General features: G+C 68.2%; 821 protein-coding genes, 13 tRNA genes, 1 other RNA gene, 108 pseudogenes and 1 riboswitch (2 of these 944 only partly in view). Of the genes and pseudogenes, 422 read left to right on the forward strand and 521 right to left on the reverse strand.

Annotation, left to right across the window (positions count from 1 at the left end; all coding sequences use genetic code 11):
• Positions 1 to 845, forward strand: partial view of an SGNH/GDSL hydrolase family protein gene (locus O159_RS13890; RefSeq protein ID WP_236609549.1) — the 3' portion only. 244 nt of this gene lie to the left of the window's left edge; the window shows 845 of its 1,089 coding nt (coding positions 245-1,089); the start codon falls outside the window, past its left edge; the stop codon is at positions 843 to 845.
• Positions 846 to 1,063: 218 nt separating this feature from the next.
• On the opposite strand, the gene O159_RS05410 is transcribed toward O159_RS13890, so the two are convergent.
• The 13 genes from O159_RS05410 to O159_RS05475 all read right to left on the reverse strand — a co-directional run bounded on the left by O159_RS05410 (position 1,064) and on the right by O159_RS05475 (position 10,304).
• Positions 1,064 to 1,411 carry a hypothetical protein gene (locus O159_RS05410; protein ID WP_021754741.1) on the reverse strand — a complete coding sequence of 116 codons (348 nt, stop codon included), beginning with the start codon at positions 1,409 to 1,411 and terminating at the stop codon, positions 1,064 to 1,066.
• Positions 1,408 to 1,857, reverse strand: coding sequence for a DUF2746 domain-containing protein (locus tag O159_RS13190; RefSeq protein WP_021754742.1), 450 nt, complete (start codon positions 1,855 to 1,857; stop codon positions 1,408 to 1,410). The genes O159_RS05410 and O159_RS13190 overlap by 4 nt, the downstream gene beginning before the upstream one ends.
• Before the next feature lie 34 nt (positions 1,858 to 1,891).
• The gene (locus tag O159_RS13195; protein ID WP_021754743.1) at positions 1,892 to 2,764 is read right to left on the reverse strand and encodes a glycoside hydrolase family 25 protein; all 873 of its coding nucleotides are present in this window, start codon (positions 2,762 to 2,764) and stop codon (positions 1,892 to 1,894) included.
• A gap of 323 nt (positions 2,765 to 3,087) precedes the next feature.
• A complete protein-coding gene (locus O159_RS05430) occupies positions 3,088 to 4,284 on the reverse strand; it encodes a hypothetical protein (RefSeq protein ID WP_021754744.1) in 1,197 nt (398 codons plus the stop codon).
• A 4-nt stretch (positions 4,285 to 4,288) separates the two neighbouring features.
• Positions 4,289 to 5,461, reverse strand: a complete 1,173-nt coding sequence (locus O159_RS13200) for a hypothetical protein (RefSeq protein ID WP_021754745.1) — start codon at positions 5,459 to 5,461, stop codon at positions 4,289 to 4,291.
• Positions 5,462 to 5,464: 3 nt separating this feature from the next.
• A complete protein-coding gene (locus tag O159_RS05445; RefSeq protein ID WP_021756002.1) occupies positions 5,465 to 6,091 on the reverse strand; it encodes a phage tail family protein in 627 nt (208 codons plus the stop codon).
• Positions 6,088 to 6,327, reverse strand: coding sequence for a hypothetical protein (locus O159_RS05450; protein WP_043993548.1), 240 nt, complete (start codon positions 6,325 to 6,327; stop codon positions 6,088 to 6,090). Before O159_RS05450 ends, O159_RS05445 begins: the two co-directional genes overlap by 4 nt.
• On the reverse strand, positions 6,315 to 7,718 hold the full coding sequence (locus tag O159_RS13205) for a phage tail tape measure protein (RefSeq protein ID WP_021754746.1): 1,404 nt from the start codon (positions 7,716 to 7,718) through the stop codon (positions 6,315 to 6,317). Before O159_RS13205 ends, O159_RS05450 begins: the two co-directional genes overlap by 13 nt.
• A gap of 152 nt (positions 7,719 to 7,870) precedes the next feature.
• Entirely contained in the window at positions 7,871 to 8,170 is a 300-nt protein-coding gene (locus O159_RS05460) for a hypothetical protein (protein ID WP_021754747.1), read from the reverse strand.
• Complete coding sequence (locus O159_RS05465) at positions 8,171 to 8,629, reverse strand: hypothetical protein (protein ID WP_021754748.1); 459 nt, start codon at positions 8,627 to 8,629, stop codon at positions 8,171 to 8,173.
• 9 nt (positions 8,630 to 8,638) lie between these two features.
• Positions 8,639 to 9,637 (reverse strand): phage tail tube protein, encoded by a 999-nt coding sequence (locus O159_RS05470; protein ID WP_144267575.1) that lies wholly within the window; start codon positions 9,635 to 9,637, stop codon positions 8,639 to 8,641.
• The gene (locus O159_RS14985; protein WP_169725666.1) at positions 9,634 to 9,810 is read right to left on the reverse strand and encodes a hypothetical protein; all 177 of its coding nucleotides are present in this window, start codon (positions 9,808 to 9,810) and stop codon (positions 9,634 to 9,636) included. The genes O159_RS05470 and O159_RS14985 overlap by 4 nt, the downstream gene beginning before the upstream one ends.
• A 29-nt stretch (positions 9,811 to 9,839) precedes the next feature.
• Positions 9,840 to 10,304 (reverse strand): hypothetical protein, encoded by a 465-nt coding sequence (locus tag O159_RS05475; protein WP_021754750.1) that lies wholly within the window; start codon positions 10,302 to 10,304, stop codon positions 9,840 to 9,842.
• A 407-nt stretch (positions 10,305 to 10,711) separates the two neighbouring features.
• Between O159_RS05475 and O159_RS05480 the strand changes: the two genes are divergently transcribed.
• The 16 genes from O159_RS05480 to trpA all read left to right on the forward strand — a co-directional run bounded on the left by O159_RS05480 (position 10,712) and on the right by trpA (position 24,880).
• A complete protein-coding gene (locus O159_RS05480) occupies positions 10,712 to 11,395 on the forward strand; it encodes a GH25 family lysozyme (protein ID WP_236609559.1) in 684 nt (227 codons plus the stop codon).
• A 554-nt stretch (positions 11,396 to 11,949) separates the two neighbouring features.
• Positions 11,950 to 12,792, forward strand: coding sequence for a hypothetical protein (locus O159_RS05485; protein ID WP_021754408.1), 843 nt, complete (start codon positions 11,950 to 11,952; stop codon positions 12,790 to 12,792).
• A gap of 1 nt (position 12,793) precedes the next feature.
• The gene (locus O159_RS05490; protein ID WP_021754410.1) at positions 12,794 to 13,942 is read left to right on the forward strand and encodes a site-specific integrase; all 1,149 of its coding nucleotides are present in this window, start codon (positions 12,794 to 12,796) and stop codon (positions 13,940 to 13,942) included.
• A 127-nt stretch (positions 13,943 to 14,069) separates the two neighbouring features.
• A complete protein-coding gene (gene fmt / locus O159_RS05495) occupies positions 14,070 to 14,978 on the forward strand; it encodes a methionyl-tRNA formyltransferase (protein WP_021754751.1) in 909 nt (302 codons plus the stop codon).
• The gene (locus O159_RS05500; protein WP_043994062.1) at positions 14,975 to 16,372 is read left to right on the forward strand and encodes an RsmB/NOP family class I SAM-dependent RNA methyltransferase; all 1,398 of its coding nucleotides are present in this window, start codon (positions 14,975 to 14,977) and stop codon (positions 16,370 to 16,372) included. The genes fmt and O159_RS05500 overlap by 4 nt, the downstream gene beginning before the upstream one ends.
• A 135-nt stretch (positions 16,373 to 16,507) precedes the next feature.
• Positions 16,508 to 17,170: a ribulose-phosphate 3-epimerase gene (gene rpe, locus O159_RS05505; protein WP_021754753.1), complete on the forward strand. Its 663-nt coding sequence runs from the start codon at positions 16,508 to 16,510 to the stop codon at positions 17,168 to 17,170.
• A 2-nt stretch (positions 17,171 to 17,172) separates the two neighbouring features.
• Positions 17,173 to 17,436, forward strand: coding sequence for a phosphoribosyl-ATP diphosphatase (locus tag O159_RS05510; RefSeq protein WP_021754754.1), 264 nt, complete (start codon positions 17,173 to 17,175; stop codon positions 17,434 to 17,436).
• Between the two features lie 48 nt (positions 17,437 to 17,484).
• Complete coding sequence (gene hisG, locus O159_RS05515; protein WP_021754755.1) at positions 17,485 to 18,324, forward strand: ATP phosphoribosyltransferase; 840 nt, start codon at positions 17,485 to 17,487, stop codon at positions 18,322 to 18,324.
• Positions 18,324 to 19,088, forward strand: coding sequence for an imidazole glycerol phosphate synthase subunit HisF (gene hisF / locus O159_RS05520; protein WP_021754756.1), 765 nt, complete (start codon positions 18,324 to 18,326; stop codon positions 19,086 to 19,088). Before hisG ends, hisF begins: the two co-directional genes overlap by 1 nt.
• On the forward strand, positions 19,085 to 19,462 hold the full coding sequence (hisI, locus tag O159_RS05525; protein ID WP_021754757.1) for a phosphoribosyl-AMP cyclohydrolase: 378 nt from the start codon (positions 19,085 to 19,087) through the stop codon (positions 19,460 to 19,462). Before hisF ends, hisI begins: the two co-directional genes overlap by 4 nt.
• A gap of 47 nt (positions 19,463 to 19,509) precedes the next feature.
• Positions 19,510 to 21,054: an anthranilate synthase component I gene (locus O159_RS05530; RefSeq protein WP_021754758.1), complete on the forward strand. Its 1,545-nt coding sequence runs from the start codon at positions 19,510 to 19,512 to the stop codon at positions 21,052 to 21,054.
• Positions 21,044 to 21,742, forward strand: a complete 699-nt coding sequence (locus O159_RS05535; protein ID WP_021754759.1) for a Trp biosynthesis-associated membrane protein — start codon at positions 21,044 to 21,046, stop codon at positions 21,740 to 21,742. The genes O159_RS05530 and O159_RS05535 overlap by 11 nt, the downstream gene beginning before the upstream one ends.
• A 97-nt stretch (positions 21,743 to 21,839) precedes the next feature.
• Positions 21,840 to 22,100 carry a DUF6704 family protein gene (locus O159_RS05540; protein ID WP_021754760.1) on the forward strand — a complete coding sequence of 87 codons (261 nt, stop codon included), beginning with the start codon at positions 21,840 to 21,842 and terminating at the stop codon, positions 22,098 to 22,100.
• 16 nt (positions 22,101 to 22,116) lie between these two features.
• Positions 22,117 to 22,887 carry an indole-3-glycerol phosphate synthase TrpC gene (gene trpC, locus O159_RS05545; protein ID WP_043994064.1) on the forward strand — a complete coding sequence of 257 codons (771 nt, stop codon included), beginning with the start codon at positions 22,117 to 22,119 and terminating at the stop codon, positions 22,885 to 22,887.
• Positions 22,887 to 24,098 carry a tryptophan synthase subunit beta gene (gene trpB / locus O159_RS05550; protein WP_021754762.1) on the forward strand — a complete coding sequence of 404 codons (1,212 nt, stop codon included), beginning with the start codon at positions 22,887 to 22,889 and terminating at the stop codon, positions 24,096 to 24,098. The genes trpC and trpB overlap by 1 nt, the downstream gene beginning before the upstream one ends.
• Complete coding sequence (gene trpA / locus O159_RS05555) at positions 24,095 to 24,880, forward strand: tryptophan synthase subunit alpha (RefSeq protein ID WP_021754763.1); 786 nt, start codon at positions 24,095 to 24,097, stop codon at positions 24,878 to 24,880. Before trpB ends, trpA begins: the two co-directional genes overlap by 4 nt.
• Before the next feature lie 121 nt (positions 24,881 to 25,001).
• On the opposite strand, the pseudogene O159_RS13895 reads toward trpA, so the two are convergent.
• Positions 25,002 to 25,860: pseudogene (locus O159_RS13895) on the reverse strand (IS5 family transposase).
• Positions 25,861 to 25,904: 44 nt separating this feature from the next.
• Between O159_RS13895 and O159_RS05565 the strand changes: the two are divergent.
• From O159_RS05565 to pyk, 5 genes and pseudogenes are all read left to right on the forward strand, one after another.
• A pseudogene (locus tag O159_RS05565) lies at positions 25,905 to 26,903 on the forward strand (IS481 family transposase).
• 82 nt (positions 26,904 to 26,985) lie between these two features.
• Positions 26,986 to 27,978 (forward strand): prolipoprotein diacylglyceryl transferase, encoded by a 993-nt coding sequence (lgt, locus tag O159_RS05570; protein ID WP_407929757.1) that lies wholly within the window; start codon positions 26,986 to 26,988, stop codon positions 27,976 to 27,978.
• A gap of 155 nt (positions 27,979 to 28,133) precedes the next feature.
• Entirely contained in the window at positions 28,134 to 32,711 is a 4,578-nt protein-coding gene (gene gltB / locus O159_RS05575; RefSeq protein ID WP_021754766.1) for a glutamate synthase large subunit, read from the forward strand.
• A 42-nt stretch (positions 32,712 to 32,753) separates the two neighbouring features.
• The gene (locus tag O159_RS05580) at positions 32,754 to 34,211 is read left to right on the forward strand and encodes a glutamate synthase subunit beta (protein ID WP_021754768.1); all 1,458 of its coding nucleotides are present in this window, start codon (positions 32,754 to 32,756) and stop codon (positions 34,209 to 34,211) included.
• 63 nt (positions 34,212 to 34,274) lie between these two features.
• Positions 34,275 to 35,690: a pyruvate kinase gene (gene pyk / locus O159_RS05585; protein ID WP_043994068.1), complete on the forward strand. Its 1,416-nt coding sequence runs from the start codon at positions 34,275 to 34,277 to the stop codon at positions 35,688 to 35,690.
• A 93-nt stretch (positions 35,691 to 35,783) separates the two neighbouring features.
• Here pyk and O159_RS05590 read toward each other — a convergent pair whose 3' ends face one another.
• The 4 genes from O159_RS05590 to O159_RS05605 form a co-directional block, all read right to left on the reverse strand.
• Positions 35,784 to 36,530, reverse strand: coding sequence for an EamA family transporter (locus O159_RS05590; protein WP_021754771.1), 747 nt, complete (start codon positions 36,528 to 36,530; stop codon positions 35,784 to 35,786).
• A gap of 3 nt (positions 36,531 to 36,533) precedes the next feature.
• On the reverse strand, positions 36,534 to 37,124 hold the full coding sequence (locus O159_RS13900; protein ID WP_021754772.1) for a GNAT family N-acetyltransferase: 591 nt from the start codon (positions 37,122 to 37,124) through the stop codon (positions 36,534 to 36,536).
• 44 nt (positions 37,125 to 37,168) lie between these two features.
• On the reverse strand, positions 37,169 to 37,948 hold the full coding sequence (locus O159_RS05600) for an SGNH/GDSL hydrolase family protein (RefSeq protein ID WP_021754773.1): 780 nt from the start codon (positions 37,946 to 37,948) through the stop codon (positions 37,169 to 37,171).
• A 134-nt stretch (positions 37,949 to 38,082) separates the two neighbouring features.
• Positions 38,083 to 38,880, reverse strand: a complete 798-nt coding sequence (locus O159_RS05605; protein WP_021754774.1) for a hypothetical protein — start codon at positions 38,878 to 38,880, stop codon at positions 38,083 to 38,085.
• 436 nt (positions 38,881 to 39,316) lie between these two features.
• Between O159_RS05605 and O159_RS15210 the strand changes: the two genes are divergently transcribed.
• The 3 genes and pseudogenes from O159_RS15210 to O159_RS05615 all read left to right on the forward strand — a co-directional run bounded on the left by O159_RS15210 (position 39,317) and on the right by O159_RS05615 (position 40,657).
• Positions 39,317 to 39,571 (forward strand): hypothetical protein, encoded by a 255-nt coding sequence (locus O159_RS15210; RefSeq protein ID WP_201766212.1) that lies wholly within the window; start codon positions 39,317 to 39,319, stop codon positions 39,569 to 39,571.
• Positions 39,498 to 40,064 (forward strand): annotated as a pseudogene (locus O159_RS15215) (IS30 family transposase); the annotation flags it as partial. The gene O159_RS15210 and the pseudogene O159_RS15215, both read left to right, overlap by 74 nt.
• A gap of 110 nt (positions 40,065 to 40,174) precedes the next feature.
• Positions 40,175 to 40,657, forward strand: coding sequence for an FBP domain-containing protein (locus O159_RS05615; RefSeq protein WP_021754776.1), 483 nt, complete (start codon positions 40,175 to 40,177; stop codon positions 40,655 to 40,657).
• Between the two features lie 113 nt (positions 40,658 to 40,770).
• On the opposite strand, the gene O159_RS05620 is transcribed toward O159_RS05615, so the two are convergent.
• Positions 40,771 to 40,854, reverse strand: a tRNA-Leu gene (locus O159_RS05620).
• A 38-nt stretch (positions 40,855 to 40,892) separates the two neighbouring features.
• Here O159_RS05620 and O159_RS05625 point away from each other — a divergent pair.
• Complete coding sequence (locus O159_RS05625) at positions 40,893 to 41,498, forward strand: ANTAR domain-containing response regulator (protein WP_021754777.1); 606 nt, start codon at positions 40,893 to 40,895, stop codon at positions 41,496 to 41,498.
• A 69-nt stretch (positions 41,499 to 41,567) separates the two neighbouring features.
• Here O159_RS05625 and O159_RS05630 read toward each other — a convergent pair whose 3' ends face one another.
• Positions 41,568 to 41,972: a hotdog fold thioesterase gene (locus O159_RS05630; protein WP_021754778.1), complete on the reverse strand. Its 405-nt coding sequence runs from the start codon at positions 41,970 to 41,972 to the stop codon at positions 41,568 to 41,570.
• A gap of 67 nt (positions 41,973 to 42,039) precedes the next feature.
• Here O159_RS05630 and polA point away from each other — a divergent pair, with 67 nt between their 5' ends.
• The 15 genes from polA to O159_RS05710 all read left to right on the forward strand — a co-directional run bounded on the left by polA (position 42,040) and on the right by O159_RS05710 (position 63,481).
• Complete coding sequence (gene polA, locus O159_RS05635; protein ID WP_043993551.1) at positions 42,040 to 44,730, forward strand: DNA polymerase I; 2,691 nt, start codon at positions 42,040 to 42,042, stop codon at positions 44,728 to 44,730.
• Positions 44,731 to 44,769: 39 nt separating this feature from the next.
• Positions 44,770 to 46,443 (forward strand): DUF885 domain-containing protein, encoded by a 1,674-nt coding sequence (locus O159_RS05640; RefSeq protein ID WP_021754780.1) that lies wholly within the window; start codon positions 44,770 to 44,772, stop codon positions 46,441 to 46,443.
• A gap of 255 nt (positions 46,444 to 46,698) precedes the next feature.
• Positions 46,699 to 48,141: a 30S ribosomal protein S1 gene (rpsA, locus tag O159_RS05645; protein WP_021754781.1), complete on the forward strand. Its 1,443-nt coding sequence runs from the start codon at positions 46,699 to 46,701 to the stop codon at positions 48,139 to 48,141.
• Between the two features lie 63 nt (positions 48,142 to 48,204).
• Positions 48,205 to 48,801 carry a dephospho-CoA kinase gene (coaE, locus tag O159_RS05650; protein WP_021754782.1) on the forward strand — a complete coding sequence of 199 codons (597 nt, stop codon included), beginning with the start codon at positions 48,205 to 48,207 and terminating at the stop codon, positions 48,799 to 48,801.
• Between the two features lie 77 nt (positions 48,802 to 48,878).
• Positions 48,879 to 50,945, forward strand: coding sequence for an excinuclease ABC subunit UvrB (gene uvrB / locus O159_RS05655; RefSeq protein ID WP_021754783.1), 2,067 nt, complete (start codon positions 48,879 to 48,881; stop codon positions 50,943 to 50,945).
• A gap of 1,068 nt (positions 50,946 to 52,013) precedes the next feature.
• Positions 52,014 to 54,920: an excinuclease ABC subunit UvrA gene (gene uvrA / locus O159_RS05665; RefSeq protein ID WP_021754785.1), complete on the forward strand. Its 2,907-nt coding sequence runs from the start codon at positions 52,014 to 52,016 to the stop codon at positions 54,918 to 54,920.
• 10 nt (positions 54,921 to 54,930) lie between these two features.
• The gene (gene uvrC, locus O159_RS05670; protein WP_021754786.1) at positions 54,931 to 56,901 is read left to right on the forward strand and encodes an excinuclease ABC subunit UvrC; all 1,971 of its coding nucleotides are present in this window, start codon (positions 54,931 to 54,933) and stop codon (positions 56,899 to 56,901) included.
• An 86-nt stretch (positions 56,902 to 56,987) separates the two neighbouring features.
• The gene (gene rapZ, locus O159_RS05675; RefSeq protein ID WP_021754787.1) at positions 56,988 to 57,875 is read left to right on the forward strand and encodes an RNase adapter RapZ; all 888 of its coding nucleotides are present in this window, start codon (positions 56,988 to 56,990) and stop codon (positions 57,873 to 57,875) included.
• Positions 57,876 to 57,932: 57 nt separating this feature from the next.
• Positions 57,933 to 58,916 carry a DNA-binding protein WhiA gene (whiA, locus tag O159_RS05680; RefSeq protein ID WP_021754788.1) on the forward strand — a complete coding sequence of 328 codons (984 nt, stop codon included), beginning with the start codon at positions 57,933 to 57,935 and terminating at the stop codon, positions 58,914 to 58,916.
• 79 nt (positions 58,917 to 58,995) lie between these two features.
• Positions 58,996 to 59,622: a superoxide dismutase gene (locus tag O159_RS05685; protein WP_021754789.1), complete on the forward strand. Its 627-nt coding sequence runs from the start codon at positions 58,996 to 58,998 to the stop codon at positions 59,620 to 59,622.
• Positions 59,623 to 59,724: 102 nt separating this feature from the next.
• On the forward strand, positions 59,725 to 60,735 hold the full coding sequence (gap, locus tag O159_RS05690) for a type I glyceraldehyde-3-phosphate dehydrogenase (protein WP_021754790.1): 1,011 nt from the start codon (positions 59,725 to 59,727) through the stop codon (positions 60,733 to 60,735).
• A 16-nt stretch (positions 60,736 to 60,751) separates the two neighbouring features.
• Complete coding sequence (locus O159_RS05695) at positions 60,752 to 61,969, forward strand: phosphoglycerate kinase (protein WP_021754791.1); 1,218 nt, start codon at positions 60,752 to 60,754, stop codon at positions 61,967 to 61,969.
• Positions 61,957 to 62,769 carry a triose-phosphate isomerase gene (gene tpiA / locus O159_RS05700; RefSeq protein ID WP_043993554.1) on the forward strand — a complete coding sequence of 271 codons (813 nt, stop codon included), beginning with the start codon at positions 61,957 to 61,959 and terminating at the stop codon, positions 62,767 to 62,769. The genes O159_RS05695 and tpiA overlap by 13 nt, the downstream gene beginning before the upstream one ends.
• Positions 62,770 to 62,837: 68 nt before the next feature.
• Positions 62,838 to 63,083, forward strand: a complete 246-nt coding sequence (secG, locus tag O159_RS05705) for a preprotein translocase subunit SecG (RefSeq protein WP_011185999.1) — start codon at positions 62,838 to 62,840, stop codon at positions 63,081 to 63,083.
• Between the two features lie 32 nt (positions 63,084 to 63,115).
• Positions 63,116 to 63,481 carry an RNA polymerase-binding protein RbpA gene (locus tag O159_RS05710; RefSeq protein WP_021754793.1) on the forward strand — a complete coding sequence of 122 codons (366 nt, stop codon included), beginning with the start codon at positions 63,116 to 63,118 and terminating at the stop codon, positions 63,479 to 63,481.
• Between the two features lie 76 nt (positions 63,482 to 63,557).
• Here O159_RS05710 and pgl read toward each other — a convergent pair whose 3' ends face one another.
• The 6 genes from pgl to tkt are packed head-to-tail and all read right to left on the reverse strand — an operon-like array spanning position 63,558 to position 71,732.
• Positions 63,558 to 64,328, reverse strand: a complete 771-nt coding sequence (gene pgl, locus O159_RS05715) for a 6-phosphogluconolactonase (protein WP_021754794.1) — start codon at positions 64,326 to 64,328, stop codon at positions 63,558 to 63,560.
• Positions 64,325 to 65,287, reverse strand: coding sequence for a glucose-6-phosphate dehydrogenase assembly protein OpcA (locus O159_RS05720; RefSeq protein WP_043993556.1), 963 nt, complete (start codon positions 65,285 to 65,287; stop codon positions 64,325 to 64,327). The genes pgl and O159_RS05720 overlap by 4 nt, the downstream gene beginning before the upstream one ends.
• A complete protein-coding gene (gene zwf / locus O159_RS05725) occupies positions 65,284 to 66,825 on the reverse strand; it encodes a glucose-6-phosphate dehydrogenase (RefSeq protein WP_043993557.1) in 1,542 nt (513 codons plus the stop codon). The genes O159_RS05720 and zwf overlap by 4 nt, the downstream gene beginning before the upstream one ends.
• A gap of 26 nt (positions 66,826 to 66,851) precedes the next feature.
• On the reverse strand, positions 66,852 to 68,462 hold the full coding sequence (locus O159_RS05730; protein WP_021754797.1) for a glucose-6-phosphate isomerase: 1,611 nt from the start codon (positions 68,460 to 68,462) through the stop codon (positions 66,852 to 66,854).
• The gene (gene tal, locus O159_RS05735) at positions 68,459 to 69,604 is read right to left on the reverse strand and encodes a transaldolase (RefSeq protein WP_021754799.1); all 1,146 of its coding nucleotides are present in this window, start codon (positions 69,602 to 69,604) and stop codon (positions 68,459 to 68,461) included. The genes O159_RS05730 and tal overlap by 4 nt, the downstream gene beginning before the upstream one ends.
• A gap of 34 nt (positions 69,605 to 69,638) precedes the next feature.
• The gene (tkt, locus tag O159_RS05740) at positions 69,639 to 71,732 is read right to left on the reverse strand and encodes a transketolase (RefSeq protein WP_021754801.1); all 2,094 of its coding nucleotides are present in this window, start codon (positions 71,730 to 71,732) and stop codon (positions 69,639 to 69,641) included.
• Positions 71,733 to 72,027: 295 nt separating this feature from the next.
• Here tkt and O159_RS05745 point away from each other — a divergent pair, with 295 nt between their 5' ends.
• Together O159_RS05745 and O159_RS05750 are read left to right on the forward strand one after the other, a co-directional pair.
• Positions 72,028 to 72,951 carry a heme o synthase gene (locus tag O159_RS05745; RefSeq protein ID WP_021754803.1) on the forward strand — a complete coding sequence of 308 codons (924 nt, stop codon included), beginning with the start codon at positions 72,028 to 72,030 and terminating at the stop codon, positions 72,949 to 72,951.
• 1 nt (position 72,952) lies between these two features.
• Entirely contained in the window at positions 72,953 to 73,486 is a 534-nt protein-coding gene (locus O159_RS05750) for a GNAT family N-acetyltransferase (RefSeq protein ID WP_021754804.1), read from the forward strand.
• Positions 73,487 to 73,718: 232 nt separating this feature from the next.
• Here the strand turns inward: O159_RS05750 and O159_RS05755 are convergent, their stop codons facing one another.
• Positions 73,719 to 74,645: a COX15/CtaA family protein gene (locus O159_RS05755; RefSeq protein ID WP_021754805.1), complete on the reverse strand. Its 927-nt coding sequence runs from the start codon at positions 74,643 to 74,645 to the stop codon at positions 73,719 to 73,721.
• A 295-nt stretch (positions 74,646 to 74,940) separates the two neighbouring features.
• On the opposite strand from O159_RS05755, the gene sufB reads away from it, so the two are divergent.
• From sufB to abc-f, 6 genes are all read left to right on the forward strand, one after another.
• Positions 74,941 to 76,359, forward strand: coding sequence for a Fe-S cluster assembly protein SufB (gene sufB / locus O159_RS05760; protein WP_021754806.1), 1,419 nt, complete (start codon positions 74,941 to 74,943; stop codon positions 76,357 to 76,359).
• A gap of 43 nt (positions 76,360 to 76,402) precedes the next feature.
• Entirely contained in the window at positions 76,403 to 77,587 is a 1,185-nt protein-coding gene (gene sufD / locus O159_RS05765; RefSeq protein WP_021754807.1) for a Fe-S cluster assembly protein SufD, read from the forward strand.
• Positions 77,587 to 77,916: a non-heme iron oxygenase ferredoxin subunit gene (locus O159_RS05770; RefSeq protein WP_021754808.1), complete on the forward strand. Its 330-nt coding sequence runs from the start codon at positions 77,587 to 77,589 to the stop codon at positions 77,914 to 77,916. The genes sufD and O159_RS05770 overlap by 1 nt, the downstream gene beginning before the upstream one ends.
• A 2-nt stretch (positions 77,917 to 77,918) precedes the next feature.
• Entirely contained in the window at positions 77,919 to 78,713 is a 795-nt protein-coding gene (sufC, locus tag O159_RS05775; protein ID WP_021754809.1) for a Fe-S cluster assembly ATPase SufC, read from the forward strand.
• Between the two features lie 9 nt (positions 78,714 to 78,722).
• On the forward strand, positions 78,723 to 79,052 hold the full coding sequence (locus tag O159_RS05780) for a metal-sulfur cluster assembly factor (RefSeq protein ID WP_021754810.1): 330 nt from the start codon (positions 78,723 to 78,725) through the stop codon (positions 79,050 to 79,052).
• Between the two features lie 107 nt (positions 79,053 to 79,159).
• Entirely contained in the window at positions 79,160 to 80,758 is a 1,599-nt protein-coding gene (gene abc-f / locus O159_RS05785) for a ribosomal protection-like ABC-F family protein (RefSeq protein WP_021754811.1), read from the forward strand.
• Positions 80,759 to 80,772: 14 nt separating this feature from the next.
• Here abc-f and O159_RS05790 read toward each other — a convergent pair whose 3' ends face one another.
• The 3 genes from O159_RS05790 to O159_RS05800 are packed head-to-tail and all read right to left on the reverse strand — an operon-like array spanning position 80,773 to position 82,177.
• Entirely contained in the window at positions 80,773 to 81,642 is an 870-nt protein-coding gene (locus O159_RS05790; RefSeq protein WP_021754812.1) for an SURF1 family cytochrome oxidase biogenesis protein, read from the reverse strand.
• Positions 81,639 to 81,875 carry a hypothetical protein gene (locus tag O159_RS05795; protein WP_021754813.1) on the reverse strand — a complete coding sequence of 79 codons (237 nt, stop codon included), beginning with the start codon at positions 81,873 to 81,875 and terminating at the stop codon, positions 81,639 to 81,641. Before O159_RS05795 ends, O159_RS05790 begins: the two co-directional genes overlap by 4 nt.
• The gene (locus O159_RS05800) at positions 81,872 to 82,177 is read right to left on the reverse strand and encodes a DUF3099 domain-containing protein (protein WP_021754814.1); all 306 of its coding nucleotides are present in this window, start codon (positions 82,175 to 82,177) and stop codon (positions 81,872 to 81,874) included. Before O159_RS05800 ends, O159_RS05795 begins: the two co-directional genes overlap by 4 nt.
• A 78-nt stretch (positions 82,178 to 82,255) precedes the next feature.
• Here O159_RS05800 and fabG point away from each other — a divergent pair, with 78 nt between their 5' ends.
• Entirely contained in the window at positions 82,256 to 82,966 is a 711-nt protein-coding gene (fabG, locus tag O159_RS05805; protein WP_021754815.1) for a 3-oxoacyl-ACP reductase FabG, read from the forward strand.
• A gap of 101 nt (positions 82,967 to 83,067) precedes the next feature.
• A complete protein-coding gene (locus tag O159_RS05810) occupies positions 83,068 to 84,039 on the forward strand; it encodes an IS481 family transposase (RefSeq protein ID WP_043993559.1) in 972 nt (323 codons plus the stop codon).
• 141 nt (positions 84,040 to 84,180) lie between these two features.
• Here O159_RS05810 and serB read toward each other — a convergent pair whose 3' ends face one another.
• Together serB and O159_RS05820 are read right to left on the reverse strand one after the other, a co-directional pair.
• Positions 84,181 to 84,879, reverse strand: coding sequence for a phosphoserine phosphatase SerB (gene serB, locus O159_RS05815; protein WP_236609550.1), 699 nt, complete (start codon positions 84,877 to 84,879; stop codon positions 84,181 to 84,183).
• On the reverse strand, positions 84,866 to 86,110 hold the full coding sequence (locus O159_RS05820; protein ID WP_021754818.1) for a glucose-1-phosphate adenylyltransferase: 1,245 nt from the start codon (positions 86,108 to 86,110) through the stop codon (positions 84,866 to 84,868). The genes serB and O159_RS05820 overlap by 14 nt, the downstream gene beginning before the upstream one ends.
• A gap of 45 nt (positions 86,111 to 86,155) precedes the next feature.
• Here O159_RS05820 and glgA point away from each other — a divergent pair, with 45 nt between their 5' ends.
• The 3 genes from glgA to O159_RS05835 all read left to right on the forward strand — a co-directional run bounded on the left by glgA (position 86,156) and on the right by O159_RS05835 (position 88,542).
• Positions 86,156 to 87,337: a glycogen synthase gene (gene glgA, locus O159_RS05825; protein WP_021754819.1), complete on the forward strand. Its 1,182-nt coding sequence runs from the start codon at positions 86,156 to 86,158 to the stop codon at positions 87,335 to 87,337.
• Positions 87,338 to 87,369: 32 nt separating this feature from the next.
• Entirely contained in the window at positions 87,370 to 88,170 is an 801-nt protein-coding gene (locus O159_RS05830; protein ID WP_021754820.1) for an ABC transporter ATP-binding protein, read from the forward strand.
• Positions 88,171 to 88,290: 120 nt separating this feature from the next.
• Positions 88,291 to 88,542 carry a type B 50S ribosomal protein L31 gene (locus tag O159_RS05835; RefSeq protein ID WP_021754821.1) on the forward strand — a complete coding sequence of 84 codons (252 nt, stop codon included), beginning with the start codon at positions 88,291 to 88,293 and terminating at the stop codon, positions 88,540 to 88,542.
• Positions 88,543 to 88,595: 53 nt separating this feature from the next.
• Here the strand turns inward: O159_RS05835 and O159_RS05840 are convergent, their stop codons facing one another.
• The 3 genes from O159_RS05840 to treS form a co-directional block, all read right to left on the reverse strand.
• Entirely contained in the window at positions 88,596 to 88,922 is a 327-nt protein-coding gene (locus O159_RS05840) for a DUF4190 domain-containing protein (RefSeq protein ID WP_021754822.1), read from the reverse strand.
• Between the two features lie 60 nt (positions 88,923 to 88,982).
• A complete protein-coding gene (locus tag O159_RS05845; protein ID WP_043994080.1) occupies positions 88,983 to 89,666 on the reverse strand; it encodes a 3'-5' exonuclease in 684 nt (227 codons plus the stop codon).
• 61 nt (positions 89,667 to 89,727) lie between these two features.
• On the reverse strand, positions 89,728 to 91,437 hold the full coding sequence (gene treS / locus O159_RS05850) for a maltose alpha-D-glucosyltransferase (protein ID WP_021754824.1): 1,710 nt from the start codon (positions 91,435 to 91,437) through the stop codon (positions 89,728 to 89,730).
• Between the two features lie 103 nt (positions 91,438 to 91,540).
• Between treS and O159_RS05855 the strand changes: the two genes are divergently transcribed.
• Together O159_RS05855 and O159_RS05860 are read left to right on the forward strand one after the other, a co-directional pair.
• Complete coding sequence (locus tag O159_RS05855) at positions 91,541 to 92,482, forward strand: alpha/beta fold hydrolase (RefSeq protein ID WP_021754825.1); 942 nt, start codon at positions 91,541 to 91,543, stop codon at positions 92,480 to 92,482.
• A complete protein-coding gene (locus O159_RS05860; RefSeq protein WP_021754826.1) occupies positions 92,479 to 93,561 on the forward strand; it encodes a glycosyltransferase family 4 protein in 1,083 nt (360 codons plus the stop codon). The genes O159_RS05855 and O159_RS05860 overlap by 4 nt, the downstream gene beginning before the upstream one ends.
• A gap of 37 nt (positions 93,562 to 93,598) precedes the next feature.
• Here the strand turns inward: O159_RS05860 and O159_RS05865 are convergent, their stop codons facing one another.
• Both O159_RS05865 and O159_RS05870 read right to left on the reverse strand, forming a co-directional pair.
• Positions 93,599 to 94,180 carry a histidine phosphatase family protein gene (locus O159_RS05865; protein ID WP_021754827.1) on the reverse strand — a complete coding sequence of 194 codons (582 nt, stop codon included), beginning with the start codon at positions 94,178 to 94,180 and terminating at the stop codon, positions 93,599 to 93,601.
• A 63-nt stretch (positions 94,181 to 94,243) separates the two neighbouring features.
• Positions 94,244 to 95,107 (reverse strand): Sir2 family NAD-dependent protein deacetylase, encoded by an 864-nt coding sequence (locus O159_RS05870; RefSeq protein ID WP_021754828.1) that lies wholly within the window; start codon positions 95,105 to 95,107, stop codon positions 94,244 to 94,246.
• Between the two features lie 77 nt (positions 95,108 to 95,184).
• On the opposite strand from O159_RS05870, the gene O159_RS05875 reads away from it, so the two are divergent.
• From O159_RS05875 to O159_RS05885, 3 genes and pseudogenes are all read left to right on the forward strand, one after another.
• Positions 95,185 to 96,018, forward strand: coding sequence for a TrmH family RNA methyltransferase (locus O159_RS05875; protein ID WP_021754829.1), 834 nt, complete (start codon positions 95,185 to 95,187; stop codon positions 96,016 to 96,018).
• Positions 96,019 to 96,028: 10 nt separating this feature from the next.
• Entirely contained in the window at positions 96,029 to 97,288 is a 1,260-nt protein-coding gene (locus tag O159_RS05880; protein WP_021754830.1) for a D-alanyl-D-alanine carboxypeptidase family protein, read from the forward strand.
• A gap of 31 nt (positions 97,289 to 97,319) precedes the next feature.
• Positions 97,320 to 99,692: pseudogene (locus O159_RS05885) on the forward strand (ATP-binding cassette domain-containing protein).
• A 355-nt stretch (positions 99,693 to 100,047) separates the two neighbouring features.
• On the opposite strand, the gene O159_RS05890 reads toward O159_RS05885, so the two are convergent.
• A complete protein-coding gene (locus O159_RS05890) occupies positions 100,048 to 100,833 on the reverse strand; it encodes an SGNH/GDSL hydrolase family protein (protein WP_021754833.1) in 786 nt (261 codons plus the stop codon).
• A 71-nt stretch (positions 100,834 to 100,904) separates the two neighbouring features.
• Here O159_RS05890 and O159_RS05895 point away from each other — a divergent pair, with 71 nt between their 5' ends.
• The gene (locus O159_RS05895) at positions 100,905 to 102,725 is read left to right on the forward strand and encodes a DEAD/DEAH box helicase (protein ID WP_043994083.1); all 1,821 of its coding nucleotides are present in this window, start codon (positions 100,905 to 100,907) and stop codon (positions 102,723 to 102,725) included.
• A 47-nt stretch (positions 102,726 to 102,772) separates the two neighbouring features.
• Here the strand turns inward: O159_RS05895 and gdhA are convergent, their stop codons facing one another.
• Both gdhA and O159_RS05905 read right to left on the reverse strand, forming a co-directional pair.
• Positions 102,773 to 104,119: an NADP-specific glutamate dehydrogenase gene (gene gdhA, locus O159_RS05900; RefSeq protein ID WP_043993561.1), complete on the reverse strand. Its 1,347-nt coding sequence runs from the start codon at positions 104,117 to 104,119 to the stop codon at positions 102,773 to 102,775.
• Positions 104,120 to 104,152: 33 nt separating this feature from the next.
• The gene (locus O159_RS05905; protein ID WP_021754837.1) at positions 104,153 to 104,806 is read right to left on the reverse strand and encodes a TetR/AcrR family transcriptional regulator; all 654 of its coding nucleotides are present in this window, start codon (positions 104,804 to 104,806) and stop codon (positions 104,153 to 104,155) included.
• A gap of 109 nt (positions 104,807 to 104,915) precedes the next feature.
• On the opposite strand from O159_RS05905, the gene O159_RS05910 reads away from it, so the two are divergent.
• From O159_RS05910 to O159_RS13215, 4 genes are all read left to right on the forward strand, one after another.
• Positions 104,916 to 105,875 (forward strand): alpha/beta hydrolase, encoded by a 960-nt coding sequence (locus tag O159_RS05910; protein ID WP_021754839.1) that lies wholly within the window; start codon positions 104,916 to 104,918, stop codon positions 105,873 to 105,875.
• A 130-nt stretch (positions 105,876 to 106,005) separates the two neighbouring features.
• Complete coding sequence (locus O159_RS05915; RefSeq protein WP_043993562.1) at positions 106,006 to 106,653, forward strand: VIT1/CCC1 transporter family protein; 648 nt, start codon at positions 106,006 to 106,008, stop codon at positions 106,651 to 106,653.
• 7 nt (positions 106,654 to 106,660) lie between these two features.
• The gene (locus tag O159_RS05920) at positions 106,661 to 107,440 is read left to right on the forward strand and encodes an AMP nucleosidase (protein WP_021754841.1); all 780 of its coding nucleotides are present in this window, start codon (positions 106,661 to 106,663) and stop codon (positions 107,438 to 107,440) included.
• A gap of 288 nt (positions 107,441 to 107,728) precedes the next feature.
• Complete coding sequence (locus tag O159_RS13215) at positions 107,729 to 109,390, forward strand: hypothetical protein (protein WP_144267577.1); 1,662 nt, start codon at positions 107,729 to 107,731, stop codon at positions 109,388 to 109,390.
• 196 nt (positions 109,391 to 109,586) lie between these two features.
• Here the strand turns inward: O159_RS13215 and O159_RS05930 are convergent, their stop codons facing one another.
• Positions 109,587 to 110,999, reverse strand: coding sequence for an aspartate aminotransferase family protein (locus O159_RS05930; protein ID WP_021754844.1), 1,413 nt, complete (start codon positions 110,997 to 110,999; stop codon positions 109,587 to 109,589).
• 2 nt (positions 111,000 to 111,001) lie between these two features.
• The gene (locus O159_RS05935; protein ID WP_021754845.1) at positions 111,002 to 111,484 is read right to left on the reverse strand and encodes an Lrp/AsnC family transcriptional regulator; all 483 of its coding nucleotides are present in this window, start codon (positions 111,482 to 111,484) and stop codon (positions 111,002 to 111,004) included.
• A gap of 89 nt (positions 111,485 to 111,573) precedes the next feature.
• On the opposite strand from O159_RS05935, the gene O159_RS05940 reads away from it, so the two are divergent.
• The 15 genes and pseudogenes from O159_RS05940 to O159_RS06010 all read left to right on the forward strand — a co-directional run bounded on the left by O159_RS05940 (position 111,574) and on the right by O159_RS06010 (position 134,033).
• Positions 111,574 to 113,004, forward strand: a complete 1,431-nt coding sequence (locus O159_RS05940) for an aminobutyraldehyde dehydrogenase (RefSeq protein WP_021754846.1) — start codon at positions 111,574 to 111,576, stop codon at positions 113,002 to 113,004.
• 75 nt (positions 113,005 to 113,079) lie between these two features.
• A pseudogene (locus tag O159_RS05945) lies at positions 113,080 to 114,515 on the forward strand (gamma-aminobutyraldehyde dehydrogenase).
• Between the two features lie 670 nt (positions 114,516 to 115,185).
• The gene (locus O159_RS15650) at positions 115,186 to 115,722 is read left to right on the forward strand and encodes an FHA domain-containing protein (protein ID WP_236609568.1); all 537 of its coding nucleotides are present in this window, start codon (positions 115,186 to 115,188) and stop codon (positions 115,720 to 115,722) included.
• A 32-nt stretch (positions 115,723 to 115,754) separates the two neighbouring features.
• Complete coding sequence (locus O159_RS05955; protein ID WP_236609551.1) at positions 115,755 to 116,537, forward strand: PP2C family protein-serine/threonine phosphatase; 783 nt, start codon at positions 115,755 to 115,757, stop codon at positions 116,535 to 116,537.
• Positions 116,538 to 116,767: 230 nt separating this feature from the next.
• Positions 116,768 to 118,135 carry a serine/threonine-protein kinase gene (locus tag O159_RS05960; RefSeq protein ID WP_407929758.1) on the forward strand — a complete coding sequence of 456 codons (1,368 nt, stop codon included), beginning with the start codon at positions 116,768 to 116,770 and terminating at the stop codon, positions 118,133 to 118,135.
• Positions 118,108 to 124,047: an Ig-like domain-containing protein gene (locus O159_RS05965; RefSeq protein WP_021754850.1), complete on the forward strand. Its 5,940-nt coding sequence runs from the start codon at positions 118,108 to 118,110 to the stop codon at positions 124,045 to 124,047. The genes O159_RS05960 and O159_RS05965 overlap by 28 nt, the downstream gene beginning before the upstream one ends.
• A 95-nt stretch (positions 124,048 to 124,142) precedes the next feature.
• Entirely contained in the window at positions 124,143 to 125,114 is a 972-nt protein-coding gene (locus O159_RS05970; protein WP_021754851.1) for an AAA family ATPase, read from the forward strand.
• A complete protein-coding gene (locus O159_RS05975) occupies positions 125,111 to 126,451 on the forward strand; it encodes a DUF58 domain-containing protein (RefSeq protein WP_021754852.1) in 1,341 nt (446 codons plus the stop codon). Before O159_RS05970 ends, O159_RS05975 begins: the two co-directional genes overlap by 4 nt.
• Positions 126,448 to 128,757, forward strand: a complete 2,310-nt coding sequence (locus O159_RS05980) for a transglutaminase TgpA family protein (protein ID WP_021754853.1) — start codon at positions 126,448 to 126,450, stop codon at positions 128,755 to 128,757. The genes O159_RS05975 and O159_RS05980 overlap by 4 nt, the downstream gene beginning before the upstream one ends.
• Entirely contained in the window at positions 128,754 to 129,335 is a 582-nt protein-coding gene (locus O159_RS05985; protein ID WP_043993565.1) for an FHA domain-containing protein, read from the forward strand. Before O159_RS05980 ends, O159_RS05985 begins: the two co-directional genes overlap by 4 nt.
• A gap of 717 nt (positions 129,336 to 130,052) precedes the next feature.
• Positions 130,053 to 130,421: a DNA cytosine methyltransferase gene (locus tag O159_RS13910; RefSeq protein ID WP_043993566.1), complete on the forward strand. Its 369-nt coding sequence runs from the start codon at positions 130,053 to 130,055 to the stop codon at positions 130,419 to 130,421.
• Positions 130,394 to 131,183 (forward strand): annotated as a pseudogene (locus O159_RS13915) (IS5 family transposase). Before O159_RS13910 ends, O159_RS13915 begins: the two are co-directional and overlap by 28 nt.
• 52 nt (positions 131,184 to 131,235) lie before the next feature.
• Positions 131,236 to 132,916, forward strand: a pseudogene (gene istA, locus O159_RS14465) (IS21 family transposase).
• Positions 132,913 to 133,701: an IS21-like element ISLxc1 family helper ATPase IstB gene (istB, locus tag O159_RS06005; protein ID WP_021753875.1), complete on the forward strand. Its 789-nt coding sequence runs from the start codon at positions 132,913 to 132,915 to the stop codon at positions 133,699 to 133,701. Before istA (O159_RS14465) ends, istB (O159_RS06005) begins: the two are co-directional and overlap by 4 nt.
• A 77-nt stretch (positions 133,702 to 133,778) precedes the next feature.
• Positions 133,779 to 134,033 (forward strand): apolipoprotein N-acyltransferase, encoded by a 255-nt coding sequence (locus O159_RS06010; RefSeq protein ID WP_021754856.1) that lies wholly within the window; start codon positions 133,779 to 133,781, stop codon positions 134,031 to 134,033.
• Positions 134,034 to 134,059: 26 nt separating this feature from the next.
• Here the strand turns inward: O159_RS06010 and O159_RS06015 are convergent, their stop codons facing one another.
• From O159_RS06015 to O159_RS06025, 3 genes are all read right to left on the reverse strand, one after another.
• On the reverse strand, positions 134,060 to 134,431 hold the full coding sequence (locus tag O159_RS06015; RefSeq protein WP_043993568.1) for an RNA polymerase-binding protein RbpA: 372 nt from the start codon (positions 134,429 to 134,431) through the stop codon (positions 134,060 to 134,062).
• Between the two features lie 442 nt (positions 134,432 to 134,873).
• A complete protein-coding gene (locus O159_RS06020; RefSeq protein ID WP_021754858.1) occupies positions 134,874 to 135,824 on the reverse strand; it encodes an SPFH domain-containing protein in 951 nt (316 codons plus the stop codon).
• Positions 135,821 to 136,327, reverse strand: coding sequence for an NfeD family protein (locus tag O159_RS06025; protein WP_021754859.1), 507 nt, complete (start codon positions 136,325 to 136,327; stop codon positions 135,821 to 135,823). Before O159_RS06025 ends, O159_RS06020 begins: the two co-directional genes overlap by 4 nt.
• A 103-nt stretch (positions 136,328 to 136,430) precedes the next feature.
• Here O159_RS06025 and O159_RS06030 point away from each other — a divergent pair, with 103 nt between their 5' ends.
• The gene (locus O159_RS06030; protein WP_021754860.1) at positions 136,431 to 137,201 is read left to right on the forward strand and encodes an SDR family oxidoreductase; all 771 of its coding nucleotides are present in this window, start codon (positions 136,431 to 136,433) and stop codon (positions 137,199 to 137,201) included.
• A 786-nt stretch (positions 137,202 to 137,987) separates the two neighbouring features.
• Entirely contained in the window at positions 137,988 to 139,193 is a 1,206-nt protein-coding gene (locus O159_RS16515; RefSeq protein WP_021754862.1) for an alpha/beta hydrolase family protein, read from the forward strand.
• Here O159_RS16515 and O159_RS06040 read toward each other — a convergent pair.
• Positions 139,144 to 140,046, reverse strand: a complete 903-nt coding sequence (locus O159_RS06040; protein WP_021754863.1) for a hypothetical protein — start codon at positions 140,044 to 140,046, stop codon at positions 139,144 to 139,146. The genes O159_RS16515 and O159_RS06040 overlap by 50 nt on opposite strands.
• Positions 140,047 to 140,696: 650 nt before the next feature.
• Here O159_RS06040 and O159_RS16785 point away from each other — a divergent pair.
• The 5 genes and pseudogenes from O159_RS16785 to O159_RS06065 form a co-directional block, all read left to right on the forward strand.
• Positions 140,697 to 140,951 (forward strand): annotated as a pseudogene (locus O159_RS16785) (scabin-related ADP-ribosyltransferase); the annotation flags it as partial.
• Between the two features lie 32 nt (positions 140,952 to 140,983).
• Positions 140,984 to 141,976, forward strand: coding sequence for a hypothetical protein (locus O159_RS15655; RefSeq protein WP_021754865.1), 993 nt, complete (start codon positions 140,984 to 140,986; stop codon positions 141,974 to 141,976).
• Between the two features lie 694 nt (positions 141,977 to 142,670).
• Positions 142,671 to 144,263, forward strand: coding sequence for a hypothetical protein (locus O159_RS06055; protein WP_021754867.1), 1,593 nt, complete (start codon positions 142,671 to 142,673; stop codon positions 144,261 to 144,263).
• Positions 144,264 to 144,656: 393 nt separating this feature from the next.
• Positions 144,657 to 145,259: an SGNH/GDSL hydrolase family protein gene (locus tag O159_RS06060; protein WP_021754868.1), complete on the forward strand. Its 603-nt coding sequence runs from the start codon at positions 144,657 to 144,659 to the stop codon at positions 145,257 to 145,259.
• A gap of 163 nt (positions 145,260 to 145,422) precedes the next feature.
• Positions 145,423 to 145,800 (forward strand): annotated as a pseudogene (locus O159_RS06065) (IS3 family transposase); the annotation flags it as partial.
• Between the two features lie 441 nt (positions 145,801 to 146,241).
• Here the strand turns inward: O159_RS06065 and O159_RS06070 are convergent.
• Positions 146,242 to 146,664 carry an Hsp20/alpha crystallin family protein gene (locus O159_RS06070; protein WP_021754870.1) on the reverse strand — a complete coding sequence of 141 codons (423 nt, stop codon included), beginning with the start codon at positions 146,662 to 146,664 and terminating at the stop codon, positions 146,242 to 146,244.
• Between the two features lie 351 nt (positions 146,665 to 147,015).
• On the opposite strand from O159_RS06070, the pseudogene O159_RS13940 reads away from it, so the two are divergent.
• Positions 147,016 to 147,231: pseudogene (locus O159_RS13940) on the forward strand (transposase); the annotation flags it as partial.
• Between the two features lie 172 nt (positions 147,232 to 147,403).
• Here the strand turns inward: O159_RS13940 and O159_RS06075 are convergent.
• A complete protein-coding gene (locus O159_RS06075; protein WP_021754872.1) occupies positions 147,404 to 147,892 on the reverse strand; it encodes a PIN domain-containing protein in 489 nt (162 codons plus the stop codon).
• Positions 147,885 to 148,154 carry a hypothetical protein gene (locus O159_RS06080; protein ID WP_021754873.1) on the reverse strand — a complete coding sequence of 90 codons (270 nt, stop codon included), beginning with the start codon at positions 148,152 to 148,154 and terminating at the stop codon, positions 147,885 to 147,887. Before O159_RS06080 ends, O159_RS06075 begins: the two co-directional genes overlap by 8 nt.
• 387 nt (positions 148,155 to 148,541) lie before the next feature.
• On the opposite strand from O159_RS06080, the gene O159_RS06085 reads away from it, so the two are divergent.
• On the forward strand, positions 148,542 to 150,131 hold the full coding sequence (locus O159_RS06085; RefSeq protein ID WP_081689832.1) for an amidase domain-containing protein: 1,590 nt from the start codon (positions 148,542 to 148,544) through the stop codon (positions 150,129 to 150,131).
• Between the two features lie 456 nt (positions 150,132 to 150,587).
• On the opposite strand, the gene O159_RS06090 is transcribed toward O159_RS06085, so the two are convergent.
• From O159_RS06090 to O159_RS06105, 4 genes are all read right to left on the reverse strand, one after another.
• Entirely contained in the window at positions 150,588 to 150,866 is a 279-nt protein-coding gene (locus O159_RS06090) for a type II toxin-antitoxin system RelE family toxin (RefSeq protein WP_021754876.1), read from the reverse strand.
• Complete coding sequence (locus O159_RS06095; protein ID WP_021754877.1) at positions 150,863 to 151,132, reverse strand: type II toxin-antitoxin system Phd/YefM family antitoxin; 270 nt, start codon at positions 151,130 to 151,132, stop codon at positions 150,863 to 150,865. The genes O159_RS06090 and O159_RS06095 overlap by 4 nt, the downstream gene beginning before the upstream one ends.
• Before the next feature lie 142 nt (positions 151,133 to 151,274).
• On the reverse strand, positions 151,275 to 151,850 hold the full coding sequence (locus tag O159_RS13225) for an RES domain-containing protein (protein ID WP_021754878.1): 576 nt from the start codon (positions 151,848 to 151,850) through the stop codon (positions 151,275 to 151,277).
• Positions 151,851 to 151,852: 2 nt separating this feature from the next.
• Positions 151,853 to 152,206, reverse strand: coding sequence for an antitoxin Xre/MbcA/ParS toxin-binding domain-containing protein (locus O159_RS06105; RefSeq protein WP_021754879.1), 354 nt, complete (start codon positions 152,204 to 152,206; stop codon positions 151,853 to 151,855).
• Positions 152,207 to 152,340: 134 nt separating this feature from the next.
• Here O159_RS06105 and O159_RS06110 point away from each other — a divergent pair, with 134 nt between their 5' ends.
• From O159_RS06110 to O159_RS06120, 3 genes are all read left to right on the forward strand, one after another.
• Complete coding sequence (locus O159_RS06110) at positions 152,341 to 153,024, forward strand: N-6 DNA methylase (protein WP_081689834.1); 684 nt, start codon at positions 152,341 to 152,343, stop codon at positions 153,022 to 153,024.
• Positions 153,021 to 153,593: a hypothetical protein gene (locus O159_RS06115; protein WP_021754881.1), complete on the forward strand. Its 573-nt coding sequence runs from the start codon at positions 153,021 to 153,023 to the stop codon at positions 153,591 to 153,593. The genes O159_RS06110 and O159_RS06115 overlap by 4 nt, the downstream gene beginning before the upstream one ends.
• A gap of 147 nt (positions 153,594 to 153,740) precedes the next feature.
• A complete protein-coding gene (locus O159_RS06120) occupies positions 153,741 to 154,169 on the forward strand; it encodes a restriction endonuclease subunit S (RefSeq protein WP_021754882.1) in 429 nt (142 codons plus the stop codon).
• 95 nt (positions 154,170 to 154,264) lie between these two features.
• Here O159_RS06120 and O159_RS13950 read toward each other — a convergent pair.
• Together O159_RS13950 and O159_RS06130 are read right to left on the reverse strand one after the other, a co-directional pair.
• Positions 154,265 to 155,124, reverse strand: a pseudogene (locus tag O159_RS13950) (IS5 family transposase).
• A complete protein-coding gene (locus tag O159_RS06130) occupies positions 155,108 to 155,836 on the reverse strand; it encodes a hypothetical protein (protein ID WP_021754883.1) in 729 nt (242 codons plus the stop codon). Before O159_RS06130 ends, O159_RS13950 begins: the two are co-directional and overlap by 17 nt.
• A gap of 211 nt (positions 155,837 to 156,047) precedes the next feature.
• On the opposite strand from O159_RS06130, the gene O159_RS06135 reads away from it, so the two are divergent.
• Complete coding sequence (locus O159_RS06135) at positions 156,048 to 156,293, forward strand: PLDc N-terminal domain-containing protein (RefSeq protein ID WP_021754884.1); 246 nt, start codon at positions 156,048 to 156,050, stop codon at positions 156,291 to 156,293.
• 392 nt (positions 156,294 to 156,685) lie between these two features.
• Positions 156,686 to 158,167, forward strand: coding sequence for a hypothetical protein (locus O159_RS06140; protein ID WP_144267579.1), 1,482 nt, complete (start codon positions 156,686 to 156,688; stop codon positions 158,165 to 158,167).
• Positions 158,168 to 158,282: 115 nt separating this feature from the next.
• On the opposite strand, the gene O159_RS06145 is transcribed toward O159_RS06140, so the two are convergent.
• The 7 genes and pseudogenes from O159_RS06145 to O159_RS06165 form a co-directional block, all read right to left on the reverse strand.
• Complete coding sequence (locus tag O159_RS06145) at positions 158,283 to 158,951, reverse strand: PIN domain-containing protein (RefSeq protein WP_081689835.1); 669 nt, start codon at positions 158,949 to 158,951, stop codon at positions 158,283 to 158,285.
• Between the two features lie 3 nt (positions 158,952 to 158,954).
• Positions 158,955 to 159,539, reverse strand: coding sequence for a helix-turn-helix domain-containing protein (locus O159_RS06150; RefSeq protein WP_021754887.1), 585 nt, complete (start codon positions 159,537 to 159,539; stop codon positions 158,955 to 158,957).
• 62 nt (positions 159,540 to 159,601) lie between these two features.
• On the reverse strand, positions 159,602 to 159,766 hold the full coding sequence (locus O159_RS14995; protein WP_169725668.1) for a hypothetical protein: 165 nt from the start codon (positions 159,764 to 159,766) through the stop codon (positions 159,602 to 159,604).
• Between the two features lie 82 nt (positions 159,767 to 159,848).
• Positions 159,849 to 160,502 (reverse strand): annotated as a pseudogene (locus O159_RS13230) (transposase); the annotation flags it as partial.
• 109 nt (positions 160,503 to 160,611) lie between these two features.
• On the reverse strand, positions 160,612 to 161,109 hold the full coding sequence (locus O159_RS06160) for an amidase domain-containing protein (RefSeq protein WP_169725669.1): 498 nt from the start codon (positions 161,107 to 161,109) through the stop codon (positions 160,612 to 160,614).
• Positions 161,037 to 161,537 (reverse strand): IPT/TIG domain-containing protein, encoded by a 501-nt coding sequence (locus O159_RS16790; RefSeq protein ID WP_081689836.1) that lies wholly within the window; start codon positions 161,535 to 161,537, stop codon positions 161,037 to 161,039. Before O159_RS16790 ends, O159_RS06160 begins: the two co-directional genes overlap by 73 nt.
• Positions 161,538 to 161,944: 407 nt before the next feature.
• Positions 161,945 to 162,364 (reverse strand): VOC family protein, encoded by a 420-nt coding sequence (locus O159_RS06165; RefSeq protein ID WP_021754890.1) that lies wholly within the window; start codon positions 162,362 to 162,364, stop codon positions 161,945 to 161,947.
• Positions 162,365 to 162,527: 163 nt separating this feature from the next.
• On the opposite strand from O159_RS06165, the gene O159_RS06170 reads away from it, so the two are divergent.
• Positions 162,528 to 162,600: transfer RNA gene (locus O159_RS06170), tRNA-Val, on the forward strand.
• A gap of 17 nt (positions 162,601 to 162,617) precedes the next feature.
• Here the strand turns inward: O159_RS06170 and O159_RS13235 are convergent.
• Positions 162,618 to 163,092: pseudogene (locus tag O159_RS13235) on the reverse strand (peroxiredoxin).
• Between the two features lie 211 nt (positions 163,093 to 163,303).
• On the opposite strand from O159_RS13235, the gene aceE reads away from it, so the two are divergent.
• The 6 genes from aceE (at position 163,304) to O159_RS06205 (ending at position 170,915) form a co-directional block, all read left to right on the forward strand.
• Positions 163,304 to 166,030 carry a pyruvate dehydrogenase (acetyl-transferring), homodimeric type gene (gene aceE, locus O159_RS06180; protein WP_021754892.1) on the forward strand — a complete coding sequence of 909 codons (2,727 nt, stop codon included), beginning with the start codon at positions 163,304 to 163,306 and terminating at the stop codon, positions 166,028 to 166,030.
• 10 nt (positions 166,031 to 166,040) lie between these two features.
• The gene (locus O159_RS06185) at positions 166,041 to 167,249 is read left to right on the forward strand and encodes a PucR family transcriptional regulator (RefSeq protein ID WP_021754893.1); all 1,209 of its coding nucleotides are present in this window, start codon (positions 166,041 to 166,043) and stop codon (positions 167,247 to 167,249) included.
• An 85-nt stretch (positions 167,250 to 167,334) separates the two neighbouring features.
• Positions 167,335 to 168,255: an ACP S-malonyltransferase gene (locus O159_RS06190; protein ID WP_021754894.1), complete on the forward strand. Its 921-nt coding sequence runs from the start codon at positions 167,335 to 167,337 to the stop codon at positions 168,253 to 168,255.
• 11 nt (positions 168,256 to 168,266) lie between these two features.
• Positions 168,267 to 169,277 carry a beta-ketoacyl-ACP synthase III gene (locus O159_RS06195; protein WP_021754895.1) on the forward strand — a complete coding sequence of 337 codons (1,011 nt, stop codon included), beginning with the start codon at positions 168,267 to 168,269 and terminating at the stop codon, positions 169,275 to 169,277.
• Between the two features lie 42 nt (positions 169,278 to 169,319).
• On the forward strand, positions 169,320 to 169,571 hold the full coding sequence (locus O159_RS06200; RefSeq protein ID WP_043993575.1) for an acyl carrier protein: 252 nt from the start codon (positions 169,320 to 169,322) through the stop codon (positions 169,569 to 169,571).
• Between the two features lie 108 nt (positions 169,572 to 169,679).
• Positions 169,680 to 170,915 carry a beta-ketoacyl-[acyl-carrier-protein] synthase family protein gene (locus O159_RS06205; RefSeq protein WP_021754897.1) on the forward strand — a complete coding sequence of 412 codons (1,236 nt, stop codon included), beginning with the start codon at positions 169,680 to 169,682 and terminating at the stop codon, positions 170,913 to 170,915.
• A gap of 134 nt (positions 170,916 to 171,049) precedes the next feature.
• On the opposite strand, the gene O159_RS06210 is transcribed toward O159_RS06205, so the two are convergent.
• A complete protein-coding gene (locus O159_RS06210) occupies positions 171,050 to 171,553 on the reverse strand; it encodes a DUF3145 domain-containing protein (protein WP_043993577.1) in 504 nt (167 codons plus the stop codon).
• Between the two features lie 162 nt (positions 171,554 to 171,715).
• Here O159_RS06210 and O159_RS06215 point away from each other — a divergent pair, with 162 nt between their 5' ends.
• Positions 171,716 to 172,309, forward strand: a complete 594-nt coding sequence (locus tag O159_RS06215) for a PadR family transcriptional regulator (protein WP_021754899.1) — start codon at positions 171,716 to 171,718, stop codon at positions 172,307 to 172,309.
• A 9-nt stretch (positions 172,310 to 172,318) separates the two neighbouring features.
• Here the strand turns inward: O159_RS06215 and O159_RS06220 are convergent, their stop codons facing one another.
• The 3 genes and pseudogenes from O159_RS06220 to O159_RS06230 form a co-directional block, all read right to left on the reverse strand.
• Positions 172,319 to 173,164 carry a DUF1684 domain-containing protein gene (locus O159_RS06220; protein ID WP_021754900.1) on the reverse strand — a complete coding sequence of 282 codons (846 nt, stop codon included), beginning with the start codon at positions 173,162 to 173,164 and terminating at the stop codon, positions 172,319 to 172,321.
• Between the two features lie 68 nt (positions 173,165 to 173,232).
• Positions 173,233 to 174,898, reverse strand: a pseudogene (locus tag O159_RS06225) (bifunctional 3'-5' exonuclease/DNA polymerase).
• 117 nt (positions 174,899 to 175,015) lie between these two features.
• Positions 175,016 to 175,474 (reverse strand): NUDIX domain-containing protein, encoded by a 459-nt coding sequence (locus O159_RS06230; protein WP_021754901.1) that lies wholly within the window; start codon positions 175,472 to 175,474, stop codon positions 175,016 to 175,018.
• Between the two features lie 76 nt (positions 175,475 to 175,550).
• Here O159_RS06230 and O159_RS06235 point away from each other — a divergent pair.
• Positions 175,551 to 176,025: pseudogene (locus O159_RS06235) on the forward strand (NUDIX domain-containing protein).
• A 122-nt stretch (positions 176,026 to 176,147) separates the two neighbouring features.
• Here the strand turns inward: O159_RS06235 and O159_RS06240 are convergent.
• From O159_RS06240 to O159_RS06255, 4 genes are all read right to left on the reverse strand, one after another.
• A complete protein-coding gene (locus O159_RS06240; RefSeq protein WP_021754903.1) occupies positions 176,148 to 176,933 on the reverse strand; it encodes an alpha/beta fold hydrolase in 786 nt (261 codons plus the stop codon).
• Positions 176,934 to 177,179: 246 nt separating this feature from the next.
• Positions 177,180 to 177,253, reverse strand: a tRNA-Ile gene (locus tag O159_RS06245).
• A gap of 18 nt (positions 177,254 to 177,271) precedes the next feature.
• On the reverse strand, positions 177,272 to 178,453 hold the full coding sequence (locus O159_RS06250) for a glycosyltransferase (RefSeq protein WP_021754904.1): 1,182 nt from the start codon (positions 178,451 to 178,453) through the stop codon (positions 177,272 to 177,274).
• 141 nt (positions 178,454 to 178,594) lie between these two features.
• Positions 178,595 to 179,548 carry a DMT family transporter gene (locus O159_RS06255; protein ID WP_043993581.1) on the reverse strand — a complete coding sequence of 318 codons (954 nt, stop codon included), beginning with the start codon at positions 179,546 to 179,548 and terminating at the stop codon, positions 178,595 to 178,597.
• 48 nt (positions 179,549 to 179,596) lie between these two features.
• Between O159_RS06255 and def (O159_RS06260) the strand changes: the two genes are divergently transcribed.
• A complete protein-coding gene (def, locus tag O159_RS06260; RefSeq protein ID WP_021754906.1) occupies positions 179,597 to 180,163 on the forward strand; it encodes a peptide deformylase in 567 nt (188 codons plus the stop codon).
• An 18-nt stretch (positions 180,164 to 180,181) separates the two neighbouring features.
• Here def (O159_RS06260) and O159_RS06265 read toward each other — a convergent pair whose 3' ends face one another.
• From O159_RS06265 to dusB, 15 genes and pseudogenes are all read right to left on the reverse strand, one after another.
• On the reverse strand, positions 180,182 to 181,054 hold the full coding sequence (locus O159_RS06265; RefSeq protein WP_021754907.1) for a sensor histidine kinase: 873 nt from the start codon (positions 181,052 to 181,054) through the stop codon (positions 180,182 to 180,184).
• Between the two features lie 304 nt (positions 181,055 to 181,358).
• Positions 181,359 to 181,431 (reverse strand) — tRNA-Asn (locus O159_RS06270).
• A 37-nt stretch (positions 181,432 to 181,468) separates the two neighbouring features.
• Entirely contained in the window at positions 181,469 to 182,089 is a 621-nt protein-coding gene (locus O159_RS06275; protein ID WP_456237221.1) for an NAD(P)-dependent oxidoreductase, read from the reverse strand.
• 97 nt (positions 182,090 to 182,186) lie between these two features.
• Positions 182,187 to 182,279 (reverse strand): annotated as a pseudogene (locus O159_RS16985) (IS5/IS1182 family transposase); the annotation flags it as partial.
• 52 nt (positions 182,280 to 182,331) lie between these two features.
• Positions 182,332 to 183,273 (reverse strand): annotated as a pseudogene (locus tag O159_RS06280) (IS30-like element ISLxc3 family transposase); the annotation flags it as partial.
• 411 nt (positions 183,274 to 183,684) lie between these two features.
• Positions 183,685 to 184,023 (reverse strand): Rossmann-fold NAD(P)-binding domain-containing protein, encoded by a 339-nt coding sequence (locus O159_RS06285; RefSeq protein ID WP_236609553.1) that lies wholly within the window; start codon positions 184,021 to 184,023, stop codon positions 183,685 to 183,687.
• 30 nt (positions 184,024 to 184,053) lie between these two features.
• Positions 184,054 to 184,899 (reverse strand): ATP-binding cassette domain-containing protein, encoded by an 846-nt coding sequence (locus O159_RS06290; protein WP_021754911.1) that lies wholly within the window; start codon positions 184,897 to 184,899, stop codon positions 184,054 to 184,056.
• A 9-nt stretch (positions 184,900 to 184,908) separates the two neighbouring features.
• Positions 184,909 to 186,597, reverse strand: a complete 1,689-nt coding sequence (locus tag O159_RS06295) for a dipeptide ABC transporter ATP-binding protein (RefSeq protein WP_021754912.1) — start codon at positions 186,595 to 186,597, stop codon at positions 184,909 to 184,911.
• Positions 186,594 to 187,649, reverse strand: coding sequence for an ABC transporter permease (locus O159_RS06300; RefSeq protein ID WP_021754913.1), 1,056 nt, complete (start codon positions 187,647 to 187,649; stop codon positions 186,594 to 186,596). The genes O159_RS06295 and O159_RS06300 overlap by 4 nt, the downstream gene beginning before the upstream one ends.
• A gap of 1 nt (position 187,650) precedes the next feature.
• On the reverse strand, positions 187,651 to 188,748 hold the full coding sequence (locus O159_RS06305; RefSeq protein WP_021754914.1) for an ABC transporter permease: 1,098 nt from the start codon (positions 188,746 to 188,748) through the stop codon (positions 187,651 to 187,653).
• Positions 188,749 to 188,841: 93 nt separating this feature from the next.
• Positions 188,842 to 190,452 (reverse strand): ABC transporter substrate-binding protein, encoded by a 1,611-nt coding sequence (locus O159_RS06310; protein WP_021754915.1) that lies wholly within the window; start codon positions 190,450 to 190,452, stop codon positions 188,842 to 188,844.
• Between the two features lie 202 nt (positions 190,453 to 190,654).
• Positions 190,655 to 192,517 (reverse strand): DNA primase, encoded by a 1,863-nt coding sequence (gene dnaG, locus O159_RS06315; RefSeq protein ID WP_021754916.1) that lies wholly within the window; start codon positions 192,515 to 192,517, stop codon positions 190,655 to 190,657.
• A 28-nt stretch (positions 192,518 to 192,545) separates the two neighbouring features.
• A complete protein-coding gene (locus O159_RS14480; RefSeq protein ID WP_144267581.1) occupies positions 192,546 to 193,391 on the reverse strand; it encodes a DUF4282 domain-containing protein in 846 nt (281 codons plus the stop codon).
• A gap of 79 nt (positions 193,392 to 193,470) precedes the next feature.
• Positions 193,471 to 194,757, reverse strand: a complete 1,287-nt coding sequence (locus O159_RS06325) for a deoxyguanosinetriphosphate triphosphohydrolase (protein WP_021754920.1) — start codon at positions 194,755 to 194,757, stop codon at positions 193,471 to 193,473.
• Positions 194,747 to 195,973 (reverse strand): tRNA dihydrouridine synthase DusB, encoded by a 1,227-nt coding sequence (dusB, locus tag O159_RS06330; RefSeq protein ID WP_021754922.1) that lies wholly within the window; start codon positions 195,971 to 195,973, stop codon positions 194,747 to 194,749. The genes O159_RS06325 and dusB overlap by 11 nt, the downstream gene beginning before the upstream one ends.
• 33 nt (positions 195,974 to 196,006) lie before the next feature.
• Between dusB and O159_RS06335 the strand changes: the two genes are divergently transcribed.
• Positions 196,007 to 196,540, forward strand: a complete 534-nt coding sequence (locus O159_RS06335) for an aminoacyl-tRNA deacylase (protein WP_021754923.1) — start codon at positions 196,007 to 196,009, stop codon at positions 196,538 to 196,540.
• An 85-nt stretch (positions 196,541 to 196,625) separates the two neighbouring features.
• On the opposite strand, the gene O159_RS06340 is transcribed toward O159_RS06335, so the two are convergent.
• The 3 genes from O159_RS06340 to recO are packed head-to-tail and all read right to left on the reverse strand — an operon-like array spanning position 196,626 to position 198,894.
• Positions 196,626 to 197,297, reverse strand: coding sequence for a DsbA family oxidoreductase (locus O159_RS06340; protein WP_021754924.1), 672 nt, complete (start codon positions 197,295 to 197,297; stop codon positions 196,626 to 196,628).
• 29 nt (positions 197,298 to 197,326) lie between these two features.
• Complete coding sequence (locus O159_RS06345; RefSeq protein WP_021754925.1) at positions 197,327 to 198,133, reverse strand: isoprenyl transferase; 807 nt, start codon at positions 198,131 to 198,133, stop codon at positions 197,327 to 197,329.
• On the reverse strand, positions 198,130 to 198,894 hold the full coding sequence (gene recO, locus O159_RS06350; protein ID WP_021754926.1) for a DNA repair protein RecO: 765 nt from the start codon (positions 198,892 to 198,894) through the stop codon (positions 198,130 to 198,132). The genes O159_RS06345 and recO overlap by 4 nt, the downstream gene beginning before the upstream one ends.
• A gap of 32 nt (positions 198,895 to 198,926) precedes the next feature.
• Between recO and O159_RS06355 the strand changes: the two genes are divergently transcribed.
• Entirely contained in the window at positions 198,927 to 199,685 is a 759-nt protein-coding gene (locus O159_RS06355; RefSeq protein WP_021754927.1) for a trimeric intracellular cation channel family protein, read from the forward strand.
• Positions 199,686 to 199,950: 265 nt separating this feature from the next.
• Here the strand turns inward: O159_RS06355 and leuA are convergent, their stop codons facing one another.
• The 6 genes from leuA to O159_RS06380 all read right to left on the reverse strand — a co-directional run bounded on the left by leuA (position 199,951) and on the right by O159_RS06380 (position 207,993).
• The gene (gene leuA, locus O159_RS06360) at positions 199,951 to 201,723 is read right to left on the reverse strand and encodes a 2-isopropylmalate synthase (protein ID WP_021754928.1); all 1,773 of its coding nucleotides are present in this window, start codon (positions 201,721 to 201,723) and stop codon (positions 199,951 to 199,953) included.
• 138 nt (positions 201,724 to 201,861) lie between these two features.
• A complete protein-coding gene (locus tag O159_RS06365; protein WP_021754929.1) occupies positions 201,862 to 204,408 on the reverse strand; it encodes a bifunctional lysylphosphatidylglycerol flippase/synthetase MprF in 2,547 nt (848 codons plus the stop codon).
• Entirely contained in the window at positions 204,405 to 205,763 is a 1,359-nt protein-coding gene (locus O159_RS06370; protein WP_236609448.1) for an alpha/beta hydrolase, read from the reverse strand. Before O159_RS06370 ends, O159_RS06365 begins: the two co-directional genes overlap by 4 nt.
• 54 nt (positions 205,764 to 205,817) lie before the next feature.
• Positions 205,818 to 206,324, reverse strand: coding sequence for an ABC transporter permease (locus O159_RS15660; RefSeq protein ID WP_236609569.1), 507 nt, complete (start codon positions 206,322 to 206,324; stop codon positions 205,818 to 205,820).
• 2 nt (positions 206,325 to 206,326) lie between these two features.
• A complete protein-coding gene (locus O159_RS15665; RefSeq protein ID WP_236609449.1) occupies positions 206,327 to 207,265 on the reverse strand; it encodes an ABC transporter permease in 939 nt (312 codons plus the stop codon).
• Positions 207,262 to 207,993 (reverse strand): ABC transporter ATP-binding protein, encoded by a 732-nt coding sequence (locus tag O159_RS06380; protein ID WP_021754931.1) that lies wholly within the window; start codon positions 207,991 to 207,993, stop codon positions 207,262 to 207,264. The genes O159_RS15665 and O159_RS06380 overlap by 4 nt, the downstream gene beginning before the upstream one ends.
• 486 nt (positions 207,994 to 208,479) lie before the next feature.
• Between O159_RS06380 and O159_RS06385 the strand changes: the two are divergent.
• Positions 208,480 to 209,421, forward strand: a pseudogene (locus O159_RS06385) (IS30-like element ISLxc3 family transposase); the annotation flags it as partial.
• A gap of 52 nt (positions 209,422 to 209,473) precedes the next feature.
• Positions 209,474 to 209,566 (forward strand): annotated as a pseudogene (locus tag O159_RS16990) (IS5/IS1182 family transposase); the annotation flags it as partial.
• A 37-nt stretch (positions 209,567 to 209,603) separates the two neighbouring features.
• On the opposite strand, the pseudogene O159_RS06390 reads toward O159_RS16990, so the two are convergent.
• The 12 genes and pseudogenes from O159_RS06390 to hrcA all read right to left on the reverse strand — a co-directional run bounded on the left by O159_RS06390 (position 209,604) and on the right by hrcA (position 221,114).
• Positions 209,604 to 210,219, reverse strand: a pseudogene (locus O159_RS06390) (response regulator).
• Positions 210,220 to 210,278: 59 nt separating this feature from the next.
• On the reverse strand, positions 210,279 to 210,878 hold the full coding sequence (locus O159_RS15670; RefSeq protein WP_021754933.1) for a sensor histidine kinase: 600 nt from the start codon (positions 210,876 to 210,878) through the stop codon (positions 210,279 to 210,281).
• Positions 210,879 to 211,056: 178 nt separating this feature from the next.
• Positions 211,057 to 211,410 (reverse strand): annotated as a pseudogene (locus O159_RS16995) (DUF7134 domain-containing protein); the annotation flags it as partial.
• Between the two features lie 844 nt (positions 211,411 to 212,254).
• Entirely contained in the window at positions 212,255 to 213,808 is a 1,554-nt protein-coding gene (locus O159_RS06400) for an RICIN domain-containing protein (RefSeq protein ID WP_021754936.1), read from the reverse strand.
• 191 nt (positions 213,809 to 213,999) lie between these two features.
• The gene (era, locus tag O159_RS06405) at positions 214,000 to 214,893 is read right to left on the reverse strand and encodes a GTPase Era (RefSeq protein ID WP_021754937.1); all 894 of its coding nucleotides are present in this window, start codon (positions 214,891 to 214,893) and stop codon (positions 214,000 to 214,002) included.
• Positions 214,890 to 216,239 carry a hemolysin family protein gene (locus O159_RS06410; protein WP_021754938.1) on the reverse strand — a complete coding sequence of 450 codons (1,350 nt, stop codon included), beginning with the start codon at positions 216,237 to 216,239 and terminating at the stop codon, positions 214,890 to 214,892. Before O159_RS06410 ends, era begins: the two co-directional genes overlap by 4 nt.
• Before the next feature lie 9 nt (positions 216,240 to 216,248).
• Complete coding sequence (gene ybeY / locus O159_RS06415) at positions 216,249 to 216,710, reverse strand: rRNA maturation RNase YbeY (protein ID WP_021754939.1); 462 nt, start codon at positions 216,708 to 216,710, stop codon at positions 216,249 to 216,251.
• A complete protein-coding gene (locus O159_RS06420) occupies positions 216,707 to 217,810 on the reverse strand; it encodes a PhoH family protein (RefSeq protein ID WP_021754940.1) in 1,104 nt (367 codons plus the stop codon). The genes ybeY and O159_RS06420 overlap by 4 nt, the downstream gene beginning before the upstream one ends.
• Positions 217,797 to 218,165 carry a histidine triad nucleotide-binding protein gene (locus tag O159_RS06425; RefSeq protein ID WP_021754941.1) on the reverse strand — a complete coding sequence of 123 codons (369 nt, stop codon included), beginning with the start codon at positions 218,163 to 218,165 and terminating at the stop codon, positions 217,797 to 217,799. The genes O159_RS06420 and O159_RS06425 overlap by 14 nt, the downstream gene beginning before the upstream one ends.
• 14 nt (positions 218,166 to 218,179) lie before the next feature.
• Entirely contained in the window at positions 218,180 to 218,905 is a 726-nt protein-coding gene (locus tag O159_RS06430; protein WP_021754942.1) for a 16S rRNA (uracil(1498)-N(3))-methyltransferase, read from the reverse strand.
• A 1-nt stretch (position 218,906) separates the two neighbouring features.
• Positions 218,907 to 220,025 carry a molecular chaperone DnaJ gene (dnaJ, locus tag O159_RS06435; protein ID WP_021754943.1) on the reverse strand — a complete coding sequence of 373 codons (1,119 nt, stop codon included), beginning with the start codon at positions 220,023 to 220,025 and terminating at the stop codon, positions 218,907 to 218,909.
• 69 nt (positions 220,026 to 220,094) lie between these two features.
• Positions 220,095 to 221,114: a heat-inducible transcriptional repressor HrcA gene (gene hrcA, locus O159_RS06440; RefSeq protein ID WP_021754944.1), complete on the reverse strand. Its 1,020-nt coding sequence runs from the start codon at positions 221,112 to 221,114 to the stop codon at positions 220,095 to 220,097.
• Positions 221,115 to 221,354: 240 nt separating this feature from the next.
• Here hrcA and O159_RS06445 point away from each other — a divergent pair, with 240 nt between their 5' ends.
• Complete coding sequence (locus O159_RS06445) at positions 221,355 to 221,732, forward strand: DUF4870 domain-containing protein (RefSeq protein WP_021754945.1); 378 nt, start codon at positions 221,355 to 221,357, stop codon at positions 221,730 to 221,732.
• 12 nt (positions 221,733 to 221,744) lie between these two features.
• Here the strand turns inward: O159_RS06445 and hemW are convergent, their stop codons facing one another.
• The 4 genes from hemW to O159_RS16520 form a co-directional block, all read right to left on the reverse strand.
• Positions 221,745 to 222,986 carry a radical SAM family heme chaperone HemW gene (gene hemW, locus O159_RS06450; protein WP_021754946.1) on the reverse strand — a complete coding sequence of 414 codons (1,242 nt, stop codon included), beginning with the start codon at positions 222,984 to 222,986 and terminating at the stop codon, positions 221,745 to 221,747.
• Positions 222,986 to 223,633: a DUF1990 family protein gene (locus O159_RS06455; RefSeq protein ID WP_021754947.1), complete on the reverse strand. Its 648-nt coding sequence runs from the start codon at positions 223,631 to 223,633 to the stop codon at positions 222,986 to 222,988. The genes hemW and O159_RS06455 overlap by 1 nt, the downstream gene beginning before the upstream one ends.
• A 118-nt stretch (positions 223,634 to 223,751) precedes the next feature.
• On the reverse strand, positions 223,752 to 225,602 hold the full coding sequence (gene lepA / locus O159_RS06460; RefSeq protein ID WP_043993585.1) for a translation elongation factor 4: 1,851 nt from the start codon (positions 225,600 to 225,602) through the stop codon (positions 223,752 to 223,754).
• Positions 225,603 to 225,680: 78 nt separating this feature from the next.
• Positions 225,681 to 225,896, reverse strand: coding sequence for an amidohydrolase family protein (locus tag O159_RS16520; protein ID WP_021754950.1), 216 nt, complete (start codon positions 225,894 to 225,896; stop codon positions 225,681 to 225,683).
• A 189-nt stretch (positions 225,897 to 226,085) separates the two neighbouring features.
• Between O159_RS16520 and O159_RS06470 the strand changes: the two genes are divergently transcribed.
• Together O159_RS06470 and rpsT are read left to right on the forward strand one after the other, a co-directional pair.
• Complete coding sequence (locus O159_RS06470) at positions 226,086 to 226,973, forward strand: NAD-dependent epimerase/dehydratase family protein (protein WP_021754951.1); 888 nt, start codon at positions 226,086 to 226,088, stop codon at positions 226,971 to 226,973.
• Positions 226,974 to 227,115: 142 nt separating this feature from the next.
• The gene (gene rpsT / locus O159_RS06475; RefSeq protein ID WP_021754952.1) at positions 227,116 to 227,376 is read left to right on the forward strand and encodes a 30S ribosomal protein S20; all 261 of its coding nucleotides are present in this window, start codon (positions 227,116 to 227,118) and stop codon (positions 227,374 to 227,376) included.
• Between the two features lie 121 nt (positions 227,377 to 227,497).
• On the opposite strand, the gene holA is transcribed toward rpsT, so the two are convergent.
• Together holA and O159_RS15685 are read right to left on the reverse strand one after the other, a co-directional pair.
• Positions 227,498 to 228,538: a DNA polymerase III subunit delta gene (gene holA / locus O159_RS06480; RefSeq protein ID WP_043993587.1), complete on the reverse strand. Its 1,041-nt coding sequence runs from the start codon at positions 228,536 to 228,538 to the stop codon at positions 227,498 to 227,500.
• Between the two features lie 599 nt (positions 228,539 to 229,137).
• A pseudogene (locus O159_RS15685) lies at positions 229,138 to 230,946 on the reverse strand (ComEC/Rec2 family competence protein); the annotation flags it as partial.
• A gap of 146 nt (positions 230,947 to 231,092) precedes the next feature.
• Between O159_RS15685 and O159_RS13245 the strand changes: the two are divergent.
• Positions 231,093 to 232,224: pseudogene (locus tag O159_RS13245) on the forward strand (IS30 family transposase).
• 69 nt (positions 232,225 to 232,293) lie between these two features.
• Here the strand turns inward: O159_RS13245 and O159_RS15690 are convergent.
• The 4 genes and pseudogenes from O159_RS15690 to O159_RS06505 all read right to left on the reverse strand — a co-directional run.
• Positions 232,294 to 232,500 (reverse strand): annotated as a pseudogene (locus O159_RS15690) (hypothetical protein); the annotation flags it as partial.
• Positions 232,501 to 232,543: 43 nt separating this feature from the next.
• Positions 232,544 to 232,606, reverse strand: a pseudogene (locus O159_RS15695) (hypothetical protein); the annotation flags it as partial.
• A gap of 352 nt (positions 232,607 to 232,958) precedes the next feature.
• On the reverse strand, positions 232,959 to 235,553 hold the full coding sequence (gene leuS / locus O159_RS06500; RefSeq protein WP_021754955.1) for a leucine--tRNA ligase: 2,595 nt from the start codon (positions 235,551 to 235,553) through the stop codon (positions 232,959 to 232,961).
• A gap of 88 nt (positions 235,554 to 235,641) precedes the next feature.
• Positions 235,642 to 237,099, reverse strand: a complete 1,458-nt coding sequence (locus tag O159_RS06505) for an anthranilate synthase component I family protein (RefSeq protein ID WP_043993592.1) — start codon at positions 237,097 to 237,099, stop codon at positions 235,642 to 235,644.
• Between the two features lie 17 nt (positions 237,100 to 237,116).
• Between O159_RS06505 and O159_RS06510 the strand changes: the two genes are divergently transcribed.
• Positions 237,117 to 237,911, forward strand: coding sequence for an aminotransferase class IV (locus tag O159_RS06510; RefSeq protein ID WP_021754957.1), 795 nt, complete (start codon positions 237,117 to 237,119; stop codon positions 237,909 to 237,911).
• Positions 237,912 to 238,234: 323 nt separating this feature from the next.
• On the opposite strand, the gene cydC is transcribed toward O159_RS06510, so the two are convergent.
• Genes cydC through O159_RS06530 form a run of 4 tightly spaced genes read right to left on the reverse strand, consistent with a single transcriptional unit; the run spans position 238,235 to position 244,021 of the window.
• A complete protein-coding gene (gene cydC / locus O159_RS06515) occupies positions 238,235 to 239,962 on the reverse strand; it encodes a thiol reductant ABC exporter subunit CydC (protein WP_021754958.1) in 1,728 nt (575 codons plus the stop codon).
• Positions 239,949 to 241,574 (reverse strand): thiol reductant ABC exporter subunit CydD, encoded by a 1,626-nt coding sequence (cydD, locus tag O159_RS06520; RefSeq protein ID WP_021754959.1) that lies wholly within the window; start codon positions 241,572 to 241,574, stop codon positions 239,949 to 239,951. The genes cydC and cydD overlap by 14 nt, the downstream gene beginning before the upstream one ends.
• Before the next feature lies 1 nt (position 241,575).
• Complete coding sequence (gene cydB, locus O159_RS06525) at positions 241,576 to 242,595, reverse strand: cytochrome d ubiquinol oxidase subunit II (RefSeq protein ID WP_021754960.1); 1,020 nt, start codon at positions 242,593 to 242,595, stop codon at positions 241,576 to 241,578.
• A gap of 13 nt (positions 242,596 to 242,608) precedes the next feature.
• A complete protein-coding gene (locus O159_RS06530; protein ID WP_021754961.1) occupies positions 242,609 to 244,021 on the reverse strand; it encodes a cytochrome ubiquinol oxidase subunit I in 1,413 nt (470 codons plus the stop codon).
• Positions 244,022 to 244,118: 97 nt separating this feature from the next.
• Here O159_RS06530 and O159_RS06535 point away from each other — a divergent pair, with 97 nt between their 5' ends.
• The gene (locus tag O159_RS06535) at positions 244,119 to 244,484 is read left to right on the forward strand and encodes a BlaI/MecI/CopY family transcriptional regulator (protein WP_043993595.1); all 366 of its coding nucleotides are present in this window, start codon (positions 244,119 to 244,121) and stop codon (positions 244,482 to 244,484) included.
• Between the two features lie 4 nt (positions 244,485 to 244,488).
• On the forward strand, positions 244,489 to 245,430 hold the full coding sequence (locus tag O159_RS06540) for a M56 family metallopeptidase (protein WP_021754963.1): 942 nt from the start codon (positions 244,489 to 244,491) through the stop codon (positions 245,428 to 245,430).
• Between the two features lie 106 nt (positions 245,431 to 245,536).
• Here the strand turns inward: O159_RS06540 and O159_RS06545 are convergent, their stop codons facing one another.
• Positions 245,537 to 245,836 carry a glycine betaine ABC transporter substrate-binding protein gene (locus O159_RS06545; protein WP_021754964.1) on the reverse strand — a complete coding sequence of 100 codons (300 nt, stop codon included), beginning with the start codon at positions 245,834 to 245,836 and terminating at the stop codon, positions 245,537 to 245,539.
• 65 nt (positions 245,837 to 245,901) lie between these two features.
• Here O159_RS06545 and O159_RS13970 point away from each other — a divergent pair.
• Positions 245,902 to 246,760: pseudogene (locus O159_RS13970) on the forward strand (IS5 family transposase).
• On the opposite strand, the gene O159_RS06555 reads toward O159_RS13970, so the two are convergent.
• From O159_RS06555 to O159_RS06575, 5 genes and pseudogenes are all read right to left on the reverse strand, one after another.
• On the reverse strand, positions 246,754 to 247,362 hold the full coding sequence (locus O159_RS06555; RefSeq protein WP_021754965.1) for an ABC transporter substrate-binding protein: 609 nt from the start codon (positions 247,360 to 247,362) through the stop codon (positions 246,754 to 246,756). The pseudogene O159_RS13970 and the gene O159_RS06555 overlap by 7 nt on opposite strands.
• Positions 247,363 to 247,397: 35 nt before the next feature.
• Positions 247,398 to 248,138, reverse strand: a pseudogene (locus tag O159_RS16795) (ABC transporter permease).
• A complete protein-coding gene (locus O159_RS06565) occupies positions 248,135 to 248,824 on the reverse strand; it encodes an ABC transporter permease (protein WP_021754966.1) in 690 nt (229 codons plus the stop codon). The pseudogene O159_RS16795 and the gene O159_RS06565 overlap by 4 nt, the downstream one beginning before the upstream one ends.
• Positions 248,821 to 249,711: pseudogene (locus O159_RS06570) on the reverse strand (ABC transporter ATP-binding protein). Before O159_RS06570 ends, O159_RS06565 begins: the two are co-directional and overlap by 4 nt.
• A gap of 188 nt (positions 249,712 to 249,899) precedes the next feature.
• The gene (locus tag O159_RS06575; protein WP_021754968.1) at positions 249,900 to 250,556 is read right to left on the reverse strand and encodes a TetR/AcrR family transcriptional regulator; all 657 of its coding nucleotides are present in this window, start codon (positions 250,554 to 250,556) and stop codon (positions 249,900 to 249,902) included.
• Positions 250,557 to 250,780: 224 nt separating this feature from the next.
• Here O159_RS06575 and O159_RS06580 point away from each other — a divergent pair, with 224 nt between their 5' ends.
• On the forward strand, positions 250,781 to 251,845 hold the full coding sequence (locus tag O159_RS06580; protein ID WP_021754969.1) for an App1 family protein: 1,065 nt from the start codon (positions 250,781 to 250,783) through the stop codon (positions 251,843 to 251,845).
• A 124-nt stretch (positions 251,846 to 251,969) separates the two neighbouring features.
• The gene (locus tag O159_RS06585; protein WP_021754970.1) at positions 251,970 to 253,037 is read left to right on the forward strand and encodes an FUSC family protein; all 1,068 of its coding nucleotides are present in this window, start codon (positions 251,970 to 251,972) and stop codon (positions 253,035 to 253,037) included.
• On the opposite strand, the gene O159_RS06590 is transcribed toward O159_RS06585, so the two are convergent.
• From O159_RS06590 to O159_RS06610, 5 genes are all read right to left on the reverse strand, one after another.
• Positions 253,018 to 254,832: a proline--tRNA ligase gene (locus O159_RS06590; protein WP_043994113.1), complete on the reverse strand. Its 1,815-nt coding sequence runs from the start codon at positions 254,830 to 254,832 to the stop codon at positions 253,018 to 253,020. The two genes, O159_RS06585 and O159_RS06590, sit on opposite strands and share 20 nt — an antisense overlap.
• Positions 254,833 to 254,916: 84 nt before the next feature.
• On the reverse strand, positions 254,917 to 256,065 hold the full coding sequence (ispG, locus tag O159_RS06595; RefSeq protein WP_201766254.1) for a flavodoxin-dependent (E)-4-hydroxy-3-methylbut-2-enyl-diphosphate synthase: 1,149 nt from the start codon (positions 256,063 to 256,065) through the stop codon (positions 254,917 to 254,919).
• A gap of 71 nt (positions 256,066 to 256,136) precedes the next feature.
• Positions 256,137 to 257,468, reverse strand: coding sequence for a M50 family metallopeptidase (locus O159_RS06600; RefSeq protein WP_201766208.1), 1,332 nt, complete (start codon positions 257,466 to 257,468; stop codon positions 256,137 to 256,139).
• Between the two features lie 74 nt (positions 257,469 to 257,542).
• Entirely contained in the window at positions 257,543 to 258,622 is a 1,080-nt protein-coding gene (locus O159_RS06605) for a 1-deoxy-D-xylulose-5-phosphate reductoisomerase (protein WP_201766255.1), read from the reverse strand.
• A gap of 5 nt (positions 258,623 to 258,627) precedes the next feature.
• Positions 258,628 to 259,593, reverse strand: coding sequence for an FKBP-type peptidyl-prolyl cis-trans isomerase (locus O159_RS06610; RefSeq protein ID WP_021754975.1), 966 nt, complete (start codon positions 259,591 to 259,593; stop codon positions 258,628 to 258,630).
• A gap of 65 nt (positions 259,594 to 259,658) precedes the next feature.
• On the opposite strand from O159_RS06610, the gene O159_RS06615 reads away from it, so the two are divergent.
• The 3 genes from O159_RS06615 to O159_RS06625 are packed head-to-tail and all read left to right on the forward strand — an operon-like array spanning position 259,659 to position 262,663.
• On the forward strand, positions 259,659 to 261,005 hold the full coding sequence (locus O159_RS06615) for an aminotransferase class III-fold pyridoxal phosphate-dependent enzyme (RefSeq protein ID WP_081689837.1): 1,347 nt from the start codon (positions 259,659 to 259,661) through the stop codon (positions 261,003 to 261,005).
• Positions 260,962 to 261,879, forward strand: coding sequence for a hypothetical protein (locus O159_RS06620; protein ID WP_021754977.1), 918 nt, complete (start codon positions 260,962 to 260,964; stop codon positions 261,877 to 261,879). The genes O159_RS06615 and O159_RS06620 overlap by 44 nt, the downstream gene beginning before the upstream one ends.
• Before the next feature lie 46 nt (positions 261,880 to 261,925).
• Positions 261,926 to 262,663 (forward strand): lysophospholipid acyltransferase family protein, encoded by a 738-nt coding sequence (locus O159_RS06625; protein ID WP_021754978.1) that lies wholly within the window; start codon positions 261,926 to 261,928, stop codon positions 262,661 to 262,663.
• Positions 262,664 to 262,670: 7 nt separating this feature from the next.
• Here O159_RS06625 and O159_RS06630 read toward each other — a convergent pair whose 3' ends face one another.
• The gene (locus O159_RS06630) at positions 262,671 to 263,144 is read right to left on the reverse strand and encodes an OsmC family protein (protein WP_021754979.1); all 474 of its coding nucleotides are present in this window, start codon (positions 263,142 to 263,144) and stop codon (positions 262,671 to 262,673) included.
• A 39-nt stretch (positions 263,145 to 263,183) separates the two neighbouring features.
• Between O159_RS06630 and gabT the strand changes: the two genes are divergently transcribed.
• The 3 genes and pseudogenes from gabT to O159_RS06645 all read left to right on the forward strand — a co-directional run.
• Positions 263,184 to 264,539, forward strand: coding sequence for a 4-aminobutyrate--2-oxoglutarate transaminase (gabT, locus tag O159_RS06635; protein ID WP_021754980.1), 1,356 nt, complete (start codon positions 263,184 to 263,186; stop codon positions 264,537 to 264,539).
• Entirely contained in the window at positions 264,536 to 265,588 is a 1,053-nt protein-coding gene (locus O159_RS06640; RefSeq protein WP_021754981.1) for an asparaginase, read from the forward strand. The genes gabT and O159_RS06640 overlap by 4 nt, the downstream gene beginning before the upstream one ends.
• A 192-nt stretch (positions 265,589 to 265,780) precedes the next feature.
• Positions 265,781 to 266,299: pseudogene (locus tag O159_RS06645) on the forward strand (alanine dehydrogenase); the annotation flags it as partial.
• A 38-nt stretch (positions 266,300 to 266,337) separates the two neighbouring features.
• Here O159_RS06645 and istB (O159_RS06650) read toward each other — a convergent pair.
• From istB (O159_RS06650) to O159_RS06710, 13 genes and pseudogenes are all read right to left on the reverse strand, one after another.
• Positions 266,338 to 267,126, reverse strand: coding sequence for an IS21-like element ISLxc1 family helper ATPase IstB (istB, locus tag O159_RS06650; RefSeq protein ID WP_021753875.1), 789 nt, complete (start codon positions 267,124 to 267,126; stop codon positions 266,338 to 266,340).
• Positions 267,123 to 268,803, reverse strand: a pseudogene (istA, locus tag O159_RS14490) (IS21 family transposase). The gene istB (O159_RS06650) and the pseudogene istA (O159_RS14490) overlap by 4 nt, the downstream one beginning before the upstream one ends.
• Positions 268,804 to 268,855: 52 nt before the next feature.
• Positions 268,856 to 269,714 (reverse strand): annotated as a pseudogene (locus tag O159_RS13985) (IS5 family transposase).
• Between the two features lie 99 nt (positions 269,715 to 269,813).
• Complete coding sequence (locus O159_RS15700) at positions 269,814 to 269,981, reverse strand: hypothetical protein (RefSeq protein WP_330216814.1); 168 nt, start codon at positions 269,979 to 269,981, stop codon at positions 269,814 to 269,816.
• A gap of 174 nt (positions 269,982 to 270,155) precedes the next feature.
• On the reverse strand, positions 270,156 to 270,836 hold the full coding sequence (locus tag O159_RS06665) for a hypothetical protein (RefSeq protein WP_052323481.1): 681 nt from the start codon (positions 270,834 to 270,836) through the stop codon (positions 270,156 to 270,158).
• Positions 270,837 to 270,873: 37 nt separating this feature from the next.
• Positions 270,874 to 273,309: a DEAD/DEAH box helicase gene (locus tag O159_RS06670; protein ID WP_021754984.1), complete on the reverse strand. Its 2,436-nt coding sequence runs from the start codon at positions 273,307 to 273,309 to the stop codon at positions 270,874 to 270,876.
• A 61-nt stretch (positions 273,310 to 273,370) separates the two neighbouring features.
• Positions 273,371 to 274,123 (reverse strand): twin-arginine translocase subunit TatC, encoded by a 753-nt coding sequence (tatC, locus tag O159_RS06675; protein WP_043994114.1) that lies wholly within the window; start codon positions 274,121 to 274,123, stop codon positions 273,371 to 273,373.
• A 43-nt stretch (positions 274,124 to 274,166) separates the two neighbouring features.
• A complete protein-coding gene (tatA, locus tag O159_RS06680) occupies positions 274,167 to 274,397 on the reverse strand; it encodes a Sec-independent protein translocase subunit TatA (protein ID WP_043993598.1) in 231 nt (76 codons plus the stop codon).
• A 362-nt stretch (positions 274,398 to 274,759) separates the two neighbouring features.
• A complete protein-coding gene (locus tag O159_RS06690; protein WP_043993600.1) occupies positions 274,760 to 275,734 on the reverse strand; it encodes a helix-turn-helix transcriptional regulator in 975 nt (324 codons plus the stop codon).
• Positions 275,727 to 276,749 (reverse strand): helix-turn-helix transcriptional regulator, encoded by a 1,023-nt coding sequence (locus O159_RS06695; RefSeq protein ID WP_021754989.1) that lies wholly within the window; start codon positions 276,747 to 276,749, stop codon positions 275,727 to 275,729. The genes O159_RS06690 and O159_RS06695 overlap by 8 nt, the downstream gene beginning before the upstream one ends.
• A gap of 43 nt (positions 276,750 to 276,792) precedes the next feature.
• Positions 276,793 to 277,725, reverse strand: coding sequence for an FKBP-type peptidyl-prolyl cis-trans isomerase (locus O159_RS06700; protein WP_043994116.1), 933 nt, complete (start codon positions 277,723 to 277,725; stop codon positions 276,793 to 276,795).
• A gap of 64 nt (positions 277,726 to 277,789) precedes the next feature.
• A complete protein-coding gene (locus O159_RS06705) occupies positions 277,790 to 278,809 on the reverse strand; it encodes a tRNA (adenine-N1)-methyltransferase (RefSeq protein WP_021754991.1) in 1,020 nt (339 codons plus the stop codon).
• Positions 278,806 to 279,471 carry an HAD family hydrolase gene (locus O159_RS06710; RefSeq protein WP_081689941.1) on the reverse strand — a complete coding sequence of 222 codons (666 nt, stop codon included), beginning with the start codon at positions 279,469 to 279,471 and terminating at the stop codon, positions 278,806 to 278,808. Before O159_RS06710 ends, O159_RS06705 begins: the two co-directional genes overlap by 4 nt.
• A 112-nt stretch (positions 279,472 to 279,583) precedes the next feature.
• Here O159_RS06710 and O159_RS06715 point away from each other — a divergent pair, with 112 nt between their 5' ends.
• Positions 279,584 to 280,504: a PAC2 family protein gene (locus O159_RS06715; protein ID WP_021754993.1), complete on the forward strand. Its 921-nt coding sequence runs from the start codon at positions 279,584 to 279,586 to the stop codon at positions 280,502 to 280,504.
• Between the two features lie 156 nt (positions 280,505 to 280,660).
• Here O159_RS06715 and O159_RS06720 read toward each other — a convergent pair.
• Together O159_RS06720 and O159_RS06725 are read right to left on the reverse strand one after the other, a co-directional pair.
• A pseudogene (locus O159_RS06720) lies at positions 280,661 to 281,525 on the reverse strand (undecaprenyl-diphosphate phosphatase).
• An 8-nt stretch (positions 281,526 to 281,533) separates the two neighbouring features.
• The gene (locus tag O159_RS06725) at positions 281,534 to 282,859 is read right to left on the reverse strand and encodes a M20/M25/M40 family metallo-hydrolase (protein ID WP_021754996.1); all 1,326 of its coding nucleotides are present in this window, start codon (positions 282,857 to 282,859) and stop codon (positions 281,534 to 281,536) included.
• A 120-nt stretch (positions 282,860 to 282,979) separates the two neighbouring features.
• Between O159_RS06725 and O159_RS06730 the strand changes: the two genes are divergently transcribed.
• A tRNA-Leu gene (locus tag O159_RS06730) sits at positions 282,980 to 283,064 on the forward strand.
• Between the two features lie 138 nt (positions 283,065 to 283,202).
• Positions 283,203 to 284,288 (forward strand): VIT1/CCC1 transporter family protein, encoded by a 1,086-nt coding sequence (locus O159_RS06735; RefSeq protein ID WP_021754997.1) that lies wholly within the window; start codon positions 283,203 to 283,205, stop codon positions 284,286 to 284,288.
• 252 nt (positions 284,289 to 284,540) lie between these two features.
• Here O159_RS06735 and O159_RS06740 read toward each other — a convergent pair whose 3' ends face one another.
• Together O159_RS06740 and O159_RS15000 are read right to left on the reverse strand one after the other, a co-directional pair.
• Positions 284,541 to 285,956 carry an MBL fold metallo-hydrolase gene (locus tag O159_RS06740; RefSeq protein WP_021754998.1) on the reverse strand — a complete coding sequence of 472 codons (1,416 nt, stop codon included), beginning with the start codon at positions 285,954 to 285,956 and terminating at the stop codon, positions 284,541 to 284,543.
• Positions 285,946 to 286,122 carry a hypothetical protein gene (locus O159_RS15000; RefSeq protein ID WP_169725671.1) on the reverse strand — a complete coding sequence of 59 codons (177 nt, stop codon included), beginning with the start codon at positions 286,120 to 286,122 and terminating at the stop codon, positions 285,946 to 285,948. The genes O159_RS06740 and O159_RS15000 overlap by 11 nt, the downstream gene beginning before the upstream one ends.
• A 349-nt stretch (positions 286,123 to 286,471) precedes the next feature.
• Between O159_RS15000 and O159_RS06750 the strand changes: the two genes are divergently transcribed.
• Positions 286,472 to 286,768, forward strand: coding sequence for a metal-sensitive transcriptional regulator (locus O159_RS06750; protein ID WP_021755000.1), 297 nt, complete (start codon positions 286,472 to 286,474; stop codon positions 286,766 to 286,768).
• A gap of 124 nt (positions 286,769 to 286,892) precedes the next feature.
• Positions 286,893 to 287,729, forward strand: a complete 837-nt coding sequence (locus tag O159_RS06755; RefSeq protein ID WP_021755001.1) for a DUF3097 domain-containing protein — start codon at positions 286,893 to 286,895, stop codon at positions 287,727 to 287,729.
• A gap of 90 nt (positions 287,730 to 287,819) precedes the next feature.
• On the opposite strand, the gene O159_RS06760 is transcribed toward O159_RS06755, so the two are convergent.
• The gene (locus O159_RS06760; RefSeq protein WP_021755002.1) at positions 287,820 to 288,371 is read right to left on the reverse strand and encodes a YceI family protein; all 552 of its coding nucleotides are present in this window, start codon (positions 288,369 to 288,371) and stop codon (positions 287,820 to 287,822) included.
• A 150-nt stretch (positions 288,372 to 288,521) separates the two neighbouring features.
• On the opposite strand from O159_RS06760, the pseudogene O159_RS13995 reads away from it, so the two are divergent.
• Positions 288,522 to 289,115 (forward strand): annotated as a pseudogene (locus O159_RS13995) (UbiA family prenyltransferase); the annotation flags it as partial.
• 165 nt (positions 289,116 to 289,280) lie between these two features.
• Here the strand turns inward: O159_RS13995 and O159_RS06775 are convergent.
• The 12 genes and pseudogenes from O159_RS06775 to rplU form a co-directional block, all read right to left on the reverse strand.
• Complete coding sequence (locus tag O159_RS06775) at positions 289,281 to 290,573, reverse strand: LCP family protein (protein ID WP_021755005.1); 1,293 nt, start codon at positions 290,571 to 290,573, stop codon at positions 289,281 to 289,283.
• 372 nt (positions 290,574 to 290,945) lie between these two features.
• Positions 290,946 to 291,021, reverse strand: a tRNA-Ala gene (locus O159_RS06780).
• Between the two features lie 107 nt (positions 291,022 to 291,128).
• Positions 291,129 to 291,374: a TFIIB-type zinc ribbon-containing protein gene (locus O159_RS06785; RefSeq protein WP_021755006.1), complete on the reverse strand. Its 246-nt coding sequence runs from the start codon at positions 291,372 to 291,374 to the stop codon at positions 291,129 to 291,131.
• 61 nt (positions 291,375 to 291,435) lie between these two features.
• A complete protein-coding gene (gene rsfS / locus O159_RS06790) occupies positions 291,436 to 291,807 on the reverse strand; it encodes a ribosome silencing factor (RefSeq protein WP_021755007.1) in 372 nt (123 codons plus the stop codon).
• Between the two features lie 46 nt (positions 291,808 to 291,853).
• A complete protein-coding gene (locus O159_RS06795) occupies positions 291,854 to 293,167 on the reverse strand; it encodes a hypothetical protein (RefSeq protein WP_021755008.1) in 1,314 nt (437 codons plus the stop codon).
• Positions 293,164 to 293,766, reverse strand: a complete 603-nt coding sequence (nadD, locus tag O159_RS06800; protein ID WP_021755009.1) for a nicotinate-nucleotide adenylyltransferase — start codon at positions 293,764 to 293,766, stop codon at positions 293,164 to 293,166. Before nadD ends, O159_RS06795 begins: the two co-directional genes overlap by 4 nt.
• A gap of 11 nt (positions 293,767 to 293,777) precedes the next feature.
• The gene (locus tag O159_RS06805) at positions 293,778 to 294,014 is read right to left on the reverse strand and encodes a hypothetical protein (RefSeq protein WP_021755010.1); all 237 of its coding nucleotides are present in this window, start codon (positions 294,012 to 294,014) and stop codon (positions 293,778 to 293,780) included.
• A gap of 58 nt (positions 294,015 to 294,072) precedes the next feature.
• Positions 294,073 to 295,279 (reverse strand): annotated as a pseudogene (locus O159_RS06810) (glutamate-5-semialdehyde dehydrogenase).
• Between the two features lie 10 nt (positions 295,280 to 295,289).
• Positions 295,290 to 296,103, reverse strand: a pseudogene (gene proB / locus O159_RS06815) (glutamate 5-kinase).
• Entirely contained in the window at positions 296,100 to 297,644 is a 1,545-nt protein-coding gene (gene obgE / locus O159_RS06820; protein ID WP_021755015.1) for a GTPase ObgE, read from the reverse strand. Before obgE ends, proB begins: the two are co-directional and overlap by 4 nt.
• An 87-nt stretch (positions 297,645 to 297,731) precedes the next feature.
• Positions 297,732 to 297,989: a 50S ribosomal protein L27 gene (gene rpmA, locus O159_RS06825; protein WP_021755017.1), complete on the reverse strand. Its 258-nt coding sequence runs from the start codon at positions 297,987 to 297,989 to the stop codon at positions 297,732 to 297,734.
• 28 nt (positions 297,990 to 298,017) lie between these two features.
• On the reverse strand, positions 298,018 to 298,326 hold the full coding sequence (gene rplU, locus O159_RS06830) for a 50S ribosomal protein L21 (RefSeq protein ID WP_043994123.1): 309 nt from the start codon (positions 298,324 to 298,326) through the stop codon (positions 298,018 to 298,020).
• A gap of 254 nt (positions 298,327 to 298,580) precedes the next feature.
• On the opposite strand from rplU, the pseudogene O159_RS06835 reads away from it, so the two are divergent.
• Positions 298,581 to 298,890: pseudogene (locus tag O159_RS06835) on the forward strand (DUF4031 domain-containing protein).
• Here the strand turns inward: O159_RS06835 and O159_RS06840 are convergent.
• Positions 298,841 to 301,321, reverse strand: coding sequence for an Rne/Rng family ribonuclease (locus tag O159_RS06840; protein WP_021755022.1), 2,481 nt, complete (start codon positions 301,319 to 301,321; stop codon positions 298,841 to 298,843). The pseudogene O159_RS06835 and the gene O159_RS06840 overlap by 50 nt on opposite strands.
• A gap of 322 nt (positions 301,322 to 301,643) precedes the next feature.
• On the opposite strand from O159_RS06840, the gene O159_RS06845 reads away from it, so the two are divergent.
• On the forward strand, positions 301,644 to 302,261 hold the full coding sequence (locus O159_RS06845) for a vitamin K epoxide reductase family protein (protein WP_021755023.1): 618 nt from the start codon (positions 301,644 to 301,646) through the stop codon (positions 302,259 to 302,261).
• A 169-nt stretch (positions 302,262 to 302,430) separates the two neighbouring features.
• Here the strand turns inward: O159_RS06845 and ndk are convergent, their stop codons facing one another.
• The 5 genes from ndk to O159_RS06870 all read right to left on the reverse strand — a co-directional run bounded on the left by ndk (position 302,431) and on the right by O159_RS06870 (position 308,751).
• Positions 302,431 to 302,853, reverse strand: a complete 423-nt coding sequence (gene ndk / locus O159_RS06850; RefSeq protein ID WP_021755024.1) for a nucleoside-diphosphate kinase — start codon at positions 302,851 to 302,853, stop codon at positions 302,431 to 302,433.
• Entirely contained in the window at positions 302,850 to 303,239 is a 390-nt protein-coding gene (locus O159_RS06855) for a DUF4233 domain-containing protein (protein WP_021755025.1), read from the reverse strand. The genes ndk and O159_RS06855 overlap by 4 nt, the downstream gene beginning before the upstream one ends.
• Positions 303,236 to 304,603, reverse strand: a complete 1,368-nt coding sequence (locus O159_RS06860; RefSeq protein WP_021755026.1) for a bifunctional folylpolyglutamate synthase/dihydrofolate synthase — start codon at positions 304,601 to 304,603, stop codon at positions 303,236 to 303,238. The genes O159_RS06855 and O159_RS06860 overlap by 4 nt, the downstream gene beginning before the upstream one ends.
• Positions 304,600 to 307,890, reverse strand: coding sequence for an isoleucine--tRNA ligase (gene ileS / locus O159_RS06865; RefSeq protein ID WP_043993603.1), 3,291 nt, complete (start codon positions 307,888 to 307,890; stop codon positions 304,600 to 304,602). Before ileS ends, O159_RS06860 begins: the two co-directional genes overlap by 4 nt.
• A gap of 246 nt (positions 307,891 to 308,136) precedes the next feature.
• A complete protein-coding gene (locus tag O159_RS06870) occupies positions 308,137 to 308,751 on the reverse strand; it encodes a TetR/AcrR family transcriptional regulator (RefSeq protein ID WP_021755028.1) in 615 nt (204 codons plus the stop codon).
• A gap of 86 nt (positions 308,752 to 308,837) precedes the next feature.
• Between O159_RS06870 and O159_RS06875 the strand changes: the two genes are divergently transcribed.
• The 5 genes from O159_RS06875 (at position 308,838) to O159_RS06895 (ending at position 314,125) form a co-directional block, all read left to right on the forward strand.
• The gene (locus O159_RS06875) at positions 308,838 to 310,157 is read left to right on the forward strand and encodes an MFS transporter (RefSeq protein ID WP_021755029.1); all 1,320 of its coding nucleotides are present in this window, start codon (positions 308,838 to 308,840) and stop codon (positions 310,155 to 310,157) included.
• A gap of 105 nt (positions 310,158 to 310,262) precedes the next feature.
• On the forward strand, positions 310,263 to 312,878 hold the full coding sequence (gene valS, locus O159_RS06880; protein ID WP_021755030.1) for a valine--tRNA ligase: 2,616 nt from the start codon (positions 310,263 to 310,265) through the stop codon (positions 312,876 to 312,878).
• A complete protein-coding gene (locus O159_RS06885; RefSeq protein WP_043993605.1) occupies positions 312,875 to 313,321 on the forward strand; it encodes a GNAT family N-acetyltransferase in 447 nt (148 codons plus the stop codon). The genes valS and O159_RS06885 overlap by 4 nt, the downstream gene beginning before the upstream one ends.
• Before the next feature lie 67 nt (positions 313,322 to 313,388).
• A complete protein-coding gene (locus O159_RS06890) occupies positions 313,389 to 313,859 on the forward strand; it encodes a GNAT family N-acetyltransferase (RefSeq protein WP_021755032.1) in 471 nt (156 codons plus the stop codon).
• Positions 313,859 to 314,125: a hypothetical protein gene (locus tag O159_RS06895; protein WP_021755033.1), complete on the forward strand. Its 267-nt coding sequence runs from the start codon at positions 313,859 to 313,861 to the stop codon at positions 314,123 to 314,125. The genes O159_RS06890 and O159_RS06895 overlap by 1 nt, the downstream gene beginning before the upstream one ends.
• A 16-nt stretch (positions 314,126 to 314,141) precedes the next feature.
• On the opposite strand, the gene O159_RS06900 is transcribed toward O159_RS06895, so the two are convergent.
• Both O159_RS06900 and O159_RS06905 read right to left on the reverse strand, forming a co-directional pair.
• Entirely contained in the window at positions 314,142 to 314,339 is a 198-nt protein-coding gene (locus O159_RS06900) for a hypothetical protein (RefSeq protein ID WP_021755034.1), read from the reverse strand.
• Positions 314,336 to 314,965 carry an ArsR/SmtB family transcription factor gene (locus O159_RS06905; protein ID WP_021755035.1) on the reverse strand — a complete coding sequence of 210 codons (630 nt, stop codon included), beginning with the start codon at positions 314,963 to 314,965 and terminating at the stop codon, positions 314,336 to 314,338. The genes O159_RS06900 and O159_RS06905 overlap by 4 nt, the downstream gene beginning before the upstream one ends.
• A 134-nt stretch (positions 314,966 to 315,099) precedes the next feature.
• Between O159_RS06905 and O159_RS06910 the strand changes: the two genes are divergently transcribed.
• Entirely contained in the window at positions 315,100 to 317,133 is a 2,034-nt protein-coding gene (locus O159_RS06910; RefSeq protein ID WP_021755036.1) for a M3 family metallopeptidase, read from the forward strand.
• A 108-nt stretch (positions 317,134 to 317,241) separates the two neighbouring features.
• Here O159_RS06910 and clpX read toward each other — a convergent pair whose 3' ends face one another.
• From clpX to O159_RS06940, 6 genes are all read right to left on the reverse strand, one after another.
• Positions 317,242 to 318,516: an ATP-dependent Clp protease ATP-binding subunit ClpX gene (gene clpX / locus O159_RS06915; protein WP_021755037.1), complete on the reverse strand. Its 1,275-nt coding sequence runs from the start codon at positions 318,514 to 318,516 to the stop codon at positions 317,242 to 317,244.
• Positions 318,517 to 318,676: 160 nt separating this feature from the next.
• Complete coding sequence (locus O159_RS06920) at positions 318,677 to 319,375, reverse strand: ATP-dependent Clp protease proteolytic subunit (protein ID WP_043993607.1); 699 nt, start codon at positions 319,373 to 319,375, stop codon at positions 318,677 to 318,679.
• Between the two features lie 29 nt (positions 319,376 to 319,404).
• Entirely contained in the window at positions 319,405 to 319,998 is a 594-nt protein-coding gene (locus O159_RS06925; RefSeq protein ID WP_021755039.1) for an ATP-dependent Clp protease proteolytic subunit, read from the reverse strand.
• Positions 319,999 to 320,107: 109 nt separating this feature from the next.
• A complete protein-coding gene (locus tag O159_RS06930) occupies positions 320,108 to 320,503 on the reverse strand; it encodes a tetratricopeptide repeat protein (protein WP_021755040.1) in 396 nt (131 codons plus the stop codon).
• 83 nt (positions 320,504 to 320,586) lie between these two features.
• A complete protein-coding gene (gene tig, locus O159_RS06935) occupies positions 320,587 to 321,984 on the reverse strand; it encodes a trigger factor (RefSeq protein WP_021755041.1) in 1,398 nt (465 codons plus the stop codon).
• A gap of 60 nt (positions 321,985 to 322,044) precedes the next feature.
• Positions 322,045 to 322,119: transfer RNA gene (locus tag O159_RS06940), tRNA-Pro, on the reverse strand.
• Positions 322,120 to 322,219: 100 nt separating this feature from the next.
• Between O159_RS06940 and O159_RS06945 the strand changes: the two genes are divergently transcribed.
• A tRNA-Gly gene (locus tag O159_RS06945) sits at positions 322,220 to 322,290 on the forward strand.
• 249 nt (positions 322,291 to 322,539) lie between these two features.
• On the opposite strand, the gene O159_RS06950 is transcribed toward O159_RS06945, so the two are convergent.
• Both O159_RS06950 and O159_RS06955 read right to left on the reverse strand, forming a co-directional pair.
• Entirely contained in the window at positions 322,540 to 323,979 is a 1,440-nt protein-coding gene (locus O159_RS06950; protein WP_021755042.1) for an MFS transporter, read from the reverse strand.
• A gap of 195 nt (positions 323,980 to 324,174) precedes the next feature.
• Positions 324,175 to 324,387: an antitoxin gene (locus O159_RS06955; RefSeq protein ID WP_021755043.1), complete on the reverse strand. Its 213-nt coding sequence runs from the start codon at positions 324,385 to 324,387 to the stop codon at positions 324,175 to 324,177.
• A 236-nt stretch (positions 324,388 to 324,623) separates the two neighbouring features.
• Between O159_RS06955 and O159_RS06960 the strand changes: the two are divergent.
• A pseudogene (locus O159_RS06960) lies at positions 324,624 to 325,664 on the forward strand (IS481 family transposase).
• 34 nt (positions 325,665 to 325,698) lie between these two features.
• Positions 325,699 to 326,181, forward strand: coding sequence for a Dps family protein (locus O159_RS06965; protein WP_021755045.1), 483 nt, complete (start codon positions 325,699 to 325,701; stop codon positions 326,179 to 326,181).
• 123 nt (positions 326,182 to 326,304) lie between these two features.
• Here O159_RS06965 and O159_RS06970 read toward each other — a convergent pair whose 3' ends face one another.
• Together O159_RS06970 and O159_RS06975 are read right to left on the reverse strand one after the other, a co-directional pair.
• Positions 326,305 to 327,297, reverse strand: a complete 993-nt coding sequence (locus O159_RS06970) for an Fpg/Nei family DNA glycosylase (protein ID WP_021755046.1) — start codon at positions 327,295 to 327,297, stop codon at positions 326,305 to 326,307.
• Complete coding sequence (locus O159_RS06975; protein WP_021755047.1) at positions 327,297 to 327,785, reverse strand: ribose-5-phosphate isomerase; 489 nt, start codon at positions 327,783 to 327,785, stop codon at positions 327,297 to 327,299. Before O159_RS06975 ends, O159_RS06970 begins: the two co-directional genes overlap by 1 nt.
• 108 nt (positions 327,786 to 327,893) lie before the next feature.
• Here O159_RS06975 and pepN point away from each other — a divergent pair, with 108 nt between their 5' ends.
• From pepN to O159_RS07010, 7 genes are all read left to right on the forward strand, one after another.
• Positions 327,894 to 330,437 carry an aminopeptidase N gene (pepN, locus tag O159_RS06980; RefSeq protein ID WP_021755048.1) on the forward strand — a complete coding sequence of 848 codons (2,544 nt, stop codon included), beginning with the start codon at positions 327,894 to 327,896 and terminating at the stop codon, positions 330,435 to 330,437.
• 112 nt (positions 330,438 to 330,549) lie between these two features.
• Positions 330,550 to 331,437: an ATP-binding cassette domain-containing protein gene (locus tag O159_RS06985; RefSeq protein WP_021755050.1), complete on the forward strand. Its 888-nt coding sequence runs from the start codon at positions 330,550 to 330,552 to the stop codon at positions 331,435 to 331,437.
• Positions 331,438 to 331,457: 20 nt separating this feature from the next.
• Complete coding sequence (locus O159_RS06990) at positions 331,458 to 332,291, forward strand: ABC transporter permease (RefSeq protein ID WP_021755053.1); 834 nt, start codon at positions 331,458 to 331,460, stop codon at positions 332,289 to 332,291.
• Between the two features lie 65 nt (positions 332,292 to 332,356).
• Positions 332,357 to 333,562: a sensor histidine kinase gene (locus O159_RS06995; RefSeq protein WP_021755055.1), complete on the forward strand. Its 1,206-nt coding sequence runs from the start codon at positions 332,357 to 332,359 to the stop codon at positions 333,560 to 333,562.
• Positions 333,559 to 334,233, forward strand: a complete 675-nt coding sequence (locus O159_RS07000; RefSeq protein ID WP_021755057.1) for a response regulator — start codon at positions 333,559 to 333,561, stop codon at positions 334,231 to 334,233. Before O159_RS06995 ends, O159_RS07000 begins: the two co-directional genes overlap by 4 nt.
• 44 nt (positions 334,234 to 334,277) lie before the next feature.
• Complete coding sequence (locus O159_RS07005) at positions 334,278 to 335,450, forward strand: mechanosensitive ion channel family protein (RefSeq protein WP_021755059.1); 1,173 nt, start codon at positions 334,278 to 334,280, stop codon at positions 335,448 to 335,450.
• Between the two features lies 1 nt (position 335,451).
• Complete coding sequence (locus tag O159_RS07010; RefSeq protein WP_021755061.1) at positions 335,452 to 335,859, forward strand: globin; 408 nt, start codon at positions 335,452 to 335,454, stop codon at positions 335,857 to 335,859.
• A gap of 112 nt (positions 335,860 to 335,971) precedes the next feature.
• On the opposite strand, the gene O159_RS07015 is transcribed toward O159_RS07010, so the two are convergent.
• Positions 335,972 to 336,664 carry a hypothetical protein gene (locus O159_RS07015; protein WP_021755062.1) on the reverse strand — a complete coding sequence of 231 codons (693 nt, stop codon included), beginning with the start codon at positions 336,662 to 336,664 and terminating at the stop codon, positions 335,972 to 335,974.
• Positions 336,665 to 336,703: 39 nt separating this feature from the next.
• Here O159_RS07015 and O159_RS07020 point away from each other — a divergent pair, with 39 nt between their 5' ends.
• Positions 336,704 to 337,570, forward strand: a complete 867-nt coding sequence (locus O159_RS07020; protein WP_021755063.1) for an acyl-CoA thioesterase — start codon at positions 336,704 to 336,706, stop codon at positions 337,568 to 337,570.
• 3 nt (positions 337,571 to 337,573) lie between these two features.
• On the opposite strand, the gene O159_RS07025 is transcribed toward O159_RS07020, so the two are convergent.
• Together O159_RS07025 and O159_RS07030 are read right to left on the reverse strand one after the other, a co-directional pair.
• Positions 337,574 to 338,398, reverse strand: a complete 825-nt coding sequence (locus tag O159_RS07025) for an anti-sigma factor family protein (protein WP_021755064.1) — start codon at positions 338,396 to 338,398, stop codon at positions 337,574 to 337,576.
• On the reverse strand, positions 338,395 to 338,907 hold the full coding sequence (locus O159_RS07030; RefSeq protein ID WP_021755065.1) for a sigma-70 family RNA polymerase sigma factor: 513 nt from the start codon (positions 338,905 to 338,907) through the stop codon (positions 338,395 to 338,397). The genes O159_RS07025 and O159_RS07030 overlap by 4 nt, the downstream gene beginning before the upstream one ends.
• A 126-nt stretch (positions 338,908 to 339,033) precedes the next feature.
• On the opposite strand from O159_RS07030, the gene O159_RS07035 reads away from it, so the two are divergent.
• Positions 339,034 to 339,504, forward strand: a complete 471-nt coding sequence (locus O159_RS07035) for a QcrA and Rieske domain-containing protein (protein WP_021755066.1) — start codon at positions 339,034 to 339,036, stop codon at positions 339,502 to 339,504.
• Between the two features lie 15 nt (positions 339,505 to 339,519).
• Entirely contained in the window at positions 339,520 to 340,029 is a 510-nt protein-coding gene (locus O159_RS07040; protein WP_021755067.1) for a DUF2231 domain-containing protein, read from the forward strand.
• A gap of 22 nt (positions 340,030 to 340,051) precedes the next feature.
• On the opposite strand, the pseudogene O159_RS07045 reads toward O159_RS07040, so the two are convergent.
• The 5 genes and pseudogenes from O159_RS07045 to O159_RS07065 all read right to left on the reverse strand — a co-directional run bounded on the left by O159_RS07045 (position 340,052) and on the right by O159_RS07065 (position 344,495).
• Positions 340,052 to 340,538: pseudogene (locus tag O159_RS07045) on the reverse strand (acyl-CoA thioesterase).
• 10 nt (positions 340,539 to 340,548) lie between these two features.
• A complete protein-coding gene (gene ettA, locus O159_RS07050; protein WP_021755069.1) occupies positions 340,549 to 342,231 on the reverse strand; it encodes an energy-dependent translational throttle protein EttA in 1,683 nt (560 codons plus the stop codon).
• Between the two features lie 129 nt (positions 342,232 to 342,360).
• On the reverse strand, positions 342,361 to 342,861 hold the full coding sequence (locus tag O159_RS07055; protein ID WP_021755070.1) for a DUF6993 domain-containing protein: 501 nt from the start codon (positions 342,859 to 342,861) through the stop codon (positions 342,361 to 342,363).
• Positions 342,862 to 342,871: 10 nt separating this feature from the next.
• The gene (locus O159_RS07060) at positions 342,872 to 343,312 is read right to left on the reverse strand and encodes a single-stranded DNA-binding protein (protein ID WP_021755071.1); all 441 of its coding nucleotides are present in this window, start codon (positions 343,310 to 343,312) and stop codon (positions 342,872 to 342,874) included.
• 184 nt (positions 343,313 to 343,496) lie between these two features.
• Entirely contained in the window at positions 343,497 to 344,495 is a 999-nt protein-coding gene (locus O159_RS07065) for a glycosyltransferase family 2 protein (RefSeq protein ID WP_021755072.1), read from the reverse strand.
• 156 nt (positions 344,496 to 344,651) lie between these two features.
• On the opposite strand from O159_RS07065, the gene O159_RS07070 reads away from it, so the two are divergent.
• Positions 344,652 to 345,299 (forward strand): hypothetical protein, encoded by a 648-nt coding sequence (locus O159_RS07070; RefSeq protein ID WP_021755073.1) that lies wholly within the window; start codon positions 344,652 to 344,654, stop codon positions 345,297 to 345,299.
• 20 nt (positions 345,300 to 345,319) lie between these two features.
• Here the strand turns inward: O159_RS07070 and nadE are convergent, their stop codons facing one another.
• Together nadE and O159_RS07080 are read right to left on the reverse strand one after the other, a co-directional pair.
• The gene (gene nadE, locus O159_RS07075; RefSeq protein WP_021755074.1) at positions 345,320 to 346,159 is read right to left on the reverse strand and encodes an ammonia-dependent NAD(+) synthetase; all 840 of its coding nucleotides are present in this window, start codon (positions 346,157 to 346,159) and stop codon (positions 345,320 to 345,322) included.
• Between the two features lie 38 nt (positions 346,160 to 346,197).
• Positions 346,198 to 347,052, reverse strand: a complete 855-nt coding sequence (locus O159_RS07080; protein WP_043993612.1) for a LysR substrate-binding domain-containing protein — start codon at positions 347,050 to 347,052, stop codon at positions 346,198 to 346,200.
• A 174-nt stretch (positions 347,053 to 347,226) separates the two neighbouring features.
• Here O159_RS07080 and O159_RS07085 point away from each other — a divergent pair, with 174 nt between their 5' ends.
• The 3 genes from O159_RS07085 to O159_RS14495 all read left to right on the forward strand — a co-directional run bounded on the left by O159_RS07085 (position 347,227) and on the right by O159_RS14495 (position 349,102).
• On the forward strand, positions 347,227 to 348,531 hold the full coding sequence (locus O159_RS07085) for an MFS transporter (protein WP_043993614.1): 1,305 nt from the start codon (positions 347,227 to 347,229) through the stop codon (positions 348,529 to 348,531).
• A 45-nt stretch (positions 348,532 to 348,576) separates the two neighbouring features.
• A tRNA-Arg gene (locus O159_RS07090) sits at positions 348,577 to 348,649 on the forward strand.
• Between the two features lie 171 nt (positions 348,650 to 348,820).
• The gene (locus tag O159_RS14495) at positions 348,821 to 349,102 is read left to right on the forward strand and encodes a hypothetical protein (RefSeq protein ID WP_144267585.1); all 282 of its coding nucleotides are present in this window, start codon (positions 348,821 to 348,823) and stop codon (positions 349,100 to 349,102) included.
• 1,204 nt (positions 349,103 to 350,306) lie between these two features.
• On the opposite strand, the gene O159_RS07095 is transcribed toward O159_RS14495, so the two are convergent.
• The 3 genes from O159_RS07095 to O159_RS07105 form a co-directional block, all read right to left on the reverse strand.
• Entirely contained in the window at positions 350,307 to 350,975 is a 669-nt protein-coding gene (locus tag O159_RS07095; protein ID WP_021755078.1) for an RES family NAD+ phosphorylase, read from the reverse strand.
• Positions 350,965 to 351,342, reverse strand: coding sequence for a hypothetical protein (locus tag O159_RS07100; protein ID WP_043993615.1), 378 nt, complete (start codon positions 351,340 to 351,342; stop codon positions 350,965 to 350,967). The genes O159_RS07095 and O159_RS07100 overlap by 11 nt, the downstream gene beginning before the upstream one ends.
• Positions 351,343 to 351,781: 439 nt before the next feature.
• Entirely contained in the window at positions 351,782 to 352,585 is an 804-nt protein-coding gene (locus tag O159_RS07105; RefSeq protein ID WP_021755080.1) for a hypothetical protein, read from the reverse strand.
• Between the two features lie 183 nt (positions 352,586 to 352,768).
• Here O159_RS07105 and O159_RS07110 point away from each other — a divergent pair.
• Positions 352,769 to 353,767, forward strand: a pseudogene (locus O159_RS07110) (IS481 family transposase).
• Here O159_RS07110 and O159_RS07115 read toward each other — a convergent pair.
• The 5 genes from O159_RS07115 to O159_RS07135 all read right to left on the reverse strand — a co-directional run bounded on the left by O159_RS07115 (position 353,764) and on the right by O159_RS07135 (position 359,571).
• A complete protein-coding gene (locus tag O159_RS07115) occupies positions 353,764 to 354,480 on the reverse strand; it encodes a type 1 glutamine amidotransferase (protein WP_021755081.1) in 717 nt (238 codons plus the stop codon). The pseudogene O159_RS07110 and the gene O159_RS07115 sit on opposite strands and share 4 nt — an antisense overlap.
• Positions 354,477 to 355,751 carry a MurT ligase domain-containing protein gene (locus O159_RS07120; RefSeq protein WP_021755082.1) on the reverse strand — a complete coding sequence of 425 codons (1,275 nt, stop codon included), beginning with the start codon at positions 355,749 to 355,751 and terminating at the stop codon, positions 354,477 to 354,479. The genes O159_RS07115 and O159_RS07120 overlap by 4 nt, the downstream gene beginning before the upstream one ends.
• A 4-nt stretch (positions 355,752 to 355,755) precedes the next feature.
• Positions 355,756 to 357,093: an RNA polymerase sigma factor gene (locus O159_RS07125; RefSeq protein WP_043993618.1), complete on the reverse strand. Its 1,338-nt coding sequence runs from the start codon at positions 357,091 to 357,093 to the stop codon at positions 355,756 to 355,758.
• A 146-nt stretch (positions 357,094 to 357,239) separates the two neighbouring features.
• Entirely contained in the window at positions 357,240 to 358,616 is a 1,377-nt protein-coding gene (locus O159_RS07130; RefSeq protein WP_021755084.1) for an MFS transporter, read from the reverse strand.
• A 37-nt stretch (positions 358,617 to 358,653) separates the two neighbouring features.
• A complete protein-coding gene (locus tag O159_RS07135) occupies positions 358,654 to 359,571 on the reverse strand; it encodes a proteasome assembly chaperone family protein (RefSeq protein WP_021755085.1) in 918 nt (305 codons plus the stop codon).
• Between the two features lie 103 nt (positions 359,572 to 359,674).
• Here O159_RS07135 and O159_RS07140 point away from each other — a divergent pair, with 103 nt between their 5' ends.
• The 3 genes from O159_RS07140 (at position 359,675) to sucB (ending at position 364,200) form a co-directional block, all read left to right on the forward strand.
• Positions 359,675 to 361,165 (forward strand): leucyl aminopeptidase, encoded by a 1,491-nt coding sequence (locus tag O159_RS07140; protein WP_021755086.1) that lies wholly within the window; start codon positions 359,675 to 359,677, stop codon positions 361,163 to 361,165.
• 104 nt (positions 361,166 to 361,269) lie between these two features.
• Positions 361,270 to 362,643, forward strand: a complete 1,374-nt coding sequence (lpdA, locus tag O159_RS07145; protein WP_043993620.1) for a dihydrolipoyl dehydrogenase — start codon at positions 361,270 to 361,272, stop codon at positions 362,641 to 362,643.
• Positions 362,644 to 362,730: 87 nt separating this feature from the next.
• Positions 362,731 to 364,200: a 2-oxoglutarate dehydrogenase, E2 component, dihydrolipoamide succinyltransferase gene (sucB, locus tag O159_RS07150; protein ID WP_021755088.1), complete on the forward strand. Its 1,470-nt coding sequence runs from the start codon at positions 362,731 to 362,733 to the stop codon at positions 364,198 to 364,200.
• Positions 364,201 to 364,362: 162 nt separating this feature from the next.
• On the opposite strand, the gene O159_RS07155 is transcribed toward sucB, so the two are convergent.
• Positions 364,363 to 364,803 (reverse strand): hypothetical protein, encoded by a 441-nt coding sequence (locus O159_RS07155; protein ID WP_144267587.1) that lies wholly within the window; start codon positions 364,801 to 364,803, stop codon positions 364,363 to 364,365.
• Entirely contained in the window at positions 364,794 to 365,621 is an 828-nt protein-coding gene (locus O159_RS07160; RefSeq protein ID WP_043993624.1) for a hypothetical protein, read from the reverse strand. Before O159_RS07160 ends, O159_RS07155 begins: the two co-directional genes overlap by 10 nt.
• A 141-nt stretch (positions 365,622 to 365,762) precedes the next feature.
• On the opposite strand from O159_RS07160, the gene lipB reads away from it, so the two are divergent.
• From lipB to O159_RS07175, 3 genes are all read left to right on the forward strand, one after another.
• Positions 365,763 to 366,437 (forward strand): lipoyl(octanoyl) transferase LipB, encoded by a 675-nt coding sequence (gene lipB, locus O159_RS07165; RefSeq protein ID WP_021755090.1) that lies wholly within the window; start codon positions 365,763 to 365,765, stop codon positions 366,435 to 366,437.
• On the forward strand, positions 366,434 to 367,423 hold the full coding sequence (gene lipA, locus O159_RS07170; RefSeq protein WP_021755091.1) for a lipoyl synthase: 990 nt from the start codon (positions 366,434 to 366,436) through the stop codon (positions 367,421 to 367,423). Before lipB ends, lipA begins: the two co-directional genes overlap by 4 nt.
• Positions 367,424 to 367,509: 86 nt before the next feature.
• A complete protein-coding gene (locus O159_RS07175; RefSeq protein ID WP_021755092.1) occupies positions 367,510 to 368,208 on the forward strand; it encodes a DUF4191 domain-containing protein in 699 nt (232 codons plus the stop codon).
• Between the two features lie 90 nt (positions 368,209 to 368,298).
• Here O159_RS07175 and O159_RS07180 read toward each other — a convergent pair whose 3' ends face one another.
• The gene (locus tag O159_RS07180; protein ID WP_021755093.1) at positions 368,299 to 368,724 is read right to left on the reverse strand and encodes an RDD family protein; all 426 of its coding nucleotides are present in this window, start codon (positions 368,722 to 368,724) and stop codon (positions 368,299 to 368,301) included.
• Between the two features lie 448 nt (positions 368,725 to 369,172).
• On the opposite strand from O159_RS07180, the gene glnA reads away from it, so the two are divergent.
• Complete coding sequence (glnA, locus tag O159_RS07185) at positions 369,173 to 370,597, forward strand: type I glutamate--ammonia ligase (RefSeq protein WP_043993627.1); 1,425 nt, start codon at positions 369,173 to 369,175, stop codon at positions 370,595 to 370,597.
• 277 nt (positions 370,598 to 370,874) lie between these two features.
• Positions 370,875 to 372,312, forward strand: a pseudogene (locus O159_RS07190) (dicarboxylate/amino acid:cation symporter).
• Positions 372,313 to 372,366: 54 nt separating this feature from the next.
• On the opposite strand, the gene O159_RS07195 reads toward O159_RS07190, so the two are convergent.
• Both O159_RS07195 and O159_RS07200 read right to left on the reverse strand, forming a co-directional pair.
• The gene (locus tag O159_RS07195; protein ID WP_021755097.1) at positions 372,367 to 375,390 is read right to left on the reverse strand and encodes a bifunctional [glutamine synthetase] adenylyltransferase/[glutamine synthetase]-adenylyl-L-tyrosine phosphorylase; all 3,024 of its coding nucleotides are present in this window, start codon (positions 375,388 to 375,390) and stop codon (positions 372,367 to 372,369) included.
• A 39-nt stretch (positions 375,391 to 375,429) separates the two neighbouring features.
• On the reverse strand, positions 375,430 to 376,767 hold the full coding sequence (locus tag O159_RS07200; RefSeq protein ID WP_021755098.1) for a glutamine synthetase family protein: 1,338 nt from the start codon (positions 376,765 to 376,767) through the stop codon (positions 375,430 to 375,432).
• Positions 376,768 to 376,814: 47 nt separating this feature from the next.
• On the opposite strand from O159_RS07200, the gene panB reads away from it, so the two are divergent.
• Positions 376,815 to 377,666, forward strand: coding sequence for a 3-methyl-2-oxobutanoate hydroxymethyltransferase (panB, locus tag O159_RS07205; protein WP_043993629.1), 852 nt, complete (start codon positions 376,815 to 376,817; stop codon positions 377,664 to 377,666).
• A 220-nt stretch (positions 377,667 to 377,886) separates the two neighbouring features.
• A complete protein-coding gene (locus tag O159_RS07210) occupies positions 377,887 to 378,429 on the forward strand; it encodes a hypothetical protein (protein ID WP_021755100.1) in 543 nt (180 codons plus the stop codon).
• 75 nt (positions 378,430 to 378,504) lie between these two features.
• On the opposite strand, the gene O159_RS07215 is transcribed toward O159_RS07210, so the two are convergent.
• On the reverse strand, positions 378,505 to 378,717 hold the full coding sequence (locus O159_RS07215; protein ID WP_021755101.1) for a hypothetical protein: 213 nt from the start codon (positions 378,715 to 378,717) through the stop codon (positions 378,505 to 378,507).
• Between the two features lie 12 nt (positions 378,718 to 378,729).
• Between O159_RS07215 and map the strand changes: the two genes are divergently transcribed.
• Together map and ppgK are read left to right on the forward strand one after the other, a co-directional pair.
• The gene (gene map, locus O159_RS07220) at positions 378,730 to 379,596 is read left to right on the forward strand and encodes a type I methionyl aminopeptidase (RefSeq protein ID WP_021755102.1); all 867 of its coding nucleotides are present in this window, start codon (positions 378,730 to 378,732) and stop codon (positions 379,594 to 379,596) included.
• An 88-nt stretch (positions 379,597 to 379,684) separates the two neighbouring features.
• Entirely contained in the window at positions 379,685 to 380,437 is a 753-nt protein-coding gene (ppgK, locus tag O159_RS07225) for a polyphosphate--glucose phosphotransferase (protein ID WP_021755103.1), read from the forward strand.
• 73 nt (positions 380,438 to 380,510) lie between these two features.
• On the opposite strand, the gene rnpB is transcribed toward ppgK, so the two are convergent.
• The 3 genes from rnpB to O159_RS07235 form a co-directional block, all read right to left on the reverse strand.
• Positions 380,511 to 380,878: RNase P RNA component class A (rnpB, locus tag O159_RS13530), an RNA gene on the reverse strand.
• 63 nt (positions 380,879 to 380,941) lie between these two features.
• Positions 380,942 to 381,676, reverse strand: coding sequence for a zinc ribbon domain-containing protein (locus O159_RS07230; protein ID WP_021755104.1), 735 nt, complete (start codon positions 381,674 to 381,676; stop codon positions 380,942 to 380,944).
• Positions 381,677 to 381,704: 28 nt separating this feature from the next.
• Entirely contained in the window at positions 381,705 to 382,532 is an 828-nt protein-coding gene (locus O159_RS07235; protein WP_021755105.1) for a Nif3-like dinuclear metal center hexameric protein, read from the reverse strand.
• Positions 382,533 to 382,670: 138 nt separating this feature from the next.
• Between O159_RS07235 and O159_RS07240 the strand changes: the two genes are divergently transcribed.
• On the forward strand, positions 382,671 to 383,480 hold the full coding sequence (locus O159_RS07240; RefSeq protein WP_021755106.1) for a thymidylate synthase: 810 nt from the start codon (positions 382,671 to 382,673) through the stop codon (positions 383,478 to 383,480).
• The gene (locus O159_RS07245) at positions 383,477 to 383,956 is read left to right on the forward strand and encodes a dihydrofolate reductase (RefSeq protein WP_021755107.1); all 480 of its coding nucleotides are present in this window, start codon (positions 383,477 to 383,479) and stop codon (positions 383,954 to 383,956) included. The genes O159_RS07240 and O159_RS07245 overlap by 4 nt, the downstream gene beginning before the upstream one ends.
• Here O159_RS07245 and O159_RS07250 read toward each other — a convergent pair.
• Entirely contained in the window at positions 383,949 to 384,554 is a 606-nt protein-coding gene (locus tag O159_RS07250) for a DUF1345 domain-containing protein (protein WP_021755108.1), read from the reverse strand. The genes O159_RS07245 and O159_RS07250 overlap by 8 nt on opposite strands.
• 101 nt (positions 384,555 to 384,655) lie before the next feature.
• Between O159_RS07250 and O159_RS07255 the strand changes: the two genes are divergently transcribed.
• Positions 384,656 to 385,945, forward strand: coding sequence for an aminotransferase class I/II-fold pyridoxal phosphate-dependent enzyme (locus O159_RS07255; RefSeq protein WP_021755109.1), 1,290 nt, complete (start codon positions 384,656 to 384,658; stop codon positions 385,943 to 385,945).
• A gap of 145 nt (positions 385,946 to 386,090) precedes the next feature.
• Here O159_RS07255 and dhaM read toward each other — a convergent pair whose 3' ends face one another.
• The 4 genes from dhaM to trpD are packed head-to-tail and all read right to left on the reverse strand — an operon-like array spanning position 386,091 to position 389,555.
• Entirely contained in the window at positions 386,091 to 386,798 is a 708-nt protein-coding gene (gene dhaM, locus O159_RS07260; protein ID WP_021755110.1) for a dihydroxyacetone kinase phosphoryl donor subunit DhaM, read from the reverse strand.
• On the reverse strand, positions 386,798 to 387,430 hold the full coding sequence (gene dhaL, locus O159_RS07265) for a dihydroxyacetone kinase subunit DhaL (protein WP_021755111.1): 633 nt from the start codon (positions 387,428 to 387,430) through the stop codon (positions 386,798 to 386,800). Before dhaL ends, dhaM begins: the two co-directional genes overlap by 1 nt.
• A gap of 33 nt (positions 387,431 to 387,463) precedes the next feature.
• Complete coding sequence (gene dhaK, locus O159_RS07270) at positions 387,464 to 388,465, reverse strand: dihydroxyacetone kinase subunit DhaK (protein WP_021755112.1); 1,002 nt, start codon at positions 388,463 to 388,465, stop codon at positions 387,464 to 387,466.
• A 31-nt stretch (positions 388,466 to 388,496) separates the two neighbouring features.
• Positions 388,497 to 389,555: an anthranilate phosphoribosyltransferase gene (trpD, locus tag O159_RS07275; RefSeq protein ID WP_021755113.1), complete on the reverse strand. Its 1,059-nt coding sequence runs from the start codon at positions 389,553 to 389,555 to the stop codon at positions 388,497 to 388,499.
• A gap of 132 nt (positions 389,556 to 389,687) precedes the next feature.
• Here trpD and ctaE point away from each other — a divergent pair, with 132 nt between their 5' ends.
• The 4 genes from ctaE to qcrB are packed head-to-tail and all read left to right on the forward strand — an operon-like array spanning position 389,688 to position 393,931.
• On the forward strand, positions 389,688 to 390,332 hold the full coding sequence (ctaE, locus tag O159_RS07280) for an aa3-type cytochrome oxidase subunit III (protein WP_021755114.1): 645 nt from the start codon (positions 389,688 to 389,690) through the stop codon (positions 390,330 to 390,332).
• Between the two features lie 23 nt (positions 390,333 to 390,355).
• A complete protein-coding gene (gene qcrC / locus O159_RS07285; RefSeq protein WP_021755115.1) occupies positions 390,356 to 391,192 on the forward strand; it encodes a cytochrome bc1 complex diheme cytochrome c subunit in 837 nt (278 codons plus the stop codon).
• Between the two features lie 49 nt (positions 391,193 to 391,241).
• Positions 391,242 to 392,315 carry a cytochrome bc1 complex Rieske iron-sulfur subunit gene (gene qcrA, locus O159_RS07290; RefSeq protein ID WP_021755116.1) on the forward strand — a complete coding sequence of 358 codons (1,074 nt, stop codon included), beginning with the start codon at positions 391,242 to 391,244 and terminating at the stop codon, positions 392,313 to 392,315.
• Positions 392,312 to 393,931 (forward strand): cytochrome bc1 complex cytochrome b subunit, encoded by a 1,620-nt coding sequence (gene qcrB / locus O159_RS07295; RefSeq protein WP_021755118.1) that lies wholly within the window; start codon positions 392,312 to 392,314, stop codon positions 393,929 to 393,931. Before qcrA ends, qcrB begins: the two co-directional genes overlap by 4 nt.
• On the opposite strand, the gene O159_RS16800 is transcribed toward qcrB, so the two are convergent.
• Positions 393,922 to 394,269 carry a hypothetical protein gene (locus O159_RS16800; protein ID WP_021755119.1) on the reverse strand — a complete coding sequence of 116 codons (348 nt, stop codon included), beginning with the start codon at positions 394,267 to 394,269 and terminating at the stop codon, positions 393,922 to 393,924. The two genes, qcrB and O159_RS16800, sit on opposite strands and share 10 nt — an antisense overlap.
• Positions 394,270 to 394,278: 9 nt before the next feature.
• On the opposite strand from O159_RS16800, the gene O159_RS07300 reads away from it, so the two are divergent.
• A complete protein-coding gene (locus O159_RS07300) occupies positions 394,279 to 394,776 on the forward strand; it encodes a class I SAM-dependent methyltransferase (RefSeq protein WP_021755120.1) in 498 nt (165 codons plus the stop codon).
• A gap of 144 nt (positions 394,777 to 394,920) precedes the next feature.
• On the opposite strand, the gene O159_RS07305 is transcribed toward O159_RS07300, so the two are convergent.
• The 5 genes from O159_RS07305 to O159_RS07325 all read right to left on the reverse strand — a co-directional run bounded on the left by O159_RS07305 (position 394,921) and on the right by O159_RS07325 (position 399,999).
• Positions 394,921 to 395,343, reverse strand: coding sequence for a cytochrome c oxidase subunit 4 (locus tag O159_RS07305; protein WP_021755121.1), 423 nt, complete (start codon positions 395,341 to 395,343; stop codon positions 394,921 to 394,923).
• 4 nt (positions 395,344 to 395,347) lie between these two features.
• The gene (ctaD, locus tag O159_RS07310) at positions 395,348 to 397,096 is read right to left on the reverse strand and encodes an aa3-type cytochrome oxidase subunit I (protein ID WP_043993633.1); all 1,749 of its coding nucleotides are present in this window, start codon (positions 397,094 to 397,096) and stop codon (positions 395,348 to 395,350) included.
• Positions 397,097 to 397,104: 8 nt separating this feature from the next.
• On the reverse strand, positions 397,105 to 397,998 hold the full coding sequence (gene ctaC / locus O159_RS07315) for an aa3-type cytochrome oxidase subunit II (RefSeq protein ID WP_043993634.1): 894 nt from the start codon (positions 397,996 to 397,998) through the stop codon (positions 397,105 to 397,107).
• Between the two features lie 146 nt (positions 397,999 to 398,144).
• Complete coding sequence (gene erpA / locus O159_RS07320) at positions 398,145 to 398,501, reverse strand: iron-sulfur cluster insertion protein ErpA (protein WP_021755124.1); 357 nt, start codon at positions 398,499 to 398,501, stop codon at positions 398,145 to 398,147.
• A gap of 76 nt (positions 398,502 to 398,577) precedes the next feature.
• Complete coding sequence (locus tag O159_RS07325) at positions 398,578 to 399,999, reverse strand: dipeptidase (protein ID WP_021755125.1); 1,422 nt, start codon at positions 399,997 to 399,999, stop codon at positions 398,578 to 398,580.
• Between the two features lie 43 nt (positions 400,000 to 400,042).
• Here O159_RS07325 and O159_RS07330 point away from each other — a divergent pair, with 43 nt between their 5' ends.
• Positions 400,043 to 400,639: a DUF3043 domain-containing protein gene (locus O159_RS07330; RefSeq protein ID WP_021755126.1), complete on the forward strand. Its 597-nt coding sequence runs from the start codon at positions 400,043 to 400,045 to the stop codon at positions 400,637 to 400,639.
• 1 nt (position 400,640) lies between these two features.
• Complete coding sequence (locus O159_RS07335) at positions 400,641 to 401,519, forward strand: ribonuclease HI family protein (protein WP_021755127.1); 879 nt, start codon at positions 400,641 to 400,643, stop codon at positions 401,517 to 401,519.
• Between the two features lie 129 nt (positions 401,520 to 401,648).
• Here the strand turns inward: O159_RS07335 and O159_RS07340 are convergent, their stop codons facing one another.
• Genes O159_RS07340 through hisD form a run of 3 tightly spaced genes read right to left on the reverse strand, consistent with a single transcriptional unit; the run spans position 401,649 to position 404,534 of the window.
• On the reverse strand, positions 401,649 to 402,680 hold the full coding sequence (locus tag O159_RS07340) for a quinone-dependent dihydroorotate dehydrogenase (protein ID WP_021755128.1): 1,032 nt from the start codon (positions 402,678 to 402,680) through the stop codon (positions 401,649 to 401,651).
• Positions 402,681 to 402,706: 26 nt separating this feature from the next.
• Positions 402,707 to 403,180 (reverse strand): transcriptional regulator NrdR, encoded by a 474-nt coding sequence (gene nrdR, locus O159_RS07345; RefSeq protein WP_021755129.1) that lies wholly within the window; start codon positions 403,178 to 403,180, stop codon positions 402,707 to 402,709.
• 52 nt (positions 403,181 to 403,232) lie between these two features.
• On the reverse strand, positions 403,233 to 404,534 hold the full coding sequence (hisD, locus tag O159_RS07350) for a histidinol dehydrogenase (RefSeq protein ID WP_021755130.1): 1,302 nt from the start codon (positions 404,532 to 404,534) through the stop codon (positions 403,233 to 403,235).
• Positions 404,535 to 404,596: 62 nt separating this feature from the next.
• Between hisD and O159_RS07355 the strand changes: the two genes are divergently transcribed.
• Complete coding sequence (locus tag O159_RS07355) at positions 404,597 to 405,112, forward strand: flavin reductase family protein (protein WP_021755131.1); 516 nt, start codon at positions 404,597 to 404,599, stop codon at positions 405,110 to 405,112.
• A gap of 24 nt (positions 405,113 to 405,136) precedes the next feature.
• Here the strand turns inward: O159_RS07355 and dnaE are convergent, their stop codons facing one another.
• From dnaE to O159_RS07460, 21 genes and pseudogenes are all read right to left on the reverse strand, one after another.
• A complete protein-coding gene (gene dnaE, locus O159_RS07360) occupies positions 405,137 to 408,652 on the reverse strand; it encodes a DNA polymerase III subunit alpha (RefSeq protein WP_021755132.1) in 3,516 nt (1,171 codons plus the stop codon).
• A 233-nt stretch (positions 408,653 to 408,885) separates the two neighbouring features.
• Positions 408,886 to 409,806: an RluA family pseudouridine synthase gene (locus tag O159_RS07365; RefSeq protein WP_021755133.1), complete on the reverse strand. Its 921-nt coding sequence runs from the start codon at positions 409,804 to 409,806 to the stop codon at positions 408,886 to 408,888.
• Positions 409,806 to 410,357 carry a signal peptidase II gene (gene lspA / locus O159_RS07370; RefSeq protein ID WP_021755134.1) on the reverse strand — a complete coding sequence of 184 codons (552 nt, stop codon included), beginning with the start codon at positions 410,355 to 410,357 and terminating at the stop codon, positions 409,806 to 409,808. Before lspA ends, O159_RS07365 begins: the two co-directional genes overlap by 1 nt.
• A 31-nt stretch (positions 410,358 to 410,388) precedes the next feature.
• Positions 410,389 to 411,195: a DivIVA domain-containing protein gene (locus tag O159_RS07375; protein ID WP_021755135.1), complete on the reverse strand. Its 807-nt coding sequence runs from the start codon at positions 411,193 to 411,195 to the stop codon at positions 410,389 to 410,391.
• Positions 411,196 to 411,343: 148 nt separating this feature from the next.
• A complete protein-coding gene (locus tag O159_RS07380; protein ID WP_021755136.1) occupies positions 411,344 to 411,640 on the reverse strand; it encodes a YggT family protein in 297 nt (98 codons plus the stop codon).
• An 84-nt stretch (positions 411,641 to 411,724) separates the two neighbouring features.
• Complete coding sequence (locus tag O159_RS07385) at positions 411,725 to 412,231, reverse strand: cell division protein SepF (RefSeq protein ID WP_021755137.1); 507 nt, start codon at positions 412,229 to 412,231, stop codon at positions 411,725 to 411,727.
• Between the two features lie 64 nt (positions 412,232 to 412,295).
• Positions 412,296 to 413,000 carry a YggS family pyridoxal phosphate-dependent enzyme gene (locus O159_RS07390; protein WP_021755138.1) on the reverse strand — a complete coding sequence of 235 codons (705 nt, stop codon included), beginning with the start codon at positions 412,998 to 413,000 and terminating at the stop codon, positions 412,296 to 412,298.
• Positions 412,966 to 414,141 carry a cell division protein FtsZ gene (ftsZ, locus tag O159_RS07395; protein WP_021755139.1) on the reverse strand — a complete coding sequence of 392 codons (1,176 nt, stop codon included), beginning with the start codon at positions 414,139 to 414,141 and terminating at the stop codon, positions 412,966 to 412,968. The genes O159_RS07390 and ftsZ overlap by 35 nt, the downstream gene beginning before the upstream one ends.
• 155 nt (positions 414,142 to 414,296) lie before the next feature.
• Positions 414,297 to 415,256 carry an FtsQ-type POTRA domain-containing protein gene (locus O159_RS07400; protein ID WP_236609452.1) on the reverse strand — a complete coding sequence of 320 codons (960 nt, stop codon included), beginning with the start codon at positions 415,254 to 415,256 and terminating at the stop codon, positions 414,297 to 414,299.
• A gap of 3 nt (positions 415,257 to 415,259) precedes the next feature.
• A complete protein-coding gene (gene murC / locus O159_RS07405; protein WP_021755141.1) occupies positions 415,260 to 416,672 on the reverse strand; it encodes a UDP-N-acetylmuramate--L-alanine ligase in 1,413 nt (470 codons plus the stop codon).
• Positions 416,673 to 416,713: 41 nt separating this feature from the next.
• On the reverse strand, positions 416,714 to 417,790 hold the full coding sequence (locus tag O159_RS07410; protein ID WP_043993635.1) for a UDP-N-acetylglucosamine--N-acetylmuramyl-(pentapeptide) pyrophosphoryl-undecaprenol N-acetylglucosamine transferase: 1,077 nt from the start codon (positions 417,788 to 417,790) through the stop codon (positions 416,714 to 416,716).
• A gap of 156 nt (positions 417,791 to 417,946) precedes the next feature.
• A pseudogene (locus O159_RS07415) lies at positions 417,947 to 419,071 on the reverse strand (peptidoglycan glycosyltransferase FtsW); the annotation flags it as partial.
• On the reverse strand, positions 418,971 to 420,524 hold the full coding sequence (murD, locus tag O159_RS07420) for a UDP-N-acetylmuramoyl-L-alanine--D-glutamate ligase (RefSeq protein ID WP_021755143.1): 1,554 nt from the start codon (positions 420,522 to 420,524) through the stop codon (positions 418,971 to 418,973). The pseudogene O159_RS07415 and the gene murD, both read right to left, overlap by 101 nt.
• A complete protein-coding gene (mraY, locus tag O159_RS07425) occupies positions 420,521 to 421,636 on the reverse strand; it encodes a phospho-N-acetylmuramoyl-pentapeptide-transferase (protein ID WP_021755144.1) in 1,116 nt (371 codons plus the stop codon). Before mraY ends, murD begins: the two co-directional genes overlap by 4 nt.
• Positions 421,633 to 423,060: a UDP-N-acetylmuramoyl-tripeptide--D-alanyl-D-alanine ligase gene (locus tag O159_RS07430; protein ID WP_021755145.1), complete on the reverse strand. Its 1,428-nt coding sequence runs from the start codon at positions 423,058 to 423,060 to the stop codon at positions 421,633 to 421,635. The genes mraY and O159_RS07430 overlap by 4 nt, the downstream gene beginning before the upstream one ends.
• Complete coding sequence (locus O159_RS07435) at positions 423,061 to 424,605, reverse strand: Mur ligase family protein (protein ID WP_021755146.1); 1,545 nt, start codon at positions 424,603 to 424,605, stop codon at positions 423,061 to 423,063. It lies immediately after the preceding gene.
• Positions 424,606 to 424,616: 11 nt separating this feature from the next.
• Entirely contained in the window at positions 424,617 to 426,359 is a 1,743-nt protein-coding gene (locus O159_RS07440; RefSeq protein WP_043994131.1) for a peptidoglycan D,D-transpeptidase FtsI family protein, read from the reverse strand.
• Positions 426,360 to 426,382: 23 nt separating this feature from the next.
• Positions 426,383 to 427,066, reverse strand: a complete 684-nt coding sequence (locus tag O159_RS07445) for a hypothetical protein (protein WP_021755148.1) — start codon at positions 427,064 to 427,066, stop codon at positions 426,383 to 426,385.
• Complete coding sequence (gene rsmH, locus O159_RS07450) at positions 427,063 to 428,040, reverse strand: 16S rRNA (cytosine(1402)-N(4))-methyltransferase RsmH (protein ID WP_021755149.1); 978 nt, start codon at positions 428,038 to 428,040, stop codon at positions 427,063 to 427,065. The genes O159_RS07445 and rsmH overlap by 4 nt, the downstream gene beginning before the upstream one ends.
• Positions 428,041 to 428,142: 102 nt before the next feature.
• Entirely contained in the window at positions 428,143 to 428,574 is a 432-nt protein-coding gene (mraZ, locus tag O159_RS07455) for a division/cell wall cluster transcriptional repressor MraZ (RefSeq protein ID WP_021755150.1), read from the reverse strand.
• A gap of 314 nt (positions 428,575 to 428,888) precedes the next feature.
• Positions 428,889 to 429,266: a DUF3040 domain-containing protein gene (locus O159_RS07460; RefSeq protein ID WP_021755151.1), complete on the reverse strand. Its 378-nt coding sequence runs from the start codon at positions 429,264 to 429,266 to the stop codon at positions 428,889 to 428,891.
• A gap of 80 nt (positions 429,267 to 429,346) precedes the next feature.
• Between O159_RS07460 and O159_RS07465 the strand changes: the two genes are divergently transcribed.
• On the forward strand, positions 429,347 to 430,465 hold the full coding sequence (locus O159_RS07465) for a polyprenyl synthetase family protein (protein ID WP_021755152.1): 1,119 nt from the start codon (positions 429,347 to 429,349) through the stop codon (positions 430,463 to 430,465).
• Between the two features lie 12 nt (positions 430,466 to 430,477).
• Here the strand turns inward: O159_RS07465 and O159_RS07470 are convergent, their stop codons facing one another.
• Positions 430,478 to 430,819, reverse strand: a complete 342-nt coding sequence (locus O159_RS07470) for an Rv2175c family DNA-binding protein (RefSeq protein ID WP_021755153.1) — start codon at positions 430,817 to 430,819, stop codon at positions 430,478 to 430,480.
• 149 nt (positions 430,820 to 430,968) lie between these two features.
• Between O159_RS07470 and O159_RS07475 the strand changes: the two genes are divergently transcribed.
• Together O159_RS07475 and pknB are read left to right on the forward strand one after the other, a co-directional pair.
• Entirely contained in the window at positions 430,969 to 432,090 is a 1,122-nt protein-coding gene (locus O159_RS07475; RefSeq protein ID WP_021755154.1) for a lytic transglycosylase, read from the forward strand.
• 85 nt (positions 432,091 to 432,175) lie between these two features.
• Positions 432,176 to 434,077, forward strand: a complete 1,902-nt coding sequence (pknB, locus tag O159_RS07480; RefSeq protein ID WP_021755155.1) for a Stk1 family PASTA domain-containing Ser/Thr kinase — start codon at positions 432,176 to 432,178, stop codon at positions 434,075 to 434,077.
• Positions 434,078 to 434,248: 171 nt separating this feature from the next.
• Here the strand turns inward: pknB and O159_RS07485 are convergent, their stop codons facing one another.
• The 3 genes from O159_RS07485 to O159_RS07495 all read right to left on the reverse strand — a co-directional run bounded on the left by O159_RS07485 (position 434,249) and on the right by O159_RS07495 (position 437,398).
• Complete coding sequence (locus O159_RS07485) at positions 434,249 to 435,574, reverse strand: class II 3-deoxy-7-phosphoheptulonate synthase (protein ID WP_043994135.1); 1,326 nt, start codon at positions 435,572 to 435,574, stop codon at positions 434,249 to 434,251.
• A gap of 141 nt (positions 435,575 to 435,715) precedes the next feature.
• A complete protein-coding gene (locus tag O159_RS07490; protein WP_021755157.1) occupies positions 435,716 to 436,405 on the reverse strand; it encodes a lysophospholipid acyltransferase family protein in 690 nt (229 codons plus the stop codon).
• A gap of 42 nt (positions 436,406 to 436,447) precedes the next feature.
• On the reverse strand, positions 436,448 to 437,398 hold the full coding sequence (locus tag O159_RS07495; protein WP_021755158.1) for an ROK family glucokinase: 951 nt from the start codon (positions 437,396 to 437,398) through the stop codon (positions 436,448 to 436,450).
• 167 nt (positions 437,399 to 437,565) lie between these two features.
• Between O159_RS07495 and O159_RS07500 the strand changes: the two genes are divergently transcribed.
• Positions 437,566 to 439,392, forward strand: a complete 1,827-nt coding sequence (locus tag O159_RS07500; RefSeq protein ID WP_021755160.1) for an AMP-dependent synthetase/ligase — start codon at positions 437,566 to 437,568, stop codon at positions 439,390 to 439,392.
• Between the two features lie 144 nt (positions 439,393 to 439,536).
• Here O159_RS07500 and def (O159_RS07505) read toward each other — a convergent pair whose 3' ends face one another.
• The 3 genes from def (O159_RS07505) to O159_RS07515 are packed head-to-tail and all read right to left on the reverse strand — an operon-like array spanning position 439,537 to position 444,852.
• Positions 439,537 to 440,028: a peptide deformylase gene (def, locus tag O159_RS07505; RefSeq protein WP_021755162.1), complete on the reverse strand. Its 492-nt coding sequence runs from the start codon at positions 440,026 to 440,028 to the stop codon at positions 439,537 to 439,539.
• 50 nt (positions 440,029 to 440,078) lie between these two features.
• On the reverse strand, positions 440,079 to 441,389 hold the full coding sequence (locus O159_RS07510; RefSeq protein WP_021755164.1) for a MinD/ParA family ATP-binding protein: 1,311 nt from the start codon (positions 441,387 to 441,389) through the stop codon (positions 440,079 to 440,081).
• Positions 441,390 to 441,447: 58 nt separating this feature from the next.
• A complete protein-coding gene (locus O159_RS07515) occupies positions 441,448 to 444,852 on the reverse strand; it encodes a pyruvate carboxylase (protein ID WP_021755165.1) in 3,405 nt (1,134 codons plus the stop codon).
• 80 nt (positions 444,853 to 444,932) lie between these two features.
• Between O159_RS07515 and O159_RS07520 the strand changes: the two genes are divergently transcribed.
• From O159_RS07520 to O159_RS07525, 3 genes are all read left to right on the forward strand, one after another.
• A complete protein-coding gene (locus tag O159_RS07520; protein WP_043994137.1) occupies positions 444,933 to 445,742 on the forward strand; it encodes a ParA family protein in 810 nt (269 codons plus the stop codon).
• Between the two features lie 624 nt (positions 445,743 to 446,366).
• Positions 446,367 to 446,648 (forward strand): tyrosine-type recombinase/integrase, encoded by a 282-nt coding sequence (locus tag O159_RS16805; protein ID WP_407929765.1) that lies wholly within the window; start codon positions 446,367 to 446,369, stop codon positions 446,646 to 446,648.
• Positions 446,536 to 447,483, forward strand: coding sequence for a tyrosine-type recombinase/integrase (locus O159_RS07525; protein WP_081689840.1), 948 nt, complete (start codon positions 446,536 to 446,538; stop codon positions 447,481 to 447,483). The genes O159_RS16805 and O159_RS07525 overlap by 113 nt, the downstream gene beginning before the upstream one ends.
• A gap of 89 nt (positions 447,484 to 447,572) precedes the next feature.
• On the opposite strand, the gene O159_RS07530 is transcribed toward O159_RS07525, so the two are convergent.
• Positions 447,573 to 448,067 carry a helix-turn-helix domain-containing protein gene (locus tag O159_RS07530; protein WP_021755168.1) on the reverse strand — a complete coding sequence of 165 codons (495 nt, stop codon included), beginning with the start codon at positions 448,065 to 448,067 and terminating at the stop codon, positions 447,573 to 447,575.
• A 77-nt stretch (positions 448,068 to 448,144) separates the two neighbouring features.
• On the opposite strand from O159_RS07530, the gene O159_RS07535 reads away from it, so the two are divergent.
• From O159_RS07535 to O159_RS07545, 3 genes are read left to right on the forward strand one after another with little or no spacing between them, the layout of a single operon-like run.
• A complete protein-coding gene (locus O159_RS07535; protein ID WP_021755169.1) occupies positions 448,145 to 448,405 on the forward strand; it encodes a helix-turn-helix domain-containing protein in 261 nt (86 codons plus the stop codon).
• A 33-nt stretch (positions 448,406 to 448,438) separates the two neighbouring features.
• Positions 448,439 to 449,215: a phage antirepressor N-terminal domain-containing protein gene (locus tag O159_RS07540; RefSeq protein ID WP_021755170.1), complete on the forward strand. Its 777-nt coding sequence runs from the start codon at positions 448,439 to 448,441 to the stop codon at positions 449,213 to 449,215.
• Positions 449,212 to 449,427, forward strand: a complete 216-nt coding sequence (locus tag O159_RS07545; protein ID WP_021755171.1) for a hypothetical protein — start codon at positions 449,212 to 449,214, stop codon at positions 449,425 to 449,427. The genes O159_RS07540 and O159_RS07545 overlap by 4 nt, the downstream gene beginning before the upstream one ends.
• A 119-nt stretch (positions 449,428 to 449,546) precedes the next feature.
• On the opposite strand, the gene O159_RS14005 is transcribed toward O159_RS07545, so the two are convergent.
• Entirely contained in the window at positions 449,547 to 449,795 is a 249-nt protein-coding gene (locus O159_RS14005; RefSeq protein WP_081689841.1) for a helix-turn-helix domain-containing protein, read from the reverse strand.
• Positions 449,796 to 449,889: 94 nt separating this feature from the next.
• Here O159_RS14005 and O159_RS07550 point away from each other — a divergent pair, with 94 nt between their 5' ends.
• Together O159_RS07550 and O159_RS07555 are read left to right on the forward strand one after the other, a co-directional pair.
• Positions 449,890 to 450,123, forward strand: a complete 234-nt coding sequence (locus O159_RS07550; protein WP_043993636.1) for a helix-turn-helix domain-containing protein — start codon at positions 449,890 to 449,892, stop codon at positions 450,121 to 450,123.
• Positions 450,124 to 450,526: 403 nt separating this feature from the next.
• Positions 450,527 to 450,805 (forward strand): hypothetical protein, encoded by a 279-nt coding sequence (locus O159_RS07555; protein ID WP_144267589.1) that lies wholly within the window; start codon positions 450,527 to 450,529, stop codon positions 450,803 to 450,805.
• 135 nt (positions 450,806 to 450,940) lie between these two features.
• Here O159_RS07555 and O159_RS07560 read toward each other — a convergent pair whose 3' ends face one another.
• Positions 450,941 to 451,300, reverse strand: a complete 360-nt coding sequence (locus tag O159_RS07560; RefSeq protein ID WP_043993638.1) for a hypothetical protein — start codon at positions 451,298 to 451,300, stop codon at positions 450,941 to 450,943.
• 163 nt (positions 451,301 to 451,463) lie between these two features.
• Between O159_RS07560 and O159_RS07565 the strand changes: the two genes are divergently transcribed.
• Positions 451,464 to 451,814 (forward strand): hypothetical protein, encoded by a 351-nt coding sequence (locus tag O159_RS07565; RefSeq protein ID WP_021755173.1) that lies wholly within the window; start codon positions 451,464 to 451,466, stop codon positions 451,812 to 451,814.
• Between the two features lie 14 nt (positions 451,815 to 451,828).
• Here O159_RS07565 and O159_RS07570 read toward each other — a convergent pair whose 3' ends face one another.
• A complete protein-coding gene (locus O159_RS07570; protein WP_144267592.1) occupies positions 451,829 to 452,122 on the reverse strand; it encodes a hypothetical protein in 294 nt (97 codons plus the stop codon).
• Positions 452,123 to 452,199: 77 nt separating this feature from the next.
• Between O159_RS07570 and O159_RS07575 the strand changes: the two genes are divergently transcribed.
• Positions 452,200 to 452,472 carry a hypothetical protein gene (locus O159_RS07575; protein WP_021755175.1) on the forward strand — a complete coding sequence of 91 codons (273 nt, stop codon included), beginning with the start codon at positions 452,200 to 452,202 and terminating at the stop codon, positions 452,470 to 452,472.
• Between the two features lie 14 nt (positions 452,473 to 452,486).
• On the opposite strand, the gene O159_RS07580 is transcribed toward O159_RS07575, so the two are convergent.
• Positions 452,487 to 453,104: a hypothetical protein gene (locus O159_RS07580; RefSeq protein WP_021755176.1), complete on the reverse strand. Its 618-nt coding sequence runs from the start codon at positions 453,102 to 453,104 to the stop codon at positions 452,487 to 452,489.
• Positions 453,105 to 453,268: 164 nt separating this feature from the next.
• On the opposite strand from O159_RS07580, the gene O159_RS07585 reads away from it, so the two are divergent.
• From O159_RS07585 to O159_RS07745, 34 genes are all read left to right on the forward strand, one after another.
• Positions 453,269 to 453,985: a phage antirepressor KilAC domain-containing protein gene (locus O159_RS07585; protein ID WP_081689842.1), complete on the forward strand. Its 717-nt coding sequence runs from the start codon at positions 453,269 to 453,271 to the stop codon at positions 453,983 to 453,985.
• A 148-nt stretch (positions 453,986 to 454,133) separates the two neighbouring features.
• Complete coding sequence (locus O159_RS16255; RefSeq protein ID WP_269078334.1) at positions 454,134 to 454,268, forward strand: hypothetical protein; 135 nt, start codon at positions 454,134 to 454,136, stop codon at positions 454,266 to 454,268.
• Positions 454,269 to 454,381: 113 nt separating this feature from the next.
• Positions 454,382 to 454,696, forward strand: coding sequence for a hypothetical protein (locus O159_RS07590; protein WP_021755178.1), 315 nt, complete (start codon positions 454,382 to 454,384; stop codon positions 454,694 to 454,696).
• 199 nt (positions 454,697 to 454,895) lie between these two features.
• Positions 454,896 to 455,087, forward strand: coding sequence for a hypothetical protein (locus tag O159_RS15005; protein WP_021755180.1), 192 nt, complete (start codon positions 454,896 to 454,898; stop codon positions 455,085 to 455,087).
• Between the two features lie 100 nt (positions 455,088 to 455,187).
• Positions 455,188 to 455,469, forward strand: a complete 282-nt coding sequence (locus tag O159_RS07600; RefSeq protein ID WP_144267594.1) for a hypothetical protein — start codon at positions 455,188 to 455,190, stop codon at positions 455,467 to 455,469.
• On the forward strand, positions 455,466 to 455,741 hold the full coding sequence (locus O159_RS07605; protein WP_021755182.1) for a hypothetical protein: 276 nt from the start codon (positions 455,466 to 455,468) through the stop codon (positions 455,739 to 455,741). The genes O159_RS07600 and O159_RS07605 overlap by 4 nt, the downstream gene beginning before the upstream one ends.
• A 273-nt stretch (positions 455,742 to 456,014) precedes the next feature.
• Positions 456,015 to 456,614: a PDDEXK family nuclease gene (locus O159_RS13250; protein ID WP_021755183.1), complete on the forward strand. Its 600-nt coding sequence runs from the start codon at positions 456,015 to 456,017 to the stop codon at positions 456,612 to 456,614.
• On the forward strand, positions 456,611 to 457,492 hold the full coding sequence (locus tag O159_RS07615) for a hypothetical protein (RefSeq protein WP_021755184.1): 882 nt from the start codon (positions 456,611 to 456,613) through the stop codon (positions 457,490 to 457,492). Before O159_RS13250 ends, O159_RS07615 begins: the two co-directional genes overlap by 4 nt.
• Complete coding sequence (locus tag O159_RS07620; RefSeq protein ID WP_021755185.1) at positions 457,489 to 457,878, forward strand: hypothetical protein; 390 nt, start codon at positions 457,489 to 457,491, stop codon at positions 457,876 to 457,878. Before O159_RS07615 ends, O159_RS07620 begins: the two co-directional genes overlap by 4 nt.
• A 25-nt stretch (positions 457,879 to 457,903) precedes the next feature.
• Positions 457,904 to 458,350: a hypothetical protein gene (locus tag O159_RS07625; protein WP_021755186.1), complete on the forward strand. Its 447-nt coding sequence runs from the start codon at positions 457,904 to 457,906 to the stop codon at positions 458,348 to 458,350.
• On the forward strand, positions 458,347 to 458,670 hold the full coding sequence (locus O159_RS07630) for a hypothetical protein (protein ID WP_021755187.1): 324 nt from the start codon (positions 458,347 to 458,349) through the stop codon (positions 458,668 to 458,670). Before O159_RS07625 ends, O159_RS07630 begins: the two co-directional genes overlap by 4 nt.
• Positions 458,667 to 459,083: a hypothetical protein gene (locus O159_RS07635; RefSeq protein ID WP_021755188.1), complete on the forward strand. Its 417-nt coding sequence runs from the start codon at positions 458,667 to 458,669 to the stop codon at positions 459,081 to 459,083. The genes O159_RS07630 and O159_RS07635 overlap by 4 nt, the downstream gene beginning before the upstream one ends.
• Positions 459,083 to 459,853: a hypothetical protein gene (locus O159_RS13255; RefSeq protein ID WP_021755189.1), complete on the forward strand. Its 771-nt coding sequence runs from the start codon at positions 459,083 to 459,085 to the stop codon at positions 459,851 to 459,853. Before O159_RS07635 ends, O159_RS13255 begins: the two co-directional genes overlap by 1 nt.
• Positions 459,850 to 460,218 carry a hypothetical protein gene (locus O159_RS07645; protein ID WP_021755190.1) on the forward strand — a complete coding sequence of 123 codons (369 nt, stop codon included), beginning with the start codon at positions 459,850 to 459,852 and terminating at the stop codon, positions 460,216 to 460,218. Before O159_RS13255 ends, O159_RS07645 begins: the two co-directional genes overlap by 4 nt.
• On the forward strand, positions 460,215 to 460,550 hold the full coding sequence (locus O159_RS14500) for a hypothetical protein (protein ID WP_021755191.1): 336 nt from the start codon (positions 460,215 to 460,217) through the stop codon (positions 460,548 to 460,550). Before O159_RS07645 ends, O159_RS14500 begins: the two co-directional genes overlap by 4 nt.
• An 11-nt stretch (positions 460,551 to 460,561) precedes the next feature.
• On the forward strand, positions 460,562 to 460,990 hold the full coding sequence (locus O159_RS07655; protein WP_021755193.1) for a hypothetical protein: 429 nt from the start codon (positions 460,562 to 460,564) through the stop codon (positions 460,988 to 460,990).
• A gap of 52 nt (positions 460,991 to 461,042) precedes the next feature.
• Positions 461,043 to 461,708, forward strand: coding sequence for a hypothetical protein (locus O159_RS07660; protein ID WP_021755195.1), 666 nt, complete (start codon positions 461,043 to 461,045; stop codon positions 461,706 to 461,708).
• Positions 461,709 to 461,719: 11 nt separating this feature from the next.
• Positions 461,720 to 461,968, forward strand: a complete 249-nt coding sequence (locus O159_RS07665; RefSeq protein WP_021755197.1) for a hypothetical protein — start codon at positions 461,720 to 461,722, stop codon at positions 461,966 to 461,968.
• Between the two features lie 131 nt (positions 461,969 to 462,099).
• On the forward strand, positions 462,100 to 462,294 hold the full coding sequence (locus tag O159_RS07670; protein WP_021755198.1) for a hypothetical protein: 195 nt from the start codon (positions 462,100 to 462,102) through the stop codon (positions 462,292 to 462,294).
• 807 nt (positions 462,295 to 463,101) lie between these two features.
• Positions 463,102 to 463,290, forward strand: coding sequence for an HNH endonuclease (locus tag O159_RS16810; RefSeq protein WP_407929749.1), 189 nt, complete (start codon positions 463,102 to 463,104; stop codon positions 463,288 to 463,290).
• 227 nt (positions 463,291 to 463,517) lie between these two features.
• A complete protein-coding gene (locus tag O159_RS07680) occupies positions 463,518 to 464,057 on the forward strand; it encodes a hypothetical protein (RefSeq protein ID WP_021755199.1) in 540 nt (179 codons plus the stop codon).
• A gap of 64 nt (positions 464,058 to 464,121) precedes the next feature.
• Positions 464,122 to 465,747: a hypothetical protein gene (locus O159_RS07685; RefSeq protein WP_201766211.1), complete on the forward strand. Its 1,626-nt coding sequence runs from the start codon at positions 464,122 to 464,124 to the stop codon at positions 465,745 to 465,747.
• A gap of 22 nt (positions 465,748 to 465,769) precedes the next feature.
• Positions 465,770 to 467,218, forward strand: coding sequence for a phage portal protein (locus O159_RS07690; RefSeq protein ID WP_021755201.1), 1,449 nt, complete (start codon positions 465,770 to 465,772; stop codon positions 467,216 to 467,218).
• Positions 467,215 to 468,384 (forward strand): hypothetical protein, encoded by a 1,170-nt coding sequence (locus O159_RS07695; protein WP_021755202.1) that lies wholly within the window; start codon positions 467,215 to 467,217, stop codon positions 468,382 to 468,384. Before O159_RS07690 ends, O159_RS07695 begins: the two co-directional genes overlap by 4 nt.
• A gap of 71 nt (positions 468,385 to 468,455) precedes the next feature.
• Positions 468,456 to 468,950 (forward strand): capsid assembly scaffolding protein Gp46 family protein, encoded by a 495-nt coding sequence (locus O159_RS07700; RefSeq protein ID WP_021755203.1) that lies wholly within the window; start codon positions 468,456 to 468,458, stop codon positions 468,948 to 468,950.
• Positions 468,951 to 468,973: 23 nt separating this feature from the next.
• Positions 468,974 to 470,203, forward strand: coding sequence for a phage major capsid protein (locus O159_RS15230; RefSeq protein ID WP_021755204.1), 1,230 nt, complete (start codon positions 468,974 to 468,976; stop codon positions 470,201 to 470,203).
• A gap of 68 nt (positions 470,204 to 470,271) precedes the next feature.
• Positions 470,272 to 470,697 (forward strand): hypothetical protein, encoded by a 426-nt coding sequence (locus tag O159_RS07710; protein ID WP_021755205.1) that lies wholly within the window; start codon positions 470,272 to 470,274, stop codon positions 470,695 to 470,697.
• A complete protein-coding gene (locus O159_RS07715) occupies positions 470,694 to 471,095 on the forward strand; it encodes a DUF6093 family protein (protein ID WP_021755206.1) in 402 nt (133 codons plus the stop codon). The genes O159_RS07710 and O159_RS07715 overlap by 4 nt, the downstream gene beginning before the upstream one ends.
• Complete coding sequence (locus O159_RS07720; protein ID WP_021755207.1) at positions 471,092 to 471,514, forward strand: hypothetical protein; 423 nt, start codon at positions 471,092 to 471,094, stop codon at positions 471,512 to 471,514. Before O159_RS07715 ends, O159_RS07720 begins: the two co-directional genes overlap by 4 nt.
• An 11-nt stretch (positions 471,515 to 471,525) precedes the next feature.
• A complete protein-coding gene (locus O159_RS07725; protein ID WP_021755209.1) occupies positions 471,526 to 471,933 on the forward strand; it encodes a hypothetical protein in 408 nt (135 codons plus the stop codon).
• Positions 471,934 to 471,946: 13 nt separating this feature from the next.
• Positions 471,947 to 472,177, forward strand: coding sequence for a hypothetical protein (locus O159_RS07730; protein WP_021755212.1), 231 nt, complete (start codon positions 471,947 to 471,949; stop codon positions 472,175 to 472,177).
• A complete protein-coding gene (locus O159_RS07735; RefSeq protein WP_021755215.1) occupies positions 472,177 to 472,686 on the forward strand; it encodes a phage tail tube protein in 510 nt (169 codons plus the stop codon). Before O159_RS07730 ends, O159_RS07735 begins: the two co-directional genes overlap by 1 nt.
• Positions 472,687 to 472,775: 89 nt before the next feature.
• Positions 472,776 to 473,189 carry a hypothetical protein gene (locus O159_RS07740; protein ID WP_021755217.1) on the forward strand — a complete coding sequence of 138 codons (414 nt, stop codon included), beginning with the start codon at positions 472,776 to 472,778 and terminating at the stop codon, positions 473,187 to 473,189.
• Between the two features lie 38 nt (positions 473,190 to 473,227).
• Complete coding sequence (locus O159_RS07745; protein WP_021755219.1) at positions 473,228 to 473,557, forward strand: hypothetical protein; 330 nt, start codon at positions 473,228 to 473,230, stop codon at positions 473,555 to 473,557.
• On the opposite strand, the gene O159_RS14515 is transcribed toward O159_RS07745, so the two are convergent.
• Together O159_RS14515 and O159_RS14520 are read right to left on the reverse strand one after the other, a co-directional pair.
• Positions 473,554 to 473,751 carry a hypothetical protein gene (locus O159_RS14515; RefSeq protein ID WP_021755221.1) on the reverse strand — a complete coding sequence of 66 codons (198 nt, stop codon included), beginning with the start codon at positions 473,749 to 473,751 and terminating at the stop codon, positions 473,554 to 473,556. The two genes, O159_RS07745 and O159_RS14515, sit on opposite strands and share 4 nt — an antisense overlap.
• Complete coding sequence (locus O159_RS14520; protein WP_144267596.1) at positions 473,748 to 473,993, reverse strand: hypothetical protein; 246 nt, start codon at positions 473,991 to 473,993, stop codon at positions 473,748 to 473,750. The genes O159_RS14515 and O159_RS14520 overlap by 4 nt, the downstream gene beginning before the upstream one ends.
• A gap of 56 nt (positions 473,994 to 474,049) precedes the next feature.
• Between O159_RS14520 and O159_RS13265 the strand changes: the two genes are divergently transcribed.
• The 13 genes from O159_RS13265 to O159_RS07810 all read left to right on the forward strand — a co-directional run bounded on the left by O159_RS13265 (position 474,050) and on the right by O159_RS07810 (position 486,409).
• On the forward strand, positions 474,050 to 476,890 hold the full coding sequence (locus tag O159_RS13265; protein ID WP_021755223.1) for a phage tail tape measure protein: 2,841 nt from the start codon (positions 474,050 to 474,052) through the stop codon (positions 476,888 to 476,890).
• Positions 476,890 to 477,732 carry a hypothetical protein gene (locus O159_RS07755; protein WP_021755226.1) on the forward strand — a complete coding sequence of 281 codons (843 nt, stop codon included), beginning with the start codon at positions 476,890 to 476,892 and terminating at the stop codon, positions 477,730 to 477,732. Before O159_RS13265 ends, O159_RS07755 begins: the two co-directional genes overlap by 1 nt.
• Positions 477,729 to 478,889 carry a hypothetical protein gene (locus O159_RS07760; protein ID WP_021755228.1) on the forward strand — a complete coding sequence of 387 codons (1,161 nt, stop codon included), beginning with the start codon at positions 477,729 to 477,731 and terminating at the stop codon, positions 478,887 to 478,889. Before O159_RS07755 ends, O159_RS07760 begins: the two co-directional genes overlap by 4 nt.
• Positions 478,886 to 479,773: a hypothetical protein gene (locus O159_RS07765; RefSeq protein WP_021755231.1), complete on the forward strand. Its 888-nt coding sequence runs from the start codon at positions 478,886 to 478,888 to the stop codon at positions 479,771 to 479,773. Before O159_RS07760 ends, O159_RS07765 begins: the two co-directional genes overlap by 4 nt.
• Positions 479,774 to 479,786: 13 nt before the next feature.
• Positions 479,787 to 480,407 (forward strand): hypothetical protein, encoded by a 621-nt coding sequence (locus tag O159_RS07770; protein ID WP_144267598.1) that lies wholly within the window; start codon positions 479,787 to 479,789, stop codon positions 480,405 to 480,407.
• 2 nt (positions 480,408 to 480,409) lie between these two features.
• Complete coding sequence (locus O159_RS07775; protein ID WP_021755233.1) at positions 480,410 to 481,354, forward strand: glycoside hydrolase family 25 protein; 945 nt, start codon at positions 480,410 to 480,412, stop codon at positions 481,352 to 481,354.
• A gap of 34 nt (positions 481,355 to 481,388) precedes the next feature.
• Positions 481,389 to 481,838 (forward strand): DUF2746 domain-containing protein, encoded by a 450-nt coding sequence (locus O159_RS07780; RefSeq protein WP_021754742.1) that lies wholly within the window; start codon positions 481,389 to 481,391, stop codon positions 481,836 to 481,838.
• On the forward strand, positions 481,835 to 482,206 hold the full coding sequence (locus tag O159_RS07785; protein WP_021755235.1) for a hypothetical protein: 372 nt from the start codon (positions 481,835 to 481,837) through the stop codon (positions 482,204 to 482,206). Before O159_RS07780 ends, O159_RS07785 begins: the two co-directional genes overlap by 4 nt.
• Before the next feature lie 183 nt (positions 482,207 to 482,389).
• Positions 482,390 to 483,313: a hypothetical protein gene (locus O159_RS07790; RefSeq protein ID WP_021755236.1), complete on the forward strand. Its 924-nt coding sequence runs from the start codon at positions 482,390 to 482,392 to the stop codon at positions 483,311 to 483,313.
• Between the two features lie 93 nt (positions 483,314 to 483,406).
• A complete protein-coding gene (locus tag O159_RS07795; protein ID WP_144267600.1) occupies positions 483,407 to 483,886 on the forward strand; it encodes a hypothetical protein in 480 nt (159 codons plus the stop codon).
• A 269-nt stretch (positions 483,887 to 484,155) separates the two neighbouring features.
• The gene (locus tag O159_RS13270; RefSeq protein WP_021755238.1) at positions 484,156 to 485,073 is read left to right on the forward strand and encodes a hypothetical protein; all 918 of its coding nucleotides are present in this window, start codon (positions 484,156 to 484,158) and stop codon (positions 485,071 to 485,073) included.
• Positions 485,074 to 485,834: 761 nt separating this feature from the next.
• Positions 485,835 to 486,140 carry a HigA family addiction module antitoxin gene (locus O159_RS14015; RefSeq protein WP_081689844.1) on the forward strand — a complete coding sequence of 102 codons (306 nt, stop codon included), beginning with the start codon at positions 485,835 to 485,837 and terminating at the stop codon, positions 486,138 to 486,140.
• Complete coding sequence (locus O159_RS07810) at positions 486,140 to 486,409, forward strand: hypothetical protein (protein WP_043993640.1); 270 nt, start codon at positions 486,140 to 486,142, stop codon at positions 486,407 to 486,409. Before O159_RS14015 ends, O159_RS07810 begins: the two co-directional genes overlap by 1 nt.
• Positions 486,410 to 486,658: 249 nt before the next feature.
• On the opposite strand, the gene O159_RS14525 is transcribed toward O159_RS07810, so the two are convergent.
• The gene (locus O159_RS14525) at positions 486,659 to 487,579 is read right to left on the reverse strand and encodes a chymotrypsin family serine protease (RefSeq protein ID WP_144267602.1); all 921 of its coding nucleotides are present in this window, start codon (positions 487,577 to 487,579) and stop codon (positions 486,659 to 486,661) included.
• A gap of 34 nt (positions 487,580 to 487,613) precedes the next feature.
• The gene (locus O159_RS13275; protein ID WP_144267604.1) at positions 487,614 to 488,213 is read right to left on the reverse strand and encodes a hypothetical protein; all 600 of its coding nucleotides are present in this window, start codon (positions 488,211 to 488,213) and stop codon (positions 487,614 to 487,616) included.
• 269 nt (positions 488,214 to 488,482) lie between these two features.
• On the opposite strand from O159_RS13275, the pseudogene O159_RS16815 reads away from it, so the two are divergent.
• Positions 488,483 to 488,629, forward strand: a pseudogene (locus tag O159_RS16815) (IS3-like element ISMyma3 family transposase); the annotation flags it as partial.
• On the opposite strand, the gene O159_RS07820 reads toward O159_RS16815, so the two are convergent.
• The 6 genes from O159_RS07820 to O159_RS07845 all read right to left on the reverse strand — a co-directional run bounded on the left by O159_RS07820 (position 488,590) and on the right by O159_RS07845 (position 493,296).
• Positions 488,590 to 489,822: a DNA cytosine methyltransferase gene (locus O159_RS07820; RefSeq protein WP_021755242.1), complete on the reverse strand. Its 1,233-nt coding sequence runs from the start codon at positions 489,820 to 489,822 to the stop codon at positions 488,590 to 488,592. The pseudogene O159_RS16815 and the gene O159_RS07820 overlap by 40 nt on opposite strands.
• Before the next feature lie 332 nt (positions 489,823 to 490,154).
• Complete coding sequence (locus tag O159_RS07825) at positions 490,155 to 490,706, reverse strand: MerR family transcriptional regulator (RefSeq protein ID WP_021755243.1); 552 nt, start codon at positions 490,704 to 490,706, stop codon at positions 490,155 to 490,157.
• A gap of 127 nt (positions 490,707 to 490,833) precedes the next feature.
• Positions 490,834 to 491,526 (reverse strand): transcriptional regulator FtsR, encoded by a 693-nt coding sequence (gene ftsR, locus O159_RS07830; RefSeq protein ID WP_021755244.1) that lies wholly within the window; start codon positions 491,524 to 491,526, stop codon positions 490,834 to 490,836.
• Complete coding sequence (locus O159_RS07835; protein ID WP_021755245.1) at positions 491,526 to 492,041, reverse strand: FHA domain-containing protein; 516 nt, start codon at positions 492,039 to 492,041, stop codon at positions 491,526 to 491,528. The genes ftsR and O159_RS07835 overlap by 1 nt, the downstream gene beginning before the upstream one ends.
• The gene (locus O159_RS07840) at positions 492,034 to 492,663 is read right to left on the reverse strand and encodes a CDP-alcohol phosphatidyltransferase family protein (RefSeq protein WP_021755246.1); all 630 of its coding nucleotides are present in this window, start codon (positions 492,661 to 492,663) and stop codon (positions 492,034 to 492,036) included. The genes O159_RS07835 and O159_RS07840 overlap by 8 nt, the downstream gene beginning before the upstream one ends.
• Before the next feature lie 9 nt (positions 492,664 to 492,672).
• Positions 492,673 to 493,296 (reverse strand): hypothetical protein, encoded by a 624-nt coding sequence (locus O159_RS07845; RefSeq protein WP_021755247.1) that lies wholly within the window; start codon positions 493,294 to 493,296, stop codon positions 492,673 to 492,675.
• Positions 493,297 to 493,365: 69 nt separating this feature from the next.
• On the opposite strand from O159_RS07845, the gene O159_RS07850 reads away from it, so the two are divergent.
• Both O159_RS07850 and O159_RS07855 read left to right on the forward strand, forming a co-directional pair.
• Complete coding sequence (locus O159_RS07850; protein WP_021755248.1) at positions 493,366 to 493,842, forward strand: hypothetical protein; 477 nt, start codon at positions 493,366 to 493,368, stop codon at positions 493,840 to 493,842.
• A 1-nt stretch (position 493,843) separates the two neighbouring features.
• Positions 493,844 to 494,215 carry an RNA-binding S4 domain-containing protein gene (locus tag O159_RS07855; RefSeq protein WP_021755249.1) on the forward strand — a complete coding sequence of 124 codons (372 nt, stop codon included), beginning with the start codon at positions 493,844 to 493,846 and terminating at the stop codon, positions 494,213 to 494,215.
• A gap of 90 nt (positions 494,216 to 494,305) precedes the next feature.
• On the opposite strand, the gene O159_RS07860 is transcribed toward O159_RS07855, so the two are convergent.
• Positions 494,306 to 494,695: a VOC family protein gene (locus tag O159_RS07860; RefSeq protein WP_021755250.1), complete on the reverse strand. Its 390-nt coding sequence runs from the start codon at positions 494,693 to 494,695 to the stop codon at positions 494,306 to 494,308.
• Positions 494,696 to 494,893: 198 nt separating this feature from the next.
• Between O159_RS07860 and O159_RS07865 the strand changes: the two are divergent.
• Positions 494,894 to 496,595, forward strand: a pseudogene (locus O159_RS07865) (thiamine pyrophosphate-binding protein).
• On the opposite strand, the gene O159_RS07870 reads toward O159_RS07865, so the two are convergent.
• The 9 genes from O159_RS07870 to O159_RS07910 form a co-directional block, all read right to left on the reverse strand.
• Entirely contained in the window at positions 496,592 to 497,536 is a 945-nt protein-coding gene (locus O159_RS07870; protein WP_043994157.1) for a J domain-containing protein, read from the reverse strand. The pseudogene O159_RS07865 and the gene O159_RS07870 sit on opposite strands and share 4 nt — an antisense overlap.
• A 394-nt stretch (positions 497,537 to 497,930) precedes the next feature.
• On the reverse strand, positions 497,931 to 500,411 hold the full coding sequence (locus tag O159_RS07875) for a discoidin domain-containing protein (RefSeq protein WP_021755254.1): 2,481 nt from the start codon (positions 500,409 to 500,411) through the stop codon (positions 497,931 to 497,933).
• A gap of 74 nt (positions 500,412 to 500,485) precedes the next feature.
• Positions 500,486 to 501,628, reverse strand: a complete 1,143-nt coding sequence (locus O159_RS07880) for an ROK family transcriptional regulator (RefSeq protein ID WP_021755255.1) — start codon at positions 501,626 to 501,628, stop codon at positions 500,486 to 500,488.
• 72 nt (positions 501,629 to 501,700) lie between these two features.
• Positions 501,701 to 502,582, reverse strand: a complete 882-nt coding sequence (locus tag O159_RS07885; protein ID WP_021755256.1) for a prenyltransferase — start codon at positions 502,580 to 502,582, stop codon at positions 501,701 to 501,703.
• Positions 502,579 to 502,902, reverse strand: a complete 324-nt coding sequence (locus tag O159_RS07890; protein WP_021755257.1) for a lycopene cyclase domain-containing protein — start codon at positions 502,900 to 502,902, stop codon at positions 502,579 to 502,581. The genes O159_RS07885 and O159_RS07890 overlap by 4 nt, the downstream gene beginning before the upstream one ends.
• On the reverse strand, positions 502,899 to 503,222 hold the full coding sequence (locus tag O159_RS07895; RefSeq protein WP_021755258.1) for a lycopene cyclase domain-containing protein: 324 nt from the start codon (positions 503,220 to 503,222) through the stop codon (positions 502,899 to 502,901). The genes O159_RS07890 and O159_RS07895 overlap by 4 nt, the downstream gene beginning before the upstream one ends.
• Positions 503,219 to 504,808, reverse strand: coding sequence for a phytoene desaturase family protein (gene crtI, locus O159_RS07900; protein WP_021755259.1), 1,590 nt, complete (start codon positions 504,806 to 504,808; stop codon positions 503,219 to 503,221). The genes O159_RS07895 and crtI overlap by 4 nt, the downstream gene beginning before the upstream one ends.
• The gene (locus O159_RS07905; protein WP_021755261.1) at positions 504,805 to 505,701 is read right to left on the reverse strand and encodes a phytoene/squalene synthase family protein; all 897 of its coding nucleotides are present in this window, start codon (positions 505,699 to 505,701) and stop codon (positions 504,805 to 504,807) included. Before O159_RS07905 ends, crtI begins: the two co-directional genes overlap by 4 nt.
• Positions 505,698 to 506,813, reverse strand: coding sequence for a polyprenyl synthetase family protein (locus O159_RS07910; RefSeq protein ID WP_021755262.1), 1,116 nt, complete (start codon positions 506,811 to 506,813; stop codon positions 505,698 to 505,700). The genes O159_RS07905 and O159_RS07910 overlap by 4 nt, the downstream gene beginning before the upstream one ends.
• Positions 506,814 to 507,131: 318 nt before the next feature.
• Between O159_RS07910 and O159_RS15720 the strand changes: the two are divergent.
• A pseudogene (locus O159_RS15720) lies at positions 507,132 to 507,215 on the forward strand (MarR family winged helix-turn-helix transcriptional regulator); the annotation flags it as partial.
• Positions 507,216 to 507,359: 144 nt separating this feature from the next.
• Here O159_RS15720 and O159_RS07920 read toward each other — a convergent pair.
• On the reverse strand, positions 507,360 to 508,850 hold the full coding sequence (locus O159_RS07920; protein WP_021755264.1) for an SDR family oxidoreductase: 1,491 nt from the start codon (positions 508,848 to 508,850) through the stop codon (positions 507,360 to 507,362).
• Between the two features lie 116 nt (positions 508,851 to 508,966).
• Here O159_RS07920 and O159_RS07925 point away from each other — a divergent pair, with 116 nt between their 5' ends.
• Positions 508,967 to 509,308 carry a DUF7882 family protein gene (locus O159_RS07925; RefSeq protein ID WP_021755265.1) on the forward strand — a complete coding sequence of 114 codons (342 nt, stop codon included), beginning with the start codon at positions 508,967 to 508,969 and terminating at the stop codon, positions 509,306 to 509,308.
• A 324-nt stretch (positions 509,309 to 509,632) separates the two neighbouring features.
• On the opposite strand, the gene O159_RS07930 is transcribed toward O159_RS07925, so the two are convergent.
• The 3 genes and pseudogenes from O159_RS07930 to ku form a co-directional block, all read right to left on the reverse strand.
• The gene (locus O159_RS07930; protein WP_043993642.1) at positions 509,633 to 510,544 is read right to left on the reverse strand and encodes a sigma-70 family RNA polymerase sigma factor; all 912 of its coding nucleotides are present in this window, start codon (positions 510,542 to 510,544) and stop codon (positions 509,633 to 509,635) included.
• Positions 510,545 to 510,724: 180 nt separating this feature from the next.
• Positions 510,725 to 511,045, reverse strand: coding sequence for an inosine-5-monophosphate dehydrogenase (locus tag O159_RS07935; protein ID WP_021755267.1), 321 nt, complete (start codon positions 511,043 to 511,045; stop codon positions 510,725 to 510,727).
• Positions 511,042 to 511,927 (reverse strand): annotated as a pseudogene (gene ku, locus O159_RS07940) (non-homologous end joining protein Ku). The gene O159_RS07935 and the pseudogene ku overlap by 4 nt, the downstream one beginning before the upstream one ends.
• 63 nt (positions 511,928 to 511,990) lie before the next feature.
• Here ku and O159_RS07945 point away from each other — a divergent pair.
• The 4 genes and pseudogenes from O159_RS07945 (at position 511,991) to O159_RS07955 (ending at position 516,338) form a co-directional block, all read left to right on the forward strand.
• A pseudogene (locus tag O159_RS07945) lies at positions 511,991 to 514,356 on the forward strand (ATP-dependent DNA ligase).
• A 170-nt stretch (positions 514,357 to 514,526) separates the two neighbouring features.
• Entirely contained in the window at positions 514,527 to 514,970 is a 444-nt protein-coding gene (locus O159_RS07950; protein WP_021755269.1) for a hypothetical protein, read from the forward strand.
• 145 nt (positions 514,971 to 515,115) lie between these two features.
• A pseudogene (locus tag O159_RS16540) lies at positions 515,116 to 515,430 on the forward strand (MFS transporter); the annotation flags it as partial.
• A gap of 77 nt (positions 515,431 to 515,507) precedes the next feature.
• A complete protein-coding gene (locus tag O159_RS07955) occupies positions 515,508 to 516,338 on the forward strand; it encodes an MFS transporter (RefSeq protein ID WP_330216815.1) in 831 nt (276 codons plus the stop codon).
• A 51-nt stretch (positions 516,339 to 516,389) separates the two neighbouring features.
• Here O159_RS07955 and O159_RS07960 read toward each other — a convergent pair whose 3' ends face one another.
• From O159_RS07960 to O159_RS08015, 12 genes are all read right to left on the reverse strand, one after another.
• Complete coding sequence (locus tag O159_RS07960; RefSeq protein ID WP_201766258.1) at positions 516,390 to 516,989, reverse strand: methionine ABC transporter permease; 600 nt, start codon at positions 516,987 to 516,989, stop codon at positions 516,390 to 516,392.
• Positions 516,990 to 517,048: 59 nt separating this feature from the next.
• Positions 517,049 to 518,071 (reverse strand): methionine ABC transporter ATP-binding protein, encoded by a 1,023-nt coding sequence (locus tag O159_RS07965; RefSeq protein WP_021755272.1) that lies wholly within the window; start codon positions 518,069 to 518,071, stop codon positions 517,049 to 517,051.
• Positions 518,072 to 518,075: 4 nt separating this feature from the next.
• On the reverse strand, positions 518,076 to 519,032 hold the full coding sequence (locus O159_RS07970) for a MetQ/NlpA family ABC transporter substrate-binding protein (protein WP_021755273.1): 957 nt from the start codon (positions 519,030 to 519,032) through the stop codon (positions 518,076 to 518,078).
• 121 nt (positions 519,033 to 519,153) lie between these two features.
• Positions 519,154 to 522,657, reverse strand: a complete 3,504-nt coding sequence (locus O159_RS07975) for a TM0106 family RecB-like putative nuclease (protein WP_021755274.1) — start codon at positions 522,655 to 522,657, stop codon at positions 519,154 to 519,156.
• Positions 522,658 to 522,732: 75 nt separating this feature from the next.
• Positions 522,733 to 523,299: an HhH-GPD-type base excision DNA repair protein gene (locus O159_RS07980; RefSeq protein ID WP_021755275.1), complete on the reverse strand. Its 567-nt coding sequence runs from the start codon at positions 523,297 to 523,299 to the stop codon at positions 522,733 to 522,735.
• Between the two features lie 27 nt (positions 523,300 to 523,326).
• Positions 523,327 to 523,533, reverse strand: coding sequence for an SCO4848 family membrane protein (locus O159_RS07985; RefSeq protein ID WP_021755276.1), 207 nt, complete (start codon positions 523,531 to 523,533; stop codon positions 523,327 to 523,329).
• 46 nt (positions 523,534 to 523,579) lie between these two features.
• Positions 523,580 to 524,437 (reverse strand): SseB family protein, encoded by an 858-nt coding sequence (locus O159_RS07990; protein ID WP_021755277.1) that lies wholly within the window; start codon positions 524,435 to 524,437, stop codon positions 523,580 to 523,582.
• The gene (gene priA / locus O159_RS07995; protein WP_021755279.1) at positions 524,421 to 525,167 is read right to left on the reverse strand and encodes a bifunctional 1-(5-phosphoribosyl)-5-((5-phosphoribosylamino)methylideneamino)imidazole-4-carboxamide isomerase/phosphoribosylanthranilate isomerase PriA; all 747 of its coding nucleotides are present in this window, start codon (positions 525,165 to 525,167) and stop codon (positions 524,421 to 524,423) included. The genes O159_RS07990 and priA overlap by 17 nt, the downstream gene beginning before the upstream one ends.
• A 46-nt stretch (positions 525,168 to 525,213) precedes the next feature.
• On the reverse strand, positions 525,214 to 525,846 hold the full coding sequence (hisH, locus tag O159_RS08000) for an imidazole glycerol phosphate synthase subunit HisH (RefSeq protein WP_021755280.1): 633 nt from the start codon (positions 525,844 to 525,846) through the stop codon (positions 525,214 to 525,216).
• Positions 525,843 to 526,445: an imidazoleglycerol-phosphate dehydratase HisB gene (hisB, locus tag O159_RS08005; protein ID WP_021755281.1), complete on the reverse strand. Its 603-nt coding sequence runs from the start codon at positions 526,443 to 526,445 to the stop codon at positions 525,843 to 525,845. Before hisB ends, hisH begins: the two co-directional genes overlap by 4 nt.
• Entirely contained in the window at positions 526,442 to 527,557 is a 1,116-nt protein-coding gene (locus O159_RS08010) for a histidinol-phosphate transaminase (protein ID WP_021755282.1), read from the reverse strand. The genes hisB and O159_RS08010 overlap by 4 nt, the downstream gene beginning before the upstream one ends.
• 273 nt (positions 527,558 to 527,830) lie before the next feature.
• Positions 527,831 to 528,277, reverse strand: coding sequence for a LysM peptidoglycan-binding domain-containing protein (locus tag O159_RS08015; RefSeq protein ID WP_081689846.1), 447 nt, complete (start codon positions 528,275 to 528,277; stop codon positions 527,831 to 527,833).
• Positions 528,278 to 528,526: 249 nt separating this feature from the next.
• Here O159_RS08015 and lexA point away from each other — a divergent pair, with 249 nt between their 5' ends.
• Positions 528,527 to 529,201 (forward strand): transcriptional repressor LexA, encoded by a 675-nt coding sequence (gene lexA / locus O159_RS08020; protein ID WP_021755284.1) that lies wholly within the window; start codon positions 528,527 to 528,529, stop codon positions 529,199 to 529,201.
• A gap of 295 nt (positions 529,202 to 529,496) precedes the next feature.
• Here the strand turns inward: lexA and metE are convergent, their stop codons facing one another.
• The 5 genes from metE to O159_RS08045 all read right to left on the reverse strand — a co-directional run bounded on the left by metE (position 529,497) and on the right by O159_RS08045 (position 534,516).
• Positions 529,497 to 531,848, reverse strand: a complete 2,352-nt coding sequence (gene metE / locus O159_RS08025; protein WP_021755285.1) for a 5-methyltetrahydropteroyltriglutamate--homocysteine S-methyltransferase — start codon at positions 531,846 to 531,848, stop codon at positions 529,497 to 529,499.
• A complete protein-coding gene (locus O159_RS08030) occupies positions 531,845 to 532,801 on the reverse strand; it encodes a methylenetetrahydrofolate reductase (protein ID WP_021755286.1) in 957 nt (318 codons plus the stop codon). Before O159_RS08030 ends, metE begins: the two co-directional genes overlap by 4 nt.
• Positions 532,802 to 533,035: 234 nt before the next feature.
• Positions 533,036 to 533,455, reverse strand: a complete 420-nt coding sequence (locus O159_RS08035) for an endonuclease/exonuclease/phosphatase family protein (RefSeq protein ID WP_021755287.1) — start codon at positions 533,453 to 533,455, stop codon at positions 533,036 to 533,038.
• An 18-nt stretch (positions 533,456 to 533,473) separates the two neighbouring features.
• Complete coding sequence (locus O159_RS08040; RefSeq protein WP_144267606.1) at positions 533,474 to 534,007, reverse strand: hypothetical protein; 534 nt, start codon at positions 534,005 to 534,007, stop codon at positions 533,474 to 533,476.
• A 5-nt stretch (positions 534,008 to 534,012) separates the two neighbouring features.
• Positions 534,013 to 534,516, reverse strand: coding sequence for a hypothetical protein (locus O159_RS08045; RefSeq protein ID WP_021755289.1), 504 nt, complete (start codon positions 534,514 to 534,516; stop codon positions 534,013 to 534,015).
• A 254-nt stretch (positions 534,517 to 534,770) separates the two neighbouring features.
• On the opposite strand from O159_RS08045, the gene O159_RS15235 reads away from it, so the two are divergent.
• Together O159_RS15235 and O159_RS08050 are read left to right on the forward strand one after the other, a co-directional pair.
• On the forward strand, positions 534,771 to 535,025 hold the full coding sequence (locus O159_RS15235; RefSeq protein ID WP_201766212.1) for a hypothetical protein: 255 nt from the start codon (positions 534,771 to 534,773) through the stop codon (positions 535,023 to 535,025).
• Entirely contained in the window at positions 534,976 to 535,530 is a 555-nt protein-coding gene (locus O159_RS08050) for an IS30 family transposase (RefSeq protein WP_021753972.1), read from the forward strand. The genes O159_RS15235 and O159_RS08050 overlap by 50 nt, the downstream gene beginning before the upstream one ends.
• A gap of 125 nt (positions 535,531 to 535,655) precedes the next feature.
• Here O159_RS08050 and O159_RS08055 read toward each other — a convergent pair whose 3' ends face one another.
• The 12 genes and pseudogenes from O159_RS08055 to O159_RS08110 form a co-directional block, all read right to left on the reverse strand.
• Positions 535,656 to 536,789 carry a branched-chain amino acid aminotransferase gene (locus tag O159_RS08055; protein WP_021755290.1) on the reverse strand — a complete coding sequence of 378 codons (1,134 nt, stop codon included), beginning with the start codon at positions 536,787 to 536,789 and terminating at the stop codon, positions 535,656 to 535,658.
• Between the two features lie 22 nt (positions 536,790 to 536,811).
• Positions 536,812 to 537,885: a 3-isopropylmalate dehydrogenase gene (locus O159_RS08060; RefSeq protein ID WP_021755291.1), complete on the reverse strand. Its 1,074-nt coding sequence runs from the start codon at positions 537,883 to 537,885 to the stop codon at positions 536,812 to 536,814.
• Positions 537,886 to 538,212: 327 nt separating this feature from the next.
• Positions 538,213 to 539,805, reverse strand: a complete 1,593-nt coding sequence (gene serA, locus O159_RS08065) for a phosphoglycerate dehydrogenase (RefSeq protein ID WP_021755292.1) — start codon at positions 539,803 to 539,805, stop codon at positions 538,213 to 538,215.
• A gap of 111 nt (positions 539,806 to 539,916) precedes the next feature.
• Positions 539,917 to 540,655: pseudogene (locus O159_RS08070) on the reverse strand (copper homeostasis protein CutC).
• Positions 540,656 to 540,782: 127 nt separating this feature from the next.
• Positions 540,783 to 541,811, reverse strand: coding sequence for a ketol-acid reductoisomerase (gene ilvC / locus O159_RS08075; RefSeq protein ID WP_021755294.1), 1,029 nt, complete (start codon positions 541,809 to 541,811; stop codon positions 540,783 to 540,785).
• A 63-nt stretch (positions 541,812 to 541,874) separates the two neighbouring features.
• Entirely contained in the window at positions 541,875 to 542,384 is a 510-nt protein-coding gene (ilvN, locus tag O159_RS08080; protein WP_021755295.1) for an acetolactate synthase small subunit, read from the reverse strand.
• A 3-nt stretch (positions 542,385 to 542,387) separates the two neighbouring features.
• Complete coding sequence (locus O159_RS08085) at positions 542,388 to 544,208, reverse strand: acetolactate synthase large subunit (protein ID WP_021755296.1); 1,821 nt, start codon at positions 544,206 to 544,208, stop codon at positions 542,388 to 542,390.
• 56 nt (positions 544,209 to 544,264) lie between these two features.
• On the reverse strand, positions 544,265 to 545,959 hold the full coding sequence (gene ilvD, locus O159_RS08090; protein ID WP_021755297.1) for a dihydroxy-acid dehydratase: 1,695 nt from the start codon (positions 545,957 to 545,959) through the stop codon (positions 544,265 to 544,267).
• A 98-nt stretch (positions 545,960 to 546,057) separates the two neighbouring features.
• On the reverse strand, positions 546,058 to 546,861 hold the full coding sequence (gene otsB, locus O159_RS08095; RefSeq protein ID WP_021755298.1) for a trehalose-phosphatase: 804 nt from the start codon (positions 546,859 to 546,861) through the stop codon (positions 546,058 to 546,060).
• 44 nt (positions 546,862 to 546,905) lie between these two features.
• Positions 546,906 to 548,384, reverse strand: coding sequence for an alpha,alpha-trehalose-phosphate synthase (UDP-forming) (gene otsA / locus O159_RS08100; RefSeq protein WP_021755299.1), 1,479 nt, complete (start codon positions 548,382 to 548,384; stop codon positions 546,906 to 546,908).
• Positions 548,385 to 548,702: 318 nt separating this feature from the next.
• Positions 548,703 to 549,572 (reverse strand): SGNH/GDSL hydrolase family protein, encoded by an 870-nt coding sequence (locus O159_RS08105; protein WP_021755300.1) that lies wholly within the window; start codon positions 549,570 to 549,572, stop codon positions 548,703 to 548,705.
• Positions 549,573 to 549,727: 155 nt separating this feature from the next.
• The gene (locus O159_RS08110) at positions 549,728 to 550,882 is read right to left on the reverse strand and encodes an SLC13 family permease (RefSeq protein ID WP_021755301.1); all 1,155 of its coding nucleotides are present in this window, start codon (positions 550,880 to 550,882) and stop codon (positions 549,728 to 549,730) included.
• Between the two features lie 95 nt (positions 550,883 to 550,977).
• On the opposite strand from O159_RS08110, the gene O159_RS08115 reads away from it, so the two are divergent.
• Positions 550,978 to 551,166, forward strand: coding sequence for a hypothetical protein (locus O159_RS08115; protein ID WP_021755303.1), 189 nt, complete (start codon positions 550,978 to 550,980; stop codon positions 551,164 to 551,166).
• A gap of 105 nt (positions 551,167 to 551,271) precedes the next feature.
• The gene (locus O159_RS08120; RefSeq protein WP_043993647.1) at positions 551,272 to 551,706 is read left to right on the forward strand and encodes an SOS response-associated peptidase family protein; all 435 of its coding nucleotides are present in this window, start codon (positions 551,272 to 551,274) and stop codon (positions 551,704 to 551,706) included.
• Between the two features lie 31 nt (positions 551,707 to 551,737).
• Here the strand turns inward: O159_RS08120 and O159_RS16820 are convergent.
• Positions 551,738 to 553,115, reverse strand: a pseudogene (locus O159_RS16820) (glucose-6-phosphate dehydrogenase).
• 29 nt (positions 553,116 to 553,144) lie between these two features.
• Between O159_RS16820 and O159_RS08130 the strand changes: the two are divergent.
• The 11 genes from O159_RS08130 to O159_RS08175 all read left to right on the forward strand — a co-directional run bounded on the left by O159_RS08130 (position 553,145) and on the right by O159_RS08175 (position 564,383).
• Positions 553,145 to 554,920: a glycoside hydrolase family 15 protein gene (locus O159_RS08130; protein ID WP_021755305.1), complete on the forward strand. Its 1,776-nt coding sequence runs from the start codon at positions 553,145 to 553,147 to the stop codon at positions 554,918 to 554,920.
• Positions 554,920 to 555,213: an ATP-dependent Clp protease adapter ClpS gene (gene clpS / locus O159_RS08135; protein WP_021755306.1), complete on the forward strand. Its 294-nt coding sequence runs from the start codon at positions 554,920 to 554,922 to the stop codon at positions 555,211 to 555,213. Before O159_RS08130 ends, clpS begins: the two co-directional genes overlap by 1 nt.
• Entirely contained in the window at positions 555,210 to 555,713 is a 504-nt protein-coding gene (locus O159_RS08140; protein ID WP_021755307.1) for a DUF2017 family protein, read from the forward strand. Before clpS ends, O159_RS08140 begins: the two co-directional genes overlap by 4 nt.
• Before the next feature lie 367 nt (positions 555,714 to 556,080).
• On the forward strand, positions 556,081 to 558,096 hold the full coding sequence (locus O159_RS08145; protein ID WP_021755308.1) for a hypothetical protein: 2,016 nt from the start codon (positions 556,081 to 556,083) through the stop codon (positions 558,094 to 558,096).
• Positions 558,093 to 559,115: a LacI family DNA-binding transcriptional regulator gene (locus tag O159_RS08150; protein ID WP_021755309.1), complete on the forward strand. Its 1,023-nt coding sequence runs from the start codon at positions 558,093 to 558,095 to the stop codon at positions 559,113 to 559,115. Before O159_RS08145 ends, O159_RS08150 begins: the two co-directional genes overlap by 4 nt.
• Positions 559,116 to 559,449: 334 nt before the next feature.
• The gene (locus tag O159_RS08155) at positions 559,450 to 560,442 is read left to right on the forward strand and encodes an extracellular solute-binding protein (RefSeq protein ID WP_330216845.1); all 993 of its coding nucleotides are present in this window, start codon (positions 559,450 to 559,452) and stop codon (positions 560,440 to 560,442) included.
• The gene (locus O159_RS08160) at positions 560,442 to 561,398 is read left to right on the forward strand and encodes a carbohydrate ABC transporter permease (RefSeq protein WP_021755311.1); all 957 of its coding nucleotides are present in this window, start codon (positions 560,442 to 560,444) and stop codon (positions 561,396 to 561,398) included. The genes O159_RS08155 and O159_RS08160 overlap by 1 nt, the downstream gene beginning before the upstream one ends.
• Positions 561,398 to 562,282 carry a carbohydrate ABC transporter permease gene (locus tag O159_RS08165; RefSeq protein WP_021755312.1) on the forward strand — a complete coding sequence of 295 codons (885 nt, stop codon included), beginning with the start codon at positions 561,398 to 561,400 and terminating at the stop codon, positions 562,280 to 562,282. The genes O159_RS08160 and O159_RS08165 overlap by 1 nt, the downstream gene beginning before the upstream one ends.
• A 27-nt stretch (positions 562,283 to 562,309) precedes the next feature.
• A complete protein-coding gene (locus O159_RS15740) occupies positions 562,310 to 562,672 on the forward strand; it encodes a hypothetical protein (protein ID WP_021755313.1) in 363 nt (120 codons plus the stop codon).
• Positions 562,669 to 562,938 carry a glycoside hydrolase family protein gene (locus O159_RS15745; RefSeq protein ID WP_021755314.1) on the forward strand — a complete coding sequence of 90 codons (270 nt, stop codon included), beginning with the start codon at positions 562,669 to 562,671 and terminating at the stop codon, positions 562,936 to 562,938. Before O159_RS15740 ends, O159_RS15745 begins: the two co-directional genes overlap by 4 nt.
• A 416-nt stretch (positions 562,939 to 563,354) precedes the next feature.
• Positions 563,355 to 564,383 carry a glycoside hydrolase family 130 protein gene (locus tag O159_RS08175; protein ID WP_043993649.1) on the forward strand — a complete coding sequence of 343 codons (1,029 nt, stop codon included), beginning with the start codon at positions 563,355 to 563,357 and terminating at the stop codon, positions 564,381 to 564,383.
• 54 nt (positions 564,384 to 564,437) lie between these two features.
• Here the strand turns inward: O159_RS08175 and O159_RS08180 are convergent, their stop codons facing one another.
• From O159_RS08180 to O159_RS08200, 5 genes are read right to left on the reverse strand one after another with little or no spacing between them, the layout of a single operon-like run.
• A complete protein-coding gene (locus O159_RS08180; RefSeq protein ID WP_043994164.1) occupies positions 564,438 to 565,457 on the reverse strand; it encodes a Gfo/Idh/MocA family protein in 1,020 nt (339 codons plus the stop codon).
• 17 nt (positions 565,458 to 565,474) lie between these two features.
• Positions 565,475 to 566,482 (reverse strand): Gfo/Idh/MocA family protein, encoded by a 1,008-nt coding sequence (locus O159_RS08185; protein ID WP_021755317.1) that lies wholly within the window; start codon positions 566,480 to 566,482, stop codon positions 565,475 to 565,477.
• A gap of 23 nt (positions 566,483 to 566,505) precedes the next feature.
• Positions 566,506 to 567,333, reverse strand: a complete 828-nt coding sequence (locus tag O159_RS08190; protein WP_021755318.1) for a carbohydrate ABC transporter permease — start codon at positions 567,331 to 567,333, stop codon at positions 566,506 to 566,508.
• The gene (locus O159_RS08195) at positions 567,326 to 567,580 is read right to left on the reverse strand and encodes a Gfo/Idh/MocA family oxidoreductase (protein ID WP_144267608.1); all 255 of its coding nucleotides are present in this window, start codon (positions 567,578 to 567,580) and stop codon (positions 567,326 to 567,328) included. The genes O159_RS08190 and O159_RS08195 overlap by 8 nt, the downstream gene beginning before the upstream one ends.
• A complete protein-coding gene (locus tag O159_RS08200; RefSeq protein WP_169725674.1) occupies positions 567,577 to 568,803 on the reverse strand; it encodes an ROK family transcriptional regulator in 1,227 nt (408 codons plus the stop codon). Before O159_RS08200 ends, O159_RS08195 begins: the two co-directional genes overlap by 4 nt.
• A gap of 416 nt (positions 568,804 to 569,219) precedes the next feature.
• Here O159_RS08200 and O159_RS16265 point away from each other — a divergent pair.
• The 5 genes and pseudogenes from O159_RS16265 to O159_RS08215 all read left to right on the forward strand — a co-directional run.
• Positions 569,220 to 569,399 (forward strand): annotated as a pseudogene (locus O159_RS16265) (AI-2E family transporter); the annotation flags it as partial.
• Positions 569,400 to 569,601: 202 nt separating this feature from the next.
• Entirely contained in the window at positions 569,602 to 570,024 is a 423-nt protein-coding gene (locus O159_RS16270) for an AI-2E family transporter (protein ID WP_269078337.1), read from the forward strand.
• On the forward strand, positions 570,024 to 570,185 hold the full coding sequence (locus tag O159_RS15750) for a hypothetical protein (RefSeq protein ID WP_236609453.1): 162 nt from the start codon (positions 570,024 to 570,026) through the stop codon (positions 570,183 to 570,185). Before O159_RS16270 ends, O159_RS15750 begins: the two co-directional genes overlap by 1 nt.
• Before the next feature lie 184 nt (positions 570,186 to 570,369).
• Positions 570,370 to 570,948 carry a hypothetical protein gene (locus tag O159_RS08210; RefSeq protein WP_021755322.1) on the forward strand — a complete coding sequence of 193 codons (579 nt, stop codon included), beginning with the start codon at positions 570,370 to 570,372 and terminating at the stop codon, positions 570,946 to 570,948.
• Between the two features lie 156 nt (positions 570,949 to 571,104).
• Entirely contained in the window at positions 571,105 to 571,380 is a 276-nt protein-coding gene (locus tag O159_RS08215) for a hypothetical protein (RefSeq protein ID WP_021755323.1), read from the forward strand.
• Between the two features lie 430 nt (positions 571,381 to 571,810).
• Here O159_RS08215 and O159_RS16275 read toward each other — a convergent pair whose 3' ends face one another.
• The 4 genes and pseudogenes from O159_RS16275 to O159_RS13280 form a co-directional block, all read right to left on the reverse strand.
• On the reverse strand, positions 571,811 to 573,517 hold the full coding sequence (locus O159_RS16275; protein ID WP_144267610.1) for an ABC transporter ATP-binding protein/permease: 1,707 nt from the start codon (positions 573,515 to 573,517) through the stop codon (positions 571,811 to 571,813).
• A 62-nt stretch (positions 573,518 to 573,579) separates the two neighbouring features.
• Positions 573,580 to 573,807, reverse strand: a pseudogene (locus tag O159_RS16825) (ATP-binding cassette domain-containing protein); the annotation flags it as partial.
• A 258-nt stretch (positions 573,808 to 574,065) separates the two neighbouring features.
• On the reverse strand, positions 574,066 to 574,941 hold the full coding sequence (locus tag O159_RS14050) for a peptidoglycan-binding domain-containing protein (RefSeq protein WP_144267612.1): 876 nt from the start codon (positions 574,939 to 574,941) through the stop codon (positions 574,066 to 574,068).
• 7 nt (positions 574,942 to 574,948) lie between these two features.
• Entirely contained in the window at positions 574,949 to 575,668 is a 720-nt protein-coding gene (locus O159_RS13280) for a hypothetical protein (RefSeq protein WP_021755324.1), read from the reverse strand.
• A 184-nt stretch (positions 575,669 to 575,852) separates the two neighbouring features.
• On the opposite strand from O159_RS13280, the pseudogene O159_RS08225 reads away from it, so the two are divergent.
• Positions 575,853 to 576,851 (forward strand): annotated as a pseudogene (locus tag O159_RS08225) (IS481 family transposase).
• A 102-nt stretch (positions 576,852 to 576,953) separates the two neighbouring features.
• Here O159_RS08225 and O159_RS08230 read toward each other — a convergent pair.
• The 4 genes from O159_RS08230 to O159_RS08245 all read right to left on the reverse strand — a co-directional run bounded on the left by O159_RS08230 (position 576,954) and on the right by O159_RS08245 (position 580,749).
• Entirely contained in the window at positions 576,954 to 577,373 is a 420-nt protein-coding gene (locus tag O159_RS08230; RefSeq protein WP_021755325.1) for an ABC transporter permease, read from the reverse strand.
• Positions 577,370 to 578,662, reverse strand: a complete 1,293-nt coding sequence (locus O159_RS08235) for a quaternary amine ABC transporter ATP-binding protein (RefSeq protein ID WP_021755326.1) — start codon at positions 578,660 to 578,662, stop codon at positions 577,370 to 577,372. The genes O159_RS08230 and O159_RS08235 overlap by 4 nt, the downstream gene beginning before the upstream one ends.
• Positions 578,663 to 579,031: 369 nt before the next feature.
• The gene (gene sufU / locus O159_RS08240) at positions 579,032 to 579,472 is read right to left on the reverse strand and encodes a Fe-S cluster assembly sulfur transfer protein SufU (RefSeq protein WP_021755327.1); all 441 of its coding nucleotides are present in this window, start codon (positions 579,470 to 579,472) and stop codon (positions 579,032 to 579,034) included.
• A complete protein-coding gene (locus tag O159_RS08245; RefSeq protein WP_021755328.1) occupies positions 579,469 to 580,749 on the reverse strand; it encodes a SufS family cysteine desulfurase in 1,281 nt (426 codons plus the stop codon). Before O159_RS08245 ends, sufU begins: the two co-directional genes overlap by 4 nt.
• Positions 580,750 to 580,906: 157 nt before the next feature.
• On the opposite strand from O159_RS08245, the gene O159_RS08250 reads away from it, so the two are divergent.
• The 7 genes and pseudogenes from O159_RS08250 to O159_RS16830 all read left to right on the forward strand — a co-directional run.
• A complete protein-coding gene (locus O159_RS08250) occupies positions 580,907 to 581,104 on the forward strand; it encodes a hypothetical protein (RefSeq protein WP_021755331.1) in 198 nt (65 codons plus the stop codon).
• 52 nt (positions 581,105 to 581,156) lie between these two features.
• Positions 581,157 to 581,942: a hypothetical protein gene (locus tag O159_RS15765; RefSeq protein ID WP_236609454.1), complete on the forward strand. Its 786-nt coding sequence runs from the start codon at positions 581,157 to 581,159 to the stop codon at positions 581,940 to 581,942.
• 16 nt (positions 581,943 to 581,958) lie between these two features.
• Positions 581,959 to 582,312 (forward strand): carboxypeptidase-like regulatory domain-containing protein, encoded by a 354-nt coding sequence (locus tag O159_RS15770; protein WP_052323488.1) that lies wholly within the window; start codon positions 581,959 to 581,961, stop codon positions 582,310 to 582,312.
• A 73-nt stretch (positions 582,313 to 582,385) separates the two neighbouring features.
• Positions 582,386 to 582,589: a carboxypeptidase-like regulatory domain-containing protein gene (locus O159_RS15775; RefSeq protein ID WP_236609455.1), complete on the forward strand. Its 204-nt coding sequence runs from the start codon at positions 582,386 to 582,388 to the stop codon at positions 582,587 to 582,589.
• Positions 582,590 to 583,000: 411 nt separating this feature from the next.
• Positions 583,001 to 583,942 (forward strand): annotated as a pseudogene (locus tag O159_RS08260) (IS30-like element ISLxc3 family transposase); the annotation flags it as partial.
• Between the two features lie 52 nt (positions 583,943 to 583,994).
• Positions 583,995 to 584,090, forward strand: a pseudogene (locus O159_RS17000) (IS5/IS1182 family transposase); the annotation flags it as partial.
• 27 nt (positions 584,091 to 584,117) lie between these two features.
• A pseudogene (locus tag O159_RS16830) lies at positions 584,118 to 584,381 on the forward strand (carboxypeptidase regulatory-like domain-containing protein); the annotation flags it as partial.
• A gap of 450 nt (positions 584,382 to 584,831) precedes the next feature.
• Here O159_RS16830 and O159_RS16280 read toward each other — a convergent pair.
• Both O159_RS16280 and O159_RS16285 read right to left on the reverse strand, forming a co-directional pair.
• Positions 584,832 to 585,146, reverse strand: a complete 315-nt coding sequence (locus O159_RS16280) for a carbonic anhydrase family protein (RefSeq protein ID WP_021755332.1) — start codon at positions 585,144 to 585,146, stop codon at positions 584,832 to 584,834.
• Positions 585,110 to 585,625 carry a carbonic anhydrase family protein gene (locus O159_RS16285; protein WP_021755333.1) on the reverse strand — a complete coding sequence of 172 codons (516 nt, stop codon included), beginning with the start codon at positions 585,623 to 585,625 and terminating at the stop codon, positions 585,110 to 585,112. Before O159_RS16285 ends, O159_RS16280 begins: the two co-directional genes overlap by 37 nt.
• 542 nt (positions 585,626 to 586,167) lie before the next feature.
• On the opposite strand from O159_RS16285, the gene O159_RS08270 reads away from it, so the two are divergent.
• Entirely contained in the window at positions 586,168 to 587,310 is a 1,143-nt protein-coding gene (locus O159_RS08270) for a hypothetical protein (protein WP_021755334.1), read from the forward strand.
• A gap of 92 nt (positions 587,311 to 587,402) precedes the next feature.
• On the opposite strand, the gene O159_RS08275 is transcribed toward O159_RS08270, so the two are convergent.
• The 5 genes and pseudogenes from O159_RS08275 to O159_RS14540 form a co-directional block, all read right to left on the reverse strand.
• Positions 587,403 to 587,711, reverse strand: coding sequence for a hypothetical protein (locus O159_RS08275; RefSeq protein WP_169725676.1), 309 nt, complete (start codon positions 587,709 to 587,711; stop codon positions 587,403 to 587,405).
• Positions 587,712 to 587,926: 215 nt separating this feature from the next.
• Positions 587,927 to 588,103 (reverse strand): hypothetical protein, encoded by a 177-nt coding sequence (locus O159_RS15020; RefSeq protein ID WP_169725677.1) that lies wholly within the window; start codon positions 588,101 to 588,103, stop codon positions 587,927 to 587,929.
• A 920-nt stretch (positions 588,104 to 589,023) separates the two neighbouring features.
• Positions 589,024 to 589,281: pseudogene (locus O159_RS14535) on the reverse strand (transposase); the annotation flags it as partial.
• 41 nt (positions 589,282 to 589,322) lie between these two features.
• Positions 589,323 to 589,571: a hypothetical protein gene (locus O159_RS08280; RefSeq protein WP_021755336.1), complete on the reverse strand. Its 249-nt coding sequence runs from the start codon at positions 589,569 to 589,571 to the stop codon at positions 589,323 to 589,325.
• Between the two features lie 72 nt (positions 589,572 to 589,643).
• Positions 589,644 to 589,988 (reverse strand): hypothetical protein, encoded by a 345-nt coding sequence (locus tag O159_RS14540; protein WP_144267616.1) that lies wholly within the window; start codon positions 589,986 to 589,988, stop codon positions 589,644 to 589,646.
• A gap of 234 nt (positions 589,989 to 590,222) precedes the next feature.
• Here O159_RS14540 and O159_RS16835 point away from each other — a divergent pair.
• Positions 590,223 to 590,426, forward strand: a pseudogene (locus O159_RS16835) (transposase); the annotation flags it as partial.
• A 244-nt stretch (positions 590,427 to 590,670) separates the two neighbouring features.
• On the opposite strand, the gene O159_RS08290 reads toward O159_RS16835, so the two are convergent.
• The 6 genes and pseudogenes from O159_RS08290 to O159_RS08305 form a co-directional block, all read right to left on the reverse strand.
• A complete protein-coding gene (locus O159_RS08290; protein ID WP_021755338.1) occupies positions 590,671 to 590,856 on the reverse strand; it encodes a hypothetical protein in 186 nt (61 codons plus the stop codon).
• Between the two features lie 55 nt (positions 590,857 to 590,911).
• A complete protein-coding gene (locus O159_RS15790) occupies positions 590,912 to 591,262 on the reverse strand; it encodes a hypothetical protein (protein WP_236609456.1) in 351 nt (116 codons plus the stop codon).
• Positions 591,263 to 591,340: pseudogene (locus O159_RS16565) on the reverse strand (Fic family protein); the annotation flags it as partial.
• Positions 591,341 to 591,343: 3 nt separating this feature from the next.
• Positions 591,344 to 591,703, reverse strand: coding sequence for a Fic/DOC family protein (locus tag O159_RS15800; RefSeq protein ID WP_052323492.1), 360 nt, complete (start codon positions 591,701 to 591,703; stop codon positions 591,344 to 591,346).
• The gene (locus tag O159_RS08300) at positions 591,690 to 591,884 is read right to left on the reverse strand and encodes an antitoxin VbhA family protein (protein WP_043994173.1); all 195 of its coding nucleotides are present in this window, start codon (positions 591,882 to 591,884) and stop codon (positions 591,690 to 591,692) included. The genes O159_RS15800 and O159_RS08300 overlap by 14 nt, the downstream gene beginning before the upstream one ends.
• A gap of 148 nt (positions 591,885 to 592,032) precedes the next feature.
• Positions 592,033 to 592,488 (reverse strand): DUF6782 family putative metallopeptidase, encoded by a 456-nt coding sequence (locus O159_RS08305; protein WP_021755339.1) that lies wholly within the window; start codon positions 592,486 to 592,488, stop codon positions 592,033 to 592,035.
• A gap of 105 nt (positions 592,489 to 592,593) precedes the next feature.
• Between O159_RS08305 and O159_RS14545 the strand changes: the two genes are divergently transcribed.
• Together O159_RS14545 and O159_RS14070 are read left to right on the forward strand one after the other, a co-directional pair.
• A complete protein-coding gene (locus O159_RS14545) occupies positions 592,594 to 592,875 on the forward strand; it encodes a hypothetical protein (protein WP_201766276.1) in 282 nt (93 codons plus the stop codon).
• Positions 592,778 to 593,017, forward strand: a complete 240-nt coding sequence (locus O159_RS14070; RefSeq protein WP_081689851.1) for a hypothetical protein — start codon at positions 592,778 to 592,780, stop codon at positions 593,015 to 593,017. Before O159_RS14545 ends, O159_RS14070 begins: the two co-directional genes overlap by 98 nt.
• A 200-nt stretch (positions 593,018 to 593,217) precedes the next feature.
• Here the strand turns inward: O159_RS14070 and O159_RS16290 are convergent, their stop codons facing one another.
• Complete coding sequence (locus tag O159_RS16290; protein WP_269078338.1) at positions 593,218 to 593,343, reverse strand: hypothetical protein; 126 nt, start codon at positions 593,341 to 593,343, stop codon at positions 593,218 to 593,220.
• 301 nt (positions 593,344 to 593,644) lie between these two features.
• Between O159_RS16290 and O159_RS14550 the strand changes: the two genes are divergently transcribed.
• The 4 genes and pseudogenes from O159_RS14550 to O159_RS08330 form a co-directional block, all read left to right on the forward strand.
• A complete protein-coding gene (locus O159_RS14550) occupies positions 593,645 to 594,130 on the forward strand; it encodes a hypothetical protein (RefSeq protein WP_144267618.1) in 486 nt (161 codons plus the stop codon).
• A 27-nt stretch (positions 594,131 to 594,157) separates the two neighbouring features.
• Positions 594,158 to 594,400, forward strand: a complete 243-nt coding sequence (locus tag O159_RS08320; RefSeq protein ID WP_021755342.1) for a hypothetical protein — start codon at positions 594,158 to 594,160, stop codon at positions 594,398 to 594,400.
• 139 nt (positions 594,401 to 594,539) lie between these two features.
• Positions 594,540 to 594,947, forward strand: a complete 408-nt coding sequence (locus tag O159_RS08325; RefSeq protein WP_021755343.1) for a hypothetical protein — start codon at positions 594,540 to 594,542, stop codon at positions 594,945 to 594,947.
• Positions 594,948 to 594,996: 49 nt separating this feature from the next.
• Positions 594,997 to 595,443, forward strand: a pseudogene (locus tag O159_RS08330) (IS30 family transposase); the annotation flags it as partial.
• On the opposite strand, the gene O159_RS16570 reads toward O159_RS08330, so the two are convergent.
• The 7 genes from O159_RS16570 to O159_RS08365 all read right to left on the reverse strand — a co-directional run bounded on the left by O159_RS16570 (position 595,347) and on the right by O159_RS08365 (position 601,206).
• Positions 595,347 to 596,510 (reverse strand): tyrosine-type recombinase/integrase, encoded by a 1,164-nt coding sequence (locus O159_RS16570; protein ID WP_021755345.1) that lies wholly within the window; start codon positions 596,508 to 596,510, stop codon positions 595,347 to 595,349. The pseudogene O159_RS08330 and the gene O159_RS16570 overlap by 97 nt on opposite strands.
• A complete protein-coding gene (locus O159_RS08340) occupies positions 596,503 to 596,703 on the reverse strand; it encodes a helix-turn-helix domain-containing protein (protein WP_021755346.1) in 201 nt (66 codons plus the stop codon). Before O159_RS08340 ends, O159_RS16570 begins: the two co-directional genes overlap by 8 nt.
• Positions 596,704 to 596,893: 190 nt before the next feature.
• Positions 596,894 to 596,965: transfer RNA gene (locus tag O159_RS08345), tRNA-Gln, on the reverse strand.
• 97 nt (positions 596,966 to 597,062) lie between these two features.
• Positions 597,063 to 598,004, reverse strand: coding sequence for an NAD(P)/FAD-dependent oxidoreductase (locus O159_RS08350; RefSeq protein WP_021755347.1), 942 nt, complete (start codon positions 598,002 to 598,004; stop codon positions 597,063 to 597,065).
• A gap of 4 nt (positions 598,005 to 598,008) precedes the next feature.
• Positions 598,009 to 599,523 (reverse strand): glutamate--tRNA ligase, encoded by a 1,515-nt coding sequence (gene gltX / locus O159_RS08355; protein ID WP_021755348.1) that lies wholly within the window; start codon positions 599,521 to 599,523, stop codon positions 598,009 to 598,011.
• A 28-nt stretch (positions 599,524 to 599,551) separates the two neighbouring features.
• Entirely contained in the window at positions 599,552 to 600,337 is a 786-nt protein-coding gene (locus O159_RS08360) for a fumarylacetoacetate hydrolase family protein (RefSeq protein ID WP_021755349.1), read from the reverse strand.
• Positions 600,334 to 601,206, reverse strand: coding sequence for a ketopantoate reductase family protein (locus O159_RS08365; protein ID WP_021755350.1), 873 nt, complete (start codon positions 601,204 to 601,206; stop codon positions 600,334 to 600,336). Before O159_RS08365 ends, O159_RS08360 begins: the two co-directional genes overlap by 4 nt.
• A gap of 208 nt (positions 601,207 to 601,414) precedes the next feature.
• On the opposite strand from O159_RS08365, the gene O159_RS15245 reads away from it, so the two are divergent.
• From O159_RS15245 to O159_RS14555, 3 genes and pseudogenes are all read left to right on the forward strand, one after another.
• Positions 601,415 to 601,669 (forward strand): hypothetical protein, encoded by a 255-nt coding sequence (locus O159_RS15245; protein WP_201766212.1) that lies wholly within the window; start codon positions 601,415 to 601,417, stop codon positions 601,667 to 601,669.
• Positions 601,596 to 602,162: pseudogene (locus tag O159_RS15250) on the forward strand (IS30 family transposase); the annotation flags it as partial. The gene O159_RS15245 and the pseudogene O159_RS15250, both read left to right, overlap by 74 nt.
• Positions 602,163 to 602,349: 187 nt before the next feature.
• Entirely contained in the window at positions 602,350 to 603,291 is a 942-nt protein-coding gene (locus O159_RS14555; RefSeq protein WP_144267620.1) for a hypothetical protein, read from the forward strand.
• Positions 603,292 to 603,453: 162 nt separating this feature from the next.
• Here O159_RS14555 and hflX read toward each other — a convergent pair whose 3' ends face one another.
• The gene (gene hflX / locus O159_RS08375; protein ID WP_021755352.1) at positions 603,454 to 604,965 is read right to left on the reverse strand and encodes a GTPase HflX; all 1,512 of its coding nucleotides are present in this window, start codon (positions 604,963 to 604,965) and stop codon (positions 603,454 to 603,456) included.
• A 64-nt stretch (positions 604,966 to 605,029) separates the two neighbouring features.
• Here hflX and O159_RS08380 point away from each other — a divergent pair.
• A pseudogene (locus tag O159_RS08380) lies at positions 605,030 to 605,604 on the forward strand (class I SAM-dependent methyltransferase); the annotation flags it as partial.
• 55 nt (positions 605,605 to 605,659) lie between these two features.
• Here O159_RS08380 and dapF read toward each other — a convergent pair.
• From dapF to dapA, 14 genes and pseudogenes are all read right to left on the reverse strand, one after another.
• Positions 605,660 to 606,538, reverse strand: a complete 879-nt coding sequence (gene dapF, locus O159_RS08385; protein WP_043993656.1) for a diaminopimelate epimerase — start codon at positions 606,536 to 606,538, stop codon at positions 605,660 to 605,662.
• Between the two features lie 2 nt (positions 606,539 to 606,540).
• Positions 606,541 to 607,470 carry a tRNA (adenosine(37)-N6)-dimethylallyltransferase MiaA gene (gene miaA / locus O159_RS08390; protein WP_043994178.1) on the reverse strand — a complete coding sequence of 310 codons (930 nt, stop codon included), beginning with the start codon at positions 607,468 to 607,470 and terminating at the stop codon, positions 606,541 to 606,543.
• Complete coding sequence (gene miaB / locus O159_RS08395) at positions 607,467 to 609,068, reverse strand: tRNA (N6-isopentenyl adenosine(37)-C2)-methylthiotransferase MiaB (RefSeq protein ID WP_043994179.1); 1,602 nt, start codon at positions 609,066 to 609,068, stop codon at positions 607,467 to 607,469. Before miaB ends, miaA begins: the two co-directional genes overlap by 4 nt.
• 75 nt (positions 609,069 to 609,143) lie before the next feature.
• Positions 609,144 to 609,302 carry a regulatory protein RecX gene (locus O159_RS14080; RefSeq protein WP_081689852.1) on the reverse strand — a complete coding sequence of 53 codons (159 nt, stop codon included), beginning with the start codon at positions 609,300 to 609,302 and terminating at the stop codon, positions 609,144 to 609,146.
• Between the two features lie 20 nt (positions 609,303 to 609,322).
• Positions 609,323 to 610,321: pseudogene (locus O159_RS08400) on the reverse strand (IS481 family transposase).
• Between the two features lie 79 nt (positions 610,322 to 610,400).
• Positions 610,401 to 610,937 carry a regulatory protein RecX gene (locus O159_RS15810; protein WP_021755357.1) on the reverse strand — a complete coding sequence of 179 codons (537 nt, stop codon included), beginning with the start codon at positions 610,935 to 610,937 and terminating at the stop codon, positions 610,401 to 610,403.
• A gap of 193 nt (positions 610,938 to 611,130) precedes the next feature.
• Positions 611,131 to 612,204: a recombinase RecA gene (recA, locus tag O159_RS08410; RefSeq protein ID WP_021755358.1), complete on the reverse strand. Its 1,074-nt coding sequence runs from the start codon at positions 612,202 to 612,204 to the stop codon at positions 611,131 to 611,133.
• A gap of 168 nt (positions 612,205 to 612,372) precedes the next feature.
• Entirely contained in the window at positions 612,373 to 612,597 is a 225-nt protein-coding gene (locus O159_RS08415; protein ID WP_021755360.1) for a DUF3046 domain-containing protein, read from the reverse strand.
• Positions 612,598 to 612,666: 69 nt separating this feature from the next.
• Positions 612,667 to 612,978, reverse strand: a complete 312-nt coding sequence (locus tag O159_RS08420) for a helix-turn-helix domain-containing protein (RefSeq protein WP_021755361.1) — start codon at positions 612,976 to 612,978, stop codon at positions 612,667 to 612,669.
• Between the two features lie 146 nt (positions 612,979 to 613,124).
• Complete coding sequence (locus O159_RS08425; RefSeq protein WP_021755362.1) at positions 613,125 to 613,649, reverse strand: CinA family protein; 525 nt, start codon at positions 613,647 to 613,649, stop codon at positions 613,125 to 613,127.
• Positions 613,636 to 614,253, reverse strand: coding sequence for a CDP-diacylglycerol--glycerol-3-phosphate 3-phosphatidyltransferase (pgsA, locus tag O159_RS08430; protein ID WP_043993658.1), 618 nt, complete (start codon positions 614,251 to 614,253; stop codon positions 613,636 to 613,638). Before pgsA ends, O159_RS08425 begins: the two co-directional genes overlap by 14 nt.
• A 7-nt stretch (positions 614,254 to 614,260) precedes the next feature.
• A complete protein-coding gene (locus O159_RS08435; RefSeq protein ID WP_021755364.1) occupies positions 614,261 to 617,044 on the reverse strand; it encodes a DNA translocase FtsK in 2,784 nt (927 codons plus the stop codon).
• A 325-nt stretch (positions 617,045 to 617,369) separates the two neighbouring features.
• Positions 617,370 to 619,046, reverse strand: coding sequence for a ribonuclease J (locus tag O159_RS08440; protein WP_021755365.1), 1,677 nt, complete (start codon positions 619,044 to 619,046; stop codon positions 617,370 to 617,372).
• A 68-nt stretch (positions 619,047 to 619,114) separates the two neighbouring features.
• Positions 619,115 to 620,095, reverse strand: a complete 981-nt coding sequence (dapA, locus tag O159_RS08445) for a 4-hydroxy-tetrahydrodipicolinate synthase (protein ID WP_043994182.1) — start codon at positions 620,093 to 620,095, stop codon at positions 619,115 to 619,117.
• Between the two features lie 213 nt (positions 620,096 to 620,308).
• On the opposite strand from dapA, the gene O159_RS08450 reads away from it, so the two are divergent.
• Both O159_RS08450 and O159_RS08455 read left to right on the forward strand, forming a co-directional pair.
• On the forward strand, positions 620,309 to 620,734 hold the full coding sequence (locus tag O159_RS08450) for an OsmC family peroxiredoxin (RefSeq protein ID WP_021755367.1): 426 nt from the start codon (positions 620,309 to 620,311) through the stop codon (positions 620,732 to 620,734).
• Between the two features lie 20 nt (positions 620,735 to 620,754).
• Positions 620,755 to 621,654, forward strand: a complete 900-nt coding sequence (locus O159_RS08455; RefSeq protein ID WP_021755368.1) for a TIGR01777 family oxidoreductase — start codon at positions 620,755 to 620,757, stop codon at positions 621,652 to 621,654.
• 13 nt (positions 621,655 to 621,667) lie between these two features.
• On the opposite strand, the gene O159_RS08460 is transcribed toward O159_RS08455, so the two are convergent.
• Together O159_RS08460 and dapB are read right to left on the reverse strand one after the other, a co-directional pair.
• Positions 621,668 to 622,099: a hypothetical protein gene (locus O159_RS08460; RefSeq protein ID WP_201766261.1), complete on the reverse strand. Its 432-nt coding sequence runs from the start codon at positions 622,097 to 622,099 to the stop codon at positions 621,668 to 621,670.
• 36 nt (positions 622,100 to 622,135) lie between these two features.
• Complete coding sequence (gene dapB / locus O159_RS08465) at positions 622,136 to 622,915, reverse strand: 4-hydroxy-tetrahydrodipicolinate reductase (RefSeq protein ID WP_043993659.1); 780 nt, start codon at positions 622,913 to 622,915, stop codon at positions 622,136 to 622,138.
• Between the two features lie 50 nt (positions 622,916 to 622,965).
• Here dapB and O159_RS08470 point away from each other — a divergent pair, with 50 nt between their 5' ends.
• Positions 622,966 to 623,460, forward strand: a complete 495-nt coding sequence (locus tag O159_RS08470) for a GNAT family N-acetyltransferase (RefSeq protein WP_021755371.1) — start codon at positions 622,966 to 622,968, stop codon at positions 623,458 to 623,460.
• Positions 623,461 to 623,552: 92 nt separating this feature from the next.
• Here O159_RS08470 and O159_RS08475 read toward each other — a convergent pair whose 3' ends face one another.
• Both O159_RS08475 and O159_RS08480 read right to left on the reverse strand, forming a co-directional pair.
• Positions 623,553 to 624,155, reverse strand: coding sequence for a histidine phosphatase family protein (locus O159_RS08475; RefSeq protein ID WP_021755372.1), 603 nt, complete (start codon positions 624,153 to 624,155; stop codon positions 623,553 to 623,555).
• Between the two features lie 47 nt (positions 624,156 to 624,202).
• Positions 624,203 to 625,552, reverse strand: a complete 1,350-nt coding sequence (locus O159_RS08480; RefSeq protein ID WP_021755373.1) for a M16 family metallopeptidase — start codon at positions 625,550 to 625,552, stop codon at positions 624,203 to 624,205.
• 183 nt (positions 625,553 to 625,735) lie between these two features.
• On the opposite strand from O159_RS08480, the gene O159_RS08485 reads away from it, so the two are divergent.
• On the forward strand, positions 625,736 to 626,320 hold the full coding sequence (locus O159_RS08485) for a TetR/AcrR family transcriptional regulator (protein WP_021755374.1): 585 nt from the start codon (positions 625,736 to 625,738) through the stop codon (positions 626,318 to 626,320).
• Positions 626,321 to 626,323: 3 nt separating this feature from the next.
• Here O159_RS08485 and O159_RS08490 read toward each other — a convergent pair whose 3' ends face one another.
• Positions 626,324 to 627,538, reverse strand: a complete 1,215-nt coding sequence (locus tag O159_RS08490; protein WP_021755375.1) for an aldo/keto reductase — start codon at positions 627,536 to 627,538, stop codon at positions 626,324 to 626,326.
• A gap of 563 nt (positions 627,539 to 628,101) precedes the next feature.
• Between O159_RS08490 and O159_RS16295 the strand changes: the two genes are divergently transcribed.
• The 3 genes and pseudogenes from O159_RS16295 to O159_RS08500 all read left to right on the forward strand — a co-directional run bounded on the left by O159_RS16295 (position 628,102) and on the right by O159_RS08500 (position 630,549).
• Positions 628,102 to 628,479, forward strand: a complete 378-nt coding sequence (locus tag O159_RS16295) for a penicillin acylase family protein (protein WP_021755376.1) — start codon at positions 628,102 to 628,104, stop codon at positions 628,477 to 628,479.
• Positions 628,410 to 628,583, forward strand: a pseudogene (locus O159_RS16300) (penicillin acylase family protein); the annotation flags it as partial. The gene O159_RS16295 and the pseudogene O159_RS16300, both read left to right, overlap by 70 nt.
• 7 nt (positions 628,584 to 628,590) lie before the next feature.
• Positions 628,591 to 630,549: pseudogene (locus tag O159_RS08500) on the forward strand (penicillin acylase family protein).
• 72 nt (positions 630,550 to 630,621) lie between these two features.
• Here O159_RS08500 and O159_RS08505 read toward each other — a convergent pair.
• The 4 genes from O159_RS08505 to O159_RS08520 all read right to left on the reverse strand — a co-directional run bounded on the left by O159_RS08505 (position 630,622) and on the right by O159_RS08520 (position 633,988).
• The gene (locus O159_RS08505) at positions 630,622 to 631,959 is read right to left on the reverse strand and encodes a citrate synthase (protein ID WP_021755379.1); all 1,338 of its coding nucleotides are present in this window, start codon (positions 631,957 to 631,959) and stop codon (positions 630,622 to 630,624) included.
• A gap of 127 nt (positions 631,960 to 632,086) precedes the next feature.
• Positions 632,087 to 633,205: a succinyldiaminopimelate transaminase gene (dapC, locus tag O159_RS08510; protein WP_021755380.1), complete on the reverse strand. Its 1,119-nt coding sequence runs from the start codon at positions 633,203 to 633,205 to the stop codon at positions 632,087 to 632,089.
• 1 nt (position 633,206) lies between these two features.
• A complete protein-coding gene (gene fdxA, locus O159_RS08515) occupies positions 633,207 to 633,527 on the reverse strand; it encodes a ferredoxin (RefSeq protein ID WP_021755381.1) in 321 nt (106 codons plus the stop codon).
• Between the two features lie 86 nt (positions 633,528 to 633,613).
• Positions 633,614 to 633,988 (reverse strand): hypothetical protein, encoded by a 375-nt coding sequence (locus O159_RS08520; RefSeq protein ID WP_021755382.1) that lies wholly within the window; start codon positions 633,986 to 633,988, stop codon positions 633,614 to 633,616.
• A 123-nt stretch (positions 633,989 to 634,111) separates the two neighbouring features.
• Between O159_RS08520 and efeU the strand changes: the two genes are divergently transcribed.
• The 3 genes from efeU to efeB are packed head-to-tail and all read left to right on the forward strand — an operon-like array spanning position 634,112 to position 637,537.
• A complete protein-coding gene (gene efeU, locus O159_RS08525; protein WP_021755383.1) occupies positions 634,112 to 634,978 on the forward strand; it encodes an iron uptake transporter permease EfeU in 867 nt (288 codons plus the stop codon).
• Between the two features lie 47 nt (positions 634,979 to 635,025).
• Positions 635,026 to 636,231: an iron uptake system protein EfeO gene (gene efeO, locus O159_RS08530; RefSeq protein ID WP_021755384.1), complete on the forward strand. Its 1,206-nt coding sequence runs from the start codon at positions 635,026 to 635,028 to the stop codon at positions 636,229 to 636,231.
• A gap of 7 nt (positions 636,232 to 636,238) precedes the next feature.
• Positions 636,239 to 637,537 (forward strand): iron uptake transporter deferrochelatase/peroxidase subunit, encoded by a 1,299-nt coding sequence (efeB, locus tag O159_RS08535; protein WP_021755385.1) that lies wholly within the window; start codon positions 636,239 to 636,241, stop codon positions 637,535 to 637,537.
• A gap of 35 nt (positions 637,538 to 637,572) precedes the next feature.
• Here the strand turns inward: efeB and typA are convergent, their stop codons facing one another.
• The 6 genes and pseudogenes from typA to O159_RS16580 form a co-directional block, all read right to left on the reverse strand.
• A complete protein-coding gene (typA, locus tag O159_RS08540) occupies positions 637,573 to 639,489 on the reverse strand; it encodes a translational GTPase TypA (RefSeq protein WP_021755386.1) in 1,917 nt (638 codons plus the stop codon).
• A 48-nt stretch (positions 639,490 to 639,537) separates the two neighbouring features.
• A complete protein-coding gene (locus O159_RS08545) occupies positions 639,538 to 641,193 on the reverse strand; it encodes a dipeptide ABC transporter ATP-binding protein (protein ID WP_021755387.1) in 1,656 nt (551 codons plus the stop codon).
• Positions 641,190 to 642,125 carry an ABC transporter permease gene (locus tag O159_RS08550; RefSeq protein WP_021755388.1) on the reverse strand — a complete coding sequence of 312 codons (936 nt, stop codon included), beginning with the start codon at positions 642,123 to 642,125 and terminating at the stop codon, positions 641,190 to 641,192. The genes O159_RS08545 and O159_RS08550 overlap by 4 nt, the downstream gene beginning before the upstream one ends.
• A complete protein-coding gene (locus O159_RS08555) occupies positions 642,115 to 643,044 on the reverse strand; it encodes an ABC transporter permease (protein WP_021755390.1) in 930 nt (309 codons plus the stop codon). The genes O159_RS08550 and O159_RS08555 overlap by 11 nt, the downstream gene beginning before the upstream one ends.
• A gap of 62 nt (positions 643,045 to 643,106) precedes the next feature.
• A complete protein-coding gene (locus O159_RS16575; RefSeq protein ID WP_021755392.1) occupies positions 643,107 to 643,655 on the reverse strand; it encodes an ABC transporter substrate-binding protein in 549 nt (182 codons plus the stop codon).
• Between the two features lie 109 nt (positions 643,656 to 643,764).
• Positions 643,765 to 644,364: pseudogene (locus O159_RS16580) on the reverse strand (ABC transporter substrate-binding protein); the annotation flags it as partial.
• A 13-nt stretch (positions 644,365 to 644,377) separates the two neighbouring features.
• Here O159_RS16580 and O159_RS16585 point away from each other — a divergent pair.
• Positions 644,378 to 644,713: a hypothetical protein gene (locus O159_RS16585; protein WP_330216817.1), complete on the forward strand. Its 336-nt coding sequence runs from the start codon at positions 644,378 to 644,380 to the stop codon at positions 644,711 to 644,713.
• Between the two features lie 161 nt (positions 644,714 to 644,874).
• Positions 644,875 to 645,201 (forward strand): TetR family transcriptional regulator, encoded by a 327-nt coding sequence (locus O159_RS08565; protein WP_021755395.1) that lies wholly within the window; start codon positions 644,875 to 644,877, stop codon positions 645,199 to 645,201.
• Positions 645,202 to 645,210: 9 nt separating this feature from the next.
• Here the strand turns inward: O159_RS08565 and O159_RS14085 are convergent.
• Positions 645,211 to 646,069, reverse strand: a pseudogene (locus O159_RS14085) (IS5 family transposase).
• A gap of 40 nt (positions 646,070 to 646,109) precedes the next feature.
• Positions 646,110 to 647,969: a dipeptide ABC transporter ATP-binding protein gene (locus O159_RS08575; RefSeq protein ID WP_021755396.1), complete on the reverse strand. Its 1,860-nt coding sequence runs from the start codon at positions 647,967 to 647,969 to the stop codon at positions 646,110 to 646,112.
• Between the two features lie 68 nt (positions 647,970 to 648,037).
• Between O159_RS08575 and O159_RS08580 the strand changes: the two genes are divergently transcribed.
• Positions 648,038 to 648,664: a PH domain-containing protein gene (locus tag O159_RS08580; protein WP_021755397.1), complete on the forward strand. Its 627-nt coding sequence runs from the start codon at positions 648,038 to 648,040 to the stop codon at positions 648,662 to 648,664.
• A 47-nt stretch (positions 648,665 to 648,711) separates the two neighbouring features.
• Here O159_RS08580 and O159_RS08585 read toward each other — a convergent pair whose 3' ends face one another.
• From O159_RS08585 to O159_RS08595, 3 genes are all read right to left on the reverse strand, one after another.
• Positions 648,712 to 649,722, reverse strand: a complete 1,011-nt coding sequence (locus tag O159_RS08585; RefSeq protein WP_021755398.1) for an ABC transporter permease — start codon at positions 649,720 to 649,722, stop codon at positions 648,712 to 648,714.
• Positions 649,722 to 651,254: an ABC transporter permease gene (locus O159_RS08590; protein ID WP_021755399.1), complete on the reverse strand. Its 1,533-nt coding sequence runs from the start codon at positions 651,252 to 651,254 to the stop codon at positions 649,722 to 649,724. The genes O159_RS08585 and O159_RS08590 overlap by 1 nt, the downstream gene beginning before the upstream one ends.
• Before the next feature lie 192 nt (positions 651,255 to 651,446).
• Positions 651,447 to 653,231 (reverse strand): ABC transporter family substrate-binding protein, encoded by a 1,785-nt coding sequence (locus tag O159_RS08595; protein ID WP_021755400.1) that lies wholly within the window; start codon positions 653,229 to 653,231, stop codon positions 651,447 to 651,449.
• A gap of 287 nt (positions 653,232 to 653,518) precedes the next feature.
• On the opposite strand from O159_RS08595, the pseudogene O159_RS08600 reads away from it, so the two are divergent.
• A pseudogene (locus O159_RS08600) lies at positions 653,519 to 654,302 on the forward strand (CPBP family intramembrane glutamic endopeptidase).
• A gap of 80 nt (positions 654,303 to 654,382) precedes the next feature.
• Here O159_RS08600 and gcvP read toward each other — a convergent pair.
• From gcvP to gcvT, 3 genes are read right to left on the reverse strand one after another with little or no spacing between them, the layout of a single operon-like run.
• Complete coding sequence (gcvP, locus tag O159_RS08605; protein ID WP_021755401.1) at positions 654,383 to 657,280, reverse strand: aminomethyl-transferring glycine dehydrogenase; 2,898 nt, start codon at positions 657,278 to 657,280, stop codon at positions 654,383 to 654,385.
• A gap of 45 nt (positions 657,281 to 657,325) precedes the next feature.
• Positions 657,326 to 657,706: a glycine cleavage system protein GcvH gene (gene gcvH, locus O159_RS08610; protein ID WP_021755402.1), complete on the reverse strand. Its 381-nt coding sequence runs from the start codon at positions 657,704 to 657,706 to the stop codon at positions 657,326 to 657,328.
• A 2-nt stretch (positions 657,707 to 657,708) separates the two neighbouring features.
• Complete coding sequence (gene gcvT, locus O159_RS08615) at positions 657,709 to 658,890, reverse strand: glycine cleavage system aminomethyltransferase GcvT (protein ID WP_021755403.1); 1,182 nt, start codon at positions 658,888 to 658,890, stop codon at positions 657,709 to 657,711.
• Between the two features lie 182 nt (positions 658,891 to 659,072).
• A riboswitch (glycine riboswitch) is annotated at positions 659,073 to 659,171 on the reverse strand.
• A gap of 195 nt (positions 659,172 to 659,366) precedes the next feature.
• On the opposite strand from gcvT, the gene O159_RS08620 reads away from it, so the two are divergent.
• From O159_RS08620 to O159_RS08655, 8 genes are all read left to right on the forward strand, one after another.
• Positions 659,367 to 660,104, forward strand: a complete 738-nt coding sequence (locus O159_RS08620) for an NUDIX hydrolase (protein ID WP_021755404.1) — start codon at positions 659,367 to 659,369, stop codon at positions 660,102 to 660,104.
• The gene (nadA, locus tag O159_RS08625) at positions 660,101 to 661,396 is read left to right on the forward strand and encodes a quinolinate synthase NadA (RefSeq protein ID WP_021755405.1); all 1,296 of its coding nucleotides are present in this window, start codon (positions 660,101 to 660,103) and stop codon (positions 661,394 to 661,396) included. Before O159_RS08620 ends, nadA begins: the two co-directional genes overlap by 4 nt.
• Before the next feature lies 1 nt (position 661,397).
• Positions 661,398 to 662,942 (forward strand): L-aspartate oxidase, encoded by a 1,545-nt coding sequence (gene nadB, locus O159_RS08630; protein ID WP_021755406.1) that lies wholly within the window; start codon positions 661,398 to 661,400, stop codon positions 662,940 to 662,942.
• Positions 662,936 to 663,796: a carboxylating nicotinate-nucleotide diphosphorylase gene (gene nadC, locus O159_RS08635; RefSeq protein WP_021755407.1), complete on the forward strand. Its 861-nt coding sequence runs from the start codon at positions 662,936 to 662,938 to the stop codon at positions 663,794 to 663,796. The genes nadB and nadC overlap by 7 nt, the downstream gene beginning before the upstream one ends.
• Positions 663,793 to 664,938, forward strand: a complete 1,146-nt coding sequence (locus tag O159_RS08640; RefSeq protein WP_021755408.1) for a cysteine desulfurase family protein — start codon at positions 663,793 to 663,795, stop codon at positions 664,936 to 664,938. Before nadC ends, O159_RS08640 begins: the two co-directional genes overlap by 4 nt.
• Before the next feature lie 64 nt (positions 664,939 to 665,002).
• The gene (locus tag O159_RS08645) at positions 665,003 to 666,583 is read left to right on the forward strand and encodes a DHA2 family efflux MFS transporter permease subunit (RefSeq protein ID WP_021755409.1); all 1,581 of its coding nucleotides are present in this window, start codon (positions 665,003 to 665,005) and stop codon (positions 666,581 to 666,583) included.
• A complete protein-coding gene (locus O159_RS08650; protein WP_021755410.1) occupies positions 666,580 to 667,629 on the forward strand; it encodes an NYN domain-containing protein in 1,050 nt (349 codons plus the stop codon). Before O159_RS08645 ends, O159_RS08650 begins: the two co-directional genes overlap by 4 nt.
• A gap of 129 nt (positions 667,630 to 667,758) precedes the next feature.
• Positions 667,759 to 668,004 (forward strand): hypothetical protein, encoded by a 246-nt coding sequence (locus O159_RS08655; protein ID WP_021755411.1) that lies wholly within the window; start codon positions 667,759 to 667,761, stop codon positions 668,002 to 668,004.
• Positions 668,005 to 668,044: 40 nt separating this feature from the next.
• Here O159_RS08655 and O159_RS08660 read toward each other — a convergent pair whose 3' ends face one another.
• From O159_RS08660 to O159_RS08670, 3 genes are all read right to left on the reverse strand, one after another.
• The gene (locus O159_RS08660) at positions 668,045 to 668,608 is read right to left on the reverse strand and encodes a GNAT family N-acetyltransferase (protein WP_021755412.1); all 564 of its coding nucleotides are present in this window, start codon (positions 668,606 to 668,608) and stop codon (positions 668,045 to 668,047) included.
• Positions 668,609 to 668,744: 136 nt separating this feature from the next.
• Positions 668,745 to 669,818 carry a redox-regulated ATPase YchF gene (gene ychF, locus O159_RS08665; RefSeq protein ID WP_021755413.1) on the reverse strand — a complete coding sequence of 358 codons (1,074 nt, stop codon included), beginning with the start codon at positions 669,816 to 669,818 and terminating at the stop codon, positions 668,745 to 668,747.
• Between the two features lie 99 nt (positions 669,819 to 669,917).
• Positions 669,918 to 670,541, reverse strand: a complete 624-nt coding sequence (locus tag O159_RS08670) for a GyrI-like domain-containing protein (protein ID WP_021755414.1) — start codon at positions 670,539 to 670,541, stop codon at positions 669,918 to 669,920.
• Between the two features lie 77 nt (positions 670,542 to 670,618).
• Here O159_RS08670 and O159_RS08675 point away from each other — a divergent pair.
• Positions 670,619 to 671,199 (forward strand): annotated as a pseudogene (locus O159_RS08675) (exonuclease domain-containing protein).
• Here the strand turns inward: O159_RS08675 and O159_RS08680 are convergent.
• Positions 671,196 to 672,194, reverse strand: a pseudogene (locus tag O159_RS08680) (IS481 family transposase). The pseudogenes O159_RS08675 and O159_RS08680 sit on opposite strands and share 4 nt — an antisense overlap.
• A 210-nt stretch (positions 672,195 to 672,404) precedes the next feature.
• Here O159_RS08680 and O159_RS08685 point away from each other — a divergent pair.
• Positions 672,405 to 673,829: a sugar porter family MFS transporter gene (locus O159_RS08685; RefSeq protein WP_021755417.1), complete on the forward strand. Its 1,425-nt coding sequence runs from the start codon at positions 672,405 to 672,407 to the stop codon at positions 673,827 to 673,829.
• A gap of 49 nt (positions 673,830 to 673,878) precedes the next feature.
• The gene (gene rmuC, locus O159_RS08690; protein ID WP_021755418.1) at positions 673,879 to 675,285 is read left to right on the forward strand and encodes a DNA recombination protein RmuC; all 1,407 of its coding nucleotides are present in this window, start codon (positions 673,879 to 673,881) and stop codon (positions 675,283 to 675,285) included.
• Positions 675,286 to 675,456: 171 nt separating this feature from the next.
• Here the strand turns inward: rmuC and glpX are convergent, their stop codons facing one another.
• Positions 675,457 to 676,458, reverse strand: coding sequence for a class II fructose-bisphosphatase (glpX, locus tag O159_RS08695; protein WP_043994193.1), 1,002 nt, complete (start codon positions 676,456 to 676,458; stop codon positions 675,457 to 675,459).
• Between the two features lie 200 nt (positions 676,459 to 676,658).
• Between glpX and fbaA the strand changes: the two genes are divergently transcribed.
• Both fbaA and O159_RS08705 read left to right on the forward strand, forming a co-directional pair.
• Entirely contained in the window at positions 676,659 to 677,684 is a 1,026-nt protein-coding gene (fbaA, locus tag O159_RS08700) for a class II fructose-bisphosphate aldolase (protein WP_021755421.1), read from the forward strand.
• Between the two features lie 31 nt (positions 677,685 to 677,715).
• Entirely contained in the window at positions 677,716 to 678,360 is a 645-nt protein-coding gene (locus O159_RS08705; RefSeq protein WP_021755422.1) for a DUF6264 family protein, read from the forward strand.
• 85 nt (positions 678,361 to 678,445) lie between these two features.
• On the opposite strand, the gene O159_RS08710 is transcribed toward O159_RS08705, so the two are convergent.
• On the reverse strand, positions 678,446 to 679,315 hold the full coding sequence (locus tag O159_RS08710; RefSeq protein ID WP_021755423.1) for an SDR family oxidoreductase: 870 nt from the start codon (positions 679,313 to 679,315) through the stop codon (positions 678,446 to 678,448).
• 94 nt (positions 679,316 to 679,409) lie between these two features.
• Here O159_RS08710 and O159_RS08715 point away from each other — a divergent pair, with 94 nt between their 5' ends.
• Positions 679,410 to 679,862: a winged helix-turn-helix transcriptional regulator gene (locus tag O159_RS08715; protein WP_021755424.1), complete on the forward strand. Its 453-nt coding sequence runs from the start codon at positions 679,410 to 679,412 to the stop codon at positions 679,860 to 679,862.
• 743 nt (positions 679,863 to 680,605) lie between these two features.
• Positions 680,606 to 680,782: pseudogene (locus tag O159_RS16840) on the forward strand (hypothetical protein); the annotation flags it as partial.
• Here the strand turns inward: O159_RS16840 and O159_RS15030 are convergent.
• Positions 680,729 to 681,133: a hypothetical protein gene (locus tag O159_RS15030; protein ID WP_043993660.1), complete on the reverse strand. Its 405-nt coding sequence runs from the start codon at positions 681,131 to 681,133 to the stop codon at positions 680,729 to 680,731. The pseudogene O159_RS16840 and the gene O159_RS15030 overlap by 54 nt on opposite strands.
• Positions 681,134 to 681,328: 195 nt before the next feature.
• Between O159_RS15030 and O159_RS15035 the strand changes: the two genes are divergently transcribed.
• Complete coding sequence (locus tag O159_RS15035; protein ID WP_169725678.1) at positions 681,329 to 682,567, forward strand: MFS transporter; 1,239 nt, start codon at positions 681,329 to 681,331, stop codon at positions 682,565 to 682,567.
• A 116-nt stretch (positions 682,568 to 682,683) separates the two neighbouring features.
• Here O159_RS15035 and O159_RS08730 read toward each other — a convergent pair whose 3' ends face one another.
• Complete coding sequence (locus tag O159_RS08730; RefSeq protein ID WP_043994196.1) at positions 682,684 to 683,727, reverse strand: 4-hydroxy-3-methylbut-2-enyl diphosphate reductase; 1,044 nt, start codon at positions 683,725 to 683,727, stop codon at positions 682,684 to 682,686.
• 76 nt (positions 683,728 to 683,803) lie between these two features.
• Here O159_RS08730 and xseA point away from each other — a divergent pair, with 76 nt between their 5' ends.
• Genes xseA through O159_RS08755 form a run of 5 tightly spaced genes read left to right on the forward strand, consistent with a single transcriptional unit; the run spans position 683,804 to position 688,124 of the window.
• Positions 683,804 to 685,096, forward strand: coding sequence for an exodeoxyribonuclease VII large subunit (gene xseA, locus O159_RS08735; RefSeq protein ID WP_021755428.1), 1,293 nt, complete (start codon positions 683,804 to 683,806; stop codon positions 685,094 to 685,096).
• 1 nt (position 685,097) lies between these two features.
• Positions 685,098 to 685,358: an exodeoxyribonuclease VII small subunit gene (locus O159_RS08740; protein ID WP_021755429.1), complete on the forward strand. Its 261-nt coding sequence runs from the start codon at positions 685,098 to 685,100 to the stop codon at positions 685,356 to 685,358.
• Positions 685,355 to 686,011, forward strand: a complete 657-nt coding sequence (locus O159_RS08745; protein WP_021755430.1) for a DUF4245 domain-containing protein — start codon at positions 685,355 to 685,357, stop codon at positions 686,009 to 686,011. Before O159_RS08740 ends, O159_RS08745 begins: the two co-directional genes overlap by 4 nt.
• Positions 686,011 to 686,679, forward strand: a complete 669-nt coding sequence (locus tag O159_RS08750) for a carbonic anhydrase (RefSeq protein ID WP_021755431.1) — start codon at positions 686,011 to 686,013, stop codon at positions 686,677 to 686,679. Before O159_RS08745 ends, O159_RS08750 begins: the two co-directional genes overlap by 1 nt.
• A 38-nt stretch (positions 686,680 to 686,717) precedes the next feature.
• A complete protein-coding gene (locus O159_RS08755) occupies positions 686,718 to 688,124 on the forward strand; it encodes a class II fumarate hydratase (protein ID WP_081689855.1) in 1,407 nt (468 codons plus the stop codon).
• A 681-nt stretch (positions 688,125 to 688,805) separates the two neighbouring features.
• Here O159_RS08755 and O159_RS08760 read toward each other — a convergent pair.
• The 5 genes and pseudogenes from O159_RS08760 to O159_RS08780 all read right to left on the reverse strand — a co-directional run bounded on the left by O159_RS08760 (position 688,806) and on the right by O159_RS08780 (position 694,440).
• Positions 688,806 to 689,804, reverse strand: a pseudogene (locus O159_RS08760) (IS481 family transposase).
• Positions 689,805 to 689,826: 22 nt separating this feature from the next.
• Positions 689,827 to 690,685 (reverse strand): annotated as a pseudogene (locus tag O159_RS14095) (IS5 family transposase).
• A gap of 208 nt (positions 690,686 to 690,893) precedes the next feature.
• Complete coding sequence (locus tag O159_RS08770) at positions 690,894 to 692,192, reverse strand: PhoH family protein (RefSeq protein ID WP_043994202.1); 1,299 nt, start codon at positions 692,190 to 692,192, stop codon at positions 690,894 to 690,896.
• Positions 692,193 to 692,454: 262 nt separating this feature from the next.
• Entirely contained in the window at positions 692,455 to 693,576 is a 1,122-nt protein-coding gene (locus O159_RS08775; RefSeq protein ID WP_021755435.1) for an aminotransferase class V-fold PLP-dependent enzyme, read from the reverse strand.
• 69 nt (positions 693,577 to 693,645) lie between these two features.
• Positions 693,646 to 694,440 carry an isoprenyl transferase gene (locus O159_RS08780; protein WP_043993662.1) on the reverse strand — a complete coding sequence of 265 codons (795 nt, stop codon included), beginning with the start codon at positions 694,438 to 694,440 and terminating at the stop codon, positions 693,646 to 693,648.
• Positions 694,441 to 694,512: 72 nt separating this feature from the next.
• On the opposite strand from O159_RS08780, the gene trhA reads away from it, so the two are divergent.
• The gene (gene trhA / locus O159_RS08785) at positions 694,513 to 695,316 is read left to right on the forward strand and encodes a PAQR family membrane homeostasis protein TrhA (protein ID WP_021755437.1); all 804 of its coding nucleotides are present in this window, start codon (positions 694,513 to 694,515) and stop codon (positions 695,314 to 695,316) included.
• A gap of 13 nt (positions 695,317 to 695,329) precedes the next feature.
• Here the strand turns inward: trhA and O159_RS08790 are convergent, their stop codons facing one another.
• The gene (locus O159_RS08790; protein ID WP_021755438.1) at positions 695,330 to 695,593 is read right to left on the reverse strand and encodes a hypothetical protein; all 264 of its coding nucleotides are present in this window, start codon (positions 695,591 to 695,593) and stop codon (positions 695,330 to 695,332) included.
• Positions 695,594 to 695,722: 129 nt separating this feature from the next.
• Here O159_RS08790 and O159_RS08795 point away from each other — a divergent pair, with 129 nt between their 5' ends.
• Complete coding sequence (locus O159_RS08795) at positions 695,723 to 696,232, forward strand: DUF4307 domain-containing protein (RefSeq protein ID WP_081689856.1); 510 nt, start codon at positions 695,723 to 695,725, stop codon at positions 696,230 to 696,232.
• Positions 696,233 to 696,339: 107 nt separating this feature from the next.
• Positions 696,340 to 696,831 carry a transcription elongation factor GreA gene (gene greA, locus O159_RS08800; RefSeq protein ID WP_021755440.1) on the forward strand — a complete coding sequence of 164 codons (492 nt, stop codon included), beginning with the start codon at positions 696,340 to 696,342 and terminating at the stop codon, positions 696,829 to 696,831.
• A gap of 71 nt (positions 696,832 to 696,902) precedes the next feature.
• Here the strand turns inward: greA and ilvA are convergent, their stop codons facing one another.
• Both ilvA and O159_RS08810 read right to left on the reverse strand, forming a co-directional pair.
• The gene (gene ilvA, locus O159_RS08805) at positions 696,903 to 698,162 is read right to left on the reverse strand and encodes a threonine ammonia-lyase (protein WP_043993663.1); all 1,260 of its coding nucleotides are present in this window, start codon (positions 698,160 to 698,162) and stop codon (positions 696,903 to 696,905) included.
• A 44-nt stretch (positions 698,163 to 698,206) separates the two neighbouring features.
• Positions 698,207 to 699,448, reverse strand: a complete 1,242-nt coding sequence (locus O159_RS08810) for an AI-2E family transporter (protein ID WP_021755442.1) — start codon at positions 699,446 to 699,448, stop codon at positions 698,207 to 698,209.
• A 236-nt stretch (positions 699,449 to 699,684) separates the two neighbouring features.
• On the opposite strand from O159_RS08810, the gene O159_RS08815 reads away from it, so the two are divergent.
• Together O159_RS08815 and O159_RS08820 are read left to right on the forward strand one after the other, a co-directional pair.
• A complete protein-coding gene (locus O159_RS08815) occupies positions 699,685 to 701,025 on the forward strand; it encodes a peptidoglycan glycosyltransferase FtsW (protein ID WP_144267624.1) in 1,341 nt (446 codons plus the stop codon).
• Positions 701,026 to 701,034: 9 nt separating this feature from the next.
• Entirely contained in the window at positions 701,035 to 702,246 is a 1,212-nt protein-coding gene (locus O159_RS08820; RefSeq protein WP_021755444.1) for a winged helix-turn-helix domain-containing protein, read from the forward strand.
• A gap of 139 nt (positions 702,247 to 702,385) precedes the next feature.
• Here O159_RS08820 and O159_RS08825 read toward each other — a convergent pair.
• A pseudogene (locus tag O159_RS08825) lies at positions 702,386 to 703,269 on the reverse strand (M48 family metalloprotease).
• 123 nt (positions 703,270 to 703,392) lie between these two features.
• On the opposite strand from O159_RS08825, the pseudogene O159_RS08830 reads away from it, so the two are divergent.
• A pseudogene (locus O159_RS08830) lies at positions 703,393 to 704,391 on the forward strand (IS481 family transposase).
• On the opposite strand, the gene O159_RS16845 reads toward O159_RS08830, so the two are convergent.
• From O159_RS16845 to O159_RS08840, 4 genes are all read right to left on the reverse strand, one after another.
• On the reverse strand, positions 704,388 to 704,540 hold the full coding sequence (locus tag O159_RS16845; RefSeq protein WP_407929750.1) for a ParB family protein: 153 nt from the start codon (positions 704,538 to 704,540) through the stop codon (positions 704,388 to 704,390). The pseudogene O159_RS08830 and the gene O159_RS16845 overlap by 4 nt on opposite strands.
• Positions 704,541 to 704,923: 383 nt before the next feature.
• The gene (locus tag O159_RS14100) at positions 704,924 to 706,507 is read right to left on the reverse strand and encodes a cellulase family glycosylhydrolase (protein WP_081689947.1); all 1,584 of its coding nucleotides are present in this window, start codon (positions 706,505 to 706,507) and stop codon (positions 704,924 to 704,926) included.
• 1,342 nt (positions 706,508 to 707,849) lie between these two features.
• A complete protein-coding gene (locus O159_RS08835) occupies positions 707,850 to 708,053 on the reverse strand; it encodes a type II toxin-antitoxin system RelE family toxin (RefSeq protein WP_021755447.1) in 204 nt (67 codons plus the stop codon).
• Positions 708,050 to 708,325 carry a type II toxin-antitoxin system Phd/YefM family antitoxin gene (locus O159_RS08840; protein WP_011186918.1) on the reverse strand — a complete coding sequence of 92 codons (276 nt, stop codon included), beginning with the start codon at positions 708,323 to 708,325 and terminating at the stop codon, positions 708,050 to 708,052. The genes O159_RS08835 and O159_RS08840 overlap by 4 nt, the downstream gene beginning before the upstream one ends.
• Before the next feature lie 78 nt (positions 708,326 to 708,403).
• Here O159_RS08840 and O159_RS14105 point away from each other — a divergent pair.
• The 3 genes and pseudogenes from O159_RS14105 to O159_RS14570 all read left to right on the forward strand — a co-directional run.
• A pseudogene (locus O159_RS14105) lies at positions 708,404 to 708,716 on the forward strand (transposase); the annotation flags it as partial.
• Between the two features lie 207 nt (positions 708,717 to 708,923).
• A complete protein-coding gene (locus O159_RS08850; RefSeq protein WP_021755450.1) occupies positions 708,924 to 709,232 on the forward strand; it encodes a hypothetical protein in 309 nt (102 codons plus the stop codon).
• A 104-nt stretch (positions 709,233 to 709,336) separates the two neighbouring features.
• Positions 709,337 to 709,585, forward strand: a complete 249-nt coding sequence (locus O159_RS14570; RefSeq protein WP_021755452.1) for a hypothetical protein — start codon at positions 709,337 to 709,339, stop codon at positions 709,583 to 709,585.
• Here the strand turns inward: O159_RS14570 and O159_RS08855 are convergent.
• A complete protein-coding gene (locus O159_RS08855; RefSeq protein ID WP_021755454.1) occupies positions 709,582 to 709,830 on the reverse strand; it encodes a hypothetical protein in 249 nt (82 codons plus the stop codon). The two genes, O159_RS14570 and O159_RS08855, sit on opposite strands and share 4 nt — an antisense overlap.
• A gap of 138 nt (positions 709,831 to 709,968) precedes the next feature.
• On the opposite strand from O159_RS08855, the gene O159_RS14575 reads away from it, so the two are divergent.
• Positions 709,969 to 711,855: a tape measure protein gene (locus O159_RS14575; RefSeq protein ID WP_021755456.1), complete on the forward strand. Its 1,887-nt coding sequence runs from the start codon at positions 709,969 to 709,971 to the stop codon at positions 711,853 to 711,855.
• On the opposite strand, the pseudogene O159_RS14110 reads toward O159_RS14575, so the two are convergent.
• Positions 711,836 to 712,694, reverse strand: a pseudogene (locus O159_RS14110) (IS5 family transposase). The gene O159_RS14575 and the pseudogene O159_RS14110 overlap by 20 nt on opposite strands.
• Before the next feature lie 569 nt (positions 712,695 to 713,263).
• Here O159_RS14110 and O159_RS14580 point away from each other — a divergent pair.
• The 4 genes from O159_RS14580 to O159_RS08890 all read left to right on the forward strand — a co-directional run bounded on the left by O159_RS14580 (position 713,264) and on the right by O159_RS08890 (position 716,811).
• Positions 713,264 to 713,929: a hypothetical protein gene (locus O159_RS14580; RefSeq protein ID WP_144267626.1), complete on the forward strand. Its 666-nt coding sequence runs from the start codon at positions 713,264 to 713,266 to the stop codon at positions 713,927 to 713,929.
• Between the two features lie 1,157 nt (positions 713,930 to 715,086).
• The gene (locus O159_RS08880; RefSeq protein ID WP_021755458.1) at positions 715,087 to 715,434 is read left to right on the forward strand and encodes a DUF3800 domain-containing protein; all 348 of its coding nucleotides are present in this window, start codon (positions 715,087 to 715,089) and stop codon (positions 715,432 to 715,434) included.
• Between the two features lie 557 nt (positions 715,435 to 715,991).
• Positions 715,992 to 716,150, forward strand: coding sequence for a DUF5993 family protein (locus O159_RS15040; protein ID WP_169725680.1), 159 nt, complete (start codon positions 715,992 to 715,994; stop codon positions 716,148 to 716,150).
• A gap of 13 nt (positions 716,151 to 716,163) precedes the next feature.
• Complete coding sequence (locus tag O159_RS08890) at positions 716,164 to 716,811, forward strand: disulfide bond formation protein B (RefSeq protein ID WP_201766214.1); 648 nt, start codon at positions 716,164 to 716,166, stop codon at positions 716,809 to 716,811.
• A 582-nt stretch (positions 716,812 to 717,393) separates the two neighbouring features.
• Here O159_RS08890 and O159_RS08895 read toward each other — a convergent pair.
• Positions 717,394 to 717,885: an aldolase/citrate lyase family protein gene (locus O159_RS08895; RefSeq protein ID WP_081689858.1), complete on the reverse strand. Its 492-nt coding sequence runs from the start codon at positions 717,883 to 717,885 to the stop codon at positions 717,394 to 717,396.
• Positions 717,886 to 718,006: 121 nt separating this feature from the next.
• Between O159_RS08895 and O159_RS08900 the strand changes: the two are divergent.
• Positions 718,007 to 718,987: pseudogene (locus O159_RS08900) on the forward strand (IS481 family transposase); the annotation flags it as partial.
• Positions 718,988 to 719,148: 161 nt separating this feature from the next.
• On the opposite strand, the gene O159_RS16860 reads toward O159_RS08900, so the two are convergent.
• The 3 genes from O159_RS16860 to O159_RS15255 are packed head-to-tail and all read right to left on the reverse strand — an operon-like array spanning position 719,149 to position 720,853.
• A complete protein-coding gene (locus O159_RS16860) occupies positions 719,149 to 719,301 on the reverse strand; it encodes an aldolase/citrate lyase family protein (RefSeq protein ID WP_201766215.1) in 153 nt (50 codons plus the stop codon).
• Positions 719,298 to 720,485 carry a CaiB/BaiF CoA transferase family protein gene (locus O159_RS08905; protein WP_043994214.1) on the reverse strand — a complete coding sequence of 396 codons (1,188 nt, stop codon included), beginning with the start codon at positions 720,483 to 720,485 and terminating at the stop codon, positions 719,298 to 719,300. The genes O159_RS16860 and O159_RS08905 overlap by 4 nt, the downstream gene beginning before the upstream one ends.
• On the reverse strand, positions 720,482 to 720,853 hold the full coding sequence (locus O159_RS15255; RefSeq protein ID WP_201766262.1) for an SUMF1/EgtB/PvdO family nonheme iron enzyme: 372 nt from the start codon (positions 720,851 to 720,853) through the stop codon (positions 720,482 to 720,484). The genes O159_RS08905 and O159_RS15255 overlap by 4 nt, the downstream gene beginning before the upstream one ends.
• A gap of 1,494 nt (positions 720,854 to 722,347) precedes the next feature.
• Between O159_RS15255 and O159_RS08910 the strand changes: the two genes are divergently transcribed.
• Entirely contained in the window at positions 722,348 to 722,542 is a 195-nt protein-coding gene (locus O159_RS08910) for a hypothetical protein (RefSeq protein ID WP_021755466.1), read from the forward strand.
• Positions 722,543 to 722,794: 252 nt separating this feature from the next.
• Here O159_RS08910 and O159_RS08915 read toward each other — a convergent pair whose 3' ends face one another.
• From O159_RS08915 to O159_RS08970, 13 genes and pseudogenes are all read right to left on the reverse strand, one after another.
• Positions 722,795 to 724,216 (reverse strand): NAD(P)/FAD-dependent oxidoreductase, encoded by a 1,422-nt coding sequence (locus tag O159_RS08915; protein WP_021755467.1) that lies wholly within the window; start codon positions 724,214 to 724,216, stop codon positions 722,795 to 722,797.
• A gap of 38 nt (positions 724,217 to 724,254) precedes the next feature.
• A complete protein-coding gene (locus tag O159_RS08920; protein WP_021755469.1) occupies positions 724,255 to 725,535 on the reverse strand; it encodes a S8 family serine peptidase in 1,281 nt (426 codons plus the stop codon).
• The gene (locus O159_RS08925) at positions 725,514 to 726,026 is read right to left on the reverse strand and encodes a DUF501 domain-containing protein (RefSeq protein WP_021755471.1); all 513 of its coding nucleotides are present in this window, start codon (positions 726,024 to 726,026) and stop codon (positions 725,514 to 725,516) included. The genes O159_RS08920 and O159_RS08925 overlap by 22 nt, the downstream gene beginning before the upstream one ends.
• On the reverse strand, positions 726,026 to 726,544 hold the full coding sequence (locus tag O159_RS08930) for an FtsB family cell division protein (RefSeq protein WP_021755473.1): 519 nt from the start codon (positions 726,542 to 726,544) through the stop codon (positions 726,026 to 726,028). The genes O159_RS08925 and O159_RS08930 overlap by 1 nt, the downstream gene beginning before the upstream one ends.
• Before the next feature lie 111 nt (positions 726,545 to 726,655).
• Positions 726,656 to 726,898, reverse strand: a complete 243-nt coding sequence (locus O159_RS08935) for a hypothetical protein (protein ID WP_021755475.1) — start codon at positions 726,896 to 726,898, stop codon at positions 726,656 to 726,658.
• Between the two features lie 136 nt (positions 726,899 to 727,034).
• Complete coding sequence (eno, locus tag O159_RS08940; RefSeq protein WP_021755478.1) at positions 727,035 to 728,315, reverse strand: phosphopyruvate hydratase; 1,281 nt, start codon at positions 728,313 to 728,315, stop codon at positions 727,035 to 727,037.
• 309 nt (positions 728,316 to 728,624) lie between these two features.
• On the reverse strand, positions 728,625 to 729,920 hold the full coding sequence (hisS, locus tag O159_RS08945; protein WP_021755480.1) for a histidine--tRNA ligase: 1,296 nt from the start codon (positions 729,918 to 729,920) through the stop codon (positions 728,625 to 728,627).
• 61 nt (positions 729,921 to 729,981) lie between these two features.
• Positions 729,982 to 730,789, reverse strand: a pseudogene (locus O159_RS08950) (ABC transporter ATP-binding protein).
• Positions 730,786 to 731,535, reverse strand: coding sequence for an iron chelate uptake ABC transporter family permease subunit (locus tag O159_RS08955; RefSeq protein WP_236609458.1), 750 nt, complete (start codon positions 731,533 to 731,535; stop codon positions 730,786 to 730,788). The pseudogene O159_RS08950 and the gene O159_RS08955 overlap by 4 nt, the downstream one beginning before the upstream one ends.
• A 44-nt stretch (positions 731,536 to 731,579) precedes the next feature.
• Positions 731,580 to 731,819, reverse strand: a pseudogene (locus O159_RS16590) (hypothetical protein); the annotation flags it as partial.
• Positions 731,816 to 732,878 (reverse strand): annotated as a pseudogene (locus O159_RS16865) (FecCD family ABC transporter permease). The pseudogenes O159_RS16590 and O159_RS16865, both read right to left, overlap by 4 nt.
• Before the next feature lie 7 nt (positions 732,879 to 732,885).
• Complete coding sequence (locus O159_RS08965; RefSeq protein WP_043993668.1) at positions 732,886 to 733,941, reverse strand: iron-siderophore ABC transporter substrate-binding protein; 1,056 nt, start codon at positions 733,939 to 733,941, stop codon at positions 732,886 to 732,888.
• A 67-nt stretch (positions 733,942 to 734,008) separates the two neighbouring features.
• Positions 734,009 to 734,656 (reverse strand): MazG family protein, encoded by a 648-nt coding sequence (locus tag O159_RS08970; RefSeq protein ID WP_021755484.1) that lies wholly within the window; start codon positions 734,654 to 734,656, stop codon positions 734,009 to 734,011.
• A gap of 155 nt (positions 734,657 to 734,811) precedes the next feature.
• On the opposite strand from O159_RS08970, the gene nhaA reads away from it, so the two are divergent.
• Positions 734,812 to 735,951: a Na+/H+ antiporter NhaA gene (gene nhaA / locus O159_RS08975; protein WP_021755485.1), complete on the forward strand. Its 1,140-nt coding sequence runs from the start codon at positions 734,812 to 734,814 to the stop codon at positions 735,949 to 735,951.
• 107 nt (positions 735,952 to 736,058) lie between these two features.
• Here the strand turns inward: nhaA and mfd are convergent, their stop codons facing one another.
• From mfd to O159_RS09035, 13 genes and pseudogenes are all read right to left on the reverse strand, one after another.
• On the reverse strand, positions 736,059 to 739,670 hold the full coding sequence (gene mfd / locus O159_RS08980) for a transcription-repair coupling factor (protein WP_021755486.1): 3,612 nt from the start codon (positions 739,668 to 739,670) through the stop codon (positions 736,059 to 736,061).
• A gap of 35 nt (positions 739,671 to 739,705) precedes the next feature.
• Positions 739,706 to 740,290, reverse strand: a complete 585-nt coding sequence (gene pth, locus O159_RS08985; RefSeq protein WP_021755487.1) for an aminoacyl-tRNA hydrolase — start codon at positions 740,288 to 740,290, stop codon at positions 739,706 to 739,708.
• 8 nt (positions 740,291 to 740,298) lie between these two features.
• The gene (locus tag O159_RS08990; protein ID WP_043994215.1) at positions 740,299 to 740,901 is read right to left on the reverse strand and encodes a 50S ribosomal protein L25/general stress protein Ctc; all 603 of its coding nucleotides are present in this window, start codon (positions 740,899 to 740,901) and stop codon (positions 740,299 to 740,301) included.
• Between the two features lie 168 nt (positions 740,902 to 741,069).
• A pseudogene (locus tag O159_RS08995) lies at positions 741,070 to 741,555 on the reverse strand (gluconokinase).
• 22 nt (positions 741,556 to 741,577) lie between these two features.
• A pseudogene (gene manD, locus O159_RS09000) lies at positions 741,578 to 742,829 on the reverse strand (D-mannonate dehydratase ManD).
• Positions 742,830 to 743,084: 255 nt separating this feature from the next.
• Positions 743,085 to 743,606 (reverse strand): annotated as a pseudogene (locus O159_RS15820) (mannitol dehydrogenase family protein); the annotation flags it as partial.
• Positions 743,489 to 743,920, reverse strand: a pseudogene (locus O159_RS16870) (mannitol dehydrogenase family protein); the annotation flags it as partial. The pseudogenes O159_RS15820 and O159_RS16870, both read right to left, overlap by 118 nt.
• A 164-nt stretch (positions 743,921 to 744,084) precedes the next feature.
• Positions 744,085 to 744,948, reverse strand: coding sequence for a sugar phosphate isomerase/epimerase family protein (locus O159_RS09010; RefSeq protein WP_021755493.1), 864 nt, complete (start codon positions 744,946 to 744,948; stop codon positions 744,085 to 744,087).
• Positions 744,945 to 746,076, reverse strand: a pseudogene (locus O159_RS09015) (Gfo/Idh/MocA family protein). The gene O159_RS09010 and the pseudogene O159_RS09015 overlap by 4 nt, the downstream one beginning before the upstream one ends.
• Positions 746,073 to 746,917 (reverse strand): annotated as a pseudogene (locus O159_RS09020) (sugar phosphate isomerase/epimerase family protein). The pseudogenes O159_RS09015 and O159_RS09020 overlap by 4 nt, the downstream one beginning before the upstream one ends.
• A 28-nt stretch (positions 746,918 to 746,945) precedes the next feature.
• Positions 746,946 to 747,817 (reverse strand): annotated as a pseudogene (locus O159_RS09025) (carbohydrate ABC transporter permease).
• Positions 747,814 to 748,776 carry a carbohydrate ABC transporter permease gene (locus O159_RS09030; protein WP_021755497.1) on the reverse strand — a complete coding sequence of 321 codons (963 nt, stop codon included), beginning with the start codon at positions 748,774 to 748,776 and terminating at the stop codon, positions 747,814 to 747,816. The pseudogene O159_RS09025 and the gene O159_RS09030 overlap by 4 nt, the downstream one beginning before the upstream one ends.
• 1 nt (position 748,777) lies before the next feature.
• Positions 748,778 to 750,055, reverse strand: a pseudogene (locus O159_RS09035) (ABC transporter substrate-binding protein).
• Positions 750,056 to 750,195: 140 nt separating this feature from the next.
• Here O159_RS09035 and O159_RS09040 point away from each other — a divergent pair.
• The 5 genes and pseudogenes from O159_RS09040 to O159_RS09055 all read left to right on the forward strand — a co-directional run bounded on the left by O159_RS09040 (position 750,196) and on the right by O159_RS09055 (position 755,060).
• Positions 750,196 to 751,201 (forward strand): annotated as a pseudogene (locus tag O159_RS09040) (LacI family DNA-binding transcriptional regulator).
• Positions 751,198 to 752,602 (forward strand): annotated as a pseudogene (gene uxaC, locus O159_RS09045) (glucuronate isomerase). The pseudogenes O159_RS09040 and uxaC overlap by 4 nt, the downstream one beginning before the upstream one ends.
• A 191-nt stretch (positions 752,603 to 752,793) precedes the next feature.
• Entirely contained in the window at positions 752,794 to 753,021 is a 228-nt protein-coding gene (locus tag O159_RS14590) for a hypothetical protein (RefSeq protein WP_021755501.1), read from the forward strand.
• A 79-nt stretch (positions 753,022 to 753,100) separates the two neighbouring features.
• The gene (gndA, locus tag O159_RS09050) at positions 753,101 to 754,561 is read left to right on the forward strand and encodes an NADP-dependent phosphogluconate dehydrogenase (protein WP_021755502.1); all 1,461 of its coding nucleotides are present in this window, start codon (positions 753,101 to 753,103) and stop codon (positions 754,559 to 754,561) included.
• A gap of 151 nt (positions 754,562 to 754,712) precedes the next feature.
• The gene (locus O159_RS09055; RefSeq protein WP_021755503.1) at positions 754,713 to 755,060 is read left to right on the forward strand and encodes a hypothetical protein; all 348 of its coding nucleotides are present in this window, start codon (positions 754,713 to 754,715) and stop codon (positions 755,058 to 755,060) included.
• A 15-nt stretch (positions 755,061 to 755,075) separates the two neighbouring features.
• On the opposite strand, the gene O159_RS09060 is transcribed toward O159_RS09055, so the two are convergent.
• Both O159_RS09060 and O159_RS09065 read right to left on the reverse strand, forming a co-directional pair.
• Positions 755,076 to 755,609, reverse strand: coding sequence for a GNAT family N-acetyltransferase (locus O159_RS09060; protein WP_021755504.1), 534 nt, complete (start codon positions 755,607 to 755,609; stop codon positions 755,076 to 755,078).
• Between the two features lie 130 nt (positions 755,610 to 755,739).
• Complete coding sequence (locus O159_RS09065) at positions 755,740 to 756,156, reverse strand: extracellular solute-binding protein (protein WP_081689859.1); 417 nt, start codon at positions 756,154 to 756,156, stop codon at positions 755,740 to 755,742.
• A gap of 56 nt (positions 756,157 to 756,212) precedes the next feature.
• On the opposite strand from O159_RS09065, the pseudogene O159_RS14125 reads away from it, so the two are divergent.
• The 8 genes and pseudogenes from O159_RS14125 (at position 756,213) to O159_RS09095 (ending at position 762,801) form a co-directional block, all read left to right on the forward strand.
• Positions 756,213 to 757,071 (forward strand): annotated as a pseudogene (locus tag O159_RS14125) (IS5 family transposase).
• A 628-nt stretch (positions 757,072 to 757,699) separates the two neighbouring features.
• Positions 757,700 to 758,641: a protease pro-enzyme activation domain-containing protein gene (locus O159_RS15835; RefSeq protein WP_236609459.1), complete on the forward strand. Its 942-nt coding sequence runs from the start codon at positions 757,700 to 757,702 to the stop codon at positions 758,639 to 758,641.
• Entirely contained in the window at positions 758,596 to 759,453 is an 858-nt protein-coding gene (locus tag O159_RS15840; RefSeq protein ID WP_236609460.1) for a S8 family serine peptidase, read from the forward strand. The genes O159_RS15835 and O159_RS15840 overlap by 46 nt, the downstream gene beginning before the upstream one ends.
• Positions 759,450 to 760,148 carry a hypothetical protein gene (locus tag O159_RS09080; RefSeq protein WP_144267628.1) on the forward strand — a complete coding sequence of 233 codons (699 nt, stop codon included), beginning with the start codon at positions 759,450 to 759,452 and terminating at the stop codon, positions 760,146 to 760,148. The genes O159_RS15840 and O159_RS09080 overlap by 4 nt, the downstream gene beginning before the upstream one ends.
• Complete coding sequence (locus O159_RS09085) at positions 760,145 to 761,476, forward strand: hypothetical protein (RefSeq protein ID WP_144267630.1); 1,332 nt, start codon at positions 760,145 to 760,147, stop codon at positions 761,474 to 761,476. The genes O159_RS09080 and O159_RS09085 overlap by 4 nt, the downstream gene beginning before the upstream one ends.
• A gap of 216 nt (positions 761,477 to 761,692) precedes the next feature.
• Positions 761,693 to 761,815 carry a hypothetical protein gene (locus tag O159_RS16315; RefSeq protein ID WP_269078344.1) on the forward strand — a complete coding sequence of 41 codons (123 nt, stop codon included), beginning with the start codon at positions 761,693 to 761,695 and terminating at the stop codon, positions 761,813 to 761,815.
• A 124-nt stretch (positions 761,816 to 761,939) separates the two neighbouring features.
• Positions 761,940 to 762,188, forward strand: coding sequence for a methylated-DNA--[protein]-cysteine S-methyltransferase (locus O159_RS15845; RefSeq protein ID WP_236609461.1), 249 nt, complete (start codon positions 761,940 to 761,942; stop codon positions 762,186 to 762,188).
• Positions 762,185 to 762,801, forward strand: a pseudogene (locus O159_RS09095) (DNA-3-methyladenine glycosylase I). Before O159_RS15845 ends, O159_RS09095 begins: the two are co-directional and overlap by 4 nt.
• Positions 762,802 to 762,820: 19 nt before the next feature.
• Here O159_RS09095 and yaaA read toward each other — a convergent pair.
• The 13 genes from yaaA to O159_RS09160 all read right to left on the reverse strand — a co-directional run bounded on the left by yaaA (position 762,821) and on the right by O159_RS09160 (position 773,644).
• A complete protein-coding gene (gene yaaA, locus O159_RS09100) occupies positions 762,821 to 763,615 on the reverse strand; it encodes a peroxide stress protein YaaA (protein ID WP_021755506.1) in 795 nt (264 codons plus the stop codon).
• A 1-nt stretch (position 763,616) separates the two neighbouring features.
• Positions 763,617 to 764,174 (reverse strand): AAA family ATPase, encoded by a 558-nt coding sequence (locus O159_RS09105; protein WP_021755507.1) that lies wholly within the window; start codon positions 764,172 to 764,174, stop codon positions 763,617 to 763,619.
• Between the two features lies 1 nt (position 764,175).
• Positions 764,176 to 764,451: a F0F1 ATP synthase subunit epsilon gene (locus O159_RS09110; protein ID WP_021755508.1), complete on the reverse strand. Its 276-nt coding sequence runs from the start codon at positions 764,449 to 764,451 to the stop codon at positions 764,176 to 764,178.
• 2 nt (positions 764,452 to 764,453) lie between these two features.
• A complete protein-coding gene (atpD, locus tag O159_RS09115) occupies positions 764,454 to 765,917 on the reverse strand; it encodes a F0F1 ATP synthase subunit beta (protein WP_021755509.1) in 1,464 nt (487 codons plus the stop codon).
• 37 nt (positions 765,918 to 765,954) lie between these two features.
• Positions 765,955 to 766,854 (reverse strand): F0F1 ATP synthase subunit gamma, encoded by a 900-nt coding sequence (locus O159_RS09120; RefSeq protein ID WP_021755510.1) that lies wholly within the window; start codon positions 766,852 to 766,854, stop codon positions 765,955 to 765,957.
• A 26-nt stretch (positions 766,855 to 766,880) separates the two neighbouring features.
• The gene (atpA, locus tag O159_RS09125) at positions 766,881 to 768,536 is read right to left on the reverse strand and encodes a F0F1 ATP synthase subunit alpha (protein ID WP_021755511.1); all 1,656 of its coding nucleotides are present in this window, start codon (positions 768,534 to 768,536) and stop codon (positions 766,881 to 766,883) included.
• Between the two features lie 26 nt (positions 768,537 to 768,562).
• On the reverse strand, positions 768,563 to 769,354 hold the full coding sequence (locus tag O159_RS09130; RefSeq protein WP_021755512.1) for a F0F1 ATP synthase subunit delta: 792 nt from the start codon (positions 769,352 to 769,354) through the stop codon (positions 768,563 to 768,565).
• The gene (locus tag O159_RS09135; protein WP_021755513.1) at positions 769,354 to 769,908 is read right to left on the reverse strand and encodes a F0F1 ATP synthase subunit B; all 555 of its coding nucleotides are present in this window, start codon (positions 769,906 to 769,908) and stop codon (positions 769,354 to 769,356) included. Before O159_RS09135 ends, O159_RS09130 begins: the two co-directional genes overlap by 1 nt.
• A 32-nt stretch (positions 769,909 to 769,940) precedes the next feature.
• Positions 769,941 to 770,162, reverse strand: a complete 222-nt coding sequence (gene atpE, locus O159_RS09140; protein WP_018190348.1) for an ATP synthase F0 subunit C — start codon at positions 770,160 to 770,162, stop codon at positions 769,941 to 769,943.
• Between the two features lie 51 nt (positions 770,163 to 770,213).
• Positions 770,214 to 771,011: a F0F1 ATP synthase subunit A gene (gene atpB, locus O159_RS09145; RefSeq protein ID WP_021755514.1), complete on the reverse strand. Its 798-nt coding sequence runs from the start codon at positions 771,009 to 771,011 to the stop codon at positions 770,214 to 770,216.
• Between the two features lie 170 nt (positions 771,012 to 771,181).
• Positions 771,182 to 771,676 (reverse strand): hypothetical protein, encoded by a 495-nt coding sequence (locus O159_RS09150; protein ID WP_021755515.1) that lies wholly within the window; start codon positions 771,674 to 771,676, stop codon positions 771,182 to 771,184.
• A complete protein-coding gene (locus O159_RS09155; RefSeq protein ID WP_021755516.1) occupies positions 771,673 to 772,941 on the reverse strand; it encodes an MraY family glycosyltransferase in 1,269 nt (422 codons plus the stop codon). The genes O159_RS09150 and O159_RS09155 overlap by 4 nt, the downstream gene beginning before the upstream one ends.
• 4 nt (positions 772,942 to 772,945) lie before the next feature.
• Positions 772,946 to 773,644 (reverse strand): L-threonylcarbamoyladenylate synthase, encoded by a 699-nt coding sequence (locus O159_RS09160; RefSeq protein ID WP_021755517.1) that lies wholly within the window; start codon positions 773,642 to 773,644, stop codon positions 772,946 to 772,948.
• Positions 773,645 to 773,722: 78 nt separating this feature from the next.
• Between O159_RS09160 and O159_RS09165 the strand changes: the two genes are divergently transcribed.
• A complete protein-coding gene (locus tag O159_RS09165) occupies positions 773,723 to 774,355 on the forward strand; it encodes an HAD-IA family hydrolase (protein WP_043994221.1) in 633 nt (210 codons plus the stop codon).
• Between the two features lie 17 nt (positions 774,356 to 774,372).
• Here O159_RS09165 and prmC read toward each other — a convergent pair whose 3' ends face one another.
• A complete protein-coding gene (prmC, locus tag O159_RS09170; protein ID WP_021755519.1) occupies positions 774,373 to 775,251 on the reverse strand; it encodes a peptide chain release factor N(5)-glutamine methyltransferase in 879 nt (292 codons plus the stop codon).
• A 63-nt stretch (positions 775,252 to 775,314) separates the two neighbouring features.
• Between prmC and cysK the strand changes: the two are divergent.
• Together cysK and epsC are read left to right on the forward strand one after the other, a co-directional pair.
• Positions 775,315 to 776,245, forward strand: a pseudogene (gene cysK, locus O159_RS09175) (cysteine synthase A).
• Between the two features lie 3 nt (positions 776,246 to 776,248).
• Positions 776,249 to 776,803 carry a serine O-acetyltransferase EpsC gene (gene epsC / locus O159_RS09180; RefSeq protein ID WP_043993672.1) on the forward strand — a complete coding sequence of 185 codons (555 nt, stop codon included), beginning with the start codon at positions 776,249 to 776,251 and terminating at the stop codon, positions 776,801 to 776,803.
• An 83-nt stretch (positions 776,804 to 776,886) separates the two neighbouring features.
• Here the strand turns inward: epsC and prfA are convergent, their stop codons facing one another.
• The 8 genes from prfA to argS all read right to left on the reverse strand — a co-directional run bounded on the left by prfA (position 776,887) and on the right by argS (position 787,880).
• Positions 776,887 to 777,963 (reverse strand): peptide chain release factor 1, encoded by a 1,077-nt coding sequence (gene prfA / locus O159_RS09185; protein WP_021755522.1) that lies wholly within the window; start codon positions 777,961 to 777,963, stop codon positions 776,887 to 776,889.
• A gap of 89 nt (positions 777,964 to 778,052) precedes the next feature.
• Positions 778,053 to 780,197, reverse strand: a complete 2,145-nt coding sequence (gene rho / locus O159_RS09190; RefSeq protein WP_456237219.1) for a transcription termination factor Rho — start codon at positions 780,195 to 780,197, stop codon at positions 778,053 to 778,055.
• 188 nt (positions 780,198 to 780,385) lie between these two features.
• A complete protein-coding gene (thrB, locus tag O159_RS09195; protein WP_021755524.1) occupies positions 780,386 to 781,378 on the reverse strand; it encodes a homoserine kinase in 993 nt (330 codons plus the stop codon).
• Complete coding sequence (gene thrC, locus O159_RS09200) at positions 781,378 to 782,490, reverse strand: threonine synthase (RefSeq protein ID WP_021755525.1); 1,113 nt, start codon at positions 782,488 to 782,490, stop codon at positions 781,378 to 781,380. The genes thrB and thrC overlap by 1 nt, the downstream gene beginning before the upstream one ends.
• Positions 782,490 to 783,845 (reverse strand): homoserine dehydrogenase, encoded by a 1,356-nt coding sequence (locus O159_RS09205; protein ID WP_021755526.1) that lies wholly within the window; start codon positions 783,843 to 783,845, stop codon positions 782,490 to 782,492. Before O159_RS09205 ends, thrC begins: the two co-directional genes overlap by 1 nt.
• Positions 783,842 to 785,251, reverse strand: coding sequence for a diaminopimelate decarboxylase (lysA, locus tag O159_RS09210; RefSeq protein WP_021755527.1), 1,410 nt, complete (start codon positions 785,249 to 785,251; stop codon positions 783,842 to 783,844). The genes O159_RS09205 and lysA overlap by 4 nt, the downstream gene beginning before the upstream one ends.
• 136 nt (positions 785,252 to 785,387) lie before the next feature.
• Positions 785,388 to 786,188, reverse strand: a complete 801-nt coding sequence (locus O159_RS09215; RefSeq protein WP_021755528.1) for an LmeA family phospholipid-binding protein — start codon at positions 786,186 to 786,188, stop codon at positions 785,388 to 785,390.
• Positions 786,189 to 786,191: 3 nt separating this feature from the next.
• Positions 786,192 to 787,880, reverse strand: coding sequence for an arginine--tRNA ligase (gene argS, locus O159_RS09220; protein ID WP_021755529.1), 1,689 nt, complete (start codon positions 787,878 to 787,880; stop codon positions 786,192 to 786,194).
• Between the two features lie 93 nt (positions 787,881 to 787,973).
• On the opposite strand from argS, the gene O159_RS09225 reads away from it, so the two are divergent.
• On the forward strand, positions 787,974 to 788,573 hold the full coding sequence (locus tag O159_RS09225; protein WP_021755530.1) for a hypothetical protein: 600 nt from the start codon (positions 787,974 to 787,976) through the stop codon (positions 788,571 to 788,573).
• A 62-nt stretch (positions 788,574 to 788,635) separates the two neighbouring features.
• A tRNA-Arg gene (locus O159_RS09230) sits at positions 788,636 to 788,708 on the forward strand.
• A 508-nt stretch (positions 788,709 to 789,216) separates the two neighbouring features.
• Here O159_RS09230 and O159_RS09235 read toward each other — a convergent pair.
• From O159_RS09235 to O159_RS09245, 4 genes are all read right to left on the reverse strand, one after another.
• The gene (locus O159_RS09235; RefSeq protein ID WP_052323493.1) at positions 789,217 to 790,362 is read right to left on the reverse strand and encodes an ROK family transcriptional regulator; all 1,146 of its coding nucleotides are present in this window, start codon (positions 790,360 to 790,362) and stop codon (positions 789,217 to 789,219) included.
• Between the two features lie 68 nt (positions 790,363 to 790,430).
• Entirely contained in the window at positions 790,431 to 791,006 is a 576-nt protein-coding gene (locus O159_RS09240) for a carbohydrate ABC transporter permease (protein WP_236609462.1), read from the reverse strand.
• Positions 790,970 to 791,296, reverse strand: coding sequence for an ABC transporter permease family protein (locus tag O159_RS15850; RefSeq protein WP_236609463.1), 327 nt, complete (start codon positions 791,294 to 791,296; stop codon positions 790,970 to 790,972). Before O159_RS15850 ends, O159_RS09240 begins: the two co-directional genes overlap by 37 nt.
• Positions 791,293 to 792,261 carry a carbohydrate ABC transporter permease gene (locus O159_RS09245; protein WP_021755532.1) on the reverse strand — a complete coding sequence of 323 codons (969 nt, stop codon included), beginning with the start codon at positions 792,259 to 792,261 and terminating at the stop codon, positions 791,293 to 791,295. The genes O159_RS15850 and O159_RS09245 overlap by 4 nt, the downstream gene beginning before the upstream one ends.
• A 219-nt stretch (positions 792,262 to 792,480) precedes the next feature.
• On the opposite strand from O159_RS09245, the gene O159_RS09250 reads away from it, so the two are divergent.
• The 6 genes and pseudogenes from O159_RS09250 to O159_RS09265 all read left to right on the forward strand — a co-directional run bounded on the left by O159_RS09250 (position 792,481) and on the right by O159_RS09265 (position 796,888).
• On the forward strand, positions 792,481 to 793,452 hold the full coding sequence (locus O159_RS09250; protein ID WP_021755533.1) for a zinc-dependent alcohol dehydrogenase: 972 nt from the start codon (positions 792,481 to 792,483) through the stop codon (positions 793,450 to 793,452).
• Between the two features lie 14 nt (positions 793,453 to 793,466).
• Complete coding sequence (locus O159_RS09255; protein WP_021755534.1) at positions 793,467 to 794,267, forward strand: sugar phosphate isomerase/epimerase family protein; 801 nt, start codon at positions 793,467 to 793,469, stop codon at positions 794,265 to 794,267.
• Positions 794,264 to 794,713, forward strand: a pseudogene (locus O159_RS16875) (MGH1-like glycoside hydrolase domain-containing protein); the annotation flags it as partial. The gene O159_RS09255 and the pseudogene O159_RS16875, both read left to right, overlap by 4 nt.
• Positions 794,661 to 795,749, forward strand: coding sequence for an MGH1-like glycoside hydrolase domain-containing protein (locus O159_RS15265; RefSeq protein WP_407929767.1), 1,089 nt, complete (start codon positions 794,661 to 794,663; stop codon positions 795,747 to 795,749). The pseudogene O159_RS16875 and the gene O159_RS15265, both read left to right, overlap by 53 nt.
• Positions 795,746 to 795,829, forward strand: a pseudogene (locus O159_RS16600) (hypothetical protein); the annotation flags it as partial. The gene O159_RS15265 and the pseudogene O159_RS16600, both read left to right, overlap by 4 nt.
• A gap of 121 nt (positions 795,830 to 795,950) precedes the next feature.
• Positions 795,951 to 796,888, forward strand: a pseudogene (locus O159_RS09265) (glycerate kinase).
• Positions 796,889 to 797,361: 473 nt separating this feature from the next.
• On the opposite strand, the gene O159_RS15855 reads toward O159_RS09265, so the two are convergent.
• Positions 797,362 to 797,577 carry a hypothetical protein gene (locus tag O159_RS15855; protein WP_021755542.1) on the reverse strand — a complete coding sequence of 72 codons (216 nt, stop codon included), beginning with the start codon at positions 797,575 to 797,577 and terminating at the stop codon, positions 797,362 to 797,364.
• On the opposite strand from O159_RS15855, the gene O159_RS15860 reads away from it, so the two are divergent.
• Together O159_RS15860 and O159_RS15050 are read left to right on the forward strand one after the other, a co-directional pair.
• A complete protein-coding gene (locus tag O159_RS15860; RefSeq protein ID WP_236609464.1) occupies positions 797,552 to 797,839 on the forward strand; it encodes a M23 family metallopeptidase in 288 nt (95 codons plus the stop codon). The genes O159_RS15855 and O159_RS15860 overlap by 26 nt on opposite strands.
• Positions 797,836 to 798,003, forward strand: a complete 168-nt coding sequence (locus O159_RS15050) for a hypothetical protein (RefSeq protein WP_169725682.1) — start codon at positions 797,836 to 797,838, stop codon at positions 798,001 to 798,003. The genes O159_RS15860 and O159_RS15050 overlap by 4 nt, the downstream gene beginning before the upstream one ends.
• A gap of 103 nt (positions 798,004 to 798,106) precedes the next feature.
• Here O159_RS15050 and O159_RS13325 read toward each other — a convergent pair whose 3' ends face one another.
• From O159_RS13325 to O159_RS09290, 4 genes and pseudogenes are all read right to left on the reverse strand, one after another.
• Positions 798,107 to 798,790, reverse strand: a complete 684-nt coding sequence (locus O159_RS13325) for a GntR family transcriptional regulator (protein WP_021755544.1) — start codon at positions 798,788 to 798,790, stop codon at positions 798,107 to 798,109.
• Positions 798,791 to 798,993: 203 nt separating this feature from the next.
• Positions 798,994 to 801,063, reverse strand: a pseudogene (locus tag O159_RS09280) (PTS fructose transporter subunit IIABC).
• A gap of 32 nt (positions 801,064 to 801,095) precedes the next feature.
• Positions 801,096 to 802,042, reverse strand: a pseudogene (locus tag O159_RS09285) (1-phosphofructokinase).
• Positions 802,039 to 802,761 (reverse strand): annotated as a pseudogene (locus O159_RS09290) (DeoR/GlpR family DNA-binding transcription regulator). Before O159_RS09290 ends, O159_RS09285 begins: the two co-directional pseudogenes overlap by 4 nt.
• Before the next feature lie 124 nt (positions 802,762 to 802,885).
• On the opposite strand from O159_RS09290, the gene rlmC reads away from it, so the two are divergent.
• Positions 802,886 to 804,016: a 23S rRNA (uracil(747)-C(5))-methyltransferase RlmC gene (rlmC, locus tag O159_RS09295; protein ID WP_043993675.1), complete on the forward strand. Its 1,131-nt coding sequence runs from the start codon at positions 802,886 to 802,888 to the stop codon at positions 804,014 to 804,016.
• A gap of 10 nt (positions 804,017 to 804,026) precedes the next feature.
• On the opposite strand, the gene msrA is transcribed toward rlmC, so the two are convergent.
• Positions 804,027 to 804,536: a peptide-methionine (S)-S-oxide reductase MsrA gene (gene msrA / locus O159_RS09300; protein ID WP_021755547.1), complete on the reverse strand. Its 510-nt coding sequence runs from the start codon at positions 804,534 to 804,536 to the stop codon at positions 804,027 to 804,029.
• Complete coding sequence (gene msrB / locus O159_RS09305) at positions 804,533 to 805,000, reverse strand: peptide-methionine (R)-S-oxide reductase MsrB (RefSeq protein ID WP_021755548.1); 468 nt, start codon at positions 804,998 to 805,000, stop codon at positions 804,533 to 804,535. The genes msrA and msrB overlap by 4 nt, the downstream gene beginning before the upstream one ends.
• A 250-nt stretch (positions 805,001 to 805,250) precedes the next feature.
• Here msrB and O159_RS09310 point away from each other — a divergent pair, with 250 nt between their 5' ends.
• The gene (locus O159_RS09310; RefSeq protein ID WP_021755549.1) at positions 805,251 to 806,246 is read left to right on the forward strand and encodes an SDR family oxidoreductase; all 996 of its coding nucleotides are present in this window, start codon (positions 805,251 to 805,253) and stop codon (positions 806,244 to 806,246) included.
• Between the two features lie 30 nt (positions 806,247 to 806,276).
• Here O159_RS09310 and O159_RS09315 read toward each other — a convergent pair whose 3' ends face one another.
• The gene (locus O159_RS09315) at positions 806,277 to 807,008 is read right to left on the reverse strand and encodes a gamma-glutamyl-gamma-aminobutyrate hydrolase family protein (RefSeq protein WP_021755550.1); all 732 of its coding nucleotides are present in this window, start codon (positions 807,006 to 807,008) and stop codon (positions 806,277 to 806,279) included.
• A gap of 153 nt (positions 807,009 to 807,161) precedes the next feature.
• Between O159_RS09315 and O159_RS09320 the strand changes: the two genes are divergently transcribed.
• The 14 genes and pseudogenes from O159_RS09320 to O159_RS13335 all read left to right on the forward strand — a co-directional run bounded on the left by O159_RS09320 (position 807,162) and on the right by O159_RS13335 (position 825,413).
• Positions 807,162 to 807,872, forward strand: coding sequence for a TPM domain-containing protein (locus O159_RS09320; protein WP_021755551.1), 711 nt, complete (start codon positions 807,162 to 807,164; stop codon positions 807,870 to 807,872).
• Positions 807,869 to 808,812: pseudogene (locus O159_RS09325) on the forward strand (arginase family protein). The gene O159_RS09320 and the pseudogene O159_RS09325 overlap by 4 nt, the downstream one beginning before the upstream one ends.
• A 39-nt stretch (positions 808,813 to 808,851) precedes the next feature.
• A complete protein-coding gene (locus O159_RS09330; RefSeq protein ID WP_021755554.1) occupies positions 808,852 to 809,637 on the forward strand; it encodes a crotonase/enoyl-CoA hydratase family protein in 786 nt (261 codons plus the stop codon).
• Positions 809,638 to 809,705: 68 nt separating this feature from the next.
• Positions 809,706 to 811,157, forward strand: a pseudogene (locus O159_RS09335) (dihydrolipoyl dehydrogenase family protein).
• A gap of 2 nt (positions 811,158 to 811,159) precedes the next feature.
• Entirely contained in the window at positions 811,160 to 811,525 is a 366-nt protein-coding gene (locus O159_RS09340) for a hypothetical protein (protein WP_021755557.1), read from the forward strand.
• Positions 811,522 to 812,361 carry an SDR family NAD(P)-dependent oxidoreductase gene (locus O159_RS09345; RefSeq protein ID WP_021755558.1) on the forward strand — a complete coding sequence of 280 codons (840 nt, stop codon included), beginning with the start codon at positions 811,522 to 811,524 and terminating at the stop codon, positions 812,359 to 812,361. Before O159_RS09340 ends, O159_RS09345 begins: the two co-directional genes overlap by 4 nt.
• 771 nt (positions 812,362 to 813,132) lie before the next feature.
• Positions 813,133 to 814,632: an alpha/beta hydrolase gene (locus O159_RS13330; protein ID WP_169725683.1), complete on the forward strand. Its 1,500-nt coding sequence runs from the start codon at positions 813,133 to 813,135 to the stop codon at positions 814,630 to 814,632.
• Between the two features lie 86 nt (positions 814,633 to 814,718).
• Positions 814,719 to 815,717 (forward strand): annotated as a pseudogene (locus O159_RS09355) (IS481 family transposase).
• 991 nt (positions 815,718 to 816,708) lie between these two features.
• Positions 816,709 to 819,228, forward strand: a complete 2,520-nt coding sequence (locus O159_RS09360; protein ID WP_021755560.1) for a penicillin-binding protein — start codon at positions 816,709 to 816,711, stop codon at positions 819,226 to 819,228.
• Positions 819,229 to 819,622: 394 nt separating this feature from the next.
• The gene (locus tag O159_RS09365; protein WP_021755561.1) at positions 819,623 to 821,092 is read left to right on the forward strand and encodes a DUF5695 domain-containing protein; all 1,470 of its coding nucleotides are present in this window, start codon (positions 819,623 to 819,625) and stop codon (positions 821,090 to 821,092) included.
• A gap of 15 nt (positions 821,093 to 821,107) precedes the next feature.
• Positions 821,108 to 821,966: pseudogene (locus O159_RS14135) on the forward strand (IS5 family transposase).
• 94 nt (positions 821,967 to 822,060) lie between these two features.
• A complete protein-coding gene (locus tag O159_RS09375; protein ID WP_021755562.1) occupies positions 822,061 to 823,488 on the forward strand; it encodes a DUF5695 domain-containing protein in 1,428 nt (475 codons plus the stop codon).
• Positions 823,489 to 823,563: 75 nt separating this feature from the next.
• Positions 823,564 to 824,580, forward strand: a complete 1,017-nt coding sequence (locus tag O159_RS09380; RefSeq protein WP_021755563.1) for an RCC1 domain-containing protein — start codon at positions 823,564 to 823,566, stop codon at positions 824,578 to 824,580.
• A 302-nt stretch (positions 824,581 to 824,882) separates the two neighbouring features.
• Positions 824,883 to 825,413: a CGNR zinc finger domain-containing protein gene (locus O159_RS13335; RefSeq protein ID WP_144267637.1), complete on the forward strand. Its 531-nt coding sequence runs from the start codon at positions 824,883 to 824,885 to the stop codon at positions 825,411 to 825,413.
• A 62-nt stretch (positions 825,414 to 825,475) separates the two neighbouring features.
• On the opposite strand, the gene O159_RS09390 is transcribed toward O159_RS13335, so the two are convergent.
• The gene (locus tag O159_RS09390) at positions 825,476 to 825,778 is read right to left on the reverse strand and encodes a DUF1905 domain-containing protein (protein ID WP_021755565.1); all 303 of its coding nucleotides are present in this window, start codon (positions 825,776 to 825,778) and stop codon (positions 825,476 to 825,478) included.
• A 195-nt stretch (positions 825,779 to 825,973) separates the two neighbouring features.
• Here O159_RS09390 and O159_RS09395 point away from each other — a divergent pair, with 195 nt between their 5' ends.
• The 3 genes from O159_RS09395 (at position 825,974) to O159_RS09405 (ending at position 827,865) form a co-directional block, all read left to right on the forward strand.
• Positions 825,974 to 826,372 (forward strand): DUF7144 family membrane protein, encoded by a 399-nt coding sequence (locus O159_RS09395; protein WP_021755566.1) that lies wholly within the window; start codon positions 825,974 to 825,976, stop codon positions 826,370 to 826,372.
• A 188-nt stretch (positions 826,373 to 826,560) separates the two neighbouring features.
• Entirely contained in the window at positions 826,561 to 827,067 is a 507-nt protein-coding gene (locus O159_RS09400; protein ID WP_236609465.1) for a hypothetical protein, read from the forward strand.
• Positions 827,068 to 827,337: 270 nt separating this feature from the next.
• On the forward strand, positions 827,338 to 827,865 hold the full coding sequence (locus tag O159_RS09405; protein WP_021755568.1) for a hypothetical protein: 528 nt from the start codon (positions 827,338 to 827,340) through the stop codon (positions 827,863 to 827,865).
• 117 nt (positions 827,866 to 827,982) lie between these two features.
• Here the strand turns inward: O159_RS09405 and O159_RS09410 are convergent, their stop codons facing one another.
• Complete coding sequence (locus O159_RS09410) at positions 827,983 to 828,654, reverse strand: endonuclease/exonuclease/phosphatase family protein (protein ID WP_021755569.1); 672 nt, start codon at positions 828,652 to 828,654, stop codon at positions 827,983 to 827,985.
• Positions 828,655 to 828,798: 144 nt separating this feature from the next.
• Between O159_RS09410 and ligD the strand changes: the two genes are divergently transcribed.
• Positions 828,799 to 829,818: a non-homologous end-joining DNA ligase gene (gene ligD, locus O159_RS09415; RefSeq protein WP_021755570.1), complete on the forward strand. Its 1,020-nt coding sequence runs from the start codon at positions 828,799 to 828,801 to the stop codon at positions 829,816 to 829,818.
• A 63-nt stretch (positions 829,819 to 829,881) separates the two neighbouring features.
• Here ligD and O159_RS09420 read toward each other — a convergent pair.
• Positions 829,882 to 830,953: pseudogene (locus O159_RS09420) on the reverse strand (ATP-dependent DNA ligase).
• Positions 830,954 to 831,153: 200 nt separating this feature from the next.
• Between O159_RS09420 and O159_RS09425 the strand changes: the two are divergent.
• Positions 831,154 to 831,600, forward strand: a complete 447-nt coding sequence (locus tag O159_RS09425) for an SIP domain-containing protein (protein ID WP_021755574.1) — start codon at positions 831,154 to 831,156, stop codon at positions 831,598 to 831,600.
• A gap of 252 nt (positions 831,601 to 831,852) precedes the next feature.
• On the opposite strand, the gene O159_RS09430 is transcribed toward O159_RS09425, so the two are convergent.
• Both O159_RS09430 and O159_RS09435 read right to left on the reverse strand, forming a co-directional pair.
• A complete protein-coding gene (locus O159_RS09430; protein WP_021755575.1) occupies positions 831,853 to 832,383 on the reverse strand; it encodes a hypothetical protein in 531 nt (176 codons plus the stop codon).
• A gap of 106 nt (positions 832,384 to 832,489) precedes the next feature.
• Positions 832,490 to 833,215 (reverse strand): annotated as a pseudogene (locus tag O159_RS09435) (helix-turn-helix domain-containing protein).
• Between the two features lie 193 nt (positions 833,216 to 833,408).
• Here O159_RS09435 and O159_RS09440 point away from each other — a divergent pair.
• The gene (locus O159_RS09440; RefSeq protein ID WP_144267641.1) at positions 833,409 to 833,849 is read left to right on the forward strand and encodes a hypothetical protein; all 441 of its coding nucleotides are present in this window, start codon (positions 833,409 to 833,411) and stop codon (positions 833,847 to 833,849) included.
• Positions 833,850 to 834,068: 219 nt separating this feature from the next.
• Here O159_RS09440 and O159_RS09445 read toward each other — a convergent pair.
• From O159_RS09445 to galU, 4 genes are all read right to left on the reverse strand, one after another.
• Positions 834,069 to 834,141 (reverse strand) — tRNA-Ala (locus O159_RS09445).
• Between the two features lie 57 nt (positions 834,142 to 834,198).
• On the reverse strand, positions 834,199 to 835,257 hold the full coding sequence (locus O159_RS09450) for a hypothetical protein (protein WP_021755578.1): 1,059 nt from the start codon (positions 835,255 to 835,257) through the stop codon (positions 834,199 to 834,201).
• Between the two features lie 82 nt (positions 835,258 to 835,339).
• Positions 835,340 to 836,002 (reverse strand): GNAT family N-acetyltransferase, encoded by a 663-nt coding sequence (locus O159_RS09455; protein ID WP_021755579.1) that lies wholly within the window; start codon positions 836,000 to 836,002, stop codon positions 835,340 to 835,342.
• 22 nt (positions 836,003 to 836,024) lie between these two features.
• Positions 836,025 to 836,996 (reverse strand): UTP--glucose-1-phosphate uridylyltransferase GalU, encoded by a 972-nt coding sequence (gene galU, locus O159_RS09460; RefSeq protein WP_021755580.1) that lies wholly within the window; start codon positions 836,994 to 836,996, stop codon positions 836,025 to 836,027.
• Positions 836,997 to 837,055: 59 nt separating this feature from the next.
• Between galU and O159_RS09465 the strand changes: the two genes are divergently transcribed.
• The 3 genes from O159_RS09465 to mscL are packed head-to-tail and all read left to right on the forward strand — an operon-like array spanning position 837,056 to position 838,417.
• The gene (locus tag O159_RS09465) at positions 837,056 to 837,640 is read left to right on the forward strand and encodes a 5-formyltetrahydrofolate cyclo-ligase (protein ID WP_021755581.1); all 585 of its coding nucleotides are present in this window, start codon (positions 837,056 to 837,058) and stop codon (positions 837,638 to 837,640) included.
• Between the two features lie 19 nt (positions 837,641 to 837,659).
• Positions 837,660 to 837,941 (forward strand): FmdB family zinc ribbon protein, encoded by a 282-nt coding sequence (locus tag O159_RS09470; RefSeq protein ID WP_021755582.1) that lies wholly within the window; start codon positions 837,660 to 837,662, stop codon positions 837,939 to 837,941.
• A gap of 38 nt (positions 837,942 to 837,979) precedes the next feature.
• Entirely contained in the window at positions 837,980 to 838,417 is a 438-nt protein-coding gene (mscL, locus tag O159_RS09475) for a large conductance mechanosensitive channel protein MscL (protein ID WP_021755583.1), read from the forward strand.
• A gap of 20 nt (positions 838,418 to 838,437) precedes the next feature.
• Here mscL and O159_RS09480 read toward each other — a convergent pair whose 3' ends face one another.
• Entirely contained in the window at positions 838,438 to 838,623 is a 186-nt protein-coding gene (locus O159_RS09480) for a hypothetical protein (RefSeq protein WP_021755584.1), read from the reverse strand.
• A 42-nt stretch (positions 838,624 to 838,665) separates the two neighbouring features.
• Positions 838,666 to 842,421, reverse strand: coding sequence for an ATP-binding protein (locus O159_RS09485; RefSeq protein WP_021755585.1), 3,756 nt, complete (start codon positions 842,419 to 842,421; stop codon positions 838,666 to 838,668).
• Between the two features lie 437 nt (positions 842,422 to 842,858).
• On the opposite strand from O159_RS09485, the gene O159_RS09490 reads away from it, so the two are divergent.
• The 5 genes from O159_RS09490 to O159_RS09510 all read left to right on the forward strand — a co-directional run bounded on the left by O159_RS09490 (position 842,859) and on the right by O159_RS09510 (position 846,961).
• Complete coding sequence (locus O159_RS09490; RefSeq protein WP_021755586.1) at positions 842,859 to 843,431, forward strand: C40 family peptidase; 573 nt, start codon at positions 842,859 to 842,861, stop codon at positions 843,429 to 843,431.
• Positions 843,432 to 843,477: 46 nt separating this feature from the next.
• Entirely contained in the window at positions 843,478 to 844,029 is a 552-nt protein-coding gene (locus O159_RS09495; protein WP_021755587.1) for an isochorismatase family protein, read from the forward strand.
• Between the two features lie 397 nt (positions 844,030 to 844,426).
• Positions 844,427 to 845,329 (forward strand): DsbA family protein, encoded by a 903-nt coding sequence (locus O159_RS09500; protein WP_021755588.1) that lies wholly within the window; start codon positions 844,427 to 844,429, stop codon positions 845,327 to 845,329.
• A gap of 493 nt (positions 845,330 to 845,822) precedes the next feature.
• Positions 845,823 to 846,284 (forward strand): DUF4822 domain-containing protein, encoded by a 462-nt coding sequence (locus O159_RS09505; RefSeq protein ID WP_021755589.1) that lies wholly within the window; start codon positions 845,823 to 845,825, stop codon positions 846,282 to 846,284.
• Positions 846,285 to 846,334: 50 nt separating this feature from the next.
• Positions 846,335 to 846,961 (forward strand): DUF4822 domain-containing protein, encoded by a 627-nt coding sequence (locus O159_RS09510; protein WP_021755590.1) that lies wholly within the window; start codon positions 846,335 to 846,337, stop codon positions 846,959 to 846,961.
• A gap of 158 nt (positions 846,962 to 847,119) precedes the next feature.
• On the opposite strand, the gene O159_RS09515 is transcribed toward O159_RS09510, so the two are convergent.
• The 3 genes from O159_RS09515 to O159_RS09520 form a co-directional block, all read right to left on the reverse strand.
• On the reverse strand, positions 847,120 to 848,271 hold the full coding sequence (locus tag O159_RS09515) for an MFS transporter (protein WP_021755591.1): 1,152 nt from the start codon (positions 848,269 to 848,271) through the stop codon (positions 847,120 to 847,122).
• Positions 848,268 to 848,486 carry a hypothetical protein gene (locus O159_RS13340; protein ID WP_021755592.1) on the reverse strand — a complete coding sequence of 73 codons (219 nt, stop codon included), beginning with the start codon at positions 848,484 to 848,486 and terminating at the stop codon, positions 848,268 to 848,270. The genes O159_RS09515 and O159_RS13340 overlap by 4 nt, the downstream gene beginning before the upstream one ends.
• 105 nt (positions 848,487 to 848,591) lie before the next feature.
• A complete protein-coding gene (locus O159_RS09520; protein ID WP_021755593.1) occupies positions 848,592 to 849,434 on the reverse strand; it encodes an IclR family transcriptional regulator in 843 nt (280 codons plus the stop codon).
• Between the two features lie 70 nt (positions 849,435 to 849,504).
• Between O159_RS09520 and fae the strand changes: the two genes are divergently transcribed.
• From fae to O159_RS09545, 5 genes are read left to right on the forward strand one after another with little or no spacing between them, the layout of a single operon-like run.
• Entirely contained in the window at positions 849,505 to 850,059 is a 555-nt protein-coding gene (gene fae, locus O159_RS09525) for a formaldehyde-activating enzyme (RefSeq protein WP_269078348.1), read from the forward strand.
• Complete coding sequence (locus O159_RS09530) at positions 850,056 to 851,018, forward strand: NAD(P)-dependent oxidoreductase (protein WP_021755595.1); 963 nt, start codon at positions 850,056 to 850,058, stop codon at positions 851,016 to 851,018. Before fae ends, O159_RS09530 begins: the two co-directional genes overlap by 4 nt.
• On the forward strand, positions 851,015 to 852,499 hold the full coding sequence (locus tag O159_RS09535) for an NAD-dependent succinate-semialdehyde dehydrogenase (protein ID WP_021755596.1): 1,485 nt from the start codon (positions 851,015 to 851,017) through the stop codon (positions 852,497 to 852,499). The genes O159_RS09530 and O159_RS09535 overlap by 4 nt, the downstream gene beginning before the upstream one ends.
• 3 nt (positions 852,500 to 852,502) lie before the next feature.
• Positions 852,503 to 853,279, forward strand: coding sequence for an SDR family oxidoreductase (locus tag O159_RS09540; RefSeq protein WP_021755597.1), 777 nt, complete (start codon positions 852,503 to 852,505; stop codon positions 853,277 to 853,279).
• 35 nt (positions 853,280 to 853,314) lie between these two features.
• Entirely contained in the window at positions 853,315 to 853,833 is a 519-nt protein-coding gene (locus O159_RS09545; RefSeq protein ID WP_021755598.1) for an FAD-binding oxidoreductase, read from the forward strand.
• Here O159_RS09545 and O159_RS09550 read toward each other — a convergent pair.
• The 4 genes and pseudogenes from O159_RS09550 to O159_RS09565 all read right to left on the reverse strand — a co-directional run bounded on the left by O159_RS09550 (position 853,830) and on the right by O159_RS09565 (position 858,013).
• A pseudogene (locus O159_RS09550) lies at positions 853,830 to 854,828 on the reverse strand (IS481 family transposase). The gene O159_RS09545 and the pseudogene O159_RS09550 overlap by 4 nt on opposite strands.
• Positions 854,829 to 854,914: 86 nt before the next feature.
• Positions 854,915 to 855,772 (reverse strand): carbohydrate ABC transporter permease, encoded by an 858-nt coding sequence (locus O159_RS09555; RefSeq protein ID WP_021755599.1) that lies wholly within the window; start codon positions 855,770 to 855,772, stop codon positions 854,915 to 854,917.
• Positions 855,769 to 856,671 (reverse strand): carbohydrate ABC transporter permease, encoded by a 903-nt coding sequence (locus tag O159_RS09560; RefSeq protein ID WP_021755600.1) that lies wholly within the window; start codon positions 856,669 to 856,671, stop codon positions 855,769 to 855,771. Before O159_RS09560 ends, O159_RS09555 begins: the two co-directional genes overlap by 4 nt.
• Before the next feature lie 304 nt (positions 856,672 to 856,975).
• Entirely contained in the window at positions 856,976 to 858,013 is a 1,038-nt protein-coding gene (locus O159_RS09565; RefSeq protein WP_021755601.1) for a LacI family DNA-binding transcriptional regulator, read from the reverse strand.
• Positions 858,014 to 858,369: 356 nt separating this feature from the next.
• Between O159_RS09565 and O159_RS14140 the strand changes: the two genes are divergently transcribed.
• Positions 858,370 to 858,981: a hypothetical protein gene (locus O159_RS14140; protein WP_021755602.1), complete on the forward strand. Its 612-nt coding sequence runs from the start codon at positions 858,370 to 858,372 to the stop codon at positions 858,979 to 858,981.
• On the opposite strand, the gene O159_RS09575 is transcribed toward O159_RS14140, so the two are convergent.
• From O159_RS09575 to O159_RS09640, 14 genes and pseudogenes are all read right to left on the reverse strand, one after another.
• Positions 858,947 to 859,020, reverse strand: a tRNA-Pro gene (locus tag O159_RS09575). The genes O159_RS14140 and O159_RS09575 overlap by 35 nt on opposite strands.
• Positions 859,021 to 859,274: 254 nt before the next feature.
• On the reverse strand, positions 859,275 to 859,721 hold the full coding sequence (locus tag O159_RS09580) for a hypothetical protein (protein WP_021755603.1): 447 nt from the start codon (positions 859,719 to 859,721) through the stop codon (positions 859,275 to 859,277).
• Between the two features lie 45 nt (positions 859,722 to 859,766).
• On the reverse strand, positions 859,767 to 861,272 hold the full coding sequence (gene der / locus O159_RS09585) for a ribosome biogenesis GTPase Der (RefSeq protein WP_021755604.1): 1,506 nt from the start codon (positions 861,270 to 861,272) through the stop codon (positions 859,767 to 859,769).
• Positions 861,265 to 861,948, reverse strand: coding sequence for a (d)CMP kinase (gene cmk, locus O159_RS09590; RefSeq protein WP_021755605.1), 684 nt, complete (start codon positions 861,946 to 861,948; stop codon positions 861,265 to 861,267). Before cmk ends, der begins: the two co-directional genes overlap by 8 nt.
• Positions 861,945 to 863,033 carry a prephenate dehydrogenase gene (locus O159_RS09595; protein WP_021755606.1) on the reverse strand — a complete coding sequence of 363 codons (1,089 nt, stop codon included), beginning with the start codon at positions 863,031 to 863,033 and terminating at the stop codon, positions 861,945 to 861,947. The genes cmk and O159_RS09595 overlap by 4 nt, the downstream gene beginning before the upstream one ends.
• Positions 863,034 to 863,299: 266 nt before the next feature.
• The gene (locus O159_RS09600; RefSeq protein ID WP_021755607.1) at positions 863,300 to 864,049 is read right to left on the reverse strand and encodes a pseudouridine synthase; all 750 of its coding nucleotides are present in this window, start codon (positions 864,047 to 864,049) and stop codon (positions 863,300 to 863,302) included.
• Positions 864,039 to 864,653 (reverse strand): SMC-Scp complex subunit ScpB, encoded by a 615-nt coding sequence (gene scpB, locus O159_RS09605; protein ID WP_021755608.1) that lies wholly within the window; start codon positions 864,651 to 864,653, stop codon positions 864,039 to 864,041. The genes O159_RS09600 and scpB overlap by 11 nt, the downstream gene beginning before the upstream one ends.
• Positions 864,643 to 865,482, reverse strand: a complete 840-nt coding sequence (locus O159_RS09610) for a segregation and condensation protein A (RefSeq protein WP_021755609.1) — start codon at positions 865,480 to 865,482, stop codon at positions 864,643 to 864,645. The genes scpB and O159_RS09610 overlap by 11 nt, the downstream gene beginning before the upstream one ends.
• Entirely contained in the window at positions 865,466 to 866,365 is a 900-nt protein-coding gene (locus tag O159_RS09615; RefSeq protein WP_021755610.1) for a ParA family protein, read from the reverse strand. Before O159_RS09615 ends, O159_RS09610 begins: the two co-directional genes overlap by 17 nt.
• Positions 866,366 to 866,511: 146 nt before the next feature.
• The gene (gene xerD, locus O159_RS09620) at positions 866,512 to 867,417 is read right to left on the reverse strand and encodes a site-specific tyrosine recombinase XerD (protein WP_021755611.1); all 906 of its coding nucleotides are present in this window, start codon (positions 867,415 to 867,417) and stop codon (positions 866,512 to 866,514) included.
• Positions 867,414 to 868,073: an NUDIX domain-containing protein gene (locus O159_RS09625; RefSeq protein ID WP_021755612.1), complete on the reverse strand. Its 660-nt coding sequence runs from the start codon at positions 868,071 to 868,073 to the stop codon at positions 867,414 to 867,416. The genes xerD and O159_RS09625 overlap by 4 nt, the downstream gene beginning before the upstream one ends.
• On the reverse strand, positions 868,070 to 869,815 hold the full coding sequence (locus O159_RS09630) for a CTP synthase (protein ID WP_081689862.1): 1,746 nt from the start codon (positions 869,813 to 869,815) through the stop codon (positions 868,070 to 868,072). The genes O159_RS09625 and O159_RS09630 overlap by 4 nt, the downstream gene beginning before the upstream one ends.
• 68 nt (positions 869,816 to 869,883) lie before the next feature.
• Positions 869,884 to 870,414 carry a hypothetical protein gene (locus tag O159_RS09635; RefSeq protein ID WP_021755575.1) on the reverse strand — a complete coding sequence of 177 codons (531 nt, stop codon included), beginning with the start codon at positions 870,412 to 870,414 and terminating at the stop codon, positions 869,884 to 869,886.
• A 106-nt stretch (positions 870,415 to 870,520) separates the two neighbouring features.
• Positions 870,521 to 871,246 (reverse strand): annotated as a pseudogene (locus tag O159_RS09640) (helix-turn-helix domain-containing protein).
• A gap of 275 nt (positions 871,247 to 871,521) precedes the next feature.
• Between O159_RS09640 and O159_RS09645 the strand changes: the two are divergent.
• The 9 genes and pseudogenes from O159_RS09645 to fliW all read left to right on the forward strand — a co-directional run bounded on the left by O159_RS09645 (position 871,522) and on the right by fliW (position 881,653).
• Positions 871,522 to 872,373 carry a hypothetical protein gene (locus O159_RS09645; RefSeq protein WP_021755615.1) on the forward strand — a complete coding sequence of 284 codons (852 nt, stop codon included), beginning with the start codon at positions 871,522 to 871,524 and terminating at the stop codon, positions 872,371 to 872,373.
• Positions 872,374 to 872,485: 112 nt separating this feature from the next.
• Positions 872,486 to 873,412 (forward strand): NAD kinase, encoded by a 927-nt coding sequence (locus tag O159_RS09650; protein ID WP_021755616.1) that lies wholly within the window; start codon positions 872,486 to 872,488, stop codon positions 873,410 to 873,412.
• Entirely contained in the window at positions 873,405 to 875,144 is a 1,740-nt protein-coding gene (recN, locus tag O159_RS09655; protein WP_021755617.1) for a DNA repair protein RecN, read from the forward strand. Before O159_RS09650 ends, recN begins: the two co-directional genes overlap by 8 nt.
• A gap of 725 nt (positions 875,145 to 875,869) precedes the next feature.
• Positions 875,870 to 877,369: an alpha/beta hydrolase gene (locus O159_RS13345; protein WP_169725683.1), complete on the forward strand. Its 1,500-nt coding sequence runs from the start codon at positions 875,870 to 875,872 to the stop codon at positions 877,367 to 877,369.
• Positions 877,370 to 877,455: 86 nt separating this feature from the next.
• Positions 877,456 to 878,436 (forward strand): annotated as a pseudogene (locus tag O159_RS14145) (IS481 family transposase); the annotation flags it as partial.
• Between the two features lie 224 nt (positions 878,437 to 878,660).
• On the forward strand, positions 878,661 to 878,951 hold the full coding sequence (gene flgN, locus O159_RS14595) for a flagellar export chaperone FlgN (RefSeq protein WP_052323502.1): 291 nt from the start codon (positions 878,661 to 878,663) through the stop codon (positions 878,949 to 878,951).
• 40 nt (positions 878,952 to 878,991) lie between these two features.
• Positions 878,992 to 880,413, forward strand: coding sequence for a flagellar hook-associated protein FlgK (gene flgK, locus O159_RS09675; RefSeq protein WP_021755619.1), 1,422 nt, complete (start codon positions 878,992 to 878,994; stop codon positions 880,411 to 880,413).
• Between the two features lie 2 nt (positions 880,414 to 880,415).
• Positions 880,416 to 881,297, forward strand: coding sequence for a flagellar hook-associated protein FlgL (gene flgL / locus O159_RS09680; protein ID WP_043993679.1), 882 nt, complete (start codon positions 880,416 to 880,418; stop codon positions 881,295 to 881,297).
• An 8-nt stretch (positions 881,298 to 881,305) separates the two neighbouring features.
• Positions 881,306 to 881,653 carry a flagellar assembly protein FliW gene (gene fliW, locus O159_RS09685; RefSeq protein WP_021755622.1) on the forward strand — a complete coding sequence of 116 codons (348 nt, stop codon included), beginning with the start codon at positions 881,306 to 881,308 and terminating at the stop codon, positions 881,651 to 881,653.
• 30 nt (positions 881,654 to 881,683) lie between these two features.
• On the opposite strand, the gene O159_RS09690 is transcribed toward fliW, so the two are convergent.
• The 3 genes from O159_RS09690 to tyrS all read right to left on the reverse strand — a co-directional run bounded on the left by O159_RS09690 (position 881,684) and on the right by tyrS (position 885,120).
• A complete protein-coding gene (locus O159_RS09690) occupies positions 881,684 to 882,457 on the reverse strand; it encodes a TlyA family RNA methyltransferase (protein ID WP_201766263.1) in 774 nt (257 codons plus the stop codon).
• Positions 882,458 to 882,508: 51 nt separating this feature from the next.
• On the reverse strand, positions 882,509 to 883,564 hold the full coding sequence (locus tag O159_RS09695) for a glycosyltransferase family 4 protein (RefSeq protein ID WP_021755626.1): 1,056 nt from the start codon (positions 883,562 to 883,564) through the stop codon (positions 882,509 to 882,511).
• 227 nt (positions 883,565 to 883,791) lie between these two features.
• Positions 883,792 to 885,120, reverse strand: coding sequence for a tyrosine--tRNA ligase (gene tyrS, locus O159_RS09705; RefSeq protein WP_021755628.1), 1,329 nt, complete (start codon positions 885,118 to 885,120; stop codon positions 883,792 to 883,794).
• 131 nt (positions 885,121 to 885,251) lie between these two features.
• Here tyrS and O159_RS09710 point away from each other — a divergent pair, with 131 nt between their 5' ends.
• Together O159_RS09710 and O159_RS09715 are read left to right on the forward strand one after the other, a co-directional pair.
• Positions 885,252 to 885,881: a hypothetical protein gene (locus tag O159_RS09710; RefSeq protein ID WP_021755629.1), complete on the forward strand. Its 630-nt coding sequence runs from the start codon at positions 885,252 to 885,254 to the stop codon at positions 885,879 to 885,881.
• The gene (locus O159_RS09715) at positions 885,878 to 886,474 is read left to right on the forward strand and encodes a hypothetical protein (RefSeq protein WP_021755630.1); all 597 of its coding nucleotides are present in this window, start codon (positions 885,878 to 885,880) and stop codon (positions 886,472 to 886,474) included. The genes O159_RS09710 and O159_RS09715 overlap by 4 nt, the downstream gene beginning before the upstream one ends.
• Before the next feature lie 220 nt (positions 886,475 to 886,694).
• Here the strand turns inward: O159_RS09715 and O159_RS09720 are convergent, their stop codons facing one another.
• The 7 genes from O159_RS09720 to argC all read right to left on the reverse strand — a co-directional run bounded on the left by O159_RS09720 (position 886,695) and on the right by argC (position 894,156).
• Positions 886,695 to 887,324, reverse strand: a complete 630-nt coding sequence (locus O159_RS09720) for a DNA-3-methyladenine glycosylase (protein ID WP_021755631.1) — start codon at positions 887,322 to 887,324, stop codon at positions 886,695 to 886,697.
• A gap of 111 nt (positions 887,325 to 887,435) precedes the next feature.
• Positions 887,436 to 888,884, reverse strand: a complete 1,449-nt coding sequence (gene argH / locus O159_RS09725) for an argininosuccinate lyase (RefSeq protein WP_021755632.1) — start codon at positions 888,882 to 888,884, stop codon at positions 887,436 to 887,438.
• Positions 888,881 to 889,819: an ornithine carbamoyltransferase gene (gene argF, locus O159_RS09730; protein WP_021755633.1), complete on the reverse strand. Its 939-nt coding sequence runs from the start codon at positions 889,817 to 889,819 to the stop codon at positions 888,881 to 888,883. The genes argH and argF overlap by 4 nt, the downstream gene beginning before the upstream one ends.
• Positions 889,820 to 889,840: 21 nt before the next feature.
• Entirely contained in the window at positions 889,841 to 891,052 is a 1,212-nt protein-coding gene (locus tag O159_RS09735) for an acetylornithine transaminase (protein WP_021755634.1), read from the reverse strand.
• Positions 891,049 to 891,960 (reverse strand): acetylglutamate kinase, encoded by a 912-nt coding sequence (argB, locus tag O159_RS09740; protein ID WP_021755635.1) that lies wholly within the window; start codon positions 891,958 to 891,960, stop codon positions 891,049 to 891,051. The genes O159_RS09735 and argB overlap by 4 nt, the downstream gene beginning before the upstream one ends.
• 1 nt (position 891,961) lies before the next feature.
• Positions 891,962 to 893,116, reverse strand: a complete 1,155-nt coding sequence (argJ, locus tag O159_RS09745) for a bifunctional glutamate N-acetyltransferase/amino-acid acetyltransferase ArgJ (RefSeq protein ID WP_021755636.1) — start codon at positions 893,114 to 893,116, stop codon at positions 891,962 to 891,964.
• A complete protein-coding gene (gene argC, locus O159_RS09750) occupies positions 893,113 to 894,156 on the reverse strand; it encodes an N-acetyl-gamma-glutamyl-phosphate reductase (protein WP_021755637.1) in 1,044 nt (347 codons plus the stop codon). The genes argJ and argC overlap by 4 nt, the downstream gene beginning before the upstream one ends.
• A 457-nt stretch (positions 894,157 to 894,613) precedes the next feature.
• Here argC and O159_RS09755 point away from each other — a divergent pair, with 457 nt between their 5' ends.
• Positions 894,614 to 895,708: a hypothetical protein gene (locus O159_RS09755; RefSeq protein WP_021755638.1), complete on the forward strand. Its 1,095-nt coding sequence runs from the start codon at positions 894,614 to 894,616 to the stop codon at positions 895,706 to 895,708.
• 1,491 nt (positions 895,709 to 897,199) lie between these two features.
• Here the strand turns inward: O159_RS09755 and pheT are convergent.
• The 3 genes from pheT to O159_RS09770 all read right to left on the reverse strand — a co-directional run bounded on the left by pheT (position 897,200) and on the right by O159_RS09770 (position 901,677).
• Positions 897,200 to 899,749, reverse strand: a complete 2,550-nt coding sequence (gene pheT / locus O159_RS09760) for a phenylalanine--tRNA ligase subunit beta (protein WP_021755640.1) — start codon at positions 899,747 to 899,749, stop codon at positions 897,200 to 897,202.
• Positions 899,749 to 900,789 carry a phenylalanine--tRNA ligase subunit alpha gene (gene pheS, locus O159_RS09765; RefSeq protein ID WP_021755641.1) on the reverse strand — a complete coding sequence of 347 codons (1,041 nt, stop codon included), beginning with the start codon at positions 900,787 to 900,789 and terminating at the stop codon, positions 899,749 to 899,751. The genes pheT and pheS overlap by 1 nt, the downstream gene beginning before the upstream one ends.
• Before the next feature lie 81 nt (positions 900,790 to 900,870).
• Complete coding sequence (locus tag O159_RS09770) at positions 900,871 to 901,677, reverse strand: TrmH family RNA methyltransferase (protein WP_021755642.1); 807 nt, start codon at positions 901,675 to 901,677, stop codon at positions 900,871 to 900,873.
• Positions 901,678 to 901,820: 143 nt separating this feature from the next.
• Between O159_RS09770 and O159_RS09775 the strand changes: the two genes are divergently transcribed.
• Entirely contained in the window at positions 901,821 to 902,132 is a 312-nt protein-coding gene (locus tag O159_RS09775; protein ID WP_021755643.1) for a hypothetical protein, read from the forward strand.
• Here O159_RS09775 and O159_RS09780 read toward each other — a convergent pair.
• The 3 genes from O159_RS09780 to O159_RS09785 are packed head-to-tail and all read right to left on the reverse strand — an operon-like array spanning position 902,123 to position 903,976.
• Positions 902,123 to 902,875 carry a sensor histidine kinase gene (locus O159_RS09780; protein ID WP_052323504.1) on the reverse strand — a complete coding sequence of 251 codons (753 nt, stop codon included), beginning with the start codon at positions 902,873 to 902,875 and terminating at the stop codon, positions 902,123 to 902,125. The two genes, O159_RS09775 and O159_RS09780, sit on opposite strands and share 10 nt — an antisense overlap.
• Positions 902,876 to 902,885: 10 nt before the next feature.
• Positions 902,886 to 903,314 (reverse strand): HAMP domain-containing protein, encoded by a 429-nt coding sequence (locus O159_RS13360; protein WP_052323506.1) that lies wholly within the window; start codon positions 903,312 to 903,314, stop codon positions 902,886 to 902,888.
• Positions 903,311 to 903,976, reverse strand: a complete 666-nt coding sequence (locus tag O159_RS09785; RefSeq protein WP_021755644.1) for a response regulator transcription factor — start codon at positions 903,974 to 903,976, stop codon at positions 903,311 to 903,313. The genes O159_RS13360 and O159_RS09785 overlap by 4 nt, the downstream gene beginning before the upstream one ends.
• Positions 903,977 to 904,111: 135 nt before the next feature.
• Between O159_RS09785 and O159_RS09790 the strand changes: the two genes are divergently transcribed.
• The 5 genes from O159_RS09790 (at position 904,112) to O159_RS09810 (ending at position 907,866) form a co-directional block, all read left to right on the forward strand.
• On the forward strand, positions 904,112 to 904,756 hold the full coding sequence (locus O159_RS09790) for a hypothetical protein (protein WP_144267643.1): 645 nt from the start codon (positions 904,112 to 904,114) through the stop codon (positions 904,754 to 904,756).
• A 46-nt stretch (positions 904,757 to 904,802) separates the two neighbouring features.
• Complete coding sequence (locus O159_RS09795) at positions 904,803 to 905,126, forward strand: hypothetical protein (protein ID WP_144267645.1); 324 nt, start codon at positions 904,803 to 904,805, stop codon at positions 905,124 to 905,126.
• Between the two features lie 264 nt (positions 905,127 to 905,390).
• Positions 905,391 to 906,185 carry a peptidoglycan-binding domain-containing protein gene (locus O159_RS09800; protein ID WP_021755647.1) on the forward strand — a complete coding sequence of 265 codons (795 nt, stop codon included), beginning with the start codon at positions 905,391 to 905,393 and terminating at the stop codon, positions 906,183 to 906,185.
• Positions 906,182 to 906,811, forward strand: a complete 630-nt coding sequence (locus tag O159_RS09805) for an ATP-binding cassette domain-containing protein (RefSeq protein ID WP_043994248.1) — start codon at positions 906,182 to 906,184, stop codon at positions 906,809 to 906,811. Before O159_RS09800 ends, O159_RS09805 begins: the two co-directional genes overlap by 4 nt.
• On the forward strand, positions 906,808 to 907,866 hold the full coding sequence (locus tag O159_RS09810; protein WP_021755649.1) for a hypothetical protein: 1,059 nt from the start codon (positions 906,808 to 906,810) through the stop codon (positions 907,864 to 907,866). The genes O159_RS09805 and O159_RS09810 overlap by 4 nt, the downstream gene beginning before the upstream one ends.
• A 75-nt stretch (positions 907,867 to 907,941) precedes the next feature.
• Here the strand turns inward: O159_RS09810 and rplT are convergent, their stop codons facing one another.
• The 3 genes in view from rplT to infC are tightly spaced (at most 31 nt apart) and all read right to left on the reverse strand, a layout consistent with a single transcriptional unit that may run on beyond the window.
• Entirely contained in the window at positions 907,942 to 908,334 is a 393-nt protein-coding gene (gene rplT / locus O159_RS09815; protein ID WP_043993682.1) for a 50S ribosomal protein L20, read from the reverse strand.
• Positions 908,335 to 908,365: 31 nt separating this feature from the next.
• Positions 908,366 to 908,560, reverse strand: a complete 195-nt coding sequence (rpmI, locus tag O159_RS09820) for a 50S ribosomal protein L35 (protein WP_021755651.1) — start codon at positions 908,558 to 908,560, stop codon at positions 908,366 to 908,368.
• On the reverse strand, positions 908,560 to 909,189 hold the 3' portion of the coding sequence (infC, locus tag O159_RS09825) for a translation initiation factor IF-3 (RefSeq protein ID WP_144267764.1). 27 nt of this gene lie beyond the right edge of the window; 630 of the gene's 657 nt are visible here — the last part of the coding sequence; its start codon lies off the right edge, out of view — the gene reads right to left on this strand; the stop codon is at positions 908,560 to 908,562. The genes rpmI and infC overlap by 1 nt, the downstream gene beginning before the upstream one ends.

Genomic DNA, 909,189 nt, shown 5'->3' on the forward strand with positions numbered 1-909,189 from the left:
CTTTCACTGCAGCCTACGGTGTTGGCGCGGATGTAGGAGGCCCCGCTGCCGTGTGTGGCCAGTCCGATTCCAGCGTGGGACGTCTGGTAGGCAGCGCAGCCGGTTACTCTGTCACTGATGTTACCTGCATGGGCGCAACGGCCCGAGGCATGGTCAATGGCCAGGACAGGACCGACAGCGATGGCAAAACGATCCACATTCCACCCCAGATTAACGCATTGAACTCCTCCACCGACATGGTTCTTGTCTCCGCTGGAGGCACCGACCTGGGCTTCTCAAGAGTCATTATTTCTTGCCTTGCCGAATCCGGCAAGGGTCCTGTTGCAGAGACGGGTTCGAGGACGTGTCGTCAGGATTACGTGAAGAATGGTCACGACGAATTGGACCGCAGGATCACTGACGTTGTGGGACCGGCCCTCGATGCTCTTTATGGTCAGATCAGCGCGCGTGCGCCGCACGCGCGGAAGTTCGCCTACGACTATCCGGATCTGTTCCCTGACCGGGCGAACACTCCGGCGGCTGGCTGTTACGCGTTCACGACGACCGGGACGGGCGATTTGAAGGAAACCGACATGCCTTTCACGGATGAGGATGTGGTGTATCTTCACCAGGTTCAGGACAAGTTGAACGGTCTCATCAAGAGAGAGGCAGAAAAGTATGGCTTCACCCTCCTTCCTGCAAGCAGCCGCAGCCAGGCACGGACTGCTTGTAGCGCTGCACCCCATTGGGTGAATGGTCTCAACGCCCTCGGCGCGCCAGACCGTAATGGTGAAGCCTTCCACCCCACACGCGTTGGCATCGCCCACTACGTCGATGTTTTCAAATACGCAACAAAGAAAAACTGACGGGTCCATCCCGAGAAGCCGGCCAGCATCGGCATGGCGTACAGCGGGAACCGGCACCGTAAACGATCGGTGATTTCCGGGTGATGATGCAAAGCCCCTGAAGGGGTGTCGCATATTGCGACACCCCTTCTCCCATGCCCGGGCCGCCGGCACACGACAAAAACCCGCCCCGGCCTACCGCCTCAATTGAGGGGTGGGCCGGGGCGTGGTGGTGGGTGTTAGGGGTTGGCGGGTGGGGTGGTTGTGGGGTCCTGCGTCGGGTTGGCGGGGGTTTGCGGGTCGGTCTTTTTGATGGTGCCGAGGCCGATGGTTGTCAGCCACCGGTTGATGGTGGGGATGGCCATGATGCGGGTGAGGGCGGCGGCAATCCCGGTGACGATGCCGGCGAGGCCGACCAGCCACAGGTAGACCTTCGAGGTGAGGGGCAGGCCGAGGGCGTCGATGACCTGCGGGAGGATCACGGCGAAGGTCAGGAAGGCGGGGATCCCTGTCTGGATGATGGTGCGGAGGACCCGTTGGCCGGTGTGAATAATCTCCGGGATCTCGGCGGTGAGGTGCTTGCTCATGATTCTCCTTCGGGGAGGTGTGGTCGGGGGTTGTTCTTCTCGATGTCGGTGAGGCGTTCGCTGAGGCGGTGATCGGTGCGGGTTTGTTCTTGGTCGGCGTCGGCGAGACGGCCGATATCGCGTTGCATGCCCCGTTGGGTGCGTTGCACCTCATCGAGGCGCTCTCCGTGGGTGTCCTGGGTTGCGCGGACGGCTGTGATCTCGCTGATGACCGCTGTGATCTCGCTGATGAGTTCGTTGTGGCGGTGGTCGGATTCGTCGCGGAGGTTGGTGGTGTGGCTGTTCGTGACTTGTTCTTTGACCTCGCGGGTGTCGGATGCGATGTTTTTCACGGCGCGGCGGGTGCGGGCGCCCAGCACGATCGAGATCACGATCGCGGCCATACCACCGGCCGCGGTCACGGCCGCGGCGATCAACGTCGCCCACCCCATGGGAATGTCGGGCATGGTGTTCCCCTCTCATGGGGTTCGGGAGAGGGTTCTAGGTGGATGCGTGGGCGAACACGTCCTTGATCGCGGTCTCGCACGCGGCCTGGACTTGTTCAGGGGTGAGGGAGAGGCCACTGTTGGCCTGGATGCCGGCCAGCACGGCCGGGACGAGAAGGGCGGACACGGACTTCGCGAGGGCCACGGGGTCGCCGCCCTGTTGTGCGCGGAGGCGTGCGGTGCGGGATGCGAGGATGCCCCATACCGTCCCGTCGCCTTCCGCGTGGACGGGCTCGATGAGGCCGGTGCGGGTCAGGGCTTGGAACTCGTCCGCGGTCAGCCAGTCGAGGGTCCCGTCCGGGTTCAACGTGCCGATCGCGCCGGAGGCGTCGCCCGTTTTGATCAGCTGGATTTTCATGTCCTCCTCCAGAGGGGTTGGGGTTGTGAACGCTGTGGTCAGCGACGTTTGGGCTTTGTTACGGTCGATGGGGGTGGACGTGTACTGCCATACCGTCCAGTCAGGCCACCACCGGATGGGTGGTGGGGACGGGGTGTAGGAGGCGATCCACAAGGGCGCGCCGGCCGCCACGACGGCGGACCAGTCGGCGGCGTCCATGAGCGACTTGTTCAGATACACGCCCGGGACCACCCTGAGACGGGTCTTCACCTGGTTCAGGAAGGCGAGCGCCTGCGCGGGGCTCCACGCCCGGGTGCCTGTGGATGCCTCGTCCTCGATATCGAGCCACAGCGAATCCCCGGCGACGTAGGCGAGGTTGTCGGCGAAGAAGTCCGCGCACACCACTGGGTCGAGGTTCCCGTTGAAGAAGTAATGCCCGACATGCCTCCCCGCGGCCCGCGCGAGCGCGACCTGTGCCCGGTAGCAGGACCCGACGGTGAGTCCAACATTGGCGCGGCTTTGTTGGAGCACACCACTGAGGTTGCTAGGGCGTGGATCCACACTTTCGTCGCGAACGGCGGCACCACGATAGCAGCGCCGGCCGTGATCCAGGAGCGGGGGCCGGCCGTGGCTGTGCCGGTCCAGGAGAACCCCGAATAGTAATTCGCAGCCGTGCGGGTTTTGAGTTTTCCGAGGGGGGCGCCGGAGAGTTGGTCGAGTCGGGCGTTGATGCGTTTGATCTCGCCGAGGATAGAGGCGTTGAACCCGGTCGGGTCGTCCACAGCCATCGGTCACACTCCTTGCATTGCCAGTTTCACTGTTGTTCATGCGTCATCGCCCTCAGCGGCGACGCATCATGTCATGATGTAGCGTCCCGTTGATGAGTCAGGGACCCACATGTGGTTTCGAATGTTGACCGGGCGGCCATGGGTTGTAGATCCTTGCATGCTGAGTTTCACTGTTGTTGATGCGTCGCCGCTGAGGGTGATGATGCGCATGGTGTAGCCGCCGGGTGGGGAGTCGGGGACCCAGATGTGTTCTCGAACGTTGACCGTGCAGAGCTGCCCTAACGTGTAGGTGCCGGCCAGGGGTGGCTGGGACCCATCGACCTCGAGCCCGAACTGGATTATCGGGTTCTGGGCGAGCGCGAGATCCCCGGCGACAGCGGCGTCCAGTGTGCTCTGGACAGTTATGTCTTTGTAGTCTTTCTGCTGCTCCAGGTCGGGCCAGTCGGCGTTGACAAGGGTGTCGTCGCTTGCCGTGGACATGAGCGTGTCCACGTCGGAGCCGGCCCCGTTGCCCCACTGCCGGGTGGCCATTTGGGAGGCGTCTTCCAGGTGGGTGAGTTTCTTCACCGGTGATCCTGGCTGGGTGGCGTCGAAGGCTACCGGGGACGGTGTGATCAGCAAGGGCTGTTCGGTGGTGCCGATGCGCATCAGCCAGTTGATCTGTGACCGGTTGCCGTCTGACCAGACCGGGGTGAAGTCGTGCTCGGGGCCGTTGATCAGACCGGAGAAGTCGATGAGCGCTGACCCGACTGTTTTCAGATTGAACCCGTTGTACGTTTTCACATGGGTGGGGTCGGTGTCGGTTTCGATCGTCGGGTAGATGATCGGCAGTGTGTTTCCGACGACGAAGGTGAGCATGCTGACGCAAATTGACCCGAGCGACATGCCCGTCCACCGCTGCGATTGCGTCGCATACGGGGGGACCCAGTTGATGATTTTCCGCCGGTCGAGGAGGCTGCGGAACCCGGCCGCGTTCAACGTCACCGTTTGCCCGTCGAATGCGCGCGTGGTGATCGGGCCGGCGAACACTGGAACACCGATCGCGTCGTGCGGGTTCTGCCATTCGATCACGAGGGTGGTCCGCCACGGGGTGGTGTTCAAGCGCATCAGGTCCCTGTTCGCCATGGTGAGCGCCCCAGGGGCGAGCTCGACCGTGGCCGTGTCATTACCGAGCAGTTCCCGCTTCCATGACGTGATGTTGCCGTCCAGCGGGGCCAGCATATCCTCGGTGACGGTCTCACACAGGAAAATGGCGTACGACATCGAATCACCCCTTGCCGAGCCCGTAGATCCACAGCTGCCCGGTCATGGTCCCGCTCGTGTTCTGCGAGAGCGCGAATCCATCGTGCGACGCGGCGGTGAGGTACTTTCCCGAGATTTGAGCCGAGTACGGGTAGGACACGGCGGACGCGGCGATGGTCACGTTCGCGGCCAGAGCGGGACCGTAGAGAGTAACCTCGATGTCGGTCAACGTCTGCGTTCCCGCCTCGAGCTCGATAGCTCCAAGGGTGCCCGCGGTGGTGTTGACCACGCGGCCTGTCCCGGTGTCGTAGCCACGGACGGCTTGGTAGTTCGCCGCGGTCGCGTCGGCAGCGCCACCGGCCACCATTTGGAGTGCCGTGTTCGACGCCGCCGATTTGCCCGTGTTCGCGATAATCACCTTGTAGTTGGTAAACACTGACGTGAACACCCCGCTGATGACGAGCTTGGTGACACCCGAGTACGTGACAGCTCCGCGCGCGCTCACGCTCGCCGTTCCGCCCGTGGCGGCCACCGATGTCGGCGTAATGAGGGTGAGGCCCTGCTGCTGCGCCACGGCGGCCGACACCCAGCCGCCGCCGCTCCACACATAGTCGCCGTTGTTCGCGTTGTCGTTGTAGATGGTGGCGTGCTGACCAGCGGTCCCGGTCACCGTGCTCAGCAGGGCGTAGGTCGCAGCGATGATGTCAACGGGCGCGAATGTCGTTGGCGAGCGAAGGGTGAGTGTGCAGGCGGCGGCGCTGGCGGCGTTCGTCGGCACGGTGATGTCGGCGTAACGGAGATACCCGGCGGGTACAGCCGGCGCGACACCGGGCGCCCCGGCGGTCCCGGCGATGAGGGAGAACGACGCGCGCGCGTCGGCGTCGCCGTTCTCCGGGTTGTTCTGCTTCGCGACGATCAGGTCAATCCGGGAACCGGTCGCGGGTCCGGCGGCAGGGGTGAGCACGGTCTGGTCGATGGCGGAGACGAACGATGCCGCCGCGTTCGTCGGATCCGGCAATTGCAGCACAGCGGGCGCGATCGTGAACGCCATCGTCGACGCTGACTGGCTGACCGTCCCGCCCTGGACCAGTTGGGGGGTCGCACCGATGATGCCAGAGAGCGCCAGGCGGGCATCGATCGGTGCCGTGCCGGCACCACTGCTGGTGGGGGCGACGAACAGTCCACTGCGTGCGGTCACGGCTTACCTCCAGAGGTCGGCGATGGTGATCGCCGCGACACCAGCCGCGGCGGAGAAGAAGACAGAACTGGTGGACGTGACCGCGGAGAACTGGCGCGAGCTCAGCCTGGTGGTCCGGTCGACACCGCCGGTGAGGGTCGCGTAACCGGTTCTGTAGTCGATGGTCAACGTTTGGCCGGCGGGCACCGTGTCCGTGTAGGTGACCGTGTTCCCGTCGATGACGATCGAGAACCCCGACACCGGACCAGTCACCACCACATACGGGAACGCGGGGGTGTTCCCCGCGTTCGTGAGCGTGACCGCCCCCGAGGAGAGGTCCGTCACACCGAAGTCGAGGACGGTGGGCACCGCCTGGAACAGCGGGAACGTCATACCGGACGCGCTCGCACCCGACGCCGCGAGTTGCAGGATGCGGGGAGGCGACTGCCAGGCGGGGTCCGGGCATCGGAACTGCACCGCACCGCTGGCCGATCCGGCATACCATTCCAGGCCGAGAGGGAATGAACGCTTGGCGACCTTCGCAGGGATGCCCTGCGCGACCATGCCGGGCAGTTTCACCCACAACGGCCCCGCCGTCGCCTGCGGCGAAAGCACGCCCCGCAGCGCCGACAATGCGTCCGTGAGGGTCACAGCTGGGTGGCATGCACATTCATCGGCAGGGTCGGCGTCAGAACACCCGCGAAGTCCGGACCCGACCATGAACCATCCGCCCAGACACGCTGCTGGTCCATGGTCTTGATCGCGGCCATATCGAAGAAGTCACACCCCGGCGGAAGGTCATAGGCGGTGCCCGGCCTCATCAGGAAGCCGTTGAACTCGACCTGATAATCGGCGAGGGTGTTCACCGGCCCAGTCAGGTAGCCCATCGCAGCATCCACCCCAGTTCGTTCGCGATCTCCGCCGGCGACTGGTTCGCCTGCGCGATGAACGTGCCAATATGCATGCCGCCGGCGGACGGTTGGGTGCCATTCGGGAACACCTGCGCAGCAGTCGGGACGTACATAAGCTCGGGACCCTGCTCACCCACGACGGCGAGACCACCCTGCTGCACATATCCGCCGGTCGCGAGGTGCGGAAGGTGAACGTCGGGGATCTTCCCGATATGGATACCGACTGCCCCGCCAACCGAGTTCACCGCACCGGTGATCCCGTTGATCAGATGAATGACATTGTTGATACCGCCGGCGATCCAATCGGCGATGCCATTCCACACATTCTTCACAATCCCGAGCGCACCGTTCCAAATACCCGACCAGACATCCCCGATCCACTTGCCGAAACCGGAGATGCTGCCGGTGATCCAGCCGATGAAGCCATTCCACACCGTCGAGATGAAACCAGTGACCTGGCTCCAATGGGTGGCAAGCAGAACAACAACCGCGATCAGGGCGACGATGCCGGCGATGATCCAGGTGACAGGGGATGCCCAGATGGCGGTGTTCGCGGCGACCTGCGCGATCGTATAGACGACGACGGCCGCGGTGATCAAACCGATGGCAATCAGAACCGCGTTCATGGCGCCGGGGGTCTTGTTCAACCAGTTGACGACTTTCACGCCGGCGTCGGTCACGTGTTCGAGCGCGGGCATAAGCCCCTGCCCAACCTTCTCCTGAATGTCCTTGAACCCGGCGGCGAGGATCTTCGCCTTCCCGGCGGCGGTGCCGCCCATCGTCTCGGCGGCGCCCTCGACCTTGCCTTTGAGCCCCTCAACGACCTCAGCATAGTTGCCCGCTTTGGTCCCTGTGTCCTTGAAGGCGATGCCGACCTGCGCGAGCGCCCGCCCTTTGCCCAGCAGCGCCTTGCCCAGCGATTCCGCGGCGGACACCGTGTCGGTTCCGGTCTTGGAGGCATAGTCCGCGACCAGCGGCGTCAACTCTTCAAGCTGTTTCCCCGTTACCCCATACATGGCCAATTTCGATTGCGCCGTCGCGAGTTCATTGTGATCGTATCCGGTCTTCTCCTGGATCGTGTCGTTGAGTTCCTGCAGCTTCTCGATCGACACGTCGGCGATCGCGGGGAACTTCTTGTACGCCTCCTGCAGCTCAGGCTGGCTCTTCTGCGCCTCCTCATACGCCTCCACCGACTTCGACGCGAAATCCGTCGCCGCCATGGCCGCGCCAGCGAGGGCGAGGCCGCCGGCGACCTTCAACTTGTCGAGTTTGCCGTGGACACCCTCCAGCTTCGACTCGACCTTCTCCATCGCCTCGGAAACCTGCTCCTTACCGACGATGAGGAACTCAAGAACATTCGTCGACACGGTGTTCTCCTACATGGTTTTCATGGCTTCTTCACGGCGGTCGAGGTAGTCGCAGAGCGCGGTAAACTCGCCCATGCTGAGGAGATCGATCTCCCACGGTCGGATGTGCAGCACCTCAGCGAACCCGCCGAGATAGTGGGCACGCTTGCGCCCTAACCCTCCACCGCGGGCACCGTAGGGTTTTCCGGTGGCGTCCCGTCATCCTTTTCGAGGTCGATCTCAATGTCCGTGATGGCGCGGTCGTCGAAGTCGGAGAACGCGACGCCCGGGTGGTGGCGTTTCCACGTCACCCAGATCAGCGCCTGGATCGACGTCAGCGACTTTGACTTGATCGCCTCGGCGAACTCCTTACCGGTGACCTTCTCGATCGCGCGCCCCTCAGCGAACGTGAGCTTGTCGACGTCGATGACGGACTGCTCGCCGTCGACGGCGACCTTGATGATGTTGGCCATTTACCCTTTTCCAATCGTCTCGAGGTATGCGGAGAGTTCGTTATCCACGGTGGCTTTAATGGCTGATGCTTCGGCGTTGATCGTGTCCGAGAAGAACCCGGGTGCGATCTGCTGCTCGTACCAGTAGTTCCGATTCCCATACAGTGGGTGCCGCAGTCGGCCCCGGTCGATCGCTTCGAGGTCATGGCCGCGTTTGCTGTCGCGGATGATGACCTGCTGGCGGTCGGTGCGGAAGTCGGTGATCAGAGCGGGCATGACGCCCGCCCATTTCGCCAGACCACCCTTCTGTGGGAGGCGTTCTCGGGCGGCGTCGCGGATCTTTCGCCGTGTCGGTTTGGTCGCGTTCGTCAACGCCTTCCGCAGCTCTTTCCGGACACCCCCGGTGCGGGCTGTGCGCAGCTTGTCGACCTCCTTGCCGAAGTCACCGCGGAGCATGGCCACATCGAGCACCCCGGGCATGAGCGCCTCCTACAGGGTGGTGTCGGCGGACTGGGTGAAGATCGTCGGCAGGTTGGCGCCGTCGAACAGGGCGGTGAACGGGAACGACCCGGACACCACATCCGGCCCTTGCAGCGTCGGCGTGTCCCCATCGAGGAAGCACTGCGGCAGCGTGATGCGGAACGTGTCGAAGTTGCCCGAGGCGCCGATCTGCAGCCCGTCTGCCTCAAGTACCAAGGAGAACGGCGCGTCGGACGCGAACCGGTCCGCCCAGATCGTCTTGTCGATGAAGTCCGCTTCGATGGTGCCGGTGATCTTTGTCATCGCGTTCAACAGTGGCTGCGCCTTCAACCCCTGGCCGCCGAGATAGTAGCGGGCGGCATTCTGGGGGCGCTCGATCTTGATCGTGACCTTCTTCACACCGGACACGGCCACCTCGGACCCGAACATACCGACCTTGACACTGGTGTCGGTGCCGACGAACGGGCGCATGGTGGTGACGTACGACGCCGCGGCGAGGGTCTGGCTCTCGATGACATCTTGTGTGTCGAGAGTGAAGGTGGAGGTGACTTCTTTGCCGGGCTCGAACGTGAACGTGGCGTCGGTGACTTTCGCGCCGAGGAAGGTGTACGGGCGCACCGTCCCGGTCGCATCCGGGATGCCCGCCTGCACGGTCAGGGATTTGTCCACCGTGTCCGCGAGGGCATGCGTCTGCGTGTACGCCGCAGTCGAGCCGACCTGAATCGGGGTGACGGTGGTTCCCATCAGTGCCTGCAGCAGTAATCCCATGCCCCGGTTGGTGACATCGAGGTCGAAGGTGCCCTTACCGCCGCGGGTGGTGACGACACGGCCCGCGCCGAGGTCCATCAACCGGCCAGCGCCCAGCCAGGACTGCCCGATCGTGTTCTTCACCTTCGTCAGCTGCGCCTTCGAGATGGGAAGGAACCTGGTCGGCGTCTGAAAGGTGCCGTACGTGCCTTCGGGGGCGATACCGACCTGCCCCGCAAGTCCGGTTCCGGTGCTCATCATTTACCGCCCTTCTTCGCCACGGAGGCGGTCTCCTGGGATGCGCCGCGGGCGACGATCTCCCACACCTCGTACTGTCCGTCGTATCCGTCGACCCGCTCATCGGGCACGTCGGCAACCTCGTCCACATCGATGACCCGGTTCAGCTCCGGCACATTCCGAGGTTCACCAGACACATTTCTCACCTGCCCCATGCTGGGCCTCCTTAGCTGATTCGGGACCTGACGGTCACATCGAACGGGAGGAACGCGATCGCGCCGTTCTCGTCCTGTAGTTGATGCAGGGACATACTGGTGACCCCTTGCACATAGAGCACCCCGCTCACGCCGTAGCTGGGATTGTCCTGGATCGCTGTGGTAACCGTGCCGAGCATGTTGAACACGCTGTCGCGGGCGGTCTTGGCAACGCCGTCACCGTTCCAGGACACGGCCACGCAATGCACGACGACCGTCTCGTCGCGGACCGCATGCCCCAGCCATGGCCACGACTGCTGCGATGTCGCCGATTCGGTGATCGAGTCGCCATCCGGGTCAGCGACGCCGACGAGGACATAATCGGTGAGGGTGTTATCGGTGACACCGGTCCCGTCGAACACATTCGAGTCCCCGAGCGCCGTCCCGAACGATGCGATCAACGCGTCGATGACGACGGGGATCGTTGAGGCAGTCATGCGATCCCCGGGGTCCGATAGGACGCGGCGATCTCCTCGACACGATGCGGCCACGCATACACGAGCTGTGGGGACCACACCCGGTATTGACACTCGGCCGGCGCCGGTGGCATTGTCATAGCTCTCCATAGATACACCGATTTTCTTTGAAAACGAGGTTATTCTTAATGAACGTTCAAAAGATGATGCGAGGACGTCGAGCTCATTCGGTGCGTGTCGGTATGGTCTCGGCCGTGATGGCCGCGATCCTGGCGGTGGGGCTCGGTGGTTCTTTGTCCGCCGCGGCGGCGGAGCCGGACAGGGGCGGTGGCGATCCCACCCAAGACCACGCTGGTAGCACGCTCGCTCGCGATGTAAGCTCCCAAGAGTTGCGGCAACGACCGCGGCCAATTCCGCCTTTGGATTATGTGCGTGGCGATGATGTGAGCGGCTGGCAGACCGACGTCAACTGGAGCGATGCGGCGTCGAAGGGTGCCCGTTTCGTTTACATCAAAGCGACCGAGGACGACGACTACGTGAGCTCCCAGTACGAGAAGCAGTGGAAGGGAGCCCAAAATGCCGGGTTTTATCGCGGGTCGTACCACTTCGGACGGCCGTTCTGGTCGGACGGCACTTCGCAGGCGAAGCACTTTATGAACACCATCCACAACTGGGAGCCCACTCAGCGTATCCTGCCTCCCATGCTTGACCTGGAGCACCGTTGCGACGACCTGACGAAGCCGTGGGCAATCAAGAAATGTAAGGCGATGACCCCGGCGGACATCGTCAAGTGGATACACGATTTTGTCTCCGTGGTGGAGAAGAGGACGGGTGGTGTGAAGCCGGTCATCTACACCAACCCGTCCTGGTGGAAGGAGTACACTGGCAACACCACGGACTTCGCCTCCTACCCGCTGTTCATCGCCAACTGGGTCTCGGACGTATCGGACGGCCCCGGCGCATTGCCCGGTGGGTGGAAACACTGGACGCTGTGGCAGCACTGGGACAACACGAGCCCCTACGCGGGCCCAGGCGGCCTCCTGCCCGGGGACCAGGACTTCTTCCACGGCACCAAGCTGGCGCTCAAGCGATTCTCCAATAACGTTCATTAGGTGGCCATCTCTTCCAGCATTGTCAAGCCCGGTGTCCACTGATCACAGTCAGCGCCACGAGCCTCCTCTCGGAGGAGACACTGGAATTGCACTTGGTCGGCCGATGAAACCGGCCCACCAAGTCTGAATTCCAGCAAATGGCCTGCATACCTCTTCAAGGTGTGCAGGCCATTTGGGTTTCGTGTCCGCCATGGAACCTCTGCGATCGGGGCAGTGTCGTCACGCGCGTAACGCCAAGAACATAGCGCCCATCGCTCAGCTGGCGCACTACAGGCGGTCGTCGCATGACGGAGCGCCCCTACGCATCCCCGCCTACTGACCAACGACCATCAACGCGGACAACGACCGGCCAACTCTTCTTACATGCCCTGATCAACAAGATTCCCGCCAACCACGCCGTCACCGAAATGGGATTCCCCGCTGGTTGGAACACCCCAGAGATTTGGTCGTGAATCGCGCCACTGTGAGACAGACCCTCCCCATTGCTGAGGCCAGCGCAGAACACAAAACCTGCCACGTTCTGGGCGCTTCTACTCATCGCCATCTGCTTCACAATGAAGCTCGACCCCGTCTACCTGCGCCTGGACCCCTTGATCGGCGGACATAACTACCTCACGCTGGTCTCCAACCTCGTGCTCCTGGCAGGGATCTTCGTCCTCACGAGCGGGATCGCCCGCGCCGTCGCAGAAGAGACCACAACCCCAACGTGGATCGTCATCTGCATGATCCTCTCGGGCGTCATCCTTACCGTTCTATTCCTCCTGCTCACTCCGCAACCAACAACGACAACGTTCAACATCAGTTACCGAAACCAGCCGCTCACGCTCGTCCATACCTCGTTTCTGGCCCTGGTCATGGCACTCGCGTTCTCAGGAACCGCTATCGTCTGTCTCCGCGAGTTCTCCTCGCTCACCGCCCTCACGTCCCGCATCGGTGTCGCGTTCATCGTTGCCGGATGTGTCTCGGTCGTCGTCTTGACCGTATCGACCTTCTTCCTCAACTTCGGGATGTTCTTCAACGCATCCAGTGCCGTGAAATTCGGAAACATCGTGTATAACTTCACGCGCCCGCTGTCCATCGTCCTTCTCGCCATCGGTATGGCGCTCCCGCCTGCTGCCGCCTGGCCCTCTAACCAAAATGCTGACCGTGTGATCCACCGCAACATCGAATCACTCAAGCCCATCCATGAACGGCTCGAAACTGCCCCGATCCCCGACGACGCAACCTCGCGTCAAAGACTCACTCGCATGATCGTGGACATCAACGACAAAATCCTTCGCCACGGGCAAGAAGCAGTCCTGCAAAACGAATCCCCCAGAGTCCTCGAACAGGCCGAAACCGCCCTTCTCACCCAAACCCGTCACACCGCCTACCCCCACAACACCAAGGACTCTTGAGGTGGCGGGCACCATCACCTCCTACGATACGGTGGCGGGCAGGCGTTACCGTGTGCGGTATCGGAAGCCCGACAAGTCGCAGACCGACAAACGCGGCTTCCGCACGAAAAAGGAGGCCGAGCTGTTCCTTGCCTCGGTCACCGTCTCCAAAGCCACAGGCGACTACATTGACCCGGCGCTGGCTCGAGTCACGGTCGCGGATCTCGCTGAGACGTGGCTGGCTGGGAAGCGACCGCCGACACTGAAGCCGTCATCCTTCAAGCCTCTCCTCACGTCGTGGAACGTCCATGTAGAGCCGACGTGGGGACACCGCGAGATCCGCTCGATTCTCCCTTCGGAGGTTCAGGGATGGGTCACACGGCTCGGTCAGCCCGTCATCTCCGGTGGTGGAGATAAGTCCGCCACGGTTGTGCTGCGCGCACTCGGAGTGCTGGCCGGCATTCTCGATATGGCCATCGCCGACCGCCGCATCTCTCGGAACCCGGCCAGGTCTCTCACGAACCTTCCACGGAAGTCCCGGAAGGTCGGCCGCGCCTACCTCACCCACGACCAGTTGCAGACCCTTGCCGAGAAGTCCGCCCATCCGGCGCTCGTGCTCACGCTCGGCTATTGTGGCCTCTGCTGGGGCGAAGCGACCGCTCTTCGGGTCCGTAACGTCAACCAGCTACGTCGCCGCCTACACATCGAGGAGAATGCTGTGCTCGTCGGCTCGGATATCCACGTAGGCACTCCGAAGACGTGGGAGCAGCGCTCCGTCCCGTTTCCGGCCTTCCTCTCGCCCATGCTCGCTGAACTCTGTCAGGGCAAGGGGCCAAATGATCTCGTCTTCGGAAAGGGGCGCACCCACATGAAGCGCGGGGACTATATTACTGGCTGGTTCGCGACGGCCGTGAGACGTGTTCAAAGCCTCGATGAGACGATGCCGCGGGTCACCCCTCACGATCTGCGGCACACAGCCGCATCCTTCGCCGTCAGCGCCGGAGCGAACGTGAAAGCGGTCCAAAAGATGCTTGGCCACGCATCCGCGTCGATGACACTGGACACCTACACGGACCTCTTCGACGACGACCTCGACTCAGTATCGAACCGGATGGAGAAGGCAGTGCGTCTAGCGAGTGTGGGCAAAACGTGGGCAAAGCGCCTCGCTTAGCATTCACCAATGCCTCTTCCCCCTGGAAATAACGCAGTGAAAAGGTTCGCTTCATCGGTTCCCACGGAGGGCCTCTGACCCTCGCGGGTAGACTCGGAGGCCGACCAGACCGAAAGAACCTTCGCCCATGCGCCTCGTCTTCGCCGGCACACCCGCCGCCGCCGTCCCCTCCCTGACCGCTCTCGCCGCCCGCTTCGAGGTCGCGGCCGCGATCACCCGGGAGGACGCTCCGCTCGGACGCAAGCGCATCCTGACCCCCTCTCCGGTCGCTGTCGCGGCCGAGGAGTTGGGACTTCCGGTGATCCACGCCAACCGGCTCCGCGAGGAGGCGACCGAGCGGGTCCGCGCGCTGCGGCCCGATCTCGGCGTCGTGGTCGCCTACGGCGGGCTTGTCCGCGAGCCCCTTCTCTCGCTGCCGCGCCGGGGCTGGGTGAACCTGCACTTCTCGCTGCTGCCGCGCTGGCGCGGTGCCGCTCCGGTGCAGCACGCGCTGATCGCGGGCGATCGCGAGACCGGGGCGGCGGTCTTCCAGCTGGTTCCCGAACTGGATGCCGGCGATGTGTTCGGCGAACTGCGCCGTCCCATCCGCCCCGACGAGACGGCGGGCGAGCTGCTCGAGGATCTCGCGCGCTCGGGCGCCCGGCTGCTGGCTGACACCGTCGCCGCGCTGGCGGATGGCACCGCCGTGGCGACCCCGCAGTCCGGAGAGCCTGTTCCGGCGCCCAAACTCGGGATCGCGGACGCGAAGCTCGATCTCACGCGCCCGGCCGATGAGGTCTATGCGCGTTTCCGCGGGGTGACCCCGGAACCGGGCGCGTGGGCTCTGCTCGACGGCGAGCGGTTCAAGATCCACTCGGTGCGCCCGACGGCCGCCGGTGTGCTCCCGCCCGGAGCGGTCCTGGCCGACGGCAGACGCATCCTGGCCGGCACCGGGAGCCGCCCGCTCGAACTCGTGACCGTGCAGCCCGCCGGCAAACGAGTCATGGCTGCCGCCGACTGGTGGCGGGGCGCCGGGGGAGAGGCGGCGCTCTCGTGAGCGGCGGCTCCTCCTCCGCCCAGCGCTCGCACGCCCAGCCCGCGCGCCGGGTCGCGCTCGACGTCATCCTCGCCGTCCGCGAGTCGGACGCCTACGCGAACCTGCTTCTCCCCGGGCGCATCGCCCGCGCCGGGCTCTCGGCCGCCGACGCGGCGCTGGCGACCGAGCTGACCTACGGGACGTTGCGCATGCAGGGATACTACGACCGGGTGATCGCTCGGGCGGCGGGCCGTCCGGTCGAGCGCATCGACCCGCCGGTCCTCGATGTCCTCCGTCTCGGCGCGCACCAGCTGCTCTCGACCCGCGTCGCTCCGCACGCGGCCGTCAACGAGTCCGTCGCGCTGGCCCGGCAGGTCGGCAGCCGCAGCGCCACCGGCTTTGTCAACGGTGTCCTCCGCGAGATCGGCCGGCACGCCCCCGCGCAGTGGCGGCGGCTCGTCCTCGCTGGTGCGAAGAGCGAGGACGATCGGCTTGCCGCTTCCACCTCGCATCCTGTCTGGATCGTCCGCGCGCTGCGTCGTGCGCTGGAGGCCGAGGGCCGCGGCGACGAGCTCGAAGCGCTGCTCGATGCCGACAACGCGGCGCCGCGCGTCAACCTGATCGCACTCCCCGGACTCGCGGACGCTCCCGGGGACGCCCGGCCCGACCGCTTCTCCCCGCCCGGTTTCACGACCGGCGGCGGCGATCCGCAGCGGCTCGTGGCCGAGACCGGGGGCCGCGTCCGCGTGCAGGACGAGGGCTCCCAGCTCGCCGCGCTCGCCCTCACCCGCTCGCGCCCGATCGCGCCGGGGGAGCGCTGGCTCGACCTCTGCGCCGGGCCGGGGGGCAAGGCGGCGCTGCTCGCCGCCGAAGCCCTGGCCGGCGGCGCCACCCTTGTCGCCAACGAACTGGTCCCGGCGCGGGCGGAGCTGGTGCGCCGCGCTCTCGCCGCTGTGCCGCTCGATGTCCCGGTCTGGGAGCGCGACGGCCTTACGATCGGTGAGACGGAGCCCGCGGCATTCGACCGCATCCTCCTCGACGCCCCCTGCACCGGTCTCGGCGCCCTTCGCCGCCGCCCCGAAGCGCGCTGGCGGAAGACCCCGCGCGATGTGGCCCAGCTAGCGGATCTGCAGGCTGGTCTCCTCGATTCGGCGGTTGCCGCGCTCAAACCGGGCGGGCTGCTGGCTTATGTCACCTGCTCGCCGCACATCGCCGAGACCCGCAGCGTCGTCACGGACGCGCTGCGCCGCCACGAGGGGGCGCTGCGGCCGGCGCGCACGGCGGAAGCGGTGCAGGCGTTCGCGAGGGAGCCGCTCGACCTCGCCGGGGACCCCGCTCTCGTGCAGCTGTGGCCGCACCGGCAGCTGACGGACGCGATGTTCATCGCGCTGCTGACGAAGGCGGAAGCGGGCTGAGTCCGAGCCGGGGCCCGGTGCGGGCGCGGCGCACGCTCGCATCGGGGGAAGCGCCGATGCCCGAGACGCTGTGGTGTACGCGAAGCGGGCGGGAGCCGATCGCCCGGCGTTCCTCCCCTCCCGTAGGCTGAGCCTATGGCAGCGCGTATCAACCCGAGCATCCTGGCGGCGGATTTCGTGAACCTGGAGCGCGACCTCGGCCGCATCGCGTCGGCCGATCTTGTCCATGTCGATGTGATGGACAGCCATTTCGTGCCGAACCTGACCTTCGGCCCGCAGATGGTGGGGCGCATCCAGGAGGTCAGCAGCATCCCCCTCGACGTGCATCTGATGATCGACGACCCCGATCGCTGGGCGCCCGGCTATGCGGAGCTCGGAGCCCACTCGGTCACCTTCCACGCGGAGGCGGCGGCCGACCCGGTCGCGCTCGCGCGGCGGCTACGGGCCCTCGGCGCCCGCGCCGGCATCGCGCTCAAGCCTGGCACCGCGGTCGATGGCTATCTGGATCGTCTGCCCGAGTTCGACCAGGTGCTGGTCATGACGGTGGAGCCCGGCTTCGGCGGGCAGCCGTTCATGCCGGAGACGATGCCGAAGCTGCGCCGTTTGCGGGAGACCGTGGAAGCCCGCGGGTTGGAGGTGTGGCTCGAAGTCGACGGCGGCATCACCGAGGAGACGATCGCTGTCGCCGCCGAAGCCGGCGCGGACACCTTCGTCGCCGGCTCCTCGGTCTTCCGCGGGGAGCCCGCGGAGCGGATCGAAGCGCTGCGCGCGGCCGTGCGCGGGCACAGTACGCTGTAACGGTGAAAACCTTCGACGACCTCTTCGCCGAACTCAGCGAGAAGGCCGCGACCCGACCGGAGGGCTCCGGGACGGTGCGCGAGCTGGACGCGGGTGTGCATGCCATCGGAAAGAAGATCGTGGAGGAGGCAGCCGAGGTATGGATGGCCGCCGAGCATGAGAGCGACGAGGCTTTCGCCGAGGAGGCTGCGCAGCTGCTCTACCACCTGCAGGTGATGATGCTCGCGAAGGGACTGACCCTGGCCGATGTGTACCGACATCTGTGATGCGCTCTCGCGTCCCTTCGTCCGTCACCTCACGAAAGCCCTGAACCTATGCTCAAGATCGCTGTCCCCAACAAGGGGTCCCTCTCCGAGACCGCGGCGCAGATGCTGCACGAGGCCGGCTATGCCGGTCGCCGCGACCCCAAGGAGCTGATCGTCTCCGACGCCCGTAACGGCGTCGAGTTCTTCTACCTGCGCCCCCGCGACATCGCCACCTACGTCGGCTCGGGGGCCTTGGACGTCGGCATCACAGGGCGGGACCTCCTGCTCGACTCCGGCTCGGCGGCCGCGGAGATCGCCGCGCTCGGCTTCGCCGCTTCCACCTTCCGCTTCGCCGGGCCGTCCGGGCAGTACGCCGCCCTCGCCGCCCTCGACGGCAAGCGCGTGGCCACAAGCTATCCCGGTCTTGTGGGGCAGTTCCTCGCGGGCGAAGGCGTCGACGCCGCCCTCATCAAGCTGGACGGCGCCGTCGAGTCCGCGGTCCGCCTCGGTGTCGCCGACGCCGTCGCCGACGTGGTCGAGACCGGCTCAACGCTGCGCAAGCAGGGGCTGGAGATCTTCGGCCCGGTGATCCTGGAGTCGGAGGCCGTGCTCATCTCCTCGCCCTCGCCGGCGGCGGGAGCCGGAACGCTGCTGCGCCGCCTGCAGGGGGTGATGGTCGCACGCCAGTACGTGCTGGTGGACTACAACCTCCCGGTCTCTCTGCTGGAGGAGGCCGTCGCGCTCACGCCGGGGGTGGAGTCGCCGACGGTCTCGCCGCTGGGGGAGCCGGACTGGGTGGCCGTCCGCGTCATGATCAGAAGCGATCAGACCAATCAGGTCATGGATGCGCTCTACGAGCTCGGCGCGCGCGCCATCCTCGTCACCTCCATTCACGCCGCGAGGATCTGATGGGCGTCGCCGTGCGGGTCATCCCGTGTCTGGACGTCGCGGCCGGACGAGTGGTGAAAGGCGTTAACTTCCAGAACCTGCGCGACCAGGGCGATCCCGTCGAGCTCGCCCGCCGCTATGCGGATCAGGGCGCCGACGAGCTGACCTTCCTGGACGTGACGGCGACGGTGGACGACCGCTCCACCACCTACGACGTGGTGCGCGCGACCGCCGGACAGGTTTTCATCCCTTTGACTGTCGGGGGCGGCGTGCGCAGCGCGGAGGATGTCGCGCGGCTGCTCGGCAGCGGTGCGGACAAGGTGGGCGTCAACTCCGCGGCGATCGCCCGGCCCGGGCTGGTCGCCGAGATCGCCGACCGCTTCGGCGCTCAGGTGCTGTTGCTCTCCCTCGATGTCAAGCGTTCGGCGGCAACGGACTCCGGCTTCGCCGTCACGACCCACGGCGGCCGCACCGAGACCGGCCTCGACGCGCTGGAGTGGGCGGTGCGCGCGATCGAACTGGGTGCGGGAGAGCTGCTCGTCAACTCGATCGACGCCGATGGCACGAAGGAGGGCTTCGACCTGGAGCTCATCCGCGAGATGCGCGCCCTCAGCACCGTGCCGGTGATCGCCTCGGGCGGTGCGGGGAGAACCGCCGATTTCCCTCCAGCCCTTCACGCCGGGGCGGACGCTGTGCTCGCCGCGAGCGTGTTCCACTCCGGTGAGCTGACGATCGGCGATGTGAAGACAGCACTGGCCACGGCCGGAATGGAGGTCCGCCCATGACCGGGCTCGATGAGGCGCTGACGCGCATCCGCTTCACCGACGCCGGGCTCGTTCCGGCGATCGTGCAGCAGTGGGACACCCGCGACGTGCTCATGATGGGGTGGATGGACGCCGAGGCCTTCCGCCGCACGATGACCGAGGGACGTGTGACGTTCTGGTCGCGCTTCCGCCAGGAGTACTGGCGCAAGGGCGACAGCTCTGGGAACATTCAGTTCGTCCGGGGCGTTGCGCTCGACTGCGACGGCGACACGCTGCTGGTGACGGTCGATCAGGTCGGCGCTGCGTGCCACACCGGAACGTACACCTGTTTCGATGCCGACCCGCTCGCGCCAGTGCTCGGCGAGCGTCCCGAATCCGCCGCCGGCGGGCGGTGAGCGGCCAGGAGGTCGCGGCACACACGACAACACGACACGGAGGAGCTGTGATCGCCACATCCAGCGGCACTACCAGCCGCGAGAAGTTCGACGCACTGACCGGCGCACACCGGGTGATCCCCATCGTGCGCGAACTGTTCGCCGACGGGGAGACGCCGGTCGGCATCTACCGCAAGCTCGCCGCCGGCCGCCCGGGCACCTTCCTGCTGGAATCCGCCGAGCAGGGCGGCATCTGGTCGCAATTCTCGTTCGTCGGGGCTGCCTCGTTCGGCGTCCTGACCCAGGAGGGGGAGGAGGTCCGCTGGCTCGACTACGGCCTCTCCGCCGAGCGCGCCCTCGGCCCCGACGCATCCGGCCGTCCGCTCGACGCCCTCGCGGCTCTGCACCGGCGCTGGCAGTCGCCGCGCATCCCCGGCCTGCCCCCGCTCAGCGGGGGTCTCGTGGGCTTCATCGGCTGGGAGGCGATCCGCCAGATCGAGCGGCTGCCCGACCAGCCCCCGGCGGACTACGACATCCCGGGCCAGGCCCTCGCCTTCGTGGCCGACCTTGTGGCGATCGACCACCGCTCCGGCACGGTGTTGCTGATCGCGAACGTGCTGGCCGACGGTGTGGACGACCCCGACGCGCTCTGGGCGGATGGGCAGTCCCGGCTCGATCGGATGCAGGGCGAGCTGGCGCAGCCGGCGGAGGCGTGGCTCGCCGAGATGGATCCCGCTGTGCCCGCGCATCCCCCCGTCTCGCGCACGGCCAAGCCTGACTTCCTCGCGGCGGTCGAGACCGCCAAGGAGAGGATCGTCGCCGGGGACATCTTCCAAGTGGTCATCTCGCAGCGCTTCGAGCTGGCGTGCGAGGCCGGCGCCCTCGACGTCTACCGTGTGCTCCGGGCGCTCAACCCCAGCCCGTACATGTACCTGCTGGCTCTGGAACGGCCCGACGGCGGTGTGTACGAGATCGTCGGATCGTCCCCGGAGGCGCTGGTCAAGGTGCGCGAGGGACGCGCGTTCACGCACCCCATCGCCGGTTCCCGCCCGCGCGGGGCCACGCCGGAGGAGGATCTCGACCTCGAGGCGTCCCTCCTCGCCGACGACAAGGAGCGCGCCGAGCACCTCATGCTCGTCGATCTGGCCCGTAACGACCTGCTCAAGGTCTGCGCGGCCGGCAGCGTCGAGGTGACGGAGTTCATGCGCGTCGAGCGGTTCAGCCACATCATGCACATCGTCTCCTCCGTCGAAGGCGATCTCCTGCCGGACGCCAGCGCGCTCGACGTCTTCCGCGCCACCTTCCCGGCGGGGACCCTCTCCGGCGCGCCCAAGCCGATGGCCCTGCGGATCATCGACGAGCTGGAGCCCGCGCAGCGCGGTGTCTATGGGGGAGTGGTCGGCTATTTCGACTTCGCCGCCGACGCCGATCTCGCGATCGCGATCCGCACGGCGACGATCATGGACGGTGTGGCGCGCGTGCAGGCCGGCGGCGGGCTGGTCGCCGACTCCGTTCCGGAGTCGGAGTTCGAGGAGTCGCAGAACAAAGCGGCCGCGCCGCTGCGGGCGGTGGCCGTCGCCAACGCCCTGAGACGGGTGCAGGGTGCGGACTGAGAACCGCCGGGTCAAGCACCTGACGCTCCTCGCCCTCGTAGCGGGGGGCGCGCTCGCGCTGCTCTCCGCGACGCAGATCTGGTTCAGCGTCCGGTTGACGGACACGGCCGACCACCACGGTGTCGTGACCGTCGCTGGCTCGGCCGCGGCTCCCGCGCTCACGGCGCTCTCGTTCGCTGGACTTGCTCTGACCGCTGCGCTCGCGATCGCGGGGCCGGCGTTCCGCATCGTCCTCTCCTTGCTCGGCATCCTCCTCGGCGGCTCGATCGTCTTCTCCTCCCTGTCGGCGCTGGGCGACTTGGCGCGTGCGGTCGGGCCGGCCATCACCGCTGCGACCGGGATTGCCGGGGAGGCGTCCGTACGCGCGCTCGTGGACGGCCTCGACGCCCTGTTCTGGCCGTGGCTCGCCGTCGCCGGGGGCGTCCTGATCGCTCTGGCGAGCGCGACCGCGATCGTGTCCCTTCGGGTGTGGCCGGGTCCGTCGCGCAAATACCAGACCCGCTTCGCGGGCGAGGACGGCCGCCCGGCCGAGGACGTGCTCGCCGAGGAGGCGGCCCGAGTGCAGGAGGCTGGGGACCCCGCCCCCGGCGCCGAAGCGGCTCTCCCCGCCGAGCCGGCGATCCTGGATCGCGACACCGCGATCGACAGCTGGGACGAGCTGAGCCGCGGCGACGACCCGACGCGCTGATGACCACGCGCTGACGACCACGCGCTGACCACCCACTAGACTGGGCAGCGATCCACCCACTGTGCGCGCCCGCGCGCACCCGACGTGCAGGAGTCCCATGAGCACCGAGTCAGTCGAGAACGTGTCGACGGCCCAGGGGCCGGTCGAGCCCGGCCACGGCCACTCCCCGGCGGCCTGGACGGCCGTGGTCATCATGCTCGTCGCCTTCGCCATCGGCGCGGTCGCGTTCTTCTTCGACCTCCCCGCGATCGTCTGGGCCTCCGCCGGTCTCGCCGTGGTCGGGCTGCTCGTCGGCTGGATCATGAAGCGTGCGGGCTACGGAGTGGGCGGGGCCAAGTACCAGCCGAAAGGCCACTGACCCCGTGCCCGTCGACCTGCTCGCCGATCTCACCGCCGGCGCGTTGGAGGATGCGGCCCGGCGCCGGGCGGAGCGCCCCCTGAGCGCTGTGGAGGCCGCGGCCGCCGCGCAGACCCCGGCGCTCGACGCGCTCGACGCGCTCGCCCCGGCGGACCGTGTGAAGGTCATCGCCGAGGTCAAGCGCGCGAGCCCGTCTCGCGGCGACCTCGCCGAGATCCCCGATCCCGCCGCTCTGGCGCGCCTCTACGAGACCGGCGGCGCCAGCGCGATCAGCGTCCTCACCGAGGAGCGTCGCTTCCGCGGCTCACTGGCGGATCTGGAGTCCGTGCGCGCGGCCGTGTCGCTCCCGGTCCTCCGCAAGGAGTTCATCGCGGACCCGTACCAGGTGTTCGAGGCGCGCGCCGCGGGCGCAGACCTCGTGCTCCTCATCGTCGCCGCGCTGGAGCAGCGGCAGCTGACCGAACTGCACGACCTGATCCTCGAGCTGGGCATGACTGCGCTCGTGGAGGCCCACACGGCCGACGAGCTGAGCCGCGCGTTCGACACCGGCGCGACGCTCGTGGGCGTGAACGCGCGCGATCTCTCCACGTTCGAGCTTGACCGCGATCTGTTCGGGCGTCTGGCCGGGCGGTACCCGTCCGATGTCATCCGTGTGGCGGAGTCGGCTGTGAAGTCGGCCGCCGATGTCGCCCACTACCGGGCGGCGGGTGCGGATGTCGTTCTCGTCGGCGAGGCGCTCGTCACGAGCGACCCCGTCGCGACGCTCGCCGAATTCCGAGGAGTCTGATGTCCCTCCGCAGCGAAGAAGGTCCCTACTTCGGCGACTTCGGCGGCCGGTTCGTCCCAGAGTCGCTGGTCGCCGCCCTCGATGAGCTGTCGGTGGCGTGGGAAGCCGCGAAGGCCGACCCCGCCTTCCACGCCGAGCTCGACGGACTGCACCGCTCCTACACCGGGCGGCCGTCGATCGTCACCGAGGTCCCGCGGTTCGCGGAGCACGGGGGAGGCGCCCGTCTCATCCTCAAGCGGGAGGATCTCAACCACACCGGCTCGCACAAGATCAACAATGTGCTGGGCCAGGCCATCCTGACCAAACGCATCGGCAAGACCCGCGTCATCGCGGAGACGGGCGCGGGCCAGCACGGCGTCGCCACCGCGACCGCCGCGGCGCTCTTCGGCCTCAGCTGCACCGTCTACATGGGCGAGGTCGACACCGAGCGCCAGGCGCTGAACGTCGCCCGCATGCGCTTGCTCGGGGCCGAGGTCGTCGCGGTCAAGACGGGCTCCCGCACGCTCAAGGACGCGATCAACGACGCGATGCGCGACTGGGTGACGAATGTCGAGACGACCAACTACCTCTTCGGAACCGTCGCGGGACCGCACCCCTTCCCGGCGATGGTTCGCGATCTGCAGAGGATCATCGGCGAGGAGGCGCGCGAACAGGTGCTCGCGCTCACCGGCCGGCTGCCCGATGCGGTCGCTGCCTGCGTCGGCGGCGGCTCGAACGCGATGGGGATCTTCCATGCCTTCCTCGACGACGAGGAGGTGCGCCTGGTCGGTTTCGAGGCCGGCGGCGAGGGCGCGCAGACGCCGCGTCACGCCGCGACCATCACCAAGGGACGCCCCGGCGTCCTCCACGGCGCGCGCAGCCTGCTCTTGCAGGATGAGGACGGGCAGACCATCGAGTCGCATTCGATCTCGGCGGGGCTCGACTACCCGGGCGTCGGACCGGAGCACGCTTGGCTCGCGGCGATCGGGCGGGCGCAGTACCGCCCGGTGTCCGATGCCGAGGCGATGGAGGCGCTGCGCCTCCTCAGCCGCACCGAGGGCATCATCCCGGCCATCGAGTCCGCGCACGCCCTCGCCGGCGCGCTCGACCTCGGCCGCGAGCTGGGACCGGAGGGAGTCGTTCTGGTCAACCTCTCGGGCCGCGGCGACAAGGACATGGAGACCGCCGGACGTTATTTCGGCCTCATCGACGAAGGGGCTGTGCAGTCGTGAGCCGTGTGGAAGACACCATCGCCCACCGCAAGGAGGAGGCCGCGGGCGCGCTGATCGGCTACCTCCCCGCGGGTTTCCCCGATCTGCGCACAAGCGTCGACGCTGCGGTCGCGCTGGCGGAGAATGGCGTCGATGTCATCGAGCTCGGCCTCCCGTACTCGGACCCCGTGATGGACGGTGCGGTCATCCAGGCCGCCACACAGCGTGCGCTCGCGAACGGCTTCCACTTGCGCGATGGCTTCGCGGCCGTGCGCGAGATCACCAGCCGTGTGGATGCGCCTGTCCTGGTCATGACCTACTGGAACCTGGTGATGCAGTACGGCGTCGACCGCTTCGTCGACGAGCTGGCCGCCGCCGGGGGAGCCGGGCTCATCACCCCCGATCTCATCCCCGACGAGGGCGCCGACTGGCTCGCCGCCTCCGAGCGCACCGGCCTCGACCGGGTGTTCCTCGCCGCCCCGTCCTCCACCGATGCCCGCCTGCGGCAAACCGTCGAGAAGAGCCGCGGTTTCGTCTACGCCGTCTCCACGATGGGCATCACGGGCGCCCGGGCCCATGTGGACGTCGCGGCCCGCACACTCGTCGGTCGCCTGCGCGAGGCCGGTGCGCTGAGCGCATGCGTCGGACTCGGCATCTCCTCCGCCGCGCAGGTGGCGGAAGTGCTCGGCTACGCCGACGGGGCGATCGTCGGCTCGGCGCTCGTCAAAGCGCTGGCGGACGGGGGCGTCGCAGCGACGGGCCGGATCGCCGCCGAACTGGCTCGCGGCGCTGTGTGCGGCTGAGGCCGATCTAGCTGTGCTGCTCAGGGACGTTGGTTGAGGTGTGACGCGATAGATGGGTGAGGACCTCCCGGTCGAGAGTGGGGCTGTCTAGTTCCCCGCACTCGATGACTTAGAGATGGTTTCAGTAGTCGTTTTTGGTGAGTTTGCGGGCGCTGGTGATCGCGATTGCTAGAGCGACGAGCGCCGTGATCGTTGAGGCGGTGCGGTCGTAGCGAGTGGCGAGTTTCCGGAAGGCGAGGATCCAGGCCATGGTGCGTTCGACTACCCAACAGTGTTTACCCAGTCACTGTTTGGAGTCGACTCCGATTCGTGCGATGCGTGCCTTGATCCCACGACAACGCAGGTAACAGCGGACGCGGCGGTTGTCGTAAGCCTTATCGGCGTGGAAGATAACCGGGCGGCGTCTGGGCCGACCGCGGCCGACGCCCTTGATCGCGGTGATGTTGTCTAACACAGGTTCCACGAGCATGGAGTCGTGTCGGTTGGCGCCGGAGATCTCCACATGCAGCGGGAGTCCGTTGCGGTCGGTCAGGACATGGTACTTGGTGCCCCGTTTCCCACGATCCGTGGGGTTAGGTCCAGTGAGATCGCCCCCCTTTTCGCCCGGACACTTACGGAGTCCAGGCAGGTTCTTGACCAGTCGATCATGCCAGCCTGGCCGAGTTCGTCGAGCATGATCTTCCGCAGTGCATCCCACGCGCCCGCTTCGGACCATTCACGCAGACGCCGCCAACAAGTGACCCCGGACCCATACCCCAACTCGGGCGGGAGCTTCTCCACGGGATCCCCGTCAGCAGCACGAACACGATCCCAGCGAACACCTTCCGGTCAGGAACCCGAGGCTGCCCAGCCCGCCCATTGACCACAGGCGGCCGAGGCGGAATCAACGGCTCCAGCCGCTCCCACAACATATCCGTAATGAACCGATCCTCAGCAAGCGTCGACACTCGACCAGCATCCCCGCTAACCAGCCACAACAACCACCGCCACGCCGACTACTGAAACCACCTCTTAGGAGGTCCTCGTGACCCACGCTAATGCTGCTTTGACTCCTCGCGAATGCCTCCGCCTGGCCCGCCAAGTCGTCGACGACGGCTGGTCCGTTGCTGCGGCGGCGACCTACTTCCGAGTGTCCTGACGCACCGCGGACCGATGGGCTCGTCGTTACGTGGAGATGGGCGAGGCGGGAATGCTGGACCGTTCGTCACGGCCGCATCACAGCCCGAACAAGACCCCGCGAAGACTGGTCCGCAAGGTCGTGCATCTGCGGTGGAAGAAGCGGCTGGGACCAGTCGGTATCGGCGCCCAGCTCGGCATGCCCGCCTCGACCGTTCACACGGTCCTCTCCCGGTGCCGGATCAATCGGCTCAGCCACGTCGACGTCCGCACCGGCGAACCCGCCCGCCGCTACGAGCACGAGCATCCCGGATCGATGATCCACGTCGACATCAAGAAACTCGGCAACATCCCCGACGGTGGCGGCTGGCGCTACGTCGGACGTCTCCAGGGAGAGCGGAACAAGGCCATCACCGCGAAGCGGACCGGGAAACACGGGATCACCGGCGACATGATCACCGGCACAGCGTTCGTTCATACCGTCATCGACGATCACTCCCGTGTCGCTTACGCCGAGATCCACGACGACGAAACCGCCGCCACTGCAATCGCTGTTCTGCGTCGAGCGGTCGGCTGGTTCGCCAGCCGTGGCGTCACCGTCGAACAGGTGCTCTCCGACAACGGCTCCGCATACCGCTCATACGCCTGGCGCGACGCTTGCGCCGAGCTCAGCATCCAACCGAAACGCACCCGGCCCTACCATCCGCAGACGAACGGCAAGATCGAACGCTTCCACCGCACCCTCGCCGACGGCTGGGCATACGCCCGGCACTACAACTCCGAATCAGCCCGCCGCAACGCACTCCCGGCCTGGCTGCACTCCTACAATCACCACAGGCCCCACACCGCCATCGGCAGCCAGCCACCCATCAGCAGATTGACCAACGTCCCTGAGAAACACACCTAGACTAGGGTGGCCGCGCGCGACTTCGCGCGCCCCCCACGATCGAAAGGTGAGTCATCGCGTGGTTGCGACGGTGAGCAGCTGGATGGCCAGCATCCCGAGCCCGGGCCCCGAGTGGGCGCAGATCCATCTGCCCTTCTGGCCGTTCCGGATACAGACGTACGCCCTCATCATCCTGACCGGGATCGTGGTGGCGGCGATGTGGACCTCGCGCCGCCTCACCAAGCGCGGCGCTGAGCCGGGTGTCGTGCTGGACGTGCTGCTGTGGACCGTTCCGCTCGGCATCATCGGAGCACGGCTCTACCACGTGGTGACGCACCCGGCTGACTTCTTCTACCCCGGCGCCAACGTCTGGAACCCGTTCCAGCCGGGTGCGATCTGGAACATCTGGGAGGGCGGCAACGCCATCTTCGGCGCGCTGATCGGCGGGGCGGTGGGCGTCGGGATCGGCTGCCGCTGGACCGGGCTGCGGTTCTGGACGTTCGCCGACGCGCTCGCGCCGGCGCTGCTCCTCGCTCAGGCCATCGGCCGGCTCGGCAACTACGTCAACCAGGAGCTGTTCGGCCTGCCGACCGCTCTCCCGTGGGGGCTGGAGATCGACTCCGGCAACAAAGCCATTCCGGTCGGTCTGCCGGACGGGACGCTGTTCCAGCCGCTTTTCCTCTACGAGATCGTCTGGAACGTCATCGGGGTGTTCGTGATCCTCTGGCTGGAGCGCAGGTTCCGACTTCAATGGGGCAGGGTGCTCGCCGTCTATCTGATCTGGTACGGCCTCGGTCGCTCCTACCTCGAGTCGATCCGCATCGACCCGAGCGAGTTCAGCTTCCTCGGCATCCCCAGCAATGTGTGGGCCGCTTTCGCCGCCGTCGTGCTCGGTGCGATCATCCTCTTCCTCCAAGCGCGGCGCCACACCGGACTCGAGCCGGGCCCCTACCTGCCGGGCCGTGAGTGGGTCTCTCCGCAGGCTGAGGTAGAATCGGGCAAGACGGACCCGGAAGAAACGCTCCATGGCGACGATCACGAAGAACACACCGGAACCGATAAGCCCCAGGCCACAAGCCTCTCCGGCTCGAACTGACACCCGTCGAGGCGGTCCCACCAGAGGCACCGGCCGCGCGAGGACTTCTGAGCCGCACACAGCCCGGAGCGACGGCGAAAACCGTCCCGTGACGGGCCGATGGCGTCCCCGCACCCCAGATCCCACGTCTACGACACTGTGAGGATGGTCGAACTATGGCGCTCACGCCTCCCCATCACCGGTTCGGCGCCCTTCCCGGAAAGCAGGGCCTCTACGACCCCGCCCACGAGAAGGACGCCTGCGGTCTCGCGATGGTCGCGACCCTGCGCGGCACGGCCGGGCACGACATCGTCGTCGCCGCGCTCGAAGCGCTCCGCCACCTCGAGCACCGCGGCGCGGTCGGCTCCGACGCCGGAACCGGCGACGGGGCCGGAATCGTCACACAGGTGCCGGACGCCTTCTTGCGCGCCGTGTCGGGCTTCGCGCTCCCCGGCGCAGGGCAGTACGCCGCGGGCAACGCTTTCCTGCCCGTCGCCACGGAGGAGCGCGAGCGCGTCAAAGCCGCCGTCGAGGCCATCGCCGCCGAGCAGGACTTGACCGTCCTCGGCTGGCGGCCGGTCCCGACCCGCCCCGACGAGCTCGGCGCTCTGGCACGCGCCGCGATGCCGGTCATCGAGCAGCTCTTCGTGTCGAGCGCCCGGACGGCCGAGGACGGCGGTCCGGTCGCCGGGATCGCGCTCGACCGTCAGACGTTCTTCCTCCGCAAGCGCGCCGAGCGCGAGCTCGACCTCTACTTCTCGTCGCTGTCGAGCCGCACATTCGTCTACAAGGGCATGGTCACCACTCTGCAGCTGGAGCCCTTCTACCCTGACCTCTCCGATCAGCGCTTCGCCTCCAAGCTGGCGCTCGTTCACTCGCGGTACTCGACCAACACCTTCCCCTCCTGGTCGCTCGCGCAGCCGTTCCGCATGATCGCGCACAACGGCGAGATCAACACCGTCCAGGGCAACCGCAACTGGATGCGCGCCCGCCAATCGCAGCTCGAGAGCGAGCTGCTCGGCGAGCTGGGCCCGGTGCTCCCGATCGTGACGCCCGGCGCCTCGGACTCGGCCTCCTTCGACGAGGTCGTGGAGCTGCTCTCGCTCACCGGCCGCTCGCTGCCGCACTCGGTGATGATGATGGTTCCGGAAGCATGGGAGAACCAGACCGAAATCGACCCCGTCCGGCGCGATTTCTACGAATACCACTCGATGCTCATGGAGCCGTGGGACGGCCCCGCCGCAATCGTGTTCACCGACGGCTCGCTCGTCGGCGCGACGCTCGACCGCAACGGCCTGCGCCCTGGCCGCTACGTCATCACGAACGACGGCCTCGTCGTGCTGGCCTCCGAGATCGGTGTGCTCGACATCGAGCCCGGCCGCGTCGTCCGCAAGGGCCGGCTGCGTCCGGGCCGGATGTTCCTGGTCGACACGGTCGCCGGCCGTCTCATTGAGGACGGGGAGATCAAATCGGAGCTCGCCGCCGGCGCGCCCTACGGCGAATGGCTGAAGCAGGGCCGCATCCACCTGAAGGATCTGCCGGAGCGCGAGCACATCGTCCACACCCCGGCCTCCATCACCCGCCGACAGCGCACGTTCGGCTACACGGAAGAGGAGGTCCGCGTCCTGCTCAAGCCGATGGCGGCGACGGGCGCCGAACCGCTCGGCGCGATGGGCTCCGACACGCCGGTCGCGGTGCTCTCCGAGCGTCCGCGCCTGCTCTTCGACTACTTCGCGCAGCAGTTCGCGCAGGTCACGAACCCCCCGCTCGACTCCATCCGCGAGGAGGTCGTCACCTCGCTCGCGCTCGGCGTCGGCCCGGAGCGGAACCTGCTCACCGCGGGTCCGGAGCACGCTCGGCAGGTCGTCCTCGACTTCCCGGTGATCGACAACGACGAACTCGCGAAGATCCAGCACATCGACCCGCGCCCGGGCAGCCGGCTGACGACGACCGTCCGCGGTCTCTACCGCTTCGACGCCGGCGAGGACGCGATGCAGCGACGCCTCGCCGAGATGTGCGCCGAAGTGGACGAGGCCATCGAGTCCGGCGCCCAGTTCATCGTGCTGAGCGATCGCGACTCCACCAAAGACCTCGCGCCCATCCCGTCGCTGCTCATGCTCGCTGCGGTTCACCACCACCTGATCCGTGCCGAGAACCGGATGAAGGTCGGCCTGATCGTCGAGGCTGGAGACGTGCGCGAGGTTCACCACGTCGCGCTGCTCATCGGCTACGGCGCTTCGGCCGTCAACCCGTATCTCGCGATGGAGACCTGCGAAGAGCTGGTCCGCAGCGGGATGATCACCGGAGTGACTCCGGAGAAGGCCGTCGGCAATGTGATCAAGGCGCTCGGCAAGGGCGTCCTCAAGATCATGTCGAAGATGGGCATCTCCACCGTCTCCTCCTACGCCGGCGCTCAGGCGTTCGAGGCCGTCGGCCTCAGCCAGGATTTCGTGGGCGAGTACTTCACCGGCACCACGAGCAAGCTCGGCGGTGTGGGCATCGAGGTGATCGCCGCCGAGAACCTCGCCCGTCACGTCGCCGCCTATCCGGCCGAGGGCGCGATCGTCGCCCACGAGCGGCTGGCGACCGGCGGCGAGTACCAGTGGCGTCGTGACGGCGCGCCCCACCTCTTCAACCCGGAGACGGTGTTCCGCCTCCAGCACTCCACGCGCACGCGCCGCTACGACATCTTCCGCGAGTACACCACGCTCGTGGACGACCAGTCCGAGACCCTGATGACCCTGCGCGGGATGTTCAAGCTGAAGTCCGGCGAGCGCCCGGCGGTGCCGATCGACGAGGTCGAACCGGTGGAGTCGATCGTCAAGCGTTTCTCCACCGGCGCGATGAGCTACGGCTCGATCTCCCGGGAGGCGCACGAGACCCTCGCGATCGCGATGAACCGGCTCGGCGCGAAGTCCAACACCGGTGAGGGCGGCGAGGATCTCGAGCGCCTGCTCGACCCCGAGCGGCGCAGCGCGATCAAGCAGGTCGCTTCCGGGCGCTTCGGCGTCACGTCGATGTACCTGACACACGCCGACGACATCCAGATCAAACTCGCGCAGGGTGCGAAACCGGGCGAGGGCGGCCAGCTGCCACCGGCGAAGGTCTACCCGTGGGTGGCTCGCACCCGGCACGCGACCGCGGGCGTCGGTCTCATCTCGCCGCCGCCGCACCACGACATCTACTCGATCGAGGACCTCAAGCAGCTCATCTTCGATCTGAAGCGCGCGAACCCGCGGGCCCGCGTCCACGTCAAGCTCGTCTCCGAGTCGGGCATCGGCGCGGTCGCGGCCGGGACGGCGAAGGCCCTGGCAGACGTCATCCTGGTCTCCGGGCACGACGGCGGCACGGGCGCGTCCCCGGTCAACTCGCTCAAGCACGCGGGCACGCCGTGGGAGCTGGGGCTTGCGGAGACCCAGCAGACCCTGATGCTCAACGGGATGCGGGACCGCGTCGTCGTGCAGGTCGACGGCCAGCTGAAGACCGGCCGGGACGTCATCGTCGGCGCCTTGCTCGGAGCAGAGGAGTTCGGCTTCGCGACCGCGCCGCTGGTGGTCTCGGGCTGCGTCATGATGCGCGTGTGCCACCTCGACACCTGCCCGGTCGGCGTCGCGACGCAGAATCCCGAGCTGCGCGCCCGGTTCTCCGGCAAACCGGAGTTCGTGGTGACGTTCTTCGAGTTCATCGCCCAGGAGGTGCGCGAGTACCTCGCGGAACTCGGGTTCCGCAGCCTCGATGAGGCGGTCGGTCACGCTGAGCTGCTCGACGTCGACCGCGCCGTCGAGCACTGGAAGGCGTCGGGGATGGACCTCGCGCCCATCCTGCGCGGCCCCGAGCTCCCGGCGGACGCCCCCCGCAAGCACGGCCGCGACCAGGACCACGAGCTGGCGGAGCACTTCGACAATCCGCTGATCGAGGCGGCACAGCAGGTGCTCGGGAACGGTGGCAGGCTGGAGCTGAGCCTGCCCATCCGCAACACCGAGCGCGCCGTCGGCACGATGCTCGGCCACGAGATGACCGTCCGCCACGGCGAGAACGGTCTGCCGACCGGCTCGATCGACATCACGCTGACCGGTTCGGCAGGCCAGTCGCTCGGCGCGTTCCTGCCGGCCGGCATCACGTTGCGCCTGGAGGGCGACTCCAACGACTACGTCGGCAAGGGCCTCTCGGGCGGCCAGATCGTCGTCCGCCCGCCGCGCGGCAGTGTGTTCCCCGCGGAGCGCAATGTGATCGCGGGCAATGTGATCGGCTACGGAGCGACCCAGGGGAGCCTCTTCATCCGCGGCATCGTCGGCGAGCGGTTCCTCGTGCGCAACTCGGGTGCGACGGCCGTAGTCGAGGGCGTCGGCGATCACGCGCTGGAGTACATGACGGGCGGCCTGGCGGTCATCCTCGGCGGCACCGGCCGGAACCTCGGCGCGGGCATGTCCGGTGGCACGGCGTATGTGTACGACCTCGCGCCCGCCCGGGTCAACCGGGAGGCTCTCGCGAGCGGCGAGCTCGAGCTGCTGCCGCTCGGCAGCGCCGATGTCGAGATCGTCCGCGACCTGCTGGAGAAGCACCGGGCCGAGACCGGCTCGGCGCTCGCCGACCGGCTGCTGGCCGACTTCGACGCGACTGTCGTGCGGTTCGTCAAAGTGCTGCCGCGCGACTACGCGGCTGTGCTGCAGATGCGTCAGGAAGCTGTGGACGAAGGGCTCGACCCCGACGGCGATGTCGTCTGGAACCGGATTCTGGAGGTGACCGGCGGATGACACTGCCTGACCGTGTGGTTTCCGTCGAAGAAGAGGTGAGTGGTGGCTGACCCCAAAGGTTTCTTGAAGACGACCGAGCGAGAGCTGCCGAAGCGCCGCCCCGTCCCGGTCCGGCTGATGGACTGGAAAGAGGTCTACGAGGCCGGGGACCCGGCCCAGCTGCGCCGCCAGGCCGGGCGCTGCATGGACTGCGGCATCCCGTTCTGCCACCAGGGCTGTCCGCTCGGGAACCTCATCCCGGAGTGGAACGACCTCATGTGGCGCGGGGAGGGCCGCCAGGCCGTCGAGCGTCTGCACGCGACCAACAACTTCCCGGAGTTCACCGGGCGGCTGTGCCCGGCCCCGTGCGAGTCCTCGTGCGTGCTGGGCATCAACCAGCCCGCCGTGACCATCAAGCAGGTCGAGGTGTCGATCATCGATCAGGCTTGGCAGCACGGCTGGGTGCAGCCGCACCCGCCGGAGCGCCTCACGGGCAAGACCGTCGCGGTCGTCGGCTCCGGGCCCGCGGGTCTGGCCGCCGCCCAGCAGCTCACGCGCGCCGGGCACACGGTCGCCGTGTACGAGCGGGACGACCGGATCGGCGGTCTGCTGCGCTACGGCATCCCGGACTTTAAGATGGAGAAGAAGCATCTGGAGGCGCGCATCGGCCAGATGACCGCCGAGGGCACGCGCTTCCGCGCCGGGGTGACGATCGGCGTCGATATCGGCTGGGACGATCTGCGGGCGCGTTACGACGCGGTCGTGGTCGCCACCGGTGCGATGGTGCCGCGGGATCTGCCCATCCCGGGCCGCGACCTCGCGGGCGTCCACTTCGCGATGGAGTACCTCGTCCAGCAGAACCGGGCGGGCGCCGGAGACCAGGTCGCCGCCCAGATCACCGCGGACGGCAAGCGCGTCGTCGTTCTCGGCGGCGGCGACACCGGTGCGGACTGCATCGGCACCGCCCACCGCCAGGGCGCTGCGAGCGTGACCACCCTCGCCATCGGCAAACAGCCGCCGGGCGAGCGCCCGGATCACCAGCCCTGGCCGGTGACCCCGGTGCTGTTCGAAGTCCAGTCGGCGCACGAGGAGGGCGGTCAGCGCGAGTACCTCGTCTCGACCATCGAGTTCCTCGCGAATGAGCACGGCGAGGTGCGCGCGGTGCGGGTGGCCGAGACGGAGTATCTCGATGGCCGCCGCGTGCCGAAGACCGGCACCGAGCGGGAGATCCCCGCGGATCTCGTCCTCCTCGCTCTGGGCTTCACCGGTCCGGAGCAGGACGGACTCTCCTCCCAGCTGAACCTGCCGTTCGATGAGCGGGGCAACCTCGAGCGCGACGGCGACTACCAGACCAGCGAGGCTGGCGTGTTCGTCGCCGGGGACGCCGGCCGTGGCCAGTCGCTCATCGTCTGGGCCATCGCCGAGGGCCGTGCAGCGGCCGCCGCCGTGGACCGGTATCTTGAAGGGGAGACACAACTGCCGGCGCCGGTCCGCCCCACGGACCGCGGCATCCTGGTCTGAGGCATCCCCCCGAACACGAGAACGCGCCCGCGAGTGCGCGAGAATCACGGAGCACTGAAGAGCATGAGAAGGGCGAAAATCGTCGCGACCCTCGGGCCGGCGACCTCCAGCTACGACAACATCCGCGCCATCATCGACGCGGGCGTCGACGTGGCCCGGATGAATCTCAGCCACGGCAGCTACGAGGTGCATGAGGGGGTCTACGCCAACGTTCGGAAGGCTGCCGAGGACGCCGGCAAACCGGTCGCGGTCCTGGTCGACCTCCAGGGGCCGAAGATCCGCCTCGGCAAGTTCGAGGCCGGTCCCTACGAGCTCGCCGAGGGCGATGTCTTCAAGATCACCACCGAGGACATCATCGGCACCAAGGAGATCTCCTCCACCACGTTCAAGGGGCTTCCCCAGGATGTGAAGCCGGGTGACTTCCTGCTGATCGACGACGGCAAGGTGCGTGTGCGCGTGCTGGAGACCGACGGCACCGTCGTGACCACGGAGGTCGTCGTTGCCGGTCCTGTGTCCAACAACAAGGGCATCAACCTGCCGGGCGTGGCGGTCAACGTGCCCGCGCTGTCCGAGAAGGACGAGGCCGACCTCCGCTGGGGCCTGAACCTGGGCGCCGATCTCATCGCCCTCTCATTCGTGCGCAACGCGGTGGACATCGAGCGCGTACACGAGATCATGGCCGAAGAGGGCCGTAAGGTCCCCGTCATCGCCAAAATCGAGAAGCCGCAGGCCGTTGACGCGCTGGAGGGCATCATCGAGGCGTTCGACGGCATCATGGTCGCTCGTGGCGACCTGGGCGTCGAACTGCCGCTGGAGGCGGTGCCGATCGTGCAGAAGCGCGCGGTCGAGCTCGCCCGCCGTGCGGCCAAGCCGGTCATCGTCGCCACGCAGATGCTGGAGTCGATGATCTCCAGCCCGGTTCCGACCCGCGCCGAGACCTCCGACGTCGCGAACGCCGTCCTCGACGGTGCGGACGCGGTCATGCTCTCGGGGGAGACCAGCGTCGGCGAATACCCGAAGATCACCGTTCAGACGATGGCGAAGATCGTGAAGTCCACCGAAGAGCACGGTCTCGACCGGATCGCCCCGCTCGGAACCAAGCCACGCACGCAGTCCGGCGCGATCACCCTGGCCGCGACCGATGTGGCGGACTTCGTCGAGGCCAAGTACCTCTGCGTGTTCACGGAGTCCGGCGAGTCGGCCCGTCGCATGGCGCGTCTGCGCAGCAAGATCCGGATCCTCGCCTTCACGCCGGAGGAGTCGACCTGTCGCAAGATGGCGCTCTATTGGGGTGTGGAGTCCTTCGTGGTCGACCGGGTCACCCACACCGACCAGATGGTCGCGCAGGTGGACGAGGCGCTGAAGTCCACGGGCCGTGCGGAGAACGGCGACAAGGTGGTCATCATCTCCGGCTCTCCTCCCGGGATTCCCGGCACCACCAACGACATCCGCGTACACCGGGTCGGCGACGTCCTGTAGCCAGACGGGAGCGAGGGACCTGCGCTTCTGGGCCGCTCCCGGCGGTGGACCGCTCCCTCGGCGCGGGCGCGGAGTTCCGTCCCGGCCCTGCGCTCAGGGGATGGAATCGGCCGTCGACTCGAGTTCGGAGCGGGGCCGTTCGCGCTGCGTCGCGAGTGTGACAGCAGCGGCGGCGCACACGATCAGGACGCCGGTGAGCTGGACAGCTGTGAAACGTTCGTCCAGCACGTAGACGCCGAACACCGTCGCGATGACCGGGCCGAGGCTTGTGATCACCGCGTACAAACGGGGTGTGATCCGCCGCAGGATGAACGTGTCGAGGCTATAGGGCACCGCCGAGTAGAGGATGCCGGCGGCCAGCAGCAGACCCGCGACCCGCACGTCGATGCGCGAGGAGTCCAGTGCGACCAGGGCGAGGGGCACGGTCAGGACAGTGGCCACCACGCTCGCGACGCTGAGCCCCTCCAAGCCCGGAAGTCGCATCGCCACCTGCCGGGTCAGCAGGATGTAGGCGGCCCAGGATGCGGCGGCGGTCAGCGCGAGCACGACGCCGAGCGGATCGACGGCGCCCTCCGTTCCGGTCAGCAGGACGACGTCGGCAGCGGCGGCGAGGGCGCAGCCCACATCCAGCGGGCGGCGCGAACCGAACAGAGCCAGCGCGAACGGGCCGAGGAACTCGATGGTGGCGGCGATGCCGAGCCCCAGCCGACCGACGGCCTCGTAGAAACTGAGGTTCATCGAGGCCAGCACGACGCCGAGTGTGAGCGCCGGCCAGAGCCGTCGCCAGGTGAGTTCCGCGCGCTTCGGCCGGTAGAACGGCAAAACGGCGACGGCGGTCACGACCTAGCGCACGGCCACCACCAGGGGGGAGCCGACGATCGGGATGAGGAGCCCGGCGACCGAGGAGCCGAAATTGATGCTGACCTCGGTGGCGACCTGGGTGCCGACCCCGGCGATCACCCGGCTGCGTTGCGAACTCACTCCACCGATCTTAGTTCCCGCCGCATGATCGCCCGTGTCGCATTGGGCCGGCGAACCACCTCGAACCCCGCCGAGCGGAACAGCGACACGCTGCCGGTGTTCGGGCTGCACGACGAAACAGGTCACCACCCACGGGTCTTCCGGGTCGCCGTCGCGCCGCCGGGTGAGGGACGAACGCTGCAGGGCGGGAAAGGCCGAGAACGGCTCCACCGCCGCCCAGCCGACGGGTTCGCCGCCGAGACGCGCGAGGACACCGGGTGAGCCGGCTTCCAGGGAGGCGTGCAGCCGCTCGGCTTTCTGCTCGGGGCTCTCGCTCTCCCACTCGGTGCGGGAGATCTTGAACCATTGGCACCAGCAACCCGCGGCGTCGCCCCTCTCGCCGAACACGCTTTTCAGCGTGCCCCAGGAATCCCCGCCCACCGACTCGACAATCACGTCCGTTTTGTCAGTCATGGGCCGAACCTAGCGCTTCTCGCTTTCGCTGGCGATACCCGCCCTCAGAGCGGCCGCGCGCCGGTCGGGTCCACGGGGAGGAGCGTCGCGATCTTCGCGGCGCGGCCGTCGCCCGAGGAGCGCCCGGTGAGGCGCCGGCCGATCCAGGGCAGAACATAGCGGCGGTAGTAGTCGGCGGTGCGGCGGGCGTGTTCGCCCACCCGGTCCGCGGCCACCTCGGCGACGCCCCACTCCGCGGGAACCGGGACGCCGAACGCGGTCAGAACGGCACACGCGACCCGGGCGTGCCCCAGCGCGTTCAGGTGCAGGCGGTCCTCCGACCAGTAGCGGAGGTCTTCGAGGGTCTCGTCTGCCCAGTTGTCCACGAAGGTGACGCCCTCCCGTGGGAGCTGGGCGCGCACGGCGTCCGCGAGCTGATCTCCCCGCTTGCGCATGAGACGGCCGAGCGGAAGATGACGGCTGGGGTTCGCGCCGCTGAGGAGCAGCATATGGCTGCCGGATGCGGTCACCCGCTCGGCGATCTCCAGCAGCGTCGCGGCCACCGATGCGATCGACACGCTGGGACGCATGATGTCGTCCCCGCCGCCATTGAGGCTCACGAGTCCGAGACGCTGCGCGAGCGCAGGTTCCACCTGCTCGGCGGCGATCGGGCCGATCTTCCGGCCGCGCACCGCGAGATTCGCGTAGCGGACGGGCTCGGGCGAAGCCTGGGTCAGGCCGAGGGCGACGAAGTCCGCCCAGCCGCGTACGCGGCCGCCGGGCAGCTCGTCGCCGACCCCCTCGGTGAAGGAGTCGCCGAGGGCGATGTAACTCTCGAACAGCACACCGCTACGCTACCTCCCGCGGGTGCCCCACCGGACTGCCGGCGGGGCACCCCTCCCGCGAAGTCCCCGCGCCGACGGGCCGGGGCCCGACCCGTCGGCGTGGCTGAAGGACCCGGTGGGCGGGACGGCCTGCGCTATCGGTTCAGCAGATTTTTCCAGGAGAGCAGGTGCTCCACAGCGACCCCGCTGTAGCCGCTCAGCTCGGAGAACCGGGAGCGCACGATCGTCGCCTGTCCTTCCAGGGCCGCTGCGGAGTCATCGCCGAAGGTCGCATTCGCACTGCCGGCCACTTCGGGAGTGTCCGTCTCCACCCCGATCGTGAACGGGATGTGGGCCGCGCTGGCCGCAGCAGCGGCGGGGCGGGCGAGGGTGACGATGCCGTCCTCTCCCTCAGCGTGGTCGATGAATGCGACGATCGCGACAGAGCGGAGGTGGGAGAGCAGGTCGCCGAACAGCGTCCCACCGCTGGGTGCGGGTTTCGCCGCGAGCCACCAGGGCAGGTCGGCGCCGATCGGGACCTTTTCGGCCGCTTGAGCGGCCGCGTCGTACATGTTGTTGAGGTTGCCGGCGATGCCCGGCAGCTGGTTGTCGGTGGCGTTCACCCACGGTTCGACATCGAATTGCACGGCGTCGAAGGGGGCGGCGGTGAGGGCCGATTGTGTCCAGGCGGCGGCGAGCTCCGGTTGGCTGGCCCACGATGCGTCGCCGCCGAGGGCGGCCACCGTGGTGACGCCCGCGCCGTGCAACGCCTTCACCGCGGAGCGGAGCCAGGCGCTGAACGGGCCCTGGTCGGCTGCCCACGGCACGGAGAAGTATACCGTTTTCAGCTGGTGGGCGGAGGCGAAGGCCGACAGAGCGCTCGGCTGGAACGCGGGCTGACCCATCCCACGCTCATCGACCGCCTTGTCGATGGGGTTGCCCCAGGCCCACATGGCTGTGATGGCGGAGCCGGCGGTGCCGTCTGTGCGGCTGGGGCGGTGGCAGTGGCGGGAGCGCTACCGATGAGGAGGGCCGCGAGGACGAATCCGGAGAGCGCAGCGGCGAAGAGAGCGAAGCGGTTGTTCTGGACACGGTTGTACTGGACAGACACGACACACCCTTTTCCTGAGATCGTTTTATGGATACGAAGTGCTGCAGATTCGGGTGTGCAGCGGTGCAAGTATGTCAGGATAAAGCTCGGACATCCAATTTGTATTTCCACATGTGTTCCGGTGCCGCGCAAAGAGGCCGGGCGGGTTCTAACAGTGGTCGCAACACCGGCTAGTTTCGGGAGTTGTTATGACACTTGTAAGGACGTCGCAGAAGATGACCGGGCCGGCACCGATGTCGGCCGAGCGTGCATGATATATCGAGTTGTGGCGGCAGGGAATGAACACCTCCGAGATCTGCCGGATGCTCGGGATTCGCCGCAAGCTGGGCAACAACTGGCGGAACGGGTGGAAACATCGCGACCTGGTCACGGGCAAAGTGCGTTACTATCCGCCGATCGATGAGGTTCCGGTGGTGACGACAGTCTCGGCCCGGTTCTTATCGGAGGACGAGCGGGTAACGCGACAGACGCAAAGCACCCCGCGTGATCGCCCGGCGCAGGATCCGATTCAACGCTGCGCTCACGATCCATGACCGTCCGTTCGCGCCCACGGACCGCAGCGTCCCCGGAGCCTGGGAAGGCGACCTCATCATGGGGCTCGGCAACCGTTCGGCGATTGCCACACTCGTCGAGCGAACGACCCGGTTCACTCTCCTGTTGCCTGTTGACGCTGTCAACAGATCCGAGAGCCTCCGCGATCAGCTCGTCCCTGCTCTCGCGGCGCTCCCGCCCGAACTACGCCGCTCAATCACCTGGGACCAGGGCTGGGAAATGGCGAGACATGAAGAGATCAGCCGCGCAACAGGAACGAGAATCTACTCCTGCGACCCGCACTCGCCCTGGCAGCGCGGCAGCAACGAGAACACGAATCGGCTCTTGCGGGACTACTTCCCCAAACGCACCGACCTCAGAACACACACCCCGAAAGAGCTCGCCCTCGTCGCCGCCGAACTCAACAACCGACCCCGCAAAATCCTCGGCTGGAAGACCCCGAACACCCTCTTCAAGTGTTGCGACCACTGTTAGAACCCACCCCATGAGCCGGTCCCCGCCGTCCCGCCTCCGCCCGCGCGTCGAGGCCGGGAACATGTGCGAGCATGGGGCGCGAGCGCAATCTATTCGGTGGAGGTGTGCCCATGCAGAGCCTGGATTCGTTCGTCAACTGCTCCGCTTCCGAAGCCGCCGATCTCCCGCTGCCGCCCGGTGTACACGAGATCCATTGGGAGCGCCGCGAGTACCTCGGCTGGCGCGACCCCAAGCTGCCCCAGCGCGGCTACGTCGTCATCCCGGTCGCCGGGCGGCCGGTGGGCCTTCTGCTGCGCGCCTCGGAGGCGTCCCTGCGCTCCCATAGCCCGGCGATGTGCGGCTGGTGCCAGGACGTCCACTATGTCCGCGATGTCTTTTTCTGGTCTGCTCGCCGGGTCGGCCGGGCCGGCCGCAGCGGCGACACGGTCGGCGCTTTCGTCTGCGGAGCGTTCGAGTGCTGCGAGAACGTCCGCCGCACTCCGCCGCCGCAGTTCGTCGGCTTCGATATCGAGCGCGCAACGGACGAGCGGATCGCTGGACTCGCCGAGCGAGCGCGACGCTTCGCCGCCATCGTCGTCGGCGCGCGGCTCTGATCCTCGGACGCGACCGGCTCTGACCTGTCGCTCTTCATCCTTCGAGACTCCGCGTTCTGCGCCCGCTCTCCGCGTCGAGGCCCACCCGGTGGAACGGGTAGGCCTCCCGGTTGTGCCGCTGGTGGGATTCGAACCCACACGCCCGTGAAGGACAAAGCATTTTGAGTGCTCCGCGTCTGCCGTTCCGCCACAGCGGCGCACAACAACACAGAAACAATACCGTAGGCTTCTCTGCGTGACTGACCAGGAAACCACCCCCACCGCACCCCGCCGCGTTGTCGTCGCGGAAGATGAGTCGCTCATCCGCCTCGACATCGTGGAGATCCTGAGCGACAACGGTTTCGAGGTCGTCGGGGAAGCCGGTGACGGCGAGACCGCTGTCGCGCTGGCGACCGGGCTCCGCCCTGATCTGGTGATCATGGATGTCAAGATGCCTCAGCTGGATGGGATCTCCGCCGCCGAGCGTCTGTCCAAGGACCACATCGCTCCCGTCGTGCTGCTGACAGCGTTCAGCCAGAAGGAACTCGTCGAGCGTGCCAGCGAAGCCGGCGCGCTCGCCTATGTCGTCAAACCGTTCACCCCGAACGACCTTCTGCCCGCCATCGAGATCGCCCTCGCGCGCCATCAGCAGATCCTCGCCCTCGAAGCGGAGGTCACTGATATGGTGCAGCGATTCGAGACCCGCAAGCTCGTGGACCGCGCCAAAGGCCTCCTCAACGAGAAGATGGCCCTCTCCGAGCCTGACGCCTTCCGCTGGATACAGAAAGCCTCTATGGACCGCCGTCTTACCATGCACGACGTCGCCCAGGCCATCATCGAGCAGCTCGGCCCCAAGAAATAGCCAACGATTCCTCCGTTGTTCCGGCGACACGTCGCTCGCGGCCCGGGACAACGGAGAATCGAGGGCGATTCAGCGCTCTTTGATCAGGTTCGTGATGCGGATTGTGGAGCAGTGGCGGCCCTGGTCGTCGGTGACGGCGATCTCGTGCGTCGTGAGCGTGCGGCCGAGATGGATGGGCGTGCAGACGCCCGTGACGTAGCCGGAGGTCGCGGAGCGCGTGTGCGAGGCGTTGATCTCGATGCCGACGGCCAGCCGGCCCTCCCCGGCGTGGAGATTCGCCGACATGGAGCCGAGCGACTCGCCGAGGACCATATACGCGCCGCCGTGCAGCAGATCGGCGGGCTGCGTGTTGCCGGCGACCGGCATCCGCGCCACCGCCCGCTCGATGGTGAACTCGAGCATCTCGATGGCCATCTTCTCGGCCAGCGCGCCGAGCCCCCTCCGCTGAACGTACGCGAGCGCATCCTCGGTCATGTATCGGCCTTTCTCGCCATCGTCGGTTGGCGCCTGGAGTGTCACCGGCGGCTTGTAGGCTGGTCCGGTGTCAGACTCCGAAAAGCCTACCCTTCTCGTGATCGACGGCCATTCACTGGCGTTCCGGGCCTTCTACGCCCTGCCGGTGGACAGCTTCGTCAATCGGGAGGGGCAGCACACGAATGCCATCCACGGCTTCATCGCGATGCTGATCAATCTGCTGCAGCAGCAGAAGCCGACCCACCTCGCGGTGGCGTTCGACGTCTCCCGCGCCTCGTTCCGCACGCGCGAATACCCCGAGTACAAGGGCACCCGTGGCGAGACCCCGCCCGAGTTCGCCGGCCAGGTTCCGCTCCTCGAAGAGGCTCTGCACGCGATGAACATCCAGACCATCGCCAAAGAGGACTACGAGGCCGACGACATCCTGGCCACCCTGGCGCGCCGCGGCGTCGAGGAGGGCTATCGCGTGCTCCTGGTCTCGGGCGACCGGGACACCATCCAGCTCGTCACCGACGAGGTCACGCTGCTCTACCCGAATGTCCGCGGCGTCTCCGAGCTGAAGGTCTACGATCCGGTCGCCGTGCGCGAGCGCTACGGCGTCGAGCCGCACCAGTACCCCGAGATCGCGGCGCTGGTCGGTGAGACCAGCGACAACCTGATCGGGATCGACAAGGTCGGCGAGAAGACCGCTGTCAAATGGGTGCAGCGGTACGGCACGGTCGAGAACATCGTCGCGCACGCCGGCGAGATCGCAGGCGTGGTCGGCCAGAACCTCCGCGACCAGCAGGAGAACGCCCTCCGCAACCGCCGCCTCAACAAGCTCCTGGACGATGTGGAGCTGCCCGTCGGCCCGTCGGCCCTCGCTCGGCGGCCCCTGGACGAGAACGCCGTGCGCGACATCTTCGCGCGCCTGCAGTTCAAAACGCTGCTCGACCGTTTGCTGAAGACCGCCGCCGAGGACGGGATGCTCGAGGGAGCGGCCGCCCTCTCCGGCACCGGCGACGCGGGTGCGGCGACGACGGCCCCGCCTGTTCGTGTGTTCGTGGGCGAGGAGCTCGCGCACTGGCTGTCGGCGGCTTCCGCGGAGGGCGGGTCCGTCGCCGTCCAGCTGGAGGTCGGCCCGGCGGGGAAGCACGGTCCTTCGCTGGTCGGCTTCGGGCTCGCCACCGCCACCGCCACTGTCTACGTGCCCTGGGATGACGCGAGCCACGACGCCGCAGCGCTCACGGAGTGGCTCGCGAGCCCGGCCCGGAAGTGCTTCTTCCACGCCAAACCCCAGCTCAAGACCCTCCTCCGCGCCGGTTTCGCCGTGGACGGCCTCGCCTTCGACACTCGCATCGCCTCCTGGCTCGTGAAACCGGGATCGGCGCCGCAGTCACTCGCCGAGCAAGTGTGGGAGGTGCTTGGCGAGACGCTGCCGGTGTCCGACCCGAACCAGCTCGTCCCGCTCGCCGACGCGGTGAGCCCTGCGACCGAAGCCTGGTTCGTCCGGCGCGTCGCAGACGGCCAGGCCACTACCCTGGACGAGCGCACTCGCGCGGTTCTCGACGAGATCGAGCTGCCCCTGGTCGCCGTGCTCGCCGAGATGGAGCTGGACGGCGTCGCGATCGACGCGGCGGCGCTCACCCGCCTGCGCGATCGGCTGACGGGCAAAGCCAGCGATCTCGCGGCCCGAGCGTACGCCGAGATCGGGCACGAGATCAACCTCGGCTCGCCCAAACAGCTCCAGCAGGTGCTGTTCGAGGAGCTCGGGATGCCGAAGACCCGCTCGATGAAGACCGGCTATTCGACGGACGCGGCCTCCCTCACCGATCTGCAGGAGAAAAGCCCGCACCCCTTCCTCGGCCTGCTTCTCCAGCATCGCGACGCCACCAAGCTGAAGCAGATCGTGGAGACGCTGGAGCGCTCGGTCACCGGCGACGGCCGCATCCACACCACGTACGATCAGACCGGCACCTCGACCGGTCGGATCTCCTCCAACGACCCGAATCTGCAGAACATCCCGATCCGCACCGAGGAAGGCCGCGAGATCCGCTCGTCGTTCGTCTCGGGCGGCGAGTACGAGACACTGCTGACGGCGGACTACTCGCAGATCGAGATGCGCATCATGGCGCACCTCTCGGAGGACCCTGGCCTCATCGAAGCGTTCAACGCCGGTGAAGACCTGCACCGCTTCGTCGGTTCCCGCGTTTTCGGGGTTCCGCCCGAGGAGGTCACCCCGCTCATGCGGACCAAGGTCAAAGCGATGTCCTACGGCCTCGCCTACGGGCTCAGCGCTTTCGGGCTCTCCAAGCAGCTTCGCATCGAAACGTCCGAGGCGCGAGAGCTGATGACCGGCTACTTCGAGCGGTTCGGAGCCGTGCGCGACTACCTCCGCAACGTGGTCGAGCAGGCGCGCGTCGACGGCTTCACCGAGACGATCTTCGGCCGCCGCCGTCCGTTCGCCGATCTCACCTCGACCAACCGCGTTTTGCGTGAGAACGCCGAGCGTCAGGCCCTCAACGCGCCTATCCAAGGTTCGGCGGCCGACATCATGAAGCTCGCCATGCTCGGGATCGCCGGCGACATGAGTGACCAGCGGCTCGGCTCGCGGATGCTCCTCCAAGTCCACGACGAGCTGATCTTCGAAGTCGCGCCGGGCGAAGGGGATGCTCTGGAAGCGATCGTCCGCGCCCGGATGGCCGGCGCCGCCGATCTCCATGTGCCCCTCGACGTCCAGATCGGGCGCGGCTCGACCTGGGACTCCGCCGCCCACTGAGCCGCTCGCACTCGCCCGGCGGTCGTTTAGGCTCGGAGCATGACCAACGCAGACAAGCGCGAGCCCACGCCGGTCGACGCGATCGCGGAGGAGTGGGTCGACACCCAATTGGAGCTGTTCCCCGAGTATCACGTCTGGCTCGGCCAGTCTGGCCGCGAGGGCGAATACGGCGACTACTCACCCGCCGGAGCGGAGCGGGCCACCGCGAAGGTCAAGGAGACTCTCGCCCGCATCCAGGCCGCGGAGCCCGTCGACGAGGTCGACCGGATCACCAAGCTCGATCTGACCCGCGACCTGCAACTGCGGATCGAGAAGAACGAGGCGGGCTTCGCTCAGCGCGACCTCAACGTCATCGCGTCGCCGGCTCAGGAGCTGCGCGACATCTTCGATCTCGTGCCGACGGAAACCGAGGAGGACTGGGCCAGCGTCGCCAAGCGCTTGCACAATCTGCCGGCGGCGATGGACGGCTACATCCAGACCCTCCGCAGCGGGATCGCCGCGGGCAATGTCCCGGCCATCCGCCAGGTGCGCGAGGTTCTGACCCAGGCCAACAAACAGGTCGCGACCAGCGGATTCTTCTTCGCGTTCACCGGCGCGGCGAAGGCCGGCGACGCGGAGCTCCCCGCATCGCTGAAGGCCGAGCTGGCCGCCGGTGCGGAGGAGTCCGCCGCCGCTTACGCCGCTCTGTGCTCCTTCCTCCGCGATGAGCTCGCCCCGCACGCCCCGGAGAAGGACGCCGTGGGCCGCGAACTCTACGCGCTCGCATCCCGCGACTTCCTGGGAGCGACGGTCGACCTCGACGAGACCTACGAGTGGGGCATCGAGGAGCTCGCGCGCATGGTGGCCGAGCAAGAGTCCATTGCGAACGAGATCAAGCCTGGCGCGTCCGTGCTCGAGGCGATCGCCTTCCTCGACGGCGATGCGAGCCGCAAGCTGCACGGCACGGACGCGCTCCGGACGTGGATGCAGGAGACCAGCGACCGCGCGATCGAGGAGCTCGGCTCGTCCCACTTCGACATCCCGGCGGAGATCCGCCGTCTCGAGTGCATGATCGCCCCCACGCAGGAGGGCGGGATCTACTACACCGGCCCGAGCGACGATTTCGCGCGCGCTGGGCGGATGTGGTGGAGCGTCCCCGAGGGCGTCACCGAGTTCGACACCTGGCGCGAGCTGACGACCGTCTACCACGAGGGCGTTCCTGGCCACCACCTCCAGATCGCCCAGGCGACCTGGAACAAGGCGCAGCTGAACTCCTGGCGCCGCATCGCGGGAACCTCCGGTCACGCCGAGGGGTGGGCGCTGTACGCGGAACGCCTCATGGAGCAGCTCGGCTACCTCGACGACCCGGCCGACCGGCTCGGGATGCTCGACGGCCAGCGGATGCGCGCCGCCCGCGTCGTGCTCGACATCGGCGTCCACCTCGAGAAGCAGCTCCCGGACGGCTCCCGTGCCTGGACCGGCGAGGACGCGTTCGCGTTCCTCGGCCGGAATGTGAACATGAACGCGGGGTTTGTGCGCTTCGAGGTGAACCGCTACCTCGGCTGGCCGGGTCAGGCGCCGTCGTACAAGATCGGTCAGCGCATCTGGGAGCAGCTGCGCGACGAGTGTGCCCGCCGCGACGGCGCCGCGTTCGACATCAAGGCGTTCCACAAGAAGGCACTGGACATCGGCGGCGTCGGCCTGGACACGCTGACCTCGGCACTCCTGGATTGACGCTTCCGGGGCGACCTCGCTGTTCCGCGCTCGGGGCGGGCGCCAGCGCTTCGGCGGGGCACGCCTGCGCGACGTGCTCCCCGAGCGGGAACCGGCGCTCCGTGACCTCGCGGGTGCCCAGCTTGCCGCATCCTGCGCCGCCTGGGTAGACTGGATTGTCACTCATGTGACCTTTCTATCCGCCGCCGTTCGCGGAAGACCACACAGTGTGTTCGCGTCCGGCCCGAATTCTGTCCATTATGGAGCATTCACTACATGACAACCGCAACGACCGACAAGGCGCCGAAGCAGGTCGCCGTCAACGACATCGGGTCCGCCGAGGACTTTCTTGCCGCGGTCGAAAAGACACTGAAGTTCTTCAACGACGGCGACCTCATCGAGGGCACCGTCGTCAAGATCGACCGGGACGAGGTGCTCCTCGACGTCGGTTACAAGACCGAGGGCGTCATCCCCTCGCGTGAGCTTTCCATCAAGCATGACATCGACCCCACCGAGGTCGTCGACGTTGGCGACACCGTCGAGGCGCTCGTTCTCCAGAAAGAGGACAAAGAAGGCCGCCTCATCCTGTCCAAGAAGCGCGCGCAGTACGAGCGCGCGTGGGGCGATGTGGAGAAGATCAAGGAGGCCGACGGCGTTGTCACCGGCACCGTGATCGAGGTCGTCAAGGGCGGGCTCATCGTCGACATCGGCCTGCGCGGCTTCCTGCCGGCGTCGCTCATAGAGCTGCGCCGCGTCCGCGATCTGACTCCGTACCTGGGCCAGGAGATCGAGGCCAAGATCCTCGAACTCGACAAGAACCGCAACAACGTGGTCCTGTCGCGTCGGGTTCTGCTCGAGCAGACCCAGTCCGAGTCGCGCACCACGTTCCTCAACAACCTGCACAAGGGTCAGGTCCGCAAGGGCGTCGTCTCCTCGATCGTCAACTTCGGCGCGTTCGTCGACCTGGGCGGCGTGGACGGGCTCGTACACGTCTCCGAGCTGTCCTGGAAGCACATCGAGCACGCCTCCGAGGTCGTCGAGGTCGGCCAGGAGGTCACCGTCGAGATCCTCGAGGTCGACCTGGACCGCGAGCGCGTCTCGCTGTCCCTGAAAGCGACTCAAGAAGACCCGTGGCAGGTCTTCGCCCGCACCCACGCGATCGGTCAGGTCGCACCGGGCAAGGTCACCAAGCTGGTTCCGTTCGGCGCCTTCGTCCGCGTCGCGGACGGCATCGAAGGTCTGGTCCACATCTCGGAGCTCTCCGGCAAGCACGTCGAACTCGCCGAGCAGGTCGTGTCGGTCGGCGAAGAGGTCTTCGTCAAGGTCATCGACATCGACCTGGAGCGCCGCCGCATCTCGCTCAGCCTCAAGCAGGCGAACGAGGGCGTCGACCCCGAAGGCGCCGAGTTCGACCCGGCCCTCTACGGCATGGTCACCGAGTACGACGAGCAGGGGAACTACAAGTACCCCGATGGCTTTGACGCGGAGACCAACGAGTGGAAAGACGGGTTCGACACCCAGCGCGAGGAGTGGGAGCAGCAGTACGCCGCGGCCCAGGCTCGCTGGGAGGCGCACAAGCGCCAGGTGGCGAAGGGGCTCGAAGAGGCCTCAGCCGACGCCGGCAGCGCCTCCTACTCGAGCGAGACCGGTGCCGGTGGCACCCTCGCCGACGACGAGTCCCTCGCGGCTCTGCGCGAGAAGCTCAGCTCCAGCAACTGAGTACGTCTCTCGCCGTGGGCGGGCGGGCGGTGTGTCCTCTGCCTCGCCGCGTAGGCTGGCGGGGTGCAGCTGATCGGACTCACGGGCGGGATCGCCTCTGGAAAATCGACCATCGCCTCCCGTCTCGCCGAACTCGGCGCTGTCGTGGTGGACGCCGACCGCATCGCCCGCGAGATCGTGGAGCCCGGAACCCCTGCTCTCGCCGAGATCCGCCGTGCGTTCGGGGACGGGGTGATCGCCCCCGATGGCGGCCTCGACCGGCCCGCGCTGGGCTCGATCGTGTTCGGCGACCCGGCGGCGTTGCAGATTCTCAACGGCATCACGCACCCCGCCGTGCTGCGCGAATCCACGGCGCGCTTCGAGGCCGCCGCCGCGGCCGATCCCGACGCCATCGTGGTGTACGACGTGCCGCTGCTGGTCGAGTCGGCCAACCGGTACCCGTTCGATCTCGTCGTGGTGGCCCACGCCGATGCCGCCACGCGCGCGCGCCGCCTGGTCGAGCTGCGGGGGATGGACGCCGCCGAGGCCGAACGCCGGATCGGCTCGCAGGCCTCCGATGCGGAGCGTCTGTCCGCGGCTGACCATGTGATCCACACGGGTGGGACGCTGGAGGAGACCCGACGGCAGGTCGACGCCCTGTGGGGGCGCCTGCGCGGCTGAGGCGGTCGCGCACGGCGCCCGTTCCGCTCTGAGCGCACGGTGGCCGCGATGTCGGCGGTCCTTCCTAGACTGGGATCATGGAACCCACCCGTGTCGTCCGTCCGTTCGAGGTCGTCAGCGAGTATCAGCCGAGCGGCGATCAGCCACAGGCGATCGCAGAGCTCGCGGGCCGTATCACCGCGGGGGAGACGGACGTGGTGCTGCTGGGGGCCACCGGCACCGGCAAATCGGCGACGACGGCGTGGCTCGTGGAGGCGGTGCAGCGGCCGACCCTCGTGCTCGCCCACAACAAGACGCTCGCCGCTCAGCTCGCGAACGAGTTCCGCGAGCTGCTGCCGAACAACGCCGTCGAGTATTTCGTGTCGTACTACGACTACTACCAGCCCGAGGCGTATGTCCCGCAGACGGACACCTTCATCGAGAAGGACTCCTCGATCAACGCGGAGGTGGAGCGGCTGCGGCACTCCACCACCAACTCGCTGCTGAGCCGCCGGGATGTCGTGGTGGTCTCCACCGTCTCCTGCATCTACGGCCTCGGCGCGGCGGAGGAATACCTCGAGGCGATGGTCGCTCTGCAGGTGGGTCAGAACGTCGGCCGCGATCAGCTCATCCGCCGGTTCGTCGCTATGCAGTACGAGCGCAACGACGTCGATTTCTCGCGGGGGAAGTTCCGTGTGCGCGGCGACACGATCGAGATCATCCCGGTCTACGAGGAGCACGCTGTGCGCATCGAGCTGTTCGGAGACGAGATCGAGGCGCTCTACTCGCTGCACCCGCTCACCGGCGAGGTCCTGGCCCGGATGGATGCCGTGTCCGTGTTCCCGGCGACCCACTACGCCGCGAGTCCCGCGACCATGCAGCGAGCGATCGGCACCATTCAGACCGAACTGCACGACCGTCTGGTGGAGCTGGAGCGCGAGGGCAAGCTGCTGGAGGCGCAGCGCCTCCGGATGCGCACCCAGTTCGACCTCGAGATGATGGAGCAGATCGGTTTCTGCTCGGGCATCGAGAACTACTCGCGCCACATCGACGGCCGTGCGCCGGGGGAGGCCCCGCACTGCCTCCTGGACTACTTCCCCGACGACTTCCTCGTCGTGATCGATGAGTCGCACGTCACCGTTCCGCAGATCGGCGCGATGTACGAGGGCGACGCTTCCCGCAAGCGCACACTCGTGGAGCACGGCTTCCGGCTTCCGAGCGCGATGGACAACCGGCCGCTGCGCTGGAACGAGTTCAAGGAGCGCGTCGGGCAGACCGTCTACCTCTCGGCCACCCCCGGCCAGTACGAGCTGGGCATCGCCGACGGCGTCGTGGAGCAGATCATCCGTCCGACCGGGCTGGTCGACCCGCAGATCGTCGTCAAGCCGACCAAGGGACAGATCGACGATCTGCTCGAAGCGATCCGGGCGCGGGCGGAGCGCGACGAGCGCGTGCTCGTCACCACGCTGACGAAGAAGATGACCGAGGAGCTCACCGACTTCCTCGCCGAGGCCGGGGTCAAGGTCCGCTACTTGCACGCGGACGTCGACACGCTCCGCCGGGTCGAGCTCCTCACCGAACTGCGCTCGGGTGTGTTCGACGTCCTCGTCGGCATCAACCTCCTGCGCGAGGGACTCGACCTGCCGGAGGTGTCGCTCGTCGCGATCCTGGACGCGGACAAAGAGGGCTTCCTCCGCTCGTCGACGTCGCTCATCCAGACCATCGGCCGCGCCGCCCGGAACGTCTCCGGTGAGGTCCACATGTATGCCGACGTTCTCACCGACTCGATGAAGAAGGCCATCGAAGAGACCAGCCGCCGTCGCGACCTGCAGGTGGAGTACAACCGCGTCAACGGCATCGACCCCCAACCGCTCCGCAAACGCATCGCCGACATCACCGACATCCTCGCCCGCGAGGAGGCCGACACCGCCTCGATCCTCGCCGGACGGGACCAGAAGCGGAAGAGCCCCACCCCCTCTCTCCGGTCTGGCGGGATCGCGGCGCAGGGTGCGGCCGAACTCGAGTCGCTGATCGCCGACCTCAACGCTCAGATGCTCGCCGCCGCGGGCGAGCTGAAGTTCGAGCTGGCGGCGCGACTGCGCGATGAACTGTCGGACCTCAAGCGCGACCTGCGGCAGATGGAGAAGGCCGGCCACCTGGGCTGACTCCGCCACGGTCACCGCGTGGCGCGCGACGGCCGACTGACGCCGAGGGGGTCGACGGTTGCCGGCACTGTGCCATCGTCGAGGATGCAGGGTCGCGACATCCTCGGTCGATCCCGGCCCATCCCGGCCGCGGAGCGGCGAATCTCCTTCGCCGAGGCTCGATCAGGCTGGGCCGCACGCTTTCAGCAGCGGTCCGAACCCCGTATCGCGCGGCTATCGCTCGGTTTCGGTGTCGAGGTGCGCGAAGGGGCGGTCGTGGAGGTGGCGCATATCGCATGATGAGGCCGGCTGCGATGAGGGCGCAGCCGAGGGGGATCGCGATGAATCGGATGGCGCTGGTCAGAATGCTGATGACGCCGAACAGGGCCTGTCCGGAGGGCTCGTTGAAGATGACCATGTTCGAGATGATGTCGCCACTGAGGATGAGGATGACCGCGCCGACGGACGTGATGACGATCCCGGCCTGGAGGGTGTGTTTCGGGGTCCGCTGAGTCATTCGTGGTCTCCTCGTTCGTGTGTCGATCCGTATATCCTCGCGCAGTATTCTCGGATCACGCGGGCGTGGGCGGTGACCATCGCATCGAAGGTCTCCGCCGAGACCCTCTCGGCTTTCAACTCGTCTCCCACGCGTTGGACGATGCCGAGGATGCCCGGGTACGCGTTCCGGCTCCCCTCGGTGAGAGCGGGACCTCGGCGGGTTCGAACACGGAGGCGTGGATCGCGCTGGTGACATAAGCGCTGCACATTCCCAGTGCCTCGTGCTCCGGGCTCAGAGAGAGACACGGTCGCCGTCGCCTGTTGTGACCGATACGCCCGTCCGGTTCTCGGGCAGAGGAGTCCGATGGCGGCGCAGAGCGCCGATCGGAGGCGTCGGTGATCGTCTCTGGCCGGCCGGGGAGAGAATGTCGGAGGTTGCCCGTACGCTCGCCCTGTCATCACAGCGTGCGCCGAACCCGATAGGATCGAACAAAACTTCGAACGGTCTGCCGGGCTCGAGCAGCTGCACGTGGGTGCGCGCTGGGCGAACAACGGTCGCAGTCCCAGGGGAATAAGCGGAGAATGGAACGAGTGAGCACTCAGGGTACCGGCAACATCGGCAAGGTCACGGGTTCGCATCTCAGTGTGCGCGGCGCGCGGGTACACAACCTGAACAATGTGGACCTGGAGATCCCGCGCGATTCGATGGTCGTGTTCACGGGCCTCTCCGGGTCGGGGAAGTCCTCGCTGGCGTTCGACACGATCTTCGCGGAGGGTCAGCGGCGGTACGTCGAGTCGCTGTCCGCGTACGCCCGGCAGTTCCTCGGCCAGGTGGACCGTCCGGATGTGGATTTCATCGAGGGGCTCAGCCCGGCGGTGTCGATCGACCAGAAATCCACGAACCGCAACCCGCGCTCGACGGTCGGGACGATCACCGAGATCTACGACTACATGCGGCTGCTCTGGGCGCGTATCGGCGTGCCGCACTGCCCGGTCTGCGGCGAGAGGATCCAGCGGCAGACCGTTCAGCAGATCGCCGATCAGCTGATGGAGGTGGAGCCCGGCACCCGCTATATGGTGGTCAGCCCGGTCGTCTCCCAGAAGAAGGGCGAGTTCGTCGATCTCTTCAAGGAGCTGGCGGCCAGCGGCTACTCGCGAGCGCTGGTGGACGGCGAGCCTGTGCAGCTGAGCGACCCGCCCACTCTCAAAAAGCAGTACAAACACGACATCTCGGTCGTGGTGGACCGTCTGGTGGCAGGCCCTGACATCCTGGGACGGCTCACCGACTCGCTGGAGACCGCGCTGCGGCTGACGGATGGGCTGGTGCAGGTCAACTTCGTCGACCGCGAGGGCCCGGAGGCGTGGCAGAGCTTCTCCGAAAAGCTCTCCTGCCCGAACGGCCACCCCCTCCAGCTGACCGAGATCGAGCCGCGGACCTTCTCGTTCAACGCGCCGTTCGGCGCGTGCCCGGAGTGCTCGGGCCTCGGCACCCGGATGTCGGTGGACGACGAGCTGCTCCTCGGCGACGAGAACCTGAGCATCGCCGAGGGTGTCATCGTCCCCTGGACGACGCAGGGCAAGGGCCTCTTCAGCTACTACGAGAAGCTGCTCGACGGCCTGGCGCGTGACCTCGGGTTCTCGCTCACGACGCCGTGGAGAAGACTGCCGCAGAGCGTGCGGGACGCCGTGCTGCACGGCGACAACTTCGACGTCAAGGTGCGGTGGAAGAACCGCTACGGTCGCGAGATGTCCTACACCTCGGGCTTCGAGGGCGTGGTGCCCTATATCGAGCGCCAGTACCTGCAGGCCGAGACGGACACGCAGCGCGCCCGGTGGGCCGAGTATCTGCGCGAGGTGCCGTGCCCCGTCTGCAAGGGGAAGCGCCTGAAGCCGGAAGTGCTCGCCGTGCTCATCCACGGCAGCTCCATCGCCGACGCGGCCGAGCTGAGCCTCGGCGACGCGCGCGGCTTCATGGAGAAGCTGCACCTGACCGAGCGGGAACAGAAGATCGGCGCCCAGGTGCTGCGAGAGATCAAGATCCGGCTCGACTTCCTCATCCAGGTCGGTCTCAGCTACCTCGACCTCGCACGGGCGGCGGCGACGCTCTCCGGCGGCGAGGCGCAGCGCATCCGCTTGGCGACGCAGATCGGCTCCGGACTGACGGGCGTGCTCTACGTGCTCGACGAGCCGAGCATCGGGCTGCACCAGCGCGACAACCGCCGGCTCATCGACACGCTCGTCGCCCTGCGCGACCTCGGCAACACGCTCATCGTGGTCGAGCACGACGAGGACACGATCCGCACTGCGGACTGGATCGTGGACATCGGCCCCGGCGCGGGCGTGAACGGCGGGCACGTCGTCCACTCGGGCTCCTATGCCGATCTCGTGGAGAACACCGCTTCGCTGACCGGGGACTACCTCTCCGGGCGTCGCGAGATCCCCGTCCCGCCGAAGCGCCGCACGATCGACAAGAAGCGGATGCTGAAGGTCGTGGACGCCACGGCCAACAACCTCCAGAAGGTGACCGTCGACTTCCCCCTCGGGGTGTTCGTCGCGGTGACCGGCGTCTCCGGCTCGGGCAAATCGTCGCTCGTGAACGACATCCTGTACCGCGTGCTGGCGAACAAGCTCAACGGCGCACGCAAGCTGCCGGGGAAGCACCGCACGGTCACCGGGCTCGACAACCTCGACAAAGTCGTCCACGTCGACCAGGCTCCGATCGGCCGCACCCCGCGCTCGAACCCGGCGACCTACACCGGGGTGTTCGATCGCATCCGGAACCTCTTCGCGGAGACGCCGGAGGCGAAGACGCGTGGGTACCTGGCCGGCCGGTTCAGCTTCAACGTCAAGGGCGGCCGCTGCGAGGCCTGCTCGGGCGACGGCACGATCAAGATCGAGATGAACTTCCTGCCCGATGTCTACGTGGCGTGCGAGGTGTGCGGGGGAGCGCGCTACAACCGCGACACCCTCTCGGTCCACTACAAGGGCAAGAGCATCGCCGAGGTGCTCGACATGCCCATCAGTGAGGCGGCCGAGTTCTTCGAGCCGATCTCGGCCATCCACCGCTATCTCAAGACGCTGGTGGAGGTCGGGCTCGGCTATGTGCGACTCGGCCAGAGCGCGACCACGCTCTCCGGCGGCGAGGCGCAGCGCGTCAAACTCGCGACCGAGCTGCAGCGCCGGTCGAACGGCCGCAGCGTCTACGTCCTCGACGAGCCGACGACGGGGCTGCACTTCGAGGATGTCCGCAAGCTCCTGCTGGTGCTGAACGGTCTGCTCGACAAGGGCAACACCGTGATCACCATCGAGCACAACCTCGACGTCATCAAATCGGCCGATTGGATCATCGACATGGGTCCCGAGGGCGGCACGGGCGGCGGCACGGTCGTCGCGACCGGGACGCCCGAGCAGGTCGCGGAGGCGCTGGGCAGCCACACCGGGCACTTCCTCAAGGAGATCCTGCAGGGCGAGACGTCGGCCGCGCAGGGCGCCGCTTAGGACTCCCGCCGTGGCAGACACCGTCAGCTACCGGCCCAAGGCCGGCGAGATCCCGACCCAGCCGGGCGTGTACCGCTTCCGTGACAAGACGCGCCGCGTGCTCTACGTCGGCAAGGCGAAGAATCTGCGCGCGCGGCTGAGCAACTACTTCCAGCCCCTGCGCAGCCTGCACGAGCGCACCCGGCGCATGGTCACGACCGCCGCGAGCGTCGAGTGGACCGTCGTGGGCAGCGAGTTCGAGGCGTTGCAGCTGGAGTACACCTGGATCAAGGAGTACAACCCGCCGTTCAACGTGCAGTTCCGGGACGACAAATCGTATCCGTATCTGGCGGTGACGCTCGGCGAGCGCATCCCACGGGTCATGGTGACGCGCAACCGGAACACGAAGGGCGCGCGCTACTTCGGCCCGTACATGAAGGTGTGGGCCATCCGCGATACGGTGGACCTCATGCTCAAGGCGTTCCCGGTCCGCAGCTGCTCGGACGGCGTGTACCGCCGAGCGGAGCTCACCGGCCGGCCCTGCCTGCTCGGAGACATCGGCAAGTGTGCCGGCCCCTGCGTGGGCCGGGTGACGCCCCCGGAGCATCGGAGGCTGGCCGAGGACTTCGTCTCCTTCATGGCGGGCGACGACAGCGCATACATCCGCGACCTGACGGAGAAGATGAAGCAGGCAGCGGGCACGATGGACTACGAGGCGGCCGCGCGGCATCGCGACGCGATCCAGGCGTTGGAGGCCGCGATGGGCAAAAGCGCCGTCGTGCTCCAGGACAACGTCGACCTCGACGCTTTCGGCATCGCCCACGACGAGCTCGCCGCGGCCGTGCAGCAGTTCATCGTCCGTGGCGGGCGCATCCGCGGTGTGCGCAGCTGGGTGGTCGACAAGGAACTGGATGTCGAACTCGGCGAGCTGATCGAGACCGTCATGCAGAACGCCTACGAGGGGGCGGATGCGCCGCCGCGGGAGATCCTGGTGCCGGTTCTCCCGGACGATGCCGCCGAGCTGGGGCAGTGGCTCACCGCCCGCCGGCACGAGAACAGCGGCGGCGGTGTCAGCGACCCGTCGGCGACCCGCGGCCGGCTGAGCGGGCGGGTCGAGCTCAAGGTGGCCCAGCGCGGCGACAAGGCCGCCCTCGCGCAGACCGCGGAGATGAACGCGAAGAACGCTCTTGTCCTCTACAAGACCCGCCGCAGCTCCGACTTCGTCGCGCGGTCGAAGGCGCTCAGCGACATCCAGGACGCCCTCGGGATGGAGGACGCTCCGCTCCGCATAGAGTGCTACGACGTCTCCCACCTGAGCGGAACGAACATCGTGGCGTCGATGGTCGTGTTCGAGGACGGGCTCCCGCGCAAAGATCAGTACCGCCGGTTCAGCATCCCCGAGTCGGCCGACGACACCGAATCCATCTACCAGGTGATCTCCCGGCGGCTGGCGTACCTGCGCGAGGAGCCGTCCGTCGAGGTGCTCCCCCCGGAGAACGGCGACGACCCGGGGACCGGCGTGGACGCGGAGGCCGCCGAGGCCGCGGAGAGGCGTCGCAAGAAGTTCGCGTACCCGCCGAACCTCCTCATCGTCGACGGCGGCCAGCCGCAGGTGGCCGCCGCCCGCCGGGCGCTGGAGGAGTCCGGTGTGTCCGGCGTCCAGCTGGCCGGGATCGCCAAACGCCTGGAGGAGGTCTGGCTGCCCGGCTCGGACTTCCCCGTCATCCTGCCCCGCAACAGCGACGCGCTGTTCCTCATCCAGCGCATCCGCGACGAAGCGCACCGGTTCGCGATCGCCTACCAGCGCGCCCGGCGGAAGCGCGATATCACGACCGTGCTGGGGGAGATCCCGGGGCTCGGCCCCGCGCGCGTGAAGGAGCTGCTGAAGCATTTCGGTTCGGTCGCACAGCTGAGGCGGGCGGCGCCCGAGGAGATCGCCGAGGTGCGCGGGGTCGGCCCCAGGCTCGCGGCGGCGGTGTTCGAGCGGCTCGCGGACCGCTGAGGTCACCGCCGGGAGCGCGAATGGACATCGTGGCCGCCGCGTTCACTCAGTAGGCTGGGGGCCAGACCCGCGAAGAAGGAGCATCCGTGACGAGCGACGTCGAGACCACCGCCGAGCAGCAAGAAGTGCTGATCGTCACCGGAATGTCGGGGGCGGGCCGCTCCACGGTCGCCAACGCCCTGGAGGACCTCGACTGGTACGTGGTCGACAATCTGCCGCCGCAGATGCTCCGTCCGCTCATCGAACTGGCCAACCGGGCCGAGTCGGGACTGCCGCGCATCGCGGCCGTGGTGGATGTCCGCGGCCGCAACTTCTTCGCCGACCTGCAGGAGATGATCCAGTCCCTGCGCGAGGGCACGAAGGTGCGCGTCCTGTTCCTGGAGGCTGCGGACGCCACCCTGGTCCGGCGCTTCGAGCAGGTGCGCCGGCCGCACCCGCTGCAGGGCAACGGCACGCTCCTCGACGGCATCACCGCCGAACGCGCCCGGCTGCGGGAGATCCGCGAGTCCAGCGACATCATCGTGGACACGAGCGACCTCAACATCCACCAGCTCGCCACCAGCATCACCGACACCTTCGCGGACGAGAACACCGCAGGCGTCCAGGTCACCGTCATGAGCTTCGGCTTCAAGTACGGTCTCCCCGCGGACGCCGACCTCGTCGCCGACGCCCGGTTTCTGCCGAACCCGTTCTGGAAGCCGGAGCTCCGGCCGCACACGGGGCTCGACGAGGTCGTCCGGGACGACGTCTTGCAGCAGACCGGCGCCGAGGAGTTCATCGAGGGCTACCTCGCGGCGTTGCGGCCGATCTTCGTCGGATATCAGCGGGAGAACAAGCGGCACGCCACGATCGCGGTAGGCTGCACGGGAGGGAAGCACCGTTCGGTCGCGATTGCGGAAGAGCTCGCTGCACGGTTGAGAATCCTTCCCGGTCTCGCGGTGAGCACCAAACACCGTGATCTGGGCCGTGAATGACGTCGGCCGCCTCCCCCACGGCGTGACCCGCGCCGTCTCCACAGAAAAGGAATCCGATTGGCTCTCACCGCCGACGTCAAAGACGAGCTCACGAAGGTCGAGGTCAGCAAGACGACCGTCCGGGCCGCTGAGCTGGCCACCATCCTCAGGTTCTCCGGCGGCCTGCACCTGATTGGCGGCCGGATCGCGGTCGAGAGCGAGCTCGACACCCCCGAGCTGGCGCGCCGCGTGCGCAAGGACCTCGCGGAGCTCTACGGCGTTCGCAGCGATGTCTCGGTGATCTCGGCTTCCTGTGTGCGCCGCGCCAGCCAGTACCTCGTCCGCGTGCTCGACGGGGGCGAGACGCTCGCCCGGCAGACCGGTCTGCTCGACGCGCGCCGCCGGCCGATCCGGGGTCTCCCGAACCGCCTGACCACCGGCTCCCGCGAGGAGCTGGCCGCCGTATGGCGTGGTGCTTTCCTCGCGAGCGGCTCGCTGACCGACCCGGGCCGTTCCGCAGCGCTGGAGGTCACCTGCCCGGGCAACGAAGCCGCGATGGCGCTCGTGGGCGCCGCCGGCCGGATCGGCGTGGCGGCCAAGGCCCGGGAGGTCCGTGGCGTGCATCGCGTCGTCATCCGCGACGGCGAGGCGATCAGTGCGATGCTCGTCCAGATGGGCGCGGCGCAGACGGTCTCCAACTGGGAGGAGCTGCGCCAGCGCCGCGAGGTGCGCGCGACGGCGAACCGTCTGGTCAACTTCGACGACGCCAACCTCCGCCGTTCGGCGCAGGCCGCCGTCGCTGCCTGCGCGCGAGTGGAGCGGGCGCTGGAGATCCTCGGCGACGACATCCCGGAGCACTTGCAGTATGCCGGACGGCTGCGCCTCGCCCATCGCGACGCGAGCCTGGACGAACTCGGTCACTACGCCGATCCGCCCATGACCAAGGACGCTGTGGCCGGCCGTATCCGCCGTCTCCTGGCGATGGCCGACAAGCGCGCGTCGGATCTGGGCGTCCCCAGCACGGAGGCCAGCCTTCCCGCGGACTTCGACGACGAGGTGTAGCCTCCGGGAAGCAACCCGCGGCGGCCGGCGTTGCTCTCACTAGACTGACAACGTCGCTCGAATCAATTGGAGATGAGTAATGGCTGACTACACGCTCGCCGATCTTCCCTATGACTATTCGGCCCTCGAGCCGAACATCAGCGGTCGGATCATGGAACTGCACCATGACAAGCATCACAAGACCTATGTCGACGGTGCGAACACCGCCCTCGTCAAGCTCGCCGAGGCCCGCGATGCGGACGACCTCACCTCCGTGAACAAACTGCAGAAAGACCTCGCCTTCAATCTGGCCGGTCACGTCAACCACACGGTTTTCTGGAACAACCTCTCGCCGGAAGGCGGGGACAAACCGGAGGGCGAGCTCGCGGCGGCGATCGATGAGTTCTTCGGATCGTTCGACAAGTTCCGCGCACACTTCACCGCTTCCGCCCTCGGCATCCAGGGCTCCGGCTGGTCGATCCTCGCCTGGGACTCGCTGGGCCAGAAGCTCATCATCGAGCAGCTGTACGACCACCAGGCCAACCTCGCGGCGGCGACCATCCCGCTGCTCCTGATCGACATGTGGGAGCACGCCTTCTACCTCGACTATGTCAATGTGAAGGCGGATTACGTCAAAGTGTTCTGGAACATCGTCAACTGGGCCGATGTCGGCCAGCGCTTCGCCCGGGCGCGTCAGAGCACCTCGGGTCTGCTGGTACTCTCATAGCTGAGAGGCGTCCCGGGAGGGTCCCTCCCGGGACGCTGTCGTCCGCCCACCACACAACACATCGCGCCTCCGGCGCCCCTTTCAAGCAAACGGGAGACATCTGTGTCCGTCAAGATCGGTATCAACGGGTTCGGTCGCATCGGTCGTAACTACCTTCGCGCGGCCCTCGCCAAGGGCAGCGGTGTCGAGATCGTCGCGGTGAACGACCTCACCGACAACAAGACGCTCGCCCACCTGCTCACGTACGACTCCACCACCGGCCCCCTGGACGCCACGGTCGAGCTCGACGGCGACAGCATCGTCGTGAACGGCAAGCCGATCACGGTCCTCGAGGAGCGTGACCCGGCCAACCTCGGCTGGGGCGACCTCGGCGTCGACATCGTCGTCGAGTCGACCGGCCGCTTCACCAAGGCCGCCGACGCCAGGAAGCACCTCGAGGCCGGCGCCAAGAAGGTCATCATCTCGGCCCCCGCCAGCGGTGAGGACGGCACATTCGTCCTCGGTGTGAATGAGCAGGGCTACGACCCGGCGAACCACCACATCATCTCGAACGCTTCGTGTACCACGAACTGCCTCGCGCCGCTCGCGAAGGTGTTCAACGACACTTTCGGCATCGAGCGCGGCTTCATGATGACGGCCCACGCGTACACGGCGGACCAGAACCTTCAGGACGGCCCGCACAGCGACCTGCGTCGCGCTCGTGCCGCGGCGGTGAACATCGTTCCGGCGTCGACGGGCGCGGCCAAGGCCATCGGACTGGTGCTTCCGGACCTCCAGGGCAAGCTGAGCGGCTCCTCCTACCGCGTCCCGGTCCCCGTCGGCTCCATCGTCGACCTCACGCTCATCACGGGCCGTGACGACCTGACGGTCCAGGAGATCAACGCGGCCTACGCCGCGGCGGCCGCCGAAGGCCGGCTCGCCGGCATCCTCCAGTACACGGAGGACCCGATCGTCTCCAGCGACATCCAGGGCAACCCGCACTCCTCGATCTTCGACTCCGAGCTGACGAACGTCAGCGGCAACCTGGTCAAGGTCTCGAGCTGGTACGACAACGAGTGGGGCTACTCCAACCGTCTCGTCGACCTGACCGAGTACGTCGCCGAGCGTCTCTAAGCCCGGGAACCGTATCGTGGCGCTCCGCACCCTCGATTCACTCGGTTCGTTCGCGGGAAAGCGCGTCGTCGTCCGGTGCGATCTGAACGTCCCCCTGAAGGACGGGAAGATCACGGACGACGGCCGCGTGCGAGCCTCCGTGCCCACCCTCGACGCCCTGATCAACCAGGGCGCGAAGGTGGTCGTCCTCTCGCATCTGGGCCGTCCCGAGGGCGCCCCGGATGCGAAGTACAGCCTGGCCCCGGTGGCTCAGCGGCTCTCCGAACTTCTCGGCAAGCCGGTGACCTTCGCCCGTGACACCGTGGGCGGCGGCGCCGAGGAGGCCGTAGCCCGCCTTGAGGACGGCGATGTCGCTCTCCTGGAGAACCTCCGCTTCAACCCGGGTGAGACCAGCGAAGACGAGTCCGAGCGCGTGGCCTTCGCGGCCAAGCTCGCGGCCTTCGGCGACGCTTTCGTCTCCGACGGCTTCGGCGTCGTCCACCGCAAGCAGGCGAGCGTCTACGAGCTGGCCAAGGCGCTCCCGAGCGCCGCGGGCACGCTCATCGCGACCGAGCTCGACGTGCTCGACCGTCTCACCGAGAATCCCGAGCGGCCCTACGCGGTCGTGCTCGGCGGCTCGAAGGTGTCGGACAAACTCGGCGTCATCGGCCACTTGCTGCCGCGCGTCGACTCGCTGCTCATCGGCGGCGGGATGCTGTTCACCTTCCTCGCCGCGCTCGGCCACAGGGTCGGCTCCAGCCTCCTCGAGGCGGACCAGATCGACACCGTCAAGGGCTACCTGGAGCAGGCGGAGCAACGGGGCGTGGAGATCGTGCTGCCGCGGGATGTCGTGGTCGCCTCCGCCTTCGGCGCGGACGCGGAGCACAGTGTTCGTCCCGTCGACGGCATCGAGGACACCGACTGGGGCGCCTCCGGTCTCGGCCTGGACATCGGGCCGGAGACCGCGGAGGTGTTCTCGGAGTACATCCGCGCCGCGCGCATGGTGTTCTGGAACGGCCCGATGGGCGTGTTCGAGCTGGCCCCGTTCGCGGCCGGCACCAAGGCCGTGGCCCAGGCGCTCACCGAGGTCGACGGTCTCGGCGTCGTCGGGGGCGGCGACTCGGCCGCGGCGGTTCGTTCGCTCGGCTTCTCGGACGACCAGTTCGGCCACATTTCTACCGGTGGCGGTGCGAGCCTCGAATTCCTCGAGGGCAAGCGCCTGCCGGGTCTGGAGGTTTTGGGATGGCAGCAGTGAGCGATGTCGTGACATCGAGTGTGCGGCGTGTGCCGCTCATCGCCGGCAACTGGAAGATGAATCTCGACCACCTCCAGTCCATCGCGGTCGTGCAGAAGCTCGCTTGGACGCTCAAGGACGCCGGTCACGACTTCGGCGCGGTCGAGGTGGCGGTCTTCCCGCCGTTCACCGATCTGCGCAGCGTGCAGACGCTGGTCGCGGCCGACAAACTCCCGATCGCGTTCGGCGGCCAGGACGTCTCCGAGCACGACTCGGGCGCCTACACCGGCGAGATCGCCGCGTCGTTCCTCGCGGCGCTGGAGACCCGCTATGTGATCATCGGCCACTCGGAGCGGCGCACGCTGCACGACGAGACGGACGAGCAGGTCGCGGCGAAGACCGCGCAAGCGGTCAAGAACGGCATCGCGCCGATCGTCTGCGTCGGTGAGACGGCCGAAGACCTGGAGAAGCACGGCGCGAGCGCCGTTCCGGTCGCCCAGCTGCGCGCGGCCCTCGCAGGCATCGACTCGGCGGCTGACTTCGTCGTCGCGTACGAGCCTGTCTGGGCCATCGGCTCGGGCCAGGCGGCGACGCCGGAACAGGCCGAGCAGGTCGCCGCGGCGCTCCGCGCTGTGATCGCGGAGGCACTGGGCGATGAGGTCGCGGCGAAGACACGCATCCTCTACGGCGGTTCGGTGAAGTCGGGCAACATCGCCGGCTTCATGCGCGAGCCGAACGTGGACGGTGCCCTCGTCGGCGGTGCGAGCCTCGACGTCGCCGAGTTCGCGGCGATCATCCGGTACCAGAAGCACGTGGTCTGACGCGGCCGACCAGTTATACTGGTCCTTGGTTTTCGTCGGGAACGGTCCGGCGCAGTGAAAGGGAAAGCGTGCAGATTCTCCAGGTCGTACTGCAGGTGCTGCTGGGGATCACCAGTCTCCTGCTGACGCTGCTCATCCTGTTGCACAAGGGCCGTGGCGGCGGTCTCTCCGACATGTTCGGCGGTGGCGTCACCTCCAACCTCGGTGCGTCGGGGGTCGCGGAACGGAACCTCAACCGGATCACCGTCATCCTGGGCCTCATCTGGATCGTGTGCATCGTGGTCCTCGGTCTCATCACCAAGTTCAGCGCCTGACGGCGCGCACCCTTTTCACCAGAGGAGTATCAGTGGCATCCGGAGGAAGCGCCATTCGCGGTTCGCGTGTCGGTGCGGGGCCGATGGGGGAGCAGGACCGCGGTTTCCACGCGGACCGCATCGCTATCTCGTATTGGGACGCGCTCGGAAACGAGACCGTGCGCTATTTCGCGGCGAACCTGCCAGACGAAGAGATTCCGGAGGTCATCGATTCGCCGTCCACCGGTCTGCCGGCCGGTCGCGACAAGGAGAACCCGCCGTCGGTCGCCAAAGCCGAGCCGTACAAGACGCACCTCGCCTATGTGAAGGAGCGTCGTTCGGAGGAAGAAGCGGAACAGCTTCTGGAAGACGCGCTGAACCAGCTTCGCGCCCGCCGTGGGAAGCTCACCAGCACCTGACACTGCGCGGCACCACGAAGCCCCCGCCGGTCTGGCAGAACGAACAGACCGGCGGGGGCTTCTCTCGCAGCGCGGGCTAGTAGCTCGGTGTGATGAGGTTCTCGGGGACGTCCACGGCGGCATCCAGGTCCACGAAGAACACGGTGCGTTTGCGGCCCTTGGCACCCGCGACCGGCACCTCGGTGTAGCTCGCACCCGCGAGGGCGAGGCCGAGGGCGCTCGCTTTGTCACTGCCGGCGAGCACCAGCCAGATCCGGTCCGAAGCGTTGAGCACCGGACGGGTCAGGCTGAGGCGCCGCGGCGGCGGCTTGGGCGCCTCGCGCTCGGCGATCACCGTTGCCTCCGTCTCGCGGATGCCGGGGCGGTCGGGGAACAGCGAGGCGATGTGGCCGTCGGGCCCGACACCGAGGAAGGTGATGTCGAACCTCGGGAAGAGCTCGCCTTCGGGAGCGAAGGCCTCCAGCTCGGTCGCGAACACGCGCACGGCCTCGTCGATGTCCGGGATGTCGTCCTCGGCCGGGAACGGGTGGATGTTCTCCGCTGGAACGTCCAGGTGGTCGAGGAGCGCCTCGCGCGCCTGACGCTCGTTCCGATCCCGGCTCGCGCGCTCGACGAAGCGTTCGTCGCCCCACCAGAAATGCACCTTCGACCAGTCGATCGTGTCGCGGGCGGGGGAGGCGTTCACCGCCTCGAGCACCGCGATGCCCATCGCGCCGCCGGTGAGAGCGATATTGGCCTCGTTCCGATCGTCCAGGATGTCGATCGTCTTCGTGAGGAACCGCGCCGCCACCGAGGCCGTCAGGGCCTCCTTGTCGGGGTGGACAAGCACCCGTCGTTCGTTCGTCATGCTGTCGTGCCCACTCCTTCGTCCGAGGTCTCGAGAAGACCGAGACCCTTCGTGATCACCTCGCCGTAGAGGTCGTCCGGGTCCAGCCTACGCAGTTCTTCCGCGAGACAGTCCCGGAGGCTGCGGCGCGGCAGCGCGAGGTCGTGGCTGGGCTGACCGGGCTGGGAGAGACGCGCCACGTTCGGCGCCTCGCGCTCCAGCTCGATCGTGCCGGACGACCGCTCCATCTGGACACCGTGGATGCCGCCGGAGCCGACCGCGCGCGAAGCCAGATCGTACTGCACCGGAATCCGCAGTTGCAAGCGCAACCAGGCGGCGAGGAGGAGAGTGGAGGGGGAGTCGGCCGCCCCGGCCACCTCGACGCCCCGGATGGGCTCGTAGGGCGGCTGGTCGAGAACGGCGGCCAGCTGGGCCCGCCACAGCGTGAGACGGGTCCAGGCGAAGTCGGTGTCGCCCGGCGCATAGGTCTCGGCCAGCCCGGTGAGCGCCTCCTGCGGGTTCGGCTGCGCGGAGGCGTCCGTGATCCGGCGGGTGGCGATGCGGCCGAGAGGCGAGCGCGAGACCTTCGCGGGTGCGATGCCGGGCCACCAGACGACGACCGGGGCGTCCGGGAGGAGCAGGCCGGTGACCAGTCCCTCCTCGTCGCTTGCGGTCTCGCCGTAGGCGCGCAGCACGATGACCTCGCTCGCACCGGCGTCGCCGCCGACGCGGATCTGGGCGTCCAGCCGGCCATCGTCGTTCGCCGAGCGCTCCTCTTCGGTCGAGACCACGATGACGCGCATCGGGTGTTCGCGGGAGGCGTCGTTGGCGGCCTCGATGGCCTCCTCCTCCTGGCCCAGATGGGTGGCGATGATCAGGGTCAGGACCCGCCCGAGGGCGACGGCGCCGCCCTCTTCGCGGATCTTGACCAGTGTCTTCGAGATGTTGCTGGTGGTGGTGTCGGGAAGATCGACGATCACGGACGTCTCCAAACGCGGCCGTCGCGAGCGAGCAGCTCGTCGGCCGACTTCGGGCCCCAGGTTCCGGGGCGGTACTGCTCGGGCTGGCCCTGGGCGGCCCAGAACTCTTCGATCGGGTCGAGGATCTTCCAGGAGAGCTCGACCTCCTCGTGGCGGGGGAAGAGCGGCGGATCGCCGAGCAGCACATCGAGGATGAGCCGCTCGTAGGCCTCGGGGCTCGCTTCGGTGAAGGCGTGGCCGTAGCCGAAGTCCATGCTGACATCGCGCACCTGCATCCCGGCGCCGGGCACCTTGGAGCCGAAGCGGATCGTGACGCCCTCGTCCGGCTGGACGCGGATCACGAGTGCGTTCTGGCCGAGTGCGCTGGTCTGCGACTCCGCGAAGAGCTGCTGCGGAGCGCGTTTGAACACGACGGCGATCTCGGTGACACGGCGGCCGAGGCGTTTCCCGGCGCGCAGGTAGAACGGGACGCCCGCCCAGCGCCGGGTGCCGATGTCGAGCTTGATGGCTGCGTAGGTCTCGGTGGCGGAGCGCGGGTTCATCCCGTCCTCCTCCAGGAATCCGACGACCTTCTCACCCCCCTGCCAGCCGCTGGAGTACTGCCCGCGAGCGGTCGCCTTCTCCAGGTCTTCCGGCAGGCGGACGGCGGCGAGCACCTTCTCTTTCTCGGACCGGAGGTCTGTCGCGTTGAACGAGATGGGCTCTTCCATCGCGGTGAGCGCGAGCAGCTGCAGCAGGTGGTTCTGGATGACGTCCCGGGCCGCGCCGATGCCGTCGTAGTAGCCGGCCCGGCCGCCGACGCCGATGTCCTCCGCCATCGTGATCTGGACGTGGTCGACGTAGTTGGCGTTCCAGATCGGCTCGTACAGCTCGTTCGCGAAGCGCAGCGCCAGGATGTTCTGAACCGTCTCTTTGCCGAGGTAGTGGTCGATGCGGAACACCGAATCCGGCGGGAAGACGGACTCGACGACGTGGTTCAGTTCGCGCGCTGTCGTCAGGTCGGAGCCGAACGGTTTCTCGATGACGACGCGACGCCATCCCGTGCCGGACTGGTCGGCGAGCCCCGAGGTGCGCAACCGCTCGGTGACGAGCGGGAACGCCTTCGGCGGGATCGAGAGGTAGAACGCGTGGTTGCCCATCGTGCCACGCTCTTCGTCCAGCGACTCGACGGTCTCCTTGAGGCGCCGGAACGCCTCGGCGTCGTCGAACTCGCCGGGGACGAAGCGGATGCCCTGGGCGAGCTTCTTCCAGACGTCGTCGTCGAACGGGGTTCTCGCGTACTGCTTGACCGCGTCGTAGACGACCTTCTCGAAGTCCTGATCCTCCCAGTCGCGCCGGGCGAACCCGACGAGCGAGAATCCGGGAGGCAGCAGACCGCGGTTCGCGAGATCGTACACGGCCGGCATCAGCTTCTTGCGCGACAGGTCGCCTGTGACACCGAAGATGATGAGACTGCTCGGACCAGCGATGCGGTTCAGCCGTCGATCGGAGGGGAGCCGGAGCGGATTGAACTCTGGGGTGATGTCCACCGGTGGCAAAAGTGTGATCTCCTTAGATCGACGGCTCAGTTGGCGGCCTCGAACAGCGAGACGACATCCGCCTCGGGGTTCGTGAGCGTCAGGGTCAGCACCGGGCGGCCGTGCTCGCCGAGGACGCTGGCGTCGCCCGCCGCCTGGGCCTGGATGAGCTGGCCGAAGGTGAACGGACGGTCTGGGATCTCCAGATCCTCGGGGGCTGCGGCGGTGATCTGAAGGAACACGCCGACGGCGGGGCCGCCCTTGTGGAACTGACCGGTCGAGTGCAGGAATCGAGGCCCCCAGCCGAAGGTGACCGGGCGCTCGGCCTTGGCGGCGAGCAGGTCGCGCACGCCCGCGAGCTGCGGGAGCGCGATCCGGTCGACGTAGGCCTGCACCGCGATGTAACCGTCGGGGCCGAGCTGCGCGAGGAGCGCGTTCACGGCGGCGTCCAGGGTCGAGGCACCTCCCAGGAAGTCTCCGGTGGTCCGCACCTCGATCCCGCCCGCGGTGAACGCGGGGGCGACCGGCTCGGGACGGTTGTCGAGCAGTGCGCGGGCGGCCACTTTGGCGGCCTCCACATCCGGCTGGTCGAAGGGGTTGATCCCGAGCAAGCGGCCGGCGACGGCGGTGGCGTACTCCCAGACGATGAGCTGCGCGCCAAGGCTGCCGGAGACGAGGATCTCGCCCTCGTGCCGGTCGGCCGGCAACAGATGGTGCGCTTCCGCGTTGGCGACGAGACGGACGATCTGCAGATCGGCGGGCCTGGCCTCCAGCTCGGGGGCGAGTCTGTCGAGGACGACGGGCAGCAGGCCGGTGCCTTCCTTGCCGGTGGACTCGGCGATCAGCTGTTCCGCCCAGTCGGCGAAGCCGACGATGTGGGTGCCGTCGGCGACAATTCCGATTTTGTCGCGCAGCGGGGTCGTTCCGGCGATCGCCGCCCCGAGCACAAGGCCCGGGTTCGCGTCGTTGTCGACAGCGAGCTCGATGAGCGTCGCCTCCGCCTCGTCCAGCAGCTCGGAGACATCCACTCCGGCGAGGCCGGAGGGGACCAGCCCGAAGGCTGTCAGCGCGGAGTAGCGGCCGCCGACGTCGGGGTCGGCGTTGAAGACGCGGTAGCCCGCCTCGCGCGCCGACGCGTCGAGCGGGGAGCCCGGGTCGGTGACGACGACGATGCGCTCGCGCGGGTCGATGCCGGCCTCCCGGAACCACTTCTCGTAGACGCGGCGCTGGCTGTCCGTCTCCAGGGTCGAACCCGATTTGGAGGAGATGACCACAGCCGTCTTCGCGAGGCGGTCGCGGAGGGCCGCGAGCACCTGTCCGGGCGCGGTGGAGTCGAGCACGGTCAGTTCGGCCTCGGCCGTGCGGGTGATGACCTCCGGCGCGAGCGAGGAGCCGCCCATGCCGCCGAGGACGATGTGGTTCACCCCCTTGGCGTGCAGCTCTTCGCGCAGAGCCACGATCTCGTCCACGAGCGGGCGGGAGATCGCGACGGCCTCCGTCCAGCCGAGGCGCTTGGCGGCCTCGGACTCGGCGGCGGGCCCCCACAGGGCGGGGTTCTGCGCGGTGATGCCGGACGCGACGCGGTCGGCGACGAGCTGCAGGACGATGGTCTCGACCGCCTGTGCGGCGGGGCCGGTGACATGGATGCGGAAGGTCACTGCGCTGCCTCCGAGCTCTGCGCTTCCGTCAGCGCTTTTCGCACGGTCTCCACGAGTTCGCCCCACGACACGATGAACTTGTCCACACCTTCGCGTTCGAGGGTGGCGGTCACGTCGTCATAGTCGACGCCGAGGGCCGCCAGCGCGTCCAGGACGCCCTGCGCCCTGGCGTACTCGCCGGTGACGGTGTCGCCGGCGAGCTGTGCGTGGTCGAAGGTCGCGTCGAGCGTCTTCTCCGGCATGGTGTTGACGGTGTTCGGCGCGACGAGCTCGGTCACGTAGAGGGTGTCGGGCAGGCTCGGGTCCTTGACGCCGGTGGACGCCCAGAGCGGGCGCTGCTCGTTCGCGCCGGCGGCGACGAGCGCCTTGGCGCGGTCGCTCGCGAATGCCTCCTCATAGACCTTGTAAGCGAGGCGGGCGTTCGCGATGCCGGCCTTGCTCTTGAGGGCGAGCGCCTCGCCGGTTCCGATGGTCGTGAGCCGCTTGTCGATCTCGGTGTCGACGCGCGAGACGAAGAACGAAGCGACCGACTGGATGCCGGAGAGGTCGATGCCTGCGGCCTTGGCCTTCTCGAGCCCGGTGAGGTAGGCGTCGATGACGCCGCGGTAGCGCTCCAGGCTGAAGATGAGCGTCACATTGACGCTGATGCCGGCTGCGATGGTCTCGGCGATGGCTTCGAGGCCCTCGACCGTCGCGGGGATCTTGATGAGCACGTTCGGGCGGTCGACCTTCGCAGCGAGGCGCTTCGCTTCGGCGATGGTCGCGGCGGCGTCGTGGGCGAGGCCCGGCTCCACCTCGATCGAGACCCGGCCGTCGACGCCGTCGGTGGCCGTGTACACATCGTGGAAGATGTCGCTTGCGTCGGCGACGTCGTCGGTCGTGATCTCGAAGATCGCGTCCTCGACGCTGACGCCGGTGGCCGCGAGACCGCGCAGCTGCTCGTCGTAGGCTGCGCCCTGGGCGAGAGCGGCGGCGAAGATCGTCGGGTTCGTGGTCACGCCGACGACGTTCTTCTCGGCGATGAGCCTGTGCAGGCCGCCGGTCGCGATCCGCTCGCGCGAGAGGTCGTCGAGCCAGATGCTGACCCCGGCGGCGGAGAGGGCGGCCGTCGGGGAGACAGCGGTGGAGGATGCGTCTGTCATTGTCTTCTTTTCTTCTCTTCCTTCGTGCCCGCGCTCACAGCGACGCGAGCGATTCCTTCGCGGCGGCGACGGCGTGCTCGGTGGTCATTCCGAACTCGCGGAACAGCGTCTTGTAGTCCGCCGAAGCGCCGAAGTGCTCGATCGAGACACTGCGGCCGTGGTCGCCGACGATCTTGTCCCAGGTCAAGGCGAGTCCGGCCTCGATGGACACACGGGCTTTGAGGGCGGCGGGCAGGACCTTCTCCCGATAGGCGGCGTCCTGCTCGGCGAACCACTCGAGGCACGGGGCGGAGACGACGCGGGCGTTGATCCCTTCGCCGCGCAGCACGTCCCGGGCCTCGAGCGCGATCTGCACCTCGGAGCCGGTGGCGATGAACAGCACGTCCGGCGTGCCGCCCGGCGCCTCGGCCAGGATGTAGGCGCCTTTGGCGACATTCTCGGCGGAGGCCAGGGTGTCGCCCGCCGCTTCGCCGTCGCCGCGCTCGAACACCGGGATGTTCTGGCGGGTCAGCGCGATTCCGGCCGGGCCGTTCCGGCGGGTGAGGATGGTCTTCCAGGCGTGGGCGACCTCGTTCGCATCGCCAGGGCGCACGACATCCAGCTGCGGGATCGCTCGCAGCGTGGAGAGCTGCTCGATCGGCTGGTGCGTCGGGCCGTCCTCGCCGAGAGCCACGGAGTCGTGCGTCCAGACGAAGATCGACGGAACCCGCATCAGCGCTGCGAGGCGCACCGCGGGGCGCATGTAGTCGCTGAAGATCAGGAACGTCCCGCCGAAGGCCCGGGTGTGTCCGTGCAGTGCAATGCCGTTGATGATCGCTGCCATCGCGTGCTCGCGGATGCCGAAGTGCAGCACCCGGCCGTAGGGGTTCCCGGTCCACTCGTGGGTCGAGTGCTCCACCGGAACGAAGGACGCGGCGCCCTCGATGGTCGTGTTGTTCGACTCGGCGAGGTCGGCCGATCCGCCCCACAGCTCCGGCATGACCGGAGCGATGGCGTTGATGACCTTGCCGCTGGCGGCGCGGGTCGACATGTCCTTGCCGGCCTCGAACACGGGCAGCGCGTCCGCGATGCCCTCGGGCGCGGCGCCGGAGAGCAGGCGGTCGAGGAGCTGCTTGCGCTCCGGGTTCGCGGCGGCCCAGGCATCGAAGCCCTTCTGCCACTCGGCGCGCTGCGCGGCGCCGCGCTCGACGGCCTTGCGGGTGTGCTCGATGACCTCGTCGGCGACCTCGAAGGTCTGCTCGGGGTCGAAGCCGAGCACCTCCTTGACCGCGCGCAGCTCGTCGGCGCCCAGGGCGGAGCCGTGGATCTTGCCGGTGTTCTGCTTCTTCGGCGACGGCCAGCCGATGATGGTCTTAAGGATGATGAGCGAGGGCTTGTCGGTCACGCCCTGCGCGGCGACGATCGCGTCGTTGAGCGCCTGGACGTCCTCGGTGTAGACGCCGGTCTTCTTCCAGTCGACGACCTGCACATGCCAGTGGTAGGCCTCGTAGCGCGCCTGGACGTCCTCGGTGAAGGCGATGTCGGTGTCGTCTTCGATCGAGATCTGGTTGCTGTCGTAGATCGCGATCAGATTGCCGAGCTGCTGGTGGCCGGCGAGGCTGGAGGCCTCCGAACTCACGCCCTCCTGCAGGTCGCCGTCGCCGGCGATCACGTAGACGAAATGGTCGAACGGGCTGGTGCCCGGCGCGGCCTCCGGGTCGAACAGGCCGCGCTCGTAGCGGGCGGCGTAGGCGAAGCCGACCGAGGAGGAGATGCCCTGGCCGAGCGGGCCGGTGGTGATCTCCACCCCGTCGGTGTGCCCGTACTCGGGGTGCCCCGGCGTCAGCGAGCCCCAGGTGCGGAGCGCCTCGAGGTCTCCCAGCTCGAGTCCGTAGCCGCCGAGGTAGAGCTGGATGTACTGCGTCAGCGAGCTATGGCCGGCCGAGAGGATGAAGCGGTCCCGGCCCAGCCAGTGCTGGTCGCGGGGGTCGCGGCGCATCACCTTCTGGAAGAGCAGATAGGCAGCGGGGGCGAGGCTCATAGCGGTGCCGGGATGTCCGTTGCCCACCTTCTCCACCGCGTCGGCCGCCAGAACGCGGGCTGTGTCTACCGCCTTGTTGTCAATGGGATCCCACTGCAGAGCTGCCACTGGAGAACTGACCCTTCGTCGAGGTGGTGAGGGGTGTCGAGCGCTGCCCGCCACCGGTTGGAAGTAGTGCGCGCCGCGGATGTCATTCGGCGCCGGTCCCCGTTTTCATCACATTGCGGAGAAAAGAACAGGGTTCGGCTGGCGAGCATTCCCAAGTATAGGTAACACACCAGACAAGGACTCTTCCCGGTGGTTCGCAAGCGGAGGCCCGGGGCGGCAGAGCGCTGCCCCGGAACCGGCGTGCCGTAGACTTGCGCAGGGGTATAACACATCATCGAAATCTTTCCGAGGAGCAATGGACGTCGCCGTAGAGAGCCGTGTCGAACCGGTCGGACGCATCGGCGTCTCCCGCAAGGTCAAGGCGTATATCTCCCTGACCAAGCCCCGCGTGGTCGAGCTGTTGCTGGTGACGACCGTGCCGACCATGATCCTCGCGGCGGGAGGCATCCCGAACCTCTGGCTGGTGCTGGCCACCGTCGTCGGCGGCTATATGTCGGCGGGATCGGCCGGCGCGTTCAACTGCTATATCGACCGCGACATCGACCGTGTGATGCGGCGCACGAAGAACCGGCCGCTCGTCACCGGCGAGCTGAGCGACCGCGAGGCCCTCGTCTTCGCCTGGGCGCTCGGTCTGGCATCGGTGCTCGTGCTCGGCTTCTTCACGAACTGGCTCGCCGCAGGCCTCTCAGTGGCGGCCATCCTGATCTACGTGGTGTTCTACACGCTGATCCTCAAGCGCCGCACCACCCAGAACATCGTGTGGGGCGGTGTGGCCGGTTGTATGCCGGTGCTCATCGGCTGGGCGGCGGTCACGAACACGCTCGGCTGGGCGCCCGTCATCCTGTTCGGCGTTATCTTCCTGTGGACCCCGCCACACTACTGGCCGCTGTCGATGAAGTACCGCGAGGACTACAAGGACGCCGGGGTCCCGATGCTGGCGGTGGTCCGTGGACGCGCCGTGGTCGGTCTCCAGGTCGTGCTGTACGCGTGGGCGATGGTGGCGTGCTCGCTCCTGCTCATCCCGGTCGCGCACATGGGTGTGCTCTACGCGGCGATGGCGCTCGTCGCCGGCGGCTGGTTCCTCTACGAGTCGCACCGCCTCTACAACCTCGCGATCCGTCACGCGACGGTGTCGCCGATGCGCGTCTTCCACGGCTCCATCGCCTACCTGACGCTGATCTTCCTGGCCGTCGCGATCGACCCGCTGCTCCCGTTCTGAGGTGCGGACGCTGAGGACCGCGCGGCTCGTCCTCGACGAACCGCGCGAGGTGGACATCGTCGCGGTCTTCGAGGCGTGCCAGGACGCGCAGACGCAGCGCTGGGTGCCGCTGCCGCGTCCCTACACGCGCGCCAGCGCCGAGTTCTTCGTGCGCAGCTACTGCCCGCACGGAGCCGCCAGCGGTCAGTATCTCGTGCGCGCACTGCGCGAGGCGGAGGCGCTGCCGCTGGTCGGCGTGGTCGAGGTGCGCCGCGACGAGGCCCCGGGGTCGGCCTCCATCGGCTGCTGGCTGGCACCGGACGCCCGTGGCCGTGGGCTCATGCGCGAGGCCCTCGCCGCCGTCTGCGACAATGCGCTCGCCCCCGCTCCGGACGGTCTCGGCTACACCCGTCTGCACTGGGGCCACCTCATCGGAAACGACCGCAGCCGCAGCCTCGCCGAATCCCTTGGATTCGACTTCTCCGCCTCCGAGCGTCAGCGCGTCGCCATCGACGACGAGGCCCGCGAACTCCTCATCGGCGTCCGCACCGCCTGACCCCCACGCTCGCACCCTTCGCGCAAACGGAGGACATCCCGTTCCCTCCCGCCCGGATCTCCTCCGTTTCCTGCGACACACCGTGCTTCGGCACCGGATCTCCTCCCTTTCCGGCGCTGTCGCAAAGGGAGGAGAAGGGGCCGGGAAGCTCGGTGTGTCGCAGGAAACGGAGGAGATCCGGGCGGGAGGAGTGCGGATGTCCTCCGTTTGCGCGGGGCCACGGGGCGGCTCGTCAGGCGGCCGTGCTGGCGGTGTCCGTCCGGGGCTCGGCGGGGGCTTTCAGTGTGAGGACCACGGCGGTCATGGCGGCGGCGAGAGCCGCCGCCAGCATCATGTGGACACCGACGAGGATGCCCGGCAGGCCGGTGTTCGCCTGGACGAGCCCGACAGCGATCTGGAGCGCTTCGACCGCGAGCAGCCACATCGCGCACCGGCGCACCGGCGCCGCGCGGCGGCCCAGCGACCCGACCACGAGCACCAGCGTCAGGGCCAGCGTCGCATACGCCGGGAGGGCGTGGACGTGCTGCAGGATCTCCGGGTTCAATCCGTTGCGCGGCGCGTCGGCGTCCCCCGCGTGCGGTCCCGAGCCCGTGGTGAGGATGCCGGCCAGGATCGTGACGGCGACGGCGGCGCTGGTGAGGTGCGCGACGCCGGCGAACCATCCCGGCACCGCCCGTGCGCGTGGGCCGGGCGCGGTGCGCAGTCTCAGCAGGAACGTCATGCACAGCGCGACCAGGACGATCGAGACGACGAAGTGCAGGCCGACCACGTACGGGTTCAGCTTCGTGAGCACGCTGAGGCCGCCGATCACGGCCTGCGCCGGGATGCCGAGACCGGCCAGCAGCGTCAGCCAGAACAGGTCCTTCCGCTCCCTGCGCAGTCGCAGGACGGCGATGAAAGCCACGATGGCGATCAGTCCGAGCGCGATGCCCAGCACCCGGTTGCCGAACTCGATGATCCCGTGGATGCCCATCTCGGGCGTGTTCACGAGCGAGTCCGCCGTACACTTCGGCCAGGTCGGGCAGCCGAGGCCGCTCGAGGTGAGCCGGACGAGTCCGCCGGTGCCGACCAGCACGATCTGGCCGATCAGGTAGATCCACGCGATGACCGTGAGCCGGGCATCCACGCGGTCCGGCAGCCAAGCGATGATTCGGTTCATATGAGTGATCCCTCGGTGTCTCTTTCGCTCGATACTCGGGTAACGCGCAGGCGCGTCACTCCTCTTGCCGGCCCGCACCTGTAGAATCGGTGGGTTCGAGAACCGCGCTGTGCTTGCGCGTGTCAGCGGGCGCCGCTCGCGCCCGCGGTCAGGGCGCTGTCGCCCGTGTCCTCGATCAGTTTAGGTACGCACACCAGCCACCCGCACAATCAGGACGCTCCCAGCCGGTTCGCCGCGCCGGGGGGAATGAGCCGGACTGATAGCCGGTTACGGATGGAAGGAAAACGAGGTAGATATGTCAGACATCCTGATCGACCGGCCGGAACTCAACTCCCTGGGGCAGTACGAGTTCGGCTGGGCGGACTCCGACGCGGCGGGTGTCTCCGCCCGTCGAGGGCTCAGCCCCGAGGTGGTGAAAGACATCTCGTCCCTCAAGAACGAGCCCGAGTGGATGCTGCAGCGCCGCCTCAAGGCCCTCCAGCTCTTCGAGCGCAAGCCGATGCCCACCTGGGGCGCGGACCTGTCGGAGATCGACTTCGACAACATCAAGTACTTCGTCCGCTCCACCGAGAAGCAGGCCCAGAGCTGGGAGGACCTGCCGGAGGACATCCGCAACACCTACGAGAAGCTCGGCATCCCGGAGGCGGAGCGCCAGCGTCTCGTCGCCGGCGTCGCCGCTCAGTATGAGTCGGAGGTCGTCTACCACCAGATCCGCGAGGACCTGGAGCAGCAGGGCGTCATCTTCCTCGACACCGACACCGCGCTCAAGGAGCACCCCGAGTTCTTCGAGGAGTACTTCGGCACCGTGATCCCCGCCGGCGACAACAAGTTCGCCGCGCTGAACACCGCTGTCTGGTCCGGAGGCTCGTTCGTGTACGTGCCCAAGGGCGTCCACGTCGAGATCCCGCTCCAGGCCTACTTCCGCATCAACACGGAGAACATGGGCCAGTTCGAGCGCACGCTGATCATCGCCGACGAGGGCAGCTACGTCCACTACATCGAGGGCTGCACGGCGCCGATCTACAAGTCCGACTCGCTGCACTCCGCGGTGGTCGAGATCATCGTCAAGAAGAACGCCCGGGTGCGATACACGACCATCCAGAACTGGTCCACCAACGTCTACAATCTCGTCACCAAGCGGGCGCAGGCGGGCGAGGGCGCGACGATGGAGTGGATCGACGGCAACATCGGCTCCAAGGTGACGATGAAGTACCCGTCCATCTACCTGATGGGCGAGCACGCCAAGGGAGAGACCCTCTCCGTGGCGTTCGCCGGCCCCGGTCAGCACCAGGACGCCGGCGCGAAGATGATCCACATGGCGCCGTACACGCAGTCCTCGATCGTCTCGAAGTCGATCGCCCGCGGCGGCGGCCGTGCGGGCTACCGCGGCGAGATCCGCGTGGACGCCAACGCGCACCACGCCGCGAACACCGTGCGCTGCGATGCGCTGCTGGTGGACACGATCTCGCGCTCCGACACCTACCCCGCGATCGACATCCGCGTGGACGATGTGCAGCTCGGACACGAGGCCACGGTCTCGCGCGTGAGCGAGGAGCAGCTCTTCTATCTGATGTCCCGTGGACTCCCGGAGGACGAGGCGATGGCCATGATCGTCCGCGGCTTCATCGAGCCGATCGCCCGTGAGCTCCCGATGGAATACGCACTCGAACTCAACAAGCTCATCGAGATGGGCATGGAAGGCTCTGTCGGATGATCCTCTCTCCTCGTACCTCCCCGAAAGGAAATGTGGGCTGACCATGACGTCCGCAAGCACACCGACGCAGACCACCGCGCCGGCCCCACCGGCGCATCTGCGCGCGCCCGTCCCGGTTCAGACCCGTTCGGAGCGTTTCACCTCCACGGAGGTGGCCGACTTCCCCGAGGTCACCGGCCGCGAAGTCATGTGGAAGCACACCCCTGTCGCGCGCCTGACCGAACTGCTCGCCGGCGAGCTCGATGGCGCTCCGTACCTCTACGACGTGACGACGGCCCCGCGGGTGACCACCGCCTGGATCGGCCGCGACGATGCCCGCATCGGCGCCGCCGGCGCTCCGGAGGACCGCGCCTCGGCCACCGCCTGGACCGGCTTCGAGCGGGCGCTGCTCGTCTCGATCGCCGGGGACGACGCCAAGGAGGTCACCCTCACCCGGTCGGCCCTCGGCGGCGCGGCGCGCGCCGCGCACACCGTCGTGGAGGTCGCCGACGGCGCCCGTGCCACGCTCATCCTGCAGAACAGCGGTCCCGCGCACCTCAGTGAGAACGTCGAGTTCCTCGTCGGGAAGGACGCCGACCTCACCGTCGTGTCCGTCCAGGAGTGGGACGCCGATGCGCTTCACCTGGCCGCGCACTTCGCTGAGCTCGCGGAGGGCGGGCGTCTCAAACACGTCGCCGTCACGCTCGGCGGCAGCGTCGTCCGGCTGAACCCATCGGCGCACCTCGCCGGCGCTCGTTCGGAGGCTGAGCTCCTCGGCGCGTACTTCGCCGACGCGAGCCAGCACCTCGAGCAGCAGGTGTACGTCCACCACGACGGCGCGGAGACCCGCAGCCGGGTCACCTACAAGGGCGCGCTGCAGGGGGAGGGCGCACGCACGGTCTGGATCGGCGACGTGCTGATCGGCCCGAAAGCGGTCGGCACTGACACGTACGAGCAGAACCGGAACCTCGTCCTGACGGACGGCGCCCGCGCCGACTCCATCCCGAACCTGGAGATCGAGACCGGCGACATCGTCGGCGCCGGGCACGCCAGCGCCACCGGGCGCTTCGACGACGAGCAGCTGTTCTATCTGCAGTCCCGCGGCATTCCGGAGGAGGAGGCGCGCCGCCTGGTCGTGCGCGGGTTCCTCTTCGAGATCGTGCAGCAGATCGGCTCGCCCGCGCTGCAGGAGCGTCTGCAGACCGCGATCGAAGCCGAGCTCGCCCTCTCCGTCACGGCGGCGAGCTGATGGCCGGCACCCGCGTGCTCCCGGCGGCGGAGCTGGTCGAGAACCAGCCGACGCGGGTGGTGGTGGACGGCGTCCCCATCGCACTCGTCAAGGACTCCGCCGGCGACATCCACGCCATCGGCGACACCTGCACGCACGGCGAGATCTCGCTGTCCGAAGGCTTCGTCGAAGGCGAGACGCTCGAGTGCTGGGCCCACGGGTCCCCGTTCTCGCTGATCACCGGCAAACCCCTCAACCTCCCGGCGTACGAGCCGGTCCCTGTCTTCCCGGTCGAGGTCATCGACGGAGACGTCTACATCGACCCGACCATCACGAAAGAGATCCAGTAAGCATGTCAGTCCTCGAGATCCGCGACCTGCACGTCACCGTCGAGACGGACCAGGGCGTGAAGCCCATCCTGAACGGTGTCGACCTGACCATCCGCGAGGGGGAGATCCACGCCATCATGGGCCCGAACGGCTCTGGGAAATCCACCCTGGCGTACACCATCGCCGGTCACCCGAAGTACACCGTCACCCAGGGCAGCATCACCCTCGACGGCGAGGATGTGCTCGCCATGAGCGTGGACGAGCGCGCCCGCGCCGGCCTCTTCCTCGCGATGCAGTACCCGGTGGAGATCCCCGGGGTGACCAACACGAATTTCCTCCGCACCGCCAAGACCGCCGTCGATGGCCAGGCCCCCGCCATCCGCACCTGGGTGAAGGACATCCGCGAGAGCATGGCGAACCTCCGGATGGACTCGTCGTTCGCGGAGCGCAACGTCAACGAGGGCTTCTCGGGCGGCGAGAAGAAGCGCAACGAAATCCTGCAGCTTGAACTGCTGAAGCCGACGTTCGCCGTGCTGGACGAGACCGACTCCGGGCTCGACGTGGACGCGCTGAAGGTCGTGTCGGAGGGCGTCAACCGGGCCAAGGCCAACACCGGTCTCGGCATTCTGCTGATCACGCACTACACGCGCATCCTGCGCTACATCCAACCGGACTTCGTGCATGTCTTCGTCGCGGGCAAGGTGGCGGAGGAGGGCGGCCCGGAACTCGCGGAGCGCCTGGAGGAGGAAGGCTACGACCGTTTCGTCGACGCCCCCGAGTCCGCGTCCGGCGTCTCCAGCGAACGGGCCGGGGCGTAGGCTGATCGTATGCCCAGCACGCTGAGCCCGGCGCTCTTCGACCAGGTCGAGGAGACGCTCAAGAATGTCATGGACCCCGAGCTCGGGATCAACGTGGTCGACCTCGGCCTGATCTACGATCTGGGCTGGGACGACGAGAACAACGCGCTCATCATCTCCATGACGCTGACCAGTGCCGGCTGCCCGCTCACCGATGTGCTCGAGGAGCAGACCGCCGAGAGCCTCGACGGTATCGTCGAAGCCTTCCGTATCAACTGGGTGTGGATGCCCCCCTGGGGTCCCGAGCGCATCACCGACGACGGCCGCGACATGATGCGCGCCCTCGGCTTCGCGATCTGACCACCACCTTTCCAGCCATCCGTTCCTCGCTTCTTCCGGCTCGCTCCCGGCGTTTCGCCTGAAAAAGCGAGGAACGGATGGCTGCTTCACGAACGAATGGATGAACTGTGCTGAGTGTGCAGGGGCTTGAGCTGCGTGTGGGGGCGCGATTGCTGATGGAGGACGTCAGCTTCCGCGTCGCCGCGGGCGACAAGATCGGGCTCGTCGGGCGCAACGGCGCCGGGAAGACGACCCTGACCAAAGTGCTCGCCGGCGATCTGCTGCCGACCGCCGGCTCCGTCGACCGCAGCGGCGAGCTGGGCTACCTGCCGCAGGACCCGCGTTCGGGGAACCTGGACGATCTCGCCCGCACGCGCATCCTGGACGCCCGCGGGCTCGGCTCCATCGTGCTCGGGATGCAGCAGGCGACGCTCGACATGGCCAGCGAGGAGACCGCCGTGTCGACCGCCGCGATGAAGACGTACGGCCGACTGGAGGAGCGCTTCCACATGCTCGGCGGCTATGCGGCAGAGGCGGAGGCAGCCTCCATCGCCAGCAACCTCAACCTGCCCGACCGCATCCTGGATCAGCCGCTGAAGACGCTGTCGGGCGGACAGCGGCGGCGCATCGAGCTGGCGCGCATCCTGTTCTCCGATGCCCGCACAATGATCCTCGACGAGCCGACCAACCACCTCGATGCCGACTCCATCGTCTGGCTGCGGGAGTTTCTGAAGGGCTACTCCGGCGGGTTCATCGTCATCTCGCACGATGTGGATCTGGTGGGGGAGACCGTCAATCGCGTCTTCTACCTGGATGCGAACCGGCAGGTCATCGACATCTACAACATGGGCTGGAAGAACTATCAGCGCCAGCGCGCGGCCGACGAGGAACGCCGCAAGAAGGAGCGCGCGAACGCGGAGAAGAAGGCGAGCGCCCTCCAGTCGCAGGCCGCCAGGTTCGGCGCGAAGGCCACGAAGGCCGCCGCCGCGCACCAGATGGTCGCGCGGGCTGAGAAGCTGCTGGCCGGACTCGATGAGGTCCGCCAGACGGACCGGGTGGCGAAACTGCGTTTCCCCACCCCGGCCCCGTGCGGCAAGACACCGCTGCAAGCCAGCGACCTGTCGAAGAGCTACGGCTCGCTGGAGATCTTCACCGCGGTGGACCTCGCGATCGACCGCGGTTCGAAGGTCGTGGTGCTCGGCCTCAACGGCGCTGGGAAGACGACCCTGCTTCGGATGCTCGCCGGCGTCGACAAGCCCGACACCGGCTCGATCGAGCCCGGTCACGGGCTCCGCATCGGCTACTACGCCCAGGAGCACGAGACCATCGACGTCGAGCGCAGTGTGCTTCAGAACATGGTGTCGTCCTCACCGGCGCTCACCGAGACCGAGGTGCGGAAGGTTCTCGGATCGTTCCTCTTCACCGGGGACGACGCGCACAAACGGGCCGGGGTGCTCTCGGGCGGGGAGAAGACCCGTCTCGCGCTGGCGATGATCGTGGTCTCGGGGGCGAACGTCCTGCTGCTGGACGAACCGACCAACAACCTCGACCCGGCCAGCCGTGACGAGATCCTGGATGCGCTCGCGCACTACGAGGGCGCGGTGATCCTGGTCAGCCACGATGAAGGGGCGGTGGAGGCGCTAAACCCGGAGCGGGTGCTGATCCTGCCGGACGGCGTCGAGGATCATTGGAACAAGGACTACTTAGAGCTCATTTCTCTGGCGTAGCCGCCGGGTGGCCCCTACGGCGCCGCGTCGAGCAGCTCGTCCTCGACATCCGCGTCGCTGCGCCTCGCGCGCCGCTTCCGCTCGCGTTCGGCCGCCCGGGCACGTTCCGCCGGGTCGTGCTCGTTGCGTTTGCGGTATTCGGCGCGCAGTGCGTACCCCAGACCGAAGAACCCGATCAGGGCGAAGATGATCCACTGGATCATGTACGACCAGTGCAGACCTTCGTCGCGGGTCGGCGGGGCGGTGACCGTCGGAGCCGGTGAGTCGGTGGGCTGCGGGCGCTGTGAGTCGAGGAGCCCGTAAGCCCCGGTGTAGACATCCGCGTCGCCGAGCTTCTGCCGCACGACCGAGAGCTGGATGGTGCCCACCTGCATTCCGGTGGCGGTGCGTCCGGGGATGGCGGGCTCGCTGGCTTTCAGACGTGTGACCACGGTCACCGTGCCCGACGGCGCGGCGGGCACCCGGTCGGGGTCGTCGGTGCTGGCGCCGGTCGGGACCCAGCCACGGTCGACGATGAACAGCGCCCCGTCGGCGGTGCGCAGCGGCGTGAGCACCTCGAAACCGGGGCTGCCGTTGAACGGGCGGTTGCGGACCAGGAGTTCCTTGTCCTTCTCGTAGACGCCCGTCACCGTCACCCGTCTCCATTCCTGCCGGGGCGAGTAGGCGTCGAGGGAGGGCAGTGCGTCCGTGAGAGCAGTGGGCTCGGAGTCGAAGTTCGCCGCGATGAGCGCATTCGCCGTCGCGGCCTCCTTGCTGCGTGCGAGCTGCCAGGTGGAGAGGAAACCGCAAGCGATCGCGAAGAGGACGGCGAACGCGATGTAGCCCAGCCAGCGCCGCGAGAATGCGAACCGCCAGCCGGACTGCTCCGCGGGCTCCCGGGTCACGCCCCGCTCCTCTCCGGTTCTCCGCCAGCGGTGAGCGCGACGACGGCGAGCGGGAAGCCGCGCGCCGCTAGGAACTCGCGCAGGAAGCCGATGTGCTCGGCGCACGCCAGCCACACCTTCACCCGCTCAGCGGTGTGGATCGCCGGGTTCCTCCACTCGATCCGCCACGACGCCCGTTCGCCGCAGCCGGCGCGCGAACAGCTCATCGGCTCCGGTTCGCCCTGTCCGATCACTGCTCCTCCCGCCGTTCGCTGCGCGGCCCGGTGGGCGGGGGCGCCACCGGCAGGATAGCGCCAGGACGCTGCACGTCCCCCTTGCGCGGGTCCGCCGACACGGTCGCGAGCACGACCGCGAAGTACGGCAGGAAGATCGCGCCGAGGATCGGCACGGCGGCCCACCAGCCCGGTGCGAGGACGGCGGCGAACACGCAGACGATGCGGACCCCCATAGCCACCGTATACTTGATCATCCGGTGCTTTCGTTCCTCGTCTGGCGCGACGGGGAGGTTCGTGAGGGCGGGGCGTGTCGGCTTCATGGGCGTTCACTCCAGCGTACGTCCATTCGCCGGGAGAGGCCCGACCGGGGCCGATATTCATCGAAAGGACCCGCATCTATGATCATCCCACGCACTGTCCTCGTCACCGGCGGCAACCGCGGCATAGGCTACGCCATCGCGGAGGAGTTCGTCGCGCAGGGGCACCGCGTCGCGGTCACCGCTCGCTCGGGCGAAGGCCCCGCCGGTTCGCTGACGGTGCGCGCCGATGTGACGGACAGCGTGGCCGTGGACGCCGCGTTCGCCGAGGTCGAGGAGAAGCTCGGCCCGGTGGAGGTCATCATCGCGAACGCGGGGATCACCCGCGACACCCTCCTCATGCGGATGTCGGACGAGGACTTCGACAGCGTGGTCGACACGAACCTCGGCGGCGCGTTCCGGGTGGTGAAGCGCGCCTCCAAGGGGATGCTGAAGGCCCGCTGGGGCCGCGTCGTGCTCATCTCCAGCGTGGTCGGTCTGTACGGCTCCGCCGGTCAGGTGAACTACGCCGCCAGCAAGGCAGGCCTCGTCGGCATGGCCCGTTCGCTCACGCGCGAGCTCGGAGCCCGCGGGATCACCGCAAACGTCGTCGCCCCCGGTTTCATCGAGACCGATATGACCGCCGAGCTGCCCGAAGCGCAGCAGGCTGAGTACAAGCGGAGCATCCCGGCCGGCCGGTTCGCGTCGCCGAAGGAGGTCGCTCGCGTGGTGGCCTGGATCGCCGGAGACGACGCGGCTTATGTCTCCGGCACGGTCATCCCCGTGGATGGCGGCCTGGGCATGGGCCACTAGCTGTACTCGGCCATGACGTTGGTGACACTTCGGGGCTTGTGACGTAGCGAGACCTCCTGGCTTGATGGAGCTGTCTAGTTCTTCATCAATTCGGAGCTCTCGTGCTCCACGCTAATGCCCGTTTGACGACCCATGGAAGGGCTCTGCTGGTCCGCCGAGTGATCTTCGAGGGTCGTCCCGTCGCCCACGTCGCCAAAGAACTCGGCGTCTCACGGCAATGCGCTCATCGGTGGGTGCGCCGGTTTCGGGTGGAGGGCGTGGCCGGTCTTGCTGACCGGTCGAGTAGCCCAAAACACTCGCCGACGAAGACGACGCCGGCTCGGGAGGCGCTCGTGCTTGAGGCACGGACGCGGCTGCAATTCGGTCCCGCGAGGCTCGCGCTTGAGACCGGTGTCCCCGCCCGGACCATCTCCCGGGTCCTGGTGCGACACCAGATCCCCCCGTTGGCTTGGCTGGATCCAGTGACCGGCGCATCGATTAGAGCGTCTCGGTCGACAACGAATCGCTATGAACGCGAGAAACCGGGCGAGCTGATCCATGTCGATGTGAAGAAACTCGGCCGTATCCCCGATGGCGGCGGATGGCGCCTGATCGGCCGTGATGCCGCCTCGACCGCATCGGCTCGAAACAATCGGCTCGGTTTCGACTACGTCCACGCCGCCGTCGATGACCACACCCGTCTCGCCTATGTTGAGATCCACCCCGACGAGAAGGGGGCCACCGCGGCCGGATTCTTGACCCGTGCTGCCGCCTACTTCAAACGGCACGGCATCGAGACGATCGAGCGAGTCATCTCCGACAACGCATACGCCTATCGGAAATCAGCCGCGTTCCCGGCCGCCGTTGCGGCGCTCGGAGCGAAGCAGAAGTTCATCAAGCCGCACTGCACCTGGCAGAACGGCAAAGTCGAACGCTTCAACCGGACCCTTGCAACGGAATGGGCTTACCGGCAACCCTTCAACTCGAACCAGGCCCGCCACGAAGCTCTTGCGCCCTGGATCGAGCACTACAACACTGGTCGCATCCACTCGAGCCACGGGCTCACACCCGCAGCCCGAGTGTCACCAACGTGACGGCTCAATACAACTAGCCGCTCCCCCTGCCCACTTCCCTTCTCCGCACAATCCCCTCTCCGGAAAGGGAGGAGATGTGGGGATGGTGGGGTGGGATCTCCTCCGTTTCCGGTGGGGGAGGGGCGGGGCGGGAGACAGGGGTCAGCCGCGGAGGCCGAGGAGGGGGAGGACCTGGGCGAGGTCCTGGTGCTGGATGACGAGGTCGGCCTCGGCCCGGACGCGGGGTTTGGCGTTGAAAGCGATGGCGAGCCCGGCTTCGCCCATCATGCGGAGGTCGTTGGCGCCGTCGCCGATCGCGATGGTCTGGCGGAGGGGGATGCCGGCGTCCGCGGCCCAGTGCCGCAGGGCTCGGGCCTTGGCCTCGGCGTCCACCACCGGTCCCTCGACCTCGCCGGTGAGGACGCCGTCGGCGACGCGGAGGCGGTTGGCCCGCCAGTGGTCGAGGCCGAGGCGTTCACCGAGGGGGTCGAGCACCTCGTTGAACCCGCCGGAGACGACGGCGACCCGGCCCCCGGCGGCCCGGACGCCCGCGATGAGCTCGGGGACGCCGTCCGTCACCTGGATACGATCGCCCACCCGCTCGAAGACCTCGACGGGAAGGCCCGCCAGGGTGTACACGCGCTCGCGCAGGCTCTCCTCGAAGTCGAGTTCGCCCCGCATGGCGCGCTCGGTGATCTCGGCCACGTCGCTCCGCGCCCCGGCCTCTTCGGCCAGAAGCTCGATCACCTCGTCGTGGAGGAGGGTCGAGTCCGCGTCGAGGACGACGAGGAAGCGGGCGTGCCGGTGGTGGATGGTGCTGTTCTCGCTCGCCAAATGCTCTTTCCTGTTAGGGAACGACATGCACTCCCTTGCCGACGACGGTGATTCCGGACTCGGTGACGGTGAAGCCGCGCGCGCGGTCCCTGTCGGGGTCCACGCCGATGCTCGCTCCCGCCGTCACGACGACGTCCTTGTCCAGGATGGCACGTCCGACGAACGCGTTCGGCTCGATGAGGGCGCGCTCGAACACGACCGAGTCGATGACTTTGGCCCCGGAGTCCACGGTGGCCCACGGGCCGAGCACGCTGCGCTCGAGGTGCGCGCCGGAGATGACCGACCCGAGCGAGACGATGGAGTCGATGGTCGTGCCGAGCGCGCCGCGTCCGTCGCGCACGATCTTGGCGGGCGGGGAGTTGAGCACCTGGCTGAAGGTCGGCCACTGGCGGTTGTACAGGTTGAACACCGGGAGCGTGGAGATGAGGTCCTGGTGCGCTTCGAAGAACGAGTCGATCGTCCCGACATCCCGCCAGTAGTAGCGGTCGCGGTCGGTGGAGCCGGGCACGTCGTTGTTGGTGAAGTCGTAGACGCCGGCCTCGCCACGGGCCACGAAGTCCGGGATGATGTCGCCGCCCATATCGTGATTCGAGTCGGGACGGTCGGCGTCGCGCCGGACGGCCGCGATGAGCGCGTCGGCGGTGAAAACGTAATTGCCCATGGAGGCGAGCACCTCGCCGGGGGAGTCCGGGAGGGCGACCGGGTCGGACGGCTTCTCGCGGAAGGCGGCGATGCGCTCCGGGCTGGCCGGGTCCACCTCGATGACCCCGAACTGGTCGGCGAGGGAGACCGGCTGGCGGATGGCGGCGACGGTGACGGCGGAGCCGGAGTCGAGGTGAGACCGGATCATCTGGCCGAAGTCCATCCGGTAGACGTGGTCGGCGCCGACCACGACGACGATGTCCGGCTTCTCGTCGCGAAGCAGGTTGAGGCTCTGCAGGATGGCGTCGGCCGATCCGGAGAACCAGCGCTTTCCGAGGCGCTGCTGGGCGGGGACGGAGGCGATGTAGGAGTTCAGCATCCCGTCGGGCCGCCAGGTCTGCGAGATGTGGCGGTCGAGGCTGTGCGATTTGTACTGGGTGAGGACGACGATCTGGCGCAGCTGCGAGTTGATGAGGTTCGAGAGCGCGAAGTCGATCAGGCGGTATTGCCCGCCGAACGGAACCGCCGGTTTCGCCCGGTCTGTGGTGAGCGGCATCAGCCGCTTGCCTTCGCCACCCGCGAGGACGATTCCGAAGATCTTGTTGCCTGCTCCCATTCCACCACAGTAGAGGCATCCCCAGGGCTGTACTAGCGTTCTCGCATGCGCGTCGATCTTCTCACCCGTGAGTACCCGCCTGCTGTCTACGGTGGCGCGGGGGTGCATGTGACCGAACTCGTTCGGGCTCTCCGGAACGGGACCGAGGTGTTCGTGCGGTGCTTCGGAGAGCCCCGCGAGGAGCCCGGCACCGTCGCCTACCGGGCGCCGGGGGAACTCGCCGGCGCGAATGGGGCGATCGCCACTCTGGGGGTGGATCTGCAGATGGCGCAGGACTGCGGCGGCGCCGACATCGTCCACTCGCACACCTGGTACGCCAACGCGGGCGGCCACCTGGCCAAGCTGCTGCACGACGTTCCGCACGTCGTCACCGCGCACAGCCTGGAGCCGCTCCGCCCGTGGAAGGCTGAGCAGCTCGGCGGCGGCTACGCCGTCTCCGGCTGGATCGAGAAGACCGCGTTCGAGGCGGCCGACACGGTCATCGCCGTGAGCGACGGGATGCGGCGCGACATCCTCGCTTCCTACCCAGCGCTCGATCCGTCGAAGGTGACTGTCGTCTACAACGGCATCGACCTCGAACGCTGGCGTCCGCTGGACGACGGCGAGAGGGTACGGGCGCTCGGGATCGACCCCGGGCGCCCCGCAGTGATCTTCGTCGGCCGCATCACGCGCCAGAAGGGCCTGCCGTATCTGCTCCGCGCTGCGAGGATGCTCCCGGAGGAGGTGCAGCTCATCCTGTGCGCCGGCGCCCCGGACACGCCGGAGATCCTCGCGGAGGTGAGCGGGCTCGTCGGGCGGCTGCAGGAGGAGCGGGACGGCGTGGTCTGGATCGATCGGCTGCTCCCGAACGATCAGCTGCGAGCGGCGCTCACAGCGTCCACCGTCTTCGTCTGCCCGTCGGTCTACGAGCCGCTCGGGATCGTGAACCTGGAGGCGATGGCGTGCGGCCTCCCGGTCGTCGGGACCGCCACGGGCGGTATCCCCGAGGTGATCGTGGACGGTGTCACCGGCAGGCTGGTGCCGATCGACCAAATGCAGGACGGCAGCGGAACGCCGCTCGACCCCGAGGCGTTCGTCCGCAATCTCGCCGCGGCGCTGACGGAAGTCGTCGGCGACCGGGAGCGTGCGGCGCGGATGGGGGCGGCCGGGCGGGTGCGGGCGGAGGCGGAGTTCAGCTGGACCGCCATCGCAGAGCAGACCCGGCTCGTCTACCGCTCGCTGGTCTGAGCGCGACCTGGACGGCGACTAGGCTAGAAGTCATGGCCGACAGCGTTCTCCGACTCCATGATGTGTCCGTGACCAGGGAGGGCGCTGTCGTCCTCGACGGAGTCGAGTGGACGGTCGAGCCGGACGAGCGCTGGGTGGTCCTCGGCCGCAACGGCGCCGGCAAGACCACGCTCCTTCAGATCGCCGGCGCCGTCCTGCAGCCCTCCGCGGGCACCGCCGAGGTGCTGGGCGAGCGACTCGGGGGCAGCGATCTCGCTGAGTTGCGCCCGCTGCTCGGGTTCGCCTCCAGTGCCCTGGCCCGTCGCATCCCACGGGACGAGAAGGTGGTGGATGTGGTGATGACCGCCGCCTATGCGGTCACCGGCCGCTGGAACGAGCAGTATGAGGACATCGATGAACGCCGCGCCCGCCGCGTGCTCGGCGAGTGGAATCTGGAGCAGCTGGCGGACCGTGCTTTCGGCAGCCTGAGCGACGGCGAGCAGAAGCGCGTGCAGATCGCGCGCGCAGTGATGACCGATCCCGAGATGCTCCTGCTCGACGAGCCCGCCGCGAGCCTCGACCTCGGTGGCCGCGAAGAGCTGCTTCAGCTGCTCGGCGGCTACGCCAGCGATCCCGCATCGCCCGCGATCGTGATGGTCACCCACCACGTCGAGGAGATCCCGCTCGGCTTCAACCGTGCGCTGCTGCTCACAGACGGCAGGATCGCCGCGCAGGGCCCGCTGGAGGAGGTCATCACGAGCGAGTCGCTGAGCGCGGCGTTCGATGTCGACATCGAGCTGACCGAGGCCGATGGCCGTTACGCGGCTCGGGCGCGTCCGGTCTCCGCGGACTGACCGATCTGCTAAACTCATCAGCTGGCCCCCTCGCCTCGCGGGCTGTCGTGGGCCCTCCGTTTTCCGTCCTCGCGCATCGAGCGTGCATACGACCGACTACTACGCAACAAGGAAGTCCTCATGAAGACTGGCATCCACCCCGACTACGCCCCCGTGGTTTTCCGCGACCTGGCCTCGGGCGCGACCTTCCTCACCCGTTCGACCGTCTCCAGCCAGAAGACGATCGAGTGGGAGGACGGCAACACCTACCCGGTCATCGACGTCGAGATCTCCTCCGAGTCGCACCTGTTCTACACCGGTAAGCAGCGCATCCTCGACTCCGCCGGCCGGGTCGAGAAATTCAACACCCGCTACAAGAACTTCGGCAAATAAGCAGCCGCGAAAAGGCCCCCGTCCACGGACGGGGGCCTTTTCGCGGAGCGGGCTCAGCGGATGTGATAGCTCGCCGCAGCGATCCCGGCCGCGACGATGGCGATGAACAGCACGACGAGCGCGAACTCGGCCAGGCCGATGACGATCGCGGCGATCGCCAGTCCGCGGCCCTGCTCACCGGTGCGCTTGATCTGCGAGAGCGCCACGAACCCGAGAATGACGCCGATGGCGCTCGTGAAGAAGGCGAGCACGAAGGCGATGATCGCGAGGGGGCTGTAGCCAGGAGCCGGGGGCGCGTAGCCGTACAGCGGCGGCTGAGCCTGGTTCTGCACTGCCTGGTTCTGCGGCGGCTGGGCCTGAGGGTTCAGCGGATCGCTCATGGGATTCATGACTATCTGTCGTGCGGATTCGGGGTAAGTGCCCCGGCGAGATGCTCCCGTTCAGCGCAGCGGCCAGTCTCCCGACGCGGTGAAGTCCGGATCGCGCACCCGGCGCATGTACTCCTGAAAATCCGCCGCCTGCTCCCGGCACCAGCCGATCTGCTTCCGGTGCAGCTCGGCCGCGTCGATCGCCAGATGCTCGGTGTGCCGCCGTACGAGCGCCTGTGCCAGGCGGCCGGCCGCGATGGCGTCCGCTCCCGCGTCGTGGGCGTCGGTGAGGACGATGCCGTAGTGGTCCGCGGTGACGGTGAGAGTGCGCTTGCCGGGCCGGAACTTGTCGACGGCGCGGTCGATGACCAGCGGGTCGATGATGGGGCCGGGGGAGTCGAGCGGCTCGATTCCGTGACGCCGGGCCTCGCGGTCGAGGAGACTGAAATCGTAGGGTGCGTTGTAGGCGACGACGGGGACGCCGCGGGCGAAGAGCCGGCGCAGCTGATCCACGATCGCCGCGATGCCGCCAGCGGCGTCCATTCCCTTCTCACGCGCCAGCTCGGTGCTGATGCCGTGGACGGCGGATGCCTCGGCGGGGATCTCCACCCCGGGGTCGAGCAGCCAGTAGCGGCCGTGGACGATCTCGCCGTGCTCATCGAGCAGACCGATGTGCGCCGTGACGACGCGCGCGGTCTCCACGTCCACGCCCGTGGTCTCCAGATCGAACACACCGAGTTCGTGGTCCCAGCTCATGCGCCGATGGTACGGCGAAGAGCGGATGCCGTCCGCGCGCCACACCGGGCTCCGGCCACGTTCACTCGCGGCGCGGCTCGATGTGCAGCCAGTAGAAGCTCTGGGTTCCGAGGGTGAGGGTGAAGCGGCCGTCTTCGGCGACGGTCGGGAACTCCGCGCCGCCGAACAGGTCGTACAATGTCCGCCCGGCGAACTCCGGCGCCTCGAGGGTCACGGAGACCGGATTGTGCGCGAACGAGAACACGCACAGCACATCCTCCGGCTGGTCGCCGAAGTGGCTGCCGCTGCCCTCGTACGTCCGCACGAAGGCCAGCACCGACTCGTGGTTGGTCGGCAGCACACGCATCTCGCCCAGGCCGAAGACGGGGTGCGCTTTCCGCACATGGATGACATTGCGTATCCAGTGCAGCAGCGAGCGCGACTGCGCGAGCTGCGCCTCCACATTCACCTGGTTGTAGTGATAGACGAGCGACTGGACGACCGGGAGGAAGAGCTTGCCCGGGTCGGCGCTGGAGAAACCGGCGTTGCGGTCGGGGGTCCACTGCATCGGCGTGCGCGAGCTGTCGCGATCGGGCAGCCAGATGTTGTCGCCCATCCCGATCTCGTCGCCGTAGTAAAGGAACGGGCTGCCGGCGAGGGAGAAGAGGAGGGCGTGGGCGAGTTCGAGCTCGGCGCGCGAGTTGTCCAGGAGCGGCGCGAGCCTCCGGCGGATGCCGATGTTGGCGCGCATGCGCGGGTCGTAGGCGTACCAGCCGTACATGGCCTGGCGGTACTCCTCGCTCACCATTTCCAGCGTCAGCTCGTCGTGGTTGCGCAGGAACACGCCCCAGGCGGACCCGTCGGGCACATCCGTGGTCTCGGAGAGGACGTGGATGAGCTCGGAGGCCTGCTGCGAGCGGAGCGCGTAGAAGATGCGCGGCATGACCGGGAAGTCGAAGGCCATGTGACACTCCGGCTCCTCCTCCGTGCCGAAGAAGGCGGCGACCTCCCGCGGCCACTGGTTGGCCTCGGCGACCATCATCCGGCCCGGGTACTCTCGATCGACCATCTCGCGGAGCCTCTTGATGAACTCGTGAGTGGGCGGCTCGCCCTCGCCGTTGCCCTCGTCCGACTCGTAGAGGTAGGGGATGGCGTCGAGCCGGAAGCCGTCGACGCCGAGGTCGAGCCAGAACCGGACGATGTCGAACATCGCGTCGTGTACGGCGGGGTTCTCGAAGTTGAGGTCCGGCTGGTGCGAGAAGAACCGGTGGAAGTAGTACTGGCGACGGGCCTCGTCGAAGGCCCAGTTGGAGTCCTCGGTGTCCACGAAGATGATGCGGATGTCCGGGTACTTGTCGTCGGTCTCGTTCCAGACATAGAAATCGCCGAAGGGCCCCTCCGGGTCGGAGCGCGACTGCTGGAACCACTCGTGCTGGTCGGAGGTGTGGTTCATCGGCAGGTCGATGATGATCCGCATGTTGCGCTCGTGCGCCTTGGTGACCAGATCGCGGAACTCGTCGATGGTGCCGAACTCGGGCAGGATCGCGCGGAAGTCGCTCACGTCGTAGCCGCCGTCGCGCAGGGGGGACTGGAAGAACGGCGGCAGCCAGAGCGCGTCGATGCCGAGCCATTTCAGGTAGTCGAGTTTGGAGGTCAGGCCCGCGAGATCCCCGGAGCCGTCGCCGTTGCTGTCGACGAAGGAGCGGACCATCACCTCGTAGAAGACGGATCGGCGATACCACTGCGGGTCGAGGGTGAGCCCGGGGAGCGTGATGGGTGCGGTGAAACTCACGGTTCTCCTTCCGGTGTCGAGGCGCCCGGTGCCAGCGACGACACCCAGAGAAGTCTAGGTGTACCCGGCGGTCACCTGCTCGCTCCTGCCTAGGATGGACCCGATGACCTCTTCGACCACAGACGCAGCTTCACCCTACGCCGCAGCGCTCGCTGCGCTGCCCGTCCGCCGCGAAGAGGTTCCGCTGCTCGGCGGGCTCACGCGGTACTGGGACTACGGGGACCCGGACGCCCGCACCACCCTGGTGCTCTTCCACGGCTTCCGCGGCGATCATCACGGCCTGGAGCCCATCGTCGCCCAGTTGCACGGAGTGCGCCTCCTCTCGCCGGACCTGCCCGGCTTCGGGGAATCGACTCCGCTCACGGAGGCGGCCCACGACATCGCGGGATACGGCCGCTGGCTGCGCGCGTTCCTCGCAGAGCTCGACCTGGACGGGCGCGTCGTGCTGCTCGGGCACTCGTTCGGCTCGATCATCGTCTCCGGGACGTTGGCGGAGCCCGGAGGCTGGCGACCGGACGCGGTGGTGCTGGTCAACCCGATCGGCCAGCCGGCCCTGCGCGGTCCGCGCGGCATCCTGACGCGGCTCGCGATCGTCTACTACGGGCTCGCGGCGGCGCTGCCCGAGCGGCTCGGTTTCGCGCTGCTGCGGAACCGGATCATCGTGCGGGCGATGAGCGTCGCCATGACGAAGACCAAGGACAAAGCGCTGCGGCGCTGGGTCCACAGGCAGCACGACCGCTACTTCTCGGCCTTCGGCGACCGGCGTGTGATGCTGGAAGCGTTCACCGCATCGGTCTCGCACGATGTGAGCGAGTACGCGGCGCGCATTTCGGAGCGGACGCTGCTCGTGGCGGCGGTCGACGACGACATCACGCCCATCGAAGCCGAGCGGCGGCTGCGGACGCTGTTCCCGGATGCCCGGCTGGTGGAGATCGCGGACGTGGGTCACCTCATCCACTACGAGAAGCCGGTCGAGGCGGCGAGGGCGATCGGGGCCTTCCTCGCCGAATGGAGCGGCCCGGCCGAGGGGAAGAGCCTCCCGTGAGAATCCTCTTCGATTGCCGCTACACGCGCATCGGCCGGCACGATGGCATCAGCCGGTTCACGGCGGGGCTCGTGACCGCTCTCGCGAAGCGGCACCCCGTCACGATGCTCATCAGCGATCACCGCCAGCTGGAGATGCTGCCCGCACTGCCGTGGGAGCTCATCGGCTCGCCGACCGGTCTGGGCGAGCCGTGGGTGGCACGCCGGGTCAACAAGCTGAAGCCCGATGTGGTGTTCTCACCGATGCAGACGATGGGCGGATTCGGGCGGCGATACCGGCTGGTGCTGACCGTTCACGATCTGATCTACTATCGGCACCCCGCACCACCGCGCGATCTGCCCGGATTCGTCCGGGTGCTGTGGCGTCTCTACCATCTGTCGTGGTGGCCGCAGCGCCTGCTGCTGAACCGGGCGGACGCGGTGGTCACGGTGTCGGAGACCACCAGGGAGCTGGTGGCTGAGCACCGGCTGACGAAGCGACCGGTCTCCGTCGTCACCAATGCGGCCGAGATGCCCACGATCCCCGGAAGGCGAGCCCTCCGCACGGCGCCGGAGACGAAGCGGCTCGTCTACATGGGGTCCTTCATGCCCTACAAGAACGTCGACACGCTCGTCCGTGCGGCCGCGCTGCTGCCCGACCACGAACTCCACCTCATGAGCAAGGTCACCGACGCGGAGGTCTCGCGGCTGAGCGCCCTCGCGCCGGGCGCGCGGCTGGTCTTCCACGACGGGGCGAGCGATGAGGAGTACGCGGAGACGCTGGCGAGCGCGACCGCGCTGGTGACGGCTTCTCGCGACGAGGGCTTCGGCATCCCGCTGGTGGAGTCGATGACGCTCGGGACGCCGGTCGTCGTCAGCGACATCCCGATCTTCCGCGAGATCGGCGGGACGGCGGCCCTGTACTTCTCTCCGGACTCGCCCGAGGAGCTGGCCGAACGCGTGCGGCGCTTCGAGGAGCCCGGCGTGTGGGCATCGCGCTCGGCGGCGGCGCGGCAGGACGCGGCGCGGTTCACTTGGGAGGCGTCGGCCGAGCGTCTGCTGACCGTGCTGACCGCGACGGCCGCCCGCGCGAGACGGTAGGACGAGGCGCAGGCGGCGAGCCCGGCCAGCACCAGCTTCACATCGCCGACGCTGTGAACAGATCGCGGTCTTCCAGGCCGAGGTTGAAGCGATCCAGGGTCAGCGTCCCGTCCTCGTACACGAAACGATGCACCGAACCGTTCGCGATGAACTCGCCCGGGCCGGGGACGGCATGGTCGGTGAGGTGGTGGGCCAGCGAGCCGATGACGCCGCCGTGGCTGACCACCAGGATGCTCTCGCCCGGGTGCCGTTCGCCGAGCTGGAGCAGCGCCGGCAGCGTTCGCGCCACGACCTCCTCGCGGGTTTCCCGGCCCGGCACCGGCGCGTCCTCCGGCCAGCGCTCAAGAATCTGCTCGCCGGTGAGACCCTCGGCCTCGCCGTAGTCGCGTTCGACGACCGCCGGGAGCGGCAGCGGGTCGCCGAGGCCGAGATGCCCGGCGATGATCCGCCCGGTCTCGTAGGCGCGGCTGAGCGGGCTCGCGTACAGGGCGTGGAAGCGGCCGCCGGCGAGGGCGCGGCCCGTTGCATCGGCCTGGCCGCGGCCGGTCTCGTTGAGCGGGATGTCGCTCGCGCCCGCTGTGCTTGGCGAGGTTCCAATCGGTCTGACCGTGCCGGACAAGGGAGATGAGCGTCACGCGCGTCCTTTCGTTCGAGGACGCGCCGCGCGTCCGCCGAGCGAAGGCTACACCAGCCGGCGGAAGAGCTGGGTCAGCGTCTCCGTGGTCCCCGCGTTCAGCTTGACGGTCGCGCGCGCGTCTCCCTTCGTCTGGCCGCGGTTGACGATGACGATCGGGAGCCGTCTGCGCCGCGCCTCCTCCAGGAGCCGGATGCCGGAGTTCACCGCCAGCGACGAGCCCGCGATGACGAGAGCGTCGGCCGAGCGGACGAGGGCGCTCGCCTCCCGGTACTTCTCGGCGGGGATGAACTCGCCGAAGAAGACCACATCGGGTTTCAGTCGCCCGCCGCAGACCGTGCAGTCCGGGACGACGAACGCGTCGATGTCCGTCACGATCGCGTTGCCATCGGGTGCGAACTCGACCGCGCCTTCGGCGTCCAGCCACGGGTTCGCCGCGTCGATGCCCGCGGTGACCGCCTCGCGCGCGAACAGCTGGCCGCAGACGAGGCAGAGGACCCGGTCCACCGAGCCGTGCAGATCGACCACGCGCCGGCTGCCCGCCTGCTTGTGCAGTCCGTCCACATTCTGCGTCACGACGCCGGTGGCCGCGCCGCCGTCCTCGAGCGCCGCCAGGGCGCGGTGTCCGTCGTTGGGGCGAGCGGCGGAGAAACGGCGGTAGCGGAGGTGGCTTCCGACCCAGTAGCGCTTGCGATGGCGATCGTCGGCGAGGAACTGCTGGAACGTTATCGGCGCGCGCTTCGGCGCTCCCTCGCCGCGATAGTCCGGGATGCCGGAGTCGGTCGAGACACCGGCGCCGGTCAGCACGGCGAACCGGCGGTCGCTCAGCACCTCGACCGTCTGGTCGAGGCCGCGCGCGAACTCGGGTGAGAGTTCGGCCGACAGCGTGCTGCCCGATGGCTCCGTGCTCACAGAAACCTCCTGGATCCCTGCCGAGTTTAACCGGCGCAGTTTTCGGATTTGTTTCCGCGTCCTGGCAATCTGGACGGGTGCAGATCCACCGTGTCACCGACCTCCATGCCGACGGCTTGGCCGACTACTATCGCCTGACCGATGTGGCCCTCCGTCGGGTCAGCGAACCCGAGGGCGGTCTCTACATCGCCGAATCGACGAAAGTCATCGCCCGCGCCCTGGCCGCCGGCCACCGCCCGCGCTCGGTTCTGCTCCAGGAGCGGTGGCTGCCCGATGTGGAGCCGCTGCTCGCGCCGTTTCCGGAGGTGCCGGTCTTCGTGGGCGAGGCGGCGGCGCTGCAGACACTCACCGGCTACCACCTCCACCGCGGGGCGCTGGCGGCCATGCACCGTCCGGCCTTGCCGGACCCGGTGGGGCTGCTGAGGGACGCGCGGCGGATCGTGGTGCTGGAGGACATCGTCGACCACACGAACGTCGGGGCGATCTTCCGCAGTGTCGCAGGGCTCGGAGCCGATGCTGTGCTCGTCAGCCCGCGCTGCGCCGATCCGCTCTATCGGCGGAGTGTGCGGGTCAGCATGGGCACGGTGCTGCAAGTTCCGTGGACGCGCATCCCCGAGTGGGACGAAGCGGCGCCGCTCCTGCGCGACGCCGGTTTCGAGATCGCGGCGCTGGCGCTGGCGGACGAGGCCGTCGCACTGGACGAGTACGCCGCGGTCCCTCCCGAACGGGTGGCGATGGTGCTGGGCTCGGAGGGCGACGGGTTGAGCCGGAGAGCGCTGGCCGCGGCGGATCGCCTCGTCGCCATCCCGATGCTGCACGGGGTGGATTCGCTCAATGTGGCCTCGGCCAGCGCGGTGGCGCTGTGGGCGCTGCGGGCGCGTTCTCAGGATCGCGGAGCCGACGGCGCCTAGAATCGCCACAATGTCTCCGCAAGTCCCCGTCGATCCATCGCGCCGCTCGACCCGCCGGCAGATCTACCGTCGCCGGCGGATCGCTGTGTTCGGCGGCGGGGGCGCTCTGCTGTCTGTGCTCCTGTACCTGTTCGGCTCCCTGATCGCCCCGGTGCCGGCGACGGCCGCGGTGGTCGAGCCCCAGCAGGCGCTCACGGAGCCCGCGGCGCAGCTGGTGTGGCCGGGGTACGGGTCGGCGGCGATCGCCGCGCCGGGCTATCCCGGGGCGACCGCATCCGACGGCAGCGACGCGAGCCTGCCGATCGCGAGCATCACCAAGACGATCACGGCGCTGGTCGTGCTCGAGAAGAGGCCGCTCGGCGGCAGCGAGCAGGGGCCGGAGATCTCCTTCACGCAGAAGGACGTCGACATCTGGAACCAGGTCGTCGGTGAGGGCGGCTCCTGGGCGCCGGTCAAGGCGGGGACCTCGATGACGGAGAAAGAGGCCCTCACCGCGATGCTTCTGCCGTCGGCCAACAACTATGCGATCTCGCTCGCGAACTGGGCTTTCGGTTCGACCGGGGCGTATGTCTCGGCGGCCAACGACTGGCTCGGAAAGGAGGGCTTCTCCGGCACGAAGATCACCAGCCCAGACGGGCTGGACCCGGGCAACGTCAGCACCACGAAAGATCTCATCGGCATCGGGAAGCTCGTCCTCGACTCGCCCGCGCTGTCCTCGATCGTCTCGCAGAAGACGGCGACGCTGCCGGGCGCCGGCGACCAGGACAACACGAATTCGCTGCTTGGCATCGAGGGCGTCGACGGTATCAAGACCGGCAGTACGGACGAGGCGGGGTTCTGCCTGCTGTTCTCGGCGGAGGTGCCGGTCGGCATGGTCACGGTACGTGTGCTCGGCGCGGTGCTCGGCGCGGACAGCCGCGACACCCTGTGGGCGGGCGTCGAGGGACTGCTGCGGAGCATGCGGGACGGTTTTCACGAGGTGGAGGCGGTGAGGGCCGGACAGGTGTTCGGTTCGTACGACACGCCGTGGGGGGCGGGCTCCGATTTGGTCGCGACATCCGGGAAGACATTCGTCGTCTGGTCGGACACGCTAGTCCGGGTCCACCTGGAGACGCGGCCGCTGCGGTCCGGCTCCCGGGGCGACCTCCTCGGCCGGGTGACTTTCACGTTCAGCGGCAAGAGCGAGACCGTCGAGCTCGCGCTGGCGAGGGATGTGCCCGGTCCCGGCTTCGGCTGGCGGATCGCCCATCCCGGCGGGTTCGGCGCATGAGGGACAGTGCCCCGGCGACAGTGAGGACAGGATGACCGCCATACCGGACAGCCACGATCGGATCCGCGTCCACGGCGCGCGAGCGAACAACCTGAAAGACGTGAGCGTCGAGCTCCCGAAGCGCCGGCTCACGGTCTTCACCGGGGTTTCCGGCTCCGGCAAGAGCTCGCTCGTGTTCGGCACGATCGCCGCCGAGTCGCAGCGGCTCATCAACGAGACGTACAGCTCTTTCGTCCAGGGCTTCATGCCCTCCCTCGCGCGCCCCGATGTGGACGTGCTGGAAGGGCTCACCACGGCCATCCTCGTCGACCAGGAGCGGATGGGCGCGAACTCGCGCTCGACCGTCGGGACCGTGACGGACGCGAACGCGATGCTCCGCATCCTGTTCAGCCGGCTCGGATCGCCGCAGATCGGGTCGCCCCAGGCGTTCTCGTTCAACATCCCGACGGTGACGGGCAAGGGCGCCATCACGATCGAGCGCGCCGGCACGGTCGGAAAGCCCGGCAAGACGGTCGAGCGGCGCACGTTCAGCCAGACGGGCGGCATGTGCCCGCGCTGCGAGGGGATGGGCTCGGTCACCGACATCGATCTGACTCAGATCTACGACGAGACCAAGTCCCTCGCCCAGGGCGCGATCACGGTGCCCGGGTACACCGCGGAGGGCTGGTCGGTGCGGATGTTCAGCGAGTCCGGGTTCCTCGACCCCGAGAAGCGGATCGCCGATTACAGCGAGGAGGAGCGAGCGGACTTCCTGTACAAGGAGCCGGTCAAAGTCAAGATCAGCGGTATCAACATGACCTATGAGGGTCTGGTGCCGCGCGTGCAGAAGTCGATGCTGTCGAAGGACCCCGAGGCGATGCAGCCGCATATCCGCGCATTCGTGGAGCGGGCCGTCACCTACACCGCCTGCCCGGACTGCGGCGGGACGCGGCTCAACGAGGGCGCGCGGTCGTCCACGATCGCCGGGATCAGCATCGCCGACGCCTGCGCCATGCAGATCAGCGACCTCGCGCAGTGGATGCGGGACCTCGACGAGGAGAGTGTGGCTCCACTGCTGGCGAACCTGCGCGGAACGCTGGACTCCTTCGTGGAGATCGGGCTCGGCTATCTCTCCCTCGATCGGCCCTCGGGCACGCTCTCCGGCGGGGAGGCACAGCGCGCGAAGATGATCCGTCACCTGGGGTCGTCGCTCACGGATGTCACCTATGTCTTCGACGAGCCGACGATCGGGCTGCACCCGCACGACATCCAGCGCATGAACGCTCTGTTGCAGCAGCTGCGCGACAAGGGCAATACCGTGCTCGTCGTGGAGCACAAACCGGAGGCGATCGCGATCGCCGACCACATCGTGGACATCGCGGACCGGGCGCGGGCGCCGCCGGGGGCACCGTCGTCTTCGAGGGGACGGTCGACGGGCTGCGCGCGAGCGGCACGCTCACCGGCCGGCACTTGGACGATCGTACCCGGGTGAAGGAGACGGTGCGGAAGCCGACAGGGACGCTGCAGGTGCGCGGCGCCGCATCGCACAACCTGAAGGACGTGGATGTCGACATTCCGCTCGGCGCTCTCGTGGTGGTCACCGGTGTCGCGGGCTCCGGCAAGAGCTCGCTCATCCACGGCTCGGTCGCTCCGCGCGAGGGCGTGGTCTCCATCGACCAGGCCGGCATCAAGGGATCGCGGCGGAGCAATCCGGCGACCTACACCGGACTGCTGGAACCGATCCGGAAGGCGTTCGCGAAAGAGAACGGCGTGAAGCCCGCGCTGTTCTCGGCGAATTCGGAGGGCGCCTGCCCGAATTGCAACGGCGCCGGTGTCGTCTACACGGACCTCGGCGTCATGGCGGGCGTCTCCACCGTCTGCGAGGTCTGCGAGGGCAAGCGCTTCGAGCAGTCGGTGCTCGACTACAGGCTCGGGGGCAAGGACATCAGCGAAGTTCTCGGGATGTCCGTGCGTGACGCCGAAGCGGTTCTTCGGAGACGGGGAGGCCCGGCTTCCGGCCGCGCACGCCATCCTGGACCGGCTGGTGGATGTCGGCCTCGGCTACCTCACCATCGGTCAGCCCCTCACGACCCTGTCGGGAGGGGAGCGGCAGCGGCTGAAGCTGGCGACGCACCTGGCGGAGAAGGGCGGCGTGTACGTCCTGGACGAGCCGACGACCGGGCTGCACCTGGCGGATGTCGAACAGCTGCTCGGCCTGCTCGACCGGTTGGTCGAGTCCGGCAAGTCGGTGATCGTGATCGAGCACCACCAGGCTGTGATGGCGCACGCCGACTGGATCATCGATCTGGGTCCGGGGGCGGGGCATGACGGCGGCCGCGTCGTGTTCGAGGGGACGCCCGCGGAGCTGGCCGCGGCGCGCTCGACGCTGACCGGCGAGCATCTGGCCGCGTACATCCGGCCATAGACCTCCCCTTCCTCCTCTCCCTTCCCCCTCCCGCCCCCCGTAGGGCCTGACGGCCGCGGGGAATGGAGGAGTTCTCGCCGGTATCCGCGCGAATCTCCTCCCTTTCCGGACATTCGGTGCTTCCCATCCCCGGTTCTCCTCCGTTTCCGTCACTCCTCCGTTTGCGACGGGACGGAGGGCATCGAGCATCCGTGCCGGCACGGACGCAACGGACGCAGCTGCCGGGGCGGCCAGCGTCCGTGGCGCGGGAACAGCCCCCTCGCAGGATTTCTCCCCAGACGAATGGTGAGCCCACCGCGGCTGCTGCGGTGCTCGCGCGCAGCGATCTGGTCCTCACTTGTCGGGAAGGCACACCCTAGCGATCGAGCTGGTAAGGTCCGGCGTCGGGCCGCTTCGGGAGCGTATGGTCGCCGGAGGACTGGTGCCGGATGCGGCGGATGACCCACGGCACGAGGTACTCGCGCGCCCACGAGAGGTCCTCGGAGCGCGCCTGCCGCCAGGTACGCGGGGGAAGGGGCTCGGGCTCGAGCGGTTGCAGCCCGTTCGGCACGTTGAGGGCCGCCAGCACCATTCGGGCGACGGTGTGGTGACCGAGCGGGGCGAGGTGGATGCGGTCGGCGGCCCACATCCGCTGATCCTGGATCTCGGTCAGCGACCACTGATCCGCGACGATGCAGTCGTGCTTCGCGGCGATGGCGCGGATGTTCTCGTTGTAGATGGCGACTTTGCCCCGGATGCCGCGGAACACCGGCGAGAATCCGACGTCCACGCCGGTGAACACGACGATCGTGGCGCCGTCTGCGCTGAGCCGGGAGACGGCCTCCTCGAACAGCGCGGCGATCTGGTCGGGATCGGTGCCGGGGCGGATCACATCGTTGCCGCCTGCGGAGAGGGTGACGAGATCCGGGCAGAGGGCCAGCGCGGGTTCGACCTGGTCGGCCAGGATCTGCTTGATGAGCTTGCCGCGGACGGCCAGGTTCGCGTAGGCGAAGTCGTCGGTCTGGCTGCTCAGCACCTCGGCGACCCGATCGGCCCAGCCGCGGTGGCCGCCCGGGCTGCCCGGCTCCGGATCGCCGATGCCCTCCGTGAAGGAATCGCCGAGCGCGACGTAGCGGGACCAGGGGTGCTGAGCTTCGACCATGCCTCCATTTTCGCATCGAGAGAGGATGTCGGACCGACCCGGTAGATTGGATTCACGTGGAGACGACAGCACTGCCAGACGATGAGCCGCGCACAGCAGACAGCGTACCCTCCGCCGTCCGCGTCGGCAGTTTCGCCGCCGAGCATCTCTCGCCCTCGTTTCCGGAACGCGCCGCCTGGGGGACCGCGGGCAAGCTGCGCGCCTGGCAGGCCGAGGCGCTCGACGCCTACTTCGCGACGGAACCGCGGGATTTCCTCGCGGCGGCGACACCGGGCGCGGGCAAGACCACGTTCGCGCTTCGGCTGGCGACCGAACTGCTCTCGCGGCGGACGGTCGAGCGGGTCACGGTCGTCGCGCCGACCGAGCACCTGAAACGGCAGTGGGCGGAGGCAGCTTCGCGGGTGGGGCTGCATCTCGATCCCGAGTTCAGGAACGCCGATGGGCGGCCCGCGCGTCACTACAAAGGCATCGCGGTCACCTATGCGCAGATTGCGATGCGGCCGAGCCTGCACAAGGACATCACCGAGGGCGACCGCACGCTGGTCATCTTGGACGAGGTGCATCACGGCGGCGACGCCCTGAGCTGGGGCGACGGCATCCGGGACGCCTTCGAGCGGGCCACGCGGCGGCTGTCGCTGACCGGCACCCCTTTCCGGTCAGACACGGCGCCCATCCCGTTCGTGACCTACCTGCCCGATCGGCAGGGCATCCGCACTTCGCTCACCGACTACAGCTACGGCTACGGCCGCGCGCTGGAGGACGGCGTGGTGCGGCCGGTCATGTTCATGGTCTACGCCGGCCAGATGCGCTGGCGGACCAAGGCTGGCGATGAGATGGAGGCGCGCCTCGGCGAGGGGAACACGAAGGACATCACCGCGCAGGCGTGGCGGACGGCGCTCGACCCGCGCGGAGAGTGGATACCGGCCGTGCTGGCGGCGGCGAATCGGCGGCTGACCGAGGTGCGCGCCTCCATCCCGGACGCCGGTGGACTCGTCATCGCGACCGACCACTATGCGGCGCGGGCGTACGCGGAGCTGCTCGAGCAGATCAGCGGAGAGCGGGCCACCGTCGTGCTCTCCGACGAGAAGGAGGCGAGCGACCGGATCGACGAGTTCGCTCGGTCCGATGCCCGCTGGATGGTCGCGGTGCGGATGGTCTCGGAGGGGGTGGACGTGCCGCGGCTCGCGGTTGGGGTGTACGCGACCAGCGCCTCCACCCCGCTGTTCTTCGCGCAGGCCATCGGGCGTTTCGTTCGCGCGCGCCGCCGCGGCGAGACGGCATCGGTGTTCCTCCCGGACGTTCCGGCCCTGATGGCGCTCGCGAGAGCGCTGGAGCTGGAGCGCGACCATGCGCTCGATCGTCCGAGCGAGGAGGGCGGCGAGGGCGACTTCTGGAACCCCGAGGACGCGATGATCGCCGAGGCCAACCGCCAGGAGCGGGCGTCTGAGGCGCTGACGGAGCTGTTCGAGTTCGAAGCGCTCGGCTCGGAGGCGAACTTCGACCGTGTGGTCTACGACGGCCGCGAGTTCGGCGGGTATGCGGTGCCGGGGACGGATGAGGAGCTCGATTTCATCGGCTTGCCCGGCCTTCTGGAGCCTGACCAGGTGCATGAGCTCCTCCTGCAACGGCAGCAGCGCCAGGCGCGGCGGCACGCGGCGCGGCCCGAGGCGGCGGACGGACACCCGCCCGCGCCCCTCCACCGCACGCTGAAGGAGCAGCGGCAGCTGCTGAACAGCCTGGTGGGTCTCTACTCGAAGAACTCGGGGGAGGCCCACGGCCTCATCCACGCCGAGCTGCGGCGAGTGTGCGGTGGGCCCGCGGTGGCGCAGGCGAGTGTGACGCAGTTGCAGGCACGGATCGACTACCTGCGCAAGCGGCTCGGCCGCCCCTAACCGGAGGCGGTCCCGGCGGAGCGGACCTTTCTCCTGTCGCTGCGCGGCTAGATGACCCCCAGGGCGAGCATGGCGTCGGCGACGCGGACGAAGCCGGCGATGTTCGCACCGAGCACGTAGTCGCCGGGGGCGCCGTACTCCTCGGCGGTCTCCGCGCAGCTGTCGTGGATGTTCGCCATGATGTCCGCCAGACGTCCCTCGGCGTAGTCGAAGCTCCAGGTGTCGCGCGAGGCGTTCTGCTGCATCTCCAGCGCGGAGGTGGCGACACCGCCCGCGTTGGCCGCTTTGCCGGGCGCGAAGAGCACACCGGCGGTGCGCAGCAGGTGGACGGCCTCTGGAGTACAGGGCATATTCGCGCCCTCGACGACCGCGAGGACGCCGTTCTGGGCAAGGGTGGCCGCCGCGGTCGCATCGAGTTCGTTCTGGGTCGCGGCGGGGAGGGCGATGTCGATCGGCGTCTGGGCGGCGATGGCCCAGATGTCGCCGTTGGCTCGGTACTCGGCCGAGGCGCCGCGGCGGGCGGCGTAGTCCGAGAGCCGGCCGCGCTCGTTCTCTTTGATCTGGCGGAGCAGGTCGAGGCCGTCGCGGTCGTAGACGACGCCGGAGGAGTCCGAGCAGGCGACGACGGTCCCGCCGAGCTGGTTGACCTTCTCGATCGCGTAGAGCGCGACGTTGCCGGAGCCCGAGACGAGGACGCGCGCGCCGGCGAAGTCCCGGCCGCGTGTGGCCAGCATCCGCTCGGCGAAGAAGACACTGCCATAATCGGTGGCCTCGGTGCGGACGAGGAAGCCTCCCCAGCCGATGCCCTTGCCGGTCAGCACGCTGGACTCGTAGCGGTTGGTGATGCGTTTGTACTGGCCGAAGAGATACCCGATTTCGCGGCCGCCCACACCGATGTCGCCGGCGGGCACGTCCGTGTACTCGCCCAGGTGGCGGTACAGCTCGGTCATGAACGACTGGCAGAAGCGCATGACCTCGCCGTCGGAGCGTCCCTTCGGATCGAAATCGCTGCCGCCTTTGCCACCGCCGATCGGCAGGCCGGTGAGCGCGTTCTTGAAAATCTGCTCGAACCCGAGGAACTTGACGGTGCCGAGCGTGACGCTCGGGTGGAAGCGCAGGCCGCCCTTGAACGGGCCGAGCGCCGAGTTGAACTCGACGCGGAATCCGCGGTTGACGCGGACGTTGCCCTCGTCGTCGGTCCACGGCACCCGGAAGATGAGCTGGCGCTCCGGCACGGTCAGCCGTTTCAGGACGGCGGCCTGGGCGTAGCGCGGCTGAGCGGCGATGACGGGGCCCAGGGAGCCGAAGACTTCCCGCGTGGCCTGGTGGAACTCGGGTTCGCCCGCATTCCGGCGAAGGACGTCGTCCAGGAGGGTGGAGAGCACAGGAGTCACGCTCGGCCTTTCTTCAACACAAGATGTGTGAGTCTACTCTCCTGTTTCTGATGTATTACGCCGGGGTACCGGGGGAGCTTCGGCGTGTACGCCGGCTTTCGTCGCGGAGGGCCACGGCGCGGAAGAACCGGTCGCAGCCAGGGCGACGTGGATGAGGGTCTGCGCTGCGGCGCGGGCGTGGGCGGCTGCGTCCGGGGCGCCCGCGATAGCCGCGGTGGTCTGCGCGCCTTCGGCGAGGATCGCTAGCTGCGGGCCGAGCGGCGGCGGACCGCCTGCCTCGGCCACCAGCTGGTCCACGAAGCGCTGGAAGCCTCTCTTGTGCTCCCGCACCACCTCGGCCACCCGCGGGTTCGCCGCTCCGAGCTCCCCGAACGCGTTGATGAACCCGCAGCCACGGAAGTCGGCCTCCTCGAACCAGTCGGCGAGGTAGTCGTAGACCGCCAGAAGCCGCGTTCGGGGGTCTGGGACCGCGCGGGTGCGCCCGGTCACCCCGGCGGTCCACGTTTCATGTCGTCTGGTCAGAACCGCGATCACCAGGTCCGCTTTCGAGGGGAACTGCGTGTACAGCGAACGCAGTGACACACCGGCCGCGTCTCGCACCGCGTCCATGCCGACCTGAGTGAAACCGCGGCCATAGAACAGGTCGTCCGCGGCCGCAATGATTCGCTCTCGGATCTCTTCTCTCATGCGAGCATTTTAACTTGCGCTGAGAACGATCGTTCTTGTCTGTGGGAGACACGCGCACGAGAACGATCGTTCTCATCTGTGGTTTCTTTATGGAATAAGGAGTCGGATCATGGCTGGCAATCCCCTGAAAATCGTCCTGGAGCCCGCGGCGCAGGCGTTCGTCGACGCGACGAGCGAGCCGCCGTTCCTGTATCAGCTGTCACCGCATGACGGCCGGAAGACCGTCGACGGTCTGCAGAATGAGCCGATCGTCAAGCCCGAGATCGACGAGGAGTGGATCGAGGTGCCCGGGGGACCGTCGGGGACGGTGCGGGTGCGCATCGTCAAACCGAAGGGCGACAGCGGAAGCCTGCCGGCGATCCTGTACGTGCATGGTGCGGGCTGGGTGTTCGGCAACGCGCACACCCACGATCGCCTCGTCCGCGACCTCGCCGTGGAGACGGGCGCCGCGGTGGTGTTCCCCGAGTACGACCGTTCTCCGGAGGTTCGCTATCCGCATGCGATCGAGCAGGTGTACGCGGTCGCAGAGTGGATCGGCCGCGAGGCGGCGTCGGCGGGGCTGGACGGCTCCCGGATCGCGGTGGCCGGCGACTCGGTCGGTGGCAATATGTCTGCCGCGGTGACCCTCCTGGCCAAGGAACGCGGTGACGTCTCCTTCGCCGCTCAGGTGCTGTTCTATCCGGTGACCGACGCATCCTTCGACACCGGCTCCTACCGCGAGTTCGCCGAAGGCTACTTCCTCATCCGCGAGGGCATGATGTGGTTCTGGGACCAGTACACCCAAGACGAGGCCCAGCGTGCCGAGATCACCGCATCGCCTTTGCGCGCCAGCGTCGAGCAACTCGCCGGGCTGCCGCGGGCGCTGGTGATCACGGGAGAAGCGGATGTGCTCCGCGATGAGGGCGAGGCGTACGCGGCCAAGCTGCGCCAAGCCGGTGTGCCGGTCACCGCGGTGCGCTATCAGGGCATCGTGCATGACTTCGTGATGCTCAACGCGCTGCACGACACCGAGGCCGCCGAAGCGGCGATCGCCCAGGCCGCCGCCTTCCTGTCCAGCGCGCTCACCTGATCCGATGCCCCTGCTTTGCTGGCGTTGACCGCATCCGCTTCCTAGGCTGGGCTCATGACGTCGGAGACGGTGGGCGGGGGGCACCCGGGGGGAGCCGCACCGGGAGGGGCTCGCACAGCGGCTCAACGGGTTGCGGGCGGGAGTGCTCGGGGCGAACGATGGGATCGTGTCGGTGGCGGCGGGCGTGGTCGGTGTCGCTGGTGCGACGACGGCGCTGGCCGCCATCGCCAAGGCCGGTCTGGCAGCGCTCGTCGGCGGTGCGGTCTCGATGGCCCTCGGCGAGTATGTGTCCGTGAGCAGCCAGCGGGACAGCCAGCACGCGCTCATCGCCGCGGAACGACGGGAGCTGGCGGAGTCGCCGGAAGAGGAGCTCGCGGAGCTGACGGGGCTGTACGAGGAGAGAGGGCTACGGCCGGAGACGGCCCGGCAGGTCGCACAGGAGCTGACCGAGCACGACGCGCTGGCGGCCCACTTGTCGGCAGAGCTCGGGATCGATCAGGACGATGTGGCCAGCCCGTGGCGCGCCGCGCTGGCCTCGGCGGTAGCCTTCACGATCGGCGGCGTCCTGCCGCTGGCCACCATTCTTCTCCCGGCGGGCGTCCGCATCCCGGTGACGTTCGCGATCGTGCTGGCCGCTCTGGGCGTCACCGGGTACGTCGCCGCGTGGATCGGCGGCAGCGCGCGCGGACGGGCGGTGCTGCGGGTCATCGTCGGAGGCGCGATCGTGCTGGTCGCGACGTTCGCGATCGGTGCGTTGCTCGGAACGCAGAACGGCTAGGAGGGCTATGAAGGAGAAGTCGGAGATCGTCCGCGACTGGTTGCCACGGTACACGGGGACGCCGCTGGAGGGGTTCGGGGACCACATCCTCCTGACGAACTTCGGCGACTACGTGCATCGCTTCGCCGAGGTGTACGGCGCCGAGGTCCGGGGTGAGGAGCGCTCGATGCCGAATGCGACCGCCGACGACATCACCATCATCAACTTCGGCATGGGCAGCCCCAACGCCGCGACGATCATGGACCTGCTGAGTGCGGTGTCGCCGAAGGCGGTGCTCTTCCTCGGCAAGTGCGGCGGTGTGAAGAAGAAGAACCAGCTGGGGGATCTGGTGCTGCCGATCGCCGCCATCCGCGGTGAGGGCACCTCCAACGACTATCTGCCGCCGGAGGTGCCCGCACTGCCGGCCTTCCAGCTCCAGCGCGGTGTCTCCACGACGATCCGCGACTTCGGACAGGACTACTGGACCGGCACCGTGTACACGACGAACCGGCGGGTGTGGGAGCACGACGAGGCGTTCAAGACCTACTTGCGACAGACGCGCTGCATGGCTGTGGACATGGAGACCGCCACGGTGTTCGCGGCCGGTTTCGCCAATCGCATCCCGAGTGGCGCGTTGCTCTTGGTCTCCGACCAGCCGATGATCCCGGAGGGGGTGAAGACCGCCGAGAGCGACCGCGGGGTGACCAGGCAGTTCGTGGAGCGGCACGTCCGGATCGGAGTGGAAGCGCTGCGCCTCGTGCGGCGGAACGGGCGGAGTGTTCGTCATCTGCGCTTCGAGGACTCCTGATCTCCCGGAGACGGCCGCTCTTCCGGGCATGAGTGCATTGATTTTATTCTTTGTGTGTACGTGATGCCATAGGCTTATGTCAGATGTCTTATGTGACATCATTAATCATTGGCTTACTGGAGTATCATGAAACACCTCTCACGGCCGGGGAAGAGGGCCATGAGCGCTGCCCTCGCGGCCGCGACCATCGCGGGTCTCGCCCTCCTCGCCCCGCCGGCGCAAGCCGCGCCCGCGCCGGACCCGAGTTCGCTCGGCACCGACTTCTGACTCGGGTTCAACTCGACGATCTTGTCCGAGCCGACTCTGACGGTGACGGTGACGGGCGATCCGGGCACCGCCGGCACGGTCGAGATCCCCGGAATGGGCTTCGAGCAGGAGTACACCATCGGTGCCGACAGCGTGGCCCTCGTCACTCTCCCCACCGACTCGCAGATGACGACGCCGGCGGGAGCGGGCGGCGCTCAGAGCAAGGCCGTCCACGTCACCGCGGACCGTCTGGTGACGGTCTACGGGATGAACCGCAAGAGCACGTCGACGGACGGCTACCTCGGGTTGCCGGTGACCGCTGTCGGGACTCGCTACCGCATCGCCGACTACGGTTCCCTGGGCGGCGGTTTCCTCTTGATCGTCCCGGTGGAAAGCGGGACGACGACCGCCCACATCGAGCCGCCCGCCGCCCTCAACATCGCTCCATTCGACGTCACGATCGCCCAGGGCGACGTCTACCAGTACGAGGCGGGAGCGGGCATCTCCCTGACCGGCGCCGTCGTGACGACCGACAAGCCGGCCTCTGTGTACGGCGGCAACCGCTGCGCGAACGTGCCGAGCTATGTGTACGCGTGCGACCATCTGGTCGAGCAGCTCCAGCCGACCGCGTCGTGGGGGAACACCTTCGTGACCTACCCGCTGGCCACCCGGACGAAGGGCGACACCTTCCGTGTGGTCGCGGACGTCGACGGCACCACGGTGAGCATCGCTGCGAACGGCGCCATGGAAACGGTCTCGTTGGCGGCGGGCGAATACCACGAGTGGATCGGCGCTGCTCCGCAGACCGTGACGGGCGACAAACCGATCCAGGTCATGCAGTACAGCAACGGATCGCAGTTCGACGGAGTCGTGTCCGACCCGTTCATGGCCATCGTGCCCTCGGTCGAGCAGGGGTTCACCTCCTCGACCATCGCACCGCCGAGCAGCGGGTTCGAGAACTATGTGAACCTCACCGCGAGGACGCTCGACACCGCCGGTGTGCTCTTCGATGGAGCCCCGGTGGAAGCGAGCCTCTGGCAGGTCATTCCCGGCTCCAACTACTCTGCCGCGGTCATCGCCCTCGGCAGTGCTGACGCCGTCCACACCCTGACCTCGAGCGGGCCGGTGATGACACTCGTCTACGGCTGGGCCGACTACGACTCCTACGGATACCCCGGCGGATTCCGGGTGGCGAAGATCGCCACGGCGACAGCGCTGAAGCTCGATCCCTCCCCGGTGGTCGGCCCGGTCGGTTCCGAGCTCTGCACGGTGGCGACGCTGACGGATGGCAGTGGGACCGGCATCGCCGGGGCACGGATCGATGTGGTCAGCGACGGGGTGGCGCAGGGCTCCAGCAGCGTGGTCACGGATGCGAGCGGCACCGCTCAGATCTGCCTGACCGACGACGAGGGTGACTCGAGCGTCGCCGGGCTCACCGTGAACGGGACCTTCCAGTGGCAGCCGCCCGGTGCGATCATCGTCCCGCCGACTCCGGGTGGGAACCAGCCCGGCGTGACATCGCCGGACCAGACAGCACCCTCCGGCGACGGCATGGCGATCGCCGTGGAGAACGACACGGATCGGCTCGCCTCGACCGGAAGCGACGCGCAGCCTGCGCTCATTTTCGGTGGCGTTGCGGTGCTCGCGCTGCTCGCTGGCTCCGTCGCCCTCGTGCTGGGCCGGACCCGGCGCGCCCAGTCCTGAGCCCGCCCGGTGTCGCGCCCGTTTCGACGGGCGCGACACCCCGGTTCAACGCGACACCCCGGTTCTAGGAAGGGTCGAGAAAAAGAGGCGGTGAGGGACGAGACGCCCCTCATCGCTGGGAAAAGAAGGAGATGCGCCAGATTCTCCTCCGTTTCCACCGCTCCTCTTGAGGGAACGGACCTGCTCTATCGGGGGCTCACAGGCGGTTGCCTGCCTCGGTCAGCACCGACTCCAGGATCTGCCGGATCTCCACGAACTCGTCCGGCCCGGTGGTGAGCGGCGGGGCGAGCTGCACGACGGGGTCGCCCCGGTCGTCGGCGCGGCAGTACAGGCCGGCGTCGAAAAGGGCCTTCGAGAGGAATCCGCGGAGCAGACGCTCCGATTCGTCGTCGTCGAAGGTCTCTTTGGTGGCTTTGTCCTTCACCAGCTCGATGCCGAAAAAGTAGCCGTCGCCGCGCACATCGCCGACGAGGGGGAGGGCGAGCAGCTTCTCGAGTTCGGCGCGGAACAGCGGCGAGTTCTCGCGGACGCGCTCGTTGAGACGCTCCTCCTCGAAGATGGCGAGGTTCTCCAGCGCCACGGCTGAGGACACCGGGTGCCCGCCGAATGTGTAGCCGTGGTAGAACGACGTGCTCCCGTGCTTGAACGGTTCGTAGATCTTGTCGCTGACGATCGTCGCGCCAATGGGGGAGTAGCCCGAGGTCATGCCCTTCGCGCAGGTGATCATGTCCGGTACATAGCCGTACTCGTCGCAGGCGAACATGTGGCCGATGCGGCCGAAGGCGCAGATGACCTCGTCGCTGACGAGCAGGACGTCGTACTTGTCGCAAATCTCGCGTACGCGCTGGAAGTATCCGGGAGGCGGCGGGAAGCATCCTCCTGAATTCTGCACCGGCTCGAGGAAGATCGCGGCGACGGTCTCGGGCCCCTCGAACTGGATCATCTCCTCGATGCGGTTGGCCGCCCAAACGCCGAAGGTTTCGATGTCGTCGGCCGGCGCGCCCATCTCGCCCGCGCGGTAGAAGTTCGTGTTCGGCACCCGGAAGCCGCCCGGTGTCAGCGGTTCGAACATCTCCTTCATGGTCGGGATCCCGGTGATCGCCAGCGCTCCCTGCGGTGTGCCGTGGTAGGCGACCGCGCGTGAGAGCACCTTGTGTTTGGTGGGACGGCCCTGGAGCTTCCAGTAGTACTTGGCGAGCTTGAAGGCGGTCTCGACCGCCTCGCCGCCGCCGGTGGAGAAGAAGACGCGGCCCAGGTCTCCGGGCGCGTAGCTCGCGAGCCGGTCGGCGAGCTCGATCGCGTTGGGGTGCGCATAGGACCAGATCGGGAAGAAAGCGAGCTGTTCGGCCTGTTTCGCGGCGACCTCCGCGAGGCGTTTGCGGCCGTGGCCTGCGTTGACGACGAACAGGCCGGAGAGGGCATCGAGGTAGCGCTTCCCCCGGCTGTCCCAGATGTGGTGGCCCCCGCCCCGGGTGATGATGGGGACGCCGTGGCCGTCCTCCATCACCGACTGGCGGGCGAAGTGCATCCAGAGGTGGTCCTTGGCCTTGGCCTGGAGTGCCGCCTCGTCGAAGAGGGGCGGCTCGCCGGATGTTTCTGCGGTTGTCATGGTTATCGTATTCCCCAGTTGTAGAACTGCTTGTGGAGTTTGAGATAGACGAACGTCTCGGTGGACAGCACGCCCTCGAGCGCCCGGATCTCGGAGTTGAGCGTGTCGATCAGGTCGAGGTCGTTTTCGCACACGACTTCGGCCAGGATGTCGAAGGTCCCCGCTGTGAGCACGACGTAGTCGACCGCGGGCATCGCCGCCAGCTTGTCGGCCACGAGCCGGGTGTCCCCGGTGACGCGGAGGCCGATCATCGCCTGGCGATAGAAGCCCAGCTGCATCGGGTCCGTCACGGCCACGATCTGCATCACGCCCGACTCGGTCAGCTTCTGAACGCGCTGACGGACCGCCGCCTCGCTGAGGCCGACCGCCTTGCCGATCTCCGCATACGATCTGCGGCCGTCCACCTGGAGCTGCTCGATGATCGCCTTGGAGACGTCATCGATACCGGCGACTTTCGCACCGTTCGTTGCCCGAGGGGTGTTCATAGAGCGATTCTGTCAGCCGCTGGGCGCACTGGCAAGCGAATCCGTACAATATTGCTCTATTGGCTGACGGAATCAGTAGACTCTCGGCTATGATCCAACTGCAGAACTTCGTGAACGGCAGGCGCAGCGGCGCTCGTGGCGATGAGAGCATCGCCCTGATCGATCCGGCGACCGAGGAGGAGTACGCGACCGCCGCGGTCTCCACTGCGCAGGATGTCGCCGATGCCTACGAGACGGCCGCGGCCGCCTTCGAGAAGTGGGGTCAGACCACGCCGTCCGAGCGCTCGCTCGCCCTCTTCCGCATCGCGGACGCGATGGAGGCGCGCGCGGAGGAGTTCGCCGACGCCGAGTCGCAGGACACCGGCAAGCCCCGGGGAACGCTCGTGGACGACGAGATCCTGCTCTCCGTCGATCAGATCCGCTTCTTCGCGGGCGCCGCCCGGAACCTCGAAGGCCGCTCGGCCGGCGAGTACCTGAAGGGCCACACCTCCTTCGTCCGGCGCGAGCCGATCGGCGTCGTCGGCCAGGTGACGCCGTGGAACTACCCGCTCAACATGGCGGTCTGGAAGGTCGCGCCGGCACTGGCGGCGGGCAACACGACCGTGCTGAAGCCTTCGGACACGACGCCGCTCTCGACGCTTCTGCTGGCGGAGGTCGCGAGCGAGTTCCTGCCGGCGGGCGTGCTGAACGTCATCCTGGGCGATCGGACGACGGGCACGGCGATGACCGGGCACCCGATCCCTCAGCTCATCTCGATCACGGGATCGGTGCGCGCGGGCAGTGAGGTGGCTCGGGCGGCGTCGTACGACCTGAAGCGCGTCCACCTCGAGCTCGGCGGCAAGGCGCCGGTGATCGTGTTCGACGATGCCGACATCCCGAAGGCCGTCGCGGGGATCGTGGCGGCTGGGTACTTCAACGCCGGCCAGGACTGCACCGCCGCGACCCGCCTCCTGGTGCAGGACGGCATCCACGACGAGTTCGTCGCCGCGCTGGCCGAGTACGCGCGCGCTAACGCCGTGACCGGGGGCCCGCACGAGGACGGCGTGCTCTACGGCCCGCTGAACAACGCGAGCCAGCTGGCACAGGTCAGCGGCTTCGTCGACCGGCTGCCCGACCACGCGAACATCGAGCTGGGCGGTCGCCGGCAGGGCGATCGCGGCTACTTCTGGGAGGCGACGATCGTCTCCGGACTGCGGCAGGACGACGAGGCGGTGCAGAACGAGATCTTCGGACCGGTGCAGACTGTGCAGAAGTTCGCCGGAGAAGCCGAAGCGATGGCTTCGGCGAACGGTGTGCAGTACGGTCTCGCCGCTTCGGTATGGACGAAGGACCACGGTCGGGCCATGCGCTTCGCTAAGGGCCTGGACGCCGGGTGCGTGTGGATCAACACCCACATCCCGATCGTCGCTGAGATGCCGCACGGCGGTTTCAAGCACTCCGGTTACGGCAAGGACCTCTCGGCGTACGGTTTCGAGGACTACACCCGGATCAAGCACGTCATGTCGTACATCGGCGAGTGAGGCGAGCGGCTGGGCGCGGGGCGGAGCTAAGGTCATCGGAGACCAGGCCGTCAGAGGGCAGAGGAGAGGATCGCCATGAGCGCTCGTGAACTGAGGAACTTCGTCGGCGGCGACTACGTCGACTCCACCGCGACGGAGCGGCTCGACATCGTCGACCCGGCCACCGAGGAGGTGTTCGCCACGGCTCCGATCTCCACGGAACGGGATGTCGCGCTCGCCTACCGGACCGCCGCCGACGCCTTCGAGACCTGGGGCGAGACCACTCCCGGTGAGCGCCAGCTGGCGCTGCTGCGTTTCGCCGACGCGCTCGAAGCCCGCGCCGAGGAGCTCGCCGATGTCGAGGTCAGGGACACGGGGAAGCCCCGCGCCGGCATCGTCGCCGACGAGGTGGAGGTCATGATCGACCAGGTGCGGTTCTTCGCCGCTGCCGCCCGGAACCTCGAAGGCCGCTCGGCCGGCGAGTACCTGAAAGACCACACCTCCTTCATCCGCCGCGAGCCGATCGGCGTCATCGGCCAGGTAACCCCGTGGAACTACCCGATGATGATGGCGATCTGGAAGCTCGCACCGGCGCTGGCCGCGGGCAACGCCGTCGTCCTGAAACCGAGCGACTCGACCCCGTCGTCCTCGCTGCTGCTCGCCGAGATCGCGAGTGAGTTCCTCCCCGCGGCCACGGTCAACGTCGTGACCGGCAACCGGGAGACCGGGCGGGCGCTCGTCGCCGACCCGACTCCGCAGATGGTGTCGATCACCGGCTCGGTCCGCGCGGGTGTGGAGGTCGCCGGCTCCGCCGCGCTCGACCTCAAGCGCGTCCATCTGGAACTCGGCGGCAAAGCGCCGGTCGTGGTCTTCGACGACGCCGACATCGAGCAGGCTGTCGAAGGAATCAGCGCCGCCGGGTTCTACAATGCCGGCCAGGATTGCACGGCAGCGACCCGTCTGCTGGTGCAGGAGGGAATTCACGATGAGTTCGTTGCCGCCCTCGTGGAGTATTCGCGCGACAACGCCAAGACGGGCGCGCCGCTGGAGGAGGGCATCCTGTTGGGGCGCTCTCCGGTGCCGACCAGCTGGCCCGCGTCCAGGGCTTCATCGAGCGCCTGCCCGACCACGCGCAGCTCGCGCTCGGCGGGCATCGGCAGGGCGACCGCGGCTACTTCCACCAGGCGACGATCGTCTCCGGGCTGCGCCAGGAGGATGAGGCCGTGCAGAATGAGATCTTCGGACCGGTCATCACAGCGCAGACATTCTCCGACGAATCGGACGCGCTGCGTCGCGCGAACGGTGTGCCGTACGGCCTCGCCTCCTCGGTGTGGACGCAGAACCACGGGACGGCCATGCGGATGGCCAAGCGCCTCGATTTCGGATCCGTGTGGATCAACACCCATCTCCCGCTCGTCGCCGAGATGCCGCACGGCGGTTTCAAGCACTCGGGCTATGGCAAGGACCTCTCGGCGTACGGTTTCGAGGACTACACTCGGGTCAAGCACGTCATGTCGTACATCGGGGAGTAGTCCCGATCCGATCGCCTGGAGGACCGCCCCGGTGACGCCCGGTTTCACACGGTACGCCCCGGCCGCCGGCCCCTCGCGCTGGCTCTTCGTCGCCGGTCGCCGGTTCGTCGCGTGCGTCGAGAGCGCGATCGCCGACAGCATCCTGGACGCGGTCTGGTGGCTGGCCGACTCCGAGCTCGCGACGATCGAATCGGTCGTCGGGGCCTTCCCGCTGGCCGGGCCGGGCAGCGTCCGCTCGTTCGCGGTCGCTGACCTGGGCGAGCCGAACGCGGCGGGTGAGATCACGGTGACCGCCGTCGTGCGCGGTTCGGCGGCGATCGACGTGTTCTCGGTCGGAGGGGCGCGGCGTTTCGGGGCGGGTGGCGTCCAACCCTGGGTGCTGGCGGAGTTCCGTTCGGTGTCTGGGCTCGTGCTCGGCGGGAACGATCTGCCGACCGGCCCGGTCGCGCGACTCGGCATCGGCTCGCTCCCCCTCGGGCTCGGTGTGGTGGACGGGGAGCTGCTGACCTGGTCGCTGTCTCCGATCGAGCGGGTCGAACGCAGCGCACCGCGGCCGGAGCCCGTCAGCGAGGACGCCACGGCGGGCGGCGGGGAGACGATCATCCCGGCTCCGTCGCAGGGTTCGAGCCTGTTCGCTCACACGACACCCCCGGCCGAAGCGGGTGCGCGGATGAGCGCAGACGGGTCCCTGGCGGCCAAAGCGCATCCCGTCGCCCACGAGCTGCCCGGCACGGTGGACATCGAGGCGCCCGCCCGAACGCTCGGCGATGCCGCGTACCCGCCGCTGCCGGACGAGTTCGCACCGACCGCGCCTGTGCGGCTGCCTCCCGCTCCGGCCTCCTACGCCATCAGGATCGGATCGGGGGACGACATTCCCCTGGACGTTCCGGTCCTGCTGGGCCGGCGTCCCGCTGTCCGGCGTTTCGACTCCGGCGTCGCACCACGGCTCCTGTCGGTCCCCTCGCCCACCCAGGAGGTCTCCGCGACCCACCTGAGGATCGAGCAGTCGGGGGACGCCGCGGTCGTGACCGACCTGCGATCCACCAACGGGACCGTCGTTCTCCGGCCCGGCGCGCAGGCGGTCCGGCTGCGGCCGGGAGAGTCGGCGGTCGTCTTGGCGGGCACGGTCGTGGAGATCGGCGACGGTAATATCATCGAGATCATCGCCACCCCGATCGGCGACCGCCGAGAAGAAGGACGCGAGTGACCCAGATCGGTCGCAGCAACAGGCGACACAGTGTGGCTGTCCCCGGCGATTCGTGTGCGCGCATTACGCTCGCGTGGGCGGCGTTGAGCGACCGCGGCTATCGTCGCAGTGTCAACGAGGACAGCCTGCTGGCCCGTTCGCCGATCTTCGCCGTCGCCGACGGGATGGGCGGCCATACAGCGGGAGACTTCGCGAGCGCCGCCGTGGTCACCCGCCTCGCCGAACAGGTGCGCGCCGATTTCGTCACCCAGTCCTCTCTCACGGGCGCGCTTCGCAGCGCTGTGGAGGACATCGGACGCGGCGTGGGAAAGACCGATCTGGGAACCGGGACGACCGTCACCGGCATTGCGCTCACCATGCAGAACGGCTCGCCATACTGGCTGGTCTTCAACATCGGCGACTCTCGCGTCTACAACTTCTCGGACAGCGCTCTCGAACAGCTCACGGTCGACCACTCGGTCGTCCAGGAGCTGCTGGACGCCGGAGCCATCACGCCCAAGGAGGCGGAGGTCCACCCGCACAGCAATGTCATCACACGGGCGGTCGGCTTCAACGAGGACCCCGTCCCCGATTTCTTCCTGTTCCCGATCGTGGCGGGTTCCCGCCTGCTGGTCTGCTCCGACGGGCTCACCAAAGAGCTGACCGAGCAGGGCATCCGCTGGTTACTCTCCGCGGGCAGCTCACCGCTCGACGCCGCCCAGCAGCTGATGGATGCCGCCCTCGGCAACGGCGGCCGCGACAATGTCACCGTCGTGGTGGTCGATGTGCTCGCGACACCCGAGGACAGCGCGGACCATCCAGCCCCCCGTCACTGAAGGCCCGGGGCCTTCTCCGTCCGTATCGCCACTCGATTCGATGTCCCCCGACTTGGGGGTAGGCGATATGCTCATCTCGTCTGAATCCGACTGGTCGAAGCGCGGGAGAGCCCGCCTACAATTGGAAAACCGCTTTGCACCTTTGACGTGTTATTCCCCGACGACCGGAGAGGAGCCATGTGGCCCGGCGCTTGCCTTCCCAGCCGCCGAATCTTCCTGGCTTCTCGTTCGTGAGAGTACTCGGTTCCGGTGGCTTCGCCGATGTGTTCCTGTACGAGCAGAACCTGCCTCGGCGTCAGGTCGCGGTGAAAGTCATGCTGGCCGAGGTGGTGACGAGTCAGGTCAAGCAGATGTTCCAGGCCGAGGCGAATCTCATGGCCAAGCTGAGCACGCATCCCTCGATCCTCACGGTCTATCAGGCGAGCGTCTCGGCGGACGGGCGCCCGTATCTCGTCGTCGAGCTGTGCTCCGCGGAGATCGGGCAGCGCTACCGCACGGACCCGCTTCCGGTGACCGAGGCACTGGCTGTCGGCGTGCGGATCGCGAGCGCTGTGGAGACCACCCACCGTGCGGGTGTGCTGCACCGGGACATCAAGCCGTCGAATATCCTGAGCACCGCCTACGGGCATCCGGTGCTGAGCGACTTCGGGATCGCGGCGACGCTGACGGAATCAGCTGTCTCCGGGGCGCTCGGCCTGTCTATTCCGTGGTCGGCTCCCGAGGTTCTGCTCGACGAGACGAGCGGGACGATCGCGAGCGAGGTGTGGTCGCTCGGCGCGACGATATACTCGCTGATCGCCGGCCGGTCGCCGTTCGAGCTGACGGATAAGGACAACACCTCTGCCGAGCTGATCCAGCGCATCACGAAGGGACAGCCACAGCCGATCGACCGGCCGGACATGCCTCCACAGCTGGAGCAGGTGCTGCTGCGCGCGATGGCGAAGAGACCGGCTCAGCGGCAGCGGAGCGCGCTCGAGTTCGCGCGTGAGCTGCAGATGGTCGAGGCGGAGCTCGGGCTGCTGCCGACGCCGATCGAGGTCGCGATGGACGATTGGGCGCTCGCCACCGCCGACGACCCCGAGGACCGCACCCGTGTCAAAGGTATGATGGCGACCGAAACCGGGACGGCCCGGCGACGCCGGAGCGTTCCGGGCGTGGCCGCCGTCCGGATGCCGGTTCTGGTTCCCCGGCAGCGGGGAACCGCGTCGAGCGGGTTGCGGGCGGCGCCGGCGTGGCCCTCCCGAGCACTGGTCGCGGCCCTTGTCGTCTGCTCGGCGCTGGCCGTCGGGCTGGCCATCGTCGCCGGCGTCGTGATCATTCGAGCGGGAGCGTCCGAAAGCGTCCCGACGGTCCACGACCTGAGCGGACGGGTCTCCGGCGGGATGATCGTGTTCGCGTGGAGCGACCCGGGCCTCCAGGACGGCGATGTCTACGAGGTGGCTGTGGACGGCCATCCGCCGAGCAGCCAGCACATCATGGAGTTCCGCGTGGATGCCCCAGCGGGTGAGACCGTGTGCGTCACCGTGAGGGTGAACCGCGATGGCCGCACGGGCCAGCCGAGCGGGGAGAAGTGCGTGCAGCGGACGGACTCGCCGTGATCCGCGCCTGGCTCACGGCGCACAAGTCCCTCGCGGCGACAGTCGTGAGCGGGGCCGCGATCACAGCCCTCGTGACGACCCTCGCGGTGGTCTCGGGCGGGTACAGCGCCCAGCGTCTCCAGATCGGCGACGCTTCGGTGTGGGTCGCGAGCGATGCGAAGAAGTCGCTGGGGCGGGCCAACACCGAGATCGGCCGGCTCAACTCGATCGTCTCGGGCGCCGGTGAGGCGCTGGATGTGGTGCAGAACGGGGAGAATGTGCTTCTGCTCGACCGTGAGGCGAACACCGTTGCGGTCGTCGATCCGGCGACGGCGGAGGCCGGCGAGCCCGTCGCTCTCCCACCGCGCTCGCCGCAGGTGCTCGTCGCCGGGGGCAGAGTCGCTCTGCTCTCGCAGGCGACGGGGCAGCTGTGGCTGACCAGCGTCGGTCAGCTGTCGACATTCGCTCCGGGCTCCGCGGCGACGATGGATCTCGGTGGGCGTGCGATCGCCGTGATGGACCCCGCGGGTGTACTCTACACCTACCAGCCCGGCGCCCGGACTGTCACCCGTGTCGATCTCGGCGGCGATCAGCCCGCGACGACGATCGGAGTGCCCGCCTCCGGGGACGGCGCGAATGCCCAGCTCACCACGGCCGGCGGGCAGTGGGCGGTGTTCGACCCGGACGCCCGGGCTTTGTGGCTGCCGGGGCGCAAAGTGGAACTCGCCTCGCTGCTCGGCGACAGCAGCGGCGCCGTGGTGCAGCAGCCGTCGGGCGAGAGCACAGCGGTGTGGATCGCGAGCTCCGGCGGTCTGCTCCGGGTTCCGCTCGACGGTTCGGCGCCCCGGCGGGTGCTCACGGCGGTGTCCGGAACGCCGGTTGCGCCGGCCGTGTCGCACGGCTGCGCGTACGCGGCTTGGGGGAGCGGCACGGTGTTCCGTTCCTGCTCGGACGACGGCCCGGGGCAGCGCTCGACGATCGAGCGGCCTCCGGGTGGGGGCGCGCTCGTCTTCCGCGCGAACTGGGGCCGGCTGCTCCTGAACGACACCCGCTCCGGCGTCGCCTGGGCGGTCCAGAACGGGAACGCGCGCATCGACAACTGGGACGAACTGGTCTCGCAGAAGAATACGAAGGAGCTCGTCGACCAGACCCGGCAGGACACGACGCCGCACTATGAGAAGCGGGAGCAGCCCCCGGTCGCGGTGGCCGATCGTTTCGGGGCCCGCCCGGGCCGCGTCACACCGCTCCCGGTGCTCCTCAACGACTACGACCCCAACGGCGATGTTCTGACGATCGACTCCGTCACGGCCGTTCCCGAGTCGCAGGGAACGCTGGAGCTGACCAACGCGGACCAGCAGGTGCAGATCGCGCTGTCGGCCACCGCATCCGGCTCGATCGCCTTCGACTACACGATCTCCGACGGACGGGGCGGCACCGCGACCGCCCACGTCATCGTCACCGTCCGGGGCCCTGCCGACAACTCGCCTCCGCTGTGCGTGCGGACCGCGAAGGCTGTGGTGCAGGCCGGCGGTCGGGTCGCCACCCCGGTGCTCGGCGACTGCTACGACCCCGACGGCGACTCCTTCTTCCTCGCCGGGGCGACGGTGCCGGAGCCGGACACGGTGACGTTCACTCCGCAGGGGCAGGTCGCTTTCTCCGACCACGGTCTCGGCGGCGGAGTCAAGGACGTCTCCCTCGTGCTCTCGGACGGCCGTGCGGAGGGCAGCGGCCAGCTCGCTGTGACCGTGCAGCCGCCGGGCCAGGTGCCGATCATCGCCGACCCGTTCGCCGTGGTGACCTCCCAGAGTCAGGAGGTCATGGTCCGGCCCCTCGACCACGTCCGCGGCGGCAACGGGACGGTCCGCCTGAGCACTGTGCCCAGCAAAGCGGACGCGACGATCACGCCCGACTACCAGGGCGGCACGTTCCGCTTCGCGTCTGACCAGCCGGGGGCCCACACCATCGAGTACTCGGTGACGGACGGCACCGAGACCGCGACCGGTGTGATCCGCATCGAGGTCCGGCCGTCCCTCGGAGCGAAGACCGCGCCGATCGCTGTGCCGCACACGGCGTTCATTCGCGAGCAGTCTGCCCAGGACGTCGATGTTCTCTCCACCGACATCGACCCCTCCAGCGGGGTGCTGCTCGTCACGAGTGTGTCCGGCCCTCTTCCGTCGACCGGCATCCGCGTCCAGGTGCTCCAGCAGCGCACCCTGCGGGTGACGCTCACCCGCGCCCTCGCGCAGCCGGTGGACTTCCACTACCGGCTCTCCAACGGCCTCGCCGACGCCGAAGGCACGGTCACCGTCGTCCAGCTGCCGGCGCTGACTGTGCGTCAGCCGCCTCTCGCTGCGCCCGACTCTGTCGCGGTGCGCGTGGACGATGTGGTCGACATCCCCGTGCTCGCGAACGACGTCCAGCCCGATGGCGGCAAGCTGACCCTCGACCCGGCGCTCGCGACGCCGCTGCCCTCCGGCGCGGGACTGCTCTTCGCCAGCGGCGATCATCTGCGCTACTTGGCCCCGTCGAAACCGGGCAACTACACCGCTGTCTACCGCGTCACCGGCGAGGACGGACAGTGGGCGACGGCAGAGGTCGGCATCGCGGTGCGGGAACGCGATGAGTCGGCGAACAATCCCCCGGTTCCGAAGACGGTCACGGCGCGCGTGCTCGCCGGTGACACCGTGCGGATCGCCATCCCCCTGTCGGGAATCGACCCGGACGGCGACTCCGTCCAGTTCGTCGGGCAGGAGACGAACCCGCAGAAGGGCGCGGTGATCGCTTCCGGGCCGGATTGGCTCGATTTCCGGGCCGGCGATTACGCTGCGGGGACGGACTCGTTCACGTATGCGGTGGTGGACGCGCTGGGCGCCCGGGCGACCGGCGCTGTCCGTGTCGGCATCGCGCCGCGGGCCGGGGGCGCGCACAACCCCGTCGCCGTCGAGGACGACGTGACGACGCGGCCGGGAAAGACCCTGAGCGTCCAGGTGCTCGGGAACGACAGCGACCCGGACGGGAGCCCGCTGTCCGTCACGGCGGTGACCTCGCTCGACAAGAGGGCCAGGGCGCAGACCCGGGGCGACATCGTCGTGGTGGCCGTGCCCCGGGAGGCGGGCGCGTACGGGTTCCTGTACACGATCCAGAACGACCGCGGTGGGACGAGCCAGGCCTTTCTGCGCGTGATGGCGGACAAGAACGCCCCTCCCGCGCGGCCGATCGTCACCGATACGACGCTCGAACTCTCGGACATCCTGGGGAAGGACCGGGTATCGGTCAACGTCCTGTCGAACGTGTTCTTCGCGGACGGCCCGGTCAGCTCGCTGAAGCTTTCGATCGTTCCGGGGTACGGCACGAGCGCCGAGACCACGGGGGCCGGCCGCATCCGGGTGACGATCCGCGCCAAGAGCCAGGTCATCCCGTTCAGCGTGGCGAACCCCGAGGACGGATCGTACTCGGCTTATGGCTTCGTGCATGTCCCCGGCTACGACGACGCGCTGCCGCAGCTGAGGCGCGGTGCCCCCGACCTCTCGGTGGTGAGCGAGAAGACGCTCACCATCCACCTGAACGACGAGATCGTCGCGGTCGGCGGAAGGACGGTGAGACTGACCGACGCGGCGACGGTCAGGGTGACGCATTCCAAAGGCGCCGACCCCGTGGTGAACAGCGACACGTTGCAGTTCACCTCGGCGAACCGCTACTTCGGCCCAGCGTCGATCTCCTTCCAGGTCACGGACGGATCGAGTGCCACCGATCCGAAGGGGAACGTCACGACGATCGTGCTGCCGATCGATGTGACCCCGCGCGAGAACCAGCCCCCTATGTTCACGGGCGCGCTCATCGACTTCGAGCCGGGGCAGTCCAAGACGATCGACCTCACGAAGCTCACGAGCTATCCCTACGCCAAGGACCTGACAGAGCTCACTTACAGCGTCCAGGAGCCGCGTCCGGCGGGAGTGTCGCTGTCGCTCTCCGGTCAGAAGCTGACGATTGGAGTGGCTGCGGGGGTGGAGAAAGGCACCAAACCCGACATTCTGATCGGGGTGAAGGACGCGGTGAAGACCGGCCAGCCCGGCCGCATCGAGCTCACCGTGGTGCCCTCGACGCGCCCGCTCGCGAGTCCCCAGCCCGATCGGGTGATCGCCCCGCGCGGTCAGACCACGACCGTCGACGTCCTGGCGAACGACGCCGCGACGAACCCGTTCCCGAACCAGGCGCTGCGCACGATCGCCGTGCGAGGCCTGGGCGGGAGCCTTCCGGCCGGGGTGACCGTGACACCGAGCGCAGACAGCTCCGTGCTCGCGGTCGCGGTCGCGAGCACGGCTGCCCCGGTGGACACCACGCTCCAGTACGAGGTCATGGACGCCACGGGAGACCCTGAGCGTTACACCTGGGGCTCCGTCGTCATCTCGGTGCAGGATCGGCCCTCACCGGTCTCGAACGTCCGGGTCGCCGCCATCGGGGATCGCAGCCTCACCCTGAGCTGGATTCCGGGTTCTTTCAACAACGCGCCTATCACGGGGTTCGAGGTGACCCAGACGCGGGCCGCCACGGGAGCCATCGTGTCGACCACCAGCTGTCCCACCACCGTGTGCGTCATCCCCACGCCGGGCAATGGACCAGACGACGCCGTCACGCTCAGCGTCCGGGCCAGGAACGCCCTCGGTCTCTCCGATCCCACAGCCTACGTCGAGCCGGTCTGGTCGGATGTGGTCCCGAACGCGCCGACCGGCCTCTCCGCCTCGCCGCTCGACCACGGTCTGCGGATCAGCTGGACGAAGCCGGCCGATGCCCCCGGGGCTAGCCCGATCACCTCGTACGCCGTGACCGTCGGCGGCCTCATGAGTACGGTCCAGGTCTCCGGCGCGGATGCCGTCGGCTCCCCGTACTCCCTCAATGTCACCGATCCGGGAATCGCGAACGGCGCCGCGCTCCCGTTCAGCGTGGCGTCGCGGAACGGGTTCTACCGGGGCCGCACGATCTCCAACCAGAGCACGGGCAGCGCTGTGCCCGCGGGGGCGCCGGCGCTGACCGGAGTCGCACCCGTCGCGACACCGGACACAACCGATGGCACGAGCGCGACGCTGACCTGGTCGTCGGTCTTCGGCCAGAACGGCAGAGCCATCGGCGCCTACTACGCCGGGGTGTTCCAGGACGGTGCGCCGCCGAACTGCTCGGTGACCGGTGTGCAGACGGGCAATCCGGTGCTCCACACCGATCCCGTGTCGGGATCGTTCCAGCGTGTCACCGGTGCGTACGCCACCTTCACCGGACTGCTCCCCAACCACTCGTACAGCTTCGTCGTCTACGCCGACAACGGTCAGGGGTGTACGGCCTCGGCCGTGGTCAGAGCCACGCAGCGTCAGCAGCCGGGAAGCGTGAGCAGCCTCCAGATCCTCGGTCCAGCGCAGAACGGCGCCACGAACACCTGGGACTACTCCGCTTCGGTCGGCTACGCGCCGGGCAGCGGCTCGAACCCGACTGTCTCCTACCAGCTGCTCAGTGGCGGTGCGGTGGTCGACAGCGGGACGCTGAACGGAACGAAAGGGGTTCTCTCGGGGACGAACGGCCAGCACTACGGGATGGACCTCACGGTGCGGATCACGAGCGTCTGCGAGACCTCACCGGACGGTTCGCAGCTGTGTACTCCCCAGAGCGCGTCCCACAGCATGGGGACAGCGGTCAGCGCGGCGATCGACAATCCGCGCTACGCCCCGGAGAGCCGGACATTCACCTGGACGGGCTGGCCGACCGGAAGCGGCTACGACCGCGTCGAGTACAGCTGCGACGGGAGCACCCAGCGGGAGATGCCGGCTCCCGGACAGGTCGCTGCCTGTACGGTCCCTCCGGGCGTCGAACTCCCGGCGCTCACGATCATCGTCTCCGCCAACGGCGGCACCTATCGGTACACCACTCCCGCATCGAGCATGCAATGATCGCGACAGGGCATAATAATAATAATAGTGAAGCTTATAACGGCGGCTCTGTTAACCCCGACGACCCGCTCCTCACCTCCGAGAGAGGCCACCCCATGACCATGACCTCCGAGCAAGCCAGCTGGTTCGCAGGCGTGTTCGAGCAGCTTGTGCAGAACATCGATCGCGTGCTGCTCGGCAAGACCCACGTCATCCGCCTGGCGGTCACCGCGCTGCTCAGCGAGGGCCATCTGCTGTTGGAGGACTTTCCGGGAACGGGCAAGACATCGCTCGCCCGGGCGATGGCCGAGAGCCTGCGGGGCACGACCAATCGCGTGCAGTTCACCCCCGACCTGCTGCCCGGCGACATCACAGGCGTCAACGTCTTCGACCAGCGGACCGGGACTTTCGAGTTCCACCGTGGGCCGATCTTCGCGAACGTCGTGCTGGCGGACGAGATCAACCGGGCCTCGCCGAAGACGCAGTCGGCGCTGCTGGAGGTCATGGAGGAACAGCAGGTCACAGTGGACGGCGTGCGCCATCCCGTCGAAGCGCCGTTCATCGTCATCGCCACGCAGAACCCGATCGAACAGGCGGGAACCTACCGGCTGCCCGAAGCTCAGCTGGACCGGTTTCTGCTGAAGGCCTCGATCGGCTACCCGGACCACGAAGCCATGCTGCGCATCCTCGAGGGCGCGGGTCGGCGGGTGCACGAGATCGTCGTGCCGGAAGTGATCTCGGCGGCCACCGTCGCGAAGATGGCCGGGATGGCGCGGAGAGTGCATGTGGACGCGACCATCAATGACTACGTCTCCCGGCTCGTGGACGCCAGCCGGAACGCCGACGAGATCCGGCTCGGTGTCAGTGTGCGCGGAGCCCTCGCGCTCATCCGAGCGGCGAAGACCTTCGCTGCCGCGTCCGGCCGCTACTATGTGACGCCGGACGATGTGAAGGCCCTGGCCGAACCCGTGCTCGCACACCGCCTGGTGCTCGACCCGGAGGCCGAGTTCGACGGTGTCACCGCCTCCAGCGTCGTCGGCCAGTTCCTGATCGAGGTGCCGCCGCCGAGCGGTCGGGCCGCCGTGTGAGCGCCACGGCCGGCCGCACCCAGGCGACACTCACGAACGCACGGGCCCGCATCGTCGGCGAGCGCGAAGGTGTGCTCGCCGACGTCATCGTCGGGGTGGTGCGGACCGGTTCGGCGGCCGGCCACGGAATCGCCGCCGCCGGGCGGATCGGCGGTGTGGTGACGCCGCTCGGCTGGTCGCTGGTCGCCCTGGCGGCGCTGGCGCTCCTCTCCGGCTACCTGTTTGGCTGGGTGGAGGCGGTGGCCGCGGGCTGGACAGCGGTCGCTCTCGTGACCACCGCTTGTCTCTCCCTCGCCGGCCGGATCGCGTCTGACGTCTCCCTGCGGTTGCCCGCCGACCGCGTCGTCGTGGGGGACCGGCCACCGGTGGAGGTCACCGTGCGGAACCCGGTGCGCCGCCGGCTGCACGGTCTGCGCCTCGAGGTGTCGGTCGGCCCGGGGCTGACGGAGTTCGCCGCGCCAGCGCTGGCGGCGGGGGAGGTGTACTCGGAGGTCTTCGTCGTCCCCACGACCCGCCGCGGGATCGTCCCGATCGGCCCAGTGCGGACCGTGCGCGCCGACCCGGCCGGGCTGCTCCGGCGCGAACTGGTGTGGGCGGACTCGCTCGATCTCTTCGTGCATCCGCGCATCGTCGCCATCCCGAGCATGAGCACCGGGTTCGTGCGCGACCTGGAAGGAGCGCCGACCCGCGACCTGACGGCCAGCCATATCGCCTTCCACGCTCTGCGGGAGTACCTGCCGGGGGATGAGCGCCGCACCATCCACTGGAAGAGCACGGCCAAGACCGGCAACTATATGGTCCGTCAGTTCGAGGAGACCCGGCGCAGCCACCTGCTGGTGGCGCTGAGCCTGTCGGCGGCCGACTACGCGAGCGAGGAGGAGTTCGAGCTCGCCGTGAGCGCCACCGGCTCGCTCGGCGTGCGGGCCATGCTCGATTCGCGGACGGTCTCGGTCGTCGCGAGCGCAGAGACGCCCGACTTCGCGAAGCGGATGCTGGTCGGCGCCCGCCGCATCAGCACGGTCGGGCGCGGCCCCCTGCTGGACGATCTCGCGGGCGTGGAGCCGACCGAGTTCGCGCTGCGCCTGCCCGGGCTTGCTCAGGTCGCCGCCGAGGACACCGCCGGGGCCTCCCTCGTCTTCCTCCTCTGCGGTTCCACGCTCGGCGCTGCGCAGTTGCGTGCTGCCGCGGCCCACTTTCCGCCCGGGATGGAGGTGGTGGCGATCGTCTGCGGTGCGGGCACGGTCCCCTCGCTGCGGCGCGTGGCCGATCTCAGCATCCTCAGGATCGGCTACCTGGAGGATCTCCAGCGCAGTCTCGCGAAACGGCTCGCGACGTGAGCGCCCCGCGCGCGATCGGGCGTGCGGCCGCTGTCGACACCGTCTTCGCGCTGGCGGCGGTGAGTCTCGCCGCGTGGTCGTTCTGGCCGGTGTACCAGTCGGCTGCGTTCGTGGCCATGCTGGTCGTCACCGTGGCCCTGGGGGGTGCGGTCGCGGGCGCGGGTGCGGCGTTCCGGATTCCGAGCATCGCGCTGGCAGGGCTCATCGTGGGGGTCTTCCTCGCCGTGGGCGTCCCGCTCGCCGTCCCCGCGGAAGCGACCGCCGAGGGGACGCTGCCGACCCTCCCCGGATTCCTGGACCTGGTGCGGGGAACCTGGCTGAGCTGGAAGCAGCTCGTCACCATTTCGCTCCCGGTCGGCTCTTACCAGGCTCTGCTCGTGCCCGCGTTCATCCTCGTGCTGCTGGGGAGCGCGGTGACGCTGACGATCGCGCTGCGATCGAAGACGCCGGAGCTGGCGGCGCTCCCGCCGGTCGTGGTCCTGATCGGCGGCATTGCGCTCGGCTCTGCGGCCGAGCCGGTCCCGCTCTGGCTCGTCCTCGCGCTGTTCGGGGTGCTGCTCGCCTGGCACATCGCCATCCGGCTCCGCCGCCGCGCCGCGGTGGTCGGCACGCTGCGCGAGCAGAGCGGGCTCACGGTGGAGCCACCGCGCGAGCGGCGCTCGACGGCGGCCCTCACCGTGACAGGGGCCGCCGTCATGCTCGGCGGCGCGGCCGTCATCGGCGTGGCCGCGACAGCGCTTCTCCCCCCGCAGGCCGAGCGGCAGGTCGTCCGCAGCTTCACGGAGCAGCCCTTCGACCCGCGGGCGTACCCGAGTCCGCTGAGCGGTTTCCGCTCTTATCTGGAGCCGGCGAAGGTCCGTGCGCCGATGCTGAGCGTGACCGGGCTCCCCGCCGACCGGCGGCTGCGCATCGCAACGCTCGACACCTACGACGGCGTCGTGTACTCGGTGGACAGCGGCGGGGCGACGAGCGCCTCCGGGTCCTTCGCGCGCGTCCCGTACCGGCTGGACCAGTCCGGTGTGAACGGAACCGCCGCGACGATCACGGTGACGGTGCGCGGTTACCGCGGCCCGTGGGTCCCGGGAACCGGGCAGCTGGAGCAGATCACCTTCCTCGGCCAGGACGCGAACCGGCTCTCTGGCGCGTTCTCTTACAACGCTGTGACCGGGACCGGCGCATCCACCGTGGTGCTCCGCAGCGGCGACACATACCGGGCTGACTCCGTCGAAAAGCCCCTGCTGACGGCGACCCAGCTGGAGAGGGCGCAGCCAGGGCCGGACAGCGTGCCACGCCCGGCCGTGGTGCCCGACCAACTGCACGCACTCCTTCAGAAGTACACCGCCGGCGTGTCCGGCGCCGGGCCGGGACTCGCCGCCGCTCTGCGCGGTATCGCACGGGACGGCTATTTCTCGCACGGCATCGGCGCCAGCGAGCCCGCGAGCCGCTCCGGTCACGGCGTGGACCGGATCGCGGAGCTGCTGACCGACATCCCGATGCTGGGCGACCAGGAGCAGTACTCGGTGACGGCGGCGCTCCTGGCCCGGCAGCTGGGCTTCCCCGCCCGCGTCGTCGTCGGTTTCGTGGCCCCCGAGGGCTCGGGCGACGCGGTCACCCTCACCGGGTCCGACATCTCCGCGTGGATCGAAGTGCAGACAGCGGAGGGCTGGGTGAGCGTGGATCCCACCCCGCCCGTCCGCCCCGTCCCGCAGAAGGAGCCCGATCGGCCCACCGAGATCTCCCGCCCGCAGACGAATGTGCAGCCGCCGGTGGACGAGAACCCGCAGCAGAACGACGACCCGCCTCAGGCGCAGGTCGACCCGAGCCCCCCGCCGCCGAACCCGTCGCTGGAGGCGCTGCTCGGCAGCCTGACGATCGCCGGCTGGTCGCTGCTCGCGGTGGCCGTCTTCGTCGCACCGTTCCTCGCCGTGATCGCGGCCAAGTGGCGGCGGCGGGCGCTCCGCCGGCGGGCTCCGACAGCGGCCGGGCGGATCGTCGGCGGATGGCGCGAATTCGCGGACGCTGCTGTGGACCACGGCTATGACCGGCTGCCGTCGGCCACCCGTGTCGAATTCGCGACGGCGGTCGGCGGCTTCCGGGCTGCCGCTCTCGCGAACGTCGCCGACCGCGCGGTGTTCAGTCCGCTCCCGCCGACTCCGCAGGAGGTGGACAGCGTCTGGAAGGCCGTCGACGACCTCCGGCGACAGCTGAAGAAGCGCGACACGCGCTGGAAGCGGCTGCTAGCGGCGATCTCGCTGCGCTCCCTCGGCTACCGTGGAAGGAGCGCAGAGAGGAAGAGCGGGCGATGACGTGCCGGGTGTGTGAAGTGGGGCTCACCGAGGGGACGCTGTTCTGCGGCAATTGCGGGAGCTCGGTCACCGCGTCGCGCCTGCGTGCCCCGCAGGTCGCGGACCCGCGCCCCTCGGACACCTCGATCGTGCAGCCTCTTCCGAAGCCAGCCGTCGCCGGTCCGTTTCCCCGTCCTGAGCCCGGCGACGATGGCCTCCCTCCGACCGAGGCCATGCCCGTTGTCCTGGTGGAGGAAGCCCCACCGGCCGTGGCCCTCCCGTACACGCTCAGCTTCTCGACCGGAGAGAGCGTCGTCGTGCGGGGCAGCGGGCTCCTGGGCCGCCGCCCCATCGCGCAGCCCGGTGAGCAGGTCGATCAGCTCGTCATCCTCTCGGACCCGACGCGCAGCGTCTCCAAAACCCATCTCCAGTTCGGTCTCGAGGGCGCCGACCTCTGGATCTGCGATCGCTACTCCGGCAATGGCACCGTCGCCCGTCCCCTCGGCTCCGTCGCACGTCAGTGCGAAGCCGGCCGTCGCTACCGCGTCACCCGCGGCACCCGCGTCGACATCGGCGACCAGTGGTTCGACGTGAGCTGATCCCTCACCTCAGCTTGTCTCCGTCCAAAAGGGAGGAGATTTGCTGCCCCCCTCGCCGAATCTCCTCCGTTTCCTGCCTTCCAGCTCGATTTCGGCCGATTCTCCTCCGTTTCCGACCCCGGGAGACGGTGAGCGGTTTAGTTCCCTTTATTGGCAAGGAATTGATGGGTGTAGTCCCCACATTACTACCCACATAGCCCGGTGAAGCTTTCCCCGAGGTGGCAGCCTTGTCGGGTGTGGGCAGGGGGTGTTTGTGGGCAGAGTGTGGGCAGGGGTGGTGGGGTTTGTTGGTCGGTGGGGTTCCTCTTCTGTTAGTCGGTGGGGTTCCTCTTCTGTTAGGGGTGATGATTCTCACCTCTTTGTGCGATGAGTGGAGCGCAAAGACCCGTTCCCCGAGCAGTCTCCGTATGGTGTGCGCGCCCTGAAGGGCTAGGGGGCGGGTCGCTTTCATGCCTGGGGAAACTCCCAGAGGCTACCCTTCGGGTATCGTGTGCGACCTTATGACGCGCGCGAAGTGGACCGGAGCACTTGTCCGGCCCAAAGCCAAAAGCGGGCAGTCTCGGGCTGATCTGACAGGCCTCTCATGATCGGGGACGCGGCGAAGGATAGTCTGGAACGGGTCATCGACAAGGCCACTGGGGCGAGCATCGATCAAAACTAGGTCACGCACGGCGCGTCGTTTGGTCGAACATCGATCGAAAAGATGCGGTTGGAGGCATGCCCATCGACGCATCGCGTCCCCTTGCAGTAGACCTCTTCGCTGGAGCCGGAGGGCTGTCGCTCGGCCTCGAGCAGGCCGGCTACGAAGTCGCCGCCGCTGTCGAGTACGATCCCGTTCATGCGGCCGTCCATGAGTTTAACTTTCCCCAGGGCAAGACATTCTGCGCAGACGTGTCGAAGATCTCGGGTGCAGAGATCCGCAAGCGCAGCGAGATCGGTGATCGCGAGATTCACCTCGTCGCCGGTGGGCCGCCATGTCAGGGTATCTCGATGATCGGCCGTCTCGACAGGTGTCGCCGCGGGCTCCGGCGCCGGCTGAGGATCGGTTCATTACGGATATGTTGTGGGAGCGGCTGGAGCCGTTGATTCCGCCTCGGCCGCCTGTGGTCAATGGGCGGGCTGGGCAGCCTCGGGTTCCTGACCGGAAGGTGTTCGCTGGGATCGTGTTCGTGCTGCTGACGGGGATCCCGTGGAGAAGCTCCCGCCCGAGTTGGGGTATGGGTCCGGGGTCACTTGTTGGCGGCGTCTGCGTGAATGGTCCGAAGCGGGCGCGTGGGATGCACTGCGGAAGATCATGCTCGACGAACTCGGCCAGGCTGGCATGATCGACTGGTCAAGAACCTGCCTGGACTCCGTAAGTGTCCGGGCGAAAAGGGGGGCGATCTCACTGGACCTAACCCCACGGATCGTGGGAAACGGGGCACCAAGTACCATGTCCTGACCGACCGCAACGGACTCCCGCTGCATGTGGAGATCTCCGGCGCCAACCGACACGACTCCATGCTCGTGGAACCTGTGTTAGACAACATCACCGCGATCAAGGGCGTCGGCCGCGGTCGGCCCAGACGCCGCCCGGTTATCTTCCACGCCGATAAGGCTTACGACAACCGCCGCGTCCGCTGTTACCTGCGTTGTCGTGGGATCAAGGCACGCATCGCACGAATCGGAGTCGACTCCAAACAGTGACTGGGTAAACACTGTTGGGTAGTCGAACGCACCATGGCCTGGATCCTCGCCTTCCGGAAACTCGCCACTCGCTACGACCGCACCGCCTCAACGATCACGGCGCTCGTCGCTCTAGCAATCGCGATCACCAGCGCCCGCAAACTCACCAAAAACGACTACTGAAACCATCTCTAAGTGGCCCCACCTGAGTGTGGTTCCCGTCTGTTACTTCAGGATGGGAGGGCCCGGGTTGGGGTCGAGGTTGGATCAGTTCGCTGCGATCAGGAGAGATGCCCGGGTGGAGGGTCTCTCTATTCGTGAGCTTGCTGTTCGTCATGGTGTTCACCGGCGGACGGTTCGTCAGGCTTTGGAGTCAGCGACGCCACCGTCGCGGAAGCCGAGAGTTCAGTCGTCGCCGAAGCTGGATCTGGTTCGCGAGCTGATCGACGCGATTCTGCGTCAGGATCTCGGGGCGCCGAAGAAGCAGAAGCAGACGGCGACACGGATCTGGAAACGTCTCCTCGATGAGCACCAGGTCGATGTCTCCTACGGCACGGTCCGTGACTATGTGCGCTCCCGGCGCCCGCAGATCGACGCGGAGGCTGGTCGTCTGCCGGAGGTGTTCGTCCCGCAGGAGCATGCTCCGGGGGCGGAGGCGGAGGTCGATTTCGGTGAGGTCTGGGTGATCCTGGCCGGGGTGAAGACCAAGTGCCACATGTTCACTTTTCGGCTCTCGTACTCGGGGAAGGCGATTCACCGGGTCTACTCGACGCAGTCGCAAGAGGCGTTCCTGGAAGGCCACATCGACGCGTTCGAGGAGATTGGCGGGATGCCGACCCTTCACATCAAATACGACAACTTGGCCGCCGCGGTGAAGTCCGTGGTCAACGGCAAGGACCGCAAACGGGTCGAGAATGACCGTTGGGTCCTGTTCCGTTCCCACTACGGATTCGACGCGTTCTACTGCCAGCCCGGCATTGACGGTGCGCACGAGAAGGGCGGCGTTGAGGGCGAGGTCGGCCGGTTCCGCCGCACGTGGCTCTCACCCATGCCCGAAGTCGACTCCCTCGCGCAACTGAACGCGATGATCCGCCGCTGGGATGCCCGTGACGAGCAGCGCCGGATCGCGCAGCGCCGAACCAAGGTCGAGGACGACTTCGCTACAGAACGCCCGCTCCTTCGGCCGCTGCCGGCGGAGCGATTTGATCCGGGACTGGTGCTGCATCCTCGGGTCGACCGGTCCGGGCTGATCACGGTCCGGATGGCGAAATACTCTGTCCCTGCCCGGCTCATCGGCCGTGAAGTCCGCGTCTCTCCGCGCTTCCGAGGTCGTCGTCTTCGACGGGCGCGTTGAAGTCGCCCGGCACGAACGCGTGGTCGCCCGCGGAGGCGAGTCGATCCAGCTGGATCACTACCTCGAGGTCCTCCGGCACAAGCCCGGCGCGTTCCCCGGCTCGACAGCACTTGCACGCGCCCGGGAGGCGGGAACCTTCACCGCCGCCCATGAAGCGTTCTGGCAGGAGGCAAGGAAAGTCAATGGCGACACGGCCGGCACCAGAGAGCTCGTCGACGTGCTCCTGCTCCATCGCAGCATGCGCGCAGCCGACGTGATCGCCGGGATCCGCGCGGCACTCTCGGTCGGGGCCATCTCCGCTGACGTCGTCGCGGTTGAAGCACGACTGTACGCAGGTGGGGCCATCCAACACCGACAGCCCGTTGAACAACGCCCCGATCGCGAGCGACGAGTTGTCAGTCTCACCCAGCGCCGGCTCCGGGATCCGCAGGCTGTCATCGCCGGCCTGCCACAGGACAAACGCCCGCTCCCGACCGTCACCCAATACGACGAACTCCTCCAGCGCCGCCCCGTCTTCACCGACCCCACCACCGATGAGAGAGAAGGAACCACCGACACATGAGCCCAACCACCACGAACATCACCACCACCCTCCGCCGGCAACGCGGGATGACCCAGGAAGCCGCCGCGGCCGCCGTCGACCAAGCCTGCAGACGCCTGCGACTACCGACCATTCGCGCCGTGATGGACGAAGCGATCCGGGTCGCCGAGCACGAGCAGCTGTCCTACCAAGGCTTCCTCGCCGAAGTGCTGTTGGCCGAGTGCGACGACCGCGACCGCCGCTCCACCGTCCGCCGCGTCGCCTCCGCCGGCTTCCCACGTCAGAAATGGCTCGGCGACTTCGACTTCGACACCAACCCGAACATCAACGCGGCGACCATCCACACGCTCGCCACCGGCGACTGGGTCAGACGCGGCGACCCGCTCTGCCTCATCGGGGACTCCGGCACCGGCAAGAGCCACCTCCTCATCGGCCTCGGCACCGCCGCAGCCGAGAAGGGCTACCGAGTCAAATACACCCTCGCGACCAAGCTCGTGAACGAACTCGTCGAAGCAGCAGATGAGAAGCAGTTGGCCCGCACGATCGCTCGCTACGGCCGCGTCGATCTGCTCTGCATCGACGAGCTCGGCTACATGGAACTCGACCGACGCGGCGCCGAGCTCCTCTTCCAAGTCCTCACCGAACGCGAAGAGAAGAACTCCGTCGCGATCGCATCCAACCAGTCATTCTCGGGATGGACGGACACCTTCACCGACCCCAGGCTCTGCGCTGCCATCATCGAGACCGGCACCACCTCCTACCGCCTCCAACACACCCGCAACACCGCACTCGCTGGGGCCAACTAACTTCGACAACCCGGTCCCCGCCAGCCTTGACATAGTCAATCGCCCGGCTCCGCGCCATCGAGTCCGGCCGGTCGCTCGTGAACATCTCGACCGTCGGCAGCAGCCAGATCATCGGCCCCGATGGCCACACGATCAGCGAGATTCCGCCGTTCGAGGCCGGGCATATGGTGGCGGATGTGCCGCTCGGCACCACGACGACCCCCGCGACGCTGCTGAGCAGGGGGATCGAGCTCCTCGTGGCGGGGCTCGGGCTGTTCGGGCTTCTGGTGGCGTTCGGCGGCCGGAGGAACACGCCGCCGGATGCGAGGAGGCCGCTCCCGCCGATGCGGTGAGAGCGGCCTTTCGGGAATCCTCGGCGTCAGGCGCTGTGCTTGTGCTCCCCGGTGCCACGGCGGGAGCGCAGGTAGTGCAGGCGCTCCTCCAGCAGTTCCTCCAGCTCCGCGCGCGTGCGGCGCTCCAAGAGCATGTCCCAGTGGCTGCGGGGAACCTTGGTGTCCGAGTGGTCGATCTCGACGGGCTTGTCGTCGACCAGGCGCAGCGCCTCGTGGCCGCAGTGGCGGCACTCCCAGGCGTCGGGGGCCTCGGCCTCGGCCGCGAACACGACCTCGGTCTCTTTGCCGCAGGACGGGCACAGGTAGGTGTAACGGGACCGCGGAGAGTAAACGACGCCTGCTTCGCTCTGTAGGCTCTGGGCGCCAAGTCTCATTCCGCGCAGACTGCGATCAGCCATTGTGTGGTCTCCTCTTCGCGCGAATCTTCACATTTATAAACCACCAAGCTGGGTGTTCTCTTTCCGTGGCGGAACTCCCCTTCAATGGGGTCACAGCCATCCCGGTGGTTCAGCGGCGGATTCGCGCTTCGAACAGAGAGCTGAGGACACCGCAGCGCTCGGTGACGATTCTGTCGGCTCCCCGTCCACCAAGCGGGTCATGGCTTCGGGCTTGTTTGCCGTCCAGGCAAAAACTCAGCGCCAATAGCGTTTTATGGCGCTGATTTATTGTTGAGAGGCTGGCAATCGCCGCGACACCGTCCGCGGAGGTGTGGACGACGGTCTCCCGCTGGGTCGCTTCTCTGCTCGACGCGTGGAGGAAGGCGAGCGTCGTGTTCTCGGGCGCTTCGAGTGCGAGGTCGCGGTGCGCGATGACACGCGGGTCGCGGCCCCGCGAGGAACGTCACGGGACGGTCGTGCCCGGGGGTGTCGCCGCTCCCGCGGAGGCCTCGCCTCCCGGCTTCGGCGCGAACGCCGTCCCGATGCCTTTGAGGGCCTCGGTGAGTTCGCTGGGGATGATCCACAGCTTGTTCGCCTGCCCCTCGGCGAGCTTCGGAAGCGTCTGCAGGTACTGATAAGCCAGCAGCAGGTTGTCCGGGTTGCCTTCGTGGATGGCCCCGAACACGGTCTCGATGGCCTTGGCCTCGCCCTCGGCGCGCAGCACGGCGGCTTTGGCATCGCCTTCCGCCTTCAGGATCGCCGCCTGCCGCAGACCCTCCGCGTTGAGGATCTCGGACTGCTTCGTGCCTTCAGCGGTCAGGATGAGCGCGCGGCGGTCGCGCTCGGCGCGCATCTGCTTCTCCATCGAGTCCTGGATGGACAGTGGCGGCTCGATCGCTTTGAGCTCCACGCGTGCGACGCGGATGCCCCATTTTCCGGTGGCCTCGTCGAGCACGACGCGCAGCTGGCCGTTGATGTTGTCCCGGCTGGTCAGAGCCTCCTCCAGGTTGAGGCCACCCACCACGTTGCGCAGGGTGGTGGTCGTGAGCTGCTCGACCGCGCCGAGATAGTTGGCGATCTCATAGGTCGCCGCTCGTGCGTCATTGACCTGGAAGTAGACGACGGTGTCGATCGAGACGACGAGGTTGTCCTCGGTGATGACCGGCTGCGGCGGGAACGAGACGACCTGCTCGCGCATGTCGATCAGCGAACGCACTTTGTCGATGAACGGAACGACCACGTTGAGGCCCGGGGTAAGCGTCCTGTGGTACCGGCCCAGCCGCTCCACCACACCCGCCCGCGCCTGCGGGATGATGCGGATCGCGCGGAAAAGCGTGACCAGCACGAAGATCGCGATCACCACCACGATGACCGAGACCACGACGGTCACAGTGAGTCTGGTGGCGTTTGTCACGGCGCGCTCCTTTCGGTGGGGTCGTCGGCTCCCGCCGACGCCGGTGCGGGCGCGACCACGGCGGTGGCGCCCTCGATTCTGACGACCAGGACCTGCTCGCCGGGCAGGAGGCCGGGGGCATCGGGGCGCACGGCCTCGGCGGCGAGCCGTGCCGTCCACGTCTCGCCGACCGCGAGTTTGACCTGGCCGGCGGTGGGCGAGACCGTCGAGACGACCGTGGCCGCCATGCCGATGAGCGCCTCCACGTTGCTCCTGGCCGGGTCGCCGCCGCGCTTCAGGCGGTGCAGCAGCGGCGGGCGCAGGAAGAAGATCAGCAGCACCGAGAGGCCGGCCGCGATGATCAGTTGCAGCCACCAGGGTGCGCCGGACAGGCCGGAGACGAGCCCGCCGAGACTGCCGACGGCGATCATCAGGAAGACGAAGTCCAGTGTCAGCATCTCGATGATGATGAAGACGAGAATCAGGACGAGCCAGGCGATCCAAGCGAAGGATGCGATGTCCACAGCGACCCTTTCTCTTTCGCATGACGCTATCAGTTTTCGGCCCGGGCAGCCGAACCCGCTTGGTAGTCTCGGGGAGCAGTCGTTTCCTGTAGATGGAGTTCTCGTGCCCAATCCCCTCGCCGCCGGCAGCCTCGCCGGCAAGCGCGCCCTCGTCACCGGTTCCTCGCGCGGAATCGGCGCCGACACCGTTCAGTACCTTGCCGAGGCCGGCGCCTCCGTGGTCGTCAACTACCGCAACAAGAGGGCTCGCGCGGTCAAGCTGGCCGAGGCGCTGCGCGAGCGGGGGACGTCGGCGCTGACGGTCGGGGCCGACCTCACCGACCCGGCCTCGGTCGCCGCGATGTTCGCCGCCGTGGCGGGGGAGTGGGGCGGCCTGGACATCCTGGTCCTCAACGCCTCGGGTGGCATGGAGTCCGGGATGGCAGAGGATTACGCGATGCGCCTGAACCGCGACGCCCAGGTCGGCGTCCTGAACGCAGCGCTCCCGCTGCTCGGCCCGGGCTCGCGCGTCGTCTTCGTGACGAGCCACCAGGCGCACTTCATCCGGACCACCCCGACGATGCCCGAGTACGAGGCGGTCGCGCTGAGCAAGCGGGCGGGCGAGGACGCGCTCCGTGCGCTGCTGCCGGAGCTGACCGCGAAGGGGGTCGAGTTCGTCGTCGTCTCCGGGGACATGATCGAGGGCACGATCACCGCGACGCTCCTCAACCGCCTGAACCCTGGCGCGATCGACGCCCGGAAGGAGGCCGCCGGCAAGCTCTACAATGTCAGCGAGTTCGCCGCCGAGGTGGCCGCGGCCGTCGTCGAACCGGTGCCGGCCGACCACACCCGCCTGGTCGGCGACGTTTCGAGCTTCGAGCCGATCGCCGGATGAGACCGGCGGACCTCGGCCTCCTGACCAGCGTCTCCGCGCCGACCGTTCACCCGGGAGGGGAGCGCGCGGTGGTGTCGGTGACGCATCCTTCGCTCGAAGCGGCCGCCGAGGTCGGCCAGCTCTGGACCATCCCGCTCGCCGGTCACGCGGCTCCGCGCCGTCTGACGCGCGGATTCCGCGACAGCGCCCCGCGGTTCTCGCCGGACGGTCGGCTGCTCGCGTTCCTGCGAGCGGGCCCGAACGCCGCGTCGCAGCTGCACGTCGTGGATGCCGCCGGAGGAGAGCCCGTGGCGGTCACCAACCGCAGACTGGGCGTCTCCGAGTTCGCCTGGGCGCCGGACGACTGTACCCTCACGTTCGTGAGCCGCCAGCCCGAGCAGGGCCGCTATGGCCCCGTGGAGGGGATCGGCCCGGACGCGGAACCGGCCCGGCGCATCGTCACGCAGAACTACCAGGCCAACGGTCTCGGCTACACGAACGACCGCCGTGCGCACGTCTTCGTGGTCGAGGTCCCGGATGTGTGGGCCGAGCCGGGCGTGCCGCCCGCGCCGGAGCCGGACGGTTCCGCCGCTCCGCCGCTCGCTGTTCCGGAGGCACGGCAGCTGACCGACGGGGAGTGGGACGATACGACGATCGCCTTCTCGCCGGACGGGTCAAGGCTGGCTTTCGTCTCGGCACGGCACGACACGCGTGATCGCGATCTGCGCTCGAACGTCTTCCTCGTCCCGGCGGACGGCTCGGGCGAGTCTGTCGACGCGACCGGCGCGCACGGGGGACTTCTCGGTCGTGGCGGTCGCGTTCGGGCTGAACGGCACCCTCTTCTTCTCAGCGCAGGAGGTGGGGGAGAGCGGCCGCGACTTCGTCGCCCGCAACACCGCCCTGTACGCCGTGAATGCCCCCGGGACGCCGCCGCGCCTCCTCACCGATCCCGAGACGGTGGACCTCGCCGAGTCGGACATCGTGCCCTTCCGGGACGACCATGTCCTCGTGCGCGACCGTCGCCGCGGCGCTCTCGTGCTGACCGCAGTCTCGGCCGCGGGGAGAGCCGAGCGTCTCACCGATGGGGTCACGGTGGTCGGCGGTGCGGGGACGGCGGGTGAGACGATCGTCGTGAGCGTCTCCGATGCGCGCACAGCGGGGGAGGTGGCCGTGCTCGGCGCGGACGGATCGCGCCGGCTGACGGACTTCTCCCGCGAGCTGCGGGCCGCCGGTGTGATCGTGCCGCGTGAGCTGACGGTCGCCGGGCGGGACGGGTATCCCATCCACGGCTGGGTGGTCGTTCCCGAGGGGGCCGGGCCGCATCCGGTGCTCCTGAACATCCACGGCGGCCCGTTCGCCTCCTATGGACCAGCGCTGTTCGACGAGGCGCAGGTGTACGCCTCCGCGGGCTATGCCGTCGCGATGTGCAACCCCCGCGGCTCGGCCGGTTACGGGCAGGCCCACGGGCGCGTCATCCGCCAGCGCATGGGTACCGTCGATCGCATCGACGTGCTCGATTTCCTCGACGGCGCTGTGGCCGCTGTCCCCGGTCTCGACGCCGACCGTGCCGGAGTGATGGGCGGGTCTTACGGCGGTTACCTCACAGCCTGGACGATCGCACACGACCACCGTTTCGCCGCGGCGATCGTGGAGCGCGGCTACCTCGACCCTGAGGGGTTCGTCGGCACCAGCGACATCGGCAGCTTCTTCAGCGACGAGTACATCGGCACCGATCCCGACCGCATCCGCTCCCAGAGCCCGCAGGCCGTGGTCGCCCGAGTGAAGACGCCCACGCTCGTGATGCACTCCTCGGCGGACCTGCGCTGCCCGCTGGGGCAGGCCGAACGCTACTACGCCGCCCTCAAGCGCAACGGTGTGGACGCGGAGCTGGTGATCTTCCCGGGAGAGGACCACGAACTCAGCCGCAGCGGCTGGCCACGGCCGCGGCGCGAACGCTTCGAGATCATCCTGGAGTGGTGGGGGCGACACCTGCCCGTGGGGGAGCGCGGCTGAGGGCGCTATGCCCGCTGAGGCTGGGCGGTGAGGCGTCGCGCCATGCGAGCGGCCGCTGTCGCGCTGCCGCCGACGAGCGCTTCCAGCGGCCCTCCAGGGCGGCGTTGAGGAGGATGTGCAGGCAATAGACGGTCAACGGCGCCGCACCCGCGGCGAGCACCGGCCGCAGCGCCCACGGCGTCCGGGGGAGAGCCCAGCAGGCGAGGAGGCAGAGGCCGAGGACCGTCCCGGCGATGCCGACACCTCGCGCGATATCGAGCACAGTGCCGCTGTGCGGTGCGTCCAGGAGCAGACTGCTCCACGGACCTGAGGGGCCGCCGGACTGGGAGCCGAGAACGATGTCGTCGATAGTGAGGCCGGGGACGCAGACGCTCTCGAAACCGAGCGCCTGAAGCTGCTGCGTGCGGGCGAAACCGTGATAGACGCACCACGAAACGGCGGTCGAAAGGGTCGCGAGAACGGCCCCGCCGCTGGCCAGGATGGTGGCGAAACGCTTTCCCTGTCCCGCTGCCACGGCCGAGAGGAGCGCGCGTCCGATGAGCATGCCCACAAGGAGATAGACCAGCCAGGTGCCCACCGGGTAGGCGCCGGTGAGAAGGATGTCCCGAACGGCTTCGACCGGATGGGCGGCGACGTCGAAGAGGCTCATCGTGCCGCGCTCCGGATCCGCCGCCCCTTGCCCCATCGACGGCGAGCTGGCCTGTTGGGGCTGTTGTCTCACCAGCCAGTTCAGCGGCGGGACGATCATTGTGAGCAGCCCCGCGACCAGAGCGACGACCCAGCCCCGAACGCGCAGGAACGGCACGGTCAGCCACATCGCGACCCCGAGATACACCAGGACGATCCCCGCCATCTGCGGATGGTATCGCCAACACGAGCCCGATCAGGATGAGGATTCCCCCGCGAGCGAGCAGGGCGATCCGCGCAGCGAGGATCTCTCCCGCTTCCCGATGCTTCCGAGAGGCGAGGACAACACTCACCCCGCACAGGACAGCGAACAGCGTCGAGGGGTTGCCGTTGACGACCGCCTGGAAAGGCGGCACATTCGCGACATGCGCGAACACCATTCCGACGACCGCGAGGAACCGAGCCAGATCCACTCCGACGAGCCGCGCTGGTCTCTGCGTGCCTGCCTCGCGCTGCCGGACATCCTTCCCGTCCACTGTCGCCGGGGCGTTCTCTGCTGAGCTCACTGTCGCCTCCTCTGAGCGCTCGCGTGTCTGTTCCTGGGCGCCCTGCGTCCAGGAGAGCATCGCCGGTGTTACCAGAGCGTTAAGGCGGGGCCGACAGCGGTGGGCCGGAGCTGAGGCGATCACTGCTGAAAGCGGCGGTCACATCGGCATCCTGCCCCAGACGGCACTCAGATCGCTTTCCGTCCCCACTCTGCCGGCGAATCCGTTGGCAGCGTCGGGTCTCATTACCCGATCGGAGGAGAGCATGATGCGGTGGTCTGGGCGGCAGCGGCAGGGAATGGGCGGCACGCGGGTGGCCGTGGTCACCGTGATGCTCGGGGCGCTGCTCGGCGGCCTCGTCACGTCTTCCGGCGGGAGCGGGGCCTCGGCTGCGCCGACCGTTCCCCAATGGGTCTACCGGGTCGACGATCGCAGTCCCGAGGAGATCTTCGAGGAAGGGTTCTCGGTGGGGCACAGCCCGACAGGCGAGTTCAACACCAATCTGCTGGATCATGCTCATTTCAGCACAGACTTCGGGACGGTGCCGCCGTCGGCGTTCGTCTCGGCGACGAGCGATCCCTTCTATGCGTATTACAGCAAAGGCGTCGGCATCAAACAGTGGCTGTACAAGATCAAGACGGGGCCGAACACACACTCGCTGGACCTCTCTCTCTGGATCATGCGATCGCCAACAGCCCGCATCCCGACATCCGGGAGAGGGCGACCTCGGCCAAAGAAGTCGTCGGCGACCAGTCCGAATGGTTCTCGGTCGGCGGCATCGACAGCGACCGGATTCTGTGGGGCATGTCGATGGAGAAGTACTACGACGAGTTTCCCCTGCTGGAAGAGGATTTCCCCACGGAAGACGAATGGCTGGAGCATCTGGGAAGCGACGACGACAAAGAGTTCAACGACAACTTCGACGATCCCGATGGCATCGCTTCGAGCGAACCGTACTCGGTCACGGAGGTGTCTTTCGGTCAGGGGGTCAGCTGCGCTCCTGTCCTCGCCCGCTCGGCGCCCCTTGCCGCCCGCTCGGCGCTGGCGACGGGAGCGTGCGGGCGTGCCCCCGCCAGCGAGGCCGAACTCTCTGAGATGCATCGGCAGAATCTGAGCGAAGGCTCCGCGGACGTCCGTTTCGTCGTGCGCGACGAGCAGGTGGTGGATGCGGCCGGGCAGCTTCTGACGCCCCTGCCCTCCGCCAATAAGCTGCTGGCGGAGTTCCGGGCCGAACAGGGCGCCGCCGGACTGCGTGAGCTGGCGCCCGCGCTCGACAAAGCGCTCGGAGTGGATCTCGCCCTCGTCGAGAAGATGTCGTCGCACCAGCAGACGGTGCTCAAATCGCTGAAGGCCGTGGGTAAACAAGCTTCGCGCGCCTCGGAGCTCCTGCCGTATGTGGCGATCGCCGCGAACGGCTATGTGCTGTCGGAGGACATCGCCTCGGGAAACTGGGTGGACGCCGGATTCGACGGGGCAGCGCTCGGGCTGATCGCCGCCGGCTCGGCGCAGCCGGAGCTGCTGGTGGTCACCGAGCCGGTTCTTCTCGTCCTCATCGCGGCGCAATGGGTGGTCGACAAATACCGGGCGGACCACGCCCCGCCCCCGTCCTGAACGCGTGGCAGCGAGCGAACGCGCAGCGTGACTTCCCAGCTCTGGCAGAAGCTGCCCTCCACACTCGCACAGCTCCGCCTGGATGCGACCAAGGAGCAGATCGTCAGCGCGACGGAGACCGTGATGCGCGAGCGGATCGTTCCGTCGATGAGGGCGCGGATCGCTGCGGACAAGCTGGCTCTGAAGAAGATGCACTCCGCGTACATGCGCGAAGCCCACCGCCTCGCGGTCAAGGCGGCAGGCGGGGTGTTCAGCGGCCCGGCCTGGGAGAAGGTCCGTCCCCATCACGACAGGATGCTCCGGATCGTCACCCAGGCGTTTCGTGCCCAGTGGGATACGCGGCAGGCCGCCTACACGAAGGCTCTGGGCGAGCAGATCCAGGCTGTCGCCGATCGGTTCGCCGCGGACTTCGTCCCGGGAAGCGCGGCGTTCGAGCACATCCGGTCGATGTTCGATGCGTCCGTGGCCTCGCCCGCGGTGCAGTCTGCCGAATCGCTGATGAATCAGTACTCCCGCTACCAGAACGCACCGATCGTCTATCCCGATCGAAACGACCTGGCATTCCGGAACCAGCTCCAGCAGGAGAAGCTCGCCGCCTACCGAGGGGAGTTCACCCGGATCGGGGCATCGGTCGATGTCGTCGTCCCCCGTGACGATGCGGAGAAAAGATCCGCGGCGAAGCATCTCCGGGGCGATGACGATCACGGCTCCCGGCGGGGCCACGATCGAGAGCGTCCGAACCACTCTGCAGAAACAACCGGCGATCGCCGTCTCGTCCGACAGGAAGACAGCGACAGTGGGGGCGAGCGCCGAGCCGACGGCTTTCGGGGGATCGGGCGCGGGTGTGCTGGTCCGTTTCAAGAGCCCTCGTGCCGCTGTTCGCGGGTCCACGATCGGCGGCGGGAGCTTCATTATCCAGAGCGCTGGCGCGGTCGCGGCCCGCGGCGGCATCGACATCGTCGTGCGGGACACGATCCCGGCTGCACACGGCGTCACCGAGCCCGGAAGCGTCACCGAGGAGGTGTCTCTCTACGGTCCTCGTGCGACCGCTTCCGGAACGATGACAGTCACCGCCCCGACCGGCACCCGCATCGACTCCGTCCGCGTGAGCGACCGCACGGCCGCACGCCTCAGCGCCGACCGGCGCTCGGCGACGATCGACGGTGCGTTCGGTGGCGGCAAAGCAAGCGTCATGGCCCGGTTCCGCGTGGACGACTCCTCGAAACGGGATGCGCTCCTCGCGGATGGGCGCGTCGTCATCGCCGCCGGGGGAGTTCCTCTCGCGTCCGGCCAGATCATCGTCAGCACTTACCCGGTGACCGTCTCGCAGCAGTCCATCCCCTCGCTCCGCATCGGCCAGACTGGATCGGCGACGATCCGGATCGAGAACCATGCGCAGTCCTGGGCCTTCGGTATCGATTTCGAGATCACGGCCCCGTCGAACACGGTCTTCGCGAGCCCGGACCTCGCCTGGCGGCACAGAGACAACCCCGGCGGCACGAACACCGGAAAGCTGTCGGCAGACAAGCGGACGCTGACATACTCCAGCTCCGGGTTCGCGGTCGGCGCCCGCAACTGGGTCGACCTCACAACGACGCTCACAGCGCAGAGCAGCGGTGACGGTCTGGTCGCGGACGGGGCCTTCCGCATCGCGCCCGGCAGGATCGTGCCGGACGGAGGGACCACGGCTCTGGCGTACAAAGCTGTCATCGCGGAGCTGCCGCACGCCCGGGGACAAGTGGGACCCGGCGGGACCTTCTCGTCCGTCGTCTACGATGCCGCGACCGCAGTGACCGGGACGATGACCCTCGATGCGCCCCGCGGCATGACCTTCAGGAGCGTGCAGGCGGGCTATGCGACCGTCGCCTACAGCGACGACCGTCGGCAGGCGACCCTCTCGCGCAACACTTTCGGCGGACGCGGATACCGTTTGTCGATCACCGTGGCCCTCGACGCCAACGCACGTCCGACCCGCACTTACAGCGGTCAGCTGACCATCACCGACCGCGGCGCGACGGTCGCGGTCGGCACGTTCGATGTCCTCACGACCATCGAGGGATGCCTCGACCAGGGCACCTACTGGGTGCCTCTCGGTCTGTTCACGACATTCCGCGTGGCCCATGTCCGAAACTCCTGCCGTGCCGACATTGCTGTCAGGGTGCCGTTCAGCGGCGGACCGGACAGCGGCTGGAAGATCATCGGGCACAGACAGGAGACCGAGTTCTGGTCGACGCCCTGGGCGGCGCCACAGGACCTCATCGTCGGAACGATCAGGCCGAACCCGTGAGGTGTCCCGGACCCTGCCATCGGAGTCTGCGCGACGAGGACGCGGCGCTGCCTGGGGCGATCGCAACGACGGCTTTGATGAGGGCGCCGCTCCGGGGCGCAGCGACGGTTTTCCGGACCCGGCGTTGTAGGGCGGGGATCGGTCGCGATGGCGGGCTCACAGGCAGTGGCATTCCTCGCATCCGGCCTCTTGCGTTGGCTGTGACCAGGGGAGTATTTTGCGGCGCATGTTATCAAAACAATCTACCAAGTGTCTCATCGGCGCCGTTTTCGGTGTCTCTCTTGTCGTCGGAGGAGCAGTTCCGGGCGCAAGCGCCGCCCGTCTGGGGCCTGGATGCCGGGTACTTCGTCACCGATGTCAGATGTCAGCTGCAGGGGCGCGACCGCCAACGATATGATCGTCGGCCAAGTGGTCGAGGCGAGTGATGGGACGAAGACCCGCCTCGCTCCCCAGATCGACGCGTTGAACAGTTCAACGGATGTGGTTCTCGTCTCCGCGGGAGGAAACGACCTGGGCTTCGCCGCGATCCTGTTCAAATGTCTCGCTCTCGCCGCCCAGGGCCCGGTCCCCTCCGGCTCCGCGACATGTTCTCAAGACTTCGTCAAGGATGGCAGCGACCAGCTGGCCTCTCAGCTCACTGAGACGGTGAAGCCCGCTTTGGACGCCCTGTACGAGCAGATCAGCGAGCGTGCGCCGCACGCGAAGAAGTTCGCCTTCACCTACCCGCATCTGCTGCCGGACCCGGCTACCACCCCCAAGGAAGGCTGCTTCCGGTTCACGACGAAGGATGGCTCCGTCGTTGTTCCTTTCACAGATGTGGATGTCGCATATCTCCATCAGATCCAGGAACAACTCAATGCTCTGATTCGCGATGAATCGGTGAAATATGGTTTCACAGTGGCGGATGCCAGCGCTCGGAGCGAGGCACGCACGGCGTGCAGCATTGCTGCGACACTGGGTGAACGGATTCGACGCTCTGGGCGCGATCGACCGTGACGGCGAGGCCTTCCACCCGACGAGTCTGGGGATTTCGCACTACGTCAATGTCTTCAAATACGTGACGGCAAGAAAATAGCTTCCTGAGGAGGGAGGGGGTGGCGATTCTCGGGTTCTAGCGGTCGTTGCAACACCTGGGTTTTTGGGAGTTGCAACGGCCGTGTCCCACCTGGTCGTGAACGCGATCGATAACGCTGCCGCTCTGCGCGGGAACGTCGCCGGTTGCATCATGCGCTCAGACCGCGGATCGCAATTTCGCTCCCGCAAAGCAATTCGCGCTCTCGCTCGCCATCACATGGTCGGATCGATGGGCAGAGTCGGCGCTACGGGCGACAACGCCGCTATGGAGTCGTTCTTCTCACTCCTGCAGAAGAACGTCCTCAACCGGTGCTCCTGGACCACACGCGACGAACTTCGTATCGCGATCGTGACCTGGATAGAGCGGACCTACCACCGCCGACGCCGGCAAGACCGTCTCGGCCGATTGACCCCGATCGAGTTCAAGACCATGATGACCAAGACCCTGGCCCTCACGGCCTGACTAACCCCTGCTACCTAACCGTGCAGCAAACCCCATCCCCCGGTGGGTGGAAACACTGGATGCTGTGGCAGCACTGGGACAACACGAGCCCCTACGTGGGGCCGGGCACCCTCCTGCCCGGGGACCAAGACTTCTTTCACGGCACCAGGCTGGCGCTCAAGCGATTCTCCAATAACGTTCATCGCTGACCTTGCTGTGGCGGAGGAGTTCGGGGAACGGGCACATAGGGATGGCCTGCACACCTTCGGGTGTGCAGGCCATCCCTAGCGCTTCATGCCGCTTGTGCGGGTGGGCCTCCGTGGCGATTGAAAGGCCACCCGGACAAGGACGGATGAGTGGGTTCCCTGGGCCCGAATCGGAGCGGGATTCGCGGCAGTCGGATCCTCAAGTGATCCGGCACCCGGCTGGTCTTGCGGTGAGGGTCCGGGCTGATGATCGTGGTCATGCGCCGACCTCCTTCCGCCCTCGCGCCGAGCCGATCTGGATCTTCCGCGGCTTGGCACGCTCAGCCATCGGCACGATGACCGAGAGAACACCGTGCTCATAATTCGCCGTGATCTTCTCCACATCAACCCCATCACCGAGAGTGAACTGGCGCATGTACGAGCCGTACGGTCGCTCGTGCGCAAGCCACTTGACGTTCTCACTCGACGGCGCGAGACGCTCCGCCCGAATCGTGAGCAACTGACCATCAACATCAAGGTCAACGGAATCAGGATCGATACCGGGAAGATCAGCACTGAGAACGTACTGGTCACCTTCGCGGAAGAGGTCGACCGGCATCACCCGGGGCGACCGAGCCGTGTCGAACACGCTGGACGCGAAGCGGTCGAGCTGGCTCAGAACATCGAACGAATTTGACATGATCTATCTCCTTTCGCGATGCGAACGAAGGGTCACGCGGGGGCCGCCTGACCCGAACACCATATTAGCACTCACCCAAGGAGAATGCTAATAGGGAACAACTTCTTATCCGGTCACCACGAACTGGAAGCAGGTCCTCGTCGACTGACCCCGAGCAGGACAATTCAGAGGCTGACGCCCATTCAGATCAAGAGCACCTGGGGTGGTGTCCCGGTGCGGGATTACAGGTAGTACCAGGTGACCCTCGCCGTGATTCCCCGAACCCGTACTACGATTCGGCCGTGATGGTGATGACCGGGTTTCCCTGCTGTTTGCCGGCGACGTAGAAACACTTGATGTACGCGAAGCCGTCTCGTCTGCGACGGCCTGAAAGGGCTACCGGCGTCGGTGGGGAACGTGTGGCCGGAAACGATCGTGCAGACCTGCATCATCCACCTGCGCTGCGGCCGCTTCAACTACGTTGCCCGGCAAGACTGGGACGCCCTCAAACGTGATTTGCGGCCGATCTATCAGGCAGTGAACGCTGTCGCGGCCGCCGAGGCCCTGGACCAGCTCGAGGAGACGTGGTGATTTGCCTTGGGTTTCATTCTGTTCTTTTCTTTTGGTTCAGGCCAGACCCTCACCCACCGTTATCACGGAAGTCCCAATGAGCGCGACGAGCTCCCGCTGACCCCGGTGCCCGCTATGAGCTACCATGGCCCTATCGGCGACCAGACGCCTGCTGAGGATTAGCGAGCAGTCACCGGCCGCGGCGGGTCTGCACCGTGCATTGCACAAAGTCGCGCGGCCGCATGATCGCGATCCTGTTGTGCCACGGGCTCAATGACGTCAGATCGGTGTCGTTGCTCACGACGATCGTCGCGTCGACGTCGACCGCGAGATCCAGGATGAGGTTGTCTTCGTGGTCGGATACGTCGAAGACCTTGCGCGGTGGATCCACGATCGCTCCGCCCGAGGTCTCGACGACGTCGACGAGCGTCGCGAGGTACCGCTTGATCAGATCGGGGGAGAGGCCCAGCTCGGCGAGCACCCTGGTTGTGTTCTCGAGGATGTGGGGCGAGAGGTATAGCTGGAAGTCGTCCGTGTCGAACGCGATCGACAAGCAGTCAGCATCTGGATTGCTGGATGCCGACGGAACCTGCGCGATGTAGGGGAACTCGGAATCGTCAGTGACGAGGACGTTCACCAGCACGTTGACGTCATAGACGACCGGAGCCTGTTCAGGCACTGTGAGCCGGACGAGAGTCGGCCAGAACGCGCTTCACCAGCGCATCCACCTCGTCACGAGAAACCACGCGGCCACCAAGCTCCTCGCGCGCCTCAGCCTGCAGCCTACTCATCCGCTCCGCGAACAGCTCGTGCCGCATCCGCTGCATTGCCACACGCAGAAACTCTGAGCGATTGCCGTGACCGAAGTGATCGACGAGCTCCTTGAGCCCCGCCTCGTCTTCCTCCGCCACTGCGAATCCGACCGTTTTAGCCGTCATCACGCTTCCCTCCACCGTATGTAATGCGCATGCAATTCTAGCAGATCGCGCCCGCGGGTACTGTCCGTTTAACGGTGTGTGGGGGCTGGCGGTTTCATCAGTGAGTGGTTCTCTCGAACCGGCCCGCGAAAGTGATCGCGAACGCGTTGAGGGCGGGCTTCCACCTGATCACCCAGCGTGCCTTGCCGCCGCCGGTGGGGCCGATTGACCCCGATCGAGTTCGAGACCATCATGACCAAGACCGTCGCCCTCACGGCCTGACTACCCACTGTCACCTATCCGTGCAGCAGACCCGGTAACCAGACACACCCTTCAACGCATACTTGTATTGTTTGGGGTGTTCTCGTCCTTTTTTTGGGGGGTGGGAAGCGAATGAAATAAGGAGTTGTTATGAAATCATTTGTTGCTGCTGGGCTTGTGGTGCTGCTCGGTACGGGGGTGGTTCTTGGAGCCGCGGCGCCGAGTATGGCGGCCACGACTAGTCCCGTTGATCCTGTCGTGACTGCTCTTTCGAAGGCGGTCGGGGATGTGATGGGTGGTGAGCAGATCACGATCAGCGGTGAGAACCTGCAGAACGCCACTCAGGTTTGCTTTGGTCTGGGCTGTGTTCCGGTCACCTCGGCCACGTCCACCACCGTAGAGGTGACAACACCTGCGCATTATGGGTATCAAGGCGGTCAAGCACAGGCGGTTGTCCCCGACTATCAGGAAGACACCGTCACTGTCACCGTGAAACTGAGTGATGAGGAAAAAGCCAGCGCGCCACAGCCGTACCGATATGAAGCGCTCACTCGCACTGGACGGGAAATGTCCTACGTGCTGGCGCACTGGGACAAGTATGACAATGCCCGCTACGCTGATTTCAACCCGGTCGGTGGGGACTGCGCAAATTTCGCCTCCGCGGGACTGGCTGAGTGGTTCGGACGGGACCGAACCCGCATGGACTGGTACAACCAGTACGGCAGCTGGCAAGCGTCACGCCCGAATATCAACCTCTGGACAGACCCCTACGGCTACACAAACCCTGACGACAAGTGGGTCACCCCGTCCTGGGCATACGTGCCGTCCTTCTCCAACTGGCTGAACGACCAGAAGGAGCAGTTCGGAATCACCCGCACCGACCTGAGCAATCACCCCGCCACCTGGTCGAACGTCAGAGTCGGCGACATCGTCACCATGACCTGGAACGACAGCAGTCTGAAAGCCAACGCCGAGGGCGGCCAGGGGCTCAAGCCCAGGACCATACCCCTCACCGCCACGGGGGTAGGCACCGATCTGGGTGGGGATCACTCCATGATTGTCAGCCACATCACCACGGTCAACGGTCAGCTTGATGTCCAGCTCGCCGGGCACAACAACGACCGCAACTACCTTTCCCTCACCGCTATTTACAATAACGACCCGAAGATGACGGGTAGCATCTGGCATCTTCCTAAGAACACACTCACGAATCAGCCCCGAATCGTTTCGGTGGCCCGAGGGTCTGACGGGACGATCACGATCACGGGCTGGTCGTCACCCGGCGCTCGCATGAAGACGACGAATGATCCGGACTACGGATGGTTCGACCCGGAAGGCGGGATCACATACGCCGCCGCGGATGGCTCCTTCACCGTTGTCACAAAGCGGACCGTCAACGGTGCGGCTGTGGTCAAGTCTTTTGACCCGAATACAGGGCAAGCGATCAGCGAATCCGACCTTCCCATCATCCCTCAGACGCATGTGGACTCCGCTGTGCGGGGAACCGACGGAACGATCACGATCACAGGCTGGGCTCTGCCCGGCGCTCGCATGAAGACGACGAACGATCCGCACCAGGGATGGTTCGACCCGGAAGGCGGGAAGACGTACGCCAACGCGGACGGCTCCTTCACCGTTGTCACAAAACGGACCATCAACCGGCAGACTGCGGTCAAGTCCTACGACCCGAACACGGGCCAAGCGATCAGCGATTCCAACTACATTCCCGTAACCTCCTAAATGGCTGAAGAAGTGAAAGGGGCGCGAAGAAGGAACTGGTGACCTCCGCTTTAACGACGAATGCTCCCCTCACCCGACTCAAAAGCCGAGATGAGGGGAGCATCCACGCGGAGCTGTGGTCAGCCACTCCTCGATGTCGACACGTCCACACCGATGGGGGAGGCCATCGTCGGCATCATGGCCGTTCTCGCCACCGGAAGCCGACGCCTTGCTCGCGCATCTGCCGCGCCAGGTTCCGCAAATCGTGTTCCAGGTCCTCGAGCTCTCGCCGACGCCGCGCGGATCCGGCATAGCGCAACACTCGCTCCAACCCCGTCGGCGGAGGCACGGTCAACTGCATGTGTGCCTTCAGAGCGGACAGGTATGCGTTCGCAAGCTCAATCCGATCAGACTGCGCGCTGCTCGATGTCGACATGTCGTTGAGCCTACGGGCGTGAGCGCGCGCTGCAGGGCCGGTCAGAAGGGTCGGTATGCATCCGCTCGATGCGCGATGCGCATCACCTGCACCACACGCTTGTCCTCATCGATGCGAACCAGCACACGGTAGGCGATCCCGACGTAACCAGACCGCATGCTATCCAGCTCAGCACCCAGAGGCTTGGTCACCCGCATCGGATTCTCGGTCAGCGGACCATCCAAGAACCGCAAAACAGCATCCGCCATCTTCTCCGGCAGTCGGCTCAGCGCGCGCATCGCCGAGCCCGAGACCTCAATGCGATAACTCTGGTCGCTCACCGATTCGCCAGCTGCGCGCGAACCTCATCCAACGACAACATCCGACCCGCAGCGACATCCTCCTCCGCCTCGGCCATCTCCGCAGCATGAGCTGGATCCGACAACCAAGCCAACATCTCCTGCAGCGAGTCGAGATCCTCAGGTGAAATCAGCACCGCGGCCGGCTTCCCGTGCCGCGTAATCACCACCGCATCATGCGTGGCCTCAACACCCTCGACCAGATTCGAGAGCTTGTCCTTCGCTTCACTCACCGACATTGTCTGCATGCTACGATCATGCCATACTTTCGGGTCATTTATTAGCCAGAAAAGTAGCCGATAATCTACCTTATGTCAGTTTGATAACCGGCTAAAAGGAAACCCGGATCACGCGTATTTCTGTTCCGGTGTCGGTACGACGCTGTCGACATCAGGAAGCATCGCCGTCGCGGACCGCGCGTAGGTGACGCTGTTGCCGCGGGTCGGATGGGAGCGACGCCCAGAGCGTCTGGGCGGTCGGAACTGGCCTCTCGTCGATACTCAGACGCTCTGTGAAAAGTGCCAGAGTCGCTCCGGCGCCTTCGGCCGCGGGAGCGAGGATTCCGTGTCGGTTTAATTGGTGGGCAGCTGCCGCGACCGCTTGGCACGCGTCGTATTCGCCGACTGTTGAGTGGAGGTCGGCTGTTGTCAGCCCCACGGTCGCCGCTGTCTTGTCATCAGTGAGGTCGAGCACCCGAGTGACCTTCACCGGCACCGTGTAGAGGATCCTCGGTCGGATGTTCGCCGCCGGGATGCCTTGGTCTTCGACAAGGTGCCGGTAGGCCTCGATCACGGTGCCGCTCTCCGGCCGCGCGAGGTAGATCACCCGGAAGTTCGCTCCCCAGCGGTCGTCCGTGCCGCCGGTGAACGCGTCACGGTTGGGCGCGGCGTGTCGGTAGAACGCGTCGCGGATCTCGACAGTCTTCGCCGAGGCCACGCGTTCCAGTACCGATCGCAGCGAGTCCATTGCTACCTCTTCGGACCACCGGCGAGATTTTCGACCAGCGAGAGGACGTCATGGAAGTGACCGGACTGGAGGGCGTCGAGTGGCCGCTGATGCTGCAGGGCCCGCTGAGGTCGGTGGAGCCAGATCTCGATGCCTTCCCGGTCGAAGACATCTGCCAGTTCGGTCACCACATATTGCAGCTCGAGCAGTCGGTCGCGTTGGCGGCCGTCCGGGTTCGCCGTGCCGGCGGCCCAGTTTTGTACCGCACGGAGCTTCACCCCCGTCACGTCGGCGATCTCCGCCAGCGTCAATGCCTGCCGGGTGTCTTCGACCATCTGTCGATACACCGGTGAGGTTGGAGCCGCGAGGTTGCTCATCAGGGGTCCCTTCTCACTCCAGCGCCATCGGCGCCGGTTGAACCCATCATACTCACCAGCGTTCGCTGATGCATATCGAAATGCATGCTAGAGTGCGTACCTATAGACCTGCCGCGTAGCCTGGAGGGTGACTGATGGCTCTGCTTATCCGCGCTAGTCGCAACGACCACACCGTTGTGGAGCATTTCCTCACGCCCTCAACAGCAGGGGCGTTCGCGACGAGACGCACGATGATCGACGCGGTCGTTGCCGATGCGGTCGTTGCCGTGCAGCGACCTCAGCTTCGGCGGATCACAACCGACGCCGGCACACCCTATCTGATCGATCCGCTCACGCCCCTCCTACAGTCTCTTCAGGGCGACACCGACAGCTGGGCGAGGCTGCCCTTTGCCCGGCCGGAGCCGGTGACCGTCGATCAACTGATGCCTCCGGACTTGTTCTTCGGCACCACCATCGCGACCTGCATCATCGTGCTGAAGAAGTCGAAGAAGACGAACGACGTGCTCTTCATCGACGCGTCCGCCGAGTTCACCCGCGTCGGGAACAAGAACAAGCTGACGCCCGAGAACCAGCAGAAGATCCTCGACGCGTTCGAGAACCGCACGGATGCCGACCACTTCGCCCATGCCGTGTCGAGCACCGAGATCGCGGAGAACGGTTACAACATCTCCGTGTCCTCCTATGTCGAGCAGGAAGACACCCGCGAGACGGTGGACATCACCGCGCTGAACGCCGAGATCACCCGCATCGTTGCCCAACAGGCCGAACTGCGCACTGCCATCGATGAGATTGTCGAAGATCTGGAGCGCACGTCATGAGCGACGACGGCAGCTCTCCGTTTCACGTTGTCTGGGACCCGACGCCCGACGCCTTTGGCGTCCCGCAGACGATCTTCGGCCGGCGCGATGAAGAGTTCTACGGCGCGATCGGGCGCATCGCGGGCTTGTCGGCCTTGATCGAGTATCAGGCCCTCACGATCTACCAGACCATGAAAAACGCGGCTCAGACAACGGATACGCAACTGTCGGCGAGCCAGCTGCTAGAGAAGGCATTCAAAGAGTTCAAAGAGTTGGCGCCCGTAGGCGACGATGCAGACAGACACGTCCTGTTCCAGTACTACAGCGACGTCAAAACCATTCTCCGCGCGCGCAACGACTACATCCATAACCTCTGGCCAGCTCAGCCCGGAGAGGCGTTGTTCGGATGGCGACCGAACCCCGACAAGACGAACCGCGCGGACCAGCCGACCACCACCACCCAGACCAGCATGGATGAGCTCAGAGCGTTCATCCTGCAACTTGTAGAGCTCGTCAGGCGGCGCGACACCACTTACGTCGCGGCGTGCGCCCTGCAAGACGTCAGGATCAGAGGCGGAGTCACTTCATGAGCCGGATCGATCAGCTGATCGCGGAACTCGCTCCTAACGGAGTCCAGTTCGCGACGCTTGGCGACGTCGGACAATTCATCCGCGGTAATGGGTTGCAGAAATCCGATCTTACGGAGCAAGGCACTCCAGCCTATTCACTATGGTCAGGTGCACACCTATTACGGCATCTGGACGACCACCACAAAGTCGTTTACAAACCCTTCACTGGCAGCAAAGATACGGCGAGCGGCACCTGGGGATCTGATCGTCGCCACGACGAGTGAGGATGACGCGGCCCTCGCAAAAGCCACGGCGTGGCTTGGTGACTGCGACGTTGCCGTGAGCGGCGACGCGTACATCTATCGCCACACGCTCGATCCTCGGTACGTTGCCTACTTCTTCCAGTCTGAGCAGTTCCAGGATCAGAAGGTTCGACACATTACTGGTACGAAGGTCCGCCGCATCTCAGGTGAATCGCTCGGGAAGATCCGAATCCCCGTCCCGCCTCTCGCTGTTCAGCGTGAGATCGCGAGAATCTTGGATCAGTTCACTCAGCTGGAGGCTCGTCGGCAGCAGTATGCCTTCTATCGGAACTAGCTTCTGACCTTCTCCGAAGCCGGGGTACGGAGGGTTTCGATGGGTGAAGCTGGTGCATTCTTCGGCGGGCTCACTGGCAAGGCTTAGAGATGGTTTCAGTAGTCGTTTTTGGTGAGTTTGCGGGCGCTGGTGATCGCGATTGCTAGAGCGACGAGCGCCGTGATCGTTGAGGCGGTGCGGTCGTAGCGAGTGGCGAGTTTCCGGAAGGCGAGGATCCAGGCCATGGTGCGTTCGACTACCCAACAGTGTTTACCCAGTCACTGTTTGGAGTCGACTCCGATTCGTGCGATGCGTGCCTTGATCCCACGACAACGCAGGTAACAGCGGACGCGGCGGTTGTCGTAAGCCTTATCGGCGTGGAAGATAACCGGGCGGCGTCTGGGCCGACCGCGGCCGACGCCCTTGATCGCGGTGATGTTGTCTAACACAGGTTCCACGAGCATGGAGTCGTGTCGGTTGGCGCCGGAGATCTCCACATGCAGCGGGAGTCCGTTGCGGTCGGTCAGGACATGGTACTTGGTGCCCCGTTTCCCACGATCCGTGGGGTTAGGTCCAGTGAGATCGCCCCCCCTTTTCGCCCGGACACTTACGGAGTCCAGGCAGGTTCTTGACCAGTCGATCATGCCAGCCTGGCCGAGTTCGTCGAGCATGATCTTCCGCAGTGCATCCCACGCGCCCGCTTCGGACCATTCACGCAGACGCCGCCAACAAGTGACCCCGGACCCATACCCCAACTCGGGCGGGAGCTTCTCCACGGGATCCCCGTCAGCAGCACGAACACGATCCCAGCGAACACCTTCCGGTCAGGAACCCGAGGCTGCCCAGCCCGCCCATTGACCACAGGCGGCCGAGGCGGAATCAACGGCTCCAGCCGCTCCCACAACATATCCGTAATGAACCGATCCTCAGCAAGCGTCGACACTCGACCAGCATCCCCGCTAACCAGCCACAACAACCACCGCCACGCCGACTACTGAAACCACCTCTAAGCCGACGGTCGCGCCGGCGCCGGAGATGGTGCCGTTAGTATGGACGGTCGCGGTCATCGACCAGGACGTGGTGATCCACGCGGGCTGGTTGACGTTCCAGCCACAATAGAGGTTGCGGGAGGTGGTCGAACCGGTGTCGTTCTTGCTGACGTTGCTGATGGTCCAGCCGGTCACGACGTAGTTCGTGAAGCAGGTCTGCGAGCCGTTATAGCCTGAGTATCTCTGGGTGACCCAGACCCGGGATCCGTTGTAATAGAACGTGCCTTTCTGCGTCTGCGTGTATGCGACGCCGGTCACGAACTGCGACCAGTGGTTCGACGAGACCGCGCGTGCGGCGGTCGGCGAAGCTGTGGCCAGGATCTCCGACTTCTGGGCCGCCGACAGACCGGGATCGGCGAGGACCTGCGCGCGCGTCGAGGTCTGCGGCGTCCCAAGGCTTACCCCCGTCTTGAACGTGCAGTCGGCGAGAGCCTTTCCGGCGGCCACACAGTTCGGGTCGACGATGGAGTTCGTGCTCGACTGGCCGGCACTGATCGTGGCGAGCCCGGCCGTGTCCGTGGCCGCCGCCTGTGCGGGCATCGCCGCCCCGACAACGAAGAGTACAGCGCTTGCAGCGGCCGCGATCGCCCCCAGGAGCGAGCGGGTCCTGAGTGGCGAGTGGGTCCTGAGTGATTTCATCCCCTGTTTCCTTCCCCGAACATGATTGGAATCGAGACTCCAGAAGGGAGGTCTCTATAAGAAGATGTCCGGCACAACCTGTCCGGTTCCCACCAATTATTCGGCGCGCCAAAGCTCTAGGTGAAGTCGTTTTTCCCGTGCTATCGTCGCCGGGCATAGGCCATCGCGAACGGCGGATAGCCGCTCGTACGAGACATGAAGGAGGGATCCCATGAAAACCCCTGACATCCTCGGTTCGGTCCTGATCATCGTCGGGTTCGCTGCGCTGGCGGCCTGGCTGGTCTTCATCGTGATCGCTGCCGTCCAGATCATCCGTTCCTCGGAGATGGGTTACTGGACCAAGCTCATCTGGGTCGCAGCGCTCGTGATCTTCCCCCTGCTCGGCGTTATCGCCTGGTACGCGTTCGGCGACCGGACTCGGCGGATCCAGAATACGGTCACTGCCCACCTTCGCTGAGTCGCTCAGCCCTTCGTGTTACCCTCTGTCCGTTCAGACAGGGGTCTCGCGGGTGGACGACGAACGAGCTGATGCCGCCCTCTGGTTGGAAGCGACCACTGGCACCGAGCGTTCATTCGACGTCTTGTTCGACCGCTACCGGACCAGGCCGATTCAACTACAACCTGCCACCTACCCGTACAGCAGACCCAGGCGTGGATCCCCCCGAGGTCGCTCATCCTTGAGTTCCTTCCCATGTAGTAGGTTCGGGACCGGAGTCTAGCCGCGCTTAGCCAAGACGGGCGCCAGGGCAGTTGCGTCACGATGCGGATCGAAACGAACGTGGAACTTTGGATATGAAGAGTAGATCAAGCGCACTGTATGAACTGGCGGGGCTGTTATTCATAGTATTGGTGTCGATCACTGTGACTGCTCACGTTGCGCAGTCCGGTGGCCGAGGGGAAATGATGTTCCTCGATGGCGATTCGATGATTGTCCCCATGTTCACGCAGTCGCTTCTCCATGGGACTGCCACAGATTGGGCAATGTCGACGACCTTCTTCATTCCTGAGATAGGACTGTACCTGCTCTTGTCCTTACTGGGGATGGATTTGATTCAACTTCAATTCCTCGCTGGCGTTCTGAATCTTGTGATGCTTTACGTGTCGTTGCGCCTTGTCGCACGATGGACTGTTACGGGAAATAGGCGGAGTCTCGTAGGGGCAATTGCTCCATTCTTGGCCTATTGTGTCCTGATTTTGTGGGAGGGAGCTGGGGATCGGAACAGTCTTGAACTTGCTTCCCTTCTCGCTCTTACGAGTTACTATTCCGGTACAGTGTTTGCCGCTATTCTTACCGTTGGGCTCGCGCAGAAGCTATTCGACTCGCCCTTGATGCGAAAGCGGGACCTTGGACTGCTTGTCGCTATTGCGCTGGTCTCAACCTTGTCAAATCCGATCTACGTCGCGTGGGTCACATTGCCACTTGCGATAGTTGTTGGCATTGTTACGCTCGGCCGGTCACGCATCAGGCGTGGGGGGGTCGTTCTCGGTGGGCTGATCGTGGTGACAGCTGTAGGCTATCTCGCTCGCCTTCCTCTAGGGCATTGGATCGCCGCGGCCGGCGATAGCTACCTCAAACCAACCATGGCCAACGAGTCCCTGAGCTATTATTCGCAACTCTTGGGGCATCGTGCAGCAACCGTGGGGGGTATCAATTCCATCGTATTTGTCGCCGCAATAATGATTCTCGGAATACTGCTTTCTGTCACCGAGTTCCGGCGGGCGACTAGTCGAGCGGATGTGCTAGCGATCTACTCCTGGTTAACTCCACTCATAACCACGTTCGGATTCATTCTACTCGGTAGCGATGCCGCCCGATATTTGCAGCCGTGGGTTTTCGCGCCCGTGCTATCACTAATTGTCTTGGCTGGTCGAATCGAGGCTCCCCGCATAACCCAGAAGCGGTGGACTGTTCTCATTGGTGCGACCGTCGCACTTGTGTCCTCTTTGGTCTTTGCGATCGCATCCTTTCCAATGGCCTCTCGGTCGATCAGGGCTGCCGAAGATTCTCTGGCTTGCACTGTAAATTGGATCAACAAATCGGGAAAGGTTGGAGCTGGTCAATTCTGGAGCATTCGAGCGGTGAAGGCTAATCTAAACGACCCGAGCCAGCTCGTTCAGGTTGACTACAGAATGAACGGATATGCCTGGCTAGTGGATCGAAAGGACTATGAACACTCTGCTGCGTCCTTTTTGCTTACCGATTCGCAAACCTACCCATTCGAGTTGCCCGCGCAGGTTCGCGACCGGGAACCCACTACCGTCGATTGCGGTCGGTTCCAGATCGCAGACTACGGCACGTCGAGGATTCCAATTGGACCAACCTGGCCCTAGAGGCTAGCGACGACGAAGGGACCCAGAGCACGGCTGTCTACTTGCTTCTCGTGAGGTGGCCCCTCCTGTAGCTGGATGCATCGACCCGCTTGCCTCGCGTGGGCCGGGCTTGCAACTAAAGGTCAGATAAGCAAAGAGTCTCTTGTCTCGGGCCTTCACACCCACCACCATCCCGGGCGGCGGGGCGACGCTGCAGGAGGTTCAGATCGCGTCGGGGATGCTCGCCATCGCGTCTTCGAGTTTGTAGCAGGCGGTCAGGGTGTCTTTGAGCTCCGCCACGGTTCTGCCGGGCTGTTCGCGTCGTCCGCTGCGTACAGGAGATCTGCTGCAGTGCGCGCAACGCGGCCGGCGGGTCGAGGGTAACGGTGTCAGCGGTGAACCGTTCCGGACTGATGATCTCGATCCCGGCAGGGATTTGCTTTGCCGGGAAGTCTTTGAAGTTAAAAGTGACGATCGCGCCAGCGCCGCCGAGGACGGCCGCGGCGAGGACATGCTCGTCGTCGGGATCCGGCAACCCGAAGCTACCTTCTAGAGGCTCAAATCCGGTCACGATCGCGTCCGGGAATGCCCGCACCATCTCCACCCTCAGGAAGGACGCTCTCGCAGCGGCATCGACCTCGAGTGCGCCGCGGCGGACGAGTTTTGCCGCCTCGTTGTCTTCCACCTCATCCAAGAGAACATCGCTCCAGAGCGGCCGGTAAAGGCCCTCGATGGCTAGCGAGAGGAGGAAGTCGCGCTGCAGGCTCGGCCACAACACACAAGCATCCAGAACAGCAGCGAACACGCGTCAGCTCGCAGCACTCGCCGAGCGCCGGCGTTCAGCGACACGGTGCCGTGATTCACGCAACTGAGCGAGGACCTCATCCAGGTCTTCGTCATCTTCAACGCTTGTCACGGCGATTGCCTCATACTGCGCCTGACGGCGACGCTCAGCATACTCAAGTACATCGCCCAGAGCAACCCGCCGGTGGGCGGTGCCATTGCGTTCGAACGGGATCTCACCCTTATCGAGTAGCTTGACCAACGTGGGCCGGCTGATACCCAGAAGATCGGCTGCCTGCTGCGTCGTCAGCACCCTCGACTGCGGTTGAATCGTGACCGCCTGCCCCAGACGCATCGCCTCCACCACCCGCTGGAGCACCCGATAGACCGCTGCAGGCACCTCCGTGCGATCATCCAGGTCAGCACCAACCAGGTAGTACCGCGGCCGATCACTCATCTCCCGATCAAACAGCTCATGCAGCCGCTGCAGCTCACCCTCATCACCGGGTAGATATGTCTGACCCATCGTCATCGCGCCCATGATCGCCTCCTTCGAAAGAAGCGAAGCAGCTTTCGTTTCATTCGAATAAAGGTGGAGGCGGACTTGCATCAAACGCTCAATTCCACGCTCAAAACTCCCGCGAAAACAACGCTGATAAAATCTCCCTTATGTCAGTTTGAGGATGGCATGTTCTCATTGGACGCGAATCCGACACCACCATTGCCGCCGACCACCGGGGTCAGCCCAACCTTCCAGCCGAGAAATGCACAACCTTGCACAACGCGGAAGTCCGGCTGGCCGGACTGATCGCCCTGACGCCCGGCGACACGGCTCACCCGTACAATTTCTACGCAAGCGCCACCGCATCGACAAGCACCGAGAATCTGCAATCAGCAGCCGCTGAGCTCAACTCCGCGACCGCTGACATTCGTGCCGCCCAGAAGCGAACTTCGTCTCGGTCGCCACTCGCATCCCAACGTCGTCCGGGAACTGACGGATCAGGGCTCGAGTGATCTGCTCGGGAGACCACCGCAACGCCAGCTTCGACTCAACGAAAGCACGCAACCGCAGCTCTGTCACCAGTCTTCGCGGCTTTGGCCGTGGGCGACGCTTCGCCGAGTAGCGATGTGCTGCGAAGGGGTGATAGATCCCGGTCGAGGACCGGTTCCGGGAGATTTCCCGACTGATCGTGGATGGCGACCGCCGCAGCTGGGCGGCGATGCTCCGCAGTGACAACCCATCGCGGAGGAGATCCCGGATCTGCTCACGTTCCTCCAGCGAAAGGAACCGCGGATCGAGCTTCCTCTCCAGCTGAAAGATCGCCGCCGGCGAGATTGTCTCGGTGCCGTCAAGAAACGTCGTCATACCTGTTTTGTAATCGACGACCCGACCATCTGGGTAATAGCGGCGATGAGCGGTCTTCCGGACACCGTTATCCCAATCCCGTGCCGTGCGGATGTTCACCCCGACGGCAGCCGCTGCTTCGCGACGCGAGATGCCATCGCGTCGCAACTGGAAGTAGCGTTCCTTTCCTGGATGCGGACCAGTCCCGGTTTTCCCCTGGCTGCGCAGGCCGGCCTTCCATACCCACGTCCCGCAGGTCGCCGGGTTGAACCCCAACTCACGCGCCGCGATCGTGATGCTCCCACACGCCTCGAACAACGCGAAGAACGCGTCCTTATCAGCCTGCGTGAAACAGCGTCGATCCCTCGAATAGCTCCTTAAACGGGCCACGGTCGTTACAACTCCCAGAAAGTCCAGGTGTTGCAACGACCGTTAGAACCCAAGTGGTGGTCTTGAGGCCCTCGTCGTTCCAGGTCATTGTGATGACGTCGCCGACCTTGACGTCTGACCAGGTGGCGGGGTCATTCTTCAGATCGGTGCGGGTGATGCCCGTGTCCTTCTGCGTGTTCAGCCAAGTCGAGAAAGCCGGAACGTATGCCCAAGACGGGGTGACCCACTGGTTGGCGGGGTCGAGTTTGCCGTAGGGGTCGTTGTAGGGGTTCGCGCCCGGGTGTTTCGCCACCCAGGCCGCAAAGGAGTTGTACCAGTCCGGGCGGATGCTTTTCGAGCCGAACCATTCGGCCAGTCCTGCGGAGACGAAGTTCATGCAGTCCCCGCCCACCGGGCTGAAGTCGCCGTAGCGGGCGCTGTCGTACTTCTCCCAGTGCGCGAGCACAGAGGACATTTCCCGTCCGGTGGGGTGAGCGCTTCATACCGGTATCGCTGGAGGGCGATGACCGTCTCCCTCTGGCCCCGTTTGAAGGTGACGGTGACGGTGCCTTTCTGGTAGTCCGGGACAACCGCTTGCGCCTGACCGCCTTGATACCCGTAGTGCGGTGGCGTTGTCACTGTCACTTTCTTGGGCGTGGCCGAGGTGACAGGAACGCATCCCTGCCCGAAGCAGACCTCGGTGGCGTTCTGCAGGTGCCTACCCGTGATCGCGATGTGCTCTCCGCCCATTACATCTCCGACCGTTTTGGACAGGCCGGACACGGTGGGATTCGCGCCGGATTCCGTCGGCGCCGCCACGCTTGGCGCGGCGGCGCCGAGGATCGCTCCCGCACTGAGGAGAACCGCGACGCTGGCAGCAACAACCGATCTCATAACCGCTCCTTGTTCGTTTGCTTTCGTCCCAGACCGACGGGGACGATCCAATTAATATTGGTATACGTTGTGAGTGGGCTGGCGGCGGGCTGAAGCTCTTCGCATGCCGTCACCGGGCGTCGCTGGTCGCGACGACACGCTCCGCTCGCACCTGTTCGCTGCTGCTCCCGAGGCGGAAAAACGCAGCAGGACCAGGTTTTCGCCTGCCCCGCATCGACGGGAAAGCCGTACGTCGCCAGCCTGTGCCGCCGAGTGGCGACACGCGGAACTCCGCACCGGGTTCGGCGGTCCTCCCCCGCCGAGCGCGCCCCACCCCATGAGAACGATGGAACGATGCCGAGGGTCCCGTCCGCCTCCGACAGTGCGAGGCGGACCTACGCCGCCTGAGGCGCGAGCGCGAACGTGGCTCAGACCTGCGGCGAACTCGCGATGTTCACCAGCCACTGGATTCCGAACCGGTCGGCGAGCATCCCGAAGCTGTCGCCCCACGGCGCCGTCGAGAGCGGTTCGAACACCGTTCCGCCCTCGGCGAGCTTGGTGTAGTAGCCGGCGAGCTGGTCGTGGTCGTCGCCGCTGAGCGACACCGAGATCTGCGATCCCTCCCTCAGCTCCATGTGCGAGGGGACATCGGCGGCCATGATTGTGAAACCGGCGTCCGTGGTGAGCTGCCCGTGCATGACGAGGTCCGCATCGGCCGGGTCCTGACTCATCCCGACCTCACCGAATGTGCTGGTCTGCAGAGCCCCACCGAAGACGGACTGGTAGAAGTCGAGCGCATCCCGGGCCTGGGCGCGAAAGTTGAGGTAGGGGTTCAGGATGGACGGCATGAGAAGGTCTCCTTCGTCGTTTTCTCGGCCCGCGTGTCCGGTCTCGCCCAGCGTAGCCCCGGAACGGCGACCGCGGGAGAGGCCGGCCGCCGCGCTGGGGCCGGCGGTCGGAGTGCCATCGTCGCTCGCACAGCATCGAGTTCGGTAGGCTGAGCGAGATGACGGGCCTTTAGCTCAGCTGGTAGAGCGCCACGTTTACACCGTGGATGTCGTCGGTTCGAACCCGGCAGGGCCCACTGTGCGCCGCTCGCTGTCAGCCGACGTGCGCGGGCAGGGGGTCCAGGGCCGCGCGGTAGGCCTCGATCGAACGCGCTTGGCCGGGGGCGGTGATGAAGGGAGGAGCGGATGATGCCGCTCTCGTCGATGACGAAGGTCGCGCGGTTCGCGAAGCCTTTCTCCGCCAAGAAGACGCCGTACTCCTTGGCGATGCCGCCGTGTGGCCAGAAGTCGGCGAGGAGGGTGAAGCCGTAGCCTTCGTGCTCCGCCCACGCGCGCAGAGTGAACTTGGAGTCGACCGAGACGGCGAGGAGCTCGACGCGGTGGTCCTCGAAGAGGGCGAGGTTGTCGCGCAGCTCGCACAGCTCTCCGGTGCAGGTTCCTGAGAACGCGAGGGGGAAGAAGACGATCGCGACCGCCTTTCTGCCCCGGAAGTCGCTGAGGCGGACGGCCTGGCCGTGCTGGTTCGGCAGTTCGAAGTCGGGAGCCTGGGTGTCGTTCTCCAGAGCCATATCGTGCAGCTGTCCTTTCAGTCCCGCGGCGTACGGTCTCCTGCGGGAACACGAGCACATAGCATAAACCCCATTCCATGCCCGCCAACACAGCGACGGTCACCGTCCGCTTCGAGATGCGGCTAGGCTGAGCGATGGTGCCCGATTTGTCGCAATCCGACAGAGGATGCGCGCCTTCCACGATCCATCCGACACAAGAAAGAGGTCGAGGGTGACTGTAAACGACCAGGACCCGTACTCGATGAATAACATCGATTCGGACCCGGAGGAGACCGCCGAATGGCGCGAATCCCTCGATGCACTGGTTGCGGCACACGGCCATGAGCGGGCTCGCGAGATCATGCTCAGCCTGCTGAAACGCTCGAAGGAACTGCACCTCGGCGTGCCGATGGTGCCGACCACCGACTACATCAACACCATCTCCCCGGAGAACGAGCCGGACTTCCCCGGCGACGAGGAGATCGAGCGCCGGTATCGGGCCTGGATGCGCTGGAACGCGGCGGTCCTCGTTCACCGTGCGCAGCGCCCCGGCATCGCCGTCGGCGGCCACATCTCCACTTACGCGTCGAGCGCGGCGCTGTACGAAGTGGGCTTCAACCATTTCTTCCGCGGCCAGGACCACCTGGGCGGCGGCGACCAGATCTTCATCCAGGGCCACGCCTCCCCCGGCGCCTACGCCCGGGCGTTCCTCGAGGGCCGGCTCAGCGCCGACCAGCTCGACGGCTTCCGGCAGGAGAAGTCCCACGCCGGCGGCGGCCTCTCCTCGTACCCGCACCCGCGGCTCATGCCGGAGTTCTGGCAGTTCCCGACCGTGTCGATGGGCCTCGGGCCGATCAACGCGATCTACCAGGCGCAGCTCAACAAGTACCTCACCAACCGCGGCATCAAGGACGCCTCCGACCAGCATGTCTGGGCGTTCCTCGGCGACGGCGAGATGGACGAGGTGGAGTCGCGCGGACAGCTGCAGGTGGCGGCGAACGAGAAGCTCGACAATCTGACTTTCGTCATCAACGCCAACCTCCAGCGCCTCGACGGCCCGGTGCGCGGCAACGGCAAGATCATCCAGGAGCTGGAGAGCTACTTCCGCGGCGCGGGCTGGAACGTCATCAAGGTCATCTGGGGCCGCGAGTGGGACGACCTGCTCGCCCGCGACGCCGATGGCGCGCTGGTGAACCTCATGAACCAGACGCCGGACGGCGACTACCAGACCTACAAGACCGAGAACGGCGCGTACGTGCGCGAGAACTTCTTCGGTCGTGATCCGCGCACCCTCAAGCTCGTCGAGGACTACACCGACGACCAGGTGTGGGGCCTCAAGCGCGGCGGCCACGACTACCGCAAGGTCTACGCGGCCTTCAAAGCGGCCGTCGAGCACAAGGGCCAGCCCACCGTCATCATCGCGAAGACCATCAAGGGCTACGGCCTCGGTCCGAGCTTCGAGGGCCGCAACGCGACCCACCAGATGAAGAAGATGACGCTGGACAACCTGAAGACGTTCCGCGACGCCATGCGCATCCCGATCTCGGACGCGCAGCTCGAGGAGAACCCGTACCTGCCGCCGTACTACAACCCGGGACCGCAGGACGAGGCCATCCAGTACCTGCACGACCGCCGTCGCGCGCTGGGCGGCTACCTGCCCGAGCGCCGCACGAAGTACACGCAGCTGAACCTACCGGAAGACTCCGCCTACGCGATCGCCAAGAAGGGCTCCGGCACACAGGAGATCGCCACGACAATGGCGTTCGTCCGCCTGCTCAAGGACCTGCTGCGCTCGAAGGACTTCGGCCACCGCATCGTCCCGATCATCCCGGACGAGGCCCGCACCTTCGGCATGGACGCGTTCTTCCCGAATGCGAAGATCTACAACCCGAACGGCCAGCACTACACCTCGGTCGACCGCGAGCTGCTGCTGGCGTACAAGGAGAGCCCGCAGGGCCAGATCCTCCACGTCGGCATCAACGAGGCCGGTGCGCTGGCCGCGTTCACCAACGTGGGAACGTCGTACTCGACGCAGGGCGAGCCGCTCATCCCGGTCTACGTCTTCTACTCGATGTTCGGGTTCCAGCGCACGGGCGACGCGATCTGGGCGGCGGGCGACCAGATGGCGCGCGGCTTCATGATCGGCGCGACCGCCGGCCGCACCACGCTGACCGGCGAGGGTCTGCAGCACGCCGACGGCCACTCCCTCGTGCTCTCGAACACGAACCCCGCCGTCGTCTCCTACGATCCCGCTTACGGCTATGAGATCGGCCACATCGTCCGCTCGGGCCTCGAACGGATGTACGGCGAGTCCCACCCCGAACCGAACATCATGTACTACCTGACGGTCTACAACGAGCCGATCGTCCAGCCCGCCGAGCCGGAGAACGTCGATGTGGACGGCATCGTCCGCGGCATCCACAAGCTCAGCGACGGCGAGGGCGGCGGCCCCAAGGCCCAGCTGCTCGCATCGGGCGTCTCGGTGCCGTGGGCTCTGGAGGCCCAGCACCTGCTTCAGCAGGACTGGGGTGTGTCCGCCGATGTGTGGAGCGTTACGTCGTGGGGCGAACTGCGCCGCGACGGTCTCAAAGCGGAGGAGCACAACTTCCTCCACCCGCAGCAGGAGAAGCAGGTGCCTTACCTCACCCGCAAGCTTGAGGGCGCCGAGGGCCCGTTCGTCGCGGTCACCGACTATATGCACGCTGTCCCCGACCAGATCCGCCCGTTCATCCCCGGCGAGTACGCGACGCTGGGAGCCGACGGCTTCGGCTTCTCGGACACCCGCGCCGCCGCCCGCCGGTTCTTCAAGATCGACGGCCCCTCGCTCGTCGTCCGCACTCTGGAGCTGCTCGCGGCCCAGGGGAAGGTGGACCCGAACGCGCCGGCCTGGGCGATCGAGAAATACCTCCTGCACGATGTGAACGCGGGCACCACCGGCACCGCGGGCGGCGACGCCTGACTCCGGGCCCGTGCCGACGACACCGGAGAGGACCACGTCCGAGACCCTTGCGTGGCTGCGCAAGATCTCAGGCGAACTCGCCACGACGACACTGAAGCGCCTGGAGGACACGCTCCCCTGGTACCGGGACATGCCCCCCGGCCGCCGCAGCGCGGTCGGCCTGGTGGCTCAGGCCGGCATCTCCTCGTTCATCTCGTGGTTCGACGACCCGCGTTCGACGCCGTGGATCGCGGCCGACGTCTTCGGGGCGGCTCCTCGCGAGCTGCTCCGGAGCGTCAGCCTGCAGCAGACGCTCCAGCTGATCAAGATCACCGTCGAGGTGGTCGAGGAGCGCGTCAAGAGTTCCAACGATGGACCGTTGAAGGACTCGATCCTGCTCTACTCGCGCGAGATCGCCTTCGCCGCCGCGGACGTCTACGCTCGCGCCGCCGAGGCCAGAGGGCTGTGGGACGCACGTCTGGAGGCGCTCGTCGTCGACAGTATCCTCACCGGTGAGTACGACGATGAGCTGCCCAGCCGCATCGCCGCGCTCGGCTGGCACGGTCACGGCGAGGTGAGCGTCCTCGTCGGCACCGCACCGAAGCTGCTGGATGTCGACCAGCTGCGGCGAACGGCCCGGCACATGTCCGCCGACGTGCTGATCGGGGTGCAGGGCAGCCGGCTCGTGCTCGTCATCGGCCGCGCCTGGCCGAGCGACAGCACTCCGGAGGACGCCATCGGCACCGCGCCCACGGTCTCCTTCATGGACATCGCGCAGCAGCTGGAGCCGGGCTTCGGCTCTGGGCACCTCGTCCTCGGCCACGAAGTCCCGAGCTTGGTGGACGCCTCCAAGAGCGCGAAGGCCGCCCTCGCCGGCTTCGCTGTGGCCAAGGCCTGGCGCAACTGCCCCCGCCCGGTGCATGCCGACGATCTGCTCCCCGAGCGCGCGTTCGCCGGCGACGGCCTTGCCCGCGCGACGCTCATCAACCGTGTCTACCGGCCGCTGCAGAGCTATTCGACCGAACTGCTCACCACACTGTGGTGTTACCTTGACAACGGCCGGTCGCTGGAGGCGACGGCGCGGGAGCTGTTCGTGCATCCGAACACCGTGCGCTACCGGTTGAAGCGCGTCTCCGACGTGATCGGCTGGGACGCCACCGGGGCGCGCGAGGCGCTCATCCTGCAGGCCGCGCTCATCGTGGGCTCGATCAACGAGCCGGACGGGCCGCGGCGCGCCTGATTTTGCAGACTCCCACAAAGCCTTCGATAATACTTTGAATTTGTCCCACACATCCGCGCGGCGGAAGATTGGCAGACTGGAACTCGTGATTGTCATCGTGTGCCCGGGGCAGGGCTCTCAGACCCCCGGCTTCCTCGATCCCTGGCTCGCCGAAGCGCCGTTCCGCGATCAGCTCACCGGCATCTCCGACGCGGTGGGGATCGACCTCGTCGCACACGGGACGGTGAGCGACGAGGAGACCATCCGGGACACCGCGGTGGCGCAGCCGCTCATCGTGTCGGCCGGTCTGCTGACGCTCTCGGCGCTGCTGGCCGATGGCCGCCGGGAGAAGATCGGCGGAATCGCGGGCCACTCGGTCGGCGAGCTGACCGCCGCCGCCGGGGCCGGGGTGCTGTCGGAGACCGACGCTGTGGCGTTCGTCCGTGAGCGCGGAGCCGCGATGGCGCGCGCCGCCGCCGAGTCGCCCACCGGCATGAGTGCCATCATCGGAGCCGATGAGGCCGAGCTGTCCGCGAAGCTCGACGAGCTGGGCCTCTCCCCCGCCAACAACAACGGTGCGGGGCAGATCGTGGTCGCCGGAGCGCTGGACGCTCTGGCCGCTCTCGGCGCGGAGCCGCCGGCGCGCGCCCGGGTCATCCCGTTGCGGGTCGCGGGCGCTTTCCACACTCGGTACATGGCCTCCGCTGTTCCCGCGCTGGAGCGGTTCGCGGCGACGCTGACCACGAGTGAACCGACGCTGCGCCTCTGGACCAACAAGGACGGCTCGGAGGTCGCCGACGGCGCCGAGTTCCTCCGGCTGCTGGTCGGACAGGTCTCCTCGCCGGTGCGGTGGGACCTCACCATGCAGGCGTTCCAGGAGGCCGGGGTGACCGGTCTGATCGAGCTGGCCCCGGCCGGTGCGCTCACGGGGCTCGCCAAGCGCGGCCTGAAGGGCGTGCCCACCGTCGCCGTCAAGACGCCGGAGGACCTGCCTGCCGCGTACGACCTCATCGACCAGGCTGCCTAGGAGAGACCCGGATGACCCAGAACCACCCCACCCTGCAGCAGCCGCACGGCCCGCAGTACACCCGCATCCTGTCGATCGGCGCCGCGCGCGGCGACCTCGTGGTTCCGAACGATGACCTCGTTGGCCCCATCGACTCCTCGGACGAGTGGATCCGGCAGCGCACCGGCATCGTCACGCGCACCCGCGCGAGCCGCGGGCTGACCGCCGTCGATCTCGCCACCGAGGCCGCGACCGAGGCCATCGAGAAGTCGGGTGTCGACCCGAAGCTGATCGACGTCGTCATCGTCGCGACGATCTCGAACCCCCAGCAGACGCCGTCGCTGGCCGCTGTGCTCGCCGACCGGGTCGGTGCGAACCCCGCGGCCGCGTACGACATGAACGCGGCCTGCGCCGGATACGCCTACGGCATCGCCCAGGCCGATGCGCTCATCCGCACCGGCGTAGCGCACTATGCGCTGGTGGTCGGCGCTGAGAAGCTCTCGGACATCGTGGACCCCACCGACCGCACCATCTCCTTCCTACTCGGCGATGGTGCGGGCGCCGTCGTCATCGGCCCGAGCGAGTATCCGGGCATCTCCCAGACGATCTGGGGCTCCGATGGGTCGAAGGCCGGAGCGGTCGGGATGGGCAGCACGCTCACCGAGTTCCGCGACGGCGAGAAGCCGTGGCCGACTCTGCGCCAGGACGGGCAGGCTGTGTTCCGGTGGGCCGTCTGGGAGATGGCGAAGGTGGCCAAGCAGGCCCTGGATGCGGCCGGTGTCGCCCCGGAGCAGCTCGCCGCCTTCATCCCGCACCAGGCGAACATGCGCATCGTCGACGAGTTCGCAAAGCAGGTGAAGCTGCCGGAGACGGTCGCCATCGCCCGCGATATCGAGACAACCGGGAACACCTCGGCCGCCTCGATCCCCCTTGCGACCCACCGCCTGCTCCAGGAGAACCCGGAGCTCAGCGGCGGCCTCGCGCTGCAGATCGGATTCGGCGCCGGTCTGGTCTTCGGCGCTCAGGTGGTTGTGCTGCCTTAGACTGTTCCACGGTCAAACGACACCCTCAAGGAGATAAACATCATGGCATTGTCTACCGAAGAAGTTCTTGCCGGCCTGGCCGAACTCATCAAAGACGAGACCGGCATCGCAACGGACACGGTTGAGCTGGACAAATCGTTCACCGATGACCTCGACATCGACTCCATCTCGATGATGACCATCGTGGTCAACGCCGAGGACAAGTTCGACGTCAAGATCCCGGACGAGGAGGTTAAGAACCTCAAGACCGTCGGTGACGCTGTCGAGTTCATCGTCAAGGCGCAGGACGCCTAAGCGCCGCAAGAAGAAACTTCTCTCGTGCGGGCGGCGTGACACCGCTCCGCCCGCGCGGGCGGCGGCGCTTGCGATGCGCCGATGTTCCTACTACACGGAGTTGCCGTTATGACCAAGAAGATCGTGATCACCGGGCTCGGAGCCTCCTCGCCGCTCGGTGGCACCGCTTCGGAGAGCTGGGCCGCGCTGCTGGCCGGCGAGTCCGGAGCCCGCTCGCTCACCCATGACTGGGTCGCCGAGCTGGAGCTGCCGATCACCTTCGCCGCCGAGGCCAAGGTGCGGCCGTCCGCTGTTCTCGAGCGCACGGTCGCGAAGCGGCTGGACCCCTCCAGCCAGTTCGCGCTGGTCTCCGCGATGGAGGCCTGGGCCGATGCGGGCTCCCCCCGGGTGGCCCCGGAGCGCCTCGGCGTCGACTACGCCACGGGCATCGGCGGTGTGTGGACCCTGCTGGACGCCTGGGACACGCTGCGCGAGCGCGGGCCGCGCCGCGTTCTGCCGATGACCGTCCCGATGCTCATGCCGAATGCGGCCGCGGCCGCCGTCTCCATGCACTTCGAGGCGCGCGCGTTCGCCCGCACCGTCGCCTCCGCCTGCGCGTCGAGCACCGAGTCGCTCGTCAACGCGTATGAGCACTTGCAGGCCGGGCTAGCCGATGTCGTGATCGCCGGCGGCAGCGAGTCGGCCATCCACCCGATCACGCTCGCATCGTTCGCGTCCATGCAGGCTCTCTCGCGCCGCAACGACGACCCCGCCACCGCTTCCCGGCCCTACAGCGTCGACCGCGACGGCTTCGTGATGGGCGAGGGCGCGGCGAGCCTCGTGCTCGAGACCGAGGAGCACGCGCTCGCCCGAGGCGCCCGTGTCTACGCGGAAGTCGTCGGCGGCGGTGTGACGGCGGATTCGTACCACATCACCGCGAACGACCCCGAGGGCCGCGGCGCCAGCCGGGCTGTGCGGATGGCGCTGGAGCAGGCGGGCGCCTCGCCCGACGAGGTGACGCACATCAATGCGCACGCGACGAGCACGCCGGTCGGCGACCCGTCGGAGTATGTGGCACTGCGCGAGGTTTTCGGTGACCGTGTCCACCGTATCCCGGTCTCCGCCACCAAAGCGTCGACGGGCCACTTGCTCGGCGGAACCGGTGCGCTGGAAGCTGTTTTCACCGTCCTTGCGCTGCGCGACCGCATCGCTCCGCCGACGATCAACATCACGGAGATGGACCCGGCGATTCCGCTGCAGGTCTCGGGCGAGTGCCATTCCCTCGGCGACGGTCCGCAGCTCGCCATCAGCAACTCGTTCGGCTTCGGCGGCCACAACGCCGTCGTCGCTCTCCGCTCGGTCTGAGCGCACCGGACCCCGCGTCCCGAAGAATCTCCACAAAAGGGAGGAGATGCGCCGCCGGGAGGCCGGGAACGCGAGAGAAGGAGGAGTTCCCGGCGAGCGGGCGGCGTCTGCCGGGCCCGCCACGGGAGTTCGCGTCAGCCCACTTTGTGCAGCCAGATGACGGAGGTAGCGTCGTGCGCGTGCCGGAAGGGTTCTAGCTCGTCGTCCCACGCCTGCCCGAGCGCCAGCCGCAGCTCGCGGTGCAGCTCGAGCGGGTTGCTGCCAGCGATCTCCATCGCAGAGCGCACGCGGTCTTCGGGGATGACGGTGTTGCCCGCCGTGTCGGTCTGAGCGAAGAAGACGCCGAGGTCGGGCGTGTGCATCCAGCGCCCACCGTCGGTGCCGAGACCGGCATCCTCGGTCACCTCGTAGCGGAGGTGTTCCCAGCCGCGTAGTGCCGTCGCGAGACGTGCGCCTGTGCCGGAGGGGCCATCCCAGAAGAACTCGGTCCGCTGGCTGCCTTTCAGCACCGGTTGCTGCTCCCAGGTGAAATTGACGCCACGACCGAGAGCGCGACCCGCCGCCCATTCGATATGGGGGCAGAGCGCGCTTGGTGAGGAATGCACGTAGAGCATTCCTCGGGCTGCGTGAGCCGTCATAATTTCCTCCGTTCGTCGGTGCGTCTTCCCCTACGACCAGGAACGGATGTCATGACAAGTATGAAGTTGGCTAGGGCCATTGTTCCGGAAAACGCCGGCGAGTTACAAGATTGTGTTTCGGCGATTCCACCGACGCTGTGGAAAGTGAATAACATACCGAGTATGTCGGTGCAGTTCGGCTTTCTCGCGATCCTGACCCAGGGACCCGCCTACGGCTCGCAACTCCAGAGCGAGTTCCTCCTCCGCGCGGCTCATCGCCGCCAGCTGAACGCCGGGCAAGTGTACTCGACGCTTGAACGGATGGTCCGCCAGGGTCTCGTCCGGTCGGATGGGGAGACGGAAGACGGTCTTCCGCTCTACGCCCTGACGGACGCGGGCGCCGCCCAAGCCCATATCTGGCTGACCGGAGGTTCCCTCGATGCGCGGCCGGACTGGGAGGAGATGCAGGACCAAGTGCTCATCGCCGCCTCCCTCGCCGGTGCGGAACCAGCGGTCGTGGTGGAGGGCTATCGGGCGGTGTTCGCCGAACGTATCCGCGGACTGAGCCATGACGCCGACTCGCGCGCGCGCCTCGCGGCGAATCGCGCGGCGGAGCTGGGTGCGAAGGCCGCCCTCGCCTGGCTGGACGAGGTAGCTGCCGCGCTGGCCGCGCACCCGGACGCGCTTGTCCAGCCGCGCAGCCCGGAGCGGCCGCGGCGGGGACGTCGGCCCTCCGCCGCCACCACGGAGCGATCGTTCCCGGGAGCTCGGCGGTGAGCGCCCGGATCATCGGTGCAGCAGTTCGCCGGCCTTGTCCAGGACGTTCTTCTCCCCCGCCTCGATCGGCACCGCGAACCGGTTCTGCGCCGGCGGCAGCGGGCAGTTGAAGTTGTAGCTGAACGCGCAGGGCGGCAGCACCGCCAGGTTGAAGTCGAGCGTGACGGTTCCGTCGGAGTTCGGCGCGACGAAGAGGAAACGGCCGACGGCGTACGTGCTGTCGCCATTGGTGCTGTCGGCGAAGACGAGCTGGAGGGCCCGTCCGGCCTGGAAGGCGGCGAGGCTGTAATCGACGCCGTCTTTGGTGAAGGCGATCTCGCCGGGGATCACTATGTCGCGCGTCGCGCCATCGTCTTTGAGGTGCTCGAAGCCGACGATCTTGCCGCCCTCGATCGGGCGGAACGCAGCCTGGACGATCCACTCGGGGTTGAAGGGGAAGGCGTCAATGGAGCCGAAATCCCGGATCGCCTCGGAGTTCGCGTCCCACACCCGCAGCGCATACTCCCCCGTTTCGCTGGCGATCACGAAACCGGTGACCGTGTCGCTGAAGACGACCTCCGAGGGTTTCGGGTCGTCTTTGCCGCGTACGATCGCCGAGCCGTCGACGTGTGTGCCGTCCACTGTGATGCCGTCGGCGGCCGCAGCGGTGACCCTGAGACCTGATTGCCCGGCCGGCAGCGGGGCCCACCGTCCCGGGACTCCCCAGATCGTCTGGTCGCTGCCGGGCTCGCCGGTGATCCACTGCGTGTTCACGAGTGCCAGGCTGCCCTTCGGCGCGACGACGGCCTGCTCGCGGCGCTGGCGGTAGCGGGCCAGGATATCGCGGGGATCGGAAGGGGGGGCCGTGTCTGTCATGGGTCTCCATCCTCGAGCAGATCTCGGAGTGCCACCGCCACCGACACTCGCAGATTGCGGTCGCGGCCTCATCTGGCCTCCGCGTAGTTGTCGACCACGGCCGCGGCGACGGGGAATTCGACGGGGAAACCGCCGAAGAGCAGTGTACCGGCCCGGGCGGCGGCGCTCGACACGGCTTCGCCCACCGCCTCCGTGAGAGCGTCCGGCGTATGAACGATGACTTCGTCGTGCAGGAAGTAGACGAGGTGGGGCGCTTCGGTCAGCGGACGACCCGCCGCGAGCGCGGTCAGGCGGTTCCGCAGCTCGGCCATCCAGCACAGCGCCCACTCGGCCGCGCTCGCCTGCACCACGAAGTTGCGCGTGAAGCGGCCCCAGTCGCGGGCCTGCGCGCGTGCGCGGCGTTCGTCGGCGGGGGTCGACTCGGCCGTGCTGGCAGCCGACTGCGTCTCCTGCCAGGAGCCGCCCGGTCGCGGCGAGCTGCGGCCCAGGCGGGAGGTGACGACCTCCCCTCTCTCCCCCGCCCGCGCGGCTTCTTAGACGAGCCGCACGGCTCGTGGGAAGGCCCGGGCGAGGCGCGGCATCAACCGCCCGCTCTCCCCCGTCGTCGCGCCGTACATCGCGCCGAGCATGGCGACTTTGGCCTGTGTACGCTCCGTCACCGCACCCGCGGAGACGATGCCCGTGTACAGGTCCTGCCCGCGGCCGGCGGCGGCCATCGCCTGATCGTGCGCGAGGCCGGTCAGGATGCGCGGTTCGAGTTGTGCGGCGTCGGCGACGACCAGTTTCCAGCCGGGATCGGCGATCACGGCACCGCGTACGTGCTTCGGCAGTTGGAGGGCGCCGCCACCGCGCGTCGCCCAGCGTCCCGTCACCACCCCGCCCGGAACGTAGTCGGGCCGGAACTGGCCGTTCTGCACCCAGGATTCGAGCCAGGACCAGCCGTTGGCTGTCAGCAGCCTGGAGAGTTTCTTGTAGTGCAGCAGCGGCTCGATGACCGGGTGGTCGAGCTCGCGGAGCTCCCAGGAGCTGGTGGAGCTCACGCGGAGGCCCGCGCGTTGCAGGGCCCGCAGCAGCGCGGGCGGGCTGTCGGGGTTGAGGGTGGGCGAGTCGAGCGCGGCGCGGATCTGCGCGGCCAGGTCCTCGAGCACCACGGGCCCGCCATAGGCGGGGCGGGGTCCGAGCAGCTCGGTCAGAAGGGCGTCGTGCCGCTCAGCGCTGTACGGCAGGCCGGCGAAGCGCATCTCCGCCGCGATCAGTGCGCCGGCGGACTCGGCGGCCAGCAGCAGACGGAGGCGTCCGGGATCGGCGGAGGCGGCCACGGCATCCTGCTGAGCGGCGAACTCGGCAGCGGCGGATGGTGGCTCCCGACGGGTGGGCTGGTCCAGCTCGAAGAGCGCGGTGTGCGCGGCGGACGGCGCCTCTTCGGCCTCGATCGTGGCCTCCCACGGCCCGGGCGGGGCGGTCGCGATCGCCGAGGCCGCGCTCAGTGTACTGTGACGGATGATGACGTGGCTCAGCCGCAGGTCGGCGCACAGCGTTCGACACGAAGGCCGGCGGCGAGCAGCGCGGGGTACCAGGCGCGCGTGTCGCTCCAGACCCAGCGCGGGTGCTCATCTCCCGTTCGTGGAGCCGGACAAACTCTATCAGGCCGCCGGTGTCGAGCCGCTCCGGCGGCCCGTCCTCCGGCATCGCTACGACGGAGCCGTCGGGCGACCGGTCGAGGACGATGTGCATTCCCTCATTCTCACGTGTACCGCCGACATCGGCTGGACCGCCGCCGTTCACCGGAGAAGAGCTCGGCTCACGGCGATGCCGGTCCCGCCGTCCGGGCGAGTCCGCTCTCCTGAGGGCTCAGCCGGTCAGCGCCGTCAGCCGTGCGTGGAGCTCTGGCCACGCTGCGCCGAACCCGGGATGCAAGGGCAGCCCGGCCACCTCGGCGAGCGGCACCCAGCGCAGTTCGATGCTCTCGACGTCCGCCATCCGCGCCTCGAACGGGCGCACGACCTCAGCCGCGACCGTGGTGTACGACCAGAAACCGAGATCCAGCACACGGGTGAACAGCAGCTCAAGGGCATCCGCTGGGACAGCCGCCTCCTCCGCGGCTTCGCGCAGGGCTCCTTCCACGGCGGACTCCCCCTCGTGCCGTGCTCCTCCCGGCAGGCCCCACGTTCCGCCGAAGTGACTCCACTCGGCCCGGTGTTGCAGGAGCACCCCTCGGCGGACGTCGTGGACCAGCAGCCCGGCGGCGCCGAACCGGCCCCAGAACCGCTCGCCGTTCGGGCCTTCCACCCACGCATCGCCGGAGTTCACTTTCCCCACGTTAGTCGGCATAGGGTGTCGGCATGACGATCGAACACCGTCGCCGTCTCCTCGGATGGTCGCGCTGATGGCGGCCCGCAGTGCCGGAATCCTGTTGTACCGTCGCGGCGAGACCGGTGTCGAGGTGTGGATCGCCCACATGGGCGGGCCGTTCTGGGCACACAAGGACGAGGGCGGCTGGAGCATCCCGAAAGGCCTCGTGGACGAGGGTGAGGACGATATGGCGGCGGCCCAGCGGGAGTTCGCCGAGGAGATGGGCTCGCCCGCGCCGGAGGCCGACTACGAACGGCTCGGCGAGTTCACGGCCTCTGGCAAGACGATCGTCGTGTTCGCGGCCGAGGCCGCGTTCGACCCGGCCGAGATCCACAGCGACACATTCGAACTCGAGTGGCCGCCGCACTCGGGCCGTGTCCGGCGGTTCGCCGAGGTGGACGCCGCAGGATGGCACCCTGTCGCAGACGCCCGCCTCAAGCTCACGAAGGGGTCAGCGGCCTCTGCTCGACGCGTTGCTGAGGGCACAGGGAGGCGCGGACCGGCTCTGACGCCGGGGCTCCGGGGAATAGCTATCGCCGATGGCTCGCTGGTGCCGTGGCGGCGAAGAAGCCGGACGCGGTACGCGAGCGCTAGCAACGGCCCTCGATCGCCGCTGATCGGGTGAGCGCCGTCACCTGTTTTCTCCGATGTACTCGCGGATTCTTTCGTTCACCGCCTCAGGATGGGTGACATTCACCGCATGCGTTCCACCAGGGACGACGAATGGTGCGCGCGAACCCGGGAGCTTGTCGGAAAGTTCATACTGGATATCCGGTGCGATGTCGTGGTCCTCTTCGCCGACCACGACCAGCGCCGGACAGGAGATGTCGCCCAGCCGTGGTGTGAGGTCGTCGCGTTCGAGGACGCACTGTGCCGCATTGTCTAACCGCTGCCAAGGCAGCGAACGCCAAAGATCTTGCCACTCTCCCCAGTATTCCCGGTACCCATCGAACAGATTGGCGGCAATCTGATCCAGAAGGTTCGAGGACGGTCCGGACGAACTCCACGCCTTGGAGGTCCTGTAATAGTTCTGAAAGCTCTCGGGGGATGCTGCTCTAGTCTCGGTGGAGATGAGGATCAAGCCTTGCACGCTTTCGGGGTATGCGAGGGCACCACGCAACCCGATGAATCCGCCCTGCGACATCCCCGCCCAGAACGCCTTCTCCACGTCGAGAACCCTCAGGATCTCGTTGGCGTAGCGCGCCAGGTACCAGAAGGTGAATCCCTCACATCCATCATCGGCGGCACCATGACCGAAGGAATCCACCGTGATCCACCGGAACTCTGACAGCCTCTGAACCTGATGGTCGAACATCTTCTGACCCAGGAGAAAGCCGTGGAGCGCGAGGACAGGCGTTCCGGCGCCTCCGTGGTCTGTGTAGGCAAGCCGTCCATAAGGCGTCTGCAGAAAAGACATACTCCCCGCTCCTTCTCAGCTCCGTGAAGTGAGCAGGATAGACCCTTGGAGGGAGAACTGTTAAGGGGGCGTTTTCAGAGCTGCCGGCGCCGGGGCGGGCTTTCACCTTGTTTTGCTGTTCGGACCCCGCTCTTCTGGGGGCCGGTTTTCGTTGGCGCGGCGCCGGTGGGTGTCATTGCGCGCCGATGACGGTCCGAACTCTGGCCTCCCCGTGCATTACGGGACGGTAGGTGCATCACTGGACGGTAGGGCGGACGGGACTTGAACCCGTGACCGGCGGATTATGAGTCCGATGCTCTGACCAGCTGAGCTACCGCCCCGTGCCCGCCGCTTCCGGATCACTCCGTAGCGGGCTCGACGGCCGCCTCCGTCACCGGATCGGCCACCTGCTCTCTACGATACAGGCTTTCGAAGGTGGCGATCGTCGTCTGGATGTCGTGGGAGGCCACGATGCGCAGGGAAGCGTTCTTCAGCGCGTCGAGTTCGTCCTGCGGGAGGGTGAGGACGCTCTTCAGCTTGTCCGCGAGGTCCTGGGCGTCGCCGGGGCGGAAGAGGAAGCCGTTCTCGCCGTCGTGGACGAGGTGGGGCAGCGCCATCGCGTCGGCGGCGACGACGGGAAGCCCGGAGGCCATCGCCTCCATCGTGGCGATGGACTGGAGCTCGGCGATCGAGGGCATCGCGAAGACGGTGGCGCGCGTGTAGGCCGCCCGCAGCTCCTCGTCGGTGACATAACCGAGGAAAGCGACCCGGTCGGCGATGCCGAGGGTCTCCGCGAGGGCCTGCAGGTTCTTGAACTGGTCGCCGCCGCCGACGATCTCGACCTTCGCGTCGAGGGCATCGGGCAGGAGCTTCACCGCTTTGAGCAGCACGTCGATCTGCTTCTCGCCGGTCACCCGGCCGACGAAGAGGATGCGGTTGGCCGTGCGCGATCCGAAATCGGGAGTGTAGTTGTGGGCGTCGATGCCGCAGGAGATCGCGTGGATGCCGCGCAGTCCCGTCGCCTTTTCGAGGAACTCGGCGGCGCGGCGGGTCGGGGTCGTGATCGCCTCCGCGCGGTCGAAGCTCTTGCGGGCGTCTTTCCACGCCAGCGAGACGAAGGTGTGGTGCAGGAACCTCGGCAGACGAGTGAACTCGATGATGTTCTCGGGCATGACGTGGTTGGTGGCGACGATGCGGATACCGCGCTTCTGCGCCTCATAGGCCAGCCCGCGGCCGATGACGATGTGCGATTGCAGATGCACGACATCGGGTTTCACTTCGTCCAGCACGCGCCGCGCATTGGCTTTGCTGGTCCAGGGCAGTGCGAAGCGCAGCCAGTCGTGCGGATACCAGCGCCAGCTGCGCAGCCGATGGGCGGTCAGTTTGCGGCCGAGGTGCTCCTCCACCCAGGTGCCGTGGCGGCGGGAGGCCGCGGGGGCGACGATGTGGACGTCGTGACCGCGCTCGACCAGCCCGGCGGCCAGGCGCTCGGCGAAGCGGGCGGCGCCGTTGACATCCGGGGCAAAGGTGTCGCAGCCCATGACGATGGTCAGCGGTCGGGGGGGCGGTCCGCTCGGTTCAGTCACGGTTTGTGGTCCCTTGGTTCGTGGGCCGGGAAGAGGTCTTCGGCGAGGGCCGGAGCGTTCCGTCCGTCGTGATCCCGGCCGGTTCAACGGTCTATTCTAGGTGGCTTTCCCAGCCCCGGCCGCAGCGGCGTCGGCGATCGGCGCTTCGCCGCCCGATTGCGGGTGGTGCCGCGCGAGCTGGAAGACGCCGAAGATGGCGGCCGCGCCGGTGATCGCGAATCCGAGCATCGCCCACCACGGCGCGCCCGCCGCCTCGTTCAGGACGAGGATGCCGATGGTGACGGCGATCATCGGGTCGATGACGGTGAGGCCGGCGATCACGAGGTCCGGCGGTCCGGAGGAGTAGGCGTTCTGCACGAAGTAGGCCCCGAGCCCCGCAGCCGCGAGCAGCGCGACGATGCAGGCGACGAGCAGCCAGTCCCACTCCCTGTTCGAGATGCGGTCGATGACTACCTTCGCGAGCGTGGCGACGAACCCGTAGAGCACACCGGCGCCCACGATGTACATGATCGCCTTGAACCGGTGCCGCAACAACCAGGACGCGAGCCCGAACAGCAGGAGCACGACGGCCAGGACGATGAGGATGACGGTCAGCGCTTGGCCCGTCACCGGCAGATCCTTCGCGAAGACCGCCGCGATGAGAACGAACGAGCCGACGCCCCCGACGCACAGACCGACGGCGATGATCGACTGCTTGTTGAGTTTCACCCCGCTCACGCGAGCGTTCAGAACGCTGGTGATCACGAGCCCGACCACGCCGAGCGGTTGCACGAGGATGAGCGGTGAGAGCTTGAGGCTGACCAGCTGGAAAACGATGGCGAGTCCCAGCAGCAGCGTCCCGATCACCCAGGAGGGGCGGGCCAGCAGCAGCCCGATCTGTTTGAGAGAGAGACCGTCGCCGGCGTTCTCGGTCTGCGCCTCCACTTTGGCCACACCGTGATGCTGCAATTGCGCGCCGACGGAGAGGAAGCACGCGCCGATGAGCGCGACCGGGATGCCCAGGAGCTGACTGGGCTGATAGGTCAGCTCGAGCGCGTCCATCAGTTCCATACCCACCCCCCCGACACTACCGAACAGCGGGCCGATAGTCTTGCTGACATGGCTGTCCTTCCGATCCGGATCACCGGAGACACTGTTCTCCACACCCGCGCGGACGAGGTGACCGCGTTCGACGACGGACTGCGAACGCTTGTCGCGGAGATGTTCGAGACGATGGACGAGGCCCCCGGCGTCGGCCTGGCCGGTCCCCAGATCGGTGTGCCGCTGCGCCTGTTCGTCTACGGGTGGACGGATAACGACGAGGCACCCCACCGCGGTGTCGCGATCAACCCGGTGCTCTGGCAGAGCCCGCTCGACACCGGCCCGCTGGACGAGGACGCGGAGAGCGAAGGCTGTCTCTCCTTTCCCGGCGAGCGCTTCCCGCTCCGGCGCGCCGAGCGCGTGATTCTGCAGGCGGTGGATCTGGAGGGCGTGCCGTTCGAGGTGCGCGCCGAAGGCTGGCTGGCCCGGATCTTCCAGCACGAGTACGACCACCTCGACGGCGTGCTCTACGTGGATCGCCTCGGCCATCCCTTCGGCAAGCAGGCGCTGAAGACGCAGCGGAAGAACTCGTGGGGCGTCCCCGGACTCAGCTGGCTGCCCGGGCGCGACCACCTGGAGGACTGAGCCGACGGGCCCAGGAGGTCAGCGCAGCCGGACGCCGTGAATTCCGTTGTGGTGCCGCAGCGCCGGGAAGACGACGCACAGTGAGAAGCCGACCCCCGGAACCGTCTTCGCCGTGAGCACACCGCCGAACAGCGACGCCCGCTCTCGCAGCTCGGTCAGGCCGGCGCCCTCGGGCGGCTCGGTGATCGCGTGGAGGTCGTCCTCCATCGTGTAGGCGGTCGCGCGGTCGACGCCGTCACGATCGAGTCCGCTGCGGCGGGCTGCGGCCCGGATGCCGTCGTCGTCCACGCTCACCTGCAGACCATCGCCGGTCCACGCGAACGAGACGGTGGCTTTCGTTCCCGGGCCACCGTGTTTCAGCGCGTTCCCGAGACTGGTCTGCAGTATGCGGAAGATGGCGAGCTCCGCGCCTGGACGCAGCTCGAACGGCTTGCCGCTCTCGGTGAAGCCGACCGCGAGACCGGCGTCGCGCAGGACGCGGAAGAGGCCGCCCGCCGAGTGGAGGTCGGGGCTCGGGAGGGCGGCATTGCGGCCCTCCGCGACGACGTCCTGCAGTCGGCGCAGATCGGCCAGCGCGTCCCGCGCGGCCGTCTCGAGCGCTCCGGCGGAGAGAGAGGTCGCTTCGGGATCGGAGCCGGCGGCGTACCGTAGTCCTTCCGCCTGGCTGGCGAGCCGGCTGACGGCCGCCACAGCGACATCCGCGAGCTCTCCGGCGATGCGGAACCGGCCGTCCTGCTCGGCCAGGTCGAGTTCGCGGTCGATACGGTCCCACTCGGACTCCTCCCGCGTCGCGGCAAGCCGGCGGCGGACGCGCTCGGCGAGCCAGAGGGCGAGGAAGACGATCGTCGCAGCCCCGAGGGCTGCGACGAGGGCGGTCATGGGCGGGGTCATACGGGTCCTTCCGGAGGCCGGCTGCGATTCGCCCGGGCAGGATGCGCAGATCGTCCTACCGCAGGCGCGGCCGCTCCCACGGGGTTCGGCGGGTGAGGTTCAGGGTATGCCCATGCTAGCGCCGGGGACCGTGCTCATCCTGAGCCCGGAGGCACCGCGCGGCTCTTCTTCCGAGGAATGCCGGCTCTTCTCCGAGGAGCATGCGGGGATGTGCGTGCCGACGCAGTGCGGAAAGCGGCTGCACGCCTCTCCCGGCATGGCAAAGGTCCCGGGCCGCTTCGCCGCCCGGGACCTTGCTCTGACGCTCCCCGACTTGGACTCGAACCAAGAACCTGCCGGTTAACAGCCGGCTGCTCTGCCAATTGAGCTATCGAGGAATGCTTGATCAGCGAAGCCACTCTAGCAAGGATTCCGCTACCGGGAGAAATCGGCGGCGCATTCCGCGCGCGTCGCCATCAGTACCCCGCGCCGGGGTCCACCAGGCCGACGAAACGGCCGTCGCCGAGGAACGCCTGGACGTTCACCCGGACCCGCTCGGCGAGCAGCGGAGCGACCATCTGCGGCGTGTCGGCCTGGTGCGGGGTTGACGATGCAGTTCTTCTCCGCCCAGAGCGGGTGGCCGTCCGGCAGCGGCTCTGGGTCGGTGACATCGACCCCGGCTCCGGCGATGGCCCCGGTGCGAAGAGCCGTCACGAGCGCATTGCTGTCGACGAGGCCGCCGCGGGCGATGTTCACGAAGACGGCGGTGCTCTTCATCGCGGCGAACTCCCGGGCGCCGATGAGACGTCGCGTGCTGTCCGTGAGCGCGGCCGCGATGACCACCACATCCGCGGCGGGGAGGACCTCGCCCAGCCGATCGGCGGTGATCGTCGCCGCCGAACCGGGGACGGGCTCGGCGGAGCGCCAGACGATCGTCGCGCGGACTCCGAACGGTTCGAGCAGCCGCAGGAGTTCGCGCGCGATGCCGCCCGCGCCGACGATCACGACATCCAGGCCGTAGAGGGAGGTGCCCTCCTGCACCGTGCCCCAGCTCATCGCTCGAACCCGCCGGGGAAGGACGCGCAGCAGCGCGAGTGCGAGAGCGTGCTCGGCGACGGGCTGGGCGTAGGCCCCTTTCGCGCTCGTCCAGATGGCGGATTCTAGTGGTCGTTGCAACACGACGATTAGCTGGTAGGTAGTTTAGCGAGGCGCTGGGCTGGGGTTTCCCAGCCGAGCGTTTTGCGTGGGCGGGTGTTGAGTTCGTGTGCGACTCGGGCAAGGTCCGCGGGCGAGTGCTGTGAGAGGTCGGTGCCCTTCGGGAAGTACTGCCTCAGCAACCCGTTCGTGTTCTCGTTAGAACCGCGCTGCCAGGGCGAGGCTGGGTCGCAGAAGTAGACGTCCATGTCGGTGGCGATCGTGAACGTCTTGTGGGCGGCCATCTCCGCACCCTGGTCCCAGGTCAGCGACTTCTTCAGTTCGGCCGGCAGGCCGCTCATCGTCCGAATGAGGCCATCGCGGACGGTCTCGGCAGCGTGGTCGGTCGGGAGGTGGACGAGCATCACGAACCTGGTGGTTCGCTCGACGAGGGTGCCGATCGCGCTGGCGTGGTCAGCGCCGATGATGAGATCGCCTTCCCAATGCCCTGGAACAGCACGATCAGCGACCTCAGCGGGGCGCTCGGAGATCATGAGCATCGGGTCGACGAACCGCGAACGACGTGCGTTGGTTCCCCGGTTCGGTCGGCGACGTGCGCGCCCGGTACGCAGCGCTGTCGCGAGATCACGGCGCAGCTGGCCGCGTCCTTGGAGATAGAGCGTCTGGTAGATCGTCTCGGTCGCCACTCGCATCCCAACGTCGTCCGGGAACTGACGGATCAGGGCTCGAGTGATCTGCTCGGGAGACCACCGCAACGCCAGCTTCGACTCAACGAAAGCACGCAACCGCAGCTCTGTCACCAGTCTTCGCGGCTTTGGCCGTGGGCGACGCTTCGCCGAGTAGCGATGTGCTGCGAAGGGGTGATAGATCCCGGTCGAGGACCGGTTCCGGGAGATTTCCCGACTGATCGTGGATGGCGACCGCCGCAGCTGGGCGGCGATGCTCCGCAGTGACAACCCATCGCGGAGGAGATCCCGGATCTGCTCACGTTCCTCCAGCGAAAGGAACCGCGGATCGAGCTTCCTCTCCAGCTGAAAGATCGCCGCCGGCGAGATTGTCTCGGTGCCGTCAAGAAACGTCGTCATACCTGTTTTGTAATCGACGACCCGACCATCTGGGTAATAGCGGCGATGAGCGGTCTTCCGGACACCGTTATCCCAATCCCGTGCCGTGCGGATGTTCACCCCGACGGCAGCCGCTGCTTCGCGACGCGAGATGCCATCGCGTCGCAACTGGAAGTAGCGTTCCTTTCCTGGATGCGGACCAGTCCCGGTTTTCCCCTGGCTGCGCAGGCCGGCCTTCCATACCCACGTCCCGCAGGTCGCCGGGTTGAACCCCAACTCACGCGCCGCGATCGTGATGCTCCCACACGCCTCGAACAACGCGAAGAACGCGTCCTTATCAGCCTGCGTGAAACAGCGTCGATCCCTCGAATAGCTCCTTAAACGGGCCACGGTCGTTACAACTCCCAGAAAGTCCAGGTGTTGCAACGACCGTTAGAACCCAAGGATCAGCCCGGGCCGCTTCTCCTCCACCAGGATGCCGGCGAAGGCATCGACGCCCGCGAACGGCAGCTGCACCCAGCCGATGCCGGGGTGCGCCTCGAGCACCGGCGGGAAGTCCTTCGCATCCCGGTTCGACAGCCACACCACTCCGCGTGTCCGATCGGACAGCGGCTCGACCGTGCCGCCTCCGGCCTCCACCGCGGCGACGAAGGCCGGTTCGGCGACCGGCAGCACCGCGATCGGGCCCGGCTCAGGACGGCGGCCGATTGGAAGGGGGATCGCCTCCACCGCCAGGACGGCGCGGTGCGGGGCGGGGTGCTCGGTGGTCATCGACATTGTCCTTCCGGCGACGGGGCGGGATCAGCTCGCGCGCTGCGGTCGCCGCTCGGTGCGCCGCTGCGTCGGGCCGAGCGCCCTGGCCAGCTTCCGAACGAAGGGATGCGCGGGGTCGGCGAGCACGTGCTCGATCGGGCCGTAGCCGACCGGGCGACCGCCCTGAAGCACGAGGGAGACATCCGTCGCCCGGCGCAGGACGGCGAGGTCGTGGCTGACGATCACGGCGGTGAAGCCGGCGTGCTCGCGCAGCTGGCCGAGCAGGTCGATCACGGCGTCCCGGACGGTCGCGTCGATGCCCGCTGTCGGCTCGTCGGCGACCAGGATGCGCGGCCCCAGCACTAGCGAGCGAGCGAGCGCCACGCGCTGCCGCTGGCCGGAGCTGAGCTCGTAGGGGTACTTCGAGAGCACACTGAGCGGCAAGTGAATCGTGTCGAGCATGGTCGCCGCTCGCTCCCCCGCCGCGCGGCGCGAGAAATGCCTGTCACGCTCGAGGATCGGCAGCGATACGTTGTCCTGCACACTGAGCGACGGCTCCAGGGTGTTCCCGGCGTCCTGCGGCAGGTAGCCGACATGGAAGGTGACTTCCGCGATGTCCCGCTTCTTCGCCTTCCGGAGAGGGTGGCCGAGGACGCTCGCCTGCCCCCCGGTGATCCGGGGTCCGGGATCGGACGGCTTCAGCGGCAGTCCATGGCCGGAGAGCACAGCGGCGAGCGTGCTCTTGCCGGAGCCCGTCTCTCCCAGGACGCCGAGGGACTGACCCGGCTCCAGCCGGAAGTCGACCCCGCGCAGGGCGACGCAGGAGGCGCTGGCGCCCCGCGCCGGGTATTCGACGGACAGGTCGCTGACGACGATGGCGTGTTCGGAGCTCACAGACCGACTTTAGGCGCTCTCGCCGCGCAACGCTTGCAAGGCATCCCGCCGGTCTGCCTGTTCGGCCGGGTCCGGGACGGGGAGGGATGCGAGCAGGCGCTGCGTGTACTCCTCGCGCGGGCTGCCCAGCACCTGGTCGCCGGTCCCCTCCTCGATGAGCCTCCCGCGGTGCAGCACCGCGATCCGGTCGGCGAGCAGGTCGACGACCGCCAGATCGTGACTGATGAACAGGGAGGCGAACCCGAACTCGCGCTGCAGATCGGCGAACAGCTCGAGGACGCGCGCCTGCACCGACACGTCCAGCGCGGAGGTCGGCTCGTCCGCGATCAGGAGCGCCGGCTCCAGCGCGAGCGCACGGGCGAGACTCGCGCGCTGCCGCTGGCCGCCGGAGAGTTCGTGCGGGAACCGGTCGCCGTAGCCGCGTGGCAGCTGCACCGCCTCCAGCAGTTCGTCCACCCGCGCCCGCGCGTCCGCCGGCGACGAAGCCTTGCCGTGGACGACGAGCGGTTCGGCGACGCAGTCCGCGATGCTCAGCAGCGGGTTGAAGCTCGAAGCCGGGTCCTGGAAGACGAAGCCGATATCGCTGCGGACCCGGCGGAACTCCCGTTCCCGGACGCCGTTCAGCTCGATCCCGAGCACCTGCAGCGACCCGCCGGTGACGCGGTTCAGTCCGGCGATGGCGCGCCCGATGGTCGTTTTGCCGGAGCCCGACTCGCCCACCAGTCCGAGCACTTCGCCCGGACGGATTTCGAGGCTCACACCGTCCACCGCCACATATCCGGGTCGGCCGAGCCGCCCCGGGTATTGGACGCGCACGTCGCGCGCCTGCACCACTGGCGCCGCCTCGGGCTGTTCCGCCCGCGCGAGAGCCCGCTCCTGCGTCGCGATGCGGCCCTGCCCGATCGTCGGGACGGCTGCCAGCAGCCGGCGCGTGTAGTCGACCTGTGGAGCGGAGAACAGCGTGTACACATCCGCTTCTTCGACGAGTTCGCCCTGGTACATCACGGCCACCCGGTCGGCGAGGTCGGCCACCACACCCATGTTGTGGGTGATGAGCACGATCGCGACGCCGAATTCGTCGCGGCAGCGGCGGAGCAGGTCGAGGATGTCGGCTTGCACGGTCACATCCAGCGCGGTCGTCGGCTCGTCGGCGACGATCAGCCCCGGGTTCAGGACCAGCGCCATGGCGATGACGATGCGCTGCTTCTGCCCGCCGGAGAACTGGTGCGGGTAGTGCTTGACGCGCGTCTCCGGGTCCGGGATGCCGACGCGGCGCAGGATGTCGACCGCCTTCTGGCGCGCGGCCTTCTTCGACACCTTGCCGTGGGCGCGCAGACCTTCGGCGATCTGCCAGCCCACGGTGTACACGGGGTTCAGCGCGGTGGAGGGCTCCTGGAAGACCATCGCGACGTCCGTGCCGCGCCTCTCCCGCAGCTCCCGCTTGCTCAGCGAGAGGATGTCCGCCTCGCTCTGCCGGTCCCTGCTGCGCAGGATCACCGCGCCCGAAGCCGTCGCCGTCGCCGGAAGCAGGCCGAGGATCGTCTTGGCCGTGACCGTCTTGCCGCTGCCGGACTCGCCGACGATCGCGAGCACCTCGCCTGGAGACACGGACAGCGAGACACCGTCGACAGCCTTCACGGGGCCGGCGTCGGTGGAGAACGTCACTTGCAGATTGTCGATCTGGACGACATCGTTCATGGCTTGACCTCGATTCCGTGCTGGTCGGCGCTCTCCCCGCCGTCGAGTCCGTCGATGCCGCCGGGCGCCGAGAGCGGCCCACCCGGGACGACCGACGTCTCGGTGACTTCGCCCGAGGCCTCCGCCGCCCGCCGGCGCCCGCGCAGGCGCGGGTCGGCCAGATCATTGAGGCTTTCGCCGACCAGGGTGATGCCGAGAACGACCAGCACGATCGCAAGGCCCGGGAAGACCGCCGTCCACCAGATGCCGCTCGTGACATCGGCCACGGCCTTGTTGAGGTCGTAGCCCCATTCGGCGGCCGCGGTCGGTTCGATCCCGAAGCCGAGGAAGCCGAGCGCCGCGAGCGTCAGGATCGCCTCCGAGGAGTTGAGCGTGAAGATCAGCGGCAGGGTGCGCGTCGAGTTCCGCAGGACGTGTCGGAACATGATCCGGCCGTCGCTCGCCCCGATCACCTTGGCCGATTCGACGTACGCCTCGGCCTTGATCCGCACGGCCTCCGCACGGATGACGCGGAAATACTGCGGGATATAGACGACGGTGATCGAGATCGCCGCAGCGAGGATGCCGCCCCACAGGCTGGACTGGCCGCCCGAGATGACGATCGCCATCACGATCGCCAGGAGCAGCGAGGGGAACGCGTAGATCGCGTCCGCGATCACGACGAGCACCCGGTCCACCCAGCCGCCGAAGTATCCCGAGACCAGCCCGAGGACCACACCGGCGAAGATCGACAGGAGCACGGCGATGACGATGACCAGGATGGCCGTCTGGGCGCCCCAGACCACCCGCGAGAACACATCGTATCCGCCGACGGTCGTGCCCCAGATGTGTACGGCGCTCGGCGGCTCCTGCGATCCGAACTGCCGTCCATCGGCTCCCCGCAGCTGGGCGAAGCCGTAGGGGGCGATCACCGGTGCGAAGACGGCGACGACGAGGAAGAGCGCGGTCAGGACGAGACCGGCGACCAGCATCCCGCGCTGGAGTCCCACGGACTGGCGCAGCTGGCGGACGACGGGCAGCCGGCTCCACCGGGAGCGTTTCTGCGCGGCCATCTCAATACCTCACTCTCGGGTCGATGAGCGCCGCGATGATGTCGACGATGAAGTTCGTGACGGCGACGATCACGGCCAGCAGCACCACGAGCCCCTGGACCGCGACGAAGTCGCGCGCCTGGAGGTAGTGCGAGAGCTGGAAGCCGAGCCCTTTCCACTCGAAGGTCGTCTCGGTCAGGATCGCTCCGCCGAGCAGCAACGCGATCTGGAGGCCGATCACTGTGATGATCGGGATGAGCGCCGGACGGTAGGCGTGCTTGCGCACAAGCCGGTACTCCCACACTCCCCGCGAGCGTGCCGCGTCCACGTAGTCGGTGGACAGCGTCCCGATGACGTTCGTGCGCACCAAGCGCAGGAAGATCCCGGCGGTCAGCAGGCCCAGTGTGACGGCGGGGAGGACCGCGTGCAGCAGGACATTGCCCACGACCGCCGGATCGCCGGTCTGGAGAGCGTCGATCAGGTAGATGCCGGTCTTGCTGCCGAGCGTCTGCATCTCGATCTCGGAGCCGGTGGAGGCGCGACCGGCGACCGGGAACCAGTCGAGCCAGATCGAGAAGACGAGTTTCAGCACGAGACCGGCGAAGAAGACCGGTGTGGCGTAGCAGAGGATCGCGAACACACGGAGGGAGGCGTCTCCCCAGCGGTCGCGAAAGGCGGCGGCCAGCAGACCGAGCGGGATGCCGACGATGAAGGCCACGATGAGGGCGTAGAACGCCAGTTCGAGCGTCGCGGCGCCGTAGGTCAGCAGCACCTGCGTGACCGGCAGGCGATCGGTGAACGTCGTGCCGAAGTCTCCGCGCAGCAGCTGCCCGAGGTACTCGACGTACTGGATGAGGAGGGGCCGGTCGTACCCGGCCTGGTGGATGCGCTCCTGCAGCTGTGCGGGTGGCAGCTTGCCACCGAGCGCGGCCGTGAGGGGGTCGCCCGTCGCGCGCATCAGGAAGAAGACGACTGTGACGAGGATGAAGATCGTCGGGACGATGAGGAGCGCGCGGATCAGAATGTAGCGGCCGAGACCGCCTCCCGACCGCTGGCGTCTCCGGGTGCGTTCGGGACCGGGCGCGGTGGGCGCCGCCGGTCCGCTGACCGTCGCTGTCATAGAAGCCAATCGTGGGTGGTTCGTGGAGGGGGTGGCCCCCAGACTGCGGGCCGCCCCCTTGGGGTCCCGGGCCGGCTGCCCGGGGTCAGGGTCTTATTTCGAGAGCGCCGCGTAGCGGAACTTGAACGAGGCGTCGAGCGTTTTGTCGGCACCCTTCACCTTATTGCCCACCACAGCGACCTGGGCGCCCTGCAGCAGCGGCAGGGTGGGGAGGTCGGCGCCGGCTTTGGCCTGGATTTCCTCGATGAGCTTGGTGCGCTCGCCCTTGTCGGTCGTGCCCACCTGCTGAGTGATCAGCTGCTGCACCTCGGGGCTGTCGTAGTGGTTCGCCAGGAAGTTGTCCTTGGTGAAGAACGGCGACAGGTAGTTGTCCGCGTCGGAGTAGTCCGGGAACCAGCCCAGCTGATAGGCCGGGTAGAGGTCCTTCACCCGGTCCTTGGAGTACTGCACCCACTCGGTCGACTGCAGGTTGACGGCGAACAGGCCGCCGTTCTCCAGCTGCTCCTTGACGAGAGCGTATTCGTCGCCGGAAGACGGGCCGTAGTGGTCGGGGTTGTACTGGAGGTTCAGCGCGATCGGCGTGGTGACTCCTGCCGCCTGCAGTGTCGCCTTCGCTTTGTCGAGACTGGGCCCACCGTTGCCGTCGCCGTAGAGATCCTTCAGCACGTTGGTCGCCCCGGTCAGGCCCTCGGGCACGTAGGAGTAGAGCGGGGTGTAGGTGTCCTTGTAGACCTGCTTGGCGATGGTCGGACGGTCGATGAGGTCGGCGGCCGCTTGGCGCACGGCCAGGGCCTTCGCGGCGTCGGCCACCGGCTGGGTCGCACCGTACGGCATCGTGTCGATGTTCCACACGATGTAGCGGGCCTCACCGCCCGGGCCTTTGACGACCTTGACGCTCTTGTTCGAGCTCAGGCTGTCGATGTCGGTCGCCGAGAGGCTCCGGAACGCCACGTCGATGGCGCCCTTCTGAATGTCCAGCTTCAGGTTCGAGGACTCGGCGTAGTACTTGACGTTCACCTTCGAGGTCGCCGGCTTCCCCAGGAGGCCCTGGTAGTCCGGATTCGCCGTGTACGCGATCAGGTTGTTGAAGTCGTAGTTCGCGATGTCGTACTGGCCGGCGAAGGCGTGACCTTTGACGATGGTGTTGTCCGGGGTGACCTTGTCGGCCGAGAAGACCTGCTCGTCCACGATCGGACCGGCCGGGCTCGAAAGCACCTGGGGGAAGGTCTGGTCGTCCGCGACCTTCAGCGTGAACACGACGGTCGTCTTGTCCGGGGCGCTGACGCTGTCCAGATTGCCCAGCAGCGAGGCTGGACCGTTCGGGTCGTTGATCTTCAGCTGACGGTCGAAGGTGAATTTCACGTCGGACGAAGTCAGGTCGTGACCGTTCGCGAATGTCAGGTTCGGCTTCAGCTTGACGGTGTACTCGGTGGGTGAGGTGAAGGAAGCGCTCTCGGCGATGTCCGGCTTCACATCCGGGCTGCCGTACGGCGTGTTCATCAGGAAGGGATAGACCTGGTTCATCACGGCGAACGAGCCGTTATCGTAGGAGCCGGCCGGGTCGATCGACGTGACTTTGTCCGTCGTGCCGACGGTCAGTGTGCCGCCGCCGCTGGCGGAGCAGCCGACGAGCACCAGCGCCGTGGCTGCGAAAGCGGCCGACACGGCCAACAGCCGCCGTCCGCCGTTGTGTGCGGATCTCATATCCGATTACCTCATTCCTGGTGAGTGGGGTCATCGACACGGCAGGACGCACACGAGTACACCATCGCCGAATCGGGTATGCACTGTCCTAGCATGAAAGGTCATCAGACCGCGCCTCTGGAGCCCGATTGAGCCGAGATCTTTACATCCACGCAACAAACGGCGCTGATTCGCGCACAGCGGCCAGGCCCCGCGTCACCGGCTAATCGCTGCGAAGACGCATCCGCTCGCTGTCGATCGACGCCAGGGCGATCTGCAGAGAGCGCCGGTGCTCCGCGTCCTGTGGGTCGGTCCGCGCCAGCCGTGCGGTGAGCACGGCCTTCTCGCGCAACAGATCGCGGTCGATCAGGCCGTCCAGGACAGACCGGGCGTACCGTCCCGGGTCGGACCCCGCGTGCAGGGCTCCGACCGCCAGTGCGTTGACCGTCGGCGCATACGCCGTCGGCACTTCGGCCTGAACGCGGTCCACCCAGCCCGGTTGTCCGAGCGTCGCGAGCTGGCTGGCCATCGCATCGCGGATGACCGCGTGCGTCGGGTTCGCGAAGGGCACCTGCAACGCCCGGGCCGCGCGCTCGCCGCCGACCTCCCCGGGCAGCTGGAGGAGCACCATGAGGCTCTCCCGCTCGGTGCGCTGCGTCGGGTCGGCCGGGGCGGTGTCGGCCACCACGATGGGCTCTGCCGGCGCGGACTCCCGCACGGCCGCCATCCCTGCGCGCTGGTCGCTCTGCTGCTCGCCGCGGCCGGAGCGCTGCGCGGAGCGGACCGCTCGGAGCGCGTCCTGCAGCTCAGCGCCGGACAGCCGGGCGAGTTCCCGCGCGTAGCCGTTCTGCGAAGCGGGGTCGCGGATGGTCGCCACGATCGGCGCGCCCGCTCGGAGGGCGGCCGTCCTCCCCTCGACCGAGTCGAGGTCGTACCGTTCGACAACCTGCCGGATCATGAACTCGAACATGGGTTTCTTGCCGTCGATCATCCGCCGCACAGCGTCGTCGCCTTTCGCGAGCCGCAGATCGCACGGGTCGAGTCCGTCCGGCCCGACTGCGACGTAGGTCTGCGCCGAGAAACGCCGCTCCTCGCCGAATGCCCGCGCGGCGGCCTTCTGCCCGGCAGCGTCCGGGTCGAACGTGAAGATCACCGACCCGCTACTGGAGTCGTCCCCCATCACACGACGGATCGTCTGGATGTGGTCCACACCGAACGCGGTGCCGCAGGTCGCCACCGCCGTCGTGATCCCGGCCAGATGGCAGGCCATCACATCCGTGTACCCCTCGACCACCACGACCTGATCGTCCCGGGCGATGTCCCGTTTGGCGAGATCCAGCCCATACAGCACCTGTGTCTTCTTGTAGACCGGTGTCTCGGGCGTGTTCAGGTACTTCGGGCCATTGTCGTCCTCCAGCAGCCGGCGCGCGCCGAAGCCGATGGTCTGGCCCGTCACATCCCGGATCGGCCAGACCAGACGGCCGCGGAACCGGTCGTAGACACCGCGGTCGCGCTGCGAGACGAGCCCGGCCGCGAGCAGCTCCTCGGGGGTGAAGCCCTTGCCGCGCAGATGGTTCGTCAGCTCGTCCCAGCTCTTCGGCGCGTACCCCACGCCGAAGCGCTGCGCGGCGATCGCATCGAACCCGCGCTCTCCCAGGAACCGGCGGCCCGGGTCAGCCTCCGGCATGCCGAGCATCCCGGCGAAGAACTCTTCGGCGGCTGTGTTGGCGGCCAGGATGCGCGCACGGTTCCCGCTGGACTCGCGCGGTCCGCCGCCGCCCTCCTCATAGTGCAGCTCGAAGCCGATCCGGGCCGCGAGCCGTTCGACCGCTTCCGTGAAGGAGACATGGTCGAGCTTCACGAGGAACTCGTACACATCCCCGCCCTCGCCGCAGCCGAAGCAGTGGTAGCGTCCGACCCCGGGACGCACGTTGAAGCTGGGGCTCCTCTCATCGTGGAACGGGCACAGCCCCTTCAGCGAACCGACACCGCCGGGTTTCAGGCTGACGTAGTCGCCGATGATGTCGGCGATGTTGGTGCGAGCCTTGACCTCTTCGATGTCGCTCTGTCGAATCCGGCCGGCCATAAGACGATCCTAATGAGCCCCGCCGACCTCACTCGCGCGGAGGGCGGTGGTGTGGCCTCGTGTTCTGCGCGATCTCGATGATCGCGCAGAAGACCTCGATCGTCACCCGCAGCAGGAGCACGCTCAGGACGGCCGCGACGAGCGTCACGAGCACACCCAGCAAGAAGACGAAGGCTCCCACCGGCGAGGGGGTTCCGATCGCGATGCCCAGGCTGTTCGAGAACCCGACCACGATCCCGAGGCCGATGAGCACGAGGCCGACCACATAGACCGGGCCGGCGAGCTTGCGGGTGACATAGGACGTGAAGGTGAAATCGAACAGGGACGAGAAGAAGCGCGAATCCTCCAGCCGCTCGGCGAAGTCGTTCACGGTGCGGCCGTAGCCGGGCTGTCCGCCGGCCGATTGCGGCGGATCCGACCGAGCCGCGCCTGCATCGCTGGGAAAGCCGGGGGCGTCAGCGGTGAAAGTGGTGCCGTCGGCGGTCAAAGCAGTCGTCTCGCTGGCGGCGCTTCGGTCTTCCGCCTCCGCCTCCGCCACCGCGGCCCTGCCTGCGGGCGGGGGCGCTGTCGCGAGCATGGCGTCCAGGATCTCTGGGGCCTCGCCGTCGGTGTTCCTCGCCTTCTCCGGCGGCGTCGTGCGCGGCGGACGTTTGCGGGGCGCTGGCGTCCGCTTCGCGGGCATCTCCGTCGCAGGCGTCCCGGCGCCTGCCGCCGGCTTCCCCGCCGGTGCGCTGGTCTTTTCCGTCGGCTTCTTGGCCGGCGTGCGAGGCGTGCGCTTTGCGGGCGCGGGCGCTCCGGTTTCGGCGGCCTCCGTGGCATCGGTCGTGGGGCCGGGCTGGTGATCGTCGTCCAACGGCGGTTGCGGCGTGCTCATTCGTCTCCCTCGATGCGCATGCTCCCAGCATTCTGCACCGGGGGCGAGGTTTCAAGCCTGCGACTCGCGCGTCGCGTTCTCAGCGCTGCGCGAGACGGTCGAACCAGCTCAGAGCGGACTGGTCGGTGAGGCTCGCGACCTGGTCGACCACGACGCGTTTGCGCTCAGCGTCGGTGGCGGCGAGCCGCCAGTCTTCCTGGAATCCGGCGTCGAGGGCTGCCGGGCCCTGAGCGTACAGCAGATCGGCGAGCGTCGACAGGATCTCGCGCTGCTGCGCGTAGATCGGCTGCCGCGTGTTGTGCGACATCACGAACGTCGCCACGATCCCCTTGAGCACCGCGATCTCCGCCCAGATGTCCCTCGGCACCACCACATCGGCCCCGAACCGGAGGAGTTCGGCGCTACCGGCCGCCGCCCTCGTCGCGTGGACGGCGGCGTGGGCGAAGCGTCCGATGAGCTGGCTGGTCAGATTCTTGAGACGCGCCTGCGAGCGGCGGCTGCCATCCCAGCCGTCCAGCCAGATATCGAGGTTGTCGAGCCGGTCGAAGGCGGCGATGAGCTCATCGTGGCTGAACTCCCCGCCGATCCACTCGTACATCGAGCGGACGAGGTCGTCGTGGTCCACTCTGCTGCCGAGCGCGGCGACGTCGATGGAGCCGTTGACCACGGCATCCTCGAAGTCATGCACCGAATATGCGATGTCATCGGAGAGGTCCATGACCTGCGCTTCGATGCACCGTTGCCGGTCGGGAGCGCCGTCGCGCAGCCACGCGAACACCGCGCGATCATCGGTGTAGAAGCCGAACTTGGCGCGCCCGCTCGGGTCTGGCACCGACGAGGTCGCCGGCCACGGATACTTGCAGCTCGCGTCGAGGCTCGCGCGTGTCAGGTTGAGGCCGAAGGGATGGCCGTCCCGGCCGAACATCTTGGGTTCCAGCCGGGTGAGCAGACGCAGGGTTTGGGCGTTGCCTTCGAAACCGCCGATATCCGCCGCCCACGCGTTGAGCGCCCGTTCGCCGTTGTGGCCGAAGGGGGGATGCCCGATGTCGTGTGCGAGACAGGCGGTGTCAACGATATCGGGGTCGAGGCCGAGGCTGGTTGCGAGCTCGCGGCCGACTTGCGCCACTTCAAGCGAGTGCGTGAGCCGGTTCCGGGCGAAGTCGAGACCAGCGGTCGGGCTGAGCACCTGCGTTTTGGCCGCGAGCCGTCGCAGCGCGCTCGAATGCAGCAGCCGGGCGCGATCGCGGGCGAAGTCGCTGCGACGGCTGGAGTGCTGCTCCGGGAGCCAGCGCTCCCGATCGTGCTCGCGGTACCCCGCCGCTGTCTGGGGGGTGGCGCCCGCCACCGCCTCCCGGCTATCCACCACTGTTGTGTGCCTCCGCTTCGGCGATTTCGAACCGGCCTTCGACGTCGAGTTCCCGGCTGTTCAGCCAGCCCTCCGGCAGCGTCGGACGCTTGGGGGATCCGGCGCGCCCACGCTGGCCTTCCGCTGCCTCCCCCGGATACTCCTGGTCTGTGTCCAGCGTCGCGAGAAAGTCATCGAGGTGCGCCAGCGTGTCCACTGTGGCGAGACCGGCTCGCAGGTCGCCGCCGACCGGATAGCCCTTGAAGTACCAGGCGACGTGTTTCCGGATGTCGCGGCAGCCGCGCTCCTCGCTGTCGAAGAACTCGACCAGCAGCTCGGCGAGCCGCCGGAAGGTGGCCGCGACCTCTCCGAGGGTCGGACGCGCCTGTGCCGAGGCCGCTTCGTCCGCGCTCAGCTCGCCGGCCCGGGCTTTGAAAGCGGCAGCCAGGTCTCCGAAGAGCCAGGGCCGGCCGAGGCAGCCGCGGCCGACGACCACGCCGTCGCATCCAGTCTCCTCGACCATGCGGACGGCGTCTGCCGCCGACCAGATATCGCCGTTGCCGAGCACCGGCGTGCCGGCGATCGTCTCCTTGAGCGTGCGGATCGCCGACCAGTCCGCGTGCCCCGAGTAGAACTCGGCCGCTGTGCGGGCGTGCAACGCGATCGAGGCCACGCCCGCGCCCTCGGCCGCCCTCGCCGCTTCGAGATAGGTCAGGTGATCGCTGTCGATGCCCTTGCGCATCTTGACAGTGAGGGGGATGTCCTCCGCGGCTGCGACCGCGCCCTCCACGATCTCGCGGAACAGCCCGAGCTTCCACGGCAGTGCCGCTCCCCCGCCCTTGCGCGTCACCTTGGGGACCGGGCAGCCGAAGTTGAGGTCGATGTGGTCGGCGCGGTCTTCCGCGACCAGCAGCGTGACCGCCTCGCGCACCGTTTTCGGGTCCACCCCGTAGAGCTGGATGCTGCGCGGCGTCTCCGACTCGTGGTGGGCGATCAGCCGCAGCGACTCGGGCGTGCGCTCCACGAGCGCCCGCGAGGTGATCATCTCGCTGACATACAGACCGGCACCGAACTCGCGGCACAGCCGCCGGAACGCGGTGTTCGTTATCCCGGCCATGGGCGCGAGCACGACCGGCACATCGAGCTCGAGCGGGCCGATGGCCAGCTTCGCCGCAGCGCCGGCCGAGGGCGTGTCGCCGCGGAGAGTGGCGCTGGGGGTGAGAGTAGTGGTGGACATCTGTTTCGATTCTCCCAGAAAGCGTGCTGAGCTATGGCCGAGAGCCCGGAATCTGTGGACAACCCGCGGGATGCTGAATCGGTGGAGGAGGCTGCCGCGAGCGAGGGCCGCCGCCGCGTCGAGACCGACGCCGTCGCCCGCGGCGTGCCGATCCGCATCGTCGAGCGTCCCGCCGCCCGGAGCCTCGACGAAGCCGCCAGGCTGCTCGGGCTCCGCCCCGCCGACATCGTGAAGACGCTGGTGGTCAAGCGCAGCGATGGCGCTTTCGTCTTCGCGCTGGTCCCCGGCGGACGGAAGATCTCCTGGCCCAAGCTGCGCGGGCTCCTGGGCGTCAACAAGCTACGGCTGCCGGAGGCCTCCGTCGCCTTGGCCGCGACCGGGTACGAGCGCGGCACCATCACCCCGTTCGGAAGTGTCACCGCGTGGCCGGTCGTCGCGGACGCCAGTATCCGGGGCCGCACCGTGTCGATGGGCGCTGGGGCCCACGGCTATTCGCTCTTCGTGGACTCCGACGCTCTCCTGGCGGCGTTCGACGCGACTGTCACGGACATCACAGACCCGGAGTAGCCCGGAATCTCGCAGCCGTCGCCATCGCAGACGGCAGCGTCTGCGATGCCGAGCGGGATCAGTGGGGCGACCGGCTCCGGCCCGCTCACGCCGTCGCCGCCGTGCGCTCGGTCCAGGCCTGCTCCAGCGCCTGGGCGAACGCCGCGGTGCCCTGCGCTCCCGACACGCCGTACTTTCCGTCGATCACGAAGAACGGCACGCCGGTGATCCCGTACTCTCTCGCGACCGCCTGGTCGACGCGCACCGCCTCCCGGAACTCGCTTGACTCCAGCGCGGCCAGAGCCGCCGCACGGTCGAGCCCGACCTCGGCGGCGAGAGTGGCGAGGTCCTCAGCGCGGCCGACATGACGGCCTTCGACGAAATAAGCGCGGAACAGTCGCTCAACCAGTTCCCGCTGCTTGCCCTGCGCCTTCCCGAAGTGCAGCAGTTCATGCGCCCGGACGGTGTTCGTGTGCTTCAGAGCGTCGAAGTCGTAATCCAGCCCGACCGAGGCCGCGACACCGGTCACCCGCTCCAGCATCTGCTGGACCTGAGCGGCCGGGATGCCTTTGTGACCCGCGAGGAAGTCGGCCTCGCTGCCGTCGAAGTCCACCGGCGTGTCGGGCGAGAGCTCGAAGGAACGGTACTCCACCTCGACTCCGCGGCCCCCGCCCGCAGCGGAGAACAGGTCGCTGCCCGCTTCGAACATCCGCTTGCCGATGTAGCACCACGGGCAGGCGATGTCGGACCAGATCTGGATCTTGAGGGGTTCGCTCACGGACGATGCAACATCCGTGAGCGGTGCGGCTATTCCTTCGTCGGTGTGTCGATCGCACCGCCGAAACGCCGGCTGCGCCTCGCGAACAGCTCGATCGCCTCCCACAGATCGGTGCGGGAGAAGTCCGGCCAGAGTCTGTCGAGGAACACCATCTCGGCGTAGGCGCTCTGCCAGAGCAGGAAGTTGCTCGTCCGCTGCTCCCCCGAACTGCGCACGAAGAGGTCGACATCGGGCGTGTCGGGGAGGTAGAGGTGACGCTGGATGGTCTTCTCCCCCACGGCGGACGGTTTCAGCCGGCCCGCGGCGACCTCCTCGGCGATGGAGCGCACAGCGTCCGCGATCTCGGTCCGGCCCCCGTAGTTGACGCACATGGTCAGCGTCAGGACATCGTTGCTCGCCGTGAGCCGCTCGGCGTACTGCAGCTCTTTGATCACGGACGACCACAGCCGGGGCTTGCGTCCGGCCCAGCGGACGCGCACACCCCACTCGTTCAGCTGGTCGCGGCGGCGGTGCAGCACCTCGCGGTTGAAACCCATGAGAAAGCGGACCTCGTCGGGCGAGCGCTTCCAATTCTCGGTCGAGAACGCGTAGACGCTGAGGTGCTTGACGCCGACCTGGATGGCGCCGGCCACCACGTCCAGCAGCGCTGCCTCTCCGGCGCGGTGCCCCTCGATGCGGGTGAGGCCCTGACGGTTCGCCCAGCGGCCGTTGCCGTCCATCACGATCGCGATGTGCTCGGGGATCGCCGTCCGGGGGAAGGCCGGCGGGTGGATGCCGGTCCAGTCGAGCGGGCGGTACTCGACCGCGTCCTTGTGAGTGTAGGGCCGGGGAGTCATCCGCTCGCCTTCTGGTGGTCCTGATCGGTGCGCTGTTGATCCGTCTGGAGGTGCTGGAGGGAGCGCAGCCCGCGCTCGAGGTGCCACTGCGTGTACGCCGCGACGAGTCCGTTCGCCTTCGCGCGGGCAAACTCGCCGGCAGCCTCCGCCGCCTCCCAGTCGCCGGTCAGCAGCGCGCCGAGGAGCGCGATGGTGGCAGCGTCCACCCGCGGCGCCCCCTGGGGCGCGCAGTCCGGGCAGACGACACCGCCGAGCTGCACGACGACCTGCAGATGCGGGCCGGGACGCCCACAGCGCGAGCAGTCCTGAAAGCTCGGCGCCCAGCCCGCGAGCGACAGCGCGCGCAGCAGGTACGAGTCGAGGGTCAGGCCCGGGCCGTGCTCGCCCCGGGACAGAGAGCGCAACGCGCCGACGAGCAGGAGATACTGCTGTAGGGACGCCTCGGCGTCCGTCAGTCGATCGGCGGCCTCCGCCATCGCGTTCGCCGCCGTGTAGCTTGCGTAGTCCTCGGCGATCGCAGCGCCGTACGCCCCGATGCTCTCGGCCTGGGTCACGACATCCAGGGAGCGGCCCTCGTACAGCTGCACATCGGCCACCATGAACGGTTCCAGCCGCGAGCCGAAGCGGGACGCCGTGCGCCGCACACCCTTCGCCACGGCACGGATCTTGCCGTGCTGCCTGCTGAGCATGGTGACGATCCGGTCGGCTTCCCCCAGCTTGTGGGTACGGAGCACGACGGCTTCATCACGGTAGACAGGCACGCATCCAGTATCCCGCGTGATATAAGTGACAGGTGACAACCGACGCCCTTTCGATCCCGCTCTGGGGCGATTTGGTGGCCGTCGGCGTCGGCAGCCTGCAGGGCGCGATGTTCGCCTCCGGCTTCCGCGATCGCCGCATCGACCTGCTCGGCGTGGCCATCATCGGCGTTGCGACCGGTATCGGCGGCGGTCTGCTGCGCGATCTGCTGCTGAACGTGAATCCGGTGGCCCTCCAGTCGAACTGGTACCTGATCGCCACTGTCGTCTCGGCGTTGGCCGGGATGCTGCTGGTTCGGCTCTTCCGCCGCCTCGATCCGGTCATCACCTTCCTCGACGCGCTCACCATCGGCCTCTTCGGCGCAATCGGCGCGACGAAGGCGCTCTCGCTCGGGCTGCCGAAGGTGCCGGCTGCGTTCGTCGGCGTGGTCTCGGCGGTCGGCGGCAGCATCCTGCGCGATGTGCTGCTGAACCTCCCGATCGCTCTCATGCACGTCGGATCACTCTACGCGGTCGCGGCCGGCGCCGGCACGGTGGTGCTCGTCGTGCTGGTCGACCTGGCGGTGCCGCCGAGTATCGCCGCGCTCGTGTGCGTCGTCGTGACCCTCGTCATCCGGCTGCTGGCTGTGAGATTCGGCTGGAGTCTGCCCGAACAGCGCGAACTTGGCCGAATCCAGCCGCCGCGGTGGATGGCCTTCGGCCGCCGCCCGAGCGCCCAGCGCACCCTCGACCGGACCGACACCGGCGCTATCCCCCGCTACCGCATCGAGAAGCCTGACCACCTCGCAGACTGACCCCGCCTCCCCGGCCCGTGGCTCCGTGGTTCTGTGGGAAAGGGAGGACTTTCCGCCCATCTCGTCCGTGTACTCCGCCCTTCCCTGCCCGACGCTCTCATCGGGCCCGGATCTCCTCCGTTCCCGACGCGATCGGAAAGGGAGGAGATCGGCGTGGGAAATGCGGGGATGTGGGGAAAGGGAGGAGTTTGCGGCCGGTGGGGCTGGAAACTCCTCCCTTTCCCACAGAACCACGGAGCCACGCGGCGGGGATGGGGCGGCGGGCTCAGGCTCCGACGAGCTCAGCCGGGGCGCAGGACGAGGCGGCGCGGACAGAGCGGTTCACGGCCGAGATGACGGCCTTGAAGGACGCGGTGGTCGTGTCCGCGTCGATGCCGACGCCCCAGAGACGATGGCCGTCCACATTCACCTCGACATAGGCGGCGGCGGTCGCTGACTCGCTCGCGGAGAGTGCGTGCTGCGAGTAGTCGTAGAGATGCACATTGATGCCGCGGGCGTTCAGGATGTCGAAGAACGCCGCGATCGGTCCGTTGCCTTCGCCGGTGGCCTTCGACACCGTTTCGCCGTCGCGGAGCGTCACGGCGAGAGTGACGTGGTCTCCGTTCTCGTTCGTGGTGGACGTGCTGCCGAGTTCGAAACGGCCCCACTTGGCGTCGGGTTCGGTCTCGGGCGCGGGCAGGTACTCGTCCTGGAAGATCGCCCAGATCTCGTTGCTGGTCACCTCGCCGCCCTCGGCGTCGGTCTTGGCCTGGACGACACCGGAGAACTCGATCTGCAGTTTGCGGGGCAGGTCGAGCGCGTGGTCGTTCTTCAGCAGGTAGGCGACGCCGCCCTTGCCGGACTGCGAGTTCACCCGGATGACGGCTTCGTAGCTCCGGCCGAGGTCCTTGGGGTCGATCGGCAGGTAGGGGACGGCCCAGACCAGGTCGTCCACGTCCACACCCTCCCGCTCGGCCTGGGCGGCCATCGCCTCGAAGCCCTTCTTGATCGCGTCCTGGTGGGAGCCGCTGAAGGCGGTGAAGACCAGATCGCCGCCCCAGGGGCTGCGCTCCCCGACGGGCAGCTGGTTGCAGTGCTCGACGGTGCGCTTGATGTGGTCGATGTCGCTGAGGTCGATCTGCGGGTCGATGCCCTGCGTGAACAGGTTGACGCCCAGTGTGACCAAATCGACGTTGCCGGTGCGCTCGCCGTTGCCGAACAGGCAGCCCTCGATCCGGTCCGCGCCGGCCAGATAGCCGAGTTCGGCGGCGGCGACGGCGGTGCCGCGGTCGTTGTGCGGGTGCAGCGAGAGGATGACGTTCTCGCGGTGGTTCAGGTGGCGCGACATCCACTCGATCGAGTCGGCGTAGACGTTCGGCGTGGCCATTTCGACGGTGGCCGGCAGATTGATGATGACTTTGCGCTCGGGCGTGGGCTCGAAGATCTCCAGCACCTGATTGCAGATGTCGGCGGCGAACTCCAGCTCGGTGCCGGTGTAGCTCTCCGGAGAGTACTCGTAGTAGATCTCCGTGCCGGGGACGAGCGACTCGAATCGGCGGCACAGCCGCGCGCCGGTCAGCGCGATGTCGACGATGCCCTGCCGGTCGGAGCGGAACACCACCTCCCGCTGCAGGACGCTCGTGGAGTTGTACAGGTGAACGATGGCCCGCTTGGCGCCGACGAGCGAGTCGTACGTGCGCTTGATGAGGTGCTCGCGGGCCTGGGTCAGCACCTGGATGGTGACGTCGTCCGGGATCGCGCCCTCCTCGATGAGGCTGTGGACGAAGTCGAAGTCGGTCTGGCTGGCCGAGGGGAAGCCGACCTCGATCTCTTTGTAGCCCATCCGCACCAGCAGATCGAACATGATGCGTTTGCGCTCGGGGCTCATCGGGTCGATGAGCGCCTGGTTCCCGTCGCGCAGATCGACGGCGCACCAGCGCGGGGCGACAGCGATGCGCTTCGCAGGCCAGGTGCGGTCCGGCAGGTCGACGGCGATCTGCTCGTGGAAGGGCCGGTATTTGTGGATTGGCATGGCGCTGGGCGCCTGGGTGTTCTTCATGGTCCGATATCTCTTCGCGGTTTGGTCGGGAGAGCCAACGACGAACTCCGCGACGAGGGAGGCCCGGAACTTAGGACTCGTCGCGGCAGCTAAGGAGAATCAGGCCGTACACGATGTCCAGGGTAACACGCATGCGCGTCAGCTCCGCCCCACCGCAAGCGCGGCCGCCTGCCGGACGGACAGGCCGGGCAGGTAGGCGCGGACGAGGGCGACGCCGATGGTGGGCAAGGCCACCGGGTCGGGATACGCCATGATCAGCGGGTGCAGCTCGGGCTGGAACTTCTGCTTGAACTTGAGCAGGGACCGGAAGCCGTAAACGGGTTCCAGGGAGGTGCTGAGGTAGCTCAGAATGAGGTCCATGCCGCTCTGCCCCTCCGACGCCGCGCCGGCTGTGTGCGCGAGCGGCGCCGCCGACAGGCTCATGAACTCCACGCCGTCGGCCTTCATTTGTGTGGCTGCCTCCGCGATCAGGAACTCCATGACGCCGTTGATGCTGCCCGGGCGACGGCGCATGAAGTCCAGCGTCCAGCCGATCACCCGGCCCTCCTCGTAGCACGGGAGCCAGGAGGTGACGCCCTCGATGCGCCCGTTCTCGTCCACGGCCAGCATGAGGCGGACCGCGGGGTCGCGCAGTTCGTCGAGTCCGCCCAGCGTGAACCCCATCTCGGGCAGATCCTTCTCGGCCACCCACTGCTCGGAGATGTCGGAGAGTTGCACGGCGGCCGTGAGCGGCAGCGCGCCGAAGGTCGTCCACTCCGCCCGGATGCCGGCCCGCTGGGCGCGATTGATGGAGGTGCGCACGTCCTGCCATTTCTTGCCGGTGGTCTCCCACTGCTGTGGACGGATGACGGTCTCCTCGGCGACGGTCATCGTGGACCAGCCGAGACGGTCGAAGAGCGGCTGGTAGTCCGCCTCCACGCTGTAGAAGACCGGTATCCAGCCGCTGTCGTCGCAGAAGCGCGCGAACCGTTGGATCGCCTCGTCGTGAGGCGGGGGCCCGCCGAAGGGCCCACCAGTAGTCAGCGCCACGCGGCCGACCACGCGATAGGCGATCGCCCGGCCGTCGACCGGGTCGAACCAGTAGCTGTTGCCGGGCCAGGTCGCCATGAACGAGATCGCGTCGCCTCCGCCCCGCTCGAGCAGCGCACGCACCCGCGAATGATCGGTGACGCGGCGCAGCCCTGTGCCCCCGCCGAGCATCAGCGGGATGGCGGCGATGATCGCTACGAGCCAGAACACTGTCCCGATGTTGTGGTAGACAGCCGTCGCGAACGGGGTGGTGGGCAGATACTGAACGGGCTCACGACGGAGGAAGGAGACCGGGATGAAGCGTTCCAGCACATCGTCGAAGAGGTCGCCCAGGTCGATCGGGCGGGTGAAGCTGGTGTCTTTTTGCAGCCAGCCGGCCAACACGTAGAACGCCACGAGCCCGGCCCCGGTGAGGACGACCGTGAGCGCGTAGCGGCGCACCGCTCGCGCCGACGGAATCACGGTGAAATGACGGCGGAACAGGATCAGGAGGAGGGCCATTGCCGCCGGCACCAGGGAGGAGAGCGCCAGGATGGCGGTGACCTCCCAATACCGCGGCGTCACGGTCGGGCGGGCGCTGGCGAGCGGCAGGATGCCGAAGTAGAGGGCCGAGAGCACGGCGAGAAGCGTGTTCACGGTCACGGCGAGCCACACCGCGAACCGGCGCCCGCGCAGCAGACCGACGGCCGCGACGAGCAACAGGAGCAACGGGAGCACGGAGAGCAGCACCGGGCCGAGGCCGTTGATGCGCGTCAGGGTGAGGTCTCGCACGCATTCCTTTGTCACGGCGAAGGCCTGGCAGTGCTGCAGCACGCTCCCCGCGGTGGGCACATCGGAGGCGAACAGGAGGCCGATCGGCGAGAGCAGCCCGTAGCGGGACGCCGTGAGCAGGCCGATCACCGGCCCGAGCGCTGAGATGGTCAGCGCGGAGGCGAACAGCACCCGGACCTCGTGGTGCGAGGAGCGTGCCCAGCCGACAGTGCGGGCTTTCGTGTACATCAGCACACCGAGGGCGAGGCCGCTGAGCACCGCGAGGAGCCGGTAGAGGTCGGACGGCAAGCCCGAGTACAGCAGGTACATGATCGCGATCAGCAGAGTGATCACACGGATTCGGCGGCGCCAGAGTGTGCCGGCGAACGCGCTCGCGGCCATGATCGTGCCGCCGAGGGCGGTGAACACGTCCAGCACGACGAGATGATGGACGTTCCGTGCCCACATCTCACCGGTCTGCGAGCCGATCAGCTGCACACCGGTGCCCACCAGGACACCGGACACGGCGGTCGCGAAGAAGGCGACGGCTGTGCGCCAGGTGCCCATCAGACGCTCGGACACTCCGACGAGCAGGACGGTGAGCACCAGGGCAACCACCAGCTCGGACAAGTCGTTCGTGAACAGCACCGCGGTGATCGGCGACCACCAGTGCCCGGCCGCGAGCTGGTCGGCACCGGTGCCGAGCCAGAGGCGCAGCGGCCGGTGCGGGCCGTGCAGCGGGTTGGTCACGAGCGCGAGAAAGAGGATGAGAAGGGTGACACCGGTCGTGAAAGGATGGGTGCCGACGAGGCGTGCGGTTCTCGACAGCCAGGAGCCGAAGCGGGCCGCCGGTTCGGGTTCGACCGGGTGCGGGACGGGCGGCGTCGTGCGCTGCGTCCCGCTCATCCCGCTCCCCCTGTTCTCGCCGTCCCGATCCCCGTGAGCCCCATCTGCCCCGTGATCTTCGGGAATCCGTTGGCGAGGGTGTACCTCACCGTTTTCCAGTCGTGGGCGGTCCCCGGCGAAATCAGCAGTTCGGCATGCATGCCGGCACGCATCGCGTCCTCATGCAGCGTCTTGGCGAACGCTGTGTACTTGGCGTCGTTCTCCCCCGCAGCGAGCACGATCGTCGACTTCTCATAGGGCGTATGCGCCGCCATCATCGCCGCGGGCTGCGCCTTCTTGTAAGCTGCACGGGACCCGCCGAAGCCTTGAGCGATGGTCGCCGCCTCGTCGCCGAGCGTCGGGCCGAGTTCGCTGGAGGAAGCGAGCGCGGAGCCGAACAGCTGCGGATGCCCGGTGGCGAACTGTACGGCGCAGGTCGCTCCCTCCGAGTACCCGAATACGCCCCAAGCCGCGGGATCATTGCTGACGCGCAGATGCGAGGCGATCCAGTTCCTCACATCGGTCAGGAGGTAGGTGGCCGAATTGCCGAACTCGTGGGAGTCGACGCACATCGGATTGCGGCCGGGACCGCCGAGCTGATCAGGGGCGACCACGATCGGCGCGTACCCATTGTGCTCTGCGGCGTAGGCGTCCATGAAGCTTGCGATCCGCCCGGCGGTGAACATGTCGGCGGGCGCCCCCGGCTGGCCGGAGAGCGCGAAGAGAACGGGCAGCGCCGGTGGCTTCGGGCCCAGCGCAACCGGGGGCAGGTAGACGACAGCCTGGCGTGCGGGGAAATGCGACACGGTGGCCGGAATGCGGACCGTGCCGACCTCGCCTTTCGCCCGTGCTTCGGTCTGCTGCGTCGTGCTCGCCCAGTCGGTCCCGGTGACCGTCTCGCCGTATTCGGCGTGCAGGTTCAACGGTCCGTATGGCATGACGCCGAGCACCTCGTTCAGATTGCGGTACGCCCCAAAATCGACGTTGACGCCCGCGCCGGCGGCGGCGAGGAAAACCGGGATGCTCACCGCCGCGATCAGTTTCCGCCACCACCGCGAACGGAACAGGTTCGCGATCGCCAGCCCGACCCCGGCGAACCCCAGCGTCGTCCACACGGTCGTCACGGGAGTGAGTCCGACACTGAAGAGGTCGAGTACTATCAGCCACACCAGGAGCCCGCCGGCGATCCCGGCGACCGCCGCCGCGGCGGCACTCACCAAGAGCGATCGCCCGCTGGGGCGGATGAGCAGATACAGTGCGAGCACGAGAGCGATGACATCCATCGCGATGAGAAACGGCGGCTTGTCGATCCTCAGCGTCATCATCCCGTCCAGGGCGGACTCCTTCTCTTGTGGGCGACGATCAGTATGCTGCACACAGCCTGTGCCTTGCTGAGGCGTGAGGGGCATTCAGCAAATTGGAAGGACCGTCTACTCGATCGCGAGCGCCGCGACCGGAGCGACGCGGGTGGCGCGGCGGGTGGGGGCGATGGATGCCCCGACCGCCAGCAGCGCCGTCGCGAACACCATGAGCGAGAGGAAGGGCCACGGGAGGGACGGCAGGAACAGGCCTCCCCCGAGGATCGTCCCGAGCAGCGACTGCGCGCCGATCCAGCCGTAGAGGGTCCCCAGCAGAAACCCGGTCAGAACGGCCGCGACAGTGAGTTGCACGCTCTCCGCGAGGATCATCCAGCGCACCTGACGCGCGCTCAGTCCGAGGGCCCGGAGCAGACCGAGCTCGCGCCGCCGGTGCAGGACGCTGAGCGACAGGCTGTTTACGACGCCGACCGCGGCGATGATCGCAGAGAACCCGATGAGCGCGCTGAACACCAGCATCGTGACGGTGAGCACGCTCTCAACCCCGTCGTACAAACCCGGGTTCTTGACCGCAGCGTCCCGGATCATCTGAAGCCAGGACTCGGCCGCGACCACGAGCATCGTCACGAGGTCACGAGTGTGACGCCGATGACCAGCCCGATCGCGGTGCGTGAGCTGCGCTCCGGGTTCCGCACGGCGTTCGCCGCGGCGAGGCGTCCGGCAGCGCCGCGGCCGAGCAGCATCCCGACTCCGCGGAGAACAGCGGGCAGGAAGAACGGCGCGGCCAGGATGACGCCGGTGAACGAGAGGAGGCCGCCGGGCAGCGCGACCAGTACGCCGTACGGGCCGAATTCCGCCAGAACCCCGCCACCGGAGCCCGCGAAGACGCCCAGCCCGAGGAGCAGCCCCAAGCCGAGCAGTGCTGCCCCGACCGCGATGAGGAGGAGCGCGATGGCCAGGCGTCCCCGGTTCCGGACAGCGGCGGGCGGGCGCTCCTGGGCCGCCCCGAGAGCCTGGACCGGATTGACGGTCAGCACGCGCCGGCTGCCGACCCAGGAAGCGAGCCAGGTGGTCAGCGCCACCACCGCCATCGGTGCGAGCAGTGATGGCGTCAGCACCGGATAGGACCCCTCCGGCAGGACTCCCGTGAGCGTGCAAAGCCGGACGCCGAGGAGAGCCAGCACGGTCGCCGCCACTCCTCCGGTCAGCGCGCCGACCGTTCCGACGCTCAGGCCCTCGCCGGCGACGGAGCGGCGCTGAGCCCGGGCGCTGGAGCCGATGAGGCGCAGCAGGGCGATCGTGCGCGTGCGTCCGGCAATGATCGTCGCGAAGGTATTGGTGGTCACGATCGCGCCGACATACACGGCGATCGCGAAGAAGATCGCCGCCACGATGGACAGAGCGATCTGCGCGGAAGCCCCGCCGCCGAATCGGGAATGCGCGATGTAGGCGCTCAGCACAGTGATGCATGCGAGCAGCGCCACACCGAATGCGCTGCTGAGGGCGGCGACGAGGACGCTGGCGCGGTGGTCACGGGCGTTGGCGCGGAAGGCGCGGATCACGCGAACGCCTCCATCCCGAGCATGAAGGCCGAGATGTCCTCGGCGCTCGACCGCTCGCGCTCCGCGACGATGCGGCCGTCGGCGAGGAACACGAGGTGGTCTGCGTAGCTCGCGGCGACGGGGTCGTGCGTCACCATCGCGATGCTCTGGCCATAGGTCTGGGCCGCCTCCCGGAGCACGCCGAGCACCTCGCGTCCGGTGCGGGAGTCGAGGTTGCCGGTCGGCTCGTCGGCGAAGACGAGGTCGGGGCGGGTCGCCAGGGCGCGCACGATCGCGACGTGCTGCTGCTGTCCGCCGGAGAGCTCGTGCGGCCGGTGGGTGAGGCGCTCGGCGAGTCCGAGCGTCTCGATGAGCCCATCGATCCACTCCCGCTGCACGGTCGTCGGCTTGCGGCCGTCGATCTCGAACGGGAGCAGGATATTGGCCCGCACATCCAGGGTCGGCACGAGGTTGAAGGACTGGAAGACAAAGCCGACCCGGCGGCGGCGCAGCACCGTCAGCTCGGCGTCCCCGAGCCCGGTGATCTCGGTTTCGCCGAGGAACACCCGGCCGCTCGTCACGCTGTCCAACCCTGCCATGACATGCATGAGCGTGGACTTGCCGGAACCGCTCGGTCCCATGACGGCGGTGAACCGGCCGGCCGGGATGCCGAGCGTCACGCCGTCGAGGGCGTTCACGCGGCCGGCGCCGGCGCCGTAGGTCTTGGTAGCGGACTCGACACGGGCCACAGTTAATGTATTTCATATATACAACCCTAGGAAGCGGGACGGCCCAGCGAATCACGCCGCAGGCTTGGGTTCTAACGGTCGTTGCAACACCTGGACTTTCTGGGAGTTGTAACGACCGTGGCCCGTTTAAGGAGCTATTCGAGGGATCGACGCTGTTTCACGCAGGCTGATAAGGACGCGTTCTTCGCGTTGTTCGAGGCGTGTGGGAGCATCACGATCGCGGCGCGTGAGTTGGGGTTCAACCCGGCGACCTGCGGGACGTGGGTATGGAAGGCCGGCCTGCGCAGCCAGGGGAAAACCGGGACTGGTCCGCATCCAGGAAAGGAACGCTACTTCCAGTTGCGACGCGATGGCATCTCGCGTCGCGAAGCAGCGGCTGCCGTCGGGGTGAACATCCGCACGGCACGGGATTGGGATAACGGTGTCCGGAAGACCGCTCATCGCCGCTATTACCCAGATGGTCGGGTCGTCGATTACAAAACAGGTATGACGACGTTTCTTGACGGCACCGAGACAATCTCGCCGGCGGCGATCTTTCAGCTGGAGAGGAAGCTCGATCCGCGGTTCCTTTCGCTGGAGGAACGTGAGCAGATCCGGGATCTCCTCCGCGATGGGTTGTCACTGCGGAGCATCGCCGCCCAGCTGCGGCGGTCGCCATCCACGATCAGTCGGGAAATCTCCCGGAACCGGTCCTCGACCGGGATCTATCACCCCTTCGCAGCACATCGCTACTCGGCGAAGCGTCGCCCACGGCCAAAGCCGCGAAGACTGGTGACAGAGCTGCGGTTGCGTGCTTTCGTTGAGTCGAAGCTGGCGTTGCGGTGGTCTCCCGAGCAGATCACTCGAGCCCTGATCCGTCAGTTCCCGGACGACGTTGGGATGCGAGTGGCGACCGAGACGATCTACCAGACGCTCTATCTCCAAGGACGCGGCCAGCTGCGCCGTGATCTCGCGACAGCGCTGCGTACCGGGCGCGCACGTCGCCGACCGAACCGGGGAACCAACGCACGTCGTTCGCGGTTCGTCGACCCGATGCTCATGATCTCCGAGCGCCCCGCTGAGGTCGCTGATCGTGCTGTTCCAGGGCATTGGGAAGGCGATCTCATCATCGGCGCTGACCACGCCAGCGCGATCGGCACCCTCGTCGAGCGAACCACCAGGTTCGTGATGCTCGTCCACCTCCCGACCGACCACGCTGCCGAGACCGTCCGCGATGGCCTCATTCGGACGATGAGCGGCCTGCCGGCCGAACTGAAGAAGTCGCTGACCTGGGACCAGGGTGCGGAGATGGCCGCCCACAAGACGTTCACGATCGCCACCGACATGGACGTCTACTTCTGCGACCCAGCCTCGCCCTGGCAGCGCGGTTCTAACGAGAACACGAACGGGTTGCTGAGGCAGTACTTCCCGAAGGGCACCGACCTCTCACAGCACTCGCCCGCGGACCTTGCCCGAGTCGCACACGAACTCAACACCCGCCCACGCAAAACGCTCGGCTGGGAAACCCCAGCCCAGCGCCTCGCTAAACTACCTACCAGCTAATCGTCGTGTTGCAACGACCACTAGAATCCGCCAGACTCATCCCGCGTCCCTCTTGAGGATGACCCCGGCTATTCCGCCCCCCGGTTCAGCCCATGCTCGAAGGCGTACACGACCATATGAACGCGGTCGCGGAGACTCAGTTTGCTCAGGATGCGGCTGATGTGGGTCTTCACGGTGGCTTCGCTGAGGAACTCGCTCCCGGCGATCTCCGCGTTGCTCAGGCCGCGAGCGGCGAGCACGAAGATCTCCCGCTCCCGGGAGGTCAGCGATGCGGACTCGGCCGGCGCCGGCTGCGTCGCACGGCCGGTGGAGAAGCGCTCGAAGAGATCCTGGGTTGCCCCCGCCGCGATGACGGCGTTGCCCGCATGCACGGTGCGGATAGCAGCCAGCAGGAACTCCGGTTCCGCATCCTTCAGGACGAATCCGCTCGCTCCGCCGCGGATGGCGCGCGCGGCCGCTTCGTCCAGGTCGAAGGTGGTGAGCACGACGACGCGGGGCGGCGTCCGGCCGTCGCGAGCGGCCTTGCCCGACGATCTCGCCGGTGGCGGCGATACCGTCCATCACCGGCATGCGGATGTCCATCAGCACCACATCGGGGTTCGTCTCACGCACCAGTTCGACGCCCTCCGCGCCGTTGGCGGCCTCACCGGCGAATTCGAGGTCCTCCTGCGAGCTCACCAGCATCCGGACTCCCGTGCGGAACAGCGCCTGGTCGTCCACCAGGACGACGCGGATCGGCGCGGTCACTCCCGCGCTCCCGGCACCCCGAGGGCAGGCAGGAACGCGGAGACCACGAACACTCCCTCGGCGGCGGAAAGCGTGCCGCCGGCGAGGGAGGCGCGCTCGCGCATCCCGGGCAAGCCGTGCCCAATGTGCGGGAGCGAGCCGGTGATCAAAGGGTCGGCGGGGACGGGCTCCATGGTGTTCCTCACGGTGATGTCGAGACCGGCCTCGCCGCCGGCGCGCACTGTCTTGGCGAGCACGACGGTGGCCGGCTGGGTGGTGTCGCCGTGCCGGAGGGCGTTGGTGAGCGCCTGCTGCACGATGCGGTAGGCGGCGATCTGCTGGGCGGCGCCGAGCCCGTCGAACTCGCCGAGGCGTTCGACGGCGACGGCGAGACCGGCGGCACGGATCTGCTCGACCGTCTGATCGAGGCTCGCGAGCGTCGGCTGGGGGCCCTCCGGCTGCGACTGTCGCAGTTCGGCGAGCAGGACACGCACATCGGCGAGGGCCGAACGGGCCGTCGCGGCGATGGTCGTCAGCGCCTCGTCGACCGCCTCGGGCGCGGTGCGGCGGGCGTAGCGCGCGCCGTCGGCCTGCGCGATGACGACCGCGAGCGACATCGTGCATGTCACGAGCGATGCGCGTGCGCTCCTGTTCGACCGCCACATCCTGTTCGGCCCGGTTCCGCTCGATCTCGGCGGCCATCTGGGCGGACCGCGAGTAGAGGGCGTTGCGCCAGGTGCGCATGAGGAGGCCGAGCACCCAGGAGAGCCCGAGCACGGTCACGCTGACCACGAAGAGGAAAGCGAACTGCAGTGCGAGGCCGGTGAACTGAGACGACAGCAGATCGAAGTAGCCCTGGGAGAGAGCAGCGCTCAGCGACAGGTAGAGCCCCGCGACGAATGCGCCGACGCCGGCCGAGATCAGGCCCGCGTACCGGACGACCCGATCGCCGTAGGCGGCCGTCGCGTAGAGCACGATCAGCACGGCGATGTCGCTGATCAGGATGCTGTGCCCGGTCGTCAGCTGGAGCACTGCCGCCAGCCACGCGATCGCGAGCGCCACGGCCGGCGTCATCCGCCGCAGCGCCACGGCGACCGCGAACACGATCAGGACGAGGACGGTGCTGCGGCCGCCGTCCTCCCACGACATACGCCGATGACAGGTCGAACAGCAGGCAGAACGGGACGAACGCGATCGCTCCGCCGATGTCGAAGGTCAGCTGGCGCCGGGTCAGCCGCCGCACCAGTCCAGCGCTCTGCGGGTCCTCCGCGGTCGGCAGCATCCCACCGGAGGACGCGAGCCACATGAGCACGCTCCGCCCGTGTCCCTCCGCCGTCCGCTGCCGCGACGCCAGGAAGCCGAGCAGCCACCCCGACACGAACACCACCGCAAGCAGCAAGCTCATCAGCACGACCCCGACGCCCTGACTAGGGTAGTACCCGGCGATGACCGGACCGAATCGCGGAAACTTCACCTCCCCGCGCACGCTGAACAGATACGCGACCACCGGCGACCACAGGAGGGCCGACACGAAACCCAGCCAGCGGAGCGCGCGCCCGCCGTGCGACGCGATGCCGAACAGCGCTGCGGTGACCGCCACGGCCGAGATGAGCTGGAAAGCGGCCGGGAGCGACTCCATCTCGGTCAGCTCCGCCAGCAGGCCCAGCCAGACCAGCGCCAGGACCGCCCCCGGCAGCACACGCGAGAGCGGGACACTCGCCGCATAGAGGACCATCGCCAGCGCGGCCGAGAGGTCCAACGGGAGACCGGTGATCAGCCACGCTGCGAACAGCGCGAGCGCGAGCGCAGGCTCGAGCACCCAGCGGTACCGCTCCAGCGCGCTCAGGAGACGGGGTCCGGTCGGCCATCCTCCTACGGTACGGGCCCGGATGCCGTGGGGCGGCATCCGGACCCGCGAATCATCCTCGGGATGTACACCGCGAGCAGCGGGTGCGAGACCTCCAGGCTCTCGGCGAGCTGCTGCCGGAGGGGCTCAGAACCAGAACGTCTGATTCGTCCCGCCTGTGCAGCGATACCCGGCGACGTTCCCGTTCTCCTGGACCGTTGCGCAGACATCGTCCGCCATACGCGTGCGGAGTTCGCCTTCGGGAGTGGTCGTCCATTTCTGATTGATCCCGCCGGTGCAAGCCCAGAGGATGATCGGGGTGCCGTTCGCGCTCGAGGAGCCGCTGAGATCGAGACACTGCTTGTCGTCGCGGCTGCGAATCGTTCCGTCGGGCAGCATCTTCCAGCCCAGGTCGGGAACCGACGACCGGGTCGCCACCGGGGTCTGCGATCTCACGCTCGCGTCCGCCCAGAGATAGGTTCCCGGTCTCCGGGTCATGATCGACTGCGGCTGGACGCTGACGAACTCCTGGTCGGCGTCTCGTGAGCAGGGGGCGGTCACCAGACGAGCGCCGGGGTACGTGCTGTGATCGGACGTGGCCAGGCAGAGTCCGGTTGCCTCGTTCTTGAGATGGCCGTCCACTTGGCTCCAGACCCGGTTCGACGCCGATGAGCACGAGGCGAGAGCGACCCGCTTGCCATGCCAGAACGTCTCGGGCTCTTCGGTGAGGCACCACCGATCGTTCGTGGTGCGGATGGTGCCGTCAGAGCGCAGAAGCCAGTCGTGCGCATCGTCCGACTGGGCGGGTTGCAGGCGGATCGCCGAACTCCAGAAGCTCGCGTCGGGAGTGACCGCGAGTGCGTTCGGTTTCGAAAGAAGCGCAACCGGTTTCAGCTTCGCGTGGCTCGCGAGGAATGCGGAGCCGTCATCGTTGATGCGGAGCACCGCATTGGTGCATGCGAACTTGTACCTGTTCAGGTACGAGTACCGGAAGGATTTCCCATCGACCTGGAAAGGCCCGAAGGTCACATCGCTGTCCTCCAGCTTCGCGCACTGCTCGCCGGGCTCGCTCAGCTGATAGAACCCGACCCACCCCCGCAACGGCAAGAGCCGAGTCCCGCCGTTCGCGAACCGGAGGGTGCCCAGAGCGGTCTCGGTGCCGTCGGAGCCATCGACGACAGACGCGCGCCACCAGCCCGCGCGATCCGCGACGGCAGCGATTTTGAGCGCGTAGGTCCGCCCGGCCTGCCAAGTTTTCCAGATGCGGGCACTCGCCTCGCTCTTCCCGTCCAGCGGGCCGACGCACTGGCCGCCGTCCGTCGCGGAGGGCTCGCATCCCGTCACACCCTGTGTGGAGAAGAGCCAGAGGTTGCGGCCCGACCCGTCTTCGGTGCTCTGGAAGCCGATGCTGCCGAGCTGGTTTCCAACCTGAAACTGATGGCTCCAGAAAGTCTGGGCGTCCTTGGAGGGTTTCAGCCCCACAGTGGTGGTGAACACTGCCGACTGACCGGTCGGATGAGCCGCGGATTCCGTGTAGAGCGCGGGCGTGTCGCTGGCAGCGATGGCTGTTCCCGGAATGAGCGCCGGGGCGGCGATTCCGAGGGAGCCCCCGATGAGGACGAGCGCGAGCGCCGAGGCGGAGCGGCTGCGGCCCCGCCCGCCGTCGCTCCCGGGCGATCCCGAACCGAACTTCTTGAACATGGTCGCACCCCTTCTTCGTGGCAGATTGGCGATTCACGCTAACCGTGAGCGCCGAAGCGGCAGTGCGCGTGTCCGGGGGCGAGGGAGGAGGATCGGCGGGGAAATGAGTGGAAGCCCCCTGCGCTGAGTGCCGGAGTCGCATGACATCGTTCGGGCGGGAGCGACCGGAACCCGACGAGAACCGCAGCCCTCTAGAACCCGAGCCGCCCCAGCTGCTTCGGGTCCCGCTGCCAGTCCTTCGCCACCTTCACCCGGATCGACAGGAAAACGTGCCGCTCGAGCAGCGCCTCGATGGGTTCTCGCGCCGTGGCGCCGACCTCCCGGATTCGGCGGCCACCTTTGCCGATCACGATGGCCTTCTGACTATCACGTTCGACGAAGAGGTTCGCGTAGATCTCGAGGAGGTCTTTGTCGTCGCGTTCGATCAGATCGTCGATGGTCACGGCCAGGGAGTGCGGCAGCTCGTCCTCGGCACCATCGAGCACGGCCTCGCGGATGTATTCGGCGATGCGGTCCTCCACGCCCTCATCGGTGACGGCTTCGTCCGGGTACAGCGGGCCGGGCGAGACCCGCAGCAGTCTCATCAGCTCGGTGGTGAGAGTGTCCAGCTGGATGCCGCGCGCCGCCGAGACCGGCACGATCGCCTCCCACTCCCGCAGCGCCGACACCGCGAGCAACTGCTCGGCCACCTGCGTCTTCCTCGCGGAGTCGATCTTGGTGACGATCGCGACCTTCTTGGCGCGCGGGTAGTCGTCCAGCTGCTCGTTGATGAAGCGGTCGCCCGGGCCGATCCTCTCGTCGGCGGGCACGCAGAAGCCTATGACGTCGACATCCCCGAGCGTCGATTGCACGAGCGTGTTGAGCCGCTCGCCGAGCAGCGTCCGCGGCCGGTGGACGCCGGGGGTGTCGACCAGGACGAGCTGGCCCTCCCTCCGGTGCGCGATCCCGCGGATCGCACGGCGGGTCGTCTGAGGCTTCGAGCTCGTGATGGCGATCTTCTCGCCCACCAGAGCGTTGGTCAATGTCGACTTGCCGACATTCGGCCGACCGACGAACGAGACGAATCCGGCGCGGTAATCGGTCACGGTCGCGGCTCCTTCTGCTGCTTGTTCCTGTCGTTCCTGTGCTTGTCGTTCCTGGCGGCGCGGTCCGGCTTCTCGGCGGGTTCGGGCAGTGCCGCAGTGTCCCGCTCCACCAGCACGCTCGCGACGTGCTTGTGCCGTCCCTCGATGCGATCCACCGTGAAGCGCAGACCGTGCGCGGCCACCGTCGAACCGACCTCTGCGAGCCGGCCGAGGGCCTTGGCGACAAGGCCGCCGACGCTGTCGACATCCTCGTCCTCGATCTCCAGATCGAACAGTTCGCCCAGATCGTCGATCGGCAGGCGTGTCGCGACCCGGTAGCGGCCGTCGCCGACCTCCTGCACGAGGGCGACCTCCTGGTCGTACTCGTCCGAGATGTCTCCGACGAGCTCCTCGATGAGGTCCTCCAGGGTCACCAGTCCGGCAATGCCGCCGTACTCGTCCACGACCATCGCAAGGTGGTTCGACTCGCGCTGCATCTCGCGCAGCAGGGCGTCCGCTTTCTGCGACTCCGGTACGAAGAGGGCCGGCCGCACCAGCTCATCGAGCGCGATCGCGTCCAGACCGAGCATGCTCTCGAAACTGAGCTTCGCCGCATCCTTGAGGTAGAGGATGCCGACCACGTCGTCCGGATCGTCGTCGATGACCGGGATGCGGGAGACGCCTTTAGAGAAGAACAGCCCCATCGCGGTGCCGAGACCGGCGCTCTTGTCGACGGTGATCATGTCCGTGCGCGGGAGCATGACCTCGCGCACGACCGTGTCGCTGAACTCGAAGATCGAGTGGATGAGCTCGCGGTCGTCCTCCTCCAGCACGTCGAACTCGGTCGCCTCGTCCACGATGCTGAGCAGTTGCTCCTCGCTCGTGACCGGAGCCGACCGGGCACGCGACGGCGTCACCCGGTTGCCGAGGGCGACCAGACCGCCCGGTATCGGGCCGAGCACGATGCAGACGATGCGCACCAGCGGCGCGGCGCGGCGCAGCAGCAGCGTCGAGTTCGCCCGTCCCACACTGCGCGGGCTCGCGCCGACGAGGACGAACGAGACGCCCGTCATGATCAGCGCCGACAGGAGGAGCGAGATCCACCACTCCTCGAAGATCTGCTCGAAGGCGAGCGTCACCAGCACCGCGGCGGTCGTCTCGGCGATGATCCGGCTGAAGCTGACAGCGTTGAAGTAGGGGCCCGGGTCTTCCGCGATCGCCGCGAGCGATTTGCTGGCGCGCGAGGTCTCCGCCAGATCGGCGATGTCACCGCGGGACTGCACGGCCAGGGCGGCTTCGACGGCGGCCATCAGACCGCCGAACGCCACCAGGGCGAATGCGACGACGAAGAACAGCGCGGCGAGCATCGCCGCCGCCTAGCGCTGCCGGTCGTAGCGGGCGAAGCCCACCAGGATGTCGCGCTGGATGCTGAACATCTCCCGCTCCTCTGCCGGTTCGGCGTGGTCGAAGCCGAGCAGATGCAGGATGCCGTGCGTCGTCAGGAGCAGCAGCTCGTCCATCAGAGCGTGGCCCGCGGTTTCCGCCTGGATCTGCGCCACCTGCGGGCAGAGCACCACATCGCCCAGCAGACCCGCGGGCGATGGCTCGTCCTCTGTGCCGGGGCGCAGCTCGTCCATCGGGAAGCTGAGCACATCGGTCGGGCCGGGTTCGTCCATCCACTGCACATGCAGCTGCTCCATCGCCGCCTCGTCCACCAGCAGGATCGCCAGCTCGGCGTCCGGGTGGACGTGCATGATGTCGAAGGCGTACCCCGCGAGCCGCTGCAACATCGCCTCGTCCGCAGCGATCGCAGACTCGTTGTTGACTTCGATACTCATTTACTCGGACCCTGTCGTCGCTTGGTGAGGTGGTCGCGCGGCGTCCCGGAACGGCGCTCGGCGCGGGCCGCGAACTCGGCCGCCTGCTCGCGCTCGTGCTGCCGAGCCTGCTGTTTGGCGTCGTATTCGGTGTAGGCGTCCACAATCCGGCCGACGAGGCTGTGGCGCACGACATCGTCGCTGGTCAATTGGGCGAAGTGGATGTCGTCGATCCCTTTCAGCACGCGTGTCACCAGCCGCAGTCCGCTCGCAGCGTTCGGAAGGTCGATCTGGGTGATGTCGCCGGTGACGACCATCCGCGCGTTGAAGCCAAGCCGCGTGAGGAACATCTTCATCTGCTCGAGCGTGGTGTTCTGCGCCTCGTCCAGGATGATGAACGAGTCGTTCAGCGTGCGTCCGCGCATGTAGGCCAGCGGCGCGACCTCGATCGTGCCCGTGGCCAGCAGCTTCGGAACCAGCTCGGGGTCCATCATCTCGTTGAGGGCATCGTAGAGCGGGCGGAGATAGGGGTCGATCTTGTCCGTGAGGGTCCCCGGCAAATAGCCGAGCCGCTCGCCCGCTTCGATGGCCGGCCGCGTCAGGATGATGCGGGTGACCTCTTTGCGCTGAAGCGCCTGCACCGCCTTGGCCATCGCGAGATACGTCTTCCCGGTTCCGGCCGGGCCGATCCCGAACACGATCGTGTTGTGGTCGATCGCGTCCACATACTCGCTCTGCCCGAGCGTCTTGGGGCGGATGCTCTTGCCGCGCGCGGTCAGGATGGCCTGGCCGAGCACGTCCGATGGGCTCAGATTCAGCCCGCTCTGGAGCATCTTCGCAGAGTTCGCGACGTCCGCCGGGCCGATGTCCTGGCCGCCACGCACCAGCTGCAACAGCTCCTCGACCAGGCGCCGGGCCGCTTCGACCTGCGCCGGGTCGCCGGTCAGGGTGATCTCGTTGCCGCGGACGTGAACGCTCACCAGCGGGAACTGCCGTTCCAGCATGGTCAGCAGCCGATCCTGCGGCCCGAGCAGCCGGACCATCTGGATGCCGTCGACGCTCAGATGCGTCTCGGCCGCGCCCTCGGGGCTCAGCGGCGGTGTCGGTTCACTTCTTGGCAAGGCTTCCTTCCTCGAGCCCGCCGGCCGGCGTGCCCAGAACGTGAGCGTGGACGTGGAACACGGTCTGCCCCGCGTTCGCCCCGGTGTTGAAGATCAGGCGGAAGTCGCCGTCCGCGTACACGGCGGCGAGCGATTTGGCGGTGGCGACCAGTTCGGCGAGCAGTCCCGGGTCCCCCGCGGCGAGTTCGACGACGTCGCGATACTGTTCGGTCTTGGGGACGACCAGGAGATGCACGGGCGCCTGCGGGGCGATGTCCTTGAACGCGATCAGCCGCTCGCCGTCGTACACCACGTCGGCCGGGATCTCTCCCGCGATGATGCGAGTGAAGACCGACCTCTCATCCTGCTCCGTCATAGCATCCATCCTATTCACCAGCGCCGGGTGGCCGCGGAGAGCACGGCCAGGGCGGCCGGTCCCGCGGTGGACGTTCGGAGGATGGTGTCGCCGAGGCGGAGGAACTCGGCCCCCGCGGCGCGGAAGACGTCGAGCTCGGCGGGGTCGATGCCGCCCTCGGGGCCCACCACGAGCGCGAGCGGGCGGGCGTCCGGGGTCACATCCGTGAGCCGTTCGCCGGCGGACGGGTCGAGCACCAGGACGCGGTGCGTCACGGCCAGAGCCGCGATCTGCCTCGTGGTCGACAGCTCGCCGACCTCTGGCGTCCAGGCGCGGACGGACTGTTTGCCCGCCTCGCGGACGATCGTCGCCCAGCGCTCCCGGCCCTTCGCGATCTTCGTCCCTTCCCAGCGGGAGACCGACCGGGCGGCTGCCCACGGGATCACCGCATCCGCTCCGAGCTCGGTCGCCGCCTGGATCGCCCGCTCGTCGCGGTCGCCCTTCGCGAGCGCCTGCACGAGGGTGATCGTCGGTTCGTGCCGCTCGACGCGCTCGAGCGCATCGACGTCGATCGTCAGCTCGGAGCCCGTGGCGACGAGCACCTCGCCCGCGGCGATCAGCCCGCGGCCGTTGCCGATCAGGATGCGCTCACCCGGCCGCGTGCGGTTCACCGTGACCGCATGTCTGGCCTCAAGCCCGGTGAGCGTCAGCCGATCGCCGATGGCGGCGTCGAGGTCCTCGCACAGGTAGAGGGAGGCCATGCTAGACGTTCAGGAACCGATCGCGCAGCTTCGCGAACAGCCCCTGCTGGAAACACGCCAACGACGGCTCGCCGGTCTTGTGGCTCTCCGCGAACTTCTTGATCAGCTCCTTCTCCTTGTGGTCGAGTTTGGTCGGGGTGACCACTTGGATGCCGACCCGCAGATCGCCGCGGCCGCTGCCGCGCAGGTGTGTGATGCCGCGGTCCTTCACACTGACGATGTCCGCGCTCTGGGTTCCCGGTTTGAGCTCCAGGCGGATATCGCCGTCGAGCGCCTTCACGGTCGCAGTGGCACCGAGGATGGCGTCCGCCATCGACACTTCCAGCGTGCAGAGCAGATCGTCGCCATCGCGGCTGAAGACGTCATGGTGCTTGACCTTGATCTCCAGGTACAGATCGCCGTTCGGGCCGCCCGCGGGGCCGGCTTCGCCCGAGCCCGGCATGTGAAGGCGCAGGCCCGTGTCCACACCGGCGGGGATGTCCACCGGCACGGTGCGGCGGGCGCGCACCCGGCCCTGGCCCTGGCAGGTGACGCACGGCGTCGCGATGACGGTGCCGTACCCGCGGCAGGAGCCGCAGGGGCTCGACGTCATCACAGTGCCGAGCAGCGACCGGACCGAGCGCTGGATGCTGCCGGTTCCGTGACAGATGTCGCAAGGGACGGGCGCGGTCCCCGGCTGGCAGCAGGAGCCGTCGCAGGTCTCGCAGACGACGGCGGTGTCCACCTCGAGGTCGCGATGGGTGCCGAACACCACCTCGTCGAGGTCCACCTCCACACGCAGCAGGGCGTCCTGACCCCGCTCGCGCCGGGACCTCGGCCCGCGGCTCGCCCCGCCGCCTCCCCCGCCGCCGAAGAACGTCTCGAAGATGTCCCCGAATCCGGAGAAATCGGCCCCGCCGCCTCCGCCGAAGCCGCCCGAGCCGCCACGGTCGTACTGCTGCCGCTGCTGCGGGTCGCTGAGGACGTCGTAGGCGTGTGTGACGAGTTTGAAACGCTCCTGCGCCTCGGCGCTCGGGTTCACGTCCGGGTGCAGCTCGCGCGCGAGGCGGCGATACGCCTTTTTGATCTCGTCGGGTGTGGCGTTGCGCTCAACGCCCAGGACTTCGTAATGGTCGGCCACGTAAGGCTGTTCCTTCTTGTCGGTGCTTGTCGCGTATCGGTGCTTGTCGTCGGTGTTCGCCGGTCCGGCTCAGTCGCCGAGGAGCCAGGAGAGGTAGCGGGCCACGGCGCGCACGGCGGCCATGTTGCCCGAGTAGTCCATGCGGAGCGGGCCGATGAGTCCGACGCGGGCGATGTCCGCTCCCGCCGAACTGTAGCCGCTGGACATGACCGAAGCCTCGGTGAGCCCGAAGCCGGCGTTCTCCCGGCCGATGCTGACCGCGACGCTGTGCTGGTCGTGCGCCATCTCGTCGAAAAGACGCAGCAGGACGACCTGCTCTTCGATCGCCTCCAGCACCGGAGTGATGCTGGAGGGGAAGTCGTCGCCGGTGCGCACCAGGTTCGCCGCGCCCGCTATCATGAGCCGCTCCTGCCGGTTCGCGGCGATCTGATCGAGCAGGGCGCTCGCGACCGGGGCCACAAGCGCCCGTGCCCGGTCTGTGAGCGCGTCCGGAAGCTCGCTCAGCCGGACGGCCGCATCGGCGAGGGACAGCCCGGCCGCCGCACCGTTGATGGAGCCGCGGATCTCGGCGATGTCTGCTTCCGCCAGCTCCTCCGCCAGCTCGATCACGCGCTGTTCCACAGCGCCCGAGTCGGTGATCAGCACACTGAGCAGCCGGCGCGGCGCGAGCGAGACCAGCTCGATGTGCCGGATGCGCGAGCGCGACAGGGAGGGATACTGCACGATCGCGGTCTGATTGGTCAGCTGGGAGAGCAGACGGACGGTGCGCGAGAGGACATCGTCCAGGTCCACCGACTGCCCGAGGAAGGTCTCGATCGCCGTGCGCTGGGCCGGCGAGAGCGGGCGCGCCTCCACGAGATGGTCGACGAAGAGGCGGTAGCCCTTGTCGGTCGGGATGCGGCCGGACGAGGTGTGCGGAGCCGCGATCAGCTCCTCCTCTTCGAGCAAAGCCATGTCGTTGCGGATCGTCGCCGCCGACACCCCGAAGGAGTGCCGTTCGACAATGCTCTTCGAGCCGACGGGCTCGCGGGAAGAGACGTAGTCCTGCACGATCGCGCGCAGCACATCGAGGCTTCGTTCCGAGACCATGCTCCGCCTCCTCGATCGTCTCTTAGCACTCGCTGATCCTGAGTGCCAATCATATCTCCTCGACGTGGGACCGGGCCACGGCCGTGCGGGACGGCGACGAGGCACACACCTCCCCGGTCGGTGCCCGCTCGAGCGAGGGGCCGATTTCTCGCTGCTGTTCTCAGATTCGCCCGAGCCCCCTATGATTGGACCGTCACTCGTCCACCAACCCGGTGGGCATCTAGGTAGGAGGAGAGACCCATGTCCGCAACGTCCCCGCCGCCCGATCAGCCGTACGGAGGCAGCTCGCAGCAGTTGAGCCCAGCCGACGAGAAGCTCTGGGCGACGCTCGTCCACGTCGGCGGCATCCTGTTCAACTGGATCCCCGCGCTGGTCGGCTATCTCGTGCTGAAAGACCGCGGTCCTTTCGTGCGCGCGCACACCGCGACGGCTTTGAACTTCCAGATCACGCTCTTCATCGGCTACCTGGTGGGCTGGATCACCAGCTTCGTGGGTGTCGGGCTGATCATCCTCTTCGCTGTCTGGGTGGTGAACATCGTGCTCAGCATCATGGCGGCGATGAAGGCCAACCAGGGCACCAACTACACGTATCCGATCGCCATCAAGTTCGTCAGCTGACCTTCGCCCGCTTCACTCCTCGGCGAGCAGCCGCCGTACCACGGCGTCCGCCAGCAGCCGCCCCCGCAGAGACAGCGCCGCTGTCCCGGCGAGGGCGGCTTTCGCGTCCACCAGACCATCCGCGATGAGTCCGGCCACGGCGCGGCGGCCGGCCGGCTCCAGCTCGGGGATCGAGATGCCCTCCCGAATGCGCGTGCGGAGCAGCACGCGTTCGACACGCTGAGTCTCGGCGCTCAGAGTCTCCCGTCCCGCCGCGGGCGACTCCCCCGCGAGAACCCGCTGCGCATAGGCGGCGGGGTGCTTCACGTTCCACCAGCGTACTCCGCCGCCGTCGCCGCCGATATGGCTGTGAGCGCCGGGACCGATGCCCCACCAGTCGTGGCCGAGCCAGTAGGCGAGGTTGTGGCGGGAACGGTGGTCGTCGTCCTTCGCCCAGTTGCTGACCTCGTACCAGTCGTAGCCCGCGCCGGTCAGCCGGGTGTCGGCGCGTTCGTACATATCGGCCTGGAGATCGTCGTCCGGCTCCGGGATCTGCCCCGATGCGATCTGCCGGGCGAGCTTGGTGCCCGGTTCGACGATCAGCGAGTATGCGGAGAGGTGGTCGGGCACACAAGAGAGCGCGGTGTCGAGCGAGCGCTCCCAATCGCCGAGCGTCTCCCCCGGTGTGCCGTAGATGAGATCCAGACTGACCTGCAGGCCGGCGTCCCGCGCCCACTGGACCACGAGGGGGATGCGCTCGGGGTCGTGGGTGCGCTCCAGGGTCGCGAGGACGCGCGGGACGGCGGACTGCATCCCGAAGGAGACCCGGGTGAACCCGGCGGCGGCGAGCCGGAACAGACCGGCCGCGTCCACCGAGTCCGGGTTCGCCTCGGTCGTGACTTCCGCGTGCGGTGCGAAGCCCCACTGCTCGCGCACGGCGCCGAGCATCCTGCCGAGAGCCTCCGGCGGGAGCAGTGTGGGGGTGCCGCCGCCGAAGAAGACGGTCGAGACAGGCCGGGCCGGAAGGCCGCTGCGCTCGAGCGCCCGAGCGGCGAACCGCACCTCCGTCGCGGCGTGATCCGCGTAGTCGGTCTGGGCGACACCGCGCAGTTCGGTCGCGGTGTACGTGTTGAAGTCGCAGTAGCCGCAGCGCACGCGGCAGAACGGCACATGCAGGTAGACGCCGAAGTCCCGGTCTGCCGAACCGGCCCCGACGCCGCTGGGGAGCGCCCCGTCCGCCGGCGCCGTCTCCCCGAGCGGAAGCACACCCGGCATCAGCCGGCCCAGGCAGGGAGCAGCGACCGCAGATAGCGGGCGGTGAACCGCCGCTGCATCACCCCGAGCACCGGCGACGCGATCCAGAAGAGCGCGTTCGAGGGCCGTGAGAGCGCGCGCAGCACGAACCAGACCGTTCCATCCTCACGGAACTCCACCAGGAAGAGCTCTTCTCCGCTTTCCGGATGCCCCTTGAGCGTCCCGTACGCGAAACCGCGCCGATTGGGCTCGTCCACCACGGAGACCACCCGCACGGGAGCGGAGAAGCGGAACGGTCCCAACGGGACCCGCAGCACCGCCGACATACCGTTGCGGATGAAGGGCGAGCCGTCGTCGGCGAAGAGATCCTCGCCGGCCCGGCGCTCCCGCATCCCGCGCGGCGAGCCGTCGGGGTTGTATTCGATGCCCTCGTACTGGATGCCGGTGCCTTCGTCGACCTCGGTGATCTGGATGCCGCTGCCCCGTTGCACTCCCCAGGTCATGAGCGCCTGCGCAGCGGACTCGAACCGCTCTTCACCGCTGCCAAGCCGGACTTGCCGCTCCAGCGGTTTGTAGCCCCGCGGCGGGTAGGACATCAGATCCGAGGCCTGAGTCGCGCCGACCGCACCGTACGTGACGGGCTGATCGGAGAGAGGGGAACGCTGCATCGTGTCTATCCTGCGTCAATCGGGCGCGGAGCGCGAATCTGCGGGAAGCGGCGGCACGGCCACGGTGTGGGCGAGCGCTGTTGCCGGCACAGCGCTCCACGAGGCGCCCGGCCTCGGCTCACTTCTTGTCCTTCTTCCCCACTTCCCCCGACAACGCCGCGATGAACGCTTCCTGCGGCACCTCGACGCGGCCGACCATCTTCATCCGTTTCTTGCCCTCTTTCTGCTTCTCGAGCAGCTTGCGCTTGCGGGTGATGTCGCCGCCGTAGCACTTGGCGAGGACGTCCTTCCGGATGGCGCGGATGTTCTCGCGAGCGATGATCCGGGCGCCGATAGCCGCCTGGATCGGGACCTCGAACTGCTGCCGCGGGATCAGCTCGCGCAGGCGGCCGGCCATCATCGTCCCGTAGGCGTAGGCCTTCTCGCGGTGGACGATCGCGCTGAAGGCATCCACTTGCTCGCCCTGGAGGAGGATGTCGACCTTCACGAGGTCCGCCTCGTGCTCGCCGGCGGGCTCGTAGTCGAGCGAGGCGTACCCGGCGGTGCGGCTCTTGAGGTTGTCGAAGAAGTCGAAGACGATTTCGCCGAGGGGCATGGTATAGCGGATCTCGACACGGTCCTCGCCGAGGTACTCCATGCCGAGGAGGGTGCCGCGGCGACTCTGGCAGAGTTCCATGATGACGCCGACGTAGTCTTTCGGCGCCAGGATGGCGGCCTTGACGATCGGCTCTTCCACCCGCTCGATCTTGCCGGTCGGGTACTCGCTCGGGTTGGTGACCGTGATGACCTTCCTGTCTTCGGTGGTCACCTCGTAGATGACGCTCGGCGCGGTGGTGATCAGGTCGAGGCCGAACTCGCGGGAGAGCCGCTCGGTGATGATCTCGAGGTGCAGGAGCCCGAGGAAGCCGCAGCGGAAACCGAACCCGAGCGCGACCGAGGTCTCCGGTTCGTAGACGAGGGCGGCGTCCGAGAGCTTCAGCTTGTCGAGGGCCTCGCGCAGCTCCGGATAGTCGCTGCCGTCGATCGGGTACAGGCCCGAGAAAACCATCGGCTTCGGCTCGGTGTAGCCGGGAAGCGGGTCCGCGGCAGGCTTCGAGGCGGAGGTCACTGTGTCGCCGACCTTCGACTGACGGACGTCCTTCACACCGGTGATCAGATAGCCCACCTCGCCGACGGCGAGGCCCTTGGACGCGGTCGGCTCGGGCGAGGAGACGCCGATCTCCAGGATCTCGTGGGTGGCGCGGGTGGACATCATCTGGATTCGCTCGCGCGGACCCAGACGGCCGTCCACCATCCTGACGTAGGTCACCACGCCGCGGTAGCTGTCGTACACGGAGTCGAAGATCATGGCGCGCGCCGGGGCGTCGGCGGCGCCGACCGGCGCCGGGATCTCCTGGACCACCCGGTCGAGCAACTCGTCCACGCCGGCGCCGGTCTTGCCGGAGACGCGGAGCACGTCGTCGGGTTTGCCGCCGATGAGGCTGGCGAGTTCGGCCGCGTACTTGTCCGGATCGGCGGCGGGAAGATCGATCTTGTTGAGCACCGGGATGACGGTGAGGTCGTTCTCCAGCGCCAGATACAGGTTCGCGAGGGTCTGCGCTTCGATGCCCTGGGCCGCGTCCACGAGCAGGATCGCGCCCTCGCAGGCCGCCAGCGAACGGGACACCTCATAGGTGAAGTCGACATGGCCCGGGGTGTCGATCATATTGAGGGCGTAGGAGTCGCCGTCGAGGCCCCACGGCATCCGGACCGCCTGGCTTTTGATGGTGATGCCGCGCTCGCGCTCGATGTCCATGCGATCCAGGTACTGGGCGCGCATGCCCCGCTCGGTGACGACGCCGGTGATCTGGAGCATGCGGTCGGCCAGCGTCGATTTGCCGTGGTCGATGTGGGCGATGATGCAGAAGTTGCGGATGAGCGCCGGGTCGGTCGCGGCGGGCTCGAGGGCGTTCAAGGCTCGTGGTGACATCGTGCCGCCATTCTCCCATGAACCCGCCGCGCGCGTCTCGCGACCGGAACGATCAGACGAAGCGCTCGGCGCGCTCGGTCACGCTCCGAGGCCGTCCCGCCAGCGGTGGACCTCCCTCCCGTCGACGACCACGAAACTCTGCGCGGGCAGGGACGTCGAGGGGTCGCCGGACCAGACCACGATGTCGCCGTCCAGACCGGGGGGCGCGCCGACGCGGTCGTCCAGTCCGAGGAAGGAGGCGGGGTTCACGGTGAGCGCTTCGAGGGCGGTCCGACGCGGGAGCCCCTCCTGCACCGCGAACGAGGCCCGATGCGCCGGGAAGTCGATGGGACGACCGGACGATGGCCGCGATCGCCCCGCGGACGCCAGCCGCCGCCAGCGTGGCGAGGTTCCCGATCGCCCGGTCCCGCTGCTCCCCTTTGGACCGTGAGGTGAAAAACGGGCCGGGAATGCCCGGCGCCGTCGGCAGCGTTGACCGGTGGCATGAAGATTCTCCTCACCGGCGCGACCGGCTACATCGGCTTCTCCGTCCTCCCCCGCCTTCTCGCGGAAGGCCACTCGGTGACCGCCCTGGTGCGCGACGAGGCGAAGGCCGCTGCGGTGCGCGCGGCGGGCGCGGACGCCATCGTCGGGGACGCGGCCGACGCCGCGCTCGTCGAGGACGCCGCTCGCGCCAGCGACGGCGTCGTCCACCTCGCCTCCGCTAAGGAGGTCGACCCGGTCCTGGTGCCGGCGGCGCTCGCCGGACTCGCCGGCAGCGGGAAGCCCTTCGTTCACACCGGCGGGATCTGGACCTACGGCGACGCCACGGACATCGCCGAAGAGTCCCCGGCCGCGCCGCCCGCGCTGACCGCCTGGCGAGGGGCGATGGAAGCGCTCGTCCTCGGCGCGGACGACGTGCGTGGCATCGTCGTCGTGCCTTCGATCGTCTACGGTCGCGGCGGTGGACTTGCCCGGCTGCTCGCCGACGCCCCCCGTGGGTCCGCCACTGCGCCCGCGCTCCGTCTCATCGGCGACGGCTCCCAGCGCTGGGCGACCGTGCAGGTGGACGACCTCGCGGCGCTCTATGCGCTCGTTCTCGAGAACGGCGAAGCCGGCGAGACCTACATCGGGGCCAGCGGCGCCAACCCGACGGTCCGCGAGCTGGGGATCGCGGCGGCAGACGCGGCGGGACTCGCCGGTCGCGTGGAGGAGGAGAGCGCGGCGGAGACAGCCGAGCGCCTCGGCCCTGCACTCGCCGAGGCGCTGCTGCTCTCGCAGAGCGCTCGCGGCACGAAGGCCAGGATCGCCCTGGGCTGGGAGCCGAACGGACCGTCGCTGGTCGACGAACTCGCTTCCGGTTCGTACGCGCCAGCCGCCGGCCGCGGTTGATCAGGCACATTTGGTCCGCGCATTGGCCGCTGCTAAAGTGATGTGTTGGCTTGCGTGTGGGTCTGTCCGCACGAACGCCGCGAGGCGCCCTCTCTCGCCGAACGGCACATCCGAAATCACTCACGAACGAAAGTAATCATCCGTGGCAAACATCAAGTCGCAGATCAAGCGCAACCGCACCAACAAGAAGGCGCAGGAGCGCAACAAGGCGGTCAAGAGCGAACTCAAAACGGCCGTCCGCGCCACCCGCGAGGCCGTGGCTGCCGGTGACAAAGAGAAGGCGACCTCTGCGTTGCGTCTGGCCTCGAAGAAGATCGACAAAGCGGCCAGCAAGGGCGTCATCCACAAGAACCAGGCGGCGAACCGCAAATCTGCGATCGCCAAGCAGGTCGCCGCTCTCTGACGCGACGACCGCCGCGGGACCTGTCCCGCGCCGCGACGAACCCCCGCTCCCGATCCGGGACCGGGGGTTCGCTGCATCCCGAGGCAGTCGGCTTCGCCGGTGGAAGCCTGCTCGGGCGCCGTCAGAAACGGCCCCGGGAGCTCACGACTCTGATCATCGTCTCCAGGGCGAAGACCGGATCGCGTCCGCCTCCCTTGACGTTGGCATCGGTCTCGGCGAGCACCTCGATGCACCGGCCGAGGCCCTCCTCGCTCCAGCCCTGCAGATCGCGTCTGGCCCGGTCGACCTGCCACGGTGCCAGCCCGAACTGCTGGGCCAGCTGCCCGGAGCCGCCTCGTGCGCCGGCGACCTTGGCCATCGTGCGGATCTTGCTCGCGAAAGCAGCCACCATCGGCACCGGGTCGGCACCGGAGGAGAGCGCGTGCCGCATCGTCACCAATGCCTCTCCGTAGCGCCCGGCAAGAGCGGCGTCGGCGACCTGGAAGGCGTTGGTCTCCATGCGCCCGCCGTAGTACTTGTCGACGGTCGCCTCGACGATCTGCTCGGCGGAGTCGGACAGCAATTGCTGACAGGCGGCGGCGAGCTCGGCCAGATCATCGGCGAACGCCGAGGTGACAGCCCTGAGCGCGCCCGGCGAGATAGGGCGACCCGCCCGCGCGAACTCCGCCTGGGCGAACTCGTACTTCTCCGCACCCTTCTTCAGCTCGGCGCACACCACTTCGATCCCGTTCCCGTTCCCGGTCCGGATCGCGTCCAGCAGCTTCTTGCCTCGTGTACCGCCGGCGTGCCGGAGCACGACGACCGTCCCCTCGGCGGGCTCCTCCAGGTAGGACAGCGCCTCGGAGAGAAAGGCATCGCTGCACTTCTCGACCGCCTCGACCCGGATCAGCCTCGGTTCGCCGAAGAGGGAGGGGCTCGCGAGTGTGAGCAGCTCCCCCGCGGCGTAGTCGGCGGCCGAAACGTCGCTGATCTCCAGGCTGGGATCGGCCGCACGGAGGGCCTCGCGGAGCTGACGCACCGCCCGGTCGGCGAGAAAACTCTCCGTGCCGGATACGAGCACGACGGGAGCCGGCCGGATCTGGCTCCAGGACAGCTGCGGGATCGCGATCGCCGCGGCACGCGATCTGCTCGCGCCGGCTCTGCTCGATGCTCGGGTGGCCACATTCCTCCTTGTCCGTATCTAGGATAGGGGCGACCCCTGGCATCGGCCTCCGCCGGCCGCTCGACCCAGAGAAGGGGCCCGTCGGCTCCCGGCGAGACCAGCAGCATCCCCGACCGGTCGGTGCGCGCCACAGCCGTGCCCGCCACGGTGAGCAGATCGAGGGCGTGCCGGGTGGGATGGCCGTAGCCGTTGTCCGCGCCGACGGAGATCAGACCGAGCCGGGCGGCGAGGAGTTCGTAGAGCCGACGGCTCTGATCGGCCGAACCGTGGTGAGCGACCTTGACGACGTCCACTGGTCGCACCGTCCCCGTGCCGACGAGCCGATTCTGCGCCTCCTCTCCCAGATCGCCGAGGACGAGCGTTCGTAGGCCGTTCCTCTCCGTTTCGAAGACGAGGCTTCCGGCGTTGCCGGAGAACGTCACGCCCGATGTCTCCTCACCCGGTGGCCAGAGCAGTCGCCAACTCAAGCCTCCGAGGCGGCCGAAGAGTCCGGTCCTGCCCCGCTCGATCGCGACGCCCGCCGCAGCGAGCGTGCGGAGCACGGCCTCGTCGGCCGGACGCGTCGGCGGCCCCACAAGCGCGCGGTCGACCCGGCCGACGACTCCGTCGAGACCACCGACGTAGTCGGCGTCGTAGTGGGTCAGCACGAGCAGCGCGATCCTGCCGATGCCGAGCCGGTCGAGGCAGGAGGCGGCCGGCTCAGCGGAGCGACCGACGTCGACCATCGCGACCGAACCGCCGTCGCGGATCACCAGGGCATCCCCTTGCCCGACATCGCACGCAGCGATCTGCCACCCAGGAGGGAGCCCGAGCACCCGGGCGAGCGCGATGCCCCCGATGCCGCCCGTGTAGCCCCCGGCCGCAGCGACCAGGGCGATGACGGCGAGCGTGGCGAGCACACGCGGCAGATGCCTGCGGACGAGCACCAGCCCCACCGCGATCGTCAGGAGCACACAGAGCACGACGCCGACCGCTCCCGCAGGCCACGGGAGTGCCGCGCCGGGCAGACTGCTCGCGAATCGGGCGACAGCGGCGATCCAGGCCGAGGGCAGCCAGGCGAGCCAGACGATCGCCTGGCCTGCGAAGGGGACGAACGGGAGCAGCGCACAGGCCAGACAGCCGAGGACGGTGGCGATCGGCGCGGCCGGCGCCGCCAGCAGGTTCGCCACCACTCCGTAGAGCGGCAATCCGGGGGCGAGCAGCAGCAGGACCGGCTGGCAAGCCGCCTGTGCCGCCACCGGCACAGCGAGCGTGAAAGCGAGGCGGCGCGGCAGCAGGTGGGCCAGCGCCTCACCGAGCGGGCGCGAGAACAGCAGCAGCCCGGTCGTAGCCAGCACCGAGAGCGCGAAGCCATAGTCGCGCGCGAGCCAGGGATCATGCAACAGCAGGACGATCGCCGCCAGCGACAGAGTGGGAAGACCCGCTGCCGGGCGCCCGCGCGCGAGAGCGATCAGGATCACGAGTGCCATCGCCGCGGCCCGCAGAACGCTCGCCCCTGGTCCGACGAGCAGCACGAAGAGGCCGAGCGCTCCGGCCGCGACGACGATGCGCAGACGTCGTCCGAGACCGATCCGGGCGCAAGCCAGGAACGCCAGCCCGGTCACGATGGCGCAGTTCGCCCCCGAGACCGCGGTGAGGTGGCTCAGGGAGCTCGCCTTCATCGCCGCGTCCAGAGAGGAGTCGACGGCCGTCTCGTCCCCGATCGCGAGACCGGGCAGAAGGTCGCCACCGTCTCCCGGCGTTCCGGAGGACGCCCCGGCCAGCCCAGTGCGGAGCGGTCCTGTCCAAGCGAGCCACGGCGGCGGCCCCTCGCCGACGGAGGGTTCGACGTCCGCGAACGCCGAGTAGGCGGTCGCCCTGCCCGGTTCCTCCACGCGAAGCGAGACCTCGGCCGACGCTGTCGCGCCGAGCGTGAGCCGGGTCACCCGGTCCGCAGGGACCGGGGCCACGAGCCGGATCGGAACACCGGCACGCGCTCTCCGCGCGCCGTTCCCGTTGGCGGCCGGCTCCTGTGCCGCACTGGGCATCGCCAGCGTCGTTCCGCGGATGCTCCACCGCGTCTCGCCATCGAAACCGGCGGCGACGCGACGCGGTGTACTCTCGATGCGCATCGCCACCTGTACCCGCTCCCCCGCCGCCGCAGCGGCGGAGAGCGCAGCGTCGACCCGCAAGGGAGCGATGGCGGCGATGACAGCCAGGCCTGCCGCCGCCGTCGCCAACCCGACCGCGACGATCGCGGAGACCCCACAGAGAGGAGACCGATCGAGCAGGAGAGCGGTCAGGAGAACGAGGACTGCTCCGAGAGCGGCCAGCACAGCGGCGAACGGCGCCGCCTGCGGCACCCCGACACCGAGGGCGCAGGCAGCCCAGAGCATCGCGGCGGGGACGGCGAGACGGAGGTCGGGCATCAGCCCCGGGTGGGTTCTAACAGTGGTCGCAACACCGGCTAGTTTCGGGAGTTGTTATGACACTTGTAAGGACGTCGCAGAAGATGACCGGGCCGGCACCGATGTCGGCCGAGCGTGCATGATATATCGAGTTGTGGCGGCAGGGAATGAACACCTCCGAGATCTGCCGGATGCTCGGGATTCGCCGCAAGCTGGGCAACAACTGGCGGAACGGGTGGAAACATCGCGACCTGGTCACGGGCAAAGTGCGTTACTATCCGCCGATCGATGAGGTTCCGGTGGTGACGACGGTCTCGGCCCGGTTCTTATCGGAGGACGAGCGGGTGAGGATCGCCGACCAACTCAGGACGGGCGCGAGCATCCGCAGTATCGCAGCCGACCTGGGACGAGCACCGTCGACAATCAGCCGGGAAGTGCGCCGCAATCGCGGGATCACTGGGGAAGTATCGACCGTTCCATGCGCACCGGCTCGCGAGGAGTCGCCGTGCCCGTGACCGGCCGGGGAAGATCGCCTCCAACCCCCGATTGCAGCAGGAGATCCGTGGGCTGTTGAAGAAGTATTGGAGTCCCGTTCAGATCTGTCAGCACCTGCGTCAGCAGCATCCTGACGATCCGAGCATGCGCGTGGTGCATGAGACGATTTACCGCGACCTCTACGACTACCGCGGCGGCGCACTCCCGCGCGAACTCTGCCGAATGCTGCGCACCAAACGCGACAGACGCAAAGCACCCCGCGTGATCGCCCGGCGCAGGATCCGATTCAACGCTGCGCTCACGATCCATGACCGTCCGTTCGCGCCCACGGACCGCAGCGTCCCCGGAGCCTGGGAAGGCGACCTCATCATGGGGCTCGGCAACCGTTCGGCGATTGCCACACTCGTCGAGCGAACGACCCGGTTCACTCTCCTGTTGCCTGTTGACGCTGTCAACAGATCCGAGAGCCTCCGCGATCAGCTCGTCCCTGCTCTCGCGGCGCTCCCGCCCGAACTACGCCGCTCAATCACCTGGGACCAGGGCTGGGAAATGGCGAGACATGAAGAGATCAGCCGCGCAACAGGAACGAGAATCTACTCCTGCGACCCGCACTCGCCCTGGCAGCGCGGCAGCAACGAGAACACGAATCGGCTCTTGCGGGACTACTTCCCCAAACGCACCGACCTCAGAACACACACCCCGAAAGAGCTCGCCCTCGTCGCCGCCGAACTCAACAACCGACCCCGCAAAATCCTCGGCTGGAAGACCCCGAACACCCTCTTCAAGTGTTGCGACCACTGTTAGAACCCACCCGCGCACCCGGTCTCGGAGACCGTCGAAGACCTTCTGTCCGATCCCGGTCACCTCCATCAGATCGGTGACCGCCGAGAAGCGGCCGTTCGCGGTGCGCCAGTCGAGGATGCGCCGCGCCAGCGCCGGGCCCGATCCTCGGCAGTGTCTCGAGTTGCTCAGCGCTCGCCGTGTTGAGGTCGATGGGTGCGCCGTCCGTTCCGCCCCCTGCGGCTTCTGCCGGGACTGGTGGCGTCTCGCCGACAGCCGGCACATGGAGTTGCTCGCCATCCTTCACGACACGCGCCAGGTTGACGTCGGACGGGTCGGCGCCCTCAGCGAGGCCGCCGGCGGCGCCGACGGCATCCACCACCCGAGCCCCGGGCGGAAGCGTCACCAGCCCGGGCGAGACGACAGCACCGGAGACGTGTACGTAGAGCGTCCCTTCCCCTCCCGGGGCCGCCGGAGGCGATCCGCTCGCCGTCGCCGCCGGCGTCGGAGGAGCACGACGGCCGCGCCCAGGCCCATCCGCAGACGGGGTCTCGTGCCGCTGTCGTGGAGTTCCGCTCGGTGTCGCATCCCCTCACGCTAAGGACACCGCCTCCTCTCCGATCCGCCGGAGCGGAATCGGTGGAGAAGTCATGGCGACGGCTGCGCTGTGGAGAACCGTCGCGGCAGCACCGCCACCATGCGTCGAGCCCGTCGGCGCCGCTCCCAGCGTCCGGCTGAGGAGCGCCACCGTGCCGTTCTCAGCCGCGAGGGCGGGTGGCGATGTTGACCAGTTTCGGCGCGCGCACGATCACGGTGACGATCTCGCGGTCGCCGACACTGCGGAGGACGGCCTCGGAGGAGCGGGCGAGCGCCTCCAGCTCCTCGACGGAGATCTTCGGCGAGACCTCGACGCGGTCACGGACCTTGCCGTCCACCTGGACGATCGCCGTCACCGCATCCTCGATCAGCAGTGTCGGGTCGGGCTTGCGCCACGGGACGAGTGCGACGGAGGGCTCGTAGCCCAGCCGCGCCCACATGTCCTCAGCCGTGTACGGAGCGAACAGGTTCAACGCCATCGCTGTGACCTCCGCCGCCTCCCGCACAGCGGGGTCAGCCGGTCCAGCCCCCCTGTCGATCGTCTTGCGGGTGGCGTTCACCAGCTCCATCAGCCGGGCGACGACGACATTGAACTTGAACGCCTCCACCAGCCCGGGGGCGTCGGCGAGGAAACGATGGGTCACCCGGCGCAGGGCGGGGTCGCCGCTCTTCCAGACCGCATCGGGGGCGCTGGCCACATCGTGGGCGACCCGCCACGCGCGGGCCAGGAACTTGGCGCTGCCTGACGGGGAGACGTCGGCCCAGTCGATGTCGTCCTCCGGGGGACCTGCGAACGACATGGTCAGGCGCACAGCGTCGACGCCGCGCTCGTCCAGCTGATCGGACAGTCTGACCAGATTGCCGCGGGACTTGCTCATGGCGGAACCGTCCATCAACACCATGCCCTGGTTCAGCAGCGCGGTGAAGGGCTCGGTGAAGCTGACGAAGCCCTGATCAAACAGCACCTTTGTGATGAACCGCGAGTACAGCAGATGCAGGATGGCGTGCGTCACACCGCCCACGTACTGATCGACGGGCGCCCACTTCTCCGCTTCGCGCGGGTCGAAGGCCTGGGTGTCGTCGTTCGGGTTCAGGAAGCGCAGAAAGTACCACGAGCTGTCCACGAAGGTGTCCATCGTGTCCGTGTCCCGCTGGGCGGGTCCGCCGCAGGAGGGGCAGGAGACGTTGACCCAGTCGGAGGCTGCGCCCAGCGGGCTCCTCCCCTTCGGCTGCAGGTCCAGTCCCTCGGCCGGTGGCAGCAGCACCGGCAGCTCCGACTCGGGAACGGGGACTTCGCCGCACGCCTCGCAGTGGACGATCGGGATCGGGGTGCCCCAGTACCGCTGGCGCGAGATGAGCCAGTCGCGCAGGCGGAAGTTCTTCGCCGGGGCGCCCAGCCCCGAGCCCTGCAATGCCTCGGTGACGCGACGGATGGCGTTGGATTTGCTCAGGCCGTCGAACGGTCCCGAGTTGATGAGGCGGCCCTCGCCGGTCAGCGCTTGGCCGGTCTCGACCGGGCTCTCCAGCGGTGCGCCCTCGGGCAGGAGGGGCTCGCCCGTCTCCGGGTCGGTCGTGATGACCGGTACGGCGCCGGTCACCGGCTGGGTCGTGTCCACGACAACGCGCACCGGCAGGTCGAAAGCGCGGGCGAAGTCCAGATCGCGCTGATCGTGAGCGGGCACGGCCATGATCGCGCCGTGGCCGTAGTCGCTCAGCACATAGTCGGCGGCCCAGATCGGGATGCTCTCTCCCGTCAGCGGATTGACGGCATGCCGCTCCAGGAAGACGCCGGTCTTCTCGCGCTCGGTGCTCAGGCGGTCCATCTCGGTGGTGCCGCGCACCGCCGCCAGATACTCCTCGAAGCGCTGCTTCACCTCGGGACGGGCGTCCTCGGCCAGCTCCGCCGCGAGGTCGGAGTCTGGGGCGACCACCATGAAAGTGACACCGTACAGCGTGTCCGGCCGGGTCGTGTAGACAGTGACCGGCTCCTGACGACCCTCGATGGCGAACTGGACGTCCGCACCACTCGAGCGGCCGATCCAGTTGCGCTGCATCGAGATCACCTTGGCCGGCCAGGCGCCCTCCAGCTGGTTCAGGTCGTCCAGCAGGCGGTCCGCGTAGTCGGTGATGCGGAAGTACCACTGGGTCAGCTTCTTCTTGGTGACCAGGTTGTCGCAGCGCTCGCAGCGGCCGTTCACGACCTGCTCATTGGCCAGCACGGTCTGGTCGAAGGGGCACCAGTTGACCTGCGACGCTTTCCGGTAGGCCAGGCCCTTCTCGTACAGCTTCAGGAACAGCCACTGGTTCCACTTGTAGTAAGACGGGTCGCAGGTCTGCAGGACGCGATCCCAGTCGAAGCTCGGCGCGTAACGGCGCATCGACGCCTTCTGCTGCGCGATGTTGTCGTAGGTCCAGCCGCGCGGGTCCAGGCCGCGTTTGATCGCGGCGTTCTCCGCGGGCAGCCCGAAGGCGTCCCAGCCGATCGGGTGCAGAACGCTGAAGCCCTGGTGCCGCCAGTAGCGCGCGATCACATCGCCCAGCGCGTACGCCTCGGCGTGGCCCATGTGCAGGTCGCCGGAGGGGTACGGGAACATGTCGAGCACGTACTTGCGGGGACGGTTGTCCTCGGGATCGTCGGTCGCGAACGGCTTGAGCTCCTCCCAGACCGGCAGCCACTTGGCCTGGATCTGCGCGAAGTCGTAGTGTACGGCGGTCTCGCCGGCCGCGGACGTTCCTGTGTCGTGCTGGTGTGCCACTGAACTCTCTCTCGATGGCGACGCGCCCGGATGCCGGATGCGCGCGGCGTGAAGACGTCGGGTGTTTCGGGCCCGAGCTTCCAGCGTACTAAAGGTTCGGCAGCTCCTGTCCTTTCCCGGTGCCGTCCAGGCCGGCCGCACGCAAGAGCGCTGCTGCTTTCACGCCGACCTCCGCGAGCTCTTCGTCGGGCACGGAAAGCGCGGTGATCCCGCCGCCGGAGCCGATGGTGGCGACGGAGCCGCGGAACCGGATGCTGCGGATCACCATCGCGAGCTCGGCCGAACCGTCGGCCGCGAGGGCGCCGAAGCACCCCGCGTACACACCGCGCGGACCCCGCTCGAGGCGGTTCAGGATGCGCATGGCGCTCAGTTTCGGCGCACCGGTCATCGAGCCGGCAGGGAAACAGGCGGCCACAGCGTCCAGCGCGCCCTGGCCGTCGCGGAGGCGTCCCTCGACCGTGCTGACGAGCTGGTGGACCTGGGCGTACGACTCGACGGAGAGAAGGTGCCGCACCTCCACCGAACCGGTCTCGCACACCCGGGCGAGATCGTTCCGCATGAGGTCCACGATCATGATGTTCTCGGCACGCTCCTTCTCGCTGGCTTCGAGTTCGGCTCGCAGGCGACGGTCCTCGGCGGGCGTCGTTCCACGCGGCCGGGTGCCCTTGATCGGCTTGGTTCGCACCCGTCCATCAGGCTCGACCCTGAGAAACTGCTCGGGCGACGAGCTGACGAGGCTCTCTCCGCCGATACGAAGGAAACCCGCGTGGGGCGTGGGGCTTTCCCGGCGCAGACGCAGGTGGACGGCGAGCGGGTCGGCGGACGTCCGGGCTGTCGCGGTGTTCGTCAAGCAGAGCTGGTAGGCGTCCCCGGCGTGGATGGCGGACTGGCAGGCGTCGAGGAGGGCGCGGTAGGCCGCCGGTCCATGCCGCCAGCCGGCTTCGACGGGCGGGTCGCGCAGCGGGTGGGCCGCGAGGTGCCGCGCGGCCGAGCCAGCGGTGGCCGGAGCGGTCAGGGCGGCCGCGGTCGCGCGGAGCCAGGGAGGAGCGGGGGAGGCCTGTGTGGAGCCCGATGCTCCCTCCGCCGATGATCCGCCGCCCGCTGGCCCCGGGCTCGCCCCGCTGTCGCGAGCGTCCACCAGCGTCACCCGCCCGGTCTCGTGATCGAACACGATCAGCCGGTCCGCCCAGACGAACGCCGCGTCCTGTCCCCCGCCCGGCGCGTGCGGGAGCCCGAGTTCCGCCGCGCCCGCCTCGTAGCCGAGCCAGCCGATCCAGCCGATCGGGTAGCCTGCGGTGTCCGCGCGAGCGCTCGCCCGGAGCACCTCGACGATGCTGCCGGCGCGGGTCTGCCCGTCGACGGTCACCGTCCCGTCCGCCACGGATGCCGTCGCGACGCGCGTCCCTGTGCCGATGACGCTCACGCCCGCTGCGGCGTCCGGACCCGAATCAAGCCAGACAGCATCGCCTGAAGGGTAAAGCGCTGCGAAGGCGTCGGCCGGGTCGACAGGGGCGTTGAGATGGTGCATACGGGGTGGGAGGAGCACGGGACTAGCCTAGGCGAATGGCTGCGACCGACACCCTGTTCGATTGGTCCGCTGGCGCGCTGGTGGCGCGTGACCACGGCGACACCGGCGGGAGGGCGCTCCTAGTCGCCGACTCCTTCCTCGTGGCGGAAGGACGGGCTCTCGCGCTCGGCCTGCACCGCGACCGGTTCGCCGGCTCCGCTGCACGGCAGGGCTTCCGCGACGGCGCGGGACTGAACGCCTTCTGGGACGCCGCGGTCGGGATACTGCCCGCGGCAGGCTACTGGTTCCCGCGCTTCGAGCTGGCCCGGGTGGGCGAGGTGCTGCGGCTCCGGTTCCGGTTGCGGCCGTCGCCGCCGCTCGGCGCCGAGCTGGTGGTCGCGACGGCGGCCGGGGACCCCCGCACCGAACCGGATGTCAAAGGGCCCGACATCGAACGGCTCGGCGCGCTGCGACAGGCGGCGCAACGGCGCGGTGCGCAGGAGGCGGTCATCCTGACGGACGGCGCTGTGTGCGACGGGGCGACGACGGCGCTGCTGTGGTGGCGGGAGGGGACGTTGTTCACTCCCCCGTTCTCTCTGGCGCGCGTGGACAGCGTGGCGGCTCGGACCGTCCGCGGCATCGCGGCGGCGATGCGCGTCCCGGTCGACGAAGCGGCCGTGCGCCCGGCGGATCTGGAGGGCGCGGCGCTCTGGGCGGTGAACGCTCTGCACGGCATCCGCGAAGTCACGGCGTGGGTGGACGGGCCGGCTCTCGGACGCGACGCCGAGCGCGCCCTGGCCTGGCGAGCCCGGTTCGCGGCGCTCGCGCGCCCGATCGGCGGCGCGCGCTGACGGCACGTCCGCTGTTCTCCAGCGCGTCTGTTGGTGTACAGCCACACGGTCGCGGCATGCACGGGCCGACGGCCGAGGCTAACGGAGGAGTTTCCCGCAACATCCCCCCGAATCTCCTCCCTTTCCTGACATCCAGCCCTTCCCTCCCCGGTTCTCCTCCGTTTCCAATGGGCGACGGAAAGGGAGGAGAACTGGGGCCGAAAGCGGGGTAAACGCAGGAAACGGAGGAGGAAACGAGGTGTGGACGGCCGGTTCTCCTCCCTTTTCGACGGGACAGAGGGGGTGGACGGGCGGAGGGATGTGGAGGGACAGGGGCTCACCGCCTAGCGGTCGAGCACCACCCCGCCGGCCATCCGCACTCTCCTCGTCACGAGGTCAGCGGGCACCTCGCTGTGCGAGATCAGCAACACGGTCCGGCCGTCCTCCGCGGCCGTGCTCAGGATGTCGTGGACGATCCGCGAGCCGACGGCGGCATCCACATTGGCGGTCGGCTCGTCCACGATCAGCACCGGGAAGTCCGCCAGCAGCGCCCGGGCCAGCGCGATCCGCTGGGCCTGGCCGCCGGAAACGAGCGCGCCGCGCTCCCCCATCGGCGTGTCGAGTCCGCCGCGCTCGCGCGCCCATCCGCCGAGGCGAACCCGTTCCAGCACTTCCAGCAGTTCCTCGTCGCTCGCGGTCTCGCGCGCGAACAGCAGGTTCTGGCGCAGATCGGCGTCGAAGAGGTGGGGACGCTGCTCGCACAGCCCGACAATCGCGCGAACGTCGTCCTGGCGTACCGTGTACACGTCCACGCCGTCGATGGTGTATTCGCCGTCGAGGTCGATGAGGCGGGTGAGCGCGTGCGCGAGCGCGGTCTTGCCCGCGCCGGTCGGCCCGGTCAGTAGCACCCGCTCTCCGGGTTCGAGGGTGAGCTCCACACCGCGGAGCACCGGTGCGGACGCGCCCGGCCAGTGAGCGCTCGCCCGGGAGAGACGCAGCTGCGGGACGCCCGTTCGGACGAGAGACACCGCATCGGCCGCATCGACGGGGATGCCGGCGGGGAGAGCGTCGGGAGCCGTCGCCGCGATGCGCTCAGCGCTTGTGCGGACGCGCCGCCACGCGCCGAGGGCCAGCGGGAGGGCGCCGAACACCTCGAAAACCGCGAGCGGCAGCAGCGCGAGGACAGCGAGCGTCGGCCCGTCGATGTGTCCGGCCGAGAGGGCGGGGACACCGGCTGCGAGTCCGAGCGCGGTCGCCGCACCCGCCAGCAGCGACACCGCGCCCGCCGTCAGGCCGAGCCCGGTCGCGCGACGGCGGACGACACGGGTCAGCGCCGCGCTCGCGATGCTCACCCGTTCCTGCGCGGCCGGCAGCGCCCCATAGGCGATCAGCGTGTCGAGGCTGCGGACGAGATCCAGGACGCTGTCGGCCAGGTTCGCACGGAGCGGGGCGATCCGGCGCTCGGCTCTGCCCGCGGCCCAGCGGTTCACCAGCGCGCCGGCCAGGAAGGCGGCGGCGAGCGTCGCCACCAGCGCGAGCCCGGCCCCGGGGAGCAGCCAGAAGGTGACGGCGACGCTCAGCAGGGCGACCAGTCCGGCCGTGATGAGCGGCTGCACCACACGGAGCGCGTAGTCTTGCAGATCGTCCACATCGTCGGCGAAGCGCGCCAGCAGGTCCCCGCCGCCTGCCCTCCCCAGCCCGTGACCCGCTCTCCCCAGACCATCGGGGGCGAGAGGGACCAGGCGGGCGTACATGTCCGCCCGCACGCCACCGAGCCGGCGGAACGCCGCGTCATGGCCGGCCAGCCGTTCGAGGTAGCGGAAGAACGCGCGCCCGAGCGCGAACGCCCGGACCCCGACCACCGCCGCCGAGAGGTACATCAGGGCCGGCTGCTCGGCGGCGCGGGCGATCAGCCACGCGGAGACGGCGAGGAGGGCGACAGCGCTGCCGCCGCTGAGCGCGCCGAACGCGATCGCCACCGCGAGCCGGCGGCCCGAAGGCAGCGCGAGGCGCAGAATGCGGCGGATGTCCGCTCGGGAGGGTGTGCGCGGCTCCGGGTCAGCGACAGACATCGACGGGCTCCCCCGGTCTCAGCACGAGGTCGGCCGCGTGCGCCAAAGCCGTCCGGTGGCTCACGATGAGCACGGCCACGCCGTCGGCCGCGACCCGGCGCAGCGTGTACACGATGCGCTGCTCGGTGCCGGCGTCGAGCGCGGAGGTCGGCTCGTCCAGCAGCAGCACCGGGAGCGAGCGCGTGTACAACCGGTAGAGGGCGCGGGCGATGGCCACGCGCTGGGCTTGCCCGCCGGAGAGCCCGGCTCCGCCGGGCCCGACGATCAGCTCCGGGTCGAGCTCTTCCGCCGCCGCGTCGGCGAGCGCGCGGGCGATCGCGTCCGGGTCCACCGTCGGCGCTCCGAGCGCGATGTTCTCCGTGATCGTGCCGGCGAAGAGCCCCGGATGCTGACCCGCCCACGCGATGCCATCCCTGCGTCCCGCGGCGTCTGCGCGCCCGGCGGCGGCGATCGAGCCGCTGTGCGGGACGAACCCGAGCGCCGCGGCCAGAAGACTCGACTTGCCCGCGCCGCTCGGTGCGCTCAACACGGCCAGCGCGCCCGGCTGCACGAGGGCGGAGAACGGACCGACGACCGTCCGGCCCTCGTAGGCCACGCTGACCTCACGGAACTCCATACCGGCGACCGGCGAGCCGCACGGCGTTTCGCCGCCGCTCTCCCCCGCCGCGTCGAGGATCTCGAAGGCAATGGAGGCCGCTTCGATCCCCTCTGTCGCCGCATGGTAGCTGGCGCCGACATTCCGCAGCGGCAGGTACGCCTCCGGGGCGAGAAGCAGCACGAAAAGCCCCGCCGAGAGGTCGAGCGAACCGTCGAGGAGCCGCAGGCCGATCGTCACGGCGATGAGGGCAACGGAGAGGCTGGCGGCGAGTTCGAGGACGAATCCCGAGAGGAACGACATCCGCAGAACGCGCATGGTCCGCTCGCGGTACTCGTCCGAGACCGTCAGGATGCGCCCCGTCTGCCTGTGCTGACGGCCGAAGAGTTTGAGGGTCGAGAGCCCTTCGACGACCTCGAGGAATCCGCGGGAGAGCCGTGCCAGGGCATCCCACTGCTTCTTCTGGGCGGCCTGCGTAGCCCAGCCGACGAGCGCCATGAAGATGGGGACGAGCGGGAGCGTGCAGACGAGGAGGATGCCGCTCGTGAGATCTTGCCAGCCGATCGCGAGCGCCAAGGCGGGAGTCGCGATGACGGTGAGGATGAGCTGCGGGAGGTATTTGGCGACGTAGCCGTCGAGCGCCTCCATCCCCCGCCCGGCGATGAGGGCGACATCCGCGCTGTTGCGCCCGGCCAGCCCTCCCGGTCCCTGCTCCCCGACGGCGGTCATGAGCCTGTCTCGCAGCTGTCCGACGACCGTCGCGCCCCCTCGCGAGGAGGCGGCTTCGGACAGCCAGAGCAGGGCGGCGCGGCCGATCACCGCCAGCGCGAGCATCGCGAAGAGCGGGCCGAGCTCCGCGGCCGGCGCTCCCGCGATGGCGCGGACGACGAGCTGGGTGACCAGCCAGGCGAACGCCACGGCGACAATGGTCTGCGCCAGCGCGAGGAGAGCGCCCACGACGAGGGCCGTGCGCGCCGCGGAGGCGTAGCGGAGCAGCCGGGGATCGAGGGGACGCACGCTACACGGCCACCGGTTCCGGCGACTCCTCCGGGATGTGAGCCCGGCTGACGCGCTTGCGGAAGATCCAGTAGGTCCAGCCCTGATAGAGCAGGACGAGCGGCAGCGAGAACGCAGCGACCCACGTCATGACGGTGAGCGTCGCGTCGGTGCTGGAGGCGTTGGCGATCGTGAGGCTGTTCTCCGGGTTCGGCGCCGACGGCAGGACGTTCGGGAACAGCGCGGTGAACAGTGCAGCGACGGCGAGCGCGATCGTCAGCGCCATGAAGGTGAATGACCAGCCTTCGGCCCCGCGGAGCGTGAACAGCCAGGAGACGATGAGGGCGACGGCGGCGAGCGCGGCGACGATCACGAACACCGCCGAGAAGTGGGCGATCGCTGTCCAGAGCAGGAAGGCCGCCGCGACCACGATGGTGAGGGCGCCGGCGGTCACGGCCAGTCTGCGCGCCCGCTCTCGGATGTCGCCCTCGGTCTTCAGCGAGAGGAAGACGACACCGTGCGTGAAGAAGAGCAGCAGGGTGGTCAGGCCGCCGAGCAGCGCGTAGAGGTTGAGGAGGTCGAACAGGGTGCCCGTGTAGTTGTGGCCGGCGTCCAGCGCGACGCCCTGGACGATGTTCGCGAAGGCCACGCCCCAGAGCAGGGCCGGGACGGCCGAGCCGAGGACGATCATCCCGTCGAACCATCTCTTCCAGCGGCTGCCGGGGCGCTGGTGCCGGTACTCGAAGGAGACACCGCGCAGGATGAGCGCGAGCAGGATGAGCAGCAGCGCCAGGTAGAAGCCGCTGAACAGCGATGCGTACCACTCGGGGAAAGCGGCGAACAGAGCCACGCCGGCGACGATGAGCCAGGTCTCGTTCAGGTCCCAGACCGGGCCGATGGTGTTGATCATGACGCGGCGGTCCACCTCGTCGCGGCCGAGGAAGGGCAGCGCCATCCCGACGCCGAAGTCGAAGCCATCGAGCACGAAGTAGCCGACGAAGAAGAACGCGACGATGAGGAACCAGAGAACGGGGAGATCCATTGTGCTTCTTCTCCTAGTAGACCGTCGCGACCGGGACGTGCCGGCCCTCGTCGTCGAGATGGTCCTCGGCGGGGGCGGGTCCCTTCTGGGCCGCGCGTTTGATGAGGGTGAACTCGACCACGGCGAGGACGCCGTAGATCGCGGTGAAGGCCAGAAGCGAGAGGAGGACTTCCAGGCCGGTCATGCCGGGTGAGACCCCGTCCGCCGTCTTCATCAGGCTGAAGACGATCCACGGCTGCCGGCCCATCTCGGTGAAGACCCAGCCGACGACCATCGCCAGGAGGGAGAGCGGCATCGCCCAGATGGCGATCTTCCACTGCCACATGCGCTGCGGCTTCCGGCCCTTCCTGGTCAGCCACAGGCCGGCGACCGCGACCAGCACATGCAGCATCCCGAGGCCGATCATCCAGCGGAACGACCAGTAGGTGATCCAGATGATCGGGGTGTAGTCGCCCGATCCGTAGAGCTGGGCGTACTGCGCCTGCAGATCGTTGATACCTTCGACCGTTCCGTTCAGTGTGTGCGTGGAGAGGAACGACAGCAGGTACGGCACGCGGATGCTGAACAGTTCATGCACTCCGTCCGGTGTCCCGAGCGTGAAGATCGAGAACGAGGCATCCGCTCCGGTGGAAGTCCTGTAGAGCGCCTCCGCCGCCGCCATCTTCATGGGCTGCGTCTGCACCATCGCGAGACCCAGCTGGTCGCCGGAGATCACGGTGCCGATCCCCGCGCCGACCATCAGCCACAGACCGGCTTTGAGCGCCGGCCGCATCGACTCGAGATACTGGTTGCGGGAGAGGTGCCAGGCGGCGACCGAGATGATCAGACCGGCCGAGACCATGAACGCGCCGAAGATGGTGTGCGGGAAAGCCGCGAGGGCGACTTTGTTGGTCAGCACCGCGCCGATGTCCGTCAGCTCCGCCCGGCCGCGGGACTCGTTGAGGTGGTAGCCGACCGGATTCTGCATGAAGGCGTTGGCCGCGATGATGAAATAGGCGGAGAGGATGGTGCCGACGGCGGTCACCCAGACCGTCGCGAGGTGCAGGCCCCTGGGCAGTTTGTCCCAGCCGAAGATCCAGAGGCCGATGAAGGTCGCTTCGAGGAAGAAGGCGAGCAGGCCTTCCAGGGCGAGCGGAGCGCCGAAGATATCGCCGACGAAGCGCGAGTAGTCGGACCAGTTCATCCCGAACTGGAACTCCTGCACGATGCCGGTCACCACGCCCATCGCGAAGTTGATGAGGAAGAGCTTCCCGAAGAAGTGTGTCAGCTGCAGGTAGTGGACTTTGCCCGTGCGATACCAGGCGGTCTGGAACGCGGCAACGACCGTCACGAGGCCGATGGTGAGCGGCACGAACAGGAAATGGTAGATGGTGGTGAGACCGAACTGCCACCGCGAGAGTAAGAGCGGGTCGAGCCATTCGTTCAAGGGGGGCTTCCTTTCAGACGAAATTCTATGATCTGTAGAAATCCGACCTTCTACAGATTGTAGAACACCGTCGACCCTCCGTCGTTACGCTGGGTCTGTGGCAAACCTCGGAGAACTGGAACGGGCCGTCATGGAGGCCCTGTGGAGCAGTGGCGTCCCGGTCACCGCCAACGAATTGCGCGAAAAGCTGGCGGCGAACCGGGAGCGGGGGAAGACCCCGGCGCTCACGACCGTGCTCACGGTCCTCTCGCGTCTGGAGCAGAAGGGCTTCGTGAGGCGGGACCGCCAGGCGCGCCCGCATCTCTACGGCGCGTGCCTGAGCCGGGCCAACCACGTCGCCGATCTGATGCACGAGGTGCTCGAATCCTCATCGGACCGCACCGAGGCGCTCGCCTTCTTCGTGGGATCGGTGGACGAGTCGGAAGCCCAGGTCCTCCGGCGTCTGCTGGCCGCGCGCGGCTGAAGCCGTGAGCGTCGACACCCCGGCTCTCGTCCTCGGCCTCCTCGCCGTGGCGCTCGCCTGGCCGGTGCCGGTCCTCCTGTCGCGAGCGACATGGCCGGCTGCGGCCCCCGTCCTGGCGCTCGCACTCTGGCAGTCGATCGCCCTGGCCGGCGGGATCTCCATGATCGGCTCCCTGCTGGTGGCGGGGCTCGAGCCGTTCGGCGACGACCTGTGGAGCAGGATCGCCCGGGCGGCATCCTGCGCCTTCCAGGGTCCGTTGCCCGCCCGGGTGAGCCTCGCGCACGCTTTCGCGCTGAGCGCGGGCCTGCTGATCACGGCGCACCTGCTGCTGAGCCTCGCCCTCACTGCCGTTCGCAGCCGCCATCAGCGGCACCGGCACCGAGAGCTCCTGAGCCTGCTGAGCTCCCCGCTGCCGGACGCGCCGCACACGCGCATCATCGACCACCCCGCGCCGGCGGCCTACTGCCTGCCCGGTGCGCCCAGCGTCACCGTGCTGTCGGAGGGCATGGTGGCGCTGCTCAGCCCGGAACAGCTCGAAGCGGTGATCGCCCACGAAGAGGCGCACCTGCGCCAGAAGCATTACCTCCTCCTCGACGCGTTCCGCTCCTGGAAGCGCGCCCTCCCCTGGTTCCCCATCGCGACCCGCGCCCAGGACGCGGTGGCCCTGCTGGTGGAGATGCTCGCCGACGACACCGCACGGCGCCACTCCAGCAACGAGGTTGTGGCCGGCGCGATCCGGATCGTCGACGAGACCGGAACCGCAGGGACCGTGCTTGGCGCCCCGAAAGACCCGCGCACGCCCGAACAGCGGCGTTCTGCTCTCGCCGCCCGGGAAGAGCGCCTGATGTCCGGCCGCCGGACGATCGGAACCGGTGTGCGCCTGCTTGTGGTCGCCGCCACTGTCTTGCTGGTCGTCGTGCCGCCGGAGATCGTCCTCGCCAGCTGAGCCGGCCTCCCTCTGCGCACGCGCAGAGCCGCTTCCCCGGCGCGAGGCTCACCGGAGGCGGAGACCCGGTCGCCCGAGCCGCCGCCTCCCGAGTCGGAGCGATCGGCTACTTGATCGGGTGCTCCGACAGCCACTTCTTGGCGACAGCCCTGGGCTGCGTCTTGTTCGCGCCCTGGTTCTCGCCGTTCATCGCGATGAGGTCGTCGGTGGTGAGTTCGGCCGAGACCTTGTTCAGCACCTCCTTGACCGTGGCGGAGGCTTTCTTGGTGCTGATCAGCGGCACGATGTTCTGCGCGGCGATCAGGCTCTTCGGGTCCTTCAAGGTGACGAAGCCGTTGTCTTTGATGGCCGGGGTGGTCGTGTAGATATCGGCCAGCTGGACATCGCCGTTCTTCAGCGCCGCCACCGTGAGCGGGCCGCCGGAGTCGCTGATCGGCTTAGAGGTGGTTTCAGTAGTCGGCGTGGCGGTGGTTGTTGTGGCTGGTTAGCGGGGATGCTGGTCGAGTGTCGACGCTTGCTGAGGATCGGTTCATTACGGATATGTTGTGGGAGCGGCTGGAGCCGTTGATTCCGCCTCGGCCGCCTGTGGTCAATGGGCGGGCTGGGCAGCCTCGGGTTCCTGACCGGAAGGTGTTCGCTGGGATCGTGTTCGTGCTGCTGACGGGGATCCCGTGGAGAAGCTCCCGCCCGAGTTGGGGTATGGGTCCGGGGTCACTTGTTGGCGGCGTCTGCGTGAATGGTCCGAAGCGGGCGCGTGGGATGCACTGCGGAAGATCATGCTCGACGAACTCGGCCAGGCTGGCATGATCGACTGGTCAAGAACCTGCCTGGACTCCGTAAGTGTCCGGGCGAAAAGGGGGGCGATCTCACTGGACCTAACCCCACGGATCGTGGGAAACGGGGCACCAAGTACCATGTCCTGACCGACCGCAACGGACTCCCGCTGCATGTGGAGATCTCCGGCGCCAACCGACACGACTCCATGCTCGTGGAACCTGTGTTAGACAACATCACCGCGATCAAGGGCGTCGGCCGCGGTCGGCCCAGACGCCGCCCGGTTATCTTCCACGCCGATAAGGCTTACGACAACCGCCGCGTCCGCTGTTACCTGCGTTGTCGTGGGATCAAGGCACGCATCGCACGAATCGGAGTCGACTCCAAACAGTGACTGGGTAAACACTGTTGGGTAGTCGAACGCACCATGGCCTGGATCCTCGCCTTCCGGAAACTCGCCACTCGCTACGACCGCACCGCCTCAACGATCACGGCGCTCGTCGCTCTAGCAATCGCGATCACCAGCGCCCGCAAACTCACCAAAAACGACTACTGAAACCATCTCTTAAGGGTCGCGGCGACCCCGTAGACCGATTTGAGACCCGGGATGCCGTAGGGACGCGTCTCGAACTCCGGGTTGGCGCCGACCGCGAGCGGCTCGGTGACCTTCTTCAGATCGTCGAGACTGATCACACCGTACTTGTCCGAGAACTCCTTGGTGACGTTGTAGGAGTCGGCGTCCTGCGCCTTCGCCTGATCGAGCGCCTCGAAGCCCTTCGACAGAGCGTCCTTCAGCGCAGCGTAGACATCGTCGCTCGAGGTCGCCGTGCTGTTCTTGTCGTAGAACTGCAGCAGATTGCCGCTGTACTCCGGGAGAAGGTCGATCGACCCGTCCTGGAGCGCCTTCAGATAGACATCGCGCTGGCCGATGCTCGGCTTGTAGGCGACCTTCACCCCATTGGCCTCGAGAGCCTGACCGTAGATCTGCATGAGGATCTCGGACTCGCCGAATGCCGCCGAGCCGATGGTGACGGCGCCGCTGGAGGAGGAGTCGGAGCTGAACGCCCCGCCGCGCCCGGAGGAGCAGGCGCTGAGCGCGAGGAGCGCGCCGGCAGCGAGCACACCGACCGCCGCGCGGGCTTTCTTGGATGCGAACATGTGATTCCCTCTCTTTCGACGGTGGTGCATATGGTTCAGGGGGTACGGTGCTGCCCTGCGGCGATGCCGAACGCTCGCGCCGGGTCTTTCGCCCGATCGGGCCGGACCTTTCCGGCGGCGACACCCCGCGGGACGACGATTCTCTGGGTGAGGGCGAACAGCCCGTCGACCACGAGGGCGAGCACGACCACGATGATCGAGCCCCCCAGCATCTCGGGATAGTCCTGCACGGCGAGGCCATCGAACAGGAACCGGCCGAGGCCTCCGACAGGCAGGATCGCCGCGACCGTCCAGGTCGCGATCACCTGCAGCGCCCCGGAACGGATACCGCCGAGCACCAGTGGAAGCGAGAGCGGCAGTTCGACCCTGGCGAAGATCTGCCACTCCGTCATACCGACGGCGCGCGGCGTCGATGGTCCGCCGATCCACCGCCTCCAGACCCGAGTAGGCGCCGGCAAGGACCGGCGGGACGGCCAGGACGGTGAGTGCGATCAGCGGCGGCACGATCGAGATGTTGGCCGTGAGCAACGCCAGGTACACGACGAGGCCGAGCGTCGGCAGCGCCCGGAGCGCTCCGGAGAGCCCCACAGCGACTCTCCCCGCAGCCGCCCGGTGTGCCCGATCAGGAAGCCGATGGGCAGCGCGATCACGCCCGCGAGGAGCAGCGTCAGCAGCGAATAGAGGATGTGCTCGCCGGCCCGGGTGGGGATGCCGCCAGGGCCGGCCGCGTTCGCGGGGTCGAGCAGCCAGCCGAAGGCGGCGATGAAATCGGTCATGCGCCGGCCACCGCCTTCATCGCGGACGAGCGGCCCAGACGGCCGCTGCGCCGATCGAACCGCGACCAGGGCAGCAGCAGCCGGCCGAGCAGAACCAGCACGACGTCGAACACCAGCGCGACGACCATGATCGCGACGATCCCGACGAGCACTTCGTCGTTGTACGAACGGTTGAGGCCGTCGGTGAAGAGCTGACCGAGATTCGGGACGCCGAGCAGCGCGCCGACGCTGACGAGGCTGACCGTGGAGACCGACACGACGCGCAAGCCCGCCAGGAGAACCGGTCCGGCGAGCGGGAGCTCCACGGACCAGAACCGGCGCCACGCGGAGAATCCGACCGCCATCGCGGACTGCACGACGTCCCCGGACACGGAGGCGAGCGCGTCGGCGGTCGTGCGCACCGTCAGCGCGACGGCGTAGACGCTCAACGCGACCACCACGTTCAGCGGGGACAGGATCTTGGTGCCGATCAGAGCCGGCATCGCGAAGAAGAGCGGCAGTGAGGGGATGGCGTACAGAAGGCCGCCGATCGTCAACAGCACGGGACGGCTCAGCCGGTAGCGGTTCGCGACCCAGCCGATCGGCAGCGAGAGGAGGAAGCCTGCCGCGATCGGAACGGCGCTGAGCCAGACGTGGGAGAGCGCGAGGTTCCAGACCTGGCCGAGGTTCGGCCACAAGAAGCTCACGTCGGGTCCTCACCCTGCGCCGCGCCCGCGATCGGAACGGCCGCGGCCTTCGCCGCACTCGCGGCGCCCGGCTCGAGGCCGCTCAGCACCCCCGCGGCGCGGCCCTCGCTGTCCACGAGGACGGACCCGGCAGGAGTCTGCTCGATGTGCAGCACGCGTTTGCCGCGGTCGGCGCCGACGAAGGACGTGACGAACTCGTCCGCGGGAGCGGCGAGGATCTCCGCCGGGGCGCCTTTCTGCGCGACGATGCCGCCCTTCCGGAAGATGACGACCTGGTCGCCGAGCCTGAACGCCTCGTCGATGTCGTGCGTGACGAACACGACGGTCTTGCCGAGCTCTCGTTGCAGCCGCAGCAGCTCGTTCTGCAAATCTTCTCGCACGATCGGGTCCACCGCCCCCCGAAGGGCTCGTCCATCAGCAGAATGTTCGGGTCGACGGCGAGCCCGCGAGCGACGCCCACGCGCTGCTGCTGTCCGCCGGAGAGCTGAGCGGGGTACCGGTCGGCGAGCGAACGCTCCAGCCCGACGGTCTCCATCAGTTCCAGCGCCCGGGCGCGCGGACGAACGCTTCTCGCCGCGCAGCAGGGGGACGGTGGCGATGTTGTCCACGACCTTCCGATGCGGCAGCAGGCCGGAATTCTGCATGACGTAGCCGATGCTCCGCCGCAACTGGACCGGCTTCAGCCGGTCCACACCCTCGCCGTCGATCTCGACCGTGCCGCTGGTGGGGTCCACCATCCGGTTGATCATGCGCAGGATCGTGGTCTTACCGCTGCCGGAGGACCCCACCAGCACGGTGATCTGCCGGGACGGGACGACCAGCGAGAAATCATCGACGGCCACGGTCCCGTCGGGGAAACGCTTCGTCACCGAGCGGAACTCGATCATGAGGCCAAAGCTTTCGGTCGGCGGACAAACGTTCGTGTGGCTCTGCAGTACGGGACCATCCACCCCAGCCAAACAGCGTTTCTCCGAATAAGCAATGAATGACAATGAAATATGGCGGAAATCGCCAGCCCCTGCGCTCTCCCCATGAGCGCTGGCCGGCCGGAGTCGCCGGAGCGCAGCGAAAGACGTCAGCCCTCCGTCGAGTAGCGGCGCTCCAGGTACTCGCGGGCGAGCGTCCGCGCCTCGACGATGAGACGCTCGTCGCCGGCGAGATCGTCCTGGAAGGCGCGCGTGACGAGCGCGTCCATCGTCTCCACCACGACCTCCAGGCGGAATTTGAGTTCGTCGCCGGCGGGCAGCCCGTACTTGTCCGAGAGGATCTCGGCGAATTGCGCGGCGAACGAGACCTCCTGGGCCGCTTCCTCGCCCGGCGCGCCCGCGCGCTCGGCGTCGGTGAACCGGATGATGCGGAAGCCCGGCTCGGAACGGAACATTCCGACGAAGGCGTCGATCGCGCACTCCACCGCGTCCCACCAATGCTTCGGACCATCGATGTGAATGCCCTTCACGACCGCGTGGCGGTAGCGCAGGAGCGCACGATCGCGCAGCGCCTGCAAGAGCACGATGCGGTCGGGGAAGTACCGATAGACGGTCCCGATCGACGCGCCGGCGCGCTTGGCGACCATCGCCGTCGTGAGCCGGTCGAAGCCGATCTCATCCACCACATCGGCAGCGGCGTCCAGAAGGGCGTCCACCCGCGCTGCGCTGCGCTCCTGAATCGGCTCTGTGCGAACCAGCGGGGCTCCGACGCTGTTCTGACCGGTGACCAGGTCGTTGATGGGCACGTGTGTAGTCCTTCCTGTCGATCTCGACCAACGGGGATACGGGTCCTCAGCCCGGCGACATCGATCCTGCCGCTCACCGTCGCGATTTTATTCGGGGAAATCTCACTTTCGCTCGGGAAATCGTGAAACCCGCCGCAGACCGCATCCCCCAGATCGGGGGATGCGGCGAGGAATCCCCACACTCCAGGAGAAGTTCCCGCACTCCGTGAGAAACTGGAGCACCTATGTCTCCCACCTCCAGCAAGCGCGTCGGCGTCGAGCCCATCATGCACCGCGCGGCCCGCATCGAGGATGCGTTCCACGAGTTCCGGGCCCGCCGGGCACGGAGGCGCGGCTTCCTCGCCACGGTCGTGCCGTACACGGGCTATGGCTCCCCGGCCTGGGTGCGCATCCTGGGCCGCGTCGTCCTCGCCCAGGAGCCGCGCCCGGGCAGCCAGGCCGAGCGCAAACACCGCAAGCGCGAAGAGTCCATCCGCGGCTGGCGCTCCTTCGTCAGTGTCCCGATCGGGGATGTCCCGGTCACGATCGAGATCGAAGGCGGTCGTCACGAGGTCTCCCCCGACCGCGGTGGCGTGATCGACACCGTCCTCCCGGTGCAGCTGACCCCGGGCTGGCACACCGTGCGGCTCTCCACGCCCGAATCGGGCCGCGTGTTCGAAGCGCCGGTGTACATCGTCGACCCGACGGCCACGTTCGGAATCATCTCCGATGTGGACGACACCGTCATGGTCACGGCGCTCCCCCGGCCGCTGCTGGCCGCCTGGAACACCTTCGTCCTCGACGAGCACGCCCGCGTTCCGACGCCCGGCATGTCGGTGCTGCTGGAACGTCTGGCGGCGGCGCATCCCGGAGCGCCCGTCGTGTACCTCTCGACCGGCGCCTGGAACGTCGCTCCGACGCTGACGCGCTTCCTCTCCCGGAACCTCTTCCCCGCCGGCCCGCTGCTCCTGACCGATTGGGGGCCGACGCACGATCGCTGGTTCCGCAGCGGACGGGACCACAAACGCACCAGCCTCGCCCGGCTCGCCGAGGAGTTCCCCGGGCTCAAGTGGCTTCTGGTCGGGGACGACGGGCAGCACGACGAACAGCTCTACGGTGAGTTCACCTCCGCGCATCCGGACAACGTGGCAGCGGTCGCCATCCGGCAGCTCTCCACGAGCGAAGCCGTGCTCGCCGGCGGACGCTCGAAGGCGGAGAAGCACAGCGAGTTCTCCGGCGCTCCCTGGGTCTACGCTCCCGACGGCGCCGGCCTGAGCGACCAGCTGAAGGAGCTAGGCCTCCTCCCCTAGCACCGCCGGGAAGCAGCCGGGGCCGGCTTCCCACTCCGTTGCCCGGCTCGCAGCAGAACGTGCCCCGCAGGAGAGGCGCACGCCGGTTCCTCGGCTGAGCCCCGCAGACGGCTACCCTGGAACCGTGGCTCCCAAGTTCCCGGTCAAGATCGCGCTTCCGGCAAACATTCGGGCAACCACGAGAATCCCCCTCCTCCAGGTTGTCAAGACCGCCGCCGCGATGATCGTCGCCTGGATCATCGCCCGACTCCTGCTGCCCGGCGAGCTCCCGGTCTTCGCGATGATCGCCGCGCTTCTGGTCGTGCAGCCGAGCGTCAACCAGTCGCTCGGGCGGGCGATCGAACGCTCCCTCGGCGTCATCGTCGGTGTGATGGTCGCTTATCTGATCGGGATCGCCTTCGGCGCCAACAGCTGGATCGTCTTGCTGGCCGTGATCGCCTCCCTCCTGCTGGCGTGGGCGCTGAAGCTGACGCCGGGCAGCGCGAACCAGGTGCCGATCAGCGCGATGCTCGTGCTCTCCCTGGGAGCGACGAATGCCGACTACGCCTGGGCGCGCATCATCGAGACGATCCTCGGTGCGGCGATCGGTGTCATCGTCAACATCGCGGTCGTGCCGCCGGTGCAGACCGGTCCGGCCCGTGCCTCCGTGCTCGGGCTGGGGCGCGAGATCGCGGCCACCCTCGACCGGCTGGCGATCGCGCTCACCTCGCGGCAGACGCCGGGAGAGCGCAACGCCCTCCTCATCGAGGCGCGCCTGCTCCGGCCATTGGAGAAGAAGGCAGAGACGGCTCTGACCACCGCCGGGGAGAGCCTGACGCTGAATCCGCGTCAGACGAAGCACCGTCGGGTGCTCGCGCACGACCAGGCGCTCTTCGAGCGTCTGAAACCGCTCATCACCCGATCGCTCGGGATGACGCGCGCCTTCCACGACCACTACGACGACAGCCTCCTGGAAGAGCCCACCATGTCCGCCATCGCCGAAGAGCTCCGCCGGGCGGCGCACGATCTGAGGCTGCTCGCCCGCGGCCCGGACGCTCCGGCCGAAGACCCGGACGGAGCCACCACGGGCGTCCCCGTGCTGACCGCGCCGCTCGTCGTCAGAACGCCGGACCCGGGGCACTGGGTGCTGCTCGGCTCGCTCATGGAAGACCTGCGCCGCATCCACGCTGAGATCACCGGCGACGACTCCTGAGCCGCCGCCGGGTGTCACGGCTCTGCGACGACGTGGTGAGAGCCGCGACGGCCTCGCTCAGAGAGAGTGTCTTGCGCTCGCCCCCGCGACGGTCCCACAGTTCGACCTCGCCCTGAGCCGCACCGCGGCCGACGACGAGAACACGCGGGACGCCGATCAGCTCGGCGTCGCCGAACTTCACGCCGGGCGAGACCTTGGGGCGGTCGTCATACAGCACGTCCAGCCCCGCGGCCTCCACCTGGGCGACCGCGTCTTCCGCGACGTCGAAAACGAGCTGCTCGCGGCCCGCGGCGACGATGTGGACGTCGAAGGGCGCGATCGCCTCGGGCCAGACCAGACCCTTATAGTCGTTGTTCTCCTCAGCGATGATCGCCAGGATGCGGGTGACGCCGATGCCGTATGACCCCATCGTCACGGTGACCAGTTTGCCGTTCTCGTCCAGAACCGCCAGGCCGAGAGCGTCCGCGTACTTGCGGCCGAGCTGGAACACATGGCCGATCTCCATGCCACGCACGAGCTCGACAGGGCCGGAGCCGTCCGGGGCCGGGTCTCCCGCCTTGACCTCGGCGACCTCCACCGTGCCGTCCCAGCCGAAGTCGCGACCGGCGACCAGTCCGAAGACATGCTTGCCGTGGAGGTTCGCCCCGGTGATCCATCCGGAACCGTCCACCACCCGCGGGTCGACGAGGAACCGGAGGCCGGTTGCGGCCTCCTCGCCCAGGACAGGGCCCCCGTGGGACCAGGGACCGATGTAGCCCTTGACGAGGCCGGGGTGCGCCGCGAAGTCGTCCTCGGTGGCGGCCTCCACCGCGGCCGGAGCGAACGCCACTTCGGCGCGTTTGAGATCCACCTCGCGATCGCCGGGAAGACCGACGACGACCAGCTCGCGCGTGCCGTCGAGGTGTGTGAGCGCCAGCACGACATTCTTGAGCGTGTCGGCGGCTGTCCAGACACGGCCGTCCGGGCGGGGGCTCTTCTCGTTCGCGACAGCCACGAGTGTCTGGATGGTGGGGGTGTCTGGGGTGTCGAGAACCTCCTGCGCCGCCAGGCCCTCGTGCGTGCGGGCGGGCGGCGCGACGGTGGTGAATGCCTCGACGTTCGCCGCGTATCCGCCGGCCGAGCGAACGAAGGTGTCCTCGCCGACGGGAGTCGGGTGCAGGAACTCCTCGCTGCGCGAGCCGCCCATTGCGCCCGCGTCCGCCTGCACGATCACGAAATCGAGCCCGAGCCGCGCGAAGATGCGCTCGTAGGCGTCGCGCTGGGCCTGGTAGCTGACGTCGAGCCCGGCATCCGTCGCGTCGAACGAATACGCATCCTTCATGGTGAACTCGCGGCCGCGCAGGAGACCGGCGCGCGGACGGGCCTCGTCTCGGTACTTGTCCTGGATCTGGAAGATGGTCAGCGGCAAGTCCTTGTACGAGGAGTACAGATCCTTCACCAGCAGTGTGAAGGCCTCCTCGTGCGTCGGCGCCAGGAGGTAATCGGCGTCCTTGCGGTCCTTCAGACGGAACAGCGCATCGCCGTACTCCTCCCAGCGGCCGGTGATCTCGTACGGCTCGCGCGGCAGCAGCGCCGGGAAGTGGACCTCGTGCGCGCCGGCGGCGGCCATCTCCTCGCGGATGATCTGCTCGATCTTCGCCTTCACCCGAAGCCCCAGTGGCAGCCAGGCGAAGACGCCCGGAGCCTGGCGCCGGATGTAGCCGGCGCGGACCAGCAGCCTGTGGCTGGTGACTTCCGCGTCGGCCGGGTCTTCGCGGAGGGTGCGGAGGAAGTAGTTCGTCAGGCGAGTAGGCACCATCCCATGCTAGCGTCGCGATCGCTTCCTAACTTCTTCAGGCGACACGCCGGGGTGAGGCCGGAACAAGTGAGGAAACGACGGTCAGCGGCCGACGGTGACGGTGGGGGGGCCGGAGGGAGAGGCGGTGTCAGCGCCGGCGTCGGCCATGTCTTCGGCGATGCGGTTCGCCTCCGCGATGAGGGTGGCGACGATCTCGGACTCGGGGACAGTCTTGATGACCTCGCCCTTGACGAAAATCTGACCCTTGCCGTTGCCGCTCGCGACGCCGAGGTCGGCCTCCCGAGCCTCGCCCGGGCCGTTCACGACGCAGCCCATGACGGCGACGCGCAGCGGCACGCTCATCCCCTGCAGCCCCTCGGTCACGCTTTCGGCGAGCGAGTACACGTCCACCTGGGCGCGGCCGCAGCTCGGGCACGAGACGATCTCAAGCTTGCGCTCGCGCAGGTTGAGCGACTGCAGGATCTGGAGGCCGACCTTGACCTCCTCCGCGGGCGGAGCGGACAGCGACACGCGGATGGTGTCGCCGATGCCCTCGGCGAGCAGGATGCCGAACGCCGTCGCGGATTTGATGGTGCCCTGGAACGCCGGGCCGGCTTCGGTCACACCGAGGTGCAGGGGCCAATCGCCGCGCTCGGCCAGCTGCAGGTACGCCTTGACCATCACGATCGGGTCATTGTGCTTGACGGAGATCTTGAAGTCGTGGAAGTCGTGCTCCTCGAACAGGCTTGCCTCCCACACCGCCGACTCGACGAGGGCTTCGGCAGTGGGCTTGCCGTACTTCTGCAGCAGGCTCGGCTCGAGCGAGCCCGCGTTCACACCGATGCGGAGCGAGACGCCCGCCGCTTTGGCCGCCGCGGCGATCTTACCTACCTGGTCGTCGAACTTCCGGATGTTGCCCGGGTTCACCCGCACGCCCGCGCAGCCCGCGTCGATCGCAGCGTAGACGTAGTTGGGCTGGAAGTGGATGTCGGCGATGACCGGGATCTGGCTCTTCTTCGCGATGATCGGCAGGGCCTCGGCGTCGTCGCGGCTCGGGACGGCGACGCGGACGATGTCGCAGCCGGAGGCTGTGAGCTCGGCGATCTGCTGCAGGGTCGCGTTGATGTTGGTCGTCGGTGTCGTCGTCATCGACTGGACGCTGACCCGGGCGTCGCCGCCGACCAGGACCTTGCCGACGCGGATCTGGCGGGACGTGCGACGGGGTGCGAGAGTCTCAGGGACCCTGGGCACGCCCAGATTGATTGCTGCCACCCGACAATCCTACGCGCGCTGGTGTCCTCCCGATGTGAACTCTCTGACTGTCAGCCGAACAGATTGACCGGTTTGACGATGTCCGCGTACATGAGCAGGACGGTCATCCCGCCCAGCACGATCGCGACCGCGAAGGTGAGCGGCATCAGCTTGGCCATATCGACCGGCCCCGGGTCGCGCCGGCGGAACGCCTTGGCCCAGGAGCGGCGGAGGCCCTCCCACAACGCGCCCGCGATATGGCCGCCGTCCAGCGGGAGGAGCGGAATGAGGTTGAAGACGAACAGCGCGATGTTGAGAGCGGCCAGCATGCCGATCATCGTATAGATCTTGTCGACGACAGGGACCCCGTTCAGCGCGGTCAGCTCTCCGGCCGCCCGTCCGATCCCCACAACGCTCATCGGGCCATTGGGATCGCGCTCCGCCGAGCCGAAAGCGGCGTTCCAGACAGCGACCATGCGCTCGGGAAGGTTGATCACGACACCGGCGACGGCTCCTGTCTGGGCCCCGACCGCGGGGAGGACGGCCGTGACCGGCTGGCGCACCAGCTCCTGAACCGCACCGATGCCGACGAAGCCGACGGTGAGCGTCTGGACGCTGCCGTCACCGTTCTTGACGATCTGCCCGTTCGCGTCGGTCTTCGCCACGGTGTTGGTCTGCGGGGTGAGGACGACCGTCCGCTGCTCCCCGTCCCGGCTGAGCACCACCGAGAGCGGCCGGCCCGCCGACTCGCGGATGATCTCGGTGGACTGCACCCAGGTGGCGATCTTCTGGCCGTCGATGCTCACGATCGTGTCGCCGGGCCGCAGGCCAGCGGCCGCGGCTGGGCCCTCCGGCGCGTCAGCAGGGCAGCTCTTGGCCGTGCTGGTCGCCGGGAGCACGCACTGGCTCACGGTGCCGACAGTGGTGGAGTTCTGCGGGGCGCCGAAGCCCATCAGCAGCACGCCGAACAGCACGACGGCGATCAGGAGGTTCATGAACGGCCCGCCGAACATGATGACGATCCGCTTCCAGACCGGCAGCCGGTAGAACGTGCGCTCCTCCTCGCCGGTCTTCACCGTCTCAGCGCTCGCGACGCGGGCGTCCTGCACCATCGTCTGCATGAAGCCGGTGGTCGCGTTCCGGCCTGTGCCGCCCTCCTTGCCCGGTGGGAACATCCCGATCATCGAGATGTAGCCGCCCAGAGGGATGGCTTTCACGCCGTACTCCGTCTCCCCCCGCCGGAACGAGAAGAGCGTCTTGCCGAAGCCGATCATGTACTGCGTTACCTTGACTCCGAACAGCTTCGCGGGAACCAGGTGCCCGATCTCGTGCAGCGCGATCGACACGGCGAGGCCGATCAGGACGATGACGACACCGAGGATGAACAGGAGCACGGAATCCACAGGGCAAGGCTAGCCGGGTGCGGCTTGGAACCAGCCTCGAAGCGGATGTGCGCCGTCTCAGGGCCGCTGCCCGGCTATCGGCCCAGCATCCTGTCAGCGGTGGCCCGCGCCCAGCCCTCCGCCTCCGCGAGGCCCTCCCGCGTCAGCTCCGCCTCGGGCTCGTGCGCGTCGACCACGCGCTCCACCGTGTCCACGATGTCGAGATAGCCGATCGCCCCGGCGTGGAAGGCCGCCACCGCCTGTTCGTTGGCCGCGTTGAAGACCGCCGGGTAGGTCCCGCCCGCCGCGCCCACGCGCTTCGCGAGGGCGACGGCCGGGAAGGCTTCGCCGTCCAGGGGTTCGAACGTCCAGGTGTGTGCGCGGGCCCAGTCGAGCGGGAGACCGGCCCCCGGCACGCGGTCCGGCCAGCCGAGGCCGAGGGCGATCGGGAGACGCATGTCGGGCGGCGACGCCTGGGCGATCGTCGAGCCGTCGGTGAACTCGACCATCGAGTGGACGACGGACTGCGGATGCACGGTCACCTCGATGCGGTCGTAGGGCACGCCGAACAGCAGATGCGCCTCGATCACCTCCAGGCCTTTGTTGACGAGCGTCGAGGAGTTGGTCGTCACAACGAGGCCCATGTCCCAGGTGGGATGGGCGAGCGCCTCGGCCGGTGTGACCTGGCGCAGCGACTCGCGCGAGCGGCCGCGGAAGGGGCCGCCGGAGGCCGTCAGCACGAGCCGGCGGACTTCCCCCGTCGCCCCGGAACGCAGCGCCTGCGCGAGCGCGGAGTGTTCCGAGTCGACCGGGACGAGCTGCCCCGGCGCGGCGGCCCGCTTGACGAGTTCGCCGCCGACGATCAGCGACTCCTTGTTGGCGAGGGCCAGCGTCCGGCCTGACTCGAGGGCGGCGAGGGTCGGGCCGAGACCGACCGAACCCGTGATGCCGTTGAGCACGACCTCCGCGTCGACGGAGCGGACGAGCCGCTCCGAGTCCTCGGCGCCCAGCGCGGTCTCCCGCACGCCGAATCGCTCGGCCTGCTCGGCGAGCTGGCCGGCACTGCGGCCGGCCGTCAACCCGACGACCTCGAACCGGTCCAGATGGGCCGCGACGACCTCGAGCGCCTGCGTGCCGATGGAGCCGGTGGAGCCGAGGATGACGACACGGCGCACGGGCATCAGCGGGTCGTTCCGAGGATGTCGACGACGAAGACCATCGTGTCGGTGGCTGTGATCTTCCCAGAGCCCTTCTCCCCGTAGCCGTCCGCGGGCGGGACGATCGCGATGACCTGCGAGCCGACGGTCTGGCCCTCCAGAGCCTTCTGGAATCCCTTCACCACGCCGGTGGTCTTGAACGAGGCCGGCGTGCCGCGGCTCCAGCTGGAATCGAACGTCTCCCCGTTGCGCCACAGCACGCCCTTGTACTGCACGGTCACGGTGTCTCCCGGGAGGACCGTCTCCCCGGAGCCCTGTTTGAGCTGCGCGATGCGGGTCTCGGTGGGCGGATCGGCCTTCGGGACGGTGATCGACGGCTCGCCGTTCTTGGCGAGCTTCACGGTCGGGAAGCCCGCGGGTGGGGTCACCGGCTTGCCGTCGGCGCGGGTCGGCGGGATGCCGATGAGGTCGGCGACGAGGACGACCGGGTCCTTCTCCTTCAGCCCGAGCTGCGAGGAGGCGGTGCCGAAGGCCTCTTCGGCGGTGGTGGTGACGACGGCGCGCGAGCCCACGGTGAGGCATTCGAGCGCGCGGACGAAACCGGGCAGAAGAGCAGAGTCCGTGAGCCGGGCGGTGAGGAGGCTGCCGCCGGCGAAGCCCTCCGGTGCGGCGATCTCCTTGCCGGTGGCGCCGTTGTAGGCGGCGAGGCCGACGGTGGCTGTGGCGCCCGGCGCCGCCTTCGCCCCCTTGCCCTCGATCACGACGCTCCGCTCAGTGCCCGAGACCGTGAGCGGAGTGCTGAAGGCGACCGTCGGCGTCTGGCCGAACTCACCGGTGACCTTCACCGATTTCGAGGCGCTGCCGGCCTTCGTGTTCTGGCAGGAGGCGCTCGCGGAGGTGGCGGACGGGCCCGGCGAGCCCGAGCCGCTGCACGCGGCGAGGCCGGCGACGATCAAGGCTGCGGTGATGACGGAGAGGGTTTTGCGCACGAAGAGCCATACTGCCGTATCTTCCTCGACTCTCGCACAGAGAATCGCTCAGGATCGCACCTACGATGAGACGCATGACTCGCGAGTTCTCCGTGCCCCAGTCCCGCCGCATCGTCACTGAGCTGCCGGGCCCGCGCTCGGTGGAGTTGCAGCGTCGCCGCGAAGCCTCGGTGAGCCGCGGAGCGGGGACGCTGGCGAATATCTACATGGAGTCCGGCTCCGGCGCGATCCTGGTAGATGTGGACGGCAACCGGCTCATCGACCTGGGCTGCGGCATCGGCGTCACGACCATCGGCCACGCACACCCCGCGGTCGCCGCCGCGGCCGCCGAGCAGGCGGCCAAGCTCACTCACACGCTCTTCACCGTCACTCCGTACGAGAACTATGTGCGCGTCGCCGAGAGACTCGCGGAGATCACCCCGGGCGACTTCCAGAAGCGCAGCATCCTGGTCAACTCGGGCGCGGAGGCGGTGGAGAACGCGGTGAAGATCGCTCGCAAGCACACCGGCCGGCGTGCGATCGCGACCCTTGACCACGCCTTCCACGGGCGCACCAACCTGACGATGGCGATGACCTACCGGCCGTGGCCGGAGCGGGCCGGGATGGGCCCGTTCCCCGGCGAGATCTACAGTCTCCCGCTCAGCTACCCGTTCCGCGACCCGGAGGGGATGACCGGGGAGGAGGCCGCGGAGCGGACCATCGACTACATCGGCACACACATCGGCGCGAACGAGCTGGCCGCTCTGTTCGTGGAGCCGATCCAGGGCGACGGCGGCATCGTCATCCCGGCGCCCGGCTACTTCAAGCGCCTCAGCGAGTTCTGCGCCGAGGACGGCATCGTGTTCGTCGCCGACGAGATCCAGGCCGGCATCGGCCGCACCGGCGCGTGGTACTCCATCGAGCACCACGGGGTCGTCCCCGACCTGATCACGACGGCGAAGGGCATCGCGGGCGGCTTCCCGCTCGCGGCCGTCACCGGACGCGCTGAGATCATGGACGCCGTCCAGCCCGGCGGGATCGGCGGCACCTTCGGCGGCAACCCGGTCTCCACTGCGGCCGCCCTCGCCGTCTTCGAGGTCTTCGAGAGAGAGAACCTCCTCGACGAGGCGAAGCGCGTCGAGCGTGCGCTCTGGGCGCGCATCGGCGACTGGGCCGAGCGCTTCCCGGTGGTCGGCGAGGTGCGCGGCAAGGGTGCGATGTTCGGGATCGAGCTTGTCGTGCCCGGCACGAAGAAGCCGAACCCGGAGGCGCTGAGAGCCGTGCTCGCCCACGCGACGAGCAACGGCGTCATCCTGCTCGACGCCGGCAGCTGGGACAGCGTTCTGCGTTTGCTGCCATCGGTCGTGATCAGCGAGGAGCTGATCGACGATGCGGCGAACGTCATCGAAGCGGCGCTCGATCGGCTCAGCTGAGATGCGGCTGGTGTGCCGTCGCCCCCGCTCTGTCGCCGCAGGCGCGCTGGCCGCGGCGGCGCTCGCGCTCTTCAGCGCCCTTCCACTCGCCCCCGCTTCGGCCGCGACCGCACCGTCGTTCGACCCGGGCGACATCATCAGCGACGACAGCTTCTTCAACCCGGACGCGATGACAGCGGCCGAGATCCAGCGGTTCCTCGACCACCTGGACTGCCGGCCCAAGGACGGCTCGCCGTGCCTGGCGGACTACCGGATAGACACCCCCGACACCACAGCGTCGGCCGAGCGCTGCGCCGCGCTGCGAGGCGAGACGAGAGAGCGCGCGAGCAGCGTCGTCGCCCGCGTGGCGAAGGCCTGTACGATCAGCCCGCGCGTGCTGCTGGTGCTGCTCCAGAAGGAGCAGTCGCTGCTCACAGCGCCGAGCGCCTCCGGATACCAGAAGGCCACCGGGTACGCCTGCCCGGACACTGCGGCGTGCGACGACCGCTACTTCGGCTTCTACAACCAGGTGTACCGGGCGGCGTGGCAGTTCCGCGAGTACACCGCGCATCCGGGCGATTGGCGCTACCGGATCGGCCGCAACGATATCCAGTACCATCCGGACCGCTCGTGCGGTTCGCGCGCCGTCCGGATACGCAATCAGGCCACCGCGAACCTGTACAACTACACGCCCTACCAGCCGAACGCCGAGACGCTCGCCCAGCCGAGCGGACCGGCCGGCGACTGCTCGGCCTATGGCAACCTAAACTTCTCGCGCCTCTACAACCGCTGGTTCGGCGACCCCCTCGCCGTGCGCTATCTGGGCTTCGTGGAACCGTGTCTCGTCTACGCGGGCGGAGAGGGCTGTCCGCCGCCGAGCGGGTTCCGGTTCTGAGCGGCGCATACCTCTCGCGGCATGTGTCCGCGATTACGCTCGACGGGTGACCCAGAACGAGCTGCGGCGACCCGGCTTCCTCTATTTCGTCGGCCGGTGGATCGTCGCGCCTCTGGCAAAAATCGTCTATCGCCCGCGCGTGGTCGGACGTCGCAACGTCCCGCGATACGGCAAAGTCATCCTCGCAAGCAACCATCTTTCGTTCATCGACTCTGTCGTCATCCCGATGACGTCGCCGCGGCGCGCGCAATTCCTCGCCAAGTCGCACTACTTCGAGGGCACCGGTCTCCGGGGGCGCGTCAGCCGCGGCTTCTTCACCGCCATCGGCGCGATCGGCGTCGAGCGCGGCGCAGGCCAGGCGGCGCAGGAAGCGCTGGAGCAATCCCGCCGCATCATCGACACCGGCGCTGCCTTCGCGGTCTACCCCGAAGGCACCCGGTCGCTGGACGGCCGGCTCTACAAGGGCCGCACCAGCATCGGCTGGCTCGCGCTGACGACCGGCGCCAGCGTCGTCCCGGTCGGACTGAGCGGCACGGAGCAGATGCAGCCCGTCGGCGCGAAGTTCCCGCGCGTCCGCCGTGTGACCGTGGCGTTCGGCGAGCCGATCGACGTCAGCCGCTACGGATCGGCCGACTCTGGACGCGCACGGCGTCAGGCGACCGATGAGATCATGGCGGCCATCCACGCGCTCACGGGCCAGGAGCTCGCGGGCGTCTACAACGAGTCCCCGCCCGCGACGGCCGTGGAACGCGTCAAACGGGCGCTGCGGCCCGAGCGGCGGTAGCACCCGCTCAGACGAGGAAGAGCGTCTCGGGCTCGTGCCGCACCGGGAAGTTCACGCTCGCCGCGATGAAGCACTTCCCGGCGGTGAGACGGTGCAGGGACAGCGCGAGCTCGGCCTGCGCCGGGTCCGCGATCGTCACCCTCGGGCGCAGGACAGCTTCGGCGACATGACCGCCGCCGTTCCCCGTCTGGACCATCGAGCCCGTCGCCGCGTCCGTGTAGCCGACGACCACCACTCCGGCGCGGGCCGCTTCCGCGAGATAGCTCAGCAGGTGACACTGGCTTAGAGCGGCGAGGAGCAGCTCTTCCGGGTTCCAGCGGTCCGTGTCGCCGAAGAAGGCGCGGTGGGCGGAGCCGTCGAGAGGATGCTTGCCGGTGGCGCTCACCGTGTGGTCGCGGCCGTAGTCTTTGTGGCCACTGGTCCCTGTGCCGCGATTGCCCGTCCACTGGACGTCCACGGCGTATCGGTGCTCGAGCTTCATGGTGACGATTCTTCCACCGCGATTAGACTCGGACTCATCATGACTGAGACCCTGAGCGCGCCCGGCCACTCCGTGGCGCAAGAACGCCGCATCGTCACCGCCATCCCCGGCCCCAAGTCGCAAGAGTTGCACCAGCGCCGTCTCGCGGTGGTGCCGACCGGTGTCTCCTCGGCGCTCCCGGTGTACATCGCCCGCGCGAACGGCGCGGTCCTGGTGGATGTCGACGGCAACCAGTTCGTCGACTTCGGCGCCGGCATCGGCGTGACCACGATCGGTCACACCGACAGCGCGGTCGTCGCTGCCGCCACCGAGCAGGTGCGGGAGGTCATCCACACGCTCTTCACGATCACGCCCTACGAGGAGTACGTGCGTGTCGCGGAGCTGCTCGCCGTGTACACCCCCGGCGACCACGCCAAGAAGACGGTGCTCGTCAACTCCGGCGCGGAAGCCGTCGAGAACGGCGTCAAGATCGCCCGCAAGCACACCGGCCGCCGCGCCGTCGCCGTGCTCGACCACGCTTACCACGGCCGGACGAACCTGACCATGGCGATGAACTACAAGGCCATGCCGTACGCGAGCGGCTTCGGGCCGCTCGCCGGCGACGTCTACCACGCTCCGGGCTCCTACCCCTACCGCGACGGCCTCAGCGGCGCCGAGGCGGCCTCGCGGACGATCGCCTATCTCGAGAAGGTCGTCAGCGCGAGCGACCTGGCCTGTCTCGTCGCCGAGCCGATCCAGGGCGAAGGCGGCTTCATGGTGCCGGCCGACGGCTACCTGCCGGCCCTCCAAAGCTGGTGCGCCGCGAACGGCGTGGTGTTCGTCGCCGATGAGATCCAGAGCGGGATGGCGCGCACCGGCGCCTACTACGCCAGCGAGCACTTCGGGCTCGTCCCCGACCTGGTGCTGAGCGCCAAAGGCATCGCGGGCGGTCTGCCGCTGGCCGCTGTGACCGGCCGCGCCGACATCATGGACTCCGCACAGCCGGGAGGCCTCGGCGGCACCTTCGGCGGCAACCCGGTCGCCGCGGCCGCGGCGATCGCCGTCTTCGACCAGATCGAGAAGAACGGCCTCCTCGCGGAGGGCAAGCGCATCGAGAACGCCCTGAAGCCGGCGCTCACGGCGCTGCAGGCGAAGCACGACATCATCGGCGAGGTGCGCGGCATCGGCGCGATGATCGCGATCGAGCTGGTCAAACCGGGCACGGCGCAGACCACGAAGGAGCCGAACCCGGAGGCGGTCACCGCAGTGGTCGCCTACGCGGCGCAGCACGGGATCTTGTTCCTCACCGCCGGCACCTGGGGCAACGTGCTCCGGTTCCTGCCGAGCCTCGCCGTCTCGGACGAGCTCATCGCGGACGCCGTCTCCGTGATCGACGACGCCCTCGCGACGCTGTGAGCCCGGAGAGCACCCTGCCCCCCGCGGTGTTCCGGGGCGGCGAAGCCGTGGAGCTCGCCGTGGTCGAGCGCAGCGGTTTCGTGGAGTCCCGGCACCTCGGCTCAGCCGTGGTGCTCGGGGCGGAGAGCGGCATCATGCGCTCGCTCGGCGCTCCGGAGCGCCCGGTCTTCCCACGCTCGTCGATGAAGCCGTTCCAGGCCGTCGGGATGATGGGCGCCGGAGCGCCGCTGCAGGGACCGAGCGCCGTTCTCGCGACCGCAAGCCACAGCGGCACCCCCGCGCACCTCTCCGTCGTGCGGGATCTGCTCGCTCAGGCGGAGCTGACTGAAGACGCTCTGCTGTGCCCCGCCGACTGGCCGCTCGACGCGCACGCCCGCGACGAGGCCGTCCGCGCGGGGCTGCCCAAGCAGGCGCTCTTCATGAACTGCTCTGGCAAGCACGCCGCGATGCTGCTCACCTGCCGGGTCAACGACTGGCCGCTCGAGAGCTACCTCGACCCAGAGCATCCGTTGCAGCTCCGCATCCGGGACACGGTCGAGCGGCTCATCGGCGAGAAGATCGCCGCGACCGGAATCGACGGCTGCGGCGCCCCGGTGCATGCGATGTCGCTGGTGGCGCTCGCCCGCGGCATCCAGCGCATCGGCACCGCGTCGGAGGGATCGCCGTTCGCCCTCTTCCGGAATGCCGCGTCGCTGCGCTCAGCCGTGCTCGCCGACGGCTGGGCGATCGACGGGCCGGGGCGCGCGAACACCGTCGTCATCGACGAACTCGGGATCTTCGCGAAAGGGGGCGCCGAGGGTGTGATGGTCATGGTCGCGCCGAACGGCGTCACTGTCGCGCTGAAGATCCTCGACGGGAGCCTGCGCGCGGCCTCCATCGTCGCACTGACGCTCCTGGCCGACGCGGGCGCGATCGAGCGATCGGCGGTCGAGGCGATCGCACCGAAGCTCGATCTCGCCGTGCTCGGCGGCGGGCAGCCGGTGGGCGCGATCCGCGCAGCGATAGAGGAACGCAGCGGGACGGCCATCCGGCAGCGCGCCTCGGCGTGACTGGCCGACGGGCTGATCCCCCCTTCGTCGGGTGCGGCGATTCGCACAGCTCAGCACCCGAGTGACTATGGAAATCGACTCTTCGGAGTGAGTCCGATGACGGAATCAGCATGAAAAAGTTCTGATTCTAGCGAAATCATCTGTCAACCCGACTAGTGTGAGACCGAACATCACGTCGAAGTGAGGAGCACCATGAAGGTCGCGATCCCCCGCGAGATCAAGAACAACGAGTTCCGGGTGGCGATCACCCCGGCCGGTGTGCATGATCTGATCGGCGCCGGGCACGAGGTCTATGTTGAGAGGGGCGCCGGCGCAGGCTCCTCCCTCCCCGACGAGTTCTATGCGGCCTCGGGCGCGACGATCCTGCCGGACGCCGCGGCGACCTGGGCGGCCGGCGACCTCATTCTGAAAGTCAAAGAGCCGGTCGCGAGCGAGTACGGCCACTTCCGCGAGGGCCTGGTGCTGTTCGCCTATCTGCATCTCGCCGCCGAGGAAGCGCTCACCCGCGCGCTCATCGCCTCCGGCATGACCGCCATCGCCTACGAGACCGTGCAGCTGCCGAACTGTTCCCTGCCGTTGCTCGCGCCGATGAGCGAGGTGGCAGGGAGGCTCGCGCCCATCGTGGGGGCGAACACCATGCTCAAGCCGAACGGCGGGCCGGGGCTGCTGATCCCGGGCGTGCCGGGAACGCATCCCGCCGTCGTGACGGTGTGACTATGTCAAGGCTGGCGGGGACCGGGTTGTCGAAGTTAGTTGGCCCCAGCGAGTGCGGTGTTGCGGGTGTGTTGGAGGCGGTAGGAGGTGGTGCCGGTCTCGATGATGGCAGCGCAGAGCCTGGGGTCGGTGAAGGTGTCCGTCCATCCCGAGAATGACTGGTTGGATGCGATCGCGACGGAGTTCTTCTCTTCGCGTTCGGTGAGGACTTGGAAGAGGAGCTCGGCGCCGCGTCGGTCGAGTTCCATGTAGCCGAGCTCGTCGATGCAGAGCAGATCGACGCGGCCGTAGCGAGCGATCGTGCGGGCCAACTGCTTCTCATCTGCTGCTTCGACGAGTTCGTTCACGAGCTTGGTCGCGAGGGTGTATTTGACTCGGTAGCCCTTCTCGGCTGCGGCGGTGCCGAGGCCGATGAGGAGGTGGCTCTTGCCGGTGCCGGAGTCCCCGATGAGGCAGAGCGGGTCGCCGCGTCTGACCCAGTCGCCGGTGGCGAGCGTGTGGATGGTCGCCGCGTTGATGTTCGGGTTGGTGTCGAAGTCGAAGTCGCCGAGCCATTTCTGACGTGGGAAGCCGGCGGAGGCGACGCGGCGGACGGTGGAGCGGCGGTCGCGGTCGTCGCACTCGGCCAACAGCACTTCGGCGAGGAAGCCTTGGTAGGACAGCTGCTCGTGCTCGGCGACCCGGATCGCTTCGTCCATCACGGCGCGAATGGTCGGTAGTCGCAGGCGTCTGCAGGCTTGGTCGACGGCGGCCGCGGCGGCTTCCTGGGTCATCCCGCGTTGCCGGCGGAGGGTGGTGGTGATGTTCGTGGTGGTTGGGCTCATGTGTCGGTGGTTCCTTCTCTCTCATCGGTGGTGGGGTCGGTGAAGACGGGGCGGCGCTGGAGGAGTTCGTCGTATTGGGTGACGGTCGGGAGCGGGCGTTTGTCCTGTGGCAGGCCGGCGATGACAGCCTGCGGATCCCGGAGCCGGCGCTGGGTGAGACTGACAACTCGTCGCTCGCGATCGGGGCGTTGTTCAACGGGCTGTCGGTGTTGGATGGCCCCACCTGCGTACAGTCGTGCTTCAACCGCGACGACGTCAGCGGAGATGGCCCCGACCGAGAGTGCCGCGCGGATCCCGGCGATCACGTCGGCTGCGCGCATGCTGCGATGGAGCAGGAGCACGTCGACGAGCTCTCTGGTGCCGGCCGTGTCGCCATTGACTTTCCTTGCCTCCTGCCAGAACGCTTCATGGGCGGCGGTGAAGGTTCCCGCCTCCCGGGCGCGTGCAAGTGCTGTCGAGCCGGGGAACGCGCCGGGCTTGTGCCGGAGGACCTCGAGGTAGTGATCCAGCTGGATCGACTCGCCTCCGCGGGCGACCACGCGTTCGTGCCGGGCGACTTCAACGCGCCCGTCGAAGACGACGACCTCGGAAGCGCGGAGAGACGCGGACTTCACGGCCGATGAGCCGGGCAGGGACAGAGTATTTCGCCATCCGGACCGTGATCAGCCCGGACCGGTCGACCCGAGGATGCAGCACCAGTCCCGGATCAAATCGCTCCGCCGGCAGCGGCCGAAGGAGCGGGCGTTCTGTAGCGAAGTCGTCCTCGACCTTGGTTCGGCGCTGCGCGATCCGGCGCTGCTCGTCACGGGCATCCCAGCGGCGGATCATCGCGTTCAGTTGCGCGAGGGAGTCGACTTCGGGCATGGGTGAGAGCCACGTGCGGCGGAACCGGCCGACCTCGCCCTCAACGCCGCCCTTCTCGTGCGCACCGTCAATGCCGGGCTGGCAGTAGAACGCGTCGAATCCGTAGTGGGAACGGAACAGGACCCAACGGTCATTCTCGACCCGTTTGCGGTCCTTGCCGTTGACCACGGACTTCACCGCGGCGGCCAAGTTGTCGTATTTGATGTGAAGGGTCGGCATCCCGCCAATCTCCTCGAACGCGTCGATGTGGCCTTCCAGGAACGCCTCTTGCGACTGCGTCGAGTAGACCCGGTGAATCGCCTTCCCCGAGTACGAGAGCCGAAAAGTGAACATGTGGCACTTGGTCTTCACCCCGGCCAGGATCACCCAGACCTCACCGAAATCGACCTCCGCCTCCGCCCCCGGAGCATGCTCCTGCGGGACGAACACCTCCGGCAGACGACCAGCCTCCGCGTCGATCTGCGGGCGCCGGGAGCGCACATAGTCACGGACCGTGCCGTAGGAGACATCGACCTGGTGCTCATCGAGGAGACGTTTCCAGATCCGTGTCGCCGTCTGCTTCTGCTTCTTCGGCGCCCCGAGATCCTGACGCAGAATCGCGTCGATCAGCTCGCGAACCAGATCCAGCTTCGGCGACGACTGAACTCTCGGCTTCCGCGACGGTGGCGTCGCTGACTCCAAAGCCTGACGAACCGTCCGCCGGTGAACACCATGACGAACAGCAAGCTCACGAATAGAGAGACCCTCCACCCGGGCATCTCTCCTGATCGCAGCGAACTGATCCAACCTCGACCCCAACCCGGGCCCTCCCATCCTGAAGTAACAGACGGGAACCACACTCAGGTGGGGCCACTTAGAGATGGTTTCAGTAGTCGTTTTTGGTGAGTTTGCGGGCGCTGGTGATCGCGATTGCTAGAGCGACGAGCGCCGTGATCGTTGAGGCGGTGCGGTCGTAGCGAGTGGCGAGTTTCCGGAAGGCGAGGATCCAGGCCATGGTGCGTTCGACTACCCAACAGTGTTTACCCAGTCACTGTTTGGAGTCGACTCCGATTCGTGCGATGCGTGCCTTGATCCCACGACAACGCAGGTAACAGCGGACGCGGCGGTTGTCGTAAGCCTTATCGGCGTGGAAGATAACCGGGCGGCGTCTGGGCCGACCGCGGCCGACGCCCTTGATCGCGGTGATGTTGTCTAACACAGGTTCCACGAGCATGGAGTCGTGTCGGTTGGCGCCGGAGATCTCCACATGCAGCGGGAGTCCGTTGCGGTCGGTCAGGACATGGTACTTGGTGCCCCGTTTCCCACGATCCGTGGGGTTAGGTCCAGTGAGATCGCCCCCCTTTTCGCCCGGACACTTACGGAGTCCAGGCAGGTTCTTGACCAGTCGATCATGCCAGCCTGGCCGAGTTCGTCGAGCATGATCTTCCGCAGTGCATCCCACGCGCCCGCTTCGGACCATTCACGCAGACGCCGCCAACAAGTGACCCCGGACCCATACCCCAACTCGGGCGGGAGCTTCTCCACGGGATCCCCGTCAGCAGCACGAACACGATCCCAGCGAACACCTTCCGGTCAGGAACCCGAGGCTGCCCAGCCCGCCCATTGACCACAGGCGGCCGAGGCGGAATCAACGGCTCCAGCCGCTCCCACAACATATCCGTAATGAACCGATCCTCAGCAAGCGTCGACACTCGACCAGCATCCCCGCTAACCAGCCACAACAACCACCGCCACGCCGACTACTGAAACCACCTCTTAGCTTCGACACAACCAGCCCGGCAAGTCGCCGCCGGGGCCAGACAACTCCGACAACCCGGAGCCCGCTAACAGTGACACAGACAGGCGATCGCCAGCTGCTGCTGATTCTCGTCGGTCTGGCCGAAATCCGCGTTGTTTGTCTGGGCCAGGATGACCTGCGCGCCGTCCCGCATCATATCGGTCAGCAGCTGGTCGTCGACAATGTCGAAGCAGATCGAGATGCCGGCGCGCACACCGTCGATGTCGACGACATTGGCCTTTGTGCCCGGTGTGTAGTCGCGGGCGATGAGGTCGATGAGCGAGGGCGCGAACAGTCGCCAGAACGCCCGATCGGGGACGTACTCGCCGAAGGGATATCGGATGCTTCTTGTCGTACTGGTCGAAAGCGCCTTTTCCCGCCTCCCACTTCAGCGACGAGGTGAAGTACTCGCCGTCGCGCTCCGTGATGGTGCCGACGACGAACGGGGCGCCGTAACGACGGCTGAGCGCGTCGAGGACGGCGGCCGCATCCGGGTCCCGGGTCGGGTCGGGCAGCGCGGAGCCCTCGGGCCAGAGGACCACATCGACCCGTTCGTCGGGCGAGATCCTCTGAGTCTCCTCGACCTGGTGTCGAACACGGCGCCGACCGGCGCCCTGTCGAAGTACCCCGCGGGGCCATTGCCCTGGACCGCGGCGATGCGGACAGTCCCGTGCGTGGGTGTCGGCCAGGCCGGGATGGCGAACACGAGGGCGACGGCGATGCCGGCCAGAGCCCAGCGCTGGACGCTGCGCACCTCGGCCGCGAATCCCAGCTCGATCAGCAGCGCCACCAGCCACACCATCGCGAATCCGAGACCCGCGATGCCGAGCCAGGCGGCGAGCGGCGCGAGGGGGCTCTCCGACTGCGACTCGGCGACGCGACCCCAGGAGAAGAGGAAGGCCGCCCCGGCGCGACGGCCGCGCAGCGCGAGCAGCACCATCGCGATACCGGCGAAGGTGAGCGGCCACCAGTCGCGATCAGGGAAACCCGCGTCCAGCACCGGTCCCGCAGCGGCGGCAAGGAGGATCGCGAACCAGAGCGGGAGCGGAGTGCGAGGCGGTCGGGTCACGATTCGAGAGCCTAAGGCGTCGCGCTCGGTGCGTCGTTCAGGCAACGGACGAGTACGCCACGATGCCGCGGCGAATGGCGTCCAGCGCCTGCCGTGCGGTGCGTCCCACCTTCCCCTGAGCGACCAGCGAGAGCTGATCGAGCAGATCGATGGTCTGTTTTGTCCAGCGGACGAAGTCGCCCGCGGCCATATCCGCCTCGCGGAGCACGGCGTCCAGCCCCGAGCCCCGAGCCCACTGGTGCATCGCGAGCGCCAGAGCGGTGGAGGGCGGCTCGCTGCCGGGCAGGCGATTCTCCCGTTCCAGATCGTCCAGCCGGGACCACAGGTCGGTCGTTTTGTCGAGCGCGGGGCGGAAAGCCCCCTGTGGCAGCGCCCGGTCGTGCCCCAGCCCGTCGTCGCGGCGGGGCTCGAAGACGAGGGCGCAGGCCATCGCGGCGAGACTCGGAGCGTCCAGCTCCTTCCAGGTGCCGCGGCGCAAGCACTCGGCGACGAGCAGGTCGCGCTCGCCGTAGATGCGCTTCAGAGTGCGGCCGTGGGCCGTCAACTGCGTCGCGCCGTCGTCGACGACGAGATAGCCCAGCTCGTCCAGCACATCCGAGACGCGGTCGAAGACCTTCGCGACGGCGCCGGTGCGGGACTGGATCTGCGCGCTGAGCCGGTCGGTCTCCCGCTTCAGCTTCCACCAGCGCTCGGCCCAGCGGGCATGCTGCTCTCGATCCGGGCAGCGGTGGCACGGGTGCTCGCGCATCCGCTTGCGCAGCTCGGTCAGCTGCCGCTGGCGGCGATCGCGATCGGCACGCGAGGCGTTGTCGAGCCGCTGGCCCTTGCGCTCCAGATCGGTGAGCTCGCGACGGAGACGGGAGTACTCGCGGAAGTCGCCGAGGTGGCAGGTCATCGCCCTCTCGTAGCCGGCGAGCGATTCCTCCTGCTGGCGGACCTTGCGCGCCAGGTCGACCACCGCGCGGTCGGCCTGGAACTGCGCGAACGACGACTCCAGGATCTCCCGGGTGCGCTGCCGTCCGAACTGGTCGATCAGATTGACCGCCATGTTGTACGTCGGCCGGAAACTGGAGTTCAGGGGGTAGCTGCGCCGCGAGGCCAGCGACGCGACCGACTGCGGATCAAGACCGTCCTCCCACTGGATGACGGAGTGCCCTTCCACATCGATGCCACGCCGCCCGGCACGTCCGGTCAGCTGCGTGTACTCCCCCGGTGTGATCGGAACGCGGGATTCGCCGTTGAACTTCTCGAGCTTCTCGAGCACGATGGTCCGCGCCGGCATGTTGATGCCGAGCGCCAGCGTCTCCGTCGCGAACACGACCTTGACCAGCTTGCGGCGGAAGAGCTCTTCCACGACCTCCTTGAACGCCGGCAGCATACCGGCGTGATGGGCGGCGACGCCGCGTTCCAGCCCCTCCAGCCACTCCCAATAGCCAAGCACCGCGAGATCCTCGTCCAGCAGTGTGCGGCAGCGCTCCTCCACGATGGAGCGGATCTCGTCGCGCTCGCGCTGCTCGGTCAGCCGGACGCCAGCCCGCAGAGTCTGCTGTACGGCGGCGTCGCAGCCGTTGCGGCTGAAGAGGAAGAAGATGGCGGGAAGCAGGTTGTGCTCGTCCAGCAGCCGCACGATCTCGGCGCGGTTCATCCGGAACGAGTCCGGCCGTCCCCCGCGCGAATGGCGCCGGCCGACATCGCGCGTCTGCCGGCTGCTGAGCACGCGGCCCCCGGAGCGTGCCATCTGAACGAGCTCCGGGTTCACCCGGTTGGTCGCCGCCAGCCCCGACGAGTCGAACAGGTCGATCAGCTTGGAGCGCATCAGGATGTGCTGCTCCAGCGGCACCGGACGCTCCTCGGAGACGACGACGTCCGTGTCGCCGCGGACCGCCTGCAGCCAGTCGCCGAACTCCTCCGCGTTGGACACCGTCGCGCTGAGCGACACCATCCGCACCGGCGGGGGAAGATGGATGATGACCTCTTCCCACACAGCGCCGCGGAACCGATCAGCGAGGTAATGCACCTCGTCCATCACCACGTACGCCAGATCGCCGAGCAGATCGGAGTCCGCGTAAAGCATGTTGCGCAGCACCTCGGTCGTCATGACGACGATCCGGGCGTGCGAGTTGATGTTCGTGTCGCCGGTGAGCAGACCGACCGACTCGGGACCGTAGGTGTCCTGGAGCTCCTGGAACTTCTGGTTGCTCAGAGCTTTCATCGGAGTGGTGTAGAACACCTTCGCGTTCGCCTCGCGCATGGCGAGGAACACGGCGAACTCCGCGACGATCGTCTTGCCCGCGCCGGTGGGCGCGGCCACGAGCACGCTCCGGCCGTTCTCCAGGGACGTACACGCCTCCCGCTGGAACGGATCAAGGTCGAAGCGGAGCCCCGCCAGGAACGTCTCGAGCAGGGGCTGCCGTGTACGCTGTCGGGAAGCGGCGAAGCGCTCGGCCAGGGAGAGCTGCTGCTGATCGGTCACCGCACCAGCCTATGCTCTGCCCCAGCGCTCACAGCCGTCCCCCGCGGCCGATCGGCCTGGCCTAGACGGGGAGGTCGGCTTCCAACCGCTGGGCGGCTTTGGCGGCCCGGCGATCGTGCAGCCACGACACGCCGTAGGCCCCGAAGTAGAGGAACACCATCGGGATCGCCAGCAGGAACATCGAAAGCACATCGGCCGCGGGCGTCGCGATCGCCGTGAAGAGGACGATCGCGATCATCGCCCAGCGCCACGACGCGATGATCGTTTTGGCGCTCAGCACCCCCACGAAGTTGAGCAGCACCAGGAACACAGGCAGCACGAACGCGACCCCGACGGCGATGACAAGCTTCATGATGAAGTCGAAGTAGGTCTTGGCGCCGATGATCGCCGAGTCCTGCTCCGGGGCGAAGCTCGTCAGCAGGCTCACGATGTGCGGCACCAGCAACCAGCCGACGAAGCCTCCCGCGATGAACAGCGGCACGGCGGTGAAGAAGAACCCAAAGGCGTACTTCAGCTCCCGGCGCGTCAGCGCGGGGACGAAGAACGCCCAGATCTGCCACAGCCAAACGGGACTGGAGATGATGGCGCCGATGGTGATCGCCATCTGCATCTTGAGGTCGAACGCCCCCGTGATGCTGTCGTAGTTGAGCATGGCCTCACGGCCCTGCTGCGCGGCGATGTCGGTGACAGGCCCACGCATCGCGTTCATGATGGGTGAGGCGAGAAACCAGCCGACGACGGCTCCGGCGAACAGAGCGATCGCCGATCGGAAGAGGCGTTTACGAAGCTCGATGAAGTGCTCGGCAAGCGACATCCTGCCTTCGCTGTTCTTGCCTCGCTTCTTCGAGGCCACGGCGTTACTTGGAGTTCTGCTCGGACGAGGTGCCCGTGTCGGTCGTCGGGGCGGTGCCGCCACCTTCGCCCTTCTCCTTATCGCCATCCTTCTTCATCTCGTTGACTTCACCCTTGAAGATCCGCATGGACTGCCCGACGCTCTTGGCCAGAGCGGGAAGCTTCGGCGCGCCGAACAGGAGCAGGATGACTGCGAGAATGATGAGCAGATGCCATCCGGTGAGGCCGCCGAGCATGATCAAGTCCTTTGGGTGAGGTGGGTTTGACGAAACGGGTTCGCGTTAATCAACAGTTTACCGCGCCTAACCCGTGAATCCCTGCGAGATTGCCGAACAAAGGCCCGGTTCGCGAGCGCTTGCGTACGCCGATCGCGAAGCTGCGTGGCGTCCAGGAGCACAGCAGGGTGAAAGGGAGCCTCCCGCACCTCCTGCATACGTCGTGTCAGTATTTCAGTACTCTCAAGGAGGGCCGCCGTCTCCGAGGCGGCGGCCATCAGCTTGCGGAACAGCCACCAGGCGAAGAACGCGAGCATCCCGAGGAGGCCGAGCACAAGCGCGAGCCAGATCAGGAGCCACGACCACCAAACCATGTGGCTATTTTAACGGTATCGACGGGCGCCCGCACGAGCCCATTCCGCGACGACACGACGCGCCTCGGGCGGATCGAGAACGGTGAGCACACCGGAGAGTCCCGCGACCAGCCGCTTGAGGCCGTGGAAGTGGGCGACGCGGACACTCGTGCGCAGCCGCCCGTCGCGCTCCTGGCGAACCGCGTTCTCGGGGATGTAGTCCTCGATCAGGGGCACAGCGGAGGCGGAGACCTCGATCGTGACCAGTGAGTCCTCCGGGGTGCCCTCGAACAGCGTCTCCGGGAGCGTGACATCGCCCGGCCGGTAGGAGATCGGCTCATCGGTGGCCACGAGGTCGTCGATGCGGTCGAGACGGAACGTGCGGATCGCGGTCCGGAGATGGTCCCAGCCGCGCAGATACCAGTCCTGGTCGATGGATTCGACGCGCAGCGGATCGACACGGCGCCGCTTCCGCTCGCCGCGCGAATTCCGGTAGGCGAACTCGAGCTGGGCGCCGGCGACCACCGCATCCCGGATGGTCGCCAGAGCCTCGTCCGACTCCGAGCGGGCGACGGCCACCTGACTGGGGGCCGCAGAGGCTCCTCGGGCCAGCTTCGCCATGAGCGAGCCGATGACATCGCGGTCGGCGTTCTCGGTCAGGGCCGTGAGGTACTGGAGTCCGGCGATGAGCGCGGCGGCCTCCCGGGCGGAGAAGCGCGGCGAGTCGTCGATCGCGACCTGGTGGGTGAGAACGATCTGATCGTTGTCCTCGAAATCGTCCCAGGCGATGTCGAACAGGTCCCCCGGCTGGTAGGCGGTGGTCTCCCCCGGGATGCCGGAGACCGCGATGAGGCGGACGGCGTCGCGCATGCTCTCCTGGTCGACGCCGAAGTGCTGGGCCGCCTCGGCGACGCTCACCCGGTCCCTGTCCATCAGGTAGGGCACGAGTGCGAGCAGGAAGGCCAGTTTGTCCTGCGCCTGCATCGGACGCCTCCACTCAGCCATGCACGCTCCCCTCGTGCGCCGCCGCCGTCGCGCGCAGCCGTCCGAGCACCTTGTCGCGCAGCTCCTCAGGGGCTATCACGTGTACCTCCGGGCCGAAGCTCGCGAGCTGATCGGCGAGGATGTTGATGTCGGAGAAGTTGACCGCAAGCCGGAACGCTTCCCCTGCGCCCGCGATCGGGACCGCATCGCCGGAGCGTTTGCCCAGACGGGTCGCCGCGTCGGTGCCGACTGTGACCTCGACCTCCGCGACATTGGCCGCCCAGATCGCATCCAGCTCCGCGAGCGCCTGCGCGGCGAAGTCGCCCTCCTCCTGCCGGAACCCGCGCGCGGTCAGCTTGACCGGGCCCACGATGCGGGAGAGGAGGAAAGTGCGCGCCTCCCCGGCGTCCTGGTCCATGCCCCGCACATGCCAGCGCCCCTGGTGCTGCACCAGGGCGAGCGGGGCGACAGTGCGCAGCCGGGACGCGCTCTCGCCGGGCTTCAGGTAGGGGAACTGGACGAGGACATGCCGCTCGAGGGCCTGGCTGAGCGGCTCGAACGCACTCTCCCGGGCGCGCAGACGGGGCGCGTAGCCGACGATGGGGTCGTCGGCCTCCACCCCGAGGGAACGCAGCTTCAGGAGCGCACGCCGGGACTCGCCGGAGAGCGAGCCCTCGCGCCAGACCGTGGCCGCGAGGCCGAGCAGGGTGATCTCCTCGGGTGAGAACACGACATCCTGAGGCAGGTCGTAGGCACCCTTCGGAATGCGGTAGCGCAGCAGCTGGTTGTTGCCGGCCGACTCGGGCGACTCCACCGTCTCCAGGGGCACGCCGAGCTCCCGGATGTCGTCCTTGTCGCGCTCGAACTGGCGCTCCAGGGAAGCGTTGCCGCCGTGCGCGTCGAAACGCTGGCGGTAGCCCTGGACGGTGGACAGGATCTCATTCTTGGTCAGCCCGTTCTCGGTCGCGAGCAGCGCCAGGACGAGGCTGAACAGACGCTCCTCGACCGGGACACGCGAGGACGAGGATCGAGACACCCGCTCATTCTAGTCCGCGGACGAGTCCGGGCAGCCGAGGCGGTCAGCGGATGCCGAGGATGTCCACGACCCAGGCCGAAGCGGGGAAGCCGCCGGAGGCGGGCGTCTCGATGACCAGCTGCGAGCCGGTCTTCTGGCCGACCAGTTCCTTCAGCATGCTCTGCGGGAGCACGCTCTGGTTCTGGCTCTGGATGGTGCTCTGGCCGGTCGCCAGACTCGCGAGGTCCGCAATCCCTGCGGTCCACGAACTGGTGACGATCTTCTTGTTCTCCCAGCCGACGACCGTGTAGTTCAGGACGATCTCGCTGTCCTTCTTGACGGTCGCACCGTCACCGGCCTTGAGCAGTTCGCTGCGCACGCTCTGGGGTGCGGAGCCCGAGGACGGGATGGTGATGCCGGGCTGGCCGGTCGGGGCGAGCACCACGGTCGGGAAGCCCGAAGCGGCCGGACGCACCGCGCCGTTGGCGGCCGAGGGGTAGGACTTGACGATGTCGATCACGTAGATCGGCGAGGTCCTCTTGTCCTGCGAGCCGGCGTCCGAGGGCGAGAGCACAATCGCGACGCGAGAGCCGACGGCCGCGCACTGCAGACCCTTGCTGATCGGGTCGGAGCCGAGCGGGAACCACTGTGTGCCGCGGCTCTGCCCGGCGATCTGGCCCGTGACGCCGTTGACCAGAGTGTAGCTCAGCTCGATCGAGTCGCCCTTGTGGACGCGGTCGCCGCTGCCTGCGGTGAGGATGCTGCGCTGCGATGAGGCGGTGTAGATCGGGGACGGCGCCGTCACCGTCGGCGAGCCGCCGAACCTTCCGGTGGCCGAGACCAGGGCGGAGGCCTTGCCCGCGGTCAGCTCGGTGCCGCAATCGGCGTTGGGGTCCGAGGAGCATCCGCTGAGCGCGGCGGCCACTAGGGCGGCGGCCACGAGGGCGGCGGCCAGGACGACGGCGGACGTTCTTCCGAGTGCGGTTGCTCTGCGCACGGGTCCTCTTTCGATCCGATCGGTGGTGAGCGGTCGCGCTGCTTTCGCGGCGGCCTCCCTCATGTTAGTCGACGCCCGGAGCGTCCTCGTTCCGGTCGCGGGCCAGGTCGGCGCTCGCCGCCGCCTCGCGCATCCGCTTGCGGAGGCTCTTCGGGCTGGACTGGCGCTCGCCCAGCGCTCCGGGCGTCCAGGCCTCGACATCCGCGTCCGAGTAGTCGCTCTTGGAGGGACGTCGCTTCAGCTCGGGAAGCACCGTGCCCGGCGCCAGCCGGCGAGCGGTGAGGAGGAAACCGGTGTGCGCGATCATGCGGTGGTCGGGGCGGACGGCCAGCCCTTCGACATGCCAGCCACGAACCATCGTTTCGCTGGACTGGGGATGCGTGTAGTGGCCGGTCGCCCGGATCGCCTCGGCCACGCGCGAGAGCTGGGTCACGGTCGCGATGTAGCAGAGGACGACCCCGCCGGGTTTGAGCGCGGCGGACACCGCCTCCAGCGTCTCCCAGGGCGCGAGCATGTCCAGGACCACGCGGTCGACGGAGCCGGGCTCGACGGTGGCGGGCAGGGCGTCCTGCACATCGCCGACGGCGACGGTCCAGTTCTCCGGATCGCGGCCGAGGAAGGAGGCCGCGTTGTCGCGCGCGACCTCCGCGAACTCCTCGCGGCGCTCGAACGAGAGCAGTCGGCCCTCCGGTCCGATCGCGCGCAGCAGCCACAGCGAGAGGGCGCCGGAGCCCACGCCCGCCTCCACGACCGTGGCGCCGGGAAAGATGTCGGCGAGGGCGAGGATCTGCGCGGCGTCCTTCGGATAGACGATGGCCGCGCCACGGGGCATGGACATCACGAAGTCGTTCAGCAGCGGACGGAGCGCGAGATGTTCGACGCCCACATTGTTGACGACCACCGAACCGTCGTGCTGGCCGATCACAGCGTCGTGCTCGAGCACGCCGCGGTGGCTGTGGAACAGCGCGCCCGGGACGAGGGTGATCGTGTTCATCCGGCCTTTGGGCCCGGTGAGCTGCACACGGTCGCCCGCGCGGAACGGTCCGGAGCTGCGCGGGGCACGCTCGGGGCTGACGCCGGTCACAGGGCCTCCCTCCTGGCCGCGGCGGCCGCGGCGACATCCTCGGCCGAGCGGCCCTCGAGGGTCGGCCACAGCGTGTGTTCCTCCGACTCGGGCAAGGGCACGATGTGGGGCACGCCGATCGCGACGGCGCCCGAGGCGACGGCGGAGGCGAGACCGACCAGCGAATCCTCGATGGCCACAGCCTCGCGCACTTCCACGCCCAGCAGCCGCGCTGCCCGCAGGTACGGCTCGGGATGCGGCTTCGGCTCGTCCACCTCGTCGCCGCTGACGATGGCGTCGAACGCGGCGAACGGGATGCGATCGACGATCTGCTCCGCCATGCTGCGCAGCGACATGGTCACGAGGGCCGTCGGAACGTTCCGCTCGCGCAAGCTCGCGAGGAGCTCGCGGGCTCCCGGACGCCACGGCACGCCATCGGCCGAGAGACGCTCGCACACCCGCCCGGTCAGCCAGGCGACGATCGCATCCGCCTCCATCTCGACGCCGCCGCGGGTGCGGAGGACCTCGGCCGAGTTCCAGAGTCCGAGACCGACCATGAGGAGAGCGTCGTCGTGAGTCCAGACGCCGCCGAACGAGGCCACCAGCTCGCGCTCCGCATCCATCCAGTAGGGTTCGGTGTCGACGAGTGTGCCGTCCATATCCCAGAAGACGGCGGCCGGCATCGCGTGCGGAGTCAGTTGGGTCACGGCAGACAAGTCTATCCCGGCGGCCTCGGGCTTATTCTTGAGGGATGGCGTCCCGACCGGTCGCCGGACGAAAGGACCAGAACGCCCCGTGACTGACGCGAACAGCATCCTCGGAGGGCGCATCCTCGTGGTGGCCTTCGAAGGGTGGAACGACGCTGGCGAGGCCGCCAGCGGGGCCGTCAAGACGCTCAAAGACCAGCTGGATGTCGTCCCGGTCGCCGAGGTCGACCCCGAGCTGTACTTCGACTTCCAGTTCAACCGGCCGGTCGTCGCGGACGACGACGGCCGCCGGCGCCTCATCTGGCCGTCCGCGGAGGTTCTGGGCCCGGCTCGCCCCGGCGACACCGGCGACGCGCTCGCCAGCGACGTGCTTCTCGATGCCACCGGCGCCAACGCGGGCAATATCTTCCTCCTCCTCGGCACCGAGCCTTCGCGCAGCTGGCGCAGCTTCACGGCGGAGATCATGGATGTGGCCCTGGCCTCCGACATCGGCGCCATCGTCTTCCTCGGCGCAATGCTGGCGGACGTGCCGCACACGCGCCCCATCTCCGTCTTCGCTTCGAGCGAGAACGCGGCCGTCCGTGCGGAGCTCGGCATCGAACGCTCTGCGTACGAGGGGCCGGTCGGCATCCTGAGCGCGCTCGCCGAAGGGGCGGAGGAGGTCGGCATTCCGACCATCTCCATTTGGGCGTCCGTTCCGCACTATGTACACAATGCGCCCAGCCCGAAAGCGGTGCTCGCACTCATCGACAAACTCGAAGAGCTGGTGGATGTCACCATCCCGCGTGGCTCGCTGGTGGAGGAGGCCACAGCCTGGGAAGCCGGGATCGACGCGCTGGCTGTGGACGACGACGAGATGGCCGCTTATATCCAGCAGCTGGAGCAGGCACGCGACACCGTGGACTCCCCCGAAGCCAGCGGCGAGGCGATCGCCCAGGAGTTCGAGCGCTACCTCCGCCGCCGCGATGGTCGCGACGGCCGCGCCGGCGACGACCCCCGCCGAGGCTGACCCCGCCTTCTGCTCCTTCGCTCGACCTCTCCTGAAACGGAGGAGTTTCCTACCCAAATGTCCGAAAACTCCTCCCTTTCCTGATTTTCTCCCGCAAGTCGCCCAACATCTCCTCCCTTTTCCGACATCGGAGGAGGCCAAGACCCGGGGCGAAGATCAGGGGGTGAGGACGCCGGTGCTCAGCAGGACGATCAACAGCGCACCGAGGGCGATGCGGTAGACGACGAACGGCAGGAAGCTGCGCCGGGAGATATAGCCCATGAAGAAAGCGATCACCAGCAGGCCGACCACGAAAGCGACCGCGGTCGCCGCAGCGGTCTCGACCGGTCCGAAGACTTCGGGGGTGCAGTGTCCGGCCTTCGCGAGCGCTTCGGCACACGGCTCCTTGAACGCCTTGTAGAGCTGGTACAAGCCGCTGCCGAAGACCGCGGGGATGGCGAGCAGGAATGGAGTACCGGGCGGCGGCGCGACGCTGGTACCCCATGAACAGCCCGGCGGTGATCGTTCCGCCGGAGCGGGACACGCCCGGGATGAGCGCGAGCGCCTGCGCGAAGCCGAAGACGATGCCGTTGCCCCAGGTCAGCTCGCGGAGGCGGCGGGTCTTCGCGCCCACCCCGTCCGCGATGCCCAGCAGGATGCCGAAGACGATGAGCGTGACGGCGACGATCCAGAGCGAGCGGAAAGTGGTCTCGATCGCATTCTGGAACGCCAGGCCGAGGACGACGATCGGAACGCTGCCCAGGATGACCAGCCAGCCCATCCGGGCGTCCGGGTCGCTACGCGGCACCCTGCCGGACAGCGACTGGACCCAGCGCGAGACGATCCGCGCGATGTCGCGCCAGAAGTACAGCAGCACGGCGGCCTCCGTGCCGAGCTGGATGATCGCGGTGAAGCGGGCGCCCGGGTCCCCGCCCGTGCCCAGCAGCTCACCGACGATGCGGATGTGCGCGCTCGAGGAGATGGGCAGGAACTCGGTGAGTCCCTGGACGAGGCCCAGGATGAGGGCGTTGAGGAAGTCCATGCGTCCTTTCAGTAGCTGCGCAGCAGGTCGCGCAGGACGGTTCTCGCGAACACTAGCGCCTCGAGGGGCACACGTTCGTCGACACCGTGGAACAGTGCGGGGAAGTCGAGCTCCTTGGGGAGTCGCAGCGGCGCGAAGCCGTACCCGGTGATCCCGAGCTTGCTGAGCGCTTTGTTGTCCGTGCCGCCGGAGAGAAGGTACGGGAGCACGGGCGCGCCGGGATCGTGGCGTTCGAGCGTCGCGGCGATCGCCTCGACCAGCTCACCGCCGAAGTCCGCTTCCAGCCCGATGTCGCAGTGCAGGACCTGGATCTCCACCTCGTCGCCGACCAGGTCGCGGATCTCGGCGAGCACGCGGTCCTCGTCGCCGGGAAGGGTGCGGATGTCGATCAGCGCCTCCGCGGTGTCCGGGATGACGTTGTGTTTGTAGCCCGCCTTCAGCAGCGACGGGTTGCTCGTCGCGCGCAGGGTGGCCAGGATGAAGCCCGCCGCCGTGCCGGTGCGCAACACGACCTCGTCGGGGCCGACCCGCTGGGGGTCGACGTTCAGGAGGCGGCCCAGCTCCGCGACCAGCCGGGTGGTGGTCGCCGTGAGCTGGAGCGGCCATTCGCGGCGGCCGATGGCGACGACAGCCTCCGCGAGGCGGGTGATCGCATTGTCCCGGATGAGCCGGGAACCGTGTGCGGCGGGGCCCCGGGCGATGAGTTTGATCCAGACCAGAGATTTCTCTCCCGTCTGCAGCAGATAGGCGCGGCGGCCGTCGAGGTCGATCGAGTAGCCGCCGACCTCGCTGATGGCCTCGGTGGCTCCGGCGAACAGTTCGGGGTGGCTGTCCACCAGAAAGTGGGAGCCGCGCCGGCCGCCGTCTTCCTCATCGGCGAAGAAGGCGAGGACGAGGTCGCGTTCCGGCCGCTCCCCTGCGCTCAGGATGTCCCCGACGGCGGTCAGGATCATCGCATCCATGTTCTTCATATCGACGGCTCCACGCCCCCAGAGCATTCCGTCTTCGATCTCGCCCCCGAACGGGTCGACCGTCCAGGTGCGCGGGTCGGCGGGGACGACGTCGAGGTGGCCGTGGACCACCAGCGCGGGCTTGCCGGAGTTCCTGCCCTCGACCCGGGCGACGACGCTCGTTCGGCCGGGCTCCGAGTCGAACAGCTTCGGCGCGAGCCCGAGCGCGCTCAACCGCGCCTCGACGTACTCCGCAGCGGCACTCTCGCCGTTGGACCTTCCCTCTCCGTAGTTGGTGGTGTCGAAACGGATGAGGTCCCGCGCGATGATCGCGGTCTCGTCGAGCTCAGGGGGCGTGGCTGGGTCGGACAGAGCATCGGTCATACGACAACGCTACCGGGACCGCCGCCACGCCCGGGCTGCACGACGGAATGAAGCCGTCGTTCGCATTCGTGCTAAGGTCTTTCTTCGGCAGCCGTAACGATCGGCGGCTGTGTACACCTCGTCCGGGTGGCGGAAATGGCAGACGCGCTAGCTTGAGGTGCTAGTGCCCGTATAGGGCGTGGGGGTTCAAGTCCCCCCTCGGACACCGAAGACGAAGGCCCCGAAGCCGCTCAGCAAGAGCGAGATCCGGAGCCTTCGCCGTGTGCTTTGTGCTTCCCGCCTTGCAGCGCGAACAGCGACGGACCGCGCCCGGCGCCCGCCCGTCGCCTAGGCTTGCACACTGATGAGCACCACATCACGCACCCCCTCCCCCGCCGACCTCAAGCGCTGGCGGCGCTATCTGGCCGACGAGCGGGCGGAAGCCGCCGTCTACCGCGATCTGGCAGGACGCCGGGACGGCGAGGAGCGCGAGATCCTGCTCGCTCTCGCCGACGCCGAGGGCCGCCACGAACAGCACTGGCTGGATCTGCTCGGCGACCAGGCCGGAAAGCCTCTGCGCAGTGACATCCGGACCCGGGCGCTGGGCGTCCTCGCCCGCCGGTTCGGCTCCGTCTTCGTGCTCGCGCTGGCCCAGCGGGCAGAGGCCCGCTCACCGTATGCGACGGACGCAGACGCGACCGCGCAGATGGTGGCCGACGAACAAGTACACGAGGAAGTCGTGCGCGCGCTCGCCGCTCGCGGACGGCAGCGGCTGTCGGGGACATTCCGCGCGGCGGTGTTCGGGGCGAACGACGGTCTCGTCAGCAATCTCGCGCTCGTGCTCGGCGTGGGCGCGAGCGGCGTCGCCACAGAGATCGTGCTGCTCACCGGTGTGTCGGGGCTGCTCGCGGGGGCGCTGTCGATGGGCGCCGGCGAGTACGTGTCGGTGCGCTCGCAGCGCGAACTGCTGGAGGCGTCCACCCCCAATCCAGCGACCCGTTCCGCGCTGCCAGACCTGGATGTGGACGAGAACGAGCTCACGCTCGTCTACCGGGCTCGTGGGATGTCCCCGGAGGAGGCGACCGCGCACGCGCACGAGGTGCTCAGCACCCTCGGGGCCCACTCCTCCCCCATGCCAGGCCCGGGCGGGAAGGACGCGGAGCACGAGGAGATCGGCACCGGCTGGAACGCGGCGCTGTCGAGTTTCTGCTTCTTCGCGTCGGGTGCGCTCGTCCCGATCCTGCCCTACCTCGTCGGGCTCACCGGGACGAGCGCCGTCATCGTCGCCTCGGTGCTCGTCGGGCTGGTTCTGCTGGGGACCGGCGCGATCGTCGGGCTGCTTTCGGGCGCATCCCCCTGGAAGCGCGCGCTGCGCCAGCTCGGCATCGGGTTCGGCGCCGCCGCCGCGACCTACCTTCTCGGCCTGCTCTTCGGCGCGACCGGCGGGTGAGCGCTGCTGACGCGCGCTCCGGCCGGAGGGGCGGGAGCGCGCACTGCTCGCAGTTCGATGCGGTCTCGTGACGGGACCGCAGACCGTCTGAGGGGAGAGCGGGCAAGACGCCGCTGCTTCCGCTAACCGCTCAGCCAGGCGGCGAGCGAGCGCCGGCCGGCTCTCGCGCGGCCGAGCAGGCTGCTGGCGCTGGTCGTTCCAACGACGAAGAAAGAGGCCGCTTGGGGTTCCACGAGGCACCGGGCGGGAAGGTCAGCCGGTGACGGGGGTGTTGCCCAGGATCGCGAGCCAGGCTGCGTAACTGCCGTCGAGTTCGGCGACGTCGTACCCTTCGCGGCGCAGTGCGCTCGCTGCGACGCTGTTGCGCACCCCGCTCTGGCAGTAGGTGACGATCGTTCCGGCGTCGGGGTCGGGGAGGAGGTCGAGGTCCCAGAGCACACGGCCGCCGGAGATCTGCTCGGCGCCGGGCAGGTGGCCGGCGCCGTACTCGGTGCGGTTCCGGACGTCGATGAGCATGGTCCGCTCGAGGTCATCGAGGTCTTCGGGCGCGACCAGGCGGGGCCTCACCAGTTCGAGCCCGTCGAGCGAGACGATATAGCCGCGCATGGTGTCGATGCCGACACGGAGCAGATGGTCCCGGATCTCCGAGGCTTTCTCACGGGAGCCCGCGAGGAGCACGATCGGGCGCTGCTCGGTCTCGGGGTCGACCGCCCAGGCGCCATAGCTGGCCGCCTTGCCTCCGGGGATGTTCAGCGAGGACTCCACAGTGCCGGCATGCACGTCGGCGTTGTGACGGGTGTCGACGAAGAGCAGCGCATCGTCGGCCAGTCCGCGTCGCAGTTCCTCTGCCGTGTACTCGACCAGCTCCCGAACCTCGCCACTCACCGCAGGGCCGGACTTGTTCTGCCGCTTCATTCGGGCGAAGTAGGCGTGTGCGTCGGGCTGGCCGCTGAGCAACTCGTCGACGAAGCCCTGCTCGTCCCCACGCGCGAGGTACCCGCCCCACCAGGAGAATTGGCGCTCATAGCCGACGGTGGACGTGGCGACCGCACCCAGGGCTTTGCCGCATGCCGAACCCGAGCCGTGCGCCGGCAGCACCTGTACGAAGTCGGGCAGGGTGAGGAAGCGGTGGCGCAGGCTCGCGAAGAGGTCTCTCGCTCCCTGAAACCGGGAATCGACGAATCCAGCCACCTCGTCGAGCAGATCGGGACGGCCGAGGTCGCCGACGAAGACGAAGTCTCCGGTGAGCATGAAGCCCGGTTCGTCCGCCTTCGCACCGTCCGTCACGAGGAACGACAGGTGCTCCGGGGTGTGGCCGGGTGTATGCACCGCCTCGATGACGACGTTGCCGAGTTGGATGCGATGCCCGTGCTTCATCTTCGTTGCGCTGTCGAAGTGGCGGCCGTATGTCCAGCCGGGTCCGCCTTCACCAGAGAAGTAGACCGTCGCTCCTGTCTTCGCGGCAAGCTCGCGTGTGCCAGAGAGATAGTCGGCGTGGATGTGAGTCTCGGTCACGCCGACGATGCGCAGGCCGTTCTTCGCAGCGAGACGGAGATAGACGCCGATGTCACGGCGGGGGTCGACAACGATGGCTTTGCCGCCGGCCTGGCAGCCGATGACATAGCTCGCCTGCGCGAGGTCTTCGTCATAAATACGCTCAAGCAGCATTTTCAGTCCCTTCGCGGTGGTGGAGGCTCTGGTGTGAGGCGCGTTCGGGTGTCGGGACGGAAGCCCGACGCTGACCGCAGGACGCCGCCCCGACGGCGACGAGGACGATCCGCTTGCTGTTCACGACCGCAGCGATGCCGCCGGAGCCGAGCTGCGTGGTCGCCATCCGCTCCGCTCCCTCAATCGGACCGGCGACCGAGCAGACGGGAGAAGATCCCGCCGCGATCGGCCGCGGCCGCATCGATCTCGGCCTGGGTGTGCTTGCCGCTGCACCATTGGGAGGCCGGAACGCTCCGCCTGACCGCCTCAATGTGCTGACCGCACCCCGCCCAGGTCGTCTTCCCGCAGGTTCGACACCTCACCGCTTGGCACATGGTTCCGGTCCTTTCTTCCTGTGATCGCCGAATCGCGTCATCAGCCCGGGAGAAAATACTCATGGGGGTATTTTGCGTTGCCACTAACTATACACATGGGGGTATATTCGACGTCAAATCCCCTCAACCGGAAGTGACGCCATGAACGCTGACGCCCGCATCGAATGGATCCCGGCCGCGCACGACGCCGAGGCGAAACGGAGGGTCGCGAACCGCCTGCGTCGGGCCCACGGACAGCTTGCGGCGGTCATCAAAGCGGTCGAGCAGGACGCCCACTGCCGCGATGTCGTGCAGCAGCTCTCGGCGGTCTCGAAAGCACTCGACCGGGCCGGTTTCCTCGTGATCTCGACCGCTCTGAGAGAGTGCCTGAACGATCCCGAGGCAGAGGACGCCACCGACCCGGACGAGCTGGAGAAGCTCTTCCTCACCCTCGCTTAGCCGCGTTTCCCAGCGGACCTCCGGACGGGACGACCGGCGGAGACAGCGGCCGGAGAACCGTGTCGGGCCTCGCCGGTGCGCCTCGGCCGCCGCTCCCACGGCATCCCTTAGCCTCCCTCACGTGATGGACGACCGCTACGGAACCGATGTGCTCGCTGGCGACTGGCGGAACGCCGGGCGCCGCCCCGTGCCCGAAGCGGAGGCTGTGCGCGACCTCGTCGTCGAGGAGGCCGTCAGCGGCTTCTGCGGTGCGATCACCCGGCTCGAAGCGCAGACGGTCGAGCTGGAGGACTACTTCGGGAAGAGACGCGTCTTCCCCCTCGGGGGCTCCTTCCTGATCGACGGGGCGCCGGTGCGGCTGGTCGCCCCGAAGCGCGCGGCCGGCGGACGGACGCGAACCGCGTCCGGCTCGTTTTCGGCCGGCGAGGCGAACGCTCAGGTGGCGCGCGCCTCCCGGATCTTCGTCGAGGGCCGGCACGACGCTGAACTGGTGGAGCGGGTATGGGGCGACGATCTGCGCGTCGAGGGCGTCGTGGTGGAGTACCTGGACGGTGTGGACGATCTGGATGCGATCGTGCGCGATTTCGCACCGGCCCGCGGCCGGCGCATCGGCGTGCTGGTCGACCACCTCGTTCCCGGATCGAAGGAGAGAAGGATCGCCGAGCAGGTCGCGCGGGGGAAGCACGGCGAGCACGTGCTGATCGTCGGGCATCCGTACATCGACATCTGGCAGGCGGTGAAGCCCGAGCGGGTGGGACTGACGGCGTGGCCGAGCGTCCCGCGCTCGATCCCGTGGAAGCACGGGATCTGCCAGACGCTCGGGATGCCGCACGCGACCCAGGCCGACATCGCGCGGGCGTGGAAGCGCATCCTCGGCCGGGTGCGGACGTATGCGGACCTGGAACCGGATCTGCTCGGCCCGGTGGAGCGCCTCATCGACTTCGTGACCGAACCCGCTTAGCCCCTGCGTCGTTCCGAGCGGGATCGGAAAGCGCCCCGGTCCCCGAGCCGTTTTCGGAAGCGGGGACGGGGCGCTTGTCGCGAGGGCCGGTCAGCCTTTCTGCAGCACCGCCTGGAATTCCAGCGCGATCGTCACATCGTCGCCGAGCAGCACGCCGCCCGTCTCCAGTGCCGCGTTGTAGGTGAGGCCGAAGTCCTCGCGGTTGATTGTGGTCTTGGCCGTCGCTCCAGCCTTGTCATTGCCGTACATATCCCGGCCGAAGCCACCGAAGTCGAACTCGAAGGTGACCGGTTTCGTGACGCCCTTGATGGTCAGGTCGCCATCGACCAGGAACTCGCCGTCTTCCTGGCGCACGCCGGTGGAGACGAAGTCGATGGTCGGATGCTCCTCGGCGAGGAAGAAGTCGCCGGTGCGGAGGTGTGCGTCGCGGTCGGCGTTCTTGGTGTTGACGCTGGCGACCCGGGCGTGGGCGGTGACGCTCGACTCGAGCGGATTCTCGGCTGTGACGAAGGTGGCGTCGAAGTCTTCGAAGACGCCCTTCACCTTGCTGATCATGAGGTGGCGGATGCTGAAGCCGACCTCGCTGTGCGCAGGGTCGATGGTCCAGGTGCCGACCTTGTAGCCGGGGATCTCGATGGTCATTCGGTTTCTCCTTGATCGGAAGATATCGCTGAGGAACAGCTGTCAAAGCCCGTGCAACGGCCGACATCGGACGACTATTCCAGAGAATCCGAAAAAGCGCCTCCCGACCCGCTCTCTTTCCCCCGCCGCCCGAAGGCTTACGATGAGCCCATGCCGACCCGGAGCGCGCCCGTCTCGCTGCTCCTGTGCAGCCACCCCGGCCCCGCCCTCGTCGTCACCGTCGTCGCCACCGGGCTCGGACTCGGGCTCGGTTACCCTCCCGGGCGGCTGGCACTGCTCGCTCTCGCCGTCCTGCTCGGACAGCTCTCGATCGGCTGGTCCAACGACTGGATGGATGCCGCCCGCGGCGACATCCCCGTTCCGGTCGTCCGCACGGCCGCGTTCGCCGCCCTGGCGCTCGCGCTCGCCGCCACCGCCCTGCTCGGACCGGGCGCGCTCACCGTCCACACCGTCGCGATCGCGGGCGGCTGGAGCTACAACGCCGGCCTCAAGCGCAGCGCCCTTTCCTTCCTCCCGTTCGCGGTGAGCTTCGGGCTCCTCCCCGCCATCGCCGCACTCGGCCGGGCGACGCCCGTGTGGCCTGCACCGTGGGTGATCGCCGCCGGCGCCCTGCTCGGGGTCGCCGCGCACCTCACGAATGTCCTCCCCGACCTGGCTGACGACGCCCGCACCGGCATCCGGGGCTTCCCGCACCGCATCGGCCCGCTCATGAGCGGCGTCATCGCCTTCGTCTGCCTCATCGCCGCGACGGCGCTCATCGCTGTCGGCCCGGGCCTCCCTGTCCGTCCGCTTCTCACCGTGCTGGCCGGCCGTGGGGCACGGCTCACAATCCTGCCGTTCGACGCTGGTTCGGGTGGCGCTCTCTGGTCGCGCCGACCCGCCGTGGCGTGTGGGCTTTCGCGGGCGGTGTCAGTTGTTGCCTTTCGTGCAGGTCTGCTGTGCCGCGGTCTGCCCGGTGACGTTCGAGGGCAGCTCGACAGACCCTCCGCCGGTCGGCGTCGACATGGCCGGTGGCTCCGTCGCCGACTCGGTGACAGCCGGAGTCGGCGTGGGCGTGGCGTTCGGCTCCTCCGCCGCGCGGCCGGTCGTCCCGGTCAGCTTCACCGAGTGATCCTGCACGAGCGCCTGGTTGACCACCTTCGCGGCCGAACTCTGCGGAACCACCCGGTTCGCGTTGTCCGGATCGGAGACCGTCGGATACTGCAGAAAAACCATGTTCTCAAGACCCGTGTCCTTCAGCGCCAGCGCGATCTGCACCAGGGTCGTCGGGTTCGTCAGCGTCTGCGACGGCGTCACATTCGCGACGACAGCCTTCGCGAGCGCGTACAGCTGCACCGGATTCGACAGCACTCCGCCGCTCACGATCTTCCGCGCGAGCGCCGAGAGAAAGACCTGCTGGTTCGAGATGCGGCCGAGATCGCTGCCGTCGCCGACGCCGTGGCGGCTGCGCAGGAAGGAGAGCGCCTGGTCGCCGACCAGCGTGTTCTCCCCCGCCGGCAGATGCAGCGGTGGGTTCGTGTAGGCGTCGCTCACCGGTGTGGCCAGGCAGACCGCCACCCCACCGACGGCGTTCGACATGGCGCTGACGCCGTTGAAGTTCACCGTCGCCGCGAACGGGATCTGCACACCGGTCAGTTTCTCGACCGTCAGCACCACGCACGGCAGCCCGCCGCGCGAGAGAGCCGTGTTGAACATCGCGGAGGAGGAGGAACGGACTGTTCCACCCCCTTTGAGCGCGGGGCACTCCGGCATGGACACCATCAGGTCACGCGGGAAGCTGACGACCATCATGCTCTTGTGATCCTGAGCGATATGCAGCAGCATCGTCACATCGTTGTTCCCTTGGCCGCTGGACGCGTCCTGCTCAGCGGCATTGTCGTAGACACCGCCGAGTCCGCTCCTGCTGTCCGTGCCCACAAGGAGCAGGTTAACGCCGCCGTCGATGGCGCCGACGTCCGGGACGTCCTGCGGCGCGGCGGTGTGCCCAGGGAGGGCGACCAGCTGGACGCCCTTCTTCACGGAGCGCGACACGTCCCACACCGCATAAGCGGAGACGAACGCCGTGCTGACGAGGGCGACCGCGATCACGCCGGACAGCAGCCTCAGCGCGGAGAGCGCTGCCCGCCGACGCGGCAACCGCCCATGCCGAACAGCAGCCGGACCGCGGGCGACGCGGACATGTCGGGGCGGAAAATCGGTCATGGCTATCCTCATGGGGGTTCACTCGTCGAGGTCGGGCTCGGCAGAATCCTACCGAGCGGGGCATTCACGCGCCGACGAAACGAGCCCCGACACTGAGAACGCTCTCACACGTCGAGCCCTCGTTTCGGATAAACGAGGGAATCATGGCGGAAGCTTCGAGAGTACGTTCCACCCCGGTGCCCCGGTGGCGAAGTCTCTGTTCGGATCAGAAGCGGTCCTACGGGAGCCGCGATGGTCGGGTCTGAGCGCCGATCGGCCGCCTTCGGGGCCAGCGACTGTGCGACCAGGCGTTCTCCACCACAAGCGCCCTCACCGAGAACCTGGACGCGACCTCGGAAATCACCGACGTCTACGAGAGCAGCCTCGACCAAATGGTGGATCTGAGGGGACTCGAACCCCTGACCCCCTGCATGCCATGCAGGTGCGCTACCAGCTGCGCCACAGACCCATGAATTTAGGTTTCCCTGGCTTCCCAGGACAACCCGTTCAGCGTACTACACCCGGGCAGCCCGGCGAAAATCGGTGCGCCATCCCGGGCGTGTACCGCTGGCGGTCTCAGTCGAAGAGCTCGCTGAGCCAGTTCTCGCGACGCTTCTTCTGCGGATACGGGTTGTGCGGGTGCAAGCGCTGCTCATCGTACCGAGCAGGGGTCGGGTCAGCCGCGGGCACTGCGGAACGCTCGATGATCTTGTCGAGCTCGCCGCGATCAAGCCACACGCCGCGACACTCCGGGCAGTAGTCGATCTCGATGCCGGTGCGCTCGCTCATGATGAGGGTGCTGTTGTCGGTGGGACACTTCATAGCTCCATCCAAACCAGCTTTCATGAGAGAACTCTCAGACAAAGCCGGGAACCAGCCGAGATTACTCGGCGTGCTCGGGGACGGCCACAGGGAGAACCGGGCAGTCCTTCCACAGGCGCTCGAGGCCGTAGTACATCCTGTCCTCTTCGTGGAAGACGTGGACGACGAGGTCGCCGAAATCGAGGAGAACCCAGCGTCCCTCGGACTTGCCCTCGCGGCGCAGCGTGCGGATGCCGGCCTCGTTGAGGCGGTCTTCCACTTCGGAGGCGATGGCGATGACCGTGCGCTCGACCCGGCCGCTCACCAGGAGAAAAGCGTCCGTCAGCGGCAACGGGCCCGAGACGTCCAGCGCGACGATGTCCGTCCCGCTCCTCGCGTCGGCGGCGGCCGCCGCGATCTGCAGGATGTCCCTGGCGTGCTGGGTGGCGGTCACGGGTGGCGGTCCTTCGTGCTGGGTCGGCGGGGGTGGTGAGGCGTCATCAGAACATGTTCAGCGCATAAGCGGTGACGAGGAGGCCGATGACACCCACGGCGAGGACGCCCGCGGTGATCATCAGGACGACAGGCAGAGCGTTCCCGCGCTTCTTCGGCGGCGGGATCACGCTCCGCGTGGACGTGTGCGAACTGATCGCACGCGATGCGAGAATAGGAGCGGAATCAGAGGTGTTGAACTCGTTCTCCTCACCATCGAGCAGCCGGTCGATGTCCGAGGAGTCGATGCGGTCGGGCATAGCCCCGGTCGCACCGAGCGCACGCGGCAGATCGATCGAGCCGGTGACGAGGATCTCACCGGTGCTGGTCAGAGGCAGTGTCGCATCCGACTTCGGCAGCGAGGGCAGGATCAGTGCGTTGGTCGTCGTCGCAGCGGCCGAGTGCGCGACGTTGCGCGTGGTGACCGGCTCGTTCTTCTCATCGACCCCGGACCCGGCCGACCAGTGCCCCGTGGGCGGCGTGAAGGGCTGGCGCTCCTCAACGGCTGTTGCGCCGCCATCCCCACTCTCCGGTGCGGTCGGTTTCCCGGGTGAGGGAAATGCCGGTGCGGGAGTCACAAATGCGGGAGTAGCGGGTGCGGGAGCCACCGGGCGGGATGCCCCGGGGTCGGCGGGCGCGCCGAAAGCGGTGAACGGCGAGACCGGCGACGCTGTGACGCCCGTATCCGCTTCCGGTGCCGCGAACGGCCACGCCGCCTTCTGGCCGCTGGGCATCATGCCGCCGGAGGCCGTGGCAGCGGATGGCGGCGCACTCGCTGGCGGCTCTGTGGGACGCACCGCGTCCAGGTCGGAGGTGACAGTCACCGGGAACACCGGGGCGACGCTCGGCGCGGCGCCGGTCGCGTGCTGGTTGGCTTCCTGCGCCTGAAGCATCGCGCGCAGCTCGCGGCGGGTGAGCCGCCGCTCACCCGAGCTGCCGCCCTCGTTCGCTGGCGGTACGACGGGAACCGGCCGGGTGGGCGGCGCGTCCTCTTCTGGGGCGGACGCCTGCCGGAACAGCCCGAAGGTGTTCTCGACCGGTCTCTCCTGCTCCGCGGCGGCCTCAGCGCTGGACAGCAGACTGTCGAAACCGCCCGACGCGAAAGCCGTGGGTGGGATGGTGGGCTGCTCGTCCGCGGCGAAAGGAGCCTCGGCGGACCCGGTCTCGCGCGACTGCGATCTGGCAGCAGCCGAGGACTCCCCCGCCAGGCTCGACGCGCCGGCGCCCGCACGGTGGGTCGCCGTGCGCTCGTTCTCCCGGGCCTGTCGCCGTGTGCGTGGCGGCGCGCCCGAATCTGCCGAGTGATCAGGCCACAAAGTCATGCAACGCTCCGATACAAATGGTGTTTGGAGATGTACTGGACAACCCCGTCGGGGACGAGATACCAGACCGGCAATCCCCTGCTCACCCGATCCCGGCAGCCGGTCGAAGAGATCGCCAGGGCCGGAACTTCCAACAAGTTTACGTCCTGTTGCGGAAGTCCAGAAATACTCAAGTCATGTCCCGGGCGACTCACAGCCACGAAGTGCGCGAGCTTCCACAGTTCCTCGACATCGCGCCAGCTGAGGATCTGCGCGATGGCGTCTGCGCCGGTGATGAAGAACAGTTCGGCCTCGGGCCGCTCCTCGTGGAGGTCGCGCAGAGTGTCGATCGTGTAGGTCGGGCCGGTGCGGTCCACATCCACCCGGCTCACCGTGAAGCGTGGATTCGAGGCGGTGGCGATGACCGTCATCAAGTACCGGTGCTCGGCAGGGGTCACCGCTCCCTTCTGCCAAGGGCGGCCGGTCGGCACGAAGACGACCTCGTCCAAGTCGAAGGACTGGGCCACTTCGCTCGCGGCCACGAGGTGACCGTGATGGATGGGATCGAAGGTGCCACCCATCACACCGATGCGTGGGCGGCTCTTCTCCGTCAGCTCCATGCCGAAGCGGCTCAGTGCCCCTGGGTCGGATGGCCGCTGCCGTGGTGGGCCGCGCCCGGGGCGCCGGCGTGCGCGGCCGCATCCGGGGCTGAGCGGTGGCTGTGGCGATTCGCGACGTCGCGGTAGCTGAGCGTGACGATCAGGAGCGCAGCGAAAATCACGGCCGCGATGACGCCATACACCCAGGTGGGCATCGGCAACTCGACGTGGGCCTCCGCAGCAGCGAGGACGGTTGTCAGGTGAGACATCGGTTGGTGATCCTTTCGAAGCGCGTGGCCCCGGGGCCGTTACGAGTCTAGCGAACGGTCAGCTGCGGACCTGACCGGACCCGCGGACGATCCATTTCGTGCTGGTGAGCTCCGGCAGCCCCATCGGGCCGCGGACGTGAAGCTTCTGGGTGGAGATCCCGGCTTCGGCGCCGAAGCCGAACTCGCCACCGTCGGTGAAGCGCGTGGAGGCGTTGACCATGACGACCGCGGAGTCCACTTCGTTCAGGAAGCGCTCCGCATTGGCGAGGTCGTTCGTCACAATCGCCTCGGTGTGCTGGGTGGAATAGGTGCGGATGTGCTCGGTCGCGTAGTCCGCCGCGGTCACGGGGATCGCGCCCGGCGAGTGCGGCAGAGCGATCTCATCGGCGTGGACGGTGACCCCGGCTTCGGTCAGCGCGCCCAGAACCGGAGGCAGCAACCGCTCCGCGGCCGCCCGATGCACGAGAACCGTCTCCACCGCATTGCACGCGCTGGGACGCTGCGCCTTGGCGTTGCGGACGATGTCGACCGCCCAGTCTTCGCGCGCGCTCTCGTCCAGAACGATGTGGACGACGCCCGCGCCGGTCTCGATGACCGGCACGGCCGACTGGGTGACCACGGTCTGGATGAGGCCGGCGCTGCCGCGTGGAATGAGCACGTCGACGAACCCGCGGGCCTGCATGAGCCCGTTCGCGCCTTCGCCCGAAGTCGTCGATCGTCTGCACCGCGTCCGCAGGGAGTCCCGCGGCGGCCAGAGCCCCCTGGATCACGCCGACGAGAACGCCGTTGGTGGCGATCGCGGCGCTGCCGCCGCGCAGCACCGCCGCATTGCCGCTCTTCAGAGCGAGCGCCGCGATGTCGATGGTCACATTGGGTCTGGCCTCGTAGATCGCGCCCACCACGCCGAACGGGACGCGGATCTGGGCGATCCTCACTCCATTCGGGAGGGCGCTCCCCCGCACCGTCTGGCCGACGGGATCGGTGAGCGCGACGATCTCAAGCACGGCGTCCGCCAGTCCCCGCAGCCGCGCGGGGGTGAGCGTCAGCCGGTCGAGCAGTCCGGCCGAGAGCCCGTTCTCCCGCCCGTTGGCAAGGTCGACCGCGTTGGCCGCCAGGATGCTGTCCGCCGCGGCGAGCACGCCCTCGGCGATAGCGCGCAGGGCGGCATCCTTCTCGGCGGTGGATGCGATGGCCAAAGCGATCGAGGCGCGCTTGGCGGCGGAGAGCCGGTCGGTCAGCGAGACCGCGGTGGAGGTCGGCGACATATGCCTCATCCTAGGACGCCGAAGGGCTTTCCGCGGCCGTCTCCGGCGCCGGCGCGAACCAGGTGCCGACCGGCTCCCCGCGAAGCGCATCCACCACGAGCGAAGTCGCGGTGAGCACCACCGCGGTGCCGTGCTCGGCGGCCTGAGGGGTCGCAGAGACCTTCGTCAGTGCGCCACCGGTGCCGACTCCGGAGGGGCCGGCCGAGCCGATCTCGACACCCTCCAGCTGGTCGCCCCAGCCGACATGCGCGATCCGCTCGGCACCGGATTCCTGCGGGGGCTTGGTGTAGAGCGCGTCCACATCGGAGAGCAGCACCAGCAGATCGGCCTCGACCAGCTTCGCCACGAGCGCGGCGAGGCGGTCGTTGTCGCCGAAGCGGATCTCGTGCGTCGCAACGGTGTCGTTCTCGTTGACGATCGGCAGAATGCGCAGATCGAGCAGCCGCTCCATCGCCCGTTTCGCATTGCTCCGGTGCGTCGGATTCTCCACATCGCCCGCGGTCAGCAGCACCTGACCGGCGACGATGCCGTACCGGTCGAGGCTGTCCTGATAACGGTAGATGAGCACATTCTGCCCGACCGCGGCAGCTGCCTGCTGAGTAGCGAGATCCGTCGGACGCTTCGTGAGGGAGAGGTAAGGGACGCCCGTCGCGATCGCGCCCGAGGAGACGAGGACGACCTGCGAACCGCGGCCATGGGCCTCGGCCAGAGCGTCCACCAACGGGCCGATATGGCCTGCGTTCTCGCCGCTGATGGAATGAGGAGCCCACCTTCACAACGATGCGCCGGGCGGAGGTGATCTGGCCGCGGTCGTCGATGGTCATTCCCTGCCTGTCTCCTCGCTCCCGCCGCGAACGGCCACGTCGTCGTCCTTCCAGAGGCCGGCCTCGCGCTCGCGGAGGAGTTCCGCACGGGCCTCGGCTTTCGCGTCCATGCGATCGAAGTAGTCTTCCCGCCGCTGAGCGCGCGTCGGACGCGCGTTCGCACCGATGCGCGCATCGGTGCCGCGCGGGGAGGAGATCAACTCCGCCGTGGAGGTCAGCGTCGGCTCCCAGTCGAAAACGACGCCGTTCTCGCGTCCGATGACGACCGTCGAACCGGCGACGGCGCCGGAGCGCACCAGCTGATCCTCGACGCCCAGCTTCGCCAGCCGATCGGCGAGGTAGCCGATCGCCTCGTCGTTCTGGAAGTCGGTCTGGGCCACCCAGCGCTCGGGCTTGACGCCCAGAACACGGTAGACCGGGCCGGCCGAACCGCCTTCGACCGTGACGACGAATCCCGAGTCGTCCACGGTCTTCGGGCGCACGACGATGCGCGGACGGGTCTCGTCGAGAACGGCCCGCTCCCTGCGCTCCCGCTCCACGAGCTCCGCGAGGGCGAACGACAGCGGCCTCAGCCCCTCGTGGCTCACCGTGGAGATCTCGAACACGCGGTAGCCGCGCGCTTCCAGGTCTGGGCGCAGGAAATCGGCCAATTCCCGGGCATCCGGCACATCGATCTTGTTGAGTGCGATCAGCTGCGGGCGCTCGAGCAGCGGCAGCTGGCCCTCCGGAACGGGGTAAGCGGCGAGCTCGGCCAGGATGACATCCAGGTCGCTCAGCGGATCGCGGCCCGGCTCGAGGGTCGCGCAGTCGAGGACGTGCAGCAGCGCCGAGCAGCGCTCGACGTGACGCAGGAACTCGAGGCCGAGCCCCTTGCCCTCGCTCGCGCCCTCGATCAGTCCGGGCACATCGGCGACCGTGTAACGAACATCGCCCGCCTGCACGACCCCGAGGTTGGGATGAAGGGTGGTGAACGGATAGTCCGCGATCTTCGGCTTCGCCGCCGAGAGCGCAGCGATCAGGCTCGATTTGCCCGCGGAGGGGTAGCCCACCAGCGCGATGTCCGCGACGGTCTTCAGCTCGAGGAGGACATCGCCCTCCCAGCCCGGAGTGCCGAGCAGCGCGAACCCAGGAGCCTTGCGCTTCGGATTCGACAGCGCCGCATTGCCGAGGCCGCCGACGCCACCGGGCGCGACCACGATGCGCATGCCCGGCTCGGTCAGATCGGCCAGCTCCGCGCCGTCGGACGACTTCACGACCGTGCCGACCGGAACCGGCAGTTCCAGGTCCTCGCCGGTGTGGCCGCTGCGGTGGTCGCCCATCCCGAAGCCACCGTTGCCGCTCGAGCGGTGCGGGTGCCGGTGGTAGCCGAGCAGCGTGGTCACCTGCGGGTCGGCCACGAGTACGATGTCCCCGCCGTTTCCGCCGTTTCCGCCGTCCGGTCCCGCCAACGGCTTGAACTTCTCCCGGCGGACGGAGACGCACCCGTTGCCGCCGTTTCCGGCGCGCAGATGCACCGTCACGCGATCCACGAACGTCGCCATGTGGTGCTCCTCGGTCTGATCGGGGGTGAAACGACGAATGGGCGGGCCGAAGCCCGCCCATCCTCAGGTATGAACCGTGATCGCGGCTCAGGCCTCGACGGCCACGATGTTGACGACCTTGCGGCCGCCCTTGGCGCCGAACTGAACCGAGCCCGCTGCCAGGGCGAACAGGGTGTCGTCGCCGCCGCGGCCGACATTGGCGCCCGGGTGGAAGTGGGTGCCGCGCTGGCGGACCAGGATCTCACCGGCGTTGACGGTCTGGCCGCCGAAGCGCTTCACGCCGAGGCGCTGAGCGTTCGAGTCACGACCGTTACGAGTGGAGCTCGCTCCCTTTTTGTGTGCCATGTCTTTTTCTCCTCGGGAGGTTCTGCGGCTACTTGATGCCGGTGATCTTGACGCGCGTGAGCTCCTGGCGGTGGCCCTGACGCTTCTTGTAGCCCGTCTTGTTCTTGAACTTCTGGATGACGATCTTCGGACCGCGCAGGTCTTCCAGGACCGTGGCCGTGACCGTGACCTTCGAGAGGGACTTCGCGTCCGAGGTGATCTTGTCACCGTCGACAAGCAGCACAGCGGCCAACTCGATGGTGCCGTCCTCGCCGGCCTTCACGCGGTCCATCGTCACGATGGTGCCGACCTCGACCTTCTCCTGCCGGCCACCGGCGCGCACAACTGCGTAAACCACTTTCACGTACCTTTTTCGTCGGGGAGCAGCTCCCGGCGTGACCGCGGACCTGATCCTGCTCTTTCTCGTGTTCAGGAAGTTACTGGCGAGTCGTCCCCGTCGCTTCGGACGCCGGAGGGCTCTCAGAAAACCGTGTGGATGGCCAGGCTTCACCCGACGCACACCAACGGTCAACTTTACCCGACACCACACAACCCGTCAATCTGACGAGGGGGGCCGACACCGCCGATGGGGCCGGTTCCTAGGATCATTCTATGACGGTCCTGATCGATCCCCCCGGCATGGCGCGCGCACGGCATGTTGTGGTCCCACCTGGTCAGCGATTCGTCGATCGACGAACTGCACGCTTTCGCCGCCGCCGCGGGCGTCCCGGCGCGAGCGTTCGACCTCGACCACTACGACATCCCCGACAAGCGCTACGACGAGCTGATCGCGGCGGGAGCGCTTCCCGTGCCCGGGAAGGAACTCGTCTCTCGCCTCATCGCCAGCGCACTGCGGTCGCGGCGGGCGCCGATCAGGGCTGCTGGTCGCCGTCCGCCGCGGCGAGCTCGCCCCCGGCGATGACCTCAGTGGACGCGCGGCGGCTGCGCTTGCGTCCTGTGTCCGGCGCTTTCGGCTGCGGGAACGAGTCGAGGACCGAGTCGAGCAGCAGTTCGGTTTCCACGGCCGACGTCTTCGCGGCGGGAGCGGCGTCCAGCAGGTCGACGCGGTCCGGGCCGTCGGCGGCCCGGGCGTCCCCGGCGGCGGAAGTCCCGATCTCCGCGGTCTTCTGCTCGTCGTGCTGGGCGCTCTTGCCCTTGCGGCGGCGTTTCTTCGGAGCGGGCGTCCCCTGAGCTTCCGCGACGGAGGCAGCGCCCTCCACGGCCTTCGCCCCCTCATCGGCGGCGTGGGCGTGGATGGTGGAGGCCGCGATCTGCGCGAGCGCGTTCTTCGCGTCATCGGTGATGGCATGAGTGCCGGAGCCGCTGTGCGCCGGAGCGGAAGACCCATTGCCGTTGCCACCCCGGCCGCGGCGGCGCTCGCTCTGCGGCTGCTGAGGCTGGCGGCTCTTCACAACCGGATCGTGATGCACGATCACACCGCGGCCGGCGCAGACCTCGCACGCCTCGCTGAAGGTCTCCAGCAGGCCGAGGCCGAGCTTCTTGCGGGTCATCTGCACGAGGCCGAGCGAGGTGACCTCGGCCACCTGGTGCTTCGTGCGGTCGCGGCTCAGGCACTCGATCAGGCGGCGCAGCACGAGGTCGCGGTTCGACTCGAGCACCATGTCGATGAAGTCCACGACGATGATGCCGCCGATGTCGCGCAGCCGGAGCTGGCGCACGATCTCCTCGGCCGCCTCCAGGTTGTTCTTGGTGACGGTCTCTTCGAGGTTGCCGCCCGAGCCGACGAACTTGCCGGTGTTGACGTCCACCACGGTCATCGCCTCGGTGCGGTCGATGACGAGCGAGCCGCCGGAAGGCAGCCAGACCTTGCGCTCCAGCGCCTTCTCGATCTGCTCGGTGATGCGGTGCTCGTCGAACGCATCGCGCTCACCGGTGTAAGCCTCGACGCGGTCGAGCAGATCGGGCGCGACCTGGCGCAGGTAGCTCTCGATCGTCTGGCGCGCGTTGTCCCCGGCGATGACGAGCTTCTGGAAGTCCTCGTTGAAGACATCCCGGATGATCTTGATCAGGAGGTCGGGCTCGCTGTGCAAGAGCGCAGGCGCCTGCTGGGTCTCGTTCTGCCTTGAGATGTCCGCCCACTGCGCGGTGAGGCGGGTCGCATCGAGCGTCAGCTGCTCCTCGGTCGCCCCTTCGGCGGCCGTGCGCACGATCACGCCAGCGCTCTCCGGGAGCACCTCTTTGAGGATCTTCTTGAGACGCGAACGCTCGGTGTCCGGCAGCTTGCGGCTGATGCCGTTCATGGAGCCGTTCGGCACGTAGACGAGGTAGCGGCCCGGCAGCGAGATCTGGCTGGTGAGCCGGGCGCCCTTGTGGCCGACCGGGTCCTTCGTGACCTGGACGAGCACACGGTCTCCGGGCTTCAGCGCCAGCTCGATACGGCGCGGCTGGTTGCCGGTCTCCATCGCATCCCAGTTGACCTCGCCGGAATAGAGCACCGCGTTGCGGCCACGGCCGATGTCGACGAACGCCGCCTCCATGCTCGGCAGCACGTTCTGCACCCGGCCCAGATAGACATTGCCGATCAGCGACGCCTCCTGCGAACGGGCGACGTAATGCTCGACCAGGACCTTATCCTCCAGGACGCCGATCTGGATGCGGCCGTCCTTGGACCGGACGATCATCTGCCGGTCGACGGACTCGCGTCGCGCGAGGAACTCGGCCTCGGTGATCACAGGACGGCGGCGGCCTGCGTCGCGGCCGTCGCGGCGGCGCTGCTTCTTGGCCTCCAGGCGCGTGGAGCCCTTGACCTTCTGCGGCTCGGTGATGAGCTCTGGCTCCCGCGGCGCGCGCACCTTCACGACGGTGCTGGCGGGGTCGTTCGCGTCGGAGCGGCCCGGCTCGCCGGCACGGCGGCGCGAACGGCGGCGGACGGTGGCCGAGGGCTCCTCCTCGCCATCGGGGAGAGGGGGCAGCGGAATGATCTCCGGCGCCTGGAAGAGGAGGGCCGTGGACGGCAAACCCGGAGCGGCCGAGAAGAGCGTCGCATCGGCTTCCGGCTGCCCGCCGTGGGGCTCCGGCAAGGCGGGCGGCTCGTGGGCGGCGACGGGAGCGGACAGGCCAGTGCCCGGTTTCGCCGCGGCTTTCCTGTCCGCGGTCGCCTTCTTCTCTGCCGGGCCGGCCGAGTCCCCGGGAACCGGCAGCGTCTCGGCGTGCCCGGCCGCTGCGGCGGCCTCGGCCGATTCAGCGGTGGTCGCCGTCGTCTCGCCCACGCCCGTGGGGAGAGCGGATCGTCCGGCGCGGCGGTTTCCGAAGATCCCGCGGCGCTTGCGTCCGGTGCCGTCCCCTTCCGTGCTCGTAGCGTTCGTGTTGTCGATATTCTCGTTTTCCACCATTGCTGGTGCACTCCTCGACCGGCGGCGGTCGCCCGCTCGCCGGGTACTCTCCGTCGGGGCGGCGCAGGCGCTCCCCCGTAATCCTTGTCGGACGCGGTCGGCTCGTGGCGCGGCCCGCATCCAGCTCACTGTCTTCGCCGGCCAGCGCGGCCGGCCATTGTCACGGGACGCACCGTGCGTCCGTTCAAGCCTTCAATCGGCGTCTCCCGGTGCTTCCCAGGACGACTACCCAACGATTATCGCACGGCCACGACCCCGACGCCGTTAGCGCCGGACCGCCGGTCTCAGTCGGTCCCTCGATGCGCATGTCATAATCCAACTTGTGTCAGACTCCACTGCGCCGGCGGCCTATCGCCGCCCGACCGCCCTCGCCGTCCTTCTCATCGCAGCCGGAGCCGTCGGCCTCTGGGGAGCCTTCATGCTCATGCTGGACAAGCTGCATCTGCTGGAGAATCCCGACGCGCAGCTCTCCTGCAACCTCAGCGTCTTGATCGGCTGCAGCAAGAACCTGAACGCCTGGCAGGGGTCCCTTCTCGGCTTCCCCAACCCGATCATCGGCCTGGGCGGCTGGACCGCCGTGATCGCAGTCGGAGTCGGCCTCTTCGCCGTGAAGTCGCGCTTCGCCCGCTGGTATTGGCTCACCTTCAACGCGGGCATGGCGCTGGCGCTGGCGCTGGTCGTCTTCCTCATCACCGAGTCGCTGACCACACTCAACGTGCTCTGCCCGTGGTGCATGGTCACCTGGGCCGCGACCATCCCGATCTTCTGGTCGGTGACTCTCTACAATCTCAAGGAGGGCAACATCCCGCTGCCCGAGCGCGGACGCCGAATCTTCGAGATCCTTTACGGTTGGGTGCCGCTCATCACCGTGCTCTCCTACACGGTCGTCGCCTTCCTGGCCCAGATTCAGCTCGACTGGATCAATCGCGCCTTCGTCTAAGCCCGTCCGGAGCCGAGGCGAACCAGGGATGTCCTCCGTTCTCGGCTCCGAGCGGGGCCAAATGCGACGAAGGGAGGAGATTCCGGCCAGATCGGCCGTGATCTCCTCCCTTCGTGCGCGGCCTATGCGGCGCGAGACTGCCGAGGGCGGAGCGGGGAGAGGTAAGGGCTCAGCCGAACCAGAGAGCAAGCTCGCGGGCCGCGGATTCCGGCGAGTCGGAGCCGTGGACGAGGTTCTGCTGCACCGTGAGACCCCAATCGCGAGCGAGGTCGCCGCGGATGGTACCGGGGAGCGCCGTGGTCGGGTCGGTCGCTCCCGCCAAAGAGCGGAAGCCCTCGATGACCCGGTCGCCGGCGAGGCGGATGGCGACGAGGGGGCCCGACTCCATGAACCCCACCAGCGGCTCGTAGAAGGGTTTGCCCTCATGCTCGGCGTAGTGCTTGGCGAGGAGTTCGCGGTCGGCCTGCACCATCCGGATATCGACGAGGGCGTAGCCTTTGGCCTCGATGCGGCGCAGGATCTCGCCGGTGAGGTTGCGGGCGACTCCGTCGGGCTTGACGAGGACGAGGGTCTCTTCGACGGCGGTGGTCATGGGGTCTCCGTTCCAGTTGGTGATCGGTCGAGGCGGGCGGAAACGATCATGCAGTAGGTCCACATGGCCGTGAAGATCGCACCCACGATGAAGAAGGCGGGGACGAGGAAACCGGCGGCGATGACGATCAGCTGGACGAGCCAACCCAGCCACACGCCGACGGAGGCGCGGAGGAGGCCGATCGCGACGATCATGAGCGCGACGACACCGGCTCCCCCGCCGAGGGCGACGGCGGGCGGGAGCGCGCCGAGGCCGGAGACGACGAGCGCGCCCAGGAAGACGATGATCAACTCGAAACCGAGGACGATCGAGCCGAGGCTCTCGCGGAGGGAGCGGCGACGGCGGGCGCGACCAACCGGGGGCTCCTGCTCTCCGGCCGCGCTCACGTGGCGGCCTCCTTCCAGCCCTGCTCCTCGGCGTACGCCATCGCAGCGCCGACGAGAACGATGGAGCCGGTGACCACGACGGCGCGGCGCTCCCGCTCGCCCGCCCACTCGCGGGCCGCTTCCAGCGCGTCGAGCGCGTCGGAGAAGACGATGGCCGCTTCCTCACCGGCCTCGTCGCGCACGATGTCGCCGAGCTCCTCGGCGGGGAGTGCGCGCTCGGAGGCCGGCTCTGTCACGAAGTACTGCATCGCTCGCGGGGTGAGCGCGCGGATGATGCCGCGTGCGTCCTTGTCGCCGAGGCTGCCGACGACGAAGGCGATCTCCTCGAAGTCGAAATACCGCCCGAGCACCTCCGCGAGCGACTCGGCGCCCGCAGGGTTGTGCGCCGCATCGACCAGGATGCTCGGCTCGATGCCGATGAGCTGCAGCCGGCCCGGCGACGTGGCCGTGGCGAAGCCTTCCTCCACCAGCTCGGCCTTGAGCGGCGGTATGCCACGGCCGAGGAACGTCTCGACGGCCGCCACCGCCACCGCCGCGTTCTGAGCCTGGTGGTCTCCGTACAGCGGCAGAAAGACATCCTCGTAGGTCGCAGCGCGCCCGCGCACCGTCACGAGCTGCCCGCCGACGGCGACACGCGTCCTGACGACGTCGAAATCCCGCGGCTGCTGCATGAGGGTGGACTCGGTGAGCTGCGCCGCCTCCTCCAGCTCGGACAACGCTTCGGGAGGCTGCGCCGAGGTCACGACATCCGCCGTCGGCTTGATGATCCCCGATTTCGTGCGGGCGATCTCCCGCACGGTGCTGCCGAGCTGCTTGGTGTGCTCGAGCGAGATCGGGGTGAAGACCGCCACCTGCCCGTCGCCGACGTTGGTGGAGTCCCACTCCCCGCCCATCCCGACTTCGATGATCGCGACATCCACGGGGGCGTCAGCGAATGCCGCGAACGCGAGCGCTGTCAACGCCTCGAAGAAGGTCAGCGGGGCTTTGCCCTGCTGATCCAGTTCCGCGTCCACAAGCTCCAGGAACGGGCGGATGTCCTCCCAGGTGCGCACCAGCGCCTCATCGCCGATCGGCTCGCCGTCGATCACGATGCGCTCATTGAAGCGCACGAGGTGCGGGCTCGTCATCAGTCCGGTGCGCAGACCGTAGGCGCGCAGAATGCTCTCCGTGACGCGGCTGGTCGAGGTCTTCCCGTTGGTGCCGGTGATGTGGATGATCGGGTACGCCCGCTGCGGGTCGCCCAGCAGCTCCACGGCGCGACGGGTCGCATCGAGACGACGCTCGGGGGCCCCCTCGCCGATGCGGGCCAGCAGGGCCTGGTAGACGGCCTCCGCTTCGTCCCTCAGCTCCTCGTCGTCGCTCACTCGTCCGCCTCCTCGATCGTGGTGATGCCCACCGTGAAGTCGCCCGCGTTGGCGAACTGCCCGGCGCCGAACGTCTTCACGAACGCACCGGTCGCCGCCGCGACCTCGACGGTCCGTGCGAGCGTCTCGCTCGCGATGTCGACCTCGGTCGCGAGGCCGAGCGCGCGGGCGTCGTCGCCGTGCTCGAACGAGAGAGTGAGGGCGATGCGGTCGCTGACGTCCAGGCCGGCGGCCTTGCGGGTGTCCTGCACGGCGCGGACGATGTCGCGAGCCAGGCCCTCGGCCTCCAGCTCCGGTGTGAGCGCGGTGTCCAGTTCGAGGTACACGCCGTTCTCGAACCGTGCGGTCGGCGCGGAGATCACGACGGCGAGCTCGTACTCGCCCGGCTCCAGTTCGACGCCGCCGGCGGTCACGACGCCGTCGGCCTCCGACCAGTCACCGCTCTTGGCGGCGCGGATGACCTCTTGGACCCGCTTGCCGATACGGGGGCCGAGCTGGCGGGCGTTGACGGTCAGCGCCCGCTCGACCCCGCTGTGCTCGCCCTCGACCAGGCGGACGGCCTTGACGTTGAGCTCATCGCGCAGGATGGCCTCGAACGGCGCCAGGGCGGCGGCGCCCTCCGCAACGACCGTGAGGGAGGCGAGCGGGAGCCGCACCCGGAGCCCCGCCTGTTTGCGCAGCGACAGCGCTGTGGAGCTGATCGCGCGCACCCGGTCCATCGCCGCCACCAGGGCGTCGTCGGCCGGGAGCTCGGCGGCGTCCGGCCAGTCGGTGAGATGGACGCTGCGCCCGCCGGTCAGATCCTTCCAGATCCGCTCGGTGACCAGCGGCAGCAGCGGTGCGGCCACGCGCGTCAGGGTCTCAAGCACCGTGTACAGCGTGTCGAACGCCTCAGCGCCGGCGCCCTCCCCATCCACACCCGCCCAGAACCGGTCTCGAGAGCGGCGCACATACCAATTGGTGAGCAGATCGGCGAAGTCTCGCAGCTTCGCCGAGGCGAGCGTCGAGTCGAGCGCGTCGAGGTCGACGGTCACAGCCTCCACGAGATCGCGGGTCTTGGCCAGCAGGTAGCGGTCGAGCACAGCGGTGGATGCCGTGGACCGCTTCGCCTCGTACCCCGTCGCATTGGCGTACAGCGAGAAGAAGTACCAGGTGTTCCACAACGGCAGCAGCACCTGACGGACGCCCTCGCGGATGCCCTCTTCGGTCACGACGAGGTTGCCGCCGCGCAGCACCGGGCTCGACATGAGGAACCAGCGCATCGCATCCGATCCGTCGCGATCGAACACATCGTTGACGTCCGGGTAGTTCCGCAGCGACTTCGACATCTTCTGGCCGTCGTTGCCGAGCACGATGCCGTGGCTGATGACGTTCGTGAACGCGGGCCGGTCGAACAGCGCGGTCGAGAGCGCGTGCAGCAGGTAGAACCAGCCGCGCGTCTGCCCGATGTACTCGACGATGAAGTCGGCGGGATTGTGGGCGCCGAACCAGTCGTTGTTCTCGAACGGGTAATGCACCTGGGCGAACGGCATCGACCCGGAGTCGAACCACACGTCCAGCACGTCCGGGATGCGGCGCATGGTCGAGCGCCCGGTCGGGTCGTCCGGGTTCGACCGGGTGAGGTCGTCGACGAACGGCCGGTGGAGGTCCGGCTCGCCGTCGGCGTTCAGCGGCATGCGGCCGAAGTCGCGCTCCAGGTCTGCGAGCGAGCCGTAGACATCCACTCGCGGATAGTCCGGATCGTCGCTCTTCCACACCGGGATGGGCGAGCCGAAGTACCGGTTGCGGCTGATCGACCAGTCGCGGGCGCCCGCCAGCCACTTGCCGAACTGGCCGTCCTTGACGTTCTCGGGCACCCAGGCGATCTCCTGGTTGAGGTCCACCATCCGGTCGCGGAAGTCGGTGACGCGCACGAACCAGCTGGAGACCGCCTTGTAGATGAGCGGGTTCCGGCACCGCCAGCAGTGCGGGTACGAGTGCTCGTAGCTCGCCTGGCGCAGCAGGCGGCCGTCCTCGCGCAGCAGCTTGGTGAGCGGCTTGCCGGCCTCGAAGACCTGCAGGCCCGCGACGTCCTGGACCGCCGGCAGGAACCGGGCGCCGTCGTCCACCGAGATGATGACAGGGATGCCGGCCGCCTCGCAGACGCGCTGGTCGTCCTCGCCGTAGGCCGGGGCCTGGTGGACGATGCCGGTGCCGTCCTCGGTGGTGACGTAGTCGTCGACCAGGATCTGCCACGCGTTCTGCGTGCCCCAGGTCTCGGTGTCGGCGTAGTAGTCCCACAGCCGGTCGTACGTGACGCCCTCGAGCTCGCGGCCGGGGATGGTGCGCGTCACGGCGGCGCGGGCCGCCTCCGGCGAGCCGTAGCCGAGGTCCTTGGCATAGTTGCCGACCAGGTCGATCGCGAGCAGATACTCCCCGCTCAGCACCTCCTCGTCTCCTCGCCCGTGTACGTCGGCCGCGCCGTTCGGACCGGCGGGCACCACGGCGTACTGGATGTCGGGGCCGACCACCAGCGCCATGTTCGTCGGCAGCGTCCAGGGCGTCGTCGTCCACGCGAGCGCCCGCACGCCGGTCAGCCCGAGCGACTCGGCCTTCGCCCCGGTCAGCGGGAAGGTGACCGTGACGGTCTGATCCTGCCGCATCTTGTAGACGTCGTCGTCCATCCGCAGCTCGTGGTTGGACAGCGGCGTCTGATCGCGCCAGCAGTACGGCAGCACACGATAGCCCTCGTAGGCGAGCCCCTTCTCGTGCAGCTGTTTGAACGCCCAGATCACCGACTCCATGTAGGTCGTGTCGAGCGTCTTGTAGCCGTTGTCGAAATCGACCCAGCGCGCCTGGCGGGTGACGTACTGCTGCCACTCGCGCGTGTACCTGAGCTCGGAGTCCTTCGCGGCCTGGTTGAAGGCGGCGAGGCCCATCTCCTCGATCTGGCTCTTGTCGGTGATGCCCAGCTGCCGCTCGGCCTCCAGCTCGGCAGGGAGACCGTGGGTGTCCCAGCCGAAGCGGCGCTCGACCTTCTTGCCACGCATGGTCTGGTAGCGCGGGAAAACGTCTTTGGCGTACCCCGTCAGCAGATGGCCGTAGTGCGGCAGGCCGTTGGCGAAGGGGGGGCCGTCGTAGAAGACCCACTCGGGAGCACCGTCGCGGTTGTCGATGGTGGCGCGGAAAGTGCCGTCCCGGTCCCAGAACGCGAGCACATCCTCCTCGATCTCCGGGAACACCGGCGAGGGGGTCACGGGCTGAGCCTCGGGCTCCTGGCCCTCCGGCGCGGATAAGGGGTACGGCATTTCTCTCCTGGCAGTCGTCGCTGTTGCGCACGAGGACGCCGGTCGCTGTCGCGACCGTCGCGGTACCACCCCGCTTGCCCCCTCCAGCCACGATGCCGGATGAGGCCACTCATTCACCGGCTGTGACGGGCCGCACCCGTTCGGTTCTACTGAGCGGGCCGCCCCGCTGTTCTTCCGAAGACTCGCCGGTGATGGCCGGGTCGATGTCTGTGCCGTCCATTCTAGCCCGTGCCGCGGGGACGGCGGTCAGGCGGAGGGGAGCGCGGTCGAGTAGCCCCGGCACACTGGCTCGACGGCCTCCCGCACCAGCGGCGCCAGCGGCCCTCGGCCGACCCCCGCTCGGGCCCACATCCCCACCGCGGCGACACCCGCGCCCACGACGGCCGCCGCCGCGGTGGGGGGCAGCAGCCCCTCCACGTCATCCCCCGTCCGCGCAGCGATCGCCGCCGCGACCTGTCGCACCACCTCCAGAAAACGCGGCAGCGCAGACGCCTGAAGTTCGGCGTCCGTCCCCATCAATTCGACCTGGGTGACGGCCAGCGGCAACCGGCCAGGGCCGAATCCCTCCGCGAGCCGGAGCACGGCGATCAGCACGGCGTCCATCGGCGGGATGCCCGCGTCCGGCGCGGCGAGCAGCTCCGGCAAGCCCTTGAGCGCCTCGTCGACCTCCAGCCAGAGCAGGTCGCTCTTCGACGCGAAGTAGTTGAAGAAGGTCGCCCGGCTCACACCCGCCCGACGTGCGATGTCGTCCACTGTCGTTCCCGCGTAGGTCTGTTCCAGGAACAGCTCGGCTGCGGCCTCGGCCAGCATCGCGCGCGAGGAGGCGCGCGGACGGCCGGACCCGGAATTCCTGGTGTTCATGCGCTGTCTCCTCCCGCTTGATGCTGTCTCCTCGCGCTTCGCTTATTATGAGACCCGGTTCCGCTATCCCCGCCAGAAAGGCGACTTTGACTTCCACCGCCACCCCCATCGCCGGCGGCGCCGAGCGCCCGGACCTCCCACCGGGAACCGCCCGCCGCGTCACCATCGCGTCCTTCGTCGGCACCGCCCTCGAATCGTACGACTTCTCCCTCTACGCCTTCTTCGCCGCTTTCTTCGCCGGGCCGCTGTTCTTCGCGCCGCTCGGGGCGTTCGGCGGTGTGCTCGCGGGCTTCCTCGCCATCGCGGCGGGGTACGTCATCCGCCCGGTCGGTGCGATCCTCTTCGGCCACCTGGGCGACCGGATCGGGCGGCGGCCGGTTCTGCTGACGACGATCCTGCTGATGGGCGTGAGCACCGGTCTGGTCGGCGTGCTGCCCGCCTATGCGGCCGCGGGATGGTTCGGCGGCGTGACGCTCGTCGTCCTGCGGCTCGTGCAGGGGCTCTCGCTCGGCGGCGAATGGGGCGGCTCCATCCTGCTGGCGACCGAGTACGCGAACCCGAAGCGCCGCGGGTTCTCCGCGGCCCTCCCCCAGCTCGGATCGCCGGTGGGGAGCATCCTGAGCGCTACCGTGTTCATCGTGCTGACGGTCGCGCTGCCGAGCGCCGACCTCGCGGCCTGGGGCTGGCGCATCCCGTTCCTGACGGCGTTCCCGCTGCTCCTCGTCTCCCTCTACCTGCGCTGGTCGCTCGAGGAGACGCCGGTGTTCAAGAAGCTGCTCGAGACCGGCCGGCGCGAGCGCTTCCCGGTGATCGAGGTTTTCCGCAAAGCGCCCGCCGGCTTCGCGCTCGCGGTCGGCGCGGGAGTGCTGGGCATCGGGTCGTACTCGCTCATGAACACCTACATGGTCGACTACGGCACGTCCGTCCTGAGATTCTCCTTCGGGGATCTGCTCATCGCCACCACGATCGGCGGCCTGCTCCAACTGGTCGCCATCCCGCTGTTCGGCCTCTGGGCCACCCGGATCGGCTCAGCGCGCATCGTCGCCATCGGCGCGGCCGGGACGCTGCTCATCGCCTTCCCGATGTACTTCGTGCTCCAATCGGCGACCTTCGGGGTGCTCGTCGGCTCGATGATCGTCGGCGGCGTCCTGCCCACGCTCGCCTGGGCGGGGCTCGGCGGGCTGATGGCTGATCTGTTCCCGAGCGAGGTGCGCTACAGCGCGCTCTCGGTCGCGTACAGCATCGCGGCGCTCCTGACCGCGTTCGTGCCCCCGCTGACACTGCTGCTCGGCAAGGCGACCGGCAACGCGTGGTGGCATCCGGGCATCGTCCTGGCTGTCATGTCGGGGATCTCCCTGCTCTCGGCGTGGGCCGCATCCCGGCGCCAGCCCCTGATCGACGCCTGAGGCCGCCCGCCGCCCCGGGGACGGTGTGCGCTAATCTTGACGACGAACAACGACACTCAGGCACCCCGTGGACACGGTGCCGCACATATCGCGATCGGAGACACCATGAGCGCTGCCAACCCCGTGCCCGAGAAACCCGCACTGGAGGGGTTGGAAGACAAATGGGGCGCCCGCTGGCAGCACAACGGGACCTACCTGTTCGACCGCGCCGCGGCCATCGCCGCCGACCGCGACGCCGTCTACTCGATCGACACCCCGCCGCCCACAGCCTCCGGCTCCCTCCACATCGGCCACGTCTTCAGCTACACGCACACAGACGTCGTGGCGCGGTTCCAGCGGATGCGCGGCAAGCACGTCTTCTATCCGATGGGCTGGGACGACAACGGCCTGCCCACCGAGCGGCGCGTCCAGAACTACTACGGCGTCCGCTGCGACCCGACGCTCCCCTACGATCCCGGATTCGCACCGCCGTTCGAGGGCGGCGACAACAAATCCAGTAAGGCCGCCGACCAGAAGCCGATCTCGCGGCGCAACTTCATCGAGCTGTGCGAGCGGTTGACGGTCGAGGACGAGAAGCAGTTCGAGGCGCTCTGGCGCTCACTCGGGCTCTCCGTGGACTGGTCGCAGACCTACCGGACCATCGGCGAGGAGTCGCTGCGCACCTCGCAGCTGGCCTTCCTGCGCAATGTGAAGCGCGGCGAGGCCTACCAGGCGCTCGCGCCGACGCTGTGGGACGTCACGTTCCGCACCGCCGTCGCGCAGGCCGAGCTGGAGGATCGGGAGCAGCCGAGCGCCTACCACCGCGTCACGTTCCACGGCGCGGACGGACCGGTGTACATCGAGACCACCCGGCCCGAACTGCTGCCGGCCTGCGTGGCGCTTGTGGCGCATCCCGACGACGAGCGGTACCAGCCGCTCTTCGGTCAGACGGTCCGCACACCCGTGTTCGGCGTCGAGGTGCCGGTGGTCGCCCACCACCTCGCCCAGCCGGACAAAGGATCGGGCATCGCCATGATCTGCACCTTCGGCGACATCACCGACGTCACCTGGTGGCGCGAGCTCGACCTGCCGAACCGGGCGATCATCGGCTTCGACGGACGTCTCCTGAGCGAACCGCCGGCGGCGATCGAGAGCGAAGCCGGCCGCGAGGCGTACGCGCAGCTCGCGGGGAAGACGGTGTTCTCGGCCAAGCAGGCCGTCGTCGAGCTGCTGCGCGCTTCGGGCGATCTGATCGGGGACCCGAAGCCCATCCAGCACCCCGTCAAGTTCTTCGAGAAGGGCGACAAACCCCTCGAGATCGTCTCCACCCGGCAGTGGTACGTGAAGAACGGCGCCCGGGACGAGCAGTTGCGCGAACGGCTCATCGAACTCGGCCGCGGTATCGGCTGGCACCCGGACTTCATGCGCGTGCGCTACGAGAACTGGGTGAACGGGCTCACCGGCGACTGGCTCATCTCCCGTCAGCGTTTCTTCGGCGTGCCCATCCCGGTCTGGTACCCGCTCGACGAGAAGGGCGATCCGCTCTTCGATCAGCCCATTCTGCCCGACGAAGAATCCCTCCCGGTCGACCCCTCCTCGGACGCCGCTCCCGGTTTCGACGAGACTCAGCGCGGCCAAGCGGGCGGCTTCGCCGGCGAGCACGATGTGATGGACACCTGGATGACCTCTTCGCTGACTCCGCAGCTCGCCGGCGGCTGGGAGCGGGGCGCGGACGGGGAGCTGTTCGCAGCCGTCTCCCCGTTCGATCTGCGTCCGCAGGGTCAGGACATCATCCGCACCTGGCTGTTCTCCACCCTGCTGCGCTCCCAGCTGGAGCAGGGTGTCGCGCCGTGGAGGAACGCTGCCCTCTCCGGGTTCATCGTGGACCCCGACCGCAAGAAGATGTCGAAGTCGAAAGGCAATGTGGTCACCCCCGCCGACATCCTCGAGCGCCACGGATCGGATGCGGTGCGCTACTGGGCGGCCTCCTCGCGCCTCGGCACGGACGCGGCATTCGACCCGCAGAACCCGACGCAGATCAAGATCGGCCGGCGGCTGGCGATCAAGCTGCTCAACGCGGCCAAGTTCATCCTCGGCTTCGACGCCCCCGCCTCGCTCGACCTCGCTCAGGTCACCGTCCCACTGGACCGCAGCATGCTGCAACACCTCACGGACGCGACCACGGACGCGACCACGGCGCTCGACGCCTACGACCACGCCCGCGCGCTGGAGACGACAGAGACGTTCTTCTGGACATTCTGCGACGATTACCTCGAACTCGTGAAGGAGCGCGCCTACGGCGAGGCTTCCCCCGGACAGTTGTCGGCCGTCGTGGCGCTGCGGACGGCGCTCTCCGCCTTCCTGCGGCTGTTCGCTCCGGTGCTCCCGTTCGCGGCGGAGGAAGCGTGGAGGTGGTGGAACGAAGGCTCCGTCCACCTCGCCGCCTGGCCGGCAGCGGCCGAGACCTCCGTGGGCGGGGAGGACGCCCGCGCCGTCCTCAGCGTGGTCGGCCGGGCTCTGACCGGCATCCGGGGCGCCAAGACCGCCGCCAAGGCCTCGCAGCGCACACCCGTCGACTCGGCCGTCATCACCGGTCCCGCGGGCGACCTCGCCGTCATCGAGTCGGCCGCTGACGACCTCCGCTCGGTGGGCAGAATCGTGGAACTGCGTTTCGCAGCGGGAGAAGACCTGGCGGTCGCGGATATCGTTCTCACGCAGGCACTCGACGAGGAGGAGCGATGACAACAAGTGTCCGGCGCGTGGAGGACAGCGAGTTCTTCGCCTGGCTCGACCTTTACACCGGGTACGGGGAGTTCTACGAGACCCCGATCACCGATGAGAAAGCGCTCCTGGTCTGGAGCTGGATCACCAACGAGGGGAACGCCCTGGAAGCCTACTTCGCGGTGGACCAGAAGGACACTCCGATCGGCCTCGTACACGCCCGCGAATTCGCCCGCCCCCTCGACGGGAGCAGGGGCCTGTACCTCGACGACCTCTTCGTGCGCCCCGGAGCGCGCGGCGCGGGGGCGGGCGCCGCACTGCTGGAACGGTTGCGCGAGACCGCCAGGGAGCGCGGCCTCTCCGTCGTCCGCTGGATCACCGCGAAAGACAATGAGACCGCCCGCGAACTCTACGACAGGGTCGCGGAGAAGACAGAGTGGGTCACCTACGACCTCGTCCCTTGAGACCAGCCGAACAGTGTCCAGAACCCGAACCGAGCGACTCTGCGCGGGGAGGCGAGAGGAGGAATCCATGTCGATCGACGTGCGGCCGATTCGGGAGGGCGATTTCTTCGCCTGGCTCGATCTGTATGCGAAATACGCGGAGTTCTGCGAGAGCGAGCTGACCGATCAGAAGGCGCTGACGCTCTGGTCCTGGCTCACCGACGCCCAGCACGAAGAATCGGGCTACGTCGCCGTGGACGACGGCCGCCTCGTCGGTCTCGCTCATGTCCGCGAGTTCGCCCGCCCGCTGGAGGGCGACCGCGGACTTTTCCTCGACGATCTGTTCGTGCTCGAGACCGAGCGCGGGCACGGCATCGGCCACGACCTCATCCAGGCGATCCGTTCCCTCGCGAAAGAGCGCAGCCTCGGCGCGGTGCAGTGGATCGCCGACCACGACAACGCCCACGCCCAGCGCGTCTACGATTCGGTGGCGAGCCGCACTTCCTGGGTCACCTACGAGATCGACCTGGTCGCCCTGCAGAACGGAGAGAAGAGCTGATGCAGCTGGGAACCCGCTGGACCGTGGGAGAACAGGCTCCTGCCTCCCTGCCCGCTGTCGTCTCCGATGCGGTCGCCGCCGTCGAGCGGGAACTGGCCGCCACCGGCGTGGAGACAGACGGCTGGCGCTGGACACTGACCTGGCTGGAGGGCGAGCCTGTCGTCGAACTCGACGACGGGACAGTCATCCGCTACGACCCCCGAGAGGATTCCGCGGTCATCGCCCAGCCGGCCGAGACCGATCCGGGCGACGCCGAGGAGCGCTGAGGCTCCCGCTGACGCCTCAGCGCGGCAGCTGGGGCAGGATGCTGGCGGCGGTGTCCCGGGTGGTTTCCATAGCGTCCACCCGCTGGTGGTAGGTAGGCGGGCGGGTGCGGTGTCGCGTTCCCCACGCGATGAGCGCGCGACCAAGCGAGAGCGCGGCTCGGTGGCTGAGCGGCGGGCGCAACGGGACCGAGACGGCACCGACCTGGACGCTCACCGGTCTTCGTCTTCCTGCTCGACCAGGGGGAACGCGTTGAATTGGGCCTGGATACGCTTGCGACCGTCCGCGGGCTCGGTCTTCCACTTCTCTTTGAGGCGCTTCATCAGCTTGTTGTGCTCGACGACCAGTTCGCCCAACTGGTCGATCGAGAGTTCGAGGTGGGACGTCGAGAGGAAGAAGGCCGTCATCCACTCGAGGCCGAAGGTGTCGAGGCCACGGCGGACGAAGGCACTCAGCCGGCGCTCGTTGTTCTGCTGCCAGCCGGCCGCCAGCTGCTGGGTGACCTCGCGACCGGCTGGGGTGCGGAGGGCTTCGGCGCCTCCCAGGGAGATGCCGCCCGGGGGCATCTTCCACCAGCGCTCACGGCCTTTGCCGCGCTCGTCGTCTTCCACGATGACCTCATGTTTGGCGAGCTGGCGCAGGTGGTAGCTGGTCGCCCCCGACGACTCCCCCAGCCGCTGCGCCAGCTGGGATGCCGTCGCCGGCCCGAAATCGGAGAGTTCATTGATGATCTCCACCCGCAGCGGGTGAGCGAGAGCGCGCAGCGCTGGCATCCCGAGCGGCTCAGGGTGTGGCTCGCGCTCAGCGGGGTGGGCCCAGGCCGCCTGTTCATCGTCCGACATGACCCCAGAATATAATTGCAAAGATAGTTTTGCAAGCATTTCTTTGCATGTGGCTCTTCCTCCGATCCAGGCGCGGAGAATTCGGGATGGCCCGGCTCCACGGTGCGGGAGACCGATGCCCCTAGGGTGGAGGAATGGCCGATACCTCCAATCCGTTCTTCGCGCCCAGCCCTCTGCCCTACCAGCTGCCGCCCTTCGCCGAGATTCGCGATGAGCACTACCGGCCCGCTTTCGAGCGCGGGTTCGCCGAGCAGCTCGCCGATGTGGCCGCGATCGCCGCCGATCCCGCACCGGCGACCTTCGAGAACACGATGCTGCCGCTGGAACGCTCCGGGCAGACGCTGCTGCGCGTCGCCGACGTGTTCTTCAACAAGTCCTCCGCAGACAGCACGGACTTCACCAACGCGCTGGAGGAGGAGATCGCGCCGCTGCTCTCCGCGCACGAAGACGCCATCCGGCTCAACCCCGAGCTCTCGGCTCGCATCTCAGCGCTCTACGATCAGCGCGATTCGCTCGGGCTCGACGCCGAATCGCGCTACCTCATCGAGCGCTACCACACCGAGTTCCTGCTCGCCGGCGCCGGACTGAACGAGGACGACAAGGAGAAGCTGCGCGACCTCAATCAGCGCCTGTCCATCCTGACCACCCGCTTCGAGAAGAACCTGCTCGCCGACACCAACGAACTCGCGGTCGTCTTCGACACCGCCGCAGAGCTCGACGGGCTCGGCGACGGCGAGCTCTCCGCCGCCGCGGAGGCGGCCCGCGACCGTGGACTCGATGGCAAGTACGTGGTGACGCTGGTGCTCCCGACCGGACACCCGTGGCTCGCGAACCTGAGGAACCGGGCGACCCGGGAGCGGATCATGGCCGCCTCCCGCGCCCGCGCCACCCGCGGCGGGGAGCACGACAACCGCGACCTCATCCTCGAGATCACCCGCCTGCGCGCCGAGCGTGCCCGCCTGCTCGGCTTCGACACGCACGCCGCCCTCGTGACCGCCGACGAGACCGCGAGAAGTCCGGAGGCCGTCGCCGACATGCTCGGTCGCCTGGCGCTCCCGGCCGCCCGCAACGCACACGCCGAACAGGCCGACCTCGCAGAGCAGTCCGGCGGCGAGCCCGTCGCCAGCTGGGACTGGGCATACCTCACCGACAAAGCGCGCCATGCCAGGTACAACGTCGATTTCGCCGCGATGCGCCCCTACTTCGAGGCAGAGCGGGTCCTGCGCGACGGCGTCTTCTTCACCGCGAACCGGCTCTACGGCCTTGGCTTCCAGGAGCGGCCGGATCTCCTGGCCTACCACCCGGAAGCACGCGTCTTCGAGGTTCGCAACGAAGACGGCTCCGGCCTCGGCCTCTACATCCTGGACCTCTACACGCGCGATTCGAAGCGCGGCGGGGCCTGGATGAACCCGCTCATCTCGCAGTCGGGCCTGCTCGGCACCCCGACCGTGGTGGTGAACAACCTCAACGTCCCGAAGCCGGCAGCGGGCGAGCCCACGCTGCTCACCTACGACGAGACCAATACACTCTTCCACGAGTTCGGTCACGCGCTGCACGGTCTGTTCGCGCGTGTCACCTACCCGAAGTTCGCCGGAACGAACGTCTTTCGCGACTTCGTCGAGTTCCCGAGCCAGGTGAACGAGATGTGGATGCTGTGGCCCGAGATCCTGGCCAACTACGCCGTCCACCACCTCACCGGCGAACGGATGCCGCAGGAACTCGTCGACAGACTCCACGCCTCGCAGAGCTTCAACGAAGGCTTCACGACCAGCGAGTACCTCGCCGCCGCCCTGCTCGACCAGGCCTGGCACACGATCACCGCCAGCGACACCGTCGCCGATGTCGCCGCGTTCGAGGCGGACGCCCTGGCGAAAGCGGGTCTCGACAACCCGGCCGTCCCGCCGCGGTACGCCAGCACCTACTTCGCGCACACGTTCTCCGGCGGCTACGACGCCGGATATTACTCCTACATCTGGAGCGAAGTGCTCGACGCCGACACCGTGGAGTGGTTCAAAGAGAACGGCGGCCTGAGCCGGGAGAACGGCGAGCGTTTCCGGCAACGCCTCCTGGGCGTCGGCGGCTCCAAGGACCCATTGGAGGCCTACCGCGATTTCCGCGGCCGGGACGCCGTGATCGAGCCGCTGCTGAAGCGGCGCGGGCTGGGCTGATGAACCGAACGAGAGCGGCCTGCGCTCACGAGAGCAGCCGCCGGGTCCCGCACCGCGGCGGTCCTGCCCGCGTCCTCGTCTCCCGCTCCGCCGCCCAACGAGCCGGCTCTACGCCGACTTCTCCTCGCGGCGCGCGCGGTGCGGCACGATCGTCGGGGCCGCGTTCTCGAGCACAGCCTCCTTCATGACGACGACCCGGGCGACCTCCGAGCTAGACGGGACTTCGAACATGATCGGCCCAAGCACCTCTTCCATGATCGCGCGGAGGCCGCGGGCGCCGGTCTTGCGCAGCACGGCGAGGTCGGCGATGGCCTCCAGAGCCGCGTGGTCGAACTCGAGCTGCACGCCGTCCAGCTCGAACATCCGCTGATACTGGCGGACGAGCGCGTTCTTCGGCTCGGTCAAGATCTGCATCAGCGCATCCTGATCGAGCTGGGTCACGGTGGTCACCACCGGGAGCCGGCCGATGAACTCCGGGATGAGCCCGAACTTGTGTAAGTCCTCGGGCAGCACCTCGCTGAAGAGGTTGATGTCATCGCCCTTCGAGTGCAGCGGGGCACCGAAGCCGATGCCCTTCTTGCCCGCGCGGCTGGAGATGATGTCCTCCAGCCCGGCGAAGGCGCCGGCCACGATGAACAGCACGTTCGTGGTGTCGATCTGGATGAACTCCTGGTGCGGGTGTTTGCGTCCGCCCTGCGGCGGGACCGAGGCGACCGTGCCCTCCAGGATCTTCAGCAGCGCCTGCTGCACGCCCTCGCCCGACACATCCCGTGTGATCGAGGGGTTCTCGGCCTTGCGGGCGATCTTATCGACCTCGTCGATGTAGATGATGCCCGTCTCCGCGCGCTTGACGTCGTAGTCGGCGGCCTGGATGAGCTTCAGCAGGATGTTCTCGACGTCCTCGCCGACGTACCCGGCCTCGGTCAGAGCGGTCGCATCCGCCACCGCGAACGGGACGTTCAGGCGGCGGGCGAGGGTCTGCGCGAGGTAGGTCTTGCCGCAGCCGGTCGGACCGATGAGCAGGATGTTCGACTTCGCGATCTCGACATCGTCGATGGCGTCCGCCGCGGTGATGGCCTGCCGTGCGCGGACGCGCTTGTAGTGGTTGTAGACCGCGACCGCGAGCGAGCGCTTGGCCTGCTCCTGTCCGATGACGTACTCCTCGAGGAAGCCGAAGATCTCCTTCGGCTTCGGCAGGTCGAATTCGCTGGAGGCCTCTTCGCCCACTTCCGCCAGCCGCTCCTCGATGATCTCGTTGCAGAGTTCGACGCACTCATCGCAGATGTACACCCCCGGACCGGCGATCAGCTGCTGCACCTGCTTCTGGCTCTTGCCGCAGAAGGAACACTTGAGCAGATCGGCGCTCTCCCCGATGCGTGCCATCTGTCTCCGCCCTCCTCCGCTTGCGGTTCTCAGGCATGAGCCTAGCCCGTGGCGCGGACATTTGGCTGGCACTTTGCGTGTATTCGCCCCGCGCGCCGTTTCGCCAACAGCAGAACGGGACGGCCCCCGCGGCGGCCGTCCCGTTCTGTCGTTGTTATGCCTATTTCACCAGCGCCGGGAGAGTCTTCCGGCTGGTGAGAACCTGGTCGATCAGGCCGTATTCTTGAGCCTGGGTCGCAGACAGGATGTTGTCACGCTCGATGTCCTTGCCGACCTGCTCAAGCGTACGGTTGGAGTGCTTCACGAGCGTCTCCTCCAACCAGGCGCGCATCCGGTTGATCTCGTCCGACTGGATCTGGATGTCCGATGCCTGCCCGTGACCAGCCTCACCCACGGCGGGCTGGTGGATCAGGATGCGGGCGTTCGGCAGAGCGAGCCGTTTGCCGGGCGCGCCCGCGGCTGTGAGAACGGCGGCTGCCGAGGCGGCTTGACCGAGGACGACGGTCTGGATCTGCGGCCGGACATACTGCATGGTGTCGTAGATCGCCGTCATCGCGGTGAACGAGCCGCCGGGAGAGTTGATGTACATGACGATGTCGCGGTCCGGGTCCTGACTCTCGAGCACGAGCAGCTGGGCCATGATGTCATCCGCCGAAGCGTCGTCCACCTGGACGCCGAGGAAGATGATGCGGTCCTCGAAGAGCTTGGCATACGGATCCTGGCGCTTGTAGCCGTAGGCCGTACGCTCCTCGAAGCTGGGCAGGATGTAGCGGGCTCCGGGAGCCTGCAGGCCACCGAAGGCCTGGCCGCCGCCGTATGATCCACCGGCGGGGGAAGCGCCGAGCATAGGAATGTTCATAGTGATGTCCTTCGTCCTTCGGGCGGTTCCTACTTGCTCGCCGGGGCGGTTCCGCCGCCGCCCGCGATGTCGAGCGCCGACTCGCGGATGTGGTCCACGAAGCCGTACTCCAATGCCTCCTGCGCCGTGAACCACCGGTCCCGGTCACCGTCCGCGTTGACCTGATCGACCGTTTTCCCGGTCGCCTCGGCCGTGATCTCGGCCAGGCGCTTCTTCATGTCCAGGATGAGCTGGGCCTGCGTCCGGATATCGCTCGCCGTGCCTCCGAAACCGCCGTGGGGCTGGTGCAGCAGGACACGGGCGTTCGGAGTGATGTAGCGCTTGCCCTTGGTGCCGGCGGTCAGCAACAGCTGGCCCATCGAAGCCGCCATGCCGATGCCGACAGTGACGATGTCGTTCGGCACGAACTGCATGGTGTCGTAGATCGCCATACCGGCGGTGATCGAACCGCCCGGGGAGTTGATGTAGAGGTAGATGTCCCGCTTCGAATCCTCCGCGGCGAGGAGCAGCAGCTTCGCGGCGATCTCGTTCGCGTTCTCATCCCGCACCTCGGACCCGAGCCAGATGATCCGGTCCTTCAGCAGTCTGTCGAAAACACTGGGCTGGATACCCATGTCGGCCATGTTCGCTCCGTTTCCTTCTGTCGCTTGAAGATGAATCTATCGGAGCGCTTCCGCCATTTCGGCGCTGTTCGCCCTGGGCAGATACAGTGTCGGCGCTGCGACAGCCGCGTTACTGGCCTCTGAGGTCCGCTGCATAGGCGGTGACCGCGCGGTGGTAGAGCGGCAGGTGCGCCGCGAGCGCGCCCAGTGCCTCCCGCACCGCCTCGGCGGGAAGCCCCGCGTCGAACAGTGCGAGCGCGGCGAAGGCGTGCGCCGCGTCCCGGAGCTCGTGCCCGGGATGCTCGTCCAGCAGTTCGCGGAGCAGGACAAGCGCCTCGTCGGGACGCCCAAGGATGCGAAGCGTGCTGGCGAGCTGAATCGTCGCCTGTCCTCGCTGCGGCTCGGGAAGCCCGTTGGCGAGCGCTCGGCGGTAGAGCGGCTCGGCCGCCGCCGCCTCACCCACGAAATCGCGAGCGCCCGCCGCTTCGAAAAGCCCGTGCGGTTCGCTCTCCGGTCGTTCCGCCACGAGGGCGTCGATCGCTGCGAGCGTCTCCGCTTCCGGGTATGCGGAAGCCCGGGCGCCGCAGGCGACGCCCGGCTTCCGGGATGCTACTTGTCCGCTGCCTTCTTCTTGGCCGCGGCCTTCTTCTTGGGCTTCTCTGCGGCGGAGGCTTCCTCCGCCGGCGCATCGGCGCCCTCGGCGGTGGCGTCCTCGTCCGCGGCCTCGTCGTCCGGGAGGGCGACGAACTCGCTCAGGTCCACCTTCTTGCCGTCGGTGTCCACGACCTCGGCCTTGCCGAGGACGATCGCGAGCGCCTTGTTGCGGGCGACCTCGCCGACCATCGACGAGATTTGGCCGTTCTCTCCCAGGATCTTGACGAACTCGTTCGGGTCCATGTTGTACTGCGCGGCGCCCTGCACGAGGTACTGGGTGAGCTCGTCCTGGCTGACCTTCACGTTCTCCTGCTGAGCGATCTCATCGAGGAGGATCTGCGTGCGGAACGTCTTCTCGCTCGACTCGGTCACCTCGGCGCGGTGCCCGTCGTCTTCGAGACGATTCTCCTGCTCCAGGTGGCGGCTCACCTCGTCCTCGACCAGCTGAGCCGGAACCGGGATCTCGACCAGCTCGAGCAGCTTGTCGACCAGCTGATCGCGCGCCGCGGTGCCCTGCCCGAAGGACTTCGCGCGCTCCACCTGGCCGCGCAGGCTCTCGCGCAGCTCCCCGATCGTGTCGAACTCGCTGGAGATCTGGGCGAAGTCGTCGTCCGCCTCCGGCAGCTCGCGCTCCTTGACGGCGTTCAGCGTCACGGTGATCTGCGCGCTCTCGCCCTCGTGGTCGCCGCCCATGAGCGGCGCCTCGAACATGGTGGTCTCCCCCGCCGTCAGCGTGTCGAGCGCCTCGTCGATGCCCTCGATGAGCTCACCCGAGCCGATCTCGTACGAGATGTTCGCGGCCGTGTCGACCTCCTCTCCGCCGATCTCGGCTACCAAGTCGATCTGTGCGAAATCGCCCTTCTTGGCCGGACGCTCGACCGTCACGAGCGTGCCGAACCGGCTGCGGAGCCGGTCCAGCTCCTCCTCGACGTCGTCCGGGGTCACCTGGGCAGCCTCGACGCACAGCGTGATGTCGTCGAACGTGGGCAGCGTGATCTCGGGGCGGACATCCACCTCGATCGTCAGCAGCAGGTCGCCCGAGAAGTCCTTCTCATTCGGCCATTCGGAGATGTCCGCCTCCGGACGGCCGAGGGGGCGCACCTCGTTCTCCTCGACGGCGCGGCGATAGAACCCGTCCAGGCCCTCGTTGACCGCGTGCTCCAGGACGGCCGCCTTGCCGACCCGCTGGTCGATGATGGCCGGGGGCACCTTCCCCTTGCGGAAGCCGGGGATGTTCACCTGCCCGGCGATGTGCTCGTAAGCGTGCTTGATGGACGGCTGCAACTCCTCCGGCGTCACCGAGATGGTGAGCTTGGTGCGGGTGGGGCTGAGCTTCTCGACCGTGGTCTTCACGATGTCTGGGTTCTCCTGAATGTTCGAACGATGGTCTACTCGTAAGGAACGAGGTCCTCGTCGGGGCGACAGGATTCGAACCTGCGACCTCCCGCTCCCAAAGCGGGCGCTCTAGCCAAGCTGAGCTACGCCCCGGCTGAAGCGGTGCGAAAGACCACGCGCCAGTCTACTGCACGCGGAATGGCCCTCGTGATGTACTACGATTGACTCCGCCCGCTCCCATGTGACGGGCAACGGGGATGTAGCTCAATGGTAGAGCCTCAGTCTTCCAAACTGATTACGCGGGTTCGATTCCCGTCATCCCCTCCGTCGGAGAAGGCTGGGTTTCGAGTCCCGCCTGGTCTTCCCTCCCGGTCCGCCCCTCGGAAACGGAGGAGAACCGACTGCTGGCACCCACTTTCCTCCTCCGTTTCCTGCGTTAGCCCCGTTCCCTGCCCGCTTCTCCTCCCTTTCCGCCAGCTGTCGAAAGGAAGAAGATTCGGGGGATGTCCGGGGGAACTCCTCCGCTCCCACAGCCTCTGACAACGCAGGACTCCCCTCCCTCCACCGGGCCGCTTACGCCCGCGGCCTCTCCTTCACCGCAGGCAGCGGCATCGTCCGCGTGTCGATGAGCGGGTCGTGCTCTTGGCGCTCCACAAGCGCTTGCGCCTCCTGCGGAGTCTCGACCGCGGGGACCGACCCCAGGAGGGGGCGCTTGGCGGATTCGGGCATGGCGAGCAGGGCGAGGCCGCCGAGGGCGGAGAAGAACATGATGTAGAAGGCGGGCATGTCGGTGTTGCCTGTGAGCTCGATGAGGGACTGAGAGAAAAAGGGGGTAGTTCCGCCGAAGAGGGAGACGGCGACGTTGTAGGCGATCGCCATGGCTCCGAAACGGGAAGCCGTCGGGAAGAGAGCGGGAAGCGAAGAGGCGGCGATGGCGACATAGAAGCCGACGGGGACGGCGACGAGGGTGAGGGCGAGCATGACGGCCCAGAACTGGCCGATCCGCATGATGGCGAAGGCCGGCAGCATGAGCACGAGAGTGGAGACGACGGCGATGGCGTAGACCGGACAGCGGCCGATGCGGTCGCTCAAAGCGCCGACGAGCGGGAGACAGGCGGACATGACAAGCAGAACAGGGACGGTCGCCACGGCGGAGAGGAGGTTTCCCACACCGACCTCGGTCTGCAGATAGGTCGGCATGTAGCTGGTCAGAGCGTATCCGGCCGTGTTGGTCGCCGCGACCAGGGTGATCGCGATGAGGATCTCCTTCCCGTTGTAGCGGAGGATGCCGAGGATGCCGTGGCGCTCGAAGCGTGCGTCGTCGTGGTGCTGGACGACTCCGGCCTCCTCTTCGAAGGCCGGTGTCTCGGGGATGCGCAAGCGGAAGAAGATCGCGACGGTGCCGAGCGGGATCGCGAGGAGGAAAGGGATGCGCCAGCCGCCGTCGACCATCGCGTGGGGACCCCACACCGACTCAGCGACGACGGTGGTCACCGCGACGGCGGAGGCCCCGGCCGCGAACCCGACATACGAGCCGACATCCAGCCAGGAGGAGAAGAACCCGCGCCGACTGTCCGGGGAGAACTCGGAGACGTAGGTCGTCGCACCGGCGTACTCGCCGCCGGTGGAGAAGCCCTGGATCATCTTGAGAAGGTAGAGCGGGACGACCGCCCACAGCCCGATCACCGCGGAACCGGGCAGCAGGCCGATCAGTGCCGTGGCGGCCGCCATCATCGACATGGTCAAGAACAGGACGCGCTGCCGGCCGATGCGATCACCGAGCGGACCGAGCACGAAGCCGCCCAGCGGTCGCACGAGAAAGCTCACGGAGAACCCGAACAGGGTCACGAGCAACCCGGCTCCGGAGGAGAGGCCGGCTGTGAAGACCGACGCGAGGGTCACAGCGAGGTAACCGTAGATCCCGAAGTCGAACCATTCCATGAAGTTGCCGACGACGGTTCCCCGGATGGCGCGTTTGACGGTGCTCCGCTCGACGACGAGCACGTCGTCCACGCGCAGCCGACGGCGTAGAGGCTGTTCCGGACGCCCCGAAGCGTAGGAGCGAGCCGGTTGGCCGGAAGCGGGGAGGATCTGGGATGTTCCAGGATTCGAGGCCACGGGGACGGGCTCCTTTCGAGTCGGCCCGTCATGGTAGACCGAAATCGGGGAAAGTCCAAGTCGGTGGCCGCCGCCCTCAGCAAGATGGGGCTACTCGTTCCCTAGCTTCTTGTCGATCGCGTCGCGCGCCCCGTCAATCTGCTCCCCGAACGTGCCGCCCGTGATCGTGTTGGCCGCGTCCGCGACACCGTCCAGGATCTTGTCGCTGATGCCCTCGGCCTGCTCGGAGGTCAGGGCGTCTTTCACCTTGTCGCCGTTCAGGAGGTCCTGGGCTTTCTTCGTGATGTCATCGAATGCGCTCATACTCACCATCATCGCTACCGGAACCGTCCGGAGCTAGTCCCGATGCGATCTGGGCCTGGCGACGCGGGCGCGGCGCGCTGAGCGGATCGCTGGCGGAATGTCTGTCCTGCCGACGCTGACTTAGCTGTGCTGCTCAGGGCAGTTGGTTGAGGTGTGACGCGATAGATGGGTGAGGACCTCCCGGTCGAGAGTGGGGCTGTCTAGTTTCCCTGCACTCGATGACTTAGGAGGTCCTCGTGACCCACGCTAATGCTGCTTTGACTCCTCGCGAATGCCTCCGCCTGGCCCGCCAAGTCGTCGACGACGGCTGGTCCGTTGCTGCGGCGGCGACCTACTTCCGAGTGTCCTGACGCACCGCGGACCGATGGGCTCGTCGTTACGTGGAGATGGGCGAGGCGGGAATGCTGGACCGTTCGTCACGGCCGCATCACAGCCCGAACAAGACCCCGCGAAGACTGGTCCGCAAGGTCGTGCATCTGCGGTGGAAGAAGCGGCTGGGACCAGTCGGTATCGGCGCCCAGCTCGGCATGCCCGCCTCGACCGTTCACACGGTCCTCTCCCGGTGCCGGATCAATCGGCCCAGCCACGTCGACGTCCGCACCGGCGAACCCGCCCGCCGCTACGAGCACGAGCATCCCGGATCGATGATCCACGTCGACATCAAGAAACTCGGCAACATCCCCGACGGTGGCGGCTGGCGCTACGTCGGACGTCTCCAGGGAGAGCGGAACAAGGCCATCACCGCGAAGCGGACCGGGAAACACGGGATCACCGGCGACATGATCACCGGCACAGCGTTCGTTCATACCGTCATCGACGATCACTCCCGTGTCGCTTACGCCGAGATCCACGACGACGAAACCGCCGCCACTGCAATCGCTGTTCTGCGTCGAGCGGTCGGCTGGTTCGCCAGCCGTGGCGTCACCGTCGAACAGGTGCTCTCCGACAACGGCTCCGCATACCGCTCATACGCCTGGCGCGACGCTTGCGCCGAGCTCAGCATCCAACCGAAACGCACCCGGCCCTACCATCCGCAGACGAACGGCAAGATCGAACGCTTCCACCGCACCCTCGCCGACGGCTGGGCATACGCCCGGCACTACAACTCCGAATCAGCCCGCCGCAACGCACTCCCGGCCTGGCTGCACTCCTACAATCACCACAGGCCCCACACCGCCATCGGCAGCCAGCCACCCATCAGCAGATTGACCAACGTCCCTGAGAAACACACTTTAGCGCAGGCTCAGCTTCGTTGCGCAATTCCACGGCCCGAGTAGCGTTGAGGCAGACATCAAGAAAGGACGCCCACCCATGACGGACATCGCTGCAACCCAGAGTGTCTCCACCCCGGACGTCGCCGCCGGGGTCGCGCAGTTCCTCACCCCGGTCGTGATCGACCTCACCGCCCTCGTCGTCAACGGCAAACAAGCGCACTGGCATGTGCGCGGCGCGAACTTCATCGGCGTACACGAACTCCTCGACGTGATCGTCGCCCACGCCCAGGAGTGGGCCGATCTCGCCGCCGAGCGGATCGTCGCCCTCGGCCTTCCGGTCGACGCGCGGCTCGCGACGGTCGCGGCCAAGACCTCGACCGGCGAGCTGACCGCGGGGTTCCGGCCCTCGAACGAGACGGTGGCCGAGGTCATCGCGCAGCTCGACGCGGCCCTCGCGAGCGTCAACGCCGCGGTGAAGGAGCTCGACCAGCTCGACCAGACCAGCCAGGATGTCGCGATCGAGATCGCACGCGGCCTCGACAAGGACCGCTGGTTCCTGTTCGCGCACATCAGCGAGTAGAGCGGCGCACGGCCCTCCGCCGGATCGGCTTCGAACGCGTCCCGCACCGGTTACGGCTTCGCCGCCGAGCCGGTGCGGGTCACGTCGAGGCGGCGGTCAAACCCGCGCCGCACGGCCGGCTTCTCACGCCTGGTCCCGCGGGCACCAGTACAGTTTGCGCCCGCCGAGGACCTCCACCACGATATAGGTTCCACACACACGACAGGGCAGGCCCTCGCGCTTGTAGACCCAGTGGCGGTCCTCCCGTTTCGCCATCGCACGGCGGTACGCCTCCTCGTCGAGGCCGTCCATCGTCATCATCTGACCGGTCTCGACACCGATGCGCAGCAGCCGCACCCAGTCGCGCCAGAGCCCCCGGATGGTGTCCTCCGCGACGAGTTTGCCGGGCGTGTGCGGATTCTGGCGGGCCCGGAAGAGGAGTTCGGCTCGGTAAACATTGCCGATCCCGCTGACCACGCTCTGATCCATGAGAAGCAGGGCGATTGCGGTGGGCTTCTTCCTCACCGCAGCGACGAAGGCCTCCTCGGCGGCAGGGCCACTGTCGAGCATCGGGTCCGGTCCGAGTCGGGCGATCACAGCGGCCACCTCTTCCGGGTCGAGCACCGCGCAGACGGTCGGGCCACGGAGGTCGGCCACGGCGCCGGCGGTCATCAGACGCACGCGCACCTGGCCGACGGGCTCCGGCGGAAACGACTCGATGTCCGGCTGCGCTTTCTCGGACTCGGACATCCGGACCCGTGTGCGCCGCGGCGCCCCGATAGAGTGGAGGGAGTTCTCACCGTCCCGGTCGAAGACGGGCCCCGTCTGAGCGGCCGTGCCTCTTTGCTGGGTCTGGCCCATCCGGCCGTTGGCGCTCGCGATCGTCGGGTCGACACCGATGTCGCCCGCGAAGTCCCACGCTCCGTAGATGCCCAGATGCACACGCAGCCACAGCCCGTTGTCGAACTCCAGGAACATCTGCTTGCCCACCGCTTTCGCGGCGATCATCGTGTGGCCGTCGATGCGCTGGGCGTCCTCGGCGAACCGGCCCTGCGGCGAGGACACGGCCACGGGACGCCCGACGAAGGTGGCCGCGAACTGTCGCGCGATCCGATGGACGGAGTGGCCCTCGGGCATCAGCGATCCACGTTCTTGCCGGCGATGTCGCCGGTCGCCTCGAACTCGGCCAGTTGCGCGATGCGGCGAATGTGCCGCTCTTCGAGCGAGAACGGCTCGGCGATGAACAGTTCGATGAAACGCGTCGCCTCCGCCACCGTGTGCTGACGAGCGCCGATCGAGATGACATTGGCGTCATTGTGCTGGCGGGCGAGCAGGGCAGTGCTCTCGTTCCAGACGAGGGCTGCGCGCGCGCCGATGACCTTGTTCGCAGCGATCTGCTCGCCATTGCCGGAGCCGCCGAACACGACGCCGAGGGCCTCGATGCCCGCCTGCTGGTCGGCCACGACCCCCTTGGCCGCATTGATGCAGAACGCCGGGTAGTCGTCGATCGGATCGTACTCGGCCGGACCGTGGTCGATGATCTCGTGTCCGGCCTGCGCCAGGTGCGTCTGGAGGTGCTTGCTGAAATCGAGACCGGCGTGATCGGTGGCGATGTGGATGCGCATGCGCCCAGTCTAGGGAAGGCCGCCGGCGACCCCGGGGCGCCGCTTCACTAAGGTGGACCCGGTGGACACGAACCACACCAGAGCCCCTACCATCCAGAGGAGTCAGCGTTGCCCGGAGAAAACCTCACCCGCATCGAAGCACAGGAGCGCGCGGCGATCGTCAGCACTCACGCCTACGACATCGCCCTCGACCTGACGAGTGGGCCGGAGACGTTCCGGAGCACCACGACCGTCCGTTTCGCCGCAGCTCACGGCTCGTCCACGTTCATCGACGCGATCACCCGCACTGTCCACTCCGTGACACTCAACGGCGTGCGGCTCGACCCGGCCACCGTCTCCGACGGCGTGCGCATCCAGCTCGACGGGCTCCAGGCGGAGAACGTGCTGACGGTGGACGCCGACGCGATCTACACGAACACTGGAGAGGGCCTGCACCGCTTTGTGGACCCGGTCGACGGCGAGGTCTACCTGTACTCCCAGTTCGAGGTCCCGGACTCACGCCGCATGTTCGCTGTGTTCGAGCAGCCCGATCTGAAGGCGGCGTTCACGTTCACGGTGACCGCCCCCTCCCACTGGTCCGTGGTCAGCAACTCCCCCACCCCGGAGCCGGTCGGCGCCGGCGAGGGCAAGAAGACCTGGTCTTTCGCGCCCACCTCGGTCATCTCCTCCTATATCACCGCGCTCATCGCAGGCCCTTACGTCTCCGAGCACAGTGAGCTGACCAGCCGCGACGGCCGCACGATCCCGCTCGGCGTGTACGCGCGCAAGAGCCTCGCCGAGTTCCTGGATGCGGACTACATCTTCGAGAAGACCCGCCAGGGCTTCGCTTTCTACGAGGAGAAGTTCGACTACGCCTACCCGTTCGAGAAGTACGACCAGCTCTTCGTCCCGGAATTCAACGCCGGCGCGATGGAGAACGCGGGCGCGGTCACCTTCACAGAGACTTATGTGTTCCGCTCAAAGGTCACGGACGCGATCAAAGAGCGCCGCGTCGTCACCATCCTGCACGAGCTCGCGCACATGTGGTTCGGCGACCTGGTGACCATGAAGTGGTGGAACGACCTGTGGCTGAACGAGTCGTTCGCCGAGTACGCCTCGACGCTCGCGACCGCCGAGGCCACCGAGTGGACCGAGGCGTGGACGACCTTCGCCGCGATGGAGAAGAGCTGGGCGTACCGGCAGGATCAGCTGCCTTCGACCCACCCGATCGTGGCGACGATCAACGACCTGGAGGACGTACAGGTCAACTTCGACGGCATCACCTACGCGAAGGGTGCCTCCGTGCTCAAGCAGCTGGTCGCCTGGGTCGGCCAGGAGGATTTCCTCGCCGGGGTCGCGCAGTACTTCAAGAAGCACGAGCATGGCAACACCGAGCTGAAGGACCTGCTGGCCGAGCTGGAGGCCACAAGCGGCCGCGACCTGACCGGCTGGTCGGAGAAGTGGCTGGAGACTGCCGGGGTGAACACTCTGCGTCCCGAGATCGCGGTCGATGCCGGCGGCACGATCACCGGCTTCGCGGTGTTGCAGTCGGCGCCCGCCGACTATCCGACCATCCGCCCGCACCGGCTAGCGATCGGGTTCTACACCCTGCGCGACGGCCGCCTCGTGCGCGAGGAGCGGATCGAGCTGGATGTCGATGGCGTCCGCACCGAGGTGGCCGAGCTGGTCGGGAGGAAACGCCCCGATCTCGTGCTGCTCAACGACGACGACCTCGCCTACGCGAAGATCCGCCTGGACCCGGAATCGCTCCGGGTCGCGATCGAGCACCTCGCCAAGATCGAGAGCCCGCTCGCCCGTTCCATCGTCTGGGGCGCTGTCTGGGACGCGACCCGCGACACGGAGACCCCGGCGAGCGACTACGTGCGCCTGGTCCTCGGCAACATCGCCCCGGAGACCGAATCCACCACCATCCGCACCACGCTCAGCCAGCTGGCGCTCGCCGCGGGCAGCTACGTCGCCCCCGAACGCCAGAAGGAGACGACCGAGAGAGCGGCGTCCGCCCTCTGGAAACTCGCTCAGCAGGCCGAAGCCGGCAGCGACGCGCAGTTCCAGTTCGTGAAGTTCTTCGCCGCGCTCGCCTCGACCAGCGAGCAGCTGGCGACGATCGGCGCCCTCCGCGACGGCTCGGTCACCCTGCCCGGCCTGACGATCGACACCGATCTCTCGTGGGAGCTGCTCATCGCCCTCGTCGCCGGCGGCGAAGCGGGCGACGCCGAGGTGGCTGCCGCGCTCGCCGCGGACAACACCGCGAACGGAGCGCAGTTCGCCGCTCAGGCTCGCGCCAGCATCCCGACCCTTGCCGGTAAGCAGGCAGCGTGGGACTCGGTGTTCGGCTCGGACGCGCTGCCGAACACGATCGTCCGGTTCACCGGCCTCGGGTTCCAGCGCGCGGCCGACAAGAGCGTGCTCGCAGCGTACATCGAGCCGTACTTCGCGGCTTTGCAGGACATCTGGGCCTCGCGCACGTACAAGATCGCAGAGTACCTGGTCGCGGGCATGTACCCGGCGCCGCTCGCGAACGCAGAGCTGCGCAATGCGACGCGCGCGTGGCTCGACGCGAACCCGGAGCCAGCCGCCCTCCGCCGACTGGTGATCGAGAACCTCGCCGGAGTCGAGCGGGCGCTCGCCGCCCAGGAGCGCGACGCGCAGTAACGCGCAGCACGCGAGGGCAGAGTTTCTGGTCGCACAGCCTGGACCCTCTGCCCTCGCGAATCGTACCCAGGGCCGATGACGCACTCGTTCCGCTTCCCATAGGTTTGGACACATGATCCATCTCGACCGCCTCACCAAGACGTTCGGCCAGAAGACGGCCGTCGACGACATCACGGCGACCGTCCAGCCCGGAAAGGTCACCGGCTTCCTCGGTCCGAACGGCGCCGGAAAGTCCACGACCATGCGCATGATCATGGGCCTCGACCGCCCCACCACGGGCGCCGCCACCATCAACGGCAAGCGGTACGCCGAGCTGCGCTCACCGCTGACCGAGGTCGGCGCGCTGCTCGATGCGAAAGCTGTACACACCGCCCGCACCGCCTACAATCACCTGCTCGCGCTTGCCGCGACCCACGGCATCCCTAAGCGCCGCGTGGAGGAGGTGATCGGCCTCACCGGTCTGGAGTCCGTGGCGGGCAAGCGCGTGGGCGGGTTCTCGCTCGGGATGGGGCAGCGACTCGGCATCGCCGCCGCGATGCTCGGCGATCCGGCGACGCTCATCCTCGACGAGCCGGTCAACGGCCTCGACCCGGAGGGGGTGCTCTGGGTGCGCCAGTTCGCACGGCACCTCGCCGGGCAGGGCCGGACGGTGTTCCTCTCCTCGCACCTCATGAGCGAGATGGCGCAGACCGCCGATCACATCATCGTCCTCGGCCGTGGCCGTATCCTGGCCGACGCACCGGTCGGCGAGATCCTCGCCGGAGCGACCCGCAACGCTGTCCGCGTGCGCACGCCGCAGGTCGACCAGCTCGCGCGCGCGATCGCCGCGCCGGACGTCACGATCACGGGCGTCGAAGCGCAGCTGATCGAGGTCACCGGCCTCTCGTCCGCCCAGATCGGCGACCTGGCCGCCGCAACCAGCGTCGTGCTCCACGAGCTCACCCCCATCAGCGCCTCCCTGGAGGAGGCCTACCTCGAACTCACGCAGGACGAGGTCTAATACCACTCGGAGATCTCCCGATGACCACCACCGCATCCGCCCACGTCCACTCCTCGCTCGGCCGGCTGAGCTTCCCGCGCGTGATCGGCTCAGAGTGGATCAAGCTGCGCTCCCTCCGCTCCACCTTCTGGACCCTGGCCAGCGTCATCGTCATCGTCATCGGGTTCTCGGCGCTCCTGAGCGTCACGATCCCGTCCGCCGAGACGCTGCGCCAGCAGGCGCCGGGCACACGGATCGACGGTTTCGTCTCGGCAGCGGCGACCACGGGCCTCACGTTCGCACAACTCGTCGTCGCCGTGCTCGGTGTGCTCGTCATCAGCGGCGAGTTCTCGACCGGGATGATCCGGTCGTCGTTCGCCGCCGTACCCCGCCGCTTCCCCGCGCTCGCCGCAAAGGCGATCACGCTGTTCCTCGTCTCGTTCGCCGTCGGCCTGGTGAGCTTCGCCTCGTCCTGGGCAATCGCCGCGGCGCTGATGTCGGCCAAGGGCTACCAGGCGGACCTATTCGCCGGTTCGACGCTCTGGTCGATCCTCGGCGCGGCTGCGTATCTGGGGCTCGTCGCCGTGTTCTCCATGGGGCTCGGAACGATCCTCAAAGCCAGCGGCGGCGGGATCGCAGCGGCGGTCGGCGCCCTGTTCGTGCTCCCGATCATCGCCAGCATCGTCGTCGGTCTCATCTCGGACGCCAAGTGGCTCGCCGACGCGCAGCACTACCTCATCAGCAATGCGGGGAGCGGCATGGCGGGCCTCGCCAACGGTTCCCTCGAACCATGGGCGGCCGCCGTCACCGTCCTCGTCTGGACGGCCGTCTCCTTCGTCGGCGGCGCCCTTCTGCTCCAGCGCCGCGACGCGTGACCCAACCCGCGCCCGCGGAGGACACAGCCCCGGGCGGCCTCGGACTTCCGAGGCCGCCCGGGGCTGTGCGACGCTCCCTCGCGGCGCACCCGATCGCGGTCGATGTCTTCGTCGCCGCGGTCTACCTCGTCCCCGCCCTGACCATCGGCACCGTCGCGATGATCGCGAACCCGAGCTGGCCGCTCGCTCTGCGCGTCTGCCTGGCCGCCGTCGTGGGCTGCGCCCTGATCGCGCGCCGCCAGCATCCCCGCGCCGTCTTCGCCATCGCGGCCGCGGCACTCGGTCTCAGCGTCTTCCTCGGGCGGGACGTCGGCTTCGCCCCGGCGATTTTCGCGCTGTACGCGCTCGCGGTCTTCCGGTCGGTGCGCTCGGCGTGGATCGGCTACGCCATCACCGCGGCCATCACCCTCCTGTCGCTCACCACGACCTCCCTCCTGTCGAGCGCCCTCGTCTTCTACACCCCGCTCGCAGCGGATGCCACGCCCTCCGCCTTCGCCGTCCTCGCGATCTGCCTGGTCGCTGTGCTGATCGGCAGCAACGTCGGCAACCGCAGGCGCTATCTGGACGCGCTCATCGACCGGGCGCGCCAGCTCGCGCGCGAGCGCGACCAGCAGGCGGAGATCGCGACCGCCGCCGAACGCAGCCGCATCGCCCGGGAGACGCATGACATCGTCTCGCACAGCCTGACTGTCATGATCGCTCTCGCGGAGGGCTCGGCAAGGCTCGCGGACAAGACCCCCGCACGCTCAGCGGAGACGATGCGGATGGTCGCGGAGACCGGCCGCAGCGCGCTCGCCGATATGCGCCGGCTGCTCGGTGTGCTCCGGACCGACGGCGACGAGGCCGCCGCCATCGAGCCGCAGCCCGGCGTGAGCGAGCTGAACGAGCTGGTCGAACGGTTCCGGGCCGCGGGGCTGCCGGTCCGGATCACGATCACCGGAACGCCGCCCGAGGACACCGGACAGCAGCTGACCGTCTTCCGCATCGTGCAGGAAGCGCTCACGAACGTGCTGCGCTATGCGTCGCTGGCCACCTCCGTGACGGTTGTCATCGACATCGGCGAGCGCATCCGCATCACCGTCGAGGACGACGCGACGGTCCACGACGGCACCGGCCACGGCTCGGGCAGCGGTCTGCTCGGCCTCCGCGAGCGCGTCGCGCTCTACGGCGGCGCTCTGGAGGCCGGCCCCCGCCGGGGCGGAGGCTGGCGTCTCAACGCGAGCTTCGACACCATTCCCGTACGACCACGCACCGAGGAGACGGCTCCGTGACCGATCAGCGCCCGCTGCGCATCCTGCTCGCCGACGATCAGGCGCTGGTGCGCCTGGGTTTCCGCATGGTGCTGGAGGCGGAACCCGACCTCTGCGTCGTCGGTGAGGCAGTCGACGGCGTCGAGGCGGTACGGCTGGCTGCGCAGACCCGGCCCGATGTCATCCTGATGGATGTGCGGATGCCCGCGCTGGACGGGATCGAGGCCACGCGGCGCATCGTGGCCGCCAACCCGGAGGCGCGGATCATCATTCTGACGACCTTCGACCTCGACGAGTACGCGTTCGGCGGCCTGCGCGCCGGTGCCAGCGGCTTCCTCCTGAAAGACGCCCGGCCGGACGATCTGACGGCGGCGATCCGCGCCGTGGCCGCGGGCGACGCGGCCGTCTCCGGCCGGGTGACCCGAGCCATGCTGGAGCTGTTCGCCGACCGGCTGCCCACGACGGAGAGCGCCGCGCCCGGCGACGACCCCGCAGCGGCCCTCACACCCCGGGAGCGCGAGATCCTGCTGGCGATCGCGGACGGGCTGACCAATGGCGAGATCGGCGCGACGTTCTATCTGACCGAGTCGACCGTGAAGACGCATGTCGGGCGGGTGTTGTCGAAACTGCACCTGCGCGACCGTGTGCATGCCGTGATCTTCGCGTACGACAACGGTCTCGTCGACCGCTGAGGCCCAGCGAACGTCACAGTGGAGGCGGCTAGGATTCTTCGAGTATGACTGCGAACCTCTGGGCCGAATTAGGAAACTGGGCCACTGCTGCCGGCGGGAACATCCTGCACGCCGCGCTGATCGTCGTCGGTGCGTTCCTGCTCAGCTGGGTGCTTCGCGTGGTGATCCGCCGCGTCGTCAAGCAGATCGTGAGCGGGGTGAAAAAAGGCCAGAACGTCACCGACACGCAGGCTCTCGTGGCGTCGCCGCTGGCCGCCGTGCGGGTCGTCCAGCGGACTCGGACCCTGGGCTCGGTGCTCAGCAACATCGTGAACGTCACCATCGGGATCGTCACCATCATCCTGGTGGTGCAAGTCTTCGCCCCCGAAGTCCTCACCTCTTTCGCTCTCCTCACCGCCGCGATCGGCGCCGGCCTCGGTTTCGGGGCGCAAAACATCGTCAAGGACGTGCTGAACGGCCTGTTCATGGTCATGGAGGATCAGCTCGGCGTCGGGGATGTCGTCGACCTCGGCAGCGCCACCGGGGTGGTCGAGGCGGTGGGCATCCGCATCACACAGGTGCGCGATGTCAACGGCACCCTCTGGTTCGTCCGGAACGGCGAGATCCTGCGCGTGGGCAACATGTCACAGGGCTGGTCACGCGTGATCGTGGATGTCGCAGTGCCGTACGAGACGGATATCGAAGCGGTGCAGAACAAACTGATGGAGGCGGCGACCGCCCTGACGACCAGCGCGCGCTGGCGCTCCCGCGTTCTCGAGAAGCCCGAGCTCTGGGGGCTGGAGTCGATCTCCGCCGACGCGATGGTGGTCCGCATCGTGCTCAAGACGCGCACCACAGCGAAAGACGATGTCTCGCGGGAGCTCCGCTTGCGGCTGAAGGGTGCGGTGGACGAACTCGGTGTCAAACTGCCGTCGCTCTCCGCCGTGGTGCTGAGCGGGTTCGACGGAGCGGGCAGCGTGGGCGGCGCCAAGCCGCCCCGGACGCGGCCGACTCCGACGATCCCGCCCCCGCCGCTCAAGGGGCGGAAGGCTCGCGCAGCCGCAGGGCGCGGGGCGGGATCGGTGCCGGACCCGGGCGCGATCCGCATCCGGCCAGCAGCCGAGAATCCGCCAGGTGCGAAACCGGCGACACCGAAACCCGCCGACAAGCCCGCCGTGCCACCGCGCGGCCGGCAGGCTCCCCCGTCCGAGCCCGGAACCGACCATCCGACGGAGTGATATGATCGGCATTCCCGTCGGGCCGCCTGCCGGCCCGTCGTTCTTCGAGCAGATCGGCGGTCACGAGGCCTTCCGCCGTCTGGTCGATGCGTTCTACCGCGGCGTCGCCGCCGACCCGGTGCTGAGGCCGATGTATCCGGAGGAGGATCTCGAACCGGCCGCCGAACGACTGACGCTGTTCTTGGAGCAGTACTGGGGCGGTCCCGGCGCCTACAGCGAACAACGCGGCCATCCGCGTCTGTGGATGCGCCATCTGCCCTTCCGGGTGAATCCTGACGCACGCGACCGCTGGCTCGCGCACATGCGCGCCGCCGTCCTCGAACTCGCCCTTCCGCCGCTGCAAGAGGAGACCCTCTGGAGCTATCTGGAGCGCGCGGCGTTCGCCATGGTCAACACCTTCGAGGAGTAGACCACCCGCGGCGCCCGGCTGCGTCGTCGCCGGCGACGGACCCGCCGGTTCGGAATCCTCCTGCCGGGGCACGACAGATGTCTTCCGGTTTCGTCGCGCGCAGCAGGGCGGGTCAGAGGCGGAGGGTCCAGGCCTGGCGACGGACAAGGGTGTGACCGCGCTTGGTGCTGAGACGGGTCCAGGGGCCGGTCTCCAGGATGCTGACCTCCTGGTCGACGGCGAGGAAACCGAGACTCTCCGCGGCGAACGCGGCACCAGCGGGCACGTACTCGAGTCCCTCGATCTCGCGGCCCCACACCTCGGCGCGGACCCGCTGGACCAGCGACTCACCGGTGCCCGGCGGGAGCGCGTCTGCGACCTCGGCGATACCGGCACGGGCGGTCTCCGTCAGCAAGGCAGCGCTCGTCTCACCGACCTTGCGCCAGCCGCCGCGGGGCGGGGAGATGCCCGCCCAGGTGACGGTGGAGACTTCCAGGGGCAGCCGGATTTCGATCGGCTCAGCCGTTCCGTCCGCACCTGCCGCGTCCGCAGCTTCGCCCACGCGCGCGACCCGGTCGAGGAGGGAACGGATCGGCACGACCGCATCGAAGGCCACCTCCGGAGCGGTGACGAACGTGCGCAGGCCCAGCACCGTCGGAGTCTGGTCAAGCAGCCCGCGGGGGTAGAGGCTCGCGGTGTACACCGCGAGCACGCCCGATCCCGCGATCAGACGCGCAGAGCCCTCCTCGACACGGGCGGCCCGCGAAAGATAGGTTTGCAGGTCGAGGGCGGCGAGGCTGTCCCGGAGAGAAAACGACTGGCTCATCTGCCCTCTAAGATACTAGAGAAACCGGACGGAGGAACAGTGAAGCCCCTCGCCTCGCTCCTGACCGCGCTCGATCTGACGGACACCGGCGCCCGCACCGACGAGAACATCTTCACCGGTCTCTCGCAGTGGATGCCGCTCGGACGTGTCTTCGGCGGTCAGGTGCTCGCGCAGTCGATCGTGGCCGCGACCCGGACCGTCGCCGGCGAGCGCCCCATCCACTCGATGCACGGCTACTTCCTGCGTCCGGGCGACGTCGACTTGCCGATCATGTTCTCCGTGGACCGCATCCACGACGGCCGCTCGTTCTCGACGCGGCGCACGCAGGCATACCAGAACGGCCTGCCGATCCTGTCGATGATCGCGTCCTTCCAGACCGGGGAGGCCGGCCTGGAGCACCAGATCGCGATGCCCGAGGGGATGCCCGATCCCGAGACGCTGCCGGACTCGGCCGTGACACTGGAGGACACGCAGCACCCGGTCGCCCAGTACTGGAGCAGCCAGCGTCCGTTCGACACCCGTCACATTCCGTCGCCGGTGTACCTCAGCGTCGAAGGCGAGCACGTCGCGCACCAAGCAGTGTGGTTCCGCGCGGTCGGCGATCTGCCGGACGACTCGGCGCTGCACACCGCCGCGCTGGTCTACGCCAGCGACTACACGATCATGGAGTCGGTCCTGCGCCGCCACGGCATCGCCTGGGCGACGCCGGGCCTCAAAGCCGCGAGCCTCGACCACGCGATGTGGTGGCACCGGCCGGCGCGTGTGGACGAGTGGCTGCTGTACACGCAGGAGTCGCCGAGCGCCAGCGGCGGTCGCGGACTGGCCCTCGGGCGGATCTACAGCCGCGACGGCCGGCTCGTGGCGAGCGTCGCCCAGGAGGCGACGATCCGGGTGCCGGGCGAGTGACCGTCACCCGATCGTGCTGCGCAGCAGCACGATCGGGCCATCGGCCGCGCGGATGTCAATGGAGGCGATTTCCGCGAGCGGCACGGAGGTCGTCGCCGTCGGCGTGGCGGTGGTGCCTTGCCGGGCGGTCCAGGTCGAGACCGGTGTCTCACGGCCGGCGCGGTCGGTGACGACCATCGAGTACGTCCAGGTGCGGCCGTCGCCGCCGGGTGGGCGGGCGTAACGGCAACGCGAGTCGATGCGCGTGCCCCAGGGCTCCCTCGTCAGAACGAGGTCGGCGCTCAGCGTGCTCGGCACGACCTTCTCCATCGCAACGCGGCGCTCGGGCGAAGGCGAACTCGACGGAAACAGGAACGGCAGGGCAACGACCAGCACACCCGCGAGTGCGGCCGCGGCAGCGGTCGCGATCACGCCGAGGAGCAAGCGGGCGCGGACGCGGCGGCGTCTGGCCGCGCGCAGGAGGGATGGGAAGACATCGGCGCCGACGGGAGGGACGTCGGCAGAGGCGGGCCAAGCGTCGCGCGCCACCGCGCGGCCGTCATCGCCGCTGGCCGCAGGGTCGCCCTCGCGAGCGGCGGACGCCAGAGCGGAGGCGGCAGCGCCGCTGACGAACGACCGGCCGAGTGCCGGATGCGTCGTCCCCACCAATTCGAACGCCTGCTCGCGCGGAAGCCGGGCGAGCAGCCCCGGCATCCCGGCCAGTTCGGCGACCGCCGCGGCGCACGGCAGGCAGCGGCTCAGGTGCTCCTCGAAGGCGCGGCGCTCGGCCGGTGCGAGGGCGCCGAGCACGTAGGCGGCATCCCAGGCGGCGATGTCATCATCGGTCATCGCTCGGTCACCCCCCGTTCCTGCAGCGAGAGCCGAAGAGCCCGCAAACCGTAGTGGAGGCGCGATTTCACGGTTCCTTCCGGAATGTCGAGTTCGCGGGAGATCTCCGCGATGGAACGGTCTCCATAGTAGGCGTGGACGAGCACGGCACGGTGCTCATCCGAGAGCCCCGCCAGCGCGTCGCTAACGATCTGGGCGTCGAGCGCCGCGTCGGAGTCTCTGGCCACGGCGGCGCGCTCGGGGAGGGCGCCGGTGCCGATCTCGTGACGAGTGTGGGCGCTGCGCCGGTCGTCGATCACAAGGTTTCGCGCCACCGTGAACAGCCAGGCGCGCGCCGACTGGTGAGACTGGTCCAGCACCGACGGCTTCCGCCAGGCGCGCAGCAACGTCTCCTGAACCACGTCGTCCGCCATCGCCCGATCGCTGGTGAGGCGCACCACGTAGCGCCACAAGGCTTGCGCGTGCTCATCGTGGAGTTGGCGGAGCAGACGCGCATCCTCACCTGACATTCCCACCCCCTTCCGGTTCTCACGAAATGGGCTATGAAAAGGTTCATACACACCGGATGAACCTTTCCGGAAGAGCTGCCGTGGATACGGTAAGAACGACATTCCACATGACTGAAAGGGACACCCATGTCCGACTCGACTCCGCTCACTCGCCGCGCCCTCGTGCAGATCGGTGGCGCAACCGCTGCCGGCGCGGGCACACTCCTGCTCGCCGCCTGCGCCACCGGAACCACAGGAGGCGGCTCCGGATCGGGGTCCGGCTCCGGAGGAACGACAGGAACGGGAGGAACAGAAGGCACCGGCGGAACAACCACAGTGGCGCTGTCCGCCATCCCGGTCGGGGGCGCGGTGTCCGTCTCCATCGGCTCCACACCGGTCGTCGTCTCACAGCCGACCGCCGGGAACGTCATCGCGTTCAGCGCGGTCTGTACCCACCAGGGCTGCACGGTCGCCCCGAAAGGCAAGGAATTCGACTGCCCGTGCCACGGCTCGCGCTTCGACGCCAGCACCGGCGATGCCCTGAGCGGACCAGCACGCGACCCCCTCAAGAAGCTCACGGCTTCCGTTTCGGGCGACACGGTCACGGTCACCGCTTAGTCAGGAGGTCACGGCATGAAAATCAACGGGCTCCCCCTGCATCCGCTCCTGGTCCATTTCGTTGTCGTGCTCGTGCCGCTGGCTGCGATCTGCGCTGTTCTCGTGCCGATCTGGCCGGCCGCCCGGCGCCGTCTGGGCATCGTGACGCCGCTGCTCGCCCTGCTCAATATGGCCCTCGTGCCGATCGTCACCGACGCCGGCGAGTGGCTTCAGAAGCGTGTGCCGCCGACACCGCTGATCGAACAGCACGCGGCACTCGGGCGGATGCTCTACCCGTGGGTCATCGCGGTGTTCGTGTTCGCCGCAGTGCAATGGTCGTGGTTCTCCTTCTTCGACCGGGAGGACTCGCCGCGACGACCCCCGGCGGTCGTACGCCGGGTGGTGACCGTGGTGCTCGCCGCGATCGCCCTCGGACTCGCGATCGGGTCGACAGTGGAGGTGATCCTGATCGGCGAGGCCGGTGCGCGGGCGATCTGGGAGAACTCGTTCAGCCCGACACCGCTACCGGAGACGCCGACGCCCTGAGCGGACAAGACCGGCGAGCCGGTCAGCCGCGCTTGGCGAACGCGACGGGCTCGCCCAAATAGGGCGTCCACACCGCGCGCTCGCGGTCATCGATCCGCCGTGGGCGCTGGCTGGCCGTGTCCACCAGCACGATCGTGGTCACGGCACGCGAGAACAGCGTCCGCGGCTGCGCACCCTCCGGCGACCAGACCTCATAGCAAACATCGAGGCTCGCACCGCCCAGACGGCCGAGCCAGAGCTGGACGTCCAGCGGCTGACGCAGGTACGGGAGGGGCGCGAGGTACTCGATCTCCTGCCGTGCGATCAGCGTGAGGGTGTCCGCCCCCGGTCGGCCGTCGAGGATGGCGGTCGATCCGCCGACGGCCTCGCCGCTGCCGGTCTGGTCTTCGGTCAGCCAGAACGCCTCGATGCTGCGCCTCCTCGAGGAGGCGCAGCATCTCGGCGTTGTTGACATGACCGTACGCGTCGAGGTCGCTCCAGCGGAGTTTGATCGGAACGTGCAGTCGCATACCGGTCACCTCAGTCGCGGGTGAGCTTGCGGTACGCGGAGCGGTGGGGCTTGGCCGCGTCCGGGCCGAGGCGCTGGATCTTGTTCTCCTCGTATGCATCGAAGTTCCCCTCGAACCAATACCAGTCGGCCGGGCTCTCCTCGGTGCCTTCGTAGGCGAGGATGTGCGTCGCGATCCGGTCGAGGAACCACCGGTCGTGGGTGATGACCACCGCGCAGCCGGGGAACTCGAGAAGTGCGTTCTCCAAGCTCGACAGCGTCTCGACATCCAGATCGTTCGTCGGCTCGTCGAGCAGCAGGAGGTTTCCGCCCTGCTTGAGCGTCAGCGCCAGGTTGAGGCGGTTGCGCTCACCGCCGGAGAGGACGCCGGATTTCTTCTGCTGGTCCGGCCCCTTGAACCCGAAGGTGGAGACGTAGGCGCGCGAGGGCACCTCGGTCTTGCCGACCTGGATGTAGTCGAGGCCGTCGGAGACGACCTCCCAGACGTTCTTGTTCGGATCGATGCCGCCGCGGCTCTGGTCGACATAGGAGATCTGCACGGTCTCGCCGATTTTGAGGTCGCCGCTGTCGAGCGGCTCCAGCCCCACGATCGTCTTGAACAGCGTGGTCTTGCCGACGCCGTTCGGGCCGATCACGCCGACGATGCCGTTGCGCGGGAGGGTGAAGGTCAGGCCGTCGATGAGCTTGCGCTCGCCGAAGCCCTTCTCGAGGTTCTTCGCATCGATCACGATCTGGCCCAGGCGCGGGCCCGGCGGGATCTGGATCTCCTCGAAGTCGAGCTTGCGGGTGCGCTCGGCCTCCGCCGCCATCTCCTCGTAGCGGGCCAGACGCGCCTTCGACTTCGCCTGGCGGCCCTTCGCGTTGCTGCGGACCCAGTCGAGCTCTTCGGAGAGCCGCTTGGCGAGCTTCGCGTCCTTCTTGCCCTGGACTTCGAGCCGCTCGCGCTTCTTCTCGAGGTAGGTTGAGTAGTTGCCCTCGTACGGGTACAGGTGACCGCGGTCGACCTCGGCGATCCACTCGGCCACATGGTCGAGGAAGTACCGGTCGTGGGTCACGGCGAGAACGGCGCCGTGATACTTCGCCAGGTGCTGCTCCAGCCACAGGACGCTCTCCGCATCCAGGTGGTTGGTCGGCTCGTCCAGAAGCAGGAGGTCGGGCTTCTGCAGGAGGAGCTTGCAGAGTGCGACACGGCGCTTCTCACCGCCGGAGAGGGTGTTCACCGGCCAGTCCCCCGGCGGGCAGCGCAGCGCATCCATCGCCTGCTCGAGCTGGGAGTCGAGGTCCCACACATCGGCGGCGTCGATCTGCTCCTGCAGCGTGCCCATCTCGGCCAGCAGTGTATCGAAGTCGGCGTCGGGGTCCGCCAGCAGCCCCGAGATCTCGTTGAAGCGGTCGATCTTGCCCTTGATCTCGCCGACGCCCTCCTGAACGTTCTCCAGGACCGTCTTGTTCTCGTCCAGTTCCGGCTCCTGCATGAGGATGCCGACCGAGTAGCCCGGTGTGAGCTTCGCTTCGCCGTTGGAGGGTGTGTCGAGCCCGGCCATGATCTTCAGGATCGTGGACTTACCGGCGCCGTTCGGCCCGACGACGCCGATCTTGGCCCCGGGCAAGAAGGCCATCGTCACATCGTCGAGGATCACCTTGTCGCCGACCGCCTTGCGCGCGCGCACCATCGAGTAAATGTATTCGGCCACTCTTCTTCCTCAACTCCTGTTCCTGGGCACGAACGGATTCGTGTCTCAGCCCTGTACGAGGATACCGGGTACGCTCGGACCCCGGCCGACCCCGCGCCCGGGCGGATCGCGCTCACCCGGCGATCGCGCCTACCAGTCGATCGCGCGAGTCTGCCCGACCAGACAGGTCCCGGTCGGTGGGATAGGCGCCGCCACCGTGCTGTTGTACCCGCCGGCATCGGCTCCGTTCTGTCCGATCAGGCACGAGTCGCCCAGCTTGACGGAGAACTGGATGGAGTTCGCCTTGAGGCCGATCGTCGTCGTGTCCACGGTGACCTGCATGTCCGCCTTGGCGAAACCGGCGGCGACAAGCGCGTCGATGAAATCGCGCCCTTTCGCCTCCGGATTCGCCGCCAGGGTCGCCTGGTTGACGTGGTCGAAGAACGGCAGGTTCTGCTGCGCTGTACCACCGGGGACAAGCGTGGGCGCGGCGCTCGGCGCGGGGGTGACGCCTTGGCCCGCCGATCCCGTCGGGGAAGCGGACGGAGGGGAAGCCGGCTGCGGGGTGCAGCCAGCGAGGAGCACAGAGAGTCCCAGAGCGAGCGCAGCCGAAACGACGGCGGTCCGGGTGAGGGCGGTCGGGCGCGTCATATCTCGCATTCTAAGGGCCGACACCTGGGGAATCGACGGGAATGCCCTTCGAAGGCCGAGAGGCGCCCTCCGGCCTCCCACCCTCCAGGGAGACCTCCATCACGGTCCGCGAGAACATGCTCCTCCCCCAGGCCAGATCGTGCCCGATCGCGTCCGCCTCGATCTCCGCCGTCACGCCGCGCTTCTCGCCCATCCACTCGCGGATGCTGAGCCTCCCGGAGACGACCACCGGATCGCCTTTCGCCACGCACTCAGCCGCGCTCACCGCAAGCCGGCGGAACGCCGACACCGTGAACCAGTTGCTCTCGCCGTCTTCCCAGGAGGATGTCTTGCGATTGAAGCGCCGGCGCGTGATCACGAGCCGGAAACTCGTGATCGGGATGCCGCCTTCCGTCGTCAGGTGTCTCGGCTCCGTCGCGACGAGTCCACGGACGGCCAGGTTGTCAGTCATTGCGTTTCCTCCTCCGGCAGCCGCTCGGTGCGGGCGCTGACTCCAGACTGGCTCGAGACGACACCCCCGCGCGGGAGCGAGCGGAGGTCTGTGGAGAAGACGCGGGTCCGGCTCAGCTGGGGACGACGCAGAGGCGACCGGTCACGAGGAACGCATCGCGTGACGGGGCGGCCCCCGGAACGGATCAATCCGCCCGGGCCGCCAGCTCCACCGCCGCCACGTCCCCCCGCTGCAGCGCTGCCTGCATCGTCAGGGCTTTCGCGGAGAGCCCCTCGGTCTCCTCGCCACCGTGCTCTTGCATGATCGATCGGGCCTTGGCGATCGACGCGCGCCGACCGGCGGCATCCCGTTTGCGCCGCATCTCGGTCGGGATGTCGAACGAAAACAGGCGATTCCAGTACTTCCGGTGGGCGTATCGCGCCCGGGACCGACTCGCCGGAGGCGTGTCGCGCAGCACATCGAAGACCTCGGAGAAGTACGCGTAGAAGGAATCCACCGGATGCACGTGGCCGGTCAGATGCTGAGCGGCGCCATACGGCGAGGTGTGACGCACCCAGTAGTAGCAGTCGGTCGAAGCCTGGATCGCGATGCGATCCGTCCGCACATACGCCGCCATCGCGAACGGATGGTCCTCGGCCATGACGAGGTCCGGATTGAAGCGATAGCCGAGCGAGCGGGCGTAGCCGGTGCGGTACATCTTCAGGACGCTCATCGAGTCGAGGACGGAGGTCCGCGTGAGGTCCGTGCGCGCGAGAGTCTTCCGGAACATGTGCTGCGGCGCGCCCCGTCCAACGCCGACGTATTTGCCAGCGACGATGTCCGCGCGTCCCCGGCGGCCCAGGGAGAGCATCGAGCGGATCGCGTCCGGGCCGAGATAGTCGTCCACATCGACGAAGTAGAGGTAATGGCCGCTGGCGGCGTCGAGACCTTCGTTGCGCGCGGCCGCGGGGGTGCCGGTGTGCGGGTGACTCCAGACCTCGCCGCGGAGTCCGAACTCCGCCATCAGGCACGTTGCGATCTCGACGGTGTCGTCGGGAGAGCCGTCGTCCACGCAGAGGACCTCTATCCCCAGGGTGCCCGAGGTCTGGACGGCGATGCTGCGCAAACACTGTTCGAGGTAATGACCGGCACGGTACATCGGGATGGCGATGGTCACATCGGGGCGACGGGCGAGGAAAGTCACAGCGGCTCCTGCCTGCGGACGACGGTCATGCTCACCCGACTAGCGGGTAGACCTCAATATTTCAGCCTCGGCGCGTCTTCCGCAAATCGAGAATGGATGCGCGACACAGCGGGCGAACTGCCGGACGGACGCCCACGGCGCAGTTAGCATCGCGGCATGCACTGGTGGAATGACTTCGTCGCTTGGCTCCTCTCCCCGGCCGCTCGGCCGGCGATCTTCTCTGCCGCGGTCCTCGGGATCACACTGACCGTCTCCGGGCTGCTGGCCGCGTGGATCGGCCGCAGCGCTCTCAAAGGGCTCCTCCGCCAGACCGACCGCCAGCAGAAGGCGAGCGCCATCGCAGCGCTGATCGACGCGGCCACCGAAGCGTCGGTGTGGAATTCGCTGACGCCGGGCGAGCAAGTGCTCTCCGACCGCGCCGTCGGCCAGGCGGACATCCTGGTGCGTCTGCTCCCGCTGAAAGGCGCGAGCGTCACCGCGAACTGGTCCGCCCACCAGCTGGCCGAGATGAAGCGGGCCTCGGCCACGTTCGGCTACCAGCTCGACCCGGCGGTCGCCGAATTCCGCGACCGGCTCATCGAGTGGCAGAACAAACCGCGCCGTGCGCGCAAGATTTTCCAGAGCGACCTCGAACGCTGGCGTTTCGAGACGGTCGAGACCGAGCAGTCGCTCATGGCCAAACAGGACGCCTGGGTCGCCCAGCAGCACCACGATCAGTACGCGAGCGCCGCGGCCGCCCCGTTCACGGCGGCGACAGCCGGCGACACCGCGCCGACGCCGCGACGGGACCAGCCCGCGGCATAAGCCATGGCCGGGCGCTACGCTCATCGGCCGAAGCCGCCGCCGGTCCACCAGTCGTCGAACATGCTCGCCGGGACGCGGCGCTTGTGCTCGGTCGCGAGATACCGGGTCTCGATCGCGATAGCGACCTGCTCGGCGACATCCTTTCCTTCGAGGAAGTCGTCGATGTCGCTGTAGCGCAGGCCCAGATTGGCCTCGTCCGTCTGACCGGGGCTCTCATCGAGGAGATCCGCGGTCGGAGCCTTCTCGGAGAGGCGCGCCGGAGCGCCGAGGTGCTGCAACAGGGCGCGGCCCTGACGCTTGCTGAGTCCGCTCAGGGGGAGCAGGTCCGCTCCACCGTCACCGTACTTCGTGTAGAAACCGGTGACGGCCTCGGCGGCGTGGTCAGTTCCGACGACGAGCAGACGGCGCTCACCGGCGATGGCGTACTGGGCGACCATGCGGACGCGGGCTTTCACATTGCCCTTGGTGAAGTCGGTCATATCGTCGCCCACCGCATCCCGGTACTCGTTCTCGACGCCCTCGACGCCCCGCTGGATGTTGACGGTGACCGTGCGCTGGGGGCGGATGAAGCCGAGGGCGAGCTGCGCGTCGTCCTCGTCGTGCTGCACGGCATAGGGCAGCCGGACGGCGATGAACTCCGCCGCCACGCCCTCCTCAGCCAGCCGCTCGACGGCCAGTTGGCAAAGCCGCCCGGCCAGCGACGAATCCTGTCCGCCGCTGACGCCGAGCACGAAGCCGGAGGCCCCGGCCGCTTTGAGGTACCGGACGAGGAAGTCCACCCGCTCGGCCACTTCGGCGGCGGGGTCGATGGTCGCGCTGACGTTCAGCTCGTCGATGATTCTGGCCTGGAGATCACGCATGGGGACAGAGTAGCCTCTCGCTGGCACCCGGGGCGCGGTCAGGGGACGCGGGTGACGGCGCGGGCGAGGATGGCGGTGGTGAGGGCATCCACCGGCTCACGCGCGGCGGAGGGATTCGACAGCAGCGTGAAGTCGACGTGGCCGAGTTCCGGGAGCTCGAAGCGGTTGGTGACTTTGATGAGGTCGGTCGGGATCAGCGAGCGAGGGAAAACCGCCACTCCCAGACCTGCGCGCACGGCCGCGAGCACACCGTTCACCTCACGCGTGTTGCAGGTGATCCGCCAGGTGCGCCCGGCCGACTCCAGCGCGTCGATGGTGATCTGACGGCTGAGGCTCGGCCCCTGGTAGACGATCAAGGGCACCGGCTGCCCGGGTTCCAGCCCGGTCTTCTCCTGCCCCATCCACACCAGCTCGTCCGTCGCGACGACGGTTCCCTCGGTCGTGCCGGGGTTCTGCTTGATGAAGATGAGGTCGAGCTGGCCAGCTTTCAGACGGCGGTGCAGCGGACCGGACTGGTCCACGGTCAGCTCCAGGTTGACCTGCGGGTTCTGCTGCCGGAAATGGCGAAGGATGCGAGGCAGCGTCGTGATCGCCAGATCGTCGGCGGCGCCGAACCGCAACCGGCCGCGCATCGCCGAACCGCTGAAATAGCGATCGGCCTCGGCGTGCGCGGTCAAGATAGTGCGGGCGAAACCTGCCATCGCATCCCCGTTGTCCGTCAGCCGGACCTCGCGCGTGTCCCGCGCGACGAGCTGCCGTTTGGCCGCTTCTTCCAGACGGCGGACATGCTGACTGACCGTGGGCTGGCTGATCCCCAGCCGGCCCGCCGCACGCGTGAAGCTGCGCAGATCGGCGACGGCCAGGAATGTGCGGAGGAGGACCGGATCGAACATCTCACCATCCATTCGGAAAATCAATGGGAGTTATAGGTTGAATTCTCTGAAACAATACCGCGGATTCTCTAGGTTGGAAGACAGAACTCGACGCACGTCCATACGGAACCAGGAACGCAGGAAAGACAGCTCGTGACGAACTCCACCGCAGCAGCGGCCCCGCCCACCGGCCCCATGCTCATCCTCAGCGCTCGCCCGCCGTGGCGCGAGACGTTCGTCTCGCTGCGGATCCCCAACTACCGGAGATTCACCGCTGGCAATCTGGTCGCCAACACAGCGGCGTGGATGCAGCGGATCGCGATGGACTGGCTCGTCCTCCAGCTCTCCGGGAGCGTCGCGGCCGTCGGTGTCACGGTCTTCATGCAGTTCGCCCCGATGCTTCTGTTCGGGCTCTGGGGCGGCGTGATCGCCGACCGGCATTCGAAGCAGCGGCTCCTCATCATCACGCAGTCCGCCTCGGCGGCGCTCGCGGCGCTCCTCGCCGTCCTGACCCTCAGCGGCACGGTCGAGGTCTGTCATGTGTACCTCATCTCTTTCGCACTCGGGCTCGTGACCGTGGTCGACAACCCGGCCCGGCAGGTGTTCGTCAACGAACTCGTCGGCCCGCGCCACCTGCGCAACGCGATCAGTCTCAACTCCTCGATCTTCCAGCTCGGCGGGCTGATCGGCCCGGCGCTGGCCGGCCTCATGATCGCCGCGGTCGGCGGCGGCTGGTCGTTCGCGATCAACGCGGTCGCCTGCCTCGCGGTCGTAGCTGCGCTGCTCGCCCTGAGGAAGGGCGAGTTGCACCACTCCCCCGCCGCGCCCCGCGGAAAGGGCCAGCTGGCGGAAGGCATCCGCTACGTGCGGCGCAAGCCCGTGATCTTCTGGACCGTCGTCATGGTCGCGGTGCTCGCGGTCTTCGCGTTCAACATGCCGGTGTTCCTCGCGGCGTACGCGAACGAGGTCTTCGACGCAGGAGCCCAGGGCTACGGGATCTTCAACGCCCTTGTCGCGGCCGGCGCGCTGGCCGGCGCGCTCTCCTCCACCCGCCGGACCTCGGTGCGACTGTCGACGGTCATCGGCACAGCGGCGACGCTCGGCATCGTGCAGACACTCGCGGGCTTCGCTCCGGACGAGGTCGCGTTCAGCGTCCTGCTGGTGGGCATCGGCGTGGGGAACCTGCTGTTCATCACGGCGGCGAACTCGCTGGTGCAGATGTCGTCGAACGTCCAGATCCGCGGGCGGGCGATCTCCGTCTACATCCTCGTCTTGCTCGGCGGGCAGGCTCTCGGCGGGCCGCTGATGGGGTGGGTCGTGGAAGCGCTCGGACCGCACAGCGCGATGGCGGTCTCGGGCCTCGTGCCCACGGCAGCCGCGATCGTGGTGGGGCTGCTGATCGCGCGGGGGACGAACCTGCGGCTGCGGCTGCGACGGAGCGGACGGATGCCGGTGGTGACGATCGTGACCCGGGCGGGCAAAGCCGGCCCGACGCTGTAGCGACCAGCCAGGCGTGCGGTGCGGCTACGGTATCGTGGACCACGCGCCCCCGTAGCTCAGCGGATAGAGCAGGAGCCTTCTAATCTCTTGGTCGCAGGTTCGATTCCTGCCGGGGGCACCCAATGTTCGATGTTCGAACCTGCGACCAAATGAATGGGTCGGCGGTTGGAGCGTCTGCCCTTTTGATGGCCTCTTGTTGTGCTCGCTGGTCGAAGTAGAGGCTGAAGGGTTTGGCGGTCACTGAGCCGGTCTCGCCGTTCTCGCCAATGAGGATTTTGGTGAAGAATGCTTGGTTCGCGAGTCGGCGGGTTTGTGGGTCGGCGTTGGTGTAGATGTCGGCGATGTCGGTGGCGAGTGTGAGGCAGGCGTCGATGTGGGTGCGTGCTTCGGCGTAGTCGTTGTGGTGCTCGGCCAGGCGGGTGTCGAGTGTTTCGAGCTCGCCGCAGAGGCGGTCTTCGAACTTCGCGAACTGGTCGAGGGTGAGCGTGTCGGCCAGGCGCGCTTCGATGAGGCGGTCCTGTTCGGCGACGAGCCGGCCCCGTCGGGCAGTCACTGTGTTCGCTTCGGTTGATGCGGAGGCGGTGAGCCGGTCGAGTTCGGTAGTGAGCATGGTTCGGAGCGCGTCGCGAGTGGCTGGTGTGAGTTGGATGCGCCGGTAGTAGTCAGCAACCAATTCTTCGACTTGAGTAACGTGCATGGCTTGGCGGGTGCAAACAGCACCGATCGGACGTCCAGCCTGGACGCTGAACTCTTAGGGCTTACCAGATCTGTCACGGTATGGGAAAACTCGGCAGATGCGGGGTGCAGGGTGGCCAATCCTTCCCAGCCGTTCGGGCGGCGATCATCATCCCGCCATTCCGGCACTCTCGGGGGGAGAAGCTTATGACGCTCCCGAAACCACAAAAGTAAGGAAAAAATTATGTCTGTTTTTCACTCATCTGAGTTGGCTCCACGTACTGTCGCGACGCGATTCCGGCGTCGGCACCAAGTTGCCACCGTAACACTTGCCCTTGGCGCTGCTCTCCTCGCCATCGGCGCGACCGGAATTGCACCATCTGCAGAAGCAGCGTCACTGCCGAGCGTTAGCCTGTACCCGGGTGCTAGCGGTCCTACCAGCAATGTGGTCGCGACCAATGTCCCAGCCGGGACTCAAGCCTTCTGGGTTGAGTCCTACTAATTTCCTTAGCCCCACACAAATGCCGATGTGTGTAGCGTCCCCCGGCGGTGTCACTGTCGTCTTCAAGGTCGCGAAAAGCGTAAGAGCATTGTCGATCACCCCGACCAATCGGGCGCGTTGCTCCGACCCTCGGAGCGACAAGAGACCTCGGAACGAACAGACCGACATCGCCCCACTCTCTGATCGTGACTCGCACTGGGATTTCATCAACAGGAGCAAACCCATCTGGGAAGGCCAGCCTAAATAAGGGTCGCCAAGTCCGATTGGTAAAGCCTTTAACCTAAGCGCTGTGGAAGTGTCGGGCCGTGAGCAAGTCACGGCACCTCCACAGCGCTTTATCGTAGGGGACTGCACCCTAAAAATACTGTCCGGTAGAGCGGTCGCGCGACGAGATAATGGCCTGCCCCTGTTCGACACTCGTCTCGGCTTCGAACTGCTCTGTTGCCTTACTTTGCCAAGCACTGGTGCCCTGCTCGCCGTCCCTCGGCCTGGCGGAGCTGATCTGAAGTGCGACTGGGCTCATCCGCCGAACGTGAAGGAGCTCGCGGCCGCAGACGGCTCAGCGCTTGCGGTGGAGGCATGGACCGGAGCTCAGTAGTCAGCAGATCGCCATGCCGAACAGGTCGAGAACCGCACGAAGAGCCCGGTCCGTGATCTGGAGATCGTGGGTCGCGCGGAGTTCGACGGGCGTGCCGTCGAAGATCGCCCAGCACTCGAAGTCTCCGAGCCGTGACACATAGCGGATACCTGCGCAGAGCGGTTGACCGTGCTCGTCGGTGCGCGAGTAGAGCCAGCTGGCGATCCCGCGCGTCAGGAGACGACTGGGCCCGCGGACGTCAGCGACGTCGAGGTTCTCGAGCTCCTGATGACGCAGCACCGACGCGGCCTCGCGGGTGAGGTAGGTGTGCGTGGCGGTCGCCTCGAGATCCACGAACGGGAGCGACCCGGTGACCTCGAACTCCCGCAGTCGGCGGGTGGTCAACCAGGAAGCGGGCACCTCGCCAGGCCCCACTCGGTCGGTCTCGATCTGCGAGAACGCGCCGATCATCGAGGCCTTCGGCCGGAAGCCAGCGAGCGTCTCAGCGAAGCCACCCTCCGGGGTGGTCGCCCCGTAGAGGACGCCGGCGCCGGGGATGTCGAACCAGTTCCCGGCACGCTCGTTCATGACGTCGACCGGGTTGAGCTGAGAGAAGCGGAGGGCCGGGTCGATCCGTTCGACTCGCCAGAGTGGAGACGGCGCGGTCAAGAGGGCGAGCTCAGCCGGCATTGACGAACGCGCGCGCGGCGGCGATGACGTCGCGGACACGTCCCTCGGCGATGACCTCAGCCGGTGCCGCGTCCTCCAACTGCGGATTCATCCCGATGAACCACGCCCGCACGACCTCATCGGGATCGACCTCCGCCAGGAGCTCGACGACCTGGAAAGTGTCGCGCAGCAGGCGCTGCTCATCCAGCGGCGGCTTGGCGTCACCGGAGATCCACCGAGACACCTGCCGCGGCGTCTTGCCGGTGATGATCGCCACGAGGTCGCGTCCGAGCACCTCCTGCAGGCGCGCGACGATCGCCGGCGACGCCGACTCCACCGACGCCTTGTGCGCCGCCCGCCCCAGGGGGCGCATTGCCAGATCCGTCATAGCACCAGCATACCAAAAAGTCGCCCATCTAGTCAGTTCTAAGTCACTTGATAAGTCACCCAAAAAGACCGACAAGTCATCATATTTCAGTTCGTGTGCAACAGGCTCAATGGGATCACATTCAGCCTTATCTCTACCGCACTCGCGAAAACCCCCTCTCCCCCGACCACCTCTCCGGCACCCCACTCGGACGCCTCGAAGCCACAAACCAGAACAACTTAGAGAAGAAAGAATGATCGACATCGCAACCACAGCGCCACCCGGATACTGCGACTACAGGGACTTGGCCTGATGGAAGTGGCGTCCCGGGCCCGACCAGCCGGAACGGACCTCCAATGCAGCTTGTTCCCGCGCCGTGGTCGCAGCGACCCCATAACCCCACGCAGCCCGGAAACGACCGAGGCGTCGCAGATAAAGGGGAGGCTTGAGAAAACGGAGCTCAGAGTACGATACGGCGTGATCGTAGGGCACGTTTCGTTTCTGTCTCGCTCCGTGGTGATTGTCCGTCGAGGAGTTGGCTGTGTAGTCGCTCGAGCAGCGCTGGCAGGCTTGCCGCGGCGATTTCGGGTTTGAGTCTCTGTTGAAGTTGTCGTTCTTGTGCGGGGGCGAGCAGGTCGCGTCCGATGGGGGCTGCGTGTTGGATAGCGTAGAGCAGGACCGCCCGGAGGGGCTCGGACAGCGGGCGTGGTGTGGGGACGAATCGTCCGCCCTTTTCCAGACGTCGTATGGTGGCGCACAAATGAAAGAGCGCTGCGTACTGTTCCGCTTCTGTCTGAGGTGTTCGGACAGCGATTATCGCGGTGCTAAGCCTGCTTTCCAAAGCGGCTGCACGTTGGTACGAGTCCCTGTTGGCGAGCAGGAGTGCGTTGAGGATCAGTGCGCCCGCCGCTAGCAGAATCGGGAGTGCCGTTACGAGCGACGCACTGGATACGAGGAGCACCGCGGCGACGGACCCCTCAAAAATGGCGGCGCAGAAGGCGAAGACGGCGACCGTTCGTAGCCACATGGGCTCGTCCCAGGAGCGAGCAACGATTAGAGGTGGCGTCGTCAGAATCATCACCACAGCGAAAGGAACGGATAGGAGCGCAAGTAGCGCGATGACGATCAAGTTTGGTTGTGTGTGAGGGACGAACATGATGGCGCCGGCGCCGAAGGCCAACAACAGCATGACAGCAACAAATGCGACGAGCGCAGAATCGACCCCACCGATATCGACGAGGAGGCCAAACGATTGGGATACCACCGGACACGGGTTTCCTTCCTCATGACCACCCCCTACCGGCGCCCTCAGACGTTGAAGACGGCTCCGCTAGGTTGTGCTGCTCAGGGACGTTGGTTGAGGTGTGACGCGATAGATGGGTGAGGACCTCCCGGTCGAGAGTGGGGCTGTCTAGTTTCCCTGCACTCGATGACTTAGGAGGTCCTCGTGACCCACGCTAATGCTGCTTTGACTCCTCGCGAATGCCTCCGCCTGGCCCGCCAAGTCGTCGACGACGGCTGGTCCGTTGCTGCGGCGGCGACCTACTTCCGAGTGTCCTGACGCACCGCGGACCGATGGGCTCGTCGTTACGTGGAGATGGGCGAGGCGGGAATGCTGGACCGTTCGTCACGGCCGCATCACAGCCCGAACAAGACCCCGCGAAGACTGGTCCGCAAGGTCGTGCATCTGCGGTGGAAGAAGCGGCTGGGACCAGTCGGTATCGGCGCCCAGCTCGGCATGCCCGCCTCGACCGTTCACACGGTCCTCTCCCGGTGCCGGATCAATCGGCCCAGCCACGTCGACGTCCGCACCGGCGAACCCGCCCGCCGCTACGAGCACGAGCATCCCGGATCGATGATCCACGTCGACATCAAGAAACTCGGCAACATCCCCGACGGTGGCGGCTGGCGCTACGTCGGACGTCTCCAGGGAGAGCGGAACAAGGCCATCACCGCGAAGCGGACCGGGAAACACGGGATCACCGGCGACATGATCACCGGCACAGCGTTCGTTCATACCGTCATCGACGATCACTCCCGTGTCGCTTACGCCGAGATCCACGACGACGAAACCGCCGCCACTGCAATCGCTGTTCTGCGTCGAGCGGTCGGCTGGTTCGCCAGCCGTGGCGTCACCGTCGAACAGGTGCTCTCCGACAACGGCTCCGCATACCGCTCATACGCCTGGCGCGACGCTTGCGCCGAGCTCAGCATCCAACCGAAACGCACCCGGCCCTACCATCCGCAGACGAACGGCAAGATCGAACGCTTCCACCGCACCCTCGCCGACGGCTGGGCATACGCCCGGCACTACAACTCCGAATCAGCCCGCCGCAACGCACTCCCGGCCTGGCTGCACTCCTACAATCACCACAGGCCCCACACCGCCATCGGCAGCCAGCCACCCATCAGCAGATTGACCAACGTCCCTGAGAAACACACCTAGAGCGTCGCGCCCAGCCGGTCCGCGATCGCCCGGCGCGCGTTGGCGGCGTAGCGGTCGACGCGCTCGGTCTGCGGGACCGGGGGGAGTTCGGCGCGCAGGGCCCTCGCCAGCATCCGGTCCGCCAGCGCCGGGTTCATCGGCAGGGCGGGGCCGTGCAGATGCGTGCCGATCGCCGCGCCGAGCACGATCCCCTCGGTGCCGTCGCCGTTGCCGTCGCCGCCGACGATCCGGCCGAGCGGCTCGCCGCCCTCCAGAGTCGTCACCGCCGAGTGGTTCTCGAAACCGGCCAGTGCCGTGCCATCGGCCGTGCGCACGACCGCCTCCGACACATACCGCTTCGCGCCGAGCACGGCCCGGGTCGGGAAGACCTCCGCGCCGCCGAGCGTCTCACCGTCCGGGGTGACCAGCTCGCGGCCGAGCAGCTGCCAGCCGCCGGCGATCGCCAGGATGGGGACCCCGGCATCCCGCCACTGCCGCAGCCGCGGTGCGATGCGCAGCACATCGTCGTGGACGGCGCGCTGCGACGACAGCGGTCCCGAGCCGATGTGGATGAGGTCCACACTCGCCGGCAGCTCGCCGCCAGCGGAGTGGCCCACGGCCTCGGCCTCGACGCCGCGCCACCGGGCACGTTCGAGGAGGGCGTGTACATTGCCCGCGTCGCCGTTGATGCCGAGCTCGCGCGGGTACAAGTGCAGGATGCGCAGGAGGCTCATTTGTCGCCGCCCTCCAGGTCCAGGAAGCCGAGCTGCTTGCGGATCAGCATCATCTGCTCGTAGTTGACGATCATGGTCTTGGCGCCGCGGGCCGGTTTCGGGAGCGCCAGGAACGCCTGCAAGGCCGGCTTCGGCTCCGGGATCACCTGGGCGACCTCGATGCCCGCGTAGGCGAACCTCGTGGCGAACTGCCACGCTTTCGTGCCGGAGACGATGTCGACGTGCCGCAGCTTGGAGAGGTCGATGTCATAGACCCAGGACGGATCGGGCGTGCCCTCGTCGACGGCGACGAACACCTGTTCGGGGGTCTCGCTGAGATAGTCGAGATTCAGCTGGAGACTCGGCGGGTTCTTCATCATGATGATCTCGATGTCCTCGTCGCCGACCCGCAGCGTCTCGCCGCGACCATAGACCGTGCGCAGCGCGCCCATCGCAGCGACGACTGCGGCGGGGCTGAACTCCGCGCCGAGGAGACGCCGCGCCATCGCGGTCGCGGCGGCCGCGTCCACCGCATAGTGGAGGCCGCGCGCGGGCAGCCCGATCCGCACGGATTCGCCGCCGATCGTCAGCTGGGCGCTCTGCTGCTCCAGTTCGCTGACGAACACGCTTGGAACGGGGAGCGGGGCGACGGGGGCGACGGAGAGGTCTTCGACGTTCGCGAGGCCGTTGGGCGAAGACTCGATGATCGCGGGGGCGACGGCGAAAGTGGACACGTCCCGGCCGGCGGCCCTGAGCTCGGCGCCGACCCGGGCCAGGCTGTCGTCGTCGGCGTTCACGACGACGAACTCGCGGGAACGGTCGGCGATGGTTCGCAGCATCCCGATCACCCGCGTCGGCTCGAAGAACCGGTTCAGCTGGTCGATCTGCACATTGAGGAGCAGCGAGCCGCGCGGCTTCAGAACGGTCGCGAGGTCCACTCCGTACGCCTCGTCCACCTCGATCACGCCGACATCGCCGCGCACAAAGCCGTCGAGCGGAACGTCCGCGAGGAGCGAGGAGGCGATCCCCTGCGGCAGATTACCGCCGGACGGGTTCGTGAAGACGCTCAGGCCGTGCTCGCGCAGGATGGCGGCGAGCATGTTCGTGGTGGTCGACTTGCCGTTCGACCCCGACACGAACACGACGCCGAGCGGCAGCCGGCTGACGGCGCGTTCCAGGAAGGCAGGCGCGATCGCGAGGGCGACCCGCCCCGGCACCGCGGAGCCACCTCCCCGCAGACGCAGCAGCCAGCGGGCGAGGCGGCCAGCGATGACCGCCACACGATAGCGCACCGGTTTACTCGAGGTAGTCGCGCAGCGACTGCGAGCGGGACGGGTGGCGCAGCTTCGCCATCGTCTTCGACTCGATTTGGCGGATGCGCTCGCGCGTCACGCCGAAGGTGTCGCCGATCTGGTCGAGCGTCTTCGGCATGCCGTCGCCCAGACCGAAGCGCATGCGGATCACGCCCGCCTCGCGTTCGGAGAGGGAGTCGAGCAGGCTCTCCAGCTGCTTCTGCAGCATGGTGAAACCCACGGCATCCGCGGGGACGACCGCCTCGGTGTCCTCGATCAGGTCGCCGAACTCGCTGTCGCCGTCCTCGCCGAGCGGGGTGTGCAGCGAGATCGGCTCGCGACCGTACTTCTGAACCTCGATGACCTTCTCCGGGGTCATGTCGAGCTCCTTCGACAGCTCCTCGGGGGTGGGCTCGCGGCCCAGGTCCTGCAGCATCTGGCGCTGCACGCGAGCGAGCTTGTTGATGACCTCGACCATATGCACCGGGATGCGGATGGTGCGGGCCTGATCCGCCATCGCGCGTGTGATGGCCTGACGGATCCACCAGGTCGCGTAGGTGGAGAACTTGAATCCCTTGGTGTAGTCGAATTTCTCGACGGCGCGGATCAGACCGAGGTTGCCCTCCTGGATCAGGTCCAGGAACTGCATCCCGCGCCCGGTGTAGCGCTTGGCCAGCGAGACCACGAGACGCAGGTTGGCGCCGAGCAGGTGGCTCTTCGCGCGCTGGCCGTCGCGGGCGACCCACCTCAGCTCGCGCTCGAGCTCGCGAGGCATGTTGGGCGTGTTCGCCAGTCTGTCCTCGGCGAAGAGGCCGGCCTCGATGCGCATGGCGAGTTCGACCTCCTCCGCCGCGTTGAGCAGCGGGACCTTGCCGATCTGCTTGAGGTAGTCCTTGACCGGGTCGGCGGTCGCGCCGGTGATCGTGGTCGAGTAGACGGGGATGTCGTCGTCTTCGTCGACCGCGCGCAGCACCAGCGCATCGGTCGGCAGCGGCGCATCGGCCGCGGCCTTCACGGCTGCGGCCTCCCCGGCAGCGCCCGAGGGGGCGTCATCGTCCGCCTCCTCGACGTCGTCCTCCGCTTCCCCGGCGTCATTGCCCTCGACCGCGTCGTCCGTCTCGGTGTCCGTGGGCTCGTCCTCGTCGATGTCGACCGCGGCGTCCTCGTCGCCGGCGCTGCCCTTGGGCTTGGCCGCTGTCTTCTTCGCCGCCTTCTTGGCGGCAGGTTTCTTGACGGCGGGTTTCTTGGCGACGGGCTTGGTCGCTGTGGAGGCGGAGGTCTCTTCGACCACGTCCCCCTCAGCCTTCGTAGCTGCACGGGTTGCCATGTGAACACCTTTCATACCGAGCGGAGGACCGATGGTGCGCCGGTCACGGCTGGCTGAGGTCGCGCGCGGACATTACTAAGACCCATGTCAAGTTTTGAGGCTTCATGCCGGGCACCATCGAGTGCTCCAGCCCACAGAACGTGAACGGGTCCAGTAACCAATTATTGCACGTTCTCTGCAAGCCCTTGACCACCGGACCTGGTCGTTTCCCGCTCAACATTGCGGCCGCCCCTCCGCCGCCACACATTCACCAGAGCAACCCACAGCGGCCCCACTTCTATTCCCTCGTCCTCCTGCAGCCGCCGCCGGGTGCGGCGGCGAGCGTGCAGCAGAAACCCCACGCCGACACCGACGATCAGATACTGGACGGCGAAGGCCCACCGGAACGAGTCGAGGGCGTAGAGCCCGGCCTGCGTGCGCGTGTGGTTCTGGGCGTCCAGGACCAGCCCGATCAGGAACATCATCACGAAACTCGCGAGGAACCCGCCCACATTGACGATGCCGTTCGCCGAGCCGAGGCTGCGCAGCGGATTGGAGGTCCGCGCGAAGTCGAAGCCGATCAGCGACCCCGGCCCACCGATGCCGAGCGCGATCAGCACGAGGAGGAGCATCCAGGTGGGCGGCACACCCGGCCACAGCAGGAACACGCCCCACACCATCGCTGTCATCGCGACGATCCCGAGCACGAGGTTGCTGCGCCGCAGCGGGAACCGTGCCGTGAGCAGGCCGAGCAGCGGACCGGCGATCAGGCCGGCGACGACCGGGACGATCAGGAGCCCGGACGCCTCGGCCCGGTCGATGCCGAGGGCGAACACCATGAACGGCAGGCCCCACATCAGGCTGAACACGGTGCCGGGCGACTGGGTCGCGAAGTGCGACCAGAATCCCAGCTGCGTCCCCGGGCGCGCGAGGCTGATTCGGAGCTGACGGAGCGAGTCCGCCCAGCTCGCCGGGCGCGGCCCCTCGCTGGACCCGACCGGCCGGTCCGCGATCGCGACCAGAATGCCGATGAGCGCGATCAGGGAAAGGGAAGCCGCGGACAGGAACGCCGTCGTCCACCCCGACTGGTGCAGCAGCAGCGCGAACGGGATGGCCGAGAGCACCTGCCCCAGCTGGCCGATATTCCCGCTCCACTGCGAGAGCTGAGGCACGATCCGACCCCGGAACCACGACGTGACCAGCCGTATGAGAGAGGTGAAGACGGTGGCGTCGCCCGCCCCCACCAGGATGCGTCCCAGTATCGCGACAGCGATCGACGGAGCGAGAGCGACCGTGACCTGGCCTGCGACCATCAGAGCCGTTCCGGCCAGCATGAGCCAGCGGGACCCCACACGGTCGATGAGCACGCCGACGGGGATCTGCATCCCCGCGTAGACGATGAGCTGCACGACAGCGAGCGTGGAGAGCACCGCCGCGGAGACGTGGAAACGCTCGGTGGCGGAGACACCGGCGACGCCGATGCTCGTACGCTGCGTCACCGCGATCAGATACGCGAAGACACCGACCCCGAAGATGAGCCAGGAACGACGGGAATTCACCCGACGATCATAATGCCCGGGGACGTGGCCGCCCGGGCTAACGGTCGCCGCGCGAATTGTCCTCGTCGCCGCGCCGGCGGAAGGCGAGGAAGTTCTCCAGCTCGGCGGCGATCTCGTCCGCGCTCGGCAGTTCGCCGTCGCGGTCGGTCAGCGGCGAGCGTGGCTGGTTGTCCTCCATATAGCTGTCGTGCCGGTTCTCCAGTGTGCCGACGAGCCGGCCGAGCTCGGCGTTCCCCGCGACCTGCTCGTCGATGTTCGTGACGAACTGGCGGTCGTCTTCGCGCAGTCGATCGGTCGGGAAGATGAGCCCGGTCGCGACGCTGATGCTCTCCAGCCCCGCGATCACGGCGGCCGGGTACTCGGCGTCGGCCAGATAGTGCGGAATGAGGAGCACGAACCCGGCGATCGGATAGGAGAGCTTTTGCAGCCGGAACTCCAGGAGGTGCAGAGCGTTCGCCGGCACCTGAGTCTGCGGTTTCCAGATCGACATCGCCTCGATCAGCTCAGCGCGGTTGCCGCTGACCGTCACACCGATCGGACGCGTGTGCGGGACCGGCATCGGGATGGCATGCACCCAGGTGACGCTCTTCACACGGAACCGCTCCATCAGACCGAGAATGGCCTCCGTGAACGCCTCCCAGCGGAAGTCCGGCTCGAAACCAGAAAGCAGCAGAAACGGCTGGTGCAGCTCATCGTAGACGAGGTACAGTCTGAGCGTCGAGGGCTGGTAGCCGTCCAGGTGGTCCTGATCGAAGTAGATGATCGGACGGCGGGCCCGATAGTCGAGCAGGATGTCCGCGTCGACCTCGCTGTCCAAAGTGCCGAGCAGATATGTGCCGAGCTGGCTCACGCCTGAGCCGGCGTCCGCGAAGCCGGTGAGGCCGGCCACCAGGGGCAGCCCGTCCGGCACCTCGAGGGCGGAGGTGAGCTCGAACAGTTCGCTAGGGTCTCGCATGCCTCAACTCTAAAGCGCGCCGTCAGCACGGGCGCTGCACACAGCGCTGTCCCAGCACGCCCACAGCGAACACCGCCCGCAGCTGACGGGCTAGTGTCATGGCATGACCCCTCCCTCGCTCTCGCTCAGCGCCTCCGCTCCGTCCACCCCCGCCTCCACCGATGTCCTCGTGCTCGGCGCCCGCTCGGACAGCGACGGGGTGACCGTTCTCTCCGCCGGCGCGCGCGACGGCCTGGCGGCGGAGCTCGCGGCCGTCGGATTCTCCGGCGGCAAAGACGAGCTGGTCCGGCTGCCCGGCGCCGGGGGCGGTCCCGCGCTCGCGGTCGTGGGGCTGCCGGACGAACGGGACGAGGACGCGTTCCGCTACGCCGCCGGAACCGCGGTCCGGCAGCTGGCGGGCGTCCAGCGCGTCGCGCTGGCGCTCCCGACGGAGACCGACGCGCAGCTCGGGGCGACCCTGGAGGGCGCCGCGCTCGGCGCCTACGCCTACACGGAGTACCGGGAGAAGACCAAGGCCGGCGTCAAGGAACCAGTCGCGGAGATCCAGGTGGTCGGGCGCAGCGCCGAAGGGGAGGCGCTGATCGCCCGGGCCGCCACCGTCGCGGAAGCCGCCGCGCTGGTCAAGGATCTCGTGAACGCCCCGCCCCTCGACCTCTACCCCGCCACCTTCGCCGACCGTGTCGAAGCGCTCGCGGCGGACCTGCCCGTATCGGTGGAGGTGTGGGACGAGACCAGGCTCGCCGCGGACGGCTTCGGCGGCATCCTGGGCGTGGGCCAGGGCTCGGCCCGCCCGCCGCGACTGGTCAAAGTCGTGTACTCCCCCGACAGCGCGACCCGGCACCTCGCCCTCGTCGGCAAAGGGATCACCTTCGATTCGGGCGGTCTCTCCCTGAAACCGGCCTCGGGCATGGTCGGCATGAAGTACGACATGACCGGCGCGGCCACCGTCCTCGCCGCGGCGCTGGCCGCCGCGACGTTGCGCCTCCCCGTGCGCGTGACCGCGTGGCTGTGCCTCGCCGAGAACATGCCGTCGGGAACCGCCATCCGCCCGAACGACGTGCTGCGCATCCGCGGAGGCCAGACGGTCGAGGTCCTGAACACCGATGCCGAAGGCCGGCTCGTGCTCGCCGACGGCCTGGTCGCCGCCAGCGAAGAGCGCCCGGACGCCATCGTGGACGTCGCCACCCTCACCGGCGCCGCGCTGGTCGCGCTCGGCACGCGCTATGCCGCCGTCATGGGCTCCGACGACCTCGTCGCTGACGTCATCGCCGCAGCGAAGGCGTCCGGCGAGCTCCTGTGGCCGATGCCGCTCGCGGGCGAGCTGCGCGCCACGATCGCCTCCGATGTCGCCGACATCGCGAATGCCAACCCCGGGAACACCGCGGGCGGGATGCTGCTCGCGGGCGTCTTCCTCCAGGAGTTCATCGGCCGCAGCGGCGATGACGAGGACTCTCCGCGCATCCCGTGGGCCCACCTCGACATCGCCGGGCCGGCGAAGGGTCCGAGCGCTCCGTACGGTTTCACCGGCAAAGGCCCGTCCGCGGTGAGCGTGCGCGCGCTCATCCGATTGGCCGAGGACATTTCCGGGAGGTAGTAGGGTCGTAGACGCAGGAAAATCCTGCCAATGCAACGCCTGTCACGAGTCACCCCTCCTGGCAGGATCGTGTCACGAATCCTGATGCGCGAGGGAGTAGCTGGGTGTCTGAGCAGAACTTTGACATTGTGGTGCTCGGCGGTGGGAGTGGAGGCTACGCAGCGGCGCTGCGTGCGGTCGAACTCGGTTTCACCGTCGGCATGATCGAGAAGGACAAGGTCGGCGGCACCTGCCTGCACCGCGGCTGCGTTCCGACGAAAGCGCTGCTCCACGCAGCCGAGGTCGCCGACTACTCCCGGGAGGCGGGGAAATACGGCATCGTGACGCAGATGCAGGGCGTCGACATCAACGGTGTCACCGAGTACCGCCAGGGCATCGTCACGAAGAAATACAAGGGCTTGCAGGGACTGGTCAAGGCCCGCGGCATCACGGTCATCGAGGGCGAAGGCCGGCTGGTCTCCCCGACCGCCGTGCAGGTCGGCGAGGACACGATCGTCGGCAAGAACGTCATCCTGGCCACCGGGTCGTTCTCGCGCAGCCTCCCCGGCCTCGAGATCGGCGGCCGTGTGATCACCAGCGAGCAGGCCCTCGAGCTGGACTTCGTCCCCCAGAAGGTCGCTGTGCTCGGCGGCGGCGTCATCGGCGTCGAGTTCGCGAGCGTCTGGAAGTCCTTCGGCGCCGATGTGACCGTGATCGAGGCCCTCCCCCACCTGGTGCCCAACGAGGACGAGTCGATCAGCAAATCGCTGGAACGCGCGTTCCGCCGCCGCGGGATCGACTACCGCCTGGGCGTCCGCTTCGCGGGCGTCAGCCAGCACGAGAACGGCGTCGTGGTCTCGCTCGAGGACGGCAGCACCGTCGAGGCGGAGCTGCTTCTCGTCGCCGTCGGCCGCGGCCCGCTCACACAGGGCCTCGGCTTCGAGGAAGCCGGCATCGCCCTCGACCGCGGCTTCGTCGTCACCGATGAGCGCCTGCGGACCAGCGCCCCGGGCGTCTACGCCGTCGGAGACATCGTCCCCGGCCTCCAGCTCGCGCACCGCGGCTTCCAGCAGGGCATCTTCGTGACCGAGGAGATCGCGGGCCTGAACCCCGTCGTCATCCCTGACGTCAACATCCCGAAGGTCACCTACTGCGACCCCGAGGTCGCCTCCATCGGGCTCACCGAGATCAAGGCGGTCGAGCAGTACGGCGCAGACCGGGTCACCAGCTACGATTACAGCCTCGCCGGCAATGCGAAGAGCGAGATCATCGGCACGAACGGCAGCGTCAAGGTCGTCCGCGTGAACGACGGCCCCGTGGTCGGCGTCCACATGATCGGAGCGCGTGTCGGCGAGCTCATCGGAGAAGCCCAGCTCGCGGTCAACTGGGAGGCCTACCCCGAGGACATCGCCCCGTTGATCCACGCACACCCCACTCAGAACGAATCGCTCGGCGAAGCGTTCCTGTACCTCTCGGGCAAGCCGCTCCACACCCTCTAATCCATCCGCCGGCCCCGTCTCCCCAACCGGACGAGGGTGCGGCTGCAATAAACTACTCAACACTCAGGTTTTGAAGGAGAAAAGCTCATGAGCGAATCCGTCAGCCTCCCGGCGCTGGGCGAAAGCGTCACGGAAGGCACGGTCATCCGCTGGCTGAAGAACGTCGGCGACCATGTCGACGTGGACGAGCCCCTACTCGAGGTCTCGACCGACAAGGTCGACACCGAGATCCCCTCCCCCGTCTCCGGCGTCATCGAAGCGATCCTGGTGCAGGAGGACGAGACCGTCGAGGTGGGCACCGCTCTGGTCACCATCGGCGACGGCTCCGGAGCGGGAGAGCCCCCGGCGGCGCCGGCCGCTGAGACAGTCCCGGCCGTTGAAGCCGCACCCGCCTTCTCCGCTCCCGCCGCGCAGGAGAACACCGCTGCTCCGGCCGTGCCCGCACCCACGCCGGAGGCCGCCCCGGCTCCCGCGCTACAGGCCGACCCGGCTCTCGCCGCCGCCGCACCGGCACCGGTCGCCGCTCCCACGGAGCAAGCCGCACCGGCGTTCGCTCCGGCGCCGACAGCCACACCGGCACCAGCACCCGCCGCCGCGCCCGCGCAGCAGGCCGCGCCGACGGCCGCGGCCGCCCCGGCGCCGGGCGGCGCGCACACCGGCAACGCCGGCTACGTCACGCCGATCGTCCGCAAGCTCGCGAACGAGCAAGGCGTCGACTTGTCCGTGGTCACCGGAACCGGTGTCGGCGGGCGTATCCGCAAGGAAGACATCCTCTCAGCTGCCACTCCCGCCGCAGCGGGCCTGGCGGCGGCCGCTCCGTCACCCGCCGCGGAGGTGTCGCCGCTGCGCGGAACCACCCAGCCGATGTCGCGCCTGCGCAAGGTCGTCGCCGAGCGCGCCGTCGTGTCGATGCAGTCGACCGCTCAACTCACCTCGGTGGTCGAGGTCGACGTGACCAAGGTCGCTGCACTGCGCGACCGCGTCAAGTCCGACTTCCTCGCCAAGACCGGAGTCAAGCTCTCCTTCCTGCCGTTCTTCGCTCTGGCCGCGGCCGAGGCGCTGAAGACCTACCCGGTCATCAATGCGACGGTGGACGGTGACAACATCGTGTATCCGGACCAGGAGAACATGTCGATCGCCGTGGACACCGAGCGGGGTCTCCTCACTCCGGTCGTCCGCAACGCCTCTGAGCTGGATCTCGCCGGCCTCGCCAAGGAAATCTCGGACCTCGCCGAGCGCACCCGCGACAACCGCCTCAAGCCGGACGAACTGGCCGGTGGCACGTTCACGCTGACCAATACGGGTTCGCGCGGCGCGCTGTTCGACACTCCGGTCGTCTTCCTCCCGCAGGTCGCGATCCTGGGGACCGGGATCGTCACCAAGAAGCCGGCGGTGGTCTCGGCAGACGGCACGGACTCGATCGCGATCCGCTCCACGGTCTATCTCGCCCTCTCGTACGACCACCGCATCGTCGACGGTGCGGACGCGGCCCGCTTCCTCGTCGCGGTGAAAAACCGTCTCGAGGGCGCCGACTTCGAGGGAAGCCTCGGACTCTAGTCGCCCGCATCAGGCGGACACCGCCCAGCGCCAGCCGGCCCCGCTCCTCACCAGCAGGAGCGGGGCCGGCTCGCTTTCCAGTGCGGAGCCGGACTCGGAAACGGAGCCACACTCGCAAACGGACCGCTACTCGCAAACGGACCGCTACTCGCAAACGGACCGCTACTCGCAGAGGGACCGGATCGAGAGGTCGCCGCTCGGCGCGGTGGCCGGGGCGGGAACGATCGCCCCCGCCCCGGGCCGGGCGCGGAAGCCCAGGCCGACGGGGGCTGAGGCAAGGACTGGGGCTGCGCCGGTGACCCGGTTTTCGCCCGTCACCGCGCCGAGCGGCCGGAGCGTTTCTGTGCTGTCGTCCGGTTCGGAGGCAGGCGGCAGAGCGATCAGCAAGACCATGGCCGCCACCAGGGGCGCCGCCCCGACAGCCAGGAGCCGGGGACGGACGCGGAACCGCGTCCACGCGAATGCCCACGCCCGGGACGCCGGACGGTCGTCCAGGGCGCGGAGCACACGCCGCAGGAGCGGTGAGGCTGCTTCGCGGCGGTGCGTGGCCGGGCGAATGCGGTCGGGAAGCCCCGAGACGTTCGCCGAAGCGGCTAGAGGCACGGGGTCCGGAAGCAGGACAGAGGGGCCGGCTGGGCGGCTGCGAGGACGGCGGCGGAGAGGCGTTCCCAGCCGGTGTGAGCGAGCGCTCCTTCAACCGCCGCGAACAGGCCGGCGGCCGCAGCACGGGGAACGGCCAAGCAGATCGAGCGGGCGAGCGCGTGGACGGCTCGGCGGTCGGCGAGTTCGGCGGATGCGTCGGTGGGGCGAACACCGTCCAGGCGGGTGAGAACCGGACAGCCGTCCGCGCGGAATCCCACGGAGTCGCTGGTCGGGGCGGCACCGGCCCAGCCGGCCGCACGGAGGTCGGCGAGGGCGCGGGCGACACCGACAAGAATGGTCGCAGCGGCACCGGCCGAAAGCGCGGGACGCTCCTCGAGAAGGGTGCGGAGCGACCCGCGCGAGGCGTTCTGGACGAGGACGGCCGTGACGGTCCGCCCGCGGGAGAGGCGCGGCGGGAACTCACCGAGGACACCGGCGATGTGTTCGGAACGGGCCTCCCGGCGGGCACGGACGTCAGCGAACGCGATGCCGGCGTCTTCGGGAGCGCGGTCATCCGGCGGCGGCCCGACGTCCTGTAGACGGACCCGGAGCACGGCAGGCTCCACGAGGTCATCCCCGATCACGAGAGCCGAACGCTCGCCCGGAAGGTCATCGGGAAGCTTTCGGCCCGGCGGGAGCGCGAGCAGGGTCCACCCGTGCCGCTCCGCGATGAATCTGGTCTGGCGGGCGAGGTCGACCGGGCGCCGGCCGGCCTGCCGTTCGGGATCGCCGCGCCCGCTGTGGCCGTGGTGACGGGTTCGCTGCTGTCTGGTGCTCATGGAGACATCCCACCGGACCTGGCCTCACGATGATCGCCCGGCCTCGAATCTGTGGAAAGTCCGGCTCCGGCCACACCCTGTGGAGAACCGCCGACAGCCGCGGTTTGCAATTAATGGACTCGGTCCACATAGACTCTCACCATGATGCAGTTCGACCGCTCCGGGCTCGACGGCAGCCCCGTAGACTACGACACCGCGCTGCAATGGCAGCGCGGTCTCCACCGCGAGGTGGCGGCGGGCACGAGGGCCGAGACCGTCCTCCTCCTCGAGCACGCCCCCGTCTACACTGCCGGAAAGCGGACAACGGACGACGAACGCCCCACGGACGGCACACCCGTCGTCGATGTCGACCGCGGAGGCAAGATCACCTGGCACGGTCCGGGGCAGCTGGTCGGCTACCCGATTCTGCGGCTGCGGGAGCCGGTGGATGTCGTCGGGTACGTGCGGCGGCTGGAATCGGCGTTGATCCGGGTGCTGGGAGAGCTCGGCATCGCGGGCGAACGGGTCGAAGGCCGTTCGGGCGTGTGGCTGCCGGGAGACGGAACGGCGCCCGACCGGAAGCTCGCCGCGATCGGCATCCGCGTCGCCGATGGCGTGACGATGCACGGTTTCGCACTCAACTGCTCCAACTCGCTGGAGACCTACGACCGCATCGTCGCGTGCGGAATCCGGGATGCGGGGGTCAGCACCATCACCGAGACGCTCGGCCGCACCGTCACCCCGCAGGATGTCGCGCCGATGGTGACCGCCGCACTGCGGGCCGAATTCGGCCTCGAGGCCGCCGTGCGCGCCGCTGAGACCGAGGCCACCACGTGAGCGCGGCGCCGGAGGGCCGCCGGATGCTGCGGCTCGAGGTCCGGAACGCGCAGACCCCGATCGAGCGCAAGCCGGAGTGGATCAAGACCCGCGCCAAGATGGGACCCGAGTACCGGCAGCTGCATTCCCTGGTGACGTCCGAGGATCTGCACACGGTCTGCCAGGAAGCCGGCTGCCCGAACATCTACGAGTGCTGGGAGGACCGGGAGGCGACCTTCCTCATCGGCGGGTCCCAGTGTACGCGACGGTGCGACTTCTGCCAGATCGACACGGGGAAGCCGTCCGAGTTCGACCGCGACGAGCCGCGCCGGGTGGCCGAGTCGGTCGCGCGGATGGGCCTGCGCTACTCGACGGTCACGGGCGTCGCGCGAGACGACCTGGACGACGAGGGCGCCTGGCTCTACGCGGAGACGATCCGGGAGATCCACCGGCAGAGCCCCGGCACGGGGGTCGAGATCCTGGTGCCCGACTTCTCTGGAGACCCCGAACTGCTCGGCGAGGTGTTCGGAGCACGTCCGGAGGTCTTCGCGCACAACGTCGAGACCGTGCCGCGCATCTTCAAGCGCATCCGTCCGGCTTTCCGCTATGAACGCTCCCTCGACGTGATCGCGCAGGGGCGAGCCGCCGGACTCATCACGAAGTCCAACCTGATTCTCGGGATGGGCGAAGAGCACCAGGAGATCAGCCAGGCGCTGCGCGATCTGCACGACGCGGGCACCGACATCGTCACGATCACCCAGTACCTGCGCCCGAGCCCACGGCACCTCCCGGTCGCGCGCTGGGTACACCCGGACGAGTTCGTGGAGCTGAGGGACGAGGCCGAAGCGATCGGCTTCCTCGGGGTGCTGGCCGGTCCGCTGGTGCGTTCCTCGTACCGCGCGGGACGGCTCTGGGCGCAGTCGATGCGGGCGAAGGGCCGCGCTGTCCCGGAGGAACTGCAACACCTGACGGACGCGTCCCTGGGGTTCGCTCAGGCGGTCTCCTGAGCGGTGGCCTCCCTCAGAGCGCACAGACGCTCAGACCGCCACGAGCCCGTCGGCCGAACCGGTCCCGAGCCGGTATCCTTAAGCCTATGGCGCGCAAGGACAAGTCCACCAAGGAGCCCGGTCGGCTGAAGCAGATGTGGCAGGTCTTCCAGATGACCCGCCGCTACGACGACCGCGCGGTGCTCTACATCGTGCTGGGCATCGTCCTGCCGATCCTGGTGGGTGTCGCGCTCGCGATCTTCCTCACCGACGGCAATGTGTTCACAATGGTGCTCTGGATCGTGGCGGGGGTGCTCGCCGGCGTGCTGACGGGCCTTATCATCCTGGGCCGCCGCGCCGAACGCGCCGCCTACTCTCAGATCGAGGGACAGCCGGGAGCCGTCGGCGCCGTGCTGCGCAGCTCGCTGAAACGCAGTTGGCGCGGTTCGGAGATGCCGGTCGCCGTCAACGGCAAGACGCAGGATGCGGTCTACCGGGCCACCGGCCGGGGCGGTGTCGTGCTCATCAGCGAGGGACAGCGCACCCGCACGCAGCGGATGGTGGACGAGGAACACCGGAAAGTCACCCGCGTGCTGCCGAATGTGCCGGTCACCACCATCGCGGTCGGCCCGGACGCGGATGCCGTGCCTCTGCACAAGATCCCGCGCACACTCTCGAAGATCAAGCCCACGCTGACCAAGGCGGAGGTGCTGGCGATCAGTAACCGTCTCCAGTCGCTCGAGGGCTCCATGCCCATCCCGAAAGGCATCGACCCCCTGAAGGTGCGTGCCCAGCGCGCACGCTGACCCCCGCCCGCCTCGCGCGCAGGAAAGACGCTCCGGAATCTCACGATTCGGAGCCGTTCTGTTGTGCTCGGCGGCGAGACTCCGCGGCGTTCAGCCGCGGAGGAGGACGGTGCCGGCGACCTTGTCGTGGAAGCCGCGCTGGTCGGAATCCCAGACCAGCGCGGGGATGACGACGCAGAGCAGCAGGGTGCGCACGATCGGCCGCCAGAGACCGATCCAGCCGCCGCGCAGCGCGACGACGCGCAGGCCGACGAGGCGGTGACCGACGCTGCCGCCGATGGTCGGGAGGAAGACGATCTGCATGAGCGCGAAGATGCCGATGTTCGCCCAGGAGTCGAAGCGGAAGAAGGCGAACGAGATGACGGACGCGATGGCCCAGTCGATGACGATGGCGCCCAGACGCCGACCGACCCGGCCGACGGAGCGCGGACCCGCCTCGGGGAGGCCGAGCCGCTCGCCGGGGAACCGGCTGGGGGCGAGGTCGCCGAAGCGGGAGGGCTGAACGTTCTGAGGCACCTCAGCAGCTTATCAGGACACCGAGGGAGGCGACCGGGACGCTGGACGACGGGCTATGACCGCTGCACCGACGATCCGGCGATCATGTCAAGCCGGCCGTCTCGACGACTCATCGATGAGTCACCGAGGCTGTCAAGTAATGTGAAATGTCATTTTGGGTAAGGGTGACTCGCGCCTCGTGGTCACTTCACCGAATGGATGCGCGCGAATGGCCATGGCGATCCCGGGCGACACCCTCACGAAACGCCCTCTCCAGCGCTGGCCACCGGGTGAATACGCGTGTCCGCTTCGCCGCCCGTGCCATCGCGCCGGACCCACGCTACCCGATCGGGGTACGCGTAACACGCTGGAAACATTTGCGTCACGGCGGGGAAACGGCCTCCCCCTAGCGTGGATCTCGGCCTGCACGCGCAGTCCGGCCGCCTCAAGCCATTGGGAGTCCCTTCGTATGTTCCGTGATTCTTCTGAGGTGCTCAAGTACATCAAGGAGACCGACGTCAAGTTCCTTGATATCCGCTTCACCGATCTGCCCGGTGTTCAGCAGCACTTCAACATCCCCGCCGCGACTGTCGACGAAGAGTTCTTCTCGGTCGGCCAGCTCTTCGACGGCTCGTCCATCCGGGGATTCGCGTCGATCCACGAATCCGACATGAAGCTGATCCCGGATGTGTCGACCGCCTACATCGACCCCTTCCGGCACGAGCGCACGCTCATCATGGTGTTCGACATCTACAACCCGCGGAACGGCGAGATCTACGCGAAGGACCCGCGCCAGGTAGCCAAGAAGGCCGAGAAGTACCTAGCCACAACCGGTATCGCCGACACCGCGTTCTTCGCCCCCGAGGCCGAGTTCTACATCTTCGACGATGTGCGCTACGAGGTGAAGCAGAACGCGAGCTTCTACACGGTGGACTCCAGCGAGGGCGCGTGGAACTCCGGCCGAGAGGAGGAGGGCGGCAACCTCGCCAACAAGACACCGTACAAGGGCGGCTACTTCCCGGTCTCACCGGTCGACCAGCACGCCGATCTGCGCGACGACATCGTCCTCAAGCTGATCGAGGCGGGCCTCGAGGTCGAGCGCTCGCACCACGAGGTCGGCACGGCCGGCCAGGGAGAGATCAACTACAAGTTCGACACGATGGTCTCGGCCGCGGACGACATCCTCAAGTTCAAGTACATCGTGAAGAACACCGCGAACGAGTGGGGGAAGACGGCGACGTTCATGCCCAAACCCCTCTTCGGCGACAACGGCTCCGGGATGCACACCCACCAGTCGCTGTGGAACGACGGCAAGCCGCTGTTCTACGACGAGGCCGGCTATGGCGGCCTGTCCGACATCGCGCGCTGGTACATCGGCGGCCTGCTCAAGCACGCCCCCGCGGTGCTCGCCTTCACGAACCCGACGGTGAACTCGTTCCACCGCCTCGTGCCCGGCTTCGAGGCCCCGGTCAACCTGGTCTACTCGGCCGGCAACCGCTCGGCGTCCATCCGCATCCCGATCACGGGCTCCAACCCGAAGGCCAAGCGGATCGAGTTCCGCGCGCCAGACGCCTCGGGCAACCCCTACCTCGCCTTCGCCGCCCAGCTGATGGCTGGCATCGACGGCATCAAGAACCGCATCGAGCCGCACGAGCCGGTCGACAAGGACCTGTACGAGCTGCCGCCCGAGGAGGCGCGCAACATCCCGCAGGTGCCGGCTTCGCTCGGTGAGGCGCTCGACGCGCTGGAAGCCGACCACGACTTCCTGACCGCCGACAGCGTCTTCACACCCGAGCTGATCGAGACATGGATCGAGTACAAGCGCGAGAAAGAGATCAAACCGCTCGCGCAGCGCCCGCACCCGTTCGAGTACGAGCTGTACTACGGGGTGTGAGTCGCAACCGGCACTCCGTGGGGAGGGGCCGGCGCCCGGTCTCTCTTGGGTGCGGCCCCTCCCCACGCTTGCGCCGCTGCTCGAGCGTTCCCGAGCGGTCCGACGCGGGCGGAACCGCGCGACGTGACCGCCTGCGCGCATGGGGGCGCTGCGGGCAGCCGCTTCGCGGAGAGCGGCGGCGTCGGCCCGCTCCGGCCGGTGCGCTGGTCTGAGCGGTGAAGCGTCATTCTTCGTAGCAGTGGCAGACGCCGATCCCCCGCTGAGTAGCGTGAAATCCATGAGTCCGACTTCCTCGTCTACCCGCAAACCCGCCCCTCACCGTGGCCCGCACTGGCTGCGGTCCTTCGGATTCCAAGTCACCGCGGCGCTGGTGCTCGGCATCGCCGTCGGCGTCGTCGCCCGGCAGATGGGGCCCTCCGGCTCCGGGGCCGGGCCGAACGGGCTCACCGCGACGCTGGACACGATCGGCGGGGCGTATGTGTCGCTGCTGAAGGCGGCGGTCATCCCGCTGGTGTTCCTGGCGATCGTATCGAGCATCGGCAACCTGCGGCGCGTCACGAACGCGGCCCGACTCGCCGGGCGGACGCTCCTGTAGTTCGGGATCACCGCACTGATCGCGGTGAGCATCGGCATCGCGCTCGGCGTGATCATCCAGCCGGGCAGCCGGGCGGACCACGGCGCCCTCTCGGCGTCCGATCCCGGGGTGACCGCGACCTGGTGGAACTTCCTCGTCGGGCTGATCCCAGCGAATTTCGCGGGTGCGCAGGTGAAAACCCACGTCGAGGTGCTGAACGGCGCCGCGGACGCGACCTCCACCGTGAGCTTCAATGTGCTGCAGGTGATCGTGGTCGCCGCAGCGATCGGGATCGCAGCGCTAAAGGTCAAAGGCAAGGCGGAGCCGTTCCTGGCGTTCACCGACTCGGCGCTGACGATCGTGCAGCGGGTGCTGTGGTGGATCATCCGGCTGGCGCCGCTCGGGACGTTCGCACTGATCGCCGATGCGGTGGCGACCTATGGCTGGACGACGATCGGCTCGCTCGCCTGGTTCGTGACAGCGATCTACCTCGGACTGGCGCTGGTGCTGTTCGTGGTCTACCCCGTCCTGATCCGGTCGAACGGCCTGTCGGTCCGGCAGTACTTCTCGGGGGTGTGGCCCGCGGTGCAGCTCGGATTCGTGAGCCGCTCCTCCGATCGGGACGCTGCCGCTGACACAGCGGGTGGTGGAACGGAACCTCGGTGTGCCACGGTCGTACGCCTCGTTCGCGACACCGCTCGGGGCGACGACGAAAATGGACGGCTGCGCGGCGATCTACCCGGCGGTCGCGGCGATCTTCGTGGCGCAGTTCTACGGGATCTCCCTCGACATCTGGCAGTACATCCTGATCGTCGTCGTGTCGGTGGTCGGCTCGGCCGCGACAGCCGGGACGACGGGCGCGATCGTCATGCTGACGCTGACGCTCTCCACGCTGGGGCTGCCGCTCGACGGCGTGGGGCTGCTGCTGGCGGTGGACGCGATCCTGGACATGGGGCGCACCGCGGTGAACGTCGCGGGGCAGGCGCTGGTGCCGACGATCGTGGCGAAACGAGAAGGCATCATCGACCTCGACCTGTACAACGCGCCGCGGACCGGAGACGCTTTCCGGAACGACGAGGACGATCAGGACGGCGGCACGAGCGAGGACGACGCGGAGTCCACGGTGGGCGCGCAGCCGTGACGCATCGGTGAGGCCTCCGGGGGACGCGGGACGGCCGGGAGAGGCCGCCCCGCGTCAGGCCGTGGTCGCCGGTCGCTGGGGCGGGCCATAGAACTCGCGCTCGAACACCGCCCGCGCTCGGCGGGTCACGGCGAGGTAGTCCTCTTCCATCCGGCTCGCCGCCCCCGACGGGTACTCCAGGAGCCGGGCGACCCCGTCGAGCGCCACACGGTCGGAGGGCAGAACGTCGGCGGTCTTGTTCGTCCAGAGAGTCATGGCCGAGCGCGCGCGCGAGGCGAAGACCCAGGCGTCTCGGAGTCTTGCGGCATCCTCGTCGGACACGAAGCCTTCCCGAGCGGCGACGGCCAGAGCGTCCAGCGTGGACGGGGTGCGGAGCGCGGGATGCGCGGCGGCGTGCTGCAACTGCACAAGCTGGACGAACCACTCGACATCGCTGAGCGACCCGCGCCCAAGCTTCAGGTGGCGGGCGGGGTCGGCTCCCTGCGGCAACCGCTCGTTCTCGATGCGGGCCTTGATGCGCTTGACCTCGCGGACGGCCTGCTCGCCGATGCTCGCCGGATAGCGGACCTCGTCGGCGAGGGTCTCGAAGTCGCCGAGGAGCGCAGAATCGCCCGCGACGCCGCGGGCGCGCAGCAGGGCCTGCGCCTCCCAGGTGAGCGACCACCGGGCGTAGTAGGCGCGGTACGAGTCGAGCGAGCGGACAGACGGGCCGTTCTTGCCCTCCGGGCGGAGGCCGATGTCGAGGTCGATCGGAAGGGCGCTGTCCTCGGTGAGACGGTTGAGATCGGCCACGATGGCGGTGGCGGCGCGGTGTGCGGCGTCCTGTCCCGCTGCGAGGGGGCGGAACACGTACATGATGTCGGCGTCGGAGCCGAAGCCGAGCTCCCGGCCGCCGAAGCGGCCCATCCCGATGATGGCGAACTCGAGTGCGGCGGCGTCATCGCGTGCGGCACGGATGGCTCCGAGCGCGCCGGTCAGCAGGTTCTCGGTGACGGCGCTGAGTCCGCTCGCGAGCTCCTCGATCGTGCTGAAGCCGAGGATGCCGGAGAACGCCAGACGCAGCACCTCCCGGCGGCGCACCCCGCGCAGTGCCGCAGCCGCGGTCTCGACGGACTCGTGCCGGGCCAGGATGGCGGCGGTCTCCTCGCGCAGCAGCTCGGGCGCGCGCGGCCGCAGCTCCTCCTCCGATTCGAGCCAGGCGACGGATTCCGGGATGCGACCGAGCAGTTCGGCCGCGAAACGCGAACCGGAGAGCACACGCGTCAGCCGCTCGGCGGCCCCGGAGGAGTCGCGCAGCATCCGGAGGTACCAGTGCGTGCCACCGAGATCGTCACTGAGGCGGCGGAAGGAGAGCAGACCGTAGTCGGGGTCCGCGCCCGCGCTGAGCCACTGGAGCATGACCGGAAGCAGGTGGCGCTGAATGGTCGCGCGCCGGGAGACGCCGGCAGTGAGGGCGGCGATGTGGGCGAGCGCACCCCTCGGATCGCGGAAGCCGATCGCGGCGAGGCGCGCCTGCGCCTGTTCGCTGGTCAGTCCGGCCTGGCCGGAGAGGCGCGCATCCTCGTTCGGCATCGCCGCCACGGCGCTGAGCAGCGGACGGTAGAACAACCGCTCGTGCAGACCGCGGACGCGGTGCTTGATCTCGTTCCACTGCGTCAGCAGCTGGTCGGCGCTGGCCGCGAGTCCGGTGGCCCGGGCCAGGATGCGCATCTCCCCCTCGTCCCGAGGCATGAGATGGGTCCGGCGCAGGTGGCGCAGTTGCAAGCGATGCTCCAGGAAGCGCAGCGTGCGGTAGTCGTGCGAGAACGCCGCCGCCTCTTCGCGGCCGATGTAGCCCTGCCCGGCGAGGGCCGCGAGCGCGGAGAGGGTGTCGCGCTGACGCACGAGGCCATCGGTCTGGCCGTGGACAAGCTGAAGGAGCTGCACGGTGAACTCGACATCGCGCAGGCCGCCGGGGCCCAGTTTGAGCTGGTAGTGGAGGTCGCCGTCCGGGATGTTGTCGGTGACCCGCTCGCGCATCCGCTGCACGGACTCGACGAAGTTCTCCCGTGAAGCGCTCGACCACACCCGGGGCGCGAGCGCGGTGACATAGCGCTTCCCCAGCTCCCGGTCCCCGGCCAGGGGGCGGGCCTTGAGGAGCGCCTGGAACTCCCATCCCTTGGCCCAGCGGTCGTAGTACGCGAGGTGGGACTCGAGCGTGCGGACCAGCGCACCGTCCCTGCCCTCTGGTCGCAGATTGGGGTCGACCTCCCACAGCCCCGGCTCGAGGGCAGGGTCCTGGATGCCGCGCTGCGTGAGCACGGCGAGCCGCGTGGCGATGTCCACGGCCCGCCCCGGCGAGACGCCCGCATCCTCCGCGCCCTCGGTGACATAGATGACGTCCACATCGCTGACGTAGTTGAGCTCGCGAGCGCCGGCCTTGCCCATGCCGATGATCGCGAACCGGTTGGCACGCACTTCCGCCTCGGGGAAGCGCCCGGGTCCGCTGCCGCTCGTCTGGCGGCGGGCGACGGCGAGGGACGCGTCGAGGGCCGCCGCCGCCAGGTCGGAGAGCGCGGCGGCGACGCCGTCGAAACCGGCGACCGGGTCGGCCTGTTCCAGGTCGAAGCTGGCGAGCTGAACGAGGCGGCGGCGGTAGCGGACCCGGAGGGCCGTCCAGGCTTCTTCCTCGACGATGCTCGCGAAACCGTCGACCGCGCCCACGGCGTCCAGGAGGTCTTCCCGGAGCTCGGCCGCCGTCGGCAGCGCGGTGACCGGCCGGTGGAGACTGGCCAGCTCGACCGGCTGGCGGAGGAAGAACTCGGCCGCGCCCTCGGAGGCTCCGATGACGCGCAGCAGTCGGCGGGCGTCCTTCCGCGACGGGAGGAACCAGGCGGCCTGATCGGGCGCGCGGCGAAGGAGACGCAGCGCAAGCTGGAGCGCAGTGTCCGGGTCGGCCGCGGCCGACAGCGCGGGGAGGAGGTCATCGACTGCGAAACCGGTGAGCGTCGCCAGCTCCTCCAGCTCGGCCCGGACGGAGCTCAGCCCCACGAACCCGGCGCGCGCCAGGACGGTGAGGGAGAGCTGCTCGCGTGTCACGACTCGGACAGAGGATGCTGGTCAGCGCAGCTCAGGGAGTCACAGGATCTCAAGGTTGGACCGCAGCTCGAACGGCGTGACCTGGGCCCGGTACTGCGCCCACTCCCTGCGCTTGTTGAGCAGGACGTAGTTGAACACCTGCTCGCCCAGCGTCTCCGCCACCAGCTCCGAGTCCTCCATCAGCGAGATCGCATGGTCGAGACTCGCCGGCAGCTGACTGTAGCCGAGCGCACGGCGTTCGGCGTCGGAGAGCGCCCAGACATTGTCCTCGGCCTCCGGCGGCAGCTCGTAACCGCCCTCGATGCCCGCGAGCCCGGCGGCCAGCATGAGCGAGAAGGCAAGGTAGGGGTTCGCGGCGGAGTCGATCGCGCGGTACTCGACGCGCGAGCTCTGGCCTTTGTTCGGCTTGTACAGCGGGACGCGAACGAGCGCGGAGCGGTTGTTGTGGCCCCAGCAGACGAAGCTCGGCGCTTCGTCGCCGCCCCAGAGCCGCTTGTACGAGTTCACGAACTGGTTGGTGACCACTGTGATCTCCGGAGCGTGCTTGAGCAGGCCCGCGATGAACTGCCGGCCGACCCTCGAGAGCTGGTACTGCGCACCGGCCTCGAAGAAGGCGTTGGTGTCGCCCTCGAAAAGCGACATATGCGTGTGCATCCCCGATCCCGGGTGCCCGGAGAGCGGCTTCGGCATGAATGTCGCGTAGACGCCCTGTTCGATCGCGACCTCCTTGACGACCGTGCGGAAGGTCATGATGTTGTCCGCCGTCGTGAGCGCGTCCGCGTAGCGGAGGTCGATCTCGTTCTGGCCGGGGCCCGCCTCGTGGTGGCTGAACTCGACGGAGATGCCGAGGTCTTCCAGCATCCGCACCGAGCGCCGCCGGAAATCGTGGGCCGTTCCGCCGGGGACGTTGTCGAAGTACCCGGCGGAGTCGACCGGTTCCGGGCCGCTCTCGCCGAACCCCGACGACGTGAGCAGGTAGAACTCGATCTCGGGATGCGTGTAGAACGTGAACCCGCGGTCGGCCGCCTTCTCCAGCGTGCGCTTCAGCACATTGCGCGGGTCGGAGACGGAGGGCTGTCCGTCCGGCGTGGTGATGTCGCAGAACATCCGGGCGGTCGGATCGATCTCCCCGCGCCACGGCAGGATCTGGAACGTGGTGGGGTCGGGATGCGCGAGCAGATCGGACTCGTACGCCCGGGTCAACCCCTCGATCGCCGAGCCGTCGAAGCCCAGCCCCTCGGAGAAGGCGCCCTCGACCTCGGCCGGGGCGATGGCGACGGACTTGAGCGTGCCCACGACATCGGTGAACCACAGCCTCACGAATTTGATCCCGCGTTCCTCGATCGTGCGAAGGACGAAGTCGCGCTGCTTGTCCATCCTGCCCCTTTCGTCTCCCCATCCAGACTAGTGGCAGACTGTGCCCCATGAGCGAGCAGTCCCCCGTGCCCTCCGTCCCCTCCGGCGCCCCGGCGGCGCCGTCGCCGAAACGCGTGCGGACCCGTCACTTCCAGGCGGCGAAGGAAGAGGGCTCCCGTTTCACGGGGCTCACTAGCTACGACATGCTGACGGCGCAGATCTTCGACGAGGCCGGGATCGACTTCCTCCTCGTCGGCGACTCGGCGGCGAACACGGTGCTCGGCTACGACACCACCCTCCCCGTGACGATCGACGAGCTGATCCCCCTCACGCGCGCCGTGGCACGGGCGGTGAAACGCGCGTTCGTCGTCGCGGACCTGCCGTTCGGATCGTACGAGACCGGCCCCCACGAGGCGCTGCGCACAGCCGTGCGCTTCATGAAGGAGACCTGTGCGCACGCCGTCAAACTGGAAGGCGGCGAGCGCAGCGCCGAGCAGATCCGCCGCATCGTGGACGCGGGCGTTCCGGTCATGGGGCACATCGGCTTCACACCGCAGAGCGAGCACGGGCTCGGCGGGCACCTCGTGCAGGGCCGCGGCACGGGGGCCGAACAGGTGCTCGCGGACGCGCACGCGGTCGAGGACGCCGGAGCGTTCGCGGTCGTGCTGGAGATGGTGGCCGCGGACGTCGCACAGCGTGTGACGCAGGAGCTGCGCATCCCGACGATCGGGGTGGGCGCGGGGCCGCACGTCGACGGCCAGCTGCTGGTGTGGACGGACTGGGCCGGGTTCACGACGAGACGCGTCCCACGCTTCGCCAAGCAGTACGCCGATCTGAAGGGCGTGCTCACGGAGGCGGCGCGGACGTACAGAGACGAGGTGGGCTCCGGGGCTTTCCCCGGTCCCGAGCACAGTTTCTAAGCGCGCCGGGTCGTCAGGTCAGCAACAGTAGGCCGTCGGGGGATCCGCCATCGAGAGCGGGAGCGCCTGGATGACCCGACGACACCTCGCGACCGGGAGCATCGACCGTTCCCCTCCCCGCCACCAGAGGTATTGCCCGGGTTGCGTGGGCTCTCTACCATGGGTGCCATCTGGCTCGGATAATTGCCCAGATGATTTTCTCATCGATGAGAAAGGACGGATGGTCATGCTCATTCGCAAGCGAATAGCCGCGACTATCGCCCTGGTCGGCGGCGTCGCCCTCGCCGCCGGAGTCACTCTTTCCGCGCAAGCCGCAACGCCGTCAGCCCTCCGCGCTGTCCAGGCGGAGCCTGGGTACGTCCGCACCCCGCTCCCCCCAGCCACGCGAGCGTGTACAGGAACGGACATCTTCACGATCGACGGTTCGCAGGCTCCGAGATGCGCGGGAACACTGAAGTACGTCTCCTTCCACGGTACCGGGGTAGCAGGTCAATATGTGACGATCACCTACATGCTGATACCGGGCACACCGTCGCTCTTCAAGCGCGGTGTCGCCGGTATAGCCTCTGTCGATGAGGATGGCAATTGGCGGATGGACGCGAAGTTCCCCAAGATTCTCATCACACAAAACCCCGATGCGGGTAAAATCGAAGTCGCTTACCACGCGATCGAGGTCGATACGAGCACTTCTCTGGTTGAAAAAGCCCGCTATGAGGGAGTCATCCCGATCCCGGTCAGCTTCGACTCTGCGAATCATGCCTGAACACCGCTGAGCGCCCCGTTCACCCCGTTTCGCCCGTGGAACCAGGTGAGTCACGGGGCAGGGCGGGCAGAGCGCCTAGCGGTCGTCCGCCGCGTCCTCCTCCGCCCACTTGGCGCTGTTCTCGCGCAGCTTCTCGAGCGCGCGCTCCGCCTCGGCATGGGTGTCGAACGGCCCGGCGCGATCGGGGGCGGGCGAGAGCAGACCCTGCTCGACCCGACCGGTCTTCAGGTTGTACCAGTACTTGTGCTCGGCGTCCCGCTCGATGCCGTAGTTGCCGTCGGCCGTCATAGGGTTGATCCTATGCCCAAGAATTCCGCCGGTCGCCTGATCCCGGGTCGCGTCAGCGCGATGCGTCCCGTCCCGTCCCACATCCCGCGGCCGGAGTACGTCGGGAAGGCCGGGCCGACGCCACCGGACCGCGGGGACGTCTACTCGGCGGAGGAGATCGCGCTCATCCGCGAGTCGGGCCGGATCGCGGCACAGGCAATCGCTCTGGTCGGCGCGGCGGCGCGTCCCGGGGTCACGACCGAGGAGCTGGACGCGATCGGGCACCGGTTCCTGATCGAGCACGACGCGTACCCGTCCACGCTCGGCTACCGCGGCTATCCGAAGTCGCTGTGCTCCTCGGTGAACGAAGTCGTGTGCCACGGCATCCCTGACGACACCGCGCTCGACGAGGGCGACATCGTCAACATCGACATCACCGCGTACAAGAACGGATTCCACGGCGACAGCAACCAGACGTTCATCGTCGGCACGGCGTCCGAAGAGGTGTCGCTGCTGGTCGGGCGGACACGCGAGGCGCTGAACCGCGGGATCAAGGCAGTCGCGCCGGGCCGGCAGGTCAACGTGATCGGCCGGGCGATCGAGTCCTACGCGAAACGCTTCGGCTACGGGGTCGTGCGGGACTTCACCGGGCACGGCGTGGGGGCGTCCTTCCACTCGGGGCTGATCATCCCGCACTACGACTCGGCGCCGCAGCACGACGACATCATGGAGCCCGGGATGGTGTTCACCATCGAGCCCATGCTCACGCTCGGAACGCACGAGTGGGACATGTGGGCCGACGACTGGACGGTTGTCACCCGCGACCGGAGCGTCACTGCCCAGTTCGAGCACACGATCGTGGTCACCGAACGGGGTGCGGAGATCCTGACGCTGCCGTGACCCGGGGGCTCCAGCCGAGCCTCGGTCACGGCCGGTCGAGGAAGCGGAGAGATCAGCGCCGCACCGGCGTCAGGGTAGATTCGTGGGTATGAGCTCCAACCACGCAATCGGAATCGACATCGGCGGCACCGGCATCAAGGGGGGGCTGGTCGACCTCGACAGCGGCGAACTCGTGAGCGACCGTATCAAACTGCCCACCCCCCAGGGCGGCGGTCCCGAGGACATCGTCGAGACGACCAGAGAGATCGTGCAGCAGCTCGCGGACGAAGAGCCCCACGCCCCCGTCGGCGTCTGCTTTCCCGCGATCGTCAGCCACGGTGTGACGCTCTCGGCGTCCAACATCAGCAAGAAGTGGATCGGTCTGGCGGCCGAGAAGCTGTTCGAGACGGCCCTCGGCCGCGACATCCACTTCGTCAACGACGCCGACGCCGCCGGCTACGCCGAGACCCGCTTCGGGGCCGCCAAGGGCCGCGACGGCCTGGTCATCATGACCACCCTCGGCACCGGCATCGGCTCGGCACTCATCTATGACGGCGTCCTCATCCCGAACGCCGAACTCGGGCACCTGGAGATCGACGGCAGGGACGCGGAATCGCGCGCCGCCTTCTCCGCGAAGGAGCGTGAGGACCTGTCGTGGGAGAAGTGGGCCAAGCGCCTGCAGAAGTACTACTCGACCGTGGAGTTCCTGTTCACGCCGGATCTGTTCATCGTCGGCGGCGGCGTCTCGAAGAGCCACACGGAGTTCCTTCCGCTGCTGGATCTGAAGACGGAGATCGTGCCCGCGGTCCACCGGAACAACGCGGGCATCCTCGGAGCGGCCGCACTGGCTGTGAGCCGCTAGCGATCGGTTCCTCGCTTTTTCCGCTCTTTCCGCCGTTTTCGCCGGAAGAAGTGAGGAACGGATAGCGGGGCGGGGAATGGGCCGGCTGATACGCCGGGTTCTGTCGCAGCGCTCGCGCTGCGGACGGCCATCTCTCTCGGGGCGGCGTCGCCGCCGCCCTCTAGCGGTCTACCCGGGGACGAGGCGAGCAGCCTCATCGTCCCCTGTCTGACCTTGCTCCGGGCGAGGTTTACCCAGCCGGCCGGGTCGCCCCGGCCGCTGGTGGTCTCTTACACCACCGTTTCACCCTTACCGCGGGCCGGAGCCCGTGGCGGTCTGCTCTCTGTTGCACTTTCTCGCGGGTTGCCCCGGGTGGGTGTTACCCACCGCCCTGCTCTGCGGAGCCCGGACGTTCCTCGGCGGCCCGCTGACGCAGACCGACGCGACCGTCTTGCCGACCCATTCCGGGCTCGATTCTAGCGCAGCGGGCCCGAGTCCCGCCGCCAGCGGTGCGATGGAGGCGAGCTACAGCCCGGACTCCTCGGTGCGGATGAGGATGGCCCCGCTGTCGGGGCAGAGCACGACATCGTCGGCCGCCGCACGGCGGATCTCGGCGAGATCGGACTCGGTGAGCGTCACATTCGAGCCCATCGACACCCCGCGCAGGAGCAGTGCGGCACCGATGCCATAGCGGGTGCGCTGCCGCTCGTAGAGTTCGACGAGGTCGGCGGGGAGCGCACCGGCGATCGCCGCCCGGTCGCGCGCCACCCCCTCGCGCTGCGCCGCGATCCTGGCGGCCTCCTCGTCGCGAGCCGCCTCGAGCGCCTCGACGCGCGCGGTCAGCTCGGCGCGCTCGGCGTCGACAGTGGCGAGCGCCTGCTCGAGTCCGTCCACGCGCTCCATGACCGTCAGCTGGATCTCCTCGAGGTCGCCCTGACGTTTGGCGAGCGAGGTCAGCTCGGCCTCGAGCGCCTGGACGTCCTTGACGGAGAAGGTCTGCTGCACGCGGTCGGTGTCTCGCTTGATCCGCGCTTCCACGAGCTTCACATCCGACTCGACGCGCTTCAGCTCGGCTCGCGCGTCCTCCAGCTCACCGGTCGCAGCGATCCAGCTGGCGCGTTTCGCTTCGACGTCGGGCTGCAACGCCGCCCGTTCGGCGCTCTGCGGCAGCGTTCCCGCGGCGTGGTCGAGCTGCGCGATGCGGGTGTCCGCGGTCTGGAGCCGCAGGAGCTGGTTCTGGTCGGCGGGACTGGCTTTCACGGTGCTCTGCTCTCTCGGAGGGGGATGGTCACGGCAGGATGGCGAAATCCCACGGGTCGGTGCACAGCTCGCTGACCACGACCTCGACGCCGGGAAGGGCGGCACGCAGCTGCCCGGCGGCTGTCTCCAGCCAGAGCCACTCGCTGGCCCAGTGCGACACGTCGAGCAGCGCGGGGCCGCCGCCGGCCAGCGACTGCTCCCGGGCTTCGGAGGCGGGATGGTGCCGGAGGTCGGCGGTGATGTAGACATCGGCGCCGAGCACGGCCGCCGAACCCAGCAGCGAGTCTCCCGCGCCGCCACACAGGGCGACGCGGGAGACCGGCTGGTGGAAGTCGCCCGCCGCACGGACGCCGCCGGCGGTGGGCGGAAGCAGGCCGGCGAGCGCGCGAGCGAGCGCGCCGAGCGTCGAGGGCCGGGGCAGTGTCCCGACCCGGCCGATGCCGGTGACGCCGTCGGCGGCGGGGACGATCGGCGTCGTGCCGGTCAGCCCGAGCCGTGCGGCGAGCACCGCGCTGGTCCCCTCGGCGACGACATCGACGTTGGTGTGCGCGGCGAGGAGCGCACAGCCGCCCCGGATGAGCTTCGCCAGCAGCGCGCCTTTGTAGCGGTCTTCGGCGATCGAGGTCACACCACGCAGCAGCAGCGGGTGGTGGGCGATCAGCAGGTGGCTCCGGGTTTCGAGAGCCTCCTCGACGGTGGCGGCCACGGCATCCACCGCCAGGAGAATGCGTTCGACGCTCGCGGCTGGGTCCCCGGAGACCAGTCCGGGCGCGTCCCAGCTCTCCGCCCCGGAGAGCGGCCAGAGCGTCTCGGCGGCCTCGCGGACGGAGAGAAGCGTGGGGATGGCGTTCGGCACCCGCTCAGCCTACCCGCCGGTGAGCCGCCCGCGCTCGGGATACGGCCCTGCGCCTGCGGCTCCACGCCGTCGGCCGGCGGCCGCCGCGTCCCGCGGGTCAGCGGCCGTCCCGGCCTCGCGGGAAGTACCATCGTCTCGATGACCACGCCGATCCCGACCCCCTACGAAGATCTGCTGCGCGACGTGCTCGCGAACGGCAGCCACAAGTCCGACCGCACCAGGACGGGCACGCGCAGCGTCTTCGGACGCCAGCTCCGGTTCGACCTCGCGGACGGCTTCCCGCTGGTCACGACCAAGCGGGTCCACTTCAAGTCGATCGCGTACGAACTGCTCTGGTTCCTCCGCGGCGACAGCAATGTCGGCTGGCTGCGCGAGAACGGGGTGAGCATCTGGGACAAGTGGGCCGACGAGCGGGGCGAGCTCGGCCCCGTCTACGGGGTTCAGTGGCGCTCCTGGCCGTCCCCGGACGGCACGCACATCGACCAGATCCAGCAGGTCGTGGACACGCTCCGCCGCGATCCGGACTCGCGCCGCATCATCGTCTCCGCCTGGAACGTCGCGGACATCCCGGATATGGCGCTCGCACCCTGTCACGCCTTCTTCCAGTTCTATGTCGCCGACGGCAAGCTCTCCTGCCAGCTGTACCAGCGCAGCGCCGATATGTTCCTCGGCGTTCCGTTCAACATCGCGAGCTACGCGCTCCTCACGCTCATGGTCGCCCAGCAGGTGGGACTGGAACCGGGCGAGTTCGTCTGGACGGGCGGGGACGTCCACATCTACGACAACCACCTCGAGCAGGTGACCGAGCAACTGGGCCGTGCCCCGTTCCCGGCTCCTGCGCTTGGCTTCGCCCGCACACCCGAGAGCATCTTCGACTACCGCTACGAGGACTTCGTGCTCGAGGGCTACCGGCACCACCCGGCCATCCGCGCCGCCGTCGCGGTATGAGCATCACCCTCATCTGGGCGCAGGCCCGCGACCGCGTCATCGGCGCCGGCGGGGCGATGCCCTGGCACCTCCCCGAGGATCTGAGGCACTTCCGCGAGCTGACCGGCGGCGAGCCCGTCGTCATGGGACGCCGCACCTGGGAGTCGATCCCTGACCGCTTCCGGCCGCTCCCCGGCCGGCGCAACATCGTTGTCACCCGCCAGAAGGGGTGGGACGCGCCGGGCGCGGAGGTCGCGCACTCCCTGTCCGGGGCTCTCACCGCGGCCGGTGACGGCACGGCGTGGGTCATCGGAGGCGGGGAACTCTATCGTCAGGCGCTCCCTCTCGCCGACCGCGTCGAGGTCACCGAGATCGACCTCACTGTCGCGGGCGACACGCACGCGCCCGCGCTGGGGCCCGAATGGCACGCGCAGCCCGCCCCCTGGCTGACGGCCGCGAACGGCATGCGCTACCGCTTCCTCCGCTACCTCAGGTGAGCCCGGCCACCAGATTCACCGACGCCGCGACGATCACCGTCCCGAACACGTACGAGAGCAGCGTGTGCCGCAGAACCGTCCGGCGAATATGCGAGTTCGAGATGTTCGTGTCCGACACCTGGAAGGTCATCCCGAGCGTGAAGGAGAAGTAAGCGAAGTCGCTATAGCGTGGAAGCGCCTGCTGGTTGAAGTCGATGCCGCCACCCCGACGGTAGTACATGCGCGCGTAGCGCAACGCGAAGAGCGTATGGACGAGCAGCCACGACAGTGCGACGCTCACGATGGCGAGCAGTGCGACGCCCAGCTGAGCGCCGCCCTTCAGCGTGCGGGCGTCCACGAGCACGAACACGACCGCGACGATGCTCGCCGTCGAGGCCAGGATGAGAACGAGGTCGGAGATCCGCCGCCCCGGGTCCTCCAGCGTCACATTGGCTTGCGTCTGCGGCCCGTCCAGCCGCCAGACGACCAGCCACACCCACACCACGTAGACGGCGCACGCCGCCGCCCAGCCGGCGAGGAGGGCGTAGTGGACAGCGGGGACGAAACTCATGCCGACGGCCACGATCACCCCGACCGCCAGCGCGACGTAGATCCTCAAGCGGGTCCTGCCGCGCTGTCGGTTCGCTTCACCGGTCACACAGTGGATGTTCGCACAGCCGGGGCCGAGCGGTCACCCCCGCACGCCGGTACGATCGAAATGTGACCAGCTCCCCCGCACCCCTCGCCGACCTCGACAGCGAAGAGCTCCGCGCCGCGCACGCGGAGTTCGCCCGCGCCTACGACGAGCTGAAGGCCACCGGACTCGCCCTCGACCTCACCCGCGGCAAGCCCTCCGCCGAGCAGCTCGACCTCTCCGACGCCCTGCTCCGCCTCCCCGGCGGCGAATACTGCGACGCCGCCGGAACCGACCTGCGCAACTACGGCGGCCCGAGCGGCCTTCCCGAACTACGCTCGATCTTCGCCGGCGCGCTCCGAGTGCCGGTGCCACAGTTGCTCGCGCTCGGCAACTCGAGCCTCACGATCATGCACGACACCATCGCCCAGGCGCTCCTGCACGGCGTCCCCGGCGGCGAGCTGCCCTGGGGCCGTCAGGCGATCAGCTTCCTGACACCGGTGCCCGGCTACGACCGGCACTTCACCATCCTGGAACGCTTCGGAATCCGCATGATCCCCGTCCCCATGAACGAGGACGGCCCCGACATCGAGACGGTCGCCTCTCTGCTCGCCACCGACGACAGCGTCAAGGGGATGTGGTGCGTTCCGGTGTACTCCAACCCGACCGGAGCGGTGTACAGCAACGAGATCGTCCGCCAGCTGGTCTCGCTGCCGGCCGCGGGCGACTTCCGCCTGTTCTGGGACAACGCCTACGCCGTCCACCACCTCAGCGACGACGTTCCGGAACCGATCGACGTCCTCGCCCTGGCCGCCGCCGCCGGCAACCCGGACCGTCCGCTCGTCTTCGCCTCCACCTCGAAGGTCACCTACCCCGGCGCCGGCGTCGCGTTCATCGGGGGCTCCGAAGCGAACATCGCCTGGTTCCAGCGCAACAGCGCCGCGCAGAGCATCGGCCCGGACAAGCTCAACCAGCTCCGTCACGCGCAGCTGCTGGGGGACGAGGACGGGCTGACCGCGCACATGGCGAAGCACCGCGCTCTCCTGGAACCGAAGTTCGCCGCGGTGGACGAGGTGTTCCGGGCGCGGCTGGAGCCGTGGGGCGCCGGGTCGTGGAACGCGCCGAAGGGGGGCTACTTCGTCAGCCTCGACGTGCTGGACCGCTGTGCCAAGCGCGCGGTGCGGCTCGCCAAAGAGGCCGGCATCGCGGTCACTCCAGCCGGGGCGACCTTCCCCCACGGCGAGGACCTGCGCGACGCGAACATCCGCATCGCGCCGACGTTCCCGCCCTTGAGCGAACTGCGCACCGCCCTCGACGGACTCTGCACCGCCATCCTGCTGGCCGAGACCGAGGCGCTGCTCACCGAACGGACCTGACGTGCCGGAACGACCCCACCGAGATGACCGGACCCGCCGCGCTGACACTGCACTGCACTGACACGACCGGGTCGGAAAGGGAGGAGTCTCGGCCGTATTTCGGCCGAGACTCCTCCCTTTCTGCCACAGCTCTCCGAAACGTCTGCTACACCTCGCCGAACCCGCTCTCGACCAGCTCCGCCAGCGCGTCGACGGCTTGCGCGCCGCCGCCGTCCTCGGAGGCGATCGTCGCCGTCGCCCCGGCCGTCAGCCCGAGCGACATGACGCCGAGCAGGCTCTTGGCGTCCGTGCCGTTCACCGTCACTTTCGCGGAGAAAGTACACGCCAGCTTCACGAAGTCGGCCGCGGGGCGAGCGTGCAATCCCTGGGGGTTGCGCACGAGCACCTCCCGCGAATAGTCGCCGCCCGGCTCGGGTGCGGCCGGGTGGGGGTCGTGGGACGCCGGGACGGCGTCCCACGACGAGCGCGCGCCCTCGGCCGCGGCCGCCACCGCGTCCAGTCCGGCTCCGGTCTCCGCGGCCACAGCCGCGGCGACGCCACCCTCGATGTACGGGCCGTCGACGACGCGGACGCGCCCTCGCTCGTCTTTCGGCAGCAGGTCGAGCACGGTCTCGGCCGTCAGGAGCGCGGAGCCGAGGTCACTGACGACGACGACCCCCGATCCGGTGTCCGCCTCGCCCACTGCGGTCATAACCTTCGTGAAGCTGGTCCCGATCCCCTCATCGTCCGTCCCCCCGGCAGCGACGAGGCGGACGGAGGGCGCCATCTGCGCTGCGACGGCCACAGCGCCCACAGCCAGCTGCGTGCTGTGCGAGACGAAGACGATCCCGACCCTGCTCTCTGGCACAGCCATCACGCCGCTGCCTCGCTCGCGGCGCGCAGGATCAGCGCGGTCGACTGGGCGCCGGGGTCTCGGTGCCCCGTCGACCGTTCGCCGAGGTAGCTGGCACGGCCTTTCCGGGCGACCAGCGGCTCGGTGGCCTCCGCGCCCTTCTCCGCCGCGTCGGCCGCCGCGGCCAGGATCGCCGTCGGGGGTCCCCCCGCCGCCTGCGCGGCCGCAGCCGCGTCGACGGCGGGAGTCCACGCGTCGATCATGGTCTTGTCGCCCGATTCGGCTCGGCCGCGGGACACGATGCCGTCCCGCGCTGCGGTGAGCAGCGCGACCAGCGTCTCCCCGTCGATCGCGGCCTGATCGCCCACCGGCTCGGCCGCCTTGAGGAAGGCTGTGCCGTAGAGCGGTCCGGAGGCTCCGCCGACCGTCGAGATGAGGGTCATCGCCACCGAGCGCAGGGCCGCGTTCGGCGTCGCGTCGTCCGGCAGCTTCCCCAGTGCCTCCAGGGCGGCGCGGACCCCGCGGTCCATGTTCTCGCCGTGGTCGCCGTCGCCGATCTCCCGGTCGAGCGTGTTCAGCTCGGCCTTGTGCTCCCCGATCGACGCCGCGGCGGCCCCGATCCAGGCCTCGACCCATTTCGTGTCCAGCGTCATCGACGCCTCCTCTCTCTCCTCGGTTCCCTGACCCTACAGACCCCAGCGGAGCGCGGCGGTGCGCACCGGCGCGTCCCAGAGGGCCGTCAGCTCGCCGTCCAGTTTCAGCAGCGAGAGGGAGGCGCCCTGCATCTCCAGCGAGGTGACATAGTCGCCGATGAGCGAGCGGGAGAGCACGATCCCGCGCTCGTCCAGGATCTCGGCCGCACGCCGGAACAGGATGTACAGCTCCGAAAGCGGCGTGCCGCCCATCCCGTTCACGAAGAGCAGCACCGAGTCGCCGGAGGAGAAAGGCAGATCCGTCAGAATCGCGTCCATCATCCGGTCGACCAGCCGGTCCGCCGGTTCGATCGCGATCCGCTCGCGGCCCGGCTCGCCGTGGATGCCGACGCCGAACTCGATCTGATCCTCCGGCAGCACGAACCCGGGCTCCCCCGCGTGCGGCACAGTGCCGTCGGTGAGGGCCAGCCCGATGGAGCGGACATTCGCGTTCACTCTCTCGGCGACCGCCGTGACCGCGTCCAGGTCGTCGCCCCGCTCGGCCGCGGCGCCCGCGATCTTCTCGACCAGCACCGTTCCCGCCACACCGCGACGGCCCGCCGTGTAGAGCGAGTCCTGCACGGCGACATCGTCGTTCGTGACGACGGCCCGCACCGAGATGCCCTCCGCACCGGCCAGCTCGGCCGCCGTCTCGAAGTTCAGAACGTCTCCGGTGTAGTTCTTGACGATGTGGAGGACTCCCGCCCCGCCGTCCGCGGCTTTGGTGGCCTCGACGATCGGCAGCGGCGTCGGCGAGGTGAACACCTCGCCCGGCACGGCCGCGTCCAGCATCCCCTTTCCGACGAATCCGGCGTGGAGCGGCTCATGGCCGCTGCCGCCGCCGCTGACCAGCCCGACCTTCCCCCTCACGGGGCCATCGGCCCGGGAGACGAAACGAGGATCGTGCGACACTCTGACGAGGTCCGCGTGGGCTCGGCCGAAACCCGCCAGGGACTCGGCCACGACGTCGTGTACGTCGTTGATGAGCTTCTTCATTGAACGCCCTTCCTTTCACTTGCTCTCGGTGTCAGACACCTCGGCGCGTCGCCGCCACCCACTCCTCGAGCTTCGAGGCCGCGGCCCCGGAGTCGATCGCTTCGGCGGCGACCGCCATGTGCGAACGGAACCGGTCCAGGATGGGCTCCTGGACCCTCGACGGGTCGGCCGCGAGCTCGTAGGAGACGAGCCCGGCCGCCGCGTTGAGCACCACGATGTCGCGAACGGGGCCCTCCTGGCCCGCAAGCACGGCACGCACGACCGCCGCGTTGTGAGCGGCGTCCTTCCCGAGCAGATCCTCGATCCGCGCGACAGGGAGCCCCAGGTCGCGGGGGTCGATGTCGTGCTCGGTGACGAGACCACGGGAGACCTCCCAGACATGGCTGTGGCCGGTGGTCGAGAGCTCGTCCAATCCGTCGTCGCCCCGGAAGACCAGCGCGGTCGCGCCGCGGGTCTGGAACACACCGACGATGAGAGGGACGCGGTCGAGCGATGCCACACCCACCGCGGACGCTTCGGGCCGGGCCGGATTGCACAGCGGGCCGAGGATGTTGAAGACCGTCGGCACCCCGAGCTGCGAACGCACCGCGGCCGCGTTGGCGAAGCCCGGGTGGAACGCGCTCGCGAACGCGAAGGTGATGCCGATGGCCCGGAGCACCTCTGCCACGCGCCCCGGCGGCAGGGTGAGGTCGATGCCGAGGGCGCCCAGCACGTCCGAGGACCCGGAGGAGGAGCTCGCGGCGCGGTTCCCGTGCTTGATGACGGGGACGCCCGCAGCCGCGGCGACGATGGCGGCCGTGGTGGAGATGTTCACCGTGCCGAACCGGTCGCCGCCGGTGCCGACGATGTCGAGCGCCATCGGGTCCGCCGGCAGCCCGACGGCGTTGTCCAGAACGGCGTCGCGGAAGCCGACGACCTCGTCCACCGTCTCGCCCTTGGCACGCAGCGCGATGAGGAAGGCGGCGATCTGAGCGTCCGTCGCCTCGCCGGTCATGACCTGCCGCATGGCCCAGGACGCATCCGCCACGCTGAGATCCTCTCGGGCGAGGAGCGCGATAAGCACGGACGGCCAGGACTGCGTTTCGGGCATAATGCGATCCTATTTGCGCGTACGACACGCCACGGGAGCCGCATCTTCACCACCGCCTCAGACGGCCCTCGCCCCGGACCGGGCGAATTCACGCCACTCAGGTGAGAAAACCACGGCTTCTTTTCAGCCATAATGGGTTACGTGACGAGCACTTCCCTTACCCCTTCCAAGAGCGCGCCGGCGATCAACCGGCCGAACGTCGTGGCCGTCGGCACGATCGTCTGGCTCGGCTCCGAGGTGATGTTCTTCGCGGGACTCTTCGCGATCTACTTCACACTCAAGTCGACCTCCGGACCGTTGTGGGCCGCCGAGACGGCGCACCTCAACATCCCGTACGCGGCGGCCAACACCACGATCCTCGTGCTGAGCTCGGTGACCTGCCAGTTCGGCGTGTTCGCCGCTGAGCGTCTGCAAGCACACCGGACCGGCGGTGTCCTGCAGTTCTGGAAGTGGGGCATGGTCGAGTGGTTCGTGCTCTCCTACATCCTGGGCGCGGTCTTCGTCTCGGGTCAGATCCTGGAGTACGCGACGCTCGTCAGCGAGGGGATCTCGCTCAGCTCCAACGCCTACGGTTCCGCCTTCTACCTGACGACGGGCTTCCACGGCCTCCACGTCACCGGCGGCCTCATCGCCTTCCTGCTCGTCATCGGCCGCGCCTACGCGGTCAAGAACTTCGGCCACAAGGAGGCCACGAGCGCCATCGTCGTGTCGTACTACTGGCACTTCGTGGACGTCGTGTGGCTCGGACTGTTCGCGGTCATCTACATCATCAGATAGAAATCAGGAGCTGACCTCACCTCATGCGTCCCCGCGTATCCGGTAACACCCCGTCCCACAAAACGGCGAAGGCGCCCCGAAAGAGCGGCCGTCGTCACCCGCTCGCCACCGTCGCTCTGCTGGCGATCGGCCTCGGCCTCACCGGTGGCGCCTACGCCGCCTTCACCACCACGGCCTCCGCGGAGCAGCCGACCGTTCAGGCCGCGTCGCAGGAGTCGATCAAACAGGGCAAGAATATCTTCCAGACCAACTGCGCCACCTGCCACAACTTCGACGCGCAGGGCACGGTCAACGCCCCGTCGCTCATCGGCGTCGGCGCCGCCTCGGTGGACTTCCAGGTCGGCACCGGCCGCATGCCGATGCAGATGCAGGGACCGCAGGCCGAGCAGAAGCCGGTGCAGTTCACCGACGCCGAGATCGCACAGCTGGCCGACTACGTCGCCTCCCTCGCACCCGGCCCCTCGATCCCTGAGCAGAAGTACCTCGCCGCCGACGGCGACGCCGCCAAGGGCGCCCAACTCTTAAGCGTCAACTGCGCGATGTGTCACAACGTCGCCGGCGCCGGGGGCGCGCTCACCGAGGGAAAGTTCGCCCCGCCGCTGACCGGTGTGAGCGCCAAGCACATCTATGAGGCCATGATCACCGGCCCGCAGAACATGCCGGTGTTCAACGACCTCAATATCGACCCGCAGGGCAAGGCCGACATCATCACGTACCTCAAGCACATCCAGAACAACCCGTCCCCGGGCGGCTTCGAGCTCGGCTCGCTCGGCCCCGTGGCCGAGGGACTCTTCCTGTGGATCTTCGGTCTCGGCGCGATCGTCGCGCTGACCGTGTGGATCACGGCGAAGTCCAACTGACGGACCATCTGGCGTACTTGTAGAAGCACAGCGGTAAGAAGGAGAACCAATGGCACAGGATGAGAACGGTGGTCACGAGCTGACGCCAGCCAGTTCATCGGCCGTCGACGTGCATCGGACCGGCGACCCCGGAACGGCGGTGATCGTCCGCGACGCCGTCGAGAACCCGGGGTTCCCGCCCCACCGGTCGCGCGTCACCGACCTCGACCCCACGAAGGAGCGCCGGGCCGAGCGGACGGTCTACACGCTGTTCTACCTGTCGATCGCCGGCTCCGTCTGGGCCGTCGCCGCCTACATGGCCTTCCCGATCAACGACAGCGACCCGGGCTCGGTCCGGCTGAACAACCTCTTCATCGGTCTCGGGATCTCCCTCGCGCTCCTGGCCATCGGCATTGGCGCCGTGCACTGGGGCAAAGGGCTCATGCACGAGAAGGAGGGGGTCGACCTGCGTCACCCCGTCCGCGGCTCCGAAAGCACCACGGAGCGCGCAGTGGAGGTCTTCCGTCAGGCCGACGAGGAATCGGGCTTCAACCGCCGCACCCTGGTGCGCAACAGCCTCATCGGCGCACTGATCGCCTTCCCGCTGCCCGCGGTGGTCCTGTTCCGCGGCCTCGCGCCGCAGAACCTCGATCCTGTCGAGGAGCTCAGCCAGACCATGTGGGCCAAGGGCATCCGCCTCACGCGCGATCCCTCCGGCACCCCGATCAAAGCTTCCGACGTCACTCTGGGCAGCGTGTTCCACGTCATCCCCGAGGGACTCAACGATGTCGAGGACATGCTGGAGCAGAAGGCCAAAGCCGTCGTCCTCCTCATGCGCCTCAAACCGGAGGACCTGCACGTCTCCGAGGGCCGCGAAACCTGGAACTACGACGGCATCGTCGCCTATTCGAAGGTCTGCACGCACGTCGGGTGCCCCGTCGCGCTCTACGAGCAGCAGACCCACCACCTGCTCTGCCCGTGCCACCAGTCGCAGTTCGACATCTCGCACGAGGCCGAGGTCATCTTCGGACCGGCGAAGCGGCCCCTGCCGCAGCTGCCGATCACCGTTGACGCCGATGGCTACCTGGTCGCCCGCAGCGACTTCCACGAGCCCGTCGGCCCGAGCTTCTGGGAGCGCCATTGAGCACCACGACCGCCGCAGCACCCGCGGCATCCGCACCGGTCAAGAAGGGTGGCTTCACGGCGGCGGCCGCGAACTACATCGAAGACCGCACCAGCATCTCGGGAGCCGTCAAGGAGTTCGGGCGCAAGATCTTCCCGGACCACTGGTCGTTCCTCCTCGGTGAGGTCGCGCTCTACAGCTTCGTCGTCATCCTGCTGTCTGGCACGTTCCTGACCTTCTTCTTCCAGGCGTCGATGGCCGAGGTCGTGTACCACGGCTCGTACGTTCCGCTGAAGGGCATCCACATGTCCGCGGCCATGGAGTCCACCCTCAACATCTCCTTCGAGGTCCGCGGCGGACTGCTCGTGCGCCAGATCCACCACTGGGCGGCCCTGCTGTTCGTGGCCGCCATCGGCCTGCACATGCTGCGCGTCTTCTTCACGGGCGCCTTCCGCAAACCGCGCGAGCTCAACTGGGTGATCGGCTTCACGCTGTTCGTCCTCGCGATGGCCGAGGGTTTCACCGGCTACTCGCTCCCGGACGACCTCCTCTCGGGCAACGGCCTCCGGATCATCGACGGACTGATCAAGGGCCTTCCGGTGGTGGGCACCTGGATCTCGTTCCTGCTGTTCGGCGGAGAGTTCCCGGGCACCGCGATCGTCGGACGCCTCTACACGCTGCACATCCTGCTGCTCCCGGCGATGGTGCTCGCGTTCATCACATTGCACCTGGTGTTCGTGGTTGTCCACAAGCACACCCAGTACGCCGGCCCGGGCCGCACGCAGGGCAATGTCGTCGGCTACCCGGTGCTCCCGGTGTACGCGGCCAAGGCCGGCGGTTTCTTCTTCATCGTGTTCGGCGTCGTGGCGCTCATGGCATCGCTGTTCACCATCAACCCGGTGTGGAACTACGGACCGTACGACCCCTCCCCCGTCTCGGCGGGCACCCAGCCAGACTGGTACATCGGCTTTGCGGACGGTGCGCTTCGTCTCGTGCCGCCGGGCTGGGAGTTCGTGTGGCTGGAGCGCACCTGGTCGTGGAACATCATCGTGCCGGTCGCCATCCTCGGCCTGTTCATCGTGACCGTCATGATCTACCCGTTCATCGAAGCGTGGATCACCGGCGACAAGCGCGAGCACCACATCCTGGACCGTCCGCGCAATCAGGCCACCCGCACTGCGATCGGCGCCGCCGGTGTCACATTCTACGCGGTGTTCTGGGCGGCGGCGAGCTCCGACCTCATCGCGACGCACTTCAAGGTTACGATGGAGGGGGTCATCCACTCCCTCCAAGCGCTCCTCATCGTCGGCCCGGTCATCGCCTACTTCATCACGAAGCGCATCTGTCTCGCGCTCCAGAAGAAGGACCGGTCGATCGCGCTGCACGGGTTCGAGACCGGCCGGATCGTGAAGCTTCCGGGTGGCGAGTTCATCGAGGTCCACGAGCAGCTGAGCGACTACGAACGCTGGCGTCTGGTCAGCTTCGAGGCGTACGAACCGCTGATGATCCGCCCGAACAAGCAGGGCAAGATCACCTTCGGCAGCCGGATGCGCTCGAGTCTGTCCCGGTGGTTCTTCGAGGACCGCATCGTGCCGCCCACCCGCGGCGAGCTGGAGTCCGGCCACGATCACCACTGATCGCTGACCGAACCGGTCACCCGCACCGTGCGAAAGCGCCGGCCGTCATCGACGGCCGGTGCTTTGCCGTTTCCCCCCCGTCCTCCCCCGATCGCGGAGCATCCCATGCCTGATCTCCCCGCCTCGCCTCGTGGCTGCGCTGCCCGGCGTGCGCCGCCGACCTCGAACCGGTCGACCGGCTCACCCTCGGCTGCCCCACCGGGCACCGCCACGACGTCAACAGACGCGGCTACGTCTCGCTCCTCGGCGGCGGCGCGTACACCGCCCTCACCGAGGCCGTCGCGTCCGCAGCGTCCGGCGGCGAGCGGATCGTCGACGCCGGCGCCGGCACCGGCCACTACCTGCGCGTGGCCCTCACCTCGATGTCCTCCGGCCTCGCCCTGGACCTCTCCCCCACCGCAGTGGCCCGCGCGGTCCGCTCGGACCCCCGCATCGACGGCGTCGTCGCGGACACCTGGCGGCCGCTGCCCCTGCGCGACCGTGTCGCCGATGTCCTCCTCAATGTGTTCGCTCCGCGCAACCTGCCGGAGTTCGCCCGTGTCCTGCGCCCCGAAGGCACTCTCGTGGTCGTCGTCCCCCGCCCGGACCACCTCGCCGAGCTGCGGACCGACGGCGGCATGCTCGACATCCCCGATGACAAGGCCGACGCCGTGCTCACGGCAGCCGACGCGTTCTTCGCGCTGGAGTCACGGGTCCACATCCACACCAGCATCGCCCTCGATGCCACCCTCCGCGCCGCTCTCCCCGCGATGGGCCCCACCGCCCACCACGGCCGCCCCAGCCCCGCAGAAGCGCCCTCAGCCACCCTCTCCGTCGACCTCCTCCGCCTCGCCCGCCGCCCCTGACACCCCCACCCACGCGCCCCGCCATCCCTTCCGGACTTCTTCACGCAACACCCGGCGTGTTGCGTGAAGAAGTCCGGAAGCGAAGGGGGATGCAGAAAACGGCCGCCCTGAGGGGACGGCCGCTTTCGTGGGTGGGGGGAGTGTTCAGCGGGCGAAGTAGCCGCGGTAGTACTCGAACACCCAGCCCACGATGCAGACGAGGGCGAAAGCCACTCCGATGAAGCAGAGCCAGAATCCGACGGCGAGGCCCAGGAGGACGAAGGCGGCTGCGCTGGCGAGGGCCACGGGCCACCAGCTCCACGGAGAGAAGTGGCCGAGTTCGGGGTCACCGTCGTCGATGTTCGCGTCGAGACGGTCCTCCGGCAGTTCGCCGCCCTGGGAGGCGTGCGAGCGTCCGACGTAGAAGGCGATGAACGCGGCGAGGATGGCGCTCAGCGCCAGCGCGACCGTGCCGACCCACTCCACCTTGAGGTGCATGGGGTCGATCAGGCTCCAGAGCGTGTAGACGATCGCTGAGAGGAGGAAGAAGACCGCGAGGATCCAGAAGAGAATCGCGTTGGCTCTCATGGGTTCACTTCACCTTGTTGTCTGCGAGGTCGAGCACGGGGACGTCCGGGGCGTCCTTGCCGACGCCGATACCGATGGGGATGCCGGCCTCGGGGTGGTTCAGATCGAACGCCGGGGACTCCGAGCGGATGCGCGGAATCGACGTGAAGTTGTGCCGCGGCGGCGGGCAGGAGGTCGCCCATTCGAGGGAGCGGCTGTAGCCCCAGGGGTCGTTCACGGTCACCTTGGGCGCATTGCGGGCGGTCAGGTAGACATTCACGAAGAACGGGATCATCGAGACCGCGAGGATGCCGGCGCCGACGGACGAGAGCTGGTTCATCCAGGTGAAGCCGTCCGAAGGCAGGTAGGTCGCGTAGCGGCGCGGCATGCCGACGACGCCCAGCCAGTGCTGCACGAGGAAGGTCATGTGGAAGCCGATGAACAGCAGCCAGAAGTGCCACTTGCCGAGGCGGTCGTTGAGCATCTTGCCCGTCCATTTCGGCCACCAGAAGTAGAAGCCGGCGAACATAGCGAAAACGACCGTTCCGAACACGACGTAGTGGAAGTGCGCCACGACGAAGTAGGTGTCGGAGACGTGGAAGTCCAGGGGCGGCGACGCCAGGATGACACCGGTCAGCCCGCCGAAGGTGAACGTGATGAGGAAGCCGATCGACCACAGCATGGGCGACTCGAAGGTGAGGGAACCGCGCCACATGGTGCCGATCCAGTTGAAGATCTTCACGCCGGTCGGGACCGCGATGAGCATGGTCATGAGTGAGAACCAGGGCAGGAGCACCGAACCGGTCACGTACATGTGGTGCGCCCACACGGTGATGGAGAGGGCCGCGATGGCGATCGTCGCGTAGATGAGGGTCTTGTACCCGAAGATCGGCTTGCGGCTGAACACGGGGAAGATCTCGGACACGATGCCGAAGAACGGCAGCGCGATGATGTACACCTCGGGATGGCCGAAGAACCAGAACAAGTGCTGCCAGAGCAGCGCTCCCCCGTTCGCGGCGTCGTAGATGTGCGCGTCGAACACGCGGTCGGCGGCGAGGGCGAACATCGCGGCGGCGAGCACGGGGAAGGCCATCAGCACGAGGATCGACGTCACCAGCGTGTTCCAGGTGAAGATCGGCATCCGGAACATCGTCATGCCCGGGGCGCGCATGGTGATGATGGTGGTGATGAAGTTCACCGCGCCGAGAATGGTCCCGAAGCCCGACAGGCCGAGGCCGAGCACCCACAGGTTCCCCCCCACGCCCGGGGAGAACGTCGTGCTGGAGAGCGGCGCATAGGCGAACCAGCCGAACGAGGCGGCGCCCTGCGGGGTGAGGAAGCCGGCGACGGCGATCAGCGAGCCGAAGGAGTAGAACCAGTAGGCCAGCGCGTTCAGCCGCGGGAACGCCACGTCCGGAGCGCCGATCTGCAGTGGCATGAGCACGTTCGCGAAACCGGCGAAGAGCGGTGTCGCGAACATGAGCAGCATGATCGTTCCATGCATCGTGAACAGCTGGTTGTACTGCTCCTTGGTCGCCACCACTTGCAAACCCGGCTCGAAAAGCTGGGCGCGGATGATGAGGGCCATCACACCGCCGATGAGGAAGTAGACGAAGGAGGAGATCAGGTACATGTACCCGATCGTCTTGTGGTCCGTCGACGTGATGTAGTTCACGAGGATGTTGCCCTTGCGCTCCACTCCATTGGCGGAGAGGAGGGCGGGCTTCGGAGCGGGCGCGGTGGCCACTCCAGGCGCCGGTGCTGTGGTCGTCATCGTGTGTCCTACTCGTTACCCTCGGAAGCCTTGGGGGCGTCGGTGCCGGGGAGGTTGTTGTTGCGGTCGTACTCGGACCCCAGCTTGCCCGTGTAGCCCTTGTCGCGAAGTGACTGGATGTGCGCATCGTACTCGGCCTGGGAGACGATCTTCACGTTGAAGAGCATTGCGGAGTGGTACTCGCCGCAGAGCTCGGCGCACTTGCCGACGAAGGTGCCGGTGCGGTCCGTCTCGAAGTACATGTAGTTGGTCTTGCCCGGGATGACGTCTTTCTTGTACAGCATCGCCGGCACCCAGAACGAGTGGATCACATCGCGCGAGTCGAGCTGAAGGGTGATCTTCTTGTGCTCCGGGAGGTAGAGCGTCGGAATCGAGCCCTCCACGACCGAGCCCGGCGTGGCGTTCGCGTCGTCCGGCTGGACCTGGATGCCCGGGTCGTAGACGTTGTCGTCGAGGTAGTTGAAGTCCCACGCCCACTGCTTGGCGTAGACCTGGATGGTCACATCCGGGTTGGCGTACGGCTTCTCGATGGCGTTCTGGTCGCGCGCGGTGAAGGCGAAGAAGCCGAGCACCAGGATGAGCGGCACGATCGTGTAGAAGATCTCGATCGGCATGTTGTAGCGCATCTGCACGGGCAGGCCGGTCTGGCCCTTCCGACGGCGGTAGACGATGACGGCCCAGAGGATCAGTCCCCAGACCACGAGGCCGACGAGCAGGAGGACGATCCAACTCGTCACCCAGAGCCCGCTGATGCGCTCGGTGTGGTTGGTGACGGGCGACTCGCCCTCGACGAATCCCGGGAGGAATCCGTTCAGCTGTGCTTGCGTACATCCAGCCAGCACGGCGACGAGTGTCGCTGCGACAGGGATTGCAGCCCATCGGAGACGGCGATTGTGACGCACCGGTGACCTTTCGAGTGACTTCTGGGACAGTTCACATTCAAATGTATGTGGCTGTGTCTACCCTACTCCGCCGGACACTCTGGTTTGTACACACAGGGCCGCCCGGTGAGTGGCGGCCCTGTGTGGAGGTGTGTGCTATGCGAGCCTCAGTGGAAGGAGTCTCCGCAGGCGCAGGAGCCCGCCGCGTTGGGGTTGTCGATCGTGAAGCCCTGCTTCTGGATCGTGTCTTCGAAGTCGATCGTGGCGCCGTCGAGGTACGGCACGGACATCTTGTCGACGATGACCTCGACGCCGTCGAAGTCGACGGCGGCGTCGCCGTCGAGCGTCCGCTCGTCGAAGTACAGCTGATAGATCAGACCCGAACAGCCGCCCGGCTGGACGGCGACGCGCAGCCGCAGATCGTCGCGCCCTTCCTGTTCGAGCAGGCTCTTGACCTTGACGGCCGCAGTGTCGGTGAGGCCGACGCCGTGGGCCTTGGTGCCGGTCAGCGCTGTGTCGGTCATGGGACTCCCTTGCACGAATGGATGCGAATCTGCGACGATTCTACGTCGCTTTCCGGTGAGACGCCGCGTTCGCGTCTTACTCCGAGTACACGCTCAGGCGGGCCAGGAGCAGCGCCTCGGACAGGATGGCCCGCTTGAACACGCCGAGGTGCAGCGACTCGTTCGGGCTGTGCGCCCGTGTGTCAGGGTCCTCGACACCGGTGACCAGGATCTGCGCGGCCGGGAACTCCCGCACGAGATCGGCGATGAACGGGATGGACCCGCCCACACCGGTCTCCACCGCCTCCTTGCCCCAGCCGTCGGCCATCGTCCGTTTGGCCTCGGCAGCCGCCCAGCCGTCGGTGTCGACCAGGAAAGCCTCGCCGGTGTCCACGTCCTCGATCGCGATGTGCGCGCCGAACGGCGCGTGTGCGCGGAGGTGCCGCTCCAGGGCGGCGAAGGCGTCCGCTGCGGGCTGGCCCGGGGCGACGCGGGCGCTCAGGCGCGCCGCCACGCTCGCCAGGAGGGTGTTGGACGCGTCGGCCACGCTCGGCGCGTCGACGCCGGTGACGGTCACGGTCGGCTTGGACCACAGGCGCGACAGGAGAGGGCCAGAGCCGATGGGGGTCACGCCCGGCAGCAGCGCGGCATCCTTCCGGAACTGCTCCTCGGGGAAGTGCGGCGGCTCGGCGGCGGCGGTGTGCGCGAGGAGGCCCTCGACGGCGACCTCGCCGTTCTCGTCGTGCAGGGTCGCCAGGAGTTTGACGAGCGCGAGCATCGCGTCGGGCGCGGCGCCGCCATACATCCCGGAGTGCGAGGCGTGCTGGAGAGTCGAGACGGTGAGCGTGAAGGCGACGTTGCCCCGCAGGGACACTGTCAGCGCGGGCGTCTCGGAATCCGCGTTGTCGGAATCGGCCACGATGATCGCATCGGCGCTCAGCGCGGCCTTGTTCTCGGCGAGGAAGTTCGCGAACGAGCGCGAACCGAACTCCTCCTCCCCCTCGATGAAGACCGCGAGACCGAGGTCGAAGTCGGGGCCGAGCGCCTCGGCCAAGGCGCGGACGCTCGCGACGTGGACCATCACGCCGGCTTTGTCGTCGGCGGCGCCGCGGCCGTAGAGGCGGTCGCCGCGGACGGTCGGCTCGAACGGCGGCGTGTCCCAGCCGGCGGCGTCGCCCGGGGGCTGCACATCGTGGTGCGCGTAGAGGAGCACGGTCGGGCGCCCGTTCTTGGCGGCGCGGGTGGCGAGCACGGCGGGCTGGCCGAGGGTCTCGCCTTGGATCGGGGCGCGCTTCACCTCCACCGCGTCGAAGACCCCGGTGCCGGTCAGCATCGCCGCGACGGCGTCGGCGCTCGCCCGCACGTTCTCCGGGTCGTAGGCGGCCCACGACACCGAGGGGATGCGCACGAGGCGGGAGAGCTCGGCGATGGTGGAAGGGAGCCCCGCCTCCACGGCGTCGTACACGCGCTGCTCGGTCGCTGAGGACGCTGCGGGGGAAGTCGGCTGAGAGTCGGTCATGCGGGTAATCTTAAGCGGACCCCCGACTATCGAAGGCTTGACGTTGGCTAAACGACAGAACCCGGCGGCCGAGGCGGAGACGCCCGTCGTCGAGACCCCGGAAGAGACCGCTGCCCGGCTGAAGCAGGGCAAAGGCGCTCCGACGCCCTCCCGCCGGGAGCAGGAGGCCGCGCGCAAACGGCCGCTGGTGCCCGACGACCGCAAAGAGGCGGCGAAGCTGGCCCGTGCCAAACAGGCGGAGGCGCGCGAGAAGGCGCGCATCGGCATGGCGAACGGCGACGAGCGCTACCTGACGGTCCGCGACCGCGGGCCGCAGCGCCGCTTCGTGCGCGACTTCGTCGACGCGCGCTTCTCCATCGGCGAGTTCCTCATCCCGGTCATGCTCGTGGTCATCGTCCTGAGTCTCCTGCCCTGGGCCTTCATGCAGGTGTGGGGCCTGCTCGCGCTGTGGACGTTCTTCCTGATCGCGGTGATCGACGGCTTCGTCCTGGGCTTCCAGGTCCGGCGACGCGTCGGCTGCAAGTTCGGCGAGTCGAAAGTCGAGCGGGGCCTGCGCTGGTACGCCGCCATGCGGGCGTTCCAGCTGCGGGCCATGCGTCTGCCGAAGCCGCAGGTCAAGCGCGGACGGTACCCCGGCTGACGTGACGATCGTGGCAGCGGCGGACGGCTCCGCCCTCGGCAACCCCGGCCCCTCGGGCTGGGCCTGGTATGTGGACGACGAGCGCTGGTCGGCGGGCGGCTGGCCGCACGGCACCAACAATATGGGTGAGCTTATGGCCGTCATCGACCTCCTGGAGTCGACCGCGCACCTGGACGACGACCTCCGCATCCTGTGCGACAGCCAATACGTCATCAACTCGGTGGCCAAGTGGATGCCGGGCTGGAAGCGCAAGGGATGGCGCAAGTCTGACGGCTCCCCCGTGCTCAACCGCGAACTCCTGGAACGGCTGGACCGCGGCTTGCAGGGCCGGAGCTACACGTTCGAGTGGGTGAAGGGCCACGCCGGCCACGACCTCAACGAGGCCGCCGATGCGCGGGCGCGGGCGGCCGCCACGGCCTACCAGAAGGGCGACACCGTCCCGATCGGTCCGGGCTGGCCGGGGCGGGCGCCGGGCACAGGCGAACCCGCCGCCGACGCCGCGCTGGAGTTCGATCTCTTCGACGGCCTGCCGGCCGAGGAGACCGACGAGCAGACAGTGGAGCGGCTGGAGCGCGAGCTGCTGGAGCCGGCCGTGCGCGCCGATTCCTCGCGAGTCGCCGCGCTGCTGCATCCCGGATTCGAGGAGATCGGCCGGTCAGGGCGGCTCTGGGGCCGCGACGCGCTGCTGGAGTCCCTGGCCGACGAGGACGCCCCCGCGGCCGAGCTCACCGTTCTGGGCGCCGAGAGGATCGGCGAGGACGCCATCCTGCTCACGCTGCGGACGACGGACACGCGCGGCGGCACCCTGCGCAGCTCGCTGTGGCTGCGCTCCGCCGGACGCTGGCGCCTCCGCTTCCACCAGGGTACCCCCGAGCCCTAACCGCCCCACACCCTCCCCCACCCCGCATCGAAAACGGAGGAGACCCCACCCCCGATCGCGGAGAACTCCTCCGTTTCCCGCCATCGCCCGGCGTGTCGTTCCGGGACTCCTACCTTTCCGACGCCGTGCTCAGCGAACGCGAAGCGCCGACAGCCCCCGGTTGATCTGCCGCGCCCACAGCGGTCCGCGGTAGAGGAAGGCCGTGTAGCCCTGCACGAGGGTCGCTCCGGCATCCAGTCGCCGCTGCACGTCCTCGGCCGTCTCGACGCCGCCGACGGAGATCACGCACAGGCTGGGCGGGACGTTGGCACGGATGAGCGTCAGCACCTCCAGGGACCGGGCCGCGAGCGGCGCGCCCGAGAGCCCGCCCGCACCAGCGGCCTCGACCACGGCCGGGCCGGAGATGAGGCTGTCCCGCGCGATGGTCGTGTTGGTGGCGATGATGCCCGCGAGACCGAGTTCGACGACGAGTCTCGCGATCGCGACGATCTGCTCGTCGGTGAGATCGGGAGCGATCTTGACCAGGAGCGGCTTCTCCCCCGCCGCCGCCTTCACAGCGGTCAGCAGGGGTGCGAGCAGCTCCCGCTCCTGGAGGCCGCGCAGGCCGGGCGTGTTCGGCGAGCTGACGTTCACGACGAGGTAGTCGGCGACCGGAGCGAGGGCGCGGGCACTGACGAGGTAGTCGGCCGTGGCATCCTCGACGGCGACGACGCGGCTCTTGCCAATGTTGACGCCGAGCACCGGCCGGCGGCAGGCTCGGCGCACCCGCAGAAGGCGGTTCGCCGCCGCTCCCGCGCCGTGGTTGTTGAAGCCCATCCGGTTGATCACCGCGCGATCCGGAAGGAGGCGGAACAGCCGAGGCCTGTCGTTCCCCGGCTGCGGGCGCGCCGTGACCGTGCCGACCTCCACATGGCCGAATCCCAGATCGCCGAGGCCGATGACGCCCTCGCCGTCCTTGTCGAAGCCCGCGGCCATGCCGAACGGCGAATCGAACCGGAGGCCGAGCGCCTCCACCGCCAGCGAGGGGTCGGGGGCGGTGAAGCGGCGCAGGAGAGCGCCGAGACCGATCACGGGCAAGGCGCGGATCGCCGCGAACGCGAGGCGGTGCGCCCGCTCAGGATCGAGCCGGGACAGGACGAGGGAGAAAAGTGTGCGATACATGCCGGTACGAGAATACCCGGCTGACCTCAGACCTGGACGTCCGCCGGCTCGCCGCGATGCTCGATGCGCAATTGTTGGATGGCCGACTCGAAATCCTCCAGCGAGTCGAACGCCTGATAGACGCTCGCGAAGCGGAGGTAGGCGACCTCGTCCAGTTCGCGCAGCTCGGGCAGGATGGCCAGGCCGATGTCATTGGCCTCGATCTGGGAGGCCCCGGTGGAGCGGATGGTCTCTTCGACCTTCTGGGCGAGGACGGCGAGATCGGAATCGGTCACCGGCCGGCCCTGGCACGCCTTCCGGACGCCGAGCACGATCTTCTCCCGGCTGAACGGCTCGACGACACCGCTGCGCTTGATGACGCTGAGGCTGGCGGTCTCCGTCGTGGAGAAACGGCGGCCGCACTCGGGGCACTGCCGCCGCCGCCGGATGGAGAGACCGTCGTCGCTCGTGCGGGAGTCGATGACACGGGAATCCGGATAGCGGCAGAAAGGGCAGAACATACCGAGAATTCTAGCGGCGATCGGGACGCCGGGGCCTGGTCAGGCCCGCTCCTCACAAGCGGAGGGTCACCGCCTCGCCGTGCGCGGGCAGGTCTTCCGCGCCGGACAGCGCGACGATCCGGCCGGCGACCGCGCGAAGCGCTTCCCGGTCGTAGCGGATCACCTGCTGCGGGCGCAGGAAGGAGTACGCGCCGAGGCCCGGCGAGAAGCGGGCCTGGCCACCGGTCGGCAGGACATGGTTGGAGCCGGCGAGATAGTCGCCGAGGCTGACGGGCGCGTGCGGTCCCACGAAGATGGCGCCGGCGTTCTGGATGCGGGCGAGAAGCGCCTCCACATCGACCGTCTGAAGCTCAAGGTGTTCGGGACCGTAGGCGTTGCTGAACGCGGCCGCAGCGTCCAGATCGTCCACGAGCACGACGGCGGACTGCTGACCGCCGAGCGCAGCGCGCACACGCTCGGCGTGGCGGGTCGAGGCGACGAGCGTCCCGAGTTCGGCCGCGACGCGGCCCGCGAAGGCCGGGCTGTCGGTGACGAGCAGGGAAGCGGCGGCCTCGTCGTGCTCCGCCTGGCTGATCAGATCGGCGGCGACATAGCGCGGGTCGGCCGTGTCGTCGGCGATCACGAGGATCTCGGTCGTGCCGGCCTCTGAGTCGATGCCGGTCTGCCCCCGCACGATGCGCTTGGCGGCGGCGACATAGATGTTGCCCGGCCCGGTGATCACCCGCACCGGGTCGAGCCCGAGCTCTCCCACACCCCAGGCCAGCGCACCGATCGCTCCGGCGCCGCCCATCGCGTAGACCTCGTCGATGCCGAGCAGGCCGGCCGCTCCGAGGATGGTCGGGTGGACCGCACCGCCGAACTCACGCTGCGGCGGGCTGGCGAGTGCGATGGAGGCGACCCCGGCGACCTGCGCTGGAACCGCGTTCATGACGACGCTCGACGGGTACACCGCCTTGCCGCCCGGGACGTAGAGACCGGCGCGCTCCACCGGCTGCCAGCGCTGCTCGATGACCGCACCGGGTCCGATACGGGTCACGGCCGCAGACGGGACCTGGACGGCGGTCGCCTCGCGCACGCGGGCGATCGCCTCCTCGAGCGCCTCCCGCACCTCGCCGGGAAGGGCGTCCACCGCGGCCGCGATCTCCGCGGCCGGAACCCGCACGGACGCGGGCGCTCCGCCGTCGAAGCGCCCGGCCTGTTCCCGCAGGGCCGCCGCGCCACGCTCGCGCACATCGGCGATGAGGTCGGCGGCGACCGCCATGGCAGCCTGCACATCCACCACCGGACGGGGAACGAGGCGCTCGAAGGCGGTGCGAGTAGGCTGGACTCCGCGAAGGTCAATGGTCTGCATCATGGCCCGATCAGCCTAGCCCCATCCCGGAACAGCCCCAGCCGAACGGTTCTCGACAGCAGAGTATGAACAGCGAACCCGCCCGCCCCAGCGACCCGACGCCCGACCTGGCCGCCTTCCGCCTCGCCTTCCGGCGGCACGCGGCCGGGGTGTGCATCGTCACCGCGCAGAACGCCGAGGGCGAACCTGTCGGCTTCACCGCGACCTCACTGGCGTCGCTCGCGTCCGTCCCGCCTCTGGCGACCTTCAACATGGCGCTCTCCGCCTCCAGCTGGCCGGCCATCGCGGAGAGCGAGCGTGTCATCCTCCACATGCTCGGCGAGCGCAACAAAGGCGTCGCTGAGATCCTGTCGGCCGACAACACCCGCCGCTTCCTCGGCGACCACTGGCGACGCGGGCCGCACGGGCTGCCGGTGATCGCAGACGTGACGGCGTGGATGGTCGCGCGGATCGTCGACCGCTTCCCGGTACACAACAGCGCCGTCGTCGTGGTGCAGATCGAGGGCGGCGAGCTGGGCGACGAGGACGCGCCCCTGCTGTACCACGAGCGCGGCTACCATCGGCCGACGGCGCTGGGGTGACAGCCCCACCCACACCAGCGCCGCTCACACCAGGCAATTCGGGCCCAGCAGCCCTTTGAGCTCCCCGTAGAGGTCGGGCGACACTTTCACCGGCTTCGGCACCTCGAACACGCGAGCGACCGAGCCTTTCACGAGTCGCAGCCGCACCTCGCTCTCACCCGGGTGGCGGGTCAAGACGGACGCGAGCTCAGTGACCGTGTCGGTGGTCGCCCGGTGGTCCGGCATGGTGATCGTCACGGTCCCGACGTCGTCGGCCTGGCCGAGGTCCGGGACCATCAGGCTGAACGCGTGCAGGTTCATACCGTCGTCGCGCAGGCTCACGCGACCGCGCACGACGACGATCGAGTCGCCCTGCAGCAGACCCGAGAACTCCTGATACGCCTTGCCCATGAACATGGCGGTCATCTCACCGCCGAAATCCTCGACCTGGATCATCCCGTACTGATTGCCGGAGGCTTTCGCGACACGGTGCTGGACGCTGGTCACGAGACCCGCGATGACGACGGTCTCGCCGTCCTGAACAGTCTCCGAGGCGACGAGGTCGGCGATCGACGTGCTCGCGAGCTTCGCCAAGTGCAGTTCCAGCCCCGCAAGAGGGTGGTCGGAGACGTACAGGCCGAGCATCTCGCGCTCGAACGCGAGCTTGTCGCGCTTGACCCACTCCGGGCGCTCGGGGATGTGGTGCTGCGACCGGTTCTGCTCGTCGTCCCCCCACAGACTATCGAAATCGAACCCGATATCGCCATTGGCTTCGCTGCGCTTGATCTTGACCGCAGACTCCACCGCATCCTCGTGGACCTCCACCAGCGCCCGGCGGGTGTAGCCCAGCGAGTCGAAAGCGCCGGCCTTGATGAGCGATTCGACAGTGCGCTTGTTGGCGGCGTGAACGGGCACTTTGCCGAGGAAGTCGTGGAACGACTCGAACCGGCCGCTCGACTCCCGCGCCTCCCGGACGCCCTCGACCACGTTGGCGCCGACGTTGCGCACAGCGCCCATCCCGAAGCGGATGTCCTCGCCGACGGCCGCGAAATACAGGCTGGACTCGTTGACGTCGGGCGGGAGCACCTTGATGCCCATGCGACGGCACTCGTTGAGGTACAGCGCCATCTTGTCCTTGGAGTCGCCGACGCTCGTGAGAAGCGCCGCCATGTACTCGGCCGGATAGTGGGCCTTGAGATAGGCGGTCCAATACGAGATGACCCCGTAGGCAGCCGAGTGCGCCTTGTTGAACGCGTAGTCGGAGAACGGGAGCAGGATCTCCCAGAGCTTGTTCACGGCCTCCATCGAGTACCCGTTCTCGACCATGCCCTGTGAGAAGCCCTCGAACTGCTTGTCCAGTTCCGATTTCTTCTTCTTGCCCATCGCACGGCGCAGAATGTCGGCCTGCCCGAGCGAGAAGCCCGCGACCTTCTGCGCGATGGCCATGACCTGCTCCTGGTAGATGATCAGGCCGTAGCTGGTGGAGAGGATGTCCTCCAGCGGTTGCGCGAGCTCGGGATGGATGGGCGTGATCTCCTGCTGCCCGTTCTTCCGCAGCGCATAGTTGGTGTGCGAGTTCGCGCCCATGGGGCCGGGCCGATACAGCGCGATGAGGGCCGAGATGTCCTCGAAGTTGTCCGGTTTCATCAGGCGCAGCAGCGAGCGCATCGGTCCGCCGTCGAGCTGGAACACGCCGAGCGTGTCACCGCGGGAGAGCAATTCGTAGGCGGCGCGGTCGTCCAGCTCCAGGTTTTCCAGCACGAGCTTCTCGCGGCGGTTCGCCTCGATGTTGTCGAGCGCGTCGTTGATGATCGTCAGGTTCCTGAGGCCCAGGAAGTCCATCTTGATCAGGCCGAGGGACTCGCAGGCCGGGTAGTCGAACTGTGTGACGATCTGGCCGTCCTGCTCCCGCTTCATGATCGGGATGACGTCGATGAGCGGGTCCGAGGACATGATCACGCCGGCCGCGTGGACGCCCCACTGCCGTTTCAGGTTCTCCAAGCCGAGCGCTGTGTCGAACACGGTCTTGGCCTCGGGATCGGACTCCACGACGGCGCGGATGTCCAGGGCCTCCTTGTAGCGCGGGTGCTGTTTGTCGAAGATCCCGGTGAGCGGGATGTCCTTGCCCATGACGGGCGGCGGCATCGCCTTCGTCAGCTTCTCGCCCATCCCGAACGGGAACCCGAGCACGCGCGAGGAGTCCTTGAGGGCCTGCTTGGCCTTGATGGTGCCGTACGTGACGATCTGGGCGACACGCTCCTCGCCGTACTTGTCGGTCACGTACTTGATGACCTCGCCACGGCGACGGTCGTCGAAGTCGACGTCGAAGTCGGGCATGGAGACGCGGTCGGGGTTGAGGAAGCGCTCGAAGATGAGGCCGTGCTGCAACGGGTCGAGGTCGGTGATCCGCATCGCGTAGGCCGCCATCGAGCCCGCGCCGGAACCGCGGCCGGGGCCCACCCGGATGCCGTTGTCCTTCGACCAGTTGATGAAGTCGGCGACGACGAGGAAGTAGCCGGGGAAGCCCATCTGCGAGATGACGCCGATCTCGTAGTCGGCCTGTTTGCGCACCGCCGGGGTGACACCGTTCGGGTAACGCTCGGCCAGACCCCGCTCGACCTCCTTGACGAACCAGGTCTGCTCGGTCTCACCGGCCGGGACCGGGAAGCGCGGCATGTAGTTGGCGGCGGTGTCGAACCGCACATCCACCCGCTCGGCGATCGCGAGCGTGTTGTCGCAGGCGTCCGGGTGATCGCGGAAGAGCTGCCGCATCTGCTCGGACGACTTCAGGTAGAACTCGTCCGCGTCGAATTTGAACCGATTGGGGTCGTCGAGGGTCGAGCCGGACTGGACGCAGAGCAGCACCGCGTGACTCTTCGCGTCGGCGGCGTGCGTGTAGTGGAGGTCGTTGGTGGCCACCAGCGGGAGGCCGAGCTCCTTCGCCAGCCGGATGAGGTCGGCCATGATCCGGCGCTCGATGCCGAGACCGTGATCCATGATCTCGGCGTAGAAGTTCTCCTTGCCGAAGATGTCGCGGAACTCGGCGGCGGCTTTCTTGGCCTCCTCGTACTGGCCGAGCCGGAGGCGGGTCTGGACCTCTCCGGAGGGGCAGCCCGTCGTCGCGATGATGCCCTTGGCGTACTGGCTGAGCAGCTCGCGGTCCATCCGCGGCTTGAAGTAGTAGCCCTCGATGGAGGCCAGCGAGGACATCCGGAAGAGGTTGTGCATCCCCTCGGTCGTCGCAGCGAGCAGGGTCATATGCGTGTAGGCACCGGAGCCGGAGACATCGTCCCCGCCGCCGTCCCCCCAGCGAATCCGGGTCTTGTCGGTGCGGTGTGTGCCCGGCGTGAGGTACGCCTCGGTGCCGATGATCGGTTTGATCCCGGCGTCGGTGGCGGTGCGCCAGAAGTCGAACGCGCCGAACATGTTGCCGTGGTCGGTGACCGCGACGGCGGGCATCCTCTGCTCCACCGCGGCGTCGATGAGCGGTTTGACGCGAGCCGCGCCATCGAGCATCGAGTACTCGCTGTGGACGTGGAGGTGAACGAAGGAGTCGGCCATTTCGTCTCCCAGCCTAGGGCTCCGCACCGACGGCCGTCTGTCCCCCACACCACCCGGAGGGATTCCGCGCCAGACGACAGGCTCCTCCCCTCTCTGCCGGTCCGGCTCGCGACGAAAAGGGAGGAGCCGGCGGACGACACGCCGGGGAGAGACAGGGAACGGAGGAGTCCGGAGCGAGCTGGGAGCAGAACTCCGCCGTTTCGCGCGGGCGGAAGCGGGAGAGGGGGCCGGGGTCAGGGGCCGCGGAGGATGTCGAGGGCGTTCCGGAAGTCGGCGGGGTAGGTGGTGGCGAAGCTGACCCACTCCCCCGTCGCCGGGTGGGCGAACGCGAGCTGGACCGCGTGGAGCCACTGACGGGTCAGGCCGAGCCGGGCCGAGAGGGTGGGGTCGGCGCCGTACATCGCGTCGCCGACACAGGGGTGGCGCTGCGCGGAGAGGTGGACGCGGATCTGGTGCGTCCGGCCCGTCTCCAGGTGGATCTCGAGCAGGCTCGCCGCCGGGAACGCCTCGATGGTCTCGTAGTGGGTCACAGAGGGCTTGCCGCCGGCGACGACCGCGAATCTCCAATCGGACTTCGGATGCCGGCCGATCGGCGCGTCGATCGTCCCGGTCAGCGGGTCCGGATGCCCCTGCACCACCGCGTGATAGATCTTCTCAACTGTCCGATCGTGGAAAGCCCGCTTCAGCACGGTGTAGGCGCGCTCGGACTTGGCGACGACCATGAGACCGCTCGTGCCCGCATCCAGCCGGTGTACAATCCCCGCGCGCTCGGCGGCCCCCGAGGTCGAGATACGGAACCCGGCGGCGGCCAGGGCACCGAGCACGGTGGGCCCGTCCCAGCCGACCGAAGGGTGCGCGGCCACACCGGCCGGCTTGTCGATGACGACGATGTGGTCGTCATCGTGAACGATGGTCAGCTCGGGCACAGCGATCGGCACGATTCGCGGCTCCTCGCGTGGCTGCCAGGTCACATCGAGCCAGGAGCCGGCGATGAGGCGGTCGGATTTGCCGGCCTCGCGGCCGTCCACGGTCACGCCGCCAGACTCGGCGACCTCCGCGGCGAAACTGCGCGAGAAGCCGAGGAGCTTGGCGAGGCCGGCGTCGACGCGCACGCCGCCCAGACCGTCTGGGATGGGGAAGCTGCGGGACTCCATCAGGCAGACGGGTTCTCCGGCTTGTCCGCGGGGGACTCGTCACCGGCGGACACAGCGCTACTGGCATCGGCGCCCTCGTCCCGCTGCCGGCGGCCGTCGAGGCCGATCCCGCGCAGGGTCAGGACGAGGAATATCCCCATGCTGACGACGATCGCGACATCCGCGAGGTTGAAGATGGCCGGCAGCAGAGGGATCTGCAAGAAGTCGATCACGTGTCCGACCCCGAACCCCGGCTCCCGGAAAAGCCGGTCGGTGAGGTTTCCGAGCAGTCCGCCAAGGAGGAGGCCGAACAAGACGGCCCAGGCTGTCGAGCGGATGCGCCGCGCGTACCAGATGACGAAGCCGAGCACGCCGACGCCCACGAGAGAGAAGATCCACGTGGAGCCGCTGCCGATCGAGAACGCGGCGCCCGGGTTCTTGACGAAGTGGAACTGAAGGAGCTGTCCCAGAACAGCGACCTGCTGACCCTCGGAGAGGTTCGAGACGACCAGCGCCTTGGCGATCTGGTCCATGAGGTACACGCAGAGCGCGACCGCGGCCAGGATGGCCAAGGCCCCGACGCTGACCTTGGTCCGAGATGGACTAGCCTCCAAAGCCGGGGAAGACCGGAGGCTGGGCGCCCTGGTCCGAGCCGTTCGAGAGGTCGCCATGGCTCGCGGGCACCGGAGCGGGGACGCCGGAGACGCGGTTCGAGGAACCGGACCCGCCGACCTGCTGGCTGTCGAGGTCGCGGAGCTGGTTCTCGATGTAGCTCTTCAGGCCCGAACGGTAGTCGCGCTCGAAACCACGCAGTTCCTCGATGCGGCGCTCGAGGCCGACGCGCTCCTGTTCGAGGGAGGTGATCTGCGCGCGCTGCTTCGACTCCGCCTCGGCGACGATGCGGGCGGCGGTCGCGTGTCCCTCGGCGATGAGCGCGTCACGCTTCTCGACGCCCTCGCGGACATGCTCCTCGTGGAGACGGCGCGCGAGCTGCAGGAGGTTGTTGGTGGCGTTGGGGTCGTTCGCGTCCGTGGCAGCGCCCGCAGCGAAACCGGCAGCGGCCAGCGGAGCGGCGGCGGCCTGCTGGCGAGCCTCGGCGGTCTCGCGCTGGGCGATGGCGAGGCGCTGCTGAAGCTCCTCGTTCTCACGCTGCAGGCGTTGGAACTCGCCATCGCCGGCACTCAGAGAAGCGGCGACCGGGCCGGAAACGCCGGCATTGCGCTGGAGCTCGGCGATGCGCGAGTCGGACGCCACGAGACGCTGCTTCAGCTCTTCGTTCTCCTGGGTCAGCCGACGCAGTTCGACGACGACCTCGTCAAGGAAATCGTCGACCTCGTCCTGGTCGTAGCCCTCGCGGAACTTCGTCGGTTGGAACCGCTTGTTGACAACGTCTTCCGGAGTCAGCGCCATGACTAGCCACCTTAGATCTTAAAAAGAGACGAACAATGAGTGCTTAGCCAACGCTAGCAAAGTGCGCCAGCGGTGCCCACTCCGCCGCGCCCGGGCGCGGCAGAGTGGACGTCGCCGCACCGGCGCTGGCGCCGGGCGGCGGCGAGCGTCAGGTGAAGCTCACGGTGACGTACAAACCGATGATGACGACGAGCATCGTGAGGCTCCAGCCGAAGTCGAGCGCGACCGGCCCCATCGACAGCGGCGGGATGACGCGGCGGAAGAAGCGGATAGGCGGGTCGGTCGCCACATAGGCCGACTCAGCGAGGACGAGCCCGAAACCGCGCGGCCGCCACTGGCGCGCGAAAGTGCGCACCAGATCCAGCACGAAGCGGGCCCAGAGCACGAAGAAATAGATCAGCAGGACGTAGTAGAGGACGTTCGCGATGACCGAGACGACTAGCACGCTTCCAGTATGGACGACAGAGCACGCAGAAGGGCGCATTCTCCCGACGGACAGTGCGCCCTTCTGCGAGGTGGGTGCGGCGGTTCAGGCCTGCGCGAAGAAGGAGGCGTCGACCTCGGCCTCCTGGCCCCCGTGCTCGCCGGAGACGACGATGTGCGACGGAGACAGCAGGAAGACTTTGGGAGTGACCCGTTCGATCTTGCCGTACAGACCCTGCGAGAGACCGCTGGCGAAGTCGATGAGACGGCGCGCGTCGCCCTCGCTCATCTGCGAGAGGTTGATGATGACCGGGATGCCCTCGCGGAACGACTCTGCGATCGCCTGGGCGTCGCGGTACTGGCGGGGGTGGACCGTGAGAATCTCATTCATTTCCTGTACCGGAGTATTCCGTGCGGTGGACGATTTGCGCAGCGGAGTCACCGGCGCGCGGTTGGGCACGGGGGCGACCGCAGCGGGGTGCGGGACAGGCTGGACCGGCGCGGGAGCGGCGGCTTCGCGGCGGGGGTGATGCTGCGTCTGTTCCTCCTCGAACTCCAGCTCCTCGTCGGCGAGGCCCAGATAGACCATCGTCTTCTTCAGCGGGTTGGCCATCGCTTCCTCCGTGTAGGCCGGGGCGCCCGGCGGCGCCGCACGCGAAATCTTCTTGCTTCCGAGATTAACGAACGAGCGGCCGATTCCCGGTAATGGCCGTGCCGATCCGAAGGTGTGTCGCGCCGGCGGCGATGGCCTCCCGGTAGTCCTGGGACATCCCGGCGGAGATGGCTACCGCCTCCGGAGCGAGTGCGCGCACCCGTTCGCTCGCGGCCCGGACACGCTCGAAGGCGCGGGCCGGCTCCTCCTCCAGCGGGGCGACGGCCATCACGCCGAGGAGGCGCAGACCGGGTGTGGCGAGGACGTGGTCGACCAGCGGCTCCAGGTCGCGATCAGCCACACCGCCGCGGGCGGGGTCGTCCGTCAGGTTGAGCTGGACGAAGGCGTCGAGGACGGTTCCGTCGTCGCTCCGGAGCGCATCCACCAGCGAGAGGCGGTCGATCGAGTGGACGACGCCGGCGTACCGCCGGGCCTGGCGCGCCTTCTTGCTCTGCAACTGCCCGACGAAATGCCAGGTGAGTTCCAGATCCGCGAGCCCGGCCGCCTTCTCCTGCGCTTCCTGGTGCCGGTTCTCCCCCACATCCCGCACTCCGAGCGAAACCAGCTCGCGGACGAGGGACGCCGGGTGGAACTTCGTCACCACGATCGTCGTCAGTTCGCCGGGCGAGCGGCCAGCGGCCCGGGCGGCGACGGCGACGCTCTCCCTGACCGCGGCCAGCCGTTGCGCGAGCGGACTACTTGAGGAAGTCGGGGATGTCGAGGTCGTCATTCTCGTCGTCGAACGCCGGGTCTTTCTGGGCCGTCTCGGTCACGGGGGTCTCGCCAGTCGCGTGCCACGCCTCGGCCGAGGGAACGTCGGGCTCACCGGTCACGGCCGCCTGGGCCGCACGGGCGGCCGCGTCCTCGCCACCGGCCTCCACGAAGCTGGAGCGACGCGAGTCGATCGCCGGTTTCGCGCTCGGCTCGCCACCGTCGAAGCCCGCGGCGATCACGGTGACGCGCACCTCGTCGCCGAGGGTGTCGTCGATGACCGCGCCGAAGATGATGTTCGCCTCCGGATGCACCGCCTCCTGGACGAGCCGCGCCGCATCGTTGATCTCGAAGATGCCCAGGTTCGAGCCCCCCTGGATGGAGAGCAGCACACCGTGGGCGCCGTCGATGGACGCTTCCAGCAGCGGCGAGGCGACGGCCAGCTCGGCCGCCTTGATCGCCCGGTCCGCGCCGCGCGAGGAGCCGATGCCCATGAGCGCGGAGCCCGCGCCCTGCATGACGGATTTGACGTCCGCGAAATCGAGGTTGATGAGACCGGGGGTGGTGATGAGGTCGGTGATGCCCTGCACACCGGCGAGGAGCACCTGGTCGGCGGTGGAGAACGCCTCGAGCATACTGATGCCACGGTCGCTGATCTCCAGCAGCCGGTCGTTCGGCACGACGATGAGGGTGTCGACCTCTTCCTTCAAGCGCTGGACACCGGAGTCGGCCTGCTGCGAACGGCGTTTGCCCTCGAAGGAGAACGGCTTGGTGACGACGCCGATAGTGAGCGCGCCGATCGACTTCGCGATCCGCGCGACCACGGGAGCGCCCCCGGTGCCGGTGCCGCCACCCTCGCCCGCGGTCACGAAGACCATATCCGCGCCGGCGAGCGCTTCCTCGATCTCCTCCGCATGGTCTTCGGCGGCGCGGCGGCCGACCTCGGGGTCGGCGCCGGCTCCCAGGCCTCGGGTGATCTCACGGCCCACGTCGAGCTTCACATCGGCGTCGCTCATGAGCAGCGCCTGGGCGTCCGTGTTGATGGCGATGAACTCGACACCGCGCAGGCCGAGCTCGATCATGCGGTTGACGGCGTTGACGCCGCCTCCGCCGATGCCGACGACCTTGATCACGGCGAGGTAGTTCTGGTTTGCTGTCACGTCCGGCCTCCACGGGAACCTTCAACCTCAAGTCGAGGTTTAAAGTTATGCTGAGTATGCAATTTTCTCTTTCGACGGTAGAGGCGCGGAGCCGCCCGCCCCGGCAGCCACAAGGCGTGTCGGGAAACTCCCGGCGCATCCCGTCGTCATCGCGCTCAGCCCGTGGTCACGCTGTGCGGGGAGGAGACGTCGTAGCGGCTGTTCCCCGGGACGCTCTTCAGAAGGGCGGCGAGATCGGCAGCCTTCAGCGCGGAGTCGTCCGCGCTCCCCCACACCACCGTCGCACCGCTGCCGCGCAGCGTGAACGAGACATCGTCCTTGGTCTTCGCGGTGATCGTGTCCACCTGCGCACGCACATCCGCGGGCAGCGCCGACAGCGCACCCGCAGCGGCGGCGAAGCCCGAGTCCGCGTTCGCGTCGGCGGCGGGGCCGCTGGCGGCGATGAGCGGCATGCCCTCCGGACGCGTCTGAGTGGAGGAGATCGGCACTTTGGCGGCATCCACCAGTGTGAAAGCGGAGCCTTGCTGGATCGCTCCGATCGGCTGGCGCTCCACCACGCGCACGACGATCGTGTCGGGCGGGCGGCTCTCGAGACTGTAGCTGCGGATGAGCGGGAAGGCGGCCAGATCCCTTGAGATCGCCGTCTGGTCGAGCAGCGGGAGAGGCCGCCCGAGCTGATCATCGAGCTTCTGCCGGATGACCTTGGGGTCGAGGCGTTCCGTGTCGGTGACCTCGATGTTCTTCAACGCGAGCAGCGGGGAGAAGCCGACCAGCACCACACCGAGCACGAGCGCCCCGACGACGGCGCCCGCGACCGTCCAGACCTGCTTGCGGCGGCGCGAGCGTCTGGTGAAACGCCGGACCTCCGCGCGCTCGAGGCGCCGACGCTCCTTGCGCGCAGCCCGGAGGGCCTTGCCGATCTCGCGATTGCTGGGGAGGCGGTCGTAGGGCGATGCCCCGGCGGGGAAAGCCTCGGGGGCCGCGCGCGGCGCGCGGCACTCCTGCGCCGGTGCGACCGGTTCCGGCTCCGTCCCCAGCGTGGCCGTTTCCTCCGCCCGCGGCACGGCCGCAGACGACGCGGCGGCCGTCCGGTCGAATCCTTGCGGGCGCTTCACCGGCTACTCCCGCACGCGACGGAGCGAGTCGAGCAGCTGCGGAACGATGCGGTAGACATCGCCGCAGCCGAGTGTGATCACGAAATCGCCTTCGCGGGCGATCTCGGCCGTGTGATCGGCCGCGGCCTGCCAGTCCGCGATGAACGCGACACGCTCCGGGTGGGCGAACCGGTCCGCGACGAGCGCGCCGGTCACACCGGGTTCGGGGTCCTCGCGCGCGCCGTAGACATCCAGCACGACGGTCTCGTCCGCATAGGCCTCCAGCGTCTCCGCGAACTCTTTCGCGAACAGACGGGTGCGGCTGTACAGATGCGGCTGGTGGACCGCGATGATGCGGCCGTCGCCGACCACCGTTCGGGCGGCGGAGAGCGCGGCGGCAACCTCGGTGGGGTGGTGGGCGTAGTCGTCGTAGACGCTGACGCCCGCGACCGTTCCGTGGAGCTCGAAGCGGCGCTCCGTTCCCCCGAACTCGGCGATCTCCGCGAGAGAGGCGGCCGGCTCGAAGCCGAGACCGGTCAGCACAGCGAAAGCGCCGGCCGCGTTGATCGCGTTGTGCCGGCCGGGCACACGGAGGCGGGCGGAGTACACGTCGCCGCCCTGGCTCAGGGTGAAGGCGACCGGACCGTCCGTGACGATCGTGTCCACGCGGATGTCCGCGTCCTCCGCCTCGCCGAAGGTCAGCACGCGCTTGCCGGGCGCGGCCTCGCGCAGCCGGCGGGTGACATGCTGCGCGCCGGGGTCGTCGGAGGAGAGGACGACGAACTCGGCGGACTCCTCGGCGAAGGCGACGAACGCGTCCTCGAACGCCTCCAGCGAGCCGTAGTGATCGAGGTGGTCGGGGTCGACGTTGGTGATGAGGGCGACGGCCGTGTCGTACAGCAGGAAAGAACCGTCCGACTCATCCGCCTCGACCACGAACAGCTCACCGCTGCCGGCCCGGGAGCTCGTGCCGAGCGAGGCGATGACGCCGCCGTTGACGAAGCTCGGGTCTTCGCCGAGTCCGAGCAAGCCGGTGACGATCATCCCGGTCGACGTCGTCTTGCCGTGGGCGCCGGCGACCGCGACGAGCCGCTTCCGGGCGATGAGCCACGCGAGCGCCTGCGAGCGGTGCAGCACGGGCAGGCCCTTCTCGAGCGCGAGCCGGTACTCCGGGTTGTCCAGCCAGAGCGCGCCGGTCACCACCAGCGTGTCGGCGTCGCCGACGTTCGCCGCGTCATGGCCGATCGCGATGTTCGCTCCGAGCGCGCGGAGGGCGTCCACATTCGCCGAGTGGCGGACGTCGGAACCGGTCACGGTGTGCCCGGACTCGAGGAACAGCCGGGCGATGCCACTCATCCCCGACCCGCCGATGCCGACGAAGTGGAGCTTTCCCAGCTCGTCGGGGATGGTCAGGGCCAGGTCGGGTTTGATCGTCACGCGCGCTGCTTTCGGTTTACGGAACTTCCACCATTATGACGCTAAGCCGCCGAGAGCCCGGTCCGGATGAGCGACACCACACGGTCGGAGCCGTCGCGGACGCCGACGCTCGCGGCGCGCTCCGCCATCCCGGCCACACGGGCACGGTCGGCCAGCAGCGGGAGCAGCTGCGCATCCACCCAGTCGGGCAGGAAACCTGCGTCGTCGACCAGGATGCCGCCGCCGGCCGCGACCACACCGGCCGCATTGTGGCGCTGCTCCCCGTTGCCGATCGGAAACGGCACGTACACGGCGGGGATGCCCAGGGCCGCGAACTCGCACAGGGTCGCGGCGCCCGCCCGCGCGACAGCGAAATCGGCGAGCGCGAGCGCCAGGTCCATCCGGTCGCAGTAGCCGAGCAGCCGGTAGTGCGGGAGGCCGGGGTCGCTCAGTTCCCCGCGCCCGCCCTGAATGTGCAGCACCTGCCAGCCGGCCTCCGTCAGCCGGGCGGCCCGCGCGGCGATCGTCTGATTGATCCGGCGCGCGCCGAGGGAACCGCCGGTGACGAGCAGGGTCGGCCGGTCGGCGGCGAGGCCGAAGTGGGCCAGCGCGGCCGGACGCGCGGCGACCCGGTCGAGCTCCTCGATCTCGGGGCGCAGCGGCATTCCGACGAACCGCGCGTGCGGAAGCCTCGTGCCCTCGAAGGCGACACCCACCCACGGCGTGTAGCGGGCGCCCAGGCGGCTGGCGAGACCGGGCCGGGCGTTGGCTTCGTGGAGGATGAGCGGCACGGCCGCTTTGCGCGCGGCAGAGTAGGCCGGCGCAGCCGCGTACCCGCCGAAGCCCACCACGGCGGCGATTCCGCGCGCGCGGATCAGGTCGCCGACCGCGCGGACCGAGCGCCGGTACTCGCCCGGGAAGCGCACCGCGGCGGCGTTGGGCCGGCGCGGGAACGGGAGCCTCGGGATGGTCGCCAGCTCATAGCCGCGGGCAGGCACCAGGCGCGCCTCCAGGCCCTCCGCTGTCCCCAGCACGAGGATCTCGGCGGCGGGGTCGTCACGGCGCAGGCGGTCGGCGACGGCGAGCAGGGGGTTCACATGGCCGGCGGTGCCGCCGCCGGCCAGCAGGTAGGCGGTCACTCGGCCAGGCCCTTCGCGGCGCGGGCGTCGCGGGCGTTCTGGCGGGCGAAGGAGAGGACGATTCCGATCGCGATCATAGAACTGATCATGGCAGTCCCCCCCCGCGGAGATCAGTGGGAGCGGGACGCCGAGCACAGGGATCACGCCGAGGACCACCGCGATGTTCACGAACGCCTGCCCGATCAGCCAGACCATGATCGCCGCCGTGGTCACCCGAGCGAACGGTTCGGCGGAGGCCTGGATGATGCGCAGGAACACGAAGGCCAGCATCACGAAGAGCAGGAGGACGACGACAGCGCCGATGAGGCCCAGCTCCTCGCCGATGATCGCGAAGATGAAGTCGGTGTCGGCCGCCGGCAGCCAGGACCACTTCGAGTGCGAGTTTCCGAGGCCGACGCCGAAGACGCCGCCGGAGGCGAGCGCGTAGAAGCCGTTGTCGATCTGCCAGTTGACGTCGGGGTTCGCCGCGCTGGAACCGCCGAACAGGGCGGCGATGCGCCCGAGGCGGCTAGCGCTGGAGGTCGCGACGAAGAACGCAAGGATTCCGATCCCCACCACCCCCACGAACAGGTACCGCAGCCGAACACCGGCGAAGTACATGCCCCCGAGCACGAACCCGGCCATGACCATGGTCGTCCCGAGGTCGCCGCCGAGCACCACCAGCCCGATCGCACCGCCCGCGACGGGGAGGACCGGGATGGCGACGTGCCGCCAATCGCTCAGCCGATCGGCTTTGCGGGCGAGCACCACCCCGAGCCAGACCACCAGGGCGAGTTTGATCGCCTCCGAAGGCTGCACGGTCTGCGAGCCGATGCGCAGCCAGTTGCGGTTGCCGCCGATCTCGACGCCGAGGGGCGTCACGAGGACGAGAAACTGCAGGAAGCAGGCCGCGGCCAGGAAGAACCAGATCGTCTTGCGCCAGAAGCGGGCCGGCAGCCGCGAGACGAGGAACATGAGCGGGAGCCCGATGAGCGCATACGCACCCTGCGACCAGAACCGCGAGAAGAAGTTGTCGGTGTCGTTGTGGGACTCCACGGCCGACGAGGAGAGCACCATGACCAGGCCGAACACCACCATGAACAGGGTTGTGCCGAGCAGCAGGAAATAGTCGGCGGACTCGCTCGAGGCCGACCGTCCCAGGGAAATCCGGGAGGCGATGCCCGACAGCCGGGAAGCGGGTTCAGCCGCCGGAACTGGGACGCGAGGCGGAGCTGCCGTCATCCGCCTCACCTCCCAAGTATTCGTTGACGGCCGCCTGGAAGAGGCGCCCGCGCTCTGCATAGTCGGAGAACTGATCCATCGACGCCGCCGCCGGTGCGAGCAAGACCGTGTCCCCGTCTCGGGCGAGAGCAGCGGCCAGCCGGACCGCCGTCGGCATGACGTGCTCAGTCTCGTCGGCGTCCACCTCGACCACGGGGAGCCTGGGCGCGTGTCGCTGGAATACGGAGCGCAGCGGGTCTCGATCGGCGCCGATGAGCACAGCACCTCGAAGGCGCGCGGCGTGCCGCTTCACGAGGCCATCGAGGTCCACGCCCTTGAACAGCCCGCCGACCACCCAGACCACCGACGGGTAGGCCCGCAGCGATGCGTCCGCGGCGTGCGGATTGGTGGCTTTCGAATCGTCCACCCAGCTGACCCCGGCCTCGATGCGCACCAGCTCGATGCGGTGCGCGTCCAAGCGGAAGGCGGTGAGCACATCCCGCACCACCCACGGCTCAACACCGTAGGAGCGGGCGAGCGCGCTCGCGGCCAGAATGTTGGCCACGATGTGCGGGGCGGCGAGGCCGGCCTCGCGCAGCTCCTCGAGCGTGGTGAGCTCGATCGCGCTGTGGAGGCGATCGTCCAAGAAGGCACGATCGCACAGGATGCCGTCCACGATCCCGAAGTCGCTCGGGCCGGGCACATCGAGGCCGAAGCCGATCGCGCGGGCGCCCTCCACGACCTCCGCTTCCTCCACCATCCGCAGGGTGGCCTCATCCGCCCGGTTGTACACGCAGGCGACCTGCGCGTTCTCGTAGACCTTCGCCTTCGCGGCGACATACGCCTGGAGAGAGCCATGCCAGTCGAGGTGGTCGTCCGCGATGTTGAGGCAGGCGGCTGCGTACGGCGAGAGCTCGCCCCCGGCGTTGCGGTTGATCCAGTGCAGCTGATAGCTCGACAGCTCAACCACGAGGACATCGAAGCCCTGCGGATCGCGGATGGCGTCGAGCACGGGGACGCCGATGTTGCCGCACGGCGCGACCCGGGAGCCGCCCGCGAGCAGCATGGTCGCGGTGAGCTGCACGGTCGTGGTCTTGCCATTGGTGCCCGTGACGCAGATCCAGTCGGCCGGGCTGTTGCCGCTGCCCGGAGGAGCCGTCTTGTCGTGCAGCCGCCACGCCAGTTCGATGTCGCCCCAGACCGGGACGCCCCGCTGGTCCGCCCAGAGCAGCAGCGGGTGGTCCGCGTGGAAGCCCGGGGAGACCACGATCAGCTCGGGGCCGAACGCGCTCAGTCTCTCCGGCGGTGCGCTCAGATCGGCCTGCTCCAGCAGCTCCGCGCCGATGACGTCCAGGAGCATCGCACGCTCGGGGTCCGCCCGGGACGCGACGACGAGCACCGACGCGCCCAGCTCGGCCAGGGTGTCCGCGACGGAGAATCCGGTCACTCCGAGCCCGTACACCGCGACCCGCAGGCCCGACCAGTCGGCGTGCCAGCTGGTCAGAGCGGCGAGGCGCTCCTCCGCTGGGGTCATGTGGCGAGCCATTCGAGGTAGAAGGTGCCGACGCCGGCGGCCACAAGCAGTCCGCCCACGATCCAGAATCGGGCCACCACGGTGACCTCGGCCCAGCCCTTCAGCTCGAAGTGGTGGTGGATCGGGCTCATCAGGAAGATGCGCCGGCCGTGCGTGAGCTTGAAGTATGCCCGCTGGACGATCACCGAACCGGCCTCGATGACGAACAGGCCGCCGATCAGCACCAGCAGCAGCTCGGTGTGGCTCAGGATCGCCAGCGCGGCGACAGCGCCGCCGAGAGCCAGCGAGCCGGTGTCCCCGAGGAAGATCTGCGCGGGCGAGGTGTTCCACCACAGGAAGCCGACGACCGCGCCGACGATCGCGGTCGCGACCACCGCGAGGTCGAACGGATCACGCACGTCATAGCACTTGGACAGATTCTCGGGGTTCAGCGTCGAGCTCGCGCAGGACTGGATGGACTGCCAGAAACCGATGATGATGTACGCGCCGATGGCGAGGATGCTCGCGCCGGAGGCGAGACCGTCCAGCCCGTCGGTCACGTTCACGCCGTTCGAGGCGGCAGCGACGATCAAATTGATCCAGATCAGATACAGCCCGTAGCCGACGATCAGGCCGATCGCACCGAAGCGGGTGATGTTGGCGAAGTCAAGACCAGGCAGGTCACGGATGAACGAGACGCTCATCGTGGCCGGTGTGGCACCACGCCCGTTCGGGAACATGATCACCAGGAGCGCCCACACGGTCGCGACGAACACCTGGCCGGCGACCTTCGCCCAGCCGGTGAGCCCCAGGCTCCGCTCGCGGCGGGTCTTCAAGAAGTCGTCGACGAAGCCGACGAAGCCGAGCCCGACCATGAGGAAGAGGACGAGCAGCGCCGACACGCTCGCCTCGTCGCCGGTGAGGAGAAGCGCGACGAAGTAGCCGAAGAGCGTGCCAAGGATCACAACGATGCCGCCCATCGTGGCGGTGCCGCGCTTGGCGTGGTGGCTCTGCGGGCCGTCGTCGCGGATGAACTGGCCCCACTGCAGACGGCGGAACAGCCGGATGAAGACCGGTGTCAGGAAAAGCGTGAACGCCATCGACAGTGCGCCGGAGGTCAGCAGGGCTCTCACGAGAACAATTCTCCCAGTCGGTCGCCGAGGAAGCGCAAGCCCGCCGAGTTGGAGGATTTGACGAGCACGGTGTCCCCGGCGCGCAGCGTGTCCTTCAGATGGTCGTAGGCCGCGTCCTGGCTTTCACAGTAGAGCGACTCGCCATCCCAGGAGCCCTCGTTGATCGCCGTGATGTGCATCCGGCGCGCCGGGGGGCCGACGACGATGAGCTGGTCGATGCCGAGACGGACCGCGAGCAGTCCGATGCGGTCGTGCTCCTCGCCCGAGAGTTCGCCAAGCTCGCTCATCTCGCCGAGCACGGCGATGGTCCGCTCCCCCGGCCCGGCGATCTGCGCGAGCGTCTTCAGAGCGGCCGACATCGAATCAGGGCTGGCGTTGTAGGCGTCGTTGATCACGGTCACACCGCCCGCGCCACCCAGGACCTCCATCCGCCAGCGCTCGGCGCGCTGGACCGTCTCCAACCCTGCCACGATGCGGTCGATGCCGATGCCGAGCGTGTGGGCCGCCGCCGCCGCCGCCAGCGCGTTCATGACGTGATGCTCCCCGAGCACGCGGAACCGGACCGGGCGCGAGACAGCGCCGCCCCCGTCCGCACCGGGCAAGCGCAGAACGAAGGACGTGCCGCGCGAGGTCGAGCGGATGTCGCTGGCCCGCACCGCGCCGCGGTCGTCCAGACCGAACCACAGCACACGGGCCGCGGTCTTGTCCGCCATCGACGCCACCCGCGGATCGTCCCGGTTCAGGACGGCGACATCCGAGTCCAGTAGGTCGCTGACCATCTCCGTCTTCGCCGCGAGGGTCTTCTCGATCCCGCCGAACTCGCCGGCGTGCGCGAGGCCGACCGTGAGCACGATGCCGATGTCGGGCCGCGCCATGCGCACCAGCCGGGCGATCTCTCCGATGCCGCTCGCGCCCATCTCGGCGACGAGATACTGCGTCCTCTCGGAGACCTCGAGCATCGTCACCGGCGCACCGACCTCGTTGTTGAACGAGGCGCGCGGGGCGACGGTCGGGCCGCTCTGTTCCAGGATGGCGCGCAGCAGATTCTTGGTCGTGGTCTTGCCGTTCGAGCCGGTGATCCCGACGATCCGGAGGTTCCCGAGGGCGCGGACACGGGCGATCACCTCGGTCGCGAGATCGCCGAGGGCCACGACGGTGTCCTCCACCACCAGCTGGGGCCCGGCGACGTCGAGTTCGCGGTCCACCACGACGAGCGCGGCGCCGGCCTCGAGGGCCTGCGGCACGAACAGGTGGCCGTCGGTCGCCTCGCCGGGCTTCGCGAAGAAGATCGCGCCGGGGACGACCTCGCGCGAATCGGTGGTGGAGAGCCCGTCCACGACGGTACACGGTGTGGCATCCGTGCTCCCGAGGAGGAGACGCCCGCCGGTCGCGGCGGCGATCTCGGCCAGAGTGAGAGCGATCATCTACAGCCACCCGGCCTCTCGCAGCGCGAGACGGGCATCGTCCCGGGCGGAATAGGGGATGCGCTCCCCCGCCGCTTCCTGGTAATCCTCGTGTCCGGGACCGGCGTACAGCACCACGTCCCCCTCGCCCGCGAGCGAAAGCGCGGTGCGGAAGGCGGTGCGCGGGTCGGGGACCTCGTACAGCTCGCGCTCCGGAACGGCGTTCCGCGCGCCCTCGAGAAGGGCGGCGCGGATCGCGGCCGGGTCCTCCCAGCGCGGGTGGAAGTCGGTGATCACCACGGCGTCCGCGCCGCGGGCCGCGATGGCGCCCATATCGGCGCGCTTGGTGGTGTCGCGGTCCCCGTCGGCGCCGAAGACCATGACGATCCTGCCCGCGCTCACGCGGCGCAGCGCCGCGAGCGTCGAGGAGAAGGCGTCCGGGGTGTGGCCGTAGTCGATGAACACAACGGGACCGAGGTCGCCGGAGAGACGCTCGGCACGGCCCGGGATGTAGGCGTCGATGCCGCCGTCGCGCTCGAACGCAGCGCCGATGGCGTCGAGATCGTAGCCCGACTCCACCAGCATCACGATCGCGAGCGCCGCGTTCGAGGCGTTGTAGGCGCCGAGGAGAGGAACGCTCGTCTCCAGCCGGCGTCCCCCGGGACCCTCCAGCGCGAACGCGGTGCGGGCCAGGCTCTCCTCGAGGACGGTCACCGTCCAGTCGGCCTCCGCTTCCGCCGCGCTCGAGAGCGTCGTGACCGGGATGCGCGACTGCTCGACGAGTGTGCGCCCCCACTCGGAGTCCACCGTCACGACGCCGCGACGGGCGCGGTCCGGCTGAAACAGCTCCAGCTTCGCGGCGAAGTAGTCCGGCATCGCCGTGTAGTCGTCGAGGTGGTCGTGGCTGAGGTTGGTGAAACCGACCACGTCGAATTCGATCCCATCGACGCGGTGGCGGCTGAGCGCCTGCGCCGAGACCTCGATCGCGGCGGCACGCACGCCTTCCTCCCGCATCCGGGCGAGCAGGGCGTGCAGTTCGGTGGCCTCGGGTGTGGTGAGTGTGCTCGTGATGGCGTGCTTGCCGATCCGGCGCTCGGCCGTCGAGGTGAGTCCAGCGACGACTCCGAGCTGGCCCAGGATCGCGTACAGCAGGTAGACGACGCTCGTCTTGCCGTTCGTGCCGGTGACGCCGAACAGCGTCGCCGCGTTGTCCTCGGTGCGGTGTATCCAGGCCGCGACGGCGCCGAGCGCCGCCCGAGGGTCGGCGGTGACGACGATCGGGAGGCCCGCAGCGGCGGCGAGGTCCGCGCCTTCCCCGTCGGTGAGCACGGCGATAGCGCCGGCCTCGGCGGCCTCGGCGGCGTAAGCCGCGCCGTGGGCGTTCCGGCCGGGGACGCCGACGTAGAGATCGCCGGGCTCGACGGCGGAACTCGCGAGAGCCGCCCCGGTCACCTCGACGCCGTCGAGGTCACCCCGGACATCCAACCCGAACAGCGCGACCAGCTGGGCGAGCGGGCGGGCGACGGGATGCTCGGGGCGCAGAGTGGAGGGCGCCGGTCCGGTCACGGGGCTCACTTTCAATAATACGGAGGATAGTCGGCCGAGCCCGACGTCGAGGGCTTCACCCGGTAAGTCTTCAGCACCTGGCTCATGATCGTGTGGAACAGCGGAGCGGCTGCTGCCGATGAAGTAATGGTAGTCGGGTATCCGAGGTTGACCGAAACCACGTACTGAGGATCGTCCAGCGGCGCGACGCCCATCACGGAGACGTAGTACGAGGGCAGGTAGCCCCCCTTCCCGTCCGGCTGCTGAGCGGTTCCCGTCTTCGCCGCGACGCGGTAACCGGGGATCTGGAGCTGTTTCTTGAGTTCGCCCTTGGTGACCACCGACTCCATCATCCCGAGCGTCGTGGCGGCCGCCTGGGGTGAGACGACCAGCACCGGCTGCGGCTTCGGGAGGGTCTTCTCTTTGCCGTCCGACTGCGTGCAGCTCTCGACCATCGTGAGCGGGATACGGGTGCCACCGTTGGCGAGCGCCTGATACGCGCCGACCATCTGCAGCTGCGTAGCCGAGACACCCTGACCGAACATGGTGGCGTACTTGGTCTGGTCGTCCCAGTCCCCCACCGGGCGCAGGATGCCGTCCGACTGCCCGGGGTAGGGCAGGCCGGTGTCCTCGCCGATGCCGAACTTCTTGAGATAGTCGTAGCGGGTCTGGTCACTCAGCGCCCGGCCGAGCTGCGACATGCCGGTGTTCGAGGACATCATGAGCACGCCGGTCAGCGTCAGCCGAAGCGGAGCATGGTAGCCCGAGTCGTGCAGGTCCGCACCGTTGCCCGACTTCCATTCGTAGGGGGCGAGCACCTGCGAGGTGGGGCTGGCCTTGCCCTGGTCGATCAGCATCGCCGCGGTCAGCGCCTTGAACGTCGAACCCGGCTCGTAGGGGTCGGTGAACGGCAGCAGATTCCAGTACGACGGGTCCGTCGCCGAGATGTTGTTCGGGTCCAGCGACGGATACTGCGCGATCGCCTTGATCTTGCCGGTCTTCGCCTCTGCGACCGTGACGAAGCCGAACGTCGAGCCGGTGGCCCGCACCTGCTGGGCCAGCGTCTGCTCGGCGAACCACTCCAGATCGCTGTCGATCGTGAGTTTCACCGTTCCGCCGTCTTTGGCGGCCTTCTGCACCACGGTGCTGCCCGGGATAGCCACGCCGTCGGCGCCGCCCTGGTACGTCTGAACGCCGTTCTGCCCGGCGAGGCAGGAATTCTCGCTCGCTTCCAGGCCGCCGTTGCCACTCTGCGAGACATAGCCGAGCAGATTCCCCGCGACCGCGCCGTTCGGGTAGCTGCGGGCCTGCGTCTTGGTGAAGGTGAGCCACGGATACGGGAGTTTGTCGAGCTTGTCGAAGGTGGTGACGCCCATCCCGCTCTTGATCAGGACGTACTTCGACTTCGGGTTCCCCTTGAGGGCGTCGTCGAACAGGGCGACGACCGCGTCGCCGCCCTGGCCCGTGATCGCGCCGATCTTCGCGGCCGCCTGCACCATCTGCTCGCGGCCTTTGGCGACGGCGTCCGACGGGGAGGCCTGAGCCGTGTAGGTGTAGACCGTCGTGGCCAGGACCTTGCCGGAGTCGTCCACGATGTCCCCACGGTCGCCGTACAGCGTCGTCGAGTCCTCCTTGGCGCTCTCCGACTTCTTCTGCAGCGCCTCGGCGTTCACCACCTGGATGTCCACCAGCTTGCCGCCAAGGATCATCACCGACACGGCGACGCCGACAGCGGTGAGTGCGGTGCGGCGCCGGAGCGTCTTCTTGTCGGACATTCCGCGGCTACCGTTCTTCCCCATCAGTGCGTCACCGGTGTCGGCAACGCTCCTTCCAACGGTACGGACGGAGTCTCGGTCCGCTTGGACGCCGCACCCCCGCTTGCGGAATTCCCAGCTTGCGCCGTCGCGCTCTGCGGCGGGCCCTGAGCGGTCACCAGCGGAACGCCCTGCAGCTGCGCGTTCGAAACCAGATTGCCCTGAGCCCCGGTGACCGTGCCGGCCGCACCCGTCGCGGCGAGCGGCGCCCCGAGCACCGCCCCGTCCGACAGCCGGAGATAGGCCGGGTTGCTGTTGCTGACCATCCCGAGCGTGTTCGCGTTCGCGGCGAGGTTCTGCGGAGAGGTGAGCCGGCCGAGGTCCTCGGAGGCCGCCTGGTACGACCGTTGCAACTCCGTCTGCTTCGACTGCAACGAGCCCAGCTGGTACGCGCCCTGCGAGATCCCGATGCTGAGGAGCAACTGGACCACCACGATCGCGAGCAGCGCAGAGACCGCGATCACCGCGTACAGCGCGCGCGGCCGGGCCCGGCGCTGGCTCCGGGTGCTGACGATTTCGAGGTGGACCCGGCGATCCCGCCCGGCTCGTTCGTGCCGTTCCTCGCGCTCCGGCAGCACTGCCGCCGTCGCCGCCTGACTCGCGCCGACCGGCCCCCCGGTCCAGAGAGCGGTCGGCCGGCGGCGACTCCCCACCGCGTTCGTGCTCATGAGCCCCTCCGATCCTCAGATGCCCTGGTCCGCTCGGCCGCCCGCAGACGGACGGGAGCGGCCCTCGGGTTGGCGGCCTTCTCGTCGTCGTCCGCCAGCTCGGCGCCGCGGATCAGCAGTCTCAGCTCGGGCCGGTGCTCCGGCAGCTCCACCGGAAGCCCCGCGGGTGCGCTGGAACGGGAGCGAGTCTGCAACTCCCGCTTGACGATGCGGTCCTCCAGCGATTGGTACGACTCCACGACGAGGCGGCCACCGACGGCCAGCGCGTCGATCGCCGCCGGGAGGGCACGCTCCAGCGCCGCGAGCTCCTGGTTCACCTCGATGCGCAGCGCCTGGAATACGCGCTTGGCCGGGTGGCCCTGCCGCGCAATCGCTGCCGGCGCCGCCCGCTGAAGGATGTCGACCAGTTCGCCCGAGCGGGTGATCGGCCCCTGCTGCCGCGCCGCCACGATGCGCTGCGCATACCGGGCGGCCAACTTCTCCTCGCCGTAGTCGCGGAAGATGCGGCGCAGGGCGGCCTCGGAGTACTCGGCCAGCACCCGCTCGGCGGTCAGGTCGCTCGTGCCGTCCATCCGCATGTCGAGCGGCGCATCCTTCGAGTAGGAGAAACCGCGCTCCACCCGGTCGAGCTGCAACGAGGAGACGCCGAGGTCGAACAGCACTCCCTGCGCCTCGGGAATGCCGAGGCCGTCGAGCGCCTCTCGGATGCCGTCGTAGACCGTGTGGACGAGGTGGACGCGGTCGCCGAAGCGGGCCAGGCGCTCCGCCGCGATCGCAAGCGCTTCCGGATCGCGGTCGAGCCCGACGAGCGTCGCGTGCGGGAACCGAGCCAGGATGCCGGCGGAGTGGCCGCCCATCCCGAGCGTGGCGTCGACGATCACTGCGCCCGGCTCCCGCAGCGCGGGGGCGAGGAGTCCGATGCAGCGCTCGAGGAGCACCGGGAGGTGGATGCCGCCGTGGATGTCGTCGCTCATGGCCTTCTCCGGTCGAGCCCCTGGCGCCCGATCCCCATCCATCCCGACCTGACACCGGGGAAGTGGTGTCAGGGCGTATGGCTGGGAGTCCGGCGCCAGGCGCTAGAACAGTCCCGGAATCACCTCCTCCTCTGTGTTCGCGAATGCGGCTTCCTGCTCGGCCAGATAGGTCTCCCACGCTTCGGCGTCCCAGATCTCCGCGCGGCTCCCTGCGCCGATCACGACCAGATCGCGATCGAGGCCCGCATAGGAGCGGAGCGCTGGCGGGACGGTCACCCGGTTCTGCTTGTCCGGGACCTCCGCGCTCGCCCCCGAGAGGAAGACGCGCAGATAGTCGCGGGCTTGTTTGCTCGTCACCGGCGCTTGCCGGATCTTCTCGTGGAGCGACTGGAACTCCGCTTGCGAGAAGACGTAGACGCAGTGCTCCTGACCGCGGGTGAGCACGAGTCCGGACGCGAGCTCCTCCCGGAACTTGGCCGGCAGGATGATGCGCCCCTTCTCGTCCAGCTTCGGGGCATAGGTACCGAGGAACATCGGATTCCACTCCCCTCTCCCGGCCAAGGTTGCGGTGCGACTCCACTTTACTCCACTTTCATCCACAAATTTAGGCAATCTTGGAATATTGCCTCGTTTGGGGGGACTCATTCCCCGTAATTCCAAGGAGAAAAGTGGTGGAAGGAAATGGAGGAGCCTCCCCCGAAAGGACCGAGGAAGAGACGCGAAAAAGGACCGATCGGAAAGATCGGTCCTGAGGCTGGACGGAAGGGGAGCGTTGTGGAGGAGAGCGGGGCGGACACGAGAAAGGCCCACCAGCGGCGGGCCTCACACAGGAAGTGCGGTCGTTCGGCTCAGCCCTGACCGTCGTTACGCTTGTCCCAGCGGTCGTTCATGCGCTCCATGAACCCGCTCTGATTGCGCACCGGCTTGCCCCGGGTCTGCGCGGGGGCATCCGGGTCGACGGCGATGCGCTTTCCGGGGGCGATGGCAAGAAGCACGCCCGCGAACATCACGACGAAGCCCAGAAGGCCGACGATGGGCTGCTGGACGAAGACGCCGGTGACCAGCACCATGACCCCGGCCACGGCCACGAGGACCCCGAGAACGATCGAACGGTAGGCGGGCCGAGCGCGCTTGCCGCCGACCTTCGCGACGAAATCGGCGTCGTTCTGGTAGAGACTGCGCTCCATCTCTTCGAGGAGGCGCTGCTCGTGTTCTGAAAGCGGCATCCGGAATCCCCCTCTTTCTGGCGGGTTCTAGGCGTTGTGTGGCCGATTGTAGCTGTACGGGGTCTGACTAGGCTAGGCGTGTGTCAGAAAGCATTCGATTCGTCGACCTCATTCAGTCCAGGCTCGATGGATTCTTCGATGCACGTGCGTCTATTCTCATCTCCATCGCCGATGAGCTCTCGCCCATTGCAGAGTTTTCGAGGGACTTTCTCAGCGGCGGCAAGAGGTTCCGGGCGCTTTTCTGCTTCTGGGGCTGGCAAGCGGTGAGCGCATCGGGCGAAGACGCTGCCGACGGGACGGTGAAAGCCGGCGGGCCGCTGGATGCCGTCGTCTCCGTAGCGAGCGCCCTGGAGCTCTTCCACGCCGCCGCGCTGGTCCACGACGACCTCATCGACAACTCCGACACACGGCGCGGCGCGCCGAGCGCGCATCGGCGGTTCGAGAGCCTTCACGACAGCGAAGGCTGGTCGGGGTCCGGGGAGCGTTTCGGCACGGGCGCCGCGACACTCCTCGGCGATCTCCTGCTCATCCTGAGCGACGAACTGTTCGAGGAGGGAATCGGGCAGACCGTGAGTCCGGCCGCACGCCGAGCGGCCCGCGCGGAGTTCAACCGGATGCGCCTCGACGTGACCGCCGGGCAGTACCTCGACCTCTTCGAGGAGATCGGCTGGGCCGGCCGGCCCGATGCTGACCAGCTCGCCCGCGCCGAGCGCGTGATCGTCTACAAATCGGCCAAGTACTCCATCGAGTCGCCGCTTCTCATCGGGGCCAGTCTCGCCGGGGCGAGCGCCGGTCAGCTCGACGCCCTGCGCGGCTTCGGGCTCCCTCTCGGGATCGCCTACCAGTTGCGGGACGATCTCCTCGGCGTGTTCGGGGACGCCGCCGTCACCGGCAAGCCGAGCGGTGACGACCTCCGCGAGGGCAAGCGGACCGTCCTGATCGCCCTCACCCGCGAAGCGCTCCCGGCGGGCGCCCGTGCCACCCTCGACGAACTGCTCGGCGACCCGGACCTGACAGCGGGACAGATCGAGACCCTGCAGCTCACCATCCGCCAGTCCGGCGCGGTGGAGAAGGTGGAGCGAATGATCGCCGACAGTGTGGGGCGGGCGATCGCAGCGCTCGAGACGGCGCCGATTGGGGAGTCCGCGAAGGCTCAGCTGCGTGCCCTCGCCGTGACGGTCACCCGGCGCGCGGCCTGAGAGCCGAAGCCGCTACGCCAGCGCCTGCGCGACCCGGCGCACCTCGGCCTTGCGGCCAGCGCGCAGCGCCTCGATCGGCGAGGTGCCGAGGCTGTCTTCCTCGGACAGCAGCCAGTCGACGGCCTCCTCGTGGCCGAAGCCGTCGTCGCCGAGCAGGATGAGCGTCCCGCGCAGCTCGCGCAGCGGCTCCCCGTCGCGGAGGAAGACGGCGGGGACCTTCAGGACGCCGTCGATACGCTTGGCGCCGAGATGGTTGTCTTCGATGAGCCGGCGTACTCGGCTGACGCCGACCCCCAGCTGCTCGACGAGATCGGGGACGGTCAGCCACTCGATGGCCTGGGCTTGCTCGTTCACACCACAAGCGTGCCACGCGCGGACGCTTCGCACGAAGCGCGCCCGATGTTACGGTTATGTAAACGCGTTTCACATCTGTCACAGTGTTTGACTCCCTGCTCAGCTTGTGCCAGCGTTGAAGCCGCCATGCCACTCTTCTGGGGGTCACGATGTCGCCGACCGAGAACACAGCGAGCCACCTGCTCGGGCGCGTCTTGGGACGTGTGCCGATCGCGGTGGCGGGGTCCATCGCCGTCACGGTGGGACTGATCGCCCCCGCGCAGGCTCTGCCCGCGCCGCCGGCCGAGCGGTCACGCGACAAAGCGCCGCAGGAGGGTGAGGACGAACGCGACGGCACCGGCGCACACGACACGGTGACCTCTGTCGTCCCTGCGGCGGCAGCCCGCTCAGCAGCACCGGCCCAGACCGCCCTCGCCGCCGCGCCCTCGAGCTACCGTGTGCGAGAGGGCGACACGGTCTCCGGCATCGCCGCGCGCTTCGGCCTGTCGACGGCGAGTGTGCTCGCGCTCAACGGGCTCTCCTGGAAAAGCCTGATCTTCCCCGGCCAGCTGCTCGCGCTCAGCGGCGCCGCGGCGCCGACGACCGTGTCGACGCCGGACCGCTCACCGGAAGCGACGAAGTACGAAGTCGTGCGCGGAGACACCATCAGCGGCATCGCCGCACGGTTCGGGGTGAAGACCGCGACCGTGCTCAGCGCGAACGGACTCAGCTCCTCCAGCCTGATCTTCCCCGGCCAGCTGATCACCATCCCCGGTGGGTCCGCTGTTGCCGTCGCCGCACCGGCGCAGGCTCCGGCTGTGCCACCGGCGGTGAACCAGCCCAGCGCTCGGCCGAACGCCTCGGCGGAGACCGGCCCGGTCATCCCGCTCAGCGAGGAGATGCGCGCGAACGCACAGCTCATCGTGCGGGTCGGCCGCGCCGAGGGGGTCAGCGACCAGGGCATCGTGATCGCGCTGGCCGCGGCCGCGCAGGAGTCGGGTCTGCGCAATATCCGCCATGGCGACCGCGACTCGCTCGGGCTGTTCCAACAGCGCCCGAGCACCGGCTGGGGCACCCCGGCCCAGGTGCTCGACGCCGACCGCGCCACCCGCGCCTTCTTCGGCGGCGGCGGGAACCCCAACACAGGGAAGACGCGCGGCCTGCTCGACATCCCCGGATGGACCTCGATGAGCGTCGCCCAGGCCGCACAGGCCGTGCAGCTCTCCGCCCACCCCGACGCCTACGCCAAATGGGAGGCGTCCGCACGGGCCTGGGTCGCCCAGCTCGGCTGAGCGGAATGTCACAGCCGGATCACGGCCCTCGCTTCCTCCGGTGTTTTGCAGGGCTCATGCATGCGCCGTTCCTTAGACTCGATCCGTGACCACGAGCCAGACCGATCCCCTGATCGGCCGTCTGATCGACGGCCGCTATCAGGTGCGCTCGCGGATCGCGCGCGGCGGGATGGCCACGGTCTACCTCGCCACAGATCTGCGCCTCGAGCGCCGCGTGGCGATCAAGGTGATGCACGGCCACCTCGCCGACGACACCACCTTCAAGAACCGCTTCGTTCAGGAAGCCCGCTCGGCCGCGCGCCTCGCGCACCCGAACGTGGTCAATGTCTTCGACCAGGGCCAGGACTCCGACATGGCGTATCTGGTCATGGAGTACCTGCCCGGGATCACGCTCCGCGATCTGCTCAAGGACTACGGCAAACTCACGCCCGAGCAGACCATCGACATCATGGAGGCGGTGCTGAGCGGGCTCGCCGCCGCCCACAAGGCGGGCATCGTTCACCGCGACCTGAAACCCGAGAACGTGCTGCTCGCCGACGACGGACGCATCAAGATCGGCGACTTCGGCCTCGCCCGCGCCGCGAGCGCGAACACCGCCACCGGCCAGGCGCTCCTCGGCACGATCGCCTACCTCTCGCCCGAACTCGTCACCCGCGGCGTCGCGGACGCCCGCAGCGACATCTACGCGCTCGGCATCATGATGTACGAGATGCTGACCGGCGAGCAGCCCTTCCAGGGCGAACAGCCGATGCAGATCGCCTACCAGCACGCCAACGACGCGGTCCCGACGCCGAGCGGCAAGAACACGGCCGTGCCCGCCGAGCTCGACGATCTCGTGCAGTGGGCGACCGAGAAGGACCCGGACCGCCGCCCCAAGGACGCTCGCGAGCTGTTCGACCGGCTCGTCGAGGCCGAGAAGTCCCTTCGCGGCGAAGCCGGCCTCCAGCCGACTATGGTGCTGCCGCCGGCGTTCGAGGCGGCGGAGGGCAACACCCAGATCATCAACCCGGCCATCCGCCAGCAGGTCGCCGCCAACACGCCCAGCGCCACCGAACGGCTGAGCGCCGCCTCCGCGCGCCGCCGAGCGAAGGGCTGGTGGCTGTTCGCGTTCGTCATCCTGCTCGCGGGACTGGCCGGCGGCACCGGATGGTACTTCGGCGCCGGTCCCGGCTCGCTCGTCAGCGTCCCGAACGTGGTCAGCAAGACACCCGCCGCCGCCGCCGCGCAGCTCACGGAGCTCGGATTCCGGACCCGACAGACGCAGGAGTACAGCGTGACCGTGCCCGCCGGGCAGGTCTCGAGCACCGTTCCGGTGGCCGAGACATCGGCCGGGCGTGGCTCGACCGTGACGCTGCGCGTCTCCCAGGGCCCGAAGCCGGTCACCATCCCGCCGCTCGCCGGACACCCCCTCGACACAGCGAAGGCCGCGATCGCCGGCGTCGGGGCGAAGGTGGGGGCCGTCGCCGAGCAGTTCGACGGCAAGGTACACTCCGGAACCGTCATCTCCGCGACGAAGACCTCCGACGGGGGCGACATCTCCGGCGGCGGACCGTATTTCGAGGCGGCCTCCGTCGATCTCGTGGTGTCGGTCGGTCCCGTTCCGGATGTTGCGGGGAAGTCTGTGGAGAGCGCCACCGCGCTCCTGCGCAAGGCGGGCCTCGTAGTCACCGCCGGGCCGGAAAGCTACAGCGAGACCATCGCCAAGGGCGACGTGATCTCCGCACAACCGCAGTCCGCGGTGGTCCGTCCGGGCGACACCGTCGCCCTGACGACATCGAAAGGCCCCGAGCCGGTCCCTGTTCCGGACGTGGTCGGCCAAACCTGGGACAAGGCCAAGAAGACCCTCACCGAGGCGGGCTTCGCTCTCAAGTACTCCTCTGCCGCCGATCTCCTCCCGGCCGCGTTCGTCGTCTCCAAGATCAGCCCCGGAGCCGGAACCCAGGCCGATAAGGGCTCCACCGTCACCGTCAACTTCGCCGGCTTCTAACTCTGCTCCCTCGCCCCTCCTCCCACAACGAGGTACGTGGAAAGGGAGGAGATATCAGCCGAGAGAAGCCGAAAAGCGGGAAAAGGAGGAGATCCGGACCTGGAGGGGCCGGATCTCCTCCTTTTCGTGCGGGATAACGGGGGTGGGGACGGGCAGGGGTGCGGGAACAGGTCAGGGCTGGCTGAGCTCTTCCGCGACCAGGAAGGCCAGCTCGAGGGACTGCATGTGGTTGAGGCGGGGATCGCAGAGCGACTCGTAGCGGGTGGCCAGGGTCGCCTCGTCGATGTGCTCGGAGCCGCCCAGGCACTCCGTGACATCGTCTCCCGTGAGTTCGACGTGGATGCCGCCGGGGTTGGTCCCGGCCGCCCGGTGAGCCTCGAAGAAGCCTTTGACCTCATCCACGACGTCCTCGAAGCGGCGCGTCTTGTAGCCGGTCGGGGTGGTGAGGCCGTTGCCGTGCATCGGGTCGGTGACCCAGAGCGGGCGGGCTTCGGAGCGTTTGATGGCCTCGAGGAGTGGCGGAAACGCCTCCCGGACCTTGCCCGCTCCCATCCGTGTGATGAAGGTCAGGCGGCCGGGCTCGCGCTCCGGGTCGAGCTTGTCGATCAGGCGCAGCATATCGTCCGGCGACGTGGTCGGCCCGAGCTTGACGCCGATCGGGTTGCGGACGCGGGAGAGGAAGTCGACATGCGCGCCGTCCAGATCACGGGTGCGCTCACCGATCCACACGAAGTGCGCCGAGGTGTTGTACGGCGAACCGGTGCGGGAGTCGATGCGCGTCATCGGGCGCTCGTAGTCCATGAGGAGCGCCTCATGGCTGGAGTAGAACTCGACACGCTTGAGCTCGTCGAAATCCGCACCGGCGGCCTCCATGAACTTGATGGCGCGGTCGATCTCACGGGCCAGACCCTCGTAGCGCTGGTTGGCCGGGTTCGCCGCGAAACCTCTGTTCCAGCTGTGTACCTGACGCAAGTCGGCGAAACCCCCCTGCGTGAACGCGCGGATGAGGTTCAGCGTCGAGGCGGCCGTGTGGTAGCCCTGGACGAGCCGGCGTGGGTCGGCCTGGCGCGACTCCGGTGTGAAGTCGTACCCGTTGACGATGTCGCCACGGTAGGCGGGAAGCGTGACATCCCCGCGCGTCTCGGTGTCGCTGGAGCGCGGTTTGGCGAACTGCCCCGCCATGCGCCCCATCTTGATGACGGGCACAGACGCGCCGTAGGTGAGCACGACAGCCATCTGCAACACCGTTTTCACCCGGTTGCGGATCTGGTCGGCGGTCGCGTCCGCGAAGGTCTCAGCGCAATCGCCGCCCTGGAGCAGGAAGGCGTTGCCTTCGGCCGCGCGCGCGAGCCGGGTGCGCAGCTGGTCCACCTCACCGGCGAAGACGAGCGGCGGCAGGGTGGCTAGTTCGGCCGAAACCGCCGTCACCGCGTCTTTGTCCGGCCACTCCGGCTGCTGTTCGATCGGCAGCGTGCGCCAATAGTCCAGGCCCTCCATCACGGACTCGTCCGGGACGATGACGGGGTCTGTGGTCTGCAGCACTGTTTCTTCCGCTCAATAGACGTGGGATAGATTGACTACCGAGCCTATCGCGCCGAGGAGGGTGCGTGGTCCGCGTGACCGCGGAGGCCGCCACCCTCAGACGGAGGGAGCCGCGCGCCTCTCCTTCACGGTGCTGGCGTAGACATCCACGTACTCCTGGTCGCCGAGACCGTGCAACGCGTACATGATCTCGTCGGTGACCGAGCGCAGGATGAAGCGGTCGCCCTCCATCCCATCGAAGCGCGAGAAGTCGAGCGGCTCGCCGATGACGATGCCGATGCGGCCGAGCTTGGGCAGCCGCTTGCCGATGGGCATGATCTCGGCAGTGTCCACCATCGCGACCGGGACGACCGGCACACCGGCCTCCAGGATCATCCGGGCCACGCCGGTGCGGCCACGGTAGAGCTTGCCGTCCGGGCTTCGCGTGCCCTCCGGGTAGATGCCGAGGATCTCGCCGCGCGCGAGGACGGCGAGGCCGGTGTTGAGGGAGGCTTCCGAAGCCTTGCCGCCGGAGCGGTCGATGGGGAGCTGGCCGGTGGCGGTCATGAACGCCTTCGTCGCCCACCCCTTGAGACCGCGGCGCGTGAAGTAGTCGCTCTTGGCGAGGAACGAGACGTGCCGGTCGACGACGATCGGCAGGAAGATCGAATCGATGAACGACAGATGGTTGCTCGCGAGGATCACCGCGCCGTCCTTCGGGACGTTCTCGAGCCCGACGACCCAGGGGCGGAAGACGCCGCGCAAGAGCGGCCCCGCTATGACGTACTTCATCAACCAGTAGAACATCGATCGAAAGCCTAACCCGCGGAGCGCTCCCCCGCGACGTCGTCACAGCGAGGCGGCGTGCAGGCGGGCGAGGTCGGCGGCTCCGACCACACCGGCGTCGTTGACGAGCTCGGCGATGCGGAACTCGGGCTCCGGGTGGTAGCCGCGCGCGGGGAGATTCTCGAGGTAGGCCAGCCTGATCGGCTCGAGCAGCAGCTCCCCCGCCTGCGCGACGCCGCCGCCGAAGGCGAAGAGCTGCGGGTCCAGGATGGCGCCGAGGCTGGCGCAGGCCTGGCCGAGCCAGTCGCCCAGCTGGCGGAGGGCCGCGAGAGCGCCCGCGTCGCCGGCCCCGATCAGCTCGGAGATGTCCGCTCCGCCGAGCGAGCCCTTGCGCTGGCGGACATCGGCGAGCGCCTGGCCGATGCCGCCGGCGTCGGCCAGCTCGCCCGCGATCCGTTGCAGAGCCCGGCCGGAGCCGTACTGCTCGATGCAGCCGCGCGCGCCGCAGCCGCAGGGCCGGCCACCCGGGACGACGCGCATATGGCCGATCTCGGCGCCCGCGCCGAAGCCGCCGCGGAAGAGCCGGTCGTCGCTCACGATCGCACCGCCCACCCCGGTGCCGATGGTCAGAATCACCATATCGCTCACCAGGCGGCCGGCCCCGTACCGGAACTCGGCCCATCCCGCCGCGTTCGCATCGTTCTCGATGATAACGGGGAGGTCGAGACGCTTCTCGAGCTTCTCCCGGACGGGCTCGGAGCGCCAGTTGATGTTGGGCGCGTAGTAGACGATCGACTGGCCGGCGTCGATGAAGCCGGCGGCGGCGACGCCCGCGCCGACGATCCGCTCCGGTCCGTCTGACAGGCGCTGGACCATCGCGACGACGGCGTTCTCGATCTCCTCGGGCCGGGTGGCGTCGGTGGCCACTCTGTCCTCGCGGACGATCGCGCCGAGTTCGTCGACGACAGCGCCCGCGATCTTGGTCCCGCCGATATCGATGCCGATCGCGTGCATAAGCGAGCACTCCAATTACATTAGGGGAGGATGGGATGGGGCGGGCCAGTCACGAGAGACCAGCGCACCCTCTAGAGTAGAGACCAGCGCACCCTCTAGAGTGTCATTAACCGTCCGTGGCCGAAGCCATTCGGCCGGAAAGCCCACCCGGTATCGAGGGAGCTGCCGTGAACCTGTCAGAGACATCCGCTCTCGTCCCCGCCGACCCCGAGGCCAACGCGACCGATCTGCTCGTGCAGCGAGTGCGGGCCACCCCGGACGCCGCGCTCTTCAGCCTGCCCGACGGTGCGAGCTGGACGGACGTGACGGCCGCCGAGTTCCACCGTCAGGTGGTCGAGCTGGCCAAAGGCCTCGCCGCCGCAGGCGTGCAGCCGGGCGACAAGATCGGCCTCATGTGCAGAACGCGCTACGAGTGGTCGCTCATCGACTTCGCTGTCTGGTTCGCCGGTGCCGTGCTGGTGCCGATCTACGAGACCTCCTCCCCCGCGCAGATCCAGTGGAACATGGCGGACTCGGGCGCGAACACCATCATCCTGGAGAACGCGGAGATGTTCTCCCGTTTCGACGAAGTACACGCCGACCTCCCCTTCGTCCAGAACGTCTGGCAGCTGCACCTCGGCGACCTCGGCAAGCTCGCCGCCGCCGGCGCGGCCGTCCCGGACGAGGAGATCGAGCGCCGCCGGAACCTCGCCCACGGCGAGGACATCGGGACGCTGATCTACACCTCCGGCTCGACCGGCCGCCCGAAGGGGTGCGTGCTGACGCACTCGAACTTCGTGGAACTCGCGCGGAACTCGGCCGAGGCTCTGCAGGAGGTCGTGAAGCAGCCGGGCGCCTCCACTCTCCTCTTAATCACCACCGCTCACGTCTTCGCGCGGTTCATCTCCGTGCTCTGTGTGACCGCGGGGGTGAAGGTCGGGCACCAGGCGGACACGAAGCAGCTGCTGCCGGCGCTCGCGAGCTTCAGACCGACGTTCCTCCTGGCCGTGCCGCGCGTGTTCGAGAAGGTGTACAACTCGGCCGAGCAGAAAGCGGAGGCCGGCGGGCACGGCAAGATCTTCCGCGCCGCCGCTGAGGTCGCGGTCGAGCACTCCCGGGCGGTCGAGGCGGGGAGAGTGCCGTTCGGCCTCAAAGTCAGGTTCGCGCTGTACGACCGGCTCGTGTTCTCCAAACTGCGCGCTGCGATGGGCGGCCGCGTGGTCTACGCGGTGTCGGGATCGGCTCCGCTCGGCTCCCACCTCGGCCACTTCTTCCACAGTCTCGGCATCAAGATCCTGGAAGGCTACGGTCTCACCGAGACCACGGCCCCGGCCACCGTGAACCGGCCCGACACGTTCAAGATCGGCACGGTCGGCCCCGCCCTCCCCGGCGTCGATCTGCGGCTCGCGGACGACGGCGAGATCCAGGTGCGCGGTGTCAACGTCTTCAAGGAGTACTGGCAGAACCCGGAAGCAACGGCGGAAGCGTTCGAGGACGGCTGGTTCCGCACCGGCGATCTGGGCTCCTTCGACGCAGACGGTTTCCTGACGATCACCGGCCGCAAGAAAGAGATGATCGTCACTGCCGGCGGGAAGAATGTCTCCCCTGCCGCGCTCGAGGACCCGATCCGCGCATATCCCCTCGTCGGCCAGGTGGTCGTCGTCGGCGACCAGAAGCCGTTCATCTCAGCCCTGGTCACCCTCGACACCGAGATGCTCCCCGTCTGGCTGGCCAACAACGGCGAAGATAGGGACATGACCCTCGCCGAGGCGAGCGTCAATCCCGCCGTCAACGAGGAGATCCAGCGCGCCATCGACGCCGCCAACGCGCGCGTGTCCCGGGCGGAGAGCATCCGCAAGTTCGTCGTCCTCGCCACCGAGCTGACCGAGGCGAGCGGTCATCTGACGCCGAAGCTCAGCATCAAGCGCAGCGTGATCCTGGCGGACTTCGCAGATGTGATCGACAAGCTCTACAGCGACAACCCGAAGACCCAGGGGATTTCGCTGGCCCACTGAGCACCTGGCCCACTGAGCACGCGGGGCTGGGCGACCGACAGCAGCACGGTCCGCCGAGGAGGCCGCTGTGCGTTCCCGCTTCCCCGCCTCCGGCGACCGCGGGAGGCCCAGGCGGTCATCCCGACACCCCCGAGGGCGTCGAGTCTAGAACCAGTCGGACTCGCGGACCTGCTTCATGGCCTCGCGGCGCGAGTCCCTGTCCAGACGGTCGAGGTAGAGCTTCCCCTCGAGGTGATCGGTCTCGTGCTGGAGGGCCTGCGCCATGACCCCGGTGCCGGAGAGCTCGATCTCGGCGCCGTCCAGGTCGATGCCGCGCACACGAGCGAACGGATACCGTGCGGTCTTGAAACACAGGCCGGGCACCGAGAGACACCCCTCGTCCACCAGCTCGGGCTCCCCGGAGACCTCGACCAGCTCGGGGTTGAGGATGTAGCCGACCTCGCCGTCCACGTTGTAGCTGAAAGCACGCAGGCTCACGCCGATCTGCGGGGCGGCGACCCCGGCGCGCCCCGGCGGGAGAACCGTGTCCACGAGATCCTCGACCAGGCTGCGGACACTCTCATCGAATTCGCCGACCGGCTCCGACAGGGTCTTCAGCACAGGGTCGCCGAACAAGCGGATCTGGCGTTCGGTCACGGAGGTCTCCCTTGGAATGATGCTGTGGTGCGTGAGCGGCTGCGCGCCGCTCAGTCCCGCTCGGATGGCAGGCCCTCGACCACCAGCGCGGCGAGCGTGCGGGCCGAGAGCTTGGTGAGGGGTTTGAGGTCTTTCCACGACACGACCGAGCCGGCGGCCAGCTGCGAGTCGTACGGGATGCGAACGATCTCGCGGACGCGCGAACGGAAGTGCGATTCGATCTCCTCCAGCTTCACCAGGTTCGTTCCCTGGGTGGCCGTGTTCAAGGCGACGACGGCGTTGCGGACGAGGTCGCCGTAACCGTTCGCCTCCAGCCAGGTCAGCGTCTCGGAGGCGAGCCGCGCCTCGTCCACGCTGCCGCCGGAGACGATCACGAGCGAGTCTGCGCGCTGGAGAGTCGCCCGCATGACCGAGTGGACGATGCCGGTGCCGCAGTCGGTCAGCACGATCGAGTAGTACCGCGCCGCCAGATCGGCGACCACGTTGTAATCGTTCTCGTCGAACGCCTCGGACAGCATCGGGTCCGTGTCCGAGGCGAGCACGTCGAGCCGCGTCTCATCGCGCGAGACCAGAGCGGAGAAATCGGTGAAGCCGGAAATGCTCGCGGCCTTGTGTACCACATCGCGGACGGTCGCCCGCGTCTGCTTGGGAACACGCTCGGAGAGCGTGCCGCGGTCGGGGTTGGCGTCGAGCGCGATGATCCTGTCCTCGCGGGCGTCCGCCAGCGCCATCCCGAGCAGGGTGGTCACGGTCGTCTTGCCGACGCCCCCCTTGCGGGTCAGCACCGGGACGAACCGGGTGCCTCCCTCGAACTGCTTCTGGATGCGGTGGTCGAGCTCCTTGCGCGCCCGCACCCGGGCGGAGTCGCCGAGGTTCACGGCGCGGAAGGTCACCGCGTAGACGAAGCGCTGCCAGACGCCCTCGGGGCCCGGCCGGGTCTTGCGGTTGACTTCGAGCAGCCGGTCGGCGGTCAGCATGGTGGCGGGTTCCGGCTGCGGCGAGTGCTCGCCGCGCAGCCGGTCGCGCCGGGACTGCGCGAAGGCTCCCTGACGCAGCGCCTCGTGCGACGGGGTGTGCTCCCCCTCGCCCCCGGCGAGGTCGCCCTCAGCCGAGCGGGCCGCCAGACGCGATGCCAGGATCGCAACGGACGTCGTGGTGGGCTCGGTGGGCGACTGCACGAACCCGGGGTCGACGGGAACCTCGTCGATCGCGACAGCCGCTTCGTCCTCGGGGATCTCCCGAGGCGCGGTCGGCGGAAGGTCGAGGGCAATGCTCAGTGTGTCCGGGGTGCTGACGGTCAGCTCCTCGTCCTCCGCCGGCGCGAGGGCACCGCGCTCGGGTTCGTCCGGCTTGTCTGCCACGGGTGGTCTCCTTCTGCCGCCCACAGGAGGCGACTGCCACAGTTTACCGGGACAGGCCTCAGAGCGGAGTGACGACCACGAGCAGGTCGCCCGCACCCACTTGCTGGGTCTTCGGGATGGCGAGCCGCTCCACGACACCGGCGACCGGAGCGGTGATGGCCGCTTCCATCTTCATGGCCTCGATGGACGCGACCGCCTGCCCCGCCGCGACGGAGTCGCCGACGGCGACGTGCAGAGTCACCACGCCGGAGAAGGGCGCTGCGACCTGGCCCGGCTTGGCCGTGTCCGCCTTCTCCGCCGCCTTCGCCTCCACGACGATGCTGCGATCGCGCACGAAGACGGGGCGCAGCTGGCCGTTGAGCGTGGTCATGACCGTGCGCATGCCCTTCTCGTCGGCCTCGCCGATGGCTTCCAGGCCGATGTACAGGCGCACACCCTTGCTGAACTCGATGACATGCTCGGCGCCGGGACGCAGACCGTACAGGTAGTCGAGCGAGTCGACCACCGAGAGGTCGCCGAACAGCTCGCGCATCTGCTCTTGGATGCGCGTGGGAGCGGGGAAGAGCAGACGGTTGAGGGTCGCGCGACGCTCTTCGCTGGAGCCCTCCAGCGCCCGCACATCGGCGGCGGACAGGTCCTCGACACCGACCTTCACCGTCTTGCCCGCCAGCACCTTGGTGCGGAAGGGCTCCGGCCAGCCGCCGGGCAGCTCGCCCAGCTCCCCGGCCATGAAGCCGACGACCGAGTCCGGGATGTCGTACTTCTGCGGGTTCTCGGCGAAGTCCTCGGGGTCGGCGCGCACCGCCGCGAGGTGCAGCGCGAGGTCGCCGACCACCTTGGAGGACGGTGTCACCTTGGGGATGCGGCCGAGGATTCTGTTCGCTGCGGCGTACATGTCCTCCACCAGCTCGAAGTCCTCGGCGAGTCCGAGCGCCTTGGCCTGCTGACGCAGGTTGGAGAGCTGGCCGCCGGGGATCTCGTGCTTGTAGACCCGGCCCGTGGGGCCGGGGAGCCCGGACTCGAACGGCCGGTAGACGTGGCGCACGGCCTCCCAGTAGGGCTCGAGGTCCTGGACCGCCGTGAGGGAGATGCCGGTGTCCCGCTCGGTGTGGGCGAGTGCGGCGACCAGAGCCGAAGCGCTCGGCTGACTGGTCGTGCCCGCCATCGGCGCGCTCGCGACATCCACCGCGTCCGCCCCGGCCCGCGCAGCCGCCAGCAGCGTCCCGAGCTGGCCGCCCGGAGTGTCGTGCGTGTGGACATGCACCGGCAGATCGAAGCGCTCCCGGAAGGCGGCGACGAGCTTCTCGGCCGCCGCCGGACGCAGCAGACCCGCCATGTCTTTGATCGCCAGGATGTGAGCGCCCGATTCCACGATCCGCTCGGCGAGCCTCAGATAGTAGTCGAGCGTGTACAGGTCCTCGGCCGGGTCGAGCAGATCGCCGGTGTAGCAGACCGCGACCTCGGCGACCGAGGAACCGGTCGCGAGCACCGACTCGATCGCCGGGCGCATCTGCGACACATCGTTGAGGGCGTCGAAGATGCGGAAGATGTCCACACCGGTGGTGGCGGCCTCGCGCACGAACGCGTCGGCGACCCGGGTAGGATACGGCGTGTAGCCGACCGTGTTGCGGCCGCGCAGCAGCATCTGGATGTTGACGTTGGGCAACGCCTCCCGGAGGGCCGCGAGCCGCTCCCAGGGGTCCTCGCCGAGGAAGCGCAGCGCGACGTCGTAGGTCGCGCCTCCCCACGCCTCCACCGAGAGCAGCTCGGGCGTCATGCGCGCGACATACGGCGCGACGGCGAGCAGATCCTTGGTGCGCACCCGCGTCGCGAGCAGCGACTGCTGGGCATCGCGGAACGTGGTCTCGGTGACGGCCAGGGCCGTCTGCGCGCGGAGGGCCTCGGCGAAGCCGCGAGGCCCCATCTCCCGGAGCCGCTGGCGCGAGCCGGCGGGCGCCGGGACGCTCAGGTCGAGACGCGGCAGCTTGTCGGCCGGGTCCGCGGTCTCGGGGAGAGCGCCGTTCGGCTGGTTGACGGTGACGTCGGCGAGCCAGTTGAGCACCTTGGTGCCGCGGTCCTTGGAGGGGCGGCCCTTGAACAGTTCCGGCCGCTCCTCGATGAAAGAGGTAGAGACGTCGCCGGCGAGGAAGTCGGGATCGTCGAGCACGGCCTGCAGGAACGGGATGTTGGTGGCGACACCGCGGATGCGGAACTCGGCCAGCGCCCGGCGCGCCCGCTGGATCGCGGCGCGGTAGTCGCGTCCGCGGCAGGTGAGCTTGGCGAGCAATGAGTCGAAGTGCGGACTGGTCTGCGCGCCCGGGTTGATCGTGCCGCCGTCGAGGCGGATGCCGCCGCCGCCGGGCGAGCGGTAGGTGGTGATCTTGCCGGTGTCCGGACGGAACCCGGCGGTGGGGTCCTCCGTGGTGATACGGCACTGAAGCGCCGCGCCGCGGATGTACACCGTCTCCTGGCTGAGGCCCAGATCGGCGAGGGTCTCGCCCGCGGCGATGCGCATCTGCGACTGCACCAGGTCGACGTCGGTGATCTCCTCGGTGACCGTGTGCTCGACCTGGATGCGCGGGTTCATCTCGATGAAGACGTGCTCGCCCGCACGGTCGCCCGCGGTGTCGAGCAGGAACTCCACGGTCCCGGCGTTCTCGTAGCCGATCGAGCGGGCGAAGGCGACAGCGTCGCGGTAGAGGGACTGACGGATGTCCTCCGGCAGTTTCGGCGCCGGAGCGATCTCGATGACTTTCTGGTGGCGGCGCTGCACCGAGCAGTCGCGCTCGAAGAGGTGCATCGTCTCGCCAGCGCCGTCGGCCAGGATCTGAACCTCGATGTGACGGGGGCGCAGCACGGCCTGCTCAAGGAACATCGTCGGGTCGCCGAAGGCGCTGTCCGCCTCGCGCATGGCCTCGTCGAGAGCGGAGCGCAGCTCCTCCTCGGCGGCGACGCGGCGCATCCCGCGGCCGCCGCCGCCGGCGACGGCCTTGACGAAGAGGGGGAAGCCGATCTCGCCGGCCTGCGCGAGGAGGGCGTCGACGTCCTTCGACGGCGGGGTCGACTTCAGCACCGGGACGCCCGCGGCGATCGCGTGCTCCTTCGCGGTGACCTTGTTGCCGGCCATCTCCAGCACCTTCGCGGGCGGGCCGATGAAGGCGATGCCCGCCGCGCGGGCGGCCTCGGCCAGTTCAGGGTTCTCGGAGAGGAAACCGTAGCCCGGGTAGATCGCGTCCGCCCCCGACTCCCTGGCGACGCGGATGATCTCCTGCACATCCAGGTACGCGCGCACCGGATGACCCGGCTCGCCGATCTGGTACGCCTCGTCCGCCTTCAGACGGTGCATCGAGTCACGGTCCTCATACGGGAAGACGGCCACCGTCTGAGCGCCCAGCTCATAAGCGGCCCGGAAGGCCCGGATAGCGATTTCACCGCGATTGGCAACGAGGATCTTACGGAACATTGGGAACCTTTCGAGCAGGGGTTCGCACCACATAGCAAACGGTTAGGTAGTCCAAGACTAGTGAAGGTAACGTGGCTGTCGTGCATGTACTCAGCGTTAGCTCCCTCAAGGGCGGTGTCGGCAAGACCACGGTAACGCTCGGTCTGGTCTCGGCGGCGTTCGCGAAAGGTCTGCGGACGCTCGTCGTCGACCTCGATCCGCAGTCCGATGTCTCGACAGGGATGGACATCCAGATCGCCGGTCATCTGAACGTCGCCGACGTGCTCGCCTCCCCCAAGGAGAAGATCGTGCGCGCGGCGATCGCGCCGTCTGGCTGGGCCAAGGGTTGCGCGGCCACGATCGACCTCATGATCGGCAGCCCGTCCGCCATCAACTTCGACGGACCGCACCCCAGCATCCACGACATCTGGAAGCTGGAGGAGGCGCTCGCCAATGTCGAGCACGACTACGATCTCGTGCTCATCGACTGCGCCCCGTCCCTCAACGCTCTGACCCGCACCGCCTGGGCCGCGAGCGACCGGGTGGCCGTCGTCACCGAGCCTGGCCTGTTCTCGGTCGCCGCCGCTGACCGCGCGCTGCGCGCCATCGAGGAGATCCGCCGCGGGCTCTCGCCGCGCCTCCAGCCCCTCGGCATCATCGTGAACCGCACCCGGGTGCAATCGCTGGAGCACCAGTTCCGGATCAAGGAACTGCGCGACATGTTCGGCCCGCTGGTGCTCTCGCCTCAGCTCCCCGAGCGCACCTCGCTGCAACAGGCCCAGGGCGCGGCCAAACCCCTCCATGTCTGGCCCGGAGAGAGCGCTCAGGAGATGGCCCACAACTTCGACCTGCTCCTCGAGCGGGTCCTCCGCACCGCCCGCATCGGCGAGTACGCCACCGCTGGCGCCTGACCCAGCCCCTCCCCCTTCTTCGTCCCCCGCTGCCCGCCCCCGGCCGCTGGAAACGGAGGAGACTCACCCCCATCCCGCCCGAATCTCCTCCTTTTCCTGCGGCACGCCGAGGTACGCGGGCAGGTCTCCTCCCTTTTCGACGGCATCGAAGAGGGAGGAGACTTCGCGCGATCCCGGGAGAGATGTCCTCCGTTTACTGGGAACGTAAATGGTAGGGTGTTTTGTGGGGTGGGGGCGTGTTAGTTAATGGGTCTGAGATCCCCGGATTTATGCGGAAGTGATGGTCTTCGGGGGGTGCATCTGCAAACATAGTTTTTGCGGTTGTATGTGGGGACTTATGTGGGTACCTGGTGAGAATGGTGGGGAGTGATGCCGAAGAAGCGGTCGCCGGGTGAGGGCGGTCTGCACTATGACAGGGCAAAGGGCCTGTGGCGTGGGCGGTATGACGACGGCTTCCACCCTGATGGTCGCCGCCGGCAGCGTGAGGTGTCGGCGCGGACGCAAACTGTCGCGCGTGAGAGGTTGAAGCAGAAGCTTGCGGAGATCGCGGAGTACGGTACGACCTTGGATCGCACGGTGACTGTTGCGGCATGGGCTGAGCACTATGTCGAGACCGATTGTCGGATGAGGCTGAAGCCGAACTCACTCGCGACTACAGAGTCTCTGATGCGCAACTGGATCGTTCCTCTCCTTGGTCGTCGCCGGATCTCGGAGCTGAAACCGTCGGATGTTCGCCTGGTGCATAAGGCCGTCTTCGATGCTGGCCTCGCGACGAGCACCGCGCGTAAGGCGCATGAGATTCTCATGCGGCATGCTCAGCGCCGCGAAGGCCGACGGGCTTGTGACGCGCAACGTCGTGGACGACGTGAAGCCTCCGGAGGTCATCGCGAAGAACCCTCGCGGTAGCCTGACCACCGAGCAGGCGCTCGCCGTGCTCGCCGCATCCGCGAACGTGGAGGGCACCCGCTGGTGGGTGGCGGTGCTCGATGGCATCCGTCAGTCCGAACGACTCGGAGCCCTGATCGAGGGCCTGGATCTTGACGCGGGGACTCTGCGCGTGGACTGGCAGCTTGAGGAGCTGCGCTCCGAGCACGGTTGCGAGCCACTCGCGGACGGACGGTGGTCGTGTCTGACCAAGCGCGGCTCGTCATGCCCCCAACGCCGGTTCAAGGTGAAACCCTCCCTGGAGTACATCCACCTGTATGGGAGGCTGGCTCTGATCCGACCGAAGTCGGGAAAATCGCGCACGGTTCCTCTCATCCCGCCCGTGGTCGCGGTCCTACGTGAATACCTTGAGGCGACGAAAGACCGCCCGAACCCCTACGGCCTGCTATGGCGGCACGAAGACGGGCGCCCCTACCTCCCGCACGAGGATCAGCAGCTGTGGCGCGACTTGCTGTTCCGAGCTGGTGTCATCAGCCAGGAACAGACGAAACCACCGAAAGACCGAGCACCCGGGACACCCGGTATCCCAACCACACACTGGGCGCGACACACCACCGCGACCGCGCTAATGGAACTCGGCATCGACGCGAAAATCGTGGGAGAGATCGTCGGCCACGTCGACGAGAAAACCCACCCGCCGCTACCAACACGTCTCCTCCCCCGCCGCCCGCGACGCAATGGAACGCCTAGGCACCCACTTCAAAGACGCACTCCACCCGCCCACAAATTGACAGCCCGACCACGAAACAACACAAGCCAGCATGTCCAAGAAGCGGCTATGCGGTCGGGTGAGTAGTAGCCGAAAACCTCATCGTCGAGGTAGGTGCCGTGGACCTGCACCCCCATCCCTGCCGAGAGGAGCATGAGTTGCCGCATGGTCTTTCCTCACTCGGCGTAGGGCTGATCCGCCTTGCGTCTTCCACGCTTCGCCACGAGCGGCAGGCTCTTCGCCGACGGGTCCTCATATGAAACCTGAAAATCCCCATCCACGTGGCCTTTGAAATGTTCTGTATGCATATTCATGCGAGCGAGGGTGGACCTTCCCCACGCATCAAGCATGTCATTGGTCCAGGTGCGGGGCTTCGGTAGCTTGCGCTGCTCGTCGACATAGGAGATTGGCGAACTGTACTCGTCAGAAGTCATAAGGAATGAGTCGATCTCCATCATGAAGGCACCGAAATCCTGGCCCAGGGCTTCAAGAACCACGGCAACTTGGTCAATGCTCATTGGGCGCACGCCGCGGATCAATTTGGAGAACTGGCTCTGGGAGACATTGCAAATGAGCGCTAATTCTTCTTGGTTGATGTCGTACCGAGCAATCAGACCGCGCAACCGGGATGTGATCTCAATTGCATACTGAGTCGGGGAATAGTCAGCCATAGCTCCATGGTGTCAGATTTGAACCGAAATCTCGAAATCTATTGCTCCTACAGTTCTCTTGAACTAATTTAGACCGTATGAACTACGAAGCTTGGAGCAGCAAGGCCATTCGCGCCATTCGCGCCATTCGCGCCATTCTCGCCGAACGAAACGAGTCGATCGAGAGCCTGTCCGAGAACACGGGAATAGCTCTTTCGACCTTGAAGCGGAGGCTCAAGGGAACCACTCCTTTCACTGTCGACGAAATCGGCATGATCGCAGACTACTTCACCCTGCCGTTCACCGCGGTGCTCACGCCGATTACCGAACGCCCTCTGGCAAACCGGTACGCGGCCTAGCGGCGATCTCTTGTGAGGCAGAGAGAAGGAAGCATGACGGAGCTGGTCCGTGTCCCCTTTCGCGGCGGAGAAGTACTTGCTGTTGACATTGATGGTAAGCCATTCGTCGCGCTGCGGCCGGCGTTCGAAGTGATCGGGCTCGACCCCGACAAGCAGATCAAGAAGATACAAGCGCGTTCATGGGCCTGCACCTCCGTTACGGCCGTACAGCTCCCCGGAAGCAGCCAGCACCGGAACATAGTCGTAAGCGACGTGCGAACCTTCCTGATGGCACTGGCGGCAATCCCGGATTCTCGCGTGAAGCCTGAGGTGCGTGACCTCCTGATCGCCTATCAGGCGGAGGTAGCGGATGTTATCGAAGCGTACTGGACCAATGGTGGCGCTGTGAATCCGCGTGCTTCCCAGGAGCAGCTTTCAAGCCTGGTGTCGCTCGCGAAGGGCCAAATGGCTGTTCTGGAATTGGGGCGAAATATCCTCCCCCGTGAATGGCTGGAGGCAAAGGCGAAGATCGTTGCGGCGCGAGCCCTGGGTGAGACACCTCAGATCAGTTCTGACGACCTTCCGCTCTATGTTGAGGACTTCCTGCGTCAGCGTGGACTGGACGCTACACGAGTCAAGGCGATTCGATCCCCGTTCGGGCGGCGTCTCTCGACAAAGTACCGCGAGAAGCACGGTCGCCCGCCCGAGAAGACACCGGCGGAAGTTGGCGGCCGTCCGAGGCAGGTGAACGTGTATTACGGCCGGGATCGGCCGCTTTTCGAGGTGACGTGGGCCGAGCACTTTGCCCCAGTTTTCGAGGATGCGTCATGACGCTTCGTATCGAGTTCGCGCCCGCGTTGATGACGCGGGAGATCGCCGCGTACTACATCGACGGCACCCTTCGAGACATCGACGACCTACGAGCAAAAGGCGAACTGACCCCCGTCGGTGGCCAGAAACGGATCAAGTTCCGCAAGACCGACTTAGACCATTACATCGCAGCTCTTGAAGAACGCGACCTCATCAAAGAACGGTCGCACTAAGCCACACCCGACCCGCCTCACCCCCTCACATCAGCCCCCCGGCCTGTTGGGCCGATTAAGGAAGGAGCAGCAATGCATACAGCTGACAGGCAGCGGTCTCAGTGAAGGGGCTCCAGTAGTCAGTGGGGCTGATCTACTCGACGACTTGCCCTGTCCATGACTTCTTGAGGCTCTACGCCTAGAGCTTTCGAGATGTGATAGAGGGCCGGGATGGGGATTTCCCGCTGCCCGTTGAGGTATCGGAGCAGCGTTCCTTTGACCATTCCGGCGTTGTTGGCGAGTTGGTCCACGGTGAGACGTTTGGCCCCTCGTTCGGCGCGGAGTTCCGCCGCCACGGCGTCGTTGAACTCATTTCCAATGGTTACCATACGATCCAATCTAGTACACTATCGGTCTCTATTGGTAGCCAAATTGATTCTTTTCCACATTGACAATCTCCAAATGGAGACCTAGGGTAGGCACATGGTTACTATATCGATCACTGAAGAGGTCGCGTACAGAGTGGCCGCGATGATCACCAGACAGGGGATGAAGAAGAACTACATCGCCAAAGCGGTAGGGATCCCGCCGACCACCTTCAAACGAAAGATAGACGGCTTCACCGACTTCACCGTGTCTGAAATCGACCGCATAGCGCGTGTTCTGGGAATCGCGCCGGCAGAGTTGCTACCTCAGTCGATGAGGACGGCCGCGTGACTGGGAAGGAACGCGTTATGAATCACATCCTATTCGGTGTGTCAGTGGGCGGTGGTGCCAAGTCGCCTCTAGGGGCTGAGGCAGCTCGACGCATCAGTTCGAACGGGTTCATGTGGAGAACGTCCGCAAGTTGTCCGATGTCGTTTGTATTGAACGGCATCTCTCCGCGAAGACGTTTGTAGTAATAGTTCCGAGACATGCCTGCTGCACCGTAGATAGCGGATGCGGTCCGCGAATCCATCCCGATAGCACGATCGATCTCCTCTGCGACTCTCCTGCTGAAATCGTTAGCTTCGCCGACTGCCCTCTTGACCACGGGTACATAGTACCCATCTGAGGGAAGATTACAAAATTTGTATCCAACTAGGTTGCATTATTGGCCCCGACTAGGTACTCTCATCGCATGGAACCGGACATTACAGAGCAGATTACGCGGGCAGTCAAAGCCGAGTTAGCCCGTCGTGACCTCGATGGTGTGGATCTTGTCCCAGTGCTCGGGATGGGGAGGAACGCCGTGTACTCGAGGCTCCGACACGAGCGAGCTTTCGACATGGCTGAGCTTTCGAAGATCACGGTTTTCATGGGAATAACGATGAATGATCTGCTCGATTCCGCCCAGTACGGACTCCGGATCGCGGAGCGTGCGACGGGAGAGTACGTGCGGACGGAGATGGCCGCGTGATCCCGTTTGGTGTTTCAGCGAGCGGCGGCGTGTCTTGTTTCGGCCGCGAATCTCTCCTCGGCTCGTGCCACCACGACGTGAGGGTCGATTCCGAAGCTCTCGCAGACCCTATAGGCGATGGGGAGTTCCCTCGGATTAGTCAGGGTTGCCTGCGGGGACTTGTCCGATTGGTCCGGTTAGATTGGGGTGGTTATGCTCGGCGGCGCGAACGCGCCGCAGGATTTCCTCAGCGAGTTCGCGGTCACTCGCCTTCTCGATGCCTGCGAGGGTGGCCATGTTGGATGCCTCATCGGCGGTTATGAACCCCGCGGCAACGAACGCCTGAAGCAGACTGCCACCATAAGCGCGCGTGATCGACACTACGGCTTGGACCTTCAGCTCTCCTTTTAGCTGACGAGTAAGCGTACTTGGTTCGATTTGGGCGCGTTGAGCAATCGTGCGGTAGCTGGCGTTGTTGGTAAGTCGCTTCAGGTACTCGTCGAAGGTTTCATCCACGATTCCATTTTGATGCATGTTTGCATCATCTGTCAACCGGATCGCCCAGTGATCTGGAGGTGATGCTGTGCGGAATCGCATCATCTAGATTATTACCATTGCAATTTTGTACCAAACTGGTGCATACTCGCATCATTCAAGTTTGTGAAGAGGGGGTGCCAGGATGGCATCGAGAGTACGGATCAAGCCGGGACTGCTCAAGCGGCTTCGCGATATTAGGGAGATCCCAAGCGAGGATCACCAGGCCCGCTTGATGGGGTTCGACCGCACAACGCTTCGCCGTATCGACGCCGGTGGTGTCCCGTCCGCCGCATTCATGGCAGCCATGTGGGAAACCTTCGGCCTCGGTCTCGGCGAGGCATTCGAGTTCGTCGAGAACGAGTCGCTGTGCAAAACAGAGCGGGACGTTGAGACCGGGATGGTAGCTACTGAGCTGGGGATGACGGCATCCGAGATCGTGGCGCGGGCGGAGCGCGCGACGGGAGAGTACGTGCGGACGGAGATGGCCGCGTGATCCCATTCGGTGTGTCAGTGGGCGGTGGTGTTCCATTCATCGGAAGCGGCGAGAGCATGGTCGGCTCGCGCGTCTCGAACGAACTGATAGGGACTCACGTTGAAGACTTCCGCAGCGATCGCTATGTCATTGGTGTTCATCGCTACCTCGCCGGCGATGATCGATGCCCAGTAACCCTTACCGCGGTCTGTGCGTGCGGCGAGCCACCGTCCGGACGAATCGCCTCCGGCGCGCAGCACCAGGAGCTCGAGGTGTTCACTGAGTTCACGGGCGAAGGCGCCGGCGGGTCGGTTCACGCTTGCGGACACAGCATCAGAGTACACAAGTGTGGGCATGTTGTAAGAACCGACTTGACACTGACCACAACTATGGACATCATGGGGGTATGACCACAGTTATGGACACATATAGCTCCACTATTGCCGGAGCGGTTCGGGCCGTGCTTGGTCACTCGAAGAAGAGCATCTCCGGGCTGGCGATGTTCCTCGACTTGAGCCGAGAGACAGCATCGTCTCGCGTAAACGGGTCGTCGGTGTTCAACGTCAACGAACTGGAGATGACGGCGCGTTTTCTCGGAATCACCGTTGACGACCTGAATGAGCTCGCCGATCTGTTCCACCGCATTGAATGCCGCAATGAGAAGAGGGTGGCCGCGTGAGTGTCGTGGTGGGGTCAGTTGACGTCGATGTGGAGTTCGCGGGTGTGTGGGAGGCCGAGGCTGCTCTTGCAGCGGACGGTGACTTTCAGGCTGGTGTGGAAACCGCTGCCGAAATAGGTGAAGCCGGCGTTGCGGAGTTGCTCGCGGGCGGCGAGCTGCTCGGCGGCGTGCCTCGAACGTTGATCCGGGATCTGCGGAAGCGGGACGCTGATCTGCTCGCCGGGAGGGATGTCGTGGTGCCCGTCGACACGGTTGTGAAGATCGTTACCCGCAACAGTGACGGACGGTTCCAGAGCCGGGTGGCTGCCCGTGTTCTTGAGGGTGAGGACAGCTTTCTCTTCGTCCCATTGGGGATCCCAATCTACGAACCAGTCCTCTTCCTGCTGCGCCACACTGCGCCCGGTGATCGTGTTCGCCTGCTCGCTGAGCTGGTTCGCGTGTTCGGCGATGTCGTTCGCTTTGCGCGCCTCCCCGAGAGCGTCCACGGCAATGCGGTTCGCGGTCTCGGCTTTCTCGTCGGCCTCCTTCGCACGGCGGTTGCCCTTCACACCGAAAACCACACCCGTCACACCAGCCATGAGAGCGACGACGACACCGGCCCAGGCTGCGATGTCACCAAACCCGACCGTCATCCAGGCAGCCTATCTACTCGCCCCGCTCCCACCAGATAACCCCCACCAAGAAGAGACGCCCCGGTGGCACCCAGGGCGTCTCAGGAAGGAACGAAGTCCTATGAACAACACAGACATTAGCATCTTCCGTCGCGAGGGGGTAGATCTCCGCGTGATCGTGATCGATGACGAGCCCTGGTTCGTCGCGGCCCGACGTTGCCTGCCTGTTGGGCTATCGCGACGCCTACAATCTCACGCGCCGTCTGGAGCCTTCCGAGAAGGGTACTCACCAGATGAGGACCCCTGGCGGACTACAACCGGTCACTCTCATCTCGGAACCCGGGCTGTACCGCGCCGTCATGCGCAGCGACTCCGCGGCCGCGCTCGACTTCCAGATGTGGGTCCTGCACGATGTCCTCCCCTCGATCCGTCGGACGGGTTCGTATGGTGCCCCGGCCGACGATCTCGCTTTGCCGGGTAATTATGTGGAGGCGTTGGAGGCGCTCCTTGTCCGGGAGCGGGCGAATCAGGCGCTCACGGTGGAGAACGCCCGGTTGGTTCCGCGTGCGGGCGCGTGGGATGCGATCGCGTCGGCGGTGGGTGACTACAGCGTGGGGGATGCGGCGAAGATCCTGTCCCGGGCGGGGGTTCCGACCGGCCTGCAACGCTTGTTCGCCCAGTTGGAGGACATCCGGTGGGTGTATCGCGGCATGGATGGGAAGTGGCGCGCCTACGCGGAGCGTGTGGAGAAGGGGTTCCTGGCGGAGAAGGCCCAGTTCCACCACCATCCCGCAACCGGGGAACTGGTGTTGGACGCCCCGCAGGTGCGGGTCACCGTGAAAGGCGTGAACAAACTGCGGCAACGTCTCCATGTTGGGGCGCTCACGGCGGTGACCGCATGAACGGGCACAGGTTCCCGCTGGGTGTCGATGGTGACGCCCGTGTGGGGGAACCAGCAGGCCGGGGGCAAACCCCCTGCCCCCGGCCTGCCCATCGTGCGACACCGGTCAATGGTGACGGCATCGCCCGCGTTCGCAAAGGGATGCGCTCGTGAGGCGGCGGGACGGGTTCACCCCCGCGCACCCGCTGCCGGTGGTGGCGTGGCTGCGTGCGGTGCAGGCGATGCGGGCGATGGAGGTAATCGCCGCCGAGAACGACGAAGACGAGCTGGAGGCGTGCGCATGAGACGCCTATTGCTGTGCCTCATGGGTTGGTGGGATGAAGCGGTCGATGCGGCGCTGCGCTCGCTTCCGCGCCCGGGCCGCGGTCGCTCTTCGCGAGCCCTCCAAGAAATAGTCATGAACGACCACATCATCCCCATCGACCATTTGTGCGATGACCTCAACCGCCGCCCAGAGCGCGTCGAGTTCGGCGCGAATCATCAGGAAGTGAGTATCGCCACCCCGGCTGAGGATTGCGTGTTGATCCTCAAGGCGGGACTTGATCGCACGCACTATGTCGAGAGCTGTCATCGCCCCAATGTACCTGCCGGCATATCGGAAGGCATGGCGGGGGTGCTGGTCCTGGCTGTCGTTTTCGTCCTGGGGCTGGCGATGACCGCGCTGCTGTGCGGGTGGGTTTTCCTGCCGGTGGGGGTTCGGTCATGGGGATGATCAACCTGCGAGCCCCTGTAACGGTGCCGGAGTGTGACCCGGTGGTGATGGTGGCCTCGTGTCGGTGGTGCGGTTTCGATGGGGAGGTCACCGCGACCGTTCTGGGCGTGGAGCGGGGGTGGTCGGCTTGCACGGTCACCTATGGGTTCACCTGCCCGAACGGGTGTGTCAACGAGATCCGCGACGACGGGGGTGGACGGTGAACCGGTGGACCGTGTTCGTGACCGGTGTTTTCCTCACCGCCGTGGTCCTGGCTTTCACTGCCGCGGTGGCGGGCCTGACCCTGCTGCGCCTGCTGGGCACCGTGATCGCGATCGGCGTGTTCACTGCCGCGTGCTGGGCGTATGAGGCCCACACGGGAACACGAGAGAGGAGGGAAACCGATGAGTAGCCCAGATGACTATGACGGCAGATACAGCTTTTTCACGGGCGGGGACGCGGTACAGCGCTGGTTCTCTGATGTGGCTGTTGATCTGCGTTCCTTAGCGGATGTGATCGAGAGGATCAGCGGGTATGACGATGACGCCACCCGCACCCGCCGTTACGCCGATATCAGCGTTGATCTCGCGGCAGACACCTGTGGCACCCTCCCGCTCCTTGTCGATCACCTGTACCGACTCCGCGATGCCCTCTACCGGGACGCGCCGTTGAAGGAGTCCGAGGTCACCGCGGCCGGCGGGGTCTTCGACCTCGCCTTCGGCGGGCGGAATGAGCGTGTTCGCGCTGGACGCATAACACCCACACCCGTGAACTCAGAGAAGGAAAACCCATGATCACGAAATACCTGACCCGGAATAAGAGGATCAACACTCGTGACCACGACATCGTGGTCACGGTCAACTGTCGCACGGACTCCTTCGGGCACACATTCCACACCATCGACCTGGCCTTCGACGAGGAGCTGAGCGTCGGCTATGTCTCCCGGGTCCTGGCTGAACTCGCCGCCCGCCTGTTGGACACCACGGACACAATCCCGCCCGGCCACACGGCCTTCTGTCATGCGCCTGCCGCCCACACCCGTGAATCAGAGAAGGAGCCGGGATGATCGTGTTCGCGTGTGTGGTCGGGTGGGGTATCGCTGTGGTGTGGGGTGCCGCCGTGGTGTGGGACTGGTTCAGCGGTCGCGGGGTGGGCTGATGGACGATGTGATGCGGACGGTTGTGGGCATTGTCTATGGGCCACGGTTCACCGGCCGTGACCTTCCACCACGACCCGGCGGCCGTAACGACAGTGTGGCTGCTGCTGGTGGTGATCATCGCCGTGACCAGTGGGATGTCGACAACCTCGTCCGCGGGGACGGGATGCCGGAGGGCGCGGCGTGACTTACTTCGATCGTATCCTCGACGATGGCACGATGCGCGAGCGGTGGCAGGAGGCGCGCTGGCCGGTGGTTGGCGCGTCCGATGCCGCGAAGCTGTCGAAAGCGTCCTCGCTCCCGTCCTACCTGCGGGGCAAGCTTTCCCGGACGGGCTTCCATGGCAACGACTACACCGCCTCCGGCCACCGGTGGGAGCCGATGATGCTCGCCTGGGCCGGTATCCCGCAGAACGTCGCGCTCGTCCACGCACCCGACGAGCCCGGGTTCGCTGCGACGCCGGACGGGATCCTTGAGCTGCCAGGCGGGCGGCTACGGCTGGCGGAGTGTAAGGCGAAGCACGGGCGGATCGTGAACGGTCCGACGCTGCCCGAGTGGCGGCAGCTCGCGTGGCAGTTCCTCGTGTTTCCCGAGGCCGAGGAGATCGAGTTCGTCTGGGCCGAGATCGTGGGCGGTGAGCTGCGCACGGCCGAGCCGAAGCACCTGACGATCCCGCGGGACCACCCGAAGATCACGGACCTGACCGCCCATCTCCTCCCTATCGCGACCGAGCTGCTGGCGCAGCTGCGCATCGCGCTCGACTTCGAAAGGCAGCTCGCATGACCAGCACCGCTCTCAAGCCGTATGACTCGGCGTCGCTTCCCGAGCGGCAGCAGTACGCGCAGACCCTCGCAACGGGCGGTGACCTGATCCCGAGGGGTCTGTGGGCGCAGGTTCGCCAGCCCGACGGCTCGGTGACCCAGGCGCCGTCGCCGGGGAAGGTGCTCCTGGTGATGGAGACCGGCGCGATGCTCGGCCTCCACCCGGTGGCAGCACTGCAGGGCGTCCACATCATTGAGGGGAAGGCGACGCTCTCACCGGCGCTGATGAGCGCGGTCGTGCGCAAGGCCGGCCACCGCCTCCGGGTGCGGACGAGTGGGAGCATCGCGGGCGGAGACTTCGCCGCGACCGCATCGCTCACACGCTCCGACGACCCCGACTTCACCTACGAGGCCACCTGGACGACTGAGCGCGCGACCCGCGCCGGCCTGATGGGCAAGGACGTGTGGAAGAAGTACGCGGAGGCGATGTGCAAGGCCCGTGCGATCTCGGAGGTGTGCCGCGAGGGCGCGGAGGACGCACTCATGGGCGTGCATTACACCCCGGAGGAGCTCGACACCCCCGTGACCCAGAACGGTGAGGCCGACGTGATCGAGGGCGTACTGGAGCCGACCGAGGACTGGGCGGCGATGATCAAGGACGCGCAGACGAAGGAAGCCGTCGAGGAGATCGTCGCGAGGGCGAAAGCCGTGGGCGAGTTCACCGACCCGGTGCGGACCCTGGCGCTCGCCCGGTACGGCGCGATCGGCCGCGCCGAGGAGAAGACCGTCGAAGCTGAGCCCGTAGCGAACGAGGGCGAGGAGGTCTCTGAGGAAGAGTACCTGCGTCGCGAGGCAGCAGAGTACGAGGCGGCGGTTGCGCGCGGTGAGGTGCAGCCGTGACCGAGCTTGTGCATGCCACGACCGGCGAGCTGATCGACTACCAGCCGGTCTCGCCGATGGAGATCGAGTTCATCATCCGCGAGATCGGCGAACGGTTGGAGACGGCAGTACCGGTCCTCAAGCAGATGTGGCGCGACCGCTACGAAGCCGAACGGGAACTGATCAAAGCGCGCGCGACCGCGATGCTCAACTCCAAGGCCGACTCCGTGACAGAGAAGCGCGCCGAGGCTGACCTTGCCGCCCTGCCGCACCGGTTGGAGTTCGACCTCAAGAAAGAGGCTCTCCACGCGGCCGAGGAGTTGCAGAAGGCTCTCACGGCGAAGCTCTACGGCTACCTCAACCTCAACAAGGCGCTCGCGTCGTCGTACAACGCGACCGGCCGCTGAAAACCCACCCAGAGAAGGGAACACCGTGTCCGATTACCTTGGCACCCTGGACGGTGCGGTCGCCGATCAGGTCCAGACTGAGGATCTCCGCGAGCTGCCACAGCCGCGTCGCACCCACCGTTCGGCGAGGAAAGCCGGAACCGCGTTCGAGTCATCCGTCGCCGCGTATCTCGCCGCCGAGCTCGACGACGACCGGATCGAACGGCGCGCGAAGAACGGTGTCAAAGACCGCGGCGACATCACCGGGGTGAAGACGATCCGCGGCGGGCGGGTCGTGATCGAGTGCAAAAACGTGGCCACCCTCGCCCTGCCCGCCTGGCTGCGGGAGGCCGAGACCGAGGCCGGCAACGACGACGCTGTAATCGGGGTTGTCGTCCACAAACGCCGCGGCGTCGCCGACCCAGCCGAGCAGTTCGTGACCATGACCCTGAACACCCTCGCCCGTCTCCTGAACGGCGGGGCCGAACTATGAGCCCCGACACGATTCCCGTCCTCATCGACATCACGGGCAACGAGATCCACATCCTTGAGCTGATCAATACCCCCGTCGGCCTCGCACTCAACGACCGCGGCGTCTACTCGCTGCTCGGCACCGTCCGTGAGGCACAGATCGCCGGGGCGCGCGAGGGGTCGCTGATCAACAGCTGGCGGTGGGACTCCGAAGGCTACTCGGGTGAAGCGAAGACGAAAGCCGCCGCCATCGCCGCGATGCTCACCGACACCGGCTATGTCCAAGCGACCCTGACCGACACGATCCCCGACCTCCTCGACCACTGGGATGGTGCCGGATGATCCCCGCGACGGTGAAGAAGGCGGTCCTGACCCGCGACGGTGGTGTATGCGTTCTGGCGTCGTTCGGGTGTCTCGGTGAGGCGACGGCGTGCGATCACCGCATCGGGCGTGGGATGGGCGGTGGCCGCGGGTTGGATGTGCCGGTGAACCTGGTGGCCGCGTGTGTGCTGTGCAACGGCCTGAAAGAGGACGACACCCAGTTCCAACGGGAGTGCGCACGCCGGGGTTTGAAAATCCGCCGCACCCAGACCACCACCCAAGACCTGGAGAACGCCGCGCGTATCCCCGTGCAATACCCCGACGGCACCTGGTGGACCCTCACCGGCACCACCAAGCGCCCGCTGCGAGCGGACGAAGCGAACACCCTGATTACCCGGCACGGGCTCGATCAGAACAGAAGGAAGGCGAGCTGATGGCGTGGTTCAAGGTTGATGACGGTTTCTGGTCACACCCTAAAACCCTGAGGCTGTCGACGGCGGCGGTGGCTTTGTGGGTGCGGGCCGGGTCGTGGTCTTCTCAGCAGTTGACGGACGGCGTCATTGAGCATCATGTGCTCGGAATGTTCGGTGCGACGGCTAAAGTAGCGCGGGAGCTCGTGGATGTCGGGTACTGGGAGATCGATGCTCGCGGCTATGTTTTCCACGATTGGCAGGACTATCAAGAGGAATCCGAGAAGGTCAAGGCCCGCCGAGAGGCTGCGCGTGAACGTATGCGCACTGTTCGCGCGAACAGAACCCGAACAGAACCCGAACATGCCAACGAACGTTCCGACGAACATGCGGAGAAGTTCGCGGGAAGTTCGGAAGAAGTTCGCCTAACCCCGACCCGACCCGACCCGACCTACTTAACAACACCTGACGGTGTTGTTGCCCGCACTCGTGGGACCCGCATCCCGGAGCCGTTCGTCGTGACCGGGCAGATGCGGGCCTGGGCGGCCAGCGAGGTCCCGGCGGTCGATGTGGACGCGGCGACCCGGAAGTTCGTGGATCACTGGCGGGCGAAGTCCGGCCGTGACGGGACGAAGCGGGACTGGACGGCCGCGTGGCGCAACTGGCTGAGAACCGACGCCGAACGCAAACCGCAGGCCCGACCGGACAAGGACGAGCGTGCTTTGTCCGTTATCGAGATGGGTCAACGCATGGCGGCGGCGGACGCCGGAGCGCGCCGGGAGGTGACGGCGTGAACATTGATGAGACCGCGAAGGTGTTGGCGAAGATCCAGCTCGGCGACAACCGCCAGATCACTTCGTTGGTGATCCAGGAGTGGCACGACACCATCGGGGACCTGCCCTATACGGACGCCGTGGAGGCGGTCAGGATGCACCGCCGTGACACGATCGCGTATCTGATGCCTGCCCACATTCGAGCCAACGCTCGCGTCCTCCAGCATCGACGCGAACGGGCGCAGCGTATCGCCCGCCCGGGCCTGCCCCGACCGGAGATCACCCTCGACCGGGAAACATTCGAGGCCGAGACACGGAAGTGGATCGAGCACTACCGCAGGCAGCGAGCAAACGAACCCATCGAGACGGAGGAGGCCACAGCGTGACCCAGATTGTGAAGTTCCCAGACGCCGTGTGGGGGCGGTTGGCGTCCCTGGCGGAAACGCGGGAGGTGTCCATCGCGGACCTGATCGTGGAGGCGGCGGAGCACCTGCTCGCGCAGGCTGGTAGCCGGCGGCGCGGCCGCCGGGTGTTGGACGGGGAGGACCCGGCGATCGCGGCGCGGATCCGCGACCTGGTGGAAACCCACCACACCACCGCGGGCATCGCCCGCGAGCTGGGCGTATCCGTGGACTCCGTGCGCACCGTGCTACGCCACCTTGGCATGCCCACCGACAACCGTTACCACGCCGCCCGGACACGGACCCAGGAACGATAGGAGAACACCCCATGACCGACCCCACCACCCCGACCAACCGCGCCACCCCGACCACCGTTGAGGCTCTGGCGGCGGAGCGGGACACGTACGCGCAGGCGCTCTGGGACGTGTACGGCATCCTCGGCTTCGACCGCGACGGTGACCCGACACCGGCCGCGTGCCTGACCTCCGGTGCTGAGGATTTCGCGAACTCGATGGTCGCCGCCGCCTGGGAGGCCCGCGAAAACACTGAGGAGGCTGTGCGTGAGGAGCGCCGCGACGCCCTCGAAGAGGTCCGCGCCCACCGGATCAAACACGTCTTCCAAGAACGCCCGAACGAGTACAGCTACCGGTGTTCCTGCGGATTCCTCGTCAAACACATCCCATTCGGCGGCCCAGCGGAGTGCCCGGAACTGTCCAACCTGATCCGCGGAACAACCGACGAGGAAACCCCCGCATGACAGACACCGACCCGCTCCTGGCAGCCGTCGAGGCGCTGACGAGGGAGACCCGATGACGTTGCTCTGCGTCACGAACGACATGGATGACTGGAGATCCTGCACTATCCGGGACGCCCACACCGTCCGTTGCGGGAACCCCGGCACCTGCACCGGCTGCCTGCCACGCCTGGCGCAGGTCGGGCTGCTCTGCTACCCGTGCTGGGATCGCGTGGAACACGCCTTCGCCGACTGGACCGCCGAACGCGCCCACCTGATGGGGTCGATCGACCGGGCCGTGCAACGCGACACCGGTGGCCGCACCTGCGGCCCGGAGGGATACGTCCCCATCCCCGGCACCCGCCTCGCCGTCGACGAGGTCGAGTCCTACCTCCGCTCCTCGAACGGGTTCCAGGCAGCGGAGGCGTGGGTGTCCACGGTGGCGGGCGCGGCGGACGCGGTCCGGTTCGCCGCCGCCGCCCACCGGGCGCTGCGCACCCATGAGCTCGAAGAACGCGCCCGCCCGCTACGCCGAACCCGCTGCCCCGAATGCGGGCAGCTGTCCTTCGTCCGCAACCCACCCGCCACCGCCGGTGCCCCCGTCACCGTCGTCTGCCAGAACGAAACATGCCGCACCGTCATCCGCGAAGGCGACCGCACCCCGAAGAAATTCGGTGACGAGGAGAAACTCGCCATCATCGCCCGCATCGAGAAAACCCGACCAAAGGAACGTAGCGCATGACAGGAGGACGCATGATCACGTTCGAGGACAGCGCAGACCCCAAGTACATCGATGTGGACCTAGCCGCACAGCTCGTGAACCGGAAGCAGCGCACGATCTACGAATGGATCAAGTTCGAGTCCGTCCGCACCCTCAAGCGACCGAACATGGCAGTGCTCGTACATATGGACGACATTCGCAAGATCGACGGCGAAAGGGCACACGGCAGACGCAGAAAACCCCGCCCACCATGGGAACGACTCGCCGGAAGGGATGCTTGACACTAAGCCGCACTGCCCGCAATCTCGAAGAAGAGGATGGAGAACTCCACCCAAGAAGGCCCCGCAAGCGAATCCCCGCATCGCTCGCAGGGCCTTCGTGATTCTCTGGGTCCGACTCCTGGAGGTCTCTCATGGCTGTGTCGTTGGGTCTCGGGACCGATTTCGAAGCAGAAGTCGCCACGCTGGCCGGGGTCACCAGCTACGACCCCGGCAGTCTGGAGATCACGCTCCTCAACCCGACCGGCGACACAACAATCAGGTTCACCATCGCAGTAAACGTCGACACCCCCACCCTGAAGATCATCCTCGGGAAGCACATATCATGAGCGCCATCCAGTGGTGGAACGGCGGACACGACAGCCCCCTCAGCACCATCGGCTTCGTCCCGAATGAGCACCGCCGATGAGCATGCGGGTGTGCACCGTAAGCGGATGCCCCACCATCTTCGACGCAACCGAAGGCACGCGCTGCAGCGGGCACCGCAAGCAGACAGACCGAGCACGCGGCAGTCGCAAGCAACGAGGCTACGACGCCAACCACGACCGACTCCGCCGGCAATGGGCACCACGAGTAGCAGCAGGCACCATCCGCTGCGCACGCTGCGGCCTATACATCGGCACCGGCGAACCGTGGGCACTCGACCACACCGACACGCGTGACGGCTACCTCGGCCCATCACACTCGCGCTGCAACAACAGCGCAGGAGGCAAAGCCTCACACCGATTCGCGGATTGATCCCCCGCGACAGAGAAGCCCAGCGTCCTGAGCGCTGGGCTTCTCGCGTTCCTCAGGAGAATGACATGGCACAAGATAGCCCAACCAAGACGTGCGCCCAATGCGACCGGCCAGTCCGAGCGAGGGGCCTCTGCTCAACGCACTATAACCAGACGCAGAGCAACCGACACCGCAAGACGACGGTCGCCTGCGCAGTATGCGGCAACGCGGTCGCCAGGGCCACACACAGCGACCGCGCTCACGTCTGCTCAGCACCCTGCCGCGCCGCGCTCGCAGGACGTACCAGTGGCACAGGCAAGTACGACTGGGCGCGCGACGCAGCCAACCGAGCAAGGCAAGCCGGGGCCCACATCATCGAGGTCTTCACCGATATCGAGATCCACGAGCGTTACGGATGGATGTGCTACCTGTGCGGCACAGCAGTGGACCGCAGAGTTGATCCGCTCCACCCCGACGCGCCGAGCATCGACCACATGGTGCCACTGTCCAAGGGCGGACAGCACACCCGCAGCAACGTGGCCCGTGCTCACCTGCACTGCAACAGCAGCAAGCAGGACCGACCCGCACCCATGCCGCACGCCGTGTGACTCTCACGCAAGGCAAGGCGAACACAGATTCGAAGGTCGAGTTAGCCGAGTCGAACACAGACCCAGGGGGTAGGGGTCAAGCAGCCCCCACGCCGACCCGCCGGGGAGGTCGGCCGTTGGTGCGGAGGGTTCAAAAGTTTCGCTCCACCCCCTTTTTCGAACGTTGATTCGAATGTCCGTCGGTTCTGAGCGATTCGGAACTGCAGCGCGACGCTGAGGAGAAGCACATGCCTAGTGGTGGCGCTCGTAATAGGTCCGGTCCGCAGGCTGACCTGTCGTCTGGTCGGTCTGAGCAGCGTGGAATCAAGCTGGCTGCGCTCCCCGCGGGTGGTTTCACGGGCGAGATCCCAGAGTTTCCCCTGCCGATCGCGTCGGCGATCGTGTGGACGACCGATGAGGATGGGCGCCGTGCCAAGCGTGTCGATGAGGACGCCACTGAGGAGCAGCGTTCGCGCGAGCTTGAGGTGTGGTGTGAGGCATGGCGGACTCCGCAGGCGATCGCTTGGAAGCGTGAGTCGTGGCGGTGGCCGGTCATCGGCGAGTACTGCCGCCTTAAGACGATCGTGGAGCGGGACCCTGGTGCGAACGCGACTCTCGTTGGTCAGCTCCACCGTTTCCGTGACCAGATCGGCTTGACGCCGGCCGGGATGCGCGAGAACGGGTGGGCGATCGCGGTCGACGTGGTGGCGGAGAAGCGCGAGGAGCGATCGGAGACTCCGACCGCGGCGCCGGCGCGGCGGTTGAGGGCCGTCAATGGCGGACGGTGAGTTCGTCGTCGACTTCCCTACCCTCGGTGATCTTGGTGATGCGTGGATCACGCAGCACTGTCGCGTGCCTGATGGGTTCGCGCGTGGGAAGCCGCTGCAGATGTCGGACTGGCAGTTCTGGTGCCATGCGAACCGGTATCGGATTCGACCGGACGCGGTGTTCGTGCCGCCGGAGGAGGTCGGACCGGATAACCCGGCGACGCTGAACCAGGCGTTCGTTTACCGGCAGACGCTGATCGTTGGGCCGCAGAAGACGGGCAAGGGTCCGTGGAGTGCGGGTCAGACGGCGTTCGAGGCGTGTGGTCCGTCCGTGTTCGCGGGCTGGGCTGAGGCTGGCGATGTCTACAGGTGCGAGGACAACGGCTGCCCGTGTGGCTGGACGTACGAGTACTTGCCGGGTGAGCCGATGGGGATGCGGCATCCGTCGCCGCTGATTCAGATCACGGCGACGTCGGAGGATCAGGCGGACAACATCTACCGTCCGCTGCGGTCGATGATCAAGCTGGGGCCGTTGAAGGAGCTCCTCGCGGTCCGTGAGGGCTTCATCCGCATCCTCGGGTTGTCTGGTGATGATGACCTCGACCGGATCGACGTCGTGACGGCGTCCGCGAACTCGCGACTTGGTAACCCGATCTCGGACGCTGAGCAGGACGAGGTCGGCTTGTACACGAAGTCGAACAAGATGATCGCGGTGGCGGAGACTCAGCGTCGCGGTGCTGCCGGTATGGGCGGCCGGACTCATGCGACTACGAACGCGTGGGACCCGGCGATGAACTCGTACGCGCAGCAGGTGTTCGAGTCGGGGTCGGACGACATCTTCGTTTTCTACCGGGAACCGGACCTCGAGCTTCGCGGGAAGGACGGCAAGCCGCTGTCCTACCGGCGCAAGGATGACCGGCGCCGCATTCACGAGTACGTCTACCGGGGGTCCTGGTGGGTGAACCTCGATTCGATCGAGGCTGAAGCGGTCGAGTTGATGAAGACGGACGCTGCGCAGGCGGAACGGTTCTTCGGTAACCGGATCGTGTCTGGTTCGGGTTCATGGATCTCCGACATGGGCATGTGGGATGTGAAGTCGGCCCCGATCACCGTGGAGCCGCGCACGCAGCTCTGCGGCGGCTTCGATGGGTCGGACAACAACGACCACACCGGTATCCGGCTTGAAACCTTCGACCAGTACCAGTTCACGCCGTCGTACACGCTCGCGGATGTCGAGCGGAAGGCGTACTGGAAGCCGGCCGAGTGGGGTGGCCGCATCCCGCGGTCTGAGGTCATGGCCACGTTCGAGTGGATCGAGAACAACTTCACCGTGGTCCGGTTCTACCTCGACCCGATGTTCTGGGAGACCGAAGCGGATTCGCTGGCGTCCCGTTTCGGGGAGAAGAAGTACATCAAGTGGCCGACGAACCAGGTGGGCCGCATTCACGGCGCGCTCGAGCGGCTACGTGGCGACATCGGCAACGACGAAGCCGCGTTCCGGCACGACGGCGACAAGGACACCCGCCTGCACGTGCAGAACGCGATCGTGCGGGCCCGACCGGGTGAGAAGTACATCATCGGCAAGCCGTCCGAGCACCAGAAGATCGACCTCGCCATGTCGGGTGTCCTCGCTCACGAAGCGACCATGGACGCCATCGCGGCCGGTGAGTTCAAGACCCCGACAGATAACCGGATGTTTGTGTTCCGCTGACCTCATCGATTGGAGCAACCGCATGGCTGCAGCCGATGAGTTCCCGAAGCTTCAGGACATTCCCGAGTTCACACAGTTGCGGAATACGCTGCAGATCAGCCGGCAGCAGACGCGCCTGTACAACGACTACTACGAGGGCTGGCACAAGCTCGCCCAGCTCGGCCTGGCGATCCCGGAGGAACTGAAGCAGTTCACGGTGATGGTGAACTGGCCGCGCCTGGTGGTGGATTCGGTGGAGCAGCGGCTGGATGTGACCGGGTTCCGGATGCCCGGCACCGACTCCGCGGATTCGGCCCTGTGGGATGTGTGGCAGTACAACAACATGGACGAGCTCGCCGGGTTCGCTCACACGGACGCGCTCGCGATCGGCCGCTCTTACGTGTGCGTCGGCACGAACGATGACGACTCGGAGTTCCCGCTGCTGACGGTGGAGTCGCCGTACGAGATGGTCGCGATTCGTGACCCGCGCACCCACCGGGTGATCGCGGGTATGCGCATGTACGGGGAAGCGGACGTCAACGGGACGATCGTCGACAACCGGGTGACCCTGTACCTGCCGAACATGACCCGCTGGCTCGTCCTCCAGGACGGCGTCTGGGTGGATGAGGTCGACCCGGACGTGCATAACCTCGGCGTCCCGCCGATCGTGCCGTTCATCAACCGCAACCGGGCTTCCCGGGGTTTCGGTCTGACCCGGAACATCCTCGAGGGCGTGTCGGAAATGTTCGACATCATCCCGATCGCGGACTCCGCGGCACGGGCGTTGACGAACGCGCAGCTTGCGCAGGAGACCGTCGCGGTGCCGCAGAAGTTCGCCCTCGGCATGTCCAAAGGCGACTTCGTCGACGTCGACGGGAATCCGCTGCCGATATGGGCGTCATATTTCGGGTCGATTTGGGCGAACGCGAACAAGGACGCGAAGGTCGGCCAACTCCCGTCCGCCGACCTCAGCAACTTCGAGACGATGATCAACATGTACGCCCGGCTCGCGTCGGGTATCGCGTCCCTCCCGATCGAGTACTTCGGGTTGAACACGCAGAACCCGCCGTCCGCGGACGGTCAGCGTGCCGGTGAGACACGGCTGATCAAGAAGGCGGAGCGTCGGCAGACGACGTTCGGGCATTCGTGGGAGCAGGTCAACCAGCTTGTCCTCCGCTTCCGGGATGGTGAGTGGAACACGGACGCGACCCGCATGGAGACGCTGTGGCGTGACGCTGGCACCCCCACGATCGCGCAGGTGACGGACGCGGTGGTGAAGGAGTACACGTCCGGTCTGACCGATTGGGAGACCGCGCAGGAGACCCTGGGGCGGTCCCCGGAGACCATCAAGCGGATGAAGCAGCGTCGGCAGGCTGAGCAGGCCGCCGCGATCGGGTTCGGTGTGCAGCAGGCAGCCGACCTGCAGCAGCTCGGCGCGCACGTGCAGGTCACCGACCAGATCGGTAGCGACCAGGCGGCGAGCGGGGCATGACCGTCGCGTCGGTCGCCCTCGACCGGCAGCGGCGGATGATCCAGGTCACCGACCGCACCCGCAACAAGGCCATGCAGGCGTGGCGGGGAATGAACTTCCAGGACCTCGATGGGTCTTGGGCGACGATCGGGCCGGACATCACCCAGCAGGTCGCCGCGGCACAGTACACGCTCGCTGCTGGCGCTGACCGGTTCACGAACCAGGTGGCCGCGCAGACCGGGTTCAGCCAGGACCCGTCCGCGATCGTCCCGGAAGCGTTAGCCGGTGTCGATGGGATGGGCCGTGAGCTCTCCGACACCCTGTACGGGTCGGTGACGGCGACGAAGAAAGCGATCGGGTCCGGACGGTTCGGTGCGGGCGGTTCAATGATGATCGGCCAGTCCTACCTGGGCGCGATCGTGAAGACCCTCATCACCGACGCATCCCGCGACGCCGACAAAGTCTCGGGGACGGGCAAGGGGTACACGCACTACGTGCGCGTCTGCTCGGGGCAGGCCTGCTCGAGGTGCGCGGTCCTCTCCGGGATACACTCCGGCCCGGACGCATTCGCCCGGCACACGTGCTGCCAATGCACCGCCGCCCCCGTCCACGTCGACGGGAAAGTCGTGAAGGAGCTGTCCTCGTTGAAGGGCATCCCCACCACCCCGGAGGAGTACTTCGACTCCCTGTCGAAGTCGGAACAGGACCGTGTCTTCACGAAGGCCGGCGCGGAGGCGATCCGGAACGGCGCCAACGTCACCACGGTCGTGAACGCACGCCGTGGCGCTGACGGGATCGGGTACGCATCCCACGGTGGCGCGAAGACCGGCCCAGGCCCCCGCGGGGTCTTCACCAAGACCACGATCGGATACCGCCCCAACGGCACACCGGTTCAGGTGTACACCACGTCAGAGGGCACAACCCGCCGCGGCGGGTTCGGGCGTCAGCAGATCCGGATGGGCTCCACCGGCCGGGTCCGGCTGATGCCGGAGTCCATTCTGGAGATCGCCGGCAACGACAAAGAGTTGGCGCAGGCGTTCCTCCGTGACGCCGGCTACCTCGACTACGTGCCGCCGAACGGCTACACGACCGACTGGGTCATCAATGGCCTCCCGGCGCAGCAGCGCGCCGACCGTGTCCTCGTAGACCAGGCGACCCTCCGCTACGGAAACTTCACCCTCGGCTGACCACAGCCCTTCATGCCCCCGGCAGACGCGATGTCTGACGGTTCATTCCAAGCGATTTGGAGACAACCAGAATGCCCGACCCGACCGAACCCGTCGTCGAGAACAACGAGCCCGTCGTCGAGAACGACGGCGAGCTCGGAGACGCCGGCAAGCGAGCAATCGCAGCCGAGCGGAAACGCGCGGAGATCGCCGAGAAGTCCCTGAAGGCCCTTCAGGAGGAGATCACCAAGCGGGAGAACGCCGAACTCTCGGAACTTGAGCGATTCAAGAAAGAGAACGAGGAACTCCGCAACAACAACTCGACCTCGAGCCTCGAAGCGACTCGCTACAAGGTCGCACTCGAGAAGGGCATCCCAGTAGACCTGGCCGGACGGCTCCAGGGAAGCAACTACGAGGAGCTCGCCGCGGACGCGGATACTCTCGTCTCCCTGCTCCCGGCGGCCGGCGCCCCGGTCAAGCAAACCCCACGTCCAGACCCGTCCCAGGGCGCGAAACGGCAGCACGCTGCCGCGTCGCCTCGGGAAGCGTTCGGCGACGCTCTCAAATCCGCTCTCGGCCGCAGCTAGCGGCCTAACCTCTAGGAGTCCTCGTGGCTATCAACCCCACAGCGCTCGCGAACGTCAACGGCACCCTGCTGCCGCCGACGATCACCGGGCCCATCTTCAACAAGGCTGCCGAGCAGTCGGCCGTCATGTCCCTCGCGCGGCGTGTCCCGCTCTCCATCAACGCCCAGACGGCGATCCCCGTCCCCATGGACATCCCGGTCGCTGACTGGGTCGGAGAGGGTGGCGCCAAGACCGGCGGCCAGGCCGGCGTCGGCGTCAAGACCATGACCGGCAAGAAGATCGCCCTTCTGGTGCCGGTCTCCGACGAGGTCGCGTCCACGAACCCGGGCGGTCTGTACGACCAGCTCGAGCAGGACCTCCCGACCGCGATCTCCCGCGCGTTCGACTTCGCGGCGATCAACGGCAAGTCCCTGAAGACCGGCGGCGCGGGTCCCTTCAGCGACTACCTGGCGCTCACGAGCTCCACGGTCGCGCTCGGCACCGGCGCACAGTCGAACGGTGGTCTGTACAACGACATCGTGACCGGCGCGGGCAAGGTCGTCGACAAGAACTACGACTTCACCGGCATCGCCGCTGACCCGCGGTTCAAGATCGACGCCCAGCTCCAGACGGACACGCAGGGTCACCCGCTGTTCAACGACGAGGCCGGCACGCTCGCCGGGTTCCAGACGTTCTTCAACAAGGGCGTCTCGGGCAAGTACTGGCGCGCGGGTGACTCGGTGCAGACCATCACCATCGCCGGCACCCCGACCGGTGGCACGTTCATCGTGTCCTCGGGCGGCAATTCCTACACGGCCGCGTACAACGTCTCCGCGGCGACGCTGCAGTCCGCGATCCAGGCATGGGGCGGCGTGTACGCCACCGTCACCGTCACCGGCACCGCGGGCTCCTCGTACGTGATCACCTTCCCGGCGGTCTCGACGAACATCGCCAGTGCGGCCGCCCCGGTCACCGTCAACGGCAAGGCCCTCACCGGCGGCACCAACGTGACCGCCACCGTGGCCGCGTCCGGCGCCGGCGGCACCGACTCCCTCCTCCGCGGCATCGGCGGTGACTGGTCCCAGGCGGCGTACGGCGTCGGCATGGACATCACCATCAAGGTGTCCCAGGAGGCGTCGTACTACGACGGCTCGACCTGGCACTCCGCGTTCCAGGAGAACCTCACCCTGCTCCTCGTCGAGGCCTACTTCGGCTTCGTGATGGGCTCCCCGGACGCCTTCGTGGCGTACACGAAGGGCACCGCCGCCTTCTAAGCCGCCGCCCCTTCCGATAACCGAGCAACGACGAGAGAGGGTGCGCGATGGCTACCAACCCTGCAACCGTGACGGACCTGCAGAACAGGGCCCTCCGCACCCTCTCCACCGTCGAAACCACTGTCGCCCAGCAGTGGCTGAACGACGCGTTCAACAACCTCACCACCCGCCTCCCCTCCATCACCACCCGCCTCCCCTCCGACGGAACAGGCCCCGACGACACACCGTCGACCGGGTTCCAGGAGCTCGTCGTGCAGACGGTGTGCGCGATGGTCATGCGGGTGTTCAATAACCCCAACGGTCTCCTCGACGAGACCGTGGACGACTACACGTCCCGCCGAGACGCCACCCAGTCGACCGGTCTGCTGTACGCGACCGATGACGAGCTGGCGCTGCTCGCGGAGTCGGGGTCTTCGGCGAACTCGTTCACGATCAGCCCGCTAGGACGCAGCCCGGACGCGACGTGGACTCCTGACCGGGTGATGTCCTGGTGAGCGCATCTTCCACGCTCGCGCACGGCCGCGCGTTGGCGGAAGCGCTGATGGAGTCCACCTGCGTGATCACCCGCGCCGGCACCCCGACCGTGGATCACTCCACCGGGGCCACGACAAGCGCTGACGCGACGATCTACACGGGCCCGTGTCGTCTCCGGTTCCCGTTCGTGCGGCCGGAGCAGGCGGACGCTGCCGGGCAGGTGGTGGAGAAGACGCGCGGGATTCTGTCGTTGCCGATCTTGGACCCGTCCACGGCGAGTGTGCGGACGGGCGATGTGGTGACAATCACGGTGAACCCGTCCGACCCGGGCATTGTCGGCATCACACTCCGCGTGGAGGGGCCGTTCCCGGAGACACACCCGACCGCGCGCCGGCTGCCGGTGGAGGTGGTCTCGTGAGCGACGGTTTCGAAGTCGACTTCTCCGACGTGATGAAGCTCGCCGCCGACATGGGTCACGTGGATGAGACGCTGGCCCCGCTTGTGCGGAAGGCGATCGAGGTTACCGCGCGGAAGGTGAAGGACAGCGCGAAGGCGAAGGTGGCCGCGGGTTCGTCGTCATGGTCAGGTCTGCCGAACACGATCGACTACGACCTCCACGGCACCACCGGCGCGCGCCTGGGCGGGATTTCCGCCGAGGTTGGGTACAACAAGTCCCGCGGGGGCGGCAAGCTTGGCAACATCCGCGAATTCGGTGCGCCGGCCAAGAACCGCGGGCCGCACAACGACCTCGCGAACGCCCTGGAGGAGAACCAGGACGACTTTCAGCGTGGGCTGGAGATCGCAGCCTCGGATGCTGAGAAGGCGGCCGGCCTGTGAGGTGGGCTGATGTGGAGGCGGCGCGGGCGCTGGTTGAGCAGGTGCCGATCCTGACGGGTGCGACGTTCATCTCGAAGGCGCCAGAAGACCCGGCGAACCCGGATCGGATGCAGCCGTTGCCGTACGCGCTCATGCACCCCATCGGTGGAACCCCGACCGCCGAGCGTGAGACGGGCCCAGCGGTGACCGAACACCCATCGATCACCTTGCACCTGGTGGGTTCGTCGGCGGAGCAGGTGATCGCGCTGACGGATCTCCTCCGTCCGGTCTTGACGCCGGAAACGGTGCCTGTGGTCGCCGGCCGCCTTAATGGGCGTGTCTGGTGGCGTGAGCCGCTGCCTGTTCAGGAGGACACCGACGTGTCCCCGTCCCTGATCTACGCCGTGATCGAATTCGGTTGGCGTTCCGACCCCGCCTGAGGAGGCAAATCTCATGACCCCGTTCATTCGTGTGCGTTCAGCTGATGGGCCGAAGCACGAGTACGACGTCTCCCCCGAACTTGTGGTGGCGTTCCCCGACGACTACGTGATCATCGACGACAACCCCGTCGATTCGGCACGTGAGCCGAAGTACGTGACCGAGAAGGCCACGAAGCCGGCGAAACCCGCGGCCGAGGCCGCCCCCGAACCGTCCCTGGGCGAGACCAACGAGGAGGGTGCCTGATGGCAACCGAAGCAGTACCCGCAGGCACCGTAGCGGACGGTAACGGGCTCGTCCTGTTCGTCCCCACGATCGCCGACCCCTACGGCACCGGCCCGACCGTCGCCGAACTCACCGCCACCGGTGTGAAGAAGCTGACCTATTCCATCGACGCCGGCGGCTACACGCACACCATCACCGTCAACAAGGTCAAGGTGAACCGTCTCACGATGGCGCAGGAGCTCCAGTACGACGGCATCGTCACCGACGACATCTCGATCAAGTACGCGTACACGAACACCGTCAGCGACATCGCCCGGCTCGCGCTCCCCGCGGGTGCCGTCGGGTTCATCGTGGAGCGGTGGGCCGTCCCGAACGGGCAAGCGATCGCTGCCGGCGACATTATCGATGTCATCCCGATCAAAGCGTCGATCCCCGCGAAGGACGCCCCCGCCGCGAACGCGGAGCTGACCCGCACGCAGACCCTGAACGTCACCGGTCCTGTGTCCCGCGACATCCCCGTCCACGCGTAACAGGCCCCTGCCGGGCGTAAACCATGCCCAGGGAACGCCCGGCAGGCCTCCTCTTCATCTCTGGGCTGATCCCTGGGGAGCAGACTCTCTTGTCACTTGATGACGACCTCGACGCCGACCTGACCCGTGATGTCGACTACGCCGACCTGAACATCACCATCAACGGGAAACTGCGCACCCTGCGGTTCACCCAGATGGACGGCCTCGAATGGGCCGAACTCACCGACCGTTTCCCAGCCCGACCCGATGTCCTTCTCGATATGCGTTACGGGTACAACCTGCGCTCCCTGTCGAAAGCCGCAGCGCCCCTGTGCGGGAAACTCCTCGACGGCGACAAGCAGGTAGCCCTCACTGAGGAGCAGTGGGAGAAGCTGTTCAAATCGCAGCCCGGGTCCACGATCACGCGCATCGGTGACGTCATCTGGAACCTCAACGAGTACCTGCCCACAGCAACGGTGGAGGCCCTAAAAAAAGGATCAACGCCCGCGTCCAGCAAGAACTGATCCTCGCACGGGAGCTGGGCATCTCCCACCGCCGACTGATGGGCCGGGAACTCCGCGAGATCACCGAGGAGTTCGACGGTGACGGGAACCTCCTCAGTCGCACAGTCACACGACGGGAGCCGGAGTTCACATCTCGTGAGGTGAACTTGCTGCTCGCGTCGAAAGAACTACAGGACGACCTCAACCCCTACGGCATCCCGTACAGCGAAGCCACGAACCCGAAAAACCAGCACGCGTACGTCGCCGACCCCATGCCAACGATCGACCATGCCGCTAAAACGGTTCTCGACGCGCAGGACGCCTACTACAAACAATGGCCCAACACATCATCGAACGGGCATTTGTGGCAGGTGCGACGGAAGGATTAACGGCGCTTCCGCAAACCGCGAAGCAGCAGGACGGTTCCAACAACCGCACAGAACACAACTGCAAACAGCTTGTATCCAAATTCATCGGTGCCTACCGGACGCACGAGAATACCGAGGCCCCAGGCATACACCGCCGCCGCCGCGATGATCCAGCCGGTTCCGCGGCCTTTCTTGACGTCCTTCGACTCAGTCATGAGCCGCCTGAACCCTTGTTCCGCTGCACAGAAGTCAGTGCCATCACACCGCCGACGACCGCAGCCACAACCGCAGCCACGAGAAGCAACCCCGTATCCGCGGCGAATCCGTTGAAGACGCTGACGACGACCCAGGTGATGAAAATCACGCCAGCGACGATCAAAGCGTATACCCACGACGGTCGCGTGGACCGCGCCGTCCGATAAACGGACTCATCAAATCGGATCGGTTCCTTCGACACGCGCTGATCTTACAACCCGCGCTTCCCGCGCACCATGCCGTGAAGGGAGACCCCCTATGGCTGATAGGACGACGAAGGTCACGTTCACCGCGAACTTCAACAACTACCTCGCCGGGATGGACGCTGCGTCACGGAAGACGCAGGAGTTCGCGGCCGGGTCGGCGCAGAAGCTCGCCGCGCAGAAGCAGGCGTTCACCGATATCGGCCACACTGCCCTCCTCGCAGGCGGCGTCATCGCGGCGGGCCTCGTGGTCGCCGTTAACGCGTTCTCCGAGTTCGACGCGAAGATGTCGCAGGTTCACGCGCTGTCGCACGCCAGCGGCGATGACATGAAGCGGCTCTCCGACGCCGCCATGACTGCCGGCACCCAGATCGGGTTCTCGGCAGCACAGACAGCGGACGCGGAGATCGAGCTCATCAAGGCGGGCGTGTCCGTGTCGAACATCCTCGGCGGTGCGCTGAAGGGTTCCCTCGAACTCGCTGCCGCCGGTCAGATCGACGTGGCGGACGCGACCGAGATCGCGACGATCGCGCTCACCCAGTTCGGGTTGAAGGGTTCCGACATCCCCCACGTCGCGGACCTCCTCGCCGCCGGTGCGGACAAAGCCCTTGGTGGTGTCTCCGACCTCGGCGAGGCCCTGAAGTCGGGTGGTCTGGTCGCCGCCCAGTTCGGTGTCTCCCTTGATGAGACCGTGGGCACCCTGTCCGCGTTCGCGAACGCTGGCCTCCTCGGTGAGACGGCCGGCACTGATCTGCGGCAGATGCTCTTGAAGCTCGCGGACCCGTCCGCGGAGGCCCAGCATGACATGGAACGGCTCGGCATCAGCCTGTATGACCAGCAGGGCAAGTTCGTCGGCATCGCGAACCTGGCGGGACAGTTGCACGACAAGCTCGGCGCGCTCGACGAGGCCACCCGCAACCAGACCCTGGCGACGATTTTCGGCGCCCGTGCGATCGCCGGCGCGAACGTCCTCTACAAAGAGGGCGCGAAAGGCATCTCGGACTGGACCAACAACGTCAACGACACCGGTTTCGCGGCCGCGCAGGCGGCCGGGAAAATGGACAACCTCCAAGGCGACATCACCAAGCTCGGTGCGGCGTTCCAGAACGACCTCATCAAGGGCGGCTCCGGAGCAAACGACGTCCTCCGTGGGACCGTGCAAAACGTCACCGCCCTCGTGAAGACCATCAGCGGCGTCCCACAACCTGTGGTCGCGGTCGGGGTCGTGATCGCCGGTCTGACCGCGGGTGTGCTGCTCCTCGGCGGTGGGTTCCTCTCGATCGTGCCGAAAATCGCCGCCACGAAAGCGGCCATGGCCGAACTCAACCTCACCGGCAGGAGCCTCGGGAAGATGCTCGGCAAGGGTGGCCTCATTGCCGCCGGACTGATCGGACTAGAGGGCGCTCTCGCTGGTGCGTCGTCGTCGATCCAGTTGACCTCCGCCCAGGTATCCGACCTGAACTCGCGGCTGAACAACGCCGACTTCACGGGCATCAACAAGGAGTTCGTGGACGCGAACGGCAATATCACCAAGATGGGAGACGCCCTCGACGACCTGTTCTCGCCGAACTTCTTCAAGAACTACTACGGCGGCGTCGCCCAGCTCAACGGGGTTTTGAAGAACTGGACGGGAATCGATCTCGGCGCGTGGGCGGACACCAACAAGGCGAAGTTCGCGCAGCTCGGCACCCAGCTTGGTGAGACCGCGAAGAAGGACCTTCCCCAGGCCGCGCGGCAGTTCCAGCAATTCGTGAAGCTCGCTGGTGGTGGGTCGGAGAAGGCGCACGAACTCCTCAACGCTATGCCTGACTATAAGGCTGCCCTGATCGACCTCGCGTCCGGAATGGGGAAGACCCTGAGTGGCCAGGAGCTCCTCAACCTGGCCCAGGGGAAGGGGACGTTTGCGGCGAAGCTCGCGACCAAGTCCGCAGCTCGGCAGGCGGCGGCGCTGGCGAAGCTGTCGGGGACTGCCGTGGATGCGAAGGGGGATATTTCTGACCTGGCGAAGGAGATCACGAATTTCGGGAAGGCCGAGTTCGATGCGGAGGACACGGATCGGGCGTTGCATCAGGCGATCGATGATGTGACTTCGAAGCTGAAGGATCAGGTGGACGCGTATAAGCAGGCGCACGGGAATCTCAATGGGTTTACGAAATCGCTTGATATCAACACGCAGAACGGCCGCGACAACTCTGCCGCGCTCGAGCAGATCGCCAAGTCCGCTCTCGCGCACGCTGCCGCGGTCGCGACGCAGACCGGGAGCCAGGAGCAGGCGACGGCTGCGATCAATGATGGCCGTGCGGCGCTGATCAACGCTCTGGCTCAGTTCGGTGTTACTGGGCAGGCGGCGCAGGAGTATGCCGACAAGCTCGGTCTGATCCCGAGCAACGTGTCGACTCTGATCAAGTTGAACAAGTCGCAGGCGCAGATCGACGCGGAGAACCTCATCGACACCCTGAATCGGGTGCAGCGCAACATCGACATCGCGGTCACCCTCCACGGGGCGAACCATCTGGCCACTACGGGCGGGCTGAGGGTCGCGAACGCGAACGGTGGCATGTACTCGTACGCGGATGGTGGGTTCGGGGCGGGTATCTATTCCGGTGGGGCGCCGTTGTACAAGTTCGCCGAGCCGGAGACGCGGTGGGAGGCGTTCATCTCGGGCAAGCCTGGGCAGGAGGCCAGGAGTAGGCAGATCTGGGCGCAGGCGGGCCGCAAGCTCGGCATGGGCCCGAGTGGCGCTGCTAGCTCGACGACGGTCTCTCTCGCGGGGGCAACGATCCTCATGTCCGTTGACGGCCGTCAGATGACCGCGGTCATCCAGGACCAGATCGTGTCCGCGAGCCGTGCGCAGAAGACCGGCCTTCAGGGCGGCATGCAGGAGGTGGCTTACTGATGCCCTACGCCCCGACTCTGACGGCCTTCACCGACGCGAACCCGGGCGTGCGTGTCCTGGTCACGTTCTCGGCCCTCGCGTCCGGGACGCAGACGATCAACGTCTACCGGACAGCGGAGGGACGCCGGTTCAAGGTCCGCGGTGGTGTGAACCTGTACGCGGTCGGTGGTGTCGCCGTGATGGACTTCGAGGTTCCGCTCGGAGTCGCGGCGACGTACCAGGCGGAACAGTTCGACTCGTCGGGCCTGTCCCTCGGGTTCACGGACGCGACCTCTGTGACCGTGTCGACGTCGGGTGTGTTCACGGACACGTCGCAGGCGATCTTGCATCAACCGTTGTCGCCGTCGCTGTCGATCATCGCGAACCTGGATGCTTCTACCGCTGCGGATGTCGCGAACGTGGTGCCTGGGTCGTTGACGTACCCGGAGGGCGCGACGGTCGGCACCTGGATCGGTGGGCGCCGGCAGGGCATCAGCGGCCTCGCGTTGACGGTGAAGGCGCAGTCGTACGCGGACGCTGACGAGTTCCGCAACATGTTCGGCGGGTATACGACCGATTTCCCCGCCGTGCTCTGTGTTCGCACTGCCCCGCCGGTGAGGCTTCCGCGGGTGCTGTTCGCGTCCGTCGACATGGTGCATGAGTCGGTCGACTACATCAACTCTCTGGTGACGTTCGCGTTGACGGTGAACGAGGTTGCTCCGCCCGCACCAGGGCTCATCATCCCCACCCTCCGCCGTGAAGACCTGGACGTGGCCTATGCGACCCGTGGTGCGGGGGACGCCGCGTACGCGACCCGTTTGTCGAGGGACACCGACTACAGCAAGGCGGGGCTCGCGGGATGAGGTTCGGAACTCCACAGCTGAAGCAGGTTCTCACCGGGTCGTTCACCCACCGGTACGTCGTCGATGTCATCAAGGACGGCTCCCGGGCGCTGCGGGACGTCCCGGTGACGAATGTGCGCCTCACGGACAGTGGCGCCTCTCTGGTGCAGTCGACGGGTTCGTTGACGATCGTCTACCAGGGCGATTTCGCCGACTCGGTCGCCCCGTCGCGGATCGGTGACATTCTCGCGCCGTTTGGCACACGGCTGATCGTGTACGCCCTCATCACCGCCGGGCCGGGGTTCCAGGAGCGGGTCGCCCTGGGGCATTACCTCATCACGGGGGCGCCGAAGATCCGGACCACCCGGTTCCAGTACCAGGGCGCCGGGGCGGTGAAGGGCGACCTGATCGATCTCACCATTGGTGACCTGTTCGCGGGGGTGCAGTGGGACCGGTTCGACATCCCCGGCGTTGCCCCGGACCTCACGTCGGTGTGGAAGGAGTATCAGCGTCTGGTCGGCCTCCCCGTGACGAGGACGGTCGCTGACGCGGCGATCCCGACAGCGGTGGCGTACCAGGAGGACAAGCTCCAAGCCTGCTACGACCTCGCCACTGTCCTCGACGGGGTGGCGTACATGACCGCCGATGGCACAGCCTCGATGCGGCCGAACGTGTGGCCGGCCGCCGTGGACACCCTCCATAGCGGCGACGTGAACGGTGACGGCACTCCCGTGAAAGCTGGTGCTACCTCGGACGGGACCCTGGTCGATGTGGTGCCGTCGCTTGCGAACGACAATGTGTACAACGCGGTCGTCGTGCGGGGGAACTCGCAGGACGCCTCGACGATCGTGCTCGCGACGGCGGAGGTCACTGATGGGCCGTTGCGGGTGCGGAACCAGGACGGGTCGCTGTCCCCGTACCGGCGCAAGCCCTACTTCTACTCGTCCCAGTACGTGACCACGCAGGCGCAGGCGGACGCATACGCCCAGCAGATGCTTCCCCGGGTGTCCCGGCTGCGCTCGATCACCTACGACCTGGTGGAGACGTTCAACCCGCTCCGCGAGGTCGGCGACGTCCTCACCGTGCGCAGGCTCGGGCAGGCGTTCACCTGCCGCATCACCGACATCAGCCGGGACGCCGGCGCAACCCAGACCGTGACCGTGGCGGTGAACCCATGACCGACGACTACAGCGCCGCGCTGCTCCGCGCCCTCCAGGGACGTGCGCGGGTGAAGATCCTGCAGGGCACGTTCGTCGCCCAGTCAACGTTCGGGTGCAACGTCGATGTCGGGGTGGGCTCGTCATCGTCGCGGATTCCCGCGCACCTCGGCACGTCGTTCCTCCCGGAGGTCAACGAGCCGGTGTGGGTGTGGAACATTGACAAGCAGTGGTTCGTCACGGGGCCTGTCGCATCGAAACCCGACCGTGGCACCGTCGTCTCGGTGGCAAGCGGTCTGGTGACGTTGACGACCGCGCTGGGCACCACGGTGATCGCCCCGTACACGGGGCCCAGCCCGTCGGCCGGGCAGATCATGAAACTGCTGTGGCACGGTGGGCCGTTCGCGATGCTCATGTCCACCAGCCCGGTACCGAACACACCCCCACCGGCCCCCGGCGGCGGGACGACCACGCACCAGGACGTGTTCACGGCAATCGACGCAGGGTCCTATGGGTCGGGCCGGTGGTGGACGAACCAGGTTTACGCATCCGACAAAAACCTTGGGTGCTGGTTCTACGGCACGAAAACCGCCGACACCATCCCGGCGTCCGCGACGATTCAACGCGTCGAGCTGTACGTCTCGCCGGAGAGGATTAGCGGTTCGCCGCCGAACATCGCCGTCCATGGGTACTCGGCCAAGCCCGGAGACGCGCCCGCGCTGGCGACCGTCGCCGCCGTGGCGATCTCCGGCGGCTGGGTGACCCTCCCCGCCTCGATCGGGAACAACCTCAAGGCCGGCGGCGGCTATGTGGGTGTCGGCTTCAACCATGGCGGATACAGCATCCTCCGCTCCCTCGCCGAAGACGGGTTCTCCGGCGCGCTGCGCATCACCTCCACCTACTGAAAGCAGGCACAGCATGGCACGAGACAGTTCCGGGACGAAGAACCAGCCCCAATACTCCTCCTCCGGGGTGCCGGCCCAGGCCGCTGACCTGTCCGAGGTGTCGAACTACGCGGCCGGCGTCGGCAACCGCAAGACCGGCACCTCCACCACCCGCACGGGCCTGACCGGCGCGGACGTGTGGGACGGCCTCGAGTTCTACGAAACCGACACCGGCGCCACGTGGGAGCACGGCTCGTCCGGCTGGGCGCGCAAGCGCATCACCCGCCTCGGCCGGGCGCGCCTCACCTCGCCGCTGGTGTTGTCCGTCGCGTCGACGTGGACCGACGTGCTCTCCGTCACGGTCACATCGACGGGTGGTTTGACCCTTGCGGACTGGCGCGCATACGTGTCGAACCAGAACTCCGGCAGCCGGCAGATCGCCCAGTTCCGGGTCCTCTGCGATGGCACCCAAGTCGATGACACCCTCAACAACGACCTACCTTGGATCAGCGGCGCGACATCACAGTACGCGGCCGGATTCGAGCACGAACTCTCCACCGCGGCCGGATCACACGTCTGGAAACTGCAGGTCCAATGCTCTTCGGCGTCGGCGATCAGCGTGAACAACGCGGTCCTGATCCTGAGCGAGGTGTGACCATGACCCTGCTTGAGGGTGTTGACATCTCCTACACGCAGGGCGACTACACCCCTGCGGGTGAGGATTTCGTGATCATCAACGCCTCCCGCGCCAATGTTGGACTCACCGTCGGGTCCTGCTACCGGGCACAGGTCGCGCTCGCGCGGGCCGCGGGGAGGCATGTCGGGCATTACTTCTTCAACGGGAACCTCGACCCAGTGGTGTGCGCGGACTTCTTCGCCGACAACCTCGCCTACGTCGCCGGGGATTCGCTGTGGCTCGATATCGAGGACGAGGCATCCACAGGCACCCGGGCGTGGAGCCCCGCGCAGGCGCTCGCCTTCCTGAACCAGGTGAAGACCCGTCTCAGGGTGGTCCCGGGCGTGTATCTGAACAAGTCGCTCATGGACGCCGCCGACTGGTCCGCCGTCGTGGCGGCCGGCGCGCCCTTGTGGATCGCCTCCTACACCCCGTCCCCACCACCCATCCGGTGGTGGCCTGACTGGACGGTATGGCAGTACACGTCCACCCCCATCGACCGTAACAAAGCCCAAACGTCGCTGACCACAGCGTTCACAACCCCAACCCCTCTGGAGGAGGACATGAAAATCCAGCTGATCAAAACGGGCGACGCCTCCGGCGCGATCGGCACGTTGAACCCGGACGGGACCCTCGACTGGCTGACCGCGGACGAGTTCCAAGCCCTGACCCGCACCGGCCTCATCGAGCCCGTCCACGCGGAAGGCGACGGGACGGTATGGGGCATCCTCGCATCCCGCACCGCACGCCTCCGCGCACAACAGGGCGGCGACCCCGTGGCCCTCGCGAAGTCCGTGTCCGCCCTTCTCGTCCCGGCCGTGCTGGCCGGCATCCAGGCCAACAGTGGCCTCTCCCTCACCCCTGAACAAGTCCAGGCCGCGTGCGAGACCGCGATCAAGGACGTGTTCGCCCACGCATCCACCTAGAACCCTCTCCCGAACCCCATGAGAGGGGAACACCATGCCCGACATTCCCATGGGGTGGGCGACGTTGATCGCCGCGGCCGTGACCGCGGCCGGTGGTATGGCCGCGATCGTGATCTCGATCGTGCTGGGCGCCCGCACCCGCCGCGCCGTGAAAAACATCGCATCCGACACCCGCGAGGTCAAAGAACAAGTCACGAACAGCCACACCACCAACCTCCGCGACGAATCCGACCACCGCCACAACGAACTCATCAGCGAGATCACAGCGGTCATCAGCGAGATCACAGCCGTCCGCGCAACCCAGGACACCCACGGAGAGCGCCTCGATGAGGTGCAACGCACCCAACGGGGCATGCAACGCGATATCGGCCGTCTCGCCGACGCCGACCAAGAACAAACCCGCACCGATCACCGCCTCAGCGAACGCCTCACCGACATCGAGAAGAACAACCCCCGACCACACCTCCCCGAAGGAGAATCATGAGCAAGCACCTCACCACCGAGAACGTCCTCGACGTTCCGGAGATCGTCCATGCCGGCCAACGGGTCCTCCGCACCCTCGTCCAGGCCGGGATCCCCGCCTTCCTGACCTTCGCGGTGATCCTCCCGCAGGTCATCGACGCCCTCGGCCTGCCCCTCACCTCGAAGGCCTACCTGTGGCTGGTCGGCCTCGCCGGCATCGTCACCGGGATTGCCGCCGCCCTCACCCGCATCATGGCCATCCCCACCATCAACCAGTGGCTGACAACCATCGGCCTCGGCACCATGAAAAAGACCGACCCGCGGACCCCCGCCACAACACCCGCCGACCCGACACAGGACCCCGCAGCAGCACCACCCACAACCGGCTGACCACCAACACCACACATCGTTAATCGGACAGACCCCAGTAGCCCGAGGCTGCTTCGTTGTTCTCGTAGGATGTGGGACCCTACTTCTTGCCATTTTTGAGAATCCTTCGGCATACTCCTCGCAGGTCCCGCCACTATCGGAGTCATAAGTCAGATCAGGGGCGCTTAGCTAGAAAGGCCGCGTATGGCGTCGACGAAACAGCGCACCGTCTACTTCTTCGAGCCGATCGTGCTCGACCAGGCCGGCAACGTCCAACCGATCGAGGGGGGCTTTTGGTCCGACCTCCACGACCGGATCAGCAATCTCGACGACAACGCGCGCCGGGGCGAGTTCTTTGGCCGTCGCCATATCGGCTCAGCCCGTGAGGAGACCACGCCGCCCGAGAAGTACCTCTACGTCGGGAAACTCCGGCCGGGCGCTGATTGGCCGGACGTGAGCGACGGCGACGGCGCGATCGCTTCTCTCGCCTCGACCGGCTTCTCGGGCTCGCTGATCGAGCCCGCCTACCTCCTCGGCGTCAGTGGTACGAACTATGTTGCAATTCTGAGGTCGTCGGCCGGGCCATCTTTTACCGCTATCGCACGCTGGCTCAACATGGTGTGCGAGTTCAACACGGAGGCCGAGCGGCTCGAACTCCGATCTTACGTTCGACGGGATCAACTCGAACGCTTCAACCGAGCCAAGCAAGCCGCGAAAATCTACCTGAAGGTCGATCCGGGGGTGATGACGGATGCCGAACCGAAAGGCGAACTTGGTCAGGCGCTTAAAATCGCCCAGAGCGCCGGAGCGGGCGGGGCATCCGTCGAACTCACGATCAGTTTTGGTAACGTGCGGCCTACCGACAGAGCTGGAGAAGACCTCGTGACTAACCTCCGCGAGCTCCTCTTCACAACCCGAACTCCCTTCAAGAAGGCCAAGGCAACGGTTATCGCGGAGGACCAGGACGGCGCTCTTATACGTGACAAGATCGACTTCACACTCGATCGAATCACCGTTCAGCAGAAGATCGGAGCCTCCGAGGACGAGGAGCCGACGCCGACCATCGTCCTCCAAGCCATGCTCGAAGCGATCGGCCGTTTCCGCTCAGAACTACCCACTGACACATAGGAAATAACCATGAAGCACTTCCTTGGCTTCCTCCGTGACCAACCGTTCTGGGCCGACCTCGGGCTCTTCATGCTCGTCGCGACACACTTCGCCATGACCACGCTCGGCTACCTTCCGAATGTCTGGGCGGCCATCGCCGACCCCTCGAATCAACAGGCCGCGCAAACCCTCTATCTCGCCTGGCTCCAGCCCGCCGCGACCGTCGCCGGCTTTGCGGGCGTGGTTGTGGTCTTCGGCCTGACTGCAAGTTCGGATCGTTTCAAGACGTTCCGCGCGAACGCCGGCCGGAGTCTTCGGCGGACGTGGGTTTCCTCGAGCCTCTCGGGGTTCGAAGCGGTCGCCCTCGCCGTGGCCGCACCAATGGTGAGCATTGCCGGGCTCCTGAACGTCGCGCCGTTCCTTTTCGAACTCGCGCTCCTTCTGTTCCTCCATGGCGCGCTCCGACTGATCTGGATTCTCTCGGGTCTGATCGGCATCGTCGGTGCAGACGATATCAAGGCGACTGGCGAGAAGCAGCCCTACCCCCTCGACCGTCTCCCGTATAAGAACGGCGTCGACCGGAGGGCCGGCTAAAACCGAATTCGCCACACCCCTGACCGCCACCCCCACACCCCGACCCACCCCTCACACGAGGCGGTGGGCCGGGGGTCCTTTTGTTGTTCTCAAGGGACACACGGTCGAATCTTCCAATAGCTCTCGCGTTGTGAACCCGAGATTCAGCCTGCTAGGTTTGAGTTTCCGGGGGTGGCCGGCTTGATCGCTCCGAGTTTTGGGTAGCAATCTACCTGTTGGCTCCGTTGGTCTCGAGAAATGAAAGTTGCGATTCAACGCGGACGAAGTACTTGGGAGCAGCGGCAATTGCCGCATCGACGATCGTCACGCTCGGACTGCTCACCCCTGGCACCGCTGTGGCGGATACAGGAGCGCCCGATCCGCTTGAGGCGGTCGTCGCGTCAACGCCCAGCACTGCGAACAACGCGGCAGATGTCACGACGAAGTCCACCGGAAAGAACGCGATTAGCGCAACGGTATCCGGTGCGGACATCTCAGTCCCGGTCGACCCTGCCGCGAGAATCTCACTGGACACGAACGCGGGCAGGCTCTCTGTGGCCCTTCCGTTCGTCCAAAAGGCTCAAAACGCAACTGTCGAGAAGAACGGCATTGTCTCGTACAATAACAGCAACGGGTCGACCTCGGTTCCGGTCGTGACAAAGGACGGATCTCTCCAGATCAATACCGTGATCTCAACCGTTTCCGCGCCGAAGCAGTATAGCTATGAGTTCACTATCCCGGATGGTGGGCAGATTGTCCAGGCCGGTGACGGCTACTTCGTTCTCAATTCCACCAATGACCCCATCGCTTATATTGCAGCACCTTGGGCGAAAGATGCGAACAAAAATTCTGTACCGACACATTACGAACTCACTGGCACAACACTGACGCAGGTCATCGATCTGACGAACAAGACTGCGTTCCCGGTCGTGGCTGATCCTCAGTTCGTATGGTACGGAGTGCTCCCGTCCGTTCAATTCACCCGATCAGAGACCAAGACCGCAACGGCGCTGACCGGAATGGCGACCGCCTGCGGCTGGGTGACTCGCTTCACGAGTTACGTAGGTGGTGCGCTTTGCGGCCTCAATGCAGCTTCGATCATCATCAACACGCAGCGCATTTACTACAGGGAAAAGCGTTGCGCTCAGCTCCTGATCGGTCCAGGCGTGATCGGCACGATCGGCTACTCAGGGGGCTACTGCAAGTGAGGTTCCGCGATGCATTTCGTTCGGACGTGCGGCGGGCAATCAACGCCACTCCCGTCCGGCGGCTCGTTTCCTTTGGCTCCATGGGAATTTTAGTGATCCTTGCGATCGCCTTCGGCGCTGTAGCTCCGTGGTGGGTTTGGCCGCTGATGCTCCTTATCGAGGGAATCGTGTTCCTCGTCCTTGGCAACCACTGGGCCGACAAAGACGCACTTGAGAAAGCACAGAGAGAAGAATAAACCTCGAAGGGGTACGAGTTTCTGCTCGTACCCCTTGATCATGTCATCTCCGGAAGTTGCCGAGGATGCTGTCCGCGATTGCGACGAAGACCTCACTTATCCGCGCGATCCAAAGCTTTACCGCCCATTCATGGCCAGGTTCGCGAGACTCCATCATGCCCCTCCTCATCGTTGCATCAAGTGTAATGCAGGGCTGTCTTCGCGTTTCGGAATGCGGCAGACTAGTTCGGTCGTTTGCGTGTGAACTCGTGAATGCCCTGAACGAGGGAATGAATATCTTCGCGATCACGCTATCATGTAACGAGATCGGTGACATGGAAGTACGGTACGAGGATGCGAACTCGCCACCATCGATCGGCTCGGAAGGTGGCACCAGCTCCACTCCAACCTCGACGGACTCTGGGCTGGCAAGCTCAGCGCCAACTACCGACTCATCATTCGCCCCGACGGCGCCGAGGACCCGGCAAGCGCCGTCACCGTTATCGGCATCCACGACTATCACGAACAACCCCGCTGGAGACCAGCATGAGTACTCGCAACTATGCCGTCGCCCCCGGTGAGTTCATCCAGGAGTGGCTAGAAGAAGGGGGCGTCTCGCAGCAAGCTCTCGCTGACCGTATGGGATGCAGCCGCAAACAAGTCAACGAAATCATCAACGGCCGCGCACCCATCACGAACGACAGTGCGATTCGTCTTGAACGTGTCGTCGGTATTCCGGCCGACTCGTGGTTGCGATACGAAGCCGCATACCGTTCTGACCTTGCTCGGATCGCCGACCAGGAGAACCTTAGAGTTCAAGCAACTCCCTACCTCGAGAAAGGATCGGTGTGATGACGACTATCCAGCATTTCATTCTGGTGTTCGACCACTCCAAAGGTCACCTCACCGGCGAACCGCTCGAATACGGTCAGGACAGCGAGAGCGCCCTTGCCCGCTACTCCGAACTTGAGGAAGAGTTCCGCAACAACACGAACATGGACATCGTCCTCATCGGCTCGGACTCTCTCGACACCGTCAAGGTCACCCACGCCAACTACTTCGATGGGACCGCTGCGTTCGCGAAGTACCTGAACGACATTCAGGCACAACGAACCAACTAACCCCTCGCCCCACCCCAGCGGGAACACCACCCACAACCCCCTGACAACTAACAGCCCCGTGACACCCCGGCTCCGCCCCTCGATACGGGCGGAGCCGGGGCTTTTCGTCGTTCGCCGGGAAGATGAACACAGATCGTGCCAGGACGAGCGGCGCCCACAGAGGGTGCACTTCCTAAAAAAGAAGAATTGGAAAGAAAACTTTCAAACCAGATGGTACTAGCTGTTGCTTTTTACCGGACCACAGTTTCGTTAGGAGGGAGCCAAGTCATACCTGTTATTGGTTTCCGACATGAACTCCCCAGCGCTAACGTAGATCATGTATTCGATGTGGGTGACGGTATTTACGACATGCCTGGCCACCACACCACAAATGATGCCGGTTGGAAATGGGATGTAGACCGGTGATCCTGAATCGCCCTCTTGGACAGGAGTATCCGAGATGGCCCCATGCTCGCCTACTCCTCGAACCTGACCCTGAGGAACATCCATTCTGCTCCACTGACAGTTGACTTCCGTCGTAGCACCACTCGTACAGAACCTGTCTACGTCGCCCGGGACTCCGTCTCGGAACTCACTGATAGGAACGGGCGAGAATCCACGAGTTCGGAGTGATTCCGTCCAGACCTTGCCTACAGCGCGCGGTTCAGAGCGCTGAATAACGCTGCAATGCACATCATGGTACCGGCCTACGAAGCAATGACTTCTCCGAGCAACCGCCGGCAAAACCCGGATCATCATCAGGTCAGATATGTTTGACTTCCAAATAACCTTACCGATAGGGCCTCCAGCCGTGTCCACAACGTCGCCGACATTGCCGCAATGACCAGCAGTGACCACATAGCGGATCGCCCGACGGTAAGAGGTCAAATTCGACCAGAATCCATTCTTCTTCACCACAAAACCGGCCGTACAAGGATGAGGATAGGTACCTGGGAAGATCAGCTCCGTCCCCGCCATCACAGGAGTGGTCATACGCTCCGGCCGGACCGCGGAAGCGGGCGCTTCGGACACGAGCACCGCACCCGCCACTAAGACCACCGCCATTGCCGCTTTCAAAACCCGCCCACGAGCCCGCCGGAAACGCTGGGAGCCAACACGCTCCAAAGACTCCTGTCGGGATGTGGTTCTCGATTCGTTGAAAACCGATTTGAGAAAAACTTTTTTCTTCACGAAAATCCTCACAACGCTCTAGAAAAGTTGAATTTCAAGTATTGGGGTCGCCAATGGGCTGAGAATGATCCACGTCTTCCTGCACAGCCTCATCGAAACCTGCGACAACCGGGAAGACCGTGTCCGAGGTGACCCCCACCAAGGTCAATACGATCTCCTGACCGTTCACGCGGAAGAAGCTCCTCACCGTAGCCCCCCTCGCGTCGATCGCCCAGGGCGGCCGTAATGCGCCAACCACACTGGCTTCGCCATCGACAAAAGCAACCCCTCCGTCCCGGAAGCCCACCGCCTTAATACCCTCCGGCAACCCCAAACGGAATCGATACTCCCGCGGAGCACCCGCAGACGGCACCCTGATCACCGTCTGAGCACCCTCACCTGTCCCAAAAGTGGTCAGAACAGAACCGCCTACCTTACTTGAGATCAGCGCATCCCCCACACCATGGAAAAGACTCGCCGGGATACCCGTCGTATCGACCGCTTCGCCCGTTACCGTCCCAGGCGGATCAAAAGAAAACTCATCACTATCCTGCTGATCAGAACCCGACTGATCACCCGCAACAGAATGACGAACCGGGCTCGCCTGCGCACCCGACACCACCCCCGCAGACACACCGACAACCGCGACAACCACCGCCGCAGCCCCCAGAACAACCCACCCCCTACACAACCTACGCAACATGATCACACCCTTCCCAAAGGGCCAGAAGCCGAACCGCAACCCGGTCCGCCCCAGCCAACCCAACTCTGCGCCCTGAATATCCCACCTCATCACCCCCCACGGCAAGACCAAAACCCGAACCGGACACTGAATCGGCCTGATTTTCGTTCCGTTCTTCAAGTAAGGATGGAAACTCGATGAACAGGAAGTATTCGCCGGAGATGTGTGAGCGGGCGTTGCGGATGCTTGCGGAGACGCGGCCGTCGCACCCGACGATGATGAGCGCGGTCCGTCACGTGGCCGGGCTGCTGGGGATGAGCCCCGAGACGCTGAGGCTGTGGCAGCGCCGCTACGAGGTCGACGCTGGCGTGATGCCGGGGCTGACCACGGACGCTGCGGCCGAGATCAAGCGGCTGCAGAAGGAGAACGCCGAGCTTCGTAAGGCCAACGAGATCCTCAAGGCTGCGAGCGTGTTTTTCGCGAAGGAGCCAGGCCGGCCCTGACCGAGATGATCCGGTTCATCAATGAACATCGTGATCGTTTCGGGGTCGAGCTCATCTGCCGGGTGCTGCGCCCGGCAGTTCAAGGGTTCCTGACCTCCCGCGGGTATCGCGCCGCGGTCGGTCGCCGTGCCCGCGCGGAGGGTGTTGCACAAGCCATCCGGGTGCAAGCGCAGAAAGCGACTCACGGTCTCGGTTGTGCCCGGCTCGGCCCCTGCGAAACGGTCGATGGACTTCTTCGTGTGTACGGTACGCGCCGAGGAGGTCATCTCGTCCTCTATCCGTGGACGGGGCCGGGAGAAATCGGTCGGGTCCTTCTTCGAGCCGCGAAGACGCGCAGCGTACTCGTTCGTCTTGCCATAGGCCACGCCCGCAACGTTGTCGTCGTGCAAGAGGTCTTCGAACAGGTCAGCGTCGGGCAGGTCGCCCAGCGCGTCGCTTACGCTCGCGCCGAGCGGCAGTGCGGGGTTCTTGGGAACCGAGCCCCTAATCGTGCGCGGCGTGTGGGTCGGCTCGGGGTATTTGGGGAGCGCTACGTCCTTGCGGGCTCCGACGAGGATCGTGCGTCGGCGGGACTGCGGCGTACCGTAGTCGGCCGCCTGGAGGACCCTCACGGGTGTCACGACGTCATACTGGCCGCTCGTCTCGAACGACTCCACCACCTCGTCGAGAAGCTGGCGGTGTGGGCCCACCATGAGGCCCGCAACGTTCTCCATGAGAAAGTAGCGCGGCTTTAGTTCAAGCACGATGCGGACGAACTCCTTGAGGAGCGCGTTGCGCGGGTCGTCGACCAAGCGACGGCCGATCATCGAGATACCCTGACATGGCGGCCCACCGGCGACGAGGTGAATCTCGCGATCACCGATCTCGCTGCGCTTGCGGATCTCTGCACCCGAGATCTTCGACACGTCTGCGCAGAATGTCTTGCCCTGGGGAAAGTTAAACTCATGGACGGCCGCATGAACGGGATCGTACTCGACAGCGGCGGCGACTTCGTAGCCGGCCTGCTCGAGGCCGAGCGACAGCCCTCCGGCTCCAGCGAAGAGGTCTACTGCAAGGGGACGCGATGCGTCGATGGGCATGCCTCCAACCGCATCTTTTCGATCGATGTTCGACCAAACGACGCGCCGTGCGTGACCTAGTTTTGATCGATGCTCGCCCCAGCGGCCTTGTCGATGACCCGTTCCAGACTATCCTTCGCCGCGTCCCCCACCCAACTGCGCCCCCACCCACCCCTGCCCACACTCTGCCCACAAACACCCCCCTGCCCACACTCGACAAGGCTGCCACCTCGGGGAGAGCTTTACTGAGCTATGTGGGTAGTAATGTGGGGACCATACCCATCAATTCCTTGCCAATAAGGGGAACTGAACCGCTCACCGTTTCCGGGGAACGGGGACGGGCGAGATCCGGGTTAGGAGGCTTTGGACTTGGCAGCGCGACGGGCGGCGAGCTCGTCGAGCGAATCGGTTTGGGTGTCGAGCTCGACGAGAGAGGACTCGACCTCGCGGAGCACCTTGCCGACGGCGATGCCGAAGACGCCCTGGCCGCGGCTGACGAGGTCGATGACCTCGTCGCTGGAGGTGCAGAGGTAGACGCTGGCGCCATCGCTCATGAGCGTGGTCTGCGCCAGATCGCTGACGCCAGCCTCGCGGAGCTGATTCACGGCGGTGCGGATCTGCTGGAGCGAGATCCCCGTGTCGAGCAGGCGCTTGACGAGTTTCAAGACCAGGATGTCGCGGAAGCCGTAGAGACGCTGCGAGCCAGAGCCGGCGGCGCCGCGCACGGTCGGCTCGACCAGGCCGGTGCGGGCCCAGTAGTCGAGCTGGCGGTAGGAGATGCCGGCGGCGCGGGCGGCGACGGCGCCGCGGTAGCCGCCGGTGTCGTCGAGCTCGGGAAGACCATCGGTGAACAGCAGACCCAGGTCGTACCGGGCGGCGTCGCTGTCAGGATTCGCTTCACTCATGGTACACGCCTCTCCCGATGATGGTCGCGCCCGGTCACCGGGGCGCTTCATCCACGGTATCCATCCCCCGCTCCCCGGGCAACGACATCCGGTCATTCGCCGTCGGCGTGTCGAGCGACCCGGATCGTCAGGGGCGGAGGCGTTCCAGGGAGGCGCGGATGATGCTGGCTCGCACAGTGTCCAGGTGATCCGCGATCTCACGCGCGAGCTCGGCCGTCCTGGCCTTCGCGGTGACGTCCTTCCGGCGCGCGATCGGCACCAGAGCGGTCTCGATCAGACCGACCTCACGCTCTGCCGCCGCACGGAATCCGCGCAGGTGCCGCGGTCCGATCCCGGTGCTCGCGAGTTCGGCCAGAGCGCGCAGCACGACCAGGGCGTCCTCACCGTAGAGTTCGGCGGGCGCGATGAGCGAAGCGCTCACCGCCTCCTGCAGCAGCTCCGGCGTGGCCCCGGCCTCCCGGAGCAGCTCGTCGCGGTGGAAGCGCCGGCCGACGGGGAGGATGGAGGCACCGGAGGAAGCGCCCGGCATCGCTGGATTCTTGCCCGCGTCGAGGTCGGCGAGATACTGCTTGATGACCTTGAGCGGGAGATAGTGGTCGCGCTGCATCGCGAGCACTGTTCGCAGCCGTTCAAGATCCGCCGGGGAGAACTTGCGGTATCCGGAGGGAGTGCGAGCGGGCGCGACGAGGCCGCGCTCCTCCAGGAAACGCAGCTTGGAGGAGGAGAGCTCGGGGAACTCCGGCGTCAGCTGTGCGAGCACCTGGCCGATCGAGAGCAGGGCGGGCGCGGCGGCCGGGACCCGCGCTGCTGACCGGGCCATTAGCCGCTCGCCACGGCGGCGAGGTCGTGGCGGGAGGCGTAGAACGTGAGCCGGAACTTACCGATCTGAACCTCGGCGGAGTCGGCCAGAAAGGCGCTCTCGATGCGGACGCCGTCGTAGTATGTGCCGTTCAGCGAACCGAGGTCGCGGACCTCGAAGGTGGTTCCCCGGCGCGTGAACTCCGCGTGCCGTCGCGAGACGGTCACATCGTCGAGGAAGATCTCGGCGTTGGGGTGACGGCCGGCGGTCGTCACATCGGCGTCGAGGAGGAAGCGGGCCCCGGCGTTGGGGCCGCGGCGCACGATCAGCAGCGCGGAGCCCGAGGGCAGCGCGGCGATCGCCTCCTGCTCCTCCGGCGAGATCTCCCCGTCGAGCGGGTACATCTTCGACACGAAATCATCGCCGAAGCGAGCCGTGGTCTCTTCGTTCCCCGACGCGGAATCACGCAGGGGGTTGTTCGTGGCGTCGCGCTCCGGCGTGTTGTCCGAACCGTGGGGATAGCTCTCGTCAGGCACCGTCAGCCTCCTTCCCGTCCAGCGTATCGGATCGAACGCCGCTGTCATCGGCCGGAAGACGGATGACGCGGGCGGTTTCCCGAATGTAGGCGATGCCGGCCCACCAGTAGAGGAAGGCGCCCCAGAGCGCGAAAGCCCAGCCGAGCGGGAGGGAGAAGGGAGCGAGGGGCGCGAACGCCTCGCCGAGCATGAGCAGCGGGAGCGCCCAGAACAGACAGAAGGTGGCGACCTTGCCGAGGTGGCGTACCGGGAGCGGGCCATAGCCGTGGTTCGCGAGGATGACGCCGAGGACAGCGAGCATGACATCCCGGGCGACGATGACGGCGACGAGCCACCACGGGACGATGTCCCGCCAGGCCAGACCGATCAGAGCAGCGAAGATGTAGAGCCGGTCGGCGGCCGGATCGAGCAGCTGACCGAGCCGGGAGACCTGATCGAGTCGGCGGGCCAGCCAGCCGTCGAGGAAGTCCGTGATGCTCGACACGACGAGGACGAGGAGCGCGAGGGCGTCATGGCCCGCGATCACGAAGGCCAGGAAAACCGGAACGAGCGCGAGCCGGAAGAAACTGAGAGCGTTCGGGATCGTCCACACGCGCGCGCTGATCGCGCCGACTCCATCCACGAGTCCACTCTACTGAAGGGGGTGGGCATCCCCGGAGAGGTCACCGAGAGCGTCTCGCTGCCGGGCCGCCCGGAGGATCGCGGCACCAGCGCCAGGGCTCTCCGATCGTCCCCGGTTCCCGCGCCGCCGGGACGGTGAGGGCACCGTCGCAGCCGGCCGTGCTGGCTTCGGGAAGGCCGAGCGCATGTGGTCGGTGTCGAGGTAGTCGGCGACGCCGATCAGGATCAGGCTGAACACGATCTGCTCCGTCACCATCCAGAACGGGTACAGGCCGGGGATCGCGGCAATGACCAGCGTGACGATCGGGAAGATCTTGGAGAAGAGGCGCAGCCGCAAGTACGCCCAGTAGTACCCTTTCCGGGCGCGCCAGCCGAAGTAGAAGAGGGTGAGCGTCATCCCGAGGACGACGAGAGAGCGCATCCACACCGCGAACGGGACGGACACGCCGTTCAGGTCGAGTGCGACCGCGACCGCGACGGCGACGGCGCCGAGGAGGAGTTCGGCGGCGAGGAGCCAGCCGATGACGGCGAACGCGCGCCGGGTGCGCGGGTGCTCACGGCCGGCGGCCGGGACAGTGTAGCCCGCGTACCGGCCGCCCGCTATGCGGTCGAGACGCCTGAGGAAGGGTTCCATGCCTTCACGTTAACCCACCGGCGGCGGGGATGCCTCCTTCTTTCGATGGACAGAGCGTACGGTGGAGGCATGTCGTGCATCCGGTTCAACACCCCTGCCCAGCGCCAGGCGATGCGAGAGCACCGGCCGGCGATGCTGACAGCCGAGGAGGCAGCGGCGCTCCACCCGGCTCCCGAGGTGACCGAGAGCAAGATCCAGCGGCTGCGGCTGCTGGCGACGGACACGAACCCGAAGATCCGCGAGGCGGTGGCCTCCAGCTACAACGCGCCCGAGGATCTTCTCGCAACGCTCGCGAACGATCCCGACGAGGGCGTGCGCGGCTGTGTGGCGAAGAACGAGGTCACGCCGTGCGACATTCTGCGCCACCTCGCCGACGACAGCTCGGAGACAGTGCGTGGCTGGGTCGCCGTCAACTACTTCGTCCCGGCGGATGTGATGGCGACGCTCGCCGGGGATCGCAGCCGCACAGTCAGGAGCCTGGTGAAGTGGAAGAGCGACCTCGCTGCGGAAGCCGAAGCGGAGGCCACAGCCCGGGCGGCGGTCTGAAGTGGCCGATCCCGCGAGCGTGCGCGTCGACTCCTGGGCGTGGGCCGTGCGGCTGTTCAAGACCCGCTCATCGGCCTCGGACGCCTGCAAAGCCGGGCATCTGAGAGTCAATGGCGATCGGGCGAAGCCCGCGCAGCCGGTGAAGGTGGGCGACGAGGTCCGCGCCTTCGCGGGCGGGTCGGAGAAGCTCTACATCGCGAGGCGGCTGATCGTGAAGCGCGTCGGCGCAGCCGTGGCGGCGGAGTGCTACGAAGATCGGACGCCGCCGCCTCTCCCGAAAGCGGAGACCCCGACCGGGATCACCCGCGAGCGCGGTGCCGGACGCCCGACCAAACGGGAACGGCGGATGCTGGAACAGCTGCGGGGGCGCTGAGGGACGAGCCGGGCGGCGGGTCGATGTCTGCGCCGACGCCGATGTGAAGGCGCGGTCGCCGCAAGCCGCGGCGCGCTGCGGGAACGGCAGCTACTCGGCGAGCACGGACAGCACATTGCCGGCCGGGTCACGGAACCAGGCGATGTCCGGCCCGCGGTTCTGCGCCCTGCCGCGAGCGATGCCTTTCTCATCCGTCCGCAGGTCGTCGTCCTCGTAGATCTTGGTGACGACGCCCTTCGCGTTGAGGGCGTCGACCGCCGCGTCGATGTCGTCGACGACGAGGTTCAGGATGGTGAACGACGCGGGCGCGTGATCCGGCTTCGGGTAGACGAAGACATGGCCGCCTGCGGGCAGGGCGAGATCCAGGGAGCCCATCAGGCCGTCGGAGACGTCGAGGCTCAGGACGTCCCGGTAGAAAGCGCGGGCGGCGGCGATGTCGTCCACGCTGAAACCGCTGAAGATGTCGAGGATGCTGACCATACGCCCCACTCTCCTCCACGGGGAGCGGCGAGTCCAGGCTAGTGCGGCTCGGAAGGGTACGCCCGCGCCGCACGGCTCCTCCCCCGCTCGACGCTCGTCGAATGCGAGGCCATTATGATAACTTAAACTATACGAGTTGCGTGACGACACCCCGTCACTGACCGTGCAGCAGCCTCTTGTGTCTCGAAAGGCTTCGCCATGGCCACCGTCTCAGCGCATGTCGCGGTCGCCCTCACCCGTTGCCTCGATCGGGTGTTCAGGGTGATGGGCACCGGCAACGCGCACTTCCTCGACGCGATCGAACGCGGCACCGACGCCACCTTCGTCGCCGTCCGCCACGAGGCCGGCGGGGTCGTGGCGGCCGATGCCCACTACCGCGTCTGCGGACGGCTGGCGGCGGCGACCTCGACCTATGGCCCGGGCTTCACGAACACCCTCACACCGCTCGCCGAGGCGGCGCAGGCGCGCATCCCGCTGCTGCTGGTGGTCGGCGACGCGCCCGCCTCCGGGCCGCGACCGTGGGACGTCGACCAGATCGCCCTCGCCTCCGCGGTCGGCGTGCGGACGTACACCGTGGGCGTCCGGGACGCTGCCGCGACCGCGCTCACCGCGCTCGAGCATTCGCGGGCGCAGCGCAAGCCCGCGGTGGTCGCCATCCCTTACGATATGGCGTCGTGTGAGATCGGTCCGGTCCCCGATCTGCCCCTGCCCCCGCCGCCCGCTCCCGCCATCCCCACCGGCCCGGTCGCCGAAGCCGCACTGGATCGCATCGCTGAGGGGCTCGCCGGCGCACAGCGAGCGCTCCTGCTCGCCGGACGCGGCGCGTGGCTCGCGGACGCGGGTGCGGTGCTCGGCGAGCTGGCTGCGCAGACCGGTGCGGTCACCGCGTCGAGCGCGCTCGGCCGGGGAATCTTCCCCGAAGACCGGTACGACCTCGGCGTGACCGGCGGCCTCGGCGCGCACCCGGCGATGACGCTCGTGCGCGAGGCCGATGTCGCCGTCGTCTTCGGCACCTCGCTCAACCCGTTCCTCACCCGTTTCGGCGAGCTGTTCGCGCCGGGGACGCAGGTGTTCCAGGTCGATATCGCCCCCACCGCCACCCATCCTCAGGTGAACGGGTACGTGCGCGGCGACGCCGCCGAGGTCGCGCGGCTCGTGCTCGAACGCCTCCGCCGCGCAGGGGCTGCGGCCTCCGGGTGGCGCGAGAGCGTGGATGTCCGCGCCCTGCGCTCCTACGACAGGGGCGACGGCCTCGCGCCCGACGGCCGCCTGGATCCGCGCACTGCGGCTGCTCGCATCGGCGAACTGCTCCCCGACGACCGTGTCGTCGTGTCCGACAGCGGCCACTTCCTCGGCTGGGCGAATATGCACTGGCCGGTCGCGAGCCCCGATCGCATGGTCATGGTCGGCACGGCGTTCCAGTCGATCGGCCAGGGCTTCCCGAGCGTCGTCGGTGCGGCGGCCGCCCGCCCCGAGTCCACGATCGTGCTCACCACCGGCGAGGGCGGTGGGCTGATGGCGATCGCCGACCTCGAATCGGCGATACGCGCCGCGGGCGGGCGGGGGCTTGCGGTGGTGTGGAACGACGCCGCCTACGGCGCCGAGATCACCCTCTACGGGACCGCAGGGCCTCGCACGGGAGCCGATGCTCATTCCGGAGATCGACTTCGCCGCGGTCGCGCGGGCCTTCGACGCCGAAGGCGTCGTCGTCCGCACTGTCGCCGATTTGGACGCACTGGCCGAGTGGACCGCGCACGACGCTCGCGAGCGTCCGTTCCTGCTGCTGGATCTGCGCATCAGCGGCAGTGTCATCGCGCCCTACTATCAGGAGATCATCCGCATGAAATCCTCCGTGCACCAGCCGGTCCAGCACGCGCACCGCGGGCACAGCAGTCCCTAGACGAAACGCACAGCCTCCTGCAGCCGCGGGCGCAGCTCGAACGCGCGGTCGACGCTCTCACGGCCGGCGGCGTTCGCGCCGTCGCGGAGGATCGCGGGCAGGAGCGAGCGGCGGACGACGAGCGAACCGGCGAGACGGCCACGCGGGACCGCATCGAACGGAACGGCCAGGGCGTCATCCGGGACGACGACGAGATGACCGGTGAAGCGCACGCCCGCCTGACGGCCGAAGGACTTGGCGGCGCGAGCGAGGTCGTGGAATGGCTCCTCGTCGCGGGCAAGGCCGGGGCCGACGAGTTCGCCCTTCGCGATCCTGACCTCGCCGCCCCAATCGGCGGAGCGGACGGCGAAGAGGCCGGCGGGACCGAGGACGATGTGATCCAGCTTGGTGTCGGAGGCGGGATGGACAGCGACATCGCTCCAGAGGGTGAAGCCGATTCCGAGGCCCGACACAGCCCGGGCTGTGGCCTCCTGGGCGAGAGCGGCGGCCAGCAGCCGGCGGATCTCGCGCGGCGCCGAGCGCACCAGGCCCGGATCGTACGGGTCGGCGTCGCTGCCGCGGCCCATCCACTCCCGCATGAGGGCGAGGAAGCGCTCGCGGGCCTGTCCGCCGGGATGGCCGTAGCTGCGGGCGCGCACGGTTCCGCCGCGGGCGGCGGAACGGGTGGGGTGCATGGTGGCGCTGAACCCGCCGGCGGCCGACTCGCCGGAGACGGCGTCCACGGCGAGGCTCTCGCCGCGGTCGTAGCGAGCGCGGGAATCAGGATCGCCGACCAGCTCCCAGGCGGCCTGAACGGCCTGGAACCGGGCGGCGGTCCCGCCCGTGTCCGGATGGGTCTCGCGCGCAAGCCGCCGGTAGGCCCGGCGCAGGTCCTCCTGGCTCACGGCCGCGCTGACGCCGAGGGTCTCGTAGGGGCTCGGCGCGGCCGGACTGTCGCTCATGGCTTTCGACACTAGCGCGCGGTCCCGCGAATTCGCTTCACTTTCGATGAGGACAGGATGTGACCGACACGGCGAAGGCGCTCTGTGTCGGCACGCGGACCAGGGTCAGCGCGTCTCCGACCCACTCCGGTTCGTGCAGGTCGCCCCGCCCGGGCCGGCGTGCTCGATCGCGTTCGGCGAGGGGCTCACCGATACGGTCCCGGGAACGGTGACGGGACTCCCGATCGTGGCGCCGGACGCCGATGCCGCGCTCGCGCACCTCCGGGAGAACGGTGTGGACGCGCAGGGCGTCGCCGATTTCGGCTGGGGGCGCTTCGCGACGTTCGCCGATCCGGACGGCAACCGCTGGAGCCTGCAGGATCTGCCGCCGCGCCCCTCAGCGGGGAGGTGTCCGTCACTGCACGGAGACCTCGTTCAGGGCGACGTGTCCCCAGGTGAGGTTGGCTCCCCTGATCTGTATTTCGAATCGTGTCGCCGTCATCGGAGCGTGGAAGGTCACCGTGCGGCTCTCGACGGTTGAGGTGTTCTGCGACCAGCTCAGCGCCGTGATGGGGACGACCGTCTGCCAGGGACCGTCGTCTCCATTCAACGCCTGCACGAACACGGACGTCGGTCCTTGCCCTTGTCCGAAGGCGACCTGGAAGGTGATCGAGTCGGCGGTCACGGGCGGACTGTCGATTTCGATGTACCCGAGGGAGCCGCTCGACGAGGCCCAGGAGGTCGCGGTGTCGTCGTCGATGAGCGCCGCCGTGGTGTTCGTGGCGCTGAGTTCACCCATGGAGGTGGCGGCCACACCTTGATAGCTGGCTCCGACTTCGTAGAGGGCGATGTGCCCCCAGGTGGTGTTGCCCGCACGGACCAGCAGCCGCAGTTGCGTGGTGGACACAGCGGCGGGAAGCGGGACCTTGGCATATTCGACGTTCGTGCTGTTCTGGTGCCAGTTCAGGCTTGCGGAACGGACGGAGGTGACCCATGAGCTGCCGTTCCAGGTCTGAACGTCGACGCTCGTCGGCCCCTGGCCTTGTCCGAATGCGGCGGCGAGAGTGACGGCATCGAAGGTGCGGGCCTCGCCGAACTGCACAGTGACATTCCCGGGGAACGTGGGCGAGTCCGCGGACGCCCACGACGTCGAGCTCCTCCCGTCCACAACGTTCGCGATGTTCCCGATCGAAGTGCCCAGCGTTGTGGAAGCGGTCTCTGTCACAGCGTGCTGGATCGCTCCGGCGTCGACGGCGCCCATCGGGACAGCGGTGCCGAGCTCGTCCTTGGTCTGTCCCCACTCTGAGACGCCGATTCCACGAGCCGGCGAACCCGAGTCCGGGGTGTAGGCGGAGACGTAGGCGGTGAATTGAGCGGGAGTGATGAACCCGCTTGCGGGGAGGGCGGCAGCCGGGTTCGCGACGGCGGGGTCGCCCATCGCGGGCGCGGGGTCGTTGGCCGCCGGGGTGGTCGACGACGCGCCGCTCCAGTACAGGTTGTGGGAGTAGTGGTTCGCCTTCTGCCCGCTGACGTTGTACGGGACGTTCGCGGGGTTGTAGATGATGTTGTCTGCCAGGGTGTGCGTGGGCGAGACCGAGTTGCTGGAGGTGTCTGCGGCGATGATGCCCACCATCGGCTCCGGAGCCCCGGGAACGCCCGGAGCCGTCAACGTCGGCGCCGGGGTCGCCGTTGCCCAGATGGTGTTGTTGTAGGCACGCGTGTTCGCGCACCCGCTGAGGAAGCGGAAGGTCAGCCGCTTATCGTCGACGCTGAGGTTGTAGCGGACCTGGTTGTTGTACGACGAGATCAGGCACATGAAGAAGCCGCCGTTGTTGCTGTCGCTGATGTTGTCTTGGACCGTTGAGTGGGTGGTTCCCATGTCCGCGTCGAAAGCGAGCGCATCCGCGTTCGAGTAGATGCCCTCCGAGGCGGTGTGCCGGACCGTGTTGCGTTGGACCAGGATGCCATCGGTGCCTTGCCACCAGATGCCGACGTTGCCGCCTCCTGCGACGAGCTGATGGGACGCGGCGCGATCGACGGTGTTGTACTGCACGAGCACGTTGTCGGCGTACTGCGGAGTGATGCCCCCGCCGGTGACGTCGTGGACGTAGTTGCTGTCGATGCTCAGGCCCGTGTACGGAACCCGGGTCGAGGCGACTTCGGTGGCGGGAATGCCCGTCTCCGAAGAATAGATTTCGCATCCCGCGCACCAGGTGGTGAAGGTGGAGATGCCGTAGGCGTTGATGTCGGCGACCTCGTTTCCCGTGATGCGGAGGCCGGAATACCAGGTCGGCGTCGTGTTCCCTCGAACCCCGACGGCGATGCCGCCGTTGCCGATCCCACCGGAGGCGCCCACGCCGTCGACCGTGTGGACGTCGTTGTTCTCGATCAGGATTCCGGGAACCTCGCCCAGGTCCTTGGCCTCGACGTAGATCCCGCGGTAGATGTGACTGGTCGAGGCGGCGAAGTCGCTCGAGTTGGTGATTTCCAGTCCCGTGATCGTCACATCGTGCGCGTTCTGCACCTCGACCGTGTTCGTGGCCGTCGTCGCTCCGTTCAGCAGCGGACGCCCGGTGCCATAGGAACCGATCGTGATCGGAGCCGAGGACGTCCCGGAGGAGGTGATCAGCAGCGAGCCGGTCCATATGGAGCCGCCTTTGAACAGGACGCTATCGCCGGGTGCGAAACCGGTGGAGTTCACTTTCGCCAGTGAGTGCCACGGATCGCTCGGGGATGTCCCGGCGTTCGTGTCGCTGCCGGCTGCGGAGTCGACGTAGTAGGTGGTCCCCGCCGCGAGAGCGGGTTGCGCGCCGACGAGCGCGGCCGGTATCGCAACGATCGCCGCTGCCGCGATGGTGAGCCACCGCGGGCGGGCATGGGTGAATACATGCCTCATGTCTTCTTCATCCCTGCTGGGGAGTGAGAGAGCTCCCTCTTTCGAAGAAAGATTTCATAAAGCCCCTATTTAATTCAAGAGGGGAATCCCGGCAAACCGGAGGCGACGGAGAGATCGAGCAGCTCGTGCCGGACGAAACTCAGCGATCTGGCCACTGCGCCCCGTACGACAACGCGTTCCAGACTCGACACCTCGATCTCCGGTTCGAACAACACCAGTGGCCTCAGAGCCACCTCGAGCCGGTCCAGAAGAGCGGCGCCCGCCGCGGCGACACCGCCGCCCACGATCACCACCTCTGGGTCCACGGCAAGGCAGAGCACCGCAAGGCCCGTCGCCAGCTCTGCGACGAATGCGTCGACGGCCATGCTGGCGCGATGATCCCCCGAGTCGGCACGCGCGAACACGGCGGCGGGATCGTCTCCAGAGTCGTTCAGATGACGGCAGGCGAACCCCCACAGCGTCGAGGGAAGCGCACCGATCTCGCCGGCGGCGCCGTGAGATCCGCGCAGAAGGGAGCCCTGGGTGATCACGCTCGCGCCGAGACGGTGGCCGACCAGGAGGCAGACCGCGCTCCTGACTCCGCGCGCGTGCCCCCACTCCTGCTCCGCAAGGGCAGCGAGCTTCGCGTCGTTCTCGACGAAGACGCGAACCCCGGGCAGCAGGCGCCCCAGGCCGCGAATCAGGTCGGGCCCCATCCAGCCAGGGACCACGGTCGTGCGGACGACGTCACCGGAGTCCGAGACGACGCCGGGGATGCCGAACGTCGCGCAAATCACCGACTCCAGCGACACGCCCGCGTCCGCGACCGCGCGATGGACCGCATCCTGCGTCTCGCGAAAGGCCACGGAGGCCTGTGTGAGATCGATCTCGTCGGAGTGGACCACGGACAACGATTCACCGCGGAGGTCCGCGACCTCGACAGTCACACCGTGCGGGCCCAGATCCACACCGAGGACGATCCGGCGCGCAGCGTCGAAGGCATACCGTTTGGCGGGCCGCCCGGCACGATGCCGGGTCTGCGCGGGAGGCTGTTCGCGCACCCAGCCCTCGGTCACGAGCGAGGCCAGGCTCGCCTCGACCGTCGGCCGGCTCAGCTTCGTCGTCCGCGCCAACTCCGAGACAGTGCGCGAAGGCTGGCTCGGCTGCAACGCAGCCAGGAGCAGCCGACTGTTGAGCCGCCGCAAGGTGGCGACATCGCTTCCATCCAATGTGCTCATCAAGCCTCCACGAGCTGAAAGAATACACAGGGTCCGCTCGCAACAGAGCGGACCTCGCCAGCGCCCCGGGCACTACACCGAGTGGAGCGCGTACCCGATCAACAGCAGGGTGAGCAAGAAGCCGCACGCGTAGTTGATCCTGAGGAAACGCCGCCAGCCTCGGTTGGCGAAGCTCGCGCGATCGTCCGGAACGGACCAGAACGGCGCGGCGACCAGGATGTACGGGAGCGCCAGCACAGCGGCGAGCGGGCCGGGCCACGGGATCGCGAGCGCGACGAGCGCGGCGAGCGCCCAGGCCGCGATCGCGAGCCGGACGGTGCGGGCGGCGCCGAGGACGGTGGCGACCGAGGCGATGCCGGCCTCGCGATCCGGCACCACATCCTGGACCGCGCCGAACGCGTGGCTGCCGACGCCCCACAGAAAGAAGGCCAGGAGCACCAGCCACAGCCCCGGGGTGACGGTCGCGCCGGCGAGCGCCAGGCCGTACAGCGCGGGGCTGACGAAGTGGATGCTCGACGTCGCCGAGTCGAGGAAGGGCACCTCTTTGAAACGCAGACCCTTGACCGAGTAGGCCAGCGCGAAGAACAGACTGCCCGCGAGCACCGCCCCGGAGAGCGGCGGACCGGCGAGCACCAGGACGACGAGGAAGGGAAGGCTCGTGGCCGCCGCCGCGAAGAGCGTCCTGCGGTGCGTCCCCGGGTCGAGCAAAGCGCCTTCGACGCCGCCCTTGCGCGGATTGCGCAGATCGGAGGCGTAGTCGAAGACGTCGTTCGCCCCGTACATCGTGAGGTTGTACGGGATGAGGAAGAAGAGCGTGCCGACGATGAAGACAGCGTCCACCTCGCGCGCCGCGAGGAGGTAGGCGGCGGCGAAGGGGTAAGCGGTATTGATCCAGCTGAGCGGCCGGGAGGCGATGAACAGCTGGCGGAACGGCGGCGGTGCGGCGACGGTCACGCGCGGTCCCCCTTCGGGCGCAGGAGCAGCCACAGGGCGGGCAGCAGGAGCAGGCCGGCCAGCGGATAGGCGAAATCCTCGATCGGGACGGAGCCGACGCGGACACCAGACAGGGTGGCATTGGCGTAGGTCACCAGCCCGGCGGCGATCATCAGGTTGTCGAAGACCGCCGTGAGGACCAGCAGGGCGACACCGGCGACGGCGACCGGCGCGGCCCAGCGGCGCAGCAGGTCCCGGCGATCGGGAGCGGTCGCGAGAGCGAGGAAGAGCACGATCGCAGCCACGGCGAGGAAGGCCAGACTGAGCAGGACGTACATCATCCCGGGCTCCGGCGGTCGAGGAGGGCGCGCGTCCCCAACAGCAGAATGAGAGTTAGATAACAGAGGAAGGCGAGGAAGAACACTTCCTCGACCGGGAGTTCGGGGGCAAGCTCGGCACCGGTCATGAAGCGGGACTCGCCGCGGGCGAACACGCCGAGGACGATGCCCGCGGCGTCCCAGGCGAGGAAGAAGAGGACGCCGAGGACGAGGACGAGGACGGCTCGCCGGCCGGCCCGCCAGAACACCAGCCTGAACCGGACATCGAGCAGGACCATCGCGGCCAGCGCGACCAGCAGGCAGGCGAGGTAGACGACGCTCACCGCACCGGCTCCGCCCGCGCGGGCGCCAGCGGCTCGGCCAGCGGACCGGCGGAGGTGTCGCCACGGAGGCGCTTGACGGCGAGTTCGGCGCTGATGAGGCACATCGGCAGGCCGATGCCCGGAATCGTGGTCGCGCCGGCGAAGAACAGCCCGCGGACCCGGCGCGAGGCGTTGCCCGGGCGGAGGAAGGCGCTCTGCCGCAGCGTATGGGCGGGGCCGAGGGCGCCGCCGCTCCAGGCGTTGACGTCGGCGGCGAAGTCCCCGGGCCCGACCGTGCGGCGCATGACGACCCTGTCGGCGAGATCGGGGACGCCCGCCCAGGCGGCGACCTGCGCGATCGCCGCATCCGCGGTGCGCTCGACCAGCCGGTCCCCGCCGCCGTCGGTGCCGCCCGAGCCGATCGAGGTGTCCGCGGGCACCGGGACGAGCACGAAGAGGTTCTCGTGGCCGAGCGGCGCGACCCCCGGGTCGGTGGCGCTCGGCTTGCAGACGTAGAGCGAGGCCGGGTCCGGGATGCCGCGATCGGCGCCGAAGACACGCTCGAAGTTCGCTTCCCAGTCGGTGGTGAAGAAAAGGTTGTGGTGGGTCAGCTGCGGCAGCTCGCCGCGGACGCCGAGCATCGCCAGGACCGCGCCCGGTCCGGGGTCGCGACGCTTCCACTCGCTGTCCGGGCGGCGCAGCGCCGGTGGGAGGAGCTCTGTCTCGGTGTGGTGGCGATCGACGGCGGAGACCACGATGTCGGCGCGCGCGTGCTGGGACCGGCCCTCGGCATCCACCCAGTCCACACCGGCGACGCTCGTGCGCCGGCCACCCACACCGGTGCGGATGCCGGTGACCCGCGCGTCCGTCACGAGCTCGGCCCCAGCGGCCCGGGTGAGCGCGACGATGCGGTCGATGAGCGCGGCGAAGCCGCCGACGGGGTAGCGGACGCCGTCGTCCAGGTCGAGGTGGCTCATGAGATGGTACAGGCTCGGAGCGCGGTCCGGCGAAGTGCCGAGGAAGACGGCGGGGTAGCCGAGGATCTGGCGGAGCACAGTGTCGTGGACGGAGCGGGCCGCGTAGCGGTCGAGAGGTTCGAGCAGAAGCCGGGCGAGCCGGCCGGTGCGGGCCAGCACCTCACGGCTCAGCAGGGGCCGGACGGAGGCGAACGTGCTGTAGAGGAAGCGGTCGACGGCCAGCCCGTAGGTTTCGCGCGCCCCGGCGAGATAGCGGTCGAGCGCAGCCCCAGCGCCCGGCTCGACGCTCTCGAACAGGACTCGGTTGGCGGCTCCCGCGGCGCGGATGTCGAGCGGAGGCCGGCCGTCCTCGGCGAAGACGCGATAGCCCGGGTCCAGCGTCACGAGATCGAGCTGTTCCGCGGCCGACGTGCCGAGCAGACGGAAGAAGTGGTCGAAGACCTCCGGCATGAGATACCAGGACGGACCGGTGTCGAAGCGGAAGCCGGCCGTCTCCCACCGTCCGGCGCGACCCCCGAGCGTCCCGTGCTGCTCGAGCAGAGTGACCGGGCGCCCGTCGCGCGCGAGGAGCGCGGCGGTCGCGAGGCCCGCGATGCCGCCGCCGATGACGACCGCACGGGGAGCGGTCACCGGAGGGTCCCCGCTGACGCGCGGAGCAGAATGGCAAGCTTGGTGCGCATCGGCACGCTCACACGCCGCACGAGCAGATCGCGGGCCGGTGTCGCACGGATGCGGTCGCTCAGCTCGGAGAACAGCGCGTGCGCCGCAGCGATGGCGCGCCGGCAGTTGCCCGGCAGCTCCAGGATGGCGTCGGCCGCCGCCCCGAGGTCGCCGTCGATGTCCACGACCAGGGCGAGTTTCTGGCGCTCGGTGAGGCGGGCGGGGTCGATTCCCGGGAAGTAGCTGCGGCCGAGCCCGGCGTAGTCCGCGGCGAGATCGCGGAGGAAGTTGATCTTCTGGAAGGCCGCGCCCAGGCGGCGCGCGCCCGCCTCCAGCCCCCGCCGCCGGTCGTCGGGGACGGGCGAATCGGCGAGGAAGACGGCGAGGCACATCAGGCCGACCACCTCGGCCGAGCCGTACACATACTCGCGCAGCTCATCGGCGGTGAAATCGACAGGACTGAGGTCGCGGCGCATGGAGGCGAAGAACGGCCGGGTCAGCGCCACCCCGATTCCGCTCTCCCGGGCGGTGACCGCGAACGAGTGGACGACGAGGTTGGCGCTGTAGCCGGTGCGCATCGCGAGCTCGGTGTCGGCTTCGAGGGCGTCGAGCAGCGCGCGCTGGTCGGCGAGGTCGAGACCGGCCTCGGCGGCAGCGCCGTCCACGATCTCGTCGGCGATGCGGACCAGCGCGTACACGTCTTCGACCCGGGGGCGGACCGTTGGCGCGAGCAGGCGGGTCGCCATCCCGAAAGAGGTCGAGTACTGGCGGATGATCGTGGCCGCGGATTCGTGCGCAGCCCGCGTGTAGAGCGCCAGATCGGTCGGCGGCCCCGACGCAGCGGCGGTCTCGGTGCGGGTCATACGACCCTCCCGACGCAGCTGCGGGCGACAGCGGTGAGCTCCGAGGCGAGCGCGTCGGGGACGGCCGGGGAGCCGACCGCAGCGATGGCGGCTTCGACGTTCTCCGCGAGGAGCCGCTCGACGAAGCCACGGGCGCCGCACTCCTGGAGCAGGGAGGCGAGCCGGACGGCCGTCACGGCGTCCAGATCGCGGCGGCCGAGCGCGGCGCCCAGCTCGGGCCAGACCGCCGTTCCGCGCGCGAAGGCGATGAGGGAGGTCTCTTTCCCTTCGCGCAGGTCGCTGACGATGCTCTTGCCCGTGACAGCAGGCCGGCCGAACACACCGAGCAGGTCGTCGCCGAGCTGGAAGGCGACGCCGACCAGGCGACCGTAGTGGGTCAGGGCGTCGAGAAGCGCGCCGCTCGCCCCGGCGAGCAGCGCACCGGCGGCGAGGGGGCCCGAGACCGAGTAGGCGGCCGTCTTCTGCTCGGTCATGGCGAGCACGTCCGGGATGCCGCGGGCCGTCATCCCGGTGGCGAGCCCGACATCCGCGAGCTCTCCGGCGGCCGTGACGAACACCGCGCGATCCAGGGCGTCCAGAAGCCGGGAGCGGACACCGGCCGGTGCGTCGAGACGCGCGAGCTGGTCGCTCGCCGCGTGCAGCAGGAGATCGCCGGCGAGGAGAGCGGCCGATTCGCCCCAGGCCGCCGCAAGGGGCGCATCGGCTCCACGGAACAGGGCGTCGGCGCTGAACTCGCCAGCGACGTTCGGACGTCCACGGCGGACCGTGTCGCCGTCGATGAGGTCGTCGTGCAGCAGAAATGCGGTGTGCAGGAGTTCGAACGCCACCGCGGTGCGGATCGCGTCCTCACGCCGATCATCGGGAGCGCCGAGCCCGTGGAAGGCGCTCAGCAGGAACCGGGGACGCAACCGCTTGCCGCCCTCCGCCGCGTCGCGAGCACTCTCCCAGAGCCGGCGGTAGGAGTGGCCGAAGTCAGCGGCGGCGGCCGAGCGCTCGGCGAAGAAAGCGGCGAGCGCGGCATCAACGGCGACAAGGTCGGCGTCGATGCCCGATGCCTGCGGATCGGACGGCGGTGGGGGAGCCTGGGTCGTCGCGGAGTGCAGCTGCGTCATCGGCGCCTCCCTGTGCCTAGCCACGGTAGAAAACAACGTAGCATGCTTCTCATCGACGGGAATTAGGATGTGCGCATGCCCTCGAAGGACGACGCCAGGCGCCTCCCCGGCTCGATGATCGACCCCCTCGTCCTGAATCCGCGGCAGGAGTCGGCCCGGGATGACGGCCTCGCCGACGAGGAACTCTCCCAGATCCTGCGGCTGCTCGAGGCGATCCGCCAGTGGCACGAGGCCGAACAGCGGCTGAGCCGGGAATCCCGCAGCGCGCTCCGGCTCAACGAGAACGATATGAAAGCGCTCCGATACATCATCGCGTCGATGAACACGGAGGTGGCGGTCACCGCGGGAGCGCTGGCCGAACACCTCCGCATCTCCACCGCGTCCACCACCAAACTCCTCGACCGTCTGGAGCGGGCCGGCCACGTCGGGCGGAGGCCGCATCCGACCGATCGCCGAGCGGTGACGGTGGAGATCGCCCCCGAGACACACCGGGAGAGGTGCGCGAGATCGTCACACGCTTCCTCGGCGACCTCGCCGCCACCGTGGTCATCGCCGCCCCTCCGACGGAGTGACCGGGGCGGGGTGCTCCGCCTCCACAACGATGCGGTTCGCCATCCCGCTGAAGACGATGCCGTGGAAGGGAAGGATCGCCAGCCAGTAGAGCCGGCCGGCGAGTCCCCGCGGGAAGAAGACCGCGCGCTGACGGTAGCGCGAGCCGCCCTCCCGCGGCTCGACGCGCAGTTCCAGCCAGGCGCGGCCGGGAACGCGCATCTCCGCGCGCAGGCGCAGGTGCGAACCGCGCACCAGACGCTCGACGCGCCACCAGTCGAGCGCATCGCCGGTCTGGAGCCGGTCGGCGTCCCGGCGTCCGCGCCGCAAGCCCACTCCCCCGGCGAGTTTGTCCGTCCAGCCGCGCAGCGCCCAGGCCAGCGGGAAAGAGTACCAGCCGCGATCGCCGCCGATCCCCTCGATCACCCGCCAGACTCTCTCCGGAGAGGCCGCGCTGTCGCGCTCGCGCAGATCGGCGAAGACTGTGTGGCCCGCCCAGTCCGGGTCGCTCGGGAGCGGGTCGCTGGGGGCGCCGGCGACCGACTCGTCCTGCCAGCTGGTCTCGACAGTCCCGGCGCGCATCCGGGCGAGGGCGAGACGCACAGCGCGGCGGTAGCCGGTCAGACCGCCGGCGGGCGGGGGAATGAGCTCGTCGATGTCGCGCTCGCGGGCGACGCAGTCATACTGCAAAGACTCGATGATCGGAACGGCGAGGCTCCGTGGGATGGGCGTCACGAGGTTCACCCACTGCGAAGCGAGCCAGGGGGTGAACACCGGAAGCGCGGCGATCGGACGCTGGGGCAGCCCGGCCTCGACCGCGTAGCCGTTCATCATCTGGCCGTAGCGCAGGATATCGGGACCGCCGATGTCGAAAGCGCGCGAGACCTCCGGCGGCAGTTCGGCGGCGGCGGCCAGATAGTGCAGCACATCGCGCACCGCGATCGGCTGAATGCGGTTGCGCACCCAGCGTGGCGCAGGCATGTACGGCAGCACCTCGGTCAGGTGCCGGATCATCTCGAACGATGCCGAGCCCGAGCCGATCACGACACCGGCCTGCAGCACCGCCGTCGGCACGCCGGACCCGAGCAGGATGCGGCCCACCTCCACCCGCGAGCGCAGGTGGCGCGAGAGCGGACCCTCGGGGTGCAGGGCGCCGAGGTAGACGATCCGGCGGACGTCGGCGGCGCGCGCAGCGTCCGCGACCGTCCGGGCGACGGCGGACTCCTCGGCCTCGAAATCGCCACGGACGCGCATGGCATGCACGAGGTAGTGGACGACATCCACATCGCGCACCGCTGCGGCAACGGAAGCGGAGTCGCCGAGGTCGCCGGGGACGACCTCGACCCGGGGCGCCCAGGGTACATCGGTGAGCTTCTGCGGCGAGCGCACGAGGACCCGGACGGTACACCCCTGCTCAAGGAGACGGGGGACGAGCCGGCCGCCGATGTAGCCGGTGGCGCCGGTCACGAGCACGCGCTGCGGAGTCATGCGGCGACCATACGCCCGGAGAGCCCACCTGACGAGCCGCCGGGGCCTGTCCCGGACCGGATGGACCGAATGGACCGAATGCATGTATTCGATCGGGAGTCGGGTACCGTTTGCGCATGGGCAAGCTCATTTACGCGGGAACCCTGGAGATCGGCTTCGAGGACCGCGTCCTCGCGCACCTCCAGATCGTGATCGGCCTGAAGCTGCGCCGCAAGGAGGGCTTCTTCTTCTCCTGGCGGGACGAGCAGAGCGTCGGCGACAGCCGGAGCGCCATCTGGGTCGACCCGGCCATCCCGTTGCTCTTCCGGTACAGCGGAGGCCGGCAGCCCAGCATCAACAAAGCTTGGCTCGAGGCCCTCACCCTGTCGTCGAACAGCGCACAGGGCCTCCAGCTCACCGAGGAGATCGGGGCGCTGGGAGCCGATGAAGTGAGCGCGGACTCCCCTCCCGGACACTGACACCGGCGGCCTTGAACCGCCGCGCGAGTGAGCCTAGTGTTGGGCGAAATCATGGCAGGAAGCGAGGCACGCCATGACCAGAGGAGCAGAAGAGCCGGCCCCGGCCGCAGCGATGGCGGAGCCGGCCGCCTCCCCCGCTGACGCCGCACCGCACCGCTCACGCCGCGCCCGGCGCGGAACAGGCGGCGCCCGGGGAGCAGCCCGGCGGCGGCCCGGTCGACCAGGCCGCGGCCGAGCACGAGAATCCCGCCCTCGGCTGACCGCCGAGGAGAAGCGAGGCCGGACGCCGACACGGCATCCGGGGCCGCCGCTCCTCCGCGCGGGTCACCGCAGATATTCGAGCAGTTCCGGGGAGCGCAACCGCTTGAGGCTTCGGGTCTCCAACTGACGGACGCGCTCGCGGGTGATGCCGTAGACCGCGCCGACCTCGTCCAGGGTCATCGGCTTGCGCCCGTCGAGACCGAAGCGCATACGCACCACTTTGGCGTCGCGCAGCGGCAACTCGCGCAGGCGCTCCTCCAGGTCCCGGTGACGGAACTCGACCTCGACGCGCTCAGAGGGGCCGGGGGCGTCGCCGTCCTCGATGAGATCGCCGAGCTCGGCGCCCTCGTTCTCCCCGACCGGGACAGCGAGCGAGACGGTCTCCGAATCGCTCATCTGCAGCTTGTGGACCTCGGCCGGGGTCAGGCTGGCGGCATCCGCGATCTCTTCCAGAGTCGGCGTCCGGCCCAGCTCGCCGCCGAGGTCGCGGCGAATGCGGTCCAGCTTGTCGATCTTCTCCACGGTGTGAACCGGGATGCGGATCACACGAGCCGTGTCGGCGATACCACGCAGGATGGACTGGCGAATCCACCAGGTCGCATAGGTCGAGAACTTGTTCCCGGTGCGGTAGTCGAACTTCTCGACCGCGCGCACCAGGCCCAGGTTGCCCTCCTGGATGAGGTCCATCACGGCCAGCCCGCGTCCGGCGTAGCGTTTGGCGATGCTGACGACCAGGCGCAGATTGGCCCCGATGAACCGCTCGAAAGCGCGTTTGCCGTCGTCGGAGAGGGAGTACAGTTCGCGCTTCTCCCGCGGGGAGAGCCCCGGCCGTGTGGCAAGACGCTCCCCCGCGAGAACGCCGACTTCGATCCGCTTGGCGAGCGAGACCTCGTCTTCCGCGGTCAGCAGGCGTGTCCGTCCGATCGAATTGAGGTAGTCGCGGACCGGATCATTCGTCACTTCGAGCACTGTCATCGTGTCACCCCTCACGTCGTGCAGCGGTATTCTGCCCCGATTAGTTAAGCAACGGTAAGCAGATCGCCTCGTGTCCGGACAAGGGGTTGACAGGTGGCTGGAAGCTCGCTATCCGAGCAACTCCAAAGGCCGCGGCGAGGATGCGATCGCGCCCGAAACCCTCCGCCCGCAGATCCATCGTCACCCGGCGGCCGGCAGCGTCTCTGCGAGCTGCGCAGCCCGCTCGAATTTGAGTCTGTCCTGGTGCAGCCGCCACGACTCGTGGTAGAGGTACTGACGTCGGCCGGCTTGGTCCATGCCGACGGCCTGGATGTGGCCGCGCGCGTCCGGCGAGATCCACACGTCCACCCAGGCAGGCGGGATGACGAGGGAACGGATGCGCTCGAGTTCCCGCCCGTCCGCGATCGGGTTGCCGGCTGCGTCCGCGTAGACAGGACCCTTCGCGCCGGTGCGGCGACTGTATCCCGGGCCGGACGGATCGCTACGGCGCAACCGGGTCATGCGGGCTTCCTCGTCTTCTTCGCGGAGGCCGTGGCCGCGTTCTTCCCAGCGGCCGGCTTCTCGGCGGCCGGTTTCGCCGACGACGTCTTCCTCCGGCTGCGCTCGACGCTGCGCTGGAGCGCCTCCATCAGGTCGATGACCTCGCCGCCGCCCGCCTTCGCCGGCGAGGCTTCCCCGCCGAAGGTCTCCGCGGCACCCACGCTCTCGCCCCGCTCGATCTTCGCGGCGATGAGCTTCCGCAACTCCTCCTGGTACTCGTCCGTGAACGTCTCCGGCTGGAAGTCGCCCACGAAGCTCTCCATCAGCGCCGAGGAGAGGGCCAGCTCGCGCTCGGTGATCGGCGGAGCCGTCTCCAGCGACGGGAACGACGCCTCCCTGATCTCGTCGTGCCAGAGCAGCGTCTGCAAGCACGAGCAGATTCCCACGGACGCGGAGGGCGCCCAGGCGGGTCTTCTGCCGGAGTGCGACGGTCACGATCGCGGTGCGGTCCCCGTCCTCGAGCGTCTTCCGCAGCAGCGCGTAGGCTTTGACCGAGCGGGAGTCCGGCTCCAGGTAGTAGCTGCGGTCGAACAGAAGCGGGTCGAGCTGCTCGTCCGGCACGAACTCCACCACGTCGATCTCCCGGCTGCGCTCGGCGGGGAGCGATGCCAGGTCCTCCGGCGTGAGGACGATCATACGCTCGCCGTCGTCGTACGCCCTGGCGATGTTCTCGTACGGGATGGCCTTCCCGTCGATCTCGCACCGCCGCTGATACCGGATGCGCCCGCCGTCAGCGGCGTGTACCTGGTGGAGGGGGACATCGTGGTCCTCCGTCGCGCTGTAGACCTTCACCGGCACATTGACCAGCCCGAAGGTGATGGCGCCTGTCCAAATGGCCCTCATTGCGCACATGGTGTCCGCGAATCCGGCGATTATCAACGGGCAATCGGAGCGTACCGTGAGCGTATGGCTGCCGAGGACACCGAGACCGTCTCGATCGACGGTCGCCGGCTGACGCTCACCAACCTCGACAAAGTGCTGTATCCCGAGACCGGGACCACGAAAGCCGATGTCATCGGGTACTACAGCGCCATCGCCGAGGCGATGATCCCGCATGTGCGCGACCGCATCGCGACCCGCAAGCGCTGGGTGCATGGGACCGGGACGCCGGGACGTCCCGGCGAGGCGTTCTTCCAGAAGAACCTGGACGCGAAATCCACACCGTCCTGGGTGGCCCAGCGGACGATCGCGCACAAGACGAGCCAGAGCACATACCCGCTGGCGAACGACCGGGCCACCTTCGTCTGGCTCGCGCAGATCGCCGCACTCGAGCTGCATGTGCCGCAGTGGCGGGTGGGCCGCGGAGACCGGAGGCAGAACCCGGACCGTCTCGTCCTCGACCTCGACCCGGGCGAGGGCGTCACGCTCGCCGACTGCGCCGAGGTCGCGCGGCTGGCGCACGCCATCCTGGGCGATATGGGGCTCGACCCGTTCCCGGTCACCAGCGGGTCGAAGGGCATTCACCTGTGCACGCCGCTCGACGGATCGCAGACGAGCGAGCAGGTCTCGGCGGTGGCGCACGAGCTGGCGCGAGCGCTGGAGGCCGACCATCCCGACCTCGTCGTGAGCGGCATGAAGAGAGCGCTGCGGGCCGGCAAGGTGTTCGTGGACTGGAGCCAGAACAACGGCGCGAAGACGACGATCGCCCTATACTCGCTGCGCGGACGCTTCCGGCCCACGGTCGCGGCGCCGCGCACCTGGCGCGAGCTCGCGTCGAAAGGGCTGCGGCAGCTCGACTACACGGACGTGCTGGAACGCATGCGGCGGCACGGCGACCCGCTCGCACGCCTGTCGGACGGGGACACCATCGCGGCGGGCTCCGACCGCCTCCGCGCCTACCGGTCGATGCGGGACGCGGCCAAGACGCCCGAGCCGGTCCCCGAGGACCGTCCGGACGCGGCGGACGGCCGCTCGTTCGTCATCCAAGAGCACCACGCCGCCGGCTGCACTGGGACTTCCGCCTTGAGCACGACGGCGTGCTCGTCAGCTGGGCGCTGCCGAAGGGCCCGCCGACCGACCCGCGGCGGAACCGTCTCGCCGTGCAGGTCGAGGATCACCCGCTCGAGTACGGGACGTTCGCCGGCGACATCCCGAAGGGCGAGTACGGGGCCGGGCACGTCAGCGTCTGGGACCACGGCGAGTACACGCTCGAGAGGTGGCGCGACGACGAGGTGATCGCGACGCTCACCGGAGCGCCCGATGGCGGTCTCGGCGGCGAGCCGCGGACATTCGCCCTCATCCGGACCGGCCGGGACGGGGAGGGGAACGGGAAGAACTGGCTGATCAACCTGATGAAGCGAGAACAGCCGAAGCCGGTCTCTCCCATGCTCGCCACGCTCGGCTCCGCACGCGATGTGCGCGACGAGGCCGCGTGGGCGTTCGAGCTGAAGTGGGATGGCATCCGAGCCCTCGCCGCCGTCCGCGACGGCCGGCTCCGCCTCACCACCCGGAACGGCAACGACGTCACCGTCGCCTATGCGGACCTCGCCGGGCTCACGGCACTCGCGGACGGACACGACCTGATCGTCGACGGCGAGATCGTCGCGCTCACCGGGCAGGGCCGGCCCGACTTCAGGCTGATCCAGACCCAGATGGGCCTGACCCGCCCGCCCGAGGTGGAAGCCGCGGCCCAGCGCGCGCCTGCGCACTACTTCGCCTTCGATCTGCTGGAGTTCGACGGCGACGACCTGCGCCGTGAGGAGTACGACCTCCGCCGCGCCGCCCTCGACCGGGCGCTGCGCCCGCGGCCCGGCGACGCCATCCAAGTGCCGCGTGCCTTCGCCGGAGACCTGGAGCACGCCATCGCCTTCTCCCGCGAGCTCGGCCTCGAAGGCGTGGTGGCCAACCAGCGCGACTCTCCCTATGCTGCCGGCCGCCGCTCCGGCAGCTGGATCAAGATCAAGCACCACCGCACGCAGGAAGTCGTCATCGGGGGCTGGACGTCCGGGACCGGCCACCGCGCGAACACGCTCGGCGCGCTCCTCCTCGGCGTTCCGGACGGGGACAGACTGCGCTACGTGGGCAAAGTCGGCACCGGTTTCACCGACAGGACGCTGAACGACCTCGCCGCGCGCCTCGCGGCCCGCCCGCGCAAAACGTCGCCGCTGGAAGGCGTCCCGGTCGCGGACACGCGCGCAGCCCATTGGGTGCGTCCCGAACTCGTCGGCGAGGTCGAGTTCGCGGAGTGGACGGGCACGGGCCGGCTGCGGCAGCCGTCGTGGCGCGGACTGCGCGCGGACAAAAGCGCAGACGAGGTGGTACGGGAGGGGTGACGCCCCGCGCCCCCTCGCCCCTCGCCCCCCTCGCCGAAAACGGAGGACATCGTCATCGTCCCAGCCCCGAATCTCCTCCCTTCCTCGCCTCTTCACCGGTTTCCGCCACATCTTCCTCCCTTTCCGCACGGCGGGAGACCCGGGCCGCGAGCAGCGGTAGGATCATCCTCGTGAGCACGCACCTGACCGCACAGACCACGTCCGCCGCCGAACCGGCCGTCGCCGACGACGAGCACGGCAGCCTCGTCCGGAGCCTCAGCGCGAGCCTTCCGAAAGCGGTCGGGAACCTGCTGGCGGCCCTCGTGGTCCTGGTCACGCTGGCGTTCGGCGTCTGGAGCCTGATCGCCACCTGGAGCGGCCACCCGGACTCGGCTCTGCCGCTGTTCCAGACCTCCGTCGCGGGCACCGTCGTCGCGCTGAACGCGCTGTACGCACGCGGGACCTTCAGCTACGTGATCACGCTGATCGGCGCGATCCTCTGGCTTTGGGTCTCCATCATCCCGTTCGCCCCGTTCTGGCAGGTCGTGATGCAGGCGGCCACCATCACCGTCATGCTCGCGGGCGTCGTGTTCTCCACCGCAGCCGTGGCGCTCAGCACGAAGCCGCGCTTCTGAACCCGGAAACCCGACCGAGCACAGAGCCCGGAACCTCTCTCCCGGAGGAGCCCGGCGAGACGACGCTGGCGCACCGCGGCACTTCGCCGATCTCGCGCCGCTGAGGGAGCCGCCCGCGTTCGCCCGCCTCTGGCTGGGCGGCGCCATCGCCGGTGTCGGCGGCCAGATGACCGTCGTCGCGGTCGGCCTGCACATCTACGACCTCACGCACTCGACGCTCGCCGTCTCGCTGGTCGCTCTGTTCGCACTGCTGCCGATGATCGTGTTCGGGCTCTACGGCGGCGTGCTCGCGAACGCCTTCGACCGTCGCAAAGTCGCCCTCGTGACCGCGGTCGCGGCCTGGGCGTCCACCGCCGGGATCGCGATCTTCGCCTGGCTCGGCATCCAGGAGGTCTGGCCGCTCTACCTCCTCACCACGATCAACGCGGTCGCGACGGTGATGATCGGCAGCACCCGGCAGGCCATCACGCCGCGGCTGCTCCCGGCCCGACTGCTGCCCGCGGCGAGCGCGCTGAAAACGGCATCAGCATGGGCGTCATGGTCACCGTGGGGCCCGCCCTCGCCGGCCTCTTGGTCGCGAGCGTCGGCATCCCGTGGACCTACACGGTGGATGTTCTGCTCTTCACCGCGGCCTTCCTCGGCATCCTCACCCTCCCGGCGATCGTCCCGGAGGGCGAGAGACAGAGCGCCGGTCTCGCCTCGGTGCTCGAGGGTCTGCGGTTCCTCCGCACAGCGCCGAACCTCGGCATGACCTTCGTGCTCGATGTCATCGCCATGACCTTCGGCCAGCCACGCGCCCTCTTCCCCGCCGTCGGCGCGCTGCTCATCGGCGGCGGACCCGTGACAGTCGGGCTCCTGACCGCCGCCGGCGCGGTGGGGACGCTCGTCTCGAGCGTGTTCTCCGGCCGCCTCGGCCAGGTGCGCTGGCAGGGCCGGGCGGTCGAGCGGGCGATCGTCGCCTACGGCGCCGCCATCCTCGGGTTCGGCATCGTGCTGGCCGTCGTCGCGCTGACCGGCGCACAGGGCGAGGGGGCGTCGATCACGGAGGCCAACCTCCCCGCCCTGGTCCTCGCGGCCCTGCTGCTCGCGGCCTCGGGCGCCGCCGACAATGTGAGCGCGATCTTCCGGATGACGATCCTGCAAGCCTCCGCGCCGGATGCGATGCGCGGCCGGCTGCAGGGCGTTTTCACGGTCGTCGTGACCGGCGGGCCCCGGCTGGGCGATCTGTACATCGGCGTGCTCGCGCTGACCGGCGCGCTGTGGTTCCCGCCCCTGCTCGGCGGGCTGGTCGTCATCGTGCTGGTCGCGACCGTCGTGCGCGTGCAGCGCGGGTTCCGCAGCTACGATGCGCTGCGTCCGACGCCATGACGAGCGGGCCGGTCAGCGCACCGATGCGCCGCCGGCCTCGGCCAGCCCGGATCAGCGCCGCAGAGCCTTCCGCGCCAGCCCGTTCCCGAGGAACTGCGCCAGCTGCACCAGCACCACGATCGTCAGCACCGCGACCCAGGTGACCACCCAGTTGTAGCGCTGGTAGCCGTACTGGATGGCGAAGTCCCCGAGTCCGCCGCCGCCCAGACTGCCCGCCACAGCCGACAGGTCCACGATCGCGACGAAGACGAAGGTGTAGCCCAGGATGAGCGGCCCGAGCGCTTCGGGGATCAGCAGCGTCGCGATGATCCGCCACGGGCCGGACCCCATCGCCCGCGCCGCCTCGATCACACCGGGGTCGATGGTCACGAGGTTCTGCTCCACGATCCGGGAGATCCCGAACGTCGCCGCGATCGTCATCGGGAAGATCGCCGCGGGCGTCCCGAGGAAAGTCCCGAGCACCAGCTGCGTGAGCGGCGCGACGGCCGTCATGAAGATGATGAACGGGATCGGCCGGACGAAGTTGACCACGATATTGAGCGCGGTCGACAGCCCCCGGTTCGCCAGCAGCCCGCCGGGCCGGGTGGTGTACAGCAGGACGCCGAGCGCGAGGCCCAGGACACCGCCGAGCAGGAGCGTCGCCACGACCATCCACAGGGTCTGGACGATCGAGGTCCCGTAGACCGGCAGCAGCGTCGTCCAGTCGTCGTTCACGCCGCGACCTCCTCGACCTCGGTGACGCCGCGGAGGTCGGCGATCAGGGCGTCCACATCGGCGGGCTCGCCGATCAGCTCGAGCGTGAGGCTGCCGAACGAGCGGCCTTGCAGAGCGGAGATCCCACCGTAGACGATCTCGAACCGCACACCGTGCCGGCCCAGCGCATCGGAGAGCACCGAGCCGAGCCGGCCGTCGTCCTGGACGCGCGCCGACACGATCCGGCCGGAATGCTTGCCGCGCAGACGCTCCACGTCCGCCGCCCCGGGCTGGTTGCGGAGCACAGTGCCGACGAAACGCCGAGCGGTCGTCGTCTGCGGGTTCGAGAACACCTCGAACACTGTTCCGGTCTCGATGACGCGCCCCGCCTCGAGGACGGCCACGCGGTCCGCGATCGAGCGGACCACCTCCATCTCGTGCGTGATGACCACGATCGTGACGCCCAACTCCGCGTTCACCCGCTTCAGCAGGCCGAGCACATCCGCCGTCGTCTCCGGGTCGAGCGCACTGGTGGCCTCGTCGGCGAGCAGGATGCCGGGGTTCGTCGCCAGCGCGCGGGCGATCCCGACGCGCTGCTTCTGCCCACCCGAAAGCTGGTCGGGGTAGGCCCACGCCTTCTCTGTCAGCCCGACGAACGCGAGCAGCTCGGCGACGCGCTGCTTGCGCTTGTCCGCCGGCCAGCCCGCGACCTTCAGCGGATAGGCGATGTTGCCGAACACCGTGCGGGAGCGGAACAGATTGAACTGCTGGAAGATCATCCCGATACCCGCCCGCACACCGCGCAGCTCGCGCTCGCGCAGAGCGGTGAGGTCGCGTCCGTCCACGACCACAGAGCCGGAGGAGGGGTGTTCGAGGGCGTTGATGAGCCGCACCAGCGTGCTCTTCCCCGCCCCCGAGTACCCGATGATGCCGAAGATCTCGCCGCGGTCGATCGTCAGATCGACACCGTCCAGCGCGGCGGGCGTGTCACCGGAACCGAAGCTCTTGGTGACGCCACGGAACTCGATATGCGCCGCCACGGAACTACTTCGCCGCCTCGATGGACTTCTTGAGCCGGTCGAGGATCGCGATGAGCTGCGATTGCGGCTTCTGCACGATGACAGCGGTGTTCTTCGACTCGGCGAGCACTGCGTCCTGCACCGCCTTGGTGTGGTACAGCTCGGCGACCTTGAGGTAGGTCTTGTTGTCCTTGTCGGCGGCGCGGACGACGAACGCGTTGATGTACGGCTCGGCGGTCTCGCTCGCGGGGTCGTCCTGGAAGAGCACCTTCTTGGGGTCGAGACCCGCCGTGAGGGCGAAGTTGTTGTTAACGATCGCGGCAGCGGCCGAATCCAGCGCCGGGGCGGTCTGGGCGGCGTCCACCGGCGTCACCGTGACCGTGGAGGCGGCGGCGGCGATGTCCGCTGGCGTCGCGAGGGTGCTGCCACCGCCCTTCAGGGTGAGCAGGCCGGCCTTCTGCAACACAAGGAGCGCCCGCGCCTGGTTGGTCGGGTCGTTCGGGATGGCGACCTCGCTGCCGCGCGGAATGGCGTCCACCGAGGCGTACTTCTTCGAGTACAGCGGGAGCGGCACGACCAGCGTGGACGCAAGCGGGACGAGGTTCTGGGCGGACTGCACATCGTAGTTCGCGAGGAACTGCAGGTGCTGGAACAGGTTCAGATCGAGCTGGCCGTTCGCGAGCGCCGGGTTCGCCTGCGTGTAGTCGCGGAACCCGACCACCTGAAGGTCGATGCCGTTCTCCGCGGCCTTCTTCTTCAGGATGGGCCAGTAGGGAGCCGCCTGCTCCGTCGTCCCGATCCTCACTGTCACCGTCGAGCCCGCCGCGTTCGAGGAACCGGCCCCGTTGACGACGACGAGCACGACGGCCACGATCGCCGCGACGACGACGATGCCGGCTCCGACGAACCAGCCGGTCTTCGAGCCCTTCGGCTTCTCCGGAAGCGCGGGCGGCGTCGGAGTGGGCGGGGCGGCGTCAGACATGGCTATGCCTCTCTCGTGAAGGGGTGAGGGATGCCGGCGTGCGGTTTGGCGGCCCTTCGAGCTTCCCAAGACGGAGGGAGGTGGTCAAGACGGGTTCCGAAATGTGACGTGGAGGGGTCTGTCAGCCGGAGGGCCCTGCGGCCGTCCCGCCCTCAACCAGGCGGATGAACGCGCTCAGGTCACCGACCCCGGCCGGCGTCGTCGGCAGGAACTCGGTCAGCTCGGGCGAGTGGACGAGGTACGCGGCCCATTTCGCGCGCGAGACGGCGACGTTCAGCCGGTTCTTCATGAGCAGGAACGACATCCCCCGCGGCGCCTCCGCCGCCGAAGACGCCGCCAGCGACACGATCGCGACCGCCGCTTCCTGCCCCTGGAACTTGTCCACCGTCCCCACCCGGACTCCGGCGAATCCGGCCGCGTCCACAGCCGCTCTCACTTCCGCGAGTTGCGCGTTGTAGGGTGTCACGACGATCACATCCGCCTCGCCGAGCGGGTCATCGTGCCGCCCGGCCCCCGCGTCCGTCCACGACCGCCCGATGAGCCCCCTGATCAGATCCGCCACGACCGCCGCCTCCTCGGGCGACGCGGTCGCGTTCCCGGTGTGCCGGACCGCGACGGGATGCAGCCCCGGTTCGACCCCGTGGAGCTGCCGCTCCCGCGCAGCCGGGTGCGCCCGCAGCCGGCCCTCATACGACAGGACCGAGACCGCGCGCGCCAGCTCAGGCCGCATCCGCCGTGTCTCCGCCAGGAAGTAGCCGTATTCCGGCGGCAGCACTTCGTGCCCCGCGCTCACCCGCCCGAGAGCGGAGCCGTCGATCGGCTCGGGATGCCGTCCCTGGCTCACCTGCGGCAGCTGTTGCGGGTCCCCGAGCAGCAGCAGGCTCCGGGCCGCCATCCCCACCGCGATCGTCGAAGCGAGCGAGAACTGCCCCGCCTCGTCGATCACGAGCAGGTCGAGCGACCCCCGGGGCACCCGAGCCGCGTTCGCGAAGTCCCACGCGGTGCCGCCGAGCACGTACCCGCTCGCCGCGCGCTCCTCGGCGAAAGCGAGCTGTCCGTCGGCGGGGAGCACGGTGAAAGCCGGTGCGCGAGACGCCGCCCCGCGCGCCGACGCCGACGGGGTCTTCCCCACCAGCCCGGCGTCCAGTCCGGCCGCCACCACACGGTCCAGCAGGTTCTCGACCACGGCGTGCGACTGCGCCACCACCCCGATCCGCCAGCCACGCTCGGCGACCAGCCGCGCGATCACCCGCGCTCCGAGCGAGGACTTCCCCGTTCCCGGCGGGCCCTGCACCGCCAGATAGGACCGGTCCAGGTCGAGCAGGCTCGCCACAACGGCCTCGATGCGCCGATCGCCCTCTCCGCCGGCATCCCCGCCGGCTTCCGGCGCAAGCCCTCCGCTCCGGGTCCGCGGCGGGGTCCGCCGCAGCAGATCGACCGCCGCCTGCGCCGGCCAGGTTCGATGGTTCCGGGCGATGAGCAGCTGTGTCCCCCACTCGCGCACCGCCTCGGCCAGCCGGCGCGCGTCCGGCGGCGGAGCCGGTGCGAGCGCGCTCGGCAGCGCCGCATACGGCGGAACGTCCGCCGGCCGTGTCTCGCGCACGACGACCGATCCATCGTCGCGCGCCTCGATCACCGCGACCGTCCGCGCCGTCCGCGCGCCCGGCTGCGCCCGCGGCTGCCGGAACGGCCCCGGATACTCGTAGAGCAGCGTCGGCCCGGCACGCTCGGAGACCCGCACCGCGCTGCCCGCACCCCACTGCCCGCTGAGCAGCAGATCGCGGCGCTCCACACGCTGCCCCTCGTCCGCGTACCAGTCGCGCAGCACGCGCGCGGTCTCCACGACCAGCAGATCACGCGTGTCCGCCCACTCGTCGATCGGCTGGATGAGCCGGGCGAAGTGGGCCTGCCAGAAGCTCTTCCGCTCGCGTCGGTGGAAGTCGATGGCCGCGGCCGCGAGCGCCATCGCCTCACGGTCGCCCGACCGGTGGGGGTCGAGCGGGTCCCCCGCGAACGCCAGCAGCCCGGCCCGGAGCGGCGACTCGTCCGGCGCGGGCTCCGGCTCCTCCATCGGCGCTGCCCCGATCGGGACGCCGTTCTCACGGGCGCGCTCGATCAGCCAGTCCCGCAGCCGGAGCGTCGAGACGCAGTCGTAGCGGTTGTAGTCGGCGAGCGCGTCGAGGAGCGGCTGCGCCTCCTCCGTGCGGCCGAGCGCGAGTAGATCCCGGGCGTTCGCGTACTCCGCGATCGAGTCCGCTCCGGTGGTGACCTCGCTCTCGCGCAGTTCGCCGCCCATGTACAGCGGCTCGAGCTTCTTGATCGAGTACGACCGCGACCCGACCCGCACGGCTTTGCGCACGAGCGGGTAGAGGTCGACCAGCACACCCTCCCGCAGCAGGGCGTCGACCTCCTCCTCGCCCACACCGTGCCGCGCGGCGATCGACAGCAGGTGGGTCTGCTCGTAGGCCGCGTAGTGGTAGATGTGCAGTCCGGGATTCCGCTTCCGGCGCTCCCGCACATACGCGAGGAACTCTTCCAGCGCCACCCGCTCCGCCGCGAAGTCATGGGCCCAGAACGCGGTGAACCGGGCTTCGGCATCCACGGTGCCGAACAGATAGTCGAGCCCCCACCGCTCCCCCGTCCCTTCGGTGTACAACGGATCGCCCTCGAAATCGAAGAAGAGATCGCCCTCGTCGGGATGCGGCAGCACGGCGAGCACGGGCGCGTTGAAGACCCGGATGGGCGGTGGCGCCCCCGGCTCCGCCCTCAGTTGGAGCCGGGCCTGCTCGCGGAACCCGGACAGCGTGCCCTCCGGGATGCCGTCGACCGGCCCCTCCGCGACGGCGAGCGCGTCAATCGTGGGGAGTCCGGCCGCGATCAGGTGCTCGCGGTGCGCGATGCGCATCCCCGCGACGAGCAGCACATCCCGGGTCGCCTGGATCTCCGCGTCGCAGGCGCCGCAGCGCCCGCAGACCGCGAACCGGGGGTCTCCCCAGGCCACCGATCCCTCGTCGGCGGCGTGTTCCCGGACGATCGAGAGCAGCCGTGTACGCCGCTTGCGGTACACCGGCTCGATGTCGGAGAGCCGGTGCGTGCTCACCGAGCCGTCGCCCAGCAGCAGCTCGACGGTCTCATCGACCGCGACACCCGTCCGCCGCAGCTGCTCGGCGTAGGCGGCCAGCTGCAACAGGGCCGTGACCCGCGCGCTGCGGGCCAGCTTCGAGTCCTGCACGCGGTAGCGGCCATCGGGGAGCCGCGCCACGAAGTCGGCGAACCCGACGAAGCCCCCGTCGAAGAACGTCGCCTGGAACACGATCTCCGCCTCGCGCTCGAACGCCTCCGCCGTGTTCGCGACCGCCTCCGCCAGCGTCTCGGCGGTCAGCCGCTCCGGCCGTTCGATCTCGGCGACACCCGGGCCGAACCGTTCACGATAGCGCTCCAGGATGCGCCGCTCGTGCTCGTCGCCCAGCCGCGCCGACCGCACGTACATCGGGTCTTCGGCCTCCTCCGCCTTCTCCCGGCGCCCGAGCTTCACATCCAGCGAGCGCAGGAAGGCGAACTCACACCTCGACGCCTCGGTGAGGTCGCTCGCACTGGTGACGATGACGCCGTCGAGCAGGAACACGCGCCCCCCTTTCCGCACCGGCCCGGCGCTCCTGCGAGCGTACCGGCGACCACCGACAGCGGGCGAGGGCGGCGATCACCCCTTTTTCGCCGCCGCTTTCGCCGCCCGCTTGTGCTCCCGCACTTTCCTCAGCGACTCCGCATCCACGATGTCCGCCACCGACCGGTGCCCCGCGGCCCCGTAGTCGCCGGCGGCCTCCCGCAAGCCCGGGGCGGCGAGGCCCCTCTGCTTGCCGAGCAGGGCGAGGAAGATCTTCGCCTTCTGCTCGCCGAAGCCCGGCAGCGCCCGCAGCCGCCGCAGCACCTCAGCCCCATCGGGGTCGCCGCTCGTCCAGATGGCCGCAGTGTCCCCCTCCCAGTCGCTCACGATCGCCGCCGCGAGTGTCTGCACCCGGGCGCCCATCGACCCCGGGAAACGGTGGACGGCCGGTGGCTGCTTCATCGCGGCGAGCAGCTCGTCCGGGTCCAGAGCGGCGATTCCGGCAGGGTCGAGCGAACCGAGCCGGTCACGGAGCTTCGCGGGGCCGGAGAACGCGGTCTCCATCGGGACCTGCTGGTCGAGCAGCATTCCGAGAAGCAGCGCGAACGGGGATTGGTCGAGCAGGGCGTCCGCGTCCGCGTCGCCGGTGATGTTCAGGGCCATGCCCTCACGCTGCCACCGGCGCGGGCGTCATGCCAGCAGGAGCAGCGCACCCGCCGTCGCGGAGAGCAGAGCGAGCAGCAGCGCCACACCGAACAACACGGCATGCGCCACCAAGAACGGGGTCGAGCGCCCGGCCTCGTCCCGGGCGTCTTTCCGGACCCGCGTGAAGAAGCGCGGCCACACGACGGCGGCGAACCCGGCGTTGAGGAGGACGACGGCAGCGAACACGATCATGGCCCCGTCAACTGAGACGAGCGGGACGGGTGGGGGCCGGCTACAACTAGACGCCGGAGGCGAGCCGCACCCGCAGCGAGTCCACACGCGTCGCGATCGCCTCCGCCGCCCAGCGCTGCGCCAGCCGGGCGAGCAGAGCGTCCAGCTCCTTCTGCGTGAGCCCGCCGGTCAGCTCCAGCAAGACCAGGAGCTCCTCTGCGCGAAGCCGATGATCCGGGTCTCCGGCCGTGAGCCGCACATCGAGCACGCCCAGCTCAGAACCGATGGAGGAGCGGAACGCCTCGACCACGGCAGGGTCCCGATGGCTCGGCAGCCACGGACGCCCCTGCGCGAGCGCCCACACGGCCGGCCGCCGCAGCGCGAACTCCGTCTCCGAGGCCGGGTCGAGCACCACGACCTCCGTTCCCTCGGAAGCGGCCGCCAGCGCCGCCCGCGGACCCGCCGCCGGCACCGGACGCGCCGCGGGATTCCAGGTGTGCATCGCCGTCACCGACGAGAACACCGGGAGCACCGTCCGCCCGTCCGGACCGGCGACGGTCACGATGGACAGCTCCTGCGCCTTGTCGACGACCAGCCCGGCGCCGGATTCGCCCTCCTCGCCCCGCTCGGCGACCAGCGGGATGAGCACACGCGAGGCGCGCACCGCCTCCACCACCGCCTCCGCCCCGACCTCACCGGCCCGGAAAGCGGCGAGCGCCCCGAGCAAGGCCGCCGGGGCGGCGCCGTCGTCGCCGGCGTAGGGGTTGTCGCCGAACTCCCGGCCCTCCCACGGCTGACCCGCCGAGTCGGCGAGGGAGGCCGCGAAACCGGCCAGCCGATCAGCGCCCGCCGCGCTCGGCGCGGGGCGCTCCGTAGGCCTCGACACCGCCGGACGTTCCTCCGGCTCGTCAGTGTCCCGCGACATCCAGTGCCTCGGGCAGCGTGAACGCGCCCGAGTAGAGCGCCTTCCCCACGATCGCGCCCTCCACCCCGAGCGAGACCAGTTCGCGGAGCGCGGCGATGTCGTCCAGGCTCGCGATGCCGCCGGAGGCGACCACCGGGCGCTCAGTGCGCTCCACCACCTGACGGAGCAGCTCGAGGTTCGGGCCCTTCAGCGTGCCGTCCTTCGTGACGTCGGTGACGACGTAGCGGGCGCAGCCTGCCTCTTCCAGCCGCTCGAGGACCTGCCAGAGGTCGCCGCCCTCGCGGATCCAGCCGCGAGCGGCGAGCGTCGTCCCGCGCACGTCCAGGCCCACGGCGATCGCCTCGCCGTACTGACCGATCACGTGGGACGCCCACTCGGGGTTCTCCAGCGCGGCCGTGCCGAGGTTGACGCGGGTCGCGCCGATCTCCAGCGCGTGCTCCAGCGAATCGTCGTCGCGGATGCCGCCGGAGAGCTCGATCTTGACCCCTTTCGTCTGGCGGATGACCTGCTTGAGCAGGCCGCGGTTGTCGCCGCGGCCGAACGCGGCGTCCAGATCCACCAGGTGGATCCACTCCGCGCCCGCGTCCGCCCATTCGGCGGCCGCGTCCACCGGATCGCCGTAGCTGGTCTCACTGCCGGCGGCGCCCTGGGTCAGCCGGACGGCCTTTCCGTCGGCCACATCCACCGCCGGGAGCAGGACGAGCCGGGGCCTGTTGTTGAATTCGCTCACTGTCTTTCCTCGTTCGGGTCCGCACCGTGCGGACAGGGGTCGGCTGCTACAGCGACCCGATCCAGTTGGCCAGCAGCCGGAGACCGGCGCTGCCGGACTTCTCCGGATGGAACTGCGTCGCGCTCAGCGGCCCGTTCTCCACCGCGGCGATGAACCGCGAACCGTGCTCGGCCCAGCTGACGCGCGGCTTCGGGAACGGCCCGGTCGCCTCCAGCGTCCAGTACTGTGCGGCATAGGAGTGGACGAAGTAGAACCGCTCATTGCGGATACCGTCGAACAGCGCCGAGTCCGCCGGCGCCTCCACCGTGTTCCAGCCCATGTGGGGCACGACCCCGGCACGCAGGCGCTCGACGGCGCCCGGCCACTCGCCCAGCCCTTCGGTCTCCTGTCCGTGCTCCGTTCCGCGCTCGAACATCACCTGCATCCCGACGCAGATCCCGAGCACCGGACGCCCGCCGGCCAGCCGCCGGTCGATGATCTCGTCGCCGTGGGCGGCCCGAAGCCGATCGACCACCGCGGCGAAGGCGCCGACGCCCGGCACGACCAGACCATCGGCCTCTTGCGCGCGCCGCCGGTCGCCGGTGAGTTCGACATCCGCCCCGGCCGCTTCCAGCGCTTTGACCGCCGAGTGGACATTGCCCGAGCCGTACTCGAAGACGACGACGGCGGGACGGCTCACAGGGCGCCCTTCGTCGACGGGATGCCGGAGACCAGCGGGTCGTACGCCTTCGCCTGCCGGAACGCGCGCGCGAAAGCCTTGAACTCCGCCTCCGCGATATGGTGCGGATCGCGCCCGCCCACGACAGTGACGTGTGTGGTGATCGCCGCGTTGAACGAGATCGCCTCGAAGACGTGCCGCACCATCGAACCGGTGAAGTGCCCTCCGATCAGGTGGAACTCGAACCCGGCCGGCTCCCCCGCATGCACGAGGTAGGGGCGGCCTGACAGATCGACCGCCGCCTGGACGAGCGCCTCGTCCAGCGGAACCAGCGCGTCCCCGTAGCGTGAGAGACCGGCTTTGTCGCCGAGCGCTTGCCTGATCGCCTGCCCGAGCACGATCCCGACATCCTCGACCGTGTGGTGGACGTCGATCTCGGTGTCGCCGCTCGCCCGCACGCGCAGATCCGTCAGCGAATGCTTCGCGAACGCCGTGAGCAGATGGTCGTAGAACGGCACGGAGGTCTGGATCTCGGATGCGCCCGTCCCGTCCAGGTCGAGGCTCAGCTCGATGACCGACTCGCTGGTCTCGCGCCGCAGGGACGCCGTCCGATTCGTCATGGCTGCGAGCCTACCGGGACGGCGGCCAGCGGTTCCGGCCGGCCGAGCGCCGCGAGCGCCTCCAGGAAGGCGGTGGTCTCCGCCTCCGTGCCCGCGGTGACGCGCAGATGGTTCGGGATGCCGACATCCCGGATCAGGATGCCGCGCTCCAGCAGCGCCTCGAAGGTGGCCTTCGGGTCCGCGACGTTCCCGAACAGCACGAAGTTGCTGCCACTGCGGTGCGGCGCGTAGCCGAGACGCGCGAGCTCCGCGACCAGCCGATCGCGCTGTCGCCGGATCTCGCCGACCGTCGCCAGCATCTCGTCCGAGTGCGCGAGCGCGCCGAGCGCCGCCGCCTGGGTGATCGCGGACAGGTGGTAGGGCAGCCGGACGAGCCGCAGCGCGTCCGTCACAGCCGGGTCGGCGGCGAGGTAGCCGACGCGCGCGCCCGCGAAAGCGAACGCCTTGCTCATCGTCCGCGACACCAGCAGCCGCGGCCGCCCTTCCAGCAGCGTGAGCGCGGACGCCTCGCCGTCCGGCAGGAACTCCGTGTAGGCCTCGTCCACCACCACGATCCCGCGGGACGCTTCGTACGCCGCCGCGACGGTCTCGAGCGCGAGCGGTGTTCCCGTCGGGTTGTTCGGCGAGCACAGGACGACGATGTCCGGGTCCGCACGCCGGATCTGCGCCGCCGCCGTCTCCGGCGACAGCCCGAACCCGGCGTCGCGCACTCCCGCGACCCACTCGGTGCCTGTCCCCGCCGCCAGCAACGGGTACATCGAGTAGGTCGGCGCGAACCCGAGCAGGCTGCGTCCCGGACCGCCGAACGCTTGCAGGATGTGCTGCAGCACCTCGTTCGACCCGTTCGCCGCCCAGATGTTCCCGGCCGCGAGACCGTGCCCGAGGTAGCGCGCGAACGCCTCTCTCAGCTCGGTGAACTCCCGATCGGGGTACCGGTTCACCCCGCCGATGGCGGCAGAGACTCGGGCGACGATCTCCGCCGCGACGCCCTCCGGCACCCGATGCGTGTTCTCGTTCACGTTCAACGCGATCGGGACCGCCTTCTGCGGCGCCCCGTACGGAACCCGCCCTCGGAGGTCATCGCGGAGAGGGAGATCGGAAAGAGAGGTCACCCTCTCATGCTAGCCAGCGCCAGGACTGCGATCGTGCCGTGTGACGCTGCGCTGCCCCGGAGAAGGGCGCGCCCTCGTCAGAACGGTGGCGGTCACCCTCGTTCCGACCGGGTCAGCGGTCTTCGACGGGGACGACAGGGTCCCTCACCGCAGAGAAGCGGTCAGAGGCACCGTTGAACGCATTGTGGCTGTTGAGGCGAGTGGTGGCTGTCGAGGCGAAAGGGAATGCGACCGCCGGAGCGGACCCGGCGGGGTGCGAAGAGAGCTCGGAGCCTACTTCGCGTACTGCGCCGGGATCGCCAATTCCTGCCCCGGGGTCACCACCGCCGAGTCGAGCCCGTTGAGTGTGACCAGTTCTGCGATCACATCCCGCGGGTCTGCGCTCGGCGCGAGGCGCTCCGCGATAGACCACAGCGACTCGCCCGACTGAACCGTGACGTGCTGGAAAGCCACTGCGGCGTGCTCGCCCGACGCGACCGCGCCCCCGCCGTTCAACGCGAACACGAACGCTCCGACGACGATCGGCAGGGCGGCCAGGAACGTCAGCACCGCGCGTCCGCGACGGGTCAGCCGCAGGCGGACCCGTGCCCCACCCGGACCACCCGAAGAACCCGGAACGTCCGCTGCGCTTAGAGCGCCCGCACGGGACCTCACCGTGGCCGCAGACCCCCCGATCGCACGACCGATGTCTGCACGACCGATGACCGCTGTGCTGCTCATAGCGTCGACCTCCCTGTTTCGTTCCGAAACCGCCCGATGCGAATCTGTGTTCCGAACATATCTTCTAATTTGTTAAACCGCAAGACCGGATGTGCTGCGAGATCCGGAGCGGATTTCGCGACACACTCGAACACACGTTTGTTTGACCGCCGCCGGGCGGATACAGTTTCGATTGTCTGGAGACCACACAACCAGGCACCACCGACATTCGGGTCCGCCGAGTGCGGCGCCGGTCGCGAAGGGACGAGCGTGTCGAACGAGAATCAGGCTCCGCGGGGCACCCGCCGGCGCAAGAATCTGAGCGAGAAGCAGCTCGCGATCCTCGACGTCATCCAGCGCTCGGTCAGCCAGCGCGGCTATCCGCCGAGCATGCGCGAGATCGGCGACGCGGTCGGCCTCTCCTCGCTCTCCTCGGTGACGCACCAGCTCAACCAGCTGGAGCTCAGCGGCTATCTGCGCCGCGACCCGAACCGCCCGCGCGCGCTGGAGATCCTCATCGACCTGCCGAGCGCCGCCGCCCCGGATTTCGAGAGCCAGACCCCGGTCGCCGACGCTGCGATGGTCCCGCTCGTCGGCCGCATCGCCGCGGGCGTGCCGATCACGGCCGAACAGCAGGTGGAAGAGGTCTTCCCGCTCCCCCGTCAGCTGGTCGGCAATGGCGAGCTGTTCATGCTGAAGGTCGTCGGAGAGTCCATGATCGACGCGGCCATCTGCGACGGCGACTGGGTGGTCGTCCGCGCGCAGAACACCGCGGAGAACGGCGACATCGTCGCTGCGATGCTGGATGAGGAAGCGACGGTCAAGGTCTTCCGGCAGCGCGACGGGCACACCTGGCTGCTGCCGAGGAACTCGAACTTCGAGCCGATCCTGGGCGACTTCTCACAGATCCTGGGCAAGGTCGTCGCCGTTCTCCGGGCCGTCTGAGTCCAGGCCCCCGGGCAGCGGATGTCCGGGCAGCGGATGTCCACCCGACAGCCCCGAGCACTCCCAGAGCCCCGAAAGCCGCGACGCTGGTCCCACCGGCCGAGGCCGACAGAGGGCGGCTGCGTCCTCCTCCCCTCCTGTGCCGCCGCGTCCTGCGGCCGCAAGCCGAAGATCTCATCGGCGTCTCGAATCCGCCGGCATCCGTGCCGCAGCCCGGCTCTTCGAGCGGGGCCGCTGCGGTGACAACGGGCCCCGCTCTGCGGGAAGAGCGTCCGGCCGGCCGGAGCCGGGCGTGTCAGGCGCCGACACCGGCCCGCTCCCGGACCTTCCTCGTCGCCGCAAGCATGTTCCTCAGCGAAGCGATCGTCTCGTCATAGCCGCGCGTCTTGAGCCCGCAGTCCGGGTTGACCCACAGCTGACGGCCGGGGATCGCGCTCAGCGCGGTCTCGATCAGTTCGGTCACCTCGGCGACCGACGGCACGCGCGGCGAGTGGATGTCATACACGCCGGGCCCGATGCCGTGCTCGAACCCGGAGCTCTGGAGGTCGTGGACGACCTCCATGCGGCTGCGGGCAGCCTCGATGCTGGTCACATCCGCATCCAGCTTGCGGATCGCGTCGATGACCACGCCGAACTCCGAATAGCAGAGGTGTGTGTGGATCTGGGTCTCCGCCCGGACGCCCGCCGTCGCGAGCCGGAAGGAGCCGACCGACCACGACAGGTACTCGTCCTGGTCCGCGCGCTTCAGCGGCAGCAGCTCGCGCAGGGCGGGCTCGTCCACCTGGACGACGCGGATGCCCGCCGCCTCCAGGTCCGCGATCTCATCGCGCAGAGCGAGCGCCACCTGGCGGGCGGTCTCGCCGAGCGGCTGGTCGTCGCGCACGAACGACCAGGCGAGGATGGTGACAGGGCCGGTCAGCATCCCCTTGACCGGCTTCGAGGTCAGGCTCTGCGTGAACGCCGACCATTCCACCGTGATCGGCTTCGGCCGCGAGACATCGCCCCACAGGATGTACGGGCGCGTACAGCGCGATCCGTACGATTGCACCCAGCCGTTCTGGGTCACCGCGAAACCGTCGAGGTTCTCCGCGAAGTACTGCACCATGTCGTTGCGCTCCGGCTCGCCGTGAACGATGACGTCGATCCCGATCTCCTCCTGGAGGTCGACGACGCGTTCGATCTCGGCCCGCATGCGGCCCCGGTACTCCTCCTCGGTGAGAAGCCCCTTCGCCAGCTGGGCGCGGGAGCGGCGGATGTCGGCCGTCTGCGGGAAGGACCCGATCGTGGTGGTCGGCAGGAAGGGAAGCCGCAGGGCCGCATCCTGGGCTTCGAGCCGGGTCTCGTCGTCGCCGCGCGAGAAGTCGGCGCCGGTCAGCGCGGCCTCGCGATCGCGCACCTCCGGCACCCGCACACCCGGCGCACCCGCACGGTCGGCGAGCGCCGCCGTGGCCTCGGCCAGCTCCGCCCGGATCGCCTCACGGCCGTCGACGAGGCCGCGCGCGAGCACGGAGACCTGTGCGACTTTCTGGTCGGCGAAGGCCAGCCACGACGCCAGCCGGGCATCCAGCTCCGGCTCGTCCTCGACATCGTGCGGGACGTGCAGGAGCGAGGTCGAGGTCGCGACGGCGATCTGCGGGCTCAGCGTCCGCAGATCGGTCAGCTTCCCGAAAGCGCCCTCCAGATCGCCCCGCCAGATGTTGTGGCCGTCCACGACGCCGCCGACCACGGTCTTCGCGCTCAGCGTCTCCGCGGTCGCCGCGTCCAGACCCGAGAGGACGCCGCCGCGCACGAGGTCGAGCGACAGCGCCTCGATCGGCGAGGCCGCCAGCACGGGGAGAGCATCGTCCAGGCTGCCGTAGGGGGCAGCGACGAAGATCGCCGGGCGCTCCGCCGCACCCCCGAGGTCGTCGTACGCGCTGGCGAGAGCGGTGAGCACGTCGGCACGCGGCTCCTCGATGCTTTCGGAGACGAGCGCCGGTTCGTCCAGCTGCACCCACGGCGCTCCCACCGCCGCGAGCCTCGCGAGCAGTTCACGGTAGACCGGCAGCAGCTCGGCGAGCCGCGAGAGCGGGCGGAACCCCTGCGGAGCCTCGTCGCTCGGCTTGCTGAGCAGCAGGAAAGTCACCGGACCGACGATCACCGGACGGGTGAGGAAACCATCGGCACGCGCCTCTGCGAAGTGACGGACGATGCGGTCGGAGGCGAGCCGGAAGTCCGTCTCCGGCCCGATCTCTGGCACGAGATAGTGGTAGTTGGAGTCGAACCACTTCGTCATCTCCAGCGGCGGGTTCTCGGCCTCGCCACGCGCGATGGTGAAGTAGCCGGCCATATCCACCGCGCCGGAGGCGTCGGCGAGAGCCGCGAACCGGGACGGAAGAGCGCCGACGGTCACGGCAGCGTCCAGCACTTGATCGTAGTAGCTGAAGCTCTCCGGGATGGCCGCGTCGTCGCGTCCCAGGCCGAGCGCAGCGAGCCGTTCGCGGGTGGCGGCGCGCAGCGTAGCCGCGGTGGCCTCCAGTTCGTCCGCGGTCGTCTCGCCCGCCCAGAACGCCTCGACGGCCTTCTTGAGCTCGCGACGGCGACCGATGCGCGGGTAGCCGATGATGGTGCCGACCGGGAAGGTGGCGCGGGAGGTCGAGGGGGTCATGCTGGTTCGTTCTCCTTCGTGATGGTGGCGTGGTCAGGAAGCAGTCCGATCCTCTCGAGCACCGAGAGGACGGCCGCATGCTGGTTGAACGTGTAGAGGTGGAGGCCGGGGGCGCCCCCGGCGAGCAGACGCTCGGCGAGCCGCGCGGCCCAGCCGATGCCGATCTCCCGCTGCCCCTCCTCGGTGGGTTCGATCTCGAGCTGGATGGCGAGATCGCTCGGCAGATCCTCGCCGCTCAGCTCGAGCATGCGCTTCAGGCGGGAGGGGGAGGTGACGGGCATGATCCCGGGCAGGATCGGGAAGAGCACCCCGGCCTCCTTCGCCCGCTGGGCGAAGGAGAGATAGTCCTCGGCGTGGAAGAAGAGCTGCGTGATCCCGAGGTTCGCCCCCGCCGCCTGCTTGGCGAGAAGGGTGTCGATGTCCTGGGCGGCCGAGTGCGAGGCGGGGTACCCGTTCGGAAAGGCCGCGACCGCGATCTGGACCCGCTCGCGGTGCCGGAGCACAGCCTGCGCGCCCAGCTCCGGCACATCCAGTTCGCCGTACGGAACCCGCTCGGCCTGCACCCGGTGGATGAGCTGCACCAGCTCCGCAGAGCTCTTGATGTCGCCGAGACCGTCCTCGCCGGGCGCCAGGTCCGCCGGCAGGTCTCCCCGCACCGCCAGGAACCGCTGGATGCCGGCGTCCAGGAACTCGCGGATCAGCCGGTTCGCCTCCGCGTGCGACGACCCGACGCAGGTCAGGTGGGCCATCGGGCTGACGTCGGTGCGCTCCAGGATGGAGCGCAGCACCTCGAGCGACGAGGCGCGGGAGGAACCGCCCGCGCCGTAGGTGACCGAGATGAAATCGGGCCGTGTGGCGGCGAGCCGGTCGATCGTCGCGGGCAGTGCGGCGGCGGCGCGCTCGTTGCGCGGCGGGTACAGCTCGAACGAGTACCGAGCGTCGGTACGGCTCATGGCATCCTCGGAATGGTCGATCAGCGTCGCGGAGCCCGCTCACAGGCGCCCGCCGACGGCGGGACTCACGGAACGGGTGGGCGGGTGCCAGGCTCGGCTGTCGCACCGCGTCAGCGGTCGCCCACTGCGGTTGTTACGGCACGATAGCAACGCGGAAGGCCGGACGGAATCGGCCGCGTCATCTAGTGACACAGTGGGGCGCGGCGGCGGTTCGCCTGCTGTCGTGGCCGCCCCTCACTTCTCTCCGATGGTCGCGAAGATCGGCCGATGGTCGGAAGCACTGTCCCCGGTGAGGACCTGGAAGCTCTTCGTGTCCCATCCCGATCCGAGGAACACATGGTCGATGCGAGCCCCCAGAAAGGCCGGCAAGAGAGTGGGCCAGGTCCCTGCGCCGTCAGCGCCGACGCTCGTCGCAGCGTCGGCGCACGCGTTCAAACGCTGACGGGGCAGGTTCTCGACCGTGGCGTTGAAGTCGCCGACGGCGATGGTGCTCGCTGTGGAGCAGGCTTCCTCTGCCCACTGGAGATCCCGGCGCCAATCCGCGCCGTCGAAGAACGTCGCGCGTTGAAGGTGTGCGACAACGATCGTCGGGAGATGCCGATCCTCTGGCCTCGCGATGAACCCCGCCCAGGGCGGCACGCCCGAGGTGTCCACTCGGTACCTGCCGTTCGATTACTTGACCAGCAGGGACGCCGCCGAGGATTCCCACGAGTACAGGTCGTAGCGGCTGAGGAGATCCGACAGCCGCGCCTCGGCGATGGGGCCGAAGTACTCGGGCAGAACGACGATGTCCGCCGACTTCTGCCGGACAAGCCGGACGATCTCGGTGGCGGGCACAGCGTCCTGATTTGTATTCCACGACAGTATGCGCAGGGTCCCCCGCACCTGGGCGGCCGGGGCGGACCCCGTCGGTTCGCCCCGGCCGGCAGGAGCCCAGACCGTCACGGAGAGGAGCACCGCCCCCCCCCCGACGATGCCGACCGGGCCCCGTCGCAGGCGGATCGCAGCGGAGATCGCGATCGCGACGAGGAGGAGAGCGCAGCAGGCGAACACCAGTCTTCGCATCGCGACAAGCTGGCTGAGCGGAGGGTACGAGACGCTCTCATAGCCAGGGTAGGCGCACAGAGCCGCAGCCAGCAGCAGAAAGCCTGCGCTGACGGCGGCTCCGGTCAACGCGAGGCGACCATGCCGGCTTGGCTGCTCCATGAACGCTAGTACGTCATAGTCACCTTGGACGCGTCGAGGAACCAATTTCTGCCCGGGCCATTCTCTCTGTTGATCGCGCTGACCTGGAATCGCCAGGTGTCGTCGCCGCGCTGAGTGACCGCACGACCGAAGTCGAAGGTTCCGCACCCGGGCAGCCGAACACTCTTGAAATCGTGCCACAGGGGAGCTGGCTGATCGTCGCCGAGGCTCTGCAGGGTCAGGGTGATCGACTTCACCTTCGCCGCCACGGGCGTTCCGCCGCCCGAGTTAGCCTTGCAGCCGCCGAGGAAGACAACGGTGCTGTTCCTGGTGAGGCCTTTATCGATCCAGATGCGGCTGACGAATGTCGGCTGCACCTGGCTCAGCTTCGAGAACCAGCATCCTTCCTCTTTCGAGAACGAGCATCCTTCCTCTGCTGCCGACGCCGGGGCCGCCCCCATCACCGTGAGAGCGACCGCGAACGCTCCTGCCGCGAAAGGGACGAGAGCCTGAGGGAATGTCTTCTTCATTTTTTGCCTCCACTCTTCACGCCATGCGCGAAGGAGGCCCGAAACGGATGCGCCCGCTCGCGCATAAAACATAACGCTCGTCGAGCGTCTGACCAGACGATAGCGCCAAGCCCCCGGGTGGGTTCTAACAGTGGTCGCAACACCGGCTAGTTTCGGGAGTTGTTATGACACTTGTAAGGACGTCGCAGAAGATGACCGGGCCGGCACCGATGTCGGCCGAGCGTGCATGATATATCGAGTTGTGGCGGCAGGGAATGAACACCTCCGAGATCTGCCGGATGCTCGGGATTCGCCGCAAGCTGGGCAACAACTGGCGGAACGGGTGGAAACATCGCGACCTGGTCACGGGCAAAGTGCGTTACTATCCGCCGATCGATGAGGTTCCGGTGGTGACGACAGTCTCGGCCCGGTTCTTATCGGAGGACGAGCGGGTAACGCGACAGACGCAAAGCACCCCGCGTGATCGCCCGGCGCAGGATCCGATTCAACGCTGCGCTCACGATCCATGACCGTCCGTTCGCGCCCACGGACCGCAGCGTCCCCGGAGCCTGGGAAGGCGACCTCATCATGGGGCTCGGCAACCGTTCGGCGATTGCCACACTCGTCGAGCGAACGACCCGGTTCACTCTCCTGTTGCCTGTTGACGCTGTCAACAGATCCGAGAGCCTCCGCGATCAGCTCGTCCCTGCTCTCGCGGCGCTCCCGCCCGAACTACGCCGCTCAATCACCTGGGACCAGGGCTGGGAAATGGCGAGACATGAAGAGATCAGCCGCGCAACAGGAACGAGAATCTACTCCTGCGACCCGCACTCGCCCTGGCAGCGCGGCAGCAACGAGAACACGAATCGGCTCTTGCGGGACTACTTCCCCAAACGCACCGACCTCAGAACACACACCCCGAAAGAGCTCGCCCTCGTCGCCGCCGAACTCAACAACCGACCCCGCAAAATCCTCGGCTGGAAGACCCCGAACACCCTCTTCACTACGCTGCTAGAACAAACACACCATCCATGAGTGTTGCGACCACTGTTAGAACCCACCGGAGGAGATCTCGGGACAGCAGAGGCCAGGGGCAGGAAACGGAGGACATCCGGGCGAGTGGGGCCGGGATGTCCTCCGTTTCCGGCTGTGGTCCGGGATCAGGCGTCGAGGCGGTACATCCAGCCGTGCCGGTCGCGCGCGCGACCGTACTGGATGTCGGTCAGCTCCTTGCGCAGAGACAGAGTGAGCTCACCCGGCGCTGCGGTGATGTCGCCGACGGTGAACGTGTCCGACTTGAGTTCGCCGATCGGAGTGATGATCGCGGCTGTGCCGCAGGCGAACACCTCGACGATGTCGCCGGACTCCACACCGTCCCGCCATTCGTCGATGGTCACGCGCCGGCGCTCCACCCGGTGGCCGCGGTCGCGGGCGAGCTGAAGCACCGAGTCGAGGGTGATGCCTTCGAGGATGCTGTCGGAGTCGGGGGTCACGAGGGTGCCGTCTTTCTGGACGAGCACCACGTTCATCCCGCCGAGCTCCTCGATGTGCCTCCCCTCCGCCGAATCGAGGAAAAGAACCTGGGCGCAGCCGCGCTCGTGCGCTTCGGCTTGCGGCAGGAGACTCGATGCGTAGTTGCCGCCGGTCTTCGCCGCTCCGGTTCCGCCCTTCCCCGCACGGGACCAGTGATCGGAGAGCCAGATGGAGACCGGAGCGACACCGGACCGGAAGTAGGCCGCCGCCGGGCTCGCGATCAGGTAGTACGCCACCTTGTTCGCCGGGCGCACCCCCAGGAAGCCTTCTTTGGCGAACATGAACGGCCGCAGATACAGGCTCGTCTCCTCCGCATCCGGAACCCATTGGCCGTCGACCGCGATGAGCTGCTTGAGCGAGTCGAGGAAGTGGTCGACCGGCAGCTGGGGCAGCGCGAGCCGGTAGGCCGACCGCTGCATGCGGGCCGCATTGGCCTCCGGGCGGAAGCTCCAGATCGAACCGTCCTCGTGGCGGTACGCCTTCAGCCCCTCGAAAATCTCCTGAGCGTAGTGCAGCACAGCGGCCGACGGGTCGAGCGGGATGGGGCCGTAGGGCGAGACGCACGGCCGGTGCCAGCCGCCCTTCTCCGACCAGCACAGATCGACCATATGATCGGTGAAGTGATTGCCGAAGCCGGGGTCCGCGAGGATCTCCGCGCGCTCGGCTGCGGCGCGCGGCGCCTCGTTCCTGGCGACGTTCCAGAGCAGGCCGGAAGTCTCGGTGGGGCCGCTGGTGAGGGAGATGCTAGTGGAAGCGTTCATGGGAGTCCTTTGCTGGGAGAGGTCAATTCTGTGCCGCCAGAGCCGCGATCGCGGCGCCGATCTGGCTCGTCGTGCGCGTCTGGCTTGCGGTGGCGGTCTGGCCGCTGCGGGTGGCGAGGTCGGCGGTCACCGCCCGCTCGACGCGCTCCGCGAGGGGCCGCTCGCCGAGGTGGCGGAGCAGGAGCGCGACGGAGAGGATCGCGGCGGTGGGGTCGGCCTTCTGCTGGTCGGCGATGTCGGGAGCCGATCCGTGAACGGGCTCGAACATGCTCGGGAACTCACCCGCGGGGTTGATGTTTCCCGAGGCGGCCAGTCCGATGCCGCCGCTGATCGCGGCGGCGAGATCGGTGAGGATGTCGCCGAAGAGATTGTCTGTGACGATCACATCGAATCTAGCAGGATCGGTGACGAGGAAGATCGTCGCTGCGTCGACGTGGAGGTAGTCCACGGCCACCTCGGGATGCTCGGCGGCCACGGCGTCCACGATCCGCTTCCACAGGCTGCCCGCGAAGGTCAGCACATTCGTCTTGTGTACGAGCGTCAGCTTCTTCCGCCGCTGCCCGGCCTGCTCGAAGGCGTAGCGGACGACGCGCTCGACGCCGTAGGCGGTGTTCACGGACACCTCGTTGGCGATCTCGTGCGGCGTCCCCTGCCGGATGGCCCCGCCGTTGCCGACGTACGGCCCCTCTGTGCCTTCGCGCACGACGACGAAGTCGACCTCGCCGGGAGCGGCGAGCGGGCTGGCGATGCCGGGGAACAGTGTGGTCGGCCGCAGATTCACATAGTGATCGAGCGAGAACCGGAGCCTCAGGAGCAGCCCGCGCTCGATGTTCGCACCCGCAAGGCGTGGATCGCCCGGCTGACCGCCGACCGCCCCGAGCAGGATGGCGTCGTGTGCCCGGATGGCCGCGAGGTCGTCGTCGGTCAGCACATCGCCGGTGGCGAGGTAACGGTCGACGCCGAGCGAGAAGTGCGTCTTCTCGAACGCCAGCCCGCTTCCGGCCGCGACCGCGTCGAGCACCGTGACCGCCTCCGCGATCACCTCCGGTCCGATCCCGTCCCCGGGGATGACGGCGAGTTGGACGGTTCTGCTCATGACGCTCCTGCGCTGATCGGTGGGCGGACAGTACGGGTCAACACTAGCGCCGCACCGCCCCTCCCCGTCACGGATGAGGGTCGCCACGGTCAGCACCACGATAGCGAGGATCAAGCCTGCGCCGAGAGGCCGTTGTCGCGATCCCGTTGTCCGAACACGTGCCGCGGCGAGACGGGCAGCCCGGGCGACGGAGACGGCCCGGCCGAGCGTCTCCGGGGCCGTGGCAGCCTGGACGGTCCTGGCCGTCCAGGCTGAGAGAACCCCACCGGCAGCGGGCAGACTGCTCTCCCGGTCCGCTGCCCAGAGCTCACGACACGGCCGCAGGGCTCAAGACTCGGTGATGTCGATCTCCTGGAGCAGGTCGGCGTGGATCGCGACGCGCACCTTCTCGAGCAGCCCCTCGGGGACGGGCGAATCGACGGTCAGGACGCTGAGGGCCTTCCCGCCGGCCGAGGTCCTGGCGATCTGCATACCGGCGATGTTGATCTTCGCCTCGCCGAACTCCCGGCCGTACACCCCGACGATGCCGGGGCGGTCGTCGTAGACCATGACGATCAGATGCTCGGCGATCGGCACCTCCACGTCATAGCCGTTGATCCCCACGACTTTCTCGATCTGCTTGGTTCCGGTCAGCGTGCCGGAGACCGAGACCTGCGTGCCGTCGCTCAGCGCACCGCGGATCGTGATCAGGTTGCGGTACTCCTCGCTCACCGAGTCGGTGAGGAGGCGCACCTCGATGCCGCGCTGGTCGGCGAGGAGGGGTGCGTTCACATAGGAGACCGTCTCGGAGACGACGTTCGTGAAGATCCCCTTCAGGGCGGCGAGCTTCAGGACGCTGACATCGAACTCCACGATTTCGCCGCGGACCTCGACGTCGACACTCGTGACCGGGCTGTGCGCCAGCCCGGAGAAGACCTGGCCGAGCTTCTCCACAAGCGGAATGCCCGGACGCACGTACGGGTCGATGACGCCGCCGGCGACGTTGACCGCGTCGGGCACCAGCTCGCCCGAGAGCGCGAGGCGAACCGATCTGGCGACCGAGACGCCCGCCTTCTCCTGCGCCTCATCCGTCGACGCCCCGAGATGCGGTGTGACGATCACGTTCTCGAGGCCGAGCAGCGGCGAGTCCGACGGCGGCTCGCTCACGAACACATCGAGGCCAGCGCCCGCGATGGTCTGCGAGACGAGAGCACGGTACAGAGCGTCCTCGTCGATCAGGCCGCCGCGCGCGACATTGACGACGAACGCGGTCGGCTTCATCTGGGCGAGCTGATCGTCCGAGATCATGCCGGTCGTCTCCGGCGTCTTCGGCATGTGGATGGTGACGAAGTCCGACTCGGCGAGCACCTCGTCCAGGCTCACCAGCTGGACGCCGAGCTGCTGCGCTCGCGCGCTCGTCACATACGGGTCGAAGGCGATGACCTTGACGCCGAACGCCTGCAGTCGCGCGGCGATGAGCGCCCCGATCCGGCCGAGCCCGATGATGCCGACCGTCTTCTCGTACAGCTCAACGCCGGTGTACTTCGAGCGCTTCCACTGCCCCTGCGCCAGGGCGCTGTGCGCGGCCGGGATGTGCCGGGCGAGGCTCAGGATGTGCCCGACCGTCAGCTCCGCGGCCGAGATGATGTTCGAGGTCGGCGCGTTGACGACCATCACACCGGCGCTGGTCGCGGTCTTGATGTCGACGTTGTCGAGGCCGACCCCCGCGCGCGCGATGACCTTGAGCTTCGGCGCAGCGCCGATGACCTCCGCGTCCACCTTCGTCGCCGAGCGCACCAGGATCGCGTCGGCGTCGGCCACGGCGGAGAGCAGCGCGGAGCGGTCTGTCCCGTCGACGTCGCGGATCTCAAAATCCGGCCCGAGGGCGTCGACAGTAGCGGGCGAGAGTTCTTCGGCGATCAGCACGACCGGCTTTGTCACAGTGTTCCTTCAGAGGAGGGGCTGGCTGGGAGGAGAAGCGCAGCGGACGGTGGTGCGCGTTTCAACTCTAGCCGGACGCGGAAGGGGTCTTTCGCCCGGTTACGTGGGCCGTCAGCGACGACCCGAGTGGCGTGTCCGTGCCTGCCGTAAGGCATCCACCGCACCGCGCACGACGATCGGGTCGGTGATGTCATAGGCGTCCGCGCCGCCGCCGGGGCCGCTCGGCGCGCCCTGCACTGCACGGCGAGCGGAGAGATGCACCGCGTCCACGCCCGCAGCGACGAGGGCCGGGATGTCCTCGACGCGCACGCCTCCACCGGCCATCACCTGCAGCCGCCCGGAGACCCGCTGGGCCAGCGCCCGGAGGGAGTCGACGCCCTCGACGCTGGTCGAAGCGCCACCCGAGGTGAGGATGCGGGTCACCCCGAGCGCAACGAAGTCGTCCACGGTCGCCAGTGGGTCGGCGACCGTGTCGATCGCACGGTGGAACGTCACCTCGATGCCCTCGGCCGCCGCCACGAACCGGGCCACAGCGGCAGTGTCGACACGCCCCTCCCCGTCGAGCGCCCCGATGACGACGCCACCGGCGCCGGCCTCACGGGCGAAGCGGATGTCGGCCTCCGTCGTCTCCACCTCGGCGGCATCGTAGACGAAGCCGCTGCCACGCGGCCGGACGAGAACGTGGACGAAGCCCTCGCGGCCTCGCTCGATCGCCTCCGCCACCGCTATCCGGACGAGACCCGCCGAGGGCGAGGGCTGTACACAATTCGACCCGGTCAGCGCCCTCGACGAGGGCGCTGCGAACGCCCGCGGCATCCTGGACGGCGATCTCGACGGCGGCTGTGCTCATGACTTGATCTCTCCCGAACGGGGAAAGGCGCTGACCTGACAGGAACGCTGAAACGACAGGGCCGCTGACCTGACCGGAGGTGCCGCACCGATCGGTGCGGCACCTCCGCTCGATGAGACGCGTGCGCTCAGCGCGCGACCTCGCCGTCCACGTAGTCGTCGTCGTTCGAGGCGTTCCAGGCGAACAGCTTGCGCAGTTCGCGGCCGGTGGCCTCGATCGGGTGCTGCTCGCCCTTGGCGCGCAGGCCCAGGAACTCGGGAGCGCCCGCGTCCTGGTCGGCGATGAAGCGCTTTGCGAAAGTGCCGTCCTGGATGTCGGAGAGCACGGCCTTCATGTTGTCCTTGACATGCGGGTCGATCACGCGCGGTCCCGAGACATAGTCGCCGTATTCGGCGGTGTCGGAGACGCTCCAGCGCTGCTTGGCGATACCGCCCTCCCACATGAGATCGACGATGAGCTTGAGCTCGTGCAGCACCTCGAAGTAGGCGACCTGGGGCTGGTAGCCGGCCTCGGTCAGGGTCTCGAAACCATACTGCACCAGCTGCGAGACGCCGCCGCACAGCACGGCCTGCTCACCGAACAGGTCCGTCTCGGTCTCCTCGGTGAAGGTGGTCTTGATACCGCCGGCGCGCAGTCCGCCGATGCCCTTGGCGTAAGAGAGGACGAGCGGCCAGGCGGCACCGGTCGCGTCCTTCTCGACGGCGACGATGACGGGGACGCCGCGACCTGCCTCATACTCGCGGCGCACGGTGTGGCCCGGGCCTTTCGGAGCGACCATGATCACGTCGACGCCCTCGGGGGCCTCGATGTAGCCGAAGCGGATGTTGAAGCCGTGCCCGAAGACGAGCGCATTGCCCGCTTCGAGGTTCGCCCGGATGTCGTCCGCGTAGAGGGTGCGCTGCACCTGGTCCGGCGCGAGGATGACGACGACATCGGCCCACTTGGCGGCCTCGGCGGCGCTGAGGACGCGAAAGCCCGCCTCTTCGGCCTTCTGTGTGGACTTCGAGCCGTCTTTGAGGCCGATGACGACCTCGACGCCCGAGTCGCGGAGGTTCTGCGCGTGCGCGTGCCCCTGGGAGCCGTAGCCGATGACGGCGACCTTCTTGCCCTGAACGATCAAGAGGTCGGCGTCGTTGTCGTAGTAGATCTCAGCCACTTGTTGGGTTCTCCTTTGTGAGTGTGGTTCGACGTGTCAGTTCTTTCGCCGCCGGAGGGCGGGTCAGTTTTTGTGGACGCGCTCGGTGATGGACTTCCCGCCGCGGCCGATCGCGAGGAGGCCGGACTGCGCCATCTCCTTGATCCCGTACGGTTCGAGCACCTTGAGCAGCGCCTGGGTCTTGCCGCTGTCGCCGGTGACCTCGATCACGAGCGCGTCGGTGGCGACATCGACGACGCGGGCACGGAAGAGGTTGACCGCCTCCAGCACCTGAGAGCGGGTGGAGTTGTCGACGCGCACCTTGATGAGCAGGTGCTCGCGCTGCACCGATTGCGCCGGCTCCAGCTCCACGATCTTGATGACGTTGATCAGTTTGTTGAGCTGTTTGGTGACCTGTTCGAGCGGAAGCTCCTCCACGTCCACCACGACGGTGATGCGCGAGAGGCCGTCGACCTCGCTCGTGCCCACCGCGAGCGAGTGGATGTTGAAGCCGCGCCGAGCGAACAGTCCGGCGACGCGGGTCAGCAGACCCGGTTTGTCCTCCACGAGGAGGCTCAGAACGTGTGTGCTCATCGGTCACTCCTCTCCGAAGGCCGGGCTGTGGTCGCGGGCGTATTGGACATAGCTGTTGCTGACGCCCTGGGGGACCATCGGCCACACCATCGCGTCGGCGCTGACGACGAAGTCGATGACGACCGGGCGGTCGTTGGTCTCGAGGGCGAGCCTGATGGCGTCGTCGACCTCGTCCTCCTTCGTGACGCGGATGCCGAGGGCTCCGTACGCCTCGGCCAGGGCCACGAAGTCGGGGACCCGCACCGTGTCGTGCCCGGTGTTGAGGTCGGTGTTGGAGTAGCGGCCGTCGTAGAACAGCGTCTGCCACTGCCGCACCATCCCGAGCGACGAGTTGTTGATGATCGCCACTTTGATCGGGATGTCGTTGATCGTGCAGGTGGCGAGCTCCTGGTTGGTCATCTGGAAGCAGCCGTCGCCGTCGATCGCCCACACGACGCGGTCGGGCTGGGCGACTTTGGCGCCCATCGCCGCCGGGACCGAGTAGCCCATCGTGCCCGCGCCTCCCGAGTTCAGCCACGAGTTGGGACGTTCGTACTTGATGAACTGGGCGGCCCACATCTGGTGCTGGCCGACGCCGGCGGCGTAGATCGCCTCCGGCCCCGTCAGCTCGCCGATGCGCTGGATGATGTGCTGCGGGGCCAGGAGGCCGTCGCTGGTGGGCGTGAACCCGAGGGGGAACTCCGCACGGAGGCCGTTCAGGTAGGTCCACCACTCGGCGAGGTCGGGTTCGCCGTCCTTGGCGGCCTCCCGATAGGCCGCGGTCAGATCGACGATGACCTCTTTGGCGTCGCCGACGATGGGGACGTCGGCGACGCGGATCTTGGAGATCTCGGCGGGGTCGACGTCGACGTGGACGATCTTCGCGTGGGGAGCGAACAGGCTGGTTTTGCCAGTCACACGGTCATCGAACCGCGCGCCGAGCGACACGATGAGATCCGACTCCTGCAGGGCGAGGACGGCCGGGACCGTCCCGTGCATCCCCGGCATCCCCAGGTGCTGCGCATGGGTGTCGGGGAAGGCCCCGCGGGCCATGAGCGTGGTCGTGACCGGGAGGCCGGTGGTCTCGGCGAGGTCGAGCAGCTCCCGCGAGGCGCGGGAGCGGATGACGCCCCCGCCCACGTACAGGATGGGCTTCTTGGCCTCGGCGAGCAGCTGCGCCGCCGCGAGGATCTGCTTGCCGTGAGCCTTGGCGACCGGCCGGTAGCCCGGCAGGTCGATCTTGGGCGGCCACACGAACGGCACTCTGCTCTGCTGGGCGTCTTTGGTGATGTCGACCAGCACCGGGCCGGGACGGCCGGTGCCGGCGATGTGGTGCGCCGCCGCGATCGTCGCCGGGATCTCCTCGGCGCTCTTGACGAGGAAGGAGTGCTTGGTGATCGGCATGGTGATGCCGACGATGTCCGCCTCCTGGAAGGCGTCCGTGCCCATCAGCGTGGAGAAGACCTGGCCGGTGATGAACACCACTGGGACCGAGTCCATGTGGGCGTCCATGATCGCCGTGACGAGGTTCGTCGCACCGGGGCCCGAGGTCGCCATCGCGACGCCGACCTTGTTCGAGGCGGCAGCGTACCCTTCGGCCGCATGCCCGCCGCCCTGCTCGTGCCGGACCAGAATGTGACGGATCTTGTCCGAGTCCATGATCGCGTCGTAGATCGGCAGGATGGCGCCGCCGGGGAGTCCGAAGACATCGGTGACGCCGAGGAGTTCGAGGGTGCGGACGACCGACTGGGAGCCGGTCAGCTGTTCGGGCGACGCTGCGCCGGGCGACGCGGAGAGCGCCACCGTGCTGGGTGACGCGGTCGTGTGGGTTGCATCCGAGGACATGCCTTTATCGGTCCTTGCGTACGTGATGGTTGATACTGCTGGAGTGGGGCGAAGGACTACCCCGTGACCGCACCCTCCGCAGCGGAGTGAACGAGCTTGGAGTACTTCGCGAGAACGCCACGGGTATAGCGCGGAGGAAGAGGCGCCCAGCCTTCCCGGCGGGCGGTCAGCTCTGACTCGTCGACCAGTAGGTCGAGGGAGCGAGCCGCGATATCGACCCGTATCAGATCACCATCGCGCACGAATGCGATGGGACCAGCGTCCACCGCTTCGGGTGCTATGTGGCCGATGCACAGGCCGGTTGTGCCGCCTGAGAATCGCCCGTCCGTCAAGAGTAGTACATCCTTGCCGAGGCCCGCACCCTTGATGGCGGCGGTGATCGCGAGCATCTCGCGCATCCCGGGACCGCCCTTCGGCCCCTCATAGCGGATGACGACCACATCGCCGGCGTTGATCCGGCCCTCGGTGAGAGCGTCCATGGCGGCGCGCTCGCGCTCGAACACGCGCGCTGGACCCTCGAACACCTCGGCGTCGAAACCGGCCGTCTTGACAACAGCGCCCTCGGGAGCGAGCGTGCCCTTGAGGATCGTGAGCCCCCCTGTCGGGTGGATGGGGTTGTCCAGCGAGCGCAGGACGGTGCCGTCCGGCGCGGGCGGGTCGATCTCCGCCAGGTTCTCCGCGACGGTCTTGCCGGTCACGGTGAGGCAGTCCCCGTGCAGCAGGCCCGCGTCCAGGAGCGCCTTCATGACGACCGGGACACCCCCATGACGGTCGACGTCGTTCATGACGTACGTGCCGAACGGCTTGAGGTCGCCGATGTGCGGCACCGTTTCGCCGATGCGGTTGAAGTCGTCGATCGTGAGATCGACCTCGGCCTCGCGTGCGATGGCGAGCAGGTGGAGCACGACATTGGTCGAGCCGCCGAACGCCATCGCGACCGCGATCGCGTTCTCGAACGCCTTCTTGGTGAGGATGTCGCGGGCCGTGATCCCCTGCTTGAGCAGGGTGACGACGGCCTCGCCCGAGCGGTGGGCGAAGGAGTCGCGCCTGCGGTCGGCCGAGGGCGGCGCGGCCGACCCCGGCAGGCTCATCCCGAGCGCCTCAGCCACCGAGGCCATCGTGTTGGCCGTGTACATGCCGCCGCAAGCTCCCTCGCCCGGGGCGATGGCGCACTCGATGCGCTTGAGGTCCTCCTCGCTCATCTTGCCGGCCTTGCAGGCGCCGACAGCCTCGAACGAGTCGATGATCGTGACGTCTTTCTCGGTGCCGTCGCTGAGTTTGACCCACCCGGGCGCGATGGAGCCCGCGTAGAGGAAGACCGCGGAGAGGTCGAGACGGGCCGCAGCCATCAGCATGCCCGGCAGCGATTTGTCGCAGCCGGCGAGGAGGACCGTGCCGTCGAGCCGCTCGGCCATCATGACCGTCTCGACCGAGTCGGCGATGACCTCACGGGAGACGAGCGAGAAGTGCATGCCCTCGTGCCCCATCGAGATGCCGTCGGAGACCGAGACAGTGCCGAACTGCAGCGGATAGCCGCCGCCGGCGTGGACGCCCTCTTTGGCGCCCTGGGCCAGCCGGTCGAGCGAGAGATTGCACGGCGTGATCTCGTTCCAGGACGAGGCGATGCCGATCTGCGGCTTCTCCCAGTCGGCGTCCCCCATGCCGACCGCACGGAGCATCCCGCGGCTCGTGGTGGCTTCGATCCCGTCCGTGACAACGCGCGAACGCGGTTTCCAATCGATCTGAGGCATGGGACAACTCTAGGACTGTTTGGATGCTGCCTCGTCCATATGACTGGATCGGTGGAGAACAGGCGTCGCGCGCCCGTCTGTGGAGGAATCGCGGCGCCTCAGCGGGCGGCGCGCGCCTCCGCCAGCTGTGTCAGCAGGGCGGCGATCGCGCGCTCATCCGCCACACGGTACTGCGCCGCCGTCGCACCCGGGCCGACCTTGACGCCGACATCGCCCCGCCCGGGCAGAAGGACGCGGAAGCCGTCCTCATCCGTCACATCATCCCCGGCGAAGAGCACAGCCGTCGCCTTCGTGTACTCGCGCAACCGGTCGATGCCATCGCCTTTGTCGGCGCCCCGCACCGAGAACTCGATGATGTCCTTGCCGTCGCGGATGGTGAGATCGCCGCTGACGGCCGCGGCCGCCGCAGAGGCACGGGCCACGACGTCCTGGGCTCCCTCACCCTCCAGCCGGCGGTAATGCACACCGAAGCCGACGGGTTTCACCTCCAGCCGCGTGCCGGGGACGCTCTGCACCAGAGCGCCGAGGACCTCGCCCAGGCGATCGAGGGCCGCCTGCTCCTCGGGGGCGAGGTCGAGGGAGACGCCATCGCGGCCGAAACGGATCTCGACGCCGTGGGAGCCGATGAGGAGCGCGTCTCCGTCGGCCTCGGTGACCGTCTCGAGGCTCGACAGCGGCCGGCCGGAGACATAGGCGACCCGGGTGTCCGGCAGCCGTTCCAATCGATCGAGCGCCGCCTTCGCCTCGGGGAGGGCGCGGGCGGCCTTCGGAATGTCCACGAACGGCGCGAGCGTCCCGTCGAAGTCGAGCGCGACCAGCAGACGCTCGGCGCCCGCGAGCGCGCTCACAGCGGCGGCGAGGTCGGCGGATGTGGACGGCTGGGGGGATGCGGTGCTGGTCATGCTTCTTCCGGTGGGGCTCAGGGACTCAGGGCGAGGGACGCGGGTCAGCGCCGGTTGACCGGCGAGTTCTGCAGTGGGTGGTCGCCATGCGCACGGCGGATCAGCGCGTCGAGGAAGGACGCGGACCAGCGCGCGACATCGTTGGTGAGCACCTTCTTGCGGAGGGCGCGCATCCGGCGGGTGCGGTCGCGGTGCGGCATCTCCACGGCCTGCATGATGGCGTCCTTGAGCCCCTCGATGTCGTGCGGGTTGATGAGGAGCGCCTGGCGCAGCTCGTCGGACGCGCCGGCGAACTCGCTGAGGACGAGCACGCCGTCCTCGTCCACCCGGGTGGCGACGTATTCCTTGGCGACCAGGTTCATCCCGTCGCGCAGCGCCGTGACGAGCATGACATCGGCCGCGAGGTAGAGTGCCACCATCTCCTCGCGCGGATAGCCGTGATGGAGATAGGCGACGGCGGTGTGACCGAGGGTGGAGTAATCGCCGTTGATCCGGCCGACCGTGAGCTCGATCTCGTCGCGGAGCTGGCGGTAGGTCTCGACCCGTTCGCGGCTGGGACTGGCGACCTGCACGAGCGTCGCGTTCTTGACATCGAGCCGGCCGTCGCGGAGCAACTCGCCGAACGCCTTGAGACGGTGGCCGATCCCCTTCGTGTAGTCGAGGCGGTCGACACCCAGCATGATCATCTCGGGGTTGCCGAGCTCCTCGCGGATCGCGGCGGCCCTGGCCTGGATCTCTGGACGGCGGGCGAGTTCCTGGTACTGTTCGGCGTCGATCGAGATCGGGAAGGCGCGCGCGAGGACCGTCCGGGCGAGCCCCCCGTGCCGGTTGACCGTGACGTGACGGTGCGATCCGGCCTCGGGGTCGTCGCTCTCGATCGGCACATCGATGATCGGCCCGCGCGTCTCGTAGCCCTTAAGCCGGCGGACGGCACGCGAGAAATTGCTGGCGTCGGCGACGCGCTGGAAGCCGACGACATCCGCACCCAGCAGCCCGTCGATGATCTGACGACGCCAGGGCAGCTGCGAGTAGATGCCGTAGGGCGGGAACGGGATGTGGTTGAAGAATCCGATGACGAGATCCGGACGCGACTCCCGCAGCATCGAGGGGACGAGCTGAAGCTGGTAGTCATGAACCCACACGACCGCGCCTTTCGCGGCGACCGCGGCCGCGGCGGCCGCGAACCGCCGGTTGACCGCGACGTACGTCTCCCACCATTCGCGGTGGTAGCTCGGCGGTGCGATCACATCGTGGTAGAGCGGCCAGAGCGTGTCGTTGGAGAAGCCTTCGTAATACTCTTGCAAGTCCTGTTCGCTGAGCGGCACCGGCAGGATGGCGATGCCGTCCGCCTCGAACGGCTCGAACTCCTCTCCGGCGACACCGGCCCAGCCGATCCAGACGCCGTCCTCCGCCCTCATGACCGGCTGCAAGGCGGCGACCAGGCCGCCGGGCGAGGGGCGCCAGCTCGATTCGCCCGTTTCGTCCACCACGCGGTCGACGGGCAGCCGGTTCGAGACGATCACGAGGTCATAGCTGGCGGACGGTTTCTTGACCAGGGACAGGTTAATGGTCTGTCAACTCCCTTGGGACGCGACGGGTCAGCGGATATCCGCCACAGTACCAGCGCGTGCGGAAAGCGCACGGCTCGGTCGCCGTCCGGCCAGGAGAAGTTCACATCCGGTGGCGGGAGTGGGACCGTGATGCCCATCGGCCTGGGCACGATCTGGCGTCTATCCGCACGGCTCCCGGGTCTTCGACGAGCACCTCGTCCCCGCCGCGGCGCCCAGCCGCGCTTCGGCCGGCGTCTGAGAGACAAATCTGAGGCGGAGTCCAGGCCGCGTCTACGCGCGCCCGAGCAGGCGGACCAATTCGCGCGCGTACTCGCCGTACCCGTCGGCGGTCGGGTGGAAGGCGTCCGGCCCGCTCTGGCTGATCCACGGCGTCCTGGAGCCGATCCCGTGGCCGGTGAAGTCCACTCCGATGTAGGCCAGGGGGAGTCCGGCCGCGTCCTGTTTCTCCACGGCGTCGCTGATGGTCTGGTTGAGGCCGAGGGTGGCGGCGTTGATAGCCGTCGCCATCCCGAAGTCCGCAGCCTTCTCGTCCGAGTTGTCGTACAAGAGGGCGTAGCCCGTCACGACGATGCGCGCGTTGGGGGCGGCCTCGGCGACCGCGTTGTAGACGGTGGCGAGCCGCTCCGGCAGGACGTTCAGCAGCGAGAGCGCCGAGGAGAGTTCGTTGCGGCAGGCGACAGCCTTGCCCGCGGCACAGTCGACGGCGATCGCGGCGACCCCGAGGTCATTACCGCCGATGCTCAGCGTGACGAGTTCGGTGCGGTCGTCGAGGGCGATGAGCTGGTGCTTCAGCAGGTCCGCGGTCGTGGCGCCCGCGCAAGCGGCGTTGACGACGAGGTTGACGCCGGTGTCGCGCGTGAAGATGTCCGGGTAGCTCTTGGGGCTCCTCCGGCATTTGCCGTATTCGCCGCCACCACCCATCCCGGCCGCGAACGAGTCGCCGAGCGCGACATAGCGGGTGGCTGGCGTGAGCGGTCTCCGAGGAAAGGCGTCCGGCGACGGCGTGGGAGTCGCCATGCGCGCTGACGACACCGGCGCGGGGGCCGTGGACCCGGTCGTCGCGGAGCAGGCAGACACCAGGAGCAGCACCGTGGCCGCGAGGAGGGCGGCGAGGGCAGTGGAAAGAGCTCCGTTTCGCATCCCTCACACGCTACCGCGGGGGTCTCGGGAGTTCCCTCCCAGATCGTTCTGTGAGGGCTGACAGAAGCACGCCGAGTGCGGTCGCACTCATCGCGGTCGCCTGGCGGCAGCCGGTGTCCGCCACGCAGCCCGCCCACCGAGCGCCCCGGCCGGCCTCAGACGGTGGCAGCGAGAGCGAGCGTGGCGAACACGACGGTGACCGGCGCCACCATCGCACCGAGCAGCGCATAGCGCCGCCACGGAATCCCGGCGCCGAACGCTGTGAGCCGCTGGTGCCAGAGGAGGGTGGCGAGCGAGGCCCAGGGCGTGATGAGCGGACCCGCGTTCACACCGATGAGCAGCGCCGCCAGCCGCACGGGGGAACCGGCGACCGGCTCCAGCGCGAGGTAGGCGGGGAGGTTGTCGATCGCGTTCGCACCGACCATGCCGGTCAGCGAGAGCCGCAGCAGGGCCAGCGGGGAATCGCCGTCGCCGGAGACTCGCGCCAGCAGCGTTCCGAGCCCGTTCGCGTGCAGCGCCTCGATGAACAGGAACAGCCCCGCCGCGAGCAGGAGGAGCTGCCAGGGCACCAGCCCGAAGCGCAGCGCCGAGCGGTTGCGCACCAGGAAGACCACCGTCAACAGCGCCGCTGCGGCGCACGTCGGCAGCCAGACCGGCAGCCCGGAGACGAGCAGCGGGATGAGCGCAATGACGACGCCTGCGCTGATCCAGAACAGCGCAGGGTCCGCGATGGTCTCCGCCTCTCCAGTCTCATAGCGGACGAGCAGCGAGCGGCGGGAGAGGACGAAGACCACCGCCATCGGCACGGCCATCGCGACCAGCGCCGGCACGAGCAGAAGCGTGGCGAACTGGACAGGCGACGGGTTCCCCATCGCGTGCTGGGCGAGGAGGTTGGTCAGGTTGGAGACCGGGAGCAGCAGCGAACCGGCGTTCGCCATCCACACGGTCGTCAGCGCGAACGGCAGGGGGCTGAGCCCTGCGTGGCGTGCGAGGACGACCACGACGGGCGTCAGAAGCACAGCGGTGGTGTCGAGCGACAGGAAGACTGTGCTGAACGCCGCCACCAGCACCACCAGCAGCCAGAGCGCCCAGGCCCGTCCGCGTCCCCAGCTCGCGGTCCGCTGTGCGACGGCGGTGAAGACGCCCGCCTCCGCGGCGAGTTCGGTCACGATGGTGATCGCGACGACGAAGAGCAGGATGGGCCACACCCGGTCCCAGAGCGCCAGGGCGTCGGCCAGTGGCAGCAGTCCCGTCGCGACAGCGACGCCGCCCAGCAGGGCCAGCACGGCGCCCACGATCCCGGTTCGCATCCGGCCCCTCTCTTGCTCCTGAACGTCCTGCGGATTCCGCCGACACGGCCGCGCCCCAGGGAAGCATACGCTAACGACCAAGGGAAAGGACGCGCATGCGCAAGTTCATCTTCAACGGAGCCATCGTCAGCGCGGCGATCGGCCTGTTCACGACGATCCAGTCGACCAGGAGCGGCGTCCGCGACTGGCGCGTCCCGCTCATGTGGATCAGTTCTGCGATCACCCTCGTCATCGCCATCGGAACCGTCGTGAAGGACTCCCAGGAGGCCGAACTGCGCGACTAGCGCAGAAATCCGCACAATTCCGCTGATCGTACGGCGTGTCCGCACGCCCTGAGATCGTTCCGCCGCGAGACTTGTCCCGACGGAGAACAGGGAAGGTGTTGTGTGATGTTTGGTCGTAGGAGCCACGTCGCCGTTCGTCAGCCGGTGGCGCCAGTCCCCCAGCTGACGGACGCACAGATCCTCGCGCTCGTACACAGCAAGGTCGCCGAACTCATCGGCGAGAAGGGCGAGTGGACGGCCGTGCGCCGCGGCGCCGACGACACCGACACCGTCTTCCACTCGGTGCTCTCCCAGTCTGTGGCGGTCAGCATCACCGCGGCGATCGTCGAAGCCCGCGCCCAGCTGCAGGCGGGCGAGACGGCCGAGCCGCAGCACCGCGCGCCCACAGAGCCCGTCCCGGTGATCGTCGCCGAAGCGGGGCCCGCCGAGGAGGAACCCGCCGCGATGCGGTGGGAGCCCGCGCCGATCACGGTGTGGACCGATCTGCGCAAACCGGTCACCGGGGAGATCCCGGCTGTCCAGCAGCGCCCCGCAGCCTAGCCCGGTCCCCCGCCTAGCCCGGTCCCCCGCCTCAGCCGACCCGCGGCCAGGACCCCGGACCGCCCGAGCCTGCGCGGTAGGTCTGCAACGGCACTTCGTCTTTGCGCCACGCCGTGAGCACGGGAGCCACGATGCGCCAGCACTCCACCGCCGTGTGCGCTCCCACCGAGAGCGACGGGTCCCCGTCGAGGACGCCCTCGAGCACTTCCTCGTATGCCTGCAACTGGCCGGCACCGAAGTCAGCGGTCAGCGCGACCCACTCGACCTCGCGCGGGTCGCCCGGGCCGTTGACATTGAGCTCCAGGGACATCGCATCGGGCGCGAGCATAATGCGGAGCTTGGTCGGCTCCTTGGTGCCCGTCAGCCCGGCCGGGATGCGCCGCGCCGGTTTGAAGGTGACCACGATCTCCCGCCGGCGCGTGCCGAGCGCTTTGCCCGAACGGAGGGTGAACGGCACGCCGGCACAGCGCCAGGTGTCGATCTGGACCGTCACCTCGGCGAGTGTCTCGGTGCCGCGGCCGGGGTCGACGCCCGGCTCCCTGGCATAGGAGGGGAGCTCGCGGCCCTCGACCGCGTCGGCGGTGTAGCGCGCGGCGGCTCGACTCCTTCGGGCGGTCGCCCAACACCCGGGTTGCCTGGATGACAGCCGCCTTGGCCTCGCGGACGTCCACAGCGTCCAGGGTGGAGGATGGCTCCATCGCCAGCACGGCCATCACTTGAAGCAAGTGGCTCTGGATCATATCGACCAGGGCGCCGGCGTTGTCGTAGTAACGGGCGCGGTCCTCCAGTCCCAGCGTCTCGTCGTACACGATATCGACGCGCTCGATGTGGTCGCCGTTCCAGAGCGGCTCCAGGATGCTGTTGGCGAAGCGCGCAGCCCGATGAGATTGAGCACGGTGGAGCGGCCGAGGAAGTGGTCGATCCGGTGGATGCGCTCCTCCAGCGCCAGCGTCGCCAGCAACTTGTTGAGCGCGACAGCGCTGCGCCGGTCCGTTCCGAACGGCTTCTCCAGTGCGAGGGTCAGCCCCGCGGGCCGATCGAGCGCACCCAGGGCTGCGCACGCCCTGGCTGTGATCGCCGGGGGCAGCGCGAAGTACAGCGCGGGGGCGCCCTCGCAGGCGGCGAGGACGCGGCTCAGGTCGCCGGGGTCGGTGACATCGGCGGAGATGTACATCGTGCTCCGAGAGAAGGGCGTCCACCGCCGCGCCCTCCGCCTGAGAGGTCTTGAACGATGCGCGGACCACCGACCGCCAGTGCGCGGTGGTCCACTCCTCGACGCCCGCCCCGATCAGACGGAAACGGCGCTCGGGATGGTTGGTGAGCAGCTGGCCGATGGCGGGCAGGAGAAGCCTGGACGACAGATCGCCGCTGCCTCCGAGAATCACCAGAGTGCCCACGGACTGCGTCATGCCCCTCACAGTATGGCCATACTGGGGATATGTCGCTCCCCCTCGAGGATTACGCCCTGATCAGTGACTGCTTCACCGGAGCGCTCGTCGGCAGGGACGGCAGCATCGACTGGCTGTGCCTGCCCCGCTACGACTCGGGTTCGGCGTTCGGGGCGCTGCTCGGCACGGAGGACCACGGCCGGTGGCTGCTCGCGCCGTCCGATCCGGAGGCGACGAGCACGCGGCATTATGCGGGCGACACGATGACACTGGTCACCCGCTGGCGCACAGCGACCGGCGAGGTGGAGGTCATCGACGCCATGCCGATGGGCGACCGCCGGGCGGATGTGGTGCGACGGGTGCGCAGCATCCGGGGCACGGTGGAGATGCGGGAGGATCTGCGCATCCGGTTCGAGTACGCCACGGCGGTGCCGTGGGTGCGCCAGGACAAGACAGCGAAGCCGAACGCGCTGGTCGCGGTTGCCGGTCCCGACGGCCTGGTGTTCCGCGGCTCGGCGCTGCGGCCGAGCGACCATTCGCACGAGAGCCGGTTCACGGTCGCGGCGGGACAGACGGTCGATCTGTCGATGACTTGGTTCCCCTCCTACCGCGCGGCGCCGGACGCGCCGGACGTCGAGGAGGCGCTCGCGCACACCCAGTCGTGGTGGACCGAGTGGGCGTCCGGCTGCGATCACGACGGCCCCTATCGCGACGAGGTCGTGCGCTCGCTCATCCTGCTGCGCGCGCTGACCCATCTGGACACCGGCGGCATCGTGGCCGCGGCGACGACCTCGCTCCCGGAGAGCTTCGGCGGCGAGCGGAACTGGGACTATCGCTATGTGTGGCTGCGGGACGCCTCGCTGACGATCGAGGTTCTGCTCTCGCACGGATACCACGACTACGTGGGTCTCTGGCGGGACTGGCTGCTCCGGGCGGTCGCCGGCGACCCGGGCGACGTGCAGATCATGTACGGGCTCGGCGGCGAGCGCGACCTCGCCGAGCGGGAGATCGACAGCCTGCCGGGCTATCAGGGCGCGCATCCGGTGCGAGTCGGGAACGATGCCTCGACGCAGTTCCAGGCGGATGTGATCGGCGAAGTGATGATCGCACTGGATCGCGGCCGCGCGGCCGGGGTCGAAGAGACGCGGTTCTCCTGGGCATTGCAGCGCGCGCTGATGCGCTACCTCGAGGAGCACTGGCGGAGCCCCGACCACGGCATCTGGGAGATCCGCGGGGAGCCGCAGGTGTTCACTCACTCGCGAGCGCTCGTCTGGGCGGCGTTCGACTGCGCGGTCCGCGGCGTGGAGCAGTACGGACTGAACGGGCCGGTGGCTCGCTGGAAGCGCCTGCGCGACGAGATCCGTGCGGATCTGGAGGCGAACGGCTTCGACGAGGACCGTGGCACCTACGTGCAGTACTTCGGCAGCGACCAGGTGGATGCCTCGCTCCTCGTCCTCCCACAGGTCGGCTACTGCGACGTCGAGGACCCGCGGATGCTCGGCACCGTCCGCGCGATCGAGCAGGATCTGATGCACGAGGGGCTGCTGCTGCGCTACCGGACCGAAGGTGGCGTGGACGGGATGCCGCCAGGAGAGAACCCCTTCCTCGCGTGCTCGTTCTGGCTGGTCGAGCAGTACGCGCGCTCGCACCGGGCCGACGACGCGAAGGCGCTGATGGACCGGCTGCTGGGCCTCGCCAACGATGTCGGGATGCTGTCCGAGGAGTACGACACGACACGCCGTTCGCAGGCGGGCAACACACCGCAGGCGCTCACGCACCTCGCGCTCGTGCGGGCGGCGGACGCGATCGCGGAGCTGAGCGCCTGATGGCCGCGCTCGCCCGACCGGAGCAGGACACCGGGCTCGAGGCCCGGCTGAGGCTCGGCGAGCCGTGGGTGACGATCGTGTGGAACGACCCGGTCAACCTGATGTCGTATGTGACCTACGTCTTCGAAAGCTACTTCGTGTATCCGAAGCGGGAGGCGGAACGGCTGATGCTGCTCGTCCACACCGAGGGCAAAGCCGTCGTCGCGACCGGTACCCGCGAGGAGATGGAGCGGCATGTCGAGGCGATGCACGGCTTCGGGCTCTGGGCGACCCTGACGAAGGCTGACTCGTGAGGCCGTTCCGCCGGACGCGGGACGGAACGCTGCGCGCCCGGTTCGAGCCGGACGAAGCGGAGATCCTGGTCCGGCTCGCCGAGGAGACGGCTGAGCTCGCAGCGTCCGCGGCGAGCGGCGCGGGCGATCCGCGGGAGGACCCAGCGTTCATCCGCCTGCTGCCGGACGCTTATTCGGGCGATGCGGAGGCGTCCGCGGAGTTCCGGCGCTTCACGGCCGGTGGGCTCGCGGAAGGGAAGGCGCTCACTGCGCGAGTGGTGATGGAGACGCTGGGCGGCGGGTCCGGCGCGATCGAGGTCCGTCTCGACGCGCTGCAGGCCGCTGCCTGGCTGCGCACGCTGACGGACATCCGGCTCGTGCTCGCGGCACGGCTCGGGATCGTGCAGGACGGCGACGAGGGCGACATCCACGACGCGGACTCCACCTTCCGGCGGGCCGTCTACGACTGGCTCGCCGGAGTGCAGGAGTCGCTGGTGCTGGCGCTGCGCTCGACGCGCTGACGTTCCGGGGCCGGCAGCCGGGAGCTGAGGGAGGAGTTCTCGCCGGCATCCTCGCGAATCTCCTCCCTTCCTGGACATCCGCCCCCTCCCCTCCCGGATCTCCTCCCTTTCCGTCGTGGGTCGGAAACGCAAGGAGAATGCGGCCGGGTGCGGGACGAAGGCAGGAAAGGGAGGAGGAAACGGGCCCCGGCGGCCGCTTGTCCTCCGTTTTCGACGGGGTGGGGTGGGACGAGACGGGGTGGGGTGGGGTGGATGTAGAAGGATGGGGCGCCGGGGGTGGGGAAGACCGGTTGACAGATCTGGGCTTCGCGTCTAGGGTTTACTAAACCGGTTTAGATTACGCCGGTCGGACTGACGAAGGAACGCAATGAAGCGGATCATTCTGCTCGCGGCAACAGCGAGCTCGGCCCTCCTCCTCGGGACCGTCCTCGGCGGCGTACTGCCCGCCGCCGCGGGGCCCGCTGCCGCAGTCCCGGCTGCCGCGCCGGCGAAGCTCACCAACCTCGCCCACCTCGACGTCCTCCTCGACGACGTGCCCCTGCTCCCGGCCACGAGCCACAGCACCTACCGGCAGGAACAGGAGCCCACCGCCCGCGCGCCCTGGGTCTACGCCGACCGGCAGGACGACGGCAGCTTCCGGCGGGTCGGCGGCGGAGCCATCACCGACCCGGCCAAGGGCTGGTACGAACAGGGTGCCTTCGATGCCGACGACACAGCGCGCGCCGCTGTCGTCTATCTCCGCGACTGGACACAGAACGGCGCCGCGTCCAGCGCGCGGACCGCGTACGAGCTGTTGCGCTCGCTCACCTACCAGCAGACCGACTCCGGGCCGGACGGCGGGAATGTGATCCTCTGGCAGCAGTCCGACGGCACGCTGAACCCCTCCGCCATCCCGGTCGAACTGCCAGACCCGAGCGACTCGGCCGAGTCCTTCTGGCTGGCGCGCACGGTGTGGGCGCTCGGGGAAGGGTACGCCGCTTTCCGGGACGCCGACCCCGCGTTCGCCGCCTTCCTCGCCGATCGGATGTCGCTGTCCCTGGGCGCGCTCGAGCGCCAATCGCTCGCGAAATACCCCCGGACGGCACAGGCGAACTGCGTGAGCGTTCCGTCCTGGCTCATCGTCGGCAGCGCGAGCGCCACCGCCGAGGCCGTGCTCGGGCTCAGCGCCTTCGCGAAAGCGGCGCCGGGTGACGCGCGCGTGCGGACGGCGCTCACACGCTACGCCGACGGCATCGCGAAACTCGCCGCCGGCGGGACCGGGCAGTGGCCGTTCGGCGCGCTGCTGCCGGAAGCGAACTCTCCCACCTTCTGGCACGCCTGGGGCGCGATGCAGCCCGCGGCGCTGACCGCGGCCGCCACCGTCCTCGGGAACGCCTCCCTGCAGAGAGCCGCGAGCACCGACCTCGCTCAGTTCACCGCGCAGTTGCTCGCGAGCGGCGGCCCCGACAACGGATGGACGCCGACACCGGCCGACCGGACGCAGATCGCCTACGGCGTGGACTCGCGAGTCCAAGGGCTCGTCGCCGCGAGCGACGCGACCGGCGCCAGCGGGCTGGCCGCGCTCGCGGGCGCCCAGGCCACCTGGTACTTCGGGGCGAACCCCGCGGGCACGGCCGTCTACGACCCCGCGACCGGCGTCTGCGTCGACGGGATCGCCGCCGACGGCGCGGTGAACCGCAACTGCGGCGCCGAGTCGGCCATCCACACCCAGCTCAGCATGCTGGCCCTGGACGCGCATCCCGCGATCGCCAGCGCCGCCGTCTCGCTGACGAAGACGACCGCGACCGAGGGCATCCATGTCGTCAAAGCGGAGTCCGGCAGACTGACCGGCTCGGCCAACTGGTCGGGCGGGCAGTATGTCGCGGCGAAGGCAGGCGACACGGTGACCGTGACACTGCAGCCCGGGCATCCGGCCGCCCGCATCCTCCCGATCGCGGACCTCGGCCCCGGCGGGTCGGGCAGCACACTCTGGACCGCGCAGGTCGGCCGTCTCCCGCTGCCGCTCGGCACGACGCAGAACGTGCGCGCGAGCGCGCAACAGGGCATCGGGGCCAGTCCGGTGTTCCTCCTGCCGCAGGCACTCGCTGTGCCGGTCCCGGCCAGCGCGACGACCGTCACCACCCAGGTCGGCGGGGCGGCGAAACTGGACGCGCTGCTCATCCAGCCGGCCGTGTCGCATCTCGGTCTCAGCGGCGCTGCCAGCCTCGATGTCTACGTGAACGGCACAAAGCTGCCCCTGCCGCAGAAGCTCGCCACGGCCGGGCCGTCGACCGTCACCCGCTACGACAGCACCGGCCGCCCGGTGGGCTCTCCGCAAACGGTCGGAGCCCGGGGCCTGATCGCCGTGCCCGCGGGCGGGTTCGCCACGGTCGTGCCGAGATGACATCGACCGCCGTCACGATCAACGATGTCGCCCGCGCCGCGGGCGTCAGCAAAGGACTCGTGTCGCTGACCCTCAACGAGCGGCCGGGCGTGGCGACGGAGACACGCGAACGCATCCTCGCGGCGGCGCGAGAGCTCGGCTGGTCGCCCAACCCCAGCGCCCGCGGGCTCTCGACACGGCGGGCTTACGCGCTCGGGCTGATCGTCCGGCGCGAGGCCCGCACGATCGAGGTGGACCCCTTCTTCGCGGCGTTCATCGCCGGTGTCGAGACCGTGCTCGCCGAGCGCGGCCAGGTGCTCGTCCTGACGGTCGTGCCGGACAGCGCAGCCGAAGTGCGCGCCTATGAACGGCTCGCCGCCGAGAAGCGCGTCGACGGCTTCCTGCTCACCGACCTGCTCGCGGACGACGAACGTATCCCGCTCATCCATAGGCTCGGCTCGCTCGCGGTGTCGCTCGGAGAACCGATCGGGGACAGCCCGTTTCCGGTCGTCACGCGCGACTACGACAGCGGCATCGACGATCTGGTCCGCCACCTGGTCGATCTCGGCCATTGCCGCGTCGCCCACGTCTCCGGCGACGAGCGGATGCTGCACGGCCGCCGCCGCCGCGAGCGTTTCGAGCGCGCCGTCCGCGCGGCGGGACTCGAGCCGGTCATCCTCACCACCGATTTCTCACCCGAGCAGGGGGCCGCGACGACGAAAGCCCTCCTCGACGCCCCCGAGCCGCCGACGGCGATTGTCTACGGCAACGACCCGATGGCGATCGCCGGGATGGGCGTCGCCCACGAGCGCGGACTGCGCCTCCCTCGCGACCTGTCGATCACCGGTCTCGACGGCTCCCTGATCGGAACCTACGTCTATCCGCCGCTGACCACGCTCGACAACGATCCGGCCGGCTTCGGACTCGCCGCCGCCACCGCACTGCTGCGGCTGGTGGAGCACGGCGAGCCGGGCGATGTCGCCCTGCCCCCGGCCCGGCTGGTGGTGCGTGCCTCCACCGCAGCGCCGGGCGAACGCTGACCCCGCTATCCCCCACGAAAAGAGAAACACTATGCGAAACCGCAGAGTCGCCATCGCGATCCTCTCCGCCGGCCTTGTGGCCGGAACCCTCGCCGCTTGCGGCTCCACCGGCGGCACAGCCTCCGGGGCGCCATGACAGCCAGAGGGCCGATCACCATCTGGTACTCGAACAACGAGCAGGAGGTGCAGTGGGGCAAGGCGATGGTCGCCTCCTGGAACTCCGCGCACCCCGACGAGCAGATCAAAGCGCAGGAGGTGCCGGCGGGAAAGAGCACCGAAGAGGTCATCGGCGCCGCGATCACCGCGGGCACGACGCCATGCCTGGTGTTCAACAATCTCCCGGCGGCGACCGGCCAGTGGCAGAAACAGGGCGGCCTGGTCGACCTGTCGGCGTTCCCGGACGGCGCCCAGTACATCCAGGAGCGCAGCGGCAAGGCGGCCGACCAATTACAAGTCCGCCGACGCAGGCTTCTACCAGCTGCCGTGGAAGCAGAACCCGGTGATGATCTTCTACAACAAGGACCTCTTCGCCAAGGCCGGCCTCGACGCGGACAACCCGGACCTGTCGACCTACGAGACATTCCTCACAGCCGCGCAGAAGATCGTGTCCTCCGGCGCCGCCCCCTACGCCATCCATCCCGCGCCCACGAGCGAGTTCTTCCAGCCGAACTTCGACTACCTGCCGCTGCTGGCCGCCCAGACCGGCGGCAAGACGTTCATCGAGAACGGCAAGTCGACGCTCACCAGCCAGGATTCGCTGGATGTGGCGAACTTCTGGAAGACCCTCTACAGCGACGGTCTCGCCGGCAAGGAGCAGTACCAGGGCGACGCCTTCGCCGACGGCAAGGCCGCGATGGCGATCGTCGGCCCGTGGGCCATCGCCTACTACGGCGACAAGGTCCAGTGGGGCTCGGTGCCGGTCCCGACCAAGGACGGCAAGCCGGCCGACCAGGTCTACACCTTCCCGGACGCCAAGAACATCGGGATGTACAGCTCCTGCAAAAACCAGGCGACAGCCTGGGATGTGCTGAAGTTCGCCACCAGCAAGGAGCAGGACGGCAAGCTTTTGGACATGACCGGCCAGATGCCCATCCGCACGGACCTCTCCACCGACTACGCGGACTACTTCAGCTCGCACCCGGCCTATAAGGAGTTCGGCGACCAGAGCGCCCGCACGACCGAAGACCCGACCGGCGTCAACACGATCGCGCAGCTCCAGGCGCTGCGCGACGCGTACAGCAAAGCCGTGATCAACGGCAACGGCTCCGTCGAAGATGCCTTCCAGACCGCGTCCGGAACGATCGACAAACTGCAGGCGCAGAAGTAATGAGCGCGGTCACCGCTCCTCCGGCCGCGGGCGCAGAGCCCGCGGCCGGGCGGCCGCCGGGACGGCGCCGGCGCCCTCTGGTGCAGCGCGTCCTCGGCCGCAACCCGCTCGGGTGGCTGTTCGGCGCGCCCTACCTCGCGTTCGTGCTCGTCATCTCCGCCTACCCTCTCGGGTACGCGATCTACATCTCTTTCTTCGACTATTTCTTCGCGGCTCCCGGCGCGAACGTCACCCAGCCGTTCATCGGCGTCGGCAACTACGTGCAGGTCTTCACCGACTCGGCGGTCCTGCAATCGTTCCTCAACGTCGGGGTCTTCCTGATCATCAACGTGCCGCTGACGGTGCTGCTCTCTCTCGTCCTGGCGAGCGGGCTGAACAGCATCACGCGGTTCCGGACGTTCCTGCGCGTCAGCTACTACGTGCCCTATGTCACTGCGAGCGTCGCCATCATCGGTGTGTGGCTGTTCCTGTTCAGCGGCGGCGGGCTGGTCAACCAGATCCTCGGGCCGCTCGCACCGGACCCGTCCTGGTTCGTCAACCCGGTGCTCGCCATGCCGACCATCGCGATCTACGTGACGTGGAAGCAACTGGGCCTCTACATCCTGCTCTACCTGGCGGCGCTGCAGAACGTGCCGCGGGAGCTGTACGAGTCGGCCGCGACCGACGGCGGCGGCAGGGTGCGGCAGTTCTTCTCGGTCACGGTGCCGGGCGTCCGGCCGGCGACCGTGCTCGTGCTGCTGTCGACCATCACCGGCGCGAATCTGTTCACCGAGCCGTATCTGCTGACGGGCGGCGGCGGACCGGACGGCAAATCGACCACGCCGGTGCTGCTCATCTACCAGCAGGGCATCCAGCAGGGGCATCCGGGATACGCGGCGGCGATCGGCGTCGTGCTCGTGGTCCTGGTGCTCGTCATCGGCTGGCTGCAGAACCGTTTCGCAGGAGGACGAGACTGATGGCGACCACGACATCCCGACGGCGCAGAGACCTCTCCGCCGCACGCGGGCTCACCCGCGGTCAGGCCGTGCTGCAGGGGATCGTGCTGACGCTCGGCGCCATCGCTTTCCTGTTCCCCTTCTACTACATGCTGGTCGGCTCACTGCAGGCGTCGCCGGACACGACGGTCGCGGGCGCCTTCCCCGACCCGTCGAATCTCACGCTGCAGAACTACGCGGCGATCGACTCCCGGATCAACCTCTGGTCGGGGCTCGCCAACTCGGGCATCTTCACCGGAGGCGTGCTGCTCTGCACGGTCGTGTTCGGCGTCCTGGCCGGCTACGCCCTGTCCATCCTGCGCTGGCGCGGTCGCGGCGTCATGTTCGCGCTCGCGCTGCTGGTGCAGACGATCCCGTTCCAGCTGCTGATGATCCCGCTCTACGTGCTCATCGCGCGCAACTACGGGCTCGCCGACAACTACCTGGGCATGATCCTGCCGTTCGCGATCAACTCGGCGGCGGTGCTCATCTTCCGGCAGTACTTCCTCCAACTGCCCCGCGAGCTGTTCGACGCGGCACGGGTGGATGGCGCGGGCAAGTTCACCCTGCTCTGGCGGGTCGCGCTGCCGCTCGTCCGGCCTGCGCTCGTCACCGTCGTGCTGCTGACGTTCATCGGCCCGTGGAACGAGTTCCTGTGGCCGTTCCTGATCACCAAAGAAGCGAGCATGCAACCGCTGGCCGTGTCGCTCGCGAACTACATCAGCACGGTGGCCGCTTCCACCAGCAACCCGTACGGCGCCATCCTGGCCGGCGCGGTCGTCCTCGCGGCGCCTGTCGTCGTGCTGTTCATCGTTTTCCAGCGCTACTTCACCTCGACCGATATCGGCTCGTCCGTCAAGGGCTGAGCCACGCCCACACCCAAGGAGACACCCGTGGACCCCGTCGTCCCGCACGCGCTGCGCGAGAGCTATCTCGCCGCGCTCGACCACAGCAACGCCCTCACCGACCGCATCTCGACCGACCAGTTCTCGGCGAGCTACGAGAGCCGTCCGGACTGGGTCATCGGCCCGTTCGAGCGGGACGAGTCGCTCACTTTCCGCCTCGACGGCCAGTGGGAGGACCCCACCGGCGCCGGCTGGACGAGCGAGGCGATCTTCAACCCCACCGTCATCGAACGCGGCGACGAGCTGCACCTGTTCTACGGGCGTCCCCGCGCAAGGAGTCCACCGCGTCCCGGATCGGTCACGCCGTCCACCGTGACGGCCGGTGGCGGGACGACAGCGCCAATCCGGTGATCTTCCCCACATTCGCGAACGAGACGCTCGGCCGCGAGGACCCGAAAGTCTACGAGGCCGACGGACGCTACGTGCTCTTCTACAACGCGATCTGGCGCACCGAGACCGGGGCGATCGCATGCGACATCATGTGCGGCGTCTCCGACGACCTCGAGACCTGGGAGAAGCGCGGGCTTGTCGTGCCCCACAGGCGTGTCGCAGCTGTGGGCGAAGGGCGCTGTGGTGCCCCGGGACGCCGCCGGCCGCGCCGTCCGCATCGGTGGTGACTACCTGATGTTCCCCTCCGAGGGCTGCGGCGGCCGGCCGATGGTCGGTCGCTCCTCCGACCTCCTCAGCTGGCAGTTCTCCGAACAGCCCTACCTCGATCTCTCCGCTCTGTCCGGCTCGCTGTTCGAGGTAGCGTGCGCGGCCGTGGCCGGCGAGGAGCTCCTGCTCGATTTCTTCTGCGCTGACAAAGACGGCGACTTCGCGGCGGCCCAGGCGCGCTATTCGGTGGCCGCACCGTTCACGCAGCTCGACATCCACCGCGGCGGCTCGCTCGCCTGGGGCGGGCTGCAGACGCTCGGCGGTCGCTGGTCGTTCGCCCAGGGCTGGGACGCCCCGGCGGGCGAGCGCGAACTCTACTTCTACAAGGAGGTCGCCCGTGACGTTCCCCTACCGTCTGACCCGCGCTGGCGTTGTGATGACGCCCGCGCCCGGCGACCCGCTCGAGGCCGAAGGGGTGCTGAACCCCGCCTCCGGACGCGGACCGGACGGCGAGCTGTATCTGCTCCCCCGGCTGGTGGCGGCCGGCAATGTCTCGCGGGTGGGGCCCGCCCGTGTGAGCGTCGAAGACGGCGTTCCGACCGGGGTCACCCGCGACGGCGTCGTCCTCGAACCCGATCGCGAGTTCGAGCGGGGCCGCAGCAACGCGGGCGTCGAAGACCCGCGGGTGACCGCTCTCCCGGCGCTCGGGCTCCATGTGATGACGTATGTCACGTACGGTCCGCTCGGACCGCGCACGGCGGTCGCCGTCTCGACGGATCTGCGCACCTGGGAACGGCTCGGCCCGGTGTCGTATGACTACGACGATGCGCTCGGGGCCGACCTGAACCTGTTCACCAACAAAGACGCCGTGTTCTTCCCCGAACCGGTCGCCGCGCCGGACGGCACGCCGAGCGTCGCCGTTCTGCATCGGCCGGTGTGGGACCTCGGCGATATCCGAGCGGGCGAGGGCGCGCATCCGCCCGCAGCCCTGCCCGAGAAGCGGCCGAGCATCTGGATCGCGTTCATCCCGCTGGAAGCGGTGCTCGCCGACCGGCGCGAGCTCACCCGGTGGCGGCAGAACCGCTTCCTGACCGGCCCGGAGTTTCCGTTCGAGGATCTGAAGATCGGCGCGGGACCGGCCCCGATCCGCGTGCCGGAGGGCTGGCTGCTGCTCCACCACGGCGTGACCGGACGGCTCGAGACCGGTGTCGCCCAGCAGCAGAACGTCAACTACGCAGCCGGGGCGATGATCCTCGACGCCGACGAACCCTGGCGGGTCGTCGACCGGACGACCGAACCGCTGCTGGCGGCCGAGACCGAGGACGAACGCAGCGGTATCGTCCCGAACGTGGTTTTCCCCACCGCGATCGAGCGTGTGGACGGCCGGGACTGGGTGTTCTACGGAATGGCCGACTACAAGATCGGCGTCGCCCTGCTGTCCCGCGTCGCCGGGTCGCCGACATGACACAGACGGTGAAGCCGCACCGTCCGCGGAGACGGTGCGAGAGAGCGCGGCGTCTCAGCCGGTCACCGCGATGACCTCGCCGGTCGCCGCCGAGAGCCGGGCGGCCGCCGCCACCTGGAGGGTGCGCACACCGACCGCGCCGTCCGGCCGGGCGGCGCGTCCACTGCGCACAGCGTCCAGGAACTCCGCGAGCATCGCCGCGTCCAGGTCGTCGCCGGTGGGCTCCCACACCGCCCCGGCCTCCGTCTGCCCGCCGACATGCTGCGCGAACGGGGCGATGGTCACAGAGCCGCGCGTCCCGGTCACTTGCAGCGTCAGGCCGCCCCAGACCGCGGCCGAGTCAGGGACGCTCCACGAGCAGTCCACCGATGCGATCACACCGCCCGGATAGGTGGCCGTCACCAGTCCGCCGGTCTCGACCGCGGCCTCGGGGTGCAGGATGCGGTTCGAGACCGCATGCACACTCTCCGGCAGCGCGCCGAGCAGTTCGTCCAGAAGGTCGACGCAGTGTACGACATGGTCGATCAGCGCGCCGCCTCCGGCCAGCGCCGGGTCGGTGAACCACGCCCGGTCGGCCGGCAGCTTCCCGTTGTTGGTCCCTGTGACCGCCTGGACGCTCCCCAGCTGCCCCGAACGCACCCGGGCCAGCAGATCGGTGAACGCCGGCGCGAACCGAAACGGGTACGCGGTCATGAGCGTCACCTCCGCCGCGGCCGCCGCCGCGACCATGGCGCGCGCGTCGTCCACCGTCGTCGCGAGCGGCTTCTCGCACAGGATGTGCGCGCCGGTGGCGGCGGCGAGCTCCACGAGCTCGCGGTGCCGTGCGTTCTCCGCGGTCACGATCACGGCGTCCGGGGCCCAAGCGAGCGCTTCCTCGTAGGTCTCGACATAAGGGACCCCGAGCGCCCCGGCCAGCTCGGCCCCGCGCGGGGCCGCGTCCGGCGCGGAAGCGCCGTCGGGGTCCGCCGCGATGAGCTCGATGTCGGGCCGAGCGCTCAGGATGCGGCAATAGCCGATCGCGTGCGTGTGCGCGAACGACAGCACCGCGACTTTCAGGGACCGTTTCCCGATCATGCTCTCTCCCTCGTCCATCAGCGCACCGCCTCCGCGACCGCGAACTCCGCCGCGTCCACGGGAGCGCCCGTCCGCAGCGACTGCATCGCCGCTTCCGCGATCGCCAGCGCCCGCACTCCGTCCTCGGGCGTCACCCGCGCTTGGCCGCCGGAGGCGATCGCGGCGAGGTAGCCGCGCAGTTGGGCGGTGTACGGGCTCTCTGCGTGCGCCGGCGGCGGCAGGTAGCCGTCCGCATCGCGGGCGTAGGGGATGTCGACCCGGCTGGGCGCGTCGGCCTGCGAGTCGATCGCGAGCGTCCCGGTCGAACCGGCCACATCCGCACTCGTGCGGAACGCCTGCCCGCTCGCCCCCCAGGTGCCCTGCACATGGCTGATCGCGCCGTTCGCGTGTGTCAGCACCACCTGGGCCGTGACCGCGTGCGGTTCCGTCCCATCCCGGCTCGCCGCGCTCCGCACCGCGTAGACGCGCGTGATATCGCCCGCGAGCCACAGCGCCTGGTCGAAGTCGTGGATCATCTGGTCGAGCACGATCCCGCCGCCCGCGGCCTCGTCGTGGAACCACGATCCGGCCCGGGGCGCCTCGCCGCTGCGGACGAAGCGCAGGACGGCCGGCTCCCCGATCCGCCCGGCTCGCACTTGCCGGTGCAGTTCCGCGTACTCCGGGAAGTACCGCACGACGTGCGCCGGGAAGAGCCGGACGCCGGCCTCCCGGGCCGCCGCCACAACCATGAGCGCCTCCGCGGCCGTCCCGGCGAGCGGCTTCTCGCAGATGACGTGCTTGCCCGCGGCGATCGCCGCGAGGGCCAGCGGTCCATGGCTGCTGGTCGGAGTGACGATATCGACGATGTCGCAGGCGGCGAGCAGCGCGTCCCTGCTCTCGGCCACGGCGAAACCGTACGCTTCGGCGAGCGCCTCCGCGCCGTCGAGAGAGTGGACTGTCACGCTGGCTCCGAGCGCGCGCCAGCCATTGGCGTGTACGCGCGAGATGCCGCCGGCCCCGAGGAGGCCGACTCGAAGGGGGTTCACGTCAAAAAGCCTTTCGTAGGTTGTCACTTCATGCCGGAGAACGCGATGCCGTCGATGACACGCCGCTGCATGAAGAGGAAGAGGAGGAGCACGGGAGCCATCGCGAGCAGACTCGCCGCGAGGAGCAGCGGGTAGTCGGGGATGGAGCGCTGGCTGGTCAGGGTGGCGATCCCGGGCGCGAGCGGCATCTGCGTGGAGTCGGTGGCGACGATGAGCGGCCACAGCAGGTCGTTCCACGAGGCGAGCACCGTGATGATCGCGAGAGCGGAGAGGCCCGGCTTCGCGAGCGGGAGCATGACTTTCCAGAACACCTGGAAGTGGTTCGCCCCGTCCAGCCGCGCCGCCTCGGACAGCTCGTCCGGCAGGCCCAGGAAGAACTGCCGCATCAGGAAAGTGCCGAACGCGCTGAAGATGCCGGGAGCTGCGATGCCGGCGATGGTGTTCAGCCAGCCGAGGCCCTGCACGATCTGGTACTGGGGCAGCAGGTAGACCTGCGGCGGCACCATCAGGATGGCTAGCACCAGCGCGAAGATGGTCCGTTTGAGGGGGAAGTCCATCCGCGCGAAGGCGTAGCCCGCCATTGAGCACAGGAGGAGCTGCCCGACCGTGCGGATCACCGTCACTGCGGTGGAGACCCACAGCTGGTCGAGGAAAGGGAGCTGGCCGAACACCTTCGCGAAGTTCTCCACGTGCAGCGTGCCCGGCCAGAAGGTCGGCGGCACGCTCGTCACCTGGGCGTTGGTCGCCAGCGACATGACGATCTGCCACACGAACGGGAAGACCATCAGCAGCGAGGCGACGATCAGCACGAGGTGCGTCACCCGGTTGACCAGGCGCGAGATTCTATACATAGTTCACCCACCTCTTCTGCATCCGGAACTGAAGGATCGTGAACGCGGCGACCGCGGCGATGAGCTCGCGATGGCCGGAGACGATCAGCGGCGAGCCGAACCGCTCCGCGGCCCGCTCGCGGGCGGTCTCGCTCGGGTCGGCGACGGCGACGATCGCGCCGTCTCCCAATTCGACCGCGTGCAGCGCGATCCCCGACCGGGCTCCCGCGCCGATCACCGCAAGGCGCAGTGGTCGTCTCCGTGTCATGACGCCATCCCTTCGTGCGTGCTGTGGCGGCCCGTTCCGGAACCGTCGTGCGCCTCTCCCGCGACCGGGCGGCTCAGCCGGGTCGCGAGCAGGGGCGAGCCCGCCACATCGATCTCCGGCTCCGGCAGCCCGCGGGTCGGGAAGAGCCGTTGCATCGTCTCGGCGGCCGCCAGCACAAGGGCCCCCAGCACGACCGACTCGGCGCCCAGCTCCGATTGGACGATCGACGGACGGATGGGCAGGCTGATCTCCCGCATCACCGCCGCTCTCAACGGCCCGAGCAGCGTCTCACCGGCGCGCGACAGACCGCCGCCGACCACGACCACATCCGGATCGACCGCCATCGTGACCGTCGCGACACCGGCGGCGAGGCCGCCGACGAAGCGCTCGATCTCCTCCCGCGCCCGCTGGTCCCCGCCGGCCGCGAGCCGGAAGACCTCTTCGGCTGTCGCCGCCGTCTCCCAGCGGAGCTGGCCGGACTCGTCCACCTGCATCGAGAAGACGATCTCGCCGATCTCGCCCGCCGCGCTGTGCCGGCCGCGGCGCAGCTTGCCGTCGATGATGAGCCCCATCGAAATCCGGTGCCCGGCGAAGAAATAGGCGACATCGTCCACGAGCCGCGCCGCGCCCATCCGGTGCTCGGCCAGGGCCGCGAGCCGCATGTCGTTCTCGATAGCGACAGAGCAGCCGAACTCGTCGCGCAGGTGCCCGGCGATGTCCACGCCCTCCCAATCGGGAAAGTTCCGGGAGACGACGAGCCGGCCGTCCGTACCGACCATCCCGGAGACCGCCACCGCCATCCCGGAGCGCTGCTGCAGTCGTCGGAGGTCGAGTCCCGCGGCGGCGAAGCAGTCCCGCACGGCGTCTTTCACCCCGGCGAGCCGGTCCGCTCCCCCGAACGTGCCGTCCACGTCGCGCTCGTGCCAGCCGACCACCCGGCCGTCGAGCTCCGCCACGACGACGCGGACGCGGTGGATTCCGACATCGACACCGACCAGATAGCCCGCGTCGGCCACGAACTCGAAGATCCGGGCCGGCCGGCCCGCACCGCGTCCGCCCGGGGTGTGCTCATCGACCATCCCGATCAGCCCCTCCTCCCGGAGGAACGGCAGCACCGTCTCCACCGTGGGGCGGGAGAGCCCGGTGCGCTCGGCCAGCCGGGCGACCGTGGCCCGCCCTCCGTCCCGCAGGGCGACCGCGACGCGCGCCACACTGGCGTTCATCTGTCGCGCCTCGCTCGCACCGGACACCATCGGGACCTCATTCTGTCCTTTACAAAGAAAAAGACTTCTCTAATGGGCTGGGCACAGTAGAGCACGGAAGGAAGACAACGGTCAAGTATGTGTGCATTACAAGCAAGACCACTTGCGTAGTAGACGAGAGAGAGTCCGGCCCGGCCGTCGCGGCGCGTGTCGCCCTTGTCCCCGCCCTACGCTCGGCGCAAGAGGTGCGCCAAGGCGGACCGACGAGAAAGGTGCGCTCCATGCGATTCATCCGGCCCCCGGCCCGCCCGGCGCCGAGCACCCCCGCGCCCGCCGATGCGGTCTCCCGCGACGACGCGCCACTCATCAAGCGCAGTCCGCTCCTGTTCGGCTACTTGCTCACCCTCGGCGTACTCGGCGCCGTGGTCACCGGCGCGATGCTCTACGGCCTGCGCTCGATCATCTTCTCCGTGTTCCTCGCGATGTTCGCGACCGTCGGCCTCGATCCGCTGGTCCGATGGTTCCAGCGGCGAGGGATGAAGCGGGCGTGGGCGATCGTGACGGTCATCCTGCTGATCGTCGCCGTCCTGGTCGCGATCGTCTGGGTGGTCGTCCCACTCATCGTCGAGCAAATCGGCTTCCTCAGCACGGTCGTCCCGCACGAGATCGCGAGGCTGCGCTCAGAAGCGCTGGTTCGACAGTGCGAACGCCACGAGCAACGGTGTCCTCGGCCAGACGCTCAGCTGGATCGCAGACCAGGCGAAGAACCCGCAGACTTGGGCCAGCGTCGGCAGCGGTCTCCTCGGGCTGGGACTTTCGGTGCTGAACGCCTTCGCCACCGGCTTCTTCATCACCATCCTGACGATCTACTTCATCGCCTCCTACGACACGACCAAGCAGTCGCTGTACCGTCTGATCAGCCACTCCCACCGGGAACAGTTCGAGAGCTACGCCGAGCGCATCCTGAAGAACTTCGACAAGTACCTGAGCGGGATGGTCGCCCTCGCCTTCTTCAACGCCGTCTACAGCCTCCTCCTGCTTCTCGCCACGGGCGTCCCCGGCGCTTTCCTCATCGCCCTGGCCGCCTTCTTCATCACTCTCATCCCGCTCATCGGAACAGTACTGACCACCATCGCCATGTCGGCGCTGGCCTTCATCCACTCCCCGGTCAGCGGCATCGTCGTTCTGGTGCTGATGCTGATCTACATGCAGCTTGAGGCATACATCATGACGCCCCGGTGATGGGCAAGGCCGTGCAGGTCCCGGGTTCCATCGTGCTCATCTCGGCCCTCGCCGGCTCGACGCTGTTCGGCCTGCCCGGAGCGCTCGTCGCCATCCCGACCTCGGCGGGCGTCATCCTCATCATCAAAGAGGTCGTCATGCCGAGGAAAGAACGGACCTAGAAACGGCGGACGAAGTCCCGAGCGGCTGTCAGGACGTCGCGAGGCCGGGAAAAGCCGCGACGCCGCCCAAGCAGACATTCCTCGTTCGCTCGACGGAGCGCATCTCCATCCGCCGGTTGATGTGAGCTGTCTTCGATCGCTCTACGCTCGTCGGTATGAACTCGCACATCGCTCGCTCGCAGCGTTGGCCATCGGCGGCGGCGCCATCGTCCTCCTCTCCGGCTGCGGATCGCCCGATCTCAACGACTCCCTGAAGGAGCGGGGGAACGGCCACACTCTTCAGCGATCATTCAGCACCGGGGAAGCCGGCGCGAAAGCCGCAGCCGAGACCGGCAAAGGGACTCCGAGCTGGGTTCCAGCCGGGGCCAAAGACATCTTCCTGGCGATGCGGACCACCGGCGACGAGCGGATCATGACGATGGCGGCCACCGCCGCGATGCTCCCGGCAGGCTCCTGCCAGGACTGGCATGCGACGCAGAGGCCCGCCCGCCCGGAGGCCACCGTCCAGAGCAGCGACGAAAACAGCGACGAGCAGAAGCTGACCTGGCGGAACGCACCGACCATCAAGGCCGACTGGTGGCCCACCACCGAGCCCGCTTTCACGAAGCTCTGCGATTCCGTGTGGTGGGTGGGAGAACAGGATGGGAAGCTGTTCGCGTTCTCGCCCGAACTCACGAAGGTCACCATCGAAACACAGCCCGAGACGTACACACGCGACCACAGGGACGACTCTCGGCCCACGGATGAGGCACACGCCGAATGAGCGAACGCGCCGCCACACGAAGGCGTCGCATCCGCGATTCGACCGGGTCGCCCCTCTGGTCACGCCTCGGGCCGGTGTGTATGGTGCGGTTCCATGGTGAAAAGGCACTGGCGCGGGGCACTCTTACGCACAGAACTGCATCCTTCCACCGAACGAGTGCCTGCGCGCGAGAAACTGCTGGACGCGGCGGGTGTCCACTCGGGGTTCTTCGAAGCGGCCCTGGTGCCGAGGCGTCTGGAGAACGGCATGTTCGTCGTGACCGTCTACATTGACGGTTGGGAGGTCGGGGCCGTGCTTCCGACGAGCACGACCGACGCGGAGGTCGTTCGTGCGGCCACGTCCTCCCGTGTGAACATCGGCCGGGTCTTCCTCAAACGAGATTGGTCCTCCGACGCGCGCGCAGTGCTCAGACTCGGACGGCCCGGGCGATGATCCGTCCCCTTCGTCGCCGTTGGTCACCGGAACGACGGCGTTGAACTGCAGCCTCGTCAGAATCAATCGGCCAAGGCCCTCGATGCTACAGCAGCGCTCGAAGAGTCATTCGGGAAACCGCGAGCAAGAGCGGATTTTCTCCGAAAAGTCACCAGGCAAACAAGAAGGCCTGGTCAGATTTAAATATGACCAGGCTTTTTGCTGGTGTTCCCCAGGGGCTCGAAGCCTTCAGCCGACAGATGCGCGAACAGCTGGGAAATCTTCTTCTGGGTGATCTTCTCATCGGCGAGATATGGGCGGGGTAAAGCTCCTTCCCGAAGCTGTCAGGCTCAGCGTCGAACGTCGATGGTGACATTGTGGTTACAAGGGTCGGTTCTCTTCTTCCTGCTCATGGGTTTCCCTTTCTGTAGGACCGCAAGATCACGCAGATCTAGCCCCGAATCGCAGTTGCCGGGTCTTTCCGAGATGCAGATAGTGCAGGAATCAACGCGCTCAAGAACCCTGCGGCGACACCGCTTATCATTGCGGCTGGCACCAAATAAGGCGGGAGTATTTGTGGCCATCCTTGCACCACGGAAACAGTTATCACTGCGGCGGTTCCCAGAAAACCTCCAAGCGCCCCGCCGATCACGCCAATAATCATTCCCTCAGCAAGGAAAAGCCTTCCAACTGCCGCCCGGCTTGTCCCTATAGCTCTTCTTAATGCGATTTCAGCTGTCCGAGACTGAACCGAGAGATACATCGTCGCACTTGCGCTAATGGACACAAGAACCAGCACAACAATCGCTAGCATCCCGACAAAAGCCCCGAGATCATTGCTCACACCGTGTCTCAGATCCCTGAGATCGGCAACAGTTTCAATCGAAAACTGGCCAGGGTTTGATGGATCCATCGCAAGAGGAAGCGCCTCCGCCACGGCAGAAGGAAAGCCCTCCTGAGTTCTGACAATCAGCATAACTTGCAGTTCGCTGGATGCGGCAACTACGTCAGGTGAGACAATCACAGTTCGGTTGAGGTGTGGCGCTCGTTCGAGGGAGTGTAAGCTACCGGTCACTTCAACGCGTTGCTGGCCTATCCATAGAGAAGAACCCGGCCCTGGCTGAGGCACACCCAGCTTGTTTGAAACCTCTTCTACAACCCAGGCGACGTTTCTGACGGCAGAATCGTTGATTGAGCTGAAGCTTTTTGAAATGAGCCTGTCAGTTGAGCCGACAACATCAAGGTAGTTTGACGATGTAGCCATAAGGAACAGTTCGGAGGTATTCTCCTGGCTGCGGTCGTCGTAAAATCTTGAGATCCCGACTGACTTTGCTGGCGCACGCGCTTCATATGCGACCGAGTCAACATAAGCCACTGATGAAGCACGCTCAACCCAGCCTTCAAGCTTTTCGTAACCGTCACCGAGCAGATCGCCATCTGCTGGCAGAAAAACACGTACCTCATCAAGTGCAGCTTCAGAAAGACGAGCCGACACTTGAGCCGCTGCGCTTTCGCTCACACCGATTGCACTAACCACTCCCGCGATGCCAAGAGTAAAAGCGGGCACGAGGAGAGAAGCGCGTCCAATTTTCTGGGTAAGCGCAGAAAACGCATCCGCCAAATCATCAAGCAGACGCTCTTTGCTCACAACGAATTTTCGAGATGTGGCACGTGATTCAGCATAGGTATCTCGATCCAGAGAGCAAGCATTTGCTTGCAGATCAGTCTCATCTGACTCGATGCGTCCATCAACGATTCTGATCCGCCTGGGAATTGTGGCTGCAATCTCAGCATCATGCGTCACGAGGATCACCGTGACCCCTTGAGCGTTCAACTCACGCAGGTGCTCCATGACAAGAGAAGCATTTTTCGAATCCAAGTTGCCGGCCGGCTCGTCCGCTAGAATTACCGAAGGTACCGTTGCGATCGCTCTAGCAATTGCAAGTCGCTGACGCTCCCCACCTGACAACAACCTCGACAGAGTTTCAGTCTTCTGACCAAGTCCAAGCTTACGAACAGCTATCTCGGCCAAGCGACCGCGTTCACGAATCGGCATCCCCTGTATGCGAAGACCCAATGCCGCGTTTTCAAGGGTCGGAGCATCTCCAAGGACGAACGAGGATTGAAAAACAAACCCAAGCTCACGAGAACGCAACATATTGCGTTGGCTCTCTGACAAGGAATTGACCTTGACACCCTTGAGAAATACTCGCCGCCATCAATTCGATCGAGCATTCCAAGCATGTTAAGCAGTGTGCTCTTCCCCGCGCCTGATGGACCGGTGACGGCGATGAACTCACCCTGCTGCACGACGAAAGACACCTTCTTCACACCAACGGAGCCGTCATCGGCAAAGGAGCGCGTTACGTCACGAAACTCAATGAGAGCAGTGGTCTCTCTGCTTCCGACGAGATCACTACGGCCTCGCTCCTTCGTTCGTTTCGTCATGGGGATACTCGAACATTGTCTCCGACAGCAATCTTGCCTTCTTCAAGAAGGCTCCAGCCTCCGCCGCTGCTGAGCACCTTGACCGGTACCCGATCAGAATCAGGTTTCTGGTCACCTGTCAGTTTTCGGCACACATATGTTCCCGTGTTATCTTCAAGGATTGCAACCGTAGGAACAGCAAGCCCTTTTTCTCCGAACCGGGACCGAAAACCCTGATCTTCTCACCAATGTTTAGCGGAGTATTCGTGTCGACCGGAGCTAGATAAATTGACTTGCCTGGCTTTTTTCTTCTCCCGATTCTTTTTTGTCCGAACTGGACGTATTGGCTACATTCGTTACTGCTACGGCAGTCAGTTCGCCGTTCACTTGAGCACGGAGTTCAGTTCCAACTGTCAATTCTCGAATCAACGTTGAGTTGGCGTTCAGGGCGAGGAAAGGGGCGCCGGAACTTACCGTTAACAGCGGATTGTCCTTTCCAAGCAAGGAGCCAACTTTTGGAACACTCAGAACAGCTGCTGGCATAGCCTCTACGCTCACAAATTGAGCAGTCGAGATGAGGCTCCAGGAGTGCCCTTCGACGCCATTTGCCTTATACATCGCGGCAACAGCGTTGAACAGCATTCGTCCGACGACGCCATCTTCTCCGGCCTGGTAGCCAGACATATTCAGCGCGTTTTGCAACATTTTAACGTCATCACCTTTGTCGCCTGCTGCTAAATCGCGATACGGTGCTAACGATCCGGGAAGAGCAAAATAGGGAAATCCTCCGATGACACCAATAAGTGCGCCGGGTTGCAACGCGTCACCAGGCGATACTGCCATTCGGACAACCATCTTTTCATTGACTGCCTGTGGTGTCATCGTTACGCTGATTGGTTCTTGAACCTCGGCGACATAGACAATTCGAGAATCTGCGCGTACGCGGACTCCGGCACGGCGAACATAGACGTCTATTTTTTGTTGCGCTTGCTCGATCACCACTCGGTCTGGCGGGGTTGTGAATCGACCCGCGACAAAGGAGGCGCCAATCAGTGCCAATACGCTGAAGCCAACAGCAAAGAGTGTTCCTCTTCGGCGCACTCTTTGCAGAGAGCTCCCACTCTTTGGACTGGTTTCGCCACCATCTGCTGTCATAGATGAATCATCCGTGCGTCGCACTATACTCTCTGGCGGCGGCGAGCCTGCTCTGTTTGAGTTCCTTGAACTCATTGATTGCCGCCTGGTTCTGCCTAATGAGCGGCAACTGGTACTGAGCAACAAGATCCGCAAGCTTTTGAGTTAGGCGAGTTTCGTCATTGCACTTTGCCTCAATGACTGCGAGTCGAACAACCTCATCGCTCTGCAAGTCTTCTTGATCAAGAAAGCTCTTGGACTCAACCGAGACCCAGTCATTTTCCCCCGGAGACGGAGCCAGGCCCTTTGTCTTCAGACAGGCTCCCCATGTTTCTTTTGCTTTCTGCCAGGCTTCGTCTTCCTGCGCGGCGAGCAGTGCCTCGGTGCGAATCCTGGGCACAAGGGAGTCTGTCAGTTCATCTTGTGGAGGCTGAAACGCCTGAACCGCTGGCTTGGCTTTTGACAAGTCCGCACACGCAATTTCAGCCTCATCCCAGTTCGCCCCGCCTTCCTCTCTATCAAAGTCAAAAGCCTCTTGGACTTTGCTCGGCTCATTATCGAAACCGAACTTTTCGGCGTTGTCCTCGAACCACAATCCAAAATCTCTGTCATCCGGAAGCCTGTTTTCCTTCATTGTTCCGGAGTACGGGAGCCCTTTCTCGTTCATGCATTGAGCAATGTCCAGATAGAGAGCGCGATTGACTGTTGCCATGTCCTCGGGCGTATCGAAGAGATCGTACTCGGACAAAGGGGTAATGATCTGTCCGGTGCTGCGATCGAGGCTGGCGGTCGCGCTAGGGTCCTTGGTGATCTTCCCTAGGTGTGCTGCTCAGGGACGTTGGTTGAGGTGTGACGCGATAGATGGGTGAGGACCTCCCGGTCGAGAGTGGGGCTGTCTAGTTTCCCTGCACTCGATGACTTAGGAGGTCCTCGTGACCCACGCTAATGCTGCTTTGACTCCTCGCGAATGCCTCCGCCTGGCCCGCCAAGTCGTCGACGACGGCTGGTCCGTTGCTGCGGCGGCGACCTACTTCCGAGTGTCCTGACGCACCGCGGACCGATGGGCTCGTCGTTACGTGGAGATGGGCGAGGCGGGAATGCTGGACCGTTCGTCACGGCCGCATCACAGCCCGAACAAGACCCCGCGAAGACTGGTCCGCAAGGTCGTGCATCTGCGGTGGAAGAAGCGGCTGGGACCAGTCGGTATCGGCGCCCAGCTCGGCATGCCCGCCTCGACCGTTCACACGGTCCTCTCCCGGTGCCGGATCAATCGGCCCAGCCACGTCGACGTCCGCACCGGCGAACCCGCCCGCCGCTACGAGCACGAGCATCCCGGATCGATGATCCACGTCGACATCAAGAAACTCGGCAACATCCCCGACGGTGGCGGCTGGCGCTACGTCGGACGTCTCCAGGGAGAGCGGAACAAGGCCATCACCGCGAAGCGGACCGGGAAACACGGGATCACCGGCGACATGATCACCGGCACAGCGTTCGTTCATACCGTCATCGACGATCACTCCCGTGTCGCTTACGCCGAGATCCACGACGACGAAACCGCCGCCACTGCAATCGCTGTTCTGCGTCGAGCGGTCGGCTGGTTCGCCAGCCGTGGCGTCACCGTCGAACAGGTGCTCTCCGACAACGGCTCCGCATACCGCTCATACGCCTGGCGCGACGCTTGCGCCGAGCTCAGCATCCAACCGAAACGCACCCGGCCCTACCATCCGCAGACGAACGGCAAGATCGAACGCTTCCACCGCACCCTCGCCGACGGCTGGGCATACGCCCGGCACTACAACTCCGAATCAGCCCGCCGCAACGCACTCCCGGCCTGGCTGCACTCCTACAATCACCACAGGCCCCACACCGCCATCGGCAGCCAGCCACCCATCAGCAGATTGACCAACGTCCCTGAGAAACACACCTAGAGCCCGGGGCCCGAGCGGCCGGCCCCGGTCGCCGGCCGGGCTCGACGGCCCGCCGGCGGAGGTCTCCCATCGTGCGACGAAGCGGAGCGGGAGAAGCCGCTGTCAGTCGGTCAGCGACCGCACATAGTCCGCGTGCTCGGACATCCACTTCTCCACGATCCGGTCGTAGCCCCGAGCGTCGGCGCCGCTGTTGAACAACGCATTCTCGAGAGAGGAGAGCAGTGCGGCGGAGACGAGGACGAGCGCGAGGGTGTCCATCGCGTTCGCCCACTGGTCGACGCTGGCGATGAGGAGCAGCCCGGCCACCGTCCCCGCACCGAAGACCCAGCCGCGCAGCCACACGCCGAGGATCGCGAAGAGGAGGATGACGCCCCAGAGCGGCGGGGTCTGCAGAGGCCAGTCCACCCCGGCGTAGAGGCCGGCGAAGACAGCGCGGACGGCATCGAACAGGCCGCCGAGGGCGACGGTCACGACATCGACGGCGCGGGAAGCCACATCGCCGAGCGGGAGACGGAGGCTCATGCGCTCGCCCTCACAGTCCCGGCGGACTCTCTCAGGGCCAGGGTCATCGCATCCGCGGAGACGGTCGCGGGCGGCTCGACCACGACCGGGATCTCGGTGGTGTCGCTCGTCACGTTGCCGAGGGCCGCGAGCAGGGTGACACGCGGGATGACGCCGAGCAGGCGATGGCGCTCGTCCACCACCGCCAGCGGCAGAGCGCTGCCGACGGACGGCTCGACCAGCTCGCTGAGCGCCTCGTCGCGGGAGACGGAGGCGATGTCGCTGTCGATCGCCTCCGTGAGGTCCCCGCGCCCTTCGCGGACCTGGCGCATCACGTCGTGGTCGCGGACGGCCCCGAGCAGGGTCCAGCCCTGCCCGACGACGAACGCGGCCGAAGTCTGCAGGTCGCGCATGGTGCGCATGGCCACGCGGGGTCCGCCTGCGACGGTCACGAGAGAGCGTGCGGGCTCCATGACGCTCGCGGCGGTGAGCACACGGGCACGGTCGACGTCCTGGACGAAGCTGGCGACGTAATCGTTCGCCGGGTCGGTCAGGATCTCCTCCGGCGTCCCGGTCTGGACGATGCGGCCCGCGCGCATGACGGCGATGCGATCGCCGAGGAGCATCGCCTCGTTGAGGTCGTGGGTGATGAAGACGATCGTCTTGCCGAGCTTGGCCTGGAGTTCGAGCAACTGCTCCTGCATCTCGCGCCGGATGAGCGGGTCGAGCGCCGAGAACGCCTCGTCCATCAGCAGGACGTCGGTGTCGGCGGCGAGCGCACGGCCGAGGCCGACACGCTGCTGCATCCCACCGGAGAGCTCGCCGAGGAGCTTGCCGCCACAGCCGCCGAGACCGACGAGCTCGAGGACCTCTTCGGCCTTCTCGCGACGGGCCGCGACGTGTACGCCTTTGACCTCGAGGCCGAAGGCGATGTTGTCGAGGACAGTGCGGTGCGGCATCAGGGCGAAGTGCTGGAAGACCATCGAGATATGGCGCTGCCGCACCTCCCGGAGTCGCTTGCCGGCCAGGCCGGTGATCGTGGTGCCCATGACGGCCACCTCTCCCGCTGTCGGCTCCAGCAGACCGTTCAGCAGGCGGATGAGGGTGGACTTGCCCGAACCGGACAGGCCCATGACGACGAAGATCTCCCCGCGCCGGACGGCCAGCGACGCGTCGATGACGGCGGCCGTTCCGAGCGCCGTCACCTCCGCGCGCTTCGCGCCCTCGCGCAGGCGCCGGACGGCCTCGGTGGGCTTGCGTCCGAACACCTTGAACACCTTCGTCGCCTCGACGGCGATGGATTCGCTCACTTGTTCTCCGCGGCGCGCGCGGGACGGCACGCGCTCAGTGGTTGCGCCCGGGTCGACGGCGTGCGGCGGAGAGAACAGGACTCCAGCACGGGCTCTCCGCGCGAATCCCTACGCAGGCACGACCATCGGGGTGCGCCCACGCCGGCAGACCGTACGTTCCGGGCCGGGCCACGGATGCGGCCGCACGGCCCGGCTCGCGGGCTGGGTTCGGGGCCCCGGACGCTGCCTGGCGGCATCCCGGGACGCCTTCGACGCTATCAGCCCTCAGGCAACGATCGCGAATCGAGGGGCGGGCACCGGGAGGGGCTCAGTCAGGGCGAGCACACGACCGGCGAGCACACGACCGAGGGCACCAGCGTCGAGGGAGTGTCAGGCGCCGGCCTTCGTAAGGACGTCCTCCAGCGCGACCCACGGCAGCATCGCGCACTTCACGCGCGTCACGTACTCCGAGACGCCGGCAAGCGCCACAGCGTCCCCGAGCACCTCCTCATCGCCGTCCAGCGTGCCCTTCGACTGCATCAGCTCGCGGAACGCGGCGACCGCCCTGCGCAGCTCGGCCGGGTCGGCATCCTGGACGAGGTCGCTCAGCAGCGACGCCGACGCGGTGGAGATGGAACAGCCGTGACCTTCCCAGCTGATCGCGTGGATGCGTCCGCCAGTCCCCCGATGCACGGCGAGCGTGACCTCGTCGCCGCAGGTCGGGTTGTACTGGTGCGACCGCGCGGCGTCGCCCTCGCGGAGACCGAACCCGTGCTTCTCGCGGGCGTGGTCGAGGATGACCTGCTGGTAGAGGCTCTGCAGATCGCTCATGACTCGATCACTCCGAAGAAAGCACGGGCGTCGGCGACAGCAGCGACCGCCGCGTCCACCTCGTCCGCCGTGTTGTAAAGGTAGGTGCTGATGCGGGTGGAGGCCGTGACGGCGAACCGGCGATGCAGCGGCTGCGCGCAGTGGTGGCCGACGCGCACCGCGATGCCCCGGTCGTCGAGGAAGTGCCCGACATCGTGCGCGTGGATGCCATCCACTACGAAACTCACGAGCCCGACGCGGGAGGTCCCCGGGCCGGGGCCGAGGACGCGCACGCCGTCGAGCTCCCCGAGCCCGGCGAGCAGGCGCGCGCCGAGCGCTTCCTCGTGGGAAGCGATGGCCGCCATCCCGACCGCGTCGAGGTAGTCGACGGCGCTCGCGAGGGCGACCGCCTGGGAGACAGGCTGCGTGCCCGCCTCGAAGCGCTGCGGCGCGGGAAGGTATTCGGCCCCGTCCAGTGTCACGGTCGTGATCATGGATCCCCCGGTGCGGAACGGCGGGAGGGCGTCGAGGAGCTCCTGGCGGCCGTAGAGCGCGCCGACCCCGGTGGGACCGAGCATCTTGTGGCCGGAGAAGACGGCGAAGTCGACCTCCAGAGCCGGGAAGGCGACGGGGAGGTGCGGAACGGACTGACAGGCGTCCAGGACGACGAGCGCTCCGTGCTCGTGGGCGAGAGCGACCAGCTCGGCCACCGGCGCGACCGTGCCGAGGACGTTCGAGACGTGGGCGAAAGCGACGACGCGGGTACGCGGACCGATCAGCTCGGCGGCCTGGTCGAGGCGGAGGCTGCCGTCGTCGGTGAGGCCGATGACCCGGAGGGTCGCGCCCGTGCGGGCAGCGAGCTCCTGCCAAGGGATGAGGTTGGCGTGGTGCTCGGCCTCGGTCACGACCAGCTCGTCGCCCGGACCGAGACGGAAGCGCCCGGAGGCCAGTCCGCCCCGTCCGAGAGAAGCGTTCGACATCCCGTACGCCAGGAGGTTGATGCCCTCGGTGGCGTTGGACGTCCAGACGAGTTCGTCCGGCCGCGCCCCGACGAAGCCGGCGACGCGCGCGCGGGCCTTCTCGAACAACTCGGTCGCCTCGCCCGCGACGGTGTGGGCGCCGCGATGCACGGCCGAGGTGTGCCTTTCGGCGAAGGCTCGTTCGGCCTCCAGCACCTGCCGCGGCTTCTGCGCCGTGGCGCCGGAGTCGAGGTAGACGAAGGGATGCCCGTTCACCTCGCGGTCGAAGACGGGGAAGTCCGCGCGGAGCCGGAACGGGTCGAGAGTGTCGGTGCGCATACGACTTCTAACACTACTCGGGCCTCCTGCAATACCGCCGTGCGCTGAAGTCACCGCAAGTGGTGCGCGATCCGCAAGCGTGACAGGGGCGAACTCGGCGTGCCGTCCGCCGAGCGGGGAAAGCCCGCATCCGAGCGCAGCCGATTAGGCTCGGAGCATGGTCGAACGGACGAACGGCTCCCCCTGGTTCTTCGTAGGCGGCGTCCTGCTCGTTGTGGCGGGGTTCGCCGGGCCGTTGCTGGTCGATGCGCTGACCGGGGATATGCAGTGGGCGGTCCGCGGCCTGGGGGTGCTCGCAGCGATCGGCGGCGGCGTTCTCCTCGGCTTCGGGCTGAGACGACGGCGCGGTCGCTGACCCGCCTACATGCATGCTGTACTATTCTTCATTTCAGGCGTAGCTTCCAGATGTGAGTTTCCGTCTGTTTCTCATGGTGACAGCCGTTGTCACCGCGGCCGCTGTGGGTCTCGCCGTCGCGGTGCCGAGCGGTTCCGCCGACGCGGCCACGACCGGTCTCTGGGCGGGCTGGGGAACCACGGGACCGAAGAGTTTCACGGTTCAGGTCGCGAGCACTCCGCCGATGGCCGCAACGGTCACGACCGACTCCCGTCAGGGGCAGATCGGGGTGATCTCCGGGACGTCCGTCTGGCTCGCCGCGGGTACGCCGCCGGGCGCGAAATACGGTTCCAGCCAGGGGCACCCCTACCTGAACCTCCGCCCCAAGGCCGACACCCCGACCGCGCCCTCCACCACCACCTATTCGTTCGCCGCGCCGACGCCGACATCCGGCTGGGCTTTCGTGCTGGGCGACATCGACGCAGACCAGGTGACCGTGCGCGCCGTCGGCCCGAACGGCGTTCCTCTGACGACGGCGCAACTCGGCTACCGCGGCGGCTTCAACTACTGCGCGCCGGGCATACCCGCTAAGCCGTCATGCACCGGCGACCCGGACGACATCCCCACCTGGAACCCGGCCACCCAGACGCTCGTCGGCAATGCCGAGGGCATCGACACCAGCGGAAGCGCCGGCTGGTTCGAGCCGAGCGCGCCCATCACGTCTCTCACCTTCCATCTACGCCCAGCGCAAAGGCTTCCCCGTTTACCAGACCTGGTTCGCCTCCCTCGCCCGCAGCCTGACAGGGACGGTCACGGCGTCCTCCGGCTCCCCCGCAGGCTCGATCGTCATTCTCCATGATGCGAACGGCGCCGTCGTGGCGCAGGCGACCGTCGGGGCGGACGGCGCCTACTCTTTCCCGGCCGTGCAGGCCAGCGCAGGCTACACCGTCTCGGTCACACCGGCATCCGGGATGATCGCGGCCGGCCCGGCCACCAAGCCCGCCGACCTCTCGGCATCGGATGCCGTGGTCGATTTCTCCATCCGCCCGATCGTCCCCGTCGCCATCGGCGGCACCGTCCGGGACACGAACGGCGTTCCCGTCGCGGGGGCGACCGTCGAGCTCGATGCCGGCGCCACGCTGACCACCGGCCCCGACGGAACCTACCTGTTCGACGAGGCCGCCGTCGGCCCGCACACGGTGACCGTGACCGCTCCCCCCGGGCTATGAAGCGGTCACCGGCGCGCAGACGGTCACCGTTCCAGCCGGCACCGAAGTGCCGATCACCGGCGTGGATTTCGTCGTGCGCGCCGACCCGGGCATCAGCGGCACCGTAACGAATGCGGACGGCGGGGTCGCGGGCGTGGTCATCACCGCGACCGGGCCCAGCGGCAGCGGCAGCGCGGTGACGGGCGCGGACGGCAGCTACAGCATCCCGAAGCTCCCGCCCGGCGGCTACTCCGTCGAGGTCTCGCCCCCACCCGGAACGGAACCACTTGGGTTCTAACGGTCGTTGCAACACCTGGACTTTCTGGGAGTTGTAACGACCGTGGCCCGTTTAAGGAGCTATTCGAGGGATCGACGCTGTTTCACGCAGGCTGATAAGGACGCGTTCTTCGCGTTGTTCGAGGCGTGTGGGAGCATCACGATCGCGGCGCGTGAGTTGGGGTTCAACCCGGCGACCTGCGGGACGTGGGTATGGAAGGCCGGCCTGCGCAGCCAGGGGAAAACCGGGACTGGTCCGCATCCAGGAAAGGAACGCTACTTCCAGTTGCGACGCGATGGCATCTCGCGTCGCGAAGCAGCGGCTGCCGTCGGGGTGAACATCCGCACGGCACGGGATTGGGATAACGGTGTCCGGAAGACCGCTCATCGCCGCTATTACCCAGATGGTCGGGTCGTCGATTACAAAACAGGTATGACGACGTTTCTTGACGGCACCGAGACAATCTCGCCGGCGGCGATCTTTCAGCTGGAGAGGAAGCTCGATCCGCGGTTCCTTTCGCTGGAGGAACGTGAGCAGATCCGGGATCTCCTCCGCGATGGGTTGTCACTGCGGAGCATCGCCGCCCAGCTGCGGCGGTCGCCATCCACGATCAGTCGGGAAATCTCCCGGAACCGGTCCTCGACCGGGATCTATCACCCCTTCGCAGCACATCGCTACTCGGCGAAGCGTCGCCCACGGCCAAAGCCGCGAAGACTGGTGACAGAGCTGCGGTTGCGTGCTTTCGTTGAGTCGAAGCTGGCGTTGCGGTGGTCTCCCGAGCAGATCACTCGAGCCCTGATCCGTCAGTTCCCGGACGACGTTGGGATGCGAGTGGCGACCGAGACGATCTACCAGACGCTCTATCTCCAAGGACGCGGCCAGCTGCGCCGTGATCTCGCGACAGCGCTGCGTACCGGGCGCGCACGTCGCCGACCGAACCGGGGAACCAACGCACGTCGTTCGCGGTTCGTCGACCCGATGCTCATGATCTCCGAGCGCCCCGCTGAGGTCGCTGATCGTGCTGTTCCAGGGCATTGGGAAGGCGATCTCATCATCGGCGCTGACCACGCCAGCGCGATCGGCACCCTCGTCGAGCGAACCACCAGGTTCGTGATGCTCGTCCACCTCCCGACCGACCACGCTGCCGAGACCGTCCGCGATGGCCTCATTCGGACGATGAGCGGCCTGCCGGCCGAACTGAAGAAGTCGCTGACCTGGGACCAGGGTGCGGAGATGGCCGCCCACAAGACGTTCACGATCGCCACCGACATGGACGTCTACTTCTGCGACCCAGCCTCGCCCTGGCAGCGCGGTTCTAACGAGAACACGAACGGGTTGCTGAGGCAGTACTTCCCGAAGGGCACCGACCTCTCACAGCACTCGCCCGCGGACCTTGCCCGAGTCGCACACGAACTCAACACCCGCCCACGCAAAACGCTCGGCTGGGAAACCCCAGCCCAGCGCCTCGCTAAACTACCTACCAGCTAATCGTCGTGTTGCAACGACCACTAGAATCCGCCCCACCGTGTCGGGCCCGTCCTCACGCACGGTGACCCTGTCGACCGACGATGTCGGCGGCGTCGATTTCGCACTGGCCAAAACGGGTGCGATCGGCGGCGAGGTCAGCACGAGCAGCGGGCCGGTCTCCGGTGCGACCATCACCATCGCCGGTCCGAACGGCACGACCACCCTGACCACCGGAACGAACGGCGGCTACTCGCTCGGAGAGCTCATCGCCGGCAGCTACACCGTCACCGTGGCCCCGCCGTCCGGGTTCGAGGCCATCGGCGCGACGACCCGCACGGTCACGATCACAGACGAGGGGAGGCCGTCACCGGCCAGGACTTCACGCTCGCCGCCGTGCCCGACCCACCGGCGCCGCAGCCCCCGCCGACGCGGGCGGCGGAGACGGAACGCCCAGCACGGCAGCGACCGGCTCCGGAGGGCAACTCGCCGACACGGGTTCGGACAGCCCCGGCAGCGTCCCCGGTGCTGTGCTGGCAGGGATTCTCGTGGCGAGCGGCGGTACGGTCCTCGTCGCCTCCCGTTCCCTCCGGCGCGGTCAGCGTCCGGCGGTCAGCGGGACATCGCGACGCCACGCCTGATCGCCGTGGAGACCGGTCGCGCTCTCCTCTTCGATCGCCCGCCGCCTCGTGCAGGATCGTGGCCAGCGCGACACCGAGGATTGAGCCCGGCCACGCAAAAGGAGAGGGTGGGAACAGGTGACCGCCTGTTCCCACCCTCCCCTCCGCGGGTCCGCTGTCTACTCCGTGACTTTGGCGACCTCACGGCCGTGCAGCCCTTGCACCGGCCGGTTGTTGTCCGGGTACACCGCGGTGAACGCCGCCAGCTGCGCGGCCGACACCGTCGCCGGGGTGAGGAAGACGTTCCAGCGCACGCCCTCGGTGCAGGGCGGAGTGGTGAGCGAGCCGTCGTACTGCGCGCTGGCCGAGCCGGCCGGGAGCACAGCGTTCAGGTCGATCGGAGCTGTCAACTCCCGTTCCTCGTCGGGCTCGGCCGGGATCTCGGAGAACAGCTGGCTCAGGGCATCGTTCGCCGCGCCCTCCTGCAGCAGCACACGGCGACCTCGCCGGATGCGGACTTGTGAACCAGGTGGAGTTCAGCCGCCGCGTGCTTGCCGTCGATGGTGTGCTCGCTGTCCGCATGGAAGTGGAACTGCTGCAGCGAGTACGTCGTGCCGTCCCGTTCGATCGTGTTCGCGGAGGTGTCGTCTGCGACCGCCTCGATCGTGTGGCCGTTGTTCTCCAGGTGGAAGGCCGCGGGTGCGTAGTGCGTCTTCACCGGGGTCGCGGCCGCATCCGTCACGAGTGTGGACGTCTTGATGTCGATCGGCGACTCGTGCGCCTCCGCAGTTTTCTTGCATGCCTTCGCGACCGCATCCCAGTGGGCGGGTCCGTCTTCGCCGCTGTACGACCAGCTGGACGATGTCGGGGTGGGTGTGGAGGTGCTCGAAGCGCTGACGCACCCGGCGAGACCGATCGCAACGGTGGCGGCGGCGGCAAAGGCAGCGAGACGGCAGACAGGACGAGTATGCATGTATTTTGCTCCCGTTAGTTCATTGATGTTTGAGTTGCAAACTCAAAATACATTATATTTCTGGAGCGTTTTACACGGTTGACGAATTGCGGCGAAGGGATGGAGGAGGCGAGCGCGATCCGCACCGCCCGAGGACCCTGCAACAGGGAAAGCCGCGCGCCCGGCCGACCTCGGCGAGAGCCGAGAGCGCATCGACAGCGACGCGTGCGCAAGCACGATCGGAAAGGGCGCTTCACCAGCCGCTGGCCGCGCCTCCCCTCAGCAGTCCCCGCTGCGCCCCTTCGGCGAGTGGACCGCTCACAGAGAGCCGACGGCGCAGCACTCCCTTGACCTTCGTTAACTTTCAGTTCCCCTGTTTCGTCGTTACCGCTATTCTTTCGATCTAGCGCGAGCCGGAAACGACCCGGCGACGCGATGGAAATTGAACGCGAGTACGCGTGGTCCCCTAGGAAGACGATGGTTGAGGAAAGCCTCGGCCCGTCCACACCACGACTCGAATCCCCCTTATACCTGCACCGCCTATGTGAAGGAGAAGTCGCGGCATGAGCCTGTACCGCATCCTGATCCACGGGAGCTTGGCCCTCTCCGTGCTCGGGGCCACCGTAGCGAGCGGAAACGTCGCCGCCAACGCCGCCGCCGCACCTTACAGCGTGACCTCCGCCGGCGTGACTCTCACAGACGGGAGCACCTTCCCGGCGAACGGGCACGTGAACTACCGCACGACGCTCCGCAGCGTCGGCGTCCACTTCGATCCGAACAACAATCAGCCGGGCGGCGCCTTCATCGGCAAGACATTCCTGCCCATCGACCTGGCCCCCGGCGAGTGCATCGTGTGGGTGCAGTACGGCAGCACAAACTACCACTACGGCGAGGGCGGTGAGCCCCCGGTGTGCAAGCCCACCACCGACGGCTCCAGCACGCCCACGCCGAGCACGCCTCCGAAGTCGGACGACACCTCGAAGTCGGACAGCAACCCGAAGTCGCGGGGCGTCCCGATATCGAACAGCACCCCGAACCCGGTCACCGCACCCGTGGCGAACGGCACCCCGGAGCCGGACAACGTCCCCCTCGTGAGCGGGACGCCGAGATCGAACAACGCCCCCCTCGTGAGAAGCGCGCCGACGCGGAAGAGCGTCCCGATGGCCAAGAGAGCCCCATCGGCGGTGAGCGCACCGACCGACCAGAGCAACAACGGCACCGCCTTCTCCCCGCAATCGCCCACGATGAAAGGGCTGAACGTGGCCGTCTCGTCCGCAGACCGCGCCATAGCCCCCGGTATCGACCTGCCTTTCACAGGACTCGGCGTTATGCTCCCCGTCGTGGTGCTGGCGGCCGCGCTGCTGGCGTTCGGTGTGGTGTTCATGAAGGTGAACGGCGCCGGCCGACCCGGCCGCCGTGTCGCTCGTCACCTCCCCGGTCCCCCTCATGATCCCGGACTGCGACACCGCGTGGGATCGCGTCCTGGGCCGGTGCCGAGTCTGGCCGGGAGCGCCCTGAAAGGCGCGCAGTTCCCCGCCAAGCGCAGAAGCCTCGCCGCCACCGGCCGTAACCGCGTAGCGATCGGTTCCGTGAGCGTCAGGGCTCCTGAACTGCTCGGGTTCACATCGAAGGGCGATACGCCAGAATCGGCCGGGGAGGCGATGCGTTCCCTCCCGAAGGCGCGAAACCGTTCTCGGCGAGGGTAACCTATCTCAACCGAGGCCATGCGCATGACCGCCGACTCGATCGTCCCGCCGCTGTCGTGCGCGGAGCCGACGCCATCGTCGGCGCGGGCGCTTCAGAGACCCGCGATCCGCACCGCGATGAGCGATGCGGATCGCCGAGCCGGGGAGCGCCACAGCCCCGGAGCCGGCCAGGAGCTCTGCGGCGGGACGATAGTGACACGGCGGTCCTCGCCGGTGACGGGACGGGCGGTGTGCCAGTGTCCGGTCATCGGCGGCCAAAAGACCGCGCGAGCCCGGCCGATCATCGCCGTATAGGCCATCTCACCCGAGGGGAGGCCGTCGCCGCCGTCACCGACAGCGGCGAGCACCGCGGCCACCCAGGCCCGCTCCTCCGGCGAGGGGGCGACGACCTCCGCGATCACGGGCAGGTGGCTTGGCAGAATGACAAGCGTGGCGGCTGGAAGCATCCCGACAAGTGCAAAATCCGCTGTTGCATGAAAGACACCCGCCTCTGACCGCCTGTAGTCGAGAAACTCACTTTGAATGCGGAGGTGAACTCTCGGCAAGCGCATTGGCAGCCGACGATCCAGTCACTCGAATTGGCTGCGTGATCCTCAGATCGGCACCGAACTTCCGGTCAACGAAGTCCTGAGAACTGCCTCATCAGGTCCTCGGCATTCTCAATCGCGCGCTGCGTCACACGGACGATCTTCCTGCGGCCTCGCCCGATTCCAGGATGCTTCTTGAGGTCTTCCTTGCGAGGCTTGAGCACCTTGCCGTTCGACCTGACCACGACCTGCTCGAACGAGAGCACCGTCGTCTCGTAGAGCGGCCTGCCGACATCAGCAGGTTCTTGCGTCCCCAGAGCTCTTCGGCACCAGCAGCTCTACTACGACAGTGATTCGTCGATGACCACGCCGTCATCCCGCCGTCAGCCGCGCTGGAGGCGATGCGCGGAGCACCTATGAGAGATTCGCACTTTCTGTTGCCCAGCGCTGATACATAGATTCACAGCCGGAGAAAGCCGGGAAGCAGGGCACTGCTAAGAGGGGTTTGGTTGGCGGTGCGCGAGTCTTGAGGCAGTGGACCAGGGATGGTGATGAAGCCGCGAGCTAGCGACCCCGCCTTCGGGGCTCAGCCTAGCGAACATCGCGACCACGACTCCGAACGCCCCAGCCCGCAGAAGAATTTCTGGTGAGTCGCCCTGGGCCGGATCGATCTGGATTGTCCCAGCCGATGTGAGGATCCGACATCGACGTGTCCACGCGCGCCACGTTCGCGCCTTCTCATCCACGATGCGCCATCCCGTATCTCAATCCCAGAGCTGAGAAGTCGTTCCCTCTGGAAGCGCGAGATAGGGCACAAGTTCGCGTTCGGCCGGTTCCGGCGAGCCAGCTTGTGCGGTGATCGTCAACGAGCGAAAACATGACGATGGATGAACACTCCATCCATTCGTTTCAGCGCCGTAGGTCAGGCGAGGATCGGGCGCTGCCCAGACGGCGCCGAGATTGGAATCACTCCGATCGGTCTGAACCGCGAACCAGACCGCTGCACGGATTCCTTCCAACGGGCCGACGCGCCCACTCGAAGTAGGCGGCCTGAGAATCTCGGCATGCTCGTTCCGCCATTCGAGCACACCTGTCTGTGTCACTGTTAGCGGGCTCCGGGTTGTCGGAGTTGTCTGGCCCCGGCGGCGACTTGCCGGGCTGGTTGTGTCGAAGCTAAGAGATGGTTTCAGTAGTCGTTTTTGGTGAGTTTGCGGGCGCTGGTGATCGCGATTGCTAGAGCGACGAGCGCCGTGATCGTTGAGGCGGTGCGGTCGTAGCGAGTGGCGAGTTTCCGGAAGGCGAGGATCCAGGCCATGGTGCGTTCGACTACCCAACAGTGTTTACCCAGTCACTGTTTGGAGTCGACTCCGATTCGTGCGATGCGTGCCTTGATCCCACGACAACGCAGGTAACAGCGGACGCGGCGGTTGTCGTAAGCCTTATCCCTTCCGCCTACGGCGGTGACCAGCGGTGCTGCCATCGTCATCATCGAAGTCGTCCAGCTTCACCGCTCGACAGCCGCAGCTTCGCCAACATCTCCAGGAAACACCCGAGCAGGCTGTCCGAGTCGTAGAGCATGCGGAACTGCCCAAGTTGGTCATCCCAGCACCCATTGAACATGCCGTCGTCGGTTGCGTAGCACCACAGCGTCCACGCCCACATGTCCGAGATGGAAGCCGAAACGCCACACACCCGTACTGGTTCGCCCGAAACGCTCAGATCGACAAGAATCATCCAATGTAGGCGAACGACTTCGCCACAGCGGGAACCTCGCGGGCAACCCTCCAGCGGCTCATAGCAGTTTTTCTATGAGGTCACCGGAAGATGGTTGGATTCGCTGATCGCTTGTCCTGTCTTCGGGTCAAAGGACTTGACTGCTGCTTCACCGTTGATAAGACGATAAGTGACCAGTGTGAAAGATCCGTCCGCATTCGCGTAGACGTTCCCACCTTCCGGGTCGAACCATCCGACGTTCGGATCATTCGTGGTCTTCAGACGAGAGCCAGGCTGCGCCCATCCTGTGAGCGTGATCCCGTTGGGCCCTCGGGTAGCCGAATCGAGGTAGGTCCGAACCAGAAGATGGTTGGAATGGGCAGGAGCCGCGTCGGCGAAAGCCGCAGGCGCGCCACCATATGCGGTGACGGCAAGCATTGCCAGAAGGGCAGCTCCCCACCTCGCCCGGCGCACAACCAGAGACTTAGCCCGGGACGGAGACTCAACAGCGGAGGAAATGACATTCATGGGACTTGTATTAGCACACTGTTGGCAAAATAGCAACCACACAGTCGGGTCTGCTGCATGGGTAGGCGTCATTTTGACCTGCCCCACGAAAAGGGTTCCAGTTTCGGTGGCTAACTGGTGGCCTGATCCGGAAGGCTCATCCTCATGCCACGTCCCTACCCGCCGGAGTTTCGTGCTCGCGCTGTCGCGCTCGTGCGTGCCGGTAAGCAGGCTAAGCAGACGGCCGTTGAACTCGGCATCCATCCCGTCACGCTCTCGAATTGGATCCGCCAGGACGAGGCCGAACTCCGCGCCAAGCGAAAGCGGCTGAAGGCGTTCGCCACCGCGCTCGAGGACGCCCGTCGCGCGAACGACGTCGTCCACCTGGCGGCCGCCGAACTGATCGACGCCGGCGACATGAGCCGCGCTGATCTCGTCCGAGTGTTCGAGCTCACGACCTCGGAGCGGGGCCTTGTCGCCGCCCGCAAGATCACGCCGACTGCCGGCGCGGCAACCGTCGCCGACGAGGGTGAGGCGACACAGTCCGAAGACGCGTATGCGGCTGCGTAGCGGTCACACAGCTGCGCTCGTCGCCCTCTAAGGGGGCGTGCTGTCAGGCGCGGACGCGGAAGTAGAGCGCGCGGATCCCACGGACGATCGAGACCAAGCACCAGAACAGCACTCGGAGGAGTGCGCATGCGGTCCACACTGCTCCGAATGCGCCGAGCCCCAGGCGAAGCACGAGGCCGACGACGGCGATCACGATCGCGACAAGGAGCGGGATCACGACGGCGAACATGCACACGTCCCCTCACGGTGAACGAGCTGTTCGATCAAGGTGATTTGCTGGCCCGTCATCGTGCCGGTCCGGTCCGCGGCGGACGCCGCTCCTCCGCTCCACCGCCGGCGGCCGCGTCGCCCTCGATCCTGCGATCGATTCGCGCCGCCACGTCGTGACGGGACCGCTCGCGACGCTCATCCGTCGATGCACCCATCGACAGCCGGCCCAGCTCCTGCGCCGACCATCCAGGCTGCGTGGTGCGCCCCACGGGGATGGGTTTTGCGATGCTCTCGAACATTACCCATAGCGGGCCGAAGTCGCGTTCCTCGGCCGCGGCACGGCAGGCCGCGTCGTTCGTTCGTCCCTGGACGGTCCGCCAGTCCAACTGCCAGCCAGCGTCGCGGGCGACACGGTTCCAGAACACCCGCTGCGTGCGACCGTTGCCCTCACGGAACGGGTGGATGTAGTTGAAGCTGTCGTAGTGATACGCCAGCCGCTGGATAAACTACGGACGCTCCAACTGGCGGAGCAAACCATCCGCGCGCAACTCGCCCACGGCGAAGTCGGCGGCACGCTCGATCATCGACACCGGCAGGAACGGTTCACCCTCCGGCTTGCGAATATCCACCGTGCGCAGTTGGCCGGCCCACGCATACACATCGCCGAACAAACGGCGATGGATCTCGCGGAGCTCCGCCAGGTCATTCGTCGCAGCCGGTGGCTTGTCCATCAGCTGCATCGCCCGGACAACGGTCAATGCACCCTCGGCGGCGTTCAGGGCTTCTCGTGTGGTCGCGCCGACGAGGTTTCGGAGGATGCCGGTCTGCGGGTCAAGGTAGGGGTCTACGAAATCAGCGGAGTCCATACCGAGCCCGTGCGCGCTCGACGAGCTCGTCCGAGTCGATCCGACCCGCGATGTAGTCCTCCGTGTCGGCACGAGTGTCGACGTCGACGCTGACACCCTCCATCTCGCCGGAGTGAATCGCCTCGTCAACGCGGCGACGCCGCTCGACTTCCTCCGACACAGTCAGTCGTGAGAATGCCATCCGAACGCTCCTCTCCACTCCGAACTGCAACGACGAATCCATCGCGATTTCTCCTCTCCATTCTACCAAACAGGCCCTCAGCGACCATCGAAACCGAGGCGGCCGCCGGCTACAGACCAACCTGATCTGTAGCCGGCCTGACCTCTTGTCAGGCGGCCTCTGCACCGCCAATGTCAGCCGGCGCAATGGCTTCGGCGATGGTGTGTGCGGCGGCGAGCACACGCGCGGCGGTCTCGCGCACCAGGTCGGGGTTGCCGTCGGCCCAGCCGGCGATGTAGCCGACGCTGTAGCTGCTGGTGTCGAAGCCGAGCATCCCGGCGACCACATAGGCAACGGACTCGGCTTCGGTCTCCATCCGGCCACGGTGCTGCGCGTATTCGGTGAGCTCGTCAGTGTGTCCGAGCTGGATGTGGGCGGCTTCGTGGATGAGGGTCTTCGCGGCCTGCTCCGGGGCGAGCCGGTCGTCCAGGACGACTGCGCGGCGTTCGGGGTCGGCATATCCGTTCGGACCGTGCAGGTGTTCGGTGGTGACGGTCCATCCGGCCGCGTGCAGGTGGGCGGTCAGTGGGTTGGTCACGCCGTTGTCGTCGGTGCCTGTCACCATGCATGCGTGAGCACACGACTGCCTGCGTCCCTCAACGCGCTTCTCGCCGGACTCATCCTGATGGGATCCATGGCGCCCACCGCATCTCCCCCTGCGAGCCCAGTCTTGGCAGCGACCCCGACGACCTCTGCGGTCGCCGCGGGCGACCGTCGAGACGTGACGGAACCGAGCGCCCCCGACGTCGTCGCCGTGCGTCTGAGCCCAACGCCGGATGCGGCGGCTTTCCTGAGTGGGCCACTGACCGTGCGCGAGGGGGAGGTGCTGCTGGTGGACGCGGGAGTTGTCCTCTATGCATCGCGCAATCCCGCCGACTACCAGGTCGACGACCACCCGGCCTGCGGCACCATCTCCAAGAAAGGCGTTGGACAACACGGTGTCCGTGATTGACGTGGCATCACAGAAGGTCACCGACACCCTCCAGGTCGGCAAGTCCCCCGCCGGGGTAGCAGTCGCCCCGAACGGAGAAACCGTGTACGTCGCTAACCAGGATGACAACACGGTATCGGTTATCCCAGGATCTGCGAGCTGACTCCACCTATTTGCCAGACCTGTTAGCGTCATCGTTCTTCTTCGCTGATCGCTATGACAAGACCCTGATTGAGGATCGCACTCCAGCTCGCGTCCCAGCAAATGGCTTGCACACCCCTCAGGGGTGTGCAAGCCATTTGGGTTTTGCTTCCGCCATGGGAACCCACTCTCCGGTTGGGACGATGTCGGTGATCACCCGTTTCACACCACTCGTTCCTGGCGGGCCTCCGCGACCGGCAGCGGCATCAGGCCTGCCGTCAGCGGGACGACGAGCTCGGCCGGCATGACCAAGACCGTCGCCCTCGCGGCGTGACTACCCACTGTCACCTATCCGTGCAGCAGACCCGACCCAAGCTTTCTCGCGGCCGCCTGACCCCCATAGGAATTGAGACGATCATGAACGCAGCAATCGGGTTGGGCGATCAGGTGCCTACTCGTACTGAAGTCTTCTGATCGGAGTATGCAATGAAGGTCTCGTGTGTATCGAAAGTTGTCGCGGGGGTGACGATGGTCGTGGGGATGGTATTTTAGTGCCGGTGTCGCCGCCAACGCCTCAACGCCTGACGTTAACGCCGCACAGGCTAGTACGTCCACGTATCAGGACACGGCGTGCGTTAACGCGATCACCGTGGCGCGCGCCATCGGCAAGACGACCCAGCCGATCAGCGTTTGCAATACGACGGTGACTTTGACCTCGTCGGCCGCGAAGGCTATTACAGCCTTCGGTCTTGCTGCGGCGAAGCAGTCTCTGAGCGCGTCCGCTTATCAGTCGCTGGCCGTCGCTGCGGCCGCTGGAACGGTCAGGGGAAGAAGTTACAGTCAAGCCTTCAACAACATCACCGATCAAGAAACTCAGGCCGGCTATTTTTACTATGACGGCAGTCACGCCTGGGTCACCCAGAGCTACCGTGGGACACCGGGAAACCACCAGTGCAACGTGTCCTGGGCTGTCGGCTACTACGTCACGAATACGGGATGCTCTGACACCGGCAGCACCAGCAAGCGAAACCTGACCATGTCGTGGCTTATCCAGGTCGGCATCAAAGGAAGCCCGATCTCCTGGAGCGAGTCGCACACGATGTATGTGAACAGCACCGGATCGATCTGGCAGTAGCCCGTTATCTGAGACAAGGAAAACACTATGCTCACCAACACAGCTTCGCCGTTACACCTGATCGTTCTGCTGGTCGTCCTCGCTCAACTAGTCGGAGCAATCTGGGCGATCGTGGTTACCTGGATGAACAAAACAGTCCGCGCCGCTGACAAAGCAAGCTGGACGGTCCTGCTTGTTCTCGCCCCCCTCGTGGGAATCGCGGTCTGGCTCGCCATCTTCTTCCCACGTCGCCATCGTCTCAACTCAAATCCGGAAGGATCCGTGAAGTAGGAAGCAGGCGGTCCAGCTCCCGCAGCAAAGCCCCCTCAACGAAGGCCTGCATAGCGGCTACGAGCGACCGCGACAACGTCCTCGCGGATGGAGTGCTGCCCTTCGGGAGGGGCAGGAGCTAAAGGCATCGGCGTCATGGATGGAGACGGCTGACCCGACTATGATTCTGCCGTCTGGATGGAGCGCCGGAGACGGCAGTCTCGATCCGGCCACGGCGGCCGCGCTCATCGACCGAGTCGGGCCGCTCCGTCTGCTTGCGGCGCGATGGATGGGGTACGCTGATTTCCGAGAGCCCGAGAATGGATATCGCGACGGTGACTATGTCATCGCGCCTTTCGAGATGAGCGAACTCTTGGCCGGGGAGAGGATGCCGGAGTTTTGCTGGGATGAGCAGCACTCGTTCGCCTGGGGCAGTCGCCTCTACCCCGACTCTCTCATCATCGCGGCCGCGCAGCCAATCTACCGTGCTCTTGCGATGGATACCCGCCTTGATACCGTCGGCGTTGTCGGCGAGCGGGACACCCTTCCCATCAGTAGCGCGGACTGAGGGGTATCGGACCGCTCTCGGCTGCACCCCGTTAACGGTCGTTTTCGGCAACCTTCCTCGTGAGGAGGGCTACCAACATAAGCACTCCACGAAGAACGGTCCCGCGTTGGCCGGCTACGGCGCCATCACGATGAAGAACGCGCTGGCGAACACGATGTCGACCCTCCCGACGCAACTGGCCCGGTCGCTGACCTGGGATCGCGGGAAGGAACTCTCGGCCCACGTCGCGTTCAAGATCGAGACCGGGATTCCCGTGTTCTTCGCCGACCCGCACGCACCGTGGCAGCGGGGCACAAACGAGAACACCAACGGCCTGCTGCGTCAGTACTTCCCCAAGGGCACCGACCTGACTCGATGGAGCAGCGACGACCTTCAAGCCGTTGCCACCGCCATCAACAATCACCCGCGGAAAGTGCTCGGCTGGAAGACGCCCGCAGAGGCCTTCGAAAAGCAGCTACGGTTACTCGAAACAGCCGGTGGTGCGACGATCGATTGAATCTGGTCAATTTCGCATGCTAGAGCGACGAGCGCCGTGATCGTTGAGGCGGTGCGGTCGTAGCGAGTGGCGAGTTTCCGGAAGGCGAGGATCCAGGCCATGGTGCGTTCGACTACCCAGTTGGACACGCTCATGGGCTTGCCCGTCTTCGTTGGGAACAGCAGCGCTTCCGGCCCCTTCTCCGCGAGCGCGAGACGTCGCCGCACCGCCTCGGCAGCGAGAGCGGGGAGAGCGACACGGCGGCGTTGGCGGGTGCGTTTGGGGGCGTCCTTACGCCGGATGCCCTGCTCCTTGTTCTGGATGACCGTGCCATCGATCAGAATCGTCGGCGGCGCGGTCGTCATCTCCACGTCGCAGCGGCGCAGGCCGATGCACTCCCCCACCCGGGCGGAGGTGCCGAGCATGATGTCCATGCCGTCCACAAGCGCGCGCCAGTTCGGGCGCGGCCCCATCCCCGAATCCTCTCGCCAGCGGGTCATAAGTTCGCGGATCGCGGGGACCTGCTCCGGAGTGAGCATGGCGGTCTTCTTCTCCGGCGTCGGCAACCGGGTCACGTCCCGCACGGGATTGGTCAGCATCGCGTCGTCCCGCACGGCGAACCCGCAAATCAGCGACAGCACCGACCGCGCCTTCCGCGCCGCAGAGACGCCCCGGTCGGTGAGGAGATTCTGGATGATCCGGTCACAGCGGCCGACCGTGAGGGCGTACAGGCGGACCCCACCACAGACGGGGACGAGGGTGAGGCGGACGGTGGTTTCGTAGTTCTCGTACGTCGACCAAGACAGAGTTCCGTTCTGGGCCCGCACCCGGATCGTGGGCAGCCACGCTTCCGCCACCTCCGCGATGGTCGAGGCGCCGGTGACGATAGCCTTCGTGTGCGTCGTCAGCGCCTTCGCACGCGCCAGCAGCTCCTCACGGGCGGCTGCCTCGGTCGCGCCTTCAGCGCGGAGCTGTACCAACTCCCCCGCGTCGTTTCGCATCCGTGCGCGCGCACGCCACTTCCCGTTCGCGAGCGGTGTCGCCTGAACCTGTCCAATCTCGCCCGCGGCGATCTTCGGCCTAGCCACGACGCTGCTCCCGCGCCCAAGCAAGCACGTCCACACGGTCGTACTTGACGTGCCGCCCGAACTTCAACCAGGGCGGCCCGGACTTCGTCAGCCGCCACCCTTCCAGGGTGCGCTCCGGGACACCCAAGAGCACGGCAACCTCAGCCTGGGTCAGAAACGCGGGAGTGACCTCGACATGCGCAAGAGCTTCCATGCCGGATAGGTGCGTAACCCGAACCAGCGCGAACCTGCCGGGGCGAGTGCGTACCTCACCGGCAGAAACGACCGCGAAACGTGCTCTACGCGAGTTTCTGGTCACCAAACTGGTCACCAGCGGCCTAAATGGGCCACTCTGCGGAGCGAGAAGGGAGCCGGACTTCCTAGAGAACTCTAGCGATTCACTGCTGGGGTACCTGGACTCGAACCAAGAACAACTGAACCAGAATCAGCCGTGTTGCCAATTACACCATACCCCACCGGCTTCGGGCTCTCACCCGGGCACAAGAGTCAACTTTAGCCTATCGGCGCGCCCTTCCCAAAACGGCCGGACAGTCCGCGCGCGTCACGTTGTGCCTACAGAATGCGCGCGTCATCGACCGCGATCCCGATGAGGTCGCGGTTCACCGCGGCGGCGACCACAGCCCCCGATCCGGCCGCGATCACGAGCTGCTGGGGGCCGGGCGCGGTTGTCTCGCCCGCCGCGTAGATCCCGGGGAGCGAGGTACGCCCCTGGGCGTCCGTCAGCAGGCAACCATCGGGGCCGCGGTCCAGTTCGAGACCGTCGAGGAAGGCCAGCGACGGTGTCCACACCGGGCGCACGAATCCGGCGGAGCGGTCGATGAACGATCCATCCATCAGACGCAGACCGGTCATGACGCCCCTCTCCCCCCTGACTTCCGCGATGGGGCGGCGCTCGATGGCGATGCCAAGCCGGGCGAGGGCGCGCTCCTCGTCCTCACCGATCCGGGCGACACCATTGGTGAGCACAAGGAGATCGTCGGTCCACTGGCTGAGGAGCAGCGCCCGCTCGACCAGATCGGGTGTCTCTCCGATCAGCACCAGCGGCTCACCCGCCTTCTCGAACGCGTCGCACTCGACGCAGCTGTGCAGTTGGGTTCCGTAGAAGGCTCGCAGGTTCACGATGCCGGGCAGAGCCTCCACGAGCCCGGTCGCGAGCACGACGGCCTCGGCCCGGGCATCGACATCGGGAGCGCCGCGCACACCGCGTCCGCGCACACGGTAGCCACCGCCCTCCACCTCGATCGCATCCACCTGGGCGAAGGCGATGACGGCGTTCGCATAACTGTCGACCTCCTCGCGGCCGAGCCGGCGCAACTCGGAGGGCGGGACACCGTCGCGAGTCAGAAAGCCGTGCGCCTGCAGGGTGGCCGCGTGACGGGGACGGTTGCCGTCCACGACCAGAACGCGACGGCGTGCCCGGGCGAGGTTCAGCGCGGCGCTCAGGCCAGCTGGACCGCCGCCCACGACGATGACTTCAGGGCTGGCTGTCGTCACAGCGTCATCCGAGTGCCGCCGAGAGCCGGACGAGACGCGCGAGGGTCTCGTCCTTGCCGAGGATCGCCATGGACTCGAAGAGGGGCGGCGAGACACGACGCCCGGAGAGGGCGACACGCAACGGGCCGAAGGCGACACGCGGTTTGAGGCCCAGTGCCTCCACAAGCGCGCCCCGCAGCGCGGCCTCGATGGCCCCGTGCGTCCACTCCGCCTCGGGAACCGGCTCCAGGGCACCGATTGAGGCGGCGAGCACTTCGCCCGCGTTGGCGGGCAGCGAGGCGCGGGCGTCGTCCTCAATCGTCACGGAGGCGGCATCGGCGAACAAGAAGCCGAGCATCCCGGGGGTCTCGCCGAGCAGTTGCACGCGCTCCTGGACGAGCGGTGCGGCCTCGGCGAGCACCGCGCGCTGGGTTTCGGCGATCGGCTCGGTCAGCACGCCCGCGGCGACAAGGTATGGGATGGTCCGCTCCGCGAAGTCGCCGGCCTCCAGCAAGCGGAGGTGATCGCCGTTGATCGACTCCGCTTTCTTCTGGTCGAAGCGTGCCGGGTTCGGGTTGACATCCTCGACATCGAAAGCCGCGACCATCTCGTCGATCGAGAACACGTCGCGGTCATGGCTGAGCGACCAGCCGAGCAGCGCCAGGTAGTTGACGAGCCCCTCCGGGACGAACCCGCGGTCGCGGTGGTGGAAGAGGTTCGACTCCGGATCGCGTTTGGAGAGCTTCTTGTTCCCCTCGCCCGTGACATACGGCAGATGCCCGAAGCGCGGGACGAAGGTGGTCACGCCCGCCTCGATGAGCGCGTGGTAGAGCGCGATCTGCCGCGGGGTCGAAGAGAGCAGATCCTCTCCGCGGAGCACATGGGTGACGCCCATGAGCGCGTCGTCCACCGGATTCACGAAGGTGTAGAGGGGCTGCCCGTTCGGCCGCACAACGACGAAGTCGCTGAACGAACCGGCGGGGAAGGTGATCTCCCCGCGCACGAGGTCCTCGAAGCCGAGGTCCCCGTCCGGCACGCGCAAGCGCAGCGCCGGCTCGCGCCCCTCAGCGCGGTGAGCGGCCTTCTGGGCGGCAGTGAGATCGCGCTCGAAGTTATCGTAGCCGAGCTTCGGGTCGCGGCCGAGCGCGACATTGCGCGCCTCGATCTCCTCGCCCGTCGCGAAGCTCTCGTAGATGTGGCCGCTCGCCGTCAGTTTCTCGATCAGCTCGCGGTAGATGCTGGAGCGCTGCGACTGCCGGTAGGGCGCGTGCGGGCCGCCGACCTCGATCCCCTCATCCCAGTCGAGTCGCAGCCAGCGCAGCGCCTCGATGATCTGGCCGTAGCTCTCCTCGCTGTCGCGCGCCGCATCCGTGTCCTCGATGCGGAAGAGGAACTTGCCGCCGGTGTGCCGGGCGTACGCCCAGTTGAACAGGGCGGTGCGGATCAGGCCGACGTGGGGCGTGCCGGTGGGCGACGGGCAGAACCGGACGCGGACATCCGCTCCGGTCGCGGTGGAGGAGGGGTGCAGAGTGTCAGACATACCTCGCCAATCCTATCGGCGCGGCGGATTACTTGGCCGCCCGCACCGGGTTCACGAGCGAGCCGACGCCGGACACCTCGACCTCGACGGTGTCGCCCGCGTGCAGCTGCCCGACCCCGGACGGTGTGCCGGTGAGGATGACATCCCCCGGCAGCAGCGTGAACACGCTCGAAGCGTAGGCGACGATCGACGGGATGCCATGCACCATCTCCGAGATGCGAGCCTCCTGCCTCAGTTCACCGTTGACGCGCGTACGCAGGGACGCCTCCGGATCGAGCTCGGTCTCGATGACCGGCCCGAGCGGACAGAAGGTGTCGAAGCCCTTGGCACGCGTCCACTGGCCGTCTCTCTGCTGCAGGTCGCGAGCCGTCACGTCGTTCGCGACGGTGTAGCCGAAGATATGGCTGGCGGCGTCCTCCTCGGCGACATTCCGGGCGATCTTGCCGATCACGACCGCCAGCTCGCCCTCGTAGTCGACGCGCTCGGACTGCGGCGGAAGGAAGATAGCGTCGCCCAACCCGATCACAGCCGTGTTCGGCTTGAGGAACAGCAGCGGCTCGCTCGGCGCCTCGGCTCCCATCTCGGCCGCGTGCTCGCGGTAGTTCTTGCCCACCGCGACCACTTTGGAGCGCGGGATGACCGGCGCCAGCAGTGAACCGACCTTCCCGAGCGGCACGCGTTCGCCGGTCGTGTCGAAACCCGCGAACATCGGGTCGCCGGCGAGGACGACGATCGCGTCCTCGTCCACGATGCCGTAGTCGATGGATGCGGTGGTCTGGTCGGTGCGGGTGTGGCTGAACCGTGCGATCTTCACGCGTTCGAGCCTAGCGTCGCGACGATCCGGGCGAGGGCCGGGGTCGGAAAGCCGTGCCGCGCCCCGGCTCGGAGCAGTGCCCCACCGATGGCGTCGAGTTCGCTGGGCCGGGCGGCCGCAAGGTCCTCCTGCAGCGAAGTCCGCATACCGCCGGGCACGCTGTGCAGCGCACCCACGAGGTCGTGCGCGGAGGCCGGGACGCCCTCGGCTGCCGAGCAGGCCACGATCTCCGCGATCACCGCCTCCGTCAGCTCCTGGTCCTCGGTCAGGGCTGGACCGGCGGGCTGGCGCCAGAAGGAGGTGAGCAGCGCGAGCGCGGCGAGCAGACGGAATTTCCGCCACAGCACCTCGGCCTCGGTGCCGCCGGCACGCACTTTCGGGCCGGCGGCGGCGAGCGCCATCACCGCTGCGAAACCTCCGGCCTCCTCCGCGACCTCGACGGTCGCGAAAGGGCTGCGGTGGTCGATGACGGTCCGCGACACTCGCAGCGCCGACACCGCGATCGAGGCGGCGGTGACACGCACCCCCGGCAGCGCCTCCCGGATCAGCTCCCGGTGCTCGACCCCGTTGAGGAACGACACCACCTCCGCCGGACGGGCGGCCGCGATCACGGGCAGCACGTCCGCGAGCCCGTAAGCCTTGGTCGCGAGGATCACGCTCGCTCCCTCCGGCACCTCGGTCGCCGCCGCGACCCGTTCGACGCCGCTGCCGAAGGTCGCGCTGCGCAGCGCGATCCCCTCGTCGCGGATGGCCGCGACCATCTCGGGCCTCCCCACCGCCACCACCTCGTGACCGGCCCGGCTCAGCCGCCAGGCGAACAGCCCGCCGACGGCGCCGGGGCCGACGACAGCGAACACGTTCTCGCTCATGCCCCGATGGTAGTTAGTTCCCGCTCGTCGCGGTCGAGGCCGCCCATCCAGGATCGGAGGCGGAAAAGGAGGTGGGTTCTAACAGTGGTCGCAACACCGGCTAGTTTCGGGAGTTGTTATGACACTTGTAAGGACGTCGCAGAAGATGACCGGGCCGGCACCGATGTCGGCCGAGCGTGCATGATATATCGAGTTGTGGCGGCAGGGAATGAACACCTCCGAGATCTGCCGGATGCTCGGGATTCGCCGCAAGCTGGGCAACAACTGGCGGAACGGGTGGAAACATCGCGACCTGGTCACGGGCAAAGTGCGTTACTATCCGCCGATCGATGAGGTTCCGGTGGTGACGACAGTCTCGGCCCGGTTCTTATCGGAGGACGAGCGGGTAACGCGACAGACGCAAAGCACCCCGCGTGATCGCCCGGCGCAGGATCCGATTCAACGCTGCGCTCACGATCCATGACCGTCCGTTCGCGCCCACGGACCGCAGCGTCCCCGGAGCCTGGGAAGGCGACCTCATCATGGGGCTCGGCAACCGTTCGGCGATTGCCACACTCGTCGAGCGAACGACCCGGTTCACTCTCCTGTTGCCTGTTGACGCTGTCAACAGATCCGAGAGCCTCCGCGATCAGCTCGTCCCTGCTCTCGCGGCGCTCCCGCCCGAACTACGCCGCTCAATCACCTGGGACCAGGGCTGGGAAATGGCGAGACATGAAGAGATCAGCCGCGCAACAGGAACGAGAATCTACTCCTGCGACCCGCACTCGCCCTGGCAGCGCGGCAGCAACGAGAACACGAATCGGCTCTTGCGGGACTACTTCCCCAAACGCACCGACCTCAGAACACACACCCCGAAAGAGCTCGCCCTCGTCGCCGCCGAACTCAACAACCGACCCCGCAAAATCCTCGGCTGGAAGACCCCGAACACCCTCTTCAAGTGTTGCGACCACTGTTAGAACCCACCCGCGCTATGCACCCTGAGAGTTGGTTCAGGTTCGCCGTCTCCGCGGAACGTCTCGCGCTCTTCGCTCGGGAGCTGATCGCAGGCTGCCACCAGCTCCCACACGACGCACGAACAGAGCCGTCAGACCGGGGAAAGGCCCGACATCTTTCCCGTCTGGCCTTCCGGTCAAACCGGGGCGGATGCCTCTACCCATCCGCGCAGCCGACTCCCATGCTGACGACCGCGAACCCCTGGCCGGGATCGAAGAGCGCAAGTCTCCACCAGGATCGGGACGCTTCAGCGAGAGAGATTCATCGGCTCGTGCCGGCACTCCGGCACCGACAGGAGTCTTCGCAGAAAAGGAAAAAAATTCTCAATTTAAGGGTGTGTGTTCTATGGTTCTCAGACTGGGCAAGCTGCCTTCGAAGGAAATCTCTTTTAAATTCAGAGACTATGCGGCTGCTCTCCCGGCTCCTCCGACGAGAGCAGGCCATCAGGAGTTGTCCGATTCGAACATGTTCGCAAACGACAGATTGTCGGACTGTGTTTGTGCGGGCGCCGCCCACGAGACGCTGTTATGGAATCGTGAAGGCGGAAGAAGGGTTGAGGTCACTGATGAACAGGTGATCAGCATGTACTCAGACATAACCGGCTACAACCCAAAAGACCCGAGCACGGATCAAGGAACCGTAATGGCCGATGCTGCCTCTTGGCGAAGAAAAAAGGGTTTGGAAGATGGTACGGGGAAGCGGCATAAAATTGCCGCCTACACCTCGATATCGCCTTCAAATCAAATGGAGCATATGCAGTCTATTTGGCTTTTTTCTGCTATTGGGATCGGCTTCGAGATTCCACGTTCAGCGATGGTTCAGTTCGAAAAGGAAGAGCCATGGGAAGTCGTTCAAGGAGCCTCGTCGGAGACCCTCGGCGGACACTACTTTACCGCCGTTGGCTATGACGCTAGATATCTTTACGTGATAACCTGGGGACGCATTCAGAAGATGTCCTGGAGTTTTCTTCAAAAATATAATGACGAGTCCTTCGCTTACCTGTCAAAAGAGTTTCTTGACAAGAAAGAAAAGAGCCCTGAAGGTTTTGATCTCGATTCCCTCAAACTGGATCTTTCGCGTTTGAAGAATTAGCCAACGTCCCCTGCACCCCGCTGGCGACGACACCAGCACCCGCTTCGTGAGCCCGTTCGACACCCCGTCCGGGCCCACGAAATCGAGACCCTGTTCCTTCGCTTGCTTCAGCAGTCGCTCCGCGAGCCGCTCTCAGACACTCTCTCCACGCTGTCAGTGCGCTCAGGAGGCGAACGGCTCGAACACCGCCCGGTACTCCGGCATGATCCGCGCCCGCACGCGCGTTCCCTCTTCCGCGTACTCGGTCGAGAGCACCCGCCCCCGCTCGTGCAGCGCCGAGATGAGGTCGCCGCGGTCGTAGGGAACGATCAGCTCCACCTCGACCGACGGGTCTGGCAGCACCCGGGCGATCGCCGCGAGCACCTCGTCCACGCCCTCACCTGTGCGCGCCGAGGCGAAGATCGCTCCGGGCTCCAGGCCGCGCAGCACCAGCCGCTCGTCCTCCGGGACGAGGTCCGCCTTGTTGAAGACGACGATCTCGGGGATGTCCCGGGCGCCGACCTCGCCGATCACATCCCGCACGGTCGCGATCTGCGAGGCGGGGTCGGGATGCGACCCGTCCACCACATGCACGATCACGTCCGAGTCGGCGACTTCCTCCAGCGTCGAACGGAACGCCTCGACCAGCTGGTGAGGCAGGTTCCGGACGAAACCGACGGTGTCGGCGAGTGTGTACAGCCGGCCGTCGGCGGTGACCGAGCGCCGGACCGTCGCGTCCAGCGTCGCGAACAGCGCGTTCTCGACCAGCACGCCGGCCTTCGTCACGCGGTTCAGCAGGCTGGATTTGCCGGCGTTCGTGTAACCGGCGATGGCGACGGACGGCACCGCGTTGCGGTTGCGGTTGGCGCGCTTCGCCTCACGGGCCGGTTTGAAACCCGCGATCTGCTTGCGCAGCTTGGCCATCCGCGAGTGGATGCGACGCCGGTCCAGCTCGATCTTCGTCTCGCCCGGACCGCGCGAGCCCATGCCCGCCCCGGCCCCGCCGACCTGCCCACCGGCCTGCCGGGACATCGACTCGCCCCAGCCTCGCAGCCGCGGGAGCAGGTACTCGAGCTGGGCGAGCTCGACCTGCGCCTTGCCCTCGCGGCTCTTCGCGTGCTGGCTGAAGATGTCCAGGATGACGGCCGTCCGGTCGATGACCTTGACCTTCACCACGTCCTCCAGCGCACGCCGCTGGCTCGGGGCCAGTTCGGTGTCCGCGATCACGGTGTCCGCGCCGAGCGCCGAGACGACACCCGCCAGCTCCTCAGCCTTGCCCCTCCCGAGATAGGTGCTCGGGTCGGGATGCGGTCGCCGCTGGAGAAGACCGTCCAGCACCGCGGCGCCGGCCGTCTCGGCGAGCGCGGCGAGCTCGCGCAGCGAGTTCTCCGCGTCCTGCTGGGACCCCTGGGAGTACACGCCGATCAGCACCACGTTCTCCAGCCGGAGCTGGCGGTACTCGACCTCCGTCACGTCCTCGAGCTCGGTGGAGAGGCCGGACACACGGCGCAGAGCCGCGCGCTCCTCCCGGTCGAGCTGCTCGCCGTCGTCGAGGTGACCATCGGCGCCGGTGGTCTGCAGAGCCTGCGCCCCCGCTCCGAAGAGCGTCATCGACGCCCGGTTCTCCTGGGTAGCGAGAACCCGCGCGACCACGTCGTCGGCGCTCTGTTCTTCGATGTTCGTTCGTTCCGTCATATGCTTTTCTCTCTTCCGAGCAGCTCCAGTTTGCCAGGAGCCTGTCGTCCTGTACGGTCCTCTTATGGCTTCCGGAGATCACTACTTTTCCCCGGCGCCCGGGAGCGAAACGAATCTGCGGCCGTTCACGGCGCGCCTGGCGGGCCAGACGTACGAATTGGTGACGGCCAGCGGGATCTTCAGCCCCGAGCGCATCGACACGGGTACCCGAGTGCTCCTCGACCACGTCCCCCCTGCCCCGCCCAGCGGTCAGTTCCTCGACCTCGGCTGGGGCCCCTCGCTCTCACACTGGCTCTCGAATCCCCTCATGCGACCGTCTGGGCGGTCGACGTCAACACCCGAGCCCTGGATGTGGTGCGCCGGAATGCAGAGAAGCTCGGTCTAAAGAATGTTAACCCCGTAACCCCCGATGGTGTTCCCGACGGCCTCGAATTCACGACGATCTGGTCGAATCCGCCCATCCGGGTGGGCAAGAACGAACTCCACACCATCCTGAAGCGGTGGCTCCCCTGCCTCGAACCCGGATCGAACGCCTGGCTGGTCGTGCAGCGCAACCTCGGCAGCGACTCCCTGCATCGCTGGATCGAGGGGGCACTGCCCGAACTCACCACCTCCCGCGCGGCCATCTCCAAGGGGTACGGGTGCTCCGCGCCCGTCGCCCGTCCTGACCCCGCACCGCGCCGTCCCGGGAGGGTCAGGCGAGCTCGAGAGTGCCGGTGTAGACGAGTTCGGCGGGACCGGAGAGGGCGACGTGCTCGCCGTCCTCGGTCGGGAACATGCGCACGCCGACGGTGCCGCCGGGCACATCGACCCGCCACTGATCGGGGGCGTTCGCGCCGGCCCAATAGCGCACCGCGAGGGCTGCGGCCGCGGCTCCCGTGCCGCAGGAGAGCGTCTCACCGCTGCCGCGCTCGTGGACTCGCATCCGGATGCGGCCGACACCGTCTCTCACCAGCGGCTCGTGAGGCACCACGAACTCGACGTTCGCGCCGTCCTGCGGCGCCGGCTCCAGGTGCGGGATGTACGTGAGGTCGGCCGACTCCAGTTCGGACTCATCGGCCAGGGCGACGACGACGTGCGGGTTCCCCAGGTCGATCCCGAGACCCGGACGCGCGACCGGGAGCTCTTTGGCCCGCACCAGCGGCTCGCCGCCGGCCAGCCGCCACCGGCCGAGGTCCACCTGGAAGCCGCTGAGGGTGCGCTGCACATCGCGCACGCCGCTGCGGGTCCCGATCGGGAGCGTGTCGCCGTCCGCGAGCTGCGCCAGCCTCGACTCGATCAGGTAGCGGACGTACACCCGGATACCGTTCCCACACATCTCGGCCGCCGAACCGTCGGCGTTGTAGTAGTCCATGAACCACTCGGCCGCCTCGTCGTCCGCCAGCGCCTCCGCCCCCTCGGGCAGGCGCTTGGAGCGGACGGCGCGGATCACACCGTCGGCGCCGACGCCGAAATGCCGATCGCAGATCTCCGCGATCTGCGCGGCCGAGAGCGGCAAGGTGCCGTCCGGGTCCGAGTACAGCACGAAGTCGTTCCCGGTCCCCTGACCCTTGGTGAAATGGAGCGTCGCCATCCTCACAGCCTAGCGAGCGCCGCGACGACCAGCTGCGGGTCGTCGTGATCCAGCCAGTGGATGCCCGGGTAGCGCTTGAACCAGCTGAGCTGCCGCCGGGCGTAGCGGCGCGTCAGCCGCTGCGTCTGCGCCTGGGCCTCGGAGCGCGTCAGCTCGCCCGACAGCTCGGCCAGCGCCTGAGCGTAGCCGATCGCCCGCCGCGCGGTGACGCCGCGCTCGATGCCGAGCGGGATCAATCCCTCGACCTCGGCGAGCAGGCCGTCCGCCCACATCCGCTCGACGCGGGCGTCCAGACGCTGCACGAGCTGCTCCCGCGGTGCGGCGAGCCCCAGGACGCGCACCGGGACCCAGGGCTTCGGCTCCTCCGGCAGGGCGCCGCTCACGGCGGCTCCCGTGAGCTCGGCGACTTCCAGGGCGCGCACGATCCGCCGCCCGTTGCTCGAGCCGATGCGCTTCGCCGTTTCCGGGGCGCGGACCAGGAGACGCTGGAACAGCGTCCCCGGGCCGTTCGCCGCCAATTCGGCCTCCAGCCGCGCCCGCAGCGCCGTGTCGGTGCCCGGGAAGCGGAAATCGAACACCACGCTCGAGACGTACAGCCCCGAACCGCCGACCAGGATCGGCGTCGATCCGCGCTCTCGGATCTCCTGCACGATCCGTCGCGCTTCCGGCTGGTAGCGCGCGACCGCCGCCTCGTCGGTGACGTCGAGCACATCGAACAGGTGGTGCGGGAGGCCGCGCCACTCCCACGGCGGCAGCTTGGCCGTGCCGATGTCCATCCCGCGATACAACTGCATCGCATCGGCATTGACGATCTCGGCGGCACGGCCCCGGGCGCGGAGGGCCTCGGCGAGGTTCAGCGACAGCTCCGTCTTTCCGGTACCCGTGGGGCCGACGATCGCGACGAGCGGCGGAAGGCCGTCTTCGGCGCTCAGCGCTGCCCGTCCGTGGGGTCGTAGAGCGGCATCGTCCCGACTCCGGGCGAGGTGAGCGGTTCCCGCGTGCGCAGCGTGGGCAGCCCGAGCGAGACCCGGCCTACCGCGTCCGCGCCGACGCTGGGGCTCGGGACCGCGCAGGACTCGGCCTCGGCCCGATCCCACGCGTCACCGGCTCGCGTGCGACGGACCCGCAACGGTCCGCCCGCCGCATCGGCGATGAGGTAGTGCGGCGCAGCCTGCGTGACGCGGACCAGCGCCACATCCCCCGGCCGCGGGACCTCGGAGCCAGCGGGAAGCTCGAAGTGGACGAGCCGGCTGTCACGGGCGCGCCCGGAGAGACGCCTCGTGTCGGCGTCCTTGCGCCCCTCGCCAGTGGCGACGAGCAGTTCGACATCGCGCCCGACGAGTTTCTCGTTCTCTTCCAGGGAGATGCGCTCCTGCAGGGCGATCAGGCGATCGTAGCGCTCCTGAACGACCTCTTTGGGCACCTGCCCGGCCATCGTGGCCGCGGGCGTGCCCGGACGGATCGAGTACTGGAACGTGAACGCAGACGCGAACCGGGCCGCCTCCACGACGCGCAGCGTCTGAAGAAAGTCTTCCTCGGTCTCGCCGGGGAAGCCCACGATGATGTCAGTGCTGATCGCGGCGCCGGGCAGCTTCGCGCGCACGCGGTCCAGGATGCCGAGAAATTTCTCCGACCGGTACGAGCGCCGCATGGAACGGAGGATGCGGTCCGACCCGGACTGCAACGGCATGTGCAGCTGGGGCATCACATTCGGCGTCTCCGCCATCGCGTCGATCACATCCTCCGTGAATGCCGCCGGATGCGGACTCGTGAACCGGATCCGTTCCAGCCTCTCGATCTGCCCGGCGGCCCGGAGCAGCTTGCTGAACGCCTGCCGGTCGCCGAATTCCACTCCGTAGGAGTTGACGTTCTGCCCGAGCAGTGTGACCTCGATCGCCCCGTCGTCCACAAGAGCCTGGACCTCCGCCAGGATGTCACCCGGGCGCCGGTCTTTCTCCTTGCCGCGCAGCGCGGGCACAATGCAGAACGTGCAGGTGTTGTTGCAGCCGACGGAGATGGACACCCAGCCCGAGAAGGACGAGTCCCGTTTCGTGGGAAGCGTGGAGGGGAAAGTCTCCAGCGCTTCCAGGATCTCGATCTCGGCGGCGTCGTTGTGCCGGGCGCGTTCGAGCAGACGGGGCAGCGCGCCCATGTTGTGCGTGCCGAACACCACATCAACCCAGGGAGCCTTCTCCAGGATGACGTTCTTGTCCTTCTGGGCGAGGCAGCCGCCGACCGCGATCTGCATACCCGCGTGCCGCCGCTTCACACTGGCGAGGTGCCCCAGGTTCCCGTACAGCTTGTTGTCCGCATTCTCGCGCACGGCACAGGTGTTGATGACGACGATGTCGGCTTCTTCTCCGTTCGCGGGGACATAGCCCGCCGCCTCCAGCGACCCGCTGAGCCGCTCGGAATCGTGAATGTTCATCTGGCAGCCGAACGTGCGCACCTCGTAGGTGCGCGCCCGGCTGTCTTCCCCGACCGCGGCCTCAGACCGCGGGATGACGCTGTGGTGATCGATGATGCTCATGATGCGCACAAGTCTACGTTCGCCACCGACACCGCCGCACCCGCGCTCACGGCCGCACCCGGAAGCCGCGCCCGGCTACTGGAATCGCACCCCGCGATGCGTGCGGCTCGCGAATGCCGCATCCATCGCCTGCCGTGCCGTCCCGGAGTCATACCCTTTCCGCGCGAGGAACCCGTGCAAGCGCCGTCGCACCGTCTCGTCGTCGTAGGAGGACAGCTGCCCGATGCGCTTCACCGCGAGTTCGGTGGCGCGCTCTAGGTGTGTTTCTCAGGGACGTTGGTCAATCTGCTGATGGGTGGCTGGCTGCCGATGGCGGTGTGGGGCCTGTGGTGATTGTAGGAGTGCAGCCAGGCCGGGAGTGCGTTGCGGCGGGCTGATTCGGAGTTGTAGTGCCGGGCGTATGCCCAGCCGTCGGCGAGGGTGCGGTGGAAGCGTTCGATCTTGCCGTTCGTCTGCGGATGGTAGGGCCGGGTGCGTTTCGGTTGGATGCTGAGCTCGGCGCAAGCGTCGCGCCAGGCGTATGAGCGGTATGCGGAGCCGTTGTCGGAGAGCACCTGTTCGACGGTGACGCCACGGCTGGCGAACCAGCCGACCGCTCGACGCAGAACAGCGATTGCAGTGGCGGCGGTTTCGTCGTCGTGGATCTCGGCGTAAGCGACACGGGAGTGATCGTCGATGACGGTATGAACGAACGCTGTGCCGGTGATCATGTCGCCGGTGATCCCGTGTTTCCCGGTCCGCTTCGCGGTGATGGCCTTGTTCCGCTCTCCCTGGAGACGTCCGACGTAGCGCCAGCCGCCACCGTCGGGGATGTTGCCGAGTTTCTTGATGTCGACGTGGATCATCGATCCGGGATGCTCGTGCTCGTAGCGGCGGGCGGGTTCGCCGGTGCGGACGTCGACGTGGCTGGGCCGATTGATCCGGCACCGGGAGAGGACCGTGTGAACGGTCGAGGCGGGCATGCCGAGCTGGGCGCCGATACCGACTGGTCCCAGCCGCTTCTTCCACCGCAGATGCACGACCTTGCGGACCAGTCTTCGCGGGGTCTTGTTCGGGCTGTGATGCGGCCGTGACGAACGGTCCAGCATTCCCGCCTCGCCCATCTCCACGTAACGACGAGCCCATCGGTCCGCGGTGCGTCAGGACACTCGGAAGTAGGTCGCCGCCGCAGCAACGGACCAGCCGTCGTCGACGACTTGGCGGGCCAGGCGGAGGCATTCGCGAGGAGTCAAAGCAGCATTAGCGTGGGTCACGAGGACCTCCTAAGTCATCGAGTGCAGGGAAACTAGACAGCCCCACTCTCGACCGGGAGGTCCTCACCCATCTATCGCGTCACACCTCAACCAACGTCCCTGAGCAGCACATCAACTCGTCCTCATCGGCGATGTCGCCGAGGGCCAGCTCGATCAGCTCCGGGTCGATATGCCGCCGCTTGAGGTCCTGCTCGATAGCCGACTTCCCGCGACCTTTCCGGCTGTGCTGAGCGAAGGCGAGCGTCGCTGCGAGCGATGCGTCGTCGATCACCCCCATCGCCTCGAGCCGGTCCAGCTCCGGGCCGTAGACCTCGGACGCGATCTCGCGCGTGGTGAGCAGCTGTTCCAGTTCCCATCGCGACATCCCCCGCCGGGCCAGCTGCCGGATCGTGAGTCCCGTCACCGCGCGGCCGAGCCGTTCGTCCTGTTCGCCGGAGACGTCCTCGCGAGCCGGAGCCGCCACGGGTGGCTCCTCCGCCCCGGTGTCGTTCCGCAGCGCGCCGCCCTGCGCCGGAACAGCCTGCGTCGAAACGCCCTGCGCCCGAGGCAACTCGGCCACCGGGCGAACGGTTCGCGGCACAGCGACGTTCCCGCCCTGCCCGACAGATCGCGTCACTTCAGGCTCATCGGGGGCGAGGCTCGACGGTTCCGACGCCCGCGAGGATGGCCTGTTCCGCGGCGACCCCGGCCTCCTGCGCAAAGGGGTCACTGCGGGGAGGCGTTCAACGCCCGGCTCCGGCTCGCCCTGGTCGGACTGCGATGGAAACCTCACGACCATGATGACCTCCTCGTATCGGTCGCCCGAGGGCTCAGGCTCCCTTGCGGGCCGGCAGCTTCTCTTCCAGAGAGCCGGCCGCAGCGGTCGGTTCGGTGGCGGCGTTCGGATCGGCCACGATACCGAGCTTGATCTTGATCTTGTTCTCGATCTCCGCGGCGATGTCCGGGTTGGCGATGAGGAAGTTGCGCGAGTTCTCCTTGCCCTGGCCCAGCTGGTCGCCCTCGTAGGTGTACCAGGCGCCGGACTTCTTGACGAGCCCGTGGTCCACGCCGAAATCGAGGAGGCTGCCCTCGCGGGAGATGCCGACACCGTAGAGGATGTCGAATTCCGCCTGTTTGAAGGGCGGTGCCATCTTGTTCTTGACGACCTTGACGCGGGTGCGGTTGCCGACCGCGTCGGTGCCGTCTTTGAGAGTCTCGATGCGGCGGATGTCGAGCCGGACCGAGGCGTAGAACTTGAGCGCCTTTCCACCGGCTGTGGTCTCCGGGCTGCCGAAGAACACTCCCACTTTCTCGCGGAGCTGGTTGATGAAGATCATCGTGGTGTTCGTCTGGCTGAGCGCACCGGTGAGCTTACGGAGCGCCTGCGACATGAGACGGGCCTGCAGACCGACATGCGCGTCGCCCATCTCGCCCTCGATCTCGGCACGGGGGACGAGCGCGGCGACGGAGTCGATGACGATCAGGTCGATCGAGCCGGAACGCACCAGCATGTCCGCGATCTCCAGCGCTTGCTCACCGGCGTCTGGCTGGGAGACCAGCAGCGCGTCGATGTCGACGCCAAGCTTGCGGGCGTAGTCCGGGTCGAGCGCATGCTCCGCGTCGATGAAGGCCGCGATGCCACCCGCGCGTTGCGCGTTGGCGATCGCGTGCAGGGTCAGGGTGGTCTTACCCGACGACTCCGGGCCATAGATCTCGACGATGCGGCCGCGCGGAAGACCGCCGATGCCGAGCGCCACGTCCAGAGCGATCGACCCGGTCGGGACGACCTCGACGGGAGCGCGCTCGTCGCTGCCCAGTCGCATGACCGAGCCTTTTCCGAACTGACGGTCGATCTGCGCGAGCGCGGTCTCGAGCGCCTTCTCGCGGTCTGCGGGTGATGGCATGTGCGGTTCTCCTTCTGGACTTCGCTGACGAGTTCGACTGTACGGGGGACGTCCGACACGCGGAGCGCGGACCTCATTCTGTGGACAACTCGTTTTCGATAGCCGCCTGTGAGGAATTCTAATCAGTTCCGAACATACCTTCGAGAGATCTCCTCCGGCGTGTCGCGTTCAGCGCTTCGGCGCCGGCTTCCCCGCGCCGTGCCAGCGCGACGGAGGGACGCCCGTTTCGCGGCACAGGGCCATCCACACATCGCGCGGCGCGACGCCCGCCGCGATCGCCTCGCCGGCCGTGCGTCCGCCCACTTCGCCGAGCACGAGATCGGTCAGCAGGGCCTCACCGTAGGTCGAGCCGAACTCGTCCGCCACGGCGCGCTGGAACTCGCTGAGCTTCATGCGTCCATTCTCCCGCCAACACAGAAGAACGCCCCGCACGCGGCGGGGCGTTCAGCTCTGCTCTCGCGATCAGCGTACGACGAGGTTCGCGTCCAGAGCGGAGACGAACTCGTCCGGGACCGTGTCGGGGATGACCGGTTCGAGGCCCTCGAGGACCGCGATGCGATCTCCGACCTCGCGCATGATGACCGACACCGGAGTCTCCAGCGCGTCGGCGACAGAAGCGAGGATCTCGCTCGAAGCTTCTTTCTGGCCGCGCTCGACCTCGCTGAGGTAGCCGAGGGCGACACTCGCCCTGCTGGCGACCTGGCGAAGGGTGCGGCCTTTCTGCAGGCGGAAGTCCCTGAGCACGTCGCCGATTTCCTGACGTACAAGAATCATTCGGAGCCTCCTTCTTCATACCCTGCCGGCGAATCGATGGATGCTCACGATACCGCATCCGCGACACTCACGATATCGGCGACGACTGGGCTTTTGTTGTGAATGCACAGGGGTGTAACGAGACCGAAACAGTGGGTATTCCCCCGTCAGACAGGGGCGCCGCCGGGCTGAATGCCGAGTTCCGCAGCGAGTTCCTCGATGACACGGGAGACCGTCTGTGCGCGGACCCCGGCGCGATCTGCGTCGAGCATCAGCTCCACCGCGCGCGTGCCCCGGACGGTCGAGACGCCCACGAACACCGTTCCCACCGCTCGGCCTCCCTGAGGGTCCGGACCGGCCACTCCGGTCGTCGCGACGCCGAGGTCGGCGGGCCGGCCGTCGACGGCGAGACGCTCGCGAACCCCGGCCGCAAGCTGCCGGGCCACGTCGGGATGCACCGGCCCTTCGGCCGCAAGGAGATCAGCGTCGACGCCGAGGAGCGTGTGCTTCAGCGCGGTCGCGTACACGACGACGCCTCCGATCACAGCCGCGGACGCGCCGGGCACCCGGGTGAGCTCGAACGTCACTCCCCCACCGGTCAGCGACTCCGCCACCGCGACCGTCAGCCCGCGTTCCAGGAGGGTGCGGACCACCGCCGTCGTCCGCTCGGGAACGCCGTCAGGCTGCGGCACGCTTCTCCACCCGCCCGCGATAGGCCTGCCAGAGATAGTCGAATCCCGTGACGACGGTCAGGATGACCGCAGCGGTCATCAGCATGCCGTTGACCCAGAACATCCCGTCCCCGAACACGGTCCAGAGCGGGAAGAGGGCGGACGAGATGGCGACGGACTGCACGATGGTCTTAATCTTGCCGCCGCGCGAGGCCGCGATCACACCCTGCCGGATCACGACGAACCGGTAGACCGTGATGCCGATCTCCCGGAGGAGGATCACGATGGTGACCCACCATGGCAGCTCCCCCAGGACGGACAGCGCGATGAGTGCGCCGCCGGTGAGCACTTTGTCCGCGATCGGGTCGAGCAGTTTTCCGAGATCGGTGACCAGGTTGTTGCGGCGCGCGATCGCTCCGTCGACTCCGTCCGTCGCGATCGCGATCACGAACAGAACGGCAGCGGCCCAGCGGAGCGGGCCATCGCGGCCGGCGTCCGCGAGCAACATCCACACGAAAAGAGGCGCGAGCAGGATGCGGACGATCGTGAGGACATTGGGCAGGTTCCAATTGCTCACCCGTCTCGTGTCTCCCGCTGCGGCCGATGGCGTGTCCGGAACCGACATCACGGTCTCACTCTCTGCCGGTCAGCTGCCAGGCGTCCTCGCCCGAACCGCCGTCCACTTCCGGGTAGCCTTCGGTCATGGCCGCGACCGGATCGGCATCGTAGCGATCCTCGCCCTCGTTCGCTAGCGCGGGGGCGGACGTTCCGCTTCCACCACCCGGACCCAGCGGCTCCCCGCCGCGCAATCGCGCGAGGACCTGCGGCAGCTGTTCGGGGGTGACGAGCACATCGCGCGCCTTCGACCCCTCGGACGGGCCGACGATCTCGCGGGACTCCAGGAGATCCATGAGACGGCCGGCTTTGGCGAAGCCGACGCGCAACTTCCGCTGGAGCATGGAGGTCGAGCCGAACTGCGACGACACCACCAGCTCCGCCGCCGCGAGCAGCAGTTCGAGATCGTCGCCGATGTCCGCGTCGATCTGCTTCTTCTCGGCCCCGGCGGTCACATCCTGGCGGTACTCCGGGCGAGCCTGACGGGTGACATGGGTGACCACCTTCTGGATCTCGTCCTCGTTGACCCAGGCGCCCTGCACCCGGAGCGCTTTGGATGCCCCCATCGGCAGGAACAGCCCATCGCCCTGGCCGATCAGCTTGTCGGCACCGGGCTGATCCAGGATGACGCGCGAGTCGGTGACGCTCGTCACGGCGAAAGCGAGCCGGGAGGGGACATTGGCTTTGATCAGGCCGGTCACGACATCCACGGAGGGCCGCTGCGTCGCGAGCACCAGATGGATGCCGGACGCCCGCGCCAGCTGGGTGATGCGCACGATCGAGTCCTCGACATCGCGGGGAGCGACCATCATCAGGTCCGCCAGTTCGTCCACGACCACGAGCAGGTAGGGGTAGGGCTTGAGCTTCCGCTCGCTCCCCTCGGGCAGCACGATCTCGTTGTTCACGACCGCTTTGTTGAAGTCGTCGATGTGGCGGAAACCGAAACTGGCCAGGTCGTCGTAGCGCATGTCCATCTCTTTGACGACCCATTGCAGCGCTTCGGCCGCTTTCTTGGGGTTCGTGATGATGGGTGTGATGAGATGGGGCACGCCGCCGTAGATCGTCAGCTCGACGCGCTTCGGGTCGATCAGCACCATGCGGACATCGGAGGGCTTCGCACGCATCAGCAGACTCGTGATCATCGAGTTCACGAAACTGGACTTGCCGGAGCCGGTCGAGCCGGCCACGAGCAGGTGTGGCATCTTGGCCAGGTTCGCGACGACGAAACCGCCGCCGACATCCTTGCCGACCCCGATCGTCATGGGGTGCGTACTCTTCGTCGCCGCGGGCGAGCGGAGCACGTCGCCGAGGGACACGATCTCCCGGTCGCTGTTCGGGATCTCGACACCGATGGCGCTTTTGCCCGGGATGGGCGAGAGGATGCGGACCTCGTTGCTCGCGACGGCGTAAGAAAGGTTCTTGCTGAGCGCGGTGACCCGCTCGACCTTCACCCCCGGACCGAGCTCGATCTCATACTGCGTGACGGTCGGACCGCGCGAGTAGCCGGTCACCTTCGCGTCCACTCCGAACTGCGTGAGCACCTCGGTGATCGCCGCGACGATCTCCTCGTTCGCGGTGGAACGGACTTTGGCGGGCGTCCCCGCGGAGAGCATGGACGCCGCCGGCAGGCTGTAGGGCGCGGCCGGTCCCGTGTCCGCGGCGAGAGCGGCCGACTCATCGTAGCCGTCGGCGCCGGCCTGGAATCCCGGAAGCACCGCCGGCGCGCTGCCGGCCCCCATGCCTTCGGCACCGGCCGCTGCGGTCGGCGGCTCCTCGCCGGTGAAGCGCGCGATCGCGTCCTCCGCGTTCGTCAGCTCGCTCAGCACCTCAGTGTTGTAATGGTCGCTCGCAGGGTCGGGCTCGAGCGCTGTGGCGAACTCGCCCTTGCCGCGCACCGGCTCGCCGAACACCTCGGCCAGATCGGCCGGCCGCTCGTAGTCGGGGTCTTCTTCGCGCTGGGACTTGTTGCGCCGCCACCAGGGGAGGTTGGTCTCCGGAGAGGTGTCTTCGTCGCCGTCCATGCCGTCGAGTTCGATCTGCCGGGTCTTCTGCTCTTTGGCTTCCTGGCGCTCCTCCTCGGTCGCCAGTTGCGCACCGAAAAGGTACGAGTAGAGCTCGCGGACACGTGCGGGCAGCTTGTTCGGCGGCGTCTTCGTGATGATGAAGAGGCTGAGAACAAGGAGCAGGACGATCACCGCTGCCGCACCATACGGCGTGAGCAGCAGGTACAGCGGTGCGGCGATGAGCCACCCCAGAACACCGCCGGCCTGCGCGAGCGCCGGCATCCCCTGGCTCGGGGACGGATGGGGGCTGAACAGGTGGCACAGCCCGGACACCATCAGCAGCAGCAGGCCGAGACCGATCCCGATGCGGGTGTTGTCGTGGACAGACGCGGGATGCCGAAACAACCAGAACGCGAAGAGCACCATGACGACGGGGAGCGCGAACGCGACCCGGCCGACGAGACCGCCGAACGTCCACGCGTCGAGCGCGCGCGCGACCTGATCGTTGATGAGGAACCACTCGACGACGGCGCCGGCCACCGCCAGCAGCACGAGGAAGAAGGGGAAGCCGTCACGGCGCTCTTCCTTGGCCAGCTTCTCGGGGCCGAGGGCGCGGAACGCGGCGCCGGTGAGGTGCGCCATCCCCATCCAGGCGCGGGCCAGGGGGCTCGACGCGTCCGCTGCGGCCGGGTAGGCGACCGTCTTCTGAGCAGCGGCCTTCGCGGCCGGCTTGCGCGCGCTCGAGCCATCGCGCCGGGAGTTCCGGGATCGCGATGTCGATTTGGTGCTCGTAGCCATGCTGCAACGCTACTCGCACCCCCGTCTTCGCGGAGTTCCCGCGCCTGGATCGGGGAAAATCCACGACAGGCGATGTGCTATGGAGGAAGAGCGGACAGGGTGGAGGATCGTGGCGGCCGCGGCATCGTGCGCGTCTTCGGCGGCAGCCGATATCGCCGAGCCGCATCCCCTCTGCGATGGGGCCCGGGCCAGCGGTCCTCGGGGATGCTGGCGGGTCCGCGGGAGTGCGGAGACCTCGCCCGCAACGGCCCGTTCACCGCCTCGACCGTCCCTGGCGTGAGCCGGCGATGCCTGGAGCACACTGCATTGCGCTACAGGCGTGTTCTCACGCCTCGATCACGAGGGGCACGATCATCGGCCGGCGGCGGTAGCTGGTGTTGACCCAGCGGCCGACGGTGCGCCGGACGATCTGCGACAGGGCGCGGGAGTCACGGACTCCGTTCTGCGCCGCTTCGGCGAGTGCCGCCGCGATCTTCGGCTTGACGACGTCGAAGACGATGTCGTCCTCCGCGAAGCCCCGGGCGTGGATCTCAGGGCCGGTGACGATCCTTCCGCTGCCGGCCTCCACGACCACGATGATCGAGATGAACCCCTCCTCGCCGAGGATGCGGCGGTCCTTGAGGTCGGCGTCGGTGATCTCGCCGACGCTCGAGCCGTCCACGTAGACGAAGCCGAGGTCGAGCTGGCCCACCACGCGGGCGACGCCGTCGCGCAGATCGACCACCGAACCGTCCTCCGCGAGGATGGTATTCTCCTCCGGGACGCCGGTGTCCGTCGCGAGCCGGGCGTTCGCGACCAGGTGGCGATACTCGCCGTGTACGGGCATGACGTTCTTGGGCTTCAGGATATTGAAGCAGTAGAGCAGCTCGCCCGCAGCCGCGTGGCCGGAAACATGCACTTTCGCGTTGCCTTTGTGAACGACAGTGGCGCCGAGCTTCGTGAGCCCGTCGATGACGCGGTAAACGGCGTTCTCGTTGCCGGGGATGAGGCTGGAAGCGAGGACGACCGTGTCGCCCTGACCCACCTCGATCTGGTGGTCGAGGTTGGCCATCCGGGCGAGAACGGCCATCGGTTCGCCCTGGGAACCGGTGGACATGTAGACGATCTTGTCGTCCGGCAGGTCTGCGGCCTTCTTGTAGTCGATCAGCACGCCCTCCGGCACCTGGAGGTAGCCGAGTTCGGAGGCGATGGTCATGTTGCGGACCATCGAGCGGCCCAGCAGGGCAACGCGGCGACCGTTCGCAGCAGCGGCGTACAGGACCTGCTGCACCCGGTGGACATGGCTTGAGAAGCTCGCGACGATCACCCGGCGCGGAGCGCGCGCGATGACGGCGTCGAGCACCGGGCCGATCGAGCGCTCCAGCGGAGTGAACCCCGGGACATCGGCATTGGTCGAGTCGACCAGGAAGAGGTCGACGCCGCGCTCGCCCAGGCGCGCGAAAGCGCGCAGGTCGGTGATACGGTCGTCCAGCGGCAGCTGATCCATCTTGAAGTCGCCCGTGTGCAGCACGGTACCGGCCGGGGTGGTGATGGCCACGGCGAGCGCGTCCGGGATGGAGTGGTTGACCGCGACGAACTCGAGGTCGAACGGCCCCAGCTGCTCGTGCTGGCCCTCGGCCACGGTGAGCGTGTAGGGCTTGATGCGGTGTTCCTTGAGCTTCGCCTCCACCAGCGCGAGGGTCAGGCCGGAGCCGATGAGCGGGATGTCCGCCCGGAGCTTCAGCAGATAGGGCACGGCTCCGATGTGGTCTTCGTGGCCGTGCGTCAGCACGACGCCGAGCACGTCGTCCAGCCGATCGCGGACCGGCGCGAAGTCCGGCAGGATGAGGTCGACGCCGGGCTGATCCGGCTCGGGGAACAGAACGCCGCAGTCGACGATGAGGAGTTTGCCCTCATACTCGAAGACGGTCATGTTCCGGCCGATCTCACCGAGGCCGCCCGTGGGGACGATCCGAAGCGTTCCCGGTTCCAGAGCGGGAGGTTCGGTCACGAAAGTGGGCATCTGCCCCTCCAATACGAAAGTTGTCCGGGCGTGTACCCGGGATTGCTGTGCCGCTCCGAGCGGCTTTACTACCGTGTGGTCCCGGCGACCTTCGGCAGCGCTCCGCCCGCGGCTGCGTTGCGGTCGGGCCGGAAGTTCGAGAAGTCGACGCCGGGGATGTCTTTCAGGAGGTCGAGCTCGTCTTCGATCTGCGCGGCCTCCCACTCCTCCGGGCCCACCAGCGGCAGGCGTACGCGGGGGCTGGAGATGCGGCCGAGGCCGTGCAGGATGTACTTGGCCGCGACGGTGCCGGGGACGTGGGTCATCACGGCGCGGACCAGGGGCTCGAGCTTCTGGTGCGCAGCCGTGGCAGTGGCGAGGTCGCCCGCGTTGATCGCGTCCACGATCTGGCGGTACGGCGTCGTGGCGATGTTCGCTGTGACGCCGATGAGACCGGTCGCGCCGATCGCGAGCTGCGGGAGCACGTTGGCATCGTCGCCGGAGAAGTACATCAGGTCGGTCTGGTTGAGCACGTGGCTGACCTCGCTGAAGTCGCCCTTCGCGTCTTTGATGGCGAGCACATTGGGGTGCTTGGCGATGCGCAGGATGGTCTCGTACGTGATGGGGATGCCGGTGCGCCCCGGGATATCGTACAGGATGACCGGAAGGTCCGTCGAGTCCGCGATCATGCGGAAGTGGGTCAGGATGCCGGCTTGAGTCGGCTTGTTGTAATACGGCGTGACGACCATGACGCCGTCGGCTCCGGCCTTCTCGCTCTGGCGGTAGAGCTGGATCGCGTGCGCGGTCTCGTTGGAGCCGCCGCCGGTGATGATCTTGGCTCGGCCGGAGGAGACGGACTTGCCGACCTCGACGAGACGCAGTTTCTCCGGGTCGGTCAGCGTCGAGGTCTCACCCGTCGTCCCCGTCACCACGATGCCGTCCGCCCCGGCGGTGATCACGTCGTCGATGTGCTTCTCCACGCCGGCCCAGTCGACCTCGCCGTCGGCGGTGAAGGGCGTGACCAGGGCGACGAGGACCTGCCCGAAGGGATTCGCGGAGGGAGGAGCCATGCGGTCCAGGCTATCGGGTCCGGCGAGCACGCCGCTGCCTCGCCGGTGGATCGGCGGAGAACCCGCGTGTCCCGCCGGCCGGTGGAGGGGCGCGATTCCGCCTCCCGATCGCCCAAACCGAGAATCCCCCGAACGCGGGACGGACCCGACGGACGCCGCCAGTAGTCTGGTCGCGGACCGTGCGCGAACGACACGGTCAGGACAGGAGGCCACATGCCCGTCACCAGCACATCCACCACTGTCTGGAGCGGCGATCTCATGAAGGGATCGGGCACCGTCACGCTCGACTCCTCGAACGCCGCCTCCCTCTCGGTCAACTGGAAGGCCCGCTCCCAGGGCGGCGCCGAAACGACGACGCCGGAGGAACTGCTGGGCGCCGCCCACGCGGCGTGCTTCTCGATGGCGCTCTCGCACGCGCTCGCCGGATTCGGCACGGCGGCCGAGAGCGTGAAGACCACCGCTGCGGTCACGTTCGACCCCGCGGAGGGGATCACCGGCAGCCGCCTCACGGTCGTCGCGACGGTGCCCGGCATCTCCGGGGAGGACTTCCACCGCATCGCGGAGGAGGCCAAGAGCAGCTGCCCGGTCTCCCGGGCTCTCGTCGGCATCCCCATCACGCTCGACGCCAGCCTGGCCTGAGCGGCGGGTCCGAAGAAGGGATGGCCGGAATGCGGGTGCTCGTCGCCGGAGGGTCCGGACTGATCGGCAGTGAACTGCGACGGCAGCTCGTCGACGCGGGGCACGAGGTGCTGCGCCTCGTCCGGCACGAGCCGGAAGAGGCGGACGACTTCCACTGGTCGCCGGAGACGCGGATGATCGACGTGGCGTTGATGGACCGCGCCGACGCCGTGGTCAACCTCTCCGGCGCCTCCCTGAACCGGCTGCCCTGGACAGCGGCGCACAAACGCCGCATCCGGAGCTCCCGGCTGGACGCGACCACGACCCTGACCGACGCGATGCGCCAAGCGGCGAACCCACCGGCGGTGTTCGTCAGCGCCTCAGCGGTGGGTTTCTACGGCGACCAGCCGGGAAAGACGCTGACCGAAGAGTCGGCCAAGGGCACAGGGTTCCTCTCCGATGTCGTCGAAGCCTGGGAGGCGGCGGCACACCTGGCTCCCGAACGCACGCGGGTGGTCACCGCCCGGACCGGCGTCGTGATCGGCCCGGGCGGCGCGATGGCCCCGCTGCTGCCGATGGCGAGACTCGGCCTCCTCGGACCTATCGCGGGCGGCGGCCAGAACTGGCCGTGGGTGAGCCTGCGCGACGAGGCGGCCGCTCTGGTCCACCTGCTCACCTCCGAGCTGACAGGTCCGGTCAATCTGGTCGGCCCGACCCCGGCGACCGCAGGCACCGTGCTCCGTGCGCTCGCCGCCGCCGTCCACCGCCCGTACCGGCTTCCGCTGCCGGAGTTCGCCGTGAAGGCCGCGCTGGGCGAAGCGGGACGCGAGTTGCTGCTCGCCAGTCAGCGCGTCGTCCCCAAGCGGCTGCTGGCGGACGGCTTCGCGTTCCGGGACGAGACCGTGGCCGAGGCCATGACAGAACTCGTCGCGGCGAGATGACGGAGACCGCCCCTCAGATCCGCGCGGCCTTCTGCTCGGCCCGCCAGAGTCCGATCGCCTCCCGCAGCGCCGCCCGGGCCCGGCGACGGTCGCCGCTCGCATCGTAAGCGAGCCCGAGACGGAACCAGGCTCGCCAGCTCTCCGGCTGCGCCTCGACCTCCGCCTTGTACTGCGGGAACTCCGCATCGGCGGCGTCCCGCACCGGCCAGCCGCTCGCGCGGTGCGGCAGGTCGTCGACGGGCAGGGTCCCCTCGGCGGCCATAAGTTTGACGAGCTGTTCGGCGCGCGCGCCGAACAGCAGCTCCCGGCCGATCGCCCACGCTGCGATGACCGGCAGCACCAGCAGGGCGACGCCCATCGCGACGCCGATGCTCTTCCCGCTGACGAGCAGCAGGATGGCGCGCTGGAACACGAGCACGAGGTACACCAGCAGGAGAAGCGCCATAACGAGCGCAGCGATGCGGTTGCGCACAGCGGAGTCCTAGTCTTCTCGGACGGTCGGGCGCGGCAGCTCTCCGTCCGGACCCGCGATGCCCAGATCGATCAGCTTGTCGAGGCCGACGGTCACACCGGTCGCCGTCGCGGCCGCGCGGACGGCGAGCAGGATTCCGGCCTCGTAGACGTCGGGGCTCACGGTGTCGTGGCGGAGGGTTAGAGTCTCGCCGGGACCGCCGAAGATCACCTGCTGCTCGGCGACCACACCGCACATCCGGAGGCTGTGAATGGGGACGCTCGCGACCTGCTGGCCGCGGGCGCGCTGGTCGGTGTGCGGCGCGTCCACCGGTCCGCGCTGGGCGCGAGCGGCGCCGATGAGCTCCGCGGTGCGCACGGCGGTGCCGGAAGGCGAGTCCACCTTGCCCGCTCCGTGTACCTCGACGATCTCGATGGAGTCGAAGAAGCGGGCAGCGACGGTTGCGAACAGAGTGCCGAGCGCGGAGCCGAGGGAGAAGTTGGGGATGACGACGGCTCCCGCGCCCGGGCGCTGGGCCATCCGGCGCTCAAGGTCCAGAATGCGGTCCGCCGACCAGCCGGAGGTGCCGACGAGGACGTTCATGCCGTTGTCGATCGCGAACGCGACGATTCCGGGACTCACCCGGGGAAGGGTCATGTCCACCAGGACATCCGCCCCGAGCATGTCCTCGAGGGGGGAGCGCGAATCGAGCGCCGCCACGAGCTCCAGATCGTGCGCCCGCTCGATCAGCCGCACGGCCACACTGCCCAGTTTTCCGGTCGCACCGGCGACGGCCACGCGAATAGTCACCCGTTCATCCTACCCGCCGCCCGCCGCCCGCGGCCCGCTACGCTGGGCCGATGGTCTCCTTTGCCGCGGCCTCCGTCACCGACGCGTCCGCTCGCCGAATGCTGAGCGGCTACTTCGCCGAGCGCGCCGCCACTTTCCCGCAGGAGCAGGGCGCCTACCGGACCACATTCCCGGACCCCGGGCAGTTCGTGGCGCCGAAGGGGGTGTTCCTGCTAGCCTCCGACGAAGCCGAGGAGGCCGGCTGCGGCGGCGTCCGTGTCCTCTCCGTCCCGCTCGCGGACGGGGAGGAGGGCCGGGCTGTCGTCCGCTACGAAGTGAAGCACCTCTGGGTGAAGCCGGCGCACCGCGGGCGTGGGCTCGGGCGCGCTCTCCTCGCCGAGCTGGAGCGCCGGGCACGCGGTTTCGGCGCGACCGAGGTCGTGCTCGACACGAACGCGTCGCTAGAGGCGGCCGGCGGCCTCTACCGGCGACACGGCTACCAGAGCGTCCGGCCCTACAACGACAACCCCAACGCCACCGACTGGCTCCGCAAACCCCTCCCCTGACCCCCGCTCTCTTCTCCCTCTCCATCGGTTCCTCAGTTATTCAGGCGACACGCCGGAACGGAGCGGAAAAACTGAGGAACCGATGGAGGGGGTCAGACGGATCGGAGGTCGGGGAGGCCGGTACGGAGTTCGACGGGGAGATGACCGAGGTCGTTGTGGACGACGAGGACCGGGGGCTTCGCCGAGCGGACGCGGATGATGGTGAGGCCGCAATTGGCCTGGTTGAGGCCGAGCCAGCGCCAGGACGGGGCATCGAAGACATGGCGGACGAACCAGCCGATGACGAAGTTGTGGGTCACCAGCAGATCGTGCCTGTCCCCCAGCGCCGGTGTGAGGAACTCGTGGACCGCGTCCTCCATCTGGGCGCTGCCGGCCTCGATCTCAGCTTCGGTCACCGGACCGAAGAACGATTCGAACGCCTTCGGCATGTCCGGGGTCGGTCCCGAGGGGATGCAGTCGAACAGCAGACTGGAGGGCTCGGGTGCGAGGGCCGGCATCCGCTCGCCGATGATCGCAGCGGTCTCTGCGGCACGCGCGAGCGGCGAGTGGTACATGCCCGTGAAGGGCACACCGCTCAGCCGGTCCGCGATGAGCTGCGCCTGACGCTTTCCGCGTGGAGAGAGCGGGCCGTCGGGCAGGCCGTGTTCGGCGTCCTGCTGCTCGCCGTGACGCACGAGGTAGAGGTAATGGAGCACCGGTGGAACCTTTCGAAGCAGATGTTCAAAGCAGATGCGAACGGCAGTCAGACGACGAGTCCGGCGAAGGTGTCGTCGGTCACATTCCCGACAGCCGAGACGGAGAACTCCCGGCCAGCGAGATCGCGGGCGAGATCGCGCACATCGTCGGCGGTGACCAGACGCAGCCTGCGGAGGCTCTCGTCCAGGTCGGCGAACTCTCCCAGGCTGATCTCGGCGCGTCCGAGACGCGACATGCGGGTGTCGGAGTCTTCCAGGGCGAGGGCGGTGCCGCCGGAGAGCTGGCCGACGGCGCGGCTCAGTTCCTCGGACGTGACGCCGCCGTCGGCGAGACGGCGCAACTCGTCGAGAACAAGCTCGGCGACTTGCCGGGCCTTGGCGGGCGCACAGCCCGCGTAGAGCCCGAAAACCCCGGCGTCGGAGTAGGAGCCGGAGAAAGAGAAGACCGCGTAGGCGAGGCCGCGCTTCTCGCGGACCTCCTGAAAGAGGCGGCTCGACATCCCGCCGCCGAGGATGGAGTTGAGGACGCTCATAGTGGTGCGCCGGTTGTCTGAGACCACGATGCCGGGGACGCCGACGAGCAGGTTGACCTGCTCGGTGGGGCGCTCGACCGTGACCACAGCGGCAGCGCGGCGGATGGCGGCCGGCGCGGCGGTGCGGCGTACGACCGGGCTCGCCGCCGCGGCGGGGTCCCAGCCGGCGACGTCGAGCGCGCGCTGGACGTCCGCGACGAGCAGATCGTGATCGACCGCTCCCGCGGCGGTGACGACGAGGTCCTGCGGGCGATAGTTAGCGCGGTAGTGGTTCCAGACGGCGTCGCGGGACGCCGCCCGGATGGTCTCCGGGCGCCCGCCGATCGGCCTGCCGAGCGGGTGCTCGCCGAGCACCGCGGAGAACAGCCGTTCTTTGGCGACGTCGGACGGGTCGTCCTCAGCCATCGACAGCTCCTCGAGGATCACCGCACGCTCGTTCTCGAACTCGGCCGGATCAAGCACCGAGGAGGTGAGCATGTCGCCGATGACCTCGACAGCCATATCGAGGTCTCTGTCCTGCACTTTGGCGTAATAGCAGGTGTACTCCTTGGCGGTCATCGCGTTGTGCTCTCCGCCGACGGAGTCGAAGGCGACGGCGATGTCGAGCGCCGAGCGCGATCCGGTCCCTTTGAACAGGAGGTGCTCGAGGAAGTGCGTGGAGCCGAGACTGCCGGGGACACCTTCTTGTTCGTCGCGCGAGCCGACCGAGACCCAATAGCCGAGCGTCGTGCTCCTGGCTCCGGGGACCCGCTCACTGAGGATGCGGACACCACTCGGCAGAATCGTCCGTCGGACCAGCGCGTCGCCGGAAGCAGCAAAGGTGAGATCGGCCGAACCGAGCGAAAGGTCAACTGCGCTATTCATCCTCTCAACCCTACGCCAGAGGCCCCAAAACACTGAGTGAACAAATTGAGGACAAACAGAATATTCTGTCTATCTATATACTGGTTTCCAATCACCCGGACCGACGATCCCCCGAAAGCCGGTCCAGGCGGTTCTCAGAACACACGGAGGTCACAGCCTCCCCGACAGAAGGAGTCGTGCCGGATGGTCGTAAGCGCCCGAGCGACCATCCGGCCGCCCGCACCGTCGAAGATCAAAATCCTCGCCACAGCGGATGAACTTTTCTATCAGGAAGGCATCCACACGGTCGGAGTCGACCGCATCATCGCCGGCGCGAAAGTGACGAAGGCGACGTTCTACAAGCACTTTCGGTCGAAGGATCTCCTCATCATCGCGTACGTCGAGGGGCGCGATCGCCAGGGGCGCGAGTGGTTCGCCCGACAGGAGCAGGAGCGGTCCAACCCGCGCGACATCGCCCGGGCCCTCGTCGACTCGATCACCGCGGAGGCGGTCCGCCCGGAGTTCCGCGGCGACCCCTTCATCAACGCGGCCGCGCAGTTCGCCGAGGAGAGCCATCCGGTGCGCATCGCCGTGACCGCCCACCGGGACTGGTACGCGAAGCGGATCGAAGAGCTGTTCCGCGAGATCGGGCACGCGCACCCCGGAGATGCCACCGACGATCTGATCCTGGCCTGTGACGGGGCAATGGCGGGAGGCTACGTCGGTGACCCGATCGCCGCGGGCGCCGCGCTGCACCGGTCGCTGGAGCGGATTCTCTCGGAGGCCTGAGATCTACTCCGAGACGCGGTCCAGCTCCCGCATCTGAGTGCGCGCGAGGCGGACACCGGCGGCGGCGAGCAGGGCGTCGACCTGCTCCGGACGGCTGGCGCTCGCGACCGGGGCGACGATCGTGCGCTTGGCGAGCAGCCAGGCGATGGCGATGCTCGCCGGGGCGACGCCCTGCTCGGCGGCGATGCGGTCGAGCACAGCAAGGACGCGCATCCCCCGGCGGTTGACGTAGGCCGACGCGCGGACGCTCCGGGCGCCGGCGGTCAGATCGCTCTTCGAGCGATACTTACCCGTCAGGAAACCGTTGGCGAGCGCGTAGCAGGGCATGACCGCGAGGCCCTGCGCCGCCGCGACGATGCGCAGCGCACTCTCGAACTCGGCACGGTGCATGAGGTTGTACGGGGTCTGGATCGCCACGAACTTCGGGAGGCCGGAGGAGGCCAGGATGCGCGCCTCGATCAGCCGGTCGGCGCTGAAGTTCGAGGCGGCGAGATAACGGACCTTCCCGGTCTCGATCAGCCACTCGGCCGTTGCGAGGCTGTCCGCCAGGGGGATGTCGGGGTCGTCGTCGTGGAAGTAGAGCAGGTCGATGCGATCGGTCTGTAGACGCTCCAGCGAGGACTCGACGGCGCGGACGATACTGACCGGGCCGAGGCCGGGGTTCTCGTGGTGGCGGCCGACTTTGGTGGCGACGACGAGATCGTCGCGGTTTCCGCGCTTGCGCATCCACTGACCGATCAGCACTTCGCTGCGACCGCCGACGTAGCTGTCGGCCGTGTCGATGAAATCGCCGCCGAGCGCAGCGAACCGATCGAGGATGGCGAGGGAAGTCTCGCTGTTGGCCGTCCAACCGAAGACACTGGCGCCGAGGGAGAGCGGGTGGACCGCGAGGTCGGACTCGCCGATGGGCCGGGGCGCGATGATCGAGAGCGGGCCAGTGGAGTCCAAACGGGGGTTGATGTCGGGCGGACCGCCGATATCGGTGAAGGGCTCGCCTGCGGACGAAGGGGAGACGGCGGAAGGCTCGTCAACGGCGGACGAGGGAGCGGCCGAGGCGGCGAGGGATGCGGGAGCGGCGGGCCGTGGGGTCGTCACGGCGCGTTCTGTCGCCGCGTCGCTCCCGGCGGCCGGATTCTCCGCCTCGGCTGCCACGGCCTGTGCCGAGGGCAGACGGATTCCGACGGTCTCGAGCAGACGCAGGGGAAGCAGCTGTGGCATGCCCTCCCCCCTTCTCCGGCCGACCCGGCGCCGTCGCGAGCCGATTCGAAAGCGCCTGCTCTGAAACGGTACTTGCAGCGTATGTCAAGGGTCCGACACGCCGGGGCCGAAATCGAGGGTCGAAACGGGAGTCTTCGGTCACGATTTCATCACGGCCGCTGCGGAGACAGCCGAGGACAGGGCGGAGGCGTGAGCGGCGCCACCGCTCGGGGATCGCTACCCGCTGACACGCGAATCCTTCTCCACAGACGCTGAAACATAACGCGTTGTCCACCGATTCCGGCTTCGACCGCGAGCGCGTCGCCGCTATGCGTTACAGTCCGAGGAACGCGACCAGCACCAAGCGTGAGGACCTACCGTGGGCGACGACACTCCCCGACTGAGAAAGCGCCACCGGGCGCTCCGGACCGTGGGGGTCGCGCTCGCCGTGCTCCTCGTGATCGTCGCGATCGCGGGCGGGATCGGGGTGTGGACGGTCACCCGGTCCTTCCCGCAGACCTCCGGCACGCTGACGCTCTCCGGTCTGACGAAACCCGTGACCGTGACCAGGGTACTCGGCGGGGGTGCCGCAGATCACCGCGCAGACCGCCGACGACCTGTTCCGGGCGCAGGGGTACGTGCATGCCCAGGACCGCTTCTGGGAGATGGACTTCCGGCGGCATGTCACCGCGGGCCGTCTCTCGGAGCTCTTCGGCGCCAGCCAGGTGCCCACCGACACGTTCATCCGCACACTGGGCTGGCGAAACATCGCGGAGCAGGAGGTGGAGCTGCTCGACGAGACGAGCCTGCGCTACTACCAGGACTACGCCGACGGGGTGAACGCCTACCTCGCGGGGCACAGGGGGGGGCGGAGATCTCCCTGGAGTACGCGGTGCTCGGTCTGCAGAACCCCGGATACTCCCCCGCGGAGTGGACGCCGGCCGACTCGGTCGCCTGGCTGAAAGCGATGGCGTGGGACCTCCGCTCCAACCTCGAAGACGAGATCGACCGGGCTCTGCTCTCGACGACGCTGACGCCCCAGCAGGTCGCCGAACTGCACCCCGGGTACGACTATGCCGCGCATCCCACGATCACGGAGCCGGGCGGCGGTGCAGCGGCGCCCGCGGCCGGAGGCGGTCCGGGCACGGGCGAGGCAGAGGGGAACGGAGCCGACGGGAGCGGGGCCGACGGGAGCACCCGGTCGGCGACGGACGGACCGGCGGGGCGGGCGACGGTGCCCGTCGCGGACTACCGCGACGGGCTGCAGCAGGTGGCGACGAGCCTTGCGGCGGCTGCCGAAGCCGATGGGACCCGCGGGCACGGACATCGGCTCGAACTCGTGGGTGGTGTCCGGGGACCACACGGCGACCGGCAAACCACTGCTCGCGAACGACCCGCACCTCGGCGCCTCGATGCCGTCGGTCTGGTACCAGATCGGACTGCGGTGCGCGACGGTCACGGCGGAGTGCCCGTTCGCTGTCTCCGGGTTCGGGTTCTCCGGCTTCCCGGGCGTCGTCATCGGGCACAACGAGCGGATCGCGTGGGGGTTCACGAACCTCGGGCCGGATGTCGCCGATCTGTACGTGGAGAGAGTCGACAGCGATACGAACACCTAAGAATACGACGGCGCCCAGGTTCCGCTCACGATCCGCTCGGAGACGATCAGGGTCGCCGGCGGCGAGGACGTGGACCTCACCGTCCGCTCGACCCGACACGGGCCGATCGTCACCGATCTCAACAGCGCCTACAGGACGATCGCCGAGCACGAAGCCGCGGCGCTGGGCAGGCCCGCACCGGAGCACCAGCTGTCGCTACAGTGGACGGCGCTGACGCCGGGGCCGACTCCGAGCGCCATCTTCGCCTTCAACGTCGCCCGCGACTGGCCGAGCTTCCGGGCCGCAGCGGCCTCGTTCCAGGTGCCGTCGCAGAACCTGCTCTACGCCGATGTGGACGGCAACATCGGCTATCAGGCTCCCGGCGCCGTGCCCATCCGCGCGAGCGAAGAGGGCACGATGCCGGTTCCCGGCTGGACGAGCCGGTACGGGTGGGTGGGCAGTATCCCGTACGACGAACTGCCGAGCGTGCTCAATCCGCCGCGCGGGTACATTGTCACCGCGAACAATGCGGCGGTGGGCCCCGAGTTCCCGCAGCTGATCACGCGAGACTGGGACGCCGGTTACCGCGCCAAGCAGATCGACGTGCGCCTGCAGAGGCTGCTCTCCGCAGAGAAGAAGGTGACGGCGGCGGAGATGAGGGCGATCCAGGCGGACACCTACGATGCGAACGCCGCGACCCTGGCCCCGCTCATCATCGCGATCGGGAACAGAGCGGACCCGGCCTCGGGGATGGCCAAGGCTGCCCGGCTGCTGACCGGGTGGGACTACGGCGACGACGCCGACAGCGCGGCAGCCGCCTATTTCGCCGTCTTCTGGAAGAACCTGCTCGCGGACGCCTTCGGCAGGAAGCTTCCCGCCTCCGCGCCACCGGACGGCGGGGACCGCTGGTTCCGGGTGGTGCAGACTCTGGTCTCAGAGCCCGGCTCGGAATGGTGGACGGACAGCACGCTCGGCGTCGCCGGTCGCGACGACATGATCGAACACGCGGGGAACGCCGCCTGGAAGGAGGCGGTCCAGCGGCTCGGCGGCGATCCGTCCTCGTGGCGCTGGGGCAGCCTCCACACCCTGGAACTCACGAACGCGAGCTTCGGGACGTCCGGGATCGCCCCGGTCGAGTGGCTGTTCAATCGCGGACCGTACCGTGTCGGCGGCGGCTCCAGCATCGTGAACGCGACCGGCTGGGATGCGTCCGCCGGCTACGAAGTGGGCCACGTCCCGTCCATGCGGATGGTGATCGACCTCGCGGACTTCGACCGGAGCACCTGGGTCAATCTCACCGGAGCGTCCGGCCACGCTTTCGACCCGCACTACGCCGATCAGACCGCCCTGTGGGTTCGCGGCCAGACCCGGCCCTGGCCGTTCACTCCGGCCGCGTCCCGCGAGGCAGCCACGCAGACCCTCCGCCTCACACCCTGACCTGCCCCGCGTCCTCCCCCTCACGCGAGGACTCTCTCCTCCTCACTGGAGGGGATGGCGACGGGGAGCGCGTCAGCGGGAGGACGGCCAGCTGCGTTCGGGGGAGCCCACGTAAAGCTGCTGGGGGCGGCCGATCTTCGTGCCCGGGTCGAGCATCATCTCGCGCCAGTGGGCGATCCAGCCGGGGAGGCGTCCGATGGCGAAGAGCACGGTGAACATCCGGGTCGGGAAGCCCATCGCCTTGTAGATCACACCGGTGTAGAAGTCCACATTCGGGTAGAGCTTGCGGTCGATGAAGTACTGGTCGGCGAGAGCGACTTCCTCAAGCTCCTTGGCGATGTCGAGAAGCGGGTCATGGACGCCCAGAGCGTCGAGAACCTCGTCCGCGGACTGCTTGACGAGCCTGGCCCGGGGATCGAAGTTCTTGTAGACGCGGTGGCCGAAGCCCATGAGCTTGACGCCGGACTCCTTGTTCTTGACACGCTCGACGAACTTCTGAACGCCCTCGCCCGAGTCGCGGATGCCGGCGAGCATCTGCAGCACCGCCTCATTGGCGCCACCGTGAAGCGGACCGTAGAGGGCATTGATGCCGGCGGAGACGGAAGCGAACAGGTTGGCCTGGGTCGACCCGACGAGGCGGACCGTCGACGTGGAGGCGTTCTGCTCGTGGTCCTCGTGCAGGATGAGCAGACGTTCCAGCGCACGGGAGAGCACCGGGTTCACCTCGTACGGCTCGGCCAGCGTACCGAAGTTGAGGCGGAGGAAGTTGTCCACGAAACTCAGCGAGTTGTCCGGGTAGAGGAACGCCTGACCGACGCTCTTCTTGTGAGCGTAGGCCGCGATGACCGGCAGTTTCGCGAGGAGGCGGATGGTGGAGAGCTCCACCTGCTCCGGGTCGTGGACGCTCAGCGAGTCCTGGTAAAAGGTCGACAGCGCGGAGACCGCGCTGGAGAGCACCGACATCGGGTGCGCGTCGTGCGGGAGCGCGCTGAAGAAGCGGCGCAGATCCTCGTGGAGGAGCGTGTGACGACGGATGCGCGCGTCGAAGTCCGCGAGCTCCGAGGCGTTCGGCAGCTCACCGTGGATGAGCAACCAGGCCACCTCGAGGAAGGTGGAGTTGGCGGCCAGCTGCTCGATCGGGTAACCGCGGTAGCGCAGAATCCCGGCGTCGCCGTCGATGTAGGTGATCGAGGAGCGGGTGGCGGCGGTGTTGACAAAGCCGTAGTCCAGACTGGTCAGCCCGGTCTGGCGGGTGAGGCTGGAGAGGTCGATGCTGCCGGGTCCCTGGCTGCTCGGCAGCATCGGGAACTCGGCCACACCGCCCGGGTAGGTCAGGGACGCGGTCGGCGTCCCCTCGCGGCCGGGGCCGCTCTGCTCCGCCTGGGCTTTCTCGGTGCCGAGTCCGCTCACAACGCCTCCTGTGAAAGTTGCTGGATTTCGTGCGCCGATGGGGGCAGCGCTGCACAATGATCGTGCTGGTACAGCCTAGCCAACCCGGGAGACAACTGTTGCCTCGCGCAAAAGGGCAGCCGTGCTTTTAGAGGGAGTATCCAAAAGCCCGCAGCCGCGCGGCTCCGGCCGCGATCCGCTCGTCGGTCGCGGTGAGCGAGAGACGCACATGCTGGGGGTAGTGGTCGCCGTAGAAGTGCCCCGGTCCGCCCAGGATGCCGAGTCCGGCGAGCCGGCCGATGGTCTCCCAGGCGTCGCGGCCCTCGGTGGCCCAGAGGTACAGGCCGGCCTCGCTGCGATCGACGCGGAAACCGGCCGCCTCCAGCGCGGGCTTCAGCTGCGCGCGGCGGGCGGCGTAGCGGGCACGCTGTGCGGCCACATGCTCGTCGTCGCCCAGAGCGTCCACCATCGCGGCTTGCAGCGGAGCGGGCAGCATGAGGCCGGCGTGCTTCCGCACGGTGGTGAGGCGAGCGACGAGGGTGGGACAGCCCGCCACGAACGCGGCTCGGTAGCCGGCGAGGTTCGACTGCTTGCTGAGCGAGTAGACGGCCAGGACGCCGCGGCGTTCCTCGCCGAGCACCCGCGGGTCCAGGACGCTCGGGACGCGCTGCGCATCCCACGGTGGCTCCCACCCCAGCTCGGCGTAGCACTCATCGCTCGCCAGGTACGCGCCGAGCTCCCGGGCGCGCGCGACGGCAGCACGCAGCTGATCCACGGACAGGACGCGCCCGTCCGGGTTGCCGGGGCTGTTGAGCCAGACGAGCCGGGTGCCCTCCGGCCACTCGGCCGGGTCATCGCTCGCCACAGCGGTGGCTCCGGCGATCGCGGCGCCGATGGCGTAGGTGGGGTAGGCCGCGCGCGGATGCACCACGGCATCCCCTTCGCCGAGCCCGAGGAAGAACGGCAGCAAGGCGACGAGCTCCTTCGAGCCGATGGTCGGCAGGACGTTCTCGGCGCTGAGCCCGGGGACGCCGCGGCGGCGCTCGAACCAGGCGACGATGGCCTCGCGGAGGGCCGGTGTGCCGGCCGTCTGCGGATAGGCGTGCGCATCGGTCGCCGCGGCGAGCGCATCGCGGATCAGCGCGGGTGTGGCGTCCACCGGGGAGCCGACGGAGAGGTCGACGAGACCGTCGGCGTGTTCGCGCGCGCGGGCGGCGTACGGCGCCATGAGGTCCCAGGGATAGTCCGGGAGCTCCTGCCGTGCCACGTCAGTGCGCCTGGGGCGGGAGCGCGGCGATGATCGGGTGGTCCTTCGCGATGACGCCCACCTTGGCCGCGCCACCGGGCGAGCCGATATCGTCGAAGAACTCGACATTGGCCCTGTAGTAGTCGGCCCACTCTTCGGGGAGGTCGTCTTCGTAGTAGATGGCCTCGACCGGGCAGACCGGCTCGCAGGCGCCGCAGTCGACGCACTCGTCGGGGTGGATGTACAGCGACCGTTCACCCTCGTAGATGCAGTCGACAGGGCACTCGTCGATACAGGCCCGGTCTTTCACATCGACGCACGGGAGGGCGATGACATAGGTCACGGTGGTTCTGATCCCTTCGCAGAAACGCTTCGAAGCTACCTGTCTAGCTTATGCCGTCCCGGCCGTTTCGGCGGGGCCCGCACGGTTCAGAGGGCTGGCTCCGCTCTACGTCGCGAGAGGTCGGGCCAGGCGAGGGCGACGGCGACGATCAGGAAGGGCGCGACGAGCCAGCTCTGCCCGAGCGCATCGTCCGGGACGAGCACCGAGCCGCCGGGGCTCTGCTGCGCGAAGAGCAGGATCGTGCCGAGCGTTCCGGCCGCCGCCAGAGCGGCGGGCACACGGCTGTGACCGAGGAATCGCAGCCCGGCGAGCAGCGCAGCGACGGCGAGCAAGGACCCGATCAGGCCGAGCGGGATCGACACACCCCATTCGAGGGCGATCGGGTGGACGACCGTCCCGACACCGCCGACGATCGCGCCGAGGAGCAGGAGCAGAACCGCGCTGACGATCCGGCTGAGCATGATCGCATCATACTCTGGACACGATCCGGAACCGTGCTCTAAAATCAGTCAGGCAGATAAGGTTAGCCTTACCTGACCAGCCCGAAACCCTCCCTCCGAAACCTCCACCGGCAAGGTTCCCCTGTGATCGCGAACTACCTGATCGGCCTCCGCGAAGGTCTCGAAATGGCGCTCATCGTCACCATCCTCGTCGCGTACGCGGCGAAGACCGGCCGCACCGACATCCTCCCGAAGCTGTGGCTCGGGGTCGGCGTCGCCCTGATCGTCCCGCTCGGGATCGGCGCGCTGCTCACCTGGGGCCCGTACGGACTGAGCTTCGAGGCGCAGGAGGCCGTCGGCGGCGCCCTGTCGCTCGTCGCGGTGGGCTTCGTCACCTGGATGATCTTCTGGATGGGCAAGACGGCCCGCTCGCTGACCTCCACCCTCGAGAACCGCCTGGACGCGGCGCTCGTCGGCGCGGGCTGGGGCGTGGTCGTGCTCGCCATGCTGAGCGTCGGGCGCGAGGGCGTCGAAACGGCCCTGTTCGTGTGGGCCACCGTCGCCAGCGTCGGCGGCGGCTGGGAGCCGGTCGTCGGCGCGACACTCGGGCTGATCACCGCCGCGGTCGTCGGATTCCTGCTCTACCGCGGGATGGTGCGGATCAACCTGGGGTCGTTCTTCGCCTGGACGGGCGCCTTCCTGGTGCTCGTCGCCGGCGGCGTTCTCGCCTACGGCCTCGGCGACCTACAGGAGGCGGGCATCCTCCCGGGAACCAACGTCCACGCCTACGACATCAGCGGAATCGCCTCCGCGTCCAGCTGGTACGGCACCGCCCTCGCCGGCATCGTGAACTTCACCCCGTCCCCCACCTGGCTGCAGGTCGCCGCGTGGGCCGGATACATCGTCGTGGTGTCGTTCTTCCTCTTCCGGCAGCGCCGCGCCTCACGCCGCGCTGTCCCCGCGAAACCGCAAGAAACGGCGGTCGCACAGCACGAACCCGTCTCCTCCTGACACCCCGCAGCGATCCCCCGCCTCCGAGCAGAAAGCACAGCATCCCTATGCCCCGTCTCCGCCCGCGCGGCACGATCGCCGCCGCCCTCGCCGGAACCGCCGCCCTCGCGCTCGCCCTCACCGGCTGTGTGCCGAACAACCCCGGCGGAGGCAGTGCCGGAACGACCGGCGAGGCCATCCTGGTCACCCTCCGCGATGAGAAATGCACGGTCGGCACGGCGAGCGCCCCCTCCGGACCCGTCACGTTCCAGGTGACGAACAAGGGCACCGACGTGAACGAGTTCGAGGTGCTCGCTTCGGACAAGCTGCACATCGCGGGGGAGAAGGAGAACATCGGCCCCGGCACGACAGTGCAGTACGTCGTCCAACTCGCCGAGGGCCGCTACTTCACCGCGTGCAAGAAGGGGATGGTCGGCAGCCCGACTTCTCTCGCCGCGTTCTCCGTCACGAAGGGCTCCGACGACACCAAGACCGCCAGCGAGACGAAACAGATCCAGCAGGCGGTCACGAACTACACGGGCTACGTGAAGGACCAAGCCGGCCAGCTGCTGAGCGCCACGCAGACCTTCGCTGCTGCTTACGAGGCGGGCGACGCCGCCGCCGCCCGCGCCCAGTACCCGGCGGCGCGTCGGCACTACGAACGCATCGAGCCGACCGCCGAGCAGTTCGGGGACATCGACCCCGCGCTCGACCTCCGCGAGGCCGACCTGGAGCAGGGCCAGAGCTGGACCGGCTGGCACCGCATCGAGAAGGATCTGTGGGCTCCCGCCGGGCACACCCCGTCCAGCGCCGCCGATCTCAAACAGCTCGGCGACCGACTCGTCTCGGACACCAAGCGGCTCTACGACCTCGTCTACGCGAAGGGCTTCTCCCTCACCCTCAACCAGATCTCCAACGGGGCCTCCAGCCTGATGGAAGAGGTCGCGGGGAGCAAGATCAGCGGTGAGGAGGAGACCTTCTCTCACACCGACCTCTGGGACTTCGCAGCGAACGTCGACGGTGCGCAGGTCTCCTACGAGACGGTTCGCAGCGTCCTGGTGGGGAGAGGCGACGCTGGCAAAGCGATGGCGAAGAAGCTCGACGCCGAGTTCGCCGCCATCGGCAAGCTGCTGAGCCAGTACGCCTCCGGCGAGAGCTATGTGAGCTACACGCAGCTGAGCACCGCGCAGGTGAAGGAGCTGTCTAACAAAGTGAACGCGCTCAGCGAGCCGCTCAGCCAGCTCACCTCGATCCTGGTCAAGGAACGGCGGTAGAAGGCGCGTGAGCGAGAAAACCGCCGGGGAAGCCCCGGCCTCCCCCGGCTTCTCCCGGCGCGAGATGCTGGGGCTGGCCGGGGCGGCAGTGGGGGCGGGCGTCGTCGGGTTCGGAGCCGGCGCGGCGGCCGAGCACGCGATCGCCGGCCCGGACACCGCGGGCGCTACGACCACCTACCCGTTCTACGGCGACCATCAGGCGGGCATCACGACGCCCGTCCAAGACCGGCTCCACTTCGCCGCATTCGATGTCGCCGCCGATCTCACCCGCGCGGGGCTGATCGGGCTGCTCCAGGACTGGACGACCGCCGCCGCCCGGATGACGCAGGGGAAGCCGGCGGGCAGGGGCGGGCCCGCCTCCGGGCCGCTCGACACGCCCCCGGACGACACCGGCGAGGCGCTGGGCCTGCCCGCGGGCGGCCTGACCATCACGTTCGGGTTCGGCCCCACCCTCTTCACCTCCGCCGCGGGCGACGACCGGTTCGGCATCGCCAGCCGGCGGCCCGCGGCGCTCGTCGACCTGCCGCACTTCCCCGGCGATGCGCTGCTCGACCAGTACACCGGCGGTGACCTGTGCGTGCAAGCCTGCGGCGAAGACCCGCAGGTGGCCGTCCACGCCATCCGGAACCTCTCCCGCATGGCCTTCGGCCGCGCTGCCATCCGCTGGTCGCAGCTCGGGTTCGGCCGCACCTCGTCCACCTCGCGCAGCCAGACGACCCCGCGCAACCTGTTCGGCTTCAAGGACGGCACGGCCAACATCACCTCCGAGGACACCTCCGCCGTCACCAGGCAGGTCTGGGCGGCGCGAGCGGACGGGAGCGAGTGGATGGCGGGCGGCTCCTACCTCGTCGCCCGCAAGATCCGCATGACGATCGAGACCTGGGACCGCCAGCAGCTCGGCGAACAGGAGCGTGTCATCGGCCGGGACAAGGGCGAGGGCGCCCCGCTCTCGGGCGGCACCGAGTTCACGGAGCCGAACTTCCTGGCCCTCGCCGCCGCCGGGGGCACCAAGATCGACCCGGACTCGCACGTCCGCCTCGCACACCCGAGCACGAACAACGGCGCCCAGCTCCTCCGCCGCGGCTACAACTTCGTCGACGGCAACGACGAACTCGGCCGCCTGAACGCCGGCCTGTTCTTCATCGCGTTCCAGCGGGACCCGCGCAAGCAGTTCATCCCGATCCAGTCACAGCTCGCCCGCAACGACGCCATGAACGAGTACGTGAAGCATGTGGGCTCCGCGCTCTTCGCCGTGCCTCCCGGCGCTCGCGAAGGCTCGTACATTGGGGCGAGCCTGTTCGCCTGAGCCGGCGGCTCGGCTGCCGCCCGTCGCCGGTGCGGTCAGGCGTCCTGCCGCTTCAGGCGCGCCGCCGCGCGGCCGCGGGCGGTGGCGTCGAGCTCGACCTTGCGAATGCGAACGGCCTCGGGGGTGACCTCCACGCACTCGTCCTCACGGGCGAACTCGAGCGACTCCTCCAGGGTGAGCTGACGCGACGGCGTCATCGACTCGAACGTGTCGGCCGTGGAGGAGCGCATATTGGTGAGCTTCTTCTCCTTGGTGATGTTCACGTCCATGTCGTCGGCGCGGGAGTTCTCGCCGATGACCATGCCCTCGTAGACCTCCTCCGTGGGGTTCACGAAGAAGGTCATACGCTCCTGCAGCTGGATGATCGCGTACGGTGTGACGACGCCCTGGCGGTCGGCGACGATGGAGCCGTTGCTGCGGGTCAGGATGGCGCCCGCCCACTGGTCGTAGCCGTGCGAGATGGCGTTGGCGATGCCGGTGCCGCGGGTGGTGGTCATGAACTCGGTGCGGAAGCCGATGAGGCCGCGCGAGGGGACGATGAAATCCATGCGCACCCAGCCAGTGCCGTGGTTCGTCATGTTCTCCATGCGGCCCTTGCGCGCGGCGAGCAGCTGCGTGATCGCGCCGAGGTGCTCCTCGGGGATGTCGATCGTCAGGTGCTCATACGGCTCGTGCGTCTTGCCGTCGACGGTGCGGGTGACCACCTGCGGCTTGCCGACGGTCAGCTCGAAGCCCTCGCGGCGCATCTGCTCGACCAGGATGGCCAGGGCCAGCTCGCCGCGGCCCTGCACCTCCCAGACGTCCGGGCGGCCGATATCGAGCACGCGCAGCGAGACGTTGCCGATGAGCTCGCGGTCGAGGCGATCCTTGACCATGCGGGCAGTGAGTTTATGGCCCTTCACTTTGCCGACCAGCGGGGAGGTATTGGTGCCGATCGTCATGGAGATGGCCGGGTCGTCCACATGGATCGCGGGCAGCGGCCGCACATCGTCGGGGTCGGCCAGCGTGTCGCCGATCATAATGTCGGCGAAACCGGCGACGGCGACGATGTCGCCGGGGCCGCCCGACTCGGCCGGGTAGCGCTCCAACGCCTTGGTCATCAGCAGCTCGGTGACGCGGACGTTGTGGATGTCGCCGTCGTGGCGCACCCAGGCGACCGTCTGGCCCTTCTTCAGGGTGCCGTTGAAGATGCGCAGCAGCGCGAGACGGCCGAGGAACGGCGAGGCGTCGAGGTTGGTGACGTGCGCCTGCAGGGGCGCGCCGGGATCGTAGCTGGGGGCCGGGATGTGCTCCAGGATCGCCTCGAACAGCGGTTCCAGGTCGTCGTTGTCCGGCAGCTCGCCGTTCGCGGGCTGGTTGCGGCTGGCGGCGCCGGCACGGCCGGACGCATAGACGACGGGCACGTCGAGCACGGCGTCGAGGTCGAGGTCGAGCACATCGTCGGCGAGGTCGCTCGCGAGCCCGAGCAGCAGATCCTGAGCCTCCCCCACGACTTCTTCGATGCGGGCGTCGCCGCGGTCGGTCTTGTTCACCGCCAGGATGACCGGCAGCTTCGCCTCCAGCGCCTTGCGCAGCACGAAGCGCGTCTGCGGCAGCGGCCCCTCGGAGGAGTCCACGAGCAGCACAACGCCGTCCACCATCGACAACCCGCGCTCCACCTCCCCGCCGAAGTCGGCGTGGCCGGGGGTGTCGATCACGTTGATGGTGATCGGGCCGTTCGCGGCGTGCTTGCCCTTGTAGGAGATCGCGGTGTTCTTCGCGAGGATTGTGATCCCCTTCTCACGCTCGAGCTCATTCGAGTCCATGGCGCGCTCTTCGACGTGCTCGTGGTCGCCGAAGGAGTTCGTCTGCCGGAGCATGGCGTCGACCAGCGTGGTCTTGCCGTGGTCGACGTGGGCGACGATAGCGACGTTGCGCAGATCGTCGCGGTGGGCGACGGCGTTCTCAGACATGCGTGAGGGCTCGACTCTCGTCAGAAGGATTTCGGGTAACGGTCTATCTTATCCCAGGGGGATGGCCGCTCCGAGGATGACCTCCAAGAGAGTTCGTGTGTAGTCCTCGCGCGGGGCCGCGAAGACCTCGTCCGTCGTCCCCTCCTCGACCACGCGACCGGCGCGCATGACGCTCACCCGGTCGGCGATCGTGCGCACCACGGCGAGGTCGTGCGTGATGAACAGGTAGGTCAGACCGAGTTCCTCCTGCAGTCCCACGAGGAGTTCGAGCACCTGGGCCTGCACCAGCACGTCCAGCGCGGAGACCGCCTCGTCGAGCACGACGATCTCGGGGTTGAGGGCGAGGGCGCGGGCGATCGCGACGCGCTGGCGCTGGCCACCGGAGAGCTCGTTCGGGTAGCGCGAAGCGAACGACGCTGGCAGCGTGACCTGGTCGAGCAGTTCCCCCACCCGCCGGCGCCGCTCGGCGGCCGTGCCGATGCCATGGATCGCGAGCGGTTCGGCGATGGTGCTGTGGATGCTGCGCAGCGGGTCGAGCGACCCGTACGGGTCTTGGAAGACCGGCTGCATCCGACGCCGCAGGGCGAACAGGCCGCGGCGGTCGAGCGTGCCGATGTCCTGGCCGTCGACGTCGATCCGGCCCTCGGTGGGCTTCTCGAGGCCGAGCACCATTTTCGCCATAGTCGATTTGCCGGAGCCGGACTCCCCCACGAGCGCCGTCGTCGTGCCGCGCGCCACCGTCAGGCTCACACCGTCCACCGCGGCGAACGGCTCGGAGCGCAGTCCTGCCGTCCGCAGCCGGTACACCTTGCGGACGTCGAACGCCTCGACAGCCGAAGCCTCGGTGGTGGTGGGCGCGGCGGCGGGGCGCTCGGTCACGCGCAGGCGCTGGGAGGCGAGGCTCGGCGCCGCGGCGACCAGACGTCTCGTGTACGGGTGCCGCGGGTTCTGGAGCAGCTCGCGCGACGGGCCCGCCTCCACCACGCGCCCGCGGTACATCACGACGACGCGGTCGGCGCGCTCCGCCGCGAGGCCGAGATCGTGCGTGATCAGCAGGACGCTCGTTCCGAGCTCCCCGGTCAGCGTGGCGAGGTGGTCGAGGATGACGCGCTGCACGGTCACGTCGAGCGCCGAGGTCGGCTCGTCGGCGATCAGCAGCTGGGGGCGGGCAGCGAGGCCGATCCCGATCAGGGCGCGCTGGCGCATCCCGCCGCTGAACTGGTGCGGGTACTGTTTCAGGCGCTTCGCCGGGTCTGGGAGTCCGGCCTCGCCCAGCACCTCGATCGTGCGCTCGCGGACAGCGCGGCGGCCCTTGGCGACGCCGTTCGCACGGACGGCCTCGCCGACCTGGTAGCCGATGCTCCACACGGGGTTGAGATTCGACATGGGGTCCTGCGGAACGAAGCCGATCTCGCGGCCGCGCAGCGCCTCCAGACGGCGCGCGTCGGCATGGGTGATGTCTTCGCCGGCGAACAGGATGCGCCCGCCGGTGACGGTCCCGCCCTCGGGCAGGAGGCCGATCACGGCGTGCGCGGTGGTCGATTTGCCCGAGCCGGACTCCCCCACGATGGCGACGGTCTCGCCGGGGAAGATCTCGAGGTCGGCGCCGGTGACGGCGGGGACCCGCCGGCCCAGGGGGCCGAAAGCCACTTCCAGTCCGGTGATCGACAGGAGCGGGCTCGTGGCCGCGGTCTCGCCACTCATCGGCGGGCCCTCGCCTTCGGGTCGAGCGCCTCGCGCACTGTCTCGCCGAGCAGGATGAAGCTCAGCACAGTGACGGACAGCGCGATGGAGGGGTACAGCAGCACGGTGGGAGCGGTGCGGAGGTCCACCTGCGCCGCCGAGATGTCGTTGCCCCAGGACATGGTGCTCGGCGGCAGCCCGCCCCCGAGGAACGACAGGGTCGCCTCGGCCACGATCGCGCCCGCGAGCGAGATCGTGGTGATAACGATGACCGGCGCAATGGAGTTCGGCAGCACGTGCCGCACCAGGATGCGGAACCGGCCGAGCCCGAGCGCCTCCGAGGCCATCACGAAGTCGGCGTTCCTGACCCGCATCACCTCGGCACGCAGCACACGAGCGGTCGCCGGCCAGGCGAAGATGCCGATGGCGAGGGCGATGATCCACACGTTGGCGAACGCGGCGAACACCGACATGATGACGACCGCGGCCAGGATGTAGGGGATCGAGAAGAAGATCTGGTCGCCGACGCGCGAGAGCACCGTGTCCACCCAGCCGCCGTAGAAGCCGGCCAGCGCGCCGAACACGATCCCGAGCACGGCCATGAGCAGCGTCGCGATCAGGCCGACGGAGACCGAGGTGCCCGCGCCATGCACGATGCGGGAGAACACGTCGCAGCCCTGTTTGGTGAACCCTAGCGGGTGGCCGGCGACGGGAGCGCCATTGCTGTTCGCCAGCTGGCATCCCGCGTTCGGGGGAACCGAGGTGATGAGCCCGGGGAAGAGCGCGACGAACAGGATGAGCGCGATCAGCGCCATCGACAGCCAGAAGGTCGGGCGGCGGCGCAGGTCGAGCCAGGCGTCGCTGAAGAGGGTGCCGCCCTTCGCCGGTGCGGTGGGCCGGGCGGCGGCGATCTCCACCTCGTCGGAGGGGGCGACGTAGTGACTAACGGACATAGCGGATCCTCGGGTCGAGAACGGCGTAGAGCAGGTCGACGAGCAGGTTGACCACCAGGTAGATGAGCACCATCACCGTGACGAACGAGACGACCGTCGGGCCCTGGCCCTGCAGGATCGCCCGGTACAGAGCGTTGCCGACACCGGGCACATTGAAGATGCCCTCGGTGACGGTCGCGCCGACCAGCAGCACGCCGAAATCGGTGGCGAGGTAGGTCACCACCGGGAGCAGGGAGTTGCGCAGGATGTGGGCGCCGACCACCCGGCGCCCGCTGAGTCCGCGGGCCCGGGCGGTGCGCACATAGTCCAGCCCGGCGGCGTCGATCACCGATGAGCGGGTGAGCCGCACGATCTGCGCGAACGAGATCAAGGCCAGCACGATGGCGGGCAGCACGAGATCGCCCCAGGGCGCGCCGGCGCTCACGGTCGGCCGGACCCAGCCCAGCCACACGCCGAACACGTATTGGGCGACGAAGGCGACGACGAAGATCGGCAGCGAGATCAGGATGAGGCTCACCACGAGCGAGCTGGCGTCGAACAGCTTGCCCTTGCGCAGGCCGCTGAGGAGCCCGACCGCGATGCCGATGACGGTCTCGAACAGCAGCGCCAGGACGGCGAGCCGGAGGGTCACGGGGAAGGTGCGGGCCAGGATGTCCGCGACGGGCTCGCCAGAGAAGGAGACGCCGAGGTCGCCGCGGAAGATACCGCCGAGGTAGATGAGGTACTGGACGATGAACGGCTCGTCCAGGTGGTATTGGGCGCGCACCTGGGCGAGCTGCGCCGGCGAGGGCGGTCGGTCGCCGAACAGGGCGGCGACGGGGTCGCCCGGCAGCGAGAAGACGAGGAAGTAGATCAGCAGCGTCGTCCCGAGCAGGACGGGCACGGCCCGAGCGAGACGCTTGAGGATGTACAGGAGCAAGGGCGGGCTTTCCAGGCAGAACTGCTGCGGCGGGCCCTTGGCCCGCCGCAGCAGTGCGGGTGTCAGTTCTTGACGATGTCCGTGAACACAGGGAACGAGTTCCAGCTCATGGTCACGTCGCTCACGTTCCCGCTCCAGACCGCGGTGACGTTCTGGTACCAGAGCGAGATCTGCGGCAGGTCGGCGAAGAGGATCTGCTGAGCCTTGGCGAAGTCGGCGTCGGCCGCCTTCTGGTCCGGCTCGGCGAGCCCCTTCTGGAGCAGGGCGTCGAAGGCGGGGTTGGAGTACTCGCCGTCGTTCGAGCCGCCGCCGGTTCCGAACACCGGACCGAGGAAGTTGTAGAGGCCCGGGTAGTCGGCCTGCCAGCCCGAGCGGAAGGAGGAGCCGATGGTGCGGTTGGTGATCTCGTCGCGGAAGGCGCCGAACGTGGGCACCGGTGCGCCCTCGGCGTCGATCCCGAGCGCGTTCTTGATGCTGTTGCTCACCGCATCCACCCAGCCCTGGTGACCGCCGTCGGCGTTGTAGGCCAGCTTGAACATGCCGGTCCACGGCGAGATGGCGTCGGCCTTCGCCCACAGCTCCTTGGCCTTCTTCGGGTCGTACGTGAACACGTCCGAGCCGGGCAGGTCCTTCTGATAGCCGGCGATCGTCGGCGCGATTGAAGTCGGTGGACGGGGTGCGTGTGCCGCCGAAGATCACCTTGGTGATCTCGGGCCGGTTGATCGAGAGCGAGATCGCCTGACGGCGCAGCGCGCCCTCCTCGCCCTGGAAGTGCTCCAGGTTCTGCGGGATGGTGAAGCTCTGCTGGACCGCGGCCGGCAGGTTCGCGTTGGCGTCCGGGAAGTCGGACACGTAGGTGCTCGCGGCGCTGTCCGGGATCTGGTAAAGGATGTCGAGGTTGCCGGCCTGCACATCCCGGTAGGCCGAGTCGACGCTGCTGTAGAAGACGAGCTTGAGGCCGCCGTTCTTCGGCTTCTGCGGGCCGGTGTAGTTCTCGTTGACGCTCAGCTCGAGCTGCTCGTCGTGCTTCCACGCGGAGGCGTTCTTGAACTGGTACGGGCCGTTGCCGACCGGGTTCTGGCCGAACGCCTTCATGTCGTCGTAGGCCGAGGTCGGCAGCGGGAAGTACGCGCTCGCGCCGAGGCGCTGGGCGAAGTCGGAGACCTTGGAGCTCAGGGCGATCGTGAACTCGGTGTCGCTGACGACCTTCAGACCGGTGAGGTCGGACTCCACGTCGCGGCTGAAGCCCTCGACATCCTGGAAGAAGTCGGCCGCCTTCTGACCGTTCTTCAGGTTGGCGGTGTACTTCCACGCGTCCACGAAGGAGGAAGCGGTGACCGCCTCGCCGTCGCTGAACTTCTGGGCCGCTCTTCAGCTTGACCGTGAAGTGCTGCGAGTCCTCGGTCGTGATCGACTCGGCGACGTCGTTGTGCGAGGCGCCCTTGGCGTCGTAGTAGGTGAGGCCGGCGAAGAGCTGGTTCACGACGAGACCGCCGCCGGCCTCGTTCGTGTCGCCGGGGACGAGGCCGCCCTGCGGCTCGGTGCTCCAGGCGCTGACGACGCCGGAACCGCCGCCACTGTTCGCATCCGTGGTCGAAGCGCAGCCGGCGAGGGCCAGAGCGCCGGCGGCCACCGCGCCGATGATGAGTCTGTGTTTGCGCACGTGTGATACCTCCATGCAGGTCAGAGGCACACGATAACCCGCATAGAACACAAAGTAATAATTGAAAGACTTTTTAAATTTTAAGTTTGTAATTTCACATTATGTCTCGATAGTGTGGTGGTGTGCGAAATAACATCCGCCTCGGACCGACAGCGGCGTTCTGTGCAATGGCGCTTGCGACCGTGTTCATGGGCGGCCTGAGCACCGCCGGCGCGGCAGCCCCCGTCTCGACCCCCGCGGCCGCCGCTAGCGAGAAGCGGACGCTGGGCTGCGGCGCTGGCGTCGTTCAGCTCTCCTGGGAGAGCGCGACACCCGTTCGGCTCGTGGTCTACGCCGGCAACACCACCGAGGCCGCCGGAGACGACGCCACCCCGGCCGAGACAGGCTCGCGCTCCTACGCCAGCGACAAGCACACGCTGACCTGGATGTTCGTGGACGAGAACAGACAGGCGGCGCAGCCCGAGAGCCACGCCGCCTGCGCGATGTTCTTCTAAGAGATGGTTTCAGTAGTCGTTTTTGGTGAGTTTGCGGGCGCTGGTGATCGCGATTGCTAGAGCGACGAGCGCCGTGATCGTTGAGGCGGTGCGGTCGTAGCGAGTGGCGAGTTTCCGGAAGGCGAGGATCCAGGCCATGGTGCGTTCGACTACCCAACAGTGTTTACCCAGTCACTGTTTGGAGTCGACTCCGATTCGTGCGATGCGTGCCTTGATCCCACGACAACGCAGGTAACAGCGGACGCGGCGGTTGTCGTAAGCCTTATCGGCGTGGAAGATAACCGGGCGGCGTCTGGGCCGACCGCGGCCGACGCCCTTGATCGCGGTGATGTTGTCTAACACAGGTTCCACGAGCATGGAGTCGTGTCGGTTGGCGCCGGAGATCTCCACATGCAGCGGGAGTCCGTTGCGGTCGGTCAGGACATGGTACTTGGTGCCCCGTTTCCCACGATCCGTGGGGTTAGGTCCAGTGAGATCGCCCCCCTTTTCGCCCGGACACTTACGGAGTCCAGGCAGGTTCTTGACCAGTCGATCATGCCAGCCTGGCCGAGTTCGTCGAGCATGATCTTCCGCAGTGCATCCCACGCGCCCGCTTCGGACCATTCACGCAGACGCCGCCAACAAGTGACCCCGGACCCATACCCCAACTCGGGCGGGAGCTTCTCCACGGGATCCCCGTCAGCAGCACGAACACGATCCCAGCGAACACCTTCCGGTCAGGAACCCGAGGCTGCCCAGCCCGCCCATTGACCACAGGCGGCCGAGGCGGAATCAACGGCTCCAGCCGCTCCCACAACATATCCGTAATGAACCGATCCTCAGCAAGCGTCGACACTCGACCAGCATCCCCGCTAACCAGCCACAACAACCACCGCCACGCCGACTACTGAAACCACCTCTAAGGGGGCCTACAGCCCCTGCGCCACCGGCGGCTCCGGCTCCGGCGGCAGCCCCTCGTTCACCGGCACGACCTCGTCCGAGCCCGCTGCGAGCAGCTCCAGGCGGAGCGCGCGGCGCGCCCGCTGCTGTTCGGGGTCCGGGAGAGGGACGGCGGCGAGCAGACGCTGCGTGTACGCCTCCTTCGGGTAGCGGAGGATCTCGTCGCGGGTGCCGACCTCGACCAGGCTGCCGTGATGCATGACCGCGATCCGGTCGGCCAGCACGTCGATGACGGCGAGATCGTGGGTGATGAACAGGCAGGCGAAGTTCATCTCCTTCTGGAGCTGCTGCATCAGCTCCAGGACACGGGCCTGGACCGACACGTCCAGCGCGGAGGTGGGCTCGTCCGCGATGAGGACCTGCGGCTTCAGCGAGAGGGCGCGGGCGATGCCGACGCGCTGCTTCTGTCCACCGGAGAGCTCGTGCGGGAAACGGCTGCGGTAGGCGCGCAGCAGCTCGACGCTGTCGAGGAGGCGGTCGACCTCCTTGGCCAGCTCCATGCCTTTGAGACCCTTGGCCAGGCGCAGCGGCTCGCCGATCGAGTCGGCGATCTGCAGGCGGGGGTTCAGCGAGGAGGACGGGTCCTGGAAGACGATGCCGACGTTGCGGTGCAGCTTGCGTATCTCGTCACGGTTCGCGTCGCTGATGTCCTGCCCCGCGATGACGAGGCGGCCCGAGTGGATCGGCAGGAGAGCGATCGCCGCACGGCCGAGCGTCGTCTTGCCAGAGCCCGACTCGCCCACGAGGCCGACGACTTCGCCCTCGTGGATGGTGAGGTCGATGTCCGTCGCCGCTCGGAACGCCGGGAAACGGCCGCGCTTCGGGTACTCGATCGAGACTTTGTCGAACTCGACGACGATCCTCCGCTTGTCCAGCTCCGCCTTCTCGTGCTCGGCGGCGGCGAGGCGCTCGTTGACGCGGATACGCTCCGCGAACTCGGCGTCCCGGTTCGCAGTGCCCGCGGCGAGGGCTGCGGTCGTGTCAATCTCCTCGTCCTCGCGCTGGCCGAGGTGCGGCACGGCCTCGAGCAGGGCGACGGTGTACGGGTGCTTCGGGGCCGCGAAGACCTCGGCGACGGTGCCGGACTCCACGATGTCGCCTTTCCGCATGACCACGATGTTGTCGGCCAGGTCGGCGACGACGCCCATATCGTGTGTGATCAGCAGGATGGCGGAGTCGAGCCGGTCGCGGAGGCTCCGCAGCAGCTCGAGGATCTCCGCCTGCACGGTCACATCCAGCGCGGTCGTCGGCTCGTCGGCGATGAGGAGCTTCGGGTCGCAGGAGATCGACTGGGCGATCATGGCGCGCTGACGCTGACCGCCGGAGAGCTGGTGCGGATAGGAGTTGAACACCTTGACGGGGTCGGGCAACTCGACCATGCCGAGCAGCGCCAGGGCGCGCTCCTTCGCCTCGTGGGGCGACATCCCGAAGTGGATGCGGAGTGTCTCGACGATCTGGAAGCCGACGGTGTAGACCGGGTTCAGCGCGGTCATCGGCTCCTGGAAGATCACCGACACCTGGCGTCCGCGGACGCGGCGCATCTGCTGCGGACTGAGGCCGGTGAGCTCGCGGCCCTCCAGCTTGATCGAGCCGCGCACGCGGGAATTCTTCGGCAGAAGGTCGAGGATCGCCATCGAGCTCGCGCTCTTGCCGGAGCCCGACTCGCCGACGATGGCCAGCACCTCGCCCGCTTGGATCGAGTAGCGGAGCTTCTTGGCGGCGGGCACCCAGACGCTGTCGACGCCGAAGTCGACGGAGAGGTCGGCGACCTCCAGCACGGGGGCTCCGGTCACGACGCCGGCCTGACCGGCGGTGGTGGTGGCGGTCATAATTCGCGGTTCCTTTCGGGGGCGCGCTCCGGGCGGGGCTGTGCGGGGCGGGATGAGAGCATGGAGCCATGCCCTCCGTCTCCCCCGCCGAGCGCGAGGTTCTCGTGTCCCGGTTCAACCGGGTCCTTGCCGTCCTGATCTGGGCGGCGACCGCCGCCCTGGCCGTCGGCCTGCTGGTCAGTCTGCGCGATGCGCGCTTGCTCTTCCTCGTTCCGTGCGGCCTGTTCGCGCTGCTGGCGTGGGCCGCGCTCTGGCGTCCGCGCCTGACGGTGTCGGACGACGGGCTGGAGCTGGTCAACGTCACGCGCACCGTGGAGATCCCCTGGCCCGCGCTCATCAACGTCGAGACGAAGTACGCGCTCACGCTCTTCACGCCGGGGCGAAAGTTCCCGGTGTGGGCAGCCCCGGCCCCGGGGACCGGCAGCACGCTGCGCGCCACCCGGCGCGAGACGACGGGACGGATGGGCCGACCGAACGTCGAGGACAGCGTGCGCCGCCCGGGCGATCTGCTCTCGACCGAGTCCGGCGCGGCGGCCGAGGCGGTGCGCCGCCGCTGGACGGCCCTGCGGGAGGCAGGGTCCATCGAAGCCGGTCGCGCCGACGAGACCCCCGTGACGGTCCGCTGGCACCTCCTGACGCTGGCCGCCCTGGCGGCGCTGCTCGGCAGCACGGTCGCCGCGCTGCTGCTGACCTGAGTCCGCCGCCGCGGGGGCCGGGAGCGGCGCGGCGGCGCGATTCTGGGTCACAGCGCATCCTTCGAGAGGGCGGCGCCCGTGCGGGGACCATCCTCGCTCTCGCCCGGTTCCGGTTCCTGCTCGCGCATCGTGCGGAGGGTGAAGCGGCGGTGACGCGGGTCGAAGGCGTCCCGCAGGCCGTCGCCCACGAAGTTGACCAGCAGCGCCAGGGCGACGATGAACGCGCCGGGCCACCAGAACAGCCACGGCCGGGTCTGGAACGCCGACTGGTTGGAGCTGATCAGGAGGCCGAGGGAGACATCGGGCGACCGGATGCCGTAGCCGAGGAACGAGAGCGCCGTCTCGAGCAGGATGGCCGAGGCCATGATCAGTGTCGAGGAGACGATCACCACGCCGATGGCATTCGGCAGGATGTGCTTGAAGATGATCCGAGCGTCCGAAGCGCCGGCCACCCGCGCCGCCTCCACGAACTCGCGCTCGCGCAGCGACAGGAACTCCGAGCGCACCAGCCGGGCGATGCCCATCCACGAGAAGAATCCCAGCATCAGGGCGAGGAAGAAAGCACCCAGCCCACCGAAGGCGTGTCCGACGACCGAGCCGATCACGAGGGCTGGGATGACGATGAACACATCGGTGATGCGCATCAGGATCGCGTCGACCACACCGCGGAAATAGCCGGCGACGGCGCCGACGACGACGCCGACGGCGCTCGCGATGAGCCCAAGCACGATCATGACCAGCACGGAGTTCTGAATGCCGCGCATCGTCAGAGCGAAGTAGTCCTTGCCGATGCGATCCTGGCCGAACGGGTGCTCCCAGGTGGGAGAGCCCTGCTGCACCTGGTCGTTCAGCTCCTTGTAGTCGTACTTCCACCAGCCGTGGATCGACCCGATGCCGATCGCGGAGAGGGAGAACAGCACGATGAGGATGAACAGGATCGCGCTGGCGACGGAGATCTTGTTGGAGAGGAAGCGCTTCCAGATGAGCCTCCCCTGGCTGACGGGCGGAGAGTCCGGCTCCCGCAGCTCGTCGGCGATCAGCGGTTCGGTTGTCGGCATCAGCGGACCCTCACTCTCGGGTCGAGCGCGGCGTAGGCGAGATCGGCCAGGAAATTGAAGAGGATCGCCATCGCCGCGATCACCAGGAAGTACGCCATGACCGGGTTCAGATCTCCGCGGTCGAGGCCGCTCGCGAACAGGAAGCCCATCCCCGGGATCGCGAACACGCGCTCTGTGATGATCGCGCCGCCGAGCAACGCGCCCACATCGAACGCCACCAGCGTGGTGATCGGGATGAGCATGTTGCGGAAGGCGTGCCGCACGACGACGGTCCGCTCCGGCAGCCCCTTCGCCCGAGCGGTGCGGATGAAGTCCTGGCCCAGCACCTCCAGCATCCCGGCCCGCGAGTAGCGGGTGTAGGACGCGAAGGAGATCAGCAGCAGCGCGACCGTGGGCAGCAGGAGATGTGTGAAGGTGTCGAGCCCCGACTCCCACATATCGCCGCTGAGACCGGGGGTGGAGGACCCGACGGTGGCGATCGGCCGGCCGTTCGTGTCGCTGAAGTACGTCGGCCACGCCTGCATGAAGCGATCGACCAGGATCAGGAAACCCGACAGGATGGTGACGATGACCGCGACGCACATATTCTGGCCGCGGTCGTAGCCGCCCACGAAGAAGCCGATCGCGAGACTCACGACGATCGCGACGACCGCCAGGATCACGATGGTGCCGACCGTGGAGACGCTGAACAGCGGTTGCAGGGCGAAGAAGCACACGAGCGACACCGCCCCGGCGATCCCTGCCGCGATGAGCGCACGCCGGCTCTGGAGACCCGCGGTGAGCGCTGTCGCGCCGACGACCACGGCGGCGATGAGGATGATCATCACGACCGGGCCGAGGCCGGGGCGCAGGAACCAGTTCGTCGCGCTCATCAGCAGCAGCACGCCGGCTGTCGCTACGCCGGAGACGACGGCGGTGATCCCCCGCCGCCGCAGGTCTCCGCCGATGAGCGACTGCCAGATGAGCCCGGCGGCCACACCGGTCAAGACGGCCGTCCACCAGGGGATCGTCGGACGCACCAGAAAGTCGTTGAACCCGATCGCGATGAACTCCTTGAGGAGCACCGCGACGAGGAACGCCGGCAGGGAGTAGAGGAAGAAGCTGAGGAACGTGACGACATTGTCGAGTCCGCTGTACTGCCGGAGGGCGGTGACGATGCCGATCGTCACCCCCAGGAGGATCGCGAGCAGGAGCGCCAGGGTGACCAGCTGCACGGTGGAGGACAGGGCCTGCGGCAGGATGTCGACCACTTTGGCGTTGGAGATCGTCGATCCGAGGTCGCACGCGTTCGCGAACGGGATGAGGCATTTGGCCGCACCGCCGAGCCAGAGGAGCCAGCGGAGCGGGGGAACGACATCCAGCTGCAGCAATTGGATGCGCGCGTTGATGAGCTGGGTCTTATTCGGGGAATTGCTGCTTCGCAGGTCCTGGAGCGGGTCAGCGCTGTAGGCCACCAGCATATACATCAGGAACGAAGCGGCGACGATGATGAGCACTGAGACCAGAAGTCGTCTCAGGATGAAACTCGCCATAGGTTCAAAACCTTCACTGGAACAGGACGCGCCGAACGGGTGGTGGCGAGGGGGTGCTCGCCTGGCGCGTTTCGGGAGAGGCGGACGGGTCATCCGCCGACGAGGTGACACGGGGCGCCGACTCGCAATGCCGGCGCCCCGCCGCAGTGAGAGTGCCCGGGTTTCGCCCGGGCACTCTCACTGCCGAAGACGTTACTTCGAGGTGGAGGACTTAACCGACCATTGCCAGAAGTTCCAGAACGGACCGTTCTGGTTGCCCATGAACTTCACACCGTCGACGCGAGCGTTGACGCCGAAGACACCCGGCAGCTGGAAGAGCGGCAAACCGTAGGCCTGGGAGAAGGCCGTCTTGTCGATCTTCATCTCCAGGTCGGTCAGCTTGCTCTTGTCCAGCGTGGTCTGGGTGGCCAGCGCGTCCGTGTTCGCCGCCGAGAAGCGGTTGTAGTTGCCGCCGCCGCTGGTGGTGAACAGCTGTGGGATCTGCGCGGTGCCGGCGCCCGGGCTGATCCACCCGAAGAGCGACGCGTCGTAGTCCCCGCCCGGAAGCAGCTTGCTCCACTGCGGCGAGCCGGAGTCGACGACCTTGAAGCCGGCCTTGGACGCGGACGCCTGGATGGCCTGGAACTCGTCGACACGGTTCGGGTTGTTCGTGTTGTACAGAATGCGGACGGTCGGGGTCGCTCCGGCCAGCAGGGCCTTGGCGCCGTCGATGTCCACCTTGTCGTAGGCCGAAGAACCGTTGTTCTTCACCGTGTCGCCGTACTGGGGCTGCTGGTTCGGCAGCCAGATCTGCGAGTTGAGGACCTTGGCCTTCGGATTCACCGGGGTGACGATCGAGTCGAGGATCTGCTGACGCGGGATCGTCTTCAGGAACGCCTCACGGACCTCGGCGTCCGAGAAGGTCTGCGAACCGAAGTTCAGGTCGAGGTGGTCGTAGGATGCCTGGTCTCCGGTGAGCACCTTCGCGCTGGTCTTCTTCAGCGCGGTGAGGGTGTCGGCCGAGGCCTGCGGGTTGATGATGTCGACCTCGCCGTTCTGGAGAGCGGTGACCTGTGCGTTCGCGTCCGGGATGATGCGGAAGACGATCTTGTCCACATTCGGCTCCAAACCGCCGGCGTAGTACTTGTTCCGCACCATCGTGAGCGACTGTCCCGGGGTCCACGACGACAGGGTGAACGCGCCGGAGGCGACCAGCAGGTCCTTGTCCGTGGGCATCGCGGTGATGTCGTAGCCGGTGTTGACGAAGTCCGCCGCCTTCTTGAGGGTGGCGTCCGGCGCGGCCGGGCTGGCCGGGTCGCCCTTCGGCAGGCCCTTGAGCAGCTTGGTCAGATCGGCGGCCGAGGACAGACCCGCCTTCTTGGCCACGATGTGCGCGGGCTGAGCGATGGGGTTGACAAGCTCCCAGTCCACATAAGGCGTGGAGTACTTGAGGGTGATCGTGCGGTTGTCGTCGCTCACCGCCGGGAAGCCGGTGGCGTCGATTCCCGCTGTCGAACCGGCGATCGTGAAGTACTGGGTGCCGCTGGTGACCTTGCCGGAGTCGTCGAACTTGGCGGAGTCGTAGTGACCCGACGCGATCGCCCAGGCGAGGACCATGTCGTCAGCGGTGACAGGCTGGCCGTCGGACCACTTGTCGTCCTTGTTCAGGGTGTACTTGACCGTCAGCGGGTCATCGGAGGTCTTCTCGAAAGTGCCGAACTTGTCGTCGTGGACGATCTTGTAGTTGTTGTCGATGTACTGGAAACCGGTTCCGTAGGAACCGTTCAGGTAGCCGACCTGGCCGTTGGTGTCCAGGTTGCCCTGCGGGGTCTGCGAGTTCAGTGAGGTGAGGTCGTTGACGACCGCCACTGTCACCATGCCCCCTTTAGCAGCGGACGAACCACCGGTGCCGGACGTGGTGCAGGCTGACAGAGCGAGAGCGGCGACACCGGCGACGGCGCTGACCGCGAGCCCGACCTTTCTTCCCTTGATGTGCAATGTTCCTCCTGTGCGAAGTGTGCGCGCGGCACGGGCGTGCGAGAGTGCCTGGTCCGGCGCGGGATAAGACTGACCCTAGGTACCGTCGGCAATGAATGCAAAACGAGGCTCGAAAACGTTACACAGCGGTAATGCAGACAATGGATTCTCCCGTGCGGACACGGAAACCGACGCGATCGGGGCCTTCCGTGCGCGCACTCGCACGCAATCCGGGTGCGGATCGCACGATATCCGCACCTCTGAGGTGGTGCCGGGAAAGAGGCCGAAGCGCCTGACAGGATGCCTCTATGAGCAGTGAACCGACCCGGTCCGGCGATGTCCTCGCCGATCGCAGCGCTCGCGTCCGCCTGTGGTGGGAGATCGCCATCGTCCTCGGCCTGTCGCTGGGGCAGTCGGCGGTGTACTCGATCGTCTCGATCATCGACCTCTCGACGCGGGAGAAGGCCCTCGCCGATCAGACCGCGCAGGTGAATCCCTCCCAGTCCAGCCGCGAGCTGTTCGACGCCCTGTACCAGCTGCTCGGGAACCTGTTCTCTCTCTTCGCGGTGGCGCTGGCGATCTTCCTGCTGTGGCAGCCGCGGCGCAGCGGCTTCCGCCGGACTTCACGCGACCGTGGCCGGATCTGGGCGGCGGCCTTCTGCTGCTGCTCGTGATCGGCGTGTCCGGCCTGCTCTTCTACGCGCTCGGCCGCGTGCTCGGCGCGACGGTGGCGGTGCAGGCCTCCCCGCTCGAGGCCCACTGGTGGACCGTGCCGGTCCTCCTCCTCGCCGCGCTGCGCGCCGGGCTGCAGGAGGAGGTGATCGTGGTCGGCTACCTGTTCGCCCGGCTGCGGCAGCTCGGCTGGGGACGTGGCCGATCATCCTCGCGGCGGCCGCGCTGCGGGGCAGCTATCACCTCTACCAGGGCTTCGGCCCGTTCGCCGGCAACGCCATCATGGGCGTCGTGTTCGGCTGGTGCTACGTCCGGTGGGGCCGTGTCGCCCCGCTCGTCGTCGCCCACGTCGCCATCGATATCGTCTCTTTCGTCGGCTATCCCCTCGCCGTCGCCCTCTGGCCCGCCGTCTTCGCCTGACTCCGCCCTCCCTTCCTCACTTCTTCCGGCTCCCGACCGGCGTGTCGGCGGAAGAAGTGAGGAAGGGATGGCTGCACGAGTCAGGCGAAGGATTCGGGGGGCGGGCAGGCGCAGAAGAGGTTGCGGTCGCCGTGGGCCTGGTCGATGCGGCGGACGGGGGGCCAGTACTTCGCGCGGACGAGGGCGGGGACGGGGTAGACGGCCTGCTCCCTGGAGTAGGGATGCCTCCACTCGCCGCTGACGACGGCCTCCGCGGTGTGCGGAGCGTTGCGCAACGGGTTGTCGTCGCCCGGCCAGTCGCCGGCGGCGACCGCGTCGGCCTCCGCCCGGATGGCGACCATCGCGGTGACGAAACGATCGAGTTCGGCCAGGTCCTCGGATTCGGTCGGCTCCACCATGAGGGTGCCGGCGACCGGGAACGACATGGTCGGCGCGTGGAAGCCGAAGTCCACCAGCCGCTTGGCGACGTCGTCCACCGTCACACCGGTTCGCGCGGTGAGCGGGCGCAGATCCAGGATGCACTCGTGTGCGACGAGGCCGTCGCTGCCCGCGTAGAGCACGGGGAAGTGCTCTCGCAGCCGGGCCGCCACGTAATTCGCAGCGAGCACAGCCGCCCCGGTCGCGTCCTTCAGACCCTCGGCGCCCATCATCCGGACATAGGCCCAGCTGATCGGCAGAATGCTGGGGCTGCCGTAGGGGGCGGAGGAGACCGGGTGCCCACCGTGCTCGATCCGGCCCCCGCCGGCGAGCGCATGGGTCGCGTCCTGGGCCAGGGGGTGCCCGGGCAGGAACGGCGCGAGATGCGCCTTCGCGGCGACCGGGCCGACGCCGGGACCGCCGCCGCCGTGGGGGATGCAGAAGGTCTTGTGCAGGTTGAGGTGGCTCACGTCGCCGCCGAGGTCGCCGAACCGGGCGTAGCCGAGCAGGGCGTTCAGATTGGCCCCGTCGATGTAGACCTGCCCCCCGGCCCGGTGGACCGCGTCCGCGATGGCGACGACCTCGTGCTCGTACACGCCGTGCGTCGAGGGATAGGTGATCATCAGCGCGGCGAGGGTGTCGGCGTTGGCGGCGATCTTGGCACGCAGATCGTCCAGGTCGACGTTGCCGTCCTCGTCGGTCGCGACCACGACGACGCTCAGACCGGCGAGCACCGCCGAGGCGGCGTTGGTGCCGTGGGCGGACTGCGGAATGAGGCACACCGTGCGCTGCCCGTCGCCGCGCGAGCGGTGGTACCCGCGGATGGCGAGGAGCCCGGCGAGCTCACCCTGGCTGCCCGCGTTCGGCTGGAGGGAGACGGTGTCGTACCCGGTCACATCCGCGAGCCAGCCTTCGAGCTGGTCGATGAGGGCGAGCGATCCCGCCACGTCCGCGGCGGGCGCGAACGGGTGCAGGGCGGCGAACTCGGGCCAGGTGACGGCCTCCATCTCCGTCGCCGCGTTGAGCTTCATGGTGCAGGAGCCGAGCGGGATCATGCCGCGGTCGAGCGCGTAGTCGCGGTCCTGGAGGAGGCGGAGGTAGCGCATCATCGCGGCCTCGGAGTGGTGTGCGGAGAACACGGGATGCGTCAGGTAGGCGGAGGTGCGCACCAATGCGCTGTCGAAAGAGACGGCCGCGTCCAGGTCGATCGCGACCTCGCCGTCGGCCGCTCCGCCCAGCGCCTCGATGAGGCCGGCGAGGGGGAAGACCCCGTCGCGAAGATCGGCCGCGGCCTCCTCATCCAGGCTGAACGAGACGAGGCCCGAGTCGACCGCGTGCAGCAGGACGCCGCGCTCGTGGGCTCGTTCCACCACAGCGGCCGCATCGTCCACCTCCACCAGGAGCGTGTCGAAGAACGAGCGCGAGCGCACCTCGACGCCGGAGTCGCGGAGCGCGCGGGCGACGGCGGCGGCGCTGAGGTGAACCTGCCGCCCGATCGCGCGCAGGCCCACCGGACCGTGGTAGACGGCGTACATCGCGGCCATGACAGCCAGGAGCACCTGCGCGGTGCAGATGTTCGAGGTGGCCTTCTCCCGGCGGATGTGCTGCTCGCGTGTCTGGAGCGTGAGGCGGTACGCGGGTTTGCCCACGGCATCCTGCGACACCCCGACGAGACGGCCGGGTAACTGCCGTTCCAGGCCCTTGCGGACGGCCAGATAGCCGGCGTGCGGGCCGCCGAAGCCCATCGGGACCCCGAAGCGCTGGCTGGTGCCGACCGCGACATCCGCGCCGAGCTCGCCCGGGGAGCGCAGGTGTGTGAGCGCGAGCAGATCGGCTGCGACCACGACGGTGGCGCCCGCGGCCTTCGCTGCGGCGATGACGGACTCCGGATTCCAGACCCGGCCGGAGGCGCCGGGGTACTGTACGAACAGACCGAAAGCGTCCGCGAGCTCGGGGGCGCCGGCCGGAGCGGAGGCCAGGTCGCGCACCACCAATTCGATGCCGACCGCTTCGGCGCGGTTGCGGAGCAGGGCGAGAGTCTGGGGGAAAGCGTCTGCGTCCACGACGAACTTCGCAGAGGCGGACGTGGATGCGCGGCGGGCCAGCAGCATCCCTTCGACCACCGCGGTGCCCTCGTCCAGCATCGACGCGTTCGCCGTGCCGAGCCCGGTGAGATCGGCCACCATCGTCTGGAAGGTGATGAGGGCTTCGAGGCGGCCCTGCGAGATCTCCGGCTGATACGGCGTGTATGCGGTGTACCAGCCAGGGTTCTCCAGGACGTTCCGCTTGATCACCGCCGGGGTGATGGTGCCGTAGTAGCCGAGCCCGATCAGGCTGCGGTTGACCGTGTTGCGCGCCGCCAGCTCCCGCAGCTCGCGGATCGCCGCGCGCTCGCTGACCGGGGCGGGCAGGACCGAGGCGCGCGCGCCGTCCACGCGGATGGAGGCCGGCACAGCAGCGGAGACGAGGTCCTCGACCGAGCGGTGACCGAGCGCGGACAACATGGTGCTCTGCGCAGTGCGGCCGGTGCCGATGTGACGCGCCTGGAAGAGATCGTTCATCGTGGGTTCTGCGCCAATCTGATCTGTCAAGACGGTCTCCGCCGATCAGGACGGCTCGCCCGTGAGCGCCCTATACTCGTCGTGGCTGAGGAGGCCCTCGGGGAGCGCGGCGAACGTCACCCTGATCAGCCAGCCGTCGCCGAAGGGATCGGAGTTGACCAGTTCGGGCGTGTCCAGCACGGCCTGGTTGGCCTCGGCGACGGTGCCATCGACGGGGGCGAAGAGCTCTCCGACCGATTTGGTCGACTCGATCTCGCCGACGACGCGGCCGGCCGCCACGGCGGTCCCGGCCTCCGGCAGTTCGACGAAGACGACATCGCCGAGCTTCTCGGCGGCGTAGCTCGTGATGCCCACGGTCGCGGTGTCGCCCTCCACGAACAGCCACTCGTGCTCCGGGGTGTACTTGAGGTCCTGCTGTGCGGGCATTGTCAGCCCTCCTTTTCTGAGGTGAGAGGCTTTCGGCGGTAGAAGGGAAGGGCGGTGACGGTGAAGGGAAGGCTCGACCCGCGCACATCCACCCGCAGTTCGGTGCCGGGACGGGCGAAGCGGGGGGCGACGTAGGCCATGGCGATGGGAACGCCGATCGTCGGGGAGAGAGCGCCGGAGGTGACGACGCCGACCTCCTCGGCCGAGCCGTCGTCCGCCGTCGCGAGCACGGGATAGCCGGCGCGGGCCGCGCGCTTGCCCCCGCCCCGGAGTCCGACGAGGACACGGGCTTCGGGAGACGGACCCTCCTCGCTGGCGGCGCGGCCGATGAAATCGGTGTCCTTGGCCAGGCTCACCACCCGGGCGAGGCGGGCCTGGGCGGGCAGAGTGTCGAGGCCCAGTTCGTGGCCGTACAGCGGCATCCCGGCTTCCAGGCGCAGCGTGTCGCGGCTGGCGAGACCGGCGGGGACGAGTCCCTGCCCGGCGCCGGCCTCCCGCAGCGCGTCCCAGAGGGCGCGGGCGCTGTCCGGCGCGGTATACAGCTCGAAGCCGTCTTCGCCGGTGTAGCCGGTGCGGGCGATGAGCACGGGATGCGTCTCGAACTCGGCGGGGACGCTCCAGTAGTACTTGAGGCCGCCGACGCGCTGGGCGAAGTCGCCGCCCGGGAGAGAGCCGTCCAGCCGGAAGCCGTCGACGGCGAGCAGGACGCTGAGGCTCGCCGGCCCCTGGACGGCGATGAGGGCGATGTCCTCGCTCTCGTCGAACGCCTCCACCTCGAACGGCGCTGTGTGCTCGCGCAGTTCCTCGGCGACGAGCTCGCGGTTGGCCGCGTTCGCGACGACCATGAAACGGTCCGCTCCCGTGCGGTAGACGACCAGATCGTCCACGATCCCCCCGGAGCGCGAGAGCAGCAGCGAGTATTTCGCCTGGCCGACGGCGAGCGCCGAGAGCGAGCCGGAGAGCACGTAGTCGAGCGCCCGCCCGGCCTCCGGGCCGATCAGGACGATCTCGCCCATGTGGGAGAGGTCGAACAGCCCGGCGGCGGTGCGGACGGCGTGGTGTTCGGCGAGGTCGCTGGAATAGCGGACAGGCATCTGCCAGCCGGCGAAATCGGTGAAAGAGGCCCCGGCGGCCTCGTGCGCGTCGTGCAGCGGGGAGAGGCGGTGGCTGTCCTGCGAGGTCATGAGTTCTCCGATTCGCCGGGGGGTGACGGGCGGCGCGGCGCGCCTCCCGGGAAGAACTCCCCCTCTGTCATCCGGCCTGAGAGTTTCACCGCGAAGGGTTCGCGGCTTTCACCGTGGGCGAGGCCAGCATGTCCCGCGGGATCGACCCGGAGGATCGACGCTGCCCTGCTTTTCAGAGTGGCCAGTCCGATGCGGTACGCGTACCTGAGAGATTGTCGGGGAGGATTGCTCCTTCGGTGCCGCGGGCGGGTTCTCCCCCACGGCTCTCCCACATCGACCTCGATGGCCCGATGTTCAGTTGCTGTGCTCCGCCAGCATAACCGCACCGTCGCTGTTTGACGCAACAGGCGCTGCCGGGCCGCTCCGGCGCTCCATCGTCCGGGGAGGCGGTGCGCGCTTTTGCGTTCGAGTCGCGATGACACTATTATTGCGGACACCTTAGGGTCACTGAGACTTTTACCAGGACGGAGGCCGGGATGACCGGACGCGAGACCTCGCACGAGCGCGCCAGCGCGCTGCTCGCGGTGTCCACCGTCATCTTCGCGCTGCGGAAGGACGCGTCGGCAGGGGGGCCGCCGCAGGTGAGGCTGCCGTTGGTGCGCCGCATCCGGGAGCCGTTCGAGGGATGCTGGGCGCTGCCGGGCGGTCCGCTCCGGGTGGGCGAAGACCTCGGGTACGCCGCCGCACGCACGCTGGGCGAGACGACAGGGCTGACGCCGCGCTACCTCGAGCAGCTCTACACCTTCGGAGACGCGCAGCGCTCCCGCAGCCCCGAACGGGTCGTCTCGATCGTCTACTGGGCGCTCGTGGGCAGCGCCGAGGCCGAGCGCGCGAGCGTCGGCGAGAACGTCGCCTGGTTCGCGGCGGACGAACTGCCCGAGCTGGCCTTCGACCACGCCCTCATCGTGCAGTACGCCCTCTGGCGGCTGCGCACGAAGATGGAGCACTCGCGCATCGCGCACGCCTTCCTCGGCGAACGTTTCACACTCGCCCAGTTGCGCGAAGTACACGAGGCGGTGCTCGGGCGGCCGCTCGACCCCGCGAACTTCCGGCGGACCATCGAGTCCTCCGGCACGGTCGTCGCCACCGACGACTACCTGACCGGGACGCCCCACCGGCCGCCCCGCCTCTACCGCTACAACGGCTCGATCGACCTCGCCGACGCGGGGCCGCTCCCCCGGCACCAGCATCCATTCAAAGGAGCCCGCTCATGACCATCGCCTCGGTCGACACCACCATCCGCCTGATCGCACACGGCGAGCGGGACGGGTCCACCTGCGCGCCCGAGCTGGCGGAGGAGCCGTGGCTCTTCGACGCGGCTGCTCCGTCGTACGGTCCGGGCGCCTCGCAGGCCGACCCGATCCCCGCCCACGCGCCGCGGCAGGGCGAGCTGCCCGAGGAGTACCGCACGGCGAGCGAGGAGGATCTGGCCGGGCTCATCCACGCCGCGAAGGCCGCCCTCGGCGACCGTGTCGCGGTCATGGGGCACTTCTATCAGCGGGACGAGGTGGTGCGGTTCGCGGACTTCGTGGGCGACTCGTTCCAGCTCGCGAACGCGGCGAAGGCACGGCCGGAGGCGGAGGTGATCGTGTTCTGCGGCGTCCACTTCATGGCCGAGACCGCGGACATCGTCTCACGGCCCGACCAGCGCGTCATCCTGCCGAACCTCGCCGCCGGCTGCTCGATGGCCGATATGGCCGACCTCGACTCGGTCGAAGAGTGCTGGGAGGCGCTCGAAGAGCTGTACGGCACCGAGCCCGACGCGGACGGCCGCCTCCCGGTCATCCCGGTCACCTATATGAACTCGTCGGCGGCGCTGAAGGCGTTCTGCGGTGAGCGCGGCGGGATCGTGTGTACCTCCTCCAACGCGGCGACCGTGCTGGAGTGGGCGTTCGAGCGCGGGCAGCGCGTGCTGTTCTTCCCTGACCAGCACCTCGGACGCAACACGGCGAAGGCGATGGGCGTCCCGGTCGAGCGGATGCCACTGTGGAACCCGCGGAAGCCGCTCGGCGGCAGCAGCGAGACGACGCTGCGGGACGCACGCGTCATCCTCTGGCACGGCTTCTGCTCGGTACACAAGCGGTTCACCGTCGGGCAGATCGAGCAGGCACGCACCGCGTTCCCCGGTGTGCGCGTCATCGTCCATCCCGAGTGCCCGATGGAGGTCGTGGACGCCGCCGACGAGAACGGCTCGACGGACTACATCGTGAAGGCCATCCAGGCGGCGCCCGCCGGTTCGACGTTCGCGATCGGCACCGAGATTAACCTCGTGCAGCGGTTCGCGGCGCATTTCCCGCAGCACACGGTCTTCTGCCTCGACTCGGTGGTGTGCCCGTGCTCGACGATGTACCGCATCCACCCCGGCTACCTCGCCTGGGTGCTCGAGTCGCTCGTGCGCAGCGAGGTCGTCAACCAGGTGAGCGTGCCGGCCGCGGTCGCAGGCCCCGCCCGGGTGGCGCTCGAGCGGATGCTCGCCGCGCGGCCGGACACGACGATGGCGGCCTGACATGGCCCGCGTCGTCGTCGCCGGAAGCGGCATCGCCGGGCTCGTCGCCGCACTGCGAGCGGCCGGGCGGCACCGGGTCACGATCGTGACCAAGGGCGCGCTCGCGGAGAGCAGTACGCGATACGCGCAGGGCGGGATCGCCGCGGCCCTGTCTCCGGGAGACAGCGCCGCGGCGCACATCGCGGACACGCTGCGCGCCGGTGCGGGCCTGAGCGTGCCGGAAGCCGTGGCGGCGCTGTGCGCCGACGGCCCGGAGCGCGTGCGCGAGCTCCTCACGCTCGGGGTCGCGTTCGACCGCGAGGGCGGGGAGCTCGCGCGCGGGCTGGAAGCGGCGCACTCGCACGCGCGCGTCCTGCACGCGGGCGGGGACGCGACCGGGGCGGAGATCGAGCGGGCACTGGTCGCCGCCGTGCGCGCGGCGCGCATCCCGGTGATCGAGGGGGCCTTCCTGAGAGAGGTTCTGGTCGCGGACGGCCGCGCGAGCGGCGTGCTGATCCGTCAGGCCGACGGGAGCGCGACGACCATCGCAGCCGATGCCGTCCTCCTCGCGACCGGCGGCTGGGGACAGCTGTACGGCCGCACGACCAACCCCGCGGTGGCGACCGGCGACGGAGTCGCGGCGGCCTGGCGGGCCGGAGCCGCGCTCGCCGACGTGGAGTTCACACAGTTCCATCCGACGGCGCTGGCCGGCTCCGGGGCCGCCTTCCTCGTCTCAGAGGCGGTCCGCGGCGAAGGGGCGGTTCTGCGGAACGCGCGCGGCGAGCGGTTCCTGCGGGAGGTTCATCCCGACGCCGAGCTCGCGCCCCGGGATGTGGTGGCGCGCGGGATCGCGGTGGAAATGGCGGCACAGGATGGCACGCCGGTCGTGCTCGACGCGACGATGCTGGGCGCGAAGTTCCTGGCACAGCGGTTCCCGACGATCGACGCGGCGTGCCGGGCCGCCGGATTCGACTGGTCCCGCGAACCAGTGCCGGTGACGCCCGCTGCGCACTACGCGATGGGCGGGGTCGCGACAGACACCGCGGGCCGGACGACCCTGCCCGGACTGTTCACGGTGGGCGAGGCGGCCTGCACCGGCGCGCACGGAGCGAACCGCCTGGCGTCGAACTCGCTGCTCGAGGGACTGGTGTTCGCACACCGGGCCGCCGCCGCGGTGGACGCCCTCGACGCGGGCGGGGACTGGCCCGATCCGCCCGCCTGGCTCGACGGTGCAGGAGGCGGGGGCGCGCTGCCGGAGTCCGCACCCGCCTCCCCCTTCAACCGGGCGCGCCTGCAGAGGGTCTTGTGGTCGGCGGCCGGCCTGAGCCGCACCCGCACCGGCCTCACCCGGGCCGCCGCCGAGCTGGCCGGGATGCGCAGGCCCGCGCCCGGCGAGGACGCGAATCTGCTGCTGCTCGGCCGCCTCGTCGTCGCCGCGGCGCTCTCGCGGGAGGAGTCCCGCGGCGCGCACTCTCGCTCCGACTTCCCGCTGACCGCCCCCGGCGACGCCCGGCACACCGTGCTCGCGCCGCTGCCCCTGCCGACCGAGGAGACCGTTCCTTGCTGACGCGCCCGATCATCGACGCCGCCGTGAGCGCCGCCCTCGCCGAGGACGCGCCCTGGGGCGACCTGACCAGCGAGCTCCTCATTCCCGAATCGGCATACGCTTCCGCCCGGCTTGCCGCCCGGGAGCCAGGGATCTTCGCCGGGGGCGAGGTGTTCGCCGCGGCGATGCGGCTGACCGACCCCGGCATCCAGATCGTCCTCACGGTCGCGGACGGGGACGCCTTCGAGCCCGGCGACACGCTCGCCACCGTCAGCGGACCGGCGGGCTCGGTGCTGACGGCGGAGCGGGTGGCGCTCAACTTCGCGCAGCGGATGAGCGGGATCGCCACGCTCACAGCGTCCTTCGTGTACGCGGTGGCGCACACCTCCGCTCGGATCGTGGACACCCGGAAGACGACGCCGGGCCTGCGCGCCTTCGAACGGCACGCAGTGCGCTGCGGCGGCGGCGGCAACCATCGCTTCTCGCTCTCGGACGCGGTGATGGTCAAAGACAATCACCTCGCCGTGCTGACCGCGCAGTCGGGGCTGTCGGTCACCGATGCGCTGAAGAAAGTGCGGCGGGAGCTGTCCCACACCACGCACCTCGAGGTGGAGGTCGACCGCCTCGACCAGATCGAATCGGTGCTCGCCGCCGGCGTCGACACGATCATGCTCGACAACTTCACGCTGGAACAGCTGCGCGAAGGCGTCGCGATCGTGGGCGGCCGGGCGATCGTGGAGGCGAGCGGCACAGTGAGTCTCTCGACCGTGCGCGCCATCGCGGAGACCGGGGTGGACATCATCTCGGCCGGCGCGCTGACGCACAGCGGGCGCTCGCTCGATCTCGGGCTGGATGTGGTGGTCGAGACACTGTGATCTACCTGGACGCCGCCGCCACCTCCGCGGTCCGCCGCGACGTGCTGGAGGCGATGTGGCCGTATCTGACGGGCGATTTCGGCAACCCGTCGAGCCACCACAGCCTCGGCGAGACGGCGGCCCGGGCTCTCGGCGAGGCCCGGAGCGCGGTCGCCTCCTGGCTCGGCTGCCGGGCCTCCGAGGTGGTGTTCACCTCGGGAGGGACGGAGGCGGACAACCTGGCGGTCAAAGGCATTGCTCTGGCGAACCCGCGCGGTCGGCACCTCGTCACCACCCCGATCGAGCACGAGGCCGTGCTGGCCTCGGCCGACCACCTGGTGCGGGAGCACGGCTTCTCGGTGACGCTCGTGCCGGTCGGCCGGGACGGTCTCGTCGACGCAGCGGATTTCGCAGCGGCGCTCCGGCCGGACACGACGCTGGCCTCCGTGATGCTCGCGAACAACGAAGTCGGGACGGTGCAGCCGGTCGCGGAGCTGGCGGCGCTGGCACACGGGCACGGTATCCTGTTCCACACCGATGCGGTGCAGGCGGCGGGCTGGCTGCCGCTGGATGTGCGGGCGCTCGGGGTGGACGCGCTCAGCGTGTCGGGGCACAAGATCGGAGCGCCGAAGGGCATCGGCGCGCTGTGCGTGCGCGGCCGCGTTCCGCTGGAGCCGGTGCTGCACGGGGGCGGCCAGGAGCGGGGCCGCCGGTCGGGGACGGAGAACGTCGCTGGAGCGGTCGGCCTCGCGGTGGCCGCCCGGGCGGCGGCGGCCGGCCGCGACGAGCGAGCGACGGCCGCCCGGGCGGCCCGCGACGCTTTCGTGGCCGCTGTGCTGGAGGCCGCGCCGGGAGCCGAGCTGACCGGGCATCCCTCGCTGCGGCTGCCGGGCACCGCGTCGTTCGTCTTCCCGGGGACGAGCGGGGAGGCCGTGCTGCTGGAACTGGAACGGAACGGAGTGGTCTCCTCGAGCGGGTCGGCCTGCGCGGCCGGAAGCGAGGACGCCTCGCATGTGCTGCTGGCGCTCGGCTATCCCGCGGAGCTGGCGCGCACGGCTGTGCGATTCTCGTGGGGTCCCGAGACAGGCGCGGCGGAGCTGGCCGGGGTCGCGCCCGAGGTCGGGGCGGCCGTCCGCCGGGTCGCCGGATTGCGCGGAGAGTGAGCGCGGGCGAGCGGCGGCACCGGAGGGAACCCACCGTGTCGGAGGTCACCGATACTCTTAACCGGTGACGGAGAAGACCTCACCTCTGACCAGCCCGCCCACCGGGCCGCCTGCGACGGCTCCGGCCGCCCCGGCTGAGCTGTCGAAACGGGACTCGCGGGTCATCTGGCTGCTGCTGGCGGCCACGTTCGTCGTGATCCTGAACGAGACGATCATGACGGTCGCCCTCCCGAAGCTGATGGACGATCTTCGCGTCGACGCGCTCGCGGCCCAGTGGCTGTCCACGGCGTTCATGCTGACGATGGCGGTGGTTATCCCGATCACCGGATTCCTGCTACAGCGACTCTCGACGCGCGCCGTGTTCATCGCGGCCCTGTCGCTGTTCTCGCTCGGGACGCTCACGGCGGCCCTCGCCCCCGGGTTCGCGGTGCTGGTGGGAGCGCGCGTGATCCAGGCGACCGGCACGGCGATCATGCTGCCCCTGCTGATGACCACGCTCATGACCGTGGTGCCTCCGGCCAAGCGCGGCCGGACGATGGGCAATGTGTCGATCGTGATCTCGGTCGCACCGGCGATCGGCCCCGCGATCTCGGGCTTCATCCTGAACTACCTGGCATGGCGGTGGATCTTCCTCATTGTGCTGCCGATCGCCCTCGTCATGCTGCTGATCGGCGTCAAATATGTGGAGAACGTCGGCGAGACCTCGCGCAGGCGCATCGACGTCCTCTCCGTGGCGCTCTCGGCGTTCGGCTTCGGCGGGCTGGTGTACGGCCTGACGCTGAGCGGGGAGTCGAGCGGGGCGGGGGCCGGTCCGGTGTTGTGGGTGTCGCTGGCGGTCGGCGTCGTCGGACTGACGGCGTTCGTCCTGCGGCAGCTCGTTCTGCAACGCACAGACCGGGCGCTGCTCGACCTGCGCACGTTCCGCAGCCCCCTGTTCACGACCGCGATCGCGATGATGGCGGTCAGCATGGCCTCCCTGTTCGGCGTCATCATCGTTCTGCCGCTGTATCTGCAGCACGTCCTGCGCCTGGACACGCTCTCGACCGGTCTGCTCCTGTTGCCGGGCGGGCTCGTGATGGGGCTTGCAGCGCCCGTCGTCGGGCGTCTCTACGACCGGTTCGGGCCGCAGCCGCTGGTGGCGCCGGGGGCGATCCTCGTCAGGCTGGTGCTGTGGGGACTCACGATGGTGACCGAGCACACGCCCGTGTCCCTCCTTCTGATCGCGCACATCGCCTTCAAGCCTCGGGCTCGCGCTGATGTTCACGCCGCTTTTCACAGCGGGGCTGGGCGCGGTTCCGCCGCACCTCTACTCGCACGGCTCGGCGATCGTCGGCACCGTGCAGCAGGTCGCGGGCGCGGCGGGGACAGCGCTGCTGATCGCCTTGACGTCGCTGCAGATCTCGAATCTGCTCCGAGACGGATCGCCGGTAGATGCGGCGACCGCGGGCGGCGTGCGCGCGGCCTTCCTCGGGGCGGCGGTCATCTCGCTGTTCGCGGTGGTCGGGTCGTTCTTCGTGCACAAGCCCGCGGACGCGCCCGACGGAGCGGACGCGCACTGACGCGCCACCGAGCCAATCCCTCGGACCCGGGCCGCCGACGGCCCGGTGCGCCGGAGCACTGTCCACGAGATATCGTGGCTACATGAGCGAACCTGGGGACGGCCGCGTCGCGGTCTATATCGACTTCGACAACATCGTCATCTCCCGCTACGACCAGGTACACGGCCGTGGTCAGTTCATGCGGGACAAGCAGAAGACGGGCACACTGCCGAAGCCCGCCTTCGCCGCGAAACTCGCCGAGGCGCGCGTCGACCTCGGCGCGATCATCGACTTCGCTTCGTCGTTCGGCACGATCGTCTTGACCCGTGCGTACGCCGACTGGTCATCGGCGGTGAACGCCGAATACCGTGGGCAGCTGGTCGGCCGGGCGGTGGATCTGGTTCAGCTGTTCCCGGCGGCGGCCTACGGCAAGAACGGCGGCGATATCCGCCTAGCGGTCGACACCGTCGAAGACCTCTTCCGGCTTCCGGAGTTGACCCACGTCGTGATCGTCGCCGGAGACTCGGACTACATCCCGCTGGCCCAGCGTATCAAACGTCTCGGCCGGTACGTGATCGGCATCGGCGTCGCCGGCTCGACCGCCCGCTCGCTCGCCGCGGCCTGCGACGAGTTCGTCAGCTACGACGATCTGCCGGGCATCGCGCGCGACGAAGCCGCCCAGACGGAAGAGGCTCACGAAGCCGCTGCCGACATCGCGGCCCCGGAGCAGGAGAGCGAACCGGAGACCGCCGACGCAGGGGCCGCGGACGCCACCACCGGCAAGAAGACGGCCCAGCGCTCCCGCAAGCGCAAACCCACCGAGCAGGCAGCCCCGGAGCAGCCGGGCGAGGCGCAGGACGATCCGCAAGTCGTGGCCACTCGCCTCCTCGCCCGCGCGCTCCAGCTCGGGCACGAGAAAGACGACTCTGAGTGGCTGCACACCTCGGCGGTGAAGAGCCAGATGAAGCGGATGGACCCCTCCTTCAGCGAAAAGGCCCTGGGCTTCCGCTCGTTCAGCGACTTCGTGAAGTCCCACAACCAGCTCGTCGAACTCGACGACTCCTCGACAGCCCAGCTCGTACGGCTGGCCCCGACCCGTTCGCGCCGCGCCCGGCACAGCGGCCGGGCGAGCGACACGGTTTCGGCGCACTGACCGGAGGTGCGACCCCGTCGCCCCCGAACGGCGAAAGGGCGAGGGAACCATTCGTATCCTGCGATCGCACTTTCGCCGGGAGCCCGCGCGTCGCCGGGAAGCGGCCGGCCGGGGGCGTAAAGTCCGGACATGGACGCTCTCACGCGAACCATCAAAGCGGCCCTCCTCTACGAGGACGGCCAGACTCTGGACAGCGTCGTGGTCGTGCCCCTGATCGGCGGGTGCCCGCCGGGCGAGATCCGCGTCGCCACCACGTTCGCCGGCGCCCTCGCCTACGACGTGTACGAGCTGGACGACAACCAGGAGTTCTCGTCCATGCCCGCCTATCCTTACCGGTCCACCATCCCGCTGACCACCGCCGATCTGGAGCATTGACGCGCGAACAGGGCGGACGGGTGACGCCGCCCGTCCCTCCTCACAGGCTCCGTCGCATCATCCACCGATCGGCACCGCCCGAGTGCGACGCGGTCTCCGAGAACCGCGTGAAGCCGTGCGCCTCGAAGAGCGCGACCGTTCCCACATAGCCGCTGATCGCATCCACTCTCTTCCCTGCGGCGTCCACCGGGTATCCCTCCACGATCGTCGCGCCGCACGCCCGGGCGTGCGCCACCGCGCCGTCGAGCAGCTCGTGCATGAGCCCCTGCTTGCGGAACCCGCCTCGCACCACGAAACACACGATCGCCCACGGATCGAGCTCCTCGTCCAGATGCGGGATCGTGCGCGAATTCATCAGCCGCCGGTACGTGGACTTCGGCGCGACAGAACACCAGCCCGACACCTCCCCGTCGAGGTAGACCAGCACGCCAGGGCCCGGCTCGCGTGCGCACTGCTCGCGCATGTAGTCGATGCGCCCGGGCATGTCGAGCCGGGAATCGCGGTAGGCCATGCACACGCAGCCGCCGCCCCCGGGCTTGCGCGGGACCATGAAGGAGGCGAAGTCGTCCCAGCGTCCGGTGGCGGGAAGCACATGGATGGCCATAGGTGGAGGTTAGCCCGTAGCCCTCGCCCGCGCAGCAGAAAACGGAGGAGATGTGGCGGAACACGCCGGTCGGCGGCAGGAAAGGGATGAGATACGGCGGGGTGGAGCCAGAATCTCCTCCACAACCGACGCGAGGCTAGACGTTGAAGCGGAACTCCACCACATCCCCGTCCTGCATCACGTAGTCCTTGCCTTCCATCCGCGCCTTCCCGTGCGCGCGCGCCTCGGCGACGCTCCCGGTGGCGACCAGATCGTCGAAGGAGATGACTTCGGCTTTGATGAAGCCTTTCTCGAAGTCGGTGTGGATGACACCGGCGGCCTGCGGAGCCTTCCAGCCTTTGCGAATGGTCCACGCCCGCGACTCTTTGGGACCGGCCGTGAGGTAGGTCTGGAGGCCGAGCGTGTCGAAGCCGATGCGGGCGAGCTGGTCGAGACCGCTCTCGGACTGGCCGGTCGAAGCGAGGAGTTCGGCAGCGTCCTCGGCGTCCAGGTCGATCAGCTCGGACTCGAGCTTGGCGTCGAGGAAGACGGCCTGGGCGGGCGCCACCAGAGCGGCGAGGGAGGCGCGGCGCGCTTCGTCGGTCAGCACCGTCTCGTCCACGTTGAACACGTAGATGAAAGGCTTCGCGGTGAGCAGGCCCAGCTCACGCACCGGCTCGAGGTCCAGGGAGGAGGCCGAGAGCGGCTTGCCCTCGTTGAGGCACGCGAGGGCGGCCCGGGCCGTTTCGAGCACGGTGGGCTCCAGCTTGCGGCCCTTGATCTCCTTCTCGTAGCGGGTCTCGGCCTTCTCGAGCGTCTGGAGGTCGGCGAGGATGAGCTCGGTGTTGATCGTCTCCATGTCGCTGGCGGCGTCGACCTTGCCGGCGACATGCACGACATCCGGGTCGGAGAAGCCGCGCACGACCTGGGCGATGGCGTCCGCCTCACGGATGTTCGCGAGGAACTTGTTGCCGAGGCCTTCGCCCTCGCTCGCCCCCTTGACGATGCCGGCGATGTCGACGAACGACACCGGAGCCGGGAGAATGCGCTCGCTGCCGAAGATCTCGGCCAGCGTGCCGAGGCGCGGGTCGGGGAGGCTCACCACGCCGACGTTGGGCTCGATCGTCGCGAACGGGTAGTTCGCGGCGAGCGCGTCGTTCTTGGTCAGCGCGTTGAACAGGGTGGACTTGCCGACATTGGGCAGCCCGACGATACCGATAGTGAGAGCCACAGTCCACCACTCTACCGGCCGGGTCCCCGCCATCTTTTCCTCGCTTGTTCAGGCGGCACGCCGGGGCAGGGCCTGAAAAAGCGAGGAAACGATGGCCGGTCAGGGCGAGACCGCTGTCACCGGCTGACGCAGGATGGTGCGCAGCTTCTCCGGCGCAGTGCGGCGCGCGTCGCTCAGGTAGACCTCGTGGTGTTTCCCCGTCATCCGGAAACCGCGCCCGGGAATGTAGACATTATGGAGCTCGTCGAGCACGGGAGCTTCCTCGTCGTAGGGGCCGACATGCAGCGTCTGCACGCACAGCCCCTCGTCCAGCAGTTCCAGCCGAAGCGAGGCGATGGCGGCCGGATCGCTCTTCGCCGCCACGGCGTCCCGGGCCGCTTCGATGTGGTCGGCGGTGATCCACTCCGGGACGAGGTTCAGCACCGTCCACTGCCAGCGGGACTTGTCCCTCCCGCTCGTGAAGGCGGCCATGTCCTCCGCCCACCACAGCGCCTCCAGCGGCATCACACCGTAGTCGCGGCCGAGTTCGCGCTTGCTGAAGAACTTCAGCCGGTAGGCGACGGGGTAGAGCGCCTCGAGCGCTTCCCTGTAGGCGTCCGACGTGTTCGGGTCGCCGCGCCCGTCGATCATGAGATACCGCAGCGGCGGCACGGTCACCACCTCGAACCGTCCGCGCGGCGCGCGGTAGCCCGGGATGCCTTTCTTGATGTCTGTTTTCTCCATCAGCCCTTCCCTCTCCAATCTACGGCGCACCGGTTGCCCCGCGCGCGGACGTCGGTGGGGCATGCGACGATGTCGGCGTGACCCTGGACTTCACCGCGATCGACTTCGAGACAGCGAATTCCTCCGCAGCGTCGGCGTGCTCGGTCGGGTTGGTCAAGGTCAAGCAGGGTCGGGTCGTCGACCGGGCGGGGTGGCTCATCCAGCCGCCGACCGGACACGACGAGTTCCAGGAGTGGAACGTCCGCATCCACGGCATCCATCCCTCGGATGTCGCCGGGCGCCGGGATGGGCCGAGCAGCTGGCCGATCTGGTCGAGTTCTGCGAAGACGACGCTCTCGTCGCCCACAACGCGGGCTTCGACATGGGCGTCATCCGCGCGGCGTGCGCGGCGACCCGCGTCGTCTGCCCGGAATACCGCTATCTGTGCAACCTTCAGGTGGCCCGCCGCACGTACCGCCTGGAGTCCTACCGGCTGCCGGCTGCCGCGACGGCCGCGGGCTTCGAGGACTTCCGCCACCACGACGCGCTCGCCGACGCCGAGGCGTGCGCCGCGATCGTGATCCACGCGGCCGGGCGGCACTGAGCCGCGACGGTGCCCGACCTGGCCGCGCTGACGGGTACGCGTCTGCACCGCATCGGTGTGCCGGCGGCGGCCTAGGTGTGTTTCTCAGGGACGTTGGTCAATCTGCTGATGGGTGGCTGGCTGCCGATGGCGGTGTGGGGCCTGTGGTGATTGTAGGAGTGCAGCCAGGCCGGGAGTGCGTTGCGGCGGGCTGATTCGGAGTTGTAGTGCCGGGCGTATGCCCAGCCGTCGGCGAGGGTGCGGTGGAAGCGTTCGATCTTGCCGTTCGTCTGCGGATGGTAGGGCCGGGTGCGTTTCGGTTGGATGCTGAGCTCGGCGCAAGCGTCGCGCCAGGCGTATGAGCGGTATGCGGAGCCGTTGTCGGAGAGCACCTGTTCGACGGTGACGCCACGGCTGGCGAACCAGCCGACCGCTCGACGCAGAACAGCGATTGCAGTGGCGGCGGTTTCGTCGTCGTGGATCTCGGCGTAAGCGACACGGGAGTGATCGTCGATGACGGTATGAACGAACGCTGTGCCGGTGATCATGTCGCCGGTGATCCCGTGTTTCCCGGTCCGCTTCGCGGTGATGGCCTTGTTCCGCTCTCCCTGGAGACGTCCGACGTAGCGCCAGCCGCCACCGTCGGGGATGTTGCCGAGTTTCTTGATGTCGACGTGGATCATCGATCCGGGATGCTCGTGCTCGTAGCGGCGGGCGGGTTCGCCGGTGCGGACGTCGACGTGGCTGGGCCGATTGATCCGGCACCGGGAGAGGACCGTGTGAACGGTCGAGGCGGGCATGCCGAGCTGGGCGCCGATACCGACTGGTCCCAGCCGCTTCTTCCACCGCAGATGCACGACCTTGCGGACCAGTCTTCGCGGGGTCTTGTTCGGGCTGTGATGCGGCCGTGACGAACGGTCCAGCATTCCCGCCTCGCCCATCTCCACGTAACGACGAGCCCATCGGTCCGCGGTGCGTCAGGACACTCGGAAGTAGGTCGCCGCCGCAGCAACGGACCAGCCGTCGTCGACGACTTGGCGGGCCAGGCGGAGGCATTCGCGAGGAGTCAAAGCAGCATTAGCGTGGGTCACGAGGACCTCCTAAGTCATCGAGTGCAGGGAAACTAGACAGCCCCACTCTCGACCGGGAGGTCCTCACCCATCTATCGCGTCACACCTCAACCAACTGCCCTGAGCAGCACACCGCACCGCGCGTCCTTTCTCCTCTTCAGGAATGCAAACCTTGAGGTTTCGCAGCATTTCTCCTAATGTCGGGACATAGTTATATTGCAAAGGAGCACTATGTCCTGGCACCCCGTCGCCTCGCCGACCGTTCTCACTGCCGACGAGATCCCCGAACCACAGCGGCGGCGGCTCCTGCGCCGCATCACCGTCCTCTCCACCTTCGGCGGTCTCCTGTTCGGCTACGACACCGGCGTGATCAGCGGCGCGCTTCCGTTCATGCGATTCGAGGGGGTGGCGCTCTCGCCGCTCGAGGAGGGCGTCGTCGTCTCCTCCCTCCTCTTCGGCGCCGCCGCGGGCTCGCTCATGGGCGGGCGGATCGCCGACCGCAGCGGACGCCGCCGCCTGCTCATCGGCCTCGCGATCGTGTTCTTCGCCGCAGCGCTCGGCTGCGCGTTCGCGCCGTCCATCATGGTCGCAGCGCGGGTGCTGCTCGGGATCGCCGTCGGCGCGGCGTCGGTCGCCGTCCCGCTGTTCCTCGCGGAGGTCTCACCGGCGCAGCGGCGCGGCCGGATCGTCACGCACAACGAATTGATGATCGTCTCCGGTCAGCTGGCGGCGTTCGCGGTGAACGCGGCGATCGCGGCGGCGGTACCGGAGCACGCCGAGGTGTGGCGGTGGATGCTGGTCGTCGCCTCGCTGCCCGCTGTGGTCCTCTTCTTCGGGATGCTCGTCGTGCCCGAGAGCCCGCGCTGGCTGATCCTTCAGGGACGCTTCGCCGAGGGGCTCGCCGTGCTGCGCGCCCTGCGCGCCGAACACCAGGCCGAGCGGGAGGCCGCCGAGATCCGGGAGGCGATCGAGCACGCCCCCAGCGCCTCTTTCGCCGATCTCGTGCGCGCGCTCGGCATGCCGTGGATACGCCGTGTCTTCCTGGTGGGGGTCGGGATCGCGATGGTGCAGCAGCTGACGGGCGTGAACTCGATCATGTACTACGGCGTCCAGATCCTGCAGCGAGCGGGTCTCGACGCGCAGGCGGCGCTTGTCGGGCAGATCGCGAACGGCGTCATCTCGGTGCTCGCCACCTTCGGCGGGATCTGGCTGCTGGGGCGGGTGGGCCGCCGCCCGCTCCTGATCACCGGCCTCATCGGCACGACGAGCGCGCTGCTGCTCGTCGGCACGAGTTCCGCCTTGCTCGCGGGCACGCCTGCGCTGCCGTTCGCGACCCTCACGCTCACGGTGCTGTTCCTCACCTTCCAGCAGGGCGCGGTGTCGCCGGTGACCTGGCTGATGCTCGCCGAGATCTTCCCGGCGCGCATCCGCGGCGTCGCGTTCGGCGCAGCGGCACTCGTCCTCTGGCTGACGAATTTCCTCGTCGGGTTCCTCTTCCCCCAGCTGGTGTCCGGGATGGGGATCTCGCCGACGTTCTTCGTCTTCGCGGCTGTGGGCTGCGGCGCGCTCCTGTTCGTCGTGCGCGCGCTGCCGGAGACGCGCGGGCGGAGCCTCGAGACGCTGGAACGGGAGCTGGAGGCACACTACACGCGGTGAGCGCGGCGCGCATACCCCCGCTGTCGGCGGCTCCTGCAAGACTGCACGCATGGACATCCTCGCCCTCTTCGTCGGCATTCTGCTCGGTCTGATCGTCGGGGCTGTCGCCGCGGGTTCCGCGGTCGCCCGGCTGCTGCGCGGCCGGTCCGCTGCGGAGCCTGGGGAGGCCGCGGTCGACCCCGCCGTGCTCGCCGCCCAGCACGCGACCGAGCTGGTCCAGGTACGTGCCGCCGAGGCCGCGGTGCAGGCGGAGATCCGCACCGACCTCGCCGCCGCACAGGGCCGCGTCGACACGCTGGAGCGGCAGGTGCTGGCCTCCCAGCACCAGCTCCGCGAGACGATCGAGCGGCACCGCGCCGAAGCCGCTGCTCAGGGCGAGCGGGAGCGCGCCGAGAGCAAAGTCCTCCAGGCGCTCGCACCGGTGCGGGAGTCGCTGACCGAGATGCAGCGCGCAGTGGTGGAGTTGGAAGGGCAGCGCACCCGGCAGCACGGCGAGCTCAGCCAGCAGTTGCGCTCCGCCGTGGAGTCCGAAGAGCGGCTCCGCAGCACAGCCGAGGCACTCGCCTCCGCGCTGCGCTCGAACAGCACGCGCGGGGTGTGGGGCGAGACCCAGCTGCGCAGCGTGGTCGAGGCCGCGGGCCTGCTCGAGCGGGTCGACTTCGATGTGCAGGCGAACATCCACTCCGAAGCCGGCGCCGGCCGGCCGGATATGATCATCCGCCTGCCCGGCGGCAAGAATATGGCCCTCGACGCCAAAGTCCCGTTCACCGCCTACCTCGAAGCGAGCCAGATCCCGGCCACGGCCACGGGCGTCGAAGGCGCCCAACGGGATGCCCTGCTCAAGGAGCACGTCAAAGCGGTCCGCGACCACATCACAGCCCTCGGCAGCAAGGCGTACTGGACCGGACTGGAATCGTCCCCTGAGCTCGTGATCGCGTTCATCCCGAGCGAATCCCTGGTCTCCTCCGCGCTCGAGGCCGATCCCTCGATCCTGGAGTTCGCCTTCGCCAAGCGCGTGGCCCTCGCCTCCCCGGTGACGCTCTGGTCGGTGCTCAAGACCGTCGCGTTCAGCTGGCAGCAGGATGTGCTCACCCAGGAGGCCAAGCAGCTCTTCGACCTCAGCCGCACGCTCTACAGCCGCCTGTCCACCACCGCGGGGCACATCGAGAAGCTCGGTCGCTCCCTGGAGCGCACCGTCAAGGACTACAACGGCTTCGTGGGCTCGTTCGAGCGCCAGGTCCTCCCCGCCGCCCGCAAGCTCGGCGCTCTGGACGAGTCCCGGGTCATCGGGGCTCTCGACGGCATCGAGGAGGCTCCCCGCGAGCTCACGGCGTTCGAGCTCGTCAGCGAGCTCGAACCCCGGGACATGCACGGCATCGACAAACTGGCCCGCGACGAACAGACCCGAGCGGAGCAATCACGCACGGCAGACTCCACCACCGAACGCAGCGCGTAGCGCCCCCGTCGAGGAGCCGCCGAAGTCCAGGAGCCGCCGAACTGCCGAAAGGCGACTGAAGCCGGAAGGCGACATCCGCGCGATGTCCGGGGAAGCGCCCGTCGATGCCGTCGGCCTCTTTCAGCCCGGACCAGACCGTCGCCGGCCGGCGCAAACGGACGCGAGAAGCGATCAGAGCTCGGAGGCGTCCAGCCACTTCTCGGCCGGGTGGTCCGCGAGGACACGGCGGATGGTGCCGGACTTCGAGCGCAGCACGATCGACTCCGTGCGGATGATCAAGCCCTTGCGGCGCACGCCTTCGACCAGCCCGCCGTCTGTCACACCCGTCGCGACGAAGAAGGTGTTGCCGCCCTTGACGAGATCGTCCGCTCCGTAGACACGGTCCAGATCGAGACCGGCCGCGATGCCGGCGGCGCGCTCCGCATCGTCTTTCGGCGCGAGCTTGCCCTGCATGAAACCGCCGAGCGCCTTGATCGCGCAGGCGGTGGTGATGCCTTCCGGGCTGCCGCCGATGCCGACGCACATGTCGATGCGCGAGTCGTGACGCGCCGCGTTGATGCCGCCCGCGACATCTCCGTCGAGCATGAGGCGCGTGCCGGCTCCGGCCGCACGGATCTCCTCGATCAGGCCCTCGTGACGCGGCCGGTCGAGGACGGCGACGCGGAGCTCTCCCAACGGTTTACCTTTGGCCTTCGCGAGCTCCCGAATGTTGTCGCCGACGGACTGGGACAGATCGACCACACCGCGGCCCTCCGGCCCGGTGACGATCTTGGACATGTAGAAGACACTGGACGCGTCGAGCATCGTTCCACGGTCGGACACCGCGATCACCGACAGCGCGTTCTGGCGGCCGGCCGCGGTCAGCGAGGTGCCGTCGATCGGGTCGACCGCGATGTCGCAGGCCGGGCCGCGGCCGTTGCCGACGTGCTCGCCGTTGAAGAGCATAGGCGCGTTGTCCTTCTCGCCCTCGCCGATCACGACGAGACCGTCGAAGTTGACCGTCCCGAGGAACTTGCGCATCGCGTCCACCGCCGCGCCGTCCGCCGCGTTCTTGTCGCCGCGCCCGATCCACGGCGTCGCCCGGATGGCCGCCGCCTCAGTCGCCCTCACGAGCTCCATCGCGAGGTTCCGGTCCGGGTGGAGGAAAAGGGATGCGGTGTCGGTGCTGGTCATGACGGGTCCTCCCGGACGGAATCGAACGACGGTGTCTGCGCCGCCCTCGGCGGCGCTGCCCAGTTTAGCCAGGCGGGCGCCTCGCCCGGCGGACATGCACGAACGTTCATCGCCGGCCGCCCACGCCGGCCGGACGGCTTCCAGCATCCGCCCCTCGGTATGATGAGTCCCGTTCGACACCCCGATCCCAAGGAGCAGCTATGCCCATCGCCACGCCGGACCAGTACGCGGAGATGCTCGACAGAGCGAAGGCCGGCGGGTTCGCTTACCCGGCGTTCAACGTCTCGTCCTCGTCAACGATCAATGCGGTGCTGCAGGGCCTGACCGAGGCCGGCAGCGACGGCATCATCCAGGTCACGACCGGTGGTGCTGACTACTTCGCCGGGCAGTCGGTCAAGGCGCGCGCGACCGGTGCGCTGGCGTTCGCCCGGTTCGCCACCGAGGTCGCCAAGAACTACCCGATCACGGTCGCGCTGCACACCGACCACTGCCCGAAGAACGCGCTCGAGGACTTCGTGCTCCCGCTCATCGCCGCCTCCGAGGACGAGGTCAAGGCCGGCCGGAATCCGATCTTCCAGTCCCACATGTGGGACGGCTCGGCGGTGCCGCTGGCCGAGAACCTGGAGATCGCGCAGCAGATGATCGAGCGCACCCGGGCCATCGACGCCATCCTCGAAGTCGAGATCGGCGTCGTCGGCGGCGAGGAGGACGGCGTCAGCCACGAGATCAACGAGCACCTGTACACCACGCTGGACGACGCGATCCGGACCGTGGAGGCCCTCGGCCTGGGCGAGAACGGCCGCTACATGGCTGCGCTCACCTTCGGCAATGTGCATGGCGTCTACAAGCCGGGCAACGTCAAACTGCGCCCGGAGCTCCTCAAGGAGATCCAGGACGGCCTCGCTGCCAAATACGGGACCAGCCCCAAACCGCTCGACCTCGTCTTCCACGGCGGCTCGGGCTCGACCGACGAGGAGATCGCGGAGGCCGTGCGCAACGGCGTCGTGAAGATGAACATCGACACCGACACACAGTACGCGTTCACCCGTTCGATCGCGGGCTACATGTTCGGGAATTACGACGGCGTCCTCAAGATCGACGGCGAGGTCGGCAACAAGAAGGTCTACGACCCGCGCGCCTGGGGCAAGGTCGCCGAGTCGGCGATGGCCGCTCGCGTCGTCGAGGCGACCCAGCAGCTGGGCAGCGCCGGACACTCCGGCAAGTAGGCAGAGACCGACATCGCGGGGAGGCGGCCGCATGGCCGAGGAGGAACAGCAGCCAGACGAGCGTCCGCGACCGAAGTTCGGCGAGCTGGCGCCGCCGGGCTGGTCCTGGAGTCCCCCGGAGGACGTCGGCCGCCTCGACACCGCACGCCGCAGTCCGGCGGCCTCGGAGAGTCTGGACGCCGACGTGTACGAGAACGGACAGCCCGGCGCACCCGCGCGGACGGAGGACCACCGGGCCGAGCCTCCCGAGCGGCGCTCGCCGTACTCGCCCCCGCCGCAGGCCGATGCGCCGCGCTGGAACCTCGCCGCGACGATCGCGCTCCTGATCGTCGGCCTCGTCGGGATGATCTCCTCCATCGGGACCTTGCAGGCCCTTCCCTCAAGCATACGGCTCCTGCACACCACCCAGCAGCTCGGCGACTTCCACCCCGCCGATTCGGTCGGCGCGCTCATCGCGACCGGCTCGATCGTGATGGCCGGTCTGTGGTTCCTCTCCGCCGGGCTCTCGGTCTGGCTGCTCCTCCGGAAGAGACTCGCGTTCTACCCGCCGATCGTCGCGGGCGTCGTCACCCTCATCGCCCTCTTCGTGATCGCCGGCGCCGTCATCGCCACCGACCCGGCGCTGCTCGACTACGGCAGAGTCACCCCCGGCCCGGCAGGCACGCCGACGCCCTGAGGCCGAGGTGACGCTCCGGAGCACGCCGCCCAGACCCAGGACCGGGTGGGCGTGGGAAGAGGAGGCCCCTTCCCACGCCACCTGATCAGGCCACGGCCCCCGTGCGCGCATCGGCAAGCCCCTGGGCGAGCGGCGTCGTCGGCCGGCCGATCAGCTCGGACAGCGTGGACGTCACCTCTGCGAACCCGCCATTCCGGATGTCGCCGTCAAGCGCGACCACGAAGCCCGCGCTCCCTTCGTCGAGACCTACGCCGAGAAGGATCTGCCGGTACTCTTCCGACGTCACCGGCCGGTACACGATCTCCCGCCCGAGCAGGTCGCTAGCGACCGCGGCCAGTTCGGCGAACGTCCACGCGACATCCCCGGTGAGTTCGTAGACAGCACCCTCGTGCCCCTCGGTGGTCAGCACCACCGCGGCGGCTTCGGCGTAGTCCCTGCGGGGTGCGCTCGCGATGAGGCCGGCACCCACGCTGGCGACGATCTCTCCGGTCGCAGCCGCGATGCCGAGCTGATCCGCGTAGCTATCCGTGTACAAGTTGTTGCGCAGGATGGTCACGGGCAGCCCCGACTCCGCGAGCAGTCGCTCCGTCGCGGCGTGCTCGGGCGCGAGCACCAGGTCCGCTTCGGTCGCGTGCGGAGCGCTCGTGTAGACAAGACGCCCGACGCCTGCCCGCTTGGCCGCCTCGATCGCATTCCTGTGCTGCCGCACGCGCTGACCGATCTCCGAACTGGAGACGAGCAGCATCGCGTCAGCGCCGGCGAACGCGGGTTCCAGCGTCTCGGGCTTGTCGAAGTCGATCACAGCGGTTTGGATGTCCTGGGCGGCGAGCAGAGCCAGACGCTCGGCACTGCGGCCGAGCGCGCGGATGCTGTCGGCGGGGACACTGCGTTCACGCAGAGCTTCCACGGTCAGGCGGCCCAGGCGGCCGGTCGCTCCGGTGACAACGATAGTCATAGTGGTTTTCCTTTCGGTTGGTGAACGATGCCAACCGGTATTCTGACGCAAAACTTCCCCAATGAAGGAACCCACTTTTTGGTAAGTTAATAACGTGGACATCAGAAATCCGCCATCCGGCGGCTTAGGCTTCACCGACGGCGTGCTGCCCGCGACGTGCCCCTCCCGCATCGTGCTCACCCATGTGACAAGCACCTGGGGCGTGCTCGTCCTCGTCGCGCTCTCGCGGAGCAGCCTGCGCTGGGGCGAGCTGCGCCGCACCGTCCAGGGCGTCAGCGAGAAGATGCTCGCGCAGACGCTGCGCACCCTCGAAAAGGACGGCTTCGTGCTCCGCACCGCCCAGCCGAGCGTCCCGCCGCGTGTCGACTACAGCCTCACCGAGCGCGGGCACGAGCTGACCGGCCGCCTACTCCCCCTCGTGGACTGGATCGCGGGCAACGCAGACGACATCCTCTCCGGCGAGCACCCCGCAGAACCCGCACGGCTTGGCATCACGACCGGCCCGGCGTCCGCGAGCGGCGGCGACGGCGACGAGGACCCCCTGTAGGCCTCGCCGTGGCCCACCCTGGCCGCGGACGACACCGGCGGCCACGCGGCGGATCGCCTCGGCGACCGTCTCCCTCCGCCTCGCCTCGATGCTCGCCACGGACGAGTCCATAGCCCCGCAGGCGAGCACGGCCGCCGCCCGCCACCGCGGACCCCGCCTGCCCCCCTCGTCCGGCGTCCGGGCAAGCCGTTGCTCCAGCACCGCGTCCGTCATCTCACGAAACACAAAATTCATTTTTTGAAAGTCTTCGTTCTAGATTTCTTAGAGACCTTGATAGGGCGGAAGATCGGAAGAAGAATGACAGACCTGGCAGCGTCGCCACCCTTGTCGGACACCGATTTCGCACACGTCTCGTACACGCCAGTCGGCTGGAAAACAGACCCCTGGAAGCGTCTTGGACGCCGCACGGCGATGGCGACCGATTGACTCTCGGACACTCCCTCGCTTCGACGTGGACCTGTTCCAGCATCGTCATGGACTGAGCGGATCCGCCTCCGCCCGAGGGTACGGCGCCTCCGCTATTCTCGAGATCCTGAACCGGCCCGAGTTTCGAAAAGGTCCCGCCGAGAACGCTCTCCATCCCTCGGGAGAAGCGCTCGGGAAGATTCAGAGGGCGTTGCGATCCGGGTCACCGATCGAGATCGTCATCCCCTCGTTCGCGGGGCGCCCACACAACCCTGCCGCCCACCGCCGGGTAAGCCCCGACCTGGGGAGAGCTCTATGCACTGCAACGCCTCAAGAACATCTCAGACGCCGTCCGCCAGACCTACACACCGGGCGTGCTCTTCACTCTCATCCTCGACGAACGCGCCTATCGTCCGTTTTACGGCTACAGCGACGATGAGGCTCTCCCCTGCGGCAGCAATCTAGAGGCACAGATCGAGCTGCTCGGCGCCCGAGGCCAGATCCGCACTGTCGACATGCAGGACCTGATGACGGCTCGGAAACGGGACCTCGACGCGGTGGATGCCCAAACCCGGCACGAGATCGCTGTCGCTTGGGAATCGGGCCGGATCGCCCAAAAGGACGATCTCATCCGAGCGCTGCGCCAAGGAACAGAGACTACAGCGATCTCCGCCTCCCTGATCGAGCTCTACAAGAGTGGGAAGCACCGAGAAATCGACCTCGAACGATTCTTCGCCGAGGCTGACGCCGTCATGCAGTTCCGCGCCGAACGGACCGCGTTTGAGTACGCCGTCTTGATGGACAAGCTCCGGAAGGTAAACCTCATCGGGTCGTATTTCTTCGATGCAATCCGCGGCACAGTCCACCCGAAGCCAGGACAGTATTCCCCCCGCATGGCCGACCCGCGGACGCTCATCTCCCCCCTGGCACGGCGTCGCCGTCGAAGAGCCCGACGGCGGCATCGTCACACAGTACGAAGCAGCCATTTACCAGGACTTCGAGGAATACACGGCCGTCTTCCTCCAGGGGGACGAAGCCCCGTTCTATTACACGAGACGCCGGTGACATCAAAGCCGGGTCGAGCGTCGCTCGCCGCGTTGGCGGTCGCCCAGACGCTGGGGACGGCCGCCGCCGGCATCTCGCTCACCGCGAGCGCGCTCACCGTGACGAACATGTTGGGATCGCCGACTTTCGCGGGCCTCGCCCAGAGCGCGACCATCGTGGGGGCGGGAGCGCTGGCCTTCCCCGTCTCGCGGTTCGCCACCCGTCGGGACCGCTCGGCATCGCTGCGATTCGCGTACACGGTCGCCTCCGCCGGCAGCGCCCTCGCGGCTCTCGGCGCGGCCGTGGGTGCGCTGGCCGTCTTCCTCCTGGGGATGGCCGGAGCGGGAAGCGGCACCGTAGCCGGGCTGGCGCTTCGCTTCGCCGCCGCCGACCTCGCTCCGGACCCCGCCAAACGGCCGCGCTACATCGCGCTGATCCTGTGGACGGCCAGCATCGGGAGTCTCATCGGCCCGCCGCTCACGGCGTTCTCCACGCGAAGCGGGCTCTCCTCCGGGCCGTTCCTTCTCATCGCCTCGCTCTACGGTCTGTCGGTCCTGGTCGTGTCGCTGGCCCGCCTGCCGCCACCCGGCTCGCCGACGGTCGCGGCGCAGCGACAGACGCCTGTGTGCTCTGTCGGGCAGCGCAGGCCGCTCGCCGCCCGGGTCGCGATCACCGTCTCGACATCGGGCCATATGGCGATGACCGCGCTCATGGGCTTGGCTCCGATCTTCCTCGACGACGCCGGTGTCAGCGCAGAAGGGATCGGCGCAATCATGAGCGCGCATCTCGTGGGGATGTATGTCGCCAGCCCGGTCTTCAGCGCCGTCGTAAGAGCGATCGGCCCTCGCGCCGCCTCGGCGATCGCACTGGCGTCGACGCTGAGCTCCTGCGCGGTGCTCGGGATCGGCCTCAGCTCACCGGTCGGGTTCGGCATCGGTCTCACGGTTCTGGGGCTCGGCTGGTCGCTGGGGATGATCGCCAGTTCGGCGGCGCTCGCCTCCGGTCCTGCCGACGGGCGGCTGCGAACGCAGGGCTTCGCCGACACACTTCTCACGGTCGGCGCCGGGGCCGCCAGCGTGCTCGGCGGGCTCATGGCCGGGTTGGCCGGGTATCCGGCGCTGGTCGCGCTCGTCGCCGTGGGCGTGACGATCGCACTCGCGGCGCTCGGGCTCGACATCGCCCGAGTCGGCGCAGCAGGCTCGCCGGAGACGGCGCGACCGGGCACGAACACCCCTCCTGCTCCCCGAGAGAGATGATGGAAACAGAGGAGAATCCGGCAAAGAAGACCCTCGTTCTCCTCTTTTTTCCTGCTGCCAAGCGGCATGCCGTCCCTCAACGCCTCCTTTTCCAGCGCCCCTCGCAGCGCAACGCCTCAGCGCCGCCCGCCCAGCGCCCGCCCGTCCGGCTTACCCGCAAGGTCCTTCCGCAGCTCCTTCGGCAGCGAGAACATCAGGTCTTCCTCCGCTGTCTTGACCTCCTGCACATCGGCGTAGCCGGCGCCCGCGAGGTCGGCGAGCACCTCCTGCACCAGTACCTCCGGCACCGACGCGCCGCTGGTCACCCCGACGGTCTCGACGCCGTCGAGCCACTCCTGGCGGATCTCGCTCGCGTAGTCCACACGATAGGCCGCCTTCGCGCCGTACTCCAGAGCGACCTCCACGAGGCGCACGGAGTTGGAGGAGTTGGCCGAACCGACGACAATGACGAGATCGGCGCTCTGGGCGACTTTCTTGATCGCGACCTGGCGGTTCTGGGTGGCGTAGCAGATGTCGTCGCTGGGCGGGTTGTGCAGGTTCGTGAAGCGTTCTCGCAGGCGGCGCACGGTCTCCATCGTCTCGTCCACCGAGAGGGTGGTCTGAGAGAGCCAGACGACCCTGTCGGGGTCCTCGACCTCGATCGTGTCGACCTCGTCCGGGCTGTTCACAAGGGTGACGCGCTCGGGGGCGTGGCCCGCGGTGCCCTCGACCTCCTCGTGGCCCTCGTGGCCGATCAGGAGGATCTCGAAGTCGTCACGCGCGAACCGGACAGCCTCGCGATGCACCTTGGTCACCAGCGGGCACGTCGCGTCGATCGCGCGCAGCCCTCGGTCCGCAGCAGCGGCGACGACCGCGGGCGAGACACCGTGAGCCGAGAACACGACGTGCGCGCCCTCCGGAACCTCGTCCACCTCGTCCACGAAGATCGCGCCCTGCTGCTCCAGTTCGGAGACGACATGGATGTTGTGGACGATCTGCTTGCGCACGTAAACCGGCGCTCCGTAGCGTTCGAGCGCCTTCTCGACGGCGATGACCGCGCGGTCCACACCGGCGCAGTAGCCACGGGGGGCGGCCAGCAAGACCCGCTTCTGTCCCCGGACCGGGATATCCTGAAGCCGGCCGCGCGCACCCGCTTCCCGCCGGAGGGGGATGCGGGGCATGGGGAGGCTGATGGTCGCGTCGCTCACCCTTCGATCGTACGCGGCGAGCGCTGAGGAACGGATGAGAGGAACGCGAGTGACGGAGACGGCGAGCGCGCCCCGGATGACCCCCGGACCTCCCACTCTCGACGATCCGTGGCCGGTCGCGCTGCTGGCATCGAAGATCCGCGGCTGGATCGAGCGACTGGGCACCGCGTGGGTCGAGGGCGAGATCACCCAGTGGGGCGTCTCCGGGGGCAACGTCTACGGCAAGCTGAAGGATCTGAACGAGGACGCCACCGTCGGTTTCACGATCTGGTCCTCCGTCAAAGCTCGCATCCCCGCCGATCTGGGTCAGGGCGACCGCGTGATCGCCGCGGTCAAGCCGAACTACTGGCTCAAGGGCGGGACGCTCACTATGCAGGTCTCCGATATGCGCCACGTCGGCCTCGGCGACCTCCTCGAGCGGCTGGAGCGGCTGCGCGCGCAACTGCGCGCGGAGGGGCTCTTCCGCCCCGAGCGCAAGAAGCGCCTCCCGTTCCTCCCGCACACCATCGGGCTCGTCACCGGGAAGGACTCGGACGCCGAGAAGGATGTGCTTCGCAACGCCCAGCTGCGCTGGCCGCAGGTGCGCTTCCGCACCGTGTACGCCGCCGTTCAGGGCGACCGGACGGTCCCGGAGGTGACAGCGGCCCTCCGGGAGCTGGACGCCGACCCCGAGGTCGAGGTCATCGTCGTCGCCCGCGGCGGCGGCGACTTCCAAAACCTCCTCGGTTTCAGCGACGAGTCCCTGGTCCGCGCGGCGGCCGGCCTCAGCACGCCGCTGGTCAGCGCCATCGGTCATGAGGCCGACCGGCCATTGCTCGACGAGGTGGCCGATCTGCGCGCGTCCACTCCCACCGACGCCGCCAAACGGGTCGTCCCGGACGTCGCCGAAGAGCTCGTCCGGGTCCACCAGGCCCGCGCCCGGATCGGGACGCGGCTCACGCACATCATCCGGCACGAGATCGACCGCATCGGGAACCTCAGGAGCCGCCCCGCCCTCGCCTCCGGGTCCTGGATCGTGGATTCCCGCGCCGAGGATCTGACGCGCTTCGTGGCCCGCGGAGCCGAACTCGTGCAGCGCTGCGTCGACCACGAGGCCGCCCGGGTGGCCGAGCTCGGCGGACAGCTGCGCGCGCTGAGCCCGCAAGCGACGCTGGAGCGCGGGTACGCGATCGTGCAGAATGCGGCGGGCCGTGTCGTCGCGGCGCCGGAGGAGGCGCCGGCGGGAACGGAACTGCGGATCACCGTCTCCGGCGGCGCCCTGGCCGCGACCGCCGGGAAGGCGCTCCCCTCGCCGGCGCAGGGGGCGACGAACGGCTCAGCGGCCGCCCCGCGGGGGAAATAGAATGGATGCCATGCCCCTCTCCGATATCAGCGCGCTCGGCTACGAGGAGGCGCGCGACGAACTCGTGCGCGTCGTCACCGAGCTGGAGCAGGGCTCCGCGACCCTCGAGGAGTCCATCGCGCTCTGGGAGCGCGGCGAAGCTCTGGCCCGGCGCTGCGAGGAGTGGCTGATCGGTGCGAAGGCCCGGCTCGACGCCGCACGCGCCGGGGCCGCAGAGAGCGCGGTCGCGGCGGACAGCAGGGGAGCCGCGGACAGCGCATGAGCCCCCGAAACAAGCCCCCGGCGGTCGTCGCCGAGCTCGGCCGCCCGGAGACGCCGGAGGAGACGGCGGCCCGCAAGGCGCAGAACTCGGCCAACCACCGCAACCGGCAGACCGTCAACAACCTCGTGTACTCGCTCATCGCGACCGTCGCGCTGGTGATCGTGATCGTGCTGGCCGTCCCGCGGGGCGCCCCCACCGCATCCACCCACGACGTCGACTTCGCCGCCGTCGCGCAGCAGGCGCAGGGCAGCGAGCCGGACCCGCTGCTGGTTCCGGAGCTGCCGGAGTCCTGGACATCCAACAGCGCGCAGTTGCGCACCAAGACCGCCGACGGCGTCGACTCCTGGTATATCGGCCTGCTCACGCCGAAAGGCCAGTTCATCGGTGTCGCCCAGGGCTTCGAGGCGAATGAGAGCTGGGTGGCCGGCCAGGTGAACCGCGGCCGGATCACCGAGACCCGGGACATCGACGGCGTGCGCTGGGACGTGTACGACAACCGCACGTCCGGCGCGGACGCCGGCAACGTCGCCTACGCCCTGACGACGACAGCAGGAAAGAGTTCCATCGTCGTCTTCGGGACCGCCGGCGACGCCGAGTTCCAGACGGTCGCCGCCGCGCTGGCCGGACAGATCCGATCGCTGGGAGGCGTGTGATGCCCACGAACCGTCCGGGACGCATCTGGAACGAGCTGCTGCGAGGCAACGAGCGCTTCGTCGCCGGCACGCCCCGTCATCCGCGCCAGGATGTCGAACGCCGCGAATCCGTCGCCCAGGACCAGGCGCCCATCGCCGCGATCTTCGGCTGCGCCGACTCCCGTCTCGCCGCCGAGATCATCTTCGACCTCGGCCTCGGCGACGCGTTCGTCGTGCGCAACGCCGGCCAGGTGATCTCGGACTCGGTGGTCGGCTCGCTGGAGTACGCGGTCGCCGTGCTGAAGGTGCCGCTCATCCTCGTGCTCGGCCACAACGCCTGCGGCGCCGTCGCCTCAGCCATCGCTTCGCAGGCGGCCGGCGCCGAACCGCTTCCCCCGCACATCGCCTCGCTCATCGCCCCGATCCTCCCGGCCGTTCACCGCGTGACGAACACCGCGATGGACGCCGCTATCGACCCCGCGCAGGTGGACGCCTCCGAGGTCGGCCGCGAGCACCTGCGCGACACAGTGAGCGAGCTGCTGGCCCGCTCGGAGATCATCAGCGACGCCGTCGCCGCCAATCTCCTCGCCATCGTCGGGGCCAACTACCGGCTCCAGCAAGGTCGGGTCGTCCCCGACATCGTCGTCGGTCTGGCCGCTCCGGCCGCCGACTCCCCGAGCGCCGCCTGAGCGGCGCTCACAACACGCACAGTAAGGAAGAGCACACCGTGGTGGACAGCAGTTCGGGCACCGAGTACCGCATCGAGCACGACACGATGGGCGAGGTGCGGGTGCCCGCAGCCGCCCTGTACAGCGCACAGACGCAGCGAGCGGTCGAGAACTTCCCGATCTCCGGCTCCGTGCTGGAGCCCGCCCAGATCGCGGCGCTCGCCCGCATCAAGAAGTCCGCGGCTCTCGCGAACGCCCGTCTCGGCGTCATCGACACCGAGATCGCGGAGGCCATCGCGGCCTCCGCCGACGAGGTCGTCGCCGGCGGGCTGTTCGGCGAGTTCCCGATCGACGTCTACCAGACCGGCTCGGGCACCTCCTCCAACATGAACATGAACGAGGTGCTCGCGACCCTCGCCACACGCCGCCTGGGCCGCCCGGTGCATCCGAACGACCACGTCAACGCTTCGCAGTCCTCGAACGACGTCTTCCCGACCTCCGTCCACATCGCTGTCACCGGCGCGCTGATCGACGAGCTCATCCCGGCCCTCGACCACCTGGCGGTCGCGCTGGAGGAGAAGGCCGAGCTGTGGGCCACAGCTGTCAAGAGCGGCCGCACCCACTTGATGGACGCCACGCCGGTGACCCTCGGGCAGGAGTTCGGCGGCTACGCCGCCCAGATCCGCTACGGCATCGAGCGTGTCCGGGCGGCGCTGACCCGGGTCGCCGAAGTCCCCCTCGGCGGCACCGCGGTCGGCACCGGCATCAACACTCCGCCCGGCTTCCCGCAGCTGGTGATCGAGCTCCTCACCCAGGAGACGGAGCTGCCGATCACCGAGGCCCGCAACCACTTCGAGGCCCAGGCCAACCGCGACGCCCTGGTCGAGGTCTCCGGCGCGCTCCGCACCATCGCCGTCAGCCTGACCAAGGTCTGCAACGACCTCCGGTGGATGGGCTCCGGCCCCAACACCGGCCTCGGCGAACTGCACATCCCGGACCTCCAGCCCGGATCGTCGATCATGCCCGGCAAGGTCAACCCGGTCGTCCCAGAAGCTGTCCTCATGGTCGCCGCCCGCGTCATCGGCAACGACGCGACGATCGCCTGGAGCGGCGCCTCCGGCCTCTTCGAGCTGAACGTCGCCATCCCGGTGATGGGCACCGCCCTGCTCGAGTCCATCCGCCTCCTCACCCAGGCCAGCCGAGTGCTCGCCGACAAGACCGTCGCCGGTCTCGAAGCGAACCTCGCCCGGGCTCGCGCGTTCGCCGAGTCCAGCCCGTCCATCGTGACCCCGCTGAACCGCGTGATCGGCTACGAGGCCGCCGCCACGGTCGCCAAGCACTCCGTCGCCCAGGGGATGACCGTTCGGGAGGCCGTGATCGCTCTCGGCTTCGTCGAACGCGGCGAGGTGACGGAGGAGCAGCTCGACAAGGCGCTCGACGTGCTGAGCATGACCCGCCCGGGCTGAGAGACACGGACCGGGAGAACGGCCGCCGGCCGCACTGCGACTCCGCCGATTGCCGGGCGCCCTTCCGCACACCGCGGGAGGGCACCCGGCCTTCTCCCCACACCGCCCCCTCCCGGGCTCGGCCCTGTGATCCTCGCTCTGTCCTCTCACCACATGGCTGCCACCGCCCAGAAAGCCCCCAGCAGCACCGGCCCCAGAGCGACATCCCCACCCGTCCCACCGCGGCTCTCCTGGCCGCTCCACAGCGCTGCCGCTCCGGCCGTGCCTGCTGTGAATCCCCCAGACGAGAACGGCGCCGGGCTCCCCCACCCCCACGAGCGCTGTCAGCGCCCCCACCAGCAGCCCGGCGAGCTTCGCGTCCCCCATGCCGATCCCGCCCCCGAGCGCCAGCGCCCCCACCAGCGCGAGCACCCCGGCCGCGAGGGCGAGCGGCCCCCACGGCGGGCTCCCCCGCGCCAACCCGTCCCACACGACCCCCACGACGAGGAAGCCGTAGCCGGGCAGGACGAGCGCGTTCGGGAGCCGTCGCTCCCGCACGTCCGCCACCACCAGCGGAACGGTCACCGCGGCCAGATAGAGGCTTCCGACCGCGGCCGGCCCGGCGTCGCGCACCAAGAGGAGCGGGACGCCGAGCGCGGCTGCGGCGGCGATGCGGACCTTTTTCTTCCCCATGCCCTCAGGCTAGGTGTGTTTCTCAGGGACGTTGGTCAATCTGCTGATGGGTGGCTGGCTGCCGATGGCGGTGTGGGGCCTGTGGTGATTGTAGGAGTGCAGCCAGGCCGGGAGTGCGTTGCGGCGGGCTGATTCGGGGTTGTAGTGCCGGGCGTATGCCCAGCCGTCGGCGAGGGTGCGGTGGAAGCGTTCGATCTTGCCGTTCGTCTGCGGATGGTAGGGCCGGGTGCGTTTCGGTTGGATGCTGAGCTCGGCGCAAGCGTCGCGCCAGGCGTATGAGCGGTATGCGGAGCCGTTGTCGGAGAGCACCTGTTCGACGGTGACGCCACGGCTGGCGAACCAGCCGACCGCTCGACGCAGAACAGCGATTGCAGTGGCGGCGGTTTCGTCGTCGTGGATCTCGGCGTAAGCGACACGGGAGTGATCGTCGATGACGGTATGAACGAACGCTGTGCCGGTGATCATGTCGCCGGTGATCCCGTGTTTCCCGGTCCGCTTCGCGGTGATGGCCTTGTTCCGCTCTCCCTGGAGACGTCCGACGTAGCGCCAGCCGCCACCGTCGGGGATGTTGCCGAGTTTCTTGATGTCGACGTGGATCATCGATCCGGGATGCTCGTGCTCGTAGCGGCGGGCGGGTTCGCCGGTGCGGACGTCGACGTGGCTGAGCCGATTGATCCGGCACCGGGAGAGGACCGTGTGAACGGTCGAGGCGGGCATGCCGAGCTGGGCGCCGATACCGACTGGTCCCAGCCGCTTCTTCCACCGCAGATGCACGACCTTGCGGACCAGTCTTCGCGGGGTCTTGTTCGGGCTGTGATGCGGCCGTGACGAACGGTCCAGCATTCCCGCCTCGCCCATCTCCACGTAACGACGAGCCCATCGGTCCGCGGTGCGTCAGGACACTCGGAAGTAGGTCGCCGCCGCAGCAACGGACCAGCCGTCGTCGACGACTTGGCGGGCCAGGCGGAGGCATTCGCGAGGAGTCAAAGCAGCATTAGCGTGGGTCACGAGGACCTCCTAAGAGATGGTTTCAGTAGTCGTTTTTGGTGAGTTTGCGGGCGCTGGTGATCGCGATTGCTAGAGCGACGAGCGCCGTGATCGTTGAGGCGGTGCGGTCGTAGCGAGTGGCGAGTTTCCGGAAGGCGAGGATCCAGGCCATGGTGCGTTCGACTACCCAACAGTGTTTACCCAGTCACTGTTTGGAGTCGACTCCGATTCGTGCGATGCGTGCCTTGATCCCACGACAACGCAGGTAACAGCGGACGCGGCGGTTGTCGTAAGCCTTATCGGCGTGGAAGATAACCGGGCGGCGTCTGGGCCGACCGCGGCCGACGCCCTTGATCGCGGTGATGTTGTCTAACACAGGTTCCACGAGCATGGAGTCGTGTCGGTTGGCGCCGGAGATCTCCACATGCAGCGGGAGTCCGTTGCGGTCGGTCAGGACATGGTACTTGGTGCCCCGTTTCCCACGATCCGTGGGGTTAGGTCCAGTGAGATCGCCCCCCTTTTCGCCCGGACACTTACGGAGTCCAGGCAGGTTCTTGACCAGTCGATCATGCCAGCCTGGCCGAGTTCGTCGAGCATGATCTTCCGCAGTGCATCCCACGCGCCCGCTTCGGACCATTCACGCAGACGCCGCCAACAAGTGACCCCGGACCCATACCCCAACTCGGGCGGGAGCTTCTCCACGGGATCCCCGTCAGCAGCACGAACACGATCCCAGCGAACACCTTCCGGTCAGGAACCCGAGGCTGCCCAGCCCGCCCATTGACCACAGGCGGCCGAGGCGGAATCAACGGCTCCAGCCGCTCCCACAACATATCCGTAATGAACCGATCCTCAGCAAGCGTCGACACTCGACCAGCATCCCCGCTAACCAGCCACAACAACCACCGCCACGCCGACTACTGAAACCACCTCTAAGTCATCGAGTGCAGGGAACTAGACAGCCCCACTCTCGACCGGGAGGTCCTCACCCATCTATCGCGTCACACCTCAACCAACGTCCCTGGGCAGCACACCTAGGGAAGGCGAAGCTCGGGATCAGGAATCCACAGAAAATACCGGTTCGTCCTGATCGTCCACAGGACGAGTTCCTCAAGCCAGCTCGTTCGCCTCCAGCATCTCGGTCACGAGGGCCGCGATGGCCGACCGCTCCGACCGCGTCAGCGTGATGTGCCCGAACAGCGCGTGGCCCTTCAGCGTCTCGATCACCGAGGCGACGCCGTCGTGACGGCCGACCCTCAGGTTGTCGCGCTGGGCAACATCGTGCGTCAACACCACACGGGAGTTCTGCCCGATCCGGCTGAGCACGGTGAGCAGCACGTTCCGTTCCAGCGATTGCGCCTCGTCCACGATCACGAAGGAGTCGTGAAGCGAGCGGCCCCGGATGTGCGTCAGCGGCAGCACCTCGAGGATGCCGCGATCCTGCACTTCCTCGAGCACATTCCTTGAGACGAGCGCCCCGAGCGTGTCGAACACCGCCTGGCCCCAGGGGTTCATCTTCTCGCCCTGGTCGCCCGGCAGATACCCGAGCTCCTGTCCGCCGACCGCGTACAGCGGGCGGAACACGACGATCTTCTTGTGCTGCTGCCGCTCGAGCACCGCTTCCAGCCCCGCGCACAGCGCGAGCGCCGATTTTCCGGTGCCGGCCCGGCCGCCGAGCGAGAGGATGCCCACCTCCGGGTCGAGGAGCAGGTCGATCGCGAGGCGCTGCTCGGCGCTGCGGCCGTGGAGGCCGAACACATCCCTGTCGCCGCGCACAAGTTTCAGCTCGCCCTCGTTCACGACGCGGCCGAGGGCCGAGCCGCGGTCGGAGTGGATGATGAGCCCCGTGTTGAGGGGGAGTCCGTCGACCAGCGGAGTGCGCATCCACTCCTCCTCGTAGAGAGCGCTCATCTGGTCGCTGCCGAGCGAAATCGCCGCGAGACCGGTCCACCCGGAGTCGACGACCTGCTCATGGCGGTACTCCTCGGCGACGAGGCCGATCGAGGCGGCTTTGACGCGCATCGGGAGGTCCTTGGAGACGACGGTGACCGCAAGGCCGTCGTTCGCGAGGTTGAGCGCCACAGCGAGGATGCGCGAGTCGTTGTCGCCCAGCTGCATCCCGCTCGGGAGCACCGACATCGTGGAATGGTTCAGCTCGACCCGCAGCGAGCCGCCCTCCCCGACCGGGATCGGGAAGTCCAGCCGCTCGTGCTGGACGCGCAGATCGTCCAGGTTGCGCAGCGCTTGCCGCGCGAAGTACCCAATCTCGGGATCGTTCCGTTTGCCTTCCAGCTCGCCCACGACAACGACCGGGATGACGACAGCGTGTTCGGCGAACCGGAAGATCGCCTTGGGGTCGGACAACAGCACAGAGGTGTCGAGGATATAAGTCCGCTCGCTCTGCTGGATGGCGTTTCCCGCCGACTCGAACTGCCGGGTTCCTGCTTCAGCCACGACCACTCCCGCCCCCGCCGCCCCGCTCTCGCGAGAGCCGGCGGATCCTTATGGCGAGTCGGCCAGTGGGTTTCGAAACGAACGGTGTGGCCGTCTCGACCGGGCGCCATGCCCGATGACACGAAACTACGCCGACTCGGCGCCGATCGGTGTGTGGCTCGGGTGTGTGTTGCGTTACGGGCCGGTTAATTCCAGCCCCGTTGCGGGAACCGGCGACTCACACCGCGGAGACGTAGGAGACGAGCGCGGCGCGCACCATGTCGAAGGTCTCCTCGGTCGTGCCTGCGTGGACGCTGATCCGCGCGTTCGTCTCACGGACCGTCGCGGTGATGCCGTGGTTGAAGAGGGCGGCGGTCAGAGCGGTGAGCTCCTCGGGCAGCGGCTCCAGCACGACGATTCCGGCGCGTTCCGCGGGGTTCCGCGGCGAGGAGACGGGCACGGCGAACTCGTCCGCGAGCGCGATGACCCGCTCGGCGGCAGCCGACACGGCAGCCGAGATCGCCGGGACGCCGACCGCAGCGACCTCCTCGACGCCGGCGGCGAACCGCGCCTGGGCGACGAGGTCCGGGTTGGAGACGGCGTACGCCCGCGCGGCCCGCGCCGGGTCGAGTACCTCGTCCCAGGTCTGGCCGTCGGCGTCGGTGCCGACCCAGCCGCTGAAGACCGGGGTCAAGTGTCCGATCGCGCGCTCGCTGAGGGCGAGGAACCCCGTGCCCCAACCGGACCGCATCCACTTCTGCCCGCCGGCGACGACGACATCGGCGACCTCATAGGGGGCGTCGACCACACCGAAACCCTGGATGGCGTCGACGATCAGCAGCCGGTCGCCGATGACCTGCCGGATGCCGTCGATGTCGGCCAGATAGCCGGTGCGCGAGTCCACCAGGCTGACCATGACCGCGCTCGTGGCCGGCGTGAGCTGCTCGCGGATACGCGCGGGCGTGACGCGGCCGTTGTCGGTCTGGAGCCAGACCGGCGCGATGACGCGCATCGCCTGCGCCGCACGGACCGCCGCGTAGGTGACGCTCGGGAACTCTGCGCGCGAGACCAGCACCTCACCGCCGGTGAGGCCGAACGCGGCGTGCATGAGTCCGCTGGAGGCGTTCGGCTGGAAGGAGATCTGATCGGCGGGGAACCGCGTCAGCGCGCTCACGGTTCGCCGGAGACGCGCACCCTCCGCCGCCATCGTCTCGATCGTGCCGAACCGCGCCCGCGAAAGGAGCTCGCACTGCCCGATCGCCTCCGCCCGCACCGCCACCGACAGCGGGCCGACCCGGCCGTAGTCGAGGTATCCCGGCTCCTCGCCGAACCCGCGCGCGAACTCCTCGATCGTCGTCATCCCGCACCTCCGGGGACCATCCTGCCGCTTCACGCGCCGCGCACGCGAATCCCCTTCGGCGGCTGCGGATCAGAAGCCGAAGCGGCGCTGCCGGCGGGAGTAATCGCGGACGGCGCGGAGGAAGTCGACTTCGCGGAGATCGGGGCCGAGCGCTTCGACGAAGTAGAACTCGCTGTGGGCGCTCTGCCAGAGCATGAAATCGCTGAGGCGCTGCTCTCCGGAGGTGCGGATGACGAGGTCCGGGTCCGGCTGCCCCCCGGTGTAGAGGTGGGCGCCGACGAGGTCCGGTGTCAGCAGGTCGGCCAGGGACTCCAGACTTCCGCCCTCGGCCTGGTGCGCGGCGACGATGCTGCGGAGAGCGTCGGTGATCTCCTTGCGGCCGCCGTAGCCGACGGCGAGGTTGATGTGCATCCCCTCGTTCGCCGCAGTACGGTCCTCGGCGCCGGTGAGCGCGGCGACAAGCGGATCGGGCAGCCCGGCGGTGGAGCCGACGTGCTTGACACGCCAGTCGCGGTAGCGGGAGAGGTCGTCGGCGAGCTCCGCGATGATGTCGATGAGGTCTGACAGCTCGGCGCTCTCGCGGTTGATGAGGTTGTCCGAGGAGAGGAGGTAGAGCGTGACGACGGCGATGCCGAGATCGTCGCACCACTTCAGGAACTCGCGCATTTTGGCGGCGCCGGCACGGTGTCCGTGCGCGACAGTGGTGAGACCGGCCTGACGTGCCCAGCGGCGGTTGCCGTCGATGATCATCGCGACATGCTTCGGGAGCGCTTCGACGCCGAGCGCCGCGAGTTCGCGGCGAACGCCTTTCTGGTACAGCCCATAGAGCAGTCCGCTGGCCAAGGGGGAACTTCTTCTGCTCACTCCGATACGTTAGCGCGGCGCGCAGCCCGGAGTTCACAGCATCCCACCACCCGCCTCGCCTACATTTGGTCCATGACGCCGCGCAACGCTTCCGAACCCGAGGATGTCGCCGAGTTCCTGGCGGAGCCGGCGACCGCCCTTCCGCCCGCAGACGGGGCGGTGAAAGCCGATGAGCTGCGCGGTCCGGCCCTCCCCAAGATCCCGCTGCTGGATGCCTCCCCGGCCCATCCCTCGGAGATCAAGCCGACGTGGCGCGGCTGGATACATGCGGGCACCTTCCCGGTGGCCATCGCGGCGGGCATCGTGCTCATCAGCCTCGCGCAGGGCGCACCCGCGAAGTGGGCCGCCGCCGTCTTCATGCTGACGTCGATGCTGCTGTTCGGAAACTCAGCGCTCTACCACCGCTTCAGCTGGAAGCCGCGCACCAAGATCGTCCTGAAGCGCATCGACCACGCCAACATCTTCCTGCTGATCGCAGGCACGTACACGCCGCTGGCGGTGCTCGCACTGCCGCCGGAGGAGGGCGTGCTCCTGCTCTCGATCGTGTGGGCGGGCGCGCTCCTCGGGATCGGGTTCCGGGTGTTCTGGATCTCAGCGCCGCGCTGGCTGTACGTCCCGATCTACCTGCTGCTCGGCTGGGCGGCGATGATGTACATCGTCGACCTGGTACACGCGAATGTCGCGATGATGGTGCTCGTGATGGTGGGCGGGGTCCTCTACACCGTGGGCGCGGTCATCTACGGCGTCAAGCGCCCGAACCCCTTCCCGGGGGTGTTCGGGTTCCACGAGATCTTCCACACCCTGACGGTGCTGGCCTTCCTCTGCCACTGGGCGGCGACGCTGCTCATCGCGATGCATCCCGCCTACAACGGCTGAGGCGAGGCGGCGCTCAGCTGCGGCGGTCGCCGGTGTCGTCGCCGGTGGACGCCGCTTGCTCGGCGTCGAGCTTCTGCGCGATCTCCTCGCGGTAGCGCACGCGCCGGATGCGGCGGGTCATGTCCAGGATGAGGAGCACGGCCGCGACGGCGATCAGGAACGTGACCACGAACCCGACGACGCCCGGGGTCACCTGGTCACCGACCGGACCGCCGCTGGGGGCCGGCGTGGGGGTGGCCGCGAGCCACGCGGATGCGCGCAGCAGGAGATCGGACATGGCGGAACGTCGCTTTCGGCTCGGATGGGGACGACGCGGCCTTCACAGCTTCGTCTCCTAGTGTTGTCCCAGCCTATCGTCGCACCGGCGACGGGCGTGGGCGGCGACCGAAAGGCGGACGGGACACAGATGGCGCACGACGACCAGAGCGTCCCGGCCGCGGAGGACGGCCGGACCAGGAAAGCACCGCTGACGGAGGCCGCGCATCCCGACGACGTCGCCGCTGCGGCCCCCGCCGCGCCCGAGTCCGCCGGGCTCGCCTCCCGCTACGGCCGCACCCTTTCGGCGAAGCGCCGGGACCGCTGGCTGCTCGGCGCGGGCGCCGCGGCCATGCTCGCGGTCGTCACCGCCTGGGTGCTCTGGGCCGGCTGGGACAAGAACCAGGCCGATCTGCAGTTCACCGACACGGCCTTCACCATCCCCGACGCCCGGCACGTCGACATCACCTTCACCATCAACACGCCGAAAGGCACGGCTGTGACCTGCGCGCTGCAAGCTCTCAACGAGGACTTCGCGATCGTCGGCTGGCGGATCGTCAGCTATCCCGGTTCGGACTCGCGCGTGACCACGCATCGCGAGAGCATCCGGACGACGCAACAGAGCACGACGGGTTTGATTAACACCTGCTGGCTGACCTAGCCTTGTCGTGGTGCGCCCCGGCCGAGGCCGGGGCGTCGACTTTTACCCACCGGTCCCTGACCGGGCCATCTGCCGGCGGCGCTGCCGCAGGCGCGAAGGAGTTCACCATGTCCCAGGAGTCTCAGACCACGTTTCTGACCCAGGATGCGTACGATCGCCTCGCGGCCGAACTCGAAGAGCTCAGCGTCAACGGCCGCACTGAGATCGCGAAGCGGATCGAGGCGGCTCGCGAGGAGGGCGACCTCAAAGAGAACGGCGGTTATCACGCGGCCAAGGACGAGCAGGGCAAGATCGAGGCCCGCATCGTGCAGCTGACCGCCCTGCTGCGCAGCGCGACCGTGGGCGCAGCGCCGGAGAGCCACGGCATCGTGGAGCCGGGAACGGTGATCACCGCGACCATCGCCGGCGACGAAAGCGTCTTCCTGATCGGCAACCGCGAGATCGCGACCGGCACGGAGCTTCCCGTCTACAGCGAACAAAGCCCGCTCGGCGCCGCCATCCTGGGCCTGAAGATCGGCGACACGACGGAGTACACCGCCCCCAACGGCCGCCAGATCGCCGTCCGGATCACCAAGGTCGAAACCTACACGGGCCAGTAGCGCCCACTTCGACTCGCACGAACGGAACCGAACCGCCGAGCACACCGACCGGTGTGCTCGGCGGTCGCGTTTCAGTCCTCTTCGAGGACAGGATCGTACCCTGCGGAGCGGAGAGCGGAGATGACCTGCTGACGGTGCTCGGAGCCGCGGGTCTCCACGGAGACATCGAGCTCGACCTGACTGAGCTGCAGCCCGCGGCCATGCCGGGTGTGCAGCACTTCGACCACGTTCGCGTTGACGCCCGCGAGGATCTCGGCGATGCGAGCCAGCTGGCCCGGCCGGTCGGGCAGCATGATCGACAGCTTGAGGTACCGGTCCGAGGCGGCGAGACCGTGGCTGATCACACGCTGCATCAGCAACGGGTCGATGTTGCCGCCGGAGAGGATGACGACAGTCGTGCCGTCGGCGGGGATGTGCCCGGCGAGGATGGCGGCGACGGCTGCGGCCCCGGCGGGTTCGACCACGAGCTTCGCGCGTTCGAGGAGAACGAGGAGGGCTCGGGCGATATCGTCTTCGGTGACCGTGACCACGGCATCCACCGTGTCCCGGATGATCTGGAAGTTGAGCGCGCCCGGGCGGCTGACAGCGATGCCGTCGGCGATGGTCGCGACGAGGGAGATCTCGGTGGGGGCGCCGGCTTCGAGCGAGGGCGGGTAGGCGGCGGCGTTGGCGGCCTGCACGCCGATCACACGCACCGTGCGGCCCTCGCGTGCGGAACGCTGCTTGACCGCGCTGGCGATACCGGAGATGAGTCCGCCGCCGCCGATCGGGACGACGATCGTGCTCACATCCGGGACCTCGTCGAGGATCTCGAGGCCGAGCGTGCCCTGACCGGCCACCACGTCCGCGTGGTCGAACGGCGGGATGAGCACAGCGCCGGTCTCGGCCGCGAAGTCCGCCGCCGCGCGCAGCGTCTCGTCCACGATGCTGCCGCTCAGGACCACATCGGCGCCGTACGCCCGCGTCGCCTGGAACTTGGGGATGGCCACACCGACCGGCATGAAGATCGTGGCGTGGATTCCGAGCTCCCGGGCGGCGAAGGCCACACCCTGTGCGTGGTTCCCCGCGGAGGCGGCGACGACCCCGCGGGCGCGCTCCTCGGCGGTGAGCTTCGACATGCGGTTGTAGGCGCCGCGGATCTTGTAGGAGCCGGTGCGCTGCAGGTTCTCGCACTTCAGTAGGACGGGTACACCGAGCACGTCCGCGAGATAGCGGGAGCTCTCCAGCGGGGTCGGCTGAGCCACCGTCGCCACAATCGCCCGCGCGGCCTCGAAGGCGGCCAGGCCGAGGCCGGCGAACGGGGTGCGCGTGGGATCGGTCACGGTAGCCACTCGCAAAGCATAGTCACAGAGATATTCCCGAGGGCGAATACGGTTCAGCTGCGGGGGCGGTGCGCGGCACGCGGCACAGTCTCCCAGATGACGCCGGACGGCGGGGCGGAGCCCGGCTGCGGCGTTCTGCGCCCGGCGCCGCTGGAGATGTGGTTCACCATCACATTGAGCACGGCCACCAACGGAACGGCGAACAGGGCGCCGGGGATGCCGGCGAGCAGTGACCCCGCGGCGACGGCCAGCACCACGGCGAGCGGGTGGACCTTCACAGCCGTGCCCATGATGAGCGGCTGGAGGACGTGTCCCTCGATCTGCTGGACCAGCAGCACGACGGCGAGCATGATGACCGCGAAGACCCAGCCTTTGAAGACGAGCGCCACGAACACCGCGAGCGCACCCGTCACGACCGCGCCGACGATCGGGATGAACGACCCCAGGAACACCAGCACCGCGATCGGAATGACCAGGGGAAGCCCCAAGAAGAAGGCGCCGAGCCCGATCCCGAGCGCGTCGATCGACGCGACGAGGATCTGCACCTTCGCGAAGTTCCGGAGGGTCGTCCAGCCGGCACGGCCCGCGCTGTCGATCGCGCCGCGGGCGTTCTTCGGGAAGATGCGCACGATCCATCCCCAGATCCCCTTGCCGTCGATCAGGATGAACAGGACGCTGAACAACGTCAGCAGGACGCCGGCGAGCACATGCCCGAGGGTCGATCCGAGGGAGAGGGCGCCGGAGACGAAGACCTGGCTGTCCTGCTGGAGGGAGTTCCACAGCGTGTCGAGACCACTGGTGATCTGCGATTCGCTGAGCCCGAGCGGCCCGGTGGTCAACCAGGCGCGGAAGCCATCGTAGGCCGCGACGGACTGCTTCTGCAGATCGTGGCTCTGCCGGGTGATCTGCCAGACCGCCAGGGAGAGCAGTCCACCGACCACGACGATGAGCGTAAGCAGGGTCGTGAGGATCGCCAGCCAGCCGGGCCAGCGGTGACGGACCAGCAGATCCTTGAACGGGACGAGTAGCGCGCCGAGCAGGACCGCGATGAGCACCGGGATGACGATCAGCCGCAGCTGCACGATGAGGAAGACCGCGACCGCGATGACCGCGCCGATGACGAGCAGACGCCACGACCACGCACCGGCGAGACGCACACCGCGCGGCAGAGCGTCGTCGATCGCTCCGGCTACCCGATCCGTCTCCCCGGAAGCGCCGGGGGCACGCCGGCGGCGCAGGAGGCGCCCGCGGCCCGGCGGAACCGGACCGGAAGGCGGGGTGTCGCTGTCAGCCATGCCGATCAGTCTAAAACGGCCGGCTCCGCTTCTTCAGGGCGCTCTCATCCCGGGCCGGTCGTTTCACAGCCCTCCCCCAGCATCGGGGATCGGCCCCGCGGAGAGCCGGACCGAGACGCGCGAGCCGATCCGGCTCGATCCGGACGGAGGCCCGGCCCGCCGGAGAGCACCCGCCGGAAGCAGGAGCATACCCGCTAAGGTCGGGAGTGCCCCCGTCCGCAGCCCAGAGACCCATCGTGTCCACATCCTCCACCGCCCCTGTCGCCGCCGTGTCTGCCACAGCGTCCGCCGCGGGCGGGCCGCGCCGTCTCCTGGTCCGGTTGCGCGGCGGCATCCGCCGTCCGTCCGCGATCGGCGTCGTCCTGAGCGCGACGGTGCTCTTCCTCGTGGTGTTCGGACTGCTGATGGTGCTCTCGGCATCGGCGGTCGAGTCGTACACAGACGGGCTCGGCTTCTTCGCGCGCTTCGGATCGCAGGGCGCGTACGCGGCCGTCGGGGTCGTGGTCATGCTGGCCGTCTCCCGCCTTCCGCGGCTCTGGACCCGGCGCGCGGCGATGGCGGTGCTCCTCGTCTCCTGCCTCCTCCAGCTGCTCGCGCTGACCACACCGCTCGGAGTGCAGATCGGCGACAACACGAACTGGGTCCGGATCGGGCCGCTCACCGGTCAGCCGTCGGAAGGCATCAAGCTCGGGCTCGTGGTCTGGCTCGGCTTCGCTCTGGGGAGGGACCAGGACGAGCTGAAGAACTGGCGGACCCTCGCCCGGCGCATCCTCCCGGTCGCCGCCCCCTCCCTCCTCCTCGTGATGGCCGGCGGCGACCTCGGCACAACCGTCGTGATGGCCGTGTTCACGATCGGGGCGGCCTTTTTCGCGGGGGTGCGGATGAAGCACCTCGGCGCGGTGATGGGCGTCGGCGCTTTCGCGGCCATACTGATCGCCCTCTCGAGCGCGACCCGGCGCGGTCGCCTGTCGGCCTTCTTCGGCGGGACCAGCGCGGTGAACCCGGATGTGAACTGGCAGCTCGACAACGCACACTACGCGCTGGCCTCGGGCAGCGTCTGGGGTGTCGGGCTCGGCAACTCGCACGCCAAGTGGTCGTGGCTGCCGTCGGCGGACACCGACTTCATCTTCGCCGTGATCGGCGAGGAGCTCGGCCTCATCGGCGCGTGCGTGGTGCTGCTGCTGTTCGTGCTGCTGGCGGTGCTGCTCCTGCGCATCGTCCGCACAGCACCGGATGCGACGGCGCGCGTGACGACCGCCACGGTGCTCGTCTGGCTGATCTTCCAGGCGTTCGTCAACGTCGGGGTCGTGCTCGGCCTCCTCCCGACGCTCGGGGTGCCGCTGCCGTTCATCTCGGCGGGCGGCACAGCGCTGATCTCGTCTCTGACGGCGATCGGCGTGGTGCTCTCCTTCGTGCAGGCGGACTCCGCCCCCGCTCCGGCCGCCAGCGCCCCCGCAGAGGGGAACCCGCCGAAACCCGGTAGGCGAGCGCGCCGGCGCACGAGCGTGTCTGCGTCACCCGTCCGGCAGCGGGATGTACGCATTCGGCGGACAGCGGGTGTCGGAGGGGACGGCTAGGGTCGTCCCGTGGCCGATCTCCTCTCCCCCGCCGCGGCCCGCCGCATCGCGCTCGCCGCTCAGGGCTTCGGGCGCCCCCGTCCCGCCACCGTCGGCACACGGCAGCTCAACGCGCTCATCGACCGCATCAATCTGCTGCAGATCGACTCGGTGAACGTGTTCGAGCGCAGCCACTACCTGCCCGCTTTCGCGCGGCTCGGCGCCTACGACCGCGGCCTGCTCGACCGCCTGACATTCGACGCGCGCGGACCGCACACCGAATACTGGGCGCACGAAGCCGCGTTCATCCGCAAAGAGGACTGGCCGCTGTTCGAGTGGCGGATGCGGTTCAACCGCGGCCGGTACGGGAAGGCGGGCGGCTGGTTCGACAGCAACCGCGAAACGGTGGACTGGCTGCGGCGGGAACTCGCCGCCAGCGGGCCGCTGGCGGCGAACGAGATCGAGCACGACGCGAACACGCGCACGGGCCCGTGGTGGGGCTGGTCGGCGGTCAAACGGGCACTCGAAACGCTGTTCTTGATGGGCGAGGTGGCGATCGCCGGCCGCACCCGGTTCCAGCGGCGCTATGCGCTGGTGGAAGAGGTGCTGCCCGCGAGCGTCCTGGAGCGCAGCGTCAGCGAGGAGGACGCGGTGCGCGAGCTGATCCGCCGCTCGGCCGTCGCGCACGGTGTCGGCACGGTGAAAGACTTCGCGGACTACTATCGCATCCGCACCGCCCCGGCACGCGCGGCGATCCGCGACCTGGAAGAGTCCGGCGAGCTGCTCCCTGTGCGCGTCCCGGGCTGGGAAGGCAACGGCAGACCGCTCCCCGCCTGGATTCACCGCGACGCCCGCCGCCCGCGCCGCATCGAGACGGCCGCTCTGCTGTCGCCCTTCGACCCCGTCGTCTGGCACCGCGACCGGGCGCTGCGGATGTTCGGCTTCCACTACCGCATCGAGATCTACACCCCCGCGCCGAAGCGGGTCTACGGCTACTACTCGCTGCCCCTGCTGCTGGACGATGCGCTGGTCGGCCGGGTGGACCTGAAAAGCGACCGGCAGAACGGCATCCTGCGGGTGCAGTCGGCCTGGACGGAGGTGGGCGGACCCGACGGGATCGTGGAACGCCTGGTGCCGCTGCTCGCCACGACCGCGATGTGGCAGGGGCTCGACGGTGTGGAGGTCGCGGCCGGGGCTCGCGGCGATCTCGCCCCGGCACTCGCGAGCGCGGTCAGGCGCTGAGCGCGCCTGCCCCCTCGTGGTTCGTGTCAGAAAGGGAGGATATCGCGGGATGGGGGACCACGAAGCGCCGGGAAGGGAGGAGATCGAGGGCGGGGAAGCGGGGATGTCCGCCCTTTCCGCCACTCCACACCGGGCAAGCTCAGAAGCCGGCGCCCATCCTCTCGAGGCGTTCGACACGGTCCGGGATAGGCGGATGGGTGGAGAAGAGGCGGCTCATCAGGCTGGGCCTGAGGGGCTCCGCGATCCACAGGTGAGCCATACTGCTGTTCTGGCGGCGCATGGGGCGGCCGCCGTGGGACTCCAGCTTGAGCACAGGGCGCTCGCAAGCGCGTCCGGGTGGCGGGTGGTCATGGCGCCGGTCGCGTCGGCGAGGTACTCGCGCTGGCGGGAGACAGCGAGCTGCACGAGCGGGGCGACGATCGCGGCGATGAGCCCGAACACGAGCACGACGGGGTTGCCGCCGCCTCCGCCGTTGTTGTTGCGGTTGCCGCCGCCGAAGAACGCCATCCGCAAGAGCATGTCCGCGATGAAGCCGATGGCGACCGTGAGCCCGAAGACGATCATCGAGAGCCGGATGTCGTAGTTGCGGACATGACCGAGTTCGTGCGCCATGACGCCCTCGAGCTCCGCATCCGTCATGATGTCGAGCAGTCCGGTGGTGGCCGCGACCGAGGCGTGCTGCGGATCGCGCCCGGTCGCGAAGGCGTTCGGGGCGGGGTCGTCGACGATGTACACCGCGGGCATCAGGGTGCCGGTCGTGATCGCGAGATTCTCCACGATGTTCCAGAGGCGTGGATTGTCGGCCTTGGCGATCGGCACTGCACCCGACATGCTGAGGGCCTGGCCGGAGGCCAGATAGTACTGGAAGACGGCGTACAGCGTTGCCCCCGCCAGCACGACGATCAGGATCGTCCAGCTGCGGTAGAGGTAAGCGCCCAGCCAGCCGAGCGCACCGATGAGAACCAGGAACAGCAGAATCGTGAAGACGGTGTTGCGCTTGTTCCTGGCGATCGCCCTGTACATCGCCGCTCTAGGTGTGCTGCTCAGGGCAGTTGGTTGAGGTGTGACGCGATAGATGGGTGAGGACCTCCCGGTCGAGAGTGGGGCTGTCTAGTTTCCCTGCACTCGATGACTTAGGAGGTCCTCGTGACCCACGCTAATGCTGCTTTGACTCCTCGCGAATGCCTCCGCCTGGCCCGCCAAGTCGTCGACGACGGCTGGTCCGTTGCTGCGGCGGCGACCTACTTCCGAGTGTCCTGACGCACCGCGGACCGATGGGCTCGTCGTTACGTGGAGATGGGCGAGGCGGGAATGCTGGACCGTTCGTCACGGCCGCATCACAGCCCGAACAAGACCCCGCGAAGACTGGTCCGCAAGGTCGTGCATCTGCGGTGGAAGAAGCGGCTGGGACCAGTCGGTATCGGCGCCCAGCTCGGCATGCCCGCCTCGACCGTTCACACGGTCCTCTCCCGGTGCCGGATCAATCGGCCCAGCCACGTCGACGCCCGCCCCGGCAACCCCCCCCGCCGCTACGAGCACGAGCATCCCGGATCGATGATCCACGTCGACATCAAGAAACTCGGCAACATCCCCGACGGTGGCGGCTGGCGCTACATCGGACGTCTCCAGGGAGAGCGGAACAAGGCCATCACCGCGAAGCGGACCGGGAAACACGGGATCACCGGCGACATGATCACCGGCACAGCGTTCGTTCATACCGTCATCGACGATCACTCCCGTGTCGCTTACGCCGAGATCCACGACGACGAAACCGCCGCCACTGCAATCGCTGTTCTGCGTCGAGCGGTCGGCTGGTTCGCCAGCCGTGGCGTCACCGTCGAACAGGTGCTCTCCGACAACGGCTCCGCATACCGCTCATACGCCTGGCGCGACGCTTGCGCCGAGCTCAGCATCCAACCGAAACGCACCCGGCCCTACCATCCGCAGACGAACGGCAAGATCGAACGCTTCCACCGCACCCTCGCCGACGGCTGGGCATACGCCCGGCACTACAACTCCGAATCAGCCCGCCGCAACGCACTCCCGGCCTGGCTGCACTCCTACAATCACCACAGGCCCCACACCGCCATCGGCAGCCAGCCACCCATCAGCAGATTGACCAACGTCCCTGAGAAACACACCTAGAGCGAGTCGACGCCCTCGACTGTTTCTGACAGGTTGAAACGGCCTGACGGCATGAACTGGGACAGCGACCGTGCGCCTTCGGTGGTTATGGTGTTAAGGGTCGCGCCGGGCACTCGCGCGGTGTCCTCCGGGTGTTGATAGAATGACATCTTCGTTCGGCCTGATTTTCGTTCCTATTGGGGGCTTTGTCCGGCAGGTGCCGGCTGGGCTGATTCGAGGCCAGCGTAGTACGCGTCCTCGGCTTCGATCGGGGTCCGCATTGCGGCGTTTCGCTGCACGCAGCTCAGCCATAAAAAACATCGGATAACTCGGCACTTCGTCTTGTCGCTCGTCGAGCTGGTCGCGCGCACCGGCTCCGGCGCGCGCTCTGCGCAGTGCCGCGACCGGGCTCGATGGCGAGACTGAAATTGCAGGGACTCCGCTTGAAACCGCACAAAACAGGAGAATGAAAAGAGGAACGCGAAACAGAAAGTTTAGCGAGTTTCCGAACCAGAAGTCGCCTCACCTGTTTCGTACTAACCCTCACATAATTTTATGATGGCAAGTACCCAAAAAGGACTTTATTTTGAATAATTCTATGAACATCCGTGTTAACGGACATGAGGGGAAGAGCAGGAGCGTATTTTGCCGCTACCTGAAGACCGACTCGTACTGTCTGCCCTGGTTGCAAATTCGTCGCCCAGTCTTTCCCGGAACAGATAATCCGATTTTCTGAAATCCCGCATGTCATTCCCCAACTATTGCTAACCGCAACAGCTTTCGGGGATTCCCATGAAACAGACCACCCAGATACGGGCCGATCTGCAGTGAGCTGCAACTCAGCGACATACCCGGCGTTCCATGCGCCCTGCAATGACCACTTCACAGTGAGGCTTCCACCGGGCGCGCTTCCACCGGGCGCGCTTCCACCGGGCGCGCTTCCACCGGGCGCGCTTCCACCGGGCGCGCTTCCACCGGGCGCGCTTCCACCGGGCTCAGGCTGAGGTGTTAAAATTGGGCCCAAAATATCAACCTTCTCCTGTTCGGGGGTTCGCCAATCGGACTTGACAATACCGCCAGTGTCGAGACTGTTAGGATTAAAGCACCAGAATGAGAAACTCATACCTGTCTCTTTTAAATAGTCAACAATTTCCTTAAACCAAAGGCGATCACTCTGCGTTTGAAGATCTGTTCCGAATTCCCCAAGGAGAACCGGGGCAATTCCTTGAGCGGCTATATATCCCCACCGAGAACTCCATACTTTCTTAAGGTTTCCAGGGTATGTTGGGTCGTGAAACCATGAGTGGTCGGCAACTTCCTGAGGATAATCATGCGGCGAATAAACCACACGGTTTGACACGTTAAGGGCAACTTGTGCGGATGCGACGCCTGTTAATTCTCCTCCCCACTCCATACCCTCAACAATCACCAACAGATTTGGGTTTACCGCAAGTACCGCATTTCCGGCCCGGGTTGCGGCCAAACGCCAGTCCACAGCTGGGTCTCCGCACCCCCAACAAGCAGGCTGATGTGGTTCGTTATGCAAGTCAACACCAATCACAGTGCGGTTTTCTCGGTAACGGGCGGCAAGTGCCCCCCAGTCCGCAATCCATCTTCCCTCAGAAATTTTGGATGTGTACCAGAGTGGTGACTGGGCGGCAGATTCTGGCCGATGACGGTCAAGAAAGACACCGAGTCGAGCCTTGTGAGCAGCATCGACAACGCGATCCAAAAGCTGCAGCGGAGTTAAATTGACAAGGTCAGGATTTATATTCCCATTAATAGTACTAGTATTGTATCCAGATAAACATTCATTTGAGTAAGGAATTCGTACGGTATTAAACCCAAGCTGGGCTATTTTTCTCATTCCCTCATCCAGCGAGATAGTCCACAAACCATGCGGAGCGCAGGCTGAAGTTTCCATACCAAACCATGCAATACCCCTAATTACATAGGGTGCGTCGGATTCGGTAAGGATTCGTGAGCCAGAGGTATGAAGCCATCCATATTCAGAATGCTTTTCCGACGATGCAAAGGGACGTGCGTCAGCACCAGTTGCAGGGCTGACTGCGAGAATAATGCTCAGCAAGGCAATAGGGAAAGCCGCACTCGCTGCGAATCTTCTCAAAAAATTCATTTTGTATTCTTTTACCCTATTCTCAATTTATCTAAAACATTCTCAATATTTCTCTAAAACCGGGATTTTCTTAATAATGTATTTTCTTAATAATGTTTTTATGGAACTTTTTGCTACGAGATCTGAGTGCGACTCCTGAACTGAGGTCGGGCGCGCAAAAACCCGAGAAGCAGCAACAGAACCCCGAGAATCACCAGTAAAAACGCAAAGCCTGCCATGGGAAGCATGCTTCCGAGACCTGTACTGGGAAGCATTCTTCCCAGACCTCTGTGGGACCCAATCGGGTGGAGTACCTTATGCGCGGTGACAGTGGCTACCTTTGGGGTGGCTATGGTAGGGGTGGCTATGGTACTTGCGGAAGGAGAACCTGGTTTGCACACCGGGGCATTGCCGCCCTCGCCGTAATGATAGTTCGTATTGCTGTACTGTACCCACACGATGCACTCGCCGGGGGCGAGCTTGATGGGCAGGAATGCCTTGCCAATGAAAGCGGCACCCGGCTGATTATTGTTCGGATCGAAGTGCATACCGCCGCTGCGGCTGGTCGTACGGTAGTTGACATCACCATTTGCCGGGAACGTACTGCCATCGGTGAGAGTCACACCATCGACGGACACGCGGTAAGGAATCGCTACATCAGCGCGGGCGGCGACCTCCTTGTCAGGAGAGACCCCAGCCGATGGCTCCACAGACACGCTGCCCGGTTTAGTGGCAACAGAACCCTTGTCAGGAGAGACCCCAGCCGATGGCTCCACAGACACGCTGCCCGGTTTAGTGGCAACAGAACCCTTGTCAGGAGAGACCCCAGCCGATGGCTCCACAGACACGCTGCCCGGTTTAGTGGCAACAGAACCCTTGTCAGGAGAGACCCCAGCCGATGGCTCCACGGACACGCTGCCCGATGTAAGAGAGTCGTCGGCATGGGCCACAGCGTTTCCACCTACGCAGAGAGTCACAAGAACCACGGTTGCAACAACTCCACAAGAAAGAATATGGTTTCTCATGGTCATTTCTCATTCTTCGCTTACGGCTTTGAGCCAGTAATGATTAAAACATCTAATGTTTAGATATGAATCAGCTCCGAAGTTTCAATAACTTCCAATTGCCATAACGGTGGAGCCGTCTTATTAGTTTCGCTCCAAAATGCATTGGACGTCAACCCTGATTCGCCCTGGGTTTTGTTCCTATAGGGCGGTTTGGGAGACGGGTGTTCCCACGGGGGTGTCGAGGCCGACTACTACGGCTGCCATATCTTTCGCTGGCGACACGACGCAACTGCTAACGCGGTCGATATATGTCGGCCCGATGAGCGATCCGTCCCACCAGCAGCACACGGCGATCCTCATCGAGGGATGAACAGCACCCGGTAGTCGCCGCGGCGTGCAGAGTAGTAACCTTCGAGGTCGCCCTGCAGCGGCTTGCTCATCCGATACGGGTTACCCGGCAGCGTGACCGTCACGAACTCGACGACCGCAGCGACCACACGAGGCGGCAACCGGTCCAGCCCACGGATCGCTGCCGGCGCGAACTGAACATCCCAGCTCACCGCTTCGGCAACCCGAACCGCGCACGGACATCATCAGCACCGACAGTCGTACCGCTCTCAACGACTCGGCGACCCTCGGCGAGATCCTCGCGAATCCCGGACTGTGAGAGCCAGAACAGAGTCTCATGGAGCGAATCCAAATCATCCTGGCTGATCAGAACGGCAGCGCCGTGACCGTGACGAGTGATCTGAATGATCTCGTGCTCAGACTCCACCTCATCGATGAACCTTGAGAGCTTGTCCTTCGCCTCACTCAGCGACACAGTCTTCATCGCTTCATTCTAGCCTAATTATAGGCCTGAATACAGCCGAATAAGAGATGGTTTCATTAGTCGGCGTGGTGGTGGTGGCTGGTTGGCGGGGATGCTGGTGGAGTGTCGACGCTTGCCGGGGATCGGTTCATTACGGATACGTTGTGGGAGCGGTTGGAGTCGTTGATCTCGTCGCGGCCGCCGCCGGTCAATGGGTGGACGGGGCAGCCTCGGGTTCTGGACCGGAAGGGGGTTCGCTGGGATCGTGTTCGTGCTGTTGACAGGGATCCCGTGGAGGAAGCTTCCAGCCGAGCTTGGGTACGGGTTGGGGATCACCTGCTGGCGGTGTCTGCGTGAATGGTCCGAAGCGGGGGTGTGGGACGCACTGCGGAGGATCCTGCCCGATGAGCTCGACCAGGTAGGCATGATCTTCTGGTCAAGAACCTGCCTGGACTCCGTGAGCGTCCGGGCAAAAAAGGAGGGGGTGATCTCACTGGACGGATTCCAGCGGTTGTTACAACATGACGATTAGGTGTGCTGCCCAGGGCCGGGACGTTTTCAGGTGACTTCCCGGCCCTGCCACACCTGACCACCTGAAGCACCTGAAGGGAGCCACATCGTGGCAGAAATCGACATCACGCCGGCCGAGAAGCGCGAGCCGCTGATCATCAACTACGGGGAGATGCGGGTCGGACCGCTCCCTGGATCGGCGCCCAGTGAACTGCTGACGATCATCGACAGCATCCCCAAGCCCAAGGTGATGGCCGGCAAGCAGAAGGAGTCGTACGAGAACCTCGTCGCCTCCGCGACCGGTTCGTTCCTCTACGACCGAGTGATCCCGGCCGACCAGAAGGCACTGCTCGATCTCGACGACATCCGCCTGATCCTCCCCGCCTGGATGAAGTACGTGAAGTTGGGGGAATCCTAAGGCTCCAGGCGCTCCTATCGGAGTTCCCGGAGCCGTTCATCTACGAGCTCAGGCGCGGCGGCTTTGTAGCCGAAGACATTCTCGGCCGACCGGTGGAAGTCGATGTGTACATCGCCACCGCGGCATCGCTGCCTGAATCACCTCTCCACGCTGCGATTCATGGATGGGACTACCCCTTGTCGCGCGTGGGAATGCTTCTGCTGGATCTGATCGATTTGCAGGGTGCGAAGGCGTCCAAGAAAGGACAGTGGAAGCCCTTGCCGCGCCCATGGAAGCACGTGGAGAGGCTCGGCTTCACCGAGCTTTCGTACGACGAGGCGATTGAGCTGTTGAAGAACAACGCTGGTCGTTAGGCGGTCTGGTTCCTGGTTGCGTACGCGGCCTGGCGCAGGTCGGGACCGTAGTGCTTGTTCCACCACATGTTGTGCATGCAGTACTGGCACTTTTTGAAAAATGGCAGGAACAGCAGCCCGATCCCGCCCGTACAGGAACCGATCAACCACAGTGTGGAGGTGCGGCCGATGTTCCCACCACCGCCTTCGCAGAGTTTGCAGTCGATGCAGCCGCGCTGTGAATAGATGTTCTGGTGCTGGGACATTCCCTCTGGGTCCTTTCGGTCTCTGGGGCAACCGTATTGCGCACCGCCCCTCTTCCGGCATCCCATCTTCGGGTGGCCAACAACCCACGAAGGCCAGCCATCGCGCTGGCCTTTCGCGTATCCGCTCGGAGGTGAACCGTGTCCGAAGCAGCAGTCGCCGAAGTAACGATCATCCCGGTCTCCAAAGGCGCGCAAGGCCAGATCGAGCAGCAGCTCGGCGGTGATGCGGTCGGTGCGAAGGTCGGCGCGAGGATGGGCGCAAGCCTGATCTCCTCTCTGGGGTCGATTCTCAAGGGTACCGGGGCTGCAGCGGTCGCCACCGCCGCCACCGGGATCGGTGTCGCTCTTACCAGCGGGTTTGCCCGCCTGAACGACATCGAAGTCGCCAAAGCCAAGCTCACCGGCCTCGGCAACTCAGCCGACACCGTCAATGGGATCATGGCGAACGCTCTCGCCGCGGTGAAGGGAACCGCCTTCGGTCTCGGTGATGCGGCCACCGTCGCTGCTGGCGCTGTAGCCGCCGGTATCAAGCCGGGGGCGCAGCTTGAGGGTGTCCTGAAGTCGGTGGTGAACTCGGCTGCTACCGCTGGCACGTCCCTTGGTGACATGGGTGCGATCTACAACAAGGTCGCCTCGACGGGCAAGGCACAGAATAACATCCTGCAGCAGGTCGCCGACCGCGGCATCCCGATTTACCAGGCGCTCGCGAACCAGTTCCATACCACTGCGGGCGCCGTTTTCGACATGGCCTCACAGGGCAAGATCGGCTTCCACGCGTTCTCGCAGGCCATGACAACGGCCTCCGGCGCTGTCGCTCAAGAGATGGGCAAAACCATCCCGGGCGCCTTCGACAACTTCCACGCGGCCCTCTCACGCATCGGCGCCGGCGCCCTCAGCGGCATCTTCCCCAAAATCGCCCCGACCATCATGGCCATCACCCAAGCCATGGTCCCACTCGAGCCGCTCGCCGCGCAGCTCGGCGCCACCATCGGCGACCGACTGAACCCCGCCTTCGAATCCGTCACCGCTTTCCTGAACGGCGCCAACGGCGGCTTCACCGGCCTGTTCCAGACCCTCGCACCAATCGCCGGTGTCCTCGCCCCACTGACCGGTGCGTTCCTCGCCCTCGGCACGGGAGCTCTCCCCGCTGTGCTGGGCAAGATCCCGATCCTCGGTGACATGCTCGGTATGCTGATCGGTGCTCTCGCGGGCCTCATCGCAGTGTCCCCCCAACTGCAGCAGGCATTTGGTGTCATCGGTAGTCAGCTTGCGCAAACGTTCGGGAACCTCCTGACAACGCTTGGCCCGGTGATCGGTCAGATCGGGTCCGCGTTAGCGGTCATGGCGCAGACGATCGGTGGTGTGCTCGCCGACGCGCTGCTCACGGTGGCGCCGTTCCTGTCTCAGTTGGTGAAAATCCTCGGCGGTGTTCTCCTCGCGGTTCTTCCGTCCATGCTGACACTGATTCACCCAGCTGTCGGGCATCTTCTCGGCCCTCGCTGGGGCGCTCGTCCCGGTAGTGGGCGCGGTGTTGCAGGCTCTCGTGCCTGCGTTCTCGTCGATCGGTCCGATCATCGGCACCATTGTCTCGGCGATCGTGCCTCTGGTGTCGATGCTCGCGACAGCGCTCATGCCGATCTTCCAAGCGCTCGCACCGATGGTGACGACGTTGTTGTCTGCGATCACACCGCTGATCCCGATCGTGCTGCAGCTAGCGAGCTCTCTGGTGTCCGCGCTGGTGCCGATTCTCATGGGTCTTATCCAGGCGCTGTCGCCAATCATCCCCATGATCGTGAACCTCGCCGCGAAGCTCGTTGGCATGCTGGCCCCGATCCTGCAAGCCCTCGCCCCGCTGATCGGTCAGCTGATCACCGCGTGCATGCCGTTGGTTGGGGTGCTTTTGCCGCCGTTGATGGGCCTGTTCTCCGCGCTCATGCCGATCATCCAGGAGCTCTTCACTGTGTTCCTTCAGCTCCTCAAACCGATCTGGGGCTTAGAGATGGTTTCAGTAGTCGTTTTTGGTGAGTTTGCGGGCGCTGGTGATCGCGATTGCTAGAGCGACGAGCGCCGTGATCGTTGAGGCGGTGCGGTCGTAGCGAGTGGCGAGTTTCCGGAAGGCGAGGATCCAGGCCATGGTGCGTTCGACTACCCAACAGTGTTTACCCAGTCACTGTTTGGAGTCGACTCCGATTCGTGCGATGCGTGCCTTGATCCCACGACAACGCAGGTAACAGCGGACGCGGCGGTTGTCGTAAGCCTTATCGGCGTGGAAGATAACCGGGCGGCGTCTGGGCCGACCGCGGCCGACGCCCTTGATCGCGGTGATGTTGTCTAACACAGGTTCCACGAGCATGGAGTCGTGTCGGTTGGCGCCGGAGATCTCCACATGCAGCGGGAGTCCGTTGCGGTCGGTCAGGACATGGTACTTGGTGCCCCGTTTCCCACGATCCGTGGGGTTAGGTCCAGTGAGATCGCCCCCCTTTTCGCCCGGACACTTACGGAGTCCAGGCAGGTTCTTGACCAGTCGATCATGCCAGCCTGGCCGAGTTCGTCGAGCATGATCTTCCGCAGTGCATCCCACGCGCCCGCTTCGGACCATTCACGCAGACGCCGCCAACAAGTGACCCCGGACCCATACCCCAACTCGGGCGGGAGCTTCTCCACGGGATCCCCGTCAGCAGCACGAACACGATCCCAGCGAACACCTTCCGGTCAGGAACCCGAGGCTGCCCAGCCCGCCCATTGACCACAGGCGGCCGAGGCGGAATCAACGGCTCCAGCCGCTCCCACAACATATCCGTAATGAACCGATCCTCAGCAAGCGTCGACACTCGACCAGCATCCCCGCTAACCAGCCACAACAACCACCGCCACGCCGACTACTGAAACCACCTCTAAGGCCAGAAACCACCACCCGAGAAGGGGGATGGCATGAGTGCCGTCTTTTACACGAGCCATAACATCACTTTTTATCAACATGGCCGAACGCTACTCTCCAGCCATACACACCGGCAACACCCCTGCGGTAGGTGTGTGGCTGCGGCGTTTGCAGCGGCCGGTAGGCGAACCATTCGGAGAATGGTGACCCGCTCGGCAGACGGCATCGTGGGTGTTCGGCAGGTAGGCCGTTCTGCTGGTGCTCGCGGTAGAAGCTGGACAAACTTCGCGGCCGTCAGCTGCTTCTCGGTCATCTCCACCGCCAACGCTGAACGTGTTCGTGATCGCCTTCGCCGGCCGTGGCTGACTCCCTGGCCTTAACTGAGCCTTAGGGTCACCGTCCGTTTCCACCATTTTTTGGATAGGCCTCCCCGCAGACCCGCTCATGGGGTTAACCTCTTCCCTGCCTCCCAGACAGGCCCCCTCATGAGGGGCCTGTCTGGGGGGAATGCTCGCTCGTATGGTGCGAGGGGTAGCAGGAATTGAGGAGGTTTTGATGTTGGGTGTGTTCTCACAATCTTGGAGGGTTCGGGTTGTGGCGGGGGTGGCTGGTTTGGTTGTCGCGGGGCTGGTTGCCGGGTCGTCTGTTGTGCTGGTTTCGCGCGTGGACTCGGCCGTGGGGTCACCGATGCGTGATACCAAGACGGTGGTCGACTCTCGTACCCGCCCGGTTCCCCAGGCTGAGGAGGGGCCGTCGGAAGATGATGGCGGTTTTTCGTTCACCGTGCCAGGCGAGCAGACGAATGAGGTTGTCGATGCGGGTGGTGTTTCCCGGCGACCGTTTCATGGCACCGGGCGTGCTTTGGGTTCTACAAAGGTAGGGGAGACGGTTATGAGTGTTTTTCCGACCGAGAATGCTCTGCAGGTTCTGATGCGGGTGCCGTCACCAGGTGCGGTAAGGGAGTACCGGTTCCCGTTACAGATGATGAAAGGTCTTCACCCTGTTATCCGCCAGGACGGTTCCGTAGCTGTTGTTAGTGACGGGCAGAATGATCCGGTCGGAGGGTTCGCTGTTCCCTGGGCTGTAGACGCGCACGGCGAAAAGGTGGGGGCTTCCTTCCGCCTCGAAGGAGGCGACCTTGTAGAAACCATCAATGTGCGGCGCGCAACGGTCTTCCCTGTTACGGCAAGCCTTGAGCAGGTTATGCAAGAAGGTCAGTAGACCGGAAGTGTTCGTGAGAACTATTTCCAGTAAACAGCTTTTTCCAATGTTTCTTAGAGGACTTGTTTCCGTTTTGAAAGGTAAGGTTTTTAGTTTGTTTAGTTTTCGTCGGCGTGTTTTACGTCGCCGAGCATCGATCGCGGGTCTCGTACTAGCTTTGGTCGTCGGCCTGGGGGTAGCCACCACAGGGCCCGCGTCCGCAGTCGAACCCATCCGTTTGGGCCCGATGGTTGTCGGGGGAACCGAACTACAATTCCCTTCGGGGACCTGTACGGCAGGTTTAGTGATGGTCAATACCCGTTGGTGGAACAACATCACGGCATATCAGCGGAATACTCGCTATGTGCTGACCGCGGGTCACTGCGGAAATGAAGGTGACCGTGTGAGTCTCAACGGACAACGTATCGGATCGGTTTACTGGAAAAACCAGAAACCTGACATGATGGTTGTTCAGGTTAAGCCGACTGTTACTTCCACGCCTCATTGTACTCAGGACCGTTCCGGGTTCCATTGCATTCTGATTTATCACAGCGCCCCGCGCGCTTCAGGCCGAGTTATAACATATGTGCCACGGCTGCGTGAGTTTGGTACTGTTCCTGTCGCGATTTGGTGGGATGGTGCCCCCGAACGTAGCTTTAATGCCTGCGTGAGCGGCGCAATCTCGAGTTTCAGTTGTGGTTGGCGGAATTACACTCTTCCCCACGACGCTCCTGCGATCCCTGGTCAGAGGGCTATGCTCGGTACTACCGTTGTTGCAGCCGAAGGGGATTCGGGAGCCCCGGTATTCAGTAATCCCACCGACGACCCGAACGCCGGTGTCACCGTCTACGGTATAGTCCTAGGGGGTTTCCGTCCCCCAATATCGCGAAATGCCATGCGTTATCTGACTGCTGGGGTTTTCTTCACTGAGTGGGAGTGGAGCCAAGCTTATGCTTTGGCTCCAGCATAGCCAGCTCCCTAGGAGGGTATGCTCGGAGCCTGCAGACACCTAACACCAACCTGCCCCAGCCCACTGACTCTTGGGTTCTAACGGTCGTTGCAACACCTGGACTTTCTGGGGGTTGTAACGACCGTGTCCCGTTTAAGGAGCTATTCGAGGGATCGACACCGTTCTGCAAGCAGAACGGTACGGCCGGTACTCCTATCCGCCGCACGTCGTGGCGCTGCAATTCGCGCTGGAGCGCGTGCATGCCTACGCGACCAGGAACGGCGAGAGGGTGCGGGTGATCGCCGATAGAGTCCCGGACCAGTTAGCGCACGAAGCGCGCATCGCCCGGTATCAGCAAATGGGGACTATGGGCTATCGGCGCACGTTCCTGGAGTCCATCGAGATGCCGTTCCAATGGGAGGACTCCCGGATGCACCGCAACCTTCAGGCGGTAGACATGGCCACGTTCCTGTTCCGACGCTGGGACTCCCACCACGAGTCGAACACGTTCCAGCAGGAGTCTATACAGCGCCTATGGAACACAATGCGCCGCAGCACCAAGCACTACCTCACCTAGTGACCCTAGATAGCACTAGAGCCCCGCGAAGCGAGGCCCTAGGCAGTACAACGTGACGAACCCCGCCCCGTCATAGAGCAGAGATAACAGATACGCCCGGCAGAGACGACACACGGAGATCATCGTGGATCCAGCTGCGTGCCCACACCCGTTATATTTTCACAGCGAAAAGCACATTTCTATCGGCGGAGGGTCAGAATGTTCCAGACCGCCAAACCAAGGGGCAACAGCACCCACCACGGCGACACATCGCCTGGGACCACGCCGATCAACACCAAGACGATCGCGACAGCTGCCACCACCAGTAGGGCAACAGAGAGCAGGTCGACGTCTCCGTAACGCCTATGACTGTAACGAGAGTGGTGCGCCCGCATTTCCGTCATCTGTGCCTCGTCTAGTTCGCCTTGCGCCGACAATCGACCAGTCTGTGGACGTACGACCGTTTGTGATCATACGGACCTCACGAATAGTGACCTCGAAGAGATCATTCTTGTGAAGGAGCCGCCTCGTGGCATACCCTGGATTGGGAAGAGGGGGAGGTTAGAGGTCGATACATCATGGATGTCATTGTCTTCGCGCTCTTGCTCGCGGTTGCGCTTGTCGTCGTCTTCCGACGCAAGCGATGGCTTGTGGTCACGAGTTGGGGGATCGGCGCGTTCGCGGCCATGCTGCTGTTCCTCCACCACGTCACCAGCGTTCTGCCGTTGAGCTTCTAGGAGGATGCCACCCATGACTCAGACAATCCAGATGCGCCGACCAGGCGCCGAGGCATCCGTCCGTGGTTTGCTGCGTACGCTTGGCTTTTGGGCGCAGGTGGCCTTTGTGCTCGCCTACGTCGGCATCCTCTCGACTGCCATGTTCGTGTTCCAGTTCGGTCTCGGAGAGTTCCCATGTCCGCTGTGCATCACGCAGCGGATGGGAATGATCGTGGCCACTCTGGGGGCGGTCTTCATTCTCGTCCAGGCATTGCGGGGAACGCTCGACATGCGCGGCTATACCACCGGGCTCGGGATGTCTCTTCTCGGTGCCATCCTCGGCGCGGCAATGTCGGTCCGGCAGGTCCTGCTCCACATCGAGCCGGGCGACCTCGGTTACGGCACGGCGGTGTTCGGGAAGCACCTCTACACCTGGGCCCTCGTGACGTTCATCGTCGTGGCGGTGTTCGTCGGCGCGCTCCTGCTCGGCTCAGACGCCTTCTTTCCGATCGCGCCGCGTTCGGCTGCGCTACGCGTGATCGTGTGGATTCTCGTCTGGGCCTTCGTCGCGACGATCGCGGTCAACCTGGTCGTGGTGTTCGTCGAGCTCGGATTCAATTGGTTCCTCCCCGACAATCCCACCCGCTACGAGCTCCTCTACCAGATAGGCATCCGGCGCTGACCCGCCTGCCCCACCCGCAACCGGCTCACCCCAGCGCCACCCTGCACCCTCACACGAGAAGAGTGAGCCCGGTCTGTTTTGCCGTCTTCGAACACGGAGATCCGAGTCTAGGGACTGCTGAGGGTTTGATGACTCCCTATCTGTGGTGACCGGCGCGCGGGAACCCCTCAGCGCAACACGCCGAATAGTCCGTGAATATTTGACAGGGACAATTTTATTGTCCAGTCCCACAACCACCAACAAACCCCACCCTCTGCCCACACTTGACAAGATTTCGCACGGGCGGGCATGCCTTCAGATGTCCGCAAAAGTCCCGGAATTACAAGGAAAATTCTGGATAGCCACGTAAAACCAGGCTGTGAATTTGGGGTCGAATCCCACTGGGGGCACCTGCTGTTCGACGCTCCAGCCTCGATCCAGATGAAGGGGTCGGCCGTTGGAGCAACCGCCCTTCCGATGGCTTCGTATTGTGCTGCCTGGTCGAGGGAGAGGCTGAAGTCGGGTCTGCCGAACGGAGAGGTGACGACAGGCAACGCCCGGGCGTGTTCGGCCGCACCGCCATGACGCGCGGCTTCTGGCCGATCATGGCCGGTCGAGGAGCGCCCGGGCTCGGCCGAGCATGGCCGGGTCGACTATCTCGCCGGAGGGAAGGGTTCCGACACCGCCATCCCCGGCCGCCGCGAGAACCGCGCGCGCCCAAGCCAGCTCGTCCGGCTCCGGGGCGAAGACCTCCGCGATCACCGGGAGCTGGGTCGGATGCACGGCGGTGCGCCCCACCCAGCCCAGACGGCGGCCGCGTTCGGTGTCGGCACGCAGGCCCGCGAGATCGGGAATGTTCGGGTAGACCGACAGCATCGGCGCGGGCAGGCCGGCGGCGCGGGCGGCGAAGAGCAGCCGCAGCCGGGCGTGGTCGAGCAGAGCCGGGTCGCGGGAGCCCAGGTCGCTGGCAAGGTCCGACTCCCCGAGCGCCAGCCGGGAGACAACCGGGTGCGCGGCGATGGCGGCGGCGTTCTCCACGCCCCGGGCCGTCTCGATCAGCGCGGTGAGCCGCAGCGGCCCGACCAGGCCCGCCAGGTGGTCTAGGTGTGCTGCTCAGGGCAGTTGGTTGAGGTGTGACGCGATAGATGGGTGAGGACCTCCCGGTCGAGAGTGGGGCTGTCTAGTTTCCCTGCACTCGATGACTTAGGAGGTCCTCGTGACCCACGCTAATGCTGCTTTGACTCCTCGCGAATGCCTCCGCCTGGCCCGCCAAGTCGTCGACGACGGCTGGTCCGTTGCTGCGGCGGCGACCTACTTCCGAGTGTCCTGACGCACCGCGGACCGATGGGCTCGTCGTTACGTGGAGATGGGCGAGGCGGGAATGCTGGACCGTTCGTCACGGCCGCATCACAGCCCGAACAAGACCCCGCGAAGACTGGTCCGCAAGGTCGTGCATCTGCGGTGGAAGAAGCGGCTGGGACCAGTCGGTATCGGCGCCCAGCTCGGCATGCCCGCCTCGACCGTTCACACGGTCCTCTCCCGGTGCCGGATCAATCGGCCCAGCCACGTCGACGTCCGCACCGGCGAACCCGCCCGCCGCTACGAGCACGAGCATCCCGGATCGATGATCCACGTCGACATCAAGAAACTCGGCAACATCCCCGACGGTGGCGGCTGGCGCTACGTCGGACGTCTCCAGGGAGAGCGGAACAAGGCCATCACCGCGAAGCGGACCGGGAAACACGGGATCACCGGCGACATGATCACCGGCACAGCGTTCGTTCATACCGTCATCGACGATCACTCCCGTGTCGCTTACGCCGAGATCCACGACGACGAAACCGCCGCCACTGCAATCGCTGTTCTGCGTCGAGCGGTCGGCTGGTTCGCCAGCCGTGGCGTCACCGTCGAACAGGTGCTCTCCGACAACGGCTCCGCATACCGCTCATACGCCTGGCGCGACGCTTGCGCCGAGCTCAGCATCCAACCGAAACGCACCCGGCCCTACCATCCGCAGACGAACGGCAAGATCGAACGCTTCCACCGCACCCTCGCCGACGGCTGGGCATACGCCCGGCACTACAACTCCGAATCAGCCCGCCGCAACGCACTCCCGGCCTGGCTGCACTCCTACAATCACCACAGGCCCCACACCGCCATCGGCAGCCAGCCACCCATCAGCAGATTGACCAACGTCCCTGAGAAACACAACAAGCCGGCAGTTCCCTGGATCTTGGTGATGCGCAGCTCGACCGCCGCCCCGGTGGCGCGCAGCGCGGCGATCTCGTGGTCGGCTCCGGCGTTGACCCGCACCTGGAGGAGCGGCCCCCTCGGCCTCCCGGGCGCGCAGCCAGCCCGTCACAGCGTCGAGGGCGTCCGCTTCGCTTTGGCCGCGGGTGCGACGGCGTCCTCCAGGTCGAGGATCACGAGGTCCGCGCCCGTGGCGACCGCCTTGTTGAACCGGTCGGGGCGATCGCCGGGGACGTAGAGGCCGGTGATCAGGGCGCTCATACGACCCCCTTGGCACGCAGGGCGTCGACTTGTTCGCGGGTGACGCCCACCTCGGCCAGCACCTCGTCGGTGTCGCGGCCGTGTGGCCGGCCGGCCCAGCGGATGCCGCCCGGTGTCTCCGAGAGCCGGAAGAGCACATTCTGCATCCTCACCGGGCCGAGTTCGTCGTCCGGCACGGTCTGCACGGTGCCGATCGCCTGGTACTGGGGGTCGGTCAGGATGCCGCGCACATCGTAGACCGGGGCGATGGCGGCCTGGGCGCGCTCGAACCCGGCGACGACATCGGCGATGGGGCGGGCAGCGATCCATGCCGCGACGGCTGCATCCAGTTCGTCGGCGTGCTCAGCGCGGGTGTGCCCGGAAGCGAACCAGGGCTCGGCGATCAGCTCGGGCCGGCCGACCAGTTCCATCACCCGTTCCGCGATCGACTGGGAGCTGGTGGAGACGGCCACCCAGTCGCCGTCGGCGGTGCGGTACACATTGCGCGGTGCGTTGTTGACCGACCGGTTCCCGGTGCGGGGCTGCACGGCGCCGAGCTGGTCGTAGGCGGTGATCTGGCCGCCGAGGAGCATGAGGATGGGCTCGATGATGGCCAGGTCGATCACCTGCCCGTGCCCGTCGCGGGCGGCGGCTCGCAGGGCGACCATCACGGCGTAGGCGGTGGAGAGCGCGGCGATGCCGTCGGCGAGCCCGAACGGCGGCAGCGTCGGCGGGCCGTCGGGTTCGCCGGTGAGGGCCGCGAAGCCGCTCATCGCCTCGGCCAGGCTGCCGAAGCCAGGACGGGAGGAGTACGGGCCGGTCTGGCCGAAGGCGGTCACCCGCGCGATCATCAGCCGGGGGTTGACCGCGTGCAGCGCCTCGGGACCGAGCCCCCAGCGCTCGAGGGTGCCGGGCCGGAAGTTCTCGATCAGCACGTCCGCGTCGGCCGCCAGTCGCCGCAGCAGTTCGGCGCCCTCGGGCGAGCTGAGGTCGATGGTGACCGTTCGCTTGTTGCGGCCCAGGGTCTTCCGCCACAGGTTCACGCCGTCCTTGGCCGGCCCGTGCCCGCGGGCGGCGTCGGGGCGGGCGGGATGCTCGACCTTGACCACGTCGGCGCCGAAGTCGCCGAGGAAGGTGGCCGCGAGCGGCCCGGCGAACAGCGTCGAGACATCGAGGACCCGGATGCCGGCCAGCGACGCGCTCATCGGCTGCCCTCCACATCCCACGCCAGCCGGAACCCGATGCTGGAGGACCGTTCGACACCGAGCCCGGCCAGCAGCAGTTTCAGGCTGAACGACGGCTCCCGCACCCCGCCGTCGGTGTACCAGTCCGACCCGAGGCTGACGTGCTCGCTGCCGCCTTTGAGCATGACGAACCGGGTGGCCCCGTCGCTGTGCTCGCTCTCGGTCCAGTTCCACACCGCCGGGGTCAGCCGCTGGAAGCCGGGCTGGGACGCCGCGAGCTGCCACTCGAACTCGTCCGGGAGGCGCGCCCCGGCCCAGGCCGCGTACGCGCGGGCGTCGGCGAGGGAGACGCCGGTGACGGGAGCGTCCGCGTCGAGAGATCCGACCAGGAAAGCGCTCCGCGACCTGCGGCCGGTAGCCGGTGCGGTCGAGGAAGTCGCGGAACTGTCCGACGGTGACCTCCCCGTTCGCCATCGCGACCCGGGAGGGGATGGTCACCCTGAGGGTCTCTGTGCGGTCGTCGTGCAGGCGCGGCGGAAGCGGCTTCCACTCCTCCACATAAGGCGCACCCTGGTAGAAGCCGGTCTCCCGGCGGCGGAAGGTGACCGGGACACGACGCTCGCCCGGCTCCACGAGCACACTGCCCGCGGGCGGCGCCAGGACCGGCGCCGGGGAGGGGATGCGACGCACCGCCTCGCGGGCGGGGAAGTCCGCGCTGGGTGGTGCGGAGTCCGTGTCCGCGCGGGCGGCGGCCAGCAGCTCGTCCAGCCCAGCTGGGGCGACAGCCCCCGGGGCGATGTCGAGGATCCCGGCGATGCCCCGCGCCGGGACCGTCACCCGGGAAACGCCCTCCGTCCCGGTGGTGACCTCGACCCGCCGGACGCCCTCGGCCGCGGCCTGGGCGAGCGGCTCACCGGTCCACGCCTCGTCGCCGCGGTTCACGATGGTCCAGAGCGTCACACCGTCGGCCGCGTATCGGGAGACGTAGACGCCCGCGGCGATGGCGGCCTCCGACGCGCCGAGCAGCGGCGACCACTCCCCCGTGACCAGGATCGGGCTCAGCGCCCGCTGGGCTCGGAGCATGCGGCGCAGCGTGGCCCGGTCACGCTCGTTCCAGCCGACCCAGACGCCGAAGACGGCGTCCCAGACCAGGACGCCGGTGCCGTTCATCCACGCCGCCTGCAGCTCATCGCTGTGGTCGCGGTTCCAGCGGCGGGTCGAGTGCAGCATGTGCCGGCGCTCGTACCAGTGCGCGCGCATCACCCCGGGAGCGGTCGAGTCGGCGAACCACTGCGCCCAGCTGAGCTGGTGGTCCACGATCCGCTGGTTCGGCACCCGGGATTCGCCTTCCAGCACCTGCGGCGGGGTGGCCGTGCGCAGCGCGTCGATGAGGCGGGTGTCGCCCTCCTTCATGGTGTCGAGGAACACGCCGTCCACGCCGAGCTCGGTGACCAGCGCGGCCAGCTCGGTCGGGTCGTCGCCGGCCGCGCGCCGGGTGCCGGTGTCCCAGGGGTTGTAGTCGACGAAGACGCGGATGCCGCGCTCGTGCAGCTCGGCGATCAGCCCGGTCAGGCCGGGGACGTCGCGATAGAAGTCGTACTGGTTGCGCTCGTCGATGCCGATGAGCGGGTAGGCGTGCCAGAGCACGACACCGTCGAAACCGCCGTGGTCGGCGGTGGCGGCGAGGAAGGCGTCGACCGTGAAACGCTGCCGTTCGTGGTCGAAGAGCCGCTCGTCCCAGAGCCAGACCTGGGCGACGCTGTACGCGCTGCGCGCCCAGCCGGTCTCGGTCCGCTCATAGGCGACTCCGTCATAGCCCAGGCGTGCCCGGGCCTCCTCGCGCCAGGCGGTCAGGTCGGCGCGCCAGAGACGCGAAGGGTCCCTTGGCGCGTGGTTTCGCCGGTGTCGTCAGGGTCAATAAAAACGGCAACTGGCAGATGGAGGCGAATTTTTCTTACGCTGACATCACGAAAGACCCCAAGACGGGCGAAAAGCGGCTCGATTACCATCCGATCGAGACCGGCGATGACTTCGACGAGCGGGGACGCTACCGAGGATACATCCCGCTCGGCTACTGACAGCAGGGACTGCTGAGTGAGGGTTCTTGAGCAGGAGGTCGAGATCCTTCGCCGGGCGGCGGCTCACCTCAGCCGGGACCGAGTCCGCCTGCTCTGAAGCGGGGCATGCCGAATTCGCGACGCTGGTGCCGGAGAGACACCGTCGACGGCTGGGCACGGGCCGGGGTGACGACGTCGCCCGCGATGGTGTGGCCCTTACGCGTCGCGAGCTGCCCGATCCTCTTGGGCATCGGGCAGCTCGCGGCGAGACGGCTATGTCGCCGGGACCTCAGCGGGCTCCTTCGTGTCCGGCTTCGCCGCGGCCTTCGCCCCGGCAGCCTTCTTCGGGGCCCGCGCCGGAGCGGCCTCGACGGCCGGCTTCGGACGGGCGGCGAACTCCTCGAACGCGGCGCGCGGCTGCGAGAGGCCGGGGAGCGAGACGATGTCGCGGCTGAGCCAGAAGTTGTTCCACCAGCCCCACAGTACGCGCCACTTGCGCTCCCAGCTGGGCATGGCGAGACCGTGGTAGCCGCGGTGGGCGAACCAGCCGAGGACACCCTTGAGCGCGAGCTTGCCCGACTGGAGCACGCCGAAGCCGAGACCGAGACCGGCGACAGCGCCGAGGCTCTTGTGGTAGTACTGGCGCGGAAGCTCGCCGCGCAGGTCCGCGATGAGGTTCTTCGCGAGGAGCTTCGCCTGACGGACGGCGTGCTGCGCGTTGGGCACGCAGAACCCGCCGACACCGGCGCCGGTCAGATCGGGCACGGCCGCCACATCGCCGGCAGCCCAGGCTCCGGGCACGAATTCCTCGTCGGTGCCGATGCGGAGATCGGCCCGGGTGCGGACGCGGCCGCGCTCCTCGATCGGGAGGTCGGTGTGGCGAACCACCGTCGGGTTCGCCATGACACCGGCGGTCCAGACGATGAGGTCGGACTCGAACGACTCGCCCGTGGAAAGCTCGATGCGGCCGTCGACCGCGCTGGTGAGCTGGGTCTCCAGATGGATCTGGGCGCCGCGCTCAGCGAGGTTCTTGATCACCCAGTGACTCGTCGGCAGCGAGACCTCCGGCATGATCCGGCCCATCGCCTCGATCAGGTGGAAGCGCGTGTCCTCGAACGACAGCTCCGGGTACTTCGCGAGCAGGGCGCTGGCGAACGAGCGCAGCTCAGCGAAGATCTCGATGCCGGCGAAGCCGCCGCCGACCACGACGACGGTCAGCAGCCGGTCGCGCTCGGGACCGGCCGGGAGCGCGGCGGCCCTGTCGAAATTCGCCAGAAGCCGGTCGCGGATGTACACGGCCTCCTCGATCGTCTTGAGGCCGACGGCCTGGTCCGCGACGCCCGGGATCGGGAAGGTGCGCGACACCGCGCCCGCCGTGACCACGACCTGGTCGTACTCGAACTCGTACGCCTCGCCGATGGCCGGCTGGATGGTCGCGGTCTTCTTCGCGTGGTCGATATAGGTGACCTTCGCCGTGATGACATTCGTCGTCGCGAGGTGACGGCGATGAGCGACCACGGCGTGACGGGGCTCGATGGAACCGGCGGCCACTTCCGGGAGGAACGGCTGGTAGGTCATGTAGGGCAGCGGGTCGACCATAGTGACCTCGGCCTCGCCCTTGCGCAACTGCTTCTCAAGCTTCCACGCCGTGTAGAAACCGGCATATCCACCACCGACGATCAGGATTTTGGGCACAGTAATGGGTCTCCTCAACACGAAAGTATGGAGTTAATCTACTCCCTGGTCGGCGTTCGCCTGAAATGCTTCCATGCGCCGACGCCGCCAAGGCCCAGCAAAGCGAGAAAACCGCTGATCAGAGCGAAGGGGAGCCAGAAGGTCGTGAGAAGGCTCCACGACGGCCACAAGAACAGTGTCCACACCGCCGGGCGTTCGGGGGCGAGTCTCTGGGGCGCTGGCGCGGCCTGCGCCCCGCCGGACTCCGGGGCTGCTGTTACCTCGGCGCGCCGGTGGATGCGGACCCACTCGCTCAGGTCGCCCATCGGGTTCGCTGTGACATGCGGGACCTCCGCGGTCACGGCCGCTGCGGCATCCAGCAGTCCGAACCCGTAGATCGGGCCCGGCACCGGAGCGCCGACCGGGCGCGCGGTCTTGACGATCCGGTTGATGACATCCGCCGCTTTCAGTTCGGGATGCGCCGCCCGCACCAGCGCCACCGCGCCCGAGACCAGAGGCGCTGCGCCGGAGGTGCCCGCCCACTGCACATAGCCGCCGCCGGGGTTCGCCCCCACGAGCTGCTCGCTCGGCGCGGAGACCCCGACGGTGATGCCCTGCGAGGAGGCGTCGAAGCTCGCGGTCCCGGTACGGTCGACGCCCGCGACGGTGAGCACCCCGGGGATGGTGGCGGGCGCGCCCACCTCCGTGGTGCCACTCCCCCGGTTGCCCGCCGCGGCGACCACGACAGTATCGTGCGAGAAGGCGTACTGGAATGCGTCGTCCCAGCTCGTCGGCCAGTCGAGCGTGTTGCGCGTGAGCGACATATTGATCACGCTCGCACCGTTGTCCACGGCCCAGCGCACAGCCCTGGCGATCTGCTCGTCGCTGCCGACCGCGCCCGTCGCCGTCCCGAGCGCGACCGAAGCGGTCAGGACGCTGGCTTCCGGAGCCGCGCCGAGAACGCCTTTCCCTCCGCCCGTGCCGCGACCGGCGAGCAGGGAGGCGACCCAGGTTCCGTGGTTCGCCTCGTCGCCCGCGCCGAGCGGCTTCTGCCCGTCCGGAGACCCGACGCCCGAGACGTCCGTGCCACCGACCACCGCGCCGGCGAGGTCGGGGACGCTGCCGTCCACGCCGGTGTCGATCACGGCGACCGTGACCCCGGCGCCGCGCGTCGTGTTCCAGGCCCGCTGGAATCCGTAGTCGCTCAGCCAGTACTCGAGAGCGCGGACCTGGTCGGCGAAGATTGCCGTGGGCGCGACGAGGGTGAGGGCGAGCGCCGCCGCCAGGGTCGCTGAGACCCGCGCTGCGCCACGGCCGCTCAGCCGGCGTCGATCCTGCACTCGCACACCTCCGGTGACCAGCCGCCGCGCGCGAGCGCGAGGTCGCCGATGGGGTTCGCCCCGGGTCCGGCGGCGAGAGCGTGCGCGGCGAGGGCATGCAGGCACTTCACCCGGGAGGGCATCCCTCCCGCAGAGATCCCCGCGATCTCCGCGACCGCCGCGACCGAATCGCGGTCGGCGAGGTACTGCTCGTGCGCAGCCCCGAATCCGCGCCGCACCTCCTCGTCCGCGGCGAGCAGGTCGTTGTATTCGGCCATGACCTGCGTCGCCTCCAGCTGCGACATCGCGGCCGTGGCGGCCGGATGCGACAGGTAGTAGAAGGTCGGGAACGGCGTCCCATCGTCCAGGCGCGGCGCGGTGGAGACCACCGTCGGCCGACCGCAGACGCAGCGGGCGGCGATGCCGACCACACCGCGCGCCGGGCGGCCCAGCTGTTCGCTGACGACGGCGATGTCCTCGTCGGTGACGGGATCGAACGGCGGTCTGGTCATCACTTGCCTTCGGTGCTGGACGGGGTCGTCGGTGCGGGCGTCCCGCTCAGCTGCTGGGACGTCGCCTCGGTCAGGCCCGCGCCCATGACCGAGGCGAACAGCGAGCCCACCCAATCGGTCTTCGTCTCCTGGAGCTTCGAGCTGACCGGCTGGTCCTGCTTCTGAGCAGCCGGCGGCCGGTCGTCGATCACCAAGTAGCTGACCTCGCCGGGCATCACGTAATAGAGCCGGTCGCGGGCCTGCGCGCGGATGTAGCTGGGGTCGTTCCACCGCGCGCGCTGCGAGGCGACCTCGTCGACCTGCGCCGAGAGCTTGTCGACCGCGGCCCGCTGGTCGGCGATCTGCTGCCGCTGCGCGATGAACGCCTGCGTGGTCGGCGCCAGGATGACGACCGCCAGCACAAGCACGCCCATCATCATCAGCGAGAACGCCGAGAAGTGGATGCCGCGCAACCAGCGCCCGGCCACGCCCGGGGCAGAGAACGTGGCGGCGACGCGGCGTGTGCGCGGCTTGGCCATGGCCCCTCCCGACGGCTCGGCGGATGTGGAACAGGGCAGCGGGGCCCCGGGACAATCGTAGGCGATCGGCGGCCCGGGACCGCTGCCGGGGCGGGGTGTCGAGGCGACCGGTCAGGCGGTTGCCAGGATCGCCACGAGGCGGGCGGCGCCGAGCGCGAGCAGGGCCACGCCCACGACGGCGAAGACGAGCCCGACCGCACGGGCGTCCTCCGCCCGGAACGGGCGACGGGCATCCCGATCGGCGAACAGGGCGGCAGCGGCCCGAGGACGGCGGAGGAGACAGAGGCCGAAGACGGCGAGCAGGGCCGCGAGCAGCGCGAAGAGGGCGAGGGGGACGAACTCCCGGGCGATCATGCCGCGAGTCTAACCAGCCGGGCCGCTTGCTGCGCCGCGCCTCGTGTACCCCACCGGGCGGAGGCCCGCTGTGAAAGCACCCCGCAGCACGGAGGCCCCGGCTCAGAGCCGGAGCCTCCCGAGCGCACAGGGCGGCTCAGCCCTGGTGACGGGGGAACGCCGAACGGCCGGCGTAGACCGCCGCGTCGCCCAGCTCCTCCTCGATGCGCAGCAGCTGGTTGTACTTCGCGACGCGCTCGGAGCGGGCCGGGGCGCCGGTCTTGATCTGACCGCAGTCGGTAGCGACGGCGAGGTCGGCGATGGTGGTGTCCTCGGTCTCGCCGGAGCGGTGCGAGAGGACGGCGGTCATGCCGCTGCGCTGGGCCAGCGAGACCGCGTCCAGCGTCTCGGTCAGAGTGCCGATCTGGTTGACCTTGACCAGGATGCTATTGGCGGCCTTCTGCTGGATGCCCTGCGCCAGACGCTTCGGGTTGGTGACGAACAGGTCGTCGCCGACGAGTTGCAGCGTCGAGCCGATCTCGGCGTTCAGGTGGGCCCAGCCCTCCCAGTCGTCCTCGGCCAGCGGGTCCTCGATGGAGACCAGCGGGTAGTTGGCGGCGAGCTCGGCGTAGTATGCGCTCATCTGAGCGGCCGTGCGGTCCTGGCCCTCGAAGCGGTAGACGCCGTTCTCGAAGAACTCGGTGGAGGCGACGTCCATGCCGAGCGCGATCTGCGTACCCACCCGGTAACCGGCCTTCTCGATGGCCTCGGCGATGAGGTCGAGCGCGGCGCGGTTGTGCTCCAGCTCGGGCGCGAAGCCGCCCTCGTCGCCGAGGCCGGTGTTGAGGCCTTTGGACTTCAGCAGCGACTTGAGCGAGTGGTAGGTCTCCACCCCCCAGCACAGTCCCTCGGAGAAGGTCTCTGCGCCGACGGGCAAGATCATGAACTCCTGGACGTCGACACCGTTGTCCGCGTGCGCGCCGCCGTTGATGATGTTCATCATCGGAACGGGCAGGACATGCGCGTTCGGGCCGCCGAGGTAGCGGAACAGCGGCAGGTCGGCGGAGTCCGCGGCGGCCTTCGCGACCGCGAGGCTGACGCCGAGGATGGCGTTCGCGCCCAGACGCTTCTTGTTGTCGGTGCCGTCGAGGTCGATCATCGCCTCGTCCACCAGGCGCTGGTCGCTGGCCTCGAAGCCCTCGATGGCCGGGCCGATCTCGTCGAGCACCGCATCCACGGCCTTCTCGACGCCTTTGCCCAGGTAGCGCTTCTTGTCGCCGTCGCGAAGCTCGTAGGCCTCGAACGCGCCGGTGGACGCACCGGACGGGACGGCGGCGCGGCTGACCGTGCCGTCTTCGAGGAGCACCTCGACCTCGACGGTCGGGTTCCCGCGCGAGTCGAGGATCTCGCGAGCTCCTACAGCTTCGATTGCAGCCACAACAGTCTCCTTGGTGATTTTCGTGGGTTCCCGATCAGTCTAGTGACGTTTCCCCGCCGTGTTTCGTGGCCGGTCCCGACGGGGAGAGGACTCCCGGCGAACCCGGGAGCCTCTTCTCCGCTCCCTGCTGGCACGCCGATATCCCGGCGATTTCTCCTCCGTTTCCGCCCGCGCGGGAAACGGAGGAGAACCACCAGTGGAACCCGCTCACTGTCAGGAAACGGAGGAGTTTCCGGGCGAAAGAGGCGAGATGTCCTCCGTTTTCGACGGGCGGAGGTGGGGCGGGGGCGGGGTGGGTGGGGTGGGTGGCTACCGCTCGTTCAGGGGTTTGAGGTCGAGAGTGGCGGCGGAGGCGCCGGCGTCCACGAAGGCGAAGGAGCGGAACCCGGCGGCGGCGGCACGGTCGAGCACCGCCTTCAGGTTCTTCGAGCGGCGGTCGAGACGCACCCGGCGACCGGCGGCGACGAGCTCCGACTTGATCGCGAGCAGCCGGCCGATCGGCACCGCGGGGTCGTACACGAGCACGACCGAATCGGCTCCGGCGCTCTCCGGCAGCTCAAGGAGGTCGACCACGCGCTCGAAACCGATGGAGAAGCCGCAGGCGGGCACCTCCGTGCCGAGGAAGCGCCCGATCATGCCGTCGTAGCGGCCGCCGCCGCCGACAGAGCTGCCGGACCCCGGGTGCGCGATCTCGAAGATGGTGCCGGTGTAGTAGCCCATCCCGCGCACCAGCGTCGGATCGAACCGCAGCCGCACCCCCGTGGGCAGCGTGCCGAGCGCGTGGGCCAGCGCCTCCAGCTCGCCGATCGCATCGGTGTCCACGCCCGCGGGGAGGATGCGCGAGATCGCCTCGGCCGTCAGCTCCGCCCCGCCATCGGCCAGGTGCGGCTCGAAGCCGGCCAGGATGCCGCCGAGCACGGCCGCAGAGTCCGCGCCGCCCTCGCTCAGCTCGGCGACCACGCCCTCCGCCCCGATCTTGTCCAGTTTGTCGATCGAGATCAGCGCCTGCGGCCAGCGCGCCTCCGCAAAACCGCAGTGCTCGAGCAGTCCGTTCAGGATGCGGCGGTCGTTGATGCGGATCGTGCAGTCTTTCAGCCCCAGCGCGTCCAGCGTCGCCGCCGTCGCCGTGATCAGCTCGGCCTCCGCCAGCGGCGACGCTTCGCCGACGATGTCGATGTCGCACTGCACGAACTGCCGGTAGCGCCCCTTCTGCGGCCGTTCCGCCCGCCACACCGGCGCGATCTGGAGGGACCGGAACACCGGCGGCAGCTCGGCGCGGTGGCTGGCGAAGAAGCGGGCGAGCGGAACGGTGAGGTCGAAGCGGAGGCCGAGGTCGCACAGCGAGAGCGTGTCCCTGGACTCGATCGCCGCCCGCAGGTCGTCTCCGCTGAGACCGCGCTTCAGGACGCTGAACGCGAGCTTCTCGTTGTCTCCGCCGAGTCCCGAGTGCAGCCGCGCGACGTCCTCGGCCACCGGCGTCTCGATCTCGTCGAAACCGTGCGCCGAGAGACTGCGCCGGATCACCCCCAGCGCGTGCTCGCGGCGGGCCTTCTCGGCCGGAAGGAAGTCGCGCATACCGCGGGGAGGGGTGATCGGAGAGGCCATGCCTCCGATTCTTCCATCAGTTGCGTTCGCTCTCCTCCCGCGCCCGGGGGCGGGCCGGGCGTCACGAGCGGTGATGCCTTCCCCTCGGCACCACCAGCGGCGTCCCCGTCACCGGGTCGTCCACGATGACCGACTCCACCCCGAACACCTCGCGGACGAGTCCCGCCGTCACGACGGAGGCCGGTTCGCCGGACGCCACGATCTCCCCCGCCCGCAGCGCGACCAGGTGGTCCGCGTACCTCGCGGCCAGGTTGAGGTCGTGCAGCACCATCGCGATGGTCGTGCCCCGGGCGGCGTTCAGGTCGAGAAGGAGGTCCAGCACCTCGAGCTGGTGGGCGATGTCGAGGAAGGTGGTCGGCTCGTCGAGCAGGAGGATGTCGGTCTGCTGGGCGAGGGCCATCGCGATCCAGACGCGCTGGCGCTGGCCGCCGGAGAGCTCGTCGATGGCGCGCTCAGCCAGGGCGGCGACACCGGTGGCGGTCATGGCTTCGGCGACCGCAGCGTCGTCCTCGGCCGTCCAGCGGCGGAACCAGCCCTGGTGCGGGTAGCCGGCCGCGGGAGACGAGATCGGCGACGGTGATGCCGTCGGGGGCGGCCGGAGTCTGCGGGAGGAGCCCCAGCCGGGTCGCGACCTGCTTGGTGGGGAGGGTGTGGAGGTCGGCGCCGTCGAGCAGCACCGCGCCCGAGGCCGGCGCGAGCAGGCGGGCGAGCCCGCGCAGGAGCGTGGACTTGCCGCAGGCATTGGGGCCGACGATCGCGGTGAGGCGGCCGGGCGGGATCTCCAGATCGAGGCCGGCGACGACGACCCGGCCCTCGTAGGCGAGGGTCAGGCCGCTCGCGGCGAGCGTGCGGACGGCGGTGTCGGTCATGTGTCAGCCTCCCCGGCCGATGCGGTCGGTCTTGGTGAGCAGCCAGAGCAGGTACGGCGCCCCGACGACGCCGGTGACGACGGCGAACTGGGCGACGATGTCGGAGGCGACGAGCATGAGCGCGCCGAGGAGACGAGCGCGAGCGAACCGCGGCCGACCAGGCGGCGGGCGATCGGCGCGGCGAGGAAGGCCACGAACGAGACGGGGCCGGCCACCGCGACCGCGAACGCCGCGAGCGCCACCGCCACCCCGACGACGAGGATGCGCGTGTACACCGGCCGCACGCCGATCCCGGCGGCCGTGTCGTCGCCGAGGCCGAGGGCGGCGAGCGGGCGGCCGAGGAGCAGGGCGCACGGGATGAGCACGGCCGCGGCCACGGCGAGCGCGACCGGGTCCACCGCGTTCAGGCTCCCGGCGATCCACACGAGCGCTTGCTGCACATCGCTCAGATCGGCGCGAGTGAGGACGTATGCGACGACGGCGGAGCAGATCGCGGCGACGGCGATGCCGACGAGCACGAAGCGGTAGCCGCTCACGCCGCGCCGGGCAAGCAGGGAGATGAGGAGGGCCGCGAGGAGGGTGCCGCCCAGCACGACGCCGGAGAGCGCGAGCCCGGTGAGGCCGAACCAGACGAGCGCGATCGCGCCGGCGGCGCTGGCGCTGGCTGTGATGCCGATGATGTCGGGGCTCGCGAGTGGATTGCGGGCGACCGACTGGATGAGCGCCCCGGAGAGCCCGCGAGGCACGCGCCGACGAGGGCGGCGGCCACGAGCCGTGGCAGCCGCAGCTCCAGGATGACGAACGAGGTGAGCCGGTCCGCCCGCCCGATCAGCGCGGCCAGGACGTCCTGCGGAGCGACCCCGGCGGCGCCCCCGGTGAGCGAGAGCGCGCCGATGGCGACGACGAGCGCGGCGAGCACCGCGGTGACCCGCGCGGCACGGCCGTTCCGGCGGCGACGGTCGGCGCCCAGCACCCGCGTCGCCCCGGCGAACGCGTCCGCAGTGTTCGAGGTCTTGGCCGACGCGCTCACAGGCTCATCAGCTTCCGGCGACGTACCAGGACGATGAACAGCGGCGCCCCGACGAATGCCAGGACGACGCCGGCCTGCAGCTCACCCGGCGGTGCGGCAACGCGGCCGATGACATCACAGATCAGCAGCAGCGCCGGAGCGAACACAGCTGAGAAGGCCAGGATGCGACGATAGTCCGCGCCGACGGCCCAGCGGGCGGCATGCGGCACGACGAGCCCGACGAACGCGAGGGGGCCGACGGCGGCCGTCGCCGAACCGCACAGCAGCACGATCGCGACAGCGGAGAGCAGCCGCGCGCGGCCGACCCGCTGCCCGAGCCCGCGCGCGACATCGTCGCCGAGCGCGAGGCCGTTGAGCGCACGGCCGAGGGCGAAGGCCAGGACCGCCCCGATCGCGAGCGTCGGCAGCACTTGCAGCAGGATGCGCGGTTCCGCGGCCAGCCAGCGAGCCGACCTGCCAGAAGCGCAGCTGGTCGAGCGAACCGCGGCTCGTCAGCATCGCCGCGGTGAGGAGCGAGCCGAGGGCGGCGGAGACGGCGGCGCCCGCGAGCGCGAGCTTGATCGGCGTCGCGCCCTCCCGCCCAGCCGACGACACGGCGTAGACCAGCCCGGCGGCGAGCGCGGCGCCGAGGAAGGCGAACCACACAGAGACCGAGGCCGTGGCGACGCCCAGCGTCCCGATCGCCACGACGACCGCGAGCGCGGCACCGGCGTTGACGCCGAGAAGGCCGTGATCGGCGAGCGGGTTGCGAGAGAGTCCCTGCATCACCGTCCCGGCGAGGCCGAGAGCGAGCCCGGCCGCCACGCCGAGCAGCGTGCGGGGCAGCCGGCTGCCGACGACCACGAGCGTGTCGGGACCGGTCCCGGCCGGGTGGGACAGCGCATCGAGCACCACGGCCGGGGGGATGGTGCGCGCTCCCACCATGAGACTCAGCAGACAGGCCACGAGCAGCACGAGGACGGCGATCGCGAAGCCCGCGAGGGTGCGCCGACGCCGCCGGCCGGCCGGGGAGGACTCCCCGGCGCGACCGGCGCTCGGCGCGAGGACGCTCGCGGACATCGGCGGGTTACTTGACCTTCTCGGCGGCGGCGAGCTGTGGCACGTACGTGCCGAGCATCCACGGGATGCTGAGCACGCTCGGCGCGCTGGTCGCGGCGACGAACGGCTCCCCCACGATCGGAGCGAAGCGGCCCTCCTTGACCGCCGGCATAGCGGCCACGAGCGGGTCAGCGGTGAAGGCGTCGACCGACGCTTGGCTGTCGAAGTACATCATCAGCAGATCGGTGTCGATCGCGGAGAGGTTCTCGTAGCTGACCGGGAAGAAGAAGCTGCCGTCGCCCTTGTGGGAGTCGAGGGCGACGACGCTCGGGGAGTCCTTCATCCCGAGGTCGTTCAGCAGCTGCACGCGCGGGTCTTCGGCGCGGTAGACGTTGAGGACGTCCGGCTCATTGGCAGCGGCGTAGAAGAAGGTTTTGCCTTCGATCGCCGGGGGCTTGCCGGAGAGGTCGCGGACGCTGTGCTCGGTCTTGGCGACGAGGGCGGTCGCCTCCGCGGACAGGCCGAGGGCCTTGCCGACGATCGCGGTCTGGTCGCGCCAGCTGGTCGCCCAGGGCTTCCCGGGGTAGGCGACGACCGGGGCGATCTTGCTGAGTTTGTCGAACTCCGCCTGCGTCATGCCGGAGTAGGGGGCGAGGATGACGTCGGGCTTGGCCTTCACGAACTCCTCGAACGGCACCTCGCCGGTGTCGGCGTTCAGCAGCTGCGGGGTCTTGCCGCCGAGGGCGGCGATCTTCTCGGCGTCCCAGGGCAGCACACCGTTCTTGTCGCCGCCGTAGGTGGACTTCGGCATGGCGACCGGCACGATCCCGAGCGCGAGCACGATGTCCTGCGCACCCCAGCCCCAGGTGACGACCCGCTCCGGTTTGGCGTCGATCGTGGTCTTGCCGAGCGCCGAGTCGACGGTGACGGGGAAGGCTCCCGCGTCGGCCGAGGACGAGCGCTGGTCTCCGGGGGCTGCGGCGGAGCAGCCGACGAGGGCCAGAGCCGCGGAGGCGGCGACCGCGGTCGCGATCAGGGCGAGGCGCGAGCGGCGACGGCCGGCGCGGTCGGAAAGGGGCATCATTCTCCTCGGTGGGATGGGGAGCGCGGGTGGGCTTCCATACCGATGGTGGCATTTAGGCAAGCCTAACCTAAGAAGCGCTCTCCTGTTCCCGAATCTCCCCCTGCAATCCCCGGAGGGCGCCGCGCAGAGCCCGCTCCGCGTCCAGACCCTGAGCCTTCGCGGTCGCCACGATCCCCAGCAGCAGCGGACCGAGCTCGTCCTCGCTGCCGAAGCGGACTCCGCCCGCCCCGGACCGTGCGGGGAGCCCGGCCTTCTGGGCACGGCCGAGCAGCTTGTCCGCGAGCGCGAGCGCGGGCATCCCCAGCGGGACCCCGTCGAGCACGCTCGTGCGGTCCGGCTTCTCCTGCTTCTTCAGCTCGTCCCAGAAGCCGGCGACCTCCTCCGCCGTCTCCGCCGTGAGGCCGCCGCCGAAGACGTGCGGATGCCGGCCGACCATCTTCCGCGTCATCCGCTCGGCGACATCCTGGATGTCGAAGCCCTCACCCGGGGTGTGCGCGGCGATATCGGCATGGAACAGCACCTGGTAGAGCACATCGCCCAGCTCCTCGAGCATCACGTCCCGGTCGCCGGTCTCGATCGCCTCGATGAGCTCGTACGTCTCCTCGACGAGGTACGGCACGAGCGACTCGTGGGTCTGGTCGGCGTCCCACGGGCAGCCGCCGGGGGCGCGGAGACGGGACATGACGGCGATGAGCTCGTCGAGCTTGGTTTGCACGCCCCCATCCTCTCACCGCCGTGGTCGTCTCACCGCCTTCGGCCTCTCACCGCCGTCGGCGCGAGCGCGCCCGGTAGACTGGCTCCCCGGTGTGCCGGGAAGTCTGGTCGGCGTGGACTCCCCTGTGTACGCGCGAGCGCGAGAAAAGGCTTCCCATGAGCATCATCCGTTCCGAGCGGACCGCCGCCGGTCTCCTCCTCGGCGCCGCCGCCCTCGGCCTCCTGCTGGCGAACGCCCCGGCCGGACCCGCACTGCTCGGCCTGCAGCACACCCGCCTCGGCATCGGTCCCGTCCCCCTCAGCGCCGGCCACTGGATCAGCGACGGACTGCTGGCGGTGTTCTTCTTCATCGTCGCGGTCGAGCTGAAGCACGAACTCGTCGCCGGCGAGCTGAACTCGTGGAAGAAAGCCGCCCATCCCGCCATCGCGGCGGTCGCCGGCGTGATCGTCCCGGCGCTCGTCTATCTCGGATTCACGGCGGGGACCGGGTACGCGGACGGCTGGCCCATCCCGACCGCGACCGATATCGCCTTCGCGCTCGGTGTGCTCGCCGTCTTCGGGCGCGGGCTGCCCAACCGGCTGCGAGTGTTCCTGCTGGCGCTGGCAGTGCTGGACGATCTGATCGCCATCGTCATCATCGCCGTGTTCTTCACGACCGCCCCCGACCTCCTGGAACTGGGGCTCGCGGCGATCGTGGTGACCGCGTTCGGGATGCTGAGCAGAAGACTGCGCGGCCGGATGCGCTGGCCTCTCGGCGTCTCGATGACCCTGCTCGCGCTGCTCGCGTGGTGGCTGGTGTACGACTCGGGCGTCCACGCGACCATCGCGGGCGTCGCGCTCGGATTCGCGATGGCAAGGCGGCCGGGGGAGCGCGTGACGCACGCCCTGGAACCGTGGTCGAACGGTGTCATCCTGCCGCTGTTCGCGTTCTCGGCGGCGCTGGTCGTCATCCCTTCCGTGTCGCCGGCGGAGCTGACGCCGGCGTTCTGGGGCATCCTCGTCGCGCTGCCGGTGGGCAAGCTGATCGGAATCACGCTCGGCGGATGGCTGGGGTCGTTCACCCGGACGAAGGGGGAACGGGCTCGGCTGCCATTCTTCGGCCTCGTGACGATCGGCGCGCTGGGCGGGATCGGATTCACGGTGTCGCTGCTGATGAACGAGCTGGCGTTCGCGGGAGACGAGGAGGCCAGCACCGAAGGCACGCTCGCCGTGCTGCTCGGGTCCGCGATCGCGATCACCGTGTCGGGGGCACTGGTGACAGCGCTGGCCCGGCGGCACCGGCGGGCGCACCGCTGACCCGCCGCCGGAAAAGAGAGGAGCATGTGCGGCCGGGGAGTCCGAAACGCAGGAAAGGGAGGAGAACTCGTGCGGGGAGAGCCGGGGGTCCTCCTTTTCTGAGGGAGTCAGGCGGCGGGTGCGGGCTCCGGCGCCGGGAACAGCGCACCCAGCAGGGTCGCCACCCACGCGATCGCCTCGGCATCCTCCGGCACCTCCCCGTTCACCCGGGGCAGAGGGACCATCGCCACCTTCGGCGCCGCATGGTACTTGGACCCGGGATACATCCGCTGGAGACGCACCTGAAGCGACTCCGGCAGCACGGCGGGGGCCAACCGCAGCTGGGAGCCCATCGCGACGACCTCGCCGAGCCCCGCCCGCTGCGCTATGCGGCGCAGTCGCGAGACGGCCACGAGGTTCAGCACGGGCGCAGGCGGCTCGCCGTAGCGGTCGGTCAGCTCCTCCAGCACGAGGTCGATCTGGCCGTCCTTCGCGGCCGGCGCCGTCGCGGCCGAGAGCTTCTGGTACGCCTCCAGGCGCAACCGCTCGCTGTCGACGTACTCCTCGGGAATGCGAGCGTCCACCGGCAGCTCCAGACGCAATTCGGTCTGCCCCTCGACAACCTCGCCCCGGAAAGCCGAAACGGCTTCGCCGATCATCCGGAGGTAGAGGTCGAAGCCGACCCCGGCGATGTGACCGGACTGCTCGCCGCCCAGCAGATTGCCGGCGCCGCGGATCTCCAGGTCTTTGAGCGCGACCTGCATGCCGCTGCCGAGATCGTTGTTGGCCGCGATGGTGGACAGGCGATAGTGGGCGGTTTCGCTGAGCGGTTTGTCCTCGTCCCAGAGGAAGTAGGCGTAGGCGCGCTCCCGCCCGCGGCCGACCCGGCCGCGCAGCTGGTGGAGCTGGCTGAGGCCGTACTTGTCGGCGCGGTCGATGATGATGGTGTTGGCGTTCGAGATGTCGAGGCCGGTCTCGATGATGGTGGTCGAGACGAGGACGTCGAACTTGCGCTCCCAGAAGTCGACCACGACCTGCTCCAGGGCGTGCTCGTTCATCTTGCCGTGCGCGTAGGCGATGCGCGCCTCCGGGACCAGCTCGGCGAGTTTGGCGGCCACGCTCGTGATCGAGCCGACGCGGTTGTGGACGAAGAACACCTGCCCCTCCCGCAGCAGCTCGCGGCGGATCGCCGCACCGACCTGCCTCTCCGAGTAGGGTCCGACGAAGGTGAGGATCGGGTGCCTGTCCTCCGGCGGCGTCGCGAGCGTGGACATCTCGCGGATGCCGGTCACTGCCATCTCCAGCGTGCGCGGAATGGGCGTGGCGCTCATCGCCAGGATGTCGACATTCGTCTTCAACTTCTTCAGCTGATCCTTGTGCTCGACCCCGAACCGCTGCTCTTCGTCGATCACGACAAGCCCGAGATCCTTGAACGTCACCCCGTCGGACAGGATGCGGTGCGTGCCGATGACGATATCGACGGTGCCGTCGGCCAGGCCGCGCAGCGTCTCTCGCGCCTCCCTGTCCGTCTGGAACCGGCTGAGCTGCCGCAGATGCACCGGGAAGCCGGCGAAGCGCTCCATGAACGTCTCGGCGTGCTGTTTGACCAGCAGCGTGGTCGGCACGAGCACGGCCACCTGTTTGCCGTCCTGCACGGCTTTGAACGCGGCCCGGATGGCGATCTCCGTCTTGCCGAAGCCGACATCGCCCGAGATGAGCCTGTCCATCGGGATCGGCCGCTCCATATCGGCTTTGACCTCGTCGATGGTCTGCAACTGGTCGGGCGTCTCTGTGAAGGGGAACGCCTCTTCCAATTCCCGCTGCCAGGGGGTGTCCGGCGCGAAAGAATGCCCCTTGCTGGCCATGCGCGCCGAGTAGAGCTTCACCAGTTCCACCGCGATATCGCGCACCGCGCGCCGGGCGCGGCCCTTCGCGGCGGCCCAGTCGCTGCCGCCCATCTTCGACAGCTGCGGGGCCTCGCCTCCGACGTAGCGGGTGAGCAGGTCGAGCTGATCCGTGGGCACGTAGAGTTTGTCGCCCGGGTAGCCGCGTTTGGACGGGGCGTACTCCAGCACGAGGTACTCGCGCTTGGACTTCACGGCGTTGCGGCCGCCGCTGGAGACCTCGCGCTGGGTCAGCTCCACGAAGCGGCCGATGCCGTGCGTCTCGTGGACGACATGATCGCCCGGCTTCAGCTGTAGCGGGTCCACAACGCTCTTGCGCCGGGTGGCGAGCTTCTTGACCTGCCGGGAGTCGTAGCCGACTGTGCGGCCGTAGAACTCTCCCTCGCTGAGCAGCGCGAGCTTCGTCTCCTCCAATTCGAATCCGTGCTCGACGGTGGCGCGGATCAGAGAGGCGACGCCGGGCTCCGGGTCGGCGGGGAACGCCTCCAGCGGCCGCGCCGGCAGCCCCGCTTCGGCGAGCACCTGGGCGGCCCGCTCCACGAGGCCAGCGCCTTCGGCCACGATGATCACACGCCAGCCGCGTTTGAGCAAACCGGCCACATGCTCGACCGCGCCGGTGACATTGCCCTGGAAACGGGGAACGGCCGCCGCTTCGACACGGATCTGGAGGTGCTCCTCGAGCTCCCTCTCCTCGGGCAGCACGTCGTTCGCCTGGAAGCCGGAGAAGGTCCACCAGGGGTGATCGGGGGTGGGATGACCGGGCCGGCTGAACGTCACGTCGTCCCGCAGCTGCTGAAGCGTGAGGAAATCTCCCGCAGCGAGGTCGATGGGCGCGGCTGCCCCGACCGTGGCGGCGCTCCACGCGGCGGAGAGGAACTCGCGGTTCGTCTCGGCGAGGCTCACCGCGCGGGAGGCGACCCGTTCCGGCGACATCACGGCGACCGCCGCGCCGTCCGGGAGGTAGTGGGTGAGGGGGACGAGACGGTCGGCCAGCGCCGGCGCGAGCGACTCCATCCCCTCGACGGGGATGCCCTCCGCGATCCTGGCGAGCATGGACGACAGGCTCGGGAACTCGTGCTGCATCTCGCGCGCCCGCTGTCGCACGGACTCGCTCAGCAGAAGCTCGCGGCTGGGCGGCAGCCCGACCGAGGCGATGGGCTCGGGCAGCGACCGCTGATCCGCCACCGAGAACGCGCGGATCTGCTCGACTTCGTCGCCGAAAAACTCGACCCGGCAGGGGTGGTCGGCCGTGGGCGGGAAGACGTCCAGGATGCCGCCGCGCACCGCAAACTCGCCGCGACGGGTGACCATGTCGACCCGCGTGTACGCCAGGTCCACCGCGTGCGCGACGAGGCCCGCGAGATCGTATCCACGCGCGCCGGCCACCAGCTCGACACGGTCGTAGTCCGTCAGGTTGTCGGCGATCGGCTGGAGAGCGGCGCGCACCGAGGCGACGAGCACGAAGGGCGTCGCACTGCCCGCGGCCGTCCAGTCGCTCAGCCGCCGGAGGGCGACAAGACGCTTGCCGACAATCTCCGGACTCGGGCTGAGACGCTCGTGCGGCAGGGTCTCCCATGCCGGGAACTCGACGACCTCTGCGCCGGGCAGCACACAGGGCAGCGCCGCGCGCACCGACTCGGACTCGCGGCCGGTGGCCGTGATCACGAGCGACGCCTGCGAAGCGCCCTGTTCGGCGCGACACGCGAGCAGCCCGGCCAGCAGCGGCACGCGGAGCCCATCTGTGAGGGAGAAGTCGGCGTCTCGGGCGGCGGAGGCGAGAGCGTCGCCGTAGGTGGAGGCGCGCTGAAGCGCCGAGATCAAGCCCTGCAGTCTCACCCGTGAGAGTCTACGGCCCTCCGGCAGCGGGGACGTCACCCGCGAGCAGTGTGGAAGCGGTTCTGCGCCGCTGTCAGCCCCTCGGCCGCGATCTGCTCGACCGCGTCGGCGGCATCCGCCACCAGGACGGGCAGGTTCTTGCGTTCGGCGGCGCTGAAGCCCTTGAGCACATGGTCGGCCGCGGCCTGCGCCCCGGGCGGCCTGCCGACCCCGACGCGCACGCGGGTGAAGTCCCCGCTGCCGGTCGCCGCGATCACATCGCGGACGCCGTTGTGGCCGCCGTGGCCGCCGCCGAATTTGAGCCGCAGGGTATCGAAGGGGATGTCCAGCTCGTCCTGCACCACGATGAGCCGCGACGGCTCGAGCGAATAGAACCGCAGCAGCTGGGAGACCGGTCCGCCGGAGACGTTCATATACGTGTTCGGCTTGGCCAGGACCAAACGCGGGCCGCCGGGGGCGATGCGCCCCTCGGCGACCGTCGCGTTCGTCTTGTGGGTCTTGAAGGCGAGACCGCCGCGCGAAGCCAGCTCGTCCAGCACCAGCTGGCCCACGTTGTGACGCGTGGCGGCGTAGCCGGGCCCGGGGTTGCCGAGCCCGACCACGAGCCAGGGCGTCTCCATCGGGAGCCTTACTCCGCGGCCTGCTCGCCAGCGGCCTCCGCGACGGTCTCCTCGTCCTCGGCGCGCGCGGCGGCCGGGACGACGATGTTCAGCAACAGCAGGTCCTCGTCCTCCGCGAGCACGGCCCCGGCCGGCAGAACGAATTCCTTCGCGTGGTACTGGGTGCCCTCCTCGGCGCCGGTCACGTCGATGACGATGCGCTCCGGGATGTTCGTGGCCTCGACCTCGAGCTTGATGGTCGGGATATCGAGCATCGCGATGGTGCCGGAGAACGGCTCGCCCTCGACGTGGACGGGGACCTCGACCTGCACCTTCTCGCCGCGGCGGACGACGAGGAGGTCGAGGTGCTCGATGATCTGGAGCACCGGGTCCTTCTGCACATCCTTCACCAGGGTGAGCTGGGTCTTGCCCGCGATGTCGATGTCCAGCACGGCGTTCGCCTTGCGCAGCAGCAGGCCGACCTGGTGCGCTGGGAGGGTGATGTGGACGGGGTCGCTGCCGTGGCCGTAGATGACCGCGGGGATGTTGCCGGCCGCGCGGATCTTGCGCGCAGCGCCCTTGCCGAAGCTGTCGCGGACCTCCGCGACGACCTTGTTGGACTCGTCAGCCATGATGATGCTCCTTGCCGGCCGGGCCGGCGATCGGGCGAGCCGGGGCTCGCAGTGTTGGGTTGTCGACTCGAGCGCATCGAAGTGCGCGAGGAAAGACTGCGAAGCCTGCTCCACCGCGTCGATCACGGACGCGCGTGAGCGCATCCCTCGCCGAAGTTCGTCACGAGTCTACCGGAGTTCCGTGTGCCCTCCGACCGCCGTAGCGACCGTCCGGGCGAGGTCCTCCGGGGTGTGCGAGATGTCGAGCCGCACCCCCGGCTCGTCGGAGCGCAGCGGTTCGAGCGTCGCCAGCTGCGACGCCAGGAGCGAAGCCGGCATGAAATGGCCGGGACGCCGCAGCCGCCCGGCGAGCTGCTCCGGCGTTCCGTCGAGTTCGGCGAACAGCGTCGCCGGGGCCTATGAGCGGATGAGGTCGCGATAGACGCGCTTCAACGCCGAGCAGGCGACGACCCGGCCCTCCGGCCCGGCTTCGGCGAGCACGCGCCCGACAGCGGCCAGCCAGGGTGCGCGGTCGGCGTCCGTGAGCGGGACGCCGGCCGACATCTTCGCGACATTGGCGGCGGGATGCAGATCGTCGCCGTCCACGAAGTCCGCGCCGAGGCGCTGGGCGAGGAGCAGCCCGACCGTCGACTTGCCCGATCCCGAGACGCCCATCACCACGACCAGCGGACCGCGATCACCAGCCATGCATCGACCCGTCGAGGAGGCGGTTCACCGGAAGGTACGCCGCCTGGTAGGGGAAGGAGTTCGCCACCGCTTCATCGTAGGAGACGCCGAGGCCGGGCTCATCGCCCGGGATCAGCATCCCGTCCTCGAAGGTGTGGCCCGGGCGGAAGACCTCGTCGGTCTCCGCGGTGTGCTTCATGTACTCCTGGATGCCGAAGTTGGGGATGGCGACGCCGAGGTGGACGGCGGCGGCGAGGCCGACCGGAGAGACATCCGTCGGTCCATGCACATCCGATTTGATCTGGTAGACGGCGGCATAGTCGAGGATGCGGCGCAGGCCCGTGATGCCGCCCGCGTGCGTCACCGGCGAGCGGACGTAGTCGATCAGCTGCTCCTCGAAGAGCTCACGGTAGTCCCAGATGGTGTTGAACACCTCGCCGATCGCGAGCAGGGTGGTCGTGTGCTCGCCCACGCGGCGCAGCACGGCCTGGTTCTCGGCGGGGGTCACGTCCTCCAGCCAGAACAGGTCGTACGGCTCCAGCAGCTTGCCGAGCTTCGCGGCCTGGATGGGCGTGAGCCGGTGGTGCGCGTCGTGCAGCAGCGGCAGCTCCGCCCCGAACTCGCTGCGGACGGCCTCGAAGACGCCCGGGATGTGGCGGAGGTACGCGCGGGTGTCCCACTGCTCCTCCACCGGCACGGCGCTGCGCCGGGCGGGCTCGTGGTCGTAGCGCGCGGTCGTGCCTCCCGCGCCCGCCGCAGCGTTGGCGGAGGAGGCCACGCCGTAGACCGACGAGAGGCCCGGGACCCCCGTCTGGACGCGTATGGCCCGGTAGCCCTGCTCCTGGTGAGCGCGGATCGAGTCGAACAGCTCCGGCAGCTCCGCCCCGGAGGCGTGGCCGTAGCAGAGGGTCCCGCGGCGGCTGCGCCCGCCGAGCAGCTGGTAGAGCCGGCAAACCGGCGACTTTGGCCTTGATGTCCCAGAGGGCGGTGTCGACTGCGGCGATGGCGGCCATCGTCACCGGACCGCGCCGCCAGTACGCGCCACGGTAGAGGTACTGCCAGGTGTCCTCGATCGTGTGCGCGTCGCGGCCGATCAGGAGCGGGACGACGTGCTCGCCGAGATAGGCGGCGACGGCGAGCTCGCGGCCGTTCAGGGTCGCGTCGCCCAGTCCGGTCACGCCGTCGCCGGTCGTGATGCGGAGGGTGACGAAGTTCCGGCCGGGGCTGGAGACCAGGACGTCGTCGGCGGCGGTGATTCTCATGCGTGTGCTCCTTGCTGCCAGGCGCTCGGCGAGGGGGTCGATCAGGGTGGACAGGTCGCGGTGGTCGCCGGTCAGGCCGCCGAGGGCGTCGAGGACGGCACGGGCGCGGGCGGCCGGGGTCGCGGCCTCCCGCACCGTGGCGATGAGGGAGGCCGCGCCGGGGTCGTTCGCGCCGGGTCCGGTCAGGTGGCCGGCCCAGGCGGCGAGCACGCCGAGCTGAGCGTCGCCGGGCGGCCGTCCGGCGGCGAGGCGGGCGCGCAACGGGTCGAGGAGGCGTGGGCCGAGCTTGCGCGAGCCGTCGGCCGCGATCTGGACGAGGCGGTGCTCGATGCGGGCGTTGCCGAAGCGGGAGCGGAGGGCGGCCAGGGCGGCGTCCACCGTCGCGGCGTCGAAGGGCAGCTCGCTGCGCTGCTCCGCCCAGAGGCCCTCCAGCTCGGCGGCGAGCGCCGGGTCGGCGACGGCCTCGGCCACGGTGGCGTGACCCGCGGCGAGGCCCCGGTAGGCGAGGAGGGAGTGCCCGGCGTTGAGGAGCCAGAGCTTGCGGCGCTCGTGGGGGGCGATGTCGTCGACGAAGCGCGCTCCCCCGGCTTCCCACGCCGGCCGGCCGGGAAGGCCCCGGCGAGCACCCACTCCGCGAAGGGCTCGGCGACGACCGGGGCCGCATCGTCCCAGCCGGTGAGGCGGCGGACCGTGACGCGGTCGGTGGCGGCGGTGGGCGTGATGCGATCCACCATCGAGGAGACGAAGGAGACGTCGGAGACGTCGGAGCGGAGCCACGCGGCGAAGTCCGGGTCCGCGTCGGGAGCGAGGAGAGCGAGCACCGCGTCGCGGATCACCGCGCCGTTCTCCGGCAGGTTGTCGCAGCTGACGACCGCGATGCCGCCCGACCGGGCCTGGAACCGGGCGCGCAGCCCGTCGAGCACGCGGGCGGGGGCGGCGGAGCCGGGCGCGTACCCGGCCTCGGTGACGGTCAGGATGAGGACGCCGACCTCCGGGTCGGCCAGCACACGGCGCCAGGCGTCCGCGTCCGCGCCGTCGTGGACGCTGCTGAGCGCCTCCACGAGGCGTCTTCGCGTCGCCGTCCGGGCCACGCTCGATCAGGGTGTAGACGCCGTCCTGCGCCGCGAGCGCCCGTGCCGCCTCCGGCCGGCGGCCGGTGAACGCGGCGATCCCATACGTGCCGCCGGCCTCGTTCGCCGCTTGCGTGTACCAGGCTTGGTGCGCGCGGTGGAACGCGCCGAGCGGGGCGGCGGCGTCATACCGGCACCGCGAAACCGGCGCGGGCGGCCACGGCGCGGAGGTACGCGAGGTTGTCGCGGGTCCGCTGTTCGAGAGGCAGCCCGGTCGAGAAGTCCTCGCAGGCCACCCAGCCGTCATAGCCGAACTCGCGCAGAGCGCCGAAGTAGCGGTCCACATCTGCGGCGCCTGTCCGCAGCGGGGCCCAGTCGTGACGCCAGCGAACGGTGCCGTCCTCCTCCGGTCTCCCGGGCAGCCAGGCGACGTTCTTGACATGGACGTGCGCGAGATACGGGCCGAGCAGTTGCAGGGCGGAGAGGGTGTGCTCCTGGCCCTCGATGACGAGGTTGCCGAGATCGTGGATGACGCCCACGCTCTCCGGATCGAGCCCGTCGACCAGGCGGAAGGCGGCCGAGGCGGAGGGCGTCACCGTCTCGTGGTGCAGCTCGATCAGGGCCTTCACGCCGAGAGCGGCGGCGCGGGACGCGGCCCGCCCGACATCCTTGCGGGTCGCGGCGAAGAGATCGCGGTAGTCCCCGCTGTCGGTCCGGGGCCGCCCGATGCGCACCTGACGCGCTCCGAGCTCGGCGGTCGCGGCCAGCAACCGGTCGACGCTCTCGTGGTCATCGGCGCGGGCGTAGCCGCCGAGGCCGGAGAGCTCCAGCCCCGACCCGCGGGTGATGCGGGCGATCTCGGGCAGCGCCCGCTCCAACCCGGTGAGCGGCCAGGTGGCGCGGTTGCCGGCCCAGAAGCCCGGCGTCGCGGCATCCTCCTGATCGGTCACGCGCCACTCGACGCCGTCCCAGCCCTGATCGCTCAGGACGGCCACAGCCCGCTCCGGGGTCCACTCGGGGGTGGAGGCGGTGAAGACGGAGAATCTCATGCGCTCGCCCCTGTCGTCACGGCCACCTCGTCCAGGGACCCGTCGAGCACCTCGTCCAGGCGGATCGGGCGCCCGAGGCTGGCGGAGAGGTACACGGCGCGGACGACCGCGAGCGAGAGGAGAGCGTCGGCGACGGTGACGCCGGGAGCACGGCGCTCGGCGATGGCGGCCACGATGTCCTCGTACTGCCGCAGATGGCCGACGACGAACGGCTCCGCTCCGCGGTCGCCGCCGCGCAGCTCCCCCGCCGGGACGAGATCGGCGGCGCGGTTGCCGTCGGCGTCGGCGGCGCCGAAGTACTCGAGCTGATCGTCGTCGATGATCGCCGAGCCGCGGTCGCCGTGGACCTGCACCCGCACCGACAGGCCCGGGTAGGCGGCGGTCGTCGCGTGCAGCACGGCGAGCGCGCCGGAGGCGAAGCGGACGGTGGCGACCGCGACATCCTCGATCTCCACGCGCTCGTGCGCGAGCAGGGCTGTGCGGGCGTCGATCTCGACCGGACGGCCGAGGAACCAGACCAGCAGGTCGACAGTGTGGACGCCCTGGTTCATCACCGCGCCGCCCCCGTCGAGCTCCCAGGTGCCGCGCCACTGCCCGGAGTCGTAATACTCCTGGCTGCGCCACCACGCGACGGAGGCGACCCCGCTGGTCAGCCGGCCGAACGCGCCGGAGTGGGCGGCCTCGGCGACGACGCGGGAGGCCGGGTCGAAGCGGTGCTGGCTGATGACGGAGACGACGAGGCCGTCCCGCTCGGCGCGCTGCGAGAGCGCGAGGATCTCCCGCGCGCGGCAGCGAGACATCGAGCGGCTTCTCGATGACGACGTGCTTGCCGGCGGCGAGCGCCTCCCGCGCGAGCACGACATGCAGGCCGCTCGGGGCGCAGATGACGACGATGTCGATGTCGGCCGCGACGAGCGCGGCGCCGAGAGCGTCGAACTCCGCGGGGCGGGCCGCGCCCTCGGCGACGAGCTGGTCGGCGAGGGCGGCCGCGGCGGCGGGCGCAGCGTCCACCAGCGCCGTCAGGGCGAGGCCGGGATGCCGCAGGATCGCGCGGGCGTGGTTGCGGCCGATGATGCCGCAGCCGACGATGGCGGCGCTCAGGGGTCGGCGGTGAGCGGGGGCGGTCATACGAGGGTGACTCCGATCCGGTCGGTGAGGGCGCGGAACGCACGGCCGGCGACGCCGAAGGCCGCCGGCCCGGAGAAGCCGCCGAGGGCGTTCACATCCGTCAGGTGGGGTTCCAGAGAAGCGAAGCCGGTGTAGCCGTCGTCGCGGAGGGCGGTCAGGGTCTCGAGCACCTGACCGTCGCCGAGACCGGCCGGGGTGACCTCGGACGTGGCGGCGAGCGCGTCTTTGACCTGAAGGTATTCGAGGTGCGGGCGCAGCATCCGGTAGCCATCGTCGAAGGGGCGCGCGACGCCGACCTGCACGAAGTTCGCGCTGTCCCACGCGAGCTTCAGCGCGGGGGACGCGACGGACTCCACGATGTCGAGGCAGCGCTCCGGAGTGTCGCCGTAGATGTCCTTCTCGTTGCTCGTGCAGCAAGACGACCTCCGCCGCTTCGGCCACATCGGCGAGGGCGCGCATCCGGACGATGCACATCGTCGCGGACGCTCCGGGCCGCCACACCCTCGGCCCGGAAGAAGGAGAAGAGGCGGACGAAGCGGGCGTCCAGGCGCTTCGCCGCGGCGATCGCACGGCCGAGGCGCTCGACCTCGTGTTCGACCGGGAGGGCAACATCCACCTTGCCGATCGGCGACGCGATGGCCGAGACGCCCATCCCCCGCTCCGCGAGCACACCGGCGAGCCGGTCGAGCCGGTCGAGCCGCTCGGCGCTGAGGTCCACGATGTTGACGCCCCAGGCGCTGCGCACTTCGATGTGGCTCGCGCCGAGCGCCTGCAAGACGGCGGCCTGGACGACGGGATCGGGGTCGATCTCGTCGCCGAAGCCGGACAGGGTCCAAGACACGGTGCTCACTCCTTCGCTCCTTCGTTGGTCATTTCGTCGCCCCGCTGGTCAGGCCGCCGATGAGGTACCGCTGGAAGACGAGGTACAGCACGACGACGGGCGCCGCGCAGATCAGCGACGCGGCCATCATCTGGCCGTAGAGCGGGACGGCCCCGCCCTCCTGGGTCGCGCCGAACACCTGCAGGGCGACGGCGGCCGTGCGCGTCTCCGGGTTGGTCAGCACCGAGGCGAAGAGCACATCGTTCCAGCCGAGCAGGAAGGCGAAGATGCCCGAGACGACGATGCCCGGCCAGCTGAGAGTGACGACGATCCGGGTCAGGATGAGCCACGACGAGGCGCCGTCGATCCTGGCCGCCTCCTCCAGCGCCTTCGGCAGACCGCGCAGGTACGTGACCATGACCCAGGCCGAGAACGGCAGCGCGAACGTCAGGTAGGTGACGAACACCGCCCACCGCGTGCCGATGATCGGGATGCCGAGCGCCGTCGCCGTGGACGAGAACAGCACGAACACCGGCAGCAGCATCAGCGTGCCCGGGATCGATTGCAGCCCGAGCAGGCCGCGCAGGAACGTCAGCCGTCCGCGGAACTCGTAGCGCACGAGCACGTACGCGGTGGCGACCGCCAGGAAAGCGCACACGATCGCGACGGCGGCGCAGACGAGCACAGAGTTCATCAGCCCGACGCCGAGATCGACCGCGGTCCACACCGTGAGGTAGTTGTCCGGATGCAGTTCGACCGGGAAGAACGCGCCGGAGGCGACCGACACATCCGAGTTGACCGAGGCGAACAGCATATGTACAGCACCGGTCCGAGCACGATGACGAGCAGGACGGCGATGATCGCGGCCAGCAACGGCCGCGGGAGCAGGCGGGTGACATCGGCGGGGGCGTACGCGCTCATCGCTGCTCCTCCTCTCCGGAGTCGAGTCTCACGGCTCTCAGGTAGACGAACAGCGGGATGGCGATGAGGACCAGCGAGCAGATCGCCATCGCCGCGCTCAGCCCAAAGCGGAAGCTCTGGAAGCTGGTGACGTAGGTGAGCACCGGCAGGACATCCACATCCTGAGGCGCGGGGACGCCGAAGAGCACGAACGGCAGCGTGAAAGCGTTGATGTTGTGCAGGAAGGCGATGAGGAGCGCGAGGAAGATGGGGCCGCGCAGGTACGGCAGCACCACAGAGCGCAGTTTGATCCACCAGGTCGCGCCGTCGAGAGCGGCCGCTTCGTGGACCTCGTGGTCGACCGATTGGAGTCCGGCGAGCACGAGGAGGTAGAAGAACGGCCACGAGGTCCAGATCTGCACGACGACCAGCGACCAGTAGCTGAGCGGGCCGTTCAGGAACAGGCCCGGATGCGTCCCGAGCGCGCTCAGGACGCTGTCGACGACGCCGCCCGGCTGCAGCATCGTGCGCCACAGGGTGCCGACGACGAACGCGGGCAGCACATAGGGGATGAGGAACAGCGAGCGCACCAGCGCCCGGCCGCGGAACGCGTTCTGCGTCGCGAGCGCGGCGGCCAGGCCGATCGGCAGCGTCACGACGGCGGCGATCGCCGCGAAGGAGACGCTGATCCCGATCGAGCGCAGCAGCGGGGAGGCGGCGATCGCCTCGACATAGTTGCCAAGCCCGACGAAGGGCGCCTGCAGCCAGCTCTGAAGCGTGTACTGGTCGAGGTCGAGGGTGGACATCGTCACAGCGACCAGGAGCGGCGCCACGATGACGAGGAGCATCAGAAGGCCGCCGGGGAGGAGCATCCAGAGCGGGCGGTTCCGCTCGCCGTGACGCCGGCTGGGGCGGGCGCCCGCGGGCGAGCCATCCGGCGCGCCCGTGCCGTCCGGAGCGGTCAGCGTGGAGTCCGTCATATCATTTCGCCTTGTTCAGCGCGCCCTGAGCGGTGTTCTGCGCGGTTGTCAGACGCGACTCCAGCTCCGCGGAGGAGACGCCTCCCGCGGAGAGACCGGGGATGGACTGCACCACCACATTCGCGAGCGCCAGCTGCGTGTCGCCCCAGGCGCCGGTGAACGGCGTGCTGAACGCCTTGGCGCCGGCGTCGAGGATCGGCGCGAGGGACTGATCGCCCTGCTCGATCCGCTTCGCTGCCTCCGCATTGGCCGGCAGATCGCCGAAGGTCTTGGTGTACGTTACCTGGTTGCCGGCGCTCGTGAGCATCTCGATCAGGGCGAAGGCCAGGTCCTGGTTCTTCGAGTATTTCGCGACCACCAGGTTATCGCCGGAGACGATCGTCGCGGCGGCCTTGCCGCCCTTCGGGAGCGTGTACGCGCCCGGCGGGACAGTGGGCATCATGGCATAGGCGTACTTGCCGGCCACCGCGGACTTGTCGAGGGCCACCCGCGAGGAGGAGGAGACCATCGGCAGGAAAGCCGCCTTGCCGTTGGCGAAGGCGGCGACCGCCTGCGCGTTCTTCCAGCCGATCGCGGCCGGGTCGACCACCTTGTCGTCGGTGAGCCAGCCGAAGTAGGTCTGGTACGCCTTCTCGACGGCGGCGTCGTCGACGGTGGCCTTCCGGTCTTCGACGTCCAGGATGGTGTTGCCTTGCTGCATCGCCATCGCCCAGACGAACTTCCACGGATCGAAGCTGTCGGCGTAGGCGATCGCCATCCCGTGGACATCGCCGCGGGTGAGTTTCTTCGCCTGGTCGGCGAGTCCGTCCCAGGTGGCGGCGGGTCTGTCGATGCTGGCGGCCGTCAACAGGTCCGTGTTGTACGCCAGGACGAAGGGACGGCTGAGGAACGGCACGCCGACCTCGTTCTTCTCGTCCGGCCCGGAGATGCCGAGCGTGGCGTGTACGAACCGGTCGCGCCCGCCCACCTTCCGCCAGTCGGCGTCGGTCAGTTCGACGAACGCGCCGGTCGAGTACGCGGTGGGGGTGAACGTGGTGCCGAGGCCGTAGATGTCCGGCCCCTGACCGCTGAGCACAGAGGTCTAGATCTTCGTCAGCTCGTCGTTCGCGGAGGAGAAGGTCTCGAACGCGACGGTCGTGCCGGTCTTCTTCTGGAATCGGGCGGACACCTCCGCGAACCACCGCTGCTGTTCGGCCGGGTACAGCGTGTTCGCGGAGACCATGACGGTGAGGGCTTTGCCCTTGCCGTCGACCGCGGCGAGCGGGAAACGTGATCTCATCGTGACTCTCCTTTGAGACGGGATGGTGGCGCGAGTGATTCGCCGCCCCCGCTTCCGGGGACTGCCGATGACATTAGACAGGACCGCAAGGTCAAGGCAAACGATTGCCAAAAATTGCCATAATGTGCTCTGATGGGCGCATGGATCGACCCGCCACCCTGGCGGACGTCGCTCGGGCCAGCGGCGTCGCCACCTCCACGGTCTCCCGTGCGCTCTCCAACCCGGGCCGTGTGAACGCGATCACCCGCAGCGCATCGAACGGGCGGCCCGCGAGCTCGACTACATCCCGAACTCCCAAGCGCGCGCCATCACCAGCGGACGCACCCGGGCCGTCGCGGTGCTCGTCTCAGACGTGACGAACCCGTTCTACTTCGGCATCATCCGGGGCACACAGCAGCAGCTGAAGGCCGCCGGGTACACGCAGCTGCTGGTCGACACCGAGGAGTCGGACGAACTGGAGGACGGGACGCTGCGGGGGCTCCGCCGCTCCTTCGACGGAGCGATCCTGGCCGCGTCCCGTCTCACCGACCGCCGGCTGACCGCACTGGCCGCCGAGATCCCCTTCGTCGCCGTCAACCGGCAGACCCGCGGCGTCGCCAATGTGTTCATCGACACCCCGAACGGCGTCGAGCAGGCGGTCGGCCACCTGGTCTCGCTCGACCACACCCACCTCGTCTACGCGGCCGGGCCGGAGACCTCGTGGTCGAACGAGCGCCGCTGGCGGGCTCTGGTCCGCACGGCGGCGCAGTACGGCGCGAAGGCGCAACGAGTCGGCCCGTTCGCACCGCGGCAGTACGGGGGGCCGCGGCCGCCGATGCGGTGCTCCACGCCGGGGCGAGCGCCTGCATCGCCTTCAACGACCTCCTGGCGATCGGGATGCTGGCCCGTTTCCACGAGCGCGGCGTCGCCGTCCCGCACGAGGTCTCCTTGGTCGGCTGCGACGACATCTTCGGCGCCGATTTCTGCAACCCGCCGCTGACCACGCTGACAGCGCCCATCGAGCAGGCGGGACGGACCGCCGTCGCCCTGCTGCTGTCGCAGCTGGACGATGCGAACGCGCCGGTCACGCGCCGGACCGCGACGCTCCCCACGCATCTCACCGTCCGGGCCTCCACCGGTCCGGCCCCCGCGAAAGGACGCGCATGACGGCGCTCGCCCCGCATCCCGAACGGCTCTTCCCGGCCGACCCCGCCGAGCGCGAACTGGCCCGGCGTCTGCACGCGAGCGTGCGGGACGCCCCCATCTACTCCCCGCACAGTCACGTGCCCGCGGCGCTGCTCGCCGACGACGAGCCGTTCCCGGACCCGGCGGCCCTGCTCATCACGCCGGACCACTACGTGACCAGGATGCTGCACTCCGTCGGCGTGCCCCTCGATGAGCTGGGGCTCGGGAAGGACGGCGCTGCCTCCCCCGCGACCGCGCGCTCGATCTGGCGGCGGCTGTGCGAGAAACTGGGACGTCTTCCTCGGCGCCCCGGTGCGCTTCTGGTTCGAGTCGGAGTTCAGCGAGGTGTTCGGGCTCACCGAGCAGCCCTCCGCCGCGAACGCGGACGCGCTCTACGACCAGCTCGCCGAGACGGTCTCCTCGCCCGCGTTCCGCCCACGCGCCCTGTTCGACCGGTTCCGCATCGCCGTGCTCGCCACCACCGACGACCTCGAAGCGCACGCGCGGCTCGCCGCCGATCCCGGCTTCGCCGGCCGGGTCGTCCCGACTTTCCGCGCCGACCGCTACATGAGCCCCGACGAGCCCGGCTGGGCCGCACGCCTGGCACGCCTTGCGGGCTCCGCCGGCATCGACACCGGCAGTTACGCGGGACTGCTGGCGGCGTTGCGGGCGCGCCGGGCGGTGTTCGCCGCCGCGGGCGGCACCGCCACCGACACCGGCGTGATCGACGCCGGCAGCGATCCCCTCACCGAGGCCGCGGCCGCGCGCATCCACCGCTCTGCCCTCGCCGGGACGCTGGCGGAGGCCGACACCGTCGCCTACCGCCGCAACCTTCTCTACCGTCTCGCCGAGATGTCGGCAGAGGACGGTCTGGTCATGCAGCTGCACCCGGGCGTGCATCGCAACCACCACCGGTCGACGTATGACGCCTTCGGCCCGGACACCGGCCACGACCTCCCCGCCGTCACCGCCTTCACCGAGCCGCTCGCGCCCATCCTGCGCGACTTCGGCACGAACCTGGTATTCCGGCTCGTGCTCTTCACGGTGGACGAGACCGCGTTCTCCCGCGAGATCGCGCCGCTGGCCGGGTTCTACCCGTCGGTGTACGCGGGCGCGCCCTGGTGGTTCCTCGACACCCCCGCGGCCATCCTGCGCTACCGCCGCGCCATCACCGACAGCGCCGGCTTCGCCAAGACCAGCGGCTTCATCGACGACACCCGCGCTTTCTGCAGCATCCCGGCCCGGCACGATATGTCGCGGCGAGTGGACGCGGCCTTCCTCGCCTCCCTCGTCGTCACCCACCAGCTGGGCGAGGAGGACGCCTTCGGTCTGGCGCGCCGGCTGGTCGACGACATCCCGCGGCAGGTCTTCCGGCTGGGCTGAGATCGGGCGCGAACGCAGCCACCGTGCCTGCTGTCACTCTGCTGCGCTCGATCGCGCTTCCCACGCTCGCCGTCGCTGCGATCCTCGCCAGCGTCGGCATCGCCGCCCCCGCGGGCGGTGCCCGCCACTGGCGGCGGGCTGGCAGGTCGTGCGCTCCACCTCGACCGATGTGAGCGCGCTGCCAGGCGGCGGTGCAGAGGTCACCGCCCTGTGGGGCGACCTCTACGGCGGCTGCAACAACGCCCGCACCATCCTGCTGCGGCCCGCCGCTCTCGGCAACACGACCGCGGGCCTTCGGCAGCGCGACCGAACTGCAGGCCGGCTTCACCGCGCACAACGGGATCAACGGAAGGCCGAACGCCCTCACCCGGTTCACCGGCTTCGAGCTCGACGGGAAGAAGCTCCGCATCTTCGAGTGATGTCACACATCGGCCGCCCCCACCGCCGCCAAGCTACGCTGGACAGGAAAGCCTCACCGTCTCAGCGAAGGAGTCCTCCGTGCCCGAAAACGATGCAACGGCCAACATCGGAGTCGTCGGCCTGGCGGTGATGGGGTCCAACCTCGCCCGCAACCTCGCCTCCCGCGAGGGCAACACGGTCGCCGTCTACAACCGCACCTACGCCCGCACCCAGGAGCTCGTGGATGCGCATCCCGAAGCCGGCTTCGTCGCATCCGAGACCATCGACGGCTTCGTCGCCTCGCTGGCGAAGCCGCGCACCGCGATCATCATGGTGCAGGCCGGCACGGGCACGGACGCCGTGATCGACCAGCTGGTCGAGCGGTTCGAGCCGGGGGACATCATCGTGGACGGCGGCAACGCCAACTTCCTCGACACGATCGAGCGGGAGAACCGCGTCTCGGCCACGGGCATCCACTTCGTCGGGGCCGGGATCTCGGGCGGCGAGGAGGGCGCGCTCAAAGGCCCGTCGATCATGCCGGGCGGCACGGCCGAGTCGTACAAGACGCTCGGTCCCATCCTGGCCTCCATCGCCGCGGTCGCCGAAGGCGAGCCGTGCGTCACCCACATCGGCGCCGACGGCGCCGGACACTTCGTGAAGATGATCCACAACGGCATCGAGTACGCCGATATGCAGCTGATCGCCGAGGCGTACGACCTGCTCCGCACGGTCGGCGGTCTGGAGCCCACGGCCATCGCCGAGGTGTTCGCCGAGTGGAACAAGGGTTACCTGGAGTCGTACCTCATCGAGATCACGGCCGAGGTGCTCCGCCAGGTCGACGCCGAGACCGGGAAACCCCTCGTGGACATCGTGCTCGACCAGGCCGGGTCCAAGGGCACCGGCGTCTGGACGGTCCAGAACGCCCTCGACCTCGGCATCCCCGTCGGCGGCATCGCCGAGGCTGTCTTCGCCCGCGCCGTCTCCTCGAAACCCGCTCAGCGCGCGGCCGTGCAGCGCGTCATCGCCTCGCGTCCCGAAGCGCAGAGACCGGATGATGTGGCCGCCTTCGCCGACGACGTCTCGAAGGCGCTCTACGCCTCCAAGATCGTCGCCTACGCCCAAGGCTTCGACGCCATCATCGCCGGGGCCGAGAAGTATGGCTGGAAGATCGACAAGGACAAGATCGCCAGGATCTGGCGAGGCGGCTGCATCATCCGCGCCCAGTTCCTCGGCCGCATCGCCGACGCCTACGAAGAGAACGCCGACATCGCGACCCTGCTCGAAGCCCCCTACTTCGCCGACGCGCTCCGCGAGGGCGAGGCCGCCTGGCGCCGGATCGTCGCGACCGCCGCCCTGTCGGGTGTTCCGGTCCCCGGCTTCGGCGCAGCGCTGTCGTACTACGACTCGCTCGCCTCCGAACGCCTCCCCGCCGCGCTCGTGCAGGGCCAGCGCGACTTCTTCGGCGCCCACACCTACAAGCGCATCGACAAGGACGGCACCTTCCACACGCTGTGGTCGGGCGACCGCACCGAGATCGAGACGGAAGGGTCGTCGCACTAGCGAGAACCGCCTCTTCCGCTGAGGGCCCCGACGCCAGGCCGGACTCCCGGGAGCAAAGAAGGACGTCTCCGTCCGGCTCCCGGGAGTCCGGTCACCGGTGCCGGGGCCCTCTCGCTTGCAATCGGCCCCCACCCGGCTCAGACTCGGAAGCGTGACATTCGAGGAGCACCCGGAGCTGGCGGAGTACGAGCCGTCCGATCGGCCGCTACGCGGACGCCGGGCGACCACGGCCGCGCGCGTCTTCGTGTACGTGGCAGTGGCGGCGCTCCTGCTGCCGAGCGTGCTGGTGACGATCAGCGTCCAGACGGAGACGGCCACGAACACCTGCGCGGTGTACACCGAGCGCTACGCACCGGATGCGGCCGGATCGTCCGCACGGTTCGAGCTGTTTGCCCCGGTGGGACCGGGATGGCAATGCTACGCGCTGAACACCGAGGGGGACGCGAGGTTCGTGGCGCCGCTGGGACTCATCCCCTCGGCGCCGCACTCGCTGCGTTGAAGCGGAGCGGAGGCGTCACCGGACCGCACGCGCCAGTCGCGGCGCCTCCGGCGTGCCCGAGGGCAGGGGCGTGAACCCGAGCCGCGCGTAGAACGCCGCCGCGTTCCGGTTGCCGGCGCCGTGGTTGAGATGTACGCCCGGAACCCCGCGGTCGCCGAGTGCGCCGAACAGCGCCGCCATCAGCTGCCGGCCGGCGCCGCGACCCCGAGCCGACGGGAGCAGGTCGATGTGCAGGTGGGCGGGGAAGCGCCGCTGTTCGTCCGCCGGCGGAAGCGCGGCGTGCGGATGTCGCGCCGCTTCCCGTATCCGTGTCTCGTCGGGATGCTCGCGTGCAGACGGGAGGTATCGCCCGCGACGCGAGGGCCACCACTCATCGCGGAACCAGTCGGCGTAGGCCCTCGAATCGGCAGTCGCCAGCACATACTCGACGATGGGCGCCCCTTCGGCCTCCTCGTCGCGGAGGACGAAGGCGAGTTCCGGATCGTGGACGAGATACGGCATCGCGAACACCTCGGGCACGAGAGCAGGGTCGAGGTACAGCCCCGACACCGACTCTCCGGCCGATGCGGTGCGGATGCAGACCTCGGCGATCGCAGCGGCGTCGGCGTCGGCAACCGCAGCGGCGTCAGCGACCTCCTCCGGCTGGTAGGGGGCGCGACACGGAGCCCGTTCAGGGCTGTCACCGTTTGCCGTTGAGCAGCCCGGTCATCTCGGCCGCCACGTCCGCCGTCGCCTGGGCGACGGACTTCCGCCCCGAGAGGATGGCCTGCATCATGCTCTGGGTCGTCTGCTTCGCCTGCACCGCTCCGGAGGTCGGTGCGACCGGCACGGCCGCTCCCCCGTCGATCAGCTGCTCGGCGAAACCGGCCACGACCGGATCGTCGGCGGCGACGGTCTTCTGGAGCGCCGAGTTCTGGGCGGGGAAGAAGCCGGTCGCTTCTACGAACTTCTGGGCGTACTCGCCGGTCGTCAGCAGTTCCACGAACTGCCAGGCCAGGTCCTCGTGCTGGGTCGTCCGAAACACTGAAAGATGCGATCCGCCGACCGCGGACGGCGAAAGTCCGCCGTCCTTGCCAGGGATGGGCGCCGACGCGATCTTACCCGCGAGGCCGGGGTTCTTAGAGGTGGTTTCAGTAGTCGGCGTGGCGGTGGTTGTTGTGGCTGGTTAGCGGGGATGCTGGTCGAGTGTCGACGCTTGCTGAGGATCGGTTCATTACGGATATGTTGTGGGAGCGGCTGGAGCCGTTGATTCCGCCTCGGCCGCCTGTGGTCAATGGGCGGGCTGGGCAGCCTCGGGTTCCTGACCGGAAGGTGTTCGCTGGGATCGTGTTCGTGCTGCTGACGGGGATCCCGTGGAGAAGCTCCCGCCCGAGTTGGGGTATGGGTCCGGGGTCACTTGTTGGCGGCGTCTGCGTGAATGGTCCGAAGCGGGCGCGTGGGATGCACTGCGGAAGATCATGCTCGACGAACTCGGCCAGGCTGGCATGATCGACTGGTCAAGAACCTGCCTGGACTCCGTAAGTGTCCGGGCGAAAAGGGGGGCGATCTCACTGGACCTAACCCCACGGATCGTGGGAAACGGGGCACCAAGTACCATGTCCTGACCGACCGCAACGGACTCCCGCTGCATGTGGAGATCTCCGGCGCCAACCGACACGACTCCATGCTCGTGGAACCTGTGTTAGACAACATCACCGCGATCAAGGGCGTCGGCCGCGGTCGGCCCAGACGCCGCCCGGTTATCTTCCACGCCGATAAGGCTTACGACAACCGCCGCGTCCGCTGTTACCTGCGTTGTCGTGGGATCAAGGCACGCATCGCACGAATCGGAGTCGACTCCAAACAGTGACTGGGTAAACACTGTTGGGTAGTCGAACGCACCATGGCCTGGATCCTCGCCTTCCGGAAACTCGCCACTCGCTACGACCGCACCGCCTCAACGATCACGGCGCTCGTCGCTCTAGCAATCGCGATCACCAGCGCCCGCAAACTCACCAAAAACGACTACTGAAACCATCTCTAGACTACTGAAACCATCTCTAAGTAAACGGAAGCGTAGAGCGGAGCACAGTGCCCCGCCAACGCGACCCATCTCGTGGCCCTCTGATACGAGGTGAGCCGGAAAAATATGCGACACAACAACGCCCGCGGTGCATCGATCGTTGTCGGGGAGGATGGTCAGCGGCGACCCTGCGATCACCGGAAATTCGTTGCGGCCCAGGCTCCGGGGAGAACGGGGAGAAACAGCCGAAACCGGTCCCGTGGAGACGATCGAGAACGCGAGAACGGCCACAGCCGATGTCACGATCGCAAGAATGCGGGTTCCCGTCCGCTTCGACCTGCCCCTGGTCGTGTTCATTAGGTACCACCCTCCACCCCCAGAACGCCGATCGCGGCAAACCCCCAGCGGAAGGCGTCGTGGAAGAAGCGCCCGCGACCACGAAGCCCGGCACCACGAAAATTTTTGATATAAACTTAATTTATAATGTATGGGTGGTTTTATAATGATACAGTCGGGCAATGCAAGACCCCCGAGGGCCCATTGCAGGCGTTGAGAATTATTCTCAATAAGCATTAGGGTGTGTCCTGTCCGGGGAGCTCCTTCCCCGGCCTCCCCCACCCGATCTGCAAAGGTGACGATGCTCTCACACGTCCTTGTCCGGGCCGCAGCAGGCGCTGCGGCCGCTCTCACGATCGGCGGCCTCGCTCTGGCCGCCGGCCCCGACCCTTCGCGACCCCCCCTGACCGGCTCTGTCCCGGGCTGGACCGCGACGACGGCCTCGTTGCCCGCCCCCGACGCCGACACGACCCTGGCCGTCGTGCTGCGCGCCGGATCGAGCGCCGCCGAGGCGCGAGCCGTCGCCGAGTGGCTCGATGGCCACGGGCTCGACGCATCCAGATGGGACGACCGCACCGGCGTCCTCCGGGTGAAAGGCGCACGGTCGCGTGTGGCCGCGGCCTTCGACACCGCGTTCGCCGTGTACTCGCGGTCATCGGGCTCCACCGTCGCACCGACGACCGCGCTCTCGGTCCCCGCCTCCCTGCCGCAGATCGTCGGAGTCTCCGGCGTGGTGACGGGAGACGGCTACCGGCCCACGGCGTCGGCGGCGGGGACGCCGGTCGACAGCCCCGACTGCGCGGCCTACTGGGGCGAGAAGCTCAGCTCGCTGTGGCCCGCTTCCCTCACCGTCGAGCACCGCTCCAACTCGCTGTGCGGCTATTCGCCCAAGCAGCTGCGGGCGGTGCAGCAGGTCCCCGACGGCTACCGGGGCGCGGGCACGAAGGTCGCGATCGTGGCGGCCTTCAACGATCCCTCCGTCGCGGCAAACACAGACAAATACTCTCAGCTGATGGGGGAGCCCGCGCTCACCGATGGCCAGTACGTCCACCACGCGCCGGACCACCCCGCCGTCTCCCGCTGCGGAGGCCCGAACTCGTGGACAGAGGAACAGCACCTGGACGTGCAGGCGGTCCACGCGATAGCGCCGGAGGCGAAGATCGAGTACTGGGGGCGGAGGACTGCGGAACCACCGCGATGTTCCTGCGCATTCTCGAAGCGGTCCACGCAGGGCCCGATGTGATCTCCCTCTCCTTCGGCTCGACCGAGAACCTCGACACCGCGGACGATCGGACACTGCTCAACCGCGTGCTCGTCGAGGCCGCGAGCCGGAACATCTCCGTCTTCGCCTCATCGGGCAACGATGGCGACTACTCGGCCCAGGGCGATCATGCCGCAGGCACGAGCGTCTCCTCACCGGCTTCGAGCCCGTACCTCACCGCCGTCGGCGGCACGAGCACCGGCCTCGCCCAGGACGGCACGATCGCCGTCGAGGCCGGCTGGGAGATCCAGTCGCGTTTCGCGCGCACCGGCGGGATCGTCCCGCCCGGGTTCGCCTTCGGATCGGGCGGCGGGGAGTCCGCCGTCGACGACCGCCCGACTTGGCAGCGCACCGCGCTTCCCAACCGCGCGGGAGCGGGGCGCCTCGTCCCCGATGTCGCGTCTCTCGCCGACCCCAACACGGGTTTCGTCGTCTACGGACCCCACGAGGGCACCACCGCAGCGGTGAGCCACGGCGGCGACAGCCTCGCGACTCCGATGGTCGCTTCCATGGTGGCTCTCGCCAAAGCGGCGACGGGCGTGAAGATCGGCCTGGCGAGCCCGGCGCTGTACGCGCTGGCCGGAACGCCCGCGCTCCGCGATGTCGCCCCGGCCTCGGCGGCCACCTGGTCCCCGAAGGGACCGGAGAAGGGCGCGATCTATCCCGAGACGATCTTCGTCTGGGACACGAAGCCGCAATCGCTGCAGTCCTCGACAGGGTGGGACCCCGTCACCGGCCTCGGCGTGCCCACCGGAATCGACTTCATCAAGAACTTCGGAAAGAAGGCGAAATGACCTCACGAACCCTTCTCCGGCGGCCGGCGGCTCGTTTGGCCGCCGCGGCCGTCGCGGCCGCGGCGACGGCCGCCGCCCTGCTCCCCGCGACGCTGCTCCCCGCAGCGCCGGCCGCCGCGGCCACAGCAGCGACGTACAGCGCGTCCGGAGTCGAGATCATCGACATCGACGACGATACCCTCCAGGCGCCGAAACCCTCCGTCTCGTGGACGACCGGCGCCGGGGCGTCGTCGCAGCTCGACGCCACCGGCGACGTGCTGAGGCTGAACACCACCCGCACCAGCGACCTGGCCGTCACAGCCGGCCCCACCGGTGCGACCGCGGCCATCGGCTCCGGCGAGTTCACCCTCCGCGACCGTGTGCCCGTGACCTTCCGCGGCCTGAGCGTGAGCTGCGGTCCGACACAGGCGTCCGTGGTCTCCTTCACCGCGCTCACGGTGAACGGGACGGACATCACGGCGACAGCGACGGCGACACCGGGATTCACCTACCAACTGCCCAGTTCCCGTACGGGGCGACCAAGATCATCGTCGGTGAGCGCACGACCAACAAAGACGGCTCCATCACCACGACCGCGCTGCGCGTCGAGGCGGAGGCGGGAGCCTCCGAGATCTGGCGCATCCGCGCGGGCCAGATCACCTGCCCGGCTGTGGCTCCGGCCCCCGCTCGCGTCACGGCGACAGGGGTCCGGGTGACAGCCCCCGACGGGTCGGCGCTTGTGGCCGGCGAGCCGAGTGTGTCCGGGGAGGGGCAGACCAAGACGGCCTCCACCGTCGACGCCGCGAGCAGCTACCCGGCGCACGCCAAGAATGTGAGCGTCACGACCGCGACGGACGGAAGCGCCTCGGTGGGGATCGGCGAGTTCACCCAAGTGCCCGACCAGACCTCCGGTGTGGGCGAGTACCGGTGGAACGCTCTCCGCGTCTACGGCCTCCGGCTCTCGGTGGCGGCCGACGGCTCCTCGACAGTGACGTTCGACAACACATCGAGCGCTGTCTTCGCCAACGGGGTCTGGGTCAACACCGCCACGGACCTCTACACCGGTCTGGACTCCGACGGTGCGGAGCGAGTGCGGGTCCACTTCAACGAGCGGACCACAGCAGCGGACGGATCGGTCACGATCAACGCCCTCCGCTACGAGGATCTGACCCACGCGAACCCGGGCGTCACACTCGGAACGGTCGTGCTCGCCCCACCCAAAGCCACCACACCGGCCAAACCAGCGGACCCGGCGAATCCGGGCGAGACGGGAACACTGCCCGCCTGGAACTCGTATGGCGTCGCGGCGACCGGGCCCAGCCCCGTGAGACCTGTCGCTGTGTCGCGGGCGACGGCTCAGCCCCAGAAGAGCGCGAAGACGCTCGCCACTGCGGCAGAGGAGAGCGCTTCGGCTCCCACAGCCGGCGATGGCAACGCGGGCCAGATCGCGGTCAGCTCGGTGACCACGACCTCCAGCGCCACCGGCGCGAGCGCTGCGGTCGGACGACTCCGATTGTACCCCGGCACCACCGTCGAGGTCGCCCTCAAGAACCTGCTGGTGAAGGCCTCGGGCGCCGGTGTCGTCGTCTCCTCGGACGGCGGGACGCTGGCCGGCCAGCCTCTCGCCGCCGGAGCGATCGCCCCGAACACCCGGATCGACGTGCCGGGGACGACGATCGGCGTCGTCCTGAACGAGCAGTCCCGCAACGGAAGCGAGGTGACCGTCCACGGCCTTCACCTCACCGATGCGTCCGGGCTTGCCACGGATGTGGTCGCGGCGGTGCTCACCACGGCGGCGGTGCCCGTCGACTCGACGCCGACGCTGACGCCGGCGCGCACGGGTCCTGGCGGCGGACTCGTGCCCGGTGCTCTCGCGCCGGACGGCAGGAGCCCGGCCGGAAGAGGCGACGCCGGCTCCTCAGCGCTCGCGAGCACCGGCTCGACAGTGGCGCCAGAGCTGCTCGTGGCGGCAGGCGTCCTGATCGCGGCCGGAACAGGGATCGCCGTGTTCCGCCGCCGCCGCGTTCCCCCGACGCAGGACTGACCTGCGGAAACGGAGGCGGTGGTCGGACAAGCGCGCCCGTGCGCGACTTGTCCGGCCGCCGCTTTCGCGGTCCCCGAATGTGCGCGCAGCAGCGTGCTCCGACGGCACCGGTCGCTCCTCGCGGGGCCAGACCGTGGCGACCTTGGCGCATCGGGGCCGCTGGTCCCTGTCGGATTTCCGCGAGTGGATGTCGGGAGTCCGGCCTAGAGTCGAACCATGAGCACTTCATCCGGCTACCTCCTCCGCGTCCCGAGCCCCATCGGGCGGATCGAGCTGACCGGCGACGGCGAGGCCGTCACCTCTCTCGATCGCCCGCGGTGGAATCCTGCCACACGATGAGCGCCCCGAACGCACAACCGCCGTCCTCGACGACGCTGCCGAGCAACTCGCCCAGTACTTCGCGGGCGACCGGCGCGACTTCGACCTCCCGCTGCGTCTCGGGGGCACGCCGTTCCGCCGCGCGGTGTGGGAGCGGCTGGCCGGTTTGGGGTTCGGCACGCTCACAACGTACGGCGAGCTGGGTCTCGCCCTCGGCCATGCGGGGTACGGCCGGGCCATCGGCGGCGCGGTCGACGCCAACCCCGTGCCGATCATCGTCGGCTGCCACCGCGTGCTGTCCTCCTCCGGCACGGTCACCGGCTACTTCGGCGGCGAAGGCATCCCCACCAAGCTGTGGCTGCTGGAGTACGAGGGAACGACGCTGGCCGCATGAGCGAGAACCCCACCACCGCACCGCCGGCCGCCTCGATCCGTCCGGCGGCGGTCATCGGCCACGACGGCCTCCAGCGCTGCCCCTGGCCCGCGAACGACGCCGAGTAGATCCGCTATACCACGACGAGGAGTGGGGAACTCCCCAGCGCGACCCGAAGGCCCTCTAAGAGAAGATCTGCCTCGAAGGCTTCCAGGCCGGCCTCTCCTGGATCATGATCCTCCGCCGCCGACCGGCCTTCCGCGAGGTGTTCCTGGGCTTCCAGCCGGAGCGGGTCACGGCGATGACCGAAGACGACGTCCTCCGCCTGCTGCAGGACGAGCGGATCATCCGCCACCGCGGCAAAATCGAGGCGACCATCGCGAACGCCCACGCGGTCCTGAAGCTGGATGTCCCGCTCGATGAGCTCCTGTGGGGCTTCGCTCCCCGGAAGGCCGCCCCCCGCCCCCAGGCGTGGTCGGAGGCCCCGGCGGTGACAGCGGAATCCACGGCGCTGAGCACAGAGCTCCGCCGTCGCGGCTTCCGCTTCGTCGGCCCGACCACGATGTACGCGCTGATGCAGGCGACCGGAATGGTGGACGACCACGTCGAGGGATGTTTCCGCGCGGCGCAGTGAGACCTCGCGCGCGGCGCGTTCATCGCCGCAGCACGGCCCGGAGCCTGCCGGGCGAGCCCGCCACATCGGGGACGATGAGCTCCAAATCGCGGCTGCCGTCGGCTGCGCGGGTCAAGGCGTAGCCCTCATCCGATGCCCAGGCAAGCAGATCGTCCGTCGTGGCGAGGTCGGCGCCGGCCTCCACGAGGGCCCGGGTCAGAAGACCCTTGGCCTGCTTGTTGAAGTGGTTGAGCGCGCGGACCGTGCCCGATTCGTCCCGCGCGAGAACCCGCACAGAGTGGGCTTCCTCCCGCAGCGGAAGCGGCGCGAGCGCAGCGTACCCTTCCGAGCGCAGGTCGAGGATGAGCCCCGGATGCGATCCCAGAACCGCAGCGCCCGGCTCTGCCCAGCGTCTCTTCAGCGACGGCGAAAGCCGCGAGTCGAACGAGAGCCGGTAGGCCGGAAGGGGATCGGCCGCGCCGACCACCCCAAACAACGCCGACTGGATGGCGACAGCGGAGACCGCGAACCGCCACTGCTCCTCGGTGAAGCCGTCCGCCTCCAGCGCGTCGTAGAGCACACCCGTGTAGCGCAGGAGCGCCGGCATCGTCGGCGCGGACTCCAGCGCACGGTTGCGATCGACCTCCGCGGCCTGCTTCGGCCCGAGCTTCAGCGCTTTGACGGCAGCGTCCCGGTCGGCGCAGAGCGAGACGAGATCGGCGAGCACGGCTGCCCGGACAGGGGCGAGCGCCGCGAACCCGAGCCGGTCGAGGACGAGCGGGACCGGTGCTCCCCCGTCTCTCTTCGTCTCAGAGGGCGGGAGAAGGATGAGCACGCTATCCCTCCAGGAAAGCGTGCGCGGCGTTGACGTTCTCGCCGAGCGGCCGCGAGGTGTCGAGGGTCACGCGCGGCAGAGAGGCGCAGGACCCTGTCCACTCCGCGTAGTCCTCGATGCTCTGCTCGACCGCGTACGCGGCGATCACACCGGTACGGTGGGAGAGGCGCTCGCCGTGCAGCTCTTCGTCCGAGCAGACGGTCTCGATGACTCGCAGCTTGACACCGCAGCGCTCTGCGAGGGCCTTCCACTGCAATCGGGCAGGCTCGACGGCGTTGACGGCGTCCACGATGACCGAGTGGCCCGCCAGCAGCACGTGCTCGGACATCGTTTCGGCCACCAGATACGCAGCGAGTCCGGTCGGCTGGTCGTCGTCGATGCCGGCGCGCAGGATGGCGGCCTCGATCGGGTCGACAGAGATCACCGCGGCGCCCAGACGCGCGGCCACGATCCCGGCGATCGTGGACTTGCCGGAGCCCGGCAACCCCGCTGTGACGACGAGGACGGGGACACGCATGTCACCGAACTGCCGTTCCACCGGGGCCGCCCGCTCCGCCATGTCAGACGAGCTCCGCCTGCCGGGCCACGACGATGACCACGTTGTTCTCCACAGAGAGGAACCCGTCGTCGGCCTGCGCCGCGATCGACTCCCCGCCGTTCAGGGTCACGCGCACCTCGCCGGAGGCGAGAATGGCGAGCAGCGGCTCGTGACCGGGCAGTATGCCGATCTGCCCCTCCACGGTGCGCGCGACGACCATTTTCGCCTCGCCCGACCACACTTCGTGGTCGGCGGCGACAACGCTGACACGGAGGCTACTGGCGCCGGGGACTGCCATGCTCAGCCGTTCTCCTTCTGGATCTGCGCCCACTTCTCCTCGACGTCGGAGATCGCACCGACGTTGAAGAAGGCCTGCTCTGCGACGTGGTCGAACTCGCCCTTGGCGATGGCGTCGAACGACTCGATGGTGTCCTTCAGCGGGACGGTCGATCCCTCGACACCGGTGAACTTCTTCGCCATGTAGGTGTTCTGCGAGAGGAACTGCTGGATGCGGCGCGCACGCCACACCGTGATCTTGTCCTCTTCGGAGAGCTCGTCGACACCGAGGATGGCGATGATCTCCTGCAGCTCCTTGTTCTTCTGGAGGATCTGCTTGACCGTCGTGGCCACGCGGTAGTGGTCCTCGCCCAGGTAACGGGGGTCGAGGATGCGCGAGGTGGAGGTCAGCGGGTCGACGGCCGGGTACAGACCCTTCGACGCGATCTCACGGGAGAGCTCGGTCGTGGCGTCGAGGTGGGCGAAGGTGGTCGCCGGCGCCGGGTCGGTGTAGTCGTCCGCGGGGACGTAGATCGCCTGCAGCGAGGTGATCGAGTGACCGCGGGTCGAGGTGATGCGCTCCTGGAGGAGGCCCATCTCGTCGGCGAGGTTCGGCTGGTAGCCCACGGCCGAGGGCATGCGACCCAGGAGGGTCGAGACCTCGGAGCCGGCCTGGGTGAAGCGGAAGATGTTGTCGATGAAGAGCAGCACGTCCTGCTTCTGCACGTCGCGGAAGTACTCCGCCATGGTCAGGGCCGAGAGGGCGACGCGCAGACGCGTTCCCGGCGGCTCGTCCATCTGACCGAAGACGAGCGCGGTCTTGTCGAAGACGCCCGCCTCCTCCATCTCGTGGATGAGGTCGTTGCCCTCACGGGTACGCTCGCCGACACCGGCGAACACCGACACACCGCCGTGGTCCTGCGCGACGCGCTGGATCATCTCCTGGATGAGGACCGTCTTGCCGACGCCCGCACCGCCGAAGAGGCCGACCTTGCCACCCTGCACGTACGGCGTGAGGAGGTCGATGACCTTGATGCCGGTCTCGAAGAGCTGGGTCTTCGACTCGAGCTGGTCGAACGACGGCGGCTGGCGGTGGATCGGCCAACGCTCCGTGATCTCGATCGTCTCGCCCGGCTCGGCGTTGAGGATCTGGCCGGTGACGTCGAACACCTTGCCCTTGGTCACGTCGCCGACGGGCACCGAGATCGGCGCGCCGGTGTCGCGGACCTCGCCGCCGCGGACGAGGCCGTCCGTCGGCTTGAGGGCGATGGCGCGCACCAGGTCGTCACCGAGGTGCTGGGCGACCTCGAGGGTGATCTCGGTCGACTGCTCGCCGATGGTTATGGTGGTCTTCAGAGCGTTGTAGATGCTCGGGATCGAGTCGTGCGGGAACTCGATGTCGACGACCGGACCGGTGACGCGGGCGATGCGTCCCACGCCGGCCGGCTGCGCGGTCGAAGCCTGGGCTTCGGCGGTAGCAGTAGTCATGATTCTTATCTCTCTCGTTGTGAAATCTCGGCCGGTGTCAGTGTGCGCCGCTCAGCGCGTCGGCGCCGCCGACGATCTCGGAGATCTGCTGGGTGATCTCCGACTGTCGGGCATTGTTGGCCAGTCGCGTGTAGTCGGTGATGAGCTTGTCGGCGTTGTCGCTCGCCGCTTTCATCGCCTTCTGCGTGGCCGCGTGCTTGGAGGCGGCTGATTGCAGCATGGCGTTGAAGATGCGGCTCTCAATGTAGACGGGCAGCAGCGAGTCGAGCACGGTGTTGACGTCCGGCTCGAACTCGTAGAGCGGAAGCACCTGGGTGCGGTCCGGCTCCTCGACGCCCTCCACGACCTCCAGAGGCAGCAGATGGATGACCTGCGGCTCCTGGGTCAGCATGCTCACGAAGCGGTTGTAGATGACGTGGATCTCGTCCACGCCGCCATCGGCCGAATCGCGCAGGAAGGACTCCAGGATCGCGTCAGCGACCTCTTTGGCCTGCTCGAACTCGGGGGCGTCCGTGTTCCCCGTCCACACCCGCTCGAACGCGCGGCGGCGGAAGCTGAAGTAGCCCTGCGCCTTGCGCCCGATCAGGAAGTAGACGACCTCTTTGCCCTGGCTGCGCAGCAGCTCGGCGAGCTTCTCGGACTCTTTGAGCACGTTCGAGTTGAACGCGCCGGCGAGTCCGCGGTCCGAGGAGAAGATGACGACCGCGGCGCGCTCGATCCTCTCCGGCTCCGTGGTGAGAACGTGGTCGACGTTCGAATAGGTCGCCACCGCCGACACCGCACGCGTGATGGCACGGGCGTAGGGCGACGACGCGGCCACCCGCGCCTGTGCCTTCTGGATGCGTGAGGCGGAGATCAGCTCCATGGCACGGGTGATCTTCTTGGTCGTCTGGGCAGACTTGATTTTCTGCCGGTAGACCCGAAGCTGTGCTCCCATGTGTCTTCCTCAGTTCCTCTGGCGGCTCAGCGCTTCGCCTTGACGATGCGCTCCTGGTTGACATCCTCTTCGGCGATGGCCTCGAACTCCTCGCGCCCGACCGAGGAGAGCGGCTTGCCCTCACCTGTCTGGAACTCGAGCTTGAAGGCGTCCACCTCGCCGGCGAGCTTCTCCACGGTGTCGTCGTCCAGGACGTTCGTCTCGCGGAGCGTGGTCAGGATGTCGGTGTTGCGGCGCAGGTGGTCGAGCAGCTCGGACTCGAAGCGCAGCACATCCTCGACGGCGACCTCGTCGAGTTTGCCGTTGGTGCCGGCCCAGATCGAGACGACCTGCTCCTCCACCGGGAACGGCGAGTACTGCGGCTGTTTGAGCAGCTCGGTGAGACGCGCGCCACGGGCGAGCTGACGACGGCTGGCGGCGTCGAGGTCGGAGGCGAACATCGCGAAGGCTTCGAGCGAGCGGTACTGCGCCAGCTCCAGCTTGAGCGTGCCGGAGACCTTCTTGATCGACTTGACCTGCGCGTCGCCACCGACACGGGAGACCGAGATGCCGACGTCCACGGCGGGACGCTGATTGGCGTTGAAGAGGTCGGACTGGAGGAAGATCTGGCCGTCGGTGATCGAGATCACGTTGGTCGGGATGTACGCCGAGACGTCGTTCGCCTTGGTCTCGATGATCGGCAGACCGGTCATCGAGCCGGCGCCCAGCTCGTCGGAGAGCTTGGCGCAACGCTCCAGCAGGCGGGAGTGCAGGTAGAAGACGTCGCCCGGGTAAGCCTCGCGCCCCGGCGGACGGCGCAGGAGCAGCGACACGGCGCGGTAGGCCTCGGCCTGCTTAGACAGGTCATCGAAGATGATCAGGACGTGCTTGCCGCCGTACATCCAGTGCTGGCCGATGGCCGAGCCGGTGTAGGGGGCGAGGTACTTGAAGCCGGCCGGGTCGGAGGCGGGGGCCGCGACGATGGTGGTGTACTCCATCGCACCGGCGTCTTCGAGCGCGCCCTTGACCGAGGCGATGGTGGAGCCCTTCTGGCCGATGGCGACGTAGATGCAGCGGACCTGTTTGTCGACGTCGCCCGACTCCCAGTTGGCCTTCTGGTTGATGATCGTGTCGATCGCGATGGCCGTCTTGCCGGTCTGGCGGTCGCCGATGATCAGCTGGCGCTGTCCGCGGCCGACGGGGATCATGGCGTCGATCGCCTTGATGCCGGTCTGGAGAGGCTCATGCACCGACTTGCGCTGCATGACGCCGGGGGCCTGGAGCTCGAGCTCGCGGCGGCCCTCCGAGGCGATCTCGCCGAGGCCGTCGATCGGGTTGCCCAGCGGGTCGACCACGCGGCCGAGGTAGCCGTCGCTGACGGGGACGGAGAGGACCTCGCCGGTGCGGGTCACCTCCATGCCCTCGACGATCTCGTCGAACTCGCCGAGGACGACGACGCCGACCTCGTTCTCGTCGAGGTTCTGGGCCAGGCCCAGGGTGCCGTTCGCGAAGCGGATGAGCTCGTTGGCCATCACGCCGGGGAGGCCCTCGACGTGGGCGATGCCGTCGGAGGCGTCGAGGACGTGTCCGACCTCGGAGGTCTCGGCCTTCGCGGGCTCGTAAGCGGAGACGAAATCCTTGAGCGCGTCCCGGATTTCGTCAGCGCTTATGGAGATTCTGGGGCTGCTCGAAATGTCTGCCATCGTTGTGTTCCCTATCTTGGAGGCGGTCAGCCCACCAGCTGAAGTCGGAGTTCGGAGAGACGCGAGGAGACGCTGCCGTCGATGACGTCGTCGCCGATCTGCACGCGCAGTCCCCCGAGGATCGCCGGGTCGACGACCTGATTGAGCTTGAGGTCGCCGTACTTCGCAGCGAGGCCCGCGCGCAGGCGCTCGGCCTGGGCGACGGGCAGCGGAGCCGCGCTGACGACGGTGGCGATTCTCTGCCCGTCCTGGGCGGCGACGATGCGGGCCGCATCGCGCAGGCCCTCCCGGATGCTGCGGCCACGCGGCTGCAGCACGAGCTGACGGGCGATGGAGACCGTCTGCTCGCTGGCCTTGCCCACCAGCAGACGCTCGACCAGCGCCGCCTTCGTCTCCGGGGCCGCGAGCTTGCTGCGCAACGCCAGCTCGAGTTCCGCGTCAGAGGTCACGGCGCCTCCGAACGCGAGCAGCTCTGCGGAGATGTCGACAGTGGACGGCGCGGACGCGGCGATCGAGCGGATGGCGAGTTCGTCGATCGCGGCCAGGACATCGTCCTGATCGGACCAGCGCTCGCCGGCGACGACGCCGATCAGGGCGACCGCCGGCGCGGAAAGCGCGCCAAAGACACGCTTCACGAGCGCGTCCTTGCCTGCCGGATCGGCCGAGGGATCGCCGAGGGCCGCTCGGAGCTGGGCGGAGTCGGCAACGACTCGTCCTGCGGCGAACAGGTCTTCAGCCGTCGCCAGATCGGCCTGGGGCCCGAGGCCGGCGAGAGCCGAGACGGAGCGGGCCAGTGCTTCTCTGGTGGCGCTTCCCATTAGTTGGCCGTCCCCACCTTCTCAGCGGCTTCGAGGTCGGCCAGGAAACGATCGACCATCGCCTGAGCCTTCTTGTCCTCGGTGAGGACCTCGCCGACGACGCCGGAGGCGAGGTCGATGGCCAGAGAGCCCACCTCGCTGCGCAGCGAGACCAGGGCGCTCTGGCGTTCGGCCTCGATCTGGGCCTGGGCGGCCACGGTCACACGGGCGGCCTCGACCGTCGCGGCGTCCTTGGCCTCGGCGACGATCTTCTGGCCGTCGGCCCGGGCGGCCTCGCGGATCTTCGCGGCCTCGGCACAGGCGTCCGCGAGCTGGGCGGTGTACTCCTCCAGCAGGGCTTCGGCCTTGTGCTGGGCCTCGTCGGCTTTCGCGATGTTGCCCTCGATCGCCTCGGCACGCTCATCCAGGAGCTTCTTCATGCGCGGGAGCACAAGCTTCCAGAAGAAGAACAGGATGACGACGAAGCAGATCAGCGAGCCGATGATGTCGGCCGGCTCGGGGATCAGCGGGTTGTGCTGCTCCCCCGACGCGGCGATCACGACGCTACTGAGCATCGTTCCTCCTTACGGGATGGGATAAAGAGGACTTACTGGAAGATGAAGTAGGTCGCGATACCGATGAAGGCGAGCGCCTCGGTGAACGCGATACCGATGTACATCAGGACCTGGAGACGGCCGGCCAGCTCGGGCTGACGGGCGACGCCCTCGATGGTCTTGCCGACGACGATGCCCACGCCGATGGCCGGGCCGATGGCGGCGAGACCGTAGCCGACGGTGGCGATGTTGCCGTTGATAGCAGCGATGTCCACGTTATGTGTTTCCTTCCGTGATGGCGATCCGTGCGGATGCGCGAACCGTTCTTAGTGTTCCTCGGCGACGGCCAGCTGGATGTAGACGCCAGTCAGCAGAGCGAAGACGTAGGCCTGGAGGACAGCCACCAGGATCTCGAAGAGGGTGAAAGCAAAGCCGAAGGCGAAGGTTCCGACGCCGAAGAGCGACCACCAGCCCCCCGCCTCGAAGAGGAACCAGGCGGTTGCGGTGAAGAAGAGGACGAGCAGAAGATGCCCGACGACCATGTTCATCAGCAACCGGAGGGTCAGCGTGATCGGCCGGAGCACGAAGGTCGAGACGAACTCGATGGGCGTCACGATGATGTACAGCGCCGGCGGGACACCGGGCGGGAAGAGCGCGTTCTTGAAGAAGTTCTTCGGGCTCTTCTTGATGCCCGCGTAGATGAACGCGATGTAGGCCACGATCGCCAGCAGCATCGGCAGCGCGACCACCGATGTGCCTGCGATGTTCAGGAACGGGACGATGCCCATCAGGTTGAAGAACAGCACCATGAAGAAGATGGTCGTCAGCAGCGGCAGGAACCGGCGGCCGTCCTTGCGGCCGAGCAGATCCTCCGCGATGTTGACGCGGACGAAGTCCAGACCCATCTCGACCACCGACTGGAAGCGGCGCGGAACGATCGTCATCTTGCGGGTGCCGATCCAGAAGACCAGCAGCAGGGCGGCCAGCGCGATGAGCCGGACGACGATGATGCGGTTGAACTCGATCCCGCCGATAGTGAAGAGATTGGGTGGGAAGAACTCGTTGATCGACGGACCCTGGAAGCTTCCATCATCGGAGCTTGCGGCCTGGACCAGCAGGTTCACAGCGTTAGCTAACAGCGCTATCTCCTGTTTCGGGGCGTCGAGCTGAAAGCCCTCGCGACGACGAACGGTGGACACCCGCTTCTCGCGCACCGATGCAGCGTAGGCACGACGGGTGAAGGATCGCTGACAACTCTACAAGAGTTTTCAAGCCGCACCCAATCGGATGCGCGTCAACGCTTCTCGCCCGGGAGCCGGGCGTCGCTGACGTAGGGGATGCGCGAACGGGCGACCACCACGACGTCGATCGCGAGCGAGCCGATCACCCCCGCGATGAGGCTGAGGAAGAGGACCACGGGGTCGATCCACGGCTGGTCGCGCAGCACGATCGCGAGCACGAGGAACAGCACGAACTTGACGATCCAGCCCCCCAGCACGATGCCGAAGAACAGACCGACGAAGAGGTCGGAGGCGATGAAGCGGTTGGCGATCAGGATGCTGAGTGCGGTGACGCTGAGGAACACCGCCGCCATCGCCGTGCCGATCAGCGCACTCGTCACCCCGATCCATCCGGCGCCGATGCCCCCGAGCGCCATCCCGAACACCGCGATGACGGCGGCGAGCAGCAGCCCGTAGCGGAGGATGGCGCGCAGGACGGGGGTCGAGGTGGGCGGGGCGGGTGGCTGTTCCGGCTCCGGGACAGCTGCTCTGGCCTGGTGGTCGGTCATCGGTTCTCCTCGGGCGGTGTCGAGAGGGCGGAGGACGCTGCGGGCGGGACCGTGGCCGGCTCCCTCCGCTCGCTCGCGGCGTCCAGCTGATCGAAGCGAGCCGTCTCCTCGGCTTCTTTGCTCCCGGCCGGAGCGAGTTCGGCGACGGCCTCATCGGCCTTCCGCCGGCTGAGCGGCGCGAGCGTGAACGCGGTGCAGACGACGAGCCCGATGGCGACGAACACGATCGCCATCCAGTACGGGTCGAAGAAGAACAGCAGACACCCGATCGAGAGCACGGCCGTCCACGCGTAGAAGATCAGGACCGCGTGCAGATGTTTGTGGCCCATGTCGAGGAGACGATGGTGAAGGTGCTTGCGGTCGGCGCTGAAAGGCGACTTCCCCGCGCGCAGCCGCCGGACGACGGCGAGACCGAAGTCGAGCAGCGGGATGACCAGCACGGCGAACGGCAGGATGATCGGGATGAACGCGGGAACCAGCGAGGACTTCCCGAGCGTCTGCAAATCCTGCGGATTTATGGTTCCGGTGACCGAGATCGCCGAGGTCGCCATGAGCAAACCGATCAGGAGCGCGCCGGCGTCGCCCATGAACATCTTGGCGGGGTGCCAGTTGAGCGGCAGGAAGCCCGCGCAGGCTCCGACCAGGATGGCCGCGATCACCCCGGCGAGGCTGAAGTAGTTCTGCGGGCTGATCTCGCGCTGCAAGAGGTAGGTGTAGACGAGGAACGTTCCGTTGGCGATGAGCGCGACGCCCGCGACGAGACCGTCCAGCCCATCGATGAAGTTGATCGCGTTCATCACGAGCACGATCGCGAAGAGCGTGATGACGATGCTCATCAGAGGAGAGCCGACCGTGAGCCCGCCGATGGGCAGGGAGTAGATCTGCACGCCCAGCCAGGCGATGAGGCCGGCAGCCACGAGCTGGCCGGCGAGTTTGGTCATCCAGTCCAGGTCCCAGAGGTCGTCGGCGACCCCGATCACCACGATGAGGAGCGCGGCGCCCAGGATCGCGAGGATCGGACCCGAGTCGGAGAAGATCAGCGACAGAACGCCGAACTGGCTGGACAGCAGCCAGGAGACGCCGAAAGCGAAGAGAATGCCGAGGAAGATGGCGACGCCGCCCAGCCGGGGCGTCGGCCGGGAGTGGACATCGCGCGCGCGGATCTTCGGGTAGAGCCGGTAGCGCATCGCGAGCTTGTAGACGACGAAGGACATCCCGAACGTGATCACGGCCGAGACGAGGGCGAGGGCGAGGAGCAGGGTCACGGGATCAGGTGTCCGTCGGCTCCCCGGCGAGCGCATCGCCCGCAACCGCGCGCAGCTGATCGACGGTGACGACGCCGTGACGCAGGACGCGCAGCCCGCCGGCACCGGAGGCGAGCGCCGTCGCGTCCACGATGGTCGAGGAGGAGTCCCTGCCCTCCACCCGATCGTAGGCGCTGCCGGCTTCTCCCCCGTCGAGGTACACCGCGACGGCGTCGCCGAGCATCCCCTCCGCCTCTCTGGCGGTGCGGGCGGCGGGACGGCCGGTGAGATTGGCCGAGGAGACGGCGAGCGGACCGGTCTCCGCGAGGAGCTCCAGCGCGATGCGGTCCTGCGGCATCCGGAGCGCGACGGTGCCGCTGGTCTCCCCCAGATCCCAGACGAGCGAGGGCGCGGCGGGCAGCACGATCGTGAGGCCGCCCGGCCAGAACGCCTCGACCAGCGCCTCCACCTCGGCCGGGACGTGCTCGGCGAGGGCGGCGAGGGTCGGGAGGCCGGGGACCAGCACCGGGGGCGGCGACTGACGGCCGCGGCCCTTCGCGTCGAGCAGCCGTTGCACCGCGGCCGGGCTGAACGCGTCGGCTGCGACGCCGTAGACGGTGTCGGTGGGGATGACGACGAGCTCGCCGCGCCCGATCGCGCCGCGGGCCAGGCGCATGCCGGCGAGGAGGTCGGAATCGACAGAGCAGTCGTAGATGGTTGCCATGACGGGACAATGATAGCCGCGTGGAGCATAAGGCTCGCTGATCCCCGCCGTCTCCCGCACTGGTCGATACTGGTGACGATGGACGTCTACTTCTTCGACTGCGATAAGACCCTCTACGGCTACGACTTCCGCAAGCGCCTGCCGCGACTGGCCGAACTGTGCGGCGTGAGCCAGTACCGGCTCGCCTCGACGTGGTGGGCGGGCGGGCACGAACGCGCGGCGGAGAGCGGCGAGTACGCGACGAGCGAGGAATACCTGGACGCGTTCGCGGAGGTGACCGGCGCGCGACTGTCGCTGACGCAGTGGCAGGAGGCGCGGAAGGCGGCGATGACGCCCATCCCGGGCGCGATCGCCGCGCTGAAGGCGGCGGCTGCGCTCGGGACGGTGTCGCTGCTGTCGAACAACCCCATCCCCTTCAAGGACTCACTGCCGGTGCTGATGCCGGAGGCGGCCGGAACGCTGGGCGACAACGACCTCGTCTCCGCGGTTCTCGGGTCGCGGAAGCCGGAGCGCCGGGTCTACACCCGCGCACTCGACCGGTTCGGCGTCCGAGCGCAGGACGCCATCCTGTTCGACGACTCCCCCGACAATGTCGAGGGAGCCCGGGAGGCGGGAATGCACGCCCACCGCGTCGTGACGCGGGAGGACGGCTCGTTCGACAACGACGGACTGCTCGCGGCGATGCACGCCTTCGCGGAGCGGGAGAGGTGAGCGAGACGCCGCGCTGACTACGCGCGCCTCGCCGTCGTCACGCGGTCGCGCGCCGTCAGATCCCGGTGAGTCGCCGCCGCCCGCCAGCCGTCGGCGGTGAGGAGGTCGCGGACGGCGGCGCCCTGCCGTTCGCCGTGCTCGAGCACCAGCGCGCCGCCGGAGCGGAGGAGACGCCATGCCACCCAGGAGATCGTGCGCACGATGTCCAGCCCGTCCTCCCCGCCGTAGAACGCGACGTGCGGATCGAAGAGGCGCACCTCCGGGTCGCGCGGCACTGCGGCGTCCGGGACATAGGGCGGGTTGGAGATCACGACGTCCACCGTGCCGTCGAGCTCGGGAAGCGCGTCGGCGAGGTCGACGAACACAGCCCGGACGTTGGGCGCGCCCGCGCCGTCGATATTGCGGCGCGACCAGACGAACGCCTCCGGCGAATTCTCCACGGCGAAGACGCGCGCGTGCGGCACTTCCGTCGCGAGGGCGAGGGCGATCGCGCCGCTGCCGGTGCCGAGATCGACCGCGACCGGTTCCGGCGACGGCACAGCGCGCAGAGCGTCGATGGCGAACTGGGTCGTCTGCTCTGTCTCCGGGCGGGGCACGAAGACGCCGGGACCGACGGCGAGCTCCAGCGAGCGGAAGGGCGCGCGCCCCGTGATGTGCTGCACAGGCTCGCGGGCGGCGCGACGCTCGGCCAGGCGGCGCAGACGCGCGGCGTCGCCGGAGCCGAGGGGCGCATCCAGCACCGTCAGGGCCTGGACGCGGCCCCGGCTCACGTCGAGGACGTGCCCGATGAGCACATCCGTGTCCACGTCGGGGGCGGGGACGCCAGCTCGCGCGAGCAGGGCGGCCATCTCCTCGCGGAGGGAGCGGACCGTGGCGGCGGGGGCTTCGTCTGACATGGCCCGTCGAGCTTACCGGTCACAGACGGACACGGAACAGAAGCGGCGGATTAGAGTGAACGTATGCTAGCGAACATTCACGAGAACATCACGGAAGCCGTCGGCCGCACCCCGCTCGTCAAACTCAACCGGCTCGCAGCCGGTGTCGGGGCGGGAAACTAGAGTTCTACAACCCGGCCGGGAGCGTCAAGGACCGGATCGGCGTCGCCATCGTCGACGCCGCCGAGAAGGCCGGAGCGCTCCGCCCCGGCGGCACGATCGTCGAGGGCACCAGCGGCAACACCGGCATCGCGCTCGCGATGGTCGGCGCCGCCCGCGGCTACAAGGTCATCCTCACGATGCCGGAGACCATGAGCAAAGAGCGTCGCGTGCTGCTGCGCGCGTTCGGCGCCGAGATCGTGTGCTCACGCCCGGGCCGGAAGGGATGCGCGGCGCGGTCGAGAAGGCCAAGGAGATCGTCGCGACGACCGACAACGCGATCTGGGCGGAGCAGTTCGCCAACGAGGCCAACCCGGCCATCCACCGCGCCAGCACCGCCGAGGAGATCTGGGCCGACACCGACGGCGGCGTCGACATCTTCGTCGCGGGCGTCGGCACCGGTGGCACCGTGACCAGCGTCGGGCAGGTGCTCAAAGAGCGCAAGCCCGGAGTGCAGGTGATCGCGGTGGAGCCGGTCGACTCCCCCATCCTGAACGGCGGCAAGGCCGGACCCCACAAGATCCAGGGCATCGGCGCCAACTTCGTCCCCGAGATCCTCGACACCGCCGTCTACGACGAGGTAGTGGACGTGTCCTTCGACGACGCGATCGAGACCGCCAAGAAGCTCGCCAGCGAAGAAGGCATCCTCGCCGGCATCTCCTCGGGCGCGATCGTGTGGGCCGCCCTGCAGATCGCCGTACGCCCCGAGAACGCGGGGAAGACCGTCGTCGCGATCGTCTGCGACACCGGCGAGCGGTACATCTCCACAGCCCTCTGGGCAGACCTGCTGGACTGAGGCGTGCCAGTGTTCCGGGTGCGCGAAGACCTCGGCAACGCGCGCAAGCACGATCCTGCCGCGCGCGGACCCGTCGAGGTCGCGATCGTGTACTCCGGCCTCCACGCCGTCTGGGCGCACCGCGTCGCGCACAGGCTGTGGCGCGCCGGGCTCCGCACACTCGCGCGGATGCTCTCCCAGTTCGCGCGCTTCCTGACCGGCATCGAGATCCACCCCGGCGCCCGCATCGGCCGCCGCTTCTTCATCGACCACGGGATGGGCGTCGTCATCGGCGAGACCGCCTGGATCGGCGACGATGTGACGCTCTACCACGGGGTCACCCTCGGCGGGCGCGGCAGCGAGCACGGCAAACGACATCCGACCGTCCACGACGGGGTGATCGTCGGCGCGGGGGCGAAAGTCCTCGGGGCGGTCACCATCGGCGCCCGCACGGTCATCGGCGCGAACGCCGTCGTCGTCCACGACGCCCCACCGGACTCGGTGCTGACCGGCATCCCCGCTCGCCCTCGCCCCCGTCCCAGCCCCGCCCCGGACCTCGACCCCACCCTCTACATCTGACCCACCTCTCCATCGCTTCCTCACTTCTTCAGGCCCTTCATCGGCGTGTCGCCTGAAGAAGTGAGGAAGCGATGGCTGCGGGGTCAGTTGGGGGTGAGGCGGGTGAGGCGGAACTCTTCGTCGGCGAGGATGGAGGACTCGATGACGGGGCCGAGGAGGCCGTTCATGACGGCGTCGAGGTTGTAGGCCTTGTACCCGGTGCGGTGATCGGCGATGCGGTTCTCGGGGAAGTTGTAGGTGCGGATGCGCTCGGAGCGGTCCATTGTGCGGATCTGACCCTTGCGGAACTCGGCGGCCTCGGCGTCGGCCTCCTCCTGCTGTTTGGCGAGCAGGCGCGCGCGGAGAACGCGCATGGCGGCCTCGCGGTTCTGCAGCTGGCTCTTCTCGTTCTGCATGGAGACGACGATGCCGGTCGGGAGGTGGGTGATGCGCACGGCCGAGTCGGTCGTGTTGACCGACTGACCGCCGGGGCCGGAGGAGCGGAAGACGTCGATCTTGAGGTCGTTGGGGTTGATCGCGACTTCCTCGGGCTCATCCACCTCGGGGAAGACGAGCACACCGGCGGCGGAGGTGTGGATGCGGCCCTGCGACTCGGTCGCCGGGACGCGCTGCACGCGGTGGACGCCGCCCTCGTACTTGAGGTGGGCCCAGACGCCCTCGGCCGGATCGCTCGATGTGCCTTTGAAGGCCACCTGGACATCCTTGATACCGCCGAGATCGCTGGAGGTCTGCTCGATGATCTCGGCCTTCCAGCGCCTCGAATCCGCGTAGTGGAGGTACATCCGCAGCAGGTCGCCGGCGAAGAGGGCCGACTCCGCGCCGCCCTCGCCCATCTTGATCTCCATGATCACATCGCGGCTGTCGTTGGGGTCGCGCGGGATGAGCAGGCGGCGGAGGCGCTCGGACGACGCGGCGATGCCCTCCTCCAGGCCCGGGATCTCGGCGGCGAAGGCGTCGTCCTCGGCGGCGAGCTCGCGGGCGGCCTCCAGATCGTCGGTCAGCTGCTTCCACTCGGTGTAGGCGGCCGTGATGCGCGAGAGTTCGGCGTAGCGGCGGTTCACCTTCTTGGAGCGGACCGGGTCGCTGTGCAGCTCGGGGTCGGAGAGCTGCTGCTGGAGGTCGTCGTGCTCGGCGAGGAGGCCGGTGACCGATTCGAACATGGGGCTTCTTTCTGCCGTGAGGTGTCCGGGATACGAACGAACGTGCCCGTCCGGCGCGCACGGGCGCGACGGACGGGCACGTCCTCGTACTAGCGGTGGTCGTTCTCGTGGCCGTGCGAGTGCGCGGTGCCGTGGCCGTTCGCCGGTGCGGGCATCGACTTCTGCACCTGCATCAGGAACTCGACGTTGCTCGAGGTCTCCTTGAGGCGGCCGAGGACCATCTCGAGGGCCTGCTGCTGGTCGAGTCCGGCGAGGGCGCGGCGCAGCTTCCAGGTGATCTTGACCTCGTCCTGGCCCATCAGCATCTCCTCGCGGCGCGTGCCGGAGGCGTTGACGTCGACGGGCGGGAAGATACGCTTGTCCGCGAGCTGACGGGAGAGGCGCAGCTCCATATTGCCGGTGCCCTTGAACTCTTCGAAGATCACCTCGTCCATCTTGGAGCCCGTCTCCACGAGCGCCGAGGCGAGGATGGTCAACGAGCCGCCGTGCTCGATGTTGCGCGCGGCGCCGAAGAAGCGCTTCGGCGGGTACAGCGCCGAGGCGTCCACACCGCCCGACAGCACACGGCCCGAGGCCGGCGCGGTGAGATTGTAAGCGCGGCCGAGGCGGGTGATCGAGTCGAGCAGCACGACCACGTCGTGACCGAGCTCGACCAGGCGTTTCGCGCGCTCGATCGCGAGCTCGGCGACCGTGGTGTGATCCTCTGCGGGCCGGTCGAAGGTCGACGCGATGACCTCGCCCTTCACCGTCCGCTGCATGTCGGTGACCTCTTCCGGACGCTCGTCCACCAGGACGACCATCAGATGCACCTCGGGGTTGTTCGTCGTGATCGCGTTGGCGATCTGCTGCATCACGATGGTCTTGCCGGCCTTGGGAGGCGCGACGATGAGGCCGCGCTGTCCCTTGCCGATCGGGGCGACGAGGTCGATGATGCGCTGGGTGATCTTGGTGGGCTCGGTCTCCAGGCGCAGCCGCTCCTGCGGGTAGAGCGGAGTCAGCTTGCCGAACTCGACGCGGGCCGCCGCCTCCTCGACCGTCTGGCCGTTGACCGAGTCGACCTTCACCAGCGCGTTGTACTTCTGGCGGCTGTTGTTCTCGCCCTCGCGCGGCTGGCGGATGGCGCCGACCACAGCGTCGCCCTTGCGCAGGCTGTACTTTTTGACCTGGCCGAGCGAGACGTACACATCGCTCGCCCCCGGCAAATAGCCGGTGGTGCGAACGAAGGCGTAGTTGTCGAGCACGTCCAGGATGCCGGCGACCGGGACGAGGACGTCGTCCTCGGCGATCTCCGGCTCCAGCTCGTCCCCGGCGACGCCGCTGCGGCGCTTGCGGTTGCGGTCGCGGTAACGGCCCGGACGCTCGCCCTCGGCGTGCTGCTGACCGCTGCGGCCTTGCTGGCCCTGCTTCTCGCCCTGGTCGCCGCCCTGCTGAAGGTCCTTGGGCTGGTTCTGCTGGCCCTGGTTCTGGACCTGCTCGCCGTTCTGACCGCCGGCGCCCTTGTTGCGGTTGCGGCCGCGACGACGGCCGCCACCCGTCTGACCGTCCTGCTGGTCGCCGGGCTGTCCGGCCGGCCGCGAAGCGTCCGCCTCGGCGCTGTCGGCGCCCTCGGCGGGGGCGGTCTGCGGCGAGCTCTGCTCCTGCTGACCGCTCTGGCCGCGGCCGCGGCGGCTCCCGTTCTGGCCCTGGCCGTCACGCTGCGCCTGTTCGCGCGAGGCGAGAGCCGAGTCGAGCAGCGCATCGACATCCGGGATCAGCGACTCGACGCCCGTCTCCCCCGTGTTGACGTGCGTGCCAGCGGTGATGCGGGTGCCGTCCGGGCTGGACGCGCGGCGCGAACCGCGGCGGCGTCCTCCGGTCTGCGGCGGCAGCGCCGCCGCCGGCTCAGCCTCGACGGCCGGCTCAGCGACCGGCTCGGCACTGTCCTCGGCGGACGCAGCGATGAGCGGCTCGATGAGGAGCTGAGAGGCCGCGCTCACCGGTTCCTCCTGACCCGCGGCGGCGGGCGCAGGGGCGCCCTCCACCGCGGACCGCGCCGCGGCGATGGCCGCGACGAGTTCGCCCTTGCGAAGTTTGCTTGCGCCTTGGAGACCGAGCTGGGTGGCGAGAGCCTGGAGCTCCGCCACTTTGAGCGCGGTCAGGTCGCTGGTGTCCACGCCCCCGGCGTGGAGTTCGACATCAGTCACTGAAGAGGGTTCCTTTCCCCCGGCGCGCTCCGTGCGCGCCGCTATGAGCATTCGTCACACGAGACTGCCTTCGACGCGCTGCGTTCTGAATCCGCGCTACGTTGCGCTCTGGGCATCCGGATGACACCGGTGGTCCAGAAGCACAGACAGGAGTGACGGCATAATTGCTAAGAGATCACCCGGAAGCTGCATATGCTCGTGATACGGGTCCTTCGCGGGTTCTCCCACACTTTACCACCTCAGCGGGGCCGCTTTCGACTCTCGACAGCCGGTGTGTCTCCCGCACCGCTCGCAGCGTTCTCTGCGATCCGGGTCACCGTGGCCCCCTTGAAGTCGACCGCGAGCATGAGCGGCTGCCAGGCGGCGGCCGCCTGCGTCGCGACGAGCTCGGCGGCGGCGAGCCGCTGGCCCGGGTCGCTGCACAGCACGAGGATGGACGGACCGGCCCCCGAGACCACGGCCGCGAAGCCGTTGGTGCGCAGCAGAGTGATCAGCCGGTCGGTCTCCGGCATGGCCGAGGCGCGGTAGCTCTGGTGGAGCTTGTCCTCGGTGGCCGCGTGCAGCAGCTCGGGGCTCTGGATGAGCGCCGCGACGAGCAGAGCCGAGCGCGAGACGTTGAACACCGCGTCCTCGTGCGGAACGGAGGCCGGCTGAAGGCTGCGGGCGAGCGCGGTGGACATGACGTGCTCGGGGACCAGCACGAGGGGCGACACCCCGCGATGCACGATGAGCTTCTTGAACCGCGGTCCGTCCGGGGCCACCCACGCGATCGTCAGCCCGCCGAACAGCGCCGGCGCGACGTTGTCGGGGTGTCCTTCCATATCGTTCGCGAGCGCGAGCAGACCCTGCGCGTCGATGTCGGCCACACCCTGCAGAAGGCCTTTCGCCGCCATGATGCCGGAAACGATCGCAGCTCCGGACGATCCCATCCCCCGGCCGTGCGGGATGCTGTTGCGCGCCACCAGGCTCAGCCCCGGCAGCTCGACGCCGACGGACTCGAACGTGTGCGCGATCGCGCGGACGACCAGGTTGGTCTCGTCGGTGGGAACCTCGCCTTCGCCGACCCCCTGCACCGCGACCGTCGCGCCCGGTTCCGGTCGGACGCTGACGCGCAGCTCGTCGTACTGGGCGAGCGCCAGTCCGAGCGTGTCGAAACCAGGGCCGAGGTTCGCGCTCGTCGCGGGCACTTTGACGGCGACGGAGCGGCCGCTCAGATCGACCGTGCGCAGCATCACGCGCTCACTCCCGTGTTCGAGGTCAGGCCGAGGGTCTCGGCGACGGCGGCGTTGTCGATCGGGACGACGGTGGGGTGAACCTCGGAGCCGTCCGCAGTGCGCAGCGCCCACTGCGGGTCTTTCAGGCCGTGACCGGTCACCGTGAGCACCACGGTCGCGCCGGCGGGGATGACGCCCGCCTCCGAGCGCTCCAGCAGACCGGCGACGCTGATCGCACTGGCCGGCTCCACGAAGACGCCGACTTCTGCCGACAGGATGCGGTGGGCCTCCAGGATTCCGGCATCGTCGATCGCGCCGAAGTAGCCCCCGCTGTCGTCGCGCGCGCGCAGCGCGAGCTCCCACGACGCCGGGTTCCCGATCCGGATGGCGGTGGCGATGGTGTCCGGGTCCTTCACGGGGTGGCCGAGCACGATCGGCGCGCTTCCCGCGGCCTGGAAGCCGAACATCCGGGGCAGCTTCGTGGCCTCGCCGCGCTGCAGCTCCTCGGTGTAACCGCGGTGGTGGGCGGTGTAGTTGCCGGCGTTGCCGACGGGGACGACGTGGAAGTCCGGCGCATCGCCGAGCGCTTCGACGATCTCGAACGCCGCCGTCTTCTGCCCTTCGATGCGGTCGGGGTTGACCGAGTTGACCAGGTGAACCGGATAGCTGGCCGCGAGGTCGCGGGCGATGTCGAGGCAGTCGTCGAAGGTGCCCTGGACCTGAAGCAGCTGAGCATCGTGGGCGATCGCCTGACTGAGCTTGCCCGTGGCGATCTTGCCCTCCGGCACGAGGACGACGGCCTGGACGCCGGCGCGGGCCGCATAGGCCGCGGCCGAGGCGGAGGTGTTGCCGGTCGAGGCGCAGATGACGGCCTTCGCGCCGTGCTCCACCGCCTTGGAGATCGCCATCGTCATGCCGCGGTCCTTGAAGGAGCCGGTGGGGTTCATCCCCTCGAACTTGACGTACACGGTCGCACCGGTGCGGGCCGAGAGGGCCGGAGCCGGGATGAGCGGGGTGCCGCCTTCGCCGAGGGTCACGATCGGCGTCGATGCGGAGACGCTCAGGCGGTCGGCGTACTCGTGGAGGACACCGCGCCACTGCCTGCTGTACGGTTTCGGCGACGGGGACATTAGTATCCTTCGACTCGGAGAACGGACGAGATGGCGATGACGACATCGCTGGCCGCGAGCACCTCGACGGTGGCCGCCAGTGCGGCCTCCTCGGCCTCGTGCGTGCCGATGACCAGGGTAGCGGTGGGCGCTCCGGCACCGTGAATCGGCGCCGTGCCCGACAGGACGGCGACGCCCGTGGCGGTGGGCACCGACTGCCGCATCGTCTCGACGCTGACGCCGCCGTCACTCAGGATGCGTGCGACCGCCGCGAGCACGCCCGGCTGGTCGGCCACGTCCAACGTGATCTGGTAGCGGGTGATCACCCGGCCGATGTCGAGCACCGGGATGTCCGCGTGCGTCGACTCGGCGACGCCCGGCCCGCCCACGACGTGACGACGCGCGGCGGACACGACATCCCCCAGCACCGCAGAGGCTGTCTCGACGCCGCCCGCGCCCGCGCCGTAGAACATGAGGTCGCCCGCGGCCGCCGCCTGCACGAACACCGCGTTGTGTGCCCCATGCACCGCGGCGAGCGGGTGGTCGCGGCCGATGAGGGCCGGGTAGACACGGGCGGAGACCCCCTCCTCGCCCGTCTCGGGATCGGTGAGCCGCTCGCAGATCGCGAGCAGCTTGATGACGGCCCCGGCCTCGCGAGCGGCATCCACCTGCTCCTTGGTCACACTCGTGATGCCCTCGCGGTGGACGCGGTCGAGCGGCACGGTGGTGTGGAAGGCGAGGCTCGCGAGGATGGCGGCCTTCTGCGCGGCGTCGTAGCCGCCGATGTCCGCGGTCGGATCGGCCTCGGCGTAGCCGCGGTCGGTCGCCGTGGCGAGAGCGTCGGCCAGCGTCGCGCCGGTGGTGTCCATCCGGTCGAGGATGAAGTTGGTCGTGCCGTTGACGATGCCCAGGATGCGGTCGACCCGGTCGCCCGCGAGGCTGTCGCGCAGCGGGCGGATGATCGGTATGGCCCCGGCCACGGCGGCCTCGTAGTAGAGCTGTGCGCCGACCTGCTCGGCGACCTCGAACAGCTCGGGGCCGTGCGTCGCCATCAGCGCCTTGTTCGCCGTGATCACGTCGGCGCCCGAGGTGAGCGCCTCGTGTACGTAGCCGCGAGCCGGCTCGATGCCGCCCATCAGCTCCACCACGATGTCAGCGCCCAGGATCAGCGTGCTCGCCTCCGTCGTGTACAGCTCGCGCGGCAGATCGGTGTCGCGCTTGGCGTCGAGGTCGCGAACCGCGATGCCGACCAGCTCCAGCCTCGCGCCCACGCGCGCGGCGAACTCGTCGCCCTGGTCCAGCAGCAGGCGCGCCACCTGCGAGCCGACCGATCCGGCGCCCAGCAGGGCGACCCGGAGGTTACGGTACTCGATCATCCGTTCGCTCCTTCGTATGCGGCGTCACGCGCCAGCAGATCCTCGATCGACTCGCCCTTCACGATCACCCGCGCCTCGCCGTCGCGGACCGCGACCACCGCCGGGCGTCCAAGATAGTTGTAGTTGCTCGCCAGCGTCCAGCAGTAGGCGCCGGTCGCCGGGACGGCGAGCAGGTCGCCCGGGACGGTGTCGGCGGGCAGGTACTCCGCATTCACCACGATGTCGCCGCTCTCGCAGTGTCTGCCGGCGACCCGCACGAGGACCGGCGGCGCGGCAGACACGCGACCGGCGATCCGCGCGGAGTAGTCGGCCCCGTACAGCGCGGGCCGGGCGTTGTCGCTCATCCCGCCGTCCACGCTGACGTAGCGGCGCACCGCCGTCTCGCCGTCCTGGGTGGCGGCGAGAACCTCTTTGGTCATCCCGACCGTGTAGAGGGTCAGCCCCGCACACCCGATGATCGAGCGTCCCGGCTCGAACGCGACAACCGGCAGCGGGATGCCGAGACGGGCGCAGCCCGCCGCGACCGTCTCCGCGATCCGGTGCGCCAGCTCCCCGATCGGCATCGGGTCGTCCGCCGCGGTGTAGGCGATCCCGAAGCCGCCGCCGAGGTTCAGCTCGGGGACATCGCCACCCGCGAGCAGTTCGCGATGCACCGCCAGCAGGCGGGAGGCCGACTCGGCGAAGCCGTCGGCGCCGAAGATCTGCGAACCGATGTGGCCGTGCAGCCCGAGGAAGGCGAGGCTCTCGTGCTCGCGGATGCGCGCGGCAGCCGCGGCGTCCGAGAGCGCGATGCCGAATTTCTGGTCGTCGTGGGCGGTCGCGAGAAAGGCGTGCGTGTGCGCATGCACACCGCTGTTGACCCGCAACCGGACCCGCTGCACGACACCGTGCCGGGAGGCCGCGGCCGCGACCCGGTCGATCTCCTGCAGGCTGTCGATGACGATCGCGCCGACGCCGGCGGAGACCACCGCCTCGATCTCGGCCTCCGACTTGTTGTTGCCGTGGAACCCGAGCCGGTCGGCCCCGACGCCCGCCGCCAGCGCCACCGCCAGCTCGCCGCCCGAGCAGACGTCGATGTTGAGCCCGGCCTCGGCCATCCACCACGCGACCTCGATCGAAAGGAACGCTTTGCCGGCGTAGTACACCTTCGCGGCCGTGCCGACCCCGGCGAACGCGTCCTGGAAGGCTGCGCGGACGTCGACCGCCCGCGCGCGCGCTTCGGCCTCGTCCACCACATAGAGCGGGGTGCCGAACCGCCCGGCGAGCGCGGTGACCGGGACGCCGCCGACGGACAGCGCGCCATCGACCGCGTCGCGGACCACGGTGCGCGACCACAGACCGGGGACCAGCGCGTTCGGGTCGTCCGGGACTCTCAGCCAGGATGGCGCGAGCGGGGTGGGTGCCATAGGGGTTACCTCACGAGAACGACGAGTGGGGACCTCCCTGGCGAGCGGACCCGGGTTGGCCCCTGAAGCCGATGGAGTTGTCGAAACAGTCTATCGAGGCGGACGCCGCCCTCTCCGCCGTATTACGACAGCGGCGCTAGGAGCAGTGTCCTTTGCTGCGCAGGAACTCCTCGCCCATCACGAAGCGCGAGGCGCTCAGCACCACCGTCGCCCGGCCCGGCATCGCCGCGATGTCGCGCACCAGGACGCCATCCGGCAGGTACTGCGCCGCGCACACCGGGAAGGGCCCGCTCTCGGTCAGCGACTGGAGCAACCGGGTGACGTTCACGTCGCCCGTCCCCGTCGAGATGCTGGCTTTGACCGGCCGCAACAGCACCTTCTTGCCCGCCGCCTCCGGATTCGCGCTCACCGTGTAGGCGACGGGGAGGCCGAGGAGATCGAGGCGGCCATCGTAGCCGACAGCGCCCTGCTGGAGGGTCAGGTCGCCGGTGGCTCCTGGAACGGTGACCAGCTTGTTCAGCGAGTCCTGCGAGATGCTCAGCGTGCCGGTGGCGGAGCCGATAGGCTTGCTCAGCTCGGTGGGGACGCCGGTCGCGTGGACACGGACGTTCAGCGGAGCGCCTCCGACCGTCGCACGCGGGGCGAGGAGGTCGACGCTCTCGAACCGGCCGGCGAGAAGCTGCTGAAGCACGGAGAGTCCGCCGATGCGGGCATCCACATCGGCCTTCACGGTCTCGGGCAGGCTCTTCTCGATCTCGGCGGCGACCCGCTGCTCCACAACCGAGCGCACGATGGCATCGGCCGCGACGAGCAGGACCGCCAGCACCCCGAGCGGGACGAGCGTCCGCACGAGGAGGCGCGGCCAGCGGCGGCTCGCCCGGGCCGGAGCGTCCCCCGCTGCCCCCGGCAGCAGCTGTTCTGTCGGCTGGTCGGTCATCGGTCACATCCGCTCCGGAGCGGACACCCCCACCAGCGTCAGGCCGTTGCGGAGGACCTGGCCGGTCGCGTCGTTCAGCCACAGGCGGGTGCGGTGCGCGTCCGTCACCGGCTCCTCGCCGAGCGGGATCACGTGGGTCGAGCCGTCGCGGACGGCGTACCAGGCATGGTAGAGCCCGGCCAGCTCCTCGATGGCGCGGGCGACGCGGTGCGGCTCGCGCAGCTCGGCCGCCTGGGCGACCACCCGCGGGAACTCCTGCAACCCGCCGAGCAGTACGCTCTCGGTCTCGTGCGTGAGCAGTTCCGGTTTGAACGCGCTGCGGTCCACCCCGGCGCGCTCCGCGTTGGCGGCCACCGAGCGGGTGCGCGCGTGGGCGTACTGCACGTAGTAGACGGGGTTCTCGTTGCTGCGCTTGGCGAGCAGGCCGAGGTCGACGTCGAGCTGCGAATCGGTGGACGAACGCACGAGCGCATAGCGGGCGGCGTCCACCCCCACCGCGTCCACCAGGTCGTCCAGCGTGACGATCGTGCCGGCGCGCTTGGACATCTTGACCGGCTCGCCGTCCCGGACGAGGTTCACCATCTGGCCGATGAGGATCTGCAGGTTGACGTTCGGGATGTCGCCGAACGCCTCCACCATCGCCATCAGCCGGCCGATGTAGCCGTGGTGGTCGGCGCCCAGCATGATGATGTTCTGCTCGAAGCCGCGCTCGCGCTTGTCCAGGTAGTAGCCGAGATCGCCCGAGATGTAGGCCGGTTCGCCGTTAGAGCGGACGATCACCCGGTCGCGGTCGTCGCCGAAGGTCGTCGTGCGCAGCCACACCGCACCGTCCTCTTCGAAGATGTGGCCGAGTTCGCCCAGGCGGCGGATGGCCCGCTCGACGGCCCCCGAGGCGTGCAGCGAGTCCTCGTGGAAGTAGACATCGAAGTCGACGCCGAAGGAGTGCAGGCGGTCTTTGATCTCCTGGAACATCAGCGCCGTGCCCGCCGAGCGGAACACCTCCTGCTGGTCGTCCCGGGAGAGCGCTGCGAGGTCGCCGTCATAGCCCGCGGCGACCTTCGCCGCGATCTCGCCGATGTAGTCGCCTCCGTAGCCGTCCTCCGGCGTCGCCTCGCCCCGATGCGCGGCGAGCAGGCTGCGGGCGAAGCGATCGATCTGGGAGCCGTGGTCGTTGAAGTAGTACTCGCGGGTCACGTCCGCGCCCTCCGCCTGCAGGATGCGCGCCAGACTGTCGCCGACCGCCGCCCAGCGCGCGCCACCCAGATGGATGGGGCCGGTGGGATTGGCGGAGACGAACTCGAGGTTCACGAGCAGACCGTCGTACAGCTCCCCGGCCCCGTAAGCCGCCCCAGCTTCCAGGATGGTCCGGACGAGCTGGCCGGCCGCGGCCGCGTCCAGCCGGAAGTTGATGAAACCGGGGCCGGCGACCTCGGCGGAGGCCACACCGTCGATTCCAGCAGCGGCCTCCGCGATCTCTGTCGCGAGCTCGCGAGGGTTGGCGCCGGCCTTCTTCGCCAGCCGCATCGCGACATTGGAGGACCAGTCGCCGTGCCCGCGGTTCTTCGGGCGCTCCAGCGGAACGTCCTCGACGGTCAGCTCCAGGTCGGCGATGTCCGCCCCCGCCGCCCGACGCCGTTCCACCACCGTCGTGACGATGGCGAGCAGAGCGGCGGAAAGGTCAGCGGGAGTCATAGGGACCGATTCTACCGGGCAGCCACACGGCGTCCCGCCGCTGCCTTGATAGAGTCGCAGCGACCGCATCGCAGCACGGAAGACGCACGCCGTATGAAAAAGCATCCCGCCCGGATCATCGCCGCCGCCATCGCCCTGGCGTCGGCGGCCGCCCTCGCGGGCTGCACTCCGACACCGGCCCCGACGAGCACGCCCACGAAGACCGCGAACGCCAAGACCGCCCCGGCCGCCCCGGCGACGCCGGCAGCGACACCGACCGACCCGCCGACGCCGCTGGCCATCGCCTGCGACGCACTGGTCACTGCCCAGCAGTTGTACGCCTTCAACCCGAACGTCGGCAGCGCGCCAGACTACTCCCCCAAGACCGGCAGCCTGGAGAAGCGGATCGCCGAGTGGAAGGGCACCACCTGCGCCTGGCAGAACCAGACCAGCGACCAGCTCATCGAGATCGCCGTGGCCCACCCGCCCGCCAGCCAGCTCGAGGGCCTCAAGAACGCCGCCATCACCGACGCCCAGCCTGTCCCGACCTACGGAGCCCCGCCGATCGAGGGCTACTTCAAAGCCGGAGCGAACGGGCAGGTGCAGATCTTCCGCGGCGCCGAGTGGATCGTCGCCGAGTCCACCGCCTTCTTCGAGCCGGGCGACGCCGCGCAACTGATGGAGAGTGTGCTGGCGAACATTCCCGCCGGCTAGTCCTTCGTGAGCGCGTGATCCGGCGGCATCCGAAAGGGTGCTAGCCTGGACGGGCACTCCTGGCCCCCATAGCTCAGTGGATAGAGCGTCTGCCTCCGGAGCAGAAGGCCGTAGGTTCAAATCCTACTGGGGGCACCCAATGTTCGATGTTCGAACCTGGGCCGAATGGATGGGTCGGTGGTTTCGCCGGTTGCCCTGTGCGTCGCAGCCTGGTGGGCGTTCTCGCTGGGGTCGATACTGAACGGCTTGGCTGCGACAGATTCGGTTTCGTCGTTCTGGCCACTCACTCCGTCTGCGGCTCCATGTGGTTTGCTCAGCGGTGGCTTCGCTGCCTTCTGTGTCGCCCGCCGGGTTTGCGGATGCGGTGTCAGCGCAAGCCCAGGCGGCTATGCCGGCGGCGATGAGCACTGTGGCAAGTCCGACGCCCCCTGCCCACCTGGACTCATCGTTTTCGCCGATGAGGATTTCGATGAAGAATTCTTGGTTCGCGAGCCGGCCCTGGAACGTCGCGAACTGTCCCCGCTTGGCCGTCAACGTGTTCGCTTCGGTTGACGCGGACGCGGCGCGCCGGTCACGTTCGCTGGTGAGCTGGTTGGGAGTGCGTCGAGGGGCTCCACCCTTTGGCGAAGCGCTCTCGCAGGTGTCACGCGAGCTGATGGTTGATGGCGTCGGCGGAGTAGAGGGAGTCGGTGACGATGCGGGCCATGCCGATGAGGCTGGCGTCTGCGCCGAGTTCACCGAGGCGGATGTCGAGGTTGCGGGTGGCGCGCGGGAGGGAGTGCGGGTAGAGCGTTTCGCGGAGGCCGCCGAGAAGGGCGGCCGAGGCGAGGTCGCCGGAGATGATGAGGGCGCCGGGATTGATCATCGAGATGACGGTGGCCATGACTTCGCCGATGCGCATCCCCGCTTGGTGGGTGAGGCGGAGAGCGTCGGTGTTCCCTTCGCGCAGGAGCCGGCCGATGTCGTGTCCGGAGGCGGCGGGGATACCGGAGCCGGTCAGCTGCATCGCGACCGCGCGGCCGCTGGCGACAGCGGCGAGGCAGCCGCGGGAGCCGCACTGGCAGAGAGCGTCCTCGCCGGCGAGCCGAATGTGGCCGATGTCGCCGGCGCCGCCGTCGATACCGTGGTACACCGAACCGTTGATGACCAGACCGGCTCCGATGCCGGTGGAGACCTTCACGAGGCAGACCGCGGGGTTGTCCGGGAAGTTGGTGGACTGCTCCCCGAAGGCCATCGCATCGGCGTCGTTCTCAACGAACGTGGGCACAGGCAAGGACTGAGCGAGGTGATCGGCGATCGGGAAGCCGTCCCAGCCGGGCATGATCGGCGGCTGGGACGGGCGGCGGGTGCGCGGGTCCACCGGCCCGGGGACCGAGATGCCGGCGCCCACGACATCCCGGCCGTCGGCGGCCTGGCCGATCAGGCCATGCGACGAGGCGGTCAGGGCGTCGAGCAGCGTCGTCGGGCCGTCGGTGATGGCGACGTCGACGGTGTCGGCCGCCAGCACGCGTCCGCTGAGGTCGGTGAGCGCGGTGCGGGAGCGCTCGGCGTCGACGGCGGCGACCGCCAGCACCGAGCGCTCGACGTGGAAGGTGAGCCGGTCGGGGCGGCGGCCACCGGTGGCGCCGCCCGCGCCGGCCTGTTCCACGACGAGCCCGGCGTCGAGGAGCGCGTCGACGCGCTGGGCGACGGTCATCCGCGACAGGCCGGTGAGCTGCTGCACTTCGCCGCGGGTGTTCGCCTCCGAGCGGCGGATGAGCTGGAACACGTCTCCCGGTCCCGCACTCATCCGTCGCCTTTCCTCCGGAGGCACCCAGCGGCCTCGCTCCATCGTACGAGGCCCCCGCTCGATCCCGCTCACCCCTTGTCCGCTCCGCTGGTGAGGCCCTCGGTGAGCGAGCGCTCGGCGATGCCGTAGAGCACGATGATCGGGATGGTCAGCAGCACCGAGCCGGCCATGAGCACGGTCTTGGAGACCTCGATCCCGTTGGAGAGCTGCGAGAGACCGAGCGAGACCGTCCACAGGTCGCGGTCGGCGGCGAGGAACAGCAGGGCGAACAGGAACTCGTTCCACGCGATCATGAACACATACAGACCGGTGGAGACGATGGAGGGCATGGCCAGCGAGACGGTGATCTTCCACAGGATGCGCGCTCGGCCGGCGCCGTCGATCATCGCCGCCTCCTCCACACTCGCCGGGATGGAGCGCAGATAGGAGCGCAGCATGTGGATGGACATCGGGATGGTCTGGGCGATGTACACGATGACCAGGCCGAACAGCGACTCACGGATGCCGAGTGTGGAGAACCCGACGAACAGCGGAATGGCGATGATGATGACCGGGAACAGGTAGACGGCCAGGAAGAGGGCGCTGATCTGCCGGCGGCCGAAGAAGTTCAGCCGCGACACCGCGTAGGAACCCGGGATGGACACCAGAGTGTGACGGCGACGGTGGCGAGGGCGACGAGAGCGGAGTTGAGCATGAAGCCGCCGAAGCCCTGACCGCCGTCGTCCTGCGACATCATGACGTCGGCGTAGGTCCGCAGGGTCAGATTCTGCAGCGGGACCCAGAGCCGGTCTGGGTGCAGGAGCACCTGCTCGATCGGCACCAGACTCAGCTCGGCCATGTAGTAGAACGGGAACGCCGTGGCCACGATCAGCACGGCGATGACCACCCAGCGCAGCGCGCCGAAGGTGTGTTTCTGGACAAGGATGCGGCTCATTCGTCGTCTCCCTTCCCGGCGAAGAACTTCACGTAGACGAACAGGAACACGCCGAGGATGGCGGAGAGCACGAACGCGTTCGCGGCCGCGCCGCCGATGTCGAAGCTGCCGACGAGCTGGTCGTAGACACGGACGGCGGAGACCTCGGTTCCTGCGCCGCCGCCGGTGAGCAGATAGACGTCGTCGAACTTGTTGAACGTCATGATCAGCCGCAGCACGGACAGCAGAGAGATCACCGGCAGCAACTGCGGCAGCACGATGTGCCGGAAGTTCTGCCACGGAGTCACCCCGTCCACCAAGGCCGCTTCCTCCACATCGCCAGGGAGGGCGACCATGCGTGCGGTGATGAAGAGGAACGCGAACGGGAAGTAGCGCCAGATCTCGAAGACGACCACGGTGATCAGCGCGTAGGGAGCCTTGCCGAGGAAGTCGATCGGGTGCTCCCAGCCGAACCAGGCTTTGCCGATCGTGTTGACGATGCCGAACTGCGCGTTCAGCATGATCTGCCAGACGAAGGTCACGGCGACCACCGGTGCGACATAGGGCAGCAGCAGCAGCATCAGCGACCGCGCCAGGCCGCGCCCGCGGAACGGCGAGCGGAACGCCAGCGCCGCGATCAGGCCGACCGCGATCGAGCCGGCCGTGGAGAGCACCGAGTAGACGATCGTCGTCCACAACGAGCTCCAGAACCCCGGATCGGCGAAGACCGCGGCGAAGTTCTCCAGAGTGAGCGGGTTGAACAGGCCATTCTCGGCGATCGTGCTGAAGTCGGTCTCCTGAAAAGCGAGCACGAGGTTCCAGATCACCGGGACGATCACGATGGCCAGGATGATCAGCGTGGTCGGCAAGACCATCGTCAGGCCGGCGCGGTTGTCGCGGTTGGCCAGAGCGGACCGCCGACGCGGGCGGCCCCCGGTCGGGGCCGCCCGCCCGGGGGCGGGCGCGGGTGGTACGAGTTGCGTCATCGTGTCACTTCTTGAGTTTGGCCTGCAGTTGCTCGACCGCGGAGGTCGCCGTCTGGGCCACGTCGGCGGGCGAGGGCTTTGGAGATCGGCAGCTGGGTGGTCACCGGCCCGAGCAGCGCGCCCTGGCCTTGAGGGATAGCCCAGCGGTCGACGGTCGACGGCGCTCCCCGGACGATCGAGATCGTCGACGCGTCCCGTCCCGCGCTCGAACCGGGACAGGTGCGGGTCCGCACGCTCTTTTCGGGTATCTCGGCGGGGACCGAGCTGACCGCCTACCGCGGCACCAACCCGTATCTGACCAGCGAGTGGGACCCGGAGCTGCGGCTGTTCCGAGGGGCGTCCGGCGAGGGCGGCCTCGCCTATCCTCTGGACGGCTGGGGCTACTCCGAGGTCGGCGAGGTGGTCGAGGTCGCGGCTGAGGAGACATCGCTTCCGGTCGATGCGCCGCGGGTCGGCGACCGGGTGTGGGGCATCTGGGGTCACCGCGCCGAAAGCATCCTCACCGTCGACGCGCTGCGCGGCCACGTCCTCCCGCCGCAGCTCGACCCGCTCGCAGCGGCCTTCGTCCGCGTCGGCGCGATCGCCCTCAACGGCGTGCTGACGGCCGACCTCGGCGTCGGCTCCACCGTCGTCGTCTTCGGCCAGGGGGTCATCGGGCTGCTCGCCACCCGGCTCGCCACGCTCAACGGCGCGACCGTGATCGCGGTCGATGGGATCCCCGCCCGCCGCGAGGCCGCGATCCGCTGGGGCGCCGCACACGCGTTCGCCCCCGGCGACGACCTCGCGCTCACCATCCGCGAGCTGACCGCCGGGGCCGGGGCCGACACCGCCATCGAACTGAGCGGCAACCACCACGCCCTGCACGCGGCGACCCGTGCCGTCGGCGCCGACGGCACGGTCGTCGCCTCCGGCTTCTACCAGGGCGACGGCTCCCCGCTGCGCCTGGGCGAGGAGTTCCACCACAACCGGGTGCAGTTGCTCGCCTCCCAGATCGGCTCGGCTCCGAACCGGCTGCGGGCGCGCTGGGATGTGCCGCGGCTCCAGCGCACCATCGTCGCCGCACTCGCCGACGGCCGCCTCCCCGCCGCCGAACTCGTCACCCACCGCTACCGCATCGAGGACGCCGCCGAGGCGTACCGGATGCTCGACACCGACCCCGCGGCCGCGCTGCAGGTCGTCCTCGAATTCTGAGCAGAGGAGTTCCGATGACCAACCCGATCACCGTCCAGGAGCAGCACCTGCCCGGCGAGACCCTGGAGCAGAAGTTCGAGACCGCGCTCGCCTGGGGATTCGACGGCATCGAGCTGCGCGGCCGCGGCGACCTGCACTTCGCCGGACGCCTCCCGGAGCTGCGCCGCGCCCGGGCCGCCGGCGTCGTCATGCCCACCACCTGCGTGGAGATGTCGCACTTCATCGGCGCCTTCGACCGCGAGCTGCGCGAGGACGCCATCGCCCAGCTCGCCTCCCAGCTGAGCGTCATGGCCGAAATCGGCGGCGTCGGCGTCATGACACCCGGCTCCTACGGGATGTTCTCGCGTCGCCTGCCGCCGTTCGAGCCGCCGCGCTCACCGGAGGAGGATCACGATATCCTGGTGGACGCGCTCGGCCGGCTCGGTCAGCACGCGCAGGCCGAGGGGGTGGAGTTGTTCCTGGAGCCACTGAACCGGTACGAGGACTATCTGGTCAACACGCTGGCGCAGGCTGCCGCGCTCCTCGAAGAGGTGGCCGCGCCCGCGGTGAAGATCGTGGCCGACACGTACCACCTGAACATCGAGGAGGCCGACCCGGCCGCCGCGCTGCTCGCGGTCGCGCCGCACATCGGGCATCTGCAGGCCAGCGACTCCAACCGGCTGGAGCCCGGCGCCGGGCACCTGGACTGGGCGCTGTTCGGCGCGACCGTCGCCGCCCTCGGCTACGACCGGTCCATCGCGATCGAGAGCCGGCTCTCCGGTCCGGCCGAGCGGGTGCTCCCCGCCGTGCCGCCGATGCTGCGGCGGTATCTGTGAACGCCCTGCGCGCGGCAGCCGCCTCCGTCCTCCTCTCGAACTGGCGCCGCGACTACACCGTTCCGGCCGGCGGGCTCTACCCGCACCAGTGGAGCTGGGACTCCGCGTTCATCGCCATCGGGCTGCGCCACCTCTCACCCCGCCGGGCGCAACAGGAGCTGGACACCATCCTCAGCGCCCAGTGGAGCGACGGCCGACTGGCGCAGATCGTCTTCCACTCCGGGCACGACGACGGCTACTCCCCCGGCCCGACCTTCTGGAACAGCCACCGCATCCCCGGCCCGACCTTCTGGAACAGCCACCGCATCCCCGGCTCGCCCCCGGTGCAGACTGCCGGGCTGATCCAGCCGCCGAACCACGCCCTCGCCGCGCTCCTCGTCCACCAAGCCGATCCTGGCGAGTCGCAGCGGCGCCGGTTCCTGCAGCGCGCCTACCCGCGCCTCGTGCGCTGGCACGACTACCTCCGCGGCCGTCGCGGCGGTCACTCCGGTCTCGCCAGAGTCATCCCACCCCTGGGAGAGCGGGATGGACAACTCCCCCTACTGGGACACCCGCCTGGCCGCGATGGCCGAGACCTACCCGAACGACATCCCCCGCCCCGACCTGATGCACGCGGACACCGGCCACCGCCCCTCCAACGGCGAATACAGCAAGTACCTCTATCTGGCAGCGCGCTACTACCGCGACCACGACTGCGACGACGCCGACACGGGCTACCCGTTCCAGTTCGAGGACCCGGCGTTCAACGCACTCTGGGCACGCTCGGAACTCGCGTTGGCCGAGATCGCACAGCGCATTGGCCTCGACACCGCCTCGCACCACCGCCAAGCGCAGCGCATCGCCGACGCGCTGAGCCGGCTTTGGTCGCCGGAGCTGGGCTGCTATGTCGCCCGCGACACGGTCAGCGACGAGCCGCAGCAACCCGTCCGGACCATCGCCGGCATCGCCCCGCTGCTGGTGCCCGGGCTCCCGCACGAGCAGGATCTGCTGGACCTGCTGCGCGGCCCGCATTTCGCGCTCGGAACCGTGGCGATGGTCCCCAGCCACGACCTGCTGGCGCCGACGTTCGACCCGGCACGCTACTGGCGCGGTCCGTCCTGGTTCAACACCGCCTGGCTCATCGCCGAAGCGCTGTGGGAGCGCGGCCTCACCTCCGACGCCGCCCAGCTCTCCCGCTCGATGGAGGACAGCGCGCTCGCACACGGGTTCCCCGAAATACCTCGACCCGTACACGATGGCGCCACGCGGCACCTCCCTGTTCAGCTGGACCGCCGCGCTCGCCCTCGACCTCTCGACCCGGCTGGAGGCCGCCCGATGACACCGATCCGCACCGCCGATCGCGTGGCCGAGCACGTTCACCGGCGTCCCCACATGCGACGAGTGCTCGGCAACGCAGAGCGCGGGGCCGCTGCAACCTTCCGGACGCAGCTGCCGGCGGCCCTCTCACACGCCGACCGCGGCGCGTTCCCCGCCGAGCGATGAGCCGGCCGCTGCGGATCGTCGTCGCACCCGACTCGTTCAAAGGCACTGCCGACGCCGCCGTCGCCCGAGCGCTCGCGGACGGCTGGCTCTCAGCCCGTCCGCACGACGAACTGGTCCTGCGCCCCATGGCCGACGGCGGCGGGCGAGGGCACCGTCGCCGCGTTCGCCACAGCGGTCCCCGGGGCGCGAAAGCGCACCGTCATTGTCGACGGTCCCGACGACCGCCCCGTCGAAGCACACTGGGCGCAGCTGCCGGCCAGCGCCGAGCGTCCCGGCGGCACCGCCGTGATCGAGGTGGCCGCGACCAGCGGCATCGGACTGCTCGATCCGCTCCGTCCGCACGACGCACACACCCGCGGCCTCGGCCAGGCCATCGCCACCGCCCCCGACGCCGGCGCCTCCCAGATACTCATCGGACTCGGTGGGAGCGCCTCCAACGACGGAGGCGCCGGCGCCCTCACAGCGCTCGGAGCCCGCCTGCTCACCAGCACCGGCGCCGACGTCCCCGCCGGCAACCGGGGCTCGGGGCACTCGCTCGCCTCGACCTCACCGGACTGCGCCCGCTCCCGCCCGGCGGTGTCCGGCTGCTCAGCGATGTACGCAGCCCCCTCCTCGGTCCGCACGGGGCCGCCCGCGTCTTCGGGCCGCAGAAAGGCGCCACCGGCGCGGACATCGAACAGCTGGAGGCGAACCTGCGCCGGCTACGCGACACCGCGGCCCGCGCCCATCCCGCCGCCCTCCCGCAGAGCCAGCTCCCCGGCGCCGGAGCGGCAGGCGGCACCGGATTCGGCCTGCTGCTCTGGGGCGCCACCATCGCCTCCGGCTCCGCAGAGATCGCTGACCGCATCGAACTCGCCACAGCGCTGAAAGACGCCGACCTCGTCGTCACCGGCGAAGGCCGCTACGACGTCCAGACTGCCCAAGGCAAAGTCGCATCCCATGTGACAGCCCTCGCGTCCGCGCAGAAGGCGCCCGTCGCCCTCGTGGCCGGGCTGATCGAGGCGCCGACCGCCGCATTCAGCCACAGCGTCGAACTCGCAGACCTCGCCGGCTCAGCGCACGAGTCCCGCACAAGACCGTTGCACTGGTGTCGCCAGGCCGGCAACGTCCTCGCGAGTCGGATCGGCAGACGAGGCTGACGCACCGACCATGACCTCAGAACCTGTCCGCGGGATCGAACCGGCCCCGCCCGCAGCGAGGTGCGCAAGCCGACCAGGCACAGAACGAACGAGACTCACGACCGGCCGCCGGTAACGGAGGAGTTCTCACCGACATCCGCGCGAATCTCCTCCTTTTTCTGAGATTCTCCCCCTCTCTTCCTCGGATCTCCTCCGTTTACGTCACCCGTGGAAACGGCCGCTTCTTCACTCGCTTCGCCGGCGGCCCTTTCCTGATCAAAAGCTGAAATTCTGATGCCCTACTTCACCGGCCGATCATTGCAATATATCGTTGTTTCAGAACTTCAAGACACTTCCGAAGGGTGGACATGACGACTTTCCGATCACAGCACGGACCGCGCTGGCCCGGCGCTCCCTCGCGCTCGTCCTCGCGGCCACCTGCAGCCTCGCCATCGTCGGCATCCCGGCTCCCTCCCTCGCCGCTGTCGACGTCGCTACAGCGACTCGACCACGATCGTCCGCGAGCAGGCCGCCGTCATCGCTCCCACGTCCGTCTTCTGGCCGCTCGCGCCCGGCGCCGACATCACCGACGGTTTCGGCCCGCGCACCGCGCCCACGGCGGGCGCGTCCACGAACCACCGCGGGATCGACTTCGCGGCGCCGCTGGGCACTCCGATCCGCTCCGTGTACGACGGTGTCGTGATCAGCACCCAGCCCAGCGACCTCGGCGGCTGCGGCCTCTCCGTCGAGGTCGCCCACGAGTTCCGTGGGCACAGCATCGTCACCCGGTACTGCCACCTCGAAACGCTCGCCGTTCAGCCCGGGCAGCAGCTCTCCGGCGGCGAGACCCTCGGCACGCTCGGCTCCTCGGGGATCTCGACCGGACCCCACCTGCACTTCGAGCTGATGGTGGACGGCACGCACATCGACCCGCAGGACTGGCTCGGAAACAACACGAAAGGATGGCTATGAACGCCTACGAAATCCCTTGCATCGCCCGTGGACGCTGGATCACCGTCACCGTGGAAGCCGCAGACGCCGCGCGCGCGGAAGCCGTCCTCCTGAAGACCGTCGGACCGGTCACCATCCTCGGCCCGGTCGTGGAGCGAGAGGAGTCCCTGACCCACGCCGCGTGACCAGCCCGTGACGAACCCGAATCATCGCGGTCGGCGACCCGATACGGATGCCCCGGCTCTTTCTCGAGCCAGGGCATCCACTGCTTCGAGCCGGGTGCGGGGCTCAGCGCGCCAAAGCTTCCTCGCCGGGACGGGAGTTCGGGAGCTGGAACAGCTCATCGGTCGCCCGCCGGCCACGCAGACCGTCCCGCTCACCGATCGCCGCGGACAGCTCCTTCAGGAAGCGCACCGTCGACTCGCTATCGAGGATCTGCACCAGGCGGGCGACCCGGATCTTGTAGGCCAGCCCGTCGATGGTCTCCCGGGAGAGCTTGATCAGGAGGGTGTTCTTGGAGTGCTCGACCAGCTTTCCGTAGGCCGTGAGCACGTTCTCCCGGATGCGATCGGCATCCGCGTCCTCCACTCCCGCAATCGCCTGCGAGAGCAGTTTGTCGAGCTCTCGCGCCTGCGCGGTCGTCAGGACCGGTATCGCGATCGCCGCCGCGCCGCCATAGATGACTCCGAGCACCGCGAGGGCTTCGAGCGCCTCGGAGTCCGAGGGCAGCATCGCGACCCGCGTGTAGCGGTTCGGCTCCATCTCGATGAGGCCGACGCGGGCGAGTTCGTTGAGAGCGTCGCGGATCGGTGTGCGAGAGGTTCCCAGCCACTCCTGAAGCGCCTCGTCCTGTAGCGTCTCACCGGGTTTCAGGGTGCCGTCCATGATCGCATCGCGGATCTGGTCGCGGACGACATGCCGCAGGAGCAAGCGTTTCGGCGCGACGGACTGTTTCGTCACCGGGATCGGCATGACTTCTCCTTGTGTCAATGGTCAACGCTACAGCGTACTACAACTTCGACATATCGAAAGTTGAAACATTAAAACTTCTATGACGAATCTGTGTCGTCGACGATCCGCAGCGAGAGCCCCTGGGAGCGCCGAGCCTGCAGGTGCCGTTCGTAGCCGTGGGCGATGCACTCGAGAAGCTCGAACGAGTCCACGTCCTCGCGCGTTCAGGCCACCGCGACCGCAGCGACAGTCTGCTCGGACGATTCGGCGGCGGCGCTCCGCGGCGCCACGAAGCGCTTGAGGGCGACGGCAACGAGAGCGGTCACGACGGTTCCCGCGGCGAGCGCGAGCAGGAAGCCCTCGACCGGGTCGATGGCGAAGAAGACGAAGATGCCGCCGTGCGGGGCGCGCGACTCCACTCCCAGCGCCATCGCGAGCCCGCCTGCGACAGCGCCGCCGGCCAGATTCGCCGGGATGACGCGCAGCGGGTCCGCAGCGGCGAACGGGATGGCGCCTTCGGAGATGAAGGAGGCCCCGAGCAGCCAGGCGGCCGCGCCATTCTCACGCTCGACACGGGTGAAACCGCGTCGGTAGAGGACGGTGGAGGCGAGCGCCATGCCGAGCGGTGGCATCATTCCGGCGATCATGACGGCGGCCATGATCTGGAAGCTGGCTTCGGTCTGCTGAGCGAGACCGGCGACAGCGAAGGCGTAAGCGACCTTGTTCACGGGCCCGCCGAGGTCGAAGCACATCATCAGGCCCAGGATGACGCCGAGCACGATCGCCCCGGCGCCGGTGAGACCGTTGAGGAAGCCCGTCAGCTGTGTCATCAGCCACGCGATCGGCGCTCCGAGGATCAAGAGCATCAGACCGGAGGCGATGACTGACGCGCCGAGCGGGATGACGACCACCGGCATCAGGCCGCGCAGCCAGCGCGGAACGGCCGGACGGCCGATCAGCCAGGCGGCGAAGCCGGCGAGCAGGCCGGCGAGCAGGCCGCCGATCAGGCCGCCGATCAGGCCGCCGAGGAAGCCGGCGTTCATGAAGACGGCGATCGCGCCGGCGACGAAGCCGGGGGCGATGCCGGGGCGGTCGGCGATCGCGAAAGCGATGTAGCCGGCCAGCGCCGGGACCAGGAAGCCGAGGCTCAGAGCGCCGATCTGGAACGCGATCGCGCCGAGATAATAGCCGAGACCCTCCGGCGGCAGGTTCCAGATCGCGAAGTGCTGCAGCGTTTAGACAGCGTTGTTGACGCCGGAGTCGCCGTGCGCGAGCGCGATGCCGTAGCCGCCGAGGAACGGCAGGAAGCTGATCGCGATGAGGAGGCCGCCGCCGGCGACGAACGGGATCATGTAGCTGACGCCGGTGAGCAGGATGCGCTGGAGGTTGCGGCCCCAGGAGAGGCGCTCGGCGGGAGCGGAGCCGGCCACCGCCCCGACCGCGGCGACCCGTGCCCCGTTCGGGTCGCCCGCCACGGCGACCGCTTCGGCGATCAGTTCGGCCGGCCGCTCGATGCCGCTCTTGACACCCGTGCGGACGACGGGCTTCCCGGCGAAGCGGGATTCCTCGCGCACATCGACGTCGTTCGCGAAGATGACGGCGTCCGCGGCGTCGATCGCACTCTGCGGGAGCGCCTGGTAGCCGCTCGACCCCTGCGGCTCGACGGCGAGGTCGACGCCGGCGGCCTTTCCGGCGGCGCTCAGGGCGTCGGCGGCCATGAAGGTGTGGGCGATCCCGGTGGCGCAGGAAGTGACGGCGATGATCCGCGCGGGGCGACCGTCCACGAGCAGGCCATGGGCCGCGGTGTGCGGGGAGGGCGGAGCCGATTCGGGCGCAGCGTCCCCTTCTGCGATCGCTCCGTCGACGAGCGCGACGATCTCCTCAGTAGTCTTCGCCGCGCGCAGCCGGGCGGTGAACTCGTACAGCAGGAGGCTGCGCGCGAGCTTGGACAGCACGACCAGATGCGCCTCCGCGGCGCCCTCGGGCGCGGCGATGAGGAAGACGAGGTCGGCCGGACCGTCCGGCGCGCCGAAGTCGACACCCGGCGTCAGACGGGCGAACGCGATCGAGGGGACCGTGATGGTGGCGCTTTTCGGGTGCGGGATGGCGATGCCGCCGGGAACGCCCGTGTCGTCCTTCTGTTCGCGTGCCCAGACGTCCGCGTAGAGGACGTCGGCGTCGCTCGCGCGGCCGCCGGCGACGAGACGCTGGGCGAGCGCGTGGATGACGGCGCTTTTGTCGGCTACGCCGATGTCGAGGACGACGAGTTCGGGGGCGATGGTCTTCGATGACACAGATTTCCTCCAGGGGGATCGGGTTTCAGGGTTCAGGGATGGAGTGCAGCGACCCGGATGTCGTCGCGGGTCAGGTCCGCGGGACGCGGGGCCTGGGTTCCGGGGAGCGTCGCGGCGGAGCCGTAGCGGATGGCGCCGGCGAGCCGCTGGGGAGCGGGCGCTCCGGCGATGTCGGCCAGCAGGTAACCGGCCAGGGCGCTGTCCCCGGCCCCGACGGTGTTCTGCACTCGGATGCGCGGGCAGCCGCGACATAGCCGCCGCTGGGCCTGACGAGGACGGAGCCGCGGGAGCCGAGGGTGATCAGCGCCGCGCCGACCCGGCCGGGGACCAGCGTGCGAGCGACACGGAGAACGGACCGCTCGACGTCGCCCGGATCGAGCGCGACGCCGGAGAGCTCGGCCAGTTCGTCGTCGTTGGGTTTGATGAGGTCGGGATGCGCGTCGGCGACGACCCTGCGCAGCGCCTCCCCCGAGGTGTCGACGGCCACATGCGGCGCGGCCTCGCCCCAGCGCTCGCGGACGGCGCGGATGACGGTCACGTAGAAGTCGTCGCCCACCCCGGGCGGGAGCGATCCGGCGAGGACGAGCCAGCTCGCGCCGGCGCAGGCGTCGACCACCGCCGCGCCGAGGGCTTCCGCCTCCTCGGCGCGCAGAGTCGCTCCGGGCAGATTGAGCTTGGTCGTCACCCCGGCGGGGTCGGTGATGGTCAGATTCGCCCGCGCGTGACCGCGGATCGCGACCGGACGCGCGGGGACCGCGGCGCTGCGCAGGAGGGCGACGAAGGGATCGTCTCCGGCGAGCGGCAGGACCGCCAGGGTCGGGATGCCGGCGGCGGCGACCACGCGGGCGACGGTGATGCCCTTGCCCCCGGCGTCCTCTCGGGACGAAGGGGCGGACTGCACCTCCCCCCCCGGTCGCAGCGGTCCGGCGAGCGCGACGGCGCGGTCGAGCGAGGGATTCGCGGTGAGGGTGACGATCATGGAGACCAGATCTCCGTCCCGGCGGCGGAGAGCGCGTCGGTGAGCGCACCCTCCGGCTCGCGATCGGTCACCAGCACGTCGATGGCGTCCAGGGGCGCGAAGGAGACCAGGGACTCCTGACCGAATTTGCTCGCATCGGCGACGAGGACGACCCGGCGCGCGGCGCGGACGATGGCCTCTTTCACCGCCGCCTCCTCGGGATCGGGGGTGCTCATCCCGAACCCGGCGGAGAGGCCGTTGGCGCCGACGAAGGCGAGGTCAGTGCGGAGCGATTGGATGGCGCGCACGGTTCCCGCGCCGACCGCGGCAGCGGTCACCCCCCGGATGCGGCCGCCGACCACCGTCAGCGAGACACGGGCGGCGGCGAGCCGTTCTGGCAGAAGTCGCGCGACGGCCGCGGTGGTCGTCCCGGCGTCGAAGTAGAGGGACCCGTGGAAGTCGGCGGCGAGGACGTCGAGGGCGCGCGCCGCGATCAGCTACTTCGTGGCCGCCCGCAGCCCGCTGCGCTCGGCGACGGGGGTCTCGGCCGTGCCGATGCGTTCGATGGCGACGGCTCCGCCGTGAACCCGGCGGAGAATCCCGGCCTGCTCGAGCACGCGCAGGTCGCGGCGGACCGTCTCGGTGGTGACAGCGAACCGCTCGGCCAGATCGACGACGGCGACACGGCCGCTCTCTCCGAGCAGGCGCTCGATCAGCCCCTGACGCTCCATTGCATACACGCGCCGCCTCCTTCAGGTGGCAACATAACACAAGATTACCCAACGCAAAACAACAGATCTCGGCTGTTGCTTTGCGCCTGTTTCACCAAGAGCGTCCTCGCCAGCCCGTAAAATCGTCGTCGCAATGGACTGTTCGTACTACGACGCGGGAGCCTGCCGGTCATGCACGCTGATGGGCGTCGGCTATCGGGAGCAGCTGGCGGGCAAGGACGCGCGCGCACGCGAACTGCGCGCGGCCTTCACCGCCCCCGACGCCCGCTGGCTGCCACCGGTCGCGAGCGCCGAGTCCGGGTACCGCAACAAAGCGAAGATGGTCGTCGGCGGCACCGTGGACATGCCCACCATCGGCATCCTGGACGACAGCGGAGGCGGCGTCGACCTGCGGGAATGCGGTATCTGCACCCCGGGCGTGCGCGCCGCGCTGCCGGCGCTCGCGGAGTTCGTCGCCCGGGCGCGGCTGGTGCCCTACAGCGTGCCCGAGCGGCGCGGTGAGCTGAAGCACATCCTCGTCACACACTCCCCCGACGACGAGCTGATGGTGCGCTTCGTCGTGCGCTCGGAGGATGTCGCGGCGCGCATCCGGAGACGGCTCCCCGAACTGCTCGCCGCGCTGCCCAGCGCGCGGGTCGTCACGGCCAATATCCAGCCCGACCACAAGGCGGTGGTGGAGGGCGAGCGCGAGGTGGTGCTGACAGCCGACTCATCGCTCGTGATGCGCGTCGGCGGCTTACCGCTGCGGCTGCGCCCGCAGAGCTTCTTCCAGACGAACACAGCCGTGGCCGAACAGCTCTACACGCAGGTCGCCGCGTGGGTCGACGCGGCGGACCCGGCCAGCGTGTGGGACCTCTACTGCGGCGTGGGCGGATTCGCTTTGGCCGTCGCCGCTCCCGGCCGGCGCGTCATCGGCGTGGAGGCGAGCCGGGAGGCGGTGCGCAGCGCCCGCTCGAGCGCCCAGGCCGCCGGGCTGCCGCAGGTGGCCTTCCGGGCGGGTGACGCGACCGGGTTCGCCCGGGGAGCGAGGAGCGCGCCGGAACTGGCGATCGTCAACCCGCCGCGGCGCGGCATCGGCACAGAACTGGCCGACTGGCTGAACGGATCCGGGACGGAGCGCATTGTCTACTCCAGTTGCAACCTGGTCAGCCTCGCGCGGGACCTGGCGCGGATGCCGGGCTACCGCATCCGGACCGGCCGCGCGCTCGACATGTTCCCGCAGACCGCGCACCTGGAAGTGGCGGTGCTGCTGGAGCGCGTCTGACCGGCCGGGCTCAGCCCCCCGCTTCCTCGCGCTTCGGGAGCCTCCAGCCCGGACGCGCGAAGTGGCAGGTGTAGCCCCACGGTATGCGCTCCAGGTAGTCCTGGTGCTCCGGCTCGGCCTCCCAGAACGGGCCGGCCGGACTCACCTCGGTGACGACCTTGCCGGGCCAGAGTCCGGAGGCGTCCACCTCCGCGATGGTCTCCTCGGCGACACGGCGCTGCTCCTCGTCCACGTAGAAGATCGCCGAGCGGTAGCTGGCGCCGACATCGTTGCCCTGGCGGTTCGCGGTCGAGGGGTCGTGGATCTGGAAGAAGAACTCGAGCAGGTCGCGGTAGCCGATGCGCGACGGGTCGAACTCGATCTCGATGGCCTCGGCGTGGCTGCCGTGGTTGCGGTACGTGGCGTTCGGGACATCGCCGCCGGTGTACCCGACGCGGGTGCGCAGGACACCCGGGCGCTTCCGGATGAGGTCCTGCATTCCCCAGAAACACCCTCCGGCGAGGATCGCTCTCTCTGTCATCGTCGCCCTCCTTCTCCCTCATTCTCGAACAGGCGCTTGTAGTCGCCGTAGCCCTGCTCGTCCAGTTCGGCGAGCGGGACGAAACGGAGCGCGGCGGAGTTGATGCAGTAGCGCAGCCCGCCGGCCTCGGCGGGGCCGTCGTCGGAGAGATGGCCCAGGTGGCTGTCGCCGTGCGCGGAACGCACTTCGGTGCGCAGCATCCCGAAGGTCCGATCGGTCTTCTCGACGATGTTCCCCGGTTCGACGGGGACGGTGAAGCTCGGCCACCCCGAGCGGCTGTCGTATTTGTCCACAGAGGCGAAGAGCGACTCGCCCGAGACGATGTCGACGTAGAGCCCCGCCTCGTGGCTGTTCCAGAACTCGTTGCGGAACGCCGGCTCGGTCACCGACTCCTGGGTGACCGCGAACTGCGCGGCGGTGAGCCGGCCGATCGCATCCTGATCCTTGCGGTACTCCTGTGTCACGGTTCCTCCTCGGTGGGGCGCGCTGGCTGCGATGCCGTCATTGAGACAGAACAGCGGAGGGGGCGAGGATGGTCCCGGTGTTCCTGCCAGTTCGCTGTGAGCGCAGGGGCGGAAGGACGGCCAGCGCAGCGAGAGACCTCCCATCATATGATGATATATCAGCAAGTCCTCTTCTTGAGCAGGAGCGCGCTCGGACTAATCTGGTGGTTCTGGGGGAATGCCGATGGCGACAATTGTAGAGGAGCAGGGGATGGCAGCGACACGGGTACTCTTCATCGGCGGTACGGGGGTCATCAGTTCCGCGTGCGTCGCGGAGGCGCTGGAACAGGGACACGAGGTGACCGTCGTGAACCGGGGGTCGAGCACGCCGCGGCGACTGCCGGACGGGGTGGAAACGCTGCACGCCGACATCCGGGACCCGGAGAGCATGCGTGCCGTCCTCGGACAGCGGAGCTTCGATGTGGCCGCGGAGTTCCTCGCTTTCACGCCCGAGCACATCCGCATCGACTTCGATCTGTTCGAGGGGCGGGTCGGACAGTACATGTTCATCAGCTCGGCGTCCGCCTACCAGACGCCGCCGTCACGGCTGCCGGTGACGGAGTCCACTCCTCTGCGGAACCCGTTCTGGCAGTATTCGCGCGACAAGATCGCGTGCGAAGACCTGCTCGTCGAGGGGTACCGCGAGCGGGGCTTCCCGATCACGATCGTGCGGCCGTCGCACACGTACGACCGGACGATGATCCCGACGAGCGGGCACTGGACCGATCTCGAACGGATGCGCCGGGGCGCGCCGGTGGTGGTCCACGGCGACGGGACGAGCCGCTGGACCATCACGCACAACACCGACTTCGCGGTCGCGTTCACCGGGCTGCTCGGCCGGCCGGAGGCCGTGGGCGACGCGTTCCACATCACCTCCGACGAAGCGCCGACCTGGGACCAGATCTACTGCTACCTGGCCGAGGCGCTCGGCGTCGAGGCCGAGCTCGTGCATGTGGCGAGCGAGTCGATCGCTGCGGTCGTGCCGGAACTCGGTCCCGGCCTGCTCGGCGACAAAGCCCACTCCATGCAGTTCGACAACAGCAAGGTCATAGCCCTGGTGCCAGAGTTCCGGGCCCGGGTGCCGTTCGCACGCGGTGCGGGCGAGATCGTCGAGTGGTTCCTCGGCGACAGCTCACGTCAGCGCTTCGACCCGGACCTGGACGCCGCCTTCGACCGGCTGGTGGAGCACGCACGGGCTTTCGGGTGACACGGCCACAGGACCGCACAGCGACCGTGCTCACCCGACGGCGAGCGCCGGGACGCGCAGCGCGCCGAGCAGGGCGGCCAGCTGGCCGGCGGGCGCGCCCGGGTCCTCCAGGTGCCACTGGACAGCGAGGATCGGCGCCGACTCGTGCTCGATCGCCTCGATGTGCCCGTCCGGAGCGCGGCCGGTGACGACGAGACCGGCTCCGAGCGCGTCCACAGCCTGATGGTGGGCGCTGCGGACCCAAGCGACCGGGCCGAGGAGCGCTTCCACACGGCTGCCGGATTCCAGCAGCACGGCGTGATCGGTGAGCGTATCGGGGACCGGCGCCCCCTGGTTGACATGGACGCCGTCGCCGAGATCCTGCACCAGCGTTCCACCGAGCGCCACATTGACGATCTGGAGTCCCCGGCAGATGCCGATGAGCGGGACGCTGCGCTCCACCGCCCGGCGAACGAGGGCGATCTGCGCCGCGTCTGCCGTCTCGAGGTGCCGCCCTTCGTTCGCATAACCGCTCGGTCCGCCGTAGAAGCGCGGCGCGATGTCCTCGCCGCCGACGATCACGACAGCGTCCGCGCCGGCGGTGAGCTCGAGCACGACATCGGCGCCCCGGTCGGCAGCGGTGCGCGTGACCGTCCAGCCCGCCTCCGCCGCACCGGCGAGCACGGCCCCGACGAGCAGTTGCGCGTACGCGTGGTACGCCGAATCGTGGCCGCGGAATCGCGTCGCCTCGACCACGGCGAGCGTGCGCGCGGAAGTGAGCATACCGCCCATTCTGGGGGCGGCCGCCGGGCCGCGCATCCCGGGCCGTAACAGGCGGCAACAGTGACAGCGGCCCGCTCGCTCAATAGACTCGGCTCGAACCCACGGAGAGTTCGGAAAGCGGGGTGCGCGGGCTTGCGACGAGTGCTGACCGGGATGCTGCTTGCGGCCGGGCTGGCGGTGATCCCCGCGGTGTTCGCGGGAGCGTCCGCCGCATCCTCCGCTGAATCGGCTTCGGCTCCGCGGTCCGTCTCGACCCAGGACCCCGTCTCCCTGGGCAGCAGCCACGTCCTGGACCAGGCCGGTGTGCTCAGCCGCGGCGAGACCAAACGCATCGAGAACGCCGCGAAGAAGCTCCACACGGACCACAAGCTCGACCTCTACGTCGTCTTCGTCGACCGGTTCACCGACCCGGGGGACGCCGAGGACTGGGCGAACGAGACGGCCTCGGAGAGCGGCCTCGGTCCGACGGACTATCTGCTCGCCATCGCGGCCAACGGGCACGCCTACGCTCTCTCCGGCGACGACATCGGCCCGGTCGACGACGACCGGCTGGACAGGATCGAGCAGAACGACATCGAACCCCGGCTGCACGGCTCCGATTGGGCCGGTGCGGCCATCGCCGCCGCTCAGGGGCTCGGGGACGCGGGCGGCGGCGGGGGCGGCGGGCCCGCTCTGCTCGTGGTGTCCCTCCTCGGCGCGATCCTCATCGGCGGCGCTGCGCTCTTCGTCGTTCGCCGGCGGCGGAAGAAGAAGGCCGCCGGAGGCGCGGAGCCCGGACAGCCGCCCCCATGGCCACGACGCCGCACACGCCGGGACGGAGATCCGCTTCTCGGTCCGGAGCTGACTCAGAAGGAGAATGGATGAGCGGCGCGTCATTCCTGGTCATCCCGCAATGGCAGGGTTCCGGTTCGTCGCGGGCCATGCGCCTGATCGACGGCGCGGAAGCCATCCTCGGCGACCTCCCGGTCTCGCGGACCCATGTCGTGACCGTTCCGGCGGCGGCCGACGAGGCGCTCGGGACCGGGGTGCAGCGGTACTCGTCGCTCACCGCGATCCGCGAGCTGGCCGCCGCGGAGGTCGAGGTGATCGCGGAGCCGGTCGTGACGGTCGGCGGAGACGGCAGCGCGGACTTGGCGAGCATCCAGCACGCGGCTTCCGCTCATCCCGGGGACGCGCTCGCGCTCGTGTGGTTCGACGCACACGGCGATCTGAAGGACGTCGCCACCTCGCCGTCGGGGGCGTTTCACGGAATAGCGCTGCGCGCCCTCCTCGGCGACGGACCGGAGGGACTCGCCTCGACCGGCTCGGCTGTCCTCAAGCCGTCCTCCGTCGTGCTCGCCGGGAGCGCGCACTGGACGAGGGCGAGTCGGCCTTCGTGGCCAAGAGCGGCATCCGGGTCGTCGAACCGGGCGACTTCGATGACCCGGACACCCTCGTCCGCGCCGTCGCGGCCTCCGGAGCGACCTCGGTGTATCTGCACATCGACCTGGATGTGCTCGACCCGGCGGTGGTGGACGGGATCTGGTCTCCCGAACCGTTCGGGGTGACGACGGAGCAGTTGTGCGATGCCATCCGGGCGCTGCGGGCGCGGTTTGAGCTGGCCGGGGCGGCGGTGACGGAGTTCGCCCCGGAGTCGCCGGAGGCGGCGGTCCGGGATCTGCCGGTGATCCTGCGGGTTCTGGGCGCGCTGACGGGACCGGTCCCGGGTCCGCGCACCCCTGACGCTCCGGTCGCCCCCGTTTCCCCGGACGCTCCTTCCTCCACAGCGTCCGGCCCGCAACGCTTGTCCACAGATGCGCCGTGACCGGATGACTCCTGTCCAGCCCGGCGGTAGCTTGAGAGGATGACCGAGCCCAAAATCCTGACCGAACGGCGAGGACACATCCTGCTGATCGGCTTCAACCGGCCGGAGAAGCGCAACGCTGCGGACGGCGAGCTGCTGACCGCTCTCGCCGAGGCCTACGGCGAGCTCGAACGGAATCCGGAACTGCGCGTCGGCGTCGTCCACGCCGTCGGGGACCACTTCACAGCCGGTCTCGACCTCGCCGACCTCGGCCCGCGCATCGGCAGCGGCGGACTCTCGTTCGTCTCCGAGACCGGCATCGACCCCTGGCAGGTCTCCGGCCGCTCCCTCAGCAAGCCCGTCGTCATCGCCGTCCAGGGCACCTGCCTCACGCTCGGAGTCGAACTCGTCCTCGCCTCCGACATCGCGGTCGCCGCACGCGGAACCGTGTTCGGCCAGATCGAGGTCACCCGCGGCATCCTGCCGTTCGGTGGCGCGACCATCCGCTTTCCGCGCGCCGCGGGGTGGGGCGATGCCATGCGCCACATCCTCACCGGCGACACCTTCGACGCCGTAGAGGCCCACCGCATCGGCCTCGTCCAGGAGATCGTCGACGACGGCGAACAGCTGGCGGCGGCGCTCGGCATCGCGGAGCGCATCGCCGCCCAGGCTCCGCTCGCGGTACAGGCGGCGCTGCGCAACGCTAAGACGGCCGTCCGCGAGGGGGACGCCGTGGCGGAGGCCGATCTGCCGGAGGAGCTGGTCCGGCTGGCGGGAAGCGAAGACGCCCGGATCAGGATGGACGCTTTCCTGACGCGAACGGAGGCGCGGTTCGTGAGGCGGTAGCAGCGGGTCCGGCCATCCGCTCTCGTTCTCACCCGTCCCACCGCACAGCTCGACAAGCAGGAGGAAGAATGACCACACCCGCCGAGTACGACGTCATCGTGATCGGAGCCGGCGCGATCGGCGAGAACGTGGCGGACCGGACCGCCCAGGGCGGGATGCGCACGGTCATCGTGAAAGCCGAGCTCGTCGGAGGCGAATGCTCGTACTGGGCGTGCATGCCCTCGAAGGCGCTGTTGCGCTCCGCTGCGGCGCTGCGCGCGGCCCAGCGGGTAGGCGGCGCGCACGAGGCGGTGACCGGGGCCCTCGATCAGACGACGGTGCTGAAGCGCCGCGACGTCATGACGAGCGCCTGGAAGGACGACGGCCAGGTCGACTGGCTGACGAGCGCAGGCATCGACCTCGTGCGCGGGCGGGCGACGATCACCGCGCCACGAGAAGTCACCGTCACCGACGAAGACGGCGCCGTGAGCGTGCTCACGGCGAAGCACGCGGCGCGGTATGCACGGGCTCGGCCGCACTGCTGCCGGACATCCCCGGGCTGCGCGACTCCGGGCCGTGGACCAGCCGCGACGCGACGAGCGCAGAGCGGATTCCGGCGTCGCTCGCGATCCTCGGTGGCGGGGTGGTCGGCACGGAGATGGCGACCGCGTACGCCGGACTCGGTGCCGAGGTCCACCTCGTCTCCCGCGGCGGCCTCCTCAGCGGGAACGAACCGTTCGCCGGCGAGGCGGTGGCCACCGCCCTGCGCGAACTCGGCGCGACCCTGCACCTGGACACGGCGCCCACCGCGGTCGAGCGCAGCGACGGCGGCCGGTTCCGTCTCCAGCTGGACGACGGCACCACCGTCGAGACGGATGAGCTGCTCGTCGCGACCGGCCATGTCCCCCGCACCGGCGGTCTCGGGCTGCACGCCTTCGGCATCGAAGACGGAGACTGGCTGGCTGTCGACGACAGCATGCGCGTCGTGGACGAGCACGGCGAGCCCGTCGCGGAGGGCTGGCTCTACGGCGTCGGCGACGTCAACCACCGCGCGCTGCTCACCCACCAGGGCAAGTACCAGGCCCGCGCCGCCGGCGACGCGATCGCGGCGCGGGCGAAGGGCCGCGACCTCACCCTCGCGCCGTGGAGCGCTTTCGCCGCGACGGCCGATCACCGAGCCGTCCCCCCAGGTGACGTTCACCGACCCCGAGGTCGCCTCGGCCGGGCTCACCGCGTCGGCGGCGAAGAAGGCCGGCTAACGCATCCGCGTCGTCGACTACCCGCTCGGGAGCGTCAGCGGAGCCTCCGTCGTCGCGGACAACTACGAAGGCCACGCGCGGATGGTCGTGGACGAAGACCGGAAGGTCGTCCTCGGTGTGACCTTCGTCGGCCAGGATGTCGGCGAGCTCCTCCACTCGGCCACGGTCGCGATCGTCGGCGAGGTCCCGCTCGACCGGCTCTGGCACGCCGTTCCGTCGTACCCGACCATCAGCGAGTTCTGGCTCCGGCTGCTCGAGTCGTACGGCCGGCCGGAGGAGTGAGGATGCCACTGCTCTCCCGGCTGCTCCTCGATTCGCCGATCAGCCGGCTCGGCTACCTCTACGCCAGTGCGGTCGGCCTCGTCTGGGGCTTCCTCTGGAGCACCGGACGCATCGAACGCCGCAGCGGTCTGTTCGTGTTCCGCGGTCTGCCGAAGGGCCTGTTCGGTCGCGGCGGTTCCTGCGTCGGCGCGTGCTACCTGACCGATCAGAATGTGTCGGACGACATCCTGGATCACGAGGCCGTCCACAAGCGGCAGTGGCAGCGATACGGGATGCTGTTCCCGTTCCTCTACCTGCGAGCCGGGTGCGACCCGCTCCGCAATCGGTTCGAGATCGAGGCCGGCCTCGAGAAGGGCGGCTACCGGTGACCCGGACCGTCGTCATCACCGGTGCGAGCTCGGGCATCGGCGCCGTCGCGGCCGCGAACCTCGCGGCCGCCGGGGATCGAGTGGCCGTCGTCGGCCGGAACCCCGAGCGCACGAGAGCCGTCGCCGAACCGATCGGCGGGACCCCTTTCCTCGCCGACTTCGACCGCCTCGACGATGTCCGGGCGCTCGCCGGCGCCCTCCTCGAGAGGTACGAGACCATCGACGTCCTCGCCAACAACGCCGGCGGTCTGAACCACCGCCGCGAACGAACCGCCGACGGCCACGAGCGCACCCTGCAGGCCAACCACTTCGCCCCGTTCCTCACCGCCCTGCTGCTCCCCCGCCTTCGTCACACCGCGAGCCTCGGCCGCGATGTCCGCATCATCGCGACCGCCAGCGTCGCCCACCGCTTCGGCGATCTCCGCCTCGACGACCTCGACTGGTCACGCCGCCCCTGGCGCGGAGGCTGGCCCGCCTACGGCGCCGCGAAGATCGCCACCATCCTCTTCACCGAGCGGCTCGCCGAACTCCTCACCGGCACCGGCATCGCCGCCTACTCTTTCCACCCCGGATTCGTCGTCACCAACTTCGGCGCCACCTCTCCCCTCATCCGTCTCGGCGCAGCGATCACCGGCGGCCGATACGGAATCGCCCCGGCGGCCGGGGCGGCTCCCCTCGAACGCCTGGCCGCGGAAGCGGAGGTCGGCGCACCGACCGGCACCTACTTCGACCGCTTCCGCGCCAACGGAAAACGGAGCGAACAAGCCAGGGACGCACAGCTCGGCCGCGAGCTGTGGACGGTGACGGAGCGCATCGTGGGGGTTCGGCAAGGCTAGGTGTACTGCCCAGACAGGGTGGTCGAGAGTCGTGTGATGGGTGGGACCTTCTGGGTGTGATGCGGCGTGCCGCTGTGTGTGGCCTGGTGTGGTGATGGGTGAGTGGTTGATACTTGTGATTTTTGGTGGGTAGTGTGTTGTCGTTCGGGGGAATGCGGTGTTGAGGGGGTTGGGCTGGTGGTGCGGTTTGATGAGGCCGTGGCGATGGTGTTGATTCGTGTTTGTCGTGGGCTGGACGAGGAGCTTCGCGGCGAGGGGGTTCTCCGTCGTGGTGCTGTGGAGACGGCCGTTCATGATTTCTCCGGCCGTTATGCCGGTCTCTTCACCGCTGCTGCCGTCATCGAAGCGGCGGATCGGGGCAGGCTCGCTGGTGTGCTCTATAGTCTCGCTGAGCAGGTCGAGGCTGCGGTGCTCAGGGTGGGGGAGGAGCGGAAGCGGCAGAGAGATCTGAGTGGGTGGCGTGAGCGGGAGGCGGGGCGTGAGCGCCGTCGTGCGACTGCGGACGCGTTGGGTGTGGTCGGTGCCGGTATTGATGGGTTCTTTGATCCGCGGTCCTCGGAGGTGGCGGTGCGGCCTCCGGTGGTCTCGGCTGCCTTCTCGCCGCGGGAGCGGAACCGCACCTCGGGTGGTGCGTCGTCGGGGAGGAGTTCGGCGGTCCCGGACAGGTTGCGGGTTTTCGTGTCGCGGACTCGTGCGAGTGATGCGGGTATGGCGCGGCGGTTGGTGGCGTTGCGGGATGCGTGGTCGGCGTTTGTCGCGTCGTGTTCGTGGGTGCCGGTGGAGTCGGCGACGTTCCTGTATGGGTTCGAGCGGCTGTTGGCGGAGAGCCGGGCCGATGCGCTCTGGATCGAGCAGGTCGCTGCGGCGTTCGACGCTGCCGGTGGCGGCACGCTCTCGGATCATGCTCTGGACCTTGTCGCGACCGCGGTCCACCCGTTGAGCGATGAAGGCCTGCTGGCGGCTTTCGGAACGCTCACGGCTGTCGAGTTGCGGGCGTTGCTGGCGGCTTCTCCGGTCTTGCGGGCCCGGTTGTCGTCGGTGGATCCGGTGGCGGTCGACACGTGGTGGCACGGTCTGGGCCCGGCGGTGGGTGCTGGTGGTGGTTTCTCCGCGCGTCAGGAGTTGTTGTTGACCGCATTCCCGGACCTGTTCGGGAACGTGGAGGGCATTCCCTATGCTGCCCGGGACGAGGCGAATCGGCGTGCTTTGGCTGCTGCGATCGCGGGGATGGAGAAGCAGATCGCCGGGTTGAGGGCTCGTGTTGGTGACAGCTCGGTCGTTGACGGGCCTTTGCTGCCCGGGGTGCTGGCGATGAAGCACACCCTCCGGGACGCGGAGGAGCAGTTGAAGGCGCTGAAGAACATCCGCGCCGCGTTGCAGACGAGGGAAGGCCGGGCGTCGCGCTTCCTCATCGCTCTGACGGGTGATCGTCCGCCGTTGGCGGCGGTCGCGATCGGGGATCTGGACACGGCCACGACGGTGAGTTACGCCGTCCCCGGGATGGGGACCACGACCCACGGGATGACGGGGTGGGCGAAAGCGGCACAGAACCTGTATGCGCTTCTCCCGGTGGACAGTGCGGTGGTCGCCTGGATCGGCTACAAGACCCCGCCGTCGCCGAGCGTTGGCGATCCGGACTTCGGGGTGCTGAACGTGAATCGGGCGGTGGCGGGCGGCACCAAGCTCGCGTCGACGTTGGGAGGTTTGGGTGCGGTGCGGGGTGGGGCGCTGCCGCGGTTGTCGGTGGTCGCCCACTCGTATGGCACGACCACTGCCGCTGTCGCGCTTTCCCAGCCTGGGGTCCGGGTGGACACGTTCGTGACGTTGGGGTCGGCCGGGCTTCCGGACAGTGTGCGGTCGGTGGCCGATCTGAACGCGGGGGCGGTGTATTCGGGTCATGCTCGCGACAAGTTCCTCGGAGAGACCGAAAGCGGGGATCCGTGGGCGTGGATCGGCAGAGACGGTAGTCGTGACCACCGGGTCAACCCGCTGGCCCCCGACTTCGGTTCCCAGGCGTTCGGCGTCGAAACCGGAGGCGACTCCGGCAGCAGCGTGACCGACCACGGTCCGCTGCTCAGCGACGACGGCCCTGAAGCAGGGTACTTCGATTACGAGACGGAGTCGTTGGCGAACACGGCCCGGGCGGTTTCCGGGAAGACCGGGTCGATCACACCGTATGCGCCTTTGGGGCCGACGAACTTTCAGAAGGGTTTGCAAGTAGAGAATGAGAAGGGGTGCCTTTGTGGTGTGCTGCTCAGGGACGTTGGTTGAGGTGTGACGCGATAGATGGGTGAGGACCTCCCGGTCGAGAGTGGGGCTGTCTAGTTTCCCTGCACTCGATGACTTAGGAGGTCCTCGTGACCCACGCTAATGCTTCTTTGACTCCTCGCGAATGCCTCCGCCTGGCCCGCCAAGTCGTCGACGACGGCTGGTCCGTTGCTGCGGCGGCGACCTACTTCCGAGTGTCCTGACGCACCGGGGACCGATGGGCTCGTCGTTACGTGGAGATGGGCGAGGCGGGAATGCTGGACCGTTCGTCACGGCCGCATCACAGCCCGAACAAGACCCCGCGAAGACTGGTCCGCAAGGTCGTGCATCTGCGGTGGAAGAAGCGGCTGGGACCAGTCGGTATCGGCGCCCAGCTCGGCATGCCCGCCTCGACCGTTCACACGGTCCTCTCCCGGTGCCGGATCAATCGGCTCAGCCACGTCGACGTCCGCACCGGCGAACCCGCCCGCCGCTACGAGCACGAGCATCCCGGATCGATGATCCACGTCGACATCAAGAAACTCGGCAACATCCCCGACGGTGGCGGCTGGCGCTACGTCGGACGTCTCCAGGGAGAGCGGAACAAGGCCATCACCGCGAAGCGGACCGGGAAACACGGGATCACCGGCGACATGATCACCGGCACAGCGTTCGTTCATACCGTCATCGACGATCACTCCCGTGTCGCTTACGCCGAGATCCACGACGACGAAACCGCCGCCACTGCAATCGCTGTTCTGCGTCGAGCGGTCGGCTGGTTCGCCAGCCGTGGCGTCACCGTCGAACAGGTGCTCTCCGACAACGGCTCCGCATACCGCTCATACGCCTGGCGCGACGCTTGCGCCGAGCTCAGCATCCAACCGAAACGCACCCGGCCCTACCATCCGCAGACGAACGGCAAGATCGAACGCTTCCACCGCACCCTCGCCGACGGCTGGGCATACGCCCGGCACTACAACTCCGAATCAGCCCGCCGCAACGCACTCCCGGCCTGGCTGCACTCCTACAATCACCACAGGCCCCACACCGCCATCGGCAGCCAGCCACCCATCAGCAGATTGACCAACGTCCCTGAGAAACACACCTAGCGCCGCCGCCGCTCGCGGGTCCGCCGCGACGCCCGCTGCGCGCAGGGAGTCCAGCCCGCGCAGCACGTCGTAGTGCCAGGAGAAGGGGAAGCGGAAGTCCAGCCACGCTTCCGAGATCAGCGATCCGTCCCGTCTCCGGCGCATCAGCGAGCGCGACAGCAGGTACTCCTGTCCGCGTCCGATCGCCGTCCCGACCGGGGAAGGCCCGTCTGTGTCCCGGTAGGCGGTCAGCCCCTCCAGCGCGCAGATCGTGCTGTGGAACGATCCCGGCTGTTCGCGCGTCTCCGCGAAGCAGTTCCAGCCGCCGTCATCCTGCTGTTCCTCCAGCAACCGTGTGACGATCAGCTCGCTGGCTTCGCCGACGTGTGCGCCCGCGGTGAGAACGCGCGCGTTGATGCATGCTTCGACCTCGCCGTCGAAGAAAGGACAGTTCCACCATTCTTCGCCCCAGTCCACACCCGCCTTCACCCGGGCCGCCGCCGCCCACGTCCGCGGGCCGGTCGCGCCGAGCAGCGCGAGCAGCAGCATCGCATCGTCCACGCCGAGCAGGCCCTCCGGGCTCCACGCGCCGTGACCCCAGTCGCCGCTGGGAGTCTGGGCGTCGAGGAGCTCCGCGCCCCATCCTGTCGTCTCCACGAGTGTACGGTCGGCGCTCGCCCCAGCGGGGTCGTCCAGAAGATCGCGCCGGACCTGCCAGCGGATCGCGGGGTCGCCGTCGAGGAGCCACGTCATCACATCCACGCGGCACAGGGTACGCCGATGCGAGCGACAGCCGAGTCTGCGGAGCGGAGAGCGTCCTGCGGCCCCGGAAGCGAGGAGAGGCTTCGTGGCGGTCCCGTTTGCGCGGCCCTGCCGTGGAGGGCGCGGGAGCTCTCGCCGCATCGACTCGGCGCCCCGGCATGCCGTCCCGCCACCCTCTTCCTGAGAACCTCCGCATCTTCCCGCCCCGCGCATCAACCCTGTGCCCAGCCCGGCCTGGAACGGTAGTCGCGTGCCGACCTCCGAGCGTTTCCCCGACAACTCGCACCTGCAAGCGATCAACCAGCGTATCGAGCCGCTCAAGTGGTTCGAGCTGCCGACGCCGCGGACGCAGCGCCGTGCCGTCTTGCAGTTCCTCAGCCTCGCCGTGGTCGCCGCAGTGCTCACCTCTCTTCTCCTTCTCCCCGGCGTCTTGGGGGCGAGCGTCGCGGCTGCGGCGGGCATCGCGGACTTCAACCAGCTTCCCGGCGACCTGAAGATCCAGGAGTTCGCGCAGAATTCGACCCTGTACGCGAAGCAGGGCGGGCAGGATGTGCCGATCGCGCAGTTCTACGCGCAGAATCGGCGGGATGTCGGCTGGGCGGACATCGCGCAGTCGGTCAAGGACGCGGCGGTCGCCGTCGAGGACCCGCGTTTCTACTCCGAAGGCGCAGTGGATCTGTTCGGCACGATCCGCGGCGCCCTCTCGACGCTGGTGGGCGGGAGCTTGCAGGGTGGTTCCTCCATCACGCAGCAGTATGTGAAGAACGTCGAGGTCGAGAAGTGCGAGGCGCTGACCGATCAGAAGAAGGTGCAGGCGTGCTACGACGATGCGGCGGGGGCGACACTGCAGCGGAAGATCCAGGAGATGCGCTACGCGGTCGGGCTGGGGAAGAAGTACAGCAAGAAGGACATCCTGCTGGGCTATCTGAACGTGGTCGGCTTCGGCGGGCAGGTCTATGGCATCCAGGCCGCGGCGGCCTACTACTTCGGCGTCGCGGCCAAGGACCTTACGCTCCCGCAGGCCGCGACCCTGGTGGCGATGGTGAACAACCCGGCCAATCTGCGGGTCGATGAGCCGGGCAACAAGGACAACGGGGCTGCCAACGGGTACGAGCTGACGAGGGACCGGCGCGACTACGTGCTCGACCGGATGTACGTGAACCACAAGATCACGGCGGCCGATCGGGATGCGGCCCAGAAGACGCCGGTCCAGCCGGCGATCACGCCGTCCAGTTCGGGATGCGCTGCCGCGGCCCACTACAACGCGGCGTTCTTCTGCGACTACGTGCGCGATGTCATCCTCAACGACTCCGCTTACGGCAAGACGAGCGACGATCGCTGGGGTACGCTGAACCGCGGTGGGCTGAAGATCTACACGACGCTGAACCTCGACTTGCAGGCGGTGGCGCAGCAGTCGCTCAGCAAGTACATCCCCGCCTCGCGGTCGGGCATCGACCTCGGGGCGTCCAATGTCTCGGTGGAGCTCGGCACCGGGCGCATCGTGACGATGGTCCAGAACCGTGCGTTCAACAACACGGATCAGCCAGCGGACGGCACGACGGCGGTGAACTACAACACCGATGAGGCGTACGGAGGATCGCAGGGGTTCCAGACGGGATCGACCTTCAAGGCGTTCGACCTGGCGGCGTGGCTGGAAGCCGGGCATTCGCTATACGAGAGTGTGGACGCCTCGCAGCACCTGTTCCCGATGTCCGACTTCTCGAACAGCTGTGGCAGCGTCTCCGGTCCGCCCTGGCCGGTGCAGAACGACGAGGGATCGGCGAACCGTCTCTCTGTGATGTCGGCGACGGCGGAGTCGGTCAACTCGGCTTTCGCGATGATGGCGACCAAGACCGACCTCTGCTCCATCCTGAAGGCCGCGAAATCCCTCGGCGTCCACACGGCGGCGACCCGCGGGACGCTGAACTCCTACCCGTCGATGATCCTCGGCACCAACACCGTCTCCCCGCTGACGATGGCCATCGCCTACGCGGGCATCGCCAACGGCGGCAGCGTCTGCACTCCCGTCGCCATCGACAAGGTGCTCAACGCGGATGGAACCGAGCACAAGGTCAGTCCGACCACATGTACGCAGGGTCTCGGCAAGGACATCGCCGCCGACGTCGACTACGCGCTTCAGGGCGTGATGAAGAACGGGACGGCGACGAGCGCCAATCCCTGGGACGGCACACCGGTCCTCGGTAAGACCGGGACCACTGACGACTCTTTGCAGAACTGGCTCATCACCTCCACCACCAAAGTCGCGCAGGCCACCTGGGTCGGCAACGTCTCCGGTTCGACGCCGCTGCGGAGCCTCAGCTTCCACGGCATCGGCGGGGGCAATGTCAAGTTCTCGATCGTGAAACCCATCCAGAAGGCGCTCGACAAGGTCTACGGCGGCGTCGATTTCCCGAAGCCGGGGGACATCGCGCTCTACGGGAACAGAATCAGCGTCCCGGATGTCTCCGGCAAGACCTTCGCGGACGCCCGGGATCTCCTTCAGGGGCTGGGGCTGGTCGTGGCGGCCGACCCGATCCCGGTCATGAGCTACCAGCCGGCCGGGATGGTCGCCGGCACGGACCCGGCGGCCGGGACCATGGCGGAGGCCGGGGCGTCGATCACGATCCAGGTGAGTTCGGGGCAGGGACCGGCGGTCCCGACCGGTCCGCCCACGGACACCCCGACGCCGCAGCCGACGGACCGGAGCGGCCACGCGGGCGTCGGCGGCGGCAATGGGAACGGCGGCTGGGGCGGGAACGGCGGCGGGTGACCGGAGCGGCGGGACGGCTGCCCGGCCACCGTCCCGAGCCACGCCCCGCCTGAATCGGCTCGGGGGCTGCTGGGCGCGGACGCTCGATCCTCGCTCCGCGAGCCGATGAGTGGATCGCCGGAGCAGACCACGCTGTCGACCGGCAGAGAGACCACGCTGTCGACTGGCAAGCGGTCTTGGGTCTGAGGGTTCTTGACTAAAAAGAAAACAAAAGTTAAAGTCACACCGAAAATACATTTACTGGTTCTTCGATGAACCCCGAGGCGCGGAAAACGGCAGGGGAGTGGCAGCGTCCGGTCTCCCGGGATCACTTCTCCGGCGACTCGGCGGCACTCCACTCATCCGCTCGGCAGCGAGTGCCGGAGCTGTCTCTCCTTGACGACGAGGACGAAGCATGCGCTCCTCCATCAGAACCGTCCGCGGGGCATCCGCGGTGCTGCTCACGCTCTCGCTGATCGGGACTGTGGCGATCGTGGCTCCCGCTGCGGCGGGAGCCACGACGTACCCGCACACCCTGAGCTCCCGTCAGCTCGCCATCGGTTTCGCGAGCGACGGGAGCATTCAGTCGTTGAAGATCCCGGGCGACCTCTACGACACGCAGTACGTCATGAATCCCGACGTCGCTCCCGACCAGGGGAAGGAGCCCGACGCCAAGTACAAGCAGTGGCTCGGGAACGTCCTCTTCTCCTACGCCACCGGTCCCGGCGCCCCGACCGTGGGAGGCGTCGGCTCCACTCCGTGGCGGACCGCCTGGACGACGCAGTCCTCAGACGGGCGCACGGTGAGCGCGACAGCGAACTCGGTGACGGTCAAGTATCAGAACTCCGCCAACGATCAGGGTATCTCCGGCTTCACCTTCACCGAGAACTACTCCTTCGACGCCGATGGCTCGCTCGTGTGGAAGCAGACCGTCACCAACACGTCGGGCCAGCGTCTCGTCATCGGCGATTGGGGGATACCCGTCCCTGACAATGAGCTGTGGAAGGGCGGCGACGAGATCTACGAGACGCGGACGATCGCTCACTCGTACATCGGGAAGAACAGTTCCTCCGTCGCCATCGGGCGCCCGAGCGGCCAGGGGCCGTCGCTTCTGCTGTCCTCCGACTCCGCGACCGGATCGGGATTCGAGTACCAGGATCGCTGGCGCACGGAGGAGGTCGGGGACACCTCGTGGGCGTGGAACTCCAGCGACGAGGGTTCCAACATCAAGGGCCTCAACGTGTACTACCCGAACTCGATGGCGATCCAGAGGACCGATCGCGGGTATCTGGGGTCGACCGCGTCGAGCCTGGACGCGGGGAAGAGCAAGACTTTGATCTATCAAATCGCCAAGACCACGTCGGACGCCGACCGTCAGGATGCGCTGTACGCTCAGGGTTCGCTCGATGTCGCCGTGCAGCCGGGGATGGTGGTCCCATACGATCAGCAGGCGGAGATCGGGCTTCGGGTCAAGGGGTCGATCTCCTCGGTGACGGCCAAGAGCCTCAACGACCTCCACGGACCCTCGCCGACCACTCCGTCGGTAAGCCTCGACCGCACCAACGGTGCGTATTCGATCTATCGGCTCGGTTTTGACCGAACCCAACTCGGCAACAACCGGGTGACCGTCGTCTACAAGGACTCGGCGGGAAAGACCCGGTACACAGTGCTGCAGTTCTTCGTCATCGACAAGCCCGCTTCGCTCCTCAGCGACCACGCCAGCTTCATGGTGACGAGACAGCAGTGGGCAGCGGCCGATGGCCTCCCGCCATCGGACATCCGCTATGGCACCTACGACGACTGGATGATGAACGCCTCCGATGGCTCTGTGCCGACCTCGGACAACCCTCCGCAAGGGCGCCGAGATAAGAGGTGGTTTCAGTAGTCGGCGTGGCGGTGGTTGTTGTGGCTGGTTAGCGGGGATGCTGGTCGAGTGTCGACGCTTGCTGAGGATCGGTTCATTACGGATATGTTGTGGGAGCGGCTGGAGCCGTTGATTCCGCCTCGGCCGCCTGTGGTCAATGGGCGGGCTGGGCAGCCTCGGGTTCCTGACCGGAAGGTGTTCGCTGGGATCGTGTTCGTGCTGCTGACGGGGATCCCGTGGAGAAGCTCCCGCCCGAGTTGGGGTATGGGTCCGGGGTCACTTGTTGGCGGCGTCTGCGTGAATGGTCCGAAGCGGGCGCGTGGGATGCACTGCGGAAGATCATGCTCGACGAACTCGGCCAGGCTGGCATGATCGACTGGTCAAGAACCTGCCTGGACTCCGTAAGTGTCCGGGCGAAAAGGGGGGCGATCTCACTGGACCTAACCCCACGGATCGTGGGAAACGGGGCACCAAGTACCATGTCCTGACCGACCGCAACGGACTCCCGCTGCATGTGGAGATCTCCGGCGCCAACCGACACGACTCCATGCTCGTGGAACCTGTGTTAGACAACATCACCGCGATCAAGGGCGTCGGCCGCGGTCGGCCCAGACGCCGCCCGGTTATCTTCCACGCCGATAAGGCTTACGACAACCGCCGCGTCCGCTGTTACCTGCGTTGTCGTGGGATCAAGGCACGCATCGCACGAATCGGAGTCGACTCCAAACAGTGACTGGGTAAACACTGTTGGGTAGTCGAACGCACCATGGCCTGGATCCTCGCCTTCCGGAAACTCGCCACTCGCTACGACCGCACCGCCTCAACGATCACGGCGCTCGTCGCTCTAGCAATCGCGATCACCAGCGCCCGCAAACTCACCAAAAACGACTACTGAAACCATCTCTAAGTACGACGGCTATTGGGGACTGGGGGACGACTAGGGTCTCACCCACGGTGAGTTCCTGGCCGCGAAGAACAGCGTTCTGCCGGTGGCCGGCGAGGTGTCATCGCTCGACATGTATCTGGAGAAGGCCGTGTGGGAGAACCTGATGGGGAACACCCCCGACGACCCGGAACCCAGCTACCTCGTCCACAACTTCTGGGAGCAGGGCAAACCGGGTTCGGCGAACGACACGCTGAGCTACCGGGGGTATGCCTATCCGCACGTCTACAACACTTTCTTCGGCATGTACCAGATCGAGAAGAAGTACCCCAGTCTGGTGGCCTACACGCATCCGGCGACCTGGTGCCTGAACGTCGCTTTCAACGTGTTCGAGAGGCTCTACAGCGAATCGATCTCGTACAACTGGAGCACGGGGCTGATGGGCGAGCAGACCACACCCGCCCTGATCGCCGCATTGCAGGCAGAGAGGATGACGCGCCAAGCGGACGAGGTGCTGTCGAAGATGGCGACGAAATACAAAAACTTCGCCTCCACCAAGTATCCCTATGGATCGGAGTACTCATTCGACAACACCGGCGAGGAGGCCGTCTACATGCTGGCCGAGCTGAACCTGGGCTCGGATCGCGCGAACGCTCTGCGCATGATGCGGGACATCGTCGCGAAGACGCGGGCCACTCGCGGGCAGATGCCGGTCTGGTACCTGTACGCGGACCCGACCACGATCCTCGGTGAGAGTTGGTGGCAATCGCAGTACAGCGCTGCCCTCGCCGGGTACGCGATGGATGACTACAGCAACCGGACGTCCGCTCTGCAGATGGGAGCGGATGCGGTGTCATCGAGCCAGCGGTCGGTCCTGGAACGTCTCAACTACGGCGCCAAGCTCATGAACCTGGCCAATGTCAACTCCGGGCAGATCAGCGACGTCGCCGCCAACATCGGCGCGTCGGCGTGGACCTACCAAGCGGAGAAGGGCGCTCTCGGAACGCTCGGTGTCGGTGGAGGCCCCGGCGTCCAGTTCCTCAACGGCTGGCGCGGAATGACCGGCGAGTCCGATCTGGGGCTCTGGGGCGCCGTGCAGACGATGAGCACGGACCTCGTCACCGACGACCCGATCTTCGGCACGGCCGCCTACGGCGGCAGTGAAAGCTCCGATCAGTACTCGTACACCGTGCTGCCATCGGACGGCGTCCAGCAGCGGCTGAACCTCGTGACGCAACAGCTGTCGGTGCAGTTGGGGAGCGACCGCTACACCCAGGCGATCATCGGTAAGAACAGCGCCGATCTGAGGCTGGTGTCCGGGACGGCGCACACGGGCGTCCTCCAGGTGTCGGGGATGGCGCAGGGAAGCTACGCCGTGGTCGTCGACGGAACGAGCCAGGGCACGGTGGACAACCACACCCCAGCGGGAGCGATCGCCTCGCCCCTGCAGGTGTCGTACGCCGTCCCCGCGGGAAGCTCGTTCATTCTCCACCTGGTCTCCCTTCCACCCGATGCCAACGCGCGCCGACGGTGACACCGCGGGACGTCTCGGTCCGGGCTTGAGAAGGGTCTCGACCCGAGCGGAAACCTCGGCATCGGCTCCCGCGCCATGCAGCAGCAGCCGGTGGTCGTCCAGATCGCCGAGCGCGCCTCGGTGGTCGAATGCAACCTCAAGTACAACCTCGTGGTCGCTGTGGCCGAGAACGGTGCGGCGTACACCTGGGGCGTCGGCGTCAACGGCATCCCCCAGACGTCCAGGCCGACGCTCGCGCCGGGCATCCGGGGCGCCTATCTGGCCACGGCCGGCTTCACGAACGTCTACGTCGCGGCCGAAGGCGACGTCTACGCGTGGGGCGATGGCTCCTACGGTGCGAACGGCCAGGGCAACGGCAACTCGCTCGGCACTCCCACTCTCGTCTCCGGCCTCCCCGTGCTGAAGGTCGTGAGCATGGCCGGAGTCGGGCGTTCCTGCTTCGTCGTGTTCGAGAACGGTGAGCTCTGGGGCTGGGGACAGAACCAGTACAACGTCATGGCCCGCACCGGTTCCGACGCCTACACCGCGGAGTACACCGCGGAGCGGATCGCGGTCGGCGCGCCCGTCGCGCAGGTCGTCGGAAGCGAGTACTCGGTCTACGCGCTCCTCGCCGACGGCACCACCGTCGCCGGGGGCAACAACGACGATGGCCGTCTCGGGATCGGCACGTCCGGAGGTGTCATCACTAACCCCACGCCGGTCGCGCTCCCCGCCGGAGCCACCACCGCACTCATCGCCAGGCTGCGCCAGGCCTATGCGGTCGTGGACGGCAGCGTCTACTCGTGGGGCTACAACAGCGGAGCCGTCCTCGGTGATCCGACGGCCACCGGAAACCGTCTCGCTCCCGCCCCGCTCAACCCGCCCCTCAGCGGTATCGCCGCTCTCGCCTCTGGCGACGACTCCGCCTACGCTCTCACCACGGACGGCGTCATCGTCTCGTGGGGAACGAACCACGAGTATGCACTCGGCAACGGCAGCGCGAACGGCGCCCAGGTCCCCACTCCGCTGCCGGTCAAGGGCATCCTGGATGGCCGGACGGTCACGCGTATGAGCCGGCAGGCGGGCAACAACTCGATGTACGCGATGGTCTGATCCTCACCCACCATATGTGTCTGTAAGGCCCCGCTGGCATGCTGGCGGGGCCTTACGCGACCCGCTGGCTTGGGGCAGGGCGAGAGCGCTCGGCGCGCTGGCGGTGAAGTCGTCGATGTGCGCATCGTCGCGGCTCTCTCTGCCCGGATTCGGGGCAGACCGTGCTGCGCCGGGATCACCTCGGCGGCCTGACTCCACCGGTCGCAACCGCTGAGATCTCCACACCGCGCCGGCCTTTCGCCGACACGCGGAGACATCGTTGGTTCGCCTACGCATGTTTTCCTCCCTAACATGTGATCATCATGCATGAAAGCACCGCCCAGCGAGCCGACGATGTCGAGCTGGCCCTCGAACTCGCGAATGGACTCAGTCAGTGGCGTCGCGGCCGGCTGGCATCCTCCTTCCCCGCCCACGACACGGGCGTCGGCGCCCTTGTCCAGCGTCTGCCCGACAGCATGCGGTTGCGCCGTGAACTGCGCGCCGTGTTCGCTGCGAAGACTCTTGCGGAGGCATGCGGCATTCTGAACGGGATGCTGGCCGGCGCCGGTGCGAACCCCGTGCTCGCGCTCGGCCCGACCGGACGCTGGGAGCTCCGGCTGCGGAGCACTCGGCCCGATCCTCTCTCCCGCACGGCCGTGAACACGGCCACCGCCCTGGCCGAGCTGGTCGGCGACGAGACCGGCTGGGACGGCCTGCGCCGCTGCTCCGCCGAACGCTGCGACGACTACTTCCTCGATCGCTCGCGCAACGCCTCGCGTCGCTACTGCTCCCGGACGTGCGCCAACTGGATGAATGCGCGTTCGTTCCGCCGCCGGCAGCTGGGCGACGAGTGACGCGATCGTCCCCTGCCTCTGGGCCGTCCGCGAACGCGACGGCGCTTCCGGGCGTAGCGCTGCTATGAAACCGTTTCCACTCCCAACCGCACCGTATCCCCGACCCCGACTCCCTCCCGTCGCCGCACCGTCCCCTTGATCGCCACCACGTACGCGCCCTCCGCGCTCTCCGGGAACACCGAGGTCGACCACCGCGACCCGCCGAGCGTGACCTCGACTCTCACCGATCCGAACCCCGCCGGTGGATGCGGCTGCAACCGGATCTCCTCTGACACCTCCTCCGGCAGCCTCGCGAACACCCACAGATCGCGTCGGGCCGCCCATCGGAACAGCTCTGCTTGGAATTCATACCGCACGCCGGCCATGAACCCACTCTGCCACCGGCCACCGACATCCGGACGCGTACCGGACAGTGCGAGCGTGCGTGAGCCCACGGCGGGGCCGGTGCTGTCGCACCGCTGCCGGCATCCCGAAGGAACCGACGCCGATAGCCCTCCACCCAGCGCCTTCGGACCGGTATCCTCGCCTCAACGACCACCCAGCGTCTAAGGAGGCCCGCGTTGCCCAAACGTCCCGGTTCCGTCACTTTCGTCGCCGTCCTCACGTACATCAACGGCGTGCTGAGCATCGTCGGCGGCGCGATCGTCTTGTTCACGCGCGATTCGATGGCCCGGACGGACGACGCTGGTGCGCTTGCCGGCATCACGACCTCGGCGATCCTGTCGATCGTCATCGGGATCGTCGTCCTCCTCGTCGCCCGCGGTCTCCTGAACGGCAACACGTTCTCCCGCGCTGTGGTGACCATCGTTATGGTCATCAGCGTTCTGAACGGCATCCTGCAGCTGTTCACGCAGCAGCTCGTCGGCGGTGTCGTGGAGATCCTGTGGGCGTTCCTCGTGCTGTCCCTCCTGTTCACCGCTCGCGCCAATGAGTTCTTCCACGCCCGGCCATCAGCCTGAGCCATGAGACAGAATGGGGGGCGTGGCGCTGTCATCGGCGCCCCGCGATCGAAGGGATGTGGGCAGGAATGCGCTGGCCGAAGTGGCTCCGGCGAGGTCCGGACCGAACGGTGAGGACGCGCCCGTTCGATGAGGCCGCTCTGCCGACGCCGCCCGTTCCGACGCGGGAGCAGTCCGTCGAGGAGGGTATGCTCCTCGCGGAATATGCCACCCGTATGGCCGTGAAGAACCACATCATGGTCGACGTCATCCAAGACGGCCATGACTACGAGCCCTCGCGGCACACCGCCGAGGCTGCCGCCATACTGCGCTTACTCGCCGCCGAGCAGGGCGAGGCCGCGGGGCGGATCGACGAGGAACTGTCCACAGCCGAGGGGCTCGGCGGCGATGCGCAGCATCCTCACGACTACCGCGATGTCGATGTCGTGAACCTGCGTCTGCGCCGGGACTCCGCCACGGACCTCGCCACCGCCCTCCGCGCCAAATCGGACTCGGAGGAAGAGCTGCTCGCTCTCGTGGAGCGCGGCCGCCGCGACGCCTGGGATGAGATCGGGCAGACGATCGAGGCCGGCCTGGATGCTTTCAGCGGCGTCGAGGCATTGAAAGCCGACTACGAGCGCGAGAGGCCGGCGCGCCTCAAGCTCCTGATCTGGCGCGACCTCGCGCAGCTGAGGGAAGAGCGAACAGGGTACTGACCGCGTCGGCGGCGTCCTCGGTGAGAGACGCGCCGCTGGCAGGAGCGCTCGGGGCTCCGTCTGCGCTCGGCGGCCTCCGTTCGTTCGTCTCCGAATGCGATGCGTACCGGGGAATCCCGGTGCCCGTATACCGTTCTCGCGATGTCGCCCGCCGTGCGTGCCTCCCGCTCCCTTGTCGCGCTGTCCCGGCCGGTCTTGAGTATGACCCATCAATGGGCTACATTCTCACTATGGCAAATGGGGGGATTAATAATGCTGAATATTTTATTCGTGGACGATTCCTGTGCGGAGGTCGAGTCGTCCCTCATCACGGTCGAAGACGAGGCGCTCGCCTGCTGGGACACCACCAGCGAACGCGCTATCGCGCGCTACGACCTCCGCGAGGTGCTCAGCGTCCAGTTCACCTCGCCGGGGGAGGGCGAAGGCCGCTGCCGGAGAGGACGCACGGACCAAGCGCATCCCAACGCCTACCGCCGCTGGACGGAAGAAGACGAGAACCGGATCGTCGACTTCTATCACCGGGGTGTGAGCTTCCCGGAGATAGCGGCAGCCGTCGGGCGCCGGGTCGGAGGCGTCCGGTCGCGGCTGGTACACCTCGGGGTGATCGAACCCGAGCCGGGGGACAGGATCAGCTTCCCCGGCATCGCCTTCGTGCGAGAGCGTGCGCGACTCCTGCGGCAGCCGGGCCGGCCCGGAGCGGGGAGCGGATATCGCCGCGGCCACGCTGGCTCCAGAGAGCCCGCAGACCGTTCTGCCGACGCCTGTCGGTGCGGCCCCGGCGGCGTCCGTCGCCGGTGAGGCGAGTGAGGCGAACCCGTCGAGCACTCGGCCGCCCGATGCGGAGCCGATGTCGTGAGCGTCGGTGAGCGCGCCCGCATGCGGCGAGGACCCGGCAGCGCGTACGCGGCCGCGCCGCTAAGCTGCTCGTTGCGCGTCGAGCCGGATGGCCCGATGGTCGGACGCCCCCGCGGGGAGGACATCGACCCGCTCGACATCGAAACCGGTGGAGGTGACGAAATCGAAGTAGCCGCTGAAGAACTTGTAGCGCAGATAGGTCGGTTCGTCGCTGCGCTTGAGGGTGTACCCGGATGTGGTGAGGTGGCGTTCCAGCCCGCGAATGAACCACGGATAGTTGAAATCCCCGACCATGATCGCCGGGGTGTTCGGGGCGAGCGACCGCATTCCGTCGTGCGCGGCGGCGATCTGCTTGCGCCGCAGGGAGTTGAAGGCCGTCAGCGGGGCGGCGTGGAACGAACCGACCAGAACCCGCTCTCCGGAGTCGCGGTCCCGCAGGAGGGCGGCGAGGAGCCGCTCGTTCGCCGGGGCGAGCACACGGTCGTGCAGAGACTTGTTGACGGCGAAGACCTGGGTGTCGAGGATCTCATACCGCTCATCGCGCACATACAGAGCGAGTCCGAGACGGTTGGCCCGTGTGGCGTCCGCGAGCTGGAGATGATGCAAACGCGCAGGCAGCGCCTCGCTGTCGCACTCCTGGAGGCACAGTGCGTCGACCCCGTGCGCTGAGGCGATGCCCTCGAGCTCGTTTCCGGCGGCATGCTTGCGGAGGTTGTAGCTGACGATCCTCAAGGGATTCACCTCGTTCCATTGCGAGCCCGGCGGGCGGACGCACAATCATTCTCGCCCCGTTCGCTTCCGGCGAGAGTGCCTGCCGCGCATCCCACACAGAATTCACACCCTGGTCACCGGCTGTTCGGGGACTACGGTGGTCGTATGGCAGGCGACGCGGCTGTGCTCACCGTTCCCGGCCCGCACGGCGACCGCGAGATCCGGATCTCCAGCCCGGGGCGGGTGCTCTGGCCGGAGCCGGGGATCACCAAAGCGGACCTCGCGAACTATCTCGTGGATGTCGGTGAGGCGTTCGTCCGTGCGAACGGGGACCGCCCAGTGTCGCTTCAGCGCTTTCCCGGAGGCATCGGCGGCGAGCAGTTCTTTTCCAAGAACCCGCCGCGAGGCGCCCCGGAGTTCGTGCGTTCGGTGATGGTGGTCTATCCGAGTGGGCGGACGCATCCGCAGCTCGTCCTCGACGAGCCCGCGGCGGCCGTGTGGGCGGCGCAGATGAACACGGTCGTCTTCCATCCGTGGCCCTCCCGAGCGGAGGATGCGGATGCTCCGGACCAGCTTCGCATCGACCTGGACCCGCAGCCGGGGACCACGTTCGCAGACGCTGTCCCGGCCGCGATCCGCTTGCGCACGGTGCTCGCCGAGGCGGGGCTGGAGGCGTTCGTCAAGACCTCCGGGAACCGCGGTCTTCATGTGTTCGCCCCGATCGAGCCGGCGTATGAGTTTCTGGATGTCCGGCACGCCGTCATCGCCGCAGCCCGCGAACTCGAGCGGCGCATGCCGGACAGCGTCACGACCGCGTGGTGGAAGGAAGAGCGCGGAGAGAGGGTCTTCGTCGATTTCAACCAGGCGAACCGCGATCGGACGATGGCGGGCGCGTACAGCCCGCGGGCGCTGGCCCACGCCCCCGTCTCCACTCCCCTCACTTGGGACGAACTCGGACACGTCGACCCGCGCGACTTCACCGTGCTCACCGTGCCGGGGCGCCTGCGCAGCGTCGGCGATCCCTGGGCGTCGTTCGGTGAGAGCCCGGGCAGCATCGGGACCCTGCTCGACTGGTGGCGACGTGACCTCGACTCCGGCCTCGGTGAGCTGCCCTTTCCGCCGGACTACCCGAAGATGCCGGGCGAGCCCCCGCGCGTGCAGCCGAGCCGCGCGAAGAAGAGCTGACGCGGACACGGGGCCCGCGGCGCGGCGGGTGGGTCGCACCCGGCCCGGCTCCACGGCCACGCGTCAGCTGAGCACACTGGCGAGATCGTACGCCACGGGGTACACAAGCTGCTCGAAGGTACACGATCGGGCATCGCGGTCGGGCCGCCAGCGCTCGAACTGCGCTGTGTGACGGAAGCGCATCCCCTCCATCTGGTCGTAGCGGACCTCGAGCACCCGCTCGGGGCGCAGCCGCACGAAGGAGACATCCCTGCCGGAGGAGAAGCGGCTGCGTTCGGTTTCGCCCGAGACGGCGGCCCCCCGACGCATCGCGCTCCACGAGGGGTTCGAGCGCGTCGATCAGCTCCAGCCGACGGGCGTCGCTGAAGGCGGAGACACCGCCGACGTTTCGGAGGGCCCCGGACTCGTCGTAGAGGCCGAGCAGGATCGAGCCGACACCGTGGCCGCTGGCGTGGACGCGGTAGCCGATGGCGATCGCGTCCGCCGTGCGATGGTGCTTGATCTTCAGCATCGTTCGTCTGTTCGGCGTGTACGAACCGTCCAGAGGCTTTGCGACGACACCGTCGAGGCCGGCTCCCTCGAACTCCACCAGCCAGCGCTTGGCGAGTTCGACATCGGTCGTGGCCCGGGTGACGCGCACGGGTTCCGGCAGTGCGCTCGCGAAGGCCTCGAGCGCCGCGCGACGCTCCGAGAACGGCCGATCGAGGAGGGACTCGTCGCCGAGCGCGATCAGGTCGAAGGCGATGAAGGTCGCCGGGGTCTGCTCGGACAGCAGGTTCACCCGGCTCGCGGCGGGATGGATGCGCTGGGACAGCGCTTCCCAATCCAGACGCTGACTGCCCGGGTCGCCGGTCGGCACGACGATCTCGCCGTCGAGCACGCACGGGCCCGGCAGGATGCGCCGGAACGCGTTCACCAACTCGGGGAAATAGCGCGTGAGCGTCTTGGACCCGCGACTGCCGATCGCGACCTCCCCGACCGCACCGTCTCCGGCGTCTCCGGCGTAGACGATCGCGCGGAAGCCGTCCCATTTGGGCTCGTAACTGAGACCTGCGGAGGCGCTGCCCGGGTCGGGCACAGCGGGGACGGCCCGGGCGAGCATCGGGGCGACAGGGGACTCCGACGTCGGACGCATGCCTCGATTCATGCCCCGCCACCGGCCCGATCGGAAGGGACGGATGCGGCGTGCGCATCCGGTGGAGGGGGCGGGGGTGCGGCCTGCCGGGCGGTGGTGAAATGCGGCGTCGAGGGACCCTCCGCATGCTGGGCGTCCCCTTCGAGACGCCAGAGCGACGGGTTGAACTTAGGTAAGCCTCGCCTATACTCGAAGGCGATATGTATCGACCCGATCACGCGGCACACACCGGCGACACCGCGCACCACGACGACCGCGTGCAGTTCCTCGTCGTCGGGGACGACACGTCGTTGACCGAGCTCGAGGCCGAGCTGGCGCTGTTGCCGCTGTGTTCGCGGGGGCGGGTGTTCGTCGAGGTCGAGGATGCGCGGGAGGTCATTCCGCTCGCGGCTCCGATGCGGATGACGGTGACGTGGCTGGTCCGCACGGAGCGGAGCGGACGGCCCGGGACTTCGGAGCGCTGTGCGCACGGGGAAGCGGCGCTGCGGGCGGTTCGGGCCTGGTCGGCGGAGATGCTGTGTGACGGCCCGGGGCAGACACGGGCGATCGTGATGGGGTCGTGGGCGTTGGTGACCGAGATCCGCGAGCATCTGACGGACACCGTCGGGATGCCGGTGGAGGCGATCGCGGAGCCGGTGCGGCACTGAGATGACGCACTGCCGGTCCGGCGCATCGCCAGCCGGCCGCTCTGCTCTGCCGCCGGGGTCAGGCGTGCTGCCCAGACGGGGTGGTGAGAGTCGTGCGATGGGTGGGAGCTGTGTCGCGGTTTCAGGCGATTTCGGATACGCGGTGGGAGCCGATCGGTAGGTTCCTGCCTGGTGCGACGGATCGTAGGGGCGTCCGTTTGCGTGGCCTGGTTCGCCCGGTGATCGCGTTACCGTCTCAGCGCCCGGGGCATGTCACGGTTCGGCACCGTTCAACGGGTCCGAGGGGCGTGGCGACGGGGCCAGGGTGTTCCACTGCTCCCACGGAATCACACCCTCATCCCCTGGGAGGACCTTCCCCCGATCCCGCTCCGCCCCATCCTCCTCGTTCAACTCCCACGCATCTCCCGGGGAGCACGGGGCCAGCGCGCCGCCGCTATACGAGTTGTCAGAAGCATTCGTATCGAAATCCGCGCGGAGTACCGGGCCGCCCGACCCATACACTGTGGGGGAAGGTGTGGAGTCGGTGATCCGCACGGACATGCCCAGGGATTCCCAGTAGGCAGCGACGCGTTCGGCGTCGCCCTGATGGTCTGTCCCGCGTGGGGCCCAGTGGTCGTAGCTGTAACTCGCCCCCAGCACACCGCCACCGAGCCCGCACTCATCCGCCCACACCGGACCGCTCCGCGGCCACCAGCCGGTGATGTGAAGCTGCTTCGTCGTCCCGATGACGAAATCCACCACCGCGTCCCGGCCCTCCCGCGGCGTCATCGCCTTCGACGTCATGCTCTTTCCCGTTCCTTTCCCTGCCGGCCCACTCCCTGCACAGCCGACCACTCCCGCACCGAGAGCGATCGCCGCGAACACGACCGCACAGACCCGAACACCAGCCCTAGCTGTGTTTCTCAGGGACGTTGGTCAATCTGCTGATGGGTGGCTGGCTGCCGATGGCGGTGTGGGGCCTGTGGTGATTGTAGGAGTGCAGCCAGGCCGGGAGTGCGTTGCGGCGGGCTGATTCGGAGTTGTAGTGCCGGGCGTATGCCCAGCCGTCGGCGAACGCTGTGCCGGTGATCATGTCGCCGGTGATCCCGTGTTTCCCGGTCCGCTTCGCGGTGATGGCCTTGTTCCGCTCTCCCTGGAGACGTCCGACGTAGCGCCAGCCGCCACCGTCGGGGATGTTGCCGAGTTTCTTGATGTCGACGTGGATCATCGATCCGGGATGGTCGTGCTCGTAGCGGCGGGCGGGTTCGCCGGTGCGGACGTCGACGTGGCTGGGCCGATTGATCCGGCACCGGGAGAGGACCGTGTGAACGGTCGAGGCGGGCATGCCGAGCTGGGCGCCGATACCGACTGGTCCCAGCCGCTTCTTCCACCGCAGATGCACGACCTTGCGGACCAGTCTTCGCGGGGTCTTGTTCGGGCTGTGATGCGGCCGTGACGAACGGTCCAGCATTCCCGCCTCGCCCATCTCCACGTAACGACGAGCCCATCGGTCCGCGGTGCGTCAGGACACTCGGAAGTAGGTCGCCGCCGCAGCAACGGACCAGCCGTCGTCGACGACTTGGCGGGCCAGGCGGAGGCATTCGCGAGGAGTCAAAGCAGCATTAGCGTGGGTCACGAGGACCTCCTAAGTCATCGAGTGCAGGGAAACTAGACAGCCCCACTCTCGACCGGGAGGTCCTCACCCATCTATCGCGTCACACCTCAACCAACGTCCCTGAGCAGCACACCAAACACGCACTATCCATCACATGGAGCGGCGCGAGAGTGCTGTTCACCGAGCGTTCCACCGCCTGTGCAAGAACAGGTACATGCCTCGGCTCACAAGCACCGAGTACCTGACCCGTCGCTCAACGCTCATTGCCGACCAGCTCGCGGACGCCAGCGCGCTGAAGACTCTCACCTCGGCGCAACGGCAGGCACTACGCGACTTCTACCTGCTCAATCACACTCTTGATCAAGAGGCCGTGCTCACGCGACAGAAGGCGGCATCCCAGGAACGGCCTGGTCTTGTCCGACAGGCAGGTTTCGCATACAGAGCCTTCGCAAGACAGCAACAGGCAATCAGCGCACGTCAGCCAATATCAGACAAGCAACCGATCCCCAGCAGACCCAGTGAACGCCGCATCGTCATCCACGCGGTGGAGAGAAACCTACCAGACACCAGACACCTCGCCGAGGCGATCGTGGAAGTGATCCTCAAACGCGAAGCCGTCGCACGACAACAGACCGAGGGCGATGACCAAAGCTGAGACCGGCGACCATGTACCGATGACCGCACCAATCGCACTCCTCTTGTCGTGAACCTACACAACCGAAGATGATACATTTCAGATTGTCTACAAGAATCCAATAGATGCCACGAATACAACAGCAGCAGCTGTACTGCCTCTCTCGCCAGATGTACCGATTAAATCCAAGAAACGCCCGATCAAACACACTTTCTCATGTCCGATCGGGCGTCTCGTCGGTGGAGCTAAGGAGATTCGAACTCCTGACCTCTTCGATGCGAACGAAGCGCGCTACCAACTGCGCCATAGCCCCTTGAACTGCTCGGCAAGCCTAGCACCCTCCCGACGCCGATTCGAAATCGAGAAGGGCTCAGCTGGCGGCGCGGCGGCGGCGGAGAACGGCGTCCAGGTCGAGGGCGCCGTGGACATCGGCGTCGACGATGCCCATCGTGGCGTAGCGGCTGGGTTCGGCGGGCGCAGGGAGGGTCGCGGCGGCGGGGGCGGCCTCGGCCGGGCGCGGGCGGAGCGGCACGGGGGCGGGAGGCGGCGGCGCCACCTCGGCGCAGCGGCGGTCGAACTCGACGCGGGCGGCGGTGCGGCGCAGCTCGGTGGCGGCGTCCACGGAGGCCATCGCTGCGGCGGCGACCGTTCCGGGCGAGAGGTGCAGCGGCTTCGGGAGAGGGCGCGGCGTCCAGCTCTGGCGCAGGCGCTCCTGAACGGGGAGGTCGTGCTGGGCGTCGTCGTAGAGGGCCGGAGTCGTGGGGGCGACCGGGATGCGGGGGGACGCCGGTGAGGCGGCAGCGGCGGGACGGGCGAGACGGCCCAGCGTCCAGAGGGCAGCAATGACGATGGCGAGCGAGAGCACCGGGAGGATCCAGGCCCCGGTCGCGAGCAGCGCCGGGACGCCGCCGATCGCACCGACGACGCCCGCGACGAGCACCAGTGTGGTGAGCGCGCGGGAACGGCGCAGCCTGCGGCGGCGCTGTGGGGAGAGGGCCGGCCGGGATGTCGCGGCCGCGAGGGCATTCGCCCGCTGGGCCGCCGCCGCCCGCGATGCCCGCTCCACGGCAATCGCCGCCGCCGCCGCGCGCTCCGCGTCTTCCGCGGCGCGGCGGCGCTCGTCGGCCAGCGCCTGTTCCCGGCGCGCTATAGCGGCCGCCTCCGCTCGCGCGGTCGCTGCGCGCTTGTCCTCCGCGCGACGGAGGATGCGCTGCTGCTCGGCGACGGTCTTGGCGGTCGCCTCCAAGCGGACCTCATCGGGGAGCTCGGCGGTCTCGGCGAGGATGCGGAGCGTCTGCTGGAGGCGGACGGCGTTCCGTTCGGTGGCGAGGTACTCGCGGCGGCGGAGCCACACGGGCACCAGGTAGGCCAGCCAGAGGGCGGCCGCGAGTGCGACGACCACCCCTCCGCCCATCACATCCCCGTTCATGCTTCTACGCTAGGGGCACGCCGGGCGGCGGCGGGGAACGCCGCGCTGGTGTTTCGCGGGCCGGAACGTTCTCTCAGCGGGCTCAGCGCTGCCGTGCCACCGGCAGGGGGATGGCGGCGGCGGCCCGGTCGTCCGGGGTGACGGTGGCGGCCCCGGCCGGGACCTGCCCGTCGAGCCAGCGGCGGAGGGCGCCCTGCGGCAGCTCCTCCGAGACGAGCCCGAAGCAGAAGTGATCGCGCCAGTCTCCGTTGATGTGGATGTAGCGGCGGCGGAGGCCCTCGTAGCGGAAGCCGAGCTTCTCGACCACGCGGAGGCTGGGGCCGTTCTCCGGGCGGATGCAGATCTCGATGCGGTGCAGTCCGAGCTGGAAGAAGCAGTAGTCGACGGCGAGGGCGACCGCGGTGGGGGTGATGCCGCGTCCGGCGAAGCCCTCGGCGATCCAGTAGCCGATGGTCGCACTGGAGAGCGAGCCGTAGGCGATGGAGGAGACGTTGAGCTGGCCGGCGAGCTCGCCGTCGTACTCGACCAGGAAGGGGAGGCCGTGCCCGGCGCGCGCGTTGACGAGCAGCGAGCGGATGCTGGCGCGGGTGTCGAACGCGCTCGGCGCGTACGGGCTGGTCGCCTCCCACTGCCGCAGCCAGCCGCGGTTGTCGAGCAGCGAGCGCTCCAGCGCCCGCGCATCCCGCAGCCGGATGGGGCGCAGGGCGATCCTGCCCTCGCTGATCGTGGGGATCACGGACGCCACGGCCTCCTCCTTCCGCGGCGCGCTACGCGTTCGCGTCAGGGGTCGATCCTGCCGACCGGGCCGGCTCGGCCGGCATCTCGTCCAGGACCTCCGAGGGGGTGTCCGCGAGATCGCCGGCGAACGCTCGCAGCCACGGGCGCAACTCGGGGCCGAGGTCGTCGCGATCGGTGGCGAGCTGGATGATGGCCTTGATGTAGTCGAACCGGTCGCCGGTGTCGTAGCGACGGCCGCGGAAGACGACGCCGTAGACGCCGCCGGTCCAGTCGGGGGCCTCGGCCATCGACTGCAGCGCATCCGTCAGCTGGATCTCGCCGCCGCGACCGGGCTCGGTGCTCTCCAGCACATCGAAGACTTCCGGGCGCAGGATGTAGCGGCCGATGATCGCGTAGGTGGAGGGGGCGTGCTCGCGGTCGGGCTTCTCGACGAGGCCCGTGATGCGCACCACATCGTCTTGGTCGGTCGCCTCGACGGCGGCGGCCCCGTACAGGTGGATGGATTCGGCCGGCACCTCCATGAGGGCGACGACCGTGCTGTTGTGGTCGTGCTGCACCTGAAGCATCCGCTTGAGGAGATCGTCGCGGGCGTCGATGATGTCGTCGCCGAGGAGGACGGCGAACGGCTCCCGGCCGACATGCATCTTCGCGCGCAGCACGGCGTGGCCGAGACCTTTCGGGTCGCCCTGGCGGACATAGTGCATATCCGCGAGCGAGGTGGAGTAGTTGACCTTCTCCAGCCGGTCGGTGTCGCCCTTCTTGCTGAGGGTGTCCTCCAGTTCGGCGTTCCGGTCGAAGTGGTTCTCGAGCGCGTTCTTGTTGCGTCCGGTGATCATGAGGACGTCGTGAAGTCCGGCATCGACCGCTTCCTCGACCACGTATTGAATGGCCGGCTTATCGACGACGGGGAGCATCTCCTTGGGCATCGCTTTGGTCGCGGGCAGGAAGCGTGTGCCGAGACCGGCTGCGGGTATGACGGCTTTGGTGACAGAGGTGACCATGCGGCCTACAGTATCCGCAATTCAGGGCGGCACAGGGTGGGATCTTCTAAGATTGCGGCATGGACTCGGACACTGCCGCCCATCGCAAGCGCGCTTTGCGCGCGGAACTGCGCGAACGACGACAGAACCTCACGCGTACACAACAGCAGGCCGCGACGGCAGGCCTCACCCGTCAGCTGGTGGACCTGACGACAGACCTCTCCGCCCGCTCGCTCGCCTGCTACCTCTCCACGGCGATCGAGCCGAACACCCGCCCGTTCGTCAACTGGGCGCACGAGCAGGGTCTTCGGGTGCTGCTCCCGATCTCCCGCGAGGACGGCCTCCTCGACTGGACGACCGGCGACGGCGAGACCGAGACCGAGGGCCTGTTCGGGATGCCGGAGGCCGTCGGCGAGCTGCTCGGCCCGATCGCGATCAACGATGTCGATCTCATCCTGGTCCCCGCGGCCGCCGTGGACGCGAGCGGGATGCGGATGGGCTGGGGGCGCGGGTATTTCGACAAGGTCCTCGGAAGCATGGAAAAATGTCCTCCGGTGTATGCCGTCCTGTACGACGGCGAGGTCGTGGACGAAGTCCCCCGGGAACGTCACGATCAGCCCGTGGATGGTGCGGTCACTCCGACCCGGATCGTCCAGTTCATCTGATCACGAGCGACGGAAGCCGATGCCCACCTACTCCTACTCGTGCCGCGACTGCGGCCATGCCTTCGACATCCAGCAGGCGTTCACCGACGACGCGCTCACGGTCTGCCCGGACTGCGGCGGCTCGCTGCGCAAGGTGTTCGGCGCGGTCGGCGTGACCTTCAACGGGTCCGGGTTCTACCGGACGGACTCGCGCGGTGGTACGAAGAAGGAGAGCTCCTCGCCGGGGTCGTCCACAGCGTCTGCGCCGTCGGGCTCGTCGACGGGTTCGGCGGGGTCCTCCTCAGCGGGGTCCGCAGCGTAGCCGCTCCGCTCCCTCATCCGCCGCGAAAGGACCGAATCATGCTCACAGGGTTCAAAGAGTTCATCCTCCGCGGGAACGTGATCGACCTGGCGGTCGCGGTCGTCATCGGCGCCGCGTTCACCACGATCGTGACCGCGATCGTGACCAATCTGATCACTCCGCTGATCGGAGCCTTCTTCCAGGCGAACGCGCTGGACGAGGCGATGATCGTCAGCCTCAACGGCTCGGACATCCGGTTCGGCGCTGTGCTCGGCGCGATCGTCAACTTCCTCATCATCGCGGTCGTCGTCTACTTCGCGTTCGTCTTGCCGCTCAACAAGCTCAAGGAGCGTCAGGAGCGCCTGCGCAGCAAGGGCGTCGTGGAGCCGGGCGCACCGGTCACCGAGCTCGATGTGCTCACCGAGATCCGCGACCTGCTGCAGAAGCAGCAATCCCAGCCGAGCGGAAGCGGCAAGCACTCCGACCCGCTGCCCTGACCCGCGGCCCGCCTGCGAGATCAGTAGTGCGGCGGGACATCCCGCTTCAGCCGCCCATCGTTGGACGGCCACGCGGTATCGGCGGCCTCCCGCTCCGGAAGGCGCGGGGCCGGGTCCGAGCCCGGCGCGCCGGGGCGCTGCGCACGCCTGCCGCGCCGCGCGTGCGCGGCGGCGACAGTGGCGTCGGACGGTGTGCTGTCGGTCACGTCTTCAGCGTAGCCGGGGTCTGACGGGGCGGTGCTCCACGATCACACCGGCAGGGTGACCGGCGCGGTCACCGCGTCCGGCTCTTGGACGCCGATGAGCTTCGCGATCCGCCCGGCCACCGTGTCCGGATCGGCGAACAGCTCGAAGTTGTGTACGCGGAGGTAGTGCCAGCCCAGCCGTCGCAGCACGTCCGGGCGCAGACGGAGGGACTCGCGGAGGCTGCCGCTGTTGACGTCGTCGTCGGTCTCGACCACGACCGCGCGGCCCTCGTTCGAGGCGACCAGAGTGAGCTTGCCGCGATAGGCGAGCTGCACATCCAATCCGCGGCGGGCCAGACGCTTGGCGAGGTCGACGATCATGGGATCGGCGTCGGGGCTGAGGTATTCGGGTGTCGGGGCCTGAAGCTCGTCGGCTTCGCCGAGCACCTGGGCGAGCGCCGCGATACCGTGGCGCATGCGCGTCTCGTCGATGTCCTCGGGGCGGAAGCAGGAGACGATGTCCATGCCGCGGCGGGCGCGGGTCATGCCGATGGCGAGGAGACGGTCGCCGCCCGGCTCGGCCAGCGCGCCGAAGTTCGACAGCAGGCGGCCGTGCGGGGTGCGTCCGTAGCCGATGGAGAAGACGACGCGGTCGCGGCTCTGACCGACGGACTGGTCGAGGGTGACGACGGTGAAGGGCTCGGGCCGGTCGCCCAGGATGAAGTCGGCGAGTTCGGTGCGCTTGGCGAAAGCGTTCAGGACGGCCTGGTTCACCCGGACGGCGTGGCGCTGGCTCGCGGTGATGACCATGAGGGACTCGCGCGAGCGCTCGACAGCGTGGCGGAGGACGAGGTCGACCACACGGGCCACCTCGGCGTCGGTCGACTCGACAGCGCCGGTGTCGCTGTCGGGCATCCCCTGCCCGCCGGTGACGTAGTGGAGGGAGAGGCTGCCGTGGCCGAGATACGTGCCGGCCCAGGGGAGGGAGTCGATCTTGCCGCCGTAGAAGCGGCGGTTGACCAGCTCGGCGAGATCCTCTCCCCCGGCACGGTAGCTGCGGCTGAGCGTGTAGACGGGGAGCAGCTCGGAGAGCCGGGCGAGCGCGGAGTCCGCGTGCAGCGCATCCACATCGTCGGCCGCGCTGGCGCTGCTGTACTCGTGTACGCCGATGTCGAAGCGGGAAGGGGTCTGCGTGACCGGGTCGCCGAAGGCGACGACCTGCTTGGCGCGGCGGAGGACCGGAACGTTCTCGGCGAGGCTTGCCGCTCCCGCGTCGACGATGACGACGGCATCGAACGCGATCTCCCTGCCGAGGGACGGCACTTCGTAGGGGGAGATGAGCCAGACCGGGGCGAGCGGGCGGGAGAGGTGGGGGGCGGCGGCGTTCAGGGACTGCGCGGTCGGGATGCCCGCGGTGAGGAGGCGCTTCAGGGCGGCGGCCTCGTCCGGCCAGTCCACGATGCCGATCTTCCAAGTCTCGGCGAGCAGCCAGGCGAGCTGCTTGCCGGTCGCAGAGGCGTGCGCTTCGTCGACCAGCCGGAAGTCCGCCTCCAGACGGTCGAGGACGCTGGTGTTGCCGGAGAGGAGAGCACGGTCGGCGGCGAGCAGCGCTTCGAGGACGGACTGCCACCAGGCGAGTTCCAGTTCAGCGCTGACCTGCGTCTCAGGGACGTGCCGCGCGGAGAGGTCGGCGAGCAGAGGGTCGAGCTCCAGCTCGCGCAGCCGGGTGAGCAACGCGGTGCGCTCCTGCAGATTGGCGAGCACCTCGGACTCGGCGGACAGCCCGGCGAGCTGGCGGCCCAGCTCTGCGATGGGCAGCGCGGCGAGCGAGTGCGGCGTCCCGGTGCGGCGCAGCGGGATGTCGAGGCGCGCGAGATCCTCGGCGACGCGCTGGTAGGCGACCTGGACATCCGCGATCCCGACCGGGACCTCGGGAACGACGCCCGCGACGGCGAACCGGTTCCACAGAATGCGCTGTTGCTGGATGCGCCGCAAGCTCTCGTTCAGATCGGTGACATGCACGCCCGGGCGCACATACTCCAGCGCCAGCTTGCGGAGGCGGCGGCGGTTAGCCCCCGACATGCCGGGCGACTCGCGGCGGGAGGCGGTGGCGGCGATCAGTTCGGTGAGGGAGCGGTCGAACACGGCAGGCGTGAACCGGTCCAGGGTCTCGCGGATGTCGAGGAGCAGCCGCAGGTAGACGCCGAGTTCGGCGATCGTCTCGAAGGGCCGCATCCGGGTCTGTCCGATGAGAGCCTTCGCCCGCTCGAGGAGCCGCGGGAGCTCGGCGCGGTTCAGCTTCTTGGCGAGGTCGTGGGCGGACTTGCCCTCCTCCGTCGTCGTGAAGGAGGCGCCGTACCAGGGCGAGTCCCCCGGGCCGTAGCGGAACTCGCCGAGGCGGGCGGAGCGGATGAGGGCGTCGGCAGCGGCCGAGCGGTCGCCGGCGAGCGTCTCGATCGAGCGGCGACCGAGGCGGGCGGTGGTCGAGGGCGGGGAAGGCAGCAGAGCCAGTCGCGAGAGCTCGCGCAGCGCGTCGAGCACCGAGACGTGGAGCACCGGGTCGCGCCGGGTGAGCGCGCCGCGGTAGTCGAGCAGCACTTTGCGCAGGCGCACCAGCGCCTCGTCCACGTCGGTGACGCGGGGCTGCTCGGCCTTCTCATTGCGGCCGATGGTCTGGATGAGGTCGCGGCGGAGGCTCCGCGGTGTGACGGCGACCCCGGGAAGCCCCGCCTTCGCGAAGCGCTGGGCGATGTCGTCGAGGCTGGAACGGCGGGGACCAACCACGAGCACACGCTTGTGCTGCGCGACCAGGGCGCCGATGGCGTTGACGATGGTCTGCGTGCCGCCGGTGCCGGGCAGCGTCTTCACGACGAGGGAGTTGCCCGCGGCGATCTGCGCGACGACGTTCTCCTGTTCCTCGTCCGCGTCCAGCAGGAGCGAGTCTGTGGCCGGGGGCCGCTCGTCCTGCTTGATCGGCTCCACCGGGTTGAAGGCGCTCTCGACGGCGAGGAGCGCGGTCGGGTTCCCGGCCAGCGCGTCGAGGATGACGCTGTCCAAGTCCTCGGCCTCGGCGCGCAGAGCCGGGGCGACGTCCGCGAAAGAGGAGACCACGAGCCGCGGCTGGACGTTGAACCAGGGCAGATGCGAGGTCAGACCGCGCAGCCGGTCGATGACAGGCTGCGGTTTGAATGCGCCGTTGTCGAGCGCGAGCGCGAGGAAGGCGTCCGCGTCGAGCGTGATCTGGAACTGCTCGGCCAGACAGCGCGCGAGCTCCGGATTCAGGAACGGCGCGCCTGTGAGCTTCAGCTCGAAGTCGCGCCCGTAGCGCCGGATGGCGAGCGGACGCAACAGGATAGGCGCGGAGTGCTCTTGCGTGCCGTGCCGCCACTGGGCGAGGCCGATGGCGAGATGCACAGCCTCGATGCCCCGGACGGAGCGCAGCTCGATGCCCTTGGCGGTGATCGCGTTCGCGGCCGCGCGCGCTGTGCGCAGCGCGAGCTCGTCGCGGATGAGGCTCGACAGAAGAGTGCTCTGACCGGTGATGAACTGCGGGAGACCGCCCGGGTGCGTCGTGCTGAGCTCGATGCGGGTCCGCGGGCTGTCCTCGAAGTGCAGCAGGGGCGAGGGGCCGCCGATCGCGGCGATCTCCTCACGCCAGCGATGCCACTCCGGATCGGCTATGTTGCCGGCCATGAGCCCCGGCGCGCCCAGGCTGAGCTTGTGCGGAGCGGTCGTGTTCTTGGCGGGATGCAGGGCATCGTCCCTCGCGACGGCCGACGTCGTCTCGTCGTCCTCGCTTTTCCGGTCCAGTCGCCACACACGGACACCCTACGTGCCGAACCGGGGAACAGGCCGGAAGCGGAACGGGTTTCGCGTCATCTCGCGATTCACGAGCCGAGGAACAGTGGCGCTTCCCCCGCCGGGCGAACGAATGCTGAGAGAAACCACAGGCCGAGATCCTCGACCCGGAGGCAGCGCCCAGCGCGGCTTCCTAATCTGGACCGGCTGCGCCGAACCCGCGCGGCGGGAAGCCCGATGCGACCAGCGAGGTGCGGATGACGGACGGCGGCGAACGTCGGCGAGCTCTGGCAAGCGAGCGGGAGGCCGCGCGGAGGCCAGAACCGCCGCCGCGTCCGAAGCGCTCCCCCCGGCCCTCACGGCCCCGGCGGGCGCGTCCGAGACACTCCCGGTCCCCGCTGCCCCGGCGTACGACGCTGACGGCATCCGCTGCGAGCCTCGCGCTCGTCGGCGGGGTCATGCTCGCACCGCCCGCCTCCGCGCAGCCGCTGCAGGAGGTCGTGGCGGTCGCGGCCGGACGTCTCGCACCCCAGAAGCTCACCGTCTCCTCCGTCGTCGCCGCCGTCAGCCTGAACCGCGACGACCCGGTCGCCTCGGCCCTCGCCGGGGTCATCGCCGCCGAGGGCGGGTCAGCCGGAAGGCAAGCGGCCGAGGCGATCGTCTCGGCCCTCGCCTCCGGAGGCTCCCGCCAGCGGATCGTGGCGACGGCGCTCAGCTACCTGGGCGATCCGTATGTCCTCGACGGCGCCGACCACTCGGGCATCGACTGCTCGGGGCTGGTGATGGTCGCGTACGCGCAGATCGGCATTCGGCTCGGCCATCTCGTCCACCTCCAGGACAACGCCGGGCACCGGATCAGCGAGGCGCAGGCGCAGCCCGGCGACCTCGTCGTGTTCAACGACGAGGAGCACATCGCGATCTACCTCGGCGAGGGCGTACTGGTGCAGGCGCCGACGGAGGGGCGGCCGGTCGAGGTCTCGACAGTGTGGGAGGGCGTTCCGCACCACTTCACTCGCATCCTGCCGGGCTGACACGCGCAGCGGCGTGGAGTAGCGTCACCTCTCGGGAGGAAAGCGTATGACGACGCTCGAGGGCAGAACACGCACGGCGCTCCTCGTGATCGACGTGCAGAACGGCGTGATCGGCGGGGCGTACCGGCACGATGAGGTGATCGGGAACATCCGCCGTCTTGTCGAGCGCGCCCGCGCGGAGGGGACGCCGGTGGTGTGGGTGCAGCACTCCGACGCCCACCTCGCGTACGGCAGCCAGGAGTGGGGATATGTTCCGGAGCTCGTCCGCGCCGAGGGCGAAGCGCTCGTGCCGAAGAGCTACGCCGACGCGTTCGAGGAGACCGGCCTCGAGGCGGTCCTGGCGGAGGCAGGGGTCTGGCGGCTCGTCGTCACAGGCTCACAGACCGACGAGTGCATCCGCTCCACCCTCCACGGCGGCATAGCGCGCGGCTACGACGTGACGCTGGTGGGCGACGCTCACACCACCGAGGACCTCAGCGAATGGGGCGCGCCGTCGCCCGAGCTGGTGATCGCGCACAGCAATCTGTACTGGGCCAACCACACCGCGCCGGGACGCACGGCCGAGGTGGCGGAGGCGGCGACAGTGAGCCTCGGCTGACGGCCAGGCTATCCGCAGTCGTCGTGATAGGGGCACCCCCAAGGGTGCCCGCACCAGGAGTCAGAGTCGAACCGCGGGGAGTCCCACACATCGGGGAAACCTCCCCAAGCGCCACGGGCAGCCGCGTCGCTCGCGGCCGTGGCCGGCGCGGCCGAGGTGCTCCCCGTCCCGGCCAGTGGCCTGGACGAGCGCGAAAGCAGAACCGTCGCCACCGCTGATCCCTCGCTCCTGTGATCCCCTTCAGGGAGTCTCGCCAGCGGCTGGGAGCAGCGGCAATTCCCCCTTGGAGGGTGCGGTGGAGTGTCAGTCGCGCCCGAGCGCACGGCGTATCCAAAGCATTTACCGTCTACGATCGACGGCAGAGGTCCTGTCAACGGTTCGAATGGAATGAAGCTCAGTGGCAACAGGCAGAGGAACGACCGGTCCGAGCAAGCGCGACCGTCGCGAAGAGGCGCGAGAGACCGCGCGGCAGATGCGCGAGGCGGCGGCCAAGAAGGCGAAGCGCCGGAAGGTGGCCGTGCAGAGTGCGGTGATCGCCGGTGTCGTCGCCGTTCTGGCCATCGTCGGGATCGTGATCTACTCGAGCGTCTCCGTGTCGAACTCGGTCGCCAACCCGAAGAACATGCTGAGCGGCGGAGTGCTGCTGAGCGCTCCGGGGAAGGCGGTCGCCACTCCCGCGATCAAGCAGGGCGACGCAGCGACGCCGACGAAGCAGGAGCTCGACGGCAAGACGGCGCACATCCAGCTGTGGGTCGACTACCAGTGCCCGATCTGCCAGCAGTTCGAAACGGCCGTCGGCGGCACGATCAAGCAGATGCTCACCGATGGCACCGCGACCCTCGAGACCCACCCGGTCGCCATCCTCGACAACGCCCAGAACAAGCAGTACTCGACGCGGTCCGCCGCGGCGGTGGCGTGTGTGGCGAACGAGCAGCCGGACAAGTTCCTGGACGTGAATGCGGCGTTGTTCGCCAACCAGCCCAGCGAGCAGACGGGCACCGGGCTGACGAACGCGCAGATCCTGAAGATCTTCAAAGACACCGGCGTGGAATCGAAAACGATCACCGACTGCACGAACAGCCAGACCTTCGCCACCTTTGTGACGAACCAGACGAAAACCGCCGCGACCGACTCGCAGCTGAGAAGCTCCGCCGGCAGCTTCGGCACCCCCACGGTGTTCGTGAACGGCCAGCGCTACCAGGGCAGCGTCACGAACGCCGAGCAGTTCAAAGCCTTCATCGCGGCCGTTCTGCCGGAGAAGACCAGCGGCTCGGTGACCTTCCCGACCGCGGCTCCGTAGGCCGCCCTCTCCCCCGCTCTTCGTGAGGGGTCCGCCGCGGGCACACGTCCGCGGCGGACCCGCGAGCGGGAGGACGAGAGTTCCCGCCGCCACCGGCGCGGCGAGCATTGCGACGGACGCTGCGGCGAACCGATCCCCCAGCGGGCGCCGGCCTCGGTCTCCATCAGGAGCTTCTCGAAACCCGCGAGGAACATGGTCGTTCCACGCGAGCCCCACGCGCACGAGCCGGTGAAGACGACGTAGGCGTCCCGAAGCGTCGCGAGCGGGCATGCGTCCCGATGCCGCTCGCCCGGGACTGCGACGCGAAAGTCCGCACAGCTCCGGCGACAGCGGTCGTGGCCGTCGATGGCGACGCCGACCCGATCGACTGTCTCCACAGGGCCGCGCCGAACGGCCGATCGCGACAGATCCCCCCAAATGGACGATGTGAGGAATCTGAGAATTTTGTATTTTAGTTGCGACCCTACGCTGATACTTCCCCTAAGGAACAATCATGACAACCCCCTCCGGCGTTCGCACCCGCAGCGCCCTCCTCTCGACCTCCCTCGTGGCGGCCGCTGCGCTGGCCGTCCTGCCCGTCGGCAGCGCGTTCGCCGCCTCGTCGGCGACCGCTGCGCACGCCGCCGCGTCCATCGCCCCCGCGAGCGCCAACACCCCGTCCTCCGCCGAGGCCGCCACCGCCCTGCTGGCGTCGACCGCGTGGGAGACGACGGCCGCACGCGACCAGGACGGCAACGCCATGGCGCTCACCGACCCCGCCGTCGCCAACTTCGTCGGCTGGGCGTACTACGACGCTGCCGGCACGTTCAGGATCTACAGCCTGGAGGACGCCCCGCGCTCACAGGGCGAGTGGTCGCTGGCCACCGGCCCCGAGGGCCTCACCCGGACGCTCGTCGCGAAGAACGCCGCCGGCGACGTCCTCTTCTCACCCGCACCGTTCCGGTCACTGTCCTGACAGCGAACGAATTCACCTACCGCTTCGCCCCGGACACCGCGAACCCCTCGGTGTACTACGACGTCGTCCACACGCCGACCGCTCACCCCGAGCCCGGCACCGCCGCGATGCTGAGCTCGACCGCGTGGGAGACCACCGGCGCCAAGGACCAGGACGGCAACGACGTCGCGCTCACCGACCCGGCGGTCGTCAACTCCGTCGGCTGGGCGTACTACCGCGCAGACGGCACCTTCAGCATCTACAACCTCGATGACGCTCCGCGCCTGCGCGGGGACTGGTCTGTCGAGAACGGAGCCTCCGGTCTCACTCGCACGCTGGTTGCGAAGGACGAGTCCGGCGCCGTGCAGTTCACCCGGACGGTTCCGATCATCACGCTGACCTCGGCCGAGTTCACGTACCGCCTGTTCCCGGACGCCGCGAACCCCGCCGTCTACCTCGACATCATCCACACCCCCACCACGCACTCGGAGCCGCAGGCTGTCGGCGCCATCCAGGATGAAGAGGCCGAGGAAGACGCCCCGCCCGCGACGACGAGCGCCGGCAACGCGACGACCGCGCTCGCCAAGACGGGAGCCGACGCCACCGTGGCCGGGATCGTCGCGGCAGCGCTCGCCCTCCTCGGCGGCGCAGCCCTCGCACTCCGCCGCGTCTTCCGCCGCACGAGCGAGGCGAACTAGTCTCTGCGGCCTCGGGGCGATCCGTACTGATTCACGCAGTGCGGATGCGCCGAGGCCGTAGCCTCCTTGCCGTCTCGATCGACCGATCGAGGCGGCTTGCGGCGGTTTAACGCCGGTAAGCCGGGGCCAAACTCCCGGAGCGTCGCCCGATTCCCGGTTCAGCCTCGTCCGATGTCCGCGGAGGCGACGTCGGTCAGCGAGCGCCCCCGGGTCTCCGGGGCGAACATCTGCGAGACGATCGCGCCGGTCACGCACACCGCCGCCATCACCGCCATCGCGACCGGGACGTTCCAGTCGAGGACGAGTGGGAAGACGAAGGTGCCGATCGCCGAGCCGATCCGGCTCACCGAGCTCGCGAAGCCGACACCGGTCGTGCGGACAGCGGTCGGGAAGAGCTCCATCGGATAGACCCCGCACAGTACCGAGGCGACACCGTACGAGAACAGATAGGCGAAGAAGCAGACGACGATGACCGGTGCGGGGAGCGTCTGCTCGAAGATCACGATGAGCAGGGCGACGGCCATGATCCAGGACGGGACGATGAGGAGGCGGCGACGGCCGATCCGGTCGACCAGGAAAGTTCCGAGCGTGGCTCCGAGCACAACGACGATGGTGCCGAGCAGGGCGGTCAGGATGGCGTTCGAGAGACCGAGCGCCTCATACACCGCAGTCTGGAAGAAGATGATCGCGAAGTAGGGGATGACCAGGCAGAGCCAGAACACGCAGACGAAGACCGTGCGCCCGAGCTGACCCGGCGCGAAGAGGGCCGAGATCCGGGTGCGCTCCCCCGCCTCCGCGTGGAAGTCGCCAGACTCCAGGCTCCAGCCGAGCCGGTCCAGCACAGCGGCGGCTTCCTCGACGCGGCCCTTGCTCAGCAGCCAGCGGGGCGACCCCGGGAGCCCGTGCCGGGCGATCAGGCAGAGGATGGCGGGGATGGCGGCCGAGAGCAGGACCCACCGCCAGGCGTCCGGGTGGGAGGAGGTGATGAGGAACCCGATCAAGAAGGCGACCATGTAGCCGACGTTCCATGCGATCTGCAGCGTGGAACCGAGCCGTCCGCGGGCGGAGCGCGGCGAGAACTCCGACAGCAGCGGCGTCCCGATGGCGTAGTCGGCGCCGACGGCGAGCCGCAGGGCGATCCCGAGGGCGAACATCTGCCAGGGCTCCTGCACGAAGAACAGCAGAATGGCAGCGCCCGAGAACAGGATGAGGTCGGCGACGAAGAGCGGGCGGCGGCCGAAGCGGTCGGTCAGCCATCCGAAGGCGAAAGCGCCGACGAAGATGCCGATGAGGGTGGAGGAGGAGATCATATCCCGAGCCAGAAGGCATCGACGCCGAGCTCCGCTTGGAAGGTCCGCAGGGCGATCGTGACCCCGATGACGGCGAAAACGTAGCCGTCGATGAACATCCCTCCGGCCGTCACACCGGTGAGACGCGCCAGGAACCTCCGGGCCCGGGGGTTCATCGTCTCGGTTCCGGCCGCGGCTTGCGCGTCGATGAATCCGGTCGGAGCGGGGGAGGACATGGACGTCACCTCTCGTCGTCGAGGGCAGCGGCGGCCGCTGCGATAAGCTCAGACACTAGCGAGGGTCCTTGGATCGCCAAAGTTCAGATGACGATATGGCAACCGTTATCCCTCGCCGCCGAGCGCGCGGGAGAGGTCGCGCGCACTGGCGGCGACATAGCGCCCGAGGCTCTCCAACCGGTCGCCGACTCGCACGCGCGGGGCGCTGATGTTGAGTGCCCCGACGATGCGCCCGGTGTGATCGACCAGCGGCGCGGACGCCCCGACCACGCCGAGCTCGAGCTCTTCGTCCAGCAGCGCGTAGCCCAGCGAGCGGATGCGGTCGATCTCGGCGTGCAGCGATGACAGATCGGTGACCACGGCCTTCGCCGCCGGCGGCGCGCTCAGCACCGAGAACCCGCCGACGGTCGGCGGGAGGGGCCCGACGATCGCGGTGTCCCTGCCGTGCTCCGCGTACCACTCCGCGAGGGATTCCCGGCTCCAGTCGGAGAGGAGCACCCGCCCCGACGGCGTGCGCCACGCGGCGGTCGTGACCCCTTCCCAGCCGGTGGTGCGGAATTCGTGCGGGCTGAGCTCGCTGAGGACGGTGAGCACATTGCCGCCGCGGAGGACGCAGAGATGGGCCGTCTCGCGCGTGTTCTGCACGATCCTGCGCAGCGCCGGCCGCGCCTCCCGGGCGAGCCGGCCCTCCACCGTGCGCCCGGCGAGCGCGTACAGGCGCGGGCCGAGGCGGTAGGTGAGCGTCCGTTCGTCGCGCTCCAGCAGGCCGGCGTCGGCCAGCGTCGCGAGCGAACGCGAGATCACGGCCTTGTCGCGGCCGGTCAGCTGCGCGACCCGGACGACGCCGAGGCCCGCTTCGCCCGCTTCGGCGCTGCCGAGAAGCTCGAGGATCTCGATGTCTCGCGTGAGCCCCGAGGAGTTCCGGCGTGGAGTCTCCCGTGTCGTCATAGCGCAAGCGTACGCATTCGATTGCCATTCGCGCATCTAGAAGTGGCACTTTGGCATCATTGACCCTACGGTGAGACCGCGCCTCCTGGCGCACTCGACGCAGAGTGAAAGGACCCCCCTGAGGATCGGTGAGAGTTTCGTCGGAGATGGCGTGAACGCCGCGCACATCAACACGGTCGCCGGAGCGCGCTCCGGTCCCGCCGGCGCCGCCTGGGCGGGCGCCCTCGCCACCCCGAGCGCAGGTCACGTCCCCTTCGTCGCCGTGCTGGCGCCCTCGCTGCCGGTCAAACCGCTCACCCTCTTCGTCACGAAATCCGCCCCTGCGGGCGACGCGCACGGCACGATGATCTGGGGCCCTGCCCAGGCCGGTGTCGCGGCGGGTGTGGCCGACGCGGTGGCCGAGGGCGTCATCCCGGCCGAGGCGGCCGACACGGAGGTCGTGATCGCCGCCGTGTGGGTGAACCCGGCCGCGGACGACACCGACGCCGTCTACCGCAACAACCGCGAGGCGACCCGCACCGCGCTCGCCAACGGCGTCTCCGGCGGACCGGACATGCAGACGGTGTTCAACGCGCGCCACCGCCCGGCCAACCCGTTCTACACAGCGCCGGAGGCCGCCCGATGACCGGCGGAGCCCTCCCCACCGTCGGCTTCATCGGCCTCGGGAGCATGGGGAGCGGGATGACCCGCAACCTGCAGCGCGCCGGTTTCCCGCTCGTCGTGACCGACCTCCGCCCGGAGTCCGCGGCCGAGTTCGTCGCCGGCGGCGCGCAGTGGGAGGAGACCGCGGCGGCGACCGCCGCCGCCTCCGATCTCGTGATCACCATGCTCCCGACGCCCCAGCATGTGGCCGCCGCGGTGCAGGGGCCAGACGGTGTGCTCGCCGGCATCCGGGACCACGGAACCTGGATCGACATGTCGACCTCCGTCCCCGAGGTGGCCGACGCCGTGCGCGCTGCCACTGCGGGGCGCGGGCTGCGCATCCTGGACGCGCCGGTCAGCGGGATGTCCACCGGCGCCGCCAACGGCACCCTGCAGATCTTCATCGGCGGCGACAGCGAAGATGTCGCGCGCCTGCGCCCGGTCTTCGAGGCGATGGGGGACCCTGAGCGCATCCTGCACGTCGGCGGGCACGGGGCCGGGTACGCCGTGAAGCTCATGATCAATCAGCTGTGGTTCTCGCACCTGGTCGCGACCGCCGAGGTGCTCACGGTCGGCGTGCGAGCCGGGGTGGATCTCGGCGTCCTGCGCGACGCGCTCGTCGCGAGCCCCGCGAACAGCAACTTCTTGCAGAACGACGTGCTCTCGATCCTCGCAGACGGCGACTACGACGAAGGCTTCGCCCTGGCGCTGGCGCTGGCGTGCAAGGATCTCGGGCTCTCCGCCGATCTCGCCCGCTCGGCCGGGGTCCCGGTAGAGCTCTCCTCGCTCGTCGACCAGATCTTCCGCCGGGGACGAGCCCAGTACGGCGACCGCGCTGGAGAGATGGCGCCGTTCAAGCTCTACGAAGACCTGATCGGGCGCGCACTGCGCCTGCGGCCCGAACCCGTCTCCGCCCCTGTCTCCGAGGAGTTCGCACGATGACCGCCGAGCGCGAGAAGACCCTGCTGGCGAGCATCCCCACCGGCCTCCACCTCGACGGCGAGTGGCGGGAGTCGTCCTCCGGGGTGGCGTTCGAGGTCCTCGACCCGGCGACCGAGCGCGTCCTGGCGCGGGTGGCCGACGCGACGCCCGCGGACGGGCAAGCAGCGCTCGCCGCCGCCGACGCCGCGCAGCCGGGATGGGCGCGCACCGCTCCCCGCGAGCGCGCCGAGATCCTGCGGCGCGCCTTCGAGCTCGTGACCGCCCGCACCGAGGACTTCGCCCTGACGATGACGCTCGAGATGGGGAAGCCCCTGGCCGAAGCCCGCGGCGAAGTCGCCTACGGCGCGGAGTTCCTGCGCTGGTTCTCGGAGGAGGCCGTGCGCGTCTCCGGCCGCTACGCGACCGCCCCGGACGGCGCGAACCGCCTGCTCGTGCTGAAGCGCCCGGTCGGGCCGAGCCTGTTCATCACGCCGTGGAACTTCCCGCTGGCGATGGCCACGCGCAAGATCGCCCCGGCCATCGCGGCCGGCTGCACGATGGTGCTGAAGCCCGCCGCGCTCACCCCGCTCACCGCCCTCCTCCTGACCAGCGTGCTCGAGGAGGCGGGGCTGCCGAAGGGCGTGCTCAATGTCATCCCGACCTCGCGGGCGGGAGCGGTGACCGGGCCGCTGATCAAGGACGCGCGCCTGCGGAAGCTGTCGTTCACCGGCTCGACCGAGGTCGGGCGGCGGCTCATCGCCGACTCTGCCGACCAGGTGCTGCGCGTCTCGATGGAGCTCGGCGGGAACGCGCCCTTCCTCGTCTTCGAGGACGCGGACATCCCCGCGGCTGTCGACGGCGCTGTACACGCCAAGATGCGCAACGGCGGCGAGGCTTGCGTGGCCGCCAACCGCTTCCTCGTGCAGGAGGACGTGGCCGCGGAGTTCGCGGCGGCATTCGCCGCGCGGATCGCCGCGTTCGAGGTCGGCCGCGGCACCGAGCCGGGCGTCACGATGGGTCCGCTGGTGGACGCCGCGACCCGCGACAAGGTCGAGGCGCTCGTGGCCGGCGCGGTCGCCGACAGGGCCCGCATCGCCGTGGGCGGCTCCCGCGTGGACGGCCCCGGGTACTTCTACCAGCCCACGGTGCTGACCGATGTGCCGAGCGACGCCCGCATCCTGGCCGAGGAGATCTTCGGGCCGGTCGCGCCGCTGACGACCTTCCGCACCGAGGAAGAAGCCATCCGGCTCGCCAATGCGTCCGAGTTCGGCCTCGTCTCGTTCGCGTTCACGCGCGACCTCGCCCGCGGGCTGCGTCTCGCCGAGCGGCTGGACACCGGAATGCTCGGCCTGAACGCCGGCGTCGTCTCGAACCCGGCCGCGCCCTTCGGCGGGGTCAAACAGTCGGGGCTCGGCCGCGAGGGCGGCTTCGAGGGCATCGAGGAGTACCTGGAGACCCGCTACGTCGGCATCGCCGACCCGTTCGCCGCGAAAGGGGCGTGAGCCGTGGACATCACGGGCTTCGGGCCCGCGCTGTTCTCACTGAACGGCAAGCGCGCTCTGGTCACCGGCGGCAACGGCGGGCTCGGCCGCGCCTTCAGCGTGGCCCTGGCCGCCGCCGGGTCCGATGTCTTCGTGCCCAGCCTGGCGGACGACGACGGCACCACCGAACGCCTCGTCACCGGGCACGGCCGCCGCTACGAGTTCGCCCAAGCGGACATCACCGGAACCGATGTGCCGCAGCGGATGGTGGCGGCCTGCGTCGAGCGGCTCGGAGGCATCGACATCCTCGTCAACTCGGCCGGCATCAATCTGCTCGGCGATGTCACCGAGTTCGGGCGGGAGAAGTGGGACGCGATGGTGGCGGTGAACCTCACCGCCGCCTTCGGCTTCGCCCACGCCGCCGCGAAAGCGATGATCCCGCAGGGTTCCGGCAAGATCGTCAACATCGCGTCGCTGTTCTCCTTCCTGGGCGGCCGCCAGTCGCCGGCGTATGCCGCGACCAAAGCCGGGATCGTCGGCTTCACGAAGGCGTACGCCGACGAGCTCGGCGAACACGGCATCCAGGTCAACGCCATCGCGCCCGGCTACTTCGCGACCGCTCTGACCGCGCAGACCCGCTCCGACGCCGCGGCCAACGCCCGCACCGTCGAGCACGTGCCCGCCGGGCGCTGGGGCGAGCCCGCCGATCTGATGGGCGCGCTCGTCTTCCTCGCCTCTCCCGCCGCCGCCTACGTCACCGGGCACACGCTCGTGGTCGACGGCGGCTATCTCCTCCGCTGACCGCCGACTCCCCCACGAAAGCAGGACCAACGACCATGCCAGCCTCCCGTTCCTCCCTCACCCGCGAGCAGATCGCCGCGCGGCTGACCGAGCTGCTCGACGCCGACCGGGTCGAGACCGCTGAGACCGCGCTGCGCGAGGCGAGCGTCGACCGGTTCAAGAAGTACACCGCCGTTCACGGCATCTTCGACGGGCCGTTCCCGGCCGCGATCGCCTTCCCGGTCTCGACCGAGGAGGTCGCCGCGGTGCTCCGGTTCGCCGACGGGAACCGCATCGCCGTCGTCCCCCGCACCGGCCGCACCGCGACGGAGGGCGGCCTCGAGACCGTCGTCGCCGACTCGATCGTGCTCGACGGCTCGCGGATGGACGCCGTTCTCGAAATCGACGAGCAGGACATGATGGCCACCGTCCAGTGCGGCGTCCCCCTTCAGCGTCTGGAGGACACCCTCCGCGAGCGCGGCCTCACCACCGGGCACTCCCCGCAGTCGAAGCCGCTGGCACAGTACGGCGGCCTCACGGCGACGCGCTCGATCGGACAGTTCTCGACGCTCTAGGTGTGTTTCTCAGGGACGTTGGTCAATCTGCTGATGGGTGGCTGGCTGCCGATGGCGGTGTGGGGCCTGTGGTGATTGTAGGAGTGCAGCCAGGCCGGGAGTGCGTTGCGGCGGGCTGATTCGGAGTTGTAGTGCCGGGCGTATGCCCAGCCGTCGGCGAGGGTGCGGTGGAAGCGTTCGATCTTGCCGTTCGTCTGCGGATGGTAGGGCCGGGTGCGTTTCGGTTGGATGCTGAGCTCGGCGCAAGCGTCGCGCCAGGCGTATGAGCGGTATGCGGAGCCGTTGTCGGAGAGCACCTGTTCGACGGTGACGCCACGGCTGGCGAACCAGCCGACCGCTCGACGCAGAACAGCGATTGCAGTGGCGGCGGTTTCGTCGTCGTGGATCTCGGCGTAAGCGACACGGGAGTGATCGTCGATGACGGTATGAACGAACGCTGTGCCGGTGATCATGTCGCCGGTGATCCCGTGTTTCCCGGTCCGCTTCGCGGTGATGGCCTTGTTCCGCTCTCCCTGGAGACGTCCGACGTAGCGCCAGCCGCCACCGTCGGGGATGTTGCCGAGTTTCTTGATGTCGACGTGGATCATCGATCCGGGATGCTCGTGCTCGTAGCGGCGGGCGGGTTCGCCGGTGCGGACGTCGACGTGGCTGGGCCGATTGATCCGGCACCGGGAGAGGACCGTGTGAACGGTCGAGGCGGGCATGCCGAGCTGGGCGCCGATACCGACTGGTCCCAGCCGCTTCTTCCACCGCAGATGCACGACCTTGCGGACCAGTCTTCGCGGGGTCTTGTTCGGGCTGTGATGCGGCCGTGACGAACGGTCCAGCATTCCCGCCTCGCCCATCTCCACGTAACGACGAGCCCATCGGTCCGCGGTGCGTCAGGACACTCGGAAGTAGGTCGCCGCCGCAGCAACGGACCAGCCGTCGTCGACGACTTGGCGGGCCAGGCGGAGGCATTCGCGAGGAGTCAAAGCAGCATTAGCGTGGGTCACGAGGACCTCCTAAGTCATCGAGTGCAGGGAAACTAGACAGCCCCACTCTCGACCGGGAGGTCCTCACCCATCTATCGCGTCACACCTCAACCAACGTCCCTGAGCAGCACACCGCCTCGGGCGAGTCCGTTGACGAGGAAACGCTGAGCGACGATCACCAGCGCGACCGTCGGGAGGACGACGAGGACGGCGCCGGCGAAGATGACGGACGGTTCGCTGGCCTCGGAAGCGGCCAGCTGGGACACGCCGACCTGGATGGTGCGCGCGACAGCGGAGTCGGTGATCAGCAGCGGCCAGAAGAAGCCGTTCCAGGCGGCGAGGGCGGACCAGACGATCGCGGTGGTCACCTGTGGGCGGCACGCCGGGACGATGATCGTGAAGAGGGTCCGGAGGTGGCCGGCTCCGTCGAGTCGCGCCGCCTCCCAGAGCTCCGTCGGGACCGCTGAGAAGGCCTGGCGCAGCAGGAAGATCGGATAGCCCATCGCGAGATAGGGCAGGACGACGCCGATGATCGTGTCGCGCAGGCCGAGACCGCTGACGAACTCGTAGTTCGGGATCACGAGCGCCTCGCCCGGAATGGCGAGGGTCAGCAGCACCAGCGCGAACGCGATGCGCCGCCCGGGCCACGTCGGGAAGACGAGAGCGTAGGCGGCGAGTGACCCGGTGATGAGGTTGCCGAGCGTCTGCACCGTGACGACGGCGATGCTCACCAGATACTCCGGCAGCAGCGGGACGGCGTCGATCGCCTGACGGAAGTTGTCGAGAATGACCTCGCCGAGGCTGGGGATGAGACCGTTGCGGGCGATCGTGCCGCCCTGGGTGAAGGCGCTCAGCATGGAGACGTACACCGGCAGGAAGACCAGCCCGGCCGCGGCGATCACCACGGTGAACCGGATGACCGCGCCGACGCGCCGGGTGCGCTGGCCGCGCCGGGTGGTGGTCATACGGTCCGCTCCCTTCCGAAGAGCCGGAACTGCGAGGCGGTGATCGCCGCGACGAGGAGGACCAGCACAATCGCGATGACCGAAGCGCGGCCGAAGTCCGGGGTGCCGTTGCCGAAGGCGAGCTGATACAGCCGGTAGACGAAGTTCGTGGTCCCGCCGGAGGGTCCGCCGCCGGTGATGATCTGGATCTGCGCGAAGGTCTGCAGACCGGCGATGGTCTCGGCGACAGTGAGGAAGAGGATGCTGGGCCGCATCATCGGGATCAGTATCCGGCCCGCCAGGTGGAACGAGCCGCTGCCGTCCAGCTGCGCCGCCTCGACGATCTCCGGGTCGATGCTGCGCACAGCGGCGGTCAGCACCAGGAACGCGAACCCGAATTCGTACCAGGCGGTGGAGATCGCGATCGCCCACACGGCGGCCACCGGGTCGTTGACCCAGTCGGGCCCGTCGATGCCGACGGACCCGAGCAGAATGTTCAGCACCCCCACGGTCGGGGAGAAGAACCCGGCGAACACCGCGGACGCGGAGGCGGCGGAGTAGGCGAACGGCAGCGAGAAGATCACGGCGAAGAAGCCGCCTCCGGCGAGCCTGCGCCGCAGGAGCAGGACAGCCACGAGCGCTCCCCCGGTGGCGAGCGCCATACCGAGCAGGGCGATGACGATCGACACGACCACGGTCTGCGCGAAGCTCGGGTCGGCGATCAGCTGTGCGTAGTTGCCGAAGCCCACCCAGCGGGTCGGGTTGCCGACGAGGTCGCTGTCGTAGGCGCTCAGCTGCACGGTCCGCAGCAGAGGGCGGAACACGAAGATCGCCAGGAGCACGAACGCCGGCAGCGCGAGCCACGGACCGATGCCGGCCCCGCGCCGCCTTCGGCTGCGACGCTGCGTGCGTAGTGCCATCGCTGAGTCCTCCTGACCGCCTGGGAGCGGGAACGTTCCCGGGGCGGTTGCCAGTATCGGAGGGATTCGTGAACAGAGAACTGTGCATTGTGAAACCAGACGTTGCCCGGAGATGGACACTCAGTGACCCCCGCGGCACAGTCGGTGTGCCGCGGGGGATTTCGCGACTATGTATCGGGAACGTTCCCGGTTATTCGCGGTCTATTCACGACCCCGAGCAGCGCGGGGACTCCGCAGAGCGGCGGACCCGCCCCCGCCGCGATCACGAGCACGGGGCACCGGCCGAGACCGGCGGCCAACCCGTTCAGTCGGCAGTCGCGAGCGGTGCGAAGGCGGCCGGTCCCGCCGTCCGCCCAGCGACCACCGTCCCCCGCAAGGACACGAGGCTGTCGTGGGAGCTGCGGCCTTCGATCTTGTCCACCAGCAGGGCGATCGACATCCGGCCGATCTCCTCAACCGGCTGACGGAAGGTCGTCAGACCCAGATAGGGCGCCGAGAGCGGGCCGAACCCGTCGTACCCGGTCACAGCGTAGTCACCCGGGACCGACCGGCCGCGCTGACGCAGCACATCGAGCACATCCATCATCGCCGTGTCCGTCGGGCACATAATCGCGGTGACATCGGTATCGCCGACTCGGGCGGCGACGACCTCGCCCGCACGCATGTCCGAGGGCACTGGCCACGCGACAGCCTCACCGCCCGCGCCGCGGATCGTATCGATCATCGCGGCGCCGCGCGCATGCTGGCTCAACGAGTACGCCTGCTCGACCAGCGCCACCGCGATACGCCGGTGCCCGAGCGCGAGCAGATGCTCCGCGAGCATCCGGCCGCCATCGGCGTCGTCGCAGAACACGCTCGTGATTCCGAGATCCGTCTCCTTTCGGCCGGCGACCACGATCGGCACCCGGTCGATGAAGGGCACGATCTCCTCGGAAGGCAGTCGAGCCGAGGCGATCACGAGCCCGACGACCTGCAAGGAGATCAGGCTCCGCAGCGCACGCAGAGCGTCCGCGACCTCCAGTTCGCCGACACTGGTCATCGTGACCGCCTGGTAGCCGCGGCTCTCCGCCTCCTGCTGCATGGCTGCCTGCAACCACGCATAGTACGGACGCTTCACGTCACGGAGAACGACCCCCAGCGTGCGGCTGGACGTGCGCATTCCGCGCGCCATTGCATTAGCGACGTACCCGAGTTTCTTCGCTGCCCTCTCGACCTTCGCCCGGGACTCCGGGCTCACATCGTCCGAGCCACGCAGAGCACGCGAAACCGCAGACTTCGAGACCCCCGCTTCTGCGGCGATATCGAGAATGGTGGGGGTCTTAGCGCGGGGACGAGCCGCCATGACAATGGTCCCTCCTGAGGTTCTCACCGGGAACGTTCCAGAGCCGACTATACGGATCGCCCGAGCAGGACACGACGATTTCGCCGGAAGATCGTCCACGATCCTGGTCACCGGAGATTCGACTCGCGTACCTTCCGCCCTGGGGCGAGCCTCTCCGCGAAGCTACAGAAAGCCTTCGACCTCGTCGATGCTGGTCAGCCCCTGGAGATCATCGCCGAGGAAGACGTCATCGCTCGCCTGTCCCTGAGCGAAGAAGCCCTGCGAAGCCGCATCTCACAAGCCGGAGTCTCCCGACGAGAACTCCCCGACCGGGTACTCGTGCAAGCCGGTTCCGGCCCTGCAGGAGACTACGGGCAATGGTTCAACACGTCAGTGAGCCTCGGGATCGCCGCGCTCGCGAGACCGCCCACGGCCCTGAGGCAGACTGTCGAACGACAATCCTCTCCGAGGTCATCGGCCGCGCCCTCCCCTACGAGCGACTGTCGCTGGAGGTGGTGCGGCAGTACACCGGCAAGGAGTTCGTCGCCATGTGGGAATCGTTCGAGACGAACGAGCACTTCCTCGATATCCCTGCCCTCCACGCCGCCTACCCCGACATCGCCTGGCGCTCCTACCGGGACTGGGGCATGGCCGGATTCCTCCTGACTTCCCTGGGCTGCGACCTCGCGACGAACCCGGCGTCCTCATCCCCGCACGGGTCGCACAAGGATTGTCGCCATCGCCGCGACCGCTCCTGCGCGCCAGTCAAAGCCCCCGAGTACAAGAAGCGCCTGAAACGTGTAGTCGACACCCAGATCCTAAGGCAACGAAGGACGACTGTGCCAGAGGGATATTGGCCCGAAACGCCCACAGGCGCGCCCCGATCATCAGGCGTTCTCGTCGAGCGAGGGGAGGACAATGGGTTTGAACATTCCCATTGCCTTGCCCTCCCAGTCGGGCTGACAGGATTTGAACCTGCGACCCCTTGACCCCCAGTCAAGTGCGCTACCAAACTGCGCCACAGCCCGTTGCCGCCCCACCCAGGCACACCGCACCAAGCAAGGCAACTCCCCTATCCTAGCGTGCCGGCGAAGCCCACCGTGACCACTCCGGCCGTCGCGGGGCCTCGCCGGCGCGATGCCGGAGGCCACCTCCCGGCGAGGGTGCGCAGACGGGTCGAAGCCCCTCCCCCGGTGCGTCCTCGATGACGAGAGCCCGCGCCGCCGGGCGCTGCGATCGGGGAGGCCTCAGGTCTCCTCCGGGTGTTTCGAGGTCCCCTCGATCAGAGCGGGGACGCTCCGCGACGCTTCCGAACCGCCCCGTTCTCCCAGTGCCGTTCGTTCGCGCCGATCAGGCAGCAGGCGACCACGAGCGCGGCCATCGAACCGAGCGACCAGGACACCCACGGGGGCGCAGCCTCTCTGGCGAGCCAGTCGCCGCCCAGACCGGAGAGCACGAAGGCGACGGCGGCGATCAGGGCGAGCGCCGTCGGCAGGAGACCGATCCGGAAAGCGGCGGTGCGCTGGGTCCGCGACGCGATGACGGCGATCGCCAGGAGCAGGCCCAGTGTCCCGGCCACGAGCGCGATCGTCCCGGCGCCGGGAGAGGCAGGAGCGACCGCCTGGATGCCGGCGCTCGCCGAAAGGATCGCTACGTACCAGAGCGGGGCGCTCAGGGATCGCTCCCGCTCGTCCTTCTCGCCGGTGACGTCAGAGTTGTCGCGTTTCACAAGGAAAGACTATGTCAGACACTGCATATGAGAGCAGAAATTCCGCTAATGCTTCCGCTTCTCCCGCACCCGCATGTTCAGGACGATCGGCGTCCCCTCGAACCCGTACACCTCGCGCAGCCGGCGGATCACGTAGCGGCGGTAGCCGGGGTCCAGGAAGCCGGTCGTGAACACGACGAATGTCGGCGGGCGGCTCGTCGCCTGGGTGCCGAACAGGATGCGGGGCTGCTTGCCGCCGCGCACCGGGTGCGGGTGAGCGGACGTGAGCTCCGCGAGGAACGCGTTGAACTTGCCGGTCGGGATGCGGGTGTCCCACGACTCGAGCGCCTGTTCCAGCGCCGGCACGAGCTTCTCGAGGTGCCGGCCGGTGCGGGCCGAGATGTTGACGCGGGGTGCCCAGGAGACGTGGGCGAGATCCTGCTCGATCTCGCGTTCCAGGTAGCGGCGCCGTTCGTCGTCGAGGAGGTCCCACTTGTTGAAAGCGAGGACGAGCGCACGGCCGGATTCGAGCACCAGGTCGATGATGCGCACGTCCTGCTCGCTGATCGGCTGCGAGACGTCGAGCACGACGACGGCCACCTCCGCCTTCTCGAGCGCGGCCGAGGTGCGCAGCGAGGCATAGAAGTCAGCGCCCTGCTGCAGGTGGACGCGGCGGCGGATGCCGGCGGTGTCGACGAAGCGCCACACCCTGCCGCCCAGCTCCACCTGCTCGTCCACCGGGTCCCGGGTGGTGCCGGCGAGTTCGTTGACGACGACGCGCTCCTCCCCCGCGGCCTTGTTCAGCAGCGAGGACTTGCCGACATTCGGCCGGCCGACGATCGCGACGCGGCGGGGACCGCCGATCTCCTGCCTGGCGACGGCGGAGACATCGGGCAGCGCCTTCAGGATCGTGTCGAGCAGGTCGGCGACGCCGCGGCCGTGCAGGGCGGAGACCGGATGCGGCTCCCCGAGACCGAGCGACCACAGCTCGGTCGCTGAGGGCTCCTGACGGGCGTCGTCCACTTTGTTGGCGGCGAGGAACACCGGCTTGTCGCTTTTGCGGAGCAAGCGCACGACGTGCTCGTCGGTGGAGGTCGCGCCGACCGTGGCGTCCACCACGAACATCAAGGCGTCGGCCAGATCGATGGCCACCTCCGCCTGCGCGGCGACGGAGGCGTCGATGCCGCGCGCATCGGGCTCCCAGCCGCCGGTGTCCACGACGGTGAAGCGACGTCCGTTCCACTCGGCCTGGTAGGAGACGCGGTCGCGGGTGACGCCCGGAGTGTCCTCCACGACAGCCTCGCGGCGACCCAGGATGCGGTTGACGAGCGCAGACTTGCCCACGTTGGGGCGGCCGACGATCGCGAGCACCGGCAGCGCGGGGAGGAAGGCGATCGCGTCGGCGTCCTCGCCGGCCACCTCCAGCAGATCGAGATCGGCGTCGTCCAGCTCGTAGTCGTCCAGGCCGCTGCGCAGCGCGACGGCGCGCTGAAGGGCGAGGTCGTCGTCTATTCCGGCCAGGCGCTCGACGAGGTCGTCGGCGCCGGTGGGCTCGTTCTCGATGTCAGACATGGGTCTCTTTCTGCACGACCGCTATGACCGCGTCGACGGTCTGGTCGAAGTCCAGTTCGGTGGAGTCGACGGTGGTGACGCCCTCCGCAGCGTTCATGAAGTCCACGACGCGCGAGTCTGCCGCGTCGCGCTTGCGCAGAGCCTCCCCGACGTGGGCGGCGGAATGCCCGGTCAGCTCTGCGGAACGCCTGTTCATTCTAACGGCTTCGTCGGCGGTGAGCAGGATGCGGACCGGGGCATCCGGGCAGACCACCGTCGTGATGTCCCGGCCTTCGACCACGATCCCGGCCTTCCCGCTGCGTGCGATGATCCCGCGGAAGAGCTGTGTGAGGAAGGCGCGCACTTGCGGAACGCGCGCGATCGCACTGACGATGGCGGTGACGCGCGGCTCCCGGATGGCTTCGGTCACATCGCGCTCGCCCACGAGGACACGGTACGTGTCCGGGTCCGTCCCGATCCGGTAGTCGAAATCGGGCATGGAGGCGATGACGACGGCCGCATCGGTCGGGTCGAGACCGCGCTCCACGACGTACCAGCCGAGCGCGCGATAGGCGGCTCCGGTGTCCAGATAGGCCCAGCCGAGACGGCCGGCGACCGCCTTCGAGATGGAGGATTTTCCGCTTCCGGCGGGCCCATCGACGGCCAGCACCACGGGCGGGGTGGCGGGTTCGGTCATCCGGCGATCCTCCAGCCCCGGTCGGTCAGGTCGTTCACGGTGCGGTGCAGCGCCTCGGGCAGCACCGCGATCTCGGCGAGGCCGAACGGCGCACCCGGCGAGTGCTCCAGGCGCAGATCCTCCAGGTTCACATTCAGTTCCCCCAGTTCGTGCAGCAGCCGGGCCAGCTCGCCGGGCCGGTCCTCCACCATCACGGTCAGGCTCGCGAACCGCTTGTCCTGCCCGTGCTTGCCCGGCAGGCGGGAGACACCGGCGTTGCCCCCGGCGATCTCCTCGGCGATGATCCGGCGCGAACCGGGTGCGTCCACATCGTCCAGCGCGACGAGGACACGGTCGAGGTCGTCCCGGTAGGAGCGCAGGATCTCCACGATCGCCGGAGCGTTCGCCTCGAGGATCTGCACCCACAGCTCCGGTTCGCTGCCCGCGATGCGCGTCACATCCCGCACGCCCTGACCGGCCAGCCCGAGGGCTGTGTCCGTGGAACCGGAGAGCCGCTTCGCCATCAGCGACGAGACGATCTGAGGAGCGTGCGAAACGAGGGCGACAGCGGCGTCGTGCTCGGCGGCCCCCAGCTCGATCGGCGTCGCGCCAAGATCCAGGATCAGCGCCTCCACCAGGCTGACGGCCGTGCGGGGGTTCTCCGGCCGCACCGCGACCGCCCAGGGCCGCCCGACGAAGAGATCCGCTCTGGCCGCGCTGGGCCCGCCCTTCTCGCGGCCGGCGAGTGGATGCGATCCCACATAACGGCTGAGGTCCGCGCCGCCCCGCTCCAGCTCGGCGAGCGGCGCGACTTTGACACTGGCCACATCCGTCACGATCGCACCGGGATGCGCAGCCAGCTCCACTGCGACGACCCGGGCGACCAGGTCCGGCGGCACCGCCACCACGACCAGCGCGGGCTCGGCGCCGCCGTCGTCCGGCCGCCCCGCGCCGTAATCGGCGGCGAGGCGGAGATGGGCGGGCGAGGCATCGGCGAGCAGCACATCCACCCCCCGGGCGCGGAGCCCGAGGCCGATGGAGGCGCCGAGCAGCCCCGTCCCGACGACGCGGACGGGTCCGGCGAGGCGGGAGGCGGTTTCGGTCACGGATCAACCTTAGCCAGCGCCGAGGCCGCCCCGGACCTCGCCGCCGGAAACGGAGGAGAACCCGGCCATTTCGCACCGAACGTCCTCCCTTCCCTGCGTTTCAGCGGGATGTCGAGACGATCTCCTCCGTTCCCGACAACGTTGGAAACGGAGGAGATCGTGCCGGAAACCGGCGGAAACGCAGGGAAGGGAGGAGATCGGGGCTGATTCTGCGGGGAAGTCCTGCGTTTGCAACAGGGTCTCGGGAGGCAGGGGCGGGCAGGGGGCTAGGGCTCGCCTTCGCGGGAGATGGTCAGCAGCGACCCCAGCTCGGCTTTGGTCAGATCGCGGAGGGCGCCGGCCTTCAGCATCCCGAGGCGCAACGGCCCGAACTGACGGCGGACCAGCTCCACGACGGGGTGCCCGACCTCGGCCAGCATCCGGCGCACGATGCGGTTCCGCCCCGAGTGCAGCGTCACCTCCACCAGGCTGCCGCCGCCCGGGTCCGACTGCAGCAGCTTCGCCCTGTCCGCCGCGATGGGTCCGTCTTCCAGCTCGACCCCGCGGGTGAGCCGGGCGATCGTCTGCGGTGTGACGGCTCCGCGCACGCGGGCGATGTACGTCTTCGTCACGCCGAAGCGGGGATGCGCGAGGACGTGGGCCAGCTCGCCGTCGTTGGTCAGGATGAGCAGGCCCGAGGTCTCCGCGTCCAGCCGGCCGACGTTGAAGAGACGCTCCGGGTAGCCGGCGACGAACCGGGAGAGGTCGGGACGGCCCTGCTCGTCGCGCAGGGAGCTGACGATCCCGACCGGCTTGTTGAGCATGACGTAGCGCCGGGTGGTGTCGAGCTGGACCGCGGTGCCGTCCACGGCGACGCGGTCGACGACGGGATCGACGCGGCGGCCGAGCTCGGTGACCACCGTCCCATTGACGGAGACACGCCCCGCGACGATCAGCTCCTCCGAGACGCGGCGGGAGGCGACGCCAGCGGCGGCCATCACTTTCTGGAGGCGCTCGCCCTGTGGCTCAGCGGACATCGTCGAATCCTTCCGCCCCGTCCGCGAGCAGCGGGGAGATCTTGGGCAGTTCCTCGACCGAGTTGACGCCGAGCTGAGTGAGGAGGAGGTCGGTCGTGCCGTAGTTGATGGCGCCGGTCTCGCTGTCCGTGAACAGCTCGGTGATGAGGCCGCGACCGAGAAGAGTCCGGACGACCGAGTCCACATTGACGGCGCGGATGGAGGCGATCGCACCGCGGCTGATCGGCTGCTTGTACGCGATCACCGCGAGGGTCTCCAGGGCCGCCTGCGACAGCCGGGTCGGGTTCTGCTGCAGCACGTACCCCGAGACCACCGCGTCGAACTCCGCCCGGACGTAAACCCGCCAGCCGCCGCCGACCTCGCGCAGCTCGAAACCGCGGCGCACCCGGGGGCGCCCCTCCGCGTCCGGCGAGCCGTCGAAGTCGGCGGCCAGAGCGTCCACCGCCTGCCGCACGCGCTTCACCGGCGCGCCCACGGCGGTCGCGAGCGTGACGAGGCTCATCGGCTCGTCGGCGACCATCAGAATGGCCTCCAGCGCCCGCTCGATCCGCTCGTCCTCCACCGCCACCGGCTGCAATTCGGTCTCGGTCCCGTCAACCGTCATAGTCCGCTCCCAGATTCGTCAGGCTCTCCTCCGACCAGTGCTCCGCCGTCCAGCGCAGCGTCAGCTCGCCGAGCGGCTCCAGCTGTTCGAAGGCGATGGCCGCGTGGCGATACAGTTCGAGCACCGCGAGGAAGCGCGCGATCACCACGCCCTTCTGCTCGCTCCCGGCCACCAGCTGACGGAACGACATCGGTTCGCCGCGGCGCAGCATCCCGACGACGAGGGCCGCCTGCTCACGGATGCTGACAAGCGGCGCGTGCAGGTGGTCGAGGCCGACAGCCGGGATCTCGCGCGGCGTCATCGCCACCGTCGCGAGGGCCGCGAAATCCTCCAGGCTCAGCGTCCACACCAGCTCCGGCGTACGCTGCCGGTACTTGTCCTCGAGGCGGACCGTCCGCGCGTGGCGGATCGACTCCGCCTCCAACCGCTCGGAGAACCACTCCGACGCTTCCTTGAACGCCCGATACTGCAGCAGCCGCGCGAACAGCAGATCGCGCGCTTCCAGCAGCGCGACATCCTCGGCGTCGACCAGCTCGCCCTGCGGCAGGAGCCCCGCGACCTTCAGATCCAGCAAGGTCGCGGCGACGAGCAGGAACTCGCTCGCCTCATCCAGGCTCTCGTCGGCATCGAGCTCGCGGAGGTAGGCGATGAACTCGTCGGTCACCGTACTCAGGGAGATCTCGGTGATGTCGAGCTCGTGCTTGGCGATCAGCGAGAGCAGGAGATCGAACGGCCCCTCGAAAGCGCCGACGGCGACGCGGAAGCCCGCGGACTCCGCCTCGGCGAGCGAACCGTCGCCGCGCTGGCCCCCGTCAGGCGACGGCGCCACGGAAGATCAGCTCGCGGGCGAGTTGACGGTACGCCTCCGCGGCGGCGTGCTCCGGCGCGAACTGCGTGATCGGGCTCGCCGCGACCGAGGCGTCCGGGAACTTGACCGTGCGCGAGATGACGGTCTCGAGCACCCGGTCGCCGAAGGCGTCCGCCACGCGGTCGAGCACCTCGCGCGAGTGCAGCGTGCGCGAGTCGTACATGGTGGCCAGGATGCCGTCCAGCCCGATCGCCGGGTTCAGCCGCTCACGCACTTTGTCGATCGTCTCGATCAGCAGCGCGACGCCGCGCAGCGCGAAGTACTCGCACTCCAGCGGGATGAGCACGCCGTGACTCGCGGTCAGCGCGTTGACGGTGAGGATGCCGAGCGAGGGCTGGCAGTCGATCAGGATGACGTCGTACTCCCCGCTGACCTTCCGCAGCACACTCGCCAGAATCTGCTCGCGCGCGACCTCGTTGACGAGATGAACCTCCGCCGCCGACAGGTCGATGTTCGCCGGGATAATGTCGAGGCCCGGCACGCTCGTCGTCTGGACCGCCTCGCGGACATCGGCGTTCCGGTTCAGGAGCAGGTCGTAGATCGTGGTGACATCGTGCGTCTTCGCACCGAGCCCCGCCGACAGCGCCCCCTGCGGGTCGAAATCCACCGCGAGCACCCTGCGCCCGTACTCGGCCAGCGCCGCCCCGAGATTGATGCTCGTCGTCGTCTTGCCGACGCCGCCCTTCTGGTTGCACAGCGCGACGATCTTGGCAGGGCCGTGCTGCTTCAACGCACCCGGGGCCGGAAAAGAGCGCAACGGCCGGCCGGTGGGCCCGAGCGGAGCCGTGAGAGCGGGATCGTCCATCCCCGGCAGCTCGGTCCTGACCTCGTCGTTGCGCGTCACCTGGATGTTCCTCGTCCCTGCCTCGTGCGGCCCTCGTCCGGCGTGTTCAAGGGGACAGTCTAGCCGCGCCCACCCCCGACCGTGGGGTGAGACGACGGCGGGTTGTGGGGCGGACAGTGTGCGGCGTTCCGCCCCGAGCCCGGTGTCTACCGCGCCCGCGGATGCGCCGCAACGTACACATCCCGCAGTGTGTCCGCCGTCACCAGCGTGTAGAGCTGCGTCGTCGCCACCGACGAGTGCCCGAGCAGTTCCTGCACCACGCGGACGTCCGCACCGCCCGCCAGCAAGTGCGTCGCGAACGAGTGCCGCAGTGTGTGGGGCGACACCTCGATCCCGAGGCGGGCCTTCTCGGCGGCGGATCGGATGATCAGCCAGGCGTTCTGGCGGGAGAGGCGTGCGCCGCGCATCCCGAGGAAGAGCGCCGGGGTCGACCGGCCGCGTGCCGAGAGCGCAGGGCGGACTCGCACCAGATACGCGGCGACGGCGGCCCGCGCGTAGGAGCCCAGCGGCACGATGCGCTGTTTCGCCCCTTTGCCGGTCAGGCGCACGACATCGGTGTCCAGCACGTCGTCCACGTTGAGAGCGACCGCCTCGCTCACACGGGCGCCCGTCGCGTAGAGAAGTTCCAGCAGGGCTTTGTCGCGCAGGTCGGCGAGGTCGTCGCCGTCCGTCGCGGCGAGCAGGGCGGCGACCTGGTCGACGCTGATGGCCTTGGGCAGGCGGCTGGGCAGTTTGGGCGGGCGGAGGTCGCGGGCGGCATCCACCGTCACGCGACCCTCCTCGAAGAGGAAACGGTGGAAGCCGCGGACCGTCGACAGCATCCGGGCGAGGGAGGACGCGGTGAGCGGCGATTCGTCGCGCGTCGCGAGGTGCTGGAGGTACGCGGAGACGGTCGCGGGGGTGACCGCGGCTGTCTGCGTCACCTGCTCCGCGGTCAACCACCCCGCGTACACCGCGAGATCGCGGCGGTAGGCCGCGACGGTGTTGGCGGAGAGGCCGCGCTCGATCGCCACATGCCGGAGGTAGGCGTCGACGTCGGCCGGGACGGTCATCTCCGGTTCGGCTCGGCCCGTCGCAGCTTCGGGTGGCTCGGCCAGGGGGCGTCGGCCGCGCCGAGCACGCTCCACCCGGCGGCGCGGGCGGCCTGAGCGGCCAGAACGGCGACGGTCAGCGGCGTGTTGTGGACGCGGCGCTCCAGCACGGCGGCCACGGCCTCCTCGAGCGGCACCCAGCGCACCGTGATGTCCGCTTCCTCTTCCTCGCGCGCGAACGCCTCCGCGGTCGCCCGGACGCCGCGGGCGAGGTAGATGCGGATCGCCTCGTCGTCGCCGCCGGGACTCGAGAAGATGTCGGCGAGGACATTCCACTCGTCCGCTTCGAGGTCGGCTTCCTCGGCGAGCTCGCGCTTGGCGGCGTCGAGCGGGTCCTCGCCGGCGATATCGAGCAGCCCGGCCGGGATCTCCCAGTCACGGTGCCGGACAGGATGCCGGTACTGCCGGATGAGCAGCGCCCGCCCCTCCTCGTCCAGCGCCAGCACGGCCACGGCGCCGGTGTGGTCGACGTACTCGCGGGCGATCTCCTCCCCGTTGTAGCGGAAGACATCGCGCCGCACGTCCCAGACCGCGCCGCGGAAAACCGTCTCACTGGCGACGATCTCGGGGTCGACGGTCTCGTCGCGGAGCGGCTCGTCGTGAAGGCGCCCGGTCATCGCGCGTCCACGGCGACGTCGAACAGCAGGCTCGCCTTCTGCCGGTCCAGCGCCGCGCCGACGAGACCCGCGAACAGCGGGTGCGCCCGGTTCGGCCGCGACCGCAGCTCGGGATGCGCCTGGGTGCCGACGTAGAACGGGTGGACATCGCGCGGCAGCTCCACATACTCGACGAGGTGGCCGTCGGGCGAGGTGCCGGAGAATCGGAGGCCCGCGTCCGCGATCTGGGCGCGGTAGGCGTTGTTCACCTCGTAGCGGTGGCGGTGGCGCTCGCTCGCCTCGTTCGCGCCGTACAGCCCGGCGACGATCGAGCCCTCGGCCAGGGCCGCCGGGTAGAGACCGAGGCGCATCGTGCCGCCCAGATGGCCGCCGGCGATGATCTCCACCTGCTCCGCCATCGTCGCGATGACCGGGAACTCGGTGTCCGGGTCGAACTCGGACGACGATGCGCCGGCGAGCCCGGCCTCGTTCCGCGCGTACTCGACCACCATGCACTGGAGGCCGAGGCAGAGGCCCAGGGCCGGGATGCCATTCTCGCGCGCGAACCTCAGCGCGCCGAGTTTGCCCTCGATGCCGCGCACGCCGAATCCACCCGGGACGCAGATCCCGTCCACATCGCTCAGCTGTGCGGCAGCGCCCTCGGCGGTCTGGCACTCGTCGGAGACGATCCACTTGAGCGCGACCTTGGCGTCGTGGGCGAAACCGCCCGCACGCAGAGCCTCGGTGACGGACAGGTAGGCGTCCGGGAGGTCGATGTACTTGCCCACCAGGCCGATCGTCACCTCGTGCTTCGGGTCGTGGACGGCCTCCAGCAGCCGCGACCAGCCCTCCCAGTCCACATCGGCCGCCTGGGCAAGCCCCAGCTGGTCGATGATGTAGGCGTCGAGCCCCTGGTCGTGCAGCATGCTCGGGATGTCGTAGATGCTCGGCACATCCACGGCGTTCACCACGGCCGCCTCGTCCACATCGCACATGAGCGCGATCTTGCGCTTGTTCGACTCCGACACGGGCCGGTCGCTGCGCAGCACGAGCGCGTCCGGCTGGATGCCGATCGAGCGCAGGGCCGCGACGGAGTGCTGCGTCGGCTTCGTCTTCTGCTCGCCCGAGGCGTTCATGAACGGAACCAGCGAGACATGCACGAAGAAGCAGTTCTTGCGGCCGAGCTCGTGGCGCACCTGGCGGGCGGACTCGATGAAGGGCTGCGATTCGATATCGCCGACCGTGCCGCCGATCTCGGTGATGATGACGTCGGGCGCGGGCTCGCCGTCCCCTCCCGGCTGCGCCTGCAGCCGCATCCGGCGCTTGATCTCGTCGGTGATATGCGGGATCACCTGCACGGTGTCGCCCAGGTACTCGCCCCGGCGCTCCTTGGCGATCACATTCGAGTAGATCTGCCCGGTGGTGACGTTCGCCGATTGGCTGAGGTTGATGTCGAGGAAGCGCTCATAGTGGCCGATGTCGAGATCGGTCTCGGCGCCATCGTCGGTCACGAACACCTCGCCGTGCTGGAACGGATTCATCGTCCCGGGATCGACGTTGAGGTAAGGATCGAGCTTCTGCATCACGACCCGCAGCCCTCGCGCCGTCAGCAGATTGCCGAGAGAAGCGGCTGTGAGGCCCTTGCCCAGCGAAGAGACGACACCGCCGGTGACGAAGATGTGCTTGGTCGTGCCGTTGAGCTGTGTTCGCTTGATTGACAGGCCCGCGTCTGAGTTATCCACCACGGGCTTGCAGCTTATCATCTCCGAGGGCTCTCCCCTCCCGAACGGCCGCCCGCCGCCAGACGACGTCGCCCCGCGCCCGGGGCATGTCACGGTTCGGCACCGTTCAACGGGTCCGAGGGGCGTGGCGACGGGGCCAGGGTGTTCCACTGCTCCCACGGAATCACACCCTCATCCCCTGGGAGGACCTTCCCCCGATCCCGCTCCGCCCCATCCTCCTCGTTCAACTCCCACGCATCTCCCGGGGAGCACGGGGCCAGCGCGCCGCCGCTATACGAGTTGTCAGAAGCATTCGTATCGAAATCCGCGCGGAGTACCGGGCCGCCCGACCCATACACTGTGGGGGAAGGTGTGGAGTCGGTGATCCGCACGGACATGCCCAGGGATTCCCAGTAGGCAGCGACGCGTTCGGCGTCGCCCTGATGGTCTGTCCCGCGTGGGGCCCAGTGGTCGTAGCTGTAACTCGCCCCCAGCACACCGCCACCGAGCCCGCACTCATCCGCCCACACCGGACCGCTCCGCGGCCACCAGCCGGTGATGTGAAGCTGCTTCGTCGTCCCGATGACGAAATCCACCACCGCGTCCCGGCCCTCCCGCGGCGTCATCGCCTTCGACGTCATGCTCTTTCCCGTTCCTTTCCCTGCCGGCCCACTCCCTGCACAGCCGACCACTCCCGCACCGAGAGCGATCGCCGCGAACACGACCGCACAGACCCGAACACCAGCCCTAGCTGTGTTTCTCAGGGACGTTGGTCAATCTGCTGATGGGTGGCTGGCTGCCGATGGCGGTGTGGGGCCTGTGGTGATTGTAGGAGTGCAGCCAGGCCGGGAGTGCGTTGCGGCGGGCTGATTCGGAGTTGTAGTGCCGGGCGTATGCCCAGCCGTCGGCGAACGCTGTGCCGGTGATCATGTCGCCGGTGATCCCGTGTTTCCCGGTCCGCTTCGCGGTGATGGCCTTGTTCCGCTCTCCCTGGAGACGTCCGACGTAGCGCCAGCCGCCACCGTCGGGGATGTTGCCGAGTTTCTTGATGTCGACGTGGATCATCGATCCGGGATGCTCGTGCTCGTAGCGGCGGGCGGGTTCGCCGGTGCGGACGTCGACGTGGCTGGGCCGATTGATCCGGCACCGGGAGAGGACCGTGTGAACGGTCGAGGCGGGCATGCCGAGCTGGGCGCCGATACCGACTGGTCCCAGCCGCTTCTTCCACCGCAGATGCACGACCTTGCGGACCAGTCTTCGCGGGGTCTTGTTCGGGCTGTGATGCGGCCGTGACGAACGGTCCAGCATTCCCGCCTCGCCCATCTCCACGTAACGACGAGCCCATCGGTCCGCGGTGCGTCAGGACACTCGGAAGTAGGTCGCCGCCGCAGCAACGGACCAGCCGTCGTCGACGACTTGGCGGGCCAGGCGGAGGCATTCGCGAGGAGTCAAAGCAGCATTAGCGTGGGTCACGAGGACCTCCTAAGTCATCGAGTGCGGGGAAACTAGACAGCCCCACTCTCGACCGGGAGGTCCTCACCCATCTATCGCGTCACACCTCAACCAACGTCCCTGAGCAGCACACCTAGCCGCAGGAGATCGACGATCTCATCCTCCGCCTCCGCGCCCTGATCGAGCGCAAGGCCCTCCAAACCGGTTTCCTCGACCTCAACCGGTTCGTCACCAGCAGCGCCTGCGGCTGGGCGTACAACCTCTCCTCGGCGGCTGCCGCCTCCGAGATCCGCAACATGCGCTGGCACACCACCCGTGTGCTCAGCGTCGACCCCATCCGCGTCGCCAGCGACGACGGCTACCTCCGAGCGGAGGAGAGCGCCTACGCCGAGGCGAACACCGGCATCGAGGATCTCCTCGACACCTTCGCCGCCCCCGCCGACGCCGATCTGAACGACATCGAGGACGAGTTCACCAAGGCCGCCGCCGGCAACCGCACCCTCCACCAGAACGGCGAAGACCTCTCCCGCACCTTCGTCGCCGCCCGCGCGCTCCGCAAGGCGTACAAGCTCCCCGCGCTCGTCCGTCCCGAGCATCCCGTCGACCGCGAGTTCATCCTCCTCGACACGATCCGCTCCGACGAGCGCGCCGCCTACGACTCGGCCCGCGCTCTGCACGACTTCATCGGAGGGGTCCAGACCGCTGAGCAGCGGCAGCTCGATGACCGGCTGATCGACCTGTGGGCCGACTACTCCGTCGCCGACCTGCACGATCTGCTCAGCAAACCTCCGAAAGTCGCGGCCACTCTGGCCAAGGCCGTCGTCTCCCGGCTCGCCCGCCCGAGCCGCGACACCCTGGCCACCGCGCTCACCACCATCCGAGCGACCGGGGACGCCGGCAACTGGCGTGCGTTCACCCGCGCCCTGTTCGACTCGTGGGTCGCCGTCGAGTGCGAGGCGACCAGCCGGTTCAACACGAAGGTCGTCGATGCCGCGATCGAGGCAGAGCGCACGGCCGCCCGCCGGAGCGCCGCTCTCGCCTGGCCGGAGCTCGCTCAGCAGGCTGCGAGCCTGGACGGCCACCCGTTCGGGCACAGCCCGCGCGAGGTCGCCGACTTCATCCGCGACATCGTCACCGACCTCCTCTGAGCCGCCGCTGGGCCGGCTGAGACGGCTGGCGAATTTCCGCGGAGTCCGGCCGCGGAGTCCGTCGCGGCCGGATTCTCCGACAGAATGGGGTGAGGCACCGAGAGGAGACGACGTGACGGACACGGGGGCGGCGCAGCGGTACATCCTCGTCGTCGCGCACACCGGTCGCCGGCACTCGCTCTCCGCGGGCGTCTCCGTCTGCCGCCAGCTGCTCGCTGCCGGCGTCGTGCCCGTCCTCAGCGAGGGCGAGCGGCGCGATCTGCTCGCGGCGGAGCCCGAGCTGGCCGCGGTGGCGGTGCTCGGAGCCGAGGTGCCGCCAGCCGAGCTGGAACTGGTCATCGTCCTCGGCGGTGACGGCACCATCCTGCGCGCCGCGGAGCTCGTCCGGGGCTGTCCGGCGCCGCTGCTCGGCGTGAACCTCGGCCACGTCGGCTTCCTCGCCGAGAGCGAGCGCGACGACCTGGAGACGGCGGTGGCCCGCGGGCTGGCGAAGGACTACGAGGTGGAGGAGCGCATGACGCTCTCCGCTCGGGTGAAGGTCGGTGAGGAGGTCGTCTACGAGAGCTGGGCGCTCAATGAGGCGACGGTGGAGAAGGCGAGCCGGGAGCGGGTGCTCGAAGTCGTCATCGAAGCCGACGGGCGGCCGATGTCGAGCTTCGGCTGCGACGGCGTCGTGATGTCCACTCCGACCGGGTCCACCGCGTACTCATTCTCGGCCGGCGGCCCGGTCGTCTGGCCGGGCGTCGCCGCCCTGCTGCTGGTGCCACTGTCCGCGCACGCCCTGTTCTCGCGCCCCCTGGTGGTGGACGCCGACTCCTCGCTCGCGGTCGAGCTGCTGGAGGGCGCCGGTGGCGAGGGAGTCCTGTGGTGCGACGGCCGGCGGGCGTTCGATCTGCCGCGCGGGGCGCGTGTCGTGGTGCGGCGCTCGCCCATCCCGGTGAGGCTCGCCCGGCTGCACCCCGGGCCGTTCACCGACCGGCTCGTGCAGAAGTTCACGCTCCCGGTGACGGGATGGAGGGGGCCGGCCGGCCGTGACTGAGAAGCGCCGCACCGTCTCCGGCGGCGGCATCGAAGAGATCGCCATCCGCGACCTGGGCGTGATCGCCGGGGCCGCGCTGCCGATCGGACCGGGGTTCACGGCGATCACCGGCGAGACGGGGGCGGGGAAGACGATGGTCGTCTCGGCGCTCGGGTTGCTGCTCGGCGAGCGGGCCGACACGGGGACCGTCCGCGCGGGCAGCGCTCAGGCCTGGGTCGAGGGCCGCTGGCGGGTCCCCGAGTCCGGCCCGGTCGCCGATCGGGTCCACGATGCGGGCGGGGAGCTGGACCCGCTCGGCGGCGGTCAGGCGGAACTCGTCCTCAGCCGCTCGGTGTCGGCGGAGGGCCGTTCGCGCGCGGTCGTCGGTGGCCGGAGCGCGCCGGTCGGCGTCTTGACCGAGCTCGGCGGCCGGCTGGTGGTCGTACACGGGCAGTCCGACCAGATCCGGCTGCGCTCGGCGACCGCTCAGCGCGAGGCGCTCGACCGGTTCGCCGGTCCGGAGTTCGCCGTCGCCCTCGACGCCTACGCTCAGGTCTTCCAGCGCTGGCACGACGATCGCGCGGAGCTGGAGGCGCTCGTCGCCGACCGGGAGCGGCGCTCCCGCGAGGCCGGCGACCTGCGGGCCGCGATGGCCGAGATCGAGGCGGTCGCTCCGCAGCCCCGCGAGGACGCCCGCCTGGCGGAGCGGGCCGAGCGCCTCGGCAATCTGGAGGAGCTGCGTCTCGCCGCCGCCGGAGCCCGGGAACTGCTCTCCGCGGAGGAGTCGGAGGCCGCCGACGCGCTCGGCCCGCTCGACAGCGCGCGCCGAGCGCTGGAGCGCGTCGCCCCGCACGACCAGGCGCTCGCGCCGCTGGCCGAGGCTGTCGCCGCCGCGAACTACGCCGTCTCCGACATCGCCGCCCAGCTCTCGACCTACCTGGCGGCGCTCGACATCGACAGCGCGCGCGAACTGGAGGCCGTTCAGGAGCGTCGCGCCGAGCTCGCGACGCTCGTCCGCAAATACGGCCCGAGTCTGGACGAGGTGATCGCCACCCTCGAGACCGGCAGCCTGCGCCTCCTGGAGCTCGACGGCGACGCCGAGCGCATCGAGCGCCTCGCCGCCGAGGTCGAGGCCGGCGGCCGCCTCGTCGCCGAGCTCGCCGCCGGTCTCACCGCACGTCGTCTCGACGCCGCCGCCCGACTCGGCGCGGCGGTCTCCGAGGAACTCGGGGCTCTCGCCATGCCGGACGCGCGTGTCGTCGTGGAGGTGACGGACCGCGAGGAGTTCGCTGCGTCCGGCTGCGACCGGGTCGCGATCCTGCTGCGACCGCATCCCGGGGCGGAGCCGCGCCCCCTCGGCAAGGGAGCCTCGGGCGGCGAGCTGTCGCGGGTGATGCTCGCCATCGAGGTCGTCATCGCAGGCGGCGACCCGGTGCCCACGTTCGTCTTCGACGAGATCGACGCGGGCGTCGGCGGCGCCGCCGCCATCGAGATCGGCCGCCGGCTGGCGACGCTCGCGCAGAGCGCGCAGGTCATCGTCGTGACCCACCTCGCCCAGGTCGCCGCGTTCGCGACCAACCACCTCACGGTCGTGAAGGGCAACGACGGCTCGGTCACCGCCTCCAGCGTCCGCCGCCTCGACGGCGAGGAGCGGATCGCGGAGATGGCCCGCCTCCTCTCCGGCCTCCCGGACTCCGCGAGCGGCCTCGCCCACGCCCGCGAGCTCGTCGACATGGCCGCTGCGGCCCGCTGACCCTGCCTTGCTCTGCTCCGGGTGCGGAGCGCCGCGGTGCGTCCGACCCTATGCGAGTGGTTGATACTTGTGATTTTTGGTGGGTAGTGTGTTGTCGTTCGGGGGAATGCGGTGTTGAGGGGGTTGGGCTGGTGGTGCGGTTTGATGAGGCCGTGGCGATGGTGTTGATTCGTGTTTGTCGTGGGCTGGACGAGGAGCTTCGCGGCGAGGGGGTTCTCCGTCGTGGTGCTGTGGAGACGGCCGTTCATGATTTCTCCGGCCGTTATGCCGGTCTCTTCACCGCTGCTGCCGTCATCGAAGCGGCGGATCGGGGCAGGCTCGCTGGTGTGCTCTATAGTCTCGCTGAGCAGGTCGAGGCTGCGGTGCTCAGGGTGGGGGAGGAGCGGAAGCGGCAGAGAGATCTGAGTGGGTGGCGTGAGCGGGAGGCGGGGCGTGAGCGCCGTCGTGCGACTGCGGACGCGTTGGGTGTGGTCGGTGCCGGTATTGATGGGTTCTTTGATCCGCGGTCCTCGGAGGTGGCGGTGCGGCCTCCGGTGGTCTCGGCTGCCTTCTCGCCGCGGGAGCGGAACCGCACCTCGGGTGGTGCGTCGTCGGGGAGGAGTTCGGCGGTCCCGGACAGGTTGCGGGTTTTCGTGTCGCGGACTCGTGCGAGTGATGCGGGTATGGCGCGGCGGTTGGTGGCGTTGCGGGATGCGTGGTCGGCGTTTGTCGCGTCGTGTTCGTGGGTGCCGGTGGAGTCGGCGACGTTCCTGTATGGGTTCGAGCGGCTGTTGGCGGAGAGCCGGGCCGATGCGCTCTGGATCGAGCAGGTCGCTGCGGCGTTCGACGCTGCCGGTGGCGGCACGCTCTCGGATCATGCTCTGGACCTTGTCGCGACCGCGGTCCACCCGTTGAGCGATGAAGGCCTGCTGGCGGCTTTCGGAACGCTCACGGCTGTCGAGTTGCGGGCGTTGCTGGCGGCTTCTCCGGTCTTGCGGGCCCGGTTGTCGTCGGTGGATCCGGTGGCGGTCGACACGTGGTGGCACGGTCTGGGCCCGGCGGTGGGTGCTGGTGGTGGTTTCTCCGCGCGTCAGGAGTTGTTGTTGACCGCATTCCCGGACCTGTTCGGGAACGTGGAGGGCATTCCCTATGCTGCCCGGGACGAGGCGAATCGGCGTGCTTTGGCTGCTGCGATCGCGGGGATGGAGAAGCAGATCGCCGGGTTGAGGGCTCGTGTTGGTGACAGCTCGGTCGTTGACGGGCCTTTGCTGCCCGGGGTGCTGGCGATGAAGCACACCCTCCGGGACGCGGAGGAGCAGTTGAAGGCGCTGAAGAACATCCGCGCCGCGTTGCAGACGAGGGAAGGCCGGGCGTCGCGCTTCCTCATCGCTCTGACGGGTGATCGTCCGCCGTTGGCGGCGGTCGCGATCGGGGATCTGGACACGGCCACGACGGTGAGTTACGCCGTCCCCGGGATGGGGACCACGACCCACGGGATGACGGGGTGGGCGAAAGCGGCACAGAACCTGTATGCGCTTCTCCCGGTGGACAGTGCGGTGGTCGCCTGGATCGGCTACAAGACCCCGCCGTCGCCGAGCGTTGGCGATCCGGACTTCGGGGTGCTGAACGTGAATCGGGCGGTGGCGGGCGGCACCAAGCTCGCGTCGACGTTGGGAGGTTTGGGTGCGGTGCGGGGTGGGGCGCTGCCGCGGTTGTCGGTGGTCGCCCACTCGTATGGCACGACCACTGCCGCTGTCGCGCTTTCCCAGCCTGGGGTCCGGGTGGACACGTTCGTGACGTTGGGGTCGGCCGGGCTTCCGGACAGTGTGCGGTCGGTGGCCGATCTGAACGCGGGGGCGGTGTATTCGGGTCATGCTCGCGACAAGTTCCTCGGAGAGACCGAAAGCGGGGATCCGTGGGCGTGGATCGGCAGAGACGGTAGTCGTGACCACCGGGTCAACCCGCTGGCCCCCGACTTCGGTTCCCAGGCGTTCGGCGTCGAAACCGGAGGCGACTCCGGCAGCAGCGTGACCGACCACGGTCCGCTGCTCAGCGACGACGGCCCTGAAGCAGGGTACTTCGATTACGAGACGGAGTCGTTGGCGAACACGGCCCGGGCGGTTTCCGGGAAGACCGGGTCGATCACACCGTATGCGCCTTTGGGGCCGACGAACTTTCAGAAGGGTTTGCAAGTAGAGAATGAGAAGGGGTGCCTTTGTGGTGTGCTGCTCAGGGACGTTGGTTGAGGTGTGACGCGATAGATGGGTGAGGACCTCCCGGTCGAGAGTGGGGCTGTCTAGTTTCCCTGCACTCGATGACTTAGGAGGTCCTCGTGACCCACGCTAATGCTGCTTTGACTCCTCGCGAATGCCTCCGCCTGGCCCGCCAAGTCGTCGACGACGGCTGGTCCGTTGCTGCGGCGGCGACCTACTTCCGAGTGTCCTGACGCACCGCGGACCGATGGGCTCGTCGTTACGTGGAGATGGGCGAGGCGGGAATGCTGGACCGTTCGTCACGGCCGCATCACAGCCCGAACAAGACCCCGCGAAGACTGGTCCGCAAGGTCGTGCATCTGCGGTGGAAGAAGCGGCTGGGACCAGTCGGTATCGGCGCCCAGCTCGGCATGCCCGCCTCGACCGTTCACACGGTCCTCTCCCGGTGCCGGATCAATCGGCTCAGCCACGTCGACGTCCGCACCGGCGAACCCGCCCGCCGCTACGAGCACGAGCATCCCGGATCGATGATCCACGTCGACATCAAGAAACTCGGCAACATCCCCGACGGTGGCGGCTGGCGCTACGTCGGACGTCTCCAGGGAGAGCGGAACAAGGCCATCACCGCGAAGCGGACCGGGAAACACGGGATCACCGGCGACATGATCACCGGCACAGCGTTCGTTCATACCGTCATCGACGATCACTCCCGTGTCGCTTACGCCGAGATCCACGACGACGAAACCGCCGCCACTGCAATCGCTGTTCTGCGTCGAGCGGTCGGCTGGTTCGCCAGCCGTGGCGTCACCGTCGAACAGGTGCTCTCCGACAACGGCTCCGCATACCGCTCATACGCCTGGCGCGACGCTTGCGCCGAGCTCAGCATCCAACCGAAACGCACCCGGCCCTACCATCCGCAGACGAACGGCAAGATCGAACGCTTCCACCGCACCCTCGCCGACGGCTGGGCATACGCCCGGCACTACAACTCCGAATCAGCCCGCCGCAACGCACTCCCGGCCTGGCTGCACTCCTACAATCACCACAGGCCCCACACCGCCATCGGCAGCCAGCCACCCATCAGCAGATTGACCAACGTCCCTGAGAAACACAGCAGAGGAGCACTCAATGGGAACCAACGAACTGTCGAACGAGCTGTGGCGCCAAAGGCAGCTGCTCGAGACCATGCTGTACAAGTTCCACATCGAGAGGCTGCTGATCGGCTCCGGCTTCACCCGGTGGATTCCGCAGGCGACCAGCGACGTCGAGACGGTTGTGAACCGGCTCAAGACCGCCGAGCTCTCCCTCGCCGTCGAGATGGTCGATGTCGCCCGCGAGTACGCGCCTGCCCGATGACGCTGTCCTGCGGGATGTCGTCGCCGCCGCGCCGGAGGGCGCGTGGCGGGAGATCTTCGCCTCCCACCTGAAGGCGCTCAGCGAGCTGACCGCCGAGATCCGCAACACCCGCGACGAGAACAGCCGCCTCCTCCGGGCGGGACTGCGCCTCACACAGGAGACCCTCAATCTGATGGCCGAGCCCTCCTCGACCTACACCGCCGACGGAACCGTCGAGTCGGCGATCCCTGCCGCGCGTCTCATCGACGCCGCCCTTTGACCCGCCCCGGAAGGACAGCCATGATGGCCGGTAAGACCCTATGACCGAGAGCGCGCTCGGCGCCCTGCGCGCCGCTTACTCCGGCCTCCAGGCCGCCCAGGCCGGGATGGACATCGTCGGCCAGAACATCGACAATGCCAACACCGTCGGCTACGTCCGCCAGAGCGTCAGCCAGCAGTCCGTCGGCCAGCCCGGCCGCGTCGGCTCGGACGCGAACGGCCCCCGGTCCGGGCAGGGCGTCGTCGTCGCCGCGATCGTCCAGTCCGGCTCCTCCCTGCTGGACGCGCAAGTCCGGAGCACCGCGGCGGACGCCGCGTACAGCAGCGTGCGCTCCGGCGCGCTCGATCAGGTTCAGACGATCCTCGGCGAGCCGTCGGGCGACGCGATCAGCGGACGTCTGCAAACGTTCTGGAACGCGTGGCAGTCGGTCGCCAACCGGCCCGGGAGCAGCGCCCCGGTCGGGGCGCTGCTCGGACAGGCGGCGACTCTCGCCAGCACTATCGGCACGGCGTACAAAGCGCTCCAGAGCCAGTGGTCGCAGACCAGCGGCCAACTGGCGACGACGGTGTCTCAGCTGAACGCCGACATCGCCCGCATCGCCGATCTGAACGGCCAGATCCGCACCGCCATCGCCGCCGGCGGCAACGCGAACGAGCTCATCGACCAGCGCAACGTCGCCGCCCAGGGATTCGCCAAGCTCGTCGGCGGCCGTGTCGACATCGCCGGCGACAACACGGTCTCTGTCTCCATCGGCGGGATCGCCGTGGTCCAGGGCACCAGCTTCGAGCAGGTGCGGATCTCCGGCGGGACTCAGCTCGAAGCGGCCGGCGAGAGCCCGGTCAGACTCGTCCTCGCCAGCGACCCGTCCGGTCCGGGGCTCACACCGTCCACCGGCGAGATCGCCGGCCTGGTCTCTCTCCTCGGCGCGGCGGGCACCGGCGGCGCGATAGCCGAGACCGCCGCCCACCTCAACCAGCTCGCCACCGGCCTCGCCACCCGGGTGAACGCGATCAGCCGGACCGGCGTCTCCTCCACCGGGGCGACCGGACTGGACTTCTTCGCGATCGGCGCCAGCCCCGCTCTGTCGCTCAGCGTGATCCCGGCCGACCCGTCCGGCGTCGCCACCGGAGCGGTCGGCGCAGGAAACCTGGACGGCGCCGTCGCCGACAAGATCTCGCAGATCGGGAACACGGCCGCCTCCCCCGACGCGACGTGGTCGGCGTCCGTCGTCCAGCTCGGCACCCGGGCGAACCTCGAAGCGTCCCAGGCGTCGCTCGACTCGGCAGCACTCACCTCGGCGACCACCGCCCAGCAGTCTCTGGAGAGCGTCGACCTGGACGAAGAGAACCTGAATCTCCTCTCCTACCAGCACGCCTACCAGGGAGCCTCGCGCGTGATGTCCGCGCTCGACGAGGTCCTCGACCAGCTCATCAACCACACCGGACACGTTGGGATCGCCTGACCATGACAATGCGCGTCACCTCGACCACTCAGCTGCTCAGCACTCAGCGGAACCTCCAGGCGTCCAAAGCCTCGATGGGCGACCTCTACCAGGAGGGCACGAGCGGGGTGAAGATCGCCAAGCCCTCCGACGACCCGGCCGGAGTCGCGAACCTCCTCGCCGTGCGCAAACAGATCTCCCAGAACGCCCAGTACAAGTCCAACGTCAATGACGGGACCGGCTGGATGAAGACCGTCGACTCAGCCCTCACCGGTTCCGCCGACGTGCTCTCCAAGATCCGCGACCTCGTCGTGCAAGCAGCGAACACCGGAGCGAACACCCCCGCCGATCAGAACGGCATCGTCAAGAGCATCGAGCAGCTCAAGCAGAACCTCCTCACCCTCGCCAACACTCAGTACCTCGGCCGGAGCGTCTTCGCCGGCACCTCGGACGCCGACACGGCGTTCGACGTGAAGAGCTACGCGTTCAACGGCACGCCCGGCGCCGAGGTGTCCCGGCGAGTCAGCGCATCCGCGACCATCCCGGTGTCCGCCGACGGCGCAGCCATCTTCGGCGCCGGCAGCGTCTTCGCCCTCATCGACGGGATCACCACGAAGATCGCCGCAGGCAGGAACGTCGGCTCCGAACTCGCCGCCATCGACTCGGCGCTGAACGTCATCTCCGGCGCCCAATCGGCCATCGGGACCGACTTCGCCCAGCTGCAACAGGTCCAGCTGCAGCTGGGGACAGACACGACCACGCTGGAAGAGACCCGTTCCCGCATCGAAGACGCCGATCCCGCCGACGTCGTGCTGCGCCTGAACGCACAGCAGGTCGCCTACCAGACCGCTCTCGCCGTCGCGGCGAAAAGCATCCAGCAAACCCTGATGGACTACCTGCGCTGAAAGGCATCATGAGCGTTCCCCTCGCCCTCACCGCTCCCCTGGTCGGCCTCGAACACCTGGTGTTCTTCGAGCTGACCCCTCTCGACGGCGCCCCCGGCTGCTACGTCCTCCGCTCGACCGAGGACCCGGGCGTCCGCCTGTACGTCCTCGACACCGCTGTCCGGCTCCCCGGCTACCGGGCAGGGCTGACGGTGGCCGTGGAGGCCGACGTGTACGTCGTCGTCAGCACCCACCACGGCGCCCCCACGGTGAACCTGATCGCGCCGATCGTCGTGGATCTGCCCGCCGGCGTCGCCGGGCAGATCATCGTCGACGATCCCGACCTCAGCCGGGTGTCCGTCCCCCTCGCCGCGTAGCGGACGCCGCGGAGCGGACGCGCACCGCCCTCAGCGCACCACCTCCCGAACCCGATCGCGCCACTGGCCCGGATCGGTCCCACGCGTCGTCAGCCGAACCAAGAACTCGGCATTCCCGTGCGAGCCCACGATCGGAGACCGGATCACACCCGCCACTCCGAGACCCGCATCGAACCCCGACCAGAGAACAGCAGTCAGAACATCCTCCCAGAGCCTGGCGTCCCGCACGACTCCCTCGCGGATGCCCGACCGGCCGACCTCGAACTGCGGTTTCACCAGCAGAACGAAGTCCGCGCCCTTCTCCGCGACCGCCCGCAGCGCCGGAATGACCTGCGTGAGCGAGATGAAGGACAGATCGGCCACGACCAGCTCCGGACGCACCGGCCGTCCCAGCAGCTCCGCGAGCCGCTCCGGAGTCAGGGCACGCACATTGACGCCCTCGAAAGAACGCAGCCGTCCCTCCCCCGCCAGCACGGGCGAGAGCTGGCCGTGCCCGACATCCAGCGCGACCACCGTCTCAGCGCCACGCTCCAGCAGCACCTGACTGAATCCCCCGGTCGAGGCCCCCGCATCGAGCGCTGTCCGGCCGGAGACAGGCACACCGAAGGCATCGAGCGCCGCGAGAAGCTTATGGGCGCCGCGACTCACATAGTGATCGACGCCGGCGACCGCGAGGGCCTGCCCCGGACCGACCCACGTAGACGCCCGGATGACCGGCTTCCCGTCCACCGTCACCAAACCTTCGGCGATCGCAGCAGCCGCCCGGCTCCGCGAACGCACAAGCCCACGAACCGTCAAAGCCACATCGAGCCGCAGGAAAGCAGGCTCAGACGTTCCCGGCGACACCCCTCAACGCTACACCGCGCCGCGGCCGGTCAGCTGGCGTGCGTATTCGCGCACGTAGTCGTCCGCCATCCGCTCGACGGAGTTCGCCGCCAGGTCGGCCTCCGTCGGCTCCGGGATCGGGCCACGGCCGTCGAAAGCGTCGATCAGCCGGGCGGCCAGCGCTTCGGCGTCCTCGCTCGGGAACACCGCACCGAGGCGGCCGTGGCCGAGGGCCTCGGGGATGCCGTCGGCGTCGCTGCCGACCATCTTGATGCCGGACTGGATGGCCTCGAGAACGGCGAGCGGGTACGGGTCCTGACGGGACGCCTGGACGAAGACCTCCGCGGCGGCGAGGTAGCCGGTGGGGTCCTCTGCCCGCCCTTCCAGGTGGACCCGCGGAAACCACTCCTCCTCTCGGAAGCGATCGAGGAGCTCCGGATGATCGACGTTCCCGACGAAGTAGAGGTGGGCGTCGTCCCGCTGCCGGGCCACTTCACCGAACGCCTCCAGAAGGATATCAGACCCCTTGCGGAGTGTGACGGAGCCGATCGCGACGATGGCGCGGCCCTGCAGCCGCGGTTTCGGGGGCGCCGTCACCCGGCGCGGGGAGCCCATGACACCGTTGACGATGACGGTGGTCTTCCCGCGGCTCAGCCAGATCCGCTCCATTTTGTCCTGGATGGCCTTGCTGACGCACACGACGAGACGGCTCGCGCCGAGCAGCCGGGCGCCGCGCTGGAATTCGTTGTGGACGGTGGAGACCGTCAGCGCTGTTCGCCGGCCCAGGGAGGCCGCGAGCACCGCGGGCGCGATCGTGTGCGAGTGGAGGACCTCCGCCCCGGTCTCCGCGACGAGACGTTTGATCGCCCGGCGTGTCGCGAGCACCTCCCACGGCTTGCGCACCCGGAAGTCCAGGCGGACGGTCCGCACGCCGTTGGCGTTGAGCAGCGGTTCGTAGTCGCCGCCGAGAGAAGCGAGGACGACATCGTGACCGGCTCGCGACTGGGTGATCGCGAGGTCGACAGCGACATTGACGAGGCCGTCGGCGAAGTTTCCGACACGCGTGCAGAAGTGGATGATTTTCATAGGCCGGGTCACCGATTTTCGTGCTGATACTCTGGGTTCAGTATCACATATTACCAGTTCCGCGGTTCGGCGGCGCGTCCCCACCCTCCAATCGGGCTGAGAGCTCCCCGTGGAGATTCGCGTACGCTTCCGCCCGTTCCGCGAGCGGCTGAGCCTCGATCACCTCAAGACGCGACAAGAGGCCCTCCTCCTCGCGAGAGCCGTCCCCGTGCGCTTCGCCGTCCATCTCAGACACCCTCCTCGACGAAGACGCCCGCAAGCGTCTTCTTGCCTCGGCGCAGCACGAGCATACCGCCCGGCAGCAGTGCGTCGCCGACCGGGGTGTCGGCGTCCTGCACCGCCGCATTGTTGACGGAGACGCCGCCCTGGGCCACAGCGCGCCTGGCCTCGCCGAGGCTCTTGGTGAGCCCCGTGTCCACGAGCGCCTGGGCGATGGTCGCACCGGGCGCCGAGACCGTGTGGGGAAGCTCGCGCAGAGCGGCCGCGAGGGTGTCCGTGTCCTGCTGGGCGAGGTCGCCGCCGCGCCCGAACAGCGCTTCGGACGCCGCGATCACGGCCTCCGCCGCCGCTGCACCGTGGACGAGACTCGTCACGTCGAGCGCCAGCCGGCGCTGCGCCTCGCGGCGGAACGGCTCCTCCGCGACCGCGCGCTCCAGGCGCTCGATCTCGTCGCGGTGGAGGAAAGTGAACACCTTGAGGCGCGCGATCACATCGGCGTCATCCGTATTCAGCCAGAACTGGTACATCGCATAGGGACTGGTGAGCGCCGGGTCCAGCCAGACGGCATTGCCTTCGCTCTTGCCGAACTTGGTGCCGTCGCTGTTGACGATGAGCGGCGTGCCGACGGCGTGCGCGTGTCCGCCCGCCACTCGGCGAATCAGCTCCGTGCCGCTCGTGAGGTTCCCCCACTGGTCGCTGCCGCCGGTCTGCAGCACGCAGCCGTGCTGGCGGTACAGCTCGAGGTAGTCGAGGCCCTGGAGGATCTGGTAGCTGAACTCGGTGTAGGAGATGCCTTCGTCGGAGTTCAGGCGCGCGGCGACAGCGTCCTTCTTCAACATCGCCCCCACACGGAAGTGCTTGCCGATCTCGCGCAGGAAGTCGATGGCCGACAGCGGCGCGGTCCAGTCGAGGTTGTTGACCAGCAGGACGGCGTTGTCGCCCTCGTCCGAGAGGAAGCGCGTGACCTGCTCCCGCAGGAAGCCGCCCCACTCGGCGACGGTCTCCTTGGTGTTCAGGGTGCGCTCGGCGGACGGCTTAGGGTCGCCGATGAGGCCGGTCGACCCGCCCACCAGACCGAGCGGGCGGTGGCCGGCCAACTGCAACCGGCGCATGGTGAGCAGTTGGACGAGGTTCCCCAGGTGCAGACTCGGCGCTGTCGGGTCGAAGCCGCAGTAGTACGCGATCGGCTCACCCGCCAGGAGCTGTTTCAGTGCGGTCTCGTCTGTGGAGACATACACGAGTCCGCGCCAGATCAGCTCGTCCCAGACATCGTCGAAAGACGGATCGTTGGACTGCGCCCGGAGAAGCTGCTGGTGGCGGGAAGGCGAATCTGACACCTCTAAAGGCTAGCAGCGGGCGACCCGGCATCCCGTTGAAATATCAGGCCCACAGCCCTGATGACACCACAATCAGGCCCTCAGACTTGATAAGATCGCAATCAAGCCCCCAGACCTGATTGGAGGGGGAAATGTTCGTCATCACCGCAGACCAGGTCGGCAGCCGGCGCCGGGCCGATCTCGCCGCGCCCCTCGTGGAAGAGCTGGACAGCCGCTTCGGCGACCGCCTCGCGCTGCCGGCCGACCGGAACGCCGGCGACGAGATCCAGGCGCTCAGCGCAGACCCGGCGGCCGTCCTCGAGATCGTCCTCGACCTCACCCGCCGCGGCGACTGGAGCGTCGGGCTCGGCATCGGAGCCGTACGCACCCCCCTGCCTCGCGCCACGCGCGAAGCGGCCGGGGAGGCGTTCGTCGCCGCGCGCACAGCGGTCGCCCGCGCCAAACGCGCAGCCACCCGGTTCGCCGCAGACGCCCTCGCCGCCCCGGAGCCCGCGGCGGACGCGGAGGCGCTGCTGACGCTGCTGCTCACCGTTCGCGAAGCGCGGAGCGCGGCCGGCTGGGAACTCTACGACCTCGTCGCCTCCGGCCTCACACAGGCTCAGGCGGGAGCCCGGCTCGGGATCACCCCGCAATCGGCCAGCGACCGTGCGCGGAGAGCGGGAGTGCGCGTGGAACTCGCCGCGCATCCCGCGCTGATTAGGCTATTGGCGAGTGTCGACGCAGCCCAGGCGCCGGCCCGCCGAGACTCGGAGGATGGATGACCGACCTGCCGCTGCCCAGCGTCCTCTCCGCTGCCGCACCGATCACCGCCTGGACGCTCACGCTCCTCCTGGCCATCGCCTCCCTGTGCTGCATAATCGCCACCCTGCGCCGGCCACGCCGGCCGCTGGTGTACACGGGGGCAGGACTCCTCGCACTGGCGTTCCTCGCCCTCACGCTGCCGCCGTACGAGGCGCCCAACGGCTACCGCGCGCTCATCGGCATCGTGGCGCTGGCGCTCAGCGTCGTCGGCGGCGGACCGGCCGCGCAGCTCGTCCTGGCGCTCGGGACCCGCCCGGCCCCGCTGGGGGCCAACGGCGGCATCGTCGTCCACGACCGGGTGAGCGGGCCCGAGAGCACCAGAGAGGTCCTGCGCGGAGGCACGATCATCGGCCTCCTCGAACGGTTCGCCGCGACCGGCGCGATCATGGCCGGCTTCCCCGAAGCGCTGGCCGTCCTGATCGCGATCAAAGGCGTCGGGCGGTTCACAGAACTCGAAACACCGGAGACGCGCGAGCGTTTCCTCATCGGAACGCTCGTCAGCCTCGTGTGGGCCTGCGTCTGCGCGGGTCTGTTCCGCTTCACCGCAGGGTGACCCCCCTCGTCCTCACCCCAACCCCACCCGCCCTCACCACCCGCACCCGTCGGAAACGGAGGAAAACACAGCTGCCAGCCCGCCAAAACGCAGGAAACGGAGGACAAAGCAGACCGCCACAGCCGAACCTCCTCCCTTTCCTGCATCTAGATCCTGCTGGGGGGGGTAGGGACTGGGGGTAGGGGTCTGGGGTGGGAGAGGCAGACTGGCAGACTGGCAGCTAGGGGTGCGACTGGGGGTGGCGCTTATACGGCGACACCGACGGCTCGCCCGGCAGCCAGTAGCGCCACGGGAACGCCGCGCCGCCGCCCGCGCCGGAGACGCCCGTCCGGGGTCCGGTCGCGTACTCCGGCTGCACGCTCGGGAGCAGCAGGCCGAACGGGGGCGCGAGCAGGTCAGCCCCGTCGTCCGCGAGGCCGATCCCGGCCGCGACGACCAGGCGGGCCGGGCCGCGGGCGAGGTCGCGCGGCGGGATGCGGCGGCCGCTCGCGCCGGCACGCCGCCGTCCCGCCAGGGCGACGCCCTCGACGACCTCGGCGCCGCGCAGCAGCACGGCCGACGCCTCCCCCTCCGGCGAGCAGACGACGTTCGCGCAGACGTGCATTCCGTAGGTGAAGTACGCGTACAGGCGGCCGGGTTCGCCGTACATCGCGGCGTTCCGCTTGGTCCGTCCGCGGAAAGCGTGCGAACCCGGGTCGAGGCCCTCGCCGGTATACGCCTCCACTTCGGTGATGCGCAGCGCGACCGCGCCCTCGGCGCTCTCGTGCCGCAGCACGGCGCCGAGGAGGCGCGGGGCGACCGCAAGCGACGACGCCAGGAAGGTGTCGCGCCCGGGCGGGGAGAGGACCACGTCAGAAGACGCGTCCGCCGACGGCGACGGTCACGACGAGGCCGGTCACGATGACCGCCGCGGCCACGACGACGATGAGCGGGATGACCCATCCCGGGCGGCGCGAGGCCATCAGAGCTCCCGCCCGGCGGCGAGGGAGCGCACGCGGTCGGTGAGGGCCGCGAGCTGCTCGGCGACACGCTCGGGCGCGGTCCCTCCGACGCCGGCTCGGCTGGCCACGGAGCCTTCGACCGTCAGCACCGTGCGGACGTCCGGGGTCAGCAGCGGTGAGATCGCCGCGAACTGCCCGTCGGAGACCTCGTGCAGTTCCAGGCCGTTCTCCTCGGCGAACCGGACCAGGCTCCCGGTCAGCTCGTGCGCCACCCGGAACGGGACATGCCGCTTGACCAGCCACTCGGCCACATCGGTCGCGAGCGAGAATCCCTGCGGGGCGAGCTCGGCCATCCGATCGGTGTGGAAGCGCAGGGTCGCGACCATCCCGGCGAAGGCCGGAAGCACGACCTCGAGGGTCTGCACCGAGTCGAAGACCGGCTCTTTGTCCTCCTGCAGGTCGCGGTTGTACGCCAGCGGAAGGCCCTTCAGCGTGGTGAGCAGTCCGGTCAGATTGCCGATCAGACGCCCGGATTTGCCCCGCGCGAGCTCGGCGATGTCGGGGTTCTTCTTCTGCGGCATGATCGAGGAACCGGTCGAGTAGGAGTCGTCGAGGGTGACGAACCCGAACTCGCGCGTGTTCCACAGGACGATCTCTTCGGCGAAGCGGGAGAGATCGATGCCGATCTGCGCGGCGATGAACGCGAACTCGGCCACGACATCCCGCGCCGCCGTGCCGTCGATGGAGTTCTCGGAGCTGGCCGCGAACCCCAGCTCGCGCGCGACGAGCAGCGGGTCGAGGCCGAGGGTCGAGCCAGCCAGAGCACCGCCTCCGTAGGGCGAGACGTTCGCGCGCTTGTCCCAGTCGGCCAGACGCTCCAGGTCGCGGACCAGCGGCCAGCAGTGGGCGAGCAGGTGGTGGGCGAGCAGCACCGGCTGCGCGTGCTGGAGGTGGGTGCGACCGGGCAGGATAGCGGTGGGATGCGCCTGCGCCTGGGCCGCGATCGCGTCCACGAGCGCGATCAGCCGATCGGCGATGACGCCCGCGTGGTCGCGGAGGTAGAGCCGGACGAGCGTGGCGATCTGGTCGTTGCGGCTCCGGCCCGCGCGCAGCTTGCCGCCGAGGTCGGCGCCGGCACGCTCGATGAGGCCGCGCTCGAGAGCGCCGTGGACATCCTCATCGGTCTCGGCCGCGGCGAACGCGCCGGAGGCGACGTCCTCGTCGAGGCGGTCGAGCGCCGCGAGCATCCCGGCCAGCTCATCGTCCGTGAGGTAGCCGGCCGCGGCCAGGGCGGCCGCGTGCGCGCGGGAGCCGGCGAGGTCGTAGGCGGCGAGCGCCAAGTCGAAGTGCGTGGATGCGCTCAGCGCCGCGAGCTCGGGCGAGGGGCCGCCAGCGAACCGGGCGCCCCAGAGCTTGCCCTCGTCGGTGTGCCCGACCCCGCCTTGTCCGGCATCGCTGTGCGCGCTCATGCCGCATCCTCCCGGTTCTTCGCCAGCAGCCACGTCAACAGGGCCTTCTGCGCGTGCAGCCGGTTCTCGGCCTCGTCCCAGACGACGGACTGGGGGCCGTCGATGACATCGGCGCTGACTTCCAGACCCCGGTAGGCGGGCAGGCAGTGCAGGAAGATCGCCGCAGGGTCCGCGAGCCTCAGCGTCCCGGCGTCCACCGCGTAGTCGCCGAACACGGCGATCCGCTCTGCTTTCTCGTCCTCTTTGCCCATCGACACCCAGGTGTCGGTGACGATCACATCGGCGCCCGCCGCCGCTTCTCCTGGGTCGGCGGTCACAAGCACCGATCCTCCGGTGCGGGCCGCGATCGCCTCGGCGTCCGCGACGAACCGGGGGTCCGGCGTGTACCCGGCCGGCGCGGCGACGCGGACATGCATGCCCGCCGTCGCGCCGCCGAGGAGGGAGGAGTGCGCCATATTGCTCGCGCCGTCGCCGAAGAAGCTCATCGTGAGCCCGGCGGTGTGCCCTTTGCGCTCGCGGACCGTCTGCAAGTCGGCGAGGGTCTGGCAGGGGTGGACATCGTCGGAGAGCGCGTTGACCACGGGGATGCGAGTGCCGTCGGCGAGCTCTTCGAGCCCCGAGTGCGCGAAAGTGCGCCACACGATGGCGGCGAGCATCCGCTCCATCACGCGCGCGGTGTCGGCGAGCGACTCCTTCGCGCCGATCTGGCTCTCCCCGGCCTGGATGATGAGCGGGGTGCCGCCGAGGTCGGCGATGCCGGTCGCGAACGAGAGGCGTGTGCGGGTCGAGGTCTTGTCGAACATCACGGCGACGGTCTGCGGACCGGCGAGCGGCCGGGCGCGGAAGCGGTCTCGCTTCAGCTCGGCGGCCAGGTCGAGCACCTCGGCCTGTTCGGCCGGGCTGAGGTCGTCATCGCGGAGGAAGTGCCTGGTCATGGTGATCCTTCGGGGTGGGGGTCAGAGGGCGGCCAAAGCGCGGCCGAACCGCTCGCGGAACTCGGCGAGCTCGGCATCGCCCACGATGAGCGGCGGCGCGAGGCGGATGCTGGACTCGTTCGGGGCGTTGACGATGAGACCCTGCGCGAGCGCGGCGTCCGACAGCCGGTTCGCCTCGCCTCCGGTCAGGCCGATGCCGACGAGGAGCCCCGCGCCGCGCACCTCGCCGATCAGCGGGGAGTCGTAGGAGCGGATGATCGCCCGCAGCTCGCCGCCGCGGCGCGCCGCGTTCTCCACGAGTCCCGCGCGCTCGATCTCGCCGAGCACGGCGTTGGCCGCCGCTGTCGCGAGCGGGTTGCCGCCGAACGTGGAGCCATGCTGTCCCTGCGTGAAGAGGTCGGAGGCCCAGCCGAAAGTGACGAGCGCGCCGATCGGGACCCCGCCGGCGATGCCCTTCGCGACCGTCACGGCGTCCGGGAGAATGCCCTCGTGTTGGTAGGCGAACCAGGCTCCGGTTCGCCCGACGCCGGTCTGGATCTCGTCCAGGACGAGCAGGACGCCGTGCTGCTCGGTGAGCTCGCGAGCGCGCCGCAGGAACCCGGCCGGCAGCTCGAGCACACCCGCCTCGCCTTTGACCGGCTCGACGAAGAGGGCCGCGACCCGGTCGTCGATCGCGTGCTCCAGCGCGGCGATGGTCGAGTCGATGTGCTCCACCCCGCCCGGCAGCGGTTCGAACGCTTCGCGCATCGGCGGCTTGCCGGTGAGGGCGAGCGCGCCCATCGTGCGACCGTGGAACGCGTTGCGCAGGGCGAGTACCCGCGTGCGGACGCCGTGCGGTCCGCGGTTCAGGCGGGCCAGCTTGAAGGCCGCTTCGTTCGCCTCGGCCCCGGAGTTGGCGAACAGGACGCGGCCCTGCTCCCCCGCGCCGGCGATCGCCCGCAGCCGCTCGGCGAGCTCCAGCTGCGGGGCCGTCGAGAAGTAGTTGGAGACGTGTGCGAGGGTCGCCACCTGGCCGCTCACGGCCTCCACCAGCGCGGGATGGGCGTGGCCGAGCGAGTTGACCGCGATCCCGGCCAGGAAGTCGAGGTACTCGTTGCCGTCCACGTCCCACACCCGGCAGCCCTGGCCGCGCTCGAGCAGGAGCTTCGGCGTGGCGAGGGTGCGCATCATGGTCTCGGCGTAGCGCGACTTCCACTCTGCGCCGTCGATCCGGCCGTTCGGGTCGCCGCTCATACCGGCACCACCTCCGTTCCGATCCCGGACTGTGTGAACACTTCGAGCAGGATCGAGTGCTCGATGCGCCCGTCGATGATCGCGGCCTTCTCCACTCCCCCGTCGACCGCCGCCAGACAGGCCGCCATCTTCGGGATCATGCCCGATTCGAGGCCCGGGAGCAGCTCGCGCAGCTCCGGCGCGGTGATCTTCGACAGCAGCGAGTCCCGGTTGGGCCAGTCGCCGTACAGCCCGGCGACGTCGGTCAGGATGACGAGCTTCGCGGCGCGGAGCGCCACGGCGAGGGCGGCGGCGGCGGCGTCCGCGTTCACGTTGAGGGATTGTCCCGGCTCGTCGGCGTCCGGGGCGATCGAGGAGACGACCGGAATGCGCCCGGCGTCGAGCTGGGCGAGCACAGCCTCCGGGTTCACGCCGATCACATCGCCGACGAGTCCGAGGTCGACCTCTTCGCCGTCCACCACCGCGCCGCGCTTGCGGCCCTGGAACAGCGCGGCGTCCTCGCCGGAGAGCCCGGCCGCGAGGGGGCCGTGCTTGTTGATGGTGCCCACGATGTCGCGGTTGATCTGGCCGGTGAGCACCATGCGCACCACCTCCATCGCCTCGGCCGTGGTCACGCGGTAGCCGCCCCGGAACTCGCTCTGGATGCCGAGCCGGTCGAGCATCGCGGAGATCTGCGGACCGCCGCCGTGGACGACGACCGGGCGCAGACCGGCGTAGCGGAGGTAGACCATATCCTCGGCGAAAGTGCGCTGAAGCTCCTCGCTCACCATCGCATTGCCGCCGAACTTCACCACGATGATGCGGTCGTGGAAAGTCTTGAGCCACGGGAGCGACTCGATGAGGGCGGCGGCCTTGGCTGTGGCGGCGGCGCGCTCGACCGTCTCGAAGGCGTCTTCTTCTTTCGTCATCTCAGCTGGAGTAGGCACTGTTCTCGTGGACGTAGTCGTGGGTCAGGTCATTGGTCAGGATGCTCGCGCCCTCGTCCCCGGCGTGCAGGTCGATGCGGACGCGCACAGCGCGCGGGGCGAGGTCGACACGGTCGCGCGGCTGGTCGGGCTCGCCCGCGGCGCACACCTGGACGCCGTTGATCGCGACGTCGATGCGGTAGGGGTCGAAGGCCGCGTCGGTCGTGCCGACCGCGGCGAGCACGCGGCCCCAGTTGGGGTCGTTGCCGAAGATGGCGGCCTTGAACAGGTTGGAGCGGGACACCGCGCGGCCGACGGTCACCGCATCGTCCTCGGTGAGCGCGTTCACGACCTCGATCGTGATGTCGTGGGAGGCGCCCTCCGCGTCTTCCTGCAGCTGCGTCGCGAGGCTGCGGCAGACCTCGGTGAGCGCGAGCGCGAACTCATCGAGGTCGGGCTCGACACCACTGGCCCCGGAGCCGAGCAGGGCGACCGTGTCGTTCGTGGACATGCAGCCGTCGGAGTCGAGGCGGTCGAAGGTGACGCGCGTGGCGGCGCGGAGCGCGCTGTCGAGCTGCGCGGAGCCGAGCACGGCGTCCGTGGTGATCACGACGAGCATGGTCGCGAGCCCGGGGGCCAGCATCCCGGCTCCCTTCGCCATCCCGCCGATGGTCCAGCCCGCGTTCGAGCGCTGTTCGGCCTGCTTCGGCCGGGTGTCCGTGGTCATGATCGCCTCGGCCGCGCCGAGGCCGGCGTCGGTCGCGAGGGCGGCCGTGGCGGCGTCCACCCCAGCCGTCAGCTTGGCGAGGTCGAGCTGGTCGCCGATGAGGCCGGTCGAGCAGACGAGGACATCGCCCGCCGAGACCTCGAGGGCCGCGGCCACCGCTTCGGCCGTCGCGTGCGTGACCTGGAAGCCCGCCGCCCCGGTGTAGCAGTTCGCCCCTCCGGAGTTGAGCACGATCGCGGAGACCACGCCGTCCGCGATGACCTGCTCGCTCCAGAGCACGGGGTTGGCCTTGCACCTGTTCGTGGTGAAGACGGCGGCCGCGGCGGTCAGCGGCCCGCGGTTGCGCACGAGCGCCAGATCGCGCTCGCCGCTCGGCTTGAGACCGGCGGCGACACCGGCGGCGGCGAAGCCCTGGGCAGCGGTGACGCTCACGGGGCGACTCCATTCACGCTCAGGCCGGCGGTCTCGGCGAGGCCGAGGGCGATGTTGGCGGACTGGATGGCCGCCCCGGCGGTTCCCTTGTACAGATTGTCGATCGCGAGCACCGTGACGACCCGGCCGGCGGCCGCGTCCAGCGCGACTCCGATCGAAACCGTGTTGGCGCCGAGCACATCCGAGGTGCGCGGCACGCTCCCCGCCGGCAGCACCTGCACGAACGGCTCCCCCGCGTACGCCTCCTCCCACGCAGCCTGCACCTGCGCAGCACTGACGCCCGATCTCGCGCGGGCGGTGGAGGTCGCCAGGATTCCGCGCGACATCGGCACCAGGACCGGTGTGAACGAGATCGTCGGCGAGGGCGCGCCCGCCTTCCGCAGGCTCTGCTGGATCTCCGGGATGTGCCGGTGCGTCCCGCCGACCGCGTACGGGTTCGCCGAACCGAGGATCTCGCTCGCGAGGTACATCGTCTTCAGCGCCTTCCCCGCGCCCGAGGGCCCGACCGCGAGCACGGAGACGATATCGGCGTCCTCGATCAACCCGGCGTGGATGCCGGGGGCGAGCGCCAGCGACACCGCACTCGCATTACATCCCGGCGCCGCGATCCGCTTGGCCCCGGCGAGACGCTCGCGCTGTTTCCCCGCGCCGACCGGCAGCTCCGGGACGCCGTAGGCCCACGAACCGAAGTGCTCACCGCCGTAGAACGCCGCCCACGCGCCCGGGTCTTCCAGCCGGTGATCGGCGCCGCAGTCGACCACGAGGGTGTCCGCCGGCAGCTGCGCGGCGATCTCTCCCGACTTCCCGTGCGGAAGGGCGAGGAAGACCGCATCGTGCCCCGCCAGGTTCTCCGCCGTGCTCTCCGAGAGGGTGAGGCCGGCCAGCGAGCGCAGCTGCGGCTGGTGGGCGGCGAGCGGCTGACCGGCGTTCTGGTGCGCGGTCACGGTGCGGATATCGAAATCGGGGTGATCGGCGAGGATGCGCAGCAGCTCCCCGCCTGCGTACCCGGAAGCGCCGGCGACGGCGACCGAGAGAGTCATGCTTGTTCCTTGGTGACGTGGACGACAGGGGACCTCGGAGATGGCAACGCCCGCGTCTGACCCCGAGAGGTCGCCCGAGCGCCGCCTAGCTTCGGCGGTCGCGCAGGCGTCGGCGCAGAGCGGAGGCGCCGACGATAAGCATGCCGCCCACCCTATCGTTCCGGCGCGCCGAGACGCCAATCGCATCGAACACGACCCCCGGAAGAGGCACATTTCCAAGATGGTTGAATAGTGTGTTCACTACCCGTGAATCACCGATCCCGACCCGCCAGACGACCATGACCCGACGCACCCAGCTCAGCCGCGGAGCCCGCCTCCTCGGCGGATACCTCGGCATCCCTCTGCTCAACGCGGTGAGCCCTCTGCTCGCGCTGCCCGCCATCGCCCACACCGCCGGGGCCGAAGGCTGGGCTGGGCCGCGATCGCCATCGGCCAGTCGCTCGGCGGCACTGCGGGCGTGCTCGTCGAACTCGGCTGGGGCATCTCCGGCACCCAGCGCGTCGCCCGCCAGGCCCGCCGCAACATCGCCCAGACCTACGCGGCCGGACTGACCACGCAGGTGCTGGTGGCCATCCCCGCGCTCATCGCCGCCGCCATCGCCGCCTTCCTGCTCGCCCCGTCCCAGAGCCTCACCGCCGCCGTGGTCGCCGTCGCCGCCGGCGGCTCGATCAGCGCGGCCTGGGTCTTCGTCGGCATCGCCCAGCCCCGCCACATCCTGCTGCAAGAAGCCATCCCGCGCACGGCCGCGGTGCTGGCCGCCGCGCTGGCGCTGCTCGCCGGAGCGCCGCTGATCGTCTACGGCATCGCCCTGCTCGTGGCGGGGCTGCTGAGCCCGGCGCTGGCGATGCGCACACTCGGGGTCAGGCGAGCGGACTTCCTGCGGTTGTCGCCGCGGCGAGTCGTGTTCCTCGTCCGCTGCCAGTCGATGGCGTTGACGACGCGCGTCTTCTCCAGCTTCTACATCAGTTTCGGCACCGCCGCGGTCGCTCTCGTCGCACCGCAGGCCACCGCGTCGTACGCCGCGATGGACCGGCTGCTGAGGATGGCGCAGCAGGTCATCGGAACCGTTCACTTCGCCCTCAAAGGCTGGGTGGGCAAAGCGACGACGCGGGCCGAGCGGCTGCGCCGGGCACGCCGGGCCGTCCTGACGAACGTGGTCGTCGGCCTCGTCGCCGGAGCCGGCTTCGCCGTCGTCGCCCCGGTCGTGGCGGAGATCGTGTTCGCCGGTGTCATCCACATCCCCACCCCGCTCGCCGCCATCGCCGGCGGCACGCTCGCTGTGATCTTCGTCAGCATGTCCTGCGGCCAGATCCTCCTCGTGACCCTGGGACGGCTGGATGCGCTCGCCTGGTCCGCGGCCGCCGGGGCCCTGGTCGGCCTCCCCCTGATCCTCACCGGCGCCGCGCTCGGCGGCACCCTCGGCGCGCTCCTCGGGCAGTTCTGCGCGGAGGCCACGGTTCTCCTCGTCCAGGCCACCGCGGCGGTGCGCACAAAGCGGCGTCTCGACCGCGCCGCCGCCGCGACCGCTCCCACCCTCCTGGCTTCCGAATGAACAGTCTCCGCTTCCGCCGCCAGTTCCTGATCACACCGGACTCCACCGTCGACCTCGACGGCTGGGGCCGTCACCGTGTCGCCGAGCACACCGTGTACGCGCATCCCGAGCTCAGCGTCACCATCCACCGCGCGCCCGGGAGCAGTTTCGTCCTCCTCGGCTTCGCGATCGACCCGGAGCGGCCGGAACAGGATGACGCAGCGGTTCTCGCGGAGTTCGCGGAAGCCTGGTCCCGCAGCGAAGGCGAGACGTTCCTGCACCGCCTGTCCGGCCGGTTCGCGCTCTTCGCCTTCACCGGGGACGACATCGTCGTCTATCTCGACGCCACGGGGACCCGATCGGTCGAGTACACCTGGCACGAAGGACGCTTCCACGCGGCCTCGCAGGCCTACCTGCTGGCGGAGGTCGTACCGTTGAGGCGGGGAGAGCGCGCGCGTCAGTTCGACGGCAGCGTACACAAAGCGGCCGATCGCGAACACTTCCTCCCGGCCGCGATGACACTGTACGACGAGGTGGACCGCCTCGTCCCGAACCACCGTCTGAACGTCGCGCGACGCCGCCAGGAACGCGTCTGGCCCGTCGCGCCGCTGCCCGACCGGACGCTGACCGCCGCCGAGGAGTTCACCGCCGCGCACCTGACCGCGGCGATCGGCGCGGCATCCCGTCGTTTCCCGCTGTCCCTCCCGCTCACCGCGGGGTACGACTCACGCGCTCTGATCGCGGCCGCTTCCCGGGACGTGCGGAGTTCGATGTACAGGTACACCCTGCTCTACCGGCACCTGACCCGGTTCTCGACCGATGTCGCGATCGCGAAGACCGTGGCTGCCCGGCTGGGGGTGGCGCATCACCTCATCGACTGCCGCGCCGAGCCGGACCCCGGCTGGCGGGAGCTGTACACCGGCAACACACCGATGGCGCACTACGACGACTGGGGGGTGATCGCCCACGGCATCCTGAACGGCCACCCGGCCGACCACGTCGCGGTGAAGGGCAATGCGAGCGAAGTGGCGCGCACCTTCTACGGGGGACCGGACGGACCTCCCGCAACCGGCTCCGCCGCTGACATCCTGGCCCTGATCCCCGGCTGGGCGGAGATCCCCTTCATCGCAGCGTCGATCGAAGAGTGGCACCGGAGCGCGGCGCCCGCCTCCGCCGCCTCCGGGATCGCTCTCGACGATCTCTTCTACTGGGAGCACCGCTGCGGCTCCTGGCAGGGTCAGAGCCAGCTCGAGTGGGACATCGCGCAGGTAGACGTTCACGCCGTTCAGCAACCGAGTCCTCCTGGGGGACGCTCGTGGGCGTTCCGGCCGCCGAACGCGCGGACCACGGGAACGCGCTCCTGCGGGAGATCATCCGCGCCGCGGACCCAGCGGCTCTCCGCGTGCCCCTCAACCCCAGCACCCCGTACCGCCGCGCGGTGGAGTTCGGCGAGCAACTGCGTCACCGCGCGCGAAGAGAGTTCCGCAGGCTCCGCGCACGGTGACCGCCGCGTCACTCCCGGACGCCCGCCCCGAACAGCTCGCCCGCGCGGGCGGCCCCGGCCTGTTTCGCCTCGCTCGCCTCCGCCGCCGTCAGCGTCCGGTCGTCAGCGCGGAACCGGAGTGCGAAGGTGAGACTCTTGTGGCCGTCGGGGAGGCCGCTGCCCCGGTAGTCGTCGACCAGGCGGATGTCTTCCAGCAGAGCCCCCGCCCCGCCGCGGACCGCGCGCAGCACGTCTCCCGCCGGAACCTCGTCGCAGACGACCAGGGAGAGATCCTGCGTCGCCGCCGGGAACCCGGCGATCGTCCCGGCCACGATCTGCGCCGGGGCCACAGCGATCAGCGCGTCCAGGTCGAGCTCGAAGACCGCGACGACGCGCGGGAGGTCGAGTTCGGCCGCGAGCGCCGGTGACAGCTCTCCGGCGTAGCCGACGACCGTGCGCACGCCGTCGCGGCCGTGGACGACGAGCTGCGCGGTGCGTCCCGGGTGGAGCGCCTGGTGGCGGCTCTGCACGGGCTCGACCGCGATGCCGACGGCCGCCGCCGCCTGGTCCACCATCGCGAGCGCGTCGGCGAGGCCCGCCGCGACGGCGGGCTGGCCAGGCTGCTTCCGAACGGTGTGACCGAGGACGACGCCGGCGAGGTGACGCGGCTGGTCCGGGATGCCGGCGTTCAGGCCCGCGAGGGTCTCGTCGCTGGGAAGCGCAGCGCCCGGGGGCAGCGTCCGGCTGCCCAGGGCCGCCCCGGGCAAGAACACCGTGCCGGCCTCGTACACGCTCAAGTCCACGAGACCGCGGGCGAGGTTGCGCTTGGCGATGCCGAGGAGACCGGGGAGCAGCGACGTGCGCAGGTATGCCGCCGTGGCGTCCAGAGCGTTCGCGAGCTTCACGGCCGGGACGCCGCCGGGCTCGGGCGAGCCGAAGAGGTCGTTCTGCGCCGCGCCGACGAACGGGAACGCGAGCACTTCCGTGGCGCCGTTGTCCGCGAGGGTCTGGGCGACCGCGCGGCGCAGCGTCTGCGCCCGCGACAGGCCGCGGCCGGGCGGGGCGACCGGAAGCACCGAGGGGATGCGGTCGAACCCGACGATGCGGGCGACCTCCTCGGCCAGGTCCGATTTATCGCGCAGGTCCGGACGCCAGCTCGGCGGCGTCACGAGAAGTTCGCCGTCGGCCTCGGCGACCGAGCCGCCGATCTCCGCGAGCGCGCCGCGCACCTCGTTATCGGTGAAGGCGACGCCGACCAGGTTCCCGATGTAGTCGTCCGGCAGACGGATCGGTTCGGCGTCCGCTGTCTCGTCCAGCAGCGAACCGAGTCCGTCGGCGCTCCCCCCGGCGAGCTGTTCCAGCAGCTGGACGACACGCGCCGCGGCAGCGACCGCCACCCGCGGGTCCACGCCGCGCTCGAAGCGCTTGGAGGCCTCGCTCGGCAGCTTGTGCCGGCGGGCGGTGCGAGCGATCGAGACCGGGTCGAAGTTCGCCGCCTCGACGAGGACGCTCGTGGTCCCGGCGCTGATCTCGGTCGCCGCGCCGCCCATGACGCCGGCGAGGCCGATCGCGCCCGAACCGTCGGCAATGAGGAGGTCCTCGGTGTCGAGCTTCCTGGTCTGGCCGTCCAGGGTGACGAGGGTCTCTCCCGCCCGCGCCCGGCGGACGACGATGCCTCCGCTCAGCCTGTCGAGATCGTAGCCGTGGAGAGGCTGGCCCAGCTCGAGCATGACGTAGTTCGTGATGTCCACGATGAGCGAGATCGAGCGGAGGCCCGCGAGCGTGAGCCGCGCCGCCATCCACGGCGGGGTCGGGCGCGAGCCGTCCACATTCCGCACGACGCGTGTGACGAACACGGTCGCGCCGACACGACCGCGGAGAGGCTCGCTGTCGTCCACCGCGACGCTGAAGCCGTGCGCGTGAGCGTGAGGCGCCGAGACCGCCTCGGCCGGGTCGCGGAAGGCCGCACCGGTGGCGTGCGCGTACTCGCGCGCGATGCCGCGGATCGAGAAGGCGTAGCCGCGGTCGGGGGTGACGTTGACCTCGACGGCCGTGTCGTCCAGTCCGAGCAGCGAGACCGCGTCGGCGCCCACCTCCGGGTCGAGCCCGAGTGTGCTCAGGCGCAGGATGCCGTCATGGTCGTCGCCGAGGCCCAGCTCGCGGGCGGAGGCGATCATCCCGTCGGAGACGTGCCCGTAGGTCTTGCGCGCCGCGATGACGAAGGGAGTGAGCGGTGTCGGGCCGGGCAGCGACGCGCCCGGGAGCGTCACGACGACCTTGTCGCCGGGGAAGAAGTTGCCCGCGCCGCAGACGATGCCGCGCACATCCGCGCCGCCATCGGCCGCCTTCTGGCCCTCCGGGGCGACGCGCACCTGACACCAGCGGATGGTCTTGCCGTTGCTCTGCGGCTCCTCGACGAAGTCGATCACCTCCCCGACGACGATCGGGCCTTCGATCCCGAAGGTGTGGACGCCCTCCTCCTCCAGGCCGACCGAGACGAGGGCCGCATGCACCTGCGCAGGCGTGGTGCCGGGATCGAGGTCGACGTACTCGCCGAGCCAGCTGAGAGGGACGCGCATCAGACCACCATTCCGAACCGCTGGGAGAAGCGGACATCGCCCTCGGCCATGTCACGCATGTCTTTCACATCGTTGCGGAACATCAGCGCCCGCTCGACGCCCATCCCGAACGCGAACCCGGTGTAGACGTCCGGGTCGATGCCCGCCGAGCGAAGCACATTCGGGTTGACCATGCCGCAGCCGCCCCACTCGATCCAGCGCGCACCGCCCGCGAAGGTGGGATGCCACAGGTCGAGCTCGGCGCTCGGCTCGGTGAACGGAAAGTAGTTGGGGCGCAGACGCACACGCGCGCCCTCGCCGAAGAGCGTCTTGACGAAGTGATCGAGGGTCCCGCGCAGATGCGCCATCGTCAGGCCCTTGTCGACCGCGATGCCCTCGGTCTGATGGAACACCGGGAGGTGCGTGGCGTCGAACTCATCGGTGCGGAACACCCGGCCCGGGGCGATCCGGTAGACGGGCAGCTCGTCCCCGAGGAGCGCGCGCAGCTGCACCGGCGAGGTGTGGGTGCGCAGCACCAGGTGCGAATCGACCGGCTCCACGAAGAAGGTGTCCTGCATCGCGCGCGCCGGGTGGTCGGCGTCGAAGTTGAGCGCGTCGAAGTTGTACCACTCGCTCTCCAGCTCCGGGCCCTCGGCCACCTGCCAGCCCATCCCGACGAAGACGTCGGCGATGCGCTCCTGCAACAGGCTCAGCGGGTGCCGGGCGCCGGGCGTCCAGCGGCTCGGCACCGCGGTGACATCCACGGCCTCGGCCGCGAGCTGGGCAGTCTCCTCAGCCGCGGCGATCCCGGCCTCCTTCGCCGCGAGCGCCTGACTCACCCGCCCGCGGGCGCCGCCGACCAGCTTGCCGGCGGCGGCCTTCTGATCCCCCGGCAGCGACCGGATGCCCGCGTTCAGCCGCGCGAGCGGCGAACCCTCCGCGGTGTGGTCGTGACGGACGGCCTTGAGCGTCTCCGAGTCGCCCGCGGCATCGATGGCGGCGAGTGCCGCCTCGACCGCCGCCTCGACCGAGCTCTCGGTGATTTCGGTGGATTCAGACACGGTTCCCCATTCTAGTCGGCGGCCGGCCCGCCGATTTCCTGCCGGAGCGGAGGCGGGCGGCCGTCGCCGGGGCTTCCCGCGCTACCCGGCGGAGCGCTGCGCGAACGCCGACTCGTACAGGCAGACGGACGCCGCGGTCGCCAGGTTCATCGACTCGGCCCGCCCGTAGATCGGGACGGCGACCGCGCGGTCCACGAGACCGAGCTGCTCGCCGGGGAGGCCGCGCGCTTCGTTGCCGAACACCCACGCCGTCGGCCCGGCGAGCTGGCCCGCCGTTCGCGCCGCGAGCAGGTCCTCGCCCGCGATGTCGGCCGCCAGCACCCGGAGGCCCGCGGCGCGCGCGCGGCTCACGACATCCGGCAGGTCGGCGCCGACCGCGACCGGGACGTGGAACAGCGAGCCGGTAGTGGAGCGCACGACCTTCGGGTTGTAGAGGTCGACCGTCCGCCCGGTGAGCACCACGGCATCCGCCCCCGCCGAGTCGGCCGCGCGGATGATCGTTCCCGCGTTGCCCGGGTCGCGCACTTCCTCCAGGATCGCGACCAGCGCGGGCGACCCCGCGAAGATATCGCGCACGGATGTCGGAAACTGCCGCGCCACCGCGACGAAGCCCTGCGGCGTCACCGTGTCGGCGATCGTGCCGAGCACCTGCTCGGTGACGAACTCCACCTCCGTCCCGGCCGCGGCGGCGGCCTGGGCGATGCCCTGGTGGCGCTCGAGGGCGGTGGGCGTCGCGTACAGCTCCACCAGCAGCTCAGGCCGGAAGGTCAGCGCCTCTGACACAGCCTGGGGCCCCTCGAGCAGGAAGAGGCCGGTCTCGGAGCGGGCGGTGCGCTTGGTGAGCTTGGCGACGGCGCGGACGCGCGGGGAGCGCGGATTGTCCAGCATGACGTCAGCATATCGGCGGCGGCTCGCGCTCCGACAACTTCATGAAATCGCTTGATTAAAAACGTTATGGATAATACGTTGAATATCGTCCTGCAGAACACACCCATCCAGAAAGAAAACAAAGAAGTACGAGGAAGTATCCCATGACCAAAAAGACTCGTCGTTTCGCCTCTGTTCTCGCCGCCGGCGCGGCCAGCGCCGCGCTCGTCGCCGGCGCCGTCGTCGCCGCGGCCCCCCGCATCGGCAGCCGGGTATTACACTCTTTACGCCGCTCGCAACTACTCGGAGGCGACGACCACGACCAACTATGGCACCCAGGGCCGCTCGTACGCGCAGCACGGTTCGCGCACCGCTTCGACCCCCTGGACGACCTCCTACTCGCGGGCGTTCGCCGACGCAGGAACGTCGACCTCGTACTCGGCGGCAGCTTACTTCCGTTGATCCATCACCTCTGATCGGGGCGTCCCCGCGACGGGGGCGCCCCTTCCCCGTGCGCGAGGGCATCCGCGTTGCCGGCAGCCGCCGGAAAGGTGAGGGTCACGACGAGGCCGCCGCCGGCCCGGGGCACGACGCTCACACTGCCCCGGTGCGCCGAGACGATCGAGAGCCCGAGGCCCATCCCCTTCGCCCCGCCCTTCCGCGACACTGCGCCGCGATTGAAGGGCTCCAGCAGCCTGGTCGCTTCCTCCGCCTCATAGCGGGCCCCCGAGTTCTCGACCCGGATGGCGACAGCGGAGCCGGCAGCCGCTCGCTCGACATCGATGCGAACGAATCCGCCGTCGACGTTGTGGCGGACGGCGTTGAGCAGGATGTTGCGCACGGCCACATCCACCGCCGGCGCGTAGCCGCAGACCGCGAGGTCCGGCCGGACCCCCTCTCGCACACGCACTCCCCGCTCCCGCGCCTCGCCCTCGATGTCTCCCGCCGTGCGCGCGAGAACCTCGGCGAGGGGCACCGCCTCGACATCGGCTTCGCCCAGTTCGCCCACCCGCGCCACCTGCAGCAAACCCTCCACAGCCTCCTCCATGCGCAGATAGGAACGGATGGCACGCCGCACAGACGGCTCGACCTCCGGAGCGAAGCGCCCCTGCGTCAGCGGCGTCCGCAGTTCGTGCGACGCGTTCCCGAGGAACCGCTCCTGCCGGGCGAAGGCCGCATCCAGCCGCTCCAGCGTCGAGTCGATGCGATCGGCGAGCACCCGCACCTCGTCACGCGGTCCGCCGAGACGGCGGGCGGCGGGAGAGGTCGCGCTCCGACACCGCGCCGACAGCCTCGGCGATCTCGCCGAGACGGCGGGCGGTCCCGCGCGCGATCAGCCAGGCCGCGACGGCGGAGACGAGCACGAAACCAGCCAGAACCAGCAGCGACCAGGCGAGGAACCCGGACCCGATGCTCTCGGAGAGCAGATGCCCCGCCTCGTCGCCAGAGCAGACGACGCCGTCAGCGACCTCGCCCGCGCACCGGGGGACATCGCCGATCGTGCCGGAGACGTCGGCCTCCCCCGTCGTCGCCAGCGCCACGCTCGAATCGAAGACGCGCGAGAGGATCGCGTACTCCGCGGCCACGAAAGCCGTCCCCAGTGCCGTGAAGGCGAGGGCGATCGCAGCGGCGAGCCGCACCCGGAAGCCTCTGATCACGGCCGCTCCAGCCGGTAGCCGTAACCCGGCGCGCTCTCGATGCGCAACGCCGGTCCGAGTTTGCGGCGCAGAGAATGCACGACGACGCGGACCGCCCCCACCGTGCGCTCATAGGGCTCGGCCCACGCCATCGCCAGCAAGCGCTCCGCGCTCAGCCCCGCCCCGGCATGGAGCGCCAGCGCCTCCAGCACGGAGAACTCTTTGGGCGTCAGGGCGACGGGGAACCCGTCGACGTCGGCGATGCGGCGGGTCACATCGATCCTGAGGGCGCCGACGACCACCACGGACCCGTCCGCCCGGCCGCTCCGGCGGGCGAGGGCTCTCAGACGCGCGACGAGTTCGGCGTAGGCGAACGGCTTCGCGAGGTAATCGTCCGCCCCTCGTTCGAGGCCGCTCACCCGATCGGCCAGATCGGCGGAGGCGGTCAGCATCAGGATGCGGACGATCGACTCGCGCTCGATCAGCAGCCGGCACACCTCGTCGCCGGACACCTCCGGCAGATCGCGATCGAGGACGACGAGATCGAAGGGCTGGGTCTCGAGGAGATCCAGCGCCCGCCGGCCGTCGCCGGCGACATCGACGACGAAACCGTCCACGGCCAGAGCCTCGTGCAGCGTCTCCGCAAGATCCGGCTCGTCCTCGACGACGAGCACACGAACCATGCCCGCCTCCCTTCACCCGAATCTCATTCTCAATTCCACATGTTAGCCAGACGTTAGCGTTCGCATCACGCGACCATAACGGCCGGTTCGTTTGACTGGCGGAGCCACCCGGCGATGACGAAGGAAGGCGAGCGCATGACATCGACACCCTGGAGACCTCTCCGGCTCCTCCCCGCGCTGATCGTTGCGCTCAGCCTCGCCGCGTGCTCGGCCCCCGCCCCGGTGTCGCCGGGGAAAACCGGCGAGCGCCTGGCCGGCAGCCTCACCGAGCTCTTCACACAGGAACTGGACAAACAGGGGCTCCCGGACTTCGAACGCTCGGTGCTGAAGCGAGCCGTCGCCACAGGGAAGATCTCCGAAGAGGACTACGACGAGGCCTTCCAGCGGTATTCCTCCTGCGTCGCCGATCTCGGCTACAAGGAGACCTGGGACAAACTGCCGAACGGGCTGTACCGGGTGACGCCACCGGCCCTCGGCTCGAACGAGAAGGCCAAAGCCTATCTGGAGAAGACAGCCGACTGCGCTGACGGCACGGTGATGCGCATCGAGAGCCTCTACCTTCAGCAGCAGGCCAATCCCGACCTCCTGGCCGACCCGCGCGCCGTGGCAATCCAATGCCTCCGGAACCTCGACGCTGTCGATGCCGGCTACACGCCCGAAGACTTCGACCGCGACGCCGATGGCGGATTCGCCTCGGCCCCATTCTCCGTCGAGCAGGCCGATGTCAACAACTGCCTGTACTCGGCGGGCTACTCGGTCGCGACGGGAGACACCCCGTGAGCGGACGAACCAGAACCACCGCCCACGACACCAGGAGGCAACGGCCATGACACGATCCACTCTCCCCCGGGCCGCCGCCATGGGCATCGCGACGCTGATCGTCGCCGTGCTCGCCGGCTGTTCCGCTCCCGCACCCGCCAAAGACCCCGGTGAGCCGAAGCGGGGCAGCGTCCCCGCGGCGACCGCCGAATACGTGAGCTGCCTGAACGACGAGGGCATCGACGCCATCGTCGACCAGAACGGCCGGGTGGCCTACGGCATCGGCGAGGCATCCGGTGGAGCCTCGGTGAGTTCGGAGGGCGCCCCCGACGACGCCCGAGCGGATCTGCGCCGAGCGCGTACCCGCCTATACCGCTCCCGACGACAATGAACGCTGAGCGGAAAGGAAGCCGTCGCACCGTGGGAGGGTCCCTCCTCATCCTTGGTGTGGCCGTCACGCTCTCGGCGGCCGCGATCGCCGCGGCCGCCGTGACACCCGAGCAGCGCGACCCGGTGCTGCGCGCCGCGACTCCGGCTCGGAGCGCCCCCGCGACGACCCAGGAGTTCCGGGACGAACGGACGGTCACGGCGTCGCTGACGGTGACCGCCGAACGGCCGCTGCCCGCGCCCCGGTCAGGGATCGTCACACGCGCGGATGCCGGCCCCGGCAAGGCGATCCGCTTCGGGAACGACGCCTCTGGCGCTCGACGGGGCGCCGGTCCTCGCGCTCCACACCGATGTTCCGCTCTACCGGGACCTCACCGCCGGCGACCGCGGCGAGGATGTGTCCGCTCTGCAACGCGAGCTCGCCCGGCTGGGGCAGGACCTCCTCATCACCGGGCGATTCGACGCGGCCACCGGGCGAGGGCTCCAGACGCTCGAGAAGCAGTCGGGCTTCCCCGCGCCCGACCGTTCGCTCTCTCGCGCCGACATCCTCTGGCTGCCCGCACCGAGCGTGAGCGTCGGCGCGTGGAGCGCTGTGTGGGGTGCGAGCGCACAAGCGGGCGAAACGCTCGGAACGCTGCCCGGCGCCCTGACCGCGGTGACGCTCACACCGCGCCCCACCGCGCTCACACCGGGGACCCGGACGCTGACCCTGTGGGGCCAGAAGGGGCCTTTGGACGACGACCTCCGATCCACCGACCCCGATTTCCTCGCCCGGCTCAGCGCGACCACCGACTACCGCGTCATGCTCGCGGCGACGGAGGACAATCGCCAAGCGACCGGGTCGATCGCCCTCGACGAGCCCATCAGCACCGTCAAGGTGCCCGCCGCCGCGGTCTTCGGCGTCGACGGGTCCCGGGGCTGCATCCAGTCGCCGTCCGGTGCGCAGGCGGTCGAGGTGGTCGGGGCAGCGCTGGGGGCGACGCTCGTCACGCTTCCCGCCGGAGCGCCTACGCCGACGACCGTCCGGATCGGCGCGGGAGTCACAGCGAAGGCGTGCCGATGACGGCACGGGTGCGGGCGACCGGGTTGAGCCATCGCTTCGACGGGACTCCCGACCTGTTCCAGGATCTGTCCTTCGACATCGCCTCGGGAGAGGTGATCGGCCTGTGCGGCCCCTCGGGATGCGACAAATCCACCCTTCTCTCTCTGCTCGCCGGCTGGGAGACTCCGACGAGAGGCGCGATCGAGCGGATCGGCATCGGCCGCGTGGGATGGGTCTTCCAGAATCCGCACGGTGTCCCCCGGCGCACCACCCTCGACCACGTGGTGTTCCCCTTCCTCACCCGCGGCCTCTCGCGCCGCCAAGCGGAGGCGGAGGGGCTGCGCACCCTCGCGCTGTTCGGTCTCGAATCCGTCGCACACCGGCCGTTTCGAGCGCTCTCCGGGGGCGAAGCGCAGCGTCTGATGCTCACCAGGGCGGTCAGCGCGGCGCCCGGCCTGCTCCTGGTCGACGAGCCGACCGCGCAACTCGACACGCGCACAGCCCACGAGGTCAACACCACGCTCGGCCAGGTCGCCGGCGGCGGCTCCATCGTGGTCGTCGCGACCCACGACCCGGAGACGCGCGCCGCCTGCACCCGCGTGTTCGACCTGATCGACTACGCGCCCTCTGAGCGGAGCGCCGCATGAGGCCGTCCGCGATCCTCAGCGAAGCGCTCCGGAACCTGAGGAGCGGGACGAGCCGCGCCGTCTTTCTGGCCGTCGCCGTCGCGATCCTCGCCGCCGGCGCGACCGTCGCCGACGCCGTGATGGTGGACTCCTTGACCCGCCGGGCGGAGACCTACCTCGCCTCGGGCGCCGCGATCCGCACCGTCGTCAGCCGCCAGCAGATCGACATCCCCAGTTGCGACGCCCTCGACCGGGCCCAGGGCGTGCCGCCCGCGGGGGCGCTGCGCGAAGAGCAGCCCCTGCGCCTCGCGGCGCTTCCGGGAACGAGCTTTCCGCGGTTCGCCGTCTCACCGAGGTTCACCCGCGTCCTCGATCTTCCCTCGGAGGGCGACAGCGGCGCCTTCGTCTCCCGCTCCCTGGCCGAGACGCTGGGGGTCTCCGCCGGCGACACCCTCCTGACGACGGAAGGGGTCATCCGAATCGCCTCGATCTTCGAGTGGCCGGCCGACGGCCGGGACAAGCGACTCGGCCGTGCCGTGCTGGTCCCCGTCCCGGTCGGAGCCATGGACGAATGCTGGGCCCTCGTCTGGCCTGCGACCACCGACCGCGACGGACTCCTGCGCGCGACGGCCTTCGCCACCCCCGACTCGAAGACACCACCGGTCGTCCTGGCGCAGGTCAACAAGTCGCTGGGCTCGACGCTCGATGTCGCCTCAGAGTACGAGGAGCGCGTGACCCGGCTGGCCCCGGCTTTCGCCGCACTGGCAGCCGCGGCCGTCGGAGCCGTCGGGGTGAGGCTTCGACGCCTGGAGATCGCGGCTGCTCTGCACGCTGGGGCCACACGGTCGAGTGTTTACGCGGTTCTCAGCGCCGAGACAGTCATCTGGAGCACGGCCGCCGCTGCCGGGGCCAGCGGTCTCGCCGCCGTCGCCCACCTCGTGGGCATCGCATCGGTGAGTGTCGCCACCGGGACGCTGACCGCCCTGCTCGCAGCCGCCGCGGCGCTTCCGGGCGTGCTCGCAGCCGCGAGCGGCATCCGCGAGCGGCACCTCTTCCGGTACTTCAAAGACAGATAGGGGCGCGTCCCGCCGCAGAGGGCGAAATGGTCCGGCCGGCGCCAGGCCGGACGGACCATTCCCGTGTGGGCGGCGTTACGCCGCAGCGTCCGCCTTGGGGGCCGAGGTGTCGGCCGGCAGCGCCTTCTTGGCGGTCTCGACGAGGGCCGCGAAAGTCGCGGGCTCGGTGACGGCCAGCTCAGCGAGGATGCGGCGGTCCACCTCGACACCCGCGAGGCCGAGGCCCTGGATGAAGCGGTTGTAGGTGAGTCCGTTGGCACGGCTGGCGGCGTTGATGCGCTGGATCCAGAGGCGGCGGAAGTCGCCCTTCTTCTGACGGCGGTCGCGGTACGCGTAGACCAGCGAGTGGGTGACCTGCTCCTTGGCCTTGCGGTAGAGGCGCGACCGCTGACCGCGGTAGCCCTCGGCGCGCTCGAGGATGACCCGACGCTTCTTGTGGGCGTTGACAGCCCTCTTCACTCTTGCCATTAGTCGATATTCCTTACGTGGGTGTCGGGGGTCACTTGCCGAGCATCCGGCGGACGACCTTGGCGTCCACCTCGGGGACCACCTGGTCGGCGTTCAGGCGGCGCTTGCGGTCGCTCGCCTTGACCTCCAGGTTGTGGCGCATGCCGGCCTGCTGCTTCATGACTTTGCCGCTGCCGGTGATCTTGAAGCGCTTCTTGGCGCCAGAGTGGGTCTTCTGCTTGGGCATTACTTCTCCTCGTTCGTCGCCGGGGCGGGCGAACTGTCGTCGGACTGAGCGGCGGCCGCCGGCTCAGCAACCGCGTCCTGGGCACGCCCCTGGGCGCGCGCCTTGGATGCGGCACGTTGTGCGTTTGCCTCGGCCTTGGCCTCGGACTTGTTCTTCAGCGGGCTGATGATCATCACCATGTTGCGGCCGTCGATGGTCGGGGTCGACTCGACGGTGCCGAGCTCGGCGACATCCTCCGCGAAGCGCTGGAGGAGACGCACGCCCTGATCCGGACGCGACTGCTCGCGGCCCCGGAAGAGGATCATGGCCTTCACCTTGTCGCCGGACTGGAGGAAGCCTTCGGCGCGCTTGCGTTTGGTCTCGTAGTCGTGCTTGTCGATCTTAAGGCGGAACCGGACCTCTTTGAGGATGGTGTTCGCCTGGTTGCGCCTGGCCTCTTTGGCCTTCTGCGCAGCCTCGTACTTGAACTTGCCGTAGTCCATGATCTTGGCGACCGGCGGCTTGGAGTTCGGCGCGACCTCGACGAGGTCGAGATCAGCCTCCTGCGCGAGTCGGATGGCGACCTCGATCTTGACGACGCCGACCTGCTCTCCGCTGGGGCCGACGAGTCGAACTTCGGGGACGCGGAT

The sequence above is a fragment of the Leifsonia xyli subsp. cynodontis DSM 46306 genome, from assembly GCF_000470775.1.
GTDB lineage: Bacteria > Actinomycetota > Actinomycetes > Actinomycetales > Microbacteriaceae > Leifsonia > Leifsonia cynodontis.

What these genes read in the sequence shown, in the direction of transcription:
- O159_RS07770 (WP_144267598.1), top strand. Translation starts at nt 479,787, where the DNA reads ATGGCACGAGACAGTTCCGGGACGAAGAACCAGCCCCAATACTCCTCC.
- O159_RS06750 (WP_021755000.1), top strand. Translation starts at nt 286,472, where the DNA reads ATGAACGCTGACGCCCGCATCGAATGGATCCCGGCCGCGCACGACGCC.
- cydC (WP_021754958.1), bottom strand. Translation starts at nt 239,962, where the DNA reads ATGTCTGTCGCTGACCCGGAGCCGCGCACACCCTCCCGAGCGGACATC.
- O159_RS07135 (WP_021755085.1), bottom strand. Translation starts at nt 359,571, where the DNA reads ATGCGAGACCCTAGCGAACTGTTCGAGCTCACCTCCGCCCTCGAGGTG.
- greA (WP_021755440.1), top strand. Translation starts at nt 696,340, where the DNA reads ATGTCCCAGGAGTCTCAGACCACGTTTCTGACCCAGGATGCGTACGAT.
- O159_RS13900 (WP_021754772.1), bottom strand. Translation starts at nt 37,124, where the DNA reads ATGACTGACAAAACGGACGTGATTGTCGAGTCGGTGGGCGGGGATTCC.
- O159_RS06115 (WP_021754881.1), top strand. Translation starts at nt 153,021, where the DNA reads ATGAGCGACGACGGCAGCTCTCCGTTTCACGTTGTCTGGGACCCGACG.
- O159_RS09010 (WP_021755493.1), bottom strand. Translation starts at nt 744,948, where the DNA reads ATGAGATTCTCCGTCTTCACCGCCTCCACCCCCGAGTGGACCCCGGAG.
- dapF (WP_043993656.1), bottom strand. Translation starts at nt 606,538, where the DNA reads ATGGCGACGCTCCATTTCACCAAGGGTCAGGGGACCGGGAACGACTTC.
- thrB (WP_021755524.1), bottom strand. Translation starts at nt 781,378, where the DNA reads ATGCTGCGCACGGTCGATCTGAGCGGCCGCTCCGTCGCCGTCAAAGTG.
- O159_RS08290 (WP_021755338.1), bottom strand. Translation starts at nt 590,856, where the DNA reads ATGTTCGCCGTCGTGATCCCGCTCCTTGTCGCGATCGTGATCGCCGTC.
- O159_RS08775 (WP_021755435.1), bottom strand. Translation starts at nt 693,576, where the DNA reads ATGACGACGATCGAGGAGTTCGCGCGCGGGTTCGGCGAGGAGCCGGGA.
- O159_RS09235 (WP_052323493.1), bottom strand. Translation starts at nt 790,362, where the DNA reads ATGAGTGCGGGACCGGGAGACGTGTTCCAGCTCATCCGCCGCTCGGAG.
- def (WP_021754906.1), top strand. Translation starts at nt 179,597, where the DNA reads ATGGCTGTCCTTCCGATCCGGATCACCGGAGACACTGTTCTCCACACC.
- O159_RS09380 (WP_021755563.1), top strand. Translation starts at nt 823,564, where the DNA reads ATGCAGCAGCAGCCGGTGGTCGTCCAGATCGCCGAGCGCGCCTCGGTG.
- argF (WP_021755633.1), bottom strand. Translation starts at nt 889,819, where the DNA reads ATGACCAGGCACTTCCTCCGCGATGACGACCTCAGCCCGGCCGAACAG.
- O159_RS05640 (WP_021754780.1), top strand. Translation starts at nt 44,770, where the DNA reads ATGACCAACGCAGACAAGCGCGAGCCCACGCCGGTCGACGCGATCGCG.
- nadE (WP_021755074.1), bottom strand. Translation starts at nt 346,159, where the DNA reads ATGCGTGATCTCCAGGCCAGAATCATCGACGAGCTGAACGTCAGCGCG.
- hisB (WP_021755281.1), bottom strand. Translation starts at nt 526,445, where the DNA reads ATGACGAATCGGACGGCGTCCCTGCGGCGCGAGACCAGCGAGTCGGTC.
- O159_RS09320 (WP_021755551.1), top strand. Translation starts at nt 807,162, where the DNA reads ATGCTGCTTGCGGCCGGGCTGGCGGTGATCCCCGCGGTGTTCGCGGGA.
- O159_RS13190 (WP_021754742.1), bottom strand. Translation starts at nt 1,857, where the DNA reads ATGCCCGACATTCCCATGGGGTGGGCGACGTTGATCGCCGCGGCCGTG.
- O159_RS08490 (WP_021755375.1), bottom strand. Translation starts at nt 627,538, where the DNA reads ATGCCACAGCTGCTTCCCCTGCGTCTGCTCGAGACCGTCGGAATCCGT.
- O159_RS07540 (WP_021755170.1), top strand. Translation starts at nt 448,439, where the DNA reads ATGACGGAGCTGGTCCGTGTCCCCTTTCGCGGCGGAGAAGTACTTGCT.
- leuA (WP_021754928.1), bottom strand. Translation starts at nt 201,723, where the DNA reads ATGAAGAACACCCAGGCGCCCAGCGCCATGCCAATCCACAAATACCGG.
- O159_RS09545 (WP_021755598.1), top strand. Translation starts at nt 853,315, where the DNA reads ATGCCAGCCTCCCGTTCCTCCCTCACCCGCGAGCAGATCGCCGCGCGG.
- O159_RS08965 (WP_043993668.1), bottom strand. Translation starts at nt 733,941, where the DNA reads ATGATGCCCCTTTCCGACCGCGCCGGCCGTCGCCGCTCGCGCCTCGCC.
- O159_RS07060 (WP_021755071.1), bottom strand. Translation starts at nt 343,312, where the DNA reads ATGACTGACAACCTGGCCGTCCGTGGACTCGTCGCGACGGAGCCGAGA.
- miaB (WP_043994179.1), bottom strand. Translation starts at nt 609,068, where the DNA reads ATGAGCATCATCGATCACCACAGCGTCATCCCGCGGTCTGAGGCCGCG.
- O159_RS07515 (WP_021755165.1), bottom strand. Translation starts at nt 444,852, where the DNA reads ATGTTCCGTAAGATCCTCGTTGCCAATCGCGGTGAAATCGCTATCCGG.
- O159_RS05910 (WP_021754839.1), top strand. Translation starts at nt 104,916, where the DNA reads ATGGCTGGCAATCCCCTGAAAATCGTCCTGGAGCCCGCGGCGCAGGCG.
- O159_RS09710 (WP_021755629.1), top strand. Translation starts at nt 885,252, where the DNA reads ATGTTCGTCATCACCGCAGACCAGGTCGGCAGCCGGCGCCGGGCCGAT.
- O159_RS09245 (WP_021755532.1), bottom strand. Translation starts at nt 792,261, where the DNA reads ATGACGCAACTCGTACCACCCGCGCCCGCCCCCGGGCGGGCGGCCCCG.
- O159_RS16860 (WP_201766215.1), bottom strand. Translation starts at nt 719,301, where the DNA reads ATGAGCGCCCTGATCACCGGCCTCTACGTCCCCGGCGATCGCCCCGAC.
- O159_RS08230 (WP_021755325.1), bottom strand. Translation starts at nt 577,373, where the DNA reads ATGAGCCTCCGTCTCCCGCTCGGCGATGTGGCTTCCCGCGCCGTCGAT.
- ndk (WP_021755024.1), bottom strand. Translation starts at nt 302,853, where the DNA reads ATGACCACCGCCGTCGAAGAGACCCTCGTCCTCGTCAAGCCCGACGGA.
- lysA (WP_021755527.1), bottom strand. Translation starts at nt 785,251, where the DNA reads ATGGCACCCACCCCGCTCGCGCCATCCTGGCTGAGAGTCCCGGACGAC.
- O159_RS09805 (WP_043994248.1), top strand. Translation starts at nt 906,182, where the DNA reads ATGACGGCACGGGTGCGGGCGACCGGGTTGAGCCATCGCTTCGACGGG.
- panB (WP_043993629.1), top strand. Translation starts at nt 376,815, where the DNA reads ATGAGCGAGCAGTCCCCCGTGCCCTCCGTCCCCTCCGGCGCCCCGGCG.
- O159_RS05450 (WP_043993548.1), bottom strand. Translation starts at nt 6,327, where the DNA reads ATGGGCTACCTGACTGGGCCGGTGAACACCCTCGCCGATTATCAGGTC.
- O159_RS09105 (WP_021755507.1), bottom strand. Translation starts at nt 764,174, where the DNA reads ATGGCGGAGCGGGCGGCCCCGGTGGAACGGCAGTTCGGTGACATGCGT.
- O159_RS05755 (WP_021754805.1), bottom strand. Translation starts at nt 74,645, where the DNA reads ATGAACCGAATCATCGCTTGGCTGCCGGACCGCGTGGATGCCCGGCTC.
- O159_RS08415 (WP_021755360.1), bottom strand. Translation starts at nt 612,597, where the DNA reads ATGAAGCTCAGCGAGTTCCAGCGCGCCGTGGCGGACGAGTTCGGCTCG.
- dhaK (WP_021755112.1), bottom strand. Translation starts at nt 388,465, where the DNA reads ATGAAGAAGCTCATCAACGACGTACACGACGTCGTGGCCGAGTCCCTG.
- O159_RS08270 (WP_021755334.1), top strand. Translation starts at nt 586,168, where the DNA reads ATGAGCCTGTACCGCATCCTGATCCACGGGAGCTTGGCCCTCTCCGTG.
- O159_RS06990 (WP_021755053.1), top strand. Translation starts at nt 331,458, where the DNA reads ATGACCACCACCGCATCCGCCCACGTCCACTCCTCGCTCGGCCGGCTG.
- O159_RS08195 (WP_144267608.1), bottom strand. Translation starts at nt 567,580, where the DNA reads ATGACACGGAGACGACCACTGCGCCTTGCGGTGATCGGCGCGGGAGCC.
- O159_RS08790 (WP_021755438.1), bottom strand. Translation starts at nt 695,593, where the DNA reads ATGTCCGATCTCCTGCTGCGCGCATCCGCGTGGCTCGCGGCCACCCCC.
- O159_RS08705 (WP_021755422.1), top strand. Translation starts at nt 677,716, where the DNA reads ATGGCCGAGGAGGAACAGCAGCCAGACGAGCGTCCGCGACCGAAGTTC.
- gltX (WP_021755348.1), bottom strand. Translation starts at nt 599,523, where the DNA reads ATGTCTGACACTCTGCACCCCTCCTCCACCGCGACCGGAGCGGATGTC.
- argC (WP_021755637.1), bottom strand. Translation starts at nt 894,156, where the DNA reads ATGACTCTCTCGGTCGCCGTCGCCGGCGCTTCCGGGTACGCAGGCGGG.
- gcvT (WP_021755403.1), bottom strand. Translation starts at nt 658,890, where the DNA reads ATGACCTCGCAGGACAGCCACCGCCTCTCCCCGCTGCACGACGCGCAC.
- O159_RS07880 (WP_021755255.1), bottom strand. Translation starts at nt 501,628, where the DNA reads ATGAGCACATTGGATGGAAGCGATGTCGCCACCTTGCGGCGGCTCAAC.
- O159_RS08670 (WP_021755414.1), bottom strand. Translation starts at nt 670,541, where the DNA reads ATGGAGAAAACAGACATCAAGAAAGGCATCCCGGGCTACCGCGCGCCG.
- O159_RS08030 (WP_021755286.1), bottom strand. Translation starts at nt 532,801, where the DNA reads ATGAGCCGTACCGACGCTCGGTACTCGTTCGAGCTGTACCCGCCGCGC.
- O159_RS06740 (WP_021754998.1), bottom strand. Translation starts at nt 285,956, where the DNA reads ATGCTGCTTGAGCGTATTTATGACGAAGACCTCGCGCAGGCGAGCTAT.
- O159_RS08055 (WP_021755290.1), bottom strand. Translation starts at nt 536,789, where the DNA reads ATGAACGCTTCCACTAGCATCTCCCTCACCAGCGGCCCCACCGAGACT.
- O159_RS07325 (WP_021755125.1), bottom strand. Translation starts at nt 399,999, where the DNA reads ATGACCGACTCTCAGCCGACTTCCCCCGCAGCGTCCTCAGCGACCGAG.
- rpsA (WP_021754781.1), top strand. Translation starts at nt 46,699, where the DNA reads ATGACAACCGCAACGACCGACAAGGCGCCGAAGCAGGTCGCCGTCAAC.
- O159_RS09490 (WP_021755586.1), top strand. Translation starts at nt 842,859, where the DNA reads ATGCTCGCACCGCCCGCCTCCGCGCAGCCGCTGCAGGAGGTCGTGGCG.
- O159_RS16810 (WP_407929749.1), top strand. Translation starts at nt 463,102, where the DNA reads ATGTGCTACCTGTGCGGCACAGCAGTGGACCGCAGAGTTGATCCGCTC.
- O159_RS06905 (WP_021755035.1), bottom strand. Translation starts at nt 314,965, where the DNA reads ATGTCGGACGATGAACAGGCGGCCTGGGCCCACCCCGCTGAGCGCGAG.
- O159_RS07530 (WP_021755168.1), bottom strand. Translation starts at nt 448,067, where the DNA reads ATGGCTGACTATTCCCCGACTCAGTATGCAATTGAGATCACATCCCGG.
- O159_RS15040 (WP_169725680.1), top strand. Translation starts at nt 715,992, where the DNA reads ATGGATGTCATTGTCTTCGCGCTCTTGCTCGCGGTTGCGCTTGTCGTC.
- O159_RS06410 (WP_021754938.1), bottom strand. Translation starts at nt 216,239, where the DNA reads ATGCTCGCCGCGCTGTTCTTCGTCGTCGCATTCGCCCTGGTGGCGTTC.
- O159_RS06795 (WP_021755008.1), bottom strand. Translation starts at nt 293,167, where the DNA reads ATGACTTTGTGGCCTGATCACTCGGCAGATTCGGGCGCGCCGCCACGC.
- O159_RS08045 (WP_021755289.1), bottom strand. Translation starts at nt 534,516, where the DNA reads ATGAAGAAGACATTCCCTCAGGCTCTCGTCCCTTTCGCGGCAGGAGCG.
- O159_RS09440 (WP_144267641.1), top strand. Translation starts at nt 833,409, where the DNA reads ATGCCTCGGCTCACAAGCACCGAGTACCTGACCCGTCGCTCAACGCTC.
- O159_RS05485 (WP_021754408.1), top strand. Translation starts at nt 11,950, where the DNA reads ATGAAGCTCGACCCCGTCTACCTGCGCCTGGACCCCTTGATCGGCGGA.
- sufC (WP_021754809.1), top strand. Translation starts at nt 77,919, where the DNA reads ATGTCAGTCCTCGAGATCCGCGACCTGCACGTCACCGTCGAGACGGAC.
- lipB (WP_021755090.1), top strand. Translation starts at nt 365,763, where the DNA reads ATGATGCAGTTCGACCGCTCCGGGCTCGACGGCAGCCCCGTAGACTAC.
- O159_RS07680 (WP_021755199.1), top strand. Translation starts at nt 463,518, where the DNA reads ATGCCTAGTGGTGGCGCTCGTAATAGGTCCGGTCCGCAGGCTGACCTG.
- O159_RS08085 (WP_021755296.1), bottom strand. Translation starts at nt 544,208, where the DNA reads ATGTCCTCGGATGCAACCCACACGACCGCGTCACCCAGCACGGTGGCG.
- O159_RS07140 (WP_021755086.1), top strand. Translation starts at nt 359,675, where the DNA reads ATGACCCCTCCCTCGCTCTCGCTCAGCGCCTCCGCTCCGTCCACCCCC.
- tatC (WP_043994114.1), bottom strand. Translation starts at nt 274,123, where the DNA reads ATGTCGCTTGCCGAGCACTTCATCGAGCTTCGTAAACGCCTCTTCCGA.
- O159_RS06580 (WP_021754969.1), top strand. Translation starts at nt 250,781, where the DNA reads ATGTCTCCCACCTCCAGCAAGCGCGTCGGCGTCGAGCCCATCATGCAC.
- pgsA (WP_043993658.1), bottom strand. Translation starts at nt 614,253, where the DNA reads ATGTCGGTTCCGGACACGCCATCGGCCGCAGCGGGAGACACGAGACGG.
- O159_RS08660 (WP_021755412.1), bottom strand. Translation starts at nt 668,608, where the DNA reads ATGGCCATCCATGTGCTTCCCGCCACCGGACGCTGGGACGACTTCGCC.
- O159_RS08930 (WP_021755473.1), bottom strand. Translation starts at nt 726,544, where the DNA reads ATGGCCAAGCCGCGCACACGCCGCGTCGCCGCCACGTTCTCTGCCCCG.
- O159_RS05920 (WP_021754841.1), top strand. Translation starts at nt 106,661, where the DNA reads ATGAAGGAGAAGTCGGAGATCGTCCGCGACTGGTTGCCACGGTACACG.
- O159_RS08565 (WP_021755395.1), top strand. Translation starts at nt 644,875, where the DNA reads ATGGCGCTTGCGACCGTGTTCATGGGCGGCCTGAGCACCGCCGGCGCG.
- O159_RS08120 (WP_043993647.1), top strand. Translation starts at nt 551,272, where the DNA reads ATGTTTGGTCGTAGGAGCCACGTCGCCGTTCGTCAGCCGGTGGCGCCA.
- O159_RS09625 (WP_021755612.1), bottom strand. Translation starts at nt 868,073, where the DNA reads ATGACCGGGCGCCTTCACGACGAGCCGCTCCGCGACGAGACCGTCGAC.
- O159_RS14515 (WP_021755221.1), bottom strand. Translation starts at nt 473,751, where the DNA reads ATGACTGAGTCGAAGGACGTCAAGAAAGGCCGCGGAACCGGCTGGATC.
- O159_RS08150 (WP_021755309.1), top strand. Translation starts at nt 558,093, where the DNA reads ATGACATCGACCGCCGTCACGATCAACGATGTCGCCCGCGCCGCGGGC.
- O159_RS13910 (WP_043993566.1), top strand. Translation starts at nt 130,053, where the DNA reads ATGCCCATCGACGCATCGCGTCCCCTTGCAGTAGACCTCTTCGCTGGA.
- O159_RS06615 (WP_081689837.1), top strand. Translation starts at nt 259,659, where the DNA reads ATGAGACGCATGACTCGCGAGTTCTCCGTGCCCCAGTCCCGCCGCATC.
- O159_RS05820 (WP_021754818.1), bottom strand. Translation starts at nt 86,110, where the DNA reads ATGGGAGCAGGCAACAAGATCTTCGGAATCGTCCTCGCGGGTGGCGAA.
- O159_RS13225 (WP_021754878.1), bottom strand. Translation starts at nt 151,850, where the DNA reads ATGGACTCGCTGCGATCGGTACTGGAACGCGTGGCCTCGGCGAAGACT.
- O159_RS07960 (WP_201766258.1), bottom strand. Translation starts at nt 516,989, where the DNA reads ATGGTCGTGGCGACGCTCCTGCTCGGCGGTGTCCTGGGCCTCGCGCTC.
- O159_RS05845 (WP_043994080.1), bottom strand. Translation starts at nt 89,666, where the DNA reads ATGAGCTGGGACCACGAACTCGGTGTGTTCGATCTGGAGACCACGGGC.
- lepA (WP_043993585.1), bottom strand. Translation starts at nt 225,602, where the DNA reads ATGTCACCACGAGCCTTGAACGCCCTCGAGCCCGCCGCGACCGACCCG.
- O159_RS08250 (WP_021755331.1), top strand. Translation starts at nt 580,907, where the DNA reads ATGGTCGAACGGACGAACGGCTCCCCCTGGTTCTTCGTAGGCGGCGTC.
- O159_RS09715 (WP_021755630.1), top strand. Translation starts at nt 885,878, where the DNA reads ATGACCGACCTGCCGCTGCCCAGCGTCCTCTCCGCTGCCGCACCGATC.
- O159_RS07690 (WP_021755201.1), top strand. Translation starts at nt 465,770, where the DNA reads ATGGCTGCAGCCGATGAGTTCCCGAAGCTTCAGGACATTCCCGAGTTC.
- O159_RS08745 (WP_021755430.1), top strand. Translation starts at nt 685,355, where the DNA reads ATGAGCCCCCGAAACAAGCCCCCGGCGGTCGTCGCCGAGCTCGGCCGC.
- O159_RS07700 (WP_021755203.1), top strand. Translation starts at nt 468,456, where the DNA reads ATGCCCGACCCGACCGAACCCGTCGTCGAGAACAACGAGCCCGTCGTC.
- O159_RS08455 (WP_021755368.1), top strand. Translation starts at nt 620,755, where the DNA reads ATGGCCGGAATGCGGGTGCTCGTCGCCGGAGGGTCCGGACTGATCGGC.
- hisG (WP_021754755.1), top strand. Translation starts at nt 17,485, where the DNA reads ATGCTCAAGATCGCTGTCCCCAACAAGGGGTCCCTCTCCGAGACCGCG.
- O159_RS09560 (WP_021755600.1), bottom strand. Translation starts at nt 856,671, where the DNA reads ATGGCACTACGCACGCAGCGTCGCAGCCGAAGGCGGCGCGGGGCCGGC.
- glgA (WP_021754819.1), top strand. Translation starts at nt 86,156, where the DNA reads ATGCGCGTCGATCTTCTCACCCGTGAGTACCCGCCTGCTGTCTACGGT.
- O159_RS07890 (WP_021755257.1), bottom strand. Translation starts at nt 502,902, where the DNA reads ATGATGTACGTCCTGCTCAGTCTGGCCTTCCTCGCCGTGGCTGCGATC.
- sucB (WP_021755088.1), top strand. Translation starts at nt 362,731, where the DNA reads ATGAGCGAATCCGTCAGCCTCCCGGCGCTGGGCGAAAGCGTCACGGAA.
- O159_RS06200 (WP_043993575.1), top strand. Translation starts at nt 169,320, where the DNA reads ATGGCATTGTCTACCGAAGAAGTTCTTGCCGGCCTGGCCGAACTCATC.
- O159_RS07175 (WP_021755092.1), top strand. Translation starts at nt 367,510, where the DNA reads ATGGCGCGCAAGGACAAGTCCACCAAGGAGCCCGGTCGGCTGAAGCAG.
- O159_RS06310 (WP_021754915.1), bottom strand. Translation starts at nt 190,452, where the DNA reads ATGAGATCCGCACACAACGGCGGACGGCGGCTGTTGGCCGTGTCGGCC.
- O159_RS06295 (WP_021754912.1), bottom strand. Translation starts at nt 186,597, where the DNA reads ATGAACGATGTCGTCCAGATCGACAATCTGCAAGTGACGTTCTCCACC.
- O159_RS06710 (WP_081689941.1), bottom strand. Translation starts at nt 279,471, where the DNA reads ATGCCGGCCGCCGTCTTCTGGGATATGGACGGCACACTCGTCGACACC.
- O159_RS09110 (WP_021755508.1), bottom strand. Translation starts at nt 764,451, where the DNA reads ATGGCAGTCCCCGGCGCCAGTAGCCTCCGTGTCAGCGTTGTCGCCGCC.
- O159_RS06725 (WP_021754996.1), bottom strand. Translation starts at nt 282,859, where the DNA reads ATGACCGATGCTCTGTCCGACCCAGCCACGCCCCCTGAGCTCGACGAG.
- nhaA (WP_021755485.1), top strand. Translation starts at nt 734,812, where the DNA reads ATGAGCATCATCCGTTCCGAGCGGACCGCCGCCGGTCTCCTCCTCGGC.
- nadA (WP_021755405.1), top strand. Translation starts at nt 660,101, where the DNA reads ATGACCATCGCCTCGGTCGACACCACCATCCGCCTGATCGCACACGGC.
- O159_RS08520 (WP_021755382.1), bottom strand. Translation starts at nt 633,988, where the DNA reads ATGCTCAGCCGGATCGTCAGCGCGGTTCTGCTCCTGCTCCTCGGCGCG.
- hisI (WP_021754757.1), top strand. Translation starts at nt 19,085, where the DNA reads ATGACCGGGCTCGATGAGGCGCTGACGCGCATCCGCTTCACCGACGCC.
- O159_RS07870 (WP_043994157.1), bottom strand. Translation starts at nt 497,536, where the DNA reads ATGAGCGACAGTCCGGCCGCGCCGAGCCCCTACGAGACCCTCGGCGTC.
- O159_RS06085 (WP_081689832.1), top strand. Translation starts at nt 148,542, where the DNA reads ATGAAATCATTTGTTGCTGCTGGGCTTGTGGTGCTGCTCGGTACGGGG.
- O159_RS06040 (WP_021754863.1), bottom strand. Translation starts at nt 140,046, where the DNA reads ATGGCGGGGATCGTCCTGGTGTATCTCGGGGTCGCGATGTGGCTGACC.
- O159_RS08320 (WP_021755342.1), top strand. Translation starts at nt 594,158, where the DNA reads ATGCTCACCAACACAGCTTCGCCGTTACACCTGATCGTTCTGCTGGTC.
- O159_RS07695 (WP_021755202.1), top strand. Translation starts at nt 467,215, where the DNA reads ATGACCGTCGCGTCGGTCGCCCTCGACCGGCAGCGGCGGATGATCCAG.
- ilvN (WP_021755295.1), bottom strand. Translation starts at nt 542,384, where the DNA reads ATGAGCACACACGTTCTGAGCCTCCTCGTGGAGGACAAACCGGGTCTG.
- O159_RS08245 (WP_021755328.1), bottom strand. Translation starts at nt 580,749, where the DNA reads ATGCGCACCGACACTCTCGACCCGTTCCGGCTCCGCGCGGACTTCCCC.
- O159_RS06300 (WP_021754913.1), bottom strand. Translation starts at nt 187,649, where the DNA reads ATGGCCGCGCAGAAACGCTCCCGGTGGAGCCGGCTGCCCGTCGTCCGC.
- dusB (WP_021754922.1), bottom strand. Translation starts at nt 195,973, where the DNA reads ATGTCCACCACTACTCTCACCCCCAGCGCCACTCTCCGCGGCGACACG.
- O159_RS07905 (WP_021755261.1), bottom strand. Translation starts at nt 505,701, where the DNA reads ATGACCCGCACCGAGACCGCCGCTGCGTCGGGGCCGCCGACCGATCTG.
- O159_RS08105 (WP_021755300.1), bottom strand. Translation starts at nt 549,572, where the DNA reads ATGCGAAACGGAGCTCTTTCCACTGCCCTCGCCGCCCTCCTCGCGGCC.
- O159_RS09150 (WP_021755515.1), bottom strand. Translation starts at nt 771,676, where the DNA reads ATGACCGACCACCAGGCCAGAGCAGCTGTCCCGGAGCCGGAACAGCCA.
- galU (WP_021755580.1), bottom strand. Translation starts at nt 836,996, where the DNA reads ATGGTCACCTCTGTCACCAAAGCCGTCATACCCGCAGCCGGTCTCGGC.
- O159_RS08280 (WP_021755336.1), bottom strand. Translation starts at nt 589,571, where the DNA reads ATGATTCTTGTCGATCTGAGCGTTTCGGGCGAACCAGTACGGGTGTGT.
- cmk (WP_021755605.1), bottom strand. Translation starts at nt 861,948, where the DNA reads ATGACCGAACCCGCCACCCCGCCCGTGGTGCTGGCCGTCGATGGGCCC.
- O159_RS07790 (WP_021755236.1), top strand. Translation starts at nt 482,390, where the DNA reads ATGGCGTCGACGAAACAGCGCACCGTCTACTTCTTCGAGCCGATCGTG.
- O159_RS07005 (WP_021755059.1), top strand. Translation starts at nt 334,278, where the DNA reads ATGACTGCGAACCTCTGGGCCGAATTAGGAAACTGGGCCACTGCTGCC.
- O159_RS06840 (WP_021755022.1), bottom strand. Translation starts at nt 301,321, where the DNA reads ATGGTGGAAAACGAGAATATCGACAACACGAACGCTACGAGCACGGAA.
- O159_RS06345 (WP_021754925.1), bottom strand. Translation starts at nt 198,133, where the DNA reads ATGACTCCCCGGCCCTACACTCACAAGGACGCGGTCGAGTACCGCCCG.
- qcrA (WP_021755116.1), top strand. Translation starts at nt 391,242, where the DNA reads ATGGCACAGGATGAGAACGGTGGTCACGAGCTGACGCCAGCCAGTTCA.
- scpB (WP_021755608.1), bottom strand. Translation starts at nt 864,653, where the DNA reads ATGACGGTTGACGGGACCGAGACCGAATTGCAGCCGGTGGCGGTGGAG.
- O159_RS08175 (WP_043993649.1), top strand. Translation starts at nt 563,355, where the DNA reads ATGACGCCCGCGCCCGGCGACCCGCTCGAGGCCGAAGGGGTGCTGAAC.
- clpS (WP_021755306.1), top strand. Translation starts at nt 554,920, where the DNA reads ATGGCCGCGCTCGCCCGACCGGAGCAGGACACCGGGCTCGAGGCCCGG.
- O159_RS06265 (WP_021754907.1), bottom strand. Translation starts at nt 181,054, where the DNA reads ATGACCCCGCCCATGACCGCCCTCGTCGCAGCCCTCGGGGCTGCGACG.
- O159_RS15650 (WP_236609568.1), top strand. Translation starts at nt 115,186, where the DNA reads ATGAGCGCAGACGGGTCCCTGGCGGCCAAAGCGCATCCCGTCGCCCAC.
- O159_RS07030 (WP_021755065.1), bottom strand. Translation starts at nt 338,907, where the DNA reads ATGTCAGGTGAGGATGCGCGTCTGCTCCGCCAACTCCACGATGAGCAC.
- O159_RS08685 (WP_021755417.1), top strand. Translation starts at nt 672,405, where the DNA reads ATGTCCTGGCACCCCGTCGCCTCGCCGACCGTTCTCACTGCCGACGAG.
- O159_RS07525 (WP_081689840.1), top strand. Translation starts at nt 446,536, where the DNA reads ATGAGATTCTCATGCGGCATGCTCAGCGCCGCGAAGGCCGACGGGCTT.
- O159_RS08550 (WP_021755388.1), bottom strand. Translation starts at nt 642,125, where the DNA reads ATGTCCGTTAGTCACTACGTCGCCCCCTCCGACGAGGTGGAGATCGCC.
- O159_RS08710 (WP_021755423.1), bottom strand. Translation starts at nt 679,315, where the DNA reads ATGACTATCGTTGTCACCGGAGCGACCGGCCGCCTGGGCCGCCTGACC.
- ligD (WP_021755570.1), top strand. Translation starts at nt 828,799, where the DNA reads ATGGCAGGCGACGCGGCTGTGCTCACCGTTCCCGGCCCGCACGGCGAC.
- dhaM (WP_021755110.1), bottom strand. Translation starts at nt 386,798, where the DNA reads ATGGCTGTGCCAGAGAGCAGGGTCGGGATCGTCTTCGTCTCGCACAGC.
- O159_RS07430 (WP_021755145.1), bottom strand. Translation starts at nt 423,060, where the DNA reads ATGATCGCTCTCACTCTGGCCGAGATCGCCGCCGCGACCGGCGGGCGT.
- O159_RS08855 (WP_021755454.1), bottom strand. Translation starts at nt 709,830, where the DNA reads ATGTCCCAGCACCAGAACATCTATTCACAGCGCGGCTGCATCGACTGC.
- O159_RS07755 (WP_021755226.1), top strand. Translation starts at nt 476,890, where the DNA reads ATGCCCTACGCCCCGACTCTGACGGCCTTCACCGACGCGAACCCGGGC.
- hisD (WP_021755130.1), bottom strand. Translation starts at nt 404,534, where the DNA reads ATGATGCAGACCATTGACCTTCGCGGAGTCCAGCCTACTCGCACCGCC.
- O159_RS05685 (WP_021754789.1), top strand. Translation starts at nt 58,996, where the DNA reads ATGGCTGACTACACGCTCGCCGATCTTCCCTATGACTATTCGGCCCTC.
- O159_RS07615 (WP_021755184.1), top strand. Translation starts at nt 456,611, where the DNA reads ATGACCAGCACCGCTCTCAAGCCGTATGACTCGGCGTCGCTTCCCGAG.
- O159_RS07355 (WP_021755131.1), top strand. Translation starts at nt 404,597, where the DNA reads ATGAACAGCGAACCCGCCCGCCCCAGCGACCCGACGCCCGACCTGGCC.
- O159_RS07775 (WP_021755233.1), top strand. Translation starts at nt 480,410, where the DNA reads ATGACCCTGCTTGAGGGTGTTGACATCTCCTACACGCAGGGCGACTAC.
- O159_RS07760 (WP_021755228.1), top strand. Translation starts at nt 477,729, where the DNA reads ATGAGGTTCGGAACTCCACAGCTGAAGCAGGTTCTCACCGGGTCGTTC.
- dapA (WP_043994182.1), bottom strand. Translation starts at nt 620,095, where the DNA reads ATGGCTCCTCCCTCCGCGAATCCCTTCGGGCAGGTCCTCGTCGCCCTG.
- O159_RS09465 (WP_021755581.1), top strand. Translation starts at nt 837,056, where the DNA reads ATGGACTCGGACACTGCCGCCCATCGCAAGCGCGCTTTGCGCGCGGAA.
- map (WP_021755102.1), top strand. Translation starts at nt 378,730, where the DNA reads ATGCCCAAGAATTCCGCCGGTCGCCTGATCCCGGGTCGCGTCAGCGCG.
- O159_RS05840 (WP_021754822.1), bottom strand. Translation starts at nt 88,922, where the DNA reads ATGAGCGATCCGCTGAACCCTCAGGCCCAGCCGCCGCAGAACCAGGCA.
- rplT (WP_043993682.1), bottom strand. Translation starts at nt 908,334, where the DNA reads ATGGCAAGAGTGAAGAGGGCTGTCAACGCCCACAAGAAGCGTCGGGTC.
- O159_RS15800 (WP_052323492.1), bottom strand. Translation starts at nt 591,703, where the DNA reads ATGGACTCCGCTGATTTCGTAGACCCCTACCTTGACCCGCAGACCGGC.
- O159_RS07780 (WP_021754742.1), top strand. Translation starts at nt 481,389, where the DNA reads ATGCCCGACATTCCCATGGGGTGGGCGACGTTGATCGCCGCGGCCGTG.
- O159_RS05430 (WP_021754744.1), bottom strand. Translation starts at nt 4,284, where the DNA reads ATGTCGTACGCCATTTTCCTGTGTGAGACCGTCACCGAGGATATGCTG.
- O159_RS15840 (WP_236609460.1), top strand. Translation starts at nt 758,596, where the DNA reads ATGTTCCTGCGCATTCTCGAAGCGGTCCACGCAGGGCCCGATGTGATC.
- serB (WP_236609550.1), bottom strand. Translation starts at nt 84,879, where the DNA reads ATGTCGTTCCCTAACAGGAAAGAGCATTTGGCGAGCGAGAACAGCACC.
- O159_RS07055 (WP_021755070.1), bottom strand. Translation starts at nt 342,861, where the DNA reads ATGACGCGCCCGACCGCCCTCACCCGGACCGCCGTCGTTTCGGCTGCG.
- metE (WP_021755285.1), bottom strand. Translation starts at nt 531,848, where the DNA reads ATGACCCCCTCGACCTCCCGCGCCACCTTCCCGGTCGGCACCATCATC.
- obgE (WP_021755015.1), bottom strand. Translation starts at nt 297,644, where the DNA reads ATGGCGACGTTCGTGGATCGCGTGACGGTGCATCTGCGCGCCGGAAAC.
- O159_RS07210 (WP_021755100.1), top strand. Translation starts at nt 377,887, where the DNA reads ATGGTCATGCTCATTCGCAAGCGAATAGCCGCGACTATCGCCCTGGTC.
- gltB (WP_021754766.1), top strand. Translation starts at nt 28,134, where the DNA reads ATGGCGCTCACGCCTCCCCATCACCGGTTCGGCGCCCTTCCCGGAAAG.
- O159_RS08115 (WP_021755303.1), top strand. Translation starts at nt 550,978, where the DNA reads ATGCGCAAGTTCATCTTCAACGGAGCCATCGTCAGCGCGGCGATCGGC.
- O159_RS08365 (WP_021755350.1), bottom strand. Translation starts at nt 601,206, where the DNA reads ATGAGCGAGAACGTGTTCGCTGTCGTCGGCCCCGGCGCCGTCGGCGGG.
- O159_RS09330 (WP_021755554.1), top strand. Translation starts at nt 808,852, where the DNA reads ATGACCGAGCCCAAAATCCTGACCGAACGGCGAGGACACATCCTGCTG.
- tpiA (WP_043993554.1), top strand. Translation starts at nt 61,957, where the DNA reads ATGGCAGCAGTGAGCGATGTCGTGACATCGAGTGTGCGGCGTGTGCCG.
- O159_RS05940 (WP_021754846.1), top strand. Translation starts at nt 111,574, where the DNA reads ATGATCCAACTGCAGAACTTCGTGAACGGCAGGCGCAGCGGCGCTCGT.
- O159_RS06285 (WP_236609553.1), bottom strand. Translation starts at nt 184,023, where the DNA reads ATGACCACCGAGCACCCCGCCCCGCACCGCGCCGTCCTGGCGGTGGAG.
- O159_RS07390 (WP_021755138.1), bottom strand. Translation starts at nt 413,000, where the DNA reads ATGACGACCTCGACATCCCCGACTTCCTCAAGTAGTCCGCTCGCGCAA.
- O159_RS16285 (WP_021755333.1), bottom strand. Translation starts at nt 585,625, where the DNA reads ATGCATACTCGTCCTGTCTGCCGTCTCGCTGCCTTTGCCGCCGCCGCC.
- sufB (WP_021754806.1), top strand. Translation starts at nt 74,941, where the DNA reads ATGTCAGACATCCTGATCGACCGGCCGGAACTCAACTCCCTGGGGCAG.
- fliW (WP_021755622.1), top strand. Translation starts at nt 881,306, where the DNA reads ATGAGCGTTCCCCTCGCCCTCACCGCTCCCCTGGTCGGCCTCGAACAC.
- O159_RS06400 (WP_021754936.1), bottom strand. Translation starts at nt 213,808, where the DNA reads ATGTTCAAGAAGTTCGGTTCGGGATCGCCCGGGAGCGACGGCGGGCGG.
- O159_RS06335 (WP_021754923.1), top strand. Translation starts at nt 196,007, where the DNA reads ATGGCCGAGAGCCCGGAATCTGTGGACAACCCGCGGGATGCTGAATCG.
- O159_RS16845 (WP_407929750.1), bottom strand. Translation starts at nt 704,540, where the DNA reads ATGTCATTCTATCAACACCCGGAGGACACCGCGCGAGTGCCCGGCGCG.
- O159_RS15245 (WP_201766212.1), top strand. Translation starts at nt 601,415, where the DNA reads ATGAACACCTCCGAGATCTGCCGGATGCTCGGGATTCGCCGCAAGCTG.
- rlmC (WP_043993675.1), top strand. Translation starts at nt 802,886, where the DNA reads ATGGACTGTTCGTACTACGACGCGGGAGCCTGCCGGTCATGCACGCTG.
- O159_RS07910 (WP_021755262.1), bottom strand. Translation starts at nt 506,813, where the DNA reads ATGACGCAGCTGCACTCCGCGACGACCCAGGCTCCCCCACCGCCGTCC.
- O159_RS05615 (WP_021754776.1), top strand. Translation starts at nt 40,175, where the DNA reads ATGCAGAGCCTGGATTCGTTCGTCAACTGCTCCGCTTCCGAAGCCGCC.
- O159_RS05780 (WP_021754810.1), top strand. Translation starts at nt 78,723, where the DNA reads ATGCCCAGCACGCTGAGCCCGGCGCTCTTCGACCAGGTCGAGGAGACG.
- O159_RS07080 (WP_043993612.1), bottom strand. Translation starts at nt 347,052, where the DNA reads ATGTTCGATCCGGTCCTCCTCCGCACATTCCTGGCCGTCGCCGATCTG.
- O159_RS07070 (WP_021755073.1), top strand. Translation starts at nt 344,652, where the DNA reads ATGCACTGGTGGAATGACTTCGTCGCTTGGCTCCTCTCCCCGGCCGCT.
- O159_RS05935 (WP_021754845.1), bottom strand. Translation starts at nt 111,484, where the DNA reads ATGAACACCCCTCGGGCAACGAACGGTGCGAAAGTCGCCGGTATCGAT.
- nadB (WP_021755406.1), top strand. Translation starts at nt 661,398, where the DNA reads ATGGCCCGCGTCGTCGTCGCCGGAAGCGGCATCGCCGGGCTCGTCGCC.
- O159_RS07200 (WP_021755098.1), bottom strand. Translation starts at nt 376,767, where the DNA reads ATGGACAAGCAGCGCGACTTCGTCCTTCGCACGATCGAGGAACGCGGG.
- tal (WP_021754799.1), bottom strand. Translation starts at nt 69,604, where the DNA reads ATGACAGACGCATCCTCCACCGCTGTCTCCCCGACGGCCGCCCTCTCC.
- O159_RS15050 (WP_169725682.1), top strand. Translation starts at nt 797,836, where the DNA reads ATGAACGCCTACGAAATCCCTTGCATCGCCCGTGGACGCTGGATCACC.
- O159_RS09450 (WP_021755578.1), bottom strand. Translation starts at nt 835,257, where the DNA reads ATGAACGGGGATGTGATGGGCGGAGGGGTGGTCGTCGCACTCGCGGCC.
- O159_RS07160 (WP_043993624.1), bottom strand. Translation starts at nt 365,621, where the DNA reads ATGAGCACCAGACAGCAGCGAACCCGTCACCACGGCCACAGCGGGCGC.
- O159_RS09810 (WP_021755649.1), top strand. Translation starts at nt 906,808, where the DNA reads ATGAGGCCGTCCGCGATCCTCAGCGAAGCGCTCCGGAACCTGAGGAGC.
- pyk (WP_043994068.1), top strand. Translation starts at nt 34,275, where the DNA reads ATGAGAAGGGCGAAAATCGTCGCGACCCTCGGGCCGGCGACCTCCAGC.
- O159_RS08340 (WP_021755346.1), bottom strand. Translation starts at nt 596,703, where the DNA reads ATGGAAGCTCTTGCGCATGTCGAGGTCACTCCCGCGTTTCTGACCCAG.
- O159_RS14100 (WP_081689947.1), bottom strand. Translation starts at nt 706,507, where the DNA reads ATGAATTTTTTGAGAAGATTCGCAGCGAGTGCGGCTTTCCCTATTGCC.
- O159_RS07860 (WP_021755250.1), bottom strand. Translation starts at nt 494,695, where the DNA reads ATGGTCAGCATCCTCGACATCTTCAGCGGTTTCAGCGTGGACGACATC.
- O159_RS07825 (WP_021755243.1), bottom strand. Translation starts at nt 490,706, where the DNA reads ATGAGTGAAGCGAATCCTGACAGCGACGCCGCCCGGTACGACCTGGGT.
- O159_RS07445 (WP_021755148.1), bottom strand. Translation starts at nt 427,066, where the DNA reads ATGAGCACGAACGCGGTGGGGAGTCGCCGCCGGCCGACCGCTCTCTGG.
- O159_RS09215 (WP_021755528.1), bottom strand. Translation starts at nt 786,188, where the DNA reads ATGACCGACCAGCCGACAGAACAGCTGCTGCCGGGGGCAGCGGGGGAC.
- O159_RS05835 (WP_021754821.1), top strand. Translation starts at nt 88,291, where the DNA reads ATGAAGACTGGCATCCACCCCGACTACGCCCCCGTGGTTTTCCGCGAC.
- O159_RS06445 (WP_021754945.1), top strand. Translation starts at nt 221,355, where the DNA reads ATGTCCGCAACGTCCCCGCCGCCCGATCAGCCGTACGGAGGCAGCTCG.
- O159_RS09390 (WP_021755565.1), bottom strand. Translation starts at nt 825,778, where the DNA reads ATGGCCGGCGTGCGGTATGAATTCCAAGCAGAGCTGTTCCGATGGGCG.
- O159_RS09800 (WP_021755647.1), top strand. Translation starts at nt 905,391, where the DNA reads ATGCCGGCCCCGGCAAGGCGATCCGCTTCGGGAACGACGCCTCTGGCG.
- O159_RS09530 (WP_021755595.1), top strand. Translation starts at nt 850,056, where the DNA reads ATGACCGGCGGAGCCCTCCCCACCGTCGGCTTCATCGGCCTCGGGAGC.
- O159_RS07100 (WP_043993615.1), bottom strand. Translation starts at nt 351,342, where the DNA reads ATGACGGATCTGGCAATGCGCCCCCTGGGGCGGGCGGCGCACAAGGCG.
- O159_RS08545 (WP_021755387.1), bottom strand. Translation starts at nt 641,193, where the DNA reads ATGAGTGGCGAGACCGCGGCCACGAGCCCGCTCCTGTCGATCACCGGA.
- O159_RS09470 (WP_021755582.1), top strand. Translation starts at nt 837,660, where the DNA reads ATGCCCACCTACTCCTACTCGTGCCGCGACTGCGGCCATGCCTTCGAC.
- rho (WP_456237219.1), bottom strand. Translation starts at nt 780,197, where the DNA reads ATGCTCATAGCGGCGCGCACGGAGCGCGCCGGGGGAAAGGAACCCTCT.
- O159_RS14005 (WP_081689841.1), bottom strand. Translation starts at nt 449,795, where the DNA reads ATGGTAACCATTGGAAATGAGTTCAACGACGCCGTGGCGGCGGAACTC.
- O159_RS08420 (WP_021755361.1), bottom strand. Translation starts at nt 612,978, where the DNA reads ATGATTCTTGTACGTCAGGAAATCGGCGACGTGCTCAGGGACTTCCGC.
- O159_RS06985 (WP_021755050.1), top strand. Translation starts at nt 330,550, where the DNA reads ATGATCCATCTCGACCGCCTCACCAAGACGTTCGGCCAGAAGACGGCC.
- O159_RS08460 (WP_201766261.1), bottom strand. Translation starts at nt 622,099, where the DNA reads ATGGCGCTTCTCCTGCTGGTGTACCTCGTGCTCGTGTTCCAGCGCGCC.
- hisF (WP_021754756.1), top strand. Translation starts at nt 18,324, where the DNA reads ATGGGCGTCGCCGTGCGGGTCATCCCGTGTCTGGACGTCGCGGCCGGA.
- O159_RS14015 (WP_081689844.1), top strand. Translation starts at nt 485,835, where the DNA reads ATGAGTACTCGCAACTATGCCGTCGCCCCCGGTGAGTTCATCCAGGAG.
- O159_RS06555 (WP_021754965.1), bottom strand. Translation starts at nt 247,362, where the DNA reads ATGTTCGCATCCAAGAAAGCCCGCGCGGCGGTCGGTGTGCTCGCTGCC.
- otsB (WP_021755298.1), bottom strand. Translation starts at nt 546,861, where the DNA reads ATGACCAGCACCGCATCCCCCCAGCCGTCCACATCCGCCGACCTCGCC.
- O159_RS09365 (WP_021755561.1), top strand. Translation starts at nt 819,623, where the DNA reads ATGCGCTCCTCCATCAGAACCGTCCGCGGGGCATCCGCGGTGCTGCTC.
- O159_RS08590 (WP_021755399.1), bottom strand. Translation starts at nt 651,254, where the DNA reads ATGGCGAGTTTCATCCTGAGACGACTTCTGGTCTCAGTGCTCATCATC.
- O159_RS15850 (WP_236609463.1), bottom strand. Translation starts at nt 791,296, where the DNA reads ATGAGCCGCATCCTTGTCCAGAAACACACCTTCGGCGCGCTGCGCTGG.
- O159_RS08450 (WP_021755367.1), top strand. Translation starts at nt 620,309, where the DNA reads ATGCCCGTCACCAGCACATCCACCACTGTCTGGAGCGGCGATCTCATG.
- O159_RS06135 (WP_021754884.1), top strand. Translation starts at nt 156,048, where the DNA reads ATGAAAACCCCTGACATCCTCGGTTCGGTCCTGATCATCGTCGGGTTC.
- O159_RS13340 (WP_021755592.1), bottom strand. Translation starts at nt 848,486, where the DNA reads ATGTCCTCCCCCGCTCCGACCGGATTCATCGACGCGCAAGCCGCGGCC.
- O159_RS08480 (WP_021755373.1), bottom strand. Translation starts at nt 625,552, where the DNA reads ATGAATAGCGCAGTTGACCTTTCGCTCGGTTCGGCCGATCTCACCTTT.
- O159_RS06215 (WP_021754899.1), top strand. Translation starts at nt 171,716, where the DNA reads ATGTCGGTGCAGTTCGGCTTTCTCGCGATCCTGACCCAGGGACCCGCC.
- O159_RS09520 (WP_021755593.1), bottom strand. Translation starts at nt 849,434, where the DNA reads ATGACGACACGGGAGACTCCACGCCGGAACTCCTCGGGGCTCACGCGA.
- xerD (WP_021755611.1), bottom strand. Translation starts at nt 867,417, where the DNA reads ATGACCGTCCCGGCCGACGTCGACGCCTACCTCCGGCATGTGGCGATC.
- O159_RS06970 (WP_021755046.1), bottom strand. Translation starts at nt 327,297, where the DNA reads ATGCCCGAGGGCCACTCCGTCCATCGGATCGCGCGACAGTTCGCGGCC.
- O159_RS06240 (WP_021754903.1), bottom strand. Translation starts at nt 176,933, where the DNA reads ATGTCTTTTCTGCAGACGCCTTATGGACGGCTTGCCTACACAGACCAC.
- O159_RS06105 (WP_021754879.1), bottom strand. Translation starts at nt 152,206, where the DNA reads ATGAGCAACCTCGCGGCTCCAACCTCACCGGTGTATCGACAGATGGTC.
- O159_RS13265 (WP_021755223.1), top strand. Translation starts at nt 474,050, where the DNA reads ATGGCTGATAGGACGACGAAGGTCACGTTCACCGCGAACTTCAACAAC.
- O159_RS07460 (WP_021755151.1), bottom strand. Translation starts at nt 429,266, where the DNA reads ATGCCGCTTTCAGAACACGAGCAGCGCCTCCTCGAAGAGATGGAGCGC.
- O159_RS06910 (WP_021755036.1), top strand. Translation starts at nt 315,100, where the DNA reads ATGGCCGATACCTCCAATCCGTTCTTCGCGCCCAGCCCTCTGCCCTAC.
- O159_RS05410 (WP_021754741.1), bottom strand. Translation starts at nt 1,411, where the DNA reads ATGAGCAAGCACCTCACCGCCGAGATCCCGGAGATTATTCACACCGGC.
- argS (WP_021755529.1), bottom strand. Translation starts at nt 787,880, where the DNA reads ATGACTCCCGCTGACCTTTCCGCCGCTCTGCTCGCCATCGTCACGACG.
- O159_RS09515 (WP_021755591.1), bottom strand. Translation starts at nt 848,271, where the DNA reads ATGATCTCCTCCTCCACCCTCATCGGCATCTTCGTCGGCGCTTTCGCC.
- O159_RS06210 (WP_043993577.1), bottom strand. Translation starts at nt 171,553, where the DNA reads ATGACGGCTCACGCAGCCCGAGGAATGCTCTACGTGCATTCCTCACCA.
- O159_RS07970 (WP_021755273.1), bottom strand. Translation starts at nt 519,032, where the DNA reads ATGTCTGACGCCGCCCCGCCCACTCCGACGCCGCCCGCGCTTCCGGAG.
- rsmH (WP_021755149.1), bottom strand. Translation starts at nt 428,040, where the DNA reads ATGAGCGACGACATCCACGGCGGCATCCACCTCCCGGTGCTCCTCGAG.
- O159_RS07305 (WP_021755121.1), bottom strand. Translation starts at nt 395,343, where the DNA reads ATGAGAGCCAACGCGATTCTCTTCTGGATCCTCGCGGTCTTCTTCCTC.
- O159_RS08470 (WP_021755371.1), top strand. Translation starts at nt 622,966, where the DNA reads ATGGTCTCCTTTGCCGCGGCCTCCGTCACCGACGCGTCCGCTCGCCGA.
- O159_RS09030 (WP_021755497.1), bottom strand. Translation starts at nt 748,776, where the DNA reads ATGACGGACTCCACGCTGACCGCTCCGGACGGCACGGGCGCGCCGGAT.
- O159_RS08890 (WP_201766214.1), top strand. Translation starts at nt 716,164, where the DNA reads ATGACTCAGACAATCCAGATGCGCCGACCAGGCGCCGAGGCATCCGTC.
- O159_RS07990 (WP_021755277.1), bottom strand. Translation starts at nt 524,437, where the DNA reads ATGTCGCGGGACACTGACGAGCCGGAGGAACGTCCGGCGGTGTCGAGG.
- uvrB (WP_021754783.1), top strand. Translation starts at nt 48,879, where the DNA reads ATGGAACCCACCCGTGTCGTCCGTCCGTTCGAGGTCGTCAGCGAGTAT.
- trpD (WP_021755113.1), bottom strand. Translation starts at nt 389,555, where the DNA reads ATGCCCGAAACGCAGTCCTGGCCGTCCGTGCTTATCGCGCTCCTCGCC.
- fabG (WP_021754815.1), top strand. Translation starts at nt 82,256, where the DNA reads ATGATCATCCCACGCACTGTCCTCGTCACCGGCGGCAACCGCGGCATA.
- hemW (WP_021754946.1), bottom strand. Translation starts at nt 222,986, where the DNA reads ATGCCGGGTGTGCTTCCGCTCGGGGAGACGGCGCCGGCGGACGGGGCG.
- O159_RS15660 (WP_236609569.1), bottom strand. Translation starts at nt 206,324, where the DNA reads ATGCTCGTGGTCGCGGCCGAGTCCTGGCTTCAGATGATCCGGGACGCT.
- O159_RS08575 (WP_021755396.1), bottom strand. Translation starts at nt 647,969, where the DNA reads ATGACCGCCACCACCACCGCCGGTCAGGCCGGCGTCGTGACCGGAGCC.
- ileS (WP_043993603.1), bottom strand. Translation starts at nt 307,890, where the DNA reads ATGCCGTACCCCTTATCCGCGCCGGAGGGCCAGGAGCCCGAGGCTCAG.
- O159_RS13335 (WP_144267637.1), top strand. Translation starts at nt 824,883, where the DNA reads ATGCATGAAAGCACCGCCCAGCGAGCCGACGATGTCGAGCTGGCCCTC.
- O159_RS07125 (WP_043993618.1), bottom strand. Translation starts at nt 357,093, where the DNA reads ATGAAAGGTGTTCACATGGCAACCCGTGCAGCTACGAAGGCTGAGGGG.
- O159_RS06165 (WP_021754890.1), bottom strand. Translation starts at nt 162,364, where the DNA reads ATGCCGTCCATCCTGAACCCCTACCTCAACTTTCGCGCCCAGGCCCGG.
- O159_RS07010 (WP_021755061.1), top strand. Translation starts at nt 335,452, where the DNA reads ATGATCGGCATTCCCGTCGGGCCGCCTGCCGGCCCGTCGTTCTTCGAG.
- O159_RS06965 (WP_021755045.1), top strand. Translation starts at nt 325,699, where the DNA reads ATGACGGACATCGCTGCAACCCAGAGTGTCTCCACCCCGGACGTCGCC.
- typA (WP_021755386.1), bottom strand. Translation starts at nt 639,489, where the DNA reads ATGTCTGAGAACGCCGTCGCCCACCGCGACGATCTGCGCAACGTCGCT.
- pgl (WP_021754794.1), bottom strand. Translation starts at nt 64,328, where the DNA reads ATGACGAACGAACGACGGGTGCTTGTCCACCCCGACAAGGAGGCCCTG.
- gcvH (WP_021755402.1), bottom strand. Translation starts at nt 657,706, where the DNA reads ATGCCCGCACAGCAGGACCTCAAGTACACCCCGGAGCACGAGTGGCTG.
- O159_RS06255 (WP_043993581.1), bottom strand. Translation starts at nt 179,548, where the DNA reads ATGGAACTGATGGACGCGCTCGAGCTGACCTATCAGCCCAGTCAGCTC.
- mscL (WP_021755583.1), top strand. Translation starts at nt 837,980, where the DNA reads ATGCTCACAGGGTTCAAAGAGTTCATCCTCCGCGGGAACGTGATCGAC.
- O159_RS08040 (WP_144267606.1), bottom strand. Translation starts at nt 534,007, where the DNA reads ATGGAGCAGCCAAGCCGGCATGGTCGCCTCGCGTTGACCGGAGCCGCC.
- O159_RS07785 (WP_021755235.1), top strand. Translation starts at nt 481,835, where the DNA reads ATGAGCAAGCACCTCACCACCGAGAACGTCCTCGACGTTCCGGAGATC.
- O159_RS06195 (WP_021754895.1), top strand. Translation starts at nt 168,267, where the DNA reads ATGACCCAGAACCACCCCACCCTGCAGCAGCCGCACGGCCCGCAGTAC.
- O159_RS06055 (WP_021754867.1), top strand. Translation starts at nt 142,671, where the DNA reads ATGACGATCACGGCTCCCGGCGGGGCCACGATCGAGAGCGTCCGAACC.
- O159_RS05800 (WP_021754814.1), bottom strand. Translation starts at nt 82,177, where the DNA reads ATGAAGCCGACACGCCCCGCCCTCACGAACCTCCCCGTCGCGCCAGAC.
- O159_RS06630 (WP_021754979.1), bottom strand. Translation starts at nt 263,144, where the DNA reads ATGAAGCTCGAGCACCGATACGCCGTGGACGTCCAGTGGACGGGCAAT.
- glpX (WP_043994193.1), bottom strand. Translation starts at nt 676,458, where the DNA reads ATGACCAGCACCGACACCGCATCCCTTTTCCTCCACCCGGACCGGAAC.
- pth (WP_021755487.1), bottom strand. Translation starts at nt 740,290, where the DNA reads ATGGAGACGCCCTGGCTCGTGGTCGGGCTCGGCAACCCCGGGCCCGGC.
- rpe (WP_021754753.1), top strand. Translation starts at nt 16,508, where the DNA reads ATGGCAGCGCGTATCAACCCGAGCATCCTGGCGGCGGATTTCGTGAAC.
- O159_RS05475 (WP_021754750.1), bottom strand. Translation starts at nt 10,304, where the DNA reads ATGACTGCCTCAACGATCCCCGTCGTCATCGACGCGTTGATCGCATCG.
- O159_RS06275 (WP_456237221.1), bottom strand. Translation starts at nt 182,089, where the DNA reads ATGAGCTGGGGCACGGTGCAGGAGGGCACCTCCCTCTACGGCCTGGAT.
- O159_RS07655 (WP_021755193.1), top strand. Translation starts at nt 460,562, where the DNA reads ATGACCGACCCCACCACCCCGACCAACCGCGCCACCCCGACCACCGTT.
- O159_RS07585 (WP_081689842.1), top strand. Translation starts at nt 453,269, where the DNA reads ATGACGAGCCCTGGTTCGTCGCGGCCCGACGTTGCCTGCCTGTTGGGC.
- O159_RS08180 (WP_043994164.1), bottom strand. Translation starts at nt 565,457, where the DNA reads ATGATCGGGAAACGGTCCCTGAAAGTCGCGGTGCTGTCGTTCGCGCAC.
- O159_RS07810 (WP_043993640.1), top strand. Translation starts at nt 486,140, where the DNA reads ATGACGACTATCCAGCATTTCATTCTGGTGTTCGACCACTCCAAAGGT.
- hisS (WP_021755480.1), bottom strand. Translation starts at nt 729,920, where the DNA reads ATGGCCTCTCCGATCACCCCTCCCCGCGGTATGCGCGACTTCCTTCCG.
- O159_RS08925 (WP_021755471.1), bottom strand. Translation starts at nt 726,026, where the DNA reads ATGACCAGACCGCCGTTCGATCCCGTCACCGACGAGGACATCGCCGTC.
- O159_RS16315 (WP_269078344.1), top strand. Translation starts at nt 761,693, where the DNA reads ATGAGCACTTCATCCGGCTACCTCCTCCGCGTCCCGAGCCCCATCGGG.
- O159_RS08740 (WP_021755429.1), top strand. Translation starts at nt 685,098, where the DNA reads ATGGATGCCATGCCCCTCTCCGATATCAGCGCGCTCGGCTACGAGGAG.
- atpA (WP_021755511.1), bottom strand. Translation starts at nt 768,536, where the DNA reads ATGGCAGACATTTCGAGCAGCCCCAGAATCTCCATAAGCGCTGACGAA.
- O159_RS06455 (WP_021754947.1), bottom strand. Translation starts at nt 223,633, where the DNA reads ATGCAGCGTTCCCCTCTCTCCGATCAGCCCGTCACGTACGGTGCGGTC.
- O159_RS05460 (WP_021754747.1), bottom strand. Translation starts at nt 8,170, where the DNA reads ATGGCCAACATCATCAAGGTCGCCGTCGACGGCGAGCAGTCCGTCATC.
- O159_RS05470 (WP_144267575.1), bottom strand. Translation starts at nt 9,637, where the DNA reads ATGATGAGCACCGGAACCGGACTTGCGGGGCAGGTCGGTATCGCCCCC.
- O159_RS08585 (WP_021755398.1), bottom strand. Translation starts at nt 649,722, where the DNA reads ATGCCGACAACCGAACCGCTGATCGCCGACGAGCTGCGGGAGCCGGAC.
- O159_RS08620 (WP_021755404.1), top strand. Translation starts at nt 659,367, where the DNA reads ATGACCGGACGCGAGACCTCGCACGAGCGCGCCAGCGCGCTGCTCGCG.
- O159_RS07580 (WP_021755176.1), bottom strand. Translation starts at nt 453,104, where the DNA reads ATGACGGTCGGGTTTGGTGACATCGCAGCCTGGGCCGGTGTCGTCGTC.
- O159_RS05880 (WP_021754830.1), top strand. Translation starts at nt 96,029, where the DNA reads ATGTCTCCGCAAGTCCCCGTCGATCCATCGCGCCGCTCGACCCGCCGG.
- O159_RS07575 (WP_021755175.1), top strand. Translation starts at nt 452,200, where the DNA reads ATGACCACAGTTATGGACACATATAGCTCCACTATTGCCGGAGCGGTT.
- O159_RS06110 (WP_081689834.1), top strand. Translation starts at nt 152,341, where the DNA reads ATGGCTCTGCTTATCCGCGCTAGTCGCAACGACCACACCGTTGTGGAG.
- atpD (WP_021755509.1), bottom strand. Translation starts at nt 765,917, where the DNA reads ATGACTACTGCTACCGCCGAAGCCCAGGCTTCGACCGCGCAGCCGGCC.
- O159_RS09205 (WP_021755526.1), bottom strand. Translation starts at nt 783,845, where the DNA reads ATGATCGAGTACCGTAACCTCCGGGTCGCCCTGCTGGGCGCCGGATCG.
- O159_RS07550 (WP_043993636.1), top strand. Translation starts at nt 449,890, where the DNA reads ATGGTTACTATATCGATCACTGAAGAGGTCGCGTACAGAGTGGCCGCG.
- O159_RS09255 (WP_021755534.1), top strand. Translation starts at nt 793,467, where the DNA reads ATGACCAACCCGATCACCGTCCAGGAGCAGCACCTGCCCGGCGAGACC.
- O159_RS06975 (WP_021755047.1), bottom strand. Translation starts at nt 327,785, where the DNA reads ATGCGCATCCACATCGCCACCGATCACGCCGGTCTCGATTTCAGCAAG.
- O159_RS07630 (WP_021755187.1), top strand. Translation starts at nt 458,347, where the DNA reads ATGAGCCCCGACACGATTCCCGTCCTCATCGACATCACGGGCAACGAG.
- O159_RS09600 (WP_021755607.1), bottom strand. Translation starts at nt 864,049, where the DNA reads ATGTCCGCTGAGCCACAGGGCGAGCGCCTCCAGAAAGTGATGGCCGCC.
- prfA (WP_021755522.1), bottom strand. Translation starts at nt 777,963, where the DNA reads ATGTTCGAATCGGTCACCGGCCTCCTCGCCGAGCACGACGACCTCCAG.
- O159_RS06690 (WP_043993600.1), bottom strand. Translation starts at nt 275,734, where the DNA reads ATGGCTGAGTGGAGGCGTCCGATGCAGGCGCAGGACAAACTGGCCTTC.
- O159_RS07730 (WP_021755212.1), top strand. Translation starts at nt 471,947, where the DNA reads ATGACCCCGTTCATTCGTGTGCGTTCAGCTGATGGGCCGAAGCACGAG.
- O159_RS05540 (WP_021754760.1), top strand. Translation starts at nt 21,840, where the DNA reads ATGAGCACCGAGTCAGTCGAGAACGTGTCGACGGCCCAGGGGCCGGTC.
- rpmA (WP_021755017.1), bottom strand. Translation starts at nt 297,989, where the DNA reads ATGGCACACAAAAAGGGAGCGAGCTCCACTCGTAACGGTCGTGACTCG.
- sufD (WP_021754807.1), top strand. Translation starts at nt 76,403, where the DNA reads ATGACGTCCGCAAGCACACCGACGCAGACCACCGCGCCGGCCCCACCG.
- O159_RS07025 (WP_021755064.1), bottom strand. Translation starts at nt 338,398, where the DNA reads ATGACCGATGATGACATCGCCGCCTGGGATGCCGCCTACGTGCTCGGC.
- O159_RS07440 (WP_043994131.1), bottom strand. Translation starts at nt 426,359, where the DNA reads ATGTCCGACAAGAAGACGCTCCGGCGCCGCACCGCACTCACCGCTGTC.
- O159_RS06470 (WP_021754951.1), top strand. Translation starts at nt 226,086, where the DNA reads ATGAAGATTCTCCTCACCGGCGCGACCGGCTACATCGGCTTCTCCGTC.
- O159_RS07475 (WP_021755154.1), top strand. Translation starts at nt 430,969, where the DNA reads ATGTCGCCGACCGAGAACACAGCGAGCCACCTGCTCGGGCGCGTCTTG.
- O159_RS08305 (WP_021755339.1), bottom strand. Translation starts at nt 592,488, where the DNA reads ATGGTGACAGGCACCGACGACAACGGCGTGACCAACCCACTGACCGCC.
- O159_RS15835 (WP_236609459.1), top strand. Translation starts at nt 757,700, where the DNA reads ATGCTCTCACACGTCCTTGTCCGGGCCGCAGCAGGCGCTGCGGCCGCT.
- O159_RS06250 (WP_021754904.1), bottom strand. Translation starts at nt 178,453, where the DNA reads ATGGGCTGCGACACCTTTGCCCCGGATGTCAACGGCGCCGCCCGCTTC.
- O159_RS07040 (WP_021755067.1), top strand. Translation starts at nt 339,520, where the DNA reads ATGAAAATCAACGGGCTCCCCCTGCATCCGCTCCTGGTCCATTTCGTT.
- O159_RS05930 (WP_021754844.1), bottom strand. Translation starts at nt 110,999, where the DNA reads ATGACAACCGCAGAAACATCCGGCGAGCCGCCCCTCTTCGACGAGGCG.
- trhA (WP_021755437.1), top strand. Translation starts at nt 694,513, where the DNA reads ATGACGCCGCGCAACGCTTCCGAACCCGAGGATGTCGCCGAGTTCCTG.
- tatA (WP_043993598.1), bottom strand. Translation starts at nt 274,397, where the DNA reads ATGCTCGGCGGCCTCACCGGATGGCATCTGCTCATCATTCTCGCAGTC.
- O159_RS16790 (WP_081689836.1), bottom strand. Translation starts at nt 161,537, where the DNA reads ATGAGATCGGTTGTTGCTGCCAGCGTCGCGGTTCTCCTCAGTGCGGGA.
- O159_RS09735 (WP_021755634.1), bottom strand. Translation starts at nt 891,052, where the DNA reads ATGAGCGGCGACCCGAACGGCCGGATCGACGGCGCAGAGTGGAAGTCG.
- dhaL (WP_021755111.1), bottom strand. Translation starts at nt 387,430, where the DNA reads ATGACGCTGGACACGAAATGGGTCGAGGCCTGGATCGGGGCCGCCGCG.
- O159_RS06760 (WP_021755002.1), bottom strand. Translation starts at nt 288,371, where the DNA reads ATGACCATCGAGATCCCCGGCTACAAGGTCGGCACCTGGACCATCGAC.
- O159_RS08840 (WP_011186918.1), bottom strand. Translation starts at nt 708,325, where the DNA reads ATGAAGACTGTGTCGCTGAGTGAGGCGAAGGACAAGCTCTCAAGGTTC.
- O159_RS16805 (WP_407929765.1), top strand. Translation starts at nt 446,367, where the DNA reads ATGAGGCTGAAGCCGAACTCACTCGCGACTACAGAGTCTCTGATGCGC.
- O159_RS09555 (WP_021755599.1), bottom strand. Translation starts at nt 855,772, where the DNA reads ATGACCACCACCCGGCGCGGCCAGCGCACCCGGCGCGTCGGCGCGGTC.
- dnaE (WP_021755132.1), bottom strand. Translation starts at nt 408,652, where the DNA reads ATGGCCGACTCCTTCGTTCACCTCCACGTCCACAGCGAGTACTCGATG.
- O159_RS07565 (WP_021755173.1), top strand. Translation starts at nt 451,464, where the DNA reads ATGGCATCGAGAGTACGGATCAAGCCGGGACTGCTCAAGCGGCTTCGC.
- argB (WP_021755635.1), bottom strand. Translation starts at nt 891,960, where the DNA reads ATGACGAAAGAAGAAGACGCCTTCGAGACGGTCGAGCGCGCCGCCGCC.
- O159_RS08650 (WP_021755410.1), top strand. Translation starts at nt 666,580, where the DNA reads ATGAGCGAACCTGGGGACGGCCGCGTCGCGGTCTATATCGACTTCGAC.
- O159_RS08160 (WP_021755311.1), top strand. Translation starts at nt 560,442, where the DNA reads ATGAGCGCGGTCACCGCTCCTCCGGCCGCGGGCGCAGAGCCCGCGGCC.
- O159_RS07665 (WP_021755197.1), top strand. Translation starts at nt 461,720, where the DNA reads ATGATCACGTTCGAGGACAGCGCAGACCCCAAGTACATCGATGTGGAC.
- O159_RS09495 (WP_021755587.1), top strand. Translation starts at nt 843,478, where the DNA reads ATGACGACGCTCGAGGGCAGAACACGCACGGCGCTCCTCGTGATCGAC.
- O159_RS09785 (WP_021755644.1), bottom strand. Translation starts at nt 903,976, where the DNA reads ATGGTTCGTGTGCTCGTCGTCGAGGACGAGCCGGATCTTGCGGAGACG.
- flgN (WP_052323502.1), top strand. Translation starts at nt 878,661, where the DNA reads ATGTCGCCCGCGAGTACGCGCCTGCCCGATGACGCTGTCCTGCGGGAT.
- flgL (WP_043993679.1), top strand. Translation starts at nt 880,416, where the DNA reads ATGACAATGCGCGTCACCTCGACCACTCAGCTGCTCAGCACTCAGCGG.
- qcrC (WP_021755115.1), top strand. Translation starts at nt 390,356, where the DNA reads ATGCGTCCCCGCGTATCCGGTAACACCCCGTCCCACAAAACGGCGAAG.
- O159_RS07545 (WP_021755171.1), top strand. Translation starts at nt 449,212, where the DNA reads ATGACGCTTCGTATCGAGTTCGCGCCCGCGTTGATGACGCGGGAGATC.
- hrcA (WP_021754944.1), bottom strand. Translation starts at nt 221,114, where the DNA reads ATGGTCTCGGAACGAAGCCTCGATGTGCTGCGCGCGATCGTGCAGGAC.
- O159_RS06955 (WP_021755043.1), bottom strand. Translation starts at nt 324,387, where the DNA reads ATGAGCGCATTCGATGACATCACGAAGAAAGCCCAGGACCTCCTGAAC.
- O159_RS09505 (WP_021755589.1), top strand. Translation starts at nt 845,823, where the DNA reads ATGACAACCCCCTCCGGCGTTCGCACCCGCAGCGCCCTCCTCTCGACC.
- O159_RS09340 (WP_021755557.1), top strand. Translation starts at nt 811,160, where the DNA reads ATGCCACTGCTCTCCCGGCTGCTCCTCGATTCGCCGATCAGCCGGCTC.
- O159_RS08060 (WP_021755291.1), bottom strand. Translation starts at nt 537,885, where the DNA reads ATGAGCAGAACCGTCCAACTCGCCGTCATCCCCGGGGACGGGATCGGA.
- O159_RS06220 (WP_021754900.1), bottom strand. Translation starts at nt 173,164, where the DNA reads ATGACAGACACGGCCCCCCCTTCCGATCCCCGCGATATCCTGGCCCGC.
- O159_RS09795 (WP_144267645.1), top strand. Translation starts at nt 904,803, where the DNA reads ATGACACGATCCACTCTCCCCCGGGCCGCCGCCATGGGCATCGCGACG.
- O159_RS06305 (WP_021754914.1), bottom strand. Translation starts at nt 188,748, where the DNA reads ATGACAGCGACGGTCAGCGGACCGGCGGCGCCCACCGCGCCCGGTCCC.
- O159_RS14050 (WP_144267612.1), bottom strand. Translation starts at nt 574,941, where the DNA reads ATGACAGCAGATGGTGGCGAAACCAGTCCAAAGAGTGGGAGCTCTCTG.
- O159_RS06870 (WP_021755028.1), bottom strand. Translation starts at nt 308,751, where the DNA reads ATGAACACCAGGAATTCCGGGTCCGGCCGTCCGCGCGCCTCCTCGCGC.
- O159_RS06150 (WP_021754887.1), bottom strand. Translation starts at nt 159,539, where the DNA reads ATGCAAGTCCGCCTCCACCTTTATTCGAATGAAACGAAAGCTGCTTCG.
- O159_RS07850 (WP_021755248.1), top strand. Translation starts at nt 493,366, where the DNA reads ATGTCGTGCATCCGGTTCAACACCCCTGCCCAGCGCCAGGCGATGCGA.
- O159_RS15750 (WP_236609453.1), top strand. Translation starts at nt 570,024, where the DNA reads ATGGGCAAGGCCGTGCAGGTCCCGGGTTCCATCGTGCTCATCTCGGCC.
- O159_RS06895 (WP_021755033.1), top strand. Translation starts at nt 313,859, where the DNA reads ATGCAGCTGGGAACCCGCTGGACCGTGGGAGAACAGGCTCCTGCCTCC.
- O159_RS09135 (WP_021755513.1), bottom strand. Translation starts at nt 769,908, where the DNA reads ATGCTCAGTAGCGTCGTGATCGCCGCGTCGGGGGAGCAGCACAACCCG.
- prmC (WP_021755519.1), bottom strand. Translation starts at nt 775,251, where the DNA reads ATGTCAGACGAAGCCCCCGCCGCCACGGTCCGCTCCCTCCGCGAGGAG.
- O159_RS08440 (WP_021755365.1), bottom strand. Translation starts at nt 619,046, where the DNA reads ATGCCCACTTTCGTGACCGAACCTCCCGCTCTGGAACCGGGAACGCTT.
- O159_RS07875 (WP_021755254.1), bottom strand. Translation starts at nt 500,411, where the DNA reads ATGAGGCATGTATTCACCCATGCCCGCCCGCGGTGGCTCACCATCGCG.
- O159_RS08580 (WP_021755397.1), top strand. Translation starts at nt 648,038, where the DNA reads ATGCCCTCCGTCTCCCCCGCCGAGCGCGAGGTTCTCGTGTCCCGGTTC.
- O159_RS14140 (WP_021755602.1), top strand. Translation starts at nt 858,370, where the DNA reads ATGGTTCAACACGTCAGTGAGCCTCGGGATCGCCGCGCTCGCGAGACC.
- O159_RS05855 (WP_021754825.1), top strand. Translation starts at nt 91,541, where the DNA reads ATGACCTCTTCGACCACAGACGCAGCTTCACCCTACGCCGCAGCGCTC.
- O159_RS07845 (WP_021755247.1), bottom strand. Translation starts at nt 493,296, where the DNA reads ATGGAACCCTTCCTCAGGCGTCTCGACCGCATAGCGGGCGGCCGGTAC.
- lgt (WP_407929757.1), top strand. Translation starts at nt 26,986, where the DNA reads ATGGCCAGCATCCCGAGCCCGGGCCCCGAGTGGGCGCAGATCCATCTG.
- O159_RS07095 (WP_021755078.1), bottom strand. Translation starts at nt 350,975, where the DNA reads ATGCCGGCTGAGCTCGCCCTCTTGACCGCGCCGTCTCCACTCTGGCGA.
- gcvP (WP_021755401.1), bottom strand. Translation starts at nt 657,280, where the DNA reads ATGAACGATCTCTTCCAGGCGCGTCACATCGGCACCGGCCGCACTGCG.
- O159_RS15000 (WP_169725671.1), bottom strand. Translation starts at nt 286,122, where the DNA reads ATGGCGACCACGCAGCTCGGCTCCGGCGGCATCGCTGCGGTCGTGAAC.
- O159_RS07920 (WP_021755264.1), bottom strand. Translation starts at nt 508,850, where the DNA reads ATGACTCCGCAGCGCGTGCTCGTGACCGGCGCCACCGGCTACATCGGC.
- O159_RS16275 (WP_144267610.1), bottom strand. Translation starts at nt 573,517, where the DNA reads ATGTTGCGTTCTCGTGAGCTTGGGTTTGTTTTTCAATCCTCGTTCGTC.
- msrA (WP_021755547.1), bottom strand. Translation starts at nt 804,536, where the DNA reads ATGACAGAGAGAGCGATCCTCGCCGGAGGGTGTTTCTGGGGAATGCAG.
- O159_RS15235 (WP_201766212.1), top strand. Translation starts at nt 534,771, where the DNA reads ATGAACACCTCCGAGATCTGCCGGATGCTCGGGATTCGCCGCAAGCTG.
- O159_RS06510 (WP_021754957.1), top strand. Translation starts at nt 237,117, where the DNA reads ATGGCTGCGACCGACACCCTGTTCGATTGGTCCGCTGGCGCGCTGGTG.
- O159_RS07240 (WP_021755106.1), top strand. Translation starts at nt 382,671, where the DNA reads ATGACCACGCCGATCCCGACCCCCTACGAAGATCTGCTGCGCGACGTG.
- O159_RS06070 (WP_021754870.1), bottom strand. Translation starts at nt 146,664, where the DNA reads ATGTCAAATTCGTTCGATGTTCTGAGCCAGCTCGACCGCTTCGCGTCC.
- O159_RS09120 (WP_021755510.1), bottom strand. Translation starts at nt 766,854, where the DNA reads ATGGGAGCACAGCTTCGGGTCTACCGGCAGAAAATCAAGTCTGCCCAG.
- istB (WP_021753875.1), bottom strand. Translation starts at nt 267,126, where the DNA reads ATGAGCCCAACCACCACGAACATCACCACCACCCTCCGCCGGCAACGC.
- argH (WP_021755632.1), bottom strand. Translation starts at nt 888,884, where the DNA reads ATGAGCGCGCACAGCGATGCCGGACAAGGCGGGGTCGGGCACACCGAC.
- O159_RS06425 (WP_021754941.1), bottom strand. Translation starts at nt 218,165, where the DNA reads ATGACGGAGCAGGATGAGAGGTCGGTCTTCACTCGCATCATCGCGGGA.
- ilvD (WP_021755297.1), bottom strand. Translation starts at nt 545,959, where the DNA reads ATGCCTCAGATCGATTGGAAACCGCGTTCGCGCGTTGTCACGGACGGG.
- O159_RS07605 (WP_021755182.1), top strand. Translation starts at nt 455,466, where the DNA reads ATGATCACGAAATACCTGACCCGGAATAAGAGGATCAACACTCGTGAC.
- O159_RS08485 (WP_021755374.1), top strand. Translation starts at nt 625,736, where the DNA reads ATGGTCGTAAGCGCCCGAGCGACCATCCGGCCGCCCGCACCGTCGAAG.
- O159_RS09160 (WP_021755517.1), bottom strand. Translation starts at nt 773,644, where the DNA reads ATGGCAACCATCTACGACTGCTCTGTCGATTCCGACCTCCTCGCCGGC.
- ybeY (WP_021754939.1), bottom strand. Translation starts at nt 216,710, where the DNA reads ATGAGTATCGAAGTCAACAACGAGTCTGCGATCGCTGCGGACGAGGCG.
- O159_RS07555 (WP_144267589.1), top strand. Translation starts at nt 450,527, where the DNA reads ATGGAACCGGACATTACAGAGCAGATTACGCGGGCAGTCAAAGCCGAG.
- O159_RS09430 (WP_021755575.1), bottom strand. Translation starts at nt 832,383, where the DNA reads ATGACGTCGAAGGCGATGACGCCGCGGGAGGGCCGGGACGCGGTGGTG.
- O159_RS08810 (WP_021755442.1), bottom strand. Translation starts at nt 699,448, where the DNA reads ATGGCTGACAGCGACACCCCGCCTTCCGGTCCGGTTCCGCCGGGCCGC.
- O159_RS06735 (WP_021754997.1), top strand. Translation starts at nt 283,203, where the DNA reads ATGAGCACCACATCACGCACCCCCTCCCCCGCCGACCTCAAGCGCTGG.
- O159_RS13325 (WP_021755544.1), bottom strand. Translation starts at nt 798,790, where the DNA reads ATGCCGATCCCGGTGACGAAACAGTCCGTCGCGCCGAAACGCTTGCTC.
- O159_RS09315 (WP_021755550.1), bottom strand. Translation starts at nt 807,008, where the DNA reads ATGCTCACTTCCGCGCGCACGCTCGCCGTGGTCGAGGCGACGCGATTC.
- O159_RS15210 (WP_201766212.1), top strand. Translation starts at nt 39,317, where the DNA reads ATGAACACCTCCGAGATCTGCCGGATGCTCGGGATTCGCCGCAAGCTG.
- O159_RS05630 (WP_021754778.1), bottom strand. Translation starts at nt 41,972, where the DNA reads ATGACCGAGGATGCGCTCGCGTACGTTCAGCGGAGGGGGCTCGGCGCG.
- O159_RS06620 (WP_021754977.1), top strand. Translation starts at nt 260,962, where the DNA reads ATGCGGCGAACGTCATCGAAGCGGCGCTCGATCGGCTCAGCTGAGATG.
- glnA (WP_043993627.1), top strand. Translation starts at nt 369,173, where the DNA reads ATGTTCCGTGATTCTTCTGAGGTGCTCAAGTACATCAAGGAGACCGAC.
- murD (WP_021755143.1), bottom strand. Translation starts at nt 420,524, where the DNA reads ATGACCCCAGCGGAGGAGCGCCTCGCCGCTCTGACCAGCTGGCACGCC.
- O159_RS07745 (WP_021755219.1), top strand. Translation starts at nt 473,228, where the DNA reads ATGGGCCGGGAACTCCGCGAGATCACCGAGGAGTTCGACGGTGACGGG.
- O159_RS08730 (WP_043994196.1), bottom strand. Translation starts at nt 683,727, where the DNA reads ATGCCCCGCATCCCCCTCCGGCGGGAAGCGGGTGCGCGCGGCCGGCTT.
- sufU (WP_021755327.1), bottom strand. Translation starts at nt 579,472, where the DNA reads ATGAGCGATCTGCAGAGCCTCTACCAGCAGGTCATCCTCGACCACGCC.
- flgK (WP_021755619.1), top strand. Translation starts at nt 878,992, where the DNA reads ATGACCGAGAGCGCGCTCGGCGCCCTGCGCGCCGCTTACTCCGGCCTC.
- O159_RS09310 (WP_021755549.1), top strand. Translation starts at nt 805,251, where the DNA reads ATGGCAGCGACACGGGTACTCTTCATCGGCGGTACGGGGGTCATCAGT.
- O159_RS09425 (WP_021755574.1), top strand. Translation starts at nt 831,154, where the DNA reads ATGTATCGACCCGATCACGCGGCACACACCGGCGACACCGCGCACCAC.
- O159_RS14580 (WP_144267626.1), top strand. Translation starts at nt 713,264, where the DNA reads ATGTTGGGTGTGTTCTCACAATCTTGGAGGGTTCGGGTTGTGGCGGGG.
- O159_RS06430 (WP_021754942.1), bottom strand. Translation starts at nt 218,905, where the DNA reads ATGGCCTCCCTCTACCTGTGCGAGGACCTCGACGCCGCCATCGGCGAT.
- O159_RS06060 (WP_021754868.1), top strand. Translation starts at nt 144,657, where the DNA reads ATGATCGTCGGCCAAGTGGTCGAGGCGAGTGATGGGACGAAGACCCGC.
- O159_RS07635 (WP_021755188.1), top strand. Translation starts at nt 458,667, where the DNA reads ATGATCCCCGCGACGGTGAAGAAGGCGGTCCTGACCCGCGACGGTGGT.
- O159_RS09695 (WP_021755626.1), bottom strand. Translation starts at nt 883,564, where the DNA reads ATGAAAATCATCCACTTCTGCACGCGTGTCGGAAACTTCGCCGACGGC.
- O159_RS13255 (WP_021755189.1), top strand. Translation starts at nt 459,083, where the DNA reads ATGGCGTGGTTCAAGGTTGATGACGGTTTCTGGTCACACCCTAAAACC.
- O159_RS05985 (WP_043993565.1), top strand. Translation starts at nt 128,754, where the DNA reads ATGACGTGCCGGGTGTGTGAAGTGGGGCTCACCGAGGGGACGCTGTTC.
- ftsR (WP_021755244.1), bottom strand. Translation starts at nt 491,526, where the DNA reads ATGGCCCGGTCAGCAGCGCGGGTCCCGGCCGCCGCGCCCGCCCTGCTC.
- O159_RS08435 (WP_021755364.1), bottom strand. Translation starts at nt 617,044, where the DNA reads ATGGCTACGAGCACCAAATCGACATCGCGATCCCGGAACTCCCGGCGC.
- ctaD (WP_043993633.1), bottom strand. Translation starts at nt 397,096, where the DNA reads ATGACGACCACAGCACCGGCGCCTGGAGTGGCCACCGCGCCCGCTCCG.
- rpmI (WP_021755651.1), bottom strand. Translation starts at nt 908,560, where the DNA reads ATGCCCAAGCAGAAGACCCACTCTGGCGCCAAGAAGCGCTTCAAGATC.
- O159_RS08145 (WP_021755308.1), top strand. Translation starts at nt 556,081, where the DNA reads ATGAAGCGGATCATTCTGCTCGCGGCAACAGCGAGCTCGGCCCTCCTC.
- O159_RS07660 (WP_021755195.1), top strand. Translation starts at nt 461,043, where the DNA reads ATGACGTTGCTCTGCGTCACGAACGACATGGATGACTGGAGATCCTGC.
- O159_RS06130 (WP_021754883.1), bottom strand. Translation starts at nt 155,836, where the DNA reads ATGAAATCACTCAGGACCCACTCGCCACTCAGGACCCGCTCGCTCCTG.
- O159_RS05770 (WP_021754808.1), top strand. Translation starts at nt 77,587, where the DNA reads ATGGCCGGCACCCGCGTGCTCCCGGCGGCGGAGCTGGTCGAGAACCAG.
- O159_RS05745 (WP_021754803.1), top strand. Translation starts at nt 72,028, where the DNA reads ATGGACGTCGCCGTAGAGAGCCGTGTCGAACCGGTCGGACGCATCGGC.
- O159_RS08190 (WP_021755318.1), bottom strand. Translation starts at nt 567,333, where the DNA reads ATGTATAGAATCTCGCGCCTGGTCAACCGGGTGACGCACCTCGTGCTG.
- der (WP_021755604.1), bottom strand. Translation starts at nt 861,272, where the DNA reads ATGTCTGACATCGAGAACGAGCCCACCGGCGCCGACGACCTCGTCGAG.
- O159_RS07765 (WP_021755231.1), top strand. Translation starts at nt 478,886, where the DNA reads ATGACCGACGACTACAGCGCCGCGCTGCTCCGCGCCCTCCAGGGACGT.
- O159_RS08750 (WP_021755431.1), top strand. Translation starts at nt 686,011, where the DNA reads ATGCCCACGAACCGTCCGGGACGCATCTGGAACGAGCTGCTGCGAGGC.
- O159_RS15670 (WP_021754933.1), bottom strand. Translation starts at nt 210,878, where the DNA reads ATGTCGCTCGCGGTCGTCATCGCGCAGGCCGACGGCGCGCGCTACGCC.
- pheT (WP_021755640.1), bottom strand. Translation starts at nt 899,749, where the DNA reads ATGCGCGTCCCTCTCAGCTGGCTCGGCGAGTACGTCGACCTCGATCCC.
- gabT (WP_021754980.1), top strand. Translation starts at nt 263,184, where the DNA reads ATGACTGAGACCCTGAGCGCGCCCGGCCACTCCGTGGCGCAAGAACGC.
- ctaE (WP_021755114.1), top strand. Translation starts at nt 389,688, where the DNA reads ATGGGTTACGTGACGAGCACTTCCCTTACCCCTTCCAAGAGCGCGCCG.
- valS (WP_021755030.1), top strand. Translation starts at nt 310,263, where the DNA reads ATGAGCGCTGCCAACCCCGTGCCCGAGAAACCCGCACTGGAGGGGTTG.
- O159_RS07245 (WP_021755107.1), top strand. Translation starts at nt 383,477, where the DNA reads ATGAGCATCACCCTCATCTGGGCGCAGGCCCGCGACCGCGTCATCGGC.
- O159_RS09645 (WP_021755615.1), top strand. Translation starts at nt 871,522, where the DNA reads ATGCGCTGGCACACCACCCGTGTGCTCAGCGTCGACCCCATCCGCGTC.
- O159_RS08655 (WP_021755411.1), top strand. Translation starts at nt 667,759, where the DNA reads ATGGACGCTCTCACGCGAACCATCAAAGCGGCCCTCCTCTACGAGGAC.
- O159_RS07925 (WP_021755265.1), top strand. Translation starts at nt 508,967, where the DNA reads ATGGGCAAGCTCATTTACGCGGGAACCCTGGAGATCGGCTTCGAGGAC.
- O159_RS08300 (WP_043994173.1), bottom strand. Translation starts at nt 591,884, where the DNA reads ATGGCATTCTCACGACTGACTGTGTCGGAGGAAGTCGAGCGGCGTCGC.
- O159_RS05890 (WP_021754833.1), bottom strand. Translation starts at nt 100,833, where the DNA reads ATGGTCGAAGCTCAGCACCCCTGGTCCCGCTACGTCGCGCTCGGCGAT.
- ppgK (WP_021755103.1), top strand. Translation starts at nt 379,685, where the DNA reads ATGAGCTCCAACCACGCAATCGGAATCGACATCGGCGGCACCGGCATC.
- O159_RS08130 (WP_021755305.1), top strand. Translation starts at nt 553,145, where the DNA reads ATGTCGCTCCCCCTCGAGGATTACGCCCTGATCAGTGACTGCTTCACC.
- O159_RS07015 (WP_021755062.1), bottom strand. Translation starts at nt 336,664, where the DNA reads ATGAGCCAGTCGTTTTCTCTCCGGGACAGCCTCGCCGCCCTCGACCTG.
- O159_RS07795 (WP_144267600.1), top strand. Translation starts at nt 483,407, where the DNA reads ATGACCACGCTCGGCTACCTTCCGAATGTCTGGGCGGCCATCGCCGAC.
- nrdR (WP_021755129.1), bottom strand. Translation starts at nt 403,180, where the DNA reads ATGTTCTGCCCTTTCTGCCGCTATCCGGATTCCCGTGTCATCGACTCC.
- nadD (WP_021755009.1), bottom strand. Translation starts at nt 293,766, where the DNA reads ATGGAGCTGACGGAGAAGAGCCGCCCACGCATCGGTGTGATGGGTGGC.
- O159_RS07930 (WP_043993642.1), bottom strand. Translation starts at nt 510,544, where the DNA reads ATGACAGTGCTCGAAGTGACGAATGATCCGGTCCGCGACTACCTCAAT.
- O159_RS09535 (WP_021755596.1), top strand. Translation starts at nt 851,015, where the DNA reads ATGACCGCCGAGCGCGAGAAGACCCTGCTGGCGAGCATCCCCACCGGC.
- O159_RS06015 (WP_043993568.1), bottom strand. Translation starts at nt 134,431, where the DNA reads ATGGCTGATCGCAGTCTGCGCGGAATGAGACTTGGCGCCCAGAGCCTA.
- O159_RS06925 (WP_021755039.1), bottom strand. Translation starts at nt 319,998, where the DNA reads ATGGCCGACATGGGTATCCAGCCCAGTGTTTTCGACAGACTGCTGAAG.
- O159_RS08110 (WP_021755301.1), bottom strand. Translation starts at nt 550,882, where the DNA reads ATGCGAACCGGGATCGTGGGCGCCGTGCTGGCCCTGCTGGGCGGCGTC.
- O159_RS05465 (WP_021754748.1), bottom strand. Translation starts at nt 8,629, where the DNA reads ATGCCCGGGGTGCTCGATGTGGCCATGCTCCGCGGTGACTTCGGCAAG.
- O159_RS06805 (WP_021755010.1), bottom strand. Translation starts at nt 294,014, where the DNA reads ATGTCTCACCTGACAACCGTCCTCGCTGCTGCGGAGGCCCACGTCGAG.
- O159_RS06785 (WP_021755006.1), bottom strand. Translation starts at nt 291,374, where the DNA reads ATGAAGTGTCCCACCGACAACAGCACCCTCATCATGAGCGAGCGCACC.
- O159_RS07980 (WP_021755275.1), bottom strand. Translation starts at nt 523,299, where the DNA reads ATGGCCCTGAACATCACCGGCGACGCGGACGCGGACGCCCTGCTCGAC.
- O159_RS07375 (WP_021755135.1), bottom strand. Translation starts at nt 411,195, where the DNA reads ATGGCGCTGACTCCGGAAGACGTTGTCAACAAGCGGTTCCAACCGACG.
- O159_RS07485 (WP_043994135.1), bottom strand. Translation starts at nt 435,574, where the DNA reads ATGGAGGGCCTGGACTATTGGCGCACGCTGCCGATCGAACAGCAGCCG.
- O159_RS06920 (WP_043993607.1), bottom strand. Translation starts at nt 319,375, where the DNA reads ATGAACATTCCTATGCTCGGCGCTTCCCCCGCCGGTGGATCATACGGC.
- O159_RS07340 (WP_021755128.1), bottom strand. Translation starts at nt 402,680, where the DNA reads ATGTATCGCACACTTTTCTCCCTCGTCCTGTCCCGGCTCGATCCTGAG.
- O159_RS05830 (WP_021754820.1), top strand. Translation starts at nt 87,370, where the DNA reads ATGGCCGACAGCGTTCTCCGACTCCATGATGTGTCCGTGACCAGGGAG.
- O159_RS08325 (WP_021755343.1), top strand. Translation starts at nt 594,540, where the DNA reads ATGGAGACGGCTGACCCGACTATGATTCTGCCGTCTGGATGGAGCGCC.
- O159_RS09225 (WP_021755530.1), top strand. Translation starts at nt 787,974, where the DNA reads ATGAAAAAGCATCCCGCCCGGATCATCGCCGCCGCCATCGCCCTGGCG.
- O159_RS09790 (WP_144267643.1), top strand. Translation starts at nt 904,112, where the DNA reads ATGACATCGACACCCTGGAGACCTCTCCGGCTCCTCCCCGCGCTGATC.
- clpX (WP_021755037.1), bottom strand. Translation starts at nt 318,516, where the DNA reads ATGGCACGCATCGGGGAGAGCGCCGATCTGCTCAAGTGTTCCTTCTGC.
- O159_RS07985 (WP_021755276.1), bottom strand. Translation starts at nt 523,533, where the DNA reads ATGATCGTGTTCGCTGCCGTCGTCCTCCTCAACGCCGGGTTCGCCGCC.
- O159_RS06775 (WP_021755005.1), bottom strand. Translation starts at nt 290,573, where the DNA reads ATGACCGATTTTCCGCCCCGACATGTCCGCGTCGCCCGCGGTCCGGCT.
- O159_RS14555 (WP_144267620.1), top strand. Translation starts at nt 602,350, where the DNA reads ATGCCTCTACCCATCCGCGCAGCCGACTCCCATGCTGACGACCGCGAA.
- thrC (WP_021755525.1), bottom strand. Translation starts at nt 782,490, where the DNA reads ATGTCCCCGTCGCCGAAACCGTACAGCAGGCAGTGGCGCGGTGTCCTC.
- fmt (WP_021754751.1), top strand. Translation starts at nt 14,070, where the DNA reads ATGCGCCTCGTCTTCGCCGGCACACCCGCCGCCGCCGTCCCCTCCCTG.
- O159_RS07035 (WP_021755066.1), top strand. Translation starts at nt 339,034, where the DNA reads ATGTCCGACTCGACTCCGCTCACTCGCCGCGCCCTCGTGCAGATCGGT.
- recA (WP_021755358.1), bottom strand. Translation starts at nt 612,204, where the DNA reads ATGCCATCACCCGCAGACCGCGAGAAGGCGCTCGAGACCGCGCTCGCG.
- O159_RS08015 (WP_081689846.1), bottom strand. Translation starts at nt 528,277, where the DNA reads ATGAGCAGCACAGCGGTCATCGGTCGTGCAGACATCGGTCGTGCGATC.
- O159_RS07590 (WP_021755178.1), top strand. Translation starts at nt 454,382, where the DNA reads ATGAACGACCACATCATCCCCATCGACCATTTGTGCGATGACCTCAAC.
- O159_RS07085 (WP_043993614.1), top strand. Translation starts at nt 347,227, where the DNA reads ATGCTCATCCTCAGCGCTCGCCCGCCGTGGCGCGAGACGTTCGTCTCG.
- O159_RS07955 (WP_330216815.1), top strand. Translation starts at nt 515,508, where the DNA reads ATGGTCACCGTGGGGCCCGCCCTCGCCGGCCTCTTGGTCGCGAGCGTC.
- O159_RS09635 (WP_021755575.1), bottom strand. Translation starts at nt 870,414, where the DNA reads ATGACGTCGAAGGCGATGACGCCGCGGGAGGGCCGGGACGCGGTGGTG.
- O159_RS07495 (WP_021755158.1), bottom strand. Translation starts at nt 437,398, where the DNA reads ATGCACGCGATCGGCATCGATATCGGCGGGACCAAGATCGCGGGCGCT.
- O159_RS08935 (WP_021755475.1), bottom strand. Translation starts at nt 726,898, where the DNA reads ATGATCGCCCGGGAGTTCGTCCCCCTCGCCCTCTTCGCGCTGCTCGCG.
- istB (WP_021753875.1), top strand. Translation starts at nt 132,913, where the DNA reads ATGAGCCCAACCACCACGAACATCACCACCACCCTCCGCCGGCAACGC.
- O159_RS06885 (WP_043993605.1), top strand. Translation starts at nt 312,875, where the DNA reads ATGACAACAAGTGTCCGGCGCGTGGAGGACAGCGAGTTCTTCGCCTGG.
- O159_RS07535 (WP_021755169.1), top strand. Translation starts at nt 448,145, where the DNA reads ATGAACTACGAAGCTTGGAGCAGCAAGGCCATTCGCGCCATTCGCGCC.
- O159_RS08165 (WP_021755312.1), top strand. Translation starts at nt 561,398, where the DNA reads ATGGCGACCACGACATCCCGACGGCGCAGAGACCTCTCCGCCGCACGC.
- erpA (WP_021755124.1), bottom strand. Translation starts at nt 398,501, where the DNA reads ATGACCGACACAGCGCTGACCGGCACCAAGGCCCACGGCGTCGGCCTC.
- O159_RS06890 (WP_021755032.1), top strand. Translation starts at nt 313,389, where the DNA reads ATGTCGATCGACGTGCGGCCGATTCGGGAGGGCGATTTCTTCGCCTGG.
- O159_RS14480 (WP_144267581.1), bottom strand. Translation starts at nt 193,391, where the DNA reads ATGAGCACGCCGCAACCGCCGTTGGACGACGATCACCAGCCCGGCCCC.
- O159_RS07735 (WP_021755215.1), top strand. Translation starts at nt 472,177, where the DNA reads ATGGCAACCGAAGCAGTACCCGCAGGCACCGTAGCGGACGGTAACGGG.
- O159_RS09080 (WP_144267628.1), top strand. Translation starts at nt 759,450, where the DNA reads ATGACCTCACGAACCCTTCTCCGGCGGCCGGCGGCTCGTTTGGCCGCC.
- O159_RS07385 (WP_021755137.1), bottom strand. Translation starts at nt 412,231, where the DNA reads ATGGCCAACCCGCTGAAGAAGACGATGGTCTATCTGGGCCTCGCCGAC.
- mraZ (WP_021755150.1), bottom strand. Translation starts at nt 428,574, where the DNA reads ATGTTCCTCGGTACCTATGCCCCGAAGCTGGACGAGAAGGGGCGCATC.
- O159_RS07215 (WP_021755101.1), bottom strand. Translation starts at nt 378,717, where the DNA reads ATGACGGCCGACGGCAACTACGGCATCGAGCGGGACGCCGAGCACAAG.
- O159_RS07490 (WP_021755157.1), bottom strand. Translation starts at nt 436,405, where the DNA reads ATGTTCTACTGGTTGATGAAGTACGTCATAGCGGGGCCGCTCTTGCGC.
- cydB (WP_021754960.1), bottom strand. Translation starts at nt 242,595, where the DNA reads ATGGATCTCCCCGTTCTCTGGTTCCTCATCGTCGCGTTCTTCTTCGTC.
- O159_RS06755 (WP_021755001.1), top strand. Translation starts at nt 286,893, where the DNA reads ATGGACGACCGCTACGGAACCGATGTGCTCGCTGGCGACTGGCGGAAC.
- O159_RS07365 (WP_021755133.1), bottom strand. Translation starts at nt 409,806, where the DNA reads ATGGAGTCCCGCAGCTTCCCCATCCCAGACGGTCTGGGCGGCGTGCGC.
- O159_RS08795 (WP_081689856.1), top strand. Translation starts at nt 695,723, where the DNA reads ATGGCGCACGACGACCAGAGCGTCCCGGCCGCGGAGGACGGCCGGACC.
- O159_RS05905 (WP_021754837.1), bottom strand. Translation starts at nt 104,806, where the DNA reads ATGAGAGAAGAGATCCGAGAGCGAATCATTGCGGCCGCGGACGACCTG.
- O159_RS06205 (WP_021754897.1), top strand. Translation starts at nt 169,680, where the DNA reads ATGACCAAGAAGATCGTGATCACCGGGCTCGGAGCCTCCTCGCCGCTC.
- O159_RS05605 (WP_021754774.1), bottom strand. Translation starts at nt 38,880, where the DNA reads ATGTGGGCCTGGGGCAACCCCATCGACAAGGCGGTCGATGAGCGTGGG.
- O159_RS06095 (WP_021754877.1), bottom strand. Translation starts at nt 151,132, where the DNA reads ATGCAGACAATGTCGGTGAGTGAAGCGAAGGACAAGCTCTCGAATCTG.
- O159_RS09770 (WP_021755642.1), bottom strand. Translation starts at nt 901,677, where the DNA reads ATGCTGGACAATCCGCGCTCCCCGCGCGTCCGCGCCGTCGCCAAGCTC.
- O159_RS09165 (WP_043994221.1), top strand. Translation starts at nt 773,723, where the DNA reads ATGGACGTCTACTTCTTCGACTGCGATAAGACCCTCTACGGCTACGAC.
- O159_RS09775 (WP_021755643.1), top strand. Translation starts at nt 901,821, where the DNA reads ATGACCAAAAAGACTCGTCGTTTCGCCTCTGTTCTCGCCGCCGGCGCG.
- O159_RS09565 (WP_021755601.1), bottom strand. Translation starts at nt 858,013, where the DNA reads ATGGCGGCTCGTCCCCGCGCTAAGACCCCCACCATTCTCGATATCGCC.
- O159_RS09130 (WP_021755512.1), bottom strand. Translation starts at nt 769,354, where the DNA reads ATGGGAAGCGCCACCAGAGAAGCACTGGCCCGCTCCGTCTCGGCTCTC.
- dnaG (WP_021754916.1), bottom strand. Translation starts at nt 192,517, where the DNA reads ATGGCCGGCCGGATTCGACAGAGCGACATCGAAGAGGTCAAGGCTCGC.
- O159_RS08200 (WP_169725674.1), bottom strand. Translation starts at nt 568,803, where the DNA reads ATGAACGCCAGTGTGGCGCGCGTCGCGGTCGCCCTGCGGGACGGAGGG.
- efeO (WP_021755384.1), top strand. Translation starts at nt 635,026, where the DNA reads ATGCCCCGTCTCCGCCCGCGCGGCACGATCGCCGCCGCCCTCGCCGGA.
- O159_RS08905 (WP_043994214.1), bottom strand. Translation starts at nt 720,485, where the DNA reads ATGAGCGCGTCGCTGGCCGGCATCCGGGTCCTCGATGTCTCGACGCTG.
- O159_RS07115 (WP_021755081.1), bottom strand. Translation starts at nt 354,480, where the DNA reads ATGAGCCTCCTGCGCATCCTGCACTTGTACCCGCGCGAGCTCGGCATC.
- O159_RS14540 (WP_144267616.1), bottom strand. Translation starts at nt 589,988, where the DNA reads ATGCTTGCCGTCACCGCATATGGTGGCGCGCCTGCGGCTTTCGCCGAC.
- O159_RS08990 (WP_043994215.1), bottom strand. Translation starts at nt 740,901, where the DNA reads ATGGCTGACGAGTCCAACAAGGTCGTCGCGGAGGTCCGCGACAGCTTC.
- O159_RS07820 (WP_021755242.1), bottom strand. Translation starts at nt 489,822, where the DNA reads ATGCCCATCGACGCATCGCGTCCCCTTGCAGTAGACCTCTTCGCTGGA.
- O159_RS05970 (WP_021754851.1), top strand. Translation starts at nt 124,143, where the DNA reads ATGACCATGACCTCCGAGCAAGCCAGCTGGTTCGCAGGCGTGTTCGAG.
- fbaA (WP_021755421.1), top strand. Translation starts at nt 676,659, where the DNA reads ATGCCCATCGCCACGCCGGACCAGTACGCGGAGATGCTCGACAGAGCG.
- O159_RS09400 (WP_236609465.1), top strand. Translation starts at nt 826,561, where the DNA reads ATGCTCCTCGCGGAATATGCCACCCGTATGGCCGTGAAGAACCACATC.
- O159_RS07935 (WP_021755267.1), bottom strand. Translation starts at nt 511,045, where the DNA reads ATGACCCGGTTGCGCCGTAGCGATCCGTCCGGCCCGGGATACAGTCGC.
- O159_RS07670 (WP_021755198.1), top strand. Translation starts at nt 462,100, where the DNA reads ATGGCTGTGTCGTTGGGTCTCGGGACCGATTTCGAAGCAGAAGTCGCC.
- O159_RS06365 (WP_021754929.1), bottom strand. Translation starts at nt 204,408, where the DNA reads ATGAGCGGGACGCAGCGCACGACGCCGCCCGTCCCGCACCCGGTCGAA.
- O159_RS09630 (WP_081689862.1), bottom strand. Translation starts at nt 869,815, where the DNA reads ATGATAAGCTGCAAGCCCGTGGTGGATAACTCAGACGCGGGCCTGTCA.
- O159_RS14070 (WP_081689851.1), top strand. Translation starts at nt 592,778, where the DNA reads ATGCATCGCGCAATCCCGCCGACTACCAGGTCGACGACCACCCGGCCT.
- rmuC (WP_021755418.1), top strand. Translation starts at nt 673,879, where the DNA reads ATGGACATCCTCGCCCTCTTCGTCGGCATTCTGCTCGGTCTGATCGTC.
- trpB (WP_021754762.1), top strand. Translation starts at nt 22,887, where the DNA reads ATGTCCCTCCGCAGCGAAGAAGGTCCCTACTTCGGCGACTTCGGCGGC.
- hflX (WP_021755352.1), bottom strand. Translation starts at nt 604,965, where the DNA reads ATGACGGAACGAACGAACATCGAAGAACAGAGCGCCGACGACGTGGTC.